This window comes from Roseivirga misakiensis (assembly GCF_001747105.1).
Classification (GTDB): domain Bacteria; phylum Bacteroidota; class Bacteroidia; order Cytophagales; family Cyclobacteriaceae; genus Roseivirga; species Roseivirga misakiensis.
Genome location: NZ_MDGQ01000005.1, coordinates 230,687 through 1,153,432, shown reverse-complemented (window position 1 = coordinate 1,153,432; position 922,746 = coordinate 230,687). Strand labels below are relative to the sequence as shown.

Annotated in this window: 809 protein-coding genes, 5 tRNA genes and 2 pseudogenes (2 of these 816 only partly in view); 475 read left to right on the top strand and 341 right to left on the bottom strand. The window is 40.0% G+C overall.

From position 1 onward, the window contains the following. Both BFP71_RS12745 and BFP71_RS12740 read left to right on the top strand, forming a co-directional pair. On the top strand, nt 1–538 hold the final stretch of the coding sequence (locus BFP71_RS12745) for a TonB-dependent receptor (protein WP_069835848.1). The gene continues 1,871 nt to the left of window position 1, outside the view; the window shows 538 of its 2,409 coding nt (coding positions 1,872–2,409); its start codon lies off the left edge, out of view; it ends in the stop codon at nt 536–538. A 189-nt stretch (nt 539–727) separates the two neighbouring features. Beyond that, nucleotides 728–1,348, top strand: coding sequence for a deoxynucleoside kinase (locus tag BFP71_RS12740; RefSeq protein ID WP_069835847.1), 621 nt, complete (start codon nt 728–730; stop codon nt 1,346–1,348). A 27-nt stretch (nt 1,349–1,375) separates the two neighbouring features. Here the strand turns inward: BFP71_RS12740 and BFP71_RS12735 are convergent, their stop codons facing one another. Next, nucleotides 1,376–1,849 carry a DUF2452 domain-containing protein gene (locus tag BFP71_RS12735; RefSeq protein ID WP_245701845.1) on the bottom strand — a complete coding sequence of 158 codons (474 nt, stop codon included), beginning with the start codon at nt 1,847–1,849 and terminating at the stop codon, nt 1,376–1,378. Nucleotides 1,850–1,884: 35 nt separating this feature from the next. Then, nucleotides 1,885–2,064, bottom strand: coding sequence for a hypothetical protein (locus tag BFP71_RS12730; RefSeq protein WP_069835846.1), 180 nt, complete (start codon nt 2,062–2,064; stop codon nt 1,885–1,887). A gap of 112 nt (nt 2,065–2,176) precedes the next feature. Here BFP71_RS12730 and dinB point away from each other — a divergent pair, with 112 nt between their 5' ends. Both dinB and BFP71_RS12720 read left to right on the top strand, forming a co-directional pair. Further along, entirely contained in the window at nt 2,177–3,265 is a 1,089-nt protein-coding gene (gene dinB, locus BFP71_RS12725) for a DNA polymerase IV (RefSeq protein WP_088125017.1), read from the top strand. Between the two features lie 57 nt (nt 3,266–3,322). Further along, nucleotides 3,323–3,790 (top strand): MaoC family dehydratase, encoded by a 468-nt coding sequence (locus BFP71_RS12720; protein ID WP_069835844.1) that lies wholly within the window; start codon nt 3,323–3,325, stop codon nt 3,788–3,790. Here BFP71_RS12720 and BFP71_RS12715 read toward each other — a convergent pair whose 3' ends face one another. Then, nucleotides 3,791–4,240, bottom strand: a complete 450-nt coding sequence (locus tag BFP71_RS12715; RefSeq protein WP_069835843.1) for a DUF4442 domain-containing protein — start codon at nt 4,238–4,240, stop codon at nt 3,791–3,793. Nucleotides 4,241–4,281: 41 nt separating this feature from the next. Here BFP71_RS12715 and BFP71_RS12710 point away from each other — a divergent pair, with 41 nt between their 5' ends. Next, nucleotides 4,282–4,716, top strand: coding sequence for a peptidylprolyl isomerase (locus tag BFP71_RS12710; protein WP_069835842.1), 435 nt, complete (start codon nt 4,282–4,284; stop codon nt 4,714–4,716). A 65-nt stretch (nt 4,717–4,781) separates the two neighbouring features. On the opposite strand, the gene BFP71_RS12705 is transcribed toward BFP71_RS12710, so the two are convergent. The 4 genes from BFP71_RS12705 to BFP71_RS12690 all read right to left on the bottom strand — a co-directional run bounded on the left by BFP71_RS12705 (nt 4,782) and on the right by BFP71_RS12690 (nt 9,133). Further along, on the bottom strand, nt 4,782–5,957 hold the full coding sequence (locus BFP71_RS12705) for a 6-bladed beta-propeller (protein WP_069835841.1): 1,176 nt from the start codon (nt 5,955–5,957) through the stop codon (nt 4,782–4,784). Beyond that, complete coding sequence (locus BFP71_RS19285; protein ID WP_141719754.1) at nt 5,947–6,231, bottom strand: hypothetical protein; 285 nt, start codon at nt 6,229–6,231, stop codon at nt 5,947–5,949. Before BFP71_RS19285 ends, BFP71_RS12705 begins: the two co-directional genes overlap by 11 nt. Nucleotides 6,232–6,400: 169 nt before the next feature. Beyond that, nucleotides 6,401–7,570: a hypothetical protein gene (locus BFP71_RS12695; protein WP_069835839.1), complete on the bottom strand. Its 1,170-nt coding sequence runs from the start codon at nt 7,568–7,570 to the stop codon at nt 6,401–6,403. Nucleotides 7,571–8,119: 549 nt separating this feature from the next. After that, nucleotides 8,120–9,133, bottom strand: a complete 1,014-nt coding sequence (locus tag BFP71_RS12690) for a formimidoylglutamase (protein WP_069835838.1) — start codon at nt 9,131–9,133, stop codon at nt 8,120–8,122. Nucleotides 9,134–9,244: 111 nt separating this feature from the next. Between BFP71_RS12690 and BFP71_RS12685 the strand changes: the two genes are divergently transcribed. After that, the gene (locus BFP71_RS12685; RefSeq protein WP_069835837.1) at nt 9,245–10,606 is read left to right on the top strand and encodes a sigma-54-dependent transcriptional regulator; all 1,362 of its coding nucleotides are present in this window, start codon (nt 9,245–9,247) and stop codon (nt 10,604–10,606) included. Here BFP71_RS12685 and BFP71_RS12680 read toward each other — a convergent pair. Continuing rightward, nucleotides 10,601–10,990 carry a response regulator gene (locus tag BFP71_RS12680; protein WP_069835836.1) on the bottom strand — a complete coding sequence of 130 codons (390 nt, stop codon included), beginning with the start codon at nt 10,988–10,990 and terminating at the stop codon, nt 10,601–10,603. The two genes, BFP71_RS12685 and BFP71_RS12680, sit on opposite strands and share 6 nt — an antisense overlap. Before the next feature lie 212 nt (nt 10,991–11,202). Between BFP71_RS12680 and BFP71_RS12675 the strand changes: the two genes are divergently transcribed. The 4 genes from BFP71_RS12675 to BFP71_RS12660 all read left to right on the top strand — a co-directional run bounded on the left by BFP71_RS12675 (nt 11,203) and on the right by BFP71_RS12660 (nt 16,900). Further along, nucleotides 11,203–13,593 (top strand): S9 family peptidase, encoded by a 2,391-nt coding sequence (locus BFP71_RS12675; protein ID WP_069835835.1) that lies wholly within the window; start codon nt 11,203–11,205, stop codon nt 13,591–13,593. A gap of 24 nt (nt 13,594–13,617) precedes the next feature. After that, on the top strand, nt 13,618–15,318 hold the full coding sequence (gene ggt / locus BFP71_RS12670) for a gamma-glutamyltransferase (RefSeq protein WP_069835834.1): 1,701 nt from the start codon (nt 13,618–13,620) through the stop codon (nt 15,316–15,318). Between the two features lie 118 nt (nt 15,319–15,436). Continuing rightward, nucleotides 15,437–16,459 carry a hypothetical protein gene (locus BFP71_RS12665; RefSeq protein WP_069835833.1) on the top strand — a complete coding sequence of 341 codons (1,023 nt, stop codon included), beginning with the start codon at nt 15,437–15,439 and terminating at the stop codon, nt 16,457–16,459. Nucleotides 16,460–16,492: 33 nt separating this feature from the next. Then, nucleotides 16,493–16,900: an acyl-CoA thioesterase gene (locus tag BFP71_RS12660; protein WP_069835832.1), complete on the top strand. Its 408-nt coding sequence runs from the start codon at nt 16,493–16,495 to the stop codon at nt 16,898–16,900. Between the two features lie 6 nt (nt 16,901–16,906). Here BFP71_RS12660 and BFP71_RS12655 read toward each other — a convergent pair whose 3' ends face one another. The 6 genes from BFP71_RS12655 to BFP71_RS12630 form a co-directional block, all read right to left on the bottom strand. Continuing rightward, on the bottom strand, nt 16,907–18,529 hold the full coding sequence (locus tag BFP71_RS12655) for an OmpA family protein (protein WP_088125016.1): 1,623 nt from the start codon (nt 18,527–18,529) through the stop codon (nt 16,907–16,909). A gap of 122 nt (nt 18,530–18,651) precedes the next feature. Next, nucleotides 18,652–19,554 (bottom strand): histone deacetylase family protein, encoded by a 903-nt coding sequence (locus tag BFP71_RS12650; RefSeq protein WP_069835830.1) that lies wholly within the window; start codon nt 19,552–19,554, stop codon nt 18,652–18,654. Nucleotides 19,555–19,709: 155 nt separating this feature from the next. Further along, on the bottom strand, nt 19,710–20,258 hold the full coding sequence (locus BFP71_RS12645) for a hypothetical protein (protein ID WP_069835829.1): 549 nt from the start codon (nt 20,256–20,258) through the stop codon (nt 19,710–19,712). Between the two features lie 34 nt (nt 20,259–20,292). Continuing rightward, a complete protein-coding gene (locus BFP71_RS12640; protein ID WP_069835828.1) occupies nt 20,293–20,814 on the bottom strand; it encodes an acyl-CoA thioesterase in 522 nt (173 codons plus the stop codon). Continuing rightward, nucleotides 20,814–21,326, bottom strand: a complete 513-nt coding sequence (locus BFP71_RS12635; RefSeq protein WP_069835827.1) for a DinB family protein — start codon at nt 21,324–21,326, stop codon at nt 20,814–20,816. The genes BFP71_RS12640 and BFP71_RS12635 overlap by 1 nt, the downstream gene beginning before the upstream one ends. 33 nt (nt 21,327–21,359) lie before the next feature. After that, nucleotides 21,360–21,872, bottom strand: a complete 513-nt coding sequence (locus BFP71_RS12630; RefSeq protein ID WP_069835826.1) for a gamma carbonic anhydrase family protein — start codon at nt 21,870–21,872, stop codon at nt 21,360–21,362. A gap of 137 nt (nt 21,873–22,009) precedes the next feature. Here BFP71_RS12630 and BFP71_RS12625 point away from each other — a divergent pair, with 137 nt between their 5' ends. Together BFP71_RS12625 and BFP71_RS12620 are read left to right on the top strand one after the other, a co-directional pair. Further along, complete coding sequence (locus BFP71_RS12625; protein ID WP_069835825.1) at nt 22,010–22,750, top strand: YceI family protein; 741 nt, start codon at nt 22,010–22,012, stop codon at nt 22,748–22,750. Between the two features lie 94 nt (nt 22,751–22,844). Then, on the top strand, nt 22,845–24,128 hold the full coding sequence (locus BFP71_RS12620; protein ID WP_245701844.1) for an anthranilate synthase component I family protein: 1,284 nt from the start codon (nt 22,845–22,847) through the stop codon (nt 24,126–24,128). Between the two features lie 81 nt (nt 24,129–24,209). Here the strand turns inward: BFP71_RS12620 and BFP71_RS12615 are convergent, their stop codons facing one another. Next, entirely contained in the window at nt 24,210–25,019 is an 810-nt protein-coding gene (locus BFP71_RS12615; RefSeq protein WP_069835823.1) for an FKBP-type peptidyl-prolyl cis-trans isomerase, read from the bottom strand. A 54-nt stretch (nt 25,020–25,073) separates the two neighbouring features. Next, nucleotides 25,074–25,760, bottom strand: coding sequence for a M50 family metallopeptidase (locus tag BFP71_RS12610; protein WP_069835822.1), 687 nt, complete (start codon nt 25,758–25,760; stop codon nt 25,074–25,076). 104 nt (nt 25,761–25,864) lie between these two features. Between BFP71_RS12610 and BFP71_RS12605 the strand changes: the two genes are divergently transcribed. The 10 genes from BFP71_RS12605 to BFP71_RS12560 all read left to right on the top strand — a co-directional run bounded on the left by BFP71_RS12605 (nt 25,865) and on the right by BFP71_RS12560 (nt 35,887). Continuing rightward, complete coding sequence (locus BFP71_RS12605) at nt 25,865–26,170, top strand: NIPSNAP family protein (RefSeq protein WP_069835821.1); 306 nt, start codon at nt 25,865–25,867, stop codon at nt 26,168–26,170. A 98-nt stretch (nt 26,171–26,268) separates the two neighbouring features. After that, nucleotides 26,269–27,738 (top strand): tRNA (N6-isopentenyl adenosine(37)-C2)-methylthiotransferase MiaB, encoded by a 1,470-nt coding sequence (gene miaB, locus BFP71_RS12600; RefSeq protein ID WP_069835820.1) that lies wholly within the window; start codon nt 26,269–26,271, stop codon nt 27,736–27,738. Between the two features lie 13 nt (nt 27,739–27,751). Continuing rightward, nucleotides 27,752–29,020, top strand: a complete 1,269-nt coding sequence (locus tag BFP71_RS12595) for a sigma-54 interaction domain-containing protein (RefSeq protein ID WP_069835819.1) — start codon at nt 27,752–27,754, stop codon at nt 29,018–29,020. Beyond that, nucleotides 29,007–29,534 (top strand): LPS assembly lipoprotein LptE, encoded by a 528-nt coding sequence (gene lptE / locus BFP71_RS12590; RefSeq protein ID WP_069835818.1) that lies wholly within the window; start codon nt 29,007–29,009, stop codon nt 29,532–29,534. Before BFP71_RS12595 ends, lptE begins: the two co-directional genes overlap by 14 nt. 36 nt (nt 29,535–29,570) lie before the next feature. Further along, complete coding sequence (locus tag BFP71_RS12585) at nt 29,571–30,389, top strand: hypothetical protein (RefSeq protein ID WP_069835817.1); 819 nt, start codon at nt 29,571–29,573, stop codon at nt 30,387–30,389. A 1-nt stretch (nt 30,390) separates the two neighbouring features. Further along, on the top strand, nt 30,391–30,744 hold the full coding sequence (secG, locus tag BFP71_RS12580; protein ID WP_069835816.1) for a preprotein translocase subunit SecG: 354 nt from the start codon (nt 30,391–30,393) through the stop codon (nt 30,742–30,744). Between the two features lie 230 nt (nt 30,745–30,974). Beyond that, nucleotides 30,975–31,259 (top strand): co-chaperone GroES, encoded by a 285-nt coding sequence (locus tag BFP71_RS12575; protein ID WP_069835815.1) that lies wholly within the window; start codon nt 30,975–30,977, stop codon nt 31,257–31,259. A 30-nt stretch (nt 31,260–31,289) separates the two neighbouring features. After that, nucleotides 31,290–32,927 (top strand): chaperonin GroEL, encoded by a 1,638-nt coding sequence (gene groL, locus BFP71_RS12570; RefSeq protein WP_069835814.1) that lies wholly within the window; start codon nt 31,290–31,292, stop codon nt 32,925–32,927. Nucleotides 32,928–33,177: 250 nt separating this feature from the next. Further along, the gene (locus tag BFP71_RS12565; protein WP_141719753.1) at nt 33,178–34,179 is read left to right on the top strand and encodes a hypothetical protein; all 1,002 of its coding nucleotides are present in this window, start codon (nt 33,178–33,180) and stop codon (nt 34,177–34,179) included. Between the two features lie 64 nt (nt 34,180–34,243). Continuing rightward, on the top strand, nt 34,244–35,887 hold the full coding sequence (locus BFP71_RS12560) for an AMP-binding protein (protein ID WP_069835812.1): 1,644 nt from the start codon (nt 34,244–34,246) through the stop codon (nt 35,885–35,887). Nucleotides 35,888–35,891: 4 nt separating this feature from the next. Here the strand turns inward: BFP71_RS12560 and BFP71_RS12555 are convergent, their stop codons facing one another. After that, nucleotides 35,892–36,503, bottom strand: a complete 612-nt coding sequence (locus tag BFP71_RS12555; protein ID WP_069835811.1) for a trimeric intracellular cation channel family protein — start codon at nt 36,501–36,503, stop codon at nt 35,892–35,894. Nucleotides 36,504–36,728: 225 nt separating this feature from the next. Between BFP71_RS12555 and BFP71_RS12550 the strand changes: the two genes are divergently transcribed. The 3 genes from BFP71_RS12550 to BFP71_RS12540 are packed head-to-tail and all read left to right on the top strand — an operon-like array spanning nt 36,729 to nt 39,332. Then, the gene (locus BFP71_RS12550) at nt 36,729–37,352 is read left to right on the top strand and encodes a DUF4870 domain-containing protein (RefSeq protein WP_069835810.1); all 624 of its coding nucleotides are present in this window, start codon (nt 36,729–36,731) and stop codon (nt 37,350–37,352) included. Between the two features lie 42 nt (nt 37,353–37,394). Next, on the top strand, nt 37,395–38,699 hold the full coding sequence (locus BFP71_RS12545; RefSeq protein ID WP_069835809.1) for an MFS transporter: 1,305 nt from the start codon (nt 37,395–37,397) through the stop codon (nt 38,697–38,699). Nucleotides 38,700–38,741: 42 nt separating this feature from the next. Next, the gene (locus BFP71_RS12540) at nt 38,742–39,332 is read left to right on the top strand and encodes a uracil-DNA glycosylase family protein (protein ID WP_069835808.1); all 591 of its coding nucleotides are present in this window, start codon (nt 38,742–38,744) and stop codon (nt 39,330–39,332) included. 82 nt (nt 39,333–39,414) lie between these two features. Here BFP71_RS12540 and BFP71_RS12535 read toward each other — a convergent pair whose 3' ends face one another. Beyond that, a complete protein-coding gene (locus BFP71_RS12535) occupies nt 39,415–42,264 on the bottom strand; it encodes a M16 family metallopeptidase (protein ID WP_069835807.1) in 2,850 nt (949 codons plus the stop codon). A 210-nt stretch (nt 42,265–42,474) separates the two neighbouring features. Between BFP71_RS12535 and BFP71_RS12530 the strand changes: the two genes are divergently transcribed. Continuing rightward, nucleotides 42,475–43,419 carry a 3-oxoacyl-ACP synthase III family protein gene (locus BFP71_RS12530; protein WP_069835806.1) on the top strand — a complete coding sequence of 315 codons (945 nt, stop codon included), beginning with the start codon at nt 42,475–42,477 and terminating at the stop codon, nt 43,417–43,419. A 66-nt stretch (nt 43,420–43,485) separates the two neighbouring features. On the opposite strand, the gene BFP71_RS12525 is transcribed toward BFP71_RS12530, so the two are convergent. Continuing rightward, nucleotides 43,486–45,027 carry a peptide MFS transporter gene (locus BFP71_RS12525; protein WP_069837066.1) on the bottom strand — a complete coding sequence of 514 codons (1,542 nt, stop codon included), beginning with the start codon at nt 45,025–45,027 and terminating at the stop codon, nt 43,486–43,488. A 223-nt stretch (nt 45,028–45,250) separates the two neighbouring features. Between BFP71_RS12525 and pckA the strand changes: the two genes are divergently transcribed. After that, nucleotides 45,251–46,855, top strand: coding sequence for a phosphoenolpyruvate carboxykinase (ATP) (pckA, locus tag BFP71_RS12520; RefSeq protein WP_069835805.1), 1,605 nt, complete (start codon nt 45,251–45,253; stop codon nt 46,853–46,855). A 100-nt stretch (nt 46,856–46,955) separates the two neighbouring features. Here pckA and BFP71_RS12515 read toward each other — a convergent pair whose 3' ends face one another. Beyond that, nucleotides 46,956–47,564 (bottom strand): hypothetical protein, encoded by a 609-nt coding sequence (locus BFP71_RS12515; protein ID WP_141719752.1) that lies wholly within the window; start codon nt 47,562–47,564, stop codon nt 46,956–46,958. Nucleotides 47,565–47,882: 318 nt separating this feature from the next. Here BFP71_RS12515 and BFP71_RS12510 point away from each other — a divergent pair, with 318 nt between their 5' ends. The 3 genes from BFP71_RS12510 (at nt 47,883) to BFP71_RS12500 (ending at nt 51,239) form a co-directional block, all read left to right on the top strand. Next, entirely contained in the window at nt 47,883–48,341 is a 459-nt protein-coding gene (locus tag BFP71_RS12510) for a (2Fe-2S)-binding protein (RefSeq protein WP_069835803.1), read from the top strand. A gap of 19 nt (nt 48,342–48,360) precedes the next feature. Further along, nucleotides 48,361–50,523: a xanthine dehydrogenase family protein molybdopterin-binding subunit gene (locus BFP71_RS12505; RefSeq protein WP_069835802.1), complete on the top strand. Its 2,163-nt coding sequence runs from the start codon at nt 48,361–48,363 to the stop codon at nt 50,521–50,523. Between the two features lie 161 nt (nt 50,524–50,684). Further along, a complete protein-coding gene (locus tag BFP71_RS12500) occupies nt 50,685–51,239 on the top strand; it encodes a DUF1572 family protein (RefSeq protein WP_069835801.1) in 555 nt (184 codons plus the stop codon). Between the two features lie 3 nt (nt 51,240–51,242). On the opposite strand, the gene BFP71_RS12495 is transcribed toward BFP71_RS12500, so the two are convergent. Genes BFP71_RS12495 through BFP71_RS12475 form a run of 5 tightly spaced genes read right to left on the bottom strand, consistent with a single transcriptional unit; the run spans nt 51,243 to nt 56,155 of the window. Then, the gene (locus BFP71_RS12495; RefSeq protein WP_069835800.1) at nt 51,243–52,463 is read right to left on the bottom strand and encodes an alkaline phosphatase family protein; all 1,221 of its coding nucleotides are present in this window, start codon (nt 52,461–52,463) and stop codon (nt 51,243–51,245) included. 32 nt (nt 52,464–52,495) lie between these two features. Continuing rightward, the gene (locus tag BFP71_RS12490) at nt 52,496–53,803 is read right to left on the bottom strand and encodes a NupC/NupG family nucleoside CNT transporter (protein ID WP_069835799.1); all 1,308 of its coding nucleotides are present in this window, start codon (nt 53,801–53,803) and stop codon (nt 52,496–52,498) included. Nucleotides 53,804–53,859: 56 nt separating this feature from the next. Then, on the bottom strand, nt 53,860–54,447 hold the full coding sequence (locus BFP71_RS12485; RefSeq protein WP_069835798.1) for a bifunctional nuclease family protein: 588 nt from the start codon (nt 54,445–54,447) through the stop codon (nt 53,860–53,862). An 11-nt stretch (nt 54,448–54,458) separates the two neighbouring features. Further along, nucleotides 54,459–55,412: an electron transfer flavoprotein subunit alpha/FixB family protein gene (locus tag BFP71_RS12480; protein ID WP_069835797.1), complete on the bottom strand. Its 954-nt coding sequence runs from the start codon at nt 55,410–55,412 to the stop codon at nt 54,459–54,461. A gap of 5 nt (nt 55,413–55,417) precedes the next feature. After that, nucleotides 55,418–56,155, bottom strand: coding sequence for an electron transfer flavoprotein subunit beta/FixA family protein (locus BFP71_RS12475; RefSeq protein ID WP_069835796.1), 738 nt, complete (start codon nt 56,153–56,155; stop codon nt 55,418–55,420). A 167-nt stretch (nt 56,156–56,322) separates the two neighbouring features. Between BFP71_RS12475 and BFP71_RS12470 the strand changes: the two genes are divergently transcribed. The 4 genes from BFP71_RS12470 (at nt 56,323) to BFP71_RS12455 (ending at nt 59,230) form a co-directional block, all read left to right on the top strand. Continuing rightward, a complete protein-coding gene (locus BFP71_RS12470; RefSeq protein ID WP_069835795.1) occupies nt 56,323–56,646 on the top strand; it encodes a tetratricopeptide repeat protein in 324 nt (107 codons plus the stop codon). A gap of 19 nt (nt 56,647–56,665) precedes the next feature. Next, nucleotides 56,666–57,658, top strand: coding sequence for an energy transducer TonB (locus BFP71_RS12465; protein WP_176723362.1), 993 nt, complete (start codon nt 56,666–56,668; stop codon nt 57,656–57,658). Nucleotides 57,659–57,823: 165 nt separating this feature from the next. Continuing rightward, on the top strand, nt 57,824–58,198 hold the full coding sequence (locus tag BFP71_RS12460; RefSeq protein WP_069835793.1) for a VOC family protein: 375 nt from the start codon (nt 57,824–57,826) through the stop codon (nt 58,196–58,198). Nucleotides 58,199–58,288: 90 nt separating this feature from the next. Then, entirely contained in the window at nt 58,289–59,230 is a 942-nt protein-coding gene (locus BFP71_RS12455; RefSeq protein WP_069835792.1) for a hypothetical protein, read from the top strand. A 69-nt stretch (nt 59,231–59,299) separates the two neighbouring features. On the opposite strand, the gene BFP71_RS12450 is transcribed toward BFP71_RS12455, so the two are convergent. The 4 genes from BFP71_RS12450 to dnaB all read right to left on the bottom strand — a co-directional run bounded on the left by BFP71_RS12450 (nt 59,300) and on the right by dnaB (nt 65,353). Continuing rightward, nucleotides 59,300–61,039 carry a M14 family metallopeptidase gene (locus BFP71_RS12450; RefSeq protein WP_069835791.1) on the bottom strand — a complete coding sequence of 580 codons (1,740 nt, stop codon included), beginning with the start codon at nt 61,037–61,039 and terminating at the stop codon, nt 59,300–59,302. Nucleotides 61,040–61,045: 6 nt separating this feature from the next. After that, complete coding sequence (locus tag BFP71_RS12445; RefSeq protein ID WP_069835790.1) at nt 61,046–62,668, bottom strand: M14 family metallopeptidase; 1,623 nt, start codon at nt 62,666–62,668, stop codon at nt 61,046–61,048. A gap of 110 nt (nt 62,669–62,778) precedes the next feature. After that, nucleotides 62,779–63,774: a quinone oxidoreductase family protein gene (locus tag BFP71_RS12440; RefSeq protein WP_069835789.1), complete on the bottom strand. Its 996-nt coding sequence runs from the start codon at nt 63,772–63,774 to the stop codon at nt 62,779–62,781. A 10-nt stretch (nt 63,775–63,784) separates the two neighbouring features. Further along, the gene (gene dnaB, locus BFP71_RS12435) at nt 63,785–65,353 is read right to left on the bottom strand and encodes a replicative DNA helicase (RefSeq protein ID WP_069835788.1); all 1,569 of its coding nucleotides are present in this window, start codon (nt 65,351–65,353) and stop codon (nt 63,785–63,787) included. A gap of 181 nt (nt 65,354–65,534) precedes the next feature. Between dnaB and BFP71_RS12430 the strand changes: the two genes are divergently transcribed. The 10 genes from BFP71_RS12430 to BFP71_RS12385 all read left to right on the top strand — a co-directional run bounded on the left by BFP71_RS12430 (nt 65,535) and on the right by BFP71_RS12385 (nt 75,737). Next, on the top strand, nt 65,535–66,902 hold the full coding sequence (locus tag BFP71_RS12430; protein ID WP_069835787.1) for a UDP-N-acetylmuramate--L-alanine ligase: 1,368 nt from the start codon (nt 65,535–65,537) through the stop codon (nt 66,900–66,902). Between the two features lie 9 nt (nt 66,903–66,911). Continuing rightward, a complete protein-coding gene (locus BFP71_RS12425; RefSeq protein WP_069835786.1) occupies nt 66,912–67,718 on the top strand; it encodes a 3'-5' exonuclease in 807 nt (268 codons plus the stop codon). Between the two features lie 19 nt (nt 67,719–67,737). Then, nucleotides 67,738–68,232 (top strand): flavodoxin family protein, encoded by a 495-nt coding sequence (locus BFP71_RS12420; protein ID WP_069837065.1) that lies wholly within the window; start codon nt 67,738–67,740, stop codon nt 68,230–68,232. Nucleotides 68,233–68,414: 182 nt separating this feature from the next. Further along, complete coding sequence (locus BFP71_RS12415; protein ID WP_069835785.1) at nt 68,415–70,259, top strand: PLP-dependent transferase; 1,845 nt, start codon at nt 68,415–68,417, stop codon at nt 70,257–70,259. Between the two features lie 157 nt (nt 70,260–70,416). Then, nucleotides 70,417–71,025, top strand: coding sequence for a fumarylacetoacetate hydrolase family protein (locus BFP71_RS12410; RefSeq protein WP_069835784.1), 609 nt, complete (start codon nt 70,417–70,419; stop codon nt 71,023–71,025). Then, a complete protein-coding gene (locus tag BFP71_RS12405; protein ID WP_069835783.1) occupies nt 71,012–72,907 on the top strand; it encodes a M23 family metallopeptidase in 1,896 nt (631 codons plus the stop codon). The genes BFP71_RS12410 and BFP71_RS12405 overlap by 14 nt, the downstream gene beginning before the upstream one ends. A gap of 3 nt (nt 72,908–72,910) precedes the next feature. Continuing rightward, the gene (bcp, locus tag BFP71_RS12400) at nt 72,911–73,363 is read left to right on the top strand and encodes a thioredoxin-dependent thiol peroxidase (protein WP_069835782.1); all 453 of its coding nucleotides are present in this window, start codon (nt 72,911–72,913) and stop codon (nt 73,361–73,363) included. Nucleotides 73,364–73,391: 28 nt separating this feature from the next. Next, nucleotides 73,392–74,240, top strand: a complete 849-nt coding sequence (locus BFP71_RS12395) for a transketolase (protein WP_069835781.1) — start codon at nt 73,392–73,394, stop codon at nt 74,238–74,240. A gap of 10 nt (nt 74,241–74,250) precedes the next feature. Further along, entirely contained in the window at nt 74,251–75,204 is a 954-nt protein-coding gene (locus tag BFP71_RS12390; protein ID WP_069835780.1) for a transketolase family protein, read from the top strand. A gap of 116 nt (nt 75,205–75,320) precedes the next feature. Further along, nucleotides 75,321–75,737, top strand: a complete 417-nt coding sequence (locus BFP71_RS12385) for a response regulator (RefSeq protein WP_176723361.1) — start codon at nt 75,321–75,323, stop codon at nt 75,735–75,737. Here BFP71_RS12385 and BFP71_RS12380 read toward each other — a convergent pair. Beyond that, nucleotides 75,734–77,305, bottom strand: a complete 1,572-nt coding sequence (locus tag BFP71_RS12380) for an ArnT family glycosyltransferase (protein ID WP_069835778.1) — start codon at nt 77,303–77,305, stop codon at nt 75,734–75,736. The two genes, BFP71_RS12385 and BFP71_RS12380, sit on opposite strands and share 4 nt — an antisense overlap. A 57-nt stretch (nt 77,306–77,362) precedes the next feature. On the opposite strand from BFP71_RS12380, the gene BFP71_RS12375 reads away from it, so the two are divergent. Continuing rightward, the gene (locus BFP71_RS12375; protein WP_069835777.1) at nt 77,363–78,547 is read left to right on the top strand and encodes an aspartate aminotransferase family protein; all 1,185 of its coding nucleotides are present in this window, start codon (nt 77,363–77,365) and stop codon (nt 78,545–78,547) included. Nucleotides 78,548–78,604: 57 nt separating this feature from the next. Here the strand turns inward: BFP71_RS12375 and BFP71_RS12370 are convergent, their stop codons facing one another. The 3 genes from BFP71_RS12370 to BFP71_RS12360 form a co-directional block, all read right to left on the bottom strand. Next, complete coding sequence (locus BFP71_RS12370) at nt 78,605–79,132, bottom strand: hypothetical protein (RefSeq protein WP_069835776.1); 528 nt, start codon at nt 79,130–79,132, stop codon at nt 78,605–78,607. Between the two features lie 104 nt (nt 79,133–79,236). Beyond that, nucleotides 79,237–79,776 carry an ATP-dependent protease subunit HslV gene (gene hslV / locus BFP71_RS12365; RefSeq protein WP_069835775.1) on the bottom strand — a complete coding sequence of 180 codons (540 nt, stop codon included), beginning with the start codon at nt 79,774–79,776 and terminating at the stop codon, nt 79,237–79,239. Between the two features lie 59 nt (nt 79,777–79,835). Continuing rightward, a complete protein-coding gene (locus BFP71_RS12360) occupies nt 79,836–81,473 on the bottom strand; it encodes a pyruvate dehydrogenase complex dihydrolipoamide acetyltransferase (RefSeq protein ID WP_069835774.1) in 1,638 nt (545 codons plus the stop codon). Nucleotides 81,474–81,662: 189 nt separating this feature from the next. Between BFP71_RS12360 and BFP71_RS12355 the strand changes: the two genes are divergently transcribed. Then, a complete protein-coding gene (locus BFP71_RS12355) occupies nt 81,663–82,361 on the top strand; it encodes an SOS response-associated peptidase (protein WP_069835773.1) in 699 nt (232 codons plus the stop codon). On the opposite strand, the gene BFP71_RS12350 is transcribed toward BFP71_RS12355, so the two are convergent. After that, on the bottom strand, nt 82,358–83,110 hold the full coding sequence (locus BFP71_RS12350) for a DUF6503 family protein (protein ID WP_069835772.1): 753 nt from the start codon (nt 83,108–83,110) through the stop codon (nt 82,358–82,360). The two genes, BFP71_RS12355 and BFP71_RS12350, sit on opposite strands and share 4 nt — an antisense overlap. 272 nt (nt 83,111–83,382) lie before the next feature. On the opposite strand from BFP71_RS12350, the gene BFP71_RS12345 reads away from it, so the two are divergent. The 4 genes from BFP71_RS12345 to BFP71_RS19280 are packed head-to-tail and all read left to right on the top strand — an operon-like array spanning nt 83,383 to nt 86,739. Continuing rightward, entirely contained in the window at nt 83,383–84,375 is a 993-nt protein-coding gene (locus tag BFP71_RS12345; RefSeq protein WP_069835771.1) for a beta-ketoacyl-ACP synthase III, read from the top strand. 3 nt (nt 84,376–84,378) lie between these two features. Continuing rightward, nucleotides 84,379–84,954 (top strand): hypothetical protein, encoded by a 576-nt coding sequence (locus tag BFP71_RS12340; RefSeq protein WP_069835770.1) that lies wholly within the window; start codon nt 84,379–84,381, stop codon nt 84,952–84,954. A 53-nt stretch (nt 84,955–85,007) separates the two neighbouring features. After that, the gene (locus tag BFP71_RS12335) at nt 85,008–86,534 is read left to right on the top strand and encodes a toxin-antitoxin system YwqK family antitoxin (RefSeq protein ID WP_069835769.1); all 1,527 of its coding nucleotides are present in this window, start codon (nt 85,008–85,010) and stop codon (nt 86,532–86,534) included. Nucleotides 86,535–86,577: 43 nt separating this feature from the next. Next, nucleotides 86,578–86,739 carry a Lacal_2735 family protein gene (locus BFP71_RS19280; RefSeq protein ID WP_317040714.1) on the top strand — a complete coding sequence of 54 codons (162 nt, stop codon included), beginning with the start codon at nt 86,578–86,580 and terminating at the stop codon, nt 86,737–86,739. Between the two features lie 5 nt (nt 86,740–86,744). On the opposite strand, the gene BFP71_RS12330 is transcribed toward BFP71_RS19280, so the two are convergent. Both BFP71_RS12330 and BFP71_RS12325 read right to left on the bottom strand, forming a co-directional pair. Then, complete coding sequence (locus tag BFP71_RS12330) at nt 86,745–87,626, bottom strand: alpha/beta fold hydrolase (protein WP_069835768.1); 882 nt, start codon at nt 87,624–87,626, stop codon at nt 86,745–86,747. 83 nt (nt 87,627–87,709) lie between these two features. Continuing rightward, on the bottom strand, nt 87,710–89,872 hold the full coding sequence (locus BFP71_RS12325; RefSeq protein WP_069835767.1) for a glutamine synthetase III family protein: 2,163 nt from the start codon (nt 89,870–89,872) through the stop codon (nt 87,710–87,712). Between the two features lie 230 nt (nt 89,873–90,102). On the opposite strand from BFP71_RS12325, the gene mtaB reads away from it, so the two are divergent. From mtaB to BFP71_RS12305, 4 genes are all read left to right on the top strand, one after another. Next, nucleotides 90,103–91,425: a tRNA (N(6)-L-threonylcarbamoyladenosine(37)-C(2))-methylthiotransferase MtaB gene (mtaB, locus tag BFP71_RS12320; protein WP_069835766.1), complete on the top strand. Its 1,323-nt coding sequence runs from the start codon at nt 90,103–90,105 to the stop codon at nt 91,423–91,425. Nucleotides 91,426–91,503: 78 nt separating this feature from the next. Continuing rightward, nucleotides 91,504–91,782, top strand: coding sequence for a hypothetical protein (locus BFP71_RS12315; RefSeq protein WP_069835765.1), 279 nt, complete (start codon nt 91,504–91,506; stop codon nt 91,780–91,782). Nucleotides 91,783–91,855: 73 nt separating this feature from the next. Beyond that, nucleotides 91,856–93,037 (top strand): TlpA family protein disulfide reductase, encoded by a 1,182-nt coding sequence (locus BFP71_RS12310; RefSeq protein WP_069835764.1) that lies wholly within the window; start codon nt 91,856–91,858, stop codon nt 93,035–93,037. Nucleotides 93,038–93,263: 226 nt separating this feature from the next. Continuing rightward, entirely contained in the window at nt 93,264–93,539 is a 276-nt protein-coding gene (locus tag BFP71_RS12305; protein WP_069835763.1) for a hypothetical protein, read from the top strand. A 72-nt stretch (nt 93,540–93,611) separates the two neighbouring features. Here the strand turns inward: BFP71_RS12305 and BFP71_RS12300 are convergent, their stop codons facing one another. After that, nucleotides 93,612–94,721, bottom strand: coding sequence for a hypothetical protein (locus tag BFP71_RS12300; RefSeq protein WP_069835762.1), 1,110 nt, complete (start codon nt 94,719–94,721; stop codon nt 93,612–93,614). Between the two features lie 128 nt (nt 94,722–94,849). Here BFP71_RS12300 and BFP71_RS12295 point away from each other — a divergent pair, with 128 nt between their 5' ends. Next, nucleotides 94,850–96,100, top strand: coding sequence for a hypothetical protein (locus BFP71_RS12295; protein WP_069835761.1), 1,251 nt, complete (start codon nt 94,850–94,852; stop codon nt 96,098–96,100). A 15-nt stretch (nt 96,101–96,115) separates the two neighbouring features. On the opposite strand, the gene BFP71_RS12290 is transcribed toward BFP71_RS12295, so the two are convergent. Continuing rightward, entirely contained in the window at nt 96,116–98,653 is a 2,538-nt protein-coding gene (locus BFP71_RS12290) for a M14 family metallopeptidase (RefSeq protein ID WP_069835760.1), read from the bottom strand. 267 nt (nt 98,654–98,920) lie between these two features. Here BFP71_RS12290 and dnaE point away from each other — a divergent pair, with 267 nt between their 5' ends. From dnaE to BFP71_RS12270, 4 genes are all read left to right on the top strand, one after another. After that, nucleotides 98,921–103,213 carry a DNA polymerase III subunit alpha gene (gene dnaE / locus BFP71_RS12285; RefSeq protein WP_069835759.1) on the top strand — a complete coding sequence of 1,431 codons (4,293 nt, stop codon included), beginning with the start codon at nt 98,921–98,923 and terminating at the stop codon, nt 103,211–103,213. Between the two features lie 98 nt (nt 103,214–103,311). Next, nucleotides 103,312–103,641 carry a thioredoxin gene (trxA, locus tag BFP71_RS12280; protein ID WP_069835758.1) on the top strand — a complete coding sequence of 110 codons (330 nt, stop codon included), beginning with the start codon at nt 103,312–103,314 and terminating at the stop codon, nt 103,639–103,641. Between the two features lie 326 nt (nt 103,642–103,967). Then, nucleotides 103,968–104,657, top strand: a complete 690-nt coding sequence (locus tag BFP71_RS12275) for a hypothetical protein (protein ID WP_069835757.1) — start codon at nt 103,968–103,970, stop codon at nt 104,655–104,657. Between the two features lie 235 nt (nt 104,658–104,892). Next, a complete protein-coding gene (locus BFP71_RS12270) occupies nt 104,893–106,011 on the top strand; it encodes a TlpA family protein disulfide reductase (protein ID WP_069835756.1) in 1,119 nt (372 codons plus the stop codon). A gap of 164 nt (nt 106,012–106,175) precedes the next feature. On the opposite strand, the gene BFP71_RS12265 is transcribed toward BFP71_RS12270, so the two are convergent. Next, nucleotides 106,176–106,814 carry an NAD(P)-dependent oxidoreductase gene (locus BFP71_RS12265; protein ID WP_069835755.1) on the bottom strand — a complete coding sequence of 213 codons (639 nt, stop codon included), beginning with the start codon at nt 106,812–106,814 and terminating at the stop codon, nt 106,176–106,178. Nucleotides 106,815–107,119: 305 nt separating this feature from the next. On the opposite strand from BFP71_RS12265, the gene BFP71_RS12260 reads away from it, so the two are divergent. From BFP71_RS12260 to BFP71_RS12160, 20 genes are all read left to right on the top strand, one after another. Beyond that, nucleotides 107,120–107,671, top strand: coding sequence for a hypothetical protein (locus BFP71_RS12260; RefSeq protein ID WP_069835754.1), 552 nt, complete (start codon nt 107,120–107,122; stop codon nt 107,669–107,671). A 259-nt stretch (nt 107,672–107,930) separates the two neighbouring features. After that, nucleotides 107,931–108,260: a PadR family transcriptional regulator gene (locus BFP71_RS12255; RefSeq protein WP_069835753.1), complete on the top strand. Its 330-nt coding sequence runs from the start codon at nt 107,931–107,933 to the stop codon at nt 108,258–108,260. After that, nucleotides 108,260–110,887, top strand: coding sequence for an ABC transporter permease (locus tag BFP71_RS12250; RefSeq protein ID WP_069835752.1), 2,628 nt, complete (start codon nt 108,260–108,262; stop codon nt 110,885–110,887). Before BFP71_RS12255 ends, BFP71_RS12250 begins: the two co-directional genes overlap by 1 nt. 246 nt (nt 110,888–111,133) lie before the next feature. After that, nucleotides 111,134–111,631, top strand: a complete 498-nt coding sequence (locus BFP71_RS12245; RefSeq protein WP_069835751.1) for a ClbS/DfsB family four-helix bundle protein — start codon at nt 111,134–111,136, stop codon at nt 111,629–111,631. A gap of 318 nt (nt 111,632–111,949) precedes the next feature. After that, nucleotides 111,950–112,762 (top strand): SDR family oxidoreductase, encoded by an 813-nt coding sequence (locus tag BFP71_RS12240; RefSeq protein ID WP_069835750.1) that lies wholly within the window; start codon nt 111,950–111,952, stop codon nt 112,760–112,762. A gap of 35 nt (nt 112,763–112,797) precedes the next feature. Next, nucleotides 112,798–113,391: a DUF998 domain-containing protein gene (locus tag BFP71_RS12235; protein ID WP_069835749.1), complete on the top strand. Its 594-nt coding sequence runs from the start codon at nt 112,798–112,800 to the stop codon at nt 113,389–113,391. Between the two features lie 82 nt (nt 113,392–113,473). Further along, nucleotides 113,474–113,923: a DUF1569 domain-containing protein gene (locus BFP71_RS12230; protein WP_069835748.1), complete on the top strand. Its 450-nt coding sequence runs from the start codon at nt 113,474–113,476 to the stop codon at nt 113,921–113,923. 93 nt (nt 113,924–114,016) lie between these two features. Continuing rightward, nucleotides 114,017–114,559: a GNAT family N-acetyltransferase gene (locus BFP71_RS12225; protein WP_088125014.1), complete on the top strand. Its 543-nt coding sequence runs from the start codon at nt 114,017–114,019 to the stop codon at nt 114,557–114,559. Between the two features lie 103 nt (nt 114,560–114,662). Beyond that, the gene (locus BFP71_RS12220; RefSeq protein WP_069835747.1) at nt 114,663–115,535 is read left to right on the top strand and encodes a hypothetical protein; all 873 of its coding nucleotides are present in this window, start codon (nt 114,663–114,665) and stop codon (nt 115,533–115,535) included. Nucleotides 115,536–115,748: 213 nt separating this feature from the next. Next, nucleotides 115,749–116,669, top strand: a complete 921-nt coding sequence (locus BFP71_RS12215; protein WP_069835746.1) for a leucine-rich repeat domain-containing protein — start codon at nt 115,749–115,751, stop codon at nt 116,667–116,669. Between the two features lie 241 nt (nt 116,670–116,910). After that, nucleotides 116,911–117,453, top strand: coding sequence for a hypothetical protein (locus BFP71_RS12210; RefSeq protein ID WP_069835745.1), 543 nt, complete (start codon nt 116,911–116,913; stop codon nt 117,451–117,453). 191 nt (nt 117,454–117,644) lie between these two features. Next, a complete protein-coding gene (locus BFP71_RS12205; protein ID WP_069835744.1) occupies nt 117,645–119,834 on the top strand; it encodes a S9 family peptidase in 2,190 nt (729 codons plus the stop codon). A gap of 104 nt (nt 119,835–119,938) precedes the next feature. Then, complete coding sequence (locus tag BFP71_RS12200; protein ID WP_069835743.1) at nt 119,939–120,184, top strand: hypothetical protein; 246 nt, start codon at nt 119,939–119,941, stop codon at nt 120,182–120,184. Between the two features lie 75 nt (nt 120,185–120,259). Next, nucleotides 120,260–120,547, top strand: coding sequence for a hypothetical protein (locus BFP71_RS12195; protein WP_069835742.1), 288 nt, complete (start codon nt 120,260–120,262; stop codon nt 120,545–120,547). Between the two features lie 2 nt (nt 120,548–120,549). Next, nucleotides 120,550–120,936, top strand: coding sequence for a hypothetical protein (locus BFP71_RS12190; RefSeq protein ID WP_069835741.1), 387 nt, complete (start codon nt 120,550–120,552; stop codon nt 120,934–120,936). A gap of 553 nt (nt 120,937–121,489) precedes the next feature. After that, nucleotides 121,490–122,029: a hypothetical protein gene (locus BFP71_RS12180; RefSeq protein ID WP_069835739.1), complete on the top strand. Its 540-nt coding sequence runs from the start codon at nt 121,490–121,492 to the stop codon at nt 122,027–122,029. Nucleotides 122,030–122,121: 92 nt separating this feature from the next. Beyond that, nucleotides 122,122–122,970, top strand: a complete 849-nt coding sequence (locus BFP71_RS12175) for a hypothetical protein (protein ID WP_069835738.1) — start codon at nt 122,122–122,124, stop codon at nt 122,968–122,970. Nucleotides 122,971–122,984: 14 nt separating this feature from the next. Next, nucleotides 122,985–123,626 carry a chymotrypsin family serine protease gene (locus tag BFP71_RS12170; protein WP_069835737.1) on the top strand — a complete coding sequence of 214 codons (642 nt, stop codon included), beginning with the start codon at nt 122,985–122,987 and terminating at the stop codon, nt 123,624–123,626. A 338-nt stretch (nt 123,627–123,964) separates the two neighbouring features. Beyond that, complete coding sequence (locus BFP71_RS12165) at nt 123,965–124,612, top strand: hypothetical protein (RefSeq protein WP_069835736.1); 648 nt, start codon at nt 123,965–123,967, stop codon at nt 124,610–124,612. A gap of 52 nt (nt 124,613–124,664) precedes the next feature. Continuing rightward, nucleotides 124,665–125,870 (top strand): hypothetical protein, encoded by a 1,206-nt coding sequence (locus BFP71_RS12160; RefSeq protein ID WP_069835735.1) that lies wholly within the window; start codon nt 124,665–124,667, stop codon nt 125,868–125,870. Nucleotides 125,871–126,056: 186 nt separating this feature from the next. On the opposite strand, the gene BFP71_RS12155 is transcribed toward BFP71_RS12160, so the two are convergent. Next, entirely contained in the window at nt 126,057–128,609 is a 2,553-nt protein-coding gene (locus tag BFP71_RS12155) for a M14 family metallopeptidase (RefSeq protein WP_069835734.1), read from the bottom strand. 60 nt (nt 128,610–128,669) lie between these two features. Continuing rightward, nucleotides 128,670–129,608 (bottom strand): carbon-nitrogen hydrolase family protein, encoded by a 939-nt coding sequence (locus BFP71_RS12150; RefSeq protein ID WP_069835733.1) that lies wholly within the window; start codon nt 129,606–129,608, stop codon nt 128,670–128,672. A 196-nt stretch (nt 129,609–129,804) separates the two neighbouring features. Here BFP71_RS12150 and BFP71_RS12145 point away from each other — a divergent pair, with 196 nt between their 5' ends. From BFP71_RS12145 to BFP71_RS12135, 3 genes are read left to right on the top strand one after another with little or no spacing between them, the layout of a single operon-like run. Beyond that, nucleotides 129,805–130,299 (top strand): RNA polymerase sigma factor, encoded by a 495-nt coding sequence (locus tag BFP71_RS12145; protein WP_245701843.1) that lies wholly within the window; start codon nt 129,805–129,807, stop codon nt 130,297–130,299. Nucleotides 130,300–130,301: 2 nt separating this feature from the next. Beyond that, nucleotides 130,302–130,940: a hypothetical protein gene (locus BFP71_RS12140; protein ID WP_069835731.1), complete on the top strand. Its 639-nt coding sequence runs from the start codon at nt 130,302–130,304 to the stop codon at nt 130,938–130,940. Nucleotides 130,941–130,963: 23 nt separating this feature from the next. Then, a complete protein-coding gene (locus tag BFP71_RS12135; RefSeq protein WP_069835730.1) occupies nt 130,964–131,935 on the top strand; it encodes a peptidoglycan DD-metalloendopeptidase family protein in 972 nt (323 codons plus the stop codon). A gap of 33 nt (nt 131,936–131,968) precedes the next feature. On the opposite strand, the gene BFP71_RS12130 is transcribed toward BFP71_RS12135, so the two are convergent. Beyond that, nucleotides 131,969–132,838, bottom strand: coding sequence for a bile acid:sodium symporter family protein (locus tag BFP71_RS12130; RefSeq protein WP_069835729.1), 870 nt, complete (start codon nt 132,836–132,838; stop codon nt 131,969–131,971). 115 nt (nt 132,839–132,953) lie between these two features. Between BFP71_RS12130 and rluF the strand changes: the two genes are divergently transcribed. From rluF to BFP71_RS12115, 3 genes are all read left to right on the top strand, one after another. Further along, nucleotides 132,954–133,688, top strand: coding sequence for a 23S rRNA pseudouridine(2604) synthase RluF (gene rluF / locus BFP71_RS12125; RefSeq protein ID WP_069835728.1), 735 nt, complete (start codon nt 132,954–132,956; stop codon nt 133,686–133,688). Nucleotides 133,689–133,786: 98 nt separating this feature from the next. Further along, complete coding sequence (locus BFP71_RS12120; RefSeq protein WP_069835727.1) at nt 133,787–134,227, top strand: hypothetical protein; 441 nt, start codon at nt 133,787–133,789, stop codon at nt 134,225–134,227. Nucleotides 134,228–134,415: 188 nt separating this feature from the next. After that, nucleotides 134,416–135,669: a serine hydrolase domain-containing protein gene (locus tag BFP71_RS12115; protein ID WP_069835726.1), complete on the top strand. Its 1,254-nt coding sequence runs from the start codon at nt 134,416–134,418 to the stop codon at nt 135,667–135,669. 39 nt (nt 135,670–135,708) lie between these two features. Here BFP71_RS12115 and BFP71_RS12110 read toward each other — a convergent pair whose 3' ends face one another. Beyond that, nucleotides 135,709–137,154: a M48 family metalloprotease gene (locus tag BFP71_RS12110; protein ID WP_069835725.1), complete on the bottom strand. Its 1,446-nt coding sequence runs from the start codon at nt 137,152–137,154 to the stop codon at nt 135,709–135,711. Between the two features lie 348 nt (nt 137,155–137,502). Here BFP71_RS12110 and BFP71_RS12105 point away from each other — a divergent pair, with 348 nt between their 5' ends. The 9 genes from BFP71_RS12105 (at nt 137,503) to BFP71_RS12065 (ending at nt 148,467) form a co-directional block, all read left to right on the top strand. Continuing rightward, nucleotides 137,503–140,811: an amidohydrolase family protein gene (locus BFP71_RS12105; protein ID WP_069835724.1), complete on the top strand. Its 3,309-nt coding sequence runs from the start codon at nt 137,503–137,505 to the stop codon at nt 140,809–140,811. A 64-nt stretch (nt 140,812–140,875) separates the two neighbouring features. Next, nucleotides 140,876–141,964: a serine hydrolase domain-containing protein gene (locus BFP71_RS12100; RefSeq protein WP_176723360.1), complete on the top strand. Its 1,089-nt coding sequence runs from the start codon at nt 140,876–140,878 to the stop codon at nt 141,962–141,964. 3 nt (nt 141,965–141,967) lie between these two features. Then, nucleotides 141,968–142,264 carry a hypothetical protein gene (locus tag BFP71_RS12095; protein WP_069835722.1) on the top strand — a complete coding sequence of 99 codons (297 nt, stop codon included), beginning with the start codon at nt 141,968–141,970 and terminating at the stop codon, nt 142,262–142,264. A gap of 100 nt (nt 142,265–142,364) precedes the next feature. Continuing rightward, on the top strand, nt 142,365–144,656 hold the full coding sequence (locus tag BFP71_RS12090; protein WP_069835721.1) for a hypothetical protein: 2,292 nt from the start codon (nt 142,365–142,367) through the stop codon (nt 144,654–144,656). A 2-nt stretch (nt 144,657–144,658) separates the two neighbouring features. Continuing rightward, entirely contained in the window at nt 144,659–145,348 is a 690-nt protein-coding gene (locus BFP71_RS12085) for a hypothetical protein (protein WP_069835720.1), read from the top strand. A 35-nt stretch (nt 145,349–145,383) separates the two neighbouring features. Continuing rightward, nucleotides 145,384–146,166 (top strand): DUF6090 family protein, encoded by a 783-nt coding sequence (locus tag BFP71_RS12080; RefSeq protein WP_069835719.1) that lies wholly within the window; start codon nt 145,384–145,386, stop codon nt 146,164–146,166. Nucleotides 146,167–146,292: 126 nt separating this feature from the next. Next, a complete protein-coding gene (locus BFP71_RS12075; RefSeq protein ID WP_069835718.1) occupies nt 146,293–146,484 on the top strand; it encodes a hypothetical protein in 192 nt (63 codons plus the stop codon). 13 nt (nt 146,485–146,497) lie between these two features. After that, on the top strand, nt 146,498–146,848 hold the full coding sequence (locus BFP71_RS12070) for a hypothetical protein (protein WP_069835717.1): 351 nt from the start codon (nt 146,498–146,500) through the stop codon (nt 146,846–146,848). Nucleotides 146,849–147,006: 158 nt separating this feature from the next. Then, nucleotides 147,007–148,467 carry a S41 family peptidase gene (locus BFP71_RS12065; RefSeq protein ID WP_069835716.1) on the top strand — a complete coding sequence of 487 codons (1,461 nt, stop codon included), beginning with the start codon at nt 147,007–147,009 and terminating at the stop codon, nt 148,465–148,467. Nucleotides 148,468–148,473: 6 nt separating this feature from the next. On the opposite strand, the gene BFP71_RS12060 is transcribed toward BFP71_RS12065, so the two are convergent. After that, nucleotides 148,474–149,811, bottom strand: a complete 1,338-nt coding sequence (locus BFP71_RS12060; RefSeq protein WP_069835715.1) for a M24 family metallopeptidase — start codon at nt 149,809–149,811, stop codon at nt 148,474–148,476. A 186-nt stretch (nt 149,812–149,997) separates the two neighbouring features. On the opposite strand from BFP71_RS12060, the gene BFP71_RS12055 reads away from it, so the two are divergent. Then, complete coding sequence (locus tag BFP71_RS12055; protein ID WP_069835714.1) at nt 149,998–151,563, top strand: aryl-sulfate sulfotransferase; 1,566 nt, start codon at nt 149,998–150,000, stop codon at nt 151,561–151,563. Nucleotides 151,564–151,582: 19 nt separating this feature from the next. Beyond that, the gene (locus BFP71_RS12050) at nt 151,583–152,368 is read left to right on the top strand and encodes a glycoside hydrolase family 16 protein (protein ID WP_069835713.1); all 786 of its coding nucleotides are present in this window, start codon (nt 151,583–151,585) and stop codon (nt 152,366–152,368) included. On the opposite strand, the gene BFP71_RS12045 is transcribed toward BFP71_RS12050, so the two are convergent. Together BFP71_RS12045 and BFP71_RS12040 are read right to left on the bottom strand one after the other, a co-directional pair. Then, nucleotides 152,369–154,729, bottom strand: a complete 2,361-nt coding sequence (locus tag BFP71_RS12045) for an ABC transporter permease (RefSeq protein WP_069835712.1) — start codon at nt 154,727–154,729, stop codon at nt 152,369–152,371. It abuts the gene before it with no gap. A gap of 123 nt (nt 154,730–154,852) precedes the next feature. After that, nucleotides 154,853–157,084 carry a Tex family protein gene (locus BFP71_RS12040; protein WP_069837063.1) on the bottom strand — a complete coding sequence of 744 codons (2,232 nt, stop codon included), beginning with the start codon at nt 157,082–157,084 and terminating at the stop codon, nt 154,853–154,855. Between the two features lie 151 nt (nt 157,085–157,235). Between BFP71_RS12040 and BFP71_RS12035 the strand changes: the two genes are divergently transcribed. The 3 genes from BFP71_RS12035 to BFP71_RS12025 all read left to right on the top strand — a co-directional run bounded on the left by BFP71_RS12035 (nt 157,236) and on the right by BFP71_RS12025 (nt 161,462). Further along, nucleotides 157,236–157,778, top strand: coding sequence for a pyridoxamine 5'-phosphate oxidase family protein (locus BFP71_RS12035; RefSeq protein ID WP_069835711.1), 543 nt, complete (start codon nt 157,236–157,238; stop codon nt 157,776–157,778). A gap of 132 nt (nt 157,779–157,910) precedes the next feature. Then, nucleotides 157,911–158,516 (top strand): hypothetical protein, encoded by a 606-nt coding sequence (locus BFP71_RS12030; RefSeq protein WP_069835710.1) that lies wholly within the window; start codon nt 157,911–157,913, stop codon nt 158,514–158,516. Between the two features lie 99 nt (nt 158,517–158,615). Continuing rightward, nucleotides 158,616–161,462, top strand: a complete 2,847-nt coding sequence (locus BFP71_RS12025) for a M16 family metallopeptidase (protein WP_069835709.1) — start codon at nt 158,616–158,618, stop codon at nt 161,460–161,462. A 71-nt stretch (nt 161,463–161,533) separates the two neighbouring features. Here the strand turns inward: BFP71_RS12025 and queA are convergent, their stop codons facing one another. After that, nucleotides 161,534–162,580, bottom strand: a complete 1,047-nt coding sequence (gene queA / locus BFP71_RS12020; protein WP_069835708.1) for a tRNA preQ1(34) S-adenosylmethionine ribosyltransferase-isomerase QueA — start codon at nt 162,578–162,580, stop codon at nt 161,534–161,536. 258 nt (nt 162,581–162,838) lie between these two features. Here queA and BFP71_RS12015 point away from each other — a divergent pair, with 258 nt between their 5' ends. Beyond that, nucleotides 162,839–164,098 (top strand): ABC transporter permease, encoded by a 1,260-nt coding sequence (locus tag BFP71_RS12015; RefSeq protein WP_069835707.1) that lies wholly within the window; start codon nt 162,839–162,841, stop codon nt 164,096–164,098. Between the two features lie 280 nt (nt 164,099–164,378). On the opposite strand, the gene nqrE is transcribed toward BFP71_RS12015, so the two are convergent. The 7 genes from nqrE to cmk form a co-directional block, all read right to left on the bottom strand. Continuing rightward, nucleotides 164,379–164,990: an NADH:ubiquinone reductase (Na(+)-transporting) subunit E gene (nqrE, locus tag BFP71_RS12010; protein WP_069835706.1), complete on the bottom strand. Its 612-nt coding sequence runs from the start codon at nt 164,988–164,990 to the stop codon at nt 164,379–164,381. An 11-nt stretch (nt 164,991–165,001) separates the two neighbouring features. Beyond that, nucleotides 165,002–165,667, bottom strand: a complete 666-nt coding sequence (locus BFP71_RS12005) for an NADH:ubiquinone reductase (Na(+)-transporting) subunit D (protein ID WP_069835705.1) — start codon at nt 165,665–165,667, stop codon at nt 165,002–165,004. A 4-nt stretch (nt 165,668–165,671) separates the two neighbouring features. Beyond that, on the bottom strand, nt 165,672–166,439 hold the full coding sequence (gene nqrC / locus BFP71_RS12000; protein ID WP_069835704.1) for an NADH:ubiquinone reductase (Na(+)-transporting) subunit C: 768 nt from the start codon (nt 166,437–166,439) through the stop codon (nt 165,672–165,674). Then, nucleotides 166,426–167,649, bottom strand: coding sequence for an NADH:ubiquinone reductase (Na(+)-transporting) subunit B (locus BFP71_RS11995; RefSeq protein WP_069835703.1), 1,224 nt, complete (start codon nt 167,647–167,649; stop codon nt 166,426–166,428). Before BFP71_RS11995 ends, nqrC begins: the two co-directional genes overlap by 14 nt. Nucleotides 167,650–167,654: 5 nt before the next feature. Beyond that, nucleotides 167,655–169,022: a Na(+)-translocating NADH-quinone reductase subunit A gene (locus BFP71_RS11990; protein WP_069835702.1), complete on the bottom strand. Its 1,368-nt coding sequence runs from the start codon at nt 169,020–169,022 to the stop codon at nt 167,655–167,657. Nucleotides 169,023–169,161: 139 nt separating this feature from the next. Then, entirely contained in the window at nt 169,162–170,058 is an 897-nt protein-coding gene (locus BFP71_RS11985; RefSeq protein ID WP_069835701.1) for a 4-hydroxy-3-methylbut-2-enyl diphosphate reductase, read from the bottom strand. Nucleotides 170,059–170,069: 11 nt separating this feature from the next. Next, on the bottom strand, nt 170,070–170,753 hold the full coding sequence (gene cmk, locus BFP71_RS11980; protein WP_069835700.1) for a (d)CMP kinase: 684 nt from the start codon (nt 170,751–170,753) through the stop codon (nt 170,070–170,072). A gap of 128 nt (nt 170,754–170,881) precedes the next feature. On the opposite strand from cmk, the gene ade reads away from it, so the two are divergent. The 7 genes from ade to BFP71_RS11945 all read left to right on the top strand — a co-directional run bounded on the left by ade (nt 170,882) and on the right by BFP71_RS11945 (nt 177,725). Beyond that, on the top strand, nt 170,882–172,510 hold the full coding sequence (ade, locus tag BFP71_RS11975; RefSeq protein ID WP_069835699.1) for an adenine deaminase: 1,629 nt from the start codon (nt 170,882–170,884) through the stop codon (nt 172,508–172,510). A gap of 67 nt (nt 172,511–172,577) precedes the next feature. Next, entirely contained in the window at nt 172,578–173,867 is a 1,290-nt protein-coding gene (locus BFP71_RS11970; protein WP_069835698.1) for a tetratricopeptide repeat protein, read from the top strand. A 192-nt stretch (nt 173,868–174,059) separates the two neighbouring features. Further along, on the top strand, nt 174,060–175,373 hold the full coding sequence (locus tag BFP71_RS11965) for a tetratricopeptide repeat protein (RefSeq protein WP_069835697.1): 1,314 nt from the start codon (nt 174,060–174,062) through the stop codon (nt 175,371–175,373). After that, complete coding sequence (locus BFP71_RS11960) at nt 175,373–175,654, top strand: sll1863 family stress response protein (protein ID WP_069835696.1); 282 nt, start codon at nt 175,373–175,375, stop codon at nt 175,652–175,654. Before BFP71_RS11965 ends, BFP71_RS11960 begins: the two co-directional genes overlap by 1 nt. An 80-nt stretch (nt 175,655–175,734) precedes the next feature. Next, nucleotides 175,735–176,196 carry a hypothetical protein gene (locus BFP71_RS11955; protein ID WP_069835695.1) on the top strand — a complete coding sequence of 154 codons (462 nt, stop codon included), beginning with the start codon at nt 175,735–175,737 and terminating at the stop codon, nt 176,194–176,196. 79 nt (nt 176,197–176,275) lie between these two features. Beyond that, complete coding sequence (locus BFP71_RS11950; protein WP_069835694.1) at nt 176,276–176,752, top strand: hypothetical protein; 477 nt, start codon at nt 176,276–176,278, stop codon at nt 176,750–176,752. Between the two features lie 85 nt (nt 176,753–176,837). After that, complete coding sequence (locus BFP71_RS11945; protein ID WP_141719749.1) at nt 176,838–177,725, top strand: tetratricopeptide repeat protein; 888 nt, start codon at nt 176,838–176,840, stop codon at nt 177,723–177,725. A gap of 24 nt (nt 177,726–177,749) precedes the next feature. Here the strand turns inward: BFP71_RS11945 and BFP71_RS11940 are convergent, their stop codons facing one another. From BFP71_RS11940 to BFP71_RS11905, 8 genes are all read right to left on the bottom strand, one after another. After that, entirely contained in the window at nt 177,750–180,119 is a 2,370-nt protein-coding gene (locus BFP71_RS11940) for an ABC transporter permease (protein ID WP_069835692.1), read from the bottom strand. Nucleotides 180,120–180,130: 11 nt separating this feature from the next. Then, nucleotides 180,131–182,554, bottom strand: a complete 2,424-nt coding sequence (locus tag BFP71_RS11935; RefSeq protein ID WP_069835691.1) for an FtsX-like permease family protein — start codon at nt 182,552–182,554, stop codon at nt 180,131–180,133. Nucleotide 182,555: 1 nt separating this feature from the next. Further along, a complete protein-coding gene (locus BFP71_RS11930) occupies nt 182,556–185,012 on the bottom strand; it encodes an FtsX-like permease family protein (RefSeq protein WP_069835690.1) in 2,457 nt (818 codons plus the stop codon). Nucleotide 185,013: 1 nt separating this feature from the next. Beyond that, the gene (locus BFP71_RS11925) at nt 185,014–187,377 is read right to left on the bottom strand and encodes an FtsX-like permease family protein (RefSeq protein ID WP_069835689.1); all 2,364 of its coding nucleotides are present in this window, start codon (nt 187,375–187,377) and stop codon (nt 185,014–185,016) included. Between the two features lie 47 nt (nt 187,378–187,424). Further along, on the bottom strand, nt 187,425–189,818 hold the full coding sequence (locus tag BFP71_RS11920) for an ABC transporter permease (RefSeq protein WP_176723359.1): 2,394 nt from the start codon (nt 189,816–189,818) through the stop codon (nt 187,425–187,427). A gap of 157 nt (nt 189,819–189,975) precedes the next feature. Beyond that, on the bottom strand, nt 189,976–192,378 hold the full coding sequence (locus BFP71_RS11915) for an ABC transporter permease (protein ID WP_069835687.1): 2,403 nt from the start codon (nt 192,376–192,378) through the stop codon (nt 189,976–189,978). 10 nt (nt 192,379–192,388) lie between these two features. Next, a complete protein-coding gene (locus tag BFP71_RS11910) occupies nt 192,389–194,764 on the bottom strand; it encodes an ABC transporter permease (protein ID WP_069835686.1) in 2,376 nt (791 codons plus the stop codon). 1 nt (nt 194,765) lies between these two features. Then, nucleotides 194,766–197,192, bottom strand: a complete 2,427-nt coding sequence (locus BFP71_RS11905) for an FtsX-like permease family protein (RefSeq protein WP_069835685.1) — start codon at nt 197,190–197,192, stop codon at nt 194,766–194,768. A 150-nt stretch (nt 197,193–197,342) separates the two neighbouring features. Between BFP71_RS11905 and BFP71_RS11900 the strand changes: the two genes are divergently transcribed. The 3 genes from BFP71_RS11900 to BFP71_RS11890 all read left to right on the top strand — a co-directional run bounded on the left by BFP71_RS11900 (nt 197,343) and on the right by BFP71_RS11890 (nt 201,414). Beyond that, on the top strand, nt 197,343–198,716 hold the full coding sequence (locus tag BFP71_RS11900) for a sigma-54-dependent transcriptional regulator (RefSeq protein WP_069835684.1): 1,374 nt from the start codon (nt 197,343–197,345) through the stop codon (nt 198,714–198,716). Nucleotides 198,717–198,728: 12 nt separating this feature from the next. Further along, entirely contained in the window at nt 198,729–200,075 is a 1,347-nt protein-coding gene (locus BFP71_RS11895; RefSeq protein ID WP_069835683.1) for a sensor histidine kinase, read from the top strand. 94 nt (nt 200,076–200,169) lie between these two features. Further along, nucleotides 200,170–201,414 carry a cation:proton antiporter gene (locus BFP71_RS11890; protein ID WP_069835682.1) on the top strand — a complete coding sequence of 415 codons (1,245 nt, stop codon included), beginning with the start codon at nt 200,170–200,172 and terminating at the stop codon, nt 201,412–201,414. Between the two features lie 10 nt (nt 201,415–201,424). On the opposite strand, the gene BFP71_RS11885 is transcribed toward BFP71_RS11890, so the two are convergent. The 3 genes from BFP71_RS11885 to BFP71_RS11875 form a co-directional block, all read right to left on the bottom strand. Further along, complete coding sequence (locus BFP71_RS11885; protein ID WP_069835681.1) at nt 201,425–201,871, bottom strand: hypothetical protein; 447 nt, start codon at nt 201,869–201,871, stop codon at nt 201,425–201,427. Nucleotides 201,872–202,161: 290 nt separating this feature from the next. Then, nucleotides 202,162–206,013, bottom strand: a complete 3,852-nt coding sequence (locus tag BFP71_RS11880) for a response regulator (RefSeq protein WP_069835680.1) — start codon at nt 206,011–206,013, stop codon at nt 202,162–202,164. Between the two features lie 424 nt (nt 206,014–206,437). After that, nucleotides 206,438–209,674 (bottom strand): S41 family peptidase, encoded by a 3,237-nt coding sequence (locus BFP71_RS11875; protein WP_069835679.1) that lies wholly within the window; start codon nt 209,672–209,674, stop codon nt 206,438–206,440. 128 nt (nt 209,675–209,802) lie between these two features. Here BFP71_RS11875 and BFP71_RS11870 point away from each other — a divergent pair, with 128 nt between their 5' ends. Then, complete coding sequence (locus BFP71_RS11870) at nt 209,803–210,390, top strand: LOG family protein (protein WP_069835678.1); 588 nt, start codon at nt 209,803–209,805, stop codon at nt 210,388–210,390. A 109-nt stretch (nt 210,391–210,499) separates the two neighbouring features. Then, a complete protein-coding gene (locus tag BFP71_RS11865; RefSeq protein WP_069835677.1) occupies nt 210,500–212,992 on the top strand; it encodes a hybrid sensor histidine kinase/response regulator in 2,493 nt (830 codons plus the stop codon). 2 nt (nt 212,993–212,994) lie between these two features. Here BFP71_RS11865 and BFP71_RS11860 read toward each other — a convergent pair whose 3' ends face one another. Next, nucleotides 212,995–213,636 carry an NUDIX hydrolase gene (locus tag BFP71_RS11860; protein ID WP_069835676.1) on the bottom strand — a complete coding sequence of 214 codons (642 nt, stop codon included), beginning with the start codon at nt 213,634–213,636 and terminating at the stop codon, nt 212,995–212,997. A gap of 93 nt (nt 213,637–213,729) precedes the next feature. Between BFP71_RS11860 and BFP71_RS11855 the strand changes: the two genes are divergently transcribed. The 3 genes from BFP71_RS11855 (at nt 213,730) to BFP71_RS11845 (ending at nt 216,152) form a co-directional block, all read left to right on the top strand. Beyond that, the gene (locus BFP71_RS11855) at nt 213,730–214,392 is read left to right on the top strand and encodes a DUF4159 domain-containing protein (protein WP_088125010.1); all 663 of its coding nucleotides are present in this window, start codon (nt 213,730–213,732) and stop codon (nt 214,390–214,392) included. 86 nt (nt 214,393–214,478) lie between these two features. Further along, a complete protein-coding gene (locus tag BFP71_RS11850) occupies nt 214,479–214,853 on the top strand; it encodes a BlaI/MecI/CopY family transcriptional regulator (RefSeq protein ID WP_069835675.1) in 375 nt (124 codons plus the stop codon). Nucleotides 214,854–214,862: 9 nt separating this feature from the next. Continuing rightward, nucleotides 214,863–216,152 carry a TonB family protein gene (locus BFP71_RS11845; protein WP_069835674.1) on the top strand — a complete coding sequence of 430 codons (1,290 nt, stop codon included), beginning with the start codon at nt 214,863–214,865 and terminating at the stop codon, nt 216,150–216,152. On the opposite strand, the gene BFP71_RS11840 is transcribed toward BFP71_RS11845, so the two are convergent. Then, a complete protein-coding gene (locus BFP71_RS11840) occupies nt 216,149–216,613 on the bottom strand; it encodes a hypothetical protein (RefSeq protein WP_069835673.1) in 465 nt (154 codons plus the stop codon). The two genes, BFP71_RS11845 and BFP71_RS11840, sit on opposite strands and share 4 nt — an antisense overlap. 68 nt (nt 216,614–216,681) lie before the next feature. Between BFP71_RS11840 and smc the strand changes: the two genes are divergently transcribed. The 8 genes from smc (at nt 216,682) to BFP71_RS11800 (ending at nt 226,855) form a co-directional block, all read left to right on the top strand. After that, the gene (gene smc, locus BFP71_RS11835; protein ID WP_069835672.1) at nt 216,682–220,215 is read left to right on the top strand and encodes a chromosome segregation protein SMC; all 3,534 of its coding nucleotides are present in this window, start codon (nt 216,682–216,684) and stop codon (nt 220,213–220,215) included. A gap of 83 nt (nt 220,216–220,298) precedes the next feature. Beyond that, a complete protein-coding gene (locus BFP71_RS11830; RefSeq protein WP_088125142.1) occupies nt 220,299–220,922 on the top strand; it encodes an SGNH/GDSL hydrolase family protein in 624 nt (207 codons plus the stop codon). Beyond that, nucleotides 220,919–221,773: a cyanophycinase gene (locus BFP71_RS11825; protein ID WP_069835671.1), complete on the top strand. Its 855-nt coding sequence runs from the start codon at nt 220,919–220,921 to the stop codon at nt 221,771–221,773. Before BFP71_RS11830 ends, BFP71_RS11825 begins: the two co-directional genes overlap by 4 nt. 106 nt (nt 221,774–221,879) lie before the next feature. Continuing rightward, on the top strand, nt 221,880–223,460 hold the full coding sequence (locus BFP71_RS11820) for a MutS-related protein (protein WP_069835670.1): 1,581 nt from the start codon (nt 221,880–221,882) through the stop codon (nt 223,458–223,460). A 76-nt stretch (nt 223,461–223,536) separates the two neighbouring features. After that, nucleotides 223,537–224,157 (top strand): RNA polymerase sigma factor, encoded by a 621-nt coding sequence (locus BFP71_RS11815; RefSeq protein ID WP_245701842.1) that lies wholly within the window; start codon nt 223,537–223,539, stop codon nt 224,155–224,157. Beyond that, the gene (locus BFP71_RS11810; protein ID WP_069835669.1) at nt 224,147–224,923 is read left to right on the top strand and encodes an anti-sigma factor family protein; all 777 of its coding nucleotides are present in this window, start codon (nt 224,147–224,149) and stop codon (nt 224,921–224,923) included. The genes BFP71_RS11815 and BFP71_RS11810 overlap by 11 nt, the downstream gene beginning before the upstream one ends. 1 nt (nt 224,924) lies before the next feature. After that, the gene (locus tag BFP71_RS11805) at nt 224,925–225,521 is read left to right on the top strand and encodes a hypothetical protein (protein ID WP_069835668.1); all 597 of its coding nucleotides are present in this window, start codon (nt 224,925–224,927) and stop codon (nt 225,519–225,521) included. Between the two features lie 17 nt (nt 225,522–225,538). Continuing rightward, on the top strand, nt 225,539–226,855 hold the full coding sequence (locus BFP71_RS11800; RefSeq protein ID WP_069835667.1) for a hypothetical protein: 1,317 nt from the start codon (nt 225,539–225,541) through the stop codon (nt 226,853–226,855). Nucleotides 226,856–226,939: 84 nt separating this feature from the next. Here the strand turns inward: BFP71_RS11800 and BFP71_RS11795 are convergent, their stop codons facing one another. After that, nucleotides 226,940–228,064: a BF3164 family lipoprotein gene (locus BFP71_RS11795; protein ID WP_176723358.1), complete on the bottom strand. Its 1,125-nt coding sequence runs from the start codon at nt 228,062–228,064 to the stop codon at nt 226,940–226,942. Between the two features lie 222 nt (nt 228,065–228,286). On the opposite strand from BFP71_RS11795, the gene BFP71_RS11790 reads away from it, so the two are divergent. Further along, a complete protein-coding gene (locus BFP71_RS11790; protein ID WP_069835665.1) occupies nt 228,287–228,658 on the top strand; it encodes a BlaI/MecI/CopY family transcriptional regulator in 372 nt (123 codons plus the stop codon). Further along, nucleotides 228,655–230,736: a M56 family metallopeptidase gene (locus tag BFP71_RS11785; protein ID WP_069835664.1), complete on the top strand. Its 2,082-nt coding sequence runs from the start codon at nt 228,655–228,657 to the stop codon at nt 230,734–230,736. The genes BFP71_RS11790 and BFP71_RS11785 overlap by 4 nt, the downstream gene beginning before the upstream one ends. A 73-nt stretch (nt 230,737–230,809) precedes the next feature. Here BFP71_RS11785 and BFP71_RS11780 read toward each other — a convergent pair whose 3' ends face one another. The 3 genes from BFP71_RS11780 to BFP71_RS11770 are packed head-to-tail and all read right to left on the bottom strand — an operon-like array spanning nt 230,810 to nt 232,005. Beyond that, nucleotides 230,810–231,070 carry a DUF6952 family protein gene (locus tag BFP71_RS11780; protein ID WP_069835663.1) on the bottom strand — a complete coding sequence of 87 codons (261 nt, stop codon included), beginning with the start codon at nt 231,068–231,070 and terminating at the stop codon, nt 230,810–230,812. After that, entirely contained in the window at nt 231,051–231,365 is a 315-nt protein-coding gene (locus tag BFP71_RS11775) for a thioredoxin family protein (protein ID WP_069835662.1), read from the bottom strand. The genes BFP71_RS11780 and BFP71_RS11775 overlap by 20 nt, the downstream gene beginning before the upstream one ends. 1 nt (nt 231,366) lies before the next feature. Continuing rightward, complete coding sequence (locus BFP71_RS11770) at nt 231,367–232,005, bottom strand: peroxiredoxin (protein ID WP_069835661.1); 639 nt, start codon at nt 232,003–232,005, stop codon at nt 231,367–231,369. 540 nt (nt 232,006–232,545) lie between these two features. Here BFP71_RS11770 and BFP71_RS11765 point away from each other — a divergent pair. From BFP71_RS11765 to BFP71_RS11750, 4 genes are read left to right on the top strand one after another with little or no spacing between them, the layout of a single operon-like run. After that, the gene (locus tag BFP71_RS11765; protein ID WP_069835660.1) at nt 232,546–233,115 is read left to right on the top strand and encodes a pentapeptide repeat-containing protein; all 570 of its coding nucleotides are present in this window, start codon (nt 232,546–232,548) and stop codon (nt 233,113–233,115) included. Between the two features lie 58 nt (nt 233,116–233,173). Next, entirely contained in the window at nt 233,174–233,749 is a 576-nt protein-coding gene (locus tag BFP71_RS11760; RefSeq protein WP_069835659.1) for a TetR/AcrR family transcriptional regulator, read from the top strand. Nucleotides 233,750–233,759: 10 nt separating this feature from the next. After that, the gene (locus BFP71_RS11755; RefSeq protein ID WP_069835658.1) at nt 233,760–234,347 is read left to right on the top strand and encodes a pyridoxamine 5'-phosphate oxidase family protein; all 588 of its coding nucleotides are present in this window, start codon (nt 233,760–233,762) and stop codon (nt 234,345–234,347) included. After that, nucleotides 234,344–234,589, top strand: a complete 246-nt coding sequence (locus tag BFP71_RS11750; protein ID WP_069835657.1) for a hypothetical protein — start codon at nt 234,344–234,346, stop codon at nt 234,587–234,589. Before BFP71_RS11755 ends, BFP71_RS11750 begins: the two co-directional genes overlap by 4 nt. Here the strand turns inward: BFP71_RS11750 and BFP71_RS11745 are convergent. Continuing rightward, the gene (locus BFP71_RS11745) at nt 234,586–235,332 is read right to left on the bottom strand and encodes a DUF6503 family protein (RefSeq protein WP_069837059.1); all 747 of its coding nucleotides are present in this window, start codon (nt 235,330–235,332) and stop codon (nt 234,586–234,588) included. The two genes, BFP71_RS11750 and BFP71_RS11745, sit on opposite strands and share 4 nt — an antisense overlap. Before the next feature lie 178 nt (nt 235,333–235,510). Next, a complete protein-coding gene (locus tag BFP71_RS11740; RefSeq protein ID WP_069835656.1) occupies nt 235,511–238,492 on the bottom strand; it encodes a S9 family peptidase in 2,982 nt (993 codons plus the stop codon). Nucleotides 238,493–238,597: 105 nt separating this feature from the next. On the opposite strand from BFP71_RS11740, the gene BFP71_RS11735 reads away from it, so the two are divergent. The 3 genes from BFP71_RS11735 to BFP71_RS11725 all read left to right on the top strand — a co-directional run bounded on the left by BFP71_RS11735 (nt 238,598) and on the right by BFP71_RS11725 (nt 243,377). After that, nucleotides 238,598–241,093 carry a zinc-dependent metalloprotease gene (locus BFP71_RS11735; RefSeq protein WP_069835655.1) on the top strand — a complete coding sequence of 832 codons (2,496 nt, stop codon included), beginning with the start codon at nt 238,598–238,600 and terminating at the stop codon, nt 241,091–241,093. A 96-nt stretch (nt 241,094–241,189) separates the two neighbouring features. Beyond that, nucleotides 241,190–241,708 (top strand): paraquat-inducible protein A, encoded by a 519-nt coding sequence (locus BFP71_RS11730; RefSeq protein WP_069835654.1) that lies wholly within the window; start codon nt 241,190–241,192, stop codon nt 241,706–241,708. A 127-nt stretch (nt 241,709–241,835) separates the two neighbouring features. Beyond that, a complete protein-coding gene (locus BFP71_RS11725) occupies nt 241,836–243,377 on the top strand; it encodes an FMN-binding glutamate synthase family protein (protein WP_069835653.1) in 1,542 nt (513 codons plus the stop codon). Nucleotides 243,378–243,396: 19 nt separating this feature from the next. On the opposite strand, the gene BFP71_RS11720 is transcribed toward BFP71_RS11725, so the two are convergent. Continuing rightward, nucleotides 243,397–243,879: a hypothetical protein gene (locus tag BFP71_RS11720; protein ID WP_069835652.1), complete on the bottom strand. Its 483-nt coding sequence runs from the start codon at nt 243,877–243,879 to the stop codon at nt 243,397–243,399. Between the two features lie 14 nt (nt 243,880–243,893). Here BFP71_RS11720 and BFP71_RS11715 point away from each other — a divergent pair, with 14 nt between their 5' ends. The 4 genes from BFP71_RS11715 (at nt 243,894) to BFP71_RS11700 (ending at nt 246,258) form a co-directional block, all read left to right on the top strand. Beyond that, entirely contained in the window at nt 243,894–244,976 is a 1,083-nt protein-coding gene (locus BFP71_RS11715; RefSeq protein ID WP_069835651.1) for a serine hydrolase domain-containing protein, read from the top strand. A gap of 182 nt (nt 244,977–245,158) precedes the next feature. Next, complete coding sequence (locus BFP71_RS11710; protein WP_069835650.1) at nt 245,159–245,359, top strand: YgaP family membrane protein; 201 nt, start codon at nt 245,159–245,161, stop codon at nt 245,357–245,359. A 110-nt stretch (nt 245,360–245,469) separates the two neighbouring features. Then, the gene (locus BFP71_RS11705) at nt 245,470–245,913 is read left to right on the top strand and encodes an energy transducer TonB (RefSeq protein WP_069835649.1); all 444 of its coding nucleotides are present in this window, start codon (nt 245,470–245,472) and stop codon (nt 245,911–245,913) included. A gap of 48 nt (nt 245,914–245,961) precedes the next feature. Next, on the top strand, nt 245,962–246,258 hold the full coding sequence (locus tag BFP71_RS11700; RefSeq protein ID WP_069835648.1) for a hypothetical protein: 297 nt from the start codon (nt 245,962–245,964) through the stop codon (nt 246,256–246,258). A gap of 9 nt (nt 246,259–246,267) precedes the next feature. On the opposite strand, the gene BFP71_RS11695 is transcribed toward BFP71_RS11700, so the two are convergent. Next, nucleotides 246,268–247,947 (bottom strand): AMP-binding protein, encoded by a 1,680-nt coding sequence (locus BFP71_RS11695; protein WP_069835647.1) that lies wholly within the window; start codon nt 247,945–247,947, stop codon nt 246,268–246,270. Nucleotides 247,948–248,115: 168 nt separating this feature from the next. Here BFP71_RS11695 and BFP71_RS11690 point away from each other — a divergent pair, with 168 nt between their 5' ends. The 9 genes from BFP71_RS11690 to BFP71_RS11650 all read left to right on the top strand — a co-directional run bounded on the left by BFP71_RS11690 (nt 248,116) and on the right by BFP71_RS11650 (nt 256,260). After that, nucleotides 248,116–249,276, top strand: coding sequence for a DUF4221 family protein (locus BFP71_RS11690; protein ID WP_069835646.1), 1,161 nt, complete (start codon nt 248,116–248,118; stop codon nt 249,274–249,276). A 334-nt stretch (nt 249,277–249,610) separates the two neighbouring features. Further along, nucleotides 249,611–250,075 (top strand): Lrp/AsnC ligand binding domain-containing protein, encoded by a 465-nt coding sequence (locus BFP71_RS11685; protein WP_069835645.1) that lies wholly within the window; start codon nt 249,611–249,613, stop codon nt 250,073–250,075. 121 nt (nt 250,076–250,196) lie between these two features. Further along, the gene (gene sufB / locus BFP71_RS11680; protein WP_069835644.1) at nt 250,197–251,642 is read left to right on the top strand and encodes a Fe-S cluster assembly protein SufB; all 1,446 of its coding nucleotides are present in this window, start codon (nt 250,197–250,199) and stop codon (nt 251,640–251,642) included. A 61-nt stretch (nt 251,643–251,703) separates the two neighbouring features. Next, entirely contained in the window at nt 251,704–252,462 is a 759-nt protein-coding gene (gene sufC, locus BFP71_RS11675; RefSeq protein WP_069835643.1) for a Fe-S cluster assembly ATPase SufC, read from the top strand. 3 nt (nt 252,463–252,465) lie between these two features. Then, entirely contained in the window at nt 252,466–253,791 is a 1,326-nt protein-coding gene (sufD, locus tag BFP71_RS11670) for a Fe-S cluster assembly protein SufD (protein ID WP_069835642.1), read from the top strand. 2 nt (nt 253,792–253,793) lie between these two features. Beyond that, nucleotides 253,794–255,035 (top strand): aminotransferase class V-fold PLP-dependent enzyme, encoded by a 1,242-nt coding sequence (locus BFP71_RS11665; protein WP_069835641.1) that lies wholly within the window; start codon nt 253,794–253,796, stop codon nt 255,033–255,035. Between the two features lie 2 nt (nt 255,036–255,037). Continuing rightward, nucleotides 255,038–255,481, top strand: a complete 444-nt coding sequence (locus tag BFP71_RS11660; protein ID WP_069835640.1) for a SufE family protein — start codon at nt 255,038–255,040, stop codon at nt 255,479–255,481. A 13-nt stretch (nt 255,482–255,494) separates the two neighbouring features. Further along, complete coding sequence (locus BFP71_RS11655; protein ID WP_069835639.1) at nt 255,495–255,815, top strand: SUF system Fe-S cluster assembly protein; 321 nt, start codon at nt 255,495–255,497, stop codon at nt 255,813–255,815. 28 nt (nt 255,816–255,843) lie between these two features. Then, the gene (locus BFP71_RS11650) at nt 255,844–256,260 is read left to right on the top strand and encodes a BrxA/BrxB family bacilliredoxin (protein ID WP_069835638.1); all 417 of its coding nucleotides are present in this window, start codon (nt 255,844–255,846) and stop codon (nt 256,258–256,260) included. A gap of 394 nt (nt 256,261–256,654) precedes the next feature. Here BFP71_RS11650 and BFP71_RS11645 read toward each other — a convergent pair whose 3' ends face one another. After that, nucleotides 256,655–257,056: a hypothetical protein gene (locus BFP71_RS11645; RefSeq protein WP_141719748.1), complete on the bottom strand. Its 402-nt coding sequence runs from the start codon at nt 257,054–257,056 to the stop codon at nt 256,655–256,657. 266 nt (nt 257,057–257,322) lie between these two features. After that, nucleotides 257,323–257,913, bottom strand: a complete 591-nt coding sequence (locus BFP71_RS11640) for a collagen binding domain-containing protein (RefSeq protein WP_141719747.1) — start codon at nt 257,911–257,913, stop codon at nt 257,323–257,325. Between the two features lie 373 nt (nt 257,914–258,286). On the opposite strand from BFP71_RS11640, the gene BFP71_RS11635 reads away from it, so the two are divergent. The 8 genes from BFP71_RS11635 to BFP71_RS11600 all read left to right on the top strand — a co-directional run bounded on the left by BFP71_RS11635 (nt 258,287) and on the right by BFP71_RS11600 (nt 269,506). Then, nucleotides 258,287–258,694, top strand: coding sequence for a 6-pyruvoyl trahydropterin synthase family protein (locus tag BFP71_RS11635; protein ID WP_069835635.1), 408 nt, complete (start codon nt 258,287–258,289; stop codon nt 258,692–258,694). Continuing rightward, entirely contained in the window at nt 258,675–259,352 is a 678-nt protein-coding gene (gene folE, locus BFP71_RS11630) for a GTP cyclohydrolase I FolE (protein ID WP_069835634.1), read from the top strand. The genes BFP71_RS11635 and folE (BFP71_RS11630) overlap by 20 nt, the downstream gene beginning before the upstream one ends. Further along, a complete protein-coding gene (locus tag BFP71_RS11625) occupies nt 259,352–260,050 on the top strand; it encodes an SDR family NAD(P)-dependent oxidoreductase (protein WP_069835633.1) in 699 nt (232 codons plus the stop codon). Before folE (BFP71_RS11630) ends, BFP71_RS11625 begins: the two co-directional genes overlap by 1 nt. A gap of 159 nt (nt 260,051–260,209) precedes the next feature. Further along, nucleotides 260,210–262,459 carry a sodium-translocating pyrophosphatase gene (locus BFP71_RS11620; RefSeq protein WP_069835632.1) on the top strand — a complete coding sequence of 750 codons (2,250 nt, stop codon included), beginning with the start codon at nt 260,210–260,212 and terminating at the stop codon, nt 262,457–262,459. A gap of 327 nt (nt 262,460–262,786) precedes the next feature. Continuing rightward, nucleotides 262,787–263,311, top strand: a complete 525-nt coding sequence (locus BFP71_RS11615; protein ID WP_069835631.1) for an RNA polymerase sigma-70 factor — start codon at nt 262,787–262,789, stop codon at nt 263,309–263,311. Between the two features lie 62 nt (nt 263,312–263,373). Beyond that, complete coding sequence (locus tag BFP71_RS11610; RefSeq protein WP_069835630.1) at nt 263,374–264,408, top strand: FecR family protein; 1,035 nt, start codon at nt 263,374–263,376, stop codon at nt 264,406–264,408. A gap of 112 nt (nt 264,409–264,520) precedes the next feature. Beyond that, on the top strand, nt 264,521–267,931 hold the full coding sequence (locus tag BFP71_RS11605) for a SusC/RagA family TonB-linked outer membrane protein (RefSeq protein ID WP_088125007.1): 3,411 nt from the start codon (nt 264,521–264,523) through the stop codon (nt 267,929–267,931). 33 nt (nt 267,932–267,964) lie between these two features. After that, on the top strand, nt 267,965–269,506 hold the full coding sequence (locus BFP71_RS11600; RefSeq protein ID WP_176723357.1) for a RagB/SusD family nutrient uptake outer membrane protein: 1,542 nt from the start codon (nt 267,965–267,967) through the stop codon (nt 269,504–269,506). A 527-nt stretch (nt 269,507–270,033) separates the two neighbouring features. Here BFP71_RS11600 and BFP71_RS11595 read toward each other — a convergent pair. The 4 genes from BFP71_RS11595 to BFP71_RS11580 all read right to left on the bottom strand — a co-directional run bounded on the left by BFP71_RS11595 (nt 270,034) and on the right by BFP71_RS11580 (nt 273,985). Next, on the bottom strand, nt 270,034–270,636 hold the full coding sequence (locus tag BFP71_RS11595) for a hypothetical protein (RefSeq protein WP_141719746.1): 603 nt from the start codon (nt 270,634–270,636) through the stop codon (nt 270,034–270,036). A gap of 25 nt (nt 270,637–270,661) precedes the next feature. Then, nucleotides 270,662–271,252, bottom strand: a complete 591-nt coding sequence (locus BFP71_RS11590) for a DUF4251 domain-containing protein (RefSeq protein ID WP_069835626.1) — start codon at nt 271,250–271,252, stop codon at nt 270,662–270,664. Nucleotides 271,253–271,367: 115 nt separating this feature from the next. Next, the gene (locus BFP71_RS11585) at nt 271,368–272,702 is read right to left on the bottom strand and encodes an ABC transporter permease (RefSeq protein WP_069835625.1); all 1,335 of its coding nucleotides are present in this window, start codon (nt 272,700–272,702) and stop codon (nt 271,368–271,370) included. Between the two features lie 2 nt (nt 272,703–272,704). After that, the gene (locus BFP71_RS11580; RefSeq protein WP_069835624.1) at nt 272,705–273,985 is read right to left on the bottom strand and encodes an efflux RND transporter periplasmic adaptor subunit; all 1,281 of its coding nucleotides are present in this window, start codon (nt 273,983–273,985) and stop codon (nt 272,705–272,707) included. A gap of 339 nt (nt 273,986–274,324) precedes the next feature. Here BFP71_RS11580 and BFP71_RS11575 point away from each other — a divergent pair, with 339 nt between their 5' ends. The 5 genes from BFP71_RS11575 (at nt 274,325) to BFP71_RS11555 (ending at nt 280,512) form a co-directional block, all read left to right on the top strand. Next, entirely contained in the window at nt 274,325–276,181 is a 1,857-nt protein-coding gene (locus BFP71_RS11575) for an ABC-F family ATP-binding cassette domain-containing protein (RefSeq protein ID WP_069835623.1), read from the top strand. A 2-nt stretch (nt 276,182–276,183) separates the two neighbouring features. After that, nucleotides 276,184–277,110 (top strand): adenylate/guanylate cyclase domain-containing protein, encoded by a 927-nt coding sequence (locus BFP71_RS11570; RefSeq protein ID WP_069835622.1) that lies wholly within the window; start codon nt 276,184–276,186, stop codon nt 277,108–277,110. A gap of 396 nt (nt 277,111–277,506) precedes the next feature. Next, entirely contained in the window at nt 277,507–278,343 is an 837-nt protein-coding gene (locus BFP71_RS11565) for a serine O-acetyltransferase (protein ID WP_069835621.1), read from the top strand. Continuing rightward, a complete protein-coding gene (gene cysM, locus BFP71_RS11560) occupies nt 278,340–279,218 on the top strand; it encodes a cysteine synthase CysM (protein WP_069835620.1) in 879 nt (292 codons plus the stop codon). Before BFP71_RS11565 ends, cysM begins: the two co-directional genes overlap by 4 nt. Before the next feature lie 106 nt (nt 279,219–279,324). Beyond that, nucleotides 279,325–280,512 (top strand): putative Ig domain-containing protein, encoded by a 1,188-nt coding sequence (locus BFP71_RS11555; protein ID WP_069835619.1) that lies wholly within the window; start codon nt 279,325–279,327, stop codon nt 280,510–280,512. A gap of 87 nt (nt 280,513–280,599) precedes the next feature. Here the strand turns inward: BFP71_RS11555 and katG are convergent, their stop codons facing one another. After that, entirely contained in the window at nt 280,600–282,813 is a 2,214-nt protein-coding gene (gene katG, locus BFP71_RS11550; RefSeq protein WP_069835618.1) for a catalase/peroxidase HPI, read from the bottom strand. A gap of 157 nt (nt 282,814–282,970) precedes the next feature. Next, entirely contained in the window at nt 282,971–283,372 is a 402-nt protein-coding gene (locus BFP71_RS11545) for a DUF1987 domain-containing protein (protein WP_069835617.1), read from the bottom strand. A 181-nt stretch (nt 283,373–283,553) separates the two neighbouring features. On the opposite strand from BFP71_RS11545, the gene BFP71_RS11540 reads away from it, so the two are divergent. Together BFP71_RS11540 and rlmF are read left to right on the top strand one after the other, a co-directional pair. Beyond that, nucleotides 283,554–283,805 carry a VF530 family protein gene (locus BFP71_RS11540; RefSeq protein ID WP_069835616.1) on the top strand — a complete coding sequence of 84 codons (252 nt, stop codon included), beginning with the start codon at nt 283,554–283,556 and terminating at the stop codon, nt 283,803–283,805. A gap of 6 nt (nt 283,806–283,811) precedes the next feature. After that, entirely contained in the window at nt 283,812–284,852 is a 1,041-nt protein-coding gene (gene rlmF / locus BFP71_RS11535; RefSeq protein WP_245701841.1) for a 23S rRNA (adenine(1618)-N(6))-methyltransferase RlmF, read from the top strand. Between the two features lie 40 nt (nt 284,853–284,892). Here rlmF and BFP71_RS11530 read toward each other — a convergent pair whose 3' ends face one another. Beyond that, nucleotides 284,893–285,378, bottom strand: coding sequence for a hypothetical protein (locus BFP71_RS11530; protein ID WP_069835615.1), 486 nt, complete (start codon nt 285,376–285,378; stop codon nt 284,893–284,895). A 257-nt stretch (nt 285,379–285,635) separates the two neighbouring features. Between BFP71_RS11530 and BFP71_RS11525 the strand changes: the two genes are divergently transcribed. The 4 genes from BFP71_RS11525 (at nt 285,636) to BFP71_RS11510 (ending at nt 290,009) form a co-directional block, all read left to right on the top strand. Then, on the top strand, nt 285,636–287,249 hold the full coding sequence (locus tag BFP71_RS11525; protein ID WP_069835614.1) for an ABC-F family ATP-binding cassette domain-containing protein: 1,614 nt from the start codon (nt 285,636–285,638) through the stop codon (nt 287,247–287,249). A gap of 48 nt (nt 287,250–287,297) precedes the next feature. Then, nucleotides 287,298–288,185 carry a DNA-3-methyladenine glycosylase family protein gene (locus BFP71_RS11520; RefSeq protein WP_069835613.1) on the top strand — a complete coding sequence of 296 codons (888 nt, stop codon included), beginning with the start codon at nt 287,298–287,300 and terminating at the stop codon, nt 288,183–288,185. Nucleotides 288,186–288,258: 73 nt separating this feature from the next. Beyond that, nucleotides 288,259–289,395, top strand: coding sequence for a YHYH protein (locus BFP71_RS11515; RefSeq protein WP_176723356.1), 1,137 nt, complete (start codon nt 288,259–288,261; stop codon nt 289,393–289,395). After that, entirely contained in the window at nt 289,392–290,009 is a 618-nt protein-coding gene (locus BFP71_RS11510) for a hypothetical protein (protein ID WP_141719745.1), read from the top strand. Before BFP71_RS11515 ends, BFP71_RS11510 begins: the two co-directional genes overlap by 4 nt. A gap of 66 nt (nt 290,010–290,075) precedes the next feature. On the opposite strand, the gene BFP71_RS11505 is transcribed toward BFP71_RS11510, so the two are convergent. The 3 genes from BFP71_RS11505 to BFP71_RS11495 form a co-directional block, all read right to left on the bottom strand. Next, complete coding sequence (locus BFP71_RS11505) at nt 290,076–292,658, bottom strand: ABC transporter permease (RefSeq protein WP_069835610.1); 2,583 nt, start codon at nt 292,656–292,658, stop codon at nt 290,076–290,078. Further along, nucleotides 292,659–292,994, bottom strand: coding sequence for a PadR family transcriptional regulator (locus BFP71_RS11500; RefSeq protein WP_069835609.1), 336 nt, complete (start codon nt 292,992–292,994; stop codon nt 292,659–292,661). Nucleotides 292,995–293,100: 106 nt separating this feature from the next. Beyond that, a complete protein-coding gene (locus tag BFP71_RS11495; RefSeq protein WP_069835608.1) occupies nt 293,101–294,201 on the bottom strand; it encodes an adenylate/guanylate cyclase domain-containing protein in 1,101 nt (366 codons plus the stop codon). Nucleotides 294,202–294,318: 117 nt separating this feature from the next. On the opposite strand from BFP71_RS11495, the gene BFP71_RS11490 reads away from it, so the two are divergent. The 3 genes from BFP71_RS11490 to BFP71_RS11480 all read left to right on the top strand — a co-directional run bounded on the left by BFP71_RS11490 (nt 294,319) and on the right by BFP71_RS11480 (nt 297,438). Beyond that, a complete protein-coding gene (locus tag BFP71_RS11490) occupies nt 294,319–294,864 on the top strand; it encodes an RNA polymerase sigma factor (RefSeq protein ID WP_069835607.1) in 546 nt (181 codons plus the stop codon). Next, complete coding sequence (locus tag BFP71_RS11485) at nt 294,861–296,369, top strand: hypothetical protein (protein WP_069835606.1); 1,509 nt, start codon at nt 294,861–294,863, stop codon at nt 296,367–296,369. The genes BFP71_RS11490 and BFP71_RS11485 overlap by 4 nt, the downstream gene beginning before the upstream one ends. 85 nt (nt 296,370–296,454) lie before the next feature. Then, the gene (locus BFP71_RS11480; protein WP_069837057.1) at nt 296,455–297,438 is read left to right on the top strand and encodes a glycosyltransferase family 2 protein; all 984 of its coding nucleotides are present in this window, start codon (nt 296,455–296,457) and stop codon (nt 297,436–297,438) included. 67 nt (nt 297,439–297,505) lie between these two features. Here BFP71_RS11480 and BFP71_RS11475 read toward each other — a convergent pair whose 3' ends face one another. Beyond that, the gene (locus tag BFP71_RS11475) at nt 297,506–298,879 is read right to left on the bottom strand and encodes a M28 family peptidase (protein ID WP_069835605.1); all 1,374 of its coding nucleotides are present in this window, start codon (nt 298,877–298,879) and stop codon (nt 297,506–297,508) included. Between the two features lie 458 nt (nt 298,880–299,337). Between BFP71_RS11475 and BFP71_RS11470 the strand changes: the two genes are divergently transcribed. Continuing rightward, on the top strand, nt 299,338–299,922 hold the full coding sequence (locus BFP71_RS11470) for a hypothetical protein (protein ID WP_069835604.1): 585 nt from the start codon (nt 299,338–299,340) through the stop codon (nt 299,920–299,922). A 29-nt stretch (nt 299,923–299,951) separates the two neighbouring features. Here BFP71_RS11470 and BFP71_RS11465 read toward each other — a convergent pair whose 3' ends face one another. The 8 genes from BFP71_RS11465 to BFP71_RS11430 form a co-directional block, all read right to left on the bottom strand. Next, nucleotides 299,952–300,812 carry a nucleoside phosphorylase gene (locus BFP71_RS11465; RefSeq protein ID WP_069835603.1) on the bottom strand — a complete coding sequence of 287 codons (861 nt, stop codon included), beginning with the start codon at nt 300,810–300,812 and terminating at the stop codon, nt 299,952–299,954. Beyond that, nucleotides 300,812–301,777, bottom strand: coding sequence for an oxygen-dependent tRNA uridine(34) hydroxylase TrhO (gene trhO, locus BFP71_RS11460; protein ID WP_069835602.1), 966 nt, complete (start codon nt 301,775–301,777; stop codon nt 300,812–300,814). The genes BFP71_RS11465 and trhO overlap by 1 nt, the downstream gene beginning before the upstream one ends. 53 nt (nt 301,778–301,830) lie before the next feature. Next, nucleotides 301,831–302,463: a NeuD/PglB/VioB family sugar acetyltransferase gene (locus BFP71_RS11455; RefSeq protein ID WP_069835601.1), complete on the bottom strand. Its 633-nt coding sequence runs from the start codon at nt 302,461–302,463 to the stop codon at nt 301,831–301,833. 61 nt (nt 302,464–302,524) lie between these two features. Continuing rightward, nucleotides 302,525–303,799 (bottom strand): DUF2851 family protein, encoded by a 1,275-nt coding sequence (locus tag BFP71_RS11450; protein WP_088125006.1) that lies wholly within the window; start codon nt 303,797–303,799, stop codon nt 302,525–302,527. Nucleotides 303,800–303,824: 25 nt separating this feature from the next. Beyond that, nucleotides 303,825–304,640, bottom strand: a complete 816-nt coding sequence (gene pyrF, locus BFP71_RS11445; protein ID WP_069835600.1) for an orotidine-5'-phosphate decarboxylase — start codon at nt 304,638–304,640, stop codon at nt 303,825–303,827. After that, nucleotides 304,637–305,275 (bottom strand): LolA family protein, encoded by a 639-nt coding sequence (locus BFP71_RS11440; protein ID WP_069835599.1) that lies wholly within the window; start codon nt 305,273–305,275, stop codon nt 304,637–304,639. Before BFP71_RS11440 ends, pyrF begins: the two co-directional genes overlap by 4 nt. A 22-nt stretch (nt 305,276–305,297) precedes the next feature. After that, nucleotides 305,298–307,844: an FtsK/SpoIIIE family DNA translocase gene (locus BFP71_RS11435; protein WP_069835598.1), complete on the bottom strand. Its 2,547-nt coding sequence runs from the start codon at nt 307,842–307,844 to the stop codon at nt 305,298–305,300. 73 nt (nt 307,845–307,917) lie between these two features. Beyond that, on the bottom strand, nt 307,918–308,964 hold the full coding sequence (locus tag BFP71_RS11430) for a quinone-dependent dihydroorotate dehydrogenase (RefSeq protein WP_069835597.1): 1,047 nt from the start codon (nt 308,962–308,964) through the stop codon (nt 307,918–307,920). A gap of 33 nt (nt 308,965–308,997) precedes the next feature. On the opposite strand from BFP71_RS11430, the gene BFP71_RS11425 reads away from it, so the two are divergent. Both BFP71_RS11425 and corA read left to right on the top strand, forming a co-directional pair. Next, on the top strand, nt 308,998–309,939 hold the full coding sequence (locus BFP71_RS11425; RefSeq protein WP_245701840.1) for a mechanosensitive ion channel family protein: 942 nt from the start codon (nt 308,998–309,000) through the stop codon (nt 309,937–309,939). Further along, a complete protein-coding gene (corA, locus tag BFP71_RS11420; RefSeq protein WP_141719744.1) occupies nt 309,884–310,984 on the top strand; it encodes a magnesium/cobalt transporter CorA in 1,101 nt (366 codons plus the stop codon). Before BFP71_RS11425 ends, corA begins: the two co-directional genes overlap by 56 nt. Here the strand turns inward: corA and xerD are convergent, their stop codons facing one another. Continuing rightward, on the bottom strand, nt 310,985–311,887 hold the full coding sequence (xerD, locus tag BFP71_RS11415) for a site-specific tyrosine recombinase XerD (RefSeq protein ID WP_069835595.1): 903 nt from the start codon (nt 311,885–311,887) through the stop codon (nt 310,985–310,987). 89 nt (nt 311,888–311,976) lie between these two features. On the opposite strand from xerD, the gene aroQ reads away from it, so the two are divergent. From aroQ to ppgK, 5 genes are all read left to right on the top strand, one after another. Beyond that, nucleotides 311,977–312,399: a type II 3-dehydroquinate dehydratase gene (gene aroQ, locus BFP71_RS11410; RefSeq protein WP_069835594.1), complete on the top strand. Its 423-nt coding sequence runs from the start codon at nt 311,977–311,979 to the stop codon at nt 312,397–312,399. A 98-nt stretch (nt 312,400–312,497) separates the two neighbouring features. Then, entirely contained in the window at nt 312,498–313,070 is a 573-nt protein-coding gene (locus BFP71_RS11405) for a MarC family protein (RefSeq protein WP_069835593.1), read from the top strand. Continuing rightward, complete coding sequence (gene rnhA, locus BFP71_RS11400; RefSeq protein WP_069835592.1) at nt 313,067–313,525, top strand: ribonuclease HI; 459 nt, start codon at nt 313,067–313,069, stop codon at nt 313,523–313,525. Before BFP71_RS11405 ends, rnhA begins: the two co-directional genes overlap by 4 nt. Nucleotides 313,526–313,531: 6 nt before the next feature. Then, a complete protein-coding gene (locus tag BFP71_RS11395; protein ID WP_069835591.1) occupies nt 313,532–314,239 on the top strand; it encodes a tRNA1(Val) (adenine(37)-N6)-methyltransferase in 708 nt (235 codons plus the stop codon). 79 nt (nt 314,240–314,318) lie between these two features. Beyond that, nucleotides 314,319–315,062: a polyphosphate--glucose phosphotransferase gene (gene ppgK / locus BFP71_RS11390; RefSeq protein ID WP_069835590.1), complete on the top strand. Its 744-nt coding sequence runs from the start codon at nt 314,319–314,321 to the stop codon at nt 315,060–315,062. An 8-nt stretch (nt 315,063–315,070) separates the two neighbouring features. Here the strand turns inward: ppgK and BFP71_RS11385 are convergent, their stop codons facing one another. Continuing rightward, complete coding sequence (locus tag BFP71_RS11385; RefSeq protein ID WP_141719743.1) at nt 315,071–315,748, bottom strand: hypothetical protein; 678 nt, start codon at nt 315,746–315,748, stop codon at nt 315,071–315,073. 105 nt (nt 315,749–315,853) lie between these two features. On the opposite strand from BFP71_RS11385, the gene BFP71_RS11380 reads away from it, so the two are divergent. After that, nucleotides 315,854–318,202 (top strand): transglycosylase domain-containing protein, encoded by a 2,349-nt coding sequence (locus tag BFP71_RS11380; RefSeq protein WP_069835589.1) that lies wholly within the window; start codon nt 315,854–315,856, stop codon nt 318,200–318,202. On the opposite strand, the gene BFP71_RS11375 is transcribed toward BFP71_RS11380, so the two are convergent. Continuing rightward, nucleotides 318,199–319,542, bottom strand: a complete 1,344-nt coding sequence (locus BFP71_RS11375) for a saccharopine dehydrogenase family protein (protein WP_069835588.1) — start codon at nt 319,540–319,542, stop codon at nt 318,199–318,201. The two genes, BFP71_RS11380 and BFP71_RS11375, sit on opposite strands and share 4 nt — an antisense overlap. Before the next feature lie 123 nt (nt 319,543–319,665). On the opposite strand from BFP71_RS11375, the gene BFP71_RS11370 reads away from it, so the two are divergent. After that, on the top strand, nt 319,666–320,151 hold the full coding sequence (locus BFP71_RS11370) for a cytidine deaminase (protein ID WP_069835587.1): 486 nt from the start codon (nt 319,666–319,668) through the stop codon (nt 320,149–320,151). A 3-nt stretch (nt 320,152–320,154) separates the two neighbouring features. Next, nucleotides 320,155–320,811 carry an alpha/beta hydrolase gene (locus tag BFP71_RS11365; protein ID WP_069835586.1) on the top strand — a complete coding sequence of 219 codons (657 nt, stop codon included), beginning with the start codon at nt 320,155–320,157 and terminating at the stop codon, nt 320,809–320,811. Here BFP71_RS11365 and BFP71_RS11360 read toward each other — a convergent pair. From BFP71_RS11360 to BFP71_RS11350, 3 genes are all read right to left on the bottom strand, one after another. Next, nucleotides 320,796–321,794 carry a sugar-binding domain-containing protein gene (locus BFP71_RS11360; RefSeq protein ID WP_069835585.1) on the bottom strand — a complete coding sequence of 333 codons (999 nt, stop codon included), beginning with the start codon at nt 321,792–321,794 and terminating at the stop codon, nt 320,796–320,798. The genes BFP71_RS11365 and BFP71_RS11360 overlap by 16 nt on opposite strands. A gap of 220 nt (nt 321,795–322,014) precedes the next feature. Next, on the bottom strand, nt 322,015–322,704 hold the full coding sequence (locus tag BFP71_RS11355; protein WP_069835584.1) for a response regulator transcription factor: 690 nt from the start codon (nt 322,702–322,704) through the stop codon (nt 322,015–322,017). After that, nucleotides 322,697–324,256, bottom strand: a complete 1,560-nt coding sequence (locus tag BFP71_RS11350) for a sensor histidine kinase (RefSeq protein WP_069835583.1) — start codon at nt 324,254–324,256, stop codon at nt 322,697–322,699. The genes BFP71_RS11355 and BFP71_RS11350 overlap by 8 nt, the downstream gene beginning before the upstream one ends. A 136-nt stretch (nt 324,257–324,392) precedes the next feature. On the opposite strand from BFP71_RS11350, the gene rpsF reads away from it, so the two are divergent. From rpsF to BFP71_RS11310, 8 genes are all read left to right on the top strand, one after another. Beyond that, entirely contained in the window at nt 324,393–324,755 is a 363-nt protein-coding gene (gene rpsF, locus BFP71_RS11345) for a 30S ribosomal protein S6 (protein ID WP_069837053.1), read from the top strand. Further along, complete coding sequence (gene rpsR, locus BFP71_RS11340; RefSeq protein ID WP_069835582.1) at nt 324,752–325,003, top strand: 30S ribosomal protein S18; 252 nt, start codon at nt 324,752–324,754, stop codon at nt 325,001–325,003. Before rpsF ends, rpsR begins: the two co-directional genes overlap by 4 nt. A 20-nt stretch (nt 325,004–325,023) precedes the next feature. Then, nucleotides 325,024–325,467: a 50S ribosomal protein L9 gene (rplI, locus tag BFP71_RS11335; RefSeq protein ID WP_069835581.1), complete on the top strand. Its 444-nt coding sequence runs from the start codon at nt 325,024–325,026 to the stop codon at nt 325,465–325,467. Between the two features lie 349 nt (nt 325,468–325,816). Then, nucleotides 325,817–327,760, top strand: a complete 1,944-nt coding sequence (locus BFP71_RS11330; RefSeq protein WP_069835580.1) for an alpha-1,4-glucan--maltose-1-phosphate maltosyltransferase — start codon at nt 325,817–325,819, stop codon at nt 327,758–327,760. 9 nt (nt 327,761–327,769) lie between these two features. Beyond that, nucleotides 327,770–329,392, top strand: coding sequence for a hypothetical protein (locus BFP71_RS11325; protein ID WP_069835579.1), 1,623 nt, complete (start codon nt 327,770–327,772; stop codon nt 329,390–329,392). 2 nt (nt 329,393–329,394) lie between these two features. Continuing rightward, nucleotides 329,395–331,338 (top strand): 1,4-alpha-glucan branching protein GlgB, encoded by a 1,944-nt coding sequence (gene glgB, locus BFP71_RS11320; protein ID WP_069835578.1) that lies wholly within the window; start codon nt 329,395–329,397, stop codon nt 331,336–331,338. Between the two features lie 11 nt (nt 331,339–331,349). Then, nucleotides 331,350–333,776, top strand: coding sequence for a DUF3536 domain-containing protein (locus BFP71_RS11315; protein WP_069835577.1), 2,427 nt, complete (start codon nt 331,350–331,352; stop codon nt 333,774–333,776). Between the two features lie 205 nt (nt 333,777–333,981). Beyond that, a complete protein-coding gene (locus BFP71_RS11310; protein ID WP_069835576.1) occupies nt 333,982–334,365 on the top strand; it encodes a hypothetical protein in 384 nt (127 codons plus the stop codon). Between the two features lie 175 nt (nt 334,366–334,540). On the opposite strand, the gene BFP71_RS11305 is transcribed toward BFP71_RS11310, so the two are convergent. After that, nucleotides 334,541–334,849 carry an isoamylase early set domain-containing protein gene (locus BFP71_RS11305; protein ID WP_069835575.1) on the bottom strand — a complete coding sequence of 103 codons (309 nt, stop codon included), beginning with the start codon at nt 334,847–334,849 and terminating at the stop codon, nt 334,541–334,543. 243 nt (nt 334,850–335,092) lie between these two features. Here BFP71_RS11305 and BFP71_RS11300 point away from each other — a divergent pair, with 243 nt between their 5' ends. The 3 genes from BFP71_RS11300 (at nt 335,093) to priA (ending at nt 340,686) form a co-directional block, all read left to right on the top strand. Then, a complete protein-coding gene (locus BFP71_RS11300) occupies nt 335,093–336,073 on the top strand; it encodes a GSCFA domain-containing protein (protein ID WP_069835574.1) in 981 nt (326 codons plus the stop codon). Continuing rightward, the gene (locus BFP71_RS11295) at nt 336,066–338,099 is read left to right on the top strand and encodes a thioredoxin domain-containing protein (protein WP_069835573.1); all 2,034 of its coding nucleotides are present in this window, start codon (nt 336,066–336,068) and stop codon (nt 338,097–338,099) included. Before BFP71_RS11300 ends, BFP71_RS11295 begins: the two co-directional genes overlap by 8 nt. A gap of 70 nt (nt 338,100–338,169) precedes the next feature. Continuing rightward, nucleotides 338,170–340,686, top strand: coding sequence for a replication restart helicase PriA (gene priA, locus BFP71_RS11290; protein ID WP_176723355.1), 2,517 nt, complete (start codon nt 338,170–338,172; stop codon nt 340,684–340,686). On the opposite strand, the gene BFP71_RS11285 is transcribed toward priA, so the two are convergent. Beyond that, on the bottom strand, nt 340,683–342,056 hold the full coding sequence (locus tag BFP71_RS11285) for a cation:proton antiporter domain-containing protein (protein WP_069835572.1): 1,374 nt from the start codon (nt 342,054–342,056) through the stop codon (nt 340,683–340,685). The two genes, priA and BFP71_RS11285, sit on opposite strands and share 4 nt — an antisense overlap. A 162-nt stretch (nt 342,057–342,218) precedes the next feature. Between BFP71_RS11285 and BFP71_RS11280 the strand changes: the two genes are divergently transcribed. The 6 genes from BFP71_RS11280 to BFP71_RS11255 all read left to right on the top strand — a co-directional run bounded on the left by BFP71_RS11280 (nt 342,219) and on the right by BFP71_RS11255 (nt 348,048). Continuing rightward, entirely contained in the window at nt 342,219–343,577 is a 1,359-nt protein-coding gene (locus tag BFP71_RS11280) for a lanthionine synthetase LanC family protein (RefSeq protein WP_069835571.1), read from the top strand. Nucleotides 343,578–343,698: 121 nt separating this feature from the next. After that, the gene (gene folE, locus BFP71_RS11275; RefSeq protein ID WP_069835570.1) at nt 343,699–344,391 is read left to right on the top strand and encodes a GTP cyclohydrolase I FolE; all 693 of its coding nucleotides are present in this window, start codon (nt 343,699–343,701) and stop codon (nt 344,389–344,391) included. After that, nucleotides 344,388–345,899 (top strand): cysteine--tRNA ligase, encoded by a 1,512-nt coding sequence (gene cysS / locus BFP71_RS11270; RefSeq protein ID WP_069835569.1) that lies wholly within the window; start codon nt 344,388–344,390, stop codon nt 345,897–345,899. Before folE (BFP71_RS11275) ends, cysS begins: the two co-directional genes overlap by 4 nt. 4 nt (nt 345,900–345,903) lie before the next feature. Beyond that, nucleotides 345,904–346,422, top strand: coding sequence for a dCTP deaminase (gene dcd, locus BFP71_RS11265; RefSeq protein WP_069835568.1), 519 nt, complete (start codon nt 345,904–345,906; stop codon nt 346,420–346,422). Then, complete coding sequence (gene yidD, locus BFP71_RS11260; RefSeq protein ID WP_069835567.1) at nt 346,419–346,658, top strand: membrane protein insertion efficiency factor YidD; 240 nt, start codon at nt 346,419–346,421, stop codon at nt 346,656–346,658. The genes dcd and yidD overlap by 4 nt, the downstream gene beginning before the upstream one ends. A gap of 178 nt (nt 346,659–346,836) precedes the next feature. After that, complete coding sequence (locus tag BFP71_RS11255) at nt 346,837–348,048, top strand: hypothetical protein (RefSeq protein ID WP_069835566.1); 1,212 nt, start codon at nt 346,837–346,839, stop codon at nt 348,046–348,048. 29 nt (nt 348,049–348,077) lie between these two features. Here the strand turns inward: BFP71_RS11255 and surE are convergent, their stop codons facing one another. From surE to dnaG, 5 genes are all read right to left on the bottom strand, one after another. Next, entirely contained in the window at nt 348,078–348,854 is a 777-nt protein-coding gene (gene surE, locus BFP71_RS11250) for a 5'/3'-nucleotidase SurE (RefSeq protein WP_069835565.1), read from the bottom strand. Between the two features lie 88 nt (nt 348,855–348,942). Beyond that, the gene (locus BFP71_RS11245; RefSeq protein WP_069835564.1) at nt 348,943–349,602 is read right to left on the bottom strand and encodes a hypothetical protein; all 660 of its coding nucleotides are present in this window, start codon (nt 349,600–349,602) and stop codon (nt 348,943–348,945) included. Nucleotides 349,603–349,722: 120 nt separating this feature from the next. Then, on the bottom strand, nt 349,723–350,409 hold the full coding sequence (locus BFP71_RS11240; protein ID WP_141719742.1) for a hypothetical protein: 687 nt from the start codon (nt 350,407–350,409) through the stop codon (nt 349,723–349,725). 114 nt (nt 350,410–350,523) lie between these two features. After that, nucleotides 350,524–351,666, bottom strand: coding sequence for a 3,4-dihydroxy-2-butanone-4-phosphate synthase (gene ribB / locus BFP71_RS11235; protein ID WP_088125004.1), 1,143 nt, complete (start codon nt 351,664–351,666; stop codon nt 350,524–350,526). A gap of 49 nt (nt 351,667–351,715) precedes the next feature. Beyond that, complete coding sequence (gene dnaG / locus BFP71_RS11230) at nt 351,716–353,653, bottom strand: DNA primase (protein WP_317040710.1); 1,938 nt, start codon at nt 353,651–353,653, stop codon at nt 351,716–351,718. Between the two features lie 101 nt (nt 353,654–353,754). Here dnaG and BFP71_RS11225 point away from each other — a divergent pair, with 101 nt between their 5' ends. From BFP71_RS11225 to BFP71_RS11205, 5 genes are all read left to right on the top strand, one after another. Then, entirely contained in the window at nt 353,755–354,849 is a 1,095-nt protein-coding gene (locus BFP71_RS11225) for an Mrp/NBP35 family ATP-binding protein (protein WP_069835561.1), read from the top strand. 4 nt (nt 354,850–354,853) lie between these two features. Then, on the top strand, nt 354,854–355,090 hold the full coding sequence (locus tag BFP71_RS11220) for a NifU family protein (RefSeq protein WP_069835560.1): 237 nt from the start codon (nt 354,854–354,856) through the stop codon (nt 355,088–355,090). 150 nt (nt 355,091–355,240) lie between these two features. Next, nucleotides 355,241–356,047: a PASTA domain-containing protein gene (locus tag BFP71_RS11215; protein ID WP_069835559.1), complete on the top strand. Its 807-nt coding sequence runs from the start codon at nt 355,241–355,243 to the stop codon at nt 356,045–356,047. Between the two features lie 5 nt (nt 356,048–356,052). Then, a complete protein-coding gene (locus BFP71_RS11210; protein ID WP_069835558.1) occupies nt 356,053–357,924 on the top strand; it encodes a T9SS type A sorting domain-containing protein in 1,872 nt (623 codons plus the stop codon). A gap of 1 nt (nt 357,925) precedes the next feature. Continuing rightward, nucleotides 357,926–358,222 (top strand): rhodanese-like domain-containing protein, encoded by a 297-nt coding sequence (locus BFP71_RS11205; protein WP_069835557.1) that lies wholly within the window; start codon nt 357,926–357,928, stop codon nt 358,220–358,222. On the opposite strand, the gene BFP71_RS11200 is transcribed toward BFP71_RS11205, so the two are convergent. The 3 genes from BFP71_RS11200 to BFP71_RS11190 are packed head-to-tail and all read right to left on the bottom strand — an operon-like array spanning nt 358,223 to nt 360,543. Then, nucleotides 358,223–358,819: a class II aldolase/adducin family protein gene (locus tag BFP71_RS11200; protein ID WP_069835556.1), complete on the bottom strand. Its 597-nt coding sequence runs from the start codon at nt 358,817–358,819 to the stop codon at nt 358,223–358,225. Next, nucleotides 358,812–359,912, bottom strand: a complete 1,101-nt coding sequence (gene mtnA / locus BFP71_RS11195; RefSeq protein WP_069835555.1) for an S-methyl-5-thioribose-1-phosphate isomerase — start codon at nt 359,910–359,912, stop codon at nt 358,812–358,814. The genes BFP71_RS11200 and mtnA overlap by 8 nt, the downstream gene beginning before the upstream one ends. Nucleotides 359,913–359,916: 4 nt before the next feature. Beyond that, nucleotides 359,917–360,543 carry an HAD family hydrolase gene (locus tag BFP71_RS11190; protein ID WP_069835554.1) on the bottom strand — a complete coding sequence of 209 codons (627 nt, stop codon included), beginning with the start codon at nt 360,541–360,543 and terminating at the stop codon, nt 359,917–359,919. Nucleotides 360,544–360,685: 142 nt separating this feature from the next. Between BFP71_RS11190 and BFP71_RS11185 the strand changes: the two genes are divergently transcribed. After that, nucleotides 360,686–360,759: transfer RNA gene (locus tag BFP71_RS11185), tRNA-Ile, on the top strand. A gap of 256 nt (nt 360,760–361,015) precedes the next feature. On the opposite strand, the gene BFP71_RS11175 is transcribed toward BFP71_RS11185, so the two are convergent. Both BFP71_RS11175 and BFP71_RS11170 read right to left on the bottom strand, forming a co-directional pair. After that, nucleotides 361,016–361,747, bottom strand: a complete 732-nt coding sequence (locus tag BFP71_RS11175) for a LytR/AlgR family response regulator transcription factor (protein ID WP_069835552.1) — start codon at nt 361,745–361,747, stop codon at nt 361,016–361,018. Between the two features lie 4 nt (nt 361,748–361,751). Next, nucleotides 361,752–362,777, bottom strand: a complete 1,026-nt coding sequence (locus BFP71_RS11170; protein ID WP_069835551.1) for a sensor histidine kinase — start codon at nt 362,775–362,777, stop codon at nt 361,752–361,754. Nucleotides 362,778–362,969: 192 nt separating this feature from the next. Between BFP71_RS11170 and BFP71_RS11165 the strand changes: the two genes are divergently transcribed. The 7 genes from BFP71_RS11165 (at nt 362,970) to BFP71_RS11135 (ending at nt 368,099) form a co-directional block, all read left to right on the top strand. Beyond that, complete coding sequence (locus BFP71_RS11165) at nt 362,970–364,262, top strand: DUF5686 family protein (protein ID WP_069835550.1); 1,293 nt, start codon at nt 362,970–362,972, stop codon at nt 364,260–364,262. A 508-nt stretch (nt 364,263–364,770) separates the two neighbouring features. After that, nucleotides 364,771–365,181, top strand: coding sequence for a nuclear transport factor 2 family protein (locus tag BFP71_RS11160; protein WP_088125003.1), 411 nt, complete (start codon nt 364,771–364,773; stop codon nt 365,179–365,181). Nucleotides 365,182–365,200: 19 nt separating this feature from the next. Beyond that, a complete protein-coding gene (locus BFP71_RS11155; RefSeq protein ID WP_069837051.1) occupies nt 365,201–365,644 on the top strand; it encodes a DMT family transporter in 444 nt (147 codons plus the stop codon). Nucleotides 365,645–365,656: 12 nt separating this feature from the next. Next, nucleotides 365,657–366,259: an NAD(P)H-dependent oxidoreductase gene (locus BFP71_RS11150; RefSeq protein ID WP_069835548.1), complete on the top strand. Its 603-nt coding sequence runs from the start codon at nt 365,657–365,659 to the stop codon at nt 366,257–366,259. A 116-nt stretch (nt 366,260–366,375) separates the two neighbouring features. Continuing rightward, entirely contained in the window at nt 366,376–366,777 is a 402-nt protein-coding gene (locus BFP71_RS11145) for a hypothetical protein (protein WP_069835547.1), read from the top strand. A gap of 1 nt (nt 366,778) precedes the next feature. Next, on the top strand, nt 366,779–367,195 hold the full coding sequence (locus BFP71_RS11140) for a DUF983 domain-containing protein (RefSeq protein WP_088125002.1): 417 nt from the start codon (nt 366,779–366,781) through the stop codon (nt 367,193–367,195). Beyond that, nucleotides 367,176–368,099 (top strand): NAD(P)-dependent alcohol dehydrogenase, encoded by a 924-nt coding sequence (locus tag BFP71_RS11135; protein WP_069835545.1) that lies wholly within the window; start codon nt 367,176–367,178, stop codon nt 368,097–368,099. Before BFP71_RS11140 ends, BFP71_RS11135 begins: the two co-directional genes overlap by 20 nt. Here the strand turns inward: BFP71_RS11135 and BFP71_RS11130 are convergent. Beyond that, nucleotides 368,086–369,219: an FIST signal transduction protein gene (locus BFP71_RS11130; RefSeq protein WP_069835544.1), complete on the bottom strand. Its 1,134-nt coding sequence runs from the start codon at nt 369,217–369,219 to the stop codon at nt 368,086–368,088. The two genes, BFP71_RS11135 and BFP71_RS11130, sit on opposite strands and share 14 nt — an antisense overlap. A 60-nt stretch (nt 369,220–369,279) precedes the next feature. On the opposite strand from BFP71_RS11130, the gene BFP71_RS11125 reads away from it, so the two are divergent. The 6 genes from BFP71_RS11125 (at nt 369,280) to BFP71_RS11100 (ending at nt 376,287) form a co-directional block, all read left to right on the top strand. Beyond that, nucleotides 369,280–371,031 (top strand): helix-turn-helix domain-containing protein, encoded by a 1,752-nt coding sequence (locus BFP71_RS11125; RefSeq protein WP_088125001.1) that lies wholly within the window; start codon nt 369,280–369,282, stop codon nt 371,029–371,031. Nucleotides 371,032–371,078: 47 nt separating this feature from the next. Then, nucleotides 371,079–372,179, top strand: coding sequence for an adenylate/guanylate cyclase domain-containing protein (locus BFP71_RS11120; protein WP_088125000.1), 1,101 nt, complete (start codon nt 371,079–371,081; stop codon nt 372,177–372,179). Between the two features lie 136 nt (nt 372,180–372,315). Next, nucleotides 372,316–373,395 carry a serine hydrolase domain-containing protein gene (locus BFP71_RS11115; RefSeq protein WP_069835543.1) on the top strand — a complete coding sequence of 360 codons (1,080 nt, stop codon included), beginning with the start codon at nt 372,316–372,318 and terminating at the stop codon, nt 373,393–373,395. A 74-nt stretch (nt 373,396–373,469) separates the two neighbouring features. Next, a complete protein-coding gene (locus tag BFP71_RS11110; RefSeq protein WP_069835542.1) occupies nt 373,470–374,624 on the top strand; it encodes a serine hydrolase domain-containing protein in 1,155 nt (384 codons plus the stop codon). A 7-nt stretch (nt 374,625–374,631) separates the two neighbouring features. Beyond that, nucleotides 374,632–375,495: an SDR family oxidoreductase gene (locus tag BFP71_RS11105; protein ID WP_069835541.1), complete on the top strand. Its 864-nt coding sequence runs from the start codon at nt 374,632–374,634 to the stop codon at nt 375,493–375,495. Nucleotides 375,496–375,558: 63 nt separating this feature from the next. Continuing rightward, nucleotides 375,559–376,287 carry a Crp/Fnr family transcriptional regulator gene (locus tag BFP71_RS11100; RefSeq protein ID WP_069835540.1) on the top strand — a complete coding sequence of 243 codons (729 nt, stop codon included), beginning with the start codon at nt 375,559–375,561 and terminating at the stop codon, nt 376,285–376,287. Between the two features lie 894 nt (nt 376,288–377,181). On the opposite strand, the gene BFP71_RS11090 is transcribed toward BFP71_RS11100, so the two are convergent. The 9 genes from BFP71_RS11090 to BFP71_RS11050 form a co-directional block, all read right to left on the bottom strand. Continuing rightward, the gene (locus tag BFP71_RS11090) at nt 377,182–377,769 is read right to left on the bottom strand and encodes a hypothetical protein (RefSeq protein ID WP_069835538.1); all 588 of its coding nucleotides are present in this window, start codon (nt 377,767–377,769) and stop codon (nt 377,182–377,184) included. Nucleotides 377,770–377,792: 23 nt separating this feature from the next. Further along, the gene (locus BFP71_RS11085) at nt 377,793–378,452 is read right to left on the bottom strand and encodes a hypothetical protein (protein ID WP_069835537.1); all 660 of its coding nucleotides are present in this window, start codon (nt 378,450–378,452) and stop codon (nt 377,793–377,795) included. Between the two features lie 8 nt (nt 378,453–378,460). Then, nucleotides 378,461–379,315, bottom strand: a complete 855-nt coding sequence (locus BFP71_RS11080) for a hypothetical protein (protein WP_069835536.1) — start codon at nt 379,313–379,315, stop codon at nt 378,461–378,463. Nucleotides 379,316–379,409: 94 nt separating this feature from the next. Continuing rightward, entirely contained in the window at nt 379,410–380,582 is a 1,173-nt protein-coding gene (locus BFP71_RS11075; RefSeq protein WP_141719741.1) for a tetratricopeptide repeat protein, read from the bottom strand. 644 nt (nt 380,583–381,226) lie between these two features. Continuing rightward, nucleotides 381,227–383,335 carry a tetratricopeptide repeat protein gene (locus tag BFP71_RS11070; protein ID WP_069835534.1) on the bottom strand — a complete coding sequence of 703 codons (2,109 nt, stop codon included), beginning with the start codon at nt 383,333–383,335 and terminating at the stop codon, nt 381,227–381,229. 275 nt (nt 383,336–383,610) lie between these two features. Further along, entirely contained in the window at nt 383,611–384,045 is a 435-nt protein-coding gene (locus tag BFP71_RS11065; protein ID WP_069835533.1) for a hypothetical protein, read from the bottom strand. A 5-nt stretch (nt 384,046–384,050) separates the two neighbouring features. Then, nucleotides 384,051–396,770, bottom strand: coding sequence for a cadherin domain-containing protein (locus tag BFP71_RS19415; protein ID WP_088124999.1), 12,720 nt, complete (start codon nt 396,768–396,770; stop codon nt 384,051–384,053). Nucleotides 396,771–397,003: 233 nt separating this feature from the next. Next, complete coding sequence (locus tag BFP71_RS11055) at nt 397,004–399,601, bottom strand: hybrid sensor histidine kinase/response regulator (protein ID WP_069835531.1); 2,598 nt, start codon at nt 399,599–399,601, stop codon at nt 397,004–397,006. Between the two features lie 242 nt (nt 399,602–399,843). After that, complete coding sequence (locus tag BFP71_RS11050; protein ID WP_069835530.1) at nt 399,844–400,281, bottom strand: hypothetical protein; 438 nt, start codon at nt 400,279–400,281, stop codon at nt 399,844–399,846. A 335-nt stretch (nt 400,282–400,616) separates the two neighbouring features. Between BFP71_RS11050 and BFP71_RS11045 the strand changes: the two genes are divergently transcribed. Continuing rightward, nucleotides 400,617–402,368: a helix-turn-helix domain-containing protein gene (locus BFP71_RS11045; protein WP_176723354.1), complete on the top strand. Its 1,752-nt coding sequence runs from the start codon at nt 400,617–400,619 to the stop codon at nt 402,366–402,368. Between the two features lie 92 nt (nt 402,369–402,460). Here the strand turns inward: BFP71_RS11045 and BFP71_RS11040 are convergent, their stop codons facing one another. Then, on the bottom strand, nt 402,461–405,061 hold the full coding sequence (locus BFP71_RS11040; protein ID WP_069835528.1) for a helix-turn-helix domain-containing protein: 2,601 nt from the start codon (nt 405,059–405,061) through the stop codon (nt 402,461–402,463). A 232-nt stretch (nt 405,062–405,293) separates the two neighbouring features. Between BFP71_RS11040 and BFP71_RS11035 the strand changes: the two genes are divergently transcribed. The 4 genes from BFP71_RS11035 to BFP71_RS11020 all read left to right on the top strand — a co-directional run bounded on the left by BFP71_RS11035 (nt 405,294) and on the right by BFP71_RS11020 (nt 409,982). Continuing rightward, a complete protein-coding gene (locus tag BFP71_RS11035) occupies nt 405,294–405,857 on the top strand; it encodes a hypothetical protein (protein WP_069835527.1) in 564 nt (187 codons plus the stop codon). 209 nt (nt 405,858–406,066) lie between these two features. After that, on the top strand, nt 406,067–406,636 hold the full coding sequence (locus tag BFP71_RS11030; RefSeq protein WP_069835526.1) for a hypothetical protein: 570 nt from the start codon (nt 406,067–406,069) through the stop codon (nt 406,634–406,636). Nucleotides 406,637–406,822: 186 nt separating this feature from the next. After that, nucleotides 406,823–407,860 carry a serine hydrolase domain-containing protein gene (locus BFP71_RS11025; RefSeq protein ID WP_069835525.1) on the top strand — a complete coding sequence of 346 codons (1,038 nt, stop codon included), beginning with the start codon at nt 406,823–406,825 and terminating at the stop codon, nt 407,858–407,860. Nucleotides 407,861–408,116: 256 nt separating this feature from the next. Beyond that, nucleotides 408,117–409,982, top strand: coding sequence for a potassium channel family protein (locus BFP71_RS11020; RefSeq protein WP_141719740.1), 1,866 nt, complete (start codon nt 408,117–408,119; stop codon nt 409,980–409,982). Between the two features lie 109 nt (nt 409,983–410,091). Here the strand turns inward: BFP71_RS11020 and BFP71_RS11015 are convergent, their stop codons facing one another. The 10 genes from BFP71_RS11015 to BFP71_RS10970 form a co-directional block, all read right to left on the bottom strand. Further along, entirely contained in the window at nt 410,092–410,520 is a 429-nt protein-coding gene (locus tag BFP71_RS11015; RefSeq protein WP_069835523.1) for a hypothetical protein, read from the bottom strand. Nucleotides 410,521–410,649: 129 nt separating this feature from the next. Next, complete coding sequence (locus BFP71_RS11010; RefSeq protein ID WP_069835522.1) at nt 410,650–412,860, bottom strand: DUF5916 domain-containing protein; 2,211 nt, start codon at nt 412,858–412,860, stop codon at nt 410,650–410,652. 4 nt (nt 412,861–412,864) lie between these two features. Continuing rightward, nucleotides 412,865–414,274 (bottom strand): DUF3526 domain-containing protein, encoded by a 1,410-nt coding sequence (locus BFP71_RS11005; RefSeq protein WP_069835521.1) that lies wholly within the window; start codon nt 414,272–414,274, stop codon nt 412,865–412,867. Nucleotide 414,275: 1 nt separating this feature from the next. Then, a complete protein-coding gene (locus BFP71_RS11000; protein WP_069835520.1) occupies nt 414,276–415,664 on the bottom strand; it encodes an ABC transporter permease in 1,389 nt (462 codons plus the stop codon). A gap of 2 nt (nt 415,665–415,666) precedes the next feature. Further along, nucleotides 415,667–416,368: an ABC transporter ATP-binding protein gene (locus tag BFP71_RS10995; protein ID WP_069835519.1), complete on the bottom strand. Its 702-nt coding sequence runs from the start codon at nt 416,366–416,368 to the stop codon at nt 415,667–415,669. Between the two features lie 117 nt (nt 416,369–416,485). After that, a complete protein-coding gene (locus BFP71_RS10990; RefSeq protein ID WP_069835518.1) occupies nt 416,486–417,358 on the bottom strand; it encodes a hypothetical protein in 873 nt (290 codons plus the stop codon). 1 nt (nt 417,359) lies between these two features. Then, on the bottom strand, nt 417,360–418,562 hold the full coding sequence (locus tag BFP71_RS10985) for a GTP-binding protein (RefSeq protein ID WP_069835517.1): 1,203 nt from the start codon (nt 418,560–418,562) through the stop codon (nt 417,360–417,362). After that, nucleotides 418,559–418,927: a hypothetical protein gene (locus BFP71_RS10980; protein ID WP_069835516.1), complete on the bottom strand. Its 369-nt coding sequence runs from the start codon at nt 418,925–418,927 to the stop codon at nt 418,559–418,561. Before BFP71_RS10980 ends, BFP71_RS10985 begins: the two co-directional genes overlap by 4 nt. Before the next feature lies 1 nt (nt 418,928). Then, nucleotides 418,929–419,357: a hypothetical protein gene (locus BFP71_RS10975; RefSeq protein ID WP_069835515.1), complete on the bottom strand. Its 429-nt coding sequence runs from the start codon at nt 419,355–419,357 to the stop codon at nt 418,929–418,931. 93 nt (nt 419,358–419,450) lie between these two features. Next, nucleotides 419,451–419,864 (bottom strand): Fur family transcriptional regulator, encoded by a 414-nt coding sequence (locus BFP71_RS10970; protein ID WP_069835514.1) that lies wholly within the window; start codon nt 419,862–419,864, stop codon nt 419,451–419,453. Nucleotides 419,865–420,382: 518 nt separating this feature from the next. Between BFP71_RS10970 and BFP71_RS10965 the strand changes: the two genes are divergently transcribed. The 3 genes from BFP71_RS10965 to BFP71_RS10955 are packed head-to-tail and all read left to right on the top strand — an operon-like array spanning nt 420,383 to nt 424,604. Beyond that, a complete protein-coding gene (locus tag BFP71_RS10965) occupies nt 420,383–421,900 on the top strand; it encodes an ankyrin repeat domain-containing protein (protein WP_088124997.1) in 1,518 nt (505 codons plus the stop codon). Further along, nucleotides 421,900–422,388, top strand: coding sequence for a DUF2271 domain-containing protein (locus BFP71_RS10960; protein ID WP_069835513.1), 489 nt, complete (start codon nt 421,900–421,902; stop codon nt 422,386–422,388). The genes BFP71_RS10965 and BFP71_RS10960 overlap by 1 nt, the downstream gene beginning before the upstream one ends. An 11-nt stretch (nt 422,389–422,399) precedes the next feature. After that, nucleotides 422,400–424,604, top strand: coding sequence for a PepSY domain-containing protein (locus tag BFP71_RS10955; protein ID WP_069835512.1), 2,205 nt, complete (start codon nt 422,400–422,402; stop codon nt 424,602–424,604). 107 nt (nt 424,605–424,711) lie between these two features. On the opposite strand, the gene BFP71_RS10950 is transcribed toward BFP71_RS10955, so the two are convergent. The 10 genes from BFP71_RS10950 to BFP71_RS10905 all read right to left on the bottom strand — a co-directional run bounded on the left by BFP71_RS10950 (nt 424,712) and on the right by BFP71_RS10905 (nt 438,046). After that, a complete protein-coding gene (locus BFP71_RS10950; protein WP_069835511.1) occupies nt 424,712–425,623 on the bottom strand; it encodes a DUF6607 family protein in 912 nt (303 codons plus the stop codon). A 44-nt stretch (nt 425,624–425,667) separates the two neighbouring features. After that, nucleotides 425,668–426,753 (bottom strand): HmuY family protein, encoded by a 1,086-nt coding sequence (locus BFP71_RS10945; protein WP_088124996.1) that lies wholly within the window; start codon nt 426,751–426,753, stop codon nt 425,668–425,670. Continuing rightward, a complete protein-coding gene (locus BFP71_RS10940) occupies nt 426,750–429,023 on the bottom strand; it encodes a TonB-dependent receptor plug domain-containing protein (RefSeq protein ID WP_069835509.1) in 2,274 nt (757 codons plus the stop codon). The genes BFP71_RS10945 and BFP71_RS10940 overlap by 4 nt, the downstream gene beginning before the upstream one ends. 174 nt (nt 429,024–429,197) lie before the next feature. Further along, nucleotides 429,198–429,578: a DUF6768 family protein gene (locus BFP71_RS10935; RefSeq protein WP_069835508.1), complete on the bottom strand. Its 381-nt coding sequence runs from the start codon at nt 429,576–429,578 to the stop codon at nt 429,198–429,200. A 2-nt stretch (nt 429,579–429,580) separates the two neighbouring features. Next, nucleotides 429,581–430,120: an RNA polymerase sigma factor gene (locus BFP71_RS10930; protein ID WP_069835507.1), complete on the bottom strand. Its 540-nt coding sequence runs from the start codon at nt 430,118–430,120 to the stop codon at nt 429,581–429,583. A gap of 134 nt (nt 430,121–430,254) precedes the next feature. Beyond that, the gene (locus BFP71_RS10925) at nt 430,255–433,965 is read right to left on the bottom strand and encodes a hybrid sensor histidine kinase/response regulator (protein WP_088124995.1); all 3,711 of its coding nucleotides are present in this window, start codon (nt 433,963–433,965) and stop codon (nt 430,255–430,257) included. Between the two features lie 93 nt (nt 433,966–434,058). Next, on the bottom strand, nt 434,059–434,958 hold the full coding sequence (locus BFP71_RS10920; RefSeq protein WP_069835505.1) for a 3-hydroxyacyl-CoA dehydrogenase: 900 nt from the start codon (nt 434,956–434,958) through the stop codon (nt 434,059–434,061). Between the two features lie 18 nt (nt 434,959–434,976). Continuing rightward, entirely contained in the window at nt 434,977–436,029 is a 1,053-nt protein-coding gene (locus BFP71_RS10915) for a phosphotransferase family protein (protein ID WP_069835504.1), read from the bottom strand. Between the two features lie 2 nt (nt 436,030–436,031). Next, complete coding sequence (locus BFP71_RS10910; RefSeq protein WP_069835503.1) at nt 436,032–437,228, bottom strand: acyl-CoA dehydrogenase family protein; 1,197 nt, start codon at nt 437,226–437,228, stop codon at nt 436,032–436,034. 50 nt (nt 437,229–437,278) lie between these two features. Then, the gene (locus BFP71_RS10905) at nt 437,279–438,046 is read right to left on the bottom strand and encodes a glucose 1-dehydrogenase (RefSeq protein WP_069835502.1); all 768 of its coding nucleotides are present in this window, start codon (nt 438,044–438,046) and stop codon (nt 437,279–437,281) included. A gap of 183 nt (nt 438,047–438,229) precedes the next feature. Between BFP71_RS10905 and BFP71_RS10900 the strand changes: the two genes are divergently transcribed. The 10 genes from BFP71_RS10900 to BFP71_RS10865 all read left to right on the top strand — a co-directional run bounded on the left by BFP71_RS10900 (nt 438,230) and on the right by BFP71_RS10865 (nt 446,007). Further along, nucleotides 438,230–439,207: a zinc-dependent alcohol dehydrogenase family protein gene (locus tag BFP71_RS10900; protein ID WP_069835501.1), complete on the top strand. Its 978-nt coding sequence runs from the start codon at nt 438,230–438,232 to the stop codon at nt 439,205–439,207. Between the two features lie 37 nt (nt 439,208–439,244). Continuing rightward, on the top strand, nt 439,245–440,528 hold the full coding sequence (locus BFP71_RS10895; RefSeq protein ID WP_069835500.1) for a serine hydrolase domain-containing protein: 1,284 nt from the start codon (nt 439,245–439,247) through the stop codon (nt 440,526–440,528). A 550-nt stretch (nt 440,529–441,078) separates the two neighbouring features. Beyond that, nucleotides 441,079–441,151: transfer RNA gene (locus BFP71_RS19380), tRNA-Met, on the top strand. 5 nt (nt 441,152–441,156) lie between these two features. Further along, nucleotides 441,157–441,249, top strand: a tRNA-Cys gene (locus BFP71_RS19375). A 370-nt stretch (nt 441,250–441,619) separates the two neighbouring features. Continuing rightward, nucleotides 441,620–441,691, top strand: a tRNA-Asn gene (locus tag BFP71_RS10885). 5 nt (nt 441,692–441,696) lie between these two features. After that, nucleotides 441,697–441,779, top strand: a tRNA-Tyr gene (locus BFP71_RS19370). A gap of 555 nt (nt 441,780–442,334) precedes the next feature. Beyond that, on the top strand, nt 442,335–443,435 hold the full coding sequence (locus BFP71_RS10880) for a slipin family protein (RefSeq protein ID WP_069835498.1): 1,101 nt from the start codon (nt 442,335–442,337) through the stop codon (nt 443,433–443,435). Between the two features lie 41 nt (nt 443,436–443,476). Beyond that, nucleotides 443,477–443,986, top strand: a complete 510-nt coding sequence (locus BFP71_RS10875; RefSeq protein ID WP_069835497.1) for a hypothetical protein — start codon at nt 443,477–443,479, stop codon at nt 443,984–443,986. Nucleotides 443,987–444,015: 29 nt separating this feature from the next. Beyond that, nucleotides 444,016–444,570, top strand: a complete 555-nt coding sequence (locus tag BFP71_RS10870; protein ID WP_069835496.1) for a tetratricopeptide repeat protein — start codon at nt 444,016–444,018, stop codon at nt 444,568–444,570. 3 nt (nt 444,571–444,573) lie between these two features. Then, nucleotides 444,574–446,007, top strand: a complete 1,434-nt coding sequence (locus BFP71_RS10865) for an RtcB family protein (protein ID WP_069835495.1) — start codon at nt 444,574–444,576, stop codon at nt 446,005–446,007. Nucleotides 446,008–446,081: 74 nt separating this feature from the next. On the opposite strand, the gene BFP71_RS10860 is transcribed toward BFP71_RS10865, so the two are convergent. The 6 genes from BFP71_RS10860 to BFP71_RS10835 form a co-directional block, all read right to left on the bottom strand. Continuing rightward, nucleotides 446,082–447,107 carry a c-type cytochrome gene (locus BFP71_RS10860; RefSeq protein ID WP_069835494.1) on the bottom strand — a complete coding sequence of 342 codons (1,026 nt, stop codon included), beginning with the start codon at nt 447,105–447,107 and terminating at the stop codon, nt 446,082–446,084. Between the two features lie 19 nt (nt 447,108–447,126). Beyond that, nucleotides 447,127–448,356 (bottom strand): hypothetical protein, encoded by a 1,230-nt coding sequence (locus BFP71_RS10855; protein ID WP_069835493.1) that lies wholly within the window; start codon nt 448,354–448,356, stop codon nt 447,127–447,129. Nucleotides 448,357–448,473: 117 nt separating this feature from the next. Continuing rightward, entirely contained in the window at nt 448,474–448,887 is a 414-nt protein-coding gene (locus tag BFP71_RS10850) for a YeeE/YedE family protein (RefSeq protein WP_069835492.1), read from the bottom strand. Between the two features lie 10 nt (nt 448,888–448,897). After that, on the bottom strand, nt 448,898–449,464 hold the full coding sequence (locus BFP71_RS10845) for a YeeE/YedE family protein (RefSeq protein ID WP_069835491.1): 567 nt from the start codon (nt 449,462–449,464) through the stop codon (nt 448,898–448,900). 89 nt (nt 449,465–449,553) lie between these two features. Then, nucleotides 449,554–450,963 (bottom strand): MBL fold metallo-hydrolase, encoded by a 1,410-nt coding sequence (locus tag BFP71_RS10840; protein WP_069835490.1) that lies wholly within the window; start codon nt 450,961–450,963, stop codon nt 449,554–449,556. Nucleotides 450,964–451,051: 88 nt separating this feature from the next. After that, the gene (locus tag BFP71_RS10835) at nt 451,052–452,767 is read right to left on the bottom strand and encodes a SulP family inorganic anion transporter (RefSeq protein ID WP_069835489.1); all 1,716 of its coding nucleotides are present in this window, start codon (nt 452,765–452,767) and stop codon (nt 451,052–451,054) included. Nucleotides 452,768–452,973: 206 nt separating this feature from the next. Between BFP71_RS10835 and BFP71_RS10830 the strand changes: the two genes are divergently transcribed. After that, nucleotides 452,974–454,521 carry a hypothetical protein gene (locus tag BFP71_RS10830; RefSeq protein ID WP_069835488.1) on the top strand — a complete coding sequence of 516 codons (1,548 nt, stop codon included), beginning with the start codon at nt 452,974–452,976 and terminating at the stop codon, nt 454,519–454,521. On the opposite strand, the gene BFP71_RS10825 is transcribed toward BFP71_RS10830, so the two are convergent. Together BFP71_RS10825 and BFP71_RS19170 are read right to left on the bottom strand one after the other, a co-directional pair. Further along, nucleotides 454,518–454,796, bottom strand: coding sequence for a GNAT family N-acetyltransferase (locus BFP71_RS10825; RefSeq protein ID WP_069835487.1), 279 nt, complete (start codon nt 454,794–454,796; stop codon nt 454,518–454,520). The genes BFP71_RS10830 and BFP71_RS10825 overlap by 4 nt on opposite strands. A gap of 4 nt (nt 454,797–454,800) precedes the next feature. Continuing rightward, nucleotides 454,801–455,082: a UBP-type zinc finger domain-containing protein gene (locus BFP71_RS19170; RefSeq protein WP_088124994.1), complete on the bottom strand. Its 282-nt coding sequence runs from the start codon at nt 455,080–455,082 to the stop codon at nt 454,801–454,803. A gap of 152 nt (nt 455,083–455,234) precedes the next feature. Between BFP71_RS19170 and BFP71_RS10820 the strand changes: the two genes are divergently transcribed. The 3 genes from BFP71_RS10820 to BFP71_RS10810 are packed head-to-tail and all read left to right on the top strand — an operon-like array spanning nt 455,235 to nt 458,579. Further along, nucleotides 455,235–456,941, top strand: coding sequence for a hypothetical protein (locus BFP71_RS10820; RefSeq protein WP_222843484.1), 1,707 nt, complete (start codon nt 455,235–455,237; stop codon nt 456,939–456,941). Nucleotides 456,942–456,976: 35 nt separating this feature from the next. Next, nucleotides 456,977–457,735: a hypothetical protein gene (locus BFP71_RS10815; protein WP_141719739.1), complete on the top strand. Its 759-nt coding sequence runs from the start codon at nt 456,977–456,979 to the stop codon at nt 457,733–457,735. A gap of 10 nt (nt 457,736–457,745) precedes the next feature. After that, nucleotides 457,746–458,579, top strand: coding sequence for a hypothetical protein (locus tag BFP71_RS10810; protein ID WP_069835485.1), 834 nt, complete (start codon nt 457,746–457,748; stop codon nt 458,577–458,579). 167 nt (nt 458,580–458,746) lie between these two features. Here BFP71_RS10810 and BFP71_RS10805 read toward each other — a convergent pair whose 3' ends face one another. After that, nucleotides 458,747–460,090, bottom strand: a complete 1,344-nt coding sequence (locus BFP71_RS10805; protein WP_069835484.1) for a sodium-dependent transporter — start codon at nt 460,088–460,090, stop codon at nt 458,747–458,749. A gap of 157 nt (nt 460,091–460,247) precedes the next feature. Between BFP71_RS10805 and BFP71_RS10800 the strand changes: the two genes are divergently transcribed. From BFP71_RS10800 to BFP71_RS10780, 5 genes are all read left to right on the top strand, one after another. After that, nucleotides 460,248–461,267 (top strand): helix-turn-helix domain-containing protein, encoded by a 1,020-nt coding sequence (locus BFP71_RS10800; protein ID WP_069835483.1) that lies wholly within the window; start codon nt 460,248–460,250, stop codon nt 461,265–461,267. A gap of 109 nt (nt 461,268–461,376) precedes the next feature. Next, on the top strand, nt 461,377–462,954 hold the full coding sequence (locus tag BFP71_RS10795) for a PQQ-dependent sugar dehydrogenase (RefSeq protein WP_069835482.1): 1,578 nt from the start codon (nt 461,377–461,379) through the stop codon (nt 462,952–462,954). 108 nt (nt 462,955–463,062) lie between these two features. Then, a complete protein-coding gene (locus BFP71_RS10790) occupies nt 463,063–464,301 on the top strand; it encodes an MFS transporter (protein ID WP_069835481.1) in 1,239 nt (412 codons plus the stop codon). A gap of 295 nt (nt 464,302–464,596) precedes the next feature. Continuing rightward, on the top strand, nt 464,597–464,815 hold the full coding sequence (locus BFP71_RS10785) for a hypothetical protein (RefSeq protein WP_069835480.1): 219 nt from the start codon (nt 464,597–464,599) through the stop codon (nt 464,813–464,815). 91 nt (nt 464,816–464,906) lie between these two features. Beyond that, complete coding sequence (locus BFP71_RS10780) at nt 464,907–466,802, top strand: beta-N-acetylhexosaminidase (RefSeq protein ID WP_069835479.1); 1,896 nt, start codon at nt 464,907–464,909, stop codon at nt 466,800–466,802. A 49-nt stretch (nt 466,803–466,851) separates the two neighbouring features. Here the strand turns inward: BFP71_RS10780 and BFP71_RS10775 are convergent, their stop codons facing one another. Beyond that, nucleotides 466,852–467,760, bottom strand: a complete 909-nt coding sequence (locus BFP71_RS10775; RefSeq protein WP_069835478.1) for a DUF6624 domain-containing protein — start codon at nt 467,758–467,760, stop codon at nt 466,852–466,854. Nucleotides 467,761–467,998: 238 nt separating this feature from the next. Between BFP71_RS10775 and BFP71_RS10770 the strand changes: the two genes are divergently transcribed. Together BFP71_RS10770 and BFP71_RS10765 are read left to right on the top strand one after the other, a co-directional pair. Then, on the top strand, nt 467,999–469,057 hold the full coding sequence (locus BFP71_RS10770; protein WP_088124993.1) for a sensor histidine kinase: 1,059 nt from the start codon (nt 467,999–468,001) through the stop codon (nt 469,055–469,057). Beyond that, the gene (locus BFP71_RS10765; protein ID WP_069835477.1) at nt 469,050–469,754 is read left to right on the top strand and encodes a LytR/AlgR family response regulator transcription factor; all 705 of its coding nucleotides are present in this window, start codon (nt 469,050–469,052) and stop codon (nt 469,752–469,754) included. Before BFP71_RS10770 ends, BFP71_RS10765 begins: the two co-directional genes overlap by 8 nt. Before the next feature lie 5 nt (nt 469,755–469,759). Here BFP71_RS10765 and BFP71_RS10760 read toward each other — a convergent pair whose 3' ends face one another. The 8 genes from BFP71_RS10760 to BFP71_RS10725 all read right to left on the bottom strand — a co-directional run bounded on the left by BFP71_RS10760 (nt 469,760) and on the right by BFP71_RS10725 (nt 481,065). Beyond that, nucleotides 469,760–470,389 carry a Crp/Fnr family transcriptional regulator gene (locus BFP71_RS10760; RefSeq protein WP_069835476.1) on the bottom strand — a complete coding sequence of 210 codons (630 nt, stop codon included), beginning with the start codon at nt 470,387–470,389 and terminating at the stop codon, nt 469,760–469,762. Nucleotides 470,390–470,422: 33 nt separating this feature from the next. After that, nucleotides 470,423–470,962: a ferritin gene (locus tag BFP71_RS10755; RefSeq protein ID WP_069835475.1), complete on the bottom strand. Its 540-nt coding sequence runs from the start codon at nt 470,960–470,962 to the stop codon at nt 470,423–470,425. Between the two features lie 76 nt (nt 470,963–471,038). After that, on the bottom strand, nt 471,039–472,538 hold the full coding sequence (locus BFP71_RS10750) for a TolC family protein (RefSeq protein ID WP_176723353.1): 1,500 nt from the start codon (nt 472,536–472,538) through the stop codon (nt 471,039–471,041). A gap of 1 nt (nt 472,539) precedes the next feature. Then, entirely contained in the window at nt 472,540–473,904 is a 1,365-nt protein-coding gene (locus BFP71_RS10745) for an HlyD family secretion protein (protein WP_069835473.1), read from the bottom strand. 3 nt (nt 473,905–473,907) lie between these two features. Next, entirely contained in the window at nt 473,908–476,079 is a 2,172-nt protein-coding gene (locus BFP71_RS10740) for a peptidase domain-containing ABC transporter (RefSeq protein WP_088124991.1), read from the bottom strand. An 11-nt stretch (nt 476,080–476,090) separates the two neighbouring features. After that, nucleotides 476,091–476,768, bottom strand: coding sequence for a TetR/AcrR family transcriptional regulator (locus BFP71_RS10735; RefSeq protein WP_069835472.1), 678 nt, complete (start codon nt 476,766–476,768; stop codon nt 476,091–476,093). Nucleotides 476,769–477,729: 961 nt separating this feature from the next. After that, the gene (locus BFP71_RS10730; protein WP_088124990.1) at nt 477,730–478,590 is read right to left on the bottom strand and encodes a DUF4249 domain-containing protein; all 861 of its coding nucleotides are present in this window, start codon (nt 478,588–478,590) and stop codon (nt 477,730–477,732) included. A gap of 3 nt (nt 478,591–478,593) precedes the next feature. Then, nucleotides 478,594–481,065 carry a TonB-dependent receptor gene (locus tag BFP71_RS10725; RefSeq protein WP_222843483.1) on the bottom strand — a complete coding sequence of 824 codons (2,472 nt, stop codon included), beginning with the start codon at nt 481,063–481,065 and terminating at the stop codon, nt 478,594–478,596. 143 nt (nt 481,066–481,208) lie between these two features. Between BFP71_RS10725 and BFP71_RS10720 the strand changes: the two genes are divergently transcribed. From BFP71_RS10720 to speB, 7 genes are all read left to right on the top strand, one after another. After that, complete coding sequence (locus BFP71_RS10720) at nt 481,209–482,267, top strand: sensor histidine kinase (RefSeq protein WP_069835470.1); 1,059 nt, start codon at nt 481,209–481,211, stop codon at nt 482,265–482,267. Beyond that, entirely contained in the window at nt 482,257–482,985 is a 729-nt protein-coding gene (locus BFP71_RS10715) for a LytR/AlgR family response regulator transcription factor (protein WP_069835469.1), read from the top strand. Before BFP71_RS10720 ends, BFP71_RS10715 begins: the two co-directional genes overlap by 11 nt. A 133-nt stretch (nt 482,986–483,118) precedes the next feature. After that, complete coding sequence (locus BFP71_RS10710; RefSeq protein ID WP_069835468.1) at nt 483,119–484,414, top strand: DUF4270 family protein; 1,296 nt, start codon at nt 483,119–483,121, stop codon at nt 484,412–484,414. Between the two features lies 1 nt (nt 484,415). Further along, nucleotides 484,416–485,414, top strand: a complete 999-nt coding sequence (locus BFP71_RS10705) for a Kelch repeat-containing protein (protein WP_245701839.1) — start codon at nt 484,416–484,418, stop codon at nt 485,412–485,414. A gap of 7 nt (nt 485,415–485,421) precedes the next feature. Next, complete coding sequence (locus BFP71_RS10700; protein ID WP_069835466.1) at nt 485,422–486,621, top strand: outer membrane beta-barrel protein; 1,200 nt, start codon at nt 485,422–485,424, stop codon at nt 486,619–486,621. 236 nt (nt 486,622–486,857) lie between these two features. Further along, a complete protein-coding gene (locus BFP71_RS10695) occupies nt 486,858–488,525 on the top strand; it encodes a glutamine--tRNA ligase/YqeY domain fusion protein (RefSeq protein WP_069835465.1) in 1,668 nt (555 codons plus the stop codon). Beyond that, the gene (speB, locus tag BFP71_RS10690) at nt 488,525–489,340 is read left to right on the top strand and encodes an agmatinase (protein WP_069835464.1); all 816 of its coding nucleotides are present in this window, start codon (nt 488,525–488,527) and stop codon (nt 489,338–489,340) included. Before BFP71_RS10695 ends, speB begins: the two co-directional genes overlap by 1 nt. An 18-nt stretch (nt 489,341–489,358) precedes the next feature. Here speB and BFP71_RS10685 read toward each other — a convergent pair whose 3' ends face one another. After that, complete coding sequence (locus BFP71_RS10685) at nt 489,359–490,537, bottom strand: aminotransferase class V-fold PLP-dependent enzyme (protein ID WP_069835463.1); 1,179 nt, start codon at nt 490,535–490,537, stop codon at nt 489,359–489,361. Between the two features lie 103 nt (nt 490,538–490,640). Here BFP71_RS10685 and mltB point away from each other — a divergent pair, with 103 nt between their 5' ends. The 3 genes from mltB (at nt 490,641) to BFP71_RS10670 (ending at nt 492,510) form a co-directional block, all read left to right on the top strand. Further along, nucleotides 490,641–491,606, top strand: coding sequence for a lytic murein transglycosylase B (gene mltB / locus BFP71_RS10680; RefSeq protein ID WP_069835462.1), 966 nt, complete (start codon nt 490,641–490,643; stop codon nt 491,604–491,606). 118 nt (nt 491,607–491,724) lie between these two features. Then, on the top strand, nt 491,725–491,913 hold the full coding sequence (locus BFP71_RS10675; RefSeq protein ID WP_069835461.1) for a hypothetical protein: 189 nt from the start codon (nt 491,725–491,727) through the stop codon (nt 491,911–491,913). 57 nt (nt 491,914–491,970) lie between these two features. Continuing rightward, on the top strand, nt 491,971–492,510 hold the full coding sequence (locus BFP71_RS10670) for a hypothetical protein (RefSeq protein ID WP_141719738.1): 540 nt from the start codon (nt 491,971–491,973) through the stop codon (nt 492,508–492,510). On the opposite strand, the gene BFP71_RS19410 is transcribed toward BFP71_RS10670, so the two are convergent. From BFP71_RS19410 to BFP71_RS10630, 8 genes are all read right to left on the bottom strand, one after another. Further along, nucleotides 492,507–492,899 (bottom strand): cytochrome C, encoded by a 393-nt coding sequence (locus BFP71_RS19410; protein WP_245701838.1) that lies wholly within the window; start codon nt 492,897–492,899, stop codon nt 492,507–492,509. The genes BFP71_RS10670 and BFP71_RS19410 overlap by 4 nt on opposite strands. A gap of 41 nt (nt 492,900–492,940) precedes the next feature. Next, on the bottom strand, nt 492,941–494,164 hold the full coding sequence (locus BFP71_RS10660) for a sulfite oxidase (protein ID WP_069835458.1): 1,224 nt from the start codon (nt 494,162–494,164) through the stop codon (nt 492,941–492,943). 217 nt (nt 494,165–494,381) lie between these two features. Continuing rightward, nucleotides 494,382–494,654, bottom strand: a complete 273-nt coding sequence (locus BFP71_RS10655; protein ID WP_141719737.1) for a hypothetical protein — start codon at nt 494,652–494,654, stop codon at nt 494,382–494,384. Nucleotides 494,655–494,809: 155 nt separating this feature from the next. Continuing rightward, entirely contained in the window at nt 494,810–495,496 is a 687-nt protein-coding gene (locus tag BFP71_RS10650; RefSeq protein WP_069835456.1) for a DUF4097 family beta strand repeat-containing protein, read from the bottom strand. Nucleotides 495,497–495,499: 3 nt separating this feature from the next. Beyond that, a complete protein-coding gene (locus tag BFP71_RS10645; protein WP_069835455.1) occupies nt 495,500–496,228 on the bottom strand; it encodes a hypothetical protein in 729 nt (242 codons plus the stop codon). A gap of 71 nt (nt 496,229–496,299) precedes the next feature. After that, entirely contained in the window at nt 496,300–497,076 is a 777-nt protein-coding gene (locus BFP71_RS10640; RefSeq protein ID WP_069835454.1) for a DUF4097 family beta strand repeat-containing protein, read from the bottom strand. 65 nt (nt 497,077–497,141) lie between these two features. Further along, on the bottom strand, nt 497,142–497,897 hold the full coding sequence (locus BFP71_RS10635; protein ID WP_069835453.1) for a HEAT repeat domain-containing protein: 756 nt from the start codon (nt 497,895–497,897) through the stop codon (nt 497,142–497,144). Continuing rightward, entirely contained in the window at nt 497,884–498,396 is a 513-nt protein-coding gene (locus BFP71_RS10630; RefSeq protein WP_069835452.1) for an RNA polymerase sigma factor, read from the bottom strand. Before BFP71_RS10630 ends, BFP71_RS10635 begins: the two co-directional genes overlap by 14 nt. Before the next feature lie 145 nt (nt 498,397–498,541). Here BFP71_RS10630 and BFP71_RS10625 point away from each other — a divergent pair, with 145 nt between their 5' ends. Next, nucleotides 498,542–499,306 (top strand): YdcF family protein, encoded by a 765-nt coding sequence (locus BFP71_RS10625; protein ID WP_069835451.1) that lies wholly within the window; start codon nt 498,542–498,544, stop codon nt 499,304–499,306. A 19-nt stretch (nt 499,307–499,325) separates the two neighbouring features. On the opposite strand, the gene BFP71_RS10620 is transcribed toward BFP71_RS10625, so the two are convergent. Both BFP71_RS10620 and BFP71_RS10615 read right to left on the bottom strand, forming a co-directional pair. Further along, on the bottom strand, nt 499,326–499,628 hold the full coding sequence (locus BFP71_RS10620) for an ArsR/SmtB family transcription factor (RefSeq protein ID WP_069835450.1): 303 nt from the start codon (nt 499,626–499,628) through the stop codon (nt 499,326–499,328). Nucleotides 499,629–499,834: 206 nt separating this feature from the next. Next, nucleotides 499,835–501,247: an OmpA family protein gene (locus tag BFP71_RS10615; protein WP_069835449.1), complete on the bottom strand. Its 1,413-nt coding sequence runs from the start codon at nt 501,245–501,247 to the stop codon at nt 499,835–499,837. 184 nt (nt 501,248–501,431) lie between these two features. Here BFP71_RS10615 and BFP71_RS10610 point away from each other — a divergent pair, with 184 nt between their 5' ends. After that, on the top strand, nt 501,432–501,938 hold the full coding sequence (locus tag BFP71_RS10610; protein ID WP_069835448.1) for a metallophosphoesterase family protein: 507 nt from the start codon (nt 501,432–501,434) through the stop codon (nt 501,936–501,938). A 53-nt stretch (nt 501,939–501,991) separates the two neighbouring features. On the opposite strand, the gene BFP71_RS10605 is transcribed toward BFP71_RS10610, so the two are convergent. Continuing rightward, a complete protein-coding gene (locus BFP71_RS10605) occupies nt 501,992–502,288 on the bottom strand; it encodes a hypothetical protein (RefSeq protein WP_141719736.1) in 297 nt (98 codons plus the stop codon). A gap of 125 nt (nt 502,289–502,413) precedes the next feature. Between BFP71_RS10605 and hisS the strand changes: the two genes are divergently transcribed. The 4 genes from hisS to BFP71_RS10585 all read left to right on the top strand — a co-directional run bounded on the left by hisS (nt 502,414) and on the right by BFP71_RS10585 (nt 506,975). Further along, entirely contained in the window at nt 502,414–503,790 is a 1,377-nt protein-coding gene (gene hisS / locus BFP71_RS10600; protein WP_069835446.1) for a histidine--tRNA ligase, read from the top strand. 78 nt (nt 503,791–503,868) lie between these two features. Next, a complete protein-coding gene (locus BFP71_RS10595; protein ID WP_176723352.1) occupies nt 503,869–505,623 on the top strand; it encodes a T9SS type B sorting domain-containing protein in 1,755 nt (584 codons plus the stop codon). A 21-nt stretch (nt 505,624–505,644) separates the two neighbouring features. Then, nucleotides 505,645–505,977 (top strand): YbaB/EbfC family nucleoid-associated protein, encoded by a 333-nt coding sequence (locus BFP71_RS10590; RefSeq protein ID WP_069835444.1) that lies wholly within the window; start codon nt 505,645–505,647, stop codon nt 505,975–505,977. Beyond that, on the top strand, nt 505,977–506,975 hold the full coding sequence (locus BFP71_RS10585; RefSeq protein ID WP_069835443.1) for a glycosyltransferase family 2 protein: 999 nt from the start codon (nt 505,977–505,979) through the stop codon (nt 506,973–506,975). Before BFP71_RS10590 ends, BFP71_RS10585 begins: the two co-directional genes overlap by 1 nt. A 15-nt stretch (nt 506,976–506,990) precedes the next feature. Here BFP71_RS10585 and BFP71_RS19515 read toward each other — a convergent pair whose 3' ends face one another. Further along, nucleotides 506,991–507,209 carry a PspC domain-containing protein gene (locus tag BFP71_RS19515; RefSeq protein WP_088124988.1) on the bottom strand — a complete coding sequence of 73 codons (219 nt, stop codon included), beginning with the start codon at nt 507,207–507,209 and terminating at the stop codon, nt 506,991–506,993. Nucleotides 507,210–507,324: 115 nt separating this feature from the next. Between BFP71_RS19515 and BFP71_RS10580 the strand changes: the two genes are divergently transcribed. The 4 genes from BFP71_RS10580 to BFP71_RS10565 all read left to right on the top strand — a co-directional run bounded on the left by BFP71_RS10580 (nt 507,325) and on the right by BFP71_RS10565 (nt 511,550). Continuing rightward, nucleotides 507,325–509,100: a tetratricopeptide repeat protein gene (locus BFP71_RS10580; RefSeq protein ID WP_069835442.1), complete on the top strand. Its 1,776-nt coding sequence runs from the start codon at nt 507,325–507,327 to the stop codon at nt 509,098–509,100. A 136-nt stretch (nt 509,101–509,236) separates the two neighbouring features. Beyond that, nucleotides 509,237–510,214: a pyruvate dehydrogenase complex E1 component subunit beta gene (locus tag BFP71_RS10575; protein WP_069835441.1), complete on the top strand. Its 978-nt coding sequence runs from the start codon at nt 509,237–509,239 to the stop codon at nt 510,212–510,214. Between the two features lie 58 nt (nt 510,215–510,272). Continuing rightward, nucleotides 510,273–510,779: an AAA family ATPase gene (locus BFP71_RS10570; protein ID WP_069835440.1), complete on the top strand. Its 507-nt coding sequence runs from the start codon at nt 510,273–510,275 to the stop codon at nt 510,777–510,779. 51 nt (nt 510,780–510,830) lie between these two features. Beyond that, nucleotides 510,831–511,550, top strand: a complete 720-nt coding sequence (locus BFP71_RS10565) for a hypothetical protein (protein ID WP_141719734.1) — start codon at nt 510,831–510,833, stop codon at nt 511,548–511,550. Nucleotides 511,551–511,552: 2 nt separating this feature from the next. Here the strand turns inward: BFP71_RS10565 and ffh are convergent, their stop codons facing one another. Then, a complete protein-coding gene (ffh, locus tag BFP71_RS10560; RefSeq protein ID WP_069835438.1) occupies nt 511,553–512,890 on the bottom strand; it encodes a signal recognition particle protein in 1,338 nt (445 codons plus the stop codon). A 137-nt stretch (nt 512,891–513,027) separates the two neighbouring features. Between ffh and BFP71_RS10555 the strand changes: the two genes are divergently transcribed. From BFP71_RS10555 to BFP71_RS10540, 4 genes are read left to right on the top strand one after another with little or no spacing between them, the layout of a single operon-like run. Beyond that, the gene (locus BFP71_RS10555) at nt 513,028–515,466 is read left to right on the top strand and encodes a YfhO family protein (protein WP_069835437.1); all 2,439 of its coding nucleotides are present in this window, start codon (nt 513,028–513,030) and stop codon (nt 515,464–515,466) included. 26 nt (nt 515,467–515,492) lie between these two features. After that, on the top strand, nt 515,493–516,707 hold the full coding sequence (locus tag BFP71_RS10550; protein ID WP_088124987.1) for a glycosyltransferase family 4 protein: 1,215 nt from the start codon (nt 515,493–515,495) through the stop codon (nt 516,705–516,707). Further along, nucleotides 516,708–517,232, top strand: a complete 525-nt coding sequence (locus BFP71_RS10545; RefSeq protein ID WP_069835435.1) for a methyltransferase domain-containing protein — start codon at nt 516,708–516,710, stop codon at nt 517,230–517,232. After that, nucleotides 517,233–518,711, top strand: a complete 1,479-nt coding sequence (locus tag BFP71_RS10540; RefSeq protein WP_069835434.1) for a lipopolysaccharide biosynthesis protein — start codon at nt 517,233–517,235, stop codon at nt 518,709–518,711. It abuts the gene before it with no gap. On the opposite strand, the gene BFP71_RS10535 is transcribed toward BFP71_RS10540, so the two are convergent. Next, nucleotides 518,703–520,004, bottom strand: a complete 1,302-nt coding sequence (locus tag BFP71_RS10535) for a glycosyltransferase family protein (protein WP_069835433.1) — start codon at nt 520,002–520,004, stop codon at nt 518,703–518,705. The two genes, BFP71_RS10540 and BFP71_RS10535, sit on opposite strands and share 9 nt — an antisense overlap. A 110-nt stretch (nt 520,005–520,114) precedes the next feature. Here BFP71_RS10535 and BFP71_RS10530 point away from each other — a divergent pair, with 110 nt between their 5' ends. Further along, complete coding sequence (locus tag BFP71_RS10530) at nt 520,115–520,561, top strand: LemA family protein (RefSeq protein WP_069835432.1); 447 nt, start codon at nt 520,115–520,117, stop codon at nt 520,559–520,561. Here the strand turns inward: BFP71_RS10530 and miaA are convergent. After that, on the bottom strand, nt 520,548–521,459 hold the full coding sequence (gene miaA / locus BFP71_RS10525) for a tRNA (adenosine(37)-N6)-dimethylallyltransferase MiaA (protein WP_069835431.1): 912 nt from the start codon (nt 521,457–521,459) through the stop codon (nt 520,548–520,550). The two genes, BFP71_RS10530 and miaA, sit on opposite strands and share 14 nt — an antisense overlap. A gap of 54 nt (nt 521,460–521,513) precedes the next feature. Here miaA and BFP71_RS10520 point away from each other — a divergent pair, with 54 nt between their 5' ends. Genes BFP71_RS10520 through BFP71_RS10505 form a run of 4 tightly spaced genes read left to right on the top strand, consistent with a single transcriptional unit; the run spans nt 521,514 to nt 523,697 of the window. Further along, on the top strand, nt 521,514–522,272 hold the full coding sequence (locus tag BFP71_RS10520) for a response regulator (protein ID WP_069835430.1): 759 nt from the start codon (nt 521,514–521,516) through the stop codon (nt 522,270–522,272). A gap of 5 nt (nt 522,273–522,277) precedes the next feature. Continuing rightward, complete coding sequence (locus BFP71_RS10515; RefSeq protein WP_069837043.1) at nt 522,278–522,664, top strand: response regulator; 387 nt, start codon at nt 522,278–522,280, stop codon at nt 522,662–522,664. Beyond that, nucleotides 522,664–522,939, top strand: a complete 276-nt coding sequence (locus BFP71_RS10510; protein WP_069835429.1) for a hypothetical protein — start codon at nt 522,664–522,666, stop codon at nt 522,937–522,939. Before BFP71_RS10515 ends, BFP71_RS10510 begins: the two co-directional genes overlap by 1 nt. After that, on the top strand, nt 522,936–523,697 hold the full coding sequence (locus BFP71_RS10505) for an MBL fold metallo-hydrolase (RefSeq protein WP_069835428.1): 762 nt from the start codon (nt 522,936–522,938) through the stop codon (nt 523,695–523,697). The genes BFP71_RS10510 and BFP71_RS10505 overlap by 4 nt, the downstream gene beginning before the upstream one ends. A gap of 29 nt (nt 523,698–523,726) precedes the next feature. On the opposite strand, the gene pyk is transcribed toward BFP71_RS10505, so the two are convergent. Both pyk and BFP71_RS10495 read right to left on the bottom strand, forming a co-directional pair. After that, entirely contained in the window at nt 523,727–525,160 is a 1,434-nt protein-coding gene (gene pyk, locus BFP71_RS10500; protein WP_069835427.1) for a pyruvate kinase, read from the bottom strand. Between the two features lies 1 nt (nt 525,161). Continuing rightward, on the bottom strand, nt 525,162–525,590 hold the full coding sequence (locus BFP71_RS10495) for an IPExxxVDY family protein (protein ID WP_069835426.1): 429 nt from the start codon (nt 525,588–525,590) through the stop codon (nt 525,162–525,164). Between the two features lie 111 nt (nt 525,591–525,701). Between BFP71_RS10495 and BFP71_RS10490 the strand changes: the two genes are divergently transcribed. From BFP71_RS10490 to BFP71_RS10415, 16 genes are all read left to right on the top strand, one after another. After that, the gene (locus BFP71_RS10490) at nt 525,702–525,938 is read left to right on the top strand and encodes an acyl carrier protein (RefSeq protein ID WP_069835425.1); all 237 of its coding nucleotides are present in this window, start codon (nt 525,702–525,704) and stop codon (nt 525,936–525,938) included. Between the two features lie 27 nt (nt 525,939–525,965). Next, on the top strand, nt 525,966–527,216 hold the full coding sequence (gene fabF, locus BFP71_RS10485) for a beta-ketoacyl-ACP synthase II (RefSeq protein WP_069835424.1): 1,251 nt from the start codon (nt 525,966–525,968) through the stop codon (nt 527,214–527,216). Then, nucleotides 527,216–527,962: a ribonuclease III gene (gene rnc, locus BFP71_RS10480; protein ID WP_069835423.1), complete on the top strand. Its 747-nt coding sequence runs from the start codon at nt 527,216–527,218 to the stop codon at nt 527,960–527,962. Before fabF (BFP71_RS10485) ends, rnc begins: the two co-directional genes overlap by 1 nt. After that, the gene (gene nadE, locus BFP71_RS10475) at nt 527,962–529,818 is read left to right on the top strand and encodes an NAD(+) synthase (RefSeq protein ID WP_069835422.1); all 1,857 of its coding nucleotides are present in this window, start codon (nt 527,962–527,964) and stop codon (nt 529,816–529,818) included. Before rnc ends, nadE begins: the two co-directional genes overlap by 1 nt. Before the next feature lie 134 nt (nt 529,819–529,952). Continuing rightward, nucleotides 529,953–531,080: a prolipoprotein diacylglyceryl transferase gene (locus BFP71_RS10470; RefSeq protein WP_069835421.1), complete on the top strand. Its 1,128-nt coding sequence runs from the start codon at nt 529,953–529,955 to the stop codon at nt 531,078–531,080. Nucleotides 531,081–531,125: 45 nt separating this feature from the next. Further along, nucleotides 531,126–532,508 (top strand): POTRA domain-containing protein, encoded by a 1,383-nt coding sequence (locus tag BFP71_RS10465; RefSeq protein WP_069835420.1) that lies wholly within the window; start codon nt 531,126–531,128, stop codon nt 532,506–532,508. A gap of 58 nt (nt 532,509–532,566) precedes the next feature. Further along, nucleotides 532,567–533,382, top strand: a complete 816-nt coding sequence (locus tag BFP71_RS10460) for a PorV/PorQ family protein (protein ID WP_141719732.1) — start codon at nt 532,567–532,569, stop codon at nt 533,380–533,382. After that, nucleotides 533,379–535,448: a ComEA family DNA-binding protein gene (locus BFP71_RS10455; RefSeq protein ID WP_069835418.1), complete on the top strand. Its 2,070-nt coding sequence runs from the start codon at nt 533,379–533,381 to the stop codon at nt 535,446–535,448. Before BFP71_RS10460 ends, BFP71_RS10455 begins: the two co-directional genes overlap by 4 nt. A gap of 76 nt (nt 535,449–535,524) precedes the next feature. Beyond that, the gene (locus tag BFP71_RS10450; protein WP_176723351.1) at nt 535,525–537,426 is read left to right on the top strand and encodes a M1 family metallopeptidase; all 1,902 of its coding nucleotides are present in this window, start codon (nt 535,525–535,527) and stop codon (nt 537,424–537,426) included. A 148-nt stretch (nt 537,427–537,574) separates the two neighbouring features. Then, entirely contained in the window at nt 537,575–538,048 is a 474-nt protein-coding gene (locus tag BFP71_RS10445; RefSeq protein ID WP_069835416.1) for a (2Fe-2S)-binding protein, read from the top strand. Continuing rightward, nucleotides 538,035–540,203, top strand: a complete 2,169-nt coding sequence (locus BFP71_RS10440) for a xanthine dehydrogenase family protein molybdopterin-binding subunit (RefSeq protein ID WP_069835415.1) — start codon at nt 538,035–538,037, stop codon at nt 540,201–540,203. Before BFP71_RS10445 ends, BFP71_RS10440 begins: the two co-directional genes overlap by 14 nt. A gap of 33 nt (nt 540,204–540,236) precedes the next feature. Further along, the gene (locus BFP71_RS10435; RefSeq protein WP_069837042.1) at nt 540,237–540,563 is read left to right on the top strand and encodes a DoxX family protein; all 327 of its coding nucleotides are present in this window, start codon (nt 540,237–540,239) and stop codon (nt 540,561–540,563) included. A gap of 163 nt (nt 540,564–540,726) precedes the next feature. Further along, the gene (locus tag BFP71_RS10430) at nt 540,727–541,281 is read left to right on the top strand and encodes a carboxymuconolactone decarboxylase family protein (RefSeq protein WP_069835414.1); all 555 of its coding nucleotides are present in this window, start codon (nt 540,727–540,729) and stop codon (nt 541,279–541,281) included. A 43-nt stretch (nt 541,282–541,324) separates the two neighbouring features. Then, nucleotides 541,325–541,696: a plastocyanin/azurin family copper-binding protein gene (locus tag BFP71_RS10425; protein ID WP_069835413.1), complete on the top strand. Its 372-nt coding sequence runs from the start codon at nt 541,325–541,327 to the stop codon at nt 541,694–541,696. Between the two features lie 139 nt (nt 541,697–541,835). Next, a complete protein-coding gene (locus tag BFP71_RS10420; RefSeq protein WP_069835412.1) occupies nt 541,836–542,285 on the top strand; it encodes a MarR family winged helix-turn-helix transcriptional regulator in 450 nt (149 codons plus the stop codon). 13 nt (nt 542,286–542,298) lie between these two features. Further along, nucleotides 542,299–543,453: an MFS transporter gene (locus BFP71_RS10415; protein ID WP_069835411.1), complete on the top strand. Its 1,155-nt coding sequence runs from the start codon at nt 542,299–542,301 to the stop codon at nt 543,451–543,453. Nucleotides 543,454–543,463: 10 nt separating this feature from the next. Here the strand turns inward: BFP71_RS10415 and BFP71_RS10410 are convergent, their stop codons facing one another. The 9 genes from BFP71_RS10410 to BFP71_RS10370 all read right to left on the bottom strand — a co-directional run bounded on the left by BFP71_RS10410 (nt 543,464) and on the right by BFP71_RS10370 (nt 565,046). Then, nucleotides 543,464–543,922: an outer membrane insertion C- signal gene (locus tag BFP71_RS10410; RefSeq protein WP_069835410.1), complete on the bottom strand. Its 459-nt coding sequence runs from the start codon at nt 543,920–543,922 to the stop codon at nt 543,464–543,466. Nucleotides 543,923–543,985: 63 nt separating this feature from the next. Beyond that, complete coding sequence (locus BFP71_RS10405; RefSeq protein WP_069835409.1) at nt 543,986–544,402, bottom strand: hypothetical protein; 417 nt, start codon at nt 544,400–544,402, stop codon at nt 543,986–543,988. 11 nt (nt 544,403–544,413) lie between these two features. Next, on the bottom strand, nt 544,414–553,197 hold the full coding sequence (locus tag BFP71_RS10400; protein WP_176723350.1) for a YDG domain-containing protein: 8,784 nt from the start codon (nt 553,195–553,197) through the stop codon (nt 544,414–544,416). A gap of 506 nt (nt 553,198–553,703) precedes the next feature. Continuing rightward, nucleotides 553,704–556,943 (bottom strand): S41 family peptidase, encoded by a 3,240-nt coding sequence (locus BFP71_RS10395; protein WP_069835407.1) that lies wholly within the window; start codon nt 556,941–556,943, stop codon nt 553,704–553,706. A gap of 86 nt (nt 556,944–557,029) precedes the next feature. After that, nucleotides 557,030–558,280 (bottom strand): metallophosphoesterase, encoded by a 1,251-nt coding sequence (locus BFP71_RS10390; RefSeq protein WP_069835406.1) that lies wholly within the window; start codon nt 558,278–558,280, stop codon nt 557,030–557,032. Nucleotides 558,281–558,423: 143 nt separating this feature from the next. Then, complete coding sequence (locus BFP71_RS10385; protein WP_069835405.1) at nt 558,424–561,900, bottom strand: efflux RND transporter permease subunit; 3,477 nt, start codon at nt 561,898–561,900, stop codon at nt 558,424–558,426. 21 nt (nt 561,901–561,921) lie between these two features. Beyond that, nucleotides 561,922–563,052 carry an efflux RND transporter periplasmic adaptor subunit gene (locus BFP71_RS10380; RefSeq protein WP_069837041.1) on the bottom strand — a complete coding sequence of 377 codons (1,131 nt, stop codon included), beginning with the start codon at nt 563,050–563,052 and terminating at the stop codon, nt 561,922–561,924. Nucleotides 563,053–563,092: 40 nt separating this feature from the next. Beyond that, entirely contained in the window at nt 563,093–564,439 is a 1,347-nt protein-coding gene (locus BFP71_RS10375; RefSeq protein ID WP_069835404.1) for a TolC family protein, read from the bottom strand. Next, nucleotides 564,423–565,046: a TetR/AcrR family transcriptional regulator gene (locus tag BFP71_RS10370; protein WP_176723349.1), complete on the bottom strand. Its 624-nt coding sequence runs from the start codon at nt 565,044–565,046 to the stop codon at nt 564,423–564,425. Before BFP71_RS10370 ends, BFP71_RS10375 begins: the two co-directional genes overlap by 17 nt. A 354-nt stretch (nt 565,047–565,400) precedes the next feature. Between BFP71_RS10370 and BFP71_RS10365 the strand changes: the two genes are divergently transcribed. Both BFP71_RS10365 and BFP71_RS10360 read left to right on the top strand, forming a co-directional pair. Beyond that, on the top strand, nt 565,401–565,856 hold the full coding sequence (locus BFP71_RS10365; RefSeq protein WP_069835402.1) for a hypothetical protein: 456 nt from the start codon (nt 565,401–565,403) through the stop codon (nt 565,854–565,856). A gap of 33 nt (nt 565,857–565,889) precedes the next feature. Next, a complete protein-coding gene (locus tag BFP71_RS10360; RefSeq protein ID WP_069835401.1) occupies nt 565,890–567,068 on the top strand; it encodes a tetratricopeptide repeat protein in 1,179 nt (392 codons plus the stop codon). Nucleotides 567,069–567,074: 6 nt separating this feature from the next. Here BFP71_RS10360 and BFP71_RS10355 read toward each other — a convergent pair whose 3' ends face one another. Together BFP71_RS10355 and glpK are read right to left on the bottom strand one after the other, a co-directional pair. Further along, on the bottom strand, nt 567,075–568,646 hold the full coding sequence (locus tag BFP71_RS10355) for a glycerol-3-phosphate dehydrogenase/oxidase (protein ID WP_069835400.1): 1,572 nt from the start codon (nt 568,644–568,646) through the stop codon (nt 567,075–567,077). Nucleotides 568,647–568,692: 46 nt separating this feature from the next. Next, nucleotides 568,693–570,177, bottom strand: a complete 1,485-nt coding sequence (gene glpK, locus BFP71_RS10350) for a glycerol kinase GlpK (RefSeq protein ID WP_069835399.1) — start codon at nt 570,175–570,177, stop codon at nt 568,693–568,695. A 61-nt stretch (nt 570,178–570,238) separates the two neighbouring features. Here glpK and BFP71_RS10345 point away from each other — a divergent pair, with 61 nt between their 5' ends. Then, nucleotides 570,239–571,117, top strand: coding sequence for an alpha/beta hydrolase (locus BFP71_RS10345; protein WP_069835398.1), 879 nt, complete (start codon nt 570,239–570,241; stop codon nt 571,115–571,117). Between the two features lie 5 nt (nt 571,118–571,122). Here BFP71_RS10345 and BFP71_RS10340 read toward each other — a convergent pair whose 3' ends face one another. Next, nucleotides 571,123–572,262 (bottom strand): MFS transporter, encoded by a 1,140-nt coding sequence (locus tag BFP71_RS10340; protein WP_069835397.1) that lies wholly within the window; start codon nt 572,260–572,262, stop codon nt 571,123–571,125. Beyond that, nucleotides 572,259–572,654: a VOC family protein gene (locus tag BFP71_RS10335; protein WP_069835396.1), complete on the bottom strand. Its 396-nt coding sequence runs from the start codon at nt 572,652–572,654 to the stop codon at nt 572,259–572,261. Before BFP71_RS10335 ends, BFP71_RS10340 begins: the two co-directional genes overlap by 4 nt. Before the next feature lie 133 nt (nt 572,655–572,787). On the opposite strand from BFP71_RS10335, the gene BFP71_RS19160 reads away from it, so the two are divergent. Then, nucleotides 572,788–573,312 (top strand): cupin domain-containing protein, encoded by a 525-nt coding sequence (locus tag BFP71_RS19160; RefSeq protein WP_088124983.1) that lies wholly within the window; start codon nt 572,788–572,790, stop codon nt 573,310–573,312. A gap of 18 nt (nt 573,313–573,330) precedes the next feature. Next, on the top strand, nt 573,331–573,654 hold the full coding sequence (locus BFP71_RS19155; protein ID WP_088124982.1) for a helix-turn-helix domain-containing protein: 324 nt from the start codon (nt 573,331–573,333) through the stop codon (nt 573,652–573,654). 9 nt (nt 573,655–573,663) lie between these two features. Here the strand turns inward: BFP71_RS19155 and BFP71_RS10325 are convergent, their stop codons facing one another. After that, nucleotides 573,664–574,530 (bottom strand): LysR family transcriptional regulator, encoded by an 867-nt coding sequence (locus BFP71_RS10325; protein ID WP_069835395.1) that lies wholly within the window; start codon nt 574,528–574,530, stop codon nt 573,664–573,666. Between the two features lie 95 nt (nt 574,531–574,625). Between BFP71_RS10325 and hutH the strand changes: the two genes are divergently transcribed. Genes hutH through hutI form a run of 3 tightly spaced genes read left to right on the top strand, consistent with a single transcriptional unit; the run spans nt 574,626 to nt 579,437 of the window. Then, nucleotides 574,626–576,173 (top strand): histidine ammonia-lyase, encoded by a 1,548-nt coding sequence (gene hutH, locus BFP71_RS10320; protein WP_069835394.1) that lies wholly within the window; start codon nt 574,626–574,628, stop codon nt 576,171–576,173. Between the two features lie 2 nt (nt 576,174–576,175). Next, nucleotides 576,176–578,185: a urocanate hydratase gene (locus BFP71_RS10315; protein ID WP_069835393.1), complete on the top strand. Its 2,010-nt coding sequence runs from the start codon at nt 576,176–576,178 to the stop codon at nt 578,183–578,185. Nucleotides 578,186–578,210: 25 nt separating this feature from the next. Next, nucleotides 578,211–579,437: an imidazolonepropionase gene (hutI, locus tag BFP71_RS10310; RefSeq protein WP_069835392.1), complete on the top strand. Its 1,227-nt coding sequence runs from the start codon at nt 578,211–578,213 to the stop codon at nt 579,435–579,437. Here the strand turns inward: hutI and BFP71_RS10305 are convergent. Continuing rightward, complete coding sequence (locus BFP71_RS10305; protein ID WP_069835391.1) at nt 579,434–580,126, bottom strand: response regulator transcription factor; 693 nt, start codon at nt 580,124–580,126, stop codon at nt 579,434–579,436. The two genes, hutI and BFP71_RS10305, sit on opposite strands and share 4 nt — an antisense overlap. Before the next feature lie 2 nt (nt 580,127–580,128). After that, nucleotides 580,129–581,451 carry a sensor histidine kinase gene (locus tag BFP71_RS10300; protein WP_069835390.1) on the bottom strand — a complete coding sequence of 441 codons (1,323 nt, stop codon included), beginning with the start codon at nt 581,449–581,451 and terminating at the stop codon, nt 580,129–580,131. 152 nt (nt 581,452–581,603) lie between these two features. On the opposite strand from BFP71_RS10300, the gene BFP71_RS10295 reads away from it, so the two are divergent. The 3 genes from BFP71_RS10295 (at nt 581,604) to BFP71_RS10285 (ending at nt 586,216) form a co-directional block, all read left to right on the top strand. Next, nucleotides 581,604–583,976 (top strand): ABC transporter permease, encoded by a 2,373-nt coding sequence (locus BFP71_RS10295; RefSeq protein ID WP_069835389.1) that lies wholly within the window; start codon nt 581,604–581,606, stop codon nt 583,974–583,976. Continuing rightward, a complete protein-coding gene (locus BFP71_RS10290; protein WP_141719731.1) occupies nt 583,969–584,187 on the top strand; it encodes a hypothetical protein in 219 nt (72 codons plus the stop codon). The genes BFP71_RS10295 and BFP71_RS10290 overlap by 8 nt, the downstream gene beginning before the upstream one ends. A 202-nt stretch (nt 584,188–584,389) precedes the next feature. After that, nucleotides 584,390–586,216 (top strand): DUF4139 domain-containing protein, encoded by a 1,827-nt coding sequence (locus BFP71_RS10285; protein ID WP_088124981.1) that lies wholly within the window; start codon nt 584,390–584,392, stop codon nt 586,214–586,216. 233 nt (nt 586,217–586,449) lie between these two features. On the opposite strand, the gene BFP71_RS10280 is transcribed toward BFP71_RS10285, so the two are convergent. The 5 genes from BFP71_RS10280 to BFP71_RS10260 are packed head-to-tail and all read right to left on the bottom strand — an operon-like array spanning nt 586,450 to nt 589,731. Continuing rightward, nucleotides 586,450–587,103, bottom strand: a complete 654-nt coding sequence (locus BFP71_RS10280) for a response regulator transcription factor (protein WP_069835386.1) — start codon at nt 587,101–587,103, stop codon at nt 586,450–586,452. Then, entirely contained in the window at nt 587,096–587,896 is an 801-nt protein-coding gene (locus BFP71_RS10275; RefSeq protein ID WP_069835385.1) for a sensor histidine kinase, read from the bottom strand. Before BFP71_RS10275 ends, BFP71_RS10280 begins: the two co-directional genes overlap by 8 nt. Further along, nucleotides 587,875–588,504, bottom strand: a complete 630-nt coding sequence (locus tag BFP71_RS10270) for a hypothetical protein (RefSeq protein ID WP_069835384.1) — start codon at nt 588,502–588,504, stop codon at nt 587,875–587,877. Before BFP71_RS10270 ends, BFP71_RS10275 begins: the two co-directional genes overlap by 22 nt. 22 nt (nt 588,505–588,526) lie before the next feature. Beyond that, a complete protein-coding gene (locus BFP71_RS10265) occupies nt 588,527–589,387 on the bottom strand; it encodes a hypothetical protein (protein WP_141719730.1) in 861 nt (286 codons plus the stop codon). Between the two features lie 38 nt (nt 589,388–589,425). Beyond that, nucleotides 589,426–589,731, bottom strand: coding sequence for a hypothetical protein (locus BFP71_RS10260; RefSeq protein WP_141719729.1), 306 nt, complete (start codon nt 589,729–589,731; stop codon nt 589,426–589,428). A 327-nt stretch (nt 589,732–590,058) separates the two neighbouring features. On the opposite strand from BFP71_RS10260, the gene purL reads away from it, so the two are divergent. The 9 genes from purL to BFP71_RS10215 all read left to right on the top strand — a co-directional run bounded on the left by purL (nt 590,059) and on the right by BFP71_RS10215 (nt 601,818). Beyond that, nucleotides 590,059–593,754, top strand: coding sequence for a phosphoribosylformylglycinamidine synthase (gene purL, locus BFP71_RS10255; RefSeq protein WP_069835381.1), 3,696 nt, complete (start codon nt 590,059–590,061; stop codon nt 593,752–593,754). Between the two features lie 129 nt (nt 593,755–593,883). Further along, a complete protein-coding gene (locus tag BFP71_RS10250; protein ID WP_069835380.1) occupies nt 593,884–594,456 on the top strand; it encodes a hypothetical protein in 573 nt (190 codons plus the stop codon). A gap of 219 nt (nt 594,457–594,675) precedes the next feature. Further along, on the top strand, nt 594,676–596,157 hold the full coding sequence (locus BFP71_RS10245; protein ID WP_069835379.1) for a S41 family peptidase: 1,482 nt from the start codon (nt 594,676–594,678) through the stop codon (nt 596,155–596,157). A gap of 150 nt (nt 596,158–596,307) precedes the next feature. Further along, on the top strand, nt 596,308–596,697 hold the full coding sequence (locus BFP71_RS10240; RefSeq protein ID WP_069835378.1) for a hypothetical protein: 390 nt from the start codon (nt 596,308–596,310) through the stop codon (nt 596,695–596,697). Nucleotides 596,698–596,927: 230 nt separating this feature from the next. After that, nucleotides 596,928–597,815, top strand: coding sequence for a hypothetical protein (locus BFP71_RS10235; RefSeq protein WP_069835377.1), 888 nt, complete (start codon nt 596,928–596,930; stop codon nt 597,813–597,815). A 78-nt stretch (nt 597,816–597,893) separates the two neighbouring features. Further along, nucleotides 597,894–598,454, top strand: a complete 561-nt coding sequence (locus tag BFP71_RS10230) for a Crp/Fnr family transcriptional regulator (RefSeq protein ID WP_088124980.1) — start codon at nt 597,894–597,896, stop codon at nt 598,452–598,454. 138 nt (nt 598,455–598,592) lie between these two features. After that, entirely contained in the window at nt 598,593–600,083 is a 1,491-nt protein-coding gene (locus tag BFP71_RS10225; RefSeq protein WP_069835376.1) for an alpha/beta fold hydrolase, read from the top strand. Nucleotides 600,084–600,132: 49 nt separating this feature from the next. Then, nucleotides 600,133–600,768 carry a DUF2306 domain-containing protein gene (locus tag BFP71_RS10220; RefSeq protein ID WP_069835375.1) on the top strand — a complete coding sequence of 212 codons (636 nt, stop codon included), beginning with the start codon at nt 600,133–600,135 and terminating at the stop codon, nt 600,766–600,768. A 222-nt stretch (nt 600,769–600,990) separates the two neighbouring features. After that, on the top strand, nt 600,991–601,818 hold the full coding sequence (locus BFP71_RS10215) for a trypsin-like serine protease (protein ID WP_069835374.1): 828 nt from the start codon (nt 600,991–600,993) through the stop codon (nt 601,816–601,818). Between the two features lie 74 nt (nt 601,819–601,892). Here BFP71_RS10215 and BFP71_RS10210 read toward each other — a convergent pair whose 3' ends face one another. Beyond that, a complete protein-coding gene (locus BFP71_RS10210) occupies nt 601,893–602,240 on the bottom strand; it encodes a winged helix-turn-helix transcriptional regulator (protein ID WP_069835373.1) in 348 nt (115 codons plus the stop codon). Nucleotides 602,241–602,337: 97 nt separating this feature from the next. Here BFP71_RS10210 and BFP71_RS10205 point away from each other — a divergent pair, with 97 nt between their 5' ends. From BFP71_RS10205 to BFP71_RS10120, 18 genes are all read left to right on the top strand, one after another. Beyond that, nucleotides 602,338–603,351 carry a zinc-binding alcohol dehydrogenase family protein gene (locus BFP71_RS10205; RefSeq protein ID WP_069835372.1) on the top strand — a complete coding sequence of 338 codons (1,014 nt, stop codon included), beginning with the start codon at nt 602,338–602,340 and terminating at the stop codon, nt 603,349–603,351. Between the two features lie 10 nt (nt 603,352–603,361). Continuing rightward, complete coding sequence (locus tag BFP71_RS10200) at nt 603,362–604,171, top strand: SDR family NAD(P)-dependent oxidoreductase (RefSeq protein WP_069835371.1); 810 nt, start codon at nt 603,362–603,364, stop codon at nt 604,169–604,171. Between the two features lie 19 nt (nt 604,172–604,190). Beyond that, complete coding sequence (locus BFP71_RS10195; RefSeq protein ID WP_069835370.1) at nt 604,191–605,144, top strand: 2OG-Fe(II) oxygenase; 954 nt, start codon at nt 604,191–604,193, stop codon at nt 605,142–605,144. A 29-nt stretch (nt 605,145–605,173) separates the two neighbouring features. Further along, nucleotides 605,174–606,058 carry a DUF4437 domain-containing protein gene (locus tag BFP71_RS10190; RefSeq protein WP_088124979.1) on the top strand — a complete coding sequence of 295 codons (885 nt, stop codon included), beginning with the start codon at nt 605,174–605,176 and terminating at the stop codon, nt 606,056–606,058. Nucleotides 606,059–606,140: 82 nt separating this feature from the next. After that, nucleotides 606,141–607,568, top strand: a complete 1,428-nt coding sequence (locus BFP71_RS10185; RefSeq protein ID WP_069835369.1) for a S41 family peptidase — start codon at nt 606,141–606,143, stop codon at nt 607,566–607,568. 77 nt (nt 607,569–607,645) lie between these two features. After that, on the top strand, nt 607,646–609,094 hold the full coding sequence (locus BFP71_RS10180) for a serine hydrolase domain-containing protein (RefSeq protein ID WP_069835368.1): 1,449 nt from the start codon (nt 607,646–607,648) through the stop codon (nt 609,092–609,094). A gap of 180 nt (nt 609,095–609,274) precedes the next feature. Beyond that, nucleotides 609,275–609,997 carry a DUF6090 family protein gene (locus BFP71_RS10175; protein ID WP_069835367.1) on the top strand — a complete coding sequence of 241 codons (723 nt, stop codon included), beginning with the start codon at nt 609,275–609,277 and terminating at the stop codon, nt 609,995–609,997. A 178-nt stretch (nt 609,998–610,175) separates the two neighbouring features. Further along, on the top strand, nt 610,176–611,129 hold the full coding sequence (locus tag BFP71_RS10170; protein ID WP_069835366.1) for an SDR family oxidoreductase: 954 nt from the start codon (nt 610,176–610,178) through the stop codon (nt 611,127–611,129). A gap of 6 nt (nt 611,130–611,135) precedes the next feature. Next, on the top strand, nt 611,136–611,942 hold the full coding sequence (locus tag BFP71_RS10165) for an AraC family transcriptional regulator (RefSeq protein ID WP_069835365.1): 807 nt from the start codon (nt 611,136–611,138) through the stop codon (nt 611,940–611,942). 22 nt (nt 611,943–611,964) lie between these two features. Beyond that, nucleotides 611,965–612,474, top strand: coding sequence for a hypothetical protein (locus BFP71_RS10160; RefSeq protein ID WP_069835364.1), 510 nt, complete (start codon nt 611,965–611,967; stop codon nt 612,472–612,474). A 182-nt stretch (nt 612,475–612,656) separates the two neighbouring features. Continuing rightward, nucleotides 612,657–613,121 carry a Cif family virulence factor gene (locus BFP71_RS10155; RefSeq protein WP_141719728.1) on the top strand — a complete coding sequence of 155 codons (465 nt, stop codon included), beginning with the start codon at nt 612,657–612,659 and terminating at the stop codon, nt 613,119–613,121. A gap of 84 nt (nt 613,122–613,205) precedes the next feature. Continuing rightward, on the top strand, nt 613,206–613,625 hold the full coding sequence (locus tag BFP71_RS10150) for a hypothetical protein (RefSeq protein WP_141719727.1): 420 nt from the start codon (nt 613,206–613,208) through the stop codon (nt 613,623–613,625). Nucleotides 613,626–613,728: 103 nt separating this feature from the next. Further along, complete coding sequence (locus BFP71_RS10145; protein WP_069835361.1) at nt 613,729–614,370, top strand: HAD-IA family hydrolase; 642 nt, start codon at nt 613,729–613,731, stop codon at nt 614,368–614,370. Nucleotides 614,371–614,713: 343 nt separating this feature from the next. Beyond that, nucleotides 614,714–615,529, top strand: a complete 816-nt coding sequence (locus BFP71_RS10140) for a helix-turn-helix domain-containing protein (RefSeq protein ID WP_069835360.1) — start codon at nt 614,714–614,716, stop codon at nt 615,527–615,529. A gap of 141 nt (nt 615,530–615,670) precedes the next feature. Next, complete coding sequence (locus BFP71_RS10135; RefSeq protein ID WP_222843481.1) at nt 615,671–617,284, top strand: alpha/beta hydrolase-fold protein; 1,614 nt, start codon at nt 615,671–615,673, stop codon at nt 617,282–617,284. Between the two features lie 154 nt (nt 617,285–617,438). After that, entirely contained in the window at nt 617,439–618,842 is a 1,404-nt protein-coding gene (locus BFP71_RS10130) for a gluzincin family metallopeptidase (RefSeq protein WP_222843480.1), read from the top strand. 270 nt (nt 618,843–619,112) lie between these two features. Beyond that, nucleotides 619,113–619,721, top strand: coding sequence for an acetolactate decarboxylase (locus BFP71_RS10125; RefSeq protein ID WP_088125135.1), 609 nt, complete (start codon nt 619,113–619,115; stop codon nt 619,719–619,721). A 237-nt stretch (nt 619,722–619,958) separates the two neighbouring features. After that, entirely contained in the window at nt 619,959–621,197 is a 1,239-nt protein-coding gene (locus tag BFP71_RS10120) for a hypothetical protein (RefSeq protein WP_069835356.1), read from the top strand. Nucleotides 621,198–621,216: 19 nt separating this feature from the next. Here the strand turns inward: BFP71_RS10120 and BFP71_RS10115 are convergent, their stop codons facing one another. Next, nucleotides 621,217–622,059 carry a tetratricopeptide repeat protein gene (locus BFP71_RS10115; protein WP_069835355.1) on the bottom strand — a complete coding sequence of 281 codons (843 nt, stop codon included), beginning with the start codon at nt 622,057–622,059 and terminating at the stop codon, nt 621,217–621,219. Then, nucleotides 622,043–622,594: a hypothetical protein gene (locus tag BFP71_RS10110; protein ID WP_069835354.1), complete on the bottom strand. Its 552-nt coding sequence runs from the start codon at nt 622,592–622,594 to the stop codon at nt 622,043–622,045. Before BFP71_RS10110 ends, BFP71_RS10115 begins: the two co-directional genes overlap by 17 nt. 235 nt (nt 622,595–622,829) lie before the next feature. On the opposite strand from BFP71_RS10110, the gene BFP71_RS10105 reads away from it, so the two are divergent. The 8 genes from BFP71_RS10105 (at nt 622,830) to BFP71_RS10070 (ending at nt 628,576) form a co-directional block, all read left to right on the top strand. Next, nucleotides 622,830–623,216: a hypothetical protein gene (locus BFP71_RS10105; RefSeq protein WP_069835353.1), complete on the top strand. Its 387-nt coding sequence runs from the start codon at nt 622,830–622,832 to the stop codon at nt 623,214–623,216. 9 nt (nt 623,217–623,225) lie between these two features. Further along, nucleotides 623,226–623,486: a DUF6624 domain-containing protein gene (locus BFP71_RS10100; protein WP_069835352.1), complete on the top strand. Its 261-nt coding sequence runs from the start codon at nt 623,226–623,228 to the stop codon at nt 623,484–623,486. A gap of 105 nt (nt 623,487–623,591) precedes the next feature. Beyond that, on the top strand, nt 623,592–624,764 hold the full coding sequence (locus BFP71_RS10095; RefSeq protein ID WP_069835351.1) for a DUF418 domain-containing protein: 1,173 nt from the start codon (nt 623,592–623,594) through the stop codon (nt 624,762–624,764). Next, nucleotides 624,754–625,302: an isochorismatase family protein gene (locus tag BFP71_RS10090; protein ID WP_088124978.1), complete on the top strand. Its 549-nt coding sequence runs from the start codon at nt 624,754–624,756 to the stop codon at nt 625,300–625,302. Before BFP71_RS10095 ends, BFP71_RS10090 begins: the two co-directional genes overlap by 11 nt. A 5-nt stretch (nt 625,303–625,307) precedes the next feature. Next, nucleotides 625,308–626,111: a helix-turn-helix domain-containing protein gene (locus BFP71_RS10085; protein WP_069835350.1), complete on the top strand. Its 804-nt coding sequence runs from the start codon at nt 625,308–625,310 to the stop codon at nt 626,109–626,111. A 67-nt stretch (nt 626,112–626,178) separates the two neighbouring features. Continuing rightward, a complete protein-coding gene (locus BFP71_RS10080) occupies nt 626,179–626,658 on the top strand; it encodes a nuclear transport factor 2 family protein (RefSeq protein ID WP_069835349.1) in 480 nt (159 codons plus the stop codon). Between the two features lie 102 nt (nt 626,659–626,760). Next, a complete protein-coding gene (locus BFP71_RS10075; RefSeq protein WP_069835348.1) occupies nt 626,761–627,678 on the top strand; it encodes an AraC family transcriptional regulator in 918 nt (305 codons plus the stop codon). Between the two features lie 88 nt (nt 627,679–627,766). Next, nucleotides 627,767–628,576: an RluA family pseudouridine synthase gene (locus BFP71_RS10070; RefSeq protein WP_245701836.1), complete on the top strand. Its 810-nt coding sequence runs from the start codon at nt 627,767–627,769 to the stop codon at nt 628,574–628,576. A gap of 101 nt (nt 628,577–628,677) precedes the next feature. On the opposite strand, the gene BFP71_RS10065 is transcribed toward BFP71_RS10070, so the two are convergent. Beyond that, nucleotides 628,678–630,312, bottom strand: coding sequence for a B12-binding domain-containing radical SAM protein (locus tag BFP71_RS10065; RefSeq protein WP_069835346.1), 1,635 nt, complete (start codon nt 630,310–630,312; stop codon nt 628,678–628,680). A gap of 365 nt (nt 630,313–630,677) precedes the next feature. Here BFP71_RS10065 and BFP71_RS10060 point away from each other — a divergent pair, with 365 nt between their 5' ends. Continuing rightward, complete coding sequence (locus tag BFP71_RS10060) at nt 630,678–631,715, top strand: fatty acid desaturase (RefSeq protein ID WP_069835345.1); 1,038 nt, start codon at nt 630,678–630,680, stop codon at nt 631,713–631,715. Between the two features lie 52 nt (nt 631,716–631,767). Here the strand turns inward: BFP71_RS10060 and BFP71_RS10055 are convergent, their stop codons facing one another. The 3 genes from BFP71_RS10055 to BFP71_RS19365 form a co-directional block, all read right to left on the bottom strand. Next, nucleotides 631,768–634,380 carry an ABC transporter permease gene (locus BFP71_RS10055; RefSeq protein WP_069835344.1) on the bottom strand — a complete coding sequence of 871 codons (2,613 nt, stop codon included), beginning with the start codon at nt 634,378–634,380 and terminating at the stop codon, nt 631,768–631,770. Continuing rightward, nucleotides 634,377–634,715, bottom strand: coding sequence for a PadR family transcriptional regulator (locus BFP71_RS10050; protein ID WP_069835343.1), 339 nt, complete (start codon nt 634,713–634,715; stop codon nt 634,377–634,379). The genes BFP71_RS10055 and BFP71_RS10050 overlap by 4 nt, the downstream gene beginning before the upstream one ends. A 137-nt stretch (nt 634,716–634,852) precedes the next feature. Continuing rightward, nucleotides 634,853–634,993 carry a hypothetical protein gene (locus BFP71_RS19365; RefSeq protein WP_176723348.1) on the bottom strand — a complete coding sequence of 47 codons (141 nt, stop codon included), beginning with the start codon at nt 634,991–634,993 and terminating at the stop codon, nt 634,853–634,855. 70 nt (nt 634,994–635,063) lie between these two features. On the opposite strand from BFP71_RS19365, the gene BFP71_RS10045 reads away from it, so the two are divergent. After that, nucleotides 635,064–635,636, top strand: a complete 573-nt coding sequence (locus tag BFP71_RS10045) for an HD domain-containing protein (RefSeq protein ID WP_069835342.1) — start codon at nt 635,064–635,066, stop codon at nt 635,634–635,636. Nucleotides 635,637–635,656: 20 nt separating this feature from the next. On the opposite strand, the gene BFP71_RS10040 is transcribed toward BFP71_RS10045, so the two are convergent. From BFP71_RS10040 to BFP71_RS10020, 5 genes are all read right to left on the bottom strand, one after another. Continuing rightward, nucleotides 635,657–638,038 (bottom strand): ABC transporter permease, encoded by a 2,382-nt coding sequence (locus BFP71_RS10040; protein ID WP_088124977.1) that lies wholly within the window; start codon nt 638,036–638,038, stop codon nt 635,657–635,659. Nucleotides 638,039–638,114: 76 nt separating this feature from the next. Continuing rightward, nucleotides 638,115–639,038, bottom strand: a complete 924-nt coding sequence (locus BFP71_RS10035; protein WP_069835340.1) for a glycosyltransferase — start codon at nt 639,036–639,038, stop codon at nt 638,115–638,117. Further along, the gene (locus BFP71_RS10030; RefSeq protein ID WP_141719726.1) at nt 639,035–640,276 is read right to left on the bottom strand and encodes an MATE family efflux transporter; all 1,242 of its coding nucleotides are present in this window, start codon (nt 640,274–640,276) and stop codon (nt 639,035–639,037) included. Before BFP71_RS10030 ends, BFP71_RS10035 begins: the two co-directional genes overlap by 4 nt. A 29-nt stretch (nt 640,277–640,305) precedes the next feature. After that, nucleotides 640,306–641,250 carry a GNAT family N-acetyltransferase gene (locus BFP71_RS10025; RefSeq protein WP_069835338.1) on the bottom strand — a complete coding sequence of 315 codons (945 nt, stop codon included), beginning with the start codon at nt 641,248–641,250 and terminating at the stop codon, nt 640,306–640,308. Continuing rightward, nucleotides 641,250–641,633, bottom strand: coding sequence for a sugar 3,4-ketoisomerase (locus tag BFP71_RS10020; RefSeq protein ID WP_069837037.1), 384 nt, complete (start codon nt 641,631–641,633; stop codon nt 641,250–641,252). The genes BFP71_RS10025 and BFP71_RS10020 overlap by 1 nt, the downstream gene beginning before the upstream one ends. Before the next feature lie 80 nt (nt 641,634–641,713). On the opposite strand from BFP71_RS10020, the gene BFP71_RS10015 reads away from it, so the two are divergent. From BFP71_RS10015 to BFP71_RS10000, 4 genes are all read left to right on the top strand, one after another. Next, nucleotides 641,714–642,610, top strand: a complete 897-nt coding sequence (locus BFP71_RS10015; RefSeq protein WP_069835337.1) for a hypothetical protein — start codon at nt 641,714–641,716, stop codon at nt 642,608–642,610. Next, nucleotides 642,611–643,222 (top strand): IMPACT family protein, encoded by a 612-nt coding sequence (locus BFP71_RS10010; protein ID WP_069835336.1) that lies wholly within the window; start codon nt 642,611–642,613, stop codon nt 643,220–643,222. 17 nt (nt 643,223–643,239) lie between these two features. Further along, a complete protein-coding gene (locus BFP71_RS10005) occupies nt 643,240–643,770 on the top strand; it encodes a GNAT family N-acetyltransferase (protein WP_069835335.1) in 531 nt (176 codons plus the stop codon). An 80-nt stretch (nt 643,771–643,850) separates the two neighbouring features. After that, nucleotides 643,851–646,079, top strand: coding sequence for a poly(ethylene terephthalate) hydrolase family protein (locus tag BFP71_RS10000; protein ID WP_176723346.1), 2,229 nt, complete (start codon nt 643,851–643,853; stop codon nt 646,077–646,079). Nucleotides 646,080–646,117: 38 nt separating this feature from the next. Here the strand turns inward: BFP71_RS10000 and BFP71_RS09995 are convergent, their stop codons facing one another. Further along, nucleotides 646,118–648,484 carry an ABC transporter permease gene (locus tag BFP71_RS09995; RefSeq protein ID WP_069835333.1) on the bottom strand — a complete coding sequence of 789 codons (2,367 nt, stop codon included), beginning with the start codon at nt 648,482–648,484 and terminating at the stop codon, nt 646,118–646,120. Nucleotides 648,485–648,572: 88 nt separating this feature from the next. Next, the gene (locus tag BFP71_RS09990; protein WP_176723345.1) at nt 648,573–649,541 is read right to left on the bottom strand and encodes a DUF4097 family beta strand repeat-containing protein; all 969 of its coding nucleotides are present in this window, start codon (nt 649,539–649,541) and stop codon (nt 648,573–648,575) included. Between the two features lie 65 nt (nt 649,542–649,606). Here BFP71_RS09990 and BFP71_RS09985 point away from each other — a divergent pair, with 65 nt between their 5' ends. Both BFP71_RS09985 and BFP71_RS09980 read left to right on the top strand, forming a co-directional pair. Continuing rightward, nucleotides 649,607–650,122, top strand: coding sequence for a DinB family protein (locus BFP71_RS09985; RefSeq protein WP_069835331.1), 516 nt, complete (start codon nt 649,607–649,609; stop codon nt 650,120–650,122). Between the two features lie 18 nt (nt 650,123–650,140). Further along, on the top strand, nt 650,141–650,848 hold the full coding sequence (locus BFP71_RS09980) for a DNA alkylation repair protein (RefSeq protein ID WP_069835330.1): 708 nt from the start codon (nt 650,141–650,143) through the stop codon (nt 650,846–650,848). Here BFP71_RS09980 and BFP71_RS09975 read toward each other — a convergent pair. Further along, the gene (locus BFP71_RS09975; protein WP_069835329.1) at nt 650,845–651,333 is read right to left on the bottom strand and encodes a thioredoxin family protein; all 489 of its coding nucleotides are present in this window, start codon (nt 651,331–651,333) and stop codon (nt 650,845–650,847) included. The two genes, BFP71_RS09980 and BFP71_RS09975, sit on opposite strands and share 4 nt — an antisense overlap. A gap of 8 nt (nt 651,334–651,341) precedes the next feature. After that, nucleotides 651,342–653,621 carry a TonB-dependent receptor gene (locus BFP71_RS09970; protein WP_245701835.1) on the bottom strand — a complete coding sequence of 760 codons (2,280 nt, stop codon included), beginning with the start codon at nt 653,619–653,621 and terminating at the stop codon, nt 651,342–651,344. A 116-nt stretch (nt 653,622–653,737) separates the two neighbouring features. Between BFP71_RS09970 and BFP71_RS09965 the strand changes: the two genes are divergently transcribed. Then, entirely contained in the window at nt 653,738–654,394 is a 657-nt protein-coding gene (locus BFP71_RS09965; RefSeq protein WP_069835328.1) for a metal-dependent transcriptional regulator, read from the top strand. Nucleotides 654,395–654,396: 2 nt separating this feature from the next. Here the strand turns inward: BFP71_RS09965 and BFP71_RS09960 are convergent, their stop codons facing one another. From BFP71_RS09960 to BFP71_RS09935, 6 genes are all read right to left on the bottom strand, one after another. Then, on the bottom strand, nt 654,397–656,118 hold the full coding sequence (locus tag BFP71_RS09960) for a M28 family peptidase (protein ID WP_069835327.1): 1,722 nt from the start codon (nt 656,116–656,118) through the stop codon (nt 654,397–654,399). Between the two features lie 71 nt (nt 656,119–656,189). Then, nucleotides 656,190–657,086 carry a response regulator gene (locus tag BFP71_RS09955; RefSeq protein ID WP_069835326.1) on the bottom strand — a complete coding sequence of 299 codons (897 nt, stop codon included), beginning with the start codon at nt 657,084–657,086 and terminating at the stop codon, nt 656,190–656,192. Beyond that, nucleotides 657,083–659,518, bottom strand: coding sequence for an ATP-binding protein (locus BFP71_RS09950; RefSeq protein ID WP_141719725.1), 2,436 nt, complete (start codon nt 659,516–659,518; stop codon nt 657,083–657,085). The genes BFP71_RS09955 and BFP71_RS09950 overlap by 4 nt, the downstream gene beginning before the upstream one ends. A gap of 333 nt (nt 659,519–659,851) precedes the next feature. Beyond that, nucleotides 659,852–660,436, bottom strand: a complete 585-nt coding sequence (locus tag BFP71_RS09945; RefSeq protein WP_069835324.1) for a 3'-5' exonuclease — start codon at nt 660,434–660,436, stop codon at nt 659,852–659,854. Continuing rightward, nucleotides 660,433–661,899: a Na+/H+ antiporter NhaC gene (nhaC, locus tag BFP71_RS09940; protein WP_069835323.1), complete on the bottom strand. Its 1,467-nt coding sequence runs from the start codon at nt 661,897–661,899 to the stop codon at nt 660,433–660,435. The genes BFP71_RS09945 and nhaC overlap by 4 nt, the downstream gene beginning before the upstream one ends. 42 nt (nt 661,900–661,941) lie before the next feature. Beyond that, nucleotides 661,942–663,066 carry an NAD(P)/FAD-dependent oxidoreductase gene (locus BFP71_RS09935; protein WP_088124975.1) on the bottom strand — a complete coding sequence of 375 codons (1,125 nt, stop codon included), beginning with the start codon at nt 663,064–663,066 and terminating at the stop codon, nt 661,942–661,944. Nucleotides 663,067–663,112: 46 nt separating this feature from the next. Between BFP71_RS09935 and BFP71_RS09930 the strand changes: the two genes are divergently transcribed. The 3 genes from BFP71_RS09930 to BFP71_RS09920 all read left to right on the top strand — a co-directional run bounded on the left by BFP71_RS09930 (nt 663,113) and on the right by BFP71_RS09920 (nt 665,788). After that, nucleotides 663,113–663,622 carry a DUF4442 domain-containing protein gene (locus BFP71_RS09930; protein WP_069835321.1) on the top strand — a complete coding sequence of 170 codons (510 nt, stop codon included), beginning with the start codon at nt 663,113–663,115 and terminating at the stop codon, nt 663,620–663,622. Nucleotides 663,623–663,843: 221 nt separating this feature from the next. After that, entirely contained in the window at nt 663,844–664,485 is a 642-nt protein-coding gene (locus tag BFP71_RS09925; RefSeq protein ID WP_069835320.1) for a hypothetical protein, read from the top strand. A gap of 124 nt (nt 664,486–664,609) precedes the next feature. Continuing rightward, nucleotides 664,610–665,788 (top strand): DUF3667 domain-containing protein, encoded by a 1,179-nt coding sequence (locus BFP71_RS09920; protein WP_088124974.1) that lies wholly within the window; start codon nt 664,610–664,612, stop codon nt 665,786–665,788. Here the strand turns inward: BFP71_RS09920 and hemL are convergent. The 5 genes from hemL to BFP71_RS09895 form a co-directional block, all read right to left on the bottom strand. Next, complete coding sequence (gene hemL, locus BFP71_RS09915) at nt 665,763–667,070, bottom strand: glutamate-1-semialdehyde 2,1-aminomutase (RefSeq protein WP_069835318.1); 1,308 nt, start codon at nt 667,068–667,070, stop codon at nt 665,763–665,765. The two genes, BFP71_RS09920 and hemL, sit on opposite strands and share 26 nt — an antisense overlap. 2 nt (nt 667,071–667,072) lie before the next feature. Continuing rightward, entirely contained in the window at nt 667,073–668,824 is a 1,752-nt protein-coding gene (locus BFP71_RS09910) for a hypothetical protein (RefSeq protein ID WP_141719724.1), read from the bottom strand. A gap of 65 nt (nt 668,825–668,889) precedes the next feature. Further along, the gene (gene guaA / locus BFP71_RS09905; RefSeq protein ID WP_069835316.1) at nt 668,890–670,419 is read right to left on the bottom strand and encodes a glutamine-hydrolyzing GMP synthase; all 1,530 of its coding nucleotides are present in this window, start codon (nt 670,417–670,419) and stop codon (nt 668,890–668,892) included. Between the two features lie 118 nt (nt 670,420–670,537). Then, nucleotides 670,538–673,153: an ABC transporter permease gene (locus BFP71_RS09900; protein WP_176723344.1), complete on the bottom strand. Its 2,616-nt coding sequence runs from the start codon at nt 673,151–673,153 to the stop codon at nt 670,538–670,540. Nucleotides 673,154–673,166: 13 nt separating this feature from the next. Next, nucleotides 673,167–673,499 (bottom strand): PadR family transcriptional regulator, encoded by a 333-nt coding sequence (locus BFP71_RS09895; protein WP_069835314.1) that lies wholly within the window; start codon nt 673,497–673,499, stop codon nt 673,167–673,169. Between the two features lie 593 nt (nt 673,500–674,092). On the opposite strand from BFP71_RS09895, the gene BFP71_RS09890 reads away from it, so the two are divergent. Together BFP71_RS09890 and BFP71_RS09885 are read left to right on the top strand one after the other, a co-directional pair. After that, the gene (locus tag BFP71_RS09890) at nt 674,093–675,457 is read left to right on the top strand and encodes an SPFH domain-containing protein (protein WP_069835313.1); all 1,365 of its coding nucleotides are present in this window, start codon (nt 674,093–674,095) and stop codon (nt 675,455–675,457) included. 69 nt (nt 675,458–675,526) lie between these two features. Continuing rightward, the gene (locus BFP71_RS09885; RefSeq protein WP_069835312.1) at nt 675,527–675,961 is read left to right on the top strand and encodes a DUF1801 domain-containing protein; all 435 of its coding nucleotides are present in this window, start codon (nt 675,527–675,529) and stop codon (nt 675,959–675,961) included. A gap of 2 nt (nt 675,962–675,963) precedes the next feature. Here BFP71_RS09885 and BFP71_RS09880 read toward each other — a convergent pair whose 3' ends face one another. Continuing rightward, nucleotides 675,964–676,884: a hypothetical protein gene (locus BFP71_RS09880; RefSeq protein ID WP_069835311.1), complete on the bottom strand. Its 921-nt coding sequence runs from the start codon at nt 676,882–676,884 to the stop codon at nt 675,964–675,966. Nucleotides 676,885–677,104: 220 nt separating this feature from the next. Here BFP71_RS09880 and BFP71_RS09875 point away from each other — a divergent pair, with 220 nt between their 5' ends. Continuing rightward, entirely contained in the window at nt 677,105–677,491 is a 387-nt protein-coding gene (locus BFP71_RS09875) for a DUF3471 domain-containing protein (RefSeq protein WP_069835310.1), read from the top strand. A 61-nt stretch (nt 677,492–677,552) separates the two neighbouring features. Here BFP71_RS09875 and hisB read toward each other — a convergent pair whose 3' ends face one another. Genes hisB through hisG form a run of 4 tightly spaced genes read right to left on the bottom strand, consistent with a single transcriptional unit; the run spans nt 677,553 to nt 681,842 of the window. Beyond that, nucleotides 677,553–678,650 carry a bifunctional histidinol-phosphatase/imidazoleglycerol-phosphate dehydratase HisB gene (gene hisB, locus BFP71_RS09870; RefSeq protein WP_069835309.1) on the bottom strand — a complete coding sequence of 366 codons (1,098 nt, stop codon included), beginning with the start codon at nt 678,648–678,650 and terminating at the stop codon, nt 677,553–677,555. A 3-nt stretch (nt 678,651–678,653) separates the two neighbouring features. Next, the gene (gene hisC / locus BFP71_RS09865; RefSeq protein ID WP_317040709.1) at nt 678,654–679,715 is read right to left on the bottom strand and encodes a histidinol-phosphate transaminase; all 1,062 of its coding nucleotides are present in this window, start codon (nt 679,713–679,715) and stop codon (nt 678,654–678,656) included. Continuing rightward, entirely contained in the window at nt 679,696–680,985 is a 1,290-nt protein-coding gene (gene hisD, locus BFP71_RS09860; protein ID WP_069835308.1) for a histidinol dehydrogenase, read from the bottom strand. Before hisD ends, hisC begins: the two co-directional genes overlap by 20 nt. Continuing rightward, nucleotides 680,982–681,842: an ATP phosphoribosyltransferase gene (gene hisG / locus BFP71_RS09855; RefSeq protein WP_069835307.1), complete on the bottom strand. Its 861-nt coding sequence runs from the start codon at nt 681,840–681,842 to the stop codon at nt 680,982–680,984. The genes hisD and hisG overlap by 4 nt, the downstream gene beginning before the upstream one ends. Nucleotides 681,843–682,197: 355 nt before the next feature. On the opposite strand from hisG, the gene BFP71_RS09850 reads away from it, so the two are divergent. The 8 genes from BFP71_RS09850 to BFP71_RS09815 all read left to right on the top strand — a co-directional run bounded on the left by BFP71_RS09850 (nt 682,198) and on the right by BFP71_RS09815 (nt 688,224). Next, nucleotides 682,198–682,875: an SMI1/KNR4 family protein gene (locus tag BFP71_RS09850; protein ID WP_069835306.1), complete on the top strand. Its 678-nt coding sequence runs from the start codon at nt 682,198–682,200 to the stop codon at nt 682,873–682,875. 128 nt (nt 682,876–683,003) lie between these two features. Then, nucleotides 683,004–683,195: a DUF4177 domain-containing protein gene (locus BFP71_RS09845; protein ID WP_069835305.1), complete on the top strand. Its 192-nt coding sequence runs from the start codon at nt 683,004–683,006 to the stop codon at nt 683,193–683,195. 90 nt (nt 683,196–683,285) lie between these two features. After that, complete coding sequence (locus BFP71_RS09840) at nt 683,286–683,813, top strand: transposase (RefSeq protein WP_069835304.1); 528 nt, start codon at nt 683,286–683,288, stop codon at nt 683,811–683,813. A 244-nt stretch (nt 683,814–684,057) separates the two neighbouring features. Next, complete coding sequence (locus BFP71_RS09835) at nt 684,058–685,365, top strand: P-loop NTPase family protein (RefSeq protein ID WP_069835303.1); 1,308 nt, start codon at nt 684,058–684,060, stop codon at nt 685,363–685,365. Between the two features lie 419 nt (nt 685,366–685,784). After that, a complete protein-coding gene (greB, locus tag BFP71_RS09830) occupies nt 685,785–686,258 on the top strand; it encodes a transcription elongation factor GreB (protein WP_069835302.1) in 474 nt (157 codons plus the stop codon). Nucleotides 686,259–686,334: 76 nt separating this feature from the next. After that, the gene (locus BFP71_RS09825) at nt 686,335–686,862 is read left to right on the top strand and encodes a Crp/Fnr family transcriptional regulator (protein ID WP_245701833.1); all 528 of its coding nucleotides are present in this window, start codon (nt 686,335–686,337) and stop codon (nt 686,860–686,862) included. A gap of 63 nt (nt 686,863–686,925) precedes the next feature. Continuing rightward, entirely contained in the window at nt 686,926–687,381 is a 456-nt protein-coding gene (locus tag BFP71_RS09820) for a DoxX family protein (RefSeq protein ID WP_069835300.1), read from the top strand. 81 nt (nt 687,382–687,462) lie between these two features. Next, nucleotides 687,463–688,224 (top strand): DUF6090 family protein, encoded by a 762-nt coding sequence (locus BFP71_RS09815; protein WP_069835299.1) that lies wholly within the window; start codon nt 687,463–687,465, stop codon nt 688,222–688,224. Nucleotides 688,225–688,261: 37 nt separating this feature from the next. Here the strand turns inward: BFP71_RS09815 and BFP71_RS09810 are convergent, their stop codons facing one another. After that, nucleotides 688,262–689,392 (bottom strand): hypothetical protein, encoded by a 1,131-nt coding sequence (locus tag BFP71_RS09810; RefSeq protein ID WP_069835298.1) that lies wholly within the window; start codon nt 689,390–689,392, stop codon nt 688,262–688,264. 1 nt (nt 689,393) lies between these two features. Then, the gene (locus tag BFP71_RS09805; protein WP_141719723.1) at nt 689,394–690,050 is read right to left on the bottom strand and encodes an SRPBCC family protein; all 657 of its coding nucleotides are present in this window, start codon (nt 690,048–690,050) and stop codon (nt 689,394–689,396) included. A 443-nt stretch (nt 690,051–690,493) separates the two neighbouring features. Here BFP71_RS09805 and BFP71_RS09800 point away from each other — a divergent pair, with 443 nt between their 5' ends. From BFP71_RS09800 to BFP71_RS09780, 5 genes are all read left to right on the top strand, one after another. Beyond that, nucleotides 690,494–691,366 (top strand): CPBP family intramembrane glutamic endopeptidase, encoded by an 873-nt coding sequence (locus BFP71_RS09800; protein ID WP_222843479.1) that lies wholly within the window; start codon nt 690,494–690,496, stop codon nt 691,364–691,366. A 167-nt stretch (nt 691,367–691,533) separates the two neighbouring features. Beyond that, a complete protein-coding gene (locus BFP71_RS09795; RefSeq protein ID WP_176723343.1) occupies nt 691,534–692,241 on the top strand; it encodes an endonuclease/exonuclease/phosphatase family protein in 708 nt (235 codons plus the stop codon). Between the two features lie 98 nt (nt 692,242–692,339). Continuing rightward, a complete protein-coding gene (locus BFP71_RS09790) occupies nt 692,340–694,139 on the top strand; it encodes a TPR end-of-group domain-containing protein (RefSeq protein WP_069835294.1) in 1,800 nt (599 codons plus the stop codon). A gap of 138 nt (nt 694,140–694,277) precedes the next feature. After that, a complete protein-coding gene (locus tag BFP71_RS09785) occupies nt 694,278–695,123 on the top strand; it encodes an alpha/beta hydrolase (protein WP_069835293.1) in 846 nt (281 codons plus the stop codon). 85 nt (nt 695,124–695,208) lie between these two features. After that, nucleotides 695,209–696,615, top strand: coding sequence for an alpha/beta hydrolase-fold protein (locus BFP71_RS09780; protein ID WP_069835292.1), 1,407 nt, complete (start codon nt 695,209–695,211; stop codon nt 696,613–696,615). 60 nt (nt 696,616–696,675) lie between these two features. Here the strand turns inward: BFP71_RS09780 and BFP71_RS09775 are convergent, their stop codons facing one another. From BFP71_RS09775 to BFP71_RS09765, 4 genes and pseudogenes are all read right to left on the bottom strand, one after another. Beyond that, on the bottom strand, nt 696,676–697,443 hold the full coding sequence (locus BFP71_RS09775) for a prohibitin family protein (protein ID WP_069835291.1): 768 nt from the start codon (nt 697,441–697,443) through the stop codon (nt 696,676–696,678). 179 nt (nt 697,444–697,622) lie between these two features. Then, nucleotides 697,623–700,016 carry an ABC transporter permease gene (locus BFP71_RS09770; RefSeq protein WP_069837034.1) on the bottom strand — a complete coding sequence of 798 codons (2,394 nt, stop codon included), beginning with the start codon at nt 700,014–700,016 and terminating at the stop codon, nt 697,623–697,625. Between the two features lie 60 nt (nt 700,017–700,076). Further along, nucleotides 700,077–700,250: pseudogene (locus BFP71_RS19510) on the bottom strand (permease prefix domain 2-containing transporter); the annotation flags it as partial. Then, a complete protein-coding gene (locus BFP71_RS09765; protein ID WP_069835290.1) occupies nt 700,247–700,576 on the bottom strand; it encodes a PadR family transcriptional regulator in 330 nt (109 codons plus the stop codon). The gene BFP71_RS09765 and the pseudogene BFP71_RS19510, both read right to left, overlap by 4 nt. Before the next feature lie 228 nt (nt 700,577–700,804). Here BFP71_RS09765 and BFP71_RS09760 point away from each other — a divergent pair, with 228 nt between their 5' ends. The 4 genes from BFP71_RS09760 (at nt 700,805) to BFP71_RS09745 (ending at nt 704,753) form a co-directional block, all read left to right on the top strand. Next, complete coding sequence (locus BFP71_RS09760) at nt 700,805–701,683, top strand: hypothetical protein (protein ID WP_141719722.1); 879 nt, start codon at nt 700,805–700,807, stop codon at nt 701,681–701,683. Between the two features lie 73 nt (nt 701,684–701,756). Further along, nucleotides 701,757–702,827 carry a serine hydrolase domain-containing protein gene (locus tag BFP71_RS09755; RefSeq protein WP_069835288.1) on the top strand — a complete coding sequence of 357 codons (1,071 nt, stop codon included), beginning with the start codon at nt 701,757–701,759 and terminating at the stop codon, nt 702,825–702,827. Between the two features lie 135 nt (nt 702,828–702,962). After that, complete coding sequence (locus BFP71_RS09750; protein WP_069835287.1) at nt 702,963–703,946, top strand: nuclear transport factor 2 family protein; 984 nt, start codon at nt 702,963–702,965, stop codon at nt 703,944–703,946. Between the two features lie 66 nt (nt 703,947–704,012). Beyond that, nucleotides 704,013–704,753 (top strand): TIGR00266 family protein, encoded by a 741-nt coding sequence (locus BFP71_RS09745; RefSeq protein WP_069835286.1) that lies wholly within the window; start codon nt 704,013–704,015, stop codon nt 704,751–704,753. Nucleotides 704,754–704,756: 3 nt separating this feature from the next. Here the strand turns inward: BFP71_RS09745 and BFP71_RS09740 are convergent, their stop codons facing one another. The 3 genes from BFP71_RS09740 to BFP71_RS09730 all read right to left on the bottom strand — a co-directional run bounded on the left by BFP71_RS09740 (nt 704,757) and on the right by BFP71_RS09730 (nt 707,565). Then, nucleotides 704,757–705,320 carry a Crp/Fnr family transcriptional regulator gene (locus BFP71_RS09740; RefSeq protein ID WP_069835285.1) on the bottom strand — a complete coding sequence of 188 codons (564 nt, stop codon included), beginning with the start codon at nt 705,318–705,320 and terminating at the stop codon, nt 704,757–704,759. A 5-nt stretch (nt 705,321–705,325) separates the two neighbouring features. Then, on the bottom strand, nt 705,326–705,856 hold the full coding sequence (locus BFP71_RS09735; RefSeq protein ID WP_088124972.1) for a DUF1569 domain-containing protein: 531 nt from the start codon (nt 705,854–705,856) through the stop codon (nt 705,326–705,328). Between the two features lie 140 nt (nt 705,857–705,996). Then, the gene (locus tag BFP71_RS09730) at nt 705,997–707,565 is read right to left on the bottom strand and encodes a SulP family inorganic anion transporter (RefSeq protein ID WP_069835284.1); all 1,569 of its coding nucleotides are present in this window, start codon (nt 707,563–707,565) and stop codon (nt 705,997–705,999) included. Between the two features lie 206 nt (nt 707,566–707,771). On the opposite strand from BFP71_RS09730, the gene BFP71_RS09725 reads away from it, so the two are divergent. From BFP71_RS09725 to BFP71_RS09705, 5 genes are all read left to right on the top strand, one after another. Then, the gene (locus BFP71_RS09725) at nt 707,772–708,545 is read left to right on the top strand and encodes a hypothetical protein (RefSeq protein ID WP_069835283.1); all 774 of its coding nucleotides are present in this window, start codon (nt 707,772–707,774) and stop codon (nt 708,543–708,545) included. A 121-nt stretch (nt 708,546–708,666) separates the two neighbouring features. Continuing rightward, a complete protein-coding gene (locus BFP71_RS09720; protein ID WP_069835282.1) occupies nt 708,667–709,008 on the top strand; it encodes a PadR family transcriptional regulator in 342 nt (113 codons plus the stop codon). Nucleotides 709,009–709,018: 10 nt separating this feature from the next. Continuing rightward, nucleotides 709,019–711,691, top strand: coding sequence for an ABC transporter permease (locus BFP71_RS09715; protein ID WP_222843478.1), 2,673 nt, complete (start codon nt 709,019–709,021; stop codon nt 711,689–711,691). Beyond that, nucleotides 711,684–714,362: an ABC transporter permease gene (locus BFP71_RS09710; protein WP_088124971.1), complete on the top strand. Its 2,679-nt coding sequence runs from the start codon at nt 711,684–711,686 to the stop codon at nt 714,360–714,362. The genes BFP71_RS09715 and BFP71_RS09710 overlap by 8 nt, the downstream gene beginning before the upstream one ends. Nucleotides 714,363–714,443: 81 nt before the next feature. After that, a complete protein-coding gene (locus BFP71_RS09705) occupies nt 714,444–715,202 on the top strand; it encodes a nuclear transport factor 2 family protein (protein WP_069835281.1) in 759 nt (252 codons plus the stop codon). A 7-nt stretch (nt 715,203–715,209) separates the two neighbouring features. Here BFP71_RS09705 and BFP71_RS09700 read toward each other — a convergent pair whose 3' ends face one another. Both BFP71_RS09700 and BFP71_RS09695 read right to left on the bottom strand, forming a co-directional pair. Next, nucleotides 715,210–715,662, bottom strand: a complete 453-nt coding sequence (locus BFP71_RS09700) for a tRNA (cytidine(34)-2'-O)-methyltransferase (RefSeq protein WP_069835280.1) — start codon at nt 715,660–715,662, stop codon at nt 715,210–715,212. Between the two features lie 2 nt (nt 715,663–715,664). Further along, nucleotides 715,665–716,360, bottom strand: coding sequence for a hypothetical protein (locus BFP71_RS09695; RefSeq protein ID WP_069835279.1), 696 nt, complete (start codon nt 716,358–716,360; stop codon nt 715,665–715,667). Nucleotides 716,361–716,569: 209 nt separating this feature from the next. Here BFP71_RS09695 and BFP71_RS09690 point away from each other — a divergent pair, with 209 nt between their 5' ends. The 3 genes from BFP71_RS09690 (at nt 716,570) to BFP71_RS09680 (ending at nt 720,072) form a co-directional block, all read left to right on the top strand. Then, nucleotides 716,570–717,709: a helix-turn-helix domain-containing protein gene (locus tag BFP71_RS09690; RefSeq protein ID WP_069835278.1), complete on the top strand. Its 1,140-nt coding sequence runs from the start codon at nt 716,570–716,572 to the stop codon at nt 717,707–717,709. A 90-nt stretch (nt 717,710–717,799) separates the two neighbouring features. After that, nucleotides 717,800–718,936 carry a serine hydrolase domain-containing protein gene (locus BFP71_RS09685; protein ID WP_088124970.1) on the top strand — a complete coding sequence of 379 codons (1,137 nt, stop codon included), beginning with the start codon at nt 717,800–717,802 and terminating at the stop codon, nt 718,934–718,936. Continuing rightward, on the top strand, nt 718,933–720,072 hold the full coding sequence (locus tag BFP71_RS09680) for a serine hydrolase domain-containing protein (RefSeq protein WP_069835277.1): 1,140 nt from the start codon (nt 718,933–718,935) through the stop codon (nt 720,070–720,072). Before BFP71_RS09685 ends, BFP71_RS09680 begins: the two co-directional genes overlap by 4 nt. A 16-nt stretch (nt 720,073–720,088) precedes the next feature. Here the strand turns inward: BFP71_RS09680 and BFP71_RS09675 are convergent, their stop codons facing one another. From BFP71_RS09675 to BFP71_RS09660, 4 genes are all read right to left on the bottom strand, one after another. Beyond that, nucleotides 720,089–720,571: a nuclear transport factor 2 family protein gene (locus BFP71_RS09675; protein WP_069835276.1), complete on the bottom strand. Its 483-nt coding sequence runs from the start codon at nt 720,569–720,571 to the stop codon at nt 720,089–720,091. A 133-nt stretch (nt 720,572–720,704) separates the two neighbouring features. Then, nucleotides 720,705–721,634, bottom strand: coding sequence for a DUF5694 domain-containing protein (locus BFP71_RS09670; RefSeq protein WP_069835275.1), 930 nt, complete (start codon nt 721,632–721,634; stop codon nt 720,705–720,707). 2 nt (nt 721,635–721,636) lie between these two features. Then, on the bottom strand, nt 721,637–722,884 hold the full coding sequence (locus tag BFP71_RS09665) for a S41 family peptidase (RefSeq protein ID WP_088124969.1): 1,248 nt from the start codon (nt 722,882–722,884) through the stop codon (nt 721,637–721,639). Nucleotides 722,885–722,987: 103 nt separating this feature from the next. Then, nucleotides 722,988–723,785, bottom strand: a complete 798-nt coding sequence (locus BFP71_RS09660; RefSeq protein WP_069835273.1) for a LytTR family DNA-binding domain-containing protein — start codon at nt 723,783–723,785, stop codon at nt 722,988–722,990. A 178-nt stretch (nt 723,786–723,963) separates the two neighbouring features. Here BFP71_RS09660 and BFP71_RS09655 point away from each other — a divergent pair, with 178 nt between their 5' ends. The 13 genes and pseudogenes from BFP71_RS09655 to BFP71_RS09600 all read left to right on the top strand — a co-directional run bounded on the left by BFP71_RS09655 (nt 723,964) and on the right by BFP71_RS09600 (nt 745,440). Next, on the top strand, nt 723,964–724,308 hold the full coding sequence (locus BFP71_RS09655; RefSeq protein ID WP_069835272.1) for a PadR family transcriptional regulator: 345 nt from the start codon (nt 723,964–723,966) through the stop codon (nt 724,306–724,308). A gap of 32 nt (nt 724,309–724,340) precedes the next feature. Next, entirely contained in the window at nt 724,341–726,932 is a 2,592-nt protein-coding gene (locus BFP71_RS09650; protein ID WP_069835271.1) for an FtsX-like permease family protein, read from the top strand. Between the two features lie 69 nt (nt 726,933–727,001). Beyond that, a complete protein-coding gene (locus BFP71_RS09645; RefSeq protein ID WP_069835270.1) occupies nt 727,002–729,638 on the top strand; it encodes an ABC transporter permease in 2,637 nt (878 codons plus the stop codon). Continuing rightward, a complete protein-coding gene (locus BFP71_RS09640; protein WP_317040723.1) occupies nt 729,631–732,291 on the top strand; it encodes an ABC transporter permease in 2,661 nt (886 codons plus the stop codon). Before BFP71_RS09645 ends, BFP71_RS09640 begins: the two co-directional genes overlap by 8 nt. Continuing rightward, nucleotides 732,288–734,909, top strand: a complete 2,622-nt coding sequence (locus BFP71_RS09635) for an FtsX-like permease family protein (protein WP_088124967.1) — start codon at nt 732,288–732,290, stop codon at nt 734,907–734,909. The genes BFP71_RS09640 and BFP71_RS09635 overlap by 4 nt, the downstream gene beginning before the upstream one ends. A 218-nt stretch (nt 734,910–735,127) precedes the next feature. Beyond that, a complete protein-coding gene (locus tag BFP71_RS09630; protein ID WP_069835269.1) occupies nt 735,128–735,466 on the top strand; it encodes a PadR family transcriptional regulator in 339 nt (112 codons plus the stop codon). Further along, the gene (locus tag BFP71_RS09625) at nt 735,463–738,063 is read left to right on the top strand and encodes an ABC transporter permease (RefSeq protein WP_088124966.1); all 2,601 of its coding nucleotides are present in this window, start codon (nt 735,463–735,465) and stop codon (nt 738,061–738,063) included. The genes BFP71_RS09630 and BFP71_RS09625 overlap by 4 nt, the downstream gene beginning before the upstream one ends. Beyond that, nucleotides 738,056–740,686 (top strand): ABC transporter permease, encoded by a 2,631-nt coding sequence (locus tag BFP71_RS09620; RefSeq protein ID WP_088124965.1) that lies wholly within the window; start codon nt 738,056–738,058, stop codon nt 740,684–740,686. The genes BFP71_RS09625 and BFP71_RS09620 overlap by 8 nt, the downstream gene beginning before the upstream one ends. Nucleotide 740,687: 1 nt before the next feature. Then, a pseudogene (locus tag BFP71_RS19505) lies at nt 740,688–740,879 on the top strand (permease prefix domain 2-containing transporter); the annotation flags it as partial. Between the two features lie 45 nt (nt 740,880–740,924). Next, nucleotides 740,925–743,294 (top strand): ABC transporter permease, encoded by a 2,370-nt coding sequence (locus BFP71_RS09615; RefSeq protein WP_069837025.1) that lies wholly within the window; start codon nt 740,925–740,927, stop codon nt 743,292–743,294. 71 nt (nt 743,295–743,365) lie between these two features. Beyond that, nucleotides 743,366–744,190 carry a YHYH protein gene (locus BFP71_RS09610; protein WP_069835268.1) on the top strand — a complete coding sequence of 275 codons (825 nt, stop codon included), beginning with the start codon at nt 743,366–743,368 and terminating at the stop codon, nt 744,188–744,190. Beyond that, nucleotides 744,177–744,764: a toxin-antitoxin system YwqK family antitoxin gene (locus BFP71_RS09605; RefSeq protein WP_222843477.1), complete on the top strand. Its 588-nt coding sequence runs from the start codon at nt 744,177–744,179 to the stop codon at nt 744,762–744,764. The genes BFP71_RS09610 and BFP71_RS09605 overlap by 14 nt, the downstream gene beginning before the upstream one ends. After that, complete coding sequence (locus BFP71_RS09600) at nt 744,754–745,440, top strand: SCO family protein (protein WP_069835267.1); 687 nt, start codon at nt 744,754–744,756, stop codon at nt 745,438–745,440. Before BFP71_RS09605 ends, BFP71_RS09600 begins: the two co-directional genes overlap by 11 nt. Before the next feature lie 2 nt (nt 745,441–745,442). On the opposite strand, the gene BFP71_RS09595 is transcribed toward BFP71_RS09600, so the two are convergent. Further along, nucleotides 745,443–745,949 carry a DUF6155 family protein gene (locus BFP71_RS09595; protein WP_069835266.1) on the bottom strand — a complete coding sequence of 169 codons (507 nt, stop codon included), beginning with the start codon at nt 745,947–745,949 and terminating at the stop codon, nt 745,443–745,445. A gap of 143 nt (nt 745,950–746,092) precedes the next feature. Here BFP71_RS09595 and BFP71_RS09590 point away from each other — a divergent pair, with 143 nt between their 5' ends. The 3 genes from BFP71_RS09590 (at nt 746,093) to BFP71_RS09580 (ending at nt 749,027) form a co-directional block, all read left to right on the top strand. After that, complete coding sequence (locus BFP71_RS09590) at nt 746,093–746,773, top strand: hypothetical protein (RefSeq protein WP_069835265.1); 681 nt, start codon at nt 746,093–746,095, stop codon at nt 746,771–746,773. Continuing rightward, on the top strand, nt 746,763–748,055 hold the full coding sequence (locus BFP71_RS09585; protein ID WP_069835264.1) for a carboxypeptidase-like regulatory domain-containing protein: 1,293 nt from the start codon (nt 746,763–746,765) through the stop codon (nt 748,053–748,055). Before BFP71_RS09590 ends, BFP71_RS09585 begins: the two co-directional genes overlap by 11 nt. Nucleotides 748,056–748,139: 84 nt before the next feature. Then, on the top strand, nt 748,140–749,027 hold the full coding sequence (locus BFP71_RS09580) for a dienelactone hydrolase family protein (protein ID WP_069835263.1): 888 nt from the start codon (nt 748,140–748,142) through the stop codon (nt 749,025–749,027). A gap of 43 nt (nt 749,028–749,070) precedes the next feature. On the opposite strand, the gene BFP71_RS09575 is transcribed toward BFP71_RS09580, so the two are convergent. From BFP71_RS09575 to BFP71_RS09560, 4 genes are all read right to left on the bottom strand, one after another. Next, on the bottom strand, nt 749,071–749,553 hold the full coding sequence (locus BFP71_RS09575; RefSeq protein ID WP_069835262.1) for a GNAT family N-acetyltransferase: 483 nt from the start codon (nt 749,551–749,553) through the stop codon (nt 749,071–749,073). A 15-nt stretch (nt 749,554–749,568) separates the two neighbouring features. Further along, complete coding sequence (locus tag BFP71_RS09570; RefSeq protein WP_069835261.1) at nt 749,569–752,664, bottom strand: VPS10 domain-containing protein; 3,096 nt, start codon at nt 752,662–752,664, stop codon at nt 749,569–749,571. A 144-nt stretch (nt 752,665–752,808) separates the two neighbouring features. Further along, nucleotides 752,809–753,735 (bottom strand): alpha/beta fold hydrolase, encoded by a 927-nt coding sequence (locus BFP71_RS09565; RefSeq protein WP_069835260.1) that lies wholly within the window; start codon nt 753,733–753,735, stop codon nt 752,809–752,811. 2 nt (nt 753,736–753,737) lie between these two features. Continuing rightward, complete coding sequence (locus BFP71_RS09560) at nt 753,738–754,091, bottom strand: translation initiation factor (RefSeq protein ID WP_069835259.1); 354 nt, start codon at nt 754,089–754,091, stop codon at nt 753,738–753,740. A gap of 208 nt (nt 754,092–754,299) precedes the next feature. Between BFP71_RS09560 and BFP71_RS09555 the strand changes: the two genes are divergently transcribed. Then, a complete protein-coding gene (locus BFP71_RS09555; protein WP_088124963.1) occupies nt 754,300–755,259 on the top strand; it encodes an ankyrin repeat domain-containing protein in 960 nt (319 codons plus the stop codon). Nucleotides 755,260–755,334: 75 nt separating this feature from the next. Here the strand turns inward: BFP71_RS09555 and BFP71_RS09550 are convergent, their stop codons facing one another. The 8 genes from BFP71_RS09550 to BFP71_RS09515 all read right to left on the bottom strand — a co-directional run bounded on the left by BFP71_RS09550 (nt 755,335) and on the right by BFP71_RS09515 (nt 762,497). Further along, complete coding sequence (locus BFP71_RS09550; protein ID WP_069835257.1) at nt 755,335–756,189, bottom strand: universal stress protein; 855 nt, start codon at nt 756,187–756,189, stop codon at nt 755,335–755,337. Nucleotides 756,190–756,279: 90 nt separating this feature from the next. Further along, nucleotides 756,280–756,984 (bottom strand): sulfite exporter TauE/SafE family protein, encoded by a 705-nt coding sequence (locus BFP71_RS09545; RefSeq protein WP_176723342.1) that lies wholly within the window; start codon nt 756,982–756,984, stop codon nt 756,280–756,282. Continuing rightward, nucleotides 756,985–757,425 (bottom strand): FixH family protein, encoded by a 441-nt coding sequence (locus tag BFP71_RS09540; protein WP_069835255.1) that lies wholly within the window; start codon nt 757,423–757,425, stop codon nt 756,985–756,987. It abuts the gene before it with no gap. 21 nt (nt 757,426–757,446) lie between these two features. Continuing rightward, complete coding sequence (ccoG, locus tag BFP71_RS09535; protein ID WP_069835254.1) at nt 757,447–758,877, bottom strand: cytochrome c oxidase accessory protein CcoG; 1,431 nt, start codon at nt 758,875–758,877, stop codon at nt 757,447–757,449. Nucleotides 758,878–758,888: 11 nt separating this feature from the next. Beyond that, a complete protein-coding gene (locus BFP71_RS09530) occupies nt 758,889–759,686 on the bottom strand; it encodes a cbb3-type cytochrome c oxidase N-terminal domain-containing protein (protein ID WP_088124962.1) in 798 nt (265 codons plus the stop codon). Beyond that, the gene (locus BFP71_RS09525; RefSeq protein WP_069835253.1) at nt 759,679–759,888 is read right to left on the bottom strand and encodes a hypothetical protein; all 210 of its coding nucleotides are present in this window, start codon (nt 759,886–759,888) and stop codon (nt 759,679–759,681) included. The genes BFP71_RS09530 and BFP71_RS09525 overlap by 8 nt, the downstream gene beginning before the upstream one ends. A 3-nt stretch (nt 759,889–759,891) precedes the next feature. After that, nucleotides 759,892–762,057, bottom strand: a complete 2,166-nt coding sequence (ccoN, locus tag BFP71_RS09520) for a cytochrome-c oxidase, cbb3-type subunit I (protein WP_069835252.1) — start codon at nt 762,055–762,057, stop codon at nt 759,892–759,894. Nucleotides 762,058–762,203: 146 nt separating this feature from the next. Further along, a complete protein-coding gene (locus tag BFP71_RS09515; RefSeq protein ID WP_141719721.1) occupies nt 762,204–762,497 on the bottom strand; it encodes a hypothetical protein in 294 nt (97 codons plus the stop codon). A 112-nt stretch (nt 762,498–762,609) separates the two neighbouring features. Between BFP71_RS09515 and BFP71_RS09510 the strand changes: the two genes are divergently transcribed. Then, entirely contained in the window at nt 762,610–763,035 is a 426-nt protein-coding gene (locus BFP71_RS09510; RefSeq protein ID WP_069835250.1) for a hypothetical protein, read from the top strand. Nucleotides 763,036–763,207: 172 nt separating this feature from the next. After that, the gene (locus BFP71_RS09505) at nt 763,208–763,762 is read left to right on the top strand and encodes an outer membrane beta-barrel protein (protein ID WP_069835249.1); all 555 of its coding nucleotides are present in this window, start codon (nt 763,208–763,210) and stop codon (nt 763,760–763,762) included. A gap of 54 nt (nt 763,763–763,816) precedes the next feature. Here BFP71_RS09505 and hemN read toward each other — a convergent pair whose 3' ends face one another. The 9 genes from hemN to BFP71_RS09460 all read right to left on the bottom strand — a co-directional run bounded on the left by hemN (nt 763,817) and on the right by BFP71_RS09460 (nt 773,616). Further along, nucleotides 763,817–765,169 carry an oxygen-independent coproporphyrinogen III oxidase gene (gene hemN, locus BFP71_RS09500; RefSeq protein ID WP_069835248.1) on the bottom strand — a complete coding sequence of 451 codons (1,353 nt, stop codon included), beginning with the start codon at nt 765,167–765,169 and terminating at the stop codon, nt 763,817–763,819. After that, nucleotides 765,162–765,326 carry a cbb3-type cytochrome oxidase assembly protein CcoS gene (gene ccoS / locus BFP71_RS09495; RefSeq protein WP_069835247.1) on the bottom strand — a complete coding sequence of 55 codons (165 nt, stop codon included), beginning with the start codon at nt 765,324–765,326 and terminating at the stop codon, nt 765,162–765,164. The genes hemN and ccoS overlap by 8 nt, the downstream gene beginning before the upstream one ends. After that, a complete protein-coding gene (locus BFP71_RS09490; protein WP_069835246.1) occupies nt 765,326–767,731 on the bottom strand; it encodes a heavy metal translocating P-type ATPase in 2,406 nt (801 codons plus the stop codon). Before BFP71_RS09490 ends, ccoS begins: the two co-directional genes overlap by 1 nt. Nucleotides 767,732–767,735: 4 nt before the next feature. Then, complete coding sequence (locus BFP71_RS09485) at nt 767,736–768,500, bottom strand: hypothetical protein (protein WP_069835245.1); 765 nt, start codon at nt 768,498–768,500, stop codon at nt 767,736–767,738. A 92-nt stretch (nt 768,501–768,592) separates the two neighbouring features. Next, a complete protein-coding gene (locus BFP71_RS09480) occupies nt 768,593–769,315 on the bottom strand; it encodes a Crp/Fnr family transcriptional regulator (protein ID WP_069835244.1) in 723 nt (240 codons plus the stop codon). Between the two features lie 143 nt (nt 769,316–769,458). Further along, complete coding sequence (locus BFP71_RS09475) at nt 769,459–770,349, bottom strand: 1,4-dihydroxy-2-naphthoate polyprenyltransferase (RefSeq protein ID WP_069835243.1); 891 nt, start codon at nt 770,347–770,349, stop codon at nt 769,459–769,461. Between the two features lie 2 nt (nt 770,350–770,351). Beyond that, on the bottom strand, nt 770,352–770,804 hold the full coding sequence (locus BFP71_RS09470; protein WP_069837022.1) for a glutathione peroxidase: 453 nt from the start codon (nt 770,802–770,804) through the stop codon (nt 770,352–770,354). Between the two features lie 55 nt (nt 770,805–770,859). Beyond that, nucleotides 770,860–772,662 carry an arginine--tRNA ligase gene (argS, locus tag BFP71_RS09465; protein ID WP_069835242.1) on the bottom strand — a complete coding sequence of 601 codons (1,803 nt, stop codon included), beginning with the start codon at nt 772,660–772,662 and terminating at the stop codon, nt 770,860–770,862. Between the two features lie 3 nt (nt 772,663–772,665). Then, nucleotides 772,666–773,616: an arginase gene (locus BFP71_RS09460; protein WP_069835241.1), complete on the bottom strand. Its 951-nt coding sequence runs from the start codon at nt 773,614–773,616 to the stop codon at nt 772,666–772,668. Between the two features lie 224 nt (nt 773,617–773,840). Between BFP71_RS09460 and BFP71_RS09450 the strand changes: the two genes are divergently transcribed. Then, entirely contained in the window at nt 773,841–775,226 is a 1,386-nt protein-coding gene (locus tag BFP71_RS09450) for a type III PLP-dependent enzyme domain-containing protein (protein ID WP_069835239.1), read from the top strand. A gap of 6 nt (nt 775,227–775,232) precedes the next feature. On the opposite strand, the gene arsC is transcribed toward BFP71_RS09450, so the two are convergent. Both arsC and BFP71_RS09440 read right to left on the bottom strand, forming a co-directional pair. Further along, on the bottom strand, nt 775,233–775,583 hold the full coding sequence (gene arsC / locus BFP71_RS09445; RefSeq protein WP_069835238.1) for an arsenate reductase (glutaredoxin): 351 nt from the start codon (nt 775,581–775,583) through the stop codon (nt 775,233–775,235). Between the two features lie 8 nt (nt 775,584–775,591). Continuing rightward, on the bottom strand, nt 775,592–775,945 hold the full coding sequence (locus tag BFP71_RS09440) for a DnaJ-like cysteine-rich domain-containing protein (RefSeq protein WP_069835237.1): 354 nt from the start codon (nt 775,943–775,945) through the stop codon (nt 775,592–775,594). A 122-nt stretch (nt 775,946–776,067) separates the two neighbouring features. Here BFP71_RS09440 and BFP71_RS09435 point away from each other — a divergent pair, with 122 nt between their 5' ends. From BFP71_RS09435 to BFP71_RS09420, 4 genes are read left to right on the top strand one after another with little or no spacing between them, the layout of a single operon-like run. Further along, nucleotides 776,068–776,967: an aldo/keto reductase gene (locus tag BFP71_RS09435; protein ID WP_069835236.1), complete on the top strand. Its 900-nt coding sequence runs from the start codon at nt 776,068–776,070 to the stop codon at nt 776,965–776,967. Between the two features lie 11 nt (nt 776,968–776,978). Next, a complete protein-coding gene (locus tag BFP71_RS09430) occupies nt 776,979–777,509 on the top strand; it encodes a YfiT family bacillithiol transferase (RefSeq protein WP_069837021.1) in 531 nt (176 codons plus the stop codon). A 57-nt stretch (nt 777,510–777,566) separates the two neighbouring features. After that, a complete protein-coding gene (locus BFP71_RS09425) occupies nt 777,567–777,950 on the top strand; it encodes a VOC family protein (protein WP_069835235.1) in 384 nt (127 codons plus the stop codon). A gap of 57 nt (nt 777,951–778,007) precedes the next feature. Next, nucleotides 778,008–778,811, top strand: a complete 804-nt coding sequence (locus BFP71_RS09420) for an SUMF1/EgtB/PvdO family nonheme iron enzyme (protein WP_069835234.1) — start codon at nt 778,008–778,010, stop codon at nt 778,809–778,811. A 4-nt stretch (nt 778,812–778,815) separates the two neighbouring features. Here the strand turns inward: BFP71_RS09420 and BFP71_RS09415 are convergent, their stop codons facing one another. Then, a complete protein-coding gene (locus BFP71_RS09415; protein WP_069835233.1) occupies nt 778,816–779,961 on the bottom strand; it encodes a DUF819 family protein in 1,146 nt (381 codons plus the stop codon). 92 nt (nt 779,962–780,053) lie between these two features. On the opposite strand from BFP71_RS09415, the gene BFP71_RS09410 reads away from it, so the two are divergent. Continuing rightward, a complete protein-coding gene (locus BFP71_RS09410; RefSeq protein WP_069835232.1) occupies nt 780,054–780,698 on the top strand; it encodes an inorganic diphosphatase in 645 nt (214 codons plus the stop codon). Nucleotides 780,699–780,707: 9 nt separating this feature from the next. Here BFP71_RS09410 and BFP71_RS09405 read toward each other — a convergent pair whose 3' ends face one another. The 5 genes from BFP71_RS09405 to BFP71_RS09385 form a co-directional block, all read right to left on the bottom strand. Next, complete coding sequence (locus tag BFP71_RS09405; protein WP_088124960.1) at nt 780,708–781,400, bottom strand: LytR/AlgR family response regulator transcription factor; 693 nt, start codon at nt 781,398–781,400, stop codon at nt 780,708–780,710. Beyond that, nucleotides 781,397–782,410, bottom strand: a complete 1,014-nt coding sequence (locus tag BFP71_RS09400; protein ID WP_069835231.1) for a sensor histidine kinase — start codon at nt 782,408–782,410, stop codon at nt 781,397–781,399. The genes BFP71_RS09405 and BFP71_RS09400 overlap by 4 nt, the downstream gene beginning before the upstream one ends. Beyond that, a complete protein-coding gene (locus BFP71_RS09395; RefSeq protein WP_141719720.1) occupies nt 782,407–783,318 on the bottom strand; it encodes a hypothetical protein in 912 nt (303 codons plus the stop codon). Before BFP71_RS09395 ends, BFP71_RS09400 begins: the two co-directional genes overlap by 4 nt. A 13-nt stretch (nt 783,319–783,331) precedes the next feature. Then, complete coding sequence (locus tag BFP71_RS09390; RefSeq protein WP_069835229.1) at nt 783,332–784,219, bottom strand: hypothetical protein; 888 nt, start codon at nt 784,217–784,219, stop codon at nt 783,332–783,334. A 125-nt stretch (nt 784,220–784,344) separates the two neighbouring features. Further along, nucleotides 784,345–784,851: a D-glycero-alpha-D-manno-heptose-1,7-bisphosphate 7-phosphatase gene (locus tag BFP71_RS09385; RefSeq protein WP_069837019.1), complete on the bottom strand. Its 507-nt coding sequence runs from the start codon at nt 784,849–784,851 to the stop codon at nt 784,345–784,347. A 91-nt stretch (nt 784,852–784,942) separates the two neighbouring features. Here BFP71_RS09385 and BFP71_RS09380 point away from each other — a divergent pair, with 91 nt between their 5' ends. Further along, nucleotides 784,943–785,707 (top strand): polyprenol monophosphomannose synthase, encoded by a 765-nt coding sequence (locus BFP71_RS09380; RefSeq protein WP_069835228.1) that lies wholly within the window; start codon nt 784,943–784,945, stop codon nt 785,705–785,707. 32 nt (nt 785,708–785,739) lie between these two features. Here BFP71_RS09380 and BFP71_RS09375 read toward each other — a convergent pair whose 3' ends face one another. After that, nucleotides 785,740–786,960, bottom strand: coding sequence for an ABC transporter permease (locus tag BFP71_RS09375; RefSeq protein ID WP_069835227.1), 1,221 nt, complete (start codon nt 786,958–786,960; stop codon nt 785,740–785,742). A 47-nt stretch (nt 786,961–787,007) separates the two neighbouring features. On the opposite strand from BFP71_RS09375, the gene BFP71_RS09370 reads away from it, so the two are divergent. From BFP71_RS09370 to BFP71_RS09355, 4 genes are read left to right on the top strand one after another with little or no spacing between them, the layout of a single operon-like run. After that, a complete protein-coding gene (locus tag BFP71_RS09370) occupies nt 787,008–788,159 on the top strand; it encodes an exo-beta-N-acetylmuramidase NamZ family protein (protein WP_069835226.1) in 1,152 nt (383 codons plus the stop codon). After that, the gene (gene fmt / locus BFP71_RS09365; RefSeq protein ID WP_245701832.1) at nt 788,160–789,080 is read left to right on the top strand and encodes a methionyl-tRNA formyltransferase; all 921 of its coding nucleotides are present in this window, start codon (nt 788,160–788,162) and stop codon (nt 789,078–789,080) included. Next, nucleotides 789,077–789,580 (top strand): dihydrofolate reductase, encoded by a 504-nt coding sequence (locus BFP71_RS09360; protein WP_222843476.1) that lies wholly within the window; start codon nt 789,077–789,079, stop codon nt 789,578–789,580. Before fmt ends, BFP71_RS09360 begins: the two co-directional genes overlap by 4 nt. A gap of 57 nt (nt 789,581–789,637) precedes the next feature. Beyond that, nucleotides 789,638–790,429, top strand: coding sequence for an SDR family oxidoreductase (locus tag BFP71_RS09355; RefSeq protein ID WP_069835225.1), 792 nt, complete (start codon nt 789,638–789,640; stop codon nt 790,427–790,429). Here the strand turns inward: BFP71_RS09355 and BFP71_RS09350 are convergent. From BFP71_RS09350 to BFP71_RS09340, 3 genes are all read right to left on the bottom strand, one after another. Then, complete coding sequence (locus tag BFP71_RS09350) at nt 790,407–790,826, bottom strand: RDD family protein (RefSeq protein ID WP_069835224.1); 420 nt, start codon at nt 790,824–790,826, stop codon at nt 790,407–790,409. The two genes, BFP71_RS09355 and BFP71_RS09350, sit on opposite strands and share 23 nt — an antisense overlap. 100 nt (nt 790,827–790,926) lie before the next feature. Further along, on the bottom strand, nt 790,927–792,603 hold the full coding sequence (gene paaN / locus BFP71_RS09345) for a phenylacetic acid degradation protein PaaN (protein ID WP_069835223.1): 1,677 nt from the start codon (nt 792,601–792,603) through the stop codon (nt 790,927–790,929). A 255-nt stretch (nt 792,604–792,858) separates the two neighbouring features. Next, entirely contained in the window at nt 792,859–793,158 is a 300-nt protein-coding gene (locus BFP71_RS09340; RefSeq protein WP_069835222.1) for a GIY-YIG nuclease family protein, read from the bottom strand. Nucleotides 793,159–793,351: 193 nt separating this feature from the next. Between BFP71_RS09340 and BFP71_RS09335 the strand changes: the two genes are divergently transcribed. From BFP71_RS09335 to BFP71_RS09325, 3 genes are all read left to right on the top strand, one after another. Continuing rightward, on the top strand, nt 793,352–794,413 hold the full coding sequence (locus BFP71_RS09335; protein WP_069835221.1) for an AI-2E family transporter: 1,062 nt from the start codon (nt 793,352–793,354) through the stop codon (nt 794,411–794,413). Between the two features lie 122 nt (nt 794,414–794,535). Next, entirely contained in the window at nt 794,536–795,411 is an 876-nt protein-coding gene (locus BFP71_RS09330) for a ChaN family lipoprotein (protein ID WP_069835220.1), read from the top strand. Between the two features lie 45 nt (nt 795,412–795,456). After that, complete coding sequence (locus tag BFP71_RS09325) at nt 795,457–796,917, top strand: M20 family peptidase (protein ID WP_069835219.1); 1,461 nt, start codon at nt 795,457–795,459, stop codon at nt 796,915–796,917. A gap of 19 nt (nt 796,918–796,936) precedes the next feature. Here the strand turns inward: BFP71_RS09325 and BFP71_RS09320 are convergent, their stop codons facing one another. After that, a complete protein-coding gene (locus tag BFP71_RS09320; protein WP_069835218.1) occupies nt 796,937–797,374 on the bottom strand; it encodes a cytochrome B in 438 nt (145 codons plus the stop codon). Between the two features lie 113 nt (nt 797,375–797,487). Here BFP71_RS09320 and BFP71_RS09315 point away from each other — a divergent pair, with 113 nt between their 5' ends. Both BFP71_RS09315 and BFP71_RS09310 read left to right on the top strand, forming a co-directional pair. Next, nucleotides 797,488–798,531, top strand: a complete 1,044-nt coding sequence (locus BFP71_RS09315) for a zinc-dependent alcohol dehydrogenase family protein (protein ID WP_069835217.1) — start codon at nt 797,488–797,490, stop codon at nt 798,529–798,531. A 187-nt stretch (nt 798,532–798,718) separates the two neighbouring features. Beyond that, on the top strand, nt 798,719–799,003 hold the full coding sequence (locus BFP71_RS09310; RefSeq protein ID WP_069835216.1) for a hypothetical protein: 285 nt from the start codon (nt 798,719–798,721) through the stop codon (nt 799,001–799,003). 3 nt (nt 799,004–799,006) lie between these two features. Here BFP71_RS09310 and BFP71_RS09305 read toward each other — a convergent pair whose 3' ends face one another. Both BFP71_RS09305 and BFP71_RS09300 read right to left on the bottom strand, forming a co-directional pair. Beyond that, on the bottom strand, nt 799,007–799,549 hold the full coding sequence (locus BFP71_RS09305) for a DsrE family protein (protein WP_069835215.1): 543 nt from the start codon (nt 799,547–799,549) through the stop codon (nt 799,007–799,009). 73 nt (nt 799,550–799,622) lie between these two features. After that, nucleotides 799,623–800,174: a DsrE family protein gene (locus BFP71_RS09300; protein ID WP_069835214.1), complete on the bottom strand. Its 552-nt coding sequence runs from the start codon at nt 800,172–800,174 to the stop codon at nt 799,623–799,625. 185 nt (nt 800,175–800,359) lie between these two features. On the opposite strand from BFP71_RS09300, the gene BFP71_RS09295 reads away from it, so the two are divergent. Together BFP71_RS09295 and fabF (BFP71_RS09290) are read left to right on the top strand one after the other, a co-directional pair. Beyond that, nucleotides 800,360–800,956: a TetR/AcrR family transcriptional regulator gene (locus BFP71_RS09295; protein WP_069835213.1), complete on the top strand. Its 597-nt coding sequence runs from the start codon at nt 800,360–800,362 to the stop codon at nt 800,954–800,956. A gap of 2 nt (nt 800,957–800,958) precedes the next feature. Next, nucleotides 800,959–802,203 (top strand): beta-ketoacyl-ACP synthase II, encoded by a 1,245-nt coding sequence (fabF, locus tag BFP71_RS09290; RefSeq protein WP_069835212.1) that lies wholly within the window; start codon nt 800,959–800,961, stop codon nt 802,201–802,203. On the opposite strand, the gene BFP71_RS09285 is transcribed toward fabF (BFP71_RS09290), so the two are convergent. The 5 genes from BFP71_RS09285 to BFP71_RS09265 all read right to left on the bottom strand — a co-directional run bounded on the left by BFP71_RS09285 (nt 802,200) and on the right by BFP71_RS09265 (nt 807,660). Next, entirely contained in the window at nt 802,200–804,635 is a 2,436-nt protein-coding gene (locus BFP71_RS09285) for a leucine-rich repeat domain-containing protein (protein ID WP_069835211.1), read from the bottom strand. The genes fabF (BFP71_RS09290) and BFP71_RS09285 overlap by 4 nt on opposite strands. Next, complete coding sequence (locus BFP71_RS09280; RefSeq protein ID WP_088124959.1) at nt 804,622–805,455, bottom strand: hypothetical protein; 834 nt, start codon at nt 805,453–805,455, stop codon at nt 804,622–804,624. The genes BFP71_RS09285 and BFP71_RS09280 overlap by 14 nt, the downstream gene beginning before the upstream one ends. Next, a complete protein-coding gene (locus tag BFP71_RS09275; RefSeq protein WP_069835210.1) occupies nt 805,452–806,033 on the bottom strand; it encodes a hypothetical protein in 582 nt (193 codons plus the stop codon). The genes BFP71_RS09280 and BFP71_RS09275 overlap by 4 nt, the downstream gene beginning before the upstream one ends. A gap of 22 nt (nt 806,034–806,055) precedes the next feature. Next, a complete protein-coding gene (locus BFP71_RS09270; RefSeq protein WP_069835209.1) occupies nt 806,056–806,550 on the bottom strand; it encodes a hypothetical protein in 495 nt (164 codons plus the stop codon). 321 nt (nt 806,551–806,871) lie between these two features. Next, a complete protein-coding gene (locus BFP71_RS09265) occupies nt 806,872–807,660 on the bottom strand; it encodes a DUF6503 family protein (protein WP_069835208.1) in 789 nt (262 codons plus the stop codon). Nucleotides 807,661–807,892: 232 nt separating this feature from the next. Between BFP71_RS09265 and BFP71_RS09260 the strand changes: the two genes are divergently transcribed. The 12 genes from BFP71_RS09260 (at nt 807,893) to BFP71_RS09210 (ending at nt 818,677) form a co-directional block, all read left to right on the top strand. Next, the gene (locus tag BFP71_RS09260; RefSeq protein ID WP_069835207.1) at nt 807,893–809,068 is read left to right on the top strand and encodes a trans-sulfuration enzyme family protein; all 1,176 of its coding nucleotides are present in this window, start codon (nt 807,893–807,895) and stop codon (nt 809,066–809,068) included. 19 nt (nt 809,069–809,087) lie between these two features. After that, complete coding sequence (locus tag BFP71_RS09255; RefSeq protein ID WP_069835206.1) at nt 809,088–810,335, top strand: competence/damage-inducible protein A; 1,248 nt, start codon at nt 809,088–809,090, stop codon at nt 810,333–810,335. Between the two features lie 75 nt (nt 810,336–810,410). Continuing rightward, nucleotides 810,411–811,736 carry a dihydrolipoamide acetyltransferase family protein gene (locus BFP71_RS09250; RefSeq protein WP_069835205.1) on the top strand — a complete coding sequence of 442 codons (1,326 nt, stop codon included), beginning with the start codon at nt 810,411–810,413 and terminating at the stop codon, nt 811,734–811,736. A 109-nt stretch (nt 811,737–811,845) separates the two neighbouring features. Further along, complete coding sequence (locus tag BFP71_RS09245; RefSeq protein ID WP_069835204.1) at nt 811,846–812,319, top strand: Crp/Fnr family transcriptional regulator; 474 nt, start codon at nt 811,846–811,848, stop codon at nt 812,317–812,319. An 80-nt stretch (nt 812,320–812,399) separates the two neighbouring features. Beyond that, the gene (locus BFP71_RS09240; protein WP_069835203.1) at nt 812,400–812,852 is read left to right on the top strand and encodes a hypothetical protein; all 453 of its coding nucleotides are present in this window, start codon (nt 812,400–812,402) and stop codon (nt 812,850–812,852) included. Nucleotides 812,853–812,950: 98 nt separating this feature from the next. Beyond that, entirely contained in the window at nt 812,951–813,550 is a 600-nt protein-coding gene (locus BFP71_RS09235) for a DUF6434 domain-containing protein (protein WP_069835202.1), read from the top strand. A 57-nt stretch (nt 813,551–813,607) separates the two neighbouring features. Then, nucleotides 813,608–813,889 (top strand): TIGR03643 family protein, encoded by a 282-nt coding sequence (locus BFP71_RS09230; protein WP_069835201.1) that lies wholly within the window; start codon nt 813,608–813,610, stop codon nt 813,887–813,889. After that, the gene (locus tag BFP71_RS09225; protein WP_069835200.1) at nt 813,886–814,980 is read left to right on the top strand and encodes an FAD-binding domain-containing protein; all 1,095 of its coding nucleotides are present in this window, start codon (nt 813,886–813,888) and stop codon (nt 814,978–814,980) included. The genes BFP71_RS09230 and BFP71_RS09225 overlap by 4 nt, the downstream gene beginning before the upstream one ends. Then, entirely contained in the window at nt 814,974–816,431 is a 1,458-nt protein-coding gene (locus tag BFP71_RS09220; protein WP_069835199.1) for a cryptochrome/deoxyribodipyrimidine photo-lyase family protein, read from the top strand. The genes BFP71_RS09225 and BFP71_RS09220 overlap by 7 nt, the downstream gene beginning before the upstream one ends. Nucleotide 816,432: 1 nt before the next feature. After that, nucleotides 816,433–817,062: a flavin reductase family protein gene (locus tag BFP71_RS09215; RefSeq protein WP_069835198.1), complete on the top strand. Its 630-nt coding sequence runs from the start codon at nt 816,433–816,435 to the stop codon at nt 817,060–817,062. A gap of 2 nt (nt 817,063–817,064) precedes the next feature. Further along, a complete protein-coding gene (locus BFP71_RS19150; RefSeq protein WP_088124957.1) occupies nt 817,065–817,202 on the top strand; it encodes a DUF2256 domain-containing protein in 138 nt (45 codons plus the stop codon). After that, entirely contained in the window at nt 817,199–818,677 is a 1,479-nt protein-coding gene (locus BFP71_RS09210) for a cryptochrome/photolyase family protein (protein WP_069835197.1), read from the top strand. Before BFP71_RS19150 ends, BFP71_RS09210 begins: the two co-directional genes overlap by 4 nt. A 45-nt stretch (nt 818,678–818,722) precedes the next feature. Here BFP71_RS09210 and BFP71_RS09205 read toward each other — a convergent pair whose 3' ends face one another. Next, nucleotides 818,723–819,097: a MotA/TolQ/ExbB proton channel family protein gene (locus tag BFP71_RS09205; protein WP_069835196.1), complete on the bottom strand. Its 375-nt coding sequence runs from the start codon at nt 819,095–819,097 to the stop codon at nt 818,723–818,725. A gap of 160 nt (nt 819,098–819,257) precedes the next feature. Between BFP71_RS09205 and BFP71_RS09200 the strand changes: the two genes are divergently transcribed. Beyond that, nucleotides 819,258–820,022, top strand: coding sequence for a LytR/AlgR family response regulator transcription factor (locus BFP71_RS09200; protein WP_069835195.1), 765 nt, complete (start codon nt 819,258–819,260; stop codon nt 820,020–820,022). Here BFP71_RS09200 and BFP71_RS09195 read toward each other — a convergent pair. After that, the gene (locus tag BFP71_RS09195; RefSeq protein WP_069835194.1) at nt 820,019–822,424 is read right to left on the bottom strand and encodes a PKD domain-containing protein; all 2,406 of its coding nucleotides are present in this window, start codon (nt 822,422–822,424) and stop codon (nt 820,019–820,021) included. The two genes, BFP71_RS09200 and BFP71_RS09195, sit on opposite strands and share 4 nt — an antisense overlap. A gap of 250 nt (nt 822,425–822,674) precedes the next feature. On the opposite strand from BFP71_RS09195, the gene BFP71_RS09190 reads away from it, so the two are divergent. Both BFP71_RS09190 and BFP71_RS09185 read left to right on the top strand, forming a co-directional pair. Continuing rightward, nucleotides 822,675–825,125 (top strand): ABC transporter permease, encoded by a 2,451-nt coding sequence (locus BFP71_RS09190; protein WP_088124956.1) that lies wholly within the window; start codon nt 822,675–822,677, stop codon nt 825,123–825,125. Nucleotides 825,126–825,236: 111 nt separating this feature from the next. Next, nucleotides 825,237–826,022, top strand: coding sequence for a cupin domain-containing protein (locus BFP71_RS09185; RefSeq protein ID WP_069835192.1), 786 nt, complete (start codon nt 825,237–825,239; stop codon nt 826,020–826,022). On the opposite strand, the gene BFP71_RS09180 is transcribed toward BFP71_RS09185, so the two are convergent. From BFP71_RS09180 to BFP71_RS09160, 5 genes are all read right to left on the bottom strand, one after another. Continuing rightward, entirely contained in the window at nt 826,019–826,762 is a 744-nt protein-coding gene (locus BFP71_RS09180; RefSeq protein WP_069835191.1) for a hypothetical protein, read from the bottom strand. The genes BFP71_RS09185 and BFP71_RS09180 overlap by 4 nt on opposite strands. After that, nucleotides 826,759–828,060, bottom strand: a complete 1,302-nt coding sequence (bioA, locus tag BFP71_RS09175) for an adenosylmethionine--8-amino-7-oxononanoate transaminase (RefSeq protein ID WP_069835190.1) — start codon at nt 828,058–828,060, stop codon at nt 826,759–826,761. Before bioA ends, BFP71_RS09180 begins: the two co-directional genes overlap by 4 nt. Then, nucleotides 828,053–828,664, bottom strand: a complete 612-nt coding sequence (gene bioD / locus BFP71_RS09170) for a dethiobiotin synthase (RefSeq protein ID WP_069835189.1) — start codon at nt 828,662–828,664, stop codon at nt 828,053–828,055. Before bioD ends, bioA begins: the two co-directional genes overlap by 8 nt. 21 nt (nt 828,665–828,685) lie before the next feature. Beyond that, nucleotides 828,686–830,752 (bottom strand): ATP-binding protein, encoded by a 2,067-nt coding sequence (locus BFP71_RS09165; protein ID WP_069835188.1) that lies wholly within the window; start codon nt 830,750–830,752, stop codon nt 828,686–828,688. Between the two features lie 71 nt (nt 830,753–830,823). Beyond that, nucleotides 830,824–831,057 (bottom strand): hypothetical protein, encoded by a 234-nt coding sequence (locus tag BFP71_RS09160; protein ID WP_069837015.1) that lies wholly within the window; start codon nt 831,055–831,057, stop codon nt 830,824–830,826. Nucleotides 831,058–831,248: 191 nt separating this feature from the next. On the opposite strand from BFP71_RS09160, the gene BFP71_RS09155 reads away from it, so the two are divergent. Further along, nucleotides 831,249–833,393 (top strand): DUF5916 domain-containing protein, encoded by a 2,145-nt coding sequence (locus BFP71_RS09155; protein WP_222843475.1) that lies wholly within the window; start codon nt 831,249–831,251, stop codon nt 833,391–833,393. Here the strand turns inward: BFP71_RS09155 and BFP71_RS09150 are convergent. Then, entirely contained in the window at nt 833,390–833,791 is a 402-nt protein-coding gene (locus tag BFP71_RS09150) for an OsmC family protein (protein WP_069835186.1), read from the bottom strand. The genes BFP71_RS09155 and BFP71_RS09150 overlap by 4 nt on opposite strands. Nucleotides 833,792–833,896: 105 nt before the next feature. Here BFP71_RS09150 and BFP71_RS09145 point away from each other — a divergent pair, with 105 nt between their 5' ends. Then, nucleotides 833,897–834,913, top strand: a complete 1,017-nt coding sequence (locus BFP71_RS09145; RefSeq protein ID WP_069835185.1) for a VWA domain-containing protein — start codon at nt 833,897–833,899, stop codon at nt 834,911–834,913. Here the strand turns inward: BFP71_RS09145 and BFP71_RS09140 are convergent. The 11 genes from BFP71_RS09140 to BFP71_RS09090 all read right to left on the bottom strand — a co-directional run bounded on the left by BFP71_RS09140 (nt 834,905) and on the right by BFP71_RS09090 (nt 842,856). Then, the gene (locus tag BFP71_RS09140; protein WP_069835184.1) at nt 834,905–835,582 is read right to left on the bottom strand and encodes a DUF2071 domain-containing protein; all 678 of its coding nucleotides are present in this window, start codon (nt 835,580–835,582) and stop codon (nt 834,905–834,907) included. The genes BFP71_RS09145 and BFP71_RS09140 overlap by 9 nt on opposite strands. Continuing rightward, complete coding sequence (locus BFP71_RS09135; protein ID WP_069835183.1) at nt 835,579–836,433, bottom strand: DCC1-like thiol-disulfide oxidoreductase family protein; 855 nt, start codon at nt 836,431–836,433, stop codon at nt 835,579–835,581. Before BFP71_RS09135 ends, BFP71_RS09140 begins: the two co-directional genes overlap by 4 nt. 54 nt (nt 836,434–836,487) lie before the next feature. Then, nucleotides 836,488–836,844, bottom strand: coding sequence for a hypothetical protein (locus tag BFP71_RS09130; protein ID WP_069835182.1), 357 nt, complete (start codon nt 836,842–836,844; stop codon nt 836,488–836,490). Nucleotides 836,845–836,855: 11 nt separating this feature from the next. Beyond that, nucleotides 836,856–837,257: a hypothetical protein gene (locus BFP71_RS09125; protein ID WP_069835181.1), complete on the bottom strand. Its 402-nt coding sequence runs from the start codon at nt 837,255–837,257 to the stop codon at nt 836,856–836,858. A 47-nt stretch (nt 837,258–837,304) separates the two neighbouring features. Continuing rightward, nucleotides 837,305–837,808 carry a GbsR/MarR family transcriptional regulator gene (locus BFP71_RS09120; protein WP_069835180.1) on the bottom strand — a complete coding sequence of 168 codons (504 nt, stop codon included), beginning with the start codon at nt 837,806–837,808 and terminating at the stop codon, nt 837,305–837,307. Nucleotides 837,809–837,885: 77 nt separating this feature from the next. Then, nucleotides 837,886–838,494 carry a DUF1684 domain-containing protein gene (locus BFP71_RS09115; protein WP_069835179.1) on the bottom strand — a complete coding sequence of 203 codons (609 nt, stop codon included), beginning with the start codon at nt 838,492–838,494 and terminating at the stop codon, nt 837,886–837,888. A gap of 28 nt (nt 838,495–838,522) precedes the next feature. Then, complete coding sequence (locus BFP71_RS09110; RefSeq protein ID WP_069835178.1) at nt 838,523–839,026, bottom strand: DUF4199 domain-containing protein; 504 nt, start codon at nt 839,024–839,026, stop codon at nt 838,523–838,525. Between the two features lie 99 nt (nt 839,027–839,125). Continuing rightward, a complete protein-coding gene (locus tag BFP71_RS09105) occupies nt 839,126–839,548 on the bottom strand; it encodes a response regulator transcription factor (protein ID WP_069835177.1) in 423 nt (140 codons plus the stop codon). A gap of 40 nt (nt 839,549–839,588) precedes the next feature. Beyond that, nucleotides 839,589–840,842, bottom strand: a complete 1,254-nt coding sequence (locus tag BFP71_RS09100; protein WP_069835176.1) for an RNA polymerase sigma factor — start codon at nt 840,840–840,842, stop codon at nt 839,589–839,591. Between the two features lie 94 nt (nt 840,843–840,936). Next, complete coding sequence (locus BFP71_RS09095; RefSeq protein WP_069835175.1) at nt 840,937–841,281, bottom strand: YciI family protein; 345 nt, start codon at nt 841,279–841,281, stop codon at nt 840,937–840,939. 93 nt (nt 841,282–841,374) lie between these two features. Beyond that, nucleotides 841,375–842,856 carry an aminotransferase-like domain-containing protein gene (locus BFP71_RS09090; protein ID WP_069835174.1) on the bottom strand — a complete coding sequence of 494 codons (1,482 nt, stop codon included), beginning with the start codon at nt 842,854–842,856 and terminating at the stop codon, nt 841,375–841,377. Nucleotides 842,857–842,938: 82 nt separating this feature from the next. Here BFP71_RS09090 and BFP71_RS09085 point away from each other — a divergent pair, with 82 nt between their 5' ends. Beyond that, a complete protein-coding gene (locus BFP71_RS09085; protein ID WP_069835173.1) occupies nt 842,939–843,616 on the top strand; it encodes a pyridoxamine 5'-phosphate oxidase family protein in 678 nt (225 codons plus the stop codon). An 88-nt stretch (nt 843,617–843,704) separates the two neighbouring features. Then, nucleotides 843,705–844,865 (top strand): class I SAM-dependent methyltransferase, encoded by a 1,161-nt coding sequence (locus BFP71_RS09080; protein ID WP_069835172.1) that lies wholly within the window; start codon nt 843,705–843,707, stop codon nt 844,863–844,865. Nucleotides 844,866–845,176: 311 nt separating this feature from the next. On the opposite strand, the gene BFP71_RS09075 is transcribed toward BFP71_RS09080, so the two are convergent. The 3 genes from BFP71_RS09075 to BFP71_RS09065 form a co-directional block, all read right to left on the bottom strand. Beyond that, nucleotides 845,177–848,557 (bottom strand): methylmalonyl-CoA mutase family protein, encoded by a 3,381-nt coding sequence (locus BFP71_RS09075; RefSeq protein ID WP_069835171.1) that lies wholly within the window; start codon nt 848,555–848,557, stop codon nt 845,177–845,179. A gap of 73 nt (nt 848,558–848,630) precedes the next feature. After that, nucleotides 848,631–850,832, bottom strand: coding sequence for a patatin-like phospholipase family protein (locus BFP71_RS09070; RefSeq protein ID WP_141719719.1), 2,202 nt, complete (start codon nt 850,830–850,832; stop codon nt 848,631–848,633). Further along, nucleotides 850,829–851,998: a THUMP domain-containing class I SAM-dependent RNA methyltransferase gene (locus BFP71_RS09065; protein ID WP_069835170.1), complete on the bottom strand. Its 1,170-nt coding sequence runs from the start codon at nt 851,996–851,998 to the stop codon at nt 850,829–850,831. Before BFP71_RS09065 ends, BFP71_RS09070 begins: the two co-directional genes overlap by 4 nt. Nucleotides 851,999–852,110: 112 nt before the next feature. Here BFP71_RS09065 and BFP71_RS09060 point away from each other — a divergent pair, with 112 nt between their 5' ends. Together BFP71_RS09060 and BFP71_RS09055 are read left to right on the top strand one after the other, a co-directional pair. Next, nucleotides 852,111–852,608 carry a DUF4494 domain-containing protein gene (locus tag BFP71_RS09060; protein ID WP_069835169.1) on the top strand — a complete coding sequence of 166 codons (498 nt, stop codon included), beginning with the start codon at nt 852,111–852,113 and terminating at the stop codon, nt 852,606–852,608. Continuing rightward, complete coding sequence (locus BFP71_RS09055; protein ID WP_069835168.1) at nt 852,592–852,849, top strand: hypothetical protein; 258 nt, start codon at nt 852,592–852,594, stop codon at nt 852,847–852,849. Before BFP71_RS09060 ends, BFP71_RS09055 begins: the two co-directional genes overlap by 17 nt. Before the next feature lie 61 nt (nt 852,850–852,910). Here the strand turns inward: BFP71_RS09055 and BFP71_RS09050 are convergent, their stop codons facing one another. Next, nucleotides 852,911–853,273, bottom strand: coding sequence for a hypothetical protein (locus BFP71_RS09050; protein WP_141719718.1), 363 nt, complete (start codon nt 853,271–853,273; stop codon nt 852,911–852,913). Between the two features lie 5 nt (nt 853,274–853,278). Further along, nucleotides 853,279–853,848 carry an RNA polymerase sigma factor gene (locus BFP71_RS09045; RefSeq protein ID WP_069835166.1) on the bottom strand — a complete coding sequence of 190 codons (570 nt, stop codon included), beginning with the start codon at nt 853,846–853,848 and terminating at the stop codon, nt 853,279–853,281. Between the two features lie 237 nt (nt 853,849–854,085). Between BFP71_RS09045 and BFP71_RS09040 the strand changes: the two genes are divergently transcribed. Further along, entirely contained in the window at nt 854,086–854,820 is a 735-nt protein-coding gene (locus BFP71_RS09040) for a PKD domain-containing protein (RefSeq protein WP_069835165.1), read from the top strand. On the opposite strand, the gene BFP71_RS09035 is transcribed toward BFP71_RS09040, so the two are convergent. Beyond that, nucleotides 854,817–855,329 (bottom strand): MOSC domain-containing protein, encoded by a 513-nt coding sequence (locus tag BFP71_RS09035; RefSeq protein ID WP_245701831.1) that lies wholly within the window; start codon nt 855,327–855,329, stop codon nt 854,817–854,819. The genes BFP71_RS09040 and BFP71_RS09035 overlap by 4 nt on opposite strands. A 30-nt stretch (nt 855,330–855,359) precedes the next feature. On the opposite strand from BFP71_RS09035, the gene BFP71_RS09030 reads away from it, so the two are divergent. The 5 genes from BFP71_RS09030 (at nt 855,360) to BFP71_RS09010 (ending at nt 864,958) form a co-directional block, all read left to right on the top strand. Then, on the top strand, nt 855,360–856,067 hold the full coding sequence (locus BFP71_RS09030) for a PKD domain-containing protein (RefSeq protein WP_069835164.1): 708 nt from the start codon (nt 855,360–855,362) through the stop codon (nt 856,065–856,067). 111 nt (nt 856,068–856,178) lie between these two features. Next, on the top strand, nt 856,179–857,600 hold the full coding sequence (locus tag BFP71_RS09025) for an amidohydrolase family protein (protein ID WP_069835163.1): 1,422 nt from the start codon (nt 856,179–856,181) through the stop codon (nt 857,598–857,600). Nucleotides 857,601–857,788: 188 nt separating this feature from the next. Further along, complete coding sequence (locus BFP71_RS09020; protein WP_069835162.1) at nt 857,789–861,052, top strand: toxin-antitoxin system YwqK family antitoxin; 3,264 nt, start codon at nt 857,789–857,791, stop codon at nt 861,050–861,052. Nucleotides 861,053–861,055: 3 nt separating this feature from the next. Further along, nucleotides 861,056–862,981 carry a transglutaminase-like domain-containing protein gene (locus BFP71_RS09015; RefSeq protein ID WP_069835161.1) on the top strand — a complete coding sequence of 642 codons (1,926 nt, stop codon included), beginning with the start codon at nt 861,056–861,058 and terminating at the stop codon, nt 862,979–862,981. Nucleotides 862,982–863,002: 21 nt separating this feature from the next. After that, a complete protein-coding gene (locus BFP71_RS09010; protein WP_069835160.1) occupies nt 863,003–864,958 on the top strand; it encodes a DUF3857 domain-containing protein in 1,956 nt (651 codons plus the stop codon). 12 nt (nt 864,959–864,970) lie between these two features. Here BFP71_RS09010 and BFP71_RS09005 read toward each other — a convergent pair whose 3' ends face one another. Further along, a complete protein-coding gene (locus tag BFP71_RS09005; protein WP_069835159.1) occupies nt 864,971–865,768 on the bottom strand; it encodes an alpha/beta hydrolase in 798 nt (265 codons plus the stop codon). Between the two features lie 2 nt (nt 865,769–865,770). Continuing rightward, complete coding sequence (locus BFP71_RS09000; RefSeq protein ID WP_069835158.1) at nt 865,771–866,640, bottom strand: alpha/beta hydrolase; 870 nt, start codon at nt 866,638–866,640, stop codon at nt 865,771–865,773. Between the two features lie 126 nt (nt 866,641–866,766). Here BFP71_RS09000 and BFP71_RS08995 point away from each other — a divergent pair, with 126 nt between their 5' ends. Genes BFP71_RS08995 through BFP71_RS08985 form a run of 3 tightly spaced genes read left to right on the top strand, consistent with a single transcriptional unit; the run spans nt 866,767 to nt 869,761 of the window. Next, nucleotides 866,767–867,888: an FG-GAP-like repeat-containing protein gene (locus BFP71_RS08995; protein WP_069835157.1), complete on the top strand. Its 1,122-nt coding sequence runs from the start codon at nt 866,767–866,769 to the stop codon at nt 867,886–867,888. A gap of 57 nt (nt 867,889–867,945) precedes the next feature. Continuing rightward, nucleotides 867,946–869,535: a M1 family metallopeptidase gene (locus BFP71_RS08990; RefSeq protein ID WP_069835156.1), complete on the top strand. Its 1,590-nt coding sequence runs from the start codon at nt 867,946–867,948 to the stop codon at nt 869,533–869,535. Between the two features lie 40 nt (nt 869,536–869,575). Continuing rightward, nucleotides 869,576–869,761, top strand: coding sequence for a hypothetical protein (locus BFP71_RS08985; protein ID WP_069835155.1), 186 nt, complete (start codon nt 869,576–869,578; stop codon nt 869,759–869,761). On the opposite strand, the gene BFP71_RS08980 is transcribed toward BFP71_RS08985, so the two are convergent. The 4 genes from BFP71_RS08980 to porX form a co-directional block, all read right to left on the bottom strand. Next, nucleotides 869,758–870,210: a hypothetical protein gene (locus BFP71_RS08980; RefSeq protein ID WP_069835154.1), complete on the bottom strand. Its 453-nt coding sequence runs from the start codon at nt 870,208–870,210 to the stop codon at nt 869,758–869,760. The genes BFP71_RS08985 and BFP71_RS08980 overlap by 4 nt on opposite strands. Before the next feature lie 88 nt (nt 870,211–870,298). Then, the gene (locus tag BFP71_RS08975; RefSeq protein WP_069835153.1) at nt 870,299–871,525 is read right to left on the bottom strand and encodes an alanine dehydrogenase; all 1,227 of its coding nucleotides are present in this window, start codon (nt 871,523–871,525) and stop codon (nt 870,299–870,301) included. After that, nucleotides 871,518–871,940, bottom strand: a complete 423-nt coding sequence (gene tsaE / locus BFP71_RS08970) for a tRNA (adenosine(37)-N6)-threonylcarbamoyltransferase complex ATPase subunit type 1 TsaE (protein ID WP_069835152.1) — start codon at nt 871,938–871,940, stop codon at nt 871,518–871,520. Before tsaE ends, BFP71_RS08975 begins: the two co-directional genes overlap by 8 nt. Before the next feature lie 11 nt (nt 871,941–871,951). Further along, entirely contained in the window at nt 871,952–873,514 is a 1,563-nt protein-coding gene (porX, locus tag BFP71_RS08965) for a T9SS response regulator signal transducer PorX (protein WP_069835151.1), read from the bottom strand. A gap of 50 nt (nt 873,515–873,564) precedes the next feature. Between porX and BFP71_RS08960 the strand changes: the two genes are divergently transcribed. The 6 genes from BFP71_RS08960 (at nt 873,565) to BFP71_RS08935 (ending at nt 879,194) form a co-directional block, all read left to right on the top strand. Next, on the top strand, nt 873,565–874,794 hold the full coding sequence (locus tag BFP71_RS08960) for an HD domain-containing protein (protein ID WP_069835150.1): 1,230 nt from the start codon (nt 873,565–873,567) through the stop codon (nt 874,792–874,794). 16 nt (nt 874,795–874,810) lie between these two features. Further along, nucleotides 874,811–875,833 carry a UDP-3-O-(3-hydroxymyristoyl)glucosamine N-acyltransferase gene (gene lpxD / locus BFP71_RS08955; protein WP_069835149.1) on the top strand — a complete coding sequence of 341 codons (1,023 nt, stop codon included), beginning with the start codon at nt 874,811–874,813 and terminating at the stop codon, nt 875,831–875,833. A gap of 25 nt (nt 875,834–875,858) precedes the next feature. After that, nucleotides 875,859–877,247, top strand: a complete 1,389-nt coding sequence (locus BFP71_RS08950; RefSeq protein ID WP_069835148.1) for a bifunctional UDP-3-O-[3-hydroxymyristoyl] N-acetylglucosamine deacetylase/3-hydroxyacyl-ACP dehydratase — start codon at nt 875,859–875,861, stop codon at nt 877,245–877,247. Beyond that, nucleotides 877,244–878,026 (top strand): acyl-ACP--UDP-N-acetylglucosamine O-acyltransferase, encoded by a 783-nt coding sequence (gene lpxA / locus BFP71_RS08945; protein ID WP_069835147.1) that lies wholly within the window; start codon nt 877,244–877,246, stop codon nt 878,024–878,026. Before BFP71_RS08950 ends, lpxA begins: the two co-directional genes overlap by 4 nt. Before the next feature lie 2 nt (nt 878,027–878,028). After that, nucleotides 878,029–878,646, top strand: a complete 618-nt coding sequence (locus BFP71_RS08940) for an ABC transporter ATP-binding protein (RefSeq protein ID WP_069835146.1) — start codon at nt 878,029–878,031, stop codon at nt 878,644–878,646. Between the two features lie 68 nt (nt 878,647–878,714). Beyond that, complete coding sequence (locus BFP71_RS08935) at nt 878,715–879,194, top strand: lipocalin family protein (protein WP_069835145.1); 480 nt, start codon at nt 878,715–878,717, stop codon at nt 879,192–879,194. A 90-nt stretch (nt 879,195–879,284) separates the two neighbouring features. Here BFP71_RS08935 and BFP71_RS08930 read toward each other — a convergent pair whose 3' ends face one another. Beyond that, nucleotides 879,285–881,654, bottom strand: coding sequence for an endonuclease MutS2 (locus BFP71_RS08930; RefSeq protein ID WP_069835144.1), 2,370 nt, complete (start codon nt 881,652–881,654; stop codon nt 879,285–879,287). Beyond that, nucleotides 881,655–882,011 carry a DUF4296 domain-containing protein gene (locus BFP71_RS08925; RefSeq protein ID WP_069835143.1) on the bottom strand — a complete coding sequence of 119 codons (357 nt, stop codon included), beginning with the start codon at nt 882,009–882,011 and terminating at the stop codon, nt 881,655–881,657. Between the two features lie 151 nt (nt 882,012–882,162). Here BFP71_RS08925 and BFP71_RS08920 point away from each other — a divergent pair, with 151 nt between their 5' ends. The 3 genes from BFP71_RS08920 to BFP71_RS08910 are packed head-to-tail and all read left to right on the top strand — an operon-like array spanning nt 882,163 to nt 884,969. Next, nucleotides 882,163–883,041, top strand: coding sequence for a DUF58 domain-containing protein (locus tag BFP71_RS08920; protein ID WP_069835142.1), 879 nt, complete (start codon nt 882,163–882,165; stop codon nt 883,039–883,041). Next, nucleotides 883,034–883,927, top strand: coding sequence for a LapA family protein (locus BFP71_RS08915; protein ID WP_069835141.1), 894 nt, complete (start codon nt 883,034–883,036; stop codon nt 883,925–883,927). Before BFP71_RS08920 ends, BFP71_RS08915 begins: the two co-directional genes overlap by 8 nt. After that, complete coding sequence (locus tag BFP71_RS08910) at nt 883,920–884,969, top strand: vWA domain-containing protein (protein WP_069835140.1); 1,050 nt, start codon at nt 883,920–883,922, stop codon at nt 884,967–884,969. The genes BFP71_RS08915 and BFP71_RS08910 overlap by 8 nt, the downstream gene beginning before the upstream one ends. Here the strand turns inward: BFP71_RS08910 and BFP71_RS08905 are convergent. Genes BFP71_RS08905 through BFP71_RS08895 form a run of 3 tightly spaced genes read right to left on the bottom strand, consistent with a single transcriptional unit; the run spans nt 884,966 to nt 887,806 of the window. After that, nucleotides 884,966–885,562 (bottom strand): DUF6992 family protein, encoded by a 597-nt coding sequence (locus BFP71_RS08905; RefSeq protein WP_069835139.1) that lies wholly within the window; start codon nt 885,560–885,562, stop codon nt 884,966–884,968. The two genes, BFP71_RS08910 and BFP71_RS08905, sit on opposite strands and share 4 nt — an antisense overlap. A 57-nt stretch (nt 885,563–885,619) precedes the next feature. Then, nucleotides 885,620–886,255 (bottom strand): LysE family translocator, encoded by a 636-nt coding sequence (locus tag BFP71_RS08900; protein ID WP_069835138.1) that lies wholly within the window; start codon nt 886,253–886,255, stop codon nt 885,620–885,622. Between the two features lie 6 nt (nt 886,256–886,261). After that, nucleotides 886,262–887,806 carry a GH3 family domain-containing protein gene (locus tag BFP71_RS08895; RefSeq protein WP_069835137.1) on the bottom strand — a complete coding sequence of 515 codons (1,545 nt, stop codon included), beginning with the start codon at nt 887,804–887,806 and terminating at the stop codon, nt 886,262–886,264. Between the two features lie 117 nt (nt 887,807–887,923). Between BFP71_RS08895 and BFP71_RS08890 the strand changes: the two genes are divergently transcribed. Then, nucleotides 887,924–888,595, top strand: coding sequence for a YggS family pyridoxal phosphate-dependent enzyme (locus BFP71_RS08890; RefSeq protein ID WP_069835136.1), 672 nt, complete (start codon nt 887,924–887,926; stop codon nt 888,593–888,595). Nucleotides 888,596–888,605: 10 nt separating this feature from the next. Next, nucleotides 888,606–888,983: a DUF423 domain-containing protein gene (locus tag BFP71_RS08885; RefSeq protein WP_069835135.1), complete on the top strand. Its 378-nt coding sequence runs from the start codon at nt 888,606–888,608 to the stop codon at nt 888,981–888,983. Between the two features lie 8 nt (nt 888,984–888,991). Here the strand turns inward: BFP71_RS08885 and BFP71_RS08880 are convergent, their stop codons facing one another. After that, nucleotides 888,992–890,392, bottom strand: a complete 1,401-nt coding sequence (locus BFP71_RS08880) for an ATP-dependent DNA helicase (RefSeq protein WP_069835134.1) — start codon at nt 890,390–890,392, stop codon at nt 888,992–888,994. A gap of 3 nt (nt 890,393–890,395) precedes the next feature. Beyond that, on the bottom strand, nt 890,396–890,851 hold the full coding sequence (locus BFP71_RS08875) for a PaaI family thioesterase (RefSeq protein ID WP_069837012.1): 456 nt from the start codon (nt 890,849–890,851) through the stop codon (nt 890,396–890,398). 49 nt (nt 890,852–890,900) lie between these two features. On the opposite strand from BFP71_RS08875, the gene BFP71_RS08870 reads away from it, so the two are divergent. From BFP71_RS08870 to coaD, 4 genes are all read left to right on the top strand, one after another. Then, a complete protein-coding gene (locus BFP71_RS08870) occupies nt 890,901–891,392 on the top strand; it encodes an NUDIX domain-containing protein (protein ID WP_069835133.1) in 492 nt (163 codons plus the stop codon). A gap of 78 nt (nt 891,393–891,470) precedes the next feature. Beyond that, the gene (locus BFP71_RS08865; RefSeq protein WP_069835132.1) at nt 891,471–892,046 is read left to right on the top strand and encodes a hypothetical protein; all 576 of its coding nucleotides are present in this window, start codon (nt 891,471–891,473) and stop codon (nt 892,044–892,046) included. 6 nt (nt 892,047–892,052) lie between these two features. Next, complete coding sequence (locus tag BFP71_RS08860) at nt 892,053–892,916, top strand: DUF3822 family protein (protein WP_069835131.1); 864 nt, start codon at nt 892,053–892,055, stop codon at nt 892,914–892,916. 21 nt (nt 892,917–892,937) lie between these two features. Then, nucleotides 892,938–893,393 carry a pantetheine-phosphate adenylyltransferase gene (coaD, locus tag BFP71_RS08855; RefSeq protein ID WP_069835130.1) on the top strand — a complete coding sequence of 152 codons (456 nt, stop codon included), beginning with the start codon at nt 892,938–892,940 and terminating at the stop codon, nt 893,391–893,393. On the opposite strand, the gene BFP71_RS08850 is transcribed toward coaD, so the two are convergent. Next, the gene (locus tag BFP71_RS08850) at nt 893,381–894,064 is read right to left on the bottom strand and encodes an NUDIX hydrolase (RefSeq protein WP_069835129.1); all 684 of its coding nucleotides are present in this window, start codon (nt 894,062–894,064) and stop codon (nt 893,381–893,383) included. The two genes, coaD and BFP71_RS08850, sit on opposite strands and share 13 nt — an antisense overlap. Nucleotides 894,065–894,161: 97 nt before the next feature. Here BFP71_RS08850 and pyrE point away from each other — a divergent pair, with 97 nt between their 5' ends. Continuing rightward, a complete protein-coding gene (gene pyrE / locus BFP71_RS08845; protein WP_069835128.1) occupies nt 894,162–894,809 on the top strand; it encodes an orotate phosphoribosyltransferase in 648 nt (215 codons plus the stop codon). On the opposite strand, the gene BFP71_RS08840 is transcribed toward pyrE, so the two are convergent. From BFP71_RS08840 to BFP71_RS08830, 3 genes are read right to left on the bottom strand one after another with little or no spacing between them, the layout of a single operon-like run. Continuing rightward, a complete protein-coding gene (locus tag BFP71_RS08840; RefSeq protein ID WP_069835127.1) occupies nt 894,810–895,589 on the bottom strand; it encodes a TIGR02757 family protein in 780 nt (259 codons plus the stop codon). Next, nucleotides 895,590–896,480 carry a LysM peptidoglycan-binding domain-containing protein gene (locus BFP71_RS08835; RefSeq protein WP_069835126.1) on the bottom strand — a complete coding sequence of 297 codons (891 nt, stop codon included), beginning with the start codon at nt 896,478–896,480 and terminating at the stop codon, nt 895,590–895,592. A 3-nt stretch (nt 896,481–896,483) separates the two neighbouring features. After that, the gene (locus BFP71_RS08830; protein WP_069835125.1) at nt 896,484–897,263 is read right to left on the bottom strand and encodes a DUF4905 domain-containing protein; all 780 of its coding nucleotides are present in this window, start codon (nt 897,261–897,263) and stop codon (nt 896,484–896,486) included. Nucleotides 897,264–897,304: 41 nt separating this feature from the next. Here BFP71_RS08830 and BFP71_RS08825 point away from each other — a divergent pair, with 41 nt between their 5' ends. The 15 genes from BFP71_RS08825 to BFP71_RS08755 all read left to right on the top strand — a co-directional run bounded on the left by BFP71_RS08825 (nt 897,305) and on the right by BFP71_RS08755 (nt 912,645). Continuing rightward, on the top strand, nt 897,305–898,684 hold the full coding sequence (locus BFP71_RS08825; protein WP_245701830.1) for an NfeD family protein: 1,380 nt from the start codon (nt 897,305–897,307) through the stop codon (nt 898,682–898,684). After that, a complete protein-coding gene (locus BFP71_RS08820) occupies nt 898,684–899,943 on the top strand; it encodes an aminotransferase class I/II-fold pyridoxal phosphate-dependent enzyme (RefSeq protein ID WP_069835124.1) in 1,260 nt (419 codons plus the stop codon). The genes BFP71_RS08825 and BFP71_RS08820 overlap by 1 nt, the downstream gene beginning before the upstream one ends. Then, entirely contained in the window at nt 899,940–900,311 is a 372-nt protein-coding gene (locus tag BFP71_RS08815; protein WP_069835123.1) for a globin domain-containing protein, read from the top strand. Before BFP71_RS08820 ends, BFP71_RS08815 begins: the two co-directional genes overlap by 4 nt. Nucleotides 900,312–900,477: 166 nt before the next feature. Next, the gene (locus tag BFP71_RS08810) at nt 900,478–900,999 is read left to right on the top strand and encodes an NfeD family protein (protein ID WP_069835122.1); all 522 of its coding nucleotides are present in this window, start codon (nt 900,478–900,480) and stop codon (nt 900,997–900,999) included. A 4-nt stretch (nt 901,000–901,003) separates the two neighbouring features. Then, complete coding sequence (locus BFP71_RS08805; RefSeq protein WP_088125130.1) at nt 901,004–902,611, top strand: flotillin family protein; 1,608 nt, start codon at nt 901,004–901,006, stop codon at nt 902,609–902,611. Nucleotides 902,612–902,692: 81 nt separating this feature from the next. Beyond that, nucleotides 902,693–903,436, top strand: a complete 744-nt coding sequence (locus BFP71_RS08800) for a lysophospholipid acyltransferase family protein (protein ID WP_069835120.1) — start codon at nt 902,693–902,695, stop codon at nt 903,434–903,436. Beyond that, nucleotides 903,426–903,722: an Asp-tRNA(Asn)/Glu-tRNA(Gln) amidotransferase subunit GatC gene (gene gatC, locus BFP71_RS08795; protein ID WP_069835119.1), complete on the top strand. Its 297-nt coding sequence runs from the start codon at nt 903,426–903,428 to the stop codon at nt 903,720–903,722. Before BFP71_RS08800 ends, gatC begins: the two co-directional genes overlap by 11 nt. A 26-nt stretch (nt 903,723–903,748) precedes the next feature. Continuing rightward, on the top strand, nt 903,749–906,307 hold the full coding sequence (locus BFP71_RS08790; RefSeq protein ID WP_141719717.1) for a hypothetical protein: 2,559 nt from the start codon (nt 903,749–903,751) through the stop codon (nt 906,305–906,307). Nucleotides 906,308–906,472: 165 nt separating this feature from the next. After that, a complete protein-coding gene (locus BFP71_RS08785) occupies nt 906,473–907,213 on the top strand; it encodes an ABC transporter ATP-binding protein (RefSeq protein WP_069835117.1) in 741 nt (246 codons plus the stop codon). A 3-nt stretch (nt 907,214–907,216) separates the two neighbouring features. Next, entirely contained in the window at nt 907,217–907,771 is a 555-nt protein-coding gene (locus BFP71_RS08780) for a cob(I)yrinic acid a,c-diamide adenosyltransferase (protein ID WP_069835116.1), read from the top strand. Nucleotides 907,772–907,965: 194 nt separating this feature from the next. After that, nucleotides 907,966–909,030: a branched-chain amino acid aminotransferase gene (locus BFP71_RS08775; protein ID WP_069837010.1), complete on the top strand. Its 1,065-nt coding sequence runs from the start codon at nt 907,966–907,968 to the stop codon at nt 909,028–909,030. Between the two features lie 39 nt (nt 909,031–909,069). Beyond that, a complete protein-coding gene (locus tag BFP71_RS08770; protein ID WP_141719716.1) occupies nt 909,070–909,573 on the top strand; it encodes a hypothetical protein in 504 nt (167 codons plus the stop codon). A 115-nt stretch (nt 909,574–909,688) separates the two neighbouring features. After that, nucleotides 909,689–910,766 (top strand): peptide chain release factor 2 gene (prfB, locus tag BFP71_RS08765; protein WP_141719715.1). Its coding sequence is split into 2 segments (ribosomal slippage): nt 909,689–909,748 and nt 909,750–910,766, totalling 1,077 coding nucleotides; the frame shifts between segments, so codons are not numbered across the junction. Nucleotides 910,767–910,769: 3 nt separating this feature from the next. After that, the gene (locus BFP71_RS08760; protein ID WP_069835113.1) at nt 910,770–911,972 is read left to right on the top strand and encodes an MFS transporter; all 1,203 of its coding nucleotides are present in this window, start codon (nt 910,770–910,772) and stop codon (nt 911,970–911,972) included. Further along, nucleotides 911,962–912,645 carry a lysoplasmalogenase gene (locus BFP71_RS08755; protein ID WP_069835112.1) on the top strand — a complete coding sequence of 228 codons (684 nt, stop codon included), beginning with the start codon at nt 911,962–911,964 and terminating at the stop codon, nt 912,643–912,645. The genes BFP71_RS08760 and BFP71_RS08755 overlap by 11 nt, the downstream gene beginning before the upstream one ends. Before the next feature lie 21 nt (nt 912,646–912,666). Here the strand turns inward: BFP71_RS08755 and BFP71_RS08750 are convergent, their stop codons facing one another. The 3 genes from BFP71_RS08750 to BFP71_RS08740 all read right to left on the bottom strand — a co-directional run bounded on the left by BFP71_RS08750 (nt 912,667) and on the right by BFP71_RS08740 (nt 915,321). Continuing rightward, entirely contained in the window at nt 912,667–913,353 is a 687-nt protein-coding gene (locus tag BFP71_RS08750; RefSeq protein ID WP_176723341.1) for a head GIN domain-containing protein, read from the bottom strand. Nucleotides 913,354–913,417: 64 nt separating this feature from the next. Then, nucleotides 913,418–914,770 carry an MATE family efflux transporter gene (locus BFP71_RS08745; RefSeq protein WP_069835110.1) on the bottom strand — a complete coding sequence of 451 codons (1,353 nt, stop codon included), beginning with the start codon at nt 914,768–914,770 and terminating at the stop codon, nt 913,418–913,420. A 2-nt stretch (nt 914,771–914,772) separates the two neighbouring features. Beyond that, nucleotides 914,773–915,321, bottom strand: coding sequence for an NUDIX domain-containing protein (locus tag BFP71_RS08740; RefSeq protein ID WP_069835109.1), 549 nt, complete (start codon nt 915,319–915,321; stop codon nt 914,773–914,775). 60 nt (nt 915,322–915,381) lie between these two features. On the opposite strand from BFP71_RS08740, the gene BFP71_RS08735 reads away from it, so the two are divergent. Continuing rightward, the gene (locus BFP71_RS08735; RefSeq protein ID WP_069835108.1) at nt 915,382–915,978 is read left to right on the top strand and encodes a ribonuclease HII; all 597 of its coding nucleotides are present in this window, start codon (nt 915,382–915,384) and stop codon (nt 915,976–915,978) included. Nucleotides 915,979–916,018: 40 nt separating this feature from the next. Here BFP71_RS08735 and BFP71_RS08730 read toward each other — a convergent pair whose 3' ends face one another. Further along, on the bottom strand, nt 916,019–916,483 hold the full coding sequence (locus BFP71_RS08730; protein WP_069835107.1) for a nuclear transport factor 2 family protein: 465 nt from the start codon (nt 916,481–916,483) through the stop codon (nt 916,019–916,021). 102 nt (nt 916,484–916,585) lie between these two features. Further along, nucleotides 916,586–918,967, bottom strand: a complete 2,382-nt coding sequence (locus tag BFP71_RS08725) for an ABC transporter permease (RefSeq protein ID WP_088124953.1) — start codon at nt 918,965–918,967, stop codon at nt 916,586–916,588. A 184-nt stretch (nt 918,968–919,151) separates the two neighbouring features. Here BFP71_RS08725 and gcvT point away from each other — a divergent pair, with 184 nt between their 5' ends. Together gcvT and BFP71_RS08715 are read left to right on the top strand one after the other, a co-directional pair. Continuing rightward, nucleotides 919,152–920,243: a glycine cleavage system aminomethyltransferase GcvT gene (gene gcvT, locus BFP71_RS08720; RefSeq protein ID WP_176723340.1), complete on the top strand. Its 1,092-nt coding sequence runs from the start codon at nt 919,152–919,154 to the stop codon at nt 920,241–920,243. Beyond that, nucleotides 920,244–920,942 carry a 2-phosphosulfolactate phosphatase gene (locus tag BFP71_RS08715; protein WP_069835105.1) on the top strand — a complete coding sequence of 233 codons (699 nt, stop codon included), beginning with the start codon at nt 920,244–920,246 and terminating at the stop codon, nt 920,940–920,942. It abuts the gene before it with no gap. Here BFP71_RS08715 and BFP71_RS08710 read toward each other — a convergent pair. From BFP71_RS08710 to BFP71_RS08700, 3 genes are all read right to left on the bottom strand, one after another. Then, entirely contained in the window at nt 920,939–921,715 is a 777-nt protein-coding gene (locus BFP71_RS08710; protein WP_069835104.1) for an aspartyl/asparaginyl beta-hydroxylase domain-containing protein, read from the bottom strand. The genes BFP71_RS08715 and BFP71_RS08710 overlap by 4 nt on opposite strands. Nucleotides 921,716–921,799: 84 nt before the next feature. Beyond that, nucleotides 921,800–922,660 carry a DUF6263 family protein gene (locus BFP71_RS08705; protein WP_141719714.1) on the bottom strand — a complete coding sequence of 287 codons (861 nt, stop codon included), beginning with the start codon at nt 922,658–922,660 and terminating at the stop codon, nt 921,800–921,802. Nucleotides 922,661–922,670: 10 nt separating this feature from the next. After that, nucleotides 922,671–922,746, bottom strand: partial view of a nucleotide pyrophosphohydrolase gene (locus BFP71_RS08700; protein ID WP_069835102.1) — the final stretch only. 266 nt of this gene lie beyond the right edge of the window; 76 of the gene's 342 nt are visible here — the last part of the coding sequence; the start codon falls outside the window, past its right edge — the gene reads right to left on this strand; it ends in the stop codon at nt 922,671–922,673.

The window sequence follows — 922,746 nt, the reverse complement described above, 5'->3', positions numbered from 1 at the left end:
AAGGGACGCTTTGGTTCGAAGACCCTTTACCTTTAATGGTGCCTCCCAAATCCAATACGACGGCATCTTGAGTAATGTCTTTGCAGAAGTCAATGTGGGTGAAGCATTTATTTGGGGTTTTAGTTTCAATTTAAGCGCTCCATTGTATCAAAATATTACGCTTAAAAGCAGCTTTACTTACACAGAGGGAGAAGACACAATCGAAAACCTTCCACTTCGCCATGTGGCCCCTCTCTTTGGAGAAACAAGCGTTACATTGAGTCAGAAGAAATTTACTTCGAGCATTATCTTGCGATACAGTGGCGGAATTGCCTTTGAAGATTTGGCACCATCCGAGCAGAATAAACCACTCCTTTATACAGCAGACGGAGCCCTGCCTTGGAGCACATTGAATATTAATAATTCCTACCAACTCAACGATCGGTTTACGATCAATATCAACTTAGAAAACATACTAGATACACACTACAGAACTTATTCCTCGGGAATTAGTGCGCCAGGTTTTAATGCCATAGTTTCTCTCAGGGCGACTTTCTAGGAAGGTAACAGTTTATTAATCTTTAGTTTATTATTAGGATAAAGTAGATAACTACCTTTTGGATGATTCTTATCAAATCATATTTATTGGGTGTTAATAAAAAAAGGTCTGTCTCGCAGATCTTTTTTTGTTCAAAAGCACTTCAAAGTCCGTCTTCAACCCATAACTTCGTATTTCAAGCAAAGAGTAATGCACGTAGCGATCGCAGGAAATATTGGTTCGGGAAAAACCACTTTTGCCAAGAAATTGGGCAAGCAGTTTAATTGGGATGTCCAACTAGAGTCGGTAGAAGATAATCCTTATTTGAAGGATTTTTATGAAGACATGAAAAGGTGGTCTTTTCACCTACAAGTATACTTCTTAAACAGTCGATTTAATCAAGTGGCCAAAATTCGCGAGTCTGAGTTCAAAGGGACCATACAGGACAGAACTATTTACGAAGATTGCTACATTTTTGCCGCTAACCTTTACAAGTCAGGCTATATCGCAGAACGCGATTATCATAACTACTTGGAGTTATTTAAGTCCATGATCAAGCACGTAAAAGCTCCTGATTTATTGATTTACTTGAAGGCCGATATACCAAAACTTGTCGCTAACATTCAAAAACGAGGTCGGGCTTACGAAGAATTAATTCGGATTGAATACCTCAAAAACCTCAATGAGCATTATGAAGAGTGGATAGGCAGTTACGATTTGGGCAAGCTACTCGTGATCGATGTGAACGATCTAGATTTTGTCGCCAATGTAGAAGATTATGCTTTTATGTTAGAGAAGGTGAATTACCAAGTGAACGGGTTATTCCAATAGCTGAGCAGAAAGTGCATCTGATCTAAATCAGATTGTTCCCTCTCCTTTTTCTAGAATGTCCCAGGTATGATCTGCAAGAAGCTTTACTGTAGCGATATACTTCTTAAATGGCTTGGATCTACCCCACTCCTTTGGACCAATGAGCGATAGGGTATCCTTTCCATCTTCTAATTCATACAAGTGATAAACCTTACTGATCAAAGGTTGAAAGTTCATTTGAGCTTGATAAATTCTTTCTGAAACATCTACCCGATCTTGTAGCGCCTTAGCCTGTTGAGCCAAAAGCTGCATTTGATCATAGATCTGCTTCATATTCATGTCCGTCTGCTCATACATGGCAGACACGGCGAGCCCTTTGATTTTACCTTTGTCTTCAGGTTTAATCATAGCACCGCCAACAGTATGCGGAAAAGCAATAGTCCCTGGATTGGAAGTAACCATATCTCCCAGCCTGTCCATATCAATCTGATCTAAATCTACTTTCTTACCTGCTTTACTCACAATTCGTTCTTTGCTTCTATTAAGTAAATATTACACTACTTTGTTTTCACTTCAACCGAGTCTTTTTCAACATTCTCGGACGGCGCAATAGACTCTTTCAAATACTTCTTTGACCCTGGAAAAGATGTTTTCCTTGAAATATCATAACCAACAATGATGGTAGCGACAATAAAGAGGATGGCTACCACAACAAAAATCTTCTTTTTCTTATCCATAATTATGCAGAACTCTTGTCTATCTAAAGACTAAACCAATGAATGCTCATTAAGTTTAGGACACTAATTTCAATATTTCTGCGCTAAATTTGATATTGAAAATCGAAACTCTTTGACAGTTCAGCGCAAAATAATTCATATCGATATGGATGCGTTCTATGCCTCCGTAGAACAGCGTGATGATCCTGAGCTAAAAGGAAAACCCGTGGCGGTGGGTGGTAGTAAAGAGAGAGGTGTTGTGGCAGCGGCCAGCTACGAGGCTCGGAAATTTGGTGTGAGATCGGCTATGCCCTCCACGCTTGCTTATCATAAGTGCCCGAACATCATATTCGTCAAACCTAGGTTTGAACGTTATAAAGAAGTCTCTAATCAAATCCATGAGGTTTTTCAGCAGTATACTGATTTGATAGAACCGCTTTCATTGGACGAGGCTTATTTAGATGTAACGCAAAACAAAAAAGGCATGCAATCGGCCACCATGATTGCCAAGGCGATCAGGAACGACATTAAGGAAAAAACTGGACTGACAGCTTCTGCAGGAATTTCTACGAACAAATTCATTGCAAAAATCGCCAGCGATTACAATAAACCTGATGGCATTACTTTGGTTGGACCTGAGAAGACAACAGTGTTTTTAGAGCAACTGCCAATTGAAAAATTCTTTGGGGTTGGCAAAGTCACAGCGGAAAAAATGAAGGCCCTTGGCATCAAAACGGGTCTGGAATTGAAAGCATGGTCTAAAGAAGCGCTTACAGCACACTTCGGTAAATCGGGTAGTTTCTATTATGAAATAGTTCGGGGAAACGATGAGCGACCTGTAAACCCCAACCGGATTAGAAAATCGCTCGGGGCAGAGAACACTTTCGATTACGACTTGATAGAATTGGTCGATATGAAGCTCGCTTTGGAGCCGATTGCACGAACGGTGATGAATCGATTGAAAAAAGCTGAAAAATTCGGCAAAACTCTTACCCTTAAAGTGAAATTCAAAGATTTCAGACAAATCACAAGAAGTCAATCGGTTACAAAGGAAATTGATAGTTTTGATCGGTTGATAGAAATTTCATTTGGATTATTAGAGCAAATAGATTGGGATCAATTTCCGTCAGGTGTTAGGTTATTAGGGATTACATGTTCTAATTTTGGTGATAAGGAAATAGGTGTAGTAAAAAAAGGTCACCAATTGACCTTGAATTTTTAGCCATTCCCTGTTTTTAAAATTATCTTACAAGACGGTTAACCAGTAATTGAACTTAGAATGACAAAAGTAATTATCCATAGTCACGCTGAATTTGAGCAGTACATCGGGCAAGAGCTTGGGGTTTCTGAATTCTTAAAAATTGACCAAGACCGCATCGGAGCGTTCGCAGATGCTACCATTGATCATCAATGGATTCATATTGATTCAGAAAGGGCAGCCAAAGAGGGTGGTTTCGGCAGTACAATTGCCCACGGCTACCTAACCCTATCGCTACTTCCCTATTTATGGGAACAGATAGCTGAGATCAAAAACATTAAAATGATGATCAATTACGGGATTGAAAAACTCAAATTCAATCAACCAGTTAAAGTTGATCAAGAAGTAAGATTGAGAGTAAAACTTAGTTCTTTGGCAGATTTAAGGGGTATTACTAAATGCCAATTAAATGTAAAGCTGGAAATCAAGGATAATCCTAAACCTGCTTTTACAGGAGAGTTTATCTTTTTATATCACTTTAACAAGTAATCACTTTCTACGAACGTAGATCGTTTTTTCTAACTCACAGACTACCTCATTGGCCTCATTTCGGATGACTAAAGGCAATACGTAGTCTTTTTTCCCGAGAGCATCAACTTCTGCCTTTACTTGGGCTACAAACTCTTCCGTGATTTCAAAAACGCAAGTCACTTTTCCCTTACCTGGTTTTTTAAACTTGATAGTGCTCGCTTTATCCCAAACAATGTAATCTCTTCCTAATTTTTCAAACAGTAAAAGCATATAAAATGGATCGGACATGGACATTAACGATCCACCGAAATGCGTACCCACTAGGTTTTTATTCCACCACCGGAGTTTCATTTCAATTTCTGCACGCAAAAAGTCTTCGCTTATGCTTCTCACCCTTACGCCAGCACCTATGTAAGGAGGATAAAAATTCATGAGTTTAATCTTCTGTCGCTTAGAAAGTCTGAACATCTGGAGGAAAAGTTTACTTTTGCGTCAAATAACAGAAAAATATAATGACAGCAGAAATCCATACTGAAAAAGGCGTAATGAAAGTGGAGTTTTATGAAAAAGATGCTCCTAACACTGTTAAAAACTTTGTAGACCTTTCTAAAAAAGGTTTTTATGATGGCTTGAATTTCCACCGAGTTCTTCCTGATTTTGTTATCCAAGGGGGCTGCCCTGATGGCATCGGTACAGGTGGACCTGGTTACGCAATTGATTGCGAACTTGATGGCGAAAACCAATATCATGACAGAGGTGTACTTTCTATGGCACATGCTGGAAGAAATACTGGTGGTTCTCAATTCTTCATCTGCCATAGTCGAACTAACACTGCTCATTTAGACAGAAACCACACTTGCTTCGGTAAAGTGGTTGATGGAGTTGATGTAATCGATGATATCCGACAAGGTGATAAAATCGAAAAAATCGTGATCAACGACTAAGCTTATTCCACGTAAGAAAATGAAAGGTCGGCTATCATTTAGCTGACCTTTTTTTATTGGATAGATCAATTAGGGAATCTCACCTTGAATGATATCAAAACAGGGTTTTCTCCGTCAACCGTCTTAAAATCAGGATTTCTGAGTATTGATCGGCTCTCATCTGTAATTTGATCTAAAAGAAAATCAAACTTATCTCTATCTAGCGCACCATATAATCGACCATCCTGTAGTAGCAGCGGAATAAAAGCACTACCATATCCTTCTCCCAGAAGCCAATCAACGTAGTGAATTTGATTTTCGTTTTGCTTATCGATCAAGAAGCCATACCAAGTGTAATCCGGAACTTTATATGTCTGGCCAAGAATAAAAGTTTCATCCTCGAACCAACCTAAATATTTCAACATTTCTATATTTTGAAAGCCAGTTTCGTAGTGCACCATATACTCCTCGTTGGTCTTAATTTCAGTACCATATAACCAAAATTCGCCTAAACTGAAGCGATAAGCTGGTTCTATTTCCTCGGTAACTGAATCTATTTGAAAAACAGTATCACTTAAACTAGACCTGTAGAAAACTTTGCCTCCAAACTTGTTGAAAAGCTGATGTCCTCCTGGTGCCCACATTATATTCTGAAAAGGAACAGCGGCTTTCTCAATTTCAAAATCATTATTTAAGAAAAGGATATTGTTCATATTAAAATTAGAGATGTCTAGAAAATCATAATTGATATCTATCAGGAATCCCTTATTCCATTCAACAAAGTCATTTAGTCTATAACCCAAACTTTTCGAATCGACAAAACCTAAATTACTATCCCATTTTAACACCCTTTGTCTTCGTGAATCAATACCAATGAGTGTGTCCTCCTTCAAGACTAAATCAATAATTTGTTGATACTGTGAGGGGCCATTGCCTCTGTTTGAAAGCATTTCGACAAAACTACCATCAGAACGAAATTTCATCAATTTGATAAGCTTACTATCTAGTAAATAGATCGAGCCATCAGATACAATAACTTCTTTTATCCCACCAAATAAGGACTCTGGGGTCTCCTCTAAGAAAATAAATTCCACGTCTTCCATGAATTCAACCAGAGGAACATGCTTTTGGTTAAAGTCTATGTCGTATTGCGGTAGTTCGTCAGAGGATGGAACTGAATTCTCGACTTCATTAGGCCCTGAACATGCCGAAAATAACAGTGGCAATAAGATTAAGAATGGTGACACCTGACTAAAAGTCATAACTTCCTAATTCTAATGAACGCCAAATGTCGTAGCTATTTGGGTCCATATTTTTGAGTTTAAAACCAGAAGGACCATACTTGATCACGGTAGGGTACATTGAATAAAAACCACCATTGTGAAAGAGACTATTTTCGTCAAGATATACATTTTTCCTAAATAGAACTGAATCACCATAAATAAGCTTAAGCCTCTTACGTGATTCATAGAACGTCAGTATAAAGTGAAATTCACTTTGCTTAAAGTTAGAGGCCTTTAAAAACTCTTGAGCCATTTTTAAACAACTAGGACATCCTTGCCCTGGAATTATAATATAGATAAGATCGTCTTCAAGAATTCTGTTGTCAATCAGACCTGATTCAGAAAGGACTTTCTCAAATTGAGCCTTTTTCCTATTACTGCAACCACATAATAAAAACAATACTAAAACAATAACTAGATGATTACCTAACCTTATCATAAAAATCAAATATGTCAAAAGTTAATACCTCTTCATTTACTTTAAATTTCTTTTTAGACGCGATGTTTAAACCATCTTTGTTTACATACATCATCTTAAGATCATATTCATCAGGGTCAATATCCTGCTCACCAATTTTTTGAAAATTTCTATCAAGAATAATAATAGAGCTTTTCATCTTTCTCATGCCATCTTTAAAAAGTGCTTTGTCGAATGGATATTGAGTCACACGATAAGTAACACCTCTATATGGATCATGTATCACTCCCCAATATCTTGGTTCACTAAAAAAATACTTCTCTGTCAATTCGGGGTCAGGGATTCTATTATAATCTGACATTAAAGGTTCTACAGAATCAAAAAATATACTCTCTGTTTGTAGTTCTTTTTGAACAATACCATTATTATCTATCAGCATTAAATTTTCAGAATTAGCAAAACTTACTATAAACTGATCTAAAGAATCGATAAAGTCATAGTAAACAAAATTCATTAGTCCATCACCCCAATTAAATTCCGTATTTAATTTGGGCCTTTGAAGCGAATATCTCAACGTGTCATTTTCAATATCATAGGATAGCATCACTTCATTTTGTAATCTCATTTTTCGCCAAATCCCTGGAATAATACCATACAAAGTGAAGTGATTACTAGAGTAATGAATAGGACTTAAAGTAGACACGACTGGGAATGCATAACCTGTATTAACGCCATTTGGTGCAAAATCATACCTGTTTAGTATAACACCTTGACTATTTACCCTAGATAAAACACCTTTCCATCCATCAAAAAGATAAATACTTTCTTTATTTTCGATATAAAAGCCATAAGCACCTTTAATTCCAATACTATTCTCACCGGATGTATAGTAATCCAAGGCCCAAATCAATTCTCCCGTTGCCTCACTGTAAACCTGTAACCTATTTGCATCAGAATTGAGAATAGCGAGTGTTTCTTGCCCCTCGAATTCACCGTAGTTTATGTAGCGGCTACTAAAGAGTGTCAACGAGTCTATTAAAAACTTTGACTCTCCAACAACCCTGAGGGTTATGCCTATATTCTTAACATTGGTTATACCATTTTCTGATTTTTTACATGCTGGCAAAAGGAAACAAGCAAAAAAGAAAACAAACATTTTAAACTTCGTCTTCATGAATATAAGGTTTAACGAGCCATAATTCTATGACTCGTTTACTCTAGTTAAAAATTACAATTTGGCACTGGCACCCCCCCTGGTCCCCAAGCTGTACACTCTCGACCATCAGGTACATTAGTACACCAACCGTCGTAGTCATAGCTCCCTGGTTCTATAGGGGTACATTCTGATTTAAGACTGGTGGCAATCGACATACTAAACAATATTGTCAATCCAATAAATGTTACTTTAAACTTTTTCATTTAAATAAATTTAAATTTTACCTACTCTATTACAAGGTTTTCGGAGCATCCCTTTAACATACTCTTACAAGATAGTATTTTATTTGTACTTATCAATTATTTATAGTGATTTATTAAATATATATTTTTAATAGATTTACTATTAATGTTATAAATAACGTTTTATTTAATTTAAACGAAGAATAAAATATCACGACTAACTAAACTCAGTAAATGATTATCACCATAAATACTTTTGAATAGGAAGAATCCACTTTAGCAAAGATTTGTCTAAAAGGAGTAAGTATTTAAGTTCGGCTATCATTTAGCTGACCTTTTTCTTTTGAAGATAAGCTTTCGCAAAATCTGCCACTAAATAACTGAGCGCCTTCCCTACCATTCGTTCTTCTAATGAGTTAGTCGGAGCTGCTTCTGGTAAATGGAGATATTTTACCATTAAATTCTCTGCGCACTTTCGTACAAAAAACCTTGCCTGTTCTAAGGTCACTCCAGACGGTGAAATCGCGCTACTGGGTATCATTTTGATGGCATCCATATCCACTTCTACGCCCCAAGACCCTTGATTCTTATAGGAGGCAATTGTTTCATTCAATGATGCCTCGAAGTCTTCTATATCCTCTAAGAAAGTATAATCTACGCCTCCAGTCTCGTCCATACTTTTTAAAAGCGATTCACTGTTATAAGACTGATGAAGCCCGAAAGCAGAATAGTTGTTAAGAAACCCATGCTGTTTTGCGTAGGAAAAACCGTTGCCGCTATGCCGCCCTTCCAAGCTGCGAAAGTCGGCATGTGCGTCCAAATTTATCGCGTTCATTCCATCGTTCAGGTTTAGGCCCATTGCAACACCTTTCAAAAGAGGGTAAGCGTTATTATGCCCTCCTCCAATTACAATTGGAATCAAACCTGATTTTACAATCGCAGTGATAATCGGATACACCATTTCATCTACCCTTTCACACAGCAATCTTGCCTCATTGGTGTCGGTTTGGTCTAGATCGACTTGTAGTTTTCTAACATCTACCTCCCCTAACACTACAAAAGCTTCCCCTGATAAAAACCTATTGCTCTGAATATTTAGGAAGGCATTTAGAAAAGTCCACCATGCATTTTCTGTTCCCGTTTTACCTCCATTCCCGATCACGCCGATCGATTCTGGTATCCCCAACAGGCAAAATTTAACTCCCTTGGCCTTTATGGCGTCTAGTTCACTCAGGTCACTAGAATCTAGTGTAAGGACCTGTTCACCAAGCTTTATTTCACCAGTTCGATGATTTACAATCTTTGCTAATTCACTGTAAGTAAGGCTTTTTAAAGACATGGCGAATTCGTTAGGCTGAATTTAAGAAAATTGCTTTTGAGGCTTCTTTAGAACTGCTTTTATTACGGTCTAATAATTAATATCTTCACCAAGCTTAACCAATTTTTATTCATGGAATACATCCCTGATCCGGTAAAAATCTTTGTTGTAGAAGACGATCCAGTTTATCTTAAACTCGTTCAGTACGTAGCCGAACTCAATCCTGATCACGTGGTAAAAACCTTTACCAATGGAAAGGACTGCCTTGATCATCTCCATGAAAACCCTTCGATCATTACGCTCGACTATTCTTTGCCAGATACTACAGGGGAAGAAATACTAAAAGCGATAAAAAAGTACAACCCCGATATTCATGTGATTGTCGTATCATCTCAGGAGAGTATAAATACTGCCGTGGAATTATTGAAACACGGTGCATATGACTATATCACCAAAGATAACGAGACTAAAGATCGTTTACTGAACACCTTGAACAATGCTAAAAAGCAAGACTCTCTAAAAGAGGAAATCTCGGTGTTAAAGGAAGAGATCGGTCAGAAATACGAATTCGATAATAGTATCATCGGTGAGAGTCCAGCAATACAGAAGATTTTCAAACTATTGACTAAAGCAGTCAAAACGAATATCACAGTTTCTATCACCGGAGAAACCGGTACAGGTAAGGAAGTTGTCGCTAAATCCATTCACTACAATTCCGATAGAAGTAAAAAGCCTTTTGTAGCCGTTAATATTGCTGCAATTCCTGAAAATTTAATTGAAAGCGAACTTTTCGGTCACGAAAAAGGGGCTTTTACTGGTGCACTAGCCCGTAGGAAAGGAAAATTTGAGGAAGCTAATGGAGGTACGATCTTCTTGGATGAAATTGGCGAAATGGACATTAACCTTCAAGCCAAACTTTTAAGGGCACTCCAAGAAAGGGAAGTGACTCGCATAGGTGGTAATGAAGTAGTTAAGTTCGAAACACGGGTGATTGTGGCGACGCACAGAAACCTAGCTGAAGAGGTGAAAGCGGGCAATTTTAGAGAGGACTTGTACTATAGGTTATTGGGTATCCAAGTAGAACTCCCACCGCTCAGGGATAGAGGGAAAGACATTCTGCTTATCGCAGAGCATTTTTTAAACACCTTCGCCAAGGAAAACAAGCTCTCGAAAATCAAGATTAGCAAAGAAGCTCAGAATAAATTGCTGAATTACCCTTTCCCCGGTAATGTGCGAGAGCTTAAGTCTATCATAGAATTGGCGGCGGTTATGTGCGACGATCATTCGATAGAAGAAGAAGATATTACTTTTAATGCTTTACAAAAGGAAGGGCAGTTCCTTTTAGAGGAGATGACCTTGAGAGATTACACCTTCAAAATCATTAAACACTTTCTCGATAAATACGACAATAACGTATTGAAAGTAGCCGATAAGCTAGATATCGGTAAATCGAGCATCTATCGGTACCTTAAAGAAATGGAAGAAGAATCATAAGATGACTGTCTGTGCTAGCATTTGCTCGATTCGCCAAAAAAGTACTTTTGGCTCTATCGGTTTTTGCAAAAACACCCCCACTCCACTGATTACTTTTTGTGCTTTAGCTGATTTCTCGTTTAAGCTAGACATAACAATTACTGGAATGGACCTTAAACGGGACTTTGACTTTAATAAGTCTATCAGTTCTAACCCATTCATCATCGGCATCTCGATATCAGTAATAATAAGGTCAGGTCTGTTACCAGCCGTCAGCCAAGCTTTTGCCTTCATTCCATCTTCCACACAATGCACAAAATAGTAAGGCTCCAAGAGATAAGTCAGCAGTCGGCGCGTCGTTAATTCATCTTCAATTATTAATAAACTGTTAGTTATAGGACTCATATTCAACGAGAACCTATTCTAAAAGTGTACCAGCACCATTCGGTTGAAAAATATGGCTATAACACGTTTAAAGTACTATGCTCATGGACAGTCCCTCATTTCAAGTCCCAAAGTCTTGACATTTTTCCCAAATGGAGAAAAAACCATCCATACCAATTGCTATTAATCTCCATTCATTTTTAGTTATGTTTGGCTAAACTATTTAGAAAATTATGCGCAAAATTCTCTTATCAATAACCGCCATACTTTGGGTAACATTTTCTTTTGCCCAAACCAAGCCACTGACTGAACTCACAGTCGAAGAAATCATGCAGGATCAGGCTAAATTTGTGGGCACCTCCCCTTCAAATGTTAGCTGGTCAAAAGACAGTAAAAACATATTCTTTACCTGGAGAAATAAGGACGAAGAATCGTCCAGTACTTTTAAAGTTGGTAAATCAGGAGGAGAATTGACAAAAGATGATGATCGCAGCGAAGGCTGGCCTTCTCGATATGTCTACAACAAAGATGAGTCTAAGATTATCTACGTCAAGGGTGGAGACATCTATATGATGGAGTTGAAGGGCAAAAAAGAAACGCAGATCACAGGAACGAATGTAAGGGAATCAAATCCGCAGTTCCATACTGATGACATTGTCACTTACATTGCCGATAACAACCTCTTTTCTGTAAACCTGAAAACAGGATTGATGAGACAACTTACCAACTTCACGATCTCGAGCAACGATGACGGACCTTCAAGAAGTAGAGCTTCTAACGGGAACAGTGGTAATAAAGATCAAGATGCATGGTTGAGAAAAGACCAACTTGAAACTTCAGCTATTCTAAAAGAAAGAAGAAATAGACCTAGAAACAGAAACCGTTTCAGAGGTGCTACTTTCGGAAACCAAGTTCAAGCGGCTGCCGACAGAAGAGACCGTGTCGAGCTGGATAACGTCAGAAACTTACAGCTCTCTCCTGATGGTAAATTCGTGAGCTTTAGTGTTTATAAAGCCCCGAAAAACCCAGCAAAAAATACGATTGTACCCAATTATGTAACCACAACAGGGTACACAACGGATTTGAGAGCACGAAGCAAAGTCGGTGGAGAACAAGGTCATAGCGAAATTGGAATTTACAGTGTCGAAGGTGACTCACTTTACATGGTTGATGTAGAAAAACTACCGGGAATCACTGATTTGCCTGATTATGTAAAGGACTACCCTGACAGAAAAGTGGAGAAGAAACCTCGACAAGTATCAGCCAACAATATTATTTGGTCTGAAAACGGAAAGTATGCGGTAGTAAACTTCGATTCTAGAGATAATAAGGATCGCTGGATTATGCAGCTAATGCCTGCCTCTGGAGAACTAAAAACTATTGATAGACAAAGAGATGAGGCATGGATTGCAGGTCCTGGCATCAGTTCATTTGCGGTAGGCTTCTTACCTGATAGTGAAACACTTTACTTCCAATCTGAGCGATCTGGATATTCACACCTCTACATTTATGACTTCAAAACGGGAACTCAGAAGCAGTTAACGGATGGAAATTATGAAGTCTACAATCCACGCGTGTCAAAAGACGGTTCTAAATGGTACTTCACAGCAAACATGAAGCACCCAGGTATTCGTCACTTCTATAGTATGCCAATTAAGGGTGGTAAAATCACTCAGATTACATCAGAAGACGGTAATAACAATGTATCACTTTCGCCAGACGAAAAGACTTTGGCTGTCCTTTATTCCTATATAGACAAACCAACCGAGCTTTATGTGCAGCCAAATAAACCTGGTGCAAAATGGACTAAAATTACTGATAGTCAACAAGAAGGGTTTAAACAATATGATTGGCATGAAGCCGAAATCATCACTTTTAAAGCAGAAGATGGAGCAGACGTGCACGCCAGACTTTACAAGCCTGAGAATCCAAATGGTGCAGGCGTAATTTTCGTTCATGGCGCGGGATATCTTCAAAATGTACACTATTGGTGGAGTAGCTATCAAAGAGAATACATGTTCAATAATATGCTAATGGCCAAGGGTTATACCGTACTAGACATTGATTACAGAGCCAGTTCAGGATATGGCCGTGATTGGCGTACTGGTATTTATCGACATATGGGAGGAAAAGACCTTTCTGACCAAATAGATGGCGCCAAATACCTGATGGAGGAGCATAATGTCGAAGCAGGCAGAATTGGAATGTACGGCGGTTCTTATGGCGGATTCATTACGTTGTTTGCCATGTTCCAGCACCCTGATATCATCAATTCAGGAGCCGCTTTAAGATCAGTAACGGATTGGGCGCATTACAACCATGGATATACTTCTAACATTCTCAATACACCTATTGAAGACCCAATCGCCTACAAAAGAAGCTCCCCTATTTACTTTGCCGAAGGTCTAAAGGGTGACTTACTCATTGCTCATGGTATGGTAGATACAAATGTTCACTTCCAAGACGTGGTGAGGCTAGCTCAAAGACTGATAGAACTTGGTAAAGACAACTGGGAAATGGCATTGTACCCAGTTGAAAACCATGGTTTTACAACGCCATCCAGTTGGACCGACGAGTACAAAAGGATTTATAAACTCTTCGATAGAACGATCGGAAAGAAATAAGCAGTTATTAAAGCAGATACTATCATGAAAAAGTTATTCTCCTTATTGATCATAGCCTCATTATTGGCTTGCGAAAAAACCGTTGAAGTCTCTTTAGAGAACAGGGGTTTAATTGCCGATAAAGCCATGGTAGTATCTGCTCATCCATTGGCATCTGAAGTTGGTAAACAAATTATGGAGCAAGGGGGAAACGCCATTGACGCTTCTATAGCTACACAACTTGCCCTAGCGGTAGTTTACCCTTCAGCTGGAAACATTGGCGGCGGTGGTTTTATGATTAGCCGCATGGCCAATGGAGACATTGATGCATTAGATTTCAGGGAAAAAGCGCCATTGGCCGGCGATCGAGATATGTACCTTGATGAAAACGGAGAGGTGATCCCTCGCGCCAGTGTAAGAGGGCATTTGGCCGCAGGCGTGCCTGGTACTGTTGCAGGTCTGGAGGCTGCCCATAGAAAGTATGGAAAACTAGACTGGAAAGCTTTGGTACAACCCGCAATAGATTTAGCAGCCAATGGCTGGGTGTTAACGGCCAAAGAGGCAAGTGGGCTTAATGGAAATCGAAACAACTTCATCGAGTACAATACTGTACAGCCCAATTTCTTTTTAGCAGAAGAAGGCCAACGCTGGAAAGAGGGAGATACGGTCAGTATTCCTGAATTAGCGGCCACGCTCACTCTTATAAGAGATCAAGGGAGAGATGGGTTTTATAAAGGACAAACTGCACAGCTGATTGTTGAGGAAATGGAAAGAGGAAACGGCCTAATTTCCTTGGAAGACTTAGAAAAATATCAAGCCGTGTGGAGAAAGCCAGTGACGGGTGAGTACCGCGACTACGGCTTTATTTCAATGCCCCCTCCTTCAAGCGGTGGTATTGCACTATCGCAACTACTGCACGCTGTAGAGCCTTTTAACCTATCGGAAATGGGTTTTCACAGCACCGAAGCCATTCACCTGATCGTAGAAGCAGAAAGAAGAGCCTATGCCGATCGTGCGGAACATTTAGGGGATCCTGATTTCTTTGAAGTACCTCAAGCAGGATTAATCGATAAGTCATACACTAAAAACAGAATGTCAGATTTTGACCCTACTCAGGCCACCCCGAGTAGCGAAATTAGCGCAGGTGCCCCTGCCCCACAAGAAAGTGAAGAAACTACACACCTTTCTGTGGTAGACCCTTGGGGAAATGCTGTTTCTGTCACCACCACGCTAAACGGCGGTATGGGTAGTAAAGTGTTCGTGGGCGGTGCAGGCTTCCTACTGAATAACGAAATGGACGACTTTAGCATTAAACCAGGTGTACCAAATAGCTACGGTTTAGTGGGTGGTGAAGCCAATGCTATCGCTCCAGAAAAGCGTATGCTAAGCTCTATGACACCAACCATTGTGACGAAAGACGACAAATTATTTATGGTTGTTGGAACCCCTGGGGGTTCGACTATTATTACCTCCGTTTTCCAAACAATTATAAACGTCGTTGACTTCGATATGACAATGCAAGAAGCCGTGCTGGCACCGAGGTTTCATCACCAATGGCTACCAGATGTTATCCAAGTAGAAAGGTCAGCTTTAGACAGTGCTCGTATGCAACCATTAATGGATATGGGGCACAAGTTTCGTCGGGTGGGAAAAATCGGCCGGGTAGACGCCATCTTAGTACTTCCGAATGGACAACTTGAAGGTGGTGCTGATAACCGAGGAGACGATACCGCAAGCGGCTATTAAGACAAGAGTCATCGGGTAAAGATGATTACCCATTTATCTTAGCCTATGTCCCCCATTTTTGGACCTGAAGAATAATAGTTTACCATTTAGATAAACTTTGATTTCCGTATTTTAGAGCATGCGCTGGTTAATCGGCTTCATGCTCTTTTCATCTTTTAGCCTGTACGGACAAAGTAGGTTGCCCCATTTCCATTCTGAGCTTCTGGAAGCAGTGGAAATAGATACGCTTCTAAAAAACTCACCTAGCGAATACTACATTCAAAAATATGAATATCAAAAATCGAGTGGTGAGCTAGTTGCCGACAATGTTATTTTACACTATTTCTTCAAAGGGAATTCACTGGATCATATCGATTTTGTAAAAGACAAGGAGGTCTTAAAATCCAATGCATATGATCAATACGGCCGTATCACACGGCAAGAGCGCTTTGACCCTAAAGAAAAGGTGAAGAAGCTTGAGTACGCCTATAATGATGAAAAAAGGATTGCTACGGAGACTGTTTATAGATATGCTGAGCAAATTCATTCCAGAAATGTTGTGCAGTACAACGACCACTATCAAGTTACTTCAAAAGAAGAATATCGTGGAGTAGATCGGCTGAGTAAATTTTGGGTTTATAAGTACAACGACCACTACGATCTAGTTTCTGATCAATATTTCGATGCATCAAGTCAGTCTAGAAATGGAAGAAGCAATAAATATATCCCTGTAGATTCTACTTACTTCATCCATCAATACGATGGCTTTGAAAGGAAGACAAAAACCTCAAAATATCACGAAAATCAATTGGCTTCTGAAACCATCTATTCTTATTTCCAAGATTCCACGGTTCAACAAGAGACCTTCTATAATTTTAACGGAAAGACGAGCGAGCAACATGTTAGAATAGCGCACGATTCATTAAAAATGATCGTAAGGGGCTTTTTCTATAATGGCGATACGAGTAAAGTAAGGTCCAGATTCAAAGAGGTATTTCTTTATGACGATTTGGTTGAATATGAGAAAAGAACCTCAAGTGGCACTTATGTCGACCGTTTCAAGACCTACTATGAGTATGACGAACTAGGAAATTGGATTCAGAAGATCACATATTCTAATGGTCTGGTCATTAGAAAAGAAGAGCGCACCATAATTTATTGATACTTTTACCCGCCGATTTAAACTTATAGCTGCATGGCCGAACCCCAGATTTTTCATCAAAGACTAATTGTAAAAGCAGAACATTTGGATGAATTAAATCATGTCAACAATGTTCAATATTTACAATGGGTTCAAGACGTTGCCAAAGGACACTGGGAAAAAGCAGCAAAAGAAGAATGGCTCGAAAACTTCGTTTGGGTTGTATTAAATCATTTTATTGAATACAAAAAACCAGCTTATCTAGGGGATAAATTACTCATACAAACTCATATCAATGAGTTTCAAGGTCCAAAATCAAATCGATTTGTGCGAATTACGAACGAAGAAACACAAGAGCTTTTAGTTCAAGCAAGTACTTGGTGGTGTATGTTACATGCTGATTCTCTGCGTCCTGCTAGAATCACCAGTGATATGATCGATTACTATGAAAAAAATCAGTAGCCAAGGCTACTTGATGATCACAAATTCTACTCTTCTGTTAATCTCACGAGCTGCCGCTGAATTACCACTATTCAAAGGTTTTTCACCACCATAGCCTACAAATTCAATTCTGCTTCCCGAAATCCCTTTAGAGATCATGTAGTCTCTTACCGTTTTTACTCTGGCCTCTGATAAATCCCTGAGTAGTTTGGCATCACCACGATTATCGGTGTGTCCTTCCAATCGAATGGCCATTCCTGGGTTGGCATTCATAAGACCGATAAGCTCATCGATCTGTTTCTGAGCAGTTTCAACATCTGAAAACTCGGCGCTAGCCCTTCTAAATAGTACATTTTCGATTTCAACTTTTGTACCTACTTCTTCGGCAACGAGAAGTAGTTCTTGTAGTCTAGAAGTACCTCTTTTAGCGGTAAACTTTCTTTCAAAGTTCAAAAAACCTTCTGCTTTTATGGATACAGTCAATTCTGTACCGGGAGCAAAACTCATTTGTAACATGCGGTTATCCACAAGCGTTTCATAATCTGAGGGAGAAGCTTTTTTTGTTATACCATTATATTCAAAAGTCACCTCTCCATCAACGTCTTCTAACGTTCGTTGATCCTTGATAACGAAAATCATGTCCACATCTGGCACAGGCACCTCAAGCGTATCAATAAGGATATCGGTTTGTGGTTGTGGCTCAGGTTCGTCCACGACAGGAGCATCGATGATCACAGGTTCTTCCTTATCGATCGGGAAACCGAATAAATCTCCAAAACCTTCACTATTCTGTGTTGAGGAAAAATAGGCTATAGTACCGCTAAAAGGTATCGCATACCCTTGTTCTACACCTTTGGTATTAATGGCATCGCCGAGGTTTTTCGGTTCCGACCAAGACTCCCAAGAATTCCCCTGTTTCTCGGTTACAAAAATGTCCCTACTTCCAAAGCCCTCATGGCCATTAGAAGTAAAGTATAATGTCTTATTATCTGACCCCAAATAAGGCGTCCATTCTTCAGCATAGGTATTGATGTTCTCCCCTAAACCTTTTGGCTGACTCCATTCCCCATTTGCGCCTTTTAAAGAGTAATACAAGTCTTCGTTTCCTTCAGTGTTATACGAAATGATAGACATGATCAGCACGCTTTCATCTCTTGAAATTGTAGCACTAATATGCGCTGAGCTATTTGAAAAGTATTTTATGGGCAACAATTCAGGTTCTCCCCATGAATTGCCCGACTTTTTAGCTACCGCAATTCCATTTTTCAATTTACTCCCTGCCCTTGCCGTTTTGTCAAAGAAGTTTAGCAAATAGAGACGTTGACCATCTGCACTAAATCCAACTATACCATTTAGTCCTGGATGATTAAGCTCAGGTCCTGCATGCACCGGTCTTGACCAACCATCTCCCGATTTTTGAGCATACCAAATATCTCCTTGATCGAGCACTCCACCAATGTTAGCTGGGTGGCCCGCTCTGGTAAAGTACAACCTTTGGCCATCGGGACTCAGCATTGGCGAATGTTCGTCATAAGATGAGTTGATACTATCCAATACCACATGTGCTGTTTGTTGCGCCTTTAGACTGGAAAGAGCCAACATTAGCATGAGGCACAAAGACAAAATATTTCTAATACTTCTTAATTTCATCAAGCTACTTTTACTAGAAACCCAATCCGATGTTGAGGACCATTGTAATGGGTTTCAAAAAATACTGTGCAAGATAAATAAAATGATTGAAGTAAGTCTATCGCAATAGGAAAGCACCGTTGTCAAAAGAAGATTTCTTGTGCCAAACGATAAGTATTTGCATGTGACTCAACAATATGGGCGATACGTTCGGAGTATCCCCCTCCCATACTAACTGCTACGGGAATCCCGTGTCTCTTGCAAGATTCTAAAACCATTCTATCTCGGGTTTTACAACCTTCAATCGTCATACCTAGCCTTCCAAGTTTATCAGTTGCTAGGACATCGACACCAGACTGGAAAAAGATATAATCTGGTTGAAACAGATCAAGTATAGAATTCATTTGCTTATCCAAGATTGACAAATAGGTTTTGTCATCAGTTCCGTCTTCCAACCCTATATCAAGATCAGATTTCTCCTTATGCATGGGGTAATTTGATTGTCCGTGCATGCTAAAAGTGAAAACACGAGGTTCATTGGCAAAAATCTCGGCGGTACCATTTCCCTGATGCACGTCTAAATCAATCACTAAGACTTTGCTGGCCAAGTCCTTATCCAGCAAATGATGAGCAGCAATAGCTATGTCGTTTAATAGGCAAAACCCCTCACCTCTATTCGTAAATGCATGATGTGTACCGCCAGCAATATTGAAGCTTATACCATTTTGCAAGGCATATAGCGCACACATAACCGTACCATTCATAATAACGATCTCTCTGTCCACTAGCGCTTTGGATAGTGGAAAACCAGTCCTTCTTTCCTCTTGCCGCGTAAGTGTTTGCTCCTTTAATTTTTGCCAGTACTCGGCATCGTGGGTTCTGAGAATTTGACTTTCTGTGAGTGGTTTTGGGGCAAAAAAGTTGTCTTGAGCTATTGTTCCCTCATATAAAAGTTGCTCTGGAAGTAAGTTATACTTCTCCATAGGAAACCTATGCTTATCAGGTAAGGGGTGCGCATATATTTCAGACCAAGCTATCTTGAGCATATCAACTTTATTACTTAAAGCCAAAAATCACCAAGTTGTTTTCATTTTGCAATGTCAATTTGAAAGTAAAACAGGGATAGCTCAAAAAGGTGACGATCAATAAAAAAGCCAAACTCAATAAGTCTGGCTAGTGATTAACTTCTTACTTGCTTTACTTAGTCCTCTGGATCGAATTGAAAAGAATAGAGTGTTTCATCAAGTTTTATAGCATCAGCATTGAAGTCTTTGATAAACTTTTCGATCGACTCGTGGGTAACTTTTTCGATGTTTAATCCAACGTCGAGACCTATTCCAAAATCGATATGCTCATCGACATCAATATGTTCGCTTACTTTTATGGCATCCTCCTCTTCCAGTTCATCCATTACTTCAGTAAGGTATAAACCGATTTCTTCTTCCAAATCATCTAATGGTTCGATATCCCCATTCTCATCTTCTTCATAGGATATCTTCTTAAAATCAGGGAATTTTTGAGCCACCTTATGTTCGGCCATTTCATGTATTTCACTACTATGCTGAAGTCTGAGTGTATAAAGTGCTGCATCAAAAATCACTTCCTTCCCATCATGCTTTCCGATGAAGTAAAAATTCATAAAATCATCTGAATTATCTTCTGATTCTATGACTACATAAGATTGATCAGAACCTATCTCGGCCCTCATTTTTTCAATTTCAGTTGGGTCAAAACCGCTATTAGATTCCATATTAATTGTGTTTAGCTGTACTTAATGGCTCTGTTTAAATGTTAATTTGAATTTCTTTTTTCAATCTTTCAACTCTTTGGTTGAATAATGCGGGATCGTAATCTACACCTTCATATAACATAGCATTTAAATATGCCTTGACTTCATCTGAATGCGCGGTAGTACGACTTGTGTTCATCCCCACATACTTTAAAGTACTCCACATTACTGTCTTTAGGTGACTTTTGTACTCATCTAGCATTAAATACTCTACAACAATCGTGTTATCGTCGAACCAAATAAGTCGAGTAATAATTTTGACCCATTCACCTAAATTAGCAGGCTTTAAATAGGCAATATGATGGTTATAAACTACCCAATAGGCCTCTTGTGACCGAATCAGATCCATAATTTCAACGCCATATAAACCAGGGACTTGATCTTCTCGAGCGTTAAAGAAATAATCGAAGTATTTAGCATTATTCAGATGCTTTAACGGATCGCAATCCTGAAATCTAATAATTACTCTTGATTCGGTTTCTTTAGCGTATTCTCTGTGTGGGTCGACTATGAACATTACAAATACTTTTCTTGAATAACTTTTACATGATGCGCAGAGTGCCCTGCAGTTAATCCTGCTAATGCTCGGACAGTTACTTTCGAGCCGCTAGCTTCACCTACTTTCATACCATCGGCTTCAGTCATATGATCGAATAACAGAATAGACGCTTTTCTTAAGGCTAAAAACTCTTCTAAGAGTGAAGACAAAGTGCGCGATTGTGCTCCGCTATTTTCTTGGTAAACATCTTGGTCCATACCAGGAAGCGACTGGGTTTCACCTCGTGCAATACACATAGCCCGATAGGTGAAAATTCGCTCGATATCATTGATGTGGTTCAAAACTTCTTTAATCGACCACTTCCCTTCAGCGTAGCGATAATTGCCTTGATCTTCTGATAAATCTCGAAAAAAGGCTTCTGTAGACGCCAACTGTTCTTTTAGAATTGGAACAATTTCGTCAGAATGAAGCTGATCTATATAAGGTTGGTAGAAAGGGTTGTATTCGGAGATTTCTGGCTTTCTGATCATAGTTTCAAGTTATAAAAAATAGGGCATTCAACCTCAATCAGATATCCAAGTCGTGTACATTTTATAGTGTTCTGGTGTTTTGTCGATTACTTGCTTCAATTTTTCATCAATCGTCTTAATTCTCTTAGCCGGAGTTCCTGCATAAAGCGAATTTTCTTCCAAAACAGTATTAGCTAAAACGACAGACCCAGCCGCAATCAAAGAACCGCTTTTAATCGTGACATTATCCAGAACAATCGCCCCCATTCCAATCAAAACGTTATCTTCCACTATAGCTCCATGAACAATGGCATTGTGCCCTATCGAGACATTATCGCCTAAAACAGTTTTCGACATATTTAAAGTACCATGAATTACAGCACCATCTTGTATGTTGCAATTATCCCCCATTTCTATGGAGCAAACATCACCTCGAACCACGGCGTTATACCAAACGCTACAGTCCTTCCCCATTTTCACATCGCCAATTACCGTAGCATTATCTGCCAACCAGCAAGTACTATCAATCTGAGGATCAACACCTTTTACCTTTTTTATAACTGCCATAATAAATTTATATGTACGTACATGAACTTTTTTACCGTTGATATAGTTTCTATGCTGCAATCCAAACAAAATGAAATTTCAAACGTTCTGAGATTGCGCAACTAAAGAAACGACAAAAAATCTAATAAACGATCAAAATGAAAAATTACAAACTTACACTCGGACTAGCTGTTTTATTGAGCACAGCATGGGCATGTGGACCAAAAGGTAGCACAGTCGAAACATCTGAAGCTCAAGCTGTTGCTTCATCAGAAAGTGCCGTATCATATGCGGTAAATACATCTAATTCTGAAGTAACTTGGATTGGTAGTAAAACTGGCGGCAAACACGACGGTACCATCGGTATTACTTCTGGTGAAATCAGTGTAAAAGGTGACGAATTAGTAGCTGGGTCAATCGTAATTGATATCAACTCTATCAAAAACCTAGACATGGCTGGAAAAGGTGGCGCAGCCAAACTAGAAGGCCACTTAAAATCTCCAGATTTCTTTGATGCTGAAAATTTCCCTGAAGCAAAATTTGAAGTAACTGCTGTTAGTGATTTTAACGCTTCTTCGTTAGAAGCCGACAAAGACGAATTTGAGTCTGACAATACGCCAGCTAAATTGAGTGAAATTCTCGTAGAGAACCCTACCCACTTCATTTCAGGTAACTTAACTATTAGAGGAACTACATTGAATATTACTATTCCTGCACACGTGGAAATGTCTAATAATACTGTAAAAGCTCAAGCAAAATTCAATATCGATAGAACTCAATGGGGTATTATGTACCAAGATGAGGCTTCTGTGGTAGACAAGGCGAAAGACAGATTTGTCTACAATACCGTAACTATCGGCTTTGACATCGAAGCTTCGCCTAATAGCAGCATGCAATAAAAGTTTTAAAATGCATTATTATTAAGGAACCCTAGGGTTCCTTTTTTTATGCCATATTGAATAAGATATATTTGCGTTTTCGATAAATAGAACTTTGACGACTAATACTTCATCGGTTACGCTAGAAAAAGCACTTCATTGGGCAAATCAGCATTCCTATTTCTGTTTACTCAATGGCAATGAAATTGATTACCCCTTCGGCGGTTTCCCGAAGGTTCTGGCTATTGGCGCCAAACGGCTATTCAACGCTGAGCGAGGAAACACTTTCCAAAGACTTTTTGAGTTTCACAAAGAAAAACCGTCATGGCTATTTGGCTATTTGGGTTATGACTTAAAAAATGAGCTAGAAGAGCTAACAAGTAGCCATCAAAACCACACCCAATTCAATAATGCTTGCTTCTTTGAACCAGAGCACATCCTAACGTTTAATAATGACCAAGTAGAAGTCGAATCAGAAAAATCAGATTGGGTAATCAAACAAATCTCAGAAGTAGCACTCAATAAGTCTATTGGTCAATATGGATTTCTAAATCAATCGGTGTCAAAAGAGCGGTACCTAGAAGTTGTCGAATCATTGCGGCAACATATTGAGGAAGGTGATATCTATGAAATCAACTATTGTCAGGAATTCTGGGGGGAAATTCTGCAGGCAGCTCCTGTAGAAACTTACCTAAGGCTAAATGACATTTCGCCCAAACCATTTTCTACATTTCAGAAATTCGCCGATCAGTACCTTTTATGTGCTTCGCCCGAACGTTTTTTAAAGAAGAATGGTGAAAAACTCATTTCACAACCTATAAAAGGCACCAAGCGAAGAGGAGATTCTATTCAGGCGGATGAGGCCCTTAAAGTAGCCTTAAGAAACGATGAAAAAGAGCTAGCCGAGAACATGATGATCGTTGATCTAGTTCGTAACGATTTGGCGCAAACTTCGAAAGTGGGAACCGTGGATGTAGAAGAGATTTTTGGCATTTATACTTTTGAACAAGTCCATCAAATGATCTCAACGGTCACCTCAGAAATACATCCCGATCGCTTATGGATAGACGCTATCAAAAAGGCTTTTCCCATGGGTAGTATGACGGGCGCGCCGAAAATCAAAGTGATGGAATTAATCGAGCAATATGAAAATACTAGAAGGGGTATTTTTTCGGGTGCAGCAGGTTACATTACCCCATCTGGAGATTTTGATTTAAACGTGATTATTAGAAGCCTTTTTCTCGATTTAGAAAACATGCACTATTCCTTCCAAGTAGGTGGTGCTATAACCTACGATTCTATACCGGCACAGGAATATGAAGAGTGCTTAATTAAAGCCTCTGCCATTCTTCAACTCATCGGGCAAAAGGTTAAACCCGAAAAAGAAATTTCGATTTAGTCCTTATACAAAACCTAGTGCCGTCAAACAAAAAACCCATGACCAAGGCCACGGGTTTTATTCAAGTCTTTAGAATATTTCCTATTTCAGGTTATTCAATTGTTCTAGATAAGATTTCACAAAGCCCATTCCAGTGGTATCATTCGCTACCTCAATGCCCGTTTCAAGACAACTGATGGCATCATCAATTTGATCAAGGTTTTGGTGGGCCTGTGCCATCAAATAATAGCCTCTCAAATCTTTCACTTCGTTTAGCACATAATCCCAAAGTACCACACCGTCTTTGAACTCCCCTGTTCTGTAAATCGTATTACTTACCTTATACCATTCTTCCATATCTAAATAGTAAGAAGCAGAATCTGCATCTAAGCCTTTGTAGTGCTCAATCATCCCCTCAACCCCATTTGCTTGATATACTGGAATCAGTACTTCCGATAAAAACTGTTTAGGATTTTCTACCTCCAGAAATGTAATATCAAAATGGAGGGTAGAATTTGCAGGAATTGGGCCATTCGGCTTATCCTTATAACCAAGTTCTGGCGGAACAATAATCGATAACCTATCCCCCTCCTTAGCATACATGACAGCTTCATCAAAACCGTCAATTAAAGAGGTCTTTTTTGCAAAAAACTTAAACACATCTTGGCCTGGCTCTCTTGTGGACCAAACGGTGTCATTACCCACCATCAAATTAATATGGGTGGTCACACGTTTTAGGGAATCTACTTTCGGTCCGTTACCCTTTTCCAAATAGGTGAATTTGACTCCACTTTCAAGAAAAGTAGTATCTGATGAAGATGTACTTGAACCACTGCCATCACAAGCACTGGTCAATGAAAAGCCTGCTAAGATTAAGCCTGCGAATAGTATATTAACTGTCTTTTTGAACATAGTCTGATAAATAAAATCTCGCGTAAAGATAGCCAAAGTATTAAACCTAGCTAATTAGCGTCTTGTCCTTCGGTAAGTGTATTTCAGCGCAAAATAAACGAAAGCAACGGCGAGCAAAAGCCAGAAAATACCGATTACTAAACTTGGTACTCCGACCATTTCCGCAATGGCATCAGCATCACTTCCTACCCCACTTCTATCGATCAAGTCGCTTTTAATGTCCACCAATACATAAAGGCAGCTCGTCAGGCCAATAAACTTTAGAAAGTAATCATGAAAATCGTTCGAGAAAAATCGGAATGCTGCAAACATGAAAAGGGCAAATCCCACCGTGGCAATTATCCCAAACGTCTCTCCGGTTTTAATCACAAACCAACTCAGTACCATCAGAACCAAACCAATGATTAAGGTTATGTATTTATCATTTTTGCTCAGAATAGCCGAAACCAGAATTAAAAGCCCCCAAAACAGGCTACCCAAATACCCAGCACTGGCGATCATAATTTTAGCCAAAAACGAATCTGGTATAGTATATCGACAATATCCCCCGACCCTGTAATCAATTTGAATATTGACAATATCGCCGCCAAAAAGCTCGGCCATTATCCCATGGCTCATCTCATGAAGCATCACAACAAAGAGTTTGACAGGGTAAACCAAGGGTGTATTCCAAAACACGATGGCCAGTACCATCATTATGCCAATTATGATTTGTTGTTTCTGGTTTTTATCAAGTCCCATATTACGATCACATGAACTTAGCTGTAAATCTAATTCAGTACAAACAGACTAGACGTATTAGCACTTAAATTCACATCTTTAACTAGAAATAGAAAAGAGAAATTATGATCACCTGCTACGTCAACTACAAAATAGACCCCTATAAACTCAAAGAATTCGAAGTATATGCTAAAAAGTGGATTCCTTTGGTCAATAAGTTTGGTGGACAGCATAATGGTTATTTTCTACCCTCCGAAGGCGCTAACAATATCGCTTTAGCCCTATTTACTTTTCCTTCCCTAGCAGATTATGAGCGGTATAGAATTGATAGCATGAATGATAAAGACTGCCAAGAGGCATATGCTTATGCTGAGAAAACAAAATGTATCATAAGCTATGAGCGCAACTTCATGCGACCAGTTTTTTCTTAATTAAACGCAAATATAGCCTACCGAAAGACTGCCAATCTGTCACATTTTAGGAGTAAAAGCATTATATTTGCCCCTCGAATTTTTGAGAAGGTAGATTCATGGAGAATATCATTCAGGATATAGACATTGTTGATAGAAACAGTCACGAGGCGTCGGAAACAGTACAAACTACTGTAGAGGAGAATACAGGTAAGACTAAGAAACTCTATATAGAAAGCTACGGCTGCCAGATGAATTTCGCTGATAGTGAAATCGTATCTTCTATTATGAAGGACAACGGCTATGATACTACATCAGATTTTGAAAGTGCCGATGTCGTTTTCTTAAACACTTGTTCCATCCGTGAAAAGGCAGAACAAACTGTGCGTAAGCGTTTAGGGCAATTCAACAAAGTAAAAGAAAACAAGCCCGAAATGACCATAGGCGTTCTAGGGTGCATGGCAGAACGCTTGAAAGAGAAACTGCTAGACGAAGAAAAAATAGTCGATGTAGTCGTTGGGCCTGATGCTTACAGAGATCTACCAAAACTTGTAGAGTCTGCTGAAGAAGGCTTAAAAGCCGTGAATACCTTCCTTTCTCGAGAAGAAACTTATGCCGATATAGCCCCTGTAAGGTTAAACTCTAATGGCGTTTCCGCCTTCATTTCCATTATGCGTGGCTGCGACAACATGTGCTCATTCTGCGTGGTACCTTTTACGCGAGGTCGCGAAAGAAGTAGAGACCCACACTCTATTGTGAGAGAAGCTCAAGACTTATTTGACAAAGGATATAGAGAAGTAACCCTTCTAGGGCAAAATGTAGACTCTTATAAATGGTCGGAAGACGAGAACAATAAGGCTTGGTTAGAAAAAAAGGAAAGAAAAGGTGAAACAGTTCAAGTAATCAACTTCGCCAATCTACTCGAAATGGTGGCAAAAGTATCTCCAGACCTACGTGTGCGGTTTTCTACTTCGCATCCAAAGGACATCACCGACGAGGTACTACACACCATGAAGAAGTACGAAAACATCTGTAAATACATTCACCTGCCTGCTCAAAGCGGAAACTCTAGGGTATTGGAAATGATGAACAGAACCTATAGTCGCGAATGGTACATTAATCGTGTGGATGCCATCAGAGCAATTCTTGGTCAAGAATGTGGTATTTCCTCAGACATGATTACCGGTTTCTGTACTGAAACTGAAGAAGAGCATCAGGATACGTTGTCATTAATGGACTACGTAAAGTATGACTTCTCCTACATGTTCTTCTATTCAGAAAGACCGGGGACATTGGCGGCTAAAAAGTATGAAGATGATATTCCACTTGAGGTAAAAAAGCGTCGTTTACAAGAGGTCATCGCTAAACAGCAAGAATCCTCGCTTGAGCGTAACAAACTGGATATTGGTCAAGTCCAGAAAGTATTGATCGAGGGTACATCTAAACGATCAGAAGAACAATTACAGGGAAGAAATTCAGCCAATAAGGTGGTGATTTTCGACAAAGGTGTACATCAGAAAGGTGAATACGTGAATGTAATGATTGAAGACTGCACGACAGCAACGCTATTCGGAAGCGTAATATCCTAAAAAACACAAAGGTTTGAATAACAACGAATTATTAAGCATAAAACAACGTTTCGGGATAATTGGCACCAGCCAAAAACTGAACCATGCCATACAGGTAGCCGCACAGGTGGCCCCTACTGACATGACAGTTTTAATCACGGGTGAAAGTGGAAGTGGAAAAGAGTCATTTTCTAAAATCATTCACCAACTGAGTCCAAGAAAGCACGGTAAATTTATTGCCATTAACTGTGGAGCTATTCCAGAGGGCACGATCGACTCAGAACTATTCGGCCACGAAAAAGGCTCATTTACAGGCGCTTACGAGGCTAGAAAAGGATATTTTGAAGACACGAATGGTGGAACCATTTTCTTGGATGAAATTGGTGAGATGCCAGTTCAGACACAAGCACGACTCTTAAGAGTGCTTGAAAATGGTGAATTCATCAAAGTTGGTTCTTCAAAAGTCTTAAAAACTGATGTTCGCGTAGTCGCCGCGACTAACGTGAATTTATCGGAGGCTGTAGAGCGAGGCAAATTCAGAGAAGACCTTTATTATCGCTTGAGTACTGTCCCGATTTTTGTGCCACCACTAAGGGAAAGAGGTCAGGATATTGATTTACTATTTAGAAAGTTTGCCTCGGATTTTGCGGAAAAATATCGGGTAGAAAGCGTGAAGTTGGACGATCAGGCAAAGGAAATCCTCATTCGATACCGTTTTCCTGGAAACATTAGACAATTAAAGAACCTCGTAGAGCAAATATCTGCCTTAGAATTAGACAGAATCATTAGTGCCGATACATTGACAAAGTATCTTCCGCAAAATAATTCTAGTCTACCAGCCCTCTACAAAGGTGGACAAGGTGAAAATTCTGAAAACTTAAACGAAAGAGACCTTCTTTACAAGGTGCTTTTCGATATGAAGAAAGATATGAACGACCTGAAGAAGTTAGTTCATGATATGCTTGAGACAGGGGCGATCGACAAAGACGCGATCAATGAAAACCCCAATCTTTTTAGAAATTTAGATGAGGAAAAGCTGATTCCAGAGGAAATCACAAAAAATGATTTTACGGAACCGATCTATATCCAACCCACCACTACCGACTCGGATGACTATAGCTATGATAATGTACACGATATAGTACATGAAGAAGACGAATCTTTATCGATAGAGGAAAAGGAAAAAGAACTGATTATCAAAGCGTTGCGAAAAAACAACAACAAAAGGAAATACGCGGCACAAGATTTGGGGATCTCTGAACGTACACTTTACAGAAAGATTAAGCAATATGAAATCGATTAAGCTTGCGATCCTTTTAATGCTCCTCACCTCATTGACAGCATGTGGTATTTACTCACTCGACGGAGCATCAATCGATTATACCCAAACGAAGACATTATCCATTTCCAACTTCATTAATGAATCTGGTGGTGGACCACCAAACCTCAGTAACACCTTTACGGAAGGTTTAAAGGAATATTTTCAGAGAAGAACCAAACTAGAATTGGTTCAGCGTCAAGGTGATTTACAATTTGATGGCCAAATAGCCAACTACACAGTAAGACCTCAGGCAATCAGCTCGTCAGGGAACAGCAACCAGGCCGACGGTACAGGCCTCATGCGTCTGACGATAAGTGTTCAATTGGTTTTCACCAATACAAAAGACGAAAAAGCCAACATCGAGCAGTCATTCGCATTTTTTGCTGATTATGACCCGTCATCTACCACATTAAATGCTGTAGAAGATGAATTGGTCGATGAAATTTTTGAGCAACTCTACTTCGATATTTTTCAAGCCTCGGTTGCCCAGTGGTAATTTAACTCATAATTTAGACGCACTTAATTTTTAAAAGTGGATCGCGAACGATTTAGCACCTTATTATTAGACCCTTCCCAAGTCACAGACGCTGACATTAGGGCGCTAAATGAATACCGTAAGAAATACCCCTATTTTCAAAGCTTGTACGTAGTGATCGCCAAGGCATTGAAAGATCGTGAGCATCCGAAAACAGAAGCTTTTATAAAAAAAGCAGCCATTTACTCCGCTAACCGTTCTCATTTAAAGTCTATTATTGAAGGTGACTATGTATTTCCCGAGAAAGAAGAAGCACCTCCAAAACCTGAGCCAGCTGAATCGGTAAAAGAAGAAAAAGCAAGCACACCAGAAGCAATACAGCAGGTAACGCAAGAGATTGTTGAGAAACAAGAGGATCAATCCAGCTTGAAAGCTGAAAATGATTCCGAAGGCGACAACAATTCAGAGGATACTTCAAAGGACTTAGAAGAAATTAGAGCTGCTAAAAGAAGAATTGAAGCGCTATTGGCAGGAACTGCTATTGAGGAAGAGGAAAAACCAAAAGCAAAAGCGCCAACCACCTCCCCGCCCAAAAATAAAACAAGCCAAGTCGAGATTATTGAGAAGTTCATCAAAAATGAACCACAATTAGAACGACAAAAGATGCATCACAACGAAGTTTATAAAAGTCAAGAAGATCTGGCTAGCAAAGTAATTAAAGGAGTAGATCACTTTGAAACGGAAACTTTGGCAAAATTGATGCTCAAGCAAGGGAAGCTAAAAAGAGCGATTAACATTTATGAAAACCTTCGTTTGAAGTTTCCTGAAAAAAGCGCTTACTTTGCAGCCCAAATTGAGGAGATAAAGACTAAATAGAATGTTTCAGTTATTCATAATACTCGCGATCATAGTAGCAGTTTTACTGGTATTGATCGTATTAATGCAAAATTCAAAAGGTGGAGGCCTATCTAGCCAGTTTGGCGGAGGCGGCGCTCAACAAATCATAGGTGTCAAGAAAACTGGCGACTTGTTGGAGAAAACCACATGGATTTTTGTGATCGTTCTAATTGTATTAAGCCTTGCTTCTAGTATGGCATTAAAAGATGGTTCTAGAGCTCAGTCTAATCCAAATATTGACGCAGCACAGCAGTCTTTGCCAACACCAGTTCCAACGATTGCTGACACAACACAAACAGGTTTAACACCTGTACCAGAAGACACCGCTAAGTAAGCAGTCAAAGAAAGCTTTTACAAAAGCCTCCTGACAAACCAGGAGGCTTTTTTTATGGTCTTCACCTGACAATTTGCTCAGTTTTAAACCAAGAAATCGAGAAAAACTGACAGAGAGACTGACATAACAAACGCAATGACTGACAAAAATTCCTGAAAACGATTTGGCACGTAAACTGTTAATGAGCCATCAGTATTTTGATTAATCAAAACCTTAAATCATAAGTAAAAATGTCACAAGTAAACATTACTCCACTAGCAGACAGAGTTCTTATCGAACCTGCCGCTGCTGAAGAAAAAACTGCTTCGGGGATCATCATTCCTGACACTGCTAAAGAAAAACCGCAAAGAGGAATCGTAGTAGCCGCAGGAAGTGGTAAAAAAGACGAACCAATGACTGTAAAAGTTGGTGACACTGTTTTATATGGAAAGTATGCTGGTACAGAACTTTCTGTTGAAGGAAACGACTACCTTATCATGAAGGAGTCTGACCTTTTTGCAATCATCAATTCTTAATTTTCAACTAAAAATCAAAACGATAAAGAAATGGCTAAAGAATTATTCTTTAACAATGACGCCAGAGATCAACTGAAAAAAGGCGTTGATACATTAGCTGATGCTGTAAAAGTAACCTTAGGCCCTAAGGGTAGAAATGTAATCATCGACAAAAAGTTCGGTGCTCCAACTGTGACTAAAGATGGTGTTTCTGTAGCAAAAGAAATTGAGCTTTCAGAGCCAATCGAAAATATGGGCGCTCAACTAGTGAAAGAAGTAGCTTCAAAAACTGCTGATGATGCTGGTGATGGTACTACTACTGCAACTGTATTAGCGCAAGCAATCTACGGTGCAGGTATTAAGAACGTAGCTGCAGGTGCTAACCCAATGGATCTTAAAAGAGGTATTGACAAAGCAGTTTCTGCAGTTGTTACCGACCTAAAAGGCCAATCAAAACCAATCAAAGACTCTAAAGAAATAGAGCAAGTAGGTACTATCTCTGCTAACAACGACGCTGAAATCGGTAAAATGATTTCTGATGCGATGGATAAAGTAGGAAAAGATGGTGTGATCACTGTAGAAGAAGCAAGAGGTACTGAAACAGAAGTAAAAACTGTGGAAGGTATGCAATTCGACAGAGGTTATCTTTCTCCTTACTTTGTGACTAACACAGAGAAAATGGAAGTAGAAATGGAGAATCCTTACATCCTGATCTACGACAAGAAAATCTCTTCAATGAAAGAATTACTTCCTGTTCTTGAGCCAGTTGCTCAAAGTGGAAAAGGATTAGTAATTATTGCTGAAGATGTTGATGGTGAAGCACTTGCTACACTTGTGGTTAACAAAATCAGAGGTTCTTTAAAAATTGCTGCTGTTAAAGCTCCAGGTTTTGGAGACAGAAGAAAAGCAATGCTTGAAGATATCGCTGTGCTAACTGGTGGAACAGTTATCTCTGAAGAGAGAGGTTACAAGCTAGAAAATGCTACTATCGAGTACCTTGGTACTGCTGACAAAGTAAATATCGACAAAGACAACACTACTGTTGTAAATGGTGCTGGCGATGCGGCAAACATCGAAGCAAGAGTGAAGGAAATCCAAACTCAGATCGAGAATACTACTTCTGACTACGACAAAGAGAAACTTCAAGAGCGTTTAGCTAAACTTTCTGGTGGTGTTGCTATCCTTTATATCGGTGCAGCTACAGAAGTTGAGATGAAAGAGAAGAAAGACAGAGTTGATGATGCATTGCACGCAACAAGAGCTGCCGTTCAAGAAGGTGTTGTTGCAGGTGGTGGTGTTGCCCTTATCAGAGCAAGTGCCGCTTTAGATAACCTTGAAACAGCTAACGAAGATGAGGCTACCGGTGTAAACATCATTAGAATCGCTGTTGAAGCTCCTCTAAGAACTATCGTTGCCAATGCTGGTGGTGAAGGATCTGTTGTGGTAAATGAAGTTAAAGGTGGAAAAGCCGATTACGGATACAATGCAAGAGAGGACAAATATGAGAACATGATCGCTGCTGGAGTCATTGACCCAACTAAAGTGACACGTTTAGCCCTTGAAAATGCTGCTTCAATTGCTTCTCTCCTATTAACTACCGAATGTGTAGTAGCTGAGGAAGTTGAAGAAGGTGGTGCTGGAATGCCAATGCCTCCAATGGGTGGCGGCGGAATGCCAGGTATGATGTAATAACATCACCCAACTATAAATAATTTAAAGCTCACCCCATTAAGGGTGGGCTTTTTTAATATGCTTTGCCAACAAATGAGCTCAAACAAAAGGTTTACTAGAAATAGATTGATCCGATCAACTTGGTCACTAAATTGTTGAGCAATACCCATTAAGGGCTCAAGATTAAGTTATTGTTAACTTCATACTAAAGTTTAGAAATTCATGTTTACACTAATAAATTGCAACGATGTTGCACAACCAAGTTAACATGAAATACAATAAGCTACTCCTTTTCGTTCTATTGGCAGTGATATGCTCCTCTTGTGCAACAATCATCAATAAGCCCAATCAAAACATTAAACTTAGGGCAAATCAAGAAACGAAATTGATCGTTCAGAATGACACGTTGAATGCACCAAAAGGTGAAACCATCAATTTTAGTGTACTCAGAAAACGACCATTCGATCTTGGCGTCCTAAAAAACGGAGAGATTCAAACCTTATCAATAGAAACTAAGACTCCAACCTATTATTGGGCCAATGCATGGACTTATGGAATCGGCTTTGTGGTAGATGAAATTTCTAAAGACAAACTCATTTATCCCAATAGAATTTATCTCGACTTATCTGAGAACCAGGTGAGCTATCTGCCCTATTTTCCTATGAGTGAGGAGCGCCTGAAACTTAAAAATCAGATTTCAATCACTCCGACGGCGTTAGTTGGCTTTTACCACCCTGGTATAGAAGTTGGTTATCAACGACTATTAGGGCAGAATTTTGCACTACAAGCAAACTACAGGCATATGCTGAGTGCTAATAATGAATTTGCTAGAAATGCATCTGGATTTCGAGTGGAGCTTAATCCTAAATTCTATTTCAGAAATGAAGAAAAATCTCGAATCTACTCCTCGCTCAGCTTAGAATTTCTTAGAAAAGACCACGATGCTGAGTTTAGTTTCTCAGTTCCTGAAAATTTCGATGACGATGATTTTTCGAATGATATAATTGATGAAATTTTACCCGTTGAAAAGAGATTCTTTTCCATCACACCTAGAATTGGGATAGAACACTACCTCTCGGACAGGCTAGTTCTCGATGCCTTTTTCGGTATTGGTTTGCGGTATAGAGAAACTAGGGTGCTTGGCGTAAATCCAAACTATGAGTTTTTCAGCGAAGATGACTGGTTCATGGTTCGATATGACTCTAACAGACCGAGCAATAGGTTAGGTGTCAACTTTGACATGAACTTTAGAATTAGCTGGGTTTTCTAAGCCCTTCGGCATTGCATCCGTAGTTTTTTGCTTATATTTCTACTAGCCAAATTCAATTCTTGTAATGCCGAAATTCAACACTCCACTGGAGGCGTTTGACTATTGGGTAAAAACAACCCCAGAGAAAACGTTCCTTAGACAGCCTATTAACAGAACCTTCAAAGAATACACTTTTCGACAAGCCGATCAGGAAATAAGAAAAGTTGTAAGTGCCCTAAAAGAAATGGGCTTCAAAAAAGGCGATCATATTGCCTTGCTATCAAAGAATTGCGCGCACTGGATCATGTCTGACTTGGCCATTATGATGGCGGAGTGCATCTCTATACCGATCTACCCATCCATCGGAGCCGAGTCGATCAATGAAATCTTAATCCATAGCGAATCCAAAGCGATCATAGTAGGTAAACTGGATGATTATGGTCAACAAAAATCAGGTATTCCGGATATACCGATCATTGGTGTTTCACTTTACGACATTAATGAACGATTCAGCTGGGAAGACTTAGTGAAAAGCAACGCCCCTTTCGAAGGAAACCCAACTCAAGTTCACGAAGAGTTGATGACCATTATGTACACCTCCGGAACTACTGGCAACCCTAAAGGTGTAATGCACACTGTAGGAGCGTTTAATCAGCTCATCAATACGGCAATTTCAACAATACTAATGCCAGAGCAGCCAAAGTACTTTTCTTATCTACCGATGACGCACATCGCAGAAAGGGCTGGTATCGAAATGTCGGCTATTTATAGAGGCGCCAATGTGAGTTTCCCCGAGTCACTCGATACTTTCGGTGAAGACCTAGCCTCTGTGCAGCCTGATACCTTCTTTGGCGTTCCTAGAATATGGCAAAAATTCCAAGAAAAGCTCTTGGAGAAAATGCCACAGAAAAAACTCGACCGCTTGATCGGCCTACCGATAATCGGGGGAATTATAAAAAAGAAAATCAGACAGAAATTAGGCTTATCCGCCTCTACCTCAAACTTTTCTGGTGCTGCGCCGATAGCCATCAGTTTACAAAAATGGTTTGCCAAACTTGATATAGAGATTTGCCAAGCTTATGGTATGACGGAGGATTGCATACTGTCTCATTTTAACTTACCAAACGCCAATAAATACGGCACAGTAGGTCGGCCACTGCCTGGGGTTACTTCCAAATTATCAGAAGAGGGAGAAATTTTAATCCAGAGCAACTGCCTCATGAAAGGCTACTACAAAGAGCCTGAGAAAACTGCCGAAATGTTTACCGAAGATGGTTTTCTAAAAACTGGTGATATCGGGGAGTTCGACCATGACGGATTCTTATCGATCACCGGCAGAATCAAGGACCAGTTCAAAACAGATAAAGGGAAATACATCAGCCCTGCACCAATTGAATTAGAACTCTTAAAAAACTTAAACATTGATCAAATTTGTGTCGTGGGTACGGGCATCCCTCAGCCGATAGCGCTTGTGGTACTCTCAGAATTAGGAAAGCAATTGTCTGAAGATGAGCTAAAGCAATCTATTTCTGAAACCGTGAAAAAGCTAAATCCTTCTTTAGAGAAATATGAGAGAATCGCCAAAAGCGTTATTATGAAAGAAGACTGGACGGTTGACAATGGCTTACTTACACCTACTTTGAAAGTAAAAAGAAATAGAGTAGAAGCCATTCATATGGGCATGTATGCTGAGTGGTTCGATGCGAAAGAAGACGTGTTTAGAGAATAGCCTCCTATTTAATTGAGGGTAAAGACAGGTTTTTAACGACCACAAAAATTCTGACGGCTATAATAAATACAATAGTAATAATCATTTGAAACGCAGGAGATAGGGTTGTTAGTCCTAATAAGAGATACAGACCACCTCCTACTAAACAGACTGTGGCGTAGATTTCTTTTCTAAAAACCAATGGTATTTCATTGACCAGCGTATCTCTCAATACGCCACCAAAAACTGCCGAAATTGTCCCCATAATCAACGCGATAATAGGTGATAACTCAAAGGCTAAGGCCTTTTGAATCCCTAAAATGGTAAAAAGGCCTATACCAATAGAATCAAAGAGAAACATGGTTTTCCGGAGGCGTTCAAAAACCTTCTTGAACAACATACCAGAAAAAATTCCTACTAGGATCGCGACCAGATAGTTTTCGTCTCTCATCCACCCCACAGGCTGACTTCCAATAAGCAAGTCCCTTAATGTTCCACCGCCCACAGCAGTAATAAATGCAATTACTGAAGCGCCGAAAAAATCGAGCTTCTTTTTAGAGGCCAATAGCCAACCACTTACCGAAAACACGAATGTTCCGATTAGATCGACTCCATAAATCAGGTTTAGTTCATGCATGGAATCGCGAAGTTAGCCTTTTGTCTTGAATCGAATAAGACTCTTTCATTAATCGACATTTTGAGACAGATAAAAAAAATCAACAAAAGGTGACTGAAAAAACATCAATTATCGGCTGTTTTAGGCCATTGACAAGAATGCCGTAACAAAGTCGTGCTAGTGCCGCAACCATTCGACCCGGTCTTACTGAACTTTATTTCAATAATTAGATTAAACTATTAAGACATGAGCAACGAAGTATTAATGCACAAGATCATTGAGCTAAGAAAACGTAAAGGTTTTTCACAAGAACTACTAGCCGAAAATTCTGGGCTAAACTTAAGAACAATTCAACGTATTGAGAAGGGAGAAACTATCCCCCGAGGCGATACCCTCAGGAAATTGGCTAGTGCTTTTGATGTATCGCCTGAAGAGTTTTCTGACTGGACCTATGAAGAAAACAATGGCTATTTAGCCAGTCTAAATATATCTGCTCTTGCAGGCCTATTTTTTCCCGTTTTAGGCATTCTGTTGCCACTAATATTTTGGCTACAGAAAAAGGATAAAGTACAAGGGGTAAGAGAACTTGGCAGGCGCGTACTCAACTTCCAATTTACCTTAACCCTCCTACTCTTTCTTTGCTTTATCGCCCAAGTGATCATCATGACATATGCCTTTGACAGTATTCAGGAGAGCGATACAGTTAGCCCAAACTTAGTATCAGGCAGCATAAAGAATGGCCTTAGGTTTTTTCTTATGGCGCTGTTATCACTCAATGTCATCAACATTATTATGATTCTGTTCAATTCAATCAGAATCAACAAAAGGAAAAGGGTGTTTTACCCATCCATACCATTTATAAAGTCTTAACTTGATAGGGCATACACTTATCGAGTCGGCTTATTAAACCATATGAATTCAACGAAACAGGCTCCACTAACCCCAGTCCTGATGGTCAATTTCATCGGGACATTGGGTTATAGCATTATTCTACCTTTTTTAGTATTCTTGGTGACTGACTTCGGAGGAAATGAGTTCATCTATGGCCTAGTTGGTGCCGTCTACCCAGCATTTCAATTCTTTGGCGCCCCTTTAATGGGGAGATGGTCTGACACTTATGGTAGAAGGAAAATCCTCTTTTTAAGTCAACTAGGCACCTTGATCGCATGGTTCATCTTTATGGTTGCCCTATTTGCGCCGAAGACTGTCCTTATAAATTTTGACGCCTCCGCGATCGGTAGTTTTTCTTTGACGATCCCCCTCCTGATTCTTGTTTTTGCCCGAGCTATGGACGGAATTACTGGCGGGAATGTGTCAGTTGCTAATGCCTACTTATCGGATGTTTCTACTGAAGAGAATCGTAAAACTAATTTTGGTAAAATGGCCATGTCGTCCAGTTTAGGCTTCATCTTAGGGCCATCAATAGCTGGTGTATTAGGCGCCACCAAATACGAAGAGGTTTTGCCTGTAGGTGCCGCCATTCTCATTTCAATGGTCGCACTATATGTGATATGGTTTAAGCTTCCGGAAACAAAGGCGAACCTTGTAAAACCCACGCTCAAACAATTCAAAATCAGAAAACTTTTTGCGTCAGAACAAAAAGACTGTTACGAAGTAGAAGACTGCCCAGATAAGGGGTTAAAGTCTGTTTTGAAGGTTAAAAACATCCCCTTCATGCTCGTAATCTATTTCCTTACATTCTTAGGTTTTAGCTTTTTCTACGTCTCATTCCCTATGCATGCCCTGGGCACCTTAGAATGGACTGCATTTGAATTAGGGATATTTTTCTCCATTATGAGTGGCCTGATGATTTTAGTGCAAGGACCAATTCTCAGTGCAGTATCTAAAAAAACCTCCGAAGAAACCCTAATCACAATTGGTAGTTTCTTACTCGTGATCAATTTTTTACTCATCGGATCAACCAATATTCTTATCACTTACACCTCTCTTGTATTTTTTGCTTTGGGCAACGGCCTTATGTGGCCATCCTTCCTGTCATTGGTGGCTAAATATGCTGGGAAAGAGCAGCAAGGAGCAGTACAAGGTGTTGCAAACAGTGCCGGTAGCCTGGCAAGTATAGTGGGGCTTGTTCTTGGCGGATGGTTGTTTGGTGCGGTCGGGAATGTCACCTTTTATATAGCAGCCATCTTGTTGTTGGTCATTTTCGTCCTGTCGTTTCGGTTGTTCAAGCTAAAAAAAGCAGTGGTAAAGACATGATGAACGAACTATTTAAGGAAAAAGCCCCTTTAATAGACACCTATGACTAAATCATTCGAGACTATACTAAGTGATATCAAATCGTGTCAGGTATGTGCTGATCAACTATCGCATGGCCCTAATCCAGTTGTATCGGTTAGCGAACAATCTCAAATCCTGATCATAGGCCAAGCTCCCGGTACCAAAGTGCATCATAGTGGTATTCCATGGGATGACGCGTCTGGAAAAAATCTAAGAAAGTGGCTTGGCGTTACAGATGAACAATTCTACGACCCGCAAATTTTTGGTATAGTACCAATGGGCTTCTGTTATCCCGGAAAAGGCAAATCCGGTGATCTTCCACCTAGACCAGAGTGTGCCCCTTTATGGCATCATCAGCTTTTTGATCATTTGAAAAGTGTCAAGCTTATCTTGCTCATTGGTCTGTATGCACAACAGTATTATTTAGGAGATAAGAGGAAGAAAACTTTAACAGAAACCGTAGAGAACTACAAGGCATACCTACCCAAGTATATGCCATTGGTTCATCCATCACCAAGAAATGGTATTTGGATGAGAAAAAACCCATGGTTTACGGCTGAGATCGTACCTGCACTGCAAAATATTGTGCACCAAACCATAGCTTCTAAATAAATAGAATTGCGCTCTAGAAAAGAAAAAAGCCTCCACTATCAATAGTGAAGGTCTTTTTACGGATCCTTTATTTGCCAATTGACTATTTATCAATTGTCAGTTTATCCTTGTCTTTATTCACAACGATCGGCTTACCTAAACCTAAATTATTTAATCGATTCAGTTGTGTCTTACCATCGCCAACCACCACATAAATTAAGTCATCAGGGTTCATATACTCAGAAATTAATCGCTTGGCTTCGTTAACGTCCATTGATTTGAGCGTCGTTTCATCCTTCTGCACATAATCCAAAGGCAAGTCATATGTAGAGATATTCTGAAGGATACCTACCAAGCTGCCGAGCGTTTCATAAGATTGAGTATTGCTTCTCAGGATAGAAGTTTTAGTCGCTTCCATATCTTCTTCAGAAAACTCATCTCCGTAGTTATCCAGAATCTCTTTAAAAAGTTGAACAGACTCTTTAGTCACATTACTTCTCACACTAGATGCCGCGGTAAATGTAGTTCCATTCAATTGTCTACCGTAGTTAGAGTAAGCGCCATATGTATAGCCTTTTTCCAATCTTAGTTTTCTAAACAGAATAGAACCAGAGCCTGCGCCTAAGCGATAATTAGCCATAGTAGCCGCTGCATAATCTTTATTATCACCAGCCATACTCACTCTACCAATATTCAAAACAGACTGTTTTGCGTCTGGATAATCAACAAAATAGATTCTAGAGCCATCATCTTTTGTCTTTATTTCATAAGAAGGGAAATCTACATCTTTAGCCTCCCAATCAGAGAAAATGGACAATGAGTTTACCACATCCTCTTTATTCAAAGCACCTACAAAGTGAAAGGAAGCCAAAGAAGGAGAGAAATTCTTCTCGTAATACGCTTTTAGATCATCTAGTGTAATCCCTGACACGGAGTTCATTGTACCTGACACCGGATTAGCAAAAATATGATCTTCACCATAAAGCACTTCATTGAAAATTCTGGAAGCGATAGCGTTCGGGTTAGCACCGCTTTGTTGAATTGAGTTCAGCGCAGAACTTTTGATTCTTTCAAATTCAGCTTCATCCCATCGAGGTTCGGTCACAATCTCTTCTACCAAAGCCAGCACCTTTTCGTAATTCTTGGCCAAGCAATTTCCAGAAATGGTAATATACTCTCTGGAAGTAGAAACAAACACATTGGCTCCTAATTGACCGATCGCTTCTTCTAACTCGCTAGGCGTCTTATTGGCTGTGCCTTCCATGAGCATATTGTCTAAAAGAGCAGCTGTGCCGATTTTATTTGGATCGTCTAAGAACATCCCACCCTTAATACGAATGCTGAACTGGGCCATAGGAAGTTCATCTTGGTAAATATGATATACCTGCATGCCGTTACTCAAGGATTCTTTGGCAATAGATGGAGGCGTAAAGCTCAACTCACCATTTAAAGGTGGCGCCTGGCTGCGATCAATTTTTGAAGCCGTCTTTTCAAACTTTACATCTTTATCGTACTGATCTAAGTTTCCTTCTGCTCCTTGGACAATAGCTTCTTCCACCACTGAAGCTTTCTCTGAACCTTCAAGCACCAACTCTTTTTGACCCGCCGGCACAAAACTCGTGGCTAAGAAGTTCTTACCCTTAATGTATTTGTTATAAACACGCATGATATCTTCGCTAGTCAACTTCATAGAGTTCTCTAAATCCTTTTTGAAGTAGCCAGGGTCGCCAGTAAAAGTGTTATAATCAGCCATTTGGTAGGCTTTATTGAATACACTTGAGGCAGCATTGTAAAGACTTGTTTCCAAACCGATCTTAATCCTGTCTAAATCAGATTCAGAAACACCATCTGCCTCAAACTTGGCGAAGCCTTCCATAAATGCGGCTTTCAAGTCATTTAAATTGACCCCATCAAAAGCACGGGCAGTGATATTAAAAGTACCAGCAATTTCATTTGAGCTGTTATAAGTAGAAACTCTTGGGGCCAATTTCTTTTCTTCTACTACCACTTTATAAAGTGGTGAATTTTTACCATCTGTAAGCACCTGCCCTAGTAAATCTAATGCCCACATATCAGGGTGATACTTTTCAACAGTTGGCCAGAGCATATGTAAATCAGGTACGTTGGCGAACTTATCTTCATGGTAAAGTAGTTTGCTAGTCTCCAAAGTCGCTGGCCATGGTTTGATCGCTTCTACTTCAGCACGCGGCTCTAACTCGCCAAAATACTTTTCGACGTAGGCTTTAGCTTCTTCTTCATCAATATCACCAGCTATTACTAGCGTGGCATTGTTTACGCCATACCATTTCTCATAGAACTCCTTAACATCTTCGATGGTAGCATTTTGTAAATCTTCCAAACTACCAATAACGTCCCAGCTGTAAGGGTGCCCTTCTGGATATAGGTTTACAAGCTGAACGTATTGCTTATGACCGTAAGGTCTATTATCAACACCTTGTCTTTTCTCGTTCTTTACTACCTGTTTTTCATTTTCAAGTCCCCATTCGGAAACTGTATTGATGAAAAAGCCCATCCTATCAGACTCCATCCAAAGCACTTTCTCTAAGGCATCGCTTGGTACAGTTTCGAAATAAACTGTACCATCCGTCCAGGTACCACCATTGAAGCTTCCACCAAGATCGTTCATCGTCTTAATAAAATTCCCAGCACCAACGTTCTCTGAATTCTGGAAAAGCATATGCTCAAAGAAATGCGCAAAGCCAGTTTTACCTGGTTTCTCTCTGTTCGAGCCTACATGATAAAGGACACTAACCGCCACCATGGGGTCGGAATTATCTTTATGCAAAACAACTTCTAGACCGTTGTCAAGAGTATACTTCTCAAAGTCGATCGAAAACTCACTACCAGCATCCTCTGACTTTTGCTCGCATGCCGATAGCACAAAAAATAGTGCGGCAATCAGCAGAACACCTCGTTTAAATGTATAATTCATGTTCAATATTTTGGGTTAATCGCGTCCACCTGTGTAGGTGAAATGCATTGTTCTTCAAGGTGAAGCTAATCAAAAAGGCTCTAAAATTCTCAGTATGGAAGGTTTTTGGCACCGAAACAAAGATATTTCTAGTTCGGAGACCGAGAATTAATCAAATCAAACTAGTTTTGTCCACTCTTATAAGGATCATTTAGAACTTAGACGTATTACATGTACATCAACAAAGCATCTAATTATCTCCCATCGGAAATTATTGACAATAGTTACTTCATGGATAAGAATGGTATGGATGATGCCACCATCATTCGTAAGTCAGGCATTAAAACTAGAGTTAAGGCTGGCCCGGATGAAAACACCAATACAATGGCCTTAGATGCCGTTGAGGCGGGTTTAAAAGACCTTCCTTATGATATAAAGGAAGTAGACCTGATTATTGGCGCCACTTATTCCCCGTATGATACCGTAGGCACGCTAGCGCATGTAGTGCAACAAAAATATGACATCGATAAGGCGATCGTCTTTTCAATCTCTTCAGCTTGTAGTTCATTTTTAAATGCCATGGAGATTATTGAGGGGTATTTTGCGACTGGAAAAGCCAGTAGGGCTTTGGTGGTGAATGCCGAACATAATTGGGCATTTGTCAATGAAAACGATCCCGTTTCAGCACATCTTTGGGGTGATGGCGCATCGGCAGTTTTCGTTTCGAAAGAACGAGTTTCACCTACCGACCACGAGGTATTATCTATCAATACCGAAGGTCATGCCCATATTGGCAGAGGACCAGGTGGTGTTTGTCTAAAACCTTTACATGGTGGAATTGAAATGCCAGATGGCCGTGATGTTTTCTACAACGCTATCACGTTCATGTCAGAAAAGACACAAAATATTTTAGAGGAAAACGGCTATAAAGTTGATCAGCTGGACTATTTGATCCCTCACCAAGCCAATATCAGGATCATTAATGTGATTGCCGAAACACTGAAATTCCCGATGGAAAAGGTCGTGATTAATATGGTAGAACTGGGCAATACAGGTGCCGCTAGTTCGTCTATTGGCTACTCTCAGATTTTTAAAGAGATGAAAAAGGATGAAACTGCTGTCATCACTGTTTTCGGCGGTGGCTATTCCAGTGGGGCTATGTTAGTGAAAGCCTAAACTTTCCTCCTAGCCACAAAAAAAGCCCATCCGAAAATCGGATGGGCTTTTTTCGATTTTTACAGGTTAGTGGACGTCACCCATTAATTTTCTAAGAGGTTTATTTAGGGCAAGTAGTAATAACGCGGCCCCAAACGTTGTTAATACAATCGTTAAGTATTGCGAAGGCATATTGGCCAATGCTTCTGCGTCTCCACCACTAGCTTCACCAGCAATTAAACCAGCTAAAAGGTTACCTAATGCCACAGACAGGAACCATATCCCCATCATTTGGCCACCATAACCTTTAGGCGCAAGCTTAGTAGTTAAACTCAAACCTACAGGGCTTAAACTTAATTCACCCCAAGTATGGAACAGGTAGGTGAAAATTAACCAGGTCGGTGCAGCCATATCTCCCGATGCTGCAATTTTCGCTGCGAAATACATTACAAAGAATCCTGCAGCCACACCAAACAGGCCAAAAAAGAACTTAAGAGGTGAGCTAGGTTCCATATTCTTTCTTGCCAACCAAATCCACATGGCGCCAAAGAAAGGAGCAAACAAAATTATAAAAGTAGAATTGACAGACTGGAACCATCCAGCAGGCATTTCCCAACCAAAAATTGATCGATCAGTAAATCGTTCTGCAAAAAGATTGAGTGTAGAACCTGCTTGTTCAAAGCCTGACCAGAAAACGGCACCGAAAATAAAGACAATACCCATCGCCATCACCTTCTTTTTATCAGCTTGATCTAAACCACCTAAGAATATGATATAACCTAAATAAGAGAAGGCTACGATAGCAATAACGACACCCGAAGCATTTGCAATAGCGCTTGCATTTACGTTAATAACACCCGTAAACATAAAAACTAATAACAGGCCAACAACACCCACTACAGCCGTCGTTACCTTCTTGAGCGTGCTTTGGGAGTCTTGCTCCTCAGGTGTGGTAATTACTGGCGCATTTCCTACATCAGCTAAAGTTGAAGTAGCCGTTAACTTATACTGGATAAGGCCTAAAACCATTCCAAAACCAGCAAGACCAAATCCTAAATGCCAGTTATACTCAGCGACTGAACTTGTTAAAATTGGTGCAACTAATGCTCCGATGTTGATTCCCATGTAGAATATTGAGAAACCTGCATCTCTCTTACTATCCCCTGGGGCATACAATTGCCCTACAATGGAGCTAATATTTGGTTTCAATAAACCAGTACCTATTACGATCAGAATTAAACCAAGAAAAAAGGCGTTGGTATCAAGTGCAGTGATTTCAGTTTTCTCTGCAGCATCTGAGAAAAGTTGGAGAATACCAGGAATTCCCATGGTAAAGTGTCCCAAGGCAATAATAAGACCTCCGTACCAAACAGATTTCTTTAAACCAAAAAGTCTATCAGCTAGCCAGCCACCAGGCAATGCCAAAAGGTATACTCCCATGGTGTAAAGTCCATAAATTGCTCCTGACGTTTTATCATCAAAGCCCAAACCACCGTCTGAAACAGCTGTAGCCATGAATAATATTAGCAGAGCACGCATACCATAGTAGCTAAAGCGCTCCCACATTTCTGTGAAAAACAGGGTTGCTAGCCCTCGGGGATGCCCCCAAATCATCTTCTGATCTGACATATTTAGTTTTTTCGTTTTAGAATAACCTTTGAATCTAACATGCGTCAAAACATTTTACAAATGCATTGGGTTAAATGCCTGCAAAAAGTGTTTTGCGGAACAATAAGCCCACTTGTCAAAAAAGTGTCAAAATAATGCTTTTTCAATAGGTTTATGTCGGTTTTTTAATTCCCTCTCTGTACTTTTGCAATCGTTTTCACAAAGAGCAAAAAGAATTACAATTATGCTAGAAACTGGAATAGAATCCAAGAAATCTAACCTAAGCGAAATAGGCATCAAAGATGCTAAAGTACACTGGAATTTGACTCCTGATGAATTGACCACAATATCTCTTGAAAAGGGAATGGTTCAAGAAACTAGTACGGGAGCAGTGACAGTAAATACTGGTGAGTTCACTGGCCGATCGCCTCAAGATAGATTCATAGTAAAAGATGATATTACCAAAGATGCAGTATGGTGGGGAAATATTAACATCCCATTTGAGCCTGCCAAGTTTGACGCCCTCTACGAAAGAGTAACTGAATACCTTTCAGGAAAAGAGATTTATGCACGTGATTCTTATGTCTGTGCAGACCCAAAATACAGAACTAACGTACGTGTAGTTACCGAATTCCCTTGGTCCAACATGTTCTGCTACAATATGTTCCTTAGACCAACAGAGGAAGAAATCGAGAATTTCGACCCAGAATGGACTGTAGTTTGTGCACCTAGCTTTATGGCTGTTCCGGATCGTGATGGAACTCGTCAGCACAACTTCGCTATCTTAAACTTTGGCAGAAAAATAGCCTTAGTTGGAGGTACAGGTTACACTGGAGAAATGAAAAAAGGTATTTTCTCTGCCTTGAACTTTATTCTACCGCATCAGAAAGACACTTTAGCGATGCATTGTTCTGCCAATGTGGGCGAAAAAGGTGATACTGCTATATTTTTCGGTCTTTCGGGAACTGGAAAAACAACATTATCGGCTGATCCGAACAGAAAATTGATTGGTGATGACGAGCACGGTTGGACGAGTGAAAACACAGTATTCAATTTCGAAGGTGGCTGCTACGCAAAGGTTATTGACCTGACGGAAGAAAAAGAACCAGACATCTGGAATGCCATCAAGCCAGGTGCTTTATTAGAGAACATTACGTTCAAAGGAGATTCCAACGAACCTGATTACGAAAGCGGCGAGATCACGGAAAATACACGCGTATCCTACCCTATTTATCACATCGATAATATTCAGGTACCATCTGTAGGTGAAAATCCGAAAAACATTTTCTTCTTAACATGTGATGCTTCAGGTGTCCTACCTCCGATTTCAAAACTTACTCCAGGTCAGGCTATGTTCCACTTTATTTCTGGTTATACTGCAAAAGTAGCTGGAACTGAAGCTGGTATTACAGAACCTGTGGCAGCTTTTTCTGCCTGCTTTGGCGCACCATTTATGCCATTACACCCTACAAAGTATGCCGAAATGCTTGGTGAAAAAATGCAAGCAGCCGGTGTAAATGTATGGTTAGTGAATACAGGATGGTCTGGCGGTGCTTATGGTACTGGAAGCAGAATGAAGCTGAAGTACACAAGAGCCATGATCACAGCTGCACTAGAAGGACAATTGGATGATGTATCATACACCACACACGAAGTCTTTGGCTTAGCCATGCCGAACGAGTGTCCTGATGTACCTACCGAATTGTTAAGCCCAAAAAACACTTGGGAAGACAAATCGGCTTATGATAAGGAGGCCAACAAACTAGCGGTTAAATTCAATGAAAACTTCGTGAAGTTTGAGGACTATGCCAACGAAGAAATTCTTGCCGGTAGACCCACACCTCAATAGATCACACTTTCTATATGACATAAAAAAAAGCCTATTCCGTCTGAATAGGCTTTTTTGATACAACGCCAATTGTATCTTTCGACACTACTAATGATTATCTTTATTTCTCTACCGCTTCCAAAGACTCTAAGCGATTAAGAGCAGTTTGTAATTCTCTTTTCAACAACATTTGCTTTTCTGTTGCCTGAAAACGTTGATTCCTATATTCATCTACGATTTTTGAATAAGCTGATTTCACACGCTTTACCACGTTACACACATGTTTAATGCGTGTATAAATCACCACGACGATTGTGGAAAGCAAGGCGATTAATGACCACACCAAGGCATTATAAAATCGTTTATTGAACGTAAGCCCTAAAAAGCCAATCTGTGCATTTTGAGCTTCACTGGATTCCAAACTTGATTTGATTAATTCAAGCTCATTTTTCAGAATTTTAAGTTCGGCTTGGGTCTCGACTGATGCCAATGCTAGGTTTTTAATCTGTCTTTGGTAAGCATTTATACTATCAATCATCGCCAGTTTGAACTGCTGAAGTTTAGAAGTTTTGATGACCTTATACTCCTGATAGCTTTCAGCATCATTCATAATTTCCGTTAAAGTAAATCTTAGTGATGGCTCGTTAATTTCCTGAGCGCTAATAGATAAGCTTGTACTAAGTAAGAGTATGTATACCCAGAGTCCTGTGCGGAGTTTAGGTTGTTTCATAATGTCTGATTTAGGTGAAATCATTTTCAATTTAAACAATGAATTTCGGTTCAGACGCATTCTGGTGTACATAGCATTTTTCTGATAGCGTCGCTCAAAAAATTGAATTGAAAAATTCTTGCCCCCACTAAAAATTGACGATTTCAAGTTTTACTTTAGATATTCTACTAGTCTGAATCTCGCATTCATCCATGCGTGCACTTGTCTGCTAAATCAAGCAGTTCGTCTAAGAAAGCCTGACCTCAAGACCATTCGAAAAATCACACTATGAATTTGACGTATTTACGCCTATCTTAAATTGAAATCATCAATTCCATTATGGCATCATACAACATAAAAATCAATGGTCAACAAAAAACGGTTGACGCAGATCCAGATACTCCTATGCTATGGGTACTGAGAGATAAATTAGATATGAAAGGTACAAAGTTTGGCTGTGGCATCGGTCAGTGTGGGGCTTGTACTGTGCACCTCGACGGAAATGCCGTTAGGTCATGTCAAATACCTGTATCGGCAGTTGGAGGAAATTCGATTACTACGATTGAAGGGCTTTCAGAAAAAGGAGATCATCCATTACAAGAAGCTTGGAAAAAGCATGATGTTCCACAATGTGGCTACTGTCAGGCGGGACAAATCATGAATGCTGCTGCCTTCCTCAGTAAAAACACGAATCCTACCTATCAAGAAATTCAAGACGCTACAAATGGTAATTTATGCCGATGTGGCACTTATAATAAAATTAAAGCAGCCATCGCTACAGCGGCTGAGCAACTCTAACCTTAAATGATTTAATACGATGACGGTAATAAAAACAAAAATCGATAGAAGATCATTTTTAAAAACCTCCGCACTAGCTGGCGGTGGACTAATGATCGGCTTTGCGTGGGGCTGTAACCCTTCTAATACAGAAAAATTGCCACCAAAAGAGTGGTTTGATGTCAATGCGTTTTTATCAATCGCAGACAATGGCCAAGTAACTATTATGTCGCCAAATCCAGAGATCGGCCAAAATGTAAAGACTTCTATGCCGATGATTGTAGCGGAAGAGCTCGATATCGCTTGGGAAGATGTCATAGTAAAACAGGCTGGCCTCAACGTTAATAGTTTCACCAGACAAATTGCCGGTGGTAGCCAATCCATACGCGCTGGGTGGGCTAGTTTGAGAATGACAGGCGCCACTGCTAGACAATTGATGATTAATACAGCAGCCAAAGAATGGGATGTTGATGCCTCTACCCTAACGACGGAAGCTGGTTTTGTACTGAATGGTAGAAAAAAGTTATCCTATGGGGAACTAGCGTCTAAGGCGGTACTTGAGGAAATTCCGACTGAAGTTGAATTGAAGAAACCTCAAGACTTCAAAATCATTGGACAAAGTAAGACCAATGTAGATTTAGATGGAATTGTGCAGGGTAAGCCTCTTTTTGGTGTTGACTATATGGCCGACGGTATGGTCTATGCTGCCGTCATGAGACCACCAGCCTTTGGTACAAAATTGAAGTCTTTTGATGACACAGAAGCTAGAAAAGTAAACGGTGTGCTTGATGTTATCACCTTTGACGACAATGAGCGTGATGATCAGCGTAAAATAAGAGGTGAAAAAATAGCTATCATTGCCACCAATACTTGGGCAGCTTTTAAAGGTAAAAAAGCACTAAAAGCGAATTGGGAAAAATCGGCACCGCTAGAAAATACCAGTGGCCATGACAAGGAATTAAACCGTCTTCTTGATGTGAGCAATGACAAATCAGTGATGCGTTCGGATGGAAACGCGAAAAAAGCTTTTACCGAGGCCGATGGAACACTAGAAAGAACTTATGAAGCCCCATTCCTTCCTCACAACACATTGGAACCGATGAATTTCTTCGCCAATGTAAGTGACGACAAGGTAGAATTGGCTGGCCCTGTTCAAACCCCAGACTGGACACATAATCGTGTTGCAGGTTTATTGAAAAGGGAACCTGCCACTGTAAGCGTTGAAATGACCCGTATGGGTGGTGGCTTCGGTAGGCGACTTTATGGTGATTTTGCTTTGGAAGCCGCTGCTATCTCTGATAAAATCAGAAAACCAGTGAAAGTTCAGTTTTCAAGAGAAGATGATATGACTGCTGGAATCTATAGACCTGCTTCAAAGTATAAATTTCGAGCAGCCTATAAGAATGGCAAAGTAACTGGCTATCATTTAACTGGTGCTGGCATACAAATGGGGAAATCTACGAGAGAGAACTGGTTCCCTGCTGGTGGAATTGAGAACTACAAAGTAGAATCACATAACGTTACTAGTAATATTACCACGGGAGCATGGCGTGCTCCGATCACTAACTTTTTAGCCATTGCAGAACAGAGTTTCTTCGATGAATTAGCCAAAGAGATGAATGTTGATGCTGTTCAAGTCAGACTGGACATTTTGGAAAGAGCAAAAAATAACCCAGTCGGTAAAGTAGACTATGAGCCTGAAAAAATGATCGGTGTCATCAAGCTAGCGGCAGAAAAAGGCAATTGGAGCAATCCAGAGGCTGGTGTAAGTAAGGGGTTCAGCTGCTATTACTCGCACAACACTTATGTTGCGGAAGTTGCAGATGTTAAGACTGTGAATGGGCAACCTAAGATCACAAACATGACTGTAGCTGTCGACTGTGGGATCATTATAAATCCTGAGGCGGCCATAAACCAAATTCAAGGTGGAGTAGTCGATGGTATTGGACATGCTATGTATGGGGATTTCGCTTTTGTAGATGGTGCTCCACAGGCGAGTAACTTCGATAAATTCCGATTGATTAGAACCTCAGAAGCGCCAACTGTTGATGTGCATTTTGTAGAAAGTCTGAACGACCCGACTGGTTTAGGTGAGCCGTCGCTGCCTCCGGCTGGTGGGGCTTTGGCCAATGCTATTGCTGCAGCAACCGGCAGAAGGGTATACAAAATTCCATTTACGAAACAGGATATAGCCATGGGTTAGACCATGATTTAATATGACACTAAGGGAGCTTTTATCAGCTCCCTTTTTTATTACCTCTAGCGCAATTAACTCCTAAATTTCAGCCGCATCCTGACGAATATCTCTTTGGGCGAAATAGTAAAAGAATCGGTAAATTGAAGCCAAGAAAAATCCGATCGTCTATGCCTGTATCAGATCTAGAAACCGTAAAAAAACAATTCGAATACTATAAATCACTTGGAGAGAAAACATTTGCCCAATTAAAAGATGAAGATCTATTCTACGAGCATAATGAACATAGCAATTCAATTGCCGTGACCGTCAATCACTTATCAGGGAATATGTTATCGCGGTGGACCAATTTCCTCACCACTGACGGTGAAAAAGAGTGGAGAAATAGAGATCGAGAGTTTGAATCCATAATAAAGGATAGAGAACAGCTATTAGAGGCATGGAATAAAGGGTGGGATTGTGTTTTTACTGCTTTAGATAGCGTAAACGAGGCCAATTACGACACCACTGTTTACATTAGAAACCAGGCCCATAGTATTATGGATGCCGCTTTAAGACAATTGGCGCATTATGCATATCACATTGGCCAGATTGTTTATGTCGGGAGAATGTTAACGGAAGACTGGAGTAGCCTGAGTATACCCAAAGGGGGATCAGCCGGTTTCAATCAAACAAAATTCTCAAAGGGCAAACACGGTGGCCACTTTACCGATGACATTAAATAAGGACTAATCGATAACCAACCAAGTGTTTATCCAATTTGCCGAACTCTTAAGAACAATCTTGTAGGTTCCAGGTGGTAAGCTCATCTTTTTAGAAAAGCTCATTAAAGAAGATTTTACATTTCCAATTGACCTATAAGTGTCCGTGCCACCTTTGGCAAAGTTATTTGTATCGGTAATGAGAATTTCTAATTCTTTAGCGCCATAATTAATCCAGCCAAGGTCTAAACGTCCGTCGGAATATGTTGCCTTTAAATCCGATATGGCTACTCTATTTAAAAGTGAAACACCATCAATTTCCATTCTAAGTTCTTCTGATGGTGCGATATCCATATGAGCAAGTATGCTTGGCATAATATCTACGATGGCAGGATTATTTTGGAATTTAGGATTAATATTTTTTTGGTTAGTGGTAATCCAAGTGGTTCTTTCTCTTGCGGATTGACCGCCATGCCCCATTCCATCTTTCGCTGTTCTACCATGATCTGTTGTGATTATAATCATCCAATCTTCCTGATGTTGGCTTTCTCGATACTTTATGGCTTGCCAAATCCGTCCTACTTGGACATCAGCTTTTTTAACAGCGTCGGTCATTTCAGGGCCGTCTCCAAATTTATGGCCGATGTCATCGGGGAACTCCAAATACACCCAAGACAAATCCGGTGCCTCTGATTTAATATAACGAGCTGCCTCTTTCGAAACATGCTCATCGATATTGTAGATAAACTTACGATCGGTTTTATGTGGAAAGGCAATCGTATCTAATTCAAAACCATCAAAAGAATAATCAAATTTGAATCCATCAGTAGCTGGTAGTGACTCTCCGACGAGCTTGGTTCTATTATCCAACCAAGTCGAAAATATCGCTACTTTCTTTTTAGGATTAGCTTGTTTTACAATTCTAAAGACGTTCCAGTAATTATAATTCGGTGCTTTAACTCCGTTTCCCCAGACATTATGTTTATTGGCCCAAACACCTGTAATCATATTCATATAACCTGGTGCTGAAATAGTGGGTGTTTGAGAATATGCACCTTTTTTTCCTCCAACATAAGCTCTTGTATAACCGCCTAGAGTGGCTATAGCATCTAATGAAGGTGTTTCAACGCTTTCGATAACATCGGCTGGTATACCATCTAAAAGGATGAGCATAACCTTTTTTTCTTGCGCTTGAGCTACTTGAAAAATGAATGAAAAGGCTAATAGGATGAACAGAGGTTTCTTCATTTCAAATGAATTTGCCTACCAAAGTTACGTGTTTATCCAAATAGTGCTCCCGCGATGGTTGCGGTCATCATGGTGGCTAATGTGGCTGCCATTAATGCCTTGACGCCTAGTTTGGAGAGGTCTCCCTGTCTGCTCGGAGCCATTCCTCCGATACCACCTATTTGAATAGCGATTGATGAGAAATTGGCGAAACCACAAAGGGCATAAGTCGAAATAACAATAGCTTTTTGACTTAGAACACCTGCTTCTTTCATTTCCGCCAAGCTCAAATAAGCTACAAATTCATTAATCACCGTTTTCTGACCGATTAAACTTCCAACTTGAAGTGTTTCCGACCACTCAACGCCCATAGCAAAGGCAAAAAGCCTGAATACTTGGCCCAATATGTACTGTAGGCTAAAGCCATCAAATACGCCATCGGTACTCTGCACTACATATGTATTTAATCCTGTCCACTCTCCTATCCCATCCACCAACATCCAGTTTAAGGCATAGATAACGGCAATAAAAGCCAAAAGCATAGCACCAATATTGGCGGCTAACTTAATACCATCACTTGCTCCACCAGCCAGCGCATCGATAACGTTCGTACCAATTTGATCTTTGGTGACTTTTAATTCTTTGAGGACCTCTTCTTGCTCTGGAAGAAAAATTTTAGCCATTAAAATAGCTGCAGGTGCATTCATTATAGAGGCACTTAATAAATAGGTAGCAAATTGTGCTTGCTGCTCAGGGTCTCCACCACCTAAAAACGCTACATAAGCCCCTAAAACGGATCCTGCAATAGTGGCCATTCCACCAGTCATTAAGCAAAGCAGTTCTGACTTTGTCATCCCTTTGATAAAAGGTTTGACCAGGAGTGGTGCTTCTGTTTGTCCCAGAAACACATTGCCAGCTGCGGACATTGATTCCGCTCCAGATAAGCGCATGGTCTTGGCCATAATCCAGGCAAACACATAAACGATCTTCTGTAGTATTCCTAAATAGTAGAGTCCTGCCGTAACAGCCGAAAAGAAAATAACGGTTGGTAAGGCTTGAAAAACGAATAAAAAGCCTAAGCTATGCTTTACCCCAGACTGTGCATCACTATTATAGGCAAGGTCACCATATAAAAACTCAGCACCATTCAAGGCAAACCCCAGAAACTGAACAAATCCTTCGCTCATACCCCTGAACATGGTCTGTACAAAGGGAACGTAAGCGATTAAGACAGCAATTATTAACTGAAGTAAAATACCTACTCCAACGAGCCGCCAGCTTATAGCTTTCTTATTTCCAGAAAGCAGATAGGCTATACCCACAAGCACTAATAGACCAATAATTGCTCTTATGATATCCATTTTCTTTTGGGCATAAAAAAGCCTTTGTCCTTAGTAGAACAAAGGCGTTTATATTATCAACTTCTTTTATTTATCTCGTCTCTAATTTTAGCAGCCTTCTCATAATCTTCTCCACTAAGTGCTGCATCCAGCATTTCGTTGAGTTTATCCAATGAGAAATCCTGTAGTCGATCGCCTGATTTTGAAACTGCCAACGGTTCCTCTGCCTCTTCTTCCAACAGTTCTTCTTCATCGGTGAGAATAATCCCAGCCTCTGAAAGCACTTGTTCGTATGTGTAGAAAGGAACGTCAAAGCGTATACCGATCGCTATCGCATCCGACGGTCTGGCATCTATTTCAATGGTTTTAACGCCATCAGTGCAAACTACTTTAGCAAAGAAAACACCTTCTTTGAGGTCGGAAATGATAATCTCCGTTACATTAAAATTGAAACCGTGAGCAAATGACTTAAACAAGTCATGAGTCATCGGACGATTAGGGGTAATCTTTTCAATTTCCAAGGCTATCGCCTGGGCCTCGAACATTCCGATAATAATCGGTAATCTTCTTTCCCCCTCTTCTTCTCCCAGCACCAACGCAAAAGAGCCAGTCGTTTGAGATTGGCTCGAAGAAAGCCCAAGGATTTCAATCTTTACCTTATTCAATGCTAAAAAATCTAAGCTAATGCTGCTTTGAGCGCCTCATTTAATTTTGGTAATACTTCAAAAGCATCTCCAACTATGCCATAATCAGCGGCTTTAAAGAATGGAGCTTCTTCATCTTTATTAATTACCACAATATACTTAGAAGAATTGACACCCGCCAAGTGCTGGATGGCACCTGAGATACCAACGGCCACATATAGTGTAGGACTTACCTTAACACCTGTTTGCCCAACGTGCTCGTGGTGAGGTCTCCAATCCATATCAGAAACTGGCTTAGAGCATCCTGTTGCTGCTCCTAATGTTTTAGCTAAATCTTCGATCACGCCCCAGTTTTCAGGCCCTTTAAGCCCTCTACCACCTGAAACTACTATATCAGCTTCTGGCAATAACACATCACCTTCTGCTTTTTCAGTTGAGGTAATGGTAGCACCAAAGAGTGAATCATCTAGTGTCACGCTAAGAGCTTCTACACTTGCCGCAGCTCCGTCAGTTTTAACTTCGATAGCGTTCTTTTTGATCGCTAAGACTTTCTTATCTGTAGTAAGGTTCACGTTGGCGAATGCCTTACCTGTATAAATACTTCTTTTTACTTGAAAACCATTGCTTGTATCTGGCAAAGCAACAACATTTGAAACTAATGAAGCGCCTAATTTAATGGCTACTCTACCGACAACTGCATCAGCAAGCGATGACTTAGCGGTAACAATGATTTCCGAACCAGTAGCATTTGCTGCAGCAGCGATAGCTTCAGCATAAGGCTGAATCAAACTGGCGTTTAAACGCTCATCTGATACATGCAGTACTTTTGACGCACCGTTCTCCCCTGCTGTTGCTAATTCGTCTTGGCTAACAGTACCAAGTGCTAAAGCTGTTACATCACCTAAAGCCGCACCATATGAAATAGCCTCTCTAGCCGACTTTTTTATTTTACCTTCTTCGGTTTCTATAAATACTAAAACAGACATATTTCTTAGATTACTTTCGCTTCGTTCTTTAATAAATCTACAAGTTCACCAACATTATCGGCGTCAATCATTTTGACAGCACCTTTTTCAGCAGGTAGCTCATAGGCTGCCATTTCACTGTGGGTAGCATTATCTGTTGGTTCTACAACGTTAAGTGGCTTTGTCCTAGCAGACATAATTCCCCTCATGTTCGGGATTTTCCACTCAGCGATCGGCTCTTGACAGCCTGCAACAAAAGGAAGTGAAACTTCTAATTTCTCTTTACCCCCTTCTATTTCTCTAGTAATCTTAGCTGAATTACCTTCAACTTCTAATTGCATAACTGGTGAGAATGATGGTAAACCTAGCAATTCGCCAACCATACCGTGTACCATACCACCATTGAAATCGATAGATTCTCTACCCATCAAAATCAAATCGTATCCACCATCCTTTGCAATTGCGGCAATTTGGTTTGCCACAAAATAAGAATCAGATGGGAAGGCATTCACTCTGATAGCTTCGTCTGCTCCGATAGCTAATGCCTTTCTGATAGTCGGATCACTATCTGCTTCGCCTACATTTAAAACTGTAATTTTTCCTCCGTTCTGCTCTTTCAACTCTACAGCTCTTGCCAAAGCATAATCATCATAAGGACCTATGATAAATTGAACACCATTCTTATCGAATTCGGTGTTATCGTTGGTAAATGCTATTCGTGAAGTAGTGTCAGGAACATGTGTGATACAAACTAATATGTTCATGCTTACTTATTGGTTTTGATAATTATTTCCTCTTTAACTATTTGCAAGTCGATCAGGTTTAGATTTGACAATATAAAACCCGAAATTGACTTAAATCTAACAGCGGTGATGCCTAAATTTGCCCGAAGATAGCCAATAATCAAGTAAATAAAAACGAACTCGGCCGAATGAATGAAGCCCGAATTGACTTACTAAAAAAGTACATTGAAGAAGATCCAACTGATCCGTTTAATTACTATGGTTTGGCTTGCGAATATGTTCAAACTAAACCCGAAGAAGCGCTAAGAATTTTCAAAACTCTTTTGAAGGATTACGCTGAATACCTTCCTACTTATTATCAAACTGGGCAGCTGCTTGAAGCATATGAATTAGAAGATGAAGCACTTGAAGTTTATGCACAAGGTATGATACTGGCCAAAACTCAAGGAAATAACAAAACCTTTCAGGAACTCAATTCAGTCCATCAGAATTTACTTTTTGAGATGGAGTAGGATGGGATAAAATTCTAAATTGATATTTGAAAAGGCATTAAGAGACATGTTAAAACATCAAATCACAATTCTTCTTCTTCTGTACCCATTCGCAACGCTCGCCCAATCAGACACGACCTTCTATTCAAGTTCAGGTGGTAAGATTGGACCAAATAGCACAGCTAAAGTGGCTTATTATGAACTTAATGCTGGCTTCGATAGAAATGGGTTAATTAAACAGTATTACCCAGATCATTCACTCTATGGAGAGGTTTATTACTTTAACAACCGTTCGAATGGAACGCATAAGAAATATTATAAAAATGGGCAGATCAAAGAACAAAGAGGGCTTGGTGAAGGGGAAAACGAAAGCTTAATCACCAGGTGGTATCAAAATGGTCAGAAGAGATCAGAGAATATATACACTTATCAAGAAGGTGAAAGAATCACAAGGCGTACAACGAGCGGTGGTTCGTTCGTTGATTTACTTATTAATTCTTGGGATTCATTGGGCAATCAGCAAGTAAAAGATGGTTCAGGAATCTTTAACGCCACTATTTTCAAAAACTCTAATTATTTGGAAAGAGGTGAATACGTTGATGGAAAAAAAGTTGGGCTCTGGACGGGCATAAAGGTCAACAAACTTGACTATGAAGAAAACTATAACCGAAATGGTGAACTGGTATCAGGAAAAAGTTATGACAACGGTGGCGCCGTTTTCACATACAATACGCTAGAAACACCTGCGGCCTATCCCGATGGCGAAAAGAAATGGGCCAGATTTTTGCAAAAGAACTTGAAGTACCCCAAGATAGCCAGACGAAATAAAATAGAAGGCAGTGTTGTTCTCAGTTTTGTCGTCGACCAAACTGGTCAAATATTAGATATTCAAGTCATGTCTGGTATTGGAAGTGGATGTGATGAAGAAGCTATGCGTGTTCTCAAACTTTCCAAGAAATGGTTACCAGCTATTCAGAGAGGACGGAAAGTCAAAAGCAGCATGATGTTAAGATTAGATTTTAGGATGAGATAGTCAAGGAAGTAATTACCCAAAACATTGTGCTTGAAAAACACTACCAAACTCGAGTAGACCTAGGCCAAACTTTTTTAAACTATCTGGGTTAAAATTTTCGTAGATGACTTTAATTAAAAACTAATCTATAGTACTGCTTCGACCCACTCGAATATCAATTAGAAAATGGAAAGGATTAACCGCTTAATGACCAATATATGCTCTGAAAGCTTATCAGAGAGTAAAGATTTCTATGTGAGCCTTTTTGATTTTAACGTAGACTACGATAGCGACTGGTTCGTACATCTTATTTCAAAAGACAAATCTTTAGAGCTTGGTATTATTTTGAAATCGAGTGACCTCATTCCAGAGGGGTTTCAAAAGTCACCCCAAGGCTTCTACATTACCTTTGTCGTTGAAAATGTTGATGACGTTTTTAAGGTCGCTAATTCCAATGGATATAAAATACTAAGCGAACCTCACGACACTTTCTATGGGCAACGAAGAATGCTTCTACAAGACCCTAACGGCACCTTAGTGGATGTTTCTTCACCAATTTAATCTCAACTCCAAAAGGCTTACAGTTTGGCATGACCTTAGCATGGAAAAAACATAGCACAATTGCTTTGTTTCAACCAAAAAGCTCAGTCAATGAATAAACTCCTACGCATTATCCGGAAGACCCTAGTCTTTGGTTTTGTATTGCTCTTACTCTTGGGTATTACTGGCTATGTCTATTTATACAAATTGCCAAAAGGGCCAGAAGTCACTACCCCGACTCCCATACTTGTTGGGAAAGACAACTTTGTGATGTACGCCTATCATGAAAGTAAAAGAAAGTCCATACGTGTTTGGACCTACAAACCTGAAAACTGGAAAAGCGGAGATAAAATTGTCTTTGTAATGCATGGTGGTGGCAGAAATGCGGATGATTACCTTGAAGCTTGGGTAAAAGCAGCTGAGGACAATAATCTACTCATTGTGGCTCCAGCATTTGAAAGCAAGTTTGCCAAATACACTACTAACGATTATCAGGAAGGTAATCTTTTCACCTTTTTTGGTACCAAAAACCCCAAACAGGAATGGGCTTTTACCGTCATAGAAAACATATTCGACCACGTCAAATCGGTTAATGACATAACCAATAGTACTTATGATATCTTCGGACATTCTGCGGGTGGACAATTTGTTCATCGGATGATAATGCTCATGCCGGATGCTCGCATTGAAACTGCCATAGCCGCCAATGCTGGATTCTATACTTTCCCAAACAATACCATCAGGTATCCTTATGGGATTTCGCATACGAACAGTAATACTGATTTACAAATCGCCTATCAAAAGAGGCTGATCATCCTCTTGGGAGAATTGGACAATGACCCCAGTCTAGGGACTTTCAGAACTACGGATTTGGCAATGCAACAAGGTGGTCATAGGTTAGAACGGGGTTCCAATTTTTATGAAGCCAATGCTCAGTTGAGTAGCTCAAATAACTGGACGTTTAACTGGGAAATTGACACTGTTAAAAATGTTGGCCATGATTACCGAAATATGTCGAAGGTGGCTATCAAGTGGCTAGAAGAAAACCCTTAAGCCCTCTTTGACTGTTACAAAAAAGCCACTCCGAATTTCGGAGTGGCTTTTTTCAGATTTTTTGATGGCTTATTTGCTTACTAAGCCTCCTTTGGCGCTGTCTACCGTGATGGTATACTTGCCTTTGCCACTAACAATCCAGCGTACAGTTACTGTACTATTTCCTGGAATGTTGGCCAACTCTAACTTTTGAGGATTATGTTTTTGCTCAGTAGTAAATCCAAAATCTTCATTCTGAACCGTCATACCTGCTTGAACATTAACGCCTGATATGCTGATATAATCAGGTCTTTCAATTTTATACTTCAAATCCTGAGAAGCATGCGTTGGCATTAGTCTTTCATTCTTGATGGTGGCGGTGATTTCTCTCAAGCCTCCTCCCAAATCTTTCTCTTTAACCTCTCCTATGCTCAGTTTCGGCATATGAAAAGCATGATAAAGTGTGAAAGCCATATTTCTATGCAACTCTTCCTCTAACATAAAACCAGGAGTTGCTCTACCGAAGTTCTTTTTGAACCCACCAATCTCTATTTCTCCATAAGTTGGGTGATTGTAAGGCTTCCATGGTTCGAAAGCATCTCCCATTAACAACTCGGTATCGATGTCGTAGTTAAGGTTTTGCCCTCCCTGATTATTCTTGTAATAGGCAAATCGGGTGAAAATCTCGTTGGTGAAGGTGTAAATACCTCGACTACCGTACATCCAGTCCAGCTCTCCGCCAAATACTGAATAAAGGTCTTTGTAAACCACTAGGTATCTATAACCAGGCATTATCTTCTCTCCTTTTTGACCTATGGCATCATAGATTCTAAGATCTGCTCTGTTATATGTCGAAAGATCTTCTTGAGCACCAGGACCACGAAGGATCATTCCCCCAGAGTTGTGGTAACTTTGTCCACCAGCAATGTTCGGATGTGCCAAAACAAAATCTGCAACGTTTCTATTTTCAGGCACACTAAACGGATACTTGTACGCGCCACCTTGAATGTAATCAGGTTGCCATTTCCACGCCCAGTCTCTATTTGGATCGTAATACCCTACTCTATCTTCGTTAACTCTACCATCGCCATCATTGTCAATTCCTTCTTGACCTAGCATTTCGTATCGCTGTACACTAGCAGGCACGTTATCGTCCACACCGACCAAGATCATTTTTCTTGGATCTTTCGGGTCTAAAATAAAGTTCCCAGTATTACTTTTTCTCCTCATTTGAGTGATAGAACCGTTACCATCCAGATCGTCTGGTGCATCTTCGTCAAAAAGACCATCTCTATCATCGTCCAAAGGAATCATCCCCGATCTTGGAGAACTACCTGTATTCGGCTCCTTCATATAGTTATTCCTCGCATCAGGATTGATGGTCGGTACGATATAAAAGATGCGGTCATCGAGCATTTTGGTGATATAATCAACATCGCCATAGTTCTCAGTTAAGTACCAAGCGGTATAGATCGAAATTTCAGCTCCTTGAATTTCATTTGAGTGAATATTACCATCGATGTAGAAACCTGGTTTTCTATGTGGCTCTCCCTTTTCGAAGTTTGTAATCTGTAGCATCCACATGTCGCGTCCTTCATAGGACTTTCCAATAGATACTCTTCTTACTAGGTTAGGGTGCGCATCGGCTATCTTCTTGGTGAGTACAGCGTGTCCTTCCGCAGTGTAGTATCGGTTAAAGCTAATTTGTACTTTCGGATTGTGAGGTGAACCAACGGCTCTAAATATTTCATCCGCACTTTGGGCATAAGCTGCAGCAGTAAACCCAAGTAAGCAAATCGATAAAACGAGTTTGTTTATAAAGTTTTTCATGTCGGCTTATTTAAGATTTACGTTTGTTGAAGTGAATCCAATGTGGGGTGCACCAGCTTCAAGAGAAACTGTGCCTTTTCCTTTAACGAGCCAAGTAAATGATACCGAATCGTCACCGTTAATAGAAGGGATCAAATTAACTTTTCGACCAGAAACGATCTCTTGTCCTTTTCCTAATTTCAATTCCATCTTAACGCGTCTTAACCAACGCGATCTTGATCCCATTTGTGAGTGGGTTGGTAAAGTGCCACCATTGTACAGGTCTACCGTAATTCGGGTCATGCCTTTTCCGACAGACTCAGCCCTCAGGTTGATCAATTCAACACTTGCCTGCATTTCGGCCAGTTCCATGATAAATTTGTTATGCTTACTCGCCAAATCGTCAATCATTGAAATTGGCGGGTTTAGCATGTTGAATGGTGCAATACCACCCACTTCTACTTTTTTACCTGGAAAATCTGGGTGATCCATCTCGGTCCATTGTGCGAAATAATTCGAAAGGCCTTCTTTCTCAGCCCATCTTAGATAATTGACCTCTCTATTCTTATCGGTATTTTTCTTCATGGTAGAGTCACCTTTTACCATCGGTGCCCACCATCCTGGTGTACTGAAACTAAGTCTTCCAAAGTGGAAATATGCCCATTGATTAAAGCTACCTCCAGGCTCCACTGATGGCGGAGCGTCTTTTGTTCCTACAGTTTTATTGTATTTACCTGAAACCAATTTGTTTATAGTTTCATCGTTTCTGAGGACACTAGTTACTACTCTTTTGGACGCGCCTGCTCTGTTGTACCTCCAAGCACTAGATAAGTTGTTTCCAGGCCCAAAGGTCATAATGGCGTAAACGTTCCACTTCGTATACAGGATGTCCAATAGTGCTCTATTCTCCAATTCAGACACAGGATGCTCACCAGCACCTGGTGTAAAGTAGTCGTAGGAAAAAGTTAAACTCTTGTTGAAGTAAATTCCGCCATCACCATCTTCATTAAAAGCGCCATCCTTATCATTATCGGCTCCTTCGGTAAACAAGTGGTATTTACCTTTTTCGCCTTTAGATTTATTGGCCTTGATCATTACTCTATCGTCCGCTGGGTGTGTAATCCAATCACCCGTAGCATCTTCAACTCTCATCATTGTGATCATACCATCACCATTCAAATCTTCAAATGGATCTTCATTCATTCGGCCATCACGATCGTCGTCCGTCTTCTTTGCGTTAGCACTTCTACCGTATTTAAGATTGGCAAAATACTGTTCTGTAGCGTCAGGGCTCATGTTAGGAAATACATAATATGTTGTATTGTCCAACGCGCCGAGGTTGTTTTTAACAATATCTTCGGCAAAACGCACAGCCATTTCTACGCCTAACAGATGTTGTCCTTCAACTCCACCTACCACAGCCATGGCTGGTTTATTTTCCATATCTCCGGTACCCAAAGTGAGCATCCAGACATCTTTACCTCCTAATGTTTTTGTAATGGACTTTAGCGTGGCGGCATTTGAGGAGTTTGCCAATCCACGAAGTCGTTGGGCCAGTTGACTTGCATTATTGTAGTCTTGTGCCCACATCATCTGGGTCAAGAACATCAATGCTGCAACCAGTCCAAACTTGTTCCGATTGAATCTCATATAGTTTTAATTAATGATTTTTGAGTTTAAAAATTCTGTCTAATTAAACTTCAAGGACTTAAATGTAAAAGCTTAGTGGATGTGAATGGCAATGAGGCCATTTGGGTGGGCTAAAGCGTGACCACTAACTTCCCGAATTGTTTTCCGGCTTTCATATCATCGAAAGCAGAAATAATATCTTCAAAAGGCCTTACGGAGTCTATTATTGGGTGAACTTCGTGTTTTTTGACAAACGAAACCATATCTTCAAACTCGTGATCATTTCCCATGGTAGATCCTTGTAGGGTGATCTGGTTCCAGAACATTCTGAACATATCTAGTTTTTCGGGTGTGCCGTTTGTTGCGCCATAAAAAACGATTCGACCAGCGGGTTTCATTATCTTAATAAAATCGTTGATTTGATTCCCTCCCGCACTATCTATCACTACGTCGAATCCTCCGGAGATTTTATGTGCTTCTTTAAACCACTGATCGTCTTTATAATTATAACCTGCTTTTGCGCCTGCATTTAGACACTTTTCGATTTTATCACTAGATCCTGAGGTCACGTATACATTAGCTCCTATGGCTGTGGCAAAGAGAAATGCGAATTGTGCCACACCACCTCCTGCACCAGAAATTAATACGTTATCACCCGGTTTTAAATGGCCGTGATGAAATATCGCTCTAAAGGCTGTTAAGCCTCCCAAAGGTAACGCTGCTGCTTCCTCCCAAGAAAGGTGTTCTGGCTTATCGGCCAAACGATTTTCATGAACAACTATATACTCCGCAAAAGTCCCATTCTTCGGCATTCCCAACACTGAATATTCTTTGGACTGTGCCATATCATCACTTCCCCATTTCACATTTGGATTAATGATAACTTCATGACCAATAAGACTATCACTGACATCTGGTCCTACTTTTTCCACAATTCCAGCGCCATCTGAACCCAAAACGCTTCCAAACTTTATATTCGGATACATTCCTTGCCTAATCCATTGATCGCGTCTATTCAGTGCCACAGCTTTTAGCCGCACTAGCACTTCATGTTCGCCCACTTCGGGTAAAGTGACATCAGAAATTAAAAGTGGCTCGGTCTGATCGGTGATTAATAAGGCCTTCATTTGTTAGGATTTAAAACGGTGCTTCCTCTCCTCCCGTTGGCAAATTCGGGGTATCACCTCCATTGGCCTTACTTTGGAAGGTCATGGCACCGCCACCAGCACCTGATTCGAAACTAGAAGTTCCATCGGTCGGGAATGAAGAGCCATAAGTACCGCCAGCATTCATATCTAGATCGGCAAACTTGGTGTACTTACCCACAAATTTGAGTTGTACATTTTCCAGTGAACCATTTCTATGCTTAGATATAATGACTTCACCCATACCGGTGGTTGGCATACCATTCTCGTCTTGTGTAATACCATAGTATTCAGGACGATAAAGGAACATTACCATATCGGCATCTTGCTCAATTGACCCTGATTCCCTGAGGTCGGAAAGCTGGGGACGCTTATCTCCGCCTCGGGTCTCAACGGCTCTACTTAATTGTGACAGCGCAATTACTGGCACATTAAGCTCCTTAGCTAAGTTCTTCAAAGAACGAGAGATAGAGGCGATTTCCTGTTCACGGTTACCACTTCCACCTCCACTCTTTGAGGAGTCGCCTGACATTAGCTGCAAGTAATCAATTACTATTAACTGAATGTCATGCTGTTGTTTCAACCGCCTACATTTCGCCCTCAATTCGAGGATCGAAAGCGCGGCGGTATCATCTATAAATATGGGGGCTTTGGTTAAATTTGCTGTTTTATGGACAAGTTGTGCCCATTCGTGTTCGGCTAAAGTACCTTTCTTGATCTTTTCACCTTCCAATTCTGCTTCTCCTGAAATCAGTCGATTCACTAATTGAACTGATGACATCTCCAAAGAGAAAATTGCACAGGCCTGACCGTGATCTACAGCCGCATTTCTGAGGGCAGATACCACAAAAGCAGTTTTACCCATAGCAGGTCTAGCCGCAATAATGATCAAATCTGATCTTTGCCAACCTGAAGTAACACGATCTAATGCAGTAAATCCAGAAGGCACTCCTGTGAGTCCATCTTGATGGTCTTTTCTGGCTTGAATTTCTTCTAAAGCAGTCGCCATGATATTACGCATGCTATCGTATTCCTTCTTCACGTTTTTCTCCGACACTTCAAAAAGTGACTGCTCCATTTTGTCTAGAAGCTGGAACACATCCGTAGTGTCTTCAAACGCATCTTTTTGAATTTCAGAAGATATTCGAATCAGCTCTCTTTTAATCGATTGCTCAACTACGATTCTTGCATGATACTCAATATTGGCTGCCGAACTTACACGGTTTGTTAACTGCGTAATGTAATAAGGACCACCAACGATTTCGATTTTACCCGACTTTCGTAAATGGCTAGTAACTGTCAGAATATCAATTGGTTCTGACTCTTGGAAAAGCTCGTAAATAGCTTGATAAATCTCTTTGTGCGCTTCTTTGTAAAAAGAATCTGGCCGAAGAATATCAATAACATTGGTTAGTGCATCCTTCTCTAGCATGAGCGCTCCCAATACCGCTTCTTCTAGGTCTACTGCCTGAGGTGGCAACTTACCTAATTGGGCTGCTTCGGCGAGTCCTGCTCTAGGCTTATAACCTGCTCTTGATATGGCCGATTTATCTTTTTCCATTATTCAAACTTATAGCCTAATCGTTCGTCGAACAACGATTACTTTCTTTTCTTTTAATCAACTTATCCACGAAGTTTTGCACAGTCTTTTTTTGACATTTTAAGCCCCCTTTTTAGAACATAACGAAATTGGGAGGGCGTTTCTTTTCTCTTATTTTTGACGAAGACTTAGCCACTTTTTCATGATCACAAATCAACGCATTCACTTTATCGCCATCGGCGGGGCTGTTATGCATAATTTAGCCATTTGTCTTAAGAATTTAGGCAATAATGTTTCTGGGTCTGACGATGCCTTCTTCGATCCATCAAAGACCAACCTAAAGGATCACGGACTTTTACCTGAAGAAGATGGATGGCATGAAAACCGAATCAATTCTGATTTGGATTTGATCATTCTAGGTATGCATGCTAAAGCGGATAATCCCGAGCTTTTAAAAGCACAAGGACTGGGACTTAAAATTTTATCTTTCCCCGAATTCATTTTCGAAGCTTCTAAGGATAAGAAAAGGGTTGTTGTTGCAGGAAGTCACGGTAAAACCACCATTACGTCCATGATTATGCACGTGCTGAAATCGATGGATAAAGAATTTGACTATCTCGTAGGTGCCCAGTTGGAAGGTTTCGACCAAATGGTGCAACTAACCGATGCACCTTACATTATAATCGAGGGCGATGAATATACTACCTCTCCCCTAGACCTTACTCCTAAATTCCTACATTATAAACATGACTTAGCCTTGATTTCAGGGATAGCATGGGACCACTTTAATGTTTACCCAACAATAGATAACTATATAGATCAGTTTCGAAAATTCATCGATTTGACGCCTGCAAATGGCAAAGTATTTTATGCCCAGAGCGATAAGGCGCTTTGTGACTTGGTGAAGGACATGGGAAGCCCTTCCAACTTAATACCTTACGGTCCACATGAATCGGTTATCAAGGACCAGGAGACTTTCCTTCTACATGAAAATGGAGAAACTCCTGTCCAAGTATTTGGGCAACATAACATGCAGAACCTTCAGGTGGCTAAGTATATTTTGAACAGTTTAGAGGTGACCGATGCCGAGTTCTATCACCATATACAGTCTTTTGCGGGCGCTTCTAAAAGAATGGAAAAGTTGGGCGAAAATGAGCAGAGTACAGTATTTAAGGATTTTGCTCATGCACCGTCGAAACTAAAAGCTACTTCGACAGCGGTAAAGGATCAGTTTGCCAATCGATCGCTGGTAGCATGTATAGAACTACACACGTTTAGCAGCCTGAATAAGGCCTTTATTAATCAATATGAGAGCACTTTCGACGCACCTGATGAAGCCTTAGTTTTTATAAATCCGAAAACTGTTGCTGCCAAAGGGCTAGAAATGATTAGTGAAGACGAGTTAAAAAAAGCGTTCAATAGAACAGATATTAAATTATTCACCCAAGCCGGGGTACTTGAAAAACATCTTTTATCTCAGAAATGGGAGGCCAAAAACCTACTTTTAATGAGCTCGGGCAATTATGGCGGCCTAGACTTAGAAATGATCAAAAACTCAATACTCAATTAACAATATCTCATGCAACTCAACCTAAAAAACCCGCTCGTCTTTTTTGACTTAGAAACTACAGGCATTAATATCTCCCAAGACAGAATTGTTGAACTGGCCATGCTGAAAGTAATGCCTAATGGTGATACGGAAAAGAAAGTACAGCTGGTAAACCCCACCATTCCGATACCTGAAGAATCTGCTATGATCCACGGTATCAGGGATGAGGATGTGAAAGACAAACCAACTTTCAAGGAACTGGCCAAAAACTTGGCTAAGTTTTTAGAAGGCTGTGATTTGGGGGGTTATAATATAGTAAGGTTCGATGTGCCTCTTTTGGTTGAAGAGTTTTTAAGGGTTGATGTTGATTTTGATGTCGCTAACAGAAAACTAATCGATGCCCAAAAGATATTTTTCTTGATGGAGCAACGAACACTTTCGGCGGCTTATAAATTTTACTGTGGAAAAGAATTAGTTGGTGCGCATGGAGCTGAAGCAGATAACGACGCGACATTCGAGGTATTTAAAGCCCAAATAGAACGCTATAATGGCATGAATGTAACAGATGCTTCGGGAAGAGCGGTTGGCAAAATTGAAAATGACATGGGGGCCATACATCAGCTTGTGGCTTCTAGAATGGTAGACTTGGCTGGAAGGATTGTTTATAATGACAAAAACCAAGAAGTTTTCAATTTTGGAAAGCACAAGGGTAAGCCTGTATCCGAAGTTTTTGCCAAAGAACCAGGCTATTACGATTGGATGATGCGTGGAGATTTTTCATTAGACACTAAAAGGAAGCTGACAAAAATTAAATTGAGTGGCTTTAAAATGGGGTAACCCATACGAATTAGGACTCATGAAAAAGGTAATAATCTCTGGTAGTTCTAGAAATGACGGCGATACTTCTGCCTTAGTCAAAATGCTCGTAAAGCATTCGAATTGGGATGTCATCAATTTAATGGATTACAAAATCGATCATTACGATTATAAACACGAAAATCAGCAAGATGACTTCCTTCCGCTGATTAAAGGTTTAATAGACCAATACGATACCTTCATATTTGCCACGCCAGTTTATTGGTATGCGATGAGTGGCGTTATGAAGGTCTTTTTTGATAGAATTTCTGACCTACTCACCATAGAAAAACCTTTGGGAAGAAGGTTGAGAGGAAAACAGATGGCTGTTATAAGTACTTCGAATGGAAACAACCTAGGCAAATCATTTTGGCTACCATTTCAGGCTTCCTCAGAATACCTCGGTATGACTTATTTAAAAGACTTGCATACCATCAGTGGCGAGTTAAATGAGGAAGAACTCATTCAATTCATCCAACAGGTTGACGCCCACTAATGCGGTTTCCTTATCGTGTCTGATGCCGCAATGAGTTACCTAGATAGACTTATTAGCCGCTGATTCGAACCGCTAAGACATTATTAAAAACAATTCATCAAAGTCGAATTTTTTGAATCAAATTACTGTTCATATTTGTACCACAAAAATGTGGATAATAGACCGATAAAAAGGTAAAAGAAATGGCGAACAGTAAAGTGCTCGATTACATCAAAGAAGTGTTAGAAAATATGCCTTCGGATTGGCTTAACCTAACAACTCACCGACTAGATATATACAATGAAAAACTAGCTAAAACTGAGTTTTTAGATCAGTTCGAAACGCTATTCAATGCGTATAACACCAACAAGACTGCACTAAATGAGCTGAGTACGGCCTACGACTACATTCGGTTGGGTCACCCATTATCTTCTGTTTTAGAATGGACCATAGCCAAGTTAAACGGGCTAGATGCCGCAAGCGTAATCAGCTTTTCTTCAAGGACTGCGCCTATATTGGCTGTTTTAAGAAAGAATCTCTTAGATAATAAGGATACACAAATAGTCTACAGGGATGACTTGCCAACTTTTTTTGATCCTGAAATAGTCAGAAAAGTCTATGGCTATCAATTTCAACTAAAGCGAGTTGAAAGCCTGAATGAAATTACGGACTTTGAGGGTAGTACGATTTTTATATCAGAAGAAGACTTATCAGAAGGTTTAAACCTATCTAACAGCATTGACTTCCTCATCAACACCTACCATAACTTAGGTAGCATCATATTGGTAAATGGTGAGGACAATAAAGAATACATCTCTGAAATTCAGCACGTAAGAAGAAGAGAGACTATTGCCATGACGCCCGCCAATTCGCTAACTGTCCTGCAAGAACTGATTCGCATAACTGACTCGAATTCTACTGTCAGGAATCAGGCATCTGACAAAAACCAAGTGCTTGAGTCTATAGCCGAAATTACGGGAACTAATACTGGCGCATTAGTGGCCTCAAGCGGGCTTTCCATCCAATATGCAATAGTGATGGGACTGGTACATCATGCTATGGAGGCTTATCCAAGCAAAGCCATCAAAATTGTTGTTCCTCCCAATTGTTATGGTGGAACCAATGATCAGGCAAGGCGTGTGGCCGCTTGTATCGACAACGTAGACATTGTTGACTTGCCTGTTGATGGAGATAACGACATGGTTCAAAGTGTAGAGACCGTCTTGGACCAAATCGCTCAAGAGGACGCTGTGCCTTACATAATTGCTGAAATACCGACCAACCCAAGAGTTGAAGTGCCGGACTTAGTCAAGTTAGAAGAGGCATTGAGCAGGGTGCGTAAAACGGCCAATGGAGCGCATGCTGTTGCCCCAGTTTTCATTCTAGACCAGACATTTTGCCCTAATGTTCATTTTTTAGGTGAACAGGATATATTGGCATCGGTTCAGACCATCGCCTACGTTAGTGGGTCTAAATTCCCAAGCGGCGGCAAGTGTACAGCAGGCTTTGCTGTGGCAAATCAGAAAGCAGCGGTACTGATGAGTAATATAGATCTGCATTTGAAACTATGCGATAATGAAGCCACAAGTCTGCAAATGGAGATTTTGGCTAAGCAATTGCCTTCAATGACACAAAGGGTAAAAGATGCATATGACAATACACGAGAGTTTGTTAATTTCATTGAAGAAGTATTACCCGAAGCAAAAATAAACTTCGTTTCAGAGACCTTGGCCGAACAGGGATTTACACCTTCGGTATTTTCATTGGACTTACCAACAAAAGGAAATACAGATGAAGAAAGAGAGGCCTACAAAAGAGCACTTAACCTGAAACTGATCGATTTAATGATCAGTGAAATTCCACACGAAAGTAAGTACTGTGTGAGTTATGGCCAATTGAAAGGCTGTTATTGGACCATTCCAGCTACATCTACGCAAGGCACTACCAAAGAAGGTGATAAGGACTACATTGCTCGTGTGGCACTTTCTCCAAATATGGATTTAGAGCTCCATAAGAAGGTGTTTTCAGATTTCGTGGCAAGCATTTAAACTTGTCTTTTTCAAAGCATTCTAGAGCTAGAATTCGTCCTGATTACACTATATTTAAGTCATCACATTTGAGCCGGTTTTTGGATTACCAAATGTGACTTCATTTAAATATTATTTTCAGTTCCTCTGAGTCTATACTCAAGAAATAGTAAGCACTATGAAGATCATTGCTATTGGCAGAAATTATACTGCACACATAGAAGAATTAAAAAATGAGCGTCCTTCTGAACCTGTCATATTTATGAAGCCAGATACGGCTTTGTTGCGTAACGATGCTCCCTTTTACTACCCAGATTTCTCAAAAGACATTCATTATGAGGTAGAGGTGTTGATCAAAATTTGTAAAGAGGGCAAATACATAGAAGAACAATTTGCGCATAAGTATTACCAAGAAGTTGGGATAGGTGTGGACTTTACAGCTCGGGATCTTCAAAGCAAGTGCAAAGAAAAAGGTTTACCATGGGAAATAGCGAAGGGTTTTAATGGCTCAGCTCCTATTTCAAACTTTCTTCCCAAAGAAAACTTTAACCTGGAGGACCTCAATTTCTCTCTTTCAAAGAATGGAGAACCTGTCCAAAAAGGCAATACAAGTCTGATGCTTTACAATTTCGATCAAATCATTGCATATATATCGAAGTTTTTCACGTTAAAAACAGGGGATATTATTTTTACTGGTACCCCTGCGGGCGTTGGCCCTATAGTTGTTGGAGATAAGCTAGAAGCTTATATTGAAGAAGAAAAACTACTCGAAGTTGAAATCAGATAAACTATTCCTTTTCTTATTTCTATTACTCACAAATGGTCTTCATGCCCAATATCAAGGCATTGAAAAAGACTACTTCGATTTCCCTATAAAACCTGATCAAATCAATTACCTAAGTGGTACAATGGGTGAATTGAGATCTAGTCATTTTCATGCGGGACTTGATATTAAAACTGCCGGGAAAGAAGGCTTGAAAGTGTACACTTCAGCTGCCGGCTATGTTAGTCGCATCAGGATAGGCACGGGAGGCTATGGCAACTGTATTTATGTGCAGCACCCTAATGGTACGACAACTGTTTATGCTCACCTACAAAGTTTTAACCCTATAATAGCGGCCTATGCCTTAAAAGAGCAGTATAGACGGAAATCTTTTGCCGTGAACCTTTTTCCAAAGCGTGGTGCATTAACACTGAAACAAGGTGAAGTACTGGGGTTCTCGGGTAATTCTGGATCATCAACCGGTCCACACCTACATTTTGAAATCAGAGGAGCCAACCAAGAAGTACTGGATCCTCTTAGAATTGGTTTCTCGGAAATATCGGATAACATCGCTCCGGCGGTTCAAAAAGTGGCATTGAAGGCCATGGATATTCAATCCAGAGTCAGCGATCAGTTCGGTAGATTTGAATTTAATTTGGCCAGAAACGGCAATAACTTCAGCATAAAAGACACCATTGAAGTACTCGGAAGAATTGGTCTGGAATTATACACCTTCGATCAGCTCGATGGTGCTGCCAATAAAAATGGAGTTCCTTTAATTGATCTGTATGTTAATGATGAACTTTATTTCGAGCAGAATATTGATTCGATAAACTTCTCACAACAAAAGAACATTCTCATCCATACCAATTACCAAGCGCAAAAAGAATCAAGGCGTAGGTTTAATAAGCTTTACATAGATGATGGCAACTCTTTGAAATTCTATGATGAAGTAGTAAATGATGGCATTTTAAATGTTGAAGCCGGTGAAGTTTTATCAATTCGAGGAGAATTGAAAGATGCCTATGGCAACGAAAGTACAGTTCAATTCACGCTTAAAGGTAAATCTAGACCTGAACAAGTTGACGTTGAAATTTTAAAGAAAGGAGATACTTATATTCAGGACAACACGCTGATTTTCTACTCGGAACGAGACTCTTTACTCAATAAGATTACACTCTCCAACCAAGAAGGCTCACTTTTATTAGAACCAACTTATTATAACACTGAAACGAATGTATACTTGATTGACCTCAGGAAATTCCTTCCTCAAAGTGTGACATTTAAGAATAATACAACGCCTCTCCACTTTGCCGATAGAATTCCTGCTGCAAACGAATACGCTTTCTTGGGCGACACATACTCGCTCTCTTTTTCTAAAACATCGCTTTTTGATACGGTATATATCCGAGCACGACACTATTTGGACAAAGAGAATAAAGAAGTTTTCGAAGTCGACGAAGATATACATCCACTGAGGGGAGCTATAAATGCCGAGTTTCAGCCACTTGGTCAGTACGATGAATTAGATAAATACCACGTCTACAATATTTCTAATCCTAGGCGACCTAGTTTTATCGGTGGCAAATACAAAGAAAATCGGTTTGTGTTCTCATTTAGAAGTTTTGGTACATATACAGTCTTAAAAGATGAAGTCCCTCCTACGATCAAGAAAAGAAGTCTGAAAAATGGAAGAATTAGCTTTACCATTAAAGACAGTCTCTCGGGAATCAGCAGTATAGAAGCCAAAATCAATGGTCAATGGATTTTAATGAAATACGAACCTAAGAGAAGTTTGATTTGGTCAGAGCGATTAGATAAAAACAAACCGTTATTTGGTGAGTTTGAATTGAGAGTGTCAGATAACGCTGGCAACGAATCTATTTTCAAACAAAAAATTGAATAAAAAATGGCTTTAAGTGTAGGCGATCAAGCGCCAAATTTCGAAGGAATTGATCAAGATAATAACCCAATTAAACTTTCAGATTTCAGCGGTAAAAAACTAGTACTTTACTTTTACCCAAAAGACAATACTCCTGGCTGTACAGCACAAGCGTGTAACTTAAGAGACAACTACGACGCACTTTTGAAAGCTGGGTATGCAATAGTAGGCATCAGTTCCGACTCGCCTAAAAAACACCAGAATTTCATTAAGAAATTTGAACTTCCATTTCCACTTATTGCAGACGAAGACAAGAGTATCCACGAGCAATTTGGCACTTGGGTAGAAAAATCTATGTACGGAAGGCAGTATATGGGCACGGCAAGAACTACATTTGTAATTGACGAAAACGGTGTGATATCGGAAATCATTTCAAAAGTGAAGACCAAAGATCATACAGCACAAATAATGGCTGAATAGCCATAACCTTAATTTAACCAAATCTATAGTGAGTAAACCAACAACAGCAGAACTAGAACGTATCGCTTCGCAAGTGAGAAGAGATATTGTTCGTATGGTCCATGGTGCTAGTTCGGGTCACCCCGGCGGATCATTAGGATGCACAGACTTTTTAGTAGCACTGTATTTTTATGCCATGAAAAGAAAAGAAGGTTTCGACCCAAATGGGATCGACGAAGACCTTTTCTTCTTATCTAACGGACATATTTCACCAGTTTGGTACAGTGTTTTGGCAAGGTCGGGTTACTTCGAAACTTCGGAGTTAGCTACGTTCAGACAAATTGATTCTAGAGTTCAAGGACACCCTGCTACTGAAGAAGGTTTACCAGGAATTAGAATTGCATCAGGTTCGCTAGGCCAGGGTTTATCCGTGGCCTGCGGTGCTGCTCAAGTAAAAAAACTAAATGGCGAAAGCACTTTAGTTTATGCGCTTATGGGCGACGGTGAACTTGAGGAAGGGCAAGTTTGGGAAGCTGCCATGTATGCGGCACATCACAAAATAGACAACATTATAGCCACGGTAGACTACAACGGCCAGCAGATTGATGGCCCTACTGATGAGGTAATGTCCCTTGGAGACTTAAAAGCTAAGTGGGAAGCCTTCGGTTGGACTGTCATTGAAAGTCAAGGAAACGATATGGCTTCAATTGTCAAGAGTTTAGACGAGGCCAAGGAATTGACAGGTCAAGGTAAGCCGATCTTAAACTTGATGACCACCGAAATGGGCTTTGGCATTGACTTTATGGTGGGCACGCACAAATGGCATGGAATTGCACCAAATGACGAGCAACTCGCTGACGCTTTGAGCCAATTGGAAGAAACTTTGGGAGATTACTAAACTAGAAACGATGACAAAATTTACTTATACAGATAAAAAGGATACGCGTTCTGGTTTTGGTGCTGGTTTGGCCGAACTCGGCAGAACAAACCCCGATGTTGTAGCGCTGTGCGCTGATTTAGTCGGTTCTTTGAAGATGCAAGAGTTTATCAAAGAGAATCCAGATCGATTTTTCCAAGTTGGAATCGCTGAAGCCAATATGATGGGCTTAGCTGCGGGTATGACTATCGGAGGTAAAATTCCTTTTACAGGAACTTTCGCCAACTTTTCCACAGGAAGAGTTTATGATCAAATCAGGCAATCTATCGCATATTCTGATAAAAATGTGAAAATCTGTGCATCTCATGCTGGTTTAACACTCGGTGAAGATGGCGCAACGCATCAAATTCTTGAAGACATTGGAATGATGAAAATGTTGCCCAATATGACCGTGATCAACCCTTGTGATTTCAATCAAACTAAAGCAGCAACCATCGCTATTGCTGATCATCATGGGCCAGTTTATTTAAGATTCGGAAGGCCTGCCGTTCCAATATTTACTCCAGCTGATCAGAAGTTCGAAATTGGTAAAGCACTACATCTAATTGAAGGTTCAGATGTAACAGTTTTCGCTACGGGTCACTTGGTATGGGAGGCTATTGAAGCAGAAGCGGTATTGGCTCAAGAAGGTATAAGCGTAGAAGTCATCAATATTCATACAATTAAACCTCTTGATACAGAAGCAATTTTAGCCTCAGTTGCTAAAACTGGTTGTGTGGTCACCGCAGAAGAACACCAAATGAACGGTGGCCTTGGAGATAGTGTAGCACAAACACTTGCGCTAAATCATCCTGCACCATTGGAAATGGTTGCTGTCAACGATTCTTTCGGCGAAAGTGGAAAGCCAGCTGAACTCATGACTAAGTATGGAATAGACGCTGATAACATTGTGAAAGCTGTCAGAAGAGTGATCGCTCGGAAGTAAGCTTATTCAACTCCTAAAATATAAAGCCTCGACTTGTCGGGGCTTTTTGTTTACCTAACGGTAAAATTTATCCACTCAGCTTAATCTCGAAATTAGGACCTGATAAACTTCCATCTTTGACTAAACACTATAGCACAATGGAAGCCAAAAGAATTTCTAATCCGACTATACTTATTGTTGATGACAGCAGTCTAAACGCAAGAATACTATCCTCTTGGTGTGCCAAATGGGGATTTATAGCAGATGTCGCTCTAAGCGGAAAATCGGCCATCGAAAAAGCATATAACCACGATTACAGCTTGATCATTTTAGACATTTTACTTCCAGACATTTCTGGCTTTCAAGTCTTTGAAGAACTTAGTGTTTATCGGCCACAAATGAATGTGATATTTCAGAGCGGCATCTCAAAAGAGGAATTCAGATCAAAAATCAAAAGAGAGGCTTTTTTCCTCCAAAAGCCTTATTACCCCGCTGAAATGAAAGAGTTGATAGAGTTTAATTTCGAAAAGACGAATATTAAAATGCTAGCCTAATCCAAAGAGATAAAGTAGATCGGCTCACCCCAATAAGCGAATTCTCTTAGAATAGAATATGGCCTATCCTTTGGCAAATCATCGCTATAGCAAATGTAATAGCCCTCTTTGAGTGTTTGTGATTGGTACAGTGGTTCTTCTCTTTCTCTTTCTATGTAGTATACGATCGTCAAGGACATTCTGACATCACCTAGCCGATGAAGAGGTTGGCCTTTGGTAATCTCAGCGATCTCTAAACCCAAAGTTTTATCTTCAGCAGCGCCTGTTTCTTTCTGGCGTGTTTGTGGAACTATGCTAGAAAAAGTGAATTTTACAGCTACCATTAGGCAGATCATAATTATATAAGGTCTGACGCCTTTTGCCAGAAACATATACCACAGAATCGCGGCTATAATCAACAGCACTACTACATAAACATAGAGGTTATCTACGTTCTCTAAACCGTCCACAAAAAAGCCTATGGGTGCTATCAGAGAAAACAGAATAAGAAAGACAGTTATCGCAACTTTGTAAACCTTAGCCCAGCGTATTTCTTTAGCATTTGTTGCGATGTAAATAATCGGGATGATCAAAAATGGCAACAATGGGTAGATGTACCTCGATTTGGCCTCAATCGAAAACCAATAAATCAAAAAGTTAAAAGAGAAAACCAGTACGCTATACCAGACTAATGGGTTTGATTTGAGTTTAGCTATCGTCCCTTTTTTAAACAGAACTGGCAATAAGAGCCCCGCAGGAAGGATATTCTTTATCGTTTCTAATGGAAAGGCCACTAAATGGTTTAAAAACTTCAGAAAGCCACCTTTTGTCGCTTTATCAGCGGATTCCGAAAGCAAGGTGGACCACCAACCCGAAACATCTTGGTATTGACTGTACATAAAAAAGTACCCACCAACGAGCCCAGAAAAAACTAGGATTCCAGAAATATGTGGTAACCTCAATAGTGTTTTGAATTCCTTTTTCTGTATAAAATAGACCAAAAGAGTAATTGCCGTAAATGGCAAAGAGGTCAATCCTTTGGTAAGAAAGCCAATGGCCGTGAGCGCATATACGATTAAAAAAAGCTGCCAATATTTGCGCTGCTCACCAAAGTGAAAAACTGCAAACATAGCGGTAGTCGTAATCAAGGCGTAGAAGAGATCAATCTCTCCTATTGTACTGAAATAAACGAGTATATCTGCTGATACTAGCAAACTTATGGAGACTAAAGCTGCTCTAAATTGACCTAAATAGCGCTTTACGAAGGCAAAAGTTAAAAGAGATAAGATTAAATGGCTGAGGACCGAAAAGAACCGAGTAGCAAACTCCGAGTACTGACCAAATAACTTATAGCTAGCAATAAGTACCCAATTATATACAGGTGGTTTCCTGAAATACAAATCGCCGGTTTGTGTTGGTACCCAGAAATTGTCTTGGAAAATCATTTCTAAAGCAATAATCCCCCGTCGTGGTTCCTCTAAGTATAATGGGTAAATACCTAATTGGTAAAAGAAAGAGAATATCAACAGCACCAAACCGCCGAAAAGCAGTTGTTTTTCTGACTTGGAGAAAGGGCGTTGATCAATCATCGCTCAAAACTAATAGAACAAAAGAGATCGATTAGCATATCTTGATTAATTTCGCATATGGACGCTAAAAGTATCTTCCTAAACCATCTGGCCCAAACTTCTCCTCACCCATTGGCTATAGCGGTAGATTATGCAAGTGGCTCATATATTTACGATCAATCGGGTAAAAAATACCTTGACCTCATTTCTGGAATAGCGGTTTCTAACATCGGCCATTCCCACCCCGCTATTATCAAAGCAGTAAAGGAACAAGCAGAAAAATATATGCATGTAATGGCCTATGGAGAATTTATTCAGGCGCCACAAAACAAGCTTGCAAAAAAATTGGCGGACTTACTTCCCGAAGTTTTGGACAGTTCCTATTTCGTAAATAGTGGTGCTGAAGCCAATGAGGGTGCATTGAAATTAGCGAAACGTATTACTGGAAGAACTGAAATAGTTGCCTTCAAAAAATCTTATCATGGCAGCACACACGGAGCGCTTAGTGTTTCTGGAAACGAAGTAAAGAAGAACGCTTTTCGTCCTCTTTTACCTGATGTCAAGTTTCTTGAATTTAATAACCCAGACGATCTAGTAGGAATTACTGAAAGAACCGCTGCAGTGATCATTGAACCCATACAAGGAGATGCTGGTGTTAGAATTGCCGATCAAAATTATCTCAATTCACTTCGTAACAGGTGTACTGAAGTCGGTGCCCAATTAATTTTCGATGAGATTCAGACAGGCTTCGGAAGAACTGGAAAACTCTTCGCATTTGAGCATTACGGTGTCACTCCCGATATTCTCACAATAGCGAAGGCCTTTGGTGGTGGAATGCCTATTGGTGCTTTTATTAGTAGCAAACCCAAGATGAATTCTTTGACACACAATCCGATGTTAGGCCATATTACTACTTTCGGTGGACACCCTGTAAACTGTGCCGCGGCTCTTGCAAACATCGAGGTCATTCAAAACGACAGACTCATCGATCGAGTCGAGTCAAAGGGAAAACTCCTAGAAGAGCTTATCGCTCACCCGGGTATTAAAGAGATTCGCAGAAAAGGGTTAATGTTCGCGATAGAGTTTGAAACAGCGGATTTAGTCCAGAAAATTGTAAAGCGCTGTATCGAAAATGGTGTGATCGCTTTTTGGTTTCTATCTTGTCCTGAAAGTTTCAGGTTAGCGCCTCCAATTAATATATCGGATGAAGATATTCGTGAAGGAGCCAGAATTATTCATGAAGCGATTTCAACTTGTTGTTAAACAAAAAACCACCACGAAAAATCGTGATGGCTTCTCTAGTGTCGAAACTTATAATCTTTAATTAGAACCTGACATGATAGTACCGGAATAGTCACTTTGTCTAAGGATTCTCACCTTATCCGACCCCATTACCACGTAATCAACTCTAAATTTATTCATGTCTTTAATGCTACCGTAGCAAATGAGCAACTGTGCTTCACATCCTATGGTAATACATTTTTCTACCTCTTGATCTCTAATGGCAATATTGATAGGTTCTGCATTAGCACGCGCTAGAACAATACCTGAATTACCTTGAATCGCCTTTTTAAATGGATAAATATGATACTCTGGGCCAAGTTTATCGACTTGAAACTTATCTAGATCGATCTTAGATAAAGCATCATCTGCAAGAAGTGTAACAAAACCATCTTTCACCCCGAGTGCGGCGTTTTCAACAAATTCACCATTACCAAGATGGACAGTAGCTCCTAACAACAATCTTCCTTCCGTCATCTCCTGATAAGAAGACGAAAGCGGAGATTCCGCGCAAGAAAAGCCAACAATGGCCAATACTACTATGGCAAAATTTCTAAATAACTTCATGGTTCAGTTTCCAAAACAGTGATTAATCACTGTTTCTAAATGATCCTTAGTACACTTAACGTAAAACGAATACGCTGGTTACTGGTATCATTCTAAATACGAAATTACGAAATTCTCTCGACTATCAAATTATGATTGGTGTAAATACAGATGTCAGCAGCAATATTTAAGCTGTCTTCGACAATTTTTTGACTTTCAAGATGTCCGGCATGCTTTGTTAGTGCCTGAGCTGCCGCTTGCGCATACATACTCCCCGAGCCAATTGCCGCTATGCCATTGTCAGGTTCCAACACATCGCCAGTGCCTGAAAGGATTAGAATATCTTCTTTGTCAGCCACGATCAACATGGACTCTAACTTTCTTAAGTATCGGTCCATACGCCAATCTTTCGCCAATTCGATCGCAGCTCGTTTCATATTCCCGCCATAAGCCTTGAGCTTCTCATCGAATCTTTCCAGTAAAGTGAAAGCATCGGCAGTAGAACCTGCAAATCCAGTAACAATCTTTCCATCTTGTAACTTTCTGATTTTCTTCACATTGCTTTTAGCCACAGTGTTTCCCATCGTTGCTTGTCCGTCGGCTCCAATTGAAACTGAACCATTATGTCTAACCGCTAGCACGGTAGTCGATCTTATTTTCGTCATGATTTTATTCTATTAAAAAAGAAAGTCCCGTATGACTACGGGACTTTGATCACAATGTTTTAAACGAGTAGTCTTACGGGATCTTCAAGTAAGGCCTTAAAGTCCTTCAAGAAAGCAGAACCTACAGCTCCATCCACTACCCTATGGTCACAAGACATCGTTACCTTCATCATATTACCAACGGCAAGCGCTCCATCTTTAACAATAGCAGTTTGCTTAATGCCCCCAACAGCCATAATACAGGCATCTGGTGGATTAATAATCGCGGTGAATTCTTCTATTCCGAACATACCAAGGTTAGAAATAGTGAATGTATTACCCTCCATTTCGTTTGGTTGTAGCTTCTTATCTCTCGCTTTACCACCCAATTCTTTCACTTCAGCAGAAATGTGTGAAAGTGGTTTGTTATCGGCAAACTTAACTACTGGTACAAGTAGCCCTTCGTCAACAGCTACGGCCACACCAATGTGTACATGATGGTTGATTCTGATTCTATCATCTAACCAAGAAGAGTTAACTCCAGGGTGCTTCCTCAAAGCAACAGCTACGGCTTTAATCACCATATCGTTGAAAGAAATCTTTACAGGAGAAACCTCGTTCATACTTTTCCTTGCCTCAATTGCCTTATCCATGTTTATCTCCATGGTTAAGTAGAAGTGTGGGGCAGCAAATTTACTTTCACCCAATCTTCTAGCGATTACCTTACGCATTTGACTGAGTTTCACCTCTTCAAAGCTCTCCTCTCCAACTACTTTCGGCAGTTGAATTGCTGGTGCGTCTGGTGTGCTGGCACTAGCGCTTGACGCAGGTGCCTGAGCTGCTGGAACATAAGATTCAACATCTCTTTTGACAATTCGACCAGCCTCGCCAGTTCCCTGAACAAGACTAATATCAATACCTTTTTCGGACGCTAAACGTTTAGCAAGCGGGGAAGCTTTCACTCTACCAGTAGCTTGTACTGGGGCCTCCGTTGGCGCTGGTGCGGCAGCAGGAGTTGATGCAGCAGGAGCTACTTCGGCAGGTGCCTCAGTTGCCGGTGTATCTTCGGCAGGAGCTTCATTTTCACCATCAGCTTTTATCAATGCTTCATAGTCAGCACCTGGCTCGCCAACAATGGCTAGAATACCATCAACCTTTACCGACTCCCCTTCCGAAGCCCCTAGGTAGAGGACAGTACCCTCGTCATAAGACTCATATTCCATGGTGGCCTTATCAGTTTCCACTTCTGCGACCAACTCACCTGACTCCACTGAGTCTCCAACGTTTTTATGCCATGCTGCGATCACACCTTCTTCCATGGTATCGCTCATTTTGGGCATTCTTACGATTGTAGCATTAATGCTGCTCGTATCTATTTTTTCTTCTGAAGAAGCTGGAGCAGGACTTGAAGCTTCAGTTGCAGGAGCGGCAGACTCATCACTAGAGGCTGAACCATTGAGCAATGCTTCGTAATCCTCGCCATCGTCTCCAACTATGGCCAAAACGCCATCTACTTGGACAGCTTCGCCTTCGGTAGCGCCTAAATAAAGTACCGTGCCATCGTGGTAAGACTCATAGTCCATTGTGGCTTTGTCAGTCTCTATTTCGGCCATTAATTCGCCAGACTCTACTTTATCTCCAACTTTCTTATGCCAAACAGCGATTACACCTTCTTCCATGGTGTCGCTCATTTTGGGCATTTTTACAATTTCAGCCATATAACTCTGCAAAATTTGAGCACCAAAAATAGCTGTTAATCACTCTATATTCAAATATATATGTGGCTATTCTGATTGCTTTTTTTTCGGCGAATTTGCAATCGATTGCGGACTCAACCTGCGACATCCACCAGTAGGTTTAGATCAGTATTTTTTTATATCTTGAAATGAATTTTTCAAAACCATTTCATGCCGATCAACTTCTCAATAGCTGCAAAAGTTCAAACGATTAGTGAAAATTTCTCTGTTGAATCTTCTGAGTTATATCAACCAACCTACAATGCACAACCGAGTGATCTGCTACCCGTAATTACCAGCGAAAACCCCGAGGGGTTATCCTACTTTTATTGGGGAATCAATCCGTCGTTCACAAAGAAGAAAGGGGTTGCCACTAAACTACTTTATGCCCCTGTCGAGGATATTTTGACAAAACCCAGTTTAAAAAAATCACTCCAGTTACAGCGCTGTGTTATCTTAGCCGATAGTTTTTACGATTGGAAAGAAATTGCTAAGAAAGAAAGAGTGCCCTATCGGTTCCACCTTGCTGACAATAAACCTTTTGGTATTGCGGGACTATGGCATACGTTCGAATCGGATAACGATGAGACGATTCACACTTTCATGATGATTACCACACCAGCTTCGCACGAAGTGAAGAAGGTATCTGAAAGAATGCCCGCTATCTTAAATGAGGACTTTATGGTAGAGTGGTTAAATGACTCCCACACTGCGGAGAGTATTATTTCGATCATCAAACCGTTCGAAGAAGAACATATATTTCAGCACCCTGTTAACCCGAAACTTTCCGACCCAGCATTCAACAATCCAGATTTATGGAAAAAGGTGCCACCAGCTAATCAATTCGGAAATTTAACGCTGTTCAATTAGCGTTGTAATCTGACTTTTACGTTCTCTAATTCGATTTTAGATAACAGTTTCAATTGCTCCGTTTCAAAAGCATAATCAAGTTCTTGTGCAGGAAAGTCTTTGTCAATTGAGTAGTTCATATAATCCTGAAACCTAATACCCTCTATTTCTCTGGCATTATAAGCCTCTCTAAAACGAACGCCTCCACCATTGATATTGAAACTGTAGGCTAGATAATCGATCGTGAATTCATCTTTATTGATCCAGTAGATGTAAACATCTTCAAAATCTTCGCCTCCACCATTTTCACCATAGGTTACTTCCACTTTGTAGTATTCTTTGTCTTTGATTTTCACAGAGCGCATTAGCTGGCGGTTAACGACAGGGTCATCTAAATTAAAGGGCAATAGCGCAAAATAAATAACGGAGTTTGTTGCTGTTTTGTAACTCCGCATGTTCTCCCTGTTGAGTTGAATCTCTTCTTGATCAATCATCCGTTTGAACTTTTTATTGGACCACACATCCTTAACCATACCATCTTTACTTCTGAAGGTACGCTCATAAACATATTGACCGTCGCTGATTTTTGCTCTGAAGTGTCGGCTACGAAAGTCAAATTCGACTTCCATATTATCATAATTCTCTCCGCCATGCCGTGCCACGGCTTTTTGGATTATATCATCTACCGTGAGTGTCTTCGTAGAATCTCCACAGCTCTCTAAAGCGATAAGACTCACTAGTAACACACAGAAAAGATTGTAATTCTTCATCTATTGAAAAAACCCTATCCGAATTGTTACGGAAAGAACTCAAACAGGTTGTGAAAGATTTTCACTTTTATCAAAAAGCGCGGGGGACAAAATTAATTGAATCAAAGAACCGTCAAATAGCTAAGCCGAAAAACTGAAACGGTAGGGATACCTAAACTACCCAGTTGAAAGAATTTTATTTAACTTTCGCTTCAAATTTGGAAACTTGAGTTGACGCAGACCGCCGAGAATTAACGCACTACCTATGGCCTGCCTACTTTAAAATAATCACTGTGAAGAACTCTAAGATAATCGGGCTCGGACATTATGTTCCTGAGCAAGTGGTCACCAATGCGGACCTCGAAAAAATCATGAATACTACCAACGAATGGATCGTTGAGAGAACAGGTATTGAAGAAAGAAGGTGGTTTACACCGGGCAAAGACACTGTTTCCAATATGGGAACCAGAGCGACAAAAATTGCACTTGAAAGAGCAGGTTTGGAGGCAAAAGATATCGATTTCATAGTTTTTGCGACCATTACTCCTGATTATTTCTTTCCTGGATCAGGCGTGTTATTGCAACGAGAATTAGGCCTGCAGGGAATTGGTGCTTTAGATATTAGAAATGCCTGTTCGGGGTTCATCTATGCCCTATCGATTGCCGATCAATTCATTAAAACGGGCATGTACAAAACTGTTCTTGTCGTTGGGGCTGAAATCCAATCTTCGGCCTTAGATAAATCGGATGAAGGTCGCTCGAGTTCAGTAATTTTCGCGGATGGTGCTGGAGCAGCCATTTTACAAGCAACCGATGACGAAGGAATTCTTTCGACGCACTTACATGCCGATGGTGATTATGCAGAGGAGCTTTATGTGCAAGATCCTGGATCGAGCCGAAAAACAAGGCTTTCAAAAGAAATGATTGATGGCAAGACATTTAACCTAACTATGAATGGCAGTGCAGTTTTCAAACATGCCGTAGTCCGTTTCAGTGAGGTTATTGTAGAAGCGTTGAAACAAAACGGTTATAATCCAGAGGACATTGACCTGCTCGTCCCTCACCAAGCCAATCTTCGCATTAGCAATTTTGTCCAAAAACAGTTCAAGATGCCAGATGAAAAAGTGTATAATAACATTATGCATTATGGAAACACTACTGCTGCATCTATCCCAATCGCAATGAGTGAAGCATGGGAAAAAGGTAAGATCAAGGAAGGCGATCTATTATGTCTTGCGGCATTTGGCAGCGGGTTTACTTGGGCATCAGCCTTGATTCGTTGGTAAAATATGTTGACCAGCGAGCAGCTTAGCTTTATTTCTTCCAAGCGGAATTTTCAGATAAAAAACGAAGTCGACGAAATTGTTGGTCAACTATTATATGATTTTCAACATAAACTAACAGAACTACTCGAAAGTAATGCTATACAGTTGCCCACTAAAGTGAGTAAGCTACCAGGTAAGATAAGCAAGGGGAACAATCACAAAGGCTATCCTTTCCAAGTAAGTGACTTTCCAGCTAACTTTTCTCAAGAAAATATTTTCACCTTTCGATCTACTATATGGTATGGCAACTTCTTCTCATTTGCCTTAATCGTAAGTGGTATACCTAAAAATGAGTTCGACATTCAAAAACCAAATCTACAGCAAGGAGAGCACTATTTCTCCCTAAATGAAACTGTGTGGGACACTCATTTTGACGCGTCTTCAGCAAGTCTACTCACATTACAAACGCTAGAAGACAACATCAGTCAAATTAAAAAATCTTCCCATTTGAAAATCTTTCGTGTTTTCGAAATGAATCAAATTCACAGTTTTAACCGTTTAGGAATTGACTGTTTTAAAGATTTATTCGCCACGAACTAATTGGCTTAATATTTGTTTTCTAGGTGGCGTCTCAACCAGACAGTTAAGTGCATATGAACAAACACAGGTTATTCCCACTCGTATTACTCCTACTGTTTTCAACTCATCTCATCGATGCCCAAATCCAATCCTTTGAACTAACATATCCGGTAGACGAGTCTACCTTGACGGCAGAAGGGGAAACTATTGATGGTAAAAAAACTGGTGTTTGGACTTCCTATTCCAACGACAGCGTTTACTACCAAACTGGACAATACCTGAACGGACAAAAAACAGGTGCTTGGTTTATTTACATTGATAAATTGGAGCGCGCTAGAATGGTCTTCGAGTCTGGTAAACTTCTGGGAGCCTATCGCTTATTTTATGAAGACGGTTCGATTGCGGTAAGGACTAATTTCAAAAATGACAAACTTCATGGCGAATGGAGATCGTACACACGAGAAAAGGACGTTTTCGATCTAGGCTACTTTAAAGACGGGCAAAAAACAGGGAAATGGGCATCTTATCATAAATCAGGAGAGATAGAAATAGCTTCTGAGTATAAAGAGGGGCAATTAGATGGACCCTACATGGTATTTGATGAATACGGGTACAAAGTAACTCAGACTAGTTATAAGCGTGGGCTTTTAGATGGAGATTGGGAGAAATATAACCTTGATGGAGAGGTCATTGAAAAAGGGCAATTCAAGGCTGGAAAGCAGGTTGGTAAATGGACTTACTATCATTTTCCATTGTTGGTGGCGGCATATGAATATTACAATGAGCAAACTGGTGAAAGAACAGGCACTTGGAAAACCTTCCACCCCAACCGTAGAGAGGCGTCCATCATTACTTATGTAAATGATAAACCAGTTGGACTAGCACAGAGCTGGTACGATAATAGACAATTAAAAGCTCAAGCCTATTACCGATTAGGGCTTCTAGATAGTGCCTCCGTCGAATATTTCCGAAATGGAGCGAAAAAGGCTGAAGGCGAATACAAACTTGGGTTAAAAGCAGGGCCATGGAAATATTTCCACGTTAATGGTATGATTGCAGAATTCGGAGCCTACGAATTAGATAAAAAAGCTGGTAACTGGAAATTCTTTAATGAAACTGGTCAACTGATTAGCGAGGGCGATTTTCTTTTGGATGAACCCAGCGGACAATGGTTTGTCTATTACGCTAGTGGAAAATTGGAGTCTATTGGCAGTTACTTAAAGGGGGAAAAAGACGGGCTTTGGGGATATTTTCATAGAGATTCGAAACAAATGAAAGAAGAAACATGGGCGAAAGGTAAGCTCATGAGTATCTCTTCTTTCACCGATGACAATGGTAAAGTTTTAGAAACTGGAACCCTATCTGGTGGCAATGGAAGAGTCATAAACTACTATGCAAATGGCACCAAATTCTCAGAAGGTCCATATAAAAATGGCTACCCTAATGGCCTTTGGACTTTTTACGACGAACGTGGACGCAAGCTTACGGAAGGTCAACTGGTAGAGGGAATTCGTGAAGGTGAATGGGAAGTTTTTGCCCGAAATGGCCGTGTGCTAAGCAAAAAAACCTATGCAAACGGAGAAGTCATAGACGATAATTAAAACAATCAGTTTATAACATCTGTTAGACTGCAAAACGACAATTATGGGTTGGTTCAGCAGAAAATCAGAAAAGGAAAAGCTTCAAGAGAAGTATAAAAAATTAGTAGATGAAGCTTACAAATTATCGCATACTGATCGGAAAGCCAGTGACTTAAAAACAGCTGAGGCTGATGCCTTGATCAAAAAAATCGAAGCGATGGATTAAGGAGGTTATTTCTCCTTTTTTAGTTCATCCAAGAGCTCAAAAATTTTCTTTTTTATCAGACTGTATTCGTTCCAAGGCAGAAAATGATTCTGTTCTTCTAGAAATACAATATCCTTTGGAGCATTTACAAGCATACTATCTGCAAATGCAGCATTTCCAGGGTGCACCAACTTATCCTTACCACCCTGAATGACCACACTCGGAATCTTGACTTCTTCCCAAAGCGGAAGCATCAGCTCTAGCTCTTCGTCCAAAAAGATCAATTCTTCATTTGATATTCTAAAAATTTTAGGAGCAATCGCGCCAATCACTGGCCAACGCATTGGTACTCTAAACCAGTCTTCATCAGGTTCCAATGCTGGGTCTAGTGCAGGGGCCAGCATAATAATACCATCCACAAGTTCTGGATAGTCCATCGCCATACGAGCTACCATTGGGCCACCAAGTGAATGACCTACCAAAATTCTTGGCGCTGGTATGGCCTCTAACATAGGTTTAAGTAATCTTGACTGTTCCTCTAAAGAACGAATTGGTTTTCCATAACTCGACTTTCCAAAACCTGGTCGATCGGGTGAAGCTAAATTAGCTTTATTATAAAGTGTACTATCCTTAAAGTATGAGGCGAATGCATCCCAAGAGCCAGGTGTGCCATGAATAAACACTAAACTGGCATCATTCTGAAGGTCCAAATATTTGTAATGCATTTCATAGCCATCTACCTCATAGAATTGGCTTTCTGGAACATATGCAGCATCAGCATAGTACTTAGCAACCTTCTTATCCGACATAGAAAAACTGACACAACCACTGACAATTTGTGATAAAATGATAAACAGTACAAAGGTTGACAAACAACCAATCCTTACTCTTTTGCGCCATTTCCCCATATAAAACCGAATTTACCTTACAACTAAATAAAAAAACCACGCTATTACTAGCGTGGTTTCAAATCTATCGTCTTTCTTAAGATTTATCTCAAGAAGAGCATTTCTCTATATTTCAATAAAGGCCAATCTTCATCATCTAAGAGCAACTCAAGTTTATCAACCGCTACTCTGATAGCATCGAAATATTTGCCTTTGATTCTATCACTGTAAGCAATAGCTCTATCTCGAGTATTCTCGATTTTATTCACCTCACCTCTCTCCTTATTCATTTCTACCACCTGAGTTTGAATAGTATTGATGTGGCCATTCACTTTTTCTAATATAGTTTTCACGTGACTATTATCAAGACCAAAATCCTTCAAGGCACTTCCATTTGCCATCAATTTACTTTGATACCTGATAGCCGCAGGAACCACTTGAGTCATACCCAATTCACTGATCAATCGAGCCTCGATTTGCAGCTTCATGATGTAGTTCTCATGCTGAATCTCGTTTCTAGCTTCAAGCTCAAGAGCACTCATTACATTGAAATCTTCGAAAAGAGCTTTTGCATCATCCGTTACGTAGGCATCCAAAGCACGAGCAGATTGCTTAACATTCGGCAAACCTCTTTTCTCCGCTTCAGTTTCCCAATCCTGAGAATAACCATCGCCTTCAAAACGTATTGCTTTAGAAGCCTTGATATAACCTCTTAATTCATTGACAATAGCGATTTTCTTATCTTCTCCCTTCTCAATGCGTTGTGTCACATTTTCGTGGAATTCTTTAAGTTGTTTTGCAACAATCAGGTTAAGTACCGTCATAGGCTCAGCAACATTTTGGTCAGAACCTACAGCTCTAAACTCAAATTTATTTCCAGTAAAGGCGAAAGGCGAAGTTCTATTTCGATCCGTATTGTCCAGTATGATTTCAGGAATCTTATCGATACCTAATTTCATATACATGTTATCACCTTTGTCCACCTGTAGATCGCCGTTATTTTCAAGTGCATCAAGCACAGCTGTTAACTGAGAACCAAGGAAAACAGACATGATTGCTGGTGGTGCTTCGTTAGCGCCTAATCTGTGATCGTTACCCGCAGAAGCTATACTTGCTCTTAATAAACCTGCATTGTCATGGATAGCTTTGATCGTATTAACCAAGAAAGTCAAGAACTGAAGGTTCTCTTTTGCACTTGAGCTTGGTTGAAATACATTAACACCAGTTGACGTGATCAAAGACCAATTGTTATGCTTTCCACTTCCATTTAAACCTGCGAACGGTTTTTCATGGAAAAGTACTTTTAGTGAGTGACGTTCTGCCACGCGATCCATCACATCCATCATTAATGAATTATGATCTGTCGCTACATTAATATCTTCGAACAAAGGAGCCACTTCGAACTGAGAAGGAGCCACTTCATTGTGACGAGTCGATACTGGAATACCAAGTTTAAGACACTCGATCTCGAAGTCTTTCATGTAATTATAGACACGACTTGGGATAGAACCGAAGTAGTGATCGTCTAACTGCTGCCCTCTTGCAGGGTGGTGACCGAAAACAGTTCTTCCAGCCATGACCAAGTCAGGACGCGCATTATATAAAGCTCTGTCAATCACGAAATACTCTTGCTCACAACCTAAGGATATGCTCATACCATTGACATTTCTGTCGAACATTTGGCAAACCTTAGTCGCTGTTTTATTAATAGCGTCTGAAGCTTTAAGTAAAGGAGTTTTATAATCTAACGCCTCTCCCGTGTAAGAAACGAATACTGTTGGAATACAAAGAGTACGTCCCCAGATGAAAATCGGAGAACTTGGATCCCAAGCTGTATAACCTCTTGCTTCGAAAGTAGATCTTATTCCACCATTTGGAAATGATGATGCATCTGGTTCTTGCTGAATTAATGCGGAACCTTTTAGAATCTCAACACCTTTCTGTGCATTAAAAAACGAGTCGTGCTTTTCTGCTGTAGAACCAGTGAGCGGTTGAAACCAGTGAGTATAGTGCGTGATACCTTTTGATAAGGCCCAAGTTTTAACAGCAGAGGCTATTTGGTTAGCAGTCTCTACGTCAATTTTCTTTCCTTTATTAATGGCACTTTGAACCTTGCTGAATGTTTCAGGAGCAAGAGCAGAACGCATCTTGTTCATATCAAAAACATCGGCCGCAAAGAAATCAGAAATCTTATCTGATGGAGCATTTACCCTATCCGTGGTTCTTTTTTGAACTACGTCTAGTGCGCGCTGGCGTTGATTGGACATAACTTGTTGGTTTTTCGATTTATTTTCAAAGGCAAAACTAACACTTTTACGTTTTTATAATCAAAATGACCTCATTTTTATTGTCAAAAAAATCACTTTTACGTTTTTCGACTCAAAATGACCCTCAAAACAGATGTTCCTGCCTAATTTTTTCGATTTCTTGTCAAAGAATAGAGTTCACATACAAAAAGGGGTAAAAATACCTACCTTTGCACCCTCTAATTAGCGAGATGAAAAAAGTTGCTTTTTACACATTAGGCTGCAAGCTCAACTTCTCCGAAACTTCTACAATTGCACGAGGTTTTGAGGAAAAGGGCTATCAAAAGGTCGGGTTTTCAGAAACTCCAGACATATTCATAATTAACACCTGTAGTGTTACCGAAAACGCGGATAAGAAGTGTAAAAAGATCGTAAAGGAAGCACAGAAGATTAACCCGAATGGATATGTAACCATCATTGGGTGCTATGCTCAGTTAAAACCGAAAGAGATTTCTGAAATACCGGGTGTCGATGCTGTGCTAGGTGCCGCAGAAAAATTTAGACTTCTGGAGCTATTGGATGGTTTTGTCAAACCCGAAAGCACTCAGGTTTTGGCTTCCGAAATCAAAGAAGCTAAGTCTTTTAACAATGCTTACTCTATAAACGATCGGACAAGGACTTTCTTAAAGGTTCAAGACGGGTGCAATTATCATTGTGCTTTCTGTACTATTCCTTTAGCTAGGGGAAAAAGCCGTAGCGACACCATTGAAAATATTATTAATTCAGCTGAGGAGATTTCCAAAACGGATGTAAAGGAAGTTGTTTTGACGGGTGTTAACATCGGTGATTTTGGAATTGTTGATGGAAAGCGTGAGGAGCGATTTATCGACCTGGTCAAAGCCATAGATAAAGTGAAAAGGATCGACCGCATTCGTATTTCTTCGATAGAACCAAATCTTCTAACGAATGAGGTAATTGAATATGTGAGCGAATCAGAAAGGTTTGTTCCTCATTTTCATATCCCACTACAATCAGGTAACAACAAGATCCTTCGCGCCATGCGCAGGAGATATCTTCGAGAACTATACGAGGACCGAGTGAATAAAATCAAGCAATTAATGCCGAATTGTTGCATAGGTGTTGATGTAATTGTGGGATTTCCTGGTGAAACTCAAGATGACTTTTTAGACACTTACAATTTCCTAAATGAGTTAAATATCTCTTACCTCCACGTTTTCACTTATTCTGAAAGGGCCAATACCACCGCCGCTGAAATGGATAACGCGGTACCATTGAAAACAAGACAGGAACGGTCTAAGATGCTCAGGATCTTATCAGAGAAAAAAAGAAGGCAGTTTTATGCGTCGCAACTCGGTAAGACAAAAACGGTGCTTTTTGAAGATGATGTAGATAATGGAATGATGCACGGTTTTACCGAGAATTATGTCCGCGTATCTGCTAAATATGACCCAATGCTGGTCAACGAACTGAAAACTTTAACATTAGCAGACATTAATGAGAATGGTACCGTTTCTGTAGAAGAACCATCTCCAGTTTTCGAAACACACGAATAGCCTCCTACCCAATTATCAACTTTTTTCGAGATTGAACTATTTTTTTAGTTGATTTTTATTATATTAAGTCAACCAAAGATGAAAACCATGAGAAAAGGTGGATTAAGAGTACCAAATATGATGATGTCTTTCGGCAACGGCACAACGCAAAGAACCTATGCCTTTGAAACAGTTCAGACTCGATTGCTAAGAGGACCGCGCCAGCCAATCATCTCGACTGAAAAACTTGATCGGAACCAAAGAAATGAAATAAAGGAATCTATACAGCTATATCGTAAAACTGAACAGCAGCAAACAGTCTTGGTCGTTGCATTGACAATTATAGTTTCTTGCACACTCTATATGTTATTGATGTAGTCTTTAGAAACTCAAGAACGAGATTCCTCCCATCGGAAAAGGAGAGGAAACTCAAGTATCGATACTTCAACCTATGAAAAAGTTGCTCCTTACCAGTTTGCTTTTCCTTGTGTTTACTGACATCAGTAATGTGTCGCAAGAAAAAGGACTTCTATCCAAGGTTCTTGAACGATTAGAAGCGATAGAATCAGCGTCATATGTTCAGTCGCACTACACGGTTTATCCTGATGACACCGTACGACAAAGAGAATACAAGAGGCTTACAAAAGAATACAACCTTCCATCTGACACCTCTGTTGGGGCAGCTTTTGCCAAACTTCACCTAGATGATACTACTAGGATGGATAACGCCTATGATGGCACCATAAAGGCTAGAGTCGATTGGGAGGAGTATCATTATGAAACGAGTGATTTTACCAAAAGCAGATGGCCATACCGCGTGGTAGTACCTCCTTTTTTTGCTAGAGCCAAGGCGATCATTAATTACGTACTGAATACTAGTGACAGCCTCGTTATTCAAAAAACTGATTTAAAAGACGCTACCAAGTTGAAGATTTCTATTTACAACGAAAGAATAGAATTTGTAGGTATGCTTCCAATTCATATCACTCAACTTGGCTCAAATGAAGGCTTTGTCTCCGAATACATCCTTTGGATAAATAAGAAATCTGGACTCCCCTTCCAGTTTCAGAGAACGCTAGGCGATAATGCAATGGCAGAGTCAATCGAGCAAATCCAAACTAACAATTTGAACATCGATAACTTCAGCATATCAAACTATATTCCGCAAGACATGCCCAAACGAGGGAGCGCCAATAAGTTCTCCTCAGACAATTTGATTAATTCCATTGCTCAGCCTTGGGATGCCGTCGATTTAAAAGGTCAACCTAGGAGCTCTACGGAGGCCAGTAGCAAAGTCTACATGCTCAACTTCACGAGTATGTATTGCGGCCCTTGTAAGCTGTCGATTCCATTTTTAAATGACCTTGGTAATCGCTTCGATAAGAACAATTTTGACTTCGTGAGTTTATATCAAAACTCGGAAAAGAAAAGCCTAAGTAGTTACCTCAAAAGGAACGCTGCCTCTTACCATGTTTTCTTAACCAAAAGAGCGGTTTTCAAGGAATATCGAGCCGAACTATTCCCAACATTTATGATTCTTGACAGTGACAGAAAAATCCGTAAAATCATCCATGGTTTTAAAGAAGGAGAAACGGAAGCGGAGATTGAAAAGGCAATAAAAGATATACTGTAAACTGTTAGAGCAAATTTGAAGCAAAGAGGTACATAAATCTAGGTTTTAGTCGCGAAACTTGCTAAAAACACACATTTGGAATTTGAATTAATCAATTCAATATCAGACACTTGAAAACATATTAATAGTATTACTATTGTATTATTAATAATTACTTTCAAAAACGAAACTTCTCATATCATTTCACGTATAATTTGATAGTAATCGCAAACTAAAATATAAAGTTATGATAGGAGTCAATTCAACAGGAGCATTCGGTACCCACAACGCCAATCAGTCCCTTCTAAACTCAAGAAAAGGCAGGCCTTTTCTACAAGGTAGTGCAGTTCGCAGATTTCAGAATTCTGACATAGAACTAGCGATTCAGGAGCCTTCAAAAAGTAAGCGAAAACAATTCAAGGCATGGCTCAAAAAAGATAATGCCATGGAAAGAAAAATAAGCCTTTTAACCTTAGTGGTTTCATTTTTAGCAGCCAAAGTGATATTACTGCTAATTGCCTAGAACACAATAAACACACTTGATTAAACTAAAAACGGGAGACATTACTGTCTCCCGTTTTTTTGAATAAGGAATCTAATCTACTATCACTCCTAATTTATCTTTAAAGGCGGCCATTAAACCCCAACCGCCAAAGTCTTCAGATACCGCAATCCACAATTCGTTCTCCCCTTTTTTCAATGGTAAATACACCGTAGCATACATACCCATTGTTCCAAGAAATCTATAATCTCTAGTTCTAAATCCATCATTGCCGCTAACGAGCAGCTTTCCATTCAGAAAGATTTTCACGCGATCACTAAACCCGTAATGCAAAGCTTTTACCTGTTCTTTATCAGATTTCACGGTTACTTTCGCAAACACGGTATTATTACCATTCTCGTTAACTGCTGACCTAGCTAAATTTAAAAGCCCCCTCTTTTCAGAAGCCTGCTTAGTCCATTCTAACTTCTTAAAATCTCTTTTATCTAGGCTAAACTTAGAATCAAGCGATTCTTCTGGGAAACTATTAGATACTAGCCATGACTCTATAATACCAGCTGGTGCCTCGGTTGCCGTATTGGACTTACTTTTCAGTTGAGGATTCGCTATGGCTTTCAGTTTCACGTTAGCAAAATGGAATGGTGAGGGGCCTCCACCAGACAGCCTAATTGAACCTGCCCGTGGAGTTCGTTTCAATTCTGGAATGTATAAAAGAGGCGTTTCCATATCATTGATGAAAACTTCTGCTTCCTGTTCGGCTATCACAATTTTTATTCGGTTCCAAGCATTCATTTGGTAAGAAATACTTGCCGCGTGACCAGCGCCATAATAGAGTTGCCAACCGCTCAAGCCATTAAACACTGGTGTATACTGGTTGGCATCAGGATTCCCTGATTGATGAGGTCTAATATAAAACTCCTCATAATTCTGATCATCGGCTATCCGAAAGTGTATACCAGGAAACCCACGACGTTCTGTAACAAAAATTTCATATTCGATGATTCCCGTCTTAAAAGAGACTTTATCTTTCAGTTCTGCAACACCATTAAACAAATAAAGGCTCTGTTTACCTTCAAACATTTCAAAGACATGACCTGCACCTTTCACGTCCCAGTTTTCAGCTGTCAGGAGCAATTCTTGAGCACTTAAGGCCAAAGTCTGGAAGGCTATTAAAAGACAAATAAGTAAGTTTCTATTCTTCATGATATTCTCAGTTTTCTTGGCAAGACACGACTAATTCATGATACAAGTTGACCTAGAGCCTATTCAAGTCTGTTCAAAGCCGTGCAACCCAATTCAAGTGAAAGGAGTAATTACATTTGTATCTAATCATGAATCACGAACTCTTATCATATTGCTTACTCAGAATCGAACAAAAGCTCGGCTGGGCTTCGAGCGACTTATGGCAAAACCAAGATTTTGCCCTTTTAAGTCAGCGGATTTTTGAGGAGACGAACATACAACTAAGCGTAACCACCCTGAAGCGAGTTTGGGGCAAAGTGAGTTATGCTAGTGAACCAAGTATTTCTACCCTCAATGCACTATCTAAATTCATTGGATATGAAAATTGGAGTGAATTAAAAAATGATCAGAAACCCAGCAAGCAAGCAACTACGATAAAAGCTAGTTCGAGTAGGAAGAAGCAGATAGTCCTTATCGCTATCCTGGTGGTTTTAACCAGTGGATTACTAGCAATTTCGAGAACCACATTTAAGTCGGACTTTATTGATATAGATAATATCCAATTTGATGTAAGTCCCGTGGCCATTGGCCTACCCAATTCCGTGGTTTTCAATTATAGTTTTGGTGAAAGCAATATAGACAGCGCGGCAATCCAGCAATCCTGGAACGACGACCTGACCTTTGAAATTAAACCAGATGGTACTGAGGCGACTGGCATTTACTATTATCCAGGCTTTTTTCAAGCTAAACTGATCGCTAACGGATCTATCGTCAAAGAGAAAGCCCTGAAAGTTGGCACCGAGGGTTGGATGGCAACAATACAAGGTGACGGTAAACAACCACGCTACCTATACTATGGTGAAGTCCTGACAGATGGAAAGTTGAACATTCTACCAGAATTAGTGGAAGAACTTCATCAGGAAAAACGAGCTTCTGGTCGCATATTGACTTATCACTATTTCGACGAACTCCCCGAGGTTAGTAGTCAGAATTTTACATACGAAATCAGATTTAAAAACACCTACAACAAGAGTAATGGAGTTTGTAAAAACGTGCAACTCCTTGTACATGGCAGCGAAAGCGTTTTCTTAACGCCTCTCTCTATTCCTGGCTGCTCGAGCAACTTGAGCTTAATAACTGGTGGTAAAACCTTTTCAGGAAAGGAAAACGATCACTCAGTATTTGGAATTGAAGGATCGGATTGGCAAGAGTTGAAGCTTCAGGTAAGCAATGGTAAGGCCGAATATTACTTAAATAGTGAGCTTGTACTAACGAAAGAAAATGTGGCTGATATTGGCCCGATTGTAGGGTTCAAAGTAAGGTTTGAAGGTGCCGGAGAAATTGATTATCTCCGGCTTTCCAACAATAAAGAAATCGTTTATCGTGAGGATTTCGAATAACTCACTTCCAGAATGCTATCGTTCGGCACCTAGATAAATCGCGTTAAATATCAGCTTATAGGTTCCTCTAGGTTGACCTCTAAACTGTGGTCTAAAAGCAAATAACACGAGATCTCCTTCGCCATGTGCCACATGCATCATTGCAGAAGTATTGGCTAAATGATTTTCTTCTCCTAAAGCCCAACCACTCATCAACAAGTCATCAGATGCGTATTGAGCAATTTCGGTCACACCCGTGGCTCCATCTTCCATTTTAAATCCACGGCTTCTATTGAAGGATGCGGCTACTTCTTCCATCATACCAAAACCCAATCTATGATTTACATCTACATTCGTTCTAATCAATGAACCTGGAATAAAGAAGTCGTTTGGTCGTAAACCACTGGTTACATTTTTTACTGGAAGTTTAAATTGCTGAATAGCAAAATCACTGGCATTATCATAGAAGATTAAGGCTCCGCCAGCTTTGGCATAGTCATCTAGGGCAGAAACTCCTTCTTTACCTATTCCACCAACAAACTTCTCTGGCATTCTTCCTTTTCTATGGCCATTTAATATGCCATTAGGGCTCTGAGAAGGCATAATGATCGCGGTATATTGAGACAAATCTCCTGTCTTGATATCTTCATTATGAAGTGTATCTAGGTCAAACTCGAATTGCTCGAGCATCCATCTACTCCAGCCCTCATCCATATTGGCTTGCCAAGATTTATATATACCAAGCTTAATTTTCTTTAATGCCTTAAGGGTAGCACTAGGTTTCTTATTTATACCGACAAAATCAAGGCCTAATGTTTTGGCTAAAGACTCAACTTGTGTCTGTAAACCTCTTTTATTTCTCACCATAAAAGAACCAGCATGAAGGTCACCTTGGTCAGTTGTCATTAGACTAACGGCATATCCCATTCTTTGTAGCCTATTTACGGCAGTAGCACTCTGGTTGTCTTTATTGGAAAACACATAACCATATCGACCATTTCCAGAAATAGTACCTTCCTCAAAAGAAAGATCTTCCGTAATCTCATCTGTTTGTGCGCTAAAATCGGATTCAATTCTATCTACAGAAACACCCATTTGCATTGGAAGTGTCCAACCTGCTAAATCATATGGTGGCTGAGGTGGCCCGCCAGGGTAAAGGAATTGATCAGGGTAATCTTGTTTTTCCATAAGATCCTCAAGGAAAGGTCGGTAAGGCTGTGCCCCATAAAAGACTATCGAACCAGCCTCATAAGACTTTCCATTGGCCGTAAAGGCCGCTGTAGCTTTGTGCGCTTTTAGTCCACCTTGAATTAAAACATTCGTCAAATTAACCGCCTCGCTTGGGTTCCATTGATCTTTCGGAATCACGTAAGCAAAAGCACCATCCTCATCTTCAATAGCATCCTTACCCATGCTGTAGATATTATAGAGGAATTCATCGCGCTTATCCGATGCCAAATCTAGTATGGCCATTGATGCAGTAATCATATAATCCACTGCATCTCTAAATTTAACCTCGCCGCCCTCAAAAGGGTATGGATAGAAAATTTCAGTGCCATTGGAAGCTGTTCCACCTACTGTCGCTGGCTTTTTAGCAGGGTCGTAGAAAGTGGGCTTAGGACTTGGCTGAGCGACTTCTGTCAGAATACCGATCTGGTTGTGGTAATAAGGCGCAGTACGCATTCCACCGTTCCAAAACATACTAAATGATGTGCCAGATATAACACCCGGCATCTTTTTCATAGCAAAACGATTGGCCATAGCCGTACCGACAAGGTTGACGCCCGTGGTAACGCCTGGGTGAATCCTTGGGTTAACTGGGCTTCTAAAAGGTGGCAAGAAAATCATTGCCCAACGTGGTGCCGTTTGGTGATGATTGTGCACAATTTGAGGATACCACTTTTTATGTAAAATGGTGGTTAACGCCCTAGTTTCAGGCATGTTATTCATAAACCAGTCACGGTTATTATCGTGCCCAACATATTTTTGATACAAGATCGGTGGGCCAGTAGTTTCAAAAGTTGTACCCACATTTTGGCGGTACCAATCCACTACGATATCGACACCATCGGGGTTAGTTACAGGCACCATTAGCGTGATTACATTATCACGAATAGCCTTCATTTCGTCAGACTCTTCAGAAGCGATTTTCCACATCAGTTCCGAAGTCATTTGAGCATGGGCACGTTCTGTTGCATGCATTCCTCCATCTATCCAAACTATCGCCTTGCCTTCCTTGGACAGGCGCCTTGCCTCTTCCTCAGAAATTTCTGCCCTAGATAGTTTCTCACTTATCTCTCTCCACCTTTCCAGCTGCTTCATATTCTCTTCACTAGAGATAAAGAGCAATTTGATCGGTCGGCCCATGACAGATTTACCAATTTCAATCATTTGAACTCGATCCGTGGCTGCCGCTAACTTATCGTAGTAAGTGAGCATTTGATCATAGTCGGCCAATTTATAATCAGCCCCTACTTCAAATCCAAAAGTCTCTCTCGGATGAGGGGTTTGAGCGAATACCTGTGTAGCGATTAAAGCAAAAAAACAGGTGAGTGTTAGAATAGATTTTTTCATTTGTGCTTTTAAAGGTTGTCTTGAATATAAACATAAAGCACAAGCAAATACCTCCTTTTCGGATGAATGAAAGAATAGCGATTTATAGGAAGTTTTTCAATCCATTGACGGGTTACAATTCGGTTAGACGGCTAGCAAAAACGAGTGTTGATAGACCGATAAAATTCCTTGATTAATTAGTGCTCATCTGCTTCTCCAAGAAGCACCTTTTGCTTATTTTAGATGATTGCTTTGAGGCAATCTATCAACTTTTCGAGCTAAGTATTTATGTATCTTATATTTGACACGGAAACCACCGGTTTACCGCAGAATTATAATGCACCCCTCACCGACTTTGAGAACTGGCCCCGCCTAGTTCAGATCGCTTGGCAACTCCATGATACCAACGGAGATTTGGTCTCTGCCCAGAACCTAATCGTTAAGCCTGATGGTTTTACCATTCCTTATAACGCAGTTCAAATTCACGGAATTACTACTGAACGCGCCCAAGCCGAAGGCCTTGATATAAAGGAAGTTCTAGCCATTTTCAAGAAAGATATTGATCAGGCGACCAAAGGAATTGGTCACAACATTGAGTTTGACTACAACATAGTTGGTTCTGAATATTTAAGGGCAGAACTTACCAATGAACTCGAGCCACTTGAGCCGCTCGATACTAAGCTCGTCTCTACTAATTTTTGTGCTATTCCTGGTGGTAGAGGTGGTCAGTTTAAATGGCCTACGCTTACCGAACTTCACACTAAACTTTTCGGAGTTCCTTTTGCCGATGCCCACGATGCTGCTTATGACGTAGACGCTACTGCCAAATGTTTCTTCGGGCTACTAAAAGAAAGCGTGATTCCGCCTGCGGAAGGTGTAAAACTGGCCGACATTAATTATGAAGCACCTGAATTAGATGCCGCTAACTTTGCTCAGGCAGAAAGTCAAAAAACTGGAGCGGGTGCCGCAAAAATCGATCGCGATGCCTTGGCCTCACTGGAAGATGTTCCGTTTTCTCATCTTCATGTACATTCGCAATTTTCCATCTTACAAGCCATCTCCGATATTCCCGGCATAGTAGGTGCTGCCCAAGAAATGGGAATGCCAGCTGTAGCCCTAACGGATCATGGAAACATGATGGGTGCGTTCCAATTTGTAAGAGCTGCCCTAGCTGCTGAAATCAAACCAATTGTCGGGTGTGAATTCAATGTATGCGCCGATCGGCATAACAAGAAAGTCCAAGATAATGGCTTTCAGACGGTCATTTTGGCCAAAAACAAAAATGGATATCACAATCTGGTCAAATTATCTTCGATTGCCTTTACTGATGGTTTCTATTATGTGCCTAGAATTGATAAAAATGACCTTTTAGCATTTAAAGACGATCTTATTATCACTTCAGGAGCGCTCTGGGGCGAAGTAGCTTACAAAATTTTAAATGTTGGAGAAACTCAGGCCGAAGAAGCCTTTCTATGGTGGAAAGAGCACTTTGGGGATGACTTTTATGCCGAAATCAACCGACATGGTTTACCAGAAGAAGATCATGTCAATCAAATTCTACTACAGCTTTGCCAAAAACACAGTGTCAAATACATCGCGTCAAATAATACATATTACACCCGAAAAGAGCAGTCAGAGGCACATGACGTTCTCTTGTGTGTAAAAGACGCAGAATCTGTCAATAAGCCTAAAAAATATATCGGTAAGCGTGGCAGAGAATTCCGTTATGGCTTTCCTAACGATGAGTTTTACATGAAATCTCAAGCTGAGATGAAGAAACTCTTCTCCGATATACCCGAAGCCATTGCGAACATCAACGAAATTGTCGAGAAGGTTGAGACTTATGAACTCGCCAGAGATGTACTTCTCCCTAAATATGAAATCCCAGAAGAATTTGTCCATCCTGAAGACCACGTAGATGGCGGCAAACGAGGTGAAAACGCTTTTTTAAGGCACCTAACTTATGAAGGTGCCAAAAGACGTTACGGTGAAATTACCGACGAAATTACTGAACGACTGGATTTTGAATTGGCTACCATAGAAAATACTGGTTACCCTGGCTACTTCTTGATTGTTCAAGACTTCACCAATAAGGCGACAGAAATGGGAGTTTCTGTTGGGCCAGGTCGAGGTTCTGCGGCAGGATCAGTAGTTGCGTATTGTATTAACATCACCAATGTTGACCCCATTAAGTACGATCTACTTTTTGAGCGTTTCTTGAATCCAGATAGGGTTTCATTACCAGATATTGACATCGACTTCGACGATGAAGGGCGCCAAAAGGTAATCGACTATGTGATTGAGAAATACGGTAAGAACCAAGTGGCTCAAATCATTACCTATGGTACCATGGCGGCAAAATCGTCGATCCGAGACACCTCTCGTGTGATGGAATTGCCCCTACCCGATGCCGATAGAATCGCCAAACTGGTTCCTGATATTAAGCTGGCCAAGCTCTTTTCGCTAAGCGATCAAGAACTAAAAGCGAAGATTCGATCAGAACAAATTCCTTTAGCCAACGAGCTCAAAAATATTGCTAATGGTTCAAGTCCTGAATCAAAAGTAATTAACCAAGCACGCGTTCTTGAAGGATCGGTCAGGAACGTCGGTATCCATGCTTGCGGTGTCATTATCACGCCAGATGACATCACCAATTTTGCCCCTGTGGCCACGGCCAAAGACTCAGACATGTGGTGTACGCAGTTTGATAATGCCGTAGTAGAAGATGCTGGGCTACTCAAGATGGACTTCTTGGGGCTAAAGACGCTCACACTGATCAAGGATGCTGTTAAAAACGTAAAAGAGCGTCATGATATCGATCTAGTGCCTGATGATTTTCCTTTAGACGACACTAAGACTTACGAGCTATTCCAACGCGGTGAAACTGTCGGCATATTCCAATACGAATCTGCTGGTATGCAGAAATACATGAAGGAATTAAAGCCGACGGAGTTTGCAGATTTAATTGCAATGAACGCACTCTATCGTCCAGGGCCGTTGGAATATATCCCATCCTTTATTCGTAGAAAGCATGGTGATGAACCAATCACTTATGACTTGGCTGATATGGAGGAATATCTTGCCGAAACTTATGGTATTACAGTGTACCAAGAGCAAGTGATGTTGCTTTCGCAAAAGCTCGCTGATTTCACGAAAGGTGAAGCCGATGTGCTGCGTAAGGCCATGGGTAAAAAGCAGCGACAGGTGCTTGATAAAATGAAGCCCAAGTTTGTGGATCAAGCCAAGGCAAAGGGTCATGCGGAGGATAAACTTGAGAAAATCTGGAGAGACTGGGAAGCTTTTGCCTCTTACGCATTCAACAAATCACATTCAACTTGTTATGCTTACGTTGCTTTTCAAACCGCCTATTTAAAAGCCCATTATCCGGCAGAATATATGGCGTCGGTATTGAGTAATAATATGAATGACATTAAGCAGGTGACTTTCTTTATGGAAGAATGCCAGCGAATGGGGGTTCCAGTTTTAGGGCCAGATGTTAATGAATCGAACTACAAATTTACTGTAAACCAAAAAGGCGAAATCCGATTTGGAATGGGTGCTGTAAAAGGTGCTGGTGAAGCAGCGATTGAAGAAATAATCCGCGAACGTAAAGAAAACGGGCCATATCCAAATGTTTTTGAGTTTGCTGAAAGAATTAACCTAAGAACAGTAAATAAGCGAAACTTCGAATCCCTTGCACAAGCGGGAGGTTTTGATTGTTTTGAGCAGTACCACCGAAGACAATACTTATGGTCTCCTGAAGGCGAACAAACCTTGATCGAAAAAGTCATTCGCTACGCAAACGCGAAACAAGCTGAGAAAGATGCGGCACAAGTTTCTCTGTTTGGTGGTGATAGTGCTGTCGCTACGCCGTTACCTCGTGTGGCAGATATGGAGCCATTTACTCAAATGGAAAAATTAAAGAGGGAGAAAGAAATCGTAGGTTTCTATATTTCGGGACATCCGCTTGATCAATTTGAAATAGAACTTGAAAGCTTCTGTAAACCGATCAATGACATCAATAAGTTTCCAAACCAAGACATTTCCATCGGGGGCATTGTAAATGGTGTTAGAATGGGGCAAACCAAAAATGGCAAGCCCTATGGCGTAGTTAACGTGGAAGACTATAATGGATCTGTTGAACTATTCCTTTTAGGTGAAAAATATATCAACCATGCCCAATATTTAAGGCCTGGTGAGTTTTTGCACATTACAGGTCGAGTAGAGATTAATTGGCGGAAGAAAAAGGAAATAAAAGAGAATCCGAGCATTAACCCTAGCCCAGAAGATTGGGAATTGCAAACACATAGTATTGCGCTTTTGAGTGAACTCCGAGAAAAAAGAGGGAAAGGAGTAAGAGTGAAAATAGATGCCAAAATGGTGGATCAGGAAATGATAGAAAATATCACACGACTGACCAATGAGCATCCTGGCGAAACGGATTTAAAAATTGAGCTAGTCGATCGCGGTGAAAACCTAAAAGTAGAGTTGTTCGCTCGAAAAATTAAGATCAGCCCAAGCAACGAGTTGATTAATGGTTTGAAGGAATTCTCAGATTCTGCAAACCTCATTACTGCTTAATAGTTATATCCCGAGACAACGATTTATCTTCGGAACTTTTTATTTAGTTTTGTTGTCTTTGAAACAGAAAAAAGGAATTAAGAATAAATAAAAAAGAAATGGCAAACGCATTAGAGATTAATGAGAGCAACTTCGAGGAATTAGTATTGAAGTCTGACAAACCGGTTTTAGTAGATTTTTGGGCAGCATGGTGTGGCCCTTGTAGAATGGTAGGACCAGTTGTAGAAGAGATTGCAGGAGAATATGGTGACAATGCCGTAGTGGGGAAAGTTGACGTTGATGCGAACCAAGACATTTCTATCAAATACGGAATTAGATCAATTCCTGCCCTACTTTACTTTAAAAATGGTGAAGTGGTGGACAGCGTAATTGGAGCTGTTCCAAAAAACGTATTAACAGGAAAATTAGACGAAGCAATCGGCGCTTAATCTAATTCAAAATTATGCTAAAGCCTTGGTGTCCACACATCAAGGCTTTTTTTGTGCTAAGGAGTGACATCAAGAGGGGTTTTAGCTCCAAACTGATCATTCTTCAACTATTTCTTGGCACCTGCGCTCGGGACATCGTTGATACTGGATAGATTCATTTATTCTCTAACTAGTTTAGGTCTTTCTTGGTCTTATGTACTTTTTGAAGGCGCGTAGCGTGGATCTCTTATTACTAAAACGGTAGTAGGCAATCCGAGTACTGCTATCCCCAAAAGTTGGTATTGCGGCTTTTATGGACTTCCTTGAAATTAGAAAAAAGATCGATTATGTCTTCAACCAACCCAAACATTGGTACTAACACTAATCTCAGTTATTACCGCATCAGGAAATGGATTGGCACCTTTGGTGCCTTGCTTCCTATTCTTCTTCCAATAGTTTCCAATTCTAATTTGCCCTCGATCAGCCATTATTACTATTCGGTTGCTGGCATCATATTTACCAGCTTACTAATGCTGATTGGTGTTTTTCTACTCTCTTACAAGGGCTATGATTGGTTAGACAATGCCATTACCAGCATCGGTGGTGTTGCCATAGCCTTTGTCGCCATCTTTCCTACTCCTTTCGAGGCAGGAGTACCAGGCCTCAAAACAACCCCTATCCTAGTTTTAGAAAGTGATATGCTCTTCGGTTTCTTGCCCATTGGTGGCATCCATTTTGGCAGTGCGGTTATCTTCTTTATCTGTATGGCCATTATGTCCATACGGCAGTTTACTCAAGGCGATCTTACAGCACCTGGAAAAAAACTAAGAAACCTGATTTACTCCGCATGTGGCTATGGCATATTGGCCACTTTAGTATTTGCAGGTGTCACACTAAAATTCTTCCCTGAAAAAGCAGGTGTGCGTTTTGTCTTTTGGGTAGAAGTAGTCATGCTTATACTATTTGCAGGTGCTTGGCTACTAAAAGGAGAAGCGTTAAAAGATTTAAAGAACCTGAAAGAAGAGCTCAAACTATAGGTAATCAATGTATTAAAAGTGGCACGTCAATTTAAAGGTGAACTTTCGTGCTGAAGGTGTAACTCGTTCTTTGATTTCCGCATCTAAATAAATAGCGCTTGGATAATTAAATAACCAAAGCCGAATGACCTTGGAATATGACTACTCTTATTTGAGTATTCTATCCCACCGATGAATTGGAAGGTATGCTCATTTAAAAGTATGTGCACCCTCTTCAACTTTTAAAAAGACAACCATGAAAAAGACTATTGTACTTAGCCTATTACTAGCCAGCCTGAATGCATTTGGACAGCATACAACAGAACTAAAAGGTTATATCAAAAACATTGTCGCTGACACGCTCATCTTAGCCAAATCACATGAGGATATGCGGTATAATGGCGTAGAAATACCTGTTAGTGCCGGACAAGAATTCAGTTTCAACCTTCGCTATGAAGACGTCGAAGAGTACGCTATTGTCTATAAAAGTGATCTAAACAAAGGAAGCTGGCGGCCCATTAATTTTTTCCCTACCAGTCCTACCATAGAGTTTGAGTTATTCCCTATGCAAGAATATCAGAAGAATGTGATAAAGGGTGACGAAATGGCTATTAGAAAAAAGCAATATCAGGAAGAATTCTCGCAGCAGTTTGCACAAAAAGGCAATGAGATTTACGGTGAATTGTTTCAATATGAAAAGGGCACTGAGAAATTCAATAAACTAAAAGTAAGATTAGACTCTTTGAATAAAGAAGCCCTGGCATTTCACTACGACTATTTTCTAAATGATAAGAGTATTCTAGGCCTGAATGAGTATGTCTTTTTATTACAAAGTGCCGATCAAATGATGATTCCCTCAAGTCTATTTGAATCTTACCAGGAATTTTACTTGAGAAAATTACCCGATCACCCGCTTACAGAACGTGCTTATAACCTTTACACCGCGTTATCGAGTATCAAAGTAGGATATGATTACATTGATATTTTACTTGATGATGGAAAAGAAAAAACTCAAAAACTATCGGAAGTCATTGATCAGAAAAAATATACCATTTTGGATTTATGGTCACCTTGGTGTGGTCCCTGTATCAAGAAAAGTCTAATCCTAAAGGAGAAATATTCTAGCCTTTCTAAAGACATACAAATTGTAGGAGTAGTAGGTGGAATTGATGAAGCCGCCAAAGCTAAAAAGGCAATTAGTAGATTCAAATACCCCTGGAAAAACTACATAGAAGTAGCCAACAACGATAAAATTTGGGAAAAATATGGCATTGCAAATTCTGGCGGTGCACAGTTTCTTATTGATAAAAACGGAAAGATTCTGGCCATCAACCCCGATCCCGAAAAGTTACTTGAAATCATTGATCAAAACTGATAGCGAAACGAGCGATTGATGAATTATAGTCGCCAACAAACAAGAGAACGCAATTAACACATGAACCTTAGCAAAAAAGGTAAAAGCCTTGATGATTATCTCATCAAGGCTTTTTTATTGGGTTATTAGTAAGAGGAATATGAACATCCTCGCCAGTCTAATCCTTAAGCATTTGAAATAAACGGCGCTTGACGAATAAAGTCATCTTTAGTAAGCTGGTCTATCATAAAAGCAGCAATACTCGCCGCACTTATTTTATCACCTATACAGTTCTCTAAATTGATAGTTATAGGAGTAATAGCTGCATCAAAGTCAATCAACGGCACCCGCACGAAAGTCCAATCTATTGAACTCTCGGCCAGAATAGCATACGATTTTTGTTTGTCTGCATGAGGCACTGGGTAATTCGCTTTCATAAACTCGGTAGCCATCCGCGACCGTATATCCTTTTGATCAAAAGGTGTATCAATGTTAATTCCGGCCAATACGATATATCGCTTAACCTCATATTTCAACATTGCCTTCAAAATATATCGAGTAGCTGTGCTAGATAGCAAAGGTTCTCCCTCCCGCTGACTCATCGTACCCATCACGGCTTGACAGCCTTCAATAAGTGTATCAACTTTATCTTCGTCAAGCGCGTCACCTGCGACGATATCAATTAAAGGATTATTGACTGAAAATTTATTGGGATCTCGGATCAGGAGTTTTAAACTAAATCCTTGATTTAATAATTGGTTCACTAGAAATTTTCCAGTTCTACCATTACCACCTAAAATGGCAATTTTTATGATTTGCTTCATTTGTTCTTTATAAAACTTAATAATAGATATGATAACACTCCACTAGATCAGGGAGCTTTTAGGCAAAAAGCCTGATGGCTTTACGCCATTGGACGGATGTTTTATAAAGAGATTTTAATACTGCAAAATTAGAAAATAGTGGCGATGAGTACAACAGTCAATGACTAATGAATCAGACAAATAAATGCACTAATCAGGTGGTTCTTTTTAGTACGCTGCCTCAAGACAATTACTTAATCAAACGAAAAGCCAGACCTTAATATAGATATTACTATATTTAATCTTCACAAATAACAAACCAATACATGAGCACCTATAGACTTCTGAAAGTAATTCTGAGAGCCATTGGACTATATACACTTTGGAGAGGCATTGTTACATTCATTGTATTTGTGGGCATATTGGCAGCACCAACTTTCTCCGGGCAAATGAGCGGCAGTGTTTACCTAGTCCTCTTCACTAACTTTTTGACATCACTGATGTTTCTGTTGTTCACAGCCCTAGTATTTTTCAGAATTGATCAATTTTTAAAGTTTTTGGGAATGGATGAAAGTGAATTTGAAAAGCACTCACTGCCTTTCGACCAAAGAGTCTTTATCACGGTTATAGTCATCGGAGGCATCCTTATTGCAATGGGCGGAGCACATGCTACTGAATTGAAGTTCAATTTTAATACTGCGACTACTACAGGTTATATTACGGGAGAGGACCCCAGTACTACTATCACAAAAAGTAATGACTACAACTTTAGCCTATTCTCATTTATACAAATTATAGTCGGTGTGCTATTCCTAACTCGAGCCCACAAAGTGACTGACTTTTTGGTTAATCGCTTTGAATCCAGGAAATCGGCTTAAAATTGTCAGACCCTATTAGCATTTCCATTACTGAAAACTTTCTATAGGTTTTCACAATGGCATTTCATTGGTTTTATCAAACAGAGATTTGATGCTACTCTCCCCCCCATCTCTTTTTTTTCAGCTTGACTTGCAACATTTCTATCGGTCTTTTAGTCTTATATGAAACAATTGTTTTACAATTAGGTAAAATTAAATAGCCGAAGCCTTGTAGCCTTCGGCTAATTCTGCCATAATTGTTTTACAAAAGGGTAAAAAAATGAATAGTAAACTCGGAGAATTTGAAGAAATCGTCCTCATGCTCGTCGCCGCACAGCACGAAGAAGCTTATGGACTTTCTGTGACTAAAGCGATTGAAAAAGAGCTAGAACGTTCTGTAACCATGAGTAGTGTTCACACTGCGCTGTATCGGTTGGAAGAAAAAGGGTTCGTTTCGTCAAAAATTGGCGATGCAGAAGGCAATCGACGCGGACGTAGAAAACGCGTATTTATCATAACGGCACAAGGTAAATCTGCTTTGAAAGAAACCCGCGAAGCTAGAAATCACATCTGGAACATGATCCCAAAATTTGTCTTAGACATTGGTTAGTGAATCAAGACAAAAACTATATCGACCCACCAAAATCCGCAGAAAGATTTTTCGAATGGTATTGTCAGCCTGCCCTATATGACTCCATTCTCGGAGATCTATATGAGCGCTTCGACGATAATGTGGAACAGTTCGGTGCGCGAAAAGCAAAAAGGAAATTTTGGTTCGATGTTATCCGATTTATCAATAGACACACGCTAAAGAAATCAGGTCAATCTAAATATTTTAACAACATGTCAATACTCAATAATTACTTCAAGGTAGGTTTTAGAAACCTTATCAAAAACCGGTCTTTCACGGCCATTAACGTCTTAGGACTTTCCGTTTCCATGGCTGTTTGCTTAGTCATTATACTCATGATCAACGATCAGCTTAGCTATGACAACTGGCAAGTCAATAGCGACAAAACCTATAGATTTACGCATAACGATCGAAACGATCTGAATATCCCCATTGCCACTGTACCGATGCCTTTAGGTGAGGAAATGCATGACAAGTTTGCGGGCTTCGAACACATGGTCACTTTCAGACGGGGCTTTTTCGGCGACATTATTCAAAATGGTAAAGCCATTGCGCTACAAGGTTACTTCACAGAACCATCATTTTTCGAACTCTTCAGCTTTGAGTTGGAAAGAGGAAATCCTAAAACCGCATTGAGCGAACCCAATTCCATTGTTCTGAAAAAAGATATTGCAGAAAAACTCTTTAAAGATCAAGACCCCATGGGCCAGAGCATTGAGGTGGGTAAATACGGAGTATATCAAGTCACTGGCGTACTGAAAGAGTTCCCAGGTAAGACCCATATTAAGTTTGAATCGCTCGTTTCCATGTCGAGTCTAGCGAATCTTGAAAAGCGAAAGGTATTAGGTTCTTCATTAGGAAATTGGAACAACGCAAGTGAGTCATGGATTTATTTTAAGTTGAGAGATGGCTATTCTATCGAAGGGCTCCAAGCCTATTTAACTGAAGCCGAAAAAGAACACTATGAGGCGGATTCAGATGAGCGCAAAGAATTTGAAATACAAAAGATGTCTAAGATCACCCCTGGCCCACTCTATGGTAACCAAATCGGTGCAGGCATGCCTAATTTCTTTGTCATAGGTTTAGGTGTTCTGGCCATACTCATTATCATCTGCGCCACCTTCAATTACACAAATCTATCGGCTGCAAGAGCACTTACGCGTACCAAAGAAGTTGGTGTACGGAAGGTTATGGGGGCCAAAAAGACTCAACTTACCATTCAGTTCATTGTCGAATCAATCTTAGTATCTGTTCTTTCACTTTGCGTGGCGATCGGCTTATTACAGTTTTTAATCCCGGCTTTTGAAAACTTACAAATGAGCGCTCTTTTAGAATGGGAATTGAGACCAGACCCAAAAGCTTATCTTCAATTCTTTGCTTTTAGTGTTCTACTCGGACTAATCACGGGCATCTTTCCATCGCTATATCTGGCTTCCTTCAAACCGATACAAGCCATGAAAAACTCTGTTTCAAACACAAAACTTTCTAGGCTTAGCTTGAGAAAAGCGCTCATTGTGACACAGTTTGTAATCTCTATTGTGCTGATTGTTTCCTCTGTTTTGGTCTACAAGCAGATCAAATTTATGGTCGAAAAAGATTATGGCTTTACAAAAGAGAATATCCTGAATGTACATATGCAAGGGCAGGATTTTAGGAAATTTGAGACCGAACTGGAAAAGCTACCTTTTATAGAAAGCGTTACAGCCACGAATAATATTCCGGGAATGGGTACGGAATACTCTGAAGAAGCAAAACTTAAAACAGGTGAAACCTTCCCATTAAATTACTTTGACGTAGATGAAGACTATATCAGCAGTCTTGAATTAGAACTTATTGCAGGTCGAAATTTTCTAAAAAGTGCGGCATCCGTGAATCAGCAATCAGTGATTTTGAATGAAACCGCGGTCGATAAATTTGGCTTTGAAAGCTCAGTTGATGCTGTTGGAGAACAGTTCTACATTGAAAATGACTCCACTGTATATAATGTGGTGGGTGTAGTAAAAGACTACAATTACATGATGCTCGTGATGGATATTGGACCAATGATGCTTAGATATGATCCAGTTGGTTTTAGAATAGCTCAAATCAAAATAGCCGGGTTTGATAGAGTAAAGGAAATCACGGCCATAGAAGACGTTTGGGATGAATTTGACCCCAACCATGAGATCATTCTTAAAACCTTCCAAGGAGAAATTGACGAATTCAATGCGCTTTTCTACGATATTCTCTATATCGTTGGGCTAGTGGCGATCCTGAGTATCAGCATTGCGGGTATGGGCCTTTTGGGCATTTCGACTTATGCGATTCAAATCCGCATGAAAGAAGTGAGCATTCGTAAAGTACTGGGTGCAAGTGTGAGGACTTTGATTTTCCTATTATCGAAGAGTCTAAGCATTATGCTTACCATCTCATTCATTATTGGATTCTCACTGGCTTATATGGCTAATAATGTTTGGCTCAACCAGTTTGCTTATAGAACCTCGTTTGGAGTAGACGTTTTCTTTATGACAGCGCTCGCAATGACAGTCATTGGTGCAATGACCATCGGTTGGCAAGCCTGGAGGGCTACAAAAGCAAATCCAGCCACCACCCTAAGGGACGATTAAGCCTATAACCACTCTTAATTGATCACCTAACCGAATTTTCTGATGGATTCGGTTAGGTGATTTTTTTTAAGGACAACGAGAATGTTGAACGCATCATTATTTGCTTTGATCATTTCTACTAATTTATTTTCAAATGTCAGTCAACCCGTGGAAGAATAATCATAGCATTTCTCTTCTTTAGTTTTTAACTTCAATGAGTACAAGCCATCTCGCTTGAGCCCTTGAGGATTATTTAACCCATGACATATGCCCAGACCTACCTCAAAACAAGAGTTATTAGCTGCCAGTGAGGCAAACTACAAACGTTTACTAGACCTTATTGATAGCTATTCAGCAGATGAAGTAAATACGGAGTTCGCCCCTGGAACTTTAAACAGAAACATAAAGGATGTTCTAGCCCACTTGCATGAATGGCACTTGATTATGCAAGGCTGGTACAAGACTGGTATGGCAGGTGAAAAACCGGCTATGCCTGCCGAAGGCTATACCTGGAAAACCCTACCTGAATTCAATCGCGAAGTATGGAAAAAACACAAGGAGATGGCATATGACGTAGCTAAAGCGTCTTTTCAACAATCGCATCAACAAATTCAGCAAATCATATCGAGCCATACTGACAAGGAGCTATTTGAAAAAAAACGGTACAAATGGACAGGGTCAACCTCTCTTGGCGCTTATCTAATCTCGAATACTTCCAGTCACTATGATTGGGCTTTCAAACTCATCAAAAAAGGCATGAAGTGATATAAAATTCATATTTCAGAAACGCATTTACAAAATCGAGTAAAAGGACAAGCCATTCGGCGTAGAGCTAGCCTTTATTAAAGAAACAATAGAAATAGACTTTTAAAAAACCATTGTAATTAGAGTACATGAGTTAGAACCGATAAAGACAATGACTTGAGGGTAAAAAGTAAGCTATTTGAGGGACAATAATGGTTTGCTGATTGAAGTCTGTACACTATATCATCGAATTGTTGGCTTAGCTCAGTAGGTTATTTAACAACTTTTAATCAACTTTTGACATGAAACCATAACTCACAACTTTTTAACTATCACACAATGACTAAAAGAATTTTTATTACTGGCGCATCATCAGGATTAGGCAAATCTGCTGCAATACTTTTCGCTGATAAAGGCTGGCATGTTATCGCCACCATGCGTAATCCTAGCAAAGAAACTGAGTTAGACCAAATTGACAATATAAGCCTCCTACCCCTTGATGTCACAGATACTGGACAAATCAAATCAACGGCTGAAAAGGCCATCGGTCTTGGTGACATTGACGTGGTGTTTAACAATGCCGGTTATGGTTTAGCTGGGCCATTTGAAGGGGCAACAGACGATCAGCTGGTAAGACAGTTAAATACTAACTTACTCGGCGTTATGCGTGTAACACAAGCTTTCATCCCACATTTTAGGGCTAAGGAAAGTGGTCTTTTTATTACAACAACTTCAATTGGCGGACTGATCACCCTACCATTCAATTCTGTCTACCATGCCACCAAATGGGGGCTTGAAGGCTGGAGTGAGAGTTTGGCTTTCGAATTAAATCCGCATGGCATAGGCGTAAAAACCGTATCACCTGGTGGTATTGCCACAGACTTTGCTGGCCGATCTTTAGACATGACCACTCACGATGCCTACAATGATTCCATGCAGAAAGTAATGACCGTGTTTATGGACCCTGAAAGACAACAGACATACTCTACCGCAGAGCAAATTGCTGAAGTAGTCTATGAAGCCGCTACTGACGGTAAAATGAAATTAAGATACCCAGCTGGTGAAGATGCCAAAACCTGGTACGAGCAAAGAAATTCGGTTGGAGATGAAGCTTTCAGGAAAGGTATAAATGAACTTTTCTTTGGAGAATAAGTGAACGATAGGTTTTAACTCCGACTAATTCATAGATGGTATTAACAGAAAAGAAAATAGGCCTGATTGGATTGACATCTGTGCTGACCCTCATCAGCGCCTTATTAATCTTCGGTTTTATTAATGGAGAATTTAGTTTTGTCAACGATTTTATCAGTAAACTTGGCGCCAAAGGAGAACCCAATGCTTTGTGGTTTAACCTATTTGGTTTTGTGCTTGTCGGGCTTTTGCTGATTGGTTTTGGGTTAGCCTACGGCAAAATGCTCAATGATAAATTACTATCCATCCTCCTGTCGCTCTTTGGTTTAGGCTTTGCCTTAACTGCGATTCCGATTGATATGGAATTTTCTAGAACACCCGTTTCTAAAGCACATATTGTAGCCATTTGCCTTGGACTAGCCAGTTGGATGTTCGGACTTTCTAGACTTGGGTATAATCGACAGTTAAAACGCTCGGTGAGGATTAGAGCGAACATAACGGCCACTATATTAATGCTTTCCATGGCAGGTTTTGCCCTTGAGCTTTGGTCCATGCCGATCGCCCACAGATTAGTGTTTGGAATCGTCTTTGGCTGGACGGCCGTCACCTCAATAGAATTGATAGGTAAACCTAAAGCCGTAGCAAATTAAGCTTTGACCCAAGTCGAATTGTACAACAAAACGGCAGTTTATTTCATAATCACTCAGTGGACAAACTTAGTCTAGAAAGCTCATGAAAAATCTCTACCATAAACCTGATGTCGATGGAATTTTAGAGAGACTCGAAAAACTCACGCCTAATGCGGAGCGACAATGGGGGAAAATGGATGTGGCGCAGATGTTAGCCCATTTAAATGCATTTCTAGAAATACCATTGGATTTGAGCTTTCCAAAAAGAATGCTCAGTGGAAGAATAATCGGCAGGTTTTTTAAATCTAGGTATGTCAGTAAAAAGCGGTTTTCAAAGAATTCACCGACAGGCAAAAACTTTATTATGGATGGGCAAGAAGATTTCGAGAAGGAAAGAACCAAGTCCATCGCGCTAGTCCAGAAGTTTTATGAAAATGGCCCTGAAAAATGTACCAGACAACCGCATCAATTCTTCGGCAAGCTTTCGCCTGATGAATGGGCAATTGTGCAATGGAAACACTTCGACCATCACCTTAGGCAATTTGATGTTTAATACCTCTCTATTTAAGATATTTAAGCAATAATTTTGACGGCTATGGAACGTTGATAGCTTTGCGGGAAAGAACCTCTTTACTGAGCTGTCAACATGATACAATTTGATAAATACACCATTAGACCTTTAGCCATAAGCGACCTAAATCAATACTTTGATTTAGTAGAGAGAAACCGAAAAAGGCTAGAAGATTTTTTCACTGGAACGGTCTCCAAAACCAAGGACTTAGCCGCTACCGAACAATTCCTAAAGGAGATTGACGAAAAAAGAACAAAGAGAGAGTACTTTCCGTATTTGGTTGTCGATAATTCCACGAATGAGTTTATCGCTTTTATTGACCTCAAAAATGTGGATTGGTCCATTCCGAAAACAGAAATTGGTTGCTATACCGACGTAAACTTTGCTGGTAAAGGGGTTACAACAAAAGCCATGAATTTGTTTGTCGACTATTGCTTCGAGACGTTTGACTTCAAGAAAATATACCTAAGAACGCACCACTCCAATAAAGCCGCTCAAATTGTGGCTGAACGATGTAGCTTTGAACTCGAAGGCACCATTAGAATGGACTACATAACCACAGCTGGTGAAATTGTAGACCTGATGTATTACGGTCGTTTGAAGAAGAGTAAAATATAGAACCTACTCTCCTTCCGTATATCACACCCTCTTGTAACTATCCTCATAATTTGATTTCTTATAGAAAGATTATCACCCAACCTTTCTTCATTAATCAAAATCAATGGATTCACCAGTACTCAAAAGGATAACTCACAGAATTGAAACGGAAGAAGAAATCCGCCATTCTGAAGAGTTAAGAGATAGTTTTAGTAGAGTTTTATACTTGAAGCTCTTAGAGGGTGATTTAGAGAAAGAGGTGTTCACTGTATATGACGACAAAGGAAAAATTAAGGTAGAGACTATTAAGGAGAATGGAATCGAATCCAGTAAAACCGAGTATGAATACGACAATGAAGAACGAATCGTATCACAAAGGTTAGTTATTGCAAACGAGCTTTATGAAGAGATTCAGACTACATATCAGGATAAAGGGCTTGTACAAATAACAATACAAAATGGTGAAGAGGTAGAAAAACTTTTACAAACCAAAAATGGAAAAGACTTTACTAACTTATTTTACTTTCAAAATGAATTAATTGAACGTCAGGAATATATATTCAATTTATTTGACAACACATCTATACAAAAAGACTGGGATGAAAAAGGGCACTTGATATACCGTACAGAGACAAAGTATGATGAGAAAGGGGATATCTTGACCGAAAAAATTTTTAATGATAAGAATAACCTTATGAAGGAAGTCAAATTTGAGTTAAACAATGATCTTCTTGTAAAAGAAGTTCACCGAGACTTTATTAATAGAGATATGGCTCTCATTTACAGTCATAAATATGACTCGCATCGAAACTTAGTCCATTCCGAATGTCGAGACCCGGAGGGAAATTTACTCGAATTTCACAACAAAGAGTATGATAGTTATAATAGAGTCGTGGAGGAAAAAGGGTTTTCAACTGGTAGCTTTAATGCTATCTATGGGACTCAGGTAAATGGAAAAGACTTTCACTTTATTCATAGATATGAAAAGATCACATGACTTATCATAAAAATAGAACATTGCACAGCTCTTCAATTTCAAATTCTAACCTTTGAGCTTGTTATGGACAAACGAATTCAGGCCCTTTTTATAGTTCTCTCCTTTTCAATTGCAGTTTCGGCCAGACTAAATGTTTTAGGTTGGTTAATGTTCATTGGCTTTGGGTCCATAGTTCTTTTCGGGTTGTTACATTTCATAATTCACTTCCATTGCATGAATAACCTTGCAGAGAAAAGCCCAAAAAACATCTTGAGAATTTTAATCTCAAATCTACTCTTTACCTCCATTTTTCTTTTTCAGGTAGACTTCGACGACTCAAGAAGCTACTCTGTGATTGGAAATTTTTTGGGATTTCAAAGTGAATTCCTCGAACGATACGGATACAATGTTGTAGGTATTGCACTTCTACTTTACCTTACCAATGCTGTTTTTATGGTGCGAATTGTCAGGAAAGACAGAATTAAAGGTGCCAATTATGCACTTCTAATCCTGTCAATTTTATTCGCTTTAGTTTTACCGAATGTCTATGCTCTTACAAGTTTTAGAATTAATGAACGACAAGAAATATCTCGTCTCGAAGACAAGGGTATCTTTAACGCTTTAGAGGATGTTTTGAGAAGTGCGAAACAAACTGATAGGTTGACGATCAACCCTTACTACAAGCCTCTGACCGAATTTCCTTCAGAGCTTCTCAAACTTGATCATTTAAAAAGTTTGAACTTAAAAGGTCATGAAATTACCGCCATTCCGAATGATATTTCCCTTTTAATGAACTTAGAAAGCTTGAACCTATTGGATAATAAACTGGAAGCAATAAACCCATCGATTTGTGATTGTCAAAACTTAGTTGAATTGCGCGTTGGAGGTAAAATTCAGACAATACCAGAATGCTTAAAAAAAATGAAGACTTTGAAACATCTATCTTTTCAAAGTAGCCACGCTAACGAACTTATCGAAGAGCTAAGAGAGTTTAAAAATCTAGAGACGGCCCACTTTTACCTTTATAGAGATTGGAACGCCTATAACGCAATGACCGAAGAAGAAAAAGATGAATTCTCCAAGAATTCTACACCTTTTGATAGAGTCAAATGGAATCAATTAATAGAAGAGACAGGAATTGAACATAAATACTAAGAGGTGCTACTAACAAAATATTGTTTCTAATAGATCTCCTACCAGCCCCGGCTTGTAACTATCCCTATGATTCCTTTGCTTCATAGGATATAAACACGACACCTTTCTTAAATAAGCCGTGCTTTTCTGAAGAACAAAAGGTGCATCTAGCCGCCTACTTTGGTGGGCGAATAATAAATTTCGCTCAGCATAAAAAAATTGTTGTGTCATTAGCCAACGTTATGTACAATTAAGGGAGAGAATGGGCATATTAAATAAACTGTTTGGGAACAAAAAAGCTGAATCTTATGCCAATGATTCGAAATCAAAAGACTTCCCTCCAAAACCTAAGTGGAAACCCAATCCTCACAAGGACCTCAACATAATTTTGGAGAAAGCCAAATACTACACAAAAGAAAAATTACAAATCGCCGTGTTTGAATATGGTACAGTTGTAATTTTCCCTGAACAGGTGACCGATATAGAATCATCTGCAAAAGTGACGTTAGATAAGATCTACAAATCTCACCCAGATTTCAACCCAAGAAAGATGGATGATGACAACTATTTAATTGAGTATACTCAACCAGCATTCACAATTGTATTTAAGGAAGAAATAGACAGCAATTGGGATTATATCGACGAAAATCATCAAGATGGAATCTGTCGTGATGAGGTATTGATAAATGCCCTAGGTCAAAGAAACGTTTTCGATAAAGTTGGGAAGATATGCCTTTATGGAAGAAGTAAAATGTTTATGGATGCCCAGTTCCCGAAGGTTTTATTAAAGTTTGACAAGAAATAAAAGTACAAAGCAAAACCTAAACTGCATTAAAATGCAGTTTAGCCAGTCTATGTCCCCGAAGGCATATTGCCCAAAAACTGCCCATTAAAAACACACACCGAAAAAGCTGACATTTTATTAACTTCGGCCATCCCCTATTACTAGGATATATTTTGATTAGCCATTATATCAAAGCAAGAAAGCTACAGATCATGAAAAACAGACTTACTCCTCTATGCTTATTATTAGTTCTTTTTATCAGCACTAATACGCAAGCACAAACTGCAAAAACACTTACAGATGCTGATTATCAACGTGCAGCGGCCATGCTTTCTGGAAATACGAGTAAACTGATTGATAATGACATCAGGCCTCAATGGCTTCCAGACGGAAGACTTTGGTATCGATCATTAACGGAAAATCAGATGGAATTTAAACTGTTTGATCCAAGTAATAAAAAGCAAATCGTTGCAGGTTCAATGCAAGAGCTGCTGGAAAAAGGAGGTATTACGTCAAACCAAAGAAGACCATCGCGAAATCAGGTCTTATCGCCTGATGGTAATTATGCAGCCTTTATTCGTGATTGGAACTTGTGGATCAAAGAAGTGGCTACTGGCAAAGAGTGGGCTTTAACAACAGATGGCATAAAAGACTTTGGTTACGCGACTGACAATGCAGGATGGAAACAAAGTGATCGCCCCATACTCAGTTGGTCGCCAGACTCTAAAAAGATCGCAACATTTCAGCAAGATCAACGACATGTCAGCGACATGTATTTAGTGAAGACACAAGTAGGTGCCCCTGAGCTGAAGCAATGGAAATACCCTATACCAAGTGATGAAGACATTATTCGTATTCACCGAGTGATTATTCATGTGAGTGAAAATCCTAAAATCACCAAACTGCGCATGAGTCCCGATGCTAGGCGCGGCACATTATGTGATGACATTTCATGCGAAGGTGGATTTGATGATATCGCGTGGAGTGAGGATAGTCAACAGCTCGTTTTTGTATCTACAAGTCGCGACCACAAGCAAGAAAACATCAGAATCGCCGATACCCAAACTGGTGAGGTCAAAGATATCTTCGAGGAAGTAGTAGATACCCAATATGAATCTGGACAAGGAGGAATAAACTGGAGATACTTTTCAAAGACGAACGAAATCATCTGGTATTCTGAAAGAACCGATTGGGGGCATCTCTATTTATACGATGCGACAACAGGCGTCGTCAAAAATCGAATTACCACGGGTAACTACGTCGTGAGAAATATTGTAAAAGTTGATCAGAAAAACCGTTTGATCTATTTTGTTGGTGGCCACCACGAAGGAAAAGGTAACCCCTATTTTAGTTACCTCTACAGCGTAAAATTTAATGGCAAGGGGCTAAAAATGTTAACGCCTGAAGAAGGTCATCACTCGGTTAGCCTTTCACCGAATGGAGAGTATTTCACTGATTCCTATTCACAACCTAATGTACCGCCAGTACATAATGTCCGAAACATCAAAGGAAAACTGATCAGCACCTTAGAGAAAACAGATGTTTCTAGACTAGAAGCCACTGGGTGGAAAGCCCCTAGCCCCTTTACAGTGAAATCAGCCAATGGCCAATGGGATTTACATGGCCTAATGTACACGCCGAGTGGAATGACACCTGGAGCAAAATTACCAGTCATTGTGTACATCTACCCCGGACCACAAGGTGGTAGTGTTGGCTCATGGAGCTTTAGAGCATCGCGAGGAGATAATCAAGCACTGGCAGAACTTGGATTTGTTGTCGTTCAACTTGAGGGCAGTTGCAACCCGAATCGATCTAAATCATTTCACGATGCCTGCTATGGTAATATGGGAGAAAACACATTGCCGGATCAGATTTCTGGGTTAAAGCAATTGCAAGCGCAATACAAATTACTCGATTTGGATAACATCGGGATTTGGGGCCACTCTGGTGGTGGGTTTGCGACAGCCGCAGCCATGTTCAAATACCCTGATGTATTCAAAGTAGGCATTTCGGAATCGGGCAACCACGACAATAGAAATTACGAAGACGACTGGGGAGAAAGATATATTGGTTTAGAAACTGAAGATGCTAACGGTGTATCGAATTATGAAAAACAGGCGAATCAGGTGTTTGCCAAAGACTTAAAAGGCAAGCTATTGATCATACATGGTGGAATGGACGATAACGTGCCTCCATATAACTCTTATTTGGTAGCGGATGCATTGATTAAGGCCAACAAAGATTTTGATTTCTTGCTGCTGCCCAATGCGAGACATGGTTACGGTGCGGATAGTTACTACATCATGAGAAGGCGATGGGATTATTTTGTGAAGCACTTAATGCTGGCCAAGCCACCGAAAGAGTTTCAGATCAAATTTTCTCCTGATCCACGTACGAGATAAGTTAAAATTATACCGAGCGACCCCAAAGGACTTAGCTATAGTCTCCTTCGGGACAGTGCGCATAACCAAACCATTGTAACCAATATTGCTAACCAAAACGCGAAATGAAATTAAACGAAAAGACTACTGAAAAACTTGAAGGAGAATTAAGAGGATTAAAAATTGTAAATGGAGCAATAATTGGAGTTTTAAGTGTGCTCTTCATTATTTGTATTTATGGACTATCACAAAAAGATGACAATGGAATTTTCAGCGCTTTAATTGTTGTACCGATAGCTTTGAGTGCCATAATTCCTATGAATTTTGGAAATATGAAAAAAATAAAAGCTGAATTGGAATCAAGAAAATGAGTAACGAATTCTTCACAATACCTAGACTGAATTGAAAAGGAGTTTAGCCAAACCGTTGTGCTTTATGCAGAAAAAATGAAAACGCCGTATTTCGACATAGAATGGATAATTGACTTGATTAAGGAACAAGAACCTGACAGGACTGATTTAATTGAACAATTGAAAAAGTCAGATACTAAAAAATGGATAAGACAACCCTACATTTACTTTGTATCTGCGGAAGGAACGAATCAATCAGGCTTGGAATGGCAGTTTAAAGAAAATATAGTCTTGGAACATGAAACCGAAGGAACGATAGTTCTTGACATATTGAAAGATGGTCAAATAGGCGGAATTGAGTTTGTGAGTCAAATAAGGTATTAAACATGGACAAGGAGTATTCGATATATCTCGACTCAAATAGAATAGGAACTACTCTATTTGAAAAAGCGGATGCTCCTATGGGAGTTGTATTTGGAGAGTTGAAATTTGAAAAAGAAGAATGGAACTACGACATCATCAAATCCTATTGTAAAAACAACAACATTGAACTTGCGGATGATTATCCAGAAGACAAATCAATATCAACTAGAACAATTGACTCCCTAGTAATTAGGAATGAACAAGGGTTTGAAATCAAGGGAGTCGGAAATCAGATAAGCGGAATGGATAGTGAAGGATTTGAAATTTCAATTGAAGGGATTGCTTACCCCTTTTATGAAGAAGAATTTCCACACCACGTGAAAGCCTACAACGAGAGGTTTAAAGGATAAAAAACGAAAGCAAAGCAAGGTATTAGCGCATACCCTTCTGGACACAGCGCAAATCAAAACCATTCCCCACTCACTGACTTGTAATTATCCTTATATTTTCTTTTCTTCATAGAAGATAAACACACAGCCATTCTATTTACAAGCTGTGAATTTCAGGAAGAATAAAAAGTGTCAATAGTCATCCTCATTGGTTAGCTATCGTGCATAAAAATGCGCTTTGTACAACGTTGTAGCTTATTAAAACGAATATATGTTAAGAGTAGAACTAGAATCCGACAGATTAAGATTTAATCAGCAAGGCTCTTTAATTGCCCATTCTGACAGTGAAATAGAGATTTCAATTCTTTGTTTTACCCAACCTCCAAGGCCGCCCAAATTAAGCCCTTGTTCTGAGTGTGGGGATTTTCAAATTGAATCGGGCCAAAGGTTCTTTTTCACCCCAAATCCTATCCTGTTTCGAGAAAATGAAGGATATCTCGAATTAACAATAAGAAATACAGAAGGAGAAGTTTGGAGACACAGAATAAATATTGAACCACCATTAATAGCCTAAATGATGAAAGATCTTGATAAAATCAGCCCAGGGCTTAAAAAGGAACTTGAATTTTCGAATAAACAATTCAACGAATGGCTGTCTAATCTAGACACAGAAGTAGCCGATTTGGACGAAGACGTGAAATCAAGAAAAAGAACAGCTTTGATTCTAAAGATTATTGTTGGAGTCAGCGGACTTGTAATTGCTTCTGGGTTTCTAAAAGAACTTGATATTGTAGTTCAAATAATTGGATTTGTGGTCTTGTTGATAAAGTTGATTGAAGAGATTTTTGCTAACCTAGATAAGCTACTGAGTATCGTAGCTGCAAAAAATGCTTTTAGCCGAGTCAGAAGAGAAGTGGTGAAAATTCACACCACGAAACTTGGACCAATACTCGGGCTAAAGGAAAGTGATCAAGAAGCCGCGGTAAGGAAAATAATTGACTTACAAGCCGACCTTATTAAGATACTAATAGAAATAGATAATGAAATCAAAACAAGTCTTGAGAATAAGAACTATGAATTATTAGGAAGGCTTTCACTTGAAGAAAAAGATTAAACGCGTTACAACTATCCTATAATCAACAGCGCCTGCGGGACGCTATTGCTCATAGCTAAACTGTTACCACTAATTAGAAAAATTAAATACACATGGCACGATTCGAAAGAAAATTTGTTAAACAGATTTACAAAAACTCAGGGGGATTTCTACCCTCTTGGCCTTTAGGCAAACAAGTGAAATTAGGAGATGTCATCGACTTGAAATATAGAAGAATGATATATCTAGGTACTTTAACAGACCCTGCAATTGATATTTCAATTACAGTCGACACTGATAGTACCGTTGACAATACAAAATGGCAGTCAAGTAAAAGCGTAAATGTAGTAGCTAAAGCCAAAGGTGAGATTCCTGCAGATGGGAGTAATCTTCCAATTAATAAAGCTGGTATAACAATTAATTTCTCTAAACAAGGAGGTTTTTTATTCCAACCGGGAGGTATGCGAATTGATAGAATAAAAAACTTAGTAACAGTACGTAAAGAAGCAAAAGAACGACTATTTAGGGAATTATTTAATCTAAGAAAAGTATATATAATTACAGAAGTTGGTATAGTAGATTCTTATGCCTTGACAATTTCCCAATCAAAAAATAGTAAGCTTGAAGTTGCCGCAGAAGGTAAACCAACTATTTCTACTAAAGATTTAGCAGATGTATCGCTGAATTTAGAAATAAAAACAGAAAGTGCTCTTGATTTTAACGTCATAGGTTCAGAAGGAGGAGAAATATTTTTCAAAGTCGAAAAGCTAGTGTTAAAACAGAATCAAAAAGAAGAACTAATTCAAAGAAAACCGCAATTGAAAGATATTCCTGAGGATTACCTTCCATCCTTTTTAGAGCCTGAAATTGTTGCCGATAAGGGAATTGATAATTTATGTGATTTTATTCCCTCATCATTGGATGATTTAGAAGAGTTTATTGGCGATGAAGATGATATTTAATCTGTATTTATATTATGAGCGATTTAAAAAATAGAGTTGAGCCATTAATTGGTGGTGTACAAATTCAAAGCAAAAGAAAAAATGGAATAGGCACTCTAGGGTGTATTGTTTTTGATAAACAAACTAAAAAACCATTGGGGCTTACAAACAGACATATACTTAAGAAGAGGCGAGGTTTTAGTGTTATTCAACCTGCTATTAAACCCAGGACAAATCAATATATTATTGGAAATATATTACGAAAAGGAGGTAAAGGTAGAGCTAATGATTTTGCAGTTTTCGAAATTAACACCAATAACAGAGATTACGATAAACAAAACAGTATCTATGGACTTGAGGGCAAACTAACTGAATTTGTAGAACCTACCAAAGGTATGAAAGTTCAAAAAGTAGGTCAGAGGACGGGACATACTTTCGGAATAATTGATAGAGTACACGGAAATACAATAACTATAGTTCCTAACCCTGATAAAACAACGGATGGAGAAATCTCAGAAGGAGGTGATTCAGGTGCATTATGGATAACAGATGAGAACAATTTTAAGGCAGTCGCCTTACATAGAGCTGGGGAACCTAGTAACTCGAATTCTAAAGATACAGCTTATGCTATTCCCATTAAAAGGGTTCTAAATTGTTTAAATGTAACTCTGAAATAACTGATTGTGATACTGGATTTGAGTAATAATCGGTTAGGCAAAAAAAGGGAAATATACATTAAAAAGGCCAATGCAAAACTCTAAAGCTTAGTTAGTAAATATCCGCTACTACTCATACACGAAATCATTCCCCAACCCACGAACTTGTAACTATCCAAATAATTTCTTTCCTTCATACAAGATAAATACACATAGCTCCTCTCATTTCAAGCTATATCTTTCTGACAGAGTAATCATGCGTAGAGCTGCCCTATTTGCTGGACTAATGACACATAAACAATTACCGGAAATGTATCAATCATAATTATGACCGATACATAGCATTAGGTAATAATTGAATGAACATTGATGTAGTATTTTTTCTGAAGTTCGGACAAAAAGAGCATATAGATAATCTCTTGAAAAAAGGGGAGATTTTCCTGAACACAATACAATGGTTCAAAAAGTATGAAAAAGACGGAATAGGAGATATTTATGAAGGAGCTTATGAAGTTGACAACTTAAGTGGAAAACTAACTCTCGAAATACCTAACAATCCAATAGTATTAAATAATGCTAATCTTCAATTAAGAAAACATCACGAAGGTCATATCGGCAATATATTTTCTACTTATGCCATTTCGACTTTATTGCTAAAAAGAAAGCCAGTTCATAGGATTGATGTAAGGATGAGAAAATTTGGTACTCATTGCCTCATTATAAAGAATCCGAGGCAATTTATTGATTCAATTACCGATAAACTAACTAATATGGGAATTGAACATTCTCATGATATTGTTCAATACAAGAATTTAAAAAAGAAAAATCACAAAATGAGTTTATTTGACAAAACCCATTTGTTGAGTTATCAAAAAGAACATCGAATAATCGCTTGGACAGAAAAAGACTGTGCTCTGAAATTTGAAATAGGCTCAATAGAACATTACGCTGAAATGCATTCGACTGATAAGATTATTGAGACACTCACAGTAGAGTGTAAAAAATAGACGTCATCTAGCAATGGCTCATAACCAACGTTAGGCATAATTATTTAATAAAATGGAAGAAGGATATCTCATAGAAGATTATAGAACAAAAGAGACCATATCAATTGGATCTCCAGGAGTACAAGTTGGCGCAATGCAAGTGACTAGTGGAAACCTTAAGGAGGTTATAGATAATCCTTCCAATTATCAACTTAGAATCAATTATGACTGCCCTTTTCTCTTCCCCTTAAAAGATCACAACACGGGAGATTTCGATCTTCAAGAAAAACGTATTAGATATTTTCATCTCATTAAAAAAAGAGGCCAACAAGAATTTTCTACTTTGGACATTTTAAGACTACCTAAATTCTCTTCGTTTCAATTGATTGTACCTATTTCTAGGGAAGATTTTAGGGTACATGACAATGGTTATATCGAAAATAAATTAGATGACTTTAGTTGGAAAGTAATCAATCATTTAAACATCAAAATAAATGATGTGATAGAGCAAAAGGAGCTAAAAATTAATTTAAATACCAATAAAATCCTTAGCTATAGGAACATTTATCTTCATAATGATGATCTGAATCAACCTGTTGCTCATACTGTGTTTCCCTATACAAGTATGGTTCATATAAATGCCCCGAAAAATTCCGAAAATATTGATGAAGATGTACTTCGCCTCTACCTCCAAAACAAGGTAGAGCTAAAAAACTTTATAGAGGACTATTTGCCGAAAGTTGAGTCGAGCAATGACTTTGAAAAAATCATCCTAAGAGTGGTACATGATTTTGCTTTCTATGCAAGCGAAAGACCTGAAGTACTTTTCCAATTAGAAGAAGAAATGATTCGAGATTTGTTCCTGGTAGCATTGAAAATACTCCTACCTATCTCAGAGGCTGAAGTATTTAATTATGATGGCAAATTAGATTTTAAAGTTTCTGACCCTTTGAAACCTTATGAATATATATCAGGTGAGTTCAAAATTTGGAGAGGGAAAAATTCATTTGATGACTGCTTTCATCAAATCACTCAAAAACATTCAACAGGTGCTGAAAAAAGTGTATACATGCTTTTTATTAATCGAAATAAAGATCCTGACGCTACTTATATGAAAGCCCTAAAGTTTTTAAAACAAACAGATATTTATATTCAAGAACTAAACCCAAATATATCTTTATCAAAGAATCAAAAATTCTCTCGGCACGAAATCGATCTAAAAGGTAGACGAACTGATCTGATTATTGGAATAATCAATGTTTACTATGAAAGAATTTAAAGTGCCTCACATTACCTATACGCAATGCGACTGATAGTGGTACAGAGAGCACATCACTCCTTACCATCAAAAGCTGTGCTTTGCTTTTGAAAATGTATAACCTAAAAACAAAGCTTGGCATCGGCTACCGACCATGCTCAATTGAGAACTATCGCTTTCAATCCTGCAGAGCCTATAGTAAAACCGTTACCTCGCCATATTCCCTAAAAACAGCGCATTAAAGAAAAGCTTATTGGTACCATACCACATGCCTCTAAAATTAGGGTTATCGGCAAACATAATCACACTGCCACGGCCAATACCGGATACAATCAGCGAAGCCGTCCCTCCTATTTTTTCAAGGTTGGTTTTGTTTACATAACCACCCAATAATGGATTCTCCTTGTACTGGACTACGGTGCCAAAAGGATTGCTAGTCGGTGCTAAAAAGATGGAGTGGTTTCTATACACTGGCAAATCGCGTTGCGTATAGCCAAAACCAAGCGGATGCGTAATATCAACATCCGTCATATACATAGAGCCACCAATGGCATTAGAGCCGTTAAATTCTCGTGAAGTGACATAGTCCATACGCGCAGGCACATCTCGTTTCGGACGCTCGGCAAACTTCTCGTTCACAAACTTAGCATTCACCGCCCAACTAGTCGCGCTTCTTAGGGTAATCACGGTCCCTCCTTCTCGCACCCACTGCTTAATTCTATCGAGGGTATTCTTACCCAAAGAACTGTAGTTGCCCGATGGCAGAATCAGCGTGTTATACTTACTCCAGTCAATTCTGCCGACGCTGCTCGTCATTACTTTAGTGATCGGCATACCCACTTTATCATCTAGCAAATGCCAAATTTCACCAGCCTCATAGCTACTGACATTGCCACCGATCAGCATCAAGGCTTTCGGTTGTCTAATCGTTCTAAAACTACCACTACCCAAGTCAATCCCAGAAGAACTATACCCAGATTTCGCGCTATAAGCCCTAATTCCAGCCAGTTCCGTGGCTTCCTCTATATAGGCATGCACCAAATCGGCATTTACCTCCTGTCTGGCCACCGGAATCATCAAAGTACCGTAGCCAAAATCCTTATCGCCGTCATTGGTCTTTAAACCAAACTTTTTAAAGGCGGTATTCACGTAAAGCCCCTTATTCAACAAGTAGTTCAGCGCTTTAGGCGCATAGTACTCATCCCATTCTATCAGGTAAGCATAATCCGTTTTCTCCACGCTGGCGTAGGTGCCCCCATCATAACTCCTATCCACAGTTTCGCCATTCAGCACCGCTTTGCCAGTATATCTTTCATGCGGCATATTGTAGGTCAAAGCCGTGGTCCAAGACGAAGCGTCATAAAAAATGCTATCATAAAAATTCGTCACCTTTTCAAACATAGTTCTCACCATGCGGTATTGGCTTTGTTCGTTAGGGACATAAAAAGCATTGCCTGCCTTAAAAGTTTTCCCTTTCAGGGTAATGTCTTCGTTGAGTTTAATGGTTTTGATTCTGTGCCTGGTCAATAAGTCTACAAACTCACCATTTCTACCTTCGTCGGTCTGATCGCCAAACACCCAGCCGCCACTGGCTTTCTTCCCTTCTTCTACCGCCGTTCTAAAGAACTTTCGTTGGTGGTTTACCAAGGTTTCTCGTTCACCCACCGCGCCACGGACGGTCGCTAAACTGGTGGTTAAATGATTTTTGATGGTAAAGGCAAAAGCGACTTTTGCCATTCTAGAATCTTGCAAATGACCGCGAGAACTCGCCTGTTCAAAGACAAGACCCAGCGCCCCATGAATATCAGGATAAGTAGAGCCATAGCCTGGATAACTGTTATCATACTGTTCTTTGGTAAAATAAAGCGAACCGATCTCGTCCAAAGACTCATGAAAATAACCCGCAAAAAGGTTGTTCAATCCGTCATAATTATCGCGTGGTACTACAGGGTTTTCAGAACCAAATGGTTTCGTCGGTTCAAAAAAGTAAGTGGAATTAGTACCCATTTCATGAAAATCCGTCACGATATGCGGATACCACTGGTGGTAAAAATCTATTCTCGCCTGCGACTCTACATGAGCCAATGGCAACCAATCTCTGTTCAAATCATACCAATAGTGATTCGTTCTACCACGAGGCCACATTTCGTTGTGTTCTGCATCTATTGGGTCAGAAACCATCGGGTCACCCTTAAAGCTGTTCGCCCAAGTACTGTGTCTATCCCTTCCGTCAGGATTAAATGCTGGATCGATCAATAAAACCGCATCTTTTAGCCCATTGGTTACTTCCGCATGTCGTCCCGCCACATAGTAATAAGCCGTTAATAAAGCCGCCTCACTACTCGAAGGCTCATTTCCATGAACATTGTAGCCCAAAAGCACAATTGATTTTTGGTCGCTTAAATCTTCCTCTTGAATTGGTGGGGTAATGGCCCTTACATGTGCCGCCTGAATTTCGTCTAGATTGGCTAGATTTTCGGGAGAAGTAACCGTTAGCACAACTAATTGTCTATGCTCATACGTCTCGCCGATCGTGTCTAACTTGGCCCTGTCCGATACCCTGGCCAATTCTCGCATATAACCTACAATTGCATCGTGTCGCGTGTGTAGCGTACCGATCGGGTAGCCCAGAAACTGCTCTGGCGTTGGAATTTTCGGATCAAAACGCGCATTGGCCGGAAAAAAGTAATCACTTTGGGCGAAGACCGTACTGATGGTAAGCAATAGACATAGTGCGGTGAAGAGGCTTTTTTGTTTCATGGTGATGAATTATCGGTTAATCAGAAAATAGGAATCAGGGCTACTGATCACAGTTTCCGCTTACTGATCAACTACCTTAATCGGTGGTTGACGATTTACTTTAAAATCAAAGATATCAGAACGATTGTAATGACCAATAGGATCAAAATCAAGCTTACTTTGTATGACCTGATCTAGGTCTATTTCAGCGGTCAATATTCCTTCTTCTCCCCACAGTGGTTCGGCCAAAACGTTACCCAATGGATCAACAATAATGGACCCGCCACTAGCCATGATGGCTGGCTGATTTTCTAAATCTTGGATTCCGGGCAAATCTGCAGGATACATAGCTTTAGTGACGTACTGATTACAGCCTAAAACAAAGCATCGGCCTTCTAGCGCAATATGTTGCATGGTTTGTTGCCAACCCGCTCGGTTATCGGCAGTTGGGGCTAAATACACCTGAACACCTCGCTGGTACATGGCCATACGTGCCATCGGCATATAGTTCTCCCAACAGATTAGTCCCCCTAACTTACCGATCGCGGTATCAAAACTCGATAAAGTGGAACCATCGTCTTCGCCCCAAATCACCCTTTCCTGCGCCGTTGGTTTTATTTTCCGATGCTTGCCTAAAAAGTCGCCATTTGGCCCAAAATAGAACATACTACAATAAAGCGTCCCGGAAACTGTGTCTTTTTCATTGACCCCGATCACTAAAAAGGCATTGGCATCCTTCGCCATTTGGCCTAACCTTAAACAGGAAGCATCGCCTTCGGCAATGGAAGATTCCCAATACCGCTGCCACAACAACCGCCCTTCGGGATGGCGACTGCCCACCACCGTACCGAAGCTTAAGCCTCTAGGGTAGGCAGAAATAAAGGCTTCTGGAAACAAGATCAATTTTGCCCCTTTGGCCTGCGCTTGGTTCACTAAGTCGGCCGTTTTATCAAGAGTGGCGGCTAAATCAAATAAAACGGGCGCGGCCTGCACTACGGCTGCTGTATACTTTGAAGACATGCGTGAATTTAGGGATATTTCGGCACGAAAAGCTTAATAATTACACGAGAAGCGCCTTCACTATCTTACCACAAATAGCTCACTATCAATTGGTTGAAAATCTATTTTAAAAAAATACAATATTTCTTGTCATATTTCAGACACGCGTGTCACTAAAGAGAGTAGAAAGCAAAGCAGAATTGAAAAGGCAAAAGAATTGACGCAAAAATTCGAAGACATATTAGAGGTCAACAAGGAAAAGATTTACAGAATCTGTAGAATTTATGCGGTAGACCCAATAGAGCCACAGGACCTATTTCAGGAAGTGGTTTTTCAGATATGGAAATCACTGCCAAGTTTTAAAGGTGAAGCGTCTGTTGACACTTGGGTTTATCGGATCGCCTTAAATGTAGGGCAGCGATCTCGATTAGAAGTGGCACGCGACCAAAGTAAAAAGGTAAGACTCGATTCTATCCTTTTTCTTCCCGCTGATAACCATGAAAACGAGGCACAGGAACTTCGGTATCAGGCGCTAAGAACTTGTATAAAACTGCTGAAAGAAACTGACCAATCTCTACTGGTTTTGTATCTGGAAGACTTGCCGTACAAGGCAATGGCCGCTGTGACTGGTCTGACCGAAAATCATATTGCGGTAAAAATGAAACGCATTAGGAAGTTACTTTTTGATTGTATAGCCCCTAAACTTAACTAAAGATGGTAGAACAGGAATTAAAAGAAATCTGGAGGAATTCGTCTCAAATAGAGCAGATCAAATTCGATATTTCTCGGCTTTTGCGCGATTTGGATAAGCGAGCGAAAAAGCTAGATCAGGTGATTAAAAACCGTGATCGTAGAGAAATTGCAGCGTCGGTTTTTGGGGTGATTATGTTTGGTTATTTTGCCATTGCTATCCCTTTTTGGATCACAAAAATTGGTGCCTTACTTTCAGTTCTCTGGTTCATTTACATCATTTTTAAATTCAGAAACAACAGAAAAACAAAAGCGCCCGTGGACCTTACCCTGCCCTATAAAGAACAGCTCCACCGACAAAGAAAGAATATAGAACAAGAGGCTGCATTTCTCAATAGTGTGCTCTACTGGTATGTACTGCCACCGTTGATTGCCAATTTGGTCTTTATTTTTGGTGTGGGTGATCCATCGGCTTATAATTGGGAACCTGGGTTTTTAGACTTTATCCCTTTCACCATGAATTCCAAGATTACTATGTCTATCGGCATTATCTTATTCAGCGCCTTTGTAGTTTGGCTAAACAAAAGGGCTGTCAAAAAGACTTTAACCCCTATCATTAAGGAAATAGATCGGATTGAATCTCAACTGGAAAACAACTTGTAATCAACTCAAAAAACAACAAGCATATGAAGAACTTCATCATCACCCTTTTACTTTTATTTTCGGCCATTTCGACCGTTTCTGCCCAAAAGGAATCTGATAATCTAAAAGCAGCGGCCAAAAAGTTTGTCGAAGCATTTAATGCCGATAAACCCGAGGTTATTTTCAATATGTTTTCGGATGTAATGAAAAAGGCGGCCCCTGAAAAGACATTGAATCCATTTTTAGCCAGTTTAAAATCTGAGCTAGGCCCTATTCAGAAAAATGAATTTGTGAAGTATGAAAATGGAGGCGTGGCGCTCTATAAAATGACCTTTGCCAAGGGTATCCGAGGTTTTAACTTGGCCGTAGATGCCGCACAGAAAATCATTGGTTTACGCGTAATTCCATTCGAAGAAAACACAACTCCCGTCATTGAACGAAATACAACATCCATGATTCTTCCTTTTAAAGAGGAATGGACCGTTTTCTGGGGAGGCACCACCACGGAGCAGAACTATCATGTGACGACACCTTCACAACAAGGCGCCTTTGATTTACTAATCACAGATGATCAGGGAAAATCCTATCAAACAAATGGGCAGACTAATGAAGATTTCTATGTTTTTGGCAAAGAGATTATCGCACCTGCCGCAGGTGAAGTGGTGCTGGTGGTAGATGGCATAAAAGACAACAAGCCGGGTGATATGAACCCAATATACGTACCTGGAAACACCGTAATTATTAAAACTGCCAACAATGAATACCTTTTCTTCGCGCATTTTAAGCAACACTCCATTGTGGTAAATCAGGGGCAAAAAGTAGCACAAGGTGAGGTATTAGGGCTTACTGGAAACTCAGGCAATTCTTCTGAGCCTCACCTCCACTTTCACATCCAAAACGAAGAAGAAATGAGTAAAGCGATCGGCGCTAGAGCTTTTTTTGCCGAAATATTGGTTAATGGAGAATTGAAAAAAGACTACTCCCCTGTTCGCGGAGAGAAAATCAGGAATAAATAAGATTTTGAAAGGTAAGCTTCTTTGGTCAGGAGTTTACCTTTCCACATACTTGGCAAAGCGCTTATTGGCCCAATAAATCACGAATCCACCCGTAAAAAACATGAGCAAGCCGTAAACCGCTGGGGCAATGGCAAACTCTGTATTATTCAACAAAACCACCGCGACAGAAACGCCCAAAGTACCGTTTTGAATTCCTGACTCTATGGCAATAGATAAAGCAGATTTTTCATTGAGCTTAAACATTTTAGCCAAATAGAAACCAACCAACATGGACCCAATATTCAAAACGAGCGAGGCTAAACCTGCTTCTTGGATATAAGGGATAATGTTCTCTCGCTCTTTAACGCAAAGCCCAACAATCACTAATAAAATCACCACACCAGATGCTGTTCGTACCGGCTTTTCCATTTTTAGGGCAAATGCCGTTTTATACTTCCTGATCGTCATACCAATAATGACTGGTATAATGGTAATGACCATCACTTGAACGATCGTCTCGACCACATTTAGACGAATCACTTCATTTCGATCCATAAACTCGCCCAAAGCAAAATTGACAATAAATGGTATGGTCAGGATGGTAATAAAGCTACTAAATGCCGTTAAAGTGACAGATAAGGCCGTATTGGCCTTGGACATATGGGCAATCAAATTAGAAGTGGCACCACCCGGACAAGCCGCTAGAATCATAATACCGACAGCGATCTCTGGTCGAAGATCGAAAAATGAAGCGATTGCAAAACCGATCAAAGGGAGCAGAATCATTTGGCTCACCAGTCCGACGATAACGGCTTTTGGGTATACCAGCACCCTTTTGAAATCATCGGTCACAAGAGACAATCCCATACCGAGCATAATGATAAAAAGCGAAGCGCCTAAAACAATTGTTGCGAGTTGATCCATACCTATCCTGTTGAATATCGAATCTAAGAAAATTTAAACGATTCACGTTTAGTCAGATTCTAGGATGCACTGAAAGATTTGGCATTATTCCCTTATTTTTGATTTTCAAATCGGTATGTCAGCACCCAAATCCACCAGAATTAATAAGTACCTCAGCGAAGTTGGCTATTGCTCTAGAAGAGCAGCAGATAAACTTATAGAGCAAGGTAAAGTGACCATAAACGGTAAAGTCCCTGAAATGGGCACTAAAATTTCTGAGGGAGATGAAGTTCGGGTAAATGGTCAGTTGGTTTCCGAGCCAAAAGCCAAAAAGAATGTATACATCGCATTTAATAAACCAGTCGGCATTGTTTGCACTACGGATACGGGGGTTGAAAAAGACAACATCATCGATTATATCAATTATCCGAGTCGTATTTTCCCCATCGGGCGGCTTGATAAACCCAGCGAAGGGTTAATCTTCTTAACAGACGACGGCGACATAGTTAATAAGATCCTGCGCGCCAGAAATCACCATGAAAAGGAATATATGGTGACAGTGAATAAACCTTTGCGTGCCGATTTTGCCACAAAAATGAGTAACGGCATCCCAATTCTCGGTACAGTAACCCGAAAGTGTGAAGTGGAAGTTTTGAGCAAATTCCGATTCAGAATTGTCCTAACGCAAGGCCTAAACCGCCAAATTCGAAGGATGTGTGAATACCTTGGATATCGGGTAACAAAACTAAAGCGGACTCGGATTATGAATGTCGGCTTGGATATGCCTGTCGGTAAATGGCGTGATCTGACCGATAAGGAGCTAAAAGAAATTAACCGGCTCGTTTCTGACTCTTCTAAAACCCACGATTAGGGTTTTCTGCATGCCATAAACCTATTTATGAAATAGTCTCCCCGCTTGAAAATCTCTAAATTGAGCAGGCCTGAAGTTTATGATCAATCCCAATTAAAATGAAACTATCAGACCACAACAACAAGACACTCAAACTTGCACTTCATCAGAGTATTGAAAACTACGCCGATTATTCCGCAAACTTATTGAGCAAAGGCAACATTGAAGATTCAATAATTTACCCGCCAAACGGGGGATTGACGAATGAGGAGCGTCATTCATTGAAACAGCTTTCGAAAATCCCTCACTTAAAATCTGCCTTAAGAAAGGTATTAGCCGATAATGCTGCGCAGGTAGTTTTCGACTTATTCAACCATATCGATGGTACTACTGATCCTGACGAGGCACTCGGAGAATGGACTGGTGTATCACTCGTAGACAAAACAGATGATATCGAGGAAAATGATGAAATGCACCACGATAATTTCTTAGATACTTATTGGGACTGGCGAGCGCTACGCACAAACCAAAGTTGGAAATTAGACTTATACGAAGGTTAAAGTATTAACTTTTTCATTCGTCACTTGTTTTAACTAGCTCGTTTCCAATGCTATAGTCAACTTTATCCACTACCCTTCTGACCCAGAATTCAATCATCTTCATCGGATCCTATATTCAATAATTAAAATATTAGTTTATTAACTAAATAATTAGTCATATGTTAGCGAGAGACTAAAACAACTAACATATGAAAACACTAAAACTAATCTCTCAATGCTTTCTTATCCTGATCGTCTGGGTAGCCCTACTCATCTTTGGCTTTAGTAGCGGTCAACTCCTCAGACCAATATCTGGTGATTCACCACAAGCGTTTATTGAAGAGACTAGTCAATTGATCAACGACGAATTTGTCGGAAACCTGGGCCTAGTCGTTTTAGAGAACGGCCAAGTAGCCGATGAGTATTATTATGACATCAAAACCGACATCGATCGCAATACCGTTTATCAAGTCGCTTCGGTGAGTAAATGGGTGACAGCCTTCGGTTTATTCAAACTAGTTGAAGACGGCAAAGTCGATCTAGACACCCCTATTGATAACTATTTGACACGCTGGCACCTACCGCCGAGCGATTTCGATAACAGAAAGGTTACTCTGAGGCTACTACTTTCTCATAGCTCAGGTCTGATCGATGATTTAGGGTACGATGGATTCGGGCCAGATCAGCCTGTCCAGACCATAGAGGAGTCTTTAACTCAGGCTGCCGATGCCGAGTATGCGGCTGGAAAAGCGATTGTAGGTTATGAACCAGGTTCACAGTACATGTACTCTGGTGCTGCCTATACCATCATTCAACTATTGATAGAGGAAGTTTCTGGAAAATCCTTTCAAGCATACATGACGGAGACAGTTTTTGAGCCATTAGGCATGGTCAGCTCAACCTTCGATTTGGGTACAAAACCTGAGCTGAATCTCGCCACACGGTATAATCGCGATGGTAGCGTTGCTCCTGCGAATAGATTTACAGCTTTGGCGGCGGCTTCATTGTTTACCAATACATCGGATTTAGCAAAATTCATGGCGGCTCATGTCTCTCCTAATCCTGTACTTTCGGCAAGTACGATTCAGCAAATGATCCAGCCTCAAACCTATATTAACAATACCCCTGTATATGCGCTAGGTCCTCACCTTTATAGCCAAGGGGACGAATCCTCTCAAATCATTGGGCACGATGGCAGCAGTGGTCAACCCACTATAAATACTGCTGCCCGAATTAATATGACGACAGGAAATGGGATTATCGTTTTAGAAATGGGCAGCCCCAATTTAGCCTCTCGAATAGCCGATGAATGGATATTTCTAGAGGGTGGCATAGCCGACTACGTTGTCATTCAAAGAAATAAGCCCTTCCTTATGACGCTTTTATTTGTGGGATATTTAATACTCGTTTCAACTTACTTCTTATGGAGAAGTAAACGCACAAAAAAAGCCAAACTGACCTAGTATAGGTTAGTTTGGCTTTTTAGAAAAGGGGTAACTTTTCTATCTTAAAACCTTAATTAACATCCCTTTTGACACTTGATCGGTCAGCTGCATGCCGTTTAATAGTGATAGCTCAGCCATCTGATCGGCAGAAGCGCCAAAGCCACTGAGTGCACTTTGCAGAGAAGCATTAGCTTGTACCTCCACTATTTTTACACGCTGTGGCTGACGGTTTAACTTGTCTGTATCTGTCAAAACTTTGAAGCTTTCCATGGTCTGCATGAAGTTACCAGCGTAAAGACCGTGATCTGCAAAAGAAGAGATCCCCATTAGGCTATACACATTGCTATTATACTCGATGAAATAGGTAGTAGCGCGGATAGCCTTATTTCCAGCTTCATCTGATTGATCGGCAACGATCGCCACAGCATTTAAGCCATTTACTTTTAGATTCTTTGACTCAATTAGCTCCAACTTGTACTGCTCCACGAATTTAGTGGCTGCGGCTGCGGCACTAGTTCCTTCTGCCAAAGTCAAAGCCATATTGGCCTTTCCGTTCGGTTCAGCCATCTGAAATTGTTGTGGAGAATTTTGCGAACCCCATCCATTCGGAATTGAAAAAGTAAACTTGAGTGTGGGGTGATAAAAGTTACTATTCTCTACAAATCCCTGTCTTGGGTCTTCTCCAAAAACGAGTCCATCAATAAGTCTTAGATACTCATTTCGATTGACCTTCGGGTCGGTTAAGTTCAATTTGGTTTGCCATTCATCAGCGTACTTTTTGACAGACTCATTACGCTCTGCGGGATCGGGGTGCGAAGACATAAATGTTGGGATTTGCTCTCCACCGCTTAAATCTCGTTGCCTTTTCAGCGTTTCAAAAAAGCCAGCCATTTCTTGAGCATCATATCCAATTCTTGAGGAATATTCCGCACCTAACTGGTCTGATTGGCGTTCATCGTCACGACCAAATTTCAGAAACAATAAACCTACTCCTTGCTGTGCTGTGGAAGCATACTGCGCAAAAGTCTCAGACACCAAGGTTCCAGCCATAAGCCCTACACCTGCCAATTGCTGATTACTATACTGCTGGGCAGAATGTCTCGCAGTTACATGACCAATCTCGTGCCCTAAAACACCAGCAAATTCAGCTTCATTGTTAAAATGAGCCATAATTCCACGAGTGAAATAGACAAAACCTCCAGGGACTGCAAATGCATTTAACACTGGAGAATCAACTATTTTAAATTCATAAGGTAAGTTCGGTCGATGCGATATGGCGGCCATTTCTTTGCCTTTTTCCTCAATGAATTGCTGTAATTTTTCGTCTTCATAAAGACCAAAAAATGATACAATACCAGGATCAGACTCCTTGCCCATGGCTATCTCTTTTTCTTCAGACAATAGCATGAATTCTTTCTTTCCTGTGACTGGATTTGTTGCGCAGCTATAGCTGAATAATAGCACAAAAGCGAAAAGGATTAACGGTGTGATCTTTCTTGACATAATAGATGATGTTTTATAGAGAACAGCATACCAATTACGTACCAAACGGTGGTTCTAGTTCAGGATGCCCTCAGTCCTACAAAACTACAGAATCTTGTGGCAAGAGGAAGTAATTAAAACATATAACTGGGACTAAAAATCCAATATTGGGATAATCTGGAGATAGAAAAAGTCATTCCTATTCCTTACAACTACTGATGAATTTTGTCCCCATCAACTCCTAATTTCTGGTGAAATTTGTCCCCATAAACATTCAGTATGCTATAAAACATAACCTTTTATCCCAAAGTGGTTTGCTGGCCGATGATATACAACTACATTAACTAGCCATATAACTAACCAAAGCATATGAGAAATTTTTTATTGGGCTGTCTGATAGTCCTACTATCGACATCTGCAATTGCCCAAGACACAAACAGCAAAAAAGATACAGATAAAAAGAAGAACAAAAACCTACCCTTAGAACCCGGAAGAACATTCGATTTCGACCTCAATGAAGGTTCTTGGATAGCACTGGATGTAAGTCCCGATGGCAAAACCATTGTCTTTGACTTTTTAGGCGACCTCTACACCATTCCAATGAAAGGTGGCGAGGCCACACAGATCACATCAGGCATGCAGTTCGATGCTCAACCGCGCTTCAGTCCCGATGGCATCAAAGTAATTTTCATTTCAGATGAGTCTGGCGGGGAGAACGTTTGGACCTTAGACCTAGCATCTAAAGAGAAGAAGCAAATCACAAAAGGAAATAATAACCGCTATCAAGGACCAGAATGGACACCGGATGGAAAATATATGATCGCCTCTAAACAAGGTGGTGGCGGATCTCACAAAATCTGGTTATACCATGTAGATGGCGGATCTGGTACGGCCATGGTTCGCGAACCGCGATCACTAAGAATGTTAGAGGGAGCCTTTAGTAATGATGATCGTTATGTATGGTTTTCAAGAAGAACCGGTTCTTCTACTTACAATGCACCAATGCCGCAGTACCAAATTGGCAAATATGATCGGGTTACGGGAGAAATGATCACGCAAACGTCCAGATATGGATCGGCGTTTCGCCCTACACCGAGCGCTGATGGCAAATGGCTCGTTTACGCGACTAGGCACGATACCCATACAGGACTCATTCTTAGAGATTTAACTACAGGCGATGAAAGTTGGCTCGCCTACCCAATTCAGCACGACGATCAGGAATCAAGAGCCTCACGCGATGTACTTCCTGGGTTTTCTTGGACACCAGACGACAAACACATTGTGATTTCTTATGGAGGGAAAATACATAAGATCAATGTTGCCTCGAAAAAGGCCACTGAAATTCCGTTTCGAGTAAAAAACAGTATTGAACTTGGCCCAGAATTAGATTTCGATTACCCAATTTCTGACGATGCTCAATTTACGATTACCCAAATACGTGATTTAGCACCTTCACCAGATGGTAAAAAAATGGCATTTACTGCCTTAAACGAAGTTTACATCGTTGATTTACCCAATGGCACCCCTCAAAAGTTAGTCGATTTAAAGGAAACGCAAGCTGAGCCTGTTTGGTCACCTGATGGCGAATGGATCGCCTTTGTGACTTGGCAATCGGCAGGTGGAAAAGTTTACAAGGTTAGACCTAACGGCAATAATTTAACCCAACTGAATAAAGAGGACGGTGTCTTCCAAAGTCCTGTTTGGAATAACGATGGTTCCAGGATAGTCTTGATCAAAGGACAATCCGAAGACTTTAGAAATGCCTTACAAAGAACAGCTTTTAGAGGCACGAGTGACTTAGTCTGGATTTCAGCAGATGGATCAGGCAATAACTTTATCAGTTATACCAATGGGCGATCCAATCCGCACTTTGTAAAGAACTCTGATAGAATCTACTTATCCAGTTTCAGAGGGTTACTATCCATCCGTTGGGATGGAACTGATGAAAAAGAACATGTTCAAATCAGAGGCAAGGCTACTCCCGGTTCTACAAATGCACCACGAGCTTCATGGATTGAAATGGCGAGAGAAGGCGATCAAGCTTTAGCGGCCATTGGCACTAATATTTATGTGGTAACGGTACCGCAAATCAGTAATACAGCACCAACAATTTCAGTAGCTAATTCAAAAAATGCAGCATTTCCTTCCAGACAATTGACTGATGAAGTCGGAGGGCAATTCCCTGCTTGGGGTTGGGACAGTAATATGGTACATTGGGGTATTGGCAATGCGCATGTGATGTACGACTTAGCTGGGGCAAAGGCGTTTGATGAAGAAAAAGCAGCTGCGGCTAAAGCCAAGAAAGAGGCTGCTAAGGAAGACGTTAAACAGGAAGAAAAGGCAGACGAGGACAAAAAAGATGAGCCTAAGAACTATACTCCTGCGGAAAGACGAATTGAAATTAAAGCAGACCGAGACATCCCAAAAGGATCGATTCTACTGAAGAATGCTCGTGTTTTAACCATGAAGAACAATGAAGTTCTTGAAGGCACAGACATCTTAATAGAGAATAATCGAATCAAAGAGATCGGTAAGAATATTTCCGTTGGTAGAAGGGTAAAAGTGATCGATGCCACTGGAAAAACCATTGTTCCAGGTTATGTGGATATTCATTCTCACTTCCGCCACCCGGTAAACTTACATCGAGGCCAATTCTGGTCTTACTTAACGAATCTGGCTTTTGGTGTTACCACTACCAGGGACCCTCAAACGGCGACCACAGACGTTCTGACTTATGGTGATTTAGTAGATGCAGGGAAGTTAATCGGCCCGAGAATATACTCTACTGGGCCAGGTATTTTCCGTGGAGAAAATATTAGCAGTTTAGATCATGCCCGAAAGGTGATGAAACGCTACAGCGCTTATTATAACACCAAGACTGTGAAAATGTATGGGGCTGGAAATCGCCAACAAAGGCAATGGATTATTCAAGCCGCCTTTGAACAAAACATCATGCCGACGACTGAGGGAGGTTTGGATTTCAAGAATAACTTAACACAAGTTATCGATGGCTATCCGGGGCACGAGCACTCCTTCCCTATTTTCCCTTTGTATAAAGATGTCATCGATATGGTGGCTTTTTCTAGAACAGTCTATACACCAACCCTTTTGGTTGCCTATGGCGGACCTTGGACTGAAAACTATTTCTATGCCACTGAAAATCCTCATGCAGATCCTAAACTGACGCACTTTATGCCGCACTGGAATCTCGATTCTAGAACGCGACGAAGAAATGCTGGTTGGTTTATGGAAGACGAGTACGTACATGTAGAGCAATCTACCTTTGCCAAAGACCTAGTTGAAGCAGGCGGTAGAGCTGGCGTAGGAAGTCATGGCCAATTACAGGGACTAGGCTATCATTGGGAACTTTGGGCAGTGCAGTCTGGCGGCATGGATGAATATGATGCGCTTAGAGTTGCGACTATCATTGGTGCCGAAGCGATCGGTTTAGAAAATGACCTTGGTTCTATTGAAGTTGGCAAATTAGGCGATTTAGTGATTTTGAATAGTAATCCACTCGATAACATTAAAAACTCGAAGGATATTAGCCATGTTATGTTCAATGGAAGGCTTTATGAAGGAAATACGCTAGACGAAAAACATCCGAAACAAAAGAAAATGCCTAAGCTTTGGTGGCAAGACTATGCGCCTAAAGGTGTACCAGGCATAAAAAAATAGTGTCGTTAACACTTATTGTGAAAGCATCATTGACTAATTCATGTCGATGATGCTTTTTTTGAATATGAGACAGATCGCTCTTTTCCTAGTATTCAGTTTTTATACTTCCCTGGCCCTTGGGCAAGCAGATTATCAATACGATGTACCTGAATTTCTCAACGATGATTGGAAAGTAAACTCGCTCCAATCACAAAACATTAACGCTTCCCTATATGAGCAATTTATAAACGCAATGAATAAAGAAGATCATGAGTTGCATAGTATGCTTCTGATTAAAAATAACGAACTGATCTTTGAAAAATACTTTGGCGAGCATAGTGTAGACAAACAGCACGACCTAAGATCGGTGACTAAAAGCATTACATCTCTCATATTGGGTATAGCCATAGAAAAAGAGTATGTCCAAAGTCTTGATGACCCAATTTCTAGGTATTTGGGAGAATTTGATAACCCCAAAAACCCTGACCCGAGAAAGAATCAAATCACAATTCGCGATTTTCTCACCATGAGCTCTGGTTTGGAATGCAACGATTGGGACCCAAAATCGAAAGGACAAGAGGATAAGATGTATAAAAAGAAAGATTGGATCCAGTTTATGGCAAATTTGCCTATGCTACATGACCCAGGAGAAATATCTACCTATTGTACTGGGGGCACCATCTTAATTGCCGAGATTATCGAACGGACATCTGGTTTGAGCCTGCCCGATTTTGCTCAGAAACACCTTTTTGAACCGATGGGTATCGAGAATTTAAGCTGGGGACACACCAATAAGAAAACGGTAATCTCATCCGGCCAAAGATTAAATATGACCTCACGTGACATGGCAAAACTGGGGCAACTGATCCTTAATAAGGGAACATGGATGGGTAAGGAATTGATCCCTGCTTACTGGATTGAGGAATTGGCTACACCAAAAACAAAAATCACAGGATTAAACTATAGTTACCTTTGGTGGCAACTTCCATTTACGAAAAATGGCGTTTTAGAACCGTCGATTTGCGCTACTGGTAATGGTGGACAGTATATTCTTACTTTTCCTGAACTCGACCTGGTCGCTATATTTACTGGAGGGGCTTACAATTCTCCGAAAGATAAATTACCTTTTACCGTAGTTAATAGAATCATTCTTCCATCTATTAAGGATAACTAACATATGATTTCGCGGCAATGGAAATGTATTTTGAAAGAAGGTGAGTACGATAACTATATCAACTTTCTACAAAACAAAGTGCTCAACAAGGCGGCCAAATTACCGGGTTTTGTAAGGTCCGAAATACAAAAACGACACACCAGTCAAGGAATAGAATGCCAGGTGATAACTGTATGGCAGAACTACAAGGTAATCGAAGCCTTTGCTGGTAAAAACATCAGCCAAGCCATGGTTCCAGAAGAAGCCCAGAAAATGATGGTTTCTTTTGATAAAGTTGTCATCCACTATGATATCATATGACCAAAGCGTGAAGATGATAAGGGGACCTGTAAAACTTTGTTTTACAAGCAATATGTAGTTAATTATACGCTAATTAACCTTACCCTACCAAGACGAACGCGTGAACCTATCTAAGCTCACATCAGAACTTAAAAGACGTAATGTTTTTAAAGTAGCCACAGCTTATGCGGTGACTGGCTGGTTGTTAATTCAAATCGCCGTTTCCATAGAAAAACCGCTATCCCTACCCGATTGGCTCGATACGGTTATCATTCTTACTGTATTGATAGGTTTCCCTGTCGCACTAATCATTGCTTGGGTTTATGAATGGACCAATAAAGGCCTACAAAAAACCGAAACCGTCGATTCTGAGATCTCAATTACTTCTACCACCAGCAAAAAACTGAATAGGGTCATTATTTTTTCCCTATCGGTGCTGATCGTTTTTCTATTAGTTGAAAGAATATTCTTTGTTGGAAACCTATTTGTAGAAGATAAACCGTCGGTGGCGGTGCTACCTTTTGTAAACCAAAGCACCGACCCTGAAAACGCATTCTTTGCAGATGGTTTGGCGGAAGAATTACTCAACGAGCTCGCACATGTGGAAGGGTTGCGGGTAATCGCTCGAACATCATCCTTCAGTTTTAAAGGTAAAAGTCTTAGCCTTAAAGAAATTGCCGAAAAGCTAAACGTCGACCACATTCTCACAGGATCTGTACGAAAAAGTGGCAATCAACTGAGAATCAGCACAGAATTGGTCAAGATTGAAGATGAAAGTAGTATTTGGTCGCAGGCTTATGATAGAGAGTCAAACGATATTTTTGACATTCAATCAGAAATAGCCAAATCGGCCATAAAAGAGTTAAGAGTACAACTTCTTCCGGAAGAGATTAAAGCTCTTGACAACATTCCTACAAAAAGCGCAGCGGCATATGAATTATTTCTCCGCACCAGGCAAATTCGTTCCAACGCACCAGATACTCTTCGCTTGGAAATAGAGCTTTTGAATCAGGCGATCGCACTTGACCCTGAATTTGCAAAAGCACATGCCTCTTTAGCTATATCCTATGACCTACTCCACGAATATGGCAATTACCCTTTTGATCAAACACTTGAAAAAATGGAGTTTCATGTGAGTGAGGCGTTTAAATATGACAGCAATTCACCTGAAGCCTATAGAGCTAGAGCTTGGTTGAAGCGCAAAAACTTTACAGGTGGTCCAGAGCGGTTTGTGGAAGCTATCAAAGATTTGGAGAAAGTTGTAGAATTGGTTCCGAATCACGCATTGGCTTACAACGACCTTCAAATTGTCTATAGAGAACAAAATAGAATCTCAAAGGCTGATTCAACCCTCTTAATTGCTTGGAAGCTCGACCCCTTAAATAAGGCCATAACACATAATGTTACCGGACTGTATGCCAATCGAGGTGAACTCGAAAAAGCCATAGAAATATTAGAAGAGGCGTTGGTTGAACACCCGAACTTTGCTCCGCTTTATACGCAGATGATTGGGTTTATGCGAAATGCGCCTTACGGTAAAACAGAGAAAGCGTTTATGTTGGCACATGAGGCTAATAAAAGGTTTCCGCAGGATGTTGGCCTATATGAAAGACTTGTTGAACTATCTAAATCACTAAATCTACCTCCCCTTACTGATAAATACCAAGGTCAGTTTTTGGCACTTTATCCTGAGAACTTCACTGCCATGACAGAAATGATCAACACTCGATTTTATCGCAAAGAATACGATGAGATTCTAGGTTTCGCTGAATCAATCCTTCAGCGATTTGGTGAGCCAGCGGCAAGATCATTGGCAGTTTTAAGAATATCGGCCCACTATCAAAAAGAGGAGTACAAAGAGGCACTTGAAATAATTGATGAATTCTTTCCAGAAGTATATAACGTGGATTTTAAACTAGACGAAGTCTTAGAAGCACAATTTCACAATGATTTATCATCGATTCTTGAGTTCTACACTTATATCCTAATCAAACAAAACGATAATAGAACAGGAGACTATATCGGAAAAATAGAAAGTCATATGTCTTATCACGATTCATTAACAGAGACTCGCCGAATACAGAAATCAGCTAAATTCTCAGAGTTTATGATCGAGAATGAGGAAGTAAGTGTCGGTAGGCTTTATAGTCAACTTCATGTTGCTTCTATGAGAGGCGAAGTCAATAAAGCAGTGTCTTTGATTGATGAAATCTATTTCCAGAGACGTGCCTTTTCGAGCGCACTAGTGGAGTTGACTACTGATGCTATGTTTGATCCGATTTATGAAAGCAAGGAGTTCCAGGCCATTCTAACCCGAATTAAAGAAGATGTTAATTCAAAACGAGCTGTTGTGATCGCCTACTTGAAGGAACAAGGTGAGTGGGACAATGCTTGGACTGCCCAACTTGATTAGTCATGCTAAATATCCTTAGAAAACTTAGACGTCAAGAAATGAAAGGAACAAAATACCTTAAATACGCTATTGGTGAAATCGTTCTAGTTGTTTTCGGAATTCTAATCGCCTTAAGTCTGAATAACTGGAATGACCAGCGAAAAGCAGTCATTAAAGAAAAAGCACTGTTGAAAATGGTGCAAGAGGAAAATAGCTATAATAAATCCTTTCTTGAAGAAGATGAAGGGCTGTTTAGTGACAAGCCATTGAGCATAAGGAAGCTTTTAAACGTACTCAACCAACCAAGAAGCACTGAGATTGACGAAAAAACAGAGGAATACTTCTTTGACGTCCTTCAAATGGGCATTTACACTTTTTCAACTGAGTACCTCAACAGATACATCAATAACTCAGAAGATGACTTAAGTGAACTTACTGCGCGAATGGTGAGCCTAAAGGATAACCTAAACTCATTGCAGAAAGCATCAGAATTCACTTATAACTACCAATTAGAGAAAACATGGCCATTTATTGAAAGAGCATTTGATATGGTTAATGGTGAAATAATGGACTATAACGTATTGAGAGATCCAGTATTTATGAATAGAATGGTAATCTTAGGCGATATGTCTAGCGGTAATTTGAGTAGCTACAAGAATACACTTTTGGAAGTGAACCAAATAGATTCATTGATCAGTGTTAGACTAAACTGATAGGAAAACGTAGTCTTAGACTTTAACCAAAATCAATGCTCTACTTCCTCCGTAAACTAAGACGAAAAGACATGAGAAATTCAAAGTATGTGAAATATGCTATTGGAGAGATCTTTTTAGTAGTTACGGGAATTTTAATTGCATTAGCCATCAATAATTGGAATCAAAGAAGGCTAAGCCGAATCGAAGAAAAAAAGCTACTCGAAAATATAAGCGTCGATTTTAAAGAAGCTGTTAGAACATTAGGATCATTGAATAAAAGAAGAGATGAATCAATCCTAAACTTCCAAATGCTAATAGAAGCATTATCCATGGGAAACACCTCAGATACTAAACACCTTGATAGCCTCCTAGGCAAATCGATATTTACGCCGACTTATAATGGTAAGAATAGCTCCTTATCGATCATTATTAACTCAGGCAAAATCAACCTATTGAAAAACGAATCACTGAAGTCAATGCTACTTAAATGGCCTCAACAAGTAGAAGACATGACTGAGGGAGAACTAGACGCTAAAAAGTTAACTTACAACACTTGGGTACCATTAATTTCATCCTACACGTCTACTAATGACTGGTTTGTCAATGGAGAATTCTCTAACGTTCTACCATTTAGAAAAAGAAAGACATCCGTAAAAAAGAACTATAAAGGGCTCTTTGAGGATGATCAATTTGAAAACATTATTTCATTACTAGAACTGTTGTATATCAGCGGCAAACTAGAGACTGAGGGGCTTATTAACCAGGCTGAGAAAATAATTGGTGCCATAGCCAATGAATACCCCAATTTGAACACGACCGATCCCTCAACCTCTTGATCTGTATAGTGGCATCAGCCGCTGCCATCAGATCGGCCGACCAATTCATTTAACTCTTGCGTGAAAACGGTAAAAGGATTGAAACTTTATTAACTTAGTTTCAACGCCACTAAAAGAAAGAATACCATGGGATTATTTTGGGACCTGATACAACAAAGTCAAATTGAAGAACAAAGAGATAGAGCAAGCACATTAGAAGATCGTGTAGCCTATCTAGAAAACGAATTGAGAGATACACAAGTCCTATTGGTGAAGACTTTAAAAGCATTAGAAGAACACCTGGGCAAGGATATCGACGGTGATGGCGTAGCCGGATAAAGCCATATTTAAAATGGCTGCCACTCCTCCACCCGAAAAGAACTTAAAGCAATTCCAATACGCTGTTTCTTTGGTCCCAGAAATGGAATTGAAAGGAAAAAACATGTGGTATACTTCCATGAATGGAAATATGTATACCTACATGGGCAAAGAGGGAGTTCTAGGTATTAGGCTTGGAAAGGAAGATTATAGCGCTTTCCGAGCAAAATATAAAGTCGGCGACCTTAAGTCTTATGGCGCCGTTATGAGAGAGTATGTCCCTTTGCCTCAAGAACTTTTTGGCGATGAGCCCTTACTTAAAAAGTATATGGAAATGTCGCATACCTACGCTAAAACACTCCCGCCCAAACCAACGAAAAAGTAGCACCAATAAGCTCTCCCTGTTTCACAACGAAACACCACTATGTTTCACTTTGGAAAAATGAAGCGCTTTACCACTTATAGTTATTGTATAAACATCTGATTTTCAGGTACTACCTAAAAATGGCACTGGGTTAGTATACATGAGGCAAAAACAAACTCATGAAACGACCTTATTCAAGAATCAATTTTCTCCTACTATCAGCCTATTTATGGTTAATCAGTCTAAATGCCATTGCTCAATCGGACTTTAGCGTCGAAGCAATGCAGGAGGATTTTAAGATATTCAAGAATTCTATAGAAGACATTCATCCAGGGCTCTATTGGTATAGTGATTCAATTGATGTAGAGGCTAGATTCAATAAAATCGAAAATCAATTATCCCAGGATCTTTCAAAAAAGGAATTTTATGCTCTTTTACAGGAGTTTTACGCCGCTATTAACTGTGGTCATTCTTGGATGGAAACACCCACATTTTGGAGAAATGAGTTCGAATCAAAACCCTATACCCTACCTATTAATATCTATTTTGAAGATTCCGTTTTTACGGTGATTCACGATTTGACAAACGACAAATCGATCCCTGCCGGATCGCAGATCACGCGATTAAACGGTGAGCCAATGCAAGAGGTATTTGATGGCCTTTTGAGATTTGCTCCATCGGATGGTTTCAACCTAACCAAGCGAAGGAGTTTTGTGGCTTGGAATTTCAGTCGCTTTTATCAGACTTTTAGTAAACCTACGGAAAGTTTTGAAATAGAATTCCGAGCGCCAGGTTCAGGCAGCACTCAGACTGTAAATGTTAAGGGTTTAACGAAAAGCGAACACCAGACTATTCAGGCAGACCGCTATCCAAATACAGGCAATGCGAAAAAAACACCTTTAGCCAGTTTCAAAATGATCGATGGCACTGGTTATTTAGACATTAATACATTTTCACGCGGATGGCTGAAATCGAATAAAATCAAATACAAAAAACTACTAAAGAACACTTTCAAAACTTTAAAGGAGAATAATACCCAAAAATTGATTCTAGATTTGAGAGGAAACGGCGGTGGATCAGACGTATTTGGTGCCCTTTTATGTCAGTATTTGCTTAACGAGGATTTCAAATACTTCGATAGAATGGAAACGGTAACGAGCAAGTTCAAATACAAGGATTACTCAAATACGAAATGGTACAACACGATCGGTATACTGTTCAAGAAAGATAAAGCAAAACCAGGTTATTTCACCTTCAATTATCATAAACCACTAGCCAAGCAAAAGTCTAGAAAGAACTCTTTCGAGGGAGAATTAGTCATCTTGACGGATGGCAACACTTTTTCTACCTCTGCCGATGTGGCCGCTATATTACACTACAATAAAAGGGGAACATTCATCGGTCGAGAAGTTGGCGGCGGATACTACGGGAACAACAGCGCCTTGCAGTACCAAATAACTTTGCCCAACTCAAAGGTGACTTATTACATACCTGTGGTTCGGTATTATTCTTCTGTAGCGAACCCTGATTTCTACGGTCATGGAGTAAAACCAGATATTGTGGTTAAGAGGACTTACGAAGACTATAAGCGCAAAGAGGATGTGGCCATGGCTAAAGCCATGAATTACCTAAACAGGTAGGACTACTTATTTAAGTCCAATTAGAATTAACTCCTCTTGGGGTGGAATCAAGTATTCCGCTCCGTTTGTAGTAACAACGGCCATTTCTTCGACAGAAATGGTCTTTTCTGTGCCATCAGCCCTTTTCCAAGCATGAAAACCGTCAAATGCGAAAGTCATCCCTTCCTTCAACAACTTAGCGGAAGAAGGTCTTACCCGCTTGGACATACCTCCACCGAGGCTCGGGCCAACATCATGGGCAACGTAACCCACAGGATGCCCTGTACTCCACGGCACCGATTCTGACTTGGCTGCCTGCATCAAGAGCCTCTGCGCCCGATCGACGCTTGCACCCGTTACTCCGGGTTTCATCGCGGCCAAAGCGGCTCTACTACCTGCTTTACCACTTTCCCAATAGAACTGAATATCTTCTGGTGCTTCTGTTTCTCCTTCTTTCAAGACATAGGCAAATCGCTGAATGTCACTTACCCAGCGATCGTATAATTTGATACCAAAGTCAATTTGAATGACATCACCGGGCATGATCACCTTATCTGTAGCATGAGAATGACCTCGATCTGGCCCTGAATTAACATTTGGGTTTTGGTCAGGAGCCCAACCATCAGTCACGCCATAACTGGCCATTTTCTGCTTGAGAAATTTAGCAATATCCGCATCAGTTGATTTACCAGGCACTACTTGTTCGTAGGCTTCGACCTGCCAATCAGCGGTTAGTTGTGCAGCTTTTCTCAGTATTTCTACCTCTTCGGGTAATTTGATAGACAACCACTCGTAGATTAATTCTGTCGACGATACCAACTTGTCTACATCAGTACCCAACCGTGATTCGATAGACTGTCGCTGCGTATATGATAAGCCATCCGCCATTGAATTCGACGAAGAAGAATTGATCGCTATTTGGTCAAATCCACTCTCTTTTATAAAGTCTATGGCCATGCCTACCGTCGAAGCACCTCTTACACTCACCACTTCATCGTGAATATCTAAATCGTCCAAGGCAGTGGCCTCACCAGAAGGGGAATAAACCTTAGAATGGAAGCCTTCTCCATCGATATAAAATAAAAATGCAGCCGTACCACCAGCGTTTTCTCCCCCCACATGTGGTGCAATCGGATCATTGTTATTCTCTCGGCAAACCACCAACCAGCAATCTACATTTGCGGCCTTCATAGCTTCTGGAAGTAGCTTTGATATTCTTGATTTTCTGATTTCAGGCCAAGGGTTTTCTCCCCAATAGGTTTCCGGATCAATTGTGGCAGTTTGTTCTGTGTTTAAAGAACAAGACATCACTACAGTAAAGACTAAGAGGCAGGATACTAAAGTGGTTTTAGATGATAATCTCATGGTTGGTTTAGACTAATATTAAAGCTTAAACTAATCAAGAATTTTCTCATATCAGAGAGTTTATCACCACTGTAATTTCAATTCACCACAACATAGTGAAGTAATTTGGCCTAACGAGAATGAATTATTCCTTAATAGTTGATTAAAAGTCCGTTTTAACTGATCTTCTGGTCTCAAATAATCCATATGAACCGATTCATCCAAAGGACATTATTTCTATCGCTGGTAATTATCTTAATCCAAGCCTGTAACAGCGACGATACAGGAGGACCTGACTTGGAAGTTGGCAGTACTTTTACGCAACCCCAAATTCTATCTCAAACCATTATTCAAAACCCTTCTGGGTTTTCTCCCTTGGCCTCTAGCCTCATTATGTCGACATCGATTCCAACAAGGGCAACAATTCGGGTAGTGGGGAAAAACGGTGCTAGTTCTGATGTAGTGAAAGAGTTTCCAGGGTTTAGAACCGGTCATAACCTAGACATATTAGGGCTCTATGGAGGTTATAATAATACGATCGAATTGACCCTGCACGATGAATCAGGCAATGATTTGGGGACAAGTGCCATTAATTTAGAAACGGCTCCATTACTTGCCGATTTACCTGCCAACATTGTAATTAATACGAATAAAGCAGCCAAAAAGGAAGGGATGACGCTGGTGAGTTATTTTGGACATAATGGTAACCAAAACCCACAACGGCCATTCATTTTCGATGAGTTTGGTGATATACGATGGTACCTGACCTTTGAAACGAGTAATGTTTTAAATAACCTCTTTTATGATAATGGTATTGAGCGGCTGGCTAATGGAAACTGGTACTTTGGCGATAGGAGTTCCGGCAGAATTTATGAGGTAAATATGCTTGGTGAGACGATCGACACGTGGGATTTCCCCGGTTACTCTTTCCATCATCAAGTATTGGAAAAACCCAATGGCAACTTTATAGTGACGGTGAATAAAAACGGCCTAAGCACTGTTGAAGATCACATTATTGAGATCGACCGAAGGACAAAACAGATTGTAAATGAATGGGATTTTAGGCAGTCTTTAGAGCAAACGCGTTTTGCGATGACACAAGACCAAGTCGACTGGTTTCACATTAATGCTGTAGAATATGACGGTTCGGATAATACGATCATTGTTTCTGGTAGAACTCAAGGACTTGTGAAAGTAAACGATCAAAATGAAGTTGTCTGGATTATGGCTCCACATGAAGATTGGGGAACTGCAGGAAACGGCGTCGATTTGAACACTAAGTTATTGACGCCATTGAACAGCGCCGGCCAAACCATAACGAATCAATCGATACTTGATGGTTTTACAAATGACCCATCATTTGAATGGAATTGGTATCAACATGCGCCACAAGTATTGCCCAATGGGGATATTATGCTTTTTGATAATGGTGACAATAGAAACTTTTCGGGTACTGGATCTTATAGTAGGGCTGTTCAATACAAGGTTGATCAGACCAATATGACAATTCAGCAAATCTGGCAATATGGTAAAGAAAGGGGTAGACCAACTTACTCAAGAATTGTTTCGGATATTGACTATGATCCAATGACTAACCATGTCTTTTTCTCTCCTGGTGCGGTCATTAACAATGGCAATTATGGTAAAGTGGTAGAGTTAAACTATTCGACGAAAGAAGTTCTTTTTGAAGCGACAATTTTCCCACCGATCGCTGTTTTTAACATCACATTTCACCGAACCGAACGCTTGAGTCTTTATCCGCCGGATAACTAAAACAGGATTTTTATTTGTAATGGATTTAGAAAAATTCTCTCTCGAATTTGAGGATGATTTTAATACTGGTAGGTTCAATGAAAGCAAATGGCTACCATTCTATCTTCCACAATGGAGTTCACGGCGTTCTACCAAACCCAATTACTGCTTTAGAGACGGACATTTAGTCTTACAAATCACCGAGGATCAAAAGCCTTGGAGCAAAGAATTCAATGGTGAAGTGAAGGTTTCAAACCTTCAAACGGGAGTGTTTGCTGGGCCGCTTGGCAGCCCATTTGGTCAACATCGCTTCGCTAAAAATCTAATTGTAAGAGAGGAACAGCCTTTTGAAACCACCTATGCACCCAAGTATGGGTTTTTCGAAATCAGGTGTAGCGTCCCAGACATAGGCACAGACAACGTTTTTGCTTTATGGATGATTGGTCTAGAGGATGAACCCCACCGTTCTGCCGAAATCTGTATTGTAGAAATAATTAGTTCAAAACAACCAAAGCAAGGTGCCACTATTGGATATGGGCTTCATCCGTTCGGCGATATTAACATTAGGGACGAATTCTATGAAGACTTCTTCGATTTTGACGTTAAGGATTTTCATACTTATGCCGTTCATTGGACTCCTGATTATGTCGATTTCTACATAGATAGACAGAAGGTCAGAAGGATAAATCAGTCACCCGATTATCCTATGCAATTCATGCTAAACATTTACGAGGTTCCTTTGGTCGGCCATAACAGCAACCATAATAATTACCCAAGAGAATTTATTATCGATTATGTCAGAGGCTATCAACTGAATGCTCAGTAGCTATTCTTCCCTCAACGCCTCTACTGGGTTTATGCGACCAGCTCTTATACCTGGATACAATACCGCTATTAATGAAAGTAAAACCATGAGGACAACCGTAGCGATGATTAAAGTTGCTCCGATTTCAATTCTATACTGGTAAGCGTTTAACCATTCGCTAGACAGATTATAAGCGATCGGTATGGCTATAATGGCCGCTATAGCCGCTATCCAAAGTATTGGTTTCCCTATTTGAAGGAGAATATGAATCAATTGGGCGCCAATCGCTTTGCGGATCCCAATCTCTTTACGCTTTTGATCGGCATAATGATAAGTAAGGCCAAAAATACCGAGTGCTGCTATCACCACCAGCAAATAGGTAGCCCACTGATAAAACCTCCCCTTTTGGGCATCTTCTTCATACACATTTTCCAACACATCAGTCAGAGCACGATAGCTGAATTGGTAGCCTGGATATAATTGATCCCATGCTGCTTCCAGAGATGGCACCATAGCTTGAATATTTCTTCCAGTCGTTTTCAAAGAAAGGTTGAAATAGCCATTCCCTTCATTCTTCAAGAGCACAATTGGCTCAATCATTTGGCGCATGGTAGCATAGTGGTAGTCCGAAATCACTCCCCCAACGGTATATTGAATTGTGGTATCTCGAATAGTAAAATCAATTTTCTTGTTTAAAATTTCCTCTGAACTACCGTAGCCAAAGGTTTTAACTGCTTGCTCGTTTATTAAGACTTGCTTGCTTCCTTGCCGTAGATCGGCACCAGCGATTATATTTAACTCGTTTGTTGCCACAAAATCTTCGTCGATATAATTATAATTGACGAGCATACTTACGGCACCAGTGTCTTGTTCTATCTGAAAATTAGCCTTTCCCTTTTCACCGAAAACAGATGATTGCGATAATGTCGCAGACTGAATGCCCGCAACGCCCTGAAATACATTTTTCACCCTTTGAGCCTCTTCAAAAGTTGGCGAGTTTAAGGTCACATTCAACAGTCCTGTCGGTTCGTATCCCATATCGAGGGTATCCATATATTTCAGTTGTTTTGAAATGACCATAGCACTCAAAATGAAAAATCCAGCTAATGCAAATTGTATCCCAATCAATCCTTTGCTCACCACGGATTTTGAAGAAACTGATTTACGGGCCACTAAACTTTTGCCTGATGTTTTCAACAATAGCATGGATATAGATAATGATATAATCCAGAAGGTTATGAAGAGTCCTAATAGTAAAACAGGCAACTTATCTGCCGCCAACCACCCCGAACTGAGGCTTTGACCCGTATACGCCTCAATTTCCTTCAAAAGTAAATGGATCGAAAATCCGCCGATGACAAAAGACGGTAATAGAAGCAAAGCTGACTCAGACATGGTTTGGTAAAGCTTATTTCCGAAAGATTGACCTAGGGCCTTTCTGATAGAAAGCTCTTTAGTGCGCTGAACAGCCAAAGCCATTTGAACATTGAAGTAGTTGATTACCGTCGAAATCAATATAAAAGCGGCAAGCAGACCTAAAATCCACAAGGTACTTTTATCGTGTTTCTGGCCTAAATCAAACTCTAACCCTCTCAAAAAGTGTATCTGACTGTAATTTTCAACTTGTGGTTTTATCACTTCAGATAACCCATCAGGTAAACTGCTTTCGAAATGATTTTTGACTTTTTCATTGAGCACCTCTGCCGATACAGCTTTATCCGTTAAAACAAATGTGCTTAAGTAAGGTACTATCGCTCCTTGGTTGCGATTGTGGCGTGCCTCTATCAGTGCGAAGTTAGCTAGAAAAGAGGGCCTAAAAGATACATTGGTGGGGTAGCTTTCATAAACTCCAGCAATTAACAACGGCTGAACACCAGCTGCAGTCTCGGCATTTAGGGGTTTACCGATTGGATCATCGGTGCCAAAAATGCGATCGCGTGTCGCAGAACTTATCAATATTTGATCCCGTGTTTCGGGTAAAGTCCCCTGTACCAATTCCACTTTAAAACCACCATAAAAGGTAGAATCTACATAAGTGATGGGCTCGTTTGTTAAAATGCTTTCGCCGATCGTGAGCGTAGCAGGCATGGTTCTCATACGAATTACTCCTTTGACTTCAGGAATTGATTCGGCTAAATTTTCGCCACTAATTACCGAAGTTGACGCAAAGTGCCGAGGCCCACTTGGCAGATCCAACCCTATAGACATTCTATAGACTCTCCTATCATTTTGGTGATACTTATCGAAATTCAGATCGTGGAGCAGAATGGCTAAAAGTAGAATAGCGCCCGTAAGACCGATCGTAAATCCGAAAAAATTGATCAGTGTTGGTGCTTTATAACGCTTTAATGATTTATAGGCGTGCTTGAGACTTGGTGACATAGCATTTGGCTTTAAACCACAATCTACTTAGAGTTCTTCAAATAAAAAACTAATTAAATAGTTACGTAACTAAGACTACCTTAATCAACCTTCTTAGAAACAGAAGTTGTGCTTAACGCTACACTAACCACCAAACTTCCCTTTTAATGCAGCAAGTTTGGATGCCATATCGGTTTCTGGCTGACGTACCTTTTTCGGTTTTTGAGTTCTTTTTGGTTTAGGCTTCTGCCCTGTTTTCATTGAAAGTGAAATTCTTTTCCGTGCTATATCAACGCCAGTCACAGTGACTTCTACTTTTTGTTGCACAGAAAGAATATCGGCAGGATTGCTAACGAAAGTATCAGACATTTCGCTGATATGAACTAGTCCGTCTTGATGAACTCCAATATCCACGAAAGCACCGAAATTGGTGACATTAGTAACGATACCTGGCAATTTCATCCCCTCTCGTAAATCTTCCACATGGTGTACATCATCGGCAAAGTTGAATGCCTCAAACTGTTCTCTCGGATCTCTTCCTGGTTTTGCCAGCTCTTCGATGATATCGTTTAAAGTAGGTAAGCCTACTTTTTCTGTAACGTATCGTTTGGCGTCAATCCGTTTTCTCAGTGCCTCTTGCTCAATCAAGTCCTTAACCTCGCAGTTTAAATCTTTGGCCATTTGCCTAACCAAAGCGTATGATTCGGGGTGAACCGCACTACTATCTAAAGGATTGGATGCATTTCTAATTCTGAGGAAGCCCGCGGCTTGTTCGTAGGCTTTATCGCCGAGCCTCGCCACATTTTTGATAGCCGATCTATTTTTAAAAGGCCCATTTTCGTTTCTGTAGGTGACAATATTCTTTGCTAATTGTGGGCCAAGACCCGAAACGTAGGTCAATAATTGCTCTGAAGCGGTATTTACTTCCACCCCGACGGCATTCACACAACTCATCACTACATCATCAAGAGATTTTTTCAGGGCTGTTTGATCTACGTCGTGCTGATATTGTCCTACACCAATTGATTTTGGGTCTAGTTTAACCAGTTCAGCCAATGGGTCCATTAAGCGCCTTCCAATAGAAACCGACCCTCTTACCGTGACATCTTCATTTGGAAATTCATTGCGTGCAATTTCCGATGCAGAATAAATAGAAGCTCCGCTCTCATTGACCATCACTATCAGAACCTCCTTTGGCAAACCAATTTGACGAACAAATGTCTCCGTTTCTCTACTAGCCGTTCCGTTGCCGATTGCTATGGCTTCTAACTCAAATTTTTCTACTAAATGAGATACCACGGCACCTGCCTTTGCAATTTGCTTTTGTGGTTCATTTGGGAAAATGGCTTCGTAGTGCAACAACTTCCCTTGCTTATCTAGGCAAACCACTTTACAGCCAGTCCGGAAACCAGGATCAATGGCCAAAACTCTTTTACCACCAAGTGGTGCGGCCATGAGTAATTCCTTCAAATTCTTAGCAAAAACGTCGATTGCCTCTTCATCGGCCTTCTTTTTCGAGAGCATCCGCAATTCCGTTTCCATTGAGGGGCTCAAAAGCCTTTTGTAGCAATCTCGAATGGTTTCTTTAACCTGCGTCATTGCTGGCCCATTACCTTTCAAAAACTGTTTATCCAACAATGCCAGTGCCTCCTCTTCTGGTGGCAATAAGTCTAACATAAGGAGCATCTCCGATTCACCTCGCCTCATAGCTAGGACGCGGTGCGATGGGGCTTGGCTCAATTTCTCTTCCCATTCAAAATAGTCTTTAAACTTTTCTGCTTGCTCCTCTTTACCAGTAAAAACACGGCTTTTGATGGTGGCACTTCTCTGAAACAGCTTGCGCATGCGATCCCTCGCTTCTGCATTTTCATTAATTTCTTCGGCAATGATATCTCGAGCACCTTGGAGTGCGCTTGCTATATCTTCAACTTCTTTTTCAGAATCAATGTACTTTTTCGCCTCTTCTTCGATGTTTTTAATTTCTTGCTTGAAGATAATTTTGGCCAACGGCTCAAGCCCTTTTTCTCTTGCTATACTAGCTCTAGTTTTCCGTTTCGGTTTGTAAGGCAGATAAATATCTTCCAGCTTTGACATGCTCTCTGCATTCTCTACTTCACGCGCCAAATCTGGCGTTAGTTTCTCCTGGTCTTTCAAGGATTTTAGAATCGCTTCTTTACGCTTATCTAAATCTCTCAACTGCTGTACTCTATCTCTAATATTGGCTACAGCTACTTCATCTAAACTTCCAGTTATTTCTTTTCGGTACCGAGAAATAAAAGGGACTGTTCCACCATCATCAAGCAATTTGACGGTATCTATAACTTGTTTGGGTTGAATACTGAGTTCTGAGGCTATTAACTGCGCGTGATTAGACATACTAGATTTGGAAAAAATTGGTGAACAAAAGTAAATAAAGGTGTGAGGCGTCAAAATGCTTTCTACACTTTTTTCGGCAGAATAATGTCGATTTTCTGCGTAATCGGGTTTAGAATTATCGCTAAATTTCGATGTATCTAATGACATTATTATGGCGAAATTCTTCGATCAACTTGAACCTCAGCATATTGAGTTTATTCAAGAGCAAAAAATATTCTTTACAGGTACTGCAGCGCAAGATGGCCGAGTCAATGTATCGCCAAAAGGTATGGACGCTTTGAATATTCTGAATCCAAAACAAATCGCTTGGCTGAATATGACTGGCAGCGGTAACGAAACTGCCGCTCACCTCAAACTAGTGAATAGAATAACATTGATGTTCTGTGCATTTGATGGTAAACCTTTGATTCTTCGCGTCTACGGCACGGCGAGAACTATCCACAAGCAAGACGGTGAATGGCAAGATTATATTGAAACTTTTGGTGACAATGCTGGAGCACGAAACATATTTGTGGTTGATGTGGAATCGGTACAGACTTCGTGTGGTTTTGCCGTACCTCTGATGGACTACAAAGAGGATCGACAAATATTGGCCGATTGGGCTAACAAAAAGACAGAAGATGAGTTATCGGATTATTGGAAACAGAAGAATGTGAACAGTATAGACGGTTTCCCTACTGGTATTTTTGAATAGTTTCATACAAGTAGGTGTTTAACTGCTACAAATTGTTTTATCTCCGACATGTAACAATGTATAAATACTGCGTTACAAGAATTGGAAAAGCGTTTTTCTATTAACTTGCACAATTATAAGTCATATATCACCATGAAAAAATCTGTCTTACTTTCTTTACTCGTCTTGTTTGCTTTTAGTTGCTCCTCTGATGATGGAGATGGCTCTGGCACCGATGGTACTGCTCCTTTTGTTATTATGGGAAATACAAGTCAGGCGACTGTAAGCTACAACACAGACATTACAAGTATCGATTTTGAAATGACTACTCAAACTGGTGACTCCACTTTTTATGAGGCCAATCTGGATGTTGATGGAAATAATTCTACAGATATTCGATTTCAAGTGGTTAGCTGGACTGACAATGTGGTGCTGAGCGTAAGATCAACTGGTTATGCTATTACAGCTAGCCAAGATTCTTTCGAACTAATCGGTTCTGATGTTTCACTAGAAAGCTTAGTGTTGTTTCCTGCGGGTATCGAAATCAATGGTAGCATCACTGGTTTTACAACGGCCACTGAATTATTTCTAGGACATTTTTTAAATGGCCAACTCACTACAAGCAGCCAAAGTGTTTGGAGTGACGTGGCTTATTTACCCTTTACTTCAGCTACTAGAACTGGCTGGGTTGGGCTAAACGTAGTGGCCAATGGTACCGATATCCAAAGCATGGGCATTAATACCATTGCTATCAGGTAAGTAACCTAAGCATAGTACTTTTTTATCTCTCCAAATAAGCCGTCTTTGTACCTGACGGATTAATTGGCTATACTCGAATGTTTCTTAAATAACCTACCAATGAAAAAACTCAAATTCAACCTGATTATCGCATTGATCGGGTCTCTTATTTTTTGGTCTTGTGAATCAACATCGACCACGGAAAAACCCGAATTCAAAGTTGATTATGAGAAATTTACTTTAGACAATGGTCTAGAGGTAATACTACACGTCGATAAATCCGACCCAGTGGTTGCTGTAGCTTTAACCGCTCATGTTGGTTCTGCCAGAGAAATTGAAGGTAGAACGGGTTTTGCCCATTTATTCGAACACTTGTTATTCTTAGAGTCAGAGAACCTTGGTAAAGGTGGACTGGATAAAATGAGTGCCAGAATTGGAGGTTCGGGTGCCAATGGTTCTACCAGCCGCGATAGAACAAACTATTTCCAAACTGTACCAAAGGACGCCCTAGAGAAGATGATATGGGCCGAAGCTGATAAACTAGGCTGGTTTATTAATACCGTGACTGATCCTGTCTTGGCTAAAGAAAAGCAGGTGGTTAAAAATGAGAAACGTCAAAGCGTAGATAACCGCCCTTATGGCCATACTTCTTACGTGATCGATAAAGCACTCTACCCTGAAGACCACCCCTATAACTGGCAAGTGATTGGGTCATTAGAAGACCTCCAGGCTGCGACTGTAAATGATGTTAAGCAGTTTTTTAGAAGGTGGTATGTCCCAAATAACACGACGCTGGTTATTGCAGGAGACTTTGAATCCGCCCAAGCTAAAGAGTGGGTTCAAAAATATTTCGATGAAATCCCAAGGGGGGAAGAAATAACAGACCTACCAAAACGTGCAGGAGTAATTGATGAAACAATAAAGCTTTATCACGAAGATAACTTTGCTAGACTTCCTGAACTAACTATGGTTTGGCCGACTGTTGAATTATACCACCCAGATTCTTATGCTTTAAATGTACTTGGTCAGTATTTAGCCAGAGGAAAACAAGCGCCTTTCTATCAAGTATTAGTTGAAAACGAGCAACTCACTTCTGGTGTCAGAATGGGTAACCGAGCCTCTGAGTTAGCCGGACAATTTCAATTATCTGTTAGAGCGTTTCCCGACAAGAACTTAGACGATGTAGCTACAGCAGTACAAACTGCTTTCGCAAAGTTCGAGACAGAGGGCATTCCACAAAAAGATTTGGATAGGATTAAAGCTGGCCAAGAAACAGGTTTTTATAATGGCCTAAGCAGTGTTCTGGGCAAGGGCTTCCAACTAGCTCAGTATAATATTTTTGCTAAAGACCCTGGATTTGTAAAACAGGATGTTGAGAATATTTTGAATGTCACTGCCGAAGACGTGAACAGGGTCTACAACAAATACATTAAAGGAAAGAACTTCATTGCGACTAGTTTTGTGCCTAAAGGCAGAAAGTCACAAGCGCTGAGCGGTTCAGTGATGGCCAATGTAGTGGAAGAAAAAATTGTTCAAGGTGCCGAAGAAAGGTTCGATGCCTCAATTCAAGCTGAATATGAGCGAACTCCTTCTACGTTTGATAGAACAGTAGAACCACCTTATGGCAATGCACCAAATGTGGCTATTCCTGAAGTATGGAAAGCTTTTTTGATCAATGGAATGAAGGTTTTGGGTATAGAAAATGATGAAGTGCCACTTGTTCAATTCAACCTTACTATAAAAGGAGGGCTCCTTCTGGATGACATTGATAAGGTTGGCGTAGCGAACCTTACTGCAAACTTAATGACACAAGGAACTCAAAACAGGACTCCAAAGGAATTGGAAGAAGCGATAGCGCAACTCGGTGCTTCAATTAATGTATTTGCCGGTACCGAAAGTATATCAGTAACTGGTAATACGTTGAGAAGGAATTATGAGAAAACTATGGAATTGGTTGAAGAAATTTTACTCCAGCCAAGATGGGATGAAAAAGAATTTAACCTTAGAAAGCAAAGTATCGTCAGCAGCATAAAGCAGCAAGAGGCGAACCCAAATGCCGTTGCAAATAACGCTTACAGTATTCTCATTTATGGCAAGGATAATATCAGATCGAAAAACATCTTAGGCTCGGAAGCATCCGTGAATTCAATCACAATTGACGATTTGAAAAACTACTATAGCCAGTTTATCTCTCCTTCTGTGGCCACCATGCATGTTGTAGGCGACATTAGCCAAGATGATGTTATGAGCTCTCTTAAAACCATTGAAGAAGACTGGGCAGCGAAGGCCGTTGACATTCCTGTTTACAATACACCATCTGCACCCGATAAATCACAAGTATTCTTCTACGACGTTCCTAACGCTAAACAATCTGTTTTACAGATTGGCTATCCAGCACTTGCGGCAACCGATGATGATTACTACCCAGCTACAGTAATGAATTACATTCTTGGAGGCGGTGGTTTTGCTTCACAGCTCACGCAACAACTCAGAGAGGGTAAAGGCTACACTTATGGCATAAGATCAGGATTTTCTGGTAGTACCGACAGCGGTGCGTTTACGATCTCTAGTGGTGTAAGAACCAATGTCACCTACGAATCAACTCAGCTAGTTAAAGATATCCTTGCTGACTATGGTAACGGATATGACGAGCAAGATTTGGCTACGACCAAGAGCTTCTTAATCAAGAGTAATGCTAGGGCTTTTGAAACAGCAGGTTCAAAATTAAATATGCTACAAAATATTAGTAGATATGGCTGGGAAGATGACTATGTGAAAGACCGTGAAGCGATTGTTCAAAATATGACTGTCGATAAAATCAAGGCACTTTCTGAAAAGTATCTAAACCCAGACAAAATGTTCTGGTTAGTCGTAGGTGATGCTAAAACACAGATGCGAAGATTAGAGAAACTCGGTTACGGAAAACCAGTATTAATCAATGAAATGGTTTCTCCCGAACAGCAATAATTCACTAAACCGAAGGCATAAAAAAGCCTCTCCGATATTCTCGGAGAGGCTTTTTTTGTACTTCTCAATGATTAGAGAATCAACATAGCATCGCCATAGCTGTAGAATCTGTAATTCTCTTTGATCGCCACTTGATAAGCTTCCATCATAAAATCGTATCCACCAAAAGCAGCTGCCTGCATAAGTAGAGTCGATTCAGGTAAATGGAAATTAGTCAATAAGGCATTACAAATCTTAAACTCATATGGAGGGAAGATGAATTTATCCGTCCATGCCGAATTAGCTTTTAGTCTATCACTTGCCGAAACAGATGATTCTAGTGCTCTCATAGAAGTAGTTCCTATAGAACATACTCTTTTTTTATTGTCTAACGCTCTGTTAACAATTTGCGCAGTCGATTCTTCGATTATGTAATTCTCAGAATCCATCTTGTGCTTCGTCAAATCCTCAACGTCCACTGGTCTGAAGGTTCCCAATCCAATATGCAGCGTAATAGGAGAAACATCTACACCCTTAATTTCAAGACGCTTCAATACTTGCTGAGTAAAGTGAAGACCAGCCACAGGTGCTGCTACTGCCCCAACATTTTTAGCATATATCGTTTGAAATCGCTCTCTATCCTCAGGTTCTGTCTCTCTTGGGATTGTTCTAGGCAGTGGTGTTTCACCTAGCGTATCGATCGTCTTGTAGAATTCCTCATCTGTACCATCATATAAGAAACGGATGGTTCTACCTCTTGAAGTGGTGTTATCGATAACCTCAGCTACCAATTCACCTTCCCCAAAATAAAGTTTATTACCAACTCTTATCTTTCTTGCAGGATCAACGAGTACATCCCAAAGGTGCATTTCAGCATTTAATTCCCTCAATAAGAAAACTTCAATTTGTGCACCAGTTTTCTCCTTCTGACCATAAAGTCTGGCAGGAAATACCTTAGTATCATTATTGACCATTACATCACCTTCGTCGAAATAGCCTACAATGTCTTTGAATATCTTGTGTTCAATTTCACCAGTATCCCTATGTAAAACCATGAGTCTAGACTCATCTCGGTTTTCTACTGGATATTTGGCGATTCTGTCTTCTGGAAGCTCAAGCTTGAATGCTGATAATTTCATATTTGGATTCTCTGTTAAACCTTTGGCCTAAATAAGCTCGCAAAGATAAACATAATTGCTTCAGGTTCACAGGTTATCTGATGTAAATCTCAACCTAGCAGACCTGACCTCAGCTTAGTATGAAAGGTTGTCCATTCAACTGGATAAACGTCCTTTCAATATGTGAATAAGTTTTTTCAACCATTTTGTGTTTGAAGGTGTTTACATTTTTTCATCCTTTACGTTGTATATATATCATTGCTATAAAGTACTCCCCGTATGCGATTAGGAATTTTTCTAAAACTAATAGGTGAAAGTGTCAGATTTGCCATTCAGGTACTGACAACCAACCTTTTAAGAACTACACTTTCCCTTTTAGGTGTCACGATTGGTATCATGCTGATCACCTTGGTGTTTACACTGGTTGACTCCTTAGAAAAGAATGTTAAAGACAGTCTCGATTTCTTGGGTTCCAATGTAGTCACAGTCGATAAATTCCCTTTCGGTACAGGACCAGACCCAAACTACCCTTGGTGGAAGTATTTCAGGAGGCCAAATAACAACTACGGCGAGTATGAATTCTTAAACGCTAATTTGAAGAGTGCGTCAGCCGTGACAATTGTTGGCAGAGCATCTACTACGATTAAAAAAGGTAGTAGTAGTTTAAGCGGCACCGATCTCTGGGGTATCACCTACCAGTATAAAGACGTTTATGAAGTAGCCGTAGAGCGCGGCAGATACTTTACACAACAAGAAATTGAGGGTGGAAGAACCGTCGCCGTGATTGGCGATGAAGTGGCCAAACAGCTTTTTCCAAATGGTGATGCCATTGGGCAAGACATTAAGGTTAAAGGATATAAAGTTAGAGTGATTGGTGTGATGGAGCGTGAGGGAGAAAGCTTCATTGGTACACCAAGCAGCGATGACCGCGTCTTTATTCCTTATAAGATGTTCACCAAGCTTTATTATATAGGTCGCGTATTTGGTATTAATCCTTCGGTGGCTGTAAAAGGTTTTGAAGACGATATAGGGCTTGTAGAGCTCCAAAATGAAATGGAAGGTATGATCCGCAAGGTTCGTGGATTAAGGCCCAAGGATGAGACTAACTTTGCTCTGAATAGACCTGAAGCTATTGCTGATGCGCTCGGTGGAATATTTGATGTATTGGGAATCGCTGGCTGGGTAATTGGTGGATTTGCCATACTGGTAGGTGGGTTCGGAATTATGAATATCATGTTCGTTTCTGTTCAGGAAAGAACCAAGCTGATCGGTATCCAAAAATCTTTAGGAGCAAAAAACTATTTCATATTGTTTCAATTCTTATTTGAATCGATCTTCCTCTGTTTATTTGGGGGTGTCGCTGGAATACTAATAGTCTACCTGCTCACCTTTATCCCTATTCCTCTGGAGGTCGCACTATCTTCAAAGAATGTTATCCTTGGTGTAGTCGTCTCAAGTACAATTGGTCTTGTATCAGGAATAATTCCTTCAGCAAAGGCTGCTCGCCTTGATCCAGTTGAAGCAATGAGAGCTGGTTAATAGCTGCTCATAAAAACATTAAACGAAGAGCCGCAGTGAATTATCCATTGCGGCTTTTTTATGCTTAACCCTCTTCTAAGTCAATATGATTTCAGTGCTCAAATCGATGCAGCGTTAAGATCAATCCGTAGTCGAATCATTATCCTTTAGATAGACTGCCCTACTCCCCCTCTATTATTGCCACTATTATTTAGTCAAACTCATTGGGCTCATTGGGCCATAATAAAAAAGCCCTGTCTCACTTGGTGAAACAGGGCTTCTGTATAAAGGAAAATATTTCTTAGATAGAAATACCCATAAAGCTCATAAATGCGATTCCCATCAAACCAGTGATAAACATTGTTATACCTAGTCCTTTCAGACCATCTGGTACATTAGAGTATCTCAACTTTTCTCTGATCGCTGCTAATGCAATTATCGCTAAGAAGAAACCAGTTCCCGATCCAAAACCGAAGACAGTTGCTTCGCCGATTGTATAATCTCTTTGCGCCATAAATAATGACGAACCAAGAATAGCACAGTTTACCGCAATTAGTGGCAAGAAAATACCAAGCGATCCGTATAGTGATGGAGAAAATTTCTCGATAGTCATTTCCACAAGCTGTACCATGGCCGCAATAATCGCGATAAACATGATAAACCTTAAGAATGATAAGTCAATCTCAGCGAAATCCGCACCTAGCCAAGAGAGGGCTCCTTCGTTTAATACGAACTCATTTAATAACCAGTTCATCGGTACAGTAATACCCAATACGAACACTACGGCTAAACCTAGACCAAAGGCAGTCGACACCTTTTTAGATACTGCCAGAAAAGAACACATTCCTAAGAAGTAGGAAAACACCATGTTCTCTATAAAAATTGATTTGATTCCTAAATTCAATAAATCCATGATCGTCCTTCTTAATGTTCTACATATCCTGACCTAGCACGCATTACCCAGATGATAAATCCAAGTACGATAAATGCTCCTACTGGCGACACCATTAAACCATTTGCCGCAAAGTTCTCAAAGCCGATGGCTCCCATTAGATCATAACCAAATACTTTTCCTGATCCCCAAAGCTCTCTAAAGAAAGCTACAACAAGGATAATCCAAGAATAACCAAGGCCAGAACCTAATCCATCGAGTACTGAGTCGTAAGGTTTATTACCCAAAGCAAAAGCTTCAAGACGCCCCATTACAATACAATTGGTAATGATTAGTCCAATGAATACAGATAGTTGCTTATAAACATCAAAAGCGTATGCTTTTAATACTTCGTTTACCAGCGTTACTAAGGTTGCTACAATAGCCAGCTGAACAATGATTCGAACACGACCTGGGATAGCGTTTCTTAATAGTGAGATAATCAAGTTTGAAAATATCATCACGAAAATCACAGAAAGTGCCATAACCATTGTTGGCTTCATCTGTGTAGTAACAGCAAGTGCTGAACAGATACCTAATACCTGCACGGTAATAGGGTTATCATCATTCAAAGGATCAGTGATAAACTTTTTCCTTCTTTTCGATAGTAAAGCTTCTGACTCTTTAGCTACCGGTGCTTCTACAGTTTCAGTACTCATATCTCTATTGGTTATTAAGGGTCATAGCACCGCCTCTGACGTGCTTGTCAAAATACTTTTGGTAGTAGGTGATGTAATTCATCAACATATCGTTTACACCATTCGCTGTAAGTGTTGCTCCAGCTAGACCATCTACTTTGTTCGGGCCTAATTTGTCTTCAGGCGTCTTCTCGCCTTTTACCATAGTAATGGCTACAAATTCACCGTTATCATTGTAAAGACTTTTGCCTTGATATCTCGCTTGAATGTCATCACTAGTGATTCTTGCTCCTAAACCTGGTGTTTCACCTTTGTGATCGAAGCTAATTCCTCTAACACTTTTCAAGTCAGGGTTAACAGCCACAAAGCCCCAAATTGCATCCCAAAGACCAGCGCCATAAACGGGTAGAATGTAAGCTTCTTCTCCGTTGTTGGTGTATTTGAATACTGGGAACATTCTGTCTTCAGCAGATTTTTTGTAGTTCTTTTCAATGTTCACTTCTTCAGCCACCATTGCACCACCCTTTTCGTTGGTGTCTACCAAGTTTCCTTGAAAGTCAGCAACTTCACTACTGATTACTTCTTTATATCTGGCTAAGATCTGCTCAGCTTCCATACCTGCAAGTGCTTCTTTTTCTGAAGGTATAGCACCTAAAATCTGTTTCTTAGTATCTAAATCCTGAGCTTTTTTCTGCGCAGGACCCAAAACTTGAGAAACACCTGATAACATCCCTCCAAGTACTGCTGTCAGTACAAGTGAGAATATGATTATGTATTTATTAGACTGTTGCACGGGCCATCCTCCTTTTCTTGTTTGCTTGAACTACATAAAAGTCAATTAGTGGAGCAAATACATTCATAAATAGAACTGCTAACATTATTCCTTCCGGATATGCCGGATTCAGCACTCGAATGATTACCGTTAACATTCCTATTAAAGCTCCATAAATCCATTTACCTATCTCTGTTTGTGCCGCAGACACAGGATCTGTGGCCATAAACACAGCACCAAAAGCTAAACCACCCAATACTAAGTGATAGTGGGCTGGTAATGCCATAAATTCATTTGCACCTGCAAGGTTAAATATGGTCCCCATAGCAAAGGCACCAGCAAAAACACTTACAATTATCTTCCAACTACCTACACCGGTAGCAATTAGTATCAATCCGCCTATTAAGGCCATCAATGCAGAAGTTTCTCCGATAGATCCTGGAATTCCTCCAATAAGCATATTCTCAAAACTGAAGAAGCTTCCACTTGAGAAAGGAGCTGCCAACATTGTGTTTGCCTGATTAAGTCCTTCCACCACAGTTTGAGTACCGGCAATAGAAACATTGTTAGCCACGGCTAGTGCAGTTGCACCTGAGTAACCATTTACGGCAGTATCTCCTGCCATTTGTGTCCAAACCTGTCCTGAAATTTCTAACGGATAGGCGAAGTATAAAAACGCTCGGGCAGTCATGGCCACGTTTAATACGTTCATACCTGTTCCTCCGAAAATCTCCTTACCAACAACAACACCAAATATTGTTGCTAGTGCTACTTGCCATAATGGAATAGTAGGCGGTACGATCAACGGAATCAACATTCCTGTTACGAGGAAGCCCTCATTGATTGGGTGCTTACGAATAACAGCGAACAATGCCTCTAGCAATCCACCTGCAGCATAAGATACCAACACGATTGGTAATACCCACCTAGCACCAAATAGCAGGTTATCGAGACTAAAAAACGTCGTCTCTTGACCCGTTGCTATGTTGTGCTGGTAACCAACATTGAAAATACCCCAAATTAGACAAGGGATCATGGCAATGACCACCGTCATCATCATTCTCTTCAAGTCTATTGCATCTCTGATTTGAACTCCCTTCTTAGCAGCTGTACTAGATGGAGAGAACATAAACGTTTCACCTGCTTCAAAAAGGTAGTATAGCTTTTCAAGCTTACCTCCCTTTTCAAACATAGGTCTCTGTTTCTCTAAAATTTTATGTAAAAACTTCATCCCAATTATCCGTTTTGAATCAATTCTAGCCCTTCTCTAACAATTTGTTGTATGTCGTGTTTCGAAACATCCACATATTCACAAAGCGCTAAATCTTCCTCAATTACTTCATATATTCCCAAGGCTTCCATGTTATCAAAATCTTCAGCCATAATTGCCTTGATCAGATACGTAGGATAAATATCCATTGGTACTACCTTTTCAAAAGTTCCAGTCTGCACAAATGCTCTAGGTTCTCCATTGGTGTTAGTATCCAATACATATTCCTTATTCTTTCCATTTAAAAAGGAGAATAAGCCCCATGCTCTATGGAAACTCAATACTTCTTTTTTAGGCATAATCCATCCTAAGAAATCAGAGTGATCTCCTTCTGGAATTACAGAAAGAAGATTATCATAAAAACCTAGGTAGCCGTCTTGCTCGATTTTCTCACCCGTAAGTACGTTACCCGAGATGAATCTCACGTGGTCGTTCTTAAGGTTATTATCGATGAATTTGTTGATAGATGCTCCAGTGTAAGTCTTGTGATATTGTGGTTTACTAATCTCAGAACCAGCGACCGCCACAACTCTAGAAGCATCGTAAATACCTTTCAAAAACAACTTACCAATTTGTGCCACTCCATAAGGAGTAATCGTCCAAACCAAACCGCCTTTAGCAATTGGGGCGATATTACTGATTTGAATACCTACATTCCCCGCTGGGTGTGGTCCGCTGAATTTGTTATTCTCTACGCCTTCAATATTAGCGAAGACAGAGGCTACTTCGCCATCAGCATCATGATTTAAATGAATTTTACCTGAAGTAAACTTCTTTAAGATGTCTATACCTGCCTTGAATGCCTCTTCATCTCCTTTTAGTGTGAATGCCGCATCTGCAGCTAAAGGATGAGAATCAAAAGTGGAGATAAAAATAGCAGTTGGTGTATCTGCCTCATTAGCAGTTACCCCAAAAGGTCTTTGAATAACATTTGGCCAAACTCCACCTTTCAACATTTGCGCTTGCGCGTCCTCTCGAGAAAGGCTTTGCAGATCAGAAATGTTGTAGGTATTGAATGTCTCGTATTCAATTTCTTTGTCGGCCAAGATCTTTATTTCTAATAATTTTCTCTTGGCTCCCCTTTTCACTTCAACAATCTCACCACTTACAGGCGAACAAATCATAACGTCTTCCTGCATTTTATCATAAAGCACAGGTGTACCAGCCTTTACGTTGTCACCTTCAGCCACAAATAGCTTAGGTCTTTTCATACCGATAAAATTGGTCGGTTTTATAGCAAACGTTTCCGAAGGGGAGGTACTGGCGATTGTCTGTTCTGCCTTTCCGGCAAGGTTAATGTCAAAGCCTTTTTTAAGCTTTACAGTTTTAGACATACTCTTTTAGTTGCGAATCACTAAGATTGATCAAAATCGAGGCAAAAATAATACATTTGCTCTCAAATAAAAGACTTAATGCTTCCTTTATCGAAGCAAATTTAAGTCAAAATTTTATGCAGATGAAAGGTGCCTAGCTTTATTGTACTGGCACTGTTTCAGAAAAGGAATTCTCTATATGTTTAGCAACATTTTCCATCAACCACATTGGTGTTGATGTTGCTCCACAAATACCGACTTTATCATCGGGTGAAAACCATTCTAAATTCACTTCATCCTCGTTTTCAACAAAATAACTCCTGTCGTTCTGCTGTTTACAAACACCATAAAGAGCCTTGCCGTTTGAGCTTTTCTTACCGCTGACAAAAATGATCACGTCAACAGAATTAGAAAACACTGTTAGTTGTGGCTCTCTGTTCGAAACCTGACGGCAAATACTATCATTAGCCGTGAAATCAAGTTCCTCAATTGAATTATTGGCTGCCTTAGCTCTGGCCTCCATAATTTCACGGATTCTATAGAACCCTTTTGTACTCTTTGTAGTCTGTGAAAAAAGTGTCACTGGTTTTGAGAAATCAATCTTATCCAGGTCTTCATCTTCCATAACCACGATGGCCTTGTTATTTGTCTGTCCTGTCAGTCCAATAACTTCGGCATGACCAGGTTTACCGTAAATAACAATTTGTCCGTCTACCCTATTCATCTTGTCATGAGCAAGCTTCACTCTATTCTGTAGTTTCAACACTACCGGACAAGAAGCATCAATCAACTCTATATTATTCTCGAGCGCTAATTGATATGTTTCAGGTGGCTCGCCATGGGCCCTTATCAGCACCTTGGCATTTTTAATATTCTTTAATTCTTCTCTATCAATAACTTGAAGCCCCTTTTTGTTTAGGCGTTTTACTTCCATGCTGTTGTGCACAATGTCGCCTAAGCAAAACAGATCGCCATCAACCATTTCATCCTCAGCCATTTGTATGGCAAACTCCACTCCAAAACAATACCCAGAATTTTCATCAATCTTCACTTCCATTCTCGTAGAATTTATTCCTCAGTTATCCGATCATTTGCCAAATCTAATATTTTTTGAACTTGGTCTTCAAACTTCAAATTCGATGTATCTATTTCCACAGCATCAGCTACTTTCACTAAAGGACTTTCCTCTCTAGTAGAATCTTGGAAATCTCTCGATTCCAAATTCTTCATAATCTCATTTAAATCAACCTGCTCTCCCTTTTCGGCTAATTCCTTCTGTCTTCTCTTCGCACGAACTTCTGTCGATGCAGTCATGAATACTTTCAATTCGGCATCAGGGAAAACTACAGAACCTATATCTCTGCCGTCCATTACCACACCCTTCTCTTCACCCATGGCTTGCTGTTGTGCAACCATAGCTATACGAACCGCTTTTACCGCTGAAACTGCACTCACATTTTCAGATATGTACATTTTACGGATTTCATTTTCAACATTTTGTTTATTCAAAATGGTTTCGTTTTTCTGAGATTCTTTATTGAACAGAAAGTCAATATAAATTTGATTTAGGGCCGCTTCTACGGCATCCTCATCCATTAAATCGACTTTGTTTTGCAAGAAGTATAGCGTAACTGCTCTATACATGGCTCCTGTGTCGATAAATTTATAGTGCAGGGCTTTGGCAACAACTTTAGCGGTGCTGCTTTTACCACAACCAGAAAGACCATCTATAGCAATATTGATTTTCCTCATCAATAAATTTTGGGCAAAGGTACGGTATGATCATTTGAGGAGCTAGACTGCGGACGAAAATTCTTCCAGAGCATTGAAACTTGTCTATAGTCTTTTGTGAAGAATCTAGAATCTTTCAAATTGCGCATATGAAAATAGTATCAGGCAAAATCGTCGATGTTAGAAATAGAAGAATCTATACTGGCGAGATTCACATCGAAAATGATCGGATAAAAAAAATCATTGAGACAGCAGAAGTCCAAGATCAATATATACTGCCAGGTTTTGTTGATGCTCACATTCATATAGAAAGCTCTATGCTTGTTCCATCTGAATTTGCTCGTTTGGCCGTGGTCCATGGTACTGTTGCCACAGTTTCGGACCCTCATGAAATTGGCAATGTATTGGGGGTTCAGGGTGTAGAATACATGATAAAGGATGGTAAAAAAGTGAATTTTAAGTTTGCCTTCGGGGCACCTTCTTGTGTTCCAGCTACCACTTTTGAAACCGCCGGGGCAGAAATCACACCCAAGGAAGTCGAGTACTTATTGGCTAAACCAGAGGTAAAATACTTAGCCGAAATGATGAATTGGCCAGGTGTACTTTTCAACGATAAAACTGTTTACGAGAAATTAAACATTGCTAAGGCATTAGGTAAACCTATCGATGGTCATGCACCTGGACTCAGAGGTGAACAGGCTGAAGCCTACGTAAAAGCTGGAATTTCTACCGATCATGAATGTTTTACGGCAGATGAGGCAAGAGACAAGTTAAAACACGGAATGAAAATCGCGATTAGAGAGGGTTCTGCGGCTAAAAACTTTGAAGCCCTCGTCGACCTTTTCGCTGAAGCTCCAGAACAGCTCATGTTTTGTTCGGATGACAAACACCCTGACAATTTGGTTGAAGGGCATATCAACGACTTAGTTAAACGTGCTTTAAATAAGGGATATGACCTTTTTGATGTTTTACAGGCTGCCTGCATCACTCCAGTCGATCATTATAACTTGGATGTTGGAACTTTAAAAGAAGGAGATTATGCTGATTTCATTGTCACAAAAGACACCAGCAATCTTGATGTACTGGCTACTTACATCAATGGCATTCAAGTGGCCGATAAAGGAAAATCTCTTATAGAAAGTTCGCGAAGTGAAATTGTAAATCAATTTCATTGTGACCCCATAAAAGAAGATGCAATCAGCGTAAAGGCAACTTCAGAAAATATAAAAGTAATAGAGGCATTAGATGGGCAGCTGATCACGAACTGTCTACATTATTCAGCAAAGGTGGATCCTGCAGGATTTGTTCAGTCAGATGTTTCACGTGATTTATTAAAAATGGTAGTGGTGAACAGATATCAAAATGCCCAGCCTGCCGTAGCGTTTATAAAAAATTTCAACCTGAAAGATGGGGCCATCGCATCTTCTGTGGGACATGATTCTCACAATATCATTGCAGTTGGCGTGGATGACGCTAGTATTTGTAAAGCGATAAACTTGATCATCAATGAAAAAGGTGGCGTCAGTGCAGTAAGTTCAAAAGAAGAAGCCATCCTCCCACTCCCCGTCGCAGGAATCATGTCCAATGGCGACGGCTATGAGATTGCAAAAAACTACACTCAGATAGATAGAATGGCCAAAAGCATGGGTAGTACTTTAAACTCGCCTTTCATGACTTTGTCCTTTATGGGGCTACTTGTTATTCCTAATCTGAAGCTAAGCGATTTAGGTTTATTCGATGGTCAATCCTTTAAATTCACACCACTCTTTTCCCGATAAACTAAGGATTTAGTTTCATCTTGGCACATTTTTTGGCTAACTTATTACGTACCTTAAACTAAACGATATGAAAGTATTTGTAACAGCGCTTTTGTGTCTCGTAATAGCGTCAGCGCATATTTCAGCACAAGAGATCACTCAAAAAGATATAGAACGAGAATATGTAAAGGCCGATGATAATATGCGGTTTGACTATTATGAGAAAGCCACACCTGCCCTTCATTGGTTGCTGAAAAATGCTCCTTCGTTTAATCGCAATGTTCAAAAATATGCCGTCGAAGCCTTCGAAAATTTGGCTTTGAAAACTGAGAATGAAAGTAAGAAACGAGTATTACTCGATTCAATGCTTATCGCTTATGAGAGCAAAGAAGAACATTTCGGCTTAAGTGATTTAGATAAGAATAAGCTTGCATTCCGATACTTCAAGTATTTCAGAGATGATAAATCAAAATTAGCCGACGCTTTTGCCATGTACAAAGAAGTTTATGAAAGCCCAACAAGCGTTATTAACAATAACCTAGTTACTTACATATATATGGCACAGCGTTACGATAAACATGTAGCCAATTTATCTCAGGAAGAAATTCTTCATGTGTATAATGGCATAGCCAATGTTATTGGGCGGAAAAAAGTCATGGACGAATCAACGGCTAAATTCGATAAATATTTGAGCCAAGTTGATGATGTTTTAGTCAGAATGACAGCGGAAAGTATGAACTGCGAAATCATAGAAAAGCTAGCCAACGGTTTAAATCGAGCTGATAGTGTTAAGGTTTCGAAACGTGTAATGGGGTTATCATTGGATGTTAAATGTGGAAGAACGGCCTCATTCGAAGAGGCTTTAGATATCCTGTCGAGAAACGAGCCGACACCTGGTATCTTCAAAGTCTTGGCTCAATCGGAAGCAGCTGCTAAAAACTATGAAGATGCGATCTCACTTTACAAAAAGGCATTTGATTTAGAAACCGATAATGTCAAAAAGTCAAGTATCCAATTGAACATCGCGCAACTGTACCAATTGAACATGAATAAACCAGCGGCTAGAGAGTATGCACTATCAGCTATTTCACTTGATGATGCAAAAGGGCCAGCTGCCTACACATTGATCGGTCACTTGTATGCGAATAGCTATAACGAGTGCTCTGAATCTGATGATGACGTGGAAAACAGGGCGGTTTACTTTGCCGCTTATGATATGTTTGAAAAAGCTAAAAATCAGAGTATGATGAAAGAGATAAGCTTACAATTCCCTACTACGGGTAGCGCGTTTTCCGAAGGTCACTATGAAAATGATACAATAGAAGTGGGCTGCTGGATTAATATTGAGACAAAAGTAAGAACAAGGTCAAACAACTAGGAATCAAGAGGCTACAGCCTGTAATGACCAGTCGTTGAAACAACATATCGCTCTGCATCGTTTGAAGATGGGATCGCAACAATTTGATAATAAGTTGACGACTAGCGAATTACTGAATAAACAGTACTTTTGCATCCGATTAAATTTGGCTAACATTTTGCGACTAGCCGAACAAGGTTTAAAAACAAAAAAATGAAAAAAGTAATATCCATAGCATTAGGGTCTATCCTACTACTTTCCTTCCAGGCAAACGGACAATCATTGAAGCTTCCTGAAAATCCAGAATTAGCTTCAGAAGCTTCTAGAAGGTTCGCGCTTTCTGTTGACGCAATTTCTGTAGACAATTATAGAGAGGCGGCAAATGCGTTGAATTGGCTAATGAAAAACGTTCCAGACCTTTATGATGGACTTTATATAAACTCATATAAAGCTTATGAAGAATTGGCTAAAAAAGCTTCGGATGATACACAGAAAAACATGTTTCTAGACTCTATGATGACTTCTTTTAATAAAAAGGAGGAAATCTACGGGTTAACTGATCGTGAAAAGAACAACAAAGCATACCGATATTATAAGTATTGGAAATCAGATAAGGTTAGAATCAAGGATGGTATGGTCGCTTACAAAGCTGCCTATGAGGAGCCTGAAAGTGTTATCAATAATAACTTGGTATCCTACATGGATATGGCGAGAAGATATAAGGCTTATGGAAATGACTTACCAAATGAGGAAGTTATCGAAATCTATACCAAGGTAATGAGCGTGGTTGAAATGAAATCTGCCGCAGGTGAAGATCAGGCAAAATTAGATAGATATAAGACGGTTATTAATGGTTTATTGACTCAGGTGATGGGTGACGATCTAAACTGTGATTTTATCAATGAGAACTTAGCACCGCCATTAGATCAAGGTGAAGACTTAACGCTAGCAAAAAAGGTTTTTGGTCTACTTTTAGAAAGAGGTTGTGGAGATAGCCCATACATAGAAACGGCTGCAAAAATCATCCAAAAGAAAGAGCCTACCGAAGGCATAGCTAAAGTTTTAGCACAGCGAGCATTCGGTAATAAGGACTACGAAAGTGCTGCAAAGTATTATACTGAAGCCATGGAACTTTCCACGGACAATGAGAAGAAGGCTGATTTACTTATGAATATTGCCCAATTAAACCTGGCGCAGGGGAAAAAAGTTGAAGCAAGAAAATCTGCTTTCCAAGCAGCCGAATTAGATGCACAAAAAGCGAGTGAAGCTTACACCTATGTGGCAAACATGTATATGAATAGTTTCGATGATTGTTCGAAAGAAAATAGCATGATCGACGATCGTTCAATATTCATGGCTGCTTATGACCTTTATCAGAAAGCAGGTAATTCTAAGGGAATGGCGGAGGCCAAAGCACAGTTCCCTACCGTTTCAGATGTTTTTACGGCAGCTAAGAAAAAAGGAGATGCTATTAGAGTAGGATGCTGGATCAATGTAGGAACTACCATTAAAGTTAGAGAGAACTAATGGATACTGATAAAATCCTAAAGGAGCTAAAAGAAAAGATCGATGAGTTGGTTGGTCAAGCAAAAGATGCCAGTGAAGAGGTCCGAGAAGAAATGGAAGAAACCATTGAAGCTCTAAAGAAGCAAAGGGAGAAACTTGAAGAAAAAATGGTGGACTTCAAGACTAAAAATGAACCTAAAATTGAAGAAGCAAAGCACCATTTAAAAGTGGCTGGAGAAGAAATAGGCAAAGCCTTCGAAAAGCTTTTTAGAAAAGGACCCAGCGCACACGAAGAAAAATAGAACTTCATTAATAAAATATTTGAAAGCCCAGATCTATGATCTAGGCTTTTTTTATGTTTTGAATAGCTTTATCTTAGGATATGGCCACATCGAGGAGTGAAAAAGTTACACAATTTGCCATTGTCGTTATTGCTGTCTGTGCAGTAGTGGTATCGGTATGGCAAGTCAGCATCGCCCAAAGACACAATCGGTTAAGTGTTAGGCCTTATTTAAATTTCTTTTCTGGTTGGGCAACTGAAGATACATGGGCATTGAAATTACAAAATGAGGGTATTGGTCCTGCCATTATAAAATCGGTATCATTAACCTATAAAGGAGAGACATACACGCATTGGGATGCTGTCTTAGATGCTGCTGAAATTCGTGACAAACGTGTGAATTCTATAAACCTCGGTATTGATGCCCCGTTTAAAGCAGATAAAGAAATCATTTATCTACAACTCAAGGGAGACCCTAAAAACAGGGTGCTTTATGGTATTGAGGTGTTAATAAAGTATACATCCATTTATGATGAGCCATTTGAAATTGGTATGAGGTTTTAGTCTATTATCATGGGTTAAATAGATGAATTCGTTGACAAAACATCCATTTTTTAAAGTTTCAATAAATTTAATTTAGGTTATGTCTATGTCGAAAGGTGAAAAAGTCACACAGTTTGCTGTCGTTACCATTGCGCTATGCGCGGTAGTAGTTTCCTTATGGCAAGGTAGAATCTCTCAAAGGCAACTAGAGATTGCTGTAGAGCATAATAAGCTAACCGTAAAGCCATACCTAGAACTTATCAAAAGTATTGACGGAAGTGAAGGCACGCTGGAAATCATGTTATCAAACCAAGGGTATGGCCCCGCTGTAATCAAGAATGTCAAACTATCGCATGAGGGGAAAATTTATGACGCTTGGAACCCTCTACTGGCCGCTGCAAATGAAGGCAATAATATACGCCAGATTTATAATTACGATCCTAATTCCGTGGTGGCTCCCGGAGTTGACCGGGTGATTCTAAGATTAAAAACACCGCAGACTAATAAAGGGATAGCAATAGTCATGACCTATGAATCAATCTATAATGAGCTTGATTCTGTAAGTATCAGTTTCTAGTAAACACCCTTTTAAGGGCAAATATCATCGGATTTTCCCGTTGGAAGGTCATACTTATCTAGTTTCATGTCAAACGACGATTACAATGAAACAGATACTATTTATAGCCATACTCTTAAGCTTCAGTTCTATGGTATTCTGTCAGGATTTGAAAGAATCAGCATTAGATTACTTCAATAAGCAAGAATGGAAAGCCGCTGAAAAAACTTACAAACAGTATTTAAAAAATGCCCCAAAGGATTCTTTAGCCTGGTATAATTTAGCCATCAGCAATTTCAAAACACATGATTACAAATCGGCAATTAAGCACTTTACCAAAGCAAGAGAAAACAACTTTCCTGCTCCAAACATTGTGATAGGTCTCAGTAAAACCTATGCCGAACAAGGCGATAAGGAAAACTTAATGAAAACCCTTTCACATGGTGCCGATAACGGATTAGCCACCTACAGCCTCTTAACAAAGGATGCCTCTTTTACCAAATACCAAAACTACCCTGATTTTAAGGCAATCTTAGACAAGGTAGCGCTCAATGCTTATCCATGTTTAGGGCAATCAAATTACCGTCATTTCGATTTTTGGATCGGTGAATGGGATGTATTTGTTAATAACCGCAAGGTTGGCGAAAACTCGATAACTATGGCTCAAGGGGGCTGCGCTATTCATGAGAATTATAAAACAGCTGGCAATTACGCAGGCCAGAGTATTAACTTTTACGACCCAATCGATAAAAAATGGCATCAGCACTGGGTAGGTAGTGGTGGCGATGTTTACAATTACCTAGAAACAAGAAGAGAAGAAGGTCTACTTCAGTTTGAAAGTAAGTTCATGGGGCCGAATGGCAATATTAGCCTTTCTAGGTTAACATTTACCTTGAAAGAGGATGGTACCGTAAGACAACTCTTTGAAAACTCTACAGACGAGGGCAAAACATGGACCCCAAGTTTTGATGGTCTTTACAAAAAGAAACAGTGACATAAAAGAAAGCGCTCAGCCCTCCTACTCTTCTCGTAAAACTTTGGCCGGGTTTTCGGATGAAGTCTTAAATGATTGATATGCCGCAACAAGCCAACTCAGACTTATAAAACTCAGGAAACCTACTACGAAAGGGATCGGCCCAATCGCTATTCTATACACAAACTTACTCAACCAATTCTCCATGAAGAAATAGGCTATTGGAGCGGCTACTATAAAAGCAATCAATACAAGAATTGAATATTCTTTATTTAACAAAAGTAAGAGCCCTTTTACTGAAGCGCCTAAAACTTTACGAATACTCACCTCTTTTCGTCTTTGAGCAATCATATAAGTGGTTAAAGCAATCAATCCTAGCAATGAAATAATTACGGCAATGAGTGAGAATAATTGGAACATTCTAAACTGCCCTGCCTCCTTTTTATAAAAACTCTCAAGCTTATCATCGAGAAAAGCATATTCAAAAGGGCGATCAAAAAAAGATTGATATAATACTTCGATCTCACTAAGCTTTTTATACCCCTCGACTCCGTTGAGTTTTACTATTAATCTATTTGCCCCCCAGTCACTCAGTGGTAAAATAAACATTGGTTCTACTTCTTCTTTTAAGGAGTTGATATGAAAATCATTCACAATGGCAACCAATTCCTTTCCCGACCGATCATTATACTCATATAATTTGTGCCCGATCGGGTCTTCGAGCCAGCCTAATTTATCAGCTAGCGAATAATTGATAATTACTTGATTGTCATCAAAACTATTTGGGTCATAATTCTCCGCTTGCCAGTAGAATCCCATATCCAATGTACCGATCATATTCCCATCTGCCCTAATAATCTTTTCAGCAACACTATTTCCTCGGGACTTACCTTCTACTCTTGGTTCTGAATAAATAGTAGAAATCCAACCGCCCCCCATATCGAACCCATTTAAGCTGACGTTTTCAACTCCTGAAATTGTCATGATCTGATTTTTAAGAGATTGGTATAAATGGGTTGAATCTTCATCCAGGTTTATTTCAACGGTAAAATCCGTTTCAAAACCCAGATCCTTTTCTTTCAAAAAGGTCATCTGTTTATTCATCAAAGCGAGAATGGTGATAAGAACTGCTGTAGCCGTAAACTGGGCGAGTGCTAATCCTTTTTTGAGCCACTTCGCTCCTATAAATCCACCCGTCTGTTTTTGTAGTAGGGCCAATGGTCTACCTCTGGAGATATTTAGGGCAGGGTAAATACCTGAAAGCAAACCTAGACCTAGTCCGGCTAATACGACCCATACAAAGAATTCTAAACCAAAATAAGCGATTTGGATATCCTTGTCTAGTATATCATTATAGAATGGCAATAGTCGCTCAGCGATAGCGAAGGCCAACAGAAAGGAAAGCGTCGTGATGACAATTGATTCAACCAATTGGTAAGCGATTAAATCTCCCCTTGAAGCACCAATTACCTTTCTTAATCCCACTTCTTTCATTCTCTCTAATGACTGCGCTGTCACTAAATTGATATAATTGATTACGGCTAATAGAAGCACCAGAATTCCTATTCCAGAAAATAACTTGACATACCGAATGTCATTCTTATCAAATGCATCAGATTCGTATGAGGCGTAAAGCCTCTGATCCGTCAATGGCAGAAGACTATATTCAGTATCTTTTGTGAACATGTTATAGGTTGGCCTTTCTTTAGCATCATTGATGTGAGTGACCAGCTTATTCAAATCAAGGTTTGGAGAAACTTTTAGATAAGTTATTGCAGTTTGTACACCTCCAGTGTTTTCAAAATCATTTGTAAACGCGCCTGGTTTATTCAACAAGACTTGAAATTGAATCGTACTATTTGCCGGACTATCTTTTGCTATTCCAGTAATAAGGTACTGCTCCTTTTTTTCAATTTTGATAAGCTTACCAATTGGATCCTCATCACCGAAAAGCTTTTTACTATAGGACTCAGACAATACGGCTTTATTTCCTCCAACAAAAACGGATGCGCTGGAACCAGCTAGGAGATCAAAAGAAAAGAATTCAAAGAAATTATCCTGGGCATAAAATACCTGAGGAGTGTTAAACTGTCGATCTTCAATACTCACAAGCGCCTGAGCCCCCAAGTTCATCAACCGGTTGAAACCTTCGATTTCGGGCATATCATAAGCAAAGTAATCTACCAGATCTGAAATCGTTTTACCGGAAGCTCCTGATCTTTCGTTCGTCCTTATTAGTCTGTATATGCTCTGTTCGTTGTCATGAAACTTATCAAAACTCAGTTCATCTCTGACGTACAAAGAAATCAACAGAAAAGCGGTTAATCCAATGGTAAGGCCAAATATGTTGACTAATGAATAAAGCTTCTCCTTTTTCAGTTTTCTTAATACAATATTCAAGTGATTCTTAACCATGGAATTCTCTTTTACTCATTTCTTAAGGTATCCACTGGGTTTAAACGACCAGCTTTTAAAGATTGGCTTATAAGGGTAACCGCTGTGATTAATAACGTCAATAGAGCCGTTAATAATGGAATCTCATAGGAGATTTCTATTCGGCGCGAAAAGTCCGACAACCATCCATTCAGCAGATAAATTGAGAGCGGTATGGCAATGACAAAGGCCACGGCAATGAGCTTTGTAAAACCCCAGCCAAAATGCCTCATAATTTGAGGAACACTTGCTCCCAACACTTTCCTGATTCCAAACTCTTTGACACGATCGTCAATAGTGAAGATGGCCAACCCAAATAAGCCAATACATGAAACGAGGACAGCAAATACTGAAAACATTAATATTGTATTGAAAGAGCGTTCTTCGGCTTGAACAAGTGACTCATAACTGGTACTTAGCGGATACCATTTCATATCTAAACTGGACATTTCAGACCAAAGGGCCTTGATACTAGGAATTACATCATCTATTTTTCTACCCGATATCCGTACTGTTAAAGGATGGTGCCACCATGGATCGAATCCGACCGGGATCTTTTGTTGGATTATTAGCGGCTCAACTTCGTCTTTGAGACCATTAAAAACGAAATCCTGAACTACACCTCTAACTATACCATTTCCTAAGGCCTTACCCACCGGATCGTCACCCAGCTCAAAAGCTTTGACTGCGGCCTGATTGATAATTAGATTTTCATTTTGTGCTTTTCTGCTCTCACTTAACGAAGGGTTGAAATTTTCACCTACAATGAATTCTATGCCTAAGGTTTCAAAATAGGTGGCATCTACCTGTAGAAACGCAACGTCAAATTTAGTCCCATCTGGTAAATCCCAAACGCCTCTACCAGTCTGTCCTTCAGGGTTATTCGGTGTCATAAAGGTATAAGCAGCAGAGGCCACACCTGGAACTCTTGCTAACTCTGACTTAAATACCTCTTTATCCTTTAATTTCTGAGGGTTATTAATCACAATAACCTGATCTTGGTCATACCCCAGGTCGATATCTCTGAGGTGACTTATTTGGGCAAACATGGTTAGAACTGCTGCAATCAAACCAATGGAAAAAGTAAACTGTAGTACTGTGGCTCCCTTTCTCAATAACTCTGCGTTATAAATACCAAAGCCAGACTGGCCTTTTCCATTGTTCAATAGGGCAATAACTTTTCCACTAGACAAATAGAGCGCTGGGTAAATACCTGAAAAAAGCGTCAGTAGAACAACGAAGGCCACCAGACCTAGCACCCATTCTGGTGAGTGTAAAACCGAATACTCTACAAACCCACCAAAAGAAAGTGGCTGCCATTTAATAAAGGCCTCCACTACACCAAGTGAAAGTGTGACGGAAATGAGAATAACGACAAATGACTCTAATAGAAACTGCCCCGTTAACTGTTTTCGGGTAGACCCAAGTATCCTTTTTAGGCCGACTTCCTTCATTCGTTGTGAAGCGCGTGCGGTGGACAAATTCACAAAATTTATGATGGCAATCAGTAGCGCTGCAATACCAATAAAAAGCGTTGTTCTAGTTCTTTTTACGTCAGCTTTCGGCATTATTTCTCCTATTAAACCTTCGCTATCCCGAAGCGAGTTTAAAGGTTGTGCGAAAAAACCATGGTAACTACCCCTTTCTTTCCATTCTCCAAAAGTCAAAACATCGGTATCTTGTCTCCCAGGAAACACGTATTCTTCTGAGATGGATAAAAGACGATCATTTAGCTGATCTAAACTCACATTTTCTTTTAGTACAACATAGCTCATATCACCTGCAGAAAACCAACCGTCAGCCCTAAACGGGCTTCTCTTTTTCGCTATTAGAAAATCAAAAGCTAATTGAGTTTTATAGTGCGGAGTTCTACTAACTCCACCGATTGTGACTGTTTTGAACTTATCCTGAAACTGAACATATCGAAATTCTTTACCCAAAACATCTAGGGTACCGTAAATTCGCTTGGCCGTTTTCTCGTCAATTACAACCACATCTGGATTATTGAGTACTGTTTCGGGATTGCCAACTAGAAGCTCAAAATCAAATACATCAAAAAAGGTAGAGTCCGCCCATATAACCCGCTGATTTTCATAAACATCCTTATCCACATAAATATCTGTGTTTGGTATTTTTCGAAACGAAGTCATCGCTTCAATCTCAGGCTGATCCTCTAAAACATGAACCAAGTTCGACGGTAGTTTGGCAAATTTGCTGTCCTGTCCCCAGTACTTAGCAACTTCATAAACCCTATCCCGATTTGTGAAATCCATCTCATAAGTACCCTCTTGATAGACATACAAAGCACTCAACAAAAAAACACTTAGCCCCAACGTAAGGCCTAGCACATTAAGTCCATGTAACCATTTGGTCTTTCGAAAGCTTCGGAATGAAAATTTGATCGTTTGTCTGAGCATTTTATTCGTTTCTTAGGGTTTCAACTGGGTTTAGTCTACCAGCTTTCCATGATTGGAAAGAAATAGTAATAAATACAATTAGTAGGGTAAGTAATGTTGTGGTTCCAAAAGTGAAGAATGAAAGGTTAATTCTAGCATCAAAATCATTCAACCATTCTCGCATTATTAGACTACCTAGAGGTAAGGCAACAAAAATTGACAACAGTATCAATTTAAAAACATCATAACTAAAGAGTGCCATAATATTGCCAACTGATGCTCCTAATACTTTTCTAACCCCAAACTCATGGATTCTTTGGTCTATCATAAAAAGAGATAATCCAAGCAATCCGATGCAAGATATAATCACCGCAATTACGCTAAATGCGACCAGCAACTTATAGGCACTGGTTTCTTCAGATAGAAGTGATTCGTATCGCCATGCTAAATCATTCCAGACCATGGGGCTTCCGGCATAAGCAGTCCATATATGCTTTTGAAAAAGTGGTTCTATTGCTGCAATTGTTTCATTAATGTCATCGGTTTTAATAAGTAATTCACCCTGTACATTCGGGCCAGTTCGGCTAATAATGATCGGATCAATCGCCTCTCTTAGGCTTTCAAAGAAGAAATCTTTAACTACTCCAACCACTTCATATTTAATACCTCGTACTGGTTCATCTATTATTTCACCGATCGGGTTATCCAAACCCAACGTTTTCACTGTCATTTCATTAATGACTGCTGGTATATAAACACCTTTAGCATTCACATTTTCTTGCGTATTGCTTTTGGATTCATATGGCTTACCTAACAAAAACTCTAATCGCATAAGATCAAAGAAATTATGATCGGCAGTCATATAAGTGACTTTGATTTCTTCTCCTTCGGCGTTCTTCATGGGCACTGGAAAATACTGAACCCCATCTATCGGTGTTCTTGAAGAAAACCCAATTGATTTGACACTAGGTACTCTTTCTACCTCATTGATAAATGTGTTGAGTGTAGATGTGTTATCTCGTAAATTCTGAAACAGGCTTAAATTCCTGATAGACACTATTCCTTCGTCAGAATAGCCAAGGTCTCTATTCTTCAAAAAGTTGACCTGACTAAAAATAACGACGATCGAAAAAATCAGGCCTATTGAACATACAAACTGAACTACTGTTGCTCCTTTTCTAAAACCTTGCGCATTGGCCATTGAGAAACCACTGCTATGACTTTGCTTCTTAGTCAGGTTAATCAAAGAACCACTTGACAGGTACAAAGCAGGATATACCCCTCCTATTAGCGATAAAAGTAAAATGAAGATGACTACACTAATTATCCATTCTGAAGATTGAAGGACAGAATAATCGACCAGATTAAAAGAAAATGATCCATCTACATTTAAATAGAATTCCACAGCTGCCAGAGCCAAAACTGCCGATAATCCGATCAGCATAAAGGATTCGAATAAGAATTGTAAAATCAACAACCATTTTCTTGACCCTAAAATCCTTTTCACGCCTACTTCTTTATGCCTTACGGAGGCCTTTGCTGTAGATAGATTCACAAAATTGATAACTGATATGAGCAGGGCAGCCAACCCAACAATAATCATTGCATTTGATTGCTTGGCATTGGTTTTAGGCATTATCGACATTTGAGTATTAGACGACTTCCTTAAATCGTCTATCCCCTCGGCTTTAAACCCTTTATAGCGTGGAGAATTCTTCCAATCCGCAAGAGAAAAATCAGACGGTGCCGACTCTAAAACAATCGGTTTAATACGATCAAAGCTTATTCTTTCTAATGTTTCATTTAATTGAGCTAAACCAACACTAGCCTTCGTTTTGGCGAATACGAATTTATAGTTACCGTTCCAGTTGGCTTCCTGATAGTCATTGAGTGGGTTCTCGAACTTAATTAAGTCACTTTTCAGCTGCGTTTTATATTGTGGATCTGCCAAAAGTGATACGATCTGAACTGACTCCTTCTGACTATCTAACCGTCTACCAATTACATCTGTGGTCCCAAATACTCTCAGTGCTGCAGATTCAAAAATAGCGGCATGGTTTGGGGCAGAGATCGGCTGTTCTTTATTCCCCAAGCGAACTGAGAAATCGAAAATGCTCAAAAAGTTTTCATCCGCACTTATGGATGTGAGTTCAAAAGACTCGTCTGTTTCTGTATTCCAAGTAAACTTAGTAGGCGGAGTAAATACCGTTAAACCCTCTAAATCAGGTATTTCGTTACTAATACTAGCCAAATTTGGTGTTGAATAGGCAAAATCACCGATGCCGGGTATTACACTACTGATTTGATAAATTCTATTGCGATCGGAAAAATCGCGCTCGTAACTATTTTCTTGGTAAATGTAAAGCGAGGCCAAAAAGAACACACTCAATCCCAGTGTCAGACCTAGAACATTAAGACTATGAATTAGCTTAGATTTCTTAAAGTTTCTAATGGCAAATTTGACCGTTTGTCTAAGCATATTACTCGTTTCTAAGGGTATCTGTAGGGTTGATTCTTCCAGTTTTAATACACTGAAACAGTATAGTGATCATGGCGATGCCAATGGAAAGCACCCCAGAAAGTATAAATGGCGAGATGCTGATAGAAATTCTATTCGCAAACCCATTTAACCAAAGGTCTACTCCATAAAACGCCAGCGGAATGGATATAAAAAAGGCTAGAATGATCAGTTTCACAAAATCGAAACTAAATACCTTAATGATGTCCTGAACATTGGCCCCAAGTACTTTACGAATCCCAAACTCATGCAATCGCTGATCTGCTGTAAAAGCGGCCAAGCCAAACAAACCAAGACAAGAGATTAAAATTGCCAAAGCCGTAAATATTAGTACTGCATTCGCATTTTGGCCCTCTTTGACCAGTTGCCTTTCAAAATTCTGATCTAAATAGTAATACTCAAAAGGAATCTTGGTGAACTCTGTCCATACTTCTTCTACATCACCGATTGAGAAGGCGTCTGGTCTAAATCTCACCGCCAAATTAGTTTGGTTTGCCTGTGAATAAATAAACATGGCTGGCCCAATTTCATCTCTGAGGCCATCAAAGTAGAAGTCATCGACCACACCAATAATTGTCCAATAATCTCCAAATATTTGACCAATGGGATCCTCATATCCTAAGGCCTGAGCAGCCGCGTTATTGATCACGATCAAGGAATCATATTGGTTCTTCTCTGGATCGAACCAAGTACCATCTGTTACATTTAGTCCAAGGGCGTCATCTAAATATTCATCCGTATAGAAATGCGTCAGCGTAAGCGCCCTGTCTTCATCTAAATTTACGGATGTAGTAGCATCAGTACCATCGCCTGGTAACTTATGGGTAAAGCTCGCGTCTACAACGCTTGGTAGCCTTAATAGCTCATTTCGTAAGGCACTTTTGGCGTCTTTTAACGGGTAAGTCTGTTTGATTATGACTACTTGATCTTGTGCAAATCCTAGATTCACATTTTGTAGATGTCTTAATTGATTATAGATCAGAACACTGGCAATGATCAAGGTGGATGAAATGGCGAATTGCGTTACAACCAAACCGTTTCGCAATAGCTTAGCTCCATTTAAATTAAGCACACGATTAATTTTCATTCCCTTGAGTAGCGGGATCATTTTAGCAGAGGCCAGGAAAAACGCAGGATAAATACCAGACATAATTCCGAGGACTAAGACAAACAGGGCTAGATAGATCAACAATACCGGGTAGTTGACCAAAGAAACACCGATTACTTCTCCAAGCGACTGGTTGATTAGCCCGATAAACAATTCTGACATGCCAGCACCAAGTAGAGTAGCTATGAAGGTGATAATCACAGCTTCGATCAGGAAGTATTTAACCAATGCCTGTTTGGTAGCACCCAATACCTTACGAACCCCAATCTCTTTAGTCCGCTTAGAGGAATTAGCAGTGGTGAGGTTCATAAAATTGATAGATGCAACTAGTAGAATGAAAACGGCAATGATAGTGAGCGTAATGCGAGTTTGACGATCTCCGTTCTGACTGATTTCAAAATCGAGGTTAGAGTTCAGGTAAATATCACGTATCGGCTTAACATGGAACTCCATTTTATTGATACTTTCGATCCATTCCTCAAAAGGCATTTGATACCCCGCATTTAACACAGGAAAAACTTCTTTTTCCACTAGTCTGTCCAACTCATCCGTAAGGGCTTCAGGTGAAGTGCCCTGGGTCAGTTTCACATAAGAATAACCCGATAGCCCCCACCACCTATTCGGTTCATATACAGTTTTTCGAGAAGATATTACTAGATCGAAATCAAGATGAGATTTGAGTTTGTCATCTTTGATTACGCCTACAACCTTATGAGGCGGAAAGTCTAAAAACCTTACGACTTCACCCAAAACATCAGTTCTGCCAAAGAATTTCATAGCAGTCTTCTCTGAAAGCACCATCTCTCGAGGTTGCGCTAATACAGTCTCACTCGACTTAGCGATAAACTGATGACCAAATAATTTAAAAAAGGCACTATCGGCAAGCATTGCCTTTTTGACGGCAAAAGTCTGTTCTCCAATAATCACTTTTGTTTCGGCACCCAGCCGACCGACCCTTGTTTGCAACTCTATTTGTGCAAAGTCAGCAAGACTATGTGGTAAATTGGGAGATGTTGAGGCAACTCTCCCCATATTCATAAACGTCTCCTCTACCCTATAGATTCGTTCATAATCTTGGACATTCTTTTCATAGCTATTCTCTTGAAAGAGAAAAAGCGTGATGACTAAAAAGCTACCTAAACCTATACTTAAGCCTAAAACATTCAGGCTTGTTAAGAGTGGGCTTCGCTGAAATGACCGATATATTCCTTTTAACATTCTTAGATTCATCGTAATGGTTTTTTAATGAACATAATTGCTGTATGCTACTCGTCTCTAAGAGAGGTGATAGGGTTTGCCGTTGCTGCTTTCAGAGACCTAAGTCCAGTAGTTAGAATGGCGATGATGATAGACATCACAATACTGGAGACGAAAATTAGCGGACCAATGCTAATGCTGTATTTGTACTCTTGGAGCCAAGAATTCATACCAAAATAGGCTAGCGGTGCCGCGAAGATGAAAGCGACCAGTACGAGTTTCAGAAATTCTAAAGAGAAGTTCGAAACCAAACTTGTTACTGACGCACCCAAGACTTTTCTAATACCGATCTCTTTCGCTTTTTGATTCGCCATAAAGGCCACCAAACCATAAAGCCCAAGACATCCAATAAATATGGAAATTCCCGCAAAAACGGTCAGAGACTGAGACATTTTCTCTTCAGTCTGATAAAACTCTTTTATTTGAGCATCTATGAAATCATAATCGAACTCATACTCTTCATGCATATCGTACCAGATTTCTTCTAGCTCGGATACGATTTCCTTTGTTCTGGCACCATTTATTTTAAGACCGATCGTTTGATTACGGACGGCATCAGAGAAGAGCATCATCGGCTCGATAGCTTCAGATAATGTAGTAGAATGAAAATTTTCTACAACCCCAACGATCGGATACTTATTACCCCAAACATTGGCTGTTTGTCCAATTGCATCTTGAGGGTTTTTGACACCTGCTTTTGCCAAGAAAGTTTCATTAACTACGAATTGGTTGATCGTATCGCTCTTTGAAACCCAATCACCAGCAATTAACCTTAGACCATAAGTATCAGCATAGGCCTCATCCACACGCTTGAAATGCACATTTATCTCCGTACGGCTTGTATCACTTGTGTAGTAATAACCATTTGTACCCATAATGGCACCAGAAAATGGCGGGTGTGACGCTACGGAAACTGATTTAACACCAGGAATATCTTGAACACGTGCTTTCCATAACTTTTGCTTGTCCAATTCACTTTCGGCCATATTAAAGAACATTACATGCTCTTTTTCATAACCCATATCTACTGTAGTGAAGAAGTTCATTTGTCGAACCGCTACAATGGTCCCGAAGATCAATACTTGACATAGAAAGAATTGAAAAACGACTAAGAAACGTCGCATGAACATATTACCGCCTTTAGCGTCAAGCGCTCCTTTCAAGGCAGATATCGGTTTGGCACTAGAGAGTACAAAGGCAGGATAGAGTCCGGCTAGAAGCGAAACTAATACTAATACACCGAGCAGATAACCAACCAACAGGCCATCGGTAAGCAAGGAAAGCTTTATTTCAAGTTCGAAAAAGTCGTTTACAACAAGTGGTAACAGCCTTTCAGTTAGCCCAATGGATAAAAGTAAGGAAATAAAGGTGATCATAAAGGTCTCCCCTAAAAACCTTAAAACAAGTTGTTTTCTGCTACTACCGAGCACTTTGCGCATGCCCACTTCTTTGGCTCTTTTGACAGCCATGGCGGTAGACATATTTATAAAATTGAAGCATGCGGTGATGATTAAGAAAAGACCAATTGCCGAGTAAGTCCATAAAAACTGCTTTGATGAGCCTCCGCCGAAGGTATTGAATCGATCATCGAAGTGATAGTTACTGAAATCAGACAAGACGAACTTTCGTTCATCCTTTGTCATGTTGTTCCAGTTTTTCTCAACAAAGTCTGGGAATTGTGCTTCTACATCTTCTGCGGTGGTTGCCTCCTCAAGCTGAAGGAAAATCACATTGTTACTGCTGATGCTACCCCACTCTGTAAATGGTTCGTCGGCCTTTTTGGTTTCCATAGAAATGAAAAATCCGAAAGGAAAGTCGGAGTTGTTCCGTGCATTTTCTAAAACTGCAGTAACTAGTAAATCCTTGCTCTTATTCAACCTAACTGTTTTACCTACAGCAGACTCTTCAGGGAAATACTTATCAGCCAACTCTTTACTGATGGCTACTGTATTTGGGCTTTTAAACGATTCTTCGACTGCCCCTTCAAGCAATTCCCAATCAAACATTTCAAAGAAGTTCGGCTCCACATAGACCACATCTGGAGATTCTTCATAATACTTTACCTCACCACTTTTATCGGTGACAGAAATGAGACCATAACCTTCGTGAGAGATCAGTGTCGCATTAGCCAAACCAACGATCTGTTCTCTTACTGCTTCTAACATTGGCAATGGAGAGCCTCCTCCTGGGTATTCGTTTCCATCTACATAGTCGATGTGCCCTACCCTGTATAAAGAATCAATGTTCTTATGGTAGCGGTTATAGCTCAGTTCCTCTTTCACAATTAGGAACATAATTAAGCTACACGTGATCCCTAGTGTAAGCCCAGAAATATTGATGATCGTAAAGGCTCTATTTCTTCTGAAATTGCGCCAAAGTATTTTGAAGTAGTTCTTAAACATGTTGTTGTATTTTGAATGCTTGGCATTTTCCATCCAATTAGAGTGCCAACTCTTTAACCCGCTTAATTACAGATACTTACAATAAAAAAACGTTTCCTACAATATAAGAAACGTTTGTTTTCAAAACACCTAAGTGTTTGTTTTTGATACAGTAATTCTAATCTGTTCTTAGGATATTGGTTGGGTTACTTTTGGCCACTTTAATTGACTGAAAACAAACAACTAACCACGCCACTCCTATCGAGGCGACAATAGCTATGGCATAGATGCCAACATTAATATCGATTCGATATTTAAATTCAGTCAACCAATCATCCATTACATAGTATGAAATAGGAACGGCAACCAGAAAAGCGATTAAACTGAGTATTACAAATTCTTTTGACAGCAATAGGATTAACTGCTTAATGGAAGCACCGAGTACCTTGCGAATGCCAATTTCCTTCAGGCGTTGTTCTGCTGTAAAGGTTGTAAGGCCAATTAGACCTAAAAGCGAAATGCCAATTGCCAAGGAGGCAAACGTGAAAAATACTTGACCTAAGCGTTGTTCTGCTTTATAATGTTGATCAAACTTATCGTCATAAAATGTATATTCTAATGGCCGATCTGGCACTAGTTCATTCCAGATACTTTCAACTTTAGCAATAGTACCTGACATATCTTCGGCACCTATTCTAAGGTTTAAGTATTCTGTCGCTTTGTTGTCAAGCACCACAAAACTTGGGGTAATTTCTGCCTTCAGAGATTCATTGTGGAAATCGCGCATAACCCCAATTACATAGCGATCCTTACTTCCCCAGACTTTAAGCTTCTTACCTAATGGCTCCTCCCATCCAAACTTTTTTACCCCAGCCTCATTAATGATAATTGCCTCTGATTCATCGCTAGTATTATTCTTATCAAAACCTCTTCCTGAGATCATTTCGATTTGCATGAGATCGATAAAATCTGCATCTCCTTCAAATAAATCGGCGATTACATAATCTTCTGATTTATCATCTTCATTTCCTTCAATCTCTCGCATTTGAAAAAATGTTATTGCGGCCCAAGTAAAAACACCATTAGAATAAGAGGATAATTCTACTGAGGGTATCTTATCTACCGCGGACTTAAAGACATCACCATTTTCATCAAACTCTTCGTAGGTATTGATATAAAGCGCCTGTTCTCGATTATAACCTAAGTCCTTGTTTTGAAGGTAACTCAATTGACTTTGGATGACTATAGTCACGACAATTAGCATTTGGGCTATCAAAAACTGTAGGAAAACCAACCCTCTTCTTACCGATTTTTTACCGCCAGCTGACTTTGACCCTCTAATAGCATCAATTGGTTTAAATCCACTCAATTTTATAGCAGGATATAACCCAGCAAGAATTCCAATCGATAGGTTAATGACAACTATAGTGAATAAGAATTCCAAGCTACCATAACTCAATTCTAAACTGCGATCGATGAGATTATTATATGCTGGCAATATCCGCTCAGCAATGGCAAAAGCGATAAAAACAGAGATCGTAGTGAGCAAAACAGATTCAGTGAGGTATAGTCTCAACAATTGACTTTTGTCAGCACCTATCACTTTCCTTAACCCAGTTTCTTTCGCCCTTTTGAGTGATTTGGCAGTCGCTAAATTGACATAGTTCACACAGGCGATCAATAAGATTAAAACAGCGATAGATGAGAATAAATAGACATAGCGAATATCACCTGTTGGACTAATACCACTGGTAAACCTCGATTTAAGATAGATATCTTCATAAGGTATTATGCTCGGTTCAAAGTTTGGATTCCCGTCTTCATCCTTGAAAAATCGACTACCAAAAAACTCTCGACCGACTGATCTCATTTTATTTAACATCTGTTCTTCAGATGTACCCTCTGCCTTTAAAAAGTAAGTATTAGCCGAGGTGCCCCATCTGCGTTGATCTTCATTATCATACTGACTCAAACTATTTAACAAGTTGATATTTGAGAATATCATAGAGAACTGGATGTATGAATTCTTCGGTGGATCGGCAGCCACAGCCGTTACATAATATTGGTCCTTTTTATCCATTTGAATTAACTGACCGATAGGATCCGTATCGCCAAAGAGCTTCTCAGCAATCGTTTCAGTAATCACTACAGAACTCGCAGCTTCTAAATTTGGCGTGCCTGTAATTATTTCAAAGTCAAAAGTTTTGAACAGGCTGTTGTTAGAGTAATACCATTCCTCATCGTAGAAAGTCTCATCACCCACATTGATTAGAGCCTTATAGCCTCCTGTTAATTGAACTAACTCTTCAATTTCGGGTACATTTTCTTTTAGAATACTTCCTGCTGGCAAAGAAAACTTATCACTGCCTGAAGTACCTTCAGGTGTATAATAAAGGGTCTTATAGGCATAAATTCTATCCTTCTTGGAGTGAAATTTATCAAAGGTCAACTCATACTTTACGTAGAGCCCAATCAAAAGAAACGCTGTGATTCCGACTGTTAAACCAAATAGGTTTAGTATCGTGAAAAACTTATCTCTGACTAGAGATCTATAAGCAACTAGAAGATAATTTTTGAGCATGGCTTTGAATTTATTCGTTTCTGAGTACTTGAGTTGGATTTGACGTTGCTGTTTTCATTGATCTGGCGAAGACCACTAGAATTACAAGCAGTATGGTAAGCAAACCGATCGTAATGAATGGCTTTGCAGAAAGGGAAACATGGTAAGCAAAATCGTTCATCCAAGTTTGAACTCCATAATAGGCTAATGGTATTGATATAAGGAAAGACAGTCCAATCAACCAGACCATTTCTTTGCTCAGCATCGATAGGATTTGACCAATTGATGCGCCGAGCACTTTTCTAATCCCAATTTCTTTAGTACGCTGATCGAGCTTATAACTTATAAGTCCAATCAAACCTAAAAAGGCAACGAAAAGACTTAAACCTGTGAAAATCGATATGATTCTGCTCATACGCTTTTCAGCTTGAAAGAGCTGATGAAACTTTTGATCAAAAAAGTAATAGTCTAATGGCTCATCTGAGAAACCTGCGTAGAGCGCATCGATTTTAGAGATGGTTTCATCAATCTCATCAAGGCGAATCTTAATATTAAACTGTCTATGCTCATCTCCTTTAAAGAACAACGTTGGCGCAATTGGAACACTAAAATCTGCATAATGAAAGTCTTCAACAACACCTACTATTTTGTATTTCTCGTCGCCATTGCCAGTGGTAAATCGTTTTTCATAGAAGCCATCACCAAGTACTTCAGCAAAAGACTCATTGATCAGAATGGCTTCATATCCGTCAATAGCATCGTTGAAATTTCTACCATCGATAACATTTAACCCCATGGTTGGCACAAAATCCGAATCTGCGTACTTGTATTGCGCCCGGTGATAGTCGCCATTTCCACCTACCTCAGTCAAACCGGTAAGCACTAAATTACCTATCATGCTAAAAGCACTGGAGGAAACATTGGTGATTTCAGGCAGTTGTAAAAGTTCGTTTTTGAAAGGGTCTACATTTTCACCTAACTGGCCTTTACTGTTGTCGAGCACAATTACTCCCTCCTTGTCGAAACCCAAGTCTTTGGTCAAACCATAATTCAATTGTTGATAAACAAAAATCGAAAACGTTGCTAACGACAACGAAACGACAAACTGAAAAACCACCAAACCGTTTCTGAAAGTTTTACTGCTACTTCCCACTTTATGATTGCCTTTTAAAACAACTGATGCCTTGAAGGAAGTAAGAATAAATGCTGGGTATACCCCGGACAAAACCCCTGTCATTATAGCGGTTAGCATTACTAAGGACAAGAGAAATGGGTAGTCCAAAACATTAACATTGAAGTTTTCAAAACCAAAACCACCCATGACTTTCAATGCTACTTCGGCAAGACCCATTGCTAAAAGTGCAGCACCAAATGTGAGTAAAAATGATTCTAAAATAAATCGTGTAATCAAGTCTTTTTTCTGAGAGCCCAGAACTTTCCGAACTCCTACTTCTTTAGCCCTTTTTGATGCTTGAGCTGTAGACAGGTTTACATAGTTGATTCCGGCTAGAATAATGATAAAAACTGCTATCCCAATAAATACAATTAGATATTGTCTATTACCTGGCGGAGAGGCTTCAAATTGAATATTAGACTTTAAATGAACGTCTGCAATATTCATAATCATCGGTAATCGAAGCTTATAAGAGGCCAAATAAGTCTCGAAATCTTGAGATTTATCTGTCATATCATATTGCGGTTTTGCAAATACTCGATCAGACAGATTTTGAATATTGTCCATTGGCTTCTCAAGTTTGAAATAGGTATAACCTACTGTACTATTGAAGCCTTGTTCTTTCAACATCTTTTCATAAGAAACAGGATATCGGGCAAGCACCTCAAACCTTAAATGTGTATTTGAGGGCAAATCTTGAACTACACCTGAAACTTCATAAACATCATTTGATACTAAGGTGGATAAAGAAACGCTTTCTCCTAATGGGTTTTTATCGCCAAACATCTTCTTAGACATCGACTTTGTAATCAAGATTGAGCTAGGTTTGTCAAACGCAGTTTCAGGGTTACCGTAGACAAAAGGAATATCAAAAACCTTTAAATACTCTTGTGTACTGTAGAAAACCGAAGGTTCGATTATACTCCCAGACTGTCCATACTTAATAGTGCCGCTGGTATGCGGCATAATATTCACCGTTGCTTCTACTCCAGCCACATTTTCTTGCAACATATTCATGTGAGTGATGGAAGCAAAGGCAAAATTCCTATTGCTCAAACGGTAAACGCGCTCATAATCTTTGATATGTTTATCATATGAAAATTCTTGGCTTACGTAAATACCGATCAGAATTGCTGTCGCGAAGCCAATAGCTAAACCACTAATATTAATGACGGTATACCCCTTACTCCTCTTAAGATTCCTTAAAATTGATATCAAATGGTTCTTGAACATATTATTCGCTTCTAAGTGAGTCTACTGGGTTGGACTGAGCAGCTTGGATAGACCTAATACCTGTGGTCACAATTCCTATTATTAAGGTAAAACCGATGGCTAGAGCAAACACGCCGATATTCATTTCAATTCTGTACTCAAAACCCGTCAACCAATCGTTCATAAAGTAGTAGCCAACTGGAGCGGCAATGGCAAATGCAATGAGTATTAGAACAATTAGCTCTTTAGAGAAGATTCCTAGTATCTGTTGAACAGATGCACCAAGAACTTTTCTGATTCCAATCTCTTTTTTCTTCTGGCTAGCCATAAAAGAAACCAAACCATAAAGCCCTAAACAGCCGATCATGATAGCAATACCTGAGAAGACTTGGAAAATCACCATAGTATCGGCCTCTTCTTCATAGTTTGTCATGATGTCTTCCGTCACTAAATTGTAATCGAATAGAATTTCTGGATACTGAGCGCTCCAAGCATTTTCCACAGTTTTCATAAGGTTAGTGAACTGTGCATCAGATACTTCATATTTTACAGCTCCTTCGTAAAAGTAGCCTGGAAACCTCACCATAATCATTGGGTCGATTTTCTCTCTTAAGTCTTTATTATGAAATGCCTTGAATACACCGACTATCTTTTTATCATTCGCAAATCCAGTTTCTATATCCAAGCCGATTGCGTCCTGAGGATCATCAATCTCCATCAATTTCAAGATGTCCGTTGAAACCAATGCTTCTGTAAGCGTATCGTTCTTTTTGATGTCTCTTCCGGCCAAAAGCTCTATTTCAAATAAGTCTAAATAGTTGTCATCTATGACTTTAAAGGCTACATCGAAATTCTCGCTCAAACCTAATGGAGCATAGTTAAAGGTCGATCCAATGTTGGATTCACTTAAAGGGCTAGCATAATTGTAACTGACCATTTCTACTCCTGGAAAGCGTAGCAATTCATCTCTTAATGGATTCAACTTAGATTCTTCATTCGATGGCAATTGGAATGTCATGATGGAAGATTGTCGAAAACCCAAATCTTGTTGAGAGAAATATCTCATTTGGGCGATTACAACTAAGGTGCAAATCACCAAAACTTGAGAAATAAAGAATTGGAAAACAACGAGTCCTCTTCTTGTATTAATATTTCCAGATAGAGATGATTGCCCCTTACTTCTTAATACTGCTACAGGCTTGAGTCGTGACAAGACTAGCGATGGATATAAACCCGCGAATAAGGTCACACCTACTATGATCAAACAAGTCAATAATAGCAGTTGTGGGTCACCAAATAAGTTTAATGAGAGACGATTACCGATAACGGATTCAAAGTTCGTCATCACTAACTCTGCGATTCCCATGGAAAGTGTGACTGCCACTACTGTGATGATAAAGGTTTCTCCCAAAAACTGAAGGATCAATTGTCCTTTGTATCCACCTAGGACTTTTCTAATACCTACCTCTTTTGATCTTTTGATCGCCAATGCAGTTGAAAGATTCACAAAGTTGATACAAGCCGTGAGCACCAAAAAGAGTGCTATTGCTACTCTAAAAATGTTGGTTTGGGGTGACTCAGCAGAACTACCATAAGTATTATATTCTGGCTGGAAGTGAATATCCTTTAAAGCTTGAATGTTGAAAGCGGTGCTATTTTCAGTAGCTGGAATATACTTCTCTGACATAGCTGGTAAAACCGTCTCTATCTCTTTACTCGATACGTTTTCGTTCGCCAAAAAGTAAACATTGGCATTTGAAGAGGTAGATGTCCATGAATCTGGTTGATAGAAATCAAAAATGGTTTCTATGGCTTCATATTCTATGAATAACTCAAATGGAAGTGATAAATTCTTTGGAGGGTCTGCGATTACACCAGTCACAAAAGTGGTAAGCTCGTTGTTGAGTTTAATCTCCTCACCTAAGATCAGGTCAAAGCTTTTTTCATCTGCTAGACCAAAATATTTTTTAGCGATGGAAGCCGTAATGACAATAGACTTTGGCTTGTCTAACGCAGTATTAGGATCACCAATGATCCATTCGTAATCGAAGACTTTGAAATAATCTGGATCAGTAAAACTAATTCCCTCACTCTGCTCAAAATGAGTCCAATCACCGTTTCTTTTCTTTACACTGATTTGATTCTCACCGATGTAGAAAGTTCTTACTGGTATGCCTAAATCGGGATAGTCTGTTTTGAATGCCTTAGCAAAAGGGTTAGGAATTCCAGCTTCTAACTCGACCAAATTTGGGTTTTCGACACGTTTAACAAAACGATAAATTCTGTCAGACTTTATGAAAAACGAATCAAAGCTCTTTTCAAACAGTACAATTTTAAACAATACTAAAGCCGCACTTATCCCAAGTGCAAGACCAAAAATATTGATGATGGTGAAACTTCTGTTTCGTAGTAAGTTTCTAATCGCTGTGATAAAATAGTTCTTAAGCATATCCTATTATTTGAAAACACCTTAACCAATCTGATGCCAAAAATTTAAAGCACTGAATATCAGATATATACAATCCAATAATCGACTAGATATAAAATAATTCGTTTGTTTTCAATACATTTAAGTGTTTGTTTTTGATACAGTTCAAATATGGCTAAAACGGAAGCTAAAATACTCGTAGTAGATGATGATGTTGATATTTTAAATACAGCCCGAATGTATTTAAAACAACAGTTCACGCTAGTACAAATTGAAAATACCCCTGAAAACATCCCACTTCATTTCGACAGAGAATCATTCGATATCGTCTTGCTCGATATGAATTTCAGAAAAGGTGAAAATGATGGATCTGATGGCCTTAAATGGCTCAATGTGATTCTCAATCTTGACCCCAACGCAATAGTCATTTTAATTACGGCTTATGGTGAGTTTGACTTAGCCGTAAAAGCCATTAAAGCCGGGGCGACTGATTTCATCACTAAGCCATGGAAGAATGAAAAGCTATTTGGCACTATAACATCTGCGCTCAAACTAAGACAGAGCAAATTAGAGGTCGATAAACTCAAAACTACTCAAAAGACTATTTCGGATGATATCGACCAGAAATTCGAAAACTTTTTGGGAGAATCGGAGCCTATGCTCAGGGTTTTCTCTCTGTTAAAGAAAGTTGGCCCAACAGACGCCAATGTGCTTATTCTTGGAGAAAACGGAACAGGAAAAGAATTGGCGGCTAGAGCGCTGCATCGTCAGTCCTCTAGATCCAATGAAGTTTTTATCAGCGTAGATTTGGGCGCCATCAGTGAAACCCTATTCGAAAGCGAACTCTTCGGACATGCAAAAGGAGCCTTTACAGATGCCAAAGAAGACAAACCGGGACGTTTTGAAGTAGCATCAGGCGGTACACTTTTCCTAGACGAAATCGGTAATCTTTCTATGCCCCTACAGGCAAAACTTCTATCTGTTTTGCAAAAGCGGAAAGTAAGTCGGGTGGGTTCAAATAAAGAGGTATCAATTGATATTCGACTTGTATGTGCTACGAATATGCCTTTATACGATATGGTGAAAGAAGGCACTTTCCGTCAGGATTTACTTTATAGAATTAACACCGTAGAATTGAGAGTGCCATCATTAGCAGAGCGTAAAGACGACATGGAGCTATTGGTGAAGCACTTCATGAATATGTATGGCAAAAAATACAAAAAGCCTAACATGCGCATAGATGCTGCTACCCTAAACAAACTCAAACGCTACAATTGGCCTGGTAATATCCGAGAATTACAACATGCTATTGAGCGTGCGATCATCTTATCTGAAGAGAATAAATTGACAACCAATGACTTCTTATTACAGACCTCTAGTCAATCAGAAAGTAGTGCGGATGAGACGCTGAACTTAACAGAAATGGAGAAAAGGTTAATTCTGAAAGCATTGGACAAAAACAATGGTAATGTCACTAGGGCCGCTAAAGAGCTAGGGCTCGATAGACTTGCCCTATATAGAAGACTTCAAAAATACGGACTGTAAGGAATTAGAATTATGGTATCTAAACGGTTTGCACTTCTTGTCATAATTAGAATCATTTTACTAATGCTAACCTTGGTGGCGTTAGCTTTTATTTTCGCTAGAACCGAGCTTTTCTTCAATCAGATCATCCTGCTTGGTGTTATCATCCTACAAGTATCGGAACTCATTCGTTTTGTCACCTATACGAACAGGGAATTGGCTAAACTGCTTTTAGCGATTCGTTATTCTGATTTTTCAATCTCTTTTAAAGGTGGAAAAAGAGGCAAATCGTTCAGAGAATTACAGGAAGCTTTCGTGGAAATTATTGAGGCCTTTAAAAAAGTCAGTGTTGAAAAAGAGGCCCAATTTCGATTTTTAAAGGTCATTATAGACAATATTAAAGTCGGAGTAGTTGCCATCAAAGAAGAGTACTCCATTGAGTTAATGAATGAAGGAGCGCAGGAAATGCTCAAGATTTCTACCCCCAATTACTGGAAGCAGTTTCATCAGCTTCTCCCCCATTTGGCTCAAGAAATTGAAGACATGGAAGATAATGAGAAGCGGTTAATTGAATTGAATATCAAAGAGGAGAGACTACAAATATCGGCTCAAGTAAATCGATTAAAAATTCTGGGCTATAGATATACGATCGTTACTTTTCAAGATATCAAGAGTGAAATTGAACAGAAAGAAATTGAAGCTTGGCATAAGTTGATTCGTGTGCTGACGCATGAAATCATGAATTCTGTGACGCCGGTCACCTCGCTTACAGAAACCATGCTTATGCTTACCGAGAAGGATGGTGTGCCGTTACCGCTCAACGAGTTGACTGAAGAAACTTTGGAGGACCTCCGCTTTTCAATGAAAACGATTCAAAAAAGAAGCGAAGGTCTATTACACTTCGTAGATGACTACCGCAGATTGACTAAGATAAAAGCCTTGGAGCTTGAAGAAATCCAAGTGAGCGAGTTGTTAGAAGAAATGGCCGTTTTACTAAGCAGCGAAGCCGAAAAGTCTAATGTAGAAATTCGCATTTCTGCCCCTCACTATTTGCGTATTAAAATGGATAGAAAGCTAATCGAGCAAGTCTTGATTAACTTGATTACCAATGCCCGACATGCGCTTGAAGGTTCGGAAAACGGTACTATCACGTTAACTGCCTATGAAGACGGCGCTGGCCAGATCATCGAAGTGAAAGATAATGGTACAGGTATAGAGATAGATAAACAAGAAGAAATCTTTGTACCGTTTTACTCCACAAAAACCGAAGGCTCTGGAATTGGACTGAGCCTATCCAAGCAGATCATGAAAAAACATAAGGGTGACTTAACAGTGAAATCGGAAATAGGCGTTGGCTCTCGGTTTAGATTACATTTCTAATTTCCACTGTGTATCATTTAGAAATTAATGGCCAAATCATCGTTAAATTACTTATTCGGCTTATTTTTGACTTGCAAAATTTGAAAACCCATCCATGGATATTTTCACCATCATTACCATTCTAATTGTGCTGTCGGCATTTTTTGCCTTCGTCAACACCAAATTCTTAAAACTCCCTTTTACAATCGGCCTAATGATCATTGCTATCTGCTTTACACTGGCAATTATCGGCTTTGGCCAGTTCGAGCATAGGATTTTAGATGAAGCCATGCTATTAATCGAGTCCATCGATTTTAAAACGGTATTGCTAGAGGTAATGCTAAGTTTCTTGCTTTTTGCTGGTGCTATGCACACCAAGTTAGATGGGTTGGCTAAGCATAAAGCGCCCATTTTAATGTTTTCAACGCTCGGCGTATTGATTTCGACCTTTTTGGTCGGTGGAATGTTCTATTACGTTGCGCAACTGATAGGTCACGAAATAGAATTCATCTATTGTTTGCTGTTTGGAGCACTCATTTCCCCGACAGATCCCATTGCGGTATTAGGAATTTTAAAGGATGCTAAGGCCCCTAAAAAGCTAGAAATTAAGATTGTTGGAGAATCCTTATTTAATGATGGCGTTGGCGTTGTAATCTTTTTGGTGATTCTTTCTGTCGCTCAAAAGGGTATTGACTCCGTAAATGCTGAGGAAGTAGGGTTTCTTTTCTTCGAAGAAGTGTTTGGTGGTATTGCCCTCGGCTATCTTTTAGGTTGGGTAGGTTTCAAGCTCATGAAATCGATCGACCATTATGAAACCGAGGTTATGATTACGCTGGCCTTAGTCATGGGTATCTACTCTGTAGCTAGCTATTTTCATTTTTCAGGGCCTTTGGCCGTCGTTGTAGCTGGAATTTTCATTGGAAATAAATCACCCGAAATCGCTTGGTCTGAAACCACGCATAATTACGTCAACAAATTTTGGGAGCTGATCGATGTGTTACTCAATGCCATACTTTTCGTACTGATTGGGCTAGAGTTATTAATCGTGGATAACAGCAGTGAATTCGTGTTGTTAGGCCTTTTAGCCATACCGATCGGCTTAGCGGCCAGATTCATTGCACTTGCAGGTCCTATTTATCTCTTTAAAAAGAAACTTGACTTTATTCCAAAGACTAACCTAATCATGACTTGGGGCGGGATAAGAGGTGGTATTTCAATCGCTTTAGCATTATCCCTACAGCCCGAAATGGAAAGAGAATTATTCCTTACAGTTACCTACGTGATCGTGGTATTCTCAATCATCGGACAGGGTTTAACGTTAGGGCCATTGGTCAGGCGTATTCTTAAGAAGGCAGCATAAAAATTCCTGATTAACGAATAAGTGGCAACAGCCACTTTAGGGCCACGGCTGACCATACGATAAGCACTCCTGCCCGACTAAAAATCTTCTTTTTTGCCAACAACAAGTAGAAGGCAAATGCCAATAAGTATAGTAGGCCAAAAGGATACCTTGGTATATGGAATGGCAACGAAACAAAATCCATCAGTTCGAAGAAGCCGATTAGGATGGGCATAGAAAAAAACAGCGCTCTTTGGCCTTTACTCAACCGTAGTGAATTGTAGCTTTCAATTGCCGCAAAAAAGGAAAAAAAGATAAAGGTATACTGGCCAATACCATAACCCTTCAAATAAGGTGTATAGTCGATTAAACTACTGAGCGCAAGTAAAACGGTGGCTAATTTAGTAGTCCGTTTCTTAATTTTGCCAGCCCAAATCAGCGCAATTAGCGCTGCCAATAGTGTAATAAGTAAACTCATTTACACCATCAATTTACCAAAAAGGAGTCAACTAAATTTCTTCGATGATCGAATAATGATCAAAAAAGAAAACCCTCCGCATTGCAGAGGGTTTTGATTCACCTAAACACCGAAAAAGTGTTTCGCAAAACACTCAGTCAGATTTCTTGTATTGATTAATATGTTAGTTCGATTTATGAAGACTTGCTAAAAAATCTTCTAGTCGTAAAATTCGGAGAAAGGAGAATGGCCTACAATACCTAAAATTAGGTATTTGTCTGACGTGAGACTGATGTATATGTTTTGAAAGTTTACTGTTCTAATTCCAGAAGTTCTAAAGCTTGCGCTCTATTCTTAACCCCTATTTTAGTGTATAGATTCTTGATGTGAAACTTTATAGTATTGGTAGAGACATACATCTCTTCCGCCATTTCGGCATTTGAATACCTTTTGGAGATCAGTTTTAGAACTTCGATTTCACGCGCCGAAAGATTGTATTCGCTTGCTAATACACTCGTATTATCCTCGACTCCATTGGCATTAACTTTATTCAGTTCTTTGACTGCTTTGATTACTTTGATCCTGTTCTCTAGAATATTCTTAATTCGAGCAAGAAATACTGCTGCACTGAATGGTTTGGTCAAATAATCATCGATACCCATGGTCAGGGCATGTAGCCTATCTTCAGTCTCAGTTCTGGCGGTAAGCATAACAACAGAGACTTGATGCAAATTAGAATTCTGTTTAATTGACGCCAGCAACTCAAACCCATCCATTTCTGGCATCATCACGTCAGATATTACAATATCCACATCCTGTGATTCGAGTACATTAAGGGCTATTCTTCCGTTTTCGGCAGTCAGTACTTTAAAATATGGCTCTAGCGTTTTGGCTATAAAATTCCGCATATCTGGGTGATCCTCTGTAATAAGCAGCACTGGCTTTTCTACAGAAAACGTTTCAGCATAATTCGTCAAGACCTCCTTCAGCGCAATATCTAGCACTTGATTATCAGTATTGATTAGCGGTAATATTAGCTCACTTTTCGCCTCTTTTCTTGGAAACTTATATTCGAATTTGGCACCTGGAGCTACATTCTTGATCACATTAAGTTGCCCTTGCTGCAATTCGGCTAATTCCTTTGCTAAGGCAAGACCAATTCCAGTTCCACCCTCTGCTTTCTTTTCTGGCGACTCTGATTGATAATAGCGATCAAAAATATACGGAAGATCGTTTTCGTCAATTCCAATTCCATTGTCACTCACGGTCAGGCTAACCTCTCCTGCCGTAGTCTCCAATACTTCGATTTTAATCTTTGATTCAGTAAACTTTAGTGCATTTGAAAGCAGGTTTCGGATAATCTTGCCCGCTTTTTTCTCATCCATCAGGAGGGTTAAATCCTTAGGAAGACCAAATACGAATTCGAAATCGATATTGCGCGTTTTTGACGCTGCACCATACTCGTTCAGAATATCCTTAATAAACTCATGGAGTAATACCGGATTTTCAACCAAAGAAAGTTTACCGGCATCGAGTTTCGCCAAGTCCAATATCTCTTCCACCAAAGACAACAGGTTTATACCATTTCTTTTGGCTACTCGTAAGGTTTCTCGCACTTCCTCATCCTTGATTTTACCGCTATCAACCAATGATTCCAATGGCGCATTGATTAGCGTAAGTGGTGTCCGTAATTCATGAGAAATATTGGCAAAGAAGCGAGATTTCACTTTATCTAAGGCCTTCAATCTGTCGGCCTGCTTTTGGATCAGCTCTTTATCCCTTTCTGCCTGGTCCTTTTGCTCTCGTATTTCTACTGTGCGCTCACTGATTATTTCTTCAAGCCTTATCTTCTCATTTTCTAAGCGTTGCACATTTAGCCTTACGATCAACCAAACAATCAAGACTAATAGGATCAAGTAGACGCCATAAGCCCAATAGGTAAAGTACCATGGGGTAGCAATCGTAAAAGTAAATTGCGCTTCTTCGCTGACTTCCCCATAAAGGTTCTTCGCCCTTACTTTAAAAGTGTAGGTACCTGACGGAAGGTTAGTATAGTTTCTATCTGCTTTATCGGTCCAAGGAGTCCAAGTCTTTTCTGTACCCTCCAGATAGCTTTCAAAGCTCACCCTTTCCAATTGATCGTAATAATTGGATGTAAATTCGAAGTGAAGTGCGTTTTCTTTAGAAGCTAAATTCATTGCTGGTTGTTGAGCTAAGCCTGCATAGATCAAGGAATCGCCTTTGTTACTTACCCTCACTGATCGAATTAATGCCTTAAAACCTGATGGTGGTGCCTGATTAAAATCCCAATCATAGTGTCTTAATCCCGTGCCAGCAATCCATATATTATTTCCACCCAACCCTGTTACATACTCTGAATTATGACCTGAAATTCGTTCGAACGGAGAATACTGGATCGTATATTGATCATTTGCTTTTTTGAGTACTGATTTCCCACCTGGGCTCAATGAAGCGAAGATATTTCCGTTTTCCATCTCTATAAATCGGAAAACATACTTGTCTTTTAGTAAGTCCTTAAATTGACTGGCTGGCTCAAATTTATCATGCTCAGCATTATAAGTGAAGACTCCTTTAGCAGTAGCAAAATATAACCCATCGCTGTGCCTAAATACTCGATTTCTCTCTTGCAAGGGCAGACCATCTTCAACTCCATAAGTTTTAATAGACAATACGCTGTCCTTTTCTGAATTCAGGTGGATTTTAAAAACGCCTGTGCCCGAATCTGTCATCCAAAGGTCTCCATCCTCTGTCTGTTCCAGAAAGTCCATCTGTTTGTTAAAGCCCTTTATCTTACCGTTGTATTGCCATCTGCCATTCTTCTTTTGGAATGTAAATAGATTACCTGCGATACTGCCCATGATTATAAAGTCGCTGTTTTTTAGCGCGACAGCAGCCCACAATCGTTCACCTCGATACAAGGTTTTTACCCCATTATTCAATATTTGTACAAACCCTGCATTCCCAGCCGAGAAAAAGTCATCACCATGTTTGACCGTCATCCAAACCCGTTCATTGGAATTCCAAACGGGTGTAAATGGCTTGTAATCACTGTTTAGACTTTGCCAAGGGCTATTATCATCTTTAGCTACCAGCCCTGTAGCAGTAGAAACATAGGTCTTGTTTTTCCATTTCTGAGCATAGAGTACGTAACCTTCCACGCCATGTCGATCATCTATAATCGTAAATGGAGTATTGATAACAACGTGTGAAATAGACCCGTGCTGAGCGATCCAAAGGTTGCCATCTTTATCATGGAAAATATCTTGAACTAGGCCGTTACTTGGAAGTCCAGTGCTTTTGTCAAATTTCTGAACTAATTCACCGGACCGATTGATAATCACTACACCTCCAGTGATCGTTCCAAAGGCGAAATAATCCTTACCGATGCATTCTCCAGAAAAGGCTTTCTGTTCCTTTAAGAAGTCCGACACCTCCGTTTGCCAAGGCGTCACCTTTTCGAAATCATATCTCAAAAGTCCATTGTGCTGGCTAACAAAAAGTAGCTCATTATCAGAGAATTTAAGGATTTTCCTAAAAGTAAATCCTTTCAGCTCACTAGAGTTAGGAAGCACTTGAAAACTATTTCCATCGAAAACTAAAATCCCTGATTCAGACCCTTGGACATAGTATTTACCATCGATTAAGTCAGATTGCCCAAATCGCTTTTCGCTAGTAACGGATTGAAACACCTCTTTTACAATATCATAGATCAACAACTCCGCTGAATTACGATAAATAACCTTTTCACCCACTTTTTGAACATCCCAAATGTCGGTAGACCTCTCTTTGTTGGCAGGTAATAAGTGGTTTAAGGATTGAAATTTTAATTGTCCGACAGTGTCTGGCTCAAAATAGCCCAATAGACTTTTGCTTGCTGTATAAATACGCCCGTCTTCGGAAATGGAGATTCCCCTAAAAGCATCATCTGAAATACTCCCATCTACGCCCCAACGGATGCCGTCAAATTCAACCACTCCCGAAACATTCGTGAAATAGAGTAGACCACTTTCACTTTGAGCAATCCGATATGACTGTTCGTGGGCACCATAATCGGTATGTAGATAATTCTTGATAAAAGGTGAGCCAATCTGCTTGATTTCAACTGAGCGCTCTTCTTGAAATGGATACGAGGTGTTACCCACAAAGAGAATTAACAAAAGGCATGTTACACTCTTTGCCAAATAGTTCAAGTACGGTTTAGACGTAAATAATGGACTATTCAACGACGTATTTAGTAAAGTTTTGATTACACCTCAATATAGCTACTTAGTGTGGGGACACAAAATGTAAGTACTGACATATATTTTGAATGATATAAAAAAGACCTCCACTTATTGGAGGCCTTTGTTTGAGGGAAGTATTTTACTGACTGACACTACTGACTAATAACTCCCCTGCTATGATTTCTATTGGTTGAGTACTTAAGCTTAAGTATTACAATAATTCAAAAAATATATGGGGTACAGCCTACCCCTTTTGGGTAGTTTTAAAAAAAGGTCGTTAAATCAAACGATAACGACCTTTTGTCCTATAAAACAGTGTGTTTTTTTACCTTTTAATGGATTTCTAATTCCCCTTTTTTTCAGGTCGTTTCCATCTAATCGGTGCTTTAGGTTCGGGCTTCAAGATAACTTCCTGAGTTTCTAGTAGCCTCATTGCTTCCTTAATGGCGGCTTCTAACTGAGGGTCTTTACCTGAGATGACCAATTTAGGAAGCTGTTCTACTTCAATGTCTGGCGCTACGCCAATTCCTTCTACATCCCATTCGCCATCTACATTGAAAAAGCCACCTCTCGGTGCCACCATTCTTCCATTATCAATAAAAGGTGGCGTATCCCAAGTTCCTACAAGGCCTCCCCATGTTCGAGTGCCGATAAGTGGACCTATTTCCATTTGCTTAAACATAAATGGCAACAAGTCTCCACCTGAACCTGCCCTTTCATTAATGAGCATAACCTTTGGCCCCCAAATTCCGGCACTAGGCGAAGGGAAAGGCGTATTTCCTGCTATTCTACTATTAAAATAGCCGTGCAACTCACGAGACATAACGTCAACCATATGATCCGCCGCGGAACCTCCTCCATTATTTCGCTCATCGATTACAGCTCCTTTTTTATGCTGTTGAGAGAAGTAGTATCTGTTGAAATAGGTATAGCCTCCATTTCCCGTATTCGGAACATAAACATAGGCTAGTTTACCATTTGAAAGTTTGTCGACTAGTCTACGGTTGCCTTCAATCCAATCGCGTTGTCTTAATCCATTTTCACTCCCGATAGCGGTTACTACTATTTCTCTAGCTCCGTCTCTTTTTAGTTTATCATTAATCAATAGCCTTACTTGCCTATTCGATGTCCCTTCAAAATAGCTATAGAAGTTTTCAGCAGTGGACAATGGTTGACCATCTACTTCTAGAATGTAATCTCCTTCCCTAACATCTATACCGGGTATAGCCAAAGGTGCAGTTAGATTAGGATTCCAACGTTCTGCAGTAAAAATCTTCTCAATTTTAAACCCATTCTTGTCTTTCTGAATGTCGGCACCTAAAAGCCCTACTCTATCACTAGTAAGTCTTGGGTAATCGCCGCCAGAAACATATGAATGCCCAACCGCGATTTCACCACTGATAATATCCACAATGTAATTCAAGTCCGAACGATGTCTCACATGTTCAACCCATGGCGAATACCATTTCCAAACATCATCCCAAGGGGCTCCATGCGTATTATCTACATAGAGAAAGTCGCGCATGTATCGCCATCCTTCCTTTAAAATCTGCTTTGCTTCCTCTTTCGGATCGACTTTAACTCGAACTCCACTAACGTTTAACCTACCATCGCCTGGTTTTTTAGGGCCGCCACTTGTTGATATTATACCCCAGTTTCCTCCGCTGTTATACAGTAAGTTTTTACGATCGGCCGAAACAACCCCTGAGCTAATACTCGGCAAAAAAGTAATGGCTTTTGCTTCATTTACGTCATATCTCCAAAGCTTAGTGCCCGCATTAGGCACAGACTCGGTATAAAAGAACTGCCCTTTTCTGCCTGGCATCATCTGTGTAAAATTTCTCGCCTGCATTCTGATTGGAACAATTCGATCCTGAATACCTTCTATGTCAATATTAACGACCACATCGCCAGATTTCTTTTCTTCCTCTTTTCCAACTGGCTCTTCATCGCTTTTTGCTAAAAATGGAGACTTCCCGTCCTGATCTAATACGATCAAATAGGGCACTCTAGTGACAGGCATATTAAAAGAGCTCATATCCAACCAGCCACTAGCCATGCCGTAATCAGTGCTCGCCAAGAAGTATAAATAATCGCCGCTCTCATCCCACACTGGAGAAATGGCATCGGCCATATGATCTGTTAGCTGATAGGTTTTTCCAGATTCAATTTGATGGACTTTTACGGCCTTGAACTGATTTTCTTGTTGTTGCACATAAGCAATCCACTTACTATCTGGCGACCACTCTGGGTTAAGCGATCGGTTTGGATGCGCAAAACGATCAGTATCTACCTTCTTAGCCTCTCCCGATTCAACATTTACATACCAAAGCGCATAATCGGTATCGGTGTAGGCAATAAATTGACCATCGGGCGACCATTGGGGTCTGAAATAGAAATTCTTACTCGGTAGTGAGATTGATCTAGGTGTTTCAAGTGCCATTTGGTCGGCAATCATTAATTCATACTCTCCTGACTCGTCCGAAAACCAAGCTACTTTATCTCCCTTTGGCGACCAAAGCGGGCTTCTATCCGCACTATGACTAGTATTGGTTAAGTTTCTCCAGTTGCCATCTTTCTTAGGCACTGTGAATATATCGCCTCTAAACTCAAAAATCGCTCTTTTGCCTGTTGGTGAAATCTGAGCATTGGTTAATTGTCTGCCAGTCGCATTGACCCACCTTGGCCTACCCCAATTCATATCGCCCGCTACAGTTATATTCAACTGCTGCGCATTACCAGAATTCGGGTCGAGCAGATGCAAATAGCCGCCTTGCTCATAAACAATTCTACCACCTCCAGCATCTATATTTTTGACATCAAAGTCTGAATGGAAGGTAATTTGTGTTTCTGTTTTAGTCTTTGGGTCAAAACTCCAGATATTATTCGCATAATCTTTTTCCGAGAGGTAGTAAACTTTATTGCCAAGCCATAACGGGCTCGTATGTCGTTCTCCATCTGTTTGCGGAGTTTCTATAAGGTTGTAGTTTTTCAAATCCACAATCCAAATCGGCTTGGCTTGTCCACCTCTGTGATTTCTCCATTCCGGATCCCAAAATGAAATCTGTTGGTAAGCGATATGCTTTCCATCTGCCGAAATCTGGCCGTCTACTCCTCTGGGAATGGCTAAAGCCGACGGGTGTCCTCCATTCGGAGATACACTATAAAATTGAGACTCTTTTGTAGGATGGCTTTTCCTCCCAGAACTGAATAGAACTTCTCCTTTTGGAGTCCATCCAGTCACGTTATCGGCAGAAGGGTGCCAAGTGAGTCGCTTGGGTTCTCCGCCAGTAGCGGGCACCACAAAAACATCGGTATTCCCATCATATTGCCCTGAAAAAGCAATCATAGTTCCGTCTTTAGAGAAGTGTGGGTTAGTTTCAGCACCGTTATTCGAGGTAAGTCTTTTGGCGTTGCCACCTTGCCTATCTACAATCCACAAATCATTTGCATAAACAAAAGCGATGTGACTTTCAGAAACCGTTGGTTGCCGCAACAACATGGTACCCTGTGAGTAGCTTTCAAATGGAATTGTAAATAGTGCAATGAGAAACAGATAGATTGAGGTATGTTTTTTCATGGTTAAGGGATTATCTGCTTGAATTTATAAAAAAACTATCTGCGGGGGACAGAGATTCATTTGAGCGGTATCATATTTTTTAAAACATTTTAGTTAGCTTGATCTCTACTCAACTAAGCCTTAGCGATATGCAAAGAATAAAAAAGGTGTGCGTTTACTGCGCTTCAAGTAATAAGATCGAGTCTAAATATTTCGAAGCAACTGAAACGGTAGCGCGCGCACTGGTAAAGAATAATACAACTGTTGTTTATGGAGGGGGTGCCAACGGCCTAATGGGTGCCCTAGCCGATACTGTCTTGGAAGAAAAAGGGAGAATTATCGGTATCATGCCTCATTTCATGAAAGAGGTGGAATTTCATCATAAAGACGTGAATGAATTCATTTTTACTGCTGATATGCATGAAAGAAAGAAACAGTTTATGGTAGGTGTAGATGCGCTTATTACTCTTCCTGGTGGGTGCGGCACTTTCGAGGAATTAATGGAGGCTATAACATTAAAACGTCTCGGGATTTTTACTAAACCTATTCTTATCCTCAACCTTGATGGCTATTATGATGACTTGTTAAGAATGTTAGATAAGGCGATTGAGGAAGGATTTCTGAGCGAAAAACACCGTCCAATTTGGACTGTATTTACAGATCCAGCGAAGGTAATTGAGGCTATCATGGGCAGCACCCCGTGGTCCAGTGATGCGATTAACTTTGCACAAGTTTAAGACCAAGTAGCATTACGAGCCACATGGCCGATATTCTGACTGGTAAAATCCTACTGAAAATTGGCTGAAAGCATAAAATTGCTGAAATTTCGATTTGAAAAGTGCCATAATGCACAGAAACAAACTCTTACTACTCACATTATTTTTGTTAAGCACCTTGCCGATCGCTGCTCAGCAAGGTTTCTACGAAAATATTCAGTATTTATCATCTGATGAGGAAGAGGTTACGATCGGTAATCGAATTCTCTTGTTTGAGGATAAGAGTAAGGTTATGGATATTGATTCCATTCAGCGCCTAAAACCACAAGATTTCACATCTTTTAATAATACTAAGGAGCTTAATAAATTATCTAATTACTGGACATATTTTCAGTTGAAGAACCAGTCTCGCAGTGAGCTATCTTTCATCTTAAAAGGTGGAATTAATGCGAAAGAAACTTACTATTTGGTTGTTGACAATCAAGTGACTGATGTCAAAAAAACGGGGTATCATTTCCCAGTTGATACTAGGGATATAAAACGGGGCCACCAAACTCGAATTAACATCTCTATTCCCACTGATAAAACGCTTCACCTTTACGTAAAAATCGAATCGACAGACAACTCACCGATTGACGTGCAAGCTCGGCTGATTCCTGCTGATCAATGGCAAAGTAAGTTTGAAAAAGACAAACTCTTCCAAGGTCTCTTTTCAGGAGTTTTATTGATCTTTTCGATCGTTACGCTCTTTATTTACGGTTTTACGAAAGAACGCGTGTTCCTTTTCTTTGGACTCTATACCGCTGTCAACCTCGTTTATTTCCTGTACTTACACGGGCTAGTCGAATTTTACTTTTTGCCGCAATCGACAAACTACTTATCTATTTTATGGCTGCTGCCATTACTAAGCGCCGCAGCATATGTGAACTTTACCAGGCACTTTCTAGCTACCGAAAGTGAGTTTCCCAAATGGGAGAAATTTGTAAAAGTTTTACCCCCAATTAATGTATTTCTATTCGTGGTTGGGTGCTCTTACTTACTAATAACAGGAGATTTTTATCATAGTCTGATGGGCACAAGAATAAGCTTAATTCTACTCTTGCTATTCGCAATGACCTTTATGGTACGGGCATGGCTTAGCAAAAATATTATTGCTAAGTACTATGCTTATGGCACATTATTATTTGTAACCTCTTTGCTCCTTTTCTTGGCCAACCAACTGACTTCGCCTTCTCATGACCTACCGATTATCGTTCAGATAGGCATATTACTAGAGACTGTAATTTTCAGTTTAGGCGTAAGTCACAAGTTGAAGCGGCAATTTGAAGACCATAACATCACACAGCGATCATTGATCCTACAGCTAAAGAAAAACGAAGAACTACAATTAAATACCAATCAAGAACTGGAGGAAATCGTCGCGGACAGAACTCAGCAGATTAAGAAACAAAACATTGCGCTCGAAAAGGCACAGAAACTTGCAGAAAAGGCCACCAAAGAAAAGTCGGACTTTTTATCGGTGATGAGTCATGAAATCCGAACTCCTCTCAATGCGATCATTAGTTTATCGCATATCATGGAAATGGATAACAAAGACAGAGAAATGAAGGAGTACATCGATGCCTTGAAATTTTCTGCCGAAGGACTCCATTCCCTAGTCAACGACATTCTTGACCATAATAAAATGGAAGCCGGCAAGCTTCGACTAGAAAACATTGAATTCTCTCTGATAGACCTTCTCAAAAACTTAGGAGAACTTTTCAAGTATAAAGCGAATAACCAAGGCCTTGAACTAAGGATAGAAATAGGAGAACATCTTCCAGACCGATTGCTGGGAGACCCAACAAGGTTGGCGCAGATTTTAACCAACTTGATTTCTAATGCCATTAAATTCACGGCTGAAGGTTATGTCCACATCAAAGCATCTCTTGCAGGCGTAAAAGATGACACCGCCACAGTTTCCTTTGCTATATCAGATACAGGCATTGGAATCCCGGAAGATAAGTTAAAGTCCATTTTCGAGGATTTTGAACAAGCGAGTAACGAGATTACCAGAGAATATGGTGGTACTGGCCTAGGCCTATCAATTGTTAAAAACCTCTTGAAAATGATGGGTAGCACTATTGAATTGAAGAGTCAAAAGGAAGTTGGTTCTTGCTTTGCATTTGATATTGACTTTGGGTTGGACCCTAACTTCCAAATGATCGATTTGCAGCAGCAGGATCGTGATAAAGACCTGAAAGCACTCAGTATTTTGGTTATCGATGACAACGATATGAATCGTTTGGTACTCAAAAGACTACTACAGATTTGGAATGGAGGTTTTACAGAAGTCGACAATGGTGTAGATGCAGTCGAAATGTGTAAAGAAACTTCTTATGACCTAATTCTGACAGATTTAGAAATGAAACCGATGAACGGTTTTGACACTGCAATTAAGATCTCCAAAACATCAAAAAACAGGCAAATTCCGATCATTGCTATGAGTGCGCATAACCCATTGGACTTTGAAATCGAATATAAAGAGGCGGGGTTTGTTGACTTTGTCCATAAGCCGTTCGATCCAGAAGAGTTATTTCAAAAAATAACTGCGGTTACCGGTGCACAGAAACCCATTGAATAAGCCTAACCAATTTCATCAAGCACGTGAATCAGCTCAGATAAAATCATGGCTGTTGCACCCCAAACCACCTCTCCTTCTACATTAAAATATGGCGAATCAATCTTATAGGGTGGAAAATGCATTGTTTTAATCCCTCTATTATCCACATCCTTTAATTCGGCCAAGCTTGGCAAAAGTACGCGATCAACTTCACGTTCATCTGGAATGAATAAAGGCTCACTTTTCAGTACGCCAACGGTTGGGTAAACTTTGAAATTACTGGCAATTATAAATAGCTCAGAAAGTTGACCCAACACATCAATATTTTGCGGTAATACACCAATTTCTTCATGGGTTTCTCTCAATGCTGTTGCTGTCAGGTCAATGTCGGACTTTTCAACTTTTCCCCCAGGTAAACTAACCTGACCGCTATGCGCTCCTTGGTAAACAGGCCTTTTCATTAGAGGGAGGAAAATCTCACCATTTTGGGGATACAAAAGCACCATGACTCCCCCTGGCCTTGCAGGTCGTAGTGGATCCTCTCTGAACCTCTTTTCGTCAATAGGCCTTGGTGCCATTATCTCTTGCGCTTTTCGACCGGGTAATGGTTCAGTCAAGCGATGGCTCAAACGATCAACAAAAGACTGAAAGGAATCAGAATTCACAGGGTAAAAGATAATTTGTTAACATTGTTAAAATTATAAACTTCAAAGGACTAACAGTCGTTCCCTTCTATATGTTGAATATCATCTTAAATCATGAGTTATAAGAATTTACTGGCGATCTTCTTGCTATTTGCATCACTTTCTGCCGTTGGTCAGAGTGAAAAGTTAAAAATGGCCAAACTCAAGTATAATGGCGGCGGCGATTGGTATGCTAACAAAACAGCACTACCTAACCTAGCGAGATTTTGCAACCAATACCTACGCACGTCTTTCGATGAAGAAGACGCAGTAGTAGAAGTTGGTAGTCCAGAGCTTTTCGACTACTCCTACATCTACATGACTGGTCATGGAAATGTCGTTTTCAGCAGTTCTGAAGCAGAAAATTTAAGAAATTATTTAGTCTCTGGTGGCTTCTTACACATTGATGATAACTATGGTTTAGATCCGTACATTCGGTTGGAAATGAAGAAGGTATTTCCAGAGTTAGAATTCATTGAACTGCCGCTAGATCACCCAATCTATGACCAGAAATTCAAGTTCGAAAAAGGATTACCGAAAATTCATGAACACGACAACAAACCGCCACAGGGTTTTGGCTTGATTTATGAAGGGAGATTGTTGTGCTATTATTCGTATGAATCAGATTTGGGCAACGGCTGGGAAGACAAAAGAATTCATAATGATACCGAGGCAGTTAGGCAAAATGCACTCAGAATGGGCGCAAATATTATCGCCTTTGCCCTTACACAATATTAGCATAAGATTTAAAATAAACTAACAGGTTAGTTTGAAAACTAGCCAGATAGTTGTATCATTGATTGATAAGAATTAAAATTAGGAATATGAAGGAATTGACTAAAGCGGAAGAACAGGTAATGCAGATTTTATGGCAAATCGAAAAAGGGTTTGTTAAAGATGTATTAGCTAAAATTCCAGAACCGAAACCCGCTTACAATACTGTATCCACGATAATCCGAATTTTGGAGAAAAAAGGTTTTGTAGGATACAAGGCGTACGGAAAAACTCACGAATATTTCCCAATCGTAGATAAGACATCATACAGTAACTTCTACTTAAAGAACTTTATAGGTGGCTACTTTGGAGGATCTTTCCAGAAACTCGTTTCATTTTTTGCAAAAGAAAACGATATGGACATGACGGATTTCCAATCCTTAATGCAACATGTTGGTGACGACTTGAAGGAAGAGGATAAATAGTAGCGCATCATGGGAAAGCATCCAACCATAGAATTATTAGAAAAACTAAATGGGTCATTGATCTACGTGTTAGAATCAGCGACTTGTTTAGCGATTCTTTATCTGGCTTACTATTTCCTACTTAGGAAAGAAAAAAGCTTCAGATATAATAGATTCTATTTATTGGCTGCCCTCCTATTTGCCGTCTCGTTCCCATTGATCGAAATCGATTATAATCCAGCGACGACACCAGCCGTTCTGAACTCGATTCACCAAGTGGGAAATGAAGTAGGAAATGAGCCGATCATTGAAGCTGACAAAGCTTACTCTTATACAATTACTGCACAATCTGAAAGACCTTTCCTACTGTGGTGGGAGGCAATTTTAACGATATATATAATTGGTGTTGCACTAGGCTTATTAAAGCTACTTTTAAGAATAAGATCATTCAAAGAAATCGTCTGGTTCAAACGCCATAACACCCGATACAAAACAAAAGGGGCTTACTTTCACGTCAACACCGACGGTTCAATGCCTACCTTTTCTTTTTTCAACTATCTGTTCTGGGACAACACACTAGACTTAACAGAAAGAGAGAAAAATCAAGTATTAGACCATGAAAAGGTGCACATAAAAGAAAAGCACTCTTACGACATCATGTTCGTAGAAGTTCTGAAGATCGTGTTTTGGTTTAACCCTTTCCTTTATCTTTTTAAGACTTTACTTGAAGAATGCCATGAGTACTTAGCGGATAGAAAAGTAGCGGCTGAAACAGGAAGTGCCCTGTACACACAACTACTTGTAAAAACCGTTTTTAGAAAAATGGGATTAAGCTACGGTAGCTATTTCGGCAAGAATCAAACTGTCAAAAGAGTTAACATGTTGACCAGCACCAAAAGAGTCAACTTTTTAAAGCTTTTAATACCAATACCATTAATTGCAATACTATTCTTCATCTTCTCTTTTGAGGCTAGAATTCCGAGTAACATTAAGATTAAAAACGTTACCATCGAGAATCACTTGATGGCCAATAATGATGAATCGCCATTACCATTAGACGGCATTAAATCGCTCGAAGAAAGTATTCAGTATCCTGAGAAAGCCATTACCGCCAATATAGAAGGAGAAGTGGTTGTGTCATTTACTGTTAATACAAAAGGTACCCTTGAAAACTTACAGTTCGATAGCAAATTAGGCTATGACTGTGAAAAGGAGGTTTTTAATGCATTGGCTAGATCAGGTAAATGGAAGCCAGCTGTAATTGACGGTGAGCCTACCGAGACAAGAGTTAAGTTGCCGATCGAGTTCAAACGATCTTAATACTTTCTCTGAAATATTTCTGATGCTATAAAAGCTTTTTTAGCACTATCTAAATCCGAAAACATCTGCAAGTATTCACTTTGTGATTCCTCCTCTTGTTCGTACTCTTCGAAAGTAACCATAGGCTTTCGCTCTTCCTTTTTCACTTTAATAACTTCCGGTTTGGGTTTTGACTCAAATAGATAATCAGGCTTCTTGTGCGACTCTTTGATTTCCTCTAACTGGGGGATTCTAACTGGCTCAGGCTCTGGTTGAGATTTTTGACCAGTAAACTCTTCTAACAGCTCTTCAAAAGTGGGTCTCCTATCCAAAGGAGGTGGCCCGACAGTTTCTGGATTATCTGTATTATCCGGATTCGAAGGTCTTCGCCCCACCTTTTTCTTATTCTTATTCGCTGAGGTGAAGATGAAATAAATCACCCCTAGAACAAGGTAAACAATGGTACTCAAATCGAACTCCATGACACTAGCAAATCTAAGAATTAATTCTAATTTTGCTAGCTACACCCATTTTTTACTTAGCGCTATTCATGCAGCTTACCAAACTTGAAATAAAGGGATTTAAAAGCTTCGGAGACAAGGTCGTTATCAATTTTGATGAGGGAATAACGGGTATTGTTGGACCTAATGGTTGTGGTAAATCCAATGTGGTAGACGCCATTCGATGGGTGCTTGGAGAACAAAAAACTAGAATGCTTCGGTCGGAGAAAATGGAGAATATCATTTTCAACGGCACAAAAAAAAGGAAGCCCACACAGCTCGCTGAAGTTTCACTTACTTTTAATAACACTAAAAACCTTTTACCTACCGAATATACCGAGGTAACTATTACCAGAAGGTATTATAGATCGGGTGAGAGTGAATACCTGCTCAATGGAGTAAGCTGTAGGCTAAAGGACATCAACAACCTCTTTATGGATACTGGGATAGCTTCGAATAGCTACGCCATTATCGAGCTGCGAATGGTTGATGACTTACTGAATGACAAAGACAACTCAAGAAGGTCATTATTTGAAGAAGCGGCAGGAATCTCAAAATTCAAAACTCGAAAAAGAGAAACGCTTAAAAAACTAAAAGATACCGATGACGATCTTGATCGTGTAGAAGACTTGCTCTTTGAAATTGAGAAAAACCTCAAATCGCTCGAAAAACAGGCACGACAAGCCGAAAGGTATTACAAACTTAAGGAAGAGTATAAGGTAGAGAGCATATCGCTTTCTAGACTAGCAGTAGCCGAAAAATCTGCCAACTACAAGAGTATTGAAGCAGACATTCAGAAAGAAGCCGATCTGAAAGTTGAGATTGGACAAATGATAGCTAATCAGGAGGCCAATATAGAGAAGGGCAAAACAGATTTGATTTCTAAAGAAAAGCTGTTGGCTTCTCGACAAAAAGCACTGAATGAACACGTCAATAAGATTCGACAGTTCGAAAGTGATCGAAAAATAAAAAACGAACGACTTACTTTTCTAGAAGACAAAAGCGACAACCTTAGACAGCAACTGGAGGCAGATAAGAAGAGTAACGAACGCGCCGCCTTTAGTTTAGACAGTTTAAGAAATGAGTTGGAGAAGGCCGAAAAAGAACTGGCTACGGTAACTGCTGAAGTGAATTCTTTAGAAAAAATCTATAACGAGCAAAAGGCGATAGCGCAAGAAGCGCAAGAGGCCTTCGAAAATAATAGACAGAATTTCACAGTAAAAAGAGAGAGACTCTATACGTTAAAAAAAGAGATTGAGGTTAAACAAATCCAACTCGACACTTTAAAAGGTGAATTTTCCAAAACGGAGTCTGATACTTCCGAACAATCGGAAACGCTAGCCCAATTCGATAACAAACTGGCGTCAGTAGAAACGGAGCTAGATCAAAAGAAAAAGGCTTTAGACAAGCGAAAGGTCCAAGAAGAGCAACATAACAACGCCCTTCAAAAAACGACCGAAACCATTGACATCATTCGAGATGAACTCACAACAGTGAGCAGGAAACTGGATGCCAAAAGGAATGAATTTAACCTCACAAAGTCGTTAGTAGAAAACCTAGAGGGTTTCCCAGAAGCCATCAAGTTTCTAAAAAAGAAAGCCAATTGGAACAAGACGGCCCCTCTCCTTTCAGACATTATTGCCTGTGATGAAAAGTACCGTGTAACGATTGAGAATTATCTCGAAAACTACATGAATTACTACATCGTGGATACTGAGCGACAGGCTTTTGAAGCGGTGAATATATTAAGTGATGCTTCTAAGGGAAAGGCAAATTTCTTTGTCTTGGACGCATTAGAGCGGTATGAACCCAAAGAACCGCGTTTATTCGAAAATGCCGTTCCAGCAACGGAGATTGTAGAATTTGAGCCTAAATACAGGAAACTGATCGGGCATATTCTAGAAAACGTATTCATCATAAATGGCGGGCCAGGAGAAATCCCGATGGATGATGAAGCCGTATTTATCACTGAAACGGGAAAGTACACTAAGCGCAAATTCAGTATTGCAGGTGGTTCTGTTGGTCTGTTTGAGGGAAAGAGAATTGGTAGAGCCAAAAACTTAGAAAAGCTCGAAAAAGATATCAAATCGCTCGAAACCAAGTCTGTTGATATCAAAGATCGCTTAGACCAAAAACAGCAAGAGTTAGCCAGACTGAAATCAGACACTTTCAAATCTGAGATAGAACAGCTACAAAGTGATTTTGGTAAAGTAAACGAAGAGTACATTTCCCTAAAAACTAAGAAGGAGCAACTAGCGCAGATGCTCACTAGTCGTGCTAACAGAAAAGAGGACATCCTCAAGAACATCGAGAAATTGAGTAACTCTTTGGATCATTTGGTGCCAGAGGTTGGGGAAGAGCAAGTGGCCTTTGCAAAGATAGAAGCTACTATTGGTGAGCTTGAATCTAAGGCGAAACTAGAGAACGAGCAGTTATCTCAAAAATCTCAAGCTTATAACGAGAAGAACATTCTTTTCCATCAAAAACAAAGCAGAGTCAATTCAGTAACTCAAGAAATCAGTTATAAGCAGACTGCTTTTGAAGGCAGCAAAGTTAGGATTGAAAAGAATCAGGTAGAACTCGAGAATAACGAAGCAGAAATAAAGAGACTCATTACTAATTCTGAATCCAATGAAGACGAACTCATTGGCATGTATGATGAAAAAGAGTCTATCGAAAAAGGTGTTAACGAAGCTGAAAAAGACTATTACGCACAACGTGGAGAAATCGATGTCTCTGACAAAACTTTAAGAGAGCTACAGAAAAAGCGTGAGCATTCTGATGCCCTCATGATGGAGTTACAGAATAAATTGAACGAAACGAAGCTTGAGCTAAGTTCAGTAAAAGAAAGGCTTTCGGTTGAGTTCAATGTAAACCTTGATGAATTACTCAAAACAGAGGAGCCATTAGAAAGTGACAAATCTATTGAAGAGTTAGAGGCCATAGTTTTGAAACTTCGAGATAAGCTAGAAAAAATGGGACCAGTTAACCCGATGGCCATGGAAGCTTATGACGAAATAAAACAACGCCATACTTTCATCTCTGAGCAGCGCGATGACCTCATAGCCGCCAAGGGGTCTTTACTTGACACCATCGAAGAGATTGATACGGTAGCGAAAGAAACCTTTTTGGAGGCTTTTGACAATATCAAAACAAACTTTATCCAAGTCTTTAGGTCGCTATTTACCGAGGAAGATGACTGTGATTTAAAACTCATTGATCCAGAGCGACCTTTAGAGTCACCTATAGAAATAATGGCCAAACCAAAAGGTAAAAGGCCGTTAACAATCAATCAATTATCGGGTGGAGAGAAAACTTTGACCGCTACTTCTCTACTATTCGCGATTTATTTACTGAAGCCAGCACCATTCTGTATTTTCGATGAGGTAGATGCCCCTCTGGACGATGCTAACATTGATAAATTCAACAACATTATTCAGAAATTTTCGACCGAATCGCAGTTTATTATCGTTACACACAATAAACGCACAATGGCCGCCACAGATATCATCTATGGAATTACCATGATTGAACAGGGAGTTTCTAGAGTGGTACCAGTTGACTTAAGAGAGTTAACCGATTAATTTAAAGCGACTTATCATTAGCTATGCCTTACTTCAAAAAGCTTTTCATAGGATTAATGCTTTGTCTCACAACATTTTCAATTATGGCACAAAACCAAAAACCTAAGACCTTTCTGGCCCTCGGTGATTCCTATACCATTGGCGAGAGTGTTTCAGAAGATGAAAGATGGCCAGTCCAATTGGCTAAAAGGCTTACAGATGATCATGGTATAGCGGTGGAATCTCCAAAAATCATTGCTAAAACTGGTTGGCGTACCGATGACCTTAAAAAGGCCATAGTTGATGACTTCAGCCTATCCAATTCTTATGACATGGTCTCGCTACTCATCGGGGTGAATAATCAATACCAAGACAGACCTATAGTCGACTTTGAAACTGACTTTGAGAAACTGATCAAGACCGCCATAGAGCTCGCTAATGGTAACAGAGAGCATGTTTTTGTGGTATCTATTCCCGATTATGGAAAAACTCCATTCGGAAAACAGAAAGAAGATGAGATTAGAAAAGAAATAGACCTCTATAATAAAATTGGTAGACGCATTAGCAAAAGGTACAAGGTCAAATATTTTAACATCACCCCTATTTCCAGAAAAGCAAAAAAACGTCCAGAACTTGTGGCTAAAGACGAATTACACCCTTCTGGTATTATGTATACCGAATGGGTTGATTCAATCATCGAAGATGTAGCTAAACTGATCGTAAAATGAGAACCTTCTATTCTATTCTTGCCCTAATCTTAGCCTTAAACCTATCTGCCCAAACAACAACCACAGGGCCAAAAAACGGGCATTTAATCATTGCCGGAGGTGCATTAAGAGACCCAGCAGTATTTGCCAAGTTTATTGAATTGGCTGGAGGCACAGAGTCCCATATCGTCGTTATCCCAACAGCCAGTGGCAGAGAAATCACCAAGGCCATCGAAGAAAGCATAATCAGTTCATGGAAAGCTCGGGGTGCTAAAAAAGTCACCGTACTCCATACAACTGACCCAAAAGAAGCTGATAAACCTGAATTTGCCGATGTTTTGAATGACGCTACAGGAGTATGGCTACCGGGCGGAAGACAATGGCGTTTTGCGGATTCTTATTTGAACACAAGAGTTCAAGAAAACTTATTCAAGGTTTTAGACAGAGATGGAGTCATAGGTGGCAGTTCTGCTGGAGCCACAATTCAAGGTTCCTACCTTGCCCGAGGAGATAGTAAAACGAACACAATTATGGTGGGAGATCATGAAGAAGGATTCGGCTTTGTCCAGAATATCGCGATCGATCAGCATACGTTGGCACGAAATCGACAGTTTGATATGTTCGAAGTACTAAATGTATACCCTTCCCTACTTGGCTTATCCATCGATGAGAATACGGCTGTATTGGTTAGCGGTAATGAGTTTGAAGTCATAGGACAAAGTTATGTTTTGATTTACGACGGTACGCATTGGGATCAAACTAAAAATCAATTCGTCAAAAACGGACCTAATCAGGAAAGATTTCATATGCTACGTGCCAACAGAAAATATGATATGGCCAATCGTAAAGTGATACCGCAAAGACGACGTTAGTCTTCAATCGTAGCTGTTTTGACACGTTCAGGTATTTCAATTACCTTCTATGTTTCCTTTGATCATTATCTAAAACAGATTGATTAACTAGTAAGAAAGTAAGGTGATGTTCAGCCGATCGAAAAAAAGAAGAATAGCGCTACTCGAGAAATACTCCCAACTGAAAAAGGAAGTTTTCCATTTCGACGTTATCAAGAAATACGCCGAAGGCACAAAAGATTCAAAAGACAGTTTTAGAATCTCCACCGCTACCTATAATGACCTAGACTTCGATGAGCTCTTTATGTTCCTAGACAGGAGTATTTCCAAAGTTGGCCAACAGTACCTTTATCGTGAATTTCAGAGCATTCCAAATGATAGGACGCCTACCGAAAAAAGAGAGGCACTTATCACGCAATTGGAAGAGAATCCAAAAGCAAAGGAGGAGTGTATTGTAGCACTTTCTAAACTATCTAGTTTTGAGGCCAACTATCTACCTACGATATTTCTGGAAGAGCAAATACAACCGCCACCTTGGTTTTGGGCAATCAAATTATCAGCCATAATCAGTTGTATTACCTTTCTAGGAGCTTTTATATATCCTGTCCTTTGGATCGCTCTAGTTTTTATACTGATCGGCAACTTTATCATTCACTATTGGAATAAAAAAAATCTCTATCAATACGCTGCATCTTTATCTGAGCTCATCATACTAGTGGATGTGGCAAAAAGCACCGCCAAGCATCTCGATAACGAAGATCCATCTACAAAGGAAGCTATTAGCAAACTAGAGACGCTCAAATCTCTAATTTCAGTATTCAAATTCAACCCTGCCCCTAAATCTGAAATTGGAGAGCTTGTAGACTATATCATAGAGCTTATTAAAGCCTTATTTGTGATAGAGCCCATACTACTTTTTAAGATTCTGGATAGACTCGAAAACCAGAAAGACCATATCCACCAATTATTCAAACATGTAGGTGAAATTGACCTTTCCATTAATATTCAGAGTATTCGAAACTCATTAGATATTCATAGTCAGTTGCAACTGACTGACAAACTCTGTACGCTTCATATGACGAAGGGCTACCATCCTTTGATTACTGAACCTGTCGACAATAACCTGAAAGTAGATGGCCAATCTATTTTGCTTACTGGCTCCAATATGTCTGGTAAATCTACTTTTATTCGTACCCTGGGTATAAATGCCATCATAGGTCAAACGCTCAACATTTGTTTTGCCGAAGCTTTTAGTATACCTCATTTGCATGTTTCCTCGGCTATTAGGATCGCTGATGACCTCATGAATGATACCAGCTATTACTTTCAAGAAGTTTCGGCTATCAAAAAGCTTTTAGCAGCGAGCGATCAGCCAACCCCCCATCTATTTTTATTAGATGAGCTATTTAAAGGGACCAACACCCTCGAACGAATCGCCTCCGGCAAAGCTGTATTAAGCAAACTAACACAGAATGGAAACCTTGTCTTTGTCGCTACCCACGACCTAGAATTATCGGAGTTATTGAAAGAGGAATACAGCACTTACCACTTTTCTGAGCAAATCGTCGAAAATGAAATCGTATTTGACTATAAACTCAAAACTGGTAGTCTTCAAAAAACAAACGCCATTAAAATCCTCCAAGTCAATGGGTTTCCTGAGGATGTGATTGAAGAGGCTAAGCGTATCGTGCACAAGCTTAAGAATTAAGGTCACTTTTCTTTTTCTTAACTTTCTTCAAACTTTTTTTAATCTCCTGACATCTTAAATCCGGAACGGAAAACCAATGAAGGAAGTCAACTTGATGCCACAAACCAATTTCTTAGTTGCAGCAGCCAAATCGGGAGATGTTATCGCCATGAACCAATTGGTAAAGCAATGGCAAAAAAGGATTTACAACTTCAGTTATAAGTACTTCAATGACTACGATATGGCCATGGAAGTGACTCAGAAAACCTTCATTTCCATGAATAAAAACCTGAGTAAACTGAAAGATGAAGGCAGCTTTAAATCATGGATTTATCGGATTGCTGCTAACTATTGTCACGAAGAAGTTCGGAAACAGCAAAAACGTTGGGTTTTCCCTTTCATGAAAGTACAGAGCAAGAATGACAGTAAGGACATTGAAAATACAGTAGCCAACGGCGGTCATGAAAACCCTGAACAAGTATATGGAAATACCGAACTAAAATCAGTACTGAAAAAAGCACTTTCTACACTACCAGAAGAACAGAGAATGGTAGTCATTATGAAGGAGTATGAGGGGCTAAAGATTCGTGAAATAGCTGAGGTAATGGAAATCTCAGAAAACACTGTAAAGTCTAGGCTTTACTACGCATTGGGTAGTTTGAAAAAACTACTAGATCAATGGAATATTAACAGAGAAACGGTGCAATATGAACTATAAACCAACCGATGAAATTTTGATCGCCTACCTGTATGGTGAGCTTGAGGAAGACCAGTCGTTGCAGGTTGAGGCTTATTTAGAAGCTAACCCTGAGGAAAAAAGCCGCTTAAAAGGCTTGAGCGATACACGAGTTCTTCTCAATGAACTTGATGACGAGGAAATCCCAGGACAACTCGCTTTTATGGCGCCGCCTAAGAATGAAGAATGGCTTTATTGGAGAAAGTATGCTGCCATTGCCGCTACCCTCCTGCTCATCATGACGTTCGGCTGGCTCTCAGGTTTCAAAGTCAATTATGACAATGACGGGTTCTACATGGGGTATGGAGAAGTACAAAGAGGATTATCCGAAGAACAGGTTACTAGTATGATCAATGACAATAACCTTTCTATTTCAGAATTTGTAGAAAACGGCTTACAAGCTAACAAGGATAGTTTAAGTCTGCAGTTAGAAAACTTGCAAACCAATGTGGATAACGAAGCCTTGATTAGAGAAATTTTCAACAATGAAAAAGAGGCGCTTTTGACCCAAATGGTCGGTTTTAATGATAAACTCAGCGGAGATTATAGAGAAATATTAAGAGAAATAGTCATCAACTTTTCAAACAATATTGAATCCCAACGCATCGAAGATTTAAGAGGTATTCAAGCAGCTTTTACTGATCTAGAAGATGCTACCATAGGCAAACAATTTAGGTTAGAAGAAGCATTGACTGATCTTGAAGAAAAGGTAAATACGGTGATAGCGAATAATTCAAACAACAAATAGAATGGTCAAAAACTCAAAATATCTATTGATCCTCCTATGTCTTTTTCTCGGCAGCAATGTTTTTGGTCAAACATTCAACGCAATCAAAAGAGATATGGAAATCTCAAAAGTCACCTTGGACAACTTCTTGAAAAAATGGGATGGCGCTCCGCTGATCAACAACATCAAGGGTACTGAGGCCACTCATAAATCAGGCGAGGGGATCACTTTTACTATCACGGCAACTAATGCACGCATACTGATGAATACACAAAACAGGTTTTTCAGAAATGGAGATAGTGAAATCATGAAGTTATTCTATTCATCACAGATCATTGAGCTACAAAAAGAAAGACTTTTGACGGCTTTGGAAGAGTTCTTAGAAGATTTCAATAGCTACCTACCACTACTATCAGAAGAAGAACAGTTTAAAGTAGTCTTTGATGTAAAAGATGAAGAGATAAAGAAGGACGGTAAAGTTATTCCAGCGGCCAAAGGATCGGACCAAAGAACCTATCAGTTAGTAGCCAAATGGAATGTAGAAGATTTAGAAAATTTTAAAAATGGCAAGCTCAGTGCTGACCAATTCAATGAAAAAATAACAGTAGAAAAGGAATAATATTAAGTATCTGAATTATGAAAAAAACAACAATGAACAAATGGATTTTAGCTTCGCTAGTACTCGTGTTAAGTACAGGACTAAATGCTCAGGATGCACAAGGTGTAGCCGAAGTTGATTTCTTCGGCCGAACTCAACAAGACCTTTCTAAGCTTCCAAAAATGGAGCGAGATATAATCATTCTTCAAAATGTGCTCAATGGCCTATTCAATGGTAGCAAAGGAAGCTTTTACGCCTCTACACGTGGTGCAAAAGGGATATACGTACCAGGCAAAGGAGTAATCTTTAATATAGGAGCGCAAAGCAATGCCTCACAACTAATCTTGATTGATCAGTTAGCCGCTTCTGGTGGCGAAGATGCCGTCACGGTTGTCGATGGACAAACAAGCGCAAATATCAGTGAGGATAATGAGTCAATTGAAGAGAGATTAAAATCACTGACAGGTGACTTCCTTGTCAACTATGGGAGCATTCTTACTGATTTAAAAGCAGGGGAAAAAGTAATGTTAAATGTCAATTATGACGCCTTGAAAAAGGACGACCCAAAAGAGACTAACAGAAGCTCTATTCATGGTGGTACTATTGTTTACCGAGGTGGAAAGCGACTGGATAAAAAGAGAATGGTTAGTGCCATAGATTATTCGACAATCAATAGCTACCTCACTGGAAAATCTACGCTCGAGCAAGCGACTAAAAAAATAGACTTTAATGTAGTAGATAGAGTAAGTAGCAGTATGCAAGACGCAAGAATAATGGCTGGCATACTAGATGATTTATTCCAATCAAATTTTGAAGGCGCTTTTAGGCGAAGTGGCAAAACTAGTTGGACATATTTCGAAGGTTTCGGCTTAATGTACGATCTAAACATTAGAGGAAATTATGGCAACCTCATTGGCTATACTGTTGCGGGCGATGGCACCCCAGCTTTAAGATCACAGTCGTCGAATGACAGAAAAGACAGCAATAAACTAGCTGAAGAAAGCTTTGATGAACTCATAGATTTAGTCAAAGAAAGCCTTATTACTTATGGCAGAACATTAAGAAGTGTGAAAAGTGATGAAGTGATCATCTTCAATGTGAACTTTGGCTCTTCTTTCAGAAAGACCAAACTACCGAAGGCGATTAGACTTCAAGTTTCGAAAAGCCAAATTGAGGATTTCTCTCGTGGCAAAAAGACAATCAGCCAATTGAAAAAAGAGATAGAATTAAAAAAATTGAGTGCTAGTACATTTAATAGTTATAATCACTCATTCCCTAGCATGGTTTATGAGACAGCTCCAGACGTAGCGGATCATATAGTTATCGGAGGCACTGCAACATCAAGTGGCAACTAGATTTTAACAAAAATCTAAATAAAAAGCTCGGCTGGTCACCGAGCTTTTTTTACGTCAAAGGAATTAAGTTGGGAACTCATGTAGCTAATCTATTAACGACAAATCCTTTAATTGATAAGATATTATCAAGTCCTCTTCCTGCTCTCTACCATTATTGATGACATACATTGTCCATGTATTTTCATCAACAAAGAACCGACCTAGCCGCCGCTTATCGAGCGTAGCCTTGTAAATAGCTTTTCCACTCCAATCGAAAACCCTAAGTTCGTACATCGGAATTGCATTCTGTCTACCTGCAAAAAAATCCTTTGAATCACTCTCGCTGAATTTATTATAGAGCTGGTATATGTAGTTTGTTGTCGCATAATTGAAGCCGTTGTAATTCATTGCATTAGGTGGTATTAAATAGCGATCATCTTTTAGGTCAACTTCCTTTATCGATTCATTTCCGTTTTGAATTAGTGTTGATACAGAATTATTAATTACATCCACCAGATCAATCCTATCATAAAATTTCATTGAAGACACAACTTGGTTTGTAGATGAGTTGAATGAAGAAAAGGAGGAGTACAAATAACCAATCTTCTCTGCATCAACTTCGGTTTCTTGAATTGGCCAATTAGGTAACCAGGTAACGGTATCTCCCTGACTTTTATAACTGAAAAAACGACCTGATTCTACCCCTAAAGCCTCTTTGGAAACATCACCTTCCACTGTGCCTATGAATTCTTCATCTGAAATAGCATATATATCATTATAGGTCCAAGTAAGCACTGGTGGTAACTTCAGTCTTACCTTAGGCACAGCATCACCTGTAGCTAATAAATCATAAAGGTTAATCTTCTTTAAATCGTAGGTTCTAAAATCAGAAACCCAAAAGAACGTTTCATCATTTTTCTTAACAAATTGTCCATGAAATCTTGGCATTTTCACCTCATCCGGACCATCTCCCACTTTACCAAAACCACCTAAATAAGACCAATCGGATATCTTATAAAAGTGGAAAGCATGCTCCATTTTATAGTCTATCATCAGTACTAAAGAATCGATGATATCAATCCTACTAGGTGAGAGAGGTTCACTGATTTTATGAACCTGATGAGTCAATACATCATTGACCTGAAAAGAGTCATATACGATAAGACCTTTGCCTATCTCGGACTTACATCCAAGGCTTATCACTATAAGTACCAGCAAGAGCATCCTCATTTTTAGCTTCCGACAAAACAAGTAAGACATTTACGAAAAGATTTAATGATGTTTCTACAAGAACGTCATATTGAAATAATAACAAATAAAATTCAACCGGGGAATCTATGTTTCAGTGTATTTCTGACAATTTCTTGAGAAGTCAAAACAATTTCAAACTAACTAATGTTGTAGTTTTAAATATTAATTCTACATTTGTAGAATACAAACGACAACAGTAGAATGAACTTACCGAAATCAGAAGAACAGCTCATGCAACATCTTTGGACATTGGAGAAGGCATTTATGAAAGACTTGATGGACGCCTATCCTGAACCTAAACCAGCTTCAACAACAGTGGCTACCTTGTTAAAGCGACTGCTTGACAAAGGAGCCATCGGCTTTAACAAGTATGGAAACGTTCGTGAGTATTTCCCAATTCTCAAAAAAGAGGACTACTCTTCGAAACAGTTCAGTGGTGTTATGAAGAGTTTCTTTAACGATTCTGTTTCGCAATTCGCATCGTTTTTCACCTCAAGAGAAAACCTTTCTGACGATGAATTAGAGGAATTAAGAAAGATTGTAGACGATCAAATCAAAAATAGAAAGCAATGATTACGTACCTCATCAAATTCATAATTTGTAGCGGTGTTTTACTGCTCTTTTACCACATTGCTCTTCAGAAGGACCGTCTTTTCAAGTTCAATAGATTCTACTTACTCGCTATTCTAGGTTTGTCACTTGTCATTCCCGTCACAATAGTTAGGACAACCTATGTAGAGGTCCCTGCTGATATGTATGTTCAAGAATATGTCTCGGAAAATGAATTAGCAAATAACACCGTTGAAGAGACCTTCTTTGCATCTGACCTTGAGGAAAATATAGCTGGTGAATCGAATTCTCAAAAATCAGTTAGTTCGTCAAATATTATATGGGCCATTTACCTGATGATCACCGGAGTTCTATGCCTTCGTTATTCCAGAAACCTAGTAGCTATATACTGGCTCAAAAGAAAAGCTAAAATTGTACGAGCAGACGGGGTGAAAATTGCTTTGAGATCGGACATTTCCACTTCATTTAGTTTTATGAACTATATGTTCACTAATAAAGAGCGTTTCGAACAGGGGAACTTACCTGCGGAAATTATCGCACACGAGAAATTACACATCAACGATAAGCACAGCCTAGATATAATCTTTATTGAGTTCATGCAGTGCATATTTTGGTTCAATCCGATAATCATCTTTATCAAGAAAGCAATCAAATTAAATCATGAATTTCTTGCAGATGCATATGCGATTAACCTCTCAAAATCGGCGTACGCTTATCAAAAAATTTTACTAGAGTATACAGAAAAGCAAATGTTAAACACGCCAGTTTTGGCCAGTAACTTGAATTATGGTTTCACTAAAAAACGATTAAATATGATGACTAAAAACACAAACAGGATACTGTCTTTGATAAAACCAGTTGCAGCTGGGCTTATCATTTTCAGTGCATTTATGGTACTTGGTGTCACGGATACCGTGGCTAAGGTGGTAGACGATCAGACGACCACGAACGAGGAAGAGCGAAATGACTTAGAACCGAGGAACACAAAAATTGGGGCTATTCCTAAGTCGGACAAAGACGCCCAACCAGACAAAAATGTACAGTTCATAAAGCTTCCAGTATTCGCTATGGAACATAGTTCTTTAAACGATAGTATCGGCACATTTAAGGCTATAACATTTGTACCTACTGAAGCTAAAGTTAGGTTCGAAGATGTGAATGGTAAAATAGTTGAGAAACGCTATCGCCTACTCAATGATTTAGAAAAAAAGCAGTTTTGGAAGCCTGAAGCAAACGGTATGTATTTTAGGGAACCTACTCCAAGAAAGCCCATTAGCCAGTCAGAACTAGATGAATTCTTAGACGGAAAGGTCTATGGTATTTGGCTCGACAATTATAAAATCAAGAACGCTGAACTAAAAAAATACTCCCCAGAAGATATTCACCACTTTTCAAAGAGTAGGCTATTAGGTCGAGCAAAAGCATCTAAAGATTACTCTTACCAAGTAAACCTAACCACCAACTCATATTTCGAGAAAAATGACAATCCCAATGGTCTTTGGGTACAAGTTAAGGTCAGTAAAACCAAAATGGTGCTGGCCACCTTGCCAGTTCAAGATCAAAAAGATGAACACCGCCTTCCTCCACCACCTTTCTTAATCAAATTAATAAGGTATAAAGGGGCAGAAGGAGAAATGATCGTCAAAAAGCTCAACGAACTCAGTACAGAGGAAAAAAAGATCTTATTCAAGAAGGAATCTGGTGCAGAGTATTTTCGACCAGCACCAGCCAAAATGAAAATTGATCAAAGTCTATTGAATCAATTCTTGGACACTAAAAAATATCGAATCTGGGTCGATGGAAAGCAAATTGAGAATCAGGATTTGAAAAATTATAGTCCAGAGGAGCTGCACCATTACCTTAAATCCAAATTGGGTAAAAACGCTAGAAACTTCGGAAAGTATGAATATCAATTAGACATTTATACTGTCAAATCAATTAAGCCCGAGGGTGAGTGGCTCACATTTAACGACCCATTTTACATGCAATTGAAAGACAAAGAAGAGGCGAAAGAACTTGTGCCTCAAATCATAGAAGTAACGTCAAAAGACAAGAAAGCAAAAAAGGGAAATAACCTTTAAGTACAAGCCCGTATTACAAACAAAAAAGCCATCTCTGAGTCAGAGATGGCTTTCTTTATATTCAATAGTTCGACTAACCTTTATCGATTGACCCCATGACGCGCTTCATAAAAAGGTTAAGTGCCTCTTTTTTCGGCGTACCCTCCTTCATCAGTGTATGAACCTCTAAAGCACCATACATATTTGAAATCATTTCACCGAGCACATCGAGTTCCTCATCCTTCAAAGCTTCAGATTCCGTTAGATGCTCTAGCGTCTCCAGTGTTTCTAGGAGATAATCCTGATCATTCTCCTCGATAAAGTTTGCCAGGTGTTTAATTAGCGGCAATCTCATCGACTAAAGCTTTCAAAGATTCAAACTTGTTCGTCTGAACTTGTTTTACAAACTGTCCTTTTTCAAATGCTGCAAAAGTTGGCAAGTTGCTTACGTCAGCCAGTTTTCTAGCATCTGGAAACTTCTCGGCATTAACCAAAACAAATGCTGCATTATCCGTTTCATTGGATAGCTTCTTAAATTTTGGTTTCATAATCCGGCAATTGCCGCACCACGATGCTGAATATTGCACTACAACTTTATCATTGTTATCAATGATCTCTTGTAGATTATCTTGACTCAGTTCAGTGATCATATTAATTATTGCTTAAATAAGCTGCTGTAGCCTCTCTATTGGCATTCATAGCCTCTTTACCTTCTTCCCAGTTTGCTGGGCAAACTTCTCCATGCTCTTGAAGGTGACTCATTGCATCAATCAGTCTCAAGTATTCATTCACATTTCGGCCAATTGGCATATGGTTGATTCCTTCGTGAAAAACTGTACCCGTCTCATCCAAAAGGTAAGTTGCTCTATAGGTAACGCTATCACCAACTACCATATCCAAACCAGTTTCTTCATCATAAGAAACCTCTGAGATATCTAAAATATCGAGCGTTCTAGATAAGTTTCTATTGGTATCGGCAAGCAGATTGTAAGTGATCCCCTCAATTCCACCATCGTCTTTAGACGTGTTCAACCATGCAAAATGAACCTCGGCCGAGTCACATGATGCACCGATTACTATTGTATTTCTTTTTTCAAATTCTGGTAGTGCTTCTTGGAAAGCATGAAGCTCTGTCGGGCATACGAAAGTAAAGTCTTTCGGATACCAAAATAACAAGACCTTTTTCTTGTTTTGAATAGCCTCTTCTAATACGTTAATCTGTATAGTATCGCCCATTTCATTCATGGCATTTACCGACAGATTAGGGAATTTTTTTCCTACGTAACTCATGTTTTTGTAACGATTTTTTCGTGTAAAATCTGGTTAATAAATCAATTCGCCGCGAAGGTAATAAAAGAGATGAAAGTAACTAACAAAGGGATCAATAAGCTTATCAAAAATGTATTGATTTATTTAATCATTAAGATTTAGTATTTGTATACTCAATAAAAAAGAGAGCCGAAGCTCTCTTTTTCTACCTACTTAACTAAAAACTAACAATTTATTTTGAAGCAATTTTAATGATGTTCTAAACAAATTTATTATCTACTAAACTAAACCAACACTATGAATTTTTGCCTCTGCTAATTGTTTTACTTATATGAATAATAGTATTACTATCAATACACTCTTTAACGAGTTTAAAATCTAAGGGTTACCTATTTTTTCACTTTTTTTTTGAAGCATAAAAATCGATTCTCAGGATGCAAAACCTAGTCATTTTATTAAGCGTAAACAGTACTTATAAATCTTCTAAAAGAGACCAAAGGGAAATAGTAATCTTCCCTTAGTTGATATATAGATTGTACCTTTAACACACACCATTTTAAGATGAATGAAATTATAGAGGAGCAAGAGTTTAACAGTATAGACTTTTCGATAAAATATTTGAAGAAAGGGGACTATGAATCATGTGTATTTAGAAATTGCAATTTCTCAAATGTAGACCTATCGCACTATAGCTTTTTGGAGTGCGAATTCATAGACTGCGATCTCTCAGCTGTGAAGCTTACACAAACTGGGCTAAAAGATGTAAAGTTTGAGAACAGCAAACTGATGGGCGTACATTTTGATCAATGCAACCCTTTCCTCCTCGCCTTTCACTTCAAGAGTTGTCAACTCGACCTTTCCTCCTTCTATCAGCTCAGTATAAAAAAGACAATATTTGACCAGTGCAGCATAAAGGAGGTTGATTTTGTGGAAACTGACCTTTCTGAATCTCGATTTGAAAATTGTGATTTAACCAGCGCTACTTTTGAAAATTCAGTATTGACAAAAGTAGACTTAAGGACTGCTTTTGCCTATGATATAGACCCAGAAATCAATCAGATTAACGAAATGAGGGTTTCGGTGGCAGGCTTACCTGGTTTAGTCTCGAAACACAACCTTCGAATTTCTTAAAATTCGTATTTTACCGATCGTTCGGAAACTAATCTCACAAACTTGTGGTTGACTGATCATGCGACCACAAAAAGTAAAAGACGAACACCTTATGCGCGGCCTTATTTCCGTCCTTCGCGCTAAAGGTTACGAAGGTGCCAGTCTTATGGACTTGGCCAATGCGACAGGCCTAAAAAAGGCTAGTTTGTATCACCGTTTTCCTGGTGGTAAGCAACAAATGGTTGAGGAAGTATTGAAATTTATTGGAAACTGGAGTGAAGAACACATCTACGGTGTACTTACCAACAAACAGTTAAATATTGAAGAAAGACTCCTTCGGAGCATTGCCAATATTAATGCACTTTACGATGATGGTAAGTCTGCTTGTATTTTAAAAGCGCTCACTTCAGACGCAAATCTTCTAAACCTGGATAGCCAGATAAAGCAGAGTTTTCAACGATGGATTGAGGGTTTTGAAATTTTAGGGGTTGATGCTGGTTTTACTAAAGATCAATCAATTCAATATGCTCAAGAAGTAATCATTAGGATTCAAGGCTCATTGATCCTTTCTAAAGGTCTCAATAGCACAGCTCCCTTTCAGGAGCAATTAGGTCAAATCAAAACGCTTTACAGTAAAGCTAGCCCTATTCATTAATTCAAAAATCATGGCACAAAATTTTACAAATTTCGCATTCACAGATAGCGTGAAGGCAGAGCAAGAAGCCCGGGGTTCCCGTGCATCCTATGCAAGAATGGAGGAACGAGATAAGTTCAAGCTATCTTTTAGGGAAACGGGATTCATTAACAAGCAACACGGTTTTTACCTGTCTACCGTAGGAGAAAATGGTTGGCCATATGTTCAATTCCGAGGTGGGCCTGAAGGCTTTCTGAAAGTGATTGATGCACAAGCACTGGCATACGCCGATTTTGGTGGAAACATGCAGTATATAAGTACTGGTAATTTTCATTCTACCAAAAAGGCAGCGCTCATCTTAATGGATTACGCTACCCGAACCAGGCTTAAAATCTGGGCAGAAACAGAAGTTTTAGATCCAGCTGAGAATCCGGATTTATTAGAATTAGTCACGGACAAGGGTTATAAAGCCAATGTTGAGCGTATAGTGGTTTTTCACATCAAAGGTTTTGACTGGAATTGCCCACAGCATATTACTCCTAAGTTCACTATCGATCAAATGAAAAAGCTTGTCAAACAACATCCAGAATTGTTAGAGGAATTAGCCCCAGACCAATGATTATCATAAAACACCCAAAAGACCTTAGTCAGGCATCTGAATGGAAAGAGCGACTTGAAAAAATGACTGTGCCACATTTAGTTTTGGAATCATCTAAGCCAGTTGCCGAATTGGTCGAGAATAATCGGAATGGAGTAATCGGTATTGAAGCGATTAATACCTTTTTGAACCAATATGAGAAGGATTTAAAAGGTTGGAATCAAGACAGGTGCGACAAGTGGTTTTTTGACGAATCAGACTAACGGATTTTTGTCACTTTTATATCCTCCAAATCAATTCTAGAAAGCTCCTTTAATTTACCTTGATTATACAACTCGTCATAAGTAGCTATTGACTTGGATTTAAAATCGCCTCCAGCATAATTCACATAATCGGCAAATCGAATTCCATTGATGACACGTTGGTTATAGGCCGCTCGAAATCTATTACCCCCTTTGTCATAGGCTAAATAATCCATAAAACCAGTCGCCTTATTAAACCAATAGTAGAAGACATTATCTGGACTATCTCCCGATCCAGCTCCTTCAAAAGTAACCTTGATTTTATGGTAATCTTCACCTTTGATCTCAACCTCACCGACATAGGTTTTGATCACCGCTTTATCATTGAGTTTGTAAGGCAACATGGCAAAGTATGACACCGCGTTAACATCTTCGAAAGCTCTGCTCAGTTGACGTTTTGTTTTACCTGAATCATCGCCATTAATAAAGCGTTTAAAAACACCATTATCTAAGACATCTCTTATCTCATCTCCGTCTTCTTTAAAAGTTCGGTCATATACATAGCCTTCATCATCTTGGTTGACCGTATGAAGCTTTCCCCGAAAATTAAAACTGACTTTTGACTGTTGAAAGTGCACTCCCCCATGAACCTCTATTGCCTTGTCGACTACCTGTTGAGCTTTCGCATCGCTAGTTTGGGCAATCGCAGAATTGAAGATGAAAAGTATGATTATGGCATAAAAAAGCTTCGAAGTAATTCTCATTTGTCTGGGTTTGCTCCCAGCAACGTTTCTACCTTGGTTTAGATTCACGGCACCATGATCTTAGCACGCTAAAAGTCTTTTAGGTGACATACTGAATATTAGCGCTCGTTTTTTGAACATACCAAAAAAAAGCCAGCCTTATTACTAAGGCTGGCTTTCGAATATTTATAAAAAGGAATTACTTATTCTGTCCTCCTTTTTCAAGTTTTAGGCTTTCGCCTTCAGTAACTTTTTCCTTAGACTCATCGACTAGATCATATCTCAAGGTTCTACCTTTCAATTTAGCAGGCAGTCCATAAGCCATCCATTCTGGCATTGGCTCTCCTTTTAAATAGTGATCGAAGAACTGCGTCATTCTAATGGATAAATCCTTTCTGTTTTTACGCTGTCTAAGGTTATGTGCCTCATCATTGTAAGATACCATCCAAGCTGGCTTTTGAAGCCTTCTCAATGACATGTAAAACTCTATCCCTTGGTACCATGGCACCGCACCATCGGCATCGTTATGCATGATAAATAATGGCGTTTCAATGTCTGGCACCTTGAACAGTGGTGAGTTTTCTATGTATAGATCTTGTCTATCCCAAAGTGTAGCTCCTAATCTGGTCTGTGTCTTTTCATATTGGAACATTCGGCTCATACCGCTGCCCCATCTCACTCCACCATAGGCTGATGTCATATTCACCACTGGTGCACCGGCACCGGCAGCTTTATACATATTAGTTCTAGTAACCATGTATGCCACTTGGTAGCCGCCCCAACTCTGACCTTGAATAGCCATATTATCCTCATCTACAAAGCCTTTGGCCATCACCGCTTTAGTAGCTGGTACTACGTGATTCATAGCACTTCTACCCGGGTAGCCTACTTCGTATTTAATGTCTGGCACTAAAACCAGGTAGTCGTTACTAACATAATATGGAATGTTAATCGTACTTGCACTTGGTGCTGGGCTTGGGTGACTGTGTAGTGAATTTGATCTTCTTTCATAGAAATACACAAGCATAGGATATTTCTTATTCGGGTCAAAGTTTTCAGGCTTGTACAGAATAGCCTGCATAGTCTCTCCGTCATAAGTATTATCAAACTCAATAAGCTCAGCAGAACCCCAAGTGTATGGCTCTTCTTGAGCACCTACGTTTGTCAGTTTTTTCAAACCACTCATATCCAGACCATTGGCGGCGTAAAGCTCACCATATTCTTCGTATGTAGACTTTCTTACAAGAACACGATCGGCATTTTTAGCCTTAGTTAAGCCGTAGATGCTCATATCTTCCATTACGACTAATTCTGGATTAGCCGAACTCCCCATGTTTACGGTCATATAACCCGAGGCTTTGGTCCACTCGTTGAATGCAGAAATGGTCACTTTTTTATCCGTTGGGATAGTTCTCTCCTCACGATCCAAACGCTGATAACGCATGGTAATCTTATTTGCTCTACCATAGCCATTAGTTACATTCACTGGACTGCCCTTTGGCGTAAATCTCCAGATATCGTACCGATCGTATAAGAAGAACTCTTCATCGTTTTCAGACCATCCTGGTCCTCCATAGCTCCCTGCCAACGAAGGTGAATCGTGTAGCTCGTTCGAGAAAGAAACAGGCATTCCGGCTGTTAAATTTCTAGTCTCGCCTGAGGCTAACGTCATCATATACCAATGTCCATCTTCGATGTTATGCCATGTTAGGTAATTACCTCCCGGCGACAATGAAGGAAAACCCTTCGCTCCTTTTATAATCAATTCCGCTTCGCCCGTTACCGTGCTGACTTTATAAAAATCTCTCGGCATTTGCGTATCCCAAGTCAATTGAGTTCTGTATGGCTGATCGTTCATCGCTAAGACAAAATCTCGATCATTTCTTCTGTCAATAGTCACAGATTCCAAATCAGGGCCAGCTAACTGAACGACTTTTCCTGTTTCGGCATTAAAAACTGCATCAAAAGTTCTATTCTTTTCTCTACCAGCCTGTAGCTTTTGCATTGGTTGGATGTATGGATCGTTATAAGACCAAATATCAACTTGCGGTCTATCTTCTTTCAATAACGTCGTATCCGATTCATAAGCGTACTTAAATGGTCTTGGCGCCGTACCGAAGTACACACGTTTACCTGATTCTGAGAATGTAATTCTGCTGTTATCGCTTACCATCCAATTCTCTGGGATGCCTGCAGTGGTTGTGTCAGCAATGATTGCTGCCTCCGCCTGTCCTGCACTCCAGTGCATTAGGCTGAAATATTTGTCATCGTCTTTTTTCGTATTTGCACTAGCAAAAAACGCCAGCTGATCACCAGAATCATCAGCGGTCATCTTCTTGTAATCAGTCATTCCTTCACTGATTGTCGAGATTGCTCCATTCGCTGTATTGAAAGCATAAATCCCAGCAGGATTCAACGAATCCACTTCATCGTACTCGAAAAACAAGCTATTTCCTTCTTGTGATAAGCGGTATTCCATTACGCCAGAAAACCTTTTTTGCTCACCAGTCTTCATGTTGTGAAGCACTAGTTCAGTTCCCTTGGATTTGGCGCGAGGATCTTTTGGCTCTTCTGGCTCCTTTTTCTCAGGCTTGGCCTCTTCCTCCTCTTTGTTTTTCTTCTTATTTCGTTTCTTTTTCTTTCTACCTTTTACCTCAGGTTCTTCCTCTTTTGGTTCTTCTTTAAGCTCCTTTTTTGGCTTTTTCTTTGGCTTTAAAGGCTTCTCGTGCAACCAAGCAATCCATTCTTCAGACTCGCTCGGTAACTGAAAGTTTTTAACGCGAGCAATTTTATTCATTTCGCCCGAATTCAGATTAATGACATACAAAGAGTCCTTTGGCATTTTAGAAGCAGCGGTTTTCTTCAGCTTCATGGCCCTCACATCGTCATAGGCTGGTTTTACCACGGCCGCCACGAATTTTCCATCCGAAGAAAAGCTGTATCTAGACACACGATCAACTGTAATCTTCTTATTCGAATTTAGGTTGGTCAGCTCCAATACTGCATCTCCCACTTGTGGATTGATTCGGTAACCAGCCCAAACGCCATCGCTGCTCAGACTTACGGATGTTAAACTTTTCCAATCATCATAAACATCATGAGTTAATGGCTTTTTCTGCGCAAAGGCCATCGCAACTAGACACATAGAACCTAGCAGCAAAAACGATCTTCTTAAAAACATAAATTTGATTTTTGATTTATTGACCTTACAAATATAATTGAGTGGCTGTCTTAGCAAAGAGTTCTTATATTGATGGCTTCAGAGAAATGAAAATTTAATAAAAGTATGCTCAGAAAAACGCTTACCATCACGGTGCTTTGCTTAGTAGTTTCAACTGCTTTCGCCCAAAAAAGCATCTCAAGTATGACCAAAGACATGGTCAAAAAAGAGGGCTATTTTGACTATTACTGGGATGAAAAAACTGGTAAAGTATGGCTTGAAATAGAGGATTTAAACAAAGAGTTTCTATATGTAAATTCTTTATCGGCAGGTATAGGCTCGAATGATATTGGTCTGGACAGGGGTCAATTGGGGAGCACTCGAATTGTTGAATTCAGAAGAGTAGGCCCAAAAGTTATGCTTGTTCAACCTAATTATTCCTACAGAGCTGTCTCTGACAATCCTGATGAAATTAGAGCGGTAAAAGAAGCGTTTGCCGAATCGGTGCTTCAAGGTTTTAAAGTAGGCGCAGAAAGCAATGGAAAGATTCTCATTGACATTACTTCAATGCTACTAAGCGATGCCCACGGCGTGGCGGGTAGGTTAAGGGGACAAGGAAGTTACCGAGTGGATGGCAATAGATCAGCGATCTACCCACCAATGCTCAAAAACTTCCCGAAAAACTCTGAATTCGAAGCTACAATCACTTTTACAGGAAATGCAACAGGCGGTTTTATCAGAAGTGTAACCCCTACTTCAAGCGCAGTAACGGTACGCATGCATCATTCTTTCATTGAATTGCCAGATGCTAATTACGAACCACGTAAGGCGGACCCAAGGTCTGGTTATGGCACTATCCGTTTTATGGATTATGCCACACCTATCCAAGAAAACATTGTCAAACAATTCAGCAGAAGGCACCGACTAGAAAAGAAAAGGCCTAATGCCAAAATGAGTGACCCCGTAGAGCCGATCCGATATTATGTAGATAGAGGAGCTCCCGAACCCATTAAATCTGCATTAATCGAAGGTGCACGATGGTGGAATCAGGCATTCGAGGCTGCAGGGTATAGAAACGCCTTTATAGTTGAGGAAATGCCTGAAGGCGCAGACCCACTTGATGTCCGCTATAACGTAATCCAGTGGGTTCACCGATCGACACGTGGTTGGTCTTATGGTTCGTCAGTGACCGACCCTAGAACAGGGGAAATAATAAAAGGACATGTAAGTTTGGGCTCGCTTCGCGTGAGACAAGACTTTTTGATTGCTCAAGGCTTATTGACTCCATATGAAAATGGAACTACGCCTGACCCCAAGTTATTAAAAATGGCTTTGGCCAGATTACGACAGCTTTCTGCCCACGAAGTAGGACATACCATAGGCCTAATGCATAATTATGCTTCGAGTGTTAATGACAGAGCCTCGGTAATGGACTACCCTCACCCCTTAATCGAATTAAAAGGCGGAGAAATTTCGTTGGATAATGCTTACGATGTAGGCATTGGTGATTGGGACAAGGCCGCCGTGACTTGGGGTTATCAAGACTTCCCTGATAAAGTAGATGAGGACAAAGCTTTAGACGAATTGATCAACGATCAGATTGAACGAAAACTCTACTTTATTACTGATGCTGATTCCAGACCAATCGGTAGTAGCCATCCTGAAGCACATCTTTGGGATAATGGAAAAAGCCCGGTTAGTGAACTTAACCGATTAATGGAAGTAAGGGCAAAAGTGCTCGATAATTTCTCGGAAAAGAATATTCCAATGGGAGCACCAATGGCCAAATTAGAGGAAGTCTTGGTACCGATGTACATGATACACAGATATCAACTTGAAGGGGCCGTAAAAGTACTCGGCGGTACATATTATAACTATAAAATGCGTGGTGATGCTCAGCCTGAGCAAAAGGTGGTTCCGCGAGCAGAACAGGAAGGTGCTTTAGATGCCCTATTGAATGTGATTACACCTAATAACTTGGCTTTCCCTGATCATATTATTGCCATGATTCCTCCACGACCTCCTGGAAATGGTAGATCAAGAGAAACGTTCAAGGCCAGAACTGGACTCAATTTTGACCCAGTCGCTCCGGGAGAAACAATTGCCAGCGCCGTAATGAGCTTTATCTTTAATCCACAAAGGGCAACTCGTTTGGTACAGCAAAAAGCGATGGATTCTAATCAAATGGGACTAATCGATGTAATCGATAAGATACAGAAGGCGATCAATAATATGAGTACCGAAAATGGCTATCATGCAGAGTTGAAAAGAGCCGTTGAAAAGCAGCTGATGCACGGGCTTATGAACCTATACAATAGCAATAGCGCTTCTGGACAGGCAAGAGCCGAAGCTGCTCAAGGATTACGCTTGATGGTGGCGAACCTTTCTGGGATGAAAAACTTTGATGTAACAGAAGCCCTCAAAAGAGTGGCTGAAGCGATGTCACCTGGGGTTACAACCAACGGCCCAGAAGAGGCGCATAAGTTTTACATTTCGAATATGATCGTTCGGTTTTTCAATAACCCTGGTGATTTGAAAATCCAAAATGCACTATCTCCACCTGATGGCTCACCAATTGGCACCGACCTTCAAGATTGGTGTTCGTTCGGGACATACCGATAAAACCTATTTAAAAAAGACCGCCATGTGTGGTCTTTTTTTATTTTCACGTTACATTTTAGTCACTCGCTGCGTCATGAACGTATTGAATAGCAATTTATGAATACTAGAAACATCATTGCCTTTATCCTTATTGTTGGATCACTCATCTGCCTATATCCAGGGTTGACTGAACCGATGCTTAGCATTAGAGTAGCGGCTAAAATCCCTTTAATTGGAGATTTCGAGTTATTTGAAAGAACCCAAAGTGTGATAGAGGTAATTCGCGACTTATTCAAGAATAAGAACAACCTAGTGGCGACGCTGATTCTGCTATTTTCGGTAATCATTCCTATTCTAAAGGCCGTTTTACTATTAGTCGTATTAGCGGCAAAAAAATGGCGTTATAGAACCCATACGCATAAGTTTATCGCAGCGATCGGCAAATGGTCTATGGCAGATGTTTTTGTCGTCGGGGTATTACTTGCCTATTTGGCCACCTCTTCAGAAGAGAGCATTTCAGCTGAAATTTTCGAAGGTTTTTACTATTTCACGGCTTATTGTATCGTCTCCATTCTTGGCATTCAAATTATGGATCTAAGAGATATAAAAAGGTCCATCAGCCGTTACAATAGCTAGGCCTCATTGTATACCAACGATTCCTATGCAACCATTTAGTCATACCGCTGGTATTAGATATTGAATACTCTAGAATGATTTGTATTTTTCTGGAGTAGTTCACTAAAGTCCCTAATTGATTAATCCTATGGAAACCCTTACATCTATACCCTGGTGGGGCTGGATCATCGCCGTATTAGTTTTGATCGCATTGCGCGATATTCTACAGAAAAAGAAAACAATCAGGCACAACTACCCTATTGTTGGCAACCTTCGGTATATGTTGGAAAAAATTGGGCCCGAATTACGCCAGTATATTGTTGCCAATAATCGTGAAGAACTTCCCTTTAACAGAAGTCAACGTTCTTGGATTTACGCATCTTCTAAGCGTCAAAATAATTATCAAGGTTTCGGTACCGATCAAGATCAATATGCACCTGGACATATATTTATAAAACCTAATATGATTCCATTTGCTTTAGGTGAAAATCATATTAATAAGACGGCCGTAGACAAAATTCCTTGTGCCAAAGTGATCGGTGCTTTTAACAATAGAAAAAGACCTTATCGCCCGAAGTCTATCGTGAATATCTCGGCAATGAGTTACGGTTCTCTTTCTGCTAAGGCCGTTGAATCATTGAATAAAGGGGCAAGTCAGGCCGAATGCTATCATAATACTGGAGAGGGATCGCTATCGAAACACCATAAACATGGAGCAGACATAATGTTTCACTTTGGAACCGCCTATTTCGGTGTGCGGTCAGAAGACGGAAAATTCTCTTTGGATAAAATGGTTGCTTTGGTCAATGAAAATCCCCAAATCAGAACCATTGAGTTGAAATTATCACAAGGAGCTAAACCAGGAAAAGGTGGCGTATTACCTGCTTCAAAGATCACTCCTGAAATAGCTGAAATACGTGGCATCCCATTAAATGAAGATGTGATTTCGCCTGCTTATCACAGTGCATTTTCAACAATCCCTGAACTGATCGACTTTATAGAAAGCATTGCAGAAGCTACAGGATTACCTGTTGGTATAAAATCAGCGGTCGGTAAACTCGACATGTGGGAAGAATTGACCGACCAAATGATTAAAACGGGGAAAGGCCCCGATTTCGTTACAATCGACGGAGGAGAAGGCGGAACAGGAGCAGCACCGCCTGCCTTTGCCAATCACGTTTCTTTACCTTTTGTTTTTGGATTCGCCCAAGTGTATCAAATTTTCTCTAAAAAGGGACTTACAGAAAGAGTAGTATTCATCGGTTCGGGTAAACTTGGTTTCCCTTCCAATGCTTTAATGGCATTTGCCATGGGGGTAGATTTGATTCAGATCGCCCGAGAGGCAATGATGGCGATAGGCTGTATTCAAGCTCAAGTTTGCCATACAAATAAATGCCCAGCTGGTATTGCCACGCAAAATAAGTGGCTACAAGCTGGTATTGACCCTACCCTAAAATCGAATAGATTTTACAATTACATCAAAACATTAAGAAAGGAAATACTTGAGATTACCCATGCTAGCGGATATGAACACCCATGTCAAATGACCATGAAAGATGTTGATTTGAGTATGGGAGATAATAACTATACCAATGCTTTAGAAGAGGTTTATAATTATCAGAAAGTTCCGGTGCCGTTTGCAGGAATGGATACAATTTGTGAAGAAAAAGAAACTGCTGAGATGGTCTAGAAAACTAGACCTGTCGATACTAGCCGCCAATAAACGAGTTAGCCGAAGTAAATTCAATCAGCAATCGATCCTCTGATGCTTCTGTAATGATAAAACTGAGGAGAATATGTTCGCTATCATCCAGAATAGATATTTCTTTCGATACTTGATCATAAGTCCAAAAACCAGCTTCAGTGTAGTGTGCATCGTTACTGGCTAATACCAAATAGTCGACTTCACCTTTTGGCTTAAAGTTAAATAGCTGTCTAAAGCGGCTTGGTGCGAAAGTTTGAGAGTCGCACGGTCTGTAAGTTCCACTACCTTCCTCATAAGCGTGTGTCCAACACCCCTCAATGTTCGATTCCTCAAGCGATAACAGGGTTACATCTTCGTTTTCACATGAAGACATTAACGCAAGAATGAACAAAAATAGCATACCAAAAGGCTTTTTCATGACTTCAGACTTAGGTTCAATTTCTTTGACAGCAAAAATTACAAAATGGTTGTAAATTGACTTTGTCATTAAAATTGTTTGCCATGAAAAGGTTTCTGCTTGTCATACTGATAAGTCTTCCAATCTCCTTATTGGGTCAATCCAAAACGGAAATTGCTGATGAAAAACTCAAAGCATTCGTTGAGCGAACTCAAGTCCCTGGGCTTAGTATTTCTATCTCGCAAAAAGGAGAATTAGTCTATTCCAAAGGCTTTGGCGTTTCTGACCTAGAAAAGAAAACACTTGTTGATCCATCTAAAACCAAATTTAGGATAGGCAGTGTTTCCAAAACACTGACCGCGGCTGCCTTAGCTAGACTATACGATGACGGTAAAATAGACCTTGATGCTCCCATTCAGAAATACGTACCTATTTGGCCTAAAAAAGAGCCAAAAGTTACGCTAAGACTCCTTGCTGGTCATTTGGGAGGCATAAGACATTACAAAGGAAATGAATTTAATAGCCGCAGAAATTACCCGACGGTGAGTGATGGTCTTGTGATTTTCATCAACGATCCGCTCATCAACGAACCGGGCACTAAATATGCGTATTCATCTTATGGATGGAACTTAATCTCTGCTGCGATGGAAAACGCCGCAGCTCCTCAAGGCGGCTTTCTTACGGCCAAAAGCTTCCTTAATGTGATGCAAACGGAAGTTTTTGATGTCTTAAAAATGGAAAATACAGTTCCTGATCATGCCAATCGGACTATTGAGCATCGCACAAAATTCTATCAGTTTAGAAATGGAGAAGTGGTGGAAGCACCTTATGTAGATAATAGCTATAAATGGGCTGGCGGAGGTTTTGTTGGAACTACGGAAGACCTTTGTAAGTTCGGCCAAGCTCACATGAGTGGTGGTTATTTAAATGAATCTACGCTAGAAGAGTGGCAGGAGTCACAAAAAACTGCATCTGGGCAACTGACAAATTATGGTATTGGTTGGAGAACCTTTAAAAGATCGAGCGGTAAGACTTTTTATGGACATAGTGGTGGATCTGTCGGTGGAATAACTTTTTTCCTCATCCATAAGCCATCGCAAACCGTGTTAGCCATTACTGGAAATATGGACCCCTTAAATTATGCCAACCTACAATTTGAACTGATGGAACTATTCACCAATCAGTAGGTTAATGCCATTTCCTGATAAAAACATTCTCCTTGTGTGACTTTTGTCACATAATTAATCCAAAGTAATGGGGTAATTAGTTTTATGAAAAGCAAAGTCACAAAACTATTGCTAGTATGTCTGATATGTGCAGGCATCATTTTCGGGATTTCACTTTTAATCGAGAACATAAATTAATTGCTATGAAAAAGAATATGGGATCTGTTGATCGAATTGTAAGATTGGTAGTTGTCGCTGTCTTGGTTGCCTTGTATGCCACGGGTACCGTTTCAGGTTTGTGGGGTACGGTGGCGCTTGTTGCAGCTGGTATCTTTACGGTAACTAGCCTGATAAGCTTCTGCCCTATTTACGCCATCTTCGGCATGAAAACGTGTAAGGTCTAGGCTCTACGTCATTAATAATCAGGGTGTTTTAACAGACGCCCTTTTTTATTCGCATAATAACTAATATATTAGTTTCATATTTAAAAAAATAGTTAACCAATCAACTCTAAATGAAAAAGCTAAGCTTATTACTCGTTATTGTACTTTTCGCTTCATGTGGCGAAGAAGATCTTTATATAAAGCCCGACGGCAGTGATATTCAAGCCGCGGGAATAGTCTCCGATGATAAATCTAGCAGTGACCAAGTTTTCTTGATGACGGAAGAAAGTCCAGAATTTCCTGGCGGAATGTCCAACTACAACAAATTCCTAAGGGAGAACCTTAAATACCCTGAAGAAGCCAAGAATTTGGGCATAGAAGGTAATGTCTACATCTCCTTTATTGTACAGGAAACTGGAGAACTATCAGACTTTGAGGTAGTAAGGAGTGTCGGCGGCGGCTGTGACGAAGAGGCACTAAGGGTATTAATGGATAGTCCGAATTGGACGCCTGGAAAACAAGGAGGAAAAACCGTAAAAACCAGAATGCAAATAAGAACTGTTTTCAGGTTATAAAATCAGTGAAATAGAATCTACTTTCATTAGCATCGAAGAAGATTGTTTATGCTAAAAGCGATGAAAGACTTGAACTTTAAAGGTCAGTCAATATATCTAGCAAGCCTTTTTTTAGGGCTTGCTTTTTTATTATCGTTATCGGCGAGTTTAAACGGTTCTAGTAATAAGCCCAGTTATAAAGAAACACCATTTCAGGATCAAACGGCTTTACTTCCTGCTATTCCCGAAATTAAAGGAGACTTTTTAATTGAAGATTACGTTTTGGACTCCACTTTTGTCTGTGGAAATCAATCTTTTGAAATCAAGATTTACAGCCTCCACTTAGTCACATTATTACTTCGCTAAAGTCAGGAGCTATTTGGACTTTGCAGCCTCCATTTCTTTCAATTCCCTTCTCAGAATTTTTCCTACGTTGGATTTAGGCAATTCTAATACAAATTCTATATGCTTTGGCTTCTTATAGCCCGTTAATTCCTCTTCGCAAAACGCCTTTAGCTCCTTTTCGGTAAGTGACTCATCACTTTTTACCACAAAAGCTTTCACGCATTCTGTCGATCTTTTATCGGGCACACCTATCACGGCCACTTCCAATACTTTGGCGTGATCGGCTATTACATTCTCTACTTCATTTGGGAAAACATTGAATCCAGATACGTTAATCATATCTTTCTTTCGGTCAACGATTTTGAAGAAACCGTCAGGCTCCATCATCCCGATATCTCCTGTTCTAAACCAGCCCCCTTCAAAAAAGACGCCTTCATTATCCTTGTTCCAATAACCACTCATTACTTGCGGGCCTTTGATACAAATCTCCCCTACTTCTCCTTGCGGTAAATGGTTCCCGTTATCATCGCAAATGGATAAGGTCGTAGAAGGGATCGGCATGCCGATCGTTCCCATACGGTGCGATCCGTCTAGCGGATTACAGGAAGCAACAGGTGAGGTTTCCGAAAGACCGTAACCCTCCACCAACGGCGAGTTTGTCTTTTCTTCCCATTTCTTAGCCACAAAGTCTTGAACAGCCATACCACCACCAATCGCTCCTTTTAAATGACTCCAATCTACCTCATCGAAGTTTGGCTGGTTCAACAATCCATTAAATAGCGTATTTACCCCAGTAAACAGGGTGAATTTGTGTTTTTTCAACTCTTTAATAAAGCCCGGCATATCGCGTGGATTAGTAATCAATACATTTTTAGCGCCGATATGCATCATAAACGTACCATTCACATTAAGCGCGAAGATATGATAGAGTGGAATGGCCGTAATCATTAATTCAGTTTGCCCTTCCTTTAAAAGTGGGGTAAACCAGTGCGAAATGATCATGGTATGAGAAACTACATTGCCATGCGAAAGCGTAGCACCTTTCGATACTCCAGTAGTACCTCCCGTGTATTGTAAAAATGCCGTATCTGATGAACTTACACTTGGTTTAGTATATTTCATTCGTGCACCTGCTTTTAAAACTGCATTGAACTTTTTGGCATTTGGTAACGAATAAGCAGGCACCATTTTCTTAACTCGTTTCACCACAAAATTCACGAGCTTCCCTTTCATCCCGCCTAATAGATCGCCTAGCTCGGTAACAATCACATGCTCAATTTTTGTCTTTGCCAGTACCTCTTGAAGACTATGAGCAAAATTGGCAATGATCACGATGGCCTTTACGCCAGCATCATTGAACTGATGTTCCATTTCACGCGGAGTATATAATGGATTTGTGTTAACCACGATACATCCAGCCTTTATGGCGCCGATCAAGGCAATTGGATATTGTAAGCAATTGGGCATCTGAATTGCTATTCTATCCCCTTTCTCCACGCCTACCTCATTTTGCAGATAAGCGGCAAAAAACTCTGATTGAAGATTTATTTCTTGGTAGGTCAAAATCTTCCCCATATTCTCGAACGCCTCCCGACTACCAAAGCTTTTAAAAGCTTGGTTGAAGAGTTCTAACAAATTTTCGGGTTGATCAGAAGAGATTTCTGATGGAATACCTTTCGGGTAGTTTTCGATCCAAGGGGTAGTACTCATGAAGTTAAATTTGGCTAACACCAAATATAAAAGAACCTAGAGATAATCAGGAGATCTGCTATGCTATTTCAGTCTAACTGCCTCTCTTATTGATTAGAAATTCAAAAATCCATCCTAACGGTAAAAAGTGTAAATGATTAAACCGATATTCAACTAACTAAACACACTATGCGCAATTCTTTACTTCTACTATTTCTTTTAGTCTTATCCTGCCAAACTCAGCCTGAAAATAAAATTGAAGAACCTGGTCAACTGTCTTTGGCTTTTACCAAAACAATTGAATTGCCTTTAGACAAAATGAGTGTCCAAAGAAGCCCACAGTTTCAATACTTCCGATATCTAGAGGAAAACTTTTTGGCCCACTATAACCAACCTGATAACTCCATAAAAATACTTTCCCTTGACCAGAAGGCTTTGACCCAAACCATTAGATTAAACACCTACGGACCTGATGCCTTGATTGATATGGACGGATCGCCAAAGAACTTCAAAATTATTAGTCCAGACTCGATTTTCATCTACTCTATTGTTCAAGAAAAAATCTTTTTAATCAATTCAAAAGCGAAAATTCGTAATTATTGGGAGGCACCTATCGAGTCACTTGGACCTGAGTACCCTGTGGCCGTCTTTACTACGCTTTGCTCACTAGTCATTCGTGAAAACAAAATTTTATTCACTAGTCGTATTTCATGGTTTCCCAACGGCCCTTCACCTTTGTTAGTACTGCCTTTAGACAAGAACAAAAAGACTGAAAGAATCCCAAAAGAGCTTAAGCTTTATGATGAGCACGATGTTTCCTTACTCGGAGACGCCAACTCTTTTCGAGCGTCAAATACAGTTACTCAAGATGGAACTCTACTAATCAGCTACCCTCTTGACCATAGAATAATGACCGTTGATCAAGACTTAAACATCAATTACATCGAATTAAAAAACCCAAAAGTAGGCATACTAAAAGGTTTCGGTAAGAAGATTAATGCAGAAATCTATGCCTCAAATGAATTTCATGAATACAATTTCATAACATCTAAATATCATGCTATTATATCCGACCCTTATAACCAACTCATCTACAGAATAGCTAAACTACCTTACTCAATTAATGAATTCAGAAATGTACAAAACGGTGCCAAATATGAAGGCCTCGACTTCTCAATAATGATATACGATGATCAATTCAATTACATCGGTGAAAAGACCTTCGAAAAGTCTAAGATCTATGATATGACCTCAATTCTAGTTACTCCAAATGGTTTGATGATAAGAAAAACATCCGAAGATGAGGATACTCTGGTCTTTGATATTTTCCAACCTAAAGAACTTAAATAACTCTTAAAAAAAACGAGAACTCCAACATGTGAAGTTCTCGGAAAAAATGATTGCGCTAGCTGTAGGAGAAGGATTCGAACCTTCACAGAGAGATTAGTCTTAACGGTAGTTTAGATTTATTTCTATTTCTCCACCCTCGGGAAAGGAGGGCATGGCTGCCTGTTTCATCACCCTACATTATTTTCATACTTGATTGTTTCTCGTTTGAAACTGTTTCAAATGTAATAGATCTAACGCTTTCTTTAAAATATCGATAATCGATTGAGTATATATTTAGAGATTAATTAATATATACCTACTTTTATTATGATATCAATATTTGACACGCCAAATTATGCCCGATAATTACGAAATCGATAACGTAGATCTCAAAATCCTTTCTCTGCTTCAGCACAACGCGAAAAAACCTTATACAGAAGTAGCCAAAAAAGCCTTTGTCTCTAGTGGTACTGTTCATGTAAGGATGAATAAGCTTGAAAAAATGGGCGTTGTTAAAGGTGCTTCACTTGACCTAAACCTTAATGCGCTAGGCTATACGGTTGGCTCCTTTCTGGGCGTCTTTCTATCCAAAAGCTCACTTTATGACCAGGTAGCCGCCCAGCTTGCGAAAATCCCAGAGATCACCTCAATTCATTATACCACAGGAAACTATAGTATGTTCGTAAGAATTTACGCCAAAAGTACCGATCACTTAAAGGATATTTTACATGATAAGATTCAAAAAGTAGATGGGATTGAACGCACAGAAACCTTCGTTATTCTAGAGGAAACAATGAACCGAAGTATCAGCCTACACTAGTAATCAAAAGCAACTTTTAGGCGATTAGCTCTATACCAGAATAATAAAAAAGAAAGCTGAAACCTTTAGTTAAGGTTTTAGGTTGTACCTTTGTATTTGAAATCATTCTAAATAAGAATTAATGAGTACCGACGACCAGATTTTAGAGGAATTCACAAATAAAGAATACGAATTTGGCTGGACTGTAGACCTTGAAGCAGATGAAGCGCCCAAAGGTTTAAGTGAAGACATTGTCCGGTTTATTTCAGCGAAAAAAGAAGAGCCAGAATGGTTACTTAATTGGCGTTTAGATGCTTATAGAGCTTGGCTAAAAATGGAAGAACCTGAATGGCCAAACGTCAAATACCCAAAAGTTGACTACCAAGATTTAATTTATTATTCAGCACCTAAAAAAGGTGCCTCTCCTAAATCTTTAGATGAGGTAGATCCTGAGTTACTGGCAACTTTCGAGAAACTCGGTATTTCTCTAACAGAGCAAAAAAGACTTACAGGCGTAGCTGTAGATGCTGTAATTGACTCCGTTTCTGTTGCAACTACCTTTAAAGATACACTGGGCAAATTGGGAATTATCTTCTGCTCATTTTCAGAAGCCGTTAAAGAACACTCAGAATTAGTCAAAAAACATATGGGTAGCGTAGTTCCTGTTACAGACAATTACTTTGCCGCCCTAAATTCAGCTGTTTTCTCAGATGGTTCATTTGCTTACATCCCTAAAGGTGTAAGATGCCCTATGGAGCTTTCCACTTACTTTAGAATCAACGCTGCCAACACTGGCCAATTCGAAAGAACACTGATTGTAGCCGAAGAAGGTTCTTATGTAAGCTATTTAGAAGGTTGTACAGCACCGATGCGTGATGAAAATCAATTGCATGCCGCAGTTGTAGAAATCAAAACAGCAAAAGACGCAGAAGTAAAGTACTCTACCGTACAAAACTGGTACCCAGGTGATAAAGACGGAAACGGAGGGATTTACAACTTTGTAACGAAGAGAGGCATTTGTGAGGGAGATAATTCAAAAATCTCATGGACCCAAGTAGAGACAGGTTCGGCAGTTACTTGGAAATACCCTTCATGTATCTTGAAAGGTGACAATTCTCAAGGTGAATTCTACTCCGTGGCAGTAACTAACAACCACCAACAGGCTGATACAGGTACTAAAATGATTCACATTGGTAAAAACACCAAATCTAGAATCGTATCGAAAGGAATATCAGCTGGATATTCTCAAAACAGCTATCGCGGACAGGTAAAAGTGATGAAACGTGCTGAAAATGCTCGAAACTTCTCACAATGTGATTCCTTGTTGATGGGTAATAAGTGTGGTGCACATACTTTCCCATATATAGATATTGAAAACCAGTCGGCACATGTAGAACATGAAGCCACTACTTCGAAAATCGGTGAAGATCAAATCTTTTACTGTCAACAAAGAGGTATTGACGAAGAATCAGCTGTAGCACTCATCGTAAATGGGTATGCAAAAGAGGTGTTGAATCAATTACCAATGGAATTCGCCGTTGAGGCCCAAAAGCTATTGGCTTTAACCCTAGAAGGATCGGTAGGTTAGTACTAAAAGGTTACTACCGCCCTAAAAGTCAAAATCAAAAAAATTAGAAATCACAATCGCTATGCTAAGCATAAATAATTTACAAGCAAGAATAGAAGAAAAGGAAATACTGAGAGGTATTAACCTTGAAGTTAAACCTGGAGAGGTTCACGCGATCATGGGACCAAACGGTTCCGGTAAAAGTACACTCGCATCTGTTTTGGCAGGTAGAGAAGATTACGAAGTTACCGGTGGAGCAGTAGATTTCTTAGGTAAAGATTTATTGGATATGGATGCCGACGAAAGAGCCAGAGAAGGTGTATTCTTGGCATTCCAGTACCCAGTAGAAATCCCCGGAGTATCGACAACCAACTTTATGAAGACCGCCATCAACCAGGTACGCGAGCACCACGGTGAAAAACCATTGGATGCTGTTTCTTTCTTGAAATTGATGAAGGAGAAAATGAAATTGGTTGAAATAGACCAATCACTTTTAAGCCGATCATTGAACGAAGGGTTCTCTGGTGGAGAAAAGAAACGAAACGAAATCTTTCAAATGGCTATGCTAGAGCCAAAATTGGCTATTCTTGACGAAACTGATTCTGGCTTAGATATCGATGCATTGAAAATTGTAGCTAACGGCGTCAATGTGCTGAAATCTCAAGACAATGCCACCATTGTAGTGACTCACTACCAAAGGTTACTGGATTACATTGTACCTGATCATGTACATGTATTATATAACGGTCGTATTGTAAAATCTGGCGATAAGAGTTTAGCACTAGAACTTGAGGCTAAAGGATACGATTGGATTAAAGAAGAAGCTGACGCAACTGTTTAAGACATGGATAAATTAGCAGGCCAGTCAATCATTGACACCTTATTAGACCGTTTCGATGAGTTCGAAAAAGGTTTAAATGGTCAGAGTAAATCTTCCATTCATGGTGTAAGGAAAAATGCCTTTGATGTATTGAAGGACAAAGGATTCCCAGCGCCCAAGGACGAAGAGTACAAATTCACAAACTTTACCAAGGCAATTGAAAAGAATATCGATTTCAATACACCTGAAAATACCGACACTGTAAGTGCAACCGTTGTTTCAGGGGTGAAAATTGAAAATCTAGATGCTTATAATTGTGTATTTGTAAATGGTAAATACAGTGCTGAATTATCGGATCAGATCGATGAAAAAGGGCTAACTGTCACAACTTTTGCAACTGCTGCCAAAGAGAATACTGACACACTCTCAAGTTATTTCGGCAAACATGCCAACGCAGAAAAAGATGCCTTTGTCGCACTAAATACAGCATTTAGTCAAAATGGATTCTTTATTCAGGTCGACGATAATGTAATCATAGATAAGCCGATTGCTTTACATTTTATTGGAGATAGTAGTAAAAGTCAATCTATCTATAATGTAAGGAACATAGTTGCTGTCGGTAAGTCATCTCAGATCACTATTATCGAAAAGTTTGATACTATCGGTGAACACAAATCATTTACTAATGTGGTGAATGAGATATTCGTGGATAAAAATGCTAACACCAAGTATTTCAAAATAGAAAACGACACCACCGATGCCTACCACATGTCTAACATAGCGATAGCACAAGAAAGAGATAGTACGTTCACTGCCAATACGATCGCTTTAGATGGTGCTATGGTTCGAAACAACCTAGAAATCAAATTGAATGGTGAAGGTTGTGAGGCCTACATGAATGGGCTCTATCTACTTAATGGAAAAACCCATGTAGATAACCATACGGTAGTAGATCATATTGAGCCTAACTCTTATTCAAATGAACTCTATAAAGGCATCCTAAACGATAAGTCTAAAGGTGTTTTTAATGGTAAGATTTTCGTGAGACAAGAAGCTCAAAAAACGAATGCTTTTCAGTCAAATAAAAACATCCTGTTAACCAACGATGCAACAATTAACACTAAACCACAGCTTGAGATTTGGGCTGATGATGTGAAGTGTTCTCATGGTTGTACAACAGGTCAACTTGATAACGATGCCTTGTTTTATCTACAAGCGAGAGGGATCAAAAAAGAGCACGCAAGAGCCATATTACTCAATGCGTTTGCAAGTGACGTGATAGAGAATTTAGAGATTGAAGCACTTCAACGATATGTTGAAGATATAATTTCAAAAAGACTGGAGGTGTAACCTTGTCAAGTATAGTTAAGCATCAGACTTTAGATATTGAGAAAATTAGATCAGAGTTTCCGGTACTTCACCAAGAGGTGAACGGGAAGCCGCTGATCTATTTTGATAATGCAGCGACAAACCAGAAGCCTCAAAGGGTGATGGATGCCCTCTCCTATTACTATGCGCATGACAATGCAAATATTCATAGAGGAATTCACACCTTAGCCGAAAGGGCTACAGCAGCATTTGAAGAAACCCGTAAGGCTGTACAAAACTTTATTGGAGCCAACGAAGCTGAAGAAATCATTTTCACAAAAGGTACTTCTGAAAGCATCAACCTTGTGGCAAGCTCATGGGGAAGAAAGTTTTTAAATGCTGGTGATGAGGTTTTGATTTCAACAATGGAGCATCATTCTAACATCGTCCCATGGCAAATGATATGTGAAGAGCGCGGTGCTAGTTTGAAAGTCATGCCAATAAATCCAGAAGGTGAAATCTTACTGGAAGAAGCAGAGAAATTAATTACGGTTAAAACGAAAATGGTCGCTTTTAATCATGCTTCAAATACCTTGGGCACTGTTAACCCAGTGAAGAGGCTCACTAAAATTGCCCACAGCGTAGGCGCAAAAGTTTTAGTAGACGGAGCGCAATCAACATCGCATTTAAAAGTTGACGTCCGAGATTTGGACGTAGACTTCTTCGCTTTTTCAGCGCATAAAATGTACGGACCAACTGGTTTGGGTATTCTATACGGTAAACGCTCCGTTTTAGAGAAAATGCCTCCTTATCAAGGTGGTGGTGAAATGATTAAGGAAGTTTCGTTTGGTAAGACTACTTACAACGATATCCCCTATAAATTTGAAGCAGGTACACCTGATATAGCGAATGTAATTGCCCTAAAGAAAGCGATAGAATTTATCGATGAACTGGGCAAAGAAAACATAGCTGCTTACGAAAGTGAACTTTTGAGGTATGGCACCGAGAAGCTAAGTGCTATCGAAGGAGTTCGCATTGTCGGTACCGCTAAAGAAAAAGTGAGTGTAATATCTTTTGAAGTTGAAGGCATTCATCATTTCGATTTGGGCATGTGGCTAGATGCCAAAGGTATCGCTGTTAGAACAGGACATCATTGTACACAACCTTTAATGGATCATTTTTGCATTGAGGGAACTGCTAGAGCCTCATTCTCGGTTTACAACACCAAAGAAGAAATAGACGCTTTTATTGAAGCATTAAAAGTCATTATAAGCAAATTCAAATAACCATGAGTCAGTCAGTTAATGACATACAAGACGAAATAGCCGAGGAATTTTCTATGCTAGATGGCAACCTAGAAATGACCATCGAATATATCATGGAACTTGGAAATCAACTTCCTGACATGGAAGAATCTTTGAAAACTGATGACAACATCGTTAAGGGTTGTCAATCAAAGGTTTGGCTCAACGCGAAAGCTGATGGAGACAAGCTTGTTTTCGCCGCAGATAGCAACACGGCTATTACCAAAGGGTTGGTTAGTATTTTGGTTCGAATATTATCGAACCGAACGCCTCAAGAAGTTGTAGATGCTGACCTTTACTTTATTGATAAAATAGGCTTAAATCGATTCATCGGTACGCAACGTTCAAATGGTTTGGGTGCTATGATGAAACAAATGAAGATATACGGGCTAGCGTATTCGGCTAAAACTGAGCAACAGCGGAATTAAATATTAGTATCAGATGACAGACGGAATTAAAGAAAACCTGAGAGATGACGTTGTAGCGGCAATCAAAACCGTTTACGATCCGGAAATCCCTGTTGATATTTATGAGCTCGGTTTGATTTATGAGATTAATGTTTTTCCAGTAAATAACGTCTACGTTTTGATGACACTAACTTCGCCCTCCTGCCCTGCAGCAGAGATAATACCTGAAGAAACCAAACAGAGGATCAAAGAAATCGAAGGAGTGAATGATGTAGAGATTGAACTTACTTTCGACCCTCCTTATACCCAAGACATGATGTCTGAAGAGGCCAAGCTAGAATTGGGCTTTATGTAAATCAAAAGAAAAATTAAAAATTAAAAATATGTATCCAGAACATTTATTAGTCCCATTTAGACAAGAGTTGACTGAAGCTGGCTTTACTGAATTAAAGACGGCCGAGGCTGTAGAAGATCACTTGACTGATCATAAAGGCACCTCACTTGTTGTAATTAATTCCGTATGTGGTTGTGCCGCTGGTACTGCAAGGCCAGGTGTGAAAATGGCATTAAAGCTTTCAGATAAGCAACCTGACAACCTAACAACAGTCTTTGCTGGTGGTGACATTGAAGCAACATCAAAGGTTCGTGAATTCCACCTACCATTCCCTCCATCTTCACCTTCTGTCGCACTATTTAAAGATGGTGAGCTAGTTCATTTTGTTGAAAGACACCACATTGAAGGACGTTCAGCAGAGATTATTGGTAATCATCTAGCCGATGTTTTTGAAGAACATTGCTAGTATATATTGTAAACTATAACAAAGGCTACCTATTGAGGTAGCCTTTGTTATTTATGGCCTATGAACATTTAGCTTCTCCATGCTGTGAAAAAATCCCGACTTTTATAAATCTAAAATCTAGTCGTTTACATCTAAAGTGAATTCATTGACACTCAAAACGCCATAAATCCAGTCTTAGACGGACTTTGTGCATTTGCACACTTAAAATTTCTACTCTATACTTGTCCTATCCTAAACATCTGAGATTAATTAATACACTCAGTAAAATTCGAGAGGGCTTTCATAAAATGAAAGCCCTCTTTTAATTGTGCAGGAGTAATTCCTCCATCTCTAGATTTAGATGCATAAAAAAAGGACTCCTAATCGGAGTCCTTTTTTTGATTATTATCTGACCTTAAATATCGAGTCTGTAGTACTTCGTGTTTTCATACTCGGTAAGAAAATCACTAGCATTTAAGAGTTTACGTAAATGCTTGTTCTTAGACTCTTGAAGCTTTTGGATTGGAGCTTCTAATAAAAGCTCATCCTCACTATCATATACTTTAATTATTTGAAGTGGCTTAACCTCTTCGAAAATCCCCTCTTCTTCGTCAAAAACTAAAACTGCTTCGTAATCGTCAATTTTAAGTTCTTTCTTAATGATGAGTATTAATTCGTTAGCCTCTTCTCTTGTTAACCTTGCCTCATCTTTAATTGGATTTGCAAGTACCAAAGTGCTAAGTCCTACCAAAACACCGAGGGCTAAAATTACCCTGCGCTTTAGTGTATCTAAGTTGTTTAATATTGTCGAGTTCATGACCTTGTTGTTTATTTTGAGTTTGTAAAAGTTGCTGACCAAAGCAACTGACCTGTCTTCTTTTCTCCAACACACGTGCCAAAAATCATAACACATTGATTTACTGATACTTATGCTAATTCTGTTTCTCTTTGTCGGAATTACATGTACACTTTTGAACAGTAATGCTACGTTTTTGAAACACTGTAACTATTAACGTCTATAATCGTCCACAAAAAAACCCCGACTTGTTAGTCGGGGCCATACCTCCATTTAAAATTGCACTTTTAATCTAGAGTGATTGTATGATAAAAGCTTCTGCCGTCTGCAGTAAACTGTACTTTATACTTTCCTGATGACAATTTTGAGATATCGTATCTTTTCATTGCACCATTAGATTCTACATTGTCTCTGAAAGCAAGAGCGCCTTGCTCATCGTAAACTGAAACCTTCATTCCATCATGATCATTACCGAAGTAGATTTTCATGCCTTCACCATTATGCTTGATAATTGGCTTCTCGATTAACTGCTTACTAGATGATTCAATTCTAGCTGACTGCTCAGTTACTTCAATTGACATAACCTCTAAAGTTTCGTCGTTTTCGATCTCTAATTGTAATTGACCTTTTTCTAATTTTGAAAGGTTGAATACCTTACCGTAGGCTTCTGCGTCCGCTTGGTCTTGGAATAACACTTTGCCATTTGCATCCAAAAGTGAAATTTGAGTTCCAGCTTTAACGTTGTCCATTTTCAATACAACTGCTTTTTGATTTTCAGTAGTAAGAGAGATTTCTCTTTCGGATTCGTTAGCTGATGCTAAAAATCCGCTGGCCATAAATATTGCTGCTGCTGCTAAAGTTTTGATTTGATTTTTCATGATTCTGTTTTTTGAGTTTTTGTTGTTTTTGATCTTCATAAGTCTCCGCTTTATCTTTTTTGCGAATTCTTACTCAAATGAACGGGGGTTTTCGAGTGGGTTTGTCATGGAAGGGTAAACGAATGTCACAAGATGTCATAGACACATCTTAAGTTGTAAAAGGAGCCTCAAATCTTAGAAATAAGACAAAATAGATGCCATTTTTTTCCTGATCGCTCCTCAGGAAGATCTCATTTATAAACTCAGCCTATCATTTTAGTAGACTTTTATCGAGGAAATCGATTTTTCTTGAACAAATCTCTTTTCACTCATGTTGTACATGCATTAAACAGAAAGTAGTAAGCAGACTTCTTACTCATTGAAAAAATCAGGAATGAAAGTAGCAGTTTATCGAAAGGAGCATTTTAATGCTGCCCATAGATTACATAATCCGAATTGGTCCGACGAAAAGAACGAAGAAATTTTTGGAAAGTGTAATAACAAATATTATCACGGCCATAATTATGAGCTCATAGTGAAGGTAAGTGGTGAATCAGATCCGGATACAGGCTATGTATATGATATGAAGTTGCTAAGCGATCTGATTAAAGAGCATGTAGCCGACAAATTCGATCATAAAAACTTAAATCTAGATGTGGAAGAGTTCAAATCTCTTAACCCAACAGCAGAAAATATAGTTGTAGTGATCTATGACATTTTAAGAAACAAAATCGAGGAACATCTTGATTTAAAAGTAACACTATACGAGACCGAAAGAAATTATGTTGAATACCCAGCCTAATACATTGACAATAGACGAGATTGGTGATGAGCATATTGGCACATCATACGATACACCTTTAAAGGAGGATGCCTTTAATATAGATGATGACCTTAAGATGTCTCTTATTGAAGATAAGTTCAGGGACATTATGGATATTATGGGACTTGACCTTACAGATGACAGCCTTAAGGGGACTCCAAAAAGGGTAGCCAAAATGTATATCAAAGAAGTTTTCAGCGGACTAAATCCTGAAAACAAACCAAAAATAGCCCTCTTTGAAAACAAGTATCAGTACAATGAAATGCTGGTAGAAAAGGATATCACCTTTTATTCAAATTGTGAGCATCACTTCGTACCGATCATTGGCAAGGCACATGTGGCTTATATCTCAAGTGGTAAAGTGATAGGTCTTTCTAAGATCAATCGAATAGTAAATTATTATGCAAAAAGACCTCAAGTCCAAGAAAGACTAACGGTGCAGATTGCTAATGAATTAAAAGAGATTCTAGAAACCGAAGATGTGGCAGTAGTAATTGATGCAGAACACTTGTGTGTTTCATCTAGAGGAGTTGAGGATGTGAACAGTAGTACTGTGACAGCCCAGTTTTCTGGAAAATTTAAAGAAGAAGGCACTAAGAGCGAGTTCTTCTCATATGTCAACAACAAAATCAAATAATGGAGGGTAAAACTATACTCATCGTTGGAGCCAGTTCAGGAATTGGTAAAAGTATCACGGAGATGATTTTAGCCAAGGGCGCTAAAGTCATCTCAGCTTCTAGGCAAAACCCAAACATTTCTAGTGTAGAACATTATACGATAGATGTTACCTCAGATGAAATAGATTTCAGCTTTTTACCAGAGGTATTGGATGGCGTTGTTTATGCGCCAGGTTCAATCAATCTAAAGCCATTTCACAGACTAAAGACAGATGAGTTCCAACAAGATATTCAAATCAATGTCTTAGGAGCTATCAGAGTACTTCAAGCCTCATTCAAGGCCTTAAAAAAGTCAGACAACCCTTCTGTCGTTTTATTTAGTACAGTAGCTGCAAAGTTGGGTATGAATTTCCATTCATCGATAGCAACAGCTAAAGGAGCTGTAGAAGGTTTGGCGAAATCACTAGCCGCTGAATGGAGTATGCACAGAATCAGGGTCAATGTACTTTCTCCATCGCTTACTGAAACACCTTTGGCAGAAAGGCTTTTGGCAAATGATGATAAAAAAGAAGCTTCTAATAAAAGACACCCGATTGGTAGATTTGGTCGGCCAGAAGATTTAGCGCACATGGCCACCTTACTTTTATCTGACGAAGGATCTTGGATTACAGGACAAGTAATCGGTATAGACGGAGGCGTTGGCGCCTTGAAACCTTAAGAAATTTAGGTCAGCAGACTTCAAGCTGATCTGACTTGGACTTATTCGCTAAAAAACTAGCTTTTCTGGCAATTCTGATTGCCAGATTATTGGCTCATGCTTTTCATTTTCTAACGCTTCTTTTATCTTTGCGGGTCTTTAAAAAAAACGACCTTAAATATGTCATATCTACTTTATGCAGTACCCGCTCTGGGTTTAATTGGTTTGTTAGTCATGATCGTGAAAGCACGATGGGTAAACAGTCAAGATGCAGGATCAGAAAAAATGCAAAGTCTTGCGAATTACATTAGAGAAGGAGCACTTGCCTTTCTTAGCGCTGAGTACAGAGTACTTGCCATTTTTGTTGTAATCGCAGGAATTTTATTAGGAATAGTATCTACGCTCGTAGAAACTACTCACATCTTTATAGTAGTAGCATTCGTTATTGGAGCGTTCTTCTCAGCCCTCGCTGGTAACATCGGTATGAGAATAGCCACTGCCGCGAACGTAAGAACAACACAAGCTGCTCGAACAAGTCTTTCTCATGCGTTAAAAGTATCTTTCACTGGTGGTACTGTAATGGGCCTTGGTGTAGCAGGATTAGCCGTTTTTGGATTAAGTATCCTCTTCATTTTCCTATTCCAATTCTTTATGAGTGGAAGCATGGACAACGGCGGTGTAGATCAAATGATTGTCGTTTTAGAAGCACTAGCTGGATTCTCATTAGGTGCTGAATCTATTGCACTTTTTGCCAGAGTTGGTGGCGGTATTTATACTAAAGCTGCTGACGTTGGAGCTGACCTTGTCGGTAAAGTTGAGGCAGGTATTCCTGAGGATGATCCCAGAAACCCAGCGACAATTGCAGATAATGTAGGAGACAATGTGGGTGATGTTGCTGGAATGGGTGCCGATTTATTCGGTTCTTATGTGGCAACCGTTTTAGCCTCTATGGTACTAGGAAACTATGTGATCAGAGATATGGGTGGTGTTGTTGCCGATGATTTCGGTGGTATTGGCCCTATCCTTCTTCCGTTAGTCATTGCGGGTGTTGGTATTGTATTCTCGATTTTGGGAGCTATGATCATTAAGATCTCAAATAATGATGCGAAAGAGGCAGAAGTTCAATCTGCATTAAACAAAGGAAACTGGGGATCAATCGTTTTAACAGGAATTGCATGTTGGTTCCTTATCGATTTACTTTTACCAGGCACAATGCAAATGAGGCTCTTTGGTGAAGGTATTGTTGAAATAACTTCATTAAGAGTATTTGGAGCTGTATTAGTAGGTCTATTTGTAGGAGGTGCTATTTCTTACTTCACGGAATACTACACAGCGATCGGTAAAAAACCTGTAATGAGCATCATCCAAAATTCATCAACTGGAGCAGCTACTAACATTATCGCTGGTTTAGCGACTGGTATGAAATCAACTTTTGCACCAATTATCCTTTTTGCTGGAGCGATTTGGGGTGCTTATGAACTAGCTGGTTTTTACGGTGTAGGTATTGCTGCATCTGCCATGATGGCAACTACCGCTATGCAATTGGCCATTGATGCCTTCGGTCCTATCGCGGACAACGCAGGTGGTATTGCAGAAATGAGTGAATTACCGGAAGAAGTAAGAGAAAGAACAGATATTCTTGATTCTGTAGGGAATACAACTGCTGCGATCGGTAAGGGTTTTGCCATTGCTTCTGCAGCACTTACTGCTTTGGCATTATTTGCAGCTTACGTAACATTTACTGGTATTGATGGAATTAACATCTTCAAAGCAGATGTATTAGCTGCACTTTTCATTGGAGGTATGATTCCTGTAATATTCTCGGCACTTGCTATGGAATCTGTAGGTAAAGCCGCCATGGAAATGGTAAAAGAAGTTAGACGTCAGTTCAAAGAAATTCCAGGTATCATGGAAGGAACTGCGACTCCAGAATATGGCAAATGTGTTGATATCTCAACCAAGGCTGCTATCAAAGAAATGATGTTGCCAGGTGCCATCACAATCATCTTCCCAATCCTAATTGGATTCCTTATGGGTGCTGAGCCGCTAGGTGCTTACATGGCAGGTGTAGCAGTTTCAGGAGTACTTTGGGCAATCTTCCAGAACAACGCTGGTGGTGCTTGGGACAACGCGAAGAAATCTTTCGAAGCTGGTGTAGAAATAGATGGCGAAATGACATTTAAAGGGTCTGAAGCTCACAAAGCAGCCGTAACGGGTGATACTGTTGGAGATCCATTCAAAGACACTTCTGGGCCATCAATGAACATCTTGATTAAACTTACTTGTCTAATTGGACTAGTGATCGCACCAATCCTCGGTAATATTGAGGGTACAGCATCTCACGGTGAAGACCTGAAAGTGGACTTAGACAGCGACAAAAAAGAAATTAAATTAGACGAAGTAGAAGAAGCCATTTCTGTCATAGAATAGCTTATTCTCAAACAATTAATGGATCATGGCTCCATTCGATTTATTCGAGTGGAGCCATGTTTTTTTAAGCCTACTAAGGGCAGAACTGCATCAAAATTGTGTTAATAGGGAAGAAATTCAGTCAATTTGAGTAAAAATTCATGTTTTACTCAACTTGGATGGACTTGTTGCGTTACGATCTCATTAAGGTCATAATTTTTTTATCAAACTCAATCGACAACAACTATGCACAGATTAACAACAGGTCGTACCACAGACAATTCCAATTATCATTCAATTCTGAATTTCACATTAATTAATTCTTTCACTTAAAGCTTCGGAGGTATTATGAGGCTGTTGGAAAGAGTGAAAAATGGAGATGAAAAGGCTCTAGAAAAGTTTGTACACTTAAACCTAGGAAAGGTCTATAACTTTTCATTTTCTTTATTGAAATCGAGAGAAGAGGCTGAAGAAGTCAGTCAAGATGTATTCGTAAAATTTTGGAGTAACAGAGAAAAATTAGATTTAAACCTATCGGTGGATAATCTACTTTTCAGGATTGCCAAGAATCTAACTTTGAACAAGATTAGAGATAACTTGAAACATAAAAATGGATTAGAGCTATCTGACGATCTATTGATTCGAAACTCCACGATGGAAGAGGTGCTCTTTAAAGAAATGGAGAGCACGTTGCTCAAAGCAATTGAAGGTTTACCACCAAGGCGAAAGCTAATTTTTAAAATGAGTAGACTGGAAGGGCTATCCAATAAAGAGATAAGTGAGCAACTGAACATCTCTGTTAATACAGTCGAAGGACAGATCAGAAAGGCGATAAAAACAATCCATGCTTATTCCGATTCTATCTCGATTTAGAAAAAAGTTTCGAATGGAGTAACGGCTACTTCATTTTATGGTGTATTAATAAATAGACACTAGTGAATTTGGAAGACAAAAACGTTTTGTATCATTTTTTAAAAGATGACTGCTCGGAGGAGGAGCGTAACCAGCTGCATACATGGTTAGTCAACGATCTTGATGAAAATGATACAAACGAACTTCTAAAATCAATTTGGGATAAAACACCCGATGAATCTAAAGAAACCCTCGACAAGGAAAGTATTTTAAAAGGTGTAAAAGCAGCAATACAAGCCGAAGAGGTAAAGGCTGAGTCTAAGAAAATATCCGTTCCACCGAGACGAAAAGCCAACCCCTCCGTATTAGTTGTGTTTTCAATACTATTATTGACTCTGGCAGGTGGATTCTTTTTCACAGATAGAGCTCCTGTTGCAGTAAAAACACCAGTTGCACGGCAAATCACTAAGACTACATCAAAAGGGCAAAGAAGTTCAATTCTCTTACGTGACGGATCCAAGGTTACCCTAAATTCAGAAAGCACTATCACTTACGATGACAGTTTTGGTCTTAATAACAGAAGGATACAACTAGACGGTGAAGCTTTTTTTGAAGTCACCAAAAACAAAAACCTACCATTTACAGTCACTTCAACACATTTGGTCACTCGGGCCTTAGGTACCTCATTCAATGTTCGCGACTATGAAGACGAGGAAAATGCTTCGATTGCGCTAGCCACTGGTGAGGTAAAAGTGAACCGTACAGATGTTTCTTTAAAAGATGCAAAAGTTATACTATCACCGAACGAACAAATAACCGTTGACAAAACGTCTAAAGAATGGCTAAAGACAATTTTTAACCCTGATTATGTTTTGTCATGGAAAGAAAACAACCTCTACTTCAATGACATGTACCTGTCCGACATCATAAAAACACTCGAAAGATGGTATAATGTAAACATTACAGTTGTTGGTAAGGGTGTTGAAAAATTGAAGTATGAAGGAACAGGCAAGTTCGAAAGACAAAGCCTAGAAAATATTTTAGGATCTCTCGGCTACACTATGGGATTTGAAAGTAGTGTAAACGAAAAACAAATTATTATTCACTTGACTAATTAAACTGGCGCGTATGAAAAGAAACTAATCAAGAAAAAATGCCAAGGCAAGCTATTGCAGTAGACCTGCCTTGGACTTACTATCTATATGTTTAACTAAAAACACAAGCAAATATATGAAAAATATATACAGTGCTTCGTTGCAGCGGAGCGTGAAGTATATTCTGTATGGAATGCTACTTCAGATGATATTAATATCATCGATTTTTGCTAACACTACTAGTGCTCAAAGCATTAGAGAATATAAAGTTAGCTTAGAACTACGAGAGGCTTCAATTGCCCAAACGCTTACTAATCTTGAAAGCCTCACTCCTTTCAAATTCTTCTACAAGAAGAAAGACATCAAAAAGGGAGTCAGAATTTCTTTACCAAAGGGAGAATACACCGTAGCGGATATCCTTGAGTCGATTTCTCAAAAGGCAGCGTTGAATTTCAAGCAAATCGATAAAAGCATCTCTGTTGCTCAGATTTCTAAAAATTCTACCTCCCCTACCGATCGCGTAACAGTTGTCGAACAAGTAGTACAAACTATTACGGGGCGAGTTGTCAGTTCAGAAGATAATGAGCCACTAGTAGGTGTAAATGTTTTCCTGAAGGGTACAACTAACGGTACACAAACTGACTTAGATGGTAAGTATAGTTTAAATGTACCGGACGAAGGTGGTACACTAGTATTTAGGTATATCGGTTTCGAAACCAGAGAAGAGGTAATTGGAACGAGAGCAGTAATTAATGTAGTTATTAACCCCGACACTAAGAATCTCGGCGAGGTTATCGTAACAGGTGTGGCTGCGGCAACGCCAAGGGAAAAGCTGTCATTTTCAGTAGCAAGCTTAAGCGCCGAAACACTGACAAAAGCACCTGCCACTAATGCAGGTAATGCACTTGTTGGTAAAGTAGCGGGATTAAGAATTGCTCCAAGTGATGTTCCTGGCCAAGGCCCTCAAATACTTTTAAGAGGTGCTACAAACTTGAGAACAGGAAATGGTCCACTAATTCTTTTAGATGGGGCAATTTTAGAAGGCAGTCTTTCTGATGTGAACGTTCAAGATATTGAACGCTATGAAATCCTGAAAGGGGCCTCAGCTGCTACACTCTATGGTTCTCGAGCGGCAAATGGTGTAATTGCTATTTATACGAGATCAGGTAGTAACCTTGATGTTGGGCAAACAAGAGTTTTCTTCAGAAGTGAAGTAAGGTCTGAAAACACCTACAAAGGACGTCACCCAGAAAAGGCTAGATTCCATAACAAGCAAGTAGACGCTAATGGTGACATCATTACAGATGCAGATGGGCTAGCACTAGATAGAAACCCATCGATCAATGAAGTTCCTTTCTCTAGATATAGAGATCACCTGGAAGACTTTTTCAATGGAAGTACTTCACTTACTAATTACGTGAGACTAAGCAATAGAACCGCTAATGGAAGTGTAAGTGTTTCTTTCGAACAACAAAATGCTTCGGGTGGTATTGATCTTCACGAAGGTAACAGGAGATATAACTTCTCTCTGGCAATGGATCAAAACTTCTCAGATAGATTTGAACTTAAAATAAGATCAAAATACATCTGGGATAGAGATGATACGAGACCTCGAAACATTGGTAGTCTTATTTTTGCTTCGCCAGATGCAGATTGGTTCGCTCCAAATGAAGAAGATGGTAGTCCATTTAATTATGATGCTAACTCATTCATTTTAGACTCATTCTTTAATCCATTTTATGTATTAAGCAATAATGAGTCTGAAAGAGTTAGAAAGCGATTTATTAGTAGTGCACAAGCCGATTTACAAATCACAGATGACCTGAAATTCACTGGGGTTTTCGGTTTTGATACTCGACAAGATAACAGCACCAACTTCCAAAACCCTGGTTATCTAGCCGTAGTGGGTGACCCTGGCCAAGGTGATATTGACAGAGGTTTTGCGCAAACTTTTGCTATCAATGCAAGTGGTGCATTGACTTACGTTAAGAAATTAGGTGATGTCAGCCTAAGATCGACGCTTAAGTATCAATATGAAGACAGACAAGACGAAGGATTTTCAGTAGATGCTGATTTCCTAGGACTTAGCAACTTTAACAACCTTAATGCAACACTTGCCGATACAAGTGGATTAGGCTATCAGTTCTTCTCTGTTACCGATACTAGAAATATTCAGATCAGGTCTGACAGTTATACATTCGCTGTAGGCGGTGACTATAAAGACAAGTATATCTTGGACGCGGTTGTGAGATATGACGGTTCATCTTTATTCGGTGAAGACGAAAGATGGCAGTGGTTCTCAAGAGTCTCTGGTGCTTATAGAATTACCGAAGATTTTGATATTCCTTACTTCCAGGAGTTGAAACTTTCGGCATCACTAGGTACTGCGGGTGGTAGACCTCTCTTCAATGATAGATTCGAAATTGCGAACGTGAATAACGGTTTAATCTCGTTCCCTCAGCAGCTCGCAAACCCGAATCTGAAGCCGAACATCACAACAGAGACCGAATTCACGCTTTCGGGTAAGTTCTTAGATAAGTTCGATTTCCTTGCCTCCTATTCTGCACAAGAAAACAGAGATCAAGTACTTACTGTACCGATTTCTGTAGCGGCTACAGGTGGTAGATCTACACAAGTTCAAAATGCTGCTACACTATCGACCAACACTTTTGAATTTACATTAGGCTATACTGCTATCAATAAGCAAGATATGGGACTAAACTTCGATTTAGTAGCAGATCGTACGAAGCAAACTATTACAGAATTTAACGCACCACAAGTATTAGCTGCAGGTGCTGGTATCTGGAGAGAAGGTAGCGAGCTTACGCAAATGTATGGTAGAAAGTATGCTAAGTCCCTTTCCGATCTTACTGTTGACGAAAACGGAATCGTATTAAATGGCCAGTTTGCTGGTTTAGGTAATACTTCTACCCTCGACGATTATGAGATCAACGACTTAGGATTCGTGATTCCTGCGGGAACTCAGTATACCAATGATGAAAGAGTTGTGCCTTTAGTAAACGCTGATGGTGAAGAAGAGCAAGAGCTAGTGATTGGTAATGCACGCCCTGATTTGAATCTTGGTTTAAGAAGTTCATTCCGCTACAAAAACATGAACATTTATATGTTATGGGAAGCGCAGATCGGTGGTGATGTTTATAACTCTGGTTTACAAGCACTTGATAGAGATGGTTTAGGTCCAGATTACGATCAGGCTGACAGACCTGAAGGTCAAAGACACTGGACTGCGTTCAGACAGTCTATCTACAATGGTAGAAGGTTAAATGCTGAATATGTTGAAGATGCTTCACACATTAGATTACGTGAGATATCTGTGAACTACGAACTTGGCGGACCACAGCTAGAAAAGCTTGGAATGACAAACGTGTTCAATAAAATCCAGTTCAGCTTCATTGCCAACAACCTATTCTTAGCAGCAAAGTATCGCGGATTTGATCCAACGGATGGCGGAATCAACGCAAGGTTTGATGGTTATGGATTCCCATTAATCAGAACCTTCTCAGGATCTGTAGCGCTTACTTTCTAATTGAAAATGTTTCAAACATTAAACAAGACATTTATGAATTTCAGAAAAAACATAAAATCTTTATTAGCTGCCGTCGCCCTAGTAGGTTTTGTCAGCTGTGAAGATCTTGAGGTAGATAACCTCAATGCCCTTGATATCAATGGCGTTTTAGCCAACCCCGGTGAGTTCCCTGCATTAGTGCAGGGAGCTTACGGGCAATGGTGGAACCAAACACAGATATCATACCCGAACATGTATTTGAGTGTTGCAGCTCAAGTATTCTCATCATCATGGACAAATTATGCCATGTTTGATGGTGGCAGGATACCACCAAGACCTTTTGTAAACTCTAACACTGCTTCTACCCGATTGGTAAATAGAAACCCTTGGAGGGGAATTTACAATTCAATAGGACCTGTAAATGATGTACTAAAGGTTATGAACTCTAACTTCGAAGGTAGAGCAATTGACCCTGTTACAGGAGAAGACAATACCGCCGTTGTACTTGCCAATGCTCGTATGATGCAAGGTCTAGCACTAGGATGGGTATCATTAATCTTTGATAGAGGCTTTATCGTCAGTGAAGAGCTCACCGATGACGAATTGGGATCTTTAGAGTTTCAAAACTATCGAGAATGTGCTGATGCAGCGAAGGCAAGGTTCCTTGAGGCAGCCGACCTCTTTGACTCAAACCCAAACATTAACTTCAATGGATTTAATGGCGTGACACTACCAGCTGCTGAGGCAGCACGTTTTGCACGTTCTTATGCCGCGAAAATTGAGGCTTTTTCTGCTAGAAACGCTGAACAGACTGTGAATGAAACAGACTGGAGCGAAGTACTTCAATTGACGACTAATGGCATTACTGCTGATATAGCTCCTATTGGAGATGGCGGTAACCAATGGTGGACACGTGCTCTAAGAAATGGCCAGTTTTCTGGTTGGGTACGCGCTTCTCAACGCCTGATCAATATGATGGAAGGTGGTAGTGGTGGTAGAGACATTCAAAATGCTGCCGATACAGACCCGAATCACCCGACTGCACCATACCCTTGGCAAGACAACGTATTGTCTTACCCTGAGATTACTGCACCTCGAGACCAAAGGCTACTTACTGATTTTACCTATAACAGTAGTGTACCATTTAGGTCAGATCGTGGTTTTTACATATTTGGCAATTATAGTTATAGCCGATACATCTACTTCGTAAATGACAACTTGGTAGGTCCAATGCCTCACTTTACACTCACCGAAAACAATTTATTGAGAGCAGAAGCTCTCATTAGAACAGGTGGTAATAAAGCCGAAGCAGCTCAATTGATTAACGATTCAAGAGTTGGAAGAGGCGGTTTACCTGCCCTTTTAGGAACAGAATCTGACGAGGAGTTACTAAGACAAGTGACTTATGAGCGATTAGTAGAGCTTAGCTGGCATTCTGCCACAAACGGGTATTTAGCACGTAGGATTACGACTTACAAAGACTACAAACTAACACCTGGTACGCCATTGAGTATTCCTGTCCCAGCTTCTGAATTAGAAGCGCTAGGGCAAGAAATATATACTTTCGGGGGACTTGGAAACCCTGATGGTTCTTGATTTAATAAGGATCAATATGGAGGGTTAATAGCCCTCCATATTCAAAATTATTGATGACTAAGGAAGGTAACTAAGTGTACATTTTAATCATTAAGAACTAATAACTGAGATAATAATAAAGGGAAACAAATTACCCTTCATTGATAAAAGATCAGCGCCTTAAACTAGCAACTAGGTTCCTAATAATTAAAGAAAAAAGTACCCGAATAATCCAAGGTTCAAGAATAAACCAAAACCTTGGATTAGGGGTACGAAAGAGACATACTTTGCTTTCGTTTAGTCAGTATGTAATTTGTTTAGAGAGCTGGTTCTATACGAGAACCAGTTTTTTTTCGCCTTTCGACAATAACAAATATAGGGTTTAATTTAAGACCTGTAGTAATAACAACTGATCAGCCAAGAAAACCTGACTGGTCAATCCATTTTCCACCGCAGAGCCCATGTTGACCGTTGACTTTGTGCAATCAGAAAAGGCCTCAAATGAGGCCTTTTTTTATGAATCTAATTTTATGAAAGATGAGGATTTATCAGTTACCACCTAAAGATCGTGCCCGCTGAATTCGAGTCCCCCTATTAGATGAGAGAATTCCCGTTTCCCAGATATTGGCATCAGCAACGCTTGAGAAATATCCTCTAATTCCTGCGGCTTCTACCCTTTTACCAAAAACATAAACAGTAGCTGTCTGCTGGGAAAAGGTAAGGCGTTCAATAAAGTTGATAAATACCTGTAATGGCTTTTCCGGGCCATTATCGATAATCTCATAATTGAAGATATCTCCAACAACCTTTCTTGCTCCGCGGCGATAATCGAGTGAAGTACCCGTCTGTCCATTTGACCAAGTCTGGATTGTTACAGTATCTCCATGAATTTTAAAGAACGAAGCGGTTCCAGAAACCCCAGACCTTCCATCGTCCTTAATGACAAAATCTTTATTTATTAATAGCTCTTTCGCCTTACGTCTGATTTCGCTTAGTCTATTTAGCTTTTCTATCTCTTTTGCTTTTTTACGCTTGGCTCTTAATTCTTTTTTTGTAAGTGGCTTAGCCTCACTTTCAACCTGAGCCTGAAGCCCTATTGAAATCATGAAACAAAGACTAAAAACGACAATTTGTGTGTGCTTTACTTTCATATGCTTTTGGTTGAATGTTAAATATTTAGTTACGACTTACATTATTTAAACTGGATTCCCAGAGTTTAGTTTCAGATGCTTTAGCGTACTTTCCGTCGAAAGTAACATTCCGCTCTCCATTAAAGAATCTGGCTTGAGCTTTGTCACCCCAAATAAAGATGCTTACACTCATAATATTTGCATTTAGTGGGCTAGTAAAATTGAGAATCGCATTATAGCCTTTCCTTCCTCCCTTATCACTTACTCTAAAATTCTGGATACGTCCTTTAAAAGTCACACCTCCGAGGCCATTGGCTCCTCCCGATCGTCCTGGTTCACCGTATTGAACTGTAACTGTCCCTTTATCTATACGAACAAAATTCATTGTTTCACGAACAGGAACTGTAGCTCCATTTACCCCATTTATTGTTTTGGCCATTAATACAAAGTCTCGAGACTCAATCAACTTCACACCAACGGCCTGTTTTTCTTCTCTTAACTTAGCTTTCTCCTCTTTCTTCTCCTTACGAAGTTCTTTCTTAGTCTTTTCCTTTTCTTCAAAATAGGTCGCCTCTTGAGCTAAAGAAAAATTTAAAACCAACGCCAGTCCAAATATTGCTAATACAGTCTTTCTCATATCATTCGGGGTTAATGAATACTCAGTAAACAAGAAGCCAATCACATCTAGACCAACCCGAGAGTTTCATTATTAAAACAACACAAGATAATAAAAGCCTGATAATCAACTAAATTTACTCATATCTCAATGAAGTTATCGGGTCCTGACTGGCTGCTCTTTTAGCAGGTGTAATACCAAAAATTATGCCAACAGTAACCGCTACTCCAAAGGATAAAACGATAGAGAAACCACTTACAATCGTAGGAATATTTGCTAATTCTGAAATACCAAAGGCTATTGCTAATCCCAGAATAACTCCTACCGTTCCACCAGAAAAGCTGATCATAATAGCCTCTAATAAAAACTGATATACGATATCCAGCTTCTTAGCCCCCAACGAAAGTCTAAGACCAATTTCCTTAATACGCTCCAAAACAGAAGCTAACATAATGTTCATAATACCAATACCACCCACGAGTAGAGAGATTCCCGCAATACCCCCAAGCACGTAATTAAAGATGTTTTTTGTACGTTGTTGTTGCTTCAAGAGCAATTCTGGAATCGTGATCTCGTAATCAACAACTTCACTATGTTTTCGACTGAGCATCTTCGAGATAATTTGAGCTACAGCACTAATTTGCTCAGTATTAGCCACCTTAATCACAAGCCTATCAAGCTGATGATAATTTACAGCTCCTTGATTCCTATTCCGGTTTCTTCTCGCTTCTTGAATAAGCGAATTGGTAACCATCAGTCTATTTTCATACCGTATAAGTGCTGTGCTTAATGGCGTGTAGACATCCATATTATAGTCCCGAATCCCCAAATTAGAAATACTCTGGTCTGAAATAATGCGCTCCTCTAGTACGCCAATAACTTTCAACCAATGTCGGCCAACCTTAATATACTTACCAATTGGTTCTTCCCTACTGAAGAATTTAGCCTTTAAGGCCTTACCAATAATACAAACAGGAACTCCTTTCTTGAGATGTTCAGAATTAAAGAAATCACCTTCGTCAAGTTTAAAACCAGAGATGTCAAAATAAGTATTTTCCACACCTACTAACTTAGCTGTTCTTCTAAAGCCATTTCTGCTCAATTCGGTATCTAGAACTATTTCTGGACTGATAGCATCTATACCTGGCACTATTCGCTTTATACTTTCAACATCCATGAAATTAAGCCCCAGCGACAGGTTCTTTTTCGATTCTTTTGTACCAACTGTACCTTCTTCGGCTTCCAATTCGCCTTCGCTTTGCTCAACAATCGGGTTAATTACAATATTATTTACCCCGACCAACTCAATCTGTTCTAGAATCTCTTTTTGAGCACCTGCACCGATGGCTAACATGGCGATTACCGCAGCTACACCAAAAATTATCCCTAAAGCTGTGAGTAGTGAACGTACTTTATTGGCCAAAACTGCCTCCGCAGCAATAGCTGCATTCAATAATATATTACGGATCATTCTTAATCCTTTTTGGCAATTGCTTTATTCCTACTCGAAAGGAGCTTCAATGGCTTCGACTCCATATCTTCAAGGTCCGAAAGGTAGATTTTCATCCCTTCCTCAAGACCATTCAAAACAACAACCTCGTCCGAATTTGATTTACCCAATTTTACTTCTTGTCTTACCGCACTACCTCCATCTCTGGCTAAGACGTAGACTAATGAATCTCCCTGACTATGCACCGCTTCAACGGGAATAAAAACCACATCCTCCAAAACCTCAGAAACAATCTTATTGCTGGTCGTCATGCCTGGACGTAAAGTGGTATCTGATTCAAAGACTTCTACAGAAATTTCAAACACTTTGGAGTCTGAATTAGGTCGTTGTTGACCCATATTCGCTACATCAATCACTTTACCCGTTAATCGTTTATCTGGGAAAGCGTCTAGCCCTATATCCACCTGCTGACCTCTCTTGACGTTATTGATATCTACCTCGTTGATATAGGTTTTAGACACCATCTTGGTTAAATCTGGTAAGGTAGCCACAACGGGATCCCATGCATTTACTTGAGCACCAACACCCAACTTATTACCTCGCCAATCTCTTCTATAGATTAGCATACCAGGTTCAGTAGCCAAAATGGTGAACTTTTGCTGTAGCGCTAACAAAGCATCCAACTTAGACTTATCGTCATTCATCTTCGCTTCAGCCGCCGCCATTTTTGCGATAGACTTTTGCCTTTGCAGCTCATAATTTTCAAGCTCTTGATTGTATTGCTTCTCCGCACGCTCTAAATCCATCTTCTTCTCAGTAACGACCGCCGGAGGCTCAAACTGAGAATTATTTAAGATCAATCGCTTCTTTTGGATATCGAATTGCATCTTATCCATGCCATCTCGTGCCTTTCTAAGTTCGATAGCTGAATCCAGTTTTGCCTGAGTGAATTGGGAAGTACTCACTGTTAAATCACTCATTCTTTGCTGCCTTCTTGTTCCTAATTCAGATTGATCCAAACGAGCAACATAGTCGCCTTTTTCAACTACAGTACCCTCCTCAATAATATGTTCGATCTTAGTTTGAAAAATACCAGCGGATTGCATCCCATCTGGCCCAATAATATCTACAGAGCTTTTCGCAAAGAGTTCTCCAGAAGCGATTACTTCAGACCTAAACTCCCCTCTTTGGACCTCTATGTATACGTCACGAAGATCAGATGAGCCTTTGTTAACCTTGGTAATGAAGAAAATAATCACGGCCACTAGCAGGCCAGCAATTATAGTTAGTGTTCGTATATTCATTTTGACGATTTTGAGTTTAATGACAAGGCATATATAACTAATAGAATAGTTTATTCCTATTTAGTTTATATTTTTTACCCCTTATTTGATGATATGATATATAGTAGACACCATACAGTGAATTTTATTATGTAATTGCTTAAGTAATTTCCTCCTTTTTCCATAAACCACTCTTATCTATGACAAATGGTATGCTTTCTTACATCATTCGGCTCACAATCCAACCAGACTAATACTGAGATGATTCTTGGTTAAAATTTGTTTGATTTTTAAGCACGAAACAGAAAACAATAATTCGCCAGTGTGCTTTCTTGTGAGACTATTGTAGCTTTGAAAACAATGAATTATTTATCTGTAGAGGAATTATCAAAAACCTTCGGTGATCGAACGATTTTGAATAGCGTATCCTTCGGGATAGCACAGGGGCAGAAAGTGGCGCTCGTTGGTATTAACGGTTCAGGAAAGTCCACCCTGCTTAAGATTTTAACGGGAATCGAATCCCCAGATAAAGGCGAAGTTGTTTTTAGAAATGACATCGTAGTCCGTTCACTTCTCCAAAACCCAAGTTTCAAACCCGGTCAAACAATTTTAGATGCTGTTTTCGATGAAAACAACCCAACGCATCAGCTATTAATCTCCTATGAACTCGCCCTTGCAACTGGTGATAGCGAAAAGCTGGAGACTCTTATAGAACAAATTGATGCCGCAAATGCATGGGATATTGAAAGCAGGGCTAAACAAATCCTTGGTAAACTTGGGCTTCATCAACTTGATTTAGAGGTGTCTAAATTATCAGGTGGACAGCAGAAAAGGATTTCTCTGGCGAGTGTCTTAATTCAAAAACCCGATTTGTTGATTCTAGATGAGCCAACTAACCACTTAGACATCGAAACAATTGAATGGCTGGAAAACTACTTGAGTCAGTCAAATATGGCTTTGATTCTGGTTACCCATGATCGGTATTTTTTAGAAACTGTAACGAATGAGATCATTGAATTAGATCAGGGGGCAATTCATCATTACAAGGGTGACTATGCATTTTTCTTAGAAAAGAAGGGTGAACGAGCAGATTCAGAAAGTGCATCTATAGATAAAGCAAAAAACCTATACCGAAAAGAACTTGAGTGGATACGACGGCAACCCAAAGCTCGGGGCACCAAAGCCAAATACAGAGTAGACGCATTTGAAGGCACGAAAAACAAAGCCTTTAGTGCCATCAATACTCAAGATTTAAAGCTGAAGGCTGAAGCCCAGCGACAGGGTAAAAAAGTATTAGAGATTGATGGTATTTCGAATGGCTTTGATGATAAGGTTTTATTCAAAAACTTCAGTTACATCTTCCCACGTCAAGATAGAGTGGGTATTGTAGGACCAAATGGAAGTGGCAAAACTACGTTTATCCGATCTTTGATGGGCGAAATCGAAACGCTCGAAGGAGAAGTTGTCAAAGGAGCCACTACAAAATTTGGATACTATCGGCAAACAGAACTGAGTTTTGACAATGAACAAACGATTATTGACTTTGCGAAATCAATTGCCGAAGTAGTAGAAGTTAGCAAAGGGAGATCAGTGCCTGTTTCTCAATTTCTCACTCGGTTTTTATTTCCACCAGAAGTCCAGTACAAGCCGATCGGTAAGCTGAGTGGGGGTGAAAAAAGAAGGCTTCAGTTGCTTCAAATTCTAATCACGAGTCCTAATTTCTTGATACTAGACGAACCGACTAACGACCTCGACTTAATAACCTTAAACACCTTAGAAGCCTATTTAGAAGCTTTTGAAGGTTGTGTAATCTTGGTTTCTCATGATCGGTATTTCATGGATAAATTAGTCGACCATTTGTTCGTATTTAATGAAGGCCAAGAAATCGAGAATTTCAATGGTAATTACACTGATTACAGGCTAGCACAAAAGAGTCAAAAGGTAGCTCAAGAAGTAAAGCCTGCCGCTCAAAAAAAGACGTCGTACAAGGAACCTAATGAGAAGAAAAAAGCTTCTTTTAAAGAAAAACAAGAGTTTGAATTTCTGGAAAAAGAGATTCCGAAGCTAGAGTCTGAAAAAGCCAAATTCGTGGCGCTATTGAACGAGGGATCACAAGACCATACCGAGCTAACAGAATGGTCTCAGCGAATCGAGGATATTACTAATGACCTAGATGAAAAAGAACTCAGGTGGCTTGAATTATCAGAGTATTTTTAACTATGGCATCCATCAAATTAACATCCGATAAGGTTACACTAGAATCACGGGCGGATGAAACTATACTTGAAGCATCTTTGCGACAGGGTATCAATCACGTCCATGCATGTGGTGGCAATGGTTTCTGTTCGACATGTCGCATATATGTGGAATCTGGGGTTGAAAATCTAAACGAACGTAACGATCGAGAAGAATCTTTGGCGAACCAACTAGGCCTTACACCTGAAATACGTTTGGCCTGCCAGACAAAGGCAGCAGGTGAAGTGGCGGCAAGGCGTTTGGTGCTAGATGAAGTGGATCAGCGCATCATCATGCAGCACGGCGAATCCAAGAAGCCGCGAAGCTTGGGCAAAGAAAAAGAAGCTTCGGTACTTTTTGTTGACATAGCTGATTATACGGCTTTTGCAGAGCAAACACCAGCCTATGATGTAGTGCATATACTCAACCGTTATTTTTTCATTGCGGGCAACATCATCAAGGAAAATGATGGAAGAATTATCGACTATTATGGTGATGGGTTTTTAGCAATTTTCGGCTTGAATGATAATAAAGACCATGCATCAAACTTGATAAAAGCGGGGTTTGCGTTACAAGATGCTATCGATCGATTTGATCATGATATTCACGCGCTGGTAGATCGAGATTTTAAAATCCGCTTGGGTGCGCATACTGGCAAAGTTATTTGGGGAACGATCGGTATAGAAGGCATGGAAAAGGAAGCCGCCATAGGAGACACTGTAAATTTTGCTAGTAGGATTGAACAAGCCAATAAGGATCTCAACACCAAGTTCTTAATTTCGGAAAATCTCTATAAGCAATTCGATAAATGGTGTACAATAAGCGGTACATATGATATTGAAGCAAAGGGTAAAGAAGGCACGCATAAAGTTTATGCGCTAGATAGAATGTTGGCCCCTTTACAATCGTAAATAGAAACCCGATGTTCAACTAGTCGTTAGACTAAGTATGAACACAACAGTTTGGATATTTCTCGGTTCCCTCCTCCTAATTTCCTATACCTTTTTATTTGTGGATGCATTCCGCGCCAAGAGGTCTTCTAGTCGGAAACAATCTGTGCCCATGTTCATGATGTTTTTAATCGGTCCATTGTTCTACTTTTTACTGATTAATAGCCAACGTAGAGAAAGGCGCCCGTTTATGCGAAACATGCGTAGATTTTCCTAAGCCAGTAATAATCCTACTAAACTTATAGGAAAAATAGGCAACCTTTGTTTTACTTTATCGTGATCCAACTTATTGTCGGCTGCAAGTCTATATGAGAAAAGCACTGGAACTCTTTTTTTATCCCTATCTGTTTATCAAAAATGAATCGCGATTTTATCAATAGCCTCTACGTCAGGCAGCAAGTATGCCTTAATTGCGCCTCGCCAGAAACTATTTCTGAGTGGTTCAACGAACTGCTTGGAACACTCTTTCCAGACTTCTCAAAACAAAAATTCAATACGCAGAGAGAATTTGAACTCCACTTGGAAAAACTAAAACTACAGCTAGAGCAAATACTCTCAAGAAATGAGACAAAACCTGAGTTATCTTCCTCCGATTTAGCCGATCTTTTCTTCGATGCTCTACCTGAGATTCATAGCCAAATGGAACAGGATGTAACCGCGATTTTCGAAGGCGATCCTGCTGCAAAGAGCCGTACAGAAGTAATAAGAACCTATCCAGGTTTTATGGCTATCGCAGCACATAGAATAGCTCACCAACTCGATATACTTGGCATTAGTCTAATTCCTAGAATAATTTCAGAATTTGCCCACAGCAAAACGGGTATTGACATTCATCCAAGTGCCCAAATCGGAAATTTTTTCTGCATTGACCATGGAACAGGGGTTGTCATAGGCGAAACGACGGTGATTGGCGACCATGTTAAAATCTATCAAGGAGTGACGCTCGGAGCATTAAGCGTCGATAAAAAAGACGCTGTCAAAAAAAGGCACCCAACCATATCAGATAACACTGTCATCTATGCGGGAGCAACAATTTTGGGAGGTGAAACCCACATTGGGCATGACTCAATTATTGGTGGAAATGTCTGGCTCACCCAAAGCATTCCGCCATTTTCTAAAATCTACTATCAAGCACAAATGACTAATACCTCAGGCGAAACAGATAAGATAATTTTCAAAGGCGAATCGGCATGAGTATAGAAGAACTTATAGGCAATACACCACTGGTAGAATATAAAACGCTCAGCCCAAAACCAAACGTAAAAATCCTTGGTAAACTCGAAGGAAACAACCCTGGAGGAAGTGTCAAGGATCGTGCTGCTTACGGCATGATCAAAGGCGCCTTAGAAAGAGGAGATATTCAGCCAGGTGATAGACTCGTCGAGGCTACGAGTGGTAATACAGGAATTGCCCTGGCTATGATTGCGAGTATTATGGGCGTTGACATGACACTTATAATGCCCGATAATTCTACTCGTGAAAGGGTTTTAAGTATGGAAGCCTATGGTGCCAAGGTTATACTTACACCTGCAGCAAAAACGATAGAATATTCTAGAACACTTGCCGCTGACATGGCCCATAAAGAAGGATATTTTATGTTAAACCAGTTCGGGAACCCCGATAATTACAAACAACATTACAAATCCACCGGGCCTGAAATTTGGAGAGATACGAAAGGCAAAGTGACTCATTTTGTATCTGCTATGGGAACAACAGGCACCATTATGGGAGTATCGAGGTACCTAAAAGAACAGAATCCAAATATTCAAATTGTGGGTACGCAACCAACTGATGGCTCAAGCATTCCGGGTATAAGAAGGTGGTCTCCTGAGTTCCTGCCAGCTATTTTTGAACCATTCAGGGTTGATAGGGTCATTGATGTAAGCCAAGAGGATGCTACTCAAATGACGCGAAAACTAGCGAAAGCTGAAGGTATACTAGCAGGAATGAGCTCTGGCGGAGCTCTGAGTGCGGCCCTTAAAATTGCCCATGAAATAGACGAGGGCGTAATCGTGCACATAGCTTGTGATAGAGGCGACCGATATCTTAGTACAGATCTATTTGGCTAGCTAAATGCCTTAAATCTCAATAGGGCATTACTTATTCATTGCTTTGGATTAGTTAGCCTACATGTATATTTTTCGAGTTAATTGAAATCAAATCATCATAGAATTCATGAGATACATAACACTTCTTTTACTAGTTCTATGCTGTGCTTGCAACGGTCCTAGCGATATTCAAGAACCTACCCCTTACTTACTAGGTGAAGAGGCACCTGGAAATACACCAAAAGTTTATCGGGCTGATATAGTTTCTAAAAAAGGGAGATTTGATATGGGTTTCACTATTTCTCCCAACGGGAAAATCATGGCCTTTGGTGTAGCTCACGAAAACGATCCATCCCAAACGCTCATTTATCTGATGAATTTTCAAGATGGTACTTGGAGCGCTCCCGACTATAGTTTCTTAGCAGAAAACATCAATACCTTTTTCCCAATGTTTTCCCCAAGTGGTAATGAGTTTTACTTTTCCAAATCAGTTGATAATAATCCATCAGACATTTGGGTAGGATCGTTCGAGGACGGAAAAGTCACTAACCCGCAGCCCTTAGACTCGCTGGTCAATTCAGGAACAAGAGAAGCTGGCCATGGACAATCAAAAAATGGTGCATTTTATTTCACTTCGAATAGAAATCTCGACCAAGCCTGTTGCGGCGACATTTATGTAAAGACCAAAAACAATTTGGGCGAATCAGTGATCGAGTTGATGGAAGAATTGAGCACACCTGCCGATGAAGAAAGCCTCTTTCTGTCTCCAGACGAAGATTTTATCATTATACAGTCGTGGCAAAACCAATTCGGAGGAAAGCACGACCTCTATATTAGTTATAAAACGGCCACCCATAATTGGACAACTCCTTTAAGGTTAAATAACTATATCAATGGAAAAGAAATTGAGCAACGACCGTTTGTGTCTCCTGATAACAAGCACCTTTTCTTTAGTAGGATGAGTATAAGTCAAGAAAATGGGCAAGATGTTTATGAATCTGACATCTATTGGGTAAGTACGCAAAAGGTCTTTGCCCCATATGTGTTTCGTAAACCGATATTTCCTACAATGAAGCTGGATGAATCATTTGAATGGTCTTTTCCGGCAGATTTATTCAAAGATATCGATGATGTTTCCTTTGATTATGCTTTGTCTTTCAACGATAAAAAGGTGTTGCCCGAGTGGCTTAAATTTGACGCAGCAAGTCTAACCATCAGTGGTGTTTGGCAATCAGAGGAACCGCTTACTCTAGTCTTAACCGCTACCGATAAATCAGGAAATACGACTACTTTCGAATTTTCTTTAGGAGGTTAATCCACTGATCCGAGCATTACTAACGCATAAAAAAAGTGGACTAAACAGTCCACTTTTTAAAACTATAAATACCTATTTCCGAGGAACTTAGTCTAAATCAAAACGATCAAGGTTCATCACTTTGTCCCATGTCGAAACGAAATCTGCTAAGAACTTCTCTTCAGAATCAGCACAACCATAAACTTCTGCCAGTGCTCTAAGTTCAGTGTTTGAACCAAGAATTAAATCGGCACGAGTACCCGTCCATTTCACTTCTCCTGTTCTACGATCGCGTCCTTCAAAAAGGTCTTGAGCATCTGAAGTAGCACTCCAAGTTGTACTCATATCTAATAGATTCACGAAGAAATCATTGGTCAAAGCACCAGGCTTATCGGTGAATACACCGTGATTAGAACCATCATAGTTGGTTCCAAGGACTCTCATACCACCTAACAATACCACCATTTCTGGAGCAGTCAATGTGAGCAGTTGAGAACGGTCTACCAGCATTTCCTCTGGCGTTACTTTATGTGCTGGATTAAAGTAGTTTCTAAAGCCATCACCGGTTGGTTTCAGCGCTCTAAAAGAATCTACATCTGTTTGCTCAGCAGAAGCATCTGTCCTTCCTGGTGTGAAAGGAACTTCTAAATTATGTCCTGCAGCCTTTGCCGCTTGCTCAACACCTACACATCCGCCAAGTACTACTAAATCGGCAATGGAAACCTGTTTTCCTGACTGTGAAGCATTAAAGCTACTTTGAACTTCGGCTAACGCTGTCAATACTTTATTCAGTTGAGTTGGATTGTTTACTTCCCAATCTTTCTGCGGAGCTAAACGAATCCTACCGCCGTTTGCGCCACCTCTTTTATCTGATCCTCTAAAAGTAGATGCCGATGCCCAAGCTGCAGAAACTAATTCTGAAACCGTTAAGCCTTTACCAGCAATACTTGCTTTCAGATCTGCAACATCTGCTGCATTGATGATATCATAATCCGCCGCAGGAATAGGGTCTTGCCAAACTAGTTCTTCAGCAGGGACTTCCTCTCCTAGATATAACGCTTTAGGACCCATATCGCGGTGCGTTAGTTTAAACCAAGCACGTGCAAATGCATCTTCGAAAGCTTCTTGATCTTCTCTGAACCTTTTAGATATCTCTAAGTATTTCGGATCGTTCTTCAAGGCCATGTCCGCAGTGGTCATCATTAGACGCTGTGTCTTTGACGAATCACCAGCAGCTGGTGCTACATCAGCATTTGAAGCATCTGTAGGAGTCCATTGATGTGCCCCAGCTGGGCTTTTGGTCAACTCCCAATCGTAATCCAACAATACTCTAAAGTAGTCATGATCCCACTGTGACGGATTTGGCGTCCAGGCTCCCTCAATACCACTTGTAATTGTATGATCACCATGACCTGTTCCAAATGTATTTTTCCAACCACGACTTTGCTCTTCTATACTAGCCCCTGCTGGTTCTGCACCCACGTATTGATCAGGATCCGCGGCACCGTGTGCCTTACCGAAAGTATGACCTCCTGCTACAAGAGCAACAGTTTCTTCGTCATTCATGGCCATACGTCCAAATGTTTCTCGGATATCCATTCCCGATGCCATAGGATCAGGGTTGCCATTAGGTCCTTCTGGATTTACATAAATAAGACCCATGTGAACGGCTCCTAAAGTAGCTTCGAGTTCCCCCTCTTCGTAACGTTCTTTGTTACCAAGCCACTCACCTTCAGAACCCCAGTAAATATCTTCTTCTGGTTGCCAAACGTCTTCACGACCTCCAGCGAAACCAAATGTTTCGAATCCCATAGATTCTAATGCGCAATTACCTGCCAAGATCATCAAGTCTGCCCATGATAATCTTTTCCCATACTTTTGCTTCACTGGCCAAAGTAATAGACGCGCTTTGTCAAGGTTACCGTTATCAGGCCAACTGTTCAATGGTGCGAAACGCTGTGTTCCAGATCCGCCACCACCACGACCATCGGCAATTCTATAAGTACCAGCACTATGCCATGCCATTCTAATGAAAAAAGGCCCATAATGACCGTAATCGGCAGGCCACCAATCTTGAGAGTCGGTCATCAAGTCATAGAGGTCTTGTTTTACCGCTTTCAAGTCAAGTTTTTTAAATTCTTCAGCATAATCGAAATCCTCTCCCATAGGGTTAGTAAGGTTAGAATGCTGACGTAGGATATTCAAGTTTAACTGATTGGGCCACCAGTCTTGATTTTTAGTACCACCACCGGCACTTTGCTTAATCGTGCCTCCGTGAAATGGACATTTACTGATATCACCTGAATGTTGCATATTTTCCATATTTGATAGTTTTCAATTGTTGCTTCAATTTACAAATCATATCGATGATTTGGGACGGAATGGTGATGAATGTGGGGCTCAAAAGGCATTAATCTATCAATACCTTATTGAGAATCTAAATGAACGCTTCTTAAATGAATAATAAAACGTGGGGTGCTTAATCTAGCGTGGCATAGGAGAAATCAAGGTCTGTTTCGCTTTGAAACTTTTGACCAAGACTCTTCATATCATCACTACCCTGCTTCGAAAACCAAACGACAGAAACCTTAGAATCTCCATTGGTTCCAAGTTCTTTTAAAAGTTCAATGATTTTTGTGAAGACCTTTCGACTGGAGTTGTCCATATATTCCATTTCCATACTTAACCGAGTCTCTTTAGCCGGGCTGCTGGTATATCTTTTTATCCATTGAATTATAGGTGCGTAGAATTCATCCGTCTCACGCGGTATCGAATACCCCGTGAATTTCAGTTCCCCAGCTTCTGCCTTCAACATAACTCCAGGAGACCCCGAAGTTCTACTTAATTCAAAATCAGACATTTTACTCTTTAGTTCACTCATAATAAGTGAGTATCAGCTCTTTTTACATCTTAAATTTATTTTTATTCTTTATATCATGCAAGTAAAAAGAGGAATTTTAATTAAAGATATATTGAAAATAAGTACACCGTATTATGCGATTATTCTATTCCGATCATTTTCAAGAGTCGATGTGACATTTAATGGCTAGCTTTGCTTTCTAATGGAGCTGAAGTACACACGCAAGTCAATAGAAAATCACCAACCCAATAACCCGCTTCATGGTGTCAAGCTTGTCGATATATTGGAATACCTGGTTGCTACCAGAGGTTGGGAAGGTATGGCAAAGCGAATTGATATTAACTGTTTTAAGAGTAATCCCTCAATAAAATCTAGCCTGAAATTCTTAAGGCGTACGCCCTGGGCCAGAACAAAAGTGGAAAACTTCTACCTAGATTGTATAAAGCGAAAATAGTAGCGTGTGAATAAAGGGAACAAAGAGAAAAAATCGAGCACTTTTGCCGATGCGCTGAGAAGTCACGGTGGAGCTACTAAGAAGACGGTCGTTAAACCTAAGTTTAAAGGTAAATCGGGATTGCACCCTAGAAATAAGCACATCGGCAGGTATGACCTTAAAAAGCTCGCAAAAGCTGTACAGGCATTAAAAAGTAAGATTACGCTCAACGTTAGAAAAGAAGAAACAATCGATTTTTCCGACCCAGAAGCTGTCAAGCTTTTAAATGCGGCTCTTTTAAAAGTGTATTACAATGTAGACCAATGGGATATCCCCCCTGGTTATCTCTGCCCTCCTATTCCTGGCCGTGCTGATTATATTCATTACATGGCAGATATATTGCGCGATAGTAACAATGGGCAAATTCCTAAGGGAGAAAGTGTAAAATGTCTTGACGTGGGTATAGGGGCTAATGCTGTATATCCAATCATAGGCATTAGCACATACGGTTGGTCATTTATAGGTTCGGATATTGATCCAGTCTCTATCAAATCTGTCAAACGCCTAATGGATCATAATGCATGGCTGAAAAACAACTTGACGGTTAAAACACAGCCTAATGCCAAAGACATTTTATACGGCATTCTAGATCACGAAGAGCCAGTAGACTTAGTAATCTGTAACCCACCATTTCATGCGTCTCTGCAAGCGGCTCAAGAAGGCACGCTTAGGAAAGTACGAAACCTTACTAAATCTGAAGTAAAAGAAGCAAAACAGAACTTTGGTGGTCAGGGCAGTGAACTATGGTGCGAAGGTGGAGAAAGACAGTTTGTCGGTACTATGATCAGAGAAAGCAAAAACTTTGGCAAGTCCTGTTTCTGGTTTTCTTCTCTAGTTTCGAAGCAATCAAACTTAAAAGCAATATTAGAATACCTGGCTATTGCTAAGGCAGTAGAGGTAAAAACAATCCCTATGAGTCAGGGCAACAAAGCCAGCCGAGTAGTCACCTGGACTTTTCTGACCCCTGAAGAGCAAAAAGTTTGGAAAGAGAGTCGATGGCGTTCTTAAAAAAAGAAGCGCTTAGAAAAGAACGCCATATTTTGTACAGCTAGCGATTAAAAACGTAAGAGTTTCTCATAAAATAATCGTCCGTACCGTCGTATCGCACCATTTTCTTTATCGTGATTTCATCGGCACTTACCTTTACAATCTTGCGGAAGGATGCCTTGCGGTTATTATCCTTACCCTCACTTACTAGTTCCAACGTCCATTCATCAAGACTTTTAATATCAGTCGATTCTAGCTCCCAATATCCGTTGTAGTAAATCTTATCTTTCTTAATTCTGAATCGATCAGTTCTCTTTTCTATTCGGCCACCAGGTTCGGTAAAAAAGTATTTAAACTCTACCCCTTTCTCTGAATGCTCCGCTTCTACCCGCATAGGTAACGTCACGAGTGTTTCATCATCGCCGTAATTCAAATAGGTAAGACTGCCCTCCCATTCTCCATTATATACTTTTAAATGCTGATTCGTGAGGTTTGGAGTAAGTACAAGTCCTAGACAAAGACAAACTAAACTGGCTAATATTTTCATATTGTTTTTTTACTGTCCTATGTCTAAAAGCTTGCCAATTACGCAACCGCCTGTCCTACAGCATGTTATCATCAACAGTATATATCAAGTTGTTCCACACTGAAACAGAGACCTGAACCAGTCCGGAACATACGCATCAGTAATTGATTTGAATTTCGGTTTCAGCCAAGAACCGTGGCATAATAGAGAAACTTCAATCCCAAGGCTATGTTCTTATTTGAAGAACCCCTACCTTTGCGGCTTCAAATTCAAGGATTATGATTTCAGCACAAAACGTATCATTATCATTCGGAAAACGGGTTCTTTTCGATGAGGTAAATATAAAATTCACTGGAAACAACTGCTACGGTGTAATTGGTGCAAATGGTGCCGGGAAATCTACATTTTTAAAGATTCTCGCTGGCGATCAAGACCCTAACTCTGGTAAGGTTACCATTGAGCCAGGCAAGAGAATGGCCGTTTTGAAGCAAAATCACTTTGAATTTGACGAAGAGACTGTACTCAACACTGTGATGATGGGCCACTCCGTACTTTGGAACATCATGCAAGAGAAAGACGCCATTTACATGAAGCCAGATTTTTCGGAAGAAGATGGTATTAAAGCGTCAGAACTTGAGGCAAAGTTTGCTGAAATGGATGGTTGGAACGCAGAATCTGATGCGGCGGCCTTATTGAGTGGTCTTGGTATTACGGAAGATGCTCACCACAGCCTGCTTAAAGACCTGAATGGTAGCCAGAAAGTAAGAGTTCTATTAGCACAGGCACTTTTCGGTAACCCAGACATCTTGATATTGGATGAGCCTACTAACGACCTTGACATTAATACAATTGCTTGGTTGGAAGACTTCTTACTAGAGTTTAAGAATACTGTCATAGTGGTTTCTCACGATAGGCACTTTTTAGATACCGTATGTACCAACATTGTAGATATTGACTTTAGTCAGGTGAAGCTTTTTACGGGTAACTATAGCTTCTGGTACGAGTCTAGCCAATTGGCCCTTTCTCAAAGGTCTGCCGCCAATAAAAAAGCGGAAGAAAAGAAGAAAGAGCTTCAAGAATTCATCGCTCGCTTCTCTGCCAATGCGTCTAAGTCAAAACAGGCTACCAGTAGGAGAAAATTATTAGATAAAATCACCTTAGAAGACATTCAACCTTCGACCAGAAGATATCCTGCAATCATCTTTCAACAAAATCGAACGGCAGGTGATCAAATATTAGAAATCAAGAATCTAAGTAAGTCTAGTACAGAAAAAACACTTTTTAGCGGCTTGGATCTTTTTGTAAATAGAGGAGATAAAATCGCGGTATTGAGTAAGGATGGTTTGGCAACTACTTCTCTCTATCAGGTTTTGATGGGTGAGCAAACAAGCGATTCTGGAGAATTTAAATATGGTCAAACCATCACGAAGGCCTATTTACCGAACGAAAACGAGGAGTACTTCACTGGAAATGAAAACCTAGTAGACTGGTTAAGACAGTTTACCGAAGGTGAAAAAGATGAAGTATATATGCGTGGCTTCCTTGGTAAAATGCTGTTCTCAGGAGAAGAAGTATTCAAGAAATCAAATGTACTTTCTGGAGGGGAAAAAGTACGCTGTATGCTTTCCAGAATGATGCTCGCTCAGGCTAACTTATTATTAATCGACGAGCCAACCAGTCACTTGGATCTAGAATCGATTCAAGCATTTAACAATGCATTGAAAGATTTCCCTGGTACTGTCTTATTCAGTTCTCATGACCACGAGTTTACCCAAACGGTCGCTAACAGAATTTTGGAGATTGGACCGAAAGGCTACGTAGATAAGCTGTGTACTTACGATGAGTACATTGCTAACGAGGCTTACCAGGCACAACGAGAAGCCATTTATTAATTAGTAAGTTTCAAATAGGGTGTTAACTTGGCTAGACAAGTCTAATTAATGCCTTTACTCAGCTTACAAACACCACAAAGTTTTGATTTTGATCAATGCCTCTTCTTTTTAGACAGAGGTTACGACGAATGTCTTTATCAATTGTCAGGACGATCGGTGCTACGCACTATAGAATGCGATGGTGTTCTTGTGCCTTTTTCAATTATCGAAAAGAAAGGGAATTTGGTGATTGAAGTTGATGAGGGCATTACAGATGAAGTTCAAAATTTAGTGCTCGATTATGTCAAAGAGTGGTTCGACCTAGAGCGTGACCTTGCTCCTTTTTACAGCCTGCTAAATAAATCCGACCAACTTAAACCTCTGGCAGAAAACTATCACGGGCTTAGACTAATTGGAATACCAAGCCTTTTTGAAGCACTCTGCTGGAGCGTTCTCGGTCAACAAATCAATCTAACATTTGCTTTCAAACTGAAACGCCGATTAGTTGAAGCATATGGTGAATCAATAGTTTTCAAAGGCCATAAACTCTACCACTTTCCGAGCCCCAAAGCATTGGTGAATTTGGACGAGGAATACTTGAAAACTCAACAGTTTTCTCGGGGAAAAGTGAAATACATCAAAAACGTGGCTGAATCATTTCTAAAAGATGGTTTGAGCAAATCTACCCTTCTCAAAATCCCTGAATTTGGAGAACGACAGATGCTTTTGACAAACATCAAAGGCATTGGTGTATGGTCAGCTAACTATGCACTTATGAAAACGCTCCATCAGCCAGAAGCAATTCCATTTGGCGATACTGGCCTAACGCAGTCTCTATTTAATTTCGGACTTATCCCTGACCGAAAAGATGAAGCAGCTATAATTAAGTTTTTCAAAGAAATGCGGGGTTGGGAAGCCTATACGGTTTTCTATCTATGGAGAAGTCTAGCTGGCTGAAATTTCATCGGAAAAACGTATCATCAACCGCAAGTTTTCATCGCGCCTATCATCTTATATGAAAAGTGTAGTCATGAAAAATATTAAACTCCTATTTTTTTCCTTAGTAGTGATCGTGCTGAGCGATTGTTCTTCTACAAAACCAGATCAGGGTTCTCAAGGTGCTCCTACTGATCGAGATCAACGTTTCGGACCACCCCAAAGAGGTGGTAATGGCCCCGGCCAAGGCCCTGGAGGTCCTGGCGCTGGAGGTGCCAGCAGAAACAACCCCGAGGCGGATAATCAAGGTGGCAATACCTTCTTTATCAATTTAGATGGTTCCGATTGCAATGTAGATATTGAAGCTAAACTCGGTGTTTCAAGTGTTTATACTGAAATCATCGACGAAAAAAATCAACTAAGAAAGATTACCATCAATAGCATAGCCGACCATCAGGTAGGTGAATTTCCTAACCCTGGAAACCCAAATACAATTAAAGTTTCAAAAGGCACATTCAATATTCCGCTCAACCCCAAAGTAGCCACTAAAACAACCAGTGCTCAAGGGTTTGATTCGGGTGTACTTTTTAGTGGTGTGAGTATTGACCCGTTTACGGCTGAAATGTTCATAGGAAGTACTGGACAAATGAATCCGAGATATAACATCACCACACTCACCTCCACTGAAAACCTGGGGTTGGATTGCAACAATGCCCACGTGCAGCCAACAGGAAAGTATCATTATCACGGAACTCCTTCAGCGCTGGTAGACGATGAAGGTATCGATGGATCTGAAATGGTTAAAATCGGATACGCATCTGACGGTTTCCCTATCTATTATAAGTATGGGTATAATTCCGAAGGTGAATTGGTAGAGCACCAAAGTGGCTACAAACTAAAAGAAGGCGATCGTGGTGGAGATGGCGTCACAGCACCTGATGGCCCACATAACGGAAGGTATTTTAGCGATTATAAATATGATCAGAATTTATCTGAATTAGACGCTTGCAATGGACGCTGGGGCAAAACTCCAGAAAGCGCGAATGAATACTACTATGTGGTCACTGACAACTTTCCGTCAGTACCACTTTGCTTTAGCGGTACTCCAAACAATGAACTTAGAAAAGGCGGTGGCAGAAATGGTGGTCAAAGACCTCAACGAGGTGCCGGCGGGCCTCCACCTAGAAGAGGTGGTAATCACGATGAAACGGAACCAATCAATAAATTATGAAGTACGCGCACAGATTACTCGTCTCGATATTGATTTTTGGAATAGTAAGCTACAAAGCAAATGCACACGACCCTGATCAGTTTAGCTATCAGTTTTCTTATGGAAAAGGGGCAAATGAAATGATAATTCACTTAACGCCGAAAAGCGCCTTTGATCTGATACTGTCATTAAAGCCCGACTTATCGGATACGGCTGTGATCAGACTGAAGGATTACATTGTTGACTATGCAAACTATTTCAACAAAACGGTTCAATTAGACATCAACAATAATAAGGTAGATTTTATCCTTTACGCCACTAACCTGACCGAACATGATGCCACGTTGAGTTTTCAAATCAATGGCTATAAGGGGGCTTATGACGACTTTCGCTTATCTATTTCGAGCTTTACAGAAATATATCATCATACAGAAAACAATGTAAGGGTCCCAACATCGCAAGGTGAATTAAACTTCATTCTAGACAAAGACAAGCAAACCTATATGCAGTCCGACACTACCATTAAAAGTTCATTTTGGTCGGGAAATGTAAAAATATATGCGTTGGCTGTTCTAGCACTGTTGATCGTTTTAGGGCTTTCATTAGGTGTAGTCAGAAAAGTAAAACCCAATTGATTTGGGTTAGAAACAAAAAAGGGGAGATGACTGATATCATCTCCCCTTTTTTATCAATGAACCTTATTAGTCTACTCTAAGCGTGTCTGACGGATTCATTTGTCTTACACGACGCATCTGGATATTTATAGTTAGTACACAAACGCTTAGCAATAAAACAGAAGCTAAAACAAGGTTTACCAAGTCAATTGGCGCATGTTCGCCGTAAACACTATCCAGTAAAATGCTTACAACTTTTACTGCCAAAAAGCAGCCTGCCACTAGCGCAAACCCGACGATAAACGAAAACTGTTTATAAACACCTTTCAACAAGGTAACGGTCGATGCACCGAGCACTTTCTTAATTCCGAATTCTTTAAACTTTGAGGATATATTTAAAGAAACTAGTCCGAAAAGTCCCATAGCAGCCAGAATTACAGCCATAGTAGCGGTGAAAACCAATACATTCTTCAGCCCCTTCAAGTCCTCAAATTCACCATCGCGCACCTCCGATTGAAAATGAGAAACGAACGTTTCATCGATATAAGCTTTTTCCCAACTGGACTTTAAGGCTTCTCGAACGCCCAAAATGGTTCCAGGTCGTGTTTTCACCGTTAAAGTTGTCTGTAAAGAATCAGGAACTGCTGTAAAAACCGAAGCTTGAATTCCATCTTGAAAAGAGCTGTAATAGTAATCTTTTAGCACCCCTACGATCTGGTATTCTTTTTCATCAATCGTCACCATTTGATTGGTAAAATCGTCTAACTGAAAAATCTTCATAAACTTTTCGTTGACGAGCAGCTTACCTGTAAGGTCACTTTTTAGTTCCCTGTTAAAATACCTACCCTCCACTAGTGGGATATTCATAAACTCAGGATACTCAGGTGCGCTTTGTAGAAACTGACCGTGAAAAGCTTCCTCACCCACTTTCATCTCACGAAAATCCCAATGTCTGTTTAGGCTGTTAAAGCTTCCAGAGACATCCACAACATTCGGGTTCTTTAAAATATCTTCTCTAAAAGCGCTTAACCTATCCTTCGACACGCCAATAACGAGCTTGTCCATTTGGTCGTAGCCCCAATCCTTTGCGGCATACATGGAATTATTTTGAACGGCTGAAATTCCAGCAACTATCGTAATAATGGCCAAAACGAACTGGAAAGTGAGCAAAACCATGGTAAATCGACGTTTACCACTGACTTTCTCTGACCCTCTAAAAATTTTAACTGGCTTAAACTTAGAAACGAAAAATGCCGGATAGGTACCGGAAGCAATGGTTAAAAATAATAACAAGGCTACAGCAAATTTCTGGAGCGCGAAATGACTAAAAAACTGAAGTTTTAAGGTACTGCCCGAAATCTGATTAAAACTCGGAATGAAAAACGCCATGGCCAATAAGCTACCAATAACCAGAGCCAAGCTGCAAAGAATCAGGTTTTCGGAAAGAAACTGTAAGACTAATTGCGACCTTCTACTACCGATTACCTTACGAATTCCGATTTCTTTTACCCGTTTGGTGGCCATCATAGTGGCAATATTGATATAGTTAGACATAGCGAGTACTAACATGAATCCTGCTATACATGCCAACAAAATCATAGGCGCTTTTGGCGGCATCATGCCCACTCCACCTTCAATGAAACGTGAGCTTTTCGCCATCGTAACGATCGGTTCAATAGCTAGTGCTTCATATTTTCTCTCATGACCAAAGCCTTGCTGTACTTTGGTTAAAGGCTGTAGGTTCGCTACAAACAGATCACGGTCAACACCTTCCTCTAATTCTACAAAAGTGTTTGCATTGATATTCTTTAGCTCTCGTCCAGAACGATACCAATCGAAATGAATGACAAGATCAGGTCTTAAGCTTCCCTTTCTTTCTGGCTTTTTAAAAACTGTAGCCACCTCAAAATCCCTACTCTCGCCCAGGATTGTGATATTGACGATTTTACCTATTGGGTACTCATCCTTGAAATACCACGCGGCTGTTTCCTCAGAAATGGCAATCTTTTTAGGGCTACTTAGAGGTTTAGAGTCCCCGTATTTTACTTGGTAAGTAAAAGTTGTGAAAAACCCTTCATCTGTAAAGACGGCATAATCCGTGAGTTTTTTGCCTTCGACCACGAGTTTAACTTCTCCCTGTCTGAATTTTAAAACGTTCTTTACGCCCGTAATTTCCTCTTTTATTTGGTCGGCAATCGCCCAAGAGACATAACCATATTTCCTGTCCTCACCTTCCACAAAAGCATCATGTGTGAGTAAGTAGATATTGTCACCATTCTCATGAAAATCGTCGACATTAGTTTGATACTCGATGTAGAGAAAGGCGACCAGACAGCAGCCAATAGCCAAAGACAGCCCTAGAATATTGATTGTTGAAGGCATTCTTTGTTTCCAAAGATTCCTTAAACCGATTTTAAAATAATTTTTGAACATAGCAATGTTGTTTAATTTTTGAGTTTGACTTGAATTTCGTTTAATGTTTGCCCACCTAAAGAGCCTCACAACGTCCCAAACGAATGACCTTTTCGCTTGGCTGGCTCCTTTATCTTCTAAGCGCCAATAAAACAGCTCGTATACATCTCCTTGGATTTGCTCCAGCAGTTTTGGGTTACAGTACCAACCCAGAAATCGGTCAGCCCACTTTGGTGGATTAATCTCTTCCTGACTCATTTATGAAAACTGATATGAGGTAGCGCTTGCTAGTTGACCATAAAGCCTTTCTCTCACCGATCTCACTTGATCCAAAGTCGATCGCCCAGCAGAAGTCAAATAAAAGTTACGCCTTCTTCTTCCACCACGTGTTTTAGAAGCCCCACCCATCTCCGACCGTAGAAAACCTTTATCTTCAAGTCGGTTCATCACCGCATGAATAGCACTGATATTAACCTCTCGACCAGTCTGATCTTTAATTTCCTTCAAAACTGATACGCCATAAGCATCCTCATAGAGCACACCTACAACTAGAAGGACTAACTCTTCCAGTTCACCGATATTTGTTCCTTTCATTGATCAGGCATTAGATTTACAAACATAGATCAAATCTATAACATCTATGTTTGTAAAACAAATAAATGAACGAGTGTCGCCCTAAAAAAACATTCAGATTGACTTTTTAAGCTTGTTTTAGCTTAAATAAATTGATTGTTTGATCTCTACCACGAAGTATAAATGATCCTTTTGGAGTGGCATCGTACCGATCACCCAGTTCTATCTTATCCAAAAGATGTTCAGAAATAAGCAGCTCACTTTGAAGCTCATTGCAAAGTGATTGAATCCGAGCAGTTACATTGATCGCATCACCTGTAAATAATAGTTCTTTCTTCAACACGCCAACTTCACCGCGTGTCACTTGTCCTATATGAATACCCGCCTTAAATACTGGAACTTCACCGAAGTTCTTGAGGTAATATTCACGATTCTTTTCAACAGATTCCTTTATTCCGAAGAAACAGGCAAGGCAATTTGCTTTTACCAGCCCCTCTTCTCCTTCCCAAGAAAGGACAATTTCGTCACCGATATATTGGTATATCTCAGCTTCCGTGGATAAGATCGACCTGGTCATATCTCGGTAATAGCGGTTAAGAAACCGATAATATTTTTCATGCCCCATTTTTTCGGCAATGCTCGTCGAGTCTTTCATATCTAAAAACATGAAAACTCGTGTTTCAACTTTAGAAGTATGGTATTTACCGGTAAAGAAGTTCACCACTTGACTCGTTCCAATATTATCGATCATCTCCTTGATAAATAGAGAGAGCGTAATAAAGGCGGCACAATGGATCATGGTACTCCAAAATGCATAGTTGGAAATAAAGTCACCCACCGTTTTTAGCACATCTGGATGAAATAAGGGGAGCTCTAAAGCCGAAGCATTAATTGGCAGAGCCAGCAGGAGAAGGAAAGCTGTAAGGAACACAGCATATAGCAGCACCTTGCTCATCAATTTGAAGACAAAGCTCTTGTTACTTAGAAGAAATCTGAAAAGAGTCAGTTCACAAAAACCGATCAGTCCTCCCATGAATATGCTTCCCAGCAATATTGATATTCCAGAAGCAGTCGGGTCATATGGGTTAGTGGTAGAAGGATAAAAAGAAGTATCACCTAAAAGCCCTCGCTCAACGTTATAATAAAGCGTGCCACCTATGACAAAAATAATCACATAAATAATCCACGAGAGCAGAAAGCTCTTTCGTTTTGGTGACAGTCCAGACATCAATTTGAAATTACAGAAATCAATGGCTGTTTTAACGCCTTAAGAAAAATAATTCAGTTCAATGTAACCTTTCGTAGGCATAGGCGACTATCGGTGCAAGAATCCTTATTTTAGAATATGAGCAATTCCAAACAAAATGATTTTATGATAGCCTATAACGGCTGCCACGATCGTTTTTTACGCTATTGCTCTTCCCTTGCTTATGGAAAAATGGACGTCCAAGATCTGGTACAAGATGTACTGGTAACAGCTTACCATAAGTTTGAGAAAATTGAAAATAAGGATCAGCTTTTACATTACTTGATTAAGGCCGCTCGCAATAGGTCGATCAGCTTGTGGAGAAAACAAAAAAAACAACAAGAACTGACGGACATACATGCTGAAAGGCTCGCTGATCAAGGTGTATCGCCAGAAACTATTCTGGATATCCAAGTGCTCTATCGCATGCTCAATAAGCTTCCAACAAAACAAAAAGAGGCACTTATCCTCTTTGAAATTAGTGGGTTTAGTATGAGAGAAATCGCTGAGATTCAAAATAGTAACGAAGGCGCAGTAAAGACTAAAATTAGTCGAGGAAGGAAAAAATTGGCTGCATTAATGTCGGATGAATCGGCTAGCCAAGTTTCCGATTTGTTCGAAACCATTCAAACCATAACGCTATGAAATCGATAGATAATTCAGGCATGTTTGAAAAGGCAAAACAGGTGCCAACGGAGCTCTCTAAAGAGGTCGTCTTGGAGTTTATTGCCAGCATTCCGACACTCCCTCCCCCGACGAACAACTGGTTTCAAAATTTCAATTTAAACTCAATTATCATGACAACAACAGTCATCACAGTGGTCACGAGTGCGATACTTTATTTTAGCACTCCGAATAATGAAGAGAATCTCCAACCGATTCCTCAAAACGTCCCAGAGGTCGAACAAGAACAAACCATTTATACGGATACTACCCAAGAGGAAGTGTCAGCAGTTGACACGGCACCGAAAGAGGGTGAACCACCCAATGAACAACAAACAACGCCGAGTAAGCCTAACAAAAAGGCAAATATTCAGCCTGCACAGGTTACTAGGAGTCAGGAGGAACCAAATGATACAACATCATCAATTGGCTCTTTGATTCCTAGCTTGAATCATCTGGATGCGGGACAGGCAGTCCAATTCAATACTTCCCCAACGAAAACATCGCCAATTTCACTGACAGGTGCACAATTAAGAAGTCTTAAGAGTAAGTTGATTAAGTATGTGAAGCAGGACGGACTCAATCGGAGCAATTACAACTTTATTATTGTAGAGTTTAACAAGCGAAAACCGAAGATCAATCACCACACCCTCACGCCTCCTCAAATAAAGCGTTATGAGGACTTATTGGCGTCGTATAATGTTTCATATAGTCCACAAAGACGCATTGTTGTTGACAAAAAATACATCATGGTCGGTGACTTTACAGAGGAAGGATTTTCTGGAAGTGCGCTTGGCAGAGCAATGGATATTCAATTTAAGGGTTATGATAATGGCGAAGACTTTGATCTTTTTAGTGATGAAAAGATAACCAATGGCTCTCCCACAAAATCAGATACACTGAGGTCGATAAGACAAGTAACGGTATCGCCTATAGCTGAGCCTAAACGAACTGGTGGTTCATTCTTTCAACCTTATGCACCACCGCGCCCGGCACCTCCAATTATTAGAGGAAAAGGTGGCCAAGAGGAGTATAATATCGTATTCAAACAGTCCAAAAACCCTTCGATATTTGACAAGTCAGGTGTTCGGAAAAGGAATATTCTTACACGAAAAAAACTTAAGCAATTAAGGAGAGCCGTTTACGATGTGCTTTACAAAGCTGATGTAATTAGTTCGAAAAAAGTAGATGTTAGAATAGAACTCAATCCCGAGCTACTCACCGTTAACAGAGAAAAAGTAAGTGATTTAGTAAACCTGGATTTGCGCGATGTATTTTTAAAATATGATGTCTCATCCGGGTCACATACCAAACTCCTGATGAACAACGAATTTATTATGCTTGGAGATTTCAAAGATAATAAATTCAATGGCTCCGTTACAGGAGAACTCAACTCTAAGGATATTCAGGAAAGTATTTTTAATGATGATTTTAAAGAAATTTCCATGTTTGGGTTAGACACTATCTCCAAAATAGACGATAATTGAGAATCAGTCTTAACCAATAAAAATACACTTGGCCTATCCAGATGATATAACTTCAAATAAGGCGCTACCACTTGTCTCTATAATCATGGCGGCTAAAGATACTGCACCTTATTTGGAGGAATGTCTTGATTCAATTTTAGCTCAATCTTACCAAAATTGGGAGCTGATTGCCATCAATGATCATTCAACAGATGCTACTCCTGAAATATTGACGTATTATGCACAAAAAGATAGGCGAATACGGGTCTTTCACAGTGAAAGAAAAAAGCTTATCCCTACTCTGAAACACGGGTATCAATATGCTCAGGGAGAATTGATTAACCGGATGGACTCGGATGATAAAATGCCCTTTGATAAGCTCGATACGCTTGTGCGAGAGTGGATGCAATATGGCAAAGGGAATATCATTGCTGGGGGTACTGAGCATTTTGTGGATGAAGGAGAAGTTGGTGGTGGATTTCTTAGGTATGAGAATTGGCTAAATCAAGTGGCCAAAGAAAGCAAACACTACCAAGAAATATATCAAGAATGCGTAATACCATCCCACTGTTGGATCATTCACCGCGATGACTTTGAACTTGTTGATGGATTTAATCCAGAGGTCTACCCTGAAGATTACGATCTCTGTTTTCGGTTTTATAAGCATGGCCTAAAGGTCAAAGGGATAGATAAAGTTTTACACTATTGGCGAGATCGATCGAATAGAATTTCTAGGACTTGGGAGGAGTATAAAGACAATCGGTATTTTGAGATGAAACTTAGATACTTCTACGATATTGATAGAGACCAGGCTAGACCACTTGTGCTTTGGGGTACAGGTCGAAATGGAAAAGACATGGCTAAATCGCTCTTAAATTATGAAAGTAAATTTCATTGGGTTTCTGATAATGAGCGTAAGGTTGGAGTAAATATTTACGATATCCAAACAGCGCATTTAGATATTATTCCAAATCTAGATGCTCCTCAAATAATGATCGTAGTGGCTTCTCCCGAAGGCAAAAAACAAATTGAAGATCAACTTGAATCTTGGGGTAAACGGCCAGTGAAAGACTATTGGTTTTTCCTTTAATGGAATAGATTAAGCAATAAAAAAGGGAGCCTAAGCTCCCTTTTTTATTGTCTCTCTTTATCAAAATCTATCTCCTTCTTCGGATTTGTTGTGCCGGAAACACCACTGGCGATTCATTACCATCTTTACCAACTGCGGAAACTCCGAAATAGTAATTATCAATCACTATTCCCTCCAAGGTATGCTCATTTACTCCCGAAACATATTTGAAATTATCCCAAGTCGGGGAAGTTGTTAATCTCCAATAGAGCTTATAACCCGCAATATTGGGGTCATCAGACTTAGCCCATTGTAACGTAGTGGATGGCCTAACGGCGCCTCCAATTCTTACATCCTTTGGTGCTGGTGGCGCCCAAGCCAAACCTGCCATTGAAATGGCGTTAACCGCAGTAAGCTTTTTGGCATAAGGAAAATTCACCCCTTCAATTACGTCGCCATACTTAATACCATTTTCCTCTCTTATATTTTGATGTTGACGGTTGTAATTTTCATGTGCTTCCATGATTCTTACTCCTGCAAAACCCAAATCATTGAACGGTCTATGATGGCCGCCTCTTCCGAACCTATCTAAACGATAAATCATCATCGGATTCATTTCAGGCATATACGTTTTTACTTGCCCGTGAATATATCTTGCGAGCTGCCTTGAAATACCATCTACTTCGCCTCCAGCGAATCTTCGAGCACCCCGCTGGCGTGCCGTTTCATTAGCTGGCGTTGGTTCAGAAAAGATTCGGAAAGTTCGGTTATCGATCACCCCATCAACACCTTCTATATTACCAATCATGTCGTTGTTTAATACGCCTATGATCTCCCAATTATTCTCTTGGGCATATTTCGCTAAACCTCGGCCACCAAATAAACCTTGCTCCTCACCTGATAGACCAACAAAAGCCACACTATGCTTAAACTTGTATTTTGTCATCACACGGGCGGCCTCAAGTGCTCCGGCCATACCAGAAGCGTTATCATTAGCCCCCGGTGCGTCTATTTCATAATCCATCGTATTTGATGCTCTAGAATCAATATCTCCAGACATCATTACATAGGAATTCGGATAATCGGTACCGCGTAGCACTGCCACCACATTTACAACCCAAGCGCTATGTGGTACCCGGCTTCCTTGTGTTTTTTCCACAAAATCCTTTTGATAAAACACCTCTAAGCAACCACCGCATTCTTCAGAAATCTTCTCGAATTCGGATTTAATCCATCTTCTAGCCGCACCAATTCCTCTGGTTTCAGAAACTGTGTCGGAAAAAGTATTTCGTGTTCCGAAATTGGCTAAGCGCCTAATGTCAGTTTCAATTCTATCGGCTGAAGTATTATTAATGATATCATATATCCTAATGTCAATCTCAGGTGGAGCTTGTTGTGCCGACAATCCTTGAAATGACATTAAGAAGGCAATCATTCCTAAAATTTTAAACGTCTTCTTCATAAAGGGTTTTGGTTTATGCTTGGGCGTTTAAATTAGAAAAGAAATGGACATATCTAAACCGATAATTGACTAGTGGATTTTATCCAAAGTACTAATACAGTCTTTAAGGGTCAGGAAGCTTACAGTTGTTAACTAATGGAGGATCTATAAAAAAGAATAAAATTTATTTAACGTGTAACAAACTTGGCACATAGATTGTCGTATAAGAAGAGTAAGCATAATAAAAGGGATGAAAAAGAAAACACTATTTATAACAGCAGCTGCAGTAATTGCCACAGGTCTTGGCATTTACAGCATAGCAGGCAAGAAAATTGCGCTTCCTAAAAAAAAGAGAAGTAGCAAATAGGTAACAGGTCCAGTATTCTAACATCGTTAAATACTGTTAAGATGTATGGCCTCGGTATATCCGGGGCTTTTTAGTGTCTAAACTTTATTAATTTAGCAACAGACCAAGTTTTATGAAGCAATTCCTTCTGTTGAGTTTCTTACTCACCGCGAGCCTGACCCAAGCTCAAATCGTGGAACGCCCTGCGGACCCTAGGTTAAATATAGATTCAGCCGTCGTAATGATGGATCAGGAAAAATATACCGAAGCGGATGTTTACTTTATGAGGGCTTTAGATGCTATTGAAGTGTTGCCTGCCGACTTCTGTTTTCATTTTGGTAAGAACTCATTATTCCTAAAAAAATATACTCAGAGCATCGATTGGCTCAATAAATACCTTGAATTGAAAGGTAGCACCGGTCAATTTTCTAAGGAAACTATTCTATTACTAGACAAGGCCGAAAAAGGTTTTAGAGATAACCGTGGTGTAATTTCTTCTGCCGATGTCAACAAAAAATTCTTCTACCAAAATACAATTAAGTGTAGTGATGATAAGCCGATCTCTTGCCCAGTATGTAAGGGAGACGATTTGATTATAACCATTGATCCACTTGGGGAAAAGCTCTACAAAGTATGCCCCTTTTCAACAAATGGGGTTTTAACGTGTACTGAGTTTAATTTGTTAATTCAGGGCAAACTAAAACCAAAGAAGAAATAGAGTCAAATGCCTAAGACGGGGAATTGTTTTTAAATAAGGCGTTCAATCACCCGCTGAATAAGCCGATCGACGGCCGCCTCGTGATTTTCTGAGAACTCTTGCCTGGGTCTATTGGCGATCAAGGCATTCAGGCTAATCATTTGATGACCCAATAGTTTTGCCATGGCGTAATAACCAGCAGTTTCCATTTCGAGGTTAGTAAAACGACCGAAAGGTGTTTCCATCTGTGCTAACTTATCCACCATGCCGTCGATTCTTGGCTTCAACCTCACCTGCCTACCTTGTGGTGCGTAAAAACCCGGAGCCGTAATCGTGACGCCACGATGGAAGTCTGTTTGAAATAACGCTAATAATTCGCTTGAAGCTTCAGCCAAATACGGATCAAAATTAAGATCCAACTGATTTCTGAGTGAAGCCAGAAATTCATTTATACGTTCATTAGACTTCCAATCATAAAAGCTCATGAGCGTATCTAATCCCAATGCGGCTTCAGAAACCAAGTGTGCATCAATAGGAATATCCTCTTGGAGACATCCAGATGTTCCAATTCGTATAATCCTCAATTCTTTGAGCTCCTTATTGACCATTCTGGTTTTCAGGTTAACATTGACAAGAGCATCGAGCTCGGTCATCAGCAACTCGACGTTGTCCGTTCCCATTCCAGAGCTCATGACTGATAAACGAGTTCCACTAATACTGCCCGTATGCGTAACCAGCTCTCGGCTATTTACGCGATGTTCCACTTGATCGAAATAACGACTTACTTTCGGTACTCTATCTGGATCTCCGACTACGATGATGGTATCGGCCACCATTTCTGGCAATAAGTTTAAGTGATAAACTCTACCGTCATCTGTTAAAATCAGTTCTGACTCAGGGATACGTACCATTAGTCGATTTTAGCAGGGTCTCTCTTCACCCCTTTTAATGGGTTATAGTGATTAGTATTTTTCTGATAGTAACCCGTGCCATCATACGGCCGTCTGGCAGGATTTTTTCTGCATTCTTCTGAGCAACAGCCATCCATTAACCAACCCGCTTCTTCTGACATTGGGATATGCGCATTACATTCAGGATTTGCACAGTTAACCATTCGATCGGTCGGCACTCCCGAAATAAAACATTTGGATAAAATAGAAGGGTTAACCGAATTTACATCAGCTGTAATCCTATTATCAAACACATAGCATTTGCCCTCAAAGTCCTTTCCTTCAGCTTCTAGACCATATTTAATAATGCCACCATGGAGCTGGTAAACATTTTCAAAGCCTTGTTCCAATAGATATGCACTGGCCTTTTCACACTTAATCCCACCGGTACAATAGGTGATGACTTTCTTTTTCTTAAGATGCTCTAATTGCTCCACTTCTTGCGGAAAATCCCTGAAGTTATCGATGTCCAAAGTCAGAGCATTCTTAAACTTCCCTACTTTATGTTCATAATTACTCCTGACATCAAGGATTACAGTATCATCATCCTGCTTTTCTAATATCTCTCTAAATTCTTCAGGCTCAACATAAGTACCAGTCTCTATATTTGGATCGATGTGTCTTAGGCTTGAATGAACTATTTCGGGTTTCACTCGCACGTGAAGTTTGGCAAAAGCCATGCGATCATGAGCTTCAACCTTGAATTCAGTATGACCAAAACGCTCATCGGCATGGACATACTTCATATAAGCCTCACAATCTTCTTTAAGTCCGGAAACTGTTCCATTTAGCCCTTCAGGCGAGATAATAATTCTACCTCTTAGGTTATTTTCAACGCAAAACAAGTGATGCTCTTCTCTGTATGCCTCAAAATCCTCGATTTTGGCATAGCAGTAATACAGTAATATTGAGTATTCCTTTTCCATAATTCCTGCCCTATTGCTTGTAGGGTGGTTATACGATAACTAAAAAATTGTTTCTATACTTCTTTTGCTGGATTTCCGAACATGGTTTTATCATCCCCCACATCGGCAATAATCACTGAACCAGCACCTATTCTTACATTCTTTCCAACTTTGACTCCTGGTACTATTGTCACACCCGAGCCGATAAATACATTTTCGCCAATCTGCGCCTCTGCACCCACCACTGCTCCAGCTCCTACTTGTACAAGGTCTCCTAATTGAGCACTATAGTCTACCAAAGCGTTACTATTAATCATGCAATGGTCTCCAATTTTTGCATTTGCACCAATAACAACACCGCTATTGATAAATTCACCGTGTCCTATGTGGGCTGTAGGAGCAATTTCTGTATTGCTGTGAATGGCGTTAACCGGCATTTTCTTTCTTCGCTCTTTTAAAAGCTTTACAATCCCTTTTCTAAGTGCACGATCATCTACTGCGATAAATCCCTCGCATTTCTTACCAATAAGCTTTAAATGTCCGTCATCGTCAGTTCTGCCAAGAACCGATAATTCGCCGAGCTCATTGCCATGCAGTTCTTCATTATCATCGAGGTAACCATAAACGATGATGTCGTTGCTCTCAAAAATCTCTTTAGCTGCTTGGCCAAGTGCGTTTGCACCAAAAATAATTACAGGGTTTTCCATTCACTTTGCAATTGAACTGCAAAGATAATGCTTTTGAAGCTATTTAAGCACTAAGGTTCATTTATCGGCTTACTAATTCTGCGCCAATGTTACAGTCGATGCAGCGGTTGCCACTACAAAAGGTGTTGTACAATTCTATCAGCCCTTGACTATCAAATGCTGAAGAAACATTCCAACCGTGTTCTGTCCATAACGCTGTGATTCTATTCGATTCTTTGGGTAAGGCCATGAGTAGATTCATAGCTTTTTCCATGTATTCATATTTATCCTGATGTTTTGCATAGGCCACAAGTAAAGGCACCGTCGTATTAATCAATAAGTTGACTTTGGCTTGTTTGGTCATTGGGCCGGTAATCATTTTACTTTTTTTGTCTATAACCACATGATCTATCCAATAATCAGGTTGTCTCATTATCAACTTATCTATTAGTGACTTTGGCTCAGTGAACTCTGTAAAAAGACTGAAAAGATTCTGAAATTCGCAGAGCATTGCCGCAAACTGGGCAATTCGAATTGTCGGAAAATTAGAAGGCCTAACCCCAGAAAAATTCCACTGGTTGTAAGTTATTGACTCTTGAATATCATACTTCGCTTTCAAGTATAGATATTCCTTTTTTAACTGTTGAGGGTATTCGTCTACCACATCAATGTTCAATAAACCGGATGCACCAAAAAGTAGTGCCTCATATTGATAAAGCTGACTATGTTTTCTTAGAAATTTCGAAGGGACAGTTCTGGCTAGCCGCAACATATTCTCGGCGTTTACCTTAAAGCCAAAACCTTTGGCCAACCATTGATAAGCCGTTTCTTCCCATGAGTAGTTATTCTCAAGGAGCAATTCATTCACTGCTTTTGACTTTTTCTCCAGCCGATTAATCAACGTTTTTTCAAGCATGGATAATCGGGTGACCACTTTCACACTCTTCAACTGTGTCCCGCAGGGGATTTTGTCTGTGTTTTTAAGCATTAACTGATAGCGATCGATAAGCTTGGGTTTAATCAAACCTTTTAAAGCGATCGTAGGAATTGGTTTCCCCGAAGGGTTCAAGACTTCTTTATCATACTCATAAACCACATGTAAGATGACGTTGCCATAGTTCGGATCGTTGGAGTGCTTGTGGTTGTGCCAATCGGATGAATTGATATGAATTTCTACCGAACCAGCCCATTGCATTTGATCTATAGTGAGTTGGGCTTCTTTAAAGTCTGGACCCGCAAGATGGTTGTGAAAGCCAATTTTCTGAATGGAGACTGATGCTCCTGAAACTGTGACTAAATTGGATTTATTAAAATATTGATTCTTCCACACAAAGTGAAGAAATGCTTCTTGTATCATGGGTGTATATGTTTACACCCAGAATTTATAGAAATTTATTTAAATAATCGGTCATTTGCTGCTGTAGTTCACGGGCTTTTTCGCCTGCAACTGTCGCAAAGTTTGAAGTATCGTCGGCATATATTATGCCTCGGGAAGAATTAACGAGTAAACCACAAGTGCTATTCATTCCATACTTTGAAACTTCCTCTAAACTACCGCCTTGAGCACCTACACCAGGAACTAGGAGAAAATGATCTGGTACAATCTGTCGTATATTAATCAAGGCTTCAGCACGGGTAGCTCCAACCACATACATGAGTTGATCGTGTGTCCCCCACTCTTGGCTCTTTCTAAGTACTTCTTCATAAAGTTCTCCACCTTGGGTTAACTCCAAGTTTTGAAAGTCCTTTCCACCAGCATTAGACGTAAGAGCAAGCAAGATGACCCACTTATCTTCAAAAGCTAAGAAGGGTTTTACAGAGTCTTCTCCCATATAAGGCGCAACTGTAATAGAGTCACAGTTCATTTGCTCAAAAAATGCCTTGGCATACATCTTAGACGTATTACCAATATCTCCTCTTTTAGCATCTGCTACGATGAAGATATCTTCTGGGATGTACTCGATAGTTTTTTGTAAACTTTCCCAACCAGCAATCCCATGCGCTTCATAAAACGCAATATTGGGCTTATAAGCTACCGCATACTCGGCTGTAGTATCAATTATTTGTTTATTAAAAGCGAAGATTGGGTCTTCTTCTTTTAAGAGATGGGAAGGGATTTTTTCTATGTCAGTATCTAAGCCAACACATAGATAGGACGACTTTTTCTGAATTTGCTCAAAGAGCTCTTGTCGATTCATTCGTTACGTAAATCCTCTTTATGTTGAACTGGATTAGCTTTTTCATCAAACTCAAAAAACTTTTCGTTGTAGGTCTGATTAGGTTTAAAACTAGAGACTTCAAAAGCAGATATTACATCATCGTAATCCACTAAATCCCATGCTTTTAAATAAGAGTCTTTTTGTCCAACATACATCAAAATTTTAGGGTAAGGAGCATCTTCATCGGTTGAAAGCAACTCGATCACGTGTACTGGCTCACCATTTACCTCGTCCAGTCTTTTATACTCAAAATTAAAGCCTTCCTTGTAGATGTCGTAAATCTTGGCTGGGTTAATCGCTCCTTCTTCCGGTTCAAAGTTACTGATCGTTAGTTCTTGTGTTTCGACAAGGTATGTCCATAGAACAGGGCCATTACAATAGATATGCTGATCTTGAAACTTAAGTACAAACTTCTCTTTTGCCACCGCAGCACTACCGCTCAGCCTTTCTATGACTTCCGACTCACTGATTACTCTTTGTACGAATGCGATTTCATAGCCTGGCATAGCCTTGTATGTCTCGCTCATTTTATCAAGGATAGATTTTGCTTCACCTTGCCCTTTGACGGTTACGGATATAACCACCAAAATCATCACGTAAAATATTCTCTTCATCTTCTTATCTAATCTCTTTGAATCAATTATCGTCCAGAGTATTCAATAACTGTTCCAAACTATATTCGTCAGGTATGAGTACCTGACGTGCTTTACTTCCTTCAAATGGGCCAACAATTCCTGCAGCTTCCAATTGATCAATAAGTCGACCAGCTCTATTGTAGCCCAACTTCAATTTTCGCTGAATCAAACTTGTACTACCTTGCTGATGCATTACGATCAATTTGGCTGCTTCTTCAAACAGCGCATCTCGATCTGCCAAATCTACATCGGCCTTGCCGCTATCTCCTTCATCACCAGTAAATTCTGGCAATAGATACGCGGATTCATAGCCTTTCTGCGACCCAATGAAGTCGCAAATTTCGTCTACTTCTGGCGTATCTACAAATGCACATTGCAATCTTATGACATCGGAACCTAAAGAAAGCAACATATCACCCTGCCCAATCAGCTGATCGGCACCTCCAGCATCTAGAATTGTTCTAGAATCCACTTTGGACGTTACCCTAAACGATAATCGTGCTGGGAAGTTGGCTTTAATAATACCTGTAATAACATTCACGGAAGGCCGCTGCGTGGCAACTACTAAATGAATACCAATAGCACGGGCCAACTGGGCCAACCTTGCAATTGGTGTTTCCACCTCTTTTCCAGCTGTCATCATCAAATCTGCCAGCTCATCTATCACTAAGACGATGTAAGGCAAGAATTTGTGTCCTTTTTCAGGATTCAACTTTCTATCGATGAATTTCTGGTTGTATTCTTTTATGTTCCTACACGCTGCATCTTTCAATAGATCATAACGCTGATCCATCTCAATACACAGAGAGTTCAGGGTATTGACAACCTTTTTAGTGTCTGTAATGATGGGCTCTTCATTATCAGGAAGCTTTGCCAAATAATGTCGCTCAATTTTATTGAATAGGGTTAATTCTACCTTTTTAGGATCAACCAGTACAAATTTGAGTTGCGATGGATGCTTCTTATAAAGCAGCGAAGCCAAAATCACATTTAACCCGACAGATTTACCTTGACCAGTAGCACCGGCCATTAGTAAATGAGGCATTTTGGCCAAGTCTGTGATAAACACATCATTTGAAATGGTCTTCCCTAGAGCCACGGGTAACGCCATATCCGAATTCATGAATTTATCGGTAGATATAACCGATTTCATGGAAACCATTTCCTTATTCTTATTCGGCACCTCTATACCGATTGTTCCCTTACCAGGGATCGGCGCGATGATCCTAATCCCAAGCGCTGCTAAACTCAAGGCTATATCATCTTCCAAATTCTTAATCTTCGAGATTTTAACACCCGCTTCAGGTACAATCTCATACAAGGTAACTGTTGGGCCAATTGTCGCTTTAATGCTAGAAATACCAATCTTAAAATTGGTTAGGGTCTCTACGATTTTGTCTTTGTTGGCTTGAAGTTCCTCCTTGGTTACCGAAATCTTACCAGTAGAGTACTCTTTCAAGGAGTCGATACTCGGAAACTTAAACTTCGGCAAATCCAAAGTTGGGTCGTAGTGACCTGCCTTTTTCACTAGCTCTTCAGCTGCTTCATTTATCTCAACCTCAAAACTTGGCCCTTTTTCCGCTGGCTTGGCGATTGGTTGGTTAATTGGCTCAACTTCTAATTCCAACTCCTTCTCGGGCTTCTTTTCAATTGGTTGGGGTGGTGTAGCATCCAATTCGATGGTTTCTTCAACCATAACTGGTGTTTCCGGAGCCTCAGTCGCCTTCTCTTGCTCTTTTTCCTCTTTCAAAGAAACAACCCATTCTTTCAGCTCTTCTTCAGGATCAACTGATTCTTCTGCTACTGCTTCATTCAGCTCAGTTGTGCTATCATTGGCTATATCCACTGTTGGTATAACGTCGGACGCTTCGTCGGTACCTGCGACAGCATCTTCTACCGAGGATTTCTTGAGGGATAAGATTTCGGTGATGTTGAAGAAGAAAATTACAAAAACCAGTAAGGTGAATGCTAGGAATAGGATTGTTCCGAAGCCTAATAAATTGTCAAAGAAAATTGAAAGTTCATAGCCTAAACCGCCACTATAAAAGCTCCACTCTGATACCGAAGTATCTCCTTTTATCATCGAACCCATCAAAAGGCTTAACCAAATCAGGAAGAACGACACAAAGGCAACAGCCCTTGAGAGTTTCACTAAAGCTTTTCCCCAGACTATTCGATAACCAAAAATGAATAAGAGAGGTGGTATCAAAAAAGCAGAAATACCAAACCAAGAAAATATTAGTTTATGCGAAACTAAGGCACCCACTAGCTTCATCCAGTTGGCCGCTTCTTGTCCTAGTGATTTTACGGTTTCATCTTGGCTAAAAAAAGCTTCTACTACACTTTGGTCTACTTTTCCGGTAAATAGATAACTAACACAGGCTAGAAAAATGAATACCGCAGATAACAATAAAAAGAACCCGACTGAGAGCAAAAAACGTCGATCTTTTAAAAAAGGGATATTTAAACTGAAAGATAGTTTCTTCTTGGGCCTTTTTGCTTTGCTACTAGACTTGAATGTATTGGACTTATACGTGTTTTTGGCCATTTAAAAATCTAAAACCTGTTTATACGAATTTAATCGAAATTAATTAACTGAGACTATTATTCTACAAACGAAGTCACTGCCCGTTTTCTTTCCACTGGGCAACACCTTTATTTATTCGCTTTACCATGCCAGGTCCTTCGTAAATAAAACCAGTGTATACTTGTACCAAGCTTGCCCCTGCTTTTAGTTTTTCGATAGCATCTTCTGCCGTTTGAATCCCTCCTACACCAATGATTGGAAAACTACCATTAGATTTTTTATGTAAGAAGGAAATCACCTCAGTAGATCGATTCTTGACTGCCTTGCCACTTAAACCACCTGCCCCTATCTCCTCAATAGTCTGGCTCGGAGTTTTTAAACCCGACCTTGAAATCGTAGTGTTGGTAGCAATGACTCCAGCAATACCGGTTTCGTTAACAATCTCTACGATATCCATCAATTGATCTTCTGAAAGATCTGGGGCTATTTTTAATAAAATCGGCTTATGGTCTGAAAAGCTCTTGCCTGCTTCTTGAAGGCTATTTAAAATATGCTTTAGAGGTTCTTTTTCTTGAAGAGCTCTTAGGTTGGGTGTATTGGGCGAACTTACGTTTACCACAAAATAATCCACATACGGATGAAGTCCATTGAAACAAGTCAGGTAATCATTAACCGCCTCTTCATTTGGCGTCACTTTGTTTTTACCGATGTTTCCTCCAATTAACACATCTGATTTTCGATGCTTTAAACGCTCTATCGCGGCATCTAGGCCTTCATTATTGAAGCCCATTCGGTTAATCAAGCTTTTATCATCTGGCAATCTAAAAAGCCTTGGTTTTGGGTTGCCCTCTTGAGGTTTTGGTGTAATTGTACCAATTTCTATGAACCCAAAACCGAAAGATGATAGCTCATCAGATATTTTAGCATCTTTATCAAAGCCAGCCGCTAATCCCACGGGGTTCTTAAATTCTAGACCAAAACACTCCGAAACTAAGCTTGGGGCGTTGTAGTCATATAAACCTTCGGCGATTGACCGAGCGCCTGGAAATTTAAATAGTCTTTTAATCCAACGAAAGGCAAAATAATGAGCTGATTCTGCATTTTTCGTAAACAGGAAGGGGCGAATGATACTCTTGTACAATGGGGAGATTTTTGGCAAAAATAGAGCTTATACTTGAAAGGAGTAATTCTTTGGGCAGGAAATGATCGGCATATTATCCTATTGAGTAATTTTGAAGCTATGAAAGATATTCTTAAAGCTTTCGAACTAACGAGCAGCCAGGCGCTCAACTATACTTTTTTTGCCTTAGCGGTATTGATATGTGCCTTTATTCTCCTTAAGATATTAAGGGCATTTTTGAACCGATATATTAGAAAGTCGAGTGATGACCTAAAGGTAGACCCCACGCAGTATAAGTTCTTGAATAACGCCCTTGGGTTCATTATTTACCTAGGAGCCATTGCATTTATCTTTATGGTAATCCCAAAGCTCAAGACGGTTGGGGTAACACTTTTTGCTAGTGCAGGTATCTTCGCGGCAATTATCGGTTTTGCATCGCAAGCAGCGTTTTCGAATATTATCAGCGGCATTTTTATTGTCATTTTCAAGCCTTTTCGCGTCGGTGATATTGTTCAGGTGAGTAACCACTCGACTGGTACAGTTGAAGATATAACGCTGCGTCATACAGTCATCAGAGACTTTGAAAATAAGCGATTGGTTATACCAAATTCGGTCATTAGTGCTGAGTCAATTCATAACTACAATTTGATTGACGAAAAAGTCAGGAATCATATCTTTTATGGTATAAGCTATGATTCTGATGTTGATCTAGCGATCAAAATAATTCAAGAAGAGGCTATGGCGCATAAAAACTTCATAGACAATAGAAGCCAAGAAGAAAAAGATAATGGTGACCCAGCTGTGATTGTCAGGCTAATCAACTTCGGCGATTCTAGTGTGAATTTAAGAGCGCAGGTTTGGTCGAAAGACCCAATTTTAGCTTTCGAATTAAAGACCGATATTAACAGGACAATCAAAAAACGATTCGACCTTGAAGGAATTGAAATACCTTTCCCGCACAGAACGCTGGTTTACAAAGGGCAAAAAGAAGGCTGAGGAATCAAATTCAGCCGACCAGCTTAATCAAATGCCTGGTTCCCTGATTTATACAGGTGATCAGCATATAGATGAAGTCAAGTTAGAACTTATTCAATTCAACGAATCAGAATTTGATCAAAGTACTATTACACCATCAGCATTATCGGAAGTAGTTAAGCCAGATAAAATTGCCTGGCTAAATGTTGTTGGCCTGCACGATACCGAAGTGATTAAACTGATTGGCGAAGAGTTCAACATTCACAACTTAGTTTTAGAAGATGTATTAGACGTTAACCAACGCCCTATTTTCGACGAACACGAGGACCACTATTTGTTTGCCACTAAAATGCTCAGAAACACGAGTGGCAAGGTGATCAAAGAACAATTGAGCATCGTTGTTGGCGATTGTATTATTATCACTTTCCAAGAAAAAGAGGGTGATATATTTGACGGTGTTCGAAATAGACTTAAAAAGTCCAAAGGACGAATCAGAACTAGAAAATCAGACTATTTAGGCTATGCTTTACTCGATGTAGTAATTGACCATTACCTCGCGATCATTGAAATTTATGGCGAGGTAGTTAATGAGCAGGAAATATTGCTTTTGGATGAAGTAAACAAGGAAATACTAACGGATATAAACTTAGTCAAGAAAGAAGTTAACCTTTTAAGAAGGTATGTAAGACCATTAAAGGATGCGATAATCGCCTTAAACAAGTCTGATTCAGATTTGATAGAAAAGAAGACACGTCCTTTCTTGAAAGACTTACTAGAACACACCACTTATGTAGCAGAAAGTATTGAGGTATACAGGGAAACGATCAATGACAACCTGAACACATATCATACTCATATGACAAACAAGCTAAATGATGTGTTGAAGGTACTTACGGTGTTCTCGGTGATATTTATACCGCTTACTTTTTTAGCTGGTATTTATGGAATGAACTTCGAATTTATTCCGGAATTAAGCTACCGATATGCCTACCCAATTTTCTGGGCAGTAATAGTAACGGTCGCAGTCGGCATGATTTTATACTTCAAACGGAAGCGTTGGCTTTAATCAACTTCTCGGGTGAAATTCTTGAATCACTTGACGAAGATAATCACGATCCAAATGGGTATAGATTTCGGTTGTAGTAATCGATTCGTGCCCTAGCATTTCTTGCACAGCCCTTAAATCAGCACCACCTTCAATTAAATGAGTGGCAAATGAGTGCCTGAATGTATGTGGGCTAATTGTCTTTTGAATGCCAGCCCTTGCCACAAGATCGCGTATGATGGTAAACACCATTTGTCTGGTCAGTTGCCTGCCCCTTCTGTTTAAAAATAGAATGCTTTCGTGCCCAGGTTTTACATCTAAGTGATTTCTGATTGTTTCTCTGTAGAGCTGGATGTGCTTTAGCGCCGTTTTACCGATTGGGACAAGTCTTTCTTTACTCCCTTTACCAAATACACGTAAGAAACCCACTTCAAAATGTACGTTGGCTGTTTTTAAACCCACCAATTCACTGACCCTTAACCCAGAACTATAAAGCGTTTCAAGCATAGCTCGATTTCTTGTTCCTTCAGGAGTAGAGTGATCGATAGCCTCGAAAAGCTGATCTATTTCCTCAACGCTAAGCGTATCTGGCAACTTTCGACCCAGTTTCGGCGCCTCTAACAATTCGGTCGGGTCTACATTCAGCACACCTTCGTAAAGTAGAAATTTATAAAACGATTTCAATCCAGAAATAATCCGAGCCTGAGAAAAAGCGCTCATTCCTAAGTCGTTGATCCATTCAATAAAATCCTGTAATTCAATAATTGAAACAGACAACGGGTCTAAATCTTCTTTGTCTGCTATACCCAAAAACTGCCTGAATTTAACTACATCACGGATGTAAGCATCAACTGAATTGACACTCAAGGAACGCTCTAACTTTAAGTAGTTTTCATATTCCTGTATATGTATATCCCAAGACACCCTCAATAATAGCAAAATACTGGAGCTATGCGGTAATAATCGCTGCCTAAACTTCGGAACAATTAAAGAATGCTTTAGATTTGATCTTTATGAAGATAATCATCATTAACGGACCCAATCTTAACCTACTCGGTACTCGAGAGAAAAGTATTTATGGTGATGAATCATTCGAGGGATATTTAGAAAAACTTAAGGGTACTTTTACAGAAGTTGACCTCTCCTACTACCAAAGCAATGTTGAGGGCGAACTCATCAATAAGCTTCACGAAGTTGGGTTTGACTATGACGGAATCATCTTTAATGGTGGCGGTTATACGCACACCTCTGTAGCAATATCTGACGCCATAGCGGCCATAAAAACACCTGTAGTCGAAGTTCATATTTCGAATATCCATGCGCGAGAAGAATTCAGACACCTGAGCCTTATTACTAAGGAATGTGCAGGTATGATTACTGGATTTGGGCTAAAAGGCTATGAAATGGCCCTAGGTTACCTAACCTCAAAAACTTAAAGTTCAAGCGATTTTTTCATCGCCATAGGACAAAGAATTCCACCCCTTTTGAACATAATCACAAAGGCTATTCCTAGCTTTGCATAAACTTTTTAATCATGCTTAGTTTTAAAGCTATTCTTTCAGTTACGTTGATCCTTTTCTCAGTGATCGACATACTTGGTTCTACTCCTGTAATCATTGATTTAAGGAAGAAAAACGGACATATTCAGTCAGGAAAAGCAACTTTAGCCGCTGGAATTCTAATGATTCTATTCCTCTTCATTGGCGACAACCTTTTGGGATTATTTGGGGTTGATGTAGGCTCTTTTGCCATAGCTGGATCGATTGTAATGTTCATTATTGGGCTTGAAATGATTTTAGGGAGAAACTTTTTTAAAAATGACCCAAGTGCCTCAGGTAGTTCATCTATCGTACCGATCGCTTTCCCGCTAATTGCAGGTGCAGGAACACTAACTACCATTATTTCCATTCGCGCAGAATATGCCGAACTGGATATACTTGTCGGCATTGTAGTGAACTTGATTTTTGTCTACGCTGTGTTAAAATCTACCAACTGGTTAGAGAGAAAAATTGGTGATGCCGGATTAGGCGTGCTTCAAAAAGTATTTGGGATTATATTACTCTCCATTGCCATTAAATTATTCAAAGACAACATCATTAACCTATGATAGTAATTTACACCGATGGCTCTTCGAGAGGAAATCCTGGCCCTGGAGGCTATGGAGCAGTGATGAAATACAAAGAACACCGGAAAGAACTCTCCCAAGGTTATCGTAAAACGACTAACAACCGCATGGAGCTCCTGGCAGTCATCATAGGCTTGGAAAGTTTGAAAGTAGAACAAGCCAAGGTGAAGGTGTATTCTGATTCTAAGTACGTGATTGATTCGGTAGAGAAAGGTTGGCTTTGGAACTGGATCAAGAAAGACTTCAAAGGAAAGAAGAACAAAGATCTTTGGTTACGTTTTGCAGAAGTGTATAAAAAGCATCGGGTTACATTTCAATGGGTGAAAGGTCACGCTGGAATTGAAGAAAACGAGCGTTGCGATCAACTGGCTGTAGAGGCTGCCGACGGCGGCAATCATCTTATTGACGAAGGCTTTGAGTCTGGACTTTATTCCTAATCCGATTTGGCAAATACCTACTTTCAGTTCAAACAATTCCGAATAGAGCAAGATAAGGCCGGTATGAAGGTGACCACCGATGGTTGTCTTTTTGGCGCGCTGATCCAACCTGTACCAACAGGGACAATATTGGATGTAGGTACTGGAACAGGGCTATTATCCCTTATGCTGGCACAAAAAACTAGTGCCCAGATTGAAGCCATAGAAATAGACGAATCTGTGGCAGAACAAGCAAGCCATAATTTCAGGACTTCGCCTTGGGCAGGTCAATTAAAAGTGCACACTACTAGTCTACAAGCATTCAATCCTTCCAGAAAATTTGATCAGATCGTTTGTAACCCTCCATTTTTCAAAGGAAATGCACTCGGAAAATCAAAAGTCAAAAATCAGGCGGTGCATGACCATACCCTTCCAATGGAGATCCTCTTAAAAAGATGCAACGATCTACTTCATGATCAGGGATCGCTATGGCTTATGTACCCACCATATGAAATGAGCCTATTCAAAGAGATGGCTTTAAAGGTTGGGTTCATGGAAGCAAATAGTATCAGCATTAAAAACACAGAGGGAACCTCCGCTATACGCGTAGTGACTGCATTTAGTAAAAAAAAGGAGTCGGTAAAGAAGGATTCAAGTATTGTTATCAAGAAAGCAGACCAACAGTACACACCAGAATTTATTGAACTATTAAAACCATTTTACCTCCATTTATAAGGTCTTTTGAGCAAGTTATCCCATACACTTGCAGCCACTGATAAAATCTAATACCTTGTGCCCCTTTCTAAGGAAACGCATGGATATTTTAGGTATAGACATCGGTGGTAGCGGTATAAAAGGCGCCATTGTTGACACACAAACGGGACACTTAATTTCTGAAAGATTTAGAATTCCTACGCCAGAAGGTAGAAAACCTGATGATATGGCGTTGGTGATCAAACAGATACAGGAAAATTTCCATTGGAAAGATAATATTGGAATCGCGTTTCCTACAGTAGTTGTCAATGGCAAGGCAAAGTACCATAGCAATTTGCATGAAAGCTGGAAGGGAATGCAAATCGACGACCACTTCAGAAATCACTGCAATCAAATATTTAATGTCATTAATGATGCAGATGCTGCTGGACTAGCTGAAATGAAATACGGCGCTGGCCGCCACCATAGTGGTTTGGTCTTAATGATTACTATTGGTACAGGACTGGGCAGCGGATTGTTTTATGATGGTGTACTTATTCCAAATTTCGAATTAGGCCATCTATACTATAAAAAAGGCCAAAATATCGAGCACTATGCAGCCGATTCGGCCCGAAAGAGAGAAAAACTAGACTTTGATGTTTGGGGAAAAAGGCTCAATAAGTTCTTAACACATGTGGAACGAATTGTTAGCCCTGACTTTATCATTTTGGCTGGTGGGGTTAGTAAACACATCCATAAATTCAGAGATCAGATTACTATCAAAACCCCGTTTGTTGTTGGGGAAAAGGAGAATAATTCGGGGATTATTGGTGCTGCAGCTTACGCCGCTGATCATCATAAATAGCAATAGGATTACCTCTCAAACCCTAGAGATTCCAAAGATTCTGGAGTACCAATAAGCTCAGCTTTGTTTAAAAAGCGTTGCATGCCTAGCATCACCTCAAAGTTGGGTTGATGTAAGTGTTTAGGAATCTTATAAATCCTCTCATCTTTTCTATCAAATGGAGTTGGCACCTTAGAATTGAACAAATGAGGCATTAGGATTTTAGAGCAACTGAAAGCTATCCTATCGAATTCATTTTCTTTGATATGTCGGGTAATACGTTCATTTATCTGTTCAAAGAAGATAAGGGTCTTGGCCAAACGCACCCTAGAACCCGCTCGAGATTTACCTTTAGTCTTTAAGTGCTTCAGCTGACTCTTTCCTTGTTTTTTACGCACCATATAGGCCGATAGCACCTTGTGTTCAAGACAAGTTTCTCCTTCAAAAACACCGACTGCTGCGCTACCTGTCTGCACTAAAAGCATTAAGTATTTTACCTGATAATCTGGATCAATATTACCCTCATTTACTTTAATGGTAATGGGTAACCTTAACTTGAATTCAGTTGCAGTATTGGTGAAAAGAAATTGATGTTTATCAAAATCATAACCAGCTTGGTAATCACTCATTTTGAGTTTTTCTACCAAATCGATCGCTTCTTGGCGGTTCAGAAATATACTCGATTGCTGCACATACAATGTTCTCAAATTTGAACTACAAAACACAGCTTTTTCAATGAAGAAAGTGCAGAAGATTATTTTCTATATTAACTTATAAGAAGCACCTTCGCATCACGTTATCTAGCTACCCACATGACCAAAGTAAAACCTAAACGAAAAAAGATACTCAAATGGCTTTTGGGCATCTCTCTTGTCCTAATTACGGGCTTGATCGGGTTTTATTTCAGTGTTTATTGGGGCTTTTGGGAGCCTTTAGCAACAAAAGAACAGCTTTCTGACATTCGCCAAAGTGAGGCTACTGAAATCTTTGCTGCCGATGGCGAACTTCTAGGCAAATACTTCATATTTGACCGTCAGCCGATCGACTTTGAAGAGATTCCCAAGCATTTAATTGACGCGCTCGTAGCCACGGAAGACGCGCGCTTCTACGAACATAACGGCGTAGATAGACGCAGCCTACTTAGGGTGATTTTCAAGACTATCCTATTGAGAAATGAATCTTCTGGAGGTGGAAGTACAATTTCGCAACAACTCATAAAAAACTTATACCCACGTCAAGATCATGGCATATTTTCAATGCCAGTATCTAAAACTCGAGAATCTATTTTGGCCGTCCGGCTTGAGAAAATTTATAGTAAAGAAGAAGTCATTACTCTATACCTAAACACAGTTCCTTTTGGTGATAATACCTTTGGAATAGAGAGTGCTGCCGAAAAGTTTTTCAGTAAAACCGCTCAAGAATTAACATTAGAAGAGTCAGCAGTCATCGTCGGCATGCTGAAAGCCTCCCATAGCTACAACCCTCGCCTATTTCCAGAGAGATCGAAACTCAGGCGCAATGTGGTAATGAACCAAATGAAAAAATACGGCTACTTGACCGAAGAGCAGTACCAAATAGCGTCCAATACGCCATTGGAATTGAGTTATACTCCCTACAGCCATAATCAAGGTACAGCAGCTTATTTCAGAGCCAATCTCCGAAAAAAGGTACAGTCGTGGTTGAAAGATTATAATGACTCAGTTGGAACCAATTATAATCTATACACCAGCGGACTAAAGGTTTATACTACACTGGATTATGGCATGCAAAAACTGGCAGAGGAATCGCTGACCGAACATCTGACTCAGTTGCAATCGGACTTTGAACAGAGCTATGGTCAACAAGCCCCATGGTACAGAAATAAAGACATTTTAAAAGATGCCGTTTACAAATCGAACGTCTACAAAAAACTTAAGGATAAAGGATTATCTGAAAAGGCAATACAGGATTCTTTAAGTGTAAAACATAATATTGAATTGTGGGATTGGGCAGGGAAAAAACTGGTAAAAGCAAGCGCCCTTGATAGTATTAGACATTATACCAAGTTTCTAAATGCGGGTGTACTGTCCGTAGATCCTTTTGCGGGAGAAATTAAGGCTTGGATTGGGGGAATAGATTATGAGCACTTTCAATACGATCATGTCTCACAAAGTAAAAGGCAAGTGGGTTCTACTTTTAAACCGGTAGTTTATGCAACAGCCCTGGAACAAGGCATAGAACCGTGCAAATTCTACTCCGCGCGACAGGTAACTTATACAAATTATAATAATTGGACGCCTGTAAACTCAGGCACGCCAGACTACGACAAACGCTACGCGATGAAGTCTGCATTAGCAAATTCGGTCAATACGGTGGCGGTGAAAGTAATGGAAGACGGCGGTATCGAAAATGTAATTGACTTGGCTGAACGAATGGGGATTGAATCCGAAATACCTCAAGTCCCTTCAATCGCCTTAGGTACGGCCAGTATTTCGATTATGGAATTGGCTAAAGCCTATACGAGCTTCCTAAATATGGGTAAACCTTCTACACCCTACTTTATCAAACGAATTGAGAATAGTAATGGCGAGGTCTTGGCCGAATTTCAACCAAAAGTAGCTGAAGAACCTGTTTTCTCGGAAAGCACAAGGCTAGCGATGTTAGAAATGATGAAAGGTGTTGTTAATGAGGGAACTGCAACTCGATTACGCTGGAAATATGGTTTGAAAAATGATATAGCAGGCAAAACAGGGACAACTCAAGATAACAAAGACGGCTGGTTTGTTGGAATTACTCCAAGGCTGCTCACAATTTCTTGGGTCGGTGCCGATGATTACAGAATAGGCTTTAGAACTACCGCGATGGGGCAGGGTGCTAATTCAGCTTTACCGATCTTTGGACTTTTGCAGCAGAAAATGATCGCACAAGGTGGTTTTGAACGCTACACCGATGCTCAATTTCCTCCACCGTCCATAGCCATCCAAAATATGATGAGCTGTGCCACGGAAAAGAAAACAGGGGTACTCAATCGCGTCTTCGTCAATAACAGCAAGCCTAAGGTGACGGAATTCGATTATACCCCAGAAACTGCCGAGCCTAAAAAGAAAGAGGGCATCCTGAAGAAAATCGGCAATATCTTTAAACGCAAGGACAAGAAAAAGAAGAAAAAAAGAGGTAGCTAGTCCAATACCACCTCTTCTTCAACAAAGTCGAAACCTAGCGTCTCAAGCTCCGCTAAAATCGGGTTATAGAATTCAGGAGTTATCGGTATTTGCACGCCTCTAGCTTCTATTTTGCCTTCCATGAGCAATTTAGTAGCAATACCCAATGGCAGGCCCACTGTTTTAGACATGGCAGTATCCATCGCGTTTTCACCATTAGCAACCATGGCCGACCTTATCCGTTTCGTTTTACCTTGCTCCTCATAGTCAAACAAATGCCACATTACGATTTGATCTTTTTGATCAGGGCTAATCGTCCATTTTTTCTTCAAGATGTGTTCAAGGATTTGAGCAGGAGTACCTTTCATTAATCCCACTGGCTCCTCATCAAAAAGTCCTAACCAATTTAGCTTATGCATTTCGGCTCCATCTTTATCTAAACCTAAGTAATGAGCAAGTTTTAGCTCCACCGAATCGTCAGGATTAAAGGATAAGAAAGAATTGATAAACTGCCTGTGCGTCATTTGAGTTACAGACTCCATTTCATAAGAGTCATCTGTAGCACCCAATTGAACAAAGATATCCCAAGCTTTACAGAAGCCCGGTCGTCGTAAAGTACCTCTGTACAAGGTTTGAATACCTTCTAGTTCATATACTTCCAAATATTTCAAAGAGTCACGATTCGCATAGCCCTCAAAATATCCATGACCAGGAATATGGATCATTTCTATTCGCCTGAAAAGCTTAGGATATGGAATGTATTTATAGCGCCCCTCTTGGATAAACTTAACCGTTCCTTGCCCTGCCAATACAACGTTTCTTGGATTCCAAGTAAAACCATATTGCCAAGGGTTATCATCTTTAGGATCAGGTGCCAGAAGACCACCAGTAAACGACTCGAAAGCCCGTAGCTGCTGCCCTTTTTCATTTCTTATAAAGTCGATCACTTTCTTTGCCGACATATGATCGATTCCGGGATCAAGACCACACTCATTTAAAAACAGAATACCTTTTTCTTTAGCCTGTTGATCCATGGCCTTCATATCTTCAGAAACATAAGAAGCTGTAATCAGATGTTTACCAAATTTCAGGCAGGTTTCGGCCACAGTCGGGTGGAATTTCGCAGGCAACATGGAAATCACCACATCGTTTTTAGCAATCAGCGCTTCTTTTTCATCGTCTTTATTGATATTGAAGGCAATCGCTTTCCCATTCGGGTGATTATTGACCTTTTCCTCAGCTAATTGGAGGGCGTAATCGGCAACACTCACCGTCCAACCTTTTTCGGAAGCTGCTTCAAGTAAATACGAAATAAGGGAAGTAGCGGAGCGACCAGCGCCTAAAACCAAGATATGATTCATAAAAAATTCTTTGAACTCGAATTAGGCAAAAACTCATTTAACTTCAAATGAATACTTGGAAATGCTTGCGGGCAACCTTGCTGACCAAACATTCGTATCTTCCTATCCGCTTGAAATTCAGATATGCCAAAAGAAATAAAGAAAGAACTTTCCCTCCGTGTTTTCCATAAAGATGAACTTGATGAAGAGGTAAGGTTATTAGTTGATAAAGCGCGCCATACTGCTAATAATGCAAGAGCCCCATATTCTAATTTTAAAGTTGGAGCAGCTGTTTTGCTCGAAGACGGTAAAGTCGTTTTAGGTAATAATCAAGAGAATGCTGCCTATCCCGCTGGCCTTTGTGCCGAAAGAGTAGCCTTTTTTGCTGCCAGCGCGAATCACCCCAAGTCTAAAATTTTAAAGGTGGCCATCGTTGCCCTTCAAATGGATGCTAATGAAAATAACATCCCTGCCCCATGTGGAAGTTGTCGGCAAGTAATGAGTGAGTATGAGGTGGAACAAAACACTCCAATTGAAGTATATCTGACAGGTGGAAAAGGCGACATTCTGATGTCCGAGTCAATTGATAACTTGCTACCTTTCAAGTTCTCTGTAGAACAACTTTCTTAATGCATGGAAAATAGAATTACTGTTCCTTTTCAGGCACGATATGAGGTCTTAGGGACACCAAGCTCTAATATTGAACAAGTTTGGTTCGTGTGCCATGGGCATGGCCAACTCGCCAAATACTTTATTAGAAAATTCGAAAAGCTTGATGATGGTAAAACGCTGATTGTAGCTCCTGAAGGACTGTTCAGGTATTATTTACAAGGTTTTACTGGAAGGGTCGGTGCCACTTGGATGACCAAGGAAGACCGGCAGAATGATATAGAGAACTACCTTACTTATCTATCGGCAGTCATGCAAGAGGTAAAAACGAGCTTAAACCCTGATGTTATGGTGACACTTTTAGGGTTTTCTCAAGGCGGCGCCACTATTTCCAGATTTGCGACGCAAACCGAGGTTCACTTTGATCGTTTGGTGCTTTGGGCTGGGATATTTCCACCAGACCTTCCGCCCTTGGCAAGTCATAGAAAACTCCGTGATAAGGAATGTATACTTGTTTATGGAACTGAAGATGAATACTTAACAGCGGGGCGAATCGCTGAGCAAGAAGGTATCGCCGAAACAATAAAAATCGTGCCCGAGACTCTGAAGTTCAAAGGTGGGCACGACATTAATGCAGAATTACTTGAGGTAATTAATCAAAGGCCTTATCGCCAAAATTGACTATCCCTTGCAAATTTTGTAACGATCTTGGATGGCACAATGGCGACAGGACCTGCATAAATGCCACCATTATCCCCGATATCTTCCACTCGAACAGCTATGGTATTTTTTCCTGGCTTGAGCAAGTTTCTCGGTATATCATAGAGTCTTAATTCGCTAAAACTACGCGATCGACCGATACGTTTTCCATCATTGGTTTCGCCTATTTTTACTCCATTGACAAAAATCTCGTCAAAGTCATCGATATAGCCACCAACCAATGTAAACTCTTTGATTTTACCACCTTCTGGGATTTCAAATACCTTTCTATACCAAGCAAAACCTCGGTAATTCCGTATGCCGATCGTTTTCCAGTTAGAAGGTACGATGATGTCTTCCCAATTAGAATCATCATAAACCTCATTGGCATATTCTTCTCTATCTCTTGTTCTGATTTTCCATACACCCTCTAAAGGATACATTTCGTTATAGGCGGCATCGGCTACTAGCAAGCCAACTTCGCCGCTATAGATTCCGCCTTCACCGCCTTTGTCGAAAACCCTGACAGCGATAGTATTTTTTCCATTTCTATCGATCAGCTGCGTAGGTATTCTATATTCTCTTTTGGCATTCCAAGCCGTAGAATAGTTGGGAGGAAAACTACCTGAAAAACCAATTTTAACGCCATTGAAAAACACTTCATCCACATCATCGATATAGCCAAGTCTCAAATAGTGACTTCCTTCTTTTTCGAATTCGTCACCGTCGATCTTTGTTCTATACCATGCGAAACCGTCATAACCATTGAAGCCTTCGCGCTCCCATCTTCTCGGTACATAAATCTCTTCCCAGCCAGAATCATCGAAATCCTTTTCGGCGTACTCCGCCTTGTCTCCGATGAAAAACTTCCAATCCCCTCTTAAATTATATAGTCTGTCGAGGTCCTGACCTGATACTCCGACAGTAATGAGAACTAATAATGATATGATAATTGTCTTATACATGCTTTGCGTTTCTAAAACTCAGCCCTCAAATTTTGAGTGGCTGAGTTGGTAGTAGTTTAGTTGTGTTAGTTTTAACCGTTGGGCTTTTGTTGTTTCTTTTTCAAACATACGGGCCATATTAAATCTGAATGTCATATGCCCGTAAAGAGATGTCACCAAATGTCACAAGTGACTAAAAAACTCTTTTAATCGCCTCAAACGCATGTTTTTTTTATGCTTTTTAGTTCAAAATAAATTTATACCCAACCCCGTGAACCGTCAAAATATGTTTAGGCTCATTAGGGTTTTCTTCTATTCTTTGTCTCAACCTCAAGATAAAATTATCTACCGTTCTGGTGGTCGGTTGGCTTTCATAGCCCCAAACCTTGTTCAATAAGTCATAACGACTAACCACCTCGTTTTTGTGTTCGAGCAAGTATTGTAATATCTCGTACTCTTTGTGAGACATTCTCACGTCGCCGGCTTCATTGGAAGCGGTAAACTGTGAGAAATCCACTGTGAGATTACCAATAGCTATTGGTCCAGAGACTTCACTCGCTGCCGAAGGTTTAAATCGGCGAAGTATTGCTTTTACTCGAGCAATTAATTCGCGTAAGCTGAAAGGTTTGGTGAGGTAATCATCTGCACCTAACTCTAAACCAAGTACTTTATCGATTTCTTCACTCTTGGCAGTAAGGAAAATGATTGGTGTTAACACGCCTTGTTTACGAATAGCCTTACAAACGTCGAACCCGGACATTTTCGGCATCATTACATCTAATATAATTAGGTCGAATTGACCATTTTGAGCTTTCTCCAAGCCCTCCTGACCGTCAATAGCCACTTCTACTTCATAAGACTCAAACTCAAGGTTGTCTTTGAGCCCAAGACGCATTGCAGGTTCATCTTCTACTATTAGAATTTTAGACATTTTCGTTTTTATGTAATGGGAAAAATAATTTAAAGGTACTGCCCTTTCCTACCGTGCTGGTCACTTCCACCTTACCTTCGTGGGCATCCATTATATGTTGCACAATGGTAAGTCCCAGGCCAGAACCCTTGGTGTCGTGAACATCGCCCGTAGGCACGCGATAAAACTTTTCGAACAATTTATCGAGTTGGTTTTTCGGGATGCCCATACCATGATCGGTAACAGCTACGTAAGCCATTTCGTTTTTTCGGCCAGATTCGATCACCAAACTTTTCTCATCTGGGCTATATTTCATGCCGTTATCTAAAAGGTTTACAATTACCTCAATTAGGGCTTCGTGATCGGCTTCTATATTTAGGATTTCGTCTGACAATTGAATACCATGTTTGAAGCCATTATTCTCAAGGTGGTAGGAGTAGGTATTGTAAACTTCTTCCACCACCGTATTTAAATCAACCGCACGTTTGTCATAAGTCCGCTTGCTCGCTTCAATTTTAGAAAAACTTAGGATTCGGTTGACCATATTTGTTAGGCGACCAACCTCTTTGGTTATAATGCCATAATATTCCTTCTTCTTATCTTCGGTCCTAACCCTATCCATTAATAGCGTCTCGGCAAACATATTTATCAAAGCCAAAGGAGTTCTTATTTCGTGAGAAACGTTCGAAACAAAATCTGCCTTCTTTTGAGCCAGTTTCATTTCTTGTTGGATGCTTCTGAAAACTAGAATAATACCGATCAGCATTACAATCATAAGTAAGCCGAGGGCAATGATGCTCTGTGTTTTCCTTTTATTCACCGCTTCTTGTATCGTTCCACCTGCCCGATCGATACCGATTTCGTACTTGGGCAGTAAATCGATCGGTTCGCTTTCATAGCTTCCGAATACGTTCTCTTTCGTGGAATAAACCACATAGCCATCCGAAATTCTTCGGCAAGTAAGAATAAAGTCTTCGCGGGCAATTTCTTGAAACTTTGGCACTAAGTATTGCTCAATCATCAGTACGGCATCGAAGAAATAAATACCAAATTTTGCTGACTCCCCAGAACCCAGCACGAAGAAGAAAAAATCTAATTCTTTCCCCTTGTTAAAGAACTGTTTATCGCTCTTTTCAATTTTCATGAAATCACCAGCTTCTTTGTATTGTAACAGCCGATCGAAGACACTTTGGTTTTGGTTAAAAATACTATCGGCAACGGATGTCAGCCCCCTTTTTTCATATTCCGGCAATGTATAAAGTTGGTCATCACCATCGGAGGCATCTTTCAAATACAAACCCCAAAAGAAGTTATAAGCGCTTAATTCTTCGAGCCATTCAGCATCGGAAACCACACCCAAATCACGATCCATCATCGTGGTGATATCCGAGACCTTGTCTTGCACACTTTGGTTGATAGAAAACAGAACAGACTCAAGCTGACGCTGATAGATTTTTTCAAGTTCGCGTTCGTCTGCTGTAAGGGAATTTAATTCGAAAACACCATAAACAATGACCGGGATGATCAAAATGAATAGAATGGCGATAAGAGGTTTGTTTGCGCGTTTTTTCAACCTAAATCTTCTTAGAATGTGCTCGAAAATACAAAAAGGATGGCCCTACAATTAATTCTGTGACAATCTTTTACAACCGATGGGTTTTTTAAGAGTATTTCATATCTTTGCAGGCCGAAAAACAAATACATTAAAAATGTTAAACAATTACGAGACAGTATTCATTTTAAATCCCGTTTTGTCTGATGAGCAGATGAAGGATGCTGTCGGCAGTTACGAGAAACTCCTGAAAGATAACGGAGCTGAAATCGTGAATTTAGAAATGTGGGGACTTAAGAAATTGGCTTACCCAATTCAGCACAAGTCTACTGGTTTCTACAATTTGATTGAATTCAAAGCCGACCCATCTACCATTGCAACACTAGAAATAGAGTTCAAGAGAGACGAGAAAATTATGCGATTCTTAACTGTAGCTCTAGATAAGCACGCAGTTGAGTACAACACCAGAAGAAAAGGTGGCGCTTTTAACAAGAAAAAGAAAGAGGAGGCAGCAGCATGACTTTAGTAAACGAACCAATCAATAGAGAGCAGCAAAGAAAAAAATATTGCCGCTTTAAGAAGAACGGAATCAAATACGTAGACTACAAGAACCCAGATTTCTTGATGGCCTTCATTAACGAGCAAGGTAAGATACTTCCAAGAAGACTTACTGGAACTAGCTTGAAGTACCAGAAAAAAGTAACGCAAGCTGTAAAAAGAGCAAGACACATTGCTTTATTGCCTTACGTAGCTGACGGATTGAAGTAGAACCCAAAACTGAAAAGACAATGGAAGTTATATTAAAGACTGATATTAAAGGTTTGGGCTACAAAAACGATACAGTTGATGTAAAACCAGGCTATGGTAGAAACTACCTTATCCCTCAAGGATTTGCGATTTTAGCGAGCAACTCTAACAAGAAAATGATCGCTGAGAACATTAAGCAAGCAGCACACAAAGCAGATAAAATCAAAAGCGATGCGCAAGCAGTTGCTGATGCTATCGGTGATGCAGCACTTGAGATTAAAGCGAAAGCTGGTGATAGCGGTAAAATCTTTGGCGCCGTGACTACATTACAAATTTCTGATGCTTTAAAAGCAAGAGGAGTTGATGTAGACAGAAAGAAAATCTCTTTCAAAGGTGAAGTGAAGATGTTGGGCGATTATGAGCTTGAGATTGATCTACACAAAGAGGTGAAGAAAGAATTGAAATTTAGCGTGATCGCTGAATAAGCAATAGATACTAAACACAGAAAGCCTGTCCATTTGCATGAACAGGCTTTTTTTATGCTTTTCAGGATGCGACACCGTCTCCGTCATCCTGAGTGAAACGAAGGATCTCACAATGACTTGGCGCTCTCAAGAGCCCTCCTCCTCAGACTATTTCACTCCTCCCCACTTGACATTATAGACACATTGAACTTACATTAGAGAATGGTCAATCAACCGTTTGCATAATAATTCAAGATGCAAGGCTTGAATAGACCATCAATTTTCCCTTATTTCCCAGAAAATCAGAAACTTAATTCTACCGAATTAACGCAAAAACATCAGCCAAAACCCTCTCCTATAGACTACAACAATGAAATCAGGACAAAGTAGAGTTGTAATAGAAAATGTAAGCCCCGAAATCAATTGCGGTTTGCATGCTTCCAAAAGAACTGTTGGACAGAAATTTCAAGTATCTGCCGATATCTTAGCCGATGGCCATGACGTGCTCAGTGCGCATATCAAATACAAATTTGGTAAAGCCAAAACTTGGCAATACGCCGCAATGCATCACGCTGGAAACGATGAGTTTGTCGGTGAATTTATTGCCGAAAAACAAGGCACTTACACTTACACTGTAGAGGCTTGGGTGGACTACCCCCTCACCTGGCAGCATAACATCGAGCGAAAAATTGCCGATAATCAACATGTAAATGTTGAGCTTTTAGATGGAGTTCAGTACCTAGAGACAGTTGCCAAAAAAAGCGCTAATGATAAAGCCTACGTTACCGAGCTAATTGAAGCCTTTCAAGACGAAAAAGCTTACAACTTTGCCATCGACGAAGCACAATCCAAAAAGCTTCACGATGTATTTCATAATCACCCAACCAAAGAATTTGCGACGACATATAACAAGGAACTAAACCTAGTTGTCGATCGGCAAAAAGCACTTTTTAGCACATGGTATGAGTTCTTCCCAAGGTCTACCGCAAAGAAAGAAGGTGCGCATGGAACATTTAAAGACTGCTTGGATGTATTGCCATATGTATCCAAAATGGGATTTGATGTAATTTACTTCCCTCCGATTCATCCGATTGGGACAGCCCATAGAAAAGGAAAAAATAACACCACCACGCCACTACCCGACGATGTAGGGGTGCCTTGGGCCATCGGTAATACAACAGGTGGACATAAAGATATACTTCCAGAGCTAGGGTCGTTGGCGGACTTTAAAAAAGTGGTAAAAGCAGCGGCTGATCAGGGCATTGAAATTGCCTTAGATTTTGCACTACAGTGCTCGCCAGATCACCCTTATGTCAAAGAAAACCCCTCTTGGTTTAAGTGGCGTCCAGATGGTACAGTTCAGTATGCTGAGAACCCACCCAAAAAATACCAGGATATCTACCCGATCTATTTCGAATCAGAAGATTGGGAAAACATGTGGAACGAGTTCGTTTCCATTGTTTTGTATTGGAATAAACTAGGGATTAAAATATTCAGGGTCGATAATCCACATACCAAACCATTTGGTTTCTGGGAATTCCTGATTGCCGAAGTCAAAAAAGTTGATCCAGATGTACTTTTCCTCGCCGAAGCTTTTACAAAGCCGAAAACAATGCAAAGATTGGCTAAAATTGGTTTCACTCAAGGCTACACATACTACACTTGGAGAAACAACAAAGCCGAGCTGATTGAGTATATGACGGAGCTTACGAAAAGCCCGATGAAAGACTATTTCAGACCGAACTTCTGGCCAAACACGCCCGACATTAACCCTTGGATACTACAAGGCGGCAATGAAAACCTCTACGTGGTTCGCCATATGATGGCCGCAACACTCTCATCTAATTATGGCATGTATGGCCCTGTTTATGAGCAGATCGACAACGCGGCTTACATCGGTAAGGAAGAGTATCTAAACTCGGAAAAATATGAAGTTCGGAACTGGGATTGGACCAAAACCAATAAGCTTACGCAGTTGATCACCAGAATTAACCAAATTAGAAAAGAACAACCGGCATTTCAGTTCACTAACAATATTGATTTCTGCACCATCGAAAACGACCAAATACTGGCCTATTTTAAGCAAAGCGAAGATGGTAAAAATAATATTCTCTGTGTCGTAAACTTAGACCCATACAACAAACAAGGTGGTTGGGTAGAAGTACCAAGGCATAAAATGGGTGTTTCGGGTGACACGCCTATGCGTATGACAGACCTTGTGACTGGAAACAGCTACATCTGGAATCAAGACTGGAACTTTGTAGAGTTAGATCCATATCAGGTGCCGTATCATATATTCTCTATTCACTTTTAAGATCTAGTCATGTCTTCTAAAGCCAATCAAAAAGCAATGCCATGGAACGAATTATTCTCAGAAGAGACCTACCGTTCTAGTTTATGCGACAAGATTCTACCAGAATACATGATGACGACGCGGTGGTACGCAGCCAAGACCCAAAAGGCAAAGACCTATCGCATAGAACAATACATGCCTTTTCTGCTAGAAGACGGAGCAACGGCTTTCTTGATCACTATTGAAGTCAACTTTCAAGCTGGGTTTACGGAGTACTATCTCATGACACTTCTTTTCACAGAAGATGTATCTGAAATAGACAAAAAAGGCAGAGTGCACCAAACTACGATTGGCGGAAAAAAGGGATGGATTATAGACGCTTTATATTCTGAAACCTTCAGAAAGGCGCTTTATGAGCAAATTCTTTTACAGAAAACGATCACAGACGGAAATACAAAACTTGTTTTTGAAAGAGGAAAAGTACTAAGGTCCAGACCCGAGTATGAGTCTTCTCAGGTCATGAACTTTGACCAAAGCAATACTTCGATAGAATACAATGGAAAGTTCTTCTTCAAAATGTACAGAAGGCTTTTCCAAGATGCCAACCCCGATCTTGAACTCACGAAATTCTTATCGGACGAAAGTGAATTCAAAAACAGCCCAGCTTACGGGGGTAGCGTTAGCTGGATCAAAAACCAATACGCTACGCTATCTCTTGGCATTATGCAGGAGAAAGTAGAGAATAAGGGTGAGGCTTGGAATCATACTTTAGATATGATGAAGGGCTATTTCGAAAGAATTGAAGCTACAGATATAGAAATAGCCGATATCCAAACGGTGAAGAGCTTTGACTTTAAATCGCCGGAAGAATTAAAGTCAGATTTTAGGTTACTCATTAGCGATGATGTGCTCAGTAAAGTGGAGCAAATTGCGCTTAGAATTGCTGAAATGCATGTGGCACTCTTTAGCAACAAAGTAGACACCAAATTCAACCCAATCGCCTTTAATGGTGACTATACCGTTTGGTTGAAAAATAGAATTATCTATCAACTCAACGCGCGATTCATACTGGTAGACGAGAACGTAGAAAAGCTTGACGGCCTAGCTAAACAGTATGCGCAAGAGTTCGTCGACCAAAGAGAAGAGATTACGAATAGATTCCTCGACTTTCAAGAAGTAGAACTGAACAGTAGTAGAATTAGAATCCACGGTGATTTACATTTAGGCCAAATCCTAATGACCGAATCCGATGATTTTTATGTCATTGATTACGAAGGAGAACCAGAAAGTACCATTAGAGATCGGAAAGTAAAGCAAACCCCGCTGAAAGATGTAGCTGGAATGCTGCGATCATTTCACTATGCGGTTTATGCGACCATTTTCAGTTCGAAAAACAACTTTAAGCTGTCACAAGAACAATTGTTCGAGGCAGGAGAAAAATATTATCAAGCGATTTCAGCTGTGTTTCTTAACAAATATGTAAACACGGCCATGACGAACAATTTAGACATTGGGTATCAGTCTGAAATACGCTATTTGCTGAAATACCATCTACTGGAAAAGGCAGTTTACGAAATCGGGTATGAATTAAAAGCTAGACCAGACTGGGTAATTATTCCATTAACAGGAATACGACAAATTTTAGAAGACTAACTATGGAACAACATCAATTTACCACTGCAAATTCCTTATTGACAGATTTTGATGGCGAGCTTTTCAAATCAGGAAAGCATTTCAAACTCTACGAAAAATTAGGCTCAAAGCTCATAGAAGTAGATGGCAAAAAAGGAACGCAATTTTCAGTTTGGGCACCCAATGCTGAAAAAGTCCAAGTAATTGGTGATTTCAATTATTGGAACGGCGAAGGGTACGAGTTATACCCGCGTTGGGATGGATCCGGTATTTGGGAAGGATTCATAGAAGGGATTGAAAAAGGAACCGTTTATAAGTACAAAATCCACTCAAACAACTTCGGCCAAATACTGGAAAAAGGCGATCCGTTCGCTATGTATTGGGAAGTACCGCCAAAAACGGCTTCAATCGTTTGGGAAACCGATTATAAATGGAAGGACAGCAAATGGATGAAGTCCAGAAAAGAGAAAAATGGACTCAACCAGCCATACTCGGTTTATGAAGTACACTTAGGCTCATGGAAAAGAGATAAAGACGGAAACTCCTTATCCTACAAGCAGCTCAGTAAAGAACTAGTATCCTATGTGAAAGATATGGGTTATACCCATGTAGAATTTATGCCCGTGATGGAGCATCCGTTCTTCGGTTCATGGGGATACCAGTGCACAGGCTATTTCGCGCCATCTTCTCGTTATGGAACACCAGACGAATTCATGGCCATGATTGACGCTTTCCACAAGGAAGAAATTGGTGTGATCCTCGATTGGGTACCATCACATTTCCCGAGCGATGCGCATGGACTTTTCAACTTCGATGGGACTCACCTATTCGAGCATGCCGATCCAAGACAGGGGTATCACCCTGATTGGAGTTCTTACATCTTCAACTATGGAAGAAATGAAGTCAGGGCCTTTTTGATCAGTAGTGCCATGTATTGGCTAGATACCTTCCACACCGATGGTTTGCGGGTAGATGCCGTAGCTTCGATGCTCTACTTGGACTATTCAAGAAAAGAAGGAGAATGGGTACCTAACCAGCATGGAGGACGAGAAAACCTAGAGGCAGTAAGCTTCTTAAAAGAACTAAACGAAACCGTATACGGTGAGTTAGACGGTGTTCAGACGATTGCCGAAGAATCAACATCGTGGCCATCAGTATCCAGACCTACTTATGTAGGAGGTCTTGGATTTGGTATGAAATGGATGATGGGCTGGATGAATGATACTCTTGAATACTTCAAAAAAGACGCCTATTACCGTCAATACCACCAAAACAATATCACTTTCAGTTTAAACTATGCGTTTACTGAAAACTTTATGCTGCCACTCTCACATGATGAAGTGGTGCATGGCAAAGGACCGTTACTAGATAGAATGCCAGGCGATGAGTGGCAAAGATTCGCGAACCTTCGTTTGTTATACGCTTACATGTATACACACCCAGGAACTAAGCTGGTATTTATGGGTGGAGAAATTGGTCAAACTACAGAGTGGCAACATGACTATTCCATTCCATGGGATCTTTTAGATCATGCACCGCATAAAGGCATGCAAGCGTTAACGAGAAAGCTTAACACCTTATTGAAAAACGAGAAGGCCCTTTATGAAAATAGCTTTAGTGCCGAAGGATTTGAATGGATTGAATTAAATGACAACCAAAACTCAGCTCTCAGCTACATTCGAAAAGGTAAAAATGCTAAAGACAACCTAGTGGTCGTTTGTAATTTCACGCCAGTGGTGCGCGAAAGCTATCGTATAGGAATTGATGGCGGTGACTGGGAAGAGATCTTTAACTCTGATGAGAAGGAATTCTGGGGAAGCGGGGTTCTAAATGAAGGGCTTATAAAATCAGAAGCCACACCGCAACATGGCCGAGTTAAATCACTAGACCTAAAACTGCCTCCTTTAGGCGTTATCATCTTAAAACAAAAGGCTAAACCAGCCAAAACAACAAAAAAGAAAAAGTAGAGTCAGCGTAGATGGATAGATACTTATGTATACACGGGCACTTTTATCAGCCCCCGAGAGAGAATGCTTGGTTAGAAAAGATAGAAATTCAACCGAGTGCTTTCCCTTACCACGATTGGAATGAACGAATTACGCGAGAAAGCTATTACCCAAATGCCTTTTCGCGCGTGCTCAATGACGAAGGCAAGATCATTGACATTGTAAATAATTACTCTAAAATCAGCTTCAATTTTGGACCAACCGTGCTTTCATGGATGGAACAACACGCCCAAACCACCTATCAAGCAATTCTAGATTCTGACAAGGAGAGCATGCTCAATTTTGGAGGACATGGATCTGCTGTGGCACAGGTTTACAACCATTTGATTATGCCTTTGGCTAATCGAAGGGATAAGGAGACGCAAGTAATTTGGGGAATTGAAGACTTTAAGAATCGATTTGGTCGAATGCCAGAAGGCATGTGGCTAGGAGAAGCCGCCGTTGATACGGAGACACTCGAAATCATGGCCGATCAAGGGATTAAATACTCCTTACTTGCGCCAAGACAAGCCGCTAGATTCAGAAAAAAAGGTGCTAAAGACTGGATAGAGGGTATTGATTCAAACAAGCACTACACCTATAATCTACCAAATGGTAAATCGATCGCATTGTTCTTTTACGATGGTCAGCGATCGCAAAATGTAGCGTTTAAAGGAATTCTACAAGATGGCAAGCGCTTCGCCCATGACTTAATGGAAGGCTTTCGGCAAGAATCCGATCGGCAATTCGTCCATATTGCCACTGATGGCGAAAGTTACGGGCATCACCATAAAAACGGGGACATGGCTTTAGCCTATTGCCTCCGTTATATTGAAGAGAACAATCTTACCAAAATTACCAATTACGGGCAGTATCTATCTCTATTTGAACCAGAATATGAAGTTCAAATTCACGAGAATAGTTCTTGGAGCTGTGTTCACGGAGTAGAAAGGTGGCGAAGCAATTGCGGCTGCCATACCGGTGGTGAAGGGCACTGGCATCAGAAATGGCGTGAACCGTTAAGGACAGCCTTAGACAATGCGCGCGATAAAATGATCAATATCTATGAAGAAGGGTTAGCTAAATTCACAGATGATCCTTGGGGTATGCGAAACGATTATATACGAATCGTACTCGATCGCTCTAAACCCAACCTGAATAGATTTTTAAAGAAACATATCAAAGTACAACTCACAGATAATGAGCGAACTCATGTGATGAGAATGCTGGAAATGCAGCGAAATGCCATGCTCATGTATACCAGTTGTGGTTGGTTCTTCAATGACATTTCAGGAATAGAAACGCTACAAATTCTACAGTATGCATGTCGCGCGATTCAACTAGCCGAAAGTGAGTCTAATCATCGCTTTGAAAATGATTTCATAGAAGATTTAGCCAAGGCAGAAAGTAATGTAAAAGAAGAAGGTACTGGAAAAGATATTTATCTAAAGCACATACTACCTTATCAATTATCGCTTACCCAAGTGGGCATGCACTATGCTGTCGCCTCACTTTTTGCCGATAATCCACAAAGTCTTACCGTCCTGAATTACGATTGTAAGAGCTTATTTTTCGAAAGGAAGAGTGCGGGACTTCAAAAGCTCGCTTACGGTACCACCGTGGTTAATTCTAAAGTAACTACCTCTAAGAAAGAATTCAGCTTTGTGGTGCTTTATCTCGGTCAACACCATATTATCGGTGGAACCTGTAAGCGATTAACGACAAAAGAATTCAGCCCAATATCTACGGCCTTAACGGATGCATTCGAAAAAAGTAATGCGGCTTTAGTGGTGGATATTATCAAGGAGAAATTTAGAGCACATACTTTCTCATTCTTTGGCATGTTTAAGGATGAACAAATGAAGCTGCTCAATCAATACTTGGCAGACAGTGAAGATTTAGCTTATGATTCCTATCGTAAAATCTATGATAGAAACTATGGTATCCTTAATGTAATGAAGGGACAGAAGCTTCAAATCCCTCCTACTTTGAAACAAAACATTGACGATGTTATCAATATCGAGTTCAAAGACCTATTCACGAATGGTCACTTTGCCATTGAACGCATGGAAGAGCTTGTGGAAGAAACACTCAAATGGGATGTAAAACTCAATGGTGAATTAATCAGTGCTAAGCTTAATGATCGTTTGGATCATATGTTTGGTGAGTTCCAGAAAGACCTATCGAATTATTCGATTCTTGAGGAAATTCTTAAAACGATGAAGCTTTACAAGAAGGTACACTTGAGTCCGCTCTTAGTAAACCTACAGAATAACGTTTTTGAGCTGAGTAAATCATTAATATCAAAAGAAGGAAGCCCAACCGATGCTAATCAAGTAGTTGTCGAACTACTGGAGCAAATTGCACAAGAAATCAATATTGATTTGAGCTTTATCAAAAGTAATCCGGTGAGCGTCTAAAGATTTTAGAATTACAAGCTTGGCGATACCACATTCGTTCGAATGTGTTCCAATACCAATCATAAGGTGTACGAAAATCGTACACCTTTTTTCGTTCAAAAATGCACACATGATTTTATTACACTGATTTACAGATACTTACAATTTGTGGCACAGCCATTGTAAATTAATTGGCAGGTCAGTTAATAATTAAAAAAACAAAATCATGAATAGCCCAATAGTCAAAAACAACAGAAGCCCGAAAGTCAAAAACGTAAGCGCTTTAATCGCTGTATTGCTTGCAGCAGTTACACTACTTCAAGCTGGTAACTTGAAATCTGAAGATTTAAACAGCACTAAGATGTCAGTGATGGAAGCACAACTCATCGCTGAGGTTGAGCAGTTCTACGCTGAAGAGGAACTAACCCTAGAAGAAGAAATTTACCTAGAAATGGAAGAACAAGTTGAGCAAGTAAGCATCTTCGATAACGAAAACAACCTTGTTTCAACTGGAAACCCTGCAGAAGATAACGAATTAAGAAAGCTTGTAAACAAAGCAGATTACATGAGCGAATTTGCTGGTAAGAAATACTACAGACTTTCTGAATAAGAAAACAACTATCTAGTCAATAGTTATTAGGGTTAAATCTTGGTTTAAAGCCGGTCAGTCGATCGGCTTTTTTTATGCCTTATGCTGAACCATTTGGTATAAAAAAGGAAAAGCGGCCATCAATCGACAACCGCTTTAAGCTCTCAATGAGAACTACCTATGGATCTTTATAGCTTTAAAGCGCTACTACAGAATTATCTTCGAAAGTGAAGTTGTTAGGAACGTATTTATCAGCCGCCCAATCATTCTCCCAAACCTTTCCGTCGATTAAATATCTGAACTGATACTCTTTTCCAGTCTCAAGCTTTACAGTCGCCTTAAACGCTCCAGACTTTAATTTTTTCATTTCAGTAGCAGTTTCATCCCAGTTGTTGAAATCACCTACCAATGTTACCTGACTTGCTTCAGGAGCTGACTCTGCTCCGAGTTGGAAAGTCACGTTTGCCTGCGGCTTAGTCTTTAAAAATTGTTTCTTAATGCTCATTTCAATAAAATTTACAATTCAAAGGTTTTAAGATATGGCTGTGACAACAAAAAAAGTCTTAAATATATAGTGAAACGTTTGCACTGAGAAAGAGATGTAACCACCTCTATTTCAGGGGATTCAGAATAACAAACGTTTGTTTTTCAATTAAACAAACGTAATCGTTTCCATAAACCCACCAACTGATTCTACGATAGAACAAAAACTAATAACTCAAGCCAAAAACTTGCTCTATCTTTAGGTATGTTTCGCACCGAAATTGAAGACATAAGACACCCAATATCACTAACACATACGGATAGTATCCTAACCATGGGGTCTTGTTTTGCCGATGAAATTGGTAATAGGCTTTCTACTAACAAATTCAAAGTGCATGTCAATCCCTTCGGCACCGTATTTAACCCATTATCGCTTTTCGAACTTATTGAAGGAGCATTAGGTTCATTGGACGGTCTTGAAGACGCTTACTTAAAAAGGGACGGCCAATATTACAACTACAAGTTTCACTCGTCGGTCAGTCATGAATCTAAAATAGGTTTACAAAAGCACATTGAATCGAAGTTTTCCCAAGTAGCACAAGACTTAAAAAAGGCTGACGTACTATTTCTAACATTCGGTACAGCTTGGGTGCATGAAATTGCCAAAAGAAAGCTACTGGTGACCAACTGTCACAAAATGCCCCGAAAGGAATTCAACAAACGGCTTTTAGATGTACAGGAGATCATTCCAGCTTTCTTTACCATGAAGGAACACCTTCAAGCGGTAAATCCAGATTTACAAATAGTGCTTACTGTAAGCCCCGTGCGCCACACAAAAGAGACATTAGCCCTGAACAATGTTAGTAAATCAGTTTTGCGATTGGCCTGTCATTATCTCTCGGATATGGCTGAAGATGTGCACTATTTCCCCTCTTACGAAATTATGCTCGACGACTTAAGGGATTATCGTTTTTATGAAAAAGACCTAATTCATATCAATGAGCAGGGTATTGACTACATATGGCAGGTCTTTTCAAAAACTTATTTCAGTAAAAAAACACAAGACCTAGTCAATGAGTGGCAAAGTATAGCCAAGGCACTCTCCCACAAGGCTTTCAACCCAAAAAGCGGGAAACATCAACAATTCTTGAGAAACACTTTACAGAAATTAGAAGGCTTACAATCAAAACTCACTGTGAAACAAGAAATAGCGAAAGTCAAATCCCAACTCAACATCAATGGCTAACCATAGATTTACGAATAGGCTTTCAGAGGCCAGTTCACCTTACCTCTTACAACACGCCCATAATCCTGTCGATTGGCACCCATGGTCAGAAGAAGCCTTAGCAATTGCCAAAACAGAAGATAAACCGATCATTGTAAGTGTTGGCTATTCAGCCTGCCATTGGTGCCATGTGATGGAAAGGGAAAGCTTTGAAAATGAAGACATAGCTGCCATTATGAATGAGCACTTCATTTGTATAAAGGTAGATCGAGAAGAGCGACCAGACGTGGATCAAGTTTATATGGATGCAGTCCATGCGATGGGCTTACAAGGAGGCTGGCCATTAAATGTATTTCTGCTACCCGACCAAAGACCTTTTTACGGAGGCACTTATTTCCCTCCACAAGGATGGGCCAAACTTTGTAATCAAATTGGAGATGTTTTTAAAAACCAACGGGTGGAGCTAGAAAAATCTGCAACCGGTTTTATGCAGACGCTTGGTAAAAGTGAAGTCGAAAAGTATGGCCTCCAAGTTCAAGACAATGGCTTTTCCAAAGAAACTCTTCGTGAAATGGCTTCAAAGTTTGCCCAGAATTTTGACCTAAACAAAGGAGGAAATAATCGAGCACCAAAGTTCCCTATGCCTGTTACCTACGGATTTCTACTTAAGGAAGGAACAATCAATGAAAACCAGTCGTCACTCGAACATGTAGTCCGAACGCTTAACCATATGGCCTGGGGCGGATTATACGATCAAATCGGTGGTGGTTTTACGAGATATTCAACAGACATGGACTGGTTTGTACCGCATTTTGAAAAGATGCTGTATGACAATGGTCAATTAGTTTCCCTTTACAGCGAAGCCTTCCAAAAATTTAAAACACCATTATATCAAGACATTGTCTATCAAACCATAGATTGGCTAGAAAGAGAAATGACCAGCCCTGAGCATGGATTTTACTCCGCCCTTGACGCGGATAGCGAGGGTGAAGAGGGGAAATTCTATGTCTGGCGAGATGATGAAATTCAAACAATACTAGGCCCAGATGCCGAAATTATAGCGGACTACTATAACATTACTGGTGGTAATTGGGAGGGAAATAAAAATATACCATATCGCTCGGGAGACGAAGAATCAATAGCTCAAAAACACCAAATGAGTGTCGATGAACTCCAAGACGTGGTCGTGGCGGCTAATCACAAACTCTTACAGGCAAGATCTTCTCGCATAAGGCCAGGTCTGGATGACAAAATATTAACGGGTTGGAATGGGCTGATGCTCAAAGGGCTTTGTCAAGCGTTCGCTGTTTTTGAGGAAGAAAAATTCTTGCGGATGGCCTTGAAAAACGCCCAATTCATTATCGATCAAGTGTACACCGATGGTTTATTGAAACGTAACTTCAAAAATGGTCAAGCGAGCATTGAAGGCTATTTAGAAGACTACGCGGCGGTTATTGAAGCATTCATTGCCCTTTATGAAGTTACATTTGATGTAAAATGGCTCGACTACTCGGAAAAGCTGACTGAAACCACTTTAAGTAATTTCTTTGATCAGAAAGAAGAGCTATTCTTTTTTACCTCAGATCAATCGGAACGATTAATTACCAGAAAAAAGGAAATTTTTGACAACGTTATTCCGTCATCAAATGCCAGCATGGCACAAAACCTTCACAAACTCGGAATTCTGCTGGAAGAACCTCGCTATTCACAAATTTCGCTCCGCATGCTTCAGCGAATTGATAGAATTGTGACCATGGCTCCCCAGGACCTAGCTTATTGGGCCTCGCTTTATGCATTAAGGACCTATCCTACCGCTGAAATTGCAATTGTGAGCGATGACCCACAAGCCGCCATGCACGCGATCAACAAAAGTTTTATTCCCAATAAAATTTTAGTGGCTAAAAAACCGGAGGAAGTATCCAAACTGGCTTTACTTCAAAACAGAGCTCAGGTTAGAGAACAGACTACATACTACTTGTGCTATAACAAGGCTTGTCAACTTCCAGTGAATTCGGTAGATGAATTAATTGCTCAAATTAAAAGTTAACAAAAGAGCGTAGAAAGAACTTTTTCAATCATTAAATTCCAGCATATTCAAGTGACGGGATACGAACCTATTGAGTGAACTACAACTAAATATCGATGCTCCAGACAGTGGAGAGATTTACTTTGCCGATATCGCTTTGCCGATACCTATCCCTCAACTATTTACCTATCGGGTACCCACAGAATTTGTGGAACTTATGCAGCCTGGAATTAGAGTCATCGTTCAGTTTGGTCGACAAAAAGTGGTGACTGGCATAGTCGATAATATCCACCAGAAAGCACCTGAAGTATATGCCGCCAAACCGATCTTAGACGTAATGGATGGTGAACCCATTCTGACCGAAGCCCAAACCCAATTGATGAAATGGATGGCGGGTTACTACATGTGCACCTATGGAGAAGTGCTTAACGCGGCATTGCCATCAGGTTTAAAGCTGAGTAGTGAGTCGAAAATCCAACTTCATCCAGAAAAGGATTGGAATGACACACACTTCCCATTAGACGAAAGAGAACTGCTACTGCTTAATACACTTGATAAAAATGAAGCTCTCACCTATCGGGAAGCTGCAGACGCTATAGGCCTAAAAAGTGCCTATAAATACATTAAGTCTCTTGTACAAAAAGAACTCATCATTATTTACGAGGAAGTAAAAGAGCGATATAAACCAAAAAAGGTAAAAAGAGTAAGGCTTAATGAGCATTATGTAGAAAAAGAGGAGCGACTTGAAGAACTTTTTGAACGATTAGAAAAAAAGCCGAAGCAAAGTAATATTCTGCTTCGATACCTTCAGGAGATTCCCGTTTACCAAACGCCTGAAAAGAATGAAACTGGCCTCGAAAAGAGCATTTTCGCCAATGAAGGCTTTTCAGTATCCTCTCTTAATACCTTAATAAAGAACGGTGTTTTTAATGCTTATGAAGAAATTGTATCAAGATTTGGAACCTCCACTATTCAACCTTCTAAAGAGATTGAGCTAACCCCAACTCAAGAAACAGCGAAAAACGAAATCTTAGATCATTTTACGAGCAAGCCGACGGTGTTACTTCATGGTATTACTGGGAGTGGAAAAACCGAAGTATACATTAATCTCATCCAAGAAGGTCTCGAAGCTGGAAACCAAATACTTTACTTGCTTCCTGAGATTGCCTTGACCGCGCAAATTGTCAACAGACTCAGCTTAGTGTTTGGTGACAGAATGGGAGTCTATCATTCTAAATTCTCGGACAACGAACGTGTTGAAGTATGGCAAGGGCTACTCAGTGGGCGATTCGATTTCATCGTTGGGGTGAGAAGTGCCATTTTCTTACCCTTTTCGAGGCTTGGATTAATCATAGTCGATGAAAGTCATGAAAGTTCCTACAAGCAATTCGATCCTGCACCTCGCTACCATGCCAGAGATGTAGCCATTTACTTATCCCATATCCATCAAGGGAAAACCTTATTAGGATCAGCCACGCCATCCTTGGAATCTTATACAAACGCACTCCAAGGCAAGTTTGGCTTAGTAGAGCTGAATAAGAGGTTTCATGAAGCCAAACTTCCAGAAATAGAAATTGCCGACATCAGGTCTGAGAAAAAACGTAAAACCGCTGTTGGCGAGTTTTCTTCAACGCTTATCGAAGCGCTAAAAGAAGTACTGGAGAAAAAAGAGCAAGCGATTATCTTTCAAAACAGACGGGGCTTTTCAAATTACATCACCTGCGAAGATTGTAGCTATATCCCCGAATGCCCTAGATGCGCTGTTAGTCTCACTTATCACCAATATAAGAACCAGTTAAACTGCCATTATTGCGGCCATAAAGAGGCCGTTCCATTGGTTTGTCCTGCATGCGGTGGCACACGGATTCATACCGTAGGGATTGGTACAGAAAAGATCGAAGAAGAGCTCAAACTTATACTACCAGAAGCTAGAATTCAGCGGATGGATTTAGAGACTACGCGCGCTAAAAATGCTTACCAAAACATCATCCACGACTTTGAACAAGGTAACATTGACATACTCGTTGGTACACAGATGGTGAGCAAAGGATTAGATTTCGATCGCGTGAGCTTAGTTGGTGTTTTCGATATCGATCGTATGATCCACTTCCCGGATTTTAGGTCACTCGAACGTGCATTTCAGTTAACAACTCAAGTAAGTGGTAGAGCTGGACGAAGAGATGTAGAGGGAAAAGTAATCATCCAAACTCGTGACCCCGAACAAGGAATTTTAAAGCTTATCCAAAACAACGACTTCCTCAGATTTTATCAGGGAGAAATGTTTGAACGCGAGCAATACAACTACCCTCCTTTCAGTAGAATGATAAACTTGTTGGTGCGGAGCAGAGATAAAAAGCTAACAAATGAAACCGCTCGCTATCTCGCAAATATCTTGGTAGAAGATTTAGGAGCCAAAAGAGTACTTGGTCCGCAAGAACCTTTAATCAACAAGATTAGAGATAAATACTTGATGGACGTTTATCTAAAAATTGAAAAGAAATATAAAATCGAAGCTGTGAAAGATGTAATTAAAAAAGCACAGCTAGAACTCCTCAAAAAGAAAGAGTTAAGTGCTGCCGAAGTAATTATCAATGTAGATCCCTACTAACTTTTCGGCTCTTGATCTTCGGGTTCCTCATCACCTTCTTCATGCTTTTCTTCCTCGGCTAACACCTCCTTATCGGCAGCTTCTTCCGCCTCATCGCTCATTCGTGATACGAAATAAGAAACCTCCTTACTCGACTGATTATCTTTTTCCAAAGCATCAGCAATGACCTCTTCTGGAGCCAACTCTGGCTCAGTTCCACTGAAGCGGATAAGTCCCCAAGTCATAATTATACTTGTGGCAAGAATCGTTATCAAGATAATATCTGAATTAAAAGTATCGGAGGTTAAATGCGCAGGAATAGAAAAGAACAATAAAACTGTAATTAAGCCCCTAGGAGTAATAAATAGTTCGGGAAGTATGGATTTCTTGATAAAGAAAGCTTTTAGTAAAAGGAACCTTGACAAATAGAAAACCGCCACAATGATCAAACTTACGCCTACAATTTCTAGGTTTAAAAGCGCCCTAAAATCGATCGTAGTACCAAAGACCACAAAGAAAAATGTCCGCACTACAAAGGCCGATTCACGTGTAACTAAGTGTAAATCCTTTAAAATACCGCTGATCATTTTTGAGTCTACCCACGATTTAATTTTTCCAAAGAAAAACAGATTGGTATTATTTAAAAGCAATCCGAATACCAGTATAATCACCAATGAAGATAGGTGCAATTGCTTACCAATGGCATATAGTAAAATCAAAACAGCGATTAGCATAAAGAGCTTTACATCGCCAACGAGTCGCTGAAAAAGCAATACCAAAGCATAGCTAATCGCAATAGACACTACGATTGTGATAACGATGTTTCCGATAATACTGTAGACCACCGTTCCCGTATTCTCTGTACCCACATTTTCTATCAAGAAATAAAAGAACATAATCCCCAGAATATCGGAGAACGTGCTTTCGTAAATCATGAATTCCTTTTTGTCTTCGAAAAGGCCATTTACGCTTGGAATCACAATCGCGCTACTCATAATGGACAGCGGAATGGCATAAACCAAGGATATAATGGGGTCTTCTTGAAAGACTTGATTTATAATAAAGGAGATAGAAAAAGCGCAGACCATGAGCGACAATAAAGCCACCACAAACGACTTCCATATAATAGGCCATTTGTCCTTAGAGAGCTCCAAATCTATGGCGGCTTCAAGTACAATCATGATTAAACCGACTATACCAAGGACTTCTAACGTACTGAATATCAATGCATCTTGACTGTACTCATAAAAATCCATGACCAACTTGATTCCTACACCAAGCAGAATCAATAAAATAACACTCGGTACCTTAGTTCGCTTGGAAACAAAGTTGAAAATGTGTGAAAAAATGATCACACAAGACAATGCTATTATCAAGTTGTAAGCGTTCATAGTCAAGTATAGAGAAAAGTCTTTATTAAAACTCGTACTTATTCAAAATAAGTGGCACAATTGAACAAGGCCGCCTGTCAAATCTATCCGTAATACGAGGCTCAAATACTTCCAGTTACTGGAAGTCATGATTATCTTCCCCTAAGTAATAACACCACAGACATGAAAATTCGACTCAGTTTACTCGTTTTGATGGCAATACTTTTAAGTTGCCAACCCGAAAGCCCGAAGCATAACAACACTAATACAGCACTATTAACAGCAGCCCTTAACGCAGAGGCCTACCTACACGAAAACATCATTGAAGAATCACCAAATACGCTCTCTTGGAAAATGATGCCTGATAGCGCTAACTCCCCGATAGATGTTTCACTTTACTCTGGTGTTCCAGGTATCGTCCTTTTCTATCTTGAACTCTATAATGCCACTGGGAATACCGATCATTTAAATAAAGCGGAAAAAGGAGCCAATTATATGTTGGAAACTATGAGCGCCATCAAACCTAATGTCAACACAGTAGGGCTATACACTGGTATTGCAGGAATAGGCTATATGGCTTCCGAAATCTATCAAGTAACCAAAGCACCGAAGTACAAAGAAGCCATAGTGAATACGGTAGATATGTTAGCCAATTCAGCCACCAAAACAGTACATGGAGTGCACTGGGGCATGACTTCGGATATAGTTTATGGCGCTGCAGGCATTGGTCTGTACCTCAATAAAGTAGCCGATGAGTATAATATTAAAAAAGCCGATATCCTTTCCGTTCTAGTGGCAAATCAACTTTTGGAGCAATCAACGGTATCTGAAGACGGCCTTCGCTGGAAAATGAGTCCTGGTATGGATATTCATATGGACAATTTCTCTCATGGTACTGCAGGCGTAGCCTATTACTTGGCTGAAATGTTTGAAAGAACAGGAAATGAAGATTATCTGGTCGCTGCGAAAGCAGCAGGAAACTGGCTCGCTAAGTCTACCAATGACGAGGGGCTTGTTGCACATCATTTACCTGGAGGTGAAGACCTGTATTACCTAAGTTGGTGTCATGGGCCAGCCGGCACTACTCGATTATATTATGCACTTTATGAAATTACAGGAGAAAATCAGTGGCTCGACCTTATTAATAACGCTGCAAATGGTGTAATAGCACTAGAAATAGATGAGAAAAGGACGCCAGGTTATTGGAACAATGTCGGTAAATGCTGTGGTGATAGTGGTGTAGCGGAACATTATCTTTGGCTTTATGAAATCACAGGAAATGAAGATTACCTTTCATTTGCCAAGAAACTAACCCAGAATATACTTGCTGCTGCCGATAATTCAGAAGGCATTTTAAAGTGGATTCATGCCGAAAACAGAAGAAGCCCTGATGAAATTGCCGCCCAAACTGGATTGATGCAGGGAACCGCTGGTATCGGACTTTGGTTGTTACAACTAAACGCATTCGAAGAAGGAAAACCATCGCAAATTCAGTTACCAGACAAGCCCAAGGCTAAGCGTATAGAAATGACCAATGATTGATTGGTATAAGCCGATTATTTCTTCCGTATAGTGATTTTATGGTACATCAATTAATAGTACCTTTGCCAAACTTTTCTGCTCCCCGCGAGTAGAAGTACAAGACAAAAAGAACTCCGCTTAAATGAGTGATAAAACCAATAAAACGTCGGAAGAAGTTTTGAGAGAACTAGAAGAAATGGGCGATGCCCATATCATGAGTTCGATTGCAACACCCTTACGATCAGACGCTTTCGATCTTTCTGACGATGAAAAGATCGAGCAAATTCAAGGATACTTTGAAAAGATCATGCACACCTTAGGTTTAGACCTAACGGATGACAGTTTGAAAGGCACCCCAAAACGCGTAGCAAAACTGTTTGTTAACGACCTTTTTAAAGGCTTGAACGAGAAGAACAAACCCTCGATGTCGACTTTTGAAAATAAGTATCAGTACGCTGAAATGCTTGTCGAAAAAGACATTACACTTTACTCCAATTGTGAGCACCATTTCTTACCAATAGTTGGAAAGGCACACGTCGCTTACATTCCTACTGATAAAGTGATCGGCCTATCAAAGATTAACAGAATTGTAGACTACTTTTCAAGAAGACCTCAAGTCCAAGAAAGACTGGCTATTCAAATTTTGAACGAGTTGAAGACGGCCCTCGATACTGAAGATGTTGCGGTCTATATTGACGCTGAGCACATGTGTGTTAGCTCGAGAGGTGCATCGGACCAATCTTCTTCCACTGTAACAGTCGAGTACAGCGGCAAATTCAAAGAAGAACAAACAAAGAATGAATTTTTAGCCTACATCAATAACAAACTCAAATGAGTCTTTACAAACAGTATCCCATCAATGTTCAGAACACATTAACCAGTCAGAAAGAGTTGTTTACGCCACTTTCAGAAGGTAAAGTGGGCATGTACGTATGTGGGCCAACTGTTTATAGCGATGTACATTTAGGCAATGTTAGAACTTTCCTATCGTTCGACATTGTATTTCGCTACTTAACGTTTCTGGGCTATAAAGTGCGCTACGTAAGGAACATTACGGACGTAGGCCACTTAGTTGGCGACGCTGACGAAGGAGAGGATAAAATTGCGAAAAAAGCCAGGTTAGACCAGTTGGAGCCTATGGAAGTGGTACAAAAGTACACCAATGGTTTCCATGATGTGATGCAACTTTTCAACATCCTCCCTCCTTCAATTGAACCCACAGCGACGGGGCACATTGTAGAGCAAATTGCATTCATTCAACAAATTATTGAGAATGGTTATGGCTATGAAGTTGACGGTTCGGTTTACTTCGATGTCAAAAAATATAACGAGGATCATCCTTATGGCGAGCTTTCAGGTAGAAATGTAGAGGAAATGATCTCTAATACGCGTGAGTTAGCGGGACAGGATCAGAAGAAAAATTCCTTAGATTTTGCACTATGGAAAAAGGCCGAGGGTGGCCACTTAATGAAATGGCCTTCTCCGTGGGGCGAAGGTTTTCCTGGATGGCACTTAGAATGCTCTGCCATGAGTACCAAATACCTAGGCCAAGATTTCGATATCCACGGTGGTGGTATGGATTTAAAGTTCCCTCATCACGAAGCAGAAATTGCCCAAAACAAGGGCTGCAATAATCACGGCGGTGCGAAATACTGGATTCATGGTAATATGCTCACCGTTAATGGACGAAAAATGGCCAAAAGTGAGGGAAATGGCTTTACTCCAGAAGAACTATTAACGGGTAATCACAAATTATTAGAAAGAGGCTATAGCGCCATGACGGTTAGGTTCTTTATGCTCATGAGCCACTACGCAAGCACGCTAGACTTTTCAAACGAGGCACTTCAAGCAGCAGAAAAGGGTTATAAGAGATTAATGGCTAGCGTAAGTTTGATTGACAAACTGGCTGAGCCTGGAACTGGTGCTATCGATAAAGCTAAAAGTGACGCCTTAAAAGGAGGTGTCGAAAAAGCGATGATGGATTTGAGCGACGACTTCAATACCGCAAAAGCGATCGCTTCACTTTTCGATGTGAGTTCGAAAATCAATATTTTCTACCAAAACCCGTCGGAGTTAGCTCAAATCGATAAAACTACTTTCGAAGAAGCTATTGAGCTGTTTAAAGGTATAATTTCAGAAGTACTTGGGCTGCAAAATGAAAATGACGACGCTCAAGATGGCAAAGTTCTAAAGGGAGTGATTGAGGTACTTATTGAGTTGAGAAAACAAGCCAAGTTTGCTAAGAACTACGAGTTATCAGATAAAATCAGAGATGATTTAAAGGCCGTTGGCGTTCAAATAAAAGACGAAAAAGGAGGCGAAATGTCCTTCACAATAGACTAAACTTATGATCCTATCTGGAAAAGAAATTAAGCGTGAAATGGGAAAAGGCATCAATATTGAGCCTTATAACGAATCACAACTTAATCCGAATAGTTACAACCTAAAGCTACACAATGAGTTGATGGTTTATTCGAATCCAGTATTGGACATGAAGACTCCTAACCCAGTTGAGCCTTTGACCATACCCGAAGAAGGTCTCTTGCTGGAAACCGGCAAACTATATTTAGGCAGAACAGTAGAAAAAACTGAAACGTCCAAGTTTGTACCTATGCTTGAGGGAAGATCATCCATAGGTAGATTAGGGCTGTTTATTCATGTGACGGCAGGTTTTGGAGATGTTGGCTTTAACGGATTCTGGACACTGGAAATTTTCTGTGTACAACCGATCAGGATTTACGCAGGCGTAGATATTTGCCAGATATTTTACCATACCATTGAAGGTGATTTTGATACATACAAAAACGGTAAGTATCAGAACAACGATGGCATTCAAGCCAGTATGCTTTATAAAGATTTCAAATGAAAAAAGTCGTAAAGGCTATATTCATTTTCCCTATTCGTGTTTATCAATACGCTATTTCGCCACTCCTAGGAGCAAATTGTCGCTTCAACCCAACTTGTTCGGCTTACACTGTAGAAGCCATTCAAGAATGGGGACCTCTAAAAGGAATTTGGATGGGTATGAAAAGGTTTAGTAAATGCCACCCCTGGGGTGGCCATGGTTATGACCCAGTGCCCAAAAAAGGGGAAGAGAAATAAGTTAGTTAAACCTCTGGCATTTCATGGTATAATCGTTGGCCCTTGAGCAAGACGCGGCAAGATTTTTGATTAAAAACGACGATGAATTGCCTGGTTTTCTTAAGTAGTTATATGAAAGGCAATAATTGATTTAAATCGATCAGCTACTTTTATTTATCAATAAACTCTAAACAGACACATGCAACGACTTTTCACTTTACTATTCGTAATACTATTCGCGCAATCAATTCAAGCACAAGATTGGCTAGATGGCTTTATCATAACCAAAAGTGCCGATACCTTAAAAGGGAAGATTCAATATAGAACCAGCGATGTTCAGTTTCAAAAAGCCTATTTCAAAGAAAATGGAGCAGTAAAAGAATACATTCCAAGCGAAGTGCTTGGCTATGGTATCGACGGTGTTAAGTCTTATTCATCGCAAGCGGTTGATAATGAATTTGTAGAAGTTATCGCTGTTGGTAATGTCAGTCTATACCGAAAAAGAAAGACTTTATTGATTCAAAATGAGAATGGCGAAACCTATCCGCTCGTATCAAAGACAAAAACGGTAGTCAGTGAAGGAGAAACCTATGTTTCTGAAGGAAAAAAATGGAAAAGCATCGTTTATGGCATGTTATCGAGTTGCGATATCCGACCAGAAGATTTAAAGGAACTAAACTTTAACACTAAAAATATTTTAGGCCTAGTCACAAAGTATAACGCCTGTAAAAATGGGACGACTAAAACTTACCAAAACAATGGCTTGAAGACTGTTTTGGTAGATTATGGAATACATTTCGGTATTAGAAATGGAGAGCTAAACGTTTCTGCATCTGGTGGACCGGACAGACCAGTCGATACCAATCATAAATCTACCAATGCGATCATTGGAGGTTTTCTCAACTTCAGATTCCCCAATCTATCTGAGAAAATATCATTGCAAGTAGGTCTTAATTATCAAACTGTTGATCTCACTGGAAACACATTTACAACGAATGCCGATAACCCTTCTAGAACAAGCTTAGTAGTAGATAACTATGAAATAAATAGCGGGTTTAGCTCATTAGGGGTTCCTATCTCACTAAAGGCATTACTAGTAGATGGTAACATATCTGTCTTCGCTCAGTCTGGAATTGTATTCAATCAAATTTCAGGCACAAGTAGTACTAATACCAGAGTAAGAATTATTGACAATGGCGCACCCACAACAACAAGGGCTACGGAGGTATTCGACTTCGATTCTAGCGCTATTCACCCTTGGGCACGGATAGGTATCTCAAAGAGCATTCTTGGAAAATACAAGGTTGGTTTGGCATTTGACTTTATATTCTCAAATGACAACCTTCTTCTTAATCCAGATAAGTTTTCGCCATTCAATCAGACTGGCTTTTCTCTTTTGCTGAGCTACTAGTAATTAAGTTTAGATTTTTCGGAATCTGATCAGAAATCCCATTCCTCATTTATACGAGCGATGGCATGGTGCGCGGTAAGATCATACTGGCATGGAACCACGGCTACATAGTTGTGGTCCACTGCCCATACATCAGAATCTTCCCCTTTATCATTATTGACGAAGTTTCCAGCTAACCAAAAGTAAGGTCTGCCATAAGGATCTTTGCGGTGATCAAACTCTTCTTCCCAATGAGCGTTTGCCTGTCGGCAAATCTTGATACCCTTTATTTTCTCATTCTGTTTTGGTGGAAAATTCACATTTAGGGCAATCCCCTTTCCTAAACCATGTTCCAGAACTTGTTGAGAAATGTGTTTGATATAGTCTCTCGTATGCGAGAAATCAGCGTCTTGTGCAAAGTCCGATAGAGAAAAACCGATGGCTGGAAATCCTTCTATTGCACCTTCTATTGCGGCAGACATGGTACCTGAATATAAAACACTCACGGCAAGGTTACTCCCATGATTAACTCCACTAACCACCAAATCGGGCGTACGATCTTTTAATACATGGTGTTTGGCGAGTTTGACGCAGTCTGCTGGAGTTCCAGAGCACTTGTAAGAGATGACATCCAAATCCTTGAATAGCCTTGTTTTATAAAGCCTTAAAGGTTCCCCGATCGTAATGGCGTGTCCCATTCCAGATTGTGGACTATCGGGTGCGACAACAACGACCTCTCCAATTTCAGCCATCACTTCTACCAGCACTCGAATGCCGTGAGAAGTAATACCGTCGTCGTTTGATACAAGAATTAGTGGCTTGGACATAGTGCAATAATTGAGTTCCCTAAGTTCGAAACATTCAGGTTGTGTACTAGAAGACTTACGAAAAATTTATTGGAAAATTTGGTCTAAACTAAGTGCCTTGAATTTGATTATAGTATCTAACGATCTCAATAATATCCTCAACTTGATCCACCTTAAGCTTTTTATCTTTGATATACCTGCGAATCTCATTCTGTTTATTTCGGAAAGCACTGATTACCTCCTTTTTACTCGAGCCTAATAACTCCATTTTACCATTACTACTATCAACCAGATAAAATTTATAATCTAAATACCGCACTTGTACACTTCTACCCCCTATTGGGTTAAATCTTCGTGCTCCCCATCGGTAATACGGATTATCTATGGTTCTTGTGGATAAGGCTATAAATTCGCGCGCAATAAGACTTGTTCTAGCATCTACGAGTACCTCAAAAAGCTTTGGCCTTCTGTAGCCTGTTTCTGTGGTAAATGGAATTGAGAAGAATAATCGCTTTAACGCTATATCTTTTTGGAAAATATCGAATTGGCGTATTTGGTTAGCCCCATACGTTAAAGTCTTTTGGTCTACTATGACCTGGATTAAATCAGCACTTAAATCATACTTGACATTCCCATCGAGTTTGGTGCCATCCACGAGTGTAACACTCCCCTCATGCCATACTTGGCTTGGAAACTCAAATTGTTCTCGCTGCGCAATGCTTAAATGAAAGCATGAAACAAACAGTAAACTGACAATAAAAATTCTCATCGCACTAAATAAACGACAACTATTTCAAATGTTTTAAAGATAGCATCATTAAAACTTGAAAAGTAGGCCAAACGACTAAACCAACAGGTATTGAGGTAGATAGATTTTTTGAAAGAAGATTTATTCTAAGGTGTTGTAATATTCGACTAGATTAATCATTCCCCATGCATTTTTAACATCGAGCTTATTACTCTTTATAAAGGTTCTTAACTGTTTATGGTGGCCTTTAAACGACCTGACGACTTTCTTCACTCCTTTCCCGATCATCTGTACTTCCCCTTTTTTGTCGATCAAAAAAAAGTCATAGTTGGTTCTACTACCCGCGGTACGAACAGGCCGTACACCACCTACTCCTTCGGGGTCCCTGATTGACCAATTGGAAAAGATAGCTTCCTCCCTCGCTAACAAGCTCACGTCACCAGAATAGAAAATCTCGAAAAGTTTCGGTCGCTTATAATTGCCTCGCTCTGCAAAAGGAAGCGTGATAAAATATCTTTTTGTTTTATTCGCCTCTTGAAAAAAGAAGAATTGTTGTATTTGGTTGGCAACAAACGTTCTAGTAGCCCCTTTTAAGTCAAAATGAACAGCATCAGCTGTCAAATCATATTTAATTCTTCCAGTAATTCTTTCCCCATCCTTCAAGAATATTTCACCTTCATGCCAAACCTGGCTTGGATGCCCATAGATGCCTTCTCTCTTTTTGACATCCGCGTCATTCAACATTTGCTCTAATACTGCCTGATTATCTTGGGCATTACCCTCAAGAAATAAGGCTATAAACACGAAAATAATAGCTAACCTCTTCACACCGTTCAATTTTAAGTTAGAACTAAGAACGAACCAGAAGGTTCACTAAATCAAACGATTATTAGTCAAATAGTTACAGTAAATACACGAAGAATCAATTTCTGTTGAGAACAGCTATTTATCTCTTTTGAGCGGTACGTAATCTACGATCTCCAAACCGTACCCAATGATCCCTACACGTTTTTGCGGATTGTTAGAGATTAATCTCAATTTAGACACGCCCAAATCTCTCAAAATCTGCGCCCCAACACCATAATCTTTCTCATCCATTTTGACACCGAATTTCCTGTTGAGCGGCTCATCAGTAATACCCACTTGCTGCAATGTCTTCATCTCATGCAAAAGTCGTTGACCACGCGCGTTTTGATTCATATAAAGGACAACACCTTTGCCTTCATCTTCAATCATTTGCATCGCGTACTTTATTGGATTACCGGCATCGAATTTAAACCCGAAGATATCACCAAGAGTGCTAGAAGAGTGGACTCTTACAAGAATAGGCTCATCGGGCTCCCAAGTCCCCTTTACTACTGCTAAATGTACTTCTCCTGTGTTGATTTGCTTGTAAGATTGTAAATGAAAGTCACCGTAATCTGTTGGTAATTCAATTCCTAGGTCTTTTTCAACTAAACTTTCATTCTCTAATCTATAAGAGATTAAATCCTCGATCGAAACGAGTTTGAGGTTAAAACGATCGGCAACTAACTTTAAATCTGGTAGCCGTGCCATGGAACCATCTTCATTCATGATTTCCACCAGTACGCCACCCGTCTTAAGACCAGCCAGTCTCGCAAAGTCGACCGCAGCTTCAGTATGCCCAGTTCTTCTCAGTACGCCTCCACGCTTAGCTCTCAACGGAAAAATATGTCCTGGTTTACCTAATTCCTCAGGTCGCGTTTCAGGGTTGATTAACGCTTGAATAGTTTTGGATCTATCAGAGGCAGAAATACCGGTAGTACAACCATGACCAATCAAATCCACAGAAACAGTAAATGGTGTTTCATAGGCAGCAGAGTTATTCCTAACCATTAGCTCAAGACCGAGCTCGTTACATCTATCTTCCATAATAGACGCACAAATTAGCCCTCGACCGTGAGTAGCCATGAAATTGATGATCTCTGGTGTTACCTTTTCAGCTGCACAAATAAAATCACCCTCATTCTCTCTGTTTTCATCGTCTACGACAATGATAACTTCTCCATTCTTAATGGCTTCAATGGCATCTTCTATTGAATCTAATTGAATTTCTTCAGACATATCTGCGATTTTGCGTTGCAAAGGTAACAAGTAAAAGAGTGTGTCAAAATCAACGAGGAATTACCGTCCCGAGCTCAGCATCTACCTCCATTAAAAGCGTTTTTAAATGCATATACATTTTTATCAACTCTTCTTGTTCTTGCTCGCTTGAAGGCTTTTTTAATGACTCATCTGTTTGACCGATGAGCTTTTCCAGCTTCTTTTTCTTCAATCTCAAGACCATTTTATAGGCAGCTTCTGGCAGGTCTTCAGACTCATGTACCACGCCAATCCTGTGTCTTTTTTCCCAACCTTCACTCACGAAATACTTCATTTCCAGTAGGTCGATCACAAGTTTACTCATGGCAGGGTCGTTAGGACCTATAAATTGATCTGGGGCTAATTTATCTCCTCGACTTACAATCTCTGCAGCGTGGTTGAAAGTCTTCTCGATCATTTCATCTTCGAACGTGATGGATTCGGTTTCTTGAAGAATGAAGTCCGCCACCGACATTTCATCGTCATAGGCTTCATTTCCATAATTGACAAGTAACCTGAGACATTCCCTTTCAACATGATAAGAAGTATGCTTTAATTCCTCCTTTTTAGGCGGTGTAGTAGGTACTGGTTCAGCTGTCTCTACCTGCAGCTCATTCCTATTCTGTGCTTGACGATCTTTCCGCTGCTTTTGAATAAGAATTTTATTGAGCTCACTAATTAAAACTTGTTCTTCAATATCAAGCTGACTAGCACAACTCTGTATATAAACTGATCGCTTAATACCATCTGGAATTAAGGATATGCTTTCAATAACCTCACGAATAATCTGGACCTTCTTAACAGGGTCTACCTGTTTTCCACCATCCGTAAGAATGTTGGTTTTGAAAGTGATAAAATCTTGCGCGTTATCTTCCAAGTATTGCTGAAAGACCTCGGAACTCATTGATCTGGAATAACTATCAGGGTCCTCTCCTTCCGGGAAAACAACTGCCCTAACGTCTAGATCATTCTCCAGAATCATATCGATCCCGCGAAACGATGCCTTTATACCTGCGCTGTCACCATCATACAACACCGTGATATTGCGCGTATAGCGATTAATCAGTTGGATTTGCTCCTTTGTCAATGAAGTACCGCTGGAAGAGACCACGTTTTCTACTCCCGCCTGATGCATAGAAATAACATCCGTATAACCTTCCACTAAAAAGCAAGTATCAGCGTTTCTTATGGCTTTTCTTGCCTGAAAAAGGCCATAAAGGATATTACTCTTGTGGTAAACTTCCGTTTCTGGCGAGTTGATGTATTTTGGCTGTTTCTTATCCTTGCGCAGCGTTCTAGCACCAAATGCGATGACCTTACCCGCTACATTATGAATCGGAAATACAACTCTACCCCTAAAGCGATCATAGACTTTATTGGCTTCTGGCTTTAGAATAAGACCCGCCTTTTCGAGCATGGCTTCGGTATGCCCTTTAGCAGTGGCCGCTTTGAGCAAACCATCCCAAGTATCAAGCGTGTATCCTAAATCGAACTTGTCTATGGTTGATTCGGTAAACCCTCGCTCTTTAAAGTAGCTCAGTCCAATTGACTTACCTTCTTCGTGATTGTGCAGAATATCTTTGAAGTACTCGTTTGCAAAATTGAGGACTATGAATAGACTATCGCGCTCATTTTGAGCAGCAATCTGCTCATCAGTCATTTCTTCTTCCTGAATCTCTATACCATACTTTTGTGCCAAGTATTTAAGCGCCTCAATATAGTTGATACCCTCAACCTCCATTACAAAAGAAATGGCATCGCCACCTTTACCAGTAGAGAAGCATTTAAAGATTTCTTTAGAGGGAGAAACGTAGAAAGAAGGTGTTTTTTCGTTCGTAAATGGGCTTAGTGCACGATAGTTACCTCCAACCTTTTTAAGGCTTACAAAATCACCTATTACATCAACGATATCGATGCGGTTCTTAATGTCTTGTATGGTAGCGTCGTTGATGGCCATTCTGAATTTCAAATATAGCGATTGGATTCACTTTTCTTGAACTATAATCTTACGAGACTGTTAATGAAAAGTAAATCGTATGCACTTTATTTGCATCTGAAATTGAATAAGAGATGGAGTTGACTAATACCAGCGTTTTAAATGCCTTAAGACACGTAGATGATCCTGACATTAAAAAGGACTTGGTGACCTTGAATATGATTCAAGACATTGAGATTGAAGGCAATAAGCTATCATTTACTGTAATGCTGACCACTCCAGCTTGCCCCTTAAAAGAAGTCATCAAGAATGACTGCCTAAAAGCGATCGAGGAACACATTGGTAGTGATGTGGAAGTGGACATTCTCATGAGTTCACATGTAACTACCACAAGAGATAACACGCCGCTTTTGCCAGGTGTCAAAAATATTATCGCTGTCGCCTCTGGTAAAGGTGGCGTCGGTAAATCTACGGTAACTGCCAACTTAGCGGTAGCCTTAGCGCGTCAAGGAGCTAAAGTCGGCATAATCGATGCAGATATATTTGGTCCATCCATGCCCACAATGTTCAACTGCGAGCACGAACAACCAGGTATAAGAAAAGAAGGAGAAAAGAACTTAATCATCCCCATAGAACAATACGGTATCAAGTTAATTTCCATTGGTTTCCTGACCCCTGCTGAAAATGCGGTGGTTTGGCGTGGACCAATGGCCAGTAGTGCCTTAAAACAGTTTATCGGCGACACAGAATGGGGAGAATTAGATTACCTATTCATTGATTTGCCTCCTGGCACTAGTGACATCCACCTTACGCTTGTACAAACCGTACCTGTGACTGGTGTGGTGTTAGTAACAACCCCACAAAAAGTTGCACTGGCAGATGCTCAAAAGGGCTTAAATATGTTCATGCAACAACAAATCAATGTGCCAATTCTTGGGGTGGTAGAAAATATGGCGTACTTTACACCAGAAGAACTACCTGATAATAAGTATCATATCTTTGGGAAAGACGGGGGCAAAAAACTAGCCCAAAAGCATGATGTGCCATTTTTAGGGGAAATACCATTGGTACAAGGAATTCGTGAAGGTGGCGACATTGGTTATCCTGCTATTATGCAAGAAGGACCAACTTCCGATGCCTTTATGCAAGTAGCTGAAGCGACAGCCCAAAGGGTAGCGATCCGAAACGCCGAGAAAGCGGAAACGAAGAAGGTGGAATTAAAAGTTTAATGATATGTTGGACAGAGTAGAAGCAGCACTTGATAAGATTAGACCTTTTCTTATTGCAGATGGAGGTAATGTCAGGGTATTAGAAATCACCGATGATTTAGTCGTGAAATTAGAGCTTGAAGGTGCCTGTGGCACTTGCCCTATGTCACCAATGACCATGAAGGCTGGTGTAGAGGAGGCACTCAAAAGAGATATTCCTGAAATCACTGGCGTTGAGGCAATCAACGTGGCCGAAGCTTAGCCCATAAGATCGGTATGACAGGGTTGAGTTGTTTTTTCAATGACTTAATGTCGATTCCATTTTACTATCTATTCGATTAACTATCTTTGTTAAATATCTTATCGCGTTGCATAAAATGAAAAGTCTTTGCAACCGTTACATTTACTGAAGATGAGCAACAAGCCTTTTACCATTTTTCGTTTCCTCAAAAACATCGGTATTATGGCAGGTATTTTTACAGTCCTGTTACTGTTCTTTTTTTACGTTTACCTGCCAGCCACCACAAATCACAACGAGACGATCACTGTACCTGATTTGGTCGGTACTTCTTTCGATAATATTGATGAACTTTTGACCAACCGCGACCTGAGATACGAGGTTGTCGTTGATTCTGGCTATTCGGAAAGATTCGATCCAGAAACTATTCTTAGTCAAAACCCAAAAGGTGGCTCCAAAGTAAAGGAGAACAGAAAGATTTATTTGACGCTCAATGCTAATGTACCGCCACAGATAAGAATGCCTAACCTGATCAATACAGATTTATTGAATGCCGAAGACATTCTAATCAGCAATGGGCTAAAAAGAGGAGAAATTACTTATGTGCCAGATTTAAGAGAAAATGCCGTAATAAAACAGGAACTCGAAGGTGAAGAAATTGAGCCTGGTAGTATGCTCTACAAAGGATCAACGATCGATTTGATAATCGGTAACGGGGTGGGCATTGAGACCTTTCCTATTCCGGATTTTCTGAGCAAAACATTGGAAGAAGTAAAGTTCCAGGTCGAAGGCTTCGGTTTTTCGAACTTCGAAATTAACTATATCCCGAATGACACTGTCCCCGAACCAGTAGTTTACAAACAGCTACCACCGATGGGTGAAGTCGTCAGAAAGAATCAACTGGTAGAGGTTTGGATCAGTATGGAAGAACCTCCTACTGAAAATGAAGAGGGCGAAGGCGACCAAGGAGGAAATCAATAAATAAGTTGCTAAAAAAGGTCTTCATATTAACACTTATCCTTTCATCAGGTCTTTCAAAAGCTCAAATCGTAGAACGCCCTTTACCGAACAAAATAAATAAGCACACTGGAAACACCTTCGCTATAAACGAACCTAGCGCTACTTTAAATACCATCTTCTTACCCATTTGGGATGACTTTTCTACGAGTTTTCAAGTTCCCTCAAGTGAAAAATGGTTCGGTGCTAATAACGTAAGGGTCAGTAGTGGGATTGGGATCAATGCACCAAGCTTAAATGTGGCAATTTTTGATGGTGTAGATGTTAATGGCAGTCCTTATGACGCCAACAGTCTAATTAATGGGGCCACCGACAGCCTTACATCCCAGCTAATCGATTTATCGATTCTCGATGCTGATCAAGCAGATTCCGTGTTTTTGAGTTTTTTCTGGCAACTTAATGGCAATGGAGAACTACCAGATAGTGAGGATTCGCTCGTGGTACAGTTCAAAAATCCGCTCGGCCAATGGATAAATGTATGGTCACAAACAGGCGGTAGAGATAATGAAACATTAGATTTCACTCAATCGATCATTCAGGTACCAGCTAGCTATTTTACAGCCGAGTTTCAATTTAGATTTCAGTCTTATTCCAGACTTGCGGGTGCTTTCGACACGTGGCTTGTCGATTATATTTATCTCAATAGTCGTAGACATGAAAACGATATCGCATACGTAGATCGTGCTTTGACAAAAAGGCCATCTTTTCTAGTTGCCCCCTACACTGCCATGCCCACCGAACAGTTTTTTGCCAACCCAGATCGCTACTTAACTGAAACGGATGGTGAGCTTTTCAATCTTAACTCATTCTTCCAACCTATTCAGTACAGCGCCACCGTACGAGAACTTACGGAAGATGTATTGATATCTACATTAAATGATGACACTGTAGTAGACCCTTTGACAGGGCCTTTCGAAAGACGTTCTATTAGTTCTCCTGTATTAGACGACGCATTACTAGACAGCGATGCCGATTCTCTTTTATTGGAAACAACTTACTTTATCCGGTCGGGCGATAGCTTCTTTATCGAAGATATAAACCCAGGAATTGATACTACTTTCAATACGCAAATAGACTACCGATTGAATGACACGGTTAGAGTTACTACAGTGATCGATGATTTTTTTGCCTATGACGATAGTGATCCAGATTTCGCAGCAGGCATCAATCAACGAGGTGGGCAACTGGCTTACGCCTATTATGCAGAGGAAAGAGCGCTCTTAACCCATGTGGACATCAACTTTCCGTTCGTACAACAGGCAGGCGAGCCCATCGAAGTCATTGTTTGGGATAAACTCGATAATGAGCCTACCTCCATTCTCTTTCAGGATTCTTATAGCGTACTCAGACCCAGAGAAATCGGTGAATTGAACGCCTATGAATTGGATACCCCAATATTCGTACAAGACACTTTTTACATTGGCTTTCAGCAGGCTACCAATGAATTTTTAGCAGTAGGCTTAGATAAGAATAACGATACTGGAGACTTGATGTATTTTAATGTCAGTGGCGAATGGGAACAAAACGAATCTGTGAATGGAAGTTTTCTAATGCGTCCAAGATTTGATAAAACGATCGCTGAAAATTTCACCCAGCCCAACGAGATTAGACAGGAGGCACCAAATATTTATCCCAATCCAAGTCAAGGTGAGATTTTTATTGAAGGAGATGTAGAGCAAATAAAAATCTATGACAGTTGGGGACAAGAAAGCGTTTATTCTACCAGATCATCCATAAATGGCGTTTGGGTAGATTTAAGCAAGAATAAAAAAGGAATATATTTACTGAAATTTATAAAAGACGGAACGATCTTTAGCGAAAGGATCATCCTCAACAATTGATATGCAGGAAATTACAGTTGAAGAATTAAAGGCCAGAATGGCCAATGATGAAGCCATTAACCTCATAGATGTACGGGAAGAATGGGAGTTCGATGAAGATAACATCGGTGCTCAACTGATGCCATTGGGTGAGATCCCAGTTCGAATTTCTGAAATCGACCACTTGAAAAATGAAGAAGTAATTGTTCATTGTAGGAGTGGTGCCAGATCAGCCAAAGCCCTAAAGTATTTGACATCTCAAGGGTTTACGAACGTGATTAACCTAAAGGGAGGAATTATGGCTTACCGAGAGTCATAATTATCGATCAAAAACTTCAAGAAAAGGAGCTGCAGCTTCAGTATGGGTTTCCCCAAAACTGATCAGTCCGCCTTGGTGCCCAGCCATCGCGATCACCTTCATTTCTCCTTTTGGTGTTTCCTTAAATAGCCTATGAATTTCTAGTGCCATCTCAGGGGTGCCATAAGGTATATTCTCAGCCGTGGTAGGCAAGTCCCCTAACCATTTAAGCCACTGGGCATCGTGATGAATATGAATCACGGCATTTATTATAGGGTCGGCCTCATAAATAGCCGCATGCGTTAAAGACTCTGATGAAGCCTTCACAGGGCCGAAACACGTTAATGCGTTTTCTTGAATATTATACTCCTTGACGATTGTGTAATGATCAATTCCCAAACTATCAATATGACCTGTTTGGGTACCTGAAATGACAAACTCCTTATCACCGATTTTCTGGCTTATATTCCCGAAACCGACTTTGTACTGCTTATCGTAGCCAATGAGCCCCAAAGCATACATATTATCTCGCCAAAAAAGTAGTTCTTCTAAACCAGATAGGTTGGGAGCAGCACCCTTAATCCATTCCAAGTCGAATTTGATATATCCATCATCCATTGGAAGGTGCTTTTTCTGGAAATAAAGTCAACAAACCTTCACTACTTGCCGAACAAATGCCTCGCTCCGTAATCAAGCCTGTCACTAATCTTGCTGGTGTCACATCAAAACCATAATTGGCCGCAGGAGTGCCAGTAGGGCTTAATTGTACCTTTTGCATTTTTTCACCCGTCCAACCCCAGATAGACGTTACCTCTTCTCCACTCCTTTGCTCTATGGGGATTTCCTTTAATCCATCATTTAAATCCCAATCGATCGTTGACGAAGGTAGTGCTACATAAAAAGGTATATTATTATCTTTTGCGGCTAGTGCTTTAAGATAGGTTCCAATTTTGTTTGCAACATCTCCCTGAGCGGTGGTTCTATCCGTACCGACAATCACCATATCCACCATTCCATGCTGCATTAAGTGTCCACCTGTATTATCCACGACAAGCGTATGTGGTACCTCTTGCTGTAAAAGTTCATAAGCAGTGAGGTTTGCTCCTTGGTTTCTTGGACGCGTTTCGTCTACCCAAACATGAATTGGGATTCCCTCCGCTATGGCCTGATAAATTGGAGAAGTGGCAGTTCCCCAATCAATTGTTGCTAACCAGCCAGCATTGCAGTGCGTGAGAATATTGATTGTTCTTTGGTGCTTTTGATATAAATTTCGAATGATATTTAGGCCATGTACCCCAATGTTCCGACAAACCTCAATATCATCAGCTTTGATTTTATCAGCCATAGTCAAGGCCTTTTGAACACGCTCGTTTTCCGAAAAGTCCATTAGTTCTTTCATCATCAAATCTACCGCCCAAGCCAAATTCACGGCTGTCGGTCGAGATGCTTTCAAAGTATTGGCAGCTTTGATAAGATGGTCGTTCGAAGGATTTTTTAGACACGCCAAATAAAGTCCGTACGCAGCCGTCACACCAATTAATGGAGCACCGCGAACCACCATATCAGAAATGGCCTTAGCCGCTTCATCTACTGAATTTACTTCATATACTTCCATTTGGTGTGGTAACAAGCGCTGATCGATCACCTCGATCACCTCTGGATTATTATCCTTTAACCATATGGTGTGATAGTGTTTACCTTCTATTTTCATTTTCTTAATTAAAAAGCTCGATTATGCTTTCATTATCCTTGAGGTGATGTGTATGCAAGTGGCAACTTTTAGCAGTTATTACATGATCTATCGTATCATCTATAAAAAGGGTTCTGTCGGGAATAACACCTGAATCCTTAATCACATACTGGAAAATGTCTTTATTCGGTTTCCGCATTCCAACCTCATGCGAATAGTAAGTTTTCTCAAGCAGTTCATCCAGTGCATTATAACCGAAATGTTGTTTGAGCCTCTCTGTAAAAACTGCCAAGTGAATAGTATTGGTATTACTCAATAAGAATATTCGTTTCTCAGACTTTAGTTTTTCCAGCAGCCTAATATTCTTCACAGGAAAGTCGAGAATAATCGAGTTCCAAGCCTCATCAAGTTTATGATCATTTAGAGGAATAGGCAAAAAGGACCTCAGCCCATCGCGAAACTCTGAAGGACTAATAGCACCAGTTTCTAGGTCGGTAAACAAAGAACTTTGGGTGGCTTTAGAATAAAGTGCCTGAAAATTAGGGATACCCAACTGCTTAAAAGCCCGAATTGGGGCATCATGATCAATATTGAGGATAACGCCTCCTAAATCGAAAATAATGTTGTCTACTTCAGAAAGATCTAGGGGCATTTCATGTTGTTTAATTAACAACAAATATGTAACATTGCAGTCCAATTTTCAAGGGTATAAAATGCTTTTGAAAAGAGCCTATAACCTGCCTACCGCAGGCAGGCTCATTTGGAATATAAATAGGATTTTATGTAAAATCTTAGGGCCTATAACTCAGTTGGTTAGAGTATCTGACTCATAATCAGAAAGTCCCTGGTTCGAGCCCAGGTGGGCCCACTTGACAATCAGACAGTTACGAATGTAACTGTCTTTTTTTATGTCCTGATTTTCTACATCTTGCGTGCTTTTCGCGTGCTTTTTTGTGACCAAATTTGGACTGTATTAGTGTCGGTTAAATACCCCATTTTCAAAGCCAGATAATACATATTTACAGTATTAATAGTCCTCTGCTTCTTATAGTCCTGACCCAGATATTTGCATTTCAAGAGGTCTACAACAGCAATTAGAGGTGCCTGAATTGACTTTTTTGAATTCACACAATAAACTTCCTGATGTTTTCTAAGTAAGATCGGCTCACTTTTACCACATCGTCATTGGTCATTACCACCTCATATACTGAAGGGTATTTATACACTTCCTTGATATAGCTGACATTAATAATGGCCGAACGATGAACTCTTGTAAAGTGTTGTGGATTTAGTTTCGATTCAAGTGCCGAAATTCCGTAGTTGCTCAGATGGCTACCGGTAGAGGTGACCAATTTAGCGTAGTCTCCATTTGCCTCTATCCGTATGATTTCTGCAGCCGGTATATTGATGAGTTTTTGCCGTACAGAAACGAGAAGATTCGTAAGGTAGGTCTCCTGTTCATTCAAAGAACTTACCAAACTATGAATCTGCGTAAGATAGTTTTCCGATCGTTGATCGACTAACTGTATGGCTTCCGCAAACCGCTCACGCGTATAGGGTTTTAAGAGGTAATCCAATGCATGTACTTGAAATGCCTGAAAAGCATATTCATCATAGGCAGTCGCGAAAATGATTTGAGGCATGTGATCAAGCTTTTGTAACACCTCAAAACCGGTGAGTCCTGGCATTTGAATATCCAGGAAAACCAAATCTGGCTTAAAGTTATTAATGGATTTGACCGCATCTACCCCATTATTGCACTCATCCAGTAGCACTAAGTCTTCATAGTCTTCAAGATATTCCTTAACAAGTGATCTTGCCGGATCTTCGTCATCAACTACAATTACCTTCTTCATGATATCAATTATGACCTCTTAAGTTAACAGAAAAGCGGACTACCAAACCGCTGGGTTCATTATGGGAAAGTTCTAATCCGTGTCCATACATTTTTTCAAGGCGTTCATGTGTATTTGATAAGCCTACCCCTTTGGTAAACACATCCTCTTTCGACTCCAAATCTATTCCGCTGCCTGTGTCACTGACTTCTACTTGCAAACCCTCCGCGCCTTTGCGTATAGATACCATCATTTCTCCTCCGGTTATCAATGGAGAGATGCCGTGCTTGACCGAATTCTCAACGATAGGTTGAATAATTAATGGTGGAATCAGAGCAGACTGGATATCTTCATCGACAGATATCTTATAGCTTAGTCGATTTCCAAATCGTTCTTTCTCAAGGTCAAGGTATTTAGTCACAAACTCTAGTTCATCTCTTAAAGGCACCAATTCTGCTCTTGAGGCTTTCAATTGGTATCGAAATAGGTCAGAAAGTTTGGCAATCATATTTCGTGTTTTCTCGGCACTTGGAGGAATTGACGCGTTGATTGTATTAAAAACATTATATAGAAAGTGAGGGTTTAGCTGGGCTTTCAAGGCACTCAATTCACTTTGGAGCCTCATTTGATTTTGTTCTGCGATCACCAGGTCTTTGGTTCTCATCTTCGAGTAGTAGTCATAAATATGAAAAATACCGAACTGGATAATGTAAAAAAGCCCTGTGATATAATAGTCCCAGATTTGGCGTGCTCCCTTTACATAGAACAACCCAAGCTCTTCACACAGAGGATAATAGACCTTCGCCCAGACCACCGCAAATAAGGGCAGTACAATCAAATGAATAAGCACCTTCTTCCATAATGGTTGGTCGTCCAATTGTTTAAAAAGCAAAAACCAAATGGGCAACGTAAGGATAGCCTTCAGTGAAAAGTTGAGGGTAATCGTCAGGTAATTGGGATTAGTACCATTATCTATTGCGATGGCAATGAAATAGGTGATTGCAATAAAAACATATACTATAGCAATCAGCAGAAAGTCCTTCCTCGTCATGAACACTAGTCGTTTTTTGATTCAATAATCTCAAGAATATACCATTTACTAAAGTTAATTCAGACGAACTGCCAAATAAGTCGATGAATTGCAAGAAGGCAAACCAACGGCCTATTTGGTCATGCACCGATAAACACTTTAAAGAAAACTGGACTACCTCTACTTTCGGATCAAATTTAAAAGGTAAAAGAAATGAGACAAACCAATTTGATCCAAGTGTCCTTAGTTTTGACACTGCTTATCACCCACTTCAGCTTGAATGCGCAAAAAGTCAACTCAAACGCTATTCATATAACCAAAAAAGAACAAAGCGGTATCAATCCAGGTCAACTCATGTTTAATGGAGTGGTAATTCCAGAGGAAGTCAAAACTAGGTCATGGTTTATTCCTCCCCTTTTCGACCTATTTCAGTACAATACAATCGAAGGTTTTGTTTTCAACCCCCGAATTTCTTTAACCCAGCAACTGTCCGATGAAAAATTCATAGCCTTCAAACCAAATCTCAGATATGGATTTGGAAGTGAAAAACTCTTAGGCAAAGTCTCGGCTATTTATTACTACAATCCATTACAGTTCGAATCATTAACCATTAATGGAGGAAATTTTGTAGAGCAGTTTGATGAAAACAGCACACTCACCCCATTTGCCAATAGCTATTCCACATTGCTCTCTGATCGTAATTTTCTGAAAATATTTGAATCAACATTCCTGGAAGTGAGCCATAGCTTCTCTCCTTTAAAGAATATACAATTGTCAAATCGGGTATTTTGGGGTAGTCGCAATCCATTACGAAACCTTGAAAAACTGGATAGCACCAAAGAAGGGTATACCTCGAATATCCCACTAAACAATGAATTAGGAATGGTTGAATTCGATTCACATAAGGTTTTCTATCAAGAAACAGAGATAAGGTGGCAGCTAGGGCTGAGCTATGAATACAGAAGAGGTGCCTTTAAAAGTACAAGTCAGTACCCTGCCATAATTTTAAACTACAAGTCGTCACATGATGGTGTATTTAATTCGAGCTTGTCCTATCAGCGTATTTCTCTTGAGTTAGAAGGCAAGATAAACCTAAAGACTTGGGGCATAGGCCAGTTCCGTTTTGAGGGGGGTGATTTTTTATCAGCCGACTCTCTAAGTCTCATAGACCTGACTCATTTTCAAGGAAATAGAGTAGCTTATACGGCTTACGAGCCTGGTACCTTTCAACTGTTGGATTATTATTCCTTCAGTACACCTGAAGGCTTTTTTAGAGGACATTACCTGCACAAATTTGACCAATTGACCCACAGACGTGGCATTAATCCATTTCAACCTTTTATTGATGTTAACTTTTTGAGGACAAGTGATGTAAGTTATTTCGAATTAGGTCTGGGGCTACAAGGAATGGCAAGGCCCTGGCGAATTGGTCTCTATAACAGCTGGATAGACGGAAGACATGATCGTATAGAAATCAGGTTTGGGTTTATTATATCAGAGTTATGATTCTATCGAAAAGCGTTATTGTCTGTAAGTTGAAGTCTCGTTTTTAAATTACTTCTGATGACCTACAAGCCGTACATTCCTATGATAGTTTTAGTCTAGGAATTAAAAGTGATTAATTCATTAGAAGCGAAACATTGAATGGGCTTTCTCATAATCAGAAAGTCCCTGGTTCGAGCCCAGGTGGGCCCACTTCAAAATCAGACAGTTACGAAAGTGACTGTCTTTTTTTATGTCTTAATCGCGTGCTTTTCGCGTGCTTTTTCCAATCAAAAACAGCCTATATGATACTTAAATCAATTATTAAGGATCCCCGATCTTGACAGGTTGACATCAGCACTTATCATCAAAAATTAAGGTCATTGTACTACTCAAATCTTCTTCTGATCCGTTCTCTTTAGTCCTAAATCTCACCACTTCCCTATTAACAACTCCTGAATAACATATTCGGACGATTGGTCAATCCTCTGAGCCCACTTTTGTTTTCATTAAATACGAAAACAGAAAGCAAATGAAAAATTCAAACAACAAACAGGTATTGGCCAGCTATTTTGAGGCATTTGGCCGGGGCGATATGGTGGCTGTTAGGTCCCACTTTCACCCTAACTGTAAAATCGTAAGTGTCCGTGAAGCAAGCAGAGTGAATGGCCAGCTACATGGTAGTTATCAGGGGCTGGAAGAAGCCGAAACCTTTTTAGGTAATATCGTTAGCCTTTTCGATACGCAGAGCTTTGAGGTGAAGTCTCTCATGGAAGCAGAAGAGAATGTGGTGTATGCGCATGGCAGCTTTGTCCATAAGGTCAAAGCCAAAGGCAACATGTTTGAAAGCGACTGGGTACAGCGCTGCGTGATTGCCGATGGCAAAATATTGGAATATCGTTTTTACGAAGACTCAGCTGCTTATGAAATCGCTGCCCATTAAGCCTCAAAATCGCAAGATTATGAATACGCTGATTCTGATGTCACTAGCAGTGCTTACTGGCTTTATGGTGGTGCTTCAGGGCGGGCTCAATTCCCGTCTTGGTTCACTACTTCAAAGCCCGTTGCTGGCTGCCCTTTCTACGCTATTTTTCGGAGCAGTATTCACTTTTATTGCGGTGTTGGTTACCTCAAAAGGGTTCCCTACGCTGCATTTAAATGTGGTACCTACCTATCTCTGGTTTACCGGAGCCTTTTTCAGTTTTCTGGCAGTCACACTGTTTTACTACCTCATTCCAAAATTGGGCATAGGTACTGCAGTGGCATTCGGACTCTGTGGTCAGGTGATCTTTTCTACTCTCGCGGCTCATTTTGGCTGGTTCGGTTTGCCTGTAGAACCTATCGATGTCAAAAAGATGTTGGGCCTAGGCGCACTCATTACTGGTATTTTACTGATAAAACTGTAGAACATTCAACTTATGAAAAACTCAAATCAATCGACTAATAAGAATGTATTGGTCATCTACGGACACCCGGATACAGAAAGCTACAATGAGGCTTTGGCTAAGGCCTATATCAAAGGCCTTGATTCAGCACATGCCTCATTTGAACAAATCAAGATTCATGAACTGAACTTCAACCCCAATTTGAAATACGGCTACAGGCTAATTTCAGAGCTGGAACCAGACCTGCTCGAATCCATCGAAAAGTTCAAATCGGCCGATCATATTGTGTGGTTTTTTCCTATGTGGTGGTATGGCTACCCGGCTCTGATGAAAGGTTTTGTAGACCGCATTTTTCTACCGGGCTCATTCTTCAAATACCAGAAAGGTAAGTCATTTCCCGACAAGCTGCTGAAAGGCAAAACTGGCAGGATAGTGATCACCGCTGATACCGTGCGCTGGTACGACCGGTGGTTTATGAAAAGTCCGGCCATACAGCAATTCAAAAAGGGTACCCTACAATTTGTTGGTATAGACCCGGTAAAAGTCAATTACATAGCACCGATTAAAGATTCTGCACCGGGTTTTCGTAAAAAGTGGCTTAAAAAAATTGAGCTGCTTGGCCAAAAAGTAGCCTAATTCTTTAATCAAAAAAGTCCTGAAAGGTAATTCCAGACGATTGCTCAAAGGCACTTTATAAACTTTGAATCATTAAACAGCCCAAAGGGCATTTATTAACTTCAAGAAACAACAACATGAAAACAACAATGAAACTGAGTCTGGTGCTGTTAGTCATTATCAGTGCCTGCTCCCCTAAAATCAATTTTATCGGTAACCAGCATGCCCCAACCCAATCAGTTGATCTCTTCTTCGATGCAAAAGACATTGAAAAAGAGTATAAGGTAATGGGATTTATGCAAAATGAGGGCAGGGAGTTTGCGAATAACCCTGAGAAGATCAAGGCAGCTTTGATAGAAGAAGCTAAAAGACGAGGTGCTGATGCCATCCTGTTTGGAGATGGCTACAGCGAACTGGTAAACAGCTCAGATGGACTAGGTTTTGGTGACCGAAATGGAAAGGGTGACATCTTTGGCATGGGTACCAGTTGGAACAATCATGTCAAGGTATTCAAGGTAAAACTGATAAAATACCAATAGTATGAGTGGGCCATTATTGATCAAAAGTGTTACAGGTTGTCATTGTCCTAGATGTAGGCAAGGCAATCTGTTTCGATCCTCGACATATAACCTCAAAAGGTTCTCAGACATGAACGAGAAATGCGAAGTATGTGATCAGACCTTTATGCCAGAACCTAGCTTTTATATGGGAGCTATGTTTGTGGGTTATGCATTGCAGATAGGTCTTTTTCTGGCTACCTACTTTGGCATTCGTATCATCAACCCCAATGCAAACCTTGAAATATACATGGGTATAATGATTACATTAGTAATCCTGACACTACCCATAGTTTATCGCGTGAGTAGAAGCATTTGGATTCATCTGATGATAAAATACCAGCAGCAAATCGACAGTTTGACCAATCAATCCACAACAAATGAGAGCAGTAGTATATAAAAAATACGGCGACCCTAAGGTATTGAGGCTCACAGAGCTTGAAAAACCACAACCAAAAGCCAACGAACTGCTTGTAAAGGTAGAAGCATCTACCGTGGCGGCTGGTGATACCCGTGTTCGTGCTTCAGATTTCCCCGCCTTCTTCTGGCTGCCTGCACGTCTGATTTTTGGCCTCTTTAAACCCAAAAAGCCAGTTTTAGGCCATGAATTTTCAGGAGTGGTTGAGGCTGTAGGTGAAGAAGTAAGCCACTTCGAACCAGGAGATAGGGTGTTCGGCACGACTACTTTGCTCAAACAAGGCGCTTATGCCGAATATGTCTGTGTGCCTCAAAAGGCTAAAAACAGTGTAGTAGCCAAAGCTCCTGAAAGCATCGACCTGAAGCAAGCGGCAGCATTACCCATCGGTGCGATGACGGCTTTCTATCTACTGGAAAAGGCCAAGTTGCAAAAATCCAACAAAATTTTGGTTTACGGAGCTTCAGGTAGTGTTGGAACCTACGCAGTTCAAATGGCCAAAAAGATGGGTGCTAAAGTAACAGGAGTATGCAGCACAGCCAATGTAAAAATGGTCGAAATGCTGGGAGCACAAAAAGTCATTGATTATAAAAAAGAAGACTTTAGCAAGGTTAAATGCTCGTATGATGTGGTTTTTGATGCGGTAGGAAAAACTTCGAAATCCAAGGCAAAGTCGGTTTTGAATAGCGGAGGCCGTTATGTTTCTATTAATATGTTCACCTCAGAGAATACAGCAAAGTTAAAAGCCATTAGCCAAATGGTCGATGCTAGGCAGCTTCATCCATTTATTGACCGTGAATATCCGCTCGAGGAAATCGTAACTGCGCACCGTTATGTCGATACCGGCAGAAAAAGAGGTAATGTGTTGATAAACCTCAAGCCTCAGTAAAAAGTGTGAGCGTAAGCATTTGATGATGAAGGGCAGCTAGGTCCTTCTCTACCGGGCAAATCTCACCATAACTGTAGAATCCACTGATGGGAGTCTGACTTCCAAGTACCTGACGTGTTTGCTCAATTTCCTGGTCTATGTGTTGGTTGAATAAAAGCTTGCGGCCTATGCAGCTCACCATTAGGGCCATTTCGGGTGTTTTGCCTAGGTTGCTCAATGCTTCATTTGCTGCTCCTCTTACCCCTGCTAATAAGTCGTCAAAACGGGCCCTCATAAACTGTAACTTAGCACCTACAGGGGTGGGCTCCCCCAGTGTTATCGACTGATTAAATTCATCGGTATTGAACACGGTACGTACCACATGGTCTTCGGCTCCAGGCAGCCACACCGCCACAGGGTATAACAGGGCGCTGCCGGGCAAGCCATCGGCATCATCGCCTAAAAACTGTTTGTAGAGAGGCAAGGGAGATAGCTCACCCAGTTCTAAAATTTCACGCCCCTCAGTCTTGGTGATCTCGTAAGTCTCACCCAATTCACTCCAGCCCCCATGAGCCCCAAAGCCCACTTTGAGGGCATCGCCATAAAACCCAATGGCTACAGCCATGCTCTGATCAATGTCATCATTGAGACCTACCAAGGTTTTAGAAAAGTTAGCGCCATCGCCTGCCAGACCACCGCTAATACTTACATCTTTGTTTAGGTTAGCGTACATGCCTTGAACGAGATCAGAACCATTTACTAGCCAGCCATCGCCAAAAAGCAGTACATGCTTTAAATCGTTTTTGGAGAATTTACCAGCGAGATTTTTACCCAATGCAAAGCTCTTGTCCTTGTTTGCAAGCTTTGCCGAGTGAATGGCAAAAGGGGTTTTTTCCAGACTTACGGCCATTCCGGTGATGGCTTCATGTGTAAGCTCTGAAAAGTAAACCTCACCAGAGGTGGAGCAACTGATCACTTCTGTTCCAGGATACCCCTCTTCAACTGCGGGTAGCCAGTCAGCTGATTCAAGATTACCTCGTGAAGTAAAAACTAAAACAAAAGAAACCTGTTCATTGCCTGTTATATTTTTCTGAGAGTAACTAATTTGATTTCCCGCCACAAGAAACTGGTCTACTATCATGGTTTTGAATGGTAAGGAATAAAAATAAGAAAGCTACTTTGTTCTCTCAAAAGTCATAGCGTGATAAATCAGAAATCGATAGCAGTTTTACCCTTTAACAATACCAGTGGAGATATTGAAAATCAATATTTCGCTGACGGCATTTCTGAAGAGATCATCAATACCTTGAGTAAGATCAGTGGGTTGAAAGTGACTTCGCGTACTTCTTCATTTAGCTATCGAGATAAGCAGGTAGACGCAAGACACATTGGCAACGAACTGGGTGTAAGCACGCTGTTAGAAGGTAGTGTTAGAAAAGCATCCAAAAGAATTCGGATTGCTGCACAGCTTATTAGAACCGATACGGGGTTCCAGATTTGGTCAGAAAGTTTTGACCGAGAACTGATTGATATCTTTGACCTGCAAGATGAAATCAGCATGTTGATTGCTGAGAAAATTCGTGAGCATTTTGGTCACTTCGATATTCAGGACGATTTCAATACACCAAAAACCACAGAATCCGCTGCCTATGAGGCTTATTTAAAAGGGCGATACTATCAGCTTCAGTGGACCAATGAGAGTATTCAAAAAGCACAAGAGGCTTATAAGGAAAGTATTGAGATTGACCCGAAATACCCGATGCCCTATCTAGGATTAAGTCAAAGCTTTGCTCATTATGCAGCCTGGAGTCAGGTAGACAGAATGAAAGGTCTTTACATGGCGCAACATTTCATCAAAAAGCTGGGTAACGACTTTAACCACCTTGCAGATTTACACTACACCAAAGGGCTTTATGCCTTTATTGGTAATTGGAACTTTGAAAAGGCTCAATTTCACCTCTCTGAGGCGCTGAAGATAAATGCCAATTATGCGGAGGCTTTAGAGTTTCAGGCAGACCTCTGTAATGTATTGGGAGCATTTAAAGAAGCACAAACTTACATTAACCGGGCCCTTTCACTCAACCCCAATGCGTTGAACCACCACTACACCAAGGCCATTGGTTACTACTTGAGTGCAAAATATCAAGAAGCCATTAAGGCGCTGGATGGAGCATTATCGATATTGAATACCTGGCAGATGGCCTTGGAGTTAAAAGCACTTTGTCTGTTACTATTAGGTGAAGAATCGGCATTCCGGGTTACAGTAGAACAAGCCAAACCGGAAACACAGCAAGCCTTATTTCAATTGTGGCATGCCTATCATCAACAACAACCAAGTGATCTTGAAATCACCAACGCATATGATTTTTACCTGGGCATACCGGTGTATTTAAAGCTTTATAGTGGTCAGCATCAGGAGGCATTTGATCACTTAGTAGACTCAGTCAAGAATCGATCTGGCCAATTTCTGGGCTTTCGGTTTGATCCGTTGCTTTCACCACTGCGGGAGATAACTGACTTTAAAAAGCTGGAGGCTCCGTTCCTGGCCATGACTTTGGGCGAGGCAAAGAAAACAGATATCAAAACTGAGGAAGAGGTACTTACAGAAAGCGAAGTGGCTAGTTATTCCGAGGTTGTAAGACGGTTGATGTATGAGGAACGGGTGTACATTGATGCACATTTGACGCTTCGGAACTTAGCTGAGAAAGTCGAATTGCACCCCAATAAGCTCTCTTGGTTGATCAATCAGAAAATAGGTAAAGGATTCAACGAGTACATCAACGAATACCGACTCAAAGACTTTCAAGAACGAGCACTTGACCCAGCCAACAGCCACCTTACATTATTAGGTTTGGCCTATGACAGCGGTTTCAATTCCAAGTCCGTGTTTAACGACTTTTTCAAGAAAAAAACTGGCATGACTCCCAAGGCATGGGTAAAGAGTAACAATTAATCCGCTTTTCTATATAATCCGGTTTATCTTAGTCTAAAATTGTAAACTTGAAACGGATTTCTCCGAAAACAAAATTCAAAATTCAAAAGATCATTCCTTTTGGCATCATCTGGCTGCTGATGTCATGGGTTTTTCTATTTGTTGAATATGCTGCCGCGGGCTGGAAAGGTGCCGAAGATTCTGGAGTAATCGCTCTGACCCCTCGCATTGTAGCTTTTTCAACCTTCGCTGTCTTTTTTGTGGGCTTAGGAGTAGGGCTACTGGAGGTATTCTTTCTAGACCGACTTTTCAAGAAATACAGCCTCGGTCGAAAGGTCATTTTCAAGTTTGTATTTTATTTTTTATTCGCACATATCATCATTTTCATTTTTTACCCATTAGCAGGTGCGGTCGAAACAGGAGCCAGTCCTCTGGATGATCGTATTTTAGAAAAATTCAGTCGTTTCCTAGTGAGTGTCAACTTTATCAGCACCATGGTACAGCTTTCCTTTTCCCTGGTAGTGAGTCTGCTCTATGCTGCCGTAAGTGATAGTTTGGGACAAAATGTATTGATTAATTTCTTCACGGGTAAATATCACACACCAAAAAAAGAAGAGCGCATTTTTATGTTTCTCGATATGCGCGACTCGACTACGATCGCAGAAAAACTGGGACACGTAAAATATTTCGAATTGCTTGGCAAATATTACCAAACTATGTCTGATGCTATCATCAAATCATATGGCGAAGTCTACCAATACATTGGCGACGAAGTAGTGATTTCCTGGCCGATAAAAAGGGGTTTGGAAAAATCACGGTGTGTCAAATGTTTTTTCTATATACAGAATGATTTTTTGAAACAAGCCGAGACTTTTAAAAAACAATTTGGTGTATTCCCAGGATTCAAAGCCGGAATGCACATGGGTGAAGTAACCACTGGCGAAGTCGGAGCCCTTAAGACAGAAATTGTTTTCACAGGTGATGTGCTCAATACCACCGCACGCATCCAGTCACTTTGCAATCAATATAAGGCTGAACTGCTCATAAGCAAAGATTTGTATACTCAATTAGAAGACTATACCACTTTCCAATTCCATGAGCTTGGTAGCATGGAACTTAAAGGCAAACAACAGCAGGTAAGCATATTGGGTGTAGCACATCCTTCTTAGCCAAGAGCCCCCCCTTCTTGGACTTCAAAAAAGTCCGGTATTTCATAGTAAAAGTCCTGAAAAAGATTCCCGGACGATCTGGGCTTCCCAATGCCCCACCTTTGAATCATCAAACAATTTTTAAAGATCAAAAACTATGAAAACATTATTACACTCAATCATCGTACTCTCTCTTCTCTTGATCATCAGCTCTTGCAGCAATGATGATGACGCACCGACACCAAATATCTCTGGGGAATACACAACTGCAGAAGCTTTGCTGGAAACACATGGCTTTCAAGGGAGCGTTCTGATTAGAAAAGGAGGCACCGATTTTATGAGAAAAGGCTTTGGCATAGCAGATGCCGGAGCAGGCATTGCTAACGACCCATCGCTGGTTTACAGAATTGGTTCCATGACTAAGGCCTTCACCACAATGGGCATTATCAATCTCAAAAGAGATGGCTTGATCGAAAGCTTTGACCAGCCACTAAGTGATTTTGACGATGAATTTCCCCACGGTGACAAAATCACATTGAGACACTTGATGACTCATTATTCCGGGTTACCCGATTATATAGGCGTGATAGAAGAGGTTTACAGAAATCAGAACTTGTTCTTCACTGCAGAGGAAATCTACGATATCATTAAAGAATCTGCTGGTGAAGATGGTTTACTCTACGAACCTGGAAGCAACTTCTCCTACTCCAATTCAGGCTATCTCATTTTGGGCCTTCTTATCGAAGAGTTGACAGACATGGACTACGATGACTACATCGGTCAAAATGTAATGACTCCCTTGGGTATGAACCAAACCGGTAAAGGCGCAGATGACATTCAGGGAGCTGGCTTTGCCAAAGGATACAAAGATGGCCAACTGATAGCACCTTACTTGATGGAACTGGCTAATAGTGCCGGTGAATTTGAAAGTACCATTGCTGACCTGGAAAAATGGGGCGATGCACTGATGGGCAATGAACTCCTAACAGCGAATGAGAAGGCAGACTACTTTGCCGCTCCTTATACGGAAGACGACTTTTTCACCTCAGGCTTTGGCTGGTTCACTATCAAAATAGACGGCACCCTAGTCTACAATCATGGGGGCAACATCGATGGCTTTACCTCTATAATTGCTCTACTACCCGAAACCAACAGCATGATTATCCTGCTCAGCAATGTGGAAAACTGGAGCCCGGTCAATGAGGTGCTGGAAGCGCTGGTAGTCAACGAATTCTAAAACAATCATAATCAAGCCGGGCCACAAGCCAAATTACGGCCCGGCATTTTTTAAAAGCTGAAACTTAACAACTCATGAAAAAGATATTCCTCATCATACTACTGATTACCGGGTTCTTGTTAAACGCTTTGTCTCAGGAGAATAACCAAAAGCACAGGTTGGAACAATTACACCAGCTTTTCAAAACTTATACTGAGGAAGAGGTCATTCGCAATGCCTTCTTCCGAATAGAAACAGCTGACCAATCGATCTTAATAGATACGGTAGTCGGGAAGTTTGCCGATGGTGAGGAGGTCACCTTAAATACTCCTTATTACACCGCCAGCATCGGTAAGACCTTTACGGCTACAGCCATTACGCTTTTGGTAGATCAAGGGAAACTGGCTTTTGAAGATCGGGTGGCAGACCATCTGGGTAAGGTAGTTACGGGCCTGTCAGTCATCGATGGTGTAGATTATAGCAAGGAGTTGACGATTCATCATTTACTGAGCCACACTTCTGGCATGGCCGATTACTTCGAAGACACACCCATTTCAGGTGTAAACATGATGCAGAAGCTAATCACGGAACCCGATCATTTTTGGAAACCTATGGAGCTCATCGACTTTACACGGCAGCACTTCAAGGCTCGATTCCAACCTGGCCTAGGATACCATTATTCAGATACCGAATATGTGTTGCTCGGCCTTATCATTGAAAAAGTTACCAAAATACCGCTGCATCAGTTTTTCGAAAAGTACATCATCAATCCTTTGAGTATGGAGCTGACCAGTATGAACCTATGGTCGGAGCCTGTTAAAAGACCAGACTTTCCATTGGCCGAAATCTATGCTGGCCCCATTGAGATCAGCCGTTACCAGAGCCTCAGTGCCGATTGGGCAGGCGGTGCCATCCGCAGTTCTGGTCGAGACCTGAACGACTTTATTAAGGCTATTTTTCAGGGAAATTTAATCAGTGAGAGTAGTCTTCAAAAAATGCAACAATGGGTACCAGAAAGCAAAGGCACTTACTATGGGTATGGGCTTAGAAAGTGGGTATTAAATGAATTGAATCCTTCATGGCCAGCCCTCACGTTAATCGGCCATTCAGGCAGTACGGGAGCCTATATGTATTTCTGTCCGGAATTGGATATATACCTAAGTGGCACCTTTAATAACACAGATTACATGCAACAGCACATCATGTTCCTTGCTGAAATATTGATAGGAATTAGTACAAACTCAAAATAGCAGACAAATGAAAAAGGAGAAGATCTTAGTAGCCGGGGCAACCGGCTATTTGGGGAGGCATATTGTCAAGGAGCTACAATTTAAAGGAATAAACTTCCAGGTCATAGCTCGCACCAGCAATAAGCTCAAAGATTTAGGCCTGAAAAAGGGTCAAATCATTGAAGCTGAAGTAACCAAACCTAATACTTTGAATGGGGTAATGGACCAGATAGATGTGGTCATTTCTACTGTTGGTATTACACGTCAGAAAGACGGTCTTACTTATATGGACGTTGACTATCAAGCCAATATGAACCTGCTCCATGAAGCCAAAGCAGCAGGAGTGGCTAAGTTCATATACGTTTCGGTTATTGGTGGGGACCAAATGCGGCATTTGAAGATTATGGAGGCGAAAGAAAAGTTTGTAGACGCTTTAACACTGTCGGGCCTAGACTACACCATCATACGCCCAAATGGTTTCTACTCTGATATGAAGGACTTTCTCGAAATGGCCAAAAAAGGGAGGGTTTATCTTTTTGGAGATGGTGAATTCAAACTCAATCCAATTCATGGTGCTGACCTAGCCCAAGCTGTTGCAGACAGTATTGAAAGTGATCAAAAAGAGATTGAAATAGGTGGGCCGGATATTCTCACGCAGAATGAAATAGCAGCCTTGGCATTAAGAGCCTGGAAACGTCCATTGAAGATCAGTCATATACCCAATTGGGTCAAACGCATCTTTCTATCTGGCTTGAAAATTTTCACATCATCCAAAACTTATGGTCCCTTTGAGTTCTTTCTGGCCATGATGGCAAGAAATAATATTGCTCCACGTCATGGAATACATCGGTTAGAAAGCTTCTTTATGCAAGAAGTAGATAAACTCAACTAACAGATCGAACAGAGGACTTTTCTCACAACGGGTTTTTATTTCAGTTTTTAAAAAAATTTTAAAATGAGCCTTTCAGCAACTATTGACTTTCAACCTCAGGTGTTTCATTCAGGTCACCTGAGCCTCTTGGCAGAGCTAAATGATTCAGAACTTGATACCTTATCTTCTCACAAATCGAAAATCACCTACAATAAAGGACAAGTTCTCTTTTATCAGGGTACCAGACCGATGGGGCTGTTCTGTATTCACTCGGGTAAAGTAAAAGTTTCCCAAAATAGTTCGAAAGGAGGAGAACAGATTTTATATATCAGTAAACAAGATGACTTTTTAGGTTATCGTGCGTTGTTAAGCGAAGAGTATTATGCCGCAACCGCCACGGTCACGGAAGAAGCTTGCATTTCCTTTATTCCAAAAGAAGATTTTCTTTCTGCGATATGTTCAAACCCAGGCTTCCTTCAGAAATTGCTAAACGAGGTTTGCAAACACCTTGGACAAATGGAAAAGAAAGTGACCCAATTCTCAGCATATTCTGTCAGGGAAAGACTTGCAGGAACTTTGCTCACATTAAAGCAAACTTATGGGGTGGAAGGAACGAAATGCACGATAATTGATTTGTCATTAACACGGCAAGAGCTTGCTAACCTGATTGGTACTGCCACTGAAACATTAATACGATTACTCTCTGAATTCAGAACTGAAGGGCTTATCAGGCTCGAAGGCAAAAGAATAGGCATCTTAGATGAAAAGAAGCTGGCAAAAGAAGCTGACTTTTTTAGGGAAATTAGCTTTTAAATGATTCAGCTCTCTTCTGAGTACTTAAAACTAAATTATTTGCCTATCTCATCCCCGAAACTTCGGGGCAGAAAGTCCCTGGTTCGAGCCCAGGTGGGCCCACTTCAAAATAAGACAGTTACGAAAGTAGCTGTCTTATTTTATGCCTTACTTGCACGTTTTCTGCATGTTTTTATTCTTTCTAAATATCGTGTCAACTACTTTGAAAAGGCACTCTCAACTTCGAATAGATTAACCATATCGCCGACATTAGAATTAGTTCAGGCTCTAAATTTCCAAAAGGAATAAATCTCAAAAAAGAACCCTCTCTCTGTTAATCAGAGGGTCCTTGGTTCGAGCCCAAGAGGAGGAGCTTAAAAGACAGCCACTTACGTTTAAAAGCGCGAAGTGGCTTTTTTATTTGCACTTAATTTGCACGCAAGTTTAATTGCCTTAATACTTCCTCACTTCAGAAAGTGTTTGATTCAAAATAGGGAGTCCCAAGCAAATTCCAACCATTCGACACACTAATCACCCAAAAATGGACCAAAGTCGAAAAACGGTATAATCCCTTCAGCTCCACAGTCCTAACTTTCCTATCATATTTTTACTTAGGGTTTCTACAACGAACCATCATAAGTGCATCGGCTATCTCATGTACAGTCTTGCGCTGAGCGATCAACTTCAACACCTCAATATCTCTTGTAGTCAGACGTTCCATCAAAACCGATCGATAGGCCACCAATTTTCTGTGCTTGAGAGAATGTATTCATTAAAGAAAATCTGTGTGATTCCTCTCTTAGAAGTTTGGGAAAGCTTACTGTTTATGAACAGACTGGTGTTCATGCAAAAAACGAACATTGACACATGAACCAATCTATTCATTTGTTACTCAAAGCTTCCCTTTAAGAATCATCACCTGAATTTCTCTTTATATTCTCTAGTCTTTTCTATAAGGTCGATAGCCTCGTGGTAAAAATCATTCTTCCAATCAAATTCATAGACAATAAAACCATTGTAGCATTCTGTTGGGATGAGATCGAAGGCTTTGAGCGTCATTAAAAATCGTTCCATGCCGCCAAAAGGAAAGTTTCCAGTGGAGAACTCAACCACACCGCTAGTTTCATCGAATTTTTCAAGTTTATCCATATCCACCTCGAACGTGAACTCCAGATAGTTGAAAATACCCAAAGTATCGAACGCAAAAACACCCGCTTTTTTCTCGTCAAATCCAATATAGGATTCTAAAAATTCATTAGCATAATCGGGAATTAACTCGCGATACCGCTTGACTTCAGGTTCAACCTCCTCTCTCCATTTCTTTTTTAGCTCTTCCCATTCCCTATCAGTCATTCTATTCCATTCCTCTTCAGTAGATGGCCCCTCAATATCTTCCTCTTCAAATTCAAAGCCTGGCTGACGGGTTTTTAACATGTGGTCAAAAACCTTTTGGAAATCTGTAAACTTGGCTGGATCTTTTATATCGAATTTTATGTAAAGCATTTAATAATTCTAAAAAGCCTATGCTAAGATTGAGCAATAAGTAGAGCGTACCCTAAAGTACATATCCGTTTGTCATTCACTAGATCTTTATTCCAATCAATTAATCGATACAAAGCGGTTATTTTCATAGGTTCAAAAACAGAATTGGCCTTTGTTTTCAAGAATTCAATTGGCTTCAAACTTAACTCTTGTTCCTCTGATTTACTAAGCTTCAAACCTATACCATGACTGGTAAGCAACTGAGACATGCCTCTGCTTCCAAGAAACTTGACATCACCATCTGCCCTTCTGTAATCTTCTATCAAAAGAAGGTGGCCATATTTTGAGTTTTCAGAGGTTGATTCTAGTGAAGTACTCTCAGATATCCATAGACTCAATTTGTCTTGGACTTCTATTCTGCTTGCTGTAAGCGTTTCTTCATAATACACATAGTCTTTTTTGCATAACGGATAGGGAGCATGTCTTTTGGGTAAGAATTGATTGCTGCTTTTGATGTATTCGGCTACTGCAACGGATTTTTCATAAAGAGAGTAGACGGGTTTTGTCGGGGATGAGGTTGAAATATTTAACCCACCTACCCATTTCGGCCAGACAGAAAAATAATCTTCTTCGGTCTTAAAGCCCATTAATTGATCATAATAGGAGTCAATTCTTTTAGCATCAAGGTAGATATAGTTTTTCACACGTCTCTTTAATAACTTTTTTTCTCAAACCCTCGAGTAGGATAAGCTTCAAGGAAAAGTTCTTTGAAATAATCAAAACCTAAGAGCTTAGTGCCCCTGAAAGCCAACATACTCTCCACTTCCTTATCGAAATCCTCTTTATTCACCTGACCTGGTTTCAATCCCTGTTTTGTAGGAGGCGATATGGGTTTGCCCTCCTTTAAAGCACGCGCACGGTCAAGGACTTCTTTCATCCGAGCTTTTGATCCGGGTTTAGATGCATAGGCACCATTGTATGGTACCATTTCCAATTCTAGCGCTATAAATTTTCTCAGTTCTGAAACCTCAGCATCAATCTTTCCATTGACATGTAATAGTGTTTTCAAAAGTGGGTCAAAAACCTCTTTAAGGGACATCTCATCTGGTATAGGTATTAGAATGTGCCCTTTTTCCAGAATTCTATAAATCAGAAAACAAGGGAGCTTATTTTCATCTACTCCTCTTGGTAGCATTTGAGTGAGTTCAGCGGAGGTGTATGGTCTATAAAAGTCATAACTCCTATCACAATAATGGTAATAACCAGATGAATCTACTCGTGTTTCCCAATAGTCCCTGACTTCCTCCCCTTTTTTATTGTAATATTTTTCTGGACCAAAAGGATAATTGTGCTTTTCTAGCGGCCCTATGAATAAATTTTCATTTGAACTGCTTACATAATACGTGTAATCATCCCTAAAAGAACCATTTACATCTCTTTCATAATCAGATGCTCCCACCAAAACAACTTTTATTTTGCGTGAACCATCTCGTAAGTCTTCTATAACATAGCGTAGAAAGTCGGATTGGCTAGATCTGAAAACCCCTTGGTCTTTTATATATCTCAATGGAACAGTTCTTTTGTAGTTAAGTCAGATAATTTTAGGCAAGCGTACAATAAACTCGGTTCGTCTTTTCAAAAAATGGTTTTCAAGTTCAGTATCATTTTTTCTTGAAAGTGGCCAGTTTTATTTTGGCATGTTCATGGCCATAATCACTAGCTAGATCATAAAAGGCCCTCGCTTTGGAGAGATCTTTGGGATAGTCACTTGCAACACCTGTTTCAAAAAACTCTGCCACATTATAAAAAACATTCCCTATGATATCTTTATCATCTGTTATTTCGAATAAGTCACCATCGCGAATTAATTCCTCAACAAGCACTTCCATAATCAAGTTTCGGGCATTGTCCAAACCTATTAAGCCTCTGATGCCATTAATTCTTGATTCTCCATATGGTGCTATTGCATTTTTAAAGGCCAAGGAATAAGCGGCTTCTTCTTTATCTACTTCTACGCCATAGCCATTTTCAAGGTGGTATGCCAGGTTGCCAAGGGCATAGAAGTCTAATTGGTTGGCGGCCTTTTCATACCATTTTACGGCCTCTTCATCGTTTTTGGCTACGAACCTATAATATCTCCCCAAGCGCCTTTGCGCAACCGCATTACCATCTTCCGCTTGGTCGATTAGATTTTGAAGCCCGTAATTACTTACCCACTCTTTTACCTTATTACTGGGAACAAGTGTTTTATCCATTTCAGTGATTGAATTTTTCAAAGAACCATTAGCCACCCTTTGAAGCGCCTTGGTTACCAGTTTACCGGCTTCCATGTTTGTAAAGCTGATCGCAATTTTATTGTAGTAACGGGCTCTACCGGCTGGAGCAAATGCTTTTCCGATCGCATATTGATATGTCACATCTTCTCCATTAAACACAAGCTTAGCGGCTATCCCATTTTCTAACTCAACCTCTTTCAGGTCGGAAAATTGAAAACTGTACATATAACCTTTATAGTCTCCATATGCTGAAAAGTACCCGTAATTATAGGTGACTTTACTGCCGCTTATTGAAAAATTCTCTTCTTGCTCTTTCTTCTTATTATTGGCAAGCAAAATGTATGGCATATTTTCCTTGATGATTGAAATGTTCTCGATCGAACTAACACCTTGTGATTGGTCTTTGTCAATGAGAAATGGTAATACTTCTAGTTCTTCTTCCAAACCATACTCAGTGGCGGATGAACTAAGTGAAGGTAACGAAGATAAGTTGTGGGTTGGAACTGTGGTTGTAGTCGTAATAAGGAGAGTAATGAAAGATAGTATTGAGATTTTCATAAAATTGATTCTTTTATTTTGTTGTTGGGTATCTGCTCTAATTAGCAATAGATGTGCCAATTGAAAACTTAAATCTGTCTTAGAAATACAAGTTAAAAGCTCATGCCAGTTGAGCTGCTAAAAGATAAAGATGAAAAGTCCTATACACGAATCTCTTCAGAATCAGTCCGTGCAAAAGTGGAATAGCAAAAAAGAAGGATAACAAATAGAGATAGTAAAAATTTCATGGTTTTGATAGCGCGTTAAGTTTAATATTTATGTTGGATAATATAAGCACTAGGCTATTTGGAACCAACCTCTTCAACAAAAGTGCTGTCTTCTAAATGACCGGATAGACTTCAAGAAATTTTTCTTGAAATGATCAAAGCTTGTCAATGTCGCTCCCTCGAATTGAAAAATTCTGTCTCCCTCACAATCAGAAAGTCCCTGGTTCAAGCCCAGGTGGGCCCACCTCAAAATAAGACAGTTACTAAAGTAACTGTCTTATTTTATGCCTTACTTGCACGTTTTTCTGAAATTTTGAAGAGCCTATACGGCCTGTGATTGCTGTTTTCGAGAAATCTCCTCCTTGCGAATAAGGCAACCCTAAGCTTCATTCTAAAACTTCAGTAAACAGATGTTTTGATGCGGCTTAGGAATAAACTCTATTTTAGCAACAGCCCAAAAGAGTCCAGGAAGTCTACAAATCGGCCATCGGCTTTGATTTCTTCTTGAAAGCGTGGGTCTTTAATCAAGTTAGGAAAAGTCCATGGATCGGCACAAACGCTTTCAAAACTCACAAAGGAGATCGTATTGTCTGTTACTTGCTTGTAAAGGCTATAGGCTTTTTCTGGGGCAATCATATCTGCAGCCTGTACTAAAACGGCTCTTTCTACTGCACCAGTTGGGAAACTCTTATTCTGGATGACGGTTAAAGCAACTTCATCTAGCTTTTGCTTGGCCTTGGCCTCATCGCCTCTTAAGTAATCAAGTTTGGGTAGATATACATCGGGATTAAAAGTACAAACAGAATAAAGGTTAATGGGTCTGAGCACAATGTCTTCTACTTGCTGTAGTATTTGTTGTCCCATTTGCTTACTACCCATGGTCAATACCAATCTAGCCTCATTGAGGTTATCGTTGGCTACTAATGGGCAGACCCAGCCATTGTGGTCTACGGTATGCGCTGCCATATGACCATGCCACTTATTATGATAATCTTCAAACTTATTATCGAACATGGCCACCACCATGGCCTTATTTTTTACCGCCCTTTCATCCCAAGGAAACTCGGTAGTGGTGTTCTCGATGGTTGCTTTAAAATCGTTAAAAGAAGAGATCTTACCATCGCTTAGGAACTGATAGTATTTAGCTTCTACAGCATAATGCTTCTCTTCAGGATAATACTTAGCAAGCTTTTCTAAAACAGGTACCATCTTATCGTAATCGCCCATAATCTCATAGGCAAAGGTGAGCTGGAAGCTGATATATCCATTGTCCTGTGTCAGCGCAAAGGCCTTTTCTAAAGCAGCTTTAGATTTTAAGGGTTGATCAAACATAGTGTAGAGGAAAGCGGCCTCTTTTAAAGAGTTGTAATCACTTGGGTTTTGCTCTATTGTCTTCTCAAATGCGGATAGGGCACCTAAAGGGTCTTGTTCAATATTCTTTAGGATAAAAGCTTTGGATGCCAGTACGGCCGGATCATTTGGGGCTAAAGCATTCGCTTTTTCAAAAGCATCGTAGGTTGCTTGCTTGGCTTCTTCGGCCGCTTCTTTATTGTTTGGATCGTTCTTAAGTAAGTCATAGCGTACGCTTTGAATTTCAACAATCAAATTCCAGGCTGATGCAAATTTGGGGTCAGCTGCTACGGCTCGCTCCAGAATTCGTACACCTTCATTGTACTCTTCAAAGCCTGCATTGGGTCGTGTCACCACATGTCTACCGAGCAGGTAATCTTCATAGGCCTTTAAGTTATCCGTAGGTTTCGCATTTAGCTCGTCTTTCTCTTCTTGGCTTAGATTGGCTTGAAGTTGTTGCGCAATTTTGGTCGCCATATCGGTTTGTAGGTCGAAGACATCGGCCAACTCACCATCATAGATATTTGACCATTCTGTTTGGTTATTCTTGGCATTCACCAGAGAAGCCGTGAGTCGTACTTTGTCTTTGTTCCGCCTTACCGAGGCTTGCAGGATATAATTGGCATCGAATCTTTTCCCAATTGTACTGAGGTCTCCCTCGAAGCCTTTATAAGTCTCCATGGCCGAACGGGCAATGATCCGGAAATCCTTGACATTTGACAATCGAGAAACAATTTCCTTGTAGATACCGGTACTGAAAAAATCATCCTCCTCTGATTCACTTTCATCAGAAAATGGCAAGACGGCAATGACTTGAGTTTTAGCAGAGGTTTTGATCATGTCGCCCGTAAAATCATAAACTCGATCGACTACCAACAGTAAGATCAACAATACGAGTCCACCAATGATATAATGATTTAACTTTTTACTGGTCGCCTCATAGATACTCTTATCTTCAGAGATATTATCGGTTTTTTTAAATCCCGTGGGTGTCCATTCGTAGATATAGGCGAAGACGATCCAAAAGGGTAAGGCAATAATCAGGACAATCAGAGCAACTTTAGAGACACCATTACCTAGTTCCAAAATCGTAACCAGTAAAGCAATAATTTGGAGCAAAGCGTATGCGAAAACTACATAAGAGATAGTCGCTTTAATTACATTACGCCGTTTTAACTCTCCTATAAACTTGTTCATGCTTTGGTTGATCCGAATTAGCTAAACATAACACATTCAGCCTCAGTAAAAAAATATATTACAAGTGTATGTTAAGCTCTTATGAGTTATATGTCAGTTTTAACACGTTACGTGTGCAAAACAAATAGCATAGGAGTTATGGGTAGTATTCAGAGTTTTATTGGTGGGTGATATATTGACCATTTACTCAGTACGTTTGATTAAACAACTTCCAAAGCCATAGAACCATTAGCGTACCAAAGATACAGTGAGCTATCTGCGAATTCTTTGACTTCCTACTTCTTAACAGTGATTACATAATTGCCGGATATACCATCTATAAGGTTAGCTTCACCTCCCGAACCAGTAAATGTAAATGAAAACTGGAAATTGGTTTCTGTCAAATCATTAATTATGATTGTACGCAATCTATCCAAAGTTATTTCACCTGCCTCTTCATTAGCCCATTCCCAAGTTCCAGAAGCACTGAACAGCTCTCCGGCATTCATAGTATTGTAACCTCCATCCGTGAAAGAGAGTCCAAAATTCGGGTAATTAAGAGAGGCATCTTCACCATCAATGATGATACTGCCACCATTGGCCAGGTCCCAGGTACCTGCTAAGCGCTCAAAAGCCAGTTCTTGTGCATTTGGTGGCGCATCATCATTTCCACAGCTAAGATATAAGCATGAGATAAAAAGAAGGAGTAGATATCGTTTGGCTATTTTCATTTCGTTTAACGTCTAATCATTAGTTTTTTGACAATGGTTTGTTCAGCAGTAGACAGGGCGATCATATAAATACCCTGAGCATACGATCTTACATCTATCGTATAACTGGACTTCCTAATTTGTTGGATGGCTATCATCTGAACACCCGATGGAGAAGCTATCTTCAGGTCAACAGGTCTTCCATCGAACTCAGTTAAATCAATCGTGAATTCTCTATCTGTAGGGTTTGGATAAATTGTGACCTTTGCCGGGTCAACCCGATTATTCTCCAACGCCGTGATGATGGCACCTTGAGCTGATACTGCCACATTCTCCATGCCACCATTATAGGTTAAGACGATATCACCTGAGTAAGTCCTTACTTCCTGTGGGATAAATGAAACGGTAAGTATAGCACTATTCCCAGCCGCTATCTCCGACATAGATGATGCACCACTAAAGCCATCTGGATAAGCAATGTTGCTTATTTCTAAAGGTCCATCTCCATCATTAAATACTTCCATACCGAAAGTAAAAGTCAAGCCCAATGGAGCCGGTTCCGCAGGATTTGTGTGTACTACCCTGATGATCGGTTCAGGTACATCGGTAACCGAAATTGTAAATACTTTTTCAAAGGTGAGTCCAGCTCCATCGGTACTGCGTACCCTGATGATATAACTGCTCTTCGTCTCAAAATCAAGTACACTATTTACGGTCAATTCTGCTCCGGTGATGGTAAAGTCATCATTGTCAACGTCTCCGTCTCCTGCCACCAGGCTATAGGTAAAGGTCTCCCCATTGTCATCATCAGTGGTAGTAAAGCTTCCTATGGCAGCATCTGCAGCATTGTTTTCAGCAATGCTGGCATTGTCCAAAGTGATGTCTGTCGGAGCTTCTTCTACGTTGTTGATTGTAATGGTGACGCTCTTTTCGAAAGACAATCCGGCTTCATCGGTGGTTTTGATCCTGACGGAATAGCTAGATTTCGTTTCGAAGTCAAAAACCTCCTTTGCAAGCAGGCCACCATTTAGTGTTTCGAAACTGGCATTGTCAGTATCTCCTTCTCCTGCCACCAAACTATAGGTATGCGTATCTGATGCATCCGCATCTGTAGTAGCAAACAAGGTCACTGGATCATTAATGGCATTGTTTTCGTCAATGGCAGACAGCCCCAAGACTATGTCTGTTGGTGCCTCGTTCAAATCATTGATGGTGATGGTGAAGACCTTATCGAAGGTCAGTCCCCCTTTATCTGTCGTGCGTACTCTCACTGAGTAACTGGTTTTGCTTTCAAAGTTGAAAATCGACTTAGCTACTAAGCCACCATCTGCAATGTCGAAGCTGGCATTGTCAGTATCACCTTCTCCGCTTACTAAGGTATAGGTATGCGTCTCACTGGCATCTTCGTCCTTGGAACTCAGGTTCCCGATCGCATCATCTACCGCGTTGTTCTCATCAATGGCTGCATTGTCCAGTGCGATGTCGGTAGGTGCTTCATTCAGGTCGTTGATCGTGAGTACAAAGGTTTTATCGAAAGTAAGTCCACCAGCATCAGTAGTTCTAAGTCGAATGTTGTAACTCACTTGACTCTCAAAGTCAAAATCTACTTTGGTACTCAACGTAGTCCCATTGACCTCAAAACTGGTATTATCAGTATCACCATTACCTGATACTAGGCTGTAAGTGAAGGTATCTGCTGCATCTTCATCAGTAGAAACCATAGTACTGAGCCCTTGACCACTGACCACATTTTCATTAAAAGCCGTCGCAATGGTTAGGTCTGTGGGTGATTCATTGACATTAGTCACAGTCACCTGTACTGCCACAGTAGATTCGTTAATGCCATCGCTGGCCTTCACATCGAGCAAGTAAGTATTGTCCCCATTGGCATCGGCCGGTGATTCAAAGTCAGGTGCTGTTGCAAAACTGATGACTCCGGTATTTGCATTGATATTAAAAGTCGCTTCATCCTTAGTAATACCCAGGCTGTAAGTGATCTGCGCATTAGGATTGGTGTCAGTCGCATTGACATCTACCACAGTGCTGGTATTGTTTTCTGCAAAACTGAGGGCATCAATATCGGCAATGGTTGGAGCAGTGGCATCCTTTACGGTCAGGGTAAACTCCTGAACCTCGCCATTTACTGTTCCATCATTAGGCGTGAGCTTGATGTTATAAGTACCCACTTTTCCAGTTGGATCACCGGTAAGACCAGCAGTACTAACGTCTCCACTGATTCTTCTGATTCTATTGGCATCTCCAAAGATGATATCGCTGCCTACCAGGACAAAATCGTAGAAAAAACTCATAGTTGCCTGGCTGAGACCTCCATCGGTCAGACCTACGTTACCTGGATTCTGATCCTTTATAAATGATGTGGTTACATTCGCATCCTTGTCAATTTTTCTTATGCCAACCTTGCTTCCACCAAAGATGCCTCCTCCCTCAGATATTAAGAGATTCCCCTCACTATCGAGTGCCAGACCACTTGGGCCAGTGAATTGTGCAGTAGTGCTACTGCCATCTTCAAAGCCCTGCACGCCACTACCCGCCACAGTAGAGACCTCCCCACCATTAGTGATTTTTCTCACTCTGTAATCACCTAAATCAGTCAGAAAAATATTGTCTTCACTGTCGATCAATAACTTCCAGATGGATTTAAATCTGGCATTCAATCCAGCACCATCCTGATATCCTTGCTCGGTGTCACCTGCGAATTTGCTCACCGTTCCATCAGGCTCTATTTTCACTAATAAGGACCCACCTTCAACAGCAAACAGATTCCCCTTACTGTCAAACACCAGGGCACCCAATCCGCTAAACTTGAGGTCAGAGAGATTCTGTGTCTCATCGATTAGTTTGCTGCCCCTACCGGCATAAGTCGTAACTTCTCCGGCCAGAGTAATCTTTTTGATTTTGTTATCATCACTTACATACAAATTACCATCGGGTCCAAAAGTGATGTGACTGATTTGGGTAAATCTGGCGTTTTTGCCCGTTCCATCCTGATCACCTATAGGCTGACTTTCATCTCCTGCCAGTGTGGTTACCTCACCCTGTAAATTGAATTTTCTAATTGACCTAGCACCGAATTCATTAAAGTAGAAATCATTATTGTCTTGCGTTACCATGTCTAAGATCACAGACATACTGGCATCGGTACCGGTACCATCAGCTCCGGGAGTTTCGCTGCCACCGGCTATTGAGCTTACTGTAGCACCTCCTTCATTGTTGAGCTGGAGCCAATCGGGAATATCTGAACCATTGACCGTTACATTATCGCCATCTTCATCGGCTGTGGTGAATGGGTAATTATAGGTTTCATTGTCATTCACTTCAGTCACTGGGTCTGAGGTGATTTCAGGGGCATCATTGCGATTGGCCAGTGTAATGAGCAGGTCCTGGCTGGTGCTGTTCACTCCATCGCTCACACTTACGGTGATTTCGTAAACCCCGTTTTGATTGGCATCGTTGGGTGCTTCAAAGTTCAAGGCGGCTACGGCTGCCAGTTTCCCTTCTCCGTTTTCAGTAGTCACCTTAAAGCGTGCAGCATCAGCACCTCCCACAATGCTGTAAGTAAATACGGCTTTGCTGTTGGTATCGCTGGCTTTCAGGCTAAAGAAGGTATCAGTACTATTTTCAGGCACCGCGGTGGTATTGGCTGAAGTAAATACAGGAGCCGTAGCATCTACTACCGTAATCGTAAATTTCTGCTCTGTCTTCAGGTCGAATGGTACATCGGCTGCTGTCAGGGTTACTTCATGCGTACCTACCTGGTCTACAGCTGAACCATTAACTCCTGCTGGCACATTAGTGCCATCGATTCGGAGAATTCTAGAATTGGTATTTTGAACGGAAGCGGGGTAATTACTGACCACCAAAGTTCCATTCTGATCTCTCATAAATCTTCTAGGGGATGCCGATTCAGTCTTAGCATCTTCAAGCGATCCCATATTCAATCCCTGGTAATCAAGTCTCCAATCATGTTCCGTACTCAGGGTACCATCGGCTGTGAGTCTCAAGATTATGTTACGCTCGTTGGTAAGATCTTCACCAGCAATGAGCACATCTGTCCCATCTATGATCCAATCGTTTAAATCAAAGTTGGCAGGAAGGATGGCTAAAGCACTTGGCACCCCGTTTTGCCAACGTACAACAGATCTTGATCTGTCGGGTCCGCTAGGATAGTCTACCGCATAGTAAGATCCATCATTAAATGGAAGAAAAATACCGCTTCCACTGGAGAAGACACCTTGTGTAATATTCACCACCTGACCAGAGGGGGTCGTTTCGTAAATATCTGTAAGTGCAGGCCCTATACTGAAAACCAGGTTGCCATTCTCCTTAATTCTAAAATTAGATACCCAATCATCAGCATTTCCAGTGAGGTTAACATAGTTGGGCCTTTGTGGATCAGACCATTGAAACAAGGTGCTTACCTGATTTGTAACCAAGTCTATTTTTCTGAACGCCCTGTTATAGTCGGATAAGATAAGGGCTTTTCTATCAGGTGTAGCCCGAATGTCAAATAGAATCGAAAATTGAGCCGCAGACTTATCCCCATCTATCCAACCATAAACTCCCGATCCATCGGTAGCAAAAGGAGAACTAGTCCCATCTGAGGTAGTTTGGAATACTCTATTTCCCCAAAATCCGGGTATGGAATAATAATTTCCATCAAAACCAAAGTCCCCTTTTTGAAACATAGTATTTATTCCACTATGTATTTCCTCTAATGCTCCTGTGCTCCCCTTTTGCAAGCTAAGCCAGGCAGGCAAGGTTCCATTGACAGTAACAGGGTCCTCTTCCGGGTCAGTCGTTTGATATGCATAAGTGAAAGTTTCATTGTCTTTTACAATCAATGACTCTGCACTAGGTTCGGTGGTAAAAGCGGGAGCCTCATTTTTATTACTGAGTTCCAACGTAATAAGTGCAAATCCCCAATTATCTGCCTCATCTTGGACACTAACAAGCAATTCATAAATACCATCCTGATTAACATCTGAAGGAGCTTCTTTATTCTGAGCAGTTTTCACAGAAATTTTACCATCGGTACTCACCTCAAAAAATTGATTATCACCACCTACACTAAAGGTGTTGAATCTCAGATTTTCGGCTTCGGTCACATTGTCGCTTCCAGTAAGCTGGAAGGGAATCTCACCAATGAAATTCTCTTCGAAACGGAAGGCACCTGGATTAATTTCGGGCGCAGTGACGTCTTCAACCGTTAAAGTATAGCGCTGCTCTGCCAAACCTCCAAGACCGTCTGATGCCTGCAGCCTGATGTCATAGGTACCTGCTTTTCCTATGGCATTGCCAGTGACTCTGTCTGGGTTGGTTTTGCCATTAATTTTTCTGATTACATCTGAATCCAAAATGATAAATTCATCTTCAGATAAGACAATCAGTTCAGTTATATTGGAGAACTCAGCATCATTTAGATTAGTGCTTTCAATATCGTGATTTTGGGAGAAAGAAGCACTTGAAAATACTTTGGTTAAGCTATTATCGACCAGGCTGTATTTGTTAACAGAAGTAGTTTCACTTATCGCGAAAAAGCCAGATCCCCTACCGGCAATGTATAGCTGCTGTTCTTCAAACAGGAACAACCCAAAGGGTAATCTCATACCATCATCGGTAGTAAGCAGGGTACTCACTACGCCCTGTGGACTCACTTTGCGCACTTTTTCTTGAAATACTTCGCTGAAATACACGGTACCGTCTTGGGCTACGGCCAGCGCATTGGGAGATACGAAAGCGCTGGCCGCGTCTCCATCCGTTGAAGGGTTGATTCCCGGAGGAGCGTTTAACTGACCTGCTACTGTGGTCACCTGGTTATTGGCTATTTTACGGATCGAATTCCGAGAGGTAAAATAAAGCTGATCCTGTGTATCAAACACCATGCCCGTCAGACCTCCAAAACCAGCAGTTATGGACGTTTCCTTCGGGTTACCATCTTTTTCTTCGGTAGTGGTAGTGTTCAAAGCACCCGCCACGTGAATCCATTGATTGTTTTGATCTAAGCGAAGGATGACAAGGGCAGCTACAGAAGTGTTACCTTGAAACGCCAATGCAAATAAATGTACTTCATCACGACTATTAATTGCGAAAGCATATATGTCTCTAATTGTTAAGGTAACGCCTTCCACTAAAATTCTCGTATTGGAACCGAGCGTAAATATCTGGTCTACATCACCATTGGGAGATATTTTGGATAACCATTTACGGGACATCGTCCATAAGTTACCCTTACTGTCCTGTCTTAGATGTATGCCAAAAATACTTGGTAACCTTGCGAATCGTGTTGCCTCGCCATTGTTTTCTTTTTCTATTTTGAGCCAATCGGGCAGATTGGTACCCGTCACGGTTACCTTATCACCATCTATGTCTGTGGTGGTAAAAGGGTAACTGTAGGTTTCGGTGTCTTTTACAGTGAGGTATTCAGGGTCGGGGTCTGAAGTAAATTCCGGATTCTCGTTTTTATTGGTGAGAATCAATCGAATGTCTTTTATAGCCGAGGCATTTCCAGCATTATCGACCGCTTGCACTTTAAGGTCATAGGTTCGATCAGCGCCCTGGTCGTCCGGATTCTCAAAGTCTTTGGGCGACTGCAATAAAATCTTACCGGTACTGGCGCTTATGGAAAACCTAAAATCGTCTACCCCGCCTGCAAAAGCATAAGTAAGGGTTTCGCTGGGGTTATTGGAAGCTTCCACCGTAACGGCATACACCTCTCCGGTGGTGTTCTCTCTGAAACTCCTTTTTGCAGCTGAGTTAATCACAGGTGCCGTTTTATCCAATACGTTGACCGTATATACCTGATCTTTTGTAAGTCCTCCTAGGTCTTCGGCCCTTGCTGTAACGGTGTAAGTACCAACAGGTATAGTTGGTGAGGCACTGATACTTTCAGGCCGTGAGATAACAATTTGATTTAAGGCATGAGAATTATTAACTGGGGCATTACTAATCAACTGCACCGAGTTTTCAGAATAGACCATGCGATCTGCATTGCTGTTGTAGGTAATGGCTGCTAATCTGCCCAAACTTGTCTCATCAAATTTCCCTCGCTGCGGAATGTGTTGATTGATGTCTTCTATTTCATTTTTAATGATCACTGTACTAGTACCATTGACATCAATCTTTCTAATAATTCGATTGTTTCCTGTTCTTGTTTCAAGACCTTCTGTTTCGGTGTCATCCTCCATTATCCAAAGGCTATTGTCCTTATCGAAGTGCATATCAACTACCTTACCGATGGAGGTGTTGTTTGCTGCATAACTTTCGGTACCATTACCTATAAAATCAGAAACCGTACCATTTGGGGTAATTTTCTTGATGGTGAATCCATCTAGCACAAAGAGATTGTCATTGGCATCAATGGCCATTCTGGTAGGATCAGTAAAGGTTCCAGCCGCACCAAAATTTGTCACCTGACCAGATGAAACGTCAATTTTCTTAATCTTTTTATTACCCCTGTCAGAAACATAAAGGTTTCCGGCCTTATCAGAAACAATGCTATTCAGGTTATCGAATCGGGCATCGAGTAAGCTTCCAGTGACATCACCAGATGGGGCTTCTTTTAAGAATACCTTACCTGATGCACCTGCAAAAAGGGTCATTCTTTCTGTGGTAAAGTCCAGCTTACGAATTGTATTGGCATCTATAATGAATACCTCATCATTTTCTGTGTAAACCACATCACGGTAGATGTCATCATAGAAATGACTGTATTCATTACCCAGAAATAATGGCGAAGCCCCCCATTTAATCCTATCAAATGATACATCATCCTGAGATACTACCTGACCATTTTGATCAAACATTGATGCCTCAAGACCATTTATTGTTTGGGAGCCAGTTGTGCCCACTTTGGTAATGGTGAAACTCGTGGTTGTGATATCATCTCTTAATCCACCAAAGATGTTTCCGATTTCACGAAGCCCAATGAAATTACTGAAATAGACATATTCACCTTTGCTATTGAAGTCGATGGCACTTACATTGTCTGCACCAGAACCAAAAGCGCCTACTCCCTCTTCAATGCCTTCCGTCACCCTGGTCCAATCAGGTCTATTCAAATAAGATACCTTCACCTGGTCACCCGCATCAGGGTCTTCTGTAACTACGTTTAATTCAAAAGGCTCATTGTCATTCACGTCAATAGTAAAAGAAGGAGATGGCACAAAACCAGGTGCTTCGTTTACATCGGTTAGTGAAATTGTCACCTCTTGTGCAACAAAGCTATTGATGCCGTCTTCAGCTACTATGAAGATTGAGAAAGTATTTGAACCTGCAGCACTTTCCTTCTTTTCAAAGTCTAAGGGGCTCTTGATTCTGACCTTATTGGTTTCAAATACTTCAAATTTATCAGCATCAGCTCCTAGAACCGTGAATTGTAATTGACTATCATCGGTGTCTACATCAGTAGCGGTGATGGTATATATGGCGGTGCCTGAGCTGTTTTCAGGCGCTGTGGCTGTAGTCCCCGAGGTAATGACCGGAGAGGTATCATCCAAACCTGTGACGGTTACAGTGACGGCCTGGAGGCCGGTATTGATACCATCCGAAGCAATTACATTTAGCTCGTAACTATTGTCAGCTCCATTATCTGTAGGTGCTTCAAAGTCAGGTGCAGCGGTAAAAGTGAGCACACCTGTATTCGCATCGATGGTAAACAAATCTGCATCGGTACCCGATTTTGAAAAGCTCAAACTGGTATTCCTATCTACATCTGTGGCGGTCACGGTAGTCACAGCCGTGCTGTTTTCAGCCACACTGATGGCGGCCGTGGCCCCTCCCCCATTACTACTAATGACCGGGCTAATGTCATTGGCATCCGTTACGGTAACTGTAATATCTTGGGTATCTGTATTGTTACCGTCCGATACCGTTACCGTTACCAAATAGCCATTATTGGCACCATCATCAGTTGGGTTTTCAAAGTCTGGTGCGGTAATGAAGGTAAGTACTCCTGTATTGGCATCAATTGAAAACAGCGCTTCATCTGTTCCTGATTTTGAGTAGCTCAGATTGGCAGTAGGATCAGCATCTGTGGCAGTTACCGTTGTCACTGCGGTGCTATTCTCTGGTACATTGATAGCAGCTGTGGCTCCTCCACCATTACTGGTAATCACTGGGCTGTTATCGTTGACATCCGTTACGGTTACCGCTATATTCTGGGTATCTGAATTAGTTCCATCGGAGACCGTTACTACTACCTCATAGGTATTGTCGGCCCCATTGTAAGTTGGATTCTCAAAGTCTGGTGCGCTGATAAAAGTAAGTACTCCGGTACTAGCATTGATGGAGAATAATGCCCCATCAGTACCAGCTTTAGAAAAGCTAAGGCTGGTATTAGTATCTACGTCTGTGGCGGTCACGGTAGTAACTGCCGTGCCGTTCTCGGCTATGCTGATGAAAGCGACCTCTCCACCTCCATTGCTGGTGATGACCGGGGCGTTGTCATTGGTATCGGTGACGGTAACCGTAAGTGTCTGCGAATCGGTTCGCTCGGTGTCTGATACCGTCACGATCACTTCATACATATTGTCAGTTCCTACATCGCCAGGATTTTCAAAATCAGGTGCCGACTTGAAAGTCAATGCACCACTGCTAATTTCAAATAAGGTCTGGTCCGCACCACCGGTAATCGTAAAGGCCAAAGCTGCGAGATTATCCGCATCGGTAGCAGTCACAGTAGCTACTGCCGTTGTGTTTTCCGCTACATCAACACTTGCTGTAGCGCCTGCTCCATTACTGGTGATGACCGGGTCATTGTCATTGATGTTTTCCACCATGATGATGATGGCCTTGGTACTGCTGTTATTGGCATCGTCTGTGGCGATTACATCCAGTAAGTAGGTATTGTTCTGGTCAGCATCTTGTGGATTCTCAAAATCGGGCACTGTTCTGAAGGTGATACCGCCATTGTCAATGCCGAAAAGGGCTTCGTCTTTGGCATTGCCCAAAGTAAAAGTAACCGTTCCAGCATCGGTAGCAGTGGCGGTGTAGGCAGTGCCCAGGTCTCCTTCATTGTACAATGCACCAATTTCTGAGGTAAATACAGGAGCAGTCACATCGGCTTCTTGTACATCCGTTACGGTTACGGTGATGGTCTGGGCATCAGTCCGCGAGCCATCTGAAGCGGTCACAGTCACCACATAGGTATTGTCAGCTCCATCATCAGCAGGGATTTCAAAGTCAGGAGCCGAAGTAAAGGTCAGCACTCCGGTATTGGCATCCAGACTGAATAAAGCGGCATCCGTCCCAGATTTAGTATAGGTGATACTTGAGCCCGCATCGGCATCGGTAGACGTAACCGTGGTCACAGCGGTGCTGTTCTCCGCTACGTTGATAGCAGCAGTAGCTCCGCCTCCATTGCTCGTGATGATTGGATCATTGTCGTTCTCAGCGACATCTGTGACGGTTATACTAAGGGTTATTGAGACATCTGTATTGGTAAAATCACTAGCAATAATCTCAACCTCGTAAACATTATCAGTATTCCCATCTTGAGGGTTTTCAAAATTTGGTGAGCTATTGAAAGTCAATAAGCCTGATATTTCTTCAATAGAAAAGAGGTTTTCATCTTTGCCGCTTCCAAGACTAAAAAATATGCTGAACTGATCGGAAGTCGCCTCGGCAGTGTAAACCGTTCCAGTAGCATTTTCAGCAAAGGTGGTGGTAGTGCTAGAAGTGATACTCAGTGGATTGACTTCGGACACATCTGTCACGGTAACAGTTATAGTTTGAGCATCGGCTCTCAAACCATCAGATGCCGTTACGGTCACCACATAGGTATTGTCCCTTCCATCATCTGCAGGTGTCTCAAAGTCGGGAGCTGAAGTAAAGGTCAGTACACCTGTGTTGGCATCCAGACTGAAAAATGCTTCATCTGTACCAGACTTAGAAAATGTAATGCTTGAACCTGCATCGGCATCAGTGGCCGTCACTGTCGTCACAGCAGTTGTATTTTCCGCTACATTGATAGCTGCAGTAGCTCCTCCTCCATCACTGGTGATGATAGGGTCATTATCATTCTCAGCAGTCACAGTGACGGTTATCGTCTGAGCATCAGTACGAGTACCATCAGATGCCGTTACGGATACTACATAGGTATTGTTGGCACCATCGTCAGCAGGTGTCTCAAAGTCAGGAGCTGAAGTAAAGGTCAGCACTCCGGTATTGGCATCCAGACTAAAAAATGCTGCATCTGTACCAGACTTAGAAAAGGTGATACTTGATCCTGCATCAGCATCAGTAGCGGTTACTGTAGTGACCGCTGTAATATTTTCCGCTACATTGATAGCAGCAGTAGCGCCTCCTCCATTACTGGTGATGACCGGGTCACTGTTATTCTCTGCTACATCGGTTACTGTTACGGTGATGGTCTGTGCATCGGTTCGGGTTCCGTCTGAAGTAGTTACAGTCACCACATAGGTATTGTCACCGCCATCATCGGCAGGTGACTCAAAGTCAGGAGCGGAAGTAAAGGTGAGGATTCCTGTACCGGAACCGATAGTAAAAAACGCTGCATCTGTACCTGACTTAGAATAGGTAATGCTTGAGCCTGCATCGGCATCGGTGGCCGTTACAGTAGTGACAGCAGTAGTATTCTCCGCAACATTAATGGCAGCAGTAGCTCCGCCTCCATCACTGGTGATGACCGGGTCACTGTTATTCTCGGCTACGTCCGTCACAGTGACTGTGATAGTCTGCGCATCCGTTCTCGTCCCATCTGAAGCAGTCACGGTCACCACATAGGTATTGTCACCTCCATCATCAGCAGGGATTTCAAAGTCAGGGGCCGAAGTAAAGATCAATACACCGGTATTGGTATCCAGACTAAACAAGGCTGCATCCGTCCCGGATTTAGCATAGGTGATACTTGAGCCTGCATCGGCATCAGTCGCGGTTACTGTGGTTACTGCCGTAGTATTCTCAGCAACATTGATAGCAGCCGTAGCTCCACCTCCATTGCTGGTGATGATCGGGTCATTGTCATTCTCAGCTACATCAGTTACGGTTATACTGACCGTTATGCTCGCATCGGGATTGGTAAAGTCGGCTGCAATGATTTCTACCTCGTATACATTGTCGCCATTACCATCTTGTGCAATTTCAAAATCAGGAGGATTATTGAATGTCAACAAACCAGATATCTCCTCAATTGAGAAGAAGCTTTCATCTTTACCACTACCCAAGCTAAAAAAGATACTGAACTGATCAGAGGTGGCTTCAGCAGTGTATACCGTGCCAGTGGCGTTTTCAGCAAAGTTGGCGGTTGTACCTGAAGTGATGGACAAAGCACTCCCGCCTTCGGCCACATCATTCACGGTAATACTTAGTGTGATACTTTCATCAGAGTTAAAAAAATCACTGGCTATGATTTCTACTTCATATACATTGTCTCCATTGCCATCTTGCGCATTTTCAAAATCGGGAGGATTGTTAAAAGTTAGTTCTCCAGAAATCTCTTCAATAGAGAAGAACGATTCGTCTTTGCCACTCCCTAGGCTAAAGAAGATACTAAACTGGTCGGAGGTAGCCTCCACAGTGTATACGGTTCCAGTCGCATTTTCATCAAAGGATGCAGTTGCTGCTGATGTAATACTTAAGTTTTGGGCATTCAACTGAGTTGCACCAATAAACACGAAGAGGATTAAGAGTAGATTACGGAAGGTACTATTCGTACTAGCTCGTGAATGTCCACTAGCTAATCGACTTGTGCGAGATTGGAAAAGCATATCTTAATGTTTTGGTCATTAACAGCACCAGTCACCAACAACTGTTACTATTAGAAGGCCGAAAATCCACTTCGCAGGAAAAAAATCCGCTACCCAGTTGGGTAGTTATTACAATAAACTGAGTTTAAACAACAGAATTAATGATTTTTTGAGTCTTGAAATACCAGTGTAGACTCCTCACAAATAATGGTCAAAACTGGCACTTGACTGATTAATAATGAGTTAGCTTCAAGCTATTTGAGATAGGACTTAACCATATCTTCTGCCTCAGCACGTGATGAAATTTCCAGTTTCAGGAAAATATTTTTGAGGTGAAATTTGACGGTATTTCTCGAAATAGAAAGCTCTTCAGCTATTTGGGGGTTTGAGTATCTTCTTGATAGAAGAGATAGCACTTCTACTTCGCGTTCTACTAGGTCATATTGAGCAATGAAATCATTTATGTCAGACTGCTTATTCATTGCCAGGCTACGGAAAATTTTTATTCTATTCTCAAGAATGTTTTTAATCCTTGCCAGAAATTCCGAGGCATTAAATGGTTTAGTTAAGTAATCGTCAATGCCCAAGGTTAGCGCGTACAATTTATCTTCATGATCAGCACGCGCAGTTAGCATGATCAGTGAGACTTGATGCAAGGCTTCATCTTTCTTAATCTCTTCTAGCAATTCAAAACCATCCATTATCGGCATCATGACATCTGAGATGACAATATCTATCTGCTGCTGTTTTAAAATATCAAGCGCCACTTTTCCATTCTCGGCCTGGTGGATTTCAAAATATGGAGTCAGGGTTTTAGCGATAAAAGCCCTCATCTCAGAATGATCCTCCGTTACCAATAATGTAGGCTTTTCTACTTTAAACTGCTCTTTATACCGAATTACCGTTTTTTGAAGAGCGTCTCGTAAGTTTTGATCTTCTATTGCAAATAGTGAAGTGACGGTTTCTTCCTTAACCTCCTTAAATGGTAGTGAGAAGATGAATTCGGTTCCTTTTGCTAACTGACTTTCCACCCTTAAACTCCCATTGTGCAACTCAGCTAGTTCCTTAGCTAATGCAAGACCAATCCCCGTACCACCTTCCGCTTTTTTGCCGGGCTGTCCAGATTGAAAGTACCTATTGAATATATGCGGCAAATCTTCAGGGTGAATCCCGACACCGGTATCCGAAACACTAATATTTACAAAATCACCTGATTTATCTTTATCAACATTCACCTTAATTTCTCCTCCTTCAGGTGTAAACTTCAATGCATTAGACAAAAGATTATTGATAACTTTTGTACACCGTTTTTCATCCATCAAAATGGCTAGATCTGGGTTTAACCGAAAATCGTATTGAAACCGAATGGATTTGTTAGAAAACCCCACTGAATAGTCGGATAAAAGTAGTTCTAAAAAATTATTGAGTCGCACAGGATTCTCAACCAACTCGAGTTTACCCCCGTCCAACTTTGCCAAATCAAGAATTTCTTCAATCAGAGAGCGTAAACTCTCCCCATTTCGAGTTGCCGTTTCTAGTACCTCTAGTACTTCCGGATCGTTAATTTTCTCATTATGCATCAGTGATTCAATAGGCGCGTTGATCAGTGTTAAAGGAGTTCTCAATTCGTGCGATATATTGGCGAAAAATCTCGTCTTGACTTTGTCCAGCGCTAGAAGTTTTTCATTGGCTTTAGCCACTCTTCTTCTACTCCAGAAGACAAAACCGATTATTAGAAGTAATAAAAGCGAAAGGGTAACGAAAACCCACTTTTGCCGATTTTGAAGCTTATGCTCGCTTTGTAGCAACTGGTTTTGAAGCTCTATTCGGTCCACTTCGTGTGTCACTTCCAATTCCGCTATGTTTTTGAAGTAAGTATTACTATTAAGGTCCGATTGTATATAGAAGACACCTTTATAAAAGTCCAAGGCTTCTTTATGCAATCCCTTACCACTATAGCAGATGGAAAGATTATTTAAAGCGTTGGCTGCAAGTCCATTGCCACCGGCTAGAACAGCCAAATCTAATGCTTCCAAATGATAAGGAATGGCTTGATCATAAGCTTGTTTTGAGGCATAATAAAATCCTACATTATTTAGAATATAAGCTGCATTTATCTCGATTCCGATAGCTTTGGCTATTCTCAGTCCTTCCTGAAACCTTTGGACTTTCAGCTCTTCGGTTTGATAGCTACCTGCTACATTATAATGTTTGGCCAGAGATTCCATCATCAGCGTATCCGTCGATTCCAGGTTTCTCTCTAACAATGTGATCGCCTCTTCGGCATACCTCAACTTGATCGCGCTATCCTTTTCGAGTATCATTTTTGCGTACAGCATGTACGACTTTCCTAATGGATCATCCAAGGCATCGAAAATATCAATCGCTTTCTGAAAATAGTCTTCGAATGGGCGATCATTGATTGTCCCCAAACGAATAATGTTACCAATTTCATAAGAAGCAATTGCAATGCTTTTTTGGTCTTCCAGTTTCTCCGCTAGAAACAGCGCTCTTGTAAAGTACTGATAGCTATTTCCCAATCCGTAACTCTTACTTGATATACGACCTAGTTGCATATTCAGAGCCAATTCAAGCTTATCATCTTCCGAAACACCATCCAATCGGTTTTTAGTTTTCAAATACAACTGACTCCATTTCTGATTTTTCAGCTTCTCCATCGTTTCTACCAATTGAACCCCAGTCACATCTGTTGCAAGCAGTCTTAGAACAGCATTTGCTGCTTCCGATAGTTGATAATTATAGACTTGTCCTTTTGAATCGGTTGAATGACACAGGAGAAGACCAAAAAGAAAAAATGGTAGGTATTTGAAATGTGTTTTAAAGAATTCCATCAAGTGCTGTCTCTTTCAACGCAATTAATAACAAGCTTCTTATCGAGGCAAGAGAACATAGTTTTTATCCACTCATTATGTAAAATCATCGACTAATGATAGTAGAATCGCATGAGTAAATCCGACCAAATCATCCTCGAAGCATCTGGGTGGTAAGCCCCTAGTTCCAGCCCAGGTGGGACCGATTGAAGATCAGCCAATTATGAAAGTAGCTTGTTTTTTTATTGGCCATTCAATTTCTTTTAGATCAATATTGGATAAAGACTTTCGAGTGCCCCTATAGCAAGGCTTATGACCAATCCCTTTGTTGATAGCTTTTCGGTGTTGAATGTATTTGAATGTGCTATCCAAAGACTAGGTAAGGCGCAAGCAAACAACACAATATAGGCGACCAGTGGCATATTGACTGAAGTAATACCCAATAGGTCAAATATAATTTCTTCCAAGATGGTGTAACCAAAGATTGCGAGCGAGAGGTTTGCTCCCTTGTCATTTTTGAAAAGAAGAAAAGCTGCATTGATTAGCATAAGACTTATAATCAACAATGAATATTTCAAATAGTATTCAGGTTTGAAGTACATACTGAACTCAACACTCAATTGCGTAGTCGAAAAGAAATAGACTATGAGACTTAAGGCCACTATACTAAGAAGTAATGATGTAATCCTTCTCTTTTTCATCGATAACCTAAGTTATAATTAGTTTGGGAATTCTAGAAAGGATTGAGAATTAAGTGTCCAATGTTCGATTAAATAACCTTTCCGACGAAGATGACCCTACAAAATCAAGTAGAAGTCTAACCTCTACTTTATTTTAACATAAAATACTTGTGTTCTTTAGTAGGTTAGCTTGAAACAACACCAAGGCACATCAAACAATAAAATTGATTGCCGTGGAATTTATAAATGTAGAGATGAAGTCGGAATATTGCTACTCAATCTAAAATGGCAATTACTAATTTGATCCAAGATCTATTGCCGATGATAGATCTGAATTATAATTTGAAATGTTTGCAATGGACGAGTTATTAAAATTGAGTACCCATTTAGTTAATATGAAATGTATACTGAAAAGGTTGGCTTTATTATTTCTTTATTTGACTCTAGGTTTTGAGTCTTATGGCCAAAACAAATTCATAGATTCACTAGGCAACTTGTCCTATTATGAGCTAGATACTTACTTTCTTAAGACAACTGTAGACACTATCAATGATCAGCACTATGGTAAGGCTTATTTAAAAAAGGCAAAAAACGAGAATGACATTGAACGGATCGCTTACGCTTATTTCAACCTTTCCAGATCATCCAATGTCCGAAATGCTATTCTTTATTGCGACTCTGCAATTTTCTTCAGCCGAGAGCTTCAAAACCATGAATACCTTCCAGCATCTCCTTATTCTCAAAAGGCAACTATATACTTCGAATTGGGAGATTATGAAAAAGCCCTCGATGATTTCCTTTCTGCCCTTTTTTATGCAAAAAGAGGAGGAAACAGGCGGGTAGAATTACATGTAAGAGCAAACATAGCTACGCTAAAAATGATAACGCGCAATTACAAAGAAGCGCTATCGCAGTACAAAGAATATGTAGATTTCATTGAAGAGAATGGTTTTGTTGATCAAGGTTTAATCATAACAAATAGTATCTATCAACTTGCAAATGCATACTTCAGAAATGACATATTGGATTCCACTGATTTGATTATTTCCAAAGGGTATCCTATGGCGGTCAGTACCAATGACACCACTTTGCTGGCGTACTTTACACTTTTGTCAGGCGCGAATGCTTTTAAAAAAGGAAATTACCAAGTTGCTATAGATAGTCTTTTAATTGGCAAAACCCTTATTAACGAGCAGTATTTTAGAATTGATGAATTCAATGCTTACGCAAACCTTTATTTGGGCAAGAGCAAAATGAGATTAAATGATGAAATGTTGGGCATTAACTATTTGGAACAAGTGGATAACTACGTACAAAACGCCTTGCCTGCTGAATATGATTTTCTGGCTATCTACGAGCTTTTGATCAACCACCACAAAGACAAAGGTGATCTAGACAAACAGTTAAAATATATTAATCATTATATCAAAGCCGACAGTGTTTTCAGAACCAAACAAGGCATTCTTGAAAATGGCATCACATCTGGATTCGAAATTGCAAACATCTATGACCAAAGAGGTCAATTGATCAAATTATTAAAAAACAAGAATGAGCGATCGAGAAGATATCTTTTCGTGTTGATAGTTATAGCTAGCATAGTGTTGATCATATTACTTTACAGCCTTCGGTTAAATAGGATCAACAAAAAAAAGTTCAAGGCAATTATTGATCAGATAGAGGAGGAAAAACGAGAACAAGAACTTCTGGTATCTGACACAAAAGCAAATCGCCCCCCTAATTCTGGATTATCAGTTGAGCTAATTAACGAGATATTAAGAAAACTAGAGGTATTCGAAGAAAGAGACCAGTTTCTAGAGAATCATACATTACCCTCTTTAGCCAAGGAATTGAATACTAACAGTACATATTTATCTAAAGTCATCAACACGTATAAGAGTACAAATTTTTCGAACTACTTGAATGAACTTAGGATTAAATATTCCATTAAAAGGCTTCACGAAGATCGCAGGTTCAGGATGTACACAATAGAAGCTATTGCGAAAGAATCAGGTTATAATACAGCACAATCATTCTCAAAAGCCTTTCAAAAAAAAACCAGACTCAAGCCTTCTTACTTTATACAACAATTGAATGCTCAAAAAGAATGAGACTCAGTATCTCTAAGATTCAACTCCCTGATTGCTCAGGAAACAAGAACTTACTATACGTTTTAAGGTACTTTTCAACCTGCCCTACCCCTCTAAATCAGTCCTTTCCCTTCCAGTGACGCTTGTAGTTTGGACTGGTTTTCCCAAAACCGATCCTTAATCTTTTCTACTGCTTCATCGAATGCCGTAATACCCCTCAAATTATTCATAATCGGGTCAACCTCTAGAAATACGAGGGTCCAGTATTGAAAACTATCCTCCTTTGCAAAGATATTAAGTTGTTCAATGACTCGGTCTATTTCTCCCTCATTAGCAAATTTCATCGCAAGGCTCATACTTTTGTAAATGGATTGGTCATTTTCACAGTACTCAGCGTAAGACTGGTAAAAACCAATTGACTCCTCAATCAGACCCATCTTTTCATAAACTTTACCAATCCAAATATCCGCCTGAGGATAAACATTCAGTCCATTTGTCTCTCTGGCAGTGACGAATTTTTCGAAATAGTAAAAGGCACTATCGTATTCTTCCTCGTAATAATAGAAGTTCGCCACTTCCTGTAAGATGTCTAATCGAGAAGTGTCTTTTTTCCATTCCTTTAATAGAGACTTTTGACCTTGTTGAAGATCGCGTTCCTTGGCATACATGATCAAGGCATTTAGATAAGGTGCAAAGTAGTTTTCTTGGAAGTGGTTAAGCGATTTATCGATGTATAAAATTGCCTCATTCACAAAACCATTTTGTATAAAAGCGTTTCCTAGGTTTAAATAGAGATAGCTTAAGGTAACGGAATCACTGGCGGCAACATCGAGCTGATTCCCTTTCAAGGCATACTCCAAATATTTACTGGAATTGGGAACGATTCTAAAATAGAAGTCTGCCAGCATTTGTATGGCAAAAGACGAATTGGGGTTATATTCTAGAGCCTTTTCAAGGTGTGGAAGGGCAAGTTCGTTTTCCTCTGTCTGTATATAATAAAAATACTTGGCGATCAAACTCTTGTCTGATTTTGAATCATATAGCAAGGCCTTATCCGCATAGCTGTTAATTTTTTCGGTATGCTTTTTCTCAATTCTAGTTCTTTCCAGAAGGTAATATGATATCGCGATGTTAGCGTATGCCAAAGCGAACTCAGGATCCTGTTCGAGCGCTTGTTCAAGTAATGCAATGGCTTGTCGAAGACCATCAGGCGTTTGTGAATTCAGAGGACCGAGTGCCCTTAGATAATAATCATAAGCCAGTAGGTTTTCGGTGGGTTTTTTCTCTAATAGTTCTAACTCCGAAGGAGTCACAATCACTTCTATAGAACTAACTATATTTCTGGCGACCTCATTCTGTAATTCAAAAACATCAACAAACTTCCGGTCATACTGCTCTGCCCATAGATGATTATCCGTTGTAGCTTCTATCAACTGGATGTTGAGTAGAATCTGGTCTCCAATCTTTTGACCACTGCCCTCCAGAATATAACCGACATTCATTTCTTTGGCTATTTCAGGAATTGTCTTCTCAGTATTTCTATATTTTTCCACGGAAGACCTGCTAATTACGCGTAAGTCTTTAATCTTTTGAAGGTTGTTCAGCATCGATTCCATGAGACCATTCACAAAATAAAGATTCGATGAATCACCACTATCGTTTTTGAATGGCAATACAGCAATAGACTTATCGTTCCAGGTTGCACTTGAATTTGTCCCCTGTTTCCCATTAAGTAATCCAAAGGAATAAGCAAGAATACTAATTAGTAGCACCGCGACAGCAACTGATGGCCATTTCAAATTCAGATTTCCTTTGGCATTTTTAGAATTCGGCACCTCAATATCACCTAGCAGATGATTAGAAACAGCATATACCTCAATGGGCTTTGTGATGTTTTTCAGTTTATGAACCCCCATAGATGCCGATATAAGGTCATCTTGATTTTTCACTTCGTCATACACCTTGTCGGAGATATAAACACTTCCTGCGTTGGCAAGTGATTCAATACGAGAAGCAATATTTACGCTATCTCCGATAATCTCTTCCTCAGTTACAATGATGTCGCCTGAATGTATTCCAACCCGAATGGGGACCTTCGGTTCCTCTCTAAATGCGAGCTGCATTTCTATGCCACATCTTACAGCATCAATTGCACTAGGAAATGTACTTAATGTCCCATCACCAAAATACTGTAGGATGCGTCCATTGTATTTTTTGGTGGTAGTGTCAAAAACCTCTCTGTGGCGTTCTCGATAAGCAACACCTTTCCTTTCATCCGTTTGCATGAGAGAAGTGTACCCCTTAATGTCAGTGAACATAATGGCGACCAACTGTCTGTTTCTGGTAGATGCCCCTCCCTGGTTTTTATCGCTCGCTCCTCTTCTACCTACCTCACCAGGTGGATATCCATAATATTCCCTGAAACATTTGATAAAATAGGAGGTACTTCCAAAGCCAACTTTATAGGAGACTTCCGACACGGTGAGAGAAGTCTGCCCAAGTATCTCCATGCTCTTCTCTACCCGAACCTTTCGAATGAACAGACTCGCTGAAAGCTGGGTTTGCTGTTTGATCTTTCTGAGAAGGTTTGAACGGCTTGTATTCATTGCCTCTGCCAATTCAGAGACACCAAATTGTTCATTAGAGATATTCTCTAGGATGATGGATTCCGCTTGATCAACAAAACTTTCGGTGTTATAAGATGCGCCTGACATAGCTTTAGGTGGTTCTAAACCGGTAAAATTTTAGTGCACCAACCCCACTTGTGTTTTCCATAATAGAGGGTATAATTTAACCATTTGCTCCATAATTTATACTTCAGCTCCATAGTTTTTATGACTTCCGCAAACTTTATGGATTTGGCTGTATAGCTCATAGGGCTCCCTTTCATTCATTCCTGACCTTTGTAAAAACTGTTAATCACACAGAACATTAAAAATTAAGATCATGAAAAATCTATTAATCATTCTTTTATTCTTTAGCACATTAGTCGTCAAAGCTCAAAAAACAAGCGTTGAAAAATCAACATTCGGAGTACAAACTGGGGTTTTAGGTATCTGGGCATATAATGAAGCAAAACTGTCAAACAACTTAGCACTTAGAACAGAGCTTGGTTTTGATTTTGGTATTTGGGAAACTACTTATTACGATGATTATGATTCCCCGTTCATTCTTACGCCTGTTATAGTTGTTGAGCCAAGGTTCTATTACAACCTCAAAAAACGTTCAGAAAATTCTCAACGAACTGACGGAAACAGCGGCAATTTTATTGCTCTAAAAACTAGTTATCATCCAGAATTGGCTCTTTTCAATACTGACGATGCTCCGGTGGTAAGTGATTTCGCCATTATACCTACTTGGGGAATTAGAAGAAATCTAGGAGACCATTTTAATTATGAAGCAGGTATTGGTGTAGGGTACAGTTACACATTTGCTGAACGTGCTGGTTATTCAAAGGACAAAGGTGAAATAGAATTGAATATGCACTTACGAATCGGATATAGTTTTTAGCATACGCAAAAACGATTTTTTATACATCCCAAGAGTTGATTGCAAGATTAGATTTTTGGCAACAATGCTCCTTAGCATTTAAGGTGCTAGACAGTAAGTGGAAAAACTACTTTCTTTTTGAGCTTAACATTAATACCGGCATGAACTTTTAAGGTTGCGTCTCGAAAACTCACTCAATTACTCATTATACAACTATTAAAATTATTGAAATGAAAAATTTATTATTTATTGTATTTACATTTTGTGCACTTCTCTCCTACGGTCAAAATGAGACCATTCAAATTGAAAGAAAAGGATTTATCATTGGCTTTGGGTTAGGCGGTGGTGTCATCAGTATATCTGATAGCGATCAAGAAGTACCTTTCGATGAAGCTCAATTCGGAGGTACTTTTCCTAATTTAAAATTTGGTTGGATGGTCAATGATCGCTTAGCGATTTTAGGAATGTATTCTGGAATGGGATATGAATACGAAGGCAAAGACAGAACTTTTGATGCATTTATGCCCTCTGTTCAATATTGGGTAAAAGATAGATGGTGGATTAATGCAGGTGCAGGATTGGCTATGGATTTTCCAGCATTCTATGAAGACAATATTGAGGATGAAGATTGGAATTTTGGCGGTGCTGTTTCCTTCAGTACAGGATATGAATTAGTTCAAAGGAGGAATTTCGCCTTAGATCTTCAAACACAACTGCAAATGGGCTGGACGAACATCAATAATAACTTAGACCGAGATGCAGTTTTACTTTCTTTCGGAATAGGGTTTAACTGGTACTAGAAAAGGGAAAGTGTTCTTGAATAAAATGGAGTGGCTATGGACCACTCCATATTTAGAGTAAGTCATCCACCCCTTCAAACCGTTTTACGAACTTAATTAGTTAGGAGCTTTACCATGAATACTGTTTTGAACATCAATTGTATTTTTTGTGCTTTAGCTTCTAGTTAGTATCACAACACAAGTCTTATGAGCAAGAAAAAAACTAAAAAGGTTCTCAAAGCCATATTCATTCTAGTCTCCATTGGGTCTCTGTTTTTTGTGCCTTGGCTTTTAGTAAAGGCGTGGATACTTCCACTACCTGATACCGTTCAAGAACAGTTGGATGAGGCCATCGGTCATGGATTCGAAGGCATGGTTGTCTTTATAGACCAAGCGGGGCAACCACCTCAATATTTAGCTTCAGGTTGGCATAATCGGGAATTAAAGATTCCTGCCAAGCCTGATGCCTTTTTTAAGATTGCCAGCATCAGCAAACTTTATGATGCAGTAGCTGTAACTAAATTGGTGAGTGCTGGAAGCCTGTCTCTAAACAAAACAATTGCTGACTACCTACCACAACTTATAGGCCGCATTGAAAATGCAGATAAAATCACACTGAGATTGATGATACAGCATAGAAGCGGTATACCTAACTTCACTGACACACCCAATTTCTGGGCATCTCCTACCGAGACTTATGAAGAAAGTCTGGCTTTGATCATCGATCAGCCGGCAAACTTTGAACCCGATGAAGATTACGAATACTGCAACACCAATTATCTATTGATCAATAAGATCATGGATGACGTACTAGGGTATAAAAACTTTCAGTTCATTCAAGAGGAAATTCTTACGCCTCTAAACCTTACTAATACATTTGCCTCCTTAAATGATGTCGATATAGAGAATGTAATGAGTGGCTATCATGTGGGGTACCCCTCTGATTTAAAGACAAACGATTATGGCATGCATGCCACAGCAGAAGACTTGGCAACCTTTATGCGTGCATTGAACGATGGGACACTGTTCGGGCCGGGAGAACAGGAAATTTATGCTTCGATATATGAGTTCAAACATGGAGGTTGGGTTCCTGGATATCAGAGTTTTGCAGAATATTACAAAGAACTTGACGCAGTAGTAATTGTGTTCTACAGCACCACCGATCCTGACCTCTATAATTGGAACTTATCCGAGATTATAAACAACAGAATTGTCAGAATACTGAGAAAGAAGAAGAGCAAGTAATTATCAATATCATTCAAAAGCCTAGCCGCCCGCATCTACTACGGCTATTACAAAGAAACGTTCTAGTTGATGCGTTAATCCAATAGGTCAATCAAGGCATTTATTTTCATCATTCTGAATGAAGTGAAACACAATGAAGAATCTGTCAATCATTATACGGGATTCTTCGTTCCACCTTGTTCCACTCAGAATGACGAAAAACCAATGATTTCCTGATTTGCTGTTTCCTACTTAACTTAAGGAAAGCTTCAACTGTATGCGCCATTTTCTGCTAGGCCTTTGCCTCCTCCTACCCTTGCACTCCTTTGCACAAGATGAAATAGAATACAATGAGTACTCCTATACCGAATTCTTTCAAATGATTGAAGATGAAGAGGACTCTGTTTTTACCTTGAGTAATGCCCTCATTAGAGCAAATCAGCGTGTGGACACAATGCATTTTGCCTTAGCTGAGAATCTCAGTCTTAATCTAGAAGCAGGAAACGTATCATCTATCATAGATAACTGGCCGCAAAGAGACTCTATATTCGTGCGAAAGCCCATAATACTGAACAATGTTCAATTCGTTACTGGTGCTCCGTCTGAAGACCAAAACAGTTCTGCATTCATACAATCTGGTTTGTATAAAGTACATTTTCTAGAACCAGTTGAGCTACAGAACTCTATCTCTATTCTACTCTATCAATCGACGTTTGAGAAGGGATTGACCATCTTAACGAATAATCCAAAGGAGGTAAACAAGGCTTACAACCCCTATAAACTAGAGGCTAGAGGTAATATCTCTTTTATCAATGTGGATTTCATGGTTGCTTCTTCCGAAATCAAAAAATCATTTCAAATCAATCAAGATTTTGAGGAATCGAATGATTACAATTTCATATTAAAAAATTCGAGTTTTCCCGCATTTGATGTCATGAAAAATATAACCCTTAGAAACATTAAGAATGTCGAGATCTCTTCAAATCAGTTCAAAAATCTGATTCTACGAGTTTGGGATTGTCATGTATACCTAGGCAAATCATCGATTGAAGGGGTAGCCGGAATGTCTTTTTACGAAGAAGGTAGGATCACAATACTCGATAATCATTTCAAGGACTATGTCATGTTATACAAAGCTAATAACCCAAAACTCGTCTTAAGTACCGACTGGGAACAATGGTTTGATAAATTTGTATTCAATGGCCATGCAATTTATGGGTCGCAAGAAACTAACTTCAATGATCTTAATAAAACCCTTGGCGAATTAGTATACGGCAGAAAAAGCATCTCGCTTTTCCAGGACTCTACAAGGGTTCAAAATCGAAGAGCGTATAATGAAACCACTAAGGATTTATCTCGGTTTTATAATGAATTCAAAGAAAACTACGATTCTGAGAACGCCAACTTAGTTTATAGAGAAATTAAGAATCTGGAAACTCAGCGGTTAGCCTATTTATACAAAACCGGCCCCACCTTTGACCGATATTTTACTAGGAAAATCAACCAATTTCTAAAAATCTTCTCGGCTTACGGCACCAAGCCTTCAAGGGCCATTATCTTCTCTGTTTATGTAATTTTGGCCTTTGCTCTGGTTTACCTCTTCTTCCCAAACTACTGGGATAGCCATGGTAAAAACCGGATCATGGATCGTTACCGCTTCTTTACTAAATACATGAAGCAAGATTCAGGCATGCATGAAGTCTATCTGGAAGAAAAGAGTCATGAGTTGATGGCCTCCGAAGATTTCAAGAGCTACATGTTGGAGTCTGAGAAAGGAGTTCCCAAATTCTTTATGGCTACAGCCCTACCCTTGTATCGTTGGTCGGTGGCAGGTACTCGAAGCTTCTCTTGGATACTCTCTAATGTGGATGTACTCAAAGGCAAATGGTCTGATACTGAAGATTCAAAAAAAGGAATCAAATCTATTCTTCTTATTATGGCTTTCCTGATTGCGCTAGCCTACGACATCTTCATTAAGATTCTCAATGCCCTAATGCTCAGCATTAATACCTTTACCACGCTCGGTTTTGGGGAAATCCCGATCAAAGGCCTACCACGTTACCTAGCCATTATTCAAGGTTTTATCGGCTGGTTCATGCTAACCATCTTCTCAGTCTCTTTAATTAGCCAATTATTGAATTAGAACGTCATTCTGAATGAAGTGAAACGCAATGAAGAATCTGTCAATTGATTTACGTGGATTCTTCGTTCTACTTTGTTCCAGTCAGGAAGTCACTGTTCTTATCACAGAACTATTTGATGACTTTTGCTTCGTTGATGATGAAGTTCATATGATCGATATTTTTGGCATTTAACTCCAGTTTACCTTGCACTTTTATAAAATCATCGATTTGTAAATCATCTGGGATTTTCTTCATCCTCACCTCTGCTACCGTTTCAGGCCCAGCCCCACCACAAAAGAAACATGAACTTAGCGGCATACCAGAAAGAATAAATGCCCCATCGATATCAAATGAAACATAAAAGCCTGAAAGTGTAATTGTTTTGCCATCTAAGGCCTTTAGTTCATTATTGAAAGTTGGTACATCGAAGTAAGAATCTATTTCTTCAAAGTAAGTTGGGGTAAAAACAACTTTCTTGAAAATATCCCACCCCTCTGGCTCATTGGTTGCAGGATTACCAAATAGCAGTAAGACCAATATTGCCGACTTATACTTCATAAAACCTTCTTGTGCTATTTAGAATTAGCGTCTAAAATGGCAACGGCAATTTACCCAATAATGTTATTGATACACAGCGCAGCCGTTTGATTTGGTTTCAAAAAAGGGGGCTCAATTCCTTTTGTGCTGTTAAAATTGTCTTAGAAAGGTCAACTTCGCAATAAACTGTTGTTCCTCAAATGGATTTTCCAATCCACTAATCTGGGTATTGTTAAACACCAAATAGATAAAAGATAAGGGTTGATACTCCCAACTCAACCTGACATTCCATCTACCCTGTTCATCAAAAGTATTGTATTGATAAAAAGTGGATAATTGAAGCCTCGGGTTTGCCGCGAATCGGGCACCAATGGTACTCAGATGAGTTTCGAGGCTTTCCTCTGCCGCTCCCAAATCACGTAATCGATTATACTCATAGTCATAGGTAAAAGCGATGCGCGGATCAGGCGCAATTCGAATACCAGTATTAACTGTTTGCCTTCTCCCGTTGTAAAACTCCCCCCATTCATAACCTCCACTAATCGACCATTTCTTAGATTGATCGGTATTGAACCGAACTTCGTGACGTGTATAATAGTAATCGTCTTGACCTATTTGAATCCCTAATGGGGCGAAATTAAAGTTGATATTTTGCCATGTAGGGAAAATTGAATAGGACAAGAAACTCCCATCCGTGAAATAGACCCAAACTGGAAATAACCAGAGGTTTGCCTGTTGAAAAGTTCCCGGATCACTGGCATCATGATAATAGTTAACAAACACACCTGGGTCCCACCGTCTAATCCATGGTAGTTTTTTAGGTCTTACAATCCAGTAACCTCCCGGATTGTGACGGATTACATCTGACTGTCGCACAAACCCCATGGCTGGATTATAATTTGGAGTAGTTATTTCTGTCGACCATCCCCAGTAAGAGTTATTGGCAGATCTTCCAGCAAACAACCTTCCCGCAAAACCAGCTTTACTTAATTCATGATCGATTGAAGTACTCGCTAAATAGTTGATGGACCAAATACTTGAGGGTCGAATCAAACCGTCTATTGTAATGGTGCTGTTATTCTGCTGGCTTAAACCCAATGCTTCAGAAGACTCATCCAATCGATGAGTAACCATTACCCCGATGTTATTCTCTCTACCATAATTTTTCAAATAACGCGCTACCGCAAAGTTTGCACCAGCGGAACTCTCAGTTTCGGCCTGATGCATGTACAAGCCTGCAATGGCCTTCTCTTCGTCTCTGAGCGTAAACCTTGCCCCAACATCGATTGGCGCCGTTGCTGAATTAAAATTTCCCTGTAAGCCGATCCTTCTGCTAAAAAAAGGTCTGATAGAGGTCTGTCTACCACCAGCCCATATACCTGAGTTCTCCAAGAAAAACTGTCGCCTTTCTGGAAAGAATATATTGAAACGCTCAAGGTTATTTACCGCTCTATCCACATCAGCTTGGGCAAAATCGGTATTAAAAGTTAGGTCTACCACCGTATTTGGGTTCACAGCCCATTTGACATCGCCGCCTAGTTTAAAATCACCACTGGTCTCACCATTACCACCCGCATTTTGCTCTTCGTACTGATAAAGCGAGTAGGGCTCTACCCTAACGTTGGCGCTAGGTTCTGGCAGTTCAAGCCCCGTCAGTTTAGCAGCATAAGTCATTCGAAATGGAGAAAAAGATTGCGGAATCGCTGGAAAAACGGTTTGTTCGTACTCTCTCCTCGCCAAACGATTAAAGGTTATTCCCCAAGACACATCTTCACCCGGAGCAACTGCATCGTAACGCAACGATTTAAAAGGGATGGCAAATTCGACAAAATACCCATCATCGGTTTGGCTGGTCCGAACAGACCAAAGGGCATTCCAATCATTATCAGTGACTTGATCATTAAAATTCTGAAGGTCTCTTTGGTTGCCGTAAGGCGTGGTTTGGAATGATACCGCAAACTGCTTTAAGTTTTGAGGATCGAGTTGTACACCGAAAACATCGTTTTCATTCCAATTGAAATCCCTCCTTAAGTCTTGCACTCTAATGCCCGCTCTCCCCAGTGAATCTTGACAAAAGGCACCAATATATAAGTTCTTCTCATCGAAAAGGACGCGCACACTCGTCTGGAACCGATAATCGCCACCTTGCCGAGGTTCCATTCGAAAAAACTCAGTAACGGCCTCGGCACGTTGCCAGTCTTGTTCGTCCAATTTCCCATCTATCTTTATGGGAGACATTGCTTTAATGGCTCTTATTTCTAATGGATTTTTCGGAGGCGGGAAATTGCCATCGTTTTCTTGTCCATCAGCCGAAAAAATCAAACCAATGCCTAAAATCAGGCATAGAAAAAATCGTTGCATCACGCTAGTTTATCGAAACGGATTGTTCGCTCTTCTTGTATAGGAGGCCAATCATGCTCAAGATCAGAGTAAACAAAAACAAAATAATCACCCCTGAAGCTGCGCTAGATTCTACTACGCCCTTATCAAACTCAAAATCAGGTAGCACTTCTAGATCGGATTTGACCAACATTTTATTCTTGAATACGAATGGTAGAAAATGATCTCTCCATTCAATGTTGAAAGTCTTTGTCTGATTCTGAAACTCCTTATAATGCGCCGCAGATGTGCCAGCCAGCCTAGTAGTACCGTTTTGGAATATCACCGCAGGACTGAGCAATCCCCAAGTGTTCACCCAGTTTTGTTGCTGATTTAGTTGCTTATCAAAAGCACTAATCAAAGGGTTTAAGGTCTTCTCTGTAATCTCTTGACTAGCGTAGAATCCTTGCCAGTAACCGTAAGCATTTTCACCCTCATTTCGGATCAGTTCGGGATGATTTCTTAAATACTCGTCCAATACCTTATCCTGTTCTTTACCCAGTTGTTTCTTAGTACTTCTAATTTCATTTAACAAGGCTACACGCGAAGGCATAGGGTAAATTGTATTAGCCATTTGATTGATTACCGTAGGCACTATCAGTACCAAAAGAATCCAGAGTGAGAGTAGTGAAACGGCATTTTTTGCAGAGGAAAAGCCAAAAACATTAACCAAAAATGTTAGAGCAAACCAAAATGCCATGTAGGCATAAGTAAGCCCAAAAAACTGGAGTAGATTCAGGTCGGGTTTTACCCCGATTGAAAGCATCGTGACCAACAATACAACTGTGATAACAACAACTAGCGCTAAGAACCGAACGATGAATCTTTGCAAAAGCCATAGTTTTATATTGATTGGATTAGAAGCCAACAGTCTGAATCTCCCAGTCTCAAGCTCTTGAGATTTTAGATTGTATGTAAAGGCAATGATTAATAATGGTATTAGATAGGACAGCACAAAATTCAAGTCAAAATTGCCGAAAAGTAATTGCACTGGATTATTTAATTCATTGAAACTCATTGTCGCTAAGTCCTCTCTCGAAGAAATATTGACTTGGTGAGTATATAGATCACTCTGGCCTATCACCAATTTACTCAGTGGTTCAGCAGGCATTATGGTCAAGCTACCAGTGGCTATAGAGTAATTCATAGGAGAAAGCCTGAAAGCTCTTGGATGTTCTTCTCCGTTTGCCAAAGCTGTCGCAATGACATCTACTCTTTCGACTTTTTCCAATTGGTTTTGTATAGCCTCGGTTAGGTTTGCTTGCCGCTTTTCGAACTGTTTCAACCCATTGTGTCCAGCATAAATACTAAGCCCTGTAATCACAACTGTTAACGAAACGAACCAATAGTTTCGACTCAAAAGCTTTATCTCATGTAAAATATTCTGAGTCAACATTTTACAAGCGGGTTGAAGAATAAAAAAGTAAACCGAAAGAAAGCACTAACCACAACGATAGTATGAGTAGATTGCTCTGCCCTGCTACTAACACCTGTTTAAAGTCTGGTGCTTCATAGGCAAAATCAGGCACTTCATTTAGAAGAGATGCATCAGCTTGATAATCCCACTCTCCTAGCTTAGAGTTTTCGGCAAAATTGGTATTCAAGATTCTTTGCATTTCTACCCTATGTTTTTCAGCCTTATCAGAAAAATTCCAATGCGTAGCGTAGTCGGTATTTGCTAATGCCATAGACATAAATCGGGTCGGCAGAAAAGGAGATAAAACGGCTAGTTTCCTATAGACTTTTGTTTGTGACTCGTAAATCTCTTTCAGGCGCTCATTGTGTTTGAAATACACTGCAGCCTCGTGTTCTTCTCCTTTTTGCATGCGTAATGCATCAAAGTTGAAAGGTAAATCTTCCAACTTCTCTACATTGTATTCCTTGAGTGTTTCCTCCTCTAGCTTTTTAGATGCTTCGTTCCATGGATCGTGACCATCAAGTCCTTTGCTTTTATCTTCTGCTACGGAAGCTTCAAATTCTACTCTCGTTGGGTAAGGGTAAATATCATTGGTATAACTGCTTGCAATTTTTGGTACTGCTAAACAGCCTACTATCCATATAGTTAAAAGTGAAACCATTGCAAGCCCCGAGCTTCTGGATATAGTGGAAATGAAAAGTGTAAGGCTATTCATAATCGCGAAATAAGCCAAGTACACCAGTAACATCGTAATCAAGAATGGCCACTCAACATTCTCGATGAATAAGGCAGAAATAATAAAAAGTATTGCAGTCAATACAGCGATCGGCATGAAATTGCCTATCCATTTACCAAATACTAGCTGCCAATTACTGACTCCTTGTGATTTGATAATCCTAAGCATTCCTCCTTCTTTTTCTCTCGTTACAGATCGATGCCCCATCACGATAATGAGCAAAGGAATAACGAAGAGCAGTATAAAGTCTGGCGTTAAATCACCAAACCTTGATAGACCTGTTTGGTCTGCCGCGGCTACCATATCAGCTTCGTTTCTCGAATGGGCTTCTAAAAAAATAGATACCCCGGTGTATTTCTCTACGCCAGGATCGATCAGGGATAGTGGAAACTGAGGCTTAAAAGCAAAAGTACCATAGTGTGCAGCATTGTGTGGGTTTGTAGCACCTTGGGCCAACCAAAGTGTTCTGGCATTTTCCGTAGCTTGTTTTCTCTCTATGTTTTTAGCCTCCCAATTTCTTTGGCTTATAAAAACAGCAACTGTACATAATAAAACTACTATGGCCAACATCCATTTAAATTGACCTGAACGGGCAGTTTCTCGAATTTCTTTTTTAGCTATATGAAATACCATGATTAGTTGTCCATATGGTGCAAATACAATTTTTCTAGCTCGCTGTGATCAATGTCTTTGGTAGACAATTGCTCTACTAATTTTCCCGACTTCATAATTCCGATATCGGTTCCGGTTTCTTTGGCTCTAAAGAGGTCATGAGTAGCCATAAGTGTTGCAACACCTTGATCGCTTAGTTTTATCAGCAATTCAGAAAACTCATTGCTCGCTTTTGGATCTAAACCCGATGTAGGTTCATCTAAGAGCAATGCTTTCGCTTTTTTGGCTAGGGCAATAGCAATCCCAACTTTTTGGCGCATTCCCTTTGAATACTTTTTAACACGCTGCGTGTGGGCTTCCTCTTGAAGTCCAGCGTCATTTAAAAAGGCAATTAACACCTCTTTTGGATACCGCTTTTTAGACAATCCAACAAAGTATTCAAGGTTTTCTAGCCCTGAAAGCTCACCGTACAGATTTAAGTTTTCAGGTATATAGGCGATGACCTCTTTCGTTTTCAGTGGGTCTTTTGCCACATCGATCATGTCGATAACTGCCTTACCTTCAGTTGGTGCTATAAAATTCAGGAAAAGGTTTATAGTTGTTGATTTGCCAGCACCGTTCGCTCCTAATAGGCAATAAATATCTCCTGCTTCTATAGACAGGTTTAGGTTATCGAGCGCTAGTGTCTCTTGATACCTTTTGGATAGGTTGACGGCGTGTAACATTCACTATTTATTTATGCAACAATGATGCAAGTAAGCATCTCTCCGTCATAATTGCAACAATGATGCAATTACGTTCAGTTTGATTTTAGGAATGGTGAATTGTTGATTTCACTGGTTCTATTTTTTCTTCCAGTAATCTGAAATAAGCGTGTAAACATCTATCTCACCATCAGTAAGTCGATAATTTGACTTTTTATTTAAATAATCCTTCAGGATGAAATCCGCCCGTTTGTAGATAGTAGAATCTACTTTTGTGGGTGTATAACCTTTCGGAATGGCGTAAGTGAAATAACCCTGGTCGCCTGCAGCCACTGGCATATGGAAAAAATCACGTTCAACAAATTTTCCTGACTTTTCAGTTGATAACGATGCATTGACGAAGAAGTCCACGGCATGTTCGGGATATCCAAATAAGTAACCATAGGCACGATAACGATCATTTTTTTCTTCGAACTCCAAAGCTGTCAAAATGGTGGCTGGATTGGAATTAGGGGTAAACCCCCATTGCCCAAAAAACTCAGCTTTACGGGTCATTAACTTCGATAATTGTTCGTGCTGACAAACAATGATTTGGAGGTTTCTTTTTCCCTCCCAAGTTTGCCTGAAAGGAATGAGCAAAAATGTGAGATCATCGGTAGAAAGCTCCTTTAAAACCTTATTCCAGCTATCCAATTCAGACAACGCCATTCTTACGGAATCTGATTCAAGATCAGCTATATTTCTGTCGCCATCTTTCATTTCTCCAGCCTTGGCTATCGGATATGAAAGGGCAAAACCGAGGCTACTGATAGGTTTAAGGGTATCCATTAAGGTGTAAAGCGCTTCATGCTCAAGGCCATAACCCAGTAAGTCATGTGCCATCTTTACCTCGCCTGGGGAGAGATTGGAAAGGTTCCAAAGCTTAGTTTTAGTACTATATCCAAGTTTACTTGATGTACTGCATGAAACTATGACCAATAAAAGAATGGCAAATAGTGTAAGCTTCTTCATATCAAAACTCCGTTTGAATCGGCCAGTTATCTACAAACTCTTTCCCTTCTTGCCAATCCATGATTTCTTCGACTGTACAAAGACACTGTTCTAGTTCAGATTGTATTTTAGGTTGATCTAAATTTTGACCTATGATCACGAGTTCGTTCTTGCGATCTCCAAAGAATTTACTCCAATCAGATTCAATTTGTGCTCTGTTTTCAACAAAAGACTCATAACGAGTTCGCTCTTCAAATGGCATAGAACACCACCAAACACCAGCCGAGTCAGTTCTTAATGAACCTCCAGCTTGCCCCCAAGTCAAGGCATGGTCGGGTCTAGACGCAATCCAGAACAAGCCCTTACTTCGAATAATATTAGTAGGCCACATAAGCGAAACATATTGCCAGAAACGCTCTGGATGGAAAGGGCGCTTATCACTGAATACAAAGGAGCTAATCCCGTACTCTTCAGTCTCTGGCGTATGTTCCGTTTCTAATTCTTTGATCCAATCCGCTAACTGCGACGTGGTTTCATAGTCGAAGCTTTCGGTTCCTAAAACCTTATTCAATGGTACCTTACCAAACTCAGATTCGATAACTTTCGCCCCAGGGTTCAAGCTTGATAGTATATCCTTGAGCAATTTTAAGTCAGACTGACTTACCAAATCTGTTTTGTTGATTAATATCACATTTGCAAACTCGACTTGATCCGTCAGTAAATCGACGATCGTACGACTATCCTCTGCCTCATCATTCATTTCTCGACTAACTAAGGTATCGGCAGAACCAAAGTCTTTCAAAAAGTTAAAGGCATCTATCACCGTCACCATTGTATCCAAACTACAGACATCTGAAAGATTGACTTCTAGCTCATCACTCTCAAACCAAAATGTCTGGGCTACAGGAAGTGGTTCTGAAATCCCAGTACTTTCTATCAATAAATACTCATACTTATTTTCTAATGCCAGCTTGGCCACTTCCTCAATGAGATCTTCCCGAAGTGTACAGCAAATACACCCGTTGCTCATCTCTACTAAGCGCTCATCGGTTCGGCTTAATGTATTCCCTTGCTTGACCAACTCGGCATCAATATTAACCTCGCTCATATCGTTTACGATTACAGCTACGCGCAATCCCTCCTTATTATGCAATACATGATTGAGCAAAGTAGTTTTACCGGCTCCTAAGAACCCAGATAAAACAGTAACTGGTAATTTTTTCATGGTCTAAGTAATGTTTGGATTTGTTTGAGCTGTTTAAGCAACTCTTCATGAACTGCGACAATCTCTGAGATACTTAGGGCTACATTCGGGTCACCATGATCATGGCCTTCATGACCTTCTAGTACTAAATCATAACCTGGTATAGCGAATAATCCCTCCTCTAGTGTATGGATAACTTCGAGCAAGCTATCTTTATGGTGATATTCAGCACCTTTCAATGAATCTGCTAATCGCTGCATCAAAGCAATTGCCTCCTGTTGGTTTTCGAAGGCCTGCTTCAACAGCTTTTTCTCTTCTTCATTCTTATGATTACAGGAAAACAATAAAACAATGACCAGCAACACGAAAAAACCCTTGCTCTTCATATCACTTAATGATTTTAGCGTCTTCTAGGATAAAATTCATGAAATCGATATTGGTACTATTAAGCTTTAATGTACCTGATACCTTCACAAACTGATCAATTACTATCCTCTTGGGGATTTCGGCCATTCTTATTTCAGCAACAGTCTCTGGGCCAGCTCCTCCACAAAAAAAGCACGAGCTGTATGGTAATGCTGACAACATAAACACTGAATCTAACTCCAGTGGAATATAAAAGCCCGACAGCGTAATTTCTGTATCTTCTAAATCGATGAGCTCTTTATTGAAGGTAGGCACATCAAAATTGGCATCTACTTCTTTGAAATATCTAGGCTTAAACGTGACTTTTTCAAATATCTCCCAGCCCTCTGGCTTTTGGTTAATTACCAAAACGCTCAAGGCTATAAGTAGGACAGCTTGAAGTGTTTTCACGTTGATTTCTTTTTAAGGTGCTTGTAATTCATAGCTTCAAGCGCAATTTTAGAGACAATCTTTATTATATGCAACAATGTTGCATATAATAAATCAATGTTCAACACAGCGCTCACACTTACCTTCCATTAACACAGGAATGTATTCTGCATTGTAGCTATTGAGTGCATTTAAATAGCTTTCTGGATATTCTGGTAAGCATATGACTTTGTCACAGGATTTACAATGGAGGTGCGGATGCTGACACTTATCCGTATGATCTACTCCCTTATAGAAATAGTAAGTCACTCCTTTACTATTCAGCACTTTTGAGACTATCCCCAATTCAACAAATGAATTGAGCGTTCTATAAATGGTAACGCGATCGACTTCAGTCAGGCTTGATTCTATTTCGGAAATGGAAAATGCCCTTTCTTTATTGGCAAGGAATTGTAGTGCCTTCACTCTAATAGTAGTAGCCCTACATTTGTACTTACCTAAAATCGTTTTGACTTCTTGTGTGTTCATGTACAAATAAGGGCTACTATCTAAATGATCGAATAACTTAAGTAACTAACCAAAACTACTTTATGATTAAGCTAAACATCACGAATCAACTGATATCAAAAGCACATTTGAATAACCGTTGAATTTTCTAAACTACTTTTATGAATTCTAGCATTGCTAAAACTCATGCTTTCACTCTTTATCCTAAAAGCACTAATGCAACAATACTGCATTTGCAACAATGATGCAAATAAATTACACAAATGGTTCAAATCATCCGTATAACACCATGCATTATGGAAGGCTCATTTCAAAAATCAAGATTTTCAAAAGCTATTTTCGAATCGAAAGCAGTGTATACTAACCTTAAAACTGCTTGATACGAGATGATTTTAAATCAAGGAAACAATCACTGATATCATTATGCTCCATGAAAAAAATACTAGTACTAGTGATTGAATTTTAGGCTACTCTATTTGTCACTTTTTCAACTCAACCTTACTTTTGTTTAGAATTAGTCTAAATAAAACTAGATCGAAATGAAAGTGAGAATATTCGCATCCCTTTTACTCATTTTTGGACTGTGTCTTCAATTAGATGCCGTCGCTCAAAAGTCTAACACGCTTCTCGATCGAGGGTTTTGGCGATCGAAACCTTCTGTTGAAGAAGTAAAAAAGAAAGTACAAGAAGGCCACTCTCCTACCGAGTTTACATCCTCTATGTTTGACGCTACCACGTACGCTATCTTAGAAGGTAATGATCTATCGGTTGTCAAATACCTACTAAGTCAAGGTAACGATGTGAACAAAATCACCCATGATAAGAGAACTTATCTGCACTGGGCGGCCTACAGAGGTCAGACTGAAATCATGGAGCACCTTATAGCTTCTGGCATAAAAACTGAGCTAGTTGACGATGGTGGAAACTCAGCCATGCTATTTGCAGCACGCGCAGGGCAATCAAACAAAAAGGTCTATGAGTTACTCACTCAAAATGGCGTAGATATTAAAGAAAGAAATGAGCGAAATGGTAGAAATGTACTGCTGACATTTGCTGGAAGAATGCAAGACACCAAAATGCTTGATTATTTTATTGGGCTTGGTGTAGATATCAATCAAACGGATAACAATGGCAATGGTATCTTCCATTATGCAGCTGTTACGCGAAATAAGGAATTACTACAAAAGCTGGTGAAAGACTATAAAGTGGACTTTAAAGCGAATGCTAAAACTGGCGAAAATGCCTTCCACTTTGCTACCAATCGTAATTTTGATGAAGAGGAAGCTTCTGCAATTCCATTGTTTGAGTATTTCGAAAGTCTTGGCTTAGATCCAGCTAAAACGACCATTTCTGGAAGAAACTCCCTTCACAATCTTGCTTATCGCGCGAATGACGTTGCCTTACTCGAATATTTCGTCCAAAAAGGAACCAACATCAACCAAGTAGATCAAGATGGCAACACTGTTTTAATAAATGCTGCAGCCCGAGGAAGTCTTGAAAAAGTCAAATTTATTGCGAATACTTCGGACGATATCAACGCGAAGAACAAAGACGGTTTTTCGAGCTTTTCGCGTGCCCTCAAATTCAACTCCATGGAGGTAGTTGAGTTTCTATCAAACGCTGGCGCAAAAGTTGAGTTAAAAGCCGAAGGAGCATACGATCTTGGTTATCATGTGGTAGATGCAACAAGACGAGACCTTGACCTTTTTGATCAGAAAATGAATTTCTTGATTTCGAAGGGTTATGATCCCAAAACTCCCCAATTCGATGGTAAAAGCTTATTACATGTGGCAATTGCCAGGCAAGATGTTGATTTGCTCAAAAGACTGATTGCCTTAGGAATTGATATCAACGCCAAGGATAGCAACGGACAAACAATCTTACACCATGCAGCAATGCTTGCTGAAACAAGCGATTTACTCAAGTTCCTTATTGCTTCCGGAGCAGACAAGAATGCAAAAACTGAATTCGAAGAGTCTGCCTATGACTTGGCTTTGGAAAACGAAATCTTAGGAGCCGATAGTGCTAATATTCAATTCTTAAAATCTCAGAGATAATGAAAACGAAATTTTTACTAATTGTCACTTTAGTAGCTGCTTCTATCAGTTTCGGATTCCAGTCGACTACATCGGAGGAGATTTCTTATAAATGCCTCATTCAATTGACCAATTATGGTGGAGAAGGAGCATATGTTGTGCTTTCTTTACTAAACGATCAGGGAGAGTATGTTGAAACACTATCCGTACATGGCGATGACGAAGATTGGTATGAGGACTTACCTGCTTGGTATGAGTTTTACCCACCAAACAAAGAAAAAATCGACGGTATGGCGGGCGCTTCAATCTCAAGTGGTGGCCGAAAAGTAGCTAGTCTTAAAGTGGACGCTTCCTTGATTAATGCCGGTTACAAACTCAGGTTCGAGACTGCCGTTGAAGATCAGGATTACCATGAAAAAGACTTAGAAATTGACCTCACCGAAGAAGTAGCAGGTCAACGTTTAAAAGGAAATGGCTACATCCGCTATGTCCAATTGATCAAAAAATAGCGCATTAGCTTATGTCATCATCATTGTGGCGAGCCGCTCACCTTTGGCTAGCTATAATAAGTTCAGTATTTCTTTTAATAGCGTCTGTCACAGGCGCTATTTTGTCTTTTGAACCTATTTATCAAAAGGCGCACAATTACCACATTGATAACGCCGATGATCTTTCGATTAGCGATGTAATCGATAATATCAGCTCAGTACAAGGTGAAGTGCTGAATATCACTCGTGATAAAAACGGTTTTGTTGCTGTTCAAAGCATTACATCTGATACCCCGTTTTATGTCAATCCATTTAGTGGAGAAAAAATTGGCGATGTCATCAGAACGCCTGAAATATTCGAGTTTTGTCGAACCCTTCATCGTTCTTTGTTATTAGGACAAACTGGTAGATTTCTCATTGGACTTACCTCTGTGGTCCTACTTTTTATTGCCTTAAGTGGCTTTTTCCTCATTCTTAAAAAGCAAGGGGGACTGAGTCAATACTTTTCTAAGGTTGTTAAAAACGACTTTTATAAAGATTACCATACACGTTTAAGTCGCTGGTTGATTTTATCTGTCATCGTACTTGGTATTTCAGGGACCTATCTTTTTCTGGAGCGTTTCAACGTGGTATTAGTACCAACTTTAGATCATCAGGTCAATGAGACTGCGCTAACTGACGGGCCTGCTGAGCCTATCGCTACTTTCACCACTTTTAATACCATTTTACTAGGAGATTTAAGAGAAATTAATTTTCCCTTTGCCGATTTTCCTGATGAGTATTATGAGCTCAAACTTCGTGATAAAGAACTTTTGGTGAATCAATTTAATGGAGAGGTGCTCAGCGAAGTTTCTTATCCCATCGTGCAGTTAATCTACCAAATCAGTTTTAACCTCCATACCGGAGAGGGTACTACAATCTGGGCTGCTATACTTGGGCTCACAGGAATAGGCACACTATTTTTTATTTATAGTGGGTTTAAAATCTTCTTGAAAAGGGATAGATCAAAAATTGTCAACCCTTTTTCAAAGGATGATTGTTCGATGGTGATTTTAGTGGGATCTGAACAGGGCAGTACTATGCGGTTTGCCAAAGCACTACAAGCTGGTTTATTGAAATCGAAGGCGAAAGTTTACTTAACGAGTCTGAATAACTATGAAGCCTACCAAAGCATAGAACACCTTTTTATTTTAACTTCTACTTATGGTGTGGGGGAAGCACCAGCGAGTGCTGACAAATTCTTTCAAAAACTAGCAGATAAAAGGCAACCGAGATCTTACGGCTATTCGGTTTTAGGCTTTGGAAGTAAGGCCTACCCTGACTTTTGTCAGTATGCGATTGAAGTAGATTTGAAAATGCAACAAGTGGCAGAGGCTAAACCTTTACTCCCGCTTTATAAAGTCAATGAGGAGTCGAAGCCAGAATTCATGACTTGGCTAGGTGCGATCGGCCAGGTACTTCATCAAAAGATTACCATAAACGACAAGGATTTAGCCGCAGCCAAGAAGAAACAGCTTTCTTTCAAAGTCTCTCAAAAACAAGATTCTCAGAATAACGCTGACCAAACTTTCTACCTTGAATTAAAAACCTCGAAAAAAACCCTTAAAGATTATCGATCAGGAGATTTGCTCGAAATAACGCCTCCTGATGAGACTAGAGAACGCCTTTATTCCATGTCTGTAGATCATGAGAAGTCTACAATAGGTTTAAGTATTAGAAAGCACGAAGCTGGTATTTGCTCTACATTTCTAGGCGATCAAATCAGTGGCAATAAGCTATACGGTAGGCTCAAGTCTAACCCTGAGTTTCACTTTCCAAAAGAAGCGCCTGGCGTAATTTTGATAGCAAACGGAACTGGAATTGCTCCATATTTAGGAATGTTAGCTGAAAGTTCGCTATCTCAACATGTTTCATTGTTTTGGGGAGGACAAAATAAAGCATCCTACCAACTTTATGAGAGCCGCATCAATGAAGCTTTAGCTAATGGCAAGTTGAATAGAGTTTATACTGCATTTTCTCGAGAAAACGGCACCAAAGAATATGTTCAAGACGCAATTGCCAAAGAATTGGACAACATTACTACTGCACTGAACCAAGGGTATGTGGTAATGATTTGTGGTGGCTTAAACATGCAAAAAGCAGTTGAAAATAAACTTGATGCGCACCTAAAAAGTAGTTCGGGAATAAGTGTAGAAACGCTAAAAACACGGAATCAGATTAAGGCAGATTGTTACTAACAACTGATTGATCAAGGCTTCTTTAATCACTGCAAATCATCCCAATTTGGACACAAAAAAAGAGCAACATCTTCATGCTGCTCTCCTTTTTAGAACCTTTCACTTACTTACTCTTGAAAGGCAGCAATTATCGCCTTCACTTCTTTTCGAACGCTTTCGCTGTTATAAACATCGGCTCCAACGGCTTTATCACCTAGTGCAAATATCTTTTCGAATAAGCTTTTCTCCTCTACTTTGTCTTTAAATGTTAGCGTTTCTTGAGCCGCGAAAAGCTCATCCCAAACTTTTCTCACGTCAGACCAATACCGCTCATTTTTTGCCCACCATTCTTGGGCATCTTTGCATTCGCTATCATCTACTTTCGTATAAGTATTCCATCCTTTCTCCTCTGCCAACAACTTATCGCCCTTTTCAGACCTGATTACCTTGTCGTTGTCTTGCTCATGAATCCAGCCATCCTCGGTTATCTCCTGACGATTGGTTCTCACCATCAGGTTGTAATCCGATCGCTTGGAATACTCTCGTCTTGGCAACGGAGAATCTGCTGTATTTTCCCAGTAGTGTCTACCATCTACGTGGACCCAACTCGCTGAACCTTCGTATCTCAGGCTACCATCTACCTGATAAACCTTCTGTGTCCACTGCCCTTTCACTTCTTTTTTAGGAAGTTCCTTATACTTCCAGCTATTGTCTTTGTCGTAAGTATAAAGTGCGGTGTTCTGATAAAGCCAATCCTGCCTCCAGTGCTTCACGATCGTTTTTGGCGCTACAATCAGTAAGTGTTGTAGAGAGACTTTGTTCTTGTCGTCTTCTACTAACTGAACCCATTCTAAGCCTTTTGATTTATAATTTTTGTGAAACTCATAGCGCCTGTCTGGCGCAAAAGTTTCGGCAAAAGTGAACTTGACTTTATAGCAGCCGCACATCTCTTTAATCGCCGCCAAATCTTGTTTCTTCTTACTTTGGCCCAGTGCTGACAGACTCATCAGACACAGGGCTATAATCAATAGCTGTTTCATATTTATTTTTGTTTTTATTTCTAATGATGGACTTGAGTTGATGCTTACTCTTCTAATAAATCGTATTGGAATTGAGGGTTTCCTCTTTCGCCAGACTGAGCGTCTACGAGTCTGGTGAATCGCAGTTTGTAATAATTTCCGCTTGTGTCTTTCACCACGTAAAAGATCCCTTCTTTAACCCCTGTTTCAATATTTGACCCTGGCTGTGCTACATTCCTCCAACCATTGCCTATGGCAGATATGGCGGTTGAAAAATCTACACTACCAATCTGGCCATATGAGAAATTATCGTAGCCAATTTCTCCTGTTACCTCAACCTGAGCCACTTCTACTCCATTTCGATTACTTATTACATAGTCTCTTATCGCATATGGAATAGATGTTCCAGGACCTACCGTTAAAAGATCGGTAAAGATTGTAAAGGCAAAATCCCAATCATTTCTCTCTGGTATGGTCGTGATAATACCAGTATCAAAGCTGACCGCTACGAAATCAATATCATCACGCTTAGAAACATTCAATTCTTGGTAAGAAGTAGCATTGATTTCGGCATACTGTAATGTGTATCCTTCGCCATTTCTTAAGGTTCTGACCTTCATCCAACCTCTAGGCGAACCGTCAGGATTCTTTCCTCTATTTATGATGTAAACAGGGTTATCTTCGGCTGTGTCTGAAATTTCGTCAATAGCCGTTTTTGTAAGGTCTCCGCTTGGATCATCAGACCAAGTCTTCGCTTCAGGAAGCCACACTGGTGGTGGGCCAAAAAGGGCACCAAAAATTGCATCTATATTTAGCTGTACGCCAAAACCTACAGTATCCGCCGCTGAAACATCATTTAGTTCGACCTTTTGAATGGGCCTTGCCAGTGTACTCGATGAATTATTCAATATGACTCTGAAGTCCGACCCTGTATAAAACCCAAGGTCCCAGGCATTCCGAGCCACGGACGTTTGACTTTCTTTCGACAGATCAATAAAGACTTGATTCGGTTGTGTCGGACCACCTACCGCAGGGTCTATAATGGCGCCACTCGCTGGTGGATCAATGCTCGGCCCACTATCATTCGAACAGGCACAAAGTCCCATTAAAGCGACTAGTGATAGGCAATAAATTACTCTCTTTTGTATCATTTTAATTTTGGATTATAGCTTAGTTTTAAGAAGTATGACCTTCCGAAAGAAATAGGTACTGAAGGCCCACCAGAATGGGCCCCTCCACCCACTCCTGAATTATTTATGTTGATTACATTTAGAATATTTCGAGCGCCAATAGTCACCTCCAAAACATTGGTGATCGGCTGTATGATAGTCGCATCAAGCCAATGAAAATCACTGATCTCCCCTATGCTAATGACCTGCTGATTCTGATCGTTGGTCTCTGTGAAGTAGGTTTGTAATCGGCCCGTATATTTATAAAAGAGGTTTAAAGAAGTTCGCTTTTTCGGAAAACTGTATGATAGATTGGCATTGACCTCGGGCGAATAAAAGAAGCGCTCTAAATTCTCCTCTGACTCAGAAACTTGATTAAACCTTCCGATATAAGAAAGCCCGATATTGGCGCTAAGTTGCCCCAGAGACACTTTCTGCGTCAAGGTGGTACCGATCGTTTTAAACCGATCGATGTTCAGATAAGTCGTGCTGGTTGCGTCATTAATATTCTGGCCTAATGAAATTTGGTTGGTGATGGTATTATAGAATACGTTCAAGTCTACCTCTACCAGTTTAGACGCTACCTTATACTTTCCAATCGTATTAATGCTCAAATGATTGGACGTTTCGGGTGTTAAATCAGGGTTTCCAAATATTCGGTGATTAGAATCAACAAACTCAAAGTATAATTCTCTAACAGATGGTGCCCTAAACCCTCTACCGTAAGAGAACCTGAATTGTAAAGCCTCACTTTGCTGTAGTTTTAGCTGAAAAGAAGGGATTACTTGACTTCCAAAGGCACTGTTAGTTGAATACCTAATTCCCGGCCGAAAAACAACCTTTGAAACTGGCTGAAATTCCGCGGAAGCATAGAGTGCATATTCTTCAATGCCTTGGCTTGCACTAAGAATTCTACCGCCGCCTACGTTTTCTAAGGAGATTTGGTATCCGACTTGTAGATTGAAGTTATTGATTGGACTCAAAAAACCTGTACCGCCAAACTCCCATACACGGTAAGTACTCGTATCCTGATCTCCATCGCCGGATGTCAGCTGCTCGTTACCATTTAATATATCCTTCGTGAAACGCCTTTTCTGTCTTTCAAAGTCTGAAAATGAGGCAAAAGCCGTATATCTGTTGAGAAATGGCAAACGGCCTTCTGCTTGAATCTGATGTGAATGCCGTTTGGAGTGGTAGGTTTCATCAATTGCGAAAGGTCGATTTTCACCATTGGGCAAGAAGTTATTTTGTGCTGCCCCCAATTCTTCTATTAGCTCATCTAATACATCTAATCGATAGAATACACTGTGATTATCATTTTGGTATTTGACTAAGGCATTACCTGTCAGCTGTTGCTTTGGATTCCACTCGTGTTGCCTAAAACCAGCATCTCCTTGAAAACCAAGAAAATCATTGTGTTGAAAACTTATGAGCGACGATAAACTTTGATTAAAGCGATGGTTTATACTCACTGATTGCACATGACGACCTGCATCTAGTCCAAGCTCATTTCCGGCCGTCTCACTTTGAAGCGCTACGTTTACTTCGGTCTTATTTTTAAATTCTTTTTTACTAATAAGGTTAATGACCCCTGCCAATGCATTGGCGCCGAAATTCACAGCCATTGGCCCCTCCACAATCTCGATGCGTTCAATATTCTGAAGGTTGATCTGACTTAGGTCGGCACCGTTACCATTTCCTGAACGATTGACCAAAGGAACGCCATCAACTAAAATCTTAACATTTTGACTGGAAATACCTTGTAGACTCAATGTGGAACTGCCAATGGCAAGATCCTGACTGACCCTAATGTTTAATTGATTGGCAAGAGCTTCCTGCAAGTTAAATGCCCCGCGCTGTTTAATCTCTACTGCATCAATCGTTTGGACTTTGAAGATTGAATTACGTGCTGATTGTGGATTGAATTGGCCTGTAACTACTACATCTTCTAACTGGTTGGTGCTTGGTTTTAGCCAAACATCTAAACCAGCTTCTGAATGAATTGTATCGGCTACGGACTGATAGCCTAGGTGATAAACTTTAAAAATAAATGGGAAAGGTACTGCAATTTGGCCCTTTCCCTCTTTGTTCGTAACACCTTGCGCATTGGCTCCGTTGCCCAAGGATGTCACATGGTACACAGCGCCTTCGATGGGGGCATTAGATTCAAAATCCAAAAAGCGAATGGACTGTCCCGATGCAGCAACAAAGGATATTAGAAAGACAACTAAAACAACCGAAACTCTTGACATCTATTTAGAATGATTCTTAATAGATGCAAATATAGGAGGCGTTCCCCCCACCATCGATTACTAGTTCTAGTATAAAGCGATCACTACTTCTAGTATGTCATTTGGCCAAATTGATTCATTAACTGAGCATTGAACTTATCGACTTTTGAACATGCCATTGCTCAATTCTGGCCGTTATTTCTCCTTTTTAAGTAATGACACTTGATATTCTAAGCGTTTGATTTCGCGCATCAAGACATTTTTATCCATCTGGTTCCAGCCCCAAAGTTTAAATAACATCATGGTCATGAAGGAGATAAGGGTATAAAACATCCACTCAAGCTTTTCATCTTGGTTTTCGGTATCAAGCATGTTAACGAATGTGTAAAACGCAACTGCCAATACCACAACATTCATAATCACCATAACCACATTCATCCAGCGATTTTTACCTTTAAAAAGCCCAAAAAGTTGCTGTGGAATGTTTTGTTCACCCATTTTATCGAAATAGGCAGCCTCCTCTTGCGATAAGGCCTCATGAATCAATTGATCTACTTCTTTATCTGACTTACTCATATCTAATTGTCTTTAATATTTTTCTTCAATTCTTTTCTCGCATAAAACAGCCTAGACTTGATAGTTCCTTCTGGCAGGTCTAACAAACTAGACATCATTTTAATGGAGTATTTCTCCAAATAAAATAAGCGTAGCATTTCTTGGTGCAGCAGCGGCAATGCTTTGATGCTACTCAGCATCTTTCCTACAGCATCATCATTCCCAGAATCACCCTCGGTATCAAGTTCTTTCTGAGCGTTTTCCGCAGCTTGTCTTTCTCTTTGTTGCTTTTTAATGAAATCAGCAGAACGTCTCTGAACGATCCGATAAGACCAAAAACGAAAAAGTGCAGGGTCCTTTAGTTTATGAATACTCTTGAAAATCGAAATCCAACTTTCCTGTGCAATTTCATAGGCTTCTTCTTGATCTCTCAAAAAAGAAAAGGACCATTTTATTACTCTAGGGTTCCATCGCTTCCATAGTAGTCCGGTGGCCTCTTGATCTCCCTCTTGACACCGAATGACGAGTAACTCATCGAATATTTGATCTGAACTGCGTCCCATTTGCTTACATCCTAGAGTCTGCAAAATTCTGAATAGGTTCAACGAAAATTGAATTAATTCAATCTACAACATCAAAACCGTCCTTGAAAAGGCCACGCCATCTTCCTTTTCAGGTTTTGTTCAGAAATAAAAGTTTATGAAATTTTGAGTATCCTATTCTCACCCAAGAATGGGACTAGGGTATCGATCAGCTCTTTATAGCCTACAGGTTTAGCTAAATAGCCATTCATGCCGACGGCCATACATTTTTCCTTCTCCCCGTCCATGGCCGCCGCTGTTAACGCAATGATTGGGATATTAGATTTAGAACTGTTGCCTTGCCTTATTTGTCTTGTGGCCTCATATCCATCCATCAAAGGCATCATTAAATCCATGAGGATAATATCAAAGTTGGCACTCTCTAAAAGAGCAATGGCTGTTTGTCCGTCCTCGGCACAGATAACACTAAGCCCTTTTCGTTCGAGCATTTTTACGGCTACTTTCTGATTGATAAGGTTATCTTCTACTAGGAGTACATTTCCTGTCAATTGTAAATCTTGTTCTATCGTTTTCTCCTCAGACTCAGAATCGCTAGTTATCATATCAAATGCCTTGACTTTGACGTCAAACTTAAAAATTGATCCTTTGTCTAGTTCGCTTTCTACCCAAAGCTCCCCACCCATCTTTTTCACATACTCACGGCTGATACTTAGGCCTAATCCAGTGCCTCCATACTGTCTGTTCCTCTCCAAGTCTACTTGACTGAAACTCTCAAATATTTTCTCTTGATCAGATTTGGCAATACCTATACCGGTGTCTTCGACTGTAAACCACAACTCTAAATCGGCTTGCCCTGCTGTTCTTAAACACTCTACAAAAATTGTTACGCCTCCTTTATGGGTAAACTTGACAGCATTCGAAACTAAGTTCACCAAGACTTGTCTTATCAATTTAGCGTCACCCATAACAAAGGCAGGGACATCTGTAAGCACCCAATGCTGCAGTTTAATGCCCTTTTTCTGAATCTCAGGTGTGAAAGTTGAGATCACCTCACGAAGTAAATCTTGTACACTAAATGGCTCGGAAACTAGGGTCAAATTGCCCGACTCAATTTTAGCAATATCCAAAATGTCGTCAACGATCATTTTGAGTGATCCGGCGGAACTAGATATAGTTTTTAATAAATCTTCTTGCTCATCATTTAACTTACTGTCCAAAGCTAATTCGGTAAGTCCCATGATGCCATTGAGCGGTGTCCTAATCTCATGACTCATATTGGCTAGAAACTTATCTTTTATTTCATTGGCATCTTTAGCCGAGTCCAATGCTTCGGTCAATTGTTTCTCTGTATCCTTGCGTTGTTTTATCTCCTCCTTCAATGTGAAAGATCGTTCTTCAACGAGTCTCTCTAGTTCTTGATGCTTTTGTTCGGCTCGTTTCTCCCGCAACCAAAAGATTAGGTAAATACCGGCCAAGATTAAAACACATACGAGAAATCTGAACCAAGTCAATTGATAAAAATACGGCACCACATAAACTTTAATGCGCTGCTCATCTGACCATTCTGGTGAAAGGCGACCTTTAGATTGAAACACAAAATCGAAAGTTTTTCCGACGGGTATATTTTGATAGGACGCCTCTCCATAACTCTCTTTTTCGATCCAATCTTTATCATAACCTTCCAGCTTATAACGATAAACAACATCATCCGGTCGAACGTAGTCCAAGGCATCAAAAAGGATCACAAAATCGTTTTGATTTGGTTTAAGTTTGATGCCATTCATTAAGGTAATATCTTTCTCTAAAGGGGAATCGGCTTCAGCGATTTTCATCTTTTCTCCCCTAACTGTTAGTCCTGTGAAGTTTGGGCGCTGACTTGTCCTGAAAACTTCAAGATCATCTGGTCGAAAAGCCGTAAGTCCATTCAGACCACCAAATAATAAACGGCCATCTGTTGTAATGGCTCCTGAGCGCGCTATAAATTGTTCACCTTGTAGGCCATCGGTACTATCATAGTTATTAACCTCCGCTTTTTTGATCGAGTCTTTCTTTAATACAAGTTTACTGATACCACTATTAGTAGATAGCCAAATATCACCTTTCTCATCTTCCAGAATTGACCTGATATCGTTGTTTGCTATCCCAACTGATTTATCGGAATAATCGGCGATCACCGAAAGGCTATCTGAAAGCAACAATGCGCCATCCTGTTTGGTACCTAACCAGATCCTCGACTGTGAATCTTGATATAAATCGTTAATGATGATATCATCTGGCAGATCATTAAATCCACTCAATGACACCTTTGAGAGTATCAGGTCATTCAGTTGATACAAGCCTTCATCTGTTCCTACAAAAATCTTGTCTTCAAGTTTCTTGATCACATTTACTTTAGGTGTGTATTCTAGCGGCGAGCCTTCAAGTTCAAAAGCAACTTCTCTAAAGACTTTGCTCACACTGGCGTAAAGAAAAACACCTCTCTCACTGGTACCGATCAGAATATTGTCATCTTCATCGGCCATTACGGTTTCAATATTTAACCCACGCAATTTGTCAGGCATAATGTATTCAAAAGGGCGGCCGACTCCTCGCCATTTTATCAATCCATCATTCGTTCCCATCCAGATATATTCCGCACTGCACTGCGCAATAGAGGAAACGTTCATAACAATTTCACTAATTTTTTTAGAAAAAGGGAAGTGGCGAAAACTATTACTTTTTGGATCAAATTGTGAAACACCTTTTCTGGAACCGACCCATGTTGACCCATCTTTAGCCGTTAAGAGAGAGGATACACTGTAGTCCATTAAGTCTTTAACAGTTCCTTCTTCCTCACTCTGCCCAAAATAATTGAACAAGTTATCTGCTTCGTGGTAGTAGCTGATACCAGATGCAGGGGTTGTTATCCAAATTGCGCCTTGACTATCTTGGTAAATTCTACGGAGGACTTTATCACTCAGAGAAAAGCCATTATTAAAGTCATATTGATAGACCTTTTGTTTAGTAGCACCAGTTAATGATATCACACTTATCCCATCGTTTGTGGCAATCCACATTTCAGCTTCATCAACAAGTCGTATATCATTCACAAAATCGTTGATGAGTGTCGTTTCCGTAGAGTTTTTAGTGTAGTGCTTCACAAGGTTCAAATCGCCATCGTATCGCCAAACACCATTCCCATTTGTACCTGCCCATATTTCATCTTGGACTTTCGCCAGGGCAGTCACATTCAGTCCGCTTGCCATATTAATCGGAACAAATTTGTTTTCCTGAACTCTTAAAACTCCTTGAGAAGTGGCGACCCAAATTTCATTTTGTGCATATAGAATTCTATTCATTTGCACTCGGAATATTCCATTCGGCGGCAATTCGATGTAGATATCTTCCTCAAGGGAAGCTCCATTAAGTTTGACCAAACGGTGTTCACAAAGAACCCAAATTGCTCCACTTGAATCTTCTATAACGTCAACAATCGCATCACTTGCCGCATCTGTCGGATCTTTAGAAAGTAGTATTTCCTCAAATTTGTGAGTGCTCCTATTAAAGAGGTTGAGGCCATTTGCCGTACCGATCCATAGTCTTTTTTTAGAATCTTCGAAAAGCGCAGTTACGTGGTCGTTTGAAAGGCTGATGCTATCTTCTCGATTATTTCTGAAAATTTCGAAATCTGAATACGCGATCATCCGGTTCAATCCCTCTTCAGAACCAAACCACATAAAACCTAAATAGTCTTGCAATGCCACCGTTGTCTTGTCGCTTGACAGGCCATAGTCGGCATACATTCGATAAAATAGTTCGCTTCCTGCTTGCGCCTTTAAAGACAGAGAGAGACAGCTTAGTATAAATACAAGCAGGTATTTTGGCATTTTGGTTCTTAGTAGGATCAATAAATTTAACCCTATTTTAATTAACTCAAAAGTCCTACTCGATCTAAGAAACTGGCAAATGATAACGATGGATTATAAACCCGAAACGAAGCCTTCTTCTTTGTATTTTGGGTTAGGGTAAGTGTAAAATCCTTCACCTGTCTTCACTCCTAATTTTCCAGCATCGATATAAGTCTTGAGCAATGCTGCAAAACTTTGACTTTTCTTATCTGGTTGGTTACTGGTAATGTGCCATGCTGTGTCTAAACCTACAGTATCTAAAACACCGAAGGGACCCATATCCATTTTAAAATTTCCCATCCAACTTCTGTCTATATCTTCAATCGAGCCTATATCCATAGTTTTTAGTGCGCCTGCCGCTCCAATTAAAGCCATGAGCATATAGTTGAAGATATAGCCTGTGTTTTCTTTCTTCACATACACTGGAGTTTGTTGTAAAACCCTACCCATTTCCATCAAAAAGTCGACTATCCACGTTGCGGTGCCCTCATGCGGCATAACGTCAACGACATTGGCATAAAAAACATCGTGAAAATGAAAACAACAGAAGCGACTTGGTCTGCCAGTGCTTTCCGCTATTTGTGATGGCAAAAGGTATGATGTATTTGAGGTAAAGATTGTCTTTTCAGGACATAGCTCACCGAATTGTCTCCAAACATCTCGTTTTAAATCTAATTGTTCTGTAACTGACTCATTTAGGAAGTCTGCATCATCAGCCGCTGCTTGCGCATCGGTTGTAAAAGTTAGGCGAGCCTTTACTTGTTCTACTGCTTCCTCATTTAGCTTTCCATTCCTTACCAGCATCTTCAGTATGCTATCTTGGGTTTTAATGGCTGCCTTAAAAGCCTGCTCATTGATATCGTAGATCGTAGTTTCAAAACCACTTATTGCAGATTGTAAACCAACTCGTAGACCTAGCGTACCTGCTCCTAGAATTAATACTTTTTTAATTTCTGAGATTTGTAACGTCATAATTCTGCTCTTCTTCAATTAAATTTTATCCCGATCTATTGCCTTACGCGCATTCTCAGCACATGCCATTACCGCATAAATGAGCTGTGCAAATCGCGGATCATTGGTTAAACCCTTTTTATATCTCGCATAAATTTGCTGTATAATTACCCCAATCTTAAATGCTCCAAAAACGTAATAGAATACTTTATCCGTTAGGTCAAATCCAGTTTGGGTGGCATAGCGATCGACAAACTCTGAACGGTTTAAATTTCCGGGTAGCCAGGTTAGGCTGAAAGGTTTCAATGCGTCGGCATCATCGGCTTGTGCCCAATACGCTAGCGATGTACCTAAATCCATCAACGGGTTACCAACAGTCGACATTTCCCAATCCAGCACCGCCGTGATTTCACTAAGTTTTTCGGGATTTAACACCAGGTTGTCGTACTTATAGTCATTGTGGAGAAAGCTAATATGGTTTTGTACTGGCATATTGGATTTCATCCAGTTGGCTACTTCATCCATGGCAGCTATCTTATCCGTTTCAGATTTATAATATCTTTTAATCCACCCTTCCACCTGCCGATCGGTATACCCATCTGGTTTTCCAAATTCACTTAGTCCAACCTCTTTCAAATCCATTGTGTGTAGGGCAGCCAGATTGTCGATACATGCTTCTGAAATAGATTTCATAAGCTCTTCGGACAAGTGAATACCTTTTGGCGGTTTCCCTCTAAGAATCACTCCTTTCACGCGCTCCATTATATAAAATTCAGCGCCTAAAATGGATTCATCTTCACAAAATAGAATTGGTTTAGGTACGTTGGCGTAGTTCGGTTTTAAAAGGGATAATACTTTGAATTCCCTGCCCATATCGTGTCCGCTTTTTATATTCGCTCCAAAGGGCGGTCTGCGGAGTACGTACTCTTCTTTTTCTGTTTTTATGAGGTAGGTCAGATTGGAAAATCCGCTTGGGAATTGTGATACTTCGATAGCCCCGTTAAAACCTTCGATTTGATTAGACAAATATTCCTTCAGCTTGACTACATCAAGTTCTTCCCCTTCTCGAATATCTCTTGGTTGATCTATCATGATTAAATTCCATAACCTTTAAGAATGCTCCTCGCCAGGCTCGATTTATGAACTTCATCTGGTCCATCATAGATCCTCGCTCCTCTTTCATGACGGTACCAAAAAGAAAGCAGGGTGTCATCCGTAATACCCAAAGCACCATGCACTTGCACCGCTCTGTCTAATACTTTCATCAGGACATCGGCGACATAGAACTTAATGGTGGAAATTTCCATTCTGGCCGCTTTACTTCCATGTAAATCCATTTTTTGTGCCGCGTGTAAGACCATATATCTCGATGCATCAATCTCTGCTCTACTTTCGGCAATCCAATTTTGAATAGTTTGTTGATGACCGAGTTTTTTACCGTCTCTTAATTCTCTTGTCGCAGCGCGTTTGCACATTAAATCAAAGGCTCTTTCGCAAATACCAATCCAGCGCATGCAATGGTGTATTCTACCCGGACCTAGACGTTGTTGTGCCAACATAAAACCAGTTCCAGCTTCACCGATCAGGTTTGATTTAGGAACGTGGCAATCTTTAAAGCGAACTTCAGAGTGGCTCATATAACCACCACCTTCCTCGCCCATGATCGAAATATTGCGGATGTTTTCAAAGCCAGGATTATCAAGTGGCACAACGATCATGCTGGCTCTTTCATAAGGGCTTGCATCAGGGTTTGTAACCGCCATTACAATTGTAAATGCTGCACCGTCAGCCGCAGTAGTAAACCATTTGTGTCCATTAATCACATAATTATCTCCATCCAAAACGGCCGTTGTTCCTAAATTCACTGGGTTCGATCCTGCAAATTCTGGCTCTGTCATGGCAAAACAGCTTCGAATTTCTCCCTTGATCAAAGGCGCTAAGTAGTCTTCTTTGAGTTGAGCGGATGCATACTGATGCATCAACTCAATATTTCCTATATCTGGTGCTTGACAGTTAAGGGCATAATGTCCCAGAGGCGTCCTTCCCAAAAGCTCCGAGATTTGACCAAACTCGGTCATACTAAGGCCAAGGCCTCCTTCTTTTTCAGAAAGGTATGGGGTCCATAGACCTGCCGACTTAGCTTTTGCTCGAATCACGTCGAGCATTGCTTTTGTTTCTTCCCATGGTCCGTTGACCATTTTTAACTCCAAAGGATATAGCTCCTCTTCTACGAATTCCTTCACCTTTGGGTAAAGCGATTTGAGTTTTTCGGTCGCAAATAATTCAATCATAAATTCGGCTTATTGAGTGTTTGTTTTCAGGGTTTGAATTTTGCTGAAAGCTAAACCGTAAATCCACCATCAGCAGTTATAGCGGCACCCGTAATAAATTTAGACGCATCTGAAGCTAAAAACAGGGCCAATCCCGCAATATCTTCAGGTTGGGCTAACATTGGCAATGCTTGCTTCATCATTACCATTTTCAATATTTTTTCATTCGATGTCAAGGCTTCACTGAACTTGGTATCTATGAGCCCTGGGCAAATTGCATTTGCACGAATGTTATCTGGACCCCACTCACGGGCTAACACTTTTGTCAATTGAATCAGTGCTGCTTTACTCACTGAATACAAACCGAGTCCTTGTCCTGGAGTAATGCCTTCTATACTACTTATATTGATCACTGAGCCACCACCTCTTGATTTCATGGAATCGTAAGCATACTTGGCTAAGTTTAAAGGTCCTTTGACATTGACATCCATAATCTTATCAAAAGCATCATCACCAGCATCTTGGACTGGCCCAAAAACTGGATTCGCAGCTGCATTGTTGACAATAATATCAATCCCACCGAACTGCTCAACCGTCGAATCAACCAAAGCTTTAATTTGAGCATCATCACCCATATGGCAAGCTATTCCAATCGCTTTAAGCTCCATAGCAACAAATTCATCAGCCACTGAAGAGACTGCTTCAAGCTTTCGACTAGAAACAATTACTTGAGCTCCTTGCTGGGCCAATGCCATAGCCATGAACTTACCAATACCTTTACTTGCCCCCGTTACAATGGCCACCTTACCCTCCAACCTAAATTTTTCCGATATCTCCATGTGATCTAATTTTTACTACTTCATTGAAAGATAAATAATTAACTTGTTATGCATGACGAGTATGTAGGATTAAAATAAACCTTTCATATAGTTAGTTGTAAAGAGTCCAAGACTTTGGCAATTCTATAGTATCTTGTCAGATAGCATTCAACACTTTCGCCGTTGTCATCCTTAAGAAAACCTATGAAAGCAGTACAGTTCAAGAAAACCGGAGTCCCTACTGATGTTTTAACAGTTGTTGACCTTCCCATTCCATCTCCAGCACCAGGAGAAATTCGTGTAAAAGTATCTAAGGCCAATATTATCCCGGCAGACATTATGTTCATTCAGGGCATGTATGGAATACAACCAGAATTGCCTCAAATCGGCGGTTTTGAAGCTACTGGCACTGTCGATGCTTGTGGTGAAGGCGTTGAAATGCCAGAAGGAGCTGGTGTAATTTTTACGGCAACTGGCACATGGACAGAGTACGTTTGCGTTGCGGCGAATAGTGTTATCCCTAAACCACCGACCATGTCTGACGAGGTCGCTTGTCAAGCCTTTGTCAATCCGTTGACGGCTTATGGTATGCTGATCGAAGCCGATTTAGAGGAAGGTGACTACTTATTAATTACAGCTGCTGCATCCGCTTTCAGCAAGTTTGTAATTCAAATTGCCGCTAGCCGAGGCATAAACGTAATCGGTACTGTTCGTAGAGATGAACAAAAGCAGGCGCTATTAGATCTTGGTGCAACCGCAATTATTAATGAAAAAACAGAAAGTATCTATAAATCGGTGAAAGCGGCAACGAATGGTGAAATGGTGAAAGCGGCTTTCGATGCCGTCGGCGGAGACCTTGGCGACAAAGTTATCAACGCACTTCAAATCAACGGAAAGATGCTAGTGTATGGATTACTCAGTCTGAAACCAATTCCATTAAACAGTGGACTGTTGATCTTTAAAAATATTACAGTAAAAGGTTTTTGGCTAACGACATGGTTCACAAGTTTATCGGGTGATGAACGTAGAAGTATTGTGCCTAAAATCCTCGGAATGCTTACGAGCGAAACGTTGAAAGCCGATGTGGAAGCCACATATACTCTCGACCAAATTATTGATGCCATTAAGCACATGGAGGCACCAGGTAGAAGTGGGAAAATCCTATTAGATATAAACGCTTAACTTTTTTTGATCCTAAATCCTTAACCAAAATCATCTGATGAAGCTTAAAATCCTATCCCTTCTCTTATTCTTATCTATTGCCGCTTATGCGCAGACGAACCCTTTGACCAAGGGGAAGCCCAAAAAGGTGGGCATGTCGAGCAAAACATTGTCGCAGATTGATGAACATGTGAAGCAATATATGGAAGACAAAAAACTTCCAGGCGGATCATTTCTCATCGCTAAAGAAGGTAAAATTGTCTACAATAAGAGCTTTGGTTATCGTAGCTCTAAAAATGAGCAGGCCTATGGAACTGGTGATATCTGGCGATTAGCTTCTATGACAAAAGCAGTGACGTCAGTCTCAATTATGCAACTCTATGAGCGAGGTGAGATTGGACTTGATGACCCTGTACATAAATATATTCCCGCCTTTAAAAATCAAGTCGTGCTTGATGAATTTAATCCAGCTGACTCAAGCTATACAACCGTTCCGGTCGAAAAAGATGTTACGATTAGGAACCTCTTAACTCATACTTCTGGAATAGTTTACGGCAGTTTTAATCCCGGCAAGTTGATGGCTGTCTATGAGAAGTTCGATATGAACGTTGGATTCTCACATGAAACATGGAGCACGGAAGAGTGGATTAATAGACTGGCTAAAGTACCACTAGCGCATCAACCAGGGGCAAAATTTTCCTATGGACTTAGTATGGATGTATTAGGCCGAATCGTGGAAGTAGTCTCTGGTACTACACTAGACAAATATTTCAAAGCCAATATTTTCGATCCACTAGGCATGAAAGACACTTACTTCTATTTGCCAAAAGAGAAATTCGATCGCTTAGTCGGTGTATATACGAATGCGACAGGCAAGTGGCAAACAGTGGAAGAACTTGGTATGACGGCGGGTACGGATTACCCTAAACAGGGACCGAGAAATGTATTTGCAGGGGGCGCAGGGTTATCCTCTACTATGATGGACTATGCGATTTTTATACACACCTTAGTTTCTGGCGGAGGAGAAATTATTGGCAAGAAGACGCTCGCCGAAATGAGCAAAGACCAAATGCCGGAGGTAGTTACCGACTACAATCCACAAAGAAGTGAGCGGATCGGTAGTAGTTTTGCCTTGGGCTTTACGGTTTATCTTGACTCTCCAACCAAGCGAAGCCCTAAAAGTCCTGGCACATATGAGTGGGGCGGATACTTCAACACGAAGTTTTTCATCGACCCTGAGGAACAAATGGTGTTTGTAGGAATGACACAGATAGCAGGTTTCAATAACAATGCCTTTTGGGAAGATATGTATAAGATAATTTATGAGGCGCTCGAAGACTAAACCCGTATAAACGCTTATACAGATTTTTATATCCTTTCAACTGTTTTCTGAGGGAATAAAAGTTTTTTTAGATTTTTTTATTCAATTATATATCATTGACTATCAATAACTTAATTTCTATTTTAAGCCTGATAAATTTAATTCATTAAAAATAGTTTTTGGATTTTAGAAAACGATTTCAATACATTTGTGACACAGAAAACGAAATGACAAAAAGTTATATACATACCGAATTTACAGCTCCAGCCAGCCAACTGGAGTGTCAAAATTCATTTGTATCCCGGTTCGGGGAAAGTTAATTTTCAATGAAAGAAATTGACAACCCGATCCATTTGGTTCGGGTTTTTTTGTGCTTAAAATTTGACAAAATGCTACAACATATGAAGCAAATACAATCAGAGAATTTAAACCAATGCTATCAGAGTCAATATGATTTTGAATTTGGGGGACTACATATTATTCAAAAGGTCGATGAAATGATGACTTGACAAAACTGATAATTCGGTTTTGAAAAGCCCGGCCTTCTGAAGGTCGGGCTTTTTTTTGATCAATCGAGTTCGTCTAAGAGGTGAGGACACTATTCTCATAAGGTAGAAATAGAGGTTCGAATCCTCTACTGGATACACAAGTCAGGGTGGCCGAGTGACTAGGCACTGGTCTGCAAAACCAGTTAGGAGGGCCTGTCTGCCGACAAAGGCAGGTTTGATCCCCTCCCCTGACTCAAAGATGCCGGGTGGCCGCCCCAAAGTCTCGGAAGCGAAGACGCCAGCATTTGGTTAAGGATTCGACTTGCCTGCAAGCAGGATTCAAATCCTGGTAGAATGATTTAAACATACATCTCCGCCCGTTAGGGAAGTGCTCGAAGAGCGGAGCGGATAAAACGTTAAGTCGTTTAACCAGATAAAACTAAGAAGCTAAAGGAGAGGCAGAACGGGTGTCTCCTGATTTAGAGAGGGGTTAAAGGCCCTAAACAACCTCCCGAAGTTTCGGGATGTTCGGGTTGTGATGTTTGTAAAAGCTTTAAAGTGAATAGCAGGTTATTCCGACACAAAGCTTGTGGATCTCAAGCCCAATGGAAGGATAGCCTAAATGGAAATATAGCTCAACGGTAGAGCTACTCCCTGTTAAGGAGAAGGTTGTTGGTTCGAATCCAGCTATTTCCGCATATGGAAATGCGATAACGATGGAGAGTTATATCGGTCTGTAAAACCGATGCCAAAGGCTCAGTAGGTTCGAATCCTACCATTTCCACGGGAATTTAAGTTCAGGTATAAGGCCTGATGAGGGCTTCAAAAGCCCCATAGTATTCTTGCCAATAGGCATGGATATGCTTCTTGTGAGTGGACTAATCTCCCACCATAAATTACGCTTAAGACGGAGGTTCGAATCCTCCCCTCGACAAGGTCGGGGTAACTCAGCCCGGTTAGAGTAAAGCACCTCTTAAGATGAGGAATGGACTGTTAATCCATCAGAAGTACTGGCTTCTATAAAACCAGTGACACCAGGATGTGGTGTTAAATCGACCCCTCAAACTCTCGGGAATGAGGAACATTTTGAAGAAACCAGGGCAATCAGGATACCGACTGATGCAATGATTGACTTCAAGTATAAAACTGAAAAGAGAATTGGATATCAGCCAATTCATACTGATCACGCTTGTGCTAGAACTCAACCATGAATTCAGACTCAATGAAAGCTCCGTCTATGAAAGATGGTCGGTTTACACCGCTCCTATTGAATGAAATTATTTGGCCAATAGTGATAATGAATAATTAACCGAGGCACTGCCTCACAAATTTTTAAAAGATGAAAAGGATACGAATTAACCAAGGCAAAGTAGGGCTTGTTTTCAGAAAAGGAGACTACCGAAATGTGCTTACCGCAGGTACGCATTGGGTATCTCTTTTAGACGCTGTAGTTGAATATGACATGGTCAAGCCATTCTACGCTCCAAAGACAATTGACTTGTTTTTGAATGACGAAAAGCTTGTCGCTATGCTAAATATAGTACGGGTTGGTGATCATAAAATTGCCCTCAAGTACAAGAGAGGAAACTTCAAAGAAGTACTCACTCCTGGGACGTACGCGTTTTGGAAAGGCCTCATTGACTACTCCTTTGTTAAGGTAGATCTTACCAAAATTGAGATCACCGAAGACATTGATTTGAGTGTAAAAAAAGACAGAGCGCTTATTCCATACATCAGAGTATGCAAAGTAGAAAGCTATGAAAAAGCCATTTTAATGGTAAATGGATCATTCTACAAAGAATTAGATCCTGGAGATTACTACTTCTGGAAAAATGAAATAGCCTTGAATATGTTGAAAGCCGACATGAGACAAGTGCAAATGGAAGTTACAGGTCAAGAAATCTTGACTAAAGACAAAGCTGCTTTAAGAATTAATTTTTACGGTCAATACAAGGTAATGGACATTGTCAAAGCCTTAATAGACAATAAAGATTTTGAGAAGCAACTCTATGTGTTGATGCAGATCGCATTGAGAGAATTTGTTGGAAAGTTCACCTTGGATGAGTTGCTAGAAGAGAAAGACTCACTTGCCGACTACGTCAAAAAAGTGCTCCAGGTGAAAGCCAAAGATTTGGGAATTGAGATCAGGGACTGTGGTGTCAAGGACATCATTTTGCCCGGTGAAGTAAAAAACATCATGAACCAGGTTTTGGTAGCACAGAAACAAGCACAAGCTAATGTAGTAGCCAGAAGGGAAGAAACTGCCTCTACTAGAAACTTGCTCAACACCGCAAAATTGATGGAAGACAACGAGATGTTGTTCAAATTGAAGGAGATGGAATATGTTGAAAAAATCGCTGATAAGGTGAGCAACATTTCTCTCTCAGGTGGACACAAGGTTGTAGACCAGTTGAAAGAAGTATTCACTGGCTTTAAATAACGGCTTCCGGGCAAAGTCCCGGAAGCATAATCAAAAGAAAAATGAAAAATGCAGATACACTTAAACCATCCTTAAGGAAGCGCCAAAAGCGTAGAGACAAGCGTATGCATGAGGAATTAATCGAATGCTACCGTGTGGGTGGTAGATGGCAGGGAAACAAACGCAAAGGTTATGATAAAAGCCATGCAAACAATCCCGACAACTACCGAAAGAAAGAAGGCATAAAACTAAGAAGTGGTGGCACAAAGTGCCAAACAGACAACTTACAACCGCTCCTTAGATTCCTTGCTAAAAATGAAGGCAAGTTTTGGAACAAAGTCTATCAGCAATTATGCCAAAGAATGGATAAAAACAGTGTTCTAGGCCAACATGTTTTTGACCACATTTCTGACTTCGTCCACACAAAAGTATCTATCGAAAACGGCAAAATTTTGTCAGTTGGAAAATGGGGTGGACAAAATGAATTAACCTCCTTTTGGCATCCCGTTTTTTATGTACACCCTAAAAGTGGGCAATTACTAAAAGTGAAAAATAAACGAATTATAATCTGAGGGCACGCTGCCCTCTGAATATTAGAAAAATGGACATCTACGAAGAATATATCGAGGGTCTGATTCAGATGGCAGAAGATGCTTTATATGATGATAAATACGATGAGGCTAGAAAGTGGCTAGAGTGTGGCTTACATGAAGAACCTGGTTATCCCAGACTACATATTAAGCTTGGTGAACTCTACCATTATCACATCAAAAACTGTGAGAAAGCCGAATTTCAGTATCAACTAGCGATCAAGTTCAACCCAAAAGAACAAGAGTTCTATGAAAACTTAGTTCAGCTCTATTATGAGGAGAACAAGTATCAAGGGATAAGAATTTGGTTAAACAAAGCTATTCCATACGAGAATATTAACAGAGTATTTATCTATGGAAACCTCGGCCAAGTAGCTGAAGCGGAAACCAATTACAATATGGCTATCACTTTCTATAAGAAGGCACGTTTGGCATCACTAAACAACTATGTGACCGACGAATTGAAAGGGCATATTAAGAGAAATAAGTATAAACGTTTGAAACGCTTGCTTGGTAAGGCTAAGCATAATGCTGAGGCTCAAGCAAGCACAAACACAAATAACTGAGTTATGGCATCTAAAAAACTAATAGGTAAAGACCTTAAAAAGTTAGGTTTTCCTGAAGGAAGAGCTATTGGCGAAGCCATGCGCGTAATGGAATCGGCCTATAAAGGCAAATCGATTCTTCATAAGAAATCAATGCTAAAAAAGGTATTAGAAAACCCAGCACTTTATGCAAAACATGAGACACTCGGGCCTATTGCTACCGCATTGATGATTAGTAAGATATCGAACAAACCATTGGAAATGCGTCAAAAACGAATCCCTTACTCCATTTATGGTGTTGAAGGCATCGAACCCGGCGCAATTAACCAAATGGAGATCGCGATGAGGCTACCAGTCACCAAATCGGGTGCTCTCATGCCAGACGCACATCAAGGCTATGGCTTACCAATTGGTGGTGTTTTGGCCACTGAAAATGCGGTAATCCCTTATGGAGTTGGTGTTGATATAGGTTGTAGAATGTGTATGACTTTATACGATATTCCTCCTGCTTATGTGCATCAAAACACGGAGGAATTAGAGAAAATGTTACTAGACAATACACGATTTGGTCAAAGCGCTTTTAAGCGTCCAAAAGATCATGCCGTGTTGGATAACAGTCTTTTTGGCGAAATCAATATTGTAAAGTCTCTGAAGGACAAGGCGTGGAAACAGATTGGGTCTTCGGGTGGTGGAAATCATTTTGTCGAATTTGGTATTGGAGAAATCCTGACCGAAGACAACGAAATGGGACTATCCCCGGGCAAATATCTGTCGGTACTCTCCCACTCGGGATCGAGAGGGCTTGGTGCAAATATCGCGAGACATTACACCAAGTTGGCCATGGATATGACCAAGTTACCGAGCGAAGCCAAGCACTTGGCCTGGTTGGATCTTGATTCAGAAGCAGGTCAAGAATATTGGTTAGCCATGAATTTGGCTGGTGACTATGCTTCGGCATGTCATCACCAAATTCACGAAAGGCTTGCTAAAGCACTTGGAGAAAGACCTTTAGCCATGGTAGAAAACCATCATAATTTTGCCTGGAAAGAGCAAGACGCTGATGGAAATGAGATCATTGTTCATAGAAAAGGAGCCACTCCTGCGGGTGACGGGGTAATGGGTATTATTCCTGGCTCTATGACTTCCCCCGGATTTATTGTCAAAGGGAAAGGCGTCAATGAATCCATAAATTCTGCAGCCCATGGTGCGGGTAGATTAATGTCTAGAACTAAAGCCAAACAGAGCCTTTCTAAAAAGGAGGTAAAACAGCACATTAAAAAGGCTGGTATCACATTAATTGGCTCTGGACTAGACGAAGCCCCACAGGTTTATAAAGACATTTATGAGGTAATGGATCGTCAAAAAGACCTGGTGGATGTAGTTGGCACTTTCCAACCTAAAGTAGTGAGGATGTGTGGCGCCAATGAGGCAAAAGGTAAATATCAGGAGGTTGATTAAATGAAAAGAGACATCAAATTGGTGTCTCTTTTTTCTTTCCTTAATGCACAGCTAACTTTAGCGCTATTCAAGTATCACTTACTCTTTTTAATCCCTAACTCCTTTTCGTACCAAGCCATAATAGGTTGAAAAGGTCCATACTTATGTTGGTCTGGTGAAAATTCATCTACCCACGGGCCATAGGGTGTAGAAACAGGCTTCAATTTTTTATCTGGGAAATCCACCTCAGGGTTTGCCTTTTGCGGTCTTTGGAAACTATTGATATAGGCAGCTACATGATAGGCCTCCTCATCTGTGAGTACGGGATTATCCAAGGTTGCTTCTAAATACGGCATGTTGCCCTTAATAAACTGAGCGGCAGTAATCACGCGATGCATTCCTGCTCCATGATTATAGCTATCTTTTCCCCAAAGTGGTGGATATAAATATTTATCATTTTCAGATGGCCTTTGCCCCTGACCGTTATCCATGTGGCAAGTTTGACAATGTTTAATATAGAGTGCCTTCCCAGTATTGACATCCGCTTTTTTATTCGGAATCTCTAGCTTCGCAAACCCCTTATACTGCGCTTCTTTGTCCTTCGGAACATTTTCACTCAGCCATTCCATATAGGCTATAATTGCCTGCATTTCTAAGCTGTTGTCTGGCAGTACCTTACCATTCATGCTACGTTCCATGCACCCATTGACCCGCTCAATGAGGTTTCCCATCTTATTCTCCCTTCCTCTGAATTGAGGAAAACGATTGGCCACGCCGACAAATGAAGCAGAACCCGTTTTTCTACCTGCCTCTAGATGGCAACTCTGGCAACTCAAGTTATTACCCGCGTATCTCACATTCACCTTTGGAGCCATTGGACCAATATGCTTGCTGGTTTCAGTAATGATCTCGTATCCATATTTGACCAAATTATCTCTAGGGCTGGTACCCAAATCTGTCTTTGCGTCTCTTGGTCGCCAATCCTCTGGGGAAACGCGATTACTTGAAATCAAAGCTGGATTGACCCACAGGACAATTAGGAGCATTAAAACTAGTATGGCAAGGCCAAAAACAGCATAAACAGCCTGAGCTACTAGTCTTATTACTTTAGGAAAATCCATTTATGTGAAATATGAGTGATCAGAAGGTGAAAGTCAAGAGAATGTCTGAATGAAAGAAATCTACTCTATTGATTCTGTAAGCTTCATTACCACCTATGTCATCATCGAGAAACCGATAAGCCAAATACCACTCAAGGCTTAGTCCATTCAACCCTTTTGTTTTAGGACTATACTTTATAGAAGTATCCCAATGTATATGCGATGGTACACCTAACTTGTTGGTGACAAATTCAGCAGGATCATTGAGCCTATTCGTACCAATGCTCGTGAAAAATCTCATATCACGTTTCTCACTTTCAAATTCTCGTTGCCACTTAACCATAAACGAAGTCACATCACTTAAGCCCTCAACCCGTGTCCGGCGTTGAAAAGTATAGAATGGCTCAAGCCCCCACTCTCTGGGCAAAAGCATACGTCCAGATGCTCCAATTCTCGAAAAATTAAACTGGAATAAATTTTGGTCTTTTCGCTTCTCGAGCCTTAAACCAAAAGCCGATGCTTTATGTCCATCTGGCAGAAAAGAGAGAGCTGGATTTATGTTGCCTCCCTCACCTACTTTAAATTGATGGATGAACATTGCTTTTAGGCTATATCCACCTTCAAAGGTTAACTCAGGTTCTATCAAAGTGGTGTTATAGACATTATCGGCATAGTAATTCCAAAATTTAAGAGCCAATTGGTCGGTTACTTGTAGTTCGGCATTAGCTATTCCTAAAAAATTAGAATTAACATTTCCAGGATAACCTGCGGCATTACCATTTTCGTCTAAACCGACGGCTATAAGACCAATAGTCTCCCCAATACTAGCAAACTCTCCAGTAAATCGTGGTGAAATCTCATGGATTGCCCCGAGTTGAACTTTTAACCCAGACGATGCTTCATATTTATACCACAATCCCTGTACGGCATTCGGAAATGGCCATGGTTCAGAATTTATCGATGGTGTTTCTATTAGAAATCGACCCACGGTAATTTGATGCTTACTCAGATTAAAACGTGCATAAAGCTGCGGTAAAGCAAATGAGGAACTACCCGAAAGATAATTGGGATGCCAGAGGTTAGCTTCGTAAATAGGTCCAGATCCAGTCAGAGCATCCCTTTTGGTGATGTTGTCAATGCCAAAATGAAAGAGGGTATTACCCTGAGCACCCAAGGTGAGCCAATCTTTCACATCGTAATTATACCTTAAATATGCATGGGCTACAGTACCAGAAAAGTCCTCCAAGTCACCCTTATTAAAGGTGTCCATATGGCGAAATTGTATTCGCCCACTCAACTGATCTTGCTTTTGTGCCTTGGCGATGAACGTGCAAAACAACGCTATCGAAAAAATTAGGGTTCGTTTCAAGCTAAAAATTTACCACAATTAATGCGGTAATTTGTTGCGAAGCAAACCATAAACGTAAGTTCCCAATAATCCTGACGCAATGGCCACCAACATAACCAAGTACCCATTGCCGACTTGAACAAAGAGCGGACCCGGGCAAGCACCTGTTAATGCCCATCCTAAACCGAAGATTGTACCACCGATAAGGTAGCGAGGATAAGAGAATTTTTTCGGGGCTATTTCGATTGGATCACCAGAAAGTGACTTTATTTTTCGCGCTTTGATGAAACGCGTAATAATTATGCCAACAACGACAGCCGAGCCAATGACACCATACATGTGAAACGCTTGAAACTTAAACATTTCGAAGATTCTAAACCATGAGATTAATTCTGCTTTAGTCAGTACAATACCGAAAACAGTCCCCAACACTAAGTATTTGATATATTTCATCTGGCTGGTTTTAAAGGGCTAAAATTGATGGTAATATGAACCAAGTCATCAGCAGACCACCGGCAAAAAAACCAATGACTGCTAATAATGAAGCAGGCTGTAGATCGCTTAATCCACTAATAGCATGGCCTGAAGTACAACCTCCGGCATATCGTGTACCGAAGCCAACTAGAAATCCACCGACCACAATCATGATAATTCCTTTTGCTGTCAGAAGTGACTCCAGATTAAAAATGGATTCGGGCATCATGCCTTCACCCGGGTTTTCAACGCCTAGTGCCGATAAGTCTGAAATGGTTTGCGTGCTAATATCAATCACTTCGGTTTTCATTAGGAATTGACTGGCAATGATCCCGCCTAAAATATTACCCGTAACAAAGACTAGGTTCCAAGTTTGCTTTCTCCAATCAAAATCAAAAAACTCACATGATTTACCAGCTCCAAATACTGAGCAGAGGTTTCTAAAGTTTGCAGACAAACCGAAACTGTTTCCGAAATATATTAACCCGAACATCACGAAGGCGATGATCGGCCCTGCCACATACCATGGCCATGGTTGACTAATGAATTCTATCATATTGATACTTTAGATTTGGCGTAGACAACAACCTTAGAAGATTATTACCTACTATTAATGAGCTCTAAAATGGTGAGTTTTTCTATTGCTTAGTCGAGCGTACTAGGACACACAAAATCAGTAACTGGAATCCCTTCCTTGACGATGGCGGCGAAACCACCAGCTACATCAACTATTTTATCGTAACCGCGGGATTTTAAAATAGAGGCAAAAATCACTGATCGGTAACCACCTGCACAATGCACGTGATACTCTTTATCTTTATCGATTCGGCCCATTTCATTGCTGATAAAATCAAGCGGAATACTTTTAGCCTTTTCGATGTGCTCAGCAGAATACTCACCAGGCTTTCTTACGTCTAAAATATTGATATCATCAGCCGCCATACGTTCTTTTAAAGTAGCCGCACTAATGGATTCAAGTGTATCTATTTCCTTTCCAGCATTCTTCCATGCCTCAAAACCACCTTTTAAGTAGCCCAAAGTGTTGTCATAACCAACTCTAGATAATCGCGTAATGATTTCTTCCTCTCTTCCTTCGTCCGCCACTAAAATAATTGGCTGTTGTAGGTCGGTAATTAGCGCCCCTACCCATGGTGCAAAGCCACCGTCAATTCCTATAAAAATCGAATTCGGAATAAATCCGTTGACAAAGTTCTTCTGATGTCTTGTATCTAAAACCATGGCGCCTTCGTGATTTGCCATAGCCTCAAATGTTTCCACATCTAGTGCAACATTGCCTTTCGCTATCACATTATCTAAACTGTCAACACCAGTTTTATTAAGCATGGCATTTTTAGCAAAGTATTGTGGCGGTGGTAAAATACCTTCGGTAACTTCTTTGATAAATTCTTCCCTTGTCATATCTGCACGTAGGGCGTAATTGACTTTTTTCTGATTCCCGAGAAGATCTGTCGTTTCTTTGCTCATATTTTTACCACATGCCGAACCAGCTCCGTGTGCTGGATATACAATGACATCATCCGGTAAATTCATGATTTTATTTCTAAGGCTATCGAAAAGCATTCCAGCCAAATCCTCTTGTGTTAGATCAGATTTTACTGCTAAATCAGGTCGACCTACATCCCCGATAAATAGAGTGTCGCCCGAGAAGATTGCATGCTCTTTACCAATTTCATCGATTAATAAATAGGTAGAACTCTCTGGTGTATGGCCAGGGGTATGAAGTACTTTAATTTTTACATCACCCAATTCAAAAATCTCTTGGTCAGTCGCTTCGTGAATATCGTAAGTAGTTTTGGCTCCTGGTCCATAAACAATCGTAGCACCAGTTTTATTGGCCAAGTCTAAGTGTCCCGAAACAAAATCAGCATGAAAATGCGTTTCGAAAATATATTTTATTGTTGAGTTACTCTTTTCAGCACGTGCCAAATAAGTATCGGTTTCTCTAAGTGGATCAATGATAGCCACCTCTCCTTTGCTTTCTATGTAATAAGCACCTTGCGCTAAACAACCTGTATAAATTTGCTCGATTTTCATTACTCTCTTCTTTAATTTCTCTGTCTTAAAGACATTACTTATTCGAAATACGTTCCAAATCAATTACTACTCTGTAACTCTGGTTACACTACTCATTTGTTTGCAGTGCCATTTGATCTCTTAACTTTTCATAATCTTCTGACAAACAATACTTTACAGCATCATCTGTCGTCAGAAAAAATGACTGATCTTCGTCGTTATTCACTAACCCGTTGATATGCAATGCATCTCTCACTGGGCCGATTACTTCTGCAAATAAAAGCCTTATCCCCTTTTCATTCAAGGTCTCAATCAAATCCCTTACGCCAACGATTCCTGTTGCATCGATATGTACTACGGAAGCTGCATCTAAAATCACATATTTGAGTTTACCCTCACCTTTCAGAGCAGCTTGAATCATTCTTTCTTTGATCGTCTGAATGTTTACAAATACAAATGGGACATCTACTCGAACAACAATTAGATTCTCCCACGTTTCTAAGTCTTTAAAACGTTTTAAATTTCTGTATTCCGTAAACCCTTTTACCCTTCCAAGAAACGCTATATGCGGATTAGCCGCTTTGAAAAGCAGTAGTAGAATTGATAAAATAATCCCCGAGACTATGCCTTGAACCATGCCGAAGGTAAGGGTTACGACTCCTGTAGCTAGAAGAAGTACCAATTCTAGTTTATTCGTTTTCCAAAGGGTGAAAATGTACTTAATGTCTATCAACCCCGATACAGCAACCATAATAATGGACGCGAGAATGGCATGAGGCAAATGATAAAACAAGGGAGTTAAAAACAGTAAGGTTAAAGCCACTAATCCAGCACTGATCACTGATGCTAGAGGTGTCTGTGCACCTGATTGTTCATTCACGGCCGATCGCGAAAAACCTCCCGTTACTGGATAGCTTTGAAATAGTGATCCTACGATATTGGCAGCACCTAGCGCTATTAACTCTTGATTGGGAATTACTTTGTAATTACGGCGCTTTGCCTCAATTGCTTTTGCCACCGAAAACGCCTCCATATAAGCCACAACAGCTATTGTTAACGACAGCGGTAAGAGTTTTTCAATCATTTCCAGTGATAAATCGGGTAAGATAAAGGCTGGCAATCCTTGTGGAATTTCTCTCACTACACTCACTCCTTTTTCATCAAGTCCTAAACCCATTACGACTAAAATGCCGGCTACAACAACAATGAGCGCACCTGGTATTTTCTTATTCCACCGCTTAGATAACTTGATAAATACAATTCCTGAAATACCCAATATCAATGTGGCCCAATGCACATCTCCTAACTTTTCTATGGTGCTGGCCAATACGACATGAATTTCATTCGCTCTGGCTACTTCTATGCCCAAAAGATATTTCAATTGGCTTAAACCGATGATTAAGGCAGCTGCTGAAGTAAAACCACTAATTACTGGTTTTGATAAAAGGTTTGTGATAAAGCCCATTCTAATCACACCGAGCGTAAACTGTGCAACACCCATAAAAAAGGCCAACAGAATGGCAAAAGTGATATAAGCTTCGGAGCCTTCGGTAGCCAAAACGGAAATACCCGTCGCTACGAGCAAAGAGTCCATAGCTACAGGAGCAACCGACAACTGTCTAGACGTACCAAAAATCGCATAAATAATTTGTGGCACCACCGAAGCATATAAACCATAAACCGGTGGTAGGCCTGCAATTAAAGCGTAGGCCATGCCCTGTGGAATAAGCATAATACCAACCGTAAGCCCGGCAAATAAATCATTGCTGAGATAGGCTTTCTTATAATTAGGCAGCCAAGAAAGAATCGGGAAAAATTGCTTCAATCGCCAGTTAGTTTGAATGATTGCTCAAAAGTAAAGCAATGCATATCATTTAAAAGTAACCAAAGTTACTAAACCTCTAGTACAGCGAATTGGTAGGATATATCGACTGGTTATTTATCGTAGATGATATGACTCGCTTAGATTACCTAGGAACCGATCATTAAGTCCATTATTGATAATTCAAAATCGAATAAACATCTTCTTTAATGACACTCGAACGCGGATTTCTGAGACCTAAAATCATCTTAGATAAGTATACTATTGCTACTGGAATAATGGCGGGTTTCTTATTCTCAATTAGTTTTTATGGCCTCTTATACATTGCCCGCGAAGCGTTTCGTATCATGACAAGCTGGTACGGTGGAACGACTCTACTTGAACTCTCTCCCAGAGAGAACCTCCTATACAACCTCTTTTTTGCTTCCATCGCGGTGATCTTTGGATTACAAGTTTGTTTCAAGTTTATCATTGAGAATAATTTAAATCATCAAAGTAAAAAACTGAGATTTAGGCAAAGACAGGCTATCAATGATATTACTTCTTTAAGTTCCATATTTCTTTTCTTCTTTGCCAAAACAGGTACCACGTTAGGGATTATGTTTATAACGATTCCGCTACAGTATGATATAGATTTGATGGGCGAATTCCCACTTTTCTTTATTCTTATCCCTCTATCACTCTTCATGAATTTATGGATGACAATGTCGAGAACTTTAGGAAGATTTGGCCTCAAGTGGATGGCAATAACATTTGGTATTGTGTGCTTCACTTCCATCAGTCTAGCTCAAATCAACCTATTAGACTATAAAACGATAAACGATAACATCAAATCTAAATCAGTTGAATTGTCCAATAAACTAGTTGTGCCAAGAACATTCTATTACCAGCGTTTGATAGAAAGGCAATCAAGAACTATTAATATTTATTTAGTACTTGAAGACTCTGCCTCTAACAAACCGAGAATGTATTGGAATGATGCTCAAACCGAAGTTCAATTCACGGAAGTAAAACAACAATACAATATTGAAATAGAAAATTTTCATGAAACTGAACGCGCCTCTGTCAATATCAACCTACATATCGACAAAAACGTAAAAATGAAATATGTTGGAAACTTAAAAGAAGAACTTAGGCGGTTAGGCATTAGGAAAATATTTTACTCTACTGCAGTCAAGAATTCAAAGTACCCAAGCCAATATCCATATTTTAAGAGATTAGGTATCCCTGACCTTTTATACCCTTACTATCCGAAGTTTGAGAACTTCTTAGATTCAGCAAAGAATATTGATTATTCCAAGCACTCCATTTTCCTGCCTGAATCAGAATACTATCGGTTAAACGAAGTCAAACAATCGAATCGAATACAGATTGACCTAACTTATAGTAGCATTCGGGTCAATAATGAAACTATCAATTGGAATAAGGCAAAAGACCTAATCAAAGCCTTGCGAATGAGGTATAACTCAAATTTTTTAATCATCCTTAATTCAACAGAACAAACCCTCTACAATGACTATATAAAAATTCTTGATCTAATCTTTTCTATCGACTTAGAGCTTAAAAATGAGTTTATGATGTTAAACTTTGATATCCCTTATAGAAACAAAGAGTCACGCTGGGATCGTTATGAAATGGACAGCGCATATCGAGCCGCCGACCAGAAATACCCATTTCACATCATTCAATGGACTAATGAAGAGAAAAGACTTGTTGAATTAATTAAAAGATCAAAAGCCGCTAAAAATTTGAACTAGAGCAAGCCTCTATACTCAGGGTATTTCTCGAACATACGCTGAGTAAAGTTACATCGAGGCACCACCAAAAGCCCATTTTTGGTGGCATAATCGATCATTTGATCGAAAAGCAACTTCCCTAGCCCTTTTCCTTTTTGGGATTGATCTACCTGTGTGTGTTGAATTATAATTCGATCAGCAAACGGTTTGGAGAACATCATATATGCGACTTTAGCCTCTCCTTCCCATACTTGGAATTCTCCACCCAAATCATCTGATTTCAAACGACTTTCCATTCAATTAGTAGGCCTCCGGGTTAAAGCTTCTATGCTCAAAGCAATAAGACCATTTTTCGCCTGGCTCTGCAGATATAATGACACTATGGCCAGTATGTGATTCTGCATGTTTCCGGGCATGCTGATTTGGCGAGGAATCGCAGCAAAGCGTTACGCCGCAGGTTTGACATTTTCTCAAATGCACCCAAGTATCTCCAGTTTTGATACATTCCTCACATTCGTATTTATCAGGCGGGTTGACTTCTAAAGTTTCTAAGTGTTGACAGAGTTTAGGTTTTATGGCCATTTCTAAAAGTTCAGGAGAGAACCTTCAAGTTAATCAAAATTTGAACGAAGTGTGCCTCAAGATTCGGTCATAAGCACATTAAAGCCCTGCTCATGGTGCTACCCAAGTGACTGTTATAATCGTTATATTTCACCCTTTAATTCAACCTTGCCATGAAACTAATTTCAACTCAATTATGGGGTACAAAAGACCTCTCCATTTTCAAAAAATCTCTACTTCAATTGCTGATAATATGGCTAGTGGGAGGACTAATGAGTTGCGAGTATTCCTCCGCAAATCCTGCGGCATCAAAATCTTACGGCGATTTAGTGATCCTTTTTAAAGATTGGCGGGCGTTTGAGCATCCTCCCCTTTTGAATGGCGCACCTGATTACACAGCGGCAACTTTCGAGAAGCGACATACTGAGTTCAAAACTTTGCAATCGCGATTAGTCTCCATGGACACTGCGGGTTGGTCTACTGCCGAACAAGTGGACTATCATGTGATTTGGGCTGAAATGAACGGCTATGACTTTAACTATCGTGTGCTCAAGCCATGGGTTCGCGATCCAGCCTTTTACAAGTCATTGTGGATGGCCAGAAGTGATGTACCAGCACATGAAGGCCCAACACATCACGGCACAACAGAAATCTGGACTTATGACTTTCCTTTGACCAGCGAGACAAAAACTAAGCTTTTAAAAGAGCTAGAAGTGATCCCTTCCCTTAACGAACAGGCAAAAGGAAACTTAACTGGTAATGCACGTGATTTGTGGATTACTGGCATCAGAGATATCAAAGCACAATCGGCTAACTTGAAAACCATACGAGCATGGGATGGGATTGCAAGTCATGAAGAGTTAACCCAAGCCATAGATAAAGCGATCGCCTCAACGGATGACTTCTCCGAATGGTTGGAAGAAGAAGGCAAATCTAAAACAGGCCCATCTGGTATAGGTAGGGACAATTATACCTGGTATTTACAAAATGTACACCTGGTACCGCTGACATGGGAAGACGAGGTAATGATATTAAAAAGGGAGCTCGCCAGAGCATGGTCTGCATTAAAACTAGAGGAGCATAGAAATAGAGCCTTACCTGAACTTAAAGATGCCAATTCGCCTACCGCCTATGATGCCATGGCGGAAAAATCTGCCAAAAGCTTCCTTAATTTTTTGGAGAAAGAGGATATCGTTACCGTAGAACCATATTGGGAACCTGCGCTTCGAGCACACCTTGGTTCTTATGTACCGCGCGAGAAACGTAACTTCTTCTTGATTGGCATGCACTATGATGCTCGACCGCTGTATTCTCACTTTTACCATTGGTTTGAATTGGCCAGAATGGATAATGAACCTCATAAAAGTGAAGTAAGAAGAGGCCCGCTTCTCTATAATATCTTTGACTCAAGAAACGAAGGAACGGCCACGGCAGTTGAAGAAATGTTTATGGACTCAGGCCTTTATGATGATGACCCAAGGGTTAGAGAGATTGTCTACATCATGATCGCCCAACGTGCAGCAAGAGGCTTAGGCTCTTTATACGCTCATGCCAATGAGATGACCATGGAGGAAGCAGGCGGAATTCATTCTGAATACACACCAAGAGGCTGGATGAAAACTGAAAAGGAACTACTCATTTTTGAACAGCATTTGTATTTGCGCCAACCAGGCTATGGCACGAGTTACATTACGGGTAAATATCTATTGGAAGCTGCCATGGCAGATTATGCTAGAATTCAAGAGTTAAACGGGCAGGAATTTAAGTTGAAGTCGTTCTTCGATCAGTTGAATAGCATTGGGAACATACCTATTGCATTAGGACATTGGGAAATGACAGGAGTCAAAGATCAAGTGAAATACATTGCTGAGCAGAAGTAATGATTAAGTTCTTTAGAAAAATCAGGCAACAGCTTATGGCAGAAAAGAAGATCGGCAAGTATTTACTTTATGCTATAGGTGAAATTGTTTTGGTGGTTATAGGGATTTTGATAGCCGTAGCCATCAATAATAACAATCAAATCAAAAAAATGAAGGTAGAGGAGCAACAATACCTAATAGCGCTAAAGGAAGAATTTGAATTCAATAAAGAACGGCTAGCTACAATGATTGTAAGAGACTCTATGAATATTGAGGCGACTAAAAGGCTTTTAGCCTATACATCACCAAAACCACCAATAATTTCAGAAACGGAGTTTCACGGCATGATAAACAAAGTAGTCATGAACGAGACACAGTTTAGTCCTAGTCCCGGCGTACTAGCCGAAATCATAAATGCAGGTAAACTCGGTACCTTCAGTGACCCAGAATTAAAAAAAGCGCTCGGTGCTTGGGAGGCTCAATTGGTGAGAGTAAAGTTTCAAGAACAAGAAGAGGTTCACCGGGCAAGAATGACGCTGATAAATTTTCTAAACACAAATAGCAATGTTAGACGTGCTTTTTATACAAACCTGGGAAAAAAGCTTGTCATCGGCGACTCTAAGTTCAAAGGACAAAACCAAAGCATTTTGCAATTGGAGCAATTCGAAAACTTTTTAGTCGATTACCTCATTGTCTCTTACTTTCTTAATCGTACATATTATAAGCCCTTAGCCGAGCAGATTGAGGAACTTATTCAGGTTATTAATGACAACATTTTAGAGAACAACAACAACGCAATTCTTGCCGAAAACTAGATTCAAACTAATGACTTATAAGACAGTAGGATTTTTAATACTCATAGTTATCAGTTTCTTAAGCTGCGACTCTAGCAATAAAAATAACTCCTATGATTACGGTACACAAAACGACTCTGCCAGATACTACTTTCAAAAAGGCTGGGAAGAAATCTTAGATAACGGAAGGTGGACAGAATCAGAAATAGCGTTTAGAAAAGCTATCGAATTCGATCCTGATTGGTTGCTTGGAAAAAGTATGGTAGGACGAATCACGCGCAATTTAGCGGAAAGGCAAAAGTTGTTAAGCGATTTAGAAGCATCAAAACATTTGGCAACCTTAGATGAAAGATCGTTGCTAGATGTCAATATGTTGAGTATGAAAGCGGCTAACAACCGAGGTATGGGCATTCCAAATACGAAAGAAAGTACGCGAGCTAGAATGCTTTTGGCTGAGAAAAACTTTGGTGCTTTTGCCCGCAAATACCCTCAAGACGATTACCTCAAAGCCGAATATATCGAGTTCTTACATGCCAATCATGGTGCGCAGGTGGCCTTGGATTCACTTAAGTTATTAGCCACCGCCAATCAACTGACAAAAGGCTTTTATTTAAGCTACGCAGCGGATTTAGAATTGGAGTTAGGTCATATGGATAGAGCAATGGCTTATGCCATGATTTTAAACGAAAATTTGACCGATCCTTCTTTTTTGAGTCCCAAAATGGTTCAGGCGAATATTTATATCTCCATGGACAGCTTACAAAAAGCTAGTGACCTTGTTGATCAAGTGGTTGCTGCTGATTCCAATCACATGATAGCCTTGGGCATGCAGTCAAGGTTAAAAGAAGCCCTAAAAAACCAATGATAAAATTTTTCTGAAAGACAAGACTTGACTCAATGATGAAAAGCAACTAGGTAAGTAACCCCTTTACGCTGCAGGAGAAATAAGACTTGTGGTCATCGGTATTATGATCGCTCTGCAGATAAACAATGCTAACCTCAAACGGATAGAGCGTGATGCCCTTTTCCTTGCTAAAAATTAAAGGTTTGTAAAAACACCAGAAGGATCAGTATAGGGCAAACTACTTTTAGAAAAATAGGCCAAATCTTATAGAAAAACGTCTTTTCAATCTCAGGCTGTCCTTTCTTTAGTTCGTTCAACAATACATTTTTACGAATAATCCAACCAGCAAATACCACTATCGCTAGTCCCAAAAATGGTTGTGCATACTCTGTGGCAGCTGTCACAACTAAACCAAAAAGAGCTTCATAGTTGAACACGATCACAACGGCGATCACCCAGAACACACCACCAGTGTACCAAGTAGCTCGCTTTCTCGGGACTTGAGTTCGATCGACCACATAGGCTACTACTGCTTCGAGCATAGACATGGAGGAAGTCAGAGCGGCTATACTCATCAACAAAAAGAAGACAAAAGCCACAAAAACGCCAATTGGCCCCATGGAATCGAACAAACTAGGTAAAACTTGAAAAATCAAATTCGGTCCTGATATCAGAGCACCATTTGCGTCAAAAATCTCGGTACCTAAACTAGAGGCGGCATACATGGCTGGGATAATCAGAAAGCCGGCAATAATAGCCACTCCTATATCGCAAAGCGTAACCAACCAGCCCAAGCGGGTAAGATTAGCTTTGTCACTGGTATAAGAGCCGTAAACAAGCATACCACCAACACCCAACGACAGCGAGAAAAAGGCTTGTCCCATGGCACTAGTCAATAATTGAGGATCGAATACCTTGTCAAAATCTGGTAGCAGGTAAACCCTTGCTCCTTCCATTGCACCATCTAAGGTGAGTACGTAAACCACTAGAACGATGAATAGCATAAACAACAAAGGCATAAATCGCTTCGACCATTTTTCAATTCCTTTACTCACCCCTCCAGAAACTATAAGGAGGGTAAAAAGAAAAAAGATGGTCATGAAGACGAAGTTGCTAGTGGTATTTTGGGAAACCACCCAATCTGCTACACCATCTAAGCCAAGTATTCGTCCAATAGGTTCTACGAAATAGGCAACCATTCCACCTGCTATGATGGAGTAAAAACTGAGGATTATGCCTACTGTGACCAATCCTAAAAGCCCGATAATAAAATAAGATTGCCCTCCACCTAGTTTTTTATAGGCATCAGGGGGTGCCATTCTAGTGTGCCTGCCAATTGTAAATTCTGCCATCAACACCGGATACCCAACTAAAAAAGCTAACAGAATGTAAACCAATACGAAGGCGGCACCACCATTTTCAGCAGTTTGAGTAGGAAAACCCCAAATATTACCAAGCCCTACAGCCGATCCAGCGGCAGCCATAACAAAACCAAATGAAGAACTGAATTCATCGCGAGATGAGGATGCCATAGGCTTTTGTTTTAATTGAGATTACAACTTGTTCAAATTAATTAAATGATTCAATATTTATTCAAATTATACAGGCCATAAGTAACTATCAGTTTCCATAAAGCAGAGTGTGCTAGGTTTAGTTAAATTTAGACCCAGTTCTGCTTAATAGATTCAAATGTCTGCGCTTTTCTTATTTGCTAGTCTTGGTGTGATCAATGGATTTATCCTAAGTATTTATCTTTTTGTCAAGAAAGTAAAACGAGTAGCCGATATATATTTTGGCGGTTTGATTCTAGCACTTTGTATTAGAATTGGAAAATCTGTTTTAGTCCACTTTAATGATAATCTAGACAAACTGATCTTACAAATAGGCCTCTCTGCTTGTGTTTTTATTGGGCCGCTTTTCTACCTGTACTCAAAAGCCATACAGAACAATTCAGAAGCTCATAAGAGGTCTGACATGTTGATATTAGCGCTTTTTGGGTTAGCTACACTTGTATTGGGTATATTATACCCCTACCGTGTTGAACCAGAATTTTGGAACGCTTACATGGTCAGAGCTATCTATTTAGTCTGGGCCATTTTCCTTTTTTTAGGGCTATATGAAAACAGGGCAGTTTTTAGCAAGCTATGGCGATCGCCTAGGCAATTATCTGAAGAAGAACGATACGTTATAGGCATCGCTATCTCGATCATTTTTATCACCATAACTTATCAAACAGCTCTATACGTTAGAGGATTTACATACATCTGGGGTTCCATTATTTTCTCTATCAGTTTCTACTATCTAGCGGGGAGAAAACTCCTAGCTAAAAAATCCATCACACCAAAAAATGGTACTCCGCCCCCACTAGAAAATGGTAAGAAATTATTAGCCGATGTTGAGCACTACATGGAGTCGGACAAACCGTTTCTAGATCCAAAACTGAAATTGGATGACCTGGCCAAGCAAGTTAACATGTCTCGACATATTTTATCAAGAATTCTTAACGAAGAGTATGAGCATGGCTTTTCCCATTTTATCCGAAATTATAGAGTAAATGAAGCCAAACGATTAATAGAAGTGAGAGATGAATTGTCGCTTGAAGGCATCGGTTTTGAAGCAGGTTTCAACTCAAAGTCAGCATTTTTCGAAGCCTTTAAAAAAGTAACATCTGTTACGCCAGCCGCTTACAAGAAGTCTATTCAGGCTTAATTTTTGGCGAAATAACTCCAGATTGATCATCAAAGACCTCTACAGACCCAAATAATGGCACAAATGAATAGAGATCAGCGTAATTCGATTGAACTCAAAAATTTCATTCATGAAACGTCATTTACTTTTTACTTTTTTCTTATTCATCATTAGTAGCTCGATCAAAGGTCAGTCTGAACAGGAAGCCGTTCGGGCAGTACTTGACAACTTTATTGAAGGCACGAGCTATAACTATCCCGATAAAATTTTAAGTGCATTCTATCCTGGCACACCGATGTTTTTACACAACGACGCAGACACAGTTATGATTTACTCGGCAGAACGCTATGCCTCATTGTATACCAGACGACCTCCTGGCACCAGAAATAAAAGGTACGGAAAGATACTGACCATCGACATTGAAAAGGACATAGCTTCCGCCAAAATAGAAACCCTAATCCCCTCTTTCGATAAGCGATTTATAGACCTGGTTTTATTAAAAAAAATTGATGGTGAGTGGAAAATAATTTCAAAAGCGGCGACAGCTGAACCAATACCAAAAACAATTCTTCAGTCTACCCCAAAACCAGTAAAGAAGACCGTGATGTCGGGCTTAAAAAAGCCTTGGAGCATGGCTTTTATCAATGAAAGTGAGGCCTTGGTCGCGGAAAAAGATGGTACTGTTTTACGCGTTAATCTTGAGACAAAGTCTCAAAAGGCAATAAGCGGTTTACCGAAAGATGTTGGCCGTGAAATCTTAATTGACACGGTAAAACATACCAATGGTATTTTTCCAGCAGGCGCGCATGGCAAGAAATTTAGTTTTAACGCTGGTTGGTTTCAAGTACTACTCGATCCAGATTTTCAAAACAATCAGTACATCTACATTTCTTATGCCGCCGAAAATGAAGAAAAAGCCAGTGCATTAAAAGTGATACGCGGGCAGCTAAATGAGAATCAGCTAACTGCGGTCGAAACTCTATTTTTAGCTGGACCCTATACACACGGGCTTTATCATTATGGTGGTGGTATGGCATTTGGTAATGATGGAAAACTCTACATTTCCACTGGTGAGAGAAACTTTTACGAACACCTGAACCCAAAAATTCCAGTGGCACAAAACATTGAAGACCCAAGAGGCAAAATCATAAGAATTAACCCTGATGGATCTATCCCAACAGACAATCCGAATTTTGGAAAAAAGGCAGTCCCTGGCCTATTTGCTACGGGGATTCGAGCCGCGCAAGGCATTACACTAGATGCTAATTCGGGCAAACTTTGGTTTAGCGAACACGGCACCATGCAGGGCGATGAATTAAATATCATCAGCCCTCAAGCCAATTACGGTTGGCCGAACAGAACAACAGGAGGATACAGGACTAAAAACTACAAGCCGTATGAAATTTCGGGCACTACCTATACCATGCCCAAACACTTTTGGCAACATACAATTGCACCTACTGGACTGACTTTTTATTATGGTAATGAGTTTCCTCAATGGAAAAATAACCTGATCGTACCAGGTTTGAGTAAAGGCAACCTTTGGCGCATGGTGATCGAAAATGATGAACTAGTCAGCACAGAAGAGTTATTCATTAATGATCGCGTAAGACTAAGAAAAGCGGTCACTTCCCCCGCTGGTGAACTTTATTTATTGACAGATGAAGCTGATGGAAAGATCATTAAGTTAGAAAATGGAAATAAATAAATTTGACACAAGACTTTGCCTGTTTGTCAAGAACATCAGGCAAAGTAGTTTTCTCTTGTAAGGAATTAGCCTTGGTTATACTGGAAATAATAGCCACCTTCAAAAGCAATGAAGGCGAAAAAGTTAGTCTTACTTTTTACATTAATGCTAGTGGGAGAAAGCATTTTTCTACTCCCTTTTGTCGTTACTCGGGTATTCCGACCAACTTTTTTAAAGGTCTTTGACATCACGAACCTAGAACTTGGTACTGCCTTTTCTTTGTATGGCACGGTTGCCATGATTTCTTACTTCGCAGGTGGCCCAATAGCCGATCGTTACTCCCCTAAGAAACTACTTATTTGTTCTCTCATAGTAACAGCTCTCGCTGGAATTGTCATGGCTTTCATTCCTTCATTGGCCACACTGACCTTACTCTACGGCTTTTGGGGTGTGAGCACAATTCTCCTTTTCTGGGCGGGCTACATTAAAGCCATCCGACAATTTGGCGGGGAAGATGCACAAGGAAGATCATATGGCTCAGTAGACGGTGGCCGCGGGTTAGTGGCAGCCGCAATCGCCTCAGCGTCTGTATTTCTGTTAGCCGCATTTTTGCCAGGTCCTGTAGAACAAGCCACTAATGCAGAACTCTCAACGGCATTGGGAAATATCATTTATGTTTTCTCAGGGGTTGTTCTAGCAAGCGCTATTCTGGTATGGTTTGTCTTCCCCAATGACGCTATGGACAAATCGTCTGCCCATAAACTGACCTTAAATGGTTTGAAGGAAGTGTTAAAAAGAAGATCGGTATGGTATCAAGCTATTATTCTTCTCTGTGGCTATGTCGGTTATAAGTGTACCGATGACTTCGGCCTGTATGCCAGTGATGCTTTTGGATACAATGATATAGATGCCGCACATATCGCAACAATTTCCTTTTGGACAAGACCATTCGCAGCTGTTCTGGCAGGAGTTTTAGGCGATCGGTATGGGCATTCCAAAATGACTATACTGAGTTTTCTCATACTAATTTTTGGTAGTAGCATCATCAGTTTAGGGCTGCTCAAACCTGGAATGGAGATTATGATCGCCATTACCATTGCCAGTACTAGCTTAGGAATTTATGGTTTAAGGGGCCTTTACTATGCTCTATTTCAAGAATCAAAAATCCCACTTTCGATTACTGGTAGTGCGATTGGCTTTATATCCGTTATTGGGTACACACCTGATGTATTCATGGGGCCTCTCATGGGGGTAATTTTAGATAATAACCCTGGAGCTCTTGGTCATCAATATCTATTTGGTGTATTAATCATTTTTGCTTTCGTAGGATTAGTGGCAGCTAAATTATTTCAGAAAAGTACTGCTTAAAGTTCTTACAATTTGTCCCCTAAGACTGGCATGCAACGTCAAACTCCAAACTGACAAGCAATGCACTATTTACTCGTACTTCCATTTAAGATTTTAGAATTCGTTTACAGGCTTCTGATGAAAATAATCAGGCGTTATTTCCCAAAGTTAATCGAACCCTAAGGCCATCAAAACAGACTAAATACGGTTTAGCTTCGGAAATCGACAATTCAACCAACTCAACCGATTCTTCAGTAAAAGAAGCAAATAACCATTCAGAAACATCGTATACATTACCTACCAAATAACCAATAATATGAAGCTCCTAATATTTAAAACGGACATTGAAAATATTTTCAAAGCCAAAAAAGTCAACGCAGTTTTAGCCTATTCTACAAAAATTTTTGACTGGTCCATTGATATGGAAGACATTGACAATGTACTCAGAATTGAGGCAGACGATCGGTATACAGAATCAGATATCATAGAGCTAGTCAGTAAATGCGGCCTTCATTGTGAATCACTTCCGGATTAGTTATCAAGCGTTATTCAATTTGATTAACACAGGCACCAATTCATTTTAGGATTCATATTTGCTACCTTTTGGCAGAATTCCTAAAGTGTCTATGAAGAAACTAAAGCTGATTTGCATCGGTGTGCTTTTCCACTCCTGCCTATTCGGAAATGATATCGAGAAATACCTCATTAATACACCGCAAGAAATCTCATATACTGATGGATGTGATTCCAAAATATTTGAACAGGCTTGGCAACTCAAAAATTTTGTTCAAGTTCTGGAAGACAATGAATTTAAAGGAGATATCTCGATCGCTCAGCCCGTACCGATCGGCATACATTTTAGCTTTAAACTAGACACTGTTAACCTCCCTAACCAAGGTTATACCCTCAGCATAGCCGATGATTCGGTAATTGTAGTTGGCCAGAATACGGCTGCACTTTACTATGCCAAACAAACGCTATTACAGCTTTTAGAATATTCTATTTCAGAAGAAAAGCCTATCCCCTGCTTAAAAATTAAAGATTGGCCGGACTTTGAGCGAAGGGGCTACATGTTAGACATCAGCCGGGATAAGGTGCCTACCATGGAAAGTCTTTATCAACTGATTGATCAGCTGGCAGACTGGAAAATCAACGAGTTGCAACTCTACACAGAACACACTTTTGCTTACAAGGATCATGAAACCGTATGGGAAAATTCAAGCCCACTAACAGCAGAAGAAATTCAACTTTTAGATGCCTACAGCAAAAAACATCATATCGATTTGGTGCCTAACCAAAACTCTTTTGGCCATATGGAAAACTGGCTCAAGCACGATGAATATCTAGACATGGCCGAATGCCCAGACGACTGCCAAACCGTTTGGGGTAAAAGAAAACGGACCAGCTTGGCTCCTACAGTGCCTGGCTCGTTTGAATTGATGAAATCTTTATACCAAGAAGTGCTTCCGAACTTCTCTAGTCAATTTTTTAACATTGGTGGAGACGAAACTGTCGAGCTTTGTGAGGGAAAATCAAAAGCCGAGTGTGACAAATTGGGGAAAGGTCAGGTATACTTAAACTACTTGAAAAAGCTAAATACAGAAGCCAATACCCTGGGTTTTAAAACGCAATTTTGGGGAGACATTATCCTCAATCACCCGGAACTGATCAGTGAATTACCAAGTGACATGACGGCTTTGGTTTGGGGCTATGCAGATGATCATCCGTTCGATAAAGAGTTACCCAAATTCAAAGCTGCAGGTATTGATTTTTATGTATGCCCGGGTACTTCTTCATGGCGATCGCTTATTGGAAGAAACAAGAATGCTTTCGGTAATCTCAAAAATGCTGCAATTACTGGCAAAGCCAACGGAGCAAAAGGATACTTAAATACCAATTGGGGAGATTATGGGCACTGGCAGCCGCTATCGGTAGTTTATCCGAGTATGCTCATTGGCGCTAGCTATGCATGGCACTATGACGATAAGGCAATCGACCACCTTGAATTCCAACTCAACAAGTATGTTTTCAAAGATAAAACAGGAAATACTGGAAAAGCCGTGTTAGCCCTTGGAAATGCTTATTTAGACACCAAGATTCCAAAAGGAAATGCCAATGCCTTCCACCTTTTGCTCAGAAGGTACTTATGGACGATGCAAGGCAACTACCAAACTAAACTACTTACAGTCGATAACTTAGAAGCATCCAGAAAGTCCATTCTCAATGCTTTGGAAGTTTTGGCCCTCGGCGAACCGCAATCCGAGGATGCCGATTACTTACTTCCAGAGTTAAACCAGGCCGCGGCTTTAGCCATGCATGCTATCGATTTAGGGATAGCCAGACTTGGCACTAAAGACATGCAAACAAAAAGCATTCCTGCCGAGCAAAGGGCCAAATTGAAATCTGAGCTCCTCCTTCTTATAGAAAAACACAAAGAATTGTGGGTAATGAGAAACAGAATTGGAGGACTCTCCGATTCTGCTTCAAAATTAGAAGACATCTTGTCTTTTTATGATTATTAAGGAATAAACAAGATTGCCACCCTGCTTCTGGATTATAGCATTTCCGCTACTACTTTTGCTTCACAGTCCAATCGTAGTTTATCTTTCGTTTGAGATAAACTGCAAGTGGTTCCAAGCCAATGGCCAATCTTCTTTTATCTACCGTTTCAGGGTCTTTGATTGGGAAAGGCTCTAAATCACCCTTCTGATTAAATCTAAATTGCATTCCATAAGTTTGAGGCTGATTTGTATTGACTAGAATTCGATCATGAATTTTTGCATATTCCATACAACTTCCTTGTTTGGCCATACACGCTGCCTTTATCTGATCTAGGTACTGCTTACGGATTTCTTCGCTTTCATGATGATTGATAACCAGTAATGGTGCATCGGCGGCCAATTCGCCAACATCATCATATAATGGCCATCCATACTTTTCCAAAAGCTCATTCATTTTGGTAAAGTTTTCAGCGTTTAATCTCGCTTTCGTCTTGGTGATCGTGAAGAACCAATGCGGGGCATATTTGTTTTTCGCGTACTCATTCCTGCCCATATCTAGATGATAATCCAGCGCCTGATCTTTCATAATCATACGAATCAATTGTCGTGCATATTCCGGTTTCTTAAGCTCGCCATTTTTCTCTTGGAACTTTCTGAACTGTTTATCTTCAACCTCTCGCCATCTAGGGTCTGTAAAGAGATTATACAAATCACTATCTGCCAATGGCATCAATTTGTAATTGTCCTCGAGCGCCACATCTAAGAAGAAAAATGCAGTATCGACAAGATTCGATAAGGACAATGTTTGCGCGAGTTTATAGGCCACTTCTTTATTTGTTGGGTTTTGATAAAACTCACCACCATAGGCCATAAAAGCGGCCTCCAATGCCCCCGCATTGCGCAAAGAATCTCCTTTTGATTGCCCAATGGCCAAATGAATACACAAGAAGAACGATAGGCTTAGCATTATTTTTTTCATAGGAATTAGTTTTTAGCATTTGATTTATATCCCAAGTCTAAAGATTAAAACAAGGCCATAATTCAAAATGAGACGGATGACATCTGAAGCACGGGATAAAGCACATTATTACATCCAGCCCTTGTTTTTCAGGGTAATTCTGGCGGTTTTCGTCAGTTATTCTGCCAAGTATCTCGCAAAACATGTCAAACATCGCATTTAATTTATTGGTGGCTTTTTATTCACTTATTTCGGCACTATGGATTTGATACTTTCAGCTAAACACAGCAAGAACAGGCAACTGATTCTAATTTTTGGAGTTAGCTTTTGCTTCCAGTTTCTATTACGCTATGGATCGGTTAACAGTGATTATATCATGGCTTTCACCATCGGCTTAATGCCCATCACGATCCTTACGTGTCACGTGTTTATCTACAAACTCATCCCCTCATTTTTACTTGAGAATAAGCTCATGCAGTTTGTGATCTGGTCTATTACCACATTGCTGGGTAGTGCTATGCTCACAATCGGTTTTCTGATGGCCGTAGTGGCTTATCTTCCAAATTTCAGAGCGGAGCAATTGCCACCATCAACGAAAAACTATCCTTTCCTTCTAGCGGCAATGTGGATAATAGTTGCCGCTACTAGCTTCCTAAGCCTATGGAAACAGAGGCAAATAACACAAGTAGAAAACCTCAATTTGGAAAAACTGCTGGCCGAGAAAGAAGTGGCGATGAAAAATCAAGAGCTCAGCTTATTAAAGAGTCAGTTGCATCCACATTTTCTATTCAACAGCCTCAATACCATTTATAGTCTAGCGCTAACTAATGCTAAGGAAACTCCAGAGACCGTACTTAAACTGTCAGATTTACTCGACTACACGCTCTATCAAGTCAATCAGCCCACGGTGAAGTTACCCAAGGAGCTACACTATATAGCTGATTATATCGCCCTAGAAAAAACCAGATTCGATGATAGTCTTAAAGTGACATTTAATCACCAATTGGATCGTGAAGACTACCTTTTAGCCCCCATGATTTTGATGCCTTTTATTGAAAATGCCTTCAAACATGGTAAGGCAATGCAACATCATCAAGTGATAGAAATAACGTTGATTGTTGCGAATGACACACTCAAATTTAACATACGCAACTCGTTTGAAGGGCAAACGGAGCATAGTGGTATTGGGCTTCAAAACATACAAACGAGGCTTAATATGCTGTATCCAGAGCGTCATACATTAAGCATTGAACAAAATGATAATATCTTTGATGTAAACCTCCACATCAAAGGTTTAAAACCTGTCGAACATGTCTAAAATCAATTGCCTTATAGTCGATGATGAGCCAAGAGCTCGCGAGGTGTTAGATGTGTATATAAAAGACGAGCCGGAACTCTTTTTAGTGGGGCATTGTAAGAACGCGATCGAAGCCATTAACCTGATGGCAGATCGGCCAATAGATCTTATTTTCTTGGATATAGAAATGCCTGAGATTACTGGTTTGGCTCTGGCAAAAACGATAAAGGATAACACGAGCATTATTTTCACGACGGCTCATCGTGATTTCGCTGTCGATGCATTTGACTTGAAAGCGATAGATTATTTGCTAAAACCTATTCGGCCTGCAAGGTTTAAAGAAGCTGTTGAAAAGTACAAACAAAAGCAAAGTCTAGCTGGCGATAAAGTAAGAGAAAATGAGATTGATCAATACATTTTGGTACGTGCCGATCGTAAGACCGTAAAGCTATCGGTTAGCGACATTTTGTATATCGAAAGTTTTAGCGATTACTTGAAAATTCATTCGAAAAAAGGTCTAATCGTAACACGAGAGACTTTGTCGAAGGTGCAAGAACGTTTACCCGAAAACCAGTTCTTAAGAATTCATCGCTCTTTTCTAGTTCATTTAAAAGCGATCTCTTCATTTACCAAAGAGAGTATTGAAATTGATGGTTTGGAACTCCCTATAAGCCGATCGTTTAGAGCCGTTACTGCCGAAAAACTGGCTAACATTTAGGTTTATTAAAGTACCTCTATCCTATTTCTGTAGAGTTCTACCTTATCTTCTTTTTCTAGCTTTTTGAGTAGTCTAGATATTACTACTCGCGATGTATTTAATTCTTGAGCGATCTGTTCGTGCGTTTTTTCGATTACAAATGATCCTTGACTCTGTTTTTTATCCAGTAAATACTTCATCAAGCGCTCATCCATATTCATGAAGGCTATGCTATCTATGGTATTCATGAGCTCATCAAATCGATCTTGATAGGAATTAATTACGAATTTTCTGAAAGACGAATAGTTTGCCATCCACCCATCAATCATCGACAAGGGCACCATCCATAGCGTTGTATCGGTTTCGGAAATGGCTTTAAATGGACTGGATAAATTGCCCATGCAACAACTGATTGACATAGCACAGGCATCACCACCCTCGAGATAATAGAGAAAAACCTCGTTGCCTTCCTCATCCTCTCGCATAATTCGGAGCGTCCCGGTAATCACCATCGGCATGGCGTTGGCTGGCGTACCGGGATTAATCAGAGATGTTTCTGCAGTTACTGTTTTTGACTTCCCAAAGCGTAAAATTTCCTGAATCAACTCATGCTCAAAACCCAGTTGACTCAGATTTTCTTCTAACGCTTCTAACATGATCAGGAATAGGAATCGAAACTGATTATGCGATTATTCTGCATCACCTTCACCACCAATTAGGTTCAGGATTTCTTTGTCGATTGTCCATAAACCAACACCGTCTTCACCGATTAAATCGAACAATTCAACGGCTCTTCTGGCTAGCGTCTCTTCTTCTCTTTGCTCTTCCACAAACCAGTTTAAAAAGTTCATGGTGGTGAAATCTTTAATTTCGTAACAGTGATTAACGATTTCATTGATCGAGTTAGTCACGGCGATTTCGTGATCGAGGATAGTTTCAAAAACTTCTCTTAACGAGCTATAGTGATGCTTGATATCTTTAATTTCTGGCTGGATTGAGTGTCCACCAGCCTCATTTACATAATGGAAAATTTTCAACATGTGTTGACGCTCTTCATCAGAGTGTAGGTATAAAAATTTGGCTGAATTCTCATATCCAGTCATTTCACACCATGAAGCCATTGAAAGGTAAGAAGCAGAAGATGACCCTTCCATCATGATCTGACGGTTCAATAAATCTTCTGTAGCTTTTGTTAATGATCGCTTGGCTGTTACTTGTTGTCTTTCCATTTTATGTCTTGTCTTTCGCGTTGATCAAAGTTAATGAATATCGTAGGATTAGCATAGAATGACAGATGAGAAAAGTCTATCTAGGACTATCCTTGTTGAAATTGAGATAAGGAAGCCCAGCCGACCAATATAGAATCACTCTCGCTTTCTCCATGTCCGTTCTCATCTTTATCAGCTTAGTTTGAGCTTCAAGCAGTTTATCTAATTGGAAATTGATTTTGAAGAGATCATTTTCTCCAAGATCAAGATTAAGCAGTTCTAACTCAAAGATGCGCTTAAATAAATCGACTGACTCATTCTGACTAACCAAAGCCTGTTGCGTGGTTTCTAGTTCGAAATATGAAGCTTGGATTTCATTCACAATCTCCCGCTCTTGCAAATTCAACTCATAACCCGTTTGCTTAATCTTGATTTGAGTCTGTCTCAGTTTTGATCGTTCTTTCCTCAAAAACAGTGGAATGCCAAAATTGACTCCAAACTTGTAGTTATTTCTGAGTCGAATATCCACAAAATCCCCTTGTGCGTTGATAGGAGAATTGATGAGGTTGTAATTCAAATCCAGTGTCGGCTTCAAATTCTCTTTGGCCAATCGCCTATCTATATCCAGCTGTTCCAACTTAAGACTAGTTTTCACTAATTCCGGATGATTTTCTAGTGCCGTGGCTACTAAACTATCCAAAGGAATATCTGTGGTCAGCAGGTTGGTCGTTAAATCAAGTTGTGGCACCATGTCATCCTGTAGAACCAGTGGCGACTCGTCGGCCGACCAGATATAGTTCGACAATATAAGGCCCGCTCTTTGAAAATTGACAAGTGCAGTTTGCCTATCCACTTGGCGTTGAACTAAGGACGTAGCTGCTCGAACAGTATCAATTGCCGCAACATCCCCAAATTCAAAGTTTTGTTTAACCAGATTATATATAGTTTCTGAAATGGACAAACTCTCTTCGATCAAGAGATAGTTGTAAAAAGCAAAGTACCACTCCCAATAATCCTTTGAAGCGGACAGTAGCACTTTATTGATCATTTTCAAACGCTCCGCATCGCTGATTTTGCTAAACACTTCTGCTTGTTTTACTGTCGCTCGTCGTTGATCAATCAATAAGCCTCTACCAATTGGCAAACTGATTCCAGCCGTTACTTGTCTAAAGTTATCGGGCTCAGGAATTGAATTTTCGGCATTGACAAATTCTCCAAAATTTCTATCAAACGAAAACTTCGGATCTATCGGTATCCAAGTAGGTATCTTCAGCGTAGTGTTGACAAAATCATAGTAGTCCTTATCGTCGAAGTTCTTAACATCCCAACTAGCTTCTAGTTTTGGATCAAAAGCACCACGTGCCAATCGAATTTCCTGCTTCGCATTTTCAGGCAAGAGATCGGCTTGTTTTACCACTGGATGGTTTCTAAGCACCAAACCGATAAATGATTCCAAAGGCATTACTCGTGCCGTATCCGCAGCATTGGCCTCGATTAATTGATCCAAGGACTTTACTTTGAAATCCTGCGCATGAGCAGCACTGGTCACCAATGTGAAAAGCGTCAAAAGCGATAAAAAAATAGGAAGCCTCTTCATATCACTTCTTTTCTTCAGTGTTTTCAACCTTACCCTTGGTATCCTTAGGTGCTTCATATAAGCTCGGTGGGAAGCCATTGAGTTGACGCCAGATTTCATACCATACCGCTACATTATCTAACATTACCCAACCTTTGGTTCCAGACCCGATACGTAATTGCTCTGGCCAAGGCTCATCCTCAGGATCCGGCGTTACCAAAATCCTGTAAAGACCTCCAGTGCTATTTACACGGTCGATAACTCTCACTACTCCACCAAAAGTACCTACCGAAACATTTGGCCAGCCTGAAAACTGAAGTGCAGGCCATCCATCAAATTGAATTCTCACTTTCCTATCCTCTCCGATAAGCGGAACATCCATAGCCTTTACATACATTTCCACCGCCAAATCTGGGTTTTCTGGCATAATCTGCGCCACGGACTCCCCTTCTTTTATTGTTTCACCAATACCAGCCTTCATCGTTTTCACTAAAAAACCATCTTGCGGTGCCGTAAGTTGGTACTGATCGTTTCTTATGGTAAGGTTGGCCAACTCATTTCTCAATTTCGCTAAGTCACCCTCACCATCGTAAATTTCGGCTTGCGTGTTGTTTCTATCTGATTCAGCCTTGTTGATTTTATCCAAGAGTTCAGATTGAACCGCATCGATGTTAACTTTTGCGTTCATTACTTCTTGTCGACTATCAGCCAACTTGTTTTCTGCACTATTGATTTTATTCCTAGCCTCCTCATACTTGGACTCCGACTCCTGTAGTTTAGTCAAAGAAAGAATTCCAGCTTCCTCCCTTTTTTGGTTTCGTCGGAATATGCTTTCTTGGTTGGCATACTGAATCTTCTCAGTCTCGTAGTCTACGCTGTCTATTTTTAATTTTAATTTGGCTTGTTTGAGCTTATTCTCAGCCAATTCTTTCTTAAAAACTAAGAGCTCTCGCAATGACGTGATTTGACCTTCTAATGAGGTTACTTTGTCTTTCTTCGATTCAATACTTGAAGTTTTTGCCTCTAGTCTTTCTTTGGTCCTGTCTAATAATTCAGGGTCAAAAAATTTGTCTTTGATCTCTGAAAGGGTAAGAATAGTATCTCCTCTTTTGACAAACTGTCCTTCTCGAACTTTCCAACTTTCGATTCGACCTGCAATAGCCGTTTCGACAGACTGTGGTCTCTGCGCTGGATTAAAAGCGGTGAGCTTACCATTTCCTCGAATGTTTTGCTGCCAAGGAAAGAACAGTAATATGAAGAATAAAAATGTCACGGATATCAATATCCTAGCCACTTTACGCCCCGATCTGGGTGAGCCTAGCGTTTTGAACAACACACTTTCCTGATGCTGTATCTCTTGATTTTTGTTATCTGATAGATTCAACATGACTTAAACTTTTATGATTTTGTTCAAATATCCTGCGGATAATAATTCGGTGAATGTGCCTTCCGCTTTTATAGTACCACCTTCCATAACGATAACTCTATCACAAGCAGCCATCACCATTGGGTCATTGGATACTGCCAAGAGCGTACATTCAGCGGCAGAAGTAACGACATCGATTAAATGCTCTTTCTCAGACCTCTGGAAGGAGGCGAAGAAGTCATTCAAAATAAGTAGCCTTGGCTTTTTCACCAGACATCTGGCCAAGATCAGTTTATGGACAAAACTGCTCGAAAAGCCCTTGCCTCCACTAATCACTTGGGTATTGTAGCCATCAGGCAACATATTAATTTTATCAGCAAGACCAACTTTAGTAACCGCCTCTACCGCGTCACGTGTGGATACATCAGGTTTACCTACCACGATGTTATCCAAGATAGTACCCTCAAAAATATCATCTGCCGATACGTTTTTTGCCAGTTTATCCCGAAGATTCGTAAGGTCTAAATCTCTTAGACTGTACTCATTGATCGTTATGGCGCCACTATAATTCTGGTTGATACCAGAAATGGTATTAGTCAGCGTGGTTTTTCCATATTCATTCCCTCCAGAGATACAAATCTTCTCACCGCAAGCAAATCCCGTGGTTATGCTATGAATAGCAGGATTCTTTACGTCGGGATAGGTGTAACTAAGGTCTTTCAGGCGAATTGAGAAGCCTTTATCCAACTCTTTCTCATCGAGATCAATACCGCCTACTTTTTCTAATGGTAAATCGGTCACCTGACTGATTTTATCTACTGCGGTCAGCATATCATAGACTACGTCCATATAGGTTATAATCTTCTCAACCGAGCTAAGTATCAAAATGATAATTACTTCAGCAGCCACAAACTGGCCTAAAGTGATTTCTCTATTGATGACCAACGATGTACCGATGATCAATAGTCCACCCGTGATAACTGCCTTAAACAAAACGATGTAGAAGTACTGACTAACCAGCACTTTGAAATGTACTTTACGGTTAATCAGGTAATTGTTCACGTTATACTCGGTCTTCTTAACTGGCAAACTTGTGTTACCAGAAATCTTAAATGAGTTCAGCGTTCTGGCGATTTCTTCCAACCAGTAAACCACCTTGTACTTATACTTGGACTCCTTGATCGATGATTGCAATCCTTTTGGACCAGTCAACCTAAAGATTAACAGTAAAGTCAGTATGAGCACTAAGCCAAAGAACACGAAGAATGGGTGATAAAAAGAGAGTAATACCAATCCGAATAGAATTTGGATCACACCTGACACCAAATCTCCCAGTAACTTTGGCAATCCTTTTTGAATGGTCAGTACATCGAAAAACCTATTGATTAATTCTGGCGCATGAAAGTTATTTAAGGACTCTATCTTCATGCGAGGTATCCTAAAGGTAAACTCCAAAGCTGCCTTGGTGAAAATTCTTCTCTGCAAGTATTCCACCAGGGTTATTTGCATAATCTGCAAACCTCCAGAAGCTAGAATTCCCAATAGCACTAAGCCTATCAATAGATAAATAGAACTGAATACTACACCACCCGAGACTAGTTCTACCGTTGCCTGAATACCAAGTGGCAATGTTAAGGATACAATCCCCACAAATGCTGCATAAACGAAAATGTAGAAGATATCTCTCTTCTCTTCGCTCAGTAATCTGATGAGTCTTTTGACGGGGCTCAAAGGTTTAGGCAGCTCACCTTCTTCATGCTCCGATACTAGACTTCGGTAACTGAAGGCCCCTAAAAGCATGACCTCCCCTTGTGCATCTTTGATTAATTGCCCCTCAATATCTTCATAGGTTAAATCCTGCGTGCCATCTCCATCAATTTGAACGACTTTTATTCCTTTTCTAGCCTTTGTAAGAATGACCGGAGCAAATCCATCTTCTAATTGTCTTAGGGCGATCAAAGGAATATTGACATCTCTTAGAAATACCGCGAGGCTTTCACCTGAAAGGGATTGATCCAAGAGGACCACCCTAATCTTGTTGGCAGTTTCTATCAAGTCTCTTTTAAACTCAAAAGCCTCATCTATGGCATACCGCTTAGAATTGGCCTGCATATCTTGAAGCAGAGCATCCTCAAGACTTGCATTCAAAAGAACGGAAACCTCCTTTATCGTATTAGCAATGTGTTGGTTGGTCATGGAATTAAGCTTTATACCTTAATGGCCTTTTGAATAAGTTCTAGTAAAAACACATAATTATCTTCGTGAACCTTCCCTAAATCAGCTTTATGATTAGTTAGGGATGGTAAATGTTCTGCAAAAAATACTTGCTGGTGTGCCGCTTGGAGCACTGTTGAAACCAGTGAATGAGCGTAAGGATAATCCGGGTTGATTTCTAAAATAATCTCCGCTAAACGACCACAAAGTGATTTAAACCCTCTAAAAAGTCCTTCTTTATTATCACTGTCAACTTGCTTTGTCAAATAAGTCTTATCCGACTCATTTGTAATTATTCTTTGTAAAGCTAGTTCGTCTACTGACGGAAATGACTTATCGTATTTACGCTGTTCAGTGACTAATCGAAGTGCAATGGCTAAACGCTCTTCGGGCGTTTTAACATTGTGCGTTTCAAAATCGATTCGATATTCTAACCAATTCCAATACCAAGCGATTAGATAGACGAGCAGTTTGTGCTTGTTTTCAAAGTATCGATAAATCGAAGCCTCTGTGGAATCAATCGCCTTGGATAACTTCTTGAATGTGAAGGCTTCTAGTCCAAGTTCATCAATCATTCGAATTGACTGATCAATAATCTTTCTACCTAGATCTGTTTCTTGAGGGTCTCTCAAAAACAGGTTCGCATTCATTTCTAGCCTTAAAAGTGCCATAAATTGAAAAAATGTGATAATTAACTTTTACAGATAATAGTAATACTATTATCGAAACTAGTAACACAACGAACAACTAAGAAAAAAGTTCAGAAAAGCTGAAATAAAAAAAGAGACCGCTCCCCAGCGGTCTCTTCCCGTATTTTTTCAAATACCCCCAAATAACAAAGTGGGGACGATTACTCGCCCCCTCTTCATTAAGAAATGGTTAACACCATTTCTTAATGCCAAGGTACTGTTTAGAACTTTGCTCATTCTTAACGACCGAAACCATTAAGTGTAAGCGCTGCCTCTTCACGGCTTCACCTATATTTCCATGCACAGCACAGAACAGGTTAAATGAAGCTTTTGTAGTCTTTTGTTTCATCCTTTCGGGTGAAATGTCAACGTTCTTTGTCTAAATCATCCCAAGAAGATCTGACATATTCCACTCAGCCGAGGCTTTGTGTCAATTACTGTCGCCAGTAATCGCTGACCGTGATTAGATATAACCTAGGTTTAATCTGATTTACACTTTTACCGATTACTCGATAAAATTGTTCACCAACTGTTATGAAGTGTTGCTCTAGCACCTTTCATAGAAAGATTTTTGAACGTCTCATGATTACTCCCTTTCAAAGTAGTGATCACAAACACTTTAGTCGTCGCCACAAAGGACGATTTCCACCGTATCATTCGTCACTTACGTTCCCAATGATACAAACAGCTCACTCTGACTATTTCAGACTGACATTTTCATGTACAGCCCATTCACGACATTTTTTCGGGCTTCCCCCGAAGAGAGACTGAAGCTAGGCTTCTGTTCTTTATCCCTCACTTGGTATATCTAAGGTACCTTTAATAACTTTACACGCAAGACTGATAACTACCTAGTTTTCAACAAGTTTCCCACTCTTTTACCCACACAGTTATCCACAGGGTTATAAACATGGTTATCCACAATCAGCCATCTCTTTGTCAATTACTGTATCGTAATGCCCATTTGCGCCACCTCGCTGGCCTCGAAGAAACCCAATGGGTAAAGACTATCATCTGTCAAATTTCTAACATTACCCCTTAACGTTGCCGGCACCACATCTCCAAATCCTGGTGAGATACCAACTGCCTGCTCGTAGAAATTTCTATAGTAGTCATAAGCGGCTTCAGACAAAGCGTATTGTCGAACCAGCGCTACATCTCCTACTTGAAAGGTAAAATCATTGGCCAACTCAAAACCTTGTACCTGAAGACCATTATAGAACTCATCTGAAGAAACTAAATTGAACTGATTACCAACATCGGCTTTTACCAGTAAAGTATCATTACGGAAAGTTTGCCAATGGTAATAATTCACTTCGTCGGTAGGGTCTTCATAGTCTAACTCCAGACCTATTCCTTCGTCCGTAAAGATTGTCTCTTCCTTGAAAAACTGTGCTAATCGATCGATGTCAGCGACGGGCAACATCCTGTCTGTTGCCTGGTATGTATTTCCCTCATATTCAATTTCTAGTTGATATTCATTGCCAACAATCGGCACTAAACCTTGTGTTTCATAAATGCCGGGTTCGGTGTTAGATTCCGTAAACTGATAGATTTGTTGAGTTCCTAAATCTCTTACTAACACCGATGCTCCAGTAGCCGCAGGGACTTGTTCATTTTGGAAATAAGGAGCCGTAGTCGTTAGCCTTATGGATTGGTAACCGCTTCCCGAACCATCTTTGAACAGCTCTAGGCGCCCTTCTACCACCAATCTGACAGTCCCCTCCTCTAAATCGACATCGAGCGTATCAGTACATGAAAACGTGAAAAGCACGATAGAAAATATTATTAGAATACGTTTCATCTCTTAGAATTTTAGATTGTATGTAATGTTTGGAAACATGCCGATGTAGGTTTGTGTGGCCTGCGTGCTATACCTATCAATAAAGAATCTAGATATATCGGCACCCCTATCAGCTCCCGTCGGGCTGAAGGTGACGTCATAGGCATTTTGGTTATTGTAAAGGTTATAGATGCTGAAAGTCCAACTGCCATCCCATTTTGGCTTTTTCTTAGTGTTCATGGTTATGGAAATGTCAAGTCTGTGATTGTCTGTTATCCTTGACTGGTTTCGTGATTCAAAATTCGCCCCAACGATGCCCCCAAATTCATATCTACTTTCTGGATAATTGATCGGCATACCCGTTTGGTAAATAAAATTGGCACTTAGCATAAGGTTCTCGTTCAACTTATACATACCTGTCAAACTCAGGTCATGTGTTTTATCGAAGTTACTGGCGTAATACTCTCCATTGTTAATTCCTGGTCCACCAGTCCCAGCTCCGTCTACTTGTCTCTCACTTCTCGAAAGTGTATAACTCATCCATCCTGTAAATCGTCCCTTATTCTTTTTGACATAAAGCTCCAGCCCATAAGCTCTACCTCGACCTGAAAGCAGCTCTGTTTCTAGGTTATTATTTAATTGTATATCTGCCCCATCTACATAGTCGACCTGATTTTGCATGTCTTTATAGTAAGCCTCTACAGATGCCTCGTACATGTTGTTTTTAAAGTTCCTGAAGTAGCCTAAAGCCACCTGATCGGACAGTTGAGGCTCTAGAAAAGGACCGCTAGGTGTCCAGATATTCAGTGCTGTGGGTGACGTACTATTCGATATTAAATGGATGTATTGGGTTGTTCGATTATAACTCGCCTTCAAAGAGCTTTCACCGTCAAGTTGGTATGTCAGCGCCAAACGAGGTTCGAGGTTATAGAAATCAGCAATTACTTCTCCAGACTCATACTGTTTTGTACCCACAACAGTACCTTGCTCATATCTTCCGAGGGCAGCATTATACACCACAGGTTGATCGTTGGCATACTGCCTAATCTCTTCTTCACCCAATCGAAAAAATGACGAAAACCTTAACCCTGCCTCTATTGAAAATTTTGGACCAATTGTTCTCTTCGCATTAATGTATAAAGCGGGTTCCAAGGCATACTTTGGATCTAAAGTGGTGCCGAGCGTGGCAGATTCTTCGTTAGGCGATATATCGCCTGGATTGAAATCATAATAGAGCAGACTAGCGCCAAAATCTATCTGGTTTTCACCTTCTTGAAATAGCGTAAAGTCAGACTTTAAATTAAAGTTCTCGATGTGTGCCTCCCAAGAGTATCCATCGGACCGGAGAATATCAAAATTGTATCTGTAATCACTATAGATGAAAGAGAAGTTAGAGAAGAGCTTGTCGTTTAGCACCTTATTATAGCGCATGTTAAAGGCTAGATTTCCCCAGTCATTGTTTACGAAATCATCGACACTTAAATTATCTCGGCCAAAATATCCAGAAAGGAAAAGCCGATTATCAGCATTAAACGTATAGTTAGCCTTTAAATTTAGATCGTAGAAATAAACCGTTGGTGCATCATCTAGGATTGAGGGTAAGAATAAATCTACGTAAGACCTTCTGCCCGCTACCAGAAATGATCCATTCCCATTATCAATTGGGCCTTCTAGATTCAGCCGACTGGACAGCAGCCCTATTCCAGCACTTCCCGACAGCTCTTTGCTATTACCATCTTTCTGCCGAACATCTAGCACGGATGAAAGCCGACCGCCGTAAATCGATGGAATTCCTCCTTTATATAGGGTTACATCTTTAATAGCATCTGCGTTAAAAACTGAGACTAAACCAAATAAGTGACTGGTATTGAAGATTGTTGCTTCATCCAGTAAAACCAGATTTTGATCGGCAGCACCACCTCTAACATTAAAGCCTCCAGATGTTTCGCCATTACTACTTACGCCAGGCAAGAGCTGGATTGACTTGATCACATCTGCTTCTCCGAAAACGGTTGGTAATTGCTTAATTGTACCAGCATCTATCTTAGCGATACTCATTTTGGTACTTTTCACGTTCTCATCTTCACTTTCTGCATAGACGACTACTTCTTCAAGCTCATCTATTTGCTCCTTCATATCGAAATTGAGCTCCAAATCCTCTTTTACTTCGACTTGTTTGACTATGGTTTCAAAGCCGATGAAACTCACCTTAAAAGTGTATTTACCAGGCCGAAGGACCACCGAATAAAAACCATATGGATTAGAAACCACTCCGGTGCCCATTTCTTGAACATAAACCGTAGCACTAATCAGATCTTCGCCACTACTAGCCTCTCTAATCCTTCCTTTGACTGTTACCTTCTGGGTTTGACCACTTAAAGAACTGGCCGACAACCCAAATAAGATAACAATGCCTACAAGTTTGAGCATACCACAGCGCACACCATTGCCTAAAAAAGCAACATTTACCACCTCGTCTTTCATTGTATTAAGCATCTATTGTTTGTTTTCACTAATGACACTCATTTCGCTTGGTTCTGTTATCAGCGAATACTCGGCATTCAGCGGAGGGCATGAATTATTCAGTAAAGGAGACGCTAAAAGGAGAAAAACTGGTTTGGGAAGTTTAATTTTGAAGCGTGAGAGTATCTAAAGAATATATTAAGTGGCTCCATATCGGATTTTGGCTTGTGCTCTTTCTGTTTCCTTTCTCTTTAGGCTTGCAACAGGAGAGTGTGCTACCTGTGCTCAACAGAATTCTATTACCCTATTTTTTACAAATAGCGATTGCCTATTTGAATATATATGTACTGGTTCCAACTTTCTTTAAGACCAAAAAGTACGGCTTTTTCTTATTGAGCGTATTAGCGATTTTGTTATTAATGAGTCAGTTTATTATTGGCTGGTTCAACTTTACAGAAACCGACTTACTCAGGGCCAGAACTGTACCTGGCAGCGATTTGACGATTCAAGAATTACCAGGAGTGATTAGGGCCTTCCCCCCGATGCTCTTTACCTTACTGATCGTATTTATCAGTACCATTTATGCCTTAGGGAAAGATCAACTTGAGAAAGAACAAACCAATACGCTCTTAGAAAAAGAAAAGGCACAAGCTGAACTAAAATTCTTAAGATCACAGATCAACCCTCATTTCTTTTTAAATGCCTTGAACAATTTATATAGTGTTTTAAAGCTGAAACCAGAAAAGACTGACCAATTCATTCGTCGGTTGAGCGAAATGCTGCACTATGTAACTTATGAGAGCAACAAAGGAAAAATAAAGCTTTCTCGCGAAATTGAAATCATAGATAGCTACGTGTTTTTTCAGTTGATTAAAGATGAAGAAAGTATTGATGTAGACTTAGACCTGAAAATTGCCGATGATAGTGTCGAGATTGAACCCATGATCGTATTACCCCTACTTGAAAATGCTTTTAAACATGGCTACTCCGTTACGGGCGAAAATTTATCGGTAAAAATTAGCGTGGTTAACCAAGATCAGTCAACCGAAATTACCATCACTAACAGTATTCCTTCTTCTCAATCTAGACCTAATACAAACCCGTCAGAGTCAGGAATCGGGTTAACAAATATTGAGCAACGTTTAAAATATTGCTATGGTGAAAAACACAGTTTCACCACCCAGAAAACAGCCACTGAGTTCATAGCCAAACTAAGCTTAACCCATGGAATATAAAGGCCTTAAACTAAAGTGCATTGTCGTCGATGATGAACAATATGCCCGGGATTTGTTAGCGCATCATATTGGTAAAACCAAAACCTTACAACTTGTCGCCAAATGTAAAAATGCGTTTGAGGCAGAAAGCTTGCTTAAAAGAGAGCGTATTGATTTAATTTTCTTAGATATTCAGATGCCTCACAAAACTGGGCTCGACTTTTTACAGGACTATACCAAGGAAGCCAAAGTAGTTTTGACAACGGCCTATAGAGAATATGCTTTGAAGGGATTTGAATTTGAAGTTCTAGACTATTTACTCAAACCGATCCTAGAAGATAGGTTTCTGAAGTGCGTCCAAAAAATTGAATCCATATTTAGCGTGGAAGCGAAAGCCGCCAAGTATGAATCTATCTTAAATGACGATGACAAAAGTCTAGTTATTAAATCTGGTTACGAAAGCCATCGAATTCAACTATCTGATATACTATATATAGAATCCGTGGGCGAATATATTAGGTATCACACAGCCGAATCGAAATACCTTGTTTTGCAGTCACTCTCCAAATTGGCCAAAGAATTACCCGACAGTTTTCTACAAGTTCACCGATCATTTATTATCCCTAAACTTATGGTCAAAAGTAAAGTTGGACACACTTTACACTTGAAAAACGGTCAAGACATACCCATTGGAAAAACCTATAGATCGAAGATTAATAGTGCCAACCTTTTTGAGTAATAACACTCTTGTTCCATTGGCTGAGTGAGAAGTTCCTTTCACAAAATTTAGCATTTCTCTTTACCATTTTTAACACACCTCTCCAGATTTCTTGGTGATTAAGATTGTCTATTTGACATAGAAACCAAGATTCATGGACAAGAAAACAACACAATTATTAGCACTGATTTCTATAATCTTCATGCTTTCGTGTGAAGAAAAAGGTGAAATCAGTATTACTGACGAAAGTAGTTTCGACTTCTTTTTTATAGACACATTATCACTCGATATGTCAACTATACATATCGACTCGATTGTAACCGGCGACGCAAATTCATTGCTTTTGGGCAGGTACGAAAACCCTGTTTTAGGGACGATAAATGCCAACCCGTTCTTTCAACTTTCACTCGGCCTTACCCCTACTTTCGATGCTGATGACACTTTCGATTCGTTGGGTATTATTCTATACCCCTACAGAAATACGTATGGAACGGGTGAAACGCAAGAGGTATCAGTTTTTAGAATAAATGAGTCATTTGAGCCCCCGGAAGACTTTTTCTATCAATTTGATGCGCTTTCGCTAGATAGTCAGCCAATTGCTCAATTCGTTCTGGATAAAAACGAGGATGAAACTGATTCCATTTTCATCAAACTACCTAATTCTCTGGGTGAAGAAATCTTTCAGAAGGTAATTGATGGTGATGAGGAACTCCAGTCGGACGATGATTTCAGAGAATTCCTTGGGGGCTTTGCTTTCCAAGTCAATGACAATTCAGACTTTGTCAGCACGATTCCATTCGATAGTGCCAATCTTAAAATGGCACTTTATTACAGAAGACCTGCAGAAGATGATGTCCAAGAATTGACCTACACATTTCCTGCAAACGAATCGGCAGAAAGGTTTAATCAAATAAGCGGAACCGATCCGGATGACTTGCTGCAAGAGATCATTGACCTAAATGAGATTTCTACCAGCAAAACCGCCGACATGGGTTTTATTCAAGGCGTAAGTAGTTTGGCAACGAAAATTAGCGTTCCGCACATCGCTCAGATTGAAGAAGCCTTTGATGTATTTGCCATAAATAATGCGGTGCTGGAGGTGACTATTTTCGACAAGACTGCCAATGATGATACGCCTTTCCCTGCCCAGTTATCACTGCACTATTTATCAAAATTTGAAAACATAGATCAGGCCATATCCAGTCCAATAGAAGGAAGAACCATTACCGCTAGCCTAATCAGTGATGATGAATTAGAGCAAGTGGCCAAATATGAGTTCGCAGTGGGAGCCTATGTCGAAAACTTGATTAACACCCAAGGTTTAGACGAAGAGAGCTTTTACCTGACTATACCATCCACCGAGATCAATACAAACATTAGAACAGTAGCGATTGACGCTACTCAACTGGAAACGAAATTGAAAATCTACATATCTAAATACAATGATTGACATGAAAAACAGACGAACTATATTAAACGCATTTTGGGCGCTGACTGCCTGTATTTGCTTATCGTGCAACAACTCTACTTCATCTAGTCCCGACGAAGGGAACTGGGTTGAAGAAAGTGACTTTGAAGGGGCAACCAGAAGTGGTGCAGTGGCTTTTGTAATTGATGATTTTGCCTTTGTAGGTACTGGCTACGACGGCGATGATCGCTTGGTCGATTTTTGGAGATACGAACCCGACCGTAATACTTGGTTCAGAATCGCTGACTTTCCCGGAGTGGCCAGAAACTCAGCGGTAGCTTTCGCCGCAAACGGTAAAGGCTATGTCGGTACGGGCTACGATGGAGATGTAGAATTGAATGATTTCTGGGAATATGACCCCGCCTTAGATAGCTGGACTCAAATAGCAGATTTCCCAGGGGCAGCTAGGTTTGGAGCTTTGAGTTTCACCCTTAATGATGAGGGTTATGTGGGCACTGGAAACGATGGAGACAATAACTTAAAAGACTTCTACAAATACTCCCCTAGTTCAAACACCTGGGTGCAAATTTCGAGTATGGGTGGATCAAAAAGGCAGGGAGCTTTCAACTTTGTTATCGATGGCCTGGCTTACGTGGGCGGTGGCTTACACAACGGCATTCACCAAGAAGATTTCTGGATGTATGATCCGGCAACTGATCTCTGGACTGAGAAAAACGACCTGGACGATGATGATACTGGCGATCCGGAGGTGCTAAGAGAATATGCGGCATCATTCAGTATAGGCTCTTTTGGTTATATCTCGGTGGGTAAAAGACTGTCTAATCTTATTGACACTTGGCGGTATAACCCTGACGCTGATGAATGGGAAGAGTTGACCGAATTTGAAGGTTCAGCCAGAGAGCAAGCGGTAAGTTTTACCATCTTAGATTTTGCCTATGTAGCCACTGGAAGAAATATTAATGCCCGCTACGATGACATATGGGCTTTCCGTCCATTAGAGGAATTTGACGAAGAAGACTAATTCACTAATGCGGAAAGCAAACCAAATCACATTCCTTTGCTGTTTTTTTTCCTTTTTATTTAATGTAGACCTGCTCGCCCAAGAGCAGATTTACTTTAAAGAGATTGGGGGGACTTCATCAACAAACAATGCCTATCACATTCTTTTTCTGCCTCTTAACAAACAGGAGAATCACGAACTTGTAAGGGCCTCTTTATTTGCTAATGGCCGAGGAGTGGAAATTGTCTACACAAAGGATGAGCAAGCACTGGAACGGTTAAAAGTTTTAGTGACCGACGGCGTTCAGTTTGGTACTATCGACCCAAAGAGGCTTTTCGTAGTAGACTTAACTAAACAGTCTGAGGCTACGCTTGCTTTGTTGGAAACCGACGATATACAGCCAGCAAAAACCATCATATTTGATAAGTATAACCCACTTTTATTCAACAGACTTTTAGGGGATGTGAAGTTTATTCCACCAGTAAAGATGAATGATCGGCTGTTTTTAGATCAAACTTTCAAGTTCATCAAAAAACAGCGTAAATGGGGTTCCGAAGTAGATAAAAGTCAGTTAAGAAGTAGTCGAAAAATCGATTCTCTCGTCCAAAGGAAAAATACCAATCTTTTTAATGTAGAATTTCAGTTTGGCTCGTGGTTTCTTCTCAGCGAGCAGAATTTAGGCAATGAACGATTCAATATCGCCAATAGTGGCAACAACTATCGGCTCAATTTCGGATACGGATTGTCACAGCGTCTAGTTCTTCAGGGAAGTTTTGGTATCTCATTTAAATTACCAGACGAGGATGCTCAAAGGGCAGCGGTTAATAATGCCGGCACGGGGGTTAGTTTCTCTAATGAAACTAGGAATCAGTTTGTGATGACTACAGGTTTAGGGTTAAAATATTACGTTAAACAAGGCAGCGTTAATTTTTATGGGCTTCTGGGAGTCGAACGGGTTAATATGGAGCTTATTAATTTCAAGGCATTTTCCAATAATAATGGGGAAATCCGGGACCGTTATTCGACAACCGATCTAAGGTTCAACGCCGTGCGATATGGGGTAGGTATGGAAACTAGCTTAGCGTCTAGGTTATACTTCAATTTCCAATTAGAAGGTACTAAGAGTGAGACATTTCAGGAACCTATCAATGGTGTTTCAAACTTTGACAATGTGGGCTTCAGTTTCGGCCTAGGCTTTAAACTTGGCTCGCCGAAAACGGGAAGGTGATGATTTAACCCCCATTGACTGATTTAAACCAACCGTTCTTTGAAGAAGTTTGGGTGTAGAAAACGCATACGATACCTTCGCTAAGGTTCAATTATTCTTGAGCATTATTATTTATAATCTCTAATGCCTCGGCTTATACAAGTCGGGGTTTTTTATTGACCAATCTTATTTGGTCTAATCCTCGTTCATCTGGCAGGCTTTTAGTAAAATTGCATCCAATTTAGAATTAAGAGGAAATGTCTGAAAACGAGAACCGAGAGTCGCTCAACTTCATTGAGCAAATGATAGAAGAAGATCTAGAATCAGGAAAGAATTCTATGGTCCAGACACGGTTTCCTCCTGAACCGAATGGCTACCTTCACATCGGTCATGCCAAATCTATTGTTCTAAACTTTGGTCTCGCAGAGAAGTACAACGGTAAATGTAATTTACGCTTCGACGATACCAACCCAGCCAAGGAAAGTACTGAATATGTCGACGCTATTATTGAGGACATAAAATGGCTTGGCTATGAGTATGGTGATGAGCCCCTATTTACCTCTGATTACTTCGAAACACTTTACCAATATGCTTTAAAACTGATCCAAAAAGGCAAAGCCTACATCGACGATCAGTCTGCGGAAGAGATTAGCGCAGGAAAAACGAACCCATCGACACCTGGAATTCCAAGCCCATTCAGAACTCGTTCTATAGAAGAAAACCTTGCTCTTTTCGAGGAAATGAAAAGTGGCAATTGTGAGGAAGGTAGCAGAGTATTGCGGGCAAAAATAGATATGGATTCACCGAACATGCACATGCGTGATCCGATTATCTACAGGATTAAAAAAGTCGATCATCACCGAACTGGTGACAAATGGTGTATCTATCCAAATTATGATTTCGCTCATGGTCAATCTGATTCTATTGAGCATGTAACTTACAGCCTTTGTACACTTGAATTTAGAGACCATAAACCGCTCTATGATTGGTTTATTAAAGAATTAGAGATTTTTCCTTCAGAGCAAACCGAATTTGCAAGACTAAACCTTGGCTATACTATTGTGAGTAAGCGGAAGCTTTTACAGCTCGTAGAAGAGGGTAAAGTAACGGGATGGGATGACCCACGCATGCCTACAATTTCTGGCCTAAGAAGAAGAGGTTACACGCCGAATTCCATCAAGAATTTCGCCCATAAAATAGGCGTAGCTCGGCGAGATGGCATTACGGATATTGCCTTACTAGAACATAGTATCAGGGAGGATTTGAACAAAACGGCTAACAGAGTTTTTGGAATTCTGGACCCGCTCAAGGTGGTCATTACTAATTGGCCGGAGGATAAGGTAGAAATGATGCCGGCGGTGAATAATCCAGGCGATGAAACTGCTGGTACTCGCGAAATGCCATTGACTCGTGAAATTTATATAGAACAAGGAGATTTCTTGGAAAACCCTCCCTCTCCGAAGAAATGGTATAGACTTGGACCCGATCGAGAAGTCCGCTTGAAGTACGGCTATATTGTAAAATGTGTTGACTTTGTGAAAGATGCTGACGGAAATATTACCGAATTACATTGCGAGTATGACCCTGAGACTAGAAGTGGCCATGACACTAGCGGTAAAAAAGTAAAAGGAACACTCGGCTGGGTATCTGCCGACCATGCCGTAAGCGCAGAAATCAGACAATACGATCGCCTATTCAAAACTGAGAATTTAAACACCATTGAAGATGATTTTCTAAATCATCTGAATCCAGATTCGTTGACGGTGAACAAAAGCGTTTTGCTTGAACCTTCACTAGCCTCGGCTCAAGTTGGAGACCAATTTCAATTTGAAAGACAAGGCTATTTTATTGTGGACGGGGATACTACCGAAGGTAATTTAGTCTTTAATAGAACTGTAACACTCCGCGATAACTGGAAAAAGTAATGGGAATTATCAAAGGATCGATAAGCAATTTGGCTTCTAGTGATATCGCTTTAATTGGGATTCCTTTTGATGAAAACTCTTCCTATTTAAGAGGTCCGGCAGAAGCTCCTGAATTCATCATTGAGGCTATTGAATCGAATTCTGCCAACTTCTTCACGGAGAACTTAACTAACCTTCATGAACACCCGAAGGTGAAATGGTGTGGAAATACTTCAATTACAGATTATTTGAGCATTCAAAAGCCAATAGAAAGTATTTTAAGTAAGGAGGCTATACCTTTTTCTTTAGGAGGTGATCATTCCATGACTTTCCCGATCATGAAAGCTATGGCGAAAAAATACCCGAACCTCCAAATAATTCAGTTCGATGCCCATGGCGATTTGTACGACGAGCTAGATGGGAACAAGCATTCGCATGCCTGCCCATTTGCCAGAATTATGGAGAGTGGGTTAGCAAAAAATCTAACTCAGATTGGGGTTCGTACCATGACCCAACACCAAAAAGAACAAGCCGATCGCTTTGGCGTAAATGTTATTGAAATGAAAGATTGGACTTCCTCAATCGCATTAAATTTCAATGATCCCGTCTATGTCACTTTTGACATGGATGTGCTAGATCCAGCATTTGCCCCCGGTGTTTCTCACCATGAGCCCGGTGGCCTAAGTACGCGTGAAGCGATTAGTATGATTCAGAAGCTCGATGCAAATATTGTTGGCTGTGACGTGGTCGAATACAACCCTACGCGAGACATTAATGGAATGACAGCTATGGTGGCTGCTAAAATCGTTAAGGAGCTCCTCGCCAAATTGATTTAAAGTACCTAGGGATTTTTTTCAATCTGTTAGCTTCTGGATTGCAGCAAGAAACGTTTCAATTTCTTCTTCAGTATTGTAGTAGTGCACAGAAGCCCGGATGACCTCTTTCAGCCCGCGTGCGGTCATATCCAAAAAGGTATTTGGCACGCCGTTCCAAGATACATTTATGTTTTGTGCTAAAAGCAGAGTTTTCACTTCATCAGCTGATTTACCGTCAACCGTAAATGAGACAATGCCGCTTCTAACTGTACCAATATCATGAATCCTCACACCTTCGATTTTGGACAACCCTTCTCTTACTTGTTGCGCTAAAAACTGAACGCGGTGCCAAATCTTATCTATCCCTATTTCCAAAATATATTCGACAGCCACTTTAAGCCCTAAAAGTGCAGCACGATTGCCTTCCCAGTTTTCAAACTTCCGAGCATCACTCCTTATTTCATAGGTTTCTGGGCCTGTCCAATTCGCAGCATGTAAATCCAAGGTCAGTGGTCTAAGTTTCGGCATTGTAGATTTTCGAACGTAAAGAAATCCTGTACCCCTGGGTGCTCGAATATATTTACGACCTGTAACAGATAAAAAGTCGCAGCCAATCGCCTCTACATCAATTGGATATTGCCCTACCGATTGACACGCGTCGAGCAAGTATAGGATTTGATGCCGTCTACAGATTTCCCCAATTGCCTCTGCTGGAGAGACTAGGCCACCATTTGTAGGCATATGCGTGATGGAGACGAGTTTAGTGTTTTCACCAATAAGCGTTTCGAAAGCTTCTAGATCAGGATCACCATTATCCAAATTAGGAATGACCTTTACCGTCAAATCCTTTCGGTGATGCAGGTAAGCGATATAATTGCTAGCATAATCCGATTGATTAGTAATAATTTCATCCCCATCCTCAAAGTCAATCGACTGAAAAGCGGCATTCCAAGCAACTGTGGCGTTTTCAACGATCGCTATTTCTTCTTTATCGGCTTTAATGAGTTTTGCGATCGCCTCATATGTTGCTTCCAACACATCAAAATGCTTGGTATGCGTTTCATAACCACCATAAGTTGCTTCCTCTATGGTGTAGTCTACCACAGCATCTCGTACCTGATTTACAGGCAAAGCACTCCCCGCATTATTGAAATGAATAACTTTTTGAACTCCGTCAGTATCTTCCCTGAAGCGTTCTATGTCTTTGGCACTAAACATGATTGAAAGATAGAAAACAAATCAAGATAATATGATCGTATTTCAAAGAACCGCTTTGTGGTTTACGATCGTATTCTATATTTGAAATACATAGTTCACGCCCATGCAAAAGACTTTAGTAACGCTACTCCTAATTCTCCTGAGCCTCCCCTCTTTTTCACAGATCGATAAGGCCGACGTCGAAGCATTTGCTTCGGAATTCGTAAAAAAGGAAACTCAGTTTTCGAAGGACGAAGTGATGGCTATTTTGAATCAAGCCGAATACCAAAGTGAAATTATCGAGAAAATCACTCGACCTGCCGAAGGCACCATGACATGGGAACGATACCGAAAAATTTTCATTAAACAAGGGCGAATCGACGCTGGAGTAGCTTTCTACAAAACGCATAAGACAGCACTAGAAAAGGTAAGTGCTGATACGGGTGTACCTGCTGAAATCATATTAGGAATTATTGGTGTAGAGACTTATTTCGGTAAAATCAAAGGCTCTTACAAAGTGCTGGATGCGCTATATACGCTGGGCTTTGGTTACCCGAAAAGAGCCAAGTTCTTTAAATCTGAATTGGGTAAATTCTTAATACTCTCAAAGCTCGAAAACTTAGAAGCTACTGAGATTTTAGGGTCTTACGCGGGCGCCATGGGTTATAGCCAATTTATGCCAAGTAGTTATATCGCCTACGCCAAAAGTTTTGAGGAAAATGGTACACGAGACTTAATGGAAAGTCCTGAAGATGCCATAGCCAGTGTAGCTAATTATCTAAAGGTTCACAGATGGAAAAAAGGTCAGCCGATTACCTCGAAGGCCGAAATGACCAGAAAAATTACTGGTCTAAGAAAGCAATCGACGAAACCAAAGAATAAAGTTTCCGATTACACCGCGATTGGCTTCAAACCAGCTGAAAACCTGAATGCCGATTTACCTGCTACCATGCTCATTTTCGATAAGGATGGAAATACCGAACACTGGTTTGGTCTTTACAATTTCTACGTAATCACTCGGTATAATCGCAGTCACCTTTACGCTATGGCTGTCTATCAACTGGCCGAGGAGATCAAGAAAAGTATCTAAGCGATCACTTCTAGTGAAGAGACAATAAACAGGCCCAACCTAAACTGATCCAGCATTTGAAGGTTATTGTACAAGAGGACATAAAAAGATTAAGACAGTATCGACCAAAAAGAGACAAATGAACGATAAACAAAAGAGTAGTGCCAACGTTGGGTTGGTCATCGGCATCATGGGCTTTATCGCCGGGGTGATATTAACCTTTAGCGATAATTGGCAAATTGGATTGTTTGGAGGTATTGCCAGTTTAGGAATAGCCATTAAAGGTTACCAAGATATAAAGGCCAGTAAAAAAGTTGATGAACGGTAGTTTTAAGACCGTTACTTGGCGCAACTTTTGATGCTTGAAAGGGTAAAACAACTCACAATGAAAATCTTCAAACACACCCTATTTTTTTTCGCCATTCTCATTTTTACATCTTGCGATAATGAAGACTCCGATGTTGACATTAACACCATAAGCGGTTTTTACTCCATCGAATCAATGACCTCAGCTGTCGCTGTTGATCTTAATGGAGATGATGAGAAATCGACAGATTTGAAATCAGAAATCGTCGATTATTTCAACGACCAATCTTATGACCTTGAGATTAGGCCGAACGCCACCAATGACACAGAGTTTAAACTCATTTCCATTTATTTTCCAGAGCCAAATCTTTCATTTGATTACCCCAGCCAACCGGATGGTTATGTTGAATACGCTAAGAATAGCGTGGGATACCAGTACGAATTCGATAACAGTGAATTTAAACTCATGCCATCGGATAATGAGTTTATCGAAGTTTTAAGCTTAGAACTTGTCGACCAAGGCAAGATTCAATCTACCATTTCAAAAGATTACTATGACTTTGAAATCCAAGATTGGCGTACACTTAAGATAAACATCATTTTCAGCAGACTCAATTAATCTTCCAACTGATACCACTTTTCTACTTTTAAGCCCACCCTACGGCCTTGGTCTTGCGGTGCATAGTGAGTCGATAAATATTGGAGGATCTTTTCTTCATTTTCACCCAGATCCCAAAGGTTCTGGGTTTCTTGCATCCATCGGATCATATTCTTCCAGCCTTCTTTAGAAGCGCGGTTTTGGGTTACTAATTTGGCGGAGTGACACGCCGTACAATTGGCTACGACGAGCATCTTAAAATCCCCCTCAACAAACCCCGTCTCATCCGTTCCTTCCGCCAATATTTCTGATAACTCGGTATTCCGTTCTTCAAAGAAATTTGGATCATAGATCAGTAAACCCACGAACCCTAAAACCATAGTAAATACCACAATGAGTGCGGTAATCATCAATTTTAAACTTCTAAACCTTTCTTTAAAGTCTTCTGGCGTCATACGGCTTTCACGGCTATTCGGTGGCAAGCATTATTCAAATATCCTTTCGGGTTCCACCCCGGTACTACCATAGGCTGAGATGTTCCTTCACTGTCGGTAGCCTTCGCCCAGACTTCATAATATCCCTTTTTAGGAAGCTCAACGTTCACGGACCATGGTTGCCATGCCAATCGATTGGCTGGTGGACTTAACTTAGCTTTTTGCCAAGTCGCACCAAAATCTATCGATATGTGCACTTCTTTTACGCTGAGCTCACCAGCCCAAGCTTTCCCTCTTACTTCAAAACTATTGCCCAATTTGATGAGTGCTCCAGATTTAGGGTAAGTCACCAAAGATTTTACTGGCATAGACTCAATGATACACATCTGATCTTCTGGGACTTCAGTTCCTGGGGCAACTGCTTCGCATGGAACGCGATAAGCTGTACCAGTCATTTTGGGTCCATCATGAACGATATTACGGACTACTAGTCGATCGATCCATTTTCCCGAAGCCGAAGCGGGGTAACCTCCAGCGATTAGTCGCAATGGATAACCGTGAGCTAACGGTATATCTTTACCATTCATTTGATAGGCAATGAGGGTTTCGTCTTGCATGGCTTTAGCAATCGGTACGCCTCTAGAAATCACTACTTTACTAGGATCACCACTCAGGTGTGTGTCTTTTCCATAATAGCCAATGTAAACCGCATCCGCTTTCACGCCAACGTCCGTTAACAAGTCTTTTAAACGAACTCCAGTCCATTTCGCACTCGAAACCGCTCCAACAGTCCATTGGTTTCCTTTAGCTGGAGGGTTAAATTCACTGCGACCATTACCCCCACATTCGAGCGTCAACTGATAAGTATGGGATTTGAAGTTGTTCTTAAGATCAGATAGCGTGTATGTTTTGGTGGCTTTCGCCGATTCTCCCTCAATAGTAAGTTTCCAGTTATTGGCATCGATATTTTTGGGAATAACTCCATTGTTACGAATAAACATTCGGTCTTCAGGGGTTACTAAGTCGTCCAACAAATGCGCTTTTGCTTCAATATTCCAGGGCCGATCGTTCAGCGTGGTCATTTCCTTATGCTTATTGAATAGGGTCTGTGGGTCGTTCTGTTCCAGAAATATGGGCGAATACTTGGCCAGCATTTTCTCACCGAAAACTATTTCTGTTCCGATGATTGAGGTTAATGAAGCTAATGCTGACTTCTTAATGAATTCCCTTCTTTTGGTCATAAGCTAATCCAATAGTTTATAGTGCTCAATTAAAGAACTATTCTCGTTTTCTCAATATAAATAGCTCACCAACGGTCATATTATAGATAAAACCAATTATTTAATTAGCGTAATCGAGAATTGCCTTCCCTATCTAGCAAAAAAAGATCCCGACAAACCTTTGTCGGGACCTGGATAGAAAACACCTGTTTTAATTACCTCAAACCAATTAATCAGGTTACCTTAAATTTCTTGTTCTTTCTATAAAGTGGACTACCTCTTTATTTGATATGATCTGCTTACCCTCTTCTTTCAATTCATCTAATAATAATTCGGCCATCCTTTCATCTACCGCCTCACTCTTAGCCCTCGAGCTATTCCGATAAATTATGTTTAAATGATCTGTCAATAGTTTGCGGCATTCTGATTCAATATAGAAAACGACACCGCTGATGGTAATCTTGTGTTGGCCGTCCATGGTTCCGAGGTAAAGTGTGGGTTGGGTAAACATCTTGTTCTTCTTTTTCTTATTAGACTTCAGCTTTTGTAAAAGGTTACTGAAGTTTCGCTTGCTCTATATTACAGATGCGTTCTAATCGAAAAATGTTGCATATCACCCTCAGAATTAACAGACATTAAGGGTAATTAACAGTTTTCACGCTTTATTCACCCCTTTTTCAAGTAGATGTTACTCGTAACTGTTTCAAGTCTAAGGTAACTTTCGCCTGATTTATGGGTAGTCGAGATTTTATGGCTACTTATCATCGGCAAGCCTCTATCTTGAATAGCACTTAAATCGAAGTTCGTGTAAATGTCACCGTTTACCGTCTTTAGTTCTATCTCTGCGCCTTTCTTCTCGGGCCATGTAATATTGATATCGCCCGTGACCGTTTTCACATCCATTTCTTCAAAGACTCCCCTTATTTCAACATCGGCAATAACCGTTTCTATTTCTACCTCCGTTTTCTGAGGCAAAAGCACTTCAACGACGATGTCTGAGCAAATTTTATTGTTGTTTCTATTACCCCAAGTGTGCGAATTATCACCTTCACAGCTCTCATAATCAGAATCATTGATCATGTCCATATCAATTTCAAGGTCAAGCTCAATACGACTCTTTAATTCTTCCAGATCTATTTGAACTGCCTTGTTCAGCGCTCCTCCATTTATTTCATAAGTAACCTTGACCTGTACCTCATCCTTATCCCACGTACCGATCGTCACATTAGTGGCTAAATCAACATCAATCCGTACTCGACGGCCATCTAGTGGCAACGTTTTCTCTAAATGATCTACTTGAGCAATAAGAGCGCTACTCATAATCATTAGTAAAAGCACAATTATATTTCTCATCGCTTAATTTTTACGGAGAAACACATTACCAAACCGCGTTTCGACATTTACCTTATTGCCATTTTTCTTAGTCGATAACTCAGCGATCATTTTCTTACCAGGCATATCGTTGCCCTTGATATTAAAATCACTATTCAAGTCAGAAAATAATTGCCCCCATGAAGAAGACACCGTGAGAAAACCGATGTTATTTTCTTTGATGGTGAGGTCAGCCCCACCAAAATGTGCATCGACAAAAAGTTCAATGGGTAAATCGACAACTTCGACCAATCCATATTTTGCTGTGATAGTAAGCGGACGGTTTTTCGGAACAGTCACTTCAACCACAATAAATATTTCTACTCCTTTATTTCTATTACCATTGCCTTGATCTACTCTTTTTCCATTTTTGAAAACCTTCTGCTTATGATCTTCATAATCATCGCTACTACTCATATAGACACCATCATACTTACTCAGACCTGTAAGTTTTGAAGAAATAGTAAGCCGGCCTCCTTCTGACGTCGACCGCAGTGTAAAATTGTCATTATCCTTTCCCTCATTTATATCAAGTTTTGAAATGACTTGTACCTCATCTTTATCCCAAGTCTTAATCTTTACTATTTGAGGGTATTCGAAGTCTAAAGAGACCTCTTTAGCGCTTTTAAGCGGAAAGGATTTTGTGGACTGCTCTTGTGCCTGACCAATGATCACAAAGAGCATAAAAAGTGTTGTTATGATTGACCTTTTCATATGATTTGAGTTTTGTAAAACATGCCCCGAGTTTGATTTCTCTAGCTACTCAAGGCATGCTTATCATTAGTTTACTTCTTTCTCAAGTAGGCATTTCCGTGGTTGGATTTAATCTCTAGTCCAACACCACCACCATTGATTGAACCTTTCACTGTGGAGCTCACTTTGCGCATATCTTCCGTTTTATCAAATGCTATTTCCAAATCAGAATAAGCCTCACCGTAAGGAGTTCTGATGGTAATGTCTGCCTTTGATTTGCTCGGGAGTGTCACATCCACTGAGGAGTAAACTGAGACTAAAGAAGTTGGACCAGACTGGCTAAATTCTGAGAAAATTGCCGTTACAGCGCCGTGCACTGTATTGACTAATGCAGGACCTGTTACGTTTTCTAGGTGTACAGCATTGTGCCTTCCCGAAACTTCAACTTCACCAGAAACTCCATACACTTCAATTTTACCACCTTCCCAGTTTCCTGTATGCTGGATTTTAACCTTTACATCTTTGGGCACTTTAATGGTATATTTTCCTTCCACTCTCCGAGCAGCTTGTATGATCGTAACTTCATTTCCGCTTTTTTGGACATTGAGACCAATATTAGTGTTGTCTTCACCTCTAGCGCTCAAGGCTTTGAGACCTTCCGCCCTTTTGGGACGCGAAGTACCTTTACTGTTCATCATCACAATAGATTTCCCATCATAAGCTTCAACAGTTACTCTATTGACTTCTTTTATGATCACCGTTGTGGCCGATGAATTGCCTATCTCAACTTCATATTCTTGTGCCAGTAATCCAGTTGATAGGATCAATGCGAATGCGATTAAGCTTAGTTTTATGTTTAACTTTTTCATTTTCGTTTGTTTAATCTTCTTTAATATTTTGAGTTAAGTTTTGTGGAGATCAATCCACTTGTTGTTTATAATTCTTTGAGTCGGAATATGCCCAGATAAGCCTCTTCTTTTACTTCTTTTAGTACTTTTTCATCATTACTCAGTTGCTGAAAAGTTTCTATCGATGACTTTTCTTTTAATGAAACCAGACAGTCTATTAGCGTGATTTGAACAGCTGGTTCGAGTTCTTGTAACAAGGCATCTCTGAGTGCTTCCCTTGCTTTCTTATTTGAGCCAAACTTGGTCAATGCACTGGCTGCCTTAGAGCGAACATGCATACTCTCATCATTTTTGAGAGTGGCAATTAGCACGTCAACCGTTTCTTCATCGGCTTCTTCAAAAGCCATTGAACTACTTACAGCCTGTAACCTACCACTCGCTGAACTACTTTCTAACTGGCTGAACATAAGCGACTTCATTTCGTCCAGTTGTGCTTGCATTTTCTCCATTCCATCATTTGGCCGTAACTGATTGCCAAACCAAACACCAGATAAAACAAGTGCTACACCTGCCGCTATTCGGTAGAACCAAATACGGTTTGAGGGTTTCATCGCTACAACTGGAGTATCATTTTCCAGTTTTGCAAAAAGGTCGTCTTCGCTCAACTCACTTTTTACACTGTTCATATAGGTCATTGCCAAGAATTGATCTTGATATGACTTTAAATGGTCGGGAATATCCTCTCCTTCAAAGAAAGTTTGGAGTTGCAATTCTTCTTCAAGAGAAGTATCCCCGTTATAATATTGCTCAATGAGCTTTTCTATGTCCTTATATCCCTTCATAACTCGTCTCTTTTAAATAAGCTTGCCTTGCGGCTTTTCTTGCTCTGGAGAGTCCTACTCTTATATTATTCACTGCCAATCCAGTCTGTAATGCAATCTCATCGTATTCATACCCTTCAACATCTCTCAGGGTAATCAGTAACCGCTGTTGTTCTGGCAAGCCTTCAAACGCTTTCATCATGAGTTGCATGCTTTCGCTCAATTCAATTTTCCGCTGAGGACTTATAAAACCAGAGTCAAATTCCATTTCCTGAATGTCCAACTGATGTTTATGCTTTATAGACTTCAGTTTATCCAAACATTGGTTTTTTATAATTGTCACTGCAAGAGCATCGATACTATTATATCCGGCCAGCCGATCACGCTTCGCCCAAAGCTTAGCCATAACATCCTGTAAAGCATCCTCGGCTTCTTCCGTAGACTTAAGCATACTTAAGGCAATTCTAAACAGCCGATCCTTTAGAGGTAGAACCTTTGTTTTAAACTCTTGCAACTCCATTCATTAGGGTAGACGAGCATGTGAAAAAGACATTACACTCAAACATGATTATTTTTTGAACACCAATAGACCGATGTATATCATGCTGATTTTCAGTACTTAAGGAATATAGAAAAGTTAAGATTAATTTCGTCAAGTAGATTTTATGTTTTTTGTTCTATCTAAAATACTAGCCTTTTTTGTACTTCCTATCACCTGGGTTATAGGGCTCTTTGTCTATTCCGTATGGACAAAAAACACGAAGTGGAAAAAACGTTGTTTTTGGACTGGTTTAATTTTGCTACTATTCTTCTCTAACAGATATATCAGCAATCGCGCGATGTTGATTTGGGAATACGATCCCGTACCTATGGAGGAAGTCGGGAATTATGATGTGGCAATTGTATTCTCTGGGGTTACTAAAGGCAGTAAAACACCGCGAGACAGGGTCTACTTTAACCACGGTGCCGATCGTATTACTCATGCTTTGCAGCTTTACAACGATGGGAAGATAAAACACATAGTGGTGAGTGGTGGCCTTGGTTTTCAACAGATTAGCAACAGTTTTGCTGCCAACAGATTAGCTTCTTTTTTGAAAATGGCGGGTGTGCCAGAAAAAGATATTACCGTAGAACCGAATGCGGCAAATACCTATGAAAATGCCGTAGAAACTGCTGAAATTTTGGAGCGTGACTTTCCAAATCAAAAATATTTACTCATCACTTCTAGTTTTCATATGAAACGCGCTAAGTTGTGTTTAGAGAAGCAAGGAGTGACTTTCGATATATTTCCAGCAGGTTTCCATACCATGCGCCCAACAACTAAAATTGATGATCTGTTTTTCCCGAGGGCAGAAGCGATTATGAATTGGGAGCTTATGGTTAAGGAATGGGTAGGCTTAGCTACTTATAAACTGATGGGGTATATATGACGTGAGGTTGTGAGGCTAATCAAAAAACCATCACGTTTACATCCTCCAGAATCTTAATCAATTCTGGTGCTTCTTTCATTTTTAAATAATAGAAAATGTTTTTACCCTCTCGCTTACTACCGAGAACGCCCTTCATTTTCATATTAGCCAAATGATGTGATGTAAGTGATTGTTCTAAACCGAGATATCCGGCGATGTCGTTAACGGACTTTTTATCGTTAGCACTAAGCATATCAATGATCGCAACCCGCATAGGGTGCGCTATTGTTTTGAGAACGAATGCAATCTTCTCAACTCTCTCGTGGTCAAGTTGCCTCTCCATTGTTGCTTAGGTTATACGTCAAATATATGAACATACTTTCATATAAAAAAGGGAGTTTATTTAAAAGTGTCATTTTCTTTATATAGTCATATGTTTTCATTTAAAATCACACATATGGTTAGCTTTAATGACTTGTTTACCCCTTTATTAAGCACAAAAAAAAGGGTGCTTCCGCAGAAACACCCTCCAGTTTTAGTTCAGGAAAACTAGTTGAATACTATTTTCAATTCCACTCTTCTATTAGCGGCTCTTCCTTCTCTTGTAGCGTTATCAGCTACTGGGTTAGCAATTCCATAACCCTCTGCCTGCAACCTATTAGATTCAATACCCTGACCTTCTAAGTAAGCTTTCACAGCATTGGCCCTTCTCTTAGATAGTTCTAAGTTGCTGTCTGCTCTACCTGTATTATCAGTGTATCCGCTTAATTCTAAGTTGAAAGTTGTATCCTCTTTCATTAGCTCAGCCACTTGATTAAGTGAAGCATATGACGAAGTTTTTAACACATCACTACCGCTATTGAATTGGATATTTTTAACAGCAAGCTCTAATGCCTTCTTAACTTCCTCTTTCACTTCAGGACAACCGTTATTGGCTGCAATACCTGCTATTTGCGGACATGTATCATCCTGATCTCTGATGCCATCACCATCGGAATCTGGACAACCATTTAAAGTACCTGCAACTTCAGGACATCTATCATCACTATTCTTCACACCGTCGCCATCGTTGTCAGGACATCCGTTTAACGTTCCTGCAACAGTCGGACACTCATCTTCTGAGTCTTGTACACCGTCGCCATCCGTGTCAGGGCATCCGCCAAATGCAGCTACACCAGCAACTTTAGGGCATTTATCTTCGCTATCTTTTATACCATCTCCGTCAGAATCAGGGCAACCATTTAAGGTACCTGCCTCACTAGGACACGCGTCATCTTTATCTAACACACCGTCTCCGTCTGAATCAGGCCACGGACATCCTTTGTTTTCTGCAGGACCCGCTTGATTAGGACATGCATCTTCTTTATCGAAGATTCCGTCACCATCTGAATCCTTTTTCTTACCTAGTGAAAAAGAAACGCCCAAAGAATATTGCATGTATCTAGGCGTATCTTGGAAGCTATTATTGTAGGCTGCCTTTGTTGTTATGCTTGCCCCTTCCGTTACTTTGAACTCGATTCCAGCACCAAGTGGCATGTTCGCATGAGTTCCTTCCTCAAATTGAGTAAAGAATCCATCGATATCGTTAAACCAGTTAAGACCTAATCCAGCAAATACGAATGGAGAAATTTTAGAATCTTCCTTAAAAATATATCCGTTCGCTAATTTGTAGACAAGTCTTAAGTCTAAATCGGTTAGTGTGCTTTGAAAAGTATTCTCATACTGTAGTTTACCATGAGAAAAACCAAACTCAGCATCAAAGCTTTTAGAAATGTATCTATCCACTCCCACTCTAAAGCCAGCATTATCTAACTGACCGAAGTCATAGAGGCCTTCCCAAAATCGATAGCTAAATTTGTTGTTAGTTAACTCAATATTGACCCACCATGGATCGTCTTGAGTTTGCGCATAGGAAGACATTGAAAAAATTCCCAGCATTAAAATGATTAAGTAGTTACGCATGTTTTTATGTTTTTAATTTTCGGAGATATGCCAAAAAACTTACCATAATTGTTTTTCGGTTACTTAATATAAAAAATATGCCTCTAAGACCCTAATTGACTATTTTCACTATTTCAGAGAATCAAAGGCTATTCAATTATCTTCCAATATTCGAATCAAATTCCCAAATTGAGAATCTATAGCGATGAATAAAATTGGTTTAATCTCAGACACTCACAGTTTTCTGGACGATAGGGTCTTTACTTATTTCAAAGATTGTGATGAAGTATGGCATGCTGGCGACATCGGGGACCCGTATGTCTTGGATCAACTTGAAGAATTTAAACCCGTACGTGCTGTTTTCGGGAATATTGATAACCAGAGCCTCAGAGCAAGAATCCCCGAAGTACAGTCTTTTACCATAGATGGGCTAAAAGTATTTATGATTCACATAGGCGGTACACCTCCTCGATATGCCAAAGGGGTCAAATCTCAATTACTAGAGGAACGACCTCAGCTGTTTATTTGCGGCCATAGTCATATACTTAAAGTTATGCCCGACCAAAACTTAAACAAGATGCTTTATATGAACCCTGGAGCAGCCGGACACCATGGATTTCATAGAGAAAGAACACTTCTGAGGTTTAGTATTAATGAGAGTAAAATATCCGATCTAGAAGTAATCGAATTAGGAAAAAGAGGTAGAAACTAAAAAAGGACTTCGATTGCTCGAAGTCCTCTCCAATATTTTCAAGAAGCTATGAATTACTCAGCAGCAGCGTCAGCTTCTTCAGCTTTTGCTTCTTTCTTAGGCGCCTTAGCTTTTTTAGGCTTTGCTTCTTCGCTTTTTTCAGCTTTAGTTTCTTTTACCTCTGCCTTTGGTGCTTCCGCCTTAGGAAAAGATGCGATTAGAGCCTCTTTATCAATATTTTTGATAACTGGCGTAGCTGTCAGTTGCTTGATATTATTCTGTCTCTTAGCTGCAGTCTGCTTATTTCTTCTTGCTTTTCTCTTTAATCTTGTAACTCCCATGATGAAGGCTTTTCCTAAAATGAGCGGCAAAGATAAGAGTTTGTTTGCTTTTTTGGAACTATCTTTTCATTAAATCTTAAGAATAATTTTGCAAGCCGCTTTCAATCCTACTCTTTCACATCTCATTTTAGTAGATTTGTCCAAAATTAATCTCAATGGCACAAAAACCTTCACTTCCAAAAGGCACTAGAGACTTTGGCCCAATTCAGATGTACAGACGTGAATATATTCTTGATACAATCAAGCATGTATTTAGGAAGTACGGGTTTATGCCCTTAGAAACTCCGGCCATGGAAAACTTAAGTGTCTTAACCGGAAAGTATGGTGATGAAGGTGATCAGCTATTATTTAGAATTTTAAATTCTGGAGATTTTCTTAACAGCACCTCGGCCGAAGACTTTGAGAATGGATCGAAAGCGGTTTTGCCTAAAATCACGAAAAAGGGGTTAAAATATGACCTGACGGTCCCTTTTGCGCGCTACGTTGTGATGAACCGAAATGAAATTGCATTCCCGTTCAAACGCTATCAAATTCAACCTGTATGGCGTGGAGACAGACCTCAGAAAGGTCGTTACCAAGAATTCTATCAATGCGATGCAGATGTGGTGGGCACGGATTCACTTATTTGCGAAGCGGAACTTTTGGCTGTCGTGGAAGAGGTTTTTCAACTGCTGAAATTCAATGATTATAGTGTTTCTTTAAGTAGTCGGAAAATACTCGAAGGAATTGCCGAGATATGTGGTGCAGCCAATCAGTTTTCAACCTTCTGTACAATTCTAGATAAACTGGATAAAATCGGGCTTGACCGAGTAGTCGAAGAGCTACAAAAAAGTGGCATCAAACCTGAAGGGACCGAAAAACTTAAGGAAGTTCTGTCTATCGAAGGTGACAATGAGCATCGACTTAATCAACTGGCGAGCTATTTCGACAATTCTGAGGTGGGAATGAAAGGCATTAGCGAAGCTCGCGAAACTCTTACCCATCTTGTCGATTTGGGTGCAACAGGAAATAAAGTAAACATAGATTTCACCTTAGCCCGTGGCCTCTCCTATTATACAGGCATGATTTACGAAGTAAAACCTACCTCAATAAACATGGGTACCATTACTGCTGGCGGTCGGTATGATAACCTAACAGGTGTTTTTGGAATGCCAGGTGTTTCGGGAGTTGGGATTTCCTTCGGTATAGATCGTATTTATGATACTCTGGCCGAGTTAGACCTATTTCCAGAAGATAAAGCCAGGTCTACAAAAGTACTGATCACCAATTTTGATCAAGATTCTCAAAAGCATGCTATATCTATTCTTAGTGCATTACGGAAAGAAGGAGTTGCTTGTGAGATATTCCCTGAATCGGCGAAGTTGAAAAAGCAAATGGCTTACGCAGATAAGAAAAGGATATCGTATGTATTAATGGTCGGATCACGAGAAATTGAAACGGGTGTTTATACACTGAGAGATATGTCGAACGGGGATCAAATGGAATTAGACTTAGGCCAACTCTTAAAGCAACTAAGTGATCAAGGCGCATAGCTAAATAAGGCTGAGTCTTGAGAATTGTTATTTTTGAATAAGTTTCGGGATAATCTACCGTTTATGACACTAAGTGTCATGTCTAATTTGAATTCGTCATTTTCCAAATCACCTCTTAAAATAAGTACCTGGTACATTCTTACCTTGTGGCTATGTCTATGGAACACTACACCATTACAAGCACAACGACTTAGTAACAATGGAGACTTTAGACTTGCCCATGTTACTGGTTGTGCACCATTTACTGTAACACCCGAATTGCTTTTCCCTGTGACGACTGAGCCGGTGCTTTACTATTATGAAAACACGCTAGATCCCAATGACTGCACAGAAGATTTTAATCAAAATCCCGCAGCGTGTGTAAACACCTCCGCATCTTCAGACACGCAATTCACTTTCAATACGCCGGGCACTTACTACATAGTCCAAGCAATAGGCACCATACCCACCCCTAGAGTTGATTACATTGAAATCCGTGTTTTTGAGGATAGGGCCCCATTTGTAGGAATTTCAAGTTGCAGCAATAATGAAGCTTTATTTGTTTTTGACTTCTCAGGAGATTTCTTTGACTACTACGACATCGACTTTGGTGATGGAACCACCACCCAATTCCAAAAGACTGGCAACAACATTTTCAGTCATACCTATCCTCAACCTGGCACATATAGCATCTCTATTGAAGGCCAATTAAACTCAGGTGACAATGCATCTTGTGTTTTAATTCGTCGAGAAGATATTGTGACCTTTGACCAAATTCCCGAACCCATTATAGATAGTCTAATCATAGAAAACGACATAGAGGCTAACATATATTATCAGCCGCTGAATGACTTGTTGGTTTACAATTTAGAGATCGATCGCGGAAATGGATTTGAGTTTTTTCAACGACTTCCGACAAGAACTAACCCCAGTAATTTTTTAATTAGAGATGTTTCACTCGACTTTCGCAACGAACCCTATCGATTCAGAATAGAAGCTACGGACAACTGTAGCTCTGCTCCCACTTATGCTGAACCGATCGCCAGTATTGCACTTAATTATGACCTTAGTTCCTTCAATAGCGGTATAGAAGTCGGTTTAATCTGGGAGACATCGCCGATCAATTTCAATACCTTAGATTATTATGTAGGCAATAACTTTCAGCAAAGTTTTAATACGCCTACAAATTCCACCGGCTTTACAGTGACTTTTGATAATTGCACCGATTTTGAACGAATATTTCTTGAACAAATCTTTAACGGAAAGCTTTCCAGAAGCCTTAGGCTTTTGCCTTTCGAAGGAGAAAACTTAGACCTTCCTCCTGTAAACCCTCCAACTGCAGATTTGAATGGGCTGGGTATTGTATTGAACTTCACTCCCCCTCCGTTTCCAGCGGATAGTTACAGAATTCTCAGAAGAAATATGGCCGGCGTATATGAACAAATAGGAACAACAAATGCTAATACATTCACAGATGGCAATGTACCCACGGGAATCGCTCAAGCTTGCTATGCCATTCAATATGTAGATGAATGCGGAAATGTGTCTGAAAGAAGCCCAGAAACTTGCATAACGGTATCTGGACTTATACGAGTGCCAACTGCATTTAGCCCAAATGGAGATAATGTAAATGACACATTTAGCGTGGGGGAAGGAATATTTATTTCCTTTGACATGAAGATTTATAATCGGTGGGGAGCATTAGTATTTAGGTCCAACAACCCAATTGAAGGTTGGCAAGGCACTTTTGAGGGCACCCCTTCTCCAATTGGAACATATACCTACAAAATCACGTTTAGGAATGCCGATAACGTACCAATCTCAAAAACAGGAACTTTTCTATTAATTCGATAGATTTGGCAAAAATTCAGTAGCATGTTCGACATGATGAAAATGATGGGCAAGGTCAAGGAGATGCAGACCAAGATGAAAGAAGCCCAAGAGAGACTAGAGTTCATTCAAGATACCGGCGAAGCTGGTGGTGGAATGGTGAAAGCCACTGTGAACGGAAAAAAACAAATCATTTCCATTGATATTGACGAAAGCCTTCTCGTCAAAGAAGATAAAGACATGGTGCAGGACTTAACAGTAGCAGCCATTAACATGGCACTCGAAAAAGTCGATATCAAAGCCAAAGAAGAGATTAAAAATAGCACTGAAGGTATACTTCCTAATATTCCAGGAATGGATTTCGGGAATATGTTCTAATGGAAAAACTTTCTGTAGTTCTTCTTAATTATAATGGCCAACACCATTTAGAAAACTTCCTACCCTCTGTAACAACTCACAGCAGGCCGTATGAAGTAGTTGTGGTTGACAATGGTTCAACAGACGACTCTGTGGCCTATCTGGAAAAAAACTATCCTGAAGTAAGGCTCATCAAATTCGAGGAAAATCACGGATTCAGCGGTGGATACAACAAGGCTTTAACGCTTTTAGATTCAGAATACGTGGTTTTACTAAATACCGATGTTGAAGTAACACCAAACTGGATATCTCCTGTATTAGCACTGCTTGACAGCGACGAACAAATAAAGGCTGCACAGCCAAAAATCTTAGACTACAAAGCCAAGAATCGTTTCGAATACGCAGGCGCCTCAGGTGGATACATCGATGATTTAGGATATCCTTTTTGTAGAGGACGAATTTTTCAGACAATCGAGGAAGATCTAGGTCAGTATGATGATGTCAAGGAAGTATTCTGGGCATCTGGAAGCTGCCTTTTTGTCGATAGAAAAACCTACTTAGAACTTGGTGGTTTAGATGTTGATTTCTTTGCGCATATGGAAGAAATCGATCTTTGCTGGAGAATATGGAAGTCGAAAGGTAAAATTATGGTTTCTCCAGAAAGTCGAGTTTACCATGTAGGTGGTGGAACACTAGATAAATCTAAACCGCGTAAAACATTCCTAAACTTTCGAAACGGTTTAAGCCTGCTCATCAAAAATGAGGATATGGCTAAGCTAGTCTGGAAGCTTCCATTAAGAATCATCTTAGATTGGGTGGCGTTAGTAAAGTTCTCGATTGAGAGTGGCCCACAACATGGTTTTGCCATTTTTAGAGCTCATATTTCTACCGTATTAAACTTCCGAAAAACCTTAAAAAAGAGGGGTAAATCAAATAATCACAGTGCTATTCCAAGGTTCAAAGGGTGGATTACTTGGCGCTACTTTGCAGCTGGAACAAAAACATACAATAAATTGTAACCAGCTAATTACCTGTTAGTTATACCACACTGGATTTCTTCTTCGTCGTAGGTGCTTTCTAAAGTTGATCACCCAAGCCAGAGACAAATAAATAATCAAAGGAGATCCAAACGTCAAGAATGACGCGTAAATAAAGAAAAGGCGTATACTAGAAGTAGAAATATGAAGCTTCTCTCCTAGCTTGGTGCAGACCCCAAATGCCTGATTTTCAAAAAATTGCTGGATTCGCTCCATTTACATTTAATTTATTGCGAATTTATAAACAAAATATTAATCGCAGAATCGGAATCTACTAAAAAATTCTTAAACTTGCAGCCTGTTTAAACAGACAAAAACAATCCAAATTCTTATGAAAACCCAAACTGCTAAATCTATTTTCCCTGTTCTACTCATTGGAATCCTGTCTTTTTCAGGATGTGCTTTGAGTCAAATGAAAAAAGCAGCAAAAAACCAGGAACTGACGGTTACACCTACGCCTTTGGAAGTTCACGCTGATACAGTGCGTTTTGAAATGTCAGCCAACCTTCCACTTAAAATGCTGAAGCCAAAGAAAGTTTATCAATTGAATTCTTTCTACAGATATGGAACTAACGAAAGAGCTTTGAAAAAAATTGAATTCAAAGCAACTGACTATCCTAACTCTGATACTGAGCAACCAAAAGTGACTGAATCTTTCGTATTCCCTTACAGAAAAGGTATGGAAAGAGGAAATGTTGAGATTCAAGGACGTGCCATCAATCCAAAATCAGGCAACTATTTGGAAACCGACAGACTTGCGATTGCAGAAGGCCTAATTACTACATCAAAATTAGTTCAGCCTTCATACTACGCTTCTTATGCTAACCATGGATACAACGATCAAGAGGAATTAATCCCTACGAACGTTGAATTTTTCTTCGATCAAGGAAAGTCTGTTTTCAGAGCTACTGAGCAATCAAGTGATAGAGGAGCAAAATTTGCTGCTTTCATTGCTGAGAAAAACGTAACAAGAACGGTTACTATCATCGGTTCTCACTCACCAGAAGGAAAAGAAACTATCAACTCTGAACTAGCGCAAGAAAGAGCAGCGGCTATTGAGGCATGGTACAGAGAGCAAATGGACAAATATGACTACCAAGGATTGGCTAGTAATATTAGGTTCATCATCAAGCCAGTTGTACAGGATTGGAGTGGTTTAAAAGCAATGCTTGCAAGTTATGATGGCATCTCATCAAGCCAAAAATCAGAATGGAATAGCATTATCAATGGATCAGGTTCATTTGAGCAAAAAGAAAAAGAGCTTCAAAAATTAAGTACTTACAAGCAAGTATTTAAAGAAGTTTATCCAATGCTTAGAACGGCTAAAACTGAAGTTTTAACTGTTAAGCCTAAGAAATCTAAAGCAGAGATCGCTTCTATGGCATTGAATTCTCCAAACAGCTTATCTGTTGAAGAATTAGCATATGCAGCGGCAAACAATCCGTCTTTAGAAGAGAAAAAGTCTATCTACGAAGCTGCGGCTAAAAAGAATGACACTTGGATTATCCATAACAACTTGGGTGCTGTTACTATGGAAATGGCAATGAGTGCGAGCGGCAGATCACAAAGAAACATGTTGACAACTGCAACAAATCACTTCAACATTTCTAACCAAAAGAATGCTAATGCAGAAGCACAAGCAAACTTAGGAATGGTGTTAGCTATGCAGGGCAACCTTTGGGGAGCACACGCTGCATTGACTAAAGCGGCGGGTATGAACCCTGGCAATGATGTAAGACAAGGTGTGAATGGTGCCAAAGGTGCTGTTGAAATAATGGTTGGTCGTTATGACTTGGCTATTGCATCACTTAACCGCGCATCGTCAAGATCTGTTGATCAATTCAACAAAGGACTTGTACAGTTATTAAGAAAAGATTTTAGAAATGCTCAGTCTACGCTAGAAAGTGTAATCTCTAAAGACAGAGGTTATGTATTAGCACACTACGCTGCTGCAATTGCCGCTGCTAGACAAGACAATGAGAACAAGTTAATCGAGCACTTAAGAAATGCTGTTAATGCCGACGCTTCATTGAAGACTAAAGCCTTGACTGACCTTGAGTTCAGAGCTTATTCTGGCACAGATGTATTCATCAATTTGATGAAATAATCTGACTCCAAATCATAAATTTGAAAGCCTCTTCGATTCCTCGAAGAGGCTTTTTTATTGCCCGATTTAATGCTCAATTCTGTCTTGCTAATTGAGCGTTGAATGTTTATTTTTACGCCCCTTAACAGAACAATTCATGAGAGTTATACAGTTCAGAGAAGCGCTAAGAGAAGCGATGTCAGAAGAGATGAGAAGAGATGAAAAAATCTTTCTCATGGGTGAAGAAGTTGCGGAATACAATGGTGCCTATAAGGTTAGCCAAGGTATGCTTGATGAATTTGGAGCCGAACGCGTTATAGATACACCCATAGCTGAATTAGGCTTTGCAGGAATTGGCGTTGGCGCAGCAATGAATGGTTTAAGGCCAATCATTGAATTTATGACTTTCAACTTCTCCTTGGTAGCCATAGATCAGGTGATTAACTCAGCTGCAAAAATGATGTCGATGTCTGGTGGTCAATTCCAGGTACCGATCGTATTTAGAGGACCTACTGGAAACGCTGGAATGTTAAGTTCTCAGCACTCACAGAACTTTGAGAATTGGTTTGCTAATACACCAGGTCTGAAAGTCGTGGTTCCGTCAAACCCATATGACGCAAAAGGTCTATTAAAATCTTCAATCAGAGATAACGACCCGGTTATTTTTATGGAGTCAGAATTGATGTATTCTGACAAAGGAGAAGTTCCTGAGGGCGAATACCTATTACCTATCGGACAAGCACACATTGTGAAAGAAGGTACAGACGTTACGCTACTTTCTTTCGGTAAAATGATGAAGATTGTTGATGAGGCTGCAAGCGAGCTAGCCAAGAATGGTGTAAACGCCGAGGTTATTGATTTACGTTCAGTAAGACCAATAGACTACAAAACAATTATTGAATCAGTGAAGAAAACAAACAGGCTTGTTATCGTAGAGGAAGCTTGGCCACTGGCTTCAATCTCCACTGATATCGCCTTTAATGTACAGAAAGACGCATTTGACTATTTAGACGCTCCAGTTAAGCGTGTAAACAGCTTAGACTTGCCACTACCGTATGCTCCTACCCTAATTGAGGCCATTTTACCAAATGTGAAAAGGACAATTGAAGCAGTAGACGCCGTGATGTACAGATAAAAAGAATCTATTATAGAGAAAAGCCAGATCTTCCGTCTGGCTTTTTTTATGTTTATACATGGCTAAACTTATTCTTATTTTTGGTGTAAGCCGATCGGGTAAGTCCTCCTTGGCAAAGCAGTTAAGCAAAGATTTATCGAATTGTTTTTTAATTCATCTTGATGAGTGGATCGTACCTGAGCATCAACTGCCAAAGATTAAAGATCGGATTGACTGGGAAAAGCCTGAAACCATTGACTGGTTAAGAATCAATGACTTAATTATGCAGGGTATTAAAAGCCATAACTACGTAATAATTGAAGGTATTTTCGCGCTATCGATAAGACAGCTTGCAGAAAAAGCAGATTTCACGATCCAATTAGAACTTGAAAAAGAGGAATTCTTTACCAGAAGAAACCAAGAGACTCGTTGGGGTAAAGAACCAAAATGGTTTATCGAGCACGTTTGGCAAAGTCATTTGAAGTACAGCAATCCACATAACATAAAGCCCTCGATTACAATCAAAGGCATTTACACCCACCAATACACAGATCTTACTAGAAAAATAGGCTCCGCTGGCCAGTAAATTTGTTTCTATAAAATCAATTCAATAGATTAACGAAAAATTTAGTTGATCTTGAAAACACATCACATACTAAGCATTTTAGCCTTCACATTATTCATTGGCTCATGTTCTAGACCAGAGCCCAAAAAGGATGATGAAGAATACGTACCACCTGCGCCAGTTGAGCGTGTCGCAGACTTTGAATCAGATATGCCTGCCTATAAATTCGAATTCGGTTCTTTAGCTCTAAACATAAATGTAAAAGACCTTGATCATAGAGTATTTAAGCATTTCGGCCATTTTTATACCGAAGACTATAATATATATCGATTAGACAGGGTCGACTACCTAGCAGAATCTTACTTTATTGATGAAGTAAACCTCTACTTTATAGACAGTCTTCTCGTTAGAATTCAAGCTTTTTTAAAGGAAGACAAGACAGATGAGTTTTTAAGAAAATATGGTAGCGCAAAAATCTCTATCGACGACTATCACAATAAAACGCTCTTAAAAACAGAGAAAGTAGTTACTAAGAAAAACGGCAAGTACACAATCAATGAAAAGCTGGACGCATATACCTTAAAGTGGATTCGAAAGGATCTTGATATATCCTATCAAGTGAGCAAGAAAGCAGATACTGGTCGAATCATGCAAGCGCAAGAACTACAGGCTTTCAATGACAAACGACAACGATATAAACTCACCTTTCAAACCAAAGACTTTGAAAATCAACTAGCTTGGGTAAAGTGGGAGTCTTATCAAGAATCCAAAAAGAAACAGAAAACTAGATAGCCTTAACGCCTTCCTCCAGCCATGTTAGCCAAACCTGACATGGCGCGTTTACCGCCCATTTTATTCATAGCCTTCATCATTTTTCTCATGTCGGCGAACTGTTTCATCAGGTTATTTACTTGCTGAATCGAAGTTCCTGATCCTGTGGCGATTCTTTTTCTTCTACTACCATTAAGAATCTCAGGATTTGCACGCTCGTCTTTAGTCATTGATTTAATAATGGCCTCGATCGGTTTGAAAGAATCATCATCAATATCGATTCCCTTTAGGGCTTTCCCCATACCAGGAATCATTCCCATCAAGTCTTTTAGGTTACCCATCTTTTTGATTTGCTCTAACTGAGACAAGAAATCATCGAAATCGAACTTATTCTGACGAATTTTCTTGTTCAACTTTTTAGCTTCCTCCTCGTCAAAAGACTGCTGAGCTTTTTCTACCAAAGAAACCACATCACCCATACCGAGAATTCGGTTGGCCATACGATCTGGATGGAAGACATCGATAGCCTCCATTTTCTCACCAGTAGATATATACTTAATCGGCTTCTCAACGACCGTTCTAATTGATAATGCAGCTCCACCCCTAGAATCACCATCTAACTTGGTAAGTACAACACCGTCAAAGTCTAAACGCTCATTGAAAGTCTTCGCAGTATTTACTGCATCTTGACCCGTCATAGAGTCCACCACAAAAAGTGTTTCAGATGGATTTACCGCCTCTTTTAGTGCCTCTATTTCTTGCATCATGACCTCGTCCACAGCCAAACGACCCGCGGTATCCACGATGACTATTTTCTTACCATTTGCCTTGGCATGCTTAATGGCATTATTCGCAATCTCAATCGCATTTTTGTTCTCAGGCTCGGCGTAGACATCAACCTCGATTTGCTCACCCAATACTTTCAATTGATCGATAGCGGCAGGACGATAGATATCACAAGCAGTCAACATTACCTGACGGCCTTGTGATTTCAACATTCTAGCGAGTTTCCCAGAGAAAGTTGTTTTACCAGAACCCTGTAAACCTGAAATAAGGATAACGGCAGGATCGCCTTTAACGTCCATGTCAACTTTTGAGCCTCCCATCATCTGGGTAAGCTCCTCGCTTACAATTTTTGTCAGTAATTGGCCCGGCGATACAGATATGAGAACGTCTCGACCTAGGGCCTCTGCCTTAATCCGATCTGTTACATCTTTTGCAACCTTGTAGTTTACATCGGCGTCAATTAAAGCTCTTCTTATCTCCTTGACGGTGGTAGCCACATTAATTTCGGTGATCTTACCCTGTCCTTTTAAAGTCTTAAAGGCTCTATCTAACTTTCCACTTAAATTCTCGAACATATCTGCCTGTAATTTGGGCTGTAAAATTAGCCAAAAAATCGATCATTAAAAGATTCAAAACACTCATTTGGCATACAAAACCTTTCTAATTACAAGCCTTATCGAGATATTGCCGTTTATATTTCAAAGTATACCAAATGAGAAAGATCAGTTTTCAAAAAGACGTACTTCCCCACCTCGTTGCCATTGCTGTATTCTTGGCATTAACACTGTTCTTTTTCAAACCTGCTTTTTTTGATGGACAAAGTCTCTATCAAGGCGACATTGAACAATGGAAGGCTAGTGCCACTGAAATATTAGATTACAGAGACAGTACGGGTGAAGAAGGGCTCTGGACAAATTCCATTTTCGGTGGTATGCCGGCCTATATGATCAGTGTGGAGTGGGGCAACCAGCTGATAAAATTCGCTCATGCAGTTTATACATTAGGATTACCACATCCAGCGCGGATCCTTTTCGCATCGATGCTCAGCTTTTACATAATGCTGTTATGCTTTAAAGTTAGACCATATTTAGCCATCATGGGTGCAATTGCCTTTGGCTGTTCTTCATATAACTTTATTGGCTTCACCGCAGGGCATAATGCGAGGATATCAGCCATTTCCTTCATGCCATTGATAATGGGAGCCATTCATCTCTGTTTTACCAAAAACAAATGGCTAGGAGGAAGCCTAACAGCGCTGGCCTTGGCCATGCAGCTAAGAGTAAATCATATTCAAATGACTTACTATTTAGTATTTGTCATAGCGATTTATGGCATCATTCAATTAGTCTATCACTATCGAGAAGGGGAAATCAAACACTTTTTGCAGCGTAGTGCTATACTCATCGTTGCCGCTATTCTAGCCGTTGGAACCTACTTTGGGGAAATTTATGCGACATATGAATATGGTGGATACTCGAACCGTGGCAAGTCTGAATTAACACAACAGACTGACCTAGAGAAGAACGAAGATGGGCTATCCAAATCCTATGCTTTTGCTTATAGTAACGGCATTTGGGACCCAATAACATTATTCATACCCAATGCCTTAGGAGGCAGCGCTAGTCTAAGCCCTGACTCGAATATTGCTGATGGCCTAAGACAACAAGGTGCTAATGAGGCTCAAGTTCGACAACAACTCCAAGGCCTAAACGGCTTGATGTACTGGGGAAAAGAAAGTCCAACAACTTATTATGCTGGTGCCATCATGGTTTTTCTCTTTGTTGTGGGATTAATCTTTGTTGAAAGAAAGTACGTTATCTGGCTAATAGGCATCGCTGTTCTAGGTATTATTTTAAGCTACGGCAGGAACATGGAAAGTCTAAACTTTTTCTTTTTCGACTATTTGCCAGGGTACAATAAATTTAGATCGGTGACATTTACCATGGTTTTACCAATTTTCGCCATTTCCTTACTGGGAATGCTAGGCTTGGAAAAACTGCTAAGCACGAAACTCGATCAAGCAGCGAAGAAAAAACTATTGATCGCATTAGGCAGTACTGCGGGGCTTGCACTTTTACTCACCGTTTTTGCAGGTGTTTTCAGCTTTAGAGGAGTAAATGACAACCCGCAATGGCCAGCTTGGCTGAAGGATTCCATTATTCCAGATCGTAAAAATGCCTTTAGAGCCGATACTTTTAGGAGTTTTATATTCATTGCCCTTTTTGCAGGAGTTTACTACTTACATTCGCTTCAAAAACTATCCAAAAACATCGCATTTACACTTTTTATCTTAATCGCTGGACTAGACGTAGTCTTACTTGGAAGTAGGTTTATAGATAGTAATAGATTTCAAACCAATTCGATTCAAAACGATCAACCCCTACCTGGAGATCAATATATTAGTCAAAATAAGTCTCTAGGTGATCGTGTAATTGATCTCGGGCCAGGTATTTTTTATGACGCTAGAGCCTCTCGTTTTAACCACTCCATTAATGGCTATCATGGAGCTCGTATTCGAAGGTTTCAGGAATTGTTAGATGCCGATTTACAAAACGAGCGTATTCAAATGCGGCAAGATTATCAGGGTGGCAACTTAAACTTCGGCAATTACGAAACAGTCAATATGCTTAATGGACGCTTTGTCATGGCAAATCCTTCTAGCCCTCAAGGCATAGTAATGAATCCTGAAGCCAATGGCGCCGCGTGGTTTATCGAAAGTGTGTCATTAGTCAATTCACCGGATGAGGAACTGGCCCAAACTCAAATGATCGACACCAAACGTACGGCTGTGATTGATCAGTCCAAATTTGAGGGAATCCAAACCAGTTACAGCAACAATGGCATTATCGATTTAGTCGACTATCATCCGGGTTACTGGAAGTATGAATCGAATAATTCTGCGAACGGAATGGCCGTTTTCTCGGAGATTCACTATCCCGTTGGCTTTGAAGTAACTATTGACGGTAAACCAGCCAAAATGCTAAGGGCTAATTACATTCTAAGAGCCTTAGAGATCCCAGCTGGTCAGCATACTATAGAATTTAACTTTAGCCCTAAGATTTACAAAACAGGCACTATAGTCATGCAAATTTTCTCAATCTTGGTACTACTACTATTTTTTGCCTCCATTTATCGATCACTCAAAGCCTAGTCAACAAAAAAGGACTTTAATCCAAAATGAGTAAGAAAGTTTGCATGCTTCTTCATGAGCCTTACCCCAATGATATTAGGGTAAGTAAAGAGGCCAAATCACTTATTGAGTCTGGTTTTGAAATCCATTTGCTTTGCCTAGGCAGAAAAGGCGAACCAAAGGAAGCTACAGTAAATGGTATAAAAGTTCACCGAATCCATATCGCTAAATCTTTTGCTTGGAGAGGTATTTGGGATATAATTTTGGCTATTCGATTTACCCAACCGCTATTTTACACTCAGCTCAAGAAACTACATCGGCGTGAAAAATTTTCGGCATTTCATGTACATGATTTGCCACTTGCTAAAACTGCCGTTAAAGTAGCTAAAAAGCTCTCTGGAGTTAAGACCATATTGGATATGCATGAGAACTATCCAGAAGCGCTCAAAGTATGGTTCCAATGGAAAAGAAATCCGATCATCCGCATTAAAAACAGCATATTTTTTGGCTATGATCGATGGTTAGCTTACGAAAAATGGGCTTCAAAGCATATTGATTATTTAGTCGTTGTGGTCGACGAAATGAAAACAAGATTAGCTTCCTTACATAATATTGATGAGAAGAAAATAGCCGTTGTCACCAATACAGAATCTAGAGATTTCCTTGATCAGGAACATATAGAAGACATCTATGATCGAAAAGATCAAGACTTTATTTTGGCATATACAGGAGGCGTTGGGCCGCATCGCGGGGTTGATGTAGCGGTAAAAGCGCTAAAACATATCGAAAACGAACAAGTAAGACTTGAAATTACAGGCACCCTATCAACCGACTCTAGAATTTGGCTGACAGGTTTAGCGGAAGCAGATGGTGTACAGGATCGAGTCGTCATCAATGGCTATCAACCGTTCCATAAATTCTTTTCTTATATGGCTTATGCAGATGTAAACCTTATTCCGCACAATAGAAATGGGCACACGGATAACACGATCCCACATAAGCTTTTTCAAGGAATGATGGTCGGAAAACCAGTTTTGGTTAGTGATGCACCACCGTTGAAGAGAATCGTTGATATTACAGCATCGGGACTCGTTTTTGAAGCTGGTAATGCTGAGGACTTTGCAAAAAAAATTCAGTCCATGATTGAAGACAAACAGGTATACGACACGTTAGGTAGCAATGGAAAAAAAGCTACTTTAACTGGTGATTGGAATTGGGAAACCACAGTGAAGTCATTAACTGATTTATATAAAAGTCTATAAATGAAAGGTATTGCAAAAACGGAAAGGGTTAGGTTTCAAAATACACTCACATTTTTGGAGAAAACTTTGCCTAAAACCTCGAAGATATTGGATTTAGGTACTCCTAATGACATGAGTGCTTTTCTCACACAAAATGGCTACGAGATAGACCACGCTCATGGCCAAGACTTTGATTTACACCCAGAGGTGATAGCAAAGGATGGTTACGATGCGGTAACCATATTTGAAGTATTAGAACACCTAGTCAATCCTATGGGGATTTTACAAGCTATCAAGGCCCCAAGGCTATTTGCCTCTGTACCTCTAGACTTATGGTTTGCCAAGGCTTATAACAACGACAAGGACCCATACGATCGTCATTTTCATGAGTTTGAGGATTGGCAATTTGATTGGCTATTAGAAAAATCAGGATGGGAAATTGTAAATACTGAAAAATGGAACACCCCAGTCAGCAAGATTGGCATTAGACCAATTTTAAGACGGTTTACACCACGTTACTACATGGTTGAAGCAAAAAGGCCTTAGATGGGAGTAGTCATAAAGCAAAGCATACGCTCTTCGATCTTCGCCTACTTGGGCGTAGCGATTGGCTACATCAATGTGCTTTGGCTTTATCCAAATTTCTTATCCACAGAACAAGTCGGACTTTTTAGGCTCATCCAAAGCTCGGCATACCTTTTAGCCACTTTTGGTCAGGTAGGATTAGCGCAAAGCCTTGTTAAGTTCTTTCCAGAACTTAAAAGCAACAAAGGATTCTTTACTTCCATCGTATTTGGCGGAACGATAGGCTTTCTGATTCTCTCGCTTCTAACAGTGATATTTCGAAGTACCATAGTCGATTACTTTGCCAAAGAATCTTCGATGTTTGTCGATTATTTTCAAGTAACTGTATTGATCACGTTTCTAATCATCAACTTTCAATTACTTGAAGCCTATTCAAAGAGCTTATTGAAAATCGTCGTTCCAACTTTGCTCAGAGATGTAGGGCTGCGAATCTTGTCAACCTTAATTCTATTACTCTATGGCTTCGAAATCATAAGTTTCCCGACGCTGATCTATTCCTTAATCGGAGTTTATGGCATTGTCCTATTCATGCTCGCAATTCAAGTTAAAACCTCACTAAAGGCTCCTCTTTCTTTAGATTTCGCCTTTTTAAAAAGTGGAGTCTGGAAACGTATTTTAAATTTTGGTTGCTATTCACTAATCGGTGCTGGTGGTACGCAAATTATACTTCAGATAGACAACATTATGGTAAGTGGTGCGCTTGGGCTTCAAGCGACAGGGATATACTTCATCGCATTTTCAATAGGCGTGGTTATTGAAATGCCAAAAAGAGCAATTGCCCAAATTAGTGCATCGCTACTCTCCCAATCCTTTAATTCTGGAGATATGCCGGCCGTAAAAAAGCTTTATCAACAGACCTCTATCAACCAAATGATCATTGGAACACTTTTGCTGATTGGGATATGGGCCAACTTAGATAGTATTTACTCTTTAGTGCCAAATGGCGAAGAATACGCCAATGGTTTTAACGTGGTCCTTTTCATTGCCTTAGGGAAATTAAGCGATATGGCTTTTGGTACGAATGGAGAGATAATTGTGATGTCTAAATATTATAGGTTTAATGTTATTTCCGTTTCTATACTCGCGATTGTCACGATCGTTTTAAACACACTATTAATACCTAAATATGGCATAGATGGCGCTGCAATAGCCTCCTTTATAGCGATGTTCAGCTTTAACCTTATCAAATTTTATTATGTATGGGTAAAATTTAGAATCCAGCCATTTACAACCTCGACAATTAAGTTTCTTGGTATCACTGGGGTGGTACTATTGGCCAATTACCTTCTTCCAGAATTGGATACTGTATTACTAGACATGATAACCCGATCTACCATCATTACAGTTCTACTTATCGGGGCCACTTATTGGCTGAAGATATCAGAGGAAGTGAATGAGTTATTGGAAAAGAGTGCGAAATGGATTTTAAGATTAAATTGAATCCAACCACTCCGAAAGCTCTGAAGTTAGGGTTCTTCTTTCGTATTTATCTATATTCTTGAAGCTCCATTGCGGCTCCTTATTTCTCCAGGCATTATACGCCTCGAGAATAAATTTTTTGAGCCCATTTTCATCTTGGTAAGTAAATGATGCCCCTGAATCAGTTTCTGAGAGAATATCAGAAATATCATTTTCTCCACCTAGGGCGAGTATTGGCCTTCTCGCACTCAGATATTCAAAAAGTTTACCCGGCAATTGAGAGTTTGTACCCTCAATATTAGTTTGTAAGAGCAATAAGATTTCACTCGCTTGATAAGTATCAAATACCTCTGCATGCGGTACAGAATCATGGGTCTCAAATAAATCTGCAATATGTTTGTGCTCCCTAATGGATGCGATAACATTAGGACTTAATATGCCAACTAATTTTATCCTTAAAGCTGCTTTGAATTCATGGTCATTGCAAAGTTCATCAAGGACCTGCCACAAAACCTGAGGGTTTCTATCAGCACTTAACATCCCCACATGGCTTACCCTAAATTCACTGGTTTTAGCGTGAGTTTGAGTAACGTTTAGATCGGCACCATCATAGCCGTTAGTAATATAGTGTACTTTTCTAGCGCCAAGATCTTTGAATTCTCTAGCCGCAGTTGGGCCTGTGGCCAAAACAGCATCTGACATTTTCAAAACGGACTCTTCTAGCTTAAAATGCTTCTTCCAGATAAATGAGGTTATCTTCATTTTCCTAAGAATATCCCAACCTGACCACGGGTCCCTAAAGTCTGCAATCCAAGTTAACGCGGGGTTCTTCAACTTTAATCCTTTACCGATCAAATGAACACTATGGGGCGGACCTGTAGTAATGACATGTTTTATTTCGTTCGTCTGAATGATTGACGATAGATACTCCACTGAAGGTTTAACCCAAAAGATTCTAGGGTCAGGAACAAAAAGATTGCCTCTGAGCCAAATTGCTAGTTGTTTAAAAATGCTTTGCTTTTCGGTTTCAAGTATTTGTCCTTGTTTGATGGTTTTGTTCCCTGATAATCTCTTGAAGATTTTGTAAGGTTCCCAAATCGGAAACTTCAAGACTTCAATTCGCTCTTCTACATCCTCCAAGAGAGATTCATCTTTTAAATCAAAATCTGGATTTTCCGGAGTGAAGACAATCGGATCCCAACCAAAATCAGGCAGGTACTTTGTAAATTTCAACCAACGCTGAACCCCTGCCCCACCACTGGGTGGCCAATAATAGGTAATCACAAGTATTCGCTTGCGCTTTTCGTTGTCCATCTGGTTCAAAGATTAGTGTTTATTGTATTCTGCAAAAACCAATTTGCAATTATTGTCAAAAAAAGATTAATTCATCCTTTTATTAGGTCAAATTCAAAATACACTTAACCATGGGATACATTCCAATATTCATCGCTTTATTAGGGCTAGTTCTCCTTTACAGCATTTACACCTATAATTTGATTAAGCCTCGCAAAGCCAGATTGACAAAAGCGATTGATGACATGGCTGAAAACAGCACTAATCGAAAGCAAGTTATTTTGGCCTATGATCAAGAAAACCCAGGCTCAAGTCTCTCCGAAGTAGCTGCAATGTTGAAAAAATCCTCTACGAATCGTTTTCAAAGCTATAGAAAGGAAGAAGATTTTATTAATGCTATCAACCAAGGTATAGGTGGCCTTTCCGACACAGAAATACAAGATCAAATAAGGAAGGCTAATGCAAACCAAGAAAGTATGATGAAAACGTTGAAATCAGTATCTAACGATTACAACTCTTTTATCGCTAAGCCGCCGGCCAGTGTCGTGGCTTCGGTGTTTGGTTTTAGGCAATTTTAAGTTCACCAGTTAAAAAATTTAGGATCTGATCAATTTGGTTAGGATTAAACCAAACTGTCTGTTGATCTCTTTTAAACCAGGTAAGTTGCCTTTTAGCATACCTTCGGGAATTACGTTTCAATAATCGAACGGCTTCATTTTTATCGTAAGTACCTGAGAGATAACCAAAAATCTCGCTATAGCCCACTGTCTGCAGCGCATTTAAGTGACTATAGGATTGAAACTCTTGAGCTTCTTGAAATAAGCCATTTTCAATCATTTGATCCATACGATCATCTATGCGCGAGTAGAGTTCCTCTCTTTCCATAGCCAAACCAATTTTGATGACATCGAAGTCTCTTTCCTTGGGTTTTTGTTTTCTAAACTCTGTAAAAGTCTTCCCAGTACCTCTGATTACTTCAAGGGCTCGTATGACTCTTTGAGGATTTTTTAGATCGACTATTTTGTAATAGTCAAGGTCGGTCGCCTTAAGCTCATCTTGAAGGTTTGAAAGACCATTATCTTCAAACTCTTGAATTAGCTTCGGCCTAACCGCTTCATCAATTTTAGGAAATGCGTCTAGACCATTACATACTGCATCTACAAATAAGCCAGAGCCACCAACTAAAATTACAGTCTGATGTTTTTTAAACAGGAGCTTCAACTTGGCGATCACCTCTTTCTCAAACCGACCGACATTGTAGTCGTCGTGAATTGACAGGTTATTGACAAAATGATGTTTTGCTTGTTTCAATTCATCAGCCGTAGGTTTCGCAGTGCCTATTTCTAGCTCCCTATAAAATTGTCTTGAATCAGCAGATATTATTTCTGTATTTAATGCGTTAGCAATTTGAATAGCCACACCAGTCTTGCCAACAGCAGTTGGCCCAACAACACAAATCAATTTTGGCTTAGTCATTACTCTGTTTCAATATTAGGCTCAAATTAATTATTATTGGTATAAGGCACACTAATGAGGAAGAAAACGCAATATATTCTTGTTGTAGACGACAATGAAATCAACAGGCGGTATGTGAAAACTGCATTGAAAGAATTAAACACCGAAGTCATCATTGCAAAGACTGGCTTTGAAGCCTTAGATATTGCCGAAAAAGCGCCCCCACATTTAATCCTTGTCGACATTCAAATGCCACTTATGGATGGTTATGAATGCTTTACTCTACTTCGTGAAAAGCTCGGAAATGAAGTTCCAATATTAGCGATTACCGCTTTCTCAGACTTAGATGATCGCGACGATTTTATAGCATATGGATTTAGTGATTGTATTTTAAAACCTGTTAGGCCCGAGGTCTTACGCAACACAGTCAGTCATTGGTTTAATTATCGAATGCCTCATCAACAAAATCAATCTAACTCCGAACAATCCGATTTCGATTTTGGAATTATCAATGAGCTAAAACGCTATGCTAGTAATGAAGAATTGACAGAATTGTACAATGAGTTCATCAAGGAAACTAACCTTTTTGGCGAAAAACTTGTGTTTTTACAAACGACTCAGAATTATCCTGAAATTTTAAGTATCTTGCACGTTATTAAAGGTAATGCTGGGTCCTTAGGTTTTGCCAAACTGTCTGAATTGACATCCGTACTTGAGACGGATATAAAATCGGGTGATCACGATTCGTTGTCGATCCGTATTCAGGAATTAGTTGACTATTCCAGCAAAATTTTTAGTGTATTTAAAGCACAACAGACTCTTATTAATGCATGATGATTATGACTGAGGTAGATCACAAAAAAGTACTGGTAGCCGAGGATAGTTCAGTAATCCAAAATCTCTTAAAAAAGATTTTACTTTTTGAAAACTGTAAAATCACGTCCGTAAAAGATGGTAAAAAAGTCCTAGACAAATTTGAATCAGAAGATTTCGATTTAATCATTATGGATATTAACCTACCCTTACTTGATGGGCTTGCTGCTACCAAAACGATCAGGTCTGGTAAAACTAAGAAATCGAAAACGCCAATTATCGGCATCTCTGGAAATGCGAAAAACCTTCCCGTTTCAAGCTTCTTTGAAGCTGGCATGAATGATTATATGCAAAAGCCTCTCGACTACGACAAGCTGATTGAACTCGTAAAAAAACATACCGGATCAATTTAATGACAATACGCTATACCAAACAGTTCCTAAATAAACTTGAAGATGTTTTTGCGGAATCTGATTACGTATTGCGTTATGAAAAAGGCAGTTTTAAGTCAGGCTACTGTGTATTAAAAGACACAAAAATTGCCATTGTCAATAAATATTACACCACCGAGGGGAAAATCAATTGTCTTATAGATATTTTGAAATCTATTGAAATAGACAAGAGTGAATTGAGCGACAAAAATGCTAATTTGCTCATTGAACTATCTCAAACCTCTCTTCAATTGTGAAAATCACCGTATTAGGATCTGGCACTTCTCAAGGAGTGCCTGTTATCGGTTGCAACTGCTCTGTATGTAGGTCTTTAGACTTTAGGGATAAAAGACTAAGAGTTTCATTACACATATCGGTTGATGATCAAAGCTTTATCATCGATTCTGGACCTGACTTCAGACAACAAGTTCTGAGAGAAAGAATCCGGCATGTAGATGCATTAATCTTTACCCATGAACATAAAGATCATACTGCTGGAATGGATGATATCCGGTCATTTAATTTTCTTCAAAAGCAGGATATTCCAATATATGGAAGAGCGTCTGTCTTGAATCAGATAAAGCAAGAGTTCTCATATATTTTTAGTGAAAACGCCTATCCTGGAGTACCAAGAGTTACTCCAATGGTAATTGAAAATAAACCTTTTAAGATTCAACGTGTGGAGGTCATCCCTATTGAAGCCTTACATTATAAATTACCTGTTTTTGGTTTTCGAATCAAGGATTTTACTTATCTGACAGATATCAAAACAATAGGACCAAAAGAAATTGCTAAAGCAAAAGGATCAAAAGTATTAGTGCTTGATGCCCTTCAAAAAGAAGACCACATAAGTCACTTGACCCTATCTGAGGCTTTAGAATTAGCTACAGAAATCGGAGCCGAAAAGACTTACTTTACCCATATCAGTCATAAAATGGGACTTCATGAGTCAGTGGAAAAGGAACTACCTGACAATATCAGCCTAGCCTACGATGGACTTCAAATAGACCTGTAGAATTTACAGTGTATCCTTGAATCTCGGGATTAATCAGTGATATTCAATTTGAGCATATTCGTTCTTCCTTTAGCAAAAATCGGCATGCTCGCTGTAGAAATAAATATGTCGCCACTTTCAATTTGACCAGCCTCCTTTAACATGCGTTCTTGATCTAAAAATGTTTGATCAGTTGACACAGTATTGTCGTAATTGAAACCTTCTACTCCCCAAACCAAACCAAGTTTGGTAAGTAGGTTTTTGTTTGGTGTAAAAATGAAAATACGTGCTTTCGGACGACTTGATGATAGTTTAAAAGCTGTATAGCCTGAAACAGTATTACCGATTATTGCCTTCGCATTTACCCTATCACTCAGTTTACAAGCACCATACAAGATATTATCATTCATGAAAGTATCACTCTCTCTGTCAGGAGAATTAACTTTATCATAAATACCACCCGACTGTTCTACCGAAGCAATGGTACTCGCCATGGTCTGAACAGTTTCTACAGGATATTTACCCGCAGCAGTCTCAGCAGATAGCATTAAAGCATCCGCTCCGTCCAAAACTGCATTGGCAACATCATTAGTTTCGGCACGCGTTGGTCTAGGATTCTTGATCATACTCTCCATCATTTGAGTAGCAATGATTACTGGCTTGGCAGCCATATTACACTTTTCAACCATCATTTTCTGCGCCATTGGCACCTCTTCCATGACTATCTCAACTCCTAGATCACCTCTGGCGACCATAAGAGCGTCTGAAACTTTAATGATATCGTCAATATTCTGTAGCGCTTCTGGTTTTTCAATTTTGGCAATCACACGAATATCTTTACCAGACTTCCCGATGCGCTCTTTAAGGTCTATTATGTCCTCGGCACTTCTCACAAAGGACAAGGCAATCCAATCCACACCCTGCTCTATTCCGAATGCTAAATCATTTTTATCCTTTTCGGTTAAGGCGGGAGCCGAAACGTTAGTAAAAGGTAGGTTTATACCTTTTCTAGATTTTAATGATCCACCATACTTCACTTCGCAGGTAACTTCACCCCCATTGACTTCCTTTACGGCCAGTTCTAAATTTCCATCATCGATCAGGACCATGTCTCCAATTTGGACATCGTTTGGAAGTGCTTGATAAGAAGTACTCACTTTTTTGGATGTACCTAAACAAGATTCGTTAGTGATAATTAATTCATCACCTTCTTCTATGAACACTTCGCCATTCTCGACTTGTTCTACTCTTATTTTAGGGCCTTGTAAGTCTTGAAGAATAGAGATATGAATCCCAAGTTCATTGTTAATCTCGCGAATTCGTTTTATGACTTCAGCATGAGTGCTATGTTCTCCGTGGGAGAAGTTAAGTCTAAAAACATTCACACCTGACCGTGCTAATTCTGTCAACATCTCTTTAGACTGACTTGCAGGACCTACGGTAGCTACAATTTTTGCTCGCTTATTGATTCTTTGGTGATTCATCTTAGAAAATGAGGTTATCTCTGGATTTCAGTGATTTGATATTTACTTTTATTGCAAATTGCACGAAAGGTATTTCTTTGATTTTGCTAAAAAAAGCATTCTCATCTAAAGTTTGGGATTCGTTTTCCAAAACTATGAAATAATCGAAATTCTTCATTTCAGGCACCAAAAATGCATCAAATTGCCCTTCGCTTTCCTCCGCCCTATTTCTTAATAATCGGATCGCTCTGAATTCGTTGATATCGTTATAATTGACAATACTCAAGCTTTTACCACCCGTAAAGCCGATCTTCAAGTTTTCCACTTTCGTGAGTGCCAAGTCTAGTTCTTGATTAATACTCCAAGCCAGTTTATAGGGTTTTGCATTTGCATTTAACGCCCAAAGGGGAAAGTCATAATCGTACGTTATTTCTAATTTATTTTTGGCCATATCAATCAGAATTAGCACCGTTTATCAGTAAAGACAAGATTAAAAAATATGTTTGACATTAACCTTAAATTGCATTTCTTTGCACCGAGTTTTAACTAAATATTATCCAAAATGTCAGAAGTAGCATCAAAAGTGAAGAGTATCATCATAGATAAATTAGGAGTTGAGGATTCTGAAGTTACGCCAGAAGCGAGCTTTACGAATGACTTAGGCGCTGATTCTCTTGACACTGTGGAATTGATCATGGAATTCGAAAAAGAATTCAACATTTCTATTCCTGATGACCAAGCTGAGAACATCGCTACAGTAGGTGATGCAATTTCTTACTTGGAAGCAAACGTACAATAATATAACCCTTACTATTACGACTCCCATATGCAATTAAAAAGAGTTGTAGTCACTGGACTTGGCGCACTTACACCATTAGGCAACAATCTGAATGATTACTGGAATAACCTGATAAATGGTGTGAGTGGGGCTGGTCCGATCACAAGATTCGATCCTACGAATTTCAAGACCAAATTTGCCTGCGAGTTAAAAGATTATAATCCGCTCGATTACTTCGATAGAAAGGAAGTAAGAAAGATGGACCCTTTTACTCAGTACGCAATGATAACTTCTACTCAAGCTATTGAGGACTCAGGTTTAGACCTAGATGCTATCGATAAGCTCAAAGCGGGAGTTATTTGGGGTTCTGGAATTGGTGGTCTCAAAACATTTCAGGATGAAGTAGAAAACTTCACCACTGGAGAAAGAAACCCAAGATTTAATCCATTCTTCATACCAAAGATGATATCTGATATCTCTGCAGGTATGATTTCCATGAAATACGGTTTTCACGGACCAAACTTCGTGACTGTTTCTGCATGTGCTTCGGCAACCAACGCCATGATCGATGCGATGACCTACATTAAACTAGGCAAAGCAAAAGTGATGATCACGGGTGGTTCTGAGGCTTCAGTAGTAGAAGCAGGAATGGGTGGATTTAACGCTATGAGAGCACTATCTGAAAGAAACGACTCTCCTCAAACCGCATCAAGACCTTTCGACAAAGATCGGGATGGTTTTGTGTTAGGCGAAGGTAGTGGTGCTCTAATTTTAGAAGAATACGAACACGCAAAGGCGCGTGGTGCTAAGATTTATGCTGAGTTAGTTGGTGGCGGTATGTCTGCCGATGCTCATCACATTACGGCTCCTCATCCTGAGGGTCTAGGTGCATATAATGTAATGCTGAATGTGTTAGAAGATGCTCAGATGAAACCTGAAGAGATTGATTACATCAACGTTCACGGTACTTCTACTCCTTTAGGAGATGTGAGTGAAGTCATAGCGATTGAAAAAGTCTTTGGAGAGCACGCTTACAAGCTAAATATTAGCTCAACCAAATCTATGACTGGTCACTTATTAGGTGCAGCCGGTGCCATAGAGGCTATAGCAAGTGTTATGGCAATCAAGCATCAAATTGTTCCTCCAACAATCAATCACTTTACGGATGATGAGCGATTCGACCCTAAACTTAACTTCACCTTTAATAAGGCGCAGAAAAGGGTTGTAAACGCAGCATTGAGTAACACATTTGGTTTTGGTGGTCACAACACCTCAGTTGTCTTTAGAAAAATTGATTAATGGGTCGGTTGACAAATAACCGTTTAAAATCAGTTTTTAAAAAATATTCAAAAGAAGAAAGAAGGCTTGTTTCCTCTATCAAAATGATAGTTGGAACCAAGCCTTTTAACTTGAAACCCTATCAAATTGCGGTTCAGCACACTTCTGTCGCTAAATCTGTGAAAAAGGGCTTTAAAGAGTCTAATGAGCGTCTGGAATACCTTGGAGACGCAGTCTTAGGCCTTGTTGTAGCCGAATATCTTTTTAAAAAATTTCCTTTTAAAGATGAAGGTTTTCTTACTGAATTAAGATCAAGGATTGTCAGCAGGGATTCTCTAAATCATGTAGCGCGGACTATTGGGATACCCCAGATTGTGCGGTTCGATAAAAAGAGAAAAACGCCAAACTCACATAAATCTCTTTACGGAAATGCTTTGGAAGCATTAGTTGGGGCAGTTTATGTAGATAAGGGATTCAATACTTCGAGGAAGTTCATCGTTCAAAAGCTCCTCAAGCCTCATTATGATTTAGAGGAAATAATTAATACCACAAAGAACTATAAGAGTAAGCTCATCGAGTGGACGCAGAAAAACTCGAAGACACCAAATTTCGAGCATATTCAAACTATTGATAAAGGACATTTCAAAGAGTTCATCATTCAAATACAGATAGATGACGAACCAATCGCTAAAGGCCATGGTTTAAGTAAAAAGAAGGCTGAACAAGACGCCGCCCGAGAGGCCTGTACAATACTTGAAATTGAGTAATGCGAAAATATAGAGTTGCTGGAGCTACTGTCAATCAAACACCATTAGATTGGAAAGGCAATGTCTCGCGCTTAAAAGCGATCCTCGAAGGTGCACGAAAAACGCGCGTTGAATTATTGTGCCTACCCGAACTTTCAATCACCGGATATGGCTGTGAAGACCTGTTTTTAAGTCATTGGCTTCCCGAAAAAGCACTTTCTTATTTACCAGAATTAATCGAAGAAACGGAAGGGATTTTTACTTCCTTCAATTTACCACTACGACACGAGAATCGCCTTTATAATACAGCTGTTGTAGTCCACAACAAAGAGATTAAAGGCGTATATGCTAAGCAATATATGGCATTGGATGGGGTTCACTATGAGCCCCGCTGGTTTAACCCATGGCCAGTTGGTGTAACGAGTTCCATCGAACTTATGGGCGTTAACTATCCTATTGGTGATCTGACATTCGATTTCGAAGATTGGAAGATAGGTTTCGAAATTTGTGAAGATGCCTGGCGCGGTGCCGACCGGCCTGCTTGTAGGCTTATAGATCGAGGGGTTAACCTAATCTTAAATCCAAGTGCGAGCCATTTTGCGATGCAAAAAACCAAAGAACGTATTGCGTTAGTAGAATCTTCGTCGAAGAACTTTAATTGCACATACGTTTATGCTAATTTATTAGGCAATGAGGCAGGTCGAATGATTTATGACGGAGAAATCATTATAGCACAACAAGGGTCGACCTACCTGAGAAATGAGCTCCTCTCCTTCCAGCCCTATCGGCTACGGCATGTGGATATAGCGCCAGATGAGACCTCAATTCCGAATAAGGAATTCGTCGCTCCCATACTACCCAAAAATTTAGAATTCCCTAAAGCCTGTGCATTGGCACTATACGACTACATGAGAAAAAGTAGAAGCCAAGGCTTTACGCTTTCCTTGAGCGGAGGAGCCGATTCTGCTACTTGCGCTGTAATGGTGGCCGAAATGGTTAGGCTAGGTATCCATCAACTGGGTAAGGAATCCTTCTTAAAGAATATCCATAAATCCGACCTTGAAGCTAAAACTGAAAAGGAAGTTGTGAATAGCCTATTCAACACTGCTTATCAGGGCACCAAAAATTCATCTCAAACCACATTAAATGCAGCTAAAACTTTGGCTGATTCAATAGGCGCTAAGTTCTACAACTGGGAAATAGATCAACCTGTAGCATCTTATACAGAGACTATTGAAAGAGTACTGGATCGTGAACTCACTTGGGATAAAGATGATCTCGCTTTACAAAACATTCAAGCACGCTCTAGAAGTCCTATAATCTGGATGCTGACGAACATCACGAATACCTTGCTGATCACGACGTCAAATAGAAGTGAGGGAGATGTTGGTTATGCTACTATGGACGGAGATACCAGTGGCAGTATTGCTCCTATTTCGAGCGTCGACAAAGATTTCATTAGAAAGTGGTTAAAGTTTGCCGAAGATGAAATGGGTTACAGTGGTTTGGCGGCAATTAATGAATTACCTCCAACAGCTGAGCTGAGACCCATCAGCGATAAGCAGACTGACGAAGATGACTTAATGCCTTATCACATAATGGTAGAAATAGAAAAGCTTGCCATTCTTGATCGTCAATCGCCTGTTGAGGTGTATCAGGAATTAAAACTAGCTAATCTTGAGTCATCGGATTTGCTGAAAACTCATATTAGGAAATTCTATCTGCTTTGGAGTCGAAATCAATGGAAGAGAGAACGGTTGGCACCTGCTTTTCATTTAGATGAGTTCAATGTAGACCCTCGCACGTGGTGTAGGTTTCCGATATTATCGGCCAGTTTCTATGAAGAATTAGCAGAACTAGAAGCCCTTGCCGACTAGTCAAGTTGCCAGGTATTTGGGATAATTTCGTCTTCAAGCATACCTAAATTGAATTTTACGAATCTTTGGGTATACTGAATCTCATTTCTCTTCGTAATTCCCATATATTTGTTGCCTCCACAAAACTGTTAAAAATGCTTTTGCACATCGTTTGGGACCCCATGAGGGAAATTATAAAGGACATACAACCTCCGGTTTGGTATAGTCTCCTTTTCGCCTCAGGTTTCATTATTGGTTACCAGATTATGGTGAAAATCTTCAAAAAGGAAGGCAAAGACCCATTGAATGTAGATACCCTTACTGTACATATGGTATTAGCTACAATTGTGGGCGCTAGACTGGGACATTTAGTCTTTTATGAGCCGAAACGTTTTCTAGCAGACCCATTAATGTTCTTCAGAACATGGGAAGGTGGACTTGCGAGTCACGGTGCAGCATTCGGTATTTTAGCGGCGCTATACTTATATAGTCACTACTTCGTTGATGCCAACTGGTCGCCATTTAGGTTCAAATTCCGCAAACAAAGGCGAGTAGGGCAAAGCTATTTATGGATAGTAGATCGCATTGTAATCACAGTGGCCTTGGCGGCTGTATTTATCAGGTTTGGCAACTTTGTTAACTCAGAAATAATCGGTAAACCGACAGGCAGTGATTATGGTGTAGTATTCGCAAGAGTTGCAGAAGAGATCATTGAAGACTCTGATTTAGGCATTGAAAGCGCAGAAGCATCCAAAAGTGACTCTGACGAAAGGCTGGAACCGGGTATAGTACCCATTGATTTGACAATAACTTTCGAAAATCGACAACTATCTGAACAAGATGCCCGAAAAATAGCGGAATCAAGAATCAAAAGCATTCTCACGAGATACTCGAATATTAACGAACACTATGCCGAACCTGCTGGTCCGTTGAATTACGAATTTAAATTGGTCGAGCGGAAACCAACTTTAGTTGTTCGTACTTGGGGTATAGTGCGTCATCCAGCACAATTATATGAATCTGGAACTTCCTTAATCCTGTTCTTTATTCTCTTGGGCATTTGGATAAGATACAAGGACAGAACACCAGAAGGTTTACTAATTGGCATCTTCCTTGTTTGGATTTTTGCACTACGATGGTTTCACGAAACATTCAAAGAAAACCAAGTAGACTTTGAGAATGATATGACCTACAATATGGGGCAATTATTAAGTATTCCTTTATTGGCATTAGGGGTATTCATACTCATAAGAGTCTTTATTAAGTCTAGAAAACCTGAATAACGCGTGTTGGCAAAGAGAGTTTGGTGGTGTATATATTTAATATGTTTGCTTGCAGCACCAAGCTTTATATATGCTCAAGGAATCCCTGAGTTAGATCCCGAATCTACCGTTCAGGTAGGGAAAATCTACATTACTGGTAATAATAAGACACGTACTGAAATCATTCTGAGAGAGGTCGATTTTAAGGAAGGGGAAAAACTCAAACTGAAGGATTTTGCCCAAAAAGTACTTCTGGATCAGCAAAAACTAACTAATACTCGACTTTTTGTCTTTGTCGAAATCGTCCCCCTATTCATGTCCGATACGGAGGTTGATGTATTGATACGGCTTCAAGAGAGGTGGTATATATTTCCGCTACCTGTTTTTAAACTTGCCGATCGAAACTTTACCGAATGGTGGGTTAATCAAAACAGAGATTTTGGAAGGGTGAACTATGGGGCTCAGCTTATTCACACCAACTTAACCGGTAGAAACGATAAGCTTAGAGTTAGGGCGCAATTCGGTTTCGCAAAACAATATTCACTCAGCTACAGCATCCCTTATATTAATAATGCACAGACTATTGGCCTAGGATTCTCCACCAATTTCACCACCAACAAAACTGTCGGTGTTCAAAGTAGAGGACATAGACTTGAATTTGTTGAAAGTGATAATGTTATAAGAAGATCATTTGGTATCAGTGGGACCATTACTTACCGCCCTAGTTTTTATACAAGACATAGCGTTAGCCTGGGTTATGGGAGGTCATCCGTAGATGATTTGATTCTCAACCTAAACGCTAACTATCATACGGACAGTCAGAATATCCAGAAGTATTTAAGGTTGTCCTATGTATTCGGGGTTGACAAAAGAGACTATATCGCTTACCCACTTACAGGTAGTAATTTCAGCTTTCAAGCAACAAAATTTGGTCTTGGCATAGCCAATAATCTTGACTTATTCACAGCTAGAATTAGCTATGCCAAATACTTCGACCTAAAAAAAGGTTTCTATTTAGCCACTCGAACAGAAGCATTTAAAAACTTCTCCAGTGACATCCCTTATCTCATAAGGTCAGGTTTTGGGTATAGGCCAGACTTTATTAGGGGTTATGAAAGGTTTGTCGTGGAAAGTAATGCCCTTATTTCTCATCGCAGCGCCTTACGGCTTAAGGTCTTAGACGGCGTACAAGAATTGAGCAGACGAAGCTTAATCAATCAGTTTAGAACACTTCCGTATGCTTTTTATATAAAGGTTTTCATCGATACAGGCTACACAGGAAACCCACTTCCTAATACCGAGAACAACTTTTTTAACAATCAGTTTTTGGGGAGTATCGGCCTGGGTGTAGACTTAGTTACATACTATGATTTTGTCTTTAGACTAGAGTATAGCGTCAATAAGCAAGGTAATACTGGGCTCTTCTTCAACTTTAAAGCAGCAATTTAATTATCATTATTAATATTTAATAAATATAATTAATCCATATATTTTTATATATTAGTTTGTGCGCCACAGGCTAATGTTCTTTAGTTTACTTGTTTTCCATTCGTTTTACCTCAAAGGTCAAACTTCTGGTATACCCTACGCTGACCCAGTTTCGTCAGGCTTAGGTGGCATTACCTCAGTATTGTCATCACCATGGTCGGCTTTCAATAATCCAGCGGGGCTAACCTCAATCGAAGAAACTACCGCGACGGTTGCTTATAAAACCATCATCGGGTTCGCTCCTTTTAATACTATTTCGGGTTCTGCCTCCTTCCCAAATCAACTGGGAGTGGCTGCATTGTCTATCACTAAGTTCGGTGATGATGTATTCAGTAATCAAGTGATTGGTTTATCGTTTGCCAAAAAAATGGGGATCATGAGTCTTGGGCTCAAGATAAATTTGGCGCAATATCAAATCCAAGACTTTGGACAAAACAGTGTTTTCATGGTCGACGTAGGTGGAATTGCCGAATTATCTCCTACCGTCAACTTTGGCATATTCATAAACAACCTCAGTCAGTCATCATTTATCTGGGACTCAAATGAGAATATACCAACAGTCATTCGCATGGCGTTTGATTATCATCCTACCGATCAATTAAACTTATTCTTAGAGGGTGAAAAAGATATAGGGCTTGCTCCTGACCTTAAATTCGGAATTGCCTATGAGTTTATCGATAATATTCAATTGAGGTCTGGAGTTTCATCATTAACTAACAGACGCTCGTTTGGTGCCAGTCTTGCTTTAGAAGTTTTCGCCATAGATTACAGCTACCAATCGAACATAGATATCAGAGGAACGCATAGTTTTGGCATTACTTATTCATTTAAATGAATAGGTTTCTCTTAATATTCACCGTTTTCCAAATCTACCTTATTCATCACGGGCACGCCCAAAGTATCGATGAATCTGATCTGCAATCAATCATCGAAGCGAGGTTTAATACACAAGAAGAATCTTCAAACTCCGAAGACCTATTTGAAAGGCTTCTACTGATCTATGAAAACCCAATAAATATCAATACCGCGACTGCCGAAGAAATGCAGGGTCTCTTTATGCTTTCGGCACGACAAATAGCTTCTCTTCAAAATTACATTCAAGTTTCAGGCAAACTTTTGACCTTATTTGAACTTCAGTTTATGAAAGGCTTTGATGAAGTCACGATTAACAAGCTCTTACCCTTTATCACAATCGACTTTAATAAGGATAAAATTGATGACCGATCATTACTAAGAAAAATCCTAACCGAAAGGAATAACTATTTTCTTCTCCGTTTTGAACAAGGACTAGAGACAAAAAAAGGATTCAAACTAATAGATGACGAAACACAGCCTGCCTACATCGGAACACCGCTGAAGGTTTATTTAAGATACAGAGTGGCTAAGTCTGGAGATTTTAGTCTTGGCTTTACTACAGAAAAAGATGCTGGTGAAAGATTTCAATGGAGACCTAGTGATAAAAAATTTGGTAGCGACTTCTGGTCGGTGCATTTCATGAAAGAAAATATCGGTCGTTGGAAAAGAGTCATTATAGGGGATTACCAACTTCAATTCGGACAAGGTTTACTATTTGGTGCTGGGCTCAACACTGGCAAAGGTGCGGCAGCTGTCAGTGGCATGAAGCGGTATCATACAGGTATAAGGCCATATACTTCGGTGGTCGAAAGTGGTTTTCTGCGTGGAATGGCTGCCAGTTACAAACTAAGCGATGAATTAACCCTTACAAGCTTCCTCTCATATACACCGCTTGATGGAAATGTGAAGATTGATATTGATAGTTCAGATTCGAGTGTTTCGTCCATACTAAATACTGGGTTTCACAGAACCGAAAGTGAACTAAATAATAAGCACCAATTAAGCGAAGCCATTTACGGCATAACGCTAGATCATAAACCAAATGACTTTAAACGCATAGGGTTTATAGCCGCTGCAAGTCATTTATCACTACCCGTTAGTCGAGCAGATCAGCCTTACAATAAATTTGATTTCTCGGGCAGGTATAATTACAATCTTGGGCTCTATGGCAATTTCAACTGGAAACAGTTCGATTTTTTCGGGGAAGCGGCTATATCAAAAAGTGGTGGCAAAGGAATAATCTTTGGGTTTACTACCAGTCTTTCGGATAGAGTTGAATTGGCTATGGTAGTAAGAAATTATCAAAGAGATTTTCATGCACTAAAAGGCGCCTCCTTAGCAGAAGGCAGTAGAAACATAAATGAAAGCGGGCAGTACACGGGCATGAAATATACCTGGAACAACCAACTAAACATCACTGCCTATTACGACACTTTTAAGTTCCCTTGGTTACGTTTTCAAGTTGACAATCCATCTAGCGGCAGTGACTATATGGTCAGGTTGAACTATACCCCAAAAAGACACATCTTAACCTACTTGCAATACAGAAAAAAGAAGAAGGAAGTGAACTACACGCTTCCTGATTTAAATCAACGAATCGTAACCTTGGGTACTAAACAACAATGGCTCCTAAATCTAGCATTAAACCATCAAGCACTAAGATTAAAATCTCGAATCCAATATAGTAACTATACCATCCAAGGCGAGCGGTCAGAGGGAATCGCTTTTATTCAAGATGCTACTATGAAATTAGATGGATTCAGCATAAGTACCAGAGTCGCTTTATTCGACACAAATGGTAATCAAAATAGACAGTATGTTTACGAAAGGGATGTACTCTATGCTTTTTCAATTCCCGCATATTCTGGCAGAGGTATTAGAAACTACATATTATTAAACCACAAGATTTCACGTCGAGCAGATATATGGTTTAGAGTAGCTAGAACCACTTTTTACGACAGAGACACCATTGGCACAGGTCTTGATACTATCGAAGGCAATAAACGTACGGATGTGAAATTCCAAATCCGATACAAAATCAATTAATGAGTCCGTTCAAAAGTTATGACTTGTTGCGGACTTCAAACTTTGATATTTTACCTCCTGTTAAAAAACGAACGATATGAATATTAGACGAGTCGCAATACAAGCGTCATTTTTATTGTCAGTTTGCACCTTTGTGATGGGGCAAAACCTGGCTGATAGAAGTAGTAATGAACGTTGGCAGCAACGGGTAAACTACTACATGGAAGTGGAGATGGACGTAGAGACCAATAAGTTCTACGGCACACAAAAACTTGATTATACTAATAACTCTCCTGATGAATTAAACCAAGTATTCTATCACCTCTATTTCAATGCATTTCAGCCTGGAAGTATGATGGACGTAAGATCGCGAACAATTGCTGATCCTGATAGACGAGTAAGGGACCGTATTTCAAAGTTAAGCGAAGATGAAATTGGCTATCAGAAGATTACTTCACTCAAGCAAAATGGAGCTGACGTGAAGTATGAGGTCGTAGGAACCGTTTTAGAAGTAAAGCTCAACCAGCCAATTAAGCCAGGCGAGACTGTAACTTTCGATATGGTTTGGAATGGTCAAGTGCCGCTTCAAATCAGAAGATCGGGAAGAGATAACCGAGAAGGTGTTCGATATTCTATGGCCCAGTGGTTCCCTAAATTAGCCGAATATGATTATCAAGGATGGCATGCTGACGAATACATCGGACGTGAGTTCTACGGTGTTTGGGGCGATTATGAATTAAAACTCACTATCGACAAAGACTACGTTGTCGGTGGTACTGGATACTTACAAAACCCTCAAGAAATAGGACATGGCTATGAGGACGAAGGACAAGAAGTGAATAAAAAAGTAGTAAATGGCAAACTAACTTGGCACTTTATAGCACCAGATGTACATGATTTTATGTGGGCCGCGGACCCCGACTATTTGCACAATAAACTCACGATGAAAAATGGTATTGTGCTTCACTTTTTTCACCAAAAAGGTCAAAATGAAGAGAACTGGGAAAAACTAAGACCACTGACAGAAATGTCATTCGAATACGCCAATAAGTACTTTGGCCAATACCCATACAAGCAATTCTCAGTGATCCAAGGGGGTGACGGCGGTATGGAATACCCAATGTCCACGCTTATCACAGGACAAAGAGGAAGCCTCCTCGGTGTTACAATTCATGAGTCTATGCACGACTGGTATCATGGTGTTTTAGGAAGTAACGAAGCTTTACACCCTTGGATGGATGAAGGTTTTACATCTTACGCTTCCTCTAGAATCTCTTCACATATTCGCTATGAAACGACCGATGCTGAAAAACCAGAAACAACCATTGAAAACATTGGCTCTAGATCTGGACAAGGAAGCTATTTAAGTTCAGCTAAAAGCGGACGAGAAGAAGCTTTGAGTACTCATTCTGATCACTATGACTACAATGGCATCTACAGTGCCGCAGCTTACGGAAAAGGTGCCGTTTGGATGAGCCAAATGGGATATGTAATCGGTGAAGAAGCAAGAGACAAAGGTCTTTTGGAATACTTTAACCAGTGGAAATTCAAGCATCCTAACCCGAATGATGTACTAAGGGTATTTGAAGAGGTATCAGGACTTGAATTGGATTGGTATAACGAATATTTCGTTTTCACGACCAAACAAATAGATTATGCGGTAGGTGAAGTTGTTGGAGAAGGCGGCAAAACTAACATTACATTGAATAAAGTTGGAAAAATGCCTATGCCGATCGACGTAGTTGTGACTTACAAGGATGGCACCAAAGAGGTTCACTATATGGCCCTGAGAATGATGCGCGGCGAAAAACCAGCTGAAACAAATGACAAGAGAATTGTCCATGAAGATTGGCCTTGGACTAACCCAACGTATAATTTCTCAGTTGACAGACCTATTTCAGACATTGCTTCAGTAGTTATTGACCCATCGGGTAGAATGGCTGATGTAGACAAGGAAAACAATAAATGGGCAGCTGAAAAGTTGGAAGAAAAGAAATAACGTTTGTTATAAGAACTGCAAAAGCCTAGCTGAGAAGCTGGGCTTTTTTTTAGTTCAAAACAAGACGATTAACATTCTGTTGATCATAAGAATCTATAGCTATATATTCCTAAAACCACTACATTGTATGTAGATTAAAATTCCACTAATGGCTTCTTATAAACTCAATATCAACAATAAAGAGTATACCGTTGAGGCAGAGCCTCAGACTCCGTTGCTCTGGGTTATCCGCGACGAAGTAGGTTTAACAGGCACCAAGTACGGTTGCGGCATTGCTCAGTGCGGTGCATGTACTGTACATTTAAATGGGGCTCCAGTCCGTTCATGCGCATTGCCTGTTTCAGCTTCGGCCAGTCAGAAAATCACAACGATAGAGGGTATATCAACTAATAATGAGCACCCTGTACAAAAAGCTTGGCTAGAAGTTCAAGCACCTCAATGTGGGTATTGTCAATCGGGACAGATCATGTCGGCAGTCGCTTTGTTAGAACAGAAGCCATCCCCTTCCGATCAAGATATTGACCAAGCCATGTCGGGTAATATTTGTAGATGTGGAACATATCACAGAATAAGAAAAGCAATTCATGTCGCCTCTAAAGAAATCAACAATGGAAGCAAATAAACTCGATAGAAGAAGATTTCTAAAAGTAACGGGCATGGCCAGCGTTATGCTAGCCGTTGGGTTTGATACGCTTGCTTTTGGGTCAAATGATAGTTCCTTTAAGATGCTAATGCCTGAGGACTTGATCGATGGCACACAACTTAATCCGTACGTTTCAATTAATACCGACGGTTTAGTCACCATCATGGCACACGTACCGGAGTTGGGGCAAGGTATTTCTCAAGGAATACCGGCCATTATAGCGGAAGAACTTGAGGTCAGTATGGACCAAGTAAAGATTATTAAAGCTAGTGCGTCAAGGCAGTATGGAAGACAATCCATTGGCGGAAGTAGAAGTGTAAGAAGCCTCTTTATGCCAATGCGCCAACTGGGAGCCGCTACAAAAGCTGTTCTGTTGGAAGCGGCATCAAAAAAATGGGGGGTTCAAATTTCAGCATGCGAAGCTAAAGATGGTATTGTTTACCAAAAAGGAACTGATAAACAGCTTAATTATGGCGAACTAGTCACCGATGCTTCCAAGTTGACATTACCCAAAAAGCCAACATTGAAAACCAAGAAGGATTTCAAGATCATCGGAAAAACCACGCCTCGGCCAGATCTGCCAGCAAAAGTTAATGGTTCTGCCGACTTTGGAATCGATGCAAAAACCGAAGGTCTTCTCTACGCTACCATAGAACGATGCCCTACTTTACAAGGGAAAGTAAAAAACTACGATGCTGATGCTGCAAAATCTGTAAAAGGCGTAATAGACGTCATGGAGGTAACGCGTACTGTTTATGGTAAAAAGAATACGGGTATTGCTGTAATCGCTGAGAATTACTTCGCGGCAACGGAAGGAAGAAAGAAGTTGAATGTAAGCTGGGATAATGCTGAATTCAAAAATATTTCAACTGAAAGCATGAATAAAGACATGCAAAATCTAAGCAAGGAAGATGGCTTGGAACACGTTGAAAAAGGAGATTTCAAAAAGAGTCTTACGGCAAGGGGTGCTAAAGTAAAAAGGGTCCACTATAGGCTACCACATATGGCCCATTCTTGTATGGAACCGATGAACGCCACTGTTCATGTAAGAGAGGACAATACCGTTGAGGTATGGGCACCAAGCCAGAGTCCTCAAGTACAGAGAAATTTTGCCAGACAACTCGGTATTGCTGATAATGAGGCAGAATCGAAGATCAAAGTACACCTACCCTATCTCGGAGGTGGGTTTGGAAGACGCTCGATGAATGATTCATTGGAAGAGTGTTTCCAGATATCAAAGGCGTTAAGAAAACCGGTAAAGCTCATTTGGTCTCGAGAAGACGATACGCTTCAAGGACCTTTTAGACAAACTAGTTACCATCAACTAACAGCGGTTTACAATGAAGACAGGGTCAGTTTACAGCATAAACTAATTAGTCCTGCTATTACTACCCAAGGAAGAGGTAGCAATGGTCGCGTACCCTTTGAAGTGATGGAAGCCATCAATACGCACTATGACTTTGACGATATATCGGTAAGATATACCGAGTACAAAAACCAAATTCCGATCCACTGGTGGCGTTCTGTCTTTGGGTCTACCAATGCCTTCCCGCATGAGAGTTTTATAGATGAAATGGCAGCTGAATTGAAAGTTGACCCTCTTGAATTTAGAAAAGATAAACTCTTATTAGAGTCTAGATTTGTTAATGTATTGAAACGCCTTGAAAAGGAGTCGAACTGGAGTCAAAAGCTCGGCCCTAATGAGGGCAAAGGTATGGCGATTGTAGAAAGCTTTGGTTCAATTGTCGCCCATGCTGTCTTTTTGAAAAAGGAAAATGGTCTGGTAAGCATACCAAAAGTAGTTTCTGTAGTTGACTGTGGTGTTTTTGTAAACCCAGATCAAGTAATTGCTCAAACCGAAGGCAACATTATCTATGGGTTGACGGCAGCCCTAAAGGATGCCATTACATTCAAAGATGGGGCAGCGGAGCAAGACAATTTTGACACTTACAGGATGCTTAGAATGAATGAGGCACCAAAAGATATCCAAGTTCATCTAATGGAAAATGATGAAGCGCCAGGTGGAGTTGGTGAGCCAGGCCTACCCCCTATTGCCCCTGCGCTGACTAATGCCGTGTTTAATTTGACTGGAAAACGAATTAGGGTATTGCCGTTTGATTTGCAGAAAGTGTAGTAAAATAGGTTGGATAACGATTCACTATATATAATGGCCGGCATGTATATTCTAGCCGGCATTCCACACTTTTGGAAGCCAAAAGCATACCTTAAAATTATGCCGCCGTATATACCATTCCCATTGGCGATGGTATATCTGAGTGGCGCCTTAGAGATTCTTTTTGGAGTACTGTTACTTTTACCCGAGACGCAATCAATTGGTGCTTGGGGTATAATAACCGTTCTAATCGGTGTATTTCCGGCTAACTTTCACATGGTGATCACCGATAATCGTAAACGTCTTTTCTACACCATTATGCTCTGGTTAAGACTACCGCTTCAAGGATGGTTAGTCTATTGGGCATGGCTTTTCACATAAGCGTATATTTTTCTGAAATATCTATTCAACTGATTCACTGATAGTTAACACCTGTCTTGATTAAATATTTTAATTTATTTTTCAATGTTTGAACTTTAATGTTACAACATCAGTTTTGTATCTGAATTTTGAAAACAAAAAGAAAACATAAATAAAAATCATCATGAGAACTTTTGAAGTACCAACCAGAGATCAAGTTTCACCAGAGGCACAAGCCATCTTTGATAATTTGAAAAAGCAAGTAGGAATGGTTCCAAATCTTTACGCGACCATTGGCCAATCAGCTAATGCACTAAGCTCATTCTTAGCTTTCCAAGGCGCTCAAGCTAAAGGAACATTTAACGCCAAAGAACGTGAAGCCGTATACCTAGCTGTTTCACAGATCAATGGCTGTGATTATTGCCAAGCTGCGCATACAGCTTTAGGTAAAATGAACGGGTTTACCGAAGAAGAAACTATTTCCTTACGAAAAGGTGAAAGCGACAATGCTAGACTTGATGCGATTGTAAAACTTGCTCAAGATATCACGGAAAATCGCGGAAGAGCATCTGAAGAGACCGTCGAAGCATTTTTCGCTCAAGGTTTTGACAATGCGGCTCTAATAGATCTGATCGCATTAGTAGCTGATAAAACATTAGCTAATTATGTGCACAACCTAACCCAAATTGCTATTGACTTCCCTGTAGCTCAACCAATAGAAGAGCCAGCTTTAGTTTAATAGAACAATCAATCAATTGACAAATAATAACAATTTAAATAAGATGAAAAGATCATTAATCATCGCGGCATTACTAATAGGATTTTCAGCCATTGGTTTTGCGCAACAAAAAGAAGCAACAGTAATTAAGCTTGACCAAACACCAGGCGAATTTGTAACAAAAGAGCTGACTTTAAAACCGGGAAAATACATTTTCGAGGTAACGAATAAAGGAGTTGACCATGAAGTAGGTTTTGTAATTGCTCCAGTGAAAGATGGAAAAGAAGGCGATCACATTAAGGCCGGATACCTTTCAAAAGCGATTAAGGATGGCGAAAAAGGTTCTTCCAAAGTGGTAAACCTAGCGGCTGGAACGTACAATTACTTCTGCCCATTAAACCCAACACCACACTACAAAATAGTGGTGAAAGAATAAGTGAGTTGATTTGTAGTGTTAATTAAGGTGCCATCCTATGACTTGCCTCCGCAAGTAAGGATGGCCTTTTTTATATCATCAGTTTGCAATACTCACTCAATGTTTCAACATTGTATTACTTTACCTAAATCATTTTGAGATGACATTAGATGAACAGTTGATAAAAGGCTCATTCCAAAGTATACAACATAAATCCAGAGTCAACCTTTTATACTCAGGTTACTGGCTTACACAACGAATGACTGAGTTGTTAAAACCGCACAACATTACGCTACAACAGCTGAACGTACTGCGAATTTTACGCGGTCAGAATTCGGAGCCCATCAGTACTTTAGAAATTAAGGATAAAATGATTATCGGGAATGCTGATGCATCTAGATTGGTCGACAAGCTCTGTACGAAAGGACTTATTTGGAAAAAGCCTTGCCCTCATGATGGACGTAAAATTCAAGTGTTCATCAATGAAAATGGTTTAAACTTACTGGGCCAAATCGATGACGAAATGACTTTAATTGATGATATCACAAATAATTTGAACGAAAAAGAGCTCAAAGTGCTTAACCAGTTATTAAATAAACTGAGAGCCTAGGTTCTTTCCTCAATTGAAAAATACCGCACTTGTAAAGTCAACCATTCTTTTCTGTAGTATGATGACCGTGATGGCTGGGGCCACAATTGCCCCGTCATTACCAGAAATGACTAACGCATTTCCAAATAATCCAAGTGCGGAGACGCTGGTAAAGCTTGTCTTGACTATTCCAGGTCTATTCATTGCATTAACATCCCCTATTTCTGGCTGGTTTATTGACAAATTTGGTCGTATCAAGCTTTTGGCCTCTATGCTATTCTTGTACGCTGCGGCTGGCAGTTCTGGGTTGTACCTTAATACATTAATTGAAATAATTATTGGAAGGGTTTTTCTAGGAGTTGCCGTAGGTGGGATTATGACCACAGCAGTCGCGCTAATAGGCGATTATTTCGAAGGGGACGAAAGACAACAGTTTATCGGCACTCAAGCAGGTATCATGGCATTGTCTGGCACATTGTTCATTTCATTGGGTGGAGTTCTAGCCGATATCAGTTGGCGATATCCGTTCGCAATTTATCTACTGGCCTTAGTTGCTGTGCCAATGGTCTTACTTTTCTTAAAAGAGCCGATTAGAACAGCTAATATTTCAAAAAATCAGGATAAGACAAGTATTCCAAAGCTCGCCTGGACGATTTTCATCATTTCCTTTATTGGAATGATTACTTTCTATCTCATGCCCGTTCAAACACCCTTTTTAATGCAAGAGATTTCAAGTGTGGGCAGTAAAGAAACCGGCTTTGCCATTGCCACGGTCATGCTCGTAGGCGGTGTCACATCTTTCCAATACCCAAAGCTAAAAAGAAGATTCACTCACTATCAAATCTATGCATTGACTTTTCTGTTCATGGGAATAGGCTATCTATTAATCTCCACTGCAAATAGTTACGCGATGACATTTCCCGGACTATTAATTTCTGGCCTGGGTGCGGGATTACTGATGCCGAACTCAAATTTATGCCTAGTTACTATGGCTTCTCCCGAAATTAGAGGGAAGGTGCTTGGTTTGTTAACGACCTTTATTTTTCTTGGACAGTTTGCATCTCCGCTTTTTTTCCAGCCACTTATAGATGCTACCTCTATTAAAAGTGGGTTTCTCTACCTATCGATCGCCATGATCTTTACGTCATTTGTGGTTCTATTGAGAAACAAAAGACTCATCAAAAACTAAATTGCTTCGGCTAGTCTCGCTCTTTACTTTTGAAGACGTACCTCAGGTTAAATCCAAAACCATCTACGCTGAAGTCCGTATCATCGACAAGTCTAAATGCTGGTCGCCAGTCCAAACTTAAAGATAGAGGCACTTGGCCAAATTGATATTCTAGTCCTATTTCACCAGCGGCTCCTAATTGGAAATCACCACCCAATGCTACATATGGGCCAGCTCCAGTATACCAGCTAAAGCCTTCTTCCCCCAATGGGCGATAAATAAAGTCCAATAATGCACTAACACCTACCTGATCGTTGCCAAATGCTACATTGGAATGAATTCTACTAAACTGACCAAAAGAAAAAACGGCATCAAAAGCTACATCGCTAACAAGACCATTGCCGAATCGGACACCAATTTCTTGACCTTTTACTTGTTGTAAGCCAGAAAATCCAAAAAGTATAACTGCTATTACTAATAACTTTCTCATACCCAAAACTAGATATCATCGGTAATAAATACCAGCGGATATGAAAAGAATGACTGACTCAAGTTATTTTCCCACTTGCACTATATAACTACCTCGAAGTCCTGTTCGTGTACTGCCTTGGTGAAAGAATGAGAACCTGAATACGCTTTCTGTTAAAGTGAGTATAGATACTCCTTCGCCAGTATCTAAGAGCAAAGTTGTTCCATCATCACCTATCCATTCCCATGTACCACTCGCGTTAAAGAGATCTCCACCATTGATAGTTTCATAGGTACCATCAGCAAAAGACAAGGAAAAATCGCTGTAATTCAGGCTTATATCGGTACCGTCAAGTTCAATGATTCCACTCTCATCCAAACTCCAATCACCCTCAAGTTTTTCGAATGCTATTTCTTTTGCATTAGGGTCATCGCTCGAACATGACCACAAAAAAGTGATCAATAAAATCGCTATCAGGGATATCTTTTGTTGAATTTTCATCTTACTAGGGGCTATCGTTTAATCACTATTTTCTTTCTTGCCATTGAGACACCATTGTTGAATTGCAGTATATAGACACCCGACTTGTAGCTTGAAATATCGAGTTGAATTACTTCATCAGTTGAAGTGCTCATACTTATTATCTTCAACCCTACCGTATTGACTATTTCAACATCAATTTGGCTAACTGCTAATTTTGATAAGTCAATTGTAAGCAACTTATCCGCTGGGTTAGGATAAACAGAAATACTTGCCGGATCTATCTTTTGGTCAACTGACGTAATAACAGCACCCTCCCCACTGACAGGATGATTTACTTCGCCTCCCTCATAAATAAAAGTGAAACTTTCGTTGTATGTTCTCGCTTCAGTCGGTACGAAAGAAATTGTTATTTGAACTGTTTCGCCAACCTCAATGTCGAATATTGAAGGAGATGCATTGAAGTTATTTGAAGTTACCGCTGTAGTAACCTGAACCAATACCTCGCCATTATTAGTGACATTAATCGTTCTTTCTTGACTTAAGCCAAGTGCCGAAACATCAAAAGCAGTTTCTGTTTCTGCTATAGTTATCGATGGTTCCAATTCGTTTCCAATGTCAATTGTCAGGGCTTTTTCAAATACCCCTCCAAAGCCATCATCCGTTTTCACTCTTATGGAGTAACTGTTTGCGGTTTCAAAGTCAAATATTTCAGCTGCCTTTAACTGGTTACCGTCAATTGTGAAACTTGCATTATCGGCATCCCCTATTCCCTCGACAAGGGAATATACATGGTGATCATCTGTATCACGATCTACACTAATTAGTTCTCTTACAACATCTCCAATCGAATTATTTTCTACAAAACACCCTAAATCTATTATATCAATTGGTGCGAAATTGGTGGTATAAATCTCGCCTGCTGTGAAGTTTCCATTGTCGGCACCTATTCCACCCAAAGGATTACCGACCTCGTCTAGAATACTATCGTCATCAACAACCTCTATACCAATAGTACCTTCACCTGAAATACCATTCACATTGACCTCATAAGTTTTACCGTCAATAGCGGTAACTGTGTTGATAACGCCTGTCGTCCCTGATAGCGTAATCGCGAAGTCAGCTATATCTACGTCAATTATTATCTCAGAAAATATCACTGTAAAATTCGCCTCTTCAGCTCCCGTCCTTAGCTGATCTGCCTCTTTTCTAACAATGGAAATCACCTCTGGCGACGCAGTATCTATGGTTAGATCAAACTCGGTGCTTTCCGCACTTTCATTACCTGCTATATCCGTAGCCTTGGCTGTCAGACTGTAACTCGCATCACTCAGTTCAGTACCAGTATGATCGAAACTGAAGTTTCCATTGCTATCTGCTGTGGTATGACCAATGCTTATTCCATCTATGAGTACTTCTACAGTGGCATCACCCTCTGCTATACCATTAATGTATAAGGTATTATCGTTGGTAATTTGATCAGCTCCATTCGCCCCACTATCTGTGCTTATACTAATCACCATTGGTGCGGTAGGGGCAGTAGTGTCGATAATTACGTTCAAAGCACTACTTTCAGAACTCTGGTTTCCTGCCTCATCAGTGGCCGTAGCCGTGATCACTAACTCTCCATCAGTTATTGGGTCATTGCCATTATAGGCCATTGTCCAGTTTCCATCCATATCAGCGCTTGTTGTACCGACACTACTTCCATCTACAAAGACTTCTACCATGGCATTGGCTTCTGCTGTGCCATTTACATCTGGCGTATTGTCATTAGTGATTTGGTCTGTGCCGTTGCTGCCACTATCGGTAGTTATACTGTTCACCATTGGAGCATTTGGAGCCGTTGTATCTTTTGATGTTGTACTACTCGTTACTGCCGTCCCAATATTCCCTGATGGATCGGTTAGGGCTACTGTTAAGGTCAATGTGCCATCAACCAAGCCTGACAGGTCCGCAAGCGTTATTTGATCAGTTGCCGTTGCAATTGTTCCTGTGCCAGTCACATCATTTCCACCACCATCTGAACTCACCGTATAGTTATAGTTGGCTCCTACTTCTGCTCCTACGAAGGTGAAAGTGCTAGTTGCCGTTTCTGCTCCTCCAATCAGTTCATCATCCATCGTTACGCTGTAACCACTTGGTGCAGTGATGTCATCATCATCTACTAAAGTGATGGTCTGTTGCTGAATACCATCTTCGGTACCATTAACAACTGAGGTTATTTCGATAATAATTGTCTCATTACCTTCTCCATCGGTATCCTGAGTGGCCGTAAGACCTATGGCTGCATTTGCCGAAGATTGTCCTGCTGGAATTGTAATCGACGTACTGGCTGTGCTGTTATAATCAGTGCCATTCGTAGCAGTACCTGTGTAGCCTAGGTTCACGGTAACATCGCGACCCGATATCGCCGATAATGTAGCCGTGATGTTACTTGTTCCAGAGGCTTCATCAATCGTATTATCTCCAACTGAAAGTATTACTGTTGGTGATGCATCATCGTCCTGAATCGTGTAAGTCAAAGTTTGCTGACCACCTAGCGTTGCATTGCTTGGATTGGAAAGGGTGATGATAATGGTCTCATCGTCTTCGTCCAATAGATCATTAACAATACCTGTCAAGAAAAATGTTCGGCCTACGTCTCCTGCATTGAAAGTAAATGTACCATCGGCAAGGGTATAATCCGTCCCACTACCTGTTGCTGTTCCTGTAACTGCATAGTCAACTGTTACTGTTTTACCGCTCTCTGCACTTATCGATATAGGCAGGTCTTGAGCTTCTTCATTTTCTGACTGACCATCTGTAGCAATATCAAACTGAACAGTTGGCGCATCGTCATTATCGTTGATTGTGTAAGTATGTACCGTATTGCTACCTAAGGTTGCTCCAGTTGGATTATTTAAGGTCACAACCACTGTCTCGTCAAACTCATCTAATAAGTCATCAATTATACTTATTGAGATATCCTCTGAGCTACTATTAGGATTGATTGTTAGGGTACCATCGGCCAAGGTATAGTCTGTGCCTGACCCTGTAGCTGTTCCAGAAACTGTGTAATTCACAGTAACGGCAGCAGCTGTCACTGAAGATAAAGCAACGTTTATATTCGCTGTGCTTGCCGATTCCGATTGATTACTAGTGGTTAATGCAAAGGCTACCGTTGGTTCTGTAATATCACCAGAAAGCGTTGGCTGGGTTACTGTGTAGTTACCCGCATCAGATCCAATGAGGAAATAACCCGATGTATTGATCACAATTCCTGTTCCAACACTTGAGCTAACAAAGGTATAGACAGGGACACCATCTAAGATTACATCATCTGCACCGATAACACCATTCAAGACTGCGGTACCGCTAGCACTAGCTGTTGTATTACCATCAAAGATTTTATTGTCTCCGGTTAGACCAGTCACTGTCAGAGTCTTCGCTGTAATGTCTGCTGAAAGTGTAGGCTGTGATACCGTGTAGTTACCAGCATCTGTGCCTGTTAAAGTGTAAGTACCTGTGGCCGTAACTACAATGCCAGTCCCAACATCATCGCTTGCAAAAGCAAATGCACTTGGACTACCATCTATCGTTACTACATCGCCACCCTCTATACCTGATAAACTAGCTGATCCTACGGTCGCGGATGTCGTCTTATCGTAAGTCTTATTATTAGCTGCTACACTAATCGTTAATTCTTTCGCTATAATGTCTGCCGTGAGTGTAGGCCGCAACACCGTGTAGTTATTAGCATCTGCGCCTGTTAAAGTATAGTCGCCTGTTGCTGTGACAGCAATGCCTGTTCCGACATTCTTGTTCTCAAAGGTAAATTCTGGCATTCCACTTATACTGATGTCATCACCCGTTACCGAACCTGTTAATGCCGCTGAGCCGCTAATTGAGGCCGAAGTACCTCCATCATAGACTTTATTATCACCTGTAATTCCAACTATCACTAAAGCCTTGGCCGAAATATCTGCCGAGAGTATTGGTTGAATAATGGTGTAATTACCTGCTTCAGCTCCTGATATCGCATATCCAGAAGTAGTGATCGTGATATTATCAGCAACATTTGCACTCGTAAATATAAAAGTCGGATTTCCATCTAAAACGACTTCATCTTCCCCAACAAGCCCTGTTAAATTTGCTATCCCATTCGTACTTGCAGCAGTGCTACCATCATAGGTTTTATCAATACCTACAAGACCCGTAATCGACAATTCTTTAGGGAGTATGCTTCCTTCTGATTGGCTATCATCTATAAAATAATTGGAAGCAGCAGCACCTTCGATTGAGAAGAGCTCATCTACCACCACAGTTTTATCATTTCCAACACTGGGATCTACGAAATCCAAAGTATTCGGTGCCGACAAAGTGACAAGATCGCCCTCGATTAGGCCTTCTATCGAAGCTTGATCAACAGTTGTCGACAATTCTCCATCGTACACTTTATCATTGACTGTTACGATTAGTGTCAATCCCTTTGGAATAATATCTGCGCTAAGATTATCAGGCTGAGTGACCATATAATTGTGAGCATCGTTTCCACTCAGGGTAAATTCTCCCTCCACTATGACGACCGATTTCCCACTGCCTGCATCTGAGTCTACAAATGCGTAAGCGCTCGGACTTTCATCAATTGACACGTCATCATTTTCAATGACCTCTTCATCGGTATTTAAGCTTGCCGAACTTACCGTAGCGGTTACATCACCATCATAAGTTTTATTGTCTGCTTGAGCGATTACTGACAAGACTTTCGGCGTGATATCCGCAGACAGTCCTGAAGGTTGAGTGACAGAATAATTATTGACATCTGCGCCTGTGATAGTGTAGGTACCTGTTGCTATAACGGCGATACCAGTCCCAACATCATCGCTTGCAAAGGCAAATGCACTTGGACTACCATCTATCGTCACTACATCGCCGCTCTCTATACCTGATAAACTAGCTGAACCTACGGTCGCAATCGTTGTCTTATCGTAAGTCTTATTATTAGCTGTGACATCAACTGTTAAGCCTTTAGCTGTAATATCTGCCGATAAGCCACTTGGCTGTGTCAAGGTATAATTACCAGCATCTGTGCCTGTTAAAGTGTAAGTACCTGTGGCTGTAACCACAATATCAGTCCCAACATCATCGCTAACAAAGGCAAATGCACTTGGGCTAACATCTATCGTCACTACATCGCCAATTTCTACGCCTGATAAACTAGCTGATCCTACCGTCGCAGCCGTCGTCTTGTCATAAGTCTTGCTATTCGCTGTGACATCAACTGTTAAGCCTTTTGCGGTAATGTCTGCTGAAAGTGTAGGTTGCGATAGTGTATAATTACCAACATCAGTACCTGTTATTGTATAGTTCCCTGTGGCTGTAACCACAATATCAGTCCCAACATCATCGCTAACAAAGGCAAATGCACTTGGGCTAACATCTATCGTCACTCCATCGCCAATTTCTACGCCTGATAAACTAGCTGAACCTACCGTCGCAGCCGTCGTCTTGTCATAAGTCTTGTTATTCGCTGTTACATCAACTGTTAAGCCTTTAGCGGTAATGTCTGCTGAAAGTGTAGGTTGCGATACCGTATAATTACCGGCATCTGTACCTGTAATTGTATAGTTCCCTGTGGCTGTAACTGCAATACCAGTCCCAACATCATCGCTCACAAAGGCAAATGCACTTGGGCTAACATCTATCGTCACTACATCTCCGCTTTCTACACCTGATAAACTAGCTGAACCTACGGTCGCAGCAGCCGTCTTATCATAAGTCTTGTTATTGGCTGTGACATCAACTGTTAAGCCTTTAGCAGTAATGTCGGCCGATAAGCCACTCGGCTGTGATACCGTGTAGTTACCAGCATCTGTGCCTGTAATTGTATAGTTGCCTGTGGCTGTAAACGCAATGCCAGTCCCAACATCATCGCTTGCAAAGGCAAATGCACTTGGACTACCATCTATCGTTACTACATCGCCAATTTCTACGCCTGATAAACTAGCTGAACCTACTGTCCCAGTCGTCGTCTTATCATAAGTCTTATTATTAGCCGTTACATTGATCGTTAATTCTTTAGGCGTAATGTCTGCTGAAAGTGTAGGTTGCGACAATGTATAGTTACCAGCATCTGTACCTGTTAAGGTATAGGTACCTGTAGCAGTGACAGTAACACCAGAACCAACATCATCGCTTCCAAAGGCAAATGCACTCGGACTACCATCAATCGTTACTACATCGCCACTTTCAATACCTGATAAACCAGCTGATCCTACTGTACCAGTCGTCGTCTTATCATAAACCTTATTATTAGCCGTCACACTAACCGTTAATTCTTTAGGCGTGATATTTCCGGTCAATGTTGGTAAAGAGAGTTCATATTTATCTTTATCCGCCCCTTCAAGTAAATATCCTGTAACTAATATTTCGAGATTCGTTCCAACATCTGAGGTGCTAAAATTGAATTCAGGAGTTCCGCCTAATGAAACATCATCTCCTTCTTCTATACCTGACAGCTCAGCTGTTCCCTCAGCTTGTGTCGCAGTATTCCGATCATAAACCTTATTTAGACCTGTAAGACCACTAATTGTAAGCGTTATAGCCTGATTAATATTTGATTCTCCCGGTGTTTCTGGTTGTACCACAAAAACATTGGAATCATCTACTGTACGAGAAAGTGAGTTACTATCGTCCCCTGGAGCTCTGAGGGCTGCATTACCAAAGGAGGCTCTCAAAGTTTCGCCATCTGAGTCACCATAAACAATCACGTCTACCAACCCATCTAAACTTGGCGGTGACGATGTATTGAAATCCGAAGTTGAACCAACATACAAGGCTACGGCGTCAGTACCATTTTGAAACGAAGTACTCCCCCAGTCTTCATCTAAATTAGGTACTTGCTCGCCACCAATTACTAAATAATCGCTACCAACGAGGGTGCCTTCAAGTCCGATATCTTTATAAGCCAAATCATTGGACCCATTGAATAAAACCAACACTAAACCACTTAAATTTTGGGTTTCGTTACTATTATTAAAGATCTCCACAAACTCAAAATCAGCACTTGCCTTGGGTTGTATTTCATTTATTAATAAGCCCGTTGGCGTTACATAAATCGTAAAATCTTGTGTGGACGTTTGATCATCTTCGTTAGACATGGTTACGGTTAAATTAGCCTTTCCGTAAGTGTCTGATTTTGGAGTATAGGTTAGAATTCCACTATTGGAAATGGCAGGTACCGAACTAAATAAATCTGTGTTATCATTTTCAGTGATTAAAAATGTCACTTCTTGATCCGAAAGTAGATCACCATCATCAATGGATGTAATGAAATTCAATTTAGTAGTAGCACCAGCATTTTGATCGACAGTTTGGTTTCCAGCATGAGTGAAAGTCGGCGACAAAACTGTATTATCTACATCCGCAAAAACCCGAGCAGGTGCTGGAACTTCGAAGTATGTATCCGGACTTGTCAGAAAGTACAAAGTGCCATAAATAATATTGTATTGGCCACTTCCCCGATTTGGTGTAAACTTGGCAACATCGATTGAGCTAATGCTGTCGTTTTGATCTTTGACAACAGCCTTATCATTAATTAATAATTCACCATTAAACTTTTCAACTTTAAAATAACTCCCTTCTGGAGCTGTAAATCCTCCTGTTAGGTCTGACAAACCAAGTACGGTAGTTCCGTTAATGTCAACAATACTACTTGCCCCACTAGTGGGTGAGAAGTCAGGGCATATTAACTCTCCCATAGGACATCCGTCAAATGTAGGATAGCTATTCAATTCAACTTTCTTAAATCTTTTGATTTCTATCCCTTCGCCATTTGTAGCTACTACCGTTATTTCTCGAAGTTCCTCCTGAACGAATCCGTAGGCTTCTTCAAACCTCATGGACTGTAAAATCTCTTGGAGAATTGCGTTAGTAGCATTTTCGTTCAGGACCACTGACAATAAGCTTTCGCCATCTACCTTCCCATCGGTGACATTAAGACTACCCACTACCACATCATTGGCCAATAAATCTGTATCATCAATGGAAATAGCTAGGTCGTCGCCGTCATCATCTAAAATCGAAAGAGAATCTCCTGGTTTCGCATTGGTTGAGATTTGGGCGGACAAACTGCCCCCGTCCCATAAGGTTTCATCTGCTAAACTGACAGTGCCAGCTGGAGAAATCTGTATCGGTTCATCTCCTTGAGCAAAAGTAATTGTCGCATCGCCTACATCGAGAGCAGGTGCATTGCTCGTAGTAACATTTTCTATGGCTAGTGATGAAATGTAAATAGAGAAGTTGTTGTTCGTAGTGATATCGATAAAGGAAATTGCTGTGTTATTGTCGGTAAGATTAACGGCAATACCTGACTGCCCTGGTATCGAAACTAAACCGGCCATTTGACCTGTATTACTCGTAATACTGAAAACTGCCTCATTTCCATTATTGTAGATGTAAATTGAATTTGTGCTGGTAACATCAAATAATTCTGACTCAGAAAATGATAACCTTATCTTGGTTTCAAAGTCGTTTTGAGCTTCAATATCGTCTTCAGTATAGCTATACACCCTATTATCGGCACCTCGCGTCCCTAAACTTTCCCCGTCTACGACTAATACATGCTCTTGACTTTCCGAAGTATAAAACTGGGCATTATCAGTGGCGAAAGTTCCTCCAACATCTTTCACGTGTTCAAAAGTAATTGTACCAGTAAACTGTAGATTATCGGGTATCGCAGCGGTATTCTCGCCCGTTAAAAAAGAGACAACATTAAAGAGTAGACTAAAAAAAACTAAACCTAAGCTACTTTTGACTGGTTCGTATTGGCGCATTAACCCCATCTTGAATTTCGGTTGATTGTGACATTATTCTTTGAAACCGATATATACCGGGAACTCCACACGAAGAAGGATTGGGAAACTCTAGCACCAGATTAATCTGGGCTAAAAGCCTTTTAATAATGTCAGGGGGTAATTCCTGTGACTGTGATACAGGATTTGGTTCAGAAAACCTGAGCAACCATTTAGTAAGTGTTCCTGTTTAAACACTCCAATTCTGTTTTAAAAAACAGCCTAATTAGCGTTGAGCTTTCAGTGTAAATATAGAAACCTCCTTAAGTATTTCATAATTAATTTATTTCTATCATTGACTATTTCATGTTCAAATTAATCATAGATAAAAATTACATGCATACAATTTTGTAAGAATTCATACCTACTGAGAATAGCTGACGGGTTTGGAATAGCGATTATCAGTGAACTCTTATTTGGTTAGTCACAAAAAAAGCTTTGATGGAAAGTCTACCACCAGAGCTTAAAGTCATTTCATCAAAAACGGACTAGTTACCAATATCTTTCAGCATTTCTTCAATTGCTCTTTCCAATTGTTGATCTCGATTTTGGTCAATCATTCCCGGCATATTTTTCAGCTTAATCAAAGGTTCTGTTTGGTTATTCTCCATCCATTCACCCGCTTTATTCTTTGCACTAACCGGAACAACTCCCCAGCGTCCTCCACCTGGTAGACCTTCCCATCCTGCGAAACTACAAGTACCTGGAACAGGCATCCCCACTGTCTTACCAATTTTAAGGTCCGTGTAGCCGCTCGCAAAACAATGCCCATCTGAATACATACTTTCATTAAATAGGGCTAAAGTGGGTTTGGTCCAGCGCGACGTTGGCTCAGCTCCAACAACCTTCGCCTCTGTTTCATAGGTTATGAATGGCACACCTGTAAAAAACATGGCTAAATCAGCCACAAGGTCACCTCCGCCGTTGAAACGTGTATCGACGACGATTCCTTTTCGATCGTAGTATTTACCCATAATATCTTCGTAAATACTTCTATATGGACCGTCGCTCATACCCGGAATGTGGACGTATCCTAATTGCCCTTTTGATTTCTCTTCAACCTCTTTCTCATTTATCTTGACGAAACGACTGTATAATAGTCCTCGCTCTGCACCTAACGAAACAGGCTTCACCGTGATTTGCTGTCTATCCGACTTTTTTGGTCCTGTAATCTCAAGCAGGGTGAACTTACCGGCTTTTCGGTTTAAGTAAGTAGCAATATCTCGATTTGGTGTTACTAATTCTCCATCAATCTTCTCGATGATCATGCCTGGTTTGATATCAAACTTTGCTTTATCAAGCGGGCCGCCTTTCATTACTTCTGTAATCTTGATACCATTTCCTTTGTGCTTATAATCCATGAAAATACCCAAAGAGGCAGTGGCATCGGCATTAGGAATACTAGTACCGTATCGTGCTCCTGCATGTGATACATTGAGTTCGCCTAGCATTTCGGATAGCATCTCAGAAAATTCATAACCATTTCCGATGGATGATAAATACTTGCTGTATTCCTTTTTCATCAGGTCCCAATCTACTCCGTGGAAGGTTGGTTCGTAAAAGATGTTCTTGGTTCTAATCCACACGTGATTAAAGGCATATGCTCTTTCTGCAATGGCATCATACTCCATTTCTCCGCTAATGGTAATCCCAGTTCTCTTGCCTCCATCTGGATTAATCTTTGAAATACGCCCCCCACTCAATAGGTAGAGGTTCTTCATATCCTTATCCCATTGTAGCGATCCAAAGCCCGTATTTAACCTAATGGCCAGTTTAGTCTCACGTGTTCTTAAATTCGTAGTCCACAAGTTTTGACCACCCTCGAAACTTGCTAAATAGTAGAGTTTCTCTCCATCTTTTGATAATGTAGCATCTCCTAGACTTGAAGAATGAATCGTCAATCGTGCCTGACGATCTCGCATATCGTCTTTATCGAATTGGAGTGCTTTTACTTCATCCTTTTTCTTGTCATCTTTTTTATTCTTGTCTTTATCCTTATCTGCGTCAGCCTTTTTTGCCTTTTCTGTCTCCTTCTCTATGTCCTTCATCAAGGCATAATCGTCCTTGCTCATTTTATACTTATCCCAAGCATCTTGCGTAAAAAACATGGTATAGACATCGCTTTGAGAACGGCCACTAGTTGCATAGCTCTTTAGACCATTTTTGTTGCTAAACCAAAGCATCTGCTTGCCTCCGTTTACCCACTTAGGCCGAGAATCTCTGTAGCCACTTTCTGTTAAGTTCTCTCTTTCTTTCCCATCAGCAGACATCAGCAGCACTTCGCTATTACTCAGTGTTTGACCCCACTCTACGAGCAACCACTTGCTATCTGGGCTCCAGGTGAAATACTTATCGCCATCTCTCATATGATAGAGGTCTTCTGGCGTTAAAAGATCATTCGTCGAACCACTGGCTACATCCATGATTCTCAAGGTTCTTCTTCCTGCTATATAGGCCAATTTTTTACCGTCTGGAGAATACTTCGGCATATAGTTATCCTCATCCGTGCTGATCAGGGCTTCTTCCTTGATAATAGTTGCGGCAAAAAAGAAAGGCTCTTCTGTTTCGCGTGTTCTTGTCGCCTTATAAACATTCCATTTATCCCCTCTTTCGCTAGCGTAAACCACGCTTTTACCTTCTGGTCCCCAAGTCACAAAACGCTCCTGTTCTGGCGTATTGGTAATCCTTTTGGTTATCGCCCCGTCAACAGAAGTCACAAATACTTCCCCTCTTGCAATGAAGGCAATTTCTTTCCCATTTGGTGATATGGCCATTTCACGGACGCCTCCATTAATGGTGATGAATTTATCTGAATTGGCAATTTCCTGAGTACGAATGTTCACCTCAACTTTTTGTGGTTGGCTCCCCTCACGCATGGTATAAAGTTCGCCGTCGTAACCAAAACTGAGCGTACCATTTCCGAAACTTAAAAAACGAACGGGATGTAGCTTAAAATCCGTCAATTGCTCGCTTTGAGACGGGTTTTCAATTGACATTTTATGCACATTGAAATTTCCATTGATCTCACTGAGATAATAGAGACTTTTCTCATCGGCTGAGAATACAGGCTGCCTATCTTCTACTTCTCTGTTGGTGAGCATCTTATGCTCATTTTTTCTTTTGTCATACATCCAAATGTCACGCGTAATGGCTGACTTATGATGTTTTCTAAATTCATTTTCACCTCCTTTTTTATCATGGTAAACCATGTAACGCCCATCTTTGCTCAATTGAGTATATTCTGCCGGAATGGTAAATACTTGATCTACTCTACCGCCACTTACAGGAACTTGATAAAGCTCTGGCTGCGATCCTGTCGGATACTGTCTATGCTCTGCGATATCTTGGCGTTGTGCACCAAAAATGACGTGTTTATTGTCGCTTGAAAAGCTAAAAGGACTTTCTGAATTTGAATGATAAGTGAGTCGAGTAGCTGCGCCACCCATTGCACTCATTACATAGATATCAAAATTACCATACCGATCAGAAGCAAAGGCAATGTGCTTGCTATCGTTACTCCAAACTGGCATGTAGTCATGCGCTTGATGGAAGGTTAACTGTACGGCATCTCCGCCGCTGGAAGCTACCCGATACAGATCACCTTTATAGGTAAAAACGATATGTTGACCGTCGGGAGAAATGGACTGATATCGAATCCATTTTGGTGTTGTTTGGGCATTCAGGTTAATAGTGAATACCACTAATAATACTGATAGGAGTCTTTTCATTTGGTTGATTTTTGGTCTCGGAAGGTACCAAAAGAAGTGTTAAGATGGAAGACCGTTAATACTAATCTACTGCGAAAAGGCTCATACTAGGCGATCGGCCTAGAGGTTAATTCTAATAGGGTGATTTCTGGTAAAATCCCGATACGACCTGGAAATCCTAGAAACCCGAAGCCTCTGTTGACATATAGATATTGATTTCCTTCTTGATACAAATCAGCCCATTGTTTGTAGATGTATTTGGAAGGGCTCCACCTGAAATCACCTATTTCCACCCCTAATTGCATCCCATGGGTATGGCCTGAAAAAGTAAGGTCTATATCGGGTTGTTGATTTCTGATTTGTGCATCCCAGTGACTAGGGTCGTGCGATAAGAGCAATTTCACATCTCCTTCGGCATTCAAGGCTGCTTGATCTAATTGGCCATATTTTGCAAATCGACCTGCTCCCCAATTCTCCACTCCCAAAATAGAAATCTGATCAGTTCCGACTCGAATGGCCTCATTTTGATTCATGAGTAGTTTCCATCCCATCAGTTCATGAGTCTTAATCATATCCTCAAGATTCCTTTTCTTTGCACCTATCGAAGACCATCTCAAATAATCTCCATAGTCATGATTACCAAGGGTTGAATAAACTCCCAGATCAGCCTTTACTTTTGAAAATAGGTCGACATACTCGCTTACTTCTTTCGTCTGATTATTGACAAGGTCTCCTGTAAAGAACACCAGATCTGGTTTTTCTGCCATGAGCATTTCAATACCACCTTGAACCGCGACTTTATCATAAAAACTACCGCTGTGGATATCTGAAAGCTGTGCTACTTTAATCCCTTCAAAAGCCTTCGGTAAATTCGGTAAGTAAACTTTTCTTCTTCTTATTCTATAATCGTAGGCACCCCTTACTATGCCAAAACTCATGGTTACGATGGGTAAGGTTGCCATGACCACTGCACTTCTGGCTAGGAATTTAGACCTTGGCATCTTTTGGCCCGAAGCGACCCTTTTCTCGTACCTCCTCTTCCGTCCTGAGAAAAACAAAGAGAGCACACGTCTGATATCATCAATAAATGTGATGATTATGGCGATTAGCTTAGCGGTGTAGGCCATGAATATTATAGAAAGGGAAAACATAGAGCTTACTGTTCCCGATGTTGTCCACCTGAGTGATATCGTTAGTACAATAAGTGTAATGGCCTGTGCCAGATAGATAGCTCGAACTGTTTTCCTAAAGCCTGCCGATTTCTCCTTAATGACCAAGCGAGTTGCTTGGTAGGCATAGTAATCCATCCATATCATTAAGGCGATTAAAAGGATAAATACGACTGGAGAAATAGTCATTGAAGTGTTAACGGTCTAGCTTTAAAAAGCGTTCAAAAAAAAGACTCCCGAGTACCACCTCGGGAGCCACCAAATCAACCTTAACTATGATTGGCGCCACTTTAATGGCGCCAAAATCACCACGTTAATATTGTTTACAAACATCAGGCCAAAACCTCTTTCGACCCTCCAGATGTTTGTGTCATATCTATAATATTTGCATCTCCTCTCCATCGAGCAATTCTATAAATCACTCTGTCGGCAAGTAGATACATGGTCGGTACCATGATGAGTGTAAAGAATGTCGCAAACGTCAGTCCGAAGATGATCGTCCAAGACATTGGCCCCCAGAAAATCACGTTGTCACCACCCACATAGAAGTCTGCATTGTAGCTCACAAATGCACCGATAAAGTCTATGTTCAGACCTACCGCTAGCGGAACTAACCCTAAAATTGTAGTAATAGCAGTTAATAATACTGGCCTTAACCTTGTCTTACCTGCCGCAATAATAGAGTTAACCACTTCTTCCATTGGTAACTTGCCATCTTCTGGTATGCCCAACTCTTTTCTTCTTCTTTTTCGTGTTAGCTCAATGAAGTCAATCAATACAATGGCGTTGTTTACCACAATTCCTGCAAGCGCGATAATTCCTACCATGGTCATGATGACCACAAACTCCATGTTAAATATTACAAGGCCTAAGAACACACCAATGGTACTGAGTAGTACAGAAACCATGATAATGAATGGCGCCGTAATTTTATTGAACTGCGATACAATGATTAAGAAGATCATGAATACAGCAATTAAAAGCGCTTTTGCCAAAAAGGCCATGTTCTCAGCTTGCTCTTCCGCTTCACCTGTAAAGGCGTAGCTGTAGCCTGCCGGCATATCATAATCTGCCATTAACAATTTCAACTGATCATTGATTTCAGTGGCATTGGCTCCCGCTAAAACGTTTGAACTTAACGTTACCACTCTGTCCAAATCCTTTCTCTTAATCGAACCATATGTTGAGCTATATCTTACATCGGCTACAGAAGAGATAGGTACCTGTACAAGTTTCCCTGAACTCTGATCTCTGAAAGTGATGTTCTTGTTCATCAAAGCATCAACATCGTATCGGTAATCCTGATTTAGTCTTACGTTAATCTCATAGTTATCCTCACCTTCTTTGTATTTAGATACTTCCTTTCCAAAAAGTGCAGTTCTAATCTCATTGGCAATAGAATAGGTAGACAATCCGAATCGCCTAGCATTATCTCTATCGATGTCGATGACCAGTTCTGGCTTTCCCAATTCAAGCGAGCTTTTCAGTTTTTCAATCCCTTGAATTCCTGATTCTGCTATCTTCTGTTGCACATCTTCGCCAAGGCTGATCAATGTCTGTAAATCCTCACCGATTAGCTCCAAGTTAATTGGCTTACCTGTTGGAGGTCCCGCTGCATCCTTATCGACAGTTAGCGTAACTCCTGGCTGTAGCTTCACTTGCTCTCGGATGTCATTCATTACATCTTTCGTGTTCAGATCGCCACGCAGCTTACTTTCAATAAAGTTTACTGTAATTCGTGCCTTGTGCGGCTCCTCAGACTGACCAACTGCCGTTGGGTCATTCGGATCAGCGGCTCCTTGACTCACGTTCGTGGATACAGATTCAACGATACTCTGATAAGGCTCAATTATTTTAAGTACTTGTGCTTCAATATCCTTTGAAAAATCATTGGTCACCTCTATGTCAGTTCCTACCGGGTACTCCACAAACACATTCACATATTTAGGCTCATTTTCAGGGAAGAAAAGCACATTTGGTTGAAATGCACCAAATATTCCTAGTGATATCACCAAAGTCATAAATGCGCCTCCTAGATAAAGGAAAGGATGTTTTACTGCACTCTTTAGGACCCTGACATACCTTCTTTCTAAGGCTGGTAGAAAACTAGCTTGGAATCTGGAAGAAAGTGGACCTAATACATAAACATTCAATAAAGTGATTACACCAATAAGCATTAACAGATTGCCAAGTGGTGGAACTGATAGCACAAAAGAGAACACTAAACCAGCGATTATTGCCAAACCAGATCTGATTAAGATTTTCCTGTGATCATACATTTTCTGACCATCTACTTTCATGAAGCTAGAGATGAACACTGGGTTAATCACAAGCGCTACGAACAATGACGATCCTAAAGTGATGATTAAGGTTAACGGCAAGTAAAGCATGAACTCACCGATAATTCCAGGCCAGAATGCCAAAGGAATAAAGGCAGCAAGTGTAGTAGCGGTTGAGGAAATAATCGGCAGGGCCACTTCACCAACACCTCTTCGTGTGGCAGCCATTGGGCTTAGCCCTTCTTCCATCAAACGATATACGTTTTCTACAACCACAATACCATTATCTACCAACATACCCAAGGCCATAATTAGTCCAAACAGCGTCATTGTGTTAATAGTGATTCCAGCTAAACCGAGAATCATTAATGCCATAAACATGGATAATGGGATGGCCATACCCACGAAAAGTGAGTTTCTTGTACCTAGGAAGAATAATAGAACAGTAACTACCAGGATTACACCAAAAATAATGTTGTTACCTAAGCTGCTTACTTGCTCTCTTGTGTCTTTAGACTGGTCATTTGTAATGGTCACTTTTGTAGTTTCTGGAATCTGACCATTTTCAACACTTTCATCTAAAAGTGCCATAATGTTATCTGTAGCGATCAATAAGTTCTCACCACTTCTTTTCATCACGTCTATCTTCACCACCGGGTCCAGGTCAAGGCGTGCATAGTTTTGTTTGTCTTTATAATCAAACTCAACTGTAGCGACATCCTTTAGATAAACGATATTTCCGTTTTCATTACTAATGATGATGTCTTCCATCTGAGAAGGATCATCAAATTCACCAATCACACGGACGTTTCTTCTAATACCGTCAGCGATCACATTACCACCCGAAAGCGTTAAGTTCTCTGATGAAATAGCGTTTTCTATGTCATTGAAAGTGACTTTTCTAGCTTCTAGCTTGAATGGATCAACTTTGATTTTGACTTCTTTCTCATCAACCCCAACGATATTTACTTTAGAAACCTGTGCAAACTTCTCGATTTCATCTTCCAAGAACTCAGCAATATCATTCAACTCATCCAACGTTTTTGTCGGATCTGTTAAGTTGACATTGAGGATTGGGAAGTTTTCCGAGAAGCTAAATTTGATCACATTCGGATCCGTTTTCAGGTCGTTTGGAAGTTCTGATTTAGCTCTATCCACGGCATCTTTCACATCGATGACTGCTTCATCTACATCTACACCCACCTGAAATTCTACTACTATTGCAGAGAAATCTTGAACTGAAGTAGACTGAATATTATCTACGCCTTCAATCGTATTGATTTCCTTTTCTAGCTCTCTTGTGATCAAGCTTTCGATATCTTCTGGAGAGTTACCAGGGTGCGCCGTACTGACGTAAACCGTTGGTTGCTCTACTTCCGGAAAATTCTCTTTTGGCAATGTTATGTACGAGTATATACCTGCAAACACTATGAGTAGTGTCAGTACGTAGACCGTAATCTTATTGCGTAAGGAAAGGGAGGTTAACCCAAATTCCTTATCAACTATCTGTTTTTCGTTCTCTTTAGCCATAATCTATCGCAGTGAGGTTGATTAGTTTTGAACATTTACGATTGTACCGTTGGCTACTGTTCTGTTGCCTTTGTCTACAACCACTTCTCCGCCTTTTAGGCCTGAAAGCACTTCTGTATGATTATCGTAAGAATAGCCCAACTTGACATGTACTTTTGTTGCTCTTTTGTTTTCTACTGTGTAGACAAAATTGCCTTCAAAATCTTCTTGGATCAGTCTAGATGGAATAACGATGGCTTCATCTGCCGCGTAATCCGTAAGTCTTAATTGTGTCACCAAATTGGTTTTAACAGCACTTCCAAGTTTAGGCAGTTGTACCTCAATCGTAAAAGTTCTGCTGGCTGGGTTAATCACTTTACCCACAGAAATGATTTTAGACACTTCTTCTTTATTGAGTGACGGGATACTCACAGTCACTTTGTCGCCTCTTTTGAACTTAGCAATATATGCTTCAGATACCTCAGCAGTTATATACATATTAGAGTTACCTACTAAATAAGCGATCGGCATACCAGGCTGAGCAATTTCACCCTGTCTTACAGAAACAGTTTCGATTGTTCCGCTGAAAGGTGCCTTTATCTCCGCTTTGTCTATTTGCGTCTGTAGTGTAGCTAACTGCTTTTCTAAAGACTCCTTGTTATTCTTTGCTTGTAAGTAATCTATTTCTGTACCGATATTCTTTTTCCAAAGTCTATCTCTTTTCTCAAAAACAGTTGTTGCAAATTCTAACTGATTCTCTAATTCATCTACCGTTTTCTGAAGGTTATCAGCGTCAATAGTGGCAAGAGTTTGCCCCTTATTTACATATTGTCCTTCTTTTATTGGAAGACTTGTCAATAGGCCCATCATTTCAGCACTAATAGTGACATTTGTTCTAGACTCTACGTTGCCTCGGATTTCGATCTTATGTTCGAAATTCTCTTTTAAAGCATTTACCGTAGTGATCAGCGTTGCTGATTCTGCTGGTTTATTATAGTTAGGATCTTCGGCCACTAACTCTTTTTCAATTTCCGAAACTTCGGTTTCCAACGCTTTCATTTCAGCTTTTGCTTCCTGAATTCGTGCCTTTTTACTTTCAATAGTATCTTCTTGGCCACAACTAAAAGCAACCAAAGCCAATACTAAAATTGTGATGATACTCTGAGGTTTCATGTCTATATATTTTTTTGATATTCTGTAAGTCATTGTTGTATTAGTTGAGTTTTCCTAAAGATTTATCGAGATCAATTTTTGCGATAATCGCATCATACAAGGCGGTGAGGTAATTTACCTCAGCTTGTTTGTAGCCATCTTCTGCATTGATCAATTCTAGATTTGAGCCGATACCTTCAGTGTATTTTTCTCTGGTTATTTCGGTTACTTCTTTGGCTAATGCCATGTTTGCCTCTTGTACTTCCAAACGCTGAAGATTTACTTCTAAAGCGTCTTTAGCATTAATTAGCTCTTGTTGTAAGTTATTGGTCAATAAATCATACTGGTTGTTCAGCGTTTCCAGCTGATACTTTTTTCTCTCTGTAGTATATTTTTTCCTTAAGCCATCGAAAACCGGGATATTCACATTTAGTCCAACAAAGGAACTTCCAAACCACATTCTATCGCTATTCCAAAGGGTGCCAAAGGAATCATTACCTGTATTTCTACCCCATCCTGCATTTAAAGTCACTTTTGGAATATACTGAGACCTGATATTCTTGATATCTAGAATCGCTAGGTCTTTCAAGTAATTAATCTGTTGTGCCTCTAATCGCTCTTGAACATTGTAGGCCTGCACTTCGCTATTTGAATAACTAAAGTCAAAATCGTCTAAAGTATCAGATAGACTTAGCGGCTGAATGACAGGCATACCCATACTCAATTTTAGTATGTTTTTACTTGAAGCAATTACCTGAGAAACTCCTTGTCTTTCCGTTTTGAGATTATTCAACTGCACTTGAAGGCGCGTTACGTCGATTTTCTCTGCAAAACCATTTTCGTAAAGCTGTCGAGTTTCTTCGAGCGTCTTTTCTATGGTTTCTATATTGGTATCGATCAAATCTGTTCTTACCTGGTTGACTAAAACCAAGTAATAAGCCTTTGTAACAGCTTCCACCACGTCAACTTCTGTCTTCTTCTGATCTACCACCACTTTTTCACGAAGTTTTCGGGCTGCCTTTAATCCAATAAAGAATGAGCCATCCCATATCATTTGTGAGGCCGTAATATTGAAATTACTCTGGTGCTGAATACCAAAAGCCACTGTAGTGATATCATTTGGCCCGGCGGTCGGGTCAAATACACTTGCTCTTAAAATACTTTGCTGCAGTTGGGTATTGTTCGTATATCCAAAATTGGCATCGATCTGTGGCAAGCCATCGGCTCGAGTTTCAAAAACTTGTGCCTCAGCATCTTTAGTTGTGACCATGGCATTCTTCAAGTCCTGATTATTGGCTAGAGAATACTCTATGGCTTCTCGCAGAGAAAATACATTCTGCGCATTAACACCGAACGCTATCAGCATTAGCAGTGCTAAAAAGTTTACTCTTCTAATTGAGCGTTTCATTTTGCTTAACTTTTGAAGTGGTGTACTGATTAAAAAGTTGATGACCTTCTATTGTAAACAGGCCATGTATAAAGTGATCAAATAATTGCATTTGTACGTCGTAGAGAGAATATTGCTCTCTTGGAAACAGGTTCCTCATGATAAATGACTGAACTTGTTCGATTCTCATAACCGCCACAATATTGGGGTCAACTTCGGCCCGAAAATAGCCTTCTTTTTGTCCTCTAATGATGACATTTGTGATCGACTCAAGCATTACGCCTTGCTTGAAGTCTTCATACATTTGCCACGATTCAGGATAAAATTTCTGAAGCTCGTTCATTAAACTCATCTTCATATCTTTCATTGATTCTCTCAAACACTGAGAAACCAAGATTAACTCTTGGACACTATCCTCACTGTCATTGGCAGAACCTTGAAATCGTTCTTTTTCAAGGTTTAAATGTAGATGAGTAATGGTATTGACTAACTCCTTTTTGTCTTTGAAATATTGGTATATCGTCTTTTTAGATATCCCTAAATCTCTGGATATATCATCCATCGTGACCGTCCTGATGCCAAACTGCAACATTAGCTCACTTGCCCGCTCTGCTATCTTCTCTTTCATTTCCATTCTTCGACAAAACTAGGGAAACTATTCTGGTATCCAAAGTTTCCTGATGTGCTAATGACGTGAGAATGAATGTTTTTGTTCCATTTTTTGAAAAAATATTTTCGAAATACTGAATGAAAACGTATGCATAAACGAAAGGAAGTTTCGTGAATTCACATGACTAAAGGAGATTCCAGAAGTGAATAGGAAGAATACAATTGAAAAAATAAAACGTCAGTTAGATGACGTCATAATCTTTCGATTTTAAATTTCCTCTTTTTTCGATCGTGCTACGGGTCATTTTTTGCCATCAAGACAATTTGAATAAGTAGATTTACTTCACGTACTTTGACTTTACACTCACGAACCATGCGCTACCTTTTTATCGTAATATTCCTTAGTCTAGGGTTCACCTCACAGCTTTCGGCGCAACACGTTTACCCGATTAAATTTGATGATTGCTATCTGGACCAATTCAAGTTTGAGACCGATCTAATTCGTGTTAAAGTCGATCAAAAAGAACTAATTGATAAAATTACTGCTGGTTGGACTTCAAAAATGATTAACAAAGCTGTTGGTGATTTGGGGTTACAAATTCTAGTGGATAAACGTGGTAATTCCTGCTTAGTCAGTGTTCGCAACGACACGAATATGAACCTGAAAAAGATGAACCTAAGTAAAAACATTAATAGTAAACTGAAATGGACTGGTACCGGAGACAAAATTTCGGCATTGGTCTTGTTACAGTTCAAAGACGGGACCATTACCACGAAACGATTGGGAACCGTAGACATGAAAAATCTTACGGAAATAATAAATAATTAAGCTTACTGAAAACTTTTTGATAATTCTGTTTGAATGAAAAACCTCTACTTCTGTTTACTCTTCTTGCTCTCCTACTCTGCATTTGGTCAAAGTAGTAGTCTGATTGAGGCAAGAACACTTCAAGCTGAAGGCAAATTAACGGAAGCTTTGGAGGTGATCAGCAAGGCGGTGAACAAAGAATTATCTGAGGATGGCGGTGCATGGTATACCTATGCTGAATTAAATAAAGCGCTTTTCCAAAAGAGCCAAGTTGACTCGGAGAAATCAGAATTTCTAACGGAAGCGATCCGAGGGTATCAAATGACCCTTAAAAATCCTTCAGACAATGTTCGGATTAACCTATCGGCGGGTCAAAGCATAGACTTACTTTACCAAACGCTCATTCAAAATGGCGCTACCTTTTACCAGCAACAGGAATATGAGGCGGCACTTAAAGCATTTAACAACGCTATTCTGATTGAACCAACCGATACTACGATCATTACTTATGCTGCTAATGCCGCGGTTCAAGCCCAACGCTACGATTTAGCCATTGCCAACTTTCAGAAATTGATTGATATCGCTCCAAAGGTTCGAACCTATCAGAACATGATCAGCCTTCAAAAGGATACTCAAAAAGATATAGCGGGTGCTTTAAGCACTATTGAGCAGGCAAATTCAGATTTTCCTGAGTCTTCAGTTTTCAATCGATACAAATTGGATATTCTATTAGATCAAGAAGAAAATCGGGCTGCTATTGGTTTAATTGATCAGATCATGGAAAAGGAACCTAACAACAACCAGCTCCTTCTCCGAAAAGCCGTATTACACGATAAATTTATAGCAGAAATAAAGGGTACGGAGCCTTTGGATAGTGCTGCGCTTCAACAAGAAATTGACTGGGCTGAAGCAGCTTATTTAAGTGCATTGGAGCGGGATAAAGAGAACGTAACGGCTAATTTCAACCTAGCCATGCTCTACAACGATCAAGCGAATACTTACTACAGGTCTATTAATGCCATGACTTTAGAACAGTATAAGTATGGACATCAAGCTTATGAGGAAAAGGCACTTGATTTTATCAAAAAAGCCCTGACCCTAATGGAAACTGCTTCGGCACAAAAGCCAGACGACATTGGGATATTAAAGACGCTTGTAAGCTATTATAGCCGGCTTGAAATGGGTGAGAAAAAGCGTGAAGTAGAAAAGAAAATTGAAGCACTCGGTTTTTAAGCCTCTCTAGTTTCGTATTCTATAATTTGTCGCTACTTCATTGAAAAGCTCGATTTGATCCTCTACCCACTCACTATCCCTGCCTAATTCTTCCGCCATAATTTCGGCCACTCTAGGTGCTATTCGCAAAGACTCCTTTGCATCCAAAAACAACCCACGAACCCTTCTTCCAAGCATATCTTCCACGGTTCGAGCCATTTCATGTTTTACCGCCCAATAGACTTGTGAACGTTTCAAAGGAAGCGTCTCACTAATTACTTCAGCCATTGCTGGATTATCTTCTTCCAAATCTAATAGTTGGTATTTATCAGTTCCATAAACTGCTAGCGGATCGGTAGTTAAGTCTAAATTCTTATCGTAACCATATACAGGCAGGTTTTTCGTAATACACTTCCGCTCAGGCAAGTCACCGATCAGCATGGCATTATCGACAGTATCTTCGGCCATTTTTCGGTAAGTCGTCCATTTTCCACCAATAATGGTAATTAAACCTGATTGAGAAATCATGACTTTATGGTGTCTGGATATCTCTTTTGTTGATTTTCCGTCACCTTCTGGCTTCGCTAAAGGTCTTAGGCCTGAAAAGACACTCAAAATATCGTCACGCGTTGGCTGTTTAACTAAATACTGACCTGCCGTTTCCAAGATAAAATCTATCTCGGCTTCCTGGGCTTCAGGTTCGAGCTTAGGTTTTTCGATCATAGTATCGGTGGTACCTAAAACTACTTTATCGTGCCAAGGCACAGCAAACATGACACGGCCATCTTTAGTCTGTGGCACCATAATCGCGTGTTTATCAGGAAGGAAGTCTTTACTTACCACCAAATGAATACCCTGGCTTGGTTGGATCATTTCCTTCACGTCAGGTTCGTCCATTTTTTTAACGCGATCCGCAAAAACACCCGTAGCGTTAATTACGGTTTTTGCCTTAATGCTATAATGTTTGCCAGATTCGAGATCTTTGCCTTTTACACCACAGATTATGTCATCTGCGTCTTTTTCTATCCCGGTAACTTCAAAATAATTTAAGAGCGTTCCATTATAATGCTTAGCCGTGCGGGCCAATGAAAGTGCCATTCGCGCGTCATCAAATTGGCCATCATAATAGACTACACCTCCTTTGAGGCCTTTTTGGTCGATGGTTGGTATTCGTTCAATCGTTTCGTCCTTCGTCAGTTTTTTCGATGAACCAATACCGAGCTTACCTGACATGAGGTCATAAACTTTCAGACCGACTTGATAAAATGGTCCATCCCACCATTCGTAGTTTGGAATAACAAAGGCTTGATTTTTAACTAAATGAGGGGCATTCTGAATCATTAAACCCCTTTCCTTGAGGGCTTCTAAAACCAGAGAAATATCGCCTTGTTGTAAGTATCTCACCCCCCCGTGTACAAGCTTGGTACTTCGGCTAGACGTGCCTTTCGCAAAGTCATGCTGTTCTAAAAGAAGGGTTTTATAACCTCTCGAAGCAGCATCTACCGCCGTTCCTAGACCTGTCGCTCCTCCTCCGATCACTACTATATCCCAAGGCTCTGTTTGCTTTTTGAGCCTTTTCAGCATTTTCTCTCTCTTCATAACATTGAATTATCTAAAACTGAGGAATTCAAAAACCAACAATCTCTTACGCTACCCAGGCTTTAGCACGTTCTACAGCCCTGGACCAATTTTTCTTAACATCCTCCACATCTACGCCTGATGGCTCAAAGGTCTTATCGATCGCCCAAAGCGACTGAATCTCCTCTTTGTTTTGCCAATAGCCAACTGCCAAGCCTGCTAAGAAAGCCGCACCTTGCGCTGTAGTCTCCACAATTTCGGGTCTTACAATTTTTAATCCTGTAACATCGGATTGTATTTGCATTAAGAGATTGTTAGCAGAAGCACCACCATCCACTCGGAGTTCTTTTTGTTCTATTCCAGAATCTAGCGCCATCGTATCTATCACCTCCATACTTTGTAGTGCCAAAGCTTCCAATGCGGCTCTAGCAATATGGCCTTTCTGTGTTCCGCGCGTTAGTCCTATCATAAGGCCTGTACTATACTGATCCCAATGCGGTGCCCCTAGCCCTACAAAACCAGGCACAAAGTAAACACCACCATTATCCTCAACAGATTTCGCCATAGCTTCTATTTCGGGCGCATTGTCAACAAAGTGAAGGTTATCTCTTAAAAACTGAACAATGGCTCCTCCAATGAAAATACTGCCCTCTAAGGCATACGTAACTTTTCCATCTATTTGCCAGCCAATAGTAGAAAGAAGTTTATGTTTTGATTTGATCACCTTATCTCCGGTATTCATCACCATGAAACAGCCAGTCCCGTAGGTATTTTTCACCATACCAGGCTCGGTACACATTTGTCCAAAAAGCGCAGACTGCTGATCTCCAGCGATACCCGCTATCGGAATTTCTGCTCCAAAAAGGTCGGCATCAGTATGTCCATAAACTTCGCTACTGCTTTTCACATCTGGCAGCATCGACTTTGGTACGTTAAACATTTTCAACAATTCTTCATCCCATTCCAGGGTATGAATGTTGAAGAGCATCGTTCTACTCGCATTACTTACATCAGTAGCATGAACTTTGCCGCCAGTCAGTTTCCAAAGCAACCAAGAGTCCACCGTACCAAATGCTAATTCTCCATTTTCTGCCCTTTCTTGTGCACCATCGACATGATCTAGAATCCACCTGATTTTCGAAGCAGAGAAATAGGCATCAATTAATAGTCCAGTTTTATGTTGAACCAAATCCATTTGCTCCACCGTTTTTAAAACCTCACAAGCATCTGCCGTACGCCTATCTTGCCATACGATCGCCTTGTGAATGGCCTTGCCTGTTTTCCTATCCCAGACAATTGTCGTTTCTCGCTGGTTTGTAATGCCAATAGCCGCTATATCAGATGCATTCGCGCCTTGTTTTTCAAGCACATCAGTAATCGTGAATTTTTGCGTTTCCCATATCTCTAATGGATTATGCTCTACCCAACCTGGCTTAGGATAAAACTGCTCAAATTCCCTTTGAGAGACATTTACGATTTCACCTTTCTTGTTGAATATGATGGCCCTTTCACTGGTAGTTCCAGCATCGACCGTAATGATATACTTAGACATTTGAGGATATTTTGTGACGACTGACTAAATTATAACAATTATTCTTTCAACCGAGAAAATCATGAAAAAGACCTACCCAATTCTTGCCTTGTTTTTTGCGCTTATTTCAAATACCATTTTTGGACAAAGCCAAGTATTGGAAAGCCAGCACTTCAAGAGCCAAATATTGGGCACCGACATCTATTATTCTGTCTATTTACCCGATGGATACAAAAGCAATTTGCGGTTCTATCCTATCGTCTATCTCTTAAATGGATTCACTGGTGACCAGACAGATTGGATTCAGTTTGGTGATATGCAGCGGATAGTCGATGAGGGCATTGAAAATGGTGATTTTCCACCGATGATCATCGTGATGCCTGACGGCGACGATCGGTTGTACATGAATAACCATGATAACTCTTATCGGTATGGAGATATGTTTTTGGAAGAACTCATGCCGACTGTAGAGGAGAAGTTTCGTGTCAGGGCGACTAAAGAGTTTCGAGGAATTAGCGGACTATCAATGGGTGGTGCTGGTACATTAAGAATGGCCATGCAGCATCCAGAATTGTTCAGCGCAGCGGCAGGCTTTAGTTCAGCGGTTAACACAGATGAAGAGTTACTTTCTGGTGGTCAAGCTGGGTTTGATGGCTACTGGGGTCGAGTTTTAGGAAAAGGGCTAAAGGGTGAAGCTCGTTTATCGGATCACTATCGAAAAAACTCTATTCTGGATATCGTTAAAAATGGTGACCAAAGAAAGCTTAATGCTGTCCGATATTATTTCGACTGTGGCGATGATGATTTCCTTGCCGTAGGGAATGCCAGTTTACATATTGAAATGAAAAAGCGTGGCATTCGACACGAATACAGGGTTAGAGATGGCGCCCACACTTGGGACTTTTGGAGAACTTCCCTACCGATCGGTTTGAAGTTTATTGGGCAAAGCTTCACACGATAAACAGACTATCTGAACGACTTTAAGCTAAGCAGCAGGGCAAAAATTGTAAGCCCTAAGAGAAAGACAAAGCCATTGGCTAAACCCCATTCTTCTGCAATAAAACCAATGATCACAGGACCGATCAGCATACCGATATAACCTGAAGATGCTACCGTGGCAATGCCACTAGAAGGGTTCAGGCCATCAATTTTAGCCGTAGCACTGTAAAGGATCGGCACGATAACCGCATAACCAAGACCCGAAACGCTAAACCCAAGCATAACCAAAATTGGGTTGTTCAAAAGTGTCAGTCCCAAACCAAATATCCCGATAACTAAACCGAGTATTACTAAAAATCGACCTCCTAGTCTACCAGTAAGTTCGTCTCCTTTAAATCGCATTAAGGCAGTGGCTAGGGAAAAACCAGCAAATCCAAAACCAGCAAATTGTGCGCTCACGCCAAGGTCGTCCCTTAAGTAAATAGTACTCCAATCCGTAATTCCACCTTCGCTCATCATTACGCATAAACCAATCACAGCATATATAATCACTTTAATTGGTGGAAGCTGGAAACCAGCCGAAGCCTGCCGCTTTTCAGCGTCGATAAGATGTTTAAAGTGGGGAAGTAAAAAGAGCAGTAAGAGTACGGCCAGAATGGACATTTGTAATGTCAATTCCACTTTCAGGAATATAAAAAGTGCTCCAAGCAGTGCTCCAAACATACCCCCAATACTGAAAAAGCCATGGCAAGCCGACATAATCGACCTTGATTTTACACTTTCTATTTCCGCTGCCTCCGCGTTCATCGCTACATCAGTAAGCCCCAAAGCCAGACCCACCAAATAAAGGGCCGCCATCAACCCATAAAAGCTAGGAGCCAACCCCGGAAGAATGATAACCACCAGAAATACGATTATGGCAGCCGTCGTAGTTCGCCGCTCTCCAAATCGAGCGATAATTTTGCTGTAAAAGGGAAGTAACGTTGCCGCGCCGAGCGGCAGGAAAAATAAGGCAGTACCCAATTCACTTTCACTCAGGCTAAGCCTGTATTTAATATCAGGCAGTCTGGTGATAAATGCGCCAAAGGCAATAGCCAAAGCCATAAAGACAAAAGCAGTTACCTTATTCTCAGGGTGAGTCAGAAGAAGTTTAATCCGCTTGATCATAGTTTATAAGTCAACTCTACCCTATTCTCATCTGGATCTAGAATAACACTTTCAAAATAGCCATCTCCTGTGACGCGTAACGGCTCGATCACTTCAAAACCATCCCGTTGAAGACGCTCCGTAAGCTTGGTGACTTCTTCTTGAGAATTTAGGCCAAAAGCGATGTGAATTAACCCAGTGAACTGCTTCCTTATATCATAAGAATGTGCTGGAATCTTAGGCATTTGCATTAACTCCAATCTTGCACCACTTTCGAATTCAAGAAAGTAGGAGGAAAACTTTTTGGCGACGTTGTTATACTTTTTACCCGCTTTTCCATCGAAATATTTCACATAGAAATCCTTCAATTCGTCAAGCTTGTATGTCCAAAGTGCAACATGTTCTAACACCATAGCTGAAATGTTTACTCCAAATTAAGCTGGTCTGTTTGGAAGTATTTCTTCGCATATTCACCACTTTTTGAACAATATTAACTTACAAAACCTAATTACTTGAATTTTAAGTCAATATGATTCAAATTGAATCATGCGGCCTTTAGTCGAAAAAATATCGCCTGACGTCGGGAGCTCTTTTCACATCCAGAAATATGTGACCAAGCACGAGTGTGCTTTGGACTATTGGCACCACCACCCCGAGTACGAACTCGTTTACGTTCACCAAGGGAAGGCAGAACTTTGCATCGGCAATTACCTATCGAATTTTCAAGATGGTGTTTTGCTTTTTATTGGCCCCAATATTCCTCATCAGCCCTTTCTGAAATCTGGCGAAGACCACAACTTCGAAATCGTTCTTCAGCTGAAAGAAGATTTTATGGGAGAAGGATTTTTTGAAAAGCCCGAGCTGGCACAAATCAAGCAGTTATTTGAACGTGCGAAACAAGGAATAATCTTTGGGAAGGAAACTAAAGAGAGATCCGAGGAAATGCTTTTAAATATCTTGACTGCCGACCCTTTTAAGCGACTGGTCTTGTTACTCGATTTTTTGCATGAATTGACCACATCTTCTGACTACAAAATCATTAATAGCAACGCGGCTTCTCTGGCGATCTGAACGGGTGATTTTAATCGCATGAAGCACGTTTATGAGTTTGTAGCAGACCGATATATGGAAGATATCAGTTTGCAAGAAGTAGCAGCATTGACCAACCTAACAGTCCCATCATTTTGCAGGCTCTTTAAAAGACTCACCTCCAAGACATTTACCCGCTTCTTGAATGAATACCGCGTCACGAAAGCCTTGCAACTTTTAAATTCAGAAGATTGCTCGATATCATCAGTTGCCTTCGATTCGGGTTTTAAAAGTCTGTCTTATTTCAACCGGCAATTCAAGGAAATCACAGGACACAAACCCTCCCACTACAAAAAGGCTTTTCAGCATCTGATCGTGAACTAGACCTACCTGTTAGAGCAGTCTCAATACCTTATCTAGCGCCTCATTTCTGTTCTCCCCATTCCAGATAGCCATTAATTTAGTGCGTTGTGGTAAGTGATCGAGCGAGATAAATTCAACGTCCAGATCGATACCTCCTTGTAAGGCTGAAGGCACAATGGCTACACCGAGTTGGCGCTCCACTAATCGAAAAATACTATTGGCCTGAACCGATCGGTGCGACACTTTTGGTTTAAAGTTATGATCCGAAAAAATACTCATGATATTGTCGTAGTACTCTTGGCTATAGTCATTGGAAAACAGGATAAATGACTCATTTTCGAATTGATTGAGATGCTTAAAGTCCTTTGGTTGAATCGGGTGTTGACCAGAAACAACCAACGAAAAAGAATCTTCCATCACCACTTTTTGTTGGTAACCATCGTGGACACTTTCAAGCCTTACAAAACCGATATCCAACTTATCATTGGCAATTGCATTCAATTGATCCTTATTATTCAATTCATCGAGTGAGGCATGAATAGTGGGGAATTTTAGACTCATCCGCTCAAGCAAACTAGGAATTATCTGTTGCATGGCTGATCCAACAAAACCAATCCGAATTTCACCTTCCTCGCCCTCACCTTTTCTTTTGGTAGCGTCAACCACCCGATCCAAATGATTCATTAAATACTCTGCTTCTTGCATAAAATACTCCCCTGCAGGGGTTAAGGAAACACTCCGTTTGGTACGTTTCAAAAGCTTAGTATCTAATTCCTCCTCTAGCTGCTGAATCTGCTTAGTCAAGGCCGGCTGGGTTATAAACAATTTGTCTGCCGCTCTGCCAAAATGAAGCTCCTTACCGAGCGCTAAGAAGTATCTCAAATGCCTAATTTCCATTGATAACTAATAGTTATTAATACATAAATATATATCATTTATAAGAATTAATTATTCCGAGTAGATTTGATTCAGAAGCCTTTAAGAATCAGCCTATGGAAACATTCAACTATGGTATCGATCGTTTGACAAATAGCCTTGCCCTAAAAATAGCGCAAGGCGAAGTCAAGGGTATTTTGTCTGAAATTGCCGAAGCCAAAGTCTTAAAAAGTGCTCAGCATGTGCAAGACATCACTGAAAAGGGAACTACGGTTTATGGCATAAATACGGGTTTCGGGCCACTTTGCACAACACTCATTTCGGAAGAAGATACGAAGACGCTTCAGTACAATATCCTGAAAAGCCACAGCGTAGGTGTGGGGAAACCCATTTCAAATCAGCTGAGTAAACTGATGATGATTTTGAAAGTCCACTCCTTGGCACAGGGCTTTTCTGGTATTCAGTTAGCCACCCTGAAAAGAATAATTTGGCATATTGATAATGATGCACTCCCTTTAGTTCCCGAGCAAGGTTCTGTGGGAGCTTCAGGAGATTTAGCCCCATTAGCGCACCTTTTCTTACCATTGATTGGACTGGGCGAAGTACACTACCAAGGTGAAAAATTAACAGGGCCAGAACTCTTTCAAAAAGCAGCGCTTGAGCCAGTAAATCTTGGTCCAAAGGAAGGATTAGCGCTCATTAACGGCACACAATTCATTGCCGCACACGCTATAGAGGTAGTAGATAAACTGCACAATTGCCTTACCCATGCCGATATTATCGGGGCCATGATGATTGAGGCGCTTCAAGGATCAATCAAGCCATTTAGTCCAGAACTTCATGCGCTCAGGCCGTTCAACGGTAATATCCATGTAGCCCATCGGGTAAAAGCCATGCTCACAGGCTCTCAAATATTAGAAGCTCATGTAGACTGCGATCGTGTACAGGACCCCTATTCTTTACGCTGCATTCCGCAGGTTCATGGCACATCGCGAAACACTTGGTCGCATTTGAAAACATTGACGGAAATTGAACTTAATGCGGTCACAGATAACCCCATCATCTTCAGCCCAGAAGACACTATAAGTGGCGGTAATTTCCATGGGCAACCACTAGCGCTACCATTGGACTATGCGGCACTCGCAGCCTCGGAGTTAGGCAATATTTCAGACCGACGTATATACCTCTCTTTAGAAGGGAAAATTGCTGGCCTGCCACAGCTACTCATGAAAGACACTGGTATAAATTCAGGCTTTATGCTACCTCAGTATACTTCGGCGGCACTCGTAAGCGAAAATAAGAGCCTATGCTTTCCTGCCAGTGCGGATAGTGTACCTACTTCTTTGGGACAAGAAGATCACGTGAGTATGGGGTCGATTTCTGGTAGAAAAGCCATGCAAATCATCAATAATCTTGAGCAAATCTTAGCCATAGAATTACTTTGTGCTGCACAGGCATTTGACTTCCGAAGACCATTAAAATCAAGCACAATTCTAGAGGCTTGCCATGCACACACGAGAAGCAAAATCGATCACGCCGAAAAAGATAGAATCTTCGCAAAAGACATCGAGAAGGCACATGCCATTATAGAATCTCGAGAGTTACCCAAGCACTGCAATGCAACGCTAGAAAGTGAATTTCAAAACGAATTTGAACAGTATTAGCCATGAACGATTTTCAGCAAGAAATTTTAGAGGGAATTCCAGAAAAACTTCCTCAAGCGCCAGTATTCGATCAGCAAGTGAGTCGTGCGCCCAAAAGAAAAGATATTCTTTCCGAAGCTGACAAAAAGCTAGCTCTTCGTAATGCACTGAGATATTTTAAAGAGGAATGGCATAAAGAGTTGGCGCAGGAGTTCTTAGAAGAGTTAAAAAGATACGGAAGAATCTACATGTACAGGTTTATGCCCAAATCTTCTATTTACGCAAGGCCAATTGAAGAATACCCCGGCAAGTCTCTCCAAGCCAAATCGATCATGCTCATGATCCAAAACAACTTGGACCCAGCCATTGCACAGCATCCTTATGAGCTAATTACCTATGGTGGCAATGGTGCCGTTTTTCAGAATTGGGCCCAGTATAGATTGGCAATGAAGTACTTGTCTGAAATGACAGACGAACAGACTTTAGCCATGTATTCTGGTCATCCTATGGGTTTATTCCCCTCAGGGACTAACGCTCCACGAGTGGTAGCGACGAATGGTATGATGATCCCCAATTACTCAAAACCAGATGATTGGGAGAAATTTAACGCACTTGGCGTCACCCAATACGGCCAAATGACAGCAGGTTCTTACATGTACATCGGTCCACAGGGAATTGTACATGGCACCACCATTACAGTTTTAAATGCTGCCCGCATGAAACGCCCTAATGGAGATTTTAATGGACTTCTTTTTGTCACTTCTGGCTTAGGAGGCATGAGTGGCGCACAACCCAAAGCAGCGAAAATTGCAGGCGTAGTTTCAATAACTGCAGAAATTAACCCTAAGGCAGCCCATAAACGACACGAGCAAGGTTGGGTCGATGAATTGGTAGAAGATTTAGACTTATTGTTAGATAAAGTAGAAGCTGCCCGAAAAGCGGGAGCTAATACATCCTTTGCCTATTTAGGGAACATTGTGGATTTATGGCAGGCACTTGCCGATCGCAACGTAACGGTAGACTTCGGTTCGGATCAAACCTCTTTGCATAATCCTTGTGCAGGAGGTTACTACCCGACGGGGATGTCTTACGAAGCAGCCAATGATATGATGGCCAATAAGCCTGAAGACTTCAAAAAAGAAATTTACGCCACCCTTAGAAAACATGCATCGGTAGTAAATCATCATACGGACAACGGCACTTACTTCTTCGATTATGGAAATGCCTTTTTGCTCGAGGCAGGTCGAGCAGGAGCAGATATTTTCAAAGATTCAAAGGCTAAATCGGGTGAATTTAAATACCCATCTTATGTACAGGATATTATGGGGCCTCTATGCTTTGATTATGGGTTTGGGCCCTTCCGTTGGGTTTGCGCCTCGGGTAATGCCGAAGACCTAGACAAAACAGACCAAATTGCAGCTGAGGTACTAACGCAAATGCTCAACGAAGCACCAGAAGAGATCAAGCCTCAATTACAGGACAATTTACACTGGGTAAAAGAGGCTAAAGCCAATAAATTAGTCGTTGGTTCGCAAGCCAGAATATTATACGCTGACGCGGAAGGGCGAATGAGAATTGCAGCGGCCTTTAACCAAGCTATTGCAGCTGGAACAATTGGACCAGTTGTTTTAGGTCGAGATCATCACGACGTCTCAGGAACAGATTCACCGTACCGAGAAACTTCTAACATCTACGACGGCTCTCAATTTACTGCGGATATGGCGGTACAAAACTTTGTAGGCGATTCATTCAGAGGCGCTACGTGGATTTCCTTACACAATGGCGGTGGAGTTGGCTGGGGTGAAGTTGTAAACGGTGGCTTTGGCATGTTACTCGATGGATCAGAAGAGGCTGACAAAAAACTTAGAAACATGCTCTTTTGGGATGTAAACAATGGAATTGCCAGAAGAAACTGGGCACGGAACCCTAATGCCATGAGCACTATTGAAAGAGCCATGCAAAAAGAAAAACAACTGAAAGTTACTCAGCCAAACTTGGTTGATGATGCTTTGTTAAATGACTTAAAAGTTTAGAAGCTCGAAAACCGTATCTTCAACTATGCAAAAAGTCTTTATCAACATAGGTAATCTCGCTCAAGTGAGGGCATCTGAAAGCAATATATTGAGAGGTACTCTAATGGCAGACGTCCCTTCGATCGATAACGCATGGCTCAAAACTAAGGACGGCATCATCGAGGATTATGGCCCAATGACCGAACTTCAAGAGGACTCAGCCTATGAAACGATAGACTTAAATGGCCAAATGGTGACTCCAACCTTTGTCGACTCGCATACACACCTTGTCTTTGCCGCAGATAGGGATGAGGAGTTTGTGATGAAGATCAAAGGAATGGGCTATCAGGAAATTGCCGAAGCTGGCGGCGGCATCCTCAATTCGGCCCGAAGACTACAAGAAACGCCCTTTAACGAGCTATTGGCAGGCGCAAAAAGGCGATTGGAAGCCGCCATTTCTACTGGAACGGGTGCGATCGAGATAAAGAGTGGCTATGGACTCACCATGGAGGCTGAGATTAAAATGCTCCAAGTGATTGCGCAACTCAAGCAAGACTTTGACATACCAATCAAATCGACATTTCTAGGCGCACATGCTTTCCCCACGTCCGACCATGATAAATACATGGATACGCTGCTACAGGAAATGCTACCTGAGATTTATTCGCAAAAGCTAGCTGACTACATTGACTGTTTTTGTGAAAAGGGCTATTTCAATACGGATCAAATGTGCCATCTTTTGGAAGCAGGTGAAAAGTACGAGCTAAAACCCAAAGTACACGTAAACCAGTTCAACGCGATAGGTGGCGTGGAGAAAGCAATAGAATTTGGTGCTATTTCAGTCGATCATCTTGAAGTTTTACCAGATGAAGAGATCAGTTTATTAAAAGACTCAGATACTATTCCCGTGGGATTACCAGGTTGCTCTTTCTTCTTAAATATTCCATTTACACCTGCCCGCAAAATCATTGAAAACGGTTTACCATTAGTACTTGCATCGGACTTTAACCCGGGCTCAGCCCCATCGTTCAACATGAGTACTATCAACAGTCTAGCGGCCATAAAAATGAAACTTTTACCAGAAGAGGCCTTCAATGCTACTACACATAATGCGGCTTATGCCTTAGAGTTGGCAGACGAGGTTGGGAGTATTACCAAAGGTAAGCGCGCCAACTTTATAGTAGGCAAACCGGGTAAAAACCTAAACTCAATTTCTTACAATTTTGGAGTAGACTGGATCGAAAGTGTCTACATTAATGCTAAGAAGGTCTAATTGGGTAAAGCCTCTAATACGAACCCTTTACCATGAATATTAGTGATTTTGACCGATGGGTCTTCTTCTAAATATTTTCTGAGCTTGTGGATGAATACATCCATGCTTTTTCTGTTGAAGAAGTCACTCTCTCCCCAAAGGATCTTCAGGGCCTTGTTTCTATCTAAAACCTGATTTTTCTTTTCGCAGAGGAGCTGTAAAAGCCGAGCTTCCTTAGTCGTTAATCGATGCACCTGTTCGCCGATAGAAAGTAACTGATTTGCATAATCGAAATGATACTGCCCAATCTGGTAGCTACCATTTTTACTTTGGTTTTCCGAATCATTAGTAACACGTTTTACGATGGCTTTCACTCTGGCTATAAAAAGTTCCTCATCGATCGGTTTGACGACATAATCATCACATCCTAAGCGAAAACCTTTCAACCGATCTACTTTTAAACTTTTAGCGGAAAGAAAAATAAATGGGACATCGGGATCGTGATCTTGAATCTCCTTCGCCAAGGTAAAGCCATCTTTTACAGGCATCATGACGTCCAAAATACAGAGATCATAAACCTGTTGTTTAAACGCCTGTAAGCCTAATTCTCCATTTTGAACCCACTCGACATTAAAGTCATTGATTTCGAGATATTCCTTCAGAATATACCCAAAACTATCGTCGTCTTCTACCAAAAGTATGTTTCCCATAACTATGCTAGTGGAAAGTAAATTCGAAACTCACTGCCTTGATTGACTTTGCTTTTTAAGTTGATATTACCACTATGCGCCTCTATTATTTTCTTCACGTAACTGAGGCCCAAACCGAACCCTTTCACATTGTGAAGATTGCCCGTTTCGGCGCGATAAAATTTATCGAAAATGTATTTCTGAATTTCTTCTCCAATACCGATTCCATTATCCTTAACCACCATTTCAATCCCTTTTTCACCATCAAATGTAAGTATTGATATTTCGGGTGTTTCGGGTGTATACTTGAGTGCGTTATCCAAGAGGTTGTAGATGATATTTAATAAATGGGTCTCGTCTGCGAGCACCATAGATTGCGTCGCGCGAAGATCTAATTTTATACTACCATTTCTCTTTTTCACGACAATATCCATACTGTCCACCACGCGCTGAATGGCCTCGTGAATATCAATTTGCTTTTTATTGAGCGTGAAATTGCCAGAGTCTATCATGGCAATTTGCAACACCTTGTCTACCTGTCCTTCCAGACGTTTGCTCTCATGATCTATCAGATTCAAATAATTGGCTTTTTTCTGCTCGGTTATCTCATCATTATCTCTTTTGAGCATGTTGGTGGCCAAAGAAATTGAAGCGATCGGTGTTTTGAACTCATGCGTCAGATTATTAATGAACTCGTTCTTAATGACAGAGAGCTTCTTCTGTCGCTGAATGATGATAAGCGTGTAAGCGAAACAAAACAGGAGAAGCAATATGAAAACTATGGAAAGGATGATTGCTCCGCTGGACTGTGCAAAAACGTAGGCTTCTCTTCCTGGAAAAAACACTGCCAAATGATATTCTCCATTACTGTCAATTCCATCGGAACAGGTCAATGTGGACCAAGCGTGCCCTCTTTCCTGAGGGTTTTCACAACTCGTCAATTCAAAATCCAGACTAGTACCTTTATCGCCCAGTACAAAGTTAAAACCAGTGCTTTTCCTATTGACATCATGCTCGTAAATAGCATACTCATAAGGCAAATCGAGGGCATATGTCTGAAATACACCATCAATTAAGGCACGCATTTTTTTGTCAATAACTGAATCGTTGAGTTCCCCTGACTTCCTTAACTTCTTGACCGCTTTATATAATTCATCGGTATATGTTTTATCTCTTAAAAATTCCTCCCCGATCATTCCACTGCAAAGGTCAACTTTTTGAAGAAATATATCTCTATTGGTCTTAATAGACGATTTCAGGTTTCTAATTTGCATCACTGAAAGGCCAACTAGCGCGATTGTGGCTAGACCAATTACTAAGCCGATGGATTTTCTTGAGAGATTCATATCGATAGCGTAATCGAAAATACGTGATCTTAAGACTTGATGTTAGATTTTAACTTTTGCTTAACCAATTTAAACTTTCTATAGCCAAGCTTAACTCCTCGTTAATCGACCTTAGACAAGGGCCAGCGTATGTTTGATTAAACACTCGCCCAATGGTCAAAATATTTTTCAACCTAGTCAAAAGAAACTTTTTAAAGGACAAAGTCCTAAACACGCTTAGCCTTTTGGGATTGTCACTAGGGCTTACCGCAAGCGCGCTCATCTTACTCTTTGTCGATCATGAATTAAGCTTTGATACATTTCATGCCGATGCTAAGAATATATATCGCATAGAAGCCCAAACGAATAGCCCTTCATGGTCTTCTAATCTAGGAATTGAACATAATCGGGAACTTATCTCTGGAAAATATCCTGAAGTAGAGTCCATAGTCGAGGTAATTAATTCTAACAGAATATTCTTATCATTTTTGGACAAGGGCTTTTGGGAAAGCAATGTGAAGCTTGTCGCTCCGGGCTCTGATTTCTTTCACTTCTTTGATTTTGAGTTAATAGAAGGCAACAGACAAACACTTCTTGATGTACCCAATGCAGCGGTTTTGACTAAATCTACGGCAAGGAAGTACTTTGGTGAATCACCAGCTATTGGCAGAGTACTGAAGTACGATACCCAATTACTAAAGGTCACTGGCGTGATTGCCGACCTACCAACAAATACACATTTAAGTTTTGATATCATCTATACCAATGGCACTGCATTTACGCAAGACCATTATCATGCAGATTCTTACATAAAACTCAGCAATAATGTACTTCCCGAAACCATGGAAGACAAAATTATGGCCATGGAAGGAGTGGCTGAAGACGAATTTCATGAGCTTACCGATGTTAAGCTTTTACCGATTGCTGATATCCATTTCAAATCACAGGCTGACTTTGGGTCTGGCGCCAGCGGAGACATGCTTCAGCTCTCAATTTTCATGGTGATCGGTTTACTGATATTATTAATTGCTACCGCCAACTACATTAACCTTTCGATGGCCATTTTTTCGAGTAAATCCAAAGAAGTTGGAATGAGGAAGGTACTTGGCGAATCGAAGTCAGGCATTACTAAATCTTTCTTTTTAGAGTCGTGCATAACGATTTTTATGACTATTCCTTTGGCACTCCTTGGGCTAGGACTCCTGCTACCAAAACTCAACCAATTCATGGGGCTCAACATGGAGAATAAGTTTTTGTCCTCCCCGACCTACTGGCTAATATCAGTACTGTTCGTGGCCGTTCTTTCTTTCGCAACGATTATTTACCCTGCCTTAACACTGACCCAATCCAAAGTCAGCACTTTACTAAAAAGCAAAGTCTCTATTCACTCTTCAAGTGGCATAAAACTGAGAAACATCCTCATCTTTTTCCAATTCGCTCTGCTCTTTACCCTTGGCATATCTGCTTGGTTTATGAATCAGCAAATCAGCTATTTAGACAACAAGGACATGGGCTTTGAAACGGAGAATATTGTCAAAATAACCAATGCTTACGAACTGGGAGAAATACCTGATTACTACCTATTTAAAAATGAGTTAAAACGATCGCCTCAGATTTCAGGGGTGACTTTCGGGCCGATGATCGGGGATGGAAGCGATCCTTTGGCCTATAAACCTGAAGGGCAAAATGAAATCTTTGAGAACCTCCTCTCCTATGGTGTTGACGTCGATTATTTCGATGTGATGGGCATTGAAATCTTAGCCGGTGATTTTAAAAATACGCTGAATTCTGCCGATTCTGGACAAGTTATTTCTGTGGTAAACACACGATTTATAAATGATCTCGGTTGGCAAGATGACCCTATTGGAAAGAAGATGATCCTTCGGCCGGGAACAGAAAACGAATTAAACAGAAAGGTGACTGCAGTTTTCAAAGACTTCCATTACTTCTCTTTAAAAGAAAAGATTTCGCCACAGATCATCAGCCTTAAAATCGACCCAGATTTTATCAATACAAACATTCTTGTAAGAGCATCGAATAATGACTTAAAGGCGACTGTTGAGGCGATAGAAAGTGCTTGGCAAAAAATTCAATCAGACGTACCAATGCAGTATGAGTATATGGACGACGCAGTCAAAAGGCTCTATAAAAAAGACAAACAAACAGGCCAAATAACCATCCTTTTTTCACTTTTAGCCGTCGGACTATCGTTTCTGGGCCTCACTGGATTTATGGTGTATATGATTGGGCTAAAATCGAAAGAAATTGCCGTTAGGAAGGTGCTTGGTGCTACGCTACTGCAAGTAATTGCGCTACTCAACAAACAATTATTCACCCTGATCTTGATCTCGGCCATTATAGGAAGCGCATTGAGCTTTTTATTAATCGATACTTGGTTGCAAGATTATGCATATAGCATACCATTGAGACCAACAACCTTTGTTTTAGCCGCCTTGATTGTCTACATGATTGTATTTCTAATTACGAGTTTACAGTCACTTAAATCAGCTCAACTGAACCCGACGAATGCACTTAAAAATGAGTAGGCGTCAAAAATGGATATTCTTTGGACTCCTGGCTTTTCCGATCGTCTTATCACTAAGCTTTAGAGCTTTAGATAACCATGCTGTCCATCAACGAATCATATCACAGCAACAAGAGCGGTTGGAAGGTTCAAAAGAACAGACAATCGACCCAAATAAGGAGTTAGAAGAAATTGGGACATCGTTAATTTGCAGGAAAGAATATTCCAATTAAACCACTATTCACAATCTTTTAAATCGCACACGCTCTCAAAACCAAAATTTATTTTGGTTTAAATAAGGGTTCATAGGTCTATATATTGTTTAATCGGTAAGACGGCCGTCTTCATTCGCTTTCCACATTCATTTATGGAATGCGTTGACAAAGTGCATCATGATATCAATGATGTTAATTATCCATCCTTAAATCAACGCTTATGAAACCCTTAGCATTACTTATTGTAATGTTCATGGCCGTCAATTTGGTACATGGACAAGTCGAAGTTGAATCCAAGATTATTTCAGCCAAAGTTTTTACACAGGGTGCTGAATTGAAAAGAACTGCCGCCTTGGATTTAAAAGCGGGCAAAAATGAAATCAAATTGGTGGGACTATCGGCCAACCTTGATCCAAAAACCATTCAGATTTCAGGTAAGGATATCACAATCTTATCGGTAAGACACGAAAACGACTTTATAGAAACGAATAAGCCTGAAAAAGTAGAACTTCTGTCTAATAAGAAAGAATCATTACTCGATTCAATTGATTTGGCAAACGTTCGATTATCTATTCTGAATTCAGAAACTGAAATACTTAAAAAAAACATGAAAGTGATAGGTAATGAAGGAATTGGTAATTCAGACTATAGGGGAGCGATAGAGTATTTTGAATTAAAATTCGAAAAAAACGCTAATCTCAAGTTTGTTTATGAAAGAAAAAAAGCTGAATTCAAAGATGAGATAGAGCTTATTGAAAAGCAGATCAAGTCTTACAATTCAAAAGAGGAACAACCAACTTCCAACATTCTATTGACGGCTTCATCAAATCAATCTGGTTCGAGAAAAATTAGTATTAGCTATGCATTGCCAAATGCAGGTTGGTATCCATCTTATGACATAAGGGCCGTAAACACATCAAAACCATTATCACTGACCTATAAGGCGAGGGTTTTCCAAAACTCAGGAGTGGACTGGAAAGAAGTAGCCTTAATCCTAAGTTCTGGAAACCTTGAATCAAGTGGTACTGCACCTACCTTGTTACCTTTTAGGTTAGGCAGCCATAATCAAATCTACAGTTATGGCTCAGGTCAAGCCAAAGGTAGAGTTATTTCGAGCGATGATGGACTTCCTTTAGTACACGTAAATGTAGCCGTTAAGGGAACTACTCTAGGTACTGTAACTGATGTCAACGGCGATTATGACATACAACTCCCAAACGGATTTAATACACTAGTATTTAGCTACTTAGGTTATGTGAGTCAAGAAATAAAAGTTGGTAAAGATCCAAGAATTAATGTTACACTTGTACCAGATGTAACGTCACTTGGAGAAGTAGTTACCTCTCTTGGTTATTCAACAAGCGGCGTAGCTGTTTCAAGAAAAGAAAAAAGACAATTACAAGAGTCAAGCTTAAGTGATATCGAGATTATAGATTACCAAACTTCATTTGTATACGAAATCAAGCACCCTTATTCTATTCCGAGCACAGGACAAACTGAAACGGTAGAAATTCAAACGTTAGAGGTTTATGCCGACTACATTTACTCTACTAGCCCAAAGGCCAAAGAGAATGCTTATTTAGTGGCCGAAATCCCTGAGTGGGAAGAATTGAAACTTCTAGATGGAGAGTCTAACCTCTATTTTGAGGAGAGTTTCGTTGGGAAATCTATCATAGACACCAACATCGGCAGAGATACCCTAGATATTTCCCTAGGGAAGGATGAAGGGATTGTAGTTGGTCGAAAAAGACTCAAGGAATTCGAGAAAAACAAAGTCTTTAGTAATAAGAAAAGGGATGAAAGAACCTTTGAAATCACCATCGTGAACACTAAATCGACAAAGGTTAATATTAATGTGTACGATCAAGTTCCAATCATTCCTAATAAGAATTACAAGGTAAATATTGTGGACATTGCAGGTGCCGAACACGATAAGGAAACTGGTTTACTCACCTGGAACATAGCACTCGAGCCTGGTGCCAAAAAGATAATCAAGTTCAGTTATAGCGTTGACTATCCTAAATACATGAACCTGGATATTGACTAAAAATACGAGGAGTGATTTTTATAAATCACTCCTCTCCCAATACTTAAAATGAGCTATAACGATACTCTGCCATCTTCTATTCCAACACTTGATCAACCTAAAATACCGTCAGAAAAACGACTCAGCATCGAGCAAAAAACGATTGTTTTTGAAGGAACTAAATACAGTAGCTATTTGGAAGAATTAATGTATGACTCGTGCCTCTCAAAATGAAACAACGATCTAAGGCTATTTCAAACTTTAATAACTCCTTCTTTTATGGCTTTCACGATTAATCCGGCTGTATTCTTAACACAGAATTTCTCGATTAAACTTTTGCGATGCCCTTCTACAGTTCTATGACTGATAAATAATTTTTCAGCCATCTCTTTGGCGGTAAACTCTTGACAGATTAACTCTAGAACTTCCAATTCGCGTGAAGTTAGCGTCGCAGAATTTTTGAGTACTGGTCTTTTAGGGTTTTGATTCTTTAGACCATGAAGCATTGCCTCTGAAACCATTTTATTGAAGTAAAAGCCCTCACTATACACCTGACGTATGGCTTTTTCAAGCTCCTTGGGGCTTGTATCTTTCATCAAGTAACTATTTGCTCCCAATTCCATTAAATAAGAAACCATTTTAGGGTCGCTATGCATTGTCAAAATGACAATCCCGATAGATGGATAGCCCTCTCTTATCACCTTCAATGTTTGAATACCATCCATTTCAGGCATATCAAGATCTAAAAGCAAAATATCAGGTACTTTTTCGGCTAAATTATTCAATAGGCTCATTCCATCTCCGAACTCTTGCAACATTGAAATACCATCCATCTGGTCCAATAAAAATCGAATACCCTCTCGAAATAGTTTATGATCATCCGCTATTGTTACCTGAATGTCATTCATCAGTTAATAGGTTTTTCATTGTATTCGATGATAGATTAAGTGAAAGTCCCGAATTAGTTTCATTAAATACTAGTTCACCATTCATTAAACTCAATCTACTTTCTATATTACTAAAGCCAAGTCCATTACGTTGATCCGACTCCTTCATTCCTACCCCATTATCAGCATATTTCAGCGATAACTTATCTCCGTCCCCAAAAAGCTCGAGCTCAATGGAATCTGCATTGGCATGCTTAATAGTATTGTTAACCAACTCCTGAATTATACGATACCAATTCAACTGATACTCTCTACTTACTTCTCCCTTCAGATCACAATCAAAATTCACTTTGATCAATCCAGAAATATTTAATTGATCTCTTATACTGGCAACAGCAGCTTCTAAACCTAAATTCTCTAAAACTACTGGCCTTAAATCATGAGATACCCTCCTAACACTCGCAATTGTACTTTCTAAAAGGTCAAAAACTCTAAGTTTTAGATCATCGAAAGTTTTCTTTGATGAATCCTGCGCAAGGTGTCTAAAGTAAAGTTTTGAGGTGGTAAGTAAGGCTCCTATTTCATCATGCAAATCTTGACCAATTCGATTGCGCTCCTTTTCCTGACTAAGTAGGTTAGAACGAAGGAGTTGCCGTTGATATTCCTGTTCCTTTTGTTGATACTCTTTTTGTTGTCTCAGTATTCTGCGCTGATAGGCCAAGAAGAAGAAAATGACTCCCAAGGCAAGTACAAACATACCCAACATGGCGCCTATAAGTAATTCTATTTGATTTAGTTCTTCGGCCTGACGCATAGTCCTATAGCGTAAAAAGACATTAAAATGATGTTGAGTGCCGTATTTAAATTCCAATAATTATTCTCTATGAATTCAGGAGAGTCAATGAGATCATTAATGAAAACAAAAAGTAATAAAGCGCCTGAATAATATAACAACACCCCCATATTGAACCATACGATAGGATTACGTTCAGGAAAAGGACCTTCCGGGTATTTTAAAAGTTGATAAAAACTTGAAAGGCTCAGAAAAATAAAAGTGCCATATGAGATAACAATCGCATTACTAGTAAAGACGCCCTCTTCTTGAATAAATAGGCTATTGACAACACTAAAAACTAAGAAACCTACTTGGAGATATTGAAAATAGCGTTGTTTATACAATTTACGTAATACCCTTTTATATACTTCTGTAACAGCTAAAAAGTGAATTGGTACATAAAAATGTGTCAACCATAAATCAATCCCCATGGCACCCGATAGTTTAGCGAGGTAGTCGTGAATTACTACGACAATTACCACACGAGCGATAGTTCGTTGAATAGCGGTAAACCGATCCCATCTGAGAACTGGAATAACAGATAGTATTACCACTTGGATATAGTATAAATCGTTTGGCCAACTCATAGGCTTTCTAAGCAAAGAAGCATTAACCTGGACAATTCGGTGGACAATAAAAGACAAAGTCTAAATCTGTCGATTCTGTCTCATCGCTTTCTATAAGCTTGGCATAACCATCATCAAAACTCATATACTCATCGGAAGTTGAAAGGCCCTTAGGGTTTGATAACACCTCTATTATTGGATTGAATGGGACGCCATATTGACCACTTATCAGGTTACTGATACCAAGGTGGACTATAATTAAAGCATTAGGATTTAAAATTATATCATCCGCTAAAACGGCAAAATCGCTAAACGGAATAATACATTCACGAAGTCTTTGAGGCATTTCTAGAGGGATATTTTCTTTTTTATCCATATCCGAAAAGTCAGGGTAATGTACGGAAGTATAGAAGATATCAGGAAAATTTGAATAAGGCAGTGCGCCCCAGTTCAAACAGATTTCATTTCTATAGTTCGGTGTCACCCCTTTATGCTTTTTAGCAAAAGCAAATGTCTTTTGATAGTAAATTGTATTTAGAACCCCAGAACTTTCTAACCTAATACTTTCCAAAGGATTCGAAATTCTTAGCTCAAAGTATGGACTGAATTGATTGGAATCATCAATTGCCATAACCCAACACAGTTGTGCATTCTTTTTAAGGTTATTGTCTGCTTTTAATTTGTTTATCTCTTTGATAAATTCTGCAGAAGGTCGATAAACTAACCCTGTGATACGCTTAGGCTCAATATTTAATTCATCTTTTACTTCAAAACAATCGGCCAAACCGCTCGGAAGACAAGCCAACCAGTTAGTTTTAATTCGATCATAATGAAGACTATTATTAGCTGTCATGAAATTAATTTTTGTATTATAAAAAGAATAATTTAAGAAATAGCCTCTCAAATTACAATATTATTTGAGAGGCTTTCTGGCAGAAAGACCTAGTCCATTCTTTCTAGTTTCAACTGACCGATTGAGTCCTCACCAACCGTTAAGAAGTCTAAATTGTACTTGGTTGTGCCTCCCATATTATTTACACTAAAATGTGTTCCTGAGTAGGCCTCACCAGAGTACCAACCACTAGTAATCGAAATCCAACAACCAGTTGCTTCATTTGAGGATACACTTCCTAAACAAAATACGGATGGATCGACTCCAGCAGCACACCAATTCTGTGTTTCACCAGCCTCAATAGTTTGATCTTGCAAAAGCGGATTTACGCTAATCATTTTTAAATTTATTCCCATAATAATTATCTTACTCTTAAGGATTTTCAGTTTTCTCCTCTGCATTTAACCCAGCAGAAAGGCCGTTATTTAGAGTGATATCTGCTCCACTTCTTTAATTGACAATTCAAAATTGCACCTAAGAACATGAGCAGATGAGCGTGAAAAGGCCTGTATTCTAAAACACGTATTTATACTTATGCCCATTTTGTCCGGTCCGATAAGACCTAGTATTTATCAGATATACCTCCTTGATAAAACGAAACGATTCATTTTTTTGAGTACTCCAATACCCAAAGAATTTCTTACTTTTGCGGGTGGAATTAACACCCAAAACCAATCGTTCTAATGATTCAATTTTTCGATGCAGGCGCCAACAGAATCTACGCTGTTAGCCTTACCTCGCAACTCGCTCCACAAGACCTTCCTAAACTTGAATGGCTCTTCGGAAACGCCACCCTGATAGAAGGCGAAACTCTGGAGGGCTTTTTTGTTGGTCCTAGAAAAGAAATGATCACCCCATGGAGTACCAATGCGGTGGAAATCACCCAAAACATGGGTATTACTGGCATAGTGAGAATTGAGGAGTTCGAAAAAGTGGCTAGTGAAAACACAGCCATTGACCCGATGCTTCAAGTACTTTACACCGGGTTAGATCAGGAGATATTCAACATTAGTGTCGAGCCGGCACCAGTGCAGCACATTGAAGACATTGCCGCTTACAATCAGGAGGAAGGTTTAGCCCTAAGCCAAGAAGAGATTGACTATTTGAACGAGGTCAGTGAGAAGTTAGGTAGAAAGCTAACCGATGGTGAAGTTTTTGGGTTTTCACAGGTTAATTCTGAGCACTGTAGACACAAAATATTCAATGGCGTGTTCATCATTGATGGACAAGAAATGCCAAACTCTCTGTTTAAAATGATTCGTAAAACCTCGGAAGAGAATCCTGATGGTTTAGTCTCGGCTTACAAAGATAATGTCGCGTTTATTCAAGGTCCAGTTGCTGAGCAATTCGCGCCAGCCACACAAGACAAGGCAGATTGGTTTGAGTCATCAGATTTTGAATCTGTCATCTCACTAAAAGCCGAAACGCATAACTTCCCTACCACAGTAGAGCCATTTAATGGTGCCGCTACTGGTGCAGGCGGAGAAATAAGAGATAGAATGGCTGGTGGTAAAGGATCCATGCCGCTGGCTGGTACAGCCGTTTACATGACATCATACTCTCGATTGGAAGACGGACGTACGTGGGAGGCCAATATGCCTGAGAGACAGTGGTTGTACCAAACACCAATGGATATTCTGATCAAAGCATCCAACGGTGCCAGTGACTTCGGAAACAAATTCGGCCAACCGCTAATCGCTGGTTCTGTCCTTACTTTTGAGCACGAAGAAGCAGGTAAGCGACATGGGTTTGATAAAGTAATCATGCTAGCTGGAGGTATCGGATATGGCAAGAAAACCGATGCGTTGAAGGCAACCCCAGAAAATGGCGATCAGATCGTGGTGATGGGAGGAGATAACTACCGCATTGGAATGGGCGGAAGTTCAGTTTCATCGGTCGATACAGGAGAGTTTTCGAGCGGCATCGAATTAAATGCTATTCAGCGATCTAATCCTGAAATGCAAAAACGAGTTTACAATGCAGTGCGGGCGATGACAGAATCGGGTAAAAACCCAATCGTTTCAATACACGATCATGGTGCGGGAGGCCATCTCAACTGTCTGTCAGAATTGGTTGAAGAAACAGGCGGAACCATCGACGTGCAGAAGTTACCGGTTGGCGATCCTACCCTATCCGATAAAGAAATCATTGGGAACGAGTCTCAAGAACGAATGGGGCTAGTCATTAAGGAAGAAGATATTCCATACATGGAGAAGGTGGCAAAGAGAGAACGTGCCCCGTTCTATGTAGTTGGCGAAACGACTGGCGATCACCACTTTAAATTCGAAAATAAAACTTCTGGCGAACACCCGATCGATTGGAACCTAGCCCATATGTTCGGTTCATCACCCAAAACGGTTTTAGAAGATACTACTCAAGCACAGCAATTCAGCGATGTTACTTATGACATCAAAAAAATACAGGAATACCTAAACGCAGTACTTCAATTGGAGGCTGTAGCCTGTAAAGACTGGTTGACGAATAAAGTCGATCGTTGTGTGACAGGTCGCGTGGCTAAGCAACAAACAGCGGGACCAATTCAGTTGCCACTCAACAATGTGGGTGTCATGGCTTTGGATTATCGCGGAGAAAAAGGCATCGCTACATCTATTGGGCATGCCCCAGTTTCCGCGCTCGCCGATCCTGTCGCAGGTTCGCAGTTATCCATAGCCGAAGCGCTGACTAATATTGTTTGGGCACCGATAGAAAAGGGACTAAGCGGCGTTTCCTTAAGCGCCAATTGGATGTGGCCAGCCAAAAACGAAGGGGAAAACGCCAGACTTTACAAAGCAGTAGAGGCCGTTTCTGACTTTGCTTGCGAATTAGGAATCAATGTACCGACGGGTAAAGACTCTATGTCGATGACCCAGAAATACAAAGACGGTGTGGTCTATGCACCAGGCACAGTGATAATTTCAGCAGGTGCGCAAGTAACTGATCTCAAAAAAGTGGTTGAGCCGGTCTTACAACCTAACTTTGACTCTACCCTACTTTATGTGAACCTATCTGATGGTCAATTCAACTTAGGCGGTAGCTCATTTGCGCAAGTTGTCGGAAAAGTAGGTACTTCTGCCCCAACTGTCGATGACAGTGCACGGTTTGCCAGAACTTTCAATATGGTTCAGGCCCTGATTGAAGAAGGCAAAATATTGGCGGGACATGACGTTTCTGCTGGAGGTATGATCACCGCCTTGCTGGAAATGACCTTCTCTCAAGTAGACCTCGGCATAGCGGCAGACCTGAAAGACATTCAGCACCTCGACGACATTTCGATATTCTTCTCAGAGCAACCAGCACTAATAATCCAAGTGGCTAACGAAGATCTGGAGGATGTTGCCACGCTTTTCGACGAAATTGAAGCTTCTTATGTGGAAATTGGAAGCCCGATCGGTGAACCAATATTAGCGATCCAAACGAATACGCAAAGCTACTTGCTCGACATCGCTAGCCTGAGAGATACTTGGTATAAAACCTCTTACCTGTTAGACGCCAAACAATCAGGCGAAGAATTGGCCAAAGCTCGATTTGATAACTACAAAAACCAACCGTTATCCTTCACATTCCCAGAAGGATTTAATGGACAGTATGCCGATCTCGGTCTAGACCCAGACAGGAAAATTAAAACAGGCTACAAAGCGGCCATTATTAGAGAAAAAGGCGTAAATGGCGACAGAGAAATGGCCTATGCCATGCATTTAGCGGGCTTTGATGTGAAAGACATCCATATGACAGACCTGATTTCTGGTGCCGAGGATTTAAGTGATGTTAACTTTATTGCCTTTGTGGGTGGCTTCTCTAATTCCGATGTATTAGGATCAGCAAAAGGCTGGGCCGGTGCCTTCTTATACAATGAAAAAGCAAAACAAGCCTTAGACAATTTCTATGCCCGTGAAGACACTATTTCATTGGGTATTTGCAATGGCTGCCAGTTGATGGGCGAACTGGGACTACTATACCCAGAACACGATATCCACCCGAAATTAGACCATAACATTGCGCATAAATTTGAATCTGGTTTTGTGAACGTGACCATTCCAGAAAACAACTCAGTAATGTTAGGAGGCTTGGTCGGCACAAGACTAGGGATTTGGGTAGCCCATGGTGAAGGCCGCTTCAGACTGCCAGAAGCTGAAAATGATTACCATATAATCGCGAAATACTCACACGAAGCATATCCTGCTTCGCCAAATGGTTCTGACTATCATGTGGCAGGTTTAGCCAGTAAAGACGGTAGACATTTAGCGATTATGCCACACTTTGAGCGATCAGTATTCCCATGGAACTGGGGGAACTACCCATCGGATCAGAAGACTGATGTGTTAAGCCCATGGATTAAAGCCTTTGTGGCCGCTAAGGACTGGGTAGGACAGAGAGTTTAGGTATAAAACACTTCTAAAAAAGGGAAACTTAGCGATGAGTTTCCCTTTTTTATTATCTTCTATTGAATGACACATTAAAAATAGTCGCATGATCTTGTGATATCATACAAGGTTGCGGATTACTAAGAAATGAGAAAGTACAAAACCATTAAAGTCTCAGATTACGAGTTAATGTTAAATAGAATCAGCAATGCTGATTCTTTAGACTTAGAAACTCACGATTTACTACTTTATGGCAGTGGTGGACAAGACCGAAACTTCTATAGGTATATAGAAGCAAATAAAAATTGTGAATTGCTTTGGACAGGTTGGTCAGGTCCAAAATGGTCTTCTATATTTTCATTTATCCCTGGTCAAGCAGGCCTTTTAAAATTATTGGACAAAAGAGAGTTTAAAAGCATATACTATGAATTGGCAGCAAGCAGTGTTTCAGACGCAATCTATCTCCCACGAAAACAAACCAAAAAAATAGTCATCGAAGCGCAGAATAAGACTTGGCGATCAAATTTTGCAAAACTCTTAAATAATGAACCACATTCATTTTTATTGACCTCGGAAGCAGATGAAACTGTGAATAAAAATGGAGATGAAATGTATTTCTATGACTACTTTTTAGGATCAAACCTGGACAGCACATTGAAGGAGATTATTAGAGGGAAAAAGAAAAATACGGTAGTTAACAATGGTTATAATTCATTGTGATTTTGGGGCATCATTCAAGCAGAATAATGGAAATTTATACACATATCACTAACAAGGGATAGAAAAAAACACAATCACCTTTGAACAACATGAAGTTCATTGGTTAGTTTTATTAATGAGCATCATACCTGGGAATTATGTTGGCTAACGCTTATTTTTCGTAGAATATTAGAGAAATAACGCTTACTTTTTCGAGTGTTGTACAACCTTTTGGCGAATATGGCGAAATCAGTAAATAGAAATAATAGCATCTTAGGATACTTTTCAGGATTAATACTGCTTTTCTCAACTTTCACTTCTTATGCTCAAGTTGATACTCCATTAAATAGACTACCGATTAAGACTTTCAGTTCTGATCAATTGGTGAAAGATTTTGAAGTCTTTAGGGGTAGTCTCGAAGATTTTCATGCTGGACTCTATTGGTACACCTCGAAAGATGAATTAGATCAGGTCTTTGATGATGTACATAGCACACTAAACGATAGCCTATCTGAATTAGAGTTTTTTAGAAAACTCACTTTTGTTACCTCAAAAATCCGATGCGGTCATACTGTAATCCGTACTTCTATACCTACAAGAGATCATATATCTCAAGCGGGAAAACTGCTCCCATTTGAAATCAAAATCCTAAATGGCAAGATGTACATGTTGGAAAGCAGAATCGATGAGGAATTACCACTAAAGCCTGGAATGGAGATTTTAAAAATTAATGAGTATACGACAGACTCTCTTTTACGGTTAGTAAGCAATGTAGTCTCTGGTGACGGTTTTATTGAAACCAATAAGATTAAACGTTTCGAAAGATATTTCCCATTTTTTTATGTGTCTCGATTCGGTCCTGCGGATGAATACAAGATTGACTATCTGGATGAACAAGGACAAAAGAAATCTGCACAGATAAATGCCCGACTTGCTAGTCAGCTCAATCCTAAAAATAGTTCTCAAAAGAATCTAAAACTCAGTTTCCCTGATAATAATATCGCTTTATTAAAGGTCAGGCAATTTCAAAATTGGAAAGAAGGGAAGAAAAATTTCAGGTTTGAGAAGGAGCTAAAAGATATGTTCCAAAAAATATCAACCTCCGAAGTAGAGAACTTAGTTATAGACATGAGGGATAATCTTGGGGGTGATGATAACTTTGGGTTACGTTTGTTTTCATATTTATATGATCAACCTATAATCGAATTTAAAGAGCAAACGCTAATCACTAACAAATCAAAATACTTTAAATATACTAAGGAGCTTAATAGAACTAAGGCGATATTCTATCATATGCTTTTTACAAAAAAAGGAGACGACTCTAGGTTTTATGTGAGGCATGCTAAAACATTGAAACCTTCGCGTCCGTCTTTTCCACAATTTTCTGGAAATGTTTACATCCTAATAAATGGAGGCACTTATTCAACTGGTGCCGATTTTGTGGCACTCATGAAATCTTATCAGTTAGCAACGTTTATAGGTGAAGAAGTAGGTGGAGCTTATTATGGTAATACGAGTGGAGACTTAATCACGGTAAAACTACCCCACAGCAAACTTCGATTAATTCTACCTTTGATCAATTACAGAACGAATGTAAAACCTACAGAGAAAATTGGACGCGGAGTTATGCCAGATTATCCTAAAACTCCTGCTATAACAGATTTAGTAAGTGGAATCGATACTGAGCTAGAATTTACACTAGAACTTATAAACAATAAGTGAGTATCAATATTCCTATTAACCTCCATAACAATGACTAAAATGAATATCCACACGAAGCACTCAGAAAGGTCAATGCAAACAGGAAAATTCAGTGCTTCTAGCAACTGGGGTGCATACTCATTTTAATTAGTCGTTGGGATTAATTCGAAAATGAAGATATTCCCGATAAAAGAAATTGGTTTCCGGCTTATCGATAGACTGATGAGAAGAACAGAACACACTGAAAATCTGACTTCACAATACACCGACAAATCATTCCGTGGAAAAATCAATGGGACAGGATTCAAAATCATATCCTCCGCTATCGGAAGTGGTGCTTTCTGTGTCTTGAAAGGTGAAATTGCATCTGACCAAGGAAGCGTAAGGGTTGAAATTCATAAGGTTTTCAGAGTATTATTGAGCTTATTTCTAATGTTTCCAATAATTGGACTCTTGATTATGATAATTAGCGGGACAGAAGACTTTTCACCGATTTTGATTTTAGTCGCGATTGGAGAGATTTTGATAATTCGGTATGCAGTTATCGGGCTTGAAGTCTAGACAGATTTCGAGATGTTTTGGACATAGAATGGAAAAATAACTAGGCACAACAACACCTATACGTAATGCGACTAAAGGTGGTACAGAAGCCTCCGTGCATTCCACCCGCCAAAGCTGCGCTTTGCTTTGGAAAATTGTATAACTTAAAATCAAATCACAGGTTTGGCTGCCCAATGTACTTGCTTGACGGCAACTGTTCGAGGCTAGACTTTTTGAACTAAGCTGGGTGCATGGCAAGACTGTTCGCATCAATTAAAGAATTAAGCATGAAAAAGCTGAATTACTTATTACTCATATTGTGTATATCATGCGGAGAAAAAGAAGCGGCTAACCCGGTTGACTTTTTAAAAGAAAATGCTATTCCAATTAAGGATATTTCAAAATTGAATCAGCAGGTTTATCAGGAGATATCTGATTACGACGTAATAATGGTTGGAGAAATGCATGGGACAAAAGAGCCCGCCGAATTTGTCTATGGCCTATGTAATCTTATCACTGAATCTGAAGATAAAGTTGTCTTAGCCTTAGAAATCCGTGCTTCACAGATGGAAAACTTATCAAATGAGATGTCAATTGCCCAATTAAAAGAATTGGATTTCTTTCGCAGAGAAAATTTTGATGGCAGAAATGGTGTATCAATGCTTGATTTAATCTACAATAGCATCCAAAATGAAAAAATCATTCTAAAATTCATTGATAATTATTACCCATCCTCACCCAGAGATTCATCTATGTATATGGAAATACGTAACATACGTAAGATGTACCCTGACAGCAAAATAGTTACACTAACAGGAAATGTACATAATTCAATGACGCCTCTCTTTGATAAGGAAAGAATTGCAGGATACTTGTTAAAAGATACTGCCAATTTCGATCCAAAAAAGATCATGTCAATTCACCATGCATACAGTGAAGGTACTATGTTCAATAACGACGGCAGAGGAATAAAAATTCGAGATATTGATAGAGAAGAAAACATTTACAATACCACCCTTTCTCATGAAATGTTCTTGTCTGAGAAATTTCCTGAAGAGCAAAATCAGTACACACATGTTTTATATACCGATAAAGTAACTGCTTCGGGTAAAATTGAAAAAGATGATAACAATAGATAACAAGTAATAGCTCCTTAGTCACTAATACTCTTATCATTCACCGTTAAAGGCAATTAAAACCAACTCATTTCTCGCAAAATGAAAAAAGTAATTCAGTCGCTCTTAGCATTTTCAGATGAGAGCTTCGACCTCTTAATGAACATCGCAATTGAAAAAGAAGTCGAAAAAAATCAGTTAATATTCTATCCAGACAAACCAACAAACAAGATTTTATTCCTGAAAAAAGGACTTCTGCGAGGTTATAAAATTATCGATGGTAAAGACTGCACACATCATTTCTATTTCGAAAACTGGTTTGCCACTGATTTTACCAGTTTTTTAAACGAAAAGCCAAGTCAGGTTTACATTGAGAGCATTGAAAAAACCAGTTACTACGAATTCAAAAAAGAAGACCTTTTAAATCTCTACAACAAATCGCATCAAAACGAGAGGTTAGGAAGAATTATTGCTGAAAAAGCTTTCCTTATCACTGTAGAGAAGTTAGCAGCTCTTCAACTTCTCAACCTAAAGGAGAAGTATTTGACTTTAATAAAGAGAAACCCAGATCTTTTTCAAAGAGTGCCGCAAAAATACATCGCGTCTTATCTGGGCGTTTCTGAACAAAGTTTAAGTAGAATTAAGCAACAATGCATTTCTTAACAAATGTGAATTTTTAATTGCTCGCCATGCACTTCATTTGTGTACCGGTTCAAAACGTGGCAAATGACAACAGCCACATTTTTTTGTCTTTGATTTAGCCATTTGCAAATGGTGTAAAACTCGCCAAATAGAGCATTTATGAATTCTTCTATAAAATACCTGACTTTCGCAGTTGCACTGCTTATATATCAGAACTCCTACGGACAAAGTAGTACAGACTTTCTACCAAAGTTCATAGAGAGTACTGAAACCACACATCAGATTAAGGATAATCAGAAATATACTTTTGGATATTTAGAAGTACTCGAGAATAGGGATAAGCCTGATGGCAACACCATAAAGTTACCCGTGTACATTTTTAAAAGTCGTAGTAAAAACCCAAAGTCTGATCCCATTTTATATACCGTTGGCGGACCAGGTTACACTTCTATGCGTGCATCACAATACATGTCATACTACAAGTACCTTGATGATAGAGATTTGATTTTATTCGAGCAAAGGGGTACGCAATACGCACAGCCGAGTTTAGACTGTCCTGAATGGTCAAAGGCGATTTATCTATCTAATCTTCCAAATGCTGACGCGACTAAAACCGATAGCCTTTTTCAAAATGCGGCCAAAGCATGTAGTGATAGATTACGAAACACAGGAATTGACTTAAACAGTTATAGAACAAACCACATTGCAGCCGACATCAATGACTTAATGAATGTCTTGGAAATTGAATCGTATAATTTATTGACCATGTCTTACAGTACTAAAATTGGGCAGGTTTTAATACGAGATTATCCCAATAAAATTAGAAGCGTAGTAATGGACTCTCCGCTTCCATTGGAAGTCAATTATGATGAAGAGAGTGTGTACAATCTTTTAGAAAGTACTACAAAGTTGCTTACCGATTGTGAAAATGATGAAAATTGCAACTCTACCTTTCCCAATATTAAATCGCGTTTCTTTAAGTATTTAGAAGAGAAAACTACCAATCCGCTACGGGTAGAAATCGAGAATCCTAAAAATGGAAAAATCGAAACATTTTATTTGAAGGGAGAAGATTTGATATCCGTTTTTAGTATCGCGAACACAGGTGATGTACCCAATATTCCCTTTGAGATTAACAAACTATTGAATAACGACTTGACATCGGTCAAAGAACAACTGTCCTATCTTTTTCAAAAGCCCGGAGGTGGAATTGGAATGGGGATGCGTCTATCGGTTTGGTGTGCGGAAGAAACGCCATTTAACGCTCAAGAAAGAATCGCTGTAGAAACTAATAAGTACGCAGCAGTTAAAGGATTATCACCAGCTGTTTTTGACAAAGAAGTTTGTGAAGTTTGGGGCGTTAAAAAGGTATCAGAAATTGAGAATATGGCTGTAAAAAGCAATATACCAGTCCTTTTGATCAGTGGAGAATATGATGAATCGACACCTGTTAAATGGGCTGAATCAATGACTCATAACCTGACAAATTCCTACCATATGATTTTTAAAGGCTGGAAACACAGTCCAACTACCAATTGGGGCAACCCATGTGCTATGCAAGCTGCGAACGATTTTTTTAATAATCCAACTGAGCAACCAAAACCAGGTTGTTTTGAGCAAATTAAAAGACCTGAATTCAAAACGAAATAAATAATAGCTCACAAAGTGTGATCCTCTGCTTGCTAAATCGTGAAAAGGTATGAGTAAAATAATTTACAGAACAATCTGGTGGCTGTTTAGCACACTATGCATTTTAATAGGACTATACCCTGTTATATACTTTTTGGTTGACCGTAATTTTGGGTTGTTATCTTCAAAAACACAAGAACTATTAACCAACCAATTTTGGAATATTGGCTTTTATGGGCATATCATACTAGGTGGAATTGCTCTATTGATAGGTTGGACTCAATTCAGTCCCAAACTCAGAAGAAAGAGGATAAAACTGCACAGGATTATTGGTAAGATATATACCCTTTCTGTATTGATTAGCGGTGTATGCGGAGTTTATATTGCTCAATTCGCAACTGGAGGCATAAGTAATGTTATAGGGTTTTCATTGAGTGGAATAATTTGGCTCACGACAACTTTTTTAGCCTACAAGGCAATAAAGAAAGTCAATATTGAACAGCACCAAAATTATATGCTGTACAGTTACGCTGTCTGTTTCTCGGCCGTTACCTTAAGAATCTGGTTACCAGTATTAACTCATATATTAGGGGAGTTTGAATCGGCATACCCTATAGTTGGCTGGTTAAGTTGGGTGCCAAATTTGATAGTTGCATTCTACATTATAAAAAGACGAAAAACTAAATCTGCCACTTACAACGTATAAAAAAATAAGGCAATAACTGCTTACAACTAGGTGTATAAGCATTAGCGGTTTAGGTGACAACTTGAACCGCTTTGTTGTTTAATTAAAATTTATTTCATACTGAAAAGCAGTCTAATACAACCTTTTAATGCGCATATTCTGGAACGTTGCAGAGAAAGCTAAAAATGTAACAAACAAGAAAGTTGGACGTCATAACTTTATGAATCACTTTTAATTTCAACGATGAAAAAGTTTCTGGTTTTAATACCAATCCTCACTCTGACCGCATTTACTATTCCAAAAGATAGTTTAAAACCCTTTGGAATTATAAGACACGACAAAGACACTAAAGAATATATTGAGTTAGGAAATAGACCGGAATACAACTGTGTTGGTCGCTATTCTGAATCTATAGAAAGCAATGATTATGCAGTTGGAATTTTAATTTCGCCCAAATGGGTTTTAACCGCATCTCATTTTGTACAGACTACATCTTTCTGGAAGTTTGGTGACAATTTTTATAAAACCAAGCGGATAATTAAGCATCCCAAATTAAAACCTGGTTCCGAAGAAGCACAATGGAATGGGTGGGATATGGCACTAATTGAACTAGAAAAACCCGTTTTGGATATTATCCCGGCCAAACGCTACTATGGAAATAAGGAACTTGGACAAACCATAACCAAAGTTGGCTACGGATATATAGGCAACGGAAAAGATGGAATGGACACCCCGAGAAAACAAGAAAAACTTGGAGGTCAAAACATCATAGACGCTATTGGTGGAACATTTGAGGATAGAAAGTTTAGCACGGATGTAATGGTTTGTGATTTTGATAACCCTGACAACTCTGAATCCAATCACTTTGGTTCACCTATTCCATTAGAACTAGAAATTGGAGGCTCAAAAGGAGATAGCGGAGGAGGAATTTTCATAGAAGAAAATGGCGAAACATATCTGGCTGGTATAGTTTCGGGGGCACTGAATAGACAAATAAAGTATGGGGCGGTAATGGCTTTAGCAAGAGTTTCAACCGCGAACCAGTGGATTGATTCAGTTATTGAAAAATAATAAGGCAATTCATACAAGAATGGTTATCGGTAATTACTTATTCTCGCCTACTGCAAGAAGAACATCTGCACTAGCTATTTCTCAACCACCGAATCGCCCCAATCCGCTATAGCTTTAATAATAGGAATTAAAGTTTTCCCTAAGTCGGTTAAAGAATACTCCACTTTAAGTGGAGGCTTAGATGTATAAACTTTGCGTTTAACGATACCGTCCTCTTCTAAGTTTTTAAGCTGTAGGCTCAAAGTACGTTCGGTTACGGTAGGCATTTCTTTGCGCAGCTCATTGTAACGCAGCGGTTTTTCCATGAGATGGAAAAGAATGACCGTTTTCCATTTTCCACCGATCACACCCATCGTTAAACTTGCACAACATGGAAAGGTTCTTCCATTAAACTTGAGCATTTCTGTAGTTTCTGCTTCCATAATTTCTACTATCCTTTTTGACCGTTATTGACTCGTAAATATACTATACTTAGTTTTGTCACTATAATTTATATAGTATTAATTTATCGACGGAATTATGAAGGCCATAGGATTTAAAAAATCATTACCCATTACAGACGCAGAGAGTTTCATCGAATTTCAAACTGAGCAGCCTATCCCTACAGGGAAAGACCTGCTCGTGAAGGTTCAGGCAAACTCTATCAATCCGGTTGACTTCAAAATTCGAGAATCGGCCGCTAAGGATGAGGTTCTTGCGACTCCGAAAATCATCGGTTGGGATGCCGTAGGGATTGTAGAGGCAGTCGGAAATCAAACGTCAATATTTAAAGTAGGCGATGAAGTATACTATGCTGGTGACCTTACCAGAAGTGGTAGCAATGCCGAATACCAACTTGTAGATGAGCGAATTGTAGGCCATAAGCCAAGTAAATTGAGCATTGCAGAAGCAGCTGCCATGCCGTTAACATCACTAACAGCTTATGAGTCCCTTTTTGACCGTATTAAAGTAGACCCAATCAAAGACAAAGGCAAAACTGTACTGGTTTTGGCTGGTGCAGGAGGTGTTGGCTCTATCGCTATTCAGCTTGCTAAGAAACTCGGCAACCTTACTGTTATCGCCACGGCCTCACGTCAAAATTCCATCGATTGGTGTAAAAGAATGGGTGCCGATTTTGTAGTTAACCATCACCATTTGAAGAACGATTTGAATAAAATCGGTCACAGCCAAGTAGATTACATCCTCGATTTTGTTGACTTGGAAGGATATTGGGATTTGATGGCCGAAATCATCAAGCCACAAGGGCATATCGTTTCCATTACAGAAAGTAGCCAACCACTTAATTTGAACATATTAAAAGCTAAGAGTGTCAGCTTCCATTGGGAATTGATGTATACGCGCTCAATGTTTCAAACAGATGATATTGAACGCCAGCATGAGATTTTGAATCACGTGGCCGAATTGCTCGATGATGGAACAATTCTATCTACTCTGACCACAACCATAGATGGTTTCTCAGCCGATAATTTGAAGAAAGCACATGCTTTACAGGAAAGCGGTAAATCGATCGGCAAGACGGTAATTCTATTCTAAAAAAAGTAAAATGAAAACAATACTCATTACAGGAAGCACCGATGGCATCGGTAAATTGGTCGCCATTCAATTGGCGAAAGAAGGCCACGCAGTTTTTCTACATGGTAGAAATCCCGAAAAGCTTAATGCGGTTATCAATGAAGTAAAACAAGCATCATCCAACAAGAAAGTTGAGGGCTTTGTCGCTGATTTCTCAGACCTGTCGGCTATAAGTGCCATGGGACAAGATGTAAACGAAAAGCTTTCGAACTTAGACGTGCTCATCAACAATGCTGGTGTTTTTAAGTTGCAAAGCGAAAAGACTGTTAACGGATTGGACATCCGATTTGTGGTGAATTATTTAGCGCCTTATGCTTTAACAAATTCACTGCTGCCATTATTCAAAAAGAGTAATACCCCTCGAATTATCAATTTAAGTTCAGCGGCTCAGGCACCCGTCTCTTTAGAGGCTTTAGCAGGCAGAGAAAATATAGGTATGCAAGCGGCCTACGCTCAGAGTAAACTCGCCTTAACTATGTGGAGTTTTGAGTTAGCAAAGAATTGGCCTTTCGCCACTGTGATTGCGGTAAATCCAGGCTCTCTGCTCAATACAAAAATGGCAAATGAGGTTTACGGCCAACATTGGTCTCCAGCAACAAAGGGTTCAGACATCTTATACGATTTAGCGGTTTCAGAGGAGTATAAAAATAGCACGGGTAAATATTTTGATAACGACAAAGGTGAATTGAAAGGCGCCTTCGCGGAGGCGCATAGTGATGCATATAGAGCAAAAAAAATAGATGAATTAACTACTCAGACCAATAAGGTATTGAATAAATAACTGGTTAAAACAGAATAAAATGACACGTATTAATAATCTAACAAAAGCTCGTGCACTTACCCTACCTTCCCGTAAAGCTGCGCTTCAACGGGATCCGTCTGTCTCACATTTTTGGAAGAGCAACCAAAAATTGTTAGAAGAAGCATGGGCTGAATGGGAAATGGAGAACAAAGAAAATTTAATAAACCTCGATGAAACATTTCTTGATCCTCGCCTGATACGAGCAGTTAATCAAGCGTGGGATAACCCTGAAAAAGAAAATGCAGTAGCTGATTTGTGGGAAGAAATTATGCCAGGTGTTTATTCTGCACAATTTTTCAACCTTGATCGTTTAGCGGAGTTCCGTAATTATTTAGAAGCAGTGGCAAATTCTAATATTCCGAGACGTGCACCCTATGGTATACAATTAAATCGTTACGGAATTATGCTTGACCCACGGTCCGAAGGACACCTAGCGGCTCCCAATTTTCAAGCCTTTTACAACGACTTGATGGATCGGTATATGCGTCCAATTGCACGCTTACTACTTGGTACATATGGTTATGATACCCAAACATTTGGTTTTTCTATTCAGTACAATCCCGATAAGGACAAAGATTTACAACCACACACGGATGCCTCTGCCGCAACCTTGAATATCAATATCAACTTACCAGATGAAAAGTTCACTGGTTCGCAAGTTGATTTCTTTGACAAAGCCACAGGAAAAATTGTCCAAACCGTTTTCGAACCCGGCAGCGCTATTATTCACAGTGGTAGCATTCCGCACGTTACACATTCAATCACAAGCGGACAGCGAAGTAACTTGGTAGTATGGCTATACGGAGACCAAATGCAAGTCCCAAGAGGTGGCACAAACAGCTATGGCACTGTTGAGAGTTCAGCAACAACAGTCGATATAAAAGAAAACATCACGGCTCGTCAGCGCTGGAGTGTGCCAAACGGAGCCAAAGATACCTTTGCACCTTTTTGACAATTTATTGATGTTACTCAAAGCATTCTATGAAAGTGAAGACATTCAGAGTAATAATATTGATCAGAAATTTATCTTACCTATTATTCATTTTTGGGTTAATTAGTTCTTGTGCCAACACATCAGAGAAGGAACAAAAGAATACCTCAAAGAAAATTGAAAATCCAACCAACAAGGTTCTTCTAAGTTCTGAATTCGAGTGGGAACAATTGAATCCTGCGCGAGGTGACCAAAGTCCTCAAGCAGGAACCATTTGGGGAGATAGAAATGGAACGGTTCCAACGGGATTCTTAGCCAAATTTGTCGACGGTTTTTCTTCTCCTCCGCACATTCACAACGTAACGTATCGAGCAGTTGTGATAAAAGGATTTGTGCATAATGATGATCCCAAAGCAGAAAATATGTGGATGCCAATCGGTTCCTTTTGGACACAACCCGTTGGCGAAGCGCATATCACTTCTACGAAAGGCGAAGAAGTTATTGCCTATGTAGAAATTGACAATGGCCCTTATTTGGTGAAACCGATTGAAGAAGCTTTTGACAGCGGAGAACGTCCCGTAAATATTCATGCTTCAAATGTGGTTTGGTTAAACTATGAAAAAACGAATTGGATTGATCCAGACACCAAAGTTCAAATCAGCTTTCTTTGGGAAGGAAGAGATAAATTGAAAGGGCTCTTCATTAAACTTCCCAAAGGGTTTAGTGGTGAAATAAAAAGCGATGGAGATATTTTTCACGCCATAGTTGTGAGCGGCCAGTTAAAATATAACATGCGGGAAACAGAAGAATCAAAATTGCTAGATGCCGGGAGTTATTTCAAATCTGCTGGCGACGCCATTCATACTGTTCAGAACACATTAGAACATGAAGTTCTTATATATTTGAGAACAAATGGAGAAATTCGAATAGAGTAAAGTAAGTTGCCAACAAGGTGTAGAGTGCATAGCACCCGCTGGGTTATTACAAGGCGACGAACAAACGGTTACCATACATTAAATGAAGCAGAGATTGAACGTCTTGTTAATTCTTCTTTTGCCAGTAACCGTTTTTGGTCAAAAAGAACTGACTAAAGAGCAAATACTTGAAGATTATACTGTTCTGAAAAATGTTCTTACGAAAGGCCACCCTAATTTATATGAATACACCTCTAAATCTGAATGGGACAACCTATTCACAACCTTTGAGAATGAAGAAATAAAGACGATATACAACAGCAATGACTTATACAAATCCCTTATCAAATTAACAGATTATGTAAGAGACGGTCACTTAATTGTAATGAGACCTCAACTCAATTCATTACCTAATTTCTTCCCACTATTACTAAAAATTATTGACAAGAAATTTTACACTGACACAGATGACTTTGGTATTCCTATTGGCTCTGAAATCCTTTCTATAGATGGAGTGAACGGAATAGACCTTAGAAATATTTTTTTGAAATACGCTCCTTCAGATGGATTCAACGAATCCAGAAAAGACCGTCAAATAGAAAGCGAATTTGGCATTTTACACTTCTATGAATTTGGGGCTAAACCGATCTATGAAGTCAAATACAAGACTCAAACTAATAAGGTCACCACTAAGAAAGTAGAAAGTCAAACATTCGAAAGCATCGGTAAACGATTTACAAAACGACACTCATTTTTAGCAAGAAAGACGTTAAGTGAACAGGGTCCTCATCTTTCTGTGATAGACTCCATAAGTACTGCTGTGTTGACCCTAAATTCTTTCAACTTGGATGTAGAAATGTTTCAAGTAGCTCTTGAAGCTAATTATAAGGTAATCAAACGCAAAAAAACCAAGAATCTCATCATTGACATTAGGCAAAATGAGGGAGGTTATCCTTTAAACACTATCAGGGCATTCTCTTATATAGCCAATAAACCTTTTAAACAACAGGTTTCGTCATACGTCATTACTGATAACTTACCAGAGGAACAATACAGTCGAAATTTGGTCAATGGCTATACATTTGAGAGTTTTTTTGAAAAATTTTACCAAAACTCTGAGAAGACGGAAAACGGATGGAAATCGACAATTGATGAAAATGAACCTTTGATGATTCCAAACAAAAAAAAGTTCAAAGGAAAAGTATATGTTCTAACTGGAGGTAATACTTTTTCGGCAGGTTCTAGTTTTGCGCTATTCTGCAAAAATCAAGGGATTACATTAGTTGGAGAAGAAACAGGTGGGGGTTACTATACTCAAACAGGAGGTTATCCGGTAATTTATACTTTGCCGAATTCTGAATTAAAAATTCTCATTTCTTTTGTAAAAATAAATCGATTCGTAAAAGATGAAACTGCTAACAAAGGACGTGGTATTTTACCGGATGATGAAATCATATTAACAGTCTCCGATTTAATTGGAAAAAGGGATAGTCAGTTGGCTTATGTGTTGAAACAAATTACAAACAAATAAAACATGTGGTAACCCGCTATATGGAAGATACCCTGGGATACTCCCTATACACGGAACGTTATCTATAATTGGATCTAATGAAAGCACAAATCACCTTAGTTTTCCTGTTGCTAGTCAATATCGTCTATACTCAAAAAATTGAGGAAAGAATTGAAAGAGTGGAAAACGGCTTGACCTATGCAATAACAAGCCCTGTTGAAAAAGAAATAACTCAGTCAAACATCATTCAAAGGTTACGCGAGAATAAAATACAAGGTGCGAGTGTTGCCATTGTAAACAACGGGCAAATTGAATGGTCAAAAGCCTATGGGGTTACGGATGGTGGGAACTCCAATCCGGTAACAACAGAAACATTGTTTCAATGCGCCTCAATCGGTAAGGTAATTACGGCACTCGCTGCTTTAAAATTAGTTGAAGATGGTAAAATTGACTTAGATGAACATGTTAATAATAAACTCCAACGTTGGAAGATTAACACAAATGAAAGTCAAAAAGTAACGCTTAGACACCTCCTATCTCATTCCGCTGGACTAACTGACGACTATGGTTTTTTAGGTTACAATCCCGAAGATGAAATCCCAACACTACTCCAAATCCTCAACAACGACCCTATAGCTAACACAAAGAAATCTTTAGAGGTTAAAACATCACCTGGTAAGACTGAGAGATATTCAGGTGGAGGCTATCTTATTATTCAATTGTTAATTGAAGAGCTTAGTGGGCTTTCTTTTGCGGATTACGTACAGAAGCATGTTTTTGAACCTCTACAAATGATACGTTCAACTTACGATTATCGACCAGATAAAAACTTTGAATTGTCAATTGCTTCAGGTCATCGCTCCAACGGTAAGTCACTGAAAAATAAAAAGTATAATATTTATCCCGAAAGAGCCGCTGCTGGACCATGGACCACAGCGGAAGATTTGGCCAAATTGATTGTTGGGATTCAGGGTGCATTCAATAGCAAAGCCAATCCAATATTAAAGCAAGAATCGACTCAAGAACTTCTTTCCATTCAGATAAATAATAAGGGGCTTGGGGTAAATCTTAAAGGAATAGATAAACCAGAAGCTTTTTGGCACGCAGGACAAAACTTGGGATATACCGCTTTATTATATGGTCTAATCGAAAAAGGCCAAGGTGCCGTAATACTATTGAATTCAGATGGCGGTGAACGGTTGATGCAAGAGTTTATAACCAGTGTGGCCCTTGAGTATGACTGGCCTGTGATGAAATCTTATCGATCACTTGAAATTCCAAAAAAACTTCAGTCAGAATTAATCGGTAAGTATGTAAATACTGATCAGAATTTAACCCTTTTGATTAATGCCAAGAAAGGCATCCTAATCTTGACCCCTTTAGGTGCAAAAAAAGGTAATCAAATTTACCGGATTAGTGAAAACAGATATACTTTCAAGGATTCGCAAGACTATTATAAGCTCTCCTTCAATTCCGAAAATGGTAATATCACCATGATCTATACTGAAAGTATTGGGAAAACGCTGGAACTGAAGAAAATAGATTAACTACATACAGAATCCACTAAAATGACTAAGACACCTGAGCTATTAGATGGGCAAACTCAAACTGGAACTTTCGGCACTTAAACAATTTAAGGCACTGATTCATTTAACATGATAGGACTTTAAGTATAATTTGAAAAGCGAACAGATTTCTCGAACTGATATGAATTATTCACTAAGACAATGAGATTGAATATTTTAAATAAAAGGAGTCCTGAAGGAAATAAAAGGTCCAGTTATATTTCCTATGCAATTCTAGAAATTCTATTGGTCGTAATAGGGATCTTAATAGCGGTTTCAATTAATAACTGGAATGAGGGCAGAAAGAATAAGGATGAACTCAACCAATTACTAGTCAGAGTAAAGGAAGACCTAAAAACGGACCTAACTAAAATTGACAATGTTCTTAATCACTATGAAAATATAAAACCTGTATTTGAAAAGGTTTTAAAATCTGAATACACCGTAGAAGACTATAAAAAGAATCCGACTATAGGTTTACTGATATTTGGTTACCCAGAACTCGCCTTGAACCAAAGGGGAGTTTCATTATTGGAGGACTTTAAAGCCGACATGGTTCCAGAAAAGGAAAAGCTTGTTCTAGAATTAATCACTTTTTACAAGGAGCAGTTGTGGGAAATAAAAGTTGATGACGAACTGCGTTCCAAAGACTATAAAGAAAACTTCACCTTTTGGAAAAACAACACTGATTGGTGGTTAGATTATATACAATTAAAAATAACGGACGACTTTATTGAGTACGCTCTAAAAAGTAGAGACTATAAAAAAAGAGTAGCTACTGCTGAATTTTTCGCCTATAAAGTTTACTTACCTGAATTAGATAAGTTCAAACAGAGGGGGCTTGATTTGATTGATAAAATTGACAAAATCAATAAGCAAAACTAAGTGGTAAACCACCCTCCCACGCTTAGTAAAACATTTAGCCTTAACCGCGAACGGTTAGAAGCGAAATTCATTTAACCTCACCTCCCAACTTTTAAACAAAGTAAAATAGACTTTTAAACAAAGTTGCCCATTTGATTTCTCTTGACCTTTGTTTCATATAAATTGAAACGAAGCAGCAATGAGAAAGAGTAATCAGTTTGGAAAACAAGGGTGGACACCTGAACGAATAGGCAACCTTAAAGGCAAAACCTACCTCATCACCGGCACAACAAGCGGCACTGGGTTTGAGGCAGCAAAAATATTGCTCTCCAAAGGTGCGAAAGTTGTGATGTTAAATCGTAACCCTAAAAAATCAGAAGATGTCATAAGAACTTACAAAAACGAACTGAGCAGTAAGATTGATGCTTCTTGTATCACCATTGATTTAGGAAAACTAACATCTGTTAGAAAAGCTGCAATGGAGGTACTAGACAAGGTATCCGACATTGATGCATTGATACTAAATGCAGCCATTGCTCAGGTACCAAAGCAAGTGATCAGTGAAGATGGTTTCGAGAGTCAAATGGCCACTAACCATTATGGCAATTTCCTACTCCAAGCTTTACTTTTTCCATTGATTGAAAAATCTCAAGGACGTATAGTCACAGTCGGTAGCATGGGATATAATTTGGGGATAAAAACCATCCAATTTGATGATTTAAACTGGGATAAAAATTACAATCCTAATGGTGTTTATAGCCAGAGCAAACTAGCTCAAATTATGACAGTATATGAATTACAGGACAGGTTGAAAAAAGCAGGTAAAACAACCGTAAAGGCCTATGCCTGTCACCCAGGAGCCTCACGGACCTCTTTGATCAAAAAAAGTGGCGGGTTGATGACGCGATTTATTTGGCAACTCATGAAGTTATCGCCATTGGTACAATCGGCAGAAAGAGGTTCCTACCCAGAATTAATGTGCGCCACTGAAGAAAACCTAGATCAAAAAAAGTTTTATGGGCCTACTGGACGAGGGTATTTTAAAGGGCCAGTGGGAGAATGTAAATTAGAACCACATGCAAAGGATAAATTAGTAATGGAGAGATTGTGGAAAGTATCAAAAGAAGCAACGAAACAAAAATTCGAAGTGTAATAGACTATGGAGCCAAAAGTAACGAACAAAGGAAGGGTGTTTCTCTCAGGTTCGGTTGAGAAAGATTACACATGGGAGCACATTTCACCACAACATATTATCGTATTTCTTTACTCTGGAGAATTAACCCTGACCTTTGGTAAAGCTACACTGACTTTTGTTGCTGGCGATACTGTTTTAGTGCCTAGGAATCAATTAATACGTGTTATTAAAAAACCTACCGATAAACTTCCTTTCAAAGCTGTGTCAATGCTGCTCCCAGATGAAGAACTCAGTAAGTTCTATGATAACCATTCGATTTTAGAAAATCGAGATGATAGTATGGTTAGAAAAAGACCCATAAAAGGACACCCGTTGTTGAAGAGCTACTTTCAATCCTTGTTTTCATATTTTGACATGAAAGACGAACTTCCAGATTCACTTTTACCCATTAAGATCCAAGAGGTGTTGACTATTATAGATCAGGTAGATAAAAGGGCAAGTTCTATTCTTGGCACATTCAGTGAAATTGGAAAAATAGATCTACAGCAGTACATGGAAGAGCATTTTATGTATAACCTCCCACTGGAAAGGTTTGCATTTCTGACCGGCAGAAGTCTGACAACTTTCAAATCGGATTTTAAGAAAGTTTTTAATCAAACACCTGGAAAATGGCTAACTAAGAAAAGGTTAGATTTAGCCCATTACAAACTCACTTTCGAAAAACAAAAAGCTACAGATGTATACCTTTCGGCTGGTTTCGAGAATTTATCCCACTTTTCTTTTGCCTTCAAAAAAGCATTTGGTGTTAGCCCGAGAAATATTAATCAATAACTACTAAGACAGAACTAAAACCATGGAAATACTAAAAATTGCACAAGACTGGGCCAGAGCAGAGGTTTTCTCTACCAGATTTTTCATCCTTTTTGCCCTAATATTTTTAGCGGCAAGCGTTGGTTTTTGGCAACTTGGCAAGACCGAATTAGCCAAAGGATATGTGATTCCATTACTTGTTGCAGGCGTATTACTAATGACCATAGGTCTGGGCTTATTTTTCACAAACAGGTCAAGAATCAATCAATTTGAAGTAGCATACAATCAGGATGCTCAAGCCTTTAGATTATCAGAAATTGAACGTACAAAAAGTACTTTGAAAGAATATAGAGTAGTATTCAAGGTGATTCCGACGATAATTATGGCGGCTGCTTTAATTATTTTTTTCACCAATAACCCAACTTGGCGAGCCATCAGCATCACTACTATTACCATGATGATTATGATATTATTAGTAGATGGTACCGCCTATGCCAGAATTGAAACCTATCAAAAGGAACTAACTACCATCACAAGGCCAAATGGTGAGTGATAATAGTAGTCGTCTTATATAAAGCAGTACACCTGAGACACTTTAAATATGTCTAGCGAGCCACATTAAAAGCTATTTATTGAACTCCGCGAATCAGAATTTCAAAAGTAATTTCCAATATTTAGTAAACTGTTAGTCATGAGACATTAATCAAACTGGCAAATATTTAAAATAAACACTTTATGCATAGACTTTTAACCATTGTAGTTCTTCCTTTATTGATGTTGAGCTGCATTAGCAACCCGTCTAAAACATTTTCTGAAGAGCGTGACAAGGAAAAGGTCCTCGAAATCCTTAAAATTTTAGACAGCCATACAATCGATGTAGATACGCAACTCAGTGTTTACTCCGATGATGTGATACATATGGGACAAGGAAGTCCAGCCATCAGTAACCTCAAAGATCTTAAAGCTATGCTCATTGAAGAACGCAAATGGGGACACTCTGAAATGAAACATGAAGCGTATGAAATTCACAGTTATGAGGATCATGTGATTGTGCGAGGCGGAGTAACCGGTACCTGGTTTGCCAAAGATGGAAGCACTCAAATGCCATTTAAAACAAATAATTTGATAACCCTTAAGAGAACCGAAGACGACGAATTAAAAGTATGGCATGTCATATTCAATCGGATCGAAAACCAATGAGTTTTAGCTCAATGAAATTGTAAATAGTGATCACACAAAAAGAAGGTGAATAATAGAAAAACATATTTTTTAAGCGCTCTGCTTTTGACGATAAGTGTAATTGTACTCTTATTTACAGGTTCTCCATTACTCACAACTTCCCTAACCAGCGATGGATCAGTGCCTTTAGGTACTTTTATCACATGGGCTGGTATGATTTCACTGCCCTTGACGATTTATTGGGGAATCAAGGAATTGAGAAAACCATCAAGTAAGCTCAATAGGGTTCTCTCTGAACTCCTTAAAATCATAATACTTTTGGGGATACTTTGGGTTCCGATATCATACTTGCTCGCGGGTAATCTATCGTTTACATTTTCAGAAAAGGAAACTTTTCAGGGTGGTCAAGCGGCCATGAGATGGTTTTGGCGCTTGAGTTATGGCATTGGTATCAGTGCCGTTTTAATAGTCACAACATTTTGGATTTCGTTATTATTCAAAAAGAGGAAAAATACGACTCATTAAGCCTAACTGCGAATTAGAGGTTTTTGCTAAATACATTCAGTTAAACTGAAGTAACTAACCGACTGTTTATTGAGTAATAATGACAGAACGCAACTGAAACAAAATGATTAAATGTTTGATATTCGATTGTGATGGGACTTTAGTTGATAGTGAGATGCTCTGTAATCTAGGTCTTGAAATCAAATTAAGAGATTATGGCATAGAAACTTCTGCTAGGGCCATGATGGAAAAATACAGAGGTGGGAAACTCGCCAATATTTTAAAAGACATTGAAGAAAAACACGACATTTCCTTCAACGAAAACTTTGTCCCTGAATATCGAGCGTTGGTAAACCAACTTTTTGAAAAAGAATTGAAGCCATGTCATGGAGTCCATGAATTCTTAAGTCAAAACAAACTTTCTGTATGCGTGGCTTCTAGTGGCCCAGTACAAAAGATTAATACGGCTCTCACAATAACTGGTCTGAAGAGATACTTCGGGAATAACGTGTATAGTTCATATGATATAAACTCTTGGAAACCCGAGCCAGAAATATTTTTGTATGCAGCGGAAAAAATGGGCTTCTCTCCCAACGAATGTTTAATTATTGAGGACAGCCTTAAAGGGCTAGAAGCTGGTTTAGCAGCAAAGATAAAGACAGTCCTTTACGACCCAAGCAACTCACATGAGGGTTCGGGGGTAATTAGAATTGATACGATGATTGACCTCGGAAAAGTAATATCGGCATATAACAATACCATTTGACTAATAGCTATTCTCGTTGGTCTCTAGAAACCATACTATTGAATAAGAGCCATTTAAAGTAAAAACTGTATCACAAAACTCCTCAAGGTTATTCAACCTTTCTAAGAGCGTTTCTCACGAGTTAGCCAATTATTTAATTTCTCGCAGAATTATTAGAAACCAATCTGCAACCTTTCAAAACTTGATTGGTCTTTCTAAAAACTCAAACAAAGTAGGCACAAGTATATTTTTTTAGCTATTGACCAATCATTAGCCATATTCATCAAGGTCAATTTTAGGTCTTCTAGACCAATACTACCTTGGAAACCATTACTTAAAGCCTGCTTATCATACTATTTTTACCATGGCAGAGGTCTTTGAAACATTCAAACCTAAAAACACCATGCTTCAAGCATTGGTGGATTATTACTATTTAGATATTAAATCCGAGAACGAAACCCATCAATTTCAATGTTTCCCTCACTTCAATAACACTATTTCATTGTACAGTTCTCATAAGCATCTAGAGAACGGAGATGTGATGTTTGATAAAACAGCAGAAGAACTCCAGATCTTTACGCCTATCCGTGAAAAGGTGCTACACGTTAGACAATTGGGCGAAGTCCATAGAATAGTAATTGTTTTTCATCCCTTGGGAATTCAGCAATTCTACAGACAATTAAGCTTTAAGAAAATTTTAAATAATTATGAGTTCTTCAAAAAACAGGAGCTAACACGTCTCTTCTCTACTACTAATATAAACACCCTCACAGACCTATTAGATAGCTTTTTAGTCAAAAGATACATAAAATTCGAGCATAACATCCTCGAGAAATCTCTTCAATATGTCTTTACAAACTTCGAAAGTTTTTCAGTCAATTACCTTTCCGAATATTTGAATATTAGCCGACAGCACTTAAACCGTATTTTCAAATCCTACCTCGGCGTTTCTGTTAAAAAATTTCAGGAAATAGTACTCTTTAGAAAGACTATGAACAAAAGGCTCTTTGAAAACTCTGAAGAAAACTTCACTTCTCTAGCCTATGAGTTTAACTTCAATGATCAATCTCATTTGAACAAGACATATAAAAATCTTACAAATAATTCACCCAAGGCGTTTTTCCATAAAGGCACAGTACTGGGAAGGCAAGATACCTTTTGGCACTTGATAAAATCTTAATGGACTAGTTCCATTTTTACAATTTTTTAATATTTCATCATCCTAAATTGGTCTAATAATCTAATAATTATGAGACTTTACTTTTTAATCTTATTTGTTTTTTGCGGCTTCTTAGTGAAGGCCCAGGACAATTACACAAAAATGACAAAGGTGGCTTTACAAGCTATGTGGGATGCTAAGGATGAAGAGGGCTATCAAAAATCCTTAGACATGTATGAAAAAGCCTTTGAATTATTCCCTGATAGTATTAACAATTCTGGGCTTTATAAGTCCTCTGTTTTAGCTTCTAGATTAAAAGATTACGACAAAGCATTTGGGTACCTAAATTCTCTCATTGGCAGGAAAATGAATAAATATGGTGATCCCGGATACATTTATGTATTAAACTCATATGCCGAAGGTGAGTATAAAAACCTTTTAACAGACCCCAGGTGGAGTACTCTTGTAAAAGATGCTGAAAATTACAAGGCACTTTTTTACCAGCGTTTCGAAGATAATGAAAATGAGTTTTATGCGATAAAAGCAGAAAGATTTCGTGAGATAGACAAACCTGAAAAACTATATAAGGAACTCAAAAACTTTAATCCGTATAAAACCAAAGCATTACAAGGTTATTCTATTTCATTTAACTTAGATGAAAACTTTAGTACCTCCTTTTTCATTCAGCTACCCGAAAACTATAGTCCAGATAAGAAATATCCTCTTTTATTCATTCTACACGGTGCGGTTAAGCATAACAGCCTTGCAGCTTATCAATTAGCTGAACAGGTATTAGGCGGTTGGAATAGGTACTACACAAAGTATGCGGCGGAAAATGACGTAATCCTGGCCTTTCCAAAGGGAAATAAAAAATTCAATTGGATGGTTCCAAACGAGGGGTTTTTCATGATACCAGAAATGCTAAAGCTCATAAAAAACGGAGTTAACGTTGACGATAATAAAGTCTTTATATCTGGGCACTCTAACGGAGCGACCGGCTCATTTTCCTATTTAATGAAACAACCAACTGAATTCGCGGGGTTTTACGGGCTAAATACATACCCTAAAGTATTTACGGGAGGTACATTTATTGAAAACATCAAGAACAGGTCTTTCATGAATTTTTCAACAGACCAGGACTATTATTATCCTCCAAATGCCAATGATCAGTTAACTGCATTGATGAATGAAATGAATGCAGATTATAAAGAACATCGTTACAAGGGGTTCCCCCATTGGTTTCCAGAATTTGACGAATCTGAGCCTGCATTTCAAAAACTTTATGATGATTTAAAAACCAGAACTAGGGACCCATTTCCAAAAGAAATTACATGGGAATTTGATGATAATAGCAATGGACAGATCGATTGGTTGAGCAATATAAAATTAGATTCTTTGGCCTCTAAAGCTGATTGGCATAAGGAAATAAATTTTAAGATCGATAAATGGCTCGAGTACAAAGACAAAAATAGCGACATATTAAGTGAAAAAGAGGTAGACAAAAATGCCTTTGACTTACCAAGGAAGTCTGGAAAGATTGTAGCCAAATATGAGGACAACACCTTTTACATCAAAACTTCGGCCATAAAGACATTCACCATTAACATTTCACCAGAAATGGTTGACCACAGCAAAAGAGTGAAGGTCTATCTAAACGGCAAAAAGTATTTCAATGACAAAGTAGATTATGACAGCAATTTTATGATTGAAAATTTTGAAAGAAATCGTGACCGATCCCAAGTATGGGTCAATCAAATCAAAATTGAACTAAAATAGAGTAATAAAAGCAACACACTTTAAAGTGATAACTGGGTCGTTCAGTAATCACAGAATAGAACAAAGCTAAAACCTAATTCGGCTAATTGGAACAATGACTTATTTGGAAATAGGTCTAATACTAAAAAAACATTTGTACTAAAGGCAGATCATCATGAGACTCAAATTATTATCAATACTATTTATAATTACAATTATTGGCAATATCTCAGCGCAAGAGAAACATCCAGTATTAACGGGTGAAGTCGAAATTTCCATTTCTGAAGGCACCTTTGAATGTGACTTAACTTTAAGCGACATCCCTCGGATTAAAGATTACTTTATACGGCTTAATTCAGGTATGAACATTCTACATATGAGAAGTAAAAAACCTCATGACTTTTTAGTCTATTATGATAGATCGTTAAATGACACCTTATCCTCTGGAGAAAGTAATGCCTACTATTTTGGAGATAATACTGGTAAAAATAAATTTCTACCGGAATCGATTCAGTTTAAGTATACTGGTAAATTTCCAGTTGTAAGAGATACAATCGAAGACTATAGCCGGAAAGATTGGAAAGGAAATATCGCATTTAACAAAAATTCAGTTCGTTCTGATGGGTTTCAATCCGCTTGGTATCCAGTCCTTTATGACATTACGAACGATCAAGTGTTGGACGAGGTTTTTTATGATATTAAGTTAACCTGTTCCGACTGTAAAAGCCTTTATGTAAATGGTAATAAACCTATCTATGCTAAGTCTTATAATTTCAAAAGTCAAAGTCCAAAGGAGCTAACGATTTTTTGTGGCAATTATGAGTTTTCAGAATTTAACAATACCTACTTTTTAAATTCTGGACTTAGCGGTCAGCAACTGAAAGAATTTGGAGAGCTTATCAACTCTTATAAGGCTTATTATGCTGATCATTTGAAAATCCCTTTCGACCAACCAGTCAGTTTTGTTCAAACCACACCAACATCAAAAAAAGATGGATGGATGTTCGTATCATATCCAACGATTATGAGTATAGATTGGCAGAATGGGCTAAAAAGCATTGTTGAACCAGAATATGAAAAAATTTATCGTCCTTATATCGCGCACGAACTGGGCCACTTTTATTTTGGCACTCACAAAGTATTCAACTCAGCGCTTGGAGATATGATGAGTGAAGGTTTTTCTGAGTACTTATCGCTACAATTGACAAAAGACAGAATTGGGAAAGATGTTTATGAAAAAATGATTGATCGAAAAATCAAGAATTTAGGTTCCTTCAATCCAACACCATTCGGTAAAATAAATTCTGAGTCTGAATATATTAATAGACAATTATACTCTTACAATTATGCCCCTCTCATATTCTCATCAATAGAGAAAGAGATTGGTGAGCAAAAAATGTGGGAATGGTTAAACTTGTTATTAAGCACATCAACCAAATTCACCAATTATAACTTTTTAGTTTCAACACTAGGTGGAGTCTTGAAAAATGAAACTAAACTAAATGACTTGATAAGTAAATATTTTGAAAACAAGAACTCCCTTGAAAATGCAATTAATAAGTTAAAGGAAATTGATTAGAACTAATTATTAATCGATTGTAACCAGTGGATTGCGGTAGTAAAAACTGACAATACTCAAAAAAATCAGCGCAATACGATCATCGCCCATTGACTCTAAACGACAAAAGTCTTTTATTGAAAGATGGTACGAGCTTGTTCAGCTAAAACGAAGGCTTACGTTGTATTTTTTAGTCTGTTAGCGACAGCCTTAACTAGTTGTCAAGTAACTCAGGAGCAAAAAGACACACGAGAAACCGAAACCTACGCAGACGTTCAAATAGTTGGGGCTATGAGAAACGTCATGTGGAACGGAGAACTGAATGGCAATATTAACCTAGACACTATTTCAAATAAAACCGGACTTTTTGGACTCGGGCCAGTGAGCTATTTACAGGGTGAATTATTGATTAATAACGGCAAAAGTTATGTTTCAACGGTAACCTCGGATTCAACAATGATTGTAGAAAGTACATTCAATACTTCCGCCCCATTCTTAGTCTATACCAATGTGAATGAATGGGATGAGATTGCATTACCCAATGGAATCAAAAGCATTCAAGCGTTAGAAACATTTATTGATAAAAATACAGCTGATTATAAAAGGCCATTCGCTTTTAAGGTATCTGGACGCGTTTCGAGCGCTAAAATTCATATTCAAAATTTACCCGAGGGAACTAAGGTATCATCTCCTGCTGAAGCTCACCAAGGACAAACCAACTATCATATTGAAAATAAAGAGGTTGAAATTATAGGCTTTTTCTCCACAGATCACAAAGGGGTCTTTACACATCACGATACATTTTTGCATATGCATTTGATCACTAAGGAAGAAGATAAAATGGGTCATTTGGACGAACTGGAGATAGGAGAAATGAAGTTATATCTACCTAAAAAATAAAGTACCACACCTAGTGATTTGAGGCTTGGTATAACTTTCAAAACTAGTGCTCATGTCCCCCTAATAGCTTTAAACGCTGTTTTCCTCTTCAGATTAGAATTAGGTTACTCTCCGCTTATGCTAAAAATCAATCTCCAAAGAGTATCTAAAACCGCATATCATATTTTGGTTCAGGTTCAATGTACCGGATATACATTTGACCCAATCAGAACTTAGTGATTACCTGAACTGGCAAATATGAAAAAGCTTCCAATATTCTTCCTAATTATCTTATCAATATCCGCATGTAGTAAATCAGAAAATGTCTCTGAAAAAGATATCGCCATAATTAGTAAGGTGAAAAATGCTGTAAATGAAAACGACTATAGCATCATTCAACCTTTACTCACTCACAATTTCACCCTATCTGGGATGGACCCGAATACCTCCTACACATCGCTTTATGCCTACCTCAATTTTAAATCCTCAGCAAAAATCACAGAGATTTCCATTAAGCGTGTCGAACAATTCAATGACTCTATCAATTCATTGAAGGGCAGAATTCATTTCAAAGATTACAAATCAGAAAAGTTTGAATTAAGATATAACCCAAACGAAAATGATGGTAAAATCACTTACATCAGTACAATAAGACCACATAAGTTCTCACTCACTACTCGGGCCACCTATAATTCCAATCTCATATTTGGAAACGATCGAGCCAAGAATATTAACAACTTATCTGTGCTGGACTATTCGCAAGCAGACTCTTTTATGGGCGCTGGATATCAAATTTATTATGATCAAGAACTTGAGGATGAGGCTAAGTTTGCCTTAAATCAATTCAATCAATTAATCGATTTCCTATCTTACAGATTCAAACTTCAGGAGATAGAGAAACAGAGCCTTTATTTGACAGAAGTCAATTCTTCAAATACAATTGTGGTAGGAACGGACAGATATATCCCTTGGACTTTCCCTATGTATGAATCAGATAGCGTAAATATGGATAAACTCTCCAAGAAAATCGGGAATACCTTTTCTCATGAAATTGTAGAAGAAACATTAGTGCATTCTTATAAGCTCAGAGGTTACAAGTATCGGTGGTTCAATGATGGAGTTTCAGAATATATGGCTTACCACTACTGCATGGTTTCCGTACCAGATGAAGGAATCAGATATTTCTTTGATAATAGGCTAGCGAAAGCAAGTGAATTCAAGCAAGATGGTAATCTATTAGACTGGCGTGGTAATGGTCCCATAGAAAGTGTTGATCAAGGAAAGCTTTATGGCGATAGATTCATCTATAATAACGATGTCGGCCAATACGGCAGAGCATTTAAGTATTTCAAAGATACTTTCGAAAACCGAGAAGCTCTATTTCTAAAACTTTTGACTGACATAAAACTGGAATCTTCAATGACTCCAGAGAAATTACTAGATATGTTATCAGCGGCTACAGGTACAAATGCCATTGACGAGATTAGTAAATACTAATTAGTAAATGAAAGTCAAGTCAAAGGTTCGCTAGTTCAACTTTTTTGGCTTTTGCAATTTCAATTGACACGGGGAAGCAAAACGGATAATCAGTATAACCCGGCTTTTCACCTGTATAACGGAGAATAGCTTCATTTATGAACTCTATAGCTTTATTCTTATCCCCCAATTGTTCAGAAACTATGGCCAGATAGTAATAGGTATCAGCAAATTGCTCGTTTCTTTCAATTGACTTCATTAAAGTTTCCAAAGCATTTTCGTAGTCCTTGGCCTGTAGATAAAGCACTCCAAGCGTGTGATTATCATAGGGACCTAAGTAGTCCTCTGAATCGTATGCGTCAATTACACCTTTTACAATTGAAATTGCTCTTTCTAGATCACCCAGATGCGCATAATTAATTCCCAGCACAATTTTCATATCTAGCGCTCCTCCAGGGGTATTTTTGGGATAAGCGTCCTCTAAAGCATAGAATTTCTCTAAATCCTGCTTAGCCTGCAAGTAACTTTTATGCTGAAAATACCAATAAGCCCTGTAAGTCAGGTAGCTCAAAGGGTCCAACTCCACAGCCTTGTTAAGTATTTTCATACCTTCCCCAAGCATGCCTCTCTTTAAATAAGGAACAGATTTTTCATAATAAGCCCATGCGTAATCTGGGTTGAGTTGGATGGCTTTATCGAATAACAATTGTGATTGGCGGCTACCTTGCTTGTACTTAATTGCTTCTAACCCAACCTCACAGGCTGATCTCTCTTTTGTGTTTTCTTCGTAAGTAAGACAATCTCTTTGAGCAACTACTCGCAAACCAATCAAAATGAAAAAACATGTTAATACGTAAGGCCTAATTTTAATGAATAACTGCATCTAGCTTTCCGTTTTCAAATTTAAGATTCAGATATTTTGAATGATCCTTCCCCTCATTGGCTTTTATGGTTACAATCCAGTCATCAAGTGATTTAATTGTACTTCTTAAAATCTCATTCAATTGATCTGGACTCGTTTGAGAAACAAAAGCGTTATCTAAAGATTCTAAGCGCAGTCTGCCCACCTTCCCTTCACAGTTGACCAAAAACCTAACAACGATATAACCATTGTAAAGGTGATTCGCCTTAGTACGTAATAGTTCTTCCCTTATTGCTTTTTCAATACTTGATCGACCTCCATCATAAGACAATGACACTCTACTATGAACCAACGCTTCTGGATGACATAGTTCGAAATCAGGGCTATCCAAATCGGCGTCAAAATAGATCTCACCAAACTGCTCTGGATACTCATTATTTTGCTCTTCCGAAAAAGACTGACAGCCGTTTAACAAAACAAACAACACTATCATAAAAAGAGCAACCGGTTCAAGCGTCACAAAGGCGTAATATTTCCGATTTTCATCTTCTTTCATCCATCAAAAATTGTAGCGTCATCGTATAACGAGTCTCTAATAAATCACAAATCTCAACTATTTCTTCTACACGTCAAAACATGCTTTACATGTCCCCCTACTCCCATTTAAAGCACATTAGCTCCGTTTAGTTTTGTAATCACTCTACTTAAGACAGATGGATTGTAGACCTAAAACTACTTCTCTAAATTTAAAATATCTGACGTAAGGCCCGACCCATATTAGTGCAATTCACATGAAGTACTCCGTACCTGTACTTATTCTTTTTTTATTCACCCTTTCTTGTCAAAAACAAGATCAATCTACCGTATCAACAAATGCAGAATCAGACAAAACTGAAGTTCCGCTCGATACCTTACTAAAAAACCAGCTGGAATACATCCGAGCGGAAGACCAAGTATTGAGAATGATGCTACCAGATCTGAATAAGAGATATAGTAGGGGTACCGAGGAACAAAAAGTTTTTCGTGAGCTCATAGCGAAACAAGATAGTTTGTGCGAGATCAAGGTTAGGAAAATCTTAGACGATCATGGATGGGTGAGTAGTGAAAGAATTGGGTATATGGCAAATCAAACCCTATGGTTAGTTATTCAACATGCACCACTTGAAACTCAAATATAGTATTTACCAATGTTACAAGAATCTGTACGTCAAGGTGGTTCAGACGGGTGGTATTTGGCCTTTTTGGAGGATAGAATTAAAATGCGTCAAGGAAAAAAACAAGTATATGGTTCACAAGCCAAGCCAAATGAAAAGACAGGGAAAACCCATATATATCCCATTGGCAATGTGGATTCAGTTAATGAAAGACGATTAGAAATTGGCTTAGAGACTATTGAAGAGTATGCTCAAGCAAATGACTACGTTTTTGATATTGATGAACATAAGTGAAACATTTCTTGGGGACATTTCACCTCTTTTAAGTCAAAAACCAAAGGCTCATTAAAACTGAAGTAGCTTTTATTATTATCTTTCCGCTGTACTCAAGCCGCTCCAATGAAGGAAAGAATCGCTGATCTGGATATCATAAGAGGTTACGCTCTCTTCGGTATTCTAATGTGTAACATTGTCCTTTTTGCACATCCTGCTGAATACATGTTCCAATACTTTTCCCAGCACACTGGCCTTATTGACGAAGTTTCTGAATTCATCAGATTCAATTACTTTGGCGACAAAACTTTCACCCTTTTTTCACTCCTATTCGGCCTTGGGATCGGCATGCAGTACTCCAAACGAAAAAGTCAGGGTATCGCGTTTACCAAATACCATTTAGTAAGGATGGTACTACTATTAGTCATCGGTTTGCTCCATGCGGTATTTATCTGGTTTGGAGATATTCTCACCATGTATGCCTTACTTGGCATGTTAAGTCTCTTGATAATAGATCGGACACCGAAGCAAAAATTAATCATTTCAATACTCCTTTTTCTTTGGCCAACTATTCAAACAATTCTAATGCGCAATGGACTAATGTCGATAAACTTCTATAATCCAGAAGTGGCGTCAGTCGAGTCGTTAATTGCTTTAAATACAGCGGAGGGCTTTAGCGGCCATTTGAACTATAACCTATCACAGCTGGTATCCACCATTAGCTTTTATTTAGGTGGAAACCTTTATGACAGCTTCAGCATGATAGTACTAGGAATGGCTTGTGCTGACCTTAGCTTACACAAAAGAATCAATACGGATATACCAAAATACAGGAAGCTACTCGTCATTTGTTTGCCGATAGTCATTATTTGGACCGTCTACCAATTATTCTTCTTTGACCCAAAGAAAATGGGCTCTCCAGGTCAGTTTTATAGCTATTGGACAATCTTTAAATTATCAATGCTAGGTCAAACTGGTTTAGTCATTTCCTTGATCGTTTTGATTAACAGACAAAAGAGCATTTTGAGGAAATTGATTGCTAAACTTAGTTTTTTGGGTAGGCTATCTTTAACAAATTACATACTGCACTCAATTTTCGGCATACTCATTTTCAAAGTGCTTGGTTTTTATGGCCAATCCAGCCCAACCGTTGATATTTTATTAACCATTGGGATTACTGTCCTCCAAATCATTTTAAGTCAATGGTGGATTAGCAAATTCAAAATGGGGCCACTTGAAAAAGTCTGGAGAAATTCGACTAAGTTTATTCTGAGTAACAACCCCAAAAGTGAAAGCTAACAAGGCCTTATTAGTAATTGATATGCAGAAGGGTTCGTTTACCCCTAGCACGCCCAGATATGATACAAATGGTACAGTAAACCGAATCAATAGCCTGGCCGATCGTTTTCGAAAACAAAACCTACCTGTCATTTACATACAACACGATGGCAATGGAAGTGGAACTTTCGAAAAGAACACTACAGAATGGGAAATTCTGGATGATCTTGAGGTAAATCAAACCGATATATTGATTGATAAATATGCCAATGACGTATTCTATAAGTCTAATTTAGCAGCCACTCTTAAGTCTCATGACATCAAAGAATTATATATAACTGGCTGTGCCACAGACTTCTGCGTGGAAGCGACAATTCAATCAGCAATCACAAAAGAATTTGATATTACTGTTGTAGCAGACGGACATACTACAGGAGAGAGACCCCACTTATCAGCTAAGGATGTCATCACACATTACAATTGGGTGTGGCAACATATGATACCTACACAGGGGAGTATTACTGTACAATCTTTGGAAGAAATCATCAAGAAACTTTAGCTCAGTTGATCTTACAACAGTACAAACCAAGCCCTCGCCTCCAACCCTATATCCAAGAGTACTACCTACTCGAAGGGAATTTAGGAGGCCGGATTAATGATGTATTCTTTGCCGACGGCTGTTTAGAAATAGTATTCAATTTGGAGCTCGATTTCTATCGGGATGGGGAAAAGGAGAACTGGTCTAAGGTAATTGGCCAAATTAAAGAGCCACTCCACATTCAGGCAGAAGGAAAAGGCAAGAGTTTCGGCATATGGTTTACTCCTCAAGGTTTTTCGAAACTTACAGGGCAACCAGCCTATGAATTGACGGATAACGCTATTTCTTTGGATAACCTATTTGATTCATCTTTCATTGAATCCATTGGCGATTTATTACTAACTGATGACATCCAAAGTGTTATCAACCACTTAAACATTCATTTCGAGAAGGCACTAAATGCAAGCGAAATGACCCGAAAAGACAAAATTCTAAATTATGCAGTTCAGTGCATTAGCAACCAATCTAGCGACTTACCCTTAGCAGATATCTCTGATTCATGTGGTGTATCGATTAGATATCTTCAGAAAATCTTCCAAAACCAAATTGGCTTAAGCCCTAAAGCCTTTCAAAAAATCACTCGCTTTCAAAGGGTTCTTCAAAGACTCAATGAAAACTCTAGATATTCGCTGACACAAGTCGGTTATGAGGCAGGCTATGCTGATCAATCACATTTTATTCGCGACTTTAAGGCTTTTAGCGGTGTAGTTCCATCCCAATATAGTGCCCAAAATCAGCCAATTGGCCAGTATTTCATGCACTATCGATAGTTCGTATTTATACAATCCCAAGAAGGCTGTTCTTCTTATTTTTACACGAAACTTTTAGCAAATTCTTATGCGTTTTAAAACCAAGATTAGTCCCATAATATTACTCATTATTGGCGGTGCCATAATTGGTTGTAAAGAATTACCGAAGACTTCAGAAATTCTTAAAACCGAAAAAGCTGCTATTCTAAAAACCATAAATAACGAAACAGCAGCAGCCTTTAACAGGGACTATGAACTTTGGAAATCTTACTGGGTTCAAAAGCCCTATGTTAAAAAAACCTATATCAACTTTTACGATAGTACTGCGACTGAAACTTTAGGTTGGCAGAAGGTAGATGACTTCGTAAGAATTTACATTGAGCAACATCCAACACCAGAGCCACTACCTAAAGCTATCAATGACATTGAGTTAAGGCTTTATGGAACTGGAGCATGGATAAATTATGAAGTGAGTGATGCTGGAAAAAGAAAAAAACGAGAAACTCGAATTTTAGAAAAAGTCAATTACGAATGGAAAATTGCCGGTATGCATACAACCATTTATTGAATAAGCGAAAATCAATTTTTCGATCAAACCGCTATTCCTTTTCATTATTGTAAAGAATTTCATCAACTTCCGACATAAGAAGATCACCAGCACATTTGAAGGATGTCTAGTTCTAGGGAAGAGGTTAAAGGAGATTATAAGAACCGAGTAGATCGAGTTTTCAAATACATCGATAAAAACTTAGACGGTGATTTAGCCTTAAACAAGGTGGCAGAAGTGGCTTTCTTTTCGCCTTTTCATTTCCATAGAGTATTCAAATCTATTACCGGAGAAACATTAAACGCGTATGTTACGCGGAAAAGGATCGAAAAAGCGGCAGCTAAAATAATCCATAACAGACAGACCATAACAGAGCTTTCAGTCAACTATGGATTTAGCGATAATTCTTCTTTCACCAGGACATTCAAAAAGTTCTACGGTGTAAGCCCAACAGAATTTCAAAAACAAAATCCGAATAAGTTTAGCAAGATTCGTCAACTCAATCGCAAGAATGGTCAAGCTTACCCAGATACTGAAAAATACATTTGCATCATAGATAACCATAAAAACTGGATAAAAATGAATGCAAATATTGAAGTTAAAACATTACCCAAATTAGAGCTCGCCTACGTTTCTTGTATAGGTTCAGAAAATGTTGAAAACGCATATGCCGAACTAGTGAGGTGGGCTACACCCAAAGCGCTAATCGATGAAAAAACGAGGATGGTCACAATTTACCACGATAGTTTTAAGGTCACTGAAGCCTCAAAAGTTAGGATTAGTGCCTGTATTGTATTGAACGAACCGATAAATATTGACGCAATAGTCGGCAAAACCTGCACTGAAGAAGGCAAGTATATTGTCGGCCGTTTCGAAATCGAACCTTTCGAGTTTGAAAAGGCATGGACTGGAGTTTCTATTTGGATGAGTGAAAACGGATACAAAAAAGCAGATAGAAACGGATTTGATATTTACTATAACAACTATCGTGAACACCCTGAGGGGAAATTCATTGTAGACCTTTGTATGCCCGTAGAATAATGGCTTATTCCACTTAAAAAGAGAAGTTAGTCTGATCATCGATACAGAAAAGACACATATTGTCCCCGCTCAAGTAAAACCCACTCGATTGCAAGATTATGGAGTGGGTATTTTTGACTCTACTTATACGAAATCAGCTCTAAAAAAGGCCATAAAGAAAGGACTTATCAAGGTAAATGGTGAGCGAGCCTCCACTGCTACTATGATTTCAGGAGGTGAGAAAATCACACTTCAGGGCACCGAAAGTAACCAAGCCCACAAATCATTTATTTATCGGTTGAAAGTCTTATTCGAAGATGAATACCTTGCTGTGGTCCACAAACCAGCGGGCATTTTGGTAAATGGCAACACTTTCAAAACTATTGCAAATGCCTTGCCGAGCAACATCAAACCTAGCCCTTTAAAAGATGCTTGCCGACCGCAGCCTGTGCATAGACTTGATTATGCCACCACAGGGGTTCTTATGGTCGGTAAAACATCAAGTAGTATTCGCACTTTGAATAGATTGTTTGAACAGAAGTCTATCCGAAAAGAGTATTTCGCAGTCACTATCGGTCAAATGCGGGAAATGTCAGGTGAGATATCTAGTATGATAAATGATAAGCCCGCCCTTTCTGAATACAAGGTATTGAAGACTGTCACTTCTGAAAGGTTCGAACAACTCAATCTAGTGACCTTAAACCCTAAAACTGGTAGGCGGCATCAACTTAGAAAGCACCTAAATGAACTTGGACATCCTATTCTGGGGGATAGGGATTATTATTTAGAGGGATTGTTGCTAAAGGGAAAAGGAATGTACTTGCATGCCGCTAGACTTGAATTCATTCATCCATTTACTGGTAAAAGCCTAATCATTGAAGATGATTTACCCAAAAAGTTTAAAAACATTTTCCCTTAGGCACTTTAGTAGATAATTTACTTTGTGTTGATTATCGATTCATAAAAAAGGAGGTGACTAATGGTCACCTCCTTTTTTAATATTCAATGGTTTGATAAAGTCTAACTCGCTTTATACCATTCTACCTCTTCTTGTAACGCGTCAGATAAGTCAATTTCAGGATTCAGTACTTGAACCTTACCAGCTAAACGTAATTCTAATTGCTCCTCTATTTCTTTCTTGACCAGCTTTCTGTAAGGTAAGAAGTGATTTAGGAATGCCGCAAATGATAAAAAGTTACCGATACCTCCTCTATTATGTTTAAACATTAAATAGAGGTATTTCCAAAAAACGAATCTGGTACTTCTAATGAATCCTAAATTCCCGATCATCTTTAAACCAAACCAAATTCCCTTCCAGTCGAAATCTGTTTTATGCTGATTTGCCAATCGTTTCCTTAATTCTGGATCACTATGGACTTTAGCTTGTCCAACCATCATAAAGTGATCAAACACGCGTTTCAAATAGTTTTTAGGATCATAAAGTTTCCAGAAACCTTCTACATACTCTTCGGCAATGTCTTCTATCGGCCTTGAAGGAACAAAGTTCAATAGGGTAGTCTGGTTTAGGTTAGCATCATCCAGCAACCTTCCCTCTTTTTTTAGTCTGTCCCAAAGCGCTGTATTTGGTAAAGCCTGAAGCATGCTAAAAGTGACACCAGGAATGGCGTTATCCATCGCAAAATCAAAAACTCGTCTACCCGCACCCTTTTTCTCGTCATCGAACCCAATGATAAAACCAGCCATAATCCTGAGTCCCGCTTTTGCAATTTTCTCCAAAGACTCGTTCATCGGCTGGCGATTGTTTTGATGTTTAAGCGTCAAGGCTAAACTTTCGGTATCTGGTGTTTCAATACCAATAAATACCGTAGAAAACTTGCTCATCACCATTAGATCGAGTAGTTCATCGTCATGTGCCATGTCGATCGATGCCTCAGTCGTAAAACTGAACGGATACCCATTGTCCGTCTGCCAATCGATCAGCTTTTCCAAGAATGGTTTCACTGTTCTTTTATTTCCGATGAAATTGTCATCAACAAAGAAAATTCCTCCAGTCCATCCTAAACTTCTCAACAAGTCCAATTCTTTCTCGACTTGTGAGAAGGTCTTAGTCCTTGGTTTACGTCCGTATAAGACAATGATATCGCAAAATTCACATCTGAAAGGGCATCCTCGAGAATATTGAATAGCCATCAGGAAATAGGCATCCATATCGAGCAAGTCGTATCGTGGGACGGGGCTTAAGGTAACATCTGGTTTGTCTTTAGATCTGAAAATCCCCTCGGTCTCTCCCCTTTCTAGTGCTTTCACAAAAAGATCAATTGTGTATTCTCCCTCATCCAACACCAAATAATCTGCACCTACACCTAAAAAATCGTTTGGTAACGACGTGGCATAAGGGCCACCTACCGCTACAGGTTTCTCTCTCCTTTTGGCCTCAGCAATCAGCGCCAAATAGTCTTCTTTTTGAGCAATCATACCAGACAGCATTACCATATCTGCCCAATCCCAATCTTCTTCGGTAACAGGTTCAATATTTCTGTCTCTTAATCGATATTCCCATTTTTGGGGCAATAGTGCTGCCACTGTGATCAAGCCAAGAGGGGGCATAAATGCTTTTTTCCCGATACCTTGAACAGCTTTTTCAAAGGACCAGAAACTGGTCGGAAAGATTGGATAAATAAGGAGTACTTTCATGTTGATGTTGGTTCGGATTTAATATAATGATTTATTGGGTGGATGAAACCTTGTTATCTACTTAAAATTGAATTTATGACGAATGGAAAGCTCTGAAAAACAGACTTTCACCAAATAATGTTTTGACTATCTCATTAATAGCCATTCGTTTACTTATAAGAAAGTTCTGATAGAAAGATTAAAATGATGACTCAAACCAAGCTGCCTAGACTAGCGTGGACCACTACTTAACATGCTTCGCCTTATGAATTACTGAAGTGGTATTATAACAAATGAAGGCAATAATTCTTTTATCAAAATCCTCATTTTTAGGTTCCATAAATCGTTTTAAACAAATAGCTTTACAATTAGATTTTAAGCGATAGATGGAGCAAAAACTGGCAGAAAAAATCGTCCTCGGAAAGGATAAAATTCAAATGCTCAAAAAATACACTCAGGAGCATAAGACAAAAGCGACCATACAAATCATCAATTCATTTGTACCCTTTATTGGAATCTGGATATTGATGTATTTGAGTTTGGATATCAGTTATTGGATCACCTTTGGTCTTGGGGTGATAAATGCCTTTTTCCTAGTTAGAATCTTTATTATTCAACATGACTGCGGGCATCAGTCTTTTGTTAAAAACAGGCGAGCACAAAAGATAATCGGCCACGTTTGTAGTTATTTATCTGCCATTCCTTTCCACTATTGGGCTAAATCGCACAGTATACACCACAAACTAAATGGCCAGCTTGAATTACGAGACATTGGAGATGTGACGACTTATACCGTGGCCGAATACAAAAACTTTAGTAAGGCCAAAAAAATAGGCTATCGTATATACCGCTCGCCAATCGTGATGTTCCTCTTAGGACCTGTCTACTATATCTTTATTCACAATAGACTGGCTAAAATTAAAATGCCAGCCTTCCAGAAACTTAAGGGCAGTGTGATTCTCAGTAACTTGGTGCTTTTGGCCTTGTTTTCAATTCTAGGGTTCACCTTAGGCTGGGAAAAGTTCTTACTGGTTCACCTGACCGTGCTTACCTTATTTGCCATTATCGCTATCTGGTTTTTTTATGTGCAACATCAGCACGAACATGGCTATAAACAATGGAAAAAGAATTGGGACTATGTGACTTCTGCCTTGAAAGGAAGTACTTATTACAAGGTCCCTAGGTTATTCAATTGGCTTACGGGAAATATTGGTATTCACCATGTACATCATTTAAACCCAGCTATTCCTAATTACAACTTAAAACAGTGTATTAAGGAAAACCCGTGGCTGAACCAATATCCGACGACAATCGGTTTTATTGATAGTCTATCTCTGATGTCCAATAAGTTATGGGATGAGACTCAGCAGCGAATGATAAGCTTCCGTGAGTATTATCGCATGGAACGTATGGGATTAATTTAGATTACCTCACAGGTCTATAATATCATAAACCCGCGAGGTAAGTTATATGAGGTTATTCTTGTCTTAGGGCTTCCACTGGGTTACCAACTGCAGCTGTATAAGTTCTATAACCAATGGCCACGATGGCCACAATTCCAATAAGCACTAAAGCCAATATGAAGCTCGTTACTCCAAATTGAGTATGGTAGGCAAAACCATCTAACCAAAGGTTCATAACATAGTATGCAACCGGACCAGCCACCAAAAATGAGATACCTAGGAGTTTTAAAAAGTCTCGACTCAATAGGCTCAATAAATTGTTCGTTGTGGCACCCATTACTTTTCTCACACCTAGCTCCTTCACCATTTGCTCCACTCGATGCGAGGCCAGACCATAAAGCCCTAAACAAGCGATACTGATAGCTAATAAGGTGATCCAGAAGGCTAGTTTAGCCATTTTAGACTCTTCAGCATATGCCTTGTCGTATACATCTTCAAAAAGTCTATACTCGAACGGGTGAATCGGAGAGTAACTCTCATAGAGTTCTTCAATTTTCACTAATGTCTCATACAAATCAGCATTAATCTTGACGGCCAAAATAGCATATCGTCCATTGAGTAAAATTTGAAGCGGCTCAATTTTATCTCTTAGGGATTTAATGTGAAAGTCCTTTACCACACCTATAACTTGTGTTTTTACTCCCGCCTGCGTGATCATTTCTCTACCTATCGGGTTCTCCCAACCCAGTTCTTTCACGGCTGTTTCATTCAATAAAATACTCTTTCTATCTGTTTTAATATCCTTATCGAACGATCGGCCTTCGATAACTTCAATATCATAGAGATCGAAAAAGTCATGTGTAACTCCCACCATATACATTGGTAATCGCTCGGCGTCGGTTATACCATTCCAGTTCGCTTGGGTATTAGATGTTACATTGGTTGGCAAAGACCATGAGGTTGCCACTGTTGATACGCCGGAAATCTTACGCAATTCTTCCATATAATTATCTAACCGATCGTCAACAGCGTCATCTCTAGTACTCAGTATAACAATATTGTCTCTAGAATAACCAGTATCCAGATTGTCGATATATCGCAACTGTTTTACGAGTACTATTGCAGCCAGAATAAGGATAATTGAAACTGTAAATTGAAATACCACTAACCCCTTTCTTAAGATTCCGCCTTTAGCTTTGACTAAGCCTCTACCGCTTAAGGCTTGTAAAGGATTAAATCGCGATGCCATCAGTGCAGGGTAAAGGCCAGATATCAAGGTTAACCCAAACCAAGTTGCCAGTAAAAATGATAGTAGTCTAGGGTCAAAGAATTCAAGCTTTAAAGGGCGCTCTACAAAATTGGCAAAAGCTGGTAGCACCAAAAAAGTCACCAATGTGGAAAAGGCCATAGCAAAGAATACAACTAAGCCCGACGAGATCATAAATTGGGCAATCAAGTTAGCCCTCTTGGCACCGATAGCTTTGCGGATACCTACTTCTTTCATTCTCACAATAGATTCTGCTGTGGCTAAATTCACATAGTTCACGCAAGCCATTATGAGTATGATCACGGAAATAATAAAGTAATTCTGAAGTCTCTGGCCGTTCACCGGTGTACCTAAACTCCCTTGAATGTTCCGCTCAAAATGAACGTCTTTGAGTGGTTGTAAAAAATAGGTCACATCTTGACCATCTTCATCCATTGGATCGTTGGCATATTTGGCTCGTATTGACGTCAGTTGCGCCTCTAGTGCTTTCGCATCCACATTTTCCTCAACTCTGAGGTAGGTATAAAACGGATTGTTGCCCCACCGAGCTAAGCTTTGTTCGTACTCACTTACTATGCTTTCAAAGTGCACAATTATATCCATTTTGAAACTTGAGTTCTCGGGCATATCCTTGAATACACCAGTAATTTTCATTGGATACTTCTTATTAAAAGTGACACTCTCTCCTACTACATCTGTACGATTGAAATACTTCATGGCAATGGTCTCTGAAATGGCCATTGTAAAAGGATCAGCTATAAAATCATCTATTTTACCACTTACTGCCTCGAAACTAAATATGTTGAAGATTGAAGGGTCGGCAGGGAAAATATCTGGTTCTATATATTTCTCTCCGCCCATTTCCACTAACAGTTTTCCCCAGTTGATAATTCTAGCTGCACCAACTATTGCTGGAAACTCTGTAGTGAGGGCATTAGCTAGTGGCCCTGGGGTTCCCGAATCGCGATAATCTGGGTCATCTATTACATTTATACTTTTATAAACGCGGTAGATATTGTCAGAATGTTCGTGGTAGGAGTCATAACTAAACTCATACGAGGTGTAAATTGTGGTGAGTAAAAATAGAATCAAGGCTGAACTCAAGCCAAGTATATTGACGAATCCATTCCCTTTGTTTTTCTTAATGCTTCTTAAAGCGACGATAATATTGTTTTTGACCATGGCGATGTTGTTTGTTGCATAGTGGCTATTGCCTTTGAAGTAGAGATGATAAATCACCCCACAAGCTTCTTTCAGGTATAGCCATTTCGCTTTGTTTTTACCTTTTAGTTTGATGTTGTCGATATAAATTTCCTCCATATCCCATAGGGCGGTGTTCAAAAAATCATAGGAGCAAAAGCTCCTTAACAACCACTCACCGAACCATGGAGGCTTACTATTTATTTCTTGATAGCTCATAGATTAAGCCACTGCACTTTGTGTTCTGGCAAACGGTCGAATAGCTCGTTTCTCATTGCTCTGACCTCATTAAGGGCTAATACTCCCTCTTTCGTGATATCGAAATACTGTTTCCGTCTACCTCCTCTTTCCTCGGTAATACCACCGACTCTAGAATTTACCCATCGTTTTTCTTCTAGTCGTTGCAATGCGGCATACAGCGCACCCAAGCTGATCGTCTTTTTCATATTCGCTTCCAATTCAGCTTTTATTGTTACGCCATAAGCATTGTCTTGCAGCACGCCAACTGTGAGTAAAACCATCTCTTCAAAAGCACCTAAAGTAACCTTTTTCATTTCTTCTCTTTTTCGTAATTACTTCAATAATAAGAATTAGTTACTAAAAAGAGTATAAATTAATTAAAAAAGTAATAGAGCCCTGTGGAACGAGACCCTAAAGGATTAAAAAATCTTACTAACTATTAGATGTTAGATTATTTCCTAACCATCATTTTAATGTTCTTAACAAGAACTTCTGCCACTAATCGAGCTATATGAATGCTAATCGGCAGTTTACCTGCGGCATAACCTACTTCTAATTCATCACCGAGAACAGTAGTCAACTGAATACGCACAGAATTCTATTAAATTCCGATTGGGCAGTTCTTTAGAATTGGCTTCTTTTGTGACTTAAAGTAAAGCACTATGGAAGACGCTCTTGAAAAACAAATTGCATTCATTAAAGAGATTGACAAACTAAAATATATTCAGCGCAAAACACGTCTTTTTAACAGCGATCGGCACGAAAACGATGCTGAACATAGTTGGCATTTGGCCATGATGGCGATCGTACTCTCTAGTCATAGTAATCATGAAATTGATATGCTAAAAGTCATCAAGATGTTGCTAATCCATGACATAGTTGAAATTGATGCTGGTGACACTTTTCTTTTCGACACCACCAAAAACCACACAAATACTGAAGAGGAACTTAAAGCAGCAGAGCGCATTTTTGGAATTTTACCAGAGGACCAGGCCAAGGAATTAATTGCGATTTGGACTGAGTTTGAAACAGGTGAAACCAAGGAAGCAAAGTTTGCAAAAGCCATGGATAGATTTGAGCCGATGCTACAAAACGCCTCAAATAATGGTGGTACCTGGAGAGAATTCAATGTTCCCTACGAAGCTGTCATCGAGAAAAAACAGAAAATAAAAGATGGTGCGACTAACATTTGGGACTATGCCCGAAATATGGTCGACAAGTACTACGGTAAATAATAGACTAATTATTTATCGACTTACTCTTCCCGCAAAGCATCAACTGGATTTTTAACGGCGGCCTTATAGGTTTGATATCCCACTGTAGAACCTGCTACCAGCATCATGACTATCAATGCCAGTAAAAAGGTGATTAAGTTAATTGAGGTGTGATAGGCGAACCCATCTAGCCAATTATTCATTACAAAATAAGCTATTGGTGCTGCAATCAGAAAGGAGACAATCAGCAGCAGGCCGAAGTCTTTTGTTAGTAAAATCAATATTCTTGATATCGATGCGCCTAATACTTTTCTTACGCCTACTTCCTTTATTCTATGTTGTACTTTATGAGAAGCCAAACCGTAAAGCCCAAGGCAAGCGATCAAAATGGCAAGTCCAGTAAACCAATTAGCTAATTCTGCCGCCTTTATTTCACTCAAATAAGCTCTATCAAAAATATCGTCGAAGAAGTTGTAGTCAAATGGATATAATGGCTCAAAGGACTGATAAGTTGACTCAATAGCGGCAATTGTTTCTTCAACCTGATCCCCTTCTATCCGAATTGAGACATTAAACTGGCCACTTTTCTGGTAAATTTGAATCGGTTCAATTTCCAAATGAACGGAGTGAGCATGGAAATCTTTTAAGACACCTACTACACGCCCTGTATCTCCCCACCAACGCATCATCTGCATTCCAATCGGGTTTTCCCAACCCAAAGCTTTAACAGCGGACTCATTGATCAAAACGGCAGTTTCATCCGAAGTTATCGTAGGGTCAAAATTCCTTCCCTCAACAATCTCAAGGTCATATAAATCCACAAAGTCATAATCTGCGGTGTTTGTATAGAGCACAACGCGTTCATCTTCTTTCTTACCAACCCAATTCACAGTCGAATTGGAGCTTATATTGTTCGGAAGTGAATTAGAAGATGATACATACTTTACGCCTGATATCTTTCTTAACTCATTTTTAAAAACATCCAATTGACCACGAATTCCGCGATCCCTTACTCCGACAACCAGTACTTGGTCTCTGACGTAACCAGTATCCATATTTTGGATAAAGTTTAATTGTTTGGTCAAAACAGATGCACCGAGAATTAAAGCACATGAAACCGTGAATTGAAATACAACCAATATATTTCTAAACAAGGCACTTCCTTTAGGGCCAGTTCTACTACCTTTTAGTGCAGTAATAGGCTTGAATTTAGCCAACATTGTGGCTGGGTAAATTCCTGAAAGCAATGTCATAAGCACACCTAAACCTAAGAGTGGTATCCAAAAATCAAGTGAGGAAAAATTAATTGTAATTTCTTTATCGATAAAACTAGAAAAAGCAGGCAGTACCATGATCAAGACTAAAACTGCTATGGCAAGTGCCGTAAAGACAAGTACACTTGATTCCAATAAAAACTGTTTAATTAAGCTCCATTTATGTGCGCCAATCACTTTTCTTATACCAACCTCCTTAGTCTTATTAACTGATCTAGCCGTTGCCAAATTCACATAATTTATAGCTGCGATCAGGAGGATCATAAAGGCAATTCCAATGTAGATATAAAGACTTTGAGCATCCGCATTTGGGGCTATATCGAAGTTTACTTCCGATGTAAAATGCACATCGCTTAAATTCTGGAGGTAATAAGTTGACTCCTGTCCCTCTTCATTGATTGGATCATTCGCATATTTGGCACGTAGCTCTGGAAGCCGACCTTGCAGTTTACCTGCATCGGTACCTGGGGCGAGCAGTACATAAGCATAAAAATTGCTATTGTTCCAATTATCCATTCTACGTTCTGTAGCCCCAAGTATCCCTTCCAAATTGATCGTCAGGTCAAGTACAAAATGTGAATTTTTGGGCATATCTTTGAAAACACCTGTTACTTGAAATGGGTATTGATCTTTGTACTTAATCACTTCTCCGACTACATCAATTTTGCCAAAGTATTTCATGGCCAATGATTCAGACAAGGCTGCCCCGTTATTTCCTTTACCAATTTCCGAAGGGCTTCCTGCTAAAAGCTCTAGGTCTAATATTTCAAAAATGGATGGGTCAACGGCATGGATTGATGGCTCTAAAAAAACCTCTGTACCCACTCTTACGACGGCATTACCATAGGTTTCAATTCTAAAAAAATCTTCAACCTCCGAAAAATCATCCTTCATAGCAGGAACCAAAGGTGTAGGAACCACAGCATACTTGTTTGTCCCTTTGTAAAAGTTGCCCTTATCACTTTTGTAGACCCTATAAATATCGTTGACCCTTGAATGATATTGGTCATAGCTAAACTCATACTGGGTGTAAACCATAATGAGTATAAAAACTACGAGACCAGAACTCAAGCCTAACAAGTTAAGGAGGGTATAGGTCTTACTTTTAATGAGCGAACGGAGAAGTGTTCTAAGGTTATTTTGAAGCACGAGATTGAATTTTTGTTATGCAAAAGACATATCAATTAGTAGACGGTTGCACACCTCGTTCATTATAGCAAAATGACTAATGATGCTTTCGGTGAAATTTTCGACCTAAGAATCGTACCCCCAATGATATCGCATCCAGACTTGACCCAGTCTTTTTAATCAATAATTGATAATCCTCAGCCAAGTCATTTGCGCCGTTCCGAATACATTGACGGTATTCATAATTGAGTCGAGCACCAAGTAATTTCAGCTCTTTTTCGGTTTTACACAAATGAAAAGCCTTTTCGCATACGATGCGTGTAGATTTCAATTGCTTATTCATAGTAAACTGATACCGAGCCGCCGACATACTGCTTTTTAACTTACGCTTTTGCATCTCAATCACATCGGTGTAAGCATACTCCCAATACCTTGAAGATCTTATCCAGAAATCAAAGTCTTCATAGGCTAAGGCTTCATCATATCCTCCCAGACGATCGAACACCTCTTTACGAATCACCATTGTGGGTGTACAGATGAAATAGCGATCCATGAGGTTGGTGAAGATATCCCCTTCGGGAATGGCCTTTATCATCTTCTTTTTGAACAAACTCTCGTTATGGTTTCCGATCACATTAGAATCCTCATCGATGTAATCTGCATTAGAAAAAACTACTCCAGTAGATCGATCGGTCAATTTAAATCGATCAACACTTTTTCTTACGAAAGCTGGCTTCATCACATCATCTAGTGCATAATCAATGATAAACTCTCCTTCTGCATGTTTTAATGCGCTGTTAAAAGTTCTTGTATAGCCAATGTTCTCTTCATTGAAAATGCACTGCAAAGTTTTCCCCTCCAACAATTCTTTAATTACGTCTTGACTGTTATCGGTACTTCCATCGTCAGCAATAATGACTTGTATTTGCTCGTAGTCTTGGGCAAAAACTGCATCTAACGCTTCCTTAATATATGGTGCGTGATTGTAAGAAATACAGATAATGGTCACCAATGGGTTCATCGGCGAAGGAGTTTTCGATTAAAGACCAAAAGGATCAAAAAGAAACCTATGTAGCGGAACATATATGCTAAAGTAAATGCCTCTAGGTTATACTGATCTATTAAGACGGATAATAGCCCCAAATAGATTAAGGCTGAGACAAACTGTGCTGCTATATATTTCATTGTCTGTACCCTAGCGCTTAAAACATAGGCTAGTAAATAGGCCAACAACGCAAAAAAATCGCCTATCACTTGATAGCGGACGAGATATGCTGCCTTATCAAATCCATCGGCGAAAAACAGGTTTAGAATAAATTCTTTGTTGAGATAATAAATACCCAAGGCCATAATCGAAACGAAGGTCATAAAGCCCATTACTTTCAATACATATTGCCTTAAAGCACCTCTTTCATGTATCAGTGAGGCTATTTTAGGATAATAAATCACACCGACTGTACCTGAGAACACGAGTAAATAACTAGTAGACATTTTAGCCACGGCCTGCCAAAGCCCTGTACGCTCTAAATCATATAATTCAATGGCATAGTCTCGAACTCCGAAGTCTAAAAGTTTTCCAAAAACGATCGCACTGATCGCCATGGCAATAAATTTTCCAATTCTTTTGACCGAGGCTTTATCGGGTTTCCCCATGCCTAACTTTATAGATTTTCTTCTTCTAATTAGGTAGATAAGGGCCAAGAAAAACATGGCAGCATAGCCGATTGCAAAGCTTAATAAAGCTTGGTCTATTGTTCCATAATTAACCCCAACATAAACTATCCCAACAAGCAGCAATAGACTCAAAATGTTGATCACCGCATAAGCCTTTACTTCACGGAGAGCCAGGATTACCGAGTTCAGATAACCCGACATGAGCATTAGGAAAACAGATGGAATGAAAATGATGAGAAACTCTCTGGGAGTATACGCTGTAATAAATCGATCAAAAAAGTAATCGTGATGCCAGAAGTAAAGCACCCCAAGGGTAACGCCAAAAATGGTTGAGGTAATCCAAAAACTGGTCTTAAAATGCCTGAGTTTATCATGCTCCGACATTTGCGGGTCGGACCAATATTTCATGATACTTCTATTGACGCCTTCGTTTGGTAATAGCGTAAATAAGGCGGTCAGATTTTGAAAGTGTGAGAGTAAGGTGATTCCCGGTGCACCTAGAAAAAAGGCAAATAACTTATTGATTGTAAGCCCACCTAGGGCTCTGAATACCACAGCCGAAAACGACCATGACGAGCTTTTCAAAAATTCAGATTTCAACAGTGCCAGATTTCTTACGAAGATAGTGTTTTCTGCCAACTCAGGGCATTACAAGGCTTACCTCCAGTATTTTCCTTGAATTTGACCAATGAGTCTTTCAGCTTCATATCTACATAAGATGTTCCAAGGTCTAAGGTTTCGATACCATTTGAACGGCACCAGTTGTATAATTCATTGATTAAAAAGACCATGGGACTGTACTTTTTATATTCTCTAAAGTCAACCTGACTTGCGGGCATGAAATGGTAAATTGCACGATCATTCACAACCACTGCCACTGTCGCAGCCAACATCCAATCATCTAAGAATACGCCAAAAACCTTGTATACTTTTGGATTTCTTTGACTCGCTTCCTGCAAGTCTACCCATGACATTGAAGGCGGTTTATAGGCTAAATTCCTATTTCTTTCAATCCATTGAAACGCCTCGATCTTCTGTTTCTTCTTTAATTCTCTAAAAATGGCCCCGTCCCTATGACACATTTTGAATTTACGATGCTCCATTTTATGCATTCTGTCATACAAGTCTGTTTCATTCACAGCAATGGTATGAAAAACACGGTTTTGTATGGTTTCGTAGCCCAATTGAATCAGGGTATCTCCTATTAACGTTTGATCTTGATAAGCATTCGGCGCTTGGTGTAACCTCACGACTTTTACACCTTCTATGACCAAGGTTTTTTCCACCTGGCTTAAAAACTCAAACAAGTCTTGCGGCACTAGACCTTCAGCTAACTCTACACCACCAAAGGGGAGCCTATGTGGGCTATAAGCGGTTTCATCTGTAATTGAAAAAGCGACATGTGCATGGGCACAATCAATATTCGTGTCTACCCAATAAAAGTGCCTCTTCTCTAACTTATTATTCGTAGCGAGAAATGCTTGGTTGTTGTAGACAAACTCTTTGTAAATAACTTTGGTCTTAAGACTTAGCGTTTTTTGAAGTTGGAAGTTTGCCATCAGAAATCTTCTCTTTTCCTGATGTAATCTTCTTCAGAAAACTCATCAGAGGCAAGCCCCAAAAGCATGGCCCTGTTCTTAAAAAGCATTTTTCCCCACCACATCGGCGGTATGTATAGTCCTTTATTTGGCTGGTCTAGGGTACAAGTAAAAACCTCGCCATTCTTGGATTCAAGCACTACTTCTATCACCCCTTGAATACAAACGATTACCTGTTCTCCTACTTTGTGCGCATGATCTCCTCGCACTTGCTGCTCTGGAACATCTGTTAGCCAGTATACTCTTTTGACTTCAAACGGGACATCTTTAAGTTCTTCTAAAAAAGAAAGGTTTCCTCTAGCGGCAGCAATGTTATTAAAATCGTAGAGCTCTGGTTTTTTCAATTCAAAGAGTGTTAGGTATTCTGATAAGTCAACAATATACAAATGTCAGAATAAGATTGTATTGACTAATTTCGCTTCTCGTGTTTTATCTACTCCTGACCATACTCGCAAATGTGGCCATTTTTATGGCCTTTCGGTCTTATACCAAACTTGGCATCAATACCTTCCCAGCCATCATTACCAATTATGGTGTCTGCGTTATCACAGGAGTACTTTACACTGGTTTTTCAACGGTAAGCAAGGAAGCAGATGCAACGGCTCCATGGTTTTATATGGCTGGGGTTTTAGGGGTAGTCTTTGTAAGTACGTTCTATTTGATGGCCAGAACTACACAACTTCGTGGCGTTTCTGTAGCGACAGTTGCTAGTAAAATGAGTCTCGCCATTCCCGTCGTATTTAGCTTGTTCATTCTTAAGATTGGCACAAACAACCTCGATATTTGGAACTACACGGGCATTGCCCTGGCTTTTGTAGCCATTATTATGGTGAGTAAGAAGAAGCAGAACCAAGCTTTGAAACGTCAGCCCCTTACTTTAAAATACATCGCTTTACCCTTAGCAGTTTTCTTATTGGGTGGTGTAATTGACACCGCGCTGAACTATACAAATCACCATTATGTAGATGAATCTACTGAGGCCGTATTTCCAATTTTCATTTTTGCTTTTGCCTTTATCATCGGTATATCTGTAGCGCTAATTCGAGGGATCAGGTTTAGGCGCAAAGATATCCTAGGCGGAATTTATCTCGGTATCCCTAATTACTTCTCTATCTACCTACAACTTAAAGCGCTCAGTGCTTTTGACAACAATGGCGCTATACTTTACCCTTCACTCAACATTGGGATAATCATTGCCTCTACTCTGATGGCAATTTTACTTTTCAAGGAGAAACTGAGCAGAATTAATACTATCGGTGTAGTTTTAGCGATTGTGGTGATTATGCTTTTAAGCCACCAAGAAATCCTCAAGGCAATCTAAATGCAGGATAGTTTTTTAACCATATCGAATTCCGCTGAAGGGCTGTACAAAGAGAAAGGAAGCAAGTTCATTGCCGTCGCTTTTCCAGTGACTTCTGTGGAAGCTGTAAAGGAGAAACTTGAGTTGCTAAGGAAGGATTACTACGATGCAAGGCATCACTGCTACGCCTATGTGCTGGGGCATGATGGCTCAGAAACGCGGGCTAACGACGACGGCGAGCCTAACCATTCTGCTGGTGATCCAATTCTGGGTCAAATTAAATCCAAGAATTTGACCAATACGCTATTGGTTGTCGTACGCTATTTTGGCGGAACAAAACTTGGCGTGAGCGGTCTGATAAATGCTTATAAAACTGCTGCTTTTGAAGCACTAGAAGAAGCACAAATTGTAAAACGAGAAATAACCGAAACTGTAATTTTAAGGTTTCCTTACGACGAAATGAATGAGGTAATGAAGCTTGTGAAAGACCTTGAATTAAATATTAAGGGTCAAGACTATGATTCAGGTTGTGTTATGACGATCGGAGTAATCGTTAGTAAAATGGCCAAAATGAATGAAAAGCTAACATTACTAAATGACCTTGGCCATAGCATTAGCGTCTCTGAACTATAAATTTTAGCCCTAGACTAATGATCATCCATGAATACGAGTTCCCGATAACATCAGAAAGGCTCTTCTACCGACCTATTGTCAAAGAAGACACTAAGCCCTGGGAGGCTTTTTTTATTGGCAATGACCAACTCCATTTTGTTGGGATTCCTTCACCAAAAACCCCAGAGGAAGAGGCTGTTATTTGGATAAACCGGCAAATGAAGCGCTATGAAGAAACTGGCATTGGTATGTTAGCCGCCATCGATAAGGAAAATGGCACCTTGATGGGGAATGTTGGACTCATTTTAAGAGAAAATATACTTGGAGAAGACTTCTTCGAAATAGGTTATGGCGTCATTCCTAGTTATTGGAATAAAGGTTATGCATCTGAAATGGCTATTTGCATTCGTGAATACTTCGAAGCACAAAGGCTAGATGAAAGAGTGGTATCGATCATCAATATTGACAATATTGGTTCTCAGCGCGTAGCTGAAAAAAACGGCATGAAACGCACCGTAACTTTTGACTTTCATGGCGCACAAGCCTATTTGTATCGAAAGGATCTCTGAATCAAGCCGCCGTTTAAAAGAATTGGAAATGGTGAGAACGGATGAAATTCTTATCTTCCGAAGACTCAACCACCAAAAACATGCTTAGCTTCTTCAAACGCCTAGTTGGCGTTATTAACCCTCCAAAAGGAAAAGAGTTAACAGAAAATCAACTGTTCTGGAAAGGTGCCTTTTACGGCCTTCTTGCCCTGAGTTTACTCGTAACTTTTATGTCAGGCTGGTTTTTCAGGACAGGCATTAGTCCTATACTCGTGGGAACCGGCGCTTTGCTCATCGGACTTATTGGATTTTGGATATTCCGTTTTATCGCGAGCCTTATTCACATTACCATCAATAGCCTCCCAACCTTTGTTTTTTCGCTTGTCCTCGGCACGATCGCCATATTTAGCTTGGCAAAAGAAATGCGGTTTGGGTGGCCATCGGTTATTTATGACTCGTCGATAGCCATCGCTATGCTCAGTTTCGGTCTATTCGCTGGTTCGCTTCTGGTACTGGTTAAAAAGAAAAGTAGCATGAAGCTTTTTCATGTCGTGACAATTTTCGGTGCTGTTGCTATGGCTGTCTTATCAATTCAATCTATCAGCAATCCGGGAGATGATCCCTACCCAATCAATTTTGAACAGACTGCTGCCCCTTTACTATCAGCAAGTGGAATAGAAAATCCAGGTATAAAAGGAGACTACAATATTGAATTTTTCACCTATGGAAATGGGACAGATATCCGTAGAGACGAGTATAAGGATGTGAAATACAAAACAGAAACGGTCAACGCATCTAAAATCATCCCAGAGTGGAAGGGCAAAAAAGCTAAATGGAGAAAGAGATTTTGGGGATTTACAAATGAAAATTTTCCGATTAACGGTCGCGTTTGGATGCCGAAAACTGAGGGAACCTTCCCATTAATATTAATCGTTCATGGTAACCATGGCATGGAGCACTTTTCCGATCCCGGTTATGAATACTTAGGCGAACTATTGGCTAGCCGTGGTTTTATTACTGTTTCGGTTGACGAAAACTTCATTAACGGGACTTGGTCGGGAGATTTTAGAGGAAAAGAAATGCCGGCCAGAGGCTGGTTGCTTCTCAAGCATTTAGAACAATGGAAAAACTGGTCTGCTGATAATGGACATCCACTTTTTCAAAAAGCCGACTTGAATAACGTGATGCTAATGGGGCATTCAAGGGGTGGAGAGGCTATGCCGATTGCTCTTTCCTACAATGAGCTCTCCCACTTTCCTGATGACGCTTCTGTAAAATTTGAATTCAACTTCGGCATAAAAGGCGTTGCGGCTATTGCGCCAACGGATGCTCGGTATTTTCGAAGACTTAACTTAAAGGATATCAACTACTTTTCCATTCAAGGCTCCTATGACAGTGATGAGGCGAGTTTCTTCGGGCTAAGGCAGTATCAACGCACGAGTTTCACAGATACGGCGATGAATTTCAAGGCGGGGCTTTACGTTCACTTAGCCAATCACGGACAGTTTAATTCAATTTGGGGACGAAGAGACGGTGGTCCGCCTTACGGTTGGTTTTTAAATACTGGTCCGATGATGACAGGAGAAGATCAACGACAAATTGCCAAGGTATACTTAGGTGCTTATGCGGAGGCCATTTTACATAAAAACGATGCTTACCTTCCGCTTTTCCAAAATGCCGCTGTGGCGAAAGATTGGCTTCCAGACGCTTTGTTGCTGAATAACTACAAAGATTCGAAATCAGAGGCACTGATCACCTTTGACGAAGACATTGATTTAACAACGGGTACTGTAAAAGGAAGTCAAATCAGTGCTAAAAAGGTCCAGGTCTGGAAAGAAGAACCATTAAAATTCAGAGACGGCGACTTGCAAGGGACCACTTCCGCGGTGATCGGTTGGACGAGTAATGAAGCTTCTTATTCCGTGGAACTTGATAGTGCTATTGGGACAGCACCTTTTAGTGCACTAAGACTTTCGCTCGCAAGAGGAGATCATTCAACGCTTAAATTTGATGCCGATGAAGAAAATTCAAAAGAGCCAGAAGAATTAAACTTCACAATTCGGCTTACTGATAGCGAGGGCAAAACTAGCGAGACTACAATAAGTCAAGTGAAAAAAATATCGCCTAGAATAAGTGTTAAGTATATGAAACTGGATGAAATGAATGGCAGATTTGGTAATAAGTGGGAAGCTACCCTAGAAACCTTTGTGCTGCCTTGGGGTACTTTCTCTTACTCCGAAAACCTAAAAGACATTCAGAAAATTGAGTTTGTATTCAACAAAACTGAAAGCGGTGTTCTGATTGTGGATGAAATAGGGTTTCAGCAATAAAGACTCAATTTAAAACCCTTATTGCTGAAACCTAACCTCTACTCACTCCTGAGAGAAGTAGCTGGATTGGCCAGCGCGGCTCTCCTAGCTTGGTTGGTGACGATCAACAGTGCGAAAACCAAAGCAATCACTCCTGTCAAAGCAAATACCCACCAATCGATCGATGTACGGATAGTATATCTTCCTAAATATTGATCTAAGCCGAAATAGGCCAAAGGAGAGAAAATGACGAACCCAAGGAGTACTAATTTTGCAAAGTCGATTGAAATCAACCTAATCAAATTACCTACCGAAGCTCCTAATACTTTTCTAATACCAATTTCTTTGATGCGTTGTTCTGCCATGTAAGACGCTAAGCCAAACAGGCCTAATCCGGTAATGAAAATGGTCAGGAAAGCGAAAATCGTCGCTAAATCACGAGTCAAATTAATGGTGGTATACTTTCTAGCAAAATCAACATCCGTAAACGTATACTCAAAAGGGTATGCAGGATTATATTGCTCAAAAACTTCCTGAATGTCGGCCATTTTGGCTTGGATGTCTTTAGTGGCAGGAATTCTCAGGCTCATTGTTCCGTAACCCCAGTCATCTAGGATCATAAACATCGGGCGCACTTGCTCATAGGGCGAACCCATTAAAATATTGTCGATTACCCCAACCAAAGTTCGTTTATCGCCCCATAAATCTAGTTGCGTACCGAGTGGGTTCTCCAACTTCATAATATCTAATGCAGCTTTGTTAATGATGATAGCCGCACTATCAGTCGCGTACTCTTTCGAGAAATCACGTCCCATCAACATTTCCGCACCCATGGTTTCAGCATAATCATAATTACCAACAATGGTCACGAACATCACACGTTGCGATTCAGGTTTACCTGGCCACCCTAAAAAGTTGTTCGAATTGATAGAGGTGATGCTACTGTTAGACCTTGTCATGTTTATAATCGCTCCTTTTCTAATCAATTCCTGCTTGATGACATCGTAGTTTTCGACGATATCTTCTGTTCCTGGAATGGAAATGAGCCCTTCTTGATTGTAACCCAAATCTCTCTTTTTGGCCAAATCAATTTGCTTCACAATCACGATTGTTCCTACAATAAGAATCACAGCTACGCCAACTTGGAATACCACTAAAATTTTCCTTGGTAGGTTAGAATTCTTACCAATGGATACCTTGCCTTTTAGGGTTTTAATTGGATTGAACGATGATAGGTATAAGGATGGATAACTACCCGAAACGATGCCCGTTACCAGAATAATTCCCAGCGAGAACATCCAGAACTGACTTGACTGAAAATCTAGAAAAAGTGACTTATCTACCAAGTTATTGTAACTCGGCAGTAATGCGATCACTAATAAAATTGCGATAAGATAGGAGATTAAGGAAATGACAATCGACTCTCCGTAAAACTGAAATATTAACTGGCTTCTTTTTGAACCAAGGCTTTTTCGAATGCCTACTTCTCTTGCTCTTTTTTCCGATCTTGCTGTCGCTAAATTCATAAAATTGATGCATGCAATGATCAAAATGAACGTGGCGATCGCGGTGAAAAGGGTTACATATTCGTGTTGTCCACCAGATTCTTTACCGTTTTCAAAATTCGTATGAAGCCTCCACCGAGACATCGGATGCAAGAAAAACGATCGTTCTATATCATCCTGACCTTTCTCAGTAAGTATATCTCTAATGCTTTCTTCTACCTCTAACTCATCGTTTTCACCATTTAGCTCAACATATACTTGAAAGGAGTAATTACCCCAATTGTCTTTATTATCAACCACCCACTGCTGAGTAGCTTCACGATGTTTCCAGGGAATTAAGTAATCGAATTGGAATGTAGAATTATCAGGAACATCTTTAAATACTCCCGTTACCTGTAAGACACTCTCGTCATCTACTTTCACAAACTCACCCACAGGATCTTGGCCTTTGAAAAGTATATTCGATAACTCTTCGGATATCACAATGGAAGAAGGATCGTCCATAACCGTAGACCGATCACCAACGACCATTGGGTATTCAAAAACTTCTAAGAACTCTTCGCTCGCAAAGTAGCCCCTTTTCATGATTCTATTGTCTTCTTTCGCGATAAGCCTCATGCCGCCCCACCCTGTGACTACAGAGTTGGAGATTTTCGCATGAGCGCTTTTCATTTCCTCGTAAGTAGGCAGTGGAACCGAATTCCAAGACTGAATACCATTATCGAATGCGGCGTTTACCCACACTTGATGAATCTTATTGACTTTGGGAATGAATTTGTTGAAAGAAGTTTCGTCCTGAACCCATAATAGAATCAATATGCTACAAGCAATACCGATAGAAAGTCCAGAAATGTTAATGACCGAATAGAGGGTATTCCTGCGCAGATTGCGCAGGGTTACCAGAATAAAATTTTTGAGCATTTGACCGTTGGGTTGTTGACCGTTTTCCTATAGACTGAGAAGTGTGCGAATCGTTACACACTTCTCGAAAAAAATATCAAGTATTCAGCTACTTGCGTACTACAGCTCGACCAGAACCGCTGCTAATCTTGACCAAAACATCCTTATTTCCGACTTTGGCCTCTTTTACGTATCCTCTATTGCGTCCTCTTCTGTTGTAACCGCCTCTATCGTCTTCATATTCTTCATCGAATTTGAATGGCGCTCTGATATCCGATTTGTCGCTAGCTCTCATAACAAACTCGCCAGCAATCTTTTGACCATCAAAATCCAGAACAGCATCACCTGAGCCTGTACTGAGTGATAAATCATATTCTAGTTCAGCTCCCAAGGAGAGTTCAGTTCTTCCAGATCCTGTACTGAAGTTAGACCGGCCTGTGAGAATTGCATTGGCGATATCAATATTTCCAGAACCAGTACTCATAGAGAATTCTCCTTCAACACCGTCACCTTTAACATTACCGCTACCGGTACTGAAACGTGCTTCCCCTTTAATGGATCTTAAGCGAATAGACCCAGAGCCTGTGCTGGCGTTCATATCGCCATCTATCTCACTAAGCGTGATGTTACCAGAACCAGTGCTGGTTCTCATATTTCCAGTTACACTTTCTACTTCAATATTACCTGACCCTGTAGAAACCTTAAGTTCAACAGCAATGCCATCTATCTCAATATTTCCAGATCCAGTTTTAAAATCTAATTCAAGACCGTCAGGTATTTCAAGTGTCCATTCAGCATAGCCTCTGCTCCAGCGGCTTCTTTTAAAGTCTTCTTCAATGTAGAGTCTATCTCCATTTTGTTCGAAAATAGGTTCATAGATATCGTCGTCATAAGTGTACCTGAGATGAACCTTAACTTCGTTAGTATTACTTTTCTTAATAGTTCCGTTACCCGAAGCGGTGGTTAAACGAATGGTTTTAACACCTGTATAAGATTTTTCAATCGTCTCCTGGCCAAAAGCCAAGGTTGTCATGAAAAGAAATGTTAGTACTAATATTGTCGGTTTGAGTTTTTGCATGATAAGTGAGTTTTTTGTTATAGACATTAACTAGATTCGAAAGGATGCATCAACAGAAATAAAAAATGAGCTTCAATCCTAATTTTTATATTACTGCCTTAGAAGCGAATATTGAGGCGGTAAAAAATCTAGCAATTGCTCACTCGGCAGAGCAGCAACGCTGGAAACCAACGCCTCAAACTTGGTCGCTCTTGGAGATTATTTGCCATTTGGTCGATGAGGAGGTATTGGACTTTCGCGCCCGATTACAAACCGCTCTTTATCCAGACAAATTCCCCTTTATACCCATTGATCCAGAAAGTTGGGTTGAATCTAAAGCTTATTTGGCGCAAGATTATGACAGTAAAATCCAAGAATGGGTAAACGAAAGAAAGAAATCCATTCAATGGCTAAAAGGTCTCAAAGAGGTGAATTGGTCTAGCGCTTTAGACCATGAAATTTATGGGAAAATGAGTGCTCAACTCTTCTTGGAAAACTGGCTTGCCCATGATTATATCCATCTTAGACAAATAACGCGTACCAAAAGAGCTTTCCTTGCCGATTTAGCAGATAATGACATTAGCTATGCAGGTAAGTGGTAAAATCCTTAAATTAATGCTATGACACTTGACGAGGTAATGACCCAATTAGCCGAATTCGGCGACGAAAGAACTAAAAACACGCTGATTAAGCACGGCGCTAAAGAACCTTTCTTTGGTGTAAAAGTGGCTGATCTAAAAAAGATTCTCAAGAATACTAAAAAGGATCACGAGCTTTCTTTAGCACTTTATGATACTGGCAACTCGGATGCCATGTATCTAGCTGGATTAATGGCTGATGAAAGTAAGATTTCCGAACAAGAGCTTGATCAATGGGCGGATCAAGCTTATTGGTACTATTTAAGTGAATATGCGGTTCCATGGGTCGCGGCAGAAACGCCTTTTGGTTTTGAATTAGGACTTAAATGGATAGAGTCTAAAGAAGAAAGAATTGCCGCGGCGGGTTGGTCTACACTCGCCTCTTTTGCCAGTGTCAACACCGACGATGCTTTAGACATTCAAGCCTACAGTGATCTACTCGATCGCGCGAAAAAAGAAATAGATACTGCTCAAAACAGAGTAAAGTATACCATGAACGGCTTTGTCATTGCCATCGGGACTTACATTGAGGCTTTGACTGATAAATCGGTCGAAATCGCCAATGAGATCGGTAAAGTGGAAGTATTAATGGGTGGTACAGCGTGTAAAGTTCCTTTGGCCAAAGACTACATCAAAAAAGTAATGGATAGAGGGTCTGTTGGTAAGAAAAGGAAAACCGCACGATGCTAGTTTGAGGCTTCTAGTTCTTTGCTCAATTTCGCTAACATCTTTTTAAGATTTTTGGCTGACAAGAAACCGTCATTCTGATAGATGATCTCGAGCTTGTCGTTTAAGAAGACCACGGTCGGATAAGAAACCATTCCATTCTTTGTTCCCAATTGCTCGGCCAATTCATGAACACCAGTATTTGCCCCTGTAGGTTTATACTTGAATGTTTTCCCCATGAATTCAACGTCGCCTTTAGATTCTCCATCAAAACTTGCAAAGTAAAAGTCTTTAGAAAGTATATTCTTAATCGCCTCATCTTCAAAAGTCGTTTGCTTCATATTATCGCAAAACTTACACCAAGGCGCATGTAAGAACACAATCACTGGCTTAGGTGACTTTCGATACTCGATCTCTAAAGCTGGAAAGCTGATAGCAGCTTCTTGCGCTAAAACCTTCGGCATGCTAAAACCCAATAACATTAAGAAAATAAAAAGGCTCTGCTTCATTGCTGGCTTTATCTCACAGTAAATCTAATCCCCAAAAATCCTCTTATCCCTTGATTTGAAGCATAGACGTAAGAGGGATCAAAAGTTAATGCATTTGGATTGTCAGGAGTTGGTACTACTTGACCGTTTGAATTAAACTGTACATTACGATCGAAGGGATCGAAAGCCCGTGCAATGCTATTTGCATCAGGCGTAAAGTTCAATAGATTTTTTACACCACCGTAAATTTCCCATTGTCCAAAGGCCTTCGTTAATTGAATATTCTGAATGCTAAACCATGGTGATTCAGCCGGCCGATCGTCTAATTCGCCTAACAATGGCAAGCGCATTGGTCCATACAGGTTCCCTGTATAATCAATCTTCAAACCATTATTTAGGGTATATCCTACACTCCAAACCCCTTGAACCGATTCTGTCAAAATTTGACGCCTTTTCTCACCGTCCTCTTCTACGGTAACATCCATTACTGTGACTCCTCCATTAATCGTTAATCCACTTTCCCAAGCCGCATCCACGTTTAGCGACACGCCTTTCGAAACAGAACTACCCTCCAGATTGGCATATATGATTTTATTTGGATCAGTCTCATAATCAGGCAGTATCCTATTGGTGAAATAGGTATAAAATGCTGTTAAATCTAGCCCAATGTATGTACTCTTTTGAGTGTACATTTTCTTCACAAAATTGATATTCGCATTCCAAGAGGTTTCAGGATTGAGTTCCCCTTCAAATTCCACAGTTCTGGCTCCCGTAAGTGCTGCGTGGTCTTCGGTAAACACATTGGCCACACGATAGCCGTTGCCCGCACTTAGGCGAAGTATATTCTTTTTATCCGGTGAATTCCATTTGTAGTTGACCCGAGGGGTGATGATACCACCATGGAGGCTATTATAGTCGTATCTCATCCCAATCAATAGTTTTTTTCGATCAGTAAGACTTATTTCATCTTGCACAAAAAGGCCCGGCAAGTGAGTGATGGAAGGGTTATTGTTGCCATTGGCTCCATCAAAAGTGGCTGGCGTATTATCGTCGTAGTAAGTGTATCTATAAACAGCCCCAGATACAAAATCGTGAATACCCGACGCTTTATGCCAAGTCAGTTGACCAAAAGCTACGTACTGATCGGCATCGTAATTTGTATCTCCATAAAAGGAATCTTGTACATGACCATTGGCACTAAACTGAAAATTTAATTTTTCAGTAGTTGGTAATTCGTAGATACCAAAAGTCTCCCATCGGCTCGTATAAATGCTTTCACCGTAAACGTCTGTACCTCCTCTATTTTCTGTTAGCCAGTCCATTTCACCACCCCAACGATCTTCATAGACATACCTAGCCGCTAACGAAAACACTCTATTATCTTTTCGTTGGACATTGATTTTATTGAAGATTGAGAGCCTGTTTTGCAACGTGAGATCGGTAAAATTGTCTCCATTATTATCGATTGGGTTTTGATAATTGAAGTAGTTAATCCCTAGTAAAGACTGTACTTTATTTCCCAATCTATATTTCAAGCCAAGGTCTGTATTGACTTCGCCCCAGCCAGTAGCAAAAACATCCACCGATGTCTGTGGGGCTGAACTTGGCTTTTTGGTAATGATATTAATCAAGCCGCCAACAGCTTCTGAACCATATAATGTAGAAGCTGGTCCCTTCACAATTTCGACCCTTTCTATTAAGGACTGTGGAATCCCGGTGAGACCGTAAACCGTTGCTAAACCACTAACGATAGGCATGCCGTCCAATAAAACCATGGTATAAGGTCCTTCGAGGCCATTGATATGAATATCGCCCGTATTGCAGACATTACAGTTCAATTGTGGTCTAACTCCATTCACATTTTGGAGCGACTCAAAAATAGAGGGCGTCGGATTGGCCTTAAAAAAGTTCTTTGTGTAAACCTCTACTGGTACTGGGCTATCGAGTCGAGATACCTCCTTAAGGGTTCCCGAAACTACTACATCGTCCAAGGTATTTATCGAAGCCACCAGATCAAAACTAAAAGAAAGGTTTGGCTTATCTGAGGTAAGGGTAATACTTTCTTGGATCTTTTCGTAGCCAATCACTGAAACCACCAAAGTGTACATACCGAAAGGAAGTTGCTTAATTGTAAAATTTCCATCCACATCCGTGACACTACCATAAGTAGTACCCAATACCCCGACATTGGCGAATTCTATTGGCGCTCCTTCGGACTTCACCACACCTGAAATTCGGCCTTCTTGGCCAATCAACTGAAACGTTGTGCTCAGGAAAATAAGAATGAAGAATAACTTAAACTGCTCCACGAATTAGAATTAGATCGACTAATAATATTTATTAGATACACAAAAGTATAATGTTAGACTATTCTAACAAAATGAAATGACTAATATTTCATTAGCTTTGAATCAAGTTTAAATTCATGGCCTCTCAAACAGCAGAAAACTACCTAAAAGCCATTTTTTATCTCTCAAAAAAGAAGGAAGAGGTAAACGTATCTGAGCTTAGTACTGTACTAGGCGTAAGCAAACCGACGGTAAATAGCATGATAAAGACTTTGAGTAATCAGGGTATGGTCAAGCACGAAAAATATCGTCCGTTGGTGATGACTAAGAAAGGGAAAACTGCTGCCGCCTTAATCATTCGAAAACACAGACTTACTGAGATGTTTTTGGTTGAGAAAATGGGTTTCGGTTGGGAAGAGGTACATGAAATAGCGGAGCAAGTAGAGCATATCAGCTCTCAAAAGCTTTTTGACAGAATGGAAGAGCTCCTAGCCTACCCTTCTGTCGATCCACATGGTTCGCCCATTCCTGATAAGGATGGTAATTTTCGGCAAACCAATTTTAGACCTTTGAGTCATTTCAACATCGGTGATACGGTCATTTTTAAGGCCTTAGAGGATTCGGAACAAGATTTACTATTGTTCCTGAACAACAAATCTATTGAGTTGAATATGGAATTGCGCATAGAATCTAAAGAGGCCTTCGACCAAAGCATGCAAGTCACCTATGGAAAGAATACTCATACTATGTTAAGCCAGCGTGTTTGCGATAGCCTACTCGTAGAATTAAAATGAGCCTATTTTAATTTGCCAATTGTGATGCCCCTCAATTGCCATAAGGCGCTTTTGGTATCTGACAGATTTTTTTGAAAAGCTACTTTATCTTTTGGATTAAGGTCTAGTGTTGTGTCAAACACTTTCCCATAATAGTCGAACCAAGTATTCAGAATATCTTTTTCGGCCTCTTTATCTTTTCCTCGATCAACTTCAAACTGGCTCAATCTTGCCTCAGCAGTTAAACGCATGGCAGCCTCTGTAGAAACATGAAGTAAAATTCTATCTGCCAATTGAGGCTTGTTTTCGGTTAACATAAGGGAAATCATCATGGCGCCAACACCAACATTGTGTAGCGTTTCTTTTGAAACCTTATCCAGTCGATCGCCATCCGTATGGTAGAATTCATCTGTGAAATGCCAAAGCAACAAACCTGGGATATTCCCTGATAAAAATGGGACATGATCGCTTCCTCCCTCAAAAGGGTTGAACTTTACTTCCCAATCTTTCTTTTCTCCAATATGCTCAAAAATACCGATCGCTAGATCATTGAAATAATGCGGTTTCAGATCCTTTTTCTGCAGCGGACGACCGCCCCATTCTGAGTGCTTTTCTACCCCTCTTACCCAAATAGCTCCCGGATCTGGCATTTTCTCAATCAAGAAAGTTCCTCCAGTCAATGCTGTGTTTTGCCCTACCATATCCAAACTCATGCCCCACTTAATATTCTTTGCCCTCTCTCGGTCTTCTTGAATATACCGGCGTGTGGAGGTAATCTCATCACCAAAAAGATAGGTTATTGTACGCTCTGGGTTAACTTTTCCAGCCTTAAGTAGCTTGGCTGTGCTCGACGCCACTTCCATCAGCACCCCGACACCACTCGCGTTGTCATTGGCGCCTGGCTCTTGCACATGTGCACTAAAAACAAACCTTTCTTCAGGAAGGCTGCTTCCTCTAACTTCTGCGACTAGTGTTAACTCTTCTGACGGATAAATTTTGGTTTCCAGATTGATCTTTAGCCCATATTTATCTTCATATATAGCGTCCTGAATCTTATTGTAAGCATTATAAGAAGTGAGAATGGCGAATGATTTTGCTTCTTCGTCCCGAGGGATACTACTGAATGAAATTGAGTTTCTATGCTTGCTGGCTTGGTTATAACCAGGAATTCGATAGCTAATCACACCGACTGCTCCACGCTTTTGCACGCCTTCGCGAAATAAAAAGCTCGCCGAATTTTCACCGATTATTACTTTACCCTTGATGTCGTAGTCATCCAACTCGTTGGCTTTAGAATCACCAACATAGACTAGGTCAAAATCCTGCTCCCCATTCGTGCTGTAGGAGTTTATAGCGATCATGTTGAAGTTGGTTTCGAAATTCAGTATTTCCTCTCCAGATGCTAGTTTTAAACTCCCAGCTACTGGTTCCCATGTTGGGTTTTTAAGCGCTCTTTTTTCTATTCTATATACCAGCCGATCGCTTGATTTTGCCGTTTTCTCTTCCACATAACCTGCTGCCTTCAGTTTTTCCACGACATGGTAGATGCTTTTGTCAAACCCGCTGTTTCCAACTACCCTAAAATACTTCTCCACGAAAGAGACAGTCCCATATGCCGACTCTTTATCGAAATTTGAATCAGCCAAATTGTAGTATGTTGTTGTAAATTGATCGAACTGAAAGCTAAAAACGCTGGAGTTTGTCCCTAACAGTATGGCGATAAGCAGTAAAAAAACTCGTTTCATGATATTCTAAGCACTTTGACTTAAAGTAAATGGAATTATGATCAAGCGCCTATTTTCTCCTTGAAAACCTGCTAAATTTCACTGATGTATTCTCTGAGGGGTTGCTCTTGCGGAAGGTTCAACTTTTTCTTTAAACGATGGAGTGCTCTTCGTACTGAACCACTTTCGACATTCGTTAATGAGGCTATTTCCTTATTCCCCAAACCGATCTTGAGATAGGCACAAATTCTAGCCTCATTATTTGTGAGTGCCTTACCGTTATTCACACTTTCAAAGAAGTTTGGATGTACCTCGTCAAAGTGTTTCTTGAAGTTAGACCAACTCTTGTCTATGTTGGCGTAGGAGCTTATTTGACGAGTTATTTTCTTAATCTCTGGTGCGTAGAGATTGTTCGTAAGGTTATCTAATCTTTTTACTTGTTCCAAAAGGTTGGCCAACAACTCGTTTTTCTGGTAGTCAATCAGTGTAGCCGAGCTAAGTTCTCGTGTTTTAAAATCGAGGTTCTCCTTTAATAACACCCGTTCCCTTTTGGATAGTGCCAAAATTTCGTGGTGCTGCTTTTTAATCTCTTTTTGAGAAATGGCTAACCTCAAAGCATTTTCAATTCTGGCTTTAAATTCAATGCCTTCGAAAGGTTTTTTAAGAAAGTCATTCGCGCCAGCATCCAGAGCAGTTTTCAAATCAACGGCTCCTGTCATGACACCAGTAGCCATTACAATTGGGATATCCTTTGTGATCTCGTTTTTCCTAATGATACTAATCGCCTCAATACCATTCATGACTGGCATTTCCCAATCCAAAATAATAAGGTCCGGACGTTCAGAAGTGGCAATTTCGACCGCCTTTTCTCCATTTGGGGCATAAAGCACCTCGTAAGCACCGTTTTCTAAATGCGCCAGCATCACCTCAAGGTTTTGAGGGTCGTCGTCCGCAATTAATATTTTAGATTTTTCGGCCAAAGCCATCATGGAGCCTTTGGATTAAAATCGATCAGTTTCTGAATCAGTTCATCGTATCCTTCTTGGTTTGCATTATAAACCGCGGCCTGCACTTTAACCCTCCAATTGGACTTAATACCCTGTGCTTCCAAGCCATTCAAAATCCTGTTTATAGCACTGATTTGGTGTACTTTTAAATTCTTCAAAAACTCGGCGTGCGCAAGAAGTTCCTCATGCTCATTCGCTTCAATTAAAACTTCCTCGTCTATAAACACGCTTTCACTATTTCCGTTTTTGTCGGAAATCGCTCGATCGCATGATTCACTTGTATCAATTGGGAGTGTCATGAATATTGAAGTTCCCTTACCAATTTCGGATTCAGCCCAAATTTTTCCACCATGTGCCTCGATTGTCATTTTACAGAAGGTTAACCCCAAACCTGTAGAGGCCGCAAAACCTGACTTCTTAGCATTAGATTGCCAGAACTTTTCAAATACGAATGGTAATCTTTCTGGTGAAATTCCAGCTCCTTCATCTGTGACCTTAACAAAGATTCTGTCACCCTCCACTTTCAACTTATCAACCGTGATTTTGCCTTGAGAAGAAGAATATTTTATGGCATTGGAGATCAAATTCACAAATACTCGTCGGATGGCTTCTGGGTCTACATTGACGCAGATCTGTTTTGGAATCAAGCTTTCGAACCGAATGCTTTTTGCTTCTAGCAAGATTTCAACTCTTCTCTTAGATTCCAGAATAATTTGATCTAGCGGAATTGAAGTGGTTTCTAGCGTATAATCAGTCGATTGAAATTTATCGACGTCTAGCATATTTGTCACCAGGTTTAGCAATTGATAGCCAGATTGCGTGATGTTTTTGAAATGTTTGTCATTCGGGTCGATAGTTGAAAGCCCAATAATAGAATTCAAAGGGTTTTTCATGTCATGCGCGATCATTCTTGTTAGGTCTGTTCGAAACTCGGCCAATGATCGTAGCTGAGAATTTACCAATTCTAATTTATCCGTCTTGAAACTTAATTCTTCCTTTTGACTGGTGATCAATTGGAATTGATCGGCAAGTTTTAGATTTGACAAACGCTTTCTTCTATAGCTAAAAATTAAGACGGCGATTAAGATGACTGAAACGGCGATAACCACTACATGAAACTGTTGTATCAGTTTCTGTTTCTCAACTAGTGCTTCTGATAACGCTAAATCATTCTTAAGGATTAGATTCTCTCTTTCACTCTTTTCTGTTTCATATTCTACCTGTAATGCACTTAATTTTTCGGCCGATTCCTCAGTAAAAAGAGAATCTTGGATGGCTCTTAGGCGTTGATATTTTATTAATGACGCTTTAAAATCAGATTTTATAGAATCGATTTTATAGAGTGTATATAAAGCTTCTTTCTCTCTTAATGCGAGTTTTCCGGCAACTGCATTATTCAGTCCGTTTTTTAGCCAATATTCCGCTTTTTCGATTTGACCAAGTGCCAAAAAGACTTCCCCCATTTCAATTTCTACTCTAGAAAATGCGTCATTTCCATCTCCCTCATCAAAGACTTTATAAGCATCCTCTAGGTACTTTAGTGCTTGATCATATTTCTTAACATCTCGGTAGAGCTTACCTAAACTAATCAATGCCCTTCCACGATATTCGCCAAATTCTTTGGTGGTGTCGGTAAGCATTATTTTTAAGTATTTATCAGATTTATCAAAATCGAAATTCTCAGGCATTCTATAAAGACTTGACAGTCCGAATCCTGCCTCGAAAATCATACGCTTATCATTCTTCTCGTAGCCAAGTGCTAGTTTAGCTTCAAAATTTTCTTTTGCCTTGTCGTAATCTTTTATGCGCAAATAATAATCACCTATACCCCCATAAGCCATCGCTTTGACTCTGCCTAGACTATCAAAAGCTGGTTCGGCCAAAACAGCCCGGAGTGCTTCATAATAATAGGTCATTTCGGCTTCTTCTTGTCCTCTATAACCATTGATAAAGGCCATGTTAATTAAAGAAGTAGGGTATCGTTTGGGTAAGTAGATTTTTGATACTTCCATGCAATAATTGAAGTAGTATTCACTGGAGTCGAAAGTGCTTTCATTGAAATAAAAGGTCCCTAGGAGGTTAGCGGCGTTCATAGAAACGTCATAATCTTCTATCTCCTCTCCATATTTAATATTCGATCTAGCTAATGCCCTGCTGCTATCTACCAGATTATTGTAATACAGCAACTTTGACAGGGTATGACTAATTTTACCCTCTAACCGCCGATCATCGGTATTCTGAGATTTTTTTAGGAGCTGGTAAGCGAATCGAATTCCATCGTTTAAATCACCTCTTCTTTCATATTGGAATAACGAATCGTACTGACGCTGAAGATCCTGATCATTTGCCGGTGTCTGCCCATGCGAAAGCACCGGTAGCATCAAGGCTATTACATAAAGATATATCTGTTTCAAATGATATCTATTCCCCTGGGTAAGGGTTGAGTTTTGGTTCAGTATCTATAAAAGTATTAAATCTTAATCTAATGAGTTAAATCAGTTATGCTATAAAGTGAAAGAGCTGTCCTCGTCTAGGTCAGCTCTTCTCATCAAAACACATAGTACTAAATAAACTCTATTTTATCTTTTACAGATAACCTTATCTTCAACATTTCCAACTTCTGCAAAGGTCTTCTGTTCATTCAAGGTTTTGACTTAAGTCCTTAACTATGAATGGATAAACAAATGTAAATGTCCCCCGCATTAGAAAGAGGGGGTAGGCGTAGACAAGGTGTAGACAGGTAGGGATTAAATGTATCCCCAGTAAAGGAGTTTATTATAAATTTCTAGACAAATCCATGCATCGGTAGATGCATACTTCACTTGTTTATCAGAAAGTGTATGAGCTTCCCAATTAGAGGTTTGGGCAGATTTAGATATTCTGATATCTAAAACCATGGCTGCCAAGTTTCTAGCTCCTATTTTTTCTGCCCCGAGCTCATTAAAGGTATTATTGAGATCTATAAAGCCGTCTGGTTTGAAGGGACGAAGCCTATCCAGCAAATTATAATCATCTAACAATCCTATGCCTACTTTCGTGACATTGGGGTCTTGTAAGAAAGTGTGTAATTCATTTGAAATACCCGTATGCTGAGTTCTTAGAAGAAAAACCTTGTCTGGTGTAGCAACTTGTATTAGGCTAATATTTCGGATTTCGCCCTTTTTAAAGGTAGGTTTGGCTTCCGTATCAAAACCGACAGTATCGCACTGGCCGATCTCTGCCATTGCCGCTGCAATACTTTTATCGTCTGCCGCAATGACTACTTTACCATCGTAGCTTTTTAGCGGACGCTCCATCACTTCATCTTTGGTTATTGAAAGCGGAAACATCATACGGCAGCCTCAGTTTGTGTTGAACCTGGCTTGATCTTTCTAATCTTGAAGTTCAAGTAAGCGACGGTGATGGTCATCACCGGACTAATAAGGTTAAAGAACGCGTAGGGTAAGTACGCACCTGTCGCCACACCTAACACGTTGGAATGATAGGCGCCACAAGTATTCCAAGGCACCAAAACTGAAGTAACAGTTCCCGAATCTTCCAAAGTCCTACTTAAATTTTCAGGCGCTAACCCATTTTCTCTATAAACGTCGGCGTACATTCTGCCAGGCACTACAATCGCCAAGTATTGATCAGAGGCAGTTCCATTAAAAAAGATCGTTGTACCAGCTGTGGCTGTTACTAATGAGCCTGTAGAGCTGACCTTAGTGATTACTGCTTCTGCAATTCGTTTTAATAGACCACTAGATTCCATTACGCCACCAAAAATCATCGCTGAGATAATCAACCAAACCGTTTTGAGCATTCCGCCCATTCCTCCTGATTGCAATAAGTCATCAACTACTCCATTACCTGTGACAATTGCGACGTCTCCGAAGAGAGACTTCATAATACCTACAAACATCAACTCCCCAGTACTACCTGTTGAATCGGCAACGGTTTTTACTACTTCTGGCTGGAAAATTAGGGCAAAAACCCCTCCTAAGAGTGCTCCGATTAGTATAGCCGGGATTGCAGGCACCTTTTTGACAATGAGAAAAACGACTGCGGCAGGCACTAAAAACAACCAACCACTAATATTAAACTTGCTTTCTATGGCGGTCAAAATCGCAGAAGTTTCTGTTACTTCTCCAGATCCACCTTGTGTAAACCCAAGGATCAAAAACAGTACTAATGCAATACCTATTGAGGGAATTGTGGTGATGGTCATGTACCTGATGTGCGTAAACAAATCGGTACCTGCCATAGCTGGGGCCAAATTGGTGGTATCAGAAAGTGGCGACATTTTATCACCAAAGTAAGCTCCTGAAAGAACGGCTCCAGCGATCATCCCCTCATGTACGCCTAAGGCTTTTCCTATGCCCATTAGGGCTATACCAACCGTTGCAGCGGTTGTCCAAGAACTTCCTGTGGCAATAGACACAATCGCACAAACTATACAAGCGGCAACTAGAAAGATGGTAGGGTTTAGTATTTGAAGACCATAATAGATCATGGCTGGCACTACACCTGATAAAAGCCAAGTACCTGCCAACGAACCAATTAACAATAGAATAATTATCGAAGACATGGCCGAACTGATCGTTTTAACGATCCCTTTCTCTATCTCTTTCCATTTCATTCCCAACCGCATGGCTACGATCGCACCTACCCCTCCTGAAAGGATTAGAATGATTTGGTTGGAGCCATCCAACGCGCCATCGCCAAAAACTAGCACGTTATAAAAGAGTGCTACGATTAGAAAAATAATTGGAATTAGGGCTTGAAGTAGGGTTGGCTTCTTGTAATTGTAGGTCATAGACTTTAAGCTGAAAAGATCAGAACTGAAATATAAGGAAAATTAGGTAGTTGGATACATCAACTCCGCTAGTTCTTCTCCTACTTTACTACCAATAGCAACTCCCATTCCACCTAGTCTGATTCCGATAAAAACGTTCTCGCTATGTTTCTTTAAAATTGGTTTTTTATTGTGACCAAAGGCCATAATCCCCGACCAAACGTGGTCAATTTCGAAATCATGGTTTGGAATAATCATTTGTTCGAGATCTGTTTTCAATCTATCTAGTATTAATGACCGAATTTCGAAATCTGTCGTGTTTTCTCCTTCTAAATCAAGATTTCGGCCACCACCAAAAATTATTCTATCCTGATAATTCCTAAAGTAGTAGTAGCCCTCGTCATAATGAAAGGTACCTTTTAATGTTAAGCCTTTGATCGGCTTTGTAATCAAGACCACTCCTCTTCCCGGCTTGAGTTCGGCGTCTTTGATCAACTTCTTTGAGAATGCATTCGTGCATATGGCTACTCGTTTCGCCTTAAAAGTCAGCTCATCGTTTGTCAACACTTCACATTCTTGTCCGTTGTCCGTAAAATTCTTCACAGTTGTACCAGTCAAAATATTGACGCCTAATCTCTGAGCTAACATCGCAAGTTCACGCATCATTTTACCAGTATGTATCTGGCTTTCTAGGGGGTTGAAGATTAACCCTTTAACTTTTTCCTTCCCAAACCTAAAATCAGGTAGGCGATCGGTAACAGCGCTATATACATCTTGTTTGAATAGTGGATTTAACAGATCGTTGACATTGTTCATCTGATCCAAACAATCCAATTGGCTTTCACTCAATAACTCGTAACCACCATAATTCTTGTAGTCTATAGCTTCGTCTCCAAGTCTTTCTCGCAGTAGGTTTAAGCCTTTCCACCTTAATTTCACAAGGTTATAAACTTCTTGACTTGGCAGTGTTTCCAAGTCGGATAAGATCTCCGTTAAACTACCAAAACAAGCAAAACCGGCGTTTTTGGTGCTCGCACCAGTAGGGAAAACTCCTCGCTCTAAGACGAGCACGCTCAGTTCTGAATCCTGTTCTTTTAGGCTGATGGCCGTAGATAACCCAACTATACCCGCTCCAATAACGATAACATCATAATTCAGAAATTCATCTTTCTCCCAAAAGCTCAGCATTATATAATATGGTTTAGATGCTCTAAATTAGTTGAAAATCTCTGTAATGTTGGACCCTGAAAAATTGATGGAGCGGGCAAAAACCTCCAAAAGACACTTAGCACTACTTAACTTTGGGCTTGCTCGCATGATTCCCTTCAATAAGCCTCACGGTTTTAAAATTGTCAGCCTGGGTGATGACGAAGTAAAAGTGAAAATTCCTTACCGCCGTATAAACTTCAATCACATCAGAGGCATCCATGCATGCGCCTTAGCAACAGCATCGGAATATGCTACAGGTCTTGTTTTGTTAAGCAAGCTAGGTCAAAGCGACTTCAGGATCATTATGCAGAAAATGGAAATGAACTATCACTACCAAGGTAAGATGGATGTATATGTGACCTATAGTGTCAAAGACGAATGGCTAAATGAACATGTACGCAATCCTTTAACTAAAGAAGATGCCGTGATCATAGACTGCGAAGTTCATTCTCATGATGCTGCAGGCAATCAATTAACGACAGGCCATATTTTCTGGCAGGTAAAATCTTGGGAAAAAGTCAAAACAAAAGCTTGATTGTGTTCCTTCCGATTTTAGTATAAAAAAAGAAGGATATTTGTAGATACACATAATTGCTTTTCACATACATCTAAAATCTGATCGTACTCAAAAAGGTTAAAAACAGGCTAAAAACGAAGATTTGTGTTCTAAACATATTTGACTTTTATCGAGTTCTTTGCATATCTTGTTGACGTTCTCAGGAACAACACCGAACCTAAACACTTGAATAATTGACAATGCGAACTCTGTTTTCATCAGATTTCCAATGGAGTCTTAGCTCCAAAAAAAGACGGCGCTATCAGCAAAGTAGAATCGACTTTTATGAAGGTAGAAACGCTCTAGTTTCTAGATCTTCCTTCAGTGTTCTCTTCAATAGTCATGACGCAACTCCGTCTCGCGACACCGAAAAACCTATCCGATTTTTTGGATTAGAATTCGGCCAAAGCGTAAAAGAAACCATTAAAAAGTTAGGCAAGCCGAACTACAAGGACAAAAGAACTCTTTGCCTTGATAAGCACACAACTATTTATTATCGATTGATGATTAAGCAAGTGAAGTGTATACTTCAAATGCATTACTACCAAGACCAATTCTTCTTTGGTAAAATGGAAATTAGAAGTAGTAATCCTCAGACCAAAAGAGATATCAGTGCACTGGTATGTCAGAAATATGGAATCTCTGAAAATGATTGGACTGGTGCCATCATTGATCAGAATTCTAATAAAGTTCATATCAAACAAAACATGGTTCCGAGTGTTATTTACGTAACTGGTAACCAATTTCTTCTAAACAGGATAAAATTAGAATTAGTACCTGTGCAAAGCACGAAAAGATATAGCCGATTAGAGCAATCCGAATTATTGCTCGATATGGTTTAAAGATCACCTTTACCTAAACACCTAATACCCAAAGTCAGCACCTAAAAAGGCTGACTTTTTTCATTTATCAACTTTTTGAACTGTCGATTCATCCCTTATCTTTGATTTTGAGTCAGGTTCTTCTATGAAGCCCAAGAAGCGTAAAAGTGCTATTTGCCACAACTGTGGCCATTCTCTTGAAGAGAACTATAATTTCTGTCCGAATTGCGGGCAGTCGAACTCGGATAATAATGTGACTTTTTCGACTTTAATGAAGGAGTTCATTGACAACTATCTGGGAATTGATTCAAAAATGGCTCACAGTGCCATTCCTTTTTTAATCAAACCAGGTAACCTGACGAACAGATTCCAAGAAGGAAAAATAAAGCACTTCATACACCCTATCAGACTCTATTTTGTAATGAGTCTCTTCTACTTTTTCACAATTAGCTTCTTGCTATCTGGAATTGATTTGAGGCTGATTGATGATGAAGACATAAAAGTCTCAGGTGATACGAGACTGATGCAAATGAATACCGGTGAACGCTGGAAATTAGTTACAGACGACATAAAATTAAAAGCCGTACCTGATTCATTAGTTAATCTGTTCTCTGGAATCGAAACCTTTGATCAGTTTTATGATTCGCTAAGTTCAAAAATTGGAATAGATTCTATCGAGAAGTTTTCTGTTTCCATAAAGCCGACGACTTTGCCGCCGGTGGAAGAACGAAAGGTGGAGAAATTTCATCGCTTGGCTCGCGATAAAAGGAGAATTAGCGATGAGGCTTTTATGGACTCTCTTGCTTATGGCTCTGGCCTTATGGAAAGCAACTTTCTAGATCCTGACCAGCGAGCACACTTCTTTAGTCAAGTGAGGAAAATCTTTGAAAATGACGAAGGGTTCAAAGGCTTTGTTTTGGGGAATTTGCCTTTAATGATGTTCATCTTGATTCCGCTTTTTGCAGGGGTCTTGAAGTTCATTTACGTCAGAAGAAAACATCTATACATAAAACATATAGTTCATTCCTTACACGTACACTCCTTTGCTTACTTAACCTACGGCTTAGGTTTACTTTTAATGTTTAAGGTTTTTACCCCAGGGAACTTTCCAAACCTTGATATTACTAGTTGGCGTGTGACCATTGGCATTATTACTTTCGTACTGGTCAGCACCTACGTGTATATCTCTTTTTTAAAGGTATATGGACAGGGCTGGTTTAAAACACTTATCAAGTTCAACATAGTGGGCTATGTCTACTCCTTTTTCCTCTTTGTGTTTTTCTCGCTAGAAGTATTTATTAGCTTTTGGTATTATAATGGATAGCCTTTAAAGCTATTCTATTCGCCTCAACTATTTTTCCTACCGCATCTGTAGTGATTGATTTTGAAATAAAGAGACTTTCGTATTGCGACGGCGCTAGATAGACACCATTGTTCAGCATTTCCCTGAAATACTTCCCAAAAAGCTCAATATTACTAGTTTTTGCTGTGTCAAAGTCAACTACATGCTCTTCTGTAAAGAAGAGGCTGATCATAGAGCCAATTCTATTCATGGTATAGCCTAAGCCAAGCTCATCTAAATTAGCTTGAAAGCCTTCCTCTAGAGCTTCTGTAGCCTTAGAGAGATCGGCATAGAGCGTCTCGTCTTCATTAATCTGAGTAAGCATGGAAAGTCCCGCGGCCATGGCTACTGGGTTTCCAGAAAGTGTACCAGCTTGATAAACGGGACCTTGAGGCGATACGTAATCCATTATCTCCTTTTTCCCTCCATATGCTCCTACTGGCATTCCTCCGCCAATGATCTTACCGAGTGTGGTAATATCCGCTTGTACATTAAAAACGCCTTGAGCACCAGCTTTCGACAATCTAAAACCGGTCATTACCTCGTCGAAGATTAAAACGATTCCTTCCTCATCGCAAAGTGACCTTAAGCCTTCCAAAAATCCTTCCGCAGGTAAGACACAGCCCATATTTCCAGCCACCGGCTCAACAATGATTGCGGCGATCTGCCCGTCATTTGCTTTGACGATTTCATGAACGCTATCCAAGTTATTGTATGGGGCGGTTAAAGTATCTCGGGCTACTCCCTGAGTTACACCTGGGCTATCTGGCTGCCCTAGTGTGATCGCGCCGCTACCTGCTGCGATTAAGAAAGAGTCTCCATGGCCATGATAACAGCCTTCAAATTTGATAATCTTATCGCGACCTGTAAATCCACGGGCCAAACGTATAGCCGACATAGTGGCTTCGGTACCTGAATTGACCATACGGACTTTCTCGATGCTCGGCACCATTCCGCAGATCATTTTTGCCATTTCAACTTCTATGGCAGTGGGTGCCCCAAAAGACAGCGAATCTTCGATGGCCTTAGCAACGGCCGCCTGAATATGCGTATTGCCATGCCCTAAAATCATTGGTCCCCATGAGTTGATCAATTCGATATAAGCATTATCGTCTTGATCAGTAATGTATGCTCCCTTAGCTGATTTAATAAAGAGCGGGTTGCCGCCTACTGCTTTAAATGCACGAACTGGTGAATTTACACCTCCAGGAATATAGTTTTGCGCCTCTTCGAAAAGGCGTTGGCTGTTTGAATGTGCTGTCATATTTAATGTTTTTCTACAGGCACCACGACACCTTCCTTTACTTTCAATACCGGTGTATAGCGGTTATCGTTCGAGAATTTGTAGTTGAACTTATCGGTGAGTTCTCCTGAGATAACGTCTTTCCGCTTTAGCCCTATTTGAAAGTATTTTCCGTATTGCTGCAGCAATCGGCCAAATGTAACTGTGATGTCATACCCAATGTAAGCATCGCCTAAACGATCTTCTTTAATGGGACTGGCTAAATATTTTTCTACATATAACTCCCTAAATGTCGATACCTCGTCGGTGGTATAATCTATTAAGTTTGAACCAATAAATGTGGCATTCAGCCTTTCCAGTTGATCAAATGATATTGAGTTTTCTGTACTCAAAAACCTCGATGACGAAAGATACTCTACTGTATCAGGTCTACTTTCAATGCCGCTCAAAGCACTTGAGGCTAACGATGAAAAATCAGATGCAATGAATACATGCCCTATACTATCCGGTAATATTTTTAGTGTATCATACACAAAATCTCTAGGCATATAGATTTCCCAATCTTCTTCGCCTGCTTCTCTTAAAGAATCCATTTCGGCAATCATATTTGCCACAACAGCTGAATCCTTATCTTGTTCATGCTCTTCAGATAAAAGGGTTTGAATGTAGGCAGACTCGTTTTCACGCACCTCTTGAAAAATCGTCACATTGAAGGAGTCTTTTTCTATGATTTGCTTGTAAAGGTCAGCCCTTGCCTTATCGGCAAAGCCGCTATAAAAGACTGCGACATTCTTATTTCTAGTAAAATTAACGCGAGCATAATCAGCCGCTTTTATAGCCAAAGATTCATTGCTTGGGTAGTAAAGAAATGCAAAAGGATTATCGGTTAAAATATCGCTATTAGAAGAAAGTGGATTAACCATGTTGATTCTTTTGTTCTTCGAAAAGCCCGTAATCAATTGCACCGCGCTTTGCGTAACAGGACCGATAATGAGATCTAAATCGTCAAGCTCTCCGCTCCTGATCATTTCGAAAAGGCGTGTTTCGCTATTACGCGTATCGATCGTAATCAAATTCAAGTCGATACCTTCTTCTTTCAATTTATCTACTCCTAGGCTCACACCTTGATACATCCTTGTTGTCCAAGTAGTCATAGACCTTACTAGTCTTGCAGAATCGCTGCTATATGCGAAAGGCAAAAATAAGCCGACATTGTAGGTCGACTTCTTTGGGGAGGATTCTATGCCATCGATACTCAAATCCAAATCCAGTGAATATGTGGACTGGAGTTCGTTTAATAAATCAATGTCTTGATCTTCTACATCTAAGGCTAAAATTCCATTGGCAAGTTTTGAAGCAATGAGATTATCTTCTGGATACTCAGCGAGTAATTCTTTCAATATACCCATATCCACCTCTCCAAGAAGTGCCTTTTGCTTTACGGCATTTTTTTGTTTGGTATCAATTGTTTCGGCTTTGGCTAAGTAGCTAAAGGTATCACTGAGGTCGCCCCTTTCTGCGGCCAAAAAGCCCAACCAATAATTGATATCATTGGTGACGTCCCAATTTGGGTACTTGCGTAAAACCTGCAAGAACATATTTTTGGCAGTCACATTGTCTCCTGACTTATGGGCAGATATGGCATAGAAATAAGCCGCATATCTCACCATATCGTTTGATTGATCAAGTGAAGTTAGAGGGGCAAACTTTGCTAAGGCCAATGCGTATTGCTCTTGATCAAAGAGTTGTTTTCCTTCTTCGAAAAGAGTTTTCACATTTTGGCCTTTGGCTTGCAGCAAACTGCACAAAACCAAAACAACCGCCACAAAGTACTTACGAATTACTCCCATTCTATAGTCGCTGGTGGTTTAGAGCTAATGTCATATACAACTCTATTGACTCCTTTAACTTTATTAATTATTTCGTTAGAAACGTCCTGTAGAAAATCATATGGCAGATGACTCCAGTCCGCTGTCATTCCGTCCACACTGGTTACGGCTCTAAGGGCGACAACGCGTTCATAGGTTCGCTCGTCTCCCATTACGCCCACAGATTGAACTGGTAACAGCATGGAACCTGCTTGCCAAACTTCATCGTAAATACCTCTTTTCTTAAGGCCTTCCACGAAAATGTAGTCTACTTCTTGTAGTATGGCCACTTTCTCGGCAGTAACATCACCCAAAATTCTGATACCTAAACCAGGCCCTGGGAAAGGGTGCCGACCAAGGATGTTTTGATCTATTTCTAAGCTTCTGCCAACGTTTCTCACACCATCTTTGAAGAGTGTTTTTAATGGCTCTACCACTTTCAAATTCATCTTCTCTGGCAATCCACCAACGTTGTGATGAGATTTTATTGTCGCGGATGGTCCCTTTACTGAAACAGATTCAATAATATCTGGGTAGATGGTTCCTTGCCCTAACCATTTTACCCCAGTAATCTTTTGTGCCTCTTGGTCGAAAACCTCTATAAATACGCGACCAATAGCCTTTCTTTTACCTTCAGGATCAGAGATACCTTTTAATGCTTCATAGAACTGATCTTTCGCATCAACTCCTTTCACATTCAGCCCCATTCCTTTATATGAGTCCAAAACTGACTCGAATTCGTTCTTGCGAAGTAGTCCGTTATCAACGAAAATACAATGAAGGTTCTCACCGATCGCTTTATGAATTAGAATAGCGGCTACGGAGGAATCTACTCCACCTGAAAGGCCTAGAACCACTTTATCATCTCCAAGTTGTTCTTTGAGCTCGGCTATTACCGTTTCGGCAAACATATCTGGCGTCCAATCCTGCGAGCAATTACAGATATGCGCTACAAAATTTCTCAGTAATGTTTTACCTTCTTCGGAATGTGTTACTTCTGGGTGAAACTGAATCCCATAAGTATCCTCTTCTTTGATTTTATAAGCCGCCATTTCAACGCTGGCAGTACTGGCAATGATTTCAAAATTATCTGGAAGAACCGAAATTGTATCGGCATGTGACATCCATACTTGGGAATCTAGACTGATCTCTTTTAACAAATCATGATGTCCATCTACGCGACTCAGTCTAGCACGGCCATACTCCCTAATTTCGGATGGCATAACGTTGCCACCGAACTTCTGAGCCATCAATTGTGCACCATAGCAAATACCCAAAACAGGCAGCTTACCTCTAAATTGTTCTAAGTCTAAATCAGGTGCATCTTCTTCTCTTACCGAACAAGGGCTACCAGAAAGGATAACACCTTTTATGTCGGGAGTAATTTCAGGAATATTGTTAAATGGATGTATTTCGCAATATACATCAAGCTCTCGAACTCTTCTGGCTATAAGCTGCGTGTACTGTGAACCAAAGTCGAGAATCAGTATCTGTTCTGCCATGCGCAAAAATAATATTAGCCCTGACTAATCACTAATATTTAGACAGTATTTCTAGTGACAATTGGGCTAATATTAGGCCTTGAACAGATTAGGTATTTAATTCCTATTTCATATTCATTTATTCCGATCGCAATGACTCTGCTGGATTAGCCTTTGCTGCCCTAATAGAAAGATAACTTACTGATAACCATGATAAAACGATCGTAATGAGTAATCCTAAAATAAAGACATGCGGCTGAATACCTATGCTGTAGACAAAATTATCTAACCAATCATCCATGGCATAATAGGCTATAGGAATAGACACCAGCGCCGCTATAATGATCAGCCTGAGATAATCTTTTGATAACAAGCTTACTATGGTGGTGATGGAGGCACCAAGTACTTTTCTAACCCCAATTTCTTTTGCCCTTCGCTGCGTAGTAAAAGCAACTAACCCAATTAGTCCTAAACAAGAAACAAGGATCGCAATGAATGAGAAAATCCTGAATACCATGGCAAAATATTGATCTGACTTATAATACTGATCTATTTTATCGTCCAAGAACTCATAATCAAAAGGATACTCAGGAATAACACTTGTCCATATCTCTTCTAATCGCCTTAATGCATTGGCCTTATCTCCTTCGGCCAAACGAACTGCAATATTCCAATAATCGAACTGAGGGTTCTCGCTTTGGTGCATTACCAATGGTTCGATTTCATTCCGCATAGATTTAAAATGGTAATCCTTAACGACCCCAATGATGCTACCTTCCTGACCATTTCGGTTTATTGCTACACCCAAAGGTTCTTCGAGCCCAAAATGTTTCACAAACGTCTCATTCACTACAAAACCTTTTGCCTTATCAGTAGCATAATCGGCAGAAAACCAACGTCCTTCTTTCATTGTGAGTCCTAAAGCTTTATGAAAATCATCACCAACCGCCAAAACTTGAAGCATTTGATTATTATCCTCAGGGTCTTCGGTGCCAACTATGATACGATTACCTGGCATATTACCATCCCCGAGAGAAGCGCCTGTAAGTGAGGCAGCTACGATACCACTTTCCTTTATGATTTCCTGATAAACTACTTCTCCATATTTAGCCGCTACTTTATAATCAAGGGTCAAGTACACAACTTCTTCCTTATCGAAGCCGAGGTCCTTTTCACTCATAAAGTTCATCTGACTTGTTATAATGAGCGTTGCTACTATCAAAGTAATGGAGGTTACATACTGGACAGTTACCAAAACCTTCCTCAATAAGCCTCCTCCAGAACTGAGAGCCCCACCACCTCTAAGTAATTGGTTTGCCTTCATTCGCGAGAGGTACCAACCTGGATAAATACCACAAACCAGGCTAATGAGAAGACCGAGAACTATAAATACAACGAATTCACCGGTATTTTCCGCAAGGCCTAAACCCAAATGCAATGAAAATTTAGAATTTAAAAAGGGAATAAGTATTAAGACTAATACCGAAGCTAAGATCAAGCTTATGCAAGAAATGAGCGTGCCTTCAACAAGGAATTGAGTTAAAAATTGTCGTCTCCTCGCGCCAATCACTTTTCTTACACCCACCTCTTTTAGCCTAATCGAAGCTTGTGCAGTTGTCAAGTTCACGTAATTTATACAGGCTATAAAGACTATAATTATCCCTACGAGCACAAAGAGCTTTAATTGAGCATAACTACCTTCCGATCCAATCTCTAAATCACCTTTATTCAGGTGGATATCAGATACTGGCTGTAAGTAATGCTCATACCAAATATTTTTCCCAAACCGCTGTTCAATCAGGTCGTTAATTTTTTGTTCCGCATCTTCAACAGACACTCCTTCACTCAGCTTTACATAGGCAGAACCATTTATGGAAGTCCAAGTGGGCTTATTTCCAGAAAAACCTTCTAGTGTTTTGTTGGAGATAAGAAATCCGAAATCTGTCCAACGGTTTTCGGCAAAATGAGTATTCGGAGGAAGGTCTTCATAAACTGCAGCTACCTCTAGCCGAAGTAATTTATCATTGACTTTTATTTCTAAAATTTCTCCTATTGGATTAATCTCTCCAAAGATATTCTTTGCCTGTTTCTCAGAAACAAGAACAGTATTCACCTTTGTAAAAGCATTTTCAATTGACCCTTTGGTTTCCTTCAACCCCATCATTTTCGGGAAATCACTTTCCACTGCCGAGATTAGGTTATTAAAGAAAACTCCATCGCTCCATTTTAGCGGTTGATTTAGAATGGCAAGAAACAAACCTGAGGAAGCTTCAATCTCTGGAATATTTGCTTTAACCTCAGGGATCAGCTTAGCGGAAACAGATGTCATGTGGGTTGGCGTTTGGCCCAAATTAGAAATCGTATTTACTCTATATAGTCTATCCCCTTCAGGATATTGAGCATCAAATGAGTTTTCATATTTCAAATATAGGCCAATCGTAAGGGCCGCAGTCAATGAAATGACTAATCCGAAAATGTTAATCGCAGCATTGACCCTGTACCGCGAAATGTTTCTTAAAGCAATTTTTAAATAATTATGTAACATATCGATTGTGTTTGGCTGACTAAGCCTTTTGAGTTTGTTGACTTCTGTTTTTGACTCGAAGTTCATCGAGGCGAATACCTCTTCGAGGGCATTCTCGAATGTCTCGCCTCGGTTCATCTTCTCTTCGATTTCGCAAGAGATGAAATCAATAAGCTCCTCTTCAATTGAAAAGCTTTTGATGTTTCTCGATCTCACCATCCGAGTGATCATGTTCACTTGGCTTCTAGTCACCATCGGAAATCATGATTAGGTTCATCATTTTAGCGAATTGGAAATACTCTTCTATTTTGATTCTTGCGGCCTCATTACCAGCATCTGTTAAGGCGTAATACTTCCTCGTCCTGTTATCCACCTCTCTAGACTTGGTGGTAACAATCCCTTCTTTCTCTAACTTGTGAAGTGTAGGATATAGCGCCCCAAAAGTGAGGCTAATTTCATTCGAGGAAAGCTCTTTTACCTTTTGGGTAATTTCATAGCCATACATCTCCCCATTTTCGGAAAGCAACTTTAGAATTATTGTTCTAAGTGTACCTCTTATTAGTTCTTTTGAGTACATAGTTTTTATATAAGAAAACACAATATATAATTTTCTTATATATAAGTAAAAAAAGGAGTCAAATTTCACGAGGTAGCATTAGAGCTCATCGAAGCTACAACTCTAATTTGCTGATAATGAGGATTTACCAAAACAGAACTATATTCCGATATTTCATATATATAAAATATTATTCTGTACATGTAACATTTTACGATATATTACCGTATATATTATTGTGTTTCAGAAAAAGAAACATCTAATCTTAAATACCATGAAAACTTTACTCCCATTTCAAATCCCTCAAAAGTCAAGCACTCGCTTGAGCCGGGATTATTGGGAAATCCTTTCAGAACCTCCATCGAGGAGCATTAGATTTTCTAAAGAGAATCGATTTTAAAAACACTACCAGCACGCGGCATTCAAGGCCACTCGGCAGTGTTGGACACATCGATAATTCCTTTTCACATAGTGAATTAAACCCATAGCATTTTGGGTTAAATCACAATTTGGCAACCAATCGACGCCATCTAATACACAACCATGTTAACCATCATCGCATTTGCCAAACGGGCAGATCAGTCAAACTATGTTTCATCTTAAAACTTACAACTATGATACTTTTCGGAATCATTTTATTAATCATCGGAATAATCACTTTAATCATCAGACCCCTCCTTTCTGATGAAGATAAATTCAAGGAGAATACTTCTGGGCATCTTGAAAAAATCAAGTCAAAATCGCCGACATGGCTCCTCATGTTTAGCCGCAAGGTCTCCATGACCATGGTAATTGCTGGCCTAACGTTTGTCACCTTACCGAATTTATTCTTTTGGGCAGAACCTGGATATCAATACTTTCTAGTTTATCCAAATGGTAAAAAAAGTGCCATTATGACGGAAGGAATTAAGTTTAGGGGCTTTGCCAAAATAACACCTTGGCAAAAGTTTATCGACGTAAAAGTGGTGAACCCAGGGGATGACACGAATGATATTGAGGGTCAAATGGACCCAATTCCCATACGATTCATCGACCAAGTCACGGCTACTACAAAGTTATCAACTCGTTTTCAGCTACCTGCAGACAAGGAGTCTTTCATCGAGTTGGCTATCGAGTTCCGTAGCTTACAAAATCTTGCACAAAACACCCTAATACCTACCGTGCGAGAGGTTGTATCTAACACGGGTTACATGTTTGCGGCACAGGACTATATATCAGGTTCGGCTTCTGACTTCAGAGTTTCTATCGAAGAGCAATTAAAAGATGGTGCTTTTAGTGTAGAGAAAACCGAGTATCGGGATACTATAATAACTGCCATTGAGCAGGGCGAGCGCGAGATCAAGGAGGTACAGACACGTTATGAGGTAAACAAGCGGAAAGATGAAAATGGCCAGTTCATTAGAATACCTCACGATATAAATGAGAACAATATTATCGTGGCTCAAGTGATCGTAGACGACGTAGTACTTGAGCAGGTCTTTAAACAACGGTTAGAAGCACAACGAGACGAATCTGCGAAGCGTCAATTAGAGCAGCAAAAAATTAAAACTGCCAAAGATGCCCAAGCCAGAATTATTGCCGAAGGTGAGCGTGATAAGGCAGGAGAGCGTGTAACACAGGAGAAAGAGCAAGTAAAGGCTTTGATTTCAATTGAAACAAAGCTTAAACAAGAGGAAACTAACAAAAAGTTAGCAGCCATTGCACTAGAAACTGAGCGTCTAAAAGCCACGGCTCAAAAGGTAAAAGCTGATGCTGAATCCTACCAAAACGCGAAACTTGTATCGGCAGGTTTAACACCGCAGCAAAGAGCGGAACTAGAAAAGCAAATTGCCATAGGTGTAGCACAGCAAATTGCTAAAATCAAATTCCCAACCACTATGATTATATCAGGTGGTGATGATGGCGGCACACCACTAGAGGCTTTGATAGGCGCGGCCATGACCAAACAGTTGACCAACTCTGGTAAAGGAGGCAACTAATACCAAGGAGAGTTTTCACTCTCCTTTTTTTTATTCAATTTGTCCATAACGAAGTATCACACCCATAAAATGAGTAGTAACAGTTTAGTCGTAGCATCCAACCCAGCAGTTGACACAAAGTTCGAGAAGTACCCTGAAGATGTTAAAGCCAAAATGGATCAGCTTCGCGAATTGATCATTACTGTTGCAAATGAAACTCATGGTGTAGAAGACCTTGAAGAAACATTGAAATGGGGCGAGCCTGCTTACCTCACTAAACATGGCAGTACGCTAAGAATTGATTGGAAAACGAAAAATCCAAATCAATATGCTTTATACTTTCAATGTACAAGTCAGTTAGTGCCGACTTTCAGGTTTGTTTTTGGTGATACTTTAAGTTTCGAAGGAAATAGAGCTATAATATTGCCTTTGGATAATGATCCACCAGTGGACATTTTAAAACAATGTATAGCTACAGCATTGACTTATCACAAGGTAAAGAAACTGCCTACACTTGGATTGTAGTTTTAATCTATCGTCTTAAAGAAATGGCGGTAGCCGATCGTTACCGTTTGCCAGCCCCAACTATTTAAGCCTACATTGAAATTGGAGTAAAGCGCAATGTGTTTACCAAGTCTGTATTGTATCTGATTGCGCCATGCACTTGGTGTATCTCGGTTTTCAATATAACCATGATAACCAGAGACATCACTTGCGACAAACCATTTACCCTTAGTCCATTCAATTCCTACACCATAAGTACCTGCATCATTTTGAAAGAAATCGGAACCGTTTGGCAATCCGTTTTTATTGGTTTGCCAAGTGTAAAAGCCCAACATTCCCTTTAATAAAAGACTACTATCATCTGTTTTTAGAATGGTCTTACTAACAGTTGCTTCCCAGAAGAACATACTCGCATCGGTGAAACGTGCATTGCTTACATTTCCACCAGTTGTGGTTTTAGAGTGTGCTCTAAAAGTAATGTTCGGCAAGCGAGACTTATCTTCATTGGCAATTCTAAGAATAACCCCGAACGAAGTATCTCCTGTATTCCAGCCAATGCCACTTCTACTACGCATTCTGCGTTCATCGCGGATCTCATCTGTCACCTCCCAATATTCCCACGCAATACTTTGCACATAAAGAACAGCTTTATCCTTAGCCAATGGAATATTGAATTCAGACCAGTGATTCAATGTATTATCACCTTGACCAAAATGATATTCAATAGTATTTTCTGACCATAGCTCATTATCAATTTTGCCATTTCGGAGGACTGGAATTCTTAAGGCATTTGGCCCAAAATAACCTGGTGATATGCTCACGTATCGATCACGATCTGTTCCAGCCGCGTTAGGATAGTCATGCAGGGCATCCCACCAATCCAGGTTTTGACCCGATAGTTGATGAACCGTTAGGATGAGGAAAAGGCAAAAAATCTTCTTCATGGCTGAAATTCAAGGTCGAAAGTAAAACATAGGAGCTTAAAAGTGGAAAAATTTAACACCTAACTGTTAGCTGAGATACTTTAGCCTCTATTGCTTTCGGTTTTGGTCTAGAAATAATCTGATTTCAAAGAGCGATTCAGCCAACTTGTAGATTAGTGAAATAGGCTTGTTAACCACATTAACCCATTGAAAGTCTTCTCTTTAAATAACAGCAAAGACCATGAAAACAAATCAAAAACAACAAACCATAAGAGTAAGCTTGTTCACCTTAATCGCCATAGCGTTGTTCCAATTCGGCGGCCAAGCTCAAAGTAAGCAAGAGCAAGGCATTACAGTACCGAAGAAGACCATGAAAGCCTACGTAGGTAGTTATGAAATGCAAAAGGACACTTTTCTTAAAATTGAAATTGAGAAAAACAACCTGCAGGCCGTTGGACCAGATGAGAAGGTTTACGAACTGGTACCTATCACGAATAGTCGTTTTTTCCTCAAAGCATTCGGTGTAGATATTGAATTTGTGAAAAACGACAAAGACAAAATCACCAAACTGCTCATGATCCGCGAAGATGGCCAACAATTAGAAGCCATACGAGTAGACGAAGACTAAAAGCTCGAGGTTGTCAAATTCGAAAATTGACGACTTATATAGTAATTTCGTTTGACCGCGATTAGAGTAACCCTTTTGTACTCGGTAGAATATCGAGCTCATCTGGGTTTCTTTTTATTGCCATTTTGATCGCCTTGGCAAAAGCTTTAAAGATAGCCTCGATTTTATGGTGCTCGTTATCCCCCTCAACTTTAATGTTTAGGTTAGATTTTGAGGTGTCAGAAAATGACTTGAAAAAGTGCATAAACATTTCTGTCGGCATGTCACCCACCTTTTCTCGTTTGAAATCAGCTTCCCAAACCAACCACGGCCGACCACTAAAATCGATGGCAACTTGGGCAAGTGCTTCATCCATTGGCAATAGGAAACCATATCGATTAATTCCCTTTTTATCGCCAATCGCCTCTAAATAAGCTTCACCCAGCGCAAGGGCTGTGTCTTCAATCGTATGATGCTCATCTATATGTAAATCTCCCTTTACTTTGACCGTCAAATCGGCTCCCGAATGTTTCCCCAGCTGATCTAGCATATGATCGAAGAAGCCTAAACCCGTATCATTATCACACTGCCCAGTACCATCTAAATTCAAGTGTATGAGAATATCAGTCTCTTTTGTTACACGATGAATTTCAGCAGTCCGTGCTGGCATTTGTAAGTAACTGAAAATTTCATCCCAACTAGTTGTGGAAAGTGCAGCACGTTTATCGGATTCTTCTGATATAAATATCGCTCTCGCTCCTAAGTTTTCGGCTAGTTGAATATCCGTTTTTCTATCTCCTAAAACGTAGGAATTGGCTAGATCATAATCGCCTTCCAAGTAATTCGTCAATAGTCCTGTTCTAGGCTTACGGGTTGGGGCATTTTCTGCTTCAAAAGTACGATCAATGCATATTTCATTGAAAACCACGCCTTCCCCTTCGAGTGTTTTCAACATTTTGTTCTGAGCAGGCCAAAAGGTATCTTCTGGAAAAGAATCTGAGCCCAAACCGTCTTGATTTGTCACCATGACCAATTCAAAATCGAGCTGTTCAGCAATTTTTCTAAGGTTAGAAATTGCTCCCGGTAAAAACTCGAGTTTCTCCAAAGAATCAACCTGAAAATCTATTGGTGGTTCAACGATTATTGTACCGTCCCTATCTATAAAAAGTACCTTTTTCATTCTTTAATTGCCTATTTCCTTCAAAGTCTGGATTAAAATCCTGTTCTCAGATTTTGTTCCAACCGTAATTCTAATACCCTCTTCGCAAAGAGCTACTTTTGAGCGATCTCTTAATATGACTTGGTGCCCAATTAAATCTTCGTAAAGTTGACGTGCCTTGCGCGTTTTTACTAAGAAAAAATTCGCATCTGAAGGATATACTTTTTCTATTCGTTCCAAACCTTCTAAAGCGACCTTCAGTGTCTCTTTATTCACCAAAATGTCCCTCACCATATCATCTTTTCGCTTCACATCTTTCAAAGCTTCAAAAACAGTTTCTTGAGTGAGGCCACTCAAGTTGTAAGGTGCCTTTATCTTATTCAAAACATTTAAGACTTCCTTCGAACAAAAGGCCATTCCCAAACGAAGTGCTGCCAATCCCCAAGCTTTACTAAAAGTTTGTAGCACAATTAGGTTAGGAAACTCATCTAAGCGATCGATAAAAGAAGCTCTTTCAGTGAAATCAATATAGGCCTCATCGATGACTACTAACCCATTGAATTCCTTCAATATGGCCTCAATCTTGGTTAAATCAACATCGTTGCCCGAAGGATTATTTGGCGAACAGATAAATACGATTTTAGTCTGATCATCTATGGCTTGTCGAATGCCATCTACATCTAGGTCGAAGTCTCGCGTCATTAATACTTCGCGGGCTTCAACGTTATTAATGTCGGCGCTCACCTTATACATACCATAAGTCGGCGGATTGATAATCACATTATCGACACCAGGTTCGCAGAAAGCCCTAAACAGTAAATCGATCGGTTCGTCGCTTCCATTTCCTAGGAAAATGCGATCGGCACTGACAGATTTAATCTCGCCAATTCGACCTTTCAATTTTACTTGATATGGGTCTGGGTATCGGTTCCAATTCTCTTCGGTAATCGACCCAAAAGGATTCTCGTTCGCATCTAAAAAGACACCTTCACTGCCTTTATAATCTTCTCTAGCCGAAGAATATGGCACCAAATTTTTCAGATGAGGTCTTAAAAGTTCGTTAGGATCAAACATTATTAATCTCATTTAACCTTAAGGTAACCGCGTTTTTATGTGCTTCTAATTCCTCCGCAGCAGCCATAGTTTCCACCACTGGCCCCAAAACAGAAAGACCCTGCGGCGTAATTTCTTGGTATGTTATCTTTTTCACGAAACTATCAAGTGAAACACCGCTATACATTTTAGCATAGCCATTTGTCGGTAAGGTGTGATTGGTGCCTGACGCATAATCTCCCGCCGATTCTGGCGTATAATTACCCAAAAAGACCGAGCCAGCATTTACAATGCGATTGGCAACTCCCCAGGGTTTCTTGACCGAAAGAATCAAGTGCTCTGCCCCATATTCATTTAACAAATCAATCGCTTGATCTTCGTCAGACAACACGATCGCGATACTATTTGACAAGGCTTTTTCGGCAAACTCTGCCCTCGGCAATGTCTTTAACTGATCAGCAACTTCGGCTTTCACCTCATTGACGATCTCTTCTGAAGAAGCGACCAAAACGACTTGTGAATCCACACCATGTTCGGCCTGAGAAAGTAAATCTGCCGCTACAAAGGCTGGCACTGCTGATTCATCGGCGTAAACTGCAACTTCCGAAGGGCCTGCGGGCATATCGATAGCCACACCGTATTTCATAGCCAATTGCTTGGCCGCTGTGACATATTGATTCCCTGGCCCAAAAATCTTGTATACTTGAGGTATAGTTTCTGTTCCGAAAGTCATAGCGGCAACAGCTTGAGCTCCACCAACTTTGAAGATTTTTTCGATGCCGACCAATTGTGCCGTATAAAGTATGGCTGGATGAACATTGCCACTTTTATCAGGAGGGGTACAAAGTACAAGCTCCCGAGAGCCAGCAATTTTAGCCGGTACAGCCAACATCAATACTGTAGAAAATAGCGGCGCGGTGCCTCCCGGGATATATAAACCTACTTTATCTATCCCAACAGACTTCCTGAAGCAATTGACTCCAGGCATTGTTTCCACCTTCACGAAATCGTCTTTTTGTGCTTGGTGAAAGGTCTCAATGTTCTTTTTAGCAATAGAAATCGCTGCCTTTAAATCATCATCCACTTGGCTGATCGCTTGACTAATCTCCTCTGTCGTAACCTGTAGATCTGACAAAGAAACGCCATCAAATTTCTCAGTGAACTCGCGTAATGCTGAATCACCACGAGACTGAACTGACTCCATCACCGGTCTTACCAATCCCTCTATCGATTCCAAGTCCATGGTTGGCCTGGCCAGTAGCTCCGACCATGTAGACTTTACAGGGTTAACTACTGTTTTCATAAGATCATTTTTTCGATTGGCACCACCAATATACCTTCTGCCCCAGCACCTCTCAATGCTTCAATAATTTCCCAAAAATCGTCTTCTTGAATAACAGTATGCACAGAACTCCAGCCTTCATCGGCCAATGGCATAACTGTTGGGCTTTTCATACCCGGAAGTATATCAATGATCTGCTGAACAGACTCGTTCGGCACATTCATTAAGATATATTTGTTGTTTTTTGCGGCTTGTACCGACTCAATTCTAAAGATAAAACGATCAAGAATCTCGCGTTTTTCAGCACTTAGATTTTTATTCGCCAAAAGTACAGCTTCCGACTTGTAGATCACCTCTACTTCTTTTAAGCCATTGCTCAAAAGTGTGGACCCCGAACTGACTATATCACAGATACCATAAGCTAAACCGATACTTGGTGCAATTTCAACTGAACCACTGATTTCGTTAATTTCGGCGTTGACATTTTTCGATTTGAGGTAATCTCCGAGAATCTTTGGATATGATGTAGCTAGGCTCCTGCCCTCGAAGTCTTCAACTCCATTATATGTTTCGTTTTTATCGATCGCTAACGATAATCTGCATTTAGAGAACCCAAGGTTTTTAACCGTATCGACATCCTTATTTTTCTCCTCTGCCTCATTGCCTCCAACTATACCAATATCGGCAATACCATCTTGAACATAACCGGGAATATCATCATCTCTAAGGAAGAGAAATTCCATTGGAAAGTTGGTTGAATTGGCCTTTAACTTGCCCGCACCATTGTTGAATTTGATGCCACACTCTTTTATAAGTTTTAAAGAATCATCACTCAAACGACCCTTTTTCTGTACTGCTATGCGTAATGTATTATCCATCTGGATGTAAGAACTGTAATTAGTGTAAAATGATTTAAGAAAGTTGGGAATTCTTGCGACCGCGTAGGCCACATAGTTTTATATACATCTCAACCGAGATGATGGAAATGATGTGCATAAGCTGCGCTGGGTGCGATATGTGAATTTGCGTACATCGAGTGCAAAGATAGTTGTCGCTTATAATTCCACAAGCCCGCCTATCAAAAGATTTTATTAACCGGCGAATCTCTTCTGCCTCATTTTATGAGGATAATGAGAATAAATTTAGCTTCTTGAGACATTATATGGAATGTTTTGGTGGTTAATCAACAGCATTGGCTAGTTGGTGACAACACTAACAAGGGCGAAAAATCGTATGACTGATTTAATAGAACAATTTTTCAATGCTTATTGGCAACCTGGAATGAAGATGGTTTTCAGGGAGGAGGTTCCAAAGGAAATGATACAATCTAAAATTGACGAAGATGGTTGGTATGAGTGGAAAATCTTACCCGGAAGACTAACAATTGAAGACTATCAGAAAATAGAAAACCACTTTAATGTTGTTTTGCCAGAGAATTTCATAGAATGGCACCGAAGATACTTTTTTGAGGATGGCGACTGTTCTATCATAAGACTTCCTTCATCTTTACCCACTCGACCATTGGAATATTTAAGGAATATTCTTGATTGGCACATTCCGCAAAAATTAATTCCTCAAGGACTTGTTCCTTTTGCCGATGAAGGAAATGATACGGGCCCTTTAGTATTTGACTTAAGAGGACAGCTGGAGAAAAAGGATTTCCCTATCCGTGTATATGATCATGAGTATCAGGGTGACTTGGACGGACTTTCCGAAATAATCTTCTCTTCTTTCAACAAGCTATTAGAGTGTTTAACGCATTATTTAATCGAGAAGAAGACACAAAAAAACTTTAAAATATTACCTGACTTCTTCTCAATTGACCCAGATGGAGCTGGTTCTACTGGAAGGATTTATTGGGAGAATTGGATGGTAATGCAAAGAGAAAACTTTGAAGAATTCGGCTACTAATCAACATTCATTGCCTTGTTGGTTAGAACACCAACAAGAGCGTATAGTGTTTAGTCATCTTATATCCGAATCTTTACGATTGATTCGATATTTTAGGAATAATAAAATCTATAAGAAAAGGGTTTATCATGTATAAATATGAATTCGTCAAAATTGAATTGAAATCTGGTTTCTTGAGCGCAAAACCGAAAGTGGATTATAAAGAAGTAATCGCAGCTTATGCCAAGAAAGGTTGGCGATTTAAGCAGATCTTTGCGCCTTCAACATCTGGCTATGGTTCTTCCAGCTACTTCGAATTGATTTTTGAAAAGGAAGTGTAATCTCTGAAAAGTAAAGATGGATTTTTTCTCCCGTCTCTTGTTGGTGTTTTCACCAACGAGCAAACCAAGATAATCTTCTTAAATTGAATCGTGCACACACATGGTATTCAATTTTTTACAGCTACTATATATCAATGGATACCAGCATTATATGACCACCACAATAAACAGGTCATCATTGATTCACTTACATACCTGTGTAAGGAGAATAGAGTCAGAGTCTATGGCTTCGTGATTATGCCAAATCATATTCATTTAATTTGGAGAATATCGAACAAACACCTTCTCAAAGATGTACAACGGGATTTCCTTAAGTTTACTGGACAACAGATCAAGTTTCATTTACAAAAGCACAACCCTCACTTACTTTCTAAATTCGAGGTAAACTTAAAAGACAGAAGGTATCAGTTTTGGCAAAGAAACGCTTTGTCTATAGACCTATTAAGCAGAAATATGTTAGAGCAAAAGTTAAACTATATACATGCTAATCCAGTCAGTGGCAAATGGAACCTTGCTGACGATTTTGTCCAGTATCAATACTCTTCTGCCTCATTTTATGAGGATAATGACAATAAATTTAGCTTCTTGAGACATTATATGGAATGTTTTGGTGGTTAATCAACGGCATTGGCTTGTTGGTGACAACACCAACAAGGGAGAAAACTCAAACAACCTACTTCAAATCTGAATGGTTAAAAAACTTTTAGTTCTGAAACATCCTTGCTCTAGCGGAGCCTAATCACTAAGAATAAATACAATATCCTACAATTTACTCCTGCTTTATGTCTATTTTAATAAATTATTCTAAAACAGTTAGATAGCCTCAGCTCTTAATTGTCTTAGCAAAAAAAATCAAATTAGAATGACAAATTTAATGGTAAGTCATAATCTCAATTTAGTCTTTACTCCAACGGCACCTGCTAAACTTTCTTTCGTCGAACGGGACGAGTCAATAAATGATGATTTAGTAGATGCACTACGGACACCTGGAATGCAAATTGTAGTATATGGGCCTTCTGGAGCAGGAAAAACCACATTATTAGTCAACAAACTTAACCAGCTCTACGAAAATCATGTTATTACAAGATGCATGAAAGGGATGACTTTCGAGCAGATACTGGTTGATGGCTTTGATCAACTTAATAAATATTATACCGACGAAAAAAGTTTCTCAACTAAATCATCTATTTCGCTTGGTATTAAATCTGAATATTTGAGTATCAAAAATTCATTTGAGGAAAATATTCAGGAAGTTTCTAGGCGTTTAGTACCTGTTCAGTTAACCCCTCAAAGGCTCGGGAAGTTTTTTGGCGAAATGGGGATCTGTTGGGTGCTCGAAGATTTTCATAAAGTTGAAGAGCCCGAGAAAGTAAAAATAGCTCAGATTATGAAGATCTTTATGGACTATTCTGTTGACTACCCCGATCTCAAAATATTAGCGATTGGGGCTGTAAATACGGCAAGGGAAGTGATTAAATACGATCCAGAAATGAAGCAACGTGTTGCCGAAATCTATGTACCCTTAATGAATGAAAACGAATTATCGAAAGTCATCTACAGTGGTGAAGAACTTCTAAACATCAAGTTTCAATCAACGGTTGTAAAAAGAACAATTAAATTTTCCAGTGGCCTTGCTTCTGCGTGTCATCATCTATGTCTTAACATGTGTCGAAAAGAAGGGATAGAATCTACCCAAGTTAAAACGGTTACATTAAATGTTACCGATTTTGACAAGGCTGTGTCAAAGTACGTAAAGTCTTCGTCGGACACATTGAAGGAAATCTTTGATAAGGCCATGAAGGTTTCAAGATCTAGAAAATATAATAACCCTCGGATAATTCTGAAAGCCATTCTAGACTTAGGAAAAGATGAGCTTTCATACAATGAAATTCTAACTCATATAAGAATAGCTCAAAAAGAATACCCTGCTGGTAATCTCACAAGCTATTTATCCAAACTTCAGGGACAAGATCGAGGCAGCATTCTGAGGCATGATGAGATATCTGGGCTTTACTCATTTTCTAGTCCTTTTGTGAAGGCTTATTCTCATTGTATTTTGACTCAAACAACGAAAAAAGGTCTTTCAACGATTGAAGTCAAACTACCTATTGAAGAATTAACGAAGCTCATATTAGAGAATCTTAGTGAGAAACTAAAAGCAATAGAATAGGTAATACATCCTTGATAGTCTAAGGTCATAGACTGAATTCTACGCTCTTATTGGTCATAAGACCGACAAAAGCAAGAAGACCTCGTTCTCAGGAATATATAAAAAGACTTGATTTAGGTCGTCTTACCAAAAAATGAAGTCATAAGGAGCCATCAGAAAATTGGAGGTATCTCATCGGTACTGGAAGCAGTTTTCTCCCGTCCCTTGTTAGTTTTTCACAAGCAAACCAAAAAATCAAACCTAAATAGCTCTAAAAACGGTTTACAAAGCAATCCTTTTCCTCTTATACGTGTCTACGATTTAGCTTAAAACGATCCTATAAGTCTACAAAAATTGGAGGTTGAACGCGCGAATATGCTCCTCGTGTCTTTTATATTTGTACCTATCATTTTTCTACAAACTGTTGAATAATCAATAAAATGAGGACTCCGATGATTACCCCGGAAGGGATGGAGAAACTAAAGGACGAAATTGATCACCTCTGGCGTGTAGAACGTCCTGAGACTACAAAGAAGGTTTCCTGGGCGGCGAGTTTGGGAGACAGATCGGAAAATGCCGACTATCATTACAATAAAAAACGCCTTAGAGAGATTGATGGACGCATTCACTACCTGCGGAAGTGCGTTGACAACTTTAAAGTTATCCATTATCATCCCCATCAAGAAGGCCAAGTCATGTTTGGTGCTTGGGTAGAAATTGAAAACGACAAAGGCCTAAAAAAAAGACTTCGGATCGTTGGCTATGAAGAGCTTATAGGCATGAAAGATTATATTTCTATCGACTCTCCTATCGCTCAAGCCTTGTTAAAGAAACGGGAAGGAGATGAAGTACTAGTTAAAACTCCAGCGGCTAGTATTACATGGCGCATTCACAAAATAGAATACGAGAAGTAAGCAAAGACTCTGTATTAATTGAGCTAAATTTTGGCAATTGGAAGAGATCAAAAAGTTTATAGATAAAATTTATCCAATGAACGATCCTGATTGGAGCCTTTTTGCTTCAAAATTGGATAAGGTAAAATTGAATAAGAATGCTAACCTTACGGCGGTTGGATCAATAGAAAACTATCTATCCTTTATTTCTGAAGGGATAGTGAGATTCTATATTCCACAGGAAGAGAATGATTTAACCTTTGGTTTCTTATTCGAAAATGAATTTGTAACTGCTTATGACTCCTTCATTACCCAAGCACCATCTCACTATCAAATAGAAACGCTGACCGAAACAGTTTTGTGGCGCATATCTTACAACGACCTTCAAGAGGTTTATGACAAAACTGAAAGTGGAAATTTTATTGGACGTATTATGGCTGAAAATATGTTTTTAATAAAATCTAAAAGAGAGCTTTCCCTACTTAAAAAAACTGCAGAAGAACGATATTTAGACTTGTTCTTAGAACGCCCTAGGCTACTAAAACAAATACCATTAAGGTACATAGCGTCTTATATTGGTGTTACACCTCAGGCCCTGAGTAGAATACGTAAACGCATTACTTAACCCAGGTTCATTGCCATCTCCGAAATCATTTACTCCCTTTGTAAAGGATTAAACGCAGATAACATGAAACCATTAGTAGTACTTTTAGCAAGTTTTGTGCTTACCATTTTCGTGATGAAAATGGTAAGTAATGAATACAATTTTGCCTTTTCTGCCAGATTGGCCTTGTCAATAATGTTGTGCTTTACGGCAATAGGGCATTTCGTATATACCAAAGGGATGTCAATGATGATACCGCAGTTCATCCCTTTTAAGACAGACTTAGTTTATCTCACTGGAGTTTTTGAAATCCTGCTGGCCATTGGCTTACTAATACCAAAGTTGAGAGTGATCAGTGGATGGGCTTTGATTATTTTCTTAGTATTGATGTTACCAGCTAACATTTATGCCTCAGTTCATAAAATAGACTTTCAAAAAGGCTCATTTGATGGGCATGGAATTTCATATTTATGGTTTAGAATTCCTTTACAGCTTCTATTTATAGCTTGGGCCTATATAAGCTCAATCAAATTTTTATAGAGAGTCAGTCAAAAGAATAAACTTCGATTTGATAAAATTAGATTCTGTAAATTGATCGGCGTGGCATTATAATAAGTATTCATGATCAAGTTCTTTCGTAGTATCAGGGGAAAGTTAATTTCACAAAGTAAGACTGGCACATACCTAAAATACGCCATTGGAGAGATCACTCTCGTTATGATTGGTATTCTTCTCGCAATGGGTATCAATAACTGGAACCAAGATAGGTTAAAACGCAAGCAAGAGCTTGTGTATTTGACAAACCTAAAAAATGATTTAAGTAATAATATCGAACTATTAACTCCCCTTGATTCTATATATAAGATCAACATTTCAAACCTTCAGAAAGGGATTCAATTATTTAAAAACACCCCTTCAATCTTTGACTTTAGGACCATAGATTCGTTAACTTCTACTTACTGGAGCATATTTCCAGTTAACCGGAGCACTTATGATGAAATGCTTAGTGGTGGAAATTTTTATAGCATTAGGAACGCTACACTGAAAGAAAAAATCAGTAATCATTATAACCTGGCCGAGAGTTATGAAAGTGCTTTTCAGGAAATAAATCGAAATGGTCAGGACATTACAAACCTTAACAAAGAGCTTTATCCCCTGCTAGTGTTAATAGACAGGTTAAAACAATCTCCAATAGATTTAAAAGGCATAGATACCACCTGGATACACAACCCTAACTCCGCGAGTTATATTGGCTTTTTCAAGCAAGCATCTTTTTTTACAGAAACAGACAAATACAGGTTGAATGAAATAAAAGATTTCATTAACAACTGTAAAAAACTGATGGTAGATATTGATCAGGAATTAGAAACAAGAAACTATTGAAAATAAGTGACCAAGATCTCAACTTACTTAAGGTAAGTTAACTCCCAATCCCGGCATTAGTTAAAGCATCATTGATATACTCACTGACTTCTGTGCTTGCAATGGTAGTCACAGGAAAAATACTAAAAAATGTACCAGTTTGCCCTTTAGTATATGGCCATGAACTGGCTGCATCTATTGTTTCATCTATACCCTTTAATTTCTCAGAGTAAGCAATTAATTTTTCTGCCTCTTCCATGGCCTTTTCGTTTTGATAGTCCAGGTCTATAAGTTTTTGATCCACACTTCTCAACTTTTTTCTTAAAGCAAAATGTTCTTGCTCTTTGTAACGCTTGAGTTTAGAATGAATCTTCAATATCGGAAAGCCAAACACGATCACCGACAGCAAGTAAGGCCAAGCAACCCAAAACCAATAAACAAACTCTTTAACTGGAACAAAACGATTATGATCCCAAGATAAGCTAATGTAGCTCGATACCAGAACAGCCATTGCCAAAGTGATAAGGGCGAAGGTAAAAAGCAAATTACCAATACTAGAAGTACCACAACACTTGTCTGGATGATAAAAATTTAACCGAAGCTTCAATAAACTAGTACGGTGGGTCATCACTAAAATGGCATAGATACCTCCTACCGCCATTCCACATAAAAAACCGATCAGAAAGTGCTGAATATGAATGGATAAAATTAAGGACGCTGTATTATAGTATGGGCCAAAAAGAAAGCCAACAAAAAGATTTAATATCGCAAAAAACAGCCCCCAAGGTACGAGACCGAAGCCACCTACATTCCTCTTCAAAAACTTTATGGAAGTTTCTAAATAGACTTCATTTTGGAAGTATTCAACACTTACCAAATCCGTAAGTTCTACAGCATACCTTTTAATTCGCCAGGTGGCATAGGTTAATACGAAAAGACAGAAGCCGTGCATTATAGATAATAAAAAACTATAATCATCAAAGATAGAATCTACCGTATTCAGGCTTAGACACAAATGAATACCATAACTTACGACCGTTAAGCCTACAGAAGCGATTAATAACTGGGCGTATTTCGTGGTGCCTGGGACTTTATAAATTAACTTTTCGTAAAATGCTTGAATGCCTTCGGCACTTTCTTTAAGCCGAACCTTGTTACTCTTTTGATTTGAATCCTGCAACTCACTCATCTTAATGAATTATCTGTTGGTAATGTTGCCCTTTATATGCGCCTTTCATAACAGTTGACCTCAATTTCTTTAAGGTCATGAAAGGATCTTTTACGGCCCTCCCGTTCACTAACAAAGCAGGAATATTCTTTCCAGGATCAATGGTCAACTCATATGTAACTTTGATCTTACCACTTTCCAATGGAGTAAACTTCCAAAACCCCTGCGCAATTTTAATTCGATAAAGGCTTTCCTTATTTGGTATGTATGAATTTGCGTTTTCAATAGCTATAGTAACCTCTTTTGAAGGCAAATGTTGATCCATCTTAAGTTCCATAATAACATCTCTATTATTATAAGGCCAGGTTACACCTATCTCATAATAATTGAATTGGTGCCAAAAGTTAACAGTGTCTAATAGTTCTGATTCTTTACACTTATAAATCCAATTACGATTGTTTTCGACATCCTTCAATATAGCGACAAGTTCGCTTAGGGTTGATTCCACCTCCATTATACCTCGGAAAGTTTTAACTCTAAAACTAGGATTACTCTTAACATAAACGGTAATGCCTTCTTTATTCTTCTTCAATATCCATTCCGAATTTCCATCACTTGAATTCGGAAAAGTCATCGTAAATAAAACGGCTAAATGCCATATCAAATAGTGGTTCTTCAAGTCTAAGTATTAAATTAAGTCATACATGATAGAAAGATTTTCTATCTTTTAATAGCACTAAATAAAGAAATTTTTTAGCCATCAATGGATTAATACACTTCTCATAATAGAGAAAATAGAAAGGTCAAAAACAAGGTTTAGGACTTCATTGATGTGTTTGTTTTAGACATAAAACCAATCACATAGGTGGTGTAGCCATCGAAAATTGATAGTACTTTCACCAATCAAAAATCTCATAAAAAAGAACCTTGGTGGAGGTTTATATATTCAAGTCTAAACATTTAGACAACTTATTTTATTAAATTAGTTAAATCCCCGAACCTGAAGAAGATATCGAGTCCCCCATGGGTCTTAGACACTACGGTTCTTGACTTTTCTCAAAACCTCAAACCCCTTATTAAACCCCTGATTAAGAATAAGTTAAATCGATTAATATGAACACTATGCACACAAACAAAGTAAAGGGGTGGCAAAGAATACTGCTATTAATAGTCCCGTATCTGATTGTCGTTGGGATACTTCAATATATAGGAGCATTAATAGTCGGTGTTGATATTACCAACCTTGAATCGCAAGAGACATCTATTCAGCTATTAATAATTAGCATTTTTGATTTGCTTGGGACATTTATAGTCCTGTGGATGTTCATGCAAAATGTAGATAAGAGTCCTTTTATTAATTTAGGCTTTCACACAAAAAACCGACTCAAAGAATTCTTATATGGTATTTTTCTTGGTTTGATCATCATATCATTGGGGTTTTTACTATTGCTCTATCTCGAAGAAATCTTCATTGTGGAAGTTAATTTCGACTTAGAAGAATTAGTGATTTCAATAATGCTCTTTACATCTGTTGCGGTTGTTGAGGAAACACTGATGAGAGGATACATTTTGAAAAACCTGATGAGTTCATTCAATAAATATGTTGCCTTGGTTATTTCTTCAATCCTTTTCGCATTAATGCACTCATTTAACCCTAATATCAGTTTATTCTCACTTTTCGACCTATTTCTGGCAGGTATATTACTTGGGTTATCTTATGTGTATACAAAAAATCTATGGTTTCCTATCGCACTACATTTAAGCTGGAACCTGTTCCAGACACTTCTTGGGTTCAATGTAAGTGGACAAGACACCTACTCAATAATTGAATTTCAGATCCAAGAAAGCAACCTAATGAACGGAGGCTTATTCGGTCTAGAAGGTTCATATATATCCATCGTAGCCGAACTCATCGCCATTTTGGTAATTTGGAAATACTATAACGGAAAAAAGGCAATGAACAACCTTTCTAATCGATCTAACACTTTAGCCTAATTTGCCAAAGACACCTAGACGTTTAAGCAGTTGTATATTATACTTGTTTTGGGCATCTTCCTTTTATAATGGTAACTCAAAAGCACCTCATATTCTCAATTCTGTTGATAGCAGGACTATTGAGTTTATTTGCATGCCAGAAGGAACAAACCATCAGCTTTAAGATCATGTCTTACAACATAAAACATGGTGTAGGAAATGACGCTGTTTTGGACTTATCTAGAGCCGCAAGCGTCATAAATGACCAAAAACCTGATATCTGTGGACTTCAGGAAATTGACTATTTGTGCACACGTTCAGACAGTGTAGACCAAAGCCGTTATTTAGCCGAAAGAACTAACATGAAAAGCACTTTCGGTAAATTTATGGACTATCAAGGAGGTGCCTATGGTATGGCCACGCTCACTACCAATTCTGTTGTAAAAAGTACGGTATTATCCTTGCCCGATGGTCTTTATGAACCCAGGTCAGCGATAGTCCAAGAGTTAGAGCTTGCCAAAGGCGGCCAGATTGTTTTTGTTAATGTTCACTTTGATTGGATCGGTGGAGATGAGGGGTCAGCCAGTCGATTAAGGCAAGCGAAAGCATTAGTCGATCACTTGAACTCATTAACAAATCCGATTGTCATTACAGGGGATTTCAATTGTACCCCCGACTCCCCTACCATGCGATATTTCTATGATCATGGATTTCAATTTGCGGACAAAGGCGAAGATAATTTGAGTTTTCAAGGAGAAAAAAAATCGGAAATAGATCATGTAATTTATCGTGGTACTTCGGAGCAAAAAATCGGTCTAAAAAGTATTCGACTCTTGAATGAACCCATTGTTTCTGATCATCGACCGCTGGTCGCAGAACTACAAATCACTTATTAATCACCCACATCAGAAGGCTACATCAAAGCATCTAATAAGATAAAGGCGCCTTATCAAAGTAGAGTTGTAGGTCATAACCAGACTTAGTACCTTATAAAATGCTTCAACCAAAATACTTGTGTATAGCCATTGGGCTAATACTCAACCTTACCTTATCGGCCCAAGATTCTCTTAGGTGGGTTATAGATAATCAACTTAGAGCAAGAGACTATGCCGCCGCAGTTAAGACCTACGACCTCTTATTCACAACGTATCAAGGCAATGGTAATGACTATTACAATGCTTCCTGTTCATGGTCATTATTGAAGAACCAAGAGCAGTCAATAAGGTATCTTGACAGTGCCTTTCTGTCTGGGTTCGCAAACCTGGAATATGCCAAAATAGACCCTGATTTAGCCGTAGCCCGGCAGAGCCCTAGTTTTAATACCTTGATCAAAAGAGAGGAAACCTTTTACAGTGAGGAAAATATTGACTATCTGTGGCTTTTGGAAGCACTGACTAAAAGACGCGTAGTAAGTCTTAGTAACAAGAATCATTTTAGCTCTATTGGTAGTTGGTATGATTGGAATGGCACCCCTATTAAAAAGATTCTAGATGCAAGACCAGACCTAGACCTAAAATTCACTAGCGACTCATTGATCGATTTTTCTGACAAAGATTTAATCATAAGGAACGGGAGGGGAATCATTCTACTTGAGCACCTCAAGCTAAACAGGCTTGATTTAGCCAATTCACCAGGACTTTTAAATATCAATGACCAATCTCAAAATGTAGTTGAGCTACACGACGTTGAGGCTAATGTAATGTCTTGGAATCTTGAAGGCTATAACTATGTAAGGTTCTTTGGGGTTGAGACCGAAAAAATTGAACTATATAACTGTCAGGGTGTGGGAAATTTCACTATTGCCGATTCAAAGCTTGCCTTGACACAACAATTCTATAGCACTAACGAAGGCGCACCATATTTTCCATTTGGCACCATTCAAAAACCAATTAATGAGATTAGGATTGAATCAAACGAATTCAAATGTAAAGAGGGTGCGGTTGGCCGAATACCTTTCTCAATTAATGCTTCAAAACTGTATATCGATAACAATGTCTTTCATGACGAAGTCGACTTCATTGATTCTAAGGTGGGAACCTTAAACATGTTAGGAAATCATTTCTTAAAGGCAGTAAACATTGATGGAACTAACTTTCATAATCCCACTAACTATTTACCCTATCGCCAGTTCGAAGGTGGTTTTGGTGTTTCAGGAGAATTGAGTTGGGAACAATGGCAAACGCGGACTTTAATTATTGGAGAGCAAGATGAGATTACACAGGAAATGCCTTATGACAAGCTTGTTTACAATTATAAGCTTATGCATAGCAACTATAAGGAACGTGGCGACATGATTTCAGCGAATGATATATACATAGACCTAAAGGATCTTATGCTGAACCATGATTACCATACATACAAAAAAACGGGATCGTATGAGAGCCTTATCCAATACCAGATCGGCAAATTATTAAAGTTCTATACACGTAGTGGAACAAGTCCTGCTAGAGCCATAGTGGTTTCTTTCTTTATCATTTTACTCTTCTCATTTATCTACCTACTCTTCCCTTCTGAGTGGGACACTAAGAGTAAGAAGCGCATGATTGAAGATTATCGCATTTTCAAAGAAAAGAACGACAAGGGGTACGTTCGGCCGTTCTTAGTAATGTCAATCGGAATTATCCGAAGTTGGCTAAACGCGTTTGCGCTTAGCCTAAACGCCTTTGTAACACTTGGTTTTGGTGCGATTCCGACAAAAGGTGTTGGTCGTTATATCTGCATTCTTCAGGGGTTTATGGGCTGGTTCTTGTTAAGTATCTTTACCGTATCACTGATCAATCAGGTATTGATTTAACTGAAAGAATAACGATCAAATAGTGGTTGATAAATAGAAGTCGAAATAATTCTGCGGACAGTACTAAATCCAATACGTAACCAATTGATAATTCCGTAGAATTTAGGAACTTTTCGGTGTGAAAAGTCATCAAAGCCTATGCCTATTGTAGCCAAAAGTATTCTTGTTGTAGCCAAAAGTATTCTTGCTTTATTATTATTGACTTTGATTAATTTTTCTGGCTTTGCCCAAGACACGATCGCTGTCAACAAAACTATTCGCCACACTATTAAGTCAGAATACCTTAACGAGAATAGAGACTACTGGATAAGCTTGCCAATTCGTTATTCAGATAGTCTGGAATATCCAGTCATCTATGTTTTTGACGCTGAATGGCGCTTTGAGTTGGTTCGTAACATTGCCTTTGATTGGGGAGCCAATGAGAAAATCCAGAACGCTATCATCGTAGGAATTCCTCATATCGATTGGAGAAAAAAGCGCGGCCAGGACCTTACTTTCAGTCATTCTACATACGAGTACGATGGTGAACAGGTAGACTCGACTTGGTACAATGACTCAAATTCAGGTAATGGTTTAAACTTTTACAAGTACCTGACAAAGGAGTTAATACCAAATGTAAACCGAACTTATTCGACCAATAATCATGAAACACTTATTGGGCATTCTTATGGTGGCTATTTTGGAGGATACATACTTTCACTTGACCATCCTTTTGACTCAATACATATTTATGACCCTTCAATTTGGTTTAGCAATGGTGAGGTAACTGAGGCTTTCAAAAACACACGCTATACAAAAGCCACAAAAATCCATATCACTTACCAGCCCGAACCGGAATTCCATAAGAGAAAAATTGAGGAGTTTATTGAAGCCTTAGAGCGCAATAAGAATATAACATTAACAAAGACTTTCTATCCTAACGAAACACACAACTCTCTTTATATCGATAGTTTCTATCAGGGTATCATTAAGACCAATAAGTAGTACGCTCACAAGAACTACACTCTAGTGTAGCGATTCCAAAACATAGCCGTAATAGCTTTATGCTTGATCAAAACATTGTATCAAGATGAAAAGACCGTTATCCCTACTGCTTTTGCTGAATAGCTTCGTAGCATTTGCTCAAAACGGAAATATTGAGGTCAATACTTACCGATATATCACTGACTCAATTTATTCGGACTACCTTCAAGATTACAGAACCGTAAAGATCTACTTACCTGAAGGATACACGGAAGACTCTAAATATCCGGTCATATATACATTAGATGGTGAATGGCTATTTGAACCTACAACGACTGAGGTAAAAAAACTTATTGACTTTGACGTTTTACCAAAGTCCATTGTCGTAGGTATTTTCCATAAAAACCGAAACCAGGATTTAGAAGTAACATGGAAAACAGGGCAGTTTAAATCAAAAAGCAATCAGTTCTACAAATTCTTGACTTTAGAGTTAGTTCCAAAACTAGATGACCATTATGCCACTTCTGGCTTTAATACGCTCATAGGGCATTCTAATTCAGCAACATTTTCGGCGAAGGTCTTAACTGAAGAAAAACAGCCATTTCGTGGTTTTATCGCATTGAGTCAGAACCTTTTTGGCAATCAACTTAACGAGTACATCAACTTTTCAAAACAAGAAAAAGAGAAGCCGATATTTTATTATGTGGCATCTGGGAAACGAGACGCCATCGACAGGTTGGAGTCAGGCCAACAGCTTGATAGTTTGTTCAACATTAACCAAAACAAACATCTAATTACACGTCATGATTTATTCGATGCTGATCACGATGGAGTAGCAGCTAAGGGTCTGGATAATGGCATTATACATGTTTTTTCAAGTTATAAGCGTCACAATGATTGGGAGGAAGACTTAATCGATGAGCTTTGGGCTAAAGGCATCAAATCCATGGACTTTTTAAACACGCACAAAAGTGAAATGGCCAATATTTATGGCATAGACTATAAATTCAACAAAACTGACTTAGGTTTTATGAAGGCTATGGCCATGACCAATGAAGAAATTGCTGAAATACAAGCCTTTGAAATAGCCAACTTCGAGATTTCGCGAGACTTCTACTCTGGCTATGCCCAGTTATATGAAGCTATCAAGAGTTACGACAAGGCTTTAGAATATTGGAACCTAAGGCTTGAAAAAAACATGGATGAGGATATTCATCCGTTTTATTATAGACGAGCAGTTGAATTGCTTCATGTAAAAATGAAAGCTCCAGAAAAAGCGATAGAATTTGCTAGAAAATGGCGTGAAATCCGGCCTAACCTTTCGCCATATTTTAACCTATGGATTTCCAGAATCGCAGTGGCATCTGGCAAATCAAAGGATGTTGGGTTAGCCTCTATCCGAGAATATATCAAGAACTATGATAGCGACTTTCCCGGGGACCTGACAGAGGCAAGAGCTATTGAGTCTGAATTGACTGAAACTTCGGCAATAGAAAAGGAAAAAAGGAAGTAATTCTACCCCATAAAAAAAGCCTAGCTTTTTTAGCTAGGCTTTAATAAGACTAGGAAAGCCCTATTTGTCGTTTTGGATTAAATATGGCGTTTTACCATCTGTAATAATCACCTTAGAATTCTGAGATTTAGCTAATTCAATGAATGCTTCGATACTCTTAAATTCAAGAATCTGCTTAGTCAAACCTTCTGCCAATATCTTCTGGGCATCTCTTGTACCCTTAGCTGCGATCAGTTTACGCTCAGCTTCTAATTTTTCTCTGTCAAGAATAAACTTCATTCGTAAAGCATCTTGCTCGGCCTGAAGCTTTTGTTCTATACTATTGGCTAAGGCCGCAGGTAACTGGATACTCTTCAATAAAACCTCCTCGATCAAGATCCCTTTGTCATTCAAAATTTCACTCATGCGCGTGGCAATGGCTCCCTCAATATTAGCCCTCATACCAGAGTGCATGTCTTTAGCGCTATATTTTGAACAAACATCAGCACTGGCACTTCTAAAGATGTTGGCAATGATAGGTTCAAAATTAAGGCCCAAATCTTCCACGACTTGTGTTACTTTTTCGGCATTTACCTGATATAAAATAGAGATTTGAGAAGTAATACTCAACCCTTCCTTACTCGGTAAACTAATTGTCAACTCAAGGTTTTCAGTTTGTGTAGACACTTTGATTACACGGCTACTCAACGGATTATACCAAATTGATCCAGATGCTTTTGACTGATCACTGAGCTTACCCATTTTCTGTTTTACACCCACTTCTCCTGGACGAATGACGGCACAACTACTTAACGATACTGCGAGAACTAATACTATAAACAACCTCATATGAATGTATTTGATGGACTGATATATACCTCAGTTACAGTCAATGAGTTGCGCATTTATGATAATATTATTCGTAGTTTAAATTATAGTTAATTTATTATATGTATGACAAACAATTGAGTTCGGTAAGTAGTTATAATAACTTATACAATGATGAAAAGGCACTTTTTAGCCATACTTTACTCATCTTGTAAACACTCTACTGGGTTTACATTGGCTGCCCTCATCGCTTGAATAGCTACGATCCCCCATGCCAAGAGTACTACCACCAGCCCAGAAACTGCAAAGATTCCAAAGTTTAAGTCCATACGATAAGCAAAACCATCAAGCCAACCTTGGGACAAATAATATCCGACAGGAATAGAAATGATCAGTGAGATAATCACCGTCCTGGTTAAATCTTTTGTCAAAAGGCCAACGATTCGCCAAACACTCGATCCTAGCACCTTGCGAATACCGATCTCTTTGAGCCTCATTTGTACTGTAAATGCTGCAAGCCCCAATAACCCTAAACAAGAAATAAAGACCACTACAATAGCAAAATATCTATACAGTCGTGCCGTTCGCTCTTCCGCCAGATATAGTGCTTCGTAATTCTGATCTAAGAACTCATAGTCGAAAGGCAAACCTGGATTAAATGATCGGTATAGTTCTTCGAGTTCCGTTATGGTTTCTCGTTCTGTGCCTGACTGAATTTTTATAACTGCCCGATTGACATCCTCGGGCCTAAAAACGAGAAAACTTGGTTTAATTTCATTGTGAAGTGACTGCAAATGAAAGTCCTTCATTATCCCGATTACTTGCTTTTTGCCACGTATGTCATAAACCTTACCCACTGGATTTTCTACACCCATGGCCTTCACAGAGGTCTCATTCAGGATAATTTTCGTCTCTTCATTGGCAAATTCTCTGGAAAACGATCGGCCTTCGAGTAGTTCTATGCCCATAGTTTCTAGGAAATCATAACCAACCCTGGCAAAAGTAAACTGGACCATAGGTTGATCTTCTCTTGGGAATCCTCCACCTGAATTAGTGAAGTATATTGGATTACCCTGTACCATTCCAGCACTTACAACCCCTCTTAATGCTTTTGCCTCATTCAAAAAGGCCTCGTAATTCCCCAACATTTTGCCTTCGCTGCGAAACGATAATACGTTATCTCTGTCATAACCTAAGTTCTTTGATTGGGTATAGTCAATTTGTTTGTTCACCACAATGACAGTTATGATTAAAACCAATGAGACGCAGAACTGGAAGACCACCAGGCCTTTTCTAACAAGAACTTCACTGATAGAAGTTTTGAGCTTGCCTTTTAAGATTAGAATAGGTTTCATCCTAGAGATGAAAAACGCAGGGTAACTTCCCGAAATTAAGCCTGTTGCAATTACGATAGCAATGATTCCGACGATAAGTTCTGCGTCCCAATTTATGATAATATCTCTACCAGAAATCATGCTCAACTTTGGGTATAGTGCCATGGCGCCGATCACCGCGATTACCGATGCCAGACCAGCCAAACACACTGATTCTGTGATATACTGAAAGGCCAGTGACCTTCTAGATGCGCCAACTACTTTTTTAACCCCAACCTCTTTCAACCTCCTAAAGGCTTGAGCAGTGGACAAGTTCATAAAGTTGATACAAGCCACAAGCAAAACCATAACCCCTACGGCAGCAAATAGAATGATATAATCAATTCGGCCACCGGCTAATACGCCATTCTCGTATCTATCATATAAATAACGGGTTGAATACTGCTGCAAAAACATATTCTCACCCCATTCTGGATCTAAATCATCGTCTTCTGGATATCTTTTATTTCTAAAAAAGACGTTGAGTTTTTCATTAAACTGGTCTAAATCCGTTCCTTCTTTTAATGTGATATAAACGCGAGAACTATTACTATTCCACTTATTATTACCAGGGCTTCGTTTGCTCAAGAAAAGCTCAGTGGTCAATAAGTAGTCAAACTTTTCTGAGACATTCTGCTGGGACAAGTCTACAATACCTGTGACTAAATAATCGCCTTCATATCGCGTACCATATTGAGTTTCCCCCAAAATGGAAACAACTTTTCCTACGCCCACTTCCTGATTCACGGATAAGGTTTCGGCCATTTTTTTAGACAAAACAATGGAGTTGATTCCCGATAATGCGCTAGCCCTATCACCTTGAATTAAATCATAGGAAAAGGCGTTGAAAAAGTCTTTTCCTGCTAAGCGACCACTGGCTTTAATATTCTTATCACCATATGATAGGTAAACATCTGACCACACTTCCACAAAAGGAACGGCATATTCTACTTCGGCCATTTCTGCCCTTAAAGCATCCGGTAGTAAATCGGAGTTGTTATTATAGACTCGAATACCTTGCCCATAATTGGAGTTTCTCATGACTTGAAAAAGTTGTTCATCTTTTTCATGAAAGGCATCTACTGTGACTTCACTATAGACCCAGAAGTAAATGAGTAGTGCCGACAATAGACCAACTGACAGCCCCACTAAATTGATTAAAAAGGAACTTTTGTATCGCTTAAAGTTCCGCAGTGTAATTAAAAGATTATGTTTAAACATAGCTGTTGTGTTTGAGTTCCGATTACTCGGGTTGACCTGAAATATTGATTTAATAAACTCGGGACGCAGACATCGCATGACGCCCCAAAAGAATTTTCTTTTTGCCTTTGTTGGTGATTCGGTATAATAGATCTCGTAGAGCTCAACAAGATCACCTTCGAATTCTTCGAGGTATTCTTCTTTACAAAACCATCGTAAAAACCTCTGCGACCTATGTGGTGGTTGTGGTTTCATTGACCAAATGAAATTTTCGGAATCTGTTTATAAATGCTCGTCCTTAATTCATATTGACTGTCCAGCATTTTTTTTCCAAGCGAAGTGATGGAGTAATACTTCTTCCTCCTACCCCCACGTTCATTGGTGATTCCACCATAACTTGATTCCACAAAGCCTTTTTTTTCCATTCGCTTCAAGGCCACATGGATGGCACTGATGTTTAATTTCTTTTTCAACCTTTCTCCTAGTTGCTCAAGAATCAGCACACCATAAGCCTCATTATTATTCGCCGCTACCACAAGTAGTACGAGTTCTTCGAATTCACCAAGTGAGTGTCCAGACATAAGAATTAATTTACTTAACAAAAGTAAAACTAATTATTAATTTCATATTTGTTAAGTAAATACATTGTAAATTCTTAAGGGTTGCACATCAACTGATTATTTTTCAATCTTATTGATGTAATAGACGTATTAATGGGCTTTAGACTAAAATTTACAGTTATCTAGGCTCGAAACAAGTATAGCTTATTGGGTGTTGCTATCGCATAGATCGTAAAAGACAAGATAACTATGTCCAATAGAATCCTATTCTGCATACTATTGATGACGCTAAGTCTAAAAGCTAACAGTCAAAATTCGGAATTTAAAAACCAAAGGGCTGAACTAGCGATATTTAATGTAGGCATGAATGGCCTTGTTGCTGGTTTAGGTAGTGTAATCAATAAAAAAGGTGGAGACGCTAACTTTAAGACATTTTTAAATGGCTTCTACAAAGGAGCAATTGGCGGAGGTATTAGTCACATAGGCCTATCCATGACCAATCTCGTCTTCCAACAAAAGAATATTGCCTATGCATGGCCTGCTAGAATCGTCAATTCCCTAGGTAGTTCAATTGTCCAAAATGCTGCACAGGATATGGGTATGTTCGAGCGATTGCATTTCAATTTGTATATAACAAGACTCGAATACTTCCCATTAAAACGAAAATTGAAAGCACGGCTATTCGTTTCCTCATTATTCGGTTTAAGAATAGTCGGGAGAGGCGCACGATTTGACCTAGGTAAAACCTTAAAATCCGGAATTCTCTTTTTCGAATCCGATGGAAGGTTCTCTTCTTCACTTGGTTCTGGAAAAGCCACAGGGCAAGTAAGCTCAATCGGCATGAGCTCAAGGTTAGAGGGAGATGAATTTTATGATACATATGCGGAAGAGGTAGCGCATATATTGCAATATGATAGAAAAGTAGGCGGAAATGCTTACTTAACAAAGTTCGATGCCAACCTTAAAACATCCTCGAATTTCTACAAATCACTCTCTAAGTATATCTATTTTGATATGAATGGGCCCGTTTTTTGGCTAGCATATAGTTTTGAAGATGCTACACGCTGTAATTTCTTTGAACAGGAAGCTGTAAACTACGCCAATAGACGACTTGATTTTTGTAATTAAACTACAACAGCAAATCACACAAGCAACCATCCCACCCACTAGCTGTCTTTTACATTAACCTCAAACTACAGCTATGCGAAATTTCGTAATCATCATTCTGCTATGTCTTTCTGTGACAATCAAAGGGCAGATGCCACCCGTACCTGACCTACCCTATTCAAGCTTGGAAGAGGTCGGCTTTAACCGGGACTCCATGGATGTGCTGATCAATGATATTTACAATTTCGATAATGGTGACTTTACGGGTTTAGTCATTATCAAAGATCACAAATTAGTCACTGAATGGCATTTTAATACTTTCTGGAGAAAACAGATCCTTGATATTCGATCGGCCGGTAAAAGCATAACATCCTTATTACTAGGTGTTGCCATGGAAGAAGGATTAGTGCAAAGCATAGATCAAGATGTCTACTCGTTTTTTCCAAAAGAGAAATACCCCAACATTCATGAAGACTACAAGAAAATTAAAATAAGCCACCTGTTAAATATGGCTTCTGGTTTGGATGCCGATACTGATCGAGGCGAGACCCCAGGGCATGCCGTAAACTGGTCAGGAAAAGAAGAATGGGTTCAATACATATTGGGCGTTCCTTTAGCCAATAAGCCTGGTGAAAAGTGGGTATATGCCGATATCAATGCGGCCGTCATAGGAGCGATAATCGAGGAAACTTCTGGTATGAGCCTAAGAGATTTTGCGAACAAACATGTCTTTAAACCCATGGGTATCAAACAGTTCTTTTGGTTCACCAATGAGGCTAATCAAACTGTGGCCGCTGGTACTTTATACATATCTACCTTAGATTTCGCAAAACTCGGAGTTCTAGTTGCTAATAATGGCCAATGGGCCGACAAACAAATTGTCCAATCCGAATACGTAGAAAAATTGATCGCAAGCCGGGACTTTGACTTGACTGATTACTGGGCTTTAACCGACGCTTATGGCATGCTATGGTATAAAAAATCTCGAACAATCAATGGTCGCAAATTTGACTATTTATGGGCATCAGGCCGGGGCGGAAATCAGTTAATTGTATTGCCAAAAGAGAATATGGTCATCGCACTCACCTCCACTGCCTACGGGCCACGGTATGGGCATCCTAGGGCTTATAGAGTGCTCGGCAAAGTACTAGCCGCCATAAAATGATCTAGGTACCCACGACCTTTGTCTATCAAAATGGCATTTTCATCAGATAAATCAGGCATGCGTCGATTCATTGTCCCCTTAGAGTAGGCGCGCTAATTTTCTTAGTTAATTTAGGAACTCACAATACCTATAAGAATGAAAACAAGACTATTTTTTGCGCTACTATTGATCACCGCGCTGTCAAACGCTCAAGAAACCTCCATTGCTTACGAACTGAATGGAAGAAAATCGAATCAAAGCCTTGAAGCTGGTGATTACAAAACTTCTATTAATCCATTTGTAAAATTCATCGGCGAGTGGGGGCTTAAAAATGATGATTGGACACAGAATTGGGGAGGCGAGACTGAAACGATTAAAATCCCAGGTCACCATACTGTATCTAGTCAAATTAACACTGACAATAGCTTGCTTTCAATCATTGACGGACCTGAGCCCAATGGACATATTTTTTGGTCATTTAACCCTAATACCAAAGAAGTATTTCACTCTTCTAGTTTTGGTACTATTCGCGCAGGCCAAGGCCAAGGTACAGTCAATGAGAATGGAGATCTTAGATTAAAAATCTCTTTTGAAGGCGAACCCAAAAACACCTACCGAATCTATACCTACACATGGGTTAGTTTAGACGAATATGCCCTTAAATCAGTCCAGTTCGATGCATCTGACAAACCAACTGGCTTATTCTATCAAGGGAACTTCGTTCGAATCAAAAAAGACAAAGCCGATTTAGCTAAGCAAGAAATCCTAAAGCATGGGGCGGAAATTAGAGCTGCATTTGCCGAAGGCGACGTTAAGAAAATTGAAAGCCTCCACCACCCCGAAGTTAAAAAAGCTCTGGGCTTCAATGATACTCAGGTGGGTAGAGAGGCTGTTATTAACGGCATAAAAGGCACACTTGAAAATTTCAGATTAGAATTTGTTAAAAACGAGGTCGAAAGTATTCTGATCGAGAGAAACATTGCGATTGAGCAGACGCGATTCTCAATCAAAGGAACCCCGCTAGCTGGCGGAGAATCCTTCATTTTCGGAGGCCGAACTATGGTAACGTATATCAGATATCCTGAAAGCCCCACTGGCTGGGCTACGATTCGAGAAATAATACAACCAGAATCCAATTAGAGAGCTGGTAAATACCTTTCTTTTTAAGCCCATAATGTTGATATTCCTCCCTTAAACTAGGGAAGAATGAATGCTCACGAAATAGACTACACACTGCATGGAGATGACATGCAAATGGTGGAAATAGAATTGGATCCACAAGAAACAGTGATTGCCGAAGCAGGGGCGATGAACTGGATGGACACCCAGATTAGTTTCGAAACTAAAATGGGAGATGGATCTGAACCTGATAAAGGTTTTTTTGGAAAACTGGTCAGTGCAGGTAAGCGCGCACTAACGGGAGAATCTGTCTTTATGACTCATTTTACCAATATTGGGAATGGTAAGAGAAAGGTATGTTTTTCTGCTCCTTATCCAGGTAAAATTATTCCAATAGACCTTGCCGATGTCAATGGTGAGATTCTTTGCCAAAAAGATGCCTTTTTATGTGCTGCTTTGGGCACAAAACTAGATATAGCTTTCACTAAACGATTGGGTGCTGGTTTTTTCGGTAAAGAGGGATTCATACTGCAACACATTCAAGGGAATGGGAAGGCATTTTTGCACGCTGGTGGTACGGTTATCAAACGTGAACTGAATAATGAGACCGTATTGGTAGACACAGGCTGTGTTGTTGGCTTCACAGCGGGCATTGACTATGACATTCAACGAGCGGGCAACATGAAATCCATGTTTTTCGGTGGCGAAGGCCTTTTCTTAGCTACACTTAGCGGTACTGGCACCATCTTTTTACAGAGTTTGCCTTTCTCTAGACTGGCCAATCGCATTATTCAAGAAGTTCCTGTACAGACTAGAGACAACGGCTAAAGCCTAAATATGTCTTCTTAATCTACTCAAGGTGCTGTCCGTGACACCCAAATAAGATGCAATATGCTTGAGTGGCGAGCGCCTGATAACTTCAGGGCGCTCACTCAAAAGTTTTTCATACCGATCGCGTGCGGGATCGGTATGTCCAGACAAATAAAACTCTTGCCTTTTCACCAAATAGTTTACCATCCACTCCCTACCCCAAGTACCAAAAGGTCCATTTCCCTTCATAAACTTTGAAAAGTCTTCGAAGTTAACTTCCCACACCACAGAATCAGTCAAAGACTCGATTGCTTCGAGCGAATTCTTTCTCAAAAAGAAACCATTGAACTCCATGGCGATCTCCTGGGTGCCGTAAAAGTTAGTCGTGACATCATCGCCATTAGGAGAAATGACAAAAGACCTGAGTAGCCCCTCCTCCACTATCCAATAGTGATTACTTTTTACGCCAAGCTTCAATAGCGGCTGTCCCTTTTTTATTTCTTTCCGATGATGAATACCAAAAAGCTCATTTTTAGCACTAATAGATAGTTTGGCTTTATGATAAATCGAATTGAGCAACTCCATATGCACTAACTTTTCAGAATATCTCGGATGATCTTTAAATGGTGCTTTGTGTGCACTTCAATAAAGCGTTTTGTCCTGCGCCGATTCAAGTTTTTAAAAGCAAAATGATAGAAGAAGCTCTTTTTAGGTAGTTCATCGAACCGATCCATTTTATCACGTGCCTCTTTCAATTGCGTATAAATATCGGCTGTATTGATGTTATCTGGTGGCAATACCACCTTAGGCGAGGTGGCAATACCTCTCGGGAAATCCCCCCAAAGAAAGACAAATGGTCTTGCGAGACTAAACTGATACTTATACTCCGTTGGATCAGATGAAGACAAAGAATCGTAAATTTTATTGACCACTTTAAGCATATGATCAATATGCCAAGCAACATCAGATTTTGACACCTCTGCGTTGAGACTATCCCGTAAAGGAATTAGTGATTCGATTTTATCAAAGTGCTTGTCCATTTTAGAAAGTTTGCTTTGCTGTTGCGCATGTATCCACCATGGTGCAACTAAAAATACTGAGATTATAATGTTCCTTTTCATTTGAATGAGTTTTTGATTGTTGTCATCGCAAATTAGATAGGGACACCTGCAAACTTCTTGACCTAAGGCAAGAAATGGCCTTTCAATTGTGAATCACAATTTGACCGATATTTCTGTAAAGAGTATTTTGAGGTAAAAGACTAAACCGCCTCTCTTTGTGTTTTCATTTTGCGCTCGTAATCGTTGATGGCCACAAAATAATCTGGATCCTCGACAACGTTTACTTCACAAATTTCACTCGCACGTTTCACCATTCTGATACAGTCTTTACTCAGATGTCTCAAATGAATCGTTTTACCTTCTGAAGTATACTTCTCGGCAATCTTGTTGATAGCTTCTATGGCCGATTGGTCCATAACTCGAGATTCTTGGAAGTCAATAATTACCGAGTCCGGATCATTCTTCGCATCAAACTTGGTCAAAAAAGTAGTCGTTGAAGCGAAAAATAGTGGACCAAAAATTTCATAATGCTTCACTCCATGATCGTCGATATATTTTCTTGCCCGAATTCTTAAGGCATTTTCCCAGGCAAATGCTAATGCCGAAATAATTACGCCTACCAGCACAGCTACGGCCAAATCTTCAATAACGGTGATGACCGAAACGATGATGATTACCGAAACATCCAGTTTCGGCACTTTATTCCAAATGCGCAGGCTCGACCACTCAAATGTGGCGATTGCTACCATAAACATAACCCCCACCAAAACAGCGATCGGCACGATAGCGATAACTTCACCAAGGACAAGCATAAAGGATAACAGAAAAACTGCCGCGATAAATGATGATAGTCTCGCTCTTGCTCCTGAATTAATATTGATCATGGTTTGACCAATCATTGCGCAGCCACCCATTCCACTAAAAAAACCTGTTACTACATTGGCAACACCTTGTGCCATAGATTCTCTATTACCACTACCTCTTGTATCGGTCATTTCATCGACCAGGGTCAAGGTTAAAAGGCTTTCAATCAACCCTACTCCAGCTACCTTCAGGGCAAAAGGAAGAATAATTAGGAAGCTTTCCATGTTAAATGGAATGGCATCGAACATCATATAGAAAGGAGCAAACAAGCCGTCAGACATAGAACTCATGTCTGCTTTATCACCTATTGTAATGGTATTTGGGAAGAAGAATACCGCCACGACTGAGGCTACGACGATGGCCACTAAAGCCGACGGTATGGCCTTGGTAAACTTTGGCAGTACAAACATAACCAGCATTGTAATCGCAATAAGGGCACCGAACGCGATCAAACCAGCATTATCTAGAGCACCTCCAGTTTTGCTCGTAAATTGACTGAATTGAGCCATGAAAATGACGATCGCCAGTCCGTTTACAAAACCCAGCATTACCGAATGCGGAACCATTCTAATAAACTTACCAAGTTTCAGGGCACCAACGGCCATTTGAAATAAACCGGCTAAAATGATGGTGGGAAAAAGATACTCTACACCACTATCCATAACCAAGGGTGCAATAACGACGGCCACAGCACCTGTAGCACCTGTAATCATACCAGGCCTACCTCCCAAAAGTGAGGTAATGAAACCCATCATAAAAGCAGAAAAAAGACCAATTTTTGCATCCACCCCAGCTATGATGGCAAATGCGATGGCCTCAGGCACCAAGGCGATCGCCACGGTAAGGCCTGATAAAACTTCGTCTTTAATGGTTCCCTGTTTCCTGTTGATAAAAGTATAAGTCACACTCTTGGTTTTACGCTTCAAAAAATCAAGCGGCAAAGGTAATCTTTCCTATTGATTCTGTAGTAATAGTGTTCACGAATAGTCTAGCTATCGATTGCATCCCATTGACTATCAATACCTAAATAAATTTCGTTGCCTGTGTGACATTTGAACAAAACGGCGTTTAATCATGTGAACTAAACATACACAATACACCTTTTTTCACTATGCAAACCAAAACGCTTCGCTACTTACTTTTGTCAATCCTCTTGGTCCTAGTTTTAACCAGCTGTGATACAGATGACTCTCCAGATACAAATACCTTAGCCGGATATATTGAAGCTTCAGACTCAGATCCAGTGAACGAACTCATTGCATGCGCTCTAGGTGGCGAATCCAATGCCCTTGCATCCGCTAGCCATCCAGTATCCATACTTTTTCTTCCAGAAGGTAATGCCTCGGAATTTAAGTATTTCGAAACCACGGGAATTGACGTGGACAACACGGACTTTTCACAGTACAATCAGACAACCTTGAATGATGAACCGCTCTTTGGTGGTTTTCTAAGGTATTTCGAGCAAAGTGCCACTCAAAATGAGCGATGGGGAATAGTGACGTTTGTGCGAAACGGGGCTGTCCACTATTCTAACCCGATTAGAATAAAGTATTCCGAAAAACCCACGGAGTTTAACAATGCACTGCTGAACATAGACCAGACGGATGTGTTATCTCCAATTTTTCAGTGGGAAGAAGGACGAACACCCGAAAACGTGATTTACTTTCATGTGGTGTCTGACCAAAACGGTGACTTAATTTCAGGAACCTATACGACTGAGAGAAATTGGCAGTTTTATGACTTGTCTAATGTTGTTCTCAATATTAATGATGTGGCCCCTGCCCCAATGTTGATGTCCGATTCAAATTATACCTATACCATGCTTGGGGTTAGCCTGGATAATTGGGTCAACCTGGTACTCAACACGTCTTTCGATACATTTTAAAAATTTATTTTACTGATATTCAATTAGTTACAATAATAATAACTACAAATTAGGTAAAAATGCAACCATTTATACCAAATGGCATCTATATAATAACTACTTTTGAGGTAAATATAGAATCATGGGTAAAAATCACTTAGGCGAATTCGAAGAAGTTGTAATGCTTACCGTAGCCATTTTACATGGCGAGGCTTATGGAGTAGCCATTATTGAAGAAATGGAATCTAGACTCAAAAGGTCAGTCAGCATTGGCTCTTTGCAGGTAGTGTTAAAAAGACTGGAAGAAAAAGGCTACCTCAAATCTGAGATGGGTGAAGCCACCTCAGTAAGAGGCGGGAAACGCAAGCGTTTTTTCACAGTAACTAACGTAGGCAAAGACATGCTGCGAACCTCGAAAGAGCAGCGCATGCAGCTGTGGAACGCCTTGCCAGATGTAGCACTAGAATTTGCTGGCTTAAAATAGAATCTATTCAATGAGCCAATCTCAACCAACACCTCCACAGCTTATACTTCGGTTTTTCCGAATGTACTGCAATCCACTACTGGTGGAAGCTATAGAGGGTGATTTGGTGGAAAGGTTCGAGATACGCGCTTCGAAAAAAGGTCATAAAAAAGCGAAGCGATTATTTATAAAGGATGTAGTTCAGCTCTTCAGGCCTGAAATCATCCGACCAATTACAGGAACTCAAAAACTAAACGAATTAGGCATGTTTAAAAACAACATTGTTGTTGCCAAAAGGCAACTATTGAGACATAAGATGTACTCAACCATAAAAATTGGAGGCTTTGCGCTAGGTATAGCAGTTTGCTTACTCATCTCACTTTTTATTAAGAATGAACTTAGCTATGACAAGCATATCCCAAATCACGAAAACCTTTATCGAGTTTTAAATAACTATAAACTTGATGGCGACATCATTAGATGGACGTGGTTTGCCCCACCGTTTGCCCAAGCCATTCAAGATGACTTCCCAGAAGTAAGCCTAGCTGGTAGAACACTTGAAGGAAATGGTTTTGGCGCAGGAAAAACTAACATTCGCATAGAAGGCGAAATGCAGAATCATTATGAAGGAGACTTTATCTACGCTGATCAGCAGATTCTAGACCTCTTTCAGTTTGACATGGTGCACGGGAACTTGAAAGAAGCCCTTGCTCAACCCAACACCTTGGTTATGACAAGGAAAAAAGCCGAAAAACTCTTTCCAGAGGAAAATCCAGTTGGAAAAACAGTTTATATCAATGACAATACCGATCGCCCATTTAAAATCACGGGTGTTTTGGAAGACCTCCCTTCCACAGGATTCTTTCAATTTGATTTTCTCTGGACACTTTCAGGTAGAGAATTCTGGGATGGCGAACAAGCCTCTTGGGAATCTCAGAACTATCAGGTTTATGTAAGAGTAAATCCAGGAACAGATATCGAGTCGCTTAACTCAAGGCTATCTGAAATTGGAACAAAGTATATACTCCCAGTAGAAAAGAGAAATGGTAATCCGAATGCAGAGGAGGAAATGAAAAATATGAGTTTCAGCCTTCAGCCGGTTACGGATATTTACCTTCACAGTACTGACATTAGCGACCCATACCGCAAGAGTGACATAAAGTACATCTGGATCTTCGGTATAATCGCAGCGTTTATTCTTGGTTTAGCTTGCATTAATTTTATCAACCTATCTACGGCAAAATCTGCCAACAGAGCCAAAGAAGTTGGTCTTCGCAAAACAATTGGCTCATACAGGTCTCATTTGATTACACAGTTTTTAACTGAATCAATTCTCTATAGCCTCTTGTCATTTGGCATCGCCATTGGTATTGCCAGTCTAGTTATGCCTTATTTCAACGAATTGGCAGGCAAATCTTTAGAACTTCCATGGACTGAACTCTGGTTTATTCCTACACTCGCAATCTCAGCTATAATTATTGGAGTGATTGCGGGGCTTTATCCAGCGTTTTATTTGTCCTCTTTTAAACCCGCCTTAGTCCTAAAAGGAAAGTTGAGTATGGGAAGCAAAAGCTCTAGACTCAGAAATGCCTTAGTGGTATTTCAATTTACGGCGTCAATTGTGCTCATCATCGGAACGTTTGTGGTGTATCAGCAAATGGAGTTCATCTTGAATACCAATACAGGATTTGACAAAGAACAAGTAATTCAAGTCAGAGGAACTGGTTTCCTGGGAGATCAAACGACTCCATTTAAAAATGAGCTTCTCAAAATTTCAGAAGTTAGCAATGTTAGCGTGAGTAGCTATTTGCCTATCAGAAGTACTTCACGAAATGGAAATACTTGGTGGAAAGATGGTAGAACCAAGATTGATGCTGGTATTACTGGACAGAATTGGGAAGTTGATGAAGACTACATCGCAACACTTGGTTTAGAACTGCTAGAAGGAAGAAATCTTGATCGAACGATTAGTTCAGATACCTCTGCTATGATCATTAACCAAGAAATGGCCAAAAAACTTGGCATTATTGATAATCCTATCGGTCAAAAGATCACAAACCGTGCAAGTAACAGAATGGTTTGGACAGTTGTAGGCTTAATCCAAGACTTCAACTTCGAGGATTTAAGAGCCCCTATTCGGCCACTAGCCATGCGATTAAATTATGGAGCAAACATCGCCTCCATAAAAATGAATGGCGAAAATATTGCTTCTACGCTAAGTCAAATTCAGGGAGTATGGGAAGAAATAGCCCCTAATCAACCATTCGTGTACGAATTCATGGATCAGAGCTTTGCCAAGATGTATGCGAATGTGAAGCAAATCAGAAATATATTGACCTCGTTTGCCGTGTTGGCTATAATAATTGCGTGTCTCGGGTTATTTGGACTTTCAGTCTTTATGGTCGAGCAGCGTTCAAAAGAAATAAGCGTAAGAATGGTTTTGGGGGCAAAAGTCACTCAAGTGGTCAGCATGTTGAGTTTCAACTTCATGAAACCAATCTTAGTCGCATTGCTGCTAGCCACACCAATTGCATGGTATATGATGAACGAATGGCTCAGCGATTTTGAATACAAAATCGGCCTAAGTGTTCAATTATTCGTATTGGCTGGCCTTTCAGCTCTGCTAATAGCACTTATTACCATTAGTTTCCAATCGCTAAAGGCAGCATTTACCAGCCCGGTACAAGGCTTGCGTAATGAATAACTCAACGAAATATGGAAAAACCCCTCTACTCCTACGATTTTTTCGATGGTTCTGCGACCCGAATATAGTCGAGGATATAGAAGGCGATCTGCTTGAAAGATTTGAAATCAGTGCTGCCAAGGAGGGGAAATCCATAGCCAGAAAGAGGTTAAATAAAGATGTAATCCAGCTATTTCGGCCTGGTATAATCCGATCTATGACTGGTACTAGAAAACTCAATTCACTAGGTATGATCAAAAACAACATTACCGTAGCAAAAAGACAGCTCTTAAGGAGCAAAATGTATTCTACGATCAAGATTGGCGGATTCGCCATTGGCATAGCGGTTTGCCTCCTTATCACACTTTTTATCAAGGAAGAACTAGACTACAACAAGCATATTCCTGGCTATGAAAACATTTTCATGGCGGTAAAAGAGTATCACGAGGAAGGCGAAGTGGAAAAATACACTTGGATGGCTCCGCCATATGCGAAAACGCTTTTAGCGGACTACCCTGAGGTGGAAAAAGCTGGCAGGATATTATTTAATGAAGGATTTGGTGCTGGAACAGCAAATATTCGTAAGGCAAATGATCCAACCAATTATTATGATAAGGGCTTCGCTTTTGCTGACCAGTCGATTTTAGAAATCTTTAATTACCCAATGGTCTATGGCGATCGTAATTCGGCACTTTCTGAGCCGAATAGCATAGTTCTGACTAGAACTAAGGCCGAAATGATCTTTCCAGGTCAAAATCCAGTGGGTGAAATTGTTTACATCGACGAAAACTCGGAAAATCCCATGACCGTAGGTGGGGTGATTGAAGATTTACCAGAAAACAGTACGGTTAAGTTCGACTATCTAAGAAGCTTGGCTGAAGTTGAATTCTGGCAAGGTGAACAGACTTCGTGGGGATCAAATAATTATCAAGTTTTTGTAACGCTAAAAACTGAAACCAACCCAGCCGAATTTCAAGGCAAGCTAGACCAGCTCAAATCAAAATATCTTTTGCCTACTTATCAGCAATTGGGTTTTGCAAATTCTGAGGGATTGGTAGAAACAATCCACTTTTTGATGGTTTCACTCGCCGATATTCATTTGAACAGTGCAGATGTAGTCGATCCATTCCAAAAAAGTGATATTAAGGTCGTGATGGTTTTTGCTATAATTGCCGCATTCATTCTGTGCTTGGCATGTATCAATTTCATTAATCTATCAACCGCCAAATCGGCTAACAGGGCAAAAGAAGTTGGGCTTAGAAAAACGATCGGTTCGAGTAGAGGCGGGCTGATCACACAGTTTCTCACAGAATCTACCCTATACAGTTTATTATCATTTATTCTGGCGCTAGTCTTGAGTTATTTACTCCTACCCTATTTTAATGAACTGGCTCAAAAATCGATCAGCTTACCATGGAACGAGCTTTGGTTTATCCCGAGTCTCACAGTTGCCTCTGTACTGATTGGAGTTGTGGCAGGGCTTTACCCAGCGTTTTATCTATCCGGATTTAAACCATCGACCGTTTTAAAGGGTGAATTAAGCATAGGCAGTAAAAGTGGTCGCTTAAGAAACACGCTTGTGATACTACAATTCACAGCTTCGGTGGTTCTAGTGATCGGCACTTTTGTGGTCTACGAGCAAATATCATATATCATGAATAGGGACATCGGTTTCGACAAAGAACAGGTGCTCATCATAGAAAGTCCATACTTGGTAGGAGATGATAAAATTGAAACTTTCCGAGCCGAACTCAATAAGCTTCCACAGGTAAATTCAACATCCTTTAGCGGTTATTTACCCGTATCTGGATCGACTAGAAATGGGAATGTTTGGTGGCTCGAAGGCCGAACAAAAAGCGATACTCCTGCCGATGGCCAAAATTGGACTGTCGACCATCATTATATGGAAACTTATGCCATTGAGCTTATCGAAGGCCGAAATTTTTCCAAAGAAATAAAGAGCGATAGTGCGGCAATGGTCATCAACGAGTCAATGGCCAAGGCGCTGAATATAGCTGATGATCCAATCGGCAAGAAAATCACCAATACAAATGACAATTCGCAGACATATAAGGTGATTGGTGTAGTTAAAGACTTTCATTTTTCACCAATGACAGAGGCCATCGAACCACTGGCCATGAAGCTCGGCACTATGTATTCTACTGGATCAGTTAAACTAGCAACCGACCAAATCCAAGGTGCTATCGATCGGATTAGAGGCGTTTGGGAAGAAATGGCACCGAATCAACCGTTTGTCTACGCGTTTTTGGACCAACGTTTTGAACGCATGTATGCCGAAGTTATCCGAATCGAAAAGATATTGATGGCCTTCTCATTGCTTGCCATTTTAATCGCCTGCCTAGGGCTGTTTGGGCTATCGGTATTCTTAGTGGAACAAAGAACGAGGGAGGTTAGCGTAAGACTTGTACTTGGGGCAAAAGTGGGACAAATCATTAGGCTATTGTCATTCAACTTTATGAAACCGATCTTAATTTCAATCCTTATCGCAATTCCAATTGCTTGGTATGTCATGAAAGATTGGATCAATAATTTCGTCTATTCCGATGGTCTTAATGTGACCGTTTTCGTGGTGGCCAGTGGCGCTACTTTCTTGATTGCGCTGATTACCATTAGCTTTCAGTCATTAAAAGCCGCACTGAGTAGCCCAATTAAAGGTCTACGAAACGAATAAAAGTTTTCTGCAACATTTTAAAGGCGACCGCTCTCTTATCAACTCAAGAGGGCGGTCGCCTTTTTTTAATCAAAAAAGAAAATGTTCAAAAACTCCCAATTTTTTAAATCAAGTAAGCTACTTGCTTTCATCATATACCTATTTTATTCCGTGGCCGCATACGGCCAATCTGAAGATAAACTTGTGCTAGCAATTCGCGAAAATGACCATCAGTTTTGGCAAGCTTACAACAGCTGTGACATCAGCAAAATGATAAGCTTTTTGACTGAAGACCTCGAGTTTTATCACGATAAATCTGGTTTAACACAGGGCCTTTCGAACTTCAAAAAGTCATTAGAATCAAACTTATGTGGCAATGGAGCTTACCTAGAAAGAACCCCTGTCAAAGAAAGCATTGCTATTTATCCTTTGGGAAAATCGAGGGCTATTATCAGTGGCGCCCACAACTTTTCTATTGAAGGCAAAATGGTTGAGTCAGCCAAGTTTACACATGTATGGGTCTTTGAAAATAATCAATGGAAAATGTCACGTGTTCTGAGTTTTGATCATCAAACGGTGCAATTCAAAAGTGCCAATACTGCCATCTTCTTAAGTGAAGAAGCATTGCAGAGTTTTGTTGGTGAATTCCAAGCACCGCAAACAGGCAAAGTGACCTTTGGTAAGTCAGAAGGGAAACTTAAGATGAATGCTGGACCAATGGAGCTACTTTTAAGCCCTATGAAATCGAATATGTTCTTTCATGAGCAAAGTAGTCTCACTTTTGAGTTCCTGGAGAACGGAAAGAAGGTTGTTATTCGAGAAAACGGCAAAGTAGTCGAGGAAGCGATCCGTTCGAATTGAGGTCAATTTACTTTAACCTCCTTAAGCCCTCATAAACGACTATGCTGACTGCATTGGCCAAGTTTAGGCTTCGGATATGCTCGCTATGCATCGGGATTTTAAAAAGCCGATCGGTATATTTTTCGGTGATTTCTGAAGATAAACCCACTGACTCTTTACCAAATACCAAGAACATATTGTCTTCATAATCAATTGACCAATGGTCTTTAGTTCCTTTACTGGATAAAAAGGCCATTGGTTTATCTCCGTTTTGCTCGAAAAAAGATGCTTGATTTTCATAAATAGTCAAAGACAGATGCTGCCAATAGTCCAAGCCAGCCCGCTTCACTCTTTTATCGGTTAGTTCAAAGCCGAATGGTTTTACGAGGTGTAAATGTGCTCCAGCTGCTAAACTCAAACGACCAATATTACCCGTGTTATTAGGAATTTCAGGTTCGATCAATACAATATTCAATGCCATAATTATTCCTCGATCTCCTTGTCGATCGCTTGACTCACAGATACTACTCTATCTACTGTTTGCATGTAAGCTCTCGTTAAAAAGCCTCTCCAATCTTTAATTTCTTTCAAAATCATCATGATTTCGGTGTCGATCTCTTTCTGGTATTTCTTGTTAAAGAATAATTGCCCATTCTGATCAAACGTTATATAATCCTTAAAATGCTCGGTGAGGGTGGTGAAATAGTTTTGGTGGAATTGTGCTGGTTGATATTGCTCCTCCAGCTTTTCTAAGACCTCATACTCGAAGTCATATAGTAAAACGATATCGTTTCTAAGCTTTTCATTTGAAATAATATCCAAGCCTTTAGATTTCAAAGATTCGTAAGCAGTAGTGTTTGTAATGGATATATAATCGCGATAAAGGCGTGAGTAGTTAGCGCTCAAAGAATCAAAGCTGACCTCCTGCCCAGTGCAGTATTTTTGAAATAGTGCAACAGCGGCCAAACCTCGCTCGTGACCGCCAATATTTGTTTTAATATCTGACAAATCGGCCTCGAGCTCTTTTTTAATCTCTACTAGAATCTTCTGCTCACTAATTCTATCTTTTCGAAGATCATTCCAATGGTTTGCTAAAAATGCAATGGTAACCCCTAAGAAAATTGAAAAAATTTCAAGGATAAAGAACCGAAGTCCCAAGTTGCTTTTTGTTTTTGACATAGCTTACAGTTTTAATACCTAAAGTGCCGAGTATCAGCGACTAGTCAGTGTATCATTTAATTTGGGAATTTATATAAAGTAGGTCGATCAGCCTATGAGAAAAGCCACTTACTTATTTCTTAATCGGCAAAAGAGTATTTCTGCTGGCTTAATATTTACTAATTTTCGATCGCGATACCGAAATTAAAACTGCTCAGTTCGACATACGCATGGAATTAGATTATAGTTTAACCAATGTTCTCATACTCCTTGGAGGTATTCAGGGGCTTATTTTTTCACTGATCTTACTGTCCAAGAGAAAGCGACAAGCACAGCTCTTTCTGGGCATTTTCATTTTGGCTATTACCTATAACGCCTTTGAAACCTTTACTGCCCTTTCGGGATTAAGTAAAAGCATTCTTTTCTTCGATTTTTTCTCGTACACAGTCGTCTTTTTAACAGGCCCAAGCCTTTATTTTTACATACAATCCATTCTGTTTCCCGAAAAGATCATTGCCCGAAGTGTAATCCTAAAACACTTGATATTGCCCATTTTTCAAGGTGCCATAAATGTGATTCTACTATCTATTTATCTACTCGCAATAAGTCAGGTAATAAGTTTTGAAGTTGATTTAATCGGACTATATCAAATATTCGATACATACAGCCAACCTCTGAGTATTTTGGTATTTGCTACCTATCTGGGTATGTCAATTAAGCTTTACGTGAAGAGTTCAGCTGAAGAAGGGGAATTGATTAGTTCAAGTGCTAATCAAAAAACCACTCTAAAATTCACGAAAATCTTACTGATCATCTTGTCGGGCCTTGCAGTATTATGGATCGTTGCATGGACCCTTGCAAGTTACTCGACGATTAATGTTCAACTTGTTTATTATCCTTTAGAAATCACACTCGTATTCTTCATCTACTGGTCCTTTTTTGTGATCAACAATAAGCTCCAGTTCTTGAATGAAGAGCAGAAACAAACAAACCAATTACAAATTTCTAAGTCAGATGCGACCAAAATTATGAGTCAATTGAAGAGGCTCATGGAAGAGGACCAGCTTTACCTCAGTCCGAAAATTACAAGAGAAATAGTGGCTACAAAAGCAGAGGTGAGCCCCAAACACATATCAACTATTTTGAACCAATTCCATAAGCAAAACTTCAATGATTTTGTGAATAACTACAGAATTGAAGCTGTAAAATCACACTTGCGTTCTGACAAACTAAAAACCAATACAATCACTGGAATAGCACTTGATTCAGGCTTTAATTCACAGGCAACTTTTCAGCGTGTATTTAAAAAATCTGTTGGTGTATCGCCAAAAGAATACGCAGCACAGTATGCAGAAAAAGCTTTAAAATAATGCTCAAATCCGTATTTGAGTAGAATTCTCATCAACAAAAGAATCTCTTGCGGGTAATACTGAAAACAACAATCAGAAAACTTACTCGACATGAGAAATTACAAAAAGGTCCTACAACTCACACTCCTACTATGCCTATTCGTCAAAGTGCATGGAACACATGCACAAAACACGAACGAACGAGAACGACTGCTAGCAATAACTGAAAAGCAGGGCACAAAATTCTTAAAGTCAAAAAATATTAACTCCGTTTCCATTGGAATTTATTACCAAGGTGAAACTGTCACGAACCACCTTGGTGAACTCTATAAAGGGGAAGGAAATACTCCAAACGACCAAACGATCTATGAAATTGGCTCTGTCACAAAAACATTGACGGGTTACCTCATGGCTAAGGCTGTTTTGGATGGAAAAATTAATTTGGAAGATGATATTAGAAAATATCTAAATGGGGACTATCCCAACCTAGCGTATGAATCCGAAGCAATAACGATCAGACACCTCTTGACACATACTGCTGGCTTACCGCTTTTCCTACCCGAGCCAGCCAACGTAATATTTCAGAAGTTGCAAAAGGACGTTCCACAGGAATATTACAAAATCGAAAAAGAGTATACAAAGGATCAGTTTTTCACCGACTTGAGAAAACTGGAAATCACCGCAAAACCTGGCACAAAATATTCCTACTCCAATTCAGGGGTTGAATTAGTTGGCTACATCTTAGAGTCTATCTATGAAAAGGATCTAGACACTCTATTAGAAGAACATATACTAAATCGGTATGGTATGACTGATACAGCAATAAAGCTGGACGAATCGAAAAAAGAGCGCTTAGCTCAAGGTTATTGGCTGGATAACAAAACACTTTCGCCAAATCAACTTAATACACTTTGGGCTGCAGGATCAGGCCTTAAAATGACCATGGCCGATATGATGCGCTATGCTAAGGCACAGTTGGACGATAGTGACCCTGTTATTGTCAAATCACATGAGCCACTATTCGCACAAAACTCTGCTTCGAAAATGGGCTACTTATGGCAAATGCGCCTTGATAAACATGGCAAATACTTCAATCATCATGGGGGAACTACAGGTATGCAAAATTGGCTATTCATTTTTCCAAAGTACGACCTTGTTATTTCAATAATCACAAATCAAAGTGGACCGAAAACTCCAAAACTGTTAAGTAAAACTGCCAACCAGATCTTAAAAGGAGTAATCAAGTGATCCTTAAAGAACTTAGGGCTGATAAGTGGGCATTACTATTAATAGTGCTGTTGCTTTTACCGAGTTGTATTTCTACCAATACCATTGTTCGCAAGGATAACTCGAGTTGGAATGAGCAAAACATAGCGAGTTTCGAGAAAAAGCTAGAGGCACTGCGTCAAAAGCATCATATCCCTGGTTTTTCAGTAGGCATTGTAAACCAGGGAGAGCTCAAATGGAAGAAAGGGTTCGGAGTACGGGATATAGAAACACAAGAAATCCCCGATGAAAACACTGTCTATCACACGGCCTCCATTACCAAGACGTTCGGTGCCCTAGTGTTGATGCAACTCATCGAGGATGGAAAATTCAGCCTCAATGACCCGCTGAAAAAGCATGACATAAAATTGCCTGGAAAATGGGGATTAAGTGATAATATCCAAATAAAACACCTGTTAACACATACGGCGCGAGGTAATACATTGAATGGTTTTAAACCCGGCTATAAACATCGATACAATGGCAGTTGGTTCCACCTTCTAGGAAACGCTTATTTATCAGCCGCTGGAAAGGACTTTAGCGAATTAGTCGTGAATGATATCATTAAGCCAATTGGCATGACCAACACAGCGCCCAGTCTCGATGACAGTCTTGCTTTTGCAAAGACTGGCTTAGATCCAGATGCTTATGCCAAAAAAGTGGCAAAACCTTACGATTGGTTCAAGAAGAAGATAGTGCCAGTGGATTTTAACTACAATTTTGGTCCTGCAGCAGGACTGATGAGTACTGTTTCTGACTTGGCTAAATATTCTAATGCCATAGATTCTCGGCTTTTCTTGAGTTCGGAATCTTGGAACAGCATGCTCACACCCTTTGCGACACCAAAAGGAAAAGAAACCATCTATGGTTTAGGTTGGTTCGTCCACGATTACTATGGTTTGAAATTCATTTGGCATACTGGATGGTGGAAGGGGTACTCTTCTTTGTTCTTGAAAGTGCCAGAACTGGATCTAACATTTATCATCTTAGCCAATTCTCAAGATGTCAGCCGACCGTTCTACAAATTTTTAATTGGAAATAGTCTACATAAAGATCTTTTGGCGTCTGATTTTGCGACGACTTTCATCGATCATTTTGTGATAAAAAAAGAAAACTGATGCTTCCCTGACTTAATCATCGCTCCTTTTTAGTGGAGCTGTGTCCGATTAAAAATCGCCAAACACCTTCTTCCTTTTGAAGTAGCACGGTCATAGCACCATTGATGTTAAAAGCACCTCCAGAAGACATTGCCATGGCCTGATCATATTCAAGAAAGGCTATGGCAGATTCGTCACTAACCACCTTTATCCGTTGATTAAGGATTTTCATATTGACACTTGACACCATCCCTACCAAGCCACTTAATGAAGCTTCAAGCACTTGTTTATTGGCATATTGAATTTTGCCATCCTCTACCCAATAGAAACTTTCATCATTGGAATAAAAGCCTTTCAGGGCATCTAAATCCATATTGTTATTACTGGCGACAAAAGCATCCATTCTAGCCTGTACTTCTTTAGTGATTTTGTCAGTATTTACTACTTTTTCCTCCTGTGGGGAACATGCAATAGTCATCAAAAGGATAATTGCCACAACTGATTTTAAAAGATGTTTCATAGGATGGATTTGGAGAGAAAGTTACAATAATCTTATCAATGAAAAAGACCACCCTAGTTACCTAGTGGTGGCCTTATCATCGGGTAGATATATCAGTCATAAATCTCCCAACAGAAATGTCCTACATCTATTTTCAGAGGTCTTCAATAATCTTTACAATCATATCTGGAAATTGCTTTTGTAACTGCTCGCGAATCCCCAATACGTGCCCTGCTCCTACCACCACTACCGCTCTTTGATGACCAAATTCTTCCATTTGGTCACCAATGTTTTTGGCCATACCGGCATTTCTCCTATCCCAAACGGCTCCAGCCTGATCGCATGGTTCGCATGGTGTCTCTCGAAAAGTAAATCGGTTAGATACCTCATAACTTTTTATGGTCTTCACCTTGTTGGTATGCTTTCCCAATCGACCAAAAATTGCAGGTAATTTAGCTTTGTTGTAAGTCCTTTTATTGTGTTTAACGAGTCTATCCACCTCACCATCTTCCTTGCTCATTTTTACACAATCACTCCATAACTTCGAATACAAACGCATATCATGCTGATGGTCCATGGCAAAAACACGATTCATGTTTAGATGAATGGCTAGTTTGGCCGTTAAATCTCCGTTTTCTTCCTGAGTAGGCTTTCTACTACCCTTTAGACCATAATTAGCGAGATAGTTATAGTAAGACCAGTTTCCCTTATCCTTACTGACCATATAATAATCACGGAGGTAGGCGTAATCGGCAGGGCTCATCTCCTTTACCCCAAGTTGCTGAAGGGTTTGAATTCTATTAACGTCTACCTTAAAAGCTTCTCTTAAAGTATCGCCTTTGGGTAAAAACCACTTCGATTCATAGTTTACCAAACTCAAGGAGTCATCAGGGCGCTGTCGCTCTACATAAATTGCCTCTGGTTTGTACTTCTTCCCAATTTTCAAAAGTGGTTTATAGCTATGCTTCACAATGTTGGGTACATCATGCATAGTACCGATGATGAGCACTTCTTTTTCTGATTGATAACCACTCAATTTCCCAACTATGACTAAACCGATGATAATGATTAGTAAATTTCTCATGATTAAAGTCGTTGTGTGTTGATGTAATCGATAGTTTGTTGAATCCAATCTGAATCAGGACTTAAAGTGATATCTGGGGCAACTCCAGTGACCTCATATTTCAAGAAATGATTAAATCTCATGTCCGTTGGTGTAAAACTGAAAAAACCAGATGGCGAAGTGTAGGTATAGCCATAATTGAGTCCGTAGGCTATCGCACCATAAGTTGTTTGACCTAGGTGTACTGTACTCTTAATATTCTTTAGCCTTACTGTCGTTTGCTCTGCATTACTGCCTGAATCAAAATTTGTAAGCACAAACACTTTCACACCTGATTTTCGAATGGCTTTGACTATTGGTAGTGAAATTTTACTTGCCCCTCCTCCATTGTTTCTCAAATCGACGATCAGGTTTTCAGCGTTAAGTTCATTTTTGATTTGCTTGACTAATGCGTCTCTTTTATCGGCATTTCCGAAACGAGAAAAGCTATTCAACCAAATGTATTGCACATTATCATTCAGCGTATGGAGCTTATAAGCCTCATGCGCTTTCTTATCTACATGCACAAAGTTCTCTTTTAGGCCTTCTTTAGTAACATTGCTCATTAAAATGCCATTCGATACTAAATGTGCCTTATATGAAAGCAAGTTCTTATGTACTTGGCCATAAGCGGTAATGTCATAGCGATTCGGAAGTTCGGTGGCTGTCAAATACATAAATATCTGACCAGGTGCCCAAACCCCTAGTTTGGAGGTAAGCATAACGGCCACTAGACTGTCAGCCTTTTCAGTTCTATAAACACCGACCTCCATAGAACTTCCTACATTATAAATACCTTCTATGTCATTGACAGGCTTAGATTCAAGACGTAACCTAAGTGCCTCCAAATCGATATCGACGGTTGGAAAGTTTTTAAAATCTTCACTTACCTGATATTGCTTTACAAAGTTGGAATCCAGAGCGTCATCAAGCGTGTAGTCTGGTCTTACTTCGTATAGCATAGCGTGTTTATCTTTTACTAAATCTACCAACTGGCCGATCGCCACATAGCAATCGAGTTTATCCATATTGTTGGTGACTTTTTCTGATATCTTTTGATACTCGACTTTAAAACTGGCCTCTAATTCTCCTTTAATCTGAGACTTATAAGAAGCCATGTTTTGCATTTGATTATATACAAATTCAAGGTCTGCTTTACAGTCGCAAGTAGTCTGCGCTGCGATAGGAAAACTGATAAATAATACTGCTAGGATTGTAATTAAATTTTTCATTTCTGTTTGGTTTTATTCCGATTTCTCGGGTGACTGATGACCCAAACGTACAAACAGAAATCGCCCTTTAAACCTATTTAACAGGGCTTGTGGTGAAAATGTACTATTCTGTGGCGGATTTGACAGCCTCTTCTATATTCGGCTGGTATGTTTTTGAAACTGGCACTTCTATATCACTTGATAAGATCACAAAAACCTTTCGATTCCCTGTTTTCCATTGCTTGAAATGATAAGGATTAATCAAAAATGATCGGTGGGCTCTAATCAATTCTGGTCTTGATATTTCTACCTCGGTCAACTTATTTCTGATCAGTTGTTTTTTGATCTCCCCATCTTCCCTGTAGGTAATTTCCACATAATTATCAGACGACTGAATACAAATGAGGTCATTCAGTAAAAGCTTGAGACTCTCATAATTTCCAGTGCCCTGAATTTCTATTTTCTGATCCTCCAATTTCTTGTCTTTGTACTTTCCAAAAGACCATCTACCGATCGCGATGATTGGGAATATTGTGAGTATACCTGGGAAGTAAATCGCTGTCGCAAAGTAATCGATCGTATAGGCATTGGGGTGTTGCTCCATCACGATATAGTAGTAAACAGACCGCGTGACAATGAAGCCTAATATGATTAAAAAAAGAAATTGAATCAGTTCACTCCCGTGCGTCCACTTTTGATTATTCCTTTTATAAAGCCAAACTTGAAACGGAAGTGTAGCGAGATAACAGAGCGATGTAAAAACTCCGTAAAGCGGCATATAAATCAGCTTTTCTTGTGGACCAAACTCGTTGACATCTAAAGGCTCAGTAAAAAATAGGAATATAAAAACCCATATGGCTAAACCAAGCGCCACAATGAAGTGATGCTTAATGGAAGGGTCGAAGGGGTACTTTCTTTTCACTGATCTTGTTATTCGGCGCCACAATATTATCTCTTCTATTGGAAGAATTGTTCGAACCGAAAAAAAATATCGCTAAATGCAACCCTCAGCATACGTTCTCATCTATTAGTTACTAAAAAGTAGAACATATTGAAAATGACTCCGTATATTTGTTCTACAATTTAGTAACATAAGTATTATGAAGGAAACAAAACTAGGTGACTTCGAAGAGACCATTCTGCTATTAGTAGGCATTCTTGACAAAGAGGCGTACGCGTTTAAAATCGCAGAAGAATTCGAATCACAAACTGAAAGGGCGGTTTCGATAGGTGCAGTACACTCTACATTAAATCGGTTGGGAGAAAAAGGTTTTCTCACTTCTGAAATGGGAGCTTCCACGGCCGAACGCGGTGGAAGAAGAAAACGAATCTACACGATTACTGCCGCCGGTCAGCGCGCATTACAAGAATCTAGGGACTTTAAAGTTTCGCTTTGGAACCAATACCCATCACTAGCAGGAGGAAACTTGAACTTTAATTTCTAGTGCTACTAAACGACCATACCGCACCTCCAAAAATGGCGGAGAAACTGCTACTCTGGTTTTTGAAAGAAGACCTAGCAGAAGAGGTATTGGGCGATCTAGATGAAAAATTTTATAGTCAACTCAACAATTATTCAAAGGCAAAAGCAAGGAGAAATTACTGGTATCAGGTCTTCAATTATATGAGGCCTTTCGCCTTTAAATTCTTCCAGTCAAAAATCTTTAACAACACAGGTATGATTAAGCACAACTTTAAAATCAGCTATCGACAAATCCTCAGAAATAAAGCCTACTCCTTTATAAATATAGCCGGGCTTGCTATGGGTTTAGTTGTGGCTATGCTCATTGGTCTATGGGTGAAAGATGAATTAACCTTCAATAAATATCACAGTAACTACGACAATATTTATCACCTACTGAGGCATGAAAACGAAGGTGGGGAAGTATACACCAACAACTCACTAGTAACTGCTATGGGGCAATTCATCAGCACTAAATATCCAGATATGGTAGAACATACTGTGATATCTAGAGCCCGAACCCAAAATCGTGTAATAAGCTATGGCGAAAACAAATTCAGGCAAATAGGAATGTTCATGCAAGCAGGTGCGCCTGCAATGCTAGGTCTCGAAATGACCAGAGGCACTGAGGATGGCTTAAGTGATGTCAACTCAATTTTAATCTCAGAATCCTTTGCCGAACGTCTTTTCGGGAAAGAAGATCCAATGAACAAACTGGTGAAACTAGATGCTGAGGACGACCTACTAGTCACTGGTATTTATAAAGACATACCGAGTAATTCAAAGTTCTCCGATGGCAAATACTTCGCAAGAGTAGAATTGGTGATCGGGGCTGACAAAATGAATACTTGGAATAATCAGAACGTAGATATCTTCCTACAGTTAAAACCTGAAGTCGACCCAAGAACGCTAAGCAAACTTATTAATGAGGCGCTCAAACCGAATTTAACTGAAGGTGCGAGAGCAGCAGATATGGAGTTTTTTCTCCACCCGATGAAAGATTGGCATTTAAATTCTGAATGGGAAAACGGTCAACCTGTGACGAGTCAAGCCAAGCGATTTTTATGGCTTTACAGTATAATTGGACTTTTTGTACTGGTTCTGGCTTGCATCAATTTTATGAATTTAAGTACCGCTCGCTCTGAAAAACGAGCTAAAGAAGTTGGTATTAGAAAAACCTTAGGCTCGATCCGAAAACAGTTAATCGCTCAATTCTATATTGAATCATTGCTTTACAGCCTCTTGGCTTTCGGATTGTCTTTAGGGCTACTCTATGCACTACTTCCGTGGTTCAATAATGTATCGGGTAAGGAGATATCAGCTCCATGGCAAAGCCCCCAGTTTTGGTTCTTAACCAGTGGTTTTGTTTTACTCACATCAATCTTATCAGGTTCTTACCCTGCTTTTTACTTGTCTTCTTTCAAACCGATTAAAGCTATAAAAGGCACCCTCACGGGTGGCAAAAAAGCAGCATTACCAAGAAAAGTACTCGTGGTATTTCAGTTTACAATTTCCATAGCCCTAATCATTGGTACCATTACTGTGAATAACCAAATACAAACTGCTCAGAATAGGCTGGTTGGTTATACTCCAGAAGGCATGATCGCGATTAATCCAGCTTCGCCTGAAGTGATGCCTAAAAGGCAATTACTTAAGGATGAAATACTGAAAACAGGTATGGCTGCCGCAGTTGGCAGTTCCAACTACCCGGTGACAACGACTAAAGGCTGGAATCCTGGGTTTTCCTGGGAAGGAATGGACCCAAATTTCACGAGGTCATTCAATACCATTAGCATTTCTCACGGATATGGAGATGCTGTGGGTCTAAAGTTCATTGCCGGACGTGATTTTTCAGAGGAGTTAGAGACAGACAATAGAGGCATTATCATCAATAGATCTGCCATGAATGCTATGAAACTGGAAAATCCAGTAGGCACGATAGTCACCTACAAACCAAGATGGCGAGAGGCAAGAAAGTACACAATTATTGGTGTAGTTGAGGATATGATTAAGGGGTCTCCTTTTGAAGATACGTCTCTATCCGTCATGTTTCTTGATGAAGGATACATGCAATGGCTTTACATCAGACTAAACCCAGAAATTAGTGCAAGCACATCAATTCCTGCCATTGAAAAAGTTTATAACGAAATTTTTCCAGAAGCACCTTTTGATTTCACTTTCGCTGATGACGATTACAATGCAAAATTTGAGCAAGAGCAACGTGTTAGCCGTCTCGCCCAGTTTTTTAGCATACTAGCCATTTTCATAAGTTGTCTTGGATTATTTGGCCTAGCGGCATACATCGCCGAACAAAGAACCAAGGAAATCGGTATTCGGAAAGTTCTGGGTGCCAGTATCGGAACTCTGTGGAAGCTATTATCAAAAGATTTTGCCTTGTTGGTACTCATAGCTAGCATAATCTCTATCCCTATTTCATATACCGTTTTGGACGGATGGCTTTCCAGTTATCAGGTCAGGACCAAGTTATATTGGTGGATTTTCGCCGTTGGAGCTTTGAGTGGAATGTTCATCACCATGTTAACGGTAAGTTTTCAGGCTATCAAAGCTGCGATCGCTAACCCAGTGAATTCCTTAAGAAACGAGTAACTAAGACCTCTACCTAAACCGCTCGGAAACCATCGATAACAGAAGGTTTTCGGGTGACTATGGGATAATATGAAAAGCACAAAAAATCAAATCACGCCCCCCCGACTCGCTGAAAAGCTACTATGCTGGTTTTTAAAAGATGAGCTAGCTGAAGAGGTACAAGGTGATTTGGAGGAGAAGTTTTACCTAAAAATTAGGCTGAACTCCTTGAAAGAAGCTAGGAGAAATTACTGGGTTCAGGTATTTGGTTACCTCCGCCCTTTTGCATTAAAAAAGATCAACTCACCCCGACTATTCGGGATAAATAACAACACCATGTTCAAACATAATTTACTGATAAGTTATCGCAACTTATTGAAGAACAAAACTTACTCATTGATCAATATCGGAGGGCTAGCCGCTGGCATGACTGTCGCGCTCTTGATCGGCCTATGGGTCAATGATGAACTCTCATTTAACAAGTACCATGAGAACTATGATCGAATTGTTCAAGTGCTACATCAGAGAGAACGGAACAATGGTGAAGTAATGACTAACACTTCACAAGTGAGTCAACTCGGGCCTCATTTAAAGGAAAATTATCCTCACTTTTTCGATAAAGTTGTCTTGATGCCTTATCGAACGGATGAGGTTCTACTCTCAGTCGATCGAAACAGCTTCAATCAAACAGGAAGGTATATGCAACCTGATGGCCCTGAACTTTTAGGTCTAAAAATGATTCACGGTACTCGGTTGGGTTTAGAGGATATGAATTCTATTATGCTGAGTGAGAGCTTATCAAAAAAGCTCTTTGGTCAGGCAGATCCAATGGGACAACTCGTCAAATTACGCGCTATGACAGACATGATTGTCACTGGGATTTATAAGGACATCCCGAAAAATTCTGCTTTTCGAGATGCCCAGTTTGTAGCACCGCTAAGACTGTTTTACAACAATGATCCCGAATTCTTCAAGTGGGATAATTATAATATGGCCGTTTTTGGTGAACTAAAAGCCGGCGTTGATCCAAAGGTTGTTTCTGAAGCCATAGAAGAAACTATGTTTCCTCACATGAAGGGTAAAAGTAAACCTCGCGCCTTCGTAATGCCAATGGCAGAGTGGCATTTAAACGCCTATTATGAGAATGGAATTAGAAAGACAAGTCCACGATTAAGGTTCATCTGGATATATACCACCATCGGGATTTTTGTATTGCTCTTGGCTTGTACCAATTTTATGAGTCTAAGCACTGCGCGTTCTCAAAAGCGCATGAGAGAAGTAGGTGTAAGAAAGGCCATCGGTTCGATGCGATCGCAGCTGATTAGGCAGTTTCTTTCCGAATCATTTTTGTTCGTTTTGTTGGCCTTTGCTTTCTCAATCATTGCTATTGCTGCAATATTGCCTTGGTTTAATGGAATCGCAGAAAAAACTATTCCTCTCCCTTTCTCTAATCCTTCCTTTTGGTTGTACTCGGTCATTTTTATTGTGACAACCGCATTATTATCAGGGGCTTATCCCGCCTTTTATCTTTCCTCATTTAAGCCGATTCAAGCGCTAAGAGGAACCTCCAAATTTGGTAATGGCGGAAAAAGATCGCGCCAAGGTCTGGTTGTTTTTCAATTCACGATTAGCATAGCACTTGTTATAGGGACTATTGCAATTCATAATCAAACGCAGTTTGCTAAAAACAGACCCGTTGGTTATAGCCAAGAAGGATTGATGACTGTAAGGGCTCAAAACAGAGAGTATGCCGGCATCTTTGAAACCTTGCAAACTGAACTTAAAAAGACTGGAGTAGTCACGGAAATTGCTCAAGCTGCATACCCATTGACTAACACGCTAGGCCAAAATCAGGGTTTTGAGTGGACTGGACAATCGGAAGAAAGAGAATTCTCCTTCAACACCGTTTTTGTGCGGCCAGAATATGGCAGAACGGTAGGATGGAAAATCTTGCAAGGCCGAGACTTTAATGAAGACATAGCCTCCGATTTAAACAGTGGCGTAATCATCAGCGAATCAGCCGCCAAGATCATGAACCTAGACGACCCAATTGGCATGAAAATTCGAAATAAAGATGGGTTCAATGGGAAAAATGAGTACACGATTATTGGCGTAGCCACCGATATGATTAAGGAATCACCCTTCGAGCCACCCATGCCAGCATTTATCTTTCCTCTTAATGCTGACCTCAGATATTTACTCATTAGAGTAAATCCAAACGTAAGCCTATCCGAGGCTTTACCCAAAATAGAGAACACATGGAGAACACTAGCGCCAACTCATCCTTTTCGCTATAGCTTCATAGACGATCAATATGCACTAAAATTCAAAGAAGAGGAGCGCATCAGTAGTTTGGTAACACTGTTCAGTGTATTAGCCATACTCATCAGTGTTTTGGGCCTCTATGGTTTAGCTTCATTTGTTGCCGAACAACGCACCAAAGAAGTAGGAATTAGAAAAATCTTAGGTGCACCTCTGTTAAACCTTTGGAAACTTTTGACGAGCGATTTTGCAGTCCTGATCATGATTGCATCTATTATCGCTGTACCGATCTCTTACTCATCTTTGAGTCGATGGCTTGATTCTTATCAGTATAGAATTGGTCTCGATTGGTGGATTTTTGTTGTCGCTATAGTCTCAACTTTAGTCGTAACACTTTTAATCGTCAGTATACAGACTATCAAAGCCGCTTCGGCCAACCCAGTAAAATCATTAAGATCTGAGTAAAACTAAAAACATAGCACCTCCTCGCTTCGCCCAGAAGTTACTGTTAAGATTTTTGAAAGAAGACCTTGCAGAAGAAGTCTTGGGCGATCTTGAGGAAAGATATGCCAAAAAATTAGCGTTAGCCGGTACTAAAAAAGCTAAACGTGATTACTGGCGACAAGTGGCAAATTATGTAAGACCATTTGCCTTAAAAAAGAATAGGTTAATAACACTCAAAACAGGAACAATGCAACGACACTATTTAAAGATCTCATGGAGAAACTTATTAAGAGATAAGGTCTTTTCTTCAATTAAAATTGGGGGTTTTGCTGTAGGCATTGCAGCATGCATACTCATAGCACTATACATCAATCATGAGCTCAGCTATGATAAACATTACAAAGATGGCGAACGCATCTTTCGAATCGCCAATAGCTATGAAAGTGAAGAATATTCGGAATTATGGACCAATCTACATGGCCCCTTTAAACCAGTTTTAGAGGAATATATTCCTGAAATAGAAAAAGTAAGCCGTGTGGTACTCTGGAAATGGGGAAACGTAGGAGACAATCACATCCGATTGATCAATTCCCCAACCAACATCTACGAATCAGGGTTCTTTTATGCCGACCCTGAGTTATTGGAAATCCTAGAAATACCGATGGTATATGGCAGTCAAATTAGCGCCTTAGATAAGCCAAACAGCATCGTTATTTCCAAAAGCAAGGCTGATAAGTACTTCCCGAATCAGAATCCTGTTGGTCAGCAGATCGTCTTGAATGATGATTCGGAAAACGCCTATACAATCGGCGGTGTGATGGAAGATTTCCCGACCACTTCGCATTTACAGGGCGACTTTATCATGACACTGAAAGATCGTAAAAGTGGGCCTGGAACTTCTGGCTGGTGCTGTACTAACTATGATTTCTACATAAAGCTCATTCCTAATACCGATAAAACGGCCATGGAAGAGAAGTTGGTAAAGATCAGAGATACTTACGTGATCAATGAGCTAAAAGAAGCCGGCCAGACCCGTACCGATGACATTCAACTACACCAAGCCTTCTATTTACAACCCATTCAAAACATCTACCTAAATAGAGAAAACATAGGCGATAATATGAAGCATGGGACGCATGATCTGATTTGGATCTTTGGAGGAGTTGCCTTGACCATACTTCTGCTTGCAGGGCTAAACTTTATTAACCTATCTACCGCCAAGTCGGTTAAAAGAGCTAAAGAAGTCGGCTTAAGAAAAGTTGTGGGTTCTCATCGGTCAGGACTTATTGTACAACACCTCACTGAATCCTCTTTTTACAGTGTTCTTTCTGTTGCCCTTGGAGCCTTAATTGCGTGGATTATGCTACCGCTGTTTAATGAGGTAGCAGCCCAATCCATCGCTATTCCATGGAGTTCTTTTTGGTTTATTCCAACTTTATTGCTCGCCGCTTTAACCATCGGTTTGCTATCGGGAATTTACCCAGCTTTCTACTTATCAAAATTCAACCCAATCGAAGTATTGAAAGGAAGTATGACTAAGGGCACGAAGGCTTCATTTTTCAGAAATACCATGGTAGTATTTCAGTTTACAGTAACCGTTGTACTGATCATTGCTGCCATAGTTTCTCAAAAACAGTTTCAACATTTCATGACCAAGTCCTTGGGTTATGAGAAAGAACAGGTCATTAACATAATGGGATTGAATGGCTTGAACGAAAATGAGCGAAAAGTCATGAAGGAAGAAATGCTGCGCTCATCTACCGTCAAACAAGCCTCATTAGCCGATTATATCCCTGTAGAGGGTGGCAGAAGAACTAACTTCGGCTTTGGGCTCATGACAAATAGAGGCTTAAATGAAGGTTTCGAAGCATCGCGTTGGACTGTCGATGAAGACTATCTGGCGACAATGAGTATGGAAATAGTAAAGGGTAGAAATTTCGACAAGGCAATGGCTGATGAAGAATCTATCATTATTAATGAAACCATGGCGCAAGCCTTCAACTTAGAAGATCCGTTAGGTGTTCAAGTCATAGATATGTTTGACGATAAATACCGCATTATCGGTGTGGTCAAAGACTTTTATTTCGAATCATTAACGGGTTCCATCCGACCGCTTGCTATGGTTTTAGGCAGTGGTAGAGAAACGCTTTCACTGAAGGTAGATGCTAGTAATGTTGAGCAGACTTTATCGTCTATTCAATACACATGGGATAAGTTCAAGCCAAACCAGCCACTGCGATACAGTTTTATGGATCAAAAATTTGAGCAAATGTATGAAGGCCTAACCCAAGCCAAGTTATTACTGGTGATATTTTCGATTTTATCAGTGACTATTGCCTGCTTAGGGTTATTTGCACTTTCTGCCTATTCGGTCGATCAAAGAATTAAGGAAGTCAGTGTTCGTAAAGTACTTGGTGCCAGTGCACAGCGGATCTTTAAACTACTCGCATCGGATTTTATAAAACTCATATTAATTGCCATTGCGATTGCCATACCTGCAGGCTATTACCTGATGGACGAATTGCTCGGTGATATGGCCAATAGAATCGATTTATCTTGGTCAATCTTTGGTTTGGCTGCGCTAATGGCCTTCACTATCGCTTTGATTACCGTGAGTTTTGAATCATTCAAAGCTGCTACCGTAAACCCAGCTGCAAGATTGAGGTCTGAGTGATCGGCCTAAAAAACCATATCGGTCCTCCACGACTCGCCGAAAAGCTATTACTCTGGTTTTTGAAAGAGGATTTAGCGGAAGAGGTTCAAGGCGATCTGGAGGAAAAATTCTATCAAACACTGGAAACACATTCGAGCGCAAAAGCAAAAAGGAATTATTGGTTTCAGGTGCTAAACTACCTTAGACCTTTTGCCTTTAAAAAATATCGGTCACCCCGAATCTTCGGGAAAAACTCAACTATTATGTTCAAACACAATCTATTAATCTCATTCAGAAGTTTTAGGCGCTACAAAAGCACCTTTTTGATCAATCTTTTTGGACTGGCAACAGGATTGGCCAGTGCGTTATTGATTTATCTGTGGGTGAATGATGAAATTAAGACAGATAAATTTCATGAAAAAGATAGCGATCGGCATGTTCAAGTTATCCATACTTATCCTACTTCAGGCACTTACCACACTGAAACAGATGGATCAACCCCAAACCCGTTATTTGAAAGGTTACCAAAAGATTTACCTGAAATTGAATATGCTTTTCCTGTCAAAGCTTATCAAGGCTACAAAGGCGTTCTCTCATTCGAAGAAAATAAAGCTCGAGCTCGATATCAATTCATTGGAAAAGGCTATTTCAATGTATTTCCGGGGGACTTTATCCATGGAAACAAACATGAAATACTGTCTGATAAAGGAGAAGTAGCGATTTCAGAGAAACTGGCCATCAGTTTATTCGATACCACCGACGATGCCGTAGGCCAACTTGTAGAGTTCAAAGATGAATTCTATGAAGGCGTATATCTCGTCACAGGAATCTTTAAAAAGACCAAGAACAATTCGGCTGACTTTGACATGCTCTTTAGCTATGAACTTTTCAAAAATCCAGACCTAATGCAATGGTACAACAGTGGTACTCAAGCGCACTTAGTCCTCAAAGAAGGGGTGGATTTGGCTGAGTTTAACACTAAACTCAAAACCTATCTAACCACATTATCTGAGAATTGGAAAGATATTCTTTATGCTCAACCTTACTCGGAAAGATATCTCTACGGCAAATTTGAGATTGGTGTACCGGTCTCTGGAAGAATCATTTATGTGCGACTCTTTTCCCTGATAGCCATTGCTATTTTAATCATAGCCTGTATTAACTACATGAATTTCTCTACTGCTCAAGCCTCAAGAAAAATAAAGGAAATCGGTGTGAAAAAGGCTATTGGCGCAGGCCGAAAGTCCCTTGTTTTACAGTATTTCGGAGAATCTGTGTCTATGGCTTTTCTTGCATTATTAGTGGCCATAGGTATAGCTTTCCTGCTTCTTCCACAATTCAATGAAATCACCGGAAAGGTATTGACCTTTACTTTCTCCAAGGATGTCGTAATTGCTATTTTATCGATAACCTTGTTTACCGGGTTTGTCTCGGGAATCTATCCAGCACTTTTACTTTCAAACTTTAATCCTATCGTCGCGCTGAAAGGGAAATTGAAGAGTGGTGGAAATAGCATTTGGCTACGCAAGGGACTAGTGATCTTCCAATTCGTAGTCTCAGTGATAATGATCGCTTCGGTGATCGTAGTCTACAAGCAGGTGGAGTTTATTCAAACCACAAATCTAGGTTATGAAAAAGATCACATCGTCACTTTCCCAAAAGAAGGCAAACTCAAAACGGACTTCGAGCCTTTTCTTTCAGGGCTAAGGAACATTCCTGGCGTTGTAAAAGCATCGCAAATGAGTGGTGAATTACCAGGCGAAGTCTATTACACGCAAGGCTTCAAATGGGAAGGTATGGGTGAGGACGATAAAAGTTTAAGGTTTTACAATATCCGTGGCGGATATGACCTGATCGACTTACTGGATATAGAGCTGAAAGAAGGGCGTAACTTTTCTAGGGACTTTCCTACTGATAAAGATGCTTATATATTAAATGAGGCAGCTGTTGAGATGATGCAATTAAAAGACCCGATCGGACAGAAGATTGGCAACTTTAACCCGAGAGTTAGTGCCAAAGAAGTAATTGGCGTAGTGGGAAATTTCCATTTCGAATCTATGCAAGAAAAAGTCAAGCCTTTGTTTTTCAGATTGACTGATAGCGGGTCGAAGTTCGTTGTAAAAATGGCCGCTGGAACGGAAAGAGAAACAATAGAACGAATCGAACAACTATACGAAAGCCTAAACGAGGGTTATCTTTTTGAATACAAGTTTTTAGATGATGACTACCAAGCGATATACGCGGCAGAGGAACGCATCACAGTGCTTTCGAAATATTTTGCTGGAATAGCCATTGCTATCTCTTTCCTTGGCCTTTTGGCGCTAACTACTTTTAGCACGCAGCGTAGATTTAAAGAAATTGCCATTAGAAAAGTCTTAGGGTCTACGAGTACGGCAATCGCTCAGATGCTGTCTCGAGAGTTTATTTTACTAGTATTCACAGCCATCATTATAGCCTTACCAATAAGTTATTATCTGACACAGAATTGGCTGGATGGATTTGCCTACAGAATTGAATTAAAGTTCATCTATTATATAATTGCTGGAATTCTCATGATGACGGTAGCTTGGCTCACCATCATGACACAAACCGCAAAATCTTCCAAAGTGAACGTTACAGAAAGTCTAAAGGATGAATAATGTCCTTCCTCAGGATTGTCTCCAGTGCTATAAATTTGCACTGGAGACCACTTTTACTTATCCCAACCAACAGTCAACCCTCCTCTCCTAATCAGGAATAGACCCCACGTAATTTAAAAAAAGAAGAAAATTAAAGGAGGTATGCAACCTTCCTAAATGTTTATTCTCTTTTCCGTAATATAGTTCAATTATGATGCTATATGTAAAAAGAAGAGTGAATGAAAAAACTGAAATTAGGAGCCTTCGAAGAACTTGTTCTACTAACCACAGGTGTACTGCAAGACAATGCCTATGGGGTCACCATCAAATTAGAACTTGAAGAACAACTCAACAAAAGCATAAGTCTTGGAGCGCTATATTCTGCGCTGCAACGATTGGAAGAAAAGGGTTGGGTGAACTCTAGAATTGGTGGAATCACAGAAAAACAAGGAGGCAGAAGAAAACAGTATTTCGATATTACCAAAGAAGGCATGTCCATACTCGATGAGGTACGCGCTATGCGAAACTCCCTCTTCGATCGCCTTCCACAAGCCAAAATCAATCTCATCAAACCATGAGTCTCGGGCGACAAAAAACACGGCCACCAAGAATTGCCAAGTGGCTACTAGAGAGCTTTTGTTCTTATGACTTCCTGTCCACAGCACTTTGGGATATGGAAGAGCTATTTCATCGAAATGTAAAAACTAAAGGAATCCACAAAGCTAAATGGCTCTATTTAAGAGAGGCAATTAGCGTTGTCACCTACCTCTTTTTCAAAGGAAAAAGTCAATACTCAACAAACAAAACCGCTATGATAAAACACTACATTCTTATCTCATTTAGGAGCTTCAAACGCTATAGAAGCACTTTCCTAATCAACCTTTTCGGCTTAGCCACTGGCCTTGCAAGTGCCCTCATGATATACCTATGGGTAAATGACGAATTGCATATGGGACAATTCGAGGAAAAGGACAGTGATCGGCATTTTCAGGTTTTGGTAAATACAAAATATTCCAGTGATATAAACACGAAAGAATATGCGCTGATGCCATTGGCGAAAGCGATGGAAGAAGAGTTTCCTGAAGTGGAAAAGGGAATACCCGTTATGGCAGAACCTTATTATAAGGGTGTGCTTTCTCACGAGGGCAACGACCTATGGGCAGTACCCATTTTTGCAGGTGATGGGTACTTCGATATCTTCCAATCTGACTTTTTAGCTGGTAATAAAGCCAATGCTTTGGATAATAACGGAGTGGTTATCTCCACAAAGTTGGCGAACAGCCTTTTTAGAGGTGCCGAAAATGCCATGGGTAAGACAGTTCAATTCAAGGGTGAATATCATCAAGGGCCCTTTGTGGTAACAGGAGTATTTAAGCCTGCTGAAGATGACATAATTCCTCATGACATCCTTTTAAGCTTCGACCATTTTTTAAGTTGGAGACCAGAGAATAATAACTGGAATAACGGGGGAACTCAAGTTCATTTGGTGTTGAAGGACGGAGTTGATATTGATCAGTTTAACGCAAAAATCTATGACATACTCGACAAATTCGCTGGGTACGATGACAAGCTATTTGTACAGAAATATTCTGATAAATATCTCTATGGAAAATATGTAAATGGAGTTCCAGTTGCCGGACGCATTGTATATGTAAAGATTTTCTCACTCATCGCGGTCTTTATTTTAATCATTGCTTGTATCAACTACATGAACTTATCTACCGCCCAAGCCTCACGGAGAGTTAAGGAAATTGGTGTAAAGAAGGCCATTGGCGCTCAAAGAAGAGCATTGATTTATCAATTTTTCAGCGAAAGTATATTCATTACATTTCTGTCTCTCCTTTTGGCAGTTGGAATAGCTACTATATTCCTTCCCTCCTTTAATACCATTACAGGAAAGTCACTGGCGATTGGTCAAGCTTCTCACCTCGTGCTGCCAGCCCTAACCCTTACTATTCTTACTGGTTTAATTGCCGGAATTTACCCTGGTCTTTATCTGTCTGGTTTCAAGCCGGTATTAGCGCTAAAAGGAAAACTACAGGCCAGTTCGGGTGGTCTTTGGCTTCGAAAAGGACTGGTTGTATTTCAGTTTGCTACTTCTGTAGTGCTAGTAATCTCAGCAGTAGTCATTTACCAACAAATGAGCTTCATAAGTGCGTCGAATCTGGGTTATGATCAGGAACAGCTTGTTTCTTTTAATCGAGATGGCAAACTGTACGAAGGCGATGCGGAAGCCTTTATGGGCGAAGTCCGAAACCTAAGTGGCGTGGTCAGTATGTCCTACCTCTGGGGGGAATTACCGGGACAAGTGAGCGGTGGTAGCGGCATGCAATGGGAAGACATGGATCGAGAAGCTCCAAGAGTCGACTTTAGTTTCATAGAAGGTGGTTACGAAATGGCTGAAGTTTTGGGTGTAGAATTCAAAGAAGGTAGGTCGTTATCTAAAGAATTTGCCACCGATGAAGTAGCGGTTGTCTTAAATGAATCCGCTGCACAGATTATCGGATATGATGCACCTGTTGGTAGAAGGTTCTATAATGGTCATGATGTAGGTGAGGTTGTAGGCTTAGTCAAAGACTTTCACTTCGAGGGCTTTCAAAAAGAAATCGGCCCTTTCTTCTTTATGTATAGTGAAGACGGAGATCGTTTCATGACCAAGATCAGGCCAGAAAATCAAATGGAAACCATTAGAGCCATTGAAAAACTGCATGAATCTTTTAACCCCGGGTACCCCTTTATATTTGAGTTTGTCGATGACAGCTATCAACAAGTTTACCTTGAGGAAAAGCGAATTTCAACCCTTTCCAAGTACTTTTCGGGTATTGCTATTACGATTTCTTGCCTAGGACTTTTGGCACTTACTGCTTTTAGTACCCAAAGAAGATTCAAGGAGATAGCTATCAGGAAAGTACTTGGATCTAGCAATAGTGGCATCATGAGACTTCTATCTAAAGAATTCACAGTCTTAGTACTTCTCGCCATTCTCATTGCCGTACCAATCGGGTTTTACCTCATGAAAAACTGGTTAGATGGTTTTGCGTATCGCATCAGTTTAGAACCAGTATACTTCGTTTTATCTGGGGTAGTAATGCTACTATTTGCTTGGTTAACCATCGTGAGTCAAACGGCTAAATCTGCTAGCGTCAATATCACAGAAAGTTTAAGAAGTGAATAAGCAATTCAGAAACCAAGGGGAGGGTAAGCCGAAACCTCCCCGATTTGCCAAGTGGTTATTAGAGAGCTTCTGCTCTTATGATTTCCTATCGACCGCCCTTTGGGACTTGGAGGAATTATTTGATCACAATGTGAAAACCAAAGGCCTAACAACAGCCAAGTTTCTCTATCTGCTAGAGACTCTTAGCATTATAACTCACCTTTTCTTCAAAGGAAAAAGTCACTACTCAACTAACAAAACAGCCATGTTCAAACATACCCTCCTACTATTTTTCAGAAACTTCAAACGCTATCGCAGTGCTTCGCTGATCAATCTATTTGGTCTTTCTATAGGTCTAGCTAGTGGATTACTAATCTATTTATGGGTGAATCACGAAATAAGCCAGGGTAACTTCAATGAAAAAGATAGCGACAGACACTATCAAGTTTTATCTAGTTTCGTCACGGGAGATGGTTACGAAACCAATACGAAAGGTAGCACACCTAACCCGCTGGCAGATGCCATGAACGAAGAATTTCCTGAAGTAGATTATGCTATTCCTGTTGCAACAAACAAATTCTATCGAGGAACTTTAGCCTATGGAGCAAATAAAGTGGATGCAATGCCGCAATACATCGGATCTGCCTATTTCAATGTATTTCCACTAGACTTTATCGCAGGCGATAAGTCAAATGCCTTAAGGAATAAAAATGAGATCATTATCTCAAAAAAGATGGCACTCAACCTATTCGCATCAAGCCAAGAAGCACTAGGCAAGACTGTGAAATTTGAAAACGAGAAAGGCTTTGATGGAACCCATATTGTTTCTGGTGTTTTTGAAAAACCAAGTCATCATAGAGCTGAATTTGATATTCTTTTCAGCTATGAACTTTTTAGAGATCAGGAAGAACTAATGAAATGGTACAATGGAGGAACTCAAGTTCATTTGGTGATGACTCCAGGTGTAGACATGGACGAGTTCAATGAGAAAATCAGATCATTTTTGTCCACTAAGACTCAGAGTTCACTAGAGATTCTATTCGCCCAAAGATTTGCTGACCGATACCTATATGATCAATATGCAGACGGTCGGCCCGTCGGAGGGCGTATCGCTTACGTTAGACTGTTTTCTCTTGTGGCTATTTTTATTCTTTTTATCGCCTGCATCAATTACATGAACTTCTCCACAGCCAAAGCTGACAGAAGAGTCAAAGAGATCGGGTTGAAAAAGGCTATAGGTGCCCACCGAAAAAATCTGATTCTCCAACATTTTGGAGAGTCGATTTTGATGTCTCTATTGGCCCTTGCAGGTGCTTTGGTTCTGGTGTTTGCGCTGCTGCCTAAATTCAATAAAGTACTCAATCAAGAAGTGACTTTTGAGCTTAATCCTGAAATCATTTTTGGATTTCTCACCATCGCTTTGATCACTGGACTCATTTCGGGAATTTACCCTGCCATTCACTTATCTGGATTCAAAACTGTTGTCGCTTTGAAAGGAAAACTATCAAGTGGATTCAGTAGCCTATGGATCAGAAAAGGTCTAGTGGTATTCCAGTTCGCTATTTCAATAATCTTAGTGGTTTCGGTACTTGTGATGTACAAACAAATCGAATACATACAGACCACCGACTTAGGTTATGATAAAGACCACATTGTCACCTTCCCCAAAGATGGTAAGCTTAAAAACGATTTTGACGATTTCCTGACAGAAGTAAAAAAGATCCCTGGAGTTCTTAAAGCCTCTCATATGAGAGGTGTGTTACCAGGAAGAATTTCTTATTCACAAGGATACGGTTGGAAGGGAATGGATAAGTCAGAAGATTGGAGAATTCGGTTCTATCAAATTCAAGGAGGTTACGACCTAATCGAGCTTTTAGGAATAAAAGTCATTGAAGGGCGAACTTTCTCAAAAGACTTTGCTACCGACAAAGACGCCTTAATCCTCAACCAAGCCGCATTAGACATTATCAAATATGATCGCCCTATTGGTGAGCAATTTTATGCCAATAGAAGAATGCATAAAATCATAGGCGTTGTAGAAGATTTTCACTACCAGTCGCTAAGAGAAAGCATCGCTCCCTTCATATTTTCATTGAATGATGGCGGAGACAACTTTTTAGTAAAAATGCAGGCAGGTTTAGAAAAAGAAACGCTTGAGAATGTTCAGGAATTATACGAGTCTTTTAATCCAGGACATCTTTTTGAATTCAATTTTATGGACGAAAACTATCAGGCTGTTTATGTATCTGAAAAGCGCATTAATACACTTGCAAAGTATTTCGCTATAGTTGCCATAACCATATCGTGTCTGGGACTATTGGCGTTAACTTCTTTCAGTGCTCAAAGAAGAACTAAGGAAATAGCCATCAGAAAAGTTTTAGGCTCAAGTGGACTAGGAATCATCTACCTTCTCTCCCGCGAGTTCGCATTACTAGTTCTGACCTCTATTCTGGTTGCTTTACCTGTCGGCTATTATCTGATGCAAAACTGGCTTGAAACCTTTGCCTATAGAATAAGTCTGAAACCTGTACACTTCGTTTTAACAAGTATACTGATGTTGGTTCTAGCCTGGCTAACTGTGGCTATACAAACCGCTCGGTCAACCAGTGTCAACATTTCAGAAAGCTTAAGAAACGAAGGATAGAATGAATTCTCAAAATCCAAAAATTCAACCTCCCCGATTTGCAAAGTGGTTATTAGAGAGCTTTTGCTCTTATGATTTCCAATCAACTGCCCTTTGGGACTTGGAGGAATTATTTGATCGCAATGTAAAAACCAAAGGCCCAACAACGGCCAAGTTTCTCTATTTGATAGAGACTCTTAGCATCATATCTCACCTTTTTTTCAAGGGAAAAAGTCAATACTCAATTAATAAAACAGCCATGTTCAAACACAACCTCTTAATCTCATTTAGAAGCTTTAAACGCTTTAAAGGTACATTCCTGATCAACTTATTCGGTTTGGCTAGTGGTTTAGCCTGCACCTTCTTAATCTATCTCTGGGTGTCCGATGAAATGAATACGGATAAATTCTACGAAAACGAAGACCGTATCTATCAAATCCTGAGTAATAGAATTGACAACGGACAAATTGTGACAAGGACTTCCATGCCAGGTCGATTGTCAGAGGAGTTAATGGCTCGTTTTCCAGAAGTAGAGGCTGCTTCCATGGTATGGACTCCCGAAATTTTTGGTACCAAAGGTTATGTTACTCTAGAAGAAGAGCAAATCAGAGCTAGGCCTCAATATGTAAATCCAGCGTATATCCAAGTCACCTCTTTGCCGTTAGTTTCTGGCAACACAAAAACGGCATTGAAAAACGAATCTGATGTGCTCATCTCAGAATCGCTTGCCATCAAACTTTATGGAACCACAGAAAACCTTATCGGAAATACGATCGATTGGAATGAAAGCCGAGCAACAACGGGTGTTTATATGATCGCAGGTGTTTTCAAAAACCTACCCAAGAACTCCACGCTACAATTTGACTTGTTGCTCAATGTAGAAGTCATGATGAAGGCTTACAAGTACATGGAGAATTGGGGCAATACCAATCCAGACGCCCTAGTCCTTTTGAAAGAAGGAGCGTCGCCAGATGATTTCAATAAAAAGATTGAAAAGCTGATCCAAAGCAAGGTTCAAAAGTCAAAAACGACACTCTTTGCTCAAAAATTCTCAGAAAGATATCTCAATGGTAATTACGAGAATGGCGAAGTTGCCGGCGGTAGAATTGCTTATGTAAATCTCTTCTCCATTGTTGCCCTAATCATACTGGTCATTGCTTGTATCAACTTCATGAACTTGAGCACGGCGAAAGCGGCAAGTCGTTTAAAAGAAATTGGCGTGAAAAAGGCGATCGGTGCTCAAAGAAGAACTCTCATCGGACAGTATTTTACTGAGTCATTTTTATTGACTTTTCTGGGAGTCGTCATTGCGTTTATTATCGTCAATGCCATACTTCCCCAATTCAATCAGGCCACTGGGAAGTCGCTCTCCGTTAATCTTTCCTTAAAAGAACTAGGGTTCATAGGCTTGATCATGTTAATCACCGGGATATTGGCAGGCAGTTACCCTGCACTATACTTATCTCGACTCAAAACAACTGAATCTCTGAAGGGCAAACTCGTAAAAAACTTTAGTGAATTAATGGTCCGAAAAGGACTAGTTGTCTTTCAATTCGCTGTTTCGGTAATCTTGATTTTCAGTGTTTTAATTATCTCTAAACAGGTAGACTACATACAAAAAAAGAACCTTGGATACGATCGAAATAACGTCGTTAAATTTGACAATACTGGCATTGATGATTCTGCCTACGAAGGTTTTTTGGCATCGTTAGAGACGATCTCTGGAGTGATCAGTACGGCTTCAACTGGTCATGATTTAACTGGCGATCACGGGTCGACGAGGCTGAGTTGGCCGGGACAAGATCCCGATCAAAATTTTCAGTTTATCAATCTAGAAATGAGTTCTGGCTTTATTGAAACCATGGGGATAGAACTCATCCAAGGTCGAACATTTGAGCGTAACCGACAGAATGAAGAAGGTAAAATCATCTTCAATGAAACGGCTATTAAATTAATGGGGCTGAAAGATCCAATCGGAAAAGTGATCAAACTTTGGGGCGATGAAAGGGAGATTATTGGTGTGGTCAAAGACTTTCACGCTGAATCGCTTTACGAAACCATCCAACCAACACTAATCCAAGCCTATCCCATCTTGAACAGTACTATTGTGAAAATTCAGGGCGGTACCATTGCAAACACCTTGGGTCAAATAGAAGATAAATTCAAGGAGTTCAGTAAGGGACTACCTTTCGAATATAAGTTTCTCGATACTGACTACATGGCCATGTATAAAAGCGAGCAACGTATTTCAATGCTTTCTAAATTCTTTGCTGCTGTTGCAATTATTATCTCTTGCCTTGGCCTATTGGGCCTAACAATCTTCACGGCAGAAAGGAGAACAAAAGAAATTGGTATTAGAAAAGTACTGGGCTCAGGAAATTGGAGAATCGTTCGGTTATTATCGATGGATTTCACCAAAATGGTAACTCTTTCGCTCTTGATCGGATTACCGACTAGCTACTTAATGGCTGAAAGGTGGCTTCAAGGCTTTGCCTATGGTACTAAACTAACACCGATGTATTCGATATTCTGTGGGGTATTCATTCTTGCAATCGCTTGGTTTACTGTGGGTTTCCATACATTGAAAGCAGCGCGCAGAAACCCAGTAACAACTTTAAGATCAGAATAACTCAAAAAAAGGAGCTTCTACCGCAAGTTTTGTTTCAGGTTCTCATCTATAGATGAAACGAAACTTGCGTTATGAAAATTAAACTAGGACTCTCATTTTTATTTTTAGCCCTGCTCATATGGAGTTGCGGTAATAGTGACGATACCGAAACGGATACTGATACTGATTTGGATGAAGAAGTAGAATTATCTGCGGCTTTCGAAGAATTCGATAACGATAACTTAAACATATACCTAGATGGAAGTCAGGTTGTTATCGAAACCAATGGACTCCCAAATCATACATCACCCTACTGGTCGAATACCACCGCGAGAACTGCTCAAAATGGCAACATGACGCTGACCACTCCAGCAGCATCCGTAAATCATGCCTTATTTGTAGAGCCAACAGTGACTTCTCATGAACAAATGGCGCCCGGCAATATCGATGATTTCAACGGATCTTATACTTTACGGGTACCAGCCAACCCTACACTCGCAAGTTCCTCATCTGCCACTGGGCTTGGTGCTATTGGAATAGCCATAAGTGGAGCCGTTATTTATAATGATCAGGAAGGCCCTAATGTACCTTTAGATGACGCTGCTCCTTCACTGGACTATTCTGGTGCTCATACGGGTCCGCAGAGTTATCATTATCATTTAGAACCAAAAGCTTGGTCAAGTGATGACACGGCATTAATCGGGATAATCTCTGACGGCTTCTTTCTTTATGGTAGAAAATGCGCATCAAATGGTACCTACCCTACGGATTTAGATAGTTCTGGCGGACATACGGCAACGACCCAATTCCATAGTACGGCCATTTACCACTACCATACTCAAAATGAGTTGTATCTAAATCAGTACTACATTTTATTCCCAGGCGATTATCAAGGAACTCCCAATGCGATCAATTAGAGTATTATTTGGAAGTATTTTTCTGACGGCCATTTGCGCTTTCGGGCTCAAATATAACTCAGTGCCTAAAAGCCACATGGTTATCAATAAAGTGAGCCTTGAATTGAATGCTCAAAAAGGATTGTTTTTATATAATAACGAACCATTTACGGGTACCGCCCTATCATTATCGACAGATAGTATTGCTATGGAAAGCGCTAGTTTTCTAAAGGGTAAGCGGCATGGCCAAATGGTGAAGTTTTTTGTTAATGGATCGAAAAGTTACGAAGCCAATTACAAATGGGGCAAATTAGATGGCAAGGTCTACTCTTGGTGGAAAAATGGACAAAAACGATCTGAATCTACTTTTGAAGAAGGAGTTTTAAATGGGGTACAAAAGAAATGGTACCAATCTGGCGCACTCTTTAAAGAAACGAACTTGATTGGAGGTAAGGAATCAGGGTTGCAAAGGGCTTGGCGCGAAAATGGCAAGCTATACGTTAATTACGAGGCAAAAAATGGCAGAATTTACGGACTTAAACGGTCTACACTTTGCTATCAATTAAACGATGAAGTTATAAGTTATGAAGACTAAGCTATTAACGATATTATGCGTGGGTTTAGTGGCATCTTGTGCCAACAAGAAATCTACTAATTCGGTCGAGTCAAAAACTGAATTACCTTATTATCAAGAGGCTACCTTTACCCCTAAATGGATAGCCGAGGATAGTCCTGAACTTGAAAAGTTCCATAAGATTCCATCCTTTTCTTTAATCAATCAATTGGGGGAAATAGTGACAGAAAAAAGCCTCGAGGGTAAAATTTACGTTACCGACTTCTTTTTCACTAGTTGCCCTGGTATTTGTCCTAAAATGACCACCAACATGAAATTGGTACAAGAAGCATTTTTAGAAGATGACAATGTAATGCTATTATCGCACTCTGTTACTCCCGTGATGGACAGTGTATCTGTATTGAAGTCCTACGCGGATAGAAATGACATTGATGCCAAAAAGTGGCAGTTGCTAACGGGCGATCGGCAAGTGATTTATGACCTTGGAAGGAAATCTTACTTTGTGGAAGAAGACCAAGGCTTAGAAAAAACTGAAGACGAGTTTCTACACACCGAAAACTTCGTACTTATTGATCAAAACAGACATATTCGCGGTATTTATAACGGTTTAAATAAGGTTTCAGTAGCACAATTGATTGCTGACATCAAGACGCTAAAGGAATCATTAGCCACCGAAAAATCTGAACAACCTTTCTAAGATCAACTCGCTACCTTGTTTTCCAGACCTTCGGCATTGTACCATTCTTGATCCCAAGCAGTTTCTACTATGTCTCTGATCCGATCTTTGAAAACCGCCCTCAAACCATTGGATTCTATATATGATATGGCTTGATCAAAGGAGTTAAACATACTTTTATAAAAAGCGTCTTGATTAATGCGCTTTTTCGCGTTGAAACGCTGGGCAGTTTCTAAATTGAAAAGCATAACTTCTGCCGTTAGCACTGGATCTAAACCGAGCAAAAGAAACTGCTTTATGTACTTTTGGGCAACTGATCTTCTGGCCCGAGCTCTCTTTCTTTTAAGCGGAAAATACTCATTCGCTATTTTCAGCTTCGCCTCTTCTACTAGCCTATCTTCTTTGGGATTAAAAACGAAATTATAATAAGTCTGGACAGGTTTGAACCGGGCATACAAGTCCAATACTTGATCTTCGAGCTCTTGTTTATTCAATGACTGCAAATACTTCACTAACGCCCTTTTACTCATATCCGAAATTTTGAAGACCTCATATTAACGGCCTAAGCTATAACGAATTGAGATAACAATGCACCTTCTTGGAATCTACTTTACCAAAATATGAGAGGGGGACGGTGAAACTTATCTTTAAATAATGAGTTTCTTCCCTATTGATGAGTTCCTTTTATCAAATACCAAAATTCGCCCAATGGATCATTGCTATAGTTATGCTCCTGCTGGTCTTACTTCTTACTGGTGTTTGGGTAGATAGCACAGATAATCTTCTAGTTTCTTTGTTACTACTATTTCTGATCGCTCCATTTTTCCAATTTCTATCTACTCCTTTCTTCACTTTGGTCGGTGGGTTTACTTACCTATCTCCTATGCTATTAATTTATGGCGCCAGTGACAAAAAGTACGACATCCACAACGGCACTTCCTTTGATTATCTCTTTGTAATGCGCGGCACGAAGGCTGGCAAAGCTTGGGAAAACAAGCTATTAGGCTACTATATGGAAGGATTATTAGAAATTATTAGGCGGGTTGAAGCAGGTGAAATTCCTAAGTCCATAGAAATTCGAGGAACTTCTTATTTCTTTTCAAAAGGTACTGCCGAAAGACTTGGCTTTGAGTTGAAAAAACCGCCAATTTTCGAAATATTCAATCTGGTGCTAAATATTCTTGACCTAACTTGGCTCTATTCCATGTCGAAAGGTAAGTTCACCATTCCTAAACTTAGTCAAGTAAAAACTGCATCAACCACTGGTGAAATATTGGTGACTAAGAAATCAACTATTCTTAAAATTCAGGAGTATTTAGATCGTAGAACTTCAACGGGAAATCATGAAAAATAGAGCGCTCTTTGTGGTTACTTTTTTAATTGTGGTTTTAGCTGAGGCCACTGTTGCCCAGACAGAATTCTTATTGAAGGGAAGCGTTATAGACAGCTCAACTGGTGGTGGACTACCTTTTGCTACTATTGCCTACCCAAAAAAGAGCCTTGGAACTACCAGTGATCAAGACGGAAATTTTCAATTCTTCATTCCAAATGCGCTTCCTTCAGATTCTATAGTAATATCCTTTTTAGGCTTTAAAAAACGCTCGATAGTCATCGGAGAATTCGAAGCCAATAAAGCTTATGAGTTGATTCCAGAAGCTAAAGATTTGGCTTCGGTTAGCGTGGTGGCAAATCCTAAAAAATTCAAATTGAAGCCATTTATGCGCCAAGTCATCAAGACGTTTAACGGCAACAAGAATAGTGATTCTCATATAGCTTACGCGCAATACAGGGAAATGGCTTTCCAAAATAACGAGCCTATTATGTACATGGAGAGTATCGGCTACTCCATCTACTCGACAAATAAGCGCTGGGCCACTTATGCCAACTATAATTTCATAAATGAGCAAACCAGAGCCTTTGTCAATGATCCTACTTGGTTTGCTTATGGTGAAAATTTGGGCTCAATAACCAATGATGGAGTATTTTCTTCTGGTAGGAGTATTTTAAGAAGCTATCGCGTGTTAGAAACACGAGGTGTACTGGCCGAAAATCGGTTTAATAAGTACCGCTTTAAGCTAGATTCTAGTTATGTAGAATCGAATAATGAAGTTCTGGTCATACAATTCAATAGTGCCAATGATAAAGGGAAGCTATTTGTAAACAGCGATAACTATCAGATCCAGAAAATAGTCTACAATAGTAACTACATCTGGAGCAATCCCTTTCACCGAAATCTTAGAGCCGATATACATCTTTCATTCACTTACATTAATGAGGTACCCTATCTAAAGTTTGGCCACGTAGAATACCTGAGGGATGGACTTAGGCACATCACAGAGTTACAAACTTTGCTTCAAAAAGATGCCAACCTAAAGCTCGATGACAACCTGTTTGGACTCGTTAATGCTTATGGTCAGAACCCAATAGTAGTTTATGATCAGGACTTTTGGAGTAGTTCTACATTTTCTTTTGATAATGCAGCTTGTACTGCTTGTACCCTTATTGACCTTGAAAGATTGAAACCTCAGTTTCAAAAATTTACCAATAGGATATTGGTTACAGGTGTAAACGAATTGACTGCGAAACAAAAGAGCGATCAGCAATTGATATTTGACTTGATCGATCGATTTAGATAGTACATCTTACCGCCCTTCAGAAATATACTTCATTAAGCTTTTCAAAATGACTATCTTAAGTCATTAACCTCAAGACTAAGCCTTATGAAAAAATTGACTAGAGAGGAAATCAACCCAGAAGTGTTTGACCTTTATGATGATTATGCTCACAATAAAATTGATCGAAGAAAATTCGTTGAAAAACTTTCGATCTACGCGATTGGCGGACTAACTGTCTCTACTTTAATGAGTAGTATGATGCCGGATTACGAGACAACCCGACTCATTGCAGAAGATGACGATCGCTTGTCATCTGATTACATCAACTATGATTCTCCTAAAGGTGGAGGAAGTATGAAGGGTTTACTTTCTAAGCCCACGGGCACTTCTGGTAAAGTACCTGGTGTAGTAGTGGTTCATGAAAACAGAGGCCTCAACCCTTATATAGAAGATGTGGGAAGACGAACTGCCGTTGATGGTTTTATTTCCTTGGCGCCAGATGCGCTAACTCCTCTTGGAGGGTACCCTGGAACGGATGACGAAGGAAGAACTATGCAGCGCAAGCGCGATAGAAATGAAATGCTCGAAGACTTTATTGCGGCGTATGAATATTTGAAAAATCACCCGGATTGTAACGGTAAAATTGGCGTAGTCGGATTTTGTTTCGGCGGATGGATTGCTAATATGATGGCCGTGAAAGTACCAACACTTTCTGCTTCGGTACCATTTTATGGAGGACAACCTTCCGCAGAGGATACGGCAAAGATCAATTCCCCATTAATGCTTCAATATGGTGGGTTAGACAAACGTGTTAACGCTGGCTGGCCGGCTTATGAAGAAGCGCTTAAGGCTAATAATGTCAAGTATGAGGCTTTTGTTTACGAAGGTGCTAATCATGGTTTCCATAATAACACCACACCGCGTTACGATGAGAAAGCGGCCGATCTGGCTTGGTCACGTACCATTCGTTTCTTTAAAGAGAATTTGGCCTAACTAAAACTGAAAAAGGAGAATCAATCTAATGATTCTCCTTTTTTTATAGTCTTTGCCACATCACGTAGCTATTAATTAAGCCTTTCGTCGGGTGCGCGAATACTTCGGGTACTTCACCGACAATTTCGAAACCCAAACGCTGCCATAGCTTCACTGCATGTTCATTGCTTTTTAGAACAATATTGAATTGCATGGATTTATACCCCATGTTTCTGGCTTCTTCTAAAGAGTATTTCCCCATAGCAGTTCCTATCCCCTTGCCTTCAAATGCGGGATCAGTCATGTAACCAGCATTGGCAACATGTGCCCCCAAACCTGGTTGATTATCAGATATAAAGAAGGTACCGACAACTTGTTCTTCAAGAGTAGCCACAAAAACATGCTTCTTTCGATTGCACCAAAAAGCCAACATTCGTTCCCTACTTGTATCTGGTGCAAAAACTAGGCTTTCGCATGTCGCGATGACTTTTTCTGCAATGCCCCAGATGGCTTCATGATCGGCTTTTGTGGCTTTCCTGATTTCCATTGGCTTCTCTAACGCTTAGTCTTCAATTTTTTTAACCAACTCCAAGTTCAGTCCATTCACAAAGTTCTTGTAAGCTTCCCAATCATCTGAGAAAAAGCTCTTAATCTTATCTAGGATCGGTTTCGCAGCGTTTTCAGCATTTTTTAATGCCAGCCTTTGTGGCTGGGTAACAGGTTTATAGCTCCCGCCCATTTTACCTCTAACGTTTCCTAAAATTCGGGAAAGCATAGAAGGATCGTTTCTAAAACCTTGAACTGGCTCCTCGAAAATCAACCCTCGCAGTGCAGCAATTTTCTTTTTGGCCTCACTCGTTTTAGACTTTAACTCTTTGTTATCTGTCGAAAGACCAGAAATCTCGCTAAGGGTGGCATTCGCCTCGGTGAGCCGATCAACGGCCTCTGTAACCTTATTGACAAGTGCGTAATACTCTGAAATAAAGCCTTGCTTCTCCTCCATAGCGGCAGCATCCCAATCTGTTCTCATATCTCTCAAAACATTAATGGATTGAGCCGACGATTCTCCTTTCAGCGTCATAGTAACCGTATACGTTCCCGGCAATACGTCATACCCGCTTGGTTTATTGGCATTGGCGCTGGTAGGTTTTCTTGATCCTGGCTGACGAATACCATCAGATTCAAAACCCCAATACACGCGGTTTACTCCAGCTTTGGCACTATAAGATCGTGTTCTGACGATTTTTCCACTTTGATCAGCGACTTCCATCTTCACTCGACCTCCTTGTTTCACAAAAAAGCTAATTCCAGCATTAAACGGCTTGTTTTCTCCTCTGAACAATCCATTTCCTGTACTTCTGTAACCCCAATATGGACCTACAATAGCGTTTGTAGCATCAGGGATACTGAAAGTGTGAATTGTCTTTTCTTTCAGTGCTTTCATCCCTATTTGAGTAGCCTCACGAATAGGCCTGATGTCGTCCAAAATCCAAAGAGCTCTGCCGAAAGTTCCAATGATTAAATCGTGCTCTCTTGGATGAATTTGTAAATCCATTGTTGGCACTGTTGGGAATCCATGTGTCCACTTGGCCCAAGTTTCTGCTCCATCCATACTTACATAGAGTCCACTTTCAGTCCCTAAGAAAAAGAGGTTTGGTTCTACTGGATCTTGAACGATCGACATGGCAAAACCAAATACATCGCCATCATTCACAATGCGCTTCCAAGACCGGCCATAATTCGTCGTTTTATAAACATAAGGACTCCAATCGTCTCTTCGGTGCTCGTCGAAAACCACGAAAGCAGTACCCGCATCATAAGTACTAGGCCTGATTTGCTGCACCCAGCTATTGGCTGGTAAGCCAGGGAATTTGCCGGCACTATTTGCCCATTTTTCACCTCCATCTCTAGTCAATTGAACATTACCATCATCTGTTCCAACCCAAATCATACCTTCGGAAAGCGTACTTGGTGCTACCACAGTAATAGTTGTATGCATTTCAGCGCCTGAGTTGTCATAGTTTAACCCTCCTGTTTCCATTTGGCGCTGTTTTTCAGGATCATTTGTGGTCAGGTCTGGAGAAATGATTTCCCAATTACTACCATGATCGCTTGATTTAAAGAGGTATTGACCGCCTAAATAGATTGTCTTTTTATCGAAAGGATCAATGTTCACCCCAGCATTCCAATTCCACCTAATCTGCTCTCCATCAGGATGTTCAGGTCTAATACCCACCATTTCTCCTGTCTTACGATCGTATCGTTGAATATTCGCGCCTTGACTTAAAGAGTAACCATAGCGCGTGTCTAGTGGATCGGGTACTACGTCAAATCCATCTCCCCCAACTATTCTTTCCCAGAAGCCATTTCTGATTCCACCTTGCTTCAAAAGTTGGCTTGGACCTAACCAGGCACCATTATCTTGCATACCACCCATTACATTATAGGGCGTTTCCATATCGTAACTCACATGATAAAACTGACCAATCGGAAGGTTTTCCATAAAGTGCCAGCTGCCACCTCTATTTCGCGTGATAACCATACCTCCATCATTCCCTAGCACCATAAAATTTGGATCGTCTGGGTGAATATAAAGCGCATGATTATCTACATGCACGTATCCAGTATTCACGAATCCACCGAAACTCTTTCCACCATCTTCACTCACCGTGGCTTGGGTGTGAATAGAATAAACACGGTTTTCATTTTCGGTATCTACGTAAATATCCGCGTAGTAAAATGGCCTTCCACCAAGGCCTCTATCTCCTTTATTCGAAATTCTATACCACTTATTACCGCCATCATCCGAGCGATAAAGTGCGTTTTCTTTTGACTCTACATAAGCGTAAACTCTATCTGGTTTTGAAGGGGCTATAGCCAAACCAATCCTACCCATATCGCCTTTAGGCAAACCATCTGCAGAAGTTTTTCTATCCCAAGTTTCGCCTCCATCGTGGGTAATATAAATACCAGAAGCAGGACCTCCTGAGTTAAAAAACCAAGGGTATCTTCTATGTTCCCACATTCCGGCGATTAGTTTATTGGGATTTTCTGGATCGATCACCAAATCTGAAATTCCTGCCCCTGGGACATCATAGAGTACTTTTCTCCACGTTTGGCCTCCATCTGTTGATTTGAATACGCCTCTCTCTTCATGCTCGACCCATGGAGAGCCAATGGCACCGACCCAAATCGTATTAGGATCATTAGGGTGAATGATCAATCGATGAATATTTTTTGTATCCTTTAGCCCCATGTGCGTCCAGGTTTCTCCACCATCTAAACTTCGGTAAACACCGTATCCACCGTTTAAGGAGTTCCGTGGATTTCCTTCTCCAGTGCCCACCCAAATCGTACTTGCATTTGAAGGGTCAATAGCAACAGCACCGATTGAAGCAACTTCTTGATCGTCGAAAAGAGGTTCCCAACTTACACCGCCGCTAACAGATTTCCACAAGCCTCCTGAAGCAGTACCCACATAGATGATATTTTTATCGGACCGAACGACATCAATGGAAGTGACTCGTCCTGACATTCCAGCTGGACCGATAGACCGAGGTTCCATGGCTTTGAACATGGACAAGTCCGTCTGTGCCTTTATTGTTGAGGCGATTATAAATAAAAATGCTAATAGTGATAGATACTTAGAAGACTTCATAAGCTTAGTTTATAGGGCTAAATATAAATAGGTGGATCACGCTTTCTACTCAAAATTCTATCAGCGGTTCTACAATAAATCTCAGTGAATTTAAGACCTATTTTGAATCTTAAAATCCATCTAATCGGTAATAAAACGATCGGATTACTGATTCAAAAACCTCCGAACTTCTTTAATAAAAGCTGCATTTGATTCGACAAATGGAAAGTGACCTGATTTATCGATGATTGAAAGTTTGCCTCGGCTAAAGGCATTTGTCATTTTCTGGGCATGTAACTTGGTAGCTCCTTCTGTTTCGCCATAAAGGATTAATGTCGGTGTTTTTACTTTTTCCAGTTGTTCGTATAAATCGAAATCGGCCATGTCAGGCCCTACCAGACCAAAAACCTGATTGCGCAACATGTAATCTTTAGGAATGTAAAGCTTTAAATCCTTCAAGTTGGCGGTATCGTACATTTGGGCGTGGTACGACAGCATCATCATTTCATTGATATACGGTCTGGGGTCTTCTGTTCTTAAAAGCCCACTGCTCACGATGTTATTCAACTTCTTTTGAACATTGGGGTCTATTTTTTGCGCTACAAACGCGTTTTCTGCTTGCCAATCAGCCACATTTGGCGCAATTGAATTTGATAAAACAAGATGATTGAGGATGTCATCATATTGAATGGCATAGTGCATCGCGATTAAACCGCCCCATGAATGTGCCAAAAGGCTGATCTTGTCTAGGTTGAGTGCCTTTCTCAATAGTTCTATATCTTCCACAAAACCAGCCATATTCATAGAGGCGGTGTCTATGGCAACGGATGATCGACCACTTGCCCTTTGATCATAAAAAATTAGTTGGTATTCCTGTGCCAGAGGCGCCAAGTGTGGTAACAAGTAGGAATGATCTAATACTGGACCGCCATGGATAACCAACAGCGGTTCGCCAGTTCCCATAGTTTTATAATAAACTTCCGAGCCATTGATTAGTAGCTCGCCCTCCTCGACTGGAATTTCTTTAGGCGTAGAACAACCCAAAAAAGTGATCGCACAAATAAGCAGTATAAATCGGGAAGTGATGCTCATTTTTATCCACCAACTCTTTTGATACGGTAACCTTCTGCCTGAAGCATTTGCATTACTTTATCTCTAAAATCACCTTGCAGTAATATCTCACCGTTTTTTGCCGAACCACCAACACCACATTTGGATTTCAGTTGCTTACCTAATGCTTTCAAATCATCTTCTGTACCTACAAACCCTTCAACAAGGGTCACTTGCTTACCTCCACGGCTCTTTTTATCGAGCATCACTTTTAAATTTTGCTCATTTGGCGCCAGTGTTTCTTCTTCCTGATCGCCGTCATAATCGTAACTGTAATCATCATTTGTAGAGTAAACTACTCCACTTCGGCCTCTGTCTCTTGAATTCTTTCTTCCCATAGATTCAAAGTTAATATTTTACCCGAATGCGAAAGCGTTATTCTATTTGGTTAGTGATCAGTTTTCGAAAGATTTTGTCCATTTCTAGAACAACTCTCAATAATTCCGATGATAAAAAGTGCGCTTTGGAGAGCAAACTGCTGTAATCGATCAAGTGGCATGCAATTAGCCTTGTAAGTGATCGTCAAACACTTAAAACAATAAGATTATGTATAAACAGCTTTCAATATTCTTACTATTGACCATGGGCGCGGCCATACCGTCCTTCGGTCAATCGGACTGTGCGCGTTTAATAGAAGCCACCAGTTCAGGTGAATTAAAAACAATGGAAAAATTCTTTGACAAAGGAGTGAGTCCCAATTGTGTCTATCAAGTAAAAAATGGTCCAAGAACCGCGCTGAACGCGGCAGCTAGAGAAAACCAAGTTGAAGCAGCCAAACTTTTACTTTCTGCTGGGGCTAAAGTGGATTTAAAGGCTAAAGGCGATGCTACTCCTTTAATAGCCGCTGCCAGAAACGGTCATACTGAAGTAGCCATGCTACTGCTAAATAATGGTGCCAAAGCCAGCAGAAATGTATCGGGTAATGGAAATGCCTTGATCGCGGCGGCTAAAGCTGGTGATTATGAACTGGCCAAAGCACTTATAGACAAAGGCGCTAAGGTTAACAGTAATGTTCCTAGAGATGGTACTCCCCTTCTTGCCGCCGTAAATGGTGGAAATACCGATATCGTTAAGCTATTTTTAGCTGAAGGTGCAAACCCGAACAGATCTTCGGATGGAGATGGTAGCCCACTTATTATGGCCGTTAAAAAAGGCAATCTAAGCATGGTTGACTATTTGATTGCCGAAGGCGCAGACGTGAATAAGGCCGTTGATGGCGATGCGAGCCCACTCATTATGGCTGCCAAAAAGGGAAATACTGGTATCATAGACCTTTTAATTAAAGAAGGTGCCGATGTAAACCAAGAGGTACCCGGGGATGAAACGCCTTTAATCGCAGCTGCATGGAATGGTCACCTAGAAGCAGTAAAAACTTTAATCGCCGCTGGTGCGGACGTAAATTATTTTACCAGAGAAAAGGGTGAGATAAGAAGCCCTCTGAAAATGGCTAAAAAGGAAGGCCACAAGGCGGTTGTAGCCTATCTAAACCAACAAGGTGCAAAGTAATTGCTGACCTTAATTCATAAAATAAAGGGGCGCTAATAAACTAGCTCCCCTTTTTTATCCTCCATTATCATTTATCTATTTGGCATGCTTCATAGACATAGTCCAGACGGGTTTATCAGCATGGTTTACTAAATCTTCAGCTATACTTCCACTTAACAGGTGAAGCAATCCTGTTCTTCCATGGGTGCCGATGGCTATCATACACGGACCAAGGTCTTCAGCAAAGCGAAGAATGCCATCTTCTTCTGTTATTTCATTATAAATATTCGTGCTGGTATTCGACAGCTTGTGTTTCGCCAAGTAGTTCTCAAATTCATCCTCCATTTGATGCTGAGTATGGAAATGATTTGGCGTATTCACTTTGACCAGGTGTAACTTAGCTCCAGTCATCTCTTGCATCACTTTTAGCCTTTCTATGACCGCAGTTTGATCGCTGTCTAGGTTAGTAGCAAAAACAATATTCTGAATATCCTCCAAAGACACCTTTTTCTTTAAAGTGATCACTGGGCATTTGGCGTGCCTCACTACCTTTTCAGTATTAGACCCAATGAGCACTTCTTCTAGCCCGCTCATACCTACAGTACCCATCACAACAAGGTCTGCGCTGTGACCCGCGATCACCCTAGAAATACTTTCATATGGGCTACCCATTTCTACTTCGGTGGCAACTTCAACCCCGTCGAACATACTATCCGACACGAGTTGAGCCATTCTTTCATTCACTTTTTCAACAAGCTTTCTAACCAAGAATGCTTCTTCACCCATAGCGGCATTTGATTCTCCCATGGTATTAAAAGAGAAATTTCTGATGCCTTCAATTACATTCACAATCAGAATCTTTGCCCCAGATTTTTTTGCAATCTGTGTAGCTAAATAGAGTGCGTTAGTCGCCTGCTCTGAAAAGTCGGTTGGTACAAGTATCGTTTTCATGGCTTATCGATTAATGGTTTAAAACTTTAATTAAAAATACCCACACTAAACCCAAAAATAGATGACCTAGCTCAGGTATAAACCTAAGTTTTATTCTGTTTTACAGACCGTTATACCATTGACGGTATTGGACTTTGGGCTGAGATATGGGATACCCAAATTCATACCGCGAATAATCAGTAGAAGGGCTATGGTAAGAACAACTTTAGGGTAAACTTTGTTGAAGCTGAAGCCTTTAATAGATTTAATGGATTGCTTCATGATGGCAGCGCCGATCATCATCGGCACGGTTCCCAAACCAAATAGCACCATATATAGCATACTACCACCGATCGTTTCCATGGAAAGACTGGCTATAAGTGCCATGTAGACCAGACCGCAAGGTAAAAGCCCGTTGAATAACCCAAAAACAAGCTGTGACTTTGCATTATGCTTTTTGAAAGACTTCGCTACACCTTGCTTCACAAACTTAGTCACACGATGAGTCGCTGCGTTGAAAAAAGGCAGTTTATGGCCCCAAATACTCACTATTAAGCCTACAATCAGCACAACGCCCGTGATCCATGACAGGTGTTGCTGCCAACCGATCAGTGAAATACCTTCACCGACTATACCAATCAACAGACCCAACAAACTGTAGGTAATAATTCTGCCTGAGTTGTAAAGCAGTTTGTTTCGCCACCATGCCGACCTCGCAGTGCTGTTTTCAGGTACCGCCCAAAGTAAAGGGGCACACATACCCAAACAGTGCAAACTGCCCAAAAATCCAAACGCTATGGCTGTAGCAAGTAACACTTATATGACAAAAGCGATTTCTTTATAATACTCTTTCTCACGATCGGACCAGTTGATCTTCAATTTCCAAGCACCCACGGGGTAAGTCGAAACATCGATTAGCAGTTTTCCCTCTTCATTAAATTTAAGTGGTATCTCTTTATCGTATCGATCCGTGTTTGGCCGATAAAACATCACCTGGCCTTCGACTATACTATCAACCAACTGATCGGGGAAGGCTAATTCTACTTGAAAGGTGGATCGGTTTATCTTAAATGTTGGCTTTTGCGCCAGTTCATTATGATTTTTTATCCGTTGAATTTGATCCTCGTAAGCCAGTTCTTTTTCATAATAGTCTTCTTCCACAAGGTTAAAGTCTGTGTTGACACTGACATACACCATGGTAAACAGTACACCCACAAAACCTATAAATGCAACTACTATTTTATTCCCCCAATTCATATCCTACTCTTTAAGTTCATACTACTTCACCTCCACAGGCCCTAGAAAATTTGTTTTCAAAACATCAACTATTTCATTTCCTGACTTAAGCTCTAAAACGATCTTCATTTTCCTGTCTATCAGATCTTTACCTGGTATTTTTATAATGAATATGCCATCTAACTTCGATTTAGCTCCCAGATTGACCAGCCCCCCTCCCGCTTTTTCAATGGTGGCATTCGGCATGTCCTTTATGGTCACTTCCAAGTCCAATGGTTCCGATGTCTTGTTCAAAAACTGAATGTTATAGATGTTCTGTATTCTTCCGTCATCTAGTTTCTGATACATCATACCAGGCATTCTTAAAACGGTAGCTTCCACATCTGCACGACCAGAAATAAATACCGTCAGAAGTATCATTAAAACCAGCAAAACCCCGGTGTATCCAGCCACTCTTGGTGTAAAGATTCGTTGTCTACCTTCTTCTACAGCAGTAGCAGATGTTGGCCGAATTAGCCCAGTCGGCTTACCGATTTTGGTCATTACATCGTCGCAAGCGTCAATGCAGGCAGTGCAGTTCACACATTCGAGCTGGGTTCCATTTCTAATATCAATTCCTGTTGGGCATACATGCACGCAAAGCTTACAGTCGATACAATCACCTTTGTCTGAATTCGATTCTTTCTTTTTCAGTTTACCTCTAGGTTCCCCACGAATCCAGTCGTACATCACGGCCATAGAATCCTTGACCAATAAGACGCCTTGCAAACGACCATAAGGACAAATAGCGATACATGCTTGTTCTCTCAGGTATGCGAAAACGGCATAGAAAACCACACTAAAAGCTATGAGCCCAAAAAAGCCAGCTAGATTCTCGCTAGGTGATGTAGTAACAATTTCTTTGACTTGCTCTATACCGATAAGGTAAGCCATGGCGGTATGACCGATCAATACTGCGATGAAGGCAAAAATACCATGCTTTAAAAGCCTCTTTCTGATCTTTTCGGCATTCCAAGGCATTTTTGTTAGCCTCCGCTGTTGGTTGGCATCTCCATCTATGAGGTATTCAATTTTCCTGAATACCATTTCCATAAATAGGGTTTGTGGGCACGCCCAGCCACACCAGACTCGCCCAAAAACGACGGTAAATAGAATCACAAAAACAAAGAAAGATATGGCCATGAGGGCCAGTAAAAAGAAGTCTTGTGGCCAGAAAATAGCGCCTAGAATGGAGAACTTACGCTCGAAGACATTTAATAAAAGGAAAGGCTCTCCTCCTATTTTAATGAACGGTCCGGCAAAAAGGATAGACAGCAAAACGACTGTCACTACAACCCTTTTATTGTGGTATTTACCCTTTGGTTTTTTAGTGTAAACCCAAACACGTTTACCGTCTTTATCGACAGTAGCTATACCATCGCGAAATTGTTCGTCGTAATGATATAGCTCCTTTATGTCGGCTTCTTTCTTCATCCTAAGCCTAATTATTGCTCCTCTTCTTCCTTATAAATTTCTCCGTCAGGCCCTAAAGCACCTGGCGGGTTACTGCCTTGTAGCGATAATACATATGAGGCTAAACTTCTCATTTGCTCAGGATTAAAGCGCGATTCCCAAGGGATCATGGCCGATCCTTGTACTCCGTTTTTAATCACTTTATACACGTTTTTTATACCGCCTCCATTTCTCCAGTATTCGTCAGTTAGGTTAGGCCCAGCCAAGCCACCACCATCGGCTTTATGACAAACTGCACAGTTTGTAGTATAGAACTTCATTCCTTCTGCTAGTGCCTCAGGTGCATCATTCACAGTTACAGTATTCTCATCAAAGTCATAGACTACATCTTGAACCTTTTTGGCCCGTTCAGCAGCAGCTTCTGCCATTTCAATGTCATATTCCTCTTCTTGCAGGGGAGAACTTTCAAATACATGGAAGATCATAATGTAAACTACCGCATAAACGATCGTGACGTAGAAAAGCCCTTTCCACCAAGGTGGCAGGTGATTGTCTAATTCCTGAATTCCGTCGTAATCATGATCTAGCAAAATGGTTTCTTCGTCGGCAATTGGCTTTAAAGCATTCCATTTCATCCATTGCTGCGCAAACCAACTTGGCGCTGATTGATCGGCCAAACGCTGTTCTTCAGTTTTATTCTTTTCTAGAAGAGTTTTTAATACTTGAAGTACATAAAAGGCCGTAACTAATACCAAAATGGCAACTAAGACTACGAGACCAAAGGTGATGTACAACAACATTTCTTGGCTAAATAAATTACTACTATCCATGAGCTTGGTATTTTAAGTCTGAGTGAGATTTAGGGTTTTCTACATCCTTTGCCAATGGCATTTTTTCCATATGCTTGATATGTTCTCGGTTCATTTTGTAGACATAAATGGTCAGGCCAATGAAGAAGACAAAAAAGATAGAAAGTGAGATAATGGGCCAGATGGCTACATTTTCAACTTGTTCGAAATAGTACTTAAACATGACTTATTGATTTTGAGCTACTGAATTCACTTTTATATCGGTACCCAACCGTTGTAAGTAGGCAATTAAGGCTACGATTTCGGTAGTCTCTGTCACTTTAGTGCCAGCATAGGCCTCTATGGTTTCTAGAGATTTCGACGGATCATTTTTCAGGTCGGTCAAAATTTGTTGTGCTTGTTCTTTCAGCTGTTTCGTCGCCTCACCATCCTCAAAACCTTCGGCATATGGCACACCTACTCGCCTGAGGGCTTTAATCTTACCGGCTGTCGCACCGGGATCAATTTGATCGGTGTATAGCCATGGATAAGGTGGCATAATCGAACCCGGAGAGGTAGAAGTTGGGTCGAACATATGGTTTAAGTGCCAAGTGTTATTATAGGCACCGCCTACCCTATGTAAGTCGGGCCCTGTTCGCTTCGATCCCCATAAGAATGGATGATCGTAGACAAATTCGCCAGCTTTAGAGTATTCTCCCTTGTACCTTTCGGTTTCTGATCTAAATGGTCTTACCATTTGAGTGTGGCAATTGCTACACCCTTCTCTGATGTATAAATCACGACCATGAAGCTCTAATGGAGTGTAAGGTTTTACGCTGGCAATGGTTGGTATATTGGACTTGATCAAGAAAGTTGGCACCATTTCAACAACACCCCCGATGAGTATCGCCACGAGCACCAAACTTGTAAAAATGACTGGCTTACGCTCCAATTTAGTGTGCCAGTAGCCACCAATTACTTTCTTCTTTTCTAATGCTGGGGCTTCGGCGGCCTCCTCTGAGATGAAACTACCTTGCTTGGCAGTTTTCACTAAGTTCACAGCCATAATGATGACTCCCGCAAAGTATAGCAATCCACCGATCGCTCTCATCATATACAATGGTATAATCTGAGTTACAGTTTCTAAGAAATTAGGGTATTCTAAAAATCCGTCAGCATTGAAGTTCTTCCACATTAAGCTTTGAACAACTCCCGCAGTATACATTGGTAATGCGTAAACGATGATACCCAAGGTACCTAACCAGAAATGTATATTGGCCGCTTTAGTAGACCAGAGTTTGGTCCCCCACATACGTGGCACGAGCCAGTAAAGCATACCAAAAATCAAGAAGCCATTCCAGCCCAATCCACCAACGTGAACGTGTGCCACAATCCAATCTGTAAAGTGAGCAATGGCGTTTACATTTTTAATAGAGAGTAATGGCCCTTCTAGCGTAGCCATACCATACGCGGTAACAGCCACGACCATAAATTTCAAAACTGGATCTTCGCGAACACGATCCCAAGCACCTCGTAGGGTGAGTAGTCCATTCAGCATACCACCCCAAGATGGCGCGATCAACATGATTGAAAATACTGTTCCTAAAGACTGCGCCCAGTTGGGAAGCGAAGTATATAGTAAATGGTGCGGTCCTGCCCATATGTAGATAAAAATGAGTGACCAAAAGTGAATAATAGAGAGTTTATAGGAGTAAACTGGCCTATTGGCCGCCTTTGGTAAGAAATAATACATTAATCCTAAAAATGGTGTCGTCAGGAAGAAAGCCACCGCGTTGTGACCGTACCACCATTGTACAAGGGCATCTTGAACACCTGCGTACCATGAATAACTCTTAAAGGCGGTGACAGGAATTTCAAAGGAGTTGACAACATGAAGTACCGCTACAGTTACAAAAGTGGCAATGTAGAACCAAATGGCCACATACATATGCCGCTCCCTTCTTTTCAGAATGGTACCGATCATATTCATACCAAATACAATCCATATCAAGGTGATCGCGATATCAATCGGCCATTCTAATTCGGCATATTCTTTAGAGGTGGTCAAACCTAGCGGAAGCGTAATTGCCGCTGCGACTATGATCAGTTGCCAACCCCAAAAGTGGATGTAACTGAGTAAATCACTGACCATACGCGTTTTGAGCAAACGCTGCATAGAATAATACACCCCAGCAAACATGGCATTCCCCACAAAGGCAAAAATCACTGCGTTGGTATGCAGTGGCCTAATTCTACCAAAAGACGTATATGGAATACCAAAATTTAGTTGTGGAAGAAACAGTTGCGTGGCTATGAGTAGCCCCACGAGCATACCAACGATACCGAAAACGACCGTTGCGATGGCAAAATACTTGACGATTTTATTGTCATACTTAAACTTTTCCAATTCCATAGTCACAGTTTGGGTTGATGAATTTAATTCGAAGGTAACTGTGACTTTTCCGCAAAGAACTGATGCGGCTTAGCTAAAAAACTGATTTAAATCATGTTATTATAAAAAGGCTATCGGATGGAGAAAAAAGTTGATTAAAACTCCTTTTAGAGCGTTTTTAAGCGATCATAAGATAGTATGGCAATGGCTTCTAACTGCCCTTCATTCCAAAAATCAGCTTGATAAACTTGCTCAAGTCCTTCAGCATACTCATGTAACCAAGGAATGTTATCTATACTGGGGTCTTGATGCATTAAACCAGCTATTATCCCCATAAGATCTAAGGACCGATCAAAGTGAAAATTGATTTGCCGCATACGGTGGGTGATTTGCTGAAATCGATAATCCTCCATTAAAAGTTTGATAATTAGCTGCTCCCTCTCCCGCGGTAATATGTCCATAATTTTGTGTGTATCGATTATACTTACTCTCTTGTGTAGATTTTCTATATTTGAAAAATAGTCAAACTTTCATGACTAAAATACAATATAGTTTGTTTTTATACAAAATATAATGAATAATTACGGCTCTTTTTTCAGTAGACTATTGTCATACGCTCAATCGAAAGGCGTAAAAAATACAAGCGATCTTGCTAAAAAACTCGGCTATGACAAACCTGAGCGCTTATATCGCTTAAAAAGAGACCCAGAGGCCAGGCCAAGTTTTGAGGTACTTGAGGATTTGACAAACTTGTTTGAATCTTTGAATCTCCGTTGGTTGATCACTGGAGAAGGTCAACAAGAGATAACTCCGCATGAAGAGCCTGAATACAACATGGCCCGCGAACCTGAAGGAGTTTACCTTACTAAGGCGCAAGAGCAAGAAAAGCTACTGAGTGAAAAGGAAAGAATTATCGCCCAGCAGCAAGCCACTATCGGTGCCCTAAACGAAGCTTATGGGCAATTAAAGCTCCGATTCGAGGAGATTAAAGAAAAATAAGAAACCACTTCCTCGTTTGGCTGAACCTCGCCGGCCGCCATTTTTTAATCCCATTTTATCTTGTTTTTACCACGTATAGAATTCTTTGGCCTTCTATCCGAAAAAACACCTCAAACAATCGTTTTTAGCGTATTACTATTATCAACAAACTTAACAGTCAAACTCAAAAATTATGAAAAAATCAGTACTACTACTTACACTAATGTTCTTCGGCACTGTGGCCTTTGGACAAATCCAAAAAGGTGATGTTCGTTTAGGTGGAAACTTCTTATACAACAAAACCGATAATGACGTTTTTGAAACAAGTAACTTTCAAATAAATCCTCAGGCGTCATTATTTCTTTCAGAAACTACAAGTGTGGGGCTTACGATTGGATACAACCGTCAAAAAAATGAAAACCCAGGTGGTGTCATTGAGTCGGACCAGTTTAACTACGGGGCATTCGCCAGATTCTATAGAAGTATGGGTGAGAGATTCTACCTGTTTTTACAGCCTGGTATCAACTTCTCAAGTGGTGATGCCAATGGCACGGACTTTTCATCTTTTGGAATAAACGTAATCCCCGGTGTGGCTTATTTCTTATCGGATAAATTCGCTGTCGATGCCAACATCGGTGGAATTTTCTATAACAGCCAAGATACAAACGGGACTGACTCCAATAATTTTGGTTTAAACCTTAACCTATCGGGTTTCACCCTGGGAGCGAGTATTTTCTTGAGAAAATAACTTCAAAAAAACTATTCAGGCCCACCATACATTCATTTGTTTGGTGGGCTTTTTTTATACCGCTTGGCTAAAAGATCTTTTGTTCTGCTTACCGAAGTTTGGGTCGAAAAGGGAGCAGATATTTCTGAGAAATTGCGCTCCTGAAGTGGTCACTAGAAAACCTTCAGCTGTTTTCTCCAATAACCCATCTAAAATCAATTCATTTAACCGATCGCGATCATTGGCGTAGAGGTTTAAAGCATCTTCAGCACTAATTCTTTGCTCACAGGCTACCTTCAACAGTTTCGCCTTAATTCTCCTATCTTCTTTTGACATGATATGCCCTTTTACTATCGGTAGCGCACCTTTTTCAAGTTGGGCTAAATAGCCTTTAACTGACTTAGCATTTTGGCCGTAGGCCAACCCCACATCTGAAATAGATGAGGCTCCAATTCCAATAAGTAATTGACTATTGGAAGTAGTATAACCCATAAAATTTCGATTGAGTCGCCCTTCTTTAAAAGCCTCGACAAGACTATCATTTGGCAGTGCAAAATGATCCATACCGATGGGTAAATAACCTTGTTTTCTAAGTAGGGCCTGCCCCAGAATATTCAACTTTCTCTTACTGGATGGAGATGGCAAATCTGTTTCGCTATACGCTCTTTGGCCGGGCCTTTTCCATGGCACGTGTGCATAAGAGTAAAAAGCAATCCTATCGGGTTTTAAGTGACCAACTTTCTCCATAGTGTCTAATATGGTCTCCTCCGTTTGGAATGGAAGTCCATAAATTAGATCAAAGTTGATCGATTCGTAACCCAAAATTCTAGACCATTTTGTTACTTCAGCCACTTGGTCGAATGACTGAAGCCTATTGATGGCTTTTTGAACTTTGAGATCGAAGTCCTGAATGCCGAAACTCACCCTAGAAAAGCCCACTTCTCGTAAGACTTTCAAGTGTTCGTATGTGGTATTGTTCGGGTGCCCCTCAAAGCTGAATTCATAGCCGGGCATTAGCTCGACCGTATTTTTTATGCTTTCAATTAGGAATTTCAGGTTTTCGGCAGAAAAAAAAGTGGGTGTACCTCCCCCAAGATGTATTTCTTTCAGTTTTGGTCGTTCGCCAAAAGTGCTGACATACATTTCCCACTCTTTGAGCAGCGCCTGAATGTAAGGGTATTCCACCTGATGATTTACCGAAATATGGGTATTACAGCCACAGTAAGTACACAGACTTTCACAATATGGCAGGTGGATGTATAGACTTATTCCTTCTGATTTATTCAGGTCGAAGCTAAGTTTCAGTTTGTCGATATAACACTCTTTATGAAACCCATCTGTATGCCAATCAAGTACTGTCGGATAGCTTGTGTATCTAGGAACGGGCTTATCATATTTGGCAATTAGTGCCTCCTCAGTCTTATTCATGATTCACCTTTTTCTTTCCTTTTTCTTCAAAAAGCATTCTTACCGATGGCGAATAAGTGTCGTCATATTGCCCAGATTTAACGGCCCAGAAAAAAGCCCCTAAAAACACAATGGCTACTACTATACTGGTAATGATAAGTACTAAGATTACAGACATTACAACTTAAGTTTGAGTGAAATTAATTTGACTAAGAGCGTGGTCAACACAACCACCGAAACACTACTCAACGGCATGAGTATCGCCGCAAACAAAGGCGTTAACCAACCCGATACTGCCACTGAAAGCCCAACTATGTTATAAAGTAGACTCAGCAAAAAACTGGCATATACAATGTATCGGCTTTTCTTGATCAGCGTGATAAACTGATCCAATTTTGAAAATGATTCTGCATGCATGATCGCATCACAGGCAGGTGAAAAAGTCGAAATATCTTCAGTGATCGCTACCCCAACGTCACTTTGCTTTAAGGCACCAGCGTCGTTCAAGCCATCGCCAACCATCATTACAGATTGCCCTGCATTTTGCATCTCCTGAATGGCCAAAAGCTTGTTTTCTGGCTTTTGGGAAAAGAGCATTGGCGTTTCTTCAGGAAAAAAGCTTGCTAAGTTCTTTTGCTCGGCATTAGAATCACCCGAAAGAATGGCTAGCTTAAATTTCTTTTTTAACTGGCCAATCACTGATTTCAACCCCTTTCGGTAGACATTTTTCACTACAAACCTTCCTCGCCGCTTACTGCCAATTTTTAAGTAGGCATAAGAAGCGTTCTCGGTGATGCTGCTATTGCGTATACCGACAAAAGTTGATGAACCAAGTTTCACCTCTACACCATTTACGACAGCCGTAATGCCCGCACCTACTTTTTCTTCGAACGACTCCAGCGCATAACTTGTAGTCTCAACGCCTTTCATTAGTGATTTTACAAATCGACTAAGCGGATGGGTACTACTTGAAACGGCGGTAAGTACTAATTCTTTCTCAGCATTAGTCAGGTCGTCACCTTCAAAGACTATGTCTTTGTCCATGGCATTGGTTATCGTGCCCGTTTTATCAAAAACAAGCGTATCAATTTTTTGGAGCCTTTCTACGATATCCGCATTCTTTAGATAAATCTTATTTCTACCCAGTACTCGAAGTATACTGCCTGTCGTAAATGGTGTAGATAGTGCTAAGGCACATGGACAGGCCACAATCAGTACAGAGCAGAAAACCAACCAAGTTTTTGATGGGTCTACAACCTGCCAATACACACCCGCAATCAATGAAATAGCAATTATTACTATGGTAAAATATTGGCTGACTTGATCAACCAGTTTTTCTTGCTGCGCTTCCTTTGTAAACGCTTCATTGTTCCAAAGACTGGTCAAATAACTTTGTGAGACTGGTTTTTGCACCACAAATTGAGCCTGCTTACCCGAAAGCTTTCCGCCAGCGTAAACATACTGGCCCTTGCCTTTTTCGATCGCTTCTGACTCCCCTGTTACGAAGCTATAATCAATGTATGCTTTACTGTCAACAAGGATGGAATCGGAAGGAATAAGCTCTCCATTTCTGATTAAGATTTCATCGCCTTTCTTTATCTCTTTGACGGCAGTTGAGGCATAAACCCCATCTCTTTTAGTCTGAATAGCCAGTGGAAAGTAACTTTTATAGTCACGATCAAATGACAATGCCTCATAGGTACGGCCTTGAAACCATTTACCGATAAGAAGAAAGAAAATTAGCCCGACTAATGAATCAAAATAACCTGGCCCAATACCCGAAGCCACCTCGTAAGCACTCCGAAGAAAAAGCACACTAATACCTAGGGCGATCGGTACGTCAATATTGGCAAATCGCTGGGCCAAACTCTTCCAAGCAGATACAAAGTATTCACTTCCCGCATAAAAGACTACAGGGATCGAAAGAACAAGATTCAACCATCGGAAAACCTCTTGATATGCTTGCTCTAATGTCGTAATACCCAAGTAGTCAGGGAAACTAAGTAGCATCACATTGCCAAAGCAAAAGCCTGCTATCCCTAGCTTGATCAGTAGCGTTTTGTTAAACGTTTTTGTACCAGATTTATCTTCGGCTTGCTCCAAGTTGAACACTGGGGTATAGCCCACTTTATCGAGCAACTCGGCGATCGATCGTAAGGATGCTTTATCACGATAGTAGCTGATGGTCAGCTTCCTTTGACTAAAATTAGTCTGAGCACTAATAATGGCTGGATTGAGTCGGTTGAGGTGTTCTAGTAACCAAATACAGCTACTGCAGTGAATATTCGGGATGCTGAAAGTAACGCGCTCTTGTACATCATCACTGTATTCTAAAATTTGCTTGGCAACCTCTTCATTGTCTAAAAAATCGAAAAGGGCATTGCTCTCGTTTTTCTGATTGAGCCCTGGTGCCTCTTCCATTGTGTAATAGTCGCAGAGGTCGTTTTCATTCAATACTTCAAAAACGGTTTTACAGCCATTGCAACAAAAGTTCTTGTCTGCCAAGACAATTTTATCTTCGCTACACTCATCTCCACAGTGGTAGCACTTGGTAATGACAGACACATTTTGTTGCTCCACCATACTGCTAACCTTTAAATAAGAAAGTTGGTGAGCTCAGGACGCTTTCTGGTTCGAAACCCGATCGGTTTACCCCAAGCATTAGAAATGGGTTGTTCATTTTCAGTGGAGATGAATCTCTAGTTTGCTTCAACAAATCGCCTTCTACCAATTGAACCCCAATGTTTTTGAAAAACAATTTCAGATAATCGATAAATACTTTTTCTTCCAAAACATTATATGAATCGTCAGAGTGGTTGATCAAAACGGATAAGGGTAGGTCGCGAAGTGATGGATTGAACACGTTAATGAAGCCTTTTACCATTTTGACAGAGTCCATTGACCCATCGTGAAAGACAACTAAATTCTCTATTCGCCAGCCGTTGGGCAAAAAAAGCATCGGGCATTTTATGGTGTCGATTATCTCTTTCAGCAGGCTGTTATCATAGGCCTCGTGCACACTTTGTTCCCAAATAAGCAAGTCGTAGACGGTACTCAAGCTAGCGAGTTGTTTATCATCTACCTTTTCACCGATCCAATCGAGCTCTAGGTTAAAATCCGCCGCCTGTTGTTCGGCCATTGCGGCGTTTTCTAGGCCTTCAACCAGATTATCTAGATTATTTTGATCTGAAGTGTCGTTGGAACTCGCAACCAACTGACCACTGTCGTAATTTTTGATCGGGAAAGCCGTCACATATTTTTTGTGTGTCTTATTGAGCAGATTTGTCAGGTCCTCGAAGAGATGTTCGAGGCCGGATGCTGTATTTGCTGCGAGTAAAATTTTATGTTTCACGACCTTTAATTCAATTGATAGAATCAAAAGTACTCCAGACAGCTCGGGGGGTTATTGATGGGTATCAGAGAAAAACATGACAAAAATCATGTTTATGCATAAAAGTCAGCTTCGTGTATAAGTTTTTCGGTATCTACAACTTTGATTTTCTTTCCAACCAAACCGATCAATCCATCGGATTTAAACTCAGAAAGTAGCCTTATCACGGTCTCAGTGGCTGTTCCGACAATATTTGCAAGATCTTCTCTAGACAAGGCTATATCGATCAAGTCACTATCCTCACCCTCCATACCATAAGTTTCTTTGAGCATAAGAATCGTAGCCGCTAACCTTTCTCTAACCGACTTTTGTGAGAGTTCTGCCAGCTTTGTTTCCATTACTCCAAGTTCGTGACATACCGCTTTCATCAGCTTTTGGAAAAAGGCCGGATTTGTATTCAAAATCGAAAGGAAATCGCTCTTGGGGATAAAGCAAATCGCCGCTTGTTCGATCACCGTGGCAGATGCTCCATAGAATTCCTCACTTAGCAGAGAACGATAACCTAAAAAGTCCCCTGGCTGGGCAATGAAAAGGATTTGTTCCTTACCGTTAGAGCCCATTTTATACACTTTTACTTTACCCACGTTGATACAGAAAATCCCCATCGGTCTGGTGCCTTCATAAAAAAGATTTTGGCCTTTTTTGTAGGTTATACATGATTTATGGGCTGATAGTACTTCTAAGTCACTATCCGGTAGATCGGCAAAGTGAGAACCAGCTTTGGACTTACAAAACTGACATTGAACGTTAAGTTGACTCGGTTTCTTAAGGGCCATCCTGCAGGGTTTGAAATAAAATTAGGCATGGATTGCTGTATTCACAAACCAATCGTTTAAACTATCAACCATTTTTATAATTAAACTCCTATGTGAAGTAAAAGCCTGCTATCGGGCGGCTAATTTGGATTAGCAACTTATGTTTAGAGTACTTGACCTAGACCAAAAAGCACCACAAAGAGCAGCGTAGACAAGGCCATCTGCTTTAAAAATGGGTCTAATTCTTCAGATGTAGTTTTGGACTTAACGGCCAATGCATTTCTGAGAAACAAAGGGGCTGACAATATGAATAGCAATTGAAGAGCACCGCTGTAATTCACCAAAACATACACAACACTCAAAGCCATACCTACAAACAATAGGAACCAATGATATTTAACCGCAGCATCACGGCCAATCCTTACAGGAATTGACTTTTTTCCCGCTTTTTGATCTGAATCAATGTCACGAATATTATTCACGTTGAGCACGGCAACAGAGAAAAATCCTACAGAAATAGCTGGGAGTATGTAGGTTAGGTTGATTTCTGCTTCGTATAAAAAGGCACTGCCCATAACCGCCACAAAACCAAAGAATATTAAGACGCTTAAATCTCCCAAACCAGCGTAACCGTAAGGTCGGTAGCCCGCTGTATAGGTGATAGCCGCTAGAATGGCTAATGCGCCTATACCAAGAAATATCCAAGAGAATTTTGATCCCCAACCAAAGGCTACCTCAATTAACGCGATCCCTGCGGCAAGGGAGAGTATAGCGAATACTATAATGGCATTTCGCATGGCCAGCTTTGAAATAGCACCAGTTTGCACGGCTCTTGAAGGTCCTTTTCTGTCCACACTGTCAGCACCATGGACCGAATCGCCATAATCATTGGCCAGATTCGATAGTACTTGCAAAAAGATGGTGGTTAAAGCGCAGAATGCGAAAGTGAGGCCATCGAAGTTTCCTGAGGCAGCAGCTAAAAAAGACCCCATACCAATTGAAGCTAATGCCAATGGTAATGTTCGTAATCTAAACGCTGAAAGCCAATCTTTCATTATTAAAGCTTGCTCGTAATGGCTTCTTCTAATGGATTTACAGCTGAAGGAAAAAAACCGACAACTTCGCCCTTTTCATTGATTAGGTACTTGCAAAAATTCCAATTAGGTACTTTTCCTGACTCCTCTTCTAGCCACTTGTAAAGCGGGTGCCGATCTTTACCCACAACGGATATTTTTTCAAGCATTTGGAAAGTAACGCCATAATTGGCTTTACAAAACTCTTGTATTTCGGAGTTGCTTCCAGGCTCTTGGCCACCGAAATTATTAGCAGGAATGCCTATAACCTCTACTTTGTTTCCAAATTGATTGGAAAGCATCTGAAGGTCTTCATACTGAGGTGTATAACCGCATGCCGAAGCCACATTAACCAATAAAACTTTCTTCCCTTTGTATTTATCAAAGTCAATTTCTTTGCCGTCGATGGCTTGTAATTTGAAATTGTGAAAACCCATATTTTTTTGATTTGGTGGTAAAATCAGACTGATCAACAAAAAGAGGTAAGGCATACTACATTCTATCAGGTACTTGAATGCCTAATAAACTCATGCTCACTTTGATTGTTTCGGCGGTCAATGCTGAAAGTGCCACTCTGAATTGCTGAACTGATTTATTGGACTCGTTAAAGATGGATAGTTCGGTATAGAATCTATTATAGTCTTTAGCCAAGTCGTAGACATATTGTGCCATAATAGCTGGCGAATAAGTATCAGCTGCTAATTGGAGCTTCTCTGGATACTGTCCTAGCGCAAACACGAGATCTTTTTCTGTTTGATGAACGTCAGTGAGTGCCTCAAAATCTATATCTACCGTGCTTACGTCGATTTGATTCGCCTTTCTAAGAATAGCGCTAATTCTCGCATGCGTGTATTGAATAAAAGGTCCAGTGTTACCTTGGAACTCAATCGATTCAGCAGGATTGAATAGCATTCGTTTTTTAGGGTCTACTTTCAGCAGGAAATACTTAATGGCTCCTAAACCAAGCATTTCATACAGTTTTTCTGCTTGATCGGCTGTAAACCCATCAATTTTACCCAATTCCTCGGTTCTGGCTTTGGCTGTATTAGCCATCTCTTTCATTAAGTCGTCGGCATCTACGACAGTCCCTTCTCGAGATTTCATTTTTCCGCTTGGTAGATCTACCATACCATAAGACAAATGATAGCAAGCCGAAGCCCATGAATAGCCTAACTTTTTGAGTATTAAGAAAAGTACTTTGAAATGGTACTCTTGCTCATTTCCAACAGTATAAATCAGTTGACTTAGTCCCGGATAATCGTCAAAACGCATGAGTGCTGTTCCGATATCTTGTGTCATGTAGACTGATGTTCCGTCTTTGCGAAGCAGTAGTTTCTCGTCCAAGCCCTCATCAGTCAGGTCAACCCAAACTGAACCATCTTCTTTTTTGAAAAAGACACCTTTCTCAAGCCCTTCCATTACACGATCACGGCCGATCAAGTAGGTATCACTCTCATAATAGAGCTTATCGAAATCTACCCCCATGCGGTCGTAAGTAGCATTGAATCCGTCGTAGACCCAGCCATTCATTTTCTCCCATAAAGCATAAACTTCGGGATCTTTTGCCTCCCACTTCATGAGCATTTCTTGTGCTGCTAATAGAATAGGCGCTTGTTTTTCGGCTTCCTCTTGTGCCATACCTTCGGCGACGAGTTCAGCAATTTCTTTTTTATAGGCCTTATCGAAAGCAACATAGTACTTACCCACAAGGTGATCCCCTTTTAAATCAGAGGACTCAGGTGTTTCTCCTTCTCCAAATCGAAGCCATGCAAGCATTGATTTACAAATGTGAATACCCCGATCATTTATAATCTGTACTTTCTGAACCTCATTTCCTGCCGCTTTTAGTATCCGCGAGACAGAGTTACCAAGGAAATTATTTCTTAAATGACCTAAATGGAGCGGCTTATTGGTATTCGGCGATGAATATTCTACTACAACAGTTCTACCCGTTGATGGCATTTGGAACAATGGTGATTCACTTACATTGACACCATTAAATATCTCGGCAAATCGACCAATTTGAGAGGCTTCCGAAACTGAAATATTCAGGAACCCTTTTACTGTGTTAAAAGCAGAAACTTCTTTCGTATGCTCTAGAAGGTAGCTACCGATGTCATTTCCTGTTTCTTCTGGGCTTTTCTTTGAAAACCTAGCAAAAGGAAATGTTACAAAAGTGTATGTTCCCTCAAATTCCTTGCGCGTCGGTTGAAGGCTTATTTCACTAGCAGGCAATTCGTGATTGTACAGCGTTTGGAGCGCTGCCGAAATACCTTCGACTATATGTTGTTCCATTAATTAGAAATTCTTGATCAAAGAATCAGTTGTGGCTTCAAGAATATCAAAAGCGTTCTCGGCCATCCTGTTTTCAGTGTCCAAAGTTGGGTTCACCTCAACAATTTCCCAACAACAAACTCTTTTATCTTTTATAAGTGCTCTATTTAGCTCAAAAGCCTCATCTTTTGAAAGTCCATTCGCCACTGGAGTTCCTGTACCAGTGGAAATTGATGTATCGAGACTGTCTACGTCAAAAGAAATGTAAATCTGCTCACAGTCTTTTAACAAGGCTAATGCTTCCACAGCAATGGCTTCTACTCCTTTTGATCTTAATTCGTCTGTTTTAAAATTTCTAATTCCAAACTGATCCATCAAATGATCCTCGGCTGGTTCGGTATCTCGAACACCGATAAAGACAACATCTGAAGGAGAGATTTTGGGTCCTCTACCTCCTATTTGCTTTATTCGTTCCCAGAGCGCCTCTGTTTCCTCCTCCACATCATTGGATTCGCAAGCTTCATTATCTAAAGCAGAAACCATGGCCAATGGCATACCATGCATATTTCCAGAAGGCGTGGTGTACGGCGTGTGGAAGTCGGCATGGGCATCGATCCAAATTACGCCTAATCGTTTGTCAGGGTCGGCTTGCTTAATACCGCAAATAGTACCCGCGGCAGTAGAATGATCGCCGGCCAATACTATTGGAAAAAGAGCGTCTTTCCTTAATTCTGTAATCGTGTCACAAACCCGATTGAGCATCGTATAGACTCCGTCACCATATTTTGCATAGGGAAATTGTGGATCGCCAAATAATAGTTGATTTTCATCCTTTACACTTACAGGTTCAAATCGCATAAAGAAACTGGACTGCCTTTTAATACTAGCTATTTTTAAGGCATCTATACCCATACTAGCACCTCTGGTTCCTGCGGCTAACTCTGATCTGACCTCTACTAATCTAATCTTTCTCATAGATGGTAATTAATGATTATGGCTTTAAAGGCTATGTGCTTCAACTAACAGTTCAATCGATTGCAAGATATTGCTTTTCGTCAGTAAAAACGGAAAAAAATCGAAGACTTCATTTCCAGTCAAATGATGGGGTTTTATACTTCGAACATTTTTCGAATGACAAGGCATCTACAATTCAAAATTTGTTACAATATTTGCCTAGCAATTAGCCTACTTGATTAACATTGAAAAGCTATTTCGACCTAATAGATCAGACTTTCGGATTCCCAACAGAAGAGTTTAAAGTCAATGGAAAGTATCTAGAATTCCACGGAATATCTCTTAAGGATATTATTAAGGAACATGGAACACCTTTAAAAATTTCCTACCTACCGAAGATTGCCGAGAACATTAACAATGCAAAAAAGTGGTTTGCCGATGCCATGGCAAAACATCAATACAAAGGTGATTACACCTATTGCTATTGCACAAAATCGTCTCATTTTGAGTTTGTTCTTGACGAGGTTTTGGACAATGATTGTCAGATAGAAACGTCCTCTGCCTTTGACCTACAGATTGTTAAGAGTTTACATGCAAAGGGAAAGGTGGACAAGGATCTTATGATCATTTGTAACGGATTTAAAAGGCCACTATATATTCAATATTTGGTTGAATTGGTAAATAGCGGGTTTACAAACTGTATCCCTATTCTAGACAACCTCAATGAGTTAGAAGAGTACAAATCTCGGATTGACAAAGACTTTCAAATTGGTATTCGGGTTGCCGCAGATGAAGAACCAAATTTTGAATTCTATACTTCTAGGCTTGGCATACGATATAGCGATATCAACAAGCTGTATAAAGAGGAAATTGAAGGAACTCATGCGAAGTTGAAAATGCTTCATTTTTTCATTAATACCGGTATTAAGGATTCGGCGTATTACTGGAGCGAATTGAGTCGCTTTATGTATAAGTACTGCGAATTGAAAAAGATTTGCCCAGAGCTAGATACCATTGACATTGGCGGTGGCTTTCCGATAAAAACATCCATGACTTTTGAGTACGACTACCCATATATGGTGGATCAGATCATACAGAACATCAAGTGGATTTGTAATAAAAACAATGTCGACATGCCAAATATCATTACTGAATTTGGCTCATTTACCGTAGGTGAGAGCGGCGCGATTATCTATTCCGTGCTAGATCAAAAGTTACAGAACGACAAGGAGCTTTGGTACATGGTTGATGGCTCTTTTATCACAAGTCTGCCTGATTCATGGGGTACAAATCAGAAGTTCATATTACTCGCTATCAATAAATGGGATCACCCTTTTCAAAAGATCAATATGGGTGGTCTTACCTGTGATAGTATGGATTACTATAATTCTGAAGCCCATTCGTCAGAGTTGTTTATGCCATTAATCGAGGAAGACGAAAATCTATATGTCGGTTTTTTCCACACCGGTGCTTATCAAGAGTCTTTGGGCGGTTATGGTGGTATTCAACATTGCCTGATTCCAGCCCCTAAACATGTCTTAATTGACAAAAATGAAAAAGGTGAACTAGAAACACGTGTATTTGCCGAAGAGCAAACTCATGAAAATATGTTGAATATTCTGGGGTACTAATGCTATTTATAGCAGCGTTTCAACAGCCTCGGTAGGCCGACCAATCACTGCCTTATTACCCTTTATTACAATCGGTCTTTCAATCAACTTAGGATGGTCGATCATTGCTTGAACCCAATCGTCATCTGATAATGTTTTGCCTTTGAAATCCGATTTGTAGATGGCTTCCCCCTTTCGGATTAAATCGAAAGGAGTAATTCCAAGTTTAGCGATCACAGCCTTTAGTTCTTCAACGGTGGGCAGTTGCTTTAAATATTCAATGATTTCAAATTCGACTCCCTTTTCTTCAAGCAATTGAATTGCTTGACGACTTTTCGTACACCTAGGGTTGTGGTAAACTTGTATGTCTGCGCTCATAGATGCTATTAACCCAAGCCTTTGGTGTTGACTGTAAAGGAACCCGAACCGTCACAGTTAGGGCACATAATACCTTCATAAACATTGCCTTTACCTGAGCAGTAGTAGCAAGTAACAGTTTTAGAAAAAACTTCCGTATGTCTTACAGGAGGCTCTGGTCTTACTTCCCTTTTAGCCGCCAGTCTTCTTTCATAAGACATTTTCACACTGTCAATTTCGAGTAAATCCGGATATGTCTTGATCATTTCCTCAATATTCCGAAACTCGTAAGTATCATCCCCTTCCTCTACTATCCAACGTCTTCCAAGTTTTGCGTAATAGGCGCGTCTTCCATTTAAGGTATGTACTTTAAAATTATTCATTCAGTAATATGGTTTTTTCGGTTCAGTATACGACTTTGCGCAACATGTAAAAATAAAAAACTTTTATCAGTACCAAAATTCGAATGGTTCTTTCAATTTTATGGGGACAATAAAGAAATACAATGGAGCAAGTAAAACTCAGCGATAAAGTCAGCATTTCGGCTATAGTTCACGGTATGTGGCGTTTGCCAGAATGGAATCTTTCACCTAACCAAATCGTCGAATTTGTCGAAAAATGCATAGAATTGGGGATAGACACCTTCGATCATGCGGATATATATGGTGACTATATGGTCGAAGAAATGTTTGGCAATGCCATGAGCCAATCGGCGGCGCTAAATCAGAATATAAAAGTTGTGACAAAATGTGGTATCAAGTTAAGGTCAAACCAAAAACCAGAACATTACATTCAACATTACGACACAAGTTATGACCACATCATTGCTTCTGTTGAGAATTCACTCACCAAACTGAAGCGAGACAACATTGATGTTCTTCTTATCCACAGGCCAAGCCCACTCAGCAATCCGGAGGAAATGGCAGAGGCTTTCGCAAAACTCAGGGCTGAAGGGAAAGTTTTAGAATTCGGCGTATCCAACTACCTGCCGCATCAGTTCGATGCATTACAAGCGCACATGGATTTCCCATTGGTCACTAATCAAGTAGAAATTTCGGTGGCCGCTTTACAAGAATTCGAAAATGGTGCCATTAGCTTGTGTCAAGAAATAGGAATCCCACCTATGGCATGGTCTCCTTTGGCAGGTGGCTCAATCTTTAAAGGAGAAACACATCGTTTCCTTACGATCAAAAACGTTCTCCATAAAATATCTGATCAATTTGGCGTGAGTATCGACCAAATCATGTACGCCTGGCTTTTAAAGCACCCATCTAATATTATTCCGATTGTGGGTAGTGGAAAAATAGAAAGAGTTCAATCGGCAGTAAATGCCCTGAATATAGACTTAACTACGCAACAGTGGTTTGAACTATGGGTGGCTTCAAAAGGAGAAAACGTACCATAAAGAATCAAAAAATGACAGGAAACCTTAGTTACCCGATAGGTCCATTTGTAGCCCCAAAAAATATAGATCAAGCTCAAATTGACTCTTGGATTCAGGAGATAGCTGAACTCCCAGCTAAATTCAGCGCTACTATAACAGGGCTGAGCAACGATCAACTAGACACGCCTTATCGCCCTGGTGGGTGGACCGTCAGACAGGTAATTCATCACCTACCCGACAGCCACATAGGTAGCTATTGTAGATTTCATTGGGCACTGACTGAAGACAACCCTACCATTAAAGCTTATGATGAAAAGGCTTGGGCTAATCTCAGCTATCAAAAGGAAGTCCCTATCGAAAGTTCTTTAGGCATGCTAGATCATATTCATGCACGTTGGGTTGTCTTGATGAAAAAACTGACTGATACAGATTTAGAAAAAACATATGTACACCCTGAAGATGGGAAGGTGTATATTTTAAGGGAAGTAGTGGGGATGTATGCCTGGCATGGAAACCACCATTTGGCGCATGTTGTGAATCTAAAAAAGCGAATGGATTGGTAAATCATACTTTAGTATGACCCTATTTTATGATACGCCGCTTAGCTTTAAAATAAAAAGATGGACAAGAACAAAGAGGCAATTTATGGAACGATCGGCTGGATAGACCTGACTGTTCCAGGAGCAGAAAACGTCAAGGATTTTTATGCAGCGGTAACCGGATGGAAACCTGAACCGGTATCGATGGGCGATTATAATGACTATAATATGACGGCAAACGGGGAGCCGAAAGCAGGAGTTTGTCATAAAACGGGACCGAATGCCGACATACCATCTCAATGGATCATCTACATAAATGTTCCCGACCTTGAAAAAAGTGTAGCGGCTGTAGAAGAAAAAGGCGGGAAACTTTTGACCGAAATAAAATCAATGGGCTCTTATGGAAGAACTTGCTACATTGAGGACCCTGCTGGCGCAGTTTGTGCTCTTTTTGAGCCCGCTTAATACCAAGTTTTATCTCTGCATGAAATGCACTAAATTCAACCCGATTACCTCAATCAAATGAAAAAACTGCATTTCATAATCGGTCTGACTCTGTTTTTAGGTGTCTTTATCTATAACGATGCCATGGGACAACAGGATTTGCCGAGTTATAACTGTGCCGCGAACACTTTACCAATAAACCAGCGCATTTGTATTGGCATTTCGGAAACTCCTGCCTTTATGTATAAAGATTTCTTGGCTTGGGTAGCTGAGGAAAAAGGCATGAATTCTACTGAATTCAAAGCGGCCCAGCCAGATTACGGTACGTGGACCAATCTTTTTCCTTCCATTGACAAAGAAAAGCTAGAAGAGCGGTTCATCAATTCAGATCAGTTTGCTCTGATGCCAATGGTAGGGATAAGTAAAGCTCAGGCTATACTTTATTGTGAATGGCGAACTGAAATGTTCAAAGTGGAACTGGCTCAAATGAGTAAAAGAGAACGCGCTGCTTTTCCCAAAAAATTTGAATTTAGACTACCGACTGCTAATGAATGGTCTCGAATGAGGTTTTTGGTTCAAGAAAAAGCCATGATGAAACGGCTTTCGAAGATTGCCAATACCAATAGAAAAGCTTTCAAGTTTTCAAAAAATCGGATCATGGGCAAGAGCGAGTTGATTAAAGATATCTATGCGGATAAAGACGAGAAACTGGGCTTTTACAATTTATTCTCTAATGTTTCCGAAATGACCTCTACTGATGGAGAGGCAATGGGTGGTAGTTGGTTTAAGAAGGACGAAGGAAAAAATTTCAAAATGCTTACTAGTTACACAGGTGCCCAAAGTTGGTTGGGTTTTCGTATAATATTCGAGATTATCGAATAGATCGTTAGACCAAACTGACTACCAGAAATCCTAAATAAGTACCCAAACCCGTCCCTAAAGCTCCAGCCAGAATAGCAGGCAACACCAAGTCCATTCTTTTAAAACTTTTTGCTAAGGCTAAAGCCGTACTTGATCCACCGATATTTGCCTGCGAAGCGATCGCCACGATCGACCAATCCAATTTGAATACAAGTCCACAAACGATAATAATCATACCATGTACTAAAACAATCGCGCCTGTAAATACGAGTATATCTATTGCATTTACGCCGACAGCCGCCAATGCAGTCAACTCACAAAATGCTCCAACCACTACTAAAAAGAGATATACCGAGTACATGCCCAAAAGCTTGGCACCTGAAATTTTTTGGATAAACTTGGTTTGAGCCAGAACTAAGGCCAGCGTAGTGAGAATTAAAATCGATGGAATAGAAAAACCCTGCTCCGTTGTCCAATCGGATAATATATCTGAAATTAACATGGTACCAAGCGCTAAGGCGATCAGTAAACCTAAATTTAACGGTGAAAGCTTTTCTTCATCGGAATGAGTTTCTTCTCGATAGCTAGTCTTACTTAACACTTCCGGGTTGTTCCTAATTTTCCTCATCACCATGGGTAAACTCAGGGTTACTAGCATCCAAATTGTAGTCATGATATTATCAGCTACGACTATCCCTGTAAAAACCGCTCCTTCCTTAACCATACCATATTCAAGTGCGATTGCATTAAAATTGGCACTTCCCCCTGTATAAGTTCCGGTCATCATGCCAGCTATCGGGGGATAATTTGTTCCAAATACGGTTTGATAATCGATCAGTTGTAATGCGACCAACACGCCGACCATGGTACCCAAAGCACCTAAAGAAAACGCAATAAGCATAGGCATTCCCGCCTTTTTGAGTTCAGTTAGGCTTACACCAAGCAGTAGAAAAAAGATACTCGCCGGCGCGACGTATTGAAATATTGAATCGTAAACTGGGCTGGCATTGGACGCCGATGGTATCAACCCCAAATTCGCAAACAAAGCACCCAGCAAAATCACTAAAAGCGAGCTACTCAAATGCTTAAGCTTAGTGTACTTACAAAGCCATTCACTGGCAAAAATCAAGAAGCTCAGCGTGGCTAAAATGTAAATCGGGTTCTGAATCATTCTGAATAAGTTAGAATATTTTTAACAATTGCTTCATATAAAAAGCGGGCTGTCATGGCAATAATTCACGATCATTAGATCAAAATTGTCCTATGCGCAAACTTTTAACTAACTGCTCGTTACTCTTTCTCCTCACCTTCGTGCTTATTTCTTGTACCATTAGCCCTGAGCAAGACCGTAAATCCAAAGTTAACTACCTGACAGACTACGAACCCAAAACGGTAGACGGCCTAGTTAATGTAGTTGTAGAAATTCCGGCGGGGACTTTAGAGAAGTGGGAAGTCAGCAAGCCATCGGGTAAGTTATCCTTAAATATGATTGACGGAAAACCGAGAATCATTCAGTACCTAGGGTACCCCGGGAATTATGGTATGATTCCGCAGACACTTCTACCAAAAGCTCTCGGCGGAGATGGTGACCCTTTGGACGTACTTGTTTTAGGCTCCCCAGTTGAGAGAGGAGATGTTGTGGGCGTGAAAATAATCGGCGTATTGCGATTATTAGATGGCGGAGAGCAGGACGACAAACTTATTGCGGTACAAAAAGATTCTCCTCTATATGGTATTAACTCCGTAGCGGAGTTAGAAGCAAATTTTAAAGGAGTCACTGAAATTATTAACCTGTGGTTTAGTCATTACAAAGGAGAAGGAGTATTGGAAACCAACGGCTTTTATGGTAGAGAGAAGGCCATGGAAATTTTAGAGTCAGCCATTCTAGAATACACTAATGCCCAGTAGGTTTTAAGATCACTTAGCACTTCCCAATTGGCGCAGCACTTCCTCTCGGTATGACTGACCGATCGAAACCATATGCTTGCCTATCTTCACTTGATTACCTTCTATGTATTCGAACTTAGTTTTATTAATGATAAAGGATTTGTGAGTCCGTACAAATTGATCGGCTGGTAGTTCACTGATCAGTTTTTTCATCGTCGTAGTGACAATAAGCACCTTATCAGACAAGTGAACTTTTACATAATCGCCAAGCGCCTCGCACAGTAAAATATCGTCAAAGGAAGTCCTATAAACCTTTTTATCGGCCTTTAATAGAATATAATCCTGGGCAGATTCTGGCACTGAAAGAGTCCCTAACTTTTCTTTCACTTTATTAATTGCTTGAACAAATCGCTCAAAAGCAATGGGCTTCATCAAGTAATCGACCGCATTTAACTCAAATCCCTCCACAGCGAATTCAGGATAAGCTGTAGTAAAAATCACCTGTGGTTTTTTGCTTAACCCTTTATAAAAATTCACTCCCGATAATTTGGGCATATTGATGTCCAAAAAGAGCAAATCCACTGATTGTTTGTTCAGTTCAGCCATGGCCTCAAACGCGTCTTTACACTCCCCAACCAAGTGGAGATCGGGGTGATCGTTAACAAAAGTCTTCAATACGTTTCTGGATAACGGCTCGTCATCGATAATCAAACAATTGATCATTTTATAGTGAGTTTTACTTTAAATTCTGTGGCTGTTTCTTCAATCTCAAAATCATGTCTTCCTCCGTAAATCAAAGCTAATCTTCGCTTTACGTTTTCAAGACCAATCCCACCATACTTGCCATCTTCCATATCATCGACAGTTCCCTTATTGTTTTCAATAATGAATGAAATCCCATCTTCAGCAATCAGGGAAATATTCACATAGGCTGAATCAGAGACTCCCTTCACGCCATGCTTGAAACTGTTTTCGACTAGTGGAAAAAAGAGTAAGGGCGCAATTCTATAAGCCGAAAGGTCTCCCTTTACACTAAAAGTAACTTGAGTACTGATATCAGACCTTAGTTTTTGCAGCTCAATATAGTTTTCGAGCATTTCCAATTCTTTGGATAACTCCACTTCATCCTCACCAACCTCATAAAGCATATACCGCAATAAATTTGATAATTCTAAAACCGTTTCTGCTGTCTGATCGCTTTTAGAAAGGGCCAAAGAATAGATACTATTTAAGCTATTGAACAAAAAATGTGGGTTAACCTGAGACTTTAGAGAATTGAGCTCTATCGTTAGTTTTTCTTTCTCTACGCGTTGTAACTGATACCAAGATTTAGAAAGTTTGAGGAGTGTAGTCAGCACCAAATAGATTAGAAAAATGGTCACCAACACTTCGTAGTCAGTGAAAGAAACCATGTAATACTCTACAGGTAAAAGCGGCAAAAGGACCTCAAATGTCAATTCATGAAAACCATAAGCTAAATGAATTAAAGCGATGGCTAGCGTGCCATAAAGGAAATATTTTCCGCGCTGAAGAAACCTCGGGATTAGTAGTCCCAAGTTGATATATACCAAAAGAAAAAGAGGTATATGGAAAAGGAGCGCATAGAAAAAATCTACAAACTTCAGGAAGTTAGAAATAGCAAAGTAATCACCAATAACATAAATGGATAGCACCCAAAAAACTGGATGCTGAAACCATTTTGAATTGATTACTAATGCAAATACTTGTTTCACTGACCTATTCTTTTAAAAACTTCTTTTTCCTCAAAGACACCTTTTTTTAGGGCATATCTCTTGATAAAACTTTGGAGTTCTTTTGGCTTAGCGGTAATTACCATTGTGCCGTCTACATTTTCATGCCTTAAGCGTACTTGATTTCGTTCAAAAAGTTCAGCCATTCGTTCAAGGTCGAATCTTTGAATATTTAGATTGTCTTTATCTAAATCAATCCTCAGGAAGGTGTGCGTTGGTAGCATTATTGCTCCAAAGGCATAATCTGACTGTTCCGCATCTGGTAAAATATCCAGAAAATAATCTTTGCCTATTCTCACTAAATGTGCTGTATATTCTGTTCGTTCATCTCCCTCCTGATAAATCATGCGGTACGATTTAGAACCTCCGACGGATACAGTGCCCTTAAACTTCGGCTTCTTGTCACTAATTAACTTATCCAGTCCTATTTCTGCTGAATTTAAAATAGTGGACAATGCCTCCTCTTCATCGGCTAATAGCAGCAATAACTCTCTCATTTTGGCAGAAGAGTCCATTAGTGATCGTATAGTGTTATGATTTCCTTGGTCAATTTTTGAATAAATACGATCATAGTACATCCAAATAGAATCACGATTTGTCACCACTTTTTCACCTACTTTTATGGAAGGTTCTCCAACAAAACGAGCTACCCATTTTTCTCCTACAATTGAATCGGTTGGTTTTTCCTGCTCACTTGCAACTTCATTTTCGTTTGATGCCTGGATAATGATATATTCATCTGCAAAACGTCCTGCCTGCCATTTGCCAACAAGCTCTGGCAGGTATACTAATGTATCTTCCGTGTATAGGGGAAAAAGAGAATACACGCATGAATTCAGTGCCAATGCTAATAGAACAAAAAGAAATAGTGATTTGAAACGATTTTTCATAATCAACCTTGCTTTATAGTTCTACTTTTTGATAGTATTCCGGCTTCTCAAAGACAGATTCGTCGTTGGAGTACTTTTCCAAAAACTTTCGAAGCTCCTCTGTTTTGGCAGTAATTAGAATTGTTCCGTCCACATTTTCATGACGCATTCTCACCAAGTTACTTTCAAAGAGTTTATTCATTTTATGAAGGTCAAACTCTGTTATGGCTAATCGATCAGCCTCTACTTCAAGTTTCATAAACGTGTGCACTGGAAACCATACACGTGACTCCATGGTCAAATCTACATGATCACTTTCGGTGGCATACAAATCCAAGAAGTAGTCATCACCAATAAGTGTTAGCGTAGCTTCATACTCGAAGATTTGCCCTTCATCGTTCAAAACCATTTTATATGATTTCGAAGAACTAGAGTACTTCATTGTGTTAGCAGATCCAATATTATTTAAGGCTTTGCCCAGCTTATTAAATGCTGCACCCATTTTACTGAATGACTCTTCTAAATTTTCTCCAAATTCTAGCAAGTCGCCTTCCAGTTCTTCACCTAAGGAGTCCATTTGTGCATCCCAATAAGCTTGCACCTTTTCTTTATCCCGGATGGTATCGCCTTTCACTACAATATAGTCGCCATCCTCAATTGTAACTGAGATTGAACTATTGACTTTTACTTGGCTTCTTTCGACCGGTTCAGTTCGAGCTATGCTAACTTCAGTGTCGATGACACTCCCTGACTTGAATTCCACCGTTCGATTCCCAAAACCATCCAATTCCCATTTTCCGATCAGTTCCGGTAAATAGACTATACTTTCTTCTGTATAAATGGGTAAAAGCGAATAAACACATGAGCTCATACAGATCATGAGCACGCTAATGGCTACTAGTACTTTAAATTTCTTTTTCATGACATTTGACTTTTTAATTCTACTTTGAGTTTTTGATGTCTCAAAGGTGTAGGAGAAGTCGTGCCTAGTAAAATTTTATCGGTGAACACTAGATTTTTCCGGACGAACATGAAAAACTAGCTTTATTAACTCAAAACAGCGCCTACAGCACTAGTAAAATCATCGACCACAAAGTCTGCTTGACTAGAGCCTTCATCTGAAGTCACTTGAATTGTCGTGAACTTCATTTTTTTTGCTGGAATCATATCGCTTTCCCGGTCGCCGATCATCCAAGAGTTGGCAATATCTATATGATGTTTTGCAATTGCCCTTTCAAACATTAATGAATTAGGTTTTCTAGAAAGGGTTTTGGATACCGTGTCATATCCTGGAGCAAAATAAATGTCGTCCAAAGCATTGTCACTTATTTCTTGTATGGCATTATGGCACTTCATAACAAATTCGTCAGTATAGTGCCCTTTAGCTATACCGCTTTGGTTGGTAATCACAATCAAGATAAACCCTGCTGACTTCAACCGTTTTAAGCCTTCGGCAACACCATCTTTAATTTTAAACTGATCGAAAGAGGTGACTTGGAAACCCAATTCTTCATTTAAAACTCCATCTCTATCCAGAAACACACATTTATTCATGTAGCTCATTTAATTCTGTAGGTATTAAAGTAAATTAATTTTCTCCACCCGAGTGCTGTATTTGAGATTATATTAGTTTTGTGACCACCCCATGAGCGACTGTCTAGTAATCATACCAACTTATAACGAAAAGGAGAACATCTCTGAGATGATCGAAGTCGTCATGAATCAACCGTCTCCTTTCCATTTATTGGTGGTTGATGATGGTTCTCCTGATGGCACCGCTTCATTGGTAAAAGAGAAAATGGAGCTTTACCCCGATCGTATTTTCATTGAAGAAAGATCAGGAAAACTCGGGTTGGGCACCGCTTATATTCATGGGTTTCGCTGGGCACTAAAACGAAATTATGAGTTCATTTTTGAAATGGACGCTGACTTTTCTCATAATCCGGCTGACTTAAATAAACTTTATGCTGCCTGTAAAGAAGATGGTCATGATATGGCGATCGGTTCCAGGTATGTGACTGGAGTAAATGTGGTCAACTGGCCAATGTCGCGCGTCATGCTATCGTATTTTGCGAGCCACTATGTTCGGTTTGTGACTGGTATGCCGATTAATGACACCACGGCAGGTTTTAAGTGCTATAGACGAAGTGTTCTAGAAACAATTCACCTAGATGGAGTAAGGTTCATGGGCTATGCTTTCCAGATTGAAATGAAGTTTCTGACATGGAAATTTGGATTCAAGATCACGGAAGTACCTATCATATTTACCGATCGTACACGTGGAGAATCAAAAATGAGTGGTGGCATCATAAAAGAGGCCGTATTAGGGGTAATTCAGATTAAACTTAGTAGCCTATTTACCACTTACCGCAGATCAATGGATGCCACGCCAGATGTGATGGCGAGTTAACCGTAAGGTTTTTAAAATTATCTTTTTGTGATCTAGTCGAATCTGATGGCCTTAACTGGGCTAATTCTTGAGATTATTGCCGTTGGAATTACTAAAATGAGCCCAACTAAAACCAAGGTCAATACATTGATACCCAAAGTACTCAACCAGTTCCAGTCGATCGGTACATGATCCATATAATAAGTGGCGGGTTCAAGTGGAATAACTTCAAAAAAGTACTGAATAGCGCCGAATCCAAAGGCAATAGCATTTCCCAAAATGAGCCCTTTGATTACCAATCGGATGCCGTTATAAGTAAAAATCCTTCTGATCAATTTATTGGTCGCTCCAAATGCTTTGAAAGAACCAATCATTTGAGTCCTTTCCATGATTAGGATAAACAACACCGAAACCATATTAAAGCAGGCAACGAAAAGAATAAGCGTGATCAAAATGAAAACATTTTGACTTAAGAGTCCTAACCAGTCAAATATCTGAGCAAACTTTTCATCGGCTCGTTCAGTGTAGTGCTCGACACTTATTTTGGGGATAATAGCATTTTCTGCGCCTTCCAAATCGTTCACATCATTTACGAAAACTTCATAACCTCCAACCTCATCAGCCGCCCAGCCATTTAAGATCCTAATCACATTCATATCGCCAATGACGGTTTGCTCATCGAAATTATCTAAGCCCGTTTCGAAAATGCCAGTCACATAAAAAGACCTGGTTCTAGGTGGGTCCATAATAAAATGTGTAACAATACGATCGCCTATTTCAACGCGCATTTTATTGGCCATCCGACGACTCATTAATATCTCATAAGAAGCTTTTTCATCCGTTTCCAGATTTGGATATGCCCCTTCGATCAAATATTCGTCAAAGAACTCTCGGTTAAAAGAATCTGTGATGCCTTTGAATAAAAGGGAAAACACTTCGTCATCATGAGGGACAAGTCCTGGCTTATGCGCAAATTCTTGAACATGCACTACATGATCATCTTCTAGAAGGTTGGCCATCCTTTCTTGTTCCATAGTGATCGGATCCTCTTCATAAACATTGGTAGAGGAGTACTTTTTAATCTGAATATGGCCTGCAAAGCTAAAAATCTTGTCTTTTATGTTATTCTGAAAGCCACCTAGTACTTGAAATGAGATGACCATAATGGCTATTCCCAAAGCCACACTTGCTATAGCAACTTTATGAATGATAGAAGAAAAACTCCCTTTATCAGTAGCATTTATTCTTTTGGAAATGAAGTAAGGGAGGTTCAAGATTATAGTTAATTTTAAATCACTTTCTCCAAAGATAAACGAAGCGAATGATTAGAGTACTGCTTAGCCTATGCATTATTTCTCTTTTTGCCTGTTCAAGTGCGCAAGAACTTGAGTTGGGCGCCGCACGACTAGACGAATATCTCCCCCTTTTAGAGGGTAAACGCGTGGGTCTAGTGGTGAACCAGACATCTGTCATAGGTAACACTCATTTGGTGGACACCTTACTGTCTCGTGGCGTGAATGTAGTAAAGGTAATGGCACCTGAACACGGTTTTCGGGGTGAAGCGCCTGATGGTGCAACAATTGATGATGCCAAAGATTCTAAAACTGGCTTACCGATAATTTCTATTTACGGAAAGTCAAAAAAACCTAGCCCAGAAATGCTAGCAGATTTAGATGTTATCATTTTTGATATTCAAGATGTAGGCGTTCGGTTTTACACCTTCATCAGTACCATGCACTATGTGATGGAAGCCTCTGCTGAAAATAATAAACAAGTAATCATTTTTGACAGACCAAACCCTAATGGAATGTTGGTAGATGGCCCAGTAAAAGATGATGACATCAGTAGTTTTGTGGGCATGCACCCTATCCCTGTAGTCCATGGCCTCACTGTAGGCGAACTTGCTCAAATGATCAACCAAGAAGGGTGGTTAAAAAATGCGGTAAAGAGCGACCTGACCGTAATCCCTATGAAAGGTTGGGATCATAAAATGACTTATAACCTGCCTATAGCTCCTTCACCAAATTTACCAACAAACAATGCGATTACGCTCTATCCAAGTCTAGGCTTATTTGAAGGGACAGTAGTGAGTGTGGGTAGAGGAACCGATTTTCCATTTGAAGTCATTGGGCATCCAGATTACTCTCAAGGCACTTTCAGTTTTACTCCAGCTCCAAATTCGGGTTCGAAATATCCACCTTTAGAAGGCGAGTTGTGCCAAGGTCAATATTTTGGTGATCAAATAGCCCAACACGAGTTTAGCTTGAAATACCTTATGAAATACTATGCCGATTTAAAGGATGACACTACTTTTTTCAGGCCATATATCAACCAATTGACTGGAACCAAATCCTTTCGGGAGCAAGTAGAAAAAGGTTGGACTGAAGAACAGATTAGAGCCACTTGGCAGCCAAAGCTGGATGCTTACAAAGTCATTAGAAAAAAGTATTTACTATATCCCGATTTCGAATAAATGCAGGATTTACGGATCATATACATGGGTACGCCAGAATTTGCCGTACCTAGTTTGCAAATACTAGTTGAGAATAGTCTCAATGTTGTAGCGGTTATCACTGCTCCCGACAGACCTAAAGGACGGGGCCGAAAACTGACCACTACGCCGGTAAAAGATTACGCTGTTTCCCAAAACATACCGGTTCTGCAACCCACAAACCTAAAAAACCCTGAATTTCTGGAAGAGTTAAAGGGCTATAACGCGAACCTTCAAATCGTAGTGGCATTTAGAATGCTACCCGTGGCCGTATGGGACATGCCTGAAATTGGAACATTTAACCTTCACGGTTCATTATTACCTCAGTATAGAGGGGCAGCACCAATTAATTGGGCCATTATAAATGGTGAAAAAGAAACTGGGGTGACCACTTTCTTTTTAAAGCATGAAATCGATACGGGCAACATCATTTTCCAAGAGAAGGAACCGATCGATGAGAATGATAACGTGGGCGATGTTTATGAACGACTAATGCGTAAAGGGGCTCAATTAGTGCTCAGAACAGTAGAAGCAATTCAAAAAGGAGACTATCCACAAGAAGTACAAGACGAAAGTGTGGACATAAAGCATGCCCCAAAGATATTTAAGGAGACCTGCGAAATTGATTGGTCTAAATCGGCTGATGAAGTCCATAATTTTGTGCGTGGCTTATCACCATACCCTGCAGCATGGAGCATTTTGAATGGAAAGAAATTCAAGATTTACGAAACAAAAAAAGTTAATTCGGAACAAAACATTGGAGAACCCGGCACTGTAGAAACGGATAACAAATCTTATTTGAATGTGATGACAGGATCAGGTCCCATTTCCATTGCATCACTCCAAATGGACGGAAAGAAGCGTATGGATATTAAATCCTTTTTACTTGGAAACACATTATGATTAGTACGATTGTAGTCGCAAAAGCTAAAAACAATGCCATTGGAAAAAATAACGACCTTCTATGGCGTCTACCTGATGATTTCAAATTCTTTAAGCAGGTCACGCTAGACCATTTTGTTATTCTTGGAAGAAAGACTTTCGAATCTTTACCTGGCTTACTACCGAGAAGAACCTTCGTAATTATCACAAGACAAAAGGAATATCAAGCACCTGAAGGACACTTTGTTGCTCACAGTTTAGAAGAAGCTTACAGAATATGCCAAGAACAAACACAGCAAGAAGTATTTGTAATCGGTGGCGGAGTGATTTATAAAGAATCTATCGATAAAGGTCTGATTGATAAAATGTTCATTACCGAAGTCGATGCCAATATTGAGGACGCGGACACCTTCTTCCCTGAATTCAGCATGAATGAATGGAAAGAAGTGGCTAGGGAGTATCACTCTGCAGATGATAAGCACGAATACGCTTTTGATTTCGTCACCTACTCTAAAGTCTGACAGTTCTTTATCTTAGATCAGTTTGGCGGAATCTACTTATTTTAGAAACTCACCATCATGAAAGATCTAAAAGACAATACAATTTGGATTACAGGCGCTTCTTCAGGAATAGGTGAAGCCTTAGCCATACAACTCTCAGTCATGGGGGTAAACCTGATACTTTCTGCCAGAAGAACGGTTGAACTAGAACGAGTTAGGGCACTTTGCGCTTCTCCTGAAAAAGTAAAAATCCTTCCGCTTGATCTTACTGATTTAGATAGTCATGGTGAAAAGACAACTGAGGCCATATCTCTTTTCGGCCAAGTAGATCATTTAATCAACAACGGTGGTCGAAGTCAACGATCGCTTGTCAAAGACACTATTCTTCAGGTGGATCGTGATTTAATGGAGGTCAATTATTTTGGATCTGTCAGTCTCACCAAACAACTTCTGCCGCATATGCTTAAGCGTGGAAGTGGTCATTTTACAATTATCACCAGTTTAACCGGTGTTTTTGGAACACCATATCGGTCTGGGTATGCGGCTAGTAAACACGCACTCCATGGTTTCTATGATAGCATGAGAGCTGAACTAGAGGATGTTGGGATAAAAGTGACAATTGCCGCACCAGGGTTTGTAAAAACGAATGTCTCTATCAATGCCTTTCAAGGCGACGGTCAAGCGTTAGGTCAAATGGATGATGCTCAAGCAAATGGCCTCACACCTGATGAATGCGCCAAAGCGATCATTAAAGCGATCAGAAAACAAAAAAGGGAGGTCTATATCGGTAAGGAGTCTTATGCCGCTTATGTGAAAAGGTACTTACCATGGCTCTTCGCCCGGTTGATCAAGAAAGCGAAGGTGAGATAGTATTAGCTTGACTTCTGTAAACAACAACAGAACCGCAAACCAAATCATGAATACATCTATTATCCGATCTTAGATATGAAGTCAGAATTGAAAACAGGCCAAGGGCAAATTTGAATACTACTCTAATAATCGCCATCATCAGCCCAATTCTTTGCGACGTATCTGATACACGTCTAACTTCCAATCCTTGTATTCTATGACCCAGCGTTCCACCGGCAATGCCAACTGTTAAAGGTTCATAAATGACAAACAAGATTATCATAACCATAGCCCTAACCCAATCAGGAACCGCTCCAACGGAATCAATTAAATAGGCAGAGATAACCATAATTAAAAGAATCAAAACAGCATCAATTAGTGAAGCCTTTACTCTGAAACTCGTTGCAGGATAATTCATTACTTGGTTATTTATCTCAAGCTAATATACTCTTCGAAGTTAGGTTAACAAAAAAGCCGCTTCATCAATCGAAGCGGCTTTTTACTTACGTTAAGATTTTTTAGCCCCTTGGAGCTGGTTCTCTCATACCCACCCATGTAAATCGACGATTGACATAATCTGGATTTGTGAAAGAGGCATTTCCTGCTGGGTTACCACCAGTCACGTGGAAATCAGAAAATGCTGCATTCTGATTCACGAATATCTGACCAACTAAATTGAAAGACACTGGAGTTGCCGCTAAAGACATTTCATCAGCTATATATTCTTTCATATCATTATCAGTAGTGTAGGCACCACATGAAATTGCGCCATAAGACTCGGCCATTTCCTTTGCTAAAGCAACAGACTCTTTTGTATCCTTCGTTTTAATTAAGAAAGCAATCGGCCCGAACATTTCTTTCGAGAATTTATCCTTGTCTCCTGCGGTTAACTCAATAACTGTAGGTGTTTGCGTTCTCGCATTTTTGAAATACGGAATGGGCTGCTCAATATTTCTTGTTTCCAACCAAGTTTTACCCCCAATAGCTTTTGATGCCTCAACTGTTCGTTCTGCCGTAGCTGGATTCTGAATAGTACCCGCCACAAAAGGCCCTGCTTTAGGGTTATTGATAAGTCCATTGGTGAAATCAGCAAATTTCTGAGCTACTTCATCAAATGAAACAACGCCCTCTGGAGTTTTCACACCACCTGCTGGGATAAAGAAGTTTTGAGGAGCCGTACACATCTGACCAGAATAAAGCGCCACAGAAAAGGTAATGTTCTGGATTACTTTATCTAGGTCTTCCACAGAGTCTAGTATGATTGAATTAACCCCTGTTTTTTCAGTAAATACCGCCTTCGGTAAAGTCTCTAAATAAGAACCGAATTCAGAATTACCTGTGAAATCCACAACCTTGACGGCTTTATGCTCTGCAAGTTCCTTTGCAATTGGTGCTGATTTAGTGTCGATTGCGAGCTGGCACGCATCTGGATCAAAGCCAGCATCTCTGAGTGCATTTCTAATCTCAGCCACTACAATGGCCATAGGCAATACCGCACCCGGATGTGGTTTTACTAATACTGAATTACCCATCATCAAATCGGCATATACGCCAGGAACAGAATTCCATGTCGGGAAAGTAGAACAGCCGATAACCAGGCCAATTCCTTTAGGAACAGCTCTCCATTCTTTGTTAATCACCAAGTTGTACTTACCCATTGGTTTTTCCCACACCGTTGAATCAGGAAACCTTCCCAATTCTTCATAGCCAGCAGCTACAGCTTCTAATGCTCGGTCGGCAGCATGAGGGCCAGAAGCTTGGAAAGCCATCATATAACCTTGACCGGTTGTATGCATAGTGGCATAAGCATTCTCGAAAAACCTTTTCGAAAACCTTTCAAGAGAATCGATTAATACCTGTGCACGATCTTCTTTTGACACCTTTCTCCAGCTATGGAATGCCTTCTCGGCACGTTCAATCAGGACCTCGTTTGTAAATTGAGGATAAGTGGTGCCCACTGGTTCAGCAAAATATGGTGAGTCTTCTTCGCCAACCCAAGCTATTTCGCCTTGCTGTTGAAGCTCCTCAAACCTCCCTTTTCTCAAAGCTTTAAATGCATTTTTTCCATCTTCATCCGCGGTTTCGCCATAAATCTTAGGCGATGGATGCTCTGGATATTGTGCGTGAAAAACTCTGGTGTGTAAGGCTTCGATCGCCTTATCTAAAATTTCTTTATTTGCTGGTGACAATCCCATAACGAACGTTTGTTTGGTCGAATTTAAAACAATGGTTTGATAATTAACAGTGTTGAATCACGATTGTTATCTAAGGATTCTTGTTCCATATACCCCAATCGAAATTCTCTCTGAAATCGATTGAAAAACAGGATGAATAAAAAGAGTTTTAAATTGATCCATGAGTTTTTAAGCCAAGCACTTAACGATGAGTTTGGCACCTTATTGGGAGACCCTCAATCAAGTTGAGGGTGACGGTAATGAACAAATGAGCGACTAGTTAAAGCCTTGAATTTGATCCCAAAGATCTCTCAACTGCGGATTGAAGCCCTTTATTAATTCTTCCTTCCAAGATCTATTCCATCGTTTCAGGACCTTTTCTCGTTCAATTGCCGATTCAATCGCTTCAAATACTTCGAAATAGATCAAATGATAGCATCTATACTTTTTTGTAAACTTTGATCCTTCCCCATTTCTATGTTGATAAACTCGAGTTTCTAAATCAGAAGTAACACCTATGTATAAAGTAGTCCTTTGCTTGTTCGACATGATGTAGGTATAACCACCTTTTGGCATACGCTTCTGAATTGGGTTTATCTGAAATTAAGGAACTCTTAAGAAACAAGTATAGCTAAAACGCCATTTTCATTTTTATCTGGTATTCCTATCAAAACTTCCAAAGGATGGCCTTTTATTAAAAAGAAAGTTCTTTCCATAAAACATTTAAAGAAGTAATTCGGTATACCTTTGCGGAAGAAAGCATTTAAAAATGAACGATCGAAAAACGACTAACATATTATTATTGATTATCGTTATTCCTTTGGTTTTTTTCCTCTTTAAAACGTTGTCGTTCATACTGATACCTTTTGTATCGTCGATGTTTATCGCCTTGCTCTTCCTACCCTTGATGCGATGGTTGAAAAGTAAAGGATGTCCCAAAGTTTTGAGCCTAATCATCGTAGTGCTGATTATTGCGACATTCTTCAAGCTCAGTGGTGAACTAATACAACTATCAAGCAAAGAAATCCTTTCTAAAGACAATGCCTTTTTAGATCAGGCGAAAGTAAAACTCAGTGGATTACTCTACTCGATCGAGAGCTTTTTTGGTGTCGATTTCCTACAAGGAGAAGACACATTGGCCTCATTTATCAACCAAGAAACGATCAGTAAGAACTTTGCACCGACGGTGGGTTTTATATCAAATACCCTCACTATGACTCTGACCACAGCATTCTTCGTACTCTTGTTGCTTGCTGGCTCAATAGACATTCAAAAGATTCTGAGAATCACCGTTTTAAAACAACAGTTTTCCTCTATCAAGACCTTTATGAAGATAGAAAAAGACCTTATAACGTTCATTAAGGTAAAGTTCTTCATTAGTTTATTTACGGGCTTAGGCATTGGTGTTTCTTGCTGGGCCTTTGGGGTCAGTTTCCCTATTTTCTGGGGACTTTTCGCCTTTGCGATCAACTTCTTGCAAATGGTTGGCTCGGTGATAAGCGTGGTACTACTAGCTGTTTTTTCTTTCGTTGAAATAGAAACCACATCTATATTGTTCTTCTTCGTAGCCACTATTACAGGTGTTCAAGTACTATTTGGAGGTATTTTAGAGCCTATTTTTATGGGCAAATCGTTCTCCATTAATGTAATCACAATTCTGATCATGTTAATGCTCTGGGGCTATGTATGGGGTATCCCTGGACTAATTATGTCCATCCCCATCACTGTATTTATTAAAATCCTCTTAGAGCAATTCGAAAGCACCAAAGTCATTGCCAGACTAATCTCTGGAAATAATGAAGGCATAAAAGTAAAGATCGGTAAGCTCTAGATTTACATCGAAATCGAGAAGTTGCCCCTATCGACCTTTAACTTCCCACTCATAAAATTATTTTGAGTTGATAGATCGATTGACCTATCTTATTGATTCATTGAACATTGAAGTCAATAAGCATGAAAACTCTAATCTGCAGTTCAAAAAGCACGCTAGTACTTTTTCTTATCGTATGCCTAGGCTTCCAGGGTGTTAGTCAGGATATGACGCCATATATTATCTATAACGCCAAAGGCAAAAAGGTTTCGTACAAGAAAATGTTGAAGCAGCTTGAAAAGCAAGATGTTATCTTTTTTGGCGAACAACATAACAACCCAATTGCTCATTGGCTTCAGTATGAGGTAACTCGAGCACTACACAACAAACGCGATTTAATCCTAGGTGCCGAAATGATAGAGGCTGATAATCAGGAGGCACTGGACAATTATCTCAAAGGAACGATCGACCAAAAAGCCTTTGATACATTGGCACGCCTATGGAAAAATTACCCAACGGATTATGCCCCGCTCGTTGATTTTGCCAAACAGCATGAACTAAAATTTATCGGCACGAATATTCCAAGAAGGTATGCCAATCAAGTGTACAAAAATGGGTTCGAAGTTTTAGAATCACTTACGCCTACGGAGAAATCATGGATAGCATCTTTACCAATTCCATTCGATCCAGAACTACCTCGTTATGTAAACATTCTGAGCATGATGGGCGATCACGGTACCCCGAATCTGGTTAAATCGCAAGCCTCCAAAGACGCCACAATGGCCCACTTCATTGCCAAAAACCATTCTGATGGAGAATTATTCATTCATTACAATGGCGCCTACCATTCTGACTTTTTCGAAGGTATTTTATGGTATTTAAATAAACTAAAGCCAGAATATAGAGTCATCACTATTTCCACCGTAGAACAAGCCGATATCTCCAAACTTTCAAAAGACCATTTTGGTCAGGCAGATTTTATTATTTGTGTAGATAGCCACATGACCAAGACATATTAATCTGCAAATTGGGTAAATTGTAAACTCATGTAGTTATCATTTACTATGAAGAAATTTGCTCTTGGTGTTCTAGTTATCCTCGTTTTATTCGTTGCCTTTCTGCTCGTAAAAACTTTCACGTTCACATCCATTCAGGCTGAAATAGCAGTGATCGATAAAATTCCGGTCGGCGACGCTTCAATTACCCGTCTCCAAGAAGCCTTAAGGCTAAAAACTATTTCTTTCGAAAACGAAGCAGACTTCGATCCTACGCCTTTTCAAGATTTCAACGATATATTAAATCGAAATTACCCGTTGACTGACTCGTTACTCAATCACCAAATATTTAGCGAATACAGCCATCTATATGAGTGGAAGGGGCGTAATTTAAGCCTTGCACCTATTGTACTTATGGGGCATATTGATGTAGTGCCGATCGCTTCGCCTGATAAATGGTCGGTCGATCCGTTCGCAGGAGAAATCAAGGATGGTGAGATTTGGGGGCGAGGTACCATCGATGATAAATTCTCTGTCATTGGGATTTTAGAATCAGTTGAAATGCTTTTGAAAGAAGGCTTCCAACCAGAAAGAACCATTTACTTAGCCTTCGGTCATGACGAAGAAATTGGTGGTGAAAAAGGTGCCGTTGTCATCGCAAAACACCTGGAAAATCAAGGTGTAAAAGCGGCCTATGTATTGGATGAAGGGTACGCCATCACTCAAAAGTTAGTACCGGGTATTGAGGCAGACGTAGCTATGATCGGCATAGGCGAGAAAGGTTCTACGACTATTGAGTTTACTGTTGATATGGATGGCGGACACTCTTCTAAACCAGCCAAAGAAACTGCTATCGACGTATTAGCTAAGGCTATTTCTGACCTTAAAGCCAGTCCATTAGAAGCATCTATTTCAGAAGCCATGAATGGTTTTATGGATTACTTGGGCCCTGAAATGGGCTTTGTCAATAAACTTGCCTTTGCAAACCGTGACCTTTTCAAAGGCATGATCATAAGTACTTATGAAAACGCTAGTACGGCAGGCAACGCTCTCGTCCGAACCACAACGGCTCCAACTGTTTTTGAAGCTGGTGTAAAAGAAAATGTAATTCCGACCTATGCCAGAGCACTAGTAAACTTCCGAATAGTACCGGGTCAAACAGCTGAAGACATTTTGGTTCATGCCAATAAAGTAATTGGCGATGATCGTGTAAAAGCCAAGTTTTCAGGCTTTAATTCGGAGCCATCCCCAGTTTCTTCTATCGAAACTGAGGGGTTTGAAACAATAAATAAAACGATCAAACAAATTTTCGATAAGACTTTAACTGGACCTAATTTGGTCATAGCAGCCACTGACTCCAGACATTTTAGCGCTGTTAGCCCAAATATCTATCGCTTTGTTCCCTACCATATCAATGAGGACAACATAGATACATTTCACGGTATTGATGAGCGTATTCCTATAGATGACTACAAGGATGCCATTCGCTTCTATATTCAGCTCATCAAAAACTCGAACTCTTCACAGTAAAAGTGAATTTTTAGCTGGCCTAAAACCAGCCAGCACCCAAGTTTCTGAACGGCCACGGAATGGATGCTAGGATTAAAATGAGTCCGATCAAATAGAAAGTTGATACAGCCTTAAATTTCTTAGCATCGCTAATAGCACGTTTTGCTTTGCTATAACCTATTGTAATTAAAGCTATGGCCACAAGCATAAGACTGATATGCTCAACGGTGTAAAACCTAAGCACGGGGCTAGACATAGTCTCGCTCGAAAAAACCACTTTTGGACTCATGAAGTACATCACAATTCCGAGGACAAGTTGTATATGGGTGAAGATCATAGCAAAAAGAGTAATCTTCTTGTCTTTCGGAGACCATCGGCCATTTCCTTTTTTAGAGAAAGCATTGGCGATCGCTACGAGTAATAAAACCAAAACAACCCAGCGTAAGCCTGAGTGAGCGTGTAAAAGTCCGTTGTACATAGTGGTATGATTTATATGCAATTTAATCACAAAACTCTTTCGACTTATATTTTGCTATTTTTTCCTTCACTTCAAATCCCTAATTTTCACGCTACCACAAACAGATAGTCGATATGAAAGCTGCCTTTTACGCTGAATTTAATGGGCCAATCACTGTTGAAAACTTACTAGATCCCACACCAGTTTTTGGTGGCGTAGTCTTGAAAGTTGAAGCTACGGGACTATGCCGATCTGATTGGCATGGATGGATGGGACATGACAGCGATATACTATTACCGCATGTACCGGGTCATGAACTGGCAGGCACAGTAGCTGCTGTAGGGAAAGGCATTAAAAAATTCAAAGTTGGCGATCGGGTGACTGTGCCTTTTGTCAGTGGTTGTGGAAAATGCCATCAATGCAAAACTGGAAATCATCAAGTTTGTGATAATCAATTTCAGCCTGGATTTACACATTGGGGAAGTTTTGCGGAATATGTGGGCATTCATTATGCAGATATAAATTTGGTACACTTGCCAGATGAAATCTCGTTTGAAACCGCCGCAAGCCTTGGCTGCCGATTCATTACCTCTTATCGGGCAGTTATGCATCAAGGACAAGTTGAATCTGATCACTTTGTAGCCGTACATGGATGTGGTGGTGTTGGACTTTCGGCCATAATGATCGCCAAGTCAAAAGGAGCACAGGTTATCGCTATCGACATCAATCAAAAGGCATTAGATTTTGCCAAATCAATCGGAGCAGACTTTTTAGTCAATGCGAATGAGGAAGACCCAGTGGAAGCTGTGAAAGAATTGTCAAAAGGAGGCGTACATGTCTCCTTAGACGCACTAGGCAACAAAATCACATGCTATAATTCAATCGCTAACCTAAGAAAGAGAGGGAAACACATACAGGTTGGGCTTATGGCAGGAGAAGATTACAATCCTAGCGTCCCCATGCACTTGGTAGTTGCCAATGAACTGGAAATCCTTGGCAGCCATGGAATGCAAGCACATGCCTACCCAGAAATGATGCAGTTCATTCAATCAGGCAAGCTTCAGCCAGAACGATTAATCGGTGAGTTGATCAGTTTGGAAGAAGGCGCCGCCCTCCTTCCAAAAATGAATGACTTTAAAGGTATTGGGGTCCGAGTGATCAATCAATTCCAAGCTTAAGATGTAATACTTAGAAGAATCCAGATAACCTCTCGACTGTTTTAGGGCAACTCATTTCCAATCACAAGTATCTTAAACTATTGTCGAAAAGACGTTTAACCGCCAGCTAAACCGATGACCATGAACCCGCCTCCAAGGGGTTCATATACTCGTATAATCTTACCATAAGAGGTTAAAACAAAGAAAAATGGGCTGGTCAGCAATTCACATCAAACAACAAATTCAAGAGAATAAACCAAAAAAAGCATTTGCAAAAGCAAGAAGTGTTTACGGTGACAGAATGGAGGACACACCCTTTAGGCGTTCCGTCAAAAGGAACGTTACTACTGACTTTGATGAGCTCTTAAGATTGAGAAAGGAAAATGCCAGAAGGAAACAAAAGGCAAGTGCCAGATTTATTTTTCTTATTGGAATTGGAATGGCAATCTTCCTGATCTCATTTCTAATTATGACACTCGAGAGGTTTTCTTAAGCTCTAAAACTTTAGGGCGGCATAGCCCTTCAACTGATAAGTAGTCATGGTAGTAAGCATAGAAGTAGCTGTTTCCAAGCCCGGTGCCAATTTAGTATGATCAATCTGACGTCCTAACATGGATTGAGAGCAGACCACGATTTTAACGCCTGCCGCTTGAAGCTCATTAAAAAGAGGAATGTGAGGGTTATCGATACCGTACTTTTCATTGTATTTCTCATTATTCAATACTGACCAAACCGCACCGCCGTGAATGGCCATAACAACCTTCATATTTTCCTTCTTTACCCCGCCCATCGCATGCAAATTCATCAGTCGGGCCACATTGACAATTGAATAGAAAGGCTCACTTACTTTCGAGTCTGCGGTTACAATGTCTACGATGACCTTGTACTCCATATTGGGGTCTGGTTTTTCCGTAGCATGTGGAGCATCGAAAATACCACCATAGTTCTTGATAATAGGATTAATCTGCTCCTGAGCGATAGATACATTAATCGCAAGAATACCGAAAAGTAAGAGAAGTGAGCTTTTAAGAAGGTTCATAGTTTCATTGATTTATCTAGGTGTCAATAGACACAATTTTGAAGAATAAATCAATAAAAGGAGCCTTATTCGACTAATCCCATTTGAAGTAGGTGTATCCTTTTTGCGTGTAAGTTGTAATGGTCGTTAAGGCTGAGGTACCCACTTTCACATTATCCATCAGTTTGTCAAAAGTGTAGCCATAATTCACATAAGACTGTCCACAGACTACTACCTGCACGCCCGCTTCCATCAACTCCTTGTATAACGGTACATAGGGACTTTCATTATCATATTTGTCCTTATAGGATTCAGCATTTAAAACCGAACTTGTCGCCTGACCATGAATTACGACTACGACCTTCAGGTTTTCAGGCTTCACACCACCTACTCCGTGCAAATTCATCAGTCGGGCTACATTAGTTGCTGAAAATGCCGGTCGTTTTGACTTCTTATCCATTTTATGAACCAACTCCACAAGGATCTTATATTCCATATCCGGATCTGGAGCTACATCCACACGTTCTAAATCTAAGATACCTCCATAGTTCTTTATAATAGGATTAACCCATTTTTTCTTCTCTTGACCGTAAGTAAGATTAACCCCAAATGATAATAGAAGAATGAGTGCGATTTTGAGTTTCATGTTAAAAGAGTTTTGACCAAGGACGGGAATAGTAGTCTCTAATTCAAACCGACCATGGAATATAAGTCTGACGACGTTTGTTTAATGATTTTGATAAAACGAATCACTTCAAACTCTAGTATTCCGTCAAAAAACTCTGAATAAATTTGAATTAATATACCGATCAGTATATTTTTGTATAAGATATGACCAAAGCCGATAGAACTCGTAGTTACATTATTGAGCAAGTGGCACCGATCTTTAATAAAAAAGGTGTTCATGGTACGAGTCTGTCCGATATTACTAACGCTACTGGTTTAACAAAAGGAGCTATTTATGGCAACTTCATCGATAAGGATGCTCTAGCAATGGCTTGTTTTGAATATAATCTAAGGTTTCTTCAAAAAGGCCTCTATAAATCCTTGGCAAAAAGGGGATCCGCGGTTCAAAAACTGGAAGGGCTGATCGATTTTTACGAGGACCATTATTTGAATATATCGGTAAATGGAGGATGTCCCTTGATGAATTCAGCAATTGAAGCAGACGATGCCTATCCGGTTCTGAAAAAGAAGGTCCAGGATACATTCAAGTTATGGAAAGCCGAGCTTTCTGGAACCATTATCGACAGTCAAAAAGCATTTGAAGTGAGCGCAGATGTTGACCCAATATCATTTTCAAATACATTCATTGCTCTTGTTGAGGGCGGTATTTTATTGGCCAAAACCATGGAGGAGCCTGAATACTTCAAGCAAATTGCCAATCAATTAAGAGCTTTCGTACAGCAAGAACTTAACCTAAATTAATTATGAAAAGAGTCGTAATCACAGCAATGGGTGCACTCACCCCGATCGGCAATAATTTAGAAGACTATTGGACTAACCTCAAAGCTGGGAAAAGCGGTGCCGCCCCAATTACTCGGTTCGATACTGAAAAGTTCAAGACAAAATTTGCTTGCGAACTGAAGGACTTTGACCTAGGTGAGTTCATCCCTAAGAGTGAAGCCAGACGCTACGACCCATTTACTTCATATGCCTTAGTTGCTGTAAACGAAGCCTTGGAAAATGGTAAGATCGACTTTGATAAGCTCGACACGAACAGAATTGGCGTAATTTGGGGTTCAGGAAATGGCGGAATCCAAACATTTACCGAAGAAATGGTCGATTATGTGAAAAACGGAGAAACGCCACGTTTCAACCCATTTTTTATTCCTAAAATCATAGCAGACATTGCCTCAGGTATCATTTCAATCAAATATGGATTAAGAGGGCCGAATTTCACGACTATTTCAGCCTGTGCCACATCGACAACCGCGATTTTAGACGCTTTCAATCATATTCGTTGGGGGAAAGCTGACATGATTATTACCGGAGGGTCGGAAGCACCAATTACCATTGCCGGAGTCGGAGGCTTTAACGCCTCTCGTGCGCTATCTACAAGAAATGATGACCCAACAACAGCCTCCAGACCCTTTGACACGAGTCGTGATGGATTTGTGATGGGAGAAGGTGCTGGCGCTTTAGTATTAGAATCGCTTGAGCACGCCCAAGCTCGCGGTGCCGACATCATTGCCGAAGTTGTCGGTGGTGGCATGGCAGCCGATGCTTACCACTTGACAGGCACGCACCCTGATGGTGAAGGCGCTTACTTAGGCATGACGGAAGCGCTTCGGGAGGCGGAAATATCAGCTAATGACATTGATTACGTCAATATGCATGCTACATCCACACCAATGGGTGACATTAGCGAGTTAAAATCTTTAGAACGTGTTTTTGGCAATGCGACAGACCTCAGCATTAGCGCGACAAAATCCATGACGGGCCACCTTTTGGGTGCTGCTGGTGCTATTGAAGCGATCGCGAGTGTGATGGCCACGGTTGATGATATTGTGCCGCCGACTATCAACACTTCGGAAGTAGAACCCGAATGGGCAGATAAATATGACTTGACATTAGGTGAGGCTAAATCAAGAAAAGTCGATTATGCTATGAGCAATACTTTTGGATTTGGCGGACATATTGCCACTGCAATTTTCAAGAAATTCAAAGCTTAATAGAATACGATCTTTACGCTAGGCAACGCCGCTTTTAAGCCTTCGATATCGTTGCCTTTTAACCTTGTATTAAAACAGATGACCTCCGTTAGCTTCTGTAGGTCTTCTAGCCTATCCAGTCGATTGATACTGGTGTTAGAACAATCGAGTTTTTGTAGGTTGATCAATGATTCCACCCCTCTAAGGCGCCTCAGGTTGGTTCCAGAACAATTTAGCATTTGCAGATCAATCAATACGGACAACGGTCTTAAATCATTCACAGCAGTGTTACTTATATTCAGGCTGGTCAGTGATTTAAATTGAAGAATTGACGATAAGTCGGCTAATGGAGATTCTGTGATACTTAGTGATCGAATATTTTCCTTATTTGGCATGTAATCAAGGTCGCTTAGTCCCGTTCGGGTCAAGGAGATAGACGATAATCGGTAGAACTTTTCAAAAGCTGATAAATCGCCAGCTTCTATGTTTTCATTGATAGAGAATTCAGACTGTCTCGTAAGCGCATGTAGATCATCGGAGTCTGGTGTACCTGAAATTTCCATCGCCGATGAGAATATCTTTTTCATTGTTTCGCTCAGTCCTCCCCACCATGAATTGAGCGCCTCTGTTTGAAATTTAACATCCAGTTGATCATTTGAAACTAACAACTTAACTACCTCCTCTGCCCTGACTGGGGCACCATCAACGTTTAGCGAGGCTAACTTGGCCAACCCATCAATTCCTTTCAAAGACCTGACACTAGTATTGACTGCTTCAATTGATTTCAGGTTATTTAATCCCGCCAACAAGGTAAAGTCATTGATATTGGTATTGTTGATTTTTAGAACTTCTAAAGGCTTTAGTTTACTCACCCCAATTAGACTTTTGATATTATTATTGCTGACGTTCAGATAGGTCAGTCTGCTAAGCTTAGCAACTGGCTCAAGGGTTCTAATTCCAGCATTATCAGCATCCAAGGACTTAATGTTTAGCAATAAAACCAGCGCTTCACCGGGCGGTGAAACCCATTCCATTTGTTCAGAAAACCTAGTTTTCCATTCCTCTGAAAGTGCTCCCCACCAGGCAGAAAGCTCTTCTATATCTTTAATCAATAAAGTTTCAGGCTTTGCATCCATAAATTCATTTACCTCAGCTTCAGGAATGGTCAAACCATCAATGTATACCTTCTTAATGGTGGGTGAAGACTTTAAAGGAGTAATGCTTTTTACCTGAGAATTCGAGAGAATTAAGACTTGAAGATCATTCAATTGAGCGATCGGCGCGAGATCGGCTATGGAAGTTTGACTGATATTCAGCTCTTTTAGGTCATTCAATACATCAAACCCTGATAAAGATTTAATATCGCTTTGGTGTAAGTCTAATTTTTCTAGTTCCAAGAGGTTTGAAAAGTCGATTTTGTCAATCCCATCTACTCCAGTGAGTTGCAATTCTTTAATTGCCTTCAATGAATTTATAAATGAGAAATCTAGCCCATTTGCATTGCTCAAATTCAGTCGCCTTAGCTTTCCGAAAGACTCTAATACTGTGAAATCCTTGACATGACTATTGAACAAAATCATTTCCTCCAAACCGGTATGGTATTTCAGCACGCTTAGGTCGTAAACCGAGCTATTCGAAACGTCAAGGGTCTTTAAACTATTGATGGCGGTAAGCGGCGAAAGGTCGCTAATAAAGGTATTACTCAACCGGAGGTACGATAATTCGGTTAAAACGTAAATGGGTTCTAGTGAAACGACCTGATCATTGTTTGCCAAATCGAGTGAATCCATTTCTGCAATTCTTGTAAGCTCATCGGTCGTCAAACTATCGTCATAAATACCGATCTCATCCTGAAAAATCTTTTTCCAGCCGATCGAAAGACTCAACCACCAATTTCTCAATTGTTTTTCTCTATCTATTTTTTTGGTGTAGATACTCACCACTTTTAAGTCGCCTCCTGGCTTATCAAAATTAAATTCGATAAACCGTTGCCCAGCTATTCTTAAGGTATCGCCTTCTATTCCTGTGGCTGTTAAATTTCGGACAGTCTCAGCTTTAAAATATGGGGTACTATCCGGAAGATAGAGTCTTTCCACATTCTTGACCTCGAAGTCAAAAACGGCTTCTTGAAAAAAGAAATCTACATCTTTCAAATACGCCTGAACATCTTTGAAAATTTGTGTCGACCTATTCTCTTGCAAATCATCCTCGACCTGAACCTTACCGTCGCGAAATAGCTTCGTATAACTTTGGTTAATGATCGTTTCCTTTTCTTTGGCGGTTGTTCTTTTGGATCCTAACAAATTGAAATAAAACTCAAGCGCCTCTACCATAGCCATCACTTGTTCCTTTTCAGGGTCTGCAATACTATCGGTGGGGGTTTCTGTTTGGGCTAAGGACCAAGTACTGATAGTAAGAAAGCCAATAAGTAAAAGGGCCTTAATCCTTACCATAGATAAACTTAAGTAGTTGATCTTTTTGTGAGTTATTAATTTCTGTGAGGTCAGAAATTAGCCAACCGCTATTAAAACCGGGTCGGTTATAGTTGTTTAATGAAAAATACCATCCGTCGACCGAAAAGAAATGATACTTCAGGTTCTCGACAGTTTTAAACTTTAGGAGGCCTTTTTTCACTTCATAAAGGAATAGCGTCAAATAATCTGGTTTATAATCGGCGAGCGTGTATGATTCAGGGCTGCCATTTTGAACGAGTGCTTTGCGAAGGTTCATAAAGTCTAGTTCGTGGCTCATGGGGTGAAGAAACTCCTTTGTCTCCCCTCGTTGCTTATCAAATAGCTGATCATAAGCATTGAATGATATATCAGAAATCACCCATTCATAACCCAGACCTTCTTTTTGAATCTTCATATATAAAGTAAGCGGCTGTTCTCTGCCTTCGTACTCGAATACCGTATTTACCACAGCAAACCAGTCTTTCGACCTGAGACTCAAGAACTGTGCCGTCTGCGAATTAGTCGCAGTCTCTATGAATTTGTTTTTTAAAGCCTTACTGATTTGGGCATATTCTTCATCGAATAATACGTTGATGTAACGCTTTCTTAGCCTTGTATTACGATATCGACGATCGGTAGGCTCCAATTCATCGCCACGATTGGTCTCCTCTCCATTGAATCGTTTAAAAAATTGATTTAGCTGTTTGGTACTGGCTAACAACTGCTGCTCAATATCAAAATCATCATTGAGTACTTGAGCAGAAGCATAGCCAGTACAAAGAGCAGCTATTACTATAATTACAGATATTTTTTTGATCATACTGAGGTTTCGGAAACTCTAATATCTCCAAGGATCACATCCCAAAATTCTACTGTTCTACCAGCGATTTGTGTTTGTTTTTTCTCTACATAAATCGTAATATCCTTTTTAGTGGTATCCTTGTACTGAAGTAAATCACCGCTACGACCTTCGAATTTTTGGTAAACTGTAACTACTCCAACATACTTTCCATCAGGTTGACGCTCTAAATCGGAGATATATTGTATATCATACCATTCAATTGTCACTTTTGAGTAGTTCAACGCCATCAAACGCTTAAAATACTCTCTAACTTTATAATAGCTGATTTCCTCCTCGGCGAGAGACGAAACACCCATTTCACTTCCAGGAGCAAATAATTCTTCGGCTCTGTCCATTACTCTTGTCGCTTCAGAAAAAGGAGTATCCTTATTTCCGATTATGCTGATGTATTTCCCTAGATCTTTTACCTTTTCTAATGCCAGCGAATCAATTGCCTTTTCTCTGTTAGGATCAACAGCGTTTTGAGCACTCAGGCTCAAACCCATAAAGCAGATCATAACTAATGCGATAGATATTTTTGATATATAGTTTTTCATGTCTTTTTCTAAATGAGTTATTCTACTTCTTTACGAGTACCAGTTCTTTTACTTTTCCTTGTGCATCAAGTACCATTTCTTTCACTTTATGCGGGTTCTTTCCTTGATCTTTCAAGTAGTTCAAGTATTTCGAGATCGTTGTTGGCTCATCGAAATCTTCCTGACCATTGGCGGCATAAAAAATGATAAGAACTGGCGCATCGTTTCCGCTAAAAAGCCTCGTTGCCTCATTAATATTTCTATTGGCTGCGCTTAAGGAAGAAGCATTGGCTATACCTGAAAAATAAGAGTTAAGTCTACCCGTTAAGACCTCTTCAGCAGATGGCTCTTCGACTTTTGGCTGTGGTTTAGGTTCTGGCTTAGGAGCTGGGGTATCTACCACCTCAGGTTCCGTAGTTTCGGGTTGTAAATCGGCTACTGCCTTTTTACTCTTACATGAAGCAGTCATTAGCGCTATTATGGCAACAAAGGCTAGTCCTTTGAGCGAATTAATCAATGGGGTGTTTTTGATTTTCATCTTTTAAAGTTTTTGAGTAAGCAACAAGTAGCAACTTGTGTTCCTAATTAAATTAAAATATAAACAATGCGTTTCCACTAGGCAGTATAGAATTACGGCCTGCCTGTAGACACTATTACAGGTAAATGATAGGTGTGCGCTGTTGAGTTAACAGTATGATAAATTTAAGGCTAAATTTTGAAACTGTCGCCATCGATTTACAAAACTGGTCATCAATTAATTTCAGAGGAAAAAAAGGCCGATTAAACATGTTTTTATTAGATGTAAAAAGCCCAAACCAACTTAATGATTCGGGCTTTTTACTGTTTTTTTGATCAAATCCTACGAAGCAGGGTTCGTAATGTCTTGTGCTCCCTCAGGCATTGAAAAGTTCTCCATGGTAGGATATTCTTTAGAAACTTGAATATTCTCAAATACTCTAGCGCCTCCTCTTGGCTCTCCAACAACGCCATCTCGGTATTGATACCACTGTAGTGAACTTGGCAATATCACGCCTTCCATCTCTTTCCAACCATCATATTTGATCAAGCTATATCTGTCACTCGTTTCACCTCCACCAAATGTAGCTGTGTACATGAGCCAGTGCATTTGATTTGTTTCTGGATCTGAATACACGATGTAATTATCCTTTGGCGAATCACCAACGCCATCACCGTAAGATACCTTCACTCCATTGTAAGTTTTGCCCATTAACTCCTTCGGTCCCATATCTTCATAAGTAATTCCAGGATCACCGATCACAAACGGAAAAGCGTAGAAATAAAACATCAGATTGTAGCGCATACGTTGTCTTGAGGCATTCTCGCTTGGCGGATTAACCCAAACATGCTCGCCGTCAAATCCAACCGTCTGACCCTCTGAATCTATTCTCGTATATCTGTTTTGCAACTCAACCAGCGTCTTTTGTCCACCGTTTTCATAAGACAATTGTTTTAATGCGGTCCAGTTATCAAATCCACCGTGAGCATTGAAAACCTTTGTGATCGCTTCAATATGATGGTCTGTTTTTGAAACTTCTTGTTTAACAACCACTTCTTCGGTTGATGCTGTTTTTGTGCCTTCACATGCCATTACGGCAAGCAGTAAACACAGAAATAAAGTCTTTTTCATAAGTCAATTTTTTGTACCCAGATAAGCAAAATATTAATACCAACTGAGTCATTTAAAAAGTAATGCAAACCTAAGCTTTCAAAATGATGCTTTCTAAACCACTGATGTAATTGGGTGTCGGGCAAATGACTAGTTCGTCACTTCTATTGATACGTCTTGGTTTAAAAAGAATCACATAGACAGATTACCAGAGTTAAAACAGACACTATCTTTGCCGAAAACTATTTTACTCATGGACAAGTCGAGCAATTTCGAAACTAAAGCTGTACGCACTCAGATTGAGACTACGCATGCCCAAGAACATGCGACCCCACTTTACATGACGTCTAGTTTTACATATGAAAATGCTGAGGAAATGAGGGCGGCATTTGCCGGTGAAATAGATAAGAACATTTATAGCAGATTTAGTAATCCCAATACTCAGGAACTTGTCGATAAGATTTGTGCTATGGAAAAAGCCGAGGCAGGTTACGCATTTGCCTCAGGTATGGCCGCTGTCTTTTCAACTTTTGCGGCGCTACTTTCCAGTGGTGATCACATCATCTCTTGCCGATCGATTTTTGGATCTACGCATACGGTTTTCAACAAAATCCTACCCAAATGGAATATTGAAACAACTTATGTAGACATTAAGAATACCGATTCGTGGTCGAACGCGGTGAAACCTGAGACGAAAATTGTCTATGTGGAAACGCCAACTAACCCAGCGATCGACTTGGTGGATTTAGAATGGCTTGGAAATTTTACTAAAAGCCACAATCTAATTTTAGTGGTTGACAATTGCTTCGCAACGCCTTATTTACAAACTCCAATTTCCTATGGTGCTGATCTAGTCATCCATTCTGCCACAAAATTTATTGACGGTCAAGGTAGAGTCTTAGGCGGTATTACTGTCGGTAAAAAAGAGCTGATCGACGAAATTTATGCCTTTTCGAGAAGTACGGGCCCGGCCATGTCGCCATTTAATGCCTGGGTACTCTCAAAAAGTCTAGAAACATTGGCAGTTAGAATGGATAGGCACTGTAGCAATGCTTTGGCCTTAAGCAAGTTTCTATCCGACCATTCGGCAGTGGGGTGGGTGAAATATCCATTTTTGCCAAGTCACCCACAATATGATACTGCTAAGAAGCAAATGAGTGGCGGCGGTGGTGTAGTCAGTTTCGGTATAAAAGGCGGACTAGCAGCTGGAATTGAATTTTTAAATCAATTGAAAATGTGCTCCTTAACCGCAAATTTAGGTGATAGTAGAACCATTGTCACACACCCATCATCCACTACACACGCTAAACTCAGCGAGGAAGAAAGACTGGCCGTTGACATTTCTCCTGAACTAATCCGCATCTCAGTAGGTTTAGAGCATATTGATGATATTATCGCAGATTTAGATCAAGCATTGACCAAATCATAAACCTTAGAATTAACTATTAATGCGAAAAATTCTTGCTGAAATTCTGACCATCGGAGATGAAATCCTTTACGGTCAAATCACTGATACGAATTCCCAGTGGATGAGTGCCGAATTGGACAAACTGGGCATAAAAGTGGTAAGAAAGACTACCGTCGCAGATACTGAACAAGATATCTTGACGGCTTTTGAAGAGGCAGAGTCTAGAGCAGATATCGTCTTAATAACTGGTGGTTTGGGGCCAACCAATGACGACCTCACTATGCCCATGCTGGCTAAACACTTTAATAGTGAAATTATACTCAATAATGATGTCCTAGAACACGTTCGTGACTTTTTTGAAAGAAGAGGCAGAGTGTTTACAGAAATGAATCGAAATCAGGCGCTGGTTCCCAAAGTAGCGGAAGTAATTCATAACGACCTTGGAACAGCCCCCTGTACATGGTATGAGCGTAATAAAAAAGTGTTCGTTTCAATGCCTGGTGTGCCGTATGAGATGAAAAATCTCATGACAACTAAGGTGCTTCCAAAGCTTCAAACCACCTTCCAAACACCGGTCATCTACCACAAATTGATCAAAACTGTGGGGATTGGAGAGTCTTTCCTTGCCGATAAAATAAAAGATTGGGAAGAAGCACTTCCAGCACACATTTCTCTGGCTTATTTACCGAGTGTGGGGCATGTGAAACTCAGACTGACAGCCGTTGGTCAAAACAAAGATACTTTAGCCAGGGAGGTTCAAGGGCTTATAGATGGATTTTTAGCAATTGCTGGTAAGTACGTTTACGGTTATGATGGCATGACCTTGGAGAAAGCAATTGGCGAAATGCTTATTGAAAAAGGAAAAACAATCGCTTTGGCAGAAAGTTGTTCAGGAGGCTATGTTCAGCACAAAATCACGAGCATAGCAGGGTCTTCAGCCTATTTCCAAGGTGGGGTTGTCCCATATCACAATGACCACAAAGTCAATTTGTTAGGGGTAAAAGAAGAAACCTTAGCAGAACATGGCGCCGTTAGTGAAGCTTGTGTAAAAGAGATGGCAGAAGGCGTTAGAAAGGCTTTTGGTGCCGAAATTGGCGCCTCGAGCAGTGGAATTGCAGGGCCTGGCGGCGGAACAGAAGAGAAACCAGTAGGCACGGTATGGATTGCTTATGCAGATGAGAACCAAACCATTGCAAAAAAACTGCAATTAACGAAAAATAGAATATTAAATATCGAATTAACAGAAATTGCATTATTAAATTTGGTTAGGAAAAGTTTAACGGACTAAAACATTGATAATATTTGGCAAAAGACTTACTTTTGTCTTTCTGTGCAAACGTTTTAAATCGCTAGTATTTAAGTTATGGCTATAGTAGAAATGGTAATGCCAAAGATGGGAGAAAGTATCATGGAGGGTACAGTACTGTCTTGGCTCAAGCAAGAAGGTGAATCTATTGAAGCAGATGAATCTGTATTAGAAGTAGCAACTGACAAAGTTGATACTGAGGTACCAGCGACCCACGGGGGTGTTTTAAAAGAAATTTTAGTGCAAGAAGGTGATGTAGTTGCCGTTGGCGCAGTGATTGCAAAAATCGAAACGGAAGCAGATGTAGAAGATGCTGCTCCAGCACAAGATACACCTGCACCAAAGGCAGAAGCGGCAAGCGAGCCTGCCACACCAGTAGCCGCTACCCCAGCTGCTAACGGACATGCCGTAGTTTTGGAAAAACCAGCTTCGGATAGGTTCTACTCTCCTTTAGTAATGAATATTGCTCGCCAAGAGAGTATTCCAATGACTGAACTGGAGTTAGTACCTGGAACAGGTCGAGATGGCAGAGTGACTAAGAAAGATATAATGGCTTATTTAAAGTCAAGGCCAGCGGGTGGAGTTCAAGCACCTGTGAGTGCTCCTGCAGCATCCAGTGCCCCTGCAGCTGCACCAGCAAGCGCTCCGAAACCAATGCCTGTTTCCATTTCAGGTGAAGATGAAATCATCGAAATGGATCGCATGCGCAAAATGATTGCAGAGCGTATGGTGGATTCTAAACGAATTTCTCCACACGTAACTTCTTTTGTGGAAGCAGATGTCACCAACATAGTTCACTGGAGAAATAGAATTAAGCAGACCTTTAAAGAAAAAGAGGGCGAACCAATCACGTTTACACCTATATTCTTAGAGGCCGTTGTCAATGCCATCAAAGACTACCCGATGATCAATGTGCAGGTAGATGGTTCCAACATTGTGAAGAAAAAAGCAATCAACGTCGGAATGGCCGTTGCCCTACCTACTGGCAACTTAATTGTTCCCGTAATTCACAATACAGACCAATATAACTTGGTTGGCCTGACTAAAAAGGTAAACGATCTAGCAAGAAGAGCGAGAGAGAATAAGCTTTCACCAGACGACTTACAAGGTGGAACTTATACAATTTCTAATGTCGGTTCATTCGGAAATGTAATGGGCACACCGATCATAATGCAACCTCAAGTCGGTATTTTAGCACTAGGCGCAGTAGTGAAAAAGCCAGCAGTTGTTGAGACACCGACTGGTGATGCAATCGCGATTCGTCATAAAATGTTTTTATCACACTCATATGATCACCGTGTGGTTGATGGATCTTTAGGCGGTATGTTCGTAAGGCGAGTAGCTGACTACCTAGAAAGATTCGACGCCAACAGACCGATCTAAAAAAACTTAAGTTTTAAAAATTTAAAGCCTCTAAACCCTAGAGGCTTTTTTTATTTCTTTTTTCCTAACTTCTTCCAAAATCAGTAGCCATCAACGATAGAATGAATCAATGAGCAAGAAGTTGATCAACGTAAAGAAAGGGCAATTCCTACAACGAAAGGGCGACTTAAATACTAAGGTTTACGTGGTTCAAAAAGGGTTATTAAGAAGCTATGCTATTGATGAAAAAGGCAAAGAACACATCTTTATGTTCGCTCCTGAAGGCTGGATTATTGCCGATAATTTACCGAGTGATCTACCCGCTGACCTATTTATCGATGCCATAGAAGATTCTGAGGTTATCGTAAAAGAGAAAGATATTAGTGAAGAAAAAGACAGTGAAAAGTTCATCAAAAGGCTCACCGTCCTTCAAAAGAGAGTAATAATGCTCATGAGTGCTTCAGCAATTACCCGCTATGACCACTTCATTAAAACCTATCCGAAAATTACAAAAAGGGTACCGCAAAGAATGATTGCTTCCTATTTAGGAATCACCCCTGAAGCCTTGAGCAAATCAAAGAAAAATCATTTCAAAGGAAATTGAGTCAAGCGATTAATTCTTAATCTAGGTTAATGCATTTGGCGTGAAGTTTCTAAACCTTCACATCAAACAAATGCAAAATCATGAAAGACCTTAGTTTACTCTTCAAAATATCAGCCATCTTATGGGTTTTTTGGGGAATCGTGCACATTATGGCCGGTGTTTTCACCATAAACTTTGTACTCAGTGATGATATCTCAGGCGCTATTTCAGGTATTGCGGATGCCGTCGATCCCGCTAATGTTCAGAGAGATTATCCAGACGCTGCTGGAGCGATAATCTCGCAGCACGGTTTCAACCTACTATGGATTGGACTAGTCACCTTAATCAGTGCATTTTACATCTGGAAGAAGAATAAGAACGCGATTTTTCTCGCAGCCATTACTGGTGGGCTGGCTGATTTAGGCTACTTCTTATTCTTAGACTTGGGAGGATTCGTAAACTTCATGCCTGGCACGCTTATGACAATTGTTTCTAGCGCAGCCATTACCCTCAGTTTTTATGCCTATTTCAAAGGTAGAAAAGCCACTTCTTAGCTGACCAAAAGTACTTTTTAGAGCAAACACTTGAGCATGTTGTGAGTTCTATTAACCTGACAATTTAAAGTCAAACAAGGGTTAAAAGACGCTCACTCATGCAAAGACCTGATTTTACTCAAATTAATTCGGGACAAGAATTTAATAACTGGTATTGGACCAAAGAAGAAATGGTGGACATTTGTAAAATGAGCCATTTACCTTCAAATGGCAGCAAATTCATACTCAGGGATCGAATTATGTACGCCCTTGATCATGAAGGTCAAGTCAAAAATGAGGAAAAGAAAATACGCCCTAACTCTACTTTCAATTGGGCTAAGGCAGAATTAAGCCTCGCGACAAAAATCACAGACAACGTTTCTTTCGGACCTAACTTTCGATCCTTTATGTCATCGCAGGTGGATAAGAAGTTCAGTTGTCATAGCGACTTTATGAATTGGGTGAAAGAAAATGTAGGCGCCACACTTCAAGATGCAGTGCTAAAATGGGAAGAACTGGAAGAGCGAAAGAAAGACCCCAACTTTAAAAGAGATATTGCTACCAATAATATGTACTGTCAATACATCAGAGACTTTTCGGCAGCGAATCCTAATGCAAAGTTTGTAGATGCAAAAGCTTGCTGGAATAAAAAGAGGCGCATGCCGATGAAAAATGGATTTGTGAGATTCGAAGAGAGTGATATTCTTTTGAAAGATTAGCGTCAAATTAAAAGCTTCACAGACAAACAGTTTTATGGACAATTGGTTAAAACACCAATGAATTCCAACCTTTCTGAAATAGATAAAGATAGAGTGATAGAAATGGCTTGGGAAGACCGAACTCCCTTCGAAGCTATTCACCAACAATTCGGTTTACCTGAAAAAGAAGTCATCAAATTAATGCGGAACACCCTGAAACCTTCGAGTTTTAAGCTATGGCGAAAGCGAGTCAACAGCGGGGTTAGTCAAAAGCATTTGAAGAAAAGAAGCCCAGAAATTGATCGGTTTAAAAGTACACTTCAACGACAAATTACTGGGAATAAAATCAGCAAGAGATGAGCTTCGAAACCTCGTTTTCTAATATTCTTGACAAAATCGATGCTATTGATCCGAAAGCCTATGCGCAATCGAGAAACTTCGTAGATGGGGCAGTAAGTTATCTATCCCCATATATTTCTAGAGGTGTTATTTCTACTCGTTTTGTACTGGAAAGCCTTTTAAAGAAAGGCTACGGCATGCCTGAAATGGAAAAGTTTGTACAAGAACTAGCTTGGAGAGACTATTGGCAGCAAATATGGATAGCAAAAGGTGAGGATATCAATAATGACCTTAAGCGGGAACAACCAGATTTTAGCCATACCCAAATTCCAGCTGCAATCTTGGCAGGAAAGACAGGAATTGAGGTAGTCGACGAGCATATTGCCAAGCTTTGGAAGACAGGTTATATCCATAACCACATGCGCATGTATATAGCTTCAATTGCTTGTAACATAGGCCGTAGTCATTGGAAGGTGCCTGCACAATGGATGTATTATCACCTTTTAGATGGTGACTGGGCAAGCAATGCACTCAGCTGGCAATGGGTGGCTGGCGCCAACGCCAACAAGAAATACTATGCGAATCAAGAGAACATCAATACGTTCTTTTACTTAAATCAGAAGGGAAGTTTTCTTGATGTGCCGTACGAGGCATTTCCGGAATTAGAGACACCAGAAATTCTGAAAGAAACACAGCCATTGAGGCTATCTACAAACTTACCTCCGGTCAGTGATTTAAAAGTAGATGCTAGTCGACCAACCTTAGTCTATAACTACTATAATTTAGACCCAAACTGGCATGCGGACCTGCCAGCGAACAGAGTTTTACTTTTAGAGCCTTCTATTTTTGAGCGATATCCTGTTGCCGATCATTGCTTGGAATTTTGCCAAAAGTTGGGAGAGAATATTCCTGATCTTCAAGTTTTTGTAGGGGAGTTCCATGATCTAAAGCTGAAAATAGGTCAAAGCCAGGTTCACTTTAAGGAACATCCTCTAAATGGCCATTATGAAGGAGAAGAAGAACCAAGAGACTGGATGTTTGGCGTAAAAGGTTATTACCCATCGTTTTTTGCTTTCTGGAAAAAATGTAAGAAGGAAATAAAAACTTGGTAAAGGACCCGATCAATATCGTTTGGCTAAAGCGTGATATCAGAACGCTAGATCATGCACCACTTCAGGCAGCAGAGCAGCGTGGTATCCCCTACTACATCATTTATCTTTTCGAACCTGAATTAATGGCGCATCCAGATACATCTGATCGTCATTTACAATTTGTCTATCATTCGATTTTAGATTTCAATCGCAAGCTGAGTGGATTCAATAGAACCATAGAAATCATGGAAGAAGATGCCACTTCGGCATTCGAGTACCTTATTACGAATCACAATATATCAGAGGTCTTCTCTCACCGAGAAAGTGGTATACAGCTCACTTGGGAAAGGGATAAATCAGTTTATAACTTACTCAAATCCAACAATATCCATTGGACACAATTCAAAAGAGATGGCATAGAAAGAGGTATCAAAGACCGTGATGGATGGGATAAACAATGGTATGTTACCATGAGTCAGTCACAGATTCATAATACCTATAGCCCACAAGAACTAGCGCCTTTAGCGCATCCATTTCCTTTGACTTCGACCCTTAAGAAACGGCTAAGCGATTATCCAAAAAAATTCCAACCTGCAGGAGAATCAAATGCGTGGAAATATTTGAATTCATTTACCAACGAACGAGGCAAGGACTATCACAGGCTTATATCAAAACCACTTGAAAGCCGAACTTCCTGCGGAAGAATATCACCCTATTTAGCCTGGGGCAACATTAGTATTAAGCAAGCGGTACAGCACATCAAAGGTCACGAAAACTACCCTCACAATAAGCGCGCTTTTAACGGAATCTTAACAAGATTGAAGTGGCATTGCCACTTTATTCAAAAGTTTGAAGTGGAATGCTCTTATGAGACTATCTGCATCAACCGGGGGTACGAATTATTAGAACGCCCCTTGAATGAATCGTTTGTGAAGGCATGGAAAGCAGGTAAAACAGGCTTTCCGCTAGTCGATGCTTGCATGAGGTGTGTTGCCCAAACAGGCTGGATAAACTTTAGGATGCGCGCGATGGTGGTTTCCATACTTTGCCACCATTTAGACCAAGACTGGCGTACTGGTGTCTACCATTTGGCAAATCATTTTTTGGATTACGAACCCGGCATTCACTATCCTCAATTTCAAATGCAGGCTGGCACTACTGGCGTCAACACCATTAGGATGTACAATCCTATAAAGCAATCTCAGGAACATGACTATGAGGGTAAATTCATAAAAATGTGGGTCCCAGAATTGAGAGAGGTGCCAACAGAGTTCATCCATGAACCATGGAAAATGACTGAAATGGATATGACCTTCAACAATATCACCCCTCCGCTAGATTACCCAAAACCATTGGTTGATTTAACAGAGAGCGGTAAAAAGGCTCGGGCTAAAATCTGGGGACATCGAAAGCACCAAGCGGTAAAAGCAGAGAAAAAAAGAATCGTAAAAACCCATACCAGAAATAACTAACATGTATTTATCAAAAACTGATATCGAAAACACGGAAAGAGTGAAGAGGCTAAATATCATCAACTCTGTCTCTGGTATTAAACCTGGGAACCTGATCGGCACGCGTTCGAATAGTGGACAAGCTAACTTAGCGATCATCAGTTCGGTAGTCCATTTGGGCAGTAATCCAGCATATTTAGGCTTTATCGTAAGGCCGAGTCAAGAAGTACGCCGTCATACACAGGAAAATATTAACGAAAACGGCTTTTTCACCATCAATCATATTCAAAAAGATTTCATTGAAAATGCTCATTACACTTCAGCGAAATTCGATGCCGACATCTCTGAATTTGAGGCTTGCGGCCTTACTGAGGAAACGCTGAACGACTTTAATGCACCTTATGTGAAAGAAAGTGGTTTGAAAATGGGTTTGAAACACGTAGAAAGTGTGCCGATTCAGTCGAGTGGTACTACGATGCTTGTAGGGCAAATTGAGCACTTATACATTCCAGACCAGGCGATCAGCACGCAAGGCTATATAGATTTGAGCATTGCAGAAGGTGTCGGAATCTCTGGTCTTAATTCTTATTACAGCTTTCAAAAAATGGCTGACTTCCCATACGCGAGGGTTAGCGAGGTACCAAAGTTCTAACCATGAAAAAAGAGCATTTACCCACTAAAGTATGTCCTGTTTGCGATCGACCATTCACGTGGAGAAAAAAATGGGCTCGAGATTGGGATGCTGTTAAATATTGTAGTGAAAAATGCCGTAGAACTAAGTCAAAAGTATGAAGTCAATCAACCTTTTATTTCCTCACCAACTGTTTGAGAAGCACGAGATATATGATAACGGTGCTCCAATTTACTTGGTAGAGGAATCACTGTTTTTCAAGGAGTTCAACTTCCACAAAGTGAAACTGGTTTTTCACAGAGCATCCATGAAAAGCCATCAGGCTTATTTGGAAAGCAAAAACCTTGAGGTGATCTACATAGACTCATCAGACAAACGATCGGATATCAGCGTCTTGATCAAGAAATTAGGCGAAGAGGGGGTTGAAAAAATTCACTTCATTAACCCAACCGATAATTGGCTTGAAAAAAGATTTTCTGAAGCAATCAAAGAGACTCAAATCGATGTCAGTCACCACGAAAACCCATTATTTATTAACACAAGGGAAGACTTAAAGCACTTTTTTAAACCAGATAAGAAATCGTTTTTTCAAACCACCTTCTATAAACAACAGCGTAGCCAAAGGGATATTCTCATTGATGCAGACGGTAATCCTACTGGTGGAAAATGGAGTTTCGATGGAGAAAACAGAAAGAAATACCCAAAAGATAAAACACCTCCGAGCATTCACTATCCTGAAACTGATAAGTTTTGGAGCGATGCTGTCGACTATGTTGATGAGCACTTTGATAAGAACTTAGGACAACTCCCGAAATCTAAAACCTACCCAACTACACGGGATGAGACAAAGAAATGGCTAGAACAATTCTTTAATTATCGGTTCCATGGTTTTGGGGATTATGAGGATGCTATCGTTACGAATGAGTCTTATTTACATCATAGTGTACTGACGCCTATGATGAATGTGGGGTTAATTCAACCAAAAGAGGTAATTGAAGAAGCCGTGAAATATGCCAATGATCACGATGTGGCGATCAACGATTTAGAGGGCTTTATTCGTCAAATTCTCGGTTGGCGAGAGTTTATAAGGGGAATGTATGAGGCAAAAGGGAGTTTTTCAAGAACCAAAAATTTCTGGGGGTTTGATCGAAAAATACCGGCTTCTTTTTACGATGGAACTACGGGAATAGATCCCATAGACATGACTATTAAGCAGATATTAAATACTGGATATTGCCACCATATCGAACGCCTTATGGTTTTGGGGAACTTCATGTTACTCTGTGAATTTGATCCAAAAGAAGTCTATCGATGGTTCATGGAGTTATTTATAGACGCTTACGATTGGGTAATGGTACCTAATGTGTATGGTATGAGTCAATTTGCAGATGGCGGCCTCTTTGCCACTAAACCATACATTAGTGGCTCCAATTATTTAATGAAAATGAGCAACTACAAAAAGGGCGATTGGCAAGTCACATGGGATGGGCTTTTCTGGCGCTTTATGCACATAAACAGAGACTTTTTCTTGAAAAATCCACGTTTGGGCATGTTAGTTAGAACATTTGACAAAATGGAAGAAGACAAGAAAAAGGCCCACTTAGAAAATGGGCAAGCTTTTTTGGACGCCTTATAATTCTAGGTGCTGAAAATAGAAAACTTATTATGGTCAATAGGGACTTCAATAACTTTGGCTTGAAATTTTCCACTTAAGGGCAATCGAAATAAGCAGCGAGATCAGGTAAATGATTAGCCCATAAATCAAGGTATAAGCCGCATATTTTAACCCACCTGCCAACAAAGGAAGTGGCACATCCCCTACCTCTTCTATGGCACTAAAAACGTTTACCAAACTTATGGTAGTCGAAAGGATACCAAAGATCAGGGCAAATAATCCTACCTCCTTGATTTGTCCTAACTTTTGAATAGAATAGCCTCTAAACCCTGTCAAAAATGCTGCTCTTGCATGGAATACTGAAAGAATAAACATCACTAGGGCTACTATAGATATGATTCCCATATAGAGCGGGCCTCCTTCATTAAATAAACTGATCATAATCTGATTTTTTAGATTTTAAAACTTTTCATAAAGTTAGAATCCATGCCTGTAAGACAGGAAGTTGTATCCCTACCTTAATTTGTTGTTTATCGACAAACCCTTCGTAATATGCAAAAAATGGGGATTTTAGTAACGTTGTTAGACAATCTTAATTGGTATGCATAAAGCATCGAACCAGATCATTTTTTGGATATTGATATTCGTGTTCTTGAACTTAGTTTTTGGATCTAAGTGGGGAGACTACAGTAACTCTTTTTATTATACATCAATGCTGATGCCTGTGGCGTTGGCAACTTCCTATTTTTTCAACCTATTCCTTGTTCCCAAATATTTATCGAAAGGGCAACATTTTAAATTTGGCTTATATACTGTTTACACAATAATTGTATCAGTATTCCTGTCGGCAGTTGTCTCCATCATATCGTTCATAATTTTAGCCGACCTGAATTGGAATGACATGAACCCCGTTGTGGCTGACTTATTTCAGTTGGGGATAATAATCTATTTTGTGGCGATCCTTTTTTCATTTATCCATGTTTACAGCTCAGATAAAAAGAATCGTACCGAATTACATATTCTGGAGGCCGATAATGAGAAAAATCTTCAGAAGACCATAAGTGTTAGGTCCAACCGAAAGACTATCTCAATTAATATTTCAGAGATCATTTATATAGAAAGTCTAGCAGACTATGTTAAGGTTCATACGGAAAATGAGGTCGTTGTTACCAAAGAGAAAATCAGTAATCTAGCATATACGCTTCCCAACTGGTTTGTAAGGATTCACAGATCATTTCTGATCGATCAAAACAGACTCAATTCGTACGGACACGACTATGTAGAAGTAAATTCCACTAAACTACCTTTGGGAAGAAAATACAAGAAAGAAGCCCTTTCAAAATTTCAAGCGCGAAACGTTGGTTAGTATGACACTAAAAACGATCCTCTTTTCTGGAAAGGCTTCCCGTCAACTGTGGTGGCCATAACTTGATAGAAATAGCGCCCAGCTGGCACTAATCGCTTCCGTTTATTAAATCCATGCCATTCGTTTTTCCCAGCATGCACAACTTTTCCATAACGATCTACAATGACCAATTTGACCTTTTTTACGTGCTTCAACTTGGCTTTAAATACTCCCTGAGAAGAACATGGCCAGAAGACTCCAGGTACACCAAAAAAGATTTTACGCTTCACTAAAATTTTCTTGCGAATCTCCTTCGTGCAGCCAGAAGCATTTTCAACTTTCAGCGTAATCCAATGAATTCCAGTTCTTTTGAAAGTAAAGTCGACAGTAGGACCTGATATTTTTTCCTTTTTATTAAAAGTCCAATCCCAAGAAACGATTCCTTCATCGTTAATTGTTTGAAAGGTCACAGGACTACCAATATTTAATGATTGCCTGTCAAAGGAAATCTTGGTTTTAATCTTATCAGAAACACTGACCAGAATTTCATTAGGGTGGATGACCGTGCAGCCTGAAGCGGTATTTAAGATTTCTATCCTAAACACCGAATCTGAAATTAATTTAGGAGTTCGGAAGACTAGGTCTTCGCCATTACCCTCTTTTGATTTGAGAACCTCATTATTGTCATTCAACAATCTATAAGTGACACCTAAAGTAGAATTCGGGATTTCTATTTTGGACTTTCGATTATAACAGACTTGATCGGCATATACGATCTCGTTATTCACCGCAGCGGATAATAACTCGTCTCCAGCAACGACCGATACCTCGCCAACCAATTGCCTTAGATCGTTTCCATCGCCAATATCACTCAGCGCGTAAATGAATAAAGTGGTGTCTGAAACTATTGGAAAAGTAGCTAGTTCTAACAACCCACTTTCAGCTTGCATCACGTCACTCTGGTATGAACCATCGGCATTTTGCAGCTGATATTCTAGCAAATCAGAACCTCCATCTACAATGATCACTGCAGACTGACCAGGACAAGCACTGACAGTAGTCTTCTCTAACTCATGAAGCCTATATTTCGCAAACCACAAATCGGTTTTACTCCCGCCGAAATTTGGGGTAGATAAATAACTCCCAAGCCCAGACTGTGTTCCGCCACTTAGGTAAATATCTCCGTTCAGTTCATCTACATAGGGAATATTAAGTTCCCCCTCAGAGCCATTACCAGCAAAGTCCGCTTGCCAAGTCAACACACCATCTGCCGTAAGGCCAAAAAACCAAATATCTAATGACTCATTTAAATTTGAACTCAGCTTGTCGCCCGAAATATTCGAATTAGAGAACCCACCGACTATAAAAGAGCCATCGGAAAGTGCATAAGTCGCTTGTCCCCAATCATACCCAGCTCCTCCGATCGTCTTTTCCCAAATCAGATTTCCAAGATTATCCGTTTTAACTATCCAGACATCATCCAGACCGTTACTATTCTCAGTTTTATCACCGCTTGCATTTGAATTACTCTGTCCTGAAAAGATATAACCTCCATCATCAGTTTTGGCCATGGATCGAATAGCGTCTAATCCACTGCCACCATATAAATTTTCCCATTGTACTTCACCAGCAGCATTGGTCGAAAATGCCCAAAAATCAAAACTTCCATTATTAGTAATCGCTAAATCGGTAGATGCCGAGTACGCTCCTACCACTACTCCCCCAACTTCATTTGGGAGTAGTTTATCCACTGATTCGAAACCACTACCACCATAAGTTCTTTCCCAGATCACATCGCCAGAGCTGGCGTTTAGTTTAGCCAAATACAAGTCCAAAGAGCCTTTTGGCTCAATGCCGCTAAGATTTGTCGATTGTGTATAGCCCCCAATTACAATTTGTCCATCATTGGTTTCTACCATGTCATAGGCCCAGTCAGCACCATTTCCTCCTAGCCTAACTTGCCAAAGGATACTTCGATCTGCCGCACTAATCTTCACTACCAGAATATCGTCCTTTCCGCGACCAGAAGAAGTAATATCTCCAGATATCCCAGATCGCGTTCTTCCAGCAAGCACATAGTTACCATCGGCCGTCTGAACGGCGCCTGCATGCAAACCTTCTTCATTGGTTCCGCCAAAACTAAAATCCCATTGAAAATTACCCTGGGCATCGGTTTTGACTACCCACCAATCATCATTTCCAACGTTTGGAGACGTCTTGGTGCCACTAATTCCTGATAAAGAACTTGATGTAATTAGGAAGCCATTATCTGCAGTTCTAATGGAGTTGATATCGGTATCTCTGAGACTGCCACCATACCTATTATCCCATATTTTGATCGGTTTTTGGGTTTGTGCTACGCTGAAAAGCGAAAAAAATAGCACAAAGGAAGCCGAAATGGCTTTTTGAGCAAGCTTGTTCATAGTACGTTGTTTTGGTTCTGATAAGAAGTGGTGAATCTTCTTTGTTATTAATTATAACCCTTTGATTATAAAGACCCTAACAAAGTCTCAGATAAAATCATGTTCTGTTCAAGTCCGTACAATACCAGTTCATAAACGTTCAAAAGAATTTTTGAAGAATTAATAAAATAGCGCTCCAGGCCGTAAAATAGCCCTTTACAACTTGTGGCACTACCATTGGAAGACGATAATCGGATAGAAAATAATAAACATGCTAAAAAGCTACCTCCTCATTTCACTCCGAAACATTCGGAGTAATAAAGGGTCGTCGGTGCTGAATATTCTTTGCCTTACCTTAGGTATGGCTACTTGCTTGTTCATATTTAATTATGTAAGGTTTGAATACAGCTACGATAATTTTAATGAAAAAGCACGTGAGATTCACCGCGTCGAAACAGACACTTATTTCAGGCAGGAGGTTATTAAGACTAATGCTTTTACTAAATATGGGGTGGGCCAAAGTCTTGAAAACTCACATCCTGAAATAGAAAACAGCGCCCGACTGATCCCCTTTTCAGAGAACAGTTCTGCCTTTCTTTTAACAAAAGATTTAGAAGGTAGAAAGCGAACCACATTTTTGGAAAAAGCCTACTATTCGGAATCCTCTTTTTTCGATATTTTTTCCGTCGACTGGGTGGAAAAGAAGGCAAATGAAGAAATGCTTAGCGAGAATGGACTGGTCGTATCAACTACCACTGCACAAAGTCTTTTTCCAAAATTGATTCAGAACGGGCAATCCATTCTCGGAAAAAAAGTCAACATTCGAATTTCGAGTCAAAATGAAGAGACATGGATTATTCAAGGGGTGTTCAAGCCTCTTCCTAAAAACTCTCACCTAACCTTCGGTGCGTTATTCTCTCTTTCAGCAAAAGACTTTTTATTGAATTCTGCCAGTCAAGAAAACACTTATACCTACGCCCTTGTCAATAATGACTATGATCGAAAATTGTTCAAGGAAAAACTAATCGATCGCGATCTCCTGTCTGAGTTTTCATATAAAGAACTGGACTTTTTATCATTCAGGCCCTTACGAGACATCCACACGTCAACCAACGTTTCTAATGACCCGGGACAAAGCGCAAAACCTACTTTTATTCTGTTCTTGATCGTGATGGGGTCAATTATCCTAATTCTTGCTGCTACAAATTATATCAACAGCTCGATCATTAATTCTATTGAAAGGTCGAAAGAGGTCGGTATTAGAAAATTGTTAGGGGTAAGACCAGTTCAACTCATTTTTAACATTTTAGTGGAGTCTGGATTTATCAATTTAATTTCTGGGCTTTTGGCGCTGGGCGTCTTCCTTTTTGGTGTCAGATCCGTCGATCTTTTTACCTCCATCGACTATCCTAATGTCTTGAATACCCATGTTATGCTCGCAAGCGTATTGTCGCTCATTGTCATCATCATTATTGCTGCATTACTCTCAGGCTACTTTCCAGCCCGTCTTTTAATCAGTCTTAAGCCGATTGAAGCCATGAGAGGAAAAAATCAAGTAGTCAATTCAAAACAGTCATCCAAAGGTTCGGGAATTATGCGGGTGCTACTCGTTTTTCAAATTACGACGAGTATCATTTTCGTTTCGGGCCTTTACATTGTTCAAAAACAGCTGAATTATGTCAAAGACAAGGAAAACAAAAGCTTTAGGATGAACCTTACAGCAAAATTTCCTGGACTGACTGGGGCAAATGATGATTACGCTAGACAGATTCAAGGTTTCATAAGCAATTTGATCAAAGACGATAAAATTGAATCGGCCGATATTTCAAATCTCTACAACGGGCAAATAAAAATGCGTCAGACGATTAAACCGCTTTATCAAGTTGGCGGTGACACCACTGCATTAGTTGATAAATTCGATCTCTACGTTATCGATCATCAGTATTTCGACGGTGCGAATGATCAGTTCCTATCAGGTCAAAATTTTGACCGAAGGTTCGGCTATGACTATAATGGGACAATCGTAAATGAATCTGCACTAAAAGCTATGCGGTTTACCAATCCGGATTCGGCCATTAACAAAATGGTCAGGCCATATAACGGTCCGTTGAAGATTCAAGGAGTTATAAAAAATGACTCAATCAACGATATTCCTAAAATCTATGTCACCGGCCTGCGTTATCCGACATATTTTGACCTTACCATTCTGGCAAGAGGGAATTCCGCTGAAAAGCTAAATTCATCTCTCAGAGCCGCACAAAACAATCTAAACCGACAACTCAGCGGTATTTATTTCCTCACAAGAAAATATGATGAGCAACTCGTCATGGAGAAGAATCTGGTTAAAATATTCTTCGCTTTTACCCTGATGGCGGTACTCATTGCCTCTTTAGGCATCTTTGGTTTATCCTCTTTTACCGCATTAAAAAGAGCGAAGGAAATAAGCATCAGAAAAATACTGGGTGCGGACATCAGCCAAATCCTCTATTTACTAGTCTATGACTTTCTAAGACTTATGTTTATTGGTAGTGCCATCGCCATTCCTATGGTCATTTATGCTGCTCGAGAATGGCTTGAGAGCTATGCTTTCAGGATTAATTTGCATATAGGCCTTACTCTTTTACCCGTATTCGGCATGTGTCTGCTTTCAGTCGGCATCATCGTGAAACAATCATGGGGCACGAGTATCCAAAGTCCATTACAGTCTTTAAGGGGTAGTTAAAACAAGCATTCATCTATAGAAACCCGCTAATAGGATGTATTAAATACACGTTGGTAGAAAAAGCAAAACTCGCATCTCTATTTTGATGAAATTCAATAGAAATTACTTGATATGAATAAGCTCAATATCTTTTTCGGGGCAATACTTTTCATTGGTACAATTGCCAATGAAACCTTCGCCCAAACTACCTTAAAACCTATACCATTTGATAAGTCTGCCCTTTCTGGTATCGGATTAAAAAAAGTTGAATTGAAGGATGAACCCGAAAGAGAATTTTATCAGAAGAGATTAATTCGGGGAAAAGACCTTTCAGTCTACATCGTCTCCAGCCAGTCTTGGACCACCAGAATGAATGACTTTTCGATAGACGAAGTCGTGTATATGTTGAATGGAAAAGCCAACATAAAACCAGATCAGGGCAGTAGTAATACTTTTCAATCAAACGAATTCTTTTTTATCCCAAAAGGCTATACTGGTGCTTGGCAAATAGATTCTTCTGAAAGTTTACACTATGAATTGTCCATCATCACTACCGATAGATCGGCATCCAAGAACGAGCAATTAACTGTTCCGCAACTTTACTCAAAAGATGACCTTTCGGGCATTAACATTAAGCTCAACGACTCTGGTAGCTATGAGAAAACTTTGACAACAGGTGCCGAATTAACGATCAAACTCAAAGCGCAAAAACCGATTCAAAAAGACTTAAAAGACCCCGCGAAAGAAATGATAATTCATGTACTTTCAGGCCAACTCACCATCGGTGACAGTAGCGGTGGCGAGCAAGTTTTCTACACTGGCGACTTCTTTATGATTCCAGCCGGATTCACCGGTCAATGGAAAAGTGACGGACACGGTTTGGTCAAATATCTGACTATCGAGAAAACTAATACTTAGTCGTTTCTAAGGGCTCCGGCTAGCGTATCATGATGCTCTAAAAGCAATGACCTTAGATAACTTCCGATTGTAAAGACACTTTCGAAACCAGCCTTTTTTGCGGCAACATTTTCCTTTTCTATTGGGATATCAGCGCTTTCAGCGAAGTGTTTAATGTCTCTGTAGAAGCCTAAAGTGAAGATATCGACTTCTCCACCAAAGATTTTAGTGAAAATGAGGTTAGTATCTCTTCCTATTTCAGTCAAATAGACATTTTCCATCTCCCTTTGCCTCAAAAGCTCCTCTTGCTTTCCTGCTAGGGCTTGAAACATTTCTACATGGTAGTAATCAAATTCGGAAAACCTTGCATTAAACTCCTTCAAAGATGGTCCTTCAACGATTGACTCTTCTTGCCATGAAACCATATTATAGTAAGGCCTTCCATAACCTTGATCTAGCGTAGCGGAATTATCTCGTCGTTTTTCCATTTCAGTGGTGGAAAAGTGCTTGCTTAGGTCTTGAATAGGGTACATTAATAGCAAATCCCAATGATCGCCTTGTGAGTGACGCATTAAGTAGGGCTTTTCAATTCCAGCACGCTCATAATTCTTTAAATCTGCCTTTATCACATCGATCAAATCCAATAACTTACCTGGTGTGGCACGCATAGTGATCACTTTGTAATAGACATCATTGGCTTGTTGTGCCTGACAATTAGTGAAGAGAGCGGTGATAAGAATCACAAAAAAGTACCTTTTCATAATGCGTTGTTTTTAATCAGTGTTGGGTATTCTTCAAGAAAGTTAAAGATAGTTTGGTAAATGAAGTCTAATTCGTTGTTTGAGATAATATAAGGCGGTATCAGGTAGATAACGTTACCCAGCGGCCTGATCAAAATTCCTTTCTCAATAAAATATGGATAGAGATGATGCCTTGCCTCATTAAAATAAGAGGTATCCCGATCGGTATTTAATTCAAAAGCGATAATCGTTCCAAGCACTCTGGTATTTCTAACCAAAGGGTGTTCGGCTATCTTTTTCCCAAAGGTCGTGTGCCTATCATTAAGTCTAGCTCTATTGGCAGTGCATTCATCCGTTAAGAGTAAATCTAACGAAGCATTAGCCACAGCACATGTTATTGGGTTGGCGGTAAAGGAATGTCCATGAAAAAAAGTCTTCATCAAATCACTGGACTGGTAGGCGTCCTGAATCTTCTGTGTACAGGTGGTTACGCCCATAGCCAAAGCTCCTCCCGTCAAACCTTTAGAAAGGCACATAATGTCGGGATTGGTTTCCAAGGCATCGGCTGCAAAGAGTTCACCAGTCCTGCCAAAACCTGTCATAACCTCGTCGGCAATGCATATAACTCCTTCAGCCTGTGCCAGGCTAATCATCCGATCGAGGAGTTTTTTATCATAAACGCGCATTCCTGATGCTCCTTGGGCAATAGGCTCATAAATGAAAGCGGCAACATCGTTTGTTGCTATTATTTCCTGAAAATGTTGCCACACTTGCTCATCATTTTCACCATTCGGAAAATCGACAAAGTCTACTTCGAACAAGTAAGGATCAAAAGGGGAAGTAAATGGACCTCTTTCGCCAACAGACATCGCCCCAAATGTATCTCCATGATATGCGCCATCTATGGCGATAATCTTTCTCTTCTCGACACCTTGGTTATGAAAGAACTGAAAAGCCATTTTCATGGCTACTTCTACAGCTGTACTTCCATTGTCCGAATAGAAAATCTTAGCTTGATTTTCTGGAAGTATTTGAAGAAGTCTTTCGGCTAGTCGAATAGCTGGTTCGTGGGTAAAACCTGCGAAAATCACATGTTCTAGTCGAGATGCTTGAGTAGCGATCGCTTGGGCTAAATGCGGATGGCTATGCCCATGAATATTGACCCACCAAGAAGAAATAGCATCAATTATCGTTTTGCCATCATCGGTATATAGATTAACCCCTTCTGCTCTTTCAACCATCAGCGGCTTCTCCATTCCTCTTAATGGAGTAAATGGGTGCCAAATAGCTAATTCATCTCTTTTTATCCAATCAGTCATACCAATTCAGTAATAATTCGTCTGCCCAGTATTCAATCACCCCTTTGTTAATCAAACCTAATTTAGGTAGTCGAAGAAGCACTTTGTATCCCGAATGTTTTTCTATGATTCGCTCACTTTCTGGATTCGAATCACCGTTAAAAATGATCCCTTTTACCGGAATATTGTTCCGTTGTAGGTAATCAATGCTCAGAAGGGTATGATTGATGCTTCCTAAATAGAGATTAGCGACTAGGATGACGGGGGCCTTTAGTGCGACGGCGATGTCTATGACAAAGTCTTCATCGTTCAGTGGCACAAGAATTCCTCCGGCACCTTCTATCACCAGATCGTTGCTAGTTTCTGGAAGCACAAAATCGTCTAATTGAATATGCAGGTGTTCAAATTTAGCTGCGGCATGTGGTGAGGCAGGTAATTTGAGCAAGTGGGTTTCGGGATGAAAGGTTGTAATACTATTCTTCACCAAACTGCTGACAGTTTCAGTATCCGTTGGAATACCTGCCTGAACTGGCTTCCAATAATCTGCTTTCAATGCCTCGGTCAGAATTGCCGACACTAGTGATTTTCCGCTATCGGTTCCAATAGCTGTTACGAAAAACGTCATGCTTTAAATTAAGCTTGCAAGTTAAGAGACAAAAGGAAATCGACGCCTTCCTGCAGTCATCAATTTGCTTTTAAGTTCTTCGAACCGGATAGGTTTTGTCAGGTAGTCATCCATGCCTAAATCTAATGCCTTATCAATGTCATCTTGGAACGCATTGGCGGAGAATCCTATGATGTATGGCGATGGATTTAAATTCTTTTCCCTAATGGCTTTGGTGGCTTCGTAACCATCCATTTCTGGCATTGAAATATCGAGCAGAATTACGTCATAAACCGTATCCTCTACTTCAGATACTACTTCTAAGCCTGTGGACACAATTTTTGGTGTAAATCCTAGTCGTTCTAAAAAAATGGCTGTTAGCCTTCTATTCACCACATTATCTTCTGCAAACAAGACTTTGAGAGGATAGTCATCACTTATTTTTCGGCTTTCTGGTAGTGCTGGAATGTTCTCCATTAAGGACAGCGTTTTCGTTTTCTCCATTTCTGTCACCAGTTTAGCCTTTGTTGTAAAACAGAATTCCGACCCAATACCTACTTCACTTTTCACCGATATTTTTCCATGAAGCAACTTCACCAAACGTTTTACAATAGCCAAACCAAGTCCTGTACCACCAAATTTTCTAGAGTGAGAAGAGTCTGCCTGCGTAAACTCCTTGAATAGACTCCCTAATTTTTTCTTTGGAATACCAATACCTGTATCCTTTACATGAAAAGCGAGGGTAGCATGTTTGTTGGTAGTGCTTTCTAAGGTAACGTTGATAAAAACGCTGCCACGTTCAGTAAATTTAACGGCATTTGAGAGTAAATTAAGGATGATTTGCCTCAATCTGCCTCGATCTGTTTTAATAAAGTCTGGAACGTCTGCCGCAATATTTTTATTGACAACTAAATCCTTTTTCTGGGCCTCAAAAGCGATAAGAGCGATAGAATCATCGATGACTTTATCTAGCGAGAAAACGCTTTCTTCAAACGATAGTTTACCTGATTCAATTTTCGAGTAGTCTAGGATGTCGTTAATAATCCGAAGGAGCGTATCACCGCTGGCTTGAATAGTCTCGACAAATTCAAGTTGGTCTTCTGTTAAATCAGTATCCGCTAAAAGGCTCGTCATACCGATGACTCCATTCATTGGTGTCCTAATTTCATGACTCATGGTGGCCAAGAAGTTACTCTTAGCCTTGGTGGCATTTTCGGCTGCAGTTTTAGCTTTTCGGAGCTCGATTTCTAGATTTTTTTGCGCGGAAATATCTCTCGCCATGACGAATACCCTTTGTTCGTCAAGTTTTATAAACCTGCCCTCATAAGTAGATTCTTTTCCGGGCTTACCAAACTGATATTCCAAAGTTTGCATTTGCCCGGTCTTAAAGGCATTCGCTATGGCATCAGAAAAAATCGTTCCTAACGGGTCTGGAATTACTTCAGAAATCTTCTTGCCTAAAAATTCATCGGGCTTAAACCAAAGCTCATCTTCTTCCTGTATCTGATAATCAATATATCTCGTTTCTCGGTCCATTGTGAACATCGCGTCCGGTATAGCGTCGAGAATTATTGCTTGTTGTAACTCGCTTTGTTTTAACTCTAATTCAGCCTTGTATATACTGGTTACATTCCTTGCCACGCAGGTCACATAATCAATCTCTCCTTTGTTATTAGTAAAAGGGAATTCAAATATCTCCAGCATATTAGTTTGCTTGTTTTTATCGAAAACCTCGATAAAATAAGGTGACTTGAGCGTTGAGATGTTACGAAACCTATCCTTGACATGACCAGCGATCTTCTCATTGATCTTATTTGGCGTGACGATATCTCTGAAATGCATTTCGCCATCGCTTTGCGCGTATCCAAGCGTTCTTTCCACATTACTTGATACATAAGTGATGACACCCTCTCTATTATAGCGAAATACGAAGTCTGACGAATGCTCCATTAAAAGATCAAAAGTATCTGTAATGGATTCATTGCGCATTTTTACAATGATCAGCTTATCTTCTAAGCCCTTTGCTTTTCTTCTAAATTGAATCAAGTAGAAGGTAACAATGGTCAGTAAAAGAACGGCTACTATTAAGAAATAGAAATACACAGACATTTATCTAGACTCGATATTAAAGCAAATTAACCATATAATATTACTTATTAACTATAGCAGTATAACTAGCATTAATAATCTGTGGCCTTTTTGAGTGATAGCGCCATTGCACTAAATCGGGTAATTGCATCGGCCAGAAACTCTTCGTTGAGAATATCATCAATTTCATCTTCCATAAAATCAAATTCGCTGACTTTGAATGTTTGCTCAAAAGGCCCTTTTTCCAGCTTAATGATGTATTTACCGTTCCAGCTGAATACCGTAATCTTACATGGCTTGCCTTCTATTTCTTTGACTATTCTCATCTGATGATGTAAAATTTTGACAAAGATAAACTTTCTACCAAATCCTCCATCTGTCACAAAGTTTTCCCTGTTTTTTGAAGAATCCAGAAATAAAATTATTGTTGCAGTCCAACATGTTCAACCTCAGACTAATCACTACGTTTTTATTGTGTTTGTGCTGTGCGACTAGCTTCGCCCAACAACGGAAGCAGGTGCGAATTAAAAAAGCGACTGACCCGATCATACTAGATGGGTTAATGACAGAGTCTACCTGGCAAGTCGCCGATATCGCCAAAGACTATCAACAAAACTTTCCAAGCGATAGCATAAGCGCCAATGCACTCACGGAAATGCGTTTTACGTATGATGACAAATACATCTACATAGGAGCAAAGATGTATAATACAGGGGCAAACGACTATGTAACTCCTTCTTTAAGAAGGGATTTTCGGGGCGGCGGTAACGATATGTTTGTCGTGCATTTTGACACTTTCGATGATAAAACAAATGCTTTTCAATTTGGCATAAATCCATTTGGCGTACGCCGTGAAGGGCTAGTTTCTAATGGTGGTGGAAACCGTGGTGATTTATCGCTAGACTGGGAGAATAAATGGCGTGGTGAAGCCACCCAGCATGATGGGTATTGGATGGTTGAAATGGCTATTCCATTCAAGAGCATCCGATTTAAAGAAGGTGGATCGATTTGGAATATCAATTCTTACCGGATTGATAGCAATACCGGGGAGCGGTCTACCTGGAATCCAATACCAAGAAACTTTGTACTCTATTCTTTAGCGCATACTGGCCAGTTAATCTGGGATAAACCATTGAAAAATCCGGGGGCTAATATTGCCGTTATTCCTTATTTATCGGCAAACATGAATGCCAATGGTGGTTATACACCTACCGGTGAAACCGATGTTCTTCCTCGGTCATCGGATGCAGCTGGGGATTATGGATTCGATGCAAAAATTGGTGTTGGTCCCGCATTAAATCTTGACTTAACTGTTAATCCAGATTTCTCTCAGGTTGAGGTCGATCGGCAAGTGACTAATTTGGATAGGTTCGAAATATTCTTCCCTGAAAGGCGGCAATTCTTTCTTGAAAACGCTGATTTATTCGGCCAATTCGGCGCTGATGGTCTAAGGCCTTTCTTTTCGCGTCGCATTGGTGTTTCTAGAGATGAGTCTACAGGAACAAATATTCAAAACAAGATAAATTTCGGAGCGCGATTGAGTGGAAAACTTAATAACAACTGGCGTATTGGAGTTTTGAATATGCAGGCCGCCGAAGAGTCAGATATTAACCTCCCTAAACTGAACTACACTGTGGCCGCTCTGCAGCGTAAAGTATTTAGCCGATCAAACATCGGTCTGATTTTCATTAACAAACAGGACTTGAACAATGAAAATGGCTCGGCTTTTAATCAATACAACCGGGTTTTAGGGGTTGACTACAACTTAGCCTCAGCAGATAATGTCTGGAACGGTAAAATTTTCTACCATCAATCATTCGATAAAACTGATTTGGATGACGCTTATGCTACGGCGGCCAGCTTAAGTTACTCCACGATTGATTGGCGGATAGAGGCGCTCGCCCAGCAGGTTGGCAATAACTATAACCCTGAAGTCGGTTTCGCAAGACGGAGTGGCTACAATAGAGGTAGTTTAAGTATTACCAAGAATTTCTATCCTGAAAAAGGTGCTTTTCAGCAATTAAACCCATTTGTATCAGTAGATTTTTTTGAAAATGATCTCAATGGAACAACAGATTCTGAGTACCGAATCGGTTTAAGAAGTCAACTACAGAACACTGGAAGAATTAATGCGAGTCTTGTCAGAAATTTCATTTATCTGTTTTCTGATTTCGATCCAACACGAGAAGGGAACCTAGAACTTCCGGAGGGCAACGACTATACTTTTACCAATTTCGAGGCCGATTACAACTCAGATACGCGTAAAAAGCTTTATTACACTATAAGAACTAGTTATGGCGAGTATTTTAATGGTGATCGGTTTAGTCTTGGAGGCGCCTTAAACTACCGTTTCCAACCTTATGGATTAATTAGCCTCAACTATAATTACAACAACATTAGGTTGCCAGAGCCATATGGTGATGCAGACATCATACTCTTTGGCCCAAGATTCGACATTACTTTCTCCAAATCTCTTTTCTGGACAACCTTTATTCAGTACAACAGCCAGATTGATAATCTGAACATTAATTCCAGGCTACAATGGAGGTTCAAGCCAGTGTCAGATATTTTTATAGCTTACACTGATAATTACTTCCCGAACGACTTTATCAATAAAAATCGTGCGCTCGTCATTAAGCTTACTTATTGGCTAAACCTTTAACGGTTGATGGCGAAAGTATGACTCATTTCTGCACTGAGCGATCCTGCCACCGAGCAATATTTTGTGGCTGCTAAATGACCTAGTTTTTCAAACTCTTCTTGTTTGGCATCTGGAGAATCTAAAACGAAATGTAGTCTAATATGAGTAAATCCTCTTGGATGATCATCTCTCCTATCACCTTCAGCTTCAACGGTTAAACCATTCACCGTACGCTTTCGCTTTTTCAGCATTTGTACCAGATCTACAGAAGCACAACCGGCTAAGGCAGACAATAATAGTTCAGTTGGAGATTGTGCTTTTTTCTCTTCTGGAGCGCGCATGTCAATCTGTACCTTATTACCATTTTCATTAACGGCTTCGAATTCGTAATCTCCTAAAAACGTGGTTGTTGTCTTCATATTGTCTGAAATTGTATGGCTTGCAAATTTAATCTAATTAAACAGCTAACTGTACAATAAGAAAATAAGTTTCACGGTTTTAGGGGGAACTCAAAACCTAAGAAAATGCAACAATCAAAACTTTATTCCTTCATTTTATTGCTGTCTATCATGTTCACATTGTCATGTGGAAGTGACGACGGCGAAAACCTCAATCTTTCTGTTACCATTGAGGATCAGTTTGTAAACCTACCATCGAATGTCTCGGTTTTCTTTAGAGTAGAAGATGCCGCTGGAAATGGTGTAGCGGGCCTAACAGAAGATGACTTTTCTATCTACGAAAACGGAGCAATCATTTCTGAATTTGAAGCGACTCGTAAAATTCAACCTAACGAACAGGTCTTTGACTATCACATCACCCTTATGCTAGATTTAAGTGGAAGTGTACTTGGTAGCGAGAATTTGGAGGCGCTCAAAACTGCAGCCAAAAGCTTCATTGATGAAGTTGTACCGTCTGATGATAAGACTAATGCGCAAGCTATAAAAATGGATATATGGTGGTTTGATGGATCAGAAAATATCAAACAACTACAAGCGGTATCGACCAGTGCCACAGAACTTAAAGCTTCGATTGATGACATTTCGCCAGCAATGAGCTCCGATAACTCTACAAACTTATATGGTGCGGTAATCCAAGGCATAGAAGTGGCGACTCAAAAGTTAACCCAAACTCGAAACCTTGATGAAATCGCCTCAAGTGCCGTTGTGATTTTCACAGATGGTACAGATCAAGCCAACCGAAACACTAAGGGACAAGCACTATCTTCAGTAACCAATGCGGATCGGGACTTATCTATCTACACGATCGGTTTAGGGGGTGAAATTGATGAGCAAGTACTCCGCGAAATTGGCAAAACCAGCTTTGTTTCTGCGGCAAATATTGGTGAGCTCCTAGATAGTTTCAGGGAAATCGGAGACTTGATTAATGGAAGGGCCAATAGCTATTATCTACTGGAATATTGCTCGCCGAAAAGATCAGGTAACAATCAGTTGACCATTGAGGTGAATAAAGGCGCTCTTGTGGGTAGAGCCAATTCACTTTTCGATGCCTCAGACTTTAATGGAAGCTGCACCTTAGAGTAAGGCGGAAATCTTTTTAGCAGGGAGCCATTTGTAATCAATGACTTCATTGACAGAAAAGGCTCCCAAAAATTCAGCTGTTTTAAAGAAGTTAGTTTTAAAACCTATACAATTGACCCATTCTATGGGCCACTTTTCTCTTTGAATTAGGGTACAGTAAATTGACGAATTATCTACGGCATATGCCCTATCTATTGCACCAATTGAGGTTTTTAACCACTCTTTTTGTAGAGGAGTCTTTTCATTTAGGTTGTAGTGTAAAAACTTCTTGTTTTGCCATAGATCAAAGCCGTAAACATCGTGTATTTCTGCGTTTGAAAGCTTATAGTGGCTCAATAGATTTCCAAAAACGGAAATAAGCGGCTTATTGGTGAAGGACTTTAGAAAATAAATGCCCTTGGCTTTACCTGAATTCAGGTTTGTATCGTCAACCAGAAGCCTAAATGCAACATGTTGATATTCAAAAGAGAGCCATTTAGGGAAAAATGAAGGCCTCATTTGTTTGAGTTTTACATTCACCATAGAGATGACTGCGCGACCATTAAAGTCCAACACTTTAATCTCCTTAGGAACTAGTGGCAAAACTTCATCCATAGCTACACTAAAATTCACCAGCTTAACATCGTTTAATGTCCCGCTATAGGTAATGGGGATCTTTTTTAGAAATTTCATTTGAACCTAAATTGAAATAAGTAAATAAGTAGAGTCGCCGAAATTTGGAGCACAAGAAACCAGCTAAAAGTCCACCATTGGGTTAACCTCATTACTCTAACTCTGCGAGTGTGCATGCGTAGCATTACTGCACTACTTATCGCTATACTCATCAACGGCATCCATTTTACAGCCTCAATATGAAGGAAGAGTGAAATAATAATTGATGGAATTAACACCATAACCCCGACTACCATAATTAAACATAGATGTCGACTATAATCTAGATATGTTTGTCGATCCAGCATGACTAGGGTTAACCCTAATTGAATAACCCAACCAATGCCTACTAAAAAGAGAGTCTTTAAGGCAAAATCCATAGATTCTCCTTCAAAAATCGGTGCGACTGACCACCCAAATAAGTAACTGATAATGGAGGAAAAAACTATGCTTAAAATGAGCCAACTTCGGTATGTTTCAGCTTTAAAAGGAGGCTCACAAGCACATTTTATAACGCTGCTATCAGGAAAAAGGAAGTATCGGTTGTATGAAATTGTATGATAAAGGGATTCCAAAACCTTAAACAGTTTTCCTGTGGTTTTAAGCTTTGCTAAAGCAGGCGTCTTTTCAGCAAAGACACTAATAATCCCCTCCAAACCATACTTAGTTTCTCTGGTCTTCTCATCAACTAGAGCCATTTCATATCTGAACCTTGCACTATTTATGATTCTCTTCAAGTCGTCTTTTAAGTGATGATAATCGAGAAACTTTTTTTCAGGAAACCACCCCATTGAAACGAGTAGTCGCTTGGATCTAAGACATAACCCACAATTCCCATCGTAGATGATCCATTTATCTTTTAAAATCTCCATGTTAATGAAATTTAAAATCACCCCGGCTATTTGAATCCGCCGGGGATCAATGACTTAGGCCAAACGATTTTTAGCGCGTTTTCTTAACTCAAAGAATATGAAGAGATTAAGAAAATGCATACCTCCAAGGATAAGGATTATAGACCCGACACTTCTACTCAGTTCTTTAAAGACTTGAACAGTATTCGCAACAGCACCCATACTTTCGAGTGTGTAGACAGCGTAACCGATATTTATCAAGTAGAATCCAACAACTAATAACCTATTGACACTCGATGCCAATTCTTCCTGGCCTCCAAAAATCTCGACAAGAAATACTTGCCCATTTTTAAAAAGCGTGTGTGCGACCCACATTGTAAGTCCAATAGTGAGCATTAAATAAGCGGTGTAAGCTAAAACAGTATAATTCATAATATTAGGGTTTAGAGTTGATCAATATTGGGAGTGTCAGCGTTTGACACTCTCCATTTGTAAATTCTTTTGACCAGAGCGAATTGATATCCAGCGATGAGCCAAGGAATGACCAGCAACCAAATCTGTAGTAAGTCTTTGTCCTCCGATGCTCGAAAAATGATGATCATTACCGAAAAATAAACCACGTTCATAATCCAATAACTCCGCCAATCGTGTGAAAACCGTGATGGTAAATCTTTAAGTGAATAGTCTATTGCCGTTATCAATTGAATAATCCCGATAGAAATGAGAAATGGGATCGTGGCGAATAACCATGCAAAATCTCCTATCCATAGTGCATTGATGAGGATCAGTATGATCAAGGTTAAGACTATGTAATGCCAAGTAAAATATGCTTCAGTGTTTTTCATAGTTTTCTTATTTTCAATATTTTTTGAAAGTTCTAAGGCAAATTTTTTTACCTCATCATTTTCATAAGCACCTGAAAGAACCAGTTCTTATCTGACCTACTAAACTTATCAAGTGCACCGTCTACTTGCTTGGTGAACTCGCCAAGATCCTTCGTAACAGTTTTAAAGTGTTCAATGTCACGCTCATCTCCCTCATTAACTCCCTGTATCTCATTCAAAACGCGCATTACTGGTTCTATTTCTCTTCTGCGCCTCTCTCGTGATACTTGTCTTGCTAGTTCCAAAATATCCTTTCCTGCCGTAAAATACTCTTTACGTTCACCAGGTTTGTACACCTTCGTAACAATGCCCCAATCAATCAAGCCTCTGATATTCATGTTCGCATTACCCCTTGATATCTTCAATTCTTCCATAATTTCCTCCGTAGAAAGAGAATCTTCTGAAATCAACAACAAAGCGTGTATTTGTCCCATCGCCTTGTTAATACCCCAAGCAGAACCCAGTGTACCCCAAGATTGAATGAATTTCGCCTTGCCTTCTTCGTAATGCATGGATCAAATGTAGCATACTTTTCTAACTTTCAAAAATTATTGAAAGTTTAATTTCAAAAAATAATCAAAAGCTCAGGTTACCACCCCTTAATTCCTGCTTCTATCGCAATGGGTAGGTGATTTGGTTCAGGGACTTTGGGGCATTCAAATCTATCGCTATAAGCACAACTTGGATTGTAAAGCTTATTAAAATCAACGATCCATTCATCCCCTTCTGGAATGCCCTCATAGTGGAGATACCTTCCTGCGCTATAGGTACTCTCTCCGGTGGTTTTATCCATAATCGGGAGGAAAACATAGACTTTCTTTGTTCTGAGCGCAAAGCTTTGCACCTGCAAATAAGCCTCTATGGTCAGTGATTGGCCCTTTAATTCAAAGTGAAGAATACCTAAGCGTTTATAGAGTCTGTTGGTTCCTTTACTAGTCCCTAAAAGAAAAGGTTTTGAATCTGGTGTTTTCTCAAATCTAGCTTTTACCCGATAAATCGAGTCTGGCTTAAAAAAAGTATGGCCTTTAAATTTCTCAATTTGATCCGCGTTTAAAGGCGACTTTTGTGGATCTAGAAAATCCTCATTCTGTGACTTTCTATATTCAGCAATCTCTTCGAAAAAAGTCTTATCCTGAGCTATCGCCACGCTCAGGATAGTCACTAAATAAGTCGCTATAAAAAGGCCTTTCTTAAACATCTTAAATTTTTGAGTACTATGAGTCGGTTTACGACTTTAGTACTAAACCACTAATTATACTTATTACAGTACCAATCAAAAATACAGTGACAAACATTAAAATAGTTCCTCCTAAAGGCGTATACATAAAGCTTTCACTGCTATTCATTAATGCGTCGAATTTCTCTTGAAAAGCTGACGTTCCAATTTCTAATCCTTCTTGATGCGCTAAGTATTGCTCATTGAAATCTGGCATTATCCAAGTAACGAAAATGAAATTATACAAGCCCCATGCCAGGCCACCAATTCCAGATAAGGACAACCCGATTCGCATGGCCTCTCCAAAACTAATTGATCCCTTATTAACCTTATCTCTATGATTTTTTACCGCGACAAAAATAAGCGCCATCGCCACAATCATAGAGGAGTATCCTATAACCTCTCCTGCATCAAAGGTCTCCGGTCCATAGCCATAAATAAGGCCAAAAATGATCGGCACACCCATTAGAATTCCAAAGATGTAAGGGGAATAAATTTTAAGTATTCTTTTCATGTCATTTGTTGTTTTGTTTGCTCAAATCAACCCAGCTACAACATTTTTCCGCTCATACTTAAGTACCAATCTCGTGAATCGTACTAAAGTAGGAGACTATTAAGTGATCACACGCCACTCTTTAGCTCTGGTAACCGCCTGGGTTCTTCGCTTGACATCTAGTTTTACAAAAAGGCTCGAAACGTGTGTCTTAATGGTACTTTCTGACACAAAAAGTCGTTCGGCAATTTCTTGATTAGACATTCCTTTGGCAATAAGTTCTAAGACCTCCATTTCTCGAGTACTAATTCCTAAGGCGCTGATTTTTTGCGTATCGACCTCCTGCGGTGGAACTACTTCCACCACTTTGTCTTTCTTCATATTGCCTCCGAGGTAAATCCCCAATGCTATTAGAATAACTGCTGCAATACTGATCACTACATCGGCAGGTATGCTTGGAATGAATAGCGATACATTACTAAGTTGAAAAAGTACGAGTAAGGCAACAATTATTAAACCGAAGCGCAATACTGTTTTAAGCATATTGCAATTAATAAAATTCTTAGTCAAAAAGATAGGGGTGTTACTTACCAATCCAAGATTGAAGTTTCTTTTCAAGGAAACGTCTCTCGGCTATATTCAGTGATTCTGAAATGGCTTTTTGAACGTAAAGTCGTGCTTTAGACCAATCATCTGTGGCCGCATAGAGATCGGCTTTTAAGGCATTAAATGATTGATTTCCTTTTATTTGAGGCTCTATGGATTCCATTACTTTCAGCGCTTTTGCCGGTCCTTCGACTTTACTCAACACCACTACCCTACTCATTTGTACTACTGGTGCAGGCTTTAGCTTAACCAAGGAATCATACAAACCAAGGATAACTTTCCAGTTGGTTGCTTCATAATTCTTGGCAGTTGTATAATAAGCGGAAATTGCGGCTTCTAACTGGTAAACCGAAGATCCTTCATGGAGAGATGACTCTTTTAGAAATTTCCAGCCCCATTTGATATACTCTTCATCGTAGAGGCTACGATTTTGATGCTCGAGCGTCAACAGATTCCCATTTTCATCCATTCTAGCGGGAAATCTTGCCGCTTTAAACAACATCATGGCAATAAGTGATTGCAGTTCGCCTTTGTCGCAACTCGGTTCGTTGGTCAGTAAAAAAGCCAACCGAATGGCCTCTTCACATAGATCTTGTTTGATTAGTTTTTCTCCCTCGGTAGCCTTGTATCCTTCATTAAAAAGCAAGTAGATGACTTGAAGTACTTCAGCAAGGCGCGATTTTATCTCATCACCTTTCGGGACAACTAATTCGCCTACTTCTTCCTTGAATTTTTTCTTAGCCCGTGTGATGGCCTTTTTAGCTGCCTCATCTTTTTTGAGTAAAGCACGCGCGATCTCTTTGATTGATAAACCGCACAAAAGCTTCAAGCTTAACATCAGTTGCTCGCTTGGCTTCATGGCCGGATGACAACAGGCGAAAATCATTCTTAACTGGTCATCCACCAAAGTACTTTCCTCTGGCAGCTCCAAAGACTGGGCATCTTTGTCTAATTCAGACGTGGCATGATCGTCCCAATCCGCCTTCTTTTTATCCTTCCTTAGAAAATCTATCAGTTGATTATTTGCCACTCTATAAATCCAGGCCGAAGGGTTCTCTGGCATGGGCTGGTAAGACCATATTTTAGCAGCTTTGTACAAGGCTTCCTGAACAGCATCTTCAATCTTATCGATGAGGTGAGGGGAATATCTATTTGTGAATAACGAAACTAGTTTTCCGTATTCGTGACGAAAAAGATGATCAAGTGTATTATTGACTACTGGGCTAGACATAAAAAATAAAAGTCTTGGAAGACTGTGTCTCAATTTAAAAAAACCAGCAAGAAAAAATGCACTTGAGAATTTTCACTCCCAAGTGCATTAAAGATCACATATCTGAAATCTCTCTAATTTCAATATGGCCATCGTCCGCATCTAGAATCGGACATCCTTTCGAAAGCTCAGTTGCTTCATCCAAAGAGGTGGCATTCACCATTAAATAACCGCCTACAATCTCAGCACCTTCTGCAAATGGTCCATCAGTTACAACTTTACCACCTTTCGAAACTTGTTTTCCTTCAGCTCTCAGCGGCAAGCCATCAATTAATTGACCCTTTTCGGCAAGTCCCTGCATCCAAACGCCCCACTCGGCCATATGAGCTTGAACTTCTTCTGGAGACATCGTAGCCATTCTCGCGTCACCTCCTCTAAATAGATATAAATACTTTTGCATTGTCTTAAAAAATTATGATTCAAAATATAGTTTAAAAAATCGCGATTCGTAAAAAAGACGGGCGCTTATTAATTAAGGGACAAAAGGAGACAATTATTTTTTAATTCTTTTTTCATAAGCTTCTAAAACCTCATTTAAAATCTCCACAACCCGTTTTTGCTCGTCAAAATCTAATGAGGCGAACCCTAAACGTAGACCATTATGACCTAAGCCAAGTTGATCGTAATTCTTATAATCGGGTATCATCAAACCCTTTGCTTTACAATCCTTCGCTACTTTCCCCCATTCCATATCACCTCTCAACAATGCCCAAATCGCCATACCACCTTCTGGAATTTTAAAGGATAAATAATCAGAAAGGTGTTCTGATAAAAGATTACAAAAATGGTCTCGTCTAGCATGGTATAATTTCAAAGCCTTTCTGCTATGCCTTTGCAAGTCTCCTTGTAGAATCATTTGAGCAATTGACCTTTCCATAATCGCATCGCCTTGCCGATCAATGATACGCCTCAAATGTCCGGCTGAAGCAATGAAATCTTTAGGGGCAACCATATAGCCAATGCGAATAGCTGGTGCTACAATTTTACACAGTGCCCCCATATAAACTACATTCCCATTCGAGGCAATGCTGATCAAGGGTAAAAGCGGTGCACGCTGATAGTGGAAGTCGTAATCATAATCGTCTTCCAAAATGGCAAAACCATACTCTCTTGACAATTCCACAAGGTGCATTCTTCTTTCGGCACTCATGGTTACAGTAGTCGGGTGGTGGTGATGTGAGGTTACATAGACTGAGCGTATTATATATTCTTGACACAGAGCCTCCACTTCATGTGTAACGAGCCCCTTATCGTCTACAGAAACCTGCATGACTTGTGCACCGGCATGCTCCAGTGTTAAGCTGGCAGCGATGTAATTGGTTTCACCAACGATAGAGATACCACCTTCCCGATGCAACAATTGACTGGAGAGATACATAGCCATTTGACTGCCGCGAGTAATTAGAATCTGATCTACACTGCACCTTAACCCACGTGTTTCTTGTAAATGCTTAACCAGCACTTCTCTGAGCGAAAGATCTCCATAAAACGGCCCATAGTTTAAGTGTTTTGCATTGTATTTTCGTGAAATAACACTCCTATAATGTCGAAATATTTCAGTTACAGGGGCTATTCTTACGTCTGGAGTACCCTCATCTAATGTAAGACTACTTGGCAAGGCTGGCTCTATTCTATGGAGTGCTTCAATCCTATCAAATCCAAATGGTGCGTTTTCTGAGAATCTCGCTTCTTGTACAAGGCCCTCTGGTTTAACTTCAGGCAATTGACCGCTGACAAATGTGCCTTTCGACGGCACACTCTCAATCCAGCCTTGACTCATCAATTCGTCATAGGCCGCCACAACGGTCTTTCGGTGAACAGAAAGCTGTACTGCCATATCTCGACTACCAGGTAATCTGAGGCGACTCGTCAGTACGCCCTGCTGTATTAAATGAATCAGCGCATTCTGAATCTGGAGGTAAACAGCCTGCTCACCACCTCGCTTAATCTCAATCAAATTTTTAAATGCAATCATACCGGACTACCTAAGTATTAATAACTGGATGATTATGATAGACCAATTTAATGACATATTCGTTTGAACAAAAACTCAAAAGATGTCAGAATTCGAAAAAACACCATTAAACAAAGTCATTCGAGGGTCGAAAAGAGCTACCTACGATAAAGCACAGATTAACGGTATTCTTGATTCTCATTTTATCTGCTACGTGCCTTATATCCATGGCAATACTTCCATTGTAATCCCTACTGCTTATGGTAGAAAAGGGAATCAGATTCTGGTTCACGGATCAAATAAGAATAGAATGTTGCTCTCTTTATTAGATCAAGACTTAGCAAGCCTCACTGTCAGTCATCTAGATGGTTTGGTACTAGCAAGATCAGTTTTTCATCATTCGGTTAACTATAGGTCGGTTACCGTTTTTGGAAAAGCTCACCTTATTGAGGATCGCAATGAGAAAATGGAGGCGCTGGAAATCATCACCGAAAATATAATCCCTGGTCGATGGGGTGAAGCTAGAATCCCTAGTGAAAAGGAGCTGAATGGAACCCTCGTAGTAGCGATCGATATAGACGAGGCCTCAGCAAAAATTAGAGATGTTGGGGCAAATGATGAAGTAGCCGATCATGATTTGGATGTTTGGGCTGGTGTCTTAGAAATCGATACACTCCCTGGAAAAATCGTTCGAAATACCGATTGTAAACCTGGAGTTCCAACACCAGAATCAGTCAAAAACTTCAACATCCAAAACCATAGCACGCAGTCCGAATCTTAATTGAGTGGAATAGCAAATTCAAGACACCCCTTAATTTTCCTTAAAAAACTTATACGGAAATGTATCTTTGCTTAGGTAAGCAGATATTATGTCGAAAGAAAAGGAGCTTTTATTAGAATTTGAAACCAGTATCCAAAACGATTCTTTTGTTAGGCTAACACTCAGCAAACCAGCTGATAAAGATGGCTCTTTAAAGAAAGTGATCATCACCTTGGCATCGATCAAGCGTGAGGCTCATTTATCATTTGTTTATCGGCATAAAACGAATGATATCACTAAAAACCTTAAAGTTGTTGAGGGCAAAACGACTGTTGAGTCCTTAATTTCTTCCGATTTTCAAATTGCCAATCTTTTTACAACGAATGGCGACTTCCAATTCGAAAAAAACAATTCTAAAAGCAGCCTCAGGAAGAGCAAACCTTCTTTTAAAACTGTCCCAAGCCGAGGGCACGACAAAGAGAAGCGACATTTGATTCAAAATACCGAGTACTTGAAGTTGCTGGGAGTTTTGGATAAAAATGGAAGGGTACAAAAGGACAAAGGTGACAAGTTTAAGCAAATCAATAAGTTCATTGAAGTGATCGACGGTTTACTGAAGGGTAGTGAACTCAATCAAGCAGATAAACTTGTCAAAGTAGTAGATATGGGCTCTGGAAAAGGGTACTTGACCTTCGCGCTATACGACTACTTATCCGGTCAGTTGAAATTACCTACCTCTATAACCGGTGTTGAAGTGAGGCAAGATTTGATTGACAAATGTAACGGTATTGCGAAAGCCGTAAATTTTGAAAACCTAGACTTTCAGCTGGGTTATATCGCGGATTTTTCACTCGATAAAACTAATATTCTGATTGCCTTACACGCCTGTGACACTGCCACAGACGATGCCATTGCGAAGGGTATGGCGGCCGAAGCAGAGCTCATTATTTGCGCACCTTGCTGTCATAAACAGGTTAGAAAGTCGATGACCGGAAATACTGGTCTTGATAGTGTATTACAGCATGGAATTCTCAAGGAGCGTCAAGCTGAAATTGTAACCGATGCTATCAGGGCATTGATTATGGAGGCAAATGGCTACAAAACGAAGGTCTTTGAGTTTATATCCACCGAACATACTGGCAAAAACCTGATGATTGTTGGTGAAAGGAAAAGACAAAACCCTAACCCGCAGCAATATCTAGACGAAGTGGAAAAACTGAAGTCTCAGTTCAGTATTTCCCACCATTACTTGGAAAGCCTGGTCAACTAGAACAGCGTTCGTTACATATTCCTTCTATGCTGACCGCCAACCCGACTTCACTGGAATGACGAAACTAGTTCAACAGATGCTGGAATACCCCGAAGTTTCGGGGGCAGCATGACGGAAGGCTTGTCATTGCGAAGAAAAAATCGTGCGGTAGCTAAGATTTTGACGTGGCAATTCCCACTTATCAAGTAGGTCTTTCAATTCTATAGACGAGTGCCATCAAGAGAGAGATTCTTCACTCCTCTTCGTTCCATTCAGAATGACGATTCTAAAAACTGATTACCTATTAACCAATCAACCATTTACCTAAGCAACTACATGTTGCGTCTATATTGACCGCCAACTTCGAAAAGTGCACTTGTAATCTGGCCTAAAGAGCAATACTTACATGCTTCCATCAACTCTTCAAAGAGGTTATCGTTTTGGATAGCCGCTTTCTGAAGTCTCTTGATGATCTCTTTCTGCTTGGCTTCATTACCTTGATGAAGGTCGCCGAGCATTGTAATCTGATACTCCTTCTCTTCAGTGGTTGCTCTAATTACTTCTTTCGGCAACACGGTCGGTGAACCTTTAGAACTCAAGAAAGTATTAACACCTATTATCGGAAATTCGCCAGTATGCTTCAGCGTTTCATAGTAAAGGGATTCTTCCTGAATCTTACTTCTTTGGTACATAGTTTCCATGGCACCCAATACACCGCCTCTCTCTGTTATTCTGTCAAACTCCATTAAAACAGCTTCCTCGACCAAATCAGTCAGCTCCTCTGTAATAAATGATCCCTGCATCGGGTTTTCATTTTTTGCAAGACCTAATTCTTTATTAATTATCAACTGAATGGCCATTGCTCTACGAACCGATTCTTCGGTTGGTGTAGTGATGGCTTCATCGTAAGCATTCGTATGCAGCGAATTACAGTTATCGTAAATCGCATATAGTGCCTGAAGCGTAGTTCGGATATCGTTAAAATCGATCTCTTGTGCGTGAAGCGATCTACCTGAAGTTTGGATATGATACTTGAGCATTTGCGCTCTTGAATTAGCGCCGTATTTATTCTTTAAGGCTTTAGCCCAAATCCTTCTAGCCACACGCCCGATCACAGCATATTCTGGATCGATACCGTTTGAGAAGAAGAATGAAAGGTTCGGACCAAAGGCATTAATATCCATCCCTCTACTTAAGTAGTATTCTACATAAGTAAATCCGTTGGCTAGCGTAAAGGCTAACTGTGTGATCGGATTAGCACCAGCTTCCGCGATGTGGTATCCCGAAATTGAAACGGAATAGAAGTTTCTAACCGCCTTTTCAATAAAGTACTGTTGCACATCACCCATCAAGCGTAAGGCGAATTCCGTAGAGAAAATACAAGTATTCTGTGCTTGATCTTCCTTAAGAATATCCGCTTGAACGGTACCACGGACAACCGATAATGTTTTGGCCTTTATCGGCTCGTAAACCTCCGCTGGTAAAACTTGATCGCCCGTAACCCCAAGCAACATTAGACCTAAGCCATCATTTCCCTCAGGTAATTCACCTTGGTATTGAGGCCTAGCCACTCCTTTAGCCTCATAGATTTTTTTGATTTTGGCTTCAACTTCTTGCTCCAGGCCATTTTCCTTAATGTAAACCTCGCATTGCTGATCGATGGCTGCGTTCATAAAGAAGCCTAACAACATTGGAGCTGGTCCATTAATGGTCATTGAAACGGAAGTAGTTGGATTGGATAGATCGAAGCCTGAGTAAAGCTTTTTTGCATCGTCCAAACAGCAGATACTTACACCTGCATTACCGATTTTCCCATAAATATCTGGTCTATGATCTGGGTCGTTTCCGTAAAGCGTCACCGAGTCGAAAGCGGTAGATAACCTGGCCGCAGGCATACCCAAACTCACGTAGTGGAACCTTCTATTCGTTCTTTCTGGACCACCCTCTCCAGCAAACATTCTGGTCGGGTCTTCTCCCTCTCTCTTAAACGGGTAGATTCCAGCTGTAAATGGGAATTCACCAGGTACATTTTCTTGTAAAGACCATCTTAAAATATCTCCCCAGCTTCTAAATTTCGGCAACGATACTTTTGGTATTTGTGTATGAGAAAGCGATTCAGAATGCGTCTGGATATTGATTTCCTTATCGCGCACCTTGAAAGTATAGACAGGATCGGTATATTTCTTTTTCTTGGTTTCCCATTGCTCAATGAGTTGCCAATTATGCGGATCAAGATCTAATTTTACCCGTTCGAAAGATTCTTGAAGTCCTTTTATCAAACGATCACCGTCTTCCAGCTTAGCTTCTTTAATCGTCTCAATCGATCTATGAAGCCCATATAACTTGTCTGCCACTTCGGCTTGAGTCAGTGCCGTGGCGTCATAGTTTCTATTGCTTTCCGAGATTTCAGAAAGATATCGAGTCCTTTTTGGAGGAATCACAAATATCTTCTCAGACATCTCGTTTGTGATTTCAAAAGTAGATTGAAGCTCAGCACCAGTTCTTTCAACCACTTTATCCATGATCACTTTATACAGTGAATTCATTCCTGGATCGTTAAACTGACTGGCAATTGTACCATAGACTGGCATATCGTCTACGTTGGCTGTCCACAAACCGTGATTTCGTTGGAACTGCTTCTTTACATCACGAAGCGCATCTAGCGCACCGCGTTTATCAAATTTATTTAGGGCGATGACATCGGCAAAATCGAGCATATCGATTTTCTCTAGTTGCGTGGCCGCACCGTATTCTGGTGTCATCACATATAATGAAACGTCTGAATGATCTAGAATTTCAGTATCCGACTGACCTATACCAGAAGTCTCTAAAATAATTAGGTCGTATTGTGCCGCTTTTAAGACTTGAACCGCCTCACGCACATGCTTAGACAAGGCCAAGTTCGATTGACGCGTCGCCAATGATCGCATATAAACACGTTCATTATTGATTGAATTCATACGAATTCTATCACCTAAAAGCGCGCCTCCTGTTTTTCTTTTGGAAGGATCAACTGAAACGATGGCGATGGTTTTATCTTCAAAATCGATCAAAAATCTTCTAACTAATTCATCTACCAAAGAAGATTTACCCGATCCACCTGTACCCGTAATTCCTAATACTGGGGTATCGATGGCTTTGGCCATTTCGTGCACTTCATCAATTTGTGCTTTTGATTCTTCAGGAAAGTTCTCCGCTGCCGAAATCACCCGAGCAATCGCTTTGGTGTTTTTACCAACAAGGTCTTTAGTTTCTCCGTTAAGATTTTCGCCAGTGGCAAAGTCACATTTCTCCACCATATCGTTGATCATACCCTGCAAACCCATTGCACGACCATCATCTGGGGCGTAAATTCGGGTAATACCATAGTCCATCAATTCTTTGATTTCTTCTGGTAGAATTACTCCTCCTCCTCCACCGAAAATCCGGATATGCTCACTGCCTTTCTCCTTGAGGAGATCGTACATGTATTTGAAATACTCGTTATGCCCGCCTTGATAAGAAGTCATGGCAATGGCTTGCGCGTCTTCTTGAATCGCTGTATTAACAACCTCTTCCACACTTCTATCATGTCCTAAATGAATTACTTCACAGCCTGTGGCTTGAATTATTCTTCGCATGATATTGATAGCTGCATCGTGGCCATCGAAAAGCGAGGCTGCAGTTACAATTCTGATTTTATTTTTAGGCTTATAAGGAGCTACTTCTTGCATAGTTGACGCCATTTAAAAACGGAGCACAAAGTTAGCCAAAAACCATGATTTTCCTAACAAGTGTTAGGCAGTATTACTGTATCGAAACAGCCTTAGAGTATCTATAGAGTACTTTTTGATTTTTTTTCTGATGAATGGCATTCAGAATATTTTGCTTTTCGATCTCCGTAAGACGCCAACTTAGTGATGCTCTATCACTTGCATCATCAGCATTGGTGTATTCAAATTCCAGTCTTCTTAAATGGTTACCCATACCTGCTTTCGTCAATTCAAAAAACTGATCATTTTTTATAGTTTGAACTTTATCCCAGCTCTGGTATGCAGATCGGATTGGGGAGAGTGCTCTTTCGAGAAAATTCTTAGACTCCACAGGCCCAAGTGCCTCATTTTTATCAGAATCACGAATAGTCAATAAAACTACCTCGCTCGTGTTTTCTAGTATCCATTCTTTAAAGACATTCACAAAAACCAGGGCATCAACCACTCCATAATTATCAGAGATTCCTGCATCTGCAATTTGAATCGGCGGATCTGTCGGTAAGGTTATCGTAGGCGTAACATATGGAAAGGTGGCACTCATTCTTAATGCCGTCAAAAAACGAAGGCTATCTGGTTGTTTACCTTTCATCAATGCCCTAAAGTCTACACCTTGGGTAATACTTTCTCCATTAGGACCTAGATTTAAAAATGCCACTGGTTGTGGCGATATATTGAGTTTTCTTCCATCATTAGTGATCAGAGGACTAACCAATAGCGCTGGAATCTCCCCATTAAATTCTGCCTTTTGATATGCCGAAATTGGTCTATCTAATTGGCCCTCCAAATTATTCGACAAATTAGACTCAAATTCATAGCCCCTTTCCCTTTTATACACTTGCCCACCTGACTCAAAATGCTTGGCTTTGTAGAATATATCGTTGATCAATAGTGAAAAGATCAGCGGGTTCAGAAGTTCTTGGCCTATTTCGTCTAGGTGTTCTTCCGATTGAAGGTCTCTCTTTTCCCAATATAGATCTCTAAAAAAAGCAGCGCCAATCAACCCTCCTGAGGCCCCAGTTATTAAAAAGGTTTCTTTCATCAAATTACCTTTTGACACTGAGTCGGCATGTTTCAGGACATTTACAGTCCACAAAGCTGATCGTTGGCCTCCTCCACTTACCGCTATCAAAGTCATTCGTGGCTTAACTTCTCCAGTTTTAGCCTTCCAATTCTCGAGCATTTGTATCCAATGCGCTTTAGACTTGTCAATCGCTTCTGGAGATGCCAAGTCTTCCACAACTTCTAATGAGTACTCGGTTTTAGGCCCAGAATAGTCGAGACCATAGGCTGGATATTCATATCCTAAATTAAATTCACTGGTTAAGATATTGGCTAAGATAAAAAGACCGATTACGGTTGTAACTACCCAAGACCTAAGCCAATAGCTTAGTGCTCCCGTTGCCATTACAATCATGGTCATGAGTAAAATTGCCGAAGATGCAGCTGGAATTTGAAATAACGGAGAGGTTTGAAACACACCAAGACCGATCAGCACAACTAACAATAGCATTTCAACAACTATGGCATTACGCTGGTTTTGCTTGAAAATACCTAGGATCGCTATCCGATCATAATAACGCTCGTAACGCCTAGTCGAGTGGATTTTAAGGTTAAGCGAAAAGTAATAAAGCACTTTAACCTTTTTCTTTTTCAGCCTCCTAAGCTTTTCAAAAGCATTGTAGTTTTTGGCCGGATTCTTCGCAATTCTTACCGCCTTACTCGACAAAACTTTTTGAATATCTCGATTGGTTCGGGTAAAGTATAGAAAAAGAAAACTGAGCATTAGTACATAGCCAGATAGCAACCCGAGAAGCCCAAAGATTATTCTGGTATTTTCATAAAGTTCTACATTCAATTGAAATGTGATGACTCGATGGATGTAAAATGCTAAAAAAGCCAGTGGAATAAGTCCGTTATTCAGACAGTAATGAGAAAATGGCTTTGGTAGTGTGCCAAGAAATGGAAACCGAAAACCATCTAGTATGTAGCTGGTGATGTTAAATGCCATTGAAAAACCTGCCAAGGCCACTCCGATTATTAAAAAGCCCCAAAAGCCTACTTTACCCAAATAAATTGGGTCTAGGAATAGAAATGGCAAGCCGAGCGCTTTTCCAAACCTTCCATCCACTGTCGCAAATAGAATTGCCCAATAGAACAGTAAAAACTGATTGTGCTTTACATGTACTAGAAGCAGCTTAATGGGAAAGCTATGTATGATGGCGTTTAGAATTTTCAATCCTGCCTTTTCTTGGTTCCTTGATATAGTTCGTATTTCAGTAATCGGCACTCGATTCTTCCATTAAAAAACGGGGTTCTAGCGGATGTTCTTAGACCAATTCGTTTGGCTAGGTTTAGGTTTCCCGTAAAAACAAAGCCTGTATATCCTTGACAACTTTTCTTAAAGAAATCCCCTATTTCGGCATAATGCGCTTCAAGGTCCTTGTCGGCTCCAAGTCTTTCTCCATACTCTGGATTCATCATTAGAGTGCCTACCTCTATAGGAATAGGTGTTTTTCGGAAATCGCAAAGATGAAATTCTATTAGGTTAGAAACGCCAGCTTTCTTAGCATTTTGGTTGGCGGCCCACAGCGCATTCTTACTTAAATCGGATGCAACGATTTTAAAATCCGGGGCTTCTTTCACCTGCAAACCAGCAAGTCTTTGATAACCTTTCCAACCATCTTCGTCATATCCCTTGATATGCATGAACCCAAAATTGTCCCGCATTAAGCCGGGGGCTTTATTGATGGCCATTAAGGCGGCTTCAATGGCCAATGTGCCGCTACCGCACATTGGATTGACGAAAGTACTTTTCTTATCCCAGCCAGAGGCTATAATGGTAGAGGCGGCTAGCGATTCGATCATTGGGGCTTTGAAAGGTATTTGTCGGTAGCCATGCTTGGAAATGGTTTGACCAGAAGTATCGAAGTAAATGCGAACTTTATCGTCTTTCCAATATAAGTGAATCACCGTTTTATCTCTGTCTGGACCAGAGTTAGGTCTTTTCCCCGTCACTTCGATCATTCGATCGGCAATAGCATCTTTTACCCTGACATTGGCAAAACGATCGTCGGTAATGCTCTCATTTCTCACGTAGGACGTGATAGAAATATACCCGTCGTTATCAAGATATTTCTCCCATGGAATAGCCTTTATCTTCTTGTATAGTTCATTGGCATTATTAGCCCTAAAACGTTGAATTTGAAATAAAACGCGGTTAGCCGTTCTCAAATACATATTCAACCGCATACAATCATCCATATATCCTGAAATCTCAACTTCAGAAATATTTTGGCTTTGAACATCATAATCAAGGCTTTCTAATTCCTTGACCAACCAAGGGCTTTGTTGGGGAAAGCACGTAACTACAACGGCACTTTTATAGGGAAATACACTACTCATGGACTGCGAAATACGTCAGATCAAAAATGATTCAAAAATAATCTAAGGCTTTTCGTTCAAAGCCTTTCATTGTCATGATTGAATTTTAACTTCGCATTCCAAATTTATTGTTATGCAAAACTGGTTTACCTGCAAGGTCAAATATCAAAAAGAAGACGAGAACGGAAGAGTAAAAAATGTGACTGAAACCTATCTGGCGGATGCGCTATCTTTTACTGAGGCTGAGGCCAAAATCTATGATGAAATAGGTCAACGTGTGATGGGTGAGTTTCAAGTAACGAGCATAGCAAAAAGTAAAATTGTAGACGTATTTGAATATCCTGAAGGTGATGTTTTCTACCAAGCGAAAGTTTCTTACATGGTGGGGGATGCTGATACTGGCAAGGAAAAGAAAGTGACTAATCTTATGATCGTCCATGCGCCTGATATTCGCGTGGCTTGGGATCGTATTCACGAAAGCTTGAATAATATGCTGGTGACTTTCGTGGTTCCTGAAATTAAGGAATCTCCAATTTTAGAGGTTTTCCACCATGTCAAATCCGATGAGGAGAAAATTCCAGATAATCTTACACCCGTTTCTGAATTAGAAAGCGATGAACAAGACGTTTGATAATGTTTCGGCCAGCACTTTTCAGTGTTTAGGCGGCAAATTGCAGGAACAAGGGCTTTCTTTTGAAGGAACATCTGGTTATCTGAGTAAAAATGGCATCTCAACAGATTATCATTTCGATGAAAGCAACCAAACATTATCCATTACAAATTTGGAAGTGGGGTTTCCTGCGTCTTTGGTGGGCATGAATACCGAAAAGGTTATGGGTATTCTTGAAAAGGCTATAGACGAGTGTAGGTAAACTATAATAGAGTGCCCCTCTGACCAGAGGCACTCTTGGATCGATATTCCGAATATTGGACTTATTCTTTTTCGGAGATTACCATATTTTCTAGGTTGGCGAGCCGCTGTTGAATCTCAAGCATACTTGTAGTTCTTAGTCTCAAGAAAGTTCCCACGGTAGCCAGTATACCGATCACTAAACTCAAACTACCTAGTATTATTAAAAAGGGCACCACGGTTTCGATAACAGAGGCTTGTGAAGTTACCCCTTGATTAAACAGCTTTTGCATGTGTATGTAGTCTCTAATGGTAAAGACTAGGAAAATTAATAAGACAAAGAGAGTAACGGACCAAGCGATCCTACTGACAAGCTTAATAAATCTGTCTCTCTTCTTTTCTGCCTCAATCATTTCCCAAACTGGACTTTCTGTTGTTTTGCTCATGTCATTCATAATTCTTCAATTTTAGTTTCTAATAATGCTTTAATTTTTTGCTTTCCGTTATGGATTCTTGACTTCACTGTCCCTAATGAACAACCCGTTATCAGGGCTATTTCATCATAATCCATTCCTTCAATAAAATTCAATGTCAGGGCTTCTCTCAACTTGGCTGATAGCTGATGAAGTGCTTCATGAACCATTTCAGAATTTTGGATTTCAATGTCCTCATTAGCTGAATCATTGGTCTCTGAAGTTTTGCTCATTAATTCTTGAAACTCAGAATCTCTTTTTGAGCTTCTGAAATAATCAAGCGCTTTATTTCTAGCGATCTGAAAAAGCCATGTTTTAAATCGCTTTGGATCAGAAAGGCTAGCTATTCGTTTATAGATCGTTAGCCATAGTTCCTGATTCAAATCTTCGGCCTGCTCACCTTTTACAAGGTTTTGTAAAAACCGCAGGGTACTCTGGTTAAACCTTTCGAATAATTCTTGAAAAGCACTCCCATCACCAACTTGAGCACGCATTACTAAAAAGTATAGCTTCAGGTCAGTTGGCTTAGAATTATTCTTGGTTGACATTTAGTTGTCGCTAATATTAAGATTCGCCCCTAGAGACGTCACGTTTTTGGGATAGTTCAATTTCCAGAAAAAATAATTGAGCGCAGCCTTAAAAAATCAAAACTGCGGTTTAGCAAAGCTGACTTACTCTCGTAAAAATGTACATGTTTCTATTACAATAGAATTCGTTTCAATAAGGGAAACCACTTAAAACAAGTGTTTTTTAAATGAAACGCACACAATTAAAAAAAACGCGCCATGAAAAATCTCCTCAAACTCCTTTTCCTCACACTTTTTGTCACCCTTTATTCATGTAATAAAGATGATGGGCCTTCAATAATTCCCACTACGCTGTTTACACAAGACAGACAATTTATAGAAGCCGATGAACAGATAACTTTCACGAATAATAGTACCGACGCTGTGAGTTACACATGGGATTTTGGAGATACGAAAACTTCTAATGAAGAAAACCCTGTTCACACGTATACAACTACAGGTGATTTCGTAGTTACCTTAACGGCTACTAGCGAAACTGGTGACCAATCTACGAGTACACGAAGTGTGACAGTTGGCGAAAGATGGGTCGTGGCCTTAGGAGTGGAATCAATACCATTTGAAGATCAGAATGGGGACCCATGGGATGCGGATAATTCTGGCCCTGACTTGCTTTTCGGATTTACTCAAGCCGATGCAGAAACCTTTTCTCCTTACAACATTACTGATGGTCTTGACGTGCAGGCATCAGATTTACCTTTCGGAGGAACACTTCCTCCCGCAAATCAAGAGATTTTAACAGATGAAGATTGGGCATTTATTTTTATCGATAATGACGAACCTCTAGATGATTTAAATCAATCTACTGTAATGGCCTCATTCTTGATTAATCCGGTAACCGTTGCAAGTGAGAAAGACTATTCTGACGGCACAGGAACATTCGTTTTCGAATCTCTTGGCTTTAGTTTCATTATTGCCTTTGAAATCAGGAATTAGTCTATCACCACTATTGAATCTCCAACAGAAATGTCTCCTGAACTGACGATTTTACAGGTTATACCGCCATGTCCCCTCATGGCGTTATAGCCTCCTTTACCAAAGTTTTCTTCCATTCTAGAACAGGGGTGGCATTCACCGGTATATTCTAAAACTGCTTCACCAATTCGGAATTTTTTATGCTTCAACGCCAATAAATTTATCCCTGTGGTGACAATATTTCTTCTTGTCAATAAGGGGTCGATGTGCTTCTTCCCTAATATTGATGCTGCCGCCTTTAGATGTTCTTGAGCGATAATTGTCACCTGTCGCTTACCTCCCTTACTATCATAATGATCTCCTTCTAGGCCGACGGATGCTACCGCTTCCACACTTTCTTTTATTTCTGGAATTGCCCTTCTCTCAGGACGAATCGTGATTAATTCAACACGAGCATGATCCAGAAATTGGGATTTCAATTGATCGATTGTATACATGTCGACAAGGTTAAATTGTTCTTTTTCAAGCATTGACCGTTTTATAAAAAAACTTCAATTGAAATGAAAAAGCAACTCTTACTCGCGGCCCTAGTCATTTTTTCAGCCTGTTCTAATAATGTAGAACCTATTCTTACTGAAGCTAAATTTTCAATTGATCAAAAATTCCTTGAAGTCGGTTCAGAATTGACTCTCACAAACCAAAGTGATAACGCAAAAGAGATCCTTTGGACATTTGGAGATGGAACCCAAAGTACTGCCATAAGCCCAACACATACTTACTCATCGACAGGAGAGTTTAATATCACTCTAGAAACGAAGAGTGAAACTGGCAGTATTGATACTTTCCAAGAAACAGTAACTGTGGGCAACTTGGTTTTCACCTCTTTAGAGCTTAATAAATTGAGTGAAGCATGCGCAAATGAAGTATCTCATGGCGCAACGCTCAAACTTGTATTGCATGATCTTTCAAAACCAGAAGCTGATACTATCGCTCTAGACGAAGGCCTAAGGCCTGAAAACTTACCCTATGTTTTAGATTTCAGTGAAGATTTAGATTTAGAGATCAGAAATAATAACTGGGAGATTTGCCTTTTAACAGAAAACATTGTTAACAATCAACAAGAATTTAGATCCTTTTTATGTGTAGGCATCAACCCTAGAATTGTTTATCGAACTTCCGTCGATCCAACTATAGGAGAAGGTGGCATGAACCTTGGCAACGCGAATACAAATTCTGTCAACATGGTTTTAAAAGCGGCGATCAGATAGCTTGAATATAGCAAGGCTGCTCTCTCCTTTATACCCTTTCAGTTATCGATATAACCTGAATCATCTAATTTCAAGTATTTCCTTAACTTGAAATGTTTTAAACAGAACATCATGAAATTCAGGTTATTTTTTACTATTTCCCTTCTTTATTCTTTAACTCAAGCTACGTTTAGTCAAACATTTTCCAGAGCTGTTCAACCCTATGTGCTTACGGAAAATAGTGTGGTGGCCATCCAGCATGCTAAAGTGATAGATGGTACTGGAGGACCTATAAAAGTGAATCAGACTATTGTATTTCAGGATGGGGTTATTACACAGTTTGGAAATGATCGAGATGTACAAGTACCAGCCAATGCCAAAATGGTTGATGCTTCTGGCAAAACAGTAATACCTGGATTGGTAATGCTCCATGAGCATATTTTTTATCCAAAACCAGCCGATGGTTTCTTTAGCGTAGCTCAAATGACTTTTACCTTTCCAAGGTTATACCTTGCGGGCGGAGTGACCACAATAAGAACAGCAGGAAGTATAGAAGCCCAAACGGATCTTAACATTAGGAAGGCCATTCAAGACGGCAAAATGCTTGGCCCAAAAATGGATTTAACAAGCCCATTTATTGAAAGAGAAGGCACTCCCGTACCAGAAGTCGGGGTCATTCGAAGCTCAGATGAGGCCGCTGAAATGGTCAACTATTGGTCAAAGAGGGGAATCAATTCCTTCAAAGTATATCAAAATGTTACCAAAGAAGATCTAAGACGTGTTGTCGAAGCCGCTCATGCCGTTGGCAAGAAAGTAACTGGCCATATATGTTCAGTCACCTATCGCGAAGCTGCGGAAATTGGCATTGACAATATTGAACATGGCTTCTTTCAAAGCTCTGATTTTGTTGAAGACAAGGTTGAGAATTTTTGTCCAGCATTTAAGAGAGGAAGGTCATTAAACGATCTCGCCCCTGATAGCCCAGATATGAAGTCGCTCATGGACTTTCTTATCGAAAAAGATGTTGCTATCACATCGACACTACCCGTTTTCGAACCTTACACCAATCGAGAGATTGTAGTAGGTGGTGGCCTTGAAGCGATGAGTCCTGAATTTCAAGAAAGCCTCACTGCGAGTCATCAAAGAAGACAAGGAAGGGACTCTTCGTCTATTGTGAACTTCAAAAAACAAATGGCTTGGGAAAAATCGTTTTACGAGGCTGGTGGAAAACTGTTGGCTGGAACTGATCCAACTGGTGCTGGAAGAACCATTGCTGGCTACGCCAATCAGCGCGTGATCGAACTCTTTATTGAAGCTGGCTTTTCACTACCAACCGCTATAAAAATCTCTTCTCTTGACGGTGCTAAATTTTTAGAAAGAGAAGAAAAAGTAGGCTCTATTGCCGTGGGTAAGCAAGCAGATATCGTTCTTATTGACGGGGACTTAGAAGCTGATATAGCGAATATTCGAAAGATGGAAATTGTCTTCAAAGATGGAATAGGTTTCGACTCACAAAAAATCTTTGAGTCAATGAAAGGGAAAGTTGGTAAGTGAGTTCCAATAAACTTTCAGAGTTAATGTGGGTAGCTCAGTTAAAGAAATTTGAACGGATCATTTAACGTACATCAAACTCACAACCTGCGGAAACCCCATTAAAAGAGACAGCAGAGAGTATTTAAATAGAAACTCTTTCATTGTTGATGATAGGAGCTTATTTTAAGAGTTAATCTTAAAATAGCTCAATGAAATACTCTTGGATATTACCGTTCCTTATTTTAACGCTTACATATTCCAACAATTTGCTAGCTCAGGATACAACTGCTTACATTAACTCTGGGCAGGTTATAGAGCAAGCTATAAAGCTACATGATGAAGGGAAGTTTGATGAAGCGCTCAAATATTACTCTATTATCAGCAAGAGTGATACAAACTATATAAGAAGCGTTTCTGAAAGAGCACTTACACTTCTGGCAAAAGGTGATTATCAAGAGGCGGTTAATTTAAGCCGTGAGGCGATTGAGGTACCATCACAGTTCAAAGCTAATTTGATAAACACATTAGGAACGGCGCTCGACTATTTGGGTAACAGTGAGGAGTGTTTTAAGGTCTTTGAAGATGGGCTGGCGCGCTATCCTTATCATAGACAAATGATCTATAATTATGGAGTCAGCCTCAATCGAAATGGTCAATTCGAATTGGCACAGGAGGCTTTTGAAAAAGCATTATCTATCGAGCCTTTTCACGCGGGCTCTCACTTAGCCTTAGCTGAATTAATGGTGCTACAAGGTCACAGAACCAAGGCACTATTGAGCTATTTTACTTATCTCGCTATTCGACCCGCAGATACTGAAACTGTCATTAAAGTTGAAAACTTATTGATAGATGGAATAAAAGAGGAAGGTTCAATTGAGTCCTTTAGCCCTAATGACTTTGAAGACTTAGATGCCTTAATAAGGTCTAAAGTGGCTGATCAATCAATTTTCAAGCCTTCTGTAAAGCTAAATTTCCGTATTACTAGACATGCTGAAGTGTTAATCACTCGTCTACAACCTATTGAAGGAGAAGATTTCTGGAGTACTTTCTATTTACCTTTTTTCCTTCAACTGAATGACTCAAAAAAGCTATCGGCCTTTCTTTATACAATAGTTTCTGGTTTAAACGTACCCGAAATACAAGATTGGATAAAGAAAAAAGAAAAGGAAATTAGTAGTCTCTCTACACTTGCTCAAGAAGTCCTAGGAACAACTAAACTTGAAAACGAAACGGATATTTTTGGCGCTAAAGGCAAATTTAAATTCTGGTATTTCGACGATGGAAAACTTAATGCCATTGGAAACAGTGACGAGGAAACAAACCCAATTGGCCCGTGGATTTATTTTTATGCCAATGGTCAAAAAAGTGCTGAAGGAAAATATAACGAGCAGGCACAAAAAGTAGGCCTATGGACTTATTATGAGGGAAATGGCCAAATTTCTTCTACCGAAGTATACGACCAAAGCGGCCTACTGAATGGTGATTACAAGTCATATCATTCCAATGGGCAGCTAAATTCGATTGTCCCGTATAATAATAATGAAGCAACGGGGACAATAAACATTTTCAATGATTGCGGTCTATTAGTAGAGGCCTATGAAGTAAAAAACAGCGTTGTATCGGGCCCAGGTAAGTATTTCTACTCCGACAGTACATTAAGCATTGAATACTCCATGGCTGACAGCCAATTAGAAGGCCCATTTGTAGAATATTATAAAGGTGGTGAGATAAGTAAAAGGGCTAACTATTCAGGCGGACTTTTGGATGGAGAATTCGTTACCTATTATGAGAATGGTCAAGTGTCTCAGCAAGGGGAATACAAAGATAATGAACTGAATGGCCCTTGGATCGGATATTTCGAGGATGGTAAAGAGAGTTTCAAAGTGGAGTACGGTATGGGCAAACTCATTGGCCAAGGCCTCTACTATTTTGACAATGGTGAACTGAGTGAGTCTATAAACTATAAGGACGGTAATCTAGATAGTACTTATAAAACATTTGATAAGGATGGCTTGCTTCATTATGAATTTGAATACGACAGCGGCAAGGTCATTGGGTTTAAGTACTTAGATAAAGCAAACAATGTGTTATCAACAGGTAATTCGCTTGACACGCTCTCTATCACAGGATATACCCCAAAGGGAATACTTTTATATAAAACGACCTACGTGGGAGGTTATGAAAACGGTGTAAGAACGACCTATCATTCAAATGGGAAAGTATCGATGATAGTGAATGTTGTAAATGACCTATTTCAAGGAGAGTACAAAGAGTTTGACCAGTCCGGTAAATTGACTAATAAATCCATATATGTAGACGGTGTAACAAATGGGTGGTATGAAAACTACTATTCGAATGGCAATAAAATCGTAGAGGGATATTCTGTTAACGATAATGCCGAACAAATATGGAAAAACTACTACCCTGATGGCACGTTATCCGACCAAACCTATAATAGTCAAGGCCAAGACAATGGATACCAGTACAGTTATACACCCGACGGCCAACTCTTTTCAAGATTTAAGTGGAAAATGGGAACTCTAGAAGAGGTTATCCAATATGATAGTTTGGGTAATGAATTAACTACCCAAAATCTCCCCAATGGTAGCGGTAAACTCATAATCAATAATGCATCTGGCAAAAAAAGGTCAGAGGTAAGTTATGAGTGCGGTGTTCTTACTGGCACTCCAAAAACATTCTTTGAAGACGGAACAATTAACTCCTCTGGGATAGTCAAGGATGGTAAATACAATGGAATGCATAATACATACTACCCTGATGGCACAATCTACTCTTATGGTGTTTACAAAAACGATCTATTGGATAGCACATGGATTTTGAATGACGTTTTTGGAAACCTTTCAGTCAAAAGAGAATATAAAGATGGAGAGATATCTGGCGATGTTTTTAACTATCATAAAAATGGAAAAGTAGAATCTAAGTGCACCTATGTAGAAGGTAAAAAACATGGCTCATGTGAATTTTATGCACCAGACGGAGCCTTGCAAATGATAAAAAACTATGACAAAGAGAAGGGGATAGTTAGCTATCAATATGAAAAGTCTGATGGAAACCTAACAGACCCTATTCCAATAATTAATACTGAATCGACTACCATTAAAGCATATTACAGAAATGGTAAAATATCAGTTAGCCAAGGATATAAAAATGGGCTTCTTAATGGAAAAACTATTTACTACTTTCCGAACGGGAACATTTCAGAAGAAATCGACTACCTAGATGGAGATAGCCACGGTTTTACAAAAGAGTTCTATTCAAATGGACAATTATATATAGAGCAGGAGTGGTATTACGACTACTTGGTCGGGAAGAGTAAAATCTATTATGAAAACGGACAACTTAAACGTGTAACCGACTACAGGTTTGATAAAAAACATGGTAAGGATATCTGGTTCAACAATTCTGGGGAAATAGAACGAAGTATCAACTATTGGAATGACGAAATTTATTAGAGAATGATAGTTAGGAAATTAGGGCTACTCATAATATTACTTTTTTCAACTGTAAATAAGGATCCCCTTGAAGAATTAGAGGCGCTTAGAGCCAGTTATCCAGATGAAACCGTTGTCATTACTAAGCGATATCAGAATTACGACATTAAAATTGTAGGTGATTCTCTAAAGATTAATGTATCGCATACCGAAGAAATGGCCTTCTTGGGTGATCAAGTAGGACCTTATGCCAAAGACCAAATCTATACTTCAAGCTTTTACACAGCGGAGAACATTAAGGCGGCTACACTAACACCAGGTAGACGGAAGTGGGAGCGTAATGCTGTAGAAGATTTTCGAACCGTCGCGGATGATGATAACAGTGTTTTTTATGATGATTCGGAATATATAACCTTTACTTACCCAGGGGTCAAAAAGAATACAAAATCACTACTGACATATGACGCAAAAATTAATGACCCACACTTTTTAGGGTCTGACTATTTTGCTTCATATATACCTATTATCGATGTCAAGTATACTTTTACAGTGGATGAAGGTGTTAAACTGAAACACTATTTCTTTAACATCGACTCGTCTGAAGTATCTCAAACCACAACTAAATCACCAGAGGGAAGAAATATTTATACGTTTCAGCTAAAAAATGTTCCTAAGGTGAATTTCGAGCCAAGTTCATTGGCATTTAATTACAGAGCATCCCATATGAGTTCTTTGATCGAGTCTTATGTCGACACCAACGGAAAAACAGTTGAAGTCCTTGGCGATACAGATGACCTATACAGGTGGTATTGGACTTTTATTGAAGGGTTGAAAGAAGAAAATGGTGAAGAGGTCAAACGAATTTTAGCGGATATTCTTAGTCCCAATGATGATGAGTTGACTAAAGTGAAAAAGGTCTTTTACTGGGTCCAAAAAAATATCAAATACATTGCATTTGAGGATGGTATGCGTGGATTTGTCCCACACAATGGTGACTACGTTTGTACTAAAAGGTATGGTGATTGCAAGGACATGGCGAGCATCATAGTAAATATGCTTTATCATGCAGGAATTGATGCACATTACACGTGGATCGGTACAAGAGACTTGCCTTATAAATATACGGAGCTACCTACTGCTTCGGTCGATAACCATATGATTGCGACCTACATCAATGGTAATGATTATTACTACTTAGATGCGACTGGTCAATATCAACCATTCGGACTACCTACATCTATGATACAAGGGAAAGAGGCTCTTATTGCCATCGATAAGGACAACTATGAAATCAAAACAGTACCGATTATCGAGAAAGAAAATAACACCCATGAAGATACCTTTAGTTACAAAATAGAAAATGGCAAAGTAGTCGGCAGTGGTGAGTTAAGTCTTAAAGGGTATGCCAAAGTCTTTAATACCTACAGATTAATTAATTCGACTAAAAAATCTACCGATGAATACTTGAACCGAGCCCTGAATAGAGGCAATAATAAATTCTTTATTGACGATTACGAAATATCAGGGTTAAATGATTTTGATACACCTATTAAGGTTAATTACGAATTTAGAGTTGAAGATTATTATCGCGAGATCAACGATGCGATCTACTTCAATATGAACCTTGATAAAGCGTTCTCAAATGCCACAATTGAAAAGAATAGAGAAAATGCCTTTGAAGGCGAATACAAGTACATAAATAAGAGTACCTCCACACTTGAGATTCCTGAAGGTTATCAAGTGAGTCGAATGCCAAAGGATTACGAGTTGAAAGGAAAAAACTTTGGATTTACAATGGCGTACTCACAAAACAAAAACACAATCTCTCTGAAAAGAGACTTCTATGTTGACTACTTGATGATGGGGCCGAAGGAGTTCGAGGATTGGAATGACGCGATCCAAAAATTCACAAAAGAAACAAAGCAAATTGTCATTCTCAAGAAGCAATAAAACCATTTAACAACCGCATAAATGAAAGCACCACTCTTATACCTCTGCCTTACATTAATAGTAACTAATCTTTACGCGCAGAATCAAGAGCTCGTCTACGACTGGGAGACCGACAGGAAATACACTAAAAATATTAATGACGAAAGCTCTGCACTCATTTTACTCAAAAACCATTTCCAGTACGATCATAGATACGAGAATGAAAATTTGGTCGTCTATGAAACGATTCACAAAATCTATCGAGCAAATAATGACGAAGCCCTTCAAAGTGTTAATCGTATCTACATTCCTCTTAATAATACTATCGATATTACGAAAGTAAGGGCAAGAACAATCACCAAAAGTGGGAAGGTGATTGAGCTTGATGAGAATAATATCAAACAGGTAAAAGACGAAAACAATGGTGCTGGTTACAAAATATTTGCGATCGAGGGTGGTGAAATTGGAAGTGAAATTGAATTCTTTTATACCAAAAGATCTTATGTAAGTTACTTTGGAAGAGGTTACTATCAGTTCAAATTCCCAGTAATTTCCTCATCTTTTAGGCTTACGAGTCCAGAAAATTTAAAATTCGATTTCAAATCATATAATGGCCTTGCTGAGGTTCAAGAAATCGATTCGGAAGGGTACAATGTCTATGAATTAAAGGAGGAAAACATAGAACCCTTGCAAGAGGAAAGTTTTAGTAATTATGATGCCAATAGAAAAAGACTTGAATATAAATTGGCCTACAACACGGCCTCTGGAAACCAGAGACTTTTTACTTGGTCTGACGCTGGAAAAAGAGTTTTTGAGATTATATACCCTTTTAAGGACACTGAAGTAAAAGCCGTTAAAAGCTTCCTACAAGAATTAAAAGTTAAGAATATTGATAATCTGCTCGAACGCTTTCTCTTCGTTGAGCACCACATTAAAACTAATTTTTATATCGATGAGCAGGCAGATGATAATTCAACCCAACTGGATGTATCTATAAAAAATAGATTTACTAATAAAAAAGGCTTTGCAAGGTTGATGATTGGTGTGTTGAACGAGCTCGATATTACCAATGAAATTATAATGACTACTTCCAGAAGTGAAATACCTTTTGATGGTGATTTCGATACGTGGAATTATTTAGGCGAATACCTAATCTATTTGCCACAAAGCAAGCAGTATGTGGCACCAAGTAATTTTGAAACAAGAGTCGGATATTGGCCACCAGAGTTTTCTTCAGTTGAAGGCCTATTTATTAAAAAAATGGAATTCGAGGGTAGTACAGTACCCATAGCGCAAGTCAAAAAAATACCTGCCCTACCCTATGAAAGAAACTTTGACAACCTATCTATTCAGGTGAGTTTTTCGGAGGAACTAGACAAAAACATAATTAAGGCGGAAAGATCCTTTTTAGGTTACAATAGCAATTTCGTCAAGCTAAATTATCTATATTCCGACGACGAAGAGAAAGAAGAATACATAAAAAACCTCATTGAGTTTCTCGGGCCTGGTGCAGAAATCACTAAGGCAGAAATAAGAGAACCTAAGACTGAATTCAACGAATGGTCACTTCCAATCACTATCAATGGAGAGTTTACCTCTTCTGAATATATAGAGCAAGCTGGTGATATACTCCTTTTCAATGTTGGCGGATTGATCGGTTTACAGTCTGAACTGTATCAGGAGAATGAAAGAAAGACAAATGTTGAAAATGTGTACAATAGAGGCTACCTACGTAGGATTGAAATTGATCTGCCAAAAGGCTATACCATCCAAAATGCCGATGATCTGAATATGAATGTCAAGGCTGATGAGGGAGGTGAAGAAATATTTCTTTTTAAATCTACTTATAACGTAGAAGGGAGTAAACTGAATATCACCATAGACGAGTACTATAATAGGATTTCATTCCCTGTCGAGCGGTTCGAAGAATTTAGAAAAGTTATTAATGCGGCAGCTGATTGGAATAAAATCACGTTAGTGCTCGAACCAAATAATTGACCTTAGCTTGACTCACTTTAGCACCTCTTTAATTTGCTTTCGAAAGGTATCGAACGTAGCTAAGTTCTTGTGCTCCCCTCCTTCGATTGTGAAGAAGGTAACCTGGTCCGGGGGTAATGATTTATAGAGCTTTTGGGCCGATTTATAGGGTACTACTGAATCTTCTGTGCCATGGAAAATATAAACAGGGCAATCAGCTGTTTTTAAATATTGATGGCTCTTAAAATTATACCTCAAAGCTAACTTAGAAGGGTAAATGGGATAGTAACGTTGGGCAACAGCTGATAGGGAGTAATATGGGGTTTCAAGAATTAATCGCTTAGGCCGATGTTTCCCTGCGAGCCACGAAGCAATCCCTGTACCTAAAGACCTACCATAAAGTGTGATCTCCTGTTCATCATATTTTTTTAAAGCGTACTGATAGAACAGTTCGGCGTCTTCCAGAAGTATTTTCATTGAACGTTTACCCCGACTCTTCCCAAAACCACGATAGTCCATTATTAGGACATCATAATTAAGTTTCACATAATCGTTCACCACATCTCCCCAGCGTGTTAAGTTTCCTCGGTTTCCATGAAAATAAAGAATGAGCCCTTTTGCGGAATCGGCTTTAAAGTGTAGCGCGTTCAATTTACCACCATCTGGAGCTGTAAGATTCAATTCCTCGTAAGCCCCTTCAAACTGAAATTCATAAGAATCGTCTAGTTCGCCATCAAGAAATATGAAGCGCTCTTGAAACTTATAAAGCATAAATGCACCTAATAGGTAGACAAAAAGAAGCGATGAACCAACGATCAGCAAGCGTTTCAATTTTAGTGTTTTTGTTTCTTACTTTTTCTCCTAAAGTTCAAACTTGTTTCTGACGGATCGATAGCTTTTGGGAGTTTTGAATTAAGCACTTCTTCTATCATTCTATGATATTCCTCAAAAGTATTCAAGTTGTTATGCCCACCACCAATAACTGAATACAATCGAGTATTCTCAGACCTGATTTTTGATAAAGCTACGGCAGTTTTAAATGGAATCAACTTGTCATTTGTTCCATGAATAATCTTGATGGGACAGTCTACATACTTAAGCCATTGGTGCGTTCTGATAGGGAACTTTAAGAGTAACGATACAGGCATAAATGGTATGTAACGCTTGGTTACTTTGGCTAAGCTATAGTAGGGTGATTCTAACACCAACATGCGCGGATTATTCGTAGAGGCAAGTTTGGCGGCAAAACCTGAACCTAAAGACCTGCCATAAAGAATGATATACTTTTCGGCTACTTGTTCTTTAATACGATCATAAACGTATTGTAAGTCATCCTTGATACTATCTTCGGTACGCTTACCCGTACTTTTCCCAAAACCCCGGTAGTCGACCATCATGACATCGTAACCCATTCTGGTAAAATCAATCGCGAATTTACCCCAACCTTTGACCGATCTAGAGTTTCCCTTTAGATATATAACTACCCCTTTGGGCTCTTCTATGTGAAAGTGGATCGCGTTGATATTTACCCCAGGCTCTTTCTCAAGATTATACTCTTGAAATTTTAGATTGGGGTACTTGAACTCGAAATCCTTTGGAAGCTTTTCAGGTTTAAACAGAAAGCGCTCTTGCGCAAAGTAAATGACAAAATTGGCTACCAAATACGCTATTCCTATCAGAATTAGAATTGTACTGGTTTCCATCAAAACAAGATATTAAAACTCAGTGGGAATCCAATATCTCGCCGAAGGAGATAAGATCAACATCATTAAAAGGGCGATCAGATTCCTTTTTGTAACTTATAGCTCTACTTTGGATTCTATTGCCCCATGAAAACCACTTATATCTTTCTGTTTATATTTTTTGCCTATCACTTTTGCGAAGCCCAAGAATTTGAACTGCGCACCAACAATAGATATATTCTTGGCACCAACAAAGACAGAACAGCTTCCATTAGTGCCGGAGATATTGATCAAGATGGAGATATTGATGTGATAGTGGCCAACGGCAGGCACTGGCCCTTGCAAAACCAAGTGTTTTTCAATGATGGTCGAGGGATATTTACCCTTTCGCAACCTTTGGATGTGACAAGTGAAACAAGTTATGCCACAGAACTGGCGGACTTAGACGGTGATGGCGATTTAGATGTAGCCGTTGGGAATGATAACGCGCCTAGTATGCTCTATTTCAACGACGGTACAGGTAATTTTAAGCGCGGTAAATCTTTTGGAAAACTCTATTCCAATACAAGAAATATTACGCTGGCAGATCTAGATCAAGACGGAGACATAGACATACTCATTACCAATAGAGGGCAAGAAAATGAGATCTGCCTAAATAATGGTAAAGGGGAATTTTCAGAACCGATTGGTTTTGGAGCCACAGACGACTCTACTATTGACGTGGAAGTGGCAGACTTAGATGCAGACGGCGATCTCGATTTGATTTTAGCCAATCGCGATGGCCAATCGAATGCCATATATTTAAATGATGGGGGATTAGAGTTCTCTACTAAAATAGTCTTTGGTACAGGCAAAGATGAAACGAGGGCAGTGGCTATCAGTGATATAGACAAAGACGGTTTTCTGGATATAACCACCGCAAATATTGGGGAGCCTAATGCCATTTACTTCGGCGATAAAGACTACTCATTTAAAAGAAGTATCATCTATGACTCCTCAATGGATAATTCATATTCGGTCACTACTACCGATTTAGACCTTGATGGAGATATTGACATTATTGTGGCTAATGTAAGAGGACCTAATACCGTTTTTATCAATCAAAAAAATGGATCTTCTTGGCTTAAAATGGCAATTGATGACCAAAAGTTTAATACTTACGACATTATTGCCACAGACTTAAACGGGGACGGGAGGCCTGATATCATTGAAGCAAACTCAGATGAAATCAATCGGTTTCACAGGAATTTCAAGAAAGGTCAACCATGATTTGGCACTCACTTTTATGCTCAAATCCATAATTTAGCCTAACTCAAACCTCTAATCATGAAACATCGCATTATTGCTTTATCGCTTTTTTTATGCTCTGCCATTTACGGACAAAAACATCATGAACGGCTCGAAAAGATTGATATTCAGCATTATGAATTTGCTTTGACCTTGAATGATGACAACGATAATATTCAAGGCGTTGCCAAAATAAATATCAAATTCAATATAGACATTACAGATTTCTATCTCGATTTAGTTAATGAAGTCGATGACACAGGCATGAATGTAGATGCAGTGATGGTTGAGGGTGCGCGCGTATCCTTCTCTCATCAAAACGATCGGCTTACGCTAAATTTTAATGGTAAGAGTGGTGAAATCAAAACGTTCGCTATTACCTACCATGGAACTCCAAAAACAGGCTTAGTTATAGCTGAAAACAAACATGGAGACCGAACTTTTTTCGGTGACAATTGGCCTGACAGAGGTCGGCATTGGCTTCCAAGTGTAGATCACCCCTCAGATAAAGCAACCGTAGAATGGGTCATCACTGCACCAACCTACTATCAAGTTGTGGGAAATGGCCGTTTTGTAGAAAGAACAAACTTATCAGATGATTTAACACTCTCCCGTTGGCGAACGGATGTGGTAATTCCTACTAAAGTTATGGTGATGGGTGCCGCTAGGTTCGCGGTAGAAGAAGTAGGCGACTTACGAGGTGCCCCAGTTTCTACTTGGGTATATCCACAGGATCGAGACAAAGGTTTTTATGATTACCGTCAGGCCTACACCATATTGGATTGGTTCATCAATAACATTGGCCCCTACCCTTATGCAAAACTGGCCAATGTGCAATCTAAAACTCAGTTTGGGGGTATGGAAAACGCTAGCAATATCTTCTATTTCGAAAATTCTGTAACAGGCGAACGTGCATTTGAAGGCCTGATAGCCCATGAAATTGCCCACCAATGGTTTGGCAATTCAGCATCAGAAGCTGATTGGCATCATGTGTGGCTGAGCGAGGGTTTCGCCACCTATTTCACCAATGTTTATATGGAAAAAACTCATGGCAGAGATCGTTTGGTGGAAATGGTAAAAGAGCAAAGAGATGGGGTCATCGCATTTAGTAAAAAACAAATGGTACCGGTAGTGAATACCGCTGTGACGGATTACATGAAGCTACTCAACACCAACTCTTATGAAAAAGGCGGATGGGTACTTCACATGCTCCGGAAGAAAGCTGGTGATGACTTATTCTGGGAAGCAATAAGGACATACTATAAGAAGTTCACCCTCTCAAATGCTTACACGGAGGATTTGCAACAGGTATTTGAATCCGTTTCTGGAATGGATTTGAGCACCTTCTTTAAACAATGGATTTATACGCCCGGACAACCAAATATTGTTGTTGACAAATCGTATAAAAAAGGAGTCCTGAATTTACTGGTTATCCAAGAACAAGATCAAATATTCGATTTCCCGCTAGAACTGGATATAGTCATGAAAGATGGAACAAAACAGCGGCACACCATCCAGGTAAATGAAAAAAGACAAGCTTTCACGCTGGATTTAGCAGAGAAACCTGCCACGATTGTACTTGACCCTGACAGCTGGCTCCTATTTGAAGGCAAATTGGCAGATAATTAAACAGTTAGACGCATGGAATAGCTTTTGTAGAGCGTGAGCCATGTCCAAATCAAAAGCTAAACGTCTGATTCATTTTATACTTCGGTCTATGCGGATCATGATGGTAGCTTACATGATGGGCATTGCCAATATTGTGAAGCAGGAATCTCGTTTTATGGATGATTCTCTATATAAAATTGAGGTAGTCCAAGAACAGGAAGATGACGAACCTTTCGAGGAGCTCTAAACTAAATCGACAATTTCTACCTGCCGGCCTGCAAATATGATGCTATCCCCACTTTGCTTATCAAGTAATTGTTGACCTATTGGTGACATAGGGGAAATAACAAAATAGTTTTTGTCTTCTAATGATATTTGGCCTGCGGAAATAGCAATAAAGTACGTTGCCGAACCTGTTGTAATCAAGCTACCCAGTTCACCCTTTGTAGAAACCTTATCTAGCGTGAGCGAACGAAGTAACTGTCTTCCTTTTATAGCTTCTGCCAATTGTTGGTCAATTTTACCTTTCTCCAAATTGATCATTTCGCGACCTGTTTCATACTTGTCGCCCATGGAGCTTTTCGTATCCGACTCTGCAGATTCTTTCAAAGCGTTCATTTCAGCACGAAGATTATCGATCTTCTCTTCCACTTGGCTCAAACAAAGATCATATAGCTTCTTTTTAATATCAGACACGGCGCATTCTCGTATAAGTTTTGGTTTTCAGCAATGATTGGAAAACTTTATCTATGCTAAAAATGGCCCATTTGGGCAATTAATGTGACTAAAACCTAGCGGCAGTCAAAAGACTCAGGTCCTTGAATGGTAGATTGAATTTCTTGGCAATTTCAAGGTTTGTTGTGCAACCTTTATATCCATAAATCCCCTTACTAAACCAGCTATAGTGGTAAATCATCTCGTTGATTCCACCATTATCCGCCATTTTCAGAAGTACTGACGTTAGAATATTACTTAAAGCCGATGTAGCAGTTCTTGCAGCCCTTGAGGCAATATTGGGTACGCAATAGTGAATAACATCGTACTTTGTGAAGGTCGGTAAATCGTGCGATGTAATTTCACTCGTTTCTATGCAACCACCTTGATCAATAGAAACATCTAGAATCACCGCCCCAGGTTTCATCGTAGAAACCATTTCTTCCGTCACCACACACCTTGCTTTTCCCTTTTCAGCTCTTAGCGCACCGATCACCACGTCCGCAGAAAGCAGCGACTGACTCAATGCTAAGGTATCGATGGCCGATGTAAACGCCTGATTACCCAGTTTATGTTTTATTCTTCTGAGCTTGTAGATTTCATTATCGAAAATTCTGACTTCTGCACCTAAACCAATAGCCGCCCGCGCGGCATATTCGGCAACTGTTCCAGCCCCCAGAATTACCACTCTGGTAGGCGGTACACCTGTAATACCCCCCAAAATTATACCTCTACCGCCACCAATACTACTTAAATATTCGGCTGCGATCGGAATAACCAGACTTCCGGCTAATTCGCTCATGGCATTTACAATCGGGAGCCCTTTTGCTTTATCTTCTAAAAGCTCATAGCCCAATGCCGTTATTTTCTTCTTATTTAATGCCTCAAAATATTCTGTATTGGCATTACCCGTTTGAATTGCCGAAAAAACAGTAGTCCCAGGCTTCATCATGGCTAATTCTTCCATGGTAGCGGGTTCTACTTTCACGATAATGTCTGCCTCAAAAGCCTCCTTCTTTGAGTAAATGATTTGTGCACCATTTTCGGAGTATTCCGTGTCGGGAAAATAAGCGTGCGTGCCAGCCCCAGCTTCTACTTGAATCTGATGTCCGTTAGCGACTAAAATACCTACTGCAGCAGGTGTAAGACTTACTCGATTTTCTTGAAGAGAGACCTCCTTCGGGACCGAAATTTGTAATGACTTATTACCCGAATTCACTTTTAATAATTTCTCTTCAGGGTAAAGGCTACTTTCTTTCGCCAATTCTGCAAAACCCGATGTTCCTTTTTCAGTCATGCTTGCTCAGTTTGTAATTTCGTTTTTCGCCGCCTAAATCTTCAATCACTATTTTCACAAATCTTTCTGGTAAATACTCACCAATTTTTTCAGCCCACTCTATCAGACAAATATTTCCTGAATAAAAATACTCTTCAATTCCGATGGCCAAAGCCTCTTCAGGGGTTTCAAGTCTATAAAAATCAAAGTGGTAGATCGTTTCACCACTAGCAGTCAAATACTCATTGACGATTGAAAAAGTAGGACTGTTCACCGTGTCTTGAACGCCCAGCGCCCTGCCGATCGCTTTAGACAAAGTAGTTTTTCCAGCACCCATTTGGCCTTCTAAAACCCAAATCTTTTCTTCTTCTGCAAAGTCGATTAGCGCGTTGGCCACTTCAGATAAATCTGATAAAGAATCGGCTTTTAAGTTCATTAAACTTGACTTTACGACCTTTTCGAATTTAGCGAAATAATCGGAATAATCATTTCTTCCATAGATACGCCGCCATGCTGAAAAGTATCCCGATAGTACTTCACGTAGTGATTGTAGTTATTCGGATAAGCGAAAAAAGTATCGTCTGTCGCAAATACATAGGTAGTAGAAACATTCTGTTTGGGTAAGTGAAGTTTCTCCGGCTTTGTGGCTTCAAAAATGCCGTTATTACCCTTGTAGCCTAAGTTTTTGCCTTGCTTATAGCGCAAATTCGTATTCACATTTCGGTCGCCCGCTATTTTGAATGGCTTCTTTACACGATAGGTCCCGTGGTCGGTGGTGATCAGCACGCGCAAGCCTTTTTCACTAATCATTCGCAGTAGATCGAACAAAGGCGAGTGTTGAAACCAAGATCTGGTTAAAGACCTATAGGCAGATTCATCCGAAGCCAACTCCTTAATCATACGAATATCAGTACGCGCATGAGACAACATATCGACGAAATTGTAAACCACCACATTCAACTGGTTTTGAAGCAGATTAGCAAAATTGTCATTCAGTTGTTTACCCTGGTTGGCATGTATAATCTTATTGTAGCTAAACCTTTTGTTTATGTGGTTCTTCGCCAACTGTCTTTTCAGAAAATCGCTCTCATTGTTATTCTTTCCGTCCTCACTATCATCATCGCCAACCCATAAATCAGGGTGTTTTTTCGACATTTCGAGCGGCAATTCGCCAGAGAAAATAGAGTTCCGAGCGTAGGCCGTTGTAGTGGGTAGAATTGAGTAATAGGCGTCCTCTTCTTCTATATTAAAATAGGGAGCTATATCTTCCTCGATAATTTTCCATTGGTCAAACCTCAAGTTATCGATTACAATGAAAAAGAGCGGATCGTCATTCAGTAATGGAAACACTTTCTTTTTCATTAATTGATGAGAAAGTAGTGGTCGATCGGCATTTGGATCATTTAACCAACTCTCGTACTCATCGGCTATAAAACGACTAAAATTTGAGTTGGCCTCCACCTTTTGCATATCAAGAACTTCTTGCATGCTTTTATTCTCGGTTTGGTCAATCTCCAGTTCCCAGTAAACCAGTTTCTTATAAATCTCAACCCACTCGTTGTGATCCATCCGGTCATTCATTTCCATACTTATCGTTCGGAAATCCTGCTGATATTGCATATTGGTTTTCTCACTGACCAACCGCCGATTTTCTAGAATTCTTTTTACGGAAATCAAGATTTGATTGGGATTGAGTGGCTTAATCAGATAATCGGCAATTTTCGAACCGATCGCTTCTTCCATAATATGCTCTTCCTCGTTTTTGGTGATCATCACTACAGGAAGGGAAGGTCTACGGTTTTTGATATAACTCAAGGTTTCTAGTCCCGTCATACCCGGCATATTCTCATCCAGAAAAACGACATCGTAGTGCGTACTTTCAACGGCATCTATGGCATCTGCACCACTGGTAACCGGTGTAATATCATAACCACGATCGTTCAAGAAAAGTATGTGAGGTTTGAGCAGATCTATCTCATCATCGGCCCATAAAATGTTATATCTTTGCATAGATAGGATTTGGCAATAGGCTCGAATTTAAAGCATTTAAAGGATAAAGTTTGAACAAAAAAAAGATAATCAATGATCCGGTCTACGGATTCATTACTATCCATAGTGAGCTCATCTTCGATATCATCGATCATCCCTACTTTCAGCGGCTTCGGAGAATCAAACAATTGGGGCTAACCGAACTTGTCTATCCCGGAGCTCACCACACTAGATTTCATCATGCCATTGGTGCGATGCACCTCATGAAAGAAACGCTAGAGAACCTGAGAACCAAGGGCATTGAAATTACTGATGACGAATTTGAGGGTACCTTGGTGGCGATCCTACTCCACGATATTGGCCACGGACCCTTTTCACATGCTTTAGAAACTACTTTACTGACAGGTATAGCACACGAATGGATCTCTCGACTGACAATTGAGCGATTAAACAAGGCGCTAGATGGACGACTAGAAACGAGCCTTTCCATATTCCTAGGCACCTATCATAAACAGTTCTTGAGTCAATTAGTCTCAAGCCAATTAGATATAGATCGTTTAGATTATTTGAAGCGTGACAGTTTTTTCACGGGAGTTTCAGAAGGCACAATTGGTGCTGAGCGCATTATAAAAATGCTTAATGTAAAAGACGATCAGTTGGTGGTAGAAGAAAAGGGAATCTACAGCATTGAGAACTTTTTAAGTGCCCGCAGGCTCATGTATTGGCAAGTTTACCTGCACAAAACTAGCGTTAGCTCAGAAAAAATGCTGATCAGCATCATAGAAAGAGCAAAGGCATTGACCCAATCGGGTGAAAAGGTCTTTTCGAGTAGTAGCCTAAGGCTTTTTCTCGAAAACAACTTTAAAAAGGAAGATTTTGCCCAGAGAACAGAAACGCTATCCTCATTTCTAACTTTAGATGACTATGATATTTGGGGAGCAATAAAGGTTTGGAGCGAGCATGAAGACCTCATTCTTTCCAAACTCTGTAAAATGCTGTTAAGCCGATCGCTCTTTAAAATAGAAATTACTCCTGAGCCTGTTTCAAAAACTGAAATCAAAGCACTTGAAAAGTCGATTCAAGAGAAATACAATATCACCGCGGAAGAGGCCAAATATTTTTACTCCACAGGCAACTTGACCAATAGTGCTTATTTGTCCAACGACAACAGCATCAAGATTTTATCTAAGTCTGGTAAAGTTAGAGATGTAGTAGAAGCCGCAGACTTGCCGAACATAAAAGCCATGAGCAAAATAGTCCGCAAGTATTATCGTTGCTGGCCAAAAGACATATCTTTGTGATCCTCAGAAATTAAGAATGGAAATATCAATTGAACAAGTAGCACAACTTATCGAAGGCACCGTAGATGGCGATGGTTCAGGCACGGTAGATCGTTTAGAGAAAATTGAAGAAGCTACACAAGGCAGTATCGCTTTTTTAGCAAATCCAAAGTACACACCCCACCTCTATTCCACGCAGGCTAGTGCTGTAATTGTAAAGCATGATTTTGAAGCTGAAAAAGACTATACCACTACACTAATTCGTGTAGAAGATCCTTATTCTAGCTTTGCAAAGCTGCTTGAGGCATATCAGCAAATGACGGCTGTTGAAAAGAAAGGGATTGAAAATCCATCTTTTCAAAGTGAATCGGCTCAAATCGGTGAAAATGTATACTTGGGTGCGTTCTCCTATCTAGGTGAGCATGTTAAAATTGGTAACAACGTAAAGATTTACCCGAATTCTCATATTGGTGACAACGTAGAAATCGGAGATAATACGATCATTTTTGCTGGCGTAAAAATATATGCTAATTGTAAAGTTGGTGCTCACTGTATCCTACACTCAGGTGCCGTTGTCGGTAGTTATGGATTTGGCTATGCCCCACAAGAAGACGGTACTTTCAAAGCCATACCGCAAACCGGAAATGTAATCATAGAGGACAACGTGGATATAGGTGCCAACACCACAGTGGACTGTGCTACAATGGGCTCCACAATTATTAGATCCGGCGCAAAACTCGATAACCTGGTACAGGTTGCCCATAATGTAGAAATTGGTAAGAATAATGCCATTGCTTCGCAAGCTGGTATCTCTGGAAGTGCTAAACTTGGTGCGAATGTTCAAGTAGGTGGTCAGGCTGGAATTACTGGTCATTTATCGCTAGCCGATAGAACAATCATCGGTCCACAGGCGGGCGTACCGAAAACAATATCGGAAGAAGGAAAAGTATGGTTTGGATCGCCAATCATGGAACACAGGGAATTTTTGAAGTCGAGTATTATTTTAAGAAACCTTCCAAACCTCATCCAGAGAGTCAAGGATCTAGAAAAAAAGTCATAAATTCGCGGAATTTTCGCGCAAATAGATGAAAACGAAGCAGCATACAATTCAGGAGAAAGTAACGGTCTCAGGTGTTGGTTTACACACTGGTGTTACAGCTAACATGACCTTTGTTCCCGCACCTGCAAATCACGGTATTAAATTCCAAAGGGTAGATTTACCAGGAGAACCGGTGGTTGATGCAGACGTAGATTATGTCGTTGACCTATCTCGCGGTACTACCATAGAACATAATGGTGCAAGAATCAACACAGTTGAGCATACACTTGCGGCGTTAGTTGGTTTGGAGATTGACAATGTCATGATTCAGCTTGATGGACCCGAACCTCCAATCTTGGATGGTAGTTCTATGATGTTTATCGAAGCACTCGAGAAAGTGGGTGTGGAAGAGCAAAATGCACTTAGGAACTTCTTAGAAATAAACGAGAGTATCATTTACAAGGATGAAGATAGAGATGTAGAGATTGCTGCACTTCCTCTTGATGATTTCCGCGTTACCGTGATGGTAGATTACAATTCTCCCGTTTTAGGAAGTCAGCATGCCTCCTTGACTAGTATTTCCGACTTTAAAAAAGATATAGCCTCGAGTAGAACATTCTGTTTTCTACATGAACTAGAAATGCTTTACAAAAACAACCTCATTAAAGGCGGTGACCTTAATAATGCCATTGTGGTTGTGGATAGAGTGGTTCAAGATGAAGAATTGGAATACCTCGCAGGCCTTTTTAATAAGCAGAAGGTTGAGGTAAAAAAGGAAGGCATTCTGAATAATGTTGACCTTAGACATAAGAATGAGCCAGCGAGACACAAATTACTAGATGTAGTCGGTGACTTGGCCTTAGTCGGAAGACCAATTAAAGCACAGATATTGGCAGCTAGACCGGGGCACGCAGCCAATGTAGCTTTTGCGAAAAAATTAAAAAAGGCAATGCTCGATTCAAAGTCGAACGTTCCACATTACGATCCGAATACGGAACCCGTAATGGATATCAATCAGATTTCACAGATTCTCCCGCATCGTTATCCGTTTTTGTTGATTGATAAAATCATTCACCTAGACGAAGTAATGGTCGCAGGGATAAAAAATGTGACCATGAACGAGCCTTTCTTCCAAGGGCATTTCCCAGGCAACCCAGTAATGCCTGGCGTGCTACAAGTTGAAGCAATGGCTCAAATTGGAGGTATATTGGTGCTAAATACTGTACCTGACCCAGAAAATTACACCCCTTATTTCCTAGGCATAGATCGTTGTAAGTTTAGGAAGATGGTAATTCCAGGAGATACCATTAAATTCAAGTGTGAACTTACGGCTCCAATCAAAAGAGGAATTGCTCAAATGAGAGGTTTTGCTTACGTAGGTAATACTTTAGTTTGCGAAGCATCAATGACAGCTAGAATTGTAAAGAACCCATGAACCAGCCATTAGCTTACATTCATCCCGAAGCAAAGATTGCAAGAAACGTTGTGATCGAACCTTTTGCTTCAATTAGTAAAAACGTTGTGATCGAAGAAGGCACATGGATTGGCTCTAACGTTACAATCATGGAAGGTGCCCGAATCGGAAAAAACGTAAAGATTTTTCCTGGTGCGGTGGTATCTGCTATTCCTCAAGACAAAAAATTCGGTGGTGAAGATACTACGCTAGAAATTGGTGATAACACAGTCATTCGAGAATGTGTTACGCTAAACAGAGGTACCGATGCCACTAATAAAACGGTGATCGGTAGCGATACGCTCATCATGGCATATACGCACGTTGCCCACGATTGTATTGTTGGTAACAACTGTATTCTTGTGAACGCGGTACAGCTTGCTGGCCACGTAACTATTGAAGATTGGGCCATTATTGGTGGTGCTGCGGCTGTTCATCAGTTTGTGAATATTGGTGCACACACAATGGTATCAGGAGGTTCACTTGTCAGAAAAGATGTACCACCTTTCACCAAAGTAGGTCGTGAACCTTTGAGTTATGCAGGTATTAACTCAGTGGGGCTTCGTAGAAGGGGTTTTTCAAATGAGAAAATCACAGAAATTCAAGAAATCTATCGATACATCTTTCTTCGTGGACTAAACAACTCCAAGGCCTTAGATTTGGTGGAACTTGAAATGCAACCAACTAAGGAAAGAGACGAAATCATTAACTTTTTCAGAGGTTCTGATAGAGGTGTAATGAAAGGCTACAATGCACGATAAATATGAGGATTGAGGTCAAAGATCTGGGCAAAAAATTCAATAAAGAATGGATTTTCAGACACCTCAACACCGAATTTCTCCAAAACCAATCATACGCCGTTACTGGTGGAAATGGTAGCGGAAAATCTACCTTTATTCAAACCTTAATTGGCTACATACCTGCCAATGAAGGTGAGATTACTTTTGAAAGTAACGGCACAACTATTCCAGAAGAAAAGGTTTTTCAACACCTTGATATCATAACGCCTTACCTTGAATTAATAGAAGAATTTACTCTTGACGAATTTTTAGCGTTTCATTTTAAATTTAAAACGTTAAGCAATGGGTATTCCATAGATGACTTTGTGAATAAGGTCTATCTGGAAGCTGATCGGGGTAAGCAAATCAAGAATTACTCATCGGGAATGAAACAAAGACTAAAGTTAGGCTTGGGTTTTTTCTCTAAAAGTGAAGTTTGTCTATTAGACGAACCAACCACAAATCTTGATGAGCAGGGGATCGCTTGGTATTTAGAAAATGTCAAACCTTTGCTAGGCAAAAAGCTATTGATCATTAGCTCGAACCAGAAAAAGGAATACGACTTTTGTGACAACGTCTTACATATTGCAGATTACAAGTGATATTGACGCTGTAGGAATGTGCGATTATTAGATTTTATAACTATTATTGATACTTCAAGTAAAAAGAAATGAATCGAATAAAATATTACCTCTTTAGTTTGTTAATCGTTGCTTCACTAGGTGTAATGTCATGTGGTGGTGGAGATGATGACGGACCATCTTTAACTCCTGAGGAGCAACGACTTGTAGACTTAGTAGGGACTACTGGAAGTACTTGGGAAGCAAGCTCTATTACGTTTGATGGCGCTCCTGCAGAAGGTTTCGATGCTTTCAGTTTCACTTTAAGAGGAACTACAACCAGCAAAACGTACACAAGTATTGATGGCGATCCGCTATTCCAAGCGAGCGGTACTTGGGATTTCAATGGTGATAACTTAAACGAGTTAATTTTCGATGGTAATACGAATAACGTCTTTGTTTTGAGTAACCTTAACACAGTAGCCACTCCGAATACACTAAGATTATCTGTTGATTTTACCACACCAGGTGGTGGTGTAGCCTTCGGAACAGATGGACTTTACGTGCTTAACCTAGTAGAAGCGCAGTAAACCATTCTTAAAAGAAAAAATTAAGCCTTTCCGCAAATGCGGAAAGGCTTTTTATTTTATTCACCCCTTGTTAGGCTTAGCCAATTGCAATTATTTAAGGCGAACGACTGTAATTCCAGCGCCGCCTCTATCCACATGCTCGTCTTTTAAACTACTAATTTGCTTAAAGGAGCTTAAGTGGTTTCTAGCTACTTGCCTCAGTACTCCATTTCCTTTTCCATGAAGAATCTGAAGCTCTTTTTCGTCCAACAAAATCGCTTCATCGAGCCATTGATCTAAAATTGAAATAACTTCTTCGGCTCGTTTTCCTCTAATATCCAACTTGGCCGAAAATCCGGCTCGTTTTGCTGTATAATCAAAACTACTGAAAGACTGATTTTGCCCCTGCTTTTTATACGCCTTTCGATTTACTTTCTCTAGTCGATTAAGTTTCACAAAAGAAGTAAGTGCACCCATTTTTAATTCTGCATCCTTACCTTTTATAGCAGCGACTTGGCCAACCGTTTCCTGACCTTTGACCATCACGTAATCGCCAACTTCAATAGCTACATTATCGGCTGCTTTTGCTAACGCCTCCTTCACTTGATGCTTACTTTTCAAATCATCAAGCTTTTCGCGCTGTGCCTTTACCACACGTTTATCGGCCTCTTTTTCTTTTATCACACGAATAGCTTTTTCGACTTCTTTATTCGCGTTTGAAATGATAGACTGGGCTTCTTTTTTGGCTGCGTTCAGTACTTTTCTTTCTTGTTTTTCTAGGTGAGTCTTTAAATCTCTGTATTGTGCGGTCAGTTCTTCTAATTCAACTTCTCTGGACTTTAATCGATCAGCTGCTTTGTCTACTGCTTGCTTCTGAGATTGTAGTTCTCCAAGCATTTTATCTACAGAGACCTGTTTCACTCCGACCCTTCTTTTTGCCTGCTCGATAGTAGATTTCGGTAATCCGATTTTTGTTGCAATCTCTAGTGCAAAAGAGCTACCTGGTTTACCAACTTCTAATTCGTAAAGTGGCTGTAAATTTCCGATATCATAGCGCATGGCACCGTTCGCGAGTCCAGCGTTCTTATCGGCATAGTCTTTTAAGTTTCCGTAGTGGGTCGTAATAACCCCCATTCCCTTGGCCGCGTTCAATTCCATGAGAATCGCCTCGGCTATCGCACCGCCATATTGTGGCTCCGTACCTGTTCCAAATTCATCGATTAGAAAGAGACTCTTCTTATTGACATGACTGAGTAAGTTTTTCATGTTAATAAGGTGAGAACTATAGGTACTCAGGTCATTTTCAATAGACTGTTCATCACCAATATCAATAAACAAATCCCTAAAAAGCGTAAACGTGGAGCTTTCATCTACCGAGACTAAAAGGCCACACTGAAACATATATTGCAGCAGGCCAACGGTTTTTAAACAAACACTTTTTCCACCTGCATTTGGCCCTGAAATGATAACTATTCTCTCTTCTCCATTTAGTCCGATTGTTAAAGGGACCACAGGTTTATTAAGCTCCTTATGCTTTTGTAAGAGTAAAGGGTGCCTTGCTTTCAACCAATCAAAGCTCCTCATCTCAGACCATTGAGGCTTACAGGCTTCAATGCTCAATGCGTAACGTGCCTTTGCTCTAATAAAGTCAATGAGGCCCAGAAATTTCATAATGCCTTGAAGGCTCTCTATCTCTGGACGTAAAAGATCGGTTAACTCCGTGAGTATTCTCACCACCTCTCTTTGCTCAGCGTATTCTAGTTCTTGAACCTCATTATTGATTTCAAAAACTTCATTTGGTTCTAAGTAGACGGTTTGGCCCGTGGCCGACTCGCCATGTACAAGACCTTTAATTCGTCTTTTATGTTCCACATAAAGTGGGATTACCATTCGGCCATTTCTAATCGTTATAGAAAGGTCGTCTGGAGTATAACCTTCTTTTTTAGCATGAGAAATTATCCGATCAAGGGAACCTCTTAAGCGTTGCCTTTGTGAAGCGATCGCTTTTCTTAATTGATAAAGTTTATCGCTCGCATTATCTTTTAGCTTTCCGCGTTCATCAAAAACTTTGTCAATCGACCAAAGTAAGTTTTCATTAAAATATACCGGATGCGTCAGCTCAGAAAGGACAGGGTAATCTTCATGTTTTTCTCTAAAAAAATCAAGACACCGATTCAGCGTTTTCAGGGTCAAAACGATGTCAAAAAACTCCTCTTCGGCCAAATGCGAATTCTCTACTCTTGCTTTATTGAAATAAGTAGAAATGTCAATGTAATTGGAGTTGGGAAAGAGGTCTCCACTTTCAATTATTCTGACAAACTCGTCTGTTTGGGAAAGCCATTTATCAATAAGATTTCGGTCGGACGAGAATTTGATTTTATGAACAAATTCATGGCCCAAGTTGCTTTCACAAGCTTCTTGAAGGCTTAATCTGATTTTATCGAATCCTAACTTAGACTCTAAATTTTTGGGGTAAAGCATTTATTTTGAGCTCCTTCTGCCAGAAGTAAGGTACTGTTGCCTCATCTTTAAGCTATCGATCACCACGTTGGTGATTTCAATAAATTTCTTGGTATGTAATAGATAATAATCGTAACTCTTTTGGTAAAGTGCTGAATCGACTTGCTGTTTTTCAAAAATCCTTCTTTCCAGTTCCTTGTAAACTATGTTTGCAGAGTCTTTGCTAATGGTTACCGTGGCAACTTTTCCTTCTGCTTCGCGAATATCTATCAAGAGAGAAACCATCTGCTCTTGGCTCAAAATATCCGCTGGCCCTTCTTCTTTTTTCCCACAGGAAAAAACAATTATAACAACCACATATAAAAAAACCTTTTTCACCTCAGCTCGTCCAAGTTAATTTCGACAACTCTTTATTCTTACGAGATGTAAAAGTAAAGGATATGACGGAGGAAAACCCCAAGAATTAACCAAAATTAAGAAGCAAAGGCCTTTTCAGAACTCAAATAAGTCATATTTTTGACTCTTTATTATGGAGCATATTATTTCCAAACTTAGGAAGTACGAAATACAAATTAGAAAAGCCATCAATTCGCGAATGCAGGGTGATTTTCACTCTATTTTCAAGGGCTCAGGTATGGAGTTCGACGGTGTACGTGAATACCAATATGGTGATGACACGCGGAGTATTGACTGGAATGTATCTGCGAAAGGTCATGGTACATTTGTAAAGACTTTCAAGGAAGAAAAGGAACAAACTGTTTTTTTCTTGCTGGACGTTAGTGCTTCTCAGGAGATCGGTAATCCTGGTGCTCAAAAAGTAGACATTGGTAAAGAAATTACTGGCGTGCTGACGCTAGCTGCCATCAAACAGCAAAATCGTGTTGGTCTTTTAACTTTCTCTGACCAAAAAGAGAAATACATGAAGTCGGGCAAAGGTGTAAAACATGGCTATGCTATCATTCATGAGTTATACAATCACAAACCAAAATCTACTAGAACCAAAATTGACGAAGGCTTAAAAAGGGCATTGGAAATCATTCATAAAAAGAGTGTTATTCTAATTATCTCTGACTTTATCGACGAGGGTTACGAACAAAGCTTGCGTTTAATTGCCAAGAGACACGATGTTGTTGTTATTCATCTAAAGGACGATCGCGAAACGCATTTACCAAACTTGGGCATTGTACCTGTTTATGACAAAGAGAATCAAAAGACAGTTTGGGTAAATACCTCTTCTAAAGACTTCAGAAATAAGCTCGAAAAAACCTATAGTGCCAACAAGGGTGAATTAGAAAAATTTTGCAAAAAACACCAGATCAACTACTTAGAGATTAATACAAAAGACAATTACGTCCCGCAATTGATTAAGCTCTTTATGATCAGGAATAAAACGATGAAACGTGATTAGAAGGTTTTTTGGACTCCTAGTATTAGTTACTGTTTTAATAAGTGCTGCCCACGGGCAGGACAATAAGCCCTATGGCTATTTCCTGAAGGATAGTGTGAAAATTGGAGAGTCGGTAGTGTACTCTTTGAGCTATAAAGATCGCAAGAATCGAAAGGTCATTTTTCCTGATTCCTTGTTTGATTTCTCCCCTTTTGAACTTTTGGGGAAAGATTATTTCGACACGGAATCAGATTCAATTAATAGTATTGACAGTGCGGTTTATCGTTTAGCTACATTTGAAATAGACACTGTACAACGTTTAAGTTTACCTGTTTTTCTAGACACAGGTTCCGATAGCCTAGAACTTTTCAGCGACATAGATTCAATTATTTTAAATCAGGTGGTCACCATAATGCCAGATTCGGTAAGTATGGCAGAGACATCAGCATATCAGCCGACTTCATTACAGTTTAATTATCCTTATTGGGTAGTAGGCTTGGTTACACTTGGGTTTATAACGCTAGTGGTATTGATCGTTTGGGGAAAAGAGTTGAAAAAACGGATCAAGCTTTACCGTTTAAAGAAGCAACTCGCCAAGTTCAAATTAGAGTTTGATCAAGAAATTGAACATTTAAATGCAGATACGTCTAAGATGAAAATTGAATCTGTATTGAAGTTCTGGAAAAGCTATATGGAGAAATTGGAAAAGATTCCATACACCAAACTCACTACCAAAGAGCTCGTAAGTATTCAGGAAAATGGTTCATTAGAGGAAACGCTCAAGTCTATCGATAAAAACATTTACAGTCCTGTGGAAGTGACTGCTTTGCAAAACGATTTTGAGTTTTTAAAGGACTATTCGGAAGACAGATATAATCACGTAACGGAGGGAATCAAGAATGCTTGACCAAACGCTTTATAAATGGTATTCATTGGAGTGGTTCACTCCTACTGCTTTCAAATCATTTGATTGGGAATTCTTCTTTGTACTGTATGCCATTCCACTGGTGCTATTACTTTTTGTAATGAAGTGGCTTATCGGTAGTAAAATAAAACAAAAGCTACCCGTTGCTTTACCTAAAAAGGAGCTTTCGAAGCACTGGACAAGCTACTTAAGGTTTATTCCAAATGCACTTATGGCTTTGGCTTTAATCTTATTACTCACCGCATTGGCCAGACCGCAACGTACCAACGAACAAGTAGAACAATGGTCTGAGGGTATTGATATTGCTTTGGTGATTGATATTTCCGAGTCTATGCAAATCGAGGACTTTAAGCCAAATAGACTTGAAGCGGCGAAACGTACCGCCCGAACCTTTATTGAGGGTAGACAGCAAGACAGAATAGGTCTAGTCATATTCTCCGGCGATGCCTACTCATTGTCGCCGCTCACTACCGATTATGAGTTGTTATATAAGTTTATTGAAGAAGAGATTGACTTCAATAAAATCGAGAATCGCGGAACAGCCATAGGCAGTGCTATTGCAGTTGGCACTAACAGAATGCGGGAGTCTGAAGCTGCCTCAAAAGTGATGATTTTGCTATCAGATGGTGATAATACCGCGGGTAACATCGACCCAATTACCGCCGCTGAATTAGCCGCTGCTTACGACATTAAAATTTATACGATTGGTATAGGCAAAGAAGGTAAGGTGCCGTTTGGAAAAGACTTCTTTGGCAGACCAAATTATGTGGAAAACACACTGGATGAGACAACGCTCCGAGAGATTGCCAAAATAGGGTCTGGGCAGTTTTACCGAGTTTCCGATAACCAAGCACTAGCCAATGTATTCGGTTTAATTGACGAATATGAGAAGGCAGAAATTAAGGAAACACGTTACAAGAATACCACTGATTTTTACGCTATCTACTTGAGTTGGGGTATCGTGTTTTTTATCCTTTACTTGCTCTCGAAAAGTACTTTTATCAGCAATATTTTAGAGGACTAAAACCTAAAGACTAATCCAACGCTTTCTGGCGTAATTGTCACTTTATCTAACAAACTGGTCAACCCTTTACTCTTTGATTGAAGGGCAAGAAATAAGACGGCATCGAAGGCGAGTAGAAAGCCTCCTTGAAGTATCAATGACTTTCCATACCCACGCAATATATCTTGCTTATTAGGTCGAGTTTTAGCCATTTCCCGCATGAGATAACCTCCTGTAATATATGCCACGTCAAGCGCGGCATTCATGAGCACTATCTTGCTCATTTGATGAAACTCAGCCGTTGTTTCTGCCAGCGAGAGAGACGACGGATCTGTGATGATGGAATGCCTGAAACCAGGTACCGCTAGGGCTAAGTTCACTACATTCCAGAAAATATTCATTCTGTAGAAATGGGCTTGCTCATTTGAAGAGGGGTTTCTTAGTAGCACTCCATTAGTCGCCATATTACCCAACGCCCAGCCTCCTAAAACCATCATTCCGATTTTATTGACATGCAAGCGCTCTTGGTTAAACTCCGTCAATTCGGAAGTTTGTGCTACGGCATCAAACGTAAATAGGGTGAAAATGGAAATGACGAGTAGGTACTTCTTCATAGCAAATAGAAATCTATGAAACCTTAACTCATTAGCTCAAAAAGAGTTTAAAACGGACTAGAACAAATGAATGTCGTAACCCTCCAACACGAAATTGAATAGTCTAAGACTAAAAACAATGAGGGCTACGCCTACCACGCGATTCATAATTTTCATAAACCTTGGGGTCACAATCTGGCTTAGCTTTACCGCAAAATGTGCCTTCAGTACATCTACTGAAAATACTGTAGCAATCACCACTATAAAGAAATAGATCGCTTGATTGGTATTATAGGCCATATCCAACGTGACTTTGCTCATAATACCTATCCAGAAAATGAGTACAAAAGGGTTAATACCGTTTAACGCGAATCCTTTTACAATCTGTTGAAACCATTTGGTCTCTTCGGCATGCAATTGTTTCAACCCTTTGGTGGGAATAGGTTTCAATAGGTACACGAACCCAAATACGAGCATAATTGTACCTCCTATGCCACCTAGCCACATATTGAATGATGGATTATCGACGAATTGGGATACACCTAGATAAGTGACCACAATGTAGATACTATCGCTGAGCGCGATCCCAACTGCCATAAAAAATCCAGAGAAAAACCCTTTTTCAATAGAGTTTTGAATCAATGCGAAAAAGACTGGACCGATTAAAACGCACAGCAGCAATCCATAAAGTAAGCCATTAATGATTATATCCATGCTCCTCTAGACTTGCTCCGTCACAAAAGTCGTCCAACTCTCTAATTTTTCTTTCTTTAGTACACGGGGAAATTTGGTTTGACCACCCTCTTTACCTTCGGATCTAAGCCAGTCATAGAAAACCTCAGTTGGTAGTACCTCAAGTCTCACATTTTTCAATGCATGCTGACGTTCAACTCCATAATCGTCATTAAGTTCTTTTAAACACTGATCGATTCTCTCCATTAAGGCAGTTTCCTCGACCTCATCATCGGTACCGATATACCAGTGATGGGCAAAGAGTTTACCATCAGGAACACCTGCCACAGTGAATTCCTTTATTCCGATATTGAATTCAGTCGAAGCCATTTCTATGGCTCTATTCATATTATCGACCGATAAATGCTCACCACAGAGACTTAAGAAATGTTTTGTTCTTCCTGTGATGATAATTTCTGAGTTACGCTTATTCAAGAATTGGATAGTGTCTCCTATCATGTAGCGCCAAGCACCAGAACAAGTGGAAATAAGAAGCGCATAATCCTTTCCTTCTTCGACTTGATCGATCATCAGGGTTTCAGGATTATCCACGATCTGCCCATCTTCATCAAAGTTTTGCTCATTAAAGGGTACAAACTCATGGAATATTCCTCCATTGAGCATTAACCGCATGGATCGCTTATTAGGAGCATCCTGAAAAGCGATAAAACCTTCAGAAGCTAAATATGTCTCGATATAATGAATCGGGCGCCCTAGTAACTTATCAAAACTCTTTTTATATGGCTCAAAAGCGACTCCTCCATGTACAAAGGCCTCTAAGTTTGGCCAAATGTCATGGATATTATTCAAGCCATAACGCTTAATAATTCGCTCTATCAAGATCGTCATCCAAGCTGGCACACCTACAATCATACCGATATTCCATTTGGGTGCAGACTCTACAATTTCTTCAAGCTTGGTTTCCCAATCTTTATGTTTCTTGATTTTTGGTGTTGGTCTAGAAAAGCCTTGTATCCAAACTGGCAGTTGACCTGTGGTGATCCCACTGAGGTCGCCGTAATAGTAGTTTCCAGAAAAATTTAGCGCTGTACTTCCACCAAGCATAAGCATACCAGACTGAAAGAATTTATCTGGCAAATCGTACTTCGAAAGGGTGTAAATATGCCTTGTTCCTGTTTTACGGATTTGGCGGGTCATATCCTTAGTTACGGGAATATATTTAGACGCTGCCCCTGATGTACCAGAACTTAAAGCAAAAAACTTAGTCTTGCCTGGCCAACTCACATCTGCTTCGCCGTCTCGAGTTTTACGCCACCAATCATCGTTCATTTTATCATAATCCGAAACTGGAACATTAGCTTTAAACTGCTCAAAGAAATCGTGTGGACCTGAACTCCTGAATTTTTCTAAAACGCTATGAAAGTCGTATTCTCGACCGAATTGTGTATTGCGTGCACTGATCAATAGCTTAGAAAGCTCCTTTTTCTGTAAATCGTACGGGGAAGTGTAGTCTTGCTCCAATGTCTCACGAAGCTTGATACCTTTCTTTAATATTGATCCAATTATCGGCATTCCTTACTTTCTTCTCTAGAAAATGACAGTATTCAGCGGACAAAATATACTAACTTTGACACACTGAATAATTGTTCAAAGATAGTATAAATCTAAACTCGACCGTATTTCCAAGCTATGGCAATTGCAGAGAATATAAAAAGCTTCAATAAACTACTTTCTCCTACTGATACAAAGCTTATTGCCGTCAGTAAGACTAAGCCAATGGAGGATTTGTTACAGGCTTATGAAGCAGAACAGCGCCATTTTGGCGAAAATAAAGTTCAAGAGCTAGTGACAAAATCTGAGGAGCTTCCAAAAGATATCATGTGGCATATGATCGGCCATTTGCAGCGGAATAAAGTAAAGTACATTGCACCTTTTATTCACTTGATTCATGCCGTGGATAGCCCAAGGTTATTAAAAGAAATCAACAAGCAGGCGCTGAAAAATGATCGGGTTATTAATTGTCTGCTTCAAGTACACATCGCCCAAGAAGAAAGTAAGTTCGGCTTTGATGAAACTGAGCTTTTCGAATTCCTGAATAGTGATGAATTGAGGTCGCTGGAAAACGTCAAGATTGTAGGGTTGATGGGTATGGCGACAAATACGAGTAATGAACAACAGGTAGATCAAGAATTTAAAGGGTTAAGAGGGCTTTTTGAAACCATAAAGTCGAACATTTCATTACCAAATGTATCGATGGAAGAATTGTCGATGGGTATGACGGGTGACTATAAAATTGCTTGTGCTAGTGGAAGCACAATGGTGCGAATTGGTAGCGCGATTTTCGGGTCAAGAAACTATTAATGTAAAGGATATGACTGCAAAGACAGTATTAATAATTGGTGGCATTTTAGGTGCATTATCGGTAGGAATAGGTGCTTTTGGGGCACATGGACTTGAATCTACATTAAGTGCCAATGGTCGGATTGAAACTTTTGAAACAGGGGTTAAATATCAGTTCTACCACACTTTTGCCTTAATTCTGCTCGGCATTATTATGCTCAATATTCAGAGCAATTATTTCAATTATGCAAGCATTTGTTTCATCGTGGGGATCGCTATTTTTAGTGGCTCATTATATACCTTGAGCTTGACAAATATGACTTGGCTTGGAGCAATAACACCCATCGGTGGCTTGTCCTTAATTATGGGTTGGGTCTTTTTAATTCTCGGCGTAGGGAAAAACGGCTAACCAACTTTTCAATAGAACCGAGGATGGAAATTGACGAGAAATAGCTCTTTAGTAGCCCGTGTAACAGCTGTATAGAGCCATCGAATATATTCGTGGTCTACCATTTCTTCTGTCAGATAGCCTTGATCGACAAAAACAGCATCCCACTGCCCACCTTGAGATTTATGACAGGTAAGGGCGTAAGAAAACTTTACCTGTAGGGCATTCAAATAAGGGTTTTTCTTAATCGCTTTTATTCTTTCCGTTTTCGTTGGTAGGTCTTCATATTCGGAGGTCACTTCTTCATAAAGCCGCTTGTAAGCAGCATCGTTTAAGGAAGCTTCGGGAGAGTAAATTGTATCTAGAATCACCTTGGCCTCAAACGGTTCTTGATCGGGGTAGTCTAATAATTGGAGCCTTAAGTCCACAAACCTAAGCCCGTAATACTCTTCAAATCGAATGATTTTTAAAACCTCAACAAAATCTCCATTTGCCAAAAAACCTGCTGCGGAGCTCTCGGGTAGGAAGTGATAGTTGTTCCGAACGATCATTAAGTGATCGCCTGCTTCGAGTTCATCTTCCCGAAACTGTATTGCTCGCCTAATATATTGGTTGTATTGGACCGCATTTTTGTTACTCCTGCAAATAATTACAGCGTTTTCAGTCCCATATTTATCATAAGCATACCTGAGCCCATCTTCCAACCTTTCGGCCGTCATTTTGAAGGTGTCCTTAAAGCGCGAAGTAGCTAACTTAATGATCGCTTTCTCCTCTAAAAGCTGATTTCGGAGATTGGTGGCGTTGAACAAAATACCTGACTCTTGTGCTTGCCGCATGACTTCGCGGAGTTCTAAAGCGTTTACATCGACTCCGAAAGATTGTGCCAGAAAATCACGTTCTAAAGCTGGACTTTCGAGTGATCCTACTGGAGGTAGCTGTGCTACATCGCCAATAAGCAATAGGCGATTCCCATCTTGTGAAAAAACGTAGTCAAGAAGATCGGTGAGCAGGCCATTTCTACCATAATCAGCCTTATCGGAAATCATGGAAGCTTCATCTATAATAAAGAGTGTATTCTTATGATAGTTATTTTGTCGTTTAAAGACTAGGCCTCCTCCTGGTTCGGCGGTTTGCTGAAACACCTTTTTATGAATAGTAAAGGCCGTTCTATTGGTATAGCCTGCCATCACTTTCGCTGCTCGCCCAGTGGGCGCCATCAATACATACTTGAAATTGAAAAATGGCAGCGTTTTTACGATAGCACCAACTACTGTCGTTTTTCCAGTACCGGCATAGCCTCTAAGCACTAATGTAGGTTTGTGAAGCTTTTCGTTAATCAGGAAATCATCGAAAAGATGAAAAAGATCTTTTTGCCCTTTAGTGGGTTCAAAAGGGAATTTACTGCTCAGTATTTCAGATGGTTTTGCCAATACTTATGACTCCCTTTTTGACATGTCTTCGGGAAAGATGGTTACCATGCTCGTGGTAGCCTTTGCGATTAGGGTCTTTTTATCACCATCGACTGACCATACCTCAGCTTCACAAAAACTCATTTTCTTACCTTGTTTTACTACCCAACCTTTTGCATACAGCTTTTGGCCTTTCCCTGGGGCGAAATATGATATCTTTATTTCACCAGTAACCACGTGCTGATCTTCCTTTACGACTGTACAAGCCGCAAAACCTGCAACAATATCGGCTAACGTGGCAGTAACGCCTCCATGCACTAAACCTGTCTGTTGTTGATGTTGCAATCCTAAATCTAACCAACCCTCGGTTCTTCCTTCACTGATCTCCGTTAGCTCAAAACCAACGAGCTTCATAAAGTGTTGCCTTTCAAGAAACTTCTCAATTCTTGACTTAAATTGAGGATTAAATACCTTTACCATGTTAGTCATTTGTACAAATATATCTACTCGGTGTTAGTCGCCCCTATTCATGGCCAATTTAGATGCTAAGATTTCAGAAGTTTATGGCAAAAAGCTCCGTGTCAGAGTATGCGGTATTTGTATTAGGGACGAGAAGATCCTGCTCGTTCACCACAAATCCTTAGGGAAAACTGGCTCACTGTGGGCGCCCCCTGGCGGTGGTATGGAATATGGCGAAAGTGCCAGCGAGGCTTTAAAAAGAGAGTACAAGGAAGAGACTGGATTAACGATAGAAGTTGATCGCTTTTTGTTTGTTCATGAGTACCTTGATCCACCCCTGCATGGCATAGAACTTTTCTTCCTAGTCCGCACAAATAATGATGCCCCCATTCTTGGTGAAGATCCCGAAATGGAAAAAAATAATCAAATCATAACAAGTGTTGGATTCTATGACCTGAAGGCACTTATTCGAGAAAAAAAGAAAAGTTTACACTATGTACTGCAGCATGCCGAGGACATCGATACGTTGATTAATCTAAAAGGTTATTTCAAATTTCATTAATTATCCATAAACTAGCGCTTCAATTCATTGTGGGATTACCTAAATAATTAGTTAAATTAGCAAAAATCGACCTATAAAATGAACCTTACTAAAATACTGACACTCGTTTTCTTCCTGCTAGCCTTGTTAGTAGGCTATTTTCTTTATGATGGAATTAATAAAACCATTGAAGAAGGTAAAGAAATTGAAAGAGTCGAAAATTTGGTGAAAGCAAGGCTTTCTCAGATTCGTGACGCTCAGATTGTATACCAAAGTGTTTTCGGTGATTATGCTGACACTTGGGAAAAACTTGTCGCTTTTGCTGATACTGGAAAAATCTACTTGATCCAAAGAAGAGAGGAAATTATCAAATTGCCTTACAATCAAGAGAGATCAGAATTTTTCTATGATACACTTGGTTCGGTACCAGTAAAAGATTCACTTTTTGCTCCAAACTTTGATGTCACTAGTTTACCTGAGCTTCCACACGCAAAAGGTAAATTCTTCTCACTTTATGCTAAAGATTCTATAAGATCTGGTGTTAGTGTAGATTATATTGAAGTAGTTGATACTTACCCTTTCGACAGATCAAGAAAGGACGATTCCGAGATCGACAACAGAAGACCTTTAAGATTCGGGTCTAGAACTGATATTACTACATCAGGTAACTGGTAGAATAAAGTGCGTTCTACGACCACGCAAGAAATCATATCTATTAAAGACGAAAGATTGGATATTGACCGAATTGGTCAATATCGTCTTTCGTTTTTTATTTCTGAGGATGCTTGTGAGATATCGATATTTGATATTCAGAAGAAGCAGCTTCTTCTCTTTGAGAATCGACCATTTGACCAGGAGCTCAATACGGTAGAGAATTTACAAGCTATCTATGATGATCATATCCTAGTACCTGCGGGTTTCTGGAAGGAAATACACGTCTTTTTCAGAAATAAGAAATTCTCTTTAATCCCCTTTCCGGTTTTCGATAAAAAGCATTTATCGGCATATGTAAGGTTAAATGAGCCTACGGACCCAAATACTGACGATTACCATTTCAAAATTCTAGACGAACTTGGGATGACCGTTGCCTTTGGTTACCCCGCGGCAGTCAAAGACTGGTTCAAAACTAGTTACCCTCGGACAGCGCTTTACTTCAACCATCAGAGTATTGCTTATTTAAATGGTATTAAAAATCAGCTGAGAACTAAAGCAAATAATAGTCTATACATGTCGCTCAATGCGAGTGGCGTACAAATTGCTGGCTTCAATTTAAGCCGATTGGCCATCTATAATCAGTTCCATTTTTCTGAAGCCAAACAGCTTGTTAAGTTGGCACTGCTTACAGCCCAGCAATTTAGCGATGCTGGCCAGGCCATTCCTTTATTAGTACATGGCACAAAAGATCAAGTTGAGGCGTATATGCCTACCCTTCGTAAATTCTTCAGCAACGTAGAGCTCGGTCAAAGACCTTCTGGACTTATGATTCACCCGGTTTTTAACGAACTAGAATCTTACGAGTACTTCGACGTATTATCTAACCTTTAATTTATTCACTAGATTTACTCTATGAAGAGAATTGCCGTTTTCCCGGGCTCATTCGACCCTTTTACTAAAGGCCATGAGGATATTGTTAGGAGAGGTCTAAAATTATTTGACGAAATAGTCATTGCCATTGGCTACAACAGTCAAAAAGCGAATCGGTATTTCGAAATAAAGTACATGGAGGAGAAAATCAACCAGACCTTCCAAGGTACGCCAGAAGTATCTGTATTAGTTTATAATGAATTGACTGCCCAGATTTCCGATAAGTTGGGAGCTAGTCATATTCTACGTGGACTCAGAAATACTACTGACTTCGAGTATGAAAACAGTATTTCTCAAGTGAATCGAGATTTAAATGCTGATTTAGAAACGGTATTCTTGATTACATCGCCAGAATTAGCGGCTCTGAATTCTTCTATTATTCGCGAAGTGCATCGCTATGGCGGGAATGTAGATAAATACTTGCCTTACGATTTGTGAAGCATTAGCTTCTTAAGGAACTTATTATAAACGTGCTGAATTGACTGATAGGCGTTGTATTTGGCCACGTCGATCTCCTTTTTATTCATCCACCGCACTTCATCGATACCCTCTTCTATCTGCGGTTTCATTTTACTATCGTCCAAACAGTCCATTTGGTACCAAACCGTCTTTTTCAGAATACTCTTTTGGCCCTTTGTATAAGTATGCCAAGTAGTGCAAACCTTATCTAAAACTTCGACAGTAACATTACACTCCTCTTCTACTTCGCGCTGAGCCCCCATTCTGAAAGTCTCATCACCTTCGATTTTTCCTTTCGGTAGGTCCCATTTACCTAAACGATGGATCATTAGAACTTTACCGTCTTTGTATACTACGCCGCCGCCTGCTTTTATAATCTTAAACTTACTTTTTATGTAGTCAATGGTCTCGTCATAGTAGGCAGTCACAACTGTGACGGATTCAAGACCTTTAATTTTCTTATTGTGAAGAATGAAGAGAATACTCTTTATGGCATTTCGATCGGCATTTCGAATAAGCATGTTACCACGAAATTTCTTTTCGTTAATCAAAAGGTCTTCCTCTTGGATAACTTCATCAAAAAAGGTTTTGTCCTTAATTTGATCGGGTCTCTTGATTCTGAGCGGGGTGTCCTTAATGTATATCCTCATAGAGAGAATTAATTCTTTGTCAATATGGAAAAAAAATCTCTAACTAGCTGAAACAATATCGTGTCATTTCAGAAAAAAAATCTATTAAATTCGCGACATGGGAAATGATCACAATGATAAGCAAACTGCTCTAAAAGTAGCGTCTGATTTACTTCAAATTCAAGCCATTAAACTGAACAAAGAAAATCCTTTTACATGGAGTTCAGGTTGGAAATCACCCATTTATTGTGATAACAGATTATCTCTTTCTTTTCCAGAAACTCGAACTTTTATTAAAGAGGTACTTGCAGAGGCTGCCAACCAGCATTTCCCTGGCTATGAAGCTGTTGCAGGCGTAGCCACGGCTGGTATACCTCAAGGGGCGCTCTTGGCTGAAGCACTCGGGGTACCTTTTATTTATGTAAGGTCAAAGCCAAAAGGCCATGGTATGGAAAACCTGATCGAAGGAAAAGTGACTCCGGGGCAAAAGGTAATTGTTTTGGAAGACCTCATCTCAACTGGAGGTAGTTCGCTTAAAGCCGCTGATGCCTTACAACAATCTGGGATTGAGGTACTCGGTATGTTGGCAATTTTTACTTACGGATTTCCCCTAGCCGATGATAACTTTAAAAAGGCCGGGATTAAATTACATTGTCTTAGTAATTATCAAATCATGCTCGAAAAAGCGATGGAATTGGGATACATCGACAATGCTGATCTAGAATCGCTCCAGCAGTGGAGAAATGATCCAGCGAATTGGGGTTGATCACTTTTCTTGAACGCCAAGCCCGAAGAGGGCAAAATCATATTTGATCGGATCTTTTGGATCGAATTGCTTTAGGTTTTCTGTTAATTCTAAGGCAGTTTGCCAGTCCACCTGTTTTCGCTCGATTAGTCCTAATCTACGGCCAACTCTTTCCACATGAACATCACATGGGCAAATCAACTGATTGGGTTGAATTTTCTTCCATAAGCCAAAATCAACGCCTTTATCATCACTTCTAACCATCCACCTTAGAAACATATTTATGCGCTTGCATGCCGATTTTCTTGCCGGTGTAGCTATGTGTTTTCTAGTGCGCTGAGGAGCGTCAGGTAAATTAAAGAACTGATTATGGAACTGTATCAGGCCATTTTCAACATGTTCATCGCCCGCTTTCATACCTGATAAAAATGCCTCCTCAAGTGAATCATGTGCTTGATAGAATGATCTTAAATAATTAATGAAATATAAGGTATCGATATCGTTGAAGGTGCGATGCTTAAAATTGAGAAATGGTCTTAAGTCGTCTTCGCCGTGATTTAAGATAAAATCGTAGGGCTGATTATCCATCATAGCAAAAAGCTCTTTGCATTTATTAATGATGGTTACGCGCTGACCCCAGGCCAAAATTGCAGCCCAAAAGCCCGTTATTTCGATATCTTGTTTTTGGGTGTAAGCGTGAGGGATACTGATTGGATCGTCTTCGATGAAACCCGGCTGATTGTAGCGTTCAAATTTTTCGTCTAAGAAGTCCTTCAGTTCTAGAGAATAAACAGAAGCCATCTATTGGTGGTAACTGATTTGCACCCTAAAGCGCTTATCGATGGCCTTGAGTTGGGTATAGGCCTTCAAATTAAGTTTTATGATGATGTCATCATTGACGGTAGTGTCTGGAATAGTCCCAACTACTCGCACGTAGACCACCAAACCATTCATTAAGTTTTTGACCTTAACAACCGTTCCTGGTCTTGCCGTTTTATGTAAGGCAAAATATTTTGTAGAAGGTTCTTCTTCATCAATGACTTCCGCCATGCCTTCTAACTCGTAAGATTCAAAATTTCTGCCATCATAAGTCACCGGTTCGGGTACGGGATCTGGCTCAACGGTTTCTTTTACCGAAGTTGTATCTGTGGCTATTTGTATGTCAGGTGTATTAGGTTTTGCCACAGGAGTTGGTGTTGAAACTGTTTTCGGTTTCTGGTTAGTTGCAGCCTCCTTCGCCTTTTCGACTGGTTTTTCAACTTTCACTTTCAAAGATTGTCCTAATGAAAGAGCGTTTGAGCTTAGTTGATTCCAAGTTTTAAGATCGGTAATACTAACTCCATACTTTTTCGATATGGCGAAAAGCGTTTCTCCAGCCGCCACCTCATGTTCAACTTCTACTGTTTCTAATTGGACGGGTTTCACATTAGCCGTTGGTAAAGTGCCACCAAATGGAATTTTCAACATTTGATCGACTTGCAAGCCATTGGATGATAAATCATTAGCCGTTTTGATTTCGGTAATGGTAGTTTGGTACCTTCTGGCCAAAGAAATCAGGGTTTGCTTCGCTTTGACTTTATGTATGACATAAATCTTGTCTCCCTCCTTCTCAATTCCTAGAGAATCTGACTGACTAAAAGCAGTCAGCGAAAAGGTGATCGTCAAAACTATAATCCCAAAAATTCTTCTCATTCCTTAAAAACTATAAAACACCAAGTTTCGTTTTCCCTCAACAAATATAAGTGCTTGCCCCACTATAAAAAACGTCCCTGAGGCCAAGCCTTTCAATTCTCGATCCAAAGGTTTCTCCAGAAGTAAACTTCCTTCATGCTTAAATACGAACAAATCGAGATTATAGCCTGTCTCATCTTTAGAATTTACAGCTATTGCGAAAAATTCGGGTACTTCTAGATAATCGCAACTCCCAATCAAATCCGTTCCTAACTTTGATTTCACAAACTTGGCCAAAGTTTCGAAATGAGGGTTTTCCGATTCATAATGAAGTGGAAACTTACAATTGTCTGACTTTTCGAGCGCTTCACCATCCTTGGTTTCACTAATTTCTTGACCTGTTTTAATATCGATGGTAAAGCTTTCATATTCTCCAGAGAGCGGCGTAATACTGAGCATACCTCTATTAGACTTATTGAGTTTTACATCATCTATAGACCAAAGTGCTTCTTCACTATTGATATCAAACCCGAAAACCGACCTCGCTTCAATATCCTGAGTATCGTTATAAGTTTGGAATACAATTACATCACCCTGAAAGTCGTAAGCGCTTATCCACCAAGACTCTTCAAAGCTTATATTCTTCCAGAGAAATTTTCTTTCAACGAGATCAAACATTGAGAAAGAAACTTGAAGGTTTTCATTGTCCCGTGTCGAGATCAAGAGTTTCTCTCCATCGGGTAATACCTCCCAAATGTCCTGCTCAAACTGATGTGAAAAAACGGGTTTTAATTGCTCTGACAAGGCCTTTTATTTGTAATTTGAGACAAAAATAAGCGATTCAGGTGGGTATCAAAGGAATAAAAAATGTCGTAAGGTCAATTGTACTTCTTTCTGTACTACTACTCACATTTGTAGTTTTGGCAGAGGAGCAAGCGAAGTCTGATTCGACTAAAACAAGGGTTTTCTTGATGGAAATAAGGGCCGATATTGACCCAAGAATGAATCGATACGTAGATTTAGCATTAGAGCAGGCTACATCTGAAAATGCTGATATTATCATCATCGATATGGATACTTACGGTGGTGCTGTGGCTGATGCCAATGACATTAGGACTAGGATTCTTGAATACGAAAAGCCCGTTTGGATGTATATCAATAATGACGCCGCCTCTGCTGGCGCATTGATCTCCATTGCAGCAGATAGTATATATATGGTATCCGGCGCTAATATTGGAGCGGCTACCTTAGTAAATGGAAACGATGGTTCTCAGGCACCTGACAAATACCAGTCCTACATGCGGTCTATCATGAGATCCACAGCTGAACAGACTGGAAGGGACCCTCTTATCGCAGAAGGCATGGTTGATGACCGTGTAGAAATAGAGGGAGTAACAGAAGCTGGAAAGATTGTAACATTTACTACTTCTGAAGCTATCGCCAATGGTTTTTGTGAAGGAGAGGTAACTAGTATTGATGATATTCTTAAACGTAATAATATTGAAGATTTCGAGATCATTGAATATGAATTGTCTTCAACAGAACAAGTCATCTCGTTTTTCCTGAACCCTTTTGTTAGTGGAATTCTAATTTTAGTGATTACAGCCGGTATCTTCTTTGAACTTCAAACGCCAGGTGTCGGTTTTCCGCTAGCAGCGGCAGGTATAGCCCTAATCTTATATCTAGTCCCCTACTACCTCAATGGTTTAGCTGCCAATTGGGAAATTGCTGTCTTTTTTGTTGGTTTTGTTCTCATTGCTTTAGAAGTATTTGTTATTCCAGGATTTGGTGTCGCTGGAGTTTCGGGGATAATATGTATTGTGGGCTCACTCATTTTCATGATGATCGGCAATGACTTTTTTAATTTTGACTATGTGCCGACAGAGGATATAACTACAGCCGCTACGGTAGTAGGTGTAGGCATCTTTAGTTCGATGCTCCTCCTTTTCATTTTTGGTTATCGGATCACTAAAACCCAGATGTTCAATCGTGTGGCACTTGTTGAAACACAAGAGCGAAAAGATGGCTACGTTTCTACCCGTTTTCCAGAAAATATGGTGGGTAAAAAAGGTACCGCAAATACAATTCTTAGGCCCAGTGGTAGAATAGAATTAGATGGTGAAATTTACGATGCCTATACTCGCGGAGAATATGTGGAAAAGGGTGAGAGCATTATCGTAATCAGCCAAGAAGGAGCCACACTGAAAGTAAGAGCTGCGAAATAATGAATAAGAAAAATCAAGATAAGTTTAGCGCCGAAAGCTTAGTCGTCGGAGCAGGGCACGATCCATCGAGTGTTTTAAATTCTATTAAAAACCCCATCTTCCAAACATCCACGTTCATGTTTAACACAGCGGAAGAGGGAAAAGAATTCTTCAAGAAGTACGCTGGAGCTGAAACGCTAGAGGAAAGAAACCAAAGCCTTATTTACACTAGGCTAAACCATCCCAACTTGACGGCAGCCGAATTCCGTTTATCACAGCTCGATGGTGCTGAAGATTCGGCATTTTTCGAAAGTGGAATGGCGGCTATCTCTACTACTATTATGACCTTCTGCAAAGCTGGGGATCTTATTTTAATGTCATCTCCGCTTTATGGCGGCACTGATAGCTTTATAAAACACACTTTAAATCAGTTTGATATTGAATGGCTAGAATTTGAGCATCGAGCCACTAAGGAAGATATTAAGGCCATGGTTGCCTCGCATCCAAGGGCAGATAGACTCAAAATGATCTATATAGAAACTCCTGCAAACCCTACGCTTAGCCTCACTGATATTGGTATGGCTTCGAGTTTAGTTCAAGAGCTTTCTACCAGCGGAAATCGACCAATCCTTGCTGTTGATAATACTTATCTTGGGCCTGTTTTTCAAAAGCCAATAGCGCATGGTGCGGATTTAAATTTATACTCTGCCACTAAATATATTGGAGGCCATAGCGATGTAATCGCTGGCGCCTGTTCTGGAAAAGAAGAACTAATTCGACAAGTGAAAGGCTTGAGGACGATATTAGGTTGTATGGCATCCCCTTTCACCTCTTGGCTCATTACGCGCAGTCTTGAGACGGTGACGCTTAGAATGGAGAAACAGGCCGCAAATACCGAAAGGTTAGCTGATTTTCTGAAGTCTCATAACAAAGTAAAGCGTGTATATTATCTAGGTCATTTAACAGAAGATCATACCGATTTTCGTATTTATCAAAATCAACAAAATTCCGCCGGTGCCATGATGGCTTTTGAGGTCAATGGTGGTGAAAAGGAGGCTTTTAGTTTCTTGAATGGACTAGAATTAGCAAAACTGGCGGTTTCTTTGGGCAGTACGGAAACACTGGCTTCACATCCTTATACCATGAGTAGTTCAAATATGGATGAGCAAGACCGTTTGAAAAACAATATTACTCCTGGATTAATCAGAATATCAGTTGGCATAGAAGACCCAAACGATCTAATTTCCGACTTCGATCAAGCCTTAAATCAAATTCAGTGAGCCAAAAGCGAACCCTGTATGAACGCATTGGGGAGGATAACATCCTGCAATTGGTGGATGATTTCTATGCGGGCATAGCAGAAGATGACGTGCTTAGAAAAATGTACCCAGAAGACCTCTTACCAGCAAAAAACAGATTAAAACTCTTTTTAATTCAAGTACTCGGCGGTAGGCAGACCTATACTGATGAACGTGGCCACCCAATGCTCCGAAGACGACACTTTCAGTGGCAAATTGGACAGGAAGAAGCGACTAGATGGCTACAACACATGTATAATGCACTGGAGAAAGCTTCATTTCCAGAACAACAAAAGGATGAATACTGGGACTATGTTTATAAGGCCGCGTTGCATATGATCAATAAATAATTGATCAACATCGGCTGTGTCCAAAACCGTTTATCCGTCGGAAAATCCACTGGAAATAACTCTGTATAAAAGGTAAATATTTATAGAGTATACTATAGATATGTAGTGATCAATTCGGTATATTTCTTATTGATTTCCATCACCTTTTTCATTTAAATCTTTTCGTATGACAGTAGATCTTTATTGGAATATTGCGCTTATCTCAAGCGTTCTTCTAGGCATCATTTTTCTGCTAAGTCTTTTTGGTTTAGACATAGATGAGTTGGAGTTTGAGGGTTTGGGAGATAGTTTCTCTTTCAACGCCCTCATTGCATTTTTTGCGGTGTCTGGATGGACAGGATATCTAGCCCATGATAAAACAGATATGAGTGGAACACTCATATTGTTTACGTCTATTGCTGTGGGCATTGTCTTTTATATCATTAGCATTTACCTGCTAAACAAACTAAAGGGGATAGAAACAAAAGGAAATGTCACAATCGAAAATGCGATTGGAAAAACTGGTACTGTTTACTTGACCATTCCTGAAAAACAATCAGGTGAAGGTCAAATACAAATAGTACTTCAGGGTGGGCTAAAAACTTATAGCGCACAAACTAAATCTGAGGCTATCAAAACTGGCACGAAAGTACTTGTCTACGACCTGTCTCACGGAAAATTACTTGTTGAACCTTTTAACGAAAATTAAAAATATGGAATTAATCTCACCGGTTATCGGCATAGCTGTCGGCTTTTTTTTAGTGCTCATTATCATTCTAATTTCACGCTATAAGCGCTGTCCATCAAACAAAATATTGGTTGTTTATGGTAAGGTTGGACCTGAGAAGAGTGCTAAGTGTATTCATGGTGGCGGTGCCTTAATCATCCCCATCATCCAAGATTATCAATATCTCACGCTGAGCCCAATACCCATTGAGATTGATTTGAAAGGTGCTTTATCCAAACAAAACATTCGTATTAATACACCAAGTACATTTACTGTTGGTATTTCTATAAAAGAGGGCATCATGTTGAATGCTGCTGAACGTCTTTTGGGATTAACCGAAGACGAAGTAAAAATGCAAGCGTTAGACATTATAATCGGTCAACTGAGGCTAGTTATTGCGACACTTTCTATTGAGGAAATTAATAAAGACAGAGAGCAGTTTTTGAGTTTAATCAATAAGCATGTCGCCAGTGAATTAAATAAAATTGGTCTTGAGCTCATCAACGTAAACATAAAAGATATCACTGATGAGTCTGGGTATATCGAGGCGATTGGTAAGAAAGCTGCTGCGGAGGCAATTAACCAAGCCGTAGTAGAGGTAGCCCAACAAGAATCTGCTGGTGCGATGGGACAAGCGAAAGCCTTTAGAGAAAAAGACGTCCAAGTAGCAGTAGAACAAGCCCAATCTGAAGAAGGTGTAAAACAAGCTGAAGCCAAAAAACGAATTGCCATTGCCAATGTTGAAACTGAAGCCGCGATTGGAGAGGCTAAAGCAACAAGCGAGCAGCAAGTTCAAGTTGCCGAACAAGATGCCCTCTCGGATGAAGGTAAAAAAGCGGCAGAGGCGAAGAAAAGGATTTCTATTGCAAACCTTGAGGCAGAAGCAATCGCTGGGGAAAATGAATCAAGAGCAAAAGAAGCCGTATCAATCGCTGCACTTGAGGAGCAAAAAGCAGAGGCAAAAAGACGAAGTGATGTGGCTAGAGCAGAGGCCTTAAAAGAGATTCTTGAATCTGAAAAAATTGCTGAACTAGCACGTTTGGAGAAAGAAGAAATCATTCGAAATGAGATCAACAAGCGTAAAAAGGTAATCGATGCGGAAGCAAAAGCACAAGAAACGATAAACCTTGCTAAAGGTGAAGCAGACTCTACCTTACTGAAATTCCAAGCGGAGGCGAAAGGTATGGAAGAGCTACTTAACGCTAAGGCTACTGGTTATAAGGAGATCATTGAAGCTTGCGGTGGCGATAGCAAAGCGGCGGCTACTCTACTCTTATTAGAGCAAATGGAATCATTAGTATCGCGACAAACCGAGGCACTTGCCAACTTACAGATCGATAAGATCACTGTTTGGGATTCAGGTAGTGGTGCTGGCGGTGACGGTACCAATGCAACTGCAGGTTTTATTAGAAACTTCATTAGCGCACTTCCGCCGGTTCATGATTTAGCTAAACAAGTGGGCATTGACTTACCAGATTATCTTGGAAGCATGACTGCTAATGACGTTTTGGCAAATATTGAAAGCAAACATAGTGACGCTATAGAAGATGCTGACGATGTTTCAAGTGATACAGAAGACGATCAAGAAGCCTAGGCTTAACGATTAATATATCTCAAAAAAGCGCAGCCAATGGCTGCGTTTTTTCTTTGTGCTTTACTTATCTTCGCCAACAGCATGAAAAAGAGTCTTCTTAAGATTTACTCTGCCTACGGACTTTTAGTTTTTGGACTAACCTTTTTAATTCTACTGCCATTTTTCCTACTGGCAATTTTTGTAAAGCCTCTTGAAAGTTTAGCTGCTCCACTCAACCATATTTGGGCAAGAATTTTCTTCTTTTTCTTATTCTTAAACAGAACCAAAGTTCGGTTCGAAGAGAAATTAGATTCCAAACAGACATACATATTCTGCACAAATCATAACTCCTATCTAGACATTCCTACCGTTGGATTAATTTGGCACAACTTTAAATTCATAGGTAAGGCATCTTTGAGAAAAGTACCACTTTGGGGTTATATGTACAGCCGATTGCACATTCTTGTTGACAGAAAGAGCATGAGAAGTAGACATACCAGTTGGATAGCGGTAACCCAAGCGATTCAAGAGGGCTTTAGTATTATTTTTTTCCCAGAAGGTGGGATAGTTTCGAAAAACCCTCCACAAATGGCCTCATTTAAAGAAGGTAGTTTTAGAATTGCAGTTGAGGAACAAATTCCTATTGTTCCAGCAACTATCCACCGTAATCATATACTTTTGCCTGATAGAATGCCGCTAACCATGCATCCAGGCATAGTGAGCATGAAAGTACACAAGCCTATTTGGCCGTCTGGCACTGGTGATGAAGCGATTAAAGCATTGAAAGGACAGGTTCGGGATACAATAGAAAAGGAACTAGAGCAGTTTTATTCAAATGAAGGTTGAAAAAAAAGATATCGACAAAATAGCACATCTTGCTCGGTTGAATATTCAGCCTGAACAAGAGCAGCAGCTTTTAGCGGATATGAATAATATTCTGGATTGGGTAGATAAACTCAGTGAACTGGATACTGATGGTGTTGAACCACTTACGCACATAACTCAAGAAGTTAATTCGCTCAGAGCAGACAAAGTAGAATCTACCCTTAGTACTGAGGAAGGGCTAAAAAATGCTCCAGAAAAAGAAGGCTCATTCTTTAAGGTGCCAAAAGTGCTTAAACGCTCCTCGTGAAACCTATCTACATCTAGCAAAAGAGTTTGGACAATAGAACAATCAACATACTTAAGACAGCGAGTATAGCATTGACTGCAGTGTGCTTGGCTATTTTTGTATATGCGTTGATCGTTGGCGATAATTTGGCCCTTCCGTGGCAAGTAGATACCAACTTTAAAACTCGACCACTTTTACTAGAATACTTTCAATTAAATGGTGAGACTTCTGGGCTTTATGTGGATCAGATTATAAGCTGGCAAAAATATTTTACAGAAGATATTCGCTATTTGGGCTGGCCAGAAACTATAGTCTTTGCAATCTTCTTCTTGGCCTTAATCACAGTTTCTACACTCGTGACCTATTTAGATAGGTTCAGCTATTTCATTGTTTCAGGTGTCATCGTATTTGTCCTTATCCAACTCAGGTTGGAAGAATTAGGCATTGCTACGGATTATTTAACTTATGGTGTTATTGGTGGCTATGCCATAGTCTCTTACTTATTCCACACTTTTTATCCCCATGTTAGATTTTGGTTTAGGTTAGGGGCAAATCTTTTACTTTATGGCAGTATCATTGGGGTGATCCTGTATGCTACTGATTTGAGCTATCCTCATTTAGTAACCATTTCTTTCGGTATAATGGGACCCGTAATTCTGGCAACCATTTTCATCGTATTTATTGCAGGCGATAATATTTACAGTCTTTTTAAGCTTACCACTCAGGGGTCTAGTAATGGTAAACAAAGCCTGAGACACTTCTTGATCATCGGGGCCATATACGTAGGTATTGCTACTCTTATTTTCTTACAACGCACAGGTTATACATCCTTTAGTATTTATACTATTAACCCATACATTCTTCTCATACTTTCTATGACTTCTGGCTATTTCTGCATAGACAAAAAACTTCATGGTTTGACTGAAAGAGAAGAATCTCGACTCGTTAAAAACTGGCTCTACCCGATCGGTTGTAGTCTGGTTTTGATACTCATTGCTTTTGCTAAACTTACTGTCAATGACTCGATCACAAACGCTCTAGAATGGGTGATTATCATTAGTCATATGACATTTGGACTGACTTTCTTTTTCTACGCTGTAGTAAATTTCACCCCGCCTCTGCTAGAAAATCTTGACGTTTGGCCAGTATTTTTTAAAGGACTGAGAGCCCCTATTTTGGTCGCAAGGTTTATGGCTTTTGTCATGTTTCTAGGAGGCATATTTTACTTAAACAACAGGCCTTATTATCAGGTGAAAGCTGGCCAATACAGTATGCTTGCGGCTTTAGGAGATAAAGTAGATAACCCGATATTATCAGAGCAGTATTATAAGCAGAGCGTCTTTTACGACTTCTATAATTTTAAAGCCAATTTTTCGCTGGCAAGAGAAGCAAAAAGAGCTGATGAAATCAATGACATACCGCTTAAACTAAATAACATATTAAAGGCATCCACTAACCCGAAAGCTCGAGTTGCCTACAGTAATTACTTTGCTGATCGCGACCTACTATATCGCGAATTGACCACGCTTATGAATTCTCCTGAAATAGAGGAGAGTAAAGAAGTAGAAAACAACTTGGGATTAGCGCACTACAGGTACGAAAACTATGATTCGGCCTATGTATACTTTGTAGATGATCGGCAAGCGAATTCTGTAATCAGCGAAGGAAATTTAGCGGCTTTAAACTACGACTTGGCAGCACGAATAAACTTCGATACAACAGTCAACTATGCTCATACAGATGACTTAAACGTCATGATCAATCGGCAAGCTTTGGCCAATGCTCAAGGCGGAATAATACCTTATAATTTGGCGCTAAATAAGGATACTATACTTAATAGACCGTCACTTTTCTACCTATACAATGCAGCCCTGAATCAGACCGATAAAGATAAAGGGGTTATCCTCACAGCCATTGATTATTACCTAGCCAGCCCGAAAAACGATTCTTTTAAAAACTTCTTGTTAATGGCCAAAGCCATAGGACACTACAATCAAGAGGAAGTAAATCAGGCTTTTAGAAGTCTGGAAACGGCAATAGCATCAAGTCAGGTTTCAGCAGGTTTTCCATATTTTGTAAAAGCAGTATGGGCATTTGACCAAGGACAAGCAGCTTTAACCTTGGAAAGTCTTGACCAGGCTAGTAAGAGCGGATATTACGAGCCTCAGGTTAAACCTTTTATCGATGGCTTAAAGCAAGTCCGAGATTACAAAGAACAAGCAGACATAAGCCCTTTATTCAATGCATTTGAAGAAAAAAAGAATACACTAGATAGTACAACATATGTGCAGCAAATGGCTGCTATAGCAGACCTGAATGCCTTTGATGTAAAGACTACCTTAAAGAGCCTAGCTGAACTAAGAGCCTTTGAATACGATGCCGCCGAAGTTTACCGATTACTGCGCTCTGCAATCACGATAAATAAGAATTCAACAGAATTATTAAGCGAGTATATCTATCAATGTGCTCGGTCTGGATACGGTAGCTTTGGGAAATCGGCACTTGAAGATTTAAAGAAGATGGTTGATCCAGAAAACTATAACAAAGTGAAAACGACCTTTGAATCGATCCAAGAAGAAAGAATACAAGACCTTATTCGTAAATAATCCCAATTCAGTAGTTGACATTCACCTATAATCCAGTCGGGCATCCGCTCACGTAAAGAGGTTTTACTGCATGGATGGTTTTTAATTCTTTTGAAATATTAAACCTTTTATATAATTAATTGGTAGTGTATTAAACTTTTCATCCGTTACTGACGTCAAACGATTATGAGTAAACCTGTAATAGAAACAACAGACATTTCAAAGATCTACCAAATGGGTAGCGAAACCATCAGGGCTTTGAAATCCGTAAGCATCGGTATTAATGAAGGCGAATATGTTTCTTTCATGGGACCATCTGGTTCTGGAAAGTCTACGCTAATGAACATGATCGGATGTCTTGACACACCGTCTGGAGGACAGTACATATTGAACGGTAACGACGTAAGTGATATGACTGAAAATGAACTTGCGGAGATTAGAAACAAGGAAATCGGATTCGTTTTCCAAACTTTTAACCTTCTTCCAAGAGCTAGTTCATTAGAAAATGTAGCACTACCGTTAATTTATGCTGGATACAGTAAGGCAGAAAGAGAAGAAAAAGCTTTGGCCGCACTAGCAGGTGTAGGTCTAGGTGATAGAGCTCATCACAAACCAAATGAATTATCTGGTGGACAGCGACAAAGAGTTGCTATTGCGAGAGCTCTAGTAAATGACCCTTCGATTATTCTAGCAGATGAGCCTACAGGTAACTTAGACAGTAAAACGTCTTATGATATCATGGATTTATTTGCACAACTGCATGATAAAGGAAATACGATCATCATGGTAACGCACGAAGATGATATTGCTCAATATTCGCACAGAATCGTAAGGTTAAGAGATGGGTTAATTGAAACTGATGTCGTAAACGACAACCCAACGCGCGTAAACCCTATGAAAAATCAAGCAGTAGAAGAAGAAGCATAGGATTTGAAGATATATACAAAAACAGGAGATTCAGGCACCACCTCACTTTTGGGTGGTGCTCGTGTTTCTAAGGCACACGTCAGAATAGAAGCCTATGGAACAGTTGATGAATTGAACAGTTACATCGGTTTGCTTCGTGACCAGCCAGTCAATACGGAAAGACGCGATTTATTGAAGGAGATTCAAGACCGACTATTCACGTTAGGTGCTGAGTTGGCTACCGAACCTGGAAAGGATAAAGTTGTAAAACCGGACCTCTTCGAAAAGGACATCACTCTTCTGGAGGAAACGATGGATGAGCTCGATCAGAAGCTCCCAGCACTTACTAATTTCGTTTTGCCAGGAGGACATCAATCCGTATCATTTGCCCATATCGCTCGGTGCGTTTGTAGGCGCGCCGAAAGAATAACAATCAACCTTAATGATCATGAACCCGTAGACCCACTTGTGATTAGATATCTGAATAGACTTTCAGATTTCTTGTTTGTACTTGGCCGAGCTATGACACAAGAACTTGATGCTGAGGAAGTTTTATGGGAACCAAGAAAGAGTAAATAAAGTATTCAGCTGATAATTGTGCTGTCTAAATTATTTACAAAATATTCACCTTATTCTTAGTGGTTTTATCAAATAAAGTTTGGTCAAATCGTTTTGTAAGTTGTTGAATATTAATCTTTTACACTTTGACAACCGTTTGCATTTTGATGGCCATTGCCGTACCTTTGCAAACCAATTTATTTAATAAGCTCACTATGATAGATACTCAAACAATACGTATTGAAGCAACAGAAAACTCAAGGATAAGCGAGCTTGATGAGAACAATATTCCTTTTGGAAAACTGTACTCAGATCATATGTTTACCGCCGATTATATCGATGGTGAATGGCAAGATTTGAAGATTACTCCTTACCAAAATATTTCTATCAGCCCTGCCAATACGACGCTACATTATGCGATCACTGTTTTTGAAGGACTAAAGGCCTACAGAAATCCAGAAGGAGAAGTCATAATATTCAGACCGCAGGCCAATGCAAAACGATTGAACGTTTCTGGTGAAAGAATGTGTATTCCTGAGCTACCAGAAGAATTGTTCATGGAGGCATTAACTGAGCTTATTAAATTAGATAGTAGTTGGGTTCCTTCTAAACCAGGCACTGCATTATACATTCGCCCGTTCATTTTTGGCACTGACGAATATATAGGTATCAGGCCTTCTGATAACTTCAGGTTTATGATCATTACTTGCCCAGTTGGGGCGTATTATACGCAGCCGGTAAACGTAAAGATCGAGACTGAATTTTCAAGAGCGTTCGAAGGCGGCACAGGTTTCGCTAAAGCTGGTGGCAATTATGGCGCAAGTCTTTACCCTGCAAAATTAGCCCAAGAAAAAGGCTTCCACCAACTCATCTGGACAGACAGTAAGACACATGAGTATATCGAGGAATCGGGTACTATGAATGTCATGTTTATTGTTGGTGACACGCTCCTTACTGCTCCGACTTCTGGAACAATCCTAGACGGTATTACTAGAAATAGTGTGCTTACAATTGCTCGCGACTGGGGAATGAAAGTGGAGGAAAGAAGAATTTCTGTCAAAGAAATAATAGAAGCCGCCAAAGATGGCTCACTGAAAGAGGTATTTGGCGTAGGTACTGCCGCAACGATTGCTCCGATCGGCAAAATAGGCTTCCAAGATGAGGTTTATGAACTAAGTGATCCAGCAGAAAGAGAATTCTCAATAAAAATATTAAAAGAACTCAACGACATTCGTACTGGAGCCGTTGAAGATAAGTACGGTTGGACTTATAAAGTTTAACATTACTTAACGAGAATTTTAACTTACTTAGCAGCCCAAATGAAGATACACAAACTGTTTTTCATCCTTGGACTGCTATTTTGTTTTGAGTCCATGTCTGCCCAATCCTACATGGTGGTCAGGAAAAAAGGAGGGTCAAGAAGATATGAATATAGGCCAGGGAACTACTTGGTCTATCTACAAAAAGGTAACACTCAATTTTTCAGAGATCGAATCACGGAATTTGCCGATAGTACTATCGTGCTTGAGAACAACATTCTGCGATTAAACCAGATTGAAACTATCGATGTTTCCAATGCCTTTTCAAACCGATCTAGGTTGTTACGAGGGGTCGAAGAAGTTCTGCCCGTGGCAGGGGTAGGCTATTTTGCCTTAGATATTTTCAACGATTCGGTAATAGATGGCAACAGATTATCACTTGACGAAGGAGTAACTGTCACAAGCGGTGCATTGGTGCTTTCTGGTTTTATGCTCAAATGGATGCGCCGAAAAAAGGTAGATCTTACTAATCCAAAGTTTGAAGCCTACATCGTTGGTTTCTAGTCCTTTGTCCTATTAAAGTAATCTTCTGAGCAAATTTCTCATTCAACTTCATACAGGCGATCGCTTGAATTATAGAGTCCATTTAACCACATTTGCAATCTAAATTGCAAACACCATGACAGCAGATCAGCTGAAGGATTTAAAGGCCAGAGTAGCGGCTTTGAGGGGGTATCTTTGACTACGATGTTAAAAGTAGAGAGGTACAAGAAGAAGAATTAGTAACTGCACAACCCGATTTCTGGAATAACCCAAAAGATGCCGAAAAAGTACTCAAGGCAATTCGGTCTAAAAAAGTATGGACCAAAGGCTTTGAAGAAGCGAATAGCGCTGTAGAAGATCTAGAAACACTTTACGAATTCTTTGAAATGGGCGAAGGCGACGAAGCCGAGATTGAAAAAGAATTTGGGAAGGCTACAGAAGTAGTAGAAGCGCTAGAATTCAAGAAAATGCTGAGCGGTGAGGAAGATCAGCTCAATGCAATGATAGAAATAAACCCTGGAGCAGGCGGAACAGAAAGTAATGACTGGGCCCAAATGCTAATGAGAATGTACATCATGTGGGGTGAGAAGAATGGCATGAAAGTAAAACAGGTGAATTATCAGCCTGGTGATGTGGCGGGAATTAAATCTGCCACATTAGAATTTGAAGGTGAATTTGCTTACGGCCAGCTTAAATCTGAGTCTGGTGTGCACCGTTTAGTTAGGATTTCCCCTTTTGATTCAGGCGGCCGAAGACACACCTCGTTTTCATCGGTTTTTGCCTATCCTATAATAGATGACACCATAGAAATCCAAGTAAATCCAGCGGATATCTCTTGGGACACCTTCCGTTCTGGCGGTGCTGGGGGTCAGAATGTAAACAAAGTGGAAACAGGTGTTAGAATTAAACATGCACCGACCGGTATTAGTATAGAAAACACTGAAACTCGTTCTCAACTTGAAAATCGTGAACGTGCCATGAATATGCTTAAGTCTCGACTATATCAGATAGAAATGGATAAACGTAATATGGCTAGAGACCAAGTGGAGAGTGAAAAAATGAGAGTGGATTTCGGCTCTCAAATTAGAAATTACGTGCTTCACCCATATAAGCTCATCAAAGACAATAGAACTTCTGTAGAACGCACCGATGTACAAAATGTACTAGATGGTGATTTAAATGATTTTATAAAAGCCTATTTAATGCAGCAGTAGAAAATGTCCGAACAAAAGAACATTTTCTCACTACAGTTTGTACTACTTTGCTTTAGCTCATTTCTGTTCTTTGCAAGTTTCAATATGATCGTACCCGATCTCTACGACTACCTGACATCAATGGGTGGTGGAGATAAAAAAGGCTACGTCATCTCCTTATTCACAATCACAGCAGGCCTATCACGCCCGTTTAGCGGTAAACTAGCAGATACAATTGGCCGAATCCCAGTCATGATCCTCGGGGCAGGAGTATGTTTTGTAGTTGGCTTTTTATATCCTTTGTTAGGTACTATATGGGCCTTTTTTCTACTGAGGTTTTTGCATGGATTTTCGACAGGATTTAAACCCACCGGCACTTCAGCATACATCGCCGACATAGTTCCACAACATAGACGTGGCGAAGCCATGGGATACTCCGGGCTTTTTGGCAGTATAGGTATGGCCGCAGGACCAAGCTTTGGTCCTAAAATCACTGAAGCCTTTGGCCTTGAGACCATGTTTTATACCTCTTCGGCATTGGCACTTTTATCTGTGCTGATTTTAGTAGGCATGAAAGAAACATTAAAGGACAAAAAACCCTTCCACCCTCGCCTGCTTAAAATCAAACGAAATGAAATATTTGAACCAAGGGTTTTTAATCCATCCTTGTTCTTCTTGCTGACTTCTTTTTCTTTTGGAGCCGCCCTCACCTTGATGCCCGACCTAGCCATTAATGTAGGGTTCAGCCAAGGAAACAAGGGAATCTTTTTTGCCATCTTCGTATTATCCTCATTAATTGTAAGAGTACTTGCAGGCAAAGCTTCGGATAAATTTGGCCGAGTGATCGTTTTAAAGTTCGCAGCAGTAGCGATAGTCATAGCAGATTTAATGGTAGCCTTTACTACTACTCAAACTATGCTGATCGCCAGTTCCATTGTTTTCGGTGTGGCAGTTGGTATGAATACACCTACTATTTATGCCTGGACTATAGACTTGAGTCTGGAAAAAGCACGAGGAAAGGGGATTGCCACCATGTATATTGCACTTGAAATTGGTATAGGTCTTGGCGCATTTATCAGTGGTTATATATATGCAAATAGAATAGAAAACCTGCAATTAGCATTTATCACATGTGCCAGCTTGGCGCTAGCTGGTTTTTTATTCCTAAACTTTGGACTCGGGTGGTCCAAAAGAGTATTTCATAGATATTTGACAGATGAAGGTTGATAAATCACTTTTTCCCTTTCTGGTTATTTCAATAATCGACTTGGCCGGTCGGTTAAACAACATGGACGAATTGACTCAAATTTCGAAGTCGTTGTTAATGCCATCACTTCTCTTTTTTGTCTACCGAACCTGCCCTTCGTCATTGCTTAAACAGTTTTTAATGATGGCACTTGGCCTCTCTTTCATCGGTGATGTACTGCTTTTATTCGGAAATCAGGGTAATTATTTCACGCTAGGGCTTGGCTGTTTTTTAGTCGCCCACTTGGTTTATACCTTCATTTTTTTCAATGCGAATGATGCAACAGAACGTAAAATGAAACTACAGTGGCAGGACGGGGTTTTCGTGTTATACGGTCTAATTATATTCTCTATCATCAAGGATGGACTTGGTACATTGTACATACCCACGCTACTTTATATTGTAGTGATTTGCCTGATGATTATGACAGCCAGAAAGCGATGGAAGAAGACAAGTTCAGAGAGTTTTTGGCTAGTTATGTCTGGCGCCACATTATTTGTAATTAGTGACACGCTACTGGCGCTAGATAAATTCTACATGAGCTTCCAAGCCGCAGATTTCTTGATTATGCTTACCTACATTTCGGCGCAGGCACTAATTGCACTGGGCCTCATCGCTTTTATACAAAAAATCCGGCCAGAAGCCGGATCTTGATTCGAATCTATATAATAAGAATTAGTTTATTCGTCTAACCTTACCACTTCCAGCAACACTTGAATTGATAGCTGGCCTACCTTTATAGTAAACACTACCGCTTCCAGAAATTCGGATATCAAGGTTTTCTTGAGCATTTACAGAACTTCTTCCTGAGCCAGAAATAGAGATCTCATAATCATCAACCTTAAGTTCTTCAGCAAGATATTTACCAGAACCGCTCATAGTAAGTCTTGCATATTCTCCTGAACCCTTTAATTCAATATTACCCGAACCCGAGATTTTGGCATTTATATTCTTGGCATCAACTTCTAATTCCATATCACCAGAACCAGAAATAGAGGCGTAAAAATCATCAGTTTTGAAAACCGATTGCCCAATAACATCACCCGATCCACTGATAGAAACGCCCCTCAACTCTTTAATAGTAATATACACATTAACTCTACCGCTAGAGCGAGACCTCCAACCACGACGGCTTTCTACACCAATCGAAAGCTTTCCTCCTCTAACCTCTGTTTCTATTCGTTCCAAAGTACGATCATCACCCTCTAAAACAACCTCGTTTTTATTACCAAGTTTGATGTAAACATTCCCTGACATTCTCATTACCACTTCATCGAAGTCTCGGACATTTCTGGTTTCTTTATTTTGGCCAAAAACACCAAAAGCCAAAACCATTAAAAAGGATGCTATTAAAGTTCTCATTATCGTATTTAATTTATTCATGTTAAAGACCGTATGGCCTGATTGAGGTTGCATTACAGGTTAGTTATTTCATGAAATCAAGCGCCTTTTTTGCCGCTAACTTTCTAAACCTAAAAAATAAAGACAAAGCCGCTACAGTCAAGCCAATCAACAAACCATACCAGATACCTTCTGGCCCAAGGTCAAAAACAAAACCCAAGCAGTAACTCGCAGGAATTGCAATTCCCCAGTAAGCGATCAATGTGATGACCGTTGGTGCCTTTACGTCAGACATTCCTCTTAGAACCCCTAAACCTACAACTTGAACGCCGTCAGAAAGTTGAAAAAAACCAGCAACAATTATCAAGGCACTTGCGATTTGGATCACCTCTTTGTCTTGGATATAAAGTGTTGGAAAGAATTTATTGAAAACAACAAAAACCAAGGCACAGCAAGCCATAAAGACTAATGACATCAGAAAACTTGTATTCCCAACACGCTGTAAATTATAACCATCACGTGCCCCAATCTGATTACCAATCCTCACGGTTGAAGCTGCTGCAATTCCAGTAGCCATCATATAACTCAGGGCCACTAAACTGATCGCTATCTGATGAGCCGCAAGTGGTTTGGTCCCTAACCATCCCATCATGATCGAGGCCATCGCAAAGGCACCTACTTCAAAAACAAATTGTATCCCACTCGGTACGCCCAGCTTTAAAATTGGTCTAAATAACCCAACTTTAATTTTTGAAAGGTTAAACGCTGGTCGGTAGGCATGAAACTGCTTAAACCTAAAAACAAAGACACCAAGAGCAATAGCCATAAGTACTCTTGAAATAAAGGTAGCCCAACCTGCCCCATTCAACCCAAGTTCTGGAAAACCGAATTTGCCGTAAATCAGAAGGTAATTTAATAGCACATTGATCAAATTAGCGGCTATAGTAATGTACATAGTGGGCTTGGTGATAGAAAGTCCCTCAGCAAACTGCCTAAAGTTCTGAAATATCATCAATGGAATAAGTGAAGACGAGATGATGATGAAATAAGGCGTTCCTAAGGCAACAACCTCTTCTGGCTGGTTCATTAAAGGAAATAGGCTGGATGTTCCGTATAGGATGAGAAACAAAAGAAGCCCCACCAAGCTACATAGTATGATTCCATGCCGAAGCAATCTGATGATCTTAGTAGAATCAGATTTACCATCAGCTTGGGCTACTAATGGTGTAATTCCATAGGAGACGCCAATTCCAAACATTAAGAAAACCCCAAGGAAATTATTGGCAAAAGCCGATGCTGCCAAAGCGGAAGGACCGATTTGTCCCACCATAATACTATCTACAATACCCACCAAGATATGCCCTAGTTGACTCAGCATTACAGGGTAAGCCAACCTGAGTGTTTTATTAAGATGAGACTTGTAGGATAACTGCTCCATTATTAAACCCCTAAGATGCGGGCATACTTTAAAATTCCAGCGACGGTTAAACTATCAGTGATTTTACCTTCTAACACCCAATTGAGCGCTTCATGGAATGGTAATTTCTTAATGGCAATATCTTCGGTATCGTCAAATTCAGGCTTACCTTCAACAAGGTTTTTTGCCACATAAACATGTCCTTCCTCGTCAGTGACTGAGTTCGACGTATGTATTTTGCACAAAAACTCAAGTTCAGAAGCAACTAAACCTGTCTCCTCTTTCAATTCGCGCAGTGCCCCCTGCTTATAAGTCTCATCTTTCGGAACAGCCCCCATCGGCATTTCCCAACTGTACTCACTCAAGGTATATCTATACTGACCTACCAACCAAGTATTCAATGAATCATCGATTGGCAAAATACCGACTGCCCTACCTTTGAAAGACACTTTTCCATAAATGCCACGTCCTCCACTGGGATTTATCACTTGATACTCATCAAGCTTGATCCATTCATTTTCATAAATGAGTTCTCCACTTATTGTTTTCCAAGGATTTTTTTGATCAGACATGGCGCAAAATTATAGAAAGGTTTCAAGTTCTACGCTTAACTCTCTAAGTTTATCCTAAGCATGTTGAAGTCAAGTTTTGGATCTGGAAAAATAGAGGCTGGTTGCGATGAGGCCGGACGAGGCCCATTGGCTGGTCCCGTAGTAGCAGCAGCTGTTATACTTCCAACCGACTACCAGAATGAAACCCTTAACGACTCCAAAAAGCTCACGAAGAAAGTTTTGGAGAAACTGGAAATTGAGATAAAGCGCGATGCTATTGCTTATGAAGTTGTTGAAGTGAGTGAAACTGAAATTGATGAAATCAATATTTTAAATGCCTCATTCCTGGCAATGCATCGAGCAGTAGATGTATTAAAAGTAAGACCAGAACTACTACTCATCGACGGTAACCGCTTTAAAGCCTATCCTAATATCGCTCATGAATGCATCATTAAAGGTGATGGTAAGTATATGTCGATAGCCGCTGCATCAATTTTAGCAAAAACACACCGCGATCGGCTGATGAGTGAGGCTGCGAAAAAATTCCCAGGGTACGGCTGGGAAACAAACGCTGGATATCCTACAAAAAAGCACAGAGAGGCCATTAAAACACTCGGCATAACGCCTCTCCACAGAAAATCCTTTCGTTTACTACCAGAGCAAATTGAGCTGTTTTAGAAAGTCTAATTCAACAGGTTGAAGATGGGATTTTGACTAATTAATGCTGGTGATACACCTTAGCGACAATTCTCCAGCCACTTTCGAACTTCAAAAGACTCAAATAATCGGTATAGACATGCTTGCCAAGATTATGTAGCTCAATTTTAACCTGAGCTGCATTTCCTGTCACGTCTATTGAAGCAAAATTATGATCCCATTTGTTTTTTACATCGGCAGGGTTGTAGTCGTTGGCTTTTCTTTTTGCTACACCATCGGCCCAAACCTTGATAGGATACTTGCTAATCGCTTCTCCCTTTGGTGAGTAAATGGCAAAATCTTCGTGAAAACCTTTTCTCATCGCATCAGCATCAAGTGCATTAAAAGCACCATTGACATAAGACGTTAAGATCAATTCTTTAATTTCTTCCTTAGCGGCAGCATCGCGATCTGGTTTTAGTGTAAAGGCCAAACTAGAGGCGGCGAGAACAATAACTGCGAGAATTTTGAGGTTATTTCTTTTCATAGGTCTAGTTAACGTAAGTGGTTACACAATACAGACTTGTATTTGTCGAATTAGGTTACAAAAAAAAGAGCCAGTTTGAAACTGGCTCTTTCTTATGACGCTTTATTCATATCGGAGAGACTCTACAGGATTCCTTTTTGCGGCTTTTATAACCTTCCCAGAGATTGAGAGCAGCGAAATTAAAAGCAGGGAAACTATTGGTAATAAGAAACTGTAAAGGTTCAAATCCATGTGATATTTCCATATCATATCCATTAAGCTACCCGTCAACATAAATGCAGCTATGGCACCCAATACCGACGCGATCGCAACGATAATTAAAAACGGTCTATTAATAATAGTTCCAATTCTACCGATGGATGCTCCTAACACCTTCCGGATTCCAATCTCCTTTGTTCTACTTTGAATATTTATGGATACCAGTGTAAAGAGCCCGATAGCCGATAACACCACAGCAATAACAGCCAGAAACAGGAAGATGGCCACAATATTATCATTTACAGTTCTTGCGCCACCCAAAACATTTTGTTCGTGAATTAATACATCAGTTGGACGATCGGTAATCAATTCGGCCCATTTACCTTCCATATAGGTTTTCACTTCTTGGATTCTATCAGGCGATACACGGGCTACGACCAACGATAGTTCGTTATCGTCCCGCAAGCGTATCATCATCGGATCAAGCTCTTCCCAAAGACCAAAGATGAAAAAGTCCTTCACCATACCTACCACGTTATAGCGGATAGAGTCATAAAGCGTTACCTGCTGCCCGACGGCGTTCTCCCAGCCGTATTGTTCGGCCATTTTCTCATTGACGAGAATACTTCCAACGCGATCCAATTCTTTATTTTGTTCATTAAAACCACGGCCTTCTAACACAGAAAATCCTGTAACCTCTGCGTAATTAAGCCCAACATCCATGATAGTGATTTCGTACTCTTGGCCATCACTCTTTATTGGTGCCCCACTCGCTCCCCAACCTACGTGGTGACGGGTTAATGAAAGCTGATCAATTGCTGGGTTTTCCATAACCGCAGCTTTAAACCGCTCTGCTTCTAGCGGCGTAGCCAATGGCACTATGATCATGCTTTCTTTATCGTAGCCCTGATCAATTTTCTTTTGATAGGAAGAATTTTGTAAGAATGCGAAGCCGCAAATTAATGCCAGAATTGAAATCATAAACTGGAAGCCAAGCAGCACTTTAGAAAGTATACTTGAGCTACCAACCTTAAGCGTTCCTCTTAAAATGGCCACAGGTCTAAACTTACTGACAAAAAGTGCTGGGTACCCGCCCGCTAAAAGTGCAGTCGTCAATAATACTGCTGTAAGAAAAACTACAAGTTTGGGGTTTTCCTTCAAACTCATAAGGATATCCATGTTCGGCCACATATTGCTATACTGAGGCACAAGCCACAATGCACAAACTAGCCCTACACCAAGTGATAGCAAGCAAAGCAGTAAATTCTCTCCAAGAAATTGAAATACTAACTGCCCTCTACTACCCCCTACGGTTTTACGAATACCAATCTCTTTCAATCGCTTATTAGACATAGCAATTGCCGTATTAGTAAAGTTAAAACAGGCCAGTAGCAGAATTAATATCGCCATGATACCAGGCGCCATAATATGCGCTGCATTCAATGCTTCAGCACCAAGACTCCTCCCGTTCATATCTCTTTGATTGAACGGCAAATCCTCCATATTCTGAACCCAGAAACTTTGAACTTGAAAATCCTTTCTTGCGTCATTTTGAAGGTCAGCATATTTCTGAATCAATGCTGGAGCAGTATTGATCACGCTTGGGTCTTCAGTTTGAATAAAAACTCCATCCAGAAATTGACCCCAATCGCCTTTCTCGACATCAAAAAACCTGTGATAATTCTCGAAGTCAGCAATAAGCTGAAACTGTAAAGTACTCTTGAGTCCCACATCTTCGAATACGCCCCCTACTGTAAGGAAAAGGTTGGCTCCTTCTTGTTGAACAACCTCTATTCTCTCACCAACAGCGTTTTCTTTTCCAAATAGAGACAATGCCGTTCGCGCGGAAATTAACACGCTAGAGAGTTCTTTGTATGCCTCCTTATTTCCGTAAAGTATCGGAAACGTAAACATGTCCAGAAAGTCGTCATCAACGAAAGCAGTTCTTCTATTGAAAACATTTTCATCCCTTTTAATGGTCACTCCAGCCCTATGAAATCTGGATACTCCTTTTAAACCAGGTATTTCATCCTTCAAATTGGGTCCCAAAGGCATCGGCACCATTGTAAATGGGATTCGTGCCCCAGCCTGATCGCGATAGACGGCTATCGAGTATAGCTCATCGTAATTTTCATGTTGCTTGTCAAAAGTTGTGGCAAAATCGTAATTGAGAAAAGCCACTATGCAACACGATAGTGCCAGTCCCAATCCGATGATATTAATGAGGACAAAAAGCTTACTCTTCAGTAAACTCCTTACTGTTACTTTAAAGAAATTCTTAAACATGTCTGACCGTTTTGATTTGAGTTGTTAAAAGTTAGATGGAAAAGCAATGCTAAATGTTGCACACTTTTTTAAATTAATCAACTAATTAAATAGTTATACTTTTTATGAGGCTTAACTTTTTTGCCTGTATCACCTTTTTATGACGTCCTATAGTTACTTTTGTCAGCGGAAAACTTATGGAAATATGGAAATCAAAAAAGTAGCATTAAACGACCTTCACGAGGGCCTTGGAGCCAAAATGACACCTTTCGCTGGCTATAATATGCCTGTTAGATATTCATCTGATATTGAAGAGCATAACACCGTTAGAGATGGCGTAGGTGTTTTTGATGTTTCTCACATGGGTGAATTTGTTCTCGAAGGACCTGATGCTTTGGATTTAATTCAAAGAGTCACGAGTAACGATGCCTCCAAACTTGTAGATGGTCAAGCACAATATTCATATTTCCCCAACGAAACTGGTGGTGTAGTTGACGATCTTTTGGTTTACAGATTCAATGCTGAAAAGTATATGCTCGTAGTCAATGCTTCCAACATTGAAAAAGACTGGAATTGGGTAACAAAATTCAATACCAAAGGAGTAAAAATGATGAATGTATCTGATGATTATTCATTGTTTGCCGTACAAGGACCAAAAGCAATTGAAGCCCTTCAATCACTTACTGAAGTAAACCTTTCCGAGATCAAGTACTACAACTTTGTGGTTGGACCATTCGCTGGGGTACCAAACGTCATTATTTCTGCCACAGGTTATACAGGTGCTGGTGGGTTTGAAATCTACTTGCACAATGATCACGCAGAATCCGTTTGGAATCAAATCTTTGAAGCTGGAAAAGATCTTGGTATTAAACCGATCGGTTTAGGCGCTCGTGATACTTTAAGGCTAGAAATGGGCTATTGCCTTTATGGAAATGATATTACAGACGAAACTTCACCACTGGCTGCAGGACTTGGTTGGGTTACGAAATTCACTAAAGAATTCACTAATTCTGCTGCTTTACTAGCAGAAAAAGAAGCGGGTGTTAAAACAAAACTCGTCGCTTTTAAAATGATCGACAAAGGTATTCCTAGAAGTCACTACGAGTTGTTAGATACCAATGAAAATGTGATTGGCGAAGTAACATCAGGTACTATGTCTCCTTGCCTAGGTTATGGAATCGGTCTAGGTTATGTAACCAAAGAGCATAGTAAATCCGGCACCGAAATCTTGGTTGCGGTAAGAAAAAGAAGGCTGAAAGCCGAGGTAGTCAAACTACCTTTCTACAAGAAAGACTAAATGAAAATAGACGTTTGTTACACACCTGAACTCATTCATCAATTTGATGTATCGGATAAATGTGTGGTCATTATAGATATACTCAGAGCCACGTCCTGCATGGTAGCAGGTCTTGGTTCTGGCGTAAAGAGCGTGACGCCAGTGGCCACTGTAGAGGAGTGCGAGGCCTTGGGTAAAGAAGGTTATGTAATGGCGGGAGAACGTGGTGGTGAAAAATTGCCCCAGTTCCAGATTGGCAACTCTCCGTTCGATTATATGCTACCAGAATTGAAAGGCAAGGCGATCGCCGCTACAACTACTAATGGAACTCGGGCCATTGAACTTTCAAAGGAGGCTCCAGATGTAATCATCGGTGCATTTTTAAACCTTTCGGCCACTGTCAAGTATCTATTGACTCAAGAAAGAGACATTTTACTCTTTTGCGCAGGCTGGAAAGGAAAGTACAATTTAGAAGACAGCCTATTTGCAGGTGCAATTTGCGATGGGGTAAAAAAGCAAGCCACATTTGAATCTGATGCAGTAACCTCTGCCTTCTATCTGTATGAAAGCATGCAGACAGATTTACACTATTATATCAGCAGAAGTAATCATGCCAACCGTTTATCGAAGTTCGGTATCATGAAGGATATTGATTACTGTTCTAAGACAGATGAATTTGACATTGTACCGAGATTGATTGACGGAAAGCTAGTGGTTTAAGCGTTTTCAGGTTTCAAATCCACCTGTACCTCGGCATTCTTTATTACTTTTTTCAATCGACCGCTTCTTTCCCTAAGACCGTAAACCCATCGATTGATCGGTTGGAAGAATTTGGGCAAATCAGTTCGGAAAACATCACAAAAAAGGACCACTCTGGTCTCATCAGTCTTATTCCAAACAGCATGTTTGTAGGTATCGTCAAATAGAATGTCTTCTCCCTCTTGCCAATCATAGCGCTCACCGCCATTTACAATGTAGCATTCGCCATTCTTAGGAATTACCAACCCTAAGTGATAACGATATACACCTTTGTAAAACCCATTGTGTGGTGGAATATGCTTATAGGGGCTTAAAATGGAAAACATGGCGGTGGTAATATCGGGCAACTGCTTCAAAAGCGCCGTCGTTTTAGGGGCTCTGGCACAATTGGCCTCTTGCCAGTTATTGTATCCCATAAACATGAATATTCGCCATGCAGCTTTATCCCCATCGGCGATAAACCGTTGAATTTTATCGATTTCGTGGAATTTTGGGATACTCGACTCATCTTTCAAGACTTCAAGTAATTCATCTCGAATCACTTCCCAATTGTCTTTTAATAATTGATGCCCCTTGAAATGCTCGTCTACATCAACTATGGGCGGATTCTTAAAAAAGAGCCTTAAAATGAGAGAAAAGCTGATGGCTATCAGGCTGGGTTCCACAAAGTAAAGCACCACATTTAACAGAATAAATGATGCTAAAACCCAACCAAGTACCTCAAGCACTATCATGCTTATATGCGTTTATTAGTTACCACTGTGTTTACTGAAAACAAACGCAATTCTAACCCAATCGATTCAAAATCAGGCTATAAATTACTTCTTTGTGATAGTAGAAGTCACTTTAGTGATCATAGTGGTAGGCACTTTAGTGTTTTGTACCTCCATTTCACCTTTTAGCGTTTGTACCGTTTCTGTTTTCTTTGGAAACCCAACTTGCTGATCCAGATTAATTGTAGACTCTTGATCACCAGTCATCTCAAACCTCATGTTCATACCTGAAATGACTGAAGTGCCATTTACTGCAAGAGGAGACTGAACAAGTATAGTATTGTCATTTCCCCATCGGTAAGTATTATTTAAATCAATAGGCAATTCAGCAGAGACGGTCGTCATTCTTTTAGTCCAAGTATTTCCGCCGCTTACATCGTAGATATTAAACTGCGCTTCTAGGCTTCTTTTTAAAGCATCGTCGCTAAAAACACTCAATAAATCATCAGCTGCCGCTGCAAACCTGGATGTGGTAAACTTTTTACGTATTGAAGCACGCATCTTATTAAGTTCTTTAAACTCAAGTATGGTACCTGTTTTATCCATAGAAAAAGTATAAGATTCACCAACCATAAGCTTAAATGGTAGGTTCTGATCACCAGGACGGTCAGAATCCATTTCCTGAGACATCATTGGAGCAGTTACACTCAGTTTCCTTCGGATAGGCGTGACTCTAATAGTGAAAATGTTGTTTTGGATATTCACCACCTCGAGTAATTCCTCAGTCGTAGTCACCTCAGAAATCTCAGTCGCCTGACCACTCACCTGTTGCTGAGTTGTAATATCCGTAACTCTTGTCAAAGAGAATTTATCGCCCACATTGAAACTATAGCCAGCGGGTTTCTGCGAAAATGCTACCGTCGTTACGGTCAATAACACAATCACCCATGTCATACTCCTTCTCATCTTATCTATTTTAGTGTAGTTTTTCATTATTCTTATGCCTGTCTTTATCCCGAGAGGTCTTCTTCGCCATTCGTGCATCCCAGACA

Coding starts and splice junctions, on each gene's coding strand:
- BFP71_RS10645 (WP_069835455.1), bottom strand. CDS start 496,228: ATGAAAAGGTCAATCATAACAACACTTTTTATGCTCTTTGTGATCATT.
- BFP71_RS09025 (WP_069835163.1), top strand. CDS start 856,179: ATGAAATTCAGGTTATTTTTTACTATTTCCCTTCTTTATTCTTTAACT.
- BFP71_RS11070 (WP_069835534.1), bottom strand. CDS start 383,335: ATGAACAAGTTTATAGGAGAGTTAAAACGGCGTAATGTAATTAAAGCG.
- BFP71_RS08800 (WP_069835120.1), top strand. CDS start 902,693: ATGAAAAAGAGTCTTCTTAAGATTTACTCTGCCTACGGACTTTTAGTT.
- BFP71_RS10770 (WP_088124993.1), top strand. CDS start 467,999: ATGGATTTGATACTTTCAGCTAAACACAGCAAGAACAGGCAACTGATT.
- BFP71_RS11950 (WP_069835694.1), top strand. CDS start 176,276: ATGTCTATGTCGAAAGGTGAAAAAGTCACACAGTTTGCTGTCGTTACC.
- BFP71_RS10360 (WP_069835401.1), top strand. CDS start 565,890: ATGAAAAACCTCTACTTCTGTTTACTCTTCTTGCTCTCCTACTCTGCA.
- BFP71_RS10135 (WP_222843481.1), top strand. CDS start 615,671: ATGACAAAGGTGGCTTTACAAGCTATGTGGGATGCTAAGGATGAAGAG.
- BFP71_RS10625 (WP_069835451.1), top strand. CDS start 498,542: ATGTTTTTTGTTCTATCTAAAATACTAGCCTTTTTTGTACTTCCTATC.
- BFP71_RS12160 (WP_069835735.1), top strand. CDS start 124,665: ATGGAAGAAGGATATCTCATAGAAGATTATAGAACAAAAGAGACCATA.
- BFP71_RS10410 (WP_069835410.1), bottom strand. CDS start 543,922: ATGAGAAAGTTATTAGTAATAGCAGTTATACTTTTTGGATTTTCTGGC.
- BFP71_RS09945 (WP_069835324.1), bottom strand. CDS start 660,436: ATGATGTTTCCGCTTTCAATAACCAAAGATGAAGTGATGGAGCGTCCG.
- BFP71_RS12410 (WP_069835784.1), top strand. CDS start 70,417: ATGAAGATCATTGCTATTGGCAGAAATTATACTGCACACATAGAAGAA.
- BFP71_RS11500 (WP_069835609.1), bottom strand. CDS start 292,994: ATGAAAGGAACAAATATCGGTGAACTGGAAGAGTTAGTCCTTCTAGTT.
- BFP71_RS12565 (WP_141719753.1), top strand. CDS start 33,178: ATGAAATACAATAAGCTACTCCTTTTCGTTCTATTGGCAGTGATATGC.
- fabF (WP_069835212.1), top strand. CDS start 800,959: ATGAAAAGAGTCGTAATCACAGCAATGGGTGCACTCACCCCGATCGGC.
- BFP71_RS08905 (WP_069835139.1), bottom strand. CDS start 885,562: ATGAAGAAGTACCTACTCGTCATTTCCATTTTCACCCTATTTACGTTT.
- BFP71_RS10790 (WP_069835481.1), top strand. CDS start 463,063: ATGAAGGCGAAAAAGTTAGTCTTACTTTTTACATTAATGCTAGTGGGA.
- mtnA (WP_069835555.1), bottom strand. CDS start 359,912: ATGAAAATAGAAGGTAAACACTATCACACCATATGGTTAAAGGATAAT.
- BFP71_RS09775 (WP_069835291.1), bottom strand. CDS start 697,443: ATGAGGTTGTTTATAGTATTAGTTCTCGCAGTATCGTTAAGTAGTTGT.
- tsaE (WP_069835152.1), bottom strand. CDS start 871,940: ATGAACTTAAAAGCCGATTCTTTATCAGATTTATCTGAAGTGGCCAAC.
- trxA (WP_069835758.1), top strand. CDS start 103,312: ATGGCAAACGCATTAGAGATTAATGAGAGCAACTTCGAGGAATTAGTA.
- BFP71_RS10630 (WP_069835452.1), bottom strand. CDS start 498,396: ATGGAGTTGCAAGAGTTTAAAACAAAGGTTCTACCTCTAAAGGATCGG.
- BFP71_RS12335 (WP_069835769.1), top strand. CDS start 85,008: ATGAACAAACACAGGTTATTCCCACTCGTATTACTCCTACTGTTTTCA.
- ribB (WP_088125004.1), bottom strand. CDS start 351,666: ATGTCTGAAGAAATTCAATTAGATTCAATAGAAGATGCCATTGAAGCC.
- BFP71_RS10095 (WP_069835351.1), top strand. CDS start 623,592: ATGAAGGAAAGAATCGCTGATCTGGATATCATAAGAGGTTACGCTCTC.
- BFP71_RS11220 (WP_069835560.1), top strand. CDS start 354,854: ATGTTGGACAGAGTAGAAGCAGCACTTGATAAGATTAGACCTTTTCTT.
- BFP71_RS09900 (WP_176723344.1), bottom strand. CDS start 673,153: ATGATCACTCGGATGGTGAGATCGAGAAACATCAAAAGCTTTTCAATT.
- groL (WP_069835814.1), top strand. CDS start 31,290: ATGGCTAAAGAATTATTCTTTAACAATGACGCCAGAGATCAACTGAAA.
- BFP71_RS08870 (WP_069835133.1), top strand. CDS start 890,901: ATGGCCAATTTAGATGCTAAGATTTCAGAAGTTTATGGCAAAAAGCTC.
- BFP71_RS09055 (WP_069835168.1), top strand. CDS start 852,592: ATGAACAAGACGTTTGATAATGTTTCGGCCAGCACTTTTCAGTGTTTA.
- BFP71_RS19150 (WP_088124957.1), top strand. CDS start 817,065: ATGAAAAAAGAGCATTTACCCACTAAAGTATGTCCTGTTTGCGATCGA.
- BFP71_RS08910 (WP_069835140.1), top strand. CDS start 883,920: ATGCTTGACCAAACGCTTTATAAATGGTATTCATTGGAGTGGTTCACT.
- BFP71_RS11685 (WP_069835645.1), top strand. CDS start 249,611: ATGCCCGATAATTACGAAATCGATAACGTAGATCTCAAAATCCTTTCT.
- BFP71_RS09275 (WP_069835210.1), bottom strand. CDS start 806,033: ATGAAAAACTATATATCAAAAATATCTATCGCATTAGTTATGATCTGC.
- BFP71_RS09300 (WP_069835214.1), bottom strand. CDS start 800,174: ATGAAACTCAAAATCGCACTCATTCTTCTATTATCATTTGGGGTTAAT.
- BFP71_RS12095 (WP_069835722.1), top strand. CDS start 141,968: ATGATTTCGCGGCAATGGAAATGTATTTTGAAAGAAGGTGAGTACGAT.
- BFP71_RS12180 (WP_069835739.1), top strand. CDS start 121,490: ATGATGAAAGATCTTGATAAAATCAGCCCAGGGCTTAAAAAGGAACTT.
- BFP71_RS11015 (WP_069835523.1), bottom strand. CDS start 410,520: ATGAAGTATAAGTCGGCAATATTGGTCTTACTGCTATTTGGTAATCCT.
- miaB (WP_069835820.1), top strand. CDS start 26,269: ATGGAGAATATCATTCAGGATATAGACATTGTTGATAGAAACAGTCAC.
- BFP71_RS11365 (WP_069835586.1), top strand. CDS start 320,155: ATGGAAAATAGAATTACTGTTCCTTTTCAGGCACGATATGAGGTCTTA.
- BFP71_RS10570 (WP_069835440.1), top strand. CDS start 510,273: ATGGCTAAACTTATTCTTATTTTTGGTGTAAGCCGATCGGGTAAGTCC.
- BFP71_RS09835 (WP_069835303.1), top strand. CDS start 684,058: ATGACAAATTTAATGGTAAGTCATAATCTCAATTTAGTCTTTACTCCA.
- cysM (WP_069835620.1), top strand. CDS start 278,340: ATGAGTATAGAAGAACTTATAGGCAATACACCACTGGTAGAATATAAA.
- guaA (WP_069835316.1), bottom strand. CDS start 670,419: ATGGCAGAACAGATACTGATTCTCGACTTTGGTTCACAGTACACGCAG.
- BFP71_RS09315 (WP_069835217.1), top strand. CDS start 797,488: ATGAAAGCTGCCTTTTACGCTGAATTTAATGGGCCAATCACTGTTGAA.
- BFP71_RS09135 (WP_069835183.1), bottom strand. CDS start 836,433: ATGGAGATTTTAAAAGATAAATGGATCATCTACGATGGGAATTGTGGG.
- BFP71_RS09725 (WP_069835283.1), top strand. CDS start 707,772: ATGCAAACCAAAACGCTTCGCTACTTACTTTTGTCAATCCTCTTGGTC.
- BFP71_RS09540 (WP_069835255.1), bottom strand. CDS start 757,425: ATGAATTGGGGGAATAAAATAGTAGTTGCATTTATAGGTTTTGTGGGT.
- BFP71_RS11580 (WP_069835624.1), bottom strand. CDS start 273,985: ATGAATATACGAACACTAACTATAATTGCTGGCCTGCTAGTGGCCGTG.
- BFP71_RS11790 (WP_069835665.1), top strand. CDS start 228,287: ATGAACTTACCGAAATCAGAAGAACAGCTCATGCAACATCTTTGGACA.
- BFP71_RS09670 (WP_069835275.1), bottom strand. CDS start 721,634: ATGAGAAATTTACTAATCATTATCATCGGTTTAGTCATAGTTGGGAAA.
- BFP71_RS12140 (WP_069835731.1), top strand. CDS start 130,302: ATGGTAGAACAGGAATTAAAAGAAATCTGGAGGAATTCGTCTCAAATA.
- BFP71_RS12455 (WP_069835792.1), top strand. CDS start 58,289: ATGAATAAACTCCTACGCATTATCCGGAAGACCCTAGTCTTTGGTTTT.
- BFP71_RS08775 (WP_069837010.1), top strand. CDS start 907,966: ATGATAGATACTCAAACAATACGTATTGAAGCAACAGAAAACTCAAGG.
- BFP71_RS09760 (WP_141719722.1), top strand. CDS start 700,805: ATGTCCAATAGAATCCTATTCTGCATACTATTGATGACGCTAAGTCTA.
- BFP71_RS11475 (WP_069835605.1), bottom strand. CDS start 298,879: ATGAAGAAGACGTTTAAAATTTTAGGAATGATTGCCTTCTTAATGTCA.
- BFP71_RS08975 (WP_069835153.1), bottom strand. CDS start 871,525: ATGACTGAAAAAGGAACATCGGGTTTTGCAGAATTGGCGAAAGAAAGT.
- BFP71_RS08715 (WP_069835105.1), top strand. CDS start 920,244: ATGAAAATAGACGTTTGTTACACACCTGAACTCATTCATCAATTTGAT.
- dnaE (WP_069835759.1), top strand. CDS start 98,921: ATGTATCTTATATTTGACACGGAAACCACCGGTTTACCGCAGAATTAT.
- BFP71_RS10195 (WP_069835370.1), top strand. CDS start 604,191: ATGACACGTATTAATAATCTAACAAAAGCTCGTGCACTTACCCTACCT.
- BFP71_RS12355 (WP_069835773.1), top strand. CDS start 81,663: ATGCCGATCAACTTCTCAATAGCTGCAAAAGTTCAAACGATTAGTGAA.
- BFP71_RS11795 (WP_176723358.1), bottom strand. CDS start 228,064: ATGAGGATGCTCTTGCTGGTACTTATAGTGATAAGCCTTGGATGTAAG.
- BFP71_RS19410 (WP_245701838.1), bottom strand. CDS start 492,899: ATGATTACCGCACTCATTGTGGTATTTACTATGGTTTTAGGGTTCGTG.
- BFP71_RS09040 (WP_069835165.1), top strand. CDS start 854,086: ATGAAAAATCTCCTCAAACTCCTTTTCCTCACACTTTTTGTCACCCTT.
- BFP71_RS09925 (WP_069835320.1), top strand. CDS start 663,844: ATGCGAACTCTGTTTTCATCAGATTTCCAATGGAGTCTTAGCTCCAAA.
- BFP71_RS12615 (WP_069835823.1), bottom strand. CDS start 25,019: ATGTTCAAAAAGACAGTTAATATACTATTCGCAGGCTTAATCTTAGCA.
- BFP71_RS11280 (WP_069835571.1), top strand. CDS start 342,219: ATGAAAATTCGACTCAGTTTACTCGTTTTGATGGCAATACTTTTAAGT.
- BFP71_RS12055 (WP_069835714.1), top strand. CDS start 149,998: ATGAACCGATTCATCCAAAGGACATTATTTCTATCGCTGGTAATTATC.
- BFP71_RS09525 (WP_069835253.1), bottom strand. CDS start 759,888: ATGTTTAAGTACTATTTCGAACAAGTTGAAAATGTAGCCATCTGGCCC.
- BFP71_RS09255 (WP_069835206.1), top strand. CDS start 809,088: ATGCGAAAAATTCTTGCTGAAATTCTGACCATCGGAGATGAAATCCTT.
- BFP71_RS10675 (WP_069835461.1), top strand. CDS start 491,725: ATGAACGATAAACAAAAGAGTAGTGCCAACGTTGGGTTGGTCATCGGC.
- BFP71_RS08820 (WP_069835124.1), top strand. CDS start 898,684: ATGAATAAGAAAAATCAAGATAAGTTTAGCGCCGAAAGCTTAGTCGTC.
- rpsR (WP_069835582.1), top strand. CDS start 324,752: ATGACTTTAGTAAACGAACCAATCAATAGAGAGCAGCAAAGAAAAAAA.
- BFP71_RS11740 (WP_069835656.1), bottom strand. CDS start 238,492: ATGTTTTTAAGAAGATCGTTTTTGCTGCTAGGTTCTATGTGTCTAGTT.
- bioD (WP_069835189.1), bottom strand. CDS start 828,664: ATGACGTTTTTCGTAACAGCTATTGGAACCGATAGCGGAAAATCACTA.
- BFP71_RS09185 (WP_069835192.1), top strand. CDS start 825,237: ATGAATAAGCTCAATATCTTTTTCGGGGCAATACTTTTCATTGGTACA.
- BFP71_RS10640 (WP_069835454.1), bottom strand. CDS start 497,076: ATGAAAAAGTTAAACATAAAACTAAGCTTAATCGCATTCGCATTGATC.
- BFP71_RS11900 (WP_069835684.1), top strand. CDS start 197,343: ATGGCTAAAACGGAAGCTAAAATACTCGTAGTAGATGATGATGTTGAT.
- BFP71_RS12060 (WP_069835715.1), bottom strand. CDS start 149,811: ATGAGATTATCATCTAAAACCACTTTAGTATCCTGCCTCTTAGTCTTT.
- BFP71_RS08850 (WP_069835129.1), bottom strand. CDS start 894,064: ATGAGGATATACATTAAGGACACCCCGCTCAGAATCAAGAGACCCGAT.
- BFP71_RS12425 (WP_069835786.1), top strand. CDS start 66,912: ATGCAACTCAACCTAAAAAACCCGCTCGTCTTTTTTGACTTAGAAACT.
- BFP71_RS11870 (WP_069835678.1), top strand. CDS start 209,803: ATGCAAAGAATAAAAAAGGTGTGCGTTTACTGCGCTTCAAGTAATAAG.
- BFP71_RS10420 (WP_069835412.1), top strand. CDS start 541,836: ATGACATTAGATGAACAGTTGATAAAAGGCTCATTCCAAAGTATACAA.
- hslV (WP_069835775.1), bottom strand. CDS start 79,776: ATGACGAAAATAAGATCGACTACCGTGCTAGCGGTTAGACATAATGGT.
- hutH (WP_069835394.1), top strand. CDS start 574,626: ATGGAAACATTCAACTATGGTATCGATCGTTTGACAAATAGCCTTGCC.
- BFP71_RS12120 (WP_069835727.1), top strand. CDS start 133,787: ATGAAACTATCAGACCACAACAACAAGACACTCAAACTTGCACTTCAT.
- BFP71_RS11405 (WP_069835593.1), top strand. CDS start 312,498: ATGCTTAGTTTTAAAGCTATTCTTTCAGTTACGTTGATCCTTTTCTCA.
- BFP71_RS10775 (WP_069835478.1), bottom strand. CDS start 467,760: ATGAAAAAAATAATGCTAAGCCTATCGTTCTTCTTGTGTATTCATTTG.
- BFP71_RS12005 (WP_069835705.1), bottom strand. CDS start 165,667: ATGAGTACTGAAACTGTAGAAGCACCGGTAGCTAAAGAGTCAGAAGCT.
- BFP71_RS19285 (WP_141719754.1), bottom strand. CDS start 6,231: ATGGCTCAAGAGTTTTTAAAGGCCTCTAACTTTAAGCAAAGTGAATTT.
- bcp (WP_069835782.1), top strand. CDS start 72,911: ATGGCTTTAAGTGTAGGCGATCAAGCGCCAAATTTCGAAGGAATTGAT.
- BFP71_RS09250 (WP_069835205.1), top strand. CDS start 810,411: ATGGCTATAGTAGAAATGGTAATGCCAAAGATGGGAGAAAGTATCATG.
- BFP71_RS10660 (WP_069835458.1), bottom strand. CDS start 494,164: ATGACCAAAAGAAGGGAATTCATTAAGAAGTCAGCATTAGCTTCATTA.
- BFP71_RS10515 (WP_069837043.1), top strand. CDS start 522,278: ATGACTGAGGTAGATCACAAAAAAGTACTGGTAGCCGAGGATAGTTCA.
- BFP71_RS12645 (WP_069835829.1), bottom strand. CDS start 20,258: ATGGAATCTAATAGCGGTTTTGACCCAACTGAAATTGAAAAAATGAGG.
- BFP71_RS11565 (WP_069835621.1), top strand. CDS start 277,507: ATGAATCGCGATTTTATCAATAGCCTCTACGTCAGGCAGCAAGTATGC.
- BFP71_RS11715 (WP_069835651.1), top strand. CDS start 243,894: ATGAAAAGGTTTCTGCTTGTCATACTGATAAGTCTTCCAATCTCCTTA.
- BFP71_RS11615 (WP_069835631.1), top strand. CDS start 262,787: ATGAGGCTGTTGGAAAGAGTGAAAAATGGAGATGAAAAGGCTCTAGAA.
- BFP71_RS09765 (WP_069835290.1), bottom strand. CDS start 700,576: ATGTCTGGACACTCACTTGGTGAATTCGAAGAACTCGTACTACTTGTG.
- nhaC (WP_069835323.1), bottom strand. CDS start 661,899: ATGACCTACAATTACAAGAAGCCAACCCTACTTCAAGCCCTAATTCCA.
- BFP71_RS11775 (WP_069835662.1), bottom strand. CDS start 231,365: ATGATCACTGAACTGAGTCAAGATAATCTACAAGAGATCATTGATAAC.
- BFP71_RS12630 (WP_069835826.1), bottom strand. CDS start 21,872: ATGGCAGTTATAAAAAAGGTAAAAGGTGTTGATCCTCAGATTGATAGT.
- BFP71_RS09550 (WP_069835257.1), bottom strand. CDS start 756,189: ATGAAAACGATACTTGTACCAACCGACTTTTCAGAGCAGGCGACTAAC.
- BFP71_RS11990 (WP_069835702.1), bottom strand. CDS start 169,022: ATGTCTAAAACTGTAAAGCTTAAAAAAGGCTTTGACATTAACCTTGCC.
- BFP71_RS09985 (WP_069835331.1), top strand. CDS start 649,607: ATGAGCTTCAATCCTAATTTTTATATTACTGCCTTAGAAGCGAATATT.
- BFP71_RS09045 (WP_069835166.1), bottom strand. CDS start 853,848: ATGTCAACCAAGAATAATTCTAAGCCAACTGACCTGAAGCTATACTTT.
- BFP71_RS11730 (WP_069835654.1), top strand. CDS start 241,190: ATGAATACTAGAAACATCATTGCCTTTATCCTTATTGTTGGATCACTC.
- BFP71_RS12045 (WP_069835712.1), bottom strand. CDS start 154,729: ATGTCACCAAGTCTCAAGCACGCCTATAAATCATTAAAGCGTTATAAA.
- BFP71_RS12265 (WP_069835755.1), bottom strand. CDS start 106,814: ATGAAGCAAATCATAAAAATTGCCATTTTAGGTGGTAATGGTAGAACT.
- BFP71_RS10190 (WP_088124979.1), top strand. CDS start 605,174: ATGAAAGTGAAGACATTCAGAGTAATAATATTGATCAGAAATTTATCT.
- BFP71_RS11465 (WP_069835603.1), bottom strand. CDS start 300,812: ATGGTACGTATCCCTGAGTCAGAACTGATTTTAACAGATGACGGTAGA.
- BFP71_RS11850 (WP_069835675.1), top strand. CDS start 214,479: ATGAAGGAATTGACTAAAGCGGAAGAACAGGTAATGCAGATTTTATGG.
- BFP71_RS09340 (WP_069835222.1), bottom strand. CDS start 793,158: ATGCCAAAAGGTGGTTATACCTACATCATGTCGAACAAGCAAAGGACT.
- BFP71_RS10110 (WP_069835354.1), bottom strand. CDS start 622,594: ATGAAAGAAGATGAAAATCGGAAATATTACGCCTTTGTGACGCTTGAA.
- BFP71_RS12050 (WP_069835713.1), top strand. CDS start 151,583: ATGGATTTAGAAAAATTCTCTCTCGAATTTGAGGATGATTTTAATACT.
- BFP71_RS09890 (WP_069835313.1), top strand. CDS start 674,093: ATGATACTTTTCGGAATCATTTTATTAATCATCGGAATAATCACTTTA.
- BFP71_RS10965 (WP_088124997.1), top strand. CDS start 420,383: ATGAAAGTGAGAATATTCGCATCCCTTTTACTCATTTTTGGACTGTGT.
- BFP71_RS12315 (WP_069835765.1), top strand. CDS start 91,504: ATGAAAACCATGAGAAAAGGTGGATTAAGAGTACCAAATATGATGATG.
- BFP71_RS11325 (WP_069835579.1), top strand. CDS start 327,770: ATGTCTTCTAAAGCCAATCAAAAAGCAATGCCATGGAACGAATTATTC.
- BFP71_RS09095 (WP_069835175.1), bottom strand. CDS start 841,281: ATGCAAAAGTATTTATATCTATTTAGAGGAGGTGACGCGAGAATGGCT.
- coaD (WP_069835130.1), top strand. CDS start 892,938: ATGAAGAGAATTGCCGTTTTCCCGGGCTCATTCGACCCTTTTACTAAA.
- BFP71_RS10655 (WP_141719737.1), bottom strand. CDS start 494,654: ATGTTTACCCAACCCACACTTTACCTCGGAACCATGGACGGCCAACAC.
- BFP71_RS10995 (WP_069835519.1), bottom strand. CDS start 416,368: ATGTTACACGCCGTCAACCTATCCAAAAGGTATCAAGAGACACTAGCG.
- BFP71_RS09685 (WP_088124970.1), top strand. CDS start 717,800: ATGAGAAATTACAAAAAGGTCCTACAACTCACACTCCTACTATGCCTA.
- BFP71_RS11970 (WP_069835698.1), top strand. CDS start 172,578: ATGAAAGTATTTGTAACAGCGCTTTTGTGTCTCGTAATAGCGTCAGCG.
- BFP71_RS11435 (WP_069835598.1), bottom strand. CDS start 307,844: ATGGCCAAAAACACGTATAAGTCCAATACATTCAAGTCTAGTAGCAAA.
- BFP71_RS10065 (WP_069835346.1), bottom strand. CDS start 630,312: ATGAAAGTACTCCTTATTTATCCAATCTTTCCGACCAGTTTCTGGTCC.
- BFP71_RS12550 (WP_069835810.1), top strand. CDS start 36,729: ATGAGCAACGAAGTATTAATGCACAAGATCATTGAGCTAAGAAAACGT.
- BFP71_RS10870 (WP_069835496.1), top strand. CDS start 444,016: ATGGACATCTACGAAGAATATATCGAGGGTCTGATTCAGATGGCAGAA.
- BFP71_RS09720 (WP_069835282.1), top strand. CDS start 708,667: ATGGGTAAAAATCACTTAGGCGAATTCGAAGAAGTTGTAATGCTTACC.
- BFP71_RS12440 (WP_069835789.1), bottom strand. CDS start 63,774: ATGAAGGCCTTATTAATCACCGATCAGACCGAGCCACTTTTAATTTCT.
- BFP71_RS10990 (WP_069835518.1), bottom strand. CDS start 417,358: ATGAAGAAGCTTACACTATTTGCCATTCTTTTATTGGTCATAGTTTCA.
- pyrE (WP_069835128.1), top strand. CDS start 894,162: ATGGGAAATGATCACAATGATAAGCAAACTGCTCTAAAAGTAGCGTCT.
- BFP71_RS09415 (WP_069835233.1), bottom strand. CDS start 779,961: ATGATTCAGAACCCGATTTACATTTTAGCCACGCTGAGCTTCTTGATT.
- BFP71_RS09705 (WP_069835281.1), top strand. CDS start 714,444: ATGTTCAAAAACTCCCAATTTTTTAAATCAAGTAAGCTACTTGCTTTC.
- BFP71_RS09230 (WP_069835201.1), top strand. CDS start 813,608: ATGAATTCCAACCTTTCTGAAATAGATAAAGATAGAGTGATAGAAATG.
- BFP71_RS12370 (WP_069835776.1), bottom strand. CDS start 79,132: ATGAAGTTATTTAGAAATTTTGCCATAGTAGTATTGGCCATTGTTGGC.
- hisC (WP_317040709.1), bottom strand. CDS start 679,715: ATGAGATTAATAATGTTTGATCCTAACGAACTTTTAAGACCTCATCTG.
- BFP71_RS11520 (WP_069835613.1), top strand. CDS start 287,298: ATGCCTTTACTCAGCTTACAAACACCACAAAGTTTTGATTTTGATCAA.
- BFP71_RS10540 (WP_069835434.1), top strand. CDS start 517,233: ATGGGAGTAGTCATAAAGCAAAGCATACGCTCTTCGATCTTCGCCTAC.
- BFP71_RS11805 (WP_069835668.1), top strand. CDS start 224,925: ATGGTCAAAAACTCAAAATATCTATTGATCCTCCTATGTCTTTTTCTC.
- BFP71_RS09000 (WP_069835158.1), bottom strand. CDS start 866,640: ATGGAAACCAGTACAATTCTAATTCTGATAGGAATAGCGTATTTGGTA.
- BFP71_RS11525 (WP_069835614.1), top strand. CDS start 285,636: ATGATTTCAGCACAAAACGTATCATTATCATTCGGAAAACGGGTTCTT.
- BFP71_RS11295 (WP_069835573.1), top strand. CDS start 336,066: ATGGCTAACCATAGATTTACGAATAGGCTTTCAGAGGCCAGTTCACCT.
- BFP71_RS12220 (WP_069835747.1), top strand. CDS start 114,663: ATGGATTCACCAGTACTCAAAAGGATAACTCACAGAATTGAAACGGAA.
- BFP71_RS10830 (WP_069835488.1), top strand. CDS start 452,974: ATGACACTCGAACGCGGATTTCTGAGACCTAAAATCATCTTAGATAAG.
- BFP71_RS10555 (WP_069835437.1), top strand. CDS start 513,028: ATGAGAAAGATCAGTTTTCAAAAAGACGTACTTCCCCACCTCGTTGCC.
- BFP71_RS12720 (WP_069835844.1), top strand. CDS start 3,323: ATGACAAAAGTAATTATCCATAGTCACGCTGAATTTGAGCAGTACATC.
- BFP71_RS09350 (WP_069835224.1), bottom strand. CDS start 790,826: ATGAATTATCCTGCAACGAGTTTCAGAGTAAAGGCTTCACTAATTGAT.
- BFP71_RS09335 (WP_069835221.1), top strand. CDS start 793,352: ATGAACGATCGAAAAACGACTAACATATTATTATTGATTATCGTTATT.
- BFP71_RS11375 (WP_069835588.1), bottom strand. CDS start 319,542: ATGAATCATATCTTGGTTTTAGGCGCTGGTCGCTCCGCTACTTCCCTT.
- BFP71_RS11225 (WP_069835561.1), top strand. CDS start 353,755: ATGGAGTTGACTAATACCAGCGTTTTAAATGCCTTAAGACACGTAGAT.
- BFP71_RS11645 (WP_141719748.1), bottom strand. CDS start 257,056: ATGAACTCGACAATATTAAACAACTTAGATACACTAAAGCGCAGGGTA.
- BFP71_RS11450 (WP_088125006.1), bottom strand. CDS start 303,799: ATGATACAAGAAGCATTTCTTCACTTTGTGTGGAAGAATCAATATTTT.
- BFP71_RS08805 (WP_088125130.1), top strand. CDS start 901,004: ATGGAATTAATCTCACCGGTTATCGGCATAGCTGTCGGCTTTTTTTTA.
- BFP71_RS10860 (WP_069835494.1), bottom strand. CDS start 447,107: ATGGATTTTCCTAAAGTAATAAGACTAGTAGCTCAGGCTGTTTATGCT.
- BFP71_RS09790 (WP_069835294.1), top strand. CDS start 692,340: ATGCTTCAACCAAAATACTTGTGTATAGCCATTGGGCTAATACTCAAC.
- BFP71_RS12555 (WP_069835811.1), bottom strand. CDS start 36,503: ATGCATGAACTAAACCTGATTTATGGAGTCGATCTAATCGGAACATTC.
- BFP71_RS10895 (WP_069835500.1), top strand. CDS start 439,245: ATGAAGCTTAAAATCCTATCCCTTCTCTTATTCTTATCTATTGCCGCT.
- BFP71_RS10635 (WP_069835453.1), bottom strand. CDS start 497,897: ATGAAGGGATATAAGGACATAGAAAAGCTCATTGAGCAATATTATAAC.
- BFP71_RS11955 (WP_069835695.1), top strand. CDS start 175,735: ATGGCCACATCGAGGAGTGAAAAAGTTACACAATTTGCCATTGTCGTT.
- BFP71_RS10390 (WP_069835406.1), bottom strand. CDS start 558,280: ATGACTATTTCTCCAGTCGTATTTATCCTTTTAATCGCCTTAATGATA.
- BFP71_RS09205 (WP_069835196.1), bottom strand. CDS start 819,097: ATGATCAGTTTATTTAATGAAGGAGGCCCGCTCTATATGGGAATCATA.
- BFP71_RS09195 (WP_069835194.1), bottom strand. CDS start 822,424: ATGAACAAGCTTGCTCAAAAAGCCATTTCGGCTTCCTTTGTGCTATTT.
- BFP71_RS09645 (WP_069835270.1), top strand. CDS start 727,002: ATGAAAAGCACAAAAAATCAAATCACGCCCCCCCGACTCGCTGAAAAG.
- BFP71_RS11815 (WP_245701842.1), top strand. CDS start 223,537: ATGAAGGAAGTCAACTTGATGCCACAAACCAATTTCTTAGTTGCAGCA.
- BFP71_RS08995 (WP_069835157.1), top strand. CDS start 866,767: ATGAAAACCACTTATATCTTTCTGTTTATATTTTTTGCCTATCACTTT.
- BFP71_RS10445 (WP_069835416.1), top strand. CDS start 537,575: ATGGCTTCTTATAAACTCAATATCAACAATAAAGAGTATACCGTTGAG.
- BFP71_RS09700 (WP_069835280.1), bottom strand. CDS start 715,662: ATGGCATTGAATATTGTATTGATCGAACCTGAAATTCCTAATAACACG.
- BFP71_RS08935 (WP_069835145.1), top strand. CDS start 878,715: ATGAATCGAATAAAATATTACCTCTTTAGTTTGTTAATCGTTGCTTCA.
- BFP71_RS09060 (WP_069835169.1), top strand. CDS start 852,111: ATGCAAAACTGGTTTACCTGCAAGGTCAAATATCAAAAAGAAGACGAG.
- BFP71_RS11000 (WP_069835520.1), bottom strand. CDS start 415,664: ATGGTATTTCATATAGCTAAAAAAGAAATTCGAGAAACTGCCCGTTCA.
- BFP71_RS09655 (WP_069835272.1), top strand. CDS start 723,964: ATGAAGGAAACAAAACTAGGTGACTTCGAAGAGACCATTCTGCTATTA.
- queA (WP_069835708.1), bottom strand. CDS start 162,580: ATGAAATTATCAGCATTCAAGCTTGAGCTTCCAGAAGACAGAATCGCC.
- yidD (WP_069835567.1), top strand. CDS start 346,419: ATGAAAAAAGTCGTAAAGGCTATATTCATTTTCCCTATTCGTGTTTAT.
- BFP71_RS11150 (WP_069835548.1), top strand. CDS start 365,657: ATGAAAAACTCAAATCAATCGACTAATAAGAATGTATTGGTCATCTAC.
- BFP71_RS09405 (WP_088124960.1), bottom strand. CDS start 781,400: ATGATCAATTGTTTGATTATCGATGACGAGCCGTTATCCAGAAACGTA.
- BFP71_RS10175 (WP_069835367.1), top strand. CDS start 609,275: ATGAGATTGAATATTTTAAATAAAAGGAGTCCTGAAGGAAATAAAAGG.
- BFP71_RS12300 (WP_069835762.1), bottom strand. CDS start 94,721: ATGAAGAATAGAAACTTACTTATTTGTCTTTTAATAGCCTTCCAGACT.
- BFP71_RS10580 (WP_069835442.1), top strand. CDS start 507,325: ATGAAAACCCAAACTGCTAAATCTATTTTCCCTGTTCTACTCATTGGA.
- BFP71_RS11105 (WP_069835541.1), top strand. CDS start 374,632: ATGAAAAAGGAGAAGATCTTAGTAGCCGGGGCAACCGGCTATTTGGGG.
- sufD (WP_069835642.1), top strand. CDS start 252,466: ATGGATAAATTAGCAGGCCAGTCAATCATTGACACCTTATTAGACCGT.
- BFP71_RS11480 (WP_069837057.1), top strand. CDS start 296,455: ATGGCGGCTAAAGATACTGCACCTTATTTGGAGGAATGTCTTGATTCA.
- BFP71_RS09120 (WP_069835180.1), bottom strand. CDS start 837,808: ATGCATTACGAAGAAGGCAAGGCGAAATTCATTCAATCTTGGGGTACA.
- BFP71_RS10805 (WP_069835484.1), bottom strand. CDS start 460,090: ATGGCATCCTCATCTCGCGATGAATTCAGTTCTTCATTTGGTTTTGTT.
- BFP71_RS12605 (WP_069835821.1), top strand. CDS start 25,865: ATGATCACCTGCTACGTCAACTACAAAATAGACCCCTATAAACTCAAA.
- BFP71_RS09010 (WP_069835160.1), top strand. CDS start 863,003: ATGAAAGCACCACTCTTATACCTCTGCCTTACATTAATAGTAACTAAT.
- BFP71_RS11190 (WP_069835554.1), bottom strand. CDS start 360,543: ATGCCCCTAGATCTTTCTGAAGTAGACAACATTATTTTCGATTTAGGA.
- BFP71_RS10145 (WP_069835361.1), top strand. CDS start 613,729: ATGATTAAATGTTTGATATTCGATTGTGATGGGACTTTAGTTGATAGT.
- BFP71_RS10910 (WP_069835503.1), bottom strand. CDS start 437,228: ATGATTGAATTATTTGCGACCGAAAAACTCAAATCGCTTTACCCAAAG.
- BFP71_RS12560 (WP_069835812.1), top strand. CDS start 34,244: ATGCCGAAATTCAACACTCCACTGGAGGCGTTTGACTATTGGGTAAAA.
- BFP71_RS10235 (WP_069835377.1), top strand. CDS start 596,928: ATGGCAAGACTGTTCGCATCAATTAAAGAATTAAGCATGAAAAAGCTG.
- BFP71_RS10785 (WP_069835480.1), top strand. CDS start 464,597: ATGAAGCTCCTAATATTTAAAACGGACATTGAAAATATTTTCAAAGCC.
- BFP71_RS09815 (WP_069835299.1), top strand. CDS start 687,463: ATGATCAAGTTCTTTCGTAGTATCAGGGGAAAGTTAATTTCACAAAGT.
- BFP71_RS10450 (WP_176723351.1), top strand. CDS start 535,525: ATGAATATTAGACGAGTCGCAATACAAGCGTCATTTTTATTGTCAGTT.
- BFP71_RS09270 (WP_069835209.1), bottom strand. CDS start 806,550: ATGAAAATCAAAAACACCCCATTGATTAATTCGCTCAAAGGACTAGCC.
- BFP71_RS10335 (WP_069835396.1), bottom strand. CDS start 572,654: ATGGTGTTAGAACATGTTGCACTTTGGACATACAAGCTTGACGAATTG.
- BFP71_RS09420 (WP_069835234.1), top strand. CDS start 778,008: ATGAAAAAACTGCATTTCATAATCGGTCTGACTCTGTTTTTAGGTGTC.
- BFP71_RS11935 (WP_069835691.1), bottom strand. CDS start 182,554: ATGCTCAGACAAACGATCAAATTTTCATTCCGAAGCTTTCGAAAGACC.
- BFP71_RS12255 (WP_069835753.1), top strand. CDS start 107,931: ATGAATAGTAAACTCGGAGAATTTGAAGAAATCGTCCTCATGCTCGTC.
- BFP71_RS11895 (WP_069835683.1), top strand. CDS start 198,729: ATGGTATCTAAACGGTTTGCACTTCTTGTCATAATTAGAATCATTTTA.
- BFP71_RS09665 (WP_088124969.1), bottom strand. CDS start 722,884: ATGAAAAATTTAATTACAATCCTAGCAGTATTATTTATCAGTTTTCCT.
- BFP71_RS11160 (WP_088125003.1), top strand. CDS start 364,771: ATGAAAAATTCAAACAACAAACAGGTATTGGCCAGCTATTTTGAGGCA.
- BFP71_RS11920 (WP_176723359.1), bottom strand. CDS start 189,818: ATGTTTAAGAACTACTTCAAAATACTTTGGCGCAATTTCAGAAGAAAT.
- BFP71_RS10700 (WP_069835466.1), top strand. CDS start 485,422: ATGCGGAAAGCAAACCAAATCACATTCCTTTGCTGTTTTTTTTCCTTT.
- BFP71_RS10915 (WP_069835504.1), bottom strand. CDS start 436,029: ATGATAGATCAACCAAGAGATATTCGAGAAGGGGAAGAACTTGATGTA.
- porX (WP_069835151.1), bottom strand. CDS start 873,514: ATGCAAAGATATAACATTTTATGGGCCGATGATGAGATAGATCTGCTC.
- BFP71_RS09575 (WP_069835262.1), bottom strand. CDS start 749,553: ATGGAAATCAGGAAAGCCACAAAAGCCGATCATGAAGCCATCTGGGGC.
- BFP71_RS12100 (WP_176723360.1), top strand. CDS start 140,876: ATGAGACAGATCGCTCTTTTCCTAGTATTCAGTTTTTATACTTCCCTG.
- BFP71_RS09745 (WP_069835286.1), top strand. CDS start 704,013: ATGAATGCTCACGAAATAGACTACACACTGCATGGAGATGACATGCAA.
- BFP71_RS12650 (WP_069835830.1), bottom strand. CDS start 19,554: ATGCTCAAGATAGCTTGGTCTGAAATATATGCGCACCCCTTACCTGAT.
- katG (WP_069835618.1), bottom strand. CDS start 282,813: ATGGAAAATATGCAACATTCAGGTGATATCAGTAAATGTCCATTTCAC.
- BFP71_RS09735 (WP_088124972.1), bottom strand. CDS start 705,856: ATGAAAAGGAACATTATAATCTCAGTATTTTTAGTTGCACCATGGTGG.
- BFP71_RS11760 (WP_069835659.1), top strand. CDS start 233,174: ATGCGACCACAAAAAGTAAAAGACGAACACCTTATGCGCGGCCTTATT.
- BFP71_RS09160 (WP_069837015.1), bottom strand. CDS start 831,057: ATGAGAATAGTCAAAGAAATAGAAGGCAAGCCATGTAAGATTACGGTA.
- BFP71_RS10610 (WP_069835448.1), top strand. CDS start 501,432: ATGAATAAAATTGGTTTAATCTCAGACACTCACAGTTTTCTGGACGAT.
- trhO (WP_069835602.1), bottom strand. CDS start 301,777: ATGGAAAAGGAATACTCAATATTACTGTATTACTGCTATGCCAAAATC.
- BFP71_RS11545 (WP_069835617.1), bottom strand. CDS start 283,372: ATGAGTGAACTAAAGAGTAAAATGTCTGATTTTGAATTAAGTAGAACT.
- BFP71_RS11330 (WP_069835580.1), top strand. CDS start 325,817: ATGAAATCAGGACAAAGTAGAGTTGTAATAGAAAATGTAAGCCCCGAA.
- BFP71_RS12135 (WP_069835730.1), top strand. CDS start 130,964: ATGAAGAACTTCATCATCACCCTTTTACTTTTATTTTCGGCCATTTCG.
- BFP71_RS12420 (WP_069837065.1), top strand. CDS start 67,738: ATGAAAAAGGTAATAATCTCTGGTAGTTCTAGAAATGACGGCGATACT.
- BFP71_RS11455 (WP_069835601.1), bottom strand. CDS start 302,463: ATGGAAAACCCTGTAATTATTTTTGGTGCAAACGCACTTGGCCAAGCA.
- BFP71_RS10865 (WP_069835495.1), top strand. CDS start 444,574: ATGGCATCTAAAAAACTAATAGGTAAAGACCTTAAAAAGTTAGGTTTT.
- BFP71_RS08885 (WP_069835135.1), top strand. CDS start 888,606: ATGACTGCAAAGACAGTATTAATAATTGGTGGCATTTTAGGTGCATTA.
- sufB (WP_069835644.1), top strand. CDS start 250,197: ATGAGTACCGACGACCAGATTTTAGAGGAATTCACAAATAAAGAATAC.
- BFP71_RS12675 (WP_069835835.1), top strand. CDS start 11,203: ATGCGCAAAATTCTCTTATCAATAACCGCCATACTTTGGGTAACATTT.
- BFP71_RS10510 (WP_069835429.1), top strand. CDS start 522,664: ATGACAATACGCTATACCAAACAGTTCCTAAATAAACTTGAAGATGTT.
- BFP71_RS11745 (WP_069837059.1), bottom strand. CDS start 235,332: ATGAGAATTACTTCGAAGCTTTTTTATGCCATAATCATACTTTTCATC.
- BFP71_RS11660 (WP_069835640.1), top strand. CDS start 255,038: ATGAGTCAGTCAGTTAATGACATACAAGACGAAATAGCCGAGGAATTT.
- BFP71_RS09795 (WP_176723343.1), top strand. CDS start 691,534: ATGTCTTACAACATAAAACATGGTGTAGGAAATGACGCTGTTTTGGAC.
- BFP71_RS10980 (WP_069835516.1), bottom strand. CDS start 418,927: ATGAAGAGCAAGGGTTTTTTCGTGTTGCTGGTCATTGTTTTATTGTTT.
- BFP71_RS11710 (WP_069835650.1), top strand. CDS start 245,159: ATGAAAAAGAATATGGGATCTGTTGATCGAATTGTAAGATTGGTAGTT.
- BFP71_RS08760 (WP_069835113.1), top strand. CDS start 910,770: ATGTCCGAACAAAAGAACATTTTCTCACTACAGTTTGTACTACTTTGC.
- BFP71_RS10120 (WP_069835356.1), top strand. CDS start 619,959: ATGAAAAAGCTTCCAATATTCTTCCTAATTATCTTATCAATATCCGCA.
- BFP71_RS09125 (WP_069835181.1), bottom strand. CDS start 837,257: ATGAAAAACACTGAAGCATATTTTACTTGGCATTACATAGTCTTAACC.
- BFP71_RS19160 (WP_088124983.1), top strand. CDS start 572,788: ATGCGGCCTTTAGTCGAAAAAATATCGCCTGACGTCGGGAGCTCTTTT.
- ade (WP_069835699.1), top strand. CDS start 170,882: ATGAAAATAGTATCAGGCAAAATCGTCGATGTTAGAAATAGAAGAATC.
- BFP71_RS10535 (WP_069835433.1), bottom strand. CDS start 520,004: ATGGACAACGAAAAGCGCAAGCGAATACTTGTGATTACCTATTATTGG.
- BFP71_RS11065 (WP_069835533.1), bottom strand. CDS start 384,045: ATGAAAATAGCCAAACGATATCTACTCCTTCTTTTTATCTCATGCTTA.
- BFP71_RS09750 (WP_069835287.1), top strand. CDS start 702,963: ATGAAAACAAGACTATTTTTTGCGCTACTATTGATCACCGCGCTGTCA.
- BFP71_RS11100 (WP_069835540.1), top strand. CDS start 375,559: ATGAGCCTTTCAGCAACTATTGACTTTCAACCTCAGGTGTTTCATTCA.
- BFP71_RS10840 (WP_069835490.1), bottom strand. CDS start 450,963: ATGAAAATCGAGCAAATTTATACAGGTTGTTTAGCGCAAGGTGCTTAT.
- BFP71_RS12110 (WP_069835725.1), bottom strand. CDS start 137,154: ATGTCAAGAAAGATCACACCGTTAATCCTTTTCGCTTTTGTGCTATTA.
- nqrE (WP_069835706.1), bottom strand. CDS start 164,990: ATGGATTTATTGAATTTAGGAATCAAATCAATTTTTATAGAGAACATG.
- BFP71_RS09780 (WP_069835292.1), top strand. CDS start 695,209: ATGAAAAGACCGTTATCCCTACTGCTTTTGCTGAATAGCTTCGTAGCA.
- BFP71_RS10730 (WP_088124990.1), bottom strand. CDS start 478,590: ATGAAACGTATTCTAATAATATTTTCTATCGTGCTTTTCACGTTTTCA.
- BFP71_RS11770 (WP_069835661.1), bottom strand. CDS start 232,005: ATGAGTTACGTAGGAAAAAAATTCCCTAATCTGTCGGTAAATGCCATG.
- BFP71_RS11605 (WP_088125007.1), top strand. CDS start 264,521: ATGAAAAATATATACAGTGCTTCGTTGCAGCGGAGCGTGAAGTATATT.
- BFP71_RS08940 (WP_069835146.1), top strand. CDS start 878,029: ATGAGGATTGAGGTCAAAGATCTGGGCAAAAAATTCAATAAAGAATGG.
- BFP71_RS11035 (WP_069835527.1), top strand. CDS start 405,294: ATGAAAAATCTATTAATCATTCTTTTATTCTTTAGCACATTAGTCGTC.
- BFP71_RS10180 (WP_069835368.1), top strand. CDS start 607,646: ATGAAAGCACAAATCACCTTAGTTTTCCTGTTGCTAGTCAATATCGTC.
- BFP71_RS10620 (WP_069835450.1), bottom strand. CDS start 499,628: ATGGAGAGGCAACTTGACCACGAGAGAGTTGAGAAGATTGCATTCGTT.
- BFP71_RS10925 (WP_088124995.1), bottom strand. CDS start 433,965: ATGCCAAAATACCTGCTTGTATTTATACTAAGCTGTCTCTCTCTGTCT.
- BFP71_RS10005 (WP_069835335.1), top strand. CDS start 643,240: ATGATCATCCATGAATACGAGTTCCCGATAACATCAGAAAGGCTCTTC.
- BFP71_RS11245 (WP_069835564.1), bottom strand. CDS start 349,602: ATGAGAATTTTTATTGTCAGTTTACTGTTTGTTTCATGCTTTCATTTA.
- BFP71_RS09650 (WP_069835271.1), top strand. CDS start 724,341: ATGGCGGAGAAACTGCTACTCTGGTTTTTGAAAGAAGACCTAGCAGAA.
- BFP71_RS19415 (WP_088124999.1), bottom strand. CDS start 396,770: ATGCTTTTCCAATCTCGCACAAGTCGATTAGCTAGTGGACATTCACGA.
- BFP71_RS08840 (WP_069835127.1), bottom strand. CDS start 895,589: ATGGCTTCTGTTTATTCTCTAGAACTGAAGGACTTCTTAGACGAAAAA.
- BFP71_RS11115 (WP_069835543.1), top strand. CDS start 372,316: ATGAAAACATTATTACACTCAATCATCGTACTCTCTCTTCTCTTGATC.
- BFP71_RS10365 (WP_069835402.1), top strand. CDS start 565,401: ATGCGCTACCTTTTTATCGTAATATTCCTTAGTCTAGGGTTCACCTCA.
- BFP71_RS09395 (WP_141719720.1), bottom strand. CDS start 783,318: ATGAAAAATCGTTTCAAATCACTATTTCTTTTTGTTCTATTAGCATTG.
- BFP71_RS09565 (WP_069835260.1), bottom strand. CDS start 753,735: ATGAGCATCACTTCCCGATTTATACTGCTTATTTGTGCGATCACTTTT.
- BFP71_RS08835 (WP_069835126.1), bottom strand. CDS start 896,480: ATGAGAAGAATTTTTGGGATTATAGTTTTGACGATCACCTTTTCGCTG.
- BFP71_RS10045 (WP_069835342.1), top strand. CDS start 635,064: ATGGAAGACGCTCTTGAAAAACAAATTGCATTCATTAAAGAGATTGAC.
- BFP71_RS10100 (WP_069835352.1), top strand. CDS start 623,226: ATGTTACAAGAATCTGTACGTCAAGGTGGTTCAGACGGGTGGTATTTG.
- BFP71_RS09610 (WP_069835268.1), top strand. CDS start 743,366: ATGAAAATTAAACTAGGACTCTCATTTTTATTTTTAGCCCTGCTCATA.
- BFP71_RS09470 (WP_069837022.1), bottom strand. CDS start 770,804: ATGGGTTTTCACAATTTCAAATTACAAGCCATCGACGGCAAAGAAATT.
- BFP71_RS10550 (WP_088124987.1), top strand. CDS start 515,493: ATGAGTAAGAAAGTTTGCATGCTTCTTCATGAGCCTTACCCCAATGAT.
- BFP71_RS09425 (WP_069835235.1), top strand. CDS start 777,567: ATGGACAAGAACAAAGAGGCAATTTATGGAACGATCGGCTGGATAGAC.
- dcd (WP_069835568.1), top strand. CDS start 345,904: ATGATCCTATCTGGAAAAGAAATTAAGCGTGAAATGGGAAAAGGCATC.
- BFP71_RS10670 (WP_141719738.1), top strand. CDS start 491,971: ATGAAAATCTTCAAACACACCCTATTTTTTTTCGCCATTCTCATTTTT.
- BFP71_RS09740 (WP_069835285.1), bottom strand. CDS start 705,320: ATGGAGTTGCTCAATTCGATTTATCATAAAGCCAAACTATCTATTAGT.
- BFP71_RS09225 (WP_069835200.1), top strand. CDS start 813,886: ATGAGCTTCGAAACCTCGTTTTCTAATATTCTTGACAAAATCGATGCT.
- BFP71_RS10300 (WP_069835390.1), bottom strand. CDS start 581,451: ATGAATCTCTCAAGAAAATCCATCGGCTTAGTAATTGGTCTAGCCACA.
- BFP71_RS11530 (WP_069835615.1), bottom strand. CDS start 285,378: ATGAAAATATTAGCCAGTTTAGTTTGTCTTTGTCTAGGACTTGTACTT.
- BFP71_RS11785 (WP_069835664.1), top strand. CDS start 228,655: ATGATTACGTACCTCATCAAATTCATAATTTGTAGCGGTGTTTTACTG.
- BFP71_RS11045 (WP_176723354.1), top strand. CDS start 400,617: ATGGACGAGTTATTAAAATTGAGTACCCATTTAGTTAATATGAAATGT.
- BFP71_RS11765 (WP_069835660.1), top strand. CDS start 232,546: ATGAATGAAATTATAGAGGAGCAAGAGTTTAACAGTATAGACTTTTCG.
- BFP71_RS10165 (WP_069835365.1), top strand. CDS start 611,136: ATGGAGCCAAAAGTAACGAACAAAGGAAGGGTGTTTCTCTCAGGTTCG.
- BFP71_RS09145 (WP_069835185.1), top strand. CDS start 833,897: ATGCAACAATCAAAACTTTATTCCTTCATTTTATTGCTGTCTATCATG.
- BFP71_RS10750 (WP_176723353.1), bottom strand. CDS start 472,538: ATGAAGAGGCTTCCTATTTTTTTATCGCTTTTGACGCTTTTCACATTG.
- BFP71_RS12330 (WP_069835768.1), bottom strand. CDS start 87,626: ATGGGGAAATGGCGCAAAAGAGTAAGGATTGGTTGTTTGTCAACCTTT.
- BFP71_RS12015 (WP_069835707.1), top strand. CDS start 162,839: ATGCGATTAGGAATTTTTCTAAAACTAATAGGTGAAAGTGTCAGATTT.
- BFP71_RS09245 (WP_069835204.1), top strand. CDS start 811,846: ATGAGCAAGAAGTTGATCAACGTAAAGAAAGGGCAATTCCTACAACGA.
- fmt (WP_245701832.1), top strand. CDS start 788,160: ATGCAGGATTTACGGATCATATACATGGGTACGCCAGAATTTGCCGTA.
- BFP71_RS09280 (WP_088124959.1), bottom strand. CDS start 805,455: ATGATCAAAAAAATATCTGTAATTATAGTAATAGCTGCTCTTTGTACT.
- ffh (WP_069835438.1), bottom strand. CDS start 512,890: ATGTTCGAGAATTTAAGTGGAAAGTTAGATAGAGCCTTTAAGACTTTA.
- BFP71_RS11470 (WP_069835604.1), top strand. CDS start 299,338: ATGAAGCAATTCCTTCTGTTGAGTTTCTTACTCACCGCGAGCCTGACC.
- BFP71_RS10130 (WP_222843480.1), top strand. CDS start 617,439: ATGAGACTCAAATTATTATCAATACTATTTATAATTACAATTATTGGC.
- BFP71_RS12530 (WP_069835806.1), top strand. CDS start 42,475: ATGTACATCAACAAAGCATCTAATTATCTCCCATCGGAAATTATTGAC.
- BFP71_RS08865 (WP_069835132.1), top strand. CDS start 891,471: ATGAACCTTACTAAAATACTGACACTCGTTTTCTTCCTGCTAGCCTTG.
- BFP71_RS10275 (WP_069835385.1), bottom strand. CDS start 587,896: ATGCGTCAGGCCGAAGAACTAAATCAAATAGAATTACTTATAGGCGCC.
- gatC (WP_069835119.1), top strand. CDS start 903,426: ATGAAGGTTGAAAAAAAAGATATCGACAAAATAGCACATCTTGCTCGG.
- BFP71_RS11620 (WP_069835632.1), top strand. CDS start 260,210: ATGTCATATCTACTTTATGCAGTACCCGCTCTGGGTTTAATTGGTTTG.
- BFP71_RS11315 (WP_069835577.1), top strand. CDS start 331,350: ATGGATAGATACTTATGTATACACGGGCACTTTTATCAGCCCCCGAGA.
- mltB (WP_069835462.1), top strand. CDS start 490,641: ATGCAAAAGACTTTAGTAACGCTACTCCTAATTCTCCTGAGCCTCCCC.
- BFP71_RS12505 (WP_069835802.1), top strand. CDS start 48,361: ATGACGGTAATAAAAACAAAAATCGATAGAAGATCATTTTTAAAAACC.
- BFP71_RS10010 (WP_069835336.1), top strand. CDS start 642,611: ATGCAGGATAGTTTTTTAACCATATCGAATTCCGCTGAAGGGCTGTAC.
- BFP71_RS09975 (WP_069835329.1), bottom strand. CDS start 651,333: ATGAAGCAGAGCCTTTTTATTTTCTTAATGTTATTGGGTTTTAGCATG.
- BFP71_RS12115 (WP_069835726.1), top strand. CDS start 134,416: ATGAAAACACTAAAACTAATCTCTCAATGCTTTCTTATCCTGATCGTC.
- BFP71_RS09955 (WP_069835326.1), bottom strand. CDS start 657,086: ATGATGGCTTTGGCCGAAAAATCTAAAATATTAATTGCGGACGACGAC.
- glpK (WP_069835399.1), bottom strand. CDS start 570,177: ATGTCTAAGTATATCATTACGGTCGATGCTGGAACTACCAGTGAAAGG.
- BFP71_RS10435 (WP_069837042.1), top strand. CDS start 540,237: ATGGCCGGCATGTATATTCTAGCCGGCATTCCACACTTTTGGAAGCCA.
- BFP71_RS09370 (WP_069835226.1), top strand. CDS start 787,008: ATGATTAGAGTACTGCTTAGCCTATGCATTATTTCTCTTTTTGCCTGT.
- BFP71_RS10035 (WP_069835340.1), bottom strand. CDS start 639,038: ATGAACCCATTGGTGACCATTATCTGTATTTCTTACAATCACGCACCA.
- BFP71_RS10080 (WP_069835349.1), top strand. CDS start 626,179: ATGCGTTTTAAAACCAAGATTAGTCCCATAATATTACTCATTATTGGC.
- BFP71_RS10250 (WP_069835380.1), top strand. CDS start 593,884: ATGAGAAAGTACAAAACCATTAAAGTCTCAGATTACGAGTTAATGTTA.
- BFP71_RS10210 (WP_069835373.1), bottom strand. CDS start 602,240: ATGGAAGCAGAAACTACAGAAATGCTCAAGTTTAATGGAAGAACCTTT.
- BFP71_RS11810 (WP_069835669.1), top strand. CDS start 224,147: ATGAACTATAAACCAACCGATGAAATTTTGATCGCCTACCTGTATGGT.
- BFP71_RS11370 (WP_069835587.1), top strand. CDS start 319,666: ATGCCAAAAGAAATAAAGAAAGAACTTTCCCTCCGTGTTTTCCATAAA.
- BFP71_RS08930 (WP_069835144.1), bottom strand. CDS start 881,654: ATGCTTTACCCCAAAAATTTAGAGTCTAAGTTAGGATTCGATAAAATC.
- BFP71_RS09675 (WP_069835276.1), bottom strand. CDS start 720,571: ATGAAACATCTTTTAAAATCAGTTGTGGCAATTATCCTTTTGATGACT.
- BFP71_RS10880 (WP_069835498.1), top strand. CDS start 442,335: ATGAAAAGGATACGAATTAACCAAGGCAAAGTAGGGCTTGTTTTCAGA.
- BFP71_RS09530 (WP_088124962.1), bottom strand. CDS start 759,686: ATGGATAGTAGTAATTTATTTAGCCAAGAAATGTTGTTGTACATCACC.
- BFP71_RS11090 (WP_069835538.1), bottom strand. CDS start 377,769: ATGCTTTACATAAAATTCGATATAAAAGATCCAGCCAAGTTTACAGAT.
- BFP71_RS12640 (WP_069835828.1), bottom strand. CDS start 20,814: ATGTTCATAGTCGACCCACACAGAGAATACGCTAAAGAAACCGAATCA.
- BFP71_RS09990 (WP_176723345.1), bottom strand. CDS start 649,541: ATGCAAAAACTCAAACCGACAATATTAGTACTAACATTTCTTTTCATG.
- BFP71_RS09695 (WP_069835279.1), bottom strand. CDS start 716,360: ATGTCAAAAACAAAAAGCAACTTGGGACTTCGGTTCTTTATCCTTGAA.
- BFP71_RS09580 (WP_069835263.1), top strand. CDS start 748,140: ATGAAAAAATTGACTAGAGAGGAAATCAACCCAGAAGTGTTTGACCTT.
- BFP71_RS09150 (WP_069835186.1), bottom strand. CDS start 833,791: ATGAAGACAACAACCACGTTTTTAGGAGATTACGAATTCGAAGCCGTT.
- BFP71_RS09320 (WP_069835218.1), bottom strand. CDS start 797,374: ATGTACAACGGACTTTTACACGCTCACTCAGGCTTACGCTGGGTTGTT.
- BFP71_RS08710 (WP_069835104.1), bottom strand. CDS start 921,715: ATGATAGTGCTTGAGGTACTTGGTTGGGTTTTAGCATCATTTATTCTG.
- ccoN (WP_069835252.1), bottom strand. CDS start 762,057: ATGGAATTGGAAAAGTTTAAGTATGACAATAAAATCGTCAAGTATTTT.
- BFP71_RS10725 (WP_222843483.1), bottom strand. CDS start 481,065: ATGCTTAATACAATGAAAGACGAGGTGGTAAATGTTGCTTTTTTAGGC.
- BFP71_RS12275 (WP_069835757.1), top strand. CDS start 103,968: ATGTCTTCAACCAACCCAAACATTGGTACTAACACTAATCTCAGTTAT.
- BFP71_RS09845 (WP_069835305.1), top strand. CDS start 683,004: ATGTATAAATATGAATTCGTCAAAATTGAATTGAAATCTGGTTTCTTG.
- BFP71_RS11830 (WP_088125142.1), top strand. CDS start 220,299: ATGGCACAAAACCAAAAACCTAAGACCTTTCTGGCCCTCGGTGATTCC.
- BFP71_RS10950 (WP_069835511.1), bottom strand. CDS start 425,623: ATGAAACAGCTATTGATTATAGCCCTGTGTCTGATGAGTCTGTCAGCA.
- BFP71_RS12575 (WP_069835815.1), top strand. CDS start 30,975: ATGTCACAAGTAAACATTACTCCACTAGCAGACAGAGTTCTTATCGAA.
- BFP71_RS10455 (WP_069835418.1), top strand. CDS start 533,379: ATGAATAGGTTTCTCTTAATATTCACCGTTTTCCAAATCTACCTTATT.
- BFP71_RS12085 (WP_069835720.1), top strand. CDS start 144,659: ATGCTAAATATCCTTAGAAAACTTAGACGTCAAGAAATGAAAGGAACA.
- BFP71_RS08705 (WP_141719714.1), bottom strand. CDS start 922,660: ATGAGAAGGAGTATGACATGGGTGATTGTGTTATTGACCGTAACGACG.
- BFP71_RS10800 (WP_069835483.1), top strand. CDS start 460,248: ATGTCTGCGCTTTTCTTATTTGCTAGTCTTGGTGTGATCAATGGATTT.
- BFP71_RS10405 (WP_069835409.1), bottom strand. CDS start 544,402: ATGAAAATTCAACAAAAGATATCCCTGATAGCGATTTTATTGATCACT.
- BFP71_RS11165 (WP_069835550.1), top strand. CDS start 362,970: ATGAGACAAACCAATTTGATCCAAGTGTCCTTAGTTTTGACACTGCTT.
- BFP71_RS11055 (WP_069835531.1), bottom strand. CDS start 399,601: ATGGAATTCTTTAAAACACATTTCAAATACCTACCATTTTTTCTTTTT.
- BFP71_RS09180 (WP_069835191.1), bottom strand. CDS start 826,762: ATGAAAAGGTACTTTTTTGTGATTCTTATCACCGCTCTCTTCACTAAT.
- BFP71_RS10685 (WP_069835463.1), bottom strand. CDS start 490,537: ATGTTTAGTGCCAAAGACATAGAACGCTTCAGGGAAGATACTGACGGA.
- BFP71_RS09920 (WP_088124974.1), top strand. CDS start 664,610: ATGAAGCCCAAGAAGCGTAAAAGTGCTATTTGCCACAACTGTGGCCAT.
- BFP71_RS09515 (WP_141719721.1), bottom strand. CDS start 762,497: ATGGACATATTACCGCGGGAGAGGGAGCAGCTAATTATCAAACTTTTA.
- BFP71_RS12445 (WP_069835790.1), bottom strand. CDS start 62,668: ATGAGATTCAATCGGAACAAGTTTGGACTGGTTGCAGCATTGATGTTC.
- BFP71_RS08920 (WP_069835142.1), top strand. CDS start 882,163: ATGGAGCATATTATTTCCAAACTTAGGAAGTACGAAATACAAATTAGA.
- BFP71_RS08985 (WP_069835155.1), top strand. CDS start 869,576: ATGTCCAAATCAAAAGCTAAACGTCTGATTCATTTTATACTTCGGTCT.
- BFP71_RS09235 (WP_069835202.1), top strand. CDS start 812,951: ATGCAAAGACCTGATTTTACTCAAATTAATTCGGGACAAGAATTTAAT.
- BFP71_RS09200 (WP_069835195.1), top strand. CDS start 819,258: ATGCATAAAGCATCGAACCAGATCATTTTTTGGATATTGATATTCGTG.
- BFP71_RS09430 (WP_069837021.1), top strand. CDS start 776,979: ATGACAGGAAACCTTAGTTACCCGATAGGTCCATTTGTAGCCCCAAAA.
- BFP71_RS11145 (WP_069835547.1), top strand. CDS start 366,376: ATGAAAACAACAATGAAACTGAGTCTGGTGCTGTTAGTCATTATCAGT.
- BFP71_RS10760 (WP_069835476.1), bottom strand. CDS start 470,389: ATGTTAGAAGCGTTAGAAGAAAATCTGAGTCAACTGGGTTTTGAGCAT.
- BFP71_RS12680 (WP_069835836.1), bottom strand. CDS start 10,990: ATGAGTCCTATAACTAACAGTTTATTAATAATTGAAGATGAATTAACG.
- BFP71_RS09590 (WP_069835265.1), top strand. CDS start 746,093: ATGAGTTCCTTTTATCAAATACCAAAATTCGCCCAATGGATCATTGCT.
- rluF (WP_069835728.1), top strand. CDS start 132,954: ATGTCAGCACCCAAATCCACCAGAATTAATAAGTACCTCAGCGAAGTT.
- BFP71_RS12415 (WP_069835785.1), top strand. CDS start 68,415: ATGGCGAACAGTAAAGTGCTCGATTACATCAAAGAAGTGTTAGAAAAT.
- BFP71_RS11310 (WP_069835576.1), top strand. CDS start 333,982: ATGAATAGCCCAATAGTCAAAAACAACAGAAGCCCGAAAGTCAAAAAC.
- cysS (WP_069835569.1), top strand. CDS start 344,388: ATGAGTCTTTACAAACAGTATCCCATCAATGTTCAGAACACATTAACC.
- BFP71_RS09585 (WP_069835264.1), top strand. CDS start 746,763: ATGAAAAATAGAGCGCTCTTTGTGGTTACTTTTTTAATTGTGGTTTTA.
- BFP71_RS12170 (WP_069835737.1), top strand. CDS start 122,985: ATGAGCGATTTAAAAAATAGAGTTGAGCCATTAATTGGTGGTGTACAA.
- BFP71_RS09380 (WP_069835228.1), top strand. CDS start 784,943: ATGAGCGACTGTCTAGTAATCATACCAACTTATAACGAAAAGGAGAAC.
- BFP71_RS10585 (WP_069835443.1), top strand. CDS start 505,977: ATGGAAAAACTTTCTGTAGTTCTTCTTAATTATAATGGCCAACACCAT.
- BFP71_RS09330 (WP_069835220.1), top strand. CDS start 794,536: ATGAAAACTCTAATCTGCAGTTCAAAAAGCACGCTAGTACTTTTTCTT.
- BFP71_RS11825 (WP_069835671.1), top strand. CDS start 220,919: ATGAGAACCTTCTATTCTATTCTTGCCCTAATCTTAGCCTTAAACCTA.
- BFP71_RS09600 (WP_069835267.1), top strand. CDS start 744,754: ATGAAGACTAAGCTATTAACGATATTATGCGTGGGTTTAGTGGCATCT.
- BFP71_RS10200 (WP_069835371.1), top strand. CDS start 603,362: ATGAAAACAATACTCATTACAGGAAGCACCGATGGCATCGGTAAATTG.
- rpsF (WP_069837053.1), top strand. CDS start 324,393: ATGTTAAACAATTACGAGACAGTATTCATTTTAAATCCCGTTTTGTCT.
- lptE (WP_069835818.1), top strand. CDS start 29,007: ATGAAATCGATTAAGCTTGCGATCCTTTTAATGCTCCTCACCTCATTG.
- ccoG (WP_069835254.1), bottom strand. CDS start 758,877: ATGAAGAAAGAAGCCGACATAAAGGAGCTATATCATTACGACGAACAA.
- BFP71_RS10220 (WP_069835375.1), top strand. CDS start 600,133: ATGAGTAAAATAATTTACAGAACAATCTGGTGGCTGTTTAGCACACTA.
- BFP71_RS11130 (WP_069835544.1), bottom strand. CDS start 369,219: ATGATAGTAGACCAGTTTCTTGTGGCGGGAAATCAAATTAGTTACTCT.
- BFP71_RS09505 (WP_069835249.1), top strand. CDS start 763,208: ATGAAAAAATCAGTACTACTACTTACACTAATGTTCTTCGGCACTGTG.
- BFP71_RS10160 (WP_069835364.1), top strand. CDS start 611,965: ATGGAAATACTAAAAATTGCACAAGACTGGGCCAGAGCAGAGGTTTTC.
- BFP71_RS10385 (WP_069835405.1), bottom strand. CDS start 561,900: ATGGCTAAAGAGAACGAAAAACAGATAGTTGATAAGGAATTTGGGTTA.
- BFP71_RS10170 (WP_069835366.1), top strand. CDS start 610,176: ATGAGAAAGAGTAATCAGTTTGGAAAACAAGGGTGGACACCTGAACGA.
- BFP71_RS12625 (WP_069835825.1), top strand. CDS start 22,010: ATGAAAAATTACAAACTTACACTCGGACTAGCTGTTTTATTGAGCACA.
- BFP71_RS09800 (WP_222843479.1), top strand. CDS start 690,494: ATGCACACAAACAAAGTAAAGGGGTGGCAAAGAATACTGCTATTAATA.
- BFP71_RS10845 (WP_069835491.1), bottom strand. CDS start 449,464: ATGATAGAATTCATTAGTCAACCATGGCCATGGTATGTGGCAGGGCCG.
- BFP71_RS09285 (WP_069835211.1), bottom strand. CDS start 804,635: ATGGTAAGGATTAAGGCCCTTTTACTTATTGGCTTTCTTACTATCAGT.
- BFP71_RS12075 (WP_069835718.1), top strand. CDS start 146,293: ATGGGATTATTTTGGGACCTGATACAACAAAGTCAAATTGAAGAACAA.
- BFP71_RS10305 (WP_069835391.1), bottom strand. CDS start 580,126: ATGGGAAACATACTTTTGGTAGAAGACGACGATAGTTTTGGGTATATT.
- BFP71_RS10985 (WP_069835517.1), bottom strand. CDS start 418,562: ATGAAAAAATTACCAGTTACTGTTTTATCTGGGTTCTTAGGAGCCGGT.
- BFP71_RS11495 (WP_069835608.1), bottom strand. CDS start 294,201: ATGTCTGGACTGTCACCAAAACGAAAGAGCTTTCTGCTCTCGTGGATT.
- BFP71_RS12200 (WP_069835743.1), top strand. CDS start 119,939: ATGAAATTAAACGAAAAGACTACTGAAAAACTTGAAGGAGAATTAAGA.
- BFP71_RS08730 (WP_069835107.1), bottom strand. CDS start 916,483: ATGAAAAGAAATAACCTCAAAATTCTCGCAGTTATTGTTCTCGCCGCC.
- BFP71_RS12350 (WP_069835772.1), bottom strand. CDS start 83,110: ATGAAGAATTACAATCTTTTCTGTGTGTTACTAGTGAGTCTTATCGCT.
- BFP71_RS12270 (WP_069835756.1), top strand. CDS start 104,893: ATGAAAAAGACTATTGTACTTAGCCTATTACTAGCCAGCCTGAATGCA.
- BFP71_RS10205 (WP_069835372.1), top strand. CDS start 602,338: ATGAAGGCCATAGGATTTAAAAAATCATTACCCATTACAGACGCAGAG.
- surE (WP_069835565.1), bottom strand. CDS start 348,854: ATGTCCAAGCCACTAATTCTTGTATCAAACGACGACGGTATTACTTCT.
- BFP71_RS11595 (WP_141719746.1), bottom strand. CDS start 270,636: ATGAAAGTAAAGCACACACAAATTGTCGTTTTTAGTCTTTGTTTCATG.
- BFP71_RS11840 (WP_069835673.1), bottom strand. CDS start 216,613: ATGGAGTTCGATTTGAGTACCATTGTTTACCTTGTTCTAGGGGTGATT.
- BFP71_RS10815 (WP_141719739.1), top strand. CDS start 456,977: ATGGCAGAAAAGAAGATCGGCAAGTATTTACTTTATGCTATAGGTGAA.
- BFP71_RS08755 (WP_069835112.1), top strand. CDS start 911,962: ATGAAGGTTGATAAATCACTTTTTCCCTTTCTGGTTATTTCAATAATC.
- BFP71_RS10000 (WP_176723346.1), top strand. CDS start 643,851: ATGCTTAGCTTCTTCAAACGCCTAGTTGGCGTTATTAACCCTCCAAAA.
- BFP71_RS12030 (WP_069835710.1), top strand. CDS start 157,911: ATGAAAAAATCTGTCTTACTTTCTTTACTCGTCTTGTTTGCTTTTAGT.
- BFP71_RS09075 (WP_069835171.1), bottom strand. CDS start 848,557: ATGCAAGAAGTAGCTCCTTATAAGCCTAAAAATAAAATCAGAATTGTA.
- BFP71_RS10710 (WP_069835468.1), top strand. CDS start 483,119: ATGGACAAGAAAACAACACAATTATTAGCACTGATTTCTATAATCTTC.
- BFP71_RS09310 (WP_069835216.1), top strand. CDS start 798,719: ATGGGCTGGTCAGCAATTCACATCAAACAACAAATTCAAGAGAATAAA.
- BFP71_RS10355 (WP_069835400.1), bottom strand. CDS start 568,646: ATGAAGAGAGAGAAAATGCTGAAAAGGCTCAAAAAGCAAACAGAGCCT.
- BFP71_RS11050 (WP_069835530.1), bottom strand. CDS start 400,281: ATGAAAAAGAGAAGGATTACATCATTACTTCTTAGTATAGTGGCCTTA.
- BFP71_RS10025 (WP_069835338.1), bottom strand. CDS start 641,250: ATGGCAAACTTCCAACTTCAAAAAACGCTAAGTCTTAAGACCAAAGTT.
- BFP71_RS12215 (WP_069835746.1), top strand. CDS start 115,749: ATGAATAACCTTGCAGAGAAAAGCCCAAAAAACATCTTGAGAATTTTA.
- hisS (WP_069835446.1), top strand. CDS start 502,414: ATGGCACAAAAACCTTCACTTCCAAAAGGCACTAGAGACTTTGGCCCA.
- BFP71_RS09100 (WP_069835176.1), bottom strand. CDS start 840,842: ATGTCTAGCCCAGTAGTCAATAATACACTTGATCATCTTTTTCGTCAC.
- BFP71_RS11200 (WP_069835556.1), bottom strand. CDS start 358,819: ATGGATGATGGATATATCAAATTCGACTTGGAATGGATTAAGGGTGCT.
- BFP71_RS08725 (WP_088124953.1), bottom strand. CDS start 918,967: ATGTTTAAGAATTTCTTTAAAGTAACAGTAAGGAGTTTACTGAAGAGT.
- BFP71_RS09560 (WP_069835259.1), bottom strand. CDS start 754,091: ATGGGAAGAAAGAATTCAAGAGACAGAGGCCGAAGTGGAGTAGTTTAC.
- BFP71_RS09965 (WP_069835328.1), top strand. CDS start 653,738: ATGGCCTCTCAAACAGCAGAAAACTACCTAAAAGCCATTTTTTATCTC.
- BFP71_RS12340 (WP_069835770.1), top strand. CDS start 84,379: ATGTTGACCAGCGAGCAGCTTAGCTTTATTTCTTCCAAGCGGAATTTT.
- BFP71_RS09825 (WP_245701833.1), top strand. CDS start 686,335: ATGAACGATCCTGATTGGAGCCTTTTTGCTTCAAAATTGGATAAGGTA.
- BFP71_RS10050 (WP_069835343.1), bottom strand. CDS start 634,715: ATGAAAAAGGTTACTTTAGGTGCTTTTGAAGAGATGGTTTTACTCACA.
- BFP71_RS12685 (WP_069835837.1), top strand. CDS start 9,245: ATGGAATACATCCCTGATCCGGTAAAAATCTTTGTTGTAGAAGACGAT.
- BFP71_RS11915 (WP_069835687.1), bottom strand. CDS start 192,378: ATGCTCAAAAATTATCTTCTAGTTGCTTATAGATCTCTAGTCAGAGAT.
- dnaB (WP_069835788.1), bottom strand. CDS start 65,353: ATGGAAAAAGATAAATCGGCCATATCAAGAGCAGGTTATAAGCCTAGA.
- BFP71_RS10545 (WP_069835435.1), top strand. CDS start 516,708: ATGAAAGGTATTGCAAAAACGGAAAGGGTTAGGTTTCAAAATACACTC.
- BFP71_RS08740 (WP_069835109.1), bottom strand. CDS start 915,321: ATGTCTGATCAAAAAAATCCTTGGAAAACAATAAGTGGAGAACTCATT.
- BFP71_RS12205 (WP_069835744.1), top strand. CDS start 117,645: ATGAAAAACAGACTTACTCCTCTATGCTTATTATTAGTTCTTTTTATC.
- BFP71_RS11650 (WP_069835638.1), top strand. CDS start 255,844: ATGTATCCAGAACATTTATTAGTCCCATTTAGACAAGAGTTGACTGAA.
- BFP71_RS12155 (WP_069835734.1), bottom strand. CDS start 128,609: ATGAAACAAAAAAGCCTCTTCACCGCACTATGTCTATTGCTTACCATC.
- rnhA (WP_069835592.1), top strand. CDS start 313,067: ATGATAGTAATTTACACCGATGGCTCTTCGAGAGGAAATCCTGGCCCT.
- BFP71_RS09020 (WP_069835162.1), top strand. CDS start 857,789: ATGAAATACTCTTGGATATTACCGTTCCTTATTTTAACGCTTACATAT.
- BFP71_RS11720 (WP_069835652.1), bottom strand. CDS start 243,879: ATGACAAAGTCAATTTACAACCATTTTGTAATTTTTGCTGTCAAAGAA.
- BFP71_RS09710 (WP_088124971.1), top strand. CDS start 711,684: ATGAATAACTCAACGAAATATGGAAAAACCCCTCTACTCCTACGATTT.
- BFP71_RS11135 (WP_069835545.1), top strand. CDS start 367,176: ATGAGAGCAGTAGTATATAAAAAATACGGCGACCCTAAGGTATTGAGG.
- BFP71_RS10780 (WP_069835479.1), top strand. CDS start 464,907: ATGAAGAAACTAAAGCTGATTTGCATCGGTGTGCTTTTCCACTCCTGC.
- hemL (WP_069835318.1), bottom strand. CDS start 667,070: ATGACAGCACATTCAAACAGCCAACGCCTTTTCGAAGAGGCGCAAAAC.
- BFP71_RS12450 (WP_069835791.1), bottom strand. CDS start 61,039: ATGAAAAACTTTATAAACAAACTCGTTTTATCGATTTGCTTACTTGGG.
- BFP71_RS11515 (WP_176723356.1), top strand. CDS start 288,259: ATGAAAAATATTAAACTCCTATTTTTTTCCTTAGTAGTGATCGTGCTG.
- BFP71_RS10930 (WP_069835507.1), bottom strand. CDS start 430,120: ATGGGACGCAGTTCAGATCAAATATTCGATGAGTTACTCGTCATTCGG.
- BFP71_RS11600 (WP_176723357.1), top strand. CDS start 267,965: ATGAATTTCAGAAAAAACATAAAATCTTTATTAGCTGCCGTCGCCCTA.
- BFP71_RS12610 (WP_069835822.1), bottom strand. CDS start 25,760: ATGGGACTTGATAAAAACCAGAAACAACAAATCATAATTGGCATAATG.
- pyk (WP_069835427.1), bottom strand. CDS start 525,160: ATGAATCACCAAAGAATCAATAAGCGAGCAAAAATTGTAGCTACCGTA.
- BFP71_RS09690 (WP_069835278.1), top strand. CDS start 716,570: ATGGAATTAGATTATAGTTTAACCAATGTTCTCATACTCCTTGGAGGT.
- BFP71_RS11695 (WP_069835647.1), bottom strand. CDS start 247,947: ATGAGTACTACCCCTTGGATCGAAAACTACCCGAAAGGTATTCCATCA.
- rnc (WP_069835423.1), top strand. CDS start 527,216: ATGGGTCGGTTGACAAATAACCGTTTAAAATCAGTTTTTAAAAAATAT.
- BFP71_RS12310 (WP_069835764.1), top strand. CDS start 91,856: ATGAAAAAGTTGCTCCTTACCAGTTTGCTTTTCCTTGTGTTTACTGAC.
- miaA (WP_069835431.1), bottom strand. CDS start 521,459: ATGACTAAGCCAAAATTGATTTGTGTTGTTGGGCCAACTGCTGTTGGC.
- BFP71_RS10375 (WP_069835404.1), bottom strand. CDS start 564,439: ATGAAACGCTCAATTAGAAGAGTAAACTTTTTAGCACTGCTAATGCTG.
- BFP71_RS11875 (WP_069835679.1), bottom strand. CDS start 209,674: ATGAAAAAACATACCTCAATCTATCTGTTTCTCATTGCACTATTTACA.
- bioA (WP_069835190.1), bottom strand. CDS start 828,060: ATGACTGATTGGATAAAAAGAGATGAATTAGCTATTTGGCACCCATTT.
- BFP71_RS09355 (WP_069835225.1), top strand. CDS start 789,638: ATGAAAGATCTAAAAGACAATACAATTTGGATTACAGGCGCTTCTTCA.
- BFP71_RS10735 (WP_069835472.1), bottom strand. CDS start 476,768: ATGGCACTTTTAAGGCTAGAAATGAATGCGAACCTGTTTTTGAGAGAC.
- BFP71_RS09165 (WP_069835188.1), bottom strand. CDS start 830,752: ATGTCTGTGTATTTCTATTTCTTAATAGTAGCCGTTCTTTTACTGACC.
- BFP71_RS10650 (WP_069835456.1), bottom strand. CDS start 495,496: ATGAGAAATATAATTGTGCTTTTACTAATGATTATGAGTAGCGCTCTT.
- BFP71_RS12240 (WP_069835750.1), top strand. CDS start 111,950: ATGACTAAAAGAATTTTTATTACTGGCGCATCATCAGGATTAGGCAAA.
- BFP71_RS08810 (WP_069835122.1), top strand. CDS start 900,478: ATGACAGTAGATCTTTATTGGAATATTGCGCTTATCTCAAGCGTTCTT.
- BFP71_RS10595 (WP_176723352.1), top strand. CDS start 503,869: ATGTCTAATTTGAATTCGTCATTTTCCAAATCACCTCTTAAAATAAGT.
- BFP71_RS11965 (WP_069835697.1), top strand. CDS start 174,060: ATGAAAAAAGTAATATCCATAGCATTAGGGTCTATCCTACTACTTTCC.
- BFP71_RS09080 (WP_069835172.1), top strand. CDS start 843,705: ATGTCGAAAGAAAAGGAGCTTTTATTAGAATTTGAAACCAGTATCCAA.
- BFP71_RS12525 (WP_069837066.1), bottom strand. CDS start 45,027: ATGTCAGATCAGAAGATGATTTGGGGGCATCCCCGAGGGCTAGCAACC.
- BFP71_RS12510 (WP_069835803.1), top strand. CDS start 47,883: ATGGCATCATACAACATAAAAATCAATGGTCAACAAAAAACGGTTGAC.
- BFP71_RS11490 (WP_069835607.1), top strand. CDS start 294,319: ATGAGCAATTCCAAACAAAATGATTTTATGATAGCCTATAACGGCTGC.
- BFP71_RS09980 (WP_069835330.1), top strand. CDS start 650,141: ATGACACTTGACGAGGTAATGACCCAATTAGCCGAATTCGGCGACGAA.
- BFP71_RS10075 (WP_069835348.1), top strand. CDS start 626,761: ATGTCTAGTTCTAGGGAAGAGGTTAAAGGAGATTATAAGAACCGAGTA.
- BFP71_RS12175 (WP_069835738.1), top strand. CDS start 122,122: ATGGCACGATTCGAAAGAAAATTTGTTAAACAGATTTACAAAAACTCA.
- BFP71_RS09715 (WP_222843478.1), top strand. CDS start 709,019: ATGAGCCAATCTCAACCAACACCTCCACAGCTTATACTTCGGTTTTTC.
- BFP71_RS09110 (WP_069835178.1), bottom strand. CDS start 839,026: ATGAAAAGAATACTTAAAATTTATTCCCCTTACATCTTTGGAATTCTA.
- BFP71_RS09140 (WP_069835184.1), bottom strand. CDS start 835,582: ATGAAATTTCTAAAAAAGATCCCCATTACCTATAGCGGGACATTAAAC.
- BFP71_RS08770 (WP_141719716.1), top strand. CDS start 909,070: ATGAAGATACACAAACTGTTTTTCATCCTTGGACTGCTATTTTGTTTT.
- BFP71_RS12150 (WP_069835733.1), bottom strand. CDS start 129,608: ATGTCTTCAAAGTATACAGCAGCCGTAGTGCAGGCCGCGCCCGTTTTA.
- BFP71_RS11030 (WP_069835526.1), top strand. CDS start 406,067: ATGAAAAATTTATTATTTATTGTATTTACATTTTGTGCACTTCTCTCC.
- BFP71_RS10520 (WP_069835430.1), top strand. CDS start 521,514: ATGAGGAAGAAAACGCAATATATTCTTGTTGTAGACGACAATGAAATC.
- BFP71_RS11575 (WP_069835623.1), top strand. CDS start 274,325: ATGAATTATTTATCTGTAGAGGAATTATCAAAAACCTTCGGTGATCGA.
- pckA (WP_069835805.1), top strand. CDS start 45,251: ATGCTAGAAACTGGAATAGAATCCAAGAAATCTAACCTAAGCGAAATA.
- BFP71_RS10705 (WP_245701839.1), top strand. CDS start 484,416: ATGAAAAACAGACGAACTATATTAAACGCATTTTGGGCGCTGACTGCC.
- BFP71_RS09390 (WP_069835229.1), bottom strand. CDS start 784,219: ATGAAAAAGAAATTTAAAGTACTAGTAGCCATTAGCGTGCTCATGATC.
- lpxA (WP_069835147.1), top strand. CDS start 877,244: ATGAACCAGCCATTAGCTTACATTCATCCCGAAGCAAAGATTGCAAGA.
- BFP71_RS12475 (WP_069835796.1), bottom strand. CDS start 56,155: ATGAACATATTAGTTTGTATCACACATGTTCCTGACACTACTTCACGA.
- BFP71_RS10935 (WP_069835508.1), bottom strand. CDS start 429,578: ATGAGTAAGTCAGATAAAGAAGTAGATCAATTGATTCATGAGGCCTTA.
- BFP71_RS12500 (WP_069835801.1), top strand. CDS start 50,685: ATGCCTGTATCAGATCTAGAAACCGTAAAAAAACAATTCGAATACTAT.
- BFP71_RS11855 (WP_088125010.1), top strand. CDS start 213,730: ATGAGTTATAAGAATTTACTGGCGATCTTCTTGCTATTTGCATCACTT.
- hisG (WP_069835307.1), bottom strand. CDS start 681,842: ATGGATAATACATTACGCATAGCAGTACAGAAAAAGGGTCGTTTGAGT.
- BFP71_RS09385 (WP_069837019.1), bottom strand. CDS start 784,851: ATGAATAAATGTGTGTTTCTGGATAGAGATGGAGTTTTAAATGAAGAA.
- ccoS (WP_069835247.1), bottom strand. CDS start 765,326: ATGTCTGTAATCTTAGTACTTATCATTACCAGTATAGTAGTAGCCATT.
- BFP71_RS11140 (WP_088125002.1), top strand. CDS start 366,779: ATGAGTGGGCCATTATTGATCAAAAGTGTTACAGGTTGTCATTGTCCT.
- BFP71_RS08750 (WP_176723341.1), bottom strand. CDS start 913,353: ATGAGAACTTTAATAGCATCCTTTTTAATGGTTTTGGCTTTTGGTGTT.
- BFP71_RS10125 (WP_088125135.1), top strand. CDS start 619,113: ATGAGAAACGTCATGTGGAACGGAGAACTGAATGGCAATATTAACCTA.
- BFP71_RS08890 (WP_069835136.1), top strand. CDS start 887,924: ATGGCAATTGCAGAGAATATAAAAAGCTTCAATAAACTACTTTCTCCT.
- arsC (WP_069835238.1), bottom strand. CDS start 775,583: ATGAGCGCAGACATACAAGTTTACCACAACCCTAGGTGTACGAAAAGT.
- BFP71_RS10345 (WP_069835398.1), top strand. CDS start 570,239: ATGAAAAAGACCTACCCAATTCTTGCCTTGTTTTTTGCGCTTATTTCA.
- BFP71_RS09035 (WP_245701831.1), bottom strand. CDS start 855,329: ATGCTTGAAAAAGAACAATTTAACCTTGTCGACATGTATACAATCGAT.
- BFP71_RS11820 (WP_069835670.1), top strand. CDS start 221,880: ATGTTCAGCCGATCGAAAAAAAGAAGAATAGCGCTACTCGAGAAATAC.
- BFP71_RS09895 (WP_069835314.1), bottom strand. CDS start 673,499: ATGTACTCAAAAGAACTAATAAGAGGTACACTTAGAACAATAATTCTA.
- BFP71_RS10315 (WP_069835393.1), top strand. CDS start 576,176: ATGAACGATTTTCAGCAAGAAATTTTAGAGGGAATTCCAGAAAAACTT.
- BFP71_RS12730 (WP_069835846.1), bottom strand. CDS start 2,064: ATGGATAAGAAAAAGAAGATTTTTGTTGTGGTAGCCATCCTCTTTATT.
- BFP71_RS11110 (WP_069835542.1), top strand. CDS start 373,470: ATGAAAAAGATATTCCTCATCATACTACTGATTACCGGGTTCTTGTTA.
- BFP71_RS09435 (WP_069835236.1), top strand. CDS start 776,068: ATGGAGCAAGTAAAACTCAGCGATAAAGTCAGCATTTCGGCTATAGTT.
- BFP71_RS10285 (WP_088124981.1), top strand. CDS start 584,390: ATGAAACCCTTAGCATTACTTATTGTAATGTTCATGGCCGTCAATTTG.
- BFP71_RS09615 (WP_069837025.1), top strand. CDS start 740,925: ATGTTCAAACACAACCTCTTAATCTCATTTAGAAGCTTTAAACGCTTT.
- BFP71_RS10260 (WP_141719729.1), bottom strand. CDS start 589,731: ATGGGAATAAATTTAAAAATGATTAGCGTAAATCCGCTTTTGCAAGAT.
- BFP71_RS10745 (WP_069835473.1), bottom strand. CDS start 473,904: ATGTTGAATCTATCAGATAACAAAAATCAAGAGATACAGCATCAGGAA.
- BFP71_RS12470 (WP_069835795.1), top strand. CDS start 56,323: ATGAATGAAGCCCGAATTGACTTACTAAAAAAGTACATTGAAGAAGAT.
- BFP71_RS10820 (WP_222843484.1), top strand. CDS start 455,235: ATGAAACTAATTTCAACTCAATTATGGGGTACAAAAGACCTCTCCATT.
- hisD (WP_069835308.1), bottom strand. CDS start 680,985: ATGAAAACAGTAGTTAACCCTGTAAAGTCTACATGGTCGGAGCTACTG.
- smc (WP_069835672.1), top strand. CDS start 216,682: ATGCAGCTTACCAAACTTGAAATAAAGGGATTTAAAAGCTTCGGAGAC.
- BFP71_RS11540 (WP_069835616.1), top strand. CDS start 283,554: ATGGAGCTGAAGTACACACGCAAGTCAATAGAAAATCACCAACCCAAT.
- BFP71_RS10850 (WP_069835492.1), bottom strand. CDS start 448,887: ATGAAATATATCAAATACTTAGTGTTGGGGACTGTTTTCGGTATTGTA.
- greB (WP_069835302.1), top strand. CDS start 685,785: ATGAGGACTCCGATGATTACCCCGGAAGGGATGGAGAAACTAAAGGAC.
- BFP71_RS12035 (WP_069835711.1), top strand. CDS start 157,236: ATGGCGAAATTCTTCGATCAACTTGAACCTCAGCATATTGAGTTTATT.
- BFP71_RS10325 (WP_069835395.1), bottom strand. CDS start 574,530: ATGGAAATTAGGCATTTGAGATACTTCTTAGCGCTCGGTAAGGAGCTT.
- BFP71_RS10280 (WP_069835386.1), bottom strand. CDS start 587,103: ATGAATGACATTCAGGTAACAATAGCGGATGATCATAAACTATTTCGA.
- hisB (WP_069835309.1), bottom strand. CDS start 678,650: ATGAAAAAGGTACTTTTTATAGATAGGGACGGTACAATAATCGTTGAA.
- BFP71_RS19170 (WP_088124994.1), bottom strand. CDS start 455,082: ATGGCCATAAAACCTAAACTCTGTCAACACTTAGAAACTTTAGAAGTC.
- BFP71_RS09295 (WP_069835213.1), top strand. CDS start 800,360: ATGACCAAAGCCGATAGAACTCGTAGTTACATTATTGAGCAAGTGGCA.
- BFP71_RS11020 (WP_141719740.1), top strand. CDS start 408,117: ATGCGCCATTTTCTGCTAGGCCTTTGCCTCCTCCTACCCTTGCACTCC.
- BFP71_RS10060 (WP_069835345.1), top strand. CDS start 630,678: ATGGAGCAAAAACTGGCAGAAAAAATCGTCCTCGGAAAGGATAAAATT.
- BFP71_RS10395 (WP_069835407.1), bottom strand. CDS start 556,943: ATGAAAAGACTCCTATCAGTATTATTAGTGGTATTCACTATTAACCTG.
- BFP71_RS09785 (WP_069835293.1), top strand. CDS start 694,278: ATGCCTATTGTAGCCAAAAGTATTCTTGTTGTAGCCAAAAGTATTCTT.
- BFP71_RS12740 (WP_069835847.1), top strand. CDS start 728: ATGCACGTAGCGATCGCAGGAAATATTGGTTCGGGAAAAACCACTTTT.
- BFP71_RS11355 (WP_069835584.1), bottom strand. CDS start 322,704: ATGTCTAAAATTCTAATAGTAGAAGATGAACCTGCAATGCGTCTTGGG.
- BFP71_RS09555 (WP_088124963.1), top strand. CDS start 754,300: ATGTATAAACAGCTTTCAATATTCTTACTATTGACCATGGGCGCGGCC.
- ggt (WP_069835834.1), top strand. CDS start 13,618: ATGAAAAAGTTATTCTCCTTATTGATCATAGCCTCATTATTGGCTTGC.
- BFP71_RS10960 (WP_069835513.1), top strand. CDS start 421,900: ATGAAAACGAAATTTTTACTAATTGTCACTTTAGTAGCTGCTTCTATC.
- BFP71_RS09810 (WP_069835298.1), bottom strand. CDS start 689,392: ATGAGTGAGTTGCAGGATTCAAATCAAAAGAGTAACAAGGTTCGGCTT.
- BFP71_RS11925 (WP_069835689.1), bottom strand. CDS start 187,377: ATGTTAAAAGGAATATATCGGTCATTTCAGCGAAGCCCACTCTTAACA.
- BFP71_RS10590 (WP_069835444.1), top strand. CDS start 505,645: ATGTTCGACATGATGAAAATGATGGGCAAGGTCAAGGAGATGCAGACC.
- BFP71_RS12260 (WP_069835754.1), top strand. CDS start 107,120: ATGAGCACCTATAGACTTCTGAAAGTAATTCTGAGAGCCATTGGACTA.
- BFP71_RS09995 (WP_069835333.1), bottom strand. CDS start 648,484: ATGCTCAAAAATTTTATTCTGGTAACCCTGCGCAATCTGCGCAGGAAT.
- BFP71_RS11255 (WP_069835566.1), top strand. CDS start 346,837: ATGCAACGACTTTTCACTTTACTATTCGTAATACTATTCGCGCAATCA.
- BFP71_RS09850 (WP_069835306.1), top strand. CDS start 682,198: ATGACTGATTTAATAGAACAATTTTTCAATGCTTATTGGCAACCTGGA.
- BFP71_RS09030 (WP_069835164.1), top strand. CDS start 855,360: ATGAAAAAGCAACTCTTACTCGCGGCCCTAGTCATTTTTTCAGCCTGT.
- BFP71_RS10615 (WP_069835449.1), bottom strand. CDS start 501,247: ATGCGTAACTACTTAATCATTTTAATGCTGGGAATTTTTTCAATGTCT.
- BFP71_RS09440 (WP_069835237.1), bottom strand. CDS start 775,945: ATGAATAATTTTAAAGTACATACCTTAAATGGAAGACGCGCCTATTAC.
- BFP71_RS12190 (WP_069835741.1), top strand. CDS start 120,550: ATGGACAAGGAGTATTCGATATATCTCGACTCAAATAGAATAGGAACT.
- BFP71_RS10875 (WP_069835497.1), top strand. CDS start 443,477: ATGAAAAATGCAGATACACTTAAACCATCCTTAAGGAAGCGCCAAAAG.
- BFP71_RS11010 (WP_069835522.1), bottom strand. CDS start 412,860: ATGCAACGATTTTTTCTATGCCTGATTTTAGGCATTGGTTTGATTTTT.
- BFP71_RS11705 (WP_069835649.1), top strand. CDS start 245,470: ATGAAAAAGCTAAGCTTATTACTCGTTATTGTACTTTTCGCTTCATGT.
- BFP71_RS11725 (WP_069835653.1), top strand. CDS start 241,836: ATGGAAACCCTTACATCTATACCCTGGTGGGGCTGGATCATCGCCGTA.
- folE (WP_069835570.1), top strand. CDS start 343,699: ATGAGTGATAAAACCAATAAAACGTCGGAAGAAGTTTTGAGAGAACTA.
- nadE (WP_069835422.1), top strand. CDS start 527,962: ATGCGAAAATATAGAGTTGCTGGAGCTACTGTCAATCAAACACCATTA.
- BFP71_RS11285 (WP_069835572.1), bottom strand. CDS start 342,056: ATGAACGCTTACAACTTGATAATAGCATTGTCTTGTGTGATCATTTTT.
- BFP71_RS19155 (WP_088124982.1), top strand. CDS start 573,331: ATGAAGCACGTTTATGAGTTTGTAGCAGACCGATATATGGAAGATATC.
- hutI (WP_069835392.1), top strand. CDS start 578,211: ATGCAAAAAGTCTTTATCAACATAGGTAATCTCGCTCAAGTGAGGGCA.
- BFP71_RS12130 (WP_069835729.1), bottom strand. CDS start 132,838: ATGGATCAACTCGCAACAATTGTTTTAGGCGCTTCGCTTTTTATCATT.
- BFP71_RS11905 (WP_069835685.1), bottom strand. CDS start 197,192: ATGCTTAAGAACTATTTTATCACAGCGATTAGAAACTTACTACGAAAC.
- BFP71_RS10755 (WP_069835475.1), bottom strand. CDS start 470,962: ATGGAAAGACAACAAGTAACAGCCAAGCGATCATTAACAAAAGCTACA.
- BFP71_RS11960 (WP_069835696.1), top strand. CDS start 175,373: ATGGATACTGATAAAATCCTAAAGGAGCTAAAAGAAAAGATCGATGAG.
- BFP71_RS08895 (WP_069835137.1), bottom strand. CDS start 887,806: ATGCCGATAATTGGATCAATATTAAAGAAAGGTATCAAGCTTCGTGAG.
- BFP71_RS12290 (WP_069835760.1), bottom strand. CDS start 98,653: ATGAAAAAATCTATTCTAACACTCACCTGTTTTTTTGCTTTAATCGCT.
- BFP71_RS10115 (WP_069835355.1), bottom strand. CDS start 622,059: ATGCAGTTATTCATTAAAATTAGGCCTTACGTATTAACATGTTTTTTC.
- BFP71_RS09265 (WP_069835208.1), bottom strand. CDS start 807,660: ATGAAAAAGACTTTATTTCTGTGTTTACTGCTTGCCGTAATGGCATGT.
- sufC (WP_069835643.1), top strand. CDS start 251,704: ATGCTAAGCATAAATAATTTACAAGCAAGAATAGAAGAAAAGGAAATA.
- BFP71_RS11555 (WP_069835619.1), top strand. CDS start 279,325: ATGAGATACATAACACTTCTTTTACTAGTTCTATGCTGTGCTTGCAAC.
- BFP71_RS11625 (WP_069835633.1), top strand. CDS start 259,352: ATGGAGGGTAAAACTATACTCATCGTTGGAGCCAGTTCAGGAATTGGT.
- BFP71_RS10230 (WP_088124980.1), top strand. CDS start 597,894: ATGAAAAAAGTAATTCAGTCGCTCTTAGCATTTTCAGATGAGAGCTTC.
- BFP71_RS10105 (WP_069835353.1), top strand. CDS start 622,830: ATGAAGTACTCCGTACCTGTACTTATTCTTTTTTTATTCACCCTTTCT.
- BFP71_RS11170 (WP_069835551.1), bottom strand. CDS start 362,777: ATGACGAGGAAGGACTTTCTGCTGATTGCTATAGTATATGTTTTTATT.
- BFP71_RS12690 (WP_069835838.1), bottom strand. CDS start 9,133: ATGTCTTTAAAAAGCCTTACTTACAGTGAATTAGCAAAGATTGTAAAT.
- BFP71_RS08875 (WP_069837012.1), bottom strand. CDS start 890,851: ATGGTAAAGGTATTTAATCCTCAATTTAAGTCAAGAATTGAGAAGTTT.
- BFP71_RS10440 (WP_069835415.1), top strand. CDS start 538,035: ATGGAAGCAAATAAACTCGATAGAAGAAGATTTCTAAAAGTAACGGGC.
- BFP71_RS12105 (WP_069835724.1), top strand. CDS start 137,503: ATGAGAAATTTTTTATTGGGCTGTCTGATAGTCCTACTATCGACATCT.
- BFP71_RS09015 (WP_069835161.1), top strand. CDS start 861,056: ATGATAGTTAGGAAATTAGGGCTACTCATAATATTACTTTTTTCAACT.
- BFP71_RS08785 (WP_069835117.1), top strand. CDS start 906,473: ATGAGTAAACCTGTAATAGAAACAACAGACATTTCAAAGATCTACCAA.
- BFP71_RS11205 (WP_069835557.1), top strand. CDS start 357,926: ATGCAGGAAATTACAGTTGAAGAATTAAAGGCCAGAATGGCCAATGAT.
- BFP71_RS12080 (WP_069835719.1), top strand. CDS start 145,384: ATGCTCTACTTCCTCCGTAAACTAAGACGAAAAGACATGAGAAATTCA.
- BFP71_RS09595 (WP_069835266.1), bottom strand. CDS start 745,949: ATGAGTAAAAGGGCGTTAGTGAAGTATTTGCAGTCATTGAATAAACAA.
- speB (WP_069835464.1), top strand. CDS start 488,525: ATGGGAATTATCAAAGGATCGATAAGCAATTTGGCTTCTAGTGATATC.
- BFP71_RS10055 (WP_069835344.1), bottom strand. CDS start 634,380: ATGAGCTATCAAGAAATAAATAGTAAGCCTCCATGGTTCGGTGAGTGG.
- BFP71_RS11300 (WP_069835574.1), top strand. CDS start 335,093: ATGTTTCGCACCGAAATTGAAGACATAAGACACCCAATATCACTAACA.
- lpxD (WP_069835149.1), top strand. CDS start 874,811: ATGGAAATATCAATTGAACAAGTAGCACAACTTATCGAAGGCACCGTA.
- BFP71_RS09480 (WP_069835244.1), bottom strand. CDS start 769,315: ATGGCCCTTAAGAAACCGAGTCAACTTAACGTTCAATGTCAGTTTTGT.
- BFP71_RS09090 (WP_069835174.1), bottom strand. CDS start 842,856: ATGATTGCATTTAAAAATTTGATTGAGATTAAGCGAGGTGGTGAGCAG.
- BFP71_RS08990 (WP_069835156.1), top strand. CDS start 867,946: ATGAAACATCGCATTATTGCTTTATCGCTTTTTTTATGCTCTGCCATT.
- BFP71_RS10425 (WP_069835413.1), top strand. CDS start 541,325: ATGAAAAGATCATTAATCATCGCGGCATTACTAATAGGATTTTCAGCC.
- BFP71_RS12375 (WP_069835777.1), top strand. CDS start 77,363: ATGGACGCTAAAAGTATCTTCCTAAACCATCTGGCCCAAACTTCTCCT.
- pyrF (WP_069835600.1), bottom strand. CDS start 304,640: ATGAATCGACAAGAGCTCTTTGAGCAAATTCAGAAAAAGTCGTCCTAT.
- BFP71_RS11380 (WP_069835589.1), top strand. CDS start 315,854: ATGACCAAAGTAAAACCTAAACGAAAAAAGATACTCAAATGGCTTTTG.
- BFP71_RS11700 (WP_069835648.1), top strand. CDS start 245,962: ATGCTAAAAGCGATGAAAGACTTGAACTTTAAAGGTCAGTCAATATAT.
- BFP71_RS09215 (WP_069835198.1), top strand. CDS start 816,433: ATGTATTTATCAAAAACTGATATCGAAAACACGGAAAGAGTGAAGAGG.
- BFP71_RS09130 (WP_069835182.1), bottom strand. CDS start 836,844: ATGAATTATACTGTTTTAGCTTACACCGCTTATTTAATGCTCACTATT.
- BFP71_RS11930 (WP_069835690.1), bottom strand. CDS start 185,012: ATGCTTAGACAAACGGTCAAATTTGCCATTAGAAACTTTAAGAAATCT.
- BFP71_RS11485 (WP_069835606.1), top strand. CDS start 294,861: ATGAAATCGATAGATAATTCAGGCATGTTTGAAAAGGCAAAACAGGTG.
- BFP71_RS12065 (WP_069835716.1), top strand. CDS start 147,007: ATGAAACGACCTTATTCAAGAATCAATTTTCTCCTACTATCAGCCTAT.
- BFP71_RS10225 (WP_069835376.1), top strand. CDS start 598,593: ATGAATTCTTCTATAAAATACCTGACTTTCGCAGTTGCACTGCTTATA.
- BFP71_RS10955 (WP_069835512.1), top strand. CDS start 422,400: ATGTCATCATCATTGTGGCGAGCCGCTCACCTTTGGCTAGCTATAATA.
- BFP71_RS12390 (WP_069835780.1), top strand. CDS start 74,251: ATGACAAAATTTACTTATACAGATAAAAAGGATACGCGTTCTGGTTTT.
- BFP71_RS09885 (WP_069835312.1), top strand. CDS start 675,527: ATGAGTAGTAACAGTTTAGTCGTAGCATCCAACCCAGCAGTTGACACA.
- BFP71_RS09490 (WP_069835246.1), bottom strand. CDS start 767,731: ATGGTGGAGCAACAAAATGTGTCTGTCATTACCAAGTGCTACCACTGT.
- BFP71_RS11750 (WP_069835657.1), top strand. CDS start 234,344: ATGATTATCATAAAACACCCAAAAGACCTTAGTCAGGCATCTGAATGG.
- BFP71_RS12295 (WP_069835761.1), top strand. CDS start 94,850: ATGAATCACGAACTCTTATCATATTGCTTACTCAGAATCGAACAAAAG.
- ppgK (WP_069835590.1), top strand. CDS start 314,319: ATGGATATTTTAGGTATAGACATCGGTGGTAGCGGTATAAAAGGCGCC.
- BFP71_RS09240 (WP_069835203.1), top strand. CDS start 812,400: ATGAAAGACCTTAGTTTACTCTTCAAAATATCAGCCATCTTATGGGTT.
- BFP71_RS09065 (WP_069835170.1), bottom strand. CDS start 851,998: ATGAGTAGTGTATTTCCCTATAAAAGTGCCGTTGTAGTTACGTGCTTT.
- BFP71_RS11585 (WP_069835625.1), bottom strand. CDS start 272,702: ATGATCCGTAATATATTATTGAATGCAGCTATTGCTGCGGAGGCAGTT.
- BFP71_RS10940 (WP_069835509.1), bottom strand. CDS start 429,023: ATGTCAAGAGTTTCGGTTGTTTTAGTTGTCTTTCTAATATCCTTTGTT.
- BFP71_RS11885 (WP_069835681.1), bottom strand. CDS start 201,871: ATGAGTTTACTTATTACACTATTGGCAGCGCTAATTGCGCTGATTTGG.
- BFP71_RS11215 (WP_069835559.1), top strand. CDS start 355,241: ATGAGCAACAAGCCTTTTACCATTTTTCGTTTCCTCAAAAACATCGGT.
- BFP71_RS09325 (WP_069835219.1), top strand. CDS start 795,457: ATGAAGAAATTTGCTCTTGGTGTTCTAGTTATCCTCGTTTTATTCGTT.
- BFP71_RS12235 (WP_069835749.1), top strand. CDS start 112,798: ATGGTATTAACAGAAAAGAAAATAGGCCTGATTGGATTGACATCTGTG.
- folE (WP_069835634.1), top strand. CDS start 258,675: ATGTTGAATACCCAGCCTAATACATTGACAATAGACGAGATTGGTGAT.
- BFP71_RS12695 (WP_069835839.1), bottom strand. CDS start 7,570: ATGAAGACGAAGTTTAAAATGTTTGTTTTCTTTTTTGCTTGTTTCCTT.
- BFP71_RS09115 (WP_069835179.1), bottom strand. CDS start 838,494: ATGTTTAAGAAAGGCCTTTTTATAGCGACTTATTTAGTGACTATCCTG.
- BFP71_RS11590 (WP_069835626.1), bottom strand. CDS start 271,252: ATGAGAAAGACTGTATTAGCAATATTTGGACTGGCGTTGGTTTTAAAT.
- BFP71_RS12545 (WP_069835809.1), top strand. CDS start 37,395: ATGAATTCAACGAAACAGGCTCCACTAACCCCAGTCCTGATGGTCAAT.
- BFP71_RS08900 (WP_069835138.1), bottom strand. CDS start 886,255: ATGGATATAATCATTAATGGCTTACTTTATGGATTGCTGCTGTGCGTT.
- rplI (WP_069835581.1), top strand. CDS start 325,024: ATGGAAGTTATATTAAAGACTGATATTAAAGGTTTGGGCTACAAAAAC.
- gcvT (WP_176723340.1), top strand. CDS start 919,152: ATGGAAATCAAAAAAGTAGCATTAAACGACCTTCACGAGGGCCTTGGA.
- BFP71_RS09410 (WP_069835232.1), top strand. CDS start 780,054: ATGCGCAAACTTTTAACTAACTGCTCGTTACTCTTTCTCCTCACCTTC.
- BFP71_RS09820 (WP_069835300.1), top strand. CDS start 686,926: ATGAAACCATTAGTAGTACTTTTAGCAAGTTTTGTGCTTACCATTTTC.
- BFP71_RS11945 (WP_141719749.1), top strand. CDS start 176,838: ATGAAACAGATACTATTTATAGCCATACTCTTAAGCTTCAGTTCTATG.
- BFP71_RS09190 (WP_088124956.1), top strand. CDS start 822,675: ATGCTAAAAAGCTACCTCCTCATTTCACTCCGAAACATTCGGAGTAAT.
- BFP71_RS09625 (WP_088124966.1), top strand. CDS start 735,463: ATGAGTCTCGGGCGACAAAAAACACGGCCACCAAGAATTGCCAAGTGG.
- BFP71_RS10945 (WP_088124996.1), bottom strand. CDS start 426,753: ATGATACAAAAGAGAGTAATTTATTGCCTATCACTAGTCGCTTTAATG.
- cmk (WP_069835700.1), bottom strand. CDS start 170,753: ATGAGGAAAATCAATATTGCTATAGATGGTCTTTCTGGTTGTGGTAAA.
- BFP71_RS11040 (WP_069835528.1), bottom strand. CDS start 405,061: ATGTCAGGCGCATCTTATAACACCGAAAGTTTTGTTGATCAAGCGGAA.
- BFP71_RS12655 (WP_088125016.1), bottom strand. CDS start 18,529: ATGAAATTAAGAAGTATTAGAAATATTTTGTCTTTGTGCCTCATGCTA.
- BFP71_RS09105 (WP_069835177.1), bottom strand. CDS start 839,548: ATGCTTAAAACAGTATTGCGCTTCGGTTTAATAATTGTTGCCTTACTC.
- glgB (WP_069835578.1), top strand. CDS start 329,395: ATGGAACAACATCAATTTACCACTGCAAATTCCTTATTGACAGATTTT.
- BFP71_RS11985 (WP_069835701.1), bottom strand. CDS start 170,058: ATGGAAGTGAAGATTGATGAAAATTCTGGGTATTGTTTTGGAGTGGAG.
- BFP71_RS10495 (WP_069835426.1), bottom strand. CDS start 525,590: ATGGCCAAAAATAAATTAGAAATAACGTACGATTATGACTTTCCCCTT.
- BFP71_RS10380 (WP_069837041.1), bottom strand. CDS start 563,052: ATGAAACCTCAGAGTATCATCACAATTTTAGTATTGGCTTTGGTTGCT.
- BFP71_RS10370 (WP_176723349.1), bottom strand. CDS start 565,046: ATGAAAGAGAAGATAGCAGAGCGGGCAAGTGAGCTAATGTTGCAGTTT.
- BFP71_RS09875 (WP_069835310.1), top strand. CDS start 677,105: ATGAAAACAAATCAAAAACAACAAACCATAAGAGTAAGCTTGTTCACC.
- BFP71_RS10290 (WP_141719731.1), top strand. CDS start 583,969: ATGAGTAGGCGTCAAAAATGGATATTCTTTGGACTCCTGGCTTTTCCG.
- BFP71_RS11910 (WP_069835686.1), bottom strand. CDS start 194,764: ATGTTCAAGAACCATTTGATATCAATTTTAAGGAATCTTAAGAGGAGT.
- BFP71_RS12380 (WP_069835778.1), bottom strand. CDS start 77,305: ATGATTGATCAACGCCCTTTCTCCAAGTCAGAAAAACAACTGCTTTTC.
- BFP71_RS09510 (WP_069835250.1), top strand. CDS start 762,610: ATGAATAATTACGGCTCTTTTTTCAGTAGACTATTGTCATACGCTCAA.
- BFP71_RS08735 (WP_069835108.1), top strand. CDS start 915,382: ATGTTGAAGTCAAGTTTTGGATCTGGAAAAATAGAGGCTGGTTGCGAT.
- BFP71_RS10970 (WP_069835514.1), bottom strand. CDS start 419,864: ATGAACACACAAGAAGTCAAAACGATTTTAGGTAAGTACAAATGTAGG.
- BFP71_RS09930 (WP_069835321.1), top strand. CDS start 663,113: ATGTTGGACCCTGAAAAATTGATGGAGCGGGCAAAAACCTCCAAAAGA.
- BFP71_RS09050 (WP_141719718.1), bottom strand. CDS start 853,273: ATGAGCAAAACAACAGAAAGTCCAGTTTGGGAAATGATTGAGGCAGAA.
- BFP71_RS10340 (WP_069835397.1), bottom strand. CDS start 572,262: ATGATCAAGCGGATTAAACTTCTTCTGACTCACCCTGAGAATAAGGTA.
- BFP71_RS11510 (WP_141719745.1), top strand. CDS start 289,392: ATGAAGTACGCGCACAGATTACTCGTCTCGATATTGATTTTTGGAATA.
- BFP71_RS11005 (WP_069835521.1), bottom strand. CDS start 414,274: ATGTTGACTCAGAATATTTTACATGAGATAAAGCTTTTGAGTCGAAAC.
- BFP71_RS12210 (WP_069835745.1), top strand. CDS start 116,911: ATGGGCATATTAAATAAACTGTTTGGGAACAAAAAAGCTGAATCTTAT.
- BFP71_RS10695 (WP_069835465.1), top strand. CDS start 486,858: ATGTCTGAAAACGAGAACCGAGAGTCGCTCAACTTCATTGAGCAAATG.
- mtaB (WP_069835766.1), top strand. CDS start 90,103: ATGAAAAAAGTTGCTTTTTACACATTAGGCTGCAAGCTCAACTTCTCC.
- BFP71_RS12430 (WP_069835787.1), top strand. CDS start 65,535: ATGATCACAAATCAACGCATTCACTTTATCGCCATCGGCGGGGCTGTT.
- BFP71_RS12460 (WP_069835793.1), top strand. CDS start 57,824: ATGGAAAGGATTAACCGCTTAATGACCAATATATGCTCTGAAAGCTTA.
- BFP71_RS10155 (WP_141719728.1), top strand. CDS start 612,657: ATGCATAGACTTTTAACCATTGTAGTTCTTCCTTTATTGATGTTGAGC.
- paaN (WP_069835223.1), bottom strand. CDS start 792,603: ATGGGATTGTCACCAGCAAATAAAGAAATTTTAGATAAGGCGATCGAA.
- BFP71_RS11995 (WP_069835703.1), bottom strand. CDS start 167,649: ATGAAGTTTTTACATAAAATTTTAGAGAAACAGAGACCTATGTTTGAA.
- BFP71_RS10810 (WP_069835485.1), top strand. CDS start 457,746: ATGACTTATAAGACAGTAGGATTTTTAATACTCATAGTTATCAGTTTC.
- BFP71_RS11175 (WP_069835552.1), bottom strand. CDS start 361,747: ATGAAGAAGGTAATTGTAGTTGATGACGAAGATCCGGCAAGATCACTT.
- BFP71_RS12165 (WP_069835736.1), top strand. CDS start 123,965: ATGAACATTGATGTAGTATTTTTTCTGAAGTTCGGACAAAAAGAGCAT.
- BFP71_RS09605 (WP_222843477.1), top strand. CDS start 744,177: ATGCGATCAATTAGAGTATTATTTGGAAGTATTTTTCTGACGGCCATT.
- BFP71_RS10920 (WP_069835505.1), bottom strand. CDS start 434,958: ATGACGTTACAAATCTCAGAAATTAAAAAAGTATTAATTCTAGGAGCA.
- BFP71_RS09960 (WP_069835327.1), bottom strand. CDS start 656,118: ATGAAACGAGTTTTTTTACTGCTTATCGCCATACTGTTAGGGACAAAC.
- BFP71_RS10575 (WP_069835441.1), top strand. CDS start 509,237: ATGAGAGTTATACAGTTCAGAGAAGCGCTAAGAGAAGCGATGTCAGAA.
- BFP71_RS12025 (WP_069835709.1), top strand. CDS start 158,616: ATGAAAAAACTCAAATTCAACCTGATTATCGCATTGATCGGGTCTCTT.
- BFP71_RS12245 (WP_069835751.1), top strand. CDS start 111,134: ATGCCCAGACCTACCTCAAAACAAGAGTTATTAGCTGCCAGTGAGGCA.
- BFP71_RS12225 (WP_088125014.1), top strand. CDS start 114,017: ATGATACAATTTGATAAATACACCATTAGACCTTTAGCCATAAGCGAC.
- BFP71_RS12195 (WP_069835742.1), top strand. CDS start 120,260: ATGAAAACGCCGTATTTCGACATAGAATGGATAATTGACTTGATTAAG.
- BFP71_RS11735 (WP_069835655.1), top strand. CDS start 238,598: ATGCTCAGAAAAACGCTTACCATCACGGTGCTTTGCTTAGTAGTTTCA.
- BFP71_RS11635 (WP_069835635.1), top strand. CDS start 258,287: ATGAAAGTAGCAGTTTATCGAAAGGAGCATTTTAATGCTGCCCATAGA.
- BFP71_RS11640 (WP_141719747.1), bottom strand. CDS start 257,913: ATGAAAAATCAAATCAAAACTTTAGCAGCAGCAGCAATATTTATGGCC.
- BFP71_RS09755 (WP_069835288.1), top strand. CDS start 701,757: ATGCGAAATTTCGTAATCATCATTCTGCTATGTCTTTCTGTGACAATC.
- BFP71_RS10530 (WP_069835432.1), top strand. CDS start 520,115: ATGGGATACATTCCAATATTCATCGCTTTATTAGGGCTAGTTCTCCTT.
- BFP71_RS08950 (WP_069835148.1), top strand. CDS start 875,859: ATGAAAACGAAGCAGCATACAATTCAGGAGAAAGTAACGGTCTCAGGT.
- BFP71_RS10490 (WP_069835425.1), top strand. CDS start 525,702: ATGTCAGAAGTAGCATCAAAAGTGAAGAGTATCATCATAGATAAATTA.
- BFP71_RS10400 (WP_176723350.1), bottom strand. CDS start 553,197: ATGCGCCAATACGAACCAGTCAAAAGTAGCTTAGGTTTAGTTTTTTTT.
- BFP71_RS09630 (WP_069835269.1), top strand. CDS start 735,128: ATGAAAAAACTGAAATTAGGAGCCTTCGAAGAACTTGTTCTACTAACC.
- BFP71_RS10715 (WP_069835469.1), top strand. CDS start 482,257: ATGGAATATAAAGGCCTTAAACTAAAGTGCATTGTCGTCGATGATGAA.
- BFP71_RS09475 (WP_069835243.1), bottom strand. CDS start 770,349: ATGAAAGATTGGCTTTCAGCGTTTAGATTACGAACATTACCATTGGCA.
- BFP71_RS12040 (WP_069837063.1), bottom strand. CDS start 157,084: ATGTCTAATCACGCGCAGTTAATAGCCTCAGAACTCAGTATTCAACCC.
- BFP71_RS10185 (WP_069835369.1), top strand. CDS start 606,141: ATGAAGCAGAGATTGAACGTCTTGTTAATTCTTCTTTTGCCAGTAACC.
- BFP71_RS19515 (WP_088124988.1), bottom strand. CDS start 507,209: ATGGAGCGAATCCAGCAATTTTTTGAAAATCAGGCATTTGGGGTCTGC.
- BFP71_RS11505 (WP_069835610.1), bottom strand. CDS start 292,658: ATGAGTCAGGAAGAGATTAATCCACCAAAGTGGGCTGACCGATTTCTG.
- BFP71_RS10430 (WP_069835414.1), top strand. CDS start 540,727: ATGAGAACTTTTGAAGTACCAACCAGAGATCAAGTTTCACCAGAGGCA.
- BFP71_RS11755 (WP_069835658.1), top strand. CDS start 233,760: ATGGCACAAAATTTTACAAATTTCGCATTCACAGATAGCGTGAAGGCA.
- BFP71_RS11440 (WP_069835599.1), bottom strand. CDS start 305,275: ATGAAGAGAATATTTTACGTGATGATTTTGGTGGTTATATCCGTAACC.
- BFP71_RS09305 (WP_069835215.1), bottom strand. CDS start 799,549: ATGAACCTTCTTAAAAGCTCACTTCTCTTACTTTTCGGTATTCTTGCG.
- BFP71_RS10270 (WP_069835384.1), bottom strand. CDS start 588,504: ATGAGTTGGCCAAACGATTTATACTATATCCAAGTGGTAATACTATCT.
- BFP71_RS09570 (WP_069835261.1), bottom strand. CDS start 752,664: ATGAAGTCTTCTAAGTATCTATCACTATTAGCATTTTTATTTATAATC.
- BFP71_RS12665 (WP_069835833.1), top strand. CDS start 15,437: ATGCGCTGGTTAATCGGCTTCATGCTCTTTTCATCTTTTAGCCTGTAC.
- BFP71_RS09770 (WP_069837034.1), bottom strand. CDS start 700,016: ATGTTTAAACATAATCTTTTAATTACACTGCGGAACTTTAAGCGATAC.
- BFP71_RS12515 (WP_141719752.1), bottom strand. CDS start 47,564: ATGAAACAACCTAAACTCCGCACAGGACTCTGGGTATACATACTCTTA.
- BFP71_RS11800 (WP_069835667.1), top strand. CDS start 225,539: ATGAAAAAAACAACAATGAACAAATGGATTTTAGCTTCGCTAGTACTC.
- BFP71_RS09935 (WP_088124975.1), bottom strand. CDS start 663,066: ATGCTGAGCTTTTGGGAGAAAGATGAATTTCTGAATTATGATGTTATC.
- BFP71_RS10470 (WP_069835421.1), top strand. CDS start 529,953: ATGCTTTTGCACATCGTTTGGGACCCCATGAGGGAAATTATAAAGGAC.
- BFP71_RS10215 (WP_069835374.1), top strand. CDS start 600,991: ATGAAAAAGTTTCTGGTTTTAATACCAATCCTCACTCTGACCGCATTT.
- BFP71_RS10795 (WP_069835482.1), top strand. CDS start 461,377: ATGAAACGTCATTTACTTTTTACTTTTTTCTTATTCATCATTAGTAGC.
- BFP71_RS12535 (WP_069835807.1), bottom strand. CDS start 42,264: ATGAATTATACATTTAAACGAGGTGTTCTGCTGATTGCCGCACTATTT.
- BFP71_RS12230 (WP_069835748.1), top strand. CDS start 113,474: ATGAAAAATCTCTACCATAAACCTGATGTCGATGGAATTTTAGAGAGA.
- BFP71_RS11690 (WP_069835646.1), top strand. CDS start 248,116: ATGCGCAATTCTTTACTTCTACTATTTCTTTTAGTCTTATCCTGCCAA.
- BFP71_RS11075 (WP_141719741.1), bottom strand. CDS start 380,582: ATGAAAATCTCAATACTATCTTTCATTACTCTCCTTATTACGACTACA.
- BFP71_RS09210 (WP_069835197.1), top strand. CDS start 817,199: ATGAAGTCAATCAACCTTTTATTTCCTCACCAACTGTTTGAGAAGCAC.
- purL (WP_069835381.1), top strand. CDS start 590,059: ATGATTCAATTTTTCGATGCAGGCGCCAACAGAATCTACGCTGTTAGC.
- hemN (WP_069835248.1), bottom strand. CDS start 765,169: ATGAATAAGACTGAGGAGGCACTAATTGCCAAATATGATAAGCCCGTT.
- BFP71_RS10240 (WP_069835378.1), top strand. CDS start 596,308: ATGAAGATATTCCCGATAAAAGAAATTGGTTTCCGGCTTATCGATAGA.
- BFP71_RS12325 (WP_069835767.1), bottom strand. CDS start 89,872: ATGTCCAATCAACGCCAGCGCGCACTAGACGTAGTTCAAAAAAGAACC.
- BFP71_RS12540 (WP_069835808.1), top strand. CDS start 38,742: ATGACTAAATCATTCGAGACTATACTAAGTGATATCAAATCGTGTCAG.
- fabF (WP_069835424.1), top strand. CDS start 525,966: ATGCAATTAAAAAGAGTTGTAGTCACTGGACTTGGCGCACTTACACCA.
- BFP71_RS11890 (WP_069835682.1), top strand. CDS start 200,170: ATGGATATTTTCACCATCATTACCATTCTAATTGTGCTGTCGGCATTT.
- BFP71_RS09085 (WP_069835173.1), top strand. CDS start 842,939: ATGTCAGAATTCGAAAAAACACCATTAAACAAAGTCATTCGAGGGTCG.
- BFP71_RS09260 (WP_069835207.1), top strand. CDS start 807,893: ATGGACAAGTCGAGCAATTTCGAAACTAAAGCTGTACGCACTCAGATT.
- BFP71_RS10855 (WP_069835493.1), bottom strand. CDS start 448,356: ATGGACACCTTTAATAAGGGTGACTTGGAGGACTTTTCTGGTACTGTA.
- BFP71_RS09880 (WP_069835311.1), bottom strand. CDS start 676,884: ATGAAGAAGATTTTTTGCCTTTTCCTCATCCTAACGGTTCATCAACTA.
- BFP71_RS11940 (WP_069835692.1), bottom strand. CDS start 180,119: ATGGTTAAGAATCACTTGAATATTGTATTAAGAAAACTGAAAAAGGAG.
- BFP71_RS11155 (WP_069837051.1), top strand. CDS start 365,201: ATGAATACGCTGATTCTGATGTCACTAGCAGTGCTTACTGGCTTTATG.
- BFP71_RS10245 (WP_069835379.1), top strand. CDS start 594,676: ATGGCGAAATCAGTAAATAGAAATAATAGCATCTTAGGATACTTTTCA.
- BFP71_RS12070 (WP_069835717.1), top strand. CDS start 146,498: ATGGCTGCCACTCCTCCACCCGAAAAGAACTTAAAGCAATTCCAATAC.
- BFP71_RS10140 (WP_069835360.1), top strand. CDS start 614,714: ATGGCAGAGGTCTTTGAAACATTCAAACCTAAAAACACCATGCTTCAA.
- BFP71_RS12360 (WP_069835774.1), bottom strand. CDS start 81,473: ATGGCTGAAATTGTAAAAATGCCCAAAATGAGCGACACCATGGAAGAA.
- BFP71_RS11360 (WP_069835585.1), bottom strand. CDS start 321,794: ATGTATAAGACAATTATCATATCATTATTAGTTCTCATTACTGTCGGA.
- BFP71_RS12305 (WP_069835763.1), top strand. CDS start 93,264: ATGATAGGAGTCAATTCAACAGGAGCATTCGGTACCCACAACGCCAAT.
- BFP71_RS11845 (WP_069835674.1), top strand. CDS start 214,863: ATGGGAAAGCATCCAACCATAGAATTATTAGAAAAACTAAATGGGTCA.
- aroQ (WP_069835594.1), top strand. CDS start 311,977: ATGAAGATAATCATCATTAACGGACCCAATCTTAACCTACTCGGTACT.
- BFP71_RS11025 (WP_069835525.1), top strand. CDS start 406,823: ATGAGCAAGAAAAAAACTAAAAAGGTTCTCAAAGCCATATTCATTCTA.
- argS (WP_069835242.1), bottom strand. CDS start 772,662: ATGGAACAACATATAGTCGAAGGTATTTCGGCAGCGCTCCAAACGCTG.
- BFP71_RS12705 (WP_069835841.1), bottom strand. CDS start 5,957: ATGACTTTTAGTCAGGTGTCACCATTCTTAATCTTATTGCCACTGTTA.
- BFP71_RS11865 (WP_069835677.1), top strand. CDS start 210,500: ATGCACAGAAACAAACTCTTACTACTCACATTATTTTTGTTAAGCACC.
- BFP71_RS10825 (WP_069835487.1), bottom strand. CDS start 454,796: ATGGAAAGTCGTTTGAAATCAGATGATTTGGGTGGAGAATTCCAAGTA.
- BFP71_RS11305 (WP_069835575.1), bottom strand. CDS start 334,849: ATGAGCATTAAGAAACAATTTTTAAAGACTAAGCCGCAGGCAAACGTG.
- BFP71_RS12660 (WP_069835832.1), top strand. CDS start 16,493: ATGGCCGAACCCCAGATTTTTCATCAAAGACTAATTGTAAAAGCAGAA.
- BFP71_RS10900 (WP_069835501.1), top strand. CDS start 438,230: ATGAAAGCAGTACAGTTCAAGAAAACCGGAGTCCCTACTGATGTTTTA.
- BFP71_RS12490 (WP_069835799.1), bottom strand. CDS start 53,803: ATGGATATCATAAGAGCAATTATTGGTCTATTAGTGCTTGTGGGTATA.
- BFP71_RS12635 (WP_069835827.1), bottom strand. CDS start 21,326: ATGATCAGAAAGCCAGAAATCTCCGAATACAACCCTTTCTACCAACCT.
- BFP71_RS10905 (WP_069835502.1), bottom strand. CDS start 438,046: ATGGAGATATCGGAAAAATTTAGGTTGGAGGGTAAGGTGGCCATTGTA.
- BFP71_RS11570 (WP_069835622.1), top strand. CDS start 276,184: ATGGCATCCATCAAATTAACATCCGATAAGGTTACACTAGAATCACGG.
- secG (WP_069835816.1), top strand. CDS start 30,391: ATGTTTCAGTTATTCATAATACTCGCGATCATAGTAGCAGTTTTACTG.
- BFP71_RS10765 (WP_069835477.1), top strand. CDS start 469,050: ATGTCTAAAATCAATTGCCTTATAGTCGATGATGAGCCAAGAGCTCGC.
- BFP71_RS11655 (WP_069835639.1), top strand. CDS start 255,495: ATGACAGACGGAATTAAAGAAAACCTGAGAGATGACGTTGTAGCGGCA.
- BFP71_RS12715 (WP_069835843.1), bottom strand. CDS start 4,240: ATGTTCAGACTTTCTAAGCGACAGAAGATTAAACTCATGAATTTTTAT.
- BFP71_RS08745 (WP_069835110.1), bottom strand. CDS start 914,770: ATGGAGCAGTTATCCTACAAGTCTCATCTTAATAAAACACTCAGGTTG.
- BFP71_RS12495 (WP_069835800.1), bottom strand. CDS start 52,463: ATGAAGAAACCTCTGTTCATCCTATTAGCCTTTTCATTCATTTTTCAA.
- BFP71_RS10740 (WP_088124991.1), bottom strand. CDS start 476,079: ATGACCAACCAACACATTGCTAATACGATAAAGGAGGTTTCCGTTCTT.
- BFP71_RS09360 (WP_222843476.1), top strand. CDS start 789,077: ATGATTAGTACGATTGTAGTCGCAAAAGCTAAAAACAATGCCATTGGA.
- BFP71_RS10295 (WP_069835389.1), top strand. CDS start 581,604: ATGGTCAAAATATTTTTCAACCTAGTCAAAAGAAACTTTTTAAAGGAC.
- BFP71_RS09460 (WP_069835241.1), bottom strand. CDS start 773,616: ATGAGAAAGATTAGATTAGTAGAGGTCAGATCAGAGTTAGCCGCAGGA.
- BFP71_RS11780 (WP_069835663.1), bottom strand. CDS start 231,070: ATGAGATTGCCGCTAATTAAACACCTGGCAAACTTTATCGAGGAGAAT.
- BFP71_RS12480 (WP_069835797.1), bottom strand. CDS start 55,412: ATGTCTGTTTTAGTATTTATAGAAACCGAAGAAGGTAAAATAAAAAAG.
- BFP71_RS19280 (WP_317040714.1), top strand. CDS start 86,578: ATGGGTTGGTTCAGCAGAAAATCAGAAAAGGAAAAGCTTCAAGAGAAG.